828 protein-coding genes, 11 tRNA genes, 1 other RNA gene and 1 pseudogene (2 of these 841 cut by a window edge) are annotated in these 922,746 nt (G+C 35.3%); 361 read left to right on the forward strand and 480 right to left on the reverse strand.

Going from position 1 to position 922,746, the window contains the following annotated elements:
* The 5 genes from ACJJVJ_RS06620 to paaZ form a co-directional block, all read right to left on the reverse strand.
* On the reverse strand, positions 1–256 hold the 5' portion of the coding sequence (locus ACJJVJ_RS06620; RefSeq protein WP_405369620.1) for a transferase hexapeptide repeat family protein. Its footprint begins 341 nt before the window's first position; 256 of the gene's 597 nt are visible here — the first part of the coding sequence; it begins with the start codon at positions 254–256; the stop codon falls past the left edge of the window.
* Between the two features lie 88 nt (positions 257–344).
* Positions 345–722 carry a four helix bundle protein gene (locus ACJJVJ_RS06625; protein WP_405369621.1) on the reverse strand — a complete coding sequence of 126 codons (378 nt, stop codon included), beginning with the start codon at positions 720–722 and terminating at the stop codon, positions 345–347.
* Between the two features lie 44 nt (positions 723–766).
* Positions 767–1,519: an enoyl-CoA hydratase/isomerase family protein gene (locus ACJJVJ_RS06630; protein WP_405369622.1), complete on the reverse strand. Its 753-nt coding sequence runs from the start codon at positions 1,517–1,519 to the stop codon at positions 767–769.
* Positions 1,520–1,612: 93 nt separating this feature from the next.
* Positions 1,613–1,930 carry a GIY-YIG nuclease family protein gene (locus ACJJVJ_RS06635; protein ID WP_405369623.1) on the reverse strand — a complete coding sequence of 106 codons (318 nt, stop codon included), beginning with the start codon at positions 1,928–1,930 and terminating at the stop codon, positions 1,613–1,615.
* Positions 1,931–2,013: 83 nt separating this feature from the next.
* Entirely contained in the window at positions 2,014–4,551 is a 2,538-nt protein-coding gene (gene paaZ / locus ACJJVJ_RS06640; protein ID WP_405369624.1) for a phenylacetic acid degradation bifunctional protein PaaZ, read from the reverse strand.
* Between the two features lie 282 nt (positions 4,552–4,833).
* On the opposite strand from paaZ, the gene ACJJVJ_RS06645 reads away from it, so the two are divergent.
* Both ACJJVJ_RS06645 and ACJJVJ_RS06650 read left to right on the forward strand, forming a co-directional pair.
* Entirely contained in the window at positions 4,834–5,634 is an 801-nt protein-coding gene (locus ACJJVJ_RS06645) for a hypothetical protein (RefSeq protein ID WP_405369625.1), read from the forward strand.
* A gap of 35 nt (positions 5,635–5,669) precedes the next feature.
* Positions 5,670–6,440: a hypothetical protein gene (locus ACJJVJ_RS06650; RefSeq protein ID WP_405369626.1), complete on the forward strand. Its 771-nt coding sequence runs from the start codon at positions 5,670–5,672 to the stop codon at positions 6,438–6,440.
* Between the two features lie 84 nt (positions 6,441–6,524).
* Here the strand turns inward: ACJJVJ_RS06650 and ACJJVJ_RS06655 are convergent, their stop codons facing one another.
* The 7 genes from ACJJVJ_RS06655 to ACJJVJ_RS06685 form a co-directional block, all read right to left on the reverse strand.
* Positions 6,525–7,736, reverse strand: coding sequence for an acetyl-CoA C-acyltransferase (locus ACJJVJ_RS06655; RefSeq protein ID WP_405369627.1), 1,212 nt, complete (start codon positions 7,734–7,736; stop codon positions 6,525–6,527).
* A gap of 12 nt (positions 7,737–7,748) precedes the next feature.
* Complete coding sequence (locus tag ACJJVJ_RS06660) at positions 7,749–8,888, reverse strand: hypothetical protein (RefSeq protein ID WP_405369628.1); 1,140 nt, start codon at positions 8,886–8,888, stop codon at positions 7,749–7,751.
* A complete protein-coding gene (locus ACJJVJ_RS06665; protein ID WP_405369629.1) occupies positions 8,888–9,295 on the reverse strand; it encodes a PaaI family thioesterase in 408 nt (135 codons plus the stop codon). The genes ACJJVJ_RS06660 and ACJJVJ_RS06665 overlap by 1 nt, the downstream gene beginning before the upstream one ends.
* 4 nt (positions 9,296–9,299) lie before the next feature.
* Entirely contained in the window at positions 9,300–9,827 is a 528-nt protein-coding gene (locus ACJJVJ_RS06670; protein ID WP_405369630.1) for a DUF1697 domain-containing protein, read from the reverse strand.
* Positions 9,827–11,020 (reverse strand): 3-hydroxyacyl-CoA dehydrogenase NAD-binding domain-containing protein, encoded by a 1,194-nt coding sequence (locus ACJJVJ_RS06675; RefSeq protein WP_405369631.1) that lies wholly within the window; start codon positions 11,018–11,020, stop codon positions 9,827–9,829. The genes ACJJVJ_RS06670 and ACJJVJ_RS06675 overlap by 1 nt, the downstream gene beginning before the upstream one ends.
* 54 nt (positions 11,021–11,074) lie before the next feature.
* Complete coding sequence (locus tag ACJJVJ_RS06680) at positions 11,075–11,434, reverse strand: four helix bundle protein (protein WP_405369632.1); 360 nt, start codon at positions 11,432–11,434, stop codon at positions 11,075–11,077.
* 81 nt (positions 11,435–11,515) lie between these two features.
* On the reverse strand, positions 11,516–12,298 hold the full coding sequence (locus ACJJVJ_RS06685; RefSeq protein WP_405369633.1) for an enoyl-CoA hydratase-related protein: 783 nt from the start codon (positions 12,296–12,298) through the stop codon (positions 11,516–11,518).
* A gap of 199 nt (positions 12,299–12,497) precedes the next feature.
* On the opposite strand from ACJJVJ_RS06685, the gene ACJJVJ_RS06690 reads away from it, so the two are divergent.
* Positions 12,498–13,487 carry a T9SS type A sorting domain-containing protein gene (locus ACJJVJ_RS06690; RefSeq protein ID WP_405369634.1) on the forward strand — a complete coding sequence of 330 codons (990 nt, stop codon included), beginning with the start codon at positions 12,498–12,500 and terminating at the stop codon, positions 13,485–13,487.
* A 33-nt stretch (positions 13,488–13,520) separates the two neighbouring features.
* On the opposite strand, the gene paaD is transcribed toward ACJJVJ_RS06690, so the two are convergent.
* From paaD to paaE, 6 genes are all read right to left on the reverse strand, one after another.
* On the reverse strand, positions 13,521–14,018 hold the full coding sequence (paaD, locus tag ACJJVJ_RS06695) for a 1,2-phenylacetyl-CoA epoxidase subunit PaaD (protein WP_405369635.1): 498 nt from the start codon (positions 14,016–14,018) through the stop codon (positions 13,521–13,523).
* A gap of 24 nt (positions 14,019–14,042) precedes the next feature.
* On the reverse strand, positions 14,043–14,843 hold the full coding sequence (gene paaC / locus ACJJVJ_RS06700) for a 1,2-phenylacetyl-CoA epoxidase subunit PaaC (RefSeq protein WP_405369636.1): 801 nt from the start codon (positions 14,841–14,843) through the stop codon (positions 14,043–14,045).
* A 53-nt stretch (positions 14,844–14,896) separates the two neighbouring features.
* Positions 14,897–15,250: a four helix bundle protein gene (locus ACJJVJ_RS06705; RefSeq protein ID WP_348021725.1), complete on the reverse strand. Its 354-nt coding sequence runs from the start codon at positions 15,248–15,250 to the stop codon at positions 14,897–14,899.
* Positions 15,251–15,291: 41 nt separating this feature from the next.
* Positions 15,292–15,576 carry a 1,2-phenylacetyl-CoA epoxidase subunit PaaB gene (gene paaB / locus ACJJVJ_RS06710; RefSeq protein ID WP_036581638.1) on the reverse strand — a complete coding sequence of 95 codons (285 nt, stop codon included), beginning with the start codon at positions 15,574–15,576 and terminating at the stop codon, positions 15,292–15,294.
* Between the two features lie 82 nt (positions 15,577–15,658).
* A complete protein-coding gene (gene paaA / locus ACJJVJ_RS06715) occupies positions 15,659–16,621 on the reverse strand; it encodes a 1,2-phenylacetyl-CoA epoxidase subunit PaaA (protein ID WP_405369637.1) in 963 nt (320 codons plus the stop codon).
* Between the two features lie 166 nt (positions 16,622–16,787).
* Positions 16,788–17,864 (reverse strand): 1,2-phenylacetyl-CoA epoxidase subunit PaaE, encoded by a 1,077-nt coding sequence (paaE, locus tag ACJJVJ_RS06720; RefSeq protein ID WP_042248316.1) that lies wholly within the window; start codon positions 17,862–17,864, stop codon positions 16,788–16,790.
* A gap of 150 nt (positions 17,865–18,014) precedes the next feature.
* On the opposite strand from paaE, the gene ACJJVJ_RS06725 reads away from it, so the two are divergent.
* A complete protein-coding gene (locus ACJJVJ_RS06725; RefSeq protein WP_405369638.1) occupies positions 18,015–18,605 on the forward strand; it encodes a hypothetical protein in 591 nt (196 codons plus the stop codon).
* A 34-nt stretch (positions 18,606–18,639) separates the two neighbouring features.
* Here ACJJVJ_RS06725 and ACJJVJ_RS06730 read toward each other — a convergent pair whose 3' ends face one another.
* The 3 genes from ACJJVJ_RS06730 to ACJJVJ_RS06740 form a co-directional block, all read right to left on the reverse strand.
* A complete protein-coding gene (locus ACJJVJ_RS06730) occupies positions 18,640–20,160 on the reverse strand; it encodes a GH3 auxin-responsive promoter family protein (RefSeq protein ID WP_405369639.1) in 1,521 nt (506 codons plus the stop codon).
* 132 nt (positions 20,161–20,292) lie between these two features.
* A complete protein-coding gene (locus tag ACJJVJ_RS06735; RefSeq protein WP_104516155.1) occupies positions 20,293–21,156 on the reverse strand; it encodes a hydroxymethylglutaryl-CoA lyase in 864 nt (287 codons plus the stop codon).
* Between the two features lie 247 nt (positions 21,157–21,403).
* Positions 21,404–23,614, reverse strand: a complete 2,211-nt coding sequence (locus ACJJVJ_RS06740; RefSeq protein WP_405369640.1) for a bifunctional alpha,alpha-trehalose-phosphate synthase (UDP-forming)/trehalose-phosphatase — start codon at positions 23,612–23,614, stop codon at positions 21,404–21,406.
* An 86-nt stretch (positions 23,615–23,700) separates the two neighbouring features.
* On the opposite strand from ACJJVJ_RS06740, the gene ACJJVJ_RS06745 reads away from it, so the two are divergent.
* On the forward strand, positions 23,701–25,479 hold the full coding sequence (locus tag ACJJVJ_RS06745; RefSeq protein ID WP_405369641.1) for a glycoside hydrolase family 15 protein: 1,779 nt from the start codon (positions 23,701–23,703) through the stop codon (positions 25,477–25,479).
* A gap of 45 nt (positions 25,480–25,524) precedes the next feature.
* Here the strand turns inward: ACJJVJ_RS06745 and ACJJVJ_RS06750 are convergent, their stop codons facing one another.
* The 3 genes from ACJJVJ_RS06750 to ACJJVJ_RS06760 are packed head-to-tail and all read right to left on the reverse strand — an operon-like array spanning position 25,525 to position 27,877.
* The gene (locus ACJJVJ_RS06750; RefSeq protein ID WP_405369642.1) at positions 25,525–26,142 is read right to left on the reverse strand and encodes a LysE family translocator; all 618 of its coding nucleotides are present in this window, start codon (positions 26,140–26,142) and stop codon (positions 25,525–25,527) included.
* A gap of 14 nt (positions 26,143–26,156) precedes the next feature.
* On the reverse strand, positions 26,157–26,840 hold the full coding sequence (locus tag ACJJVJ_RS06755) for a hypothetical protein (RefSeq protein WP_405369643.1): 684 nt from the start codon (positions 26,838–26,840) through the stop codon (positions 26,157–26,159).
* Positions 26,837–27,877, reverse strand: coding sequence for a quinone-dependent dihydroorotate dehydrogenase (locus ACJJVJ_RS06760; RefSeq protein WP_405369644.1), 1,041 nt, complete (start codon positions 27,875–27,877; stop codon positions 26,837–26,839). Before ACJJVJ_RS06760 ends, ACJJVJ_RS06755 begins: the two co-directional genes overlap by 4 nt.
* Positions 27,878–27,952: 75 nt before the next feature.
* Here ACJJVJ_RS06760 and lpdA point away from each other — a divergent pair, with 75 nt between their 5' ends.
* On the forward strand, positions 27,953–29,344 hold the full coding sequence (gene lpdA / locus ACJJVJ_RS06765) for a dihydrolipoyl dehydrogenase (protein WP_104516181.1): 1,392 nt from the start codon (positions 27,953–27,955) through the stop codon (positions 29,342–29,344).
* Positions 29,345–29,440: 96 nt separating this feature from the next.
* Here lpdA and ACJJVJ_RS06770 read toward each other — a convergent pair whose 3' ends face one another.
* From ACJJVJ_RS06770 to ACJJVJ_RS06780, 3 genes are all read right to left on the reverse strand, one after another.
* Positions 29,441–30,028, reverse strand: a complete 588-nt coding sequence (locus ACJJVJ_RS06770; RefSeq protein ID WP_405369645.1) for an outer membrane protein — start codon at positions 30,026–30,028, stop codon at positions 29,441–29,443.
* Between the two features lie 52 nt (positions 30,029–30,080).
* Positions 30,081–30,680: an outer membrane beta-barrel protein gene (locus ACJJVJ_RS06775; RefSeq protein WP_405369646.1), complete on the reverse strand. Its 600-nt coding sequence runs from the start codon at positions 30,678–30,680 to the stop codon at positions 30,081–30,083.
* Positions 30,681–30,753: 73 nt separating this feature from the next.
* Complete coding sequence (locus ACJJVJ_RS06780; protein ID WP_405369647.1) at positions 30,754–31,644, reverse strand: hypothetical protein; 891 nt, start codon at positions 31,642–31,644, stop codon at positions 30,754–30,756.
* Positions 31,645–31,691: 47 nt separating this feature from the next.
* On the opposite strand from ACJJVJ_RS06780, the gene ACJJVJ_RS06785 reads away from it, so the two are divergent.
* The gene (locus ACJJVJ_RS06785; RefSeq protein ID WP_405369648.1) at positions 31,692–32,048 is read left to right on the forward strand and encodes a TM2 domain-containing protein; all 357 of its coding nucleotides are present in this window, start codon (positions 31,692–31,694) and stop codon (positions 32,046–32,048) included.
* A gap of 56 nt (positions 32,049–32,104) precedes the next feature.
* On the opposite strand, the gene aroQ is transcribed toward ACJJVJ_RS06785, so the two are convergent.
* Entirely contained in the window at positions 32,105–32,521 is a 417-nt protein-coding gene (aroQ, locus tag ACJJVJ_RS06790; RefSeq protein WP_104516145.1) for a type II 3-dehydroquinate dehydratase, read from the reverse strand.
* Positions 32,522–32,617: 96 nt separating this feature from the next.
* Entirely contained in the window at positions 32,618–33,217 is a 600-nt protein-coding gene (locus tag ACJJVJ_RS06795) for a porin family protein (protein WP_405369649.1), read from the reverse strand.
* Between the two features lie 199 nt (positions 33,218–33,416).
* Between ACJJVJ_RS06795 and xerD the strand changes: the two genes are divergently transcribed.
* The gene (gene xerD / locus ACJJVJ_RS06800; RefSeq protein WP_405369650.1) at positions 33,417–34,313 is read left to right on the forward strand and encodes a site-specific tyrosine recombinase XerD; all 897 of its coding nucleotides are present in this window, start codon (positions 33,417–33,419) and stop codon (positions 34,311–34,313) included.
* A gap of 141 nt (positions 34,314–34,454) precedes the next feature.
* Positions 34,455–35,402: an aldo/keto reductase gene (locus ACJJVJ_RS06805; RefSeq protein ID WP_405369651.1), complete on the forward strand. Its 948-nt coding sequence runs from the start codon at positions 34,455–34,457 to the stop codon at positions 35,400–35,402.
* Positions 35,403–35,679: 277 nt separating this feature from the next.
* Here the strand turns inward: ACJJVJ_RS06805 and rny are convergent, their stop codons facing one another.
* The 4 genes from rny to ACJJVJ_RS06825 all read right to left on the reverse strand — a co-directional run bounded on the left by rny (position 35,680) and on the right by ACJJVJ_RS06825 (position 38,038).
* Positions 35,680–37,248, reverse strand: coding sequence for a ribonuclease Y (rny, locus tag ACJJVJ_RS06810; RefSeq protein WP_104516141.1), 1,569 nt, complete (start codon positions 37,246–37,248; stop codon positions 35,680–35,682).
* Positions 37,249–37,293: 45 nt separating this feature from the next.
* A non-coding RNA gene (gene ssrS / locus ACJJVJ_RS06815) (6S RNA) lies at positions 37,294–37,404 on the reverse strand.
* 53 nt (positions 37,405–37,457) lie between these two features.
* Complete coding sequence (locus tag ACJJVJ_RS06820) at positions 37,458–37,748, reverse strand: cell division protein ZapA (protein WP_170034627.1); 291 nt, start codon at positions 37,746–37,748, stop codon at positions 37,458–37,460.
* 2 nt (positions 37,749–37,750) lie between these two features.
* The gene (locus ACJJVJ_RS06825) at positions 37,751–38,038 is read right to left on the reverse strand and encodes a hypothetical protein (protein ID WP_104516139.1); all 288 of its coding nucleotides are present in this window, start codon (positions 38,036–38,038) and stop codon (positions 37,751–37,753) included.
* A 119-nt stretch (positions 38,039–38,157) separates the two neighbouring features.
* Between ACJJVJ_RS06825 and ACJJVJ_RS06830 the strand changes: the two genes are divergently transcribed.
* Positions 38,158–39,867 carry a M23 family metallopeptidase gene (locus ACJJVJ_RS06830; protein ID WP_405369652.1) on the forward strand — a complete coding sequence of 570 codons (1,710 nt, stop codon included), beginning with the start codon at positions 38,158–38,160 and terminating at the stop codon, positions 39,865–39,867.
* Between the two features lie 9 nt (positions 39,868–39,876).
* Entirely contained in the window at positions 39,877–42,372 is a 2,496-nt protein-coding gene (locus tag ACJJVJ_RS06835; RefSeq protein WP_405369653.1) for a carboxypeptidase-like regulatory domain-containing protein, read from the forward strand.
* Positions 42,373–42,645: 273 nt separating this feature from the next.
* Here the strand turns inward: ACJJVJ_RS06835 and ACJJVJ_RS06840 are convergent, their stop codons facing one another.
* On the reverse strand, positions 42,646–43,803 hold the full coding sequence (locus tag ACJJVJ_RS06840; protein ID WP_405369654.1) for a cysteine desulfurase family protein: 1,158 nt from the start codon (positions 43,801–43,803) through the stop codon (positions 42,646–42,648).
* Between the two features lie 73 nt (positions 43,804–43,876).
* Between ACJJVJ_RS06840 and ACJJVJ_RS06845 the strand changes: the two genes are divergently transcribed.
* Complete coding sequence (locus tag ACJJVJ_RS06845; protein WP_405369655.1) at positions 43,877–44,866, forward strand: hypothetical protein; 990 nt, start codon at positions 43,877–43,879, stop codon at positions 44,864–44,866.
* On the opposite strand, the gene ACJJVJ_RS06850 is transcribed toward ACJJVJ_RS06845, so the two are convergent.
* Positions 44,835–45,365, reverse strand: a complete 531-nt coding sequence (locus tag ACJJVJ_RS06850) for a Smr/MutS family protein (protein WP_405369656.1) — start codon at positions 45,363–45,365, stop codon at positions 44,835–44,837. The two genes, ACJJVJ_RS06845 and ACJJVJ_RS06850, sit on opposite strands and share 32 nt — an antisense overlap.
* A gap of 3 nt (positions 45,366–45,368) precedes the next feature.
* Positions 45,369–45,575, reverse strand: coding sequence for a hypothetical protein (locus ACJJVJ_RS06855; RefSeq protein ID WP_405369657.1), 207 nt, complete (start codon positions 45,573–45,575; stop codon positions 45,369–45,371).
* Between the two features lie 105 nt (positions 45,576–45,680).
* Here ACJJVJ_RS06855 and ACJJVJ_RS06860 point away from each other — a divergent pair, with 105 nt between their 5' ends.
* From ACJJVJ_RS06860 to ACJJVJ_RS06875, 4 genes are all read left to right on the forward strand, one after another.
* Positions 45,681–47,678, forward strand: coding sequence for a T9SS type A sorting domain-containing protein (locus tag ACJJVJ_RS06860; protein WP_405369658.1), 1,998 nt, complete (start codon positions 45,681–45,683; stop codon positions 47,676–47,678).
* A gap of 1 nt (position 47,679) precedes the next feature.
* Positions 47,680–47,976 carry a DUF2752 domain-containing protein gene (locus tag ACJJVJ_RS06865; protein ID WP_405369659.1) on the forward strand — a complete coding sequence of 99 codons (297 nt, stop codon included), beginning with the start codon at positions 47,680–47,682 and terminating at the stop codon, positions 47,974–47,976.
* 61 nt (positions 47,977–48,037) lie between these two features.
* Positions 48,038–48,358: a CCC motif membrane protein gene (locus tag ACJJVJ_RS06870; protein WP_405369660.1), complete on the forward strand. Its 321-nt coding sequence runs from the start codon at positions 48,038–48,040 to the stop codon at positions 48,356–48,358.
* A gap of 12 nt (positions 48,359–48,370) precedes the next feature.
* The gene (locus ACJJVJ_RS06875; RefSeq protein WP_405369661.1) at positions 48,371–48,733 is read left to right on the forward strand and encodes a CCC motif membrane protein; all 363 of its coding nucleotides are present in this window, start codon (positions 48,371–48,373) and stop codon (positions 48,731–48,733) included.
* 84 nt (positions 48,734–48,817) lie between these two features.
* Here the strand turns inward: ACJJVJ_RS06875 and ACJJVJ_RS06880 are convergent, their stop codons facing one another.
* The 3 genes from ACJJVJ_RS06880 to rocD are packed head-to-tail and all read right to left on the reverse strand — an operon-like array spanning position 48,818 to position 50,812.
* A complete protein-coding gene (locus ACJJVJ_RS06880) occupies positions 48,818–49,198 on the reverse strand; it encodes a DUF2752 domain-containing protein (RefSeq protein WP_405369662.1) in 381 nt (126 codons plus the stop codon).
* The gene (locus tag ACJJVJ_RS06885; RefSeq protein ID WP_405369663.1) at positions 49,198–49,533 is read right to left on the reverse strand and encodes a CD225/dispanin family protein; all 336 of its coding nucleotides are present in this window, start codon (positions 49,531–49,533) and stop codon (positions 49,198–49,200) included. Before ACJJVJ_RS06885 ends, ACJJVJ_RS06880 begins: the two co-directional genes overlap by 1 nt.
* A 1-nt stretch (position 49,534) precedes the next feature.
* Positions 49,535–50,812 carry an ornithine--oxo-acid transaminase gene (rocD, locus tag ACJJVJ_RS06890; RefSeq protein WP_104516126.1) on the reverse strand — a complete coding sequence of 426 codons (1,278 nt, stop codon included), beginning with the start codon at positions 50,810–50,812 and terminating at the stop codon, positions 49,535–49,537.
* 157 nt (positions 50,813–50,969) lie between these two features.
* Here rocD and rlmD point away from each other — a divergent pair, with 157 nt between their 5' ends.
* Genes rlmD through ACJJVJ_RS06910 form a run of 4 tightly spaced genes read left to right on the forward strand, consistent with a single transcriptional unit; the run spans position 50,970 to position 54,133 of the window.
* The gene (gene rlmD / locus ACJJVJ_RS06895; RefSeq protein WP_405369664.1) at positions 50,970–52,388 is read left to right on the forward strand and encodes a 23S rRNA (uracil(1939)-C(5))-methyltransferase RlmD; all 1,419 of its coding nucleotides are present in this window, start codon (positions 50,970–50,972) and stop codon (positions 52,386–52,388) included.
* Positions 52,389–52,400: 12 nt separating this feature from the next.
* Positions 52,401–52,937: a TlpA disulfide reductase family protein gene (locus tag ACJJVJ_RS06900; protein WP_104516124.1), complete on the forward strand. Its 537-nt coding sequence runs from the start codon at positions 52,401–52,403 to the stop codon at positions 52,935–52,937.
* Positions 52,938–52,941: 4 nt separating this feature from the next.
* Positions 52,942–53,457, forward strand: coding sequence for a DUF6452 family protein (locus tag ACJJVJ_RS06905; RefSeq protein WP_104516123.1), 516 nt, complete (start codon positions 52,942–52,944; stop codon positions 53,455–53,457).
* Positions 53,420–54,133, forward strand: a complete 714-nt coding sequence (locus ACJJVJ_RS06910) for a DUF6048 family protein (RefSeq protein WP_245890720.1) — start codon at positions 53,420–53,422, stop codon at positions 54,131–54,133. The genes ACJJVJ_RS06905 and ACJJVJ_RS06910 overlap by 38 nt, the downstream gene beginning before the upstream one ends.
* Before the next feature lie 75 nt (positions 54,134–54,208).
* Here the strand turns inward: ACJJVJ_RS06910 and ACJJVJ_RS06915 are convergent, their stop codons facing one another.
* The 3 genes from ACJJVJ_RS06915 to ruvX all read right to left on the reverse strand — a co-directional run bounded on the left by ACJJVJ_RS06915 (position 54,209) and on the right by ruvX (position 55,765).
* Positions 54,209–54,604 carry a DUF5606 domain-containing protein gene (locus ACJJVJ_RS06915; RefSeq protein ID WP_405369665.1) on the reverse strand — a complete coding sequence of 132 codons (396 nt, stop codon included), beginning with the start codon at positions 54,602–54,604 and terminating at the stop codon, positions 54,209–54,211.
* A 96-nt stretch (positions 54,605–54,700) separates the two neighbouring features.
* A complete protein-coding gene (gene def, locus ACJJVJ_RS06920; protein WP_405369666.1) occupies positions 54,701–55,291 on the reverse strand; it encodes a peptide deformylase in 591 nt (196 codons plus the stop codon).
* 54 nt (positions 55,292–55,345) lie between these two features.
* The gene (ruvX, locus tag ACJJVJ_RS06925) at positions 55,346–55,765 is read right to left on the reverse strand and encodes a Holliday junction resolvase RuvX (protein WP_104516180.1); all 420 of its coding nucleotides are present in this window, start codon (positions 55,763–55,765) and stop codon (positions 55,346–55,348) included.
* A gap of 103 nt (positions 55,766–55,868) precedes the next feature.
* Here ruvX and ACJJVJ_RS06930 point away from each other — a divergent pair, with 103 nt between their 5' ends.
* Entirely contained in the window at positions 55,869–56,684 is an 816-nt protein-coding gene (locus ACJJVJ_RS06930) for a 2,3,4,5-tetrahydropyridine-2,6-dicarboxylate N-succinyltransferase (protein WP_104516119.1), read from the forward strand.
* Positions 56,684–57,748 (forward strand): glycosyltransferase family 9 protein, encoded by a 1,065-nt coding sequence (locus ACJJVJ_RS06935; RefSeq protein ID WP_405369667.1) that lies wholly within the window; start codon positions 56,684–56,686, stop codon positions 57,746–57,748. The genes ACJJVJ_RS06930 and ACJJVJ_RS06935 overlap by 1 nt, the downstream gene beginning before the upstream one ends.
* A 20-nt stretch (positions 57,749–57,768) precedes the next feature.
* On the opposite strand, the gene ACJJVJ_RS06940 is transcribed toward ACJJVJ_RS06935, so the two are convergent.
* A complete protein-coding gene (locus tag ACJJVJ_RS06940) occupies positions 57,769–58,599 on the reverse strand; it encodes a glycosyltransferase (RefSeq protein WP_405369668.1) in 831 nt (276 codons plus the stop codon).
* A gap of 114 nt (positions 58,600–58,713) precedes the next feature.
* Between ACJJVJ_RS06940 and ACJJVJ_RS06945 the strand changes: the two genes are divergently transcribed.
* A complete protein-coding gene (locus tag ACJJVJ_RS06945; RefSeq protein WP_405369669.1) occupies positions 58,714–59,478 on the forward strand; it encodes a glycosyltransferase family 2 protein in 765 nt (254 codons plus the stop codon).
* On the opposite strand, the gene ACJJVJ_RS06950 is transcribed toward ACJJVJ_RS06945, so the two are convergent.
* On the reverse strand, positions 59,475–60,314 hold the full coding sequence (locus tag ACJJVJ_RS06950) for a glycosyltransferase family A protein (protein WP_405369670.1): 840 nt from the start codon (positions 60,312–60,314) through the stop codon (positions 59,475–59,477). The genes ACJJVJ_RS06945 and ACJJVJ_RS06950 overlap by 4 nt on opposite strands.
* Complete coding sequence (locus ACJJVJ_RS06955) at positions 60,311–61,069, reverse strand: lipopolysaccharide kinase InaA family protein (protein ID WP_405369671.1); 759 nt, start codon at positions 61,067–61,069, stop codon at positions 60,311–60,313. The genes ACJJVJ_RS06950 and ACJJVJ_RS06955 overlap by 4 nt, the downstream gene beginning before the upstream one ends.
* 97 nt (positions 61,070–61,166) lie before the next feature.
* Between ACJJVJ_RS06955 and ACJJVJ_RS06960 the strand changes: the two genes are divergently transcribed.
* Entirely contained in the window at positions 61,167–61,958 is a 792-nt protein-coding gene (locus tag ACJJVJ_RS06960) for a glycosyltransferase family 2 protein (RefSeq protein WP_405369672.1), read from the forward strand.
* On the opposite strand, the gene ACJJVJ_RS06965 is transcribed toward ACJJVJ_RS06960, so the two are convergent.
* Positions 61,955–63,064 (reverse strand): glycosyltransferase family 4 protein, encoded by a 1,110-nt coding sequence (locus tag ACJJVJ_RS06965; protein WP_405369673.1) that lies wholly within the window; start codon positions 63,062–63,064, stop codon positions 61,955–61,957. The genes ACJJVJ_RS06960 and ACJJVJ_RS06965 overlap by 4 nt on opposite strands.
* 201 nt (positions 63,065–63,265) lie before the next feature.
* Between ACJJVJ_RS06965 and ACJJVJ_RS06970 the strand changes: the two genes are divergently transcribed.
* From ACJJVJ_RS06970 to ACJJVJ_RS07000, 7 genes are all read left to right on the forward strand, one after another.
* Positions 63,266–63,913, forward strand: coding sequence for an L-threonylcarbamoyladenylate synthase (locus tag ACJJVJ_RS06970; protein WP_405369674.1), 648 nt, complete (start codon positions 63,266–63,268; stop codon positions 63,911–63,913).
* 2 nt (positions 63,914–63,915) lie between these two features.
* On the forward strand, positions 63,916–65,346 hold the full coding sequence (locus ACJJVJ_RS06975) for a CCA tRNA nucleotidyltransferase (RefSeq protein WP_405369675.1): 1,431 nt from the start codon (positions 63,916–63,918) through the stop codon (positions 65,344–65,346).
* 62 nt (positions 65,347–65,408) lie between these two features.
* Positions 65,409–65,840, forward strand: a complete 432-nt coding sequence (locus tag ACJJVJ_RS06980; protein WP_405369676.1) for a hypothetical protein — start codon at positions 65,409–65,411, stop codon at positions 65,838–65,840.
* Between the two features lie 167 nt (positions 65,841–66,007).
* Entirely contained in the window at positions 66,008–66,451 is a 444-nt protein-coding gene (locus tag ACJJVJ_RS06985; RefSeq protein ID WP_405369677.1) for a hypothetical protein, read from the forward strand.
* A 127-nt stretch (positions 66,452–66,578) separates the two neighbouring features.
* On the forward strand, positions 66,579–67,811 hold the full coding sequence (gene pepT / locus ACJJVJ_RS06990; RefSeq protein WP_405369678.1) for a peptidase T: 1,233 nt from the start codon (positions 66,579–66,581) through the stop codon (positions 67,809–67,811).
* Positions 67,812–67,813: 2 nt separating this feature from the next.
* Positions 67,814–68,785 (forward strand): hypothetical protein, encoded by a 972-nt coding sequence (locus ACJJVJ_RS06995; protein ID WP_405369679.1) that lies wholly within the window; start codon positions 67,814–67,816, stop codon positions 68,783–68,785.
* Between the two features lie 63 nt (positions 68,786–68,848).
* Positions 68,849–69,340 (forward strand): cell division protein, encoded by a 492-nt coding sequence (locus ACJJVJ_RS07000; protein ID WP_405369680.1) that lies wholly within the window; start codon positions 68,849–68,851, stop codon positions 69,338–69,340.
* Between the two features lie 70 nt (positions 69,341–69,410).
* On the opposite strand, the gene yajC is transcribed toward ACJJVJ_RS07000, so the two are convergent.
* The 4 genes from yajC to ACJJVJ_RS07020 all read right to left on the reverse strand — a co-directional run bounded on the left by yajC (position 69,411) and on the right by ACJJVJ_RS07020 (position 72,455).
* Entirely contained in the window at positions 69,411–69,707 is a 297-nt protein-coding gene (gene yajC / locus ACJJVJ_RS07005) for a preprotein translocase subunit YajC (RefSeq protein ID WP_317044703.1), read from the reverse strand.
* Between the two features lie 18 nt (positions 69,708–69,725).
* Positions 69,726–70,199, reverse strand: coding sequence for a DUF1573 domain-containing protein (locus tag ACJJVJ_RS07010; protein WP_104516178.1), 474 nt, complete (start codon positions 70,197–70,199; stop codon positions 69,726–69,728).
* 83 nt (positions 70,200–70,282) lie between these two features.
* Positions 70,283–71,221 carry a transcription antitermination factor NusB gene (gene nusB / locus ACJJVJ_RS07015; RefSeq protein WP_104516099.1) on the reverse strand — a complete coding sequence of 313 codons (939 nt, stop codon included), beginning with the start codon at positions 71,219–71,221 and terminating at the stop codon, positions 70,283–70,285.
* Positions 71,222–71,348: 127 nt separating this feature from the next.
* Positions 71,349–72,455, reverse strand: coding sequence for a Glu/Leu/Phe/Val dehydrogenase (locus ACJJVJ_RS07020; RefSeq protein WP_104516098.1), 1,107 nt, complete (start codon positions 72,453–72,455; stop codon positions 71,349–71,351).
* A 139-nt stretch (positions 72,456–72,594) separates the two neighbouring features.
* Here ACJJVJ_RS07020 and ACJJVJ_RS07025 point away from each other — a divergent pair, with 139 nt between their 5' ends.
* From ACJJVJ_RS07025 to ACJJVJ_RS07035, 3 genes are all read left to right on the forward strand, one after another.
* The gene (locus ACJJVJ_RS07025; protein WP_405369681.1) at positions 72,595–74,346 is read left to right on the forward strand and encodes an ABC transporter ATP-binding protein; all 1,752 of its coding nucleotides are present in this window, start codon (positions 72,595–72,597) and stop codon (positions 74,344–74,346) included.
* A 123-nt stretch (positions 74,347–74,469) separates the two neighbouring features.
* Positions 74,470–74,853, forward strand: a complete 384-nt coding sequence (locus ACJJVJ_RS07030) for a PUR family DNA/RNA-binding protein (RefSeq protein ID WP_104516096.1) — start codon at positions 74,470–74,472, stop codon at positions 74,851–74,853.
* Between the two features lie 114 nt (positions 74,854–74,967).
* The gene (locus ACJJVJ_RS07035; RefSeq protein ID WP_405369682.1) at positions 74,968–77,475 is read left to right on the forward strand and encodes a M14 family metallopeptidase; all 2,508 of its coding nucleotides are present in this window, start codon (positions 74,968–74,970) and stop codon (positions 77,473–77,475) included.
* Between the two features lie 102 nt (positions 77,476–77,577).
* Here the strand turns inward: ACJJVJ_RS07035 and ACJJVJ_RS07040 are convergent, their stop codons facing one another.
* Positions 77,578–77,910 (reverse strand): tRNA-binding protein, encoded by a 333-nt coding sequence (locus tag ACJJVJ_RS07040; RefSeq protein WP_104516094.1) that lies wholly within the window; start codon positions 77,908–77,910, stop codon positions 77,578–77,580.
* Complete coding sequence (locus ACJJVJ_RS07045) at positions 77,910–78,209, reverse strand: phosphoribosylpyrophosphate synthetase (protein ID WP_405369683.1); 300 nt, start codon at positions 78,207–78,209, stop codon at positions 77,910–77,912. Before ACJJVJ_RS07045 ends, ACJJVJ_RS07040 begins: the two co-directional genes overlap by 1 nt.
* 146 nt (positions 78,210–78,355) lie before the next feature.
* Here ACJJVJ_RS07045 and ACJJVJ_RS07050 point away from each other — a divergent pair, with 146 nt between their 5' ends.
* From ACJJVJ_RS07050 to ACJJVJ_RS07060, 3 genes are all read left to right on the forward strand, one after another.
* The gene (locus tag ACJJVJ_RS07050; protein ID WP_405369684.1) at positions 78,356–78,910 is read left to right on the forward strand and encodes a thioredoxin family protein; all 555 of its coding nucleotides are present in this window, start codon (positions 78,356–78,358) and stop codon (positions 78,908–78,910) included.
* Between the two features lie 68 nt (positions 78,911–78,978).
* Positions 78,979–79,929, forward strand: a complete 951-nt coding sequence (gene lgt, locus ACJJVJ_RS07055; protein ID WP_405369685.1) for a prolipoprotein diacylglyceryl transferase — start codon at positions 78,979–78,981, stop codon at positions 79,927–79,929.
* Positions 79,922–80,404 carry a DUF192 domain-containing protein gene (locus tag ACJJVJ_RS07060; protein WP_405369686.1) on the forward strand — a complete coding sequence of 161 codons (483 nt, stop codon included), beginning with the start codon at positions 79,922–79,924 and terminating at the stop codon, positions 80,402–80,404. Before lgt ends, ACJJVJ_RS07060 begins: the two co-directional genes overlap by 8 nt.
* A gap of 498 nt (positions 80,405–80,902) precedes the next feature.
* On the opposite strand, the gene ACJJVJ_RS07065 is transcribed toward ACJJVJ_RS07060, so the two are convergent.
* The 7 genes from ACJJVJ_RS07065 to gyrB form a co-directional block, all read right to left on the reverse strand.
* Complete coding sequence (locus tag ACJJVJ_RS07065; protein WP_405369687.1) at positions 80,903–81,223, reverse strand: hypothetical protein; 321 nt, start codon at positions 81,221–81,223, stop codon at positions 80,903–80,905.
* Between the two features lie 351 nt (positions 81,224–81,574).
* Positions 81,575–84,235, reverse strand: coding sequence for a gliding motility-associated C-terminal domain-containing protein (locus tag ACJJVJ_RS07070; RefSeq protein WP_405369688.1), 2,661 nt, complete (start codon positions 84,233–84,235; stop codon positions 81,575–81,577).
* 206 nt (positions 84,236–84,441) lie between these two features.
* Positions 84,442–87,507, reverse strand: a complete 3,066-nt coding sequence (gene secDF / locus ACJJVJ_RS07075; RefSeq protein ID WP_405369689.1) for a protein translocase subunit SecDF — start codon at positions 87,505–87,507, stop codon at positions 84,442–84,444.
* Between the two features lie 180 nt (positions 87,508–87,687).
* On the reverse strand, positions 87,688–88,293 hold the full coding sequence (locus ACJJVJ_RS07080) for a hypothetical protein (protein WP_405369690.1): 606 nt from the start codon (positions 88,291–88,293) through the stop codon (positions 87,688–87,690).
* Between the two features lie 250 nt (positions 88,294–88,543).
* A complete protein-coding gene (mdh, locus tag ACJJVJ_RS07085) occupies positions 88,544–89,464 on the reverse strand; it encodes a malate dehydrogenase (protein ID WP_348116148.1) in 921 nt (306 codons plus the stop codon).
* A gap of 143 nt (positions 89,465–89,607) precedes the next feature.
* Positions 89,608–90,705, reverse strand: a complete 1,098-nt coding sequence (locus tag ACJJVJ_RS07090) for a DUF6588 family protein (protein WP_405369691.1) — start codon at positions 90,703–90,705, stop codon at positions 89,608–89,610.
* A gap of 141 nt (positions 90,706–90,846) precedes the next feature.
* The gene (gyrB, locus tag ACJJVJ_RS07095; RefSeq protein ID WP_405369692.1) at positions 90,847–92,784 is read right to left on the reverse strand and encodes a DNA topoisomerase (ATP-hydrolyzing) subunit B; all 1,938 of its coding nucleotides are present in this window, start codon (positions 92,782–92,784) and stop codon (positions 90,847–90,849) included.
* A 170-nt stretch (positions 92,785–92,954) separates the two neighbouring features.
* Between gyrB and ACJJVJ_RS07100 the strand changes: the two genes are divergently transcribed.
* Entirely contained in the window at positions 92,955–93,503 is a 549-nt protein-coding gene (locus tag ACJJVJ_RS07100; protein ID WP_405369693.1) for a DUF2911 domain-containing protein, read from the forward strand.
* Here the strand turns inward: ACJJVJ_RS07100 and ACJJVJ_RS07105 are convergent.
* Positions 93,500–94,132: a 7-carboxy-7-deazaguanine synthase QueE gene (locus tag ACJJVJ_RS07105; RefSeq protein ID WP_405369694.1), complete on the reverse strand. Its 633-nt coding sequence runs from the start codon at positions 94,130–94,132 to the stop codon at positions 93,500–93,502. The two genes, ACJJVJ_RS07100 and ACJJVJ_RS07105, sit on opposite strands and share 4 nt — an antisense overlap.
* A 134-nt stretch (positions 94,133–94,266) precedes the next feature.
* Between ACJJVJ_RS07105 and ACJJVJ_RS07110 the strand changes: the two genes are divergently transcribed.
* The 9 genes from ACJJVJ_RS07110 (at position 94,267) to ACJJVJ_RS07150 (ending at position 100,966) form a co-directional block, all read left to right on the forward strand.
* Complete coding sequence (locus ACJJVJ_RS07110) at positions 94,267–94,971, forward strand: hypothetical protein (protein WP_405369695.1); 705 nt, start codon at positions 94,267–94,269, stop codon at positions 94,969–94,971.
* Between the two features lie 101 nt (positions 94,972–95,072).
* Entirely contained in the window at positions 95,073–96,590 is a 1,518-nt protein-coding gene (locus tag ACJJVJ_RS07115; RefSeq protein ID WP_405369696.1) for a helicase HerA-like domain-containing protein, read from the forward strand.
* Between the two features lie 97 nt (positions 96,591–96,687).
* Positions 96,688–97,236 carry a hypothetical protein gene (locus ACJJVJ_RS07120; RefSeq protein ID WP_104516073.1) on the forward strand — a complete coding sequence of 183 codons (549 nt, stop codon included), beginning with the start codon at positions 96,688–96,690 and terminating at the stop codon, positions 97,234–97,236.
* A gap of 11 nt (positions 97,237–97,247) precedes the next feature.
* On the forward strand, positions 97,248–98,090 hold the full coding sequence (locus tag ACJJVJ_RS07125; protein WP_405369697.1) for an alpha/beta fold hydrolase: 843 nt from the start codon (positions 97,248–97,250) through the stop codon (positions 98,088–98,090).
* A gap of 148 nt (positions 98,091–98,238) precedes the next feature.
* On the forward strand, positions 98,239–99,261 hold the full coding sequence (locus ACJJVJ_RS07130) for an AI-2E family transporter (protein ID WP_405369698.1): 1,023 nt from the start codon (positions 98,239–98,241) through the stop codon (positions 99,259–99,261).
* Positions 99,262–99,323: 62 nt separating this feature from the next.
* Positions 99,324–99,866 (forward strand): ClpP family protease, encoded by a 543-nt coding sequence (locus ACJJVJ_RS07135; RefSeq protein WP_405369699.1) that lies wholly within the window; start codon positions 99,324–99,326, stop codon positions 99,864–99,866.
* A gap of 64 nt (positions 99,867–99,930) precedes the next feature.
* Positions 99,931–100,140 carry a hypothetical protein gene (locus ACJJVJ_RS07140; RefSeq protein WP_405369700.1) on the forward strand — a complete coding sequence of 70 codons (210 nt, stop codon included), beginning with the start codon at positions 99,931–99,933 and terminating at the stop codon, positions 100,138–100,140.
* A complete protein-coding gene (locus ACJJVJ_RS07145; protein ID WP_104516069.1) occupies positions 100,137–100,553 on the forward strand; it encodes a VOC family protein in 417 nt (138 codons plus the stop codon). The genes ACJJVJ_RS07140 and ACJJVJ_RS07145 overlap by 4 nt, the downstream gene beginning before the upstream one ends.
* A complete protein-coding gene (locus tag ACJJVJ_RS07150; RefSeq protein ID WP_405369701.1) occupies positions 100,550–100,966 on the forward strand; it encodes a YkvA family protein in 417 nt (138 codons plus the stop codon). The genes ACJJVJ_RS07145 and ACJJVJ_RS07150 overlap by 4 nt, the downstream gene beginning before the upstream one ends.
* Before the next feature lie 70 nt (positions 100,967–101,036).
* Here ACJJVJ_RS07150 and ACJJVJ_RS07155 read toward each other — a convergent pair whose 3' ends face one another.
* The 4 genes from ACJJVJ_RS07155 to ACJJVJ_RS07170 form a co-directional block, all read right to left on the reverse strand.
* Positions 101,037–101,855, reverse strand: coding sequence for a hypothetical protein (locus ACJJVJ_RS07155; protein ID WP_405369702.1), 819 nt, complete (start codon positions 101,853–101,855; stop codon positions 101,037–101,039).
* A gap of 35 nt (positions 101,856–101,890) precedes the next feature.
* Entirely contained in the window at positions 101,891–103,531 is a 1,641-nt protein-coding gene (locus tag ACJJVJ_RS07160; RefSeq protein ID WP_405369703.1) for an amidohydrolase, read from the reverse strand.
* Positions 103,532–103,717: 186 nt separating this feature from the next.
* Positions 103,718–105,445, reverse strand: coding sequence for a hypothetical protein (locus ACJJVJ_RS07165; protein ID WP_405369704.1), 1,728 nt, complete (start codon positions 105,443–105,445; stop codon positions 103,718–103,720).
* A 6-nt stretch (positions 105,446–105,451) separates the two neighbouring features.
* Positions 105,452–108,475 (reverse strand): tetratricopeptide repeat protein, encoded by a 3,024-nt coding sequence (locus ACJJVJ_RS07170; RefSeq protein ID WP_405369705.1) that lies wholly within the window; start codon positions 108,473–108,475, stop codon positions 105,452–105,454.
* 125 nt (positions 108,476–108,600) lie between these two features.
* Here ACJJVJ_RS07170 and ACJJVJ_RS07175 point away from each other — a divergent pair, with 125 nt between their 5' ends.
* The 3 genes from ACJJVJ_RS07175 to ACJJVJ_RS07185 are packed head-to-tail and all read left to right on the forward strand — an operon-like array spanning position 108,601 to position 110,980.
* Positions 108,601–109,284: a cell division ATP-binding protein FtsE gene (locus tag ACJJVJ_RS07175; RefSeq protein WP_405369706.1), complete on the forward strand. Its 684-nt coding sequence runs from the start codon at positions 108,601–108,603 to the stop codon at positions 109,282–109,284.
* Between the two features lie 14 nt (positions 109,285–109,298).
* Positions 109,299–110,045, forward strand: a complete 747-nt coding sequence (locus ACJJVJ_RS07180) for a glycosyltransferase family 2 protein (RefSeq protein WP_405369707.1) — start codon at positions 109,299–109,301, stop codon at positions 110,043–110,045.
* Complete coding sequence (locus ACJJVJ_RS07185; protein ID WP_405369708.1) at positions 110,042–110,980, forward strand: glycosyltransferase family 2 protein; 939 nt, start codon at positions 110,042–110,044, stop codon at positions 110,978–110,980. The genes ACJJVJ_RS07180 and ACJJVJ_RS07185 overlap by 4 nt, the downstream gene beginning before the upstream one ends.
* Here ACJJVJ_RS07185 and ACJJVJ_RS07190 read toward each other — a convergent pair.
* Both ACJJVJ_RS07190 and ACJJVJ_RS07195 read right to left on the reverse strand, forming a co-directional pair.
* Complete coding sequence (locus ACJJVJ_RS07190) at positions 110,957–111,358, reverse strand: sugar 3,4-ketoisomerase (RefSeq protein ID WP_405369709.1); 402 nt, start codon at positions 111,356–111,358, stop codon at positions 110,957–110,959. The two genes, ACJJVJ_RS07185 and ACJJVJ_RS07190, sit on opposite strands and share 24 nt — an antisense overlap.
* 12 nt (positions 111,359–111,370) lie before the next feature.
* Positions 111,371–112,216, reverse strand: coding sequence for a glycosyltransferase family 2 protein (locus ACJJVJ_RS07195; protein WP_405369710.1), 846 nt, complete (start codon positions 112,214–112,216; stop codon positions 111,371–111,373).
* A gap of 31 nt (positions 112,217–112,247) precedes the next feature.
* On the opposite strand from ACJJVJ_RS07195, the gene ACJJVJ_RS07200 reads away from it, so the two are divergent.
* Positions 112,248–113,393, forward strand: coding sequence for a glycosyltransferase (locus tag ACJJVJ_RS07200; protein ID WP_405369711.1), 1,146 nt, complete (start codon positions 112,248–112,250; stop codon positions 113,391–113,393).
* 194 nt (positions 113,394–113,587) lie between these two features.
* Here the strand turns inward: ACJJVJ_RS07200 and ACJJVJ_RS07205 are convergent, their stop codons facing one another.
* From ACJJVJ_RS07205 to ACJJVJ_RS07235, 7 genes are all read right to left on the reverse strand, one after another.
* Positions 113,588–113,872 (reverse strand): hypothetical protein, encoded by a 285-nt coding sequence (locus ACJJVJ_RS07205; protein ID WP_104516057.1) that lies wholly within the window; start codon positions 113,870–113,872, stop codon positions 113,588–113,590.
* Positions 113,873–113,946: 74 nt separating this feature from the next.
* Positions 113,947–114,585 carry a DUF6705 family protein gene (locus ACJJVJ_RS07210; protein ID WP_348116185.1) on the reverse strand — a complete coding sequence of 213 codons (639 nt, stop codon included), beginning with the start codon at positions 114,583–114,585 and terminating at the stop codon, positions 113,947–113,949.
* 543 nt (positions 114,586–115,128) lie between these two features.
* Positions 115,129–115,800 (reverse strand): DUF6705 family protein, encoded by a 672-nt coding sequence (locus tag ACJJVJ_RS07215; protein WP_405369712.1) that lies wholly within the window; start codon positions 115,798–115,800, stop codon positions 115,129–115,131.
* Positions 115,801–115,969: 169 nt separating this feature from the next.
* Complete coding sequence (locus tag ACJJVJ_RS07220; RefSeq protein WP_405369713.1) at positions 115,970–117,286, reverse strand: dihydrolipoamide acetyltransferase family protein; 1,317 nt, start codon at positions 117,284–117,286, stop codon at positions 115,970–115,972.
* A gap of 134 nt (positions 117,287–117,420) precedes the next feature.
* Entirely contained in the window at positions 117,421–118,512 is a 1,092-nt protein-coding gene (locus ACJJVJ_RS07225; RefSeq protein WP_405369714.1) for a glycosyltransferase family 2 protein, read from the reverse strand.
* Between the two features lie 3 nt (positions 118,513–118,515).
* Positions 118,516–119,133 (reverse strand): recombination mediator RecR, encoded by a 618-nt coding sequence (gene recR / locus ACJJVJ_RS07230; protein ID WP_104516052.1) that lies wholly within the window; start codon positions 119,131–119,133, stop codon positions 118,516–118,518.
* The gene (locus ACJJVJ_RS07235; RefSeq protein ID WP_348116191.1) at positions 119,130–119,663 is read right to left on the reverse strand and encodes a DUF1599 domain-containing protein; all 534 of its coding nucleotides are present in this window, start codon (positions 119,661–119,663) and stop codon (positions 119,130–119,132) included. The genes recR and ACJJVJ_RS07235 overlap by 4 nt, the downstream gene beginning before the upstream one ends.
* A gap of 55 nt (positions 119,664–119,718) precedes the next feature.
* Here ACJJVJ_RS07235 and folP point away from each other — a divergent pair, with 55 nt between their 5' ends.
* The 5 genes from folP to ACJJVJ_RS07260 all read left to right on the forward strand — a co-directional run bounded on the left by folP (position 119,719) and on the right by ACJJVJ_RS07260 (position 123,847).
* Complete coding sequence (gene folP / locus ACJJVJ_RS07240; protein ID WP_405369715.1) at positions 119,719–120,549, forward strand: dihydropteroate synthase; 831 nt, start codon at positions 119,719–119,721, stop codon at positions 120,547–120,549.
* 15 nt (positions 120,550–120,564) lie between these two features.
* A complete protein-coding gene (gene cdaA, locus ACJJVJ_RS07245) occupies positions 120,565–121,341 on the forward strand; it encodes a diadenylate cyclase CdaA (protein WP_104516049.1) in 777 nt (258 codons plus the stop codon).
* Positions 121,341–122,147 (forward strand): DUF3667 domain-containing protein, encoded by an 807-nt coding sequence (locus ACJJVJ_RS07250; RefSeq protein ID WP_405369716.1) that lies wholly within the window; start codon positions 121,341–121,343, stop codon positions 122,145–122,147. Before cdaA ends, ACJJVJ_RS07250 begins: the two co-directional genes overlap by 1 nt.
* 6 nt (positions 122,148–122,153) lie before the next feature.
* The gene (locus ACJJVJ_RS07255) at positions 122,154–122,996 is read left to right on the forward strand and encodes a DUF3667 domain-containing protein (protein WP_405369717.1); all 843 of its coding nucleotides are present in this window, start codon (positions 122,154–122,156) and stop codon (positions 122,994–122,996) included.
* Between the two features lie 128 nt (positions 122,997–123,124).
* Positions 123,125–123,847, forward strand: a complete 723-nt coding sequence (locus ACJJVJ_RS07260; protein WP_405369718.1) for a DUF3667 domain-containing protein — start codon at positions 123,125–123,127, stop codon at positions 123,845–123,847.
* On the opposite strand, the gene ACJJVJ_RS07265 is transcribed toward ACJJVJ_RS07260, so the two are convergent.
* Genes ACJJVJ_RS07265 through truA form a run of 3 tightly spaced genes read right to left on the reverse strand, consistent with a single transcriptional unit; the run spans position 123,844 to position 126,841 of the window.
* Complete coding sequence (locus tag ACJJVJ_RS07265) at positions 123,844–125,622, reverse strand: ABC transporter ATP-binding protein (protein ID WP_405369719.1); 1,779 nt, start codon at positions 125,620–125,622, stop codon at positions 123,844–123,846. The two genes, ACJJVJ_RS07260 and ACJJVJ_RS07265, sit on opposite strands and share 4 nt — an antisense overlap.
* 2 nt (positions 125,623–125,624) lie before the next feature.
* Positions 125,625–126,086: a hypothetical protein gene (locus ACJJVJ_RS07270; protein WP_405369720.1), complete on the reverse strand. Its 462-nt coding sequence runs from the start codon at positions 126,084–126,086 to the stop codon at positions 125,625–125,627.
* Complete coding sequence (gene truA / locus ACJJVJ_RS07275) at positions 126,086–126,841, reverse strand: tRNA pseudouridine(38-40) synthase TruA (RefSeq protein ID WP_405369721.1); 756 nt, start codon at positions 126,839–126,841, stop codon at positions 126,086–126,088. The genes ACJJVJ_RS07270 and truA overlap by 1 nt, the downstream gene beginning before the upstream one ends.
* 94 nt (positions 126,842–126,935) lie before the next feature.
* Between truA and ACJJVJ_RS07280 the strand changes: the two genes are divergently transcribed.
* On the forward strand, positions 126,936–127,424 hold the full coding sequence (locus tag ACJJVJ_RS07280; RefSeq protein WP_405369722.1) for a metallophosphoesterase family protein: 489 nt from the start codon (positions 126,936–126,938) through the stop codon (positions 127,422–127,424).
* Positions 127,425–127,670: 246 nt separating this feature from the next.
* On the opposite strand, the gene ACJJVJ_RS07285 is transcribed toward ACJJVJ_RS07280, so the two are convergent.
* The 3 genes from ACJJVJ_RS07285 to ACJJVJ_RS07295 form a co-directional block, all read right to left on the reverse strand.
* Positions 127,671–130,619, reverse strand: coding sequence for a histidine kinase (locus tag ACJJVJ_RS07285; RefSeq protein ID WP_405369723.1), 2,949 nt, complete (start codon positions 130,617–130,619; stop codon positions 127,671–127,673).
* Positions 130,609–131,361: a LytR/AlgR family response regulator transcription factor gene (locus ACJJVJ_RS07290; RefSeq protein WP_405369724.1), complete on the reverse strand. Its 753-nt coding sequence runs from the start codon at positions 131,359–131,361 to the stop codon at positions 130,609–130,611. The genes ACJJVJ_RS07285 and ACJJVJ_RS07290 overlap by 11 nt, the downstream gene beginning before the upstream one ends.
* Positions 131,362–131,559: 198 nt before the next feature.
* Positions 131,560–131,970, reverse strand: coding sequence for a DUF4293 domain-containing protein (locus ACJJVJ_RS07295; RefSeq protein WP_104516039.1), 411 nt, complete (start codon positions 131,968–131,970; stop codon positions 131,560–131,562).
* A 200-nt stretch (positions 131,971–132,170) separates the two neighbouring features.
* On the opposite strand from ACJJVJ_RS07295, the gene rho reads away from it, so the two are divergent.
* The 4 genes from rho (at position 132,171) to ACJJVJ_RS07315 (ending at position 138,342) form a co-directional block, all read left to right on the forward strand.
* Positions 132,171–133,916, forward strand: coding sequence for a transcription termination factor Rho (gene rho / locus ACJJVJ_RS07300; RefSeq protein ID WP_104516038.1), 1,746 nt, complete (start codon positions 132,171–132,173; stop codon positions 133,914–133,916).
* A gap of 226 nt (positions 133,917–134,142) precedes the next feature.
* Positions 134,143–134,733 (forward strand): hypothetical protein, encoded by a 591-nt coding sequence (locus tag ACJJVJ_RS07305; protein ID WP_104516037.1) that lies wholly within the window; start codon positions 134,143–134,145, stop codon positions 134,731–134,733.
* A gap of 182 nt (positions 134,734–134,915) precedes the next feature.
* Positions 134,916–135,377, forward strand: coding sequence for a PA2169 family four-helix-bundle protein (locus ACJJVJ_RS07310; RefSeq protein ID WP_405369725.1), 462 nt, complete (start codon positions 134,916–134,918; stop codon positions 135,375–135,377).
* A gap of 133 nt (positions 135,378–135,510) precedes the next feature.
* The gene (locus ACJJVJ_RS07315; protein ID WP_405369726.1) at positions 135,511–138,342 is read left to right on the forward strand and encodes a M16 family metallopeptidase; all 2,832 of its coding nucleotides are present in this window, start codon (positions 135,511–135,513) and stop codon (positions 138,340–138,342) included.
* 282 nt (positions 138,343–138,624) lie between these two features.
* On the opposite strand, the gene ACJJVJ_RS07320 is transcribed toward ACJJVJ_RS07315, so the two are convergent.
* Together ACJJVJ_RS07320 and ACJJVJ_RS07325 are read right to left on the reverse strand one after the other, a co-directional pair.
* A complete protein-coding gene (locus ACJJVJ_RS07320; protein WP_104516034.1) occupies positions 138,625–139,485 on the reverse strand; it encodes an OmpA family protein in 861 nt (286 codons plus the stop codon).
* 279 nt (positions 139,486–139,764) lie between these two features.
* Positions 139,765–140,589: a hypothetical protein gene (locus ACJJVJ_RS07325; protein WP_104516033.1), complete on the reverse strand. Its 825-nt coding sequence runs from the start codon at positions 140,587–140,589 to the stop codon at positions 139,765–139,767.
* A gap of 137 nt (positions 140,590–140,726) precedes the next feature.
* On the opposite strand from ACJJVJ_RS07325, the gene acs reads away from it, so the two are divergent.
* Positions 140,727–142,637, forward strand: coding sequence for an acetate--CoA ligase (acs, locus tag ACJJVJ_RS07330; RefSeq protein ID WP_405369727.1), 1,911 nt, complete (start codon positions 140,727–140,729; stop codon positions 142,635–142,637).
* Between the two features lie 50 nt (positions 142,638–142,687).
* Positions 142,688–143,161, forward strand: a complete 474-nt coding sequence (locus tag ACJJVJ_RS07335; RefSeq protein WP_405369728.1) for a nuclear transport factor 2 family protein — start codon at positions 142,688–142,690, stop codon at positions 143,159–143,161.
* Positions 143,162–143,242: 81 nt separating this feature from the next.
* On the opposite strand, the gene ACJJVJ_RS07340 is transcribed toward ACJJVJ_RS07335, so the two are convergent.
* Positions 143,243–144,211 carry a mechanosensitive ion channel family protein gene (locus tag ACJJVJ_RS07340; protein ID WP_405369729.1) on the reverse strand — a complete coding sequence of 323 codons (969 nt, stop codon included), beginning with the start codon at positions 144,209–144,211 and terminating at the stop codon, positions 143,243–143,245.
* 150 nt (positions 144,212–144,361) lie between these two features.
* Between ACJJVJ_RS07340 and ACJJVJ_RS07345 the strand changes: the two genes are divergently transcribed.
* From ACJJVJ_RS07345 to ACJJVJ_RS07365, 5 genes are all read left to right on the forward strand, one after another.
* Positions 144,362–144,997 carry a hypothetical protein gene (locus tag ACJJVJ_RS07345; RefSeq protein ID WP_405369730.1) on the forward strand — a complete coding sequence of 212 codons (636 nt, stop codon included), beginning with the start codon at positions 144,362–144,364 and terminating at the stop codon, positions 144,995–144,997.
* Positions 144,998–145,049: 52 nt separating this feature from the next.
* The gene (gene era, locus ACJJVJ_RS07350; RefSeq protein ID WP_104516030.1) at positions 145,050–145,940 is read left to right on the forward strand and encodes a GTPase Era; all 891 of its coding nucleotides are present in this window, start codon (positions 145,050–145,052) and stop codon (positions 145,938–145,940) included.
* 184 nt (positions 145,941–146,124) lie between these two features.
* Positions 146,125–146,685 carry an RNA polymerase sigma factor gene (locus ACJJVJ_RS07355; RefSeq protein WP_405369731.1) on the forward strand — a complete coding sequence of 187 codons (561 nt, stop codon included), beginning with the start codon at positions 146,125–146,127 and terminating at the stop codon, positions 146,683–146,685.
* The gene (locus ACJJVJ_RS07360) at positions 146,675–147,436 is read left to right on the forward strand and encodes a hypothetical protein (protein ID WP_405369732.1); all 762 of its coding nucleotides are present in this window, start codon (positions 146,675–146,677) and stop codon (positions 147,434–147,436) included. The genes ACJJVJ_RS07355 and ACJJVJ_RS07360 overlap by 11 nt, the downstream gene beginning before the upstream one ends.
* 74 nt (positions 147,437–147,510) lie before the next feature.
* Positions 147,511–148,575, forward strand: a complete 1,065-nt coding sequence (locus ACJJVJ_RS07365; protein ID WP_405369733.1) for a hypothetical protein — start codon at positions 147,511–147,513, stop codon at positions 148,573–148,575.
* A 489-nt stretch (positions 148,576–149,064) separates the two neighbouring features.
* Here the strand turns inward: ACJJVJ_RS07365 and rpsT are convergent, their stop codons facing one another.
* The 3 genes from rpsT to proS all read right to left on the reverse strand — a co-directional run bounded on the left by rpsT (position 149,065) and on the right by proS (position 151,006).
* Positions 149,065–149,319 (reverse strand): 30S ribosomal protein S20, encoded by a 255-nt coding sequence (rpsT, locus tag ACJJVJ_RS07370; RefSeq protein ID WP_104516026.1) that lies wholly within the window; start codon positions 149,317–149,319, stop codon positions 149,065–149,067.
* A gap of 41 nt (positions 149,320–149,360) precedes the next feature.
* Positions 149,361–149,432, reverse strand: a tRNA-Glu gene (locus tag ACJJVJ_RS07375).
* 95 nt (positions 149,433–149,527) lie between these two features.
* A complete protein-coding gene (proS, locus tag ACJJVJ_RS07380) occupies positions 149,528–151,006 on the reverse strand; it encodes a proline--tRNA ligase (RefSeq protein ID WP_405369734.1) in 1,479 nt (492 codons plus the stop codon).
* Positions 151,007–151,114: 108 nt separating this feature from the next.
* Between proS and ACJJVJ_RS07385 the strand changes: the two genes are divergently transcribed.
* Together ACJJVJ_RS07385 and ACJJVJ_RS07390 are read left to right on the forward strand one after the other, a co-directional pair.
* The gene (locus ACJJVJ_RS07385) at positions 151,115–152,206 is read left to right on the forward strand and encodes a hypothetical protein (protein WP_405369735.1); all 1,092 of its coding nucleotides are present in this window, start codon (positions 151,115–151,117) and stop codon (positions 152,204–152,206) included.
* An 18-nt stretch (positions 152,207–152,224) separates the two neighbouring features.
* The gene (locus ACJJVJ_RS07390; RefSeq protein ID WP_405369736.1) at positions 152,225–153,754 is read left to right on the forward strand and encodes an OmpP1/FadL family transporter; all 1,530 of its coding nucleotides are present in this window, start codon (positions 152,225–152,227) and stop codon (positions 153,752–153,754) included.
* Between the two features lie 392 nt (positions 153,755–154,146).
* On the opposite strand, the gene ACJJVJ_RS07395 is transcribed toward ACJJVJ_RS07390, so the two are convergent.
* On the reverse strand, positions 154,147–158,727 hold the full coding sequence (locus tag ACJJVJ_RS07395; RefSeq protein ID WP_405369737.1) for a T9SS type B sorting domain-containing protein: 4,581 nt from the start codon (positions 158,725–158,727) through the stop codon (positions 154,147–154,149).
* Positions 158,728–158,909: 182 nt separating this feature from the next.
* Here ACJJVJ_RS07395 and folE point away from each other — a divergent pair, with 182 nt between their 5' ends.
* From folE to ACJJVJ_RS07415, 4 genes are all read left to right on the forward strand, one after another.
* Positions 158,910–159,581 carry a GTP cyclohydrolase I FolE gene (gene folE / locus ACJJVJ_RS07400; RefSeq protein WP_405369738.1) on the forward strand — a complete coding sequence of 224 codons (672 nt, stop codon included), beginning with the start codon at positions 158,910–158,912 and terminating at the stop codon, positions 159,579–159,581.
* Between the two features lie 149 nt (positions 159,582–159,730).
* Complete coding sequence (gene cysS, locus ACJJVJ_RS07405; protein WP_405369739.1) at positions 159,731–161,218, forward strand: cysteine--tRNA ligase; 1,488 nt, start codon at positions 159,731–159,733, stop codon at positions 161,216–161,218.
* Positions 161,219–161,310: 92 nt separating this feature from the next.
* Positions 161,311–161,532 carry a membrane protein insertion efficiency factor YidD gene (yidD, locus tag ACJJVJ_RS07410; RefSeq protein WP_104516020.1) on the forward strand — a complete coding sequence of 74 codons (222 nt, stop codon included), beginning with the start codon at positions 161,311–161,313 and terminating at the stop codon, positions 161,530–161,532.
* A 177-nt stretch (positions 161,533–161,709) separates the two neighbouring features.
* Positions 161,710–163,188, forward strand: a complete 1,479-nt coding sequence (locus ACJJVJ_RS07415) for a sodium:solute symporter (RefSeq protein ID WP_405369740.1) — start codon at positions 161,710–161,712, stop codon at positions 163,186–163,188.
* Here ACJJVJ_RS07415 and ACJJVJ_RS07420 read toward each other — a convergent pair.
* From ACJJVJ_RS07420 to ACJJVJ_RS07430, 3 genes are all read right to left on the reverse strand, one after another.
* Entirely contained in the window at positions 163,163–163,525 is a 363-nt protein-coding gene (locus tag ACJJVJ_RS07420; RefSeq protein ID WP_104516018.1) for a CoA-binding protein, read from the reverse strand. The genes ACJJVJ_RS07415 and ACJJVJ_RS07420 overlap by 26 nt on opposite strands.
* 302 nt (positions 163,526–163,827) lie before the next feature.
* A complete protein-coding gene (gene tnpA, locus ACJJVJ_RS07425; protein WP_405369741.1) occupies positions 163,828–164,232 on the reverse strand; it encodes an IS200/IS605 family transposase in 405 nt (134 codons plus the stop codon).
* Between the two features lie 63 nt (positions 164,233–164,295).
* Entirely contained in the window at positions 164,296–165,303 is a 1,008-nt protein-coding gene (locus tag ACJJVJ_RS07430; RefSeq protein WP_104516016.1) for a 3-oxoacyl-ACP synthase III family protein, read from the reverse strand.
* A 75-nt stretch (positions 165,304–165,378) separates the two neighbouring features.
* Here ACJJVJ_RS07430 and ACJJVJ_RS07435 point away from each other — a divergent pair, with 75 nt between their 5' ends.
* The 5 genes from ACJJVJ_RS07435 to ACJJVJ_RS07455 all read left to right on the forward strand — a co-directional run bounded on the left by ACJJVJ_RS07435 (position 165,379) and on the right by ACJJVJ_RS07455 (position 169,654).
* Positions 165,379–165,981 carry an alpha-ketoglutarate-dependent dioxygenase AlkB family protein gene (locus ACJJVJ_RS07435; protein ID WP_405369742.1) on the forward strand — a complete coding sequence of 201 codons (603 nt, stop codon included), beginning with the start codon at positions 165,379–165,381 and terminating at the stop codon, positions 165,979–165,981.
* A 128-nt stretch (positions 165,982–166,109) separates the two neighbouring features.
* On the forward strand, positions 166,110–166,409 hold the full coding sequence (locus ACJJVJ_RS07440; protein ID WP_104516014.1) for a TIGR03643 family protein: 300 nt from the start codon (positions 166,110–166,112) through the stop codon (positions 166,407–166,409).
* 80 nt (positions 166,410–166,489) lie between these two features.
* On the forward strand, positions 166,490–167,440 hold the full coding sequence (locus ACJJVJ_RS07445) for an alpha/beta hydrolase (RefSeq protein WP_405369743.1): 951 nt from the start codon (positions 166,490–166,492) through the stop codon (positions 167,438–167,440).
* Positions 167,441–167,543: 103 nt separating this feature from the next.
* Positions 167,544–168,887, forward strand: a complete 1,344-nt coding sequence (locus tag ACJJVJ_RS07450; RefSeq protein ID WP_405369744.1) for a DUF819 domain-containing protein — start codon at positions 167,544–167,546, stop codon at positions 168,885–168,887.
* A gap of 56 nt (positions 168,888–168,943) precedes the next feature.
* On the forward strand, positions 168,944–169,654 hold the full coding sequence (locus tag ACJJVJ_RS07455; RefSeq protein ID WP_405369745.1) for a DUF4369 domain-containing protein: 711 nt from the start codon (positions 168,944–168,946) through the stop codon (positions 169,652–169,654).
* Here ACJJVJ_RS07455 and ACJJVJ_RS07460 read toward each other — a convergent pair.
* The 31 genes and pseudogenes from ACJJVJ_RS07460 to ACJJVJ_RS07610 all read right to left on the reverse strand — a co-directional run bounded on the left by ACJJVJ_RS07460 (position 169,649) and on the right by ACJJVJ_RS07610 (position 206,057).
* Positions 169,649–169,912, reverse strand: a complete 264-nt coding sequence (locus tag ACJJVJ_RS07460; RefSeq protein WP_104516010.1) for a hypothetical protein — start codon at positions 169,910–169,912, stop codon at positions 169,649–169,651. The genes ACJJVJ_RS07455 and ACJJVJ_RS07460 overlap by 6 nt on opposite strands.
* A gap of 146 nt (positions 169,913–170,058) precedes the next feature.
* A complete protein-coding gene (locus ACJJVJ_RS07465; RefSeq protein WP_104516009.1) occupies positions 170,059–170,469 on the reverse strand; it encodes a 6-carboxytetrahydropterin synthase in 411 nt (136 codons plus the stop codon).
* A complete protein-coding gene (idi, locus tag ACJJVJ_RS07470) occupies positions 170,466–171,035 on the reverse strand; it encodes an isopentenyl-diphosphate Delta-isomerase (RefSeq protein WP_104516008.1) in 570 nt (189 codons plus the stop codon). Before idi ends, ACJJVJ_RS07465 begins: the two co-directional genes overlap by 4 nt.
* Positions 171,036–171,131: 96 nt before the next feature.
* The gene (locus tag ACJJVJ_RS07475) at positions 171,132–172,151 is read right to left on the reverse strand and encodes a LacI family DNA-binding transcriptional regulator (protein ID WP_405369746.1); all 1,020 of its coding nucleotides are present in this window, start codon (positions 172,149–172,151) and stop codon (positions 171,132–171,134) included.
* A gap of 246 nt (positions 172,152–172,397) precedes the next feature.
* Positions 172,398–174,386 carry an OmpA family protein gene (locus ACJJVJ_RS07480; RefSeq protein ID WP_405369747.1) on the reverse strand — a complete coding sequence of 663 codons (1,989 nt, stop codon included), beginning with the start codon at positions 174,384–174,386 and terminating at the stop codon, positions 172,398–172,400.
* 23 nt (positions 174,387–174,409) lie between these two features.
* Positions 174,410–174,592 (reverse strand): annotated as a pseudogene (locus ACJJVJ_RS07485) (type IX secretion system membrane protein PorP/SprF); the annotation flags it as partial.
* Positions 174,580–183,753: a beta strand repeat-containing protein gene (locus ACJJVJ_RS07490; protein ID WP_405369748.1), complete on the reverse strand. Its 9,174-nt coding sequence runs from the start codon at positions 183,751–183,753 to the stop codon at positions 174,580–174,582. The gene ACJJVJ_RS07490 and the pseudogene ACJJVJ_RS07485, both read right to left, overlap by 13 nt.
* A gap of 436 nt (positions 183,754–184,189) precedes the next feature.
* Entirely contained in the window at positions 184,190–184,501 is a 312-nt protein-coding gene (locus tag ACJJVJ_RS07495; RefSeq protein WP_405369749.1) for a DUF3467 domain-containing protein, read from the reverse strand.
* Between the two features lie 5 nt (positions 184,502–184,506).
* Positions 184,507–188,814, reverse strand: coding sequence for a DNA-directed RNA polymerase subunit beta' (gene rpoC / locus ACJJVJ_RS07500; RefSeq protein WP_405369750.1), 4,308 nt, complete (start codon positions 188,812–188,814; stop codon positions 184,507–184,509).
* A 93-nt stretch (positions 188,815–188,907) separates the two neighbouring features.
* Complete coding sequence (gene rpoB, locus ACJJVJ_RS07505) at positions 188,908–192,717, reverse strand: DNA-directed RNA polymerase subunit beta (RefSeq protein WP_104514688.1); 3,810 nt, start codon at positions 192,715–192,717, stop codon at positions 188,908–188,910.
* A gap of 124 nt (positions 192,718–192,841) precedes the next feature.
* Complete coding sequence (gene rplL, locus ACJJVJ_RS07510; RefSeq protein ID WP_348114583.1) at positions 192,842–193,216, reverse strand: 50S ribosomal protein L7/L12; 375 nt, start codon at positions 193,214–193,216, stop codon at positions 192,842–192,844.
* 53 nt (positions 193,217–193,269) lie between these two features.
* Positions 193,270–193,785: a 50S ribosomal protein L10 gene (rplJ, locus tag ACJJVJ_RS07515; protein ID WP_405369751.1), complete on the reverse strand. Its 516-nt coding sequence runs from the start codon at positions 193,783–193,785 to the stop codon at positions 193,270–193,272.
* 11 nt (positions 193,786–193,796) lie between these two features.
* On the reverse strand, positions 193,797–194,495 hold the full coding sequence (gene rplA, locus ACJJVJ_RS07520; RefSeq protein WP_104514685.1) for a 50S ribosomal protein L1: 699 nt from the start codon (positions 194,493–194,495) through the stop codon (positions 193,797–193,799).
* 11 nt (positions 194,496–194,506) lie between these two features.
* The gene (gene rplK, locus ACJJVJ_RS07525) at positions 194,507–194,947 is read right to left on the reverse strand and encodes a 50S ribosomal protein L11 (RefSeq protein ID WP_104514684.1); all 441 of its coding nucleotides are present in this window, start codon (positions 194,945–194,947) and stop codon (positions 194,507–194,509) included.
* Between the two features lie 70 nt (positions 194,948–195,017).
* Complete coding sequence (nusG, locus tag ACJJVJ_RS07530) at positions 195,018–195,572, reverse strand: transcription termination/antitermination protein NusG (protein WP_104514683.1); 555 nt, start codon at positions 195,570–195,572, stop codon at positions 195,018–195,020.
* Positions 195,573–195,580: 8 nt separating this feature from the next.
* A complete protein-coding gene (gene secE, locus ACJJVJ_RS07535) occupies positions 195,581–195,778 on the reverse strand; it encodes a preprotein translocase subunit SecE (protein WP_104514682.1) in 198 nt (65 codons plus the stop codon).
* 71 nt (positions 195,779–195,849) lie between these two features.
* Positions 195,850–195,922 (reverse strand) — tRNA-Trp (locus ACJJVJ_RS07540).
* Between the two features lie 104 nt (positions 195,923–196,026).
* On the reverse strand, positions 196,027–197,214 hold the full coding sequence (gene tuf, locus ACJJVJ_RS07545) for an elongation factor Tu (RefSeq protein ID WP_104514681.1): 1,188 nt from the start codon (positions 197,212–197,214) through the stop codon (positions 196,027–196,029).
* A 115-nt stretch (positions 197,215–197,329) separates the two neighbouring features.
* Positions 197,330–197,401 (reverse strand) — tRNA-Thr (locus ACJJVJ_RS07550).
* A 68-nt stretch (positions 197,402–197,469) separates the two neighbouring features.
* Positions 197,470–197,542 (reverse strand) — tRNA-Gly (locus tag ACJJVJ_RS07555).
* A gap of 62 nt (positions 197,543–197,604) precedes the next feature.
* Positions 197,605–197,685 (reverse strand) — tRNA-Tyr (locus ACJJVJ_RS07560).
* 32 nt (positions 197,686–197,717) lie between these two features.
* A tRNA-Thr gene (locus tag ACJJVJ_RS07565) sits at positions 197,718–197,791 on the reverse strand.
* Positions 197,792–197,889: 98 nt separating this feature from the next.
* Positions 197,890–198,189 (reverse strand): ribosome hibernation-promoting factor, HPF/YfiA family, encoded by a 300-nt coding sequence (gene hpf, locus ACJJVJ_RS07570; RefSeq protein WP_104514680.1) that lies wholly within the window; start codon positions 198,187–198,189, stop codon positions 197,890–197,892.
* 21 nt (positions 198,190–198,210) lie between these two features.
* Positions 198,211–199,095, reverse strand: coding sequence for a tyrosine-type recombinase/integrase (locus ACJJVJ_RS07575; RefSeq protein WP_405369752.1), 885 nt, complete (start codon positions 199,093–199,095; stop codon positions 198,211–198,213).
* A gap of 69 nt (positions 199,096–199,164) precedes the next feature.
* Positions 199,165–199,359: a 30S ribosomal protein S21 gene (rpsU, locus tag ACJJVJ_RS07580; RefSeq protein ID WP_104514678.1), complete on the reverse strand. Its 195-nt coding sequence runs from the start codon at positions 199,357–199,359 to the stop codon at positions 199,165–199,167.
* Between the two features lie 119 nt (positions 199,360–199,478).
* Complete coding sequence (locus ACJJVJ_RS07585) at positions 199,479–200,648, reverse strand: acyl-CoA dehydrogenase family protein (protein WP_104514677.1); 1,170 nt, start codon at positions 200,646–200,648, stop codon at positions 199,479–199,481.
* A 79-nt stretch (positions 200,649–200,727) separates the two neighbouring features.
* Positions 200,728–201,591, reverse strand: coding sequence for a helix-hairpin-helix domain-containing protein (locus ACJJVJ_RS07590; RefSeq protein ID WP_405369753.1), 864 nt, complete (start codon positions 201,589–201,591; stop codon positions 200,728–200,730).
* 12 nt (positions 201,592–201,603) lie between these two features.
* Positions 201,604–203,394: an alanine/glycine:cation symporter family protein gene (locus ACJJVJ_RS07595; protein WP_405369754.1), complete on the reverse strand. Its 1,791-nt coding sequence runs from the start codon at positions 203,392–203,394 to the stop codon at positions 201,604–201,606.
* An 80-nt stretch (positions 203,395–203,474) separates the two neighbouring features.
* A complete protein-coding gene (locus ACJJVJ_RS07600) occupies positions 203,475–204,485 on the reverse strand; it encodes a TrkA family potassium uptake protein (RefSeq protein WP_317044681.1) in 1,011 nt (336 codons plus the stop codon).
* A gap of 12 nt (positions 204,486–204,497) precedes the next feature.
* Entirely contained in the window at positions 204,498–204,725 is a 228-nt protein-coding gene (locus ACJJVJ_RS07605) for a PspC family transcriptional regulator (RefSeq protein WP_104514673.1), read from the reverse strand.
* Positions 204,726–204,788: 63 nt separating this feature from the next.
* Positions 204,789–206,057, reverse strand: a complete 1,269-nt coding sequence (locus ACJJVJ_RS07610) for a DUF2851 family protein (protein WP_405369755.1) — start codon at positions 206,055–206,057, stop codon at positions 204,789–204,791.
* Between the two features lie 111 nt (positions 206,058–206,168).
* Between ACJJVJ_RS07610 and ACJJVJ_RS07615 the strand changes: the two genes are divergently transcribed.
* Complete coding sequence (locus tag ACJJVJ_RS07615; protein ID WP_405369756.1) at positions 206,169–208,196, forward strand: T9SS type A sorting domain-containing protein; 2,028 nt, start codon at positions 206,169–206,171, stop codon at positions 208,194–208,196.
* A gap of 71 nt (positions 208,197–208,267) precedes the next feature.
* Here ACJJVJ_RS07615 and ACJJVJ_RS07620 read toward each other — a convergent pair whose 3' ends face one another.
* The 4 genes from ACJJVJ_RS07620 to ACJJVJ_RS07635 all read right to left on the reverse strand — a co-directional run bounded on the left by ACJJVJ_RS07620 (position 208,268) and on the right by ACJJVJ_RS07635 (position 211,833).
* Positions 208,268–209,284, reverse strand: a complete 1,017-nt coding sequence (locus tag ACJJVJ_RS07620) for a PLP-dependent cysteine synthase family protein (RefSeq protein ID WP_104514671.1) — start codon at positions 209,282–209,284, stop codon at positions 208,268–208,270.
* 106 nt (positions 209,285–209,390) lie between these two features.
* Positions 209,391–210,473 carry an amidohydrolase family protein gene (locus ACJJVJ_RS07625; RefSeq protein WP_104514670.1) on the reverse strand — a complete coding sequence of 361 codons (1,083 nt, stop codon included), beginning with the start codon at positions 210,471–210,473 and terminating at the stop codon, positions 209,391–209,393.
* A 47-nt stretch (positions 210,474–210,520) separates the two neighbouring features.
* A complete protein-coding gene (locus ACJJVJ_RS07630) occupies positions 210,521–210,937 on the reverse strand; it encodes a hypothetical protein (RefSeq protein ID WP_405369757.1) in 417 nt (138 codons plus the stop codon).
* A gap of 110 nt (positions 210,938–211,047) precedes the next feature.
* The gene (locus ACJJVJ_RS07635) at positions 211,048–211,833 is read right to left on the reverse strand and encodes an SDR family oxidoreductase (RefSeq protein WP_405369758.1); all 786 of its coding nucleotides are present in this window, start codon (positions 211,831–211,833) and stop codon (positions 211,048–211,050) included.
* A gap of 113 nt (positions 211,834–211,946) precedes the next feature.
* Between ACJJVJ_RS07635 and map the strand changes: the two genes are divergently transcribed.
* The 3 genes from map (at position 211,947) to tnpA (ACJJVJ_RS07650) (ending at position 214,148) form a co-directional block, all read left to right on the forward strand.
* Complete coding sequence (gene map, locus ACJJVJ_RS07640; RefSeq protein ID WP_104514667.1) at positions 211,947–212,756, forward strand: type I methionyl aminopeptidase; 810 nt, start codon at positions 211,947–211,949, stop codon at positions 212,754–212,756.
* A gap of 113 nt (positions 212,757–212,869) precedes the next feature.
* Positions 212,870–213,634, forward strand: coding sequence for a class I SAM-dependent methyltransferase (locus tag ACJJVJ_RS07645; protein ID WP_405369759.1), 765 nt, complete (start codon positions 212,870–212,872; stop codon positions 213,632–213,634).
* Positions 213,635–213,746: 112 nt separating this feature from the next.
* The gene (tnpA, locus tag ACJJVJ_RS07650) at positions 213,747–214,148 is read left to right on the forward strand and encodes an IS200/IS605 family transposase (RefSeq protein WP_405369760.1); all 402 of its coding nucleotides are present in this window, start codon (positions 213,747–213,749) and stop codon (positions 214,146–214,148) included.
* A gap of 51 nt (positions 214,149–214,199) precedes the next feature.
* On the opposite strand, the gene ACJJVJ_RS07655 is transcribed toward tnpA (ACJJVJ_RS07650), so the two are convergent.
* The gene (locus ACJJVJ_RS07655; RefSeq protein WP_405369761.1) at positions 214,200–215,249 is read right to left on the reverse strand and encodes an FAD:protein FMN transferase; all 1,050 of its coding nucleotides are present in this window, start codon (positions 215,247–215,249) and stop codon (positions 214,200–214,202) included.
* The gene (locus tag ACJJVJ_RS07660) at positions 215,246–215,608 is read right to left on the reverse strand and encodes a Na(+)-translocating NADH-quinone reductase subunit F (protein WP_104514664.1); all 363 of its coding nucleotides are present in this window, start codon (positions 215,606–215,608) and stop codon (positions 215,246–215,248) included. The genes ACJJVJ_RS07655 and ACJJVJ_RS07660 overlap by 4 nt, the downstream gene beginning before the upstream one ends.
* Before the next feature lie 144 nt (positions 215,609–215,752).
* Between ACJJVJ_RS07660 and ACJJVJ_RS07665 the strand changes: the two genes are divergently transcribed.
* From ACJJVJ_RS07665 to ACJJVJ_RS07695, 7 genes are all read left to right on the forward strand, one after another.
* On the forward strand, positions 215,753–217,198 hold the full coding sequence (locus ACJJVJ_RS07665) for an aldehyde dehydrogenase (RefSeq protein WP_405369762.1): 1,446 nt from the start codon (positions 215,753–215,755) through the stop codon (positions 217,196–217,198).
* A 152-nt stretch (positions 217,199–217,350) separates the two neighbouring features.
* Complete coding sequence (locus tag ACJJVJ_RS07670; protein WP_405369763.1) at positions 217,351–217,911, forward strand: transposase; 561 nt, start codon at positions 217,351–217,353, stop codon at positions 217,909–217,911.
* Positions 217,898–219,106, forward strand: a complete 1,209-nt coding sequence (locus ACJJVJ_RS07675) for an NAD(P)/FAD-dependent oxidoreductase (protein WP_405369764.1) — start codon at positions 217,898–217,900, stop codon at positions 219,104–219,106. The genes ACJJVJ_RS07670 and ACJJVJ_RS07675 overlap by 14 nt, the downstream gene beginning before the upstream one ends.
* A gap of 475 nt (positions 219,107–219,581) precedes the next feature.
* Complete coding sequence (gpmI, locus tag ACJJVJ_RS07680) at positions 219,582–221,096, forward strand: 2,3-bisphosphoglycerate-independent phosphoglycerate mutase (protein WP_405369765.1); 1,515 nt, start codon at positions 219,582–219,584, stop codon at positions 221,094–221,096.
* 4 nt (positions 221,097–221,100) lie between these two features.
* Positions 221,101–221,709, forward strand: coding sequence for a thioredoxin family protein (locus tag ACJJVJ_RS07685; protein WP_405369766.1), 609 nt, complete (start codon positions 221,101–221,103; stop codon positions 221,707–221,709).
* An 80-nt stretch (positions 221,710–221,789) separates the two neighbouring features.
* Positions 221,790–222,860: a hypothetical protein gene (locus ACJJVJ_RS07690; RefSeq protein WP_405369767.1), complete on the forward strand. Its 1,071-nt coding sequence runs from the start codon at positions 221,790–221,792 to the stop codon at positions 222,858–222,860.
* The gene (locus tag ACJJVJ_RS07695; RefSeq protein WP_405369768.1) at positions 222,857–223,216 is read left to right on the forward strand and encodes a cupin domain-containing protein; all 360 of its coding nucleotides are present in this window, start codon (positions 222,857–222,859) and stop codon (positions 223,214–223,216) included. Before ACJJVJ_RS07690 ends, ACJJVJ_RS07695 begins: the two co-directional genes overlap by 4 nt.
* A gap of 29 nt (positions 223,217–223,245) precedes the next feature.
* Here ACJJVJ_RS07695 and ACJJVJ_RS07700 read toward each other — a convergent pair whose 3' ends face one another.
* Positions 223,246–224,592, reverse strand: coding sequence for a hydroxymethylglutaryl-CoA reductase, degradative (locus tag ACJJVJ_RS07700; protein ID WP_405369769.1), 1,347 nt, complete (start codon positions 224,590–224,592; stop codon positions 223,246–223,248).
* Between the two features lie 89 nt (positions 224,593–224,681).
* Here ACJJVJ_RS07700 and ACJJVJ_RS07705 point away from each other — a divergent pair, with 89 nt between their 5' ends.
* The 5 genes from ACJJVJ_RS07705 to ACJJVJ_RS07725 all read left to right on the forward strand — a co-directional run bounded on the left by ACJJVJ_RS07705 (position 224,682) and on the right by ACJJVJ_RS07725 (position 231,563).
* Complete coding sequence (locus tag ACJJVJ_RS07705) at positions 224,682–226,835, forward strand: S9 family peptidase (RefSeq protein WP_405369770.1); 2,154 nt, start codon at positions 224,682–224,684, stop codon at positions 226,833–226,835.
* Between the two features lie 36 nt (positions 226,836–226,871).
* Entirely contained in the window at positions 226,872–228,956 is a 2,085-nt protein-coding gene (locus ACJJVJ_RS07710) for a peptide MFS transporter (RefSeq protein WP_405369771.1), read from the forward strand.
* Positions 228,957–229,039: 83 nt separating this feature from the next.
* A complete protein-coding gene (locus tag ACJJVJ_RS07715) occupies positions 229,040–229,564 on the forward strand; it encodes a thioredoxin family protein (RefSeq protein ID WP_405369772.1) in 525 nt (174 codons plus the stop codon).
* A gap of 29 nt (positions 229,565–229,593) precedes the next feature.
* The gene (locus tag ACJJVJ_RS07720; RefSeq protein ID WP_405369773.1) at positions 229,594–230,262 is read left to right on the forward strand and encodes a metallophosphoesterase family protein; all 669 of its coding nucleotides are present in this window, start codon (positions 229,594–229,596) and stop codon (positions 230,260–230,262) included.
* Positions 230,259–231,563, forward strand: coding sequence for a serine/threonine protein kinase (locus ACJJVJ_RS07725; protein ID WP_405369774.1), 1,305 nt, complete (start codon positions 230,259–230,261; stop codon positions 231,561–231,563). Before ACJJVJ_RS07720 ends, ACJJVJ_RS07725 begins: the two co-directional genes overlap by 4 nt.
* Before the next feature lie 17 nt (positions 231,564–231,580).
* Here the strand turns inward: ACJJVJ_RS07725 and ACJJVJ_RS07730 are convergent, their stop codons facing one another.
* Genes ACJJVJ_RS07730 through surE form a run of 5 tightly spaced genes read right to left on the reverse strand, consistent with a single transcriptional unit; the run spans position 231,581 to position 234,781 of the window.
* Positions 231,581–231,901 (reverse strand): hypothetical protein, encoded by a 321-nt coding sequence (locus tag ACJJVJ_RS07730; protein ID WP_405369775.1) that lies wholly within the window; start codon positions 231,899–231,901, stop codon positions 231,581–231,583.
* A 23-nt stretch (positions 231,902–231,924) separates the two neighbouring features.
* Complete coding sequence (locus tag ACJJVJ_RS07735) at positions 231,925–232,590, reverse strand: C40 family peptidase (protein ID WP_405369776.1); 666 nt, start codon at positions 232,588–232,590, stop codon at positions 231,925–231,927.
* Between the two features lies 1 nt (position 232,591).
* The gene (gene lpxB / locus ACJJVJ_RS07740; protein ID WP_405369777.1) at positions 232,592–233,707 is read right to left on the reverse strand and encodes a lipid-A-disaccharide synthase; all 1,116 of its coding nucleotides are present in this window, start codon (positions 233,705–233,707) and stop codon (positions 232,592–232,594) included.
* Positions 233,704–234,009: a hypothetical protein gene (locus ACJJVJ_RS07745; RefSeq protein WP_245890631.1), complete on the reverse strand. Its 306-nt coding sequence runs from the start codon at positions 234,007–234,009 to the stop codon at positions 233,704–233,706. The genes lpxB and ACJJVJ_RS07745 overlap by 4 nt, the downstream gene beginning before the upstream one ends.
* A complete protein-coding gene (gene surE / locus ACJJVJ_RS07750) occupies positions 233,999–234,781 on the reverse strand; it encodes a 5'/3'-nucleotidase SurE (RefSeq protein ID WP_104514649.1) in 783 nt (260 codons plus the stop codon). Before surE ends, ACJJVJ_RS07745 begins: the two co-directional genes overlap by 11 nt.
* Before the next feature lie 123 nt (positions 234,782–234,904).
* Between surE and ACJJVJ_RS07755 the strand changes: the two genes are divergently transcribed.
* Genes ACJJVJ_RS07755 through ACJJVJ_RS07765 form a run of 3 tightly spaced genes read left to right on the forward strand, consistent with a single transcriptional unit; the run spans position 234,905 to position 238,986 of the window.
* The gene (locus ACJJVJ_RS07755) at positions 234,905–237,061 is read left to right on the forward strand and encodes a carboxy terminal-processing peptidase (RefSeq protein ID WP_405369778.1); all 2,157 of its coding nucleotides are present in this window, start codon (positions 234,905–234,907) and stop codon (positions 237,059–237,061) included.
* On the forward strand, positions 237,061–238,164 hold the full coding sequence (locus tag ACJJVJ_RS07760; RefSeq protein ID WP_405369779.1) for an ABC transporter permease: 1,104 nt from the start codon (positions 237,061–237,063) through the stop codon (positions 238,162–238,164). Before ACJJVJ_RS07755 ends, ACJJVJ_RS07760 begins: the two co-directional genes overlap by 1 nt.
* Positions 238,165–238,986: a DNA/RNA non-specific endonuclease gene (locus tag ACJJVJ_RS07765; RefSeq protein ID WP_405369780.1), complete on the forward strand. Its 822-nt coding sequence runs from the start codon at positions 238,165–238,167 to the stop codon at positions 238,984–238,986.
* A gap of 116 nt (positions 238,987–239,102) precedes the next feature.
* Here ACJJVJ_RS07765 and ACJJVJ_RS07770 read toward each other — a convergent pair whose 3' ends face one another.
* Together ACJJVJ_RS07770 and ACJJVJ_RS07775 are read right to left on the reverse strand one after the other, a co-directional pair.
* Positions 239,103–239,381, reverse strand: coding sequence for a hypothetical protein (locus tag ACJJVJ_RS07770; RefSeq protein WP_405369781.1), 279 nt, complete (start codon positions 239,379–239,381; stop codon positions 239,103–239,105).
* A gap of 37 nt (positions 239,382–239,418) precedes the next feature.
* On the reverse strand, positions 239,419–240,684 hold the full coding sequence (locus ACJJVJ_RS07775) for an ABC transporter permease (RefSeq protein WP_405371235.1): 1,266 nt from the start codon (positions 240,682–240,684) through the stop codon (positions 239,419–239,421).
* A 7-nt stretch (positions 240,685–240,691) separates the two neighbouring features.
* Here ACJJVJ_RS07775 and ACJJVJ_RS07780 point away from each other — a divergent pair, with 7 nt between their 5' ends.
* The gene (locus tag ACJJVJ_RS07780; protein ID WP_405369782.1) at positions 240,692–241,957 is read left to right on the forward strand and encodes an exo-beta-N-acetylmuramidase NamZ domain-containing protein; all 1,266 of its coding nucleotides are present in this window, start codon (positions 240,692–240,694) and stop codon (positions 241,955–241,957) included.
* 205 nt (positions 241,958–242,162) lie between these two features.
* Here ACJJVJ_RS07780 and ACJJVJ_RS07785 read toward each other — a convergent pair whose 3' ends face one another.
* The 3 genes from ACJJVJ_RS07785 to ACJJVJ_RS07795 all read right to left on the reverse strand — a co-directional run bounded on the left by ACJJVJ_RS07785 (position 242,163) and on the right by ACJJVJ_RS07795 (position 245,173).
* Positions 242,163–242,900 (reverse strand): hypothetical protein, encoded by a 738-nt coding sequence (locus ACJJVJ_RS07785; RefSeq protein ID WP_104514644.1) that lies wholly within the window; start codon positions 242,898–242,900, stop codon positions 242,163–242,165.
* A gap of 33 nt (positions 242,901–242,933) precedes the next feature.
* Positions 242,934–243,941: a GTPase ObgE gene (gene obgE / locus ACJJVJ_RS07790; RefSeq protein WP_104514643.1), complete on the reverse strand. Its 1,008-nt coding sequence runs from the start codon at positions 243,939–243,941 to the stop codon at positions 242,934–242,936.
* A 128-nt stretch (positions 243,942–244,069) separates the two neighbouring features.
* Entirely contained in the window at positions 244,070–245,173 is a 1,104-nt protein-coding gene (locus ACJJVJ_RS07795) for an adenylate kinase (RefSeq protein WP_405369783.1), read from the reverse strand.
* 152 nt (positions 245,174–245,325) lie between these two features.
* On the opposite strand from ACJJVJ_RS07795, the gene purK reads away from it, so the two are divergent.
* Complete coding sequence (gene purK, locus ACJJVJ_RS07800; protein ID WP_405369784.1) at positions 245,326–246,468, forward strand: 5-(carboxyamino)imidazole ribonucleotide synthase; 1,143 nt, start codon at positions 245,326–245,328, stop codon at positions 246,466–246,468.
* A 32-nt stretch (positions 246,469–246,500) separates the two neighbouring features.
* Complete coding sequence (locus ACJJVJ_RS07805) at positions 246,501–247,094, forward strand: hypothetical protein (protein ID WP_405369785.1); 594 nt, start codon at positions 246,501–246,503, stop codon at positions 247,092–247,094.
* A gap of 150 nt (positions 247,095–247,244) precedes the next feature.
* Here ACJJVJ_RS07805 and ACJJVJ_RS07810 read toward each other — a convergent pair whose 3' ends face one another.
* The 7 genes from ACJJVJ_RS07810 to porU all read right to left on the reverse strand — a co-directional run bounded on the left by ACJJVJ_RS07810 (position 247,245) and on the right by porU (position 257,393).
* The gene (locus ACJJVJ_RS07810; RefSeq protein ID WP_405369786.1) at positions 247,245–247,928 is read right to left on the reverse strand and encodes an SDR family NAD(P)-dependent oxidoreductase; all 684 of its coding nucleotides are present in this window, start codon (positions 247,926–247,928) and stop codon (positions 247,245–247,247) included.
* Complete coding sequence (locus tag ACJJVJ_RS07815) at positions 247,921–248,922, reverse strand: M20/M25/M40 family metallo-hydrolase (protein WP_405369787.1); 1,002 nt, start codon at positions 248,920–248,922, stop codon at positions 247,921–247,923. Before ACJJVJ_RS07815 ends, ACJJVJ_RS07810 begins: the two co-directional genes overlap by 8 nt.
* A 143-nt stretch (positions 248,923–249,065) precedes the next feature.
* Positions 249,066–250,709 carry a pyruvate dehydrogenase complex dihydrolipoamide acetyltransferase gene (locus ACJJVJ_RS07820; protein ID WP_405369788.1) on the reverse strand — a complete coding sequence of 548 codons (1,644 nt, stop codon included), beginning with the start codon at positions 250,707–250,709 and terminating at the stop codon, positions 249,066–249,068.
* A 3-nt stretch (positions 250,710–250,712) separates the two neighbouring features.
* Positions 250,713–251,711, reverse strand: coding sequence for a pyruvate dehydrogenase (acetyl-transferring) E1 component subunit alpha (gene pdhA, locus ACJJVJ_RS07825; RefSeq protein WP_104514637.1), 999 nt, complete (start codon positions 251,709–251,711; stop codon positions 250,713–250,715).
* Positions 251,712–251,863: 152 nt separating this feature from the next.
* Positions 251,864–252,346 carry a cytidine deaminase gene (gene cdd, locus ACJJVJ_RS07830; RefSeq protein ID WP_104514636.1) on the reverse strand — a complete coding sequence of 161 codons (483 nt, stop codon included), beginning with the start codon at positions 252,344–252,346 and terminating at the stop codon, positions 251,864–251,866.
* Between the two features lie 3 nt (positions 252,347–252,349).
* Positions 252,350–253,504 (reverse strand): type IX secretion system outer membrane channel protein PorV, encoded by a 1,155-nt coding sequence (gene porV, locus ACJJVJ_RS07835; protein ID WP_104514635.1) that lies wholly within the window; start codon positions 253,502–253,504, stop codon positions 252,350–252,352.
* A gap of 43 nt (positions 253,505–253,547) precedes the next feature.
* Complete coding sequence (gene porU / locus ACJJVJ_RS07840) at positions 253,548–257,393, reverse strand: type IX secretion system sortase PorU (protein ID WP_405369789.1); 3,846 nt, start codon at positions 257,391–257,393, stop codon at positions 253,548–253,550.
* Positions 257,394–257,589: 196 nt separating this feature from the next.
* On the opposite strand from porU, the gene gldJ reads away from it, so the two are divergent.
* From gldJ to ACJJVJ_RS07895, 11 genes are all read left to right on the forward strand, one after another.
* On the forward strand, positions 257,590–259,281 hold the full coding sequence (gene gldJ, locus ACJJVJ_RS07845) for a gliding motility lipoprotein GldJ (protein WP_405369790.1): 1,692 nt from the start codon (positions 257,590–257,592) through the stop codon (positions 259,279–259,281).
* Positions 259,282–259,356: 75 nt separating this feature from the next.
* Positions 259,357–260,622: a UDP-N-acetylmuramoyl-tripeptide--D-alanyl-D-alanine ligase gene (gene murF, locus ACJJVJ_RS07850; RefSeq protein WP_405369791.1), complete on the forward strand. Its 1,266-nt coding sequence runs from the start codon at positions 259,357–259,359 to the stop codon at positions 260,620–260,622.
* 78 nt (positions 260,623–260,700) lie between these two features.
* Positions 260,701–260,773 (forward strand) — tRNA-Phe (locus ACJJVJ_RS07855).
* 228 nt (positions 260,774–261,001) lie between these two features.
* Complete coding sequence (locus tag ACJJVJ_RS07860; protein WP_405369792.1) at positions 261,002–261,757, forward strand: hypothetical protein; 756 nt, start codon at positions 261,002–261,004, stop codon at positions 261,755–261,757.
* Between the two features lie 217 nt (positions 261,758–261,974).
* Entirely contained in the window at positions 261,975–262,709 is a 735-nt protein-coding gene (locus tag ACJJVJ_RS07865; RefSeq protein ID WP_405369793.1) for a type III pantothenate kinase, read from the forward strand.
* Positions 262,706–263,971, forward strand: coding sequence for a hypothetical protein (locus tag ACJJVJ_RS07870; RefSeq protein WP_405369794.1), 1,266 nt, complete (start codon positions 262,706–262,708; stop codon positions 263,969–263,971). The genes ACJJVJ_RS07865 and ACJJVJ_RS07870 overlap by 4 nt, the downstream gene beginning before the upstream one ends.
* A 20-nt stretch (positions 263,972–263,991) precedes the next feature.
* Entirely contained in the window at positions 263,992–265,350 is a 1,359-nt protein-coding gene (locus ACJJVJ_RS07875; protein WP_104514630.1) for a hypothetical protein, read from the forward strand.
* Positions 265,350–265,943, forward strand: a complete 594-nt coding sequence (lptC, locus tag ACJJVJ_RS07880; RefSeq protein WP_405369795.1) for an LPS export ABC transporter periplasmic protein LptC — start codon at positions 265,350–265,352, stop codon at positions 265,941–265,943. Before ACJJVJ_RS07875 ends, lptC begins: the two co-directional genes overlap by 1 nt.
* Positions 265,936–266,130 (forward strand): hypothetical protein, encoded by a 195-nt coding sequence (locus ACJJVJ_RS07885; RefSeq protein WP_104514628.1) that lies wholly within the window; start codon positions 265,936–265,938, stop codon positions 266,128–266,130. Before lptC ends, ACJJVJ_RS07885 begins: the two co-directional genes overlap by 8 nt.
* Complete coding sequence (locus tag ACJJVJ_RS07890; protein ID WP_405369796.1) at positions 266,130–267,401, forward strand: hemolysin family protein; 1,272 nt, start codon at positions 266,130–266,132, stop codon at positions 267,399–267,401. The genes ACJJVJ_RS07885 and ACJJVJ_RS07890 overlap by 1 nt, the downstream gene beginning before the upstream one ends.
* A 206-nt stretch (positions 267,402–267,607) precedes the next feature.
* Positions 267,608–269,719, forward strand: coding sequence for a peptidylprolyl isomerase (locus ACJJVJ_RS07895; RefSeq protein ID WP_405369797.1), 2,112 nt, complete (start codon positions 267,608–267,610; stop codon positions 269,717–269,719).
* A gap of 56 nt (positions 269,720–269,775) precedes the next feature.
* Here ACJJVJ_RS07895 and ACJJVJ_RS07900 read toward each other — a convergent pair whose 3' ends face one another.
* From ACJJVJ_RS07900 to ACJJVJ_RS07920, 5 genes are all read right to left on the reverse strand, one after another.
* Positions 269,776–270,777 carry a hypothetical protein gene (locus ACJJVJ_RS07900; RefSeq protein ID WP_405369798.1) on the reverse strand — a complete coding sequence of 334 codons (1,002 nt, stop codon included), beginning with the start codon at positions 270,775–270,777 and terminating at the stop codon, positions 269,776–269,778.
* 37 nt (positions 270,778–270,814) lie between these two features.
* Positions 270,815–271,732 (reverse strand): GYDIA family GHMP kinase, encoded by a 918-nt coding sequence (locus ACJJVJ_RS07905; RefSeq protein WP_405369799.1) that lies wholly within the window; start codon positions 271,730–271,732, stop codon positions 270,815–270,817.
* A gap of 21 nt (positions 271,733–271,753) precedes the next feature.
* Positions 271,754–272,707, reverse strand: a complete 954-nt coding sequence (locus ACJJVJ_RS07910) for a carbon-nitrogen hydrolase family protein (protein ID WP_405369800.1) — start codon at positions 272,705–272,707, stop codon at positions 271,754–271,756.
* A complete protein-coding gene (locus ACJJVJ_RS07915; RefSeq protein ID WP_104514622.1) occupies positions 272,707–273,651 on the reverse strand; it encodes a geranylgeranylglycerol-phosphate geranylgeranyltransferase in 945 nt (314 codons plus the stop codon). Before ACJJVJ_RS07915 ends, ACJJVJ_RS07910 begins: the two co-directional genes overlap by 1 nt.
* Positions 273,652–273,797: 146 nt before the next feature.
* Positions 273,798–280,571, reverse strand: coding sequence for an MG2 domain-containing protein (locus tag ACJJVJ_RS07920; protein ID WP_405369801.1), 6,774 nt, complete (start codon positions 280,569–280,571; stop codon positions 273,798–273,800).
* Between the two features lie 118 nt (positions 280,572–280,689).
* On the opposite strand from ACJJVJ_RS07920, the gene ACJJVJ_RS07925 reads away from it, so the two are divergent.
* Both ACJJVJ_RS07925 and murC read left to right on the forward strand, forming a co-directional pair.
* Entirely contained in the window at positions 280,690–281,445 is a 756-nt protein-coding gene (locus ACJJVJ_RS07925) for a tetratricopeptide repeat protein (RefSeq protein ID WP_405369802.1), read from the forward strand.
* Between the two features lie 45 nt (positions 281,446–281,490).
* On the forward strand, positions 281,491–282,843 hold the full coding sequence (gene murC, locus ACJJVJ_RS07930; RefSeq protein ID WP_405369803.1) for a UDP-N-acetylmuramate--L-alanine ligase: 1,353 nt from the start codon (positions 281,491–281,493) through the stop codon (positions 282,841–282,843).
* 82 nt (positions 282,844–282,925) lie between these two features.
* Here the strand turns inward: murC and ACJJVJ_RS07935 are convergent, their stop codons facing one another.
* Entirely contained in the window at positions 282,926–285,877 is a 2,952-nt protein-coding gene (locus ACJJVJ_RS07935; RefSeq protein WP_405369804.1) for a S8 family serine peptidase, read from the reverse strand.
* Positions 285,878–286,160: 283 nt separating this feature from the next.
* Between ACJJVJ_RS07935 and purH the strand changes: the two genes are divergently transcribed.
* Genes purH through ACJJVJ_RS07975 form a run of 8 tightly spaced genes read left to right on the forward strand, consistent with a single transcriptional unit; the run spans position 286,161 to position 294,934 of the window.
* The gene (gene purH / locus ACJJVJ_RS07940) at positions 286,161–287,708 is read left to right on the forward strand and encodes a bifunctional phosphoribosylaminoimidazolecarboxamide formyltransferase/IMP cyclohydrolase (protein WP_104514617.1); all 1,548 of its coding nucleotides are present in this window, start codon (positions 286,161–286,163) and stop codon (positions 287,706–287,708) included.
* A 54-nt stretch (positions 287,709–287,762) separates the two neighbouring features.
* Positions 287,763–288,797 (forward strand): rod shape-determining protein, encoded by a 1,035-nt coding sequence (locus ACJJVJ_RS07945; protein WP_104514616.1) that lies wholly within the window; start codon positions 287,763–287,765, stop codon positions 288,795–288,797.
* Positions 288,798–288,828: 31 nt separating this feature from the next.
* Positions 288,829–289,656 carry a rod shape-determining protein MreC gene (mreC, locus tag ACJJVJ_RS07950; RefSeq protein ID WP_104514615.1) on the forward strand — a complete coding sequence of 276 codons (828 nt, stop codon included), beginning with the start codon at positions 288,829–288,831 and terminating at the stop codon, positions 289,654–289,656.
* Positions 289,649–290,158 carry a hypothetical protein gene (locus tag ACJJVJ_RS07955; RefSeq protein WP_405369805.1) on the forward strand — a complete coding sequence of 170 codons (510 nt, stop codon included), beginning with the start codon at positions 289,649–289,651 and terminating at the stop codon, positions 290,156–290,158. The genes mreC and ACJJVJ_RS07955 overlap by 8 nt, the downstream gene beginning before the upstream one ends.
* Positions 290,155–292,101 carry a penicillin-binding protein 2 gene (mrdA, locus tag ACJJVJ_RS07960; protein ID WP_405369806.1) on the forward strand — a complete coding sequence of 649 codons (1,947 nt, stop codon included), beginning with the start codon at positions 290,155–290,157 and terminating at the stop codon, positions 292,099–292,101. Before ACJJVJ_RS07955 ends, mrdA begins: the two co-directional genes overlap by 4 nt.
* Before the next feature lies 1 nt (position 292,102).
* Positions 292,103–293,380 carry a rod shape-determining protein RodA gene (gene rodA, locus ACJJVJ_RS07965; protein WP_104514613.1) on the forward strand — a complete coding sequence of 426 codons (1,278 nt, stop codon included), beginning with the start codon at positions 292,103–292,105 and terminating at the stop codon, positions 293,378–293,380.
* Between the two features lie 21 nt (positions 293,381–293,401).
* Positions 293,402–294,229, forward strand: a complete 828-nt coding sequence (locus tag ACJJVJ_RS07970) for a hypothetical protein (protein WP_405369807.1) — start codon at positions 293,402–293,404, stop codon at positions 294,227–294,229.
* A gap of 51 nt (positions 294,230–294,280) precedes the next feature.
* A complete protein-coding gene (locus ACJJVJ_RS07975) occupies positions 294,281–294,934 on the forward strand; it encodes an O-methyltransferase (RefSeq protein WP_405369808.1) in 654 nt (217 codons plus the stop codon).
* Here ACJJVJ_RS07975 and ACJJVJ_RS07980 read toward each other — a convergent pair.
* The 7 genes from ACJJVJ_RS07980 to ACJJVJ_RS08010 form a co-directional block, all read right to left on the reverse strand.
* The gene (locus ACJJVJ_RS07980) at positions 294,917–295,489 is read right to left on the reverse strand and encodes a phosphatase PAP2 family protein (protein WP_405369809.1); all 573 of its coding nucleotides are present in this window, start codon (positions 295,487–295,489) and stop codon (positions 294,917–294,919) included. The genes ACJJVJ_RS07975 and ACJJVJ_RS07980 overlap by 18 nt on opposite strands.
* Complete coding sequence (locus tag ACJJVJ_RS07985; protein ID WP_211289264.1) at positions 295,490–295,765, reverse strand: twin-arginine translocase TatA/TatE family subunit; 276 nt, start codon at positions 295,763–295,765, stop codon at positions 295,490–295,492.
* Positions 295,766–295,807: 42 nt separating this feature from the next.
* Complete coding sequence (locus ACJJVJ_RS07990; RefSeq protein WP_405369810.1) at positions 295,808–296,626, reverse strand: hypothetical protein; 819 nt, start codon at positions 296,624–296,626, stop codon at positions 295,808–295,810.
* Positions 296,627–296,709: 83 nt separating this feature from the next.
* Positions 296,710–299,007 (reverse strand): M1 family metallopeptidase, encoded by a 2,298-nt coding sequence (locus tag ACJJVJ_RS07995; protein ID WP_405369811.1) that lies wholly within the window; start codon positions 299,005–299,007, stop codon positions 296,710–296,712.
* Between the two features lie 62 nt (positions 299,008–299,069).
* A complete protein-coding gene (locus tag ACJJVJ_RS08000) occupies positions 299,070–299,639 on the reverse strand; it encodes a DUF6702 family protein (RefSeq protein WP_105023090.1) in 570 nt (189 codons plus the stop codon).
* 76 nt (positions 299,640–299,715) lie between these two features.
* Entirely contained in the window at positions 299,716–300,267 is a 552-nt protein-coding gene (locus ACJJVJ_RS08005) for a hypothetical protein (protein ID WP_405369812.1), read from the reverse strand.
* Positions 300,257–301,135, reverse strand: a complete 879-nt coding sequence (locus ACJJVJ_RS08010; RefSeq protein WP_405369813.1) for a carboxypeptidase-like regulatory domain-containing protein — start codon at positions 301,133–301,135, stop codon at positions 300,257–300,259. Before ACJJVJ_RS08010 ends, ACJJVJ_RS08005 begins: the two co-directional genes overlap by 11 nt.
* A gap of 118 nt (positions 301,136–301,253) precedes the next feature.
* Here ACJJVJ_RS08010 and pepE point away from each other — a divergent pair, with 118 nt between their 5' ends.
* The 9 genes from pepE to ACJJVJ_RS08055 are packed head-to-tail and all read left to right on the forward strand — an operon-like array spanning position 301,254 to position 306,687.
* Entirely contained in the window at positions 301,254–301,970 is a 717-nt protein-coding gene (gene pepE / locus ACJJVJ_RS08015) for a dipeptidase PepE (protein ID WP_405369814.1), read from the forward strand.
* A gap of 24 nt (positions 301,971–301,994) precedes the next feature.
* Positions 301,995–302,276 (forward strand): GNAT family N-acetyltransferase, encoded by a 282-nt coding sequence (locus tag ACJJVJ_RS08020; RefSeq protein ID WP_348114676.1) that lies wholly within the window; start codon positions 301,995–301,997, stop codon positions 302,274–302,276.
* Entirely contained in the window at positions 302,273–302,815 is a 543-nt protein-coding gene (locus tag ACJJVJ_RS08025; RefSeq protein WP_104514603.1) for a GNAT family N-acetyltransferase, read from the forward strand. The genes ACJJVJ_RS08020 and ACJJVJ_RS08025 overlap by 4 nt, the downstream gene beginning before the upstream one ends.
* A 6-nt stretch (positions 302,816–302,821) precedes the next feature.
* Complete coding sequence (locus ACJJVJ_RS08030) at positions 302,822–303,277, forward strand: GNAT family N-acetyltransferase (protein ID WP_104514602.1); 456 nt, start codon at positions 302,822–302,824, stop codon at positions 303,275–303,277.
* Complete coding sequence (locus ACJJVJ_RS08035; protein ID WP_405369815.1) at positions 303,274–303,963, forward strand: M15 family metallopeptidase; 690 nt, start codon at positions 303,274–303,276, stop codon at positions 303,961–303,963. Before ACJJVJ_RS08030 ends, ACJJVJ_RS08035 begins: the two co-directional genes overlap by 4 nt.
* 34 nt (positions 303,964–303,997) lie before the next feature.
* Entirely contained in the window at positions 303,998–304,768 is a 771-nt protein-coding gene (locus ACJJVJ_RS08040; protein ID WP_405369816.1) for a M48 family metalloprotease, read from the forward strand.
* Between the two features lie 9 nt (positions 304,769–304,777).
* A complete protein-coding gene (locus ACJJVJ_RS08045; protein ID WP_405369817.1) occupies positions 304,778–305,599 on the forward strand; it encodes a DUF4241 domain-containing protein in 822 nt (273 codons plus the stop codon).
* An 11-nt stretch (positions 305,600–305,610) separates the two neighbouring features.
* Positions 305,611–306,261 (forward strand): hypothetical protein, encoded by a 651-nt coding sequence (locus ACJJVJ_RS08050; RefSeq protein ID WP_104514598.1) that lies wholly within the window; start codon positions 305,611–305,613, stop codon positions 306,259–306,261.
* Between the two features lie 15 nt (positions 306,262–306,276).
* The gene (locus ACJJVJ_RS08055; RefSeq protein WP_405369818.1) at positions 306,277–306,687 is read left to right on the forward strand and encodes a hypothetical protein; all 411 of its coding nucleotides are present in this window, start codon (positions 306,277–306,279) and stop codon (positions 306,685–306,687) included.
* A gap of 76 nt (positions 306,688–306,763) precedes the next feature.
* Here the strand turns inward: ACJJVJ_RS08055 and ACJJVJ_RS08060 are convergent, their stop codons facing one another.
* The gene (locus ACJJVJ_RS08060) at positions 306,764–307,702 is read right to left on the reverse strand and encodes a mevalonate kinase (RefSeq protein ID WP_104514596.1); all 939 of its coding nucleotides are present in this window, start codon (positions 307,700–307,702) and stop codon (positions 306,764–306,766) included.
* Positions 307,703–307,711: 9 nt separating this feature from the next.
* Entirely contained in the window at positions 307,712–308,767 is a 1,056-nt protein-coding gene (locus ACJJVJ_RS08065; protein ID WP_405369819.1) for a diphosphomevalonate/mevalonate 3,5-bisphosphate decarboxylase family protein, read from the reverse strand.
* Positions 308,768–308,939: 172 nt separating this feature from the next.
* Between ACJJVJ_RS08065 and ACJJVJ_RS08070 the strand changes: the two genes are divergently transcribed.
* From ACJJVJ_RS08070 to ACJJVJ_RS08100, 7 genes are all read left to right on the forward strand, one after another.
* Entirely contained in the window at positions 308,940–310,193 is a 1,254-nt protein-coding gene (locus tag ACJJVJ_RS08070) for an ABC transporter permease (protein ID WP_405369820.1), read from the forward strand.
* A 213-nt stretch (positions 310,194–310,406) separates the two neighbouring features.
* Complete coding sequence (locus ACJJVJ_RS08075) at positions 310,407–311,411, forward strand: pseudouridine synthase (protein ID WP_245890627.1); 1,005 nt, start codon at positions 310,407–310,409, stop codon at positions 311,409–311,411.
* 99 nt (positions 311,412–311,510) lie between these two features.
* Positions 311,511–312,899 (forward strand): arginine decarboxylase, encoded by a 1,389-nt coding sequence (locus ACJJVJ_RS08080; RefSeq protein ID WP_405369821.1) that lies wholly within the window; start codon positions 311,511–311,513, stop codon positions 312,897–312,899.
* 90 nt (positions 312,900–312,989) lie between these two features.
* Positions 312,990–313,925, forward strand: a complete 936-nt coding sequence (gene speB, locus ACJJVJ_RS08085; RefSeq protein WP_405369822.1) for an agmatinase — start codon at positions 312,990–312,992, stop codon at positions 313,923–313,925.
* A 4-nt stretch (positions 313,926–313,929) separates the two neighbouring features.
* Positions 313,930–314,541, forward strand: a complete 612-nt coding sequence (locus tag ACJJVJ_RS08090; RefSeq protein WP_104514590.1) for a MarC family protein — start codon at positions 313,930–313,932, stop codon at positions 314,539–314,541.
* Positions 314,542–314,558: 17 nt separating this feature from the next.
* Positions 314,559–315,527, forward strand: coding sequence for a deoxyhypusine synthase family protein (locus ACJJVJ_RS08095; RefSeq protein WP_104514589.1), 969 nt, complete (start codon positions 314,559–314,561; stop codon positions 315,525–315,527).
* Positions 315,528–315,681: 154 nt separating this feature from the next.
* A complete protein-coding gene (locus ACJJVJ_RS08100; protein ID WP_405369823.1) occupies positions 315,682–317,217 on the forward strand; it encodes a bifunctional GNAT family N-acetyltransferase/carbon-nitrogen hydrolase family protein in 1,536 nt (511 codons plus the stop codon).
* A 60-nt stretch (positions 317,218–317,277) separates the two neighbouring features.
* On the opposite strand, the gene ACJJVJ_RS08105 is transcribed toward ACJJVJ_RS08100, so the two are convergent.
* The 9 genes from ACJJVJ_RS08105 to ACJJVJ_RS08145 all read right to left on the reverse strand — a co-directional run bounded on the left by ACJJVJ_RS08105 (position 317,278) and on the right by ACJJVJ_RS08145 (position 328,341).
* The gene (locus ACJJVJ_RS08105; protein WP_405369824.1) at positions 317,278–317,850 is read right to left on the reverse strand and encodes a DUF4870 domain-containing protein; all 573 of its coding nucleotides are present in this window, start codon (positions 317,848–317,850) and stop codon (positions 317,278–317,280) included.
* A 133-nt stretch (positions 317,851–317,983) separates the two neighbouring features.
* Positions 317,984–318,640, reverse strand: a complete 657-nt coding sequence (locus ACJJVJ_RS08110; RefSeq protein ID WP_405369825.1) for a peptidoglycan-binding protein — start codon at positions 318,638–318,640, stop codon at positions 317,984–317,986.
* 2 nt (positions 318,641–318,642) lie between these two features.
* The gene (locus ACJJVJ_RS08115) at positions 318,643–320,058 is read right to left on the reverse strand and encodes a hypothetical protein (RefSeq protein WP_405369826.1); all 1,416 of its coding nucleotides are present in this window, start codon (positions 320,056–320,058) and stop codon (positions 318,643–318,645) included.
* Positions 320,058–321,542: a cellulose synthase family protein gene (locus ACJJVJ_RS08120; RefSeq protein ID WP_405369827.1), complete on the reverse strand. Its 1,485-nt coding sequence runs from the start codon at positions 321,540–321,542 to the stop codon at positions 320,058–320,060. The genes ACJJVJ_RS08115 and ACJJVJ_RS08120 overlap by 1 nt, the downstream gene beginning before the upstream one ends.
* Complete coding sequence (locus ACJJVJ_RS08125) at positions 321,539–322,240, reverse strand: glycosyltransferase family 2 protein (protein ID WP_405371238.1); 702 nt, start codon at positions 322,238–322,240, stop codon at positions 321,539–321,541. The genes ACJJVJ_RS08120 and ACJJVJ_RS08125 overlap by 4 nt, the downstream gene beginning before the upstream one ends.
* A 66-nt stretch (positions 322,241–322,306) precedes the next feature.
* The gene (locus ACJJVJ_RS08130; protein WP_405369828.1) at positions 322,307–322,789 is read right to left on the reverse strand and encodes a hypothetical protein; all 483 of its coding nucleotides are present in this window, start codon (positions 322,787–322,789) and stop codon (positions 322,307–322,309) included.
* 174 nt (positions 322,790–322,963) lie between these two features.
* Positions 322,964–325,732, reverse strand: a complete 2,769-nt coding sequence (locus ACJJVJ_RS08135; RefSeq protein ID WP_405369829.1) for an outer membrane beta-barrel protein — start codon at positions 325,730–325,732, stop codon at positions 322,964–322,966.
* A 184-nt stretch (positions 325,733–325,916) separates the two neighbouring features.
* Positions 325,917–327,221, reverse strand: a complete 1,305-nt coding sequence (gene der, locus ACJJVJ_RS08140) for a ribosome biogenesis GTPase Der (RefSeq protein ID WP_104514582.1) — start codon at positions 327,219–327,221, stop codon at positions 325,917–325,919.
* A gap of 142 nt (positions 327,222–327,363) precedes the next feature.
* Positions 327,364–328,341, reverse strand: a complete 978-nt coding sequence (locus ACJJVJ_RS08145) for a polyprenyl synthetase family protein (protein ID WP_405369830.1) — start codon at positions 328,339–328,341, stop codon at positions 327,364–327,366.
* 238 nt (positions 328,342–328,579) lie between these two features.
* Here ACJJVJ_RS08145 and ACJJVJ_RS08150 point away from each other — a divergent pair, with 238 nt between their 5' ends.
* Positions 328,580–330,046, forward strand: coding sequence for a T9SS type A sorting domain-containing protein (locus tag ACJJVJ_RS08150; protein WP_405369831.1), 1,467 nt, complete (start codon positions 328,580–328,582; stop codon positions 330,044–330,046).
* A 99-nt stretch (positions 330,047–330,145) separates the two neighbouring features.
* Here the strand turns inward: ACJJVJ_RS08150 and rlmN are convergent, their stop codons facing one another.
* From rlmN to ACJJVJ_RS08215, 13 genes are all read right to left on the reverse strand, one after another.
* Positions 330,146–331,189 carry a 23S rRNA (adenine(2503)-C(2))-methyltransferase RlmN gene (gene rlmN / locus ACJJVJ_RS08155; RefSeq protein ID WP_405369832.1) on the reverse strand — a complete coding sequence of 348 codons (1,044 nt, stop codon included), beginning with the start codon at positions 331,187–331,189 and terminating at the stop codon, positions 330,146–330,148.
* 106 nt (positions 331,190–331,295) lie between these two features.
* Positions 331,296–332,966 carry a T9SS type A sorting domain-containing protein gene (locus tag ACJJVJ_RS08160; RefSeq protein WP_405369833.1) on the reverse strand — a complete coding sequence of 557 codons (1,671 nt, stop codon included), beginning with the start codon at positions 332,964–332,966 and terminating at the stop codon, positions 331,296–331,298.
* 190 nt (positions 332,967–333,156) lie between these two features.
* Positions 333,157–334,209, reverse strand: coding sequence for a tRNA preQ1(34) S-adenosylmethionine ribosyltransferase-isomerase QueA (gene queA / locus ACJJVJ_RS08165; RefSeq protein ID WP_405369834.1), 1,053 nt, complete (start codon positions 334,207–334,209; stop codon positions 333,157–333,159).
* A gap of 67 nt (positions 334,210–334,276) precedes the next feature.
* Complete coding sequence (locus tag ACJJVJ_RS08170; protein ID WP_405369835.1) at positions 334,277–335,560, reverse strand: 3-phosphoshikimate 1-carboxyvinyltransferase; 1,284 nt, start codon at positions 335,558–335,560, stop codon at positions 334,277–334,279.
* Between the two features lie 3 nt (positions 335,561–335,563).
* Positions 335,564–335,893, reverse strand: a complete 330-nt coding sequence (locus tag ACJJVJ_RS08175; protein ID WP_104514574.1) for a nucleotide pyrophosphohydrolase — start codon at positions 335,891–335,893, stop codon at positions 335,564–335,566.
* Between the two features lies 1 nt (position 335,894).
* Positions 335,895–337,904, reverse strand: coding sequence for a DUF3857 domain-containing protein (locus ACJJVJ_RS08180; protein WP_405369836.1), 2,010 nt, complete (start codon positions 337,902–337,904; stop codon positions 335,895–335,897).
* On the reverse strand, positions 337,905–339,809 hold the full coding sequence (locus tag ACJJVJ_RS08185) for a DUF3857 domain-containing protein (protein WP_405369837.1): 1,905 nt from the start codon (positions 339,807–339,809) through the stop codon (positions 337,905–337,907). It lies immediately after the preceding gene.
* 72 nt (positions 339,810–339,881) lie between these two features.
* Positions 339,882–340,331 carry a D-aminoacyl-tRNA deacylase gene (dtd, locus tag ACJJVJ_RS08190; protein ID WP_405369838.1) on the reverse strand — a complete coding sequence of 150 codons (450 nt, stop codon included), beginning with the start codon at positions 340,329–340,331 and terminating at the stop codon, positions 339,882–339,884.
* On the reverse strand, positions 340,328–341,335 hold the full coding sequence (rsgA, locus tag ACJJVJ_RS08195) for a ribosome small subunit-dependent GTPase A (protein WP_405369839.1): 1,008 nt from the start codon (positions 341,333–341,335) through the stop codon (positions 340,328–340,330). The genes dtd and rsgA overlap by 4 nt, the downstream gene beginning before the upstream one ends.
* Before the next feature lie 111 nt (positions 341,336–341,446).
* Entirely contained in the window at positions 341,447–342,529 is a 1,083-nt protein-coding gene (locus tag ACJJVJ_RS08200; RefSeq protein ID WP_104514569.1) for a bifunctional 3-deoxy-7-phosphoheptulonate synthase/chorismate mutase type II, read from the reverse strand.
* Positions 342,519–343,379, reverse strand: a complete 861-nt coding sequence (locus tag ACJJVJ_RS08205) for a prephenate dehydrogenase (RefSeq protein ID WP_405369840.1) — start codon at positions 343,377–343,379, stop codon at positions 342,519–342,521. The genes ACJJVJ_RS08200 and ACJJVJ_RS08205 overlap by 11 nt, the downstream gene beginning before the upstream one ends.
* A complete protein-coding gene (locus ACJJVJ_RS08210; protein ID WP_405369841.1) occupies positions 343,376–344,539 on the reverse strand; it encodes a pyridoxal phosphate-dependent aminotransferase in 1,164 nt (387 codons plus the stop codon). Before ACJJVJ_RS08210 ends, ACJJVJ_RS08205 begins: the two co-directional genes overlap by 4 nt.
* Positions 344,536–345,348, reverse strand: a complete 813-nt coding sequence (locus tag ACJJVJ_RS08215; protein WP_405369842.1) for a prephenate dehydratase — start codon at positions 345,346–345,348, stop codon at positions 344,536–344,538. The genes ACJJVJ_RS08210 and ACJJVJ_RS08215 overlap by 4 nt, the downstream gene beginning before the upstream one ends.
* Positions 345,349–345,648: 300 nt before the next feature.
* On the opposite strand from ACJJVJ_RS08215, the gene gldA reads away from it, so the two are divergent.
* A complete protein-coding gene (gene gldA, locus ACJJVJ_RS08220; RefSeq protein WP_405369843.1) occupies positions 345,649–346,551 on the forward strand; it encodes a gliding motility-associated ABC transporter ATP-binding subunit GldA in 903 nt (300 codons plus the stop codon).
* 5 nt (positions 346,552–346,556) lie between these two features.
* On the opposite strand, the gene ACJJVJ_RS08225 is transcribed toward gldA, so the two are convergent.
* The 4 genes from ACJJVJ_RS08225 to ACJJVJ_RS08240 form a co-directional block, all read right to left on the reverse strand.
* Complete coding sequence (locus ACJJVJ_RS08225; protein ID WP_405369844.1) at positions 346,557–347,261, reverse strand: TIGR04283 family arsenosugar biosynthesis glycosyltransferase; 705 nt, start codon at positions 347,259–347,261, stop codon at positions 346,557–346,559.
* A 36-nt stretch (positions 347,262–347,297) separates the two neighbouring features.
* On the reverse strand, positions 347,298–348,074 hold the full coding sequence (locus tag ACJJVJ_RS08230; protein ID WP_405369845.1) for a DUF547 domain-containing protein: 777 nt from the start codon (positions 348,072–348,074) through the stop codon (positions 347,298–347,300).
* A gap of 147 nt (positions 348,075–348,221) precedes the next feature.
* A complete protein-coding gene (locus ACJJVJ_RS08235; protein ID WP_405369846.1) occupies positions 348,222–349,043 on the reverse strand; it encodes a purine-nucleoside phosphorylase in 822 nt (273 codons plus the stop codon).
* The gene (locus ACJJVJ_RS08240; protein WP_405369847.1) at positions 349,040–349,657 is read right to left on the reverse strand and encodes a TIGR04282 family arsenosugar biosynthesis glycosyltransferase; all 618 of its coding nucleotides are present in this window, start codon (positions 349,655–349,657) and stop codon (positions 349,040–349,042) included. Before ACJJVJ_RS08240 ends, ACJJVJ_RS08235 begins: the two co-directional genes overlap by 4 nt.
* Before the next feature lie 232 nt (positions 349,658–349,889).
* On the opposite strand from ACJJVJ_RS08240, the gene rpsO reads away from it, so the two are divergent.
* The 3 genes from rpsO (at position 349,890) to ACJJVJ_RS08255 (ending at position 353,750) form a co-directional block, all read left to right on the forward strand.
* Positions 349,890–350,159, forward strand: a complete 270-nt coding sequence (gene rpsO / locus ACJJVJ_RS08245) for a 30S ribosomal protein S15 (protein ID WP_104514560.1) — start codon at positions 349,890–349,892, stop codon at positions 350,157–350,159.
* A gap of 265 nt (positions 350,160–350,424) precedes the next feature.
* A complete protein-coding gene (locus ACJJVJ_RS08250; protein WP_405369848.1) occupies positions 350,425–352,656 on the forward strand; it encodes a polyribonucleotide nucleotidyltransferase in 2,232 nt (743 codons plus the stop codon).
* 170 nt (positions 352,657–352,826) lie between these two features.
* A complete protein-coding gene (locus ACJJVJ_RS08255; protein ID WP_405369849.1) occupies positions 352,827–353,750 on the forward strand; it encodes a DUF302 domain-containing protein in 924 nt (307 codons plus the stop codon).
* Positions 353,751–353,873: 123 nt separating this feature from the next.
* Here ACJJVJ_RS08255 and ACJJVJ_RS08260 read toward each other — a convergent pair whose 3' ends face one another.
* Both ACJJVJ_RS08260 and ACJJVJ_RS08265 read right to left on the reverse strand, forming a co-directional pair.
* A complete protein-coding gene (locus ACJJVJ_RS08260; RefSeq protein WP_105023089.1) occupies positions 353,874–354,131 on the reverse strand; it encodes a hypothetical protein in 258 nt (85 codons plus the stop codon).
* A 131-nt stretch (positions 354,132–354,262) separates the two neighbouring features.
* A complete protein-coding gene (locus ACJJVJ_RS08265; protein ID WP_405369850.1) occupies positions 354,263–356,758 on the reverse strand; it encodes a chondroitinase-B domain-containing protein in 2,496 nt (831 codons plus the stop codon).
* A 151-nt stretch (positions 356,759–356,909) separates the two neighbouring features.
* Between ACJJVJ_RS08265 and rpe the strand changes: the two genes are divergently transcribed.
* The 3 genes from rpe to ACJJVJ_RS08280 all read left to right on the forward strand — a co-directional run bounded on the left by rpe (position 356,910) and on the right by ACJJVJ_RS08280 (position 358,596).
* Complete coding sequence (gene rpe / locus ACJJVJ_RS08270) at positions 356,910–357,566, forward strand: ribulose-phosphate 3-epimerase (RefSeq protein ID WP_104514552.1); 657 nt, start codon at positions 356,910–356,912, stop codon at positions 357,564–357,566.
* Between the two features lie 224 nt (positions 357,567–357,790).
* The gene (locus tag ACJJVJ_RS08275; protein WP_104514551.1) at positions 357,791–358,393 is read left to right on the forward strand and encodes a MarC family protein; all 603 of its coding nucleotides are present in this window, start codon (positions 357,791–357,793) and stop codon (positions 358,391–358,393) included.
* 2 nt (positions 358,394–358,395) lie between these two features.
* Positions 358,396–358,596, forward strand: coding sequence for a hypothetical protein (locus ACJJVJ_RS08280; protein WP_104514550.1), 201 nt, complete (start codon positions 358,396–358,398; stop codon positions 358,594–358,596).
* Positions 358,597–358,603: 7 nt separating this feature from the next.
* On the opposite strand, the gene ACJJVJ_RS08285 is transcribed toward ACJJVJ_RS08280, so the two are convergent.
* From ACJJVJ_RS08285 to ACJJVJ_RS08295, 3 genes are all read right to left on the reverse strand, one after another.
* Positions 358,604–360,181: a S41 family peptidase gene (locus ACJJVJ_RS08285; RefSeq protein WP_405369851.1), complete on the reverse strand. Its 1,578-nt coding sequence runs from the start codon at positions 360,179–360,181 to the stop codon at positions 358,604–358,606.
* Complete coding sequence (locus ACJJVJ_RS08290) at positions 360,181–360,609, reverse strand: dCMP deaminase family protein (RefSeq protein WP_104514548.1); 429 nt, start codon at positions 360,607–360,609, stop codon at positions 360,181–360,183. The genes ACJJVJ_RS08285 and ACJJVJ_RS08290 overlap by 1 nt, the downstream gene beginning before the upstream one ends.
* Positions 360,610–360,731: 122 nt before the next feature.
* Positions 360,732–361,322 (reverse strand): HupE/UreJ family protein, encoded by a 591-nt coding sequence (locus tag ACJJVJ_RS08295; protein WP_104514547.1) that lies wholly within the window; start codon positions 361,320–361,322, stop codon positions 360,732–360,734.
* Between the two features lie 233 nt (positions 361,323–361,555).
* On the opposite strand from ACJJVJ_RS08295, the gene ACJJVJ_RS08300 reads away from it, so the two are divergent.
* Positions 361,556–363,784: a response regulator gene (locus tag ACJJVJ_RS08300; protein ID WP_405369852.1), complete on the forward strand. Its 2,229-nt coding sequence runs from the start codon at positions 361,556–361,558 to the stop codon at positions 363,782–363,784.
* A 4-nt stretch (positions 363,785–363,788) separates the two neighbouring features.
* Here ACJJVJ_RS08300 and ACJJVJ_RS08305 read toward each other — a convergent pair whose 3' ends face one another.
* A complete protein-coding gene (locus ACJJVJ_RS08305) occupies positions 363,789–364,253 on the reverse strand; it encodes a CBS domain-containing protein (RefSeq protein ID WP_104514545.1) in 465 nt (154 codons plus the stop codon).
* A gap of 173 nt (positions 364,254–364,426) precedes the next feature.
* Here ACJJVJ_RS08305 and ACJJVJ_RS08310 point away from each other — a divergent pair, with 173 nt between their 5' ends.
* From ACJJVJ_RS08310 to ACJJVJ_RS08320, 3 genes are all read left to right on the forward strand, one after another.
* The gene (locus tag ACJJVJ_RS08310; protein ID WP_405369853.1) at positions 364,427–366,142 is read left to right on the forward strand and encodes an FAD/NAD(P)-binding protein; all 1,716 of its coding nucleotides are present in this window, start codon (positions 364,427–364,429) and stop codon (positions 366,140–366,142) included.
* 294 nt (positions 366,143–366,436) lie between these two features.
* A complete protein-coding gene (locus tag ACJJVJ_RS08315; protein ID WP_405369854.1) occupies positions 366,437–366,913 on the forward strand; it encodes a PA2169 family four-helix-bundle protein in 477 nt (158 codons plus the stop codon).
* A gap of 287 nt (positions 366,914–367,200) precedes the next feature.
* Positions 367,201–367,614, forward strand: a complete 414-nt coding sequence (locus tag ACJJVJ_RS08320) for a BLUF domain-containing protein (protein ID WP_405369855.1) — start codon at positions 367,201–367,203, stop codon at positions 367,612–367,614.
* Positions 367,615–367,682: 68 nt separating this feature from the next.
* Here the strand turns inward: ACJJVJ_RS08320 and ACJJVJ_RS08325 are convergent.
* The 4 genes from ACJJVJ_RS08325 to ACJJVJ_RS08340 form a co-directional block, all read right to left on the reverse strand.
* A tRNA-Ser gene (locus ACJJVJ_RS08325) sits at positions 367,683–367,767 on the reverse strand.
* A gap of 67 nt (positions 367,768–367,834) precedes the next feature.
* On the reverse strand, positions 367,835–368,911 hold the full coding sequence (locus tag ACJJVJ_RS08330) for an asparaginase (RefSeq protein WP_104514544.1): 1,077 nt from the start codon (positions 368,909–368,911) through the stop codon (positions 367,835–367,837).
* A complete protein-coding gene (locus ACJJVJ_RS08335; protein WP_405369856.1) occupies positions 368,901–370,031 on the reverse strand; it encodes a 1-acyl-sn-glycerol-3-phosphate acyltransferase in 1,131 nt (376 codons plus the stop codon). Before ACJJVJ_RS08335 ends, ACJJVJ_RS08330 begins: the two co-directional genes overlap by 11 nt.
* 41 nt (positions 370,032–370,072) lie before the next feature.
* A complete protein-coding gene (locus ACJJVJ_RS08340) occupies positions 370,073–370,840 on the reverse strand; it encodes a TatD family hydrolase (RefSeq protein WP_405371240.1) in 768 nt (255 codons plus the stop codon).
* Between the two features lie 73 nt (positions 370,841–370,913).
* On the opposite strand from ACJJVJ_RS08340, the gene ACJJVJ_RS08345 reads away from it, so the two are divergent.
* Positions 370,914–371,354: a TIGR02281 family clan AA aspartic protease gene (locus ACJJVJ_RS08345; RefSeq protein ID WP_405369857.1), complete on the forward strand. Its 441-nt coding sequence runs from the start codon at positions 370,914–370,916 to the stop codon at positions 371,352–371,354.
* A 62-nt stretch (positions 371,355–371,416) separates the two neighbouring features.
* Here ACJJVJ_RS08345 and ACJJVJ_RS08350 read toward each other — a convergent pair whose 3' ends face one another.
* Positions 371,417–372,244, reverse strand: a complete 828-nt coding sequence (locus ACJJVJ_RS08350; RefSeq protein ID WP_405369858.1) for a DUF6252 family protein — start codon at positions 372,242–372,244, stop codon at positions 371,417–371,419.
* Between the two features lie 130 nt (positions 372,245–372,374).
* Here ACJJVJ_RS08350 and ACJJVJ_RS08355 point away from each other — a divergent pair, with 130 nt between their 5' ends.
* The 6 genes from ACJJVJ_RS08355 (at position 372,375) to ACJJVJ_RS08380 (ending at position 377,041) form a co-directional block, all read left to right on the forward strand.
* Entirely contained in the window at positions 372,375–372,878 is a 504-nt protein-coding gene (locus ACJJVJ_RS08355) for a 30S ribosomal protein S16 (RefSeq protein ID WP_405369859.1), read from the forward strand.
* A gap of 11 nt (positions 372,879–372,889) precedes the next feature.
* A complete protein-coding gene (rimM, locus tag ACJJVJ_RS08360) occupies positions 372,890–373,417 on the forward strand; it encodes a ribosome maturation factor RimM (protein WP_104514538.1) in 528 nt (175 codons plus the stop codon).
* Positions 373,418–373,436: 19 nt separating this feature from the next.
* Positions 373,437–374,177 (forward strand): tRNA1(Val) (adenine(37)-N6)-methyltransferase, encoded by a 741-nt coding sequence (locus ACJJVJ_RS08365; protein ID WP_104514537.1) that lies wholly within the window; start codon positions 373,437–373,439, stop codon positions 374,175–374,177.
* A 129-nt stretch (positions 374,178–374,306) separates the two neighbouring features.
* Positions 374,307–375,491, forward strand: coding sequence for an acyl-CoA dehydrogenase family protein (locus ACJJVJ_RS08370; RefSeq protein WP_104514536.1), 1,185 nt, complete (start codon positions 374,307–374,309; stop codon positions 375,489–375,491).
* 90 nt (positions 375,492–375,581) lie between these two features.
* A complete protein-coding gene (locus tag ACJJVJ_RS08375; protein ID WP_405369860.1) occupies positions 375,582–376,088 on the forward strand; it encodes a hypothetical protein in 507 nt (168 codons plus the stop codon).
* Between the two features lie 119 nt (positions 376,089–376,207).
* A complete protein-coding gene (locus ACJJVJ_RS08380; protein ID WP_405369861.1) occupies positions 376,208–377,041 on the forward strand; it encodes a DUF3050 domain-containing protein in 834 nt (277 codons plus the stop codon).
* 51 nt (positions 377,042–377,092) lie between these two features.
* On the opposite strand, the gene ACJJVJ_RS08385 is transcribed toward ACJJVJ_RS08380, so the two are convergent.
* From ACJJVJ_RS08385 to ACJJVJ_RS08405, 5 genes are all read right to left on the reverse strand, one after another.
* A complete protein-coding gene (locus tag ACJJVJ_RS08385; protein WP_104514534.1) occupies positions 377,093–377,374 on the reverse strand; it encodes a NifU family protein in 282 nt (93 codons plus the stop codon).
* A gap of 2 nt (positions 377,375–377,376) precedes the next feature.
* Positions 377,377–378,516: an Mrp/NBP35 family ATP-binding protein gene (locus tag ACJJVJ_RS08390; protein ID WP_104514533.1), complete on the reverse strand. Its 1,140-nt coding sequence runs from the start codon at positions 378,514–378,516 to the stop codon at positions 377,377–377,379.
* Between the two features lie 275 nt (positions 378,517–378,791).
* Complete coding sequence (locus ACJJVJ_RS08395) at positions 378,792–380,183, reverse strand: alpha/beta fold hydrolase (protein ID WP_405369862.1); 1,392 nt, start codon at positions 380,181–380,183, stop codon at positions 378,792–378,794.
* 116 nt (positions 380,184–380,299) lie between these two features.
* Positions 380,300–380,593, reverse strand: coding sequence for a thioredoxin (gene trxA, locus ACJJVJ_RS08400; protein WP_104514531.1), 294 nt, complete (start codon positions 380,591–380,593; stop codon positions 380,300–380,302).
* Positions 380,594–380,610: 17 nt separating this feature from the next.
* Complete coding sequence (locus tag ACJJVJ_RS08405; RefSeq protein WP_405369863.1) at positions 380,611–381,582, reverse strand: type I phosphomannose isomerase catalytic subunit; 972 nt, start codon at positions 381,580–381,582, stop codon at positions 380,611–380,613.
* A 220-nt stretch (positions 381,583–381,802) separates the two neighbouring features.
* Here ACJJVJ_RS08405 and uvrC point away from each other — a divergent pair, with 220 nt between their 5' ends.
* From uvrC to ACJJVJ_RS08460, 11 genes are all read left to right on the forward strand, one after another.
* On the forward strand, positions 381,803–383,602 hold the full coding sequence (gene uvrC, locus ACJJVJ_RS08410; protein ID WP_405369864.1) for an excinuclease ABC subunit UvrC: 1,800 nt from the start codon (positions 381,803–381,805) through the stop codon (positions 383,600–383,602).
* Positions 383,589–385,829, forward strand: a complete 2,241-nt coding sequence (locus tag ACJJVJ_RS08415; RefSeq protein WP_405369865.1) for a patatin-like phospholipase family protein — start codon at positions 383,589–383,591, stop codon at positions 385,827–385,829. The genes uvrC and ACJJVJ_RS08415 overlap by 14 nt, the downstream gene beginning before the upstream one ends.
* A 171-nt stretch (positions 385,830–386,000) precedes the next feature.
* Entirely contained in the window at positions 386,001–387,158 is a 1,158-nt protein-coding gene (locus ACJJVJ_RS08420) for a homogentisate 1,2-dioxygenase (RefSeq protein ID WP_405369866.1), read from the forward strand.
* A 24-nt stretch (positions 387,159–387,182) separates the two neighbouring features.
* Positions 387,183–387,827, forward strand: coding sequence for a CCC motif membrane protein (locus ACJJVJ_RS08425; RefSeq protein ID WP_405369867.1), 645 nt, complete (start codon positions 387,183–387,185; stop codon positions 387,825–387,827).
* Positions 387,828–387,936: 109 nt separating this feature from the next.
* Positions 387,937–389,100 carry a 4-hydroxyphenylpyruvate dioxygenase gene (gene hppD / locus ACJJVJ_RS08430; RefSeq protein ID WP_405369868.1) on the forward strand — a complete coding sequence of 388 codons (1,164 nt, stop codon included), beginning with the start codon at positions 387,937–387,939 and terminating at the stop codon, positions 389,098–389,100.
* An 87-nt stretch (positions 389,101–389,187) separates the two neighbouring features.
* Positions 389,188–389,988 carry a DUF3108 domain-containing protein gene (locus ACJJVJ_RS08435; RefSeq protein ID WP_405369869.1) on the forward strand — a complete coding sequence of 267 codons (801 nt, stop codon included), beginning with the start codon at positions 389,188–389,190 and terminating at the stop codon, positions 389,986–389,988.
* A gap of 101 nt (positions 389,989–390,089) precedes the next feature.
* Positions 390,090–391,058, forward strand: a complete 969-nt coding sequence (locus tag ACJJVJ_RS08440) for a tryptophan 2,3-dioxygenase family protein (protein ID WP_104514525.1) — start codon at positions 390,090–390,092, stop codon at positions 391,056–391,058.
* A 2-nt stretch (positions 391,059–391,060) separates the two neighbouring features.
* Positions 391,061–392,308 (forward strand): M23 family metallopeptidase, encoded by a 1,248-nt coding sequence (locus tag ACJJVJ_RS08445; protein ID WP_170034501.1) that lies wholly within the window; start codon positions 391,061–391,063, stop codon positions 392,306–392,308.
* Between the two features lie 51 nt (positions 392,309–392,359).
* A complete protein-coding gene (pgi, locus tag ACJJVJ_RS08450; RefSeq protein WP_405369870.1) occupies positions 392,360–393,991 on the forward strand; it encodes a glucose-6-phosphate isomerase in 1,632 nt (543 codons plus the stop codon).
* A 117-nt stretch (positions 393,992–394,108) separates the two neighbouring features.
* Entirely contained in the window at positions 394,109–397,363 is a 3,255-nt protein-coding gene (locus ACJJVJ_RS08455) for a carboxypeptidase regulatory-like domain-containing protein (RefSeq protein WP_405369871.1), read from the forward strand.
* Between the two features lie 91 nt (positions 397,364–397,454).
* Positions 397,455–397,889, forward strand: a complete 435-nt coding sequence (locus tag ACJJVJ_RS08460) for a hypothetical protein (protein WP_104514522.1) — start codon at positions 397,455–397,457, stop codon at positions 397,887–397,889.
* A gap of 104 nt (positions 397,890–397,993) precedes the next feature.
* Here ACJJVJ_RS08460 and ACJJVJ_RS08465 read toward each other — a convergent pair whose 3' ends face one another.
* Positions 397,994–398,500, reverse strand: coding sequence for a TrmH family RNA methyltransferase (locus tag ACJJVJ_RS08465; RefSeq protein ID WP_405369872.1), 507 nt, complete (start codon positions 398,498–398,500; stop codon positions 397,994–397,996).
* A 101-nt stretch (positions 398,501–398,601) separates the two neighbouring features.
* The gene (gene mfd, locus ACJJVJ_RS08470) at positions 398,602–401,940 is read right to left on the reverse strand and encodes a transcription-repair coupling factor (protein WP_405369873.1); all 3,339 of its coding nucleotides are present in this window, start codon (positions 401,938–401,940) and stop codon (positions 398,602–398,604) included.
* 95 nt (positions 401,941–402,035) lie between these two features.
* On the opposite strand from mfd, the gene ACJJVJ_RS08475 reads away from it, so the two are divergent.
* On the forward strand, positions 402,036–403,373 hold the full coding sequence (locus ACJJVJ_RS08475; RefSeq protein ID WP_405369874.1) for a dihydrolipoyl dehydrogenase family protein: 1,338 nt from the start codon (positions 402,036–402,038) through the stop codon (positions 403,371–403,373).
* A 3-nt stretch (positions 403,374–403,376) separates the two neighbouring features.
* On the opposite strand, the gene ACJJVJ_RS08480 is transcribed toward ACJJVJ_RS08475, so the two are convergent.
* From ACJJVJ_RS08480 to gdhA, 6 genes are all read right to left on the reverse strand, one after another.
* Positions 403,377–404,222 carry a hypothetical protein gene (locus ACJJVJ_RS08480; protein ID WP_405369875.1) on the reverse strand — a complete coding sequence of 282 codons (846 nt, stop codon included), beginning with the start codon at positions 404,220–404,222 and terminating at the stop codon, positions 403,377–403,379.
* A 74-nt stretch (positions 404,223–404,296) separates the two neighbouring features.
* On the reverse strand, positions 404,297–404,932 hold the full coding sequence (pdeM, locus tag ACJJVJ_RS08485; protein ID WP_405371242.1) for a ligase-associated DNA damage response endonuclease PdeM: 636 nt from the start codon (positions 404,930–404,932) through the stop codon (positions 404,297–404,299).
* 97 nt (positions 404,933–405,029) lie between these two features.
* The gene (locus ACJJVJ_RS08490; protein WP_405369876.1) at positions 405,030–407,432 is read right to left on the reverse strand and encodes a TonB-dependent receptor plug domain-containing protein; all 2,403 of its coding nucleotides are present in this window, start codon (positions 407,430–407,432) and stop codon (positions 405,030–405,032) included.
* Positions 407,429–408,151 (reverse strand): DNA repair protein RecO, encoded by a 723-nt coding sequence (gene recO / locus ACJJVJ_RS08495; RefSeq protein WP_104514515.1) that lies wholly within the window; start codon positions 408,149–408,151, stop codon positions 407,429–407,431. The genes ACJJVJ_RS08490 and recO overlap by 4 nt, the downstream gene beginning before the upstream one ends.
* Positions 408,152–410,434, reverse strand: a complete 2,283-nt coding sequence (locus ACJJVJ_RS08500) for a hypothetical protein (RefSeq protein WP_405369877.1) — start codon at positions 410,432–410,434, stop codon at positions 408,152–408,154. It abuts the gene before it with no gap.
* Between the two features lie 153 nt (positions 410,435–410,587).
* Complete coding sequence (gdhA, locus tag ACJJVJ_RS08505; RefSeq protein ID WP_104514513.1) at positions 410,588–411,931, reverse strand: NADP-specific glutamate dehydrogenase; 1,344 nt, start codon at positions 411,929–411,931, stop codon at positions 410,588–410,590.
* A gap of 234 nt (positions 411,932–412,165) precedes the next feature.
* Between gdhA and ACJJVJ_RS08510 the strand changes: the two genes are divergently transcribed.
* Positions 412,166–412,939, forward strand: a complete 774-nt coding sequence (locus ACJJVJ_RS08510; RefSeq protein ID WP_104514512.1) for a THC0290_0291 family protein — start codon at positions 412,166–412,168, stop codon at positions 412,937–412,939.
* A 60-nt stretch (positions 412,940–412,999) separates the two neighbouring features.
* Here the strand turns inward: ACJJVJ_RS08510 and ACJJVJ_RS08515 are convergent, their stop codons facing one another.
* Genes ACJJVJ_RS08515 through trmB form a run of 3 tightly spaced genes read right to left on the reverse strand, consistent with a single transcriptional unit; the run spans position 413,000 to position 414,629 of the window.
* Entirely contained in the window at positions 413,000–413,338 is a 339-nt protein-coding gene (locus ACJJVJ_RS08515; protein ID WP_104514511.1) for an MGMT family protein, read from the reverse strand.
* Positions 413,335–413,961, reverse strand: coding sequence for a LysE family transporter (locus ACJJVJ_RS08520; protein ID WP_405369878.1), 627 nt, complete (start codon positions 413,959–413,961; stop codon positions 413,335–413,337). The genes ACJJVJ_RS08515 and ACJJVJ_RS08520 overlap by 4 nt, the downstream gene beginning before the upstream one ends.
* Positions 413,961–414,629 carry a tRNA (guanosine(46)-N7)-methyltransferase TrmB gene (gene trmB / locus ACJJVJ_RS08525; protein ID WP_348116280.1) on the reverse strand — a complete coding sequence of 223 codons (669 nt, stop codon included), beginning with the start codon at positions 414,627–414,629 and terminating at the stop codon, positions 413,961–413,963. The genes ACJJVJ_RS08520 and trmB overlap by 1 nt, the downstream gene beginning before the upstream one ends.
* Before the next feature lie 69 nt (positions 414,630–414,698).
* Here trmB and ACJJVJ_RS08530 point away from each other — a divergent pair, with 69 nt between their 5' ends.
* A complete protein-coding gene (locus ACJJVJ_RS08530; protein WP_405369879.1) occupies positions 414,699–415,808 on the forward strand; it encodes a glycosyltransferase in 1,110 nt (369 codons plus the stop codon).
* Here ACJJVJ_RS08530 and ACJJVJ_RS08535 read toward each other — a convergent pair.
* A complete protein-coding gene (locus ACJJVJ_RS08535) occupies positions 415,712–416,800 on the reverse strand; it encodes a cell wall metabolism sensor histidine kinase WalK (RefSeq protein ID WP_104514507.1) in 1,089 nt (362 codons plus the stop codon). The two genes, ACJJVJ_RS08530 and ACJJVJ_RS08535, sit on opposite strands and share 97 nt — an antisense overlap.
* Positions 416,790–417,488 carry a response regulator transcription factor gene (locus ACJJVJ_RS08540; protein ID WP_405369880.1) on the reverse strand — a complete coding sequence of 233 codons (699 nt, stop codon included), beginning with the start codon at positions 417,486–417,488 and terminating at the stop codon, positions 416,790–416,792. The genes ACJJVJ_RS08535 and ACJJVJ_RS08540 overlap by 11 nt, the downstream gene beginning before the upstream one ends.
* Before the next feature lie 272 nt (positions 417,489–417,760).
* Here ACJJVJ_RS08540 and ACJJVJ_RS08545 point away from each other — a divergent pair, with 272 nt between their 5' ends.
* Entirely contained in the window at positions 417,761–419,701 is a 1,941-nt protein-coding gene (locus ACJJVJ_RS08545; protein WP_405369881.1) for a T9SS type A sorting domain-containing protein, read from the forward strand.
* 65 nt (positions 419,702–419,766) lie between these two features.
* Positions 419,767–420,756 carry an acyl transferase gene (locus ACJJVJ_RS08550; protein WP_405369882.1) on the forward strand — a complete coding sequence of 330 codons (990 nt, stop codon included), beginning with the start codon at positions 419,767–419,769 and terminating at the stop codon, positions 420,754–420,756.
* A 76-nt stretch (positions 420,757–420,832) separates the two neighbouring features.
* Here the strand turns inward: ACJJVJ_RS08550 and tyrS are convergent, their stop codons facing one another.
* Positions 420,833–422,131 (reverse strand): tyrosine--tRNA ligase, encoded by a 1,299-nt coding sequence (gene tyrS / locus ACJJVJ_RS08555; protein ID WP_405369883.1) that lies wholly within the window; start codon positions 422,129–422,131, stop codon positions 420,833–420,835.
* Between the two features lie 82 nt (positions 422,132–422,213).
* Between tyrS and ACJJVJ_RS08560 the strand changes: the two genes are divergently transcribed.
* Positions 422,214–423,215, forward strand: a complete 1,002-nt coding sequence (locus tag ACJJVJ_RS08560; protein ID WP_405369884.1) for an NAD-dependent epimerase/dehydratase family protein — start codon at positions 422,214–422,216, stop codon at positions 423,213–423,215.
* On the opposite strand, the gene ACJJVJ_RS08565 is transcribed toward ACJJVJ_RS08560, so the two are convergent.
* The 3 genes from ACJJVJ_RS08565 to ACJJVJ_RS08575 are packed head-to-tail and all read right to left on the reverse strand — an operon-like array spanning position 423,212 to position 425,714.
* Positions 423,212–423,649: a DUF4296 domain-containing protein gene (locus tag ACJJVJ_RS08565; RefSeq protein WP_405369885.1), complete on the reverse strand. Its 438-nt coding sequence runs from the start codon at positions 423,647–423,649 to the stop codon at positions 423,212–423,214. The genes ACJJVJ_RS08560 and ACJJVJ_RS08565 overlap by 4 nt on opposite strands.
* Positions 423,646–424,986: a dihydroorotase gene (locus ACJJVJ_RS08570; protein ID WP_104514502.1), complete on the reverse strand. Its 1,341-nt coding sequence runs from the start codon at positions 424,984–424,986 to the stop codon at positions 423,646–423,648. Before ACJJVJ_RS08570 ends, ACJJVJ_RS08565 begins: the two co-directional genes overlap by 4 nt.
* Positions 424,983–425,714 carry a polyprenol monophosphomannose synthase gene (locus ACJJVJ_RS08575; protein WP_104514501.1) on the reverse strand — a complete coding sequence of 244 codons (732 nt, stop codon included), beginning with the start codon at positions 425,712–425,714 and terminating at the stop codon, positions 424,983–424,985. The genes ACJJVJ_RS08570 and ACJJVJ_RS08575 overlap by 4 nt, the downstream gene beginning before the upstream one ends.
* A 77-nt stretch (positions 425,715–425,791) precedes the next feature.
* Here ACJJVJ_RS08575 and ACJJVJ_RS08580 point away from each other — a divergent pair, with 77 nt between their 5' ends.
* Both ACJJVJ_RS08580 and ACJJVJ_RS08585 read left to right on the forward strand, forming a co-directional pair.
* Positions 425,792–426,442, forward strand: a complete 651-nt coding sequence (locus tag ACJJVJ_RS08580) for a DUF4271 domain-containing protein (RefSeq protein WP_405369886.1) — start codon at positions 425,792–425,794, stop codon at positions 426,440–426,442.
* A 29-nt stretch (positions 426,443–426,471) separates the two neighbouring features.
* Positions 426,472–427,212: a uroporphyrinogen-III synthase gene (locus tag ACJJVJ_RS08585; RefSeq protein ID WP_104514499.1), complete on the forward strand. Its 741-nt coding sequence runs from the start codon at positions 426,472–426,474 to the stop codon at positions 427,210–427,212.
* A 101-nt stretch (positions 427,213–427,313) separates the two neighbouring features.
* Here the strand turns inward: ACJJVJ_RS08585 and pckA are convergent, their stop codons facing one another.
* Both pckA and ACJJVJ_RS08595 read right to left on the reverse strand, forming a co-directional pair.
* Positions 427,314–428,927, reverse strand: coding sequence for a phosphoenolpyruvate carboxykinase (ATP) (gene pckA, locus ACJJVJ_RS08590; protein ID WP_405369887.1), 1,614 nt, complete (start codon positions 428,925–428,927; stop codon positions 427,314–427,316).
* A gap of 53 nt (positions 428,928–428,980) precedes the next feature.
* The gene (locus tag ACJJVJ_RS08595; RefSeq protein WP_104514497.1) at positions 428,981–429,376 is read right to left on the reverse strand and encodes a DUF423 domain-containing protein; all 396 of its coding nucleotides are present in this window, start codon (positions 429,374–429,376) and stop codon (positions 428,981–428,983) included.
* Positions 429,377–429,429: 53 nt separating this feature from the next.
* On the opposite strand from ACJJVJ_RS08595, the gene ACJJVJ_RS08600 reads away from it, so the two are divergent.
* The gene (locus tag ACJJVJ_RS08600; protein ID WP_405369888.1) at positions 429,430–430,794 is read left to right on the forward strand and encodes a saccharopine dehydrogenase family protein; all 1,365 of its coding nucleotides are present in this window, start codon (positions 429,430–429,432) and stop codon (positions 430,792–430,794) included.
* A gap of 80 nt (positions 430,795–430,874) precedes the next feature.
* Here ACJJVJ_RS08600 and ACJJVJ_RS08605 read toward each other — a convergent pair whose 3' ends face one another.
* The gene (locus ACJJVJ_RS08605; RefSeq protein WP_405371243.1) at positions 430,875–431,573 is read right to left on the reverse strand and encodes a zinc metallopeptidase; all 699 of its coding nucleotides are present in this window, start codon (positions 431,571–431,573) and stop codon (positions 430,875–430,877) included.
* A gap of 112 nt (positions 431,574–431,685) precedes the next feature.
* Here ACJJVJ_RS08605 and ACJJVJ_RS08610 point away from each other — a divergent pair, with 112 nt between their 5' ends.
* Positions 431,686–432,105: a group III truncated hemoglobin gene (locus ACJJVJ_RS08610; RefSeq protein ID WP_405369889.1), complete on the forward strand. Its 420-nt coding sequence runs from the start codon at positions 431,686–431,688 to the stop codon at positions 432,103–432,105.
* 83 nt (positions 432,106–432,188) lie between these two features.
* Here ACJJVJ_RS08610 and ACJJVJ_RS08615 read toward each other — a convergent pair whose 3' ends face one another.
* The 13 genes from ACJJVJ_RS08615 to ruvB form a co-directional block, all read right to left on the reverse strand.
* Entirely contained in the window at positions 432,189–432,761 is a 573-nt protein-coding gene (locus tag ACJJVJ_RS08615) for a hypothetical protein (RefSeq protein ID WP_405369890.1), read from the reverse strand.
* 16 nt (positions 432,762–432,777) lie between these two features.
* Entirely contained in the window at positions 432,778–434,964 is a 2,187-nt protein-coding gene (locus ACJJVJ_RS08620) for a gliding motility protein RemB (protein ID WP_405369891.1), read from the reverse strand.
* Positions 434,965–434,996: 32 nt separating this feature from the next.
* Entirely contained in the window at positions 434,997–435,827 is an 831-nt protein-coding gene (locus ACJJVJ_RS08625; RefSeq protein WP_405369892.1) for an energy transducer TonB, read from the reverse strand.
* A 103-nt stretch (positions 435,828–435,930) separates the two neighbouring features.
* Positions 435,931–436,659 (reverse strand): energy transducer TonB, encoded by a 729-nt coding sequence (locus ACJJVJ_RS08630; protein ID WP_405369893.1) that lies wholly within the window; start codon positions 436,657–436,659, stop codon positions 435,931–435,933.
* Between the two features lie 56 nt (positions 436,660–436,715).
* A complete protein-coding gene (locus ACJJVJ_RS08635; protein ID WP_405369894.1) occupies positions 436,716–437,141 on the reverse strand; it encodes a VanZ family protein in 426 nt (141 codons plus the stop codon).
* Positions 437,141–437,518 (reverse strand): glycine cleavage system protein GcvH, encoded by a 378-nt coding sequence (gene gcvH, locus ACJJVJ_RS08640; RefSeq protein ID WP_104514491.1) that lies wholly within the window; start codon positions 437,516–437,518, stop codon positions 437,141–437,143. The genes ACJJVJ_RS08635 and gcvH overlap by 1 nt, the downstream gene beginning before the upstream one ends.
* A gap of 86 nt (positions 437,519–437,604) precedes the next feature.
* Positions 437,605–444,762: a cell surface protein SprA gene (gene sprA / locus ACJJVJ_RS08645; protein WP_405369895.1), complete on the reverse strand. Its 7,158-nt coding sequence runs from the start codon at positions 444,760–444,762 to the stop codon at positions 437,605–437,607.
* A gap of 45 nt (positions 444,763–444,807) precedes the next feature.
* Positions 444,808–445,389, reverse strand: a complete 582-nt coding sequence (ruvA, locus tag ACJJVJ_RS08650) for a Holliday junction branch migration protein RuvA (protein WP_104514489.1) — start codon at positions 445,387–445,389, stop codon at positions 444,808–444,810.
* 58 nt (positions 445,390–445,447) lie between these two features.
* Positions 445,448–447,736, reverse strand: coding sequence for an NADP-dependent malic enzyme (locus ACJJVJ_RS08655; protein ID WP_405369896.1), 2,289 nt, complete (start codon positions 447,734–447,736; stop codon positions 445,448–445,450).
* Between the two features lie 289 nt (positions 447,737–448,025).
* Complete coding sequence (locus ACJJVJ_RS08660) at positions 448,026–448,553, reverse strand: DUF6252 family protein (RefSeq protein ID WP_405369897.1); 528 nt, start codon at positions 448,551–448,553, stop codon at positions 448,026–448,028.
* 37 nt (positions 448,554–448,590) lie between these two features.
* Positions 448,591–449,094 (reverse strand): hypothetical protein, encoded by a 504-nt coding sequence (locus ACJJVJ_RS08665; protein ID WP_405369898.1) that lies wholly within the window; start codon positions 449,092–449,094, stop codon positions 448,591–448,593.
* A gap of 225 nt (positions 449,095–449,319) precedes the next feature.
* Entirely contained in the window at positions 449,320–450,672 is a 1,353-nt protein-coding gene (locus tag ACJJVJ_RS08670) for a cytochrome P450 (RefSeq protein WP_405369899.1), read from the reverse strand.
* A 3-nt stretch (positions 450,673–450,675) separates the two neighbouring features.
* Positions 450,676–451,701, reverse strand: a complete 1,026-nt coding sequence (ruvB, locus tag ACJJVJ_RS08675) for a Holliday junction branch migration DNA helicase RuvB (protein WP_104514486.1) — start codon at positions 451,699–451,701, stop codon at positions 450,676–450,678.
* Positions 451,702–451,876: 175 nt separating this feature from the next.
* Here ruvB and ACJJVJ_RS08680 point away from each other — a divergent pair, with 175 nt between their 5' ends.
* Positions 451,877–452,383, forward strand: coding sequence for a peroxiredoxin-like family protein (locus ACJJVJ_RS08680; RefSeq protein ID WP_405369900.1), 507 nt, complete (start codon positions 451,877–451,879; stop codon positions 452,381–452,383).
* Positions 452,384–452,455: 72 nt separating this feature from the next.
* Here ACJJVJ_RS08680 and ACJJVJ_RS08685 read toward each other — a convergent pair whose 3' ends face one another.
* The 8 genes from ACJJVJ_RS08685 to ACJJVJ_RS08720 are packed head-to-tail and all read right to left on the reverse strand — an operon-like array spanning position 452,456 to position 463,896.
* Positions 452,456–454,276: a cbb3-type cytochrome c oxidase subunit I gene (locus ACJJVJ_RS08685; protein ID WP_104514484.1), complete on the reverse strand. Its 1,821-nt coding sequence runs from the start codon at positions 454,274–454,276 to the stop codon at positions 452,456–452,458.
* Positions 454,277–454,280: 4 nt separating this feature from the next.
* Positions 454,281–455,357, reverse strand: a complete 1,077-nt coding sequence (locus tag ACJJVJ_RS08690) for a cytochrome c oxidase subunit II (RefSeq protein WP_104514483.1) — start codon at positions 455,355–455,357, stop codon at positions 454,281–454,283.
* A 21-nt stretch (positions 455,358–455,378) separates the two neighbouring features.
* The gene (locus ACJJVJ_RS08695) at positions 455,379–456,776 is read right to left on the reverse strand and encodes a quinol:cytochrome C oxidoreductase (protein WP_405369901.1); all 1,398 of its coding nucleotides are present in this window, start codon (positions 456,774–456,776) and stop codon (positions 455,379–455,381) included.
* A 21-nt stretch (positions 456,777–456,797) separates the two neighbouring features.
* Entirely contained in the window at positions 456,798–457,502 is a 705-nt protein-coding gene (locus ACJJVJ_RS08700; RefSeq protein WP_405369902.1) for a c-type cytochrome, read from the reverse strand.
* Positions 457,502–458,035: a DUF3341 domain-containing protein gene (locus ACJJVJ_RS08705; protein WP_104514480.1), complete on the reverse strand. Its 534-nt coding sequence runs from the start codon at positions 458,033–458,035 to the stop codon at positions 457,502–457,504. Before ACJJVJ_RS08705 ends, ACJJVJ_RS08700 begins: the two co-directional genes overlap by 1 nt.
* 12 nt (positions 458,036–458,047) lie before the next feature.
* Complete coding sequence (nrfD, locus tag ACJJVJ_RS08710) at positions 458,048–459,484, reverse strand: NrfD/PsrC family molybdoenzyme membrane anchor subunit (protein ID WP_405369903.1); 1,437 nt, start codon at positions 459,482–459,484, stop codon at positions 458,048–458,050.
* A 27-nt stretch (positions 459,485–459,511) separates the two neighbouring features.
* Entirely contained in the window at positions 459,512–462,580 is a 3,069-nt protein-coding gene (locus ACJJVJ_RS08715; protein WP_405369904.1) for a TAT-variant-translocated molybdopterin oxidoreductase, read from the reverse strand.
* Positions 462,581–462,600: 20 nt separating this feature from the next.
* Complete coding sequence (locus tag ACJJVJ_RS08720) at positions 462,601–463,896, reverse strand: c-type cytochrome (protein ID WP_405369905.1); 1,296 nt, start codon at positions 463,894–463,896, stop codon at positions 462,601–462,603.
* A gap of 225 nt (positions 463,897–464,121) precedes the next feature.
* On the opposite strand from ACJJVJ_RS08720, the gene ACJJVJ_RS08725 reads away from it, so the two are divergent.
* Positions 464,122–464,496 carry an SPOR domain-containing protein gene (locus tag ACJJVJ_RS08725; RefSeq protein ID WP_245890618.1) on the forward strand — a complete coding sequence of 125 codons (375 nt, stop codon included), beginning with the start codon at positions 464,122–464,124 and terminating at the stop codon, positions 464,494–464,496.
* Positions 464,497–465,264: 768 nt separating this feature from the next.
* On the opposite strand, the gene infB is transcribed toward ACJJVJ_RS08725, so the two are convergent.
* From infB to rimP, 3 genes are read right to left on the reverse strand one after another with little or no spacing between them, the layout of a single operon-like run.
* Positions 465,265–468,159: a translation initiation factor IF-2 gene (gene infB, locus ACJJVJ_RS08730; RefSeq protein ID WP_104514476.1), complete on the reverse strand. Its 2,895-nt coding sequence runs from the start codon at positions 468,157–468,159 to the stop codon at positions 465,265–465,267.
* 32 nt (positions 468,160–468,191) lie between these two features.
* Positions 468,192–469,424: a transcription termination factor NusA gene (gene nusA / locus ACJJVJ_RS08735; RefSeq protein ID WP_104514475.1), complete on the reverse strand. Its 1,233-nt coding sequence runs from the start codon at positions 469,422–469,424 to the stop codon at positions 468,192–468,194.
* A gap of 8 nt (positions 469,425–469,432) precedes the next feature.
* The gene (gene rimP, locus ACJJVJ_RS08740) at positions 469,433–469,900 is read right to left on the reverse strand and encodes a ribosome assembly cofactor RimP (protein ID WP_104514735.1); all 468 of its coding nucleotides are present in this window, start codon (positions 469,898–469,900) and stop codon (positions 469,433–469,435) included.
* Positions 469,901–470,050: 150 nt separating this feature from the next.
* On the opposite strand from rimP, the gene ACJJVJ_RS08745 reads away from it, so the two are divergent.
* Positions 470,051–470,872 carry a universal stress protein gene (locus ACJJVJ_RS08745; RefSeq protein ID WP_405369906.1) on the forward strand — a complete coding sequence of 274 codons (822 nt, stop codon included), beginning with the start codon at positions 470,051–470,053 and terminating at the stop codon, positions 470,870–470,872.
* 73 nt (positions 470,873–470,945) lie between these two features.
* Here ACJJVJ_RS08745 and ACJJVJ_RS08750 read toward each other — a convergent pair.
* Positions 470,946–471,016, reverse strand: a tRNA-Gln gene (locus tag ACJJVJ_RS08750).
* 238 nt (positions 471,017–471,254) lie between these two features.
* On the opposite strand from ACJJVJ_RS08750, the gene ACJJVJ_RS08755 reads away from it, so the two are divergent.
* Both ACJJVJ_RS08755 and ACJJVJ_RS08760 read left to right on the forward strand, forming a co-directional pair.
* On the forward strand, positions 471,255–474,659 hold the full coding sequence (locus ACJJVJ_RS08755; protein WP_405369907.1) for a DUF2723 domain-containing protein: 3,405 nt from the start codon (positions 471,255–471,257) through the stop codon (positions 474,657–474,659).
* A 37-nt stretch (positions 474,660–474,696) separates the two neighbouring features.
* Positions 474,697–475,290, forward strand: coding sequence for a polysaccharide deacetylase family protein (locus ACJJVJ_RS08760; RefSeq protein WP_405369908.1), 594 nt, complete (start codon positions 474,697–474,699; stop codon positions 475,288–475,290).
* Here ACJJVJ_RS08760 and ACJJVJ_RS08765 read toward each other — a convergent pair.
* Positions 475,287–475,583 (reverse strand): co-chaperone YbbN, encoded by a 297-nt coding sequence (locus ACJJVJ_RS08765; protein ID WP_104514471.1) that lies wholly within the window; start codon positions 475,581–475,583, stop codon positions 475,287–475,289. The two genes, ACJJVJ_RS08760 and ACJJVJ_RS08765, sit on opposite strands and share 4 nt — an antisense overlap.
* A 106-nt stretch (positions 475,584–475,689) precedes the next feature.
* Positions 475,690–476,913 carry a metallophosphoesterase gene (locus tag ACJJVJ_RS08770; RefSeq protein ID WP_405369909.1) on the reverse strand — a complete coding sequence of 408 codons (1,224 nt, stop codon included), beginning with the start codon at positions 476,911–476,913 and terminating at the stop codon, positions 475,690–475,692.
* 174 nt (positions 476,914–477,087) lie between these two features.
* Between ACJJVJ_RS08770 and ACJJVJ_RS08775 the strand changes: the two genes are divergently transcribed.
* Together ACJJVJ_RS08775 and polA are read left to right on the forward strand one after the other, a co-directional pair.
* Positions 477,088–478,365 (forward strand): MFS transporter, encoded by a 1,278-nt coding sequence (locus tag ACJJVJ_RS08775; RefSeq protein ID WP_405369910.1) that lies wholly within the window; start codon positions 477,088–477,090, stop codon positions 478,363–478,365.
* Positions 478,366–478,536: 171 nt separating this feature from the next.
* The gene (polA, locus tag ACJJVJ_RS08780; RefSeq protein ID WP_405369911.1) at positions 478,537–481,362 is read left to right on the forward strand and encodes a DNA polymerase I; all 2,826 of its coding nucleotides are present in this window, start codon (positions 478,537–478,539) and stop codon (positions 481,360–481,362) included.
* Between the two features lie 79 nt (positions 481,363–481,441).
* Here the strand turns inward: polA and ACJJVJ_RS08785 are convergent, their stop codons facing one another.
* The 3 genes from ACJJVJ_RS08785 to ACJJVJ_RS08795 form a co-directional block, all read right to left on the reverse strand.
* Entirely contained in the window at positions 481,442–482,251 is an 810-nt protein-coding gene (locus ACJJVJ_RS08785; RefSeq protein ID WP_405369912.1) for a hypothetical protein, read from the reverse strand.
* A gap of 292 nt (positions 482,252–482,543) precedes the next feature.
* Positions 482,544–484,631, reverse strand: a complete 2,088-nt coding sequence (locus tag ACJJVJ_RS08790; RefSeq protein ID WP_405369913.1) for a T9SS type B sorting domain-containing protein — start codon at positions 484,629–484,631, stop codon at positions 482,544–482,546.
* Between the two features lie 16 nt (positions 484,632–484,647).
* Complete coding sequence (locus tag ACJJVJ_RS08795) at positions 484,648–485,712, reverse strand: aminotransferase class V-fold PLP-dependent enzyme (protein ID WP_405369914.1); 1,065 nt, start codon at positions 485,710–485,712, stop codon at positions 484,648–484,650.
* Between the two features lie 44 nt (positions 485,713–485,756).
* Here ACJJVJ_RS08795 and ACJJVJ_RS08800 point away from each other — a divergent pair, with 44 nt between their 5' ends.
* Positions 485,757–486,680 (forward strand): dihydrofolate reductase, encoded by a 924-nt coding sequence (locus ACJJVJ_RS08800; RefSeq protein ID WP_405369915.1) that lies wholly within the window; start codon positions 485,757–485,759, stop codon positions 486,678–486,680.
* Positions 486,681–486,841: 161 nt separating this feature from the next.
* Positions 486,842–487,729, forward strand: a complete 888-nt coding sequence (gene fabD, locus ACJJVJ_RS08805; protein WP_405369916.1) for an ACP S-malonyltransferase — start codon at positions 486,842–486,844, stop codon at positions 487,727–487,729.
* 108 nt (positions 487,730–487,837) lie between these two features.
* Here fabD and ACJJVJ_RS08810 read toward each other — a convergent pair whose 3' ends face one another.
* From ACJJVJ_RS08810 to ACJJVJ_RS08840, 7 genes are all read right to left on the reverse strand, one after another.
* Entirely contained in the window at positions 487,838–488,398 is a 561-nt protein-coding gene (locus ACJJVJ_RS08810) for a hypothetical protein (RefSeq protein WP_405369917.1), read from the reverse strand.
* Between the two features lie 242 nt (positions 488,399–488,640).
* Complete coding sequence (locus ACJJVJ_RS08815; RefSeq protein WP_405369918.1) at positions 488,641–489,222, reverse strand: hypothetical protein; 582 nt, start codon at positions 489,220–489,222, stop codon at positions 488,641–488,643.
* The gene (locus ACJJVJ_RS08820; protein ID WP_405369919.1) at positions 489,222–489,431 is read right to left on the reverse strand and encodes a hypothetical protein; all 210 of its coding nucleotides are present in this window, start codon (positions 489,429–489,431) and stop codon (positions 489,222–489,224) included. The genes ACJJVJ_RS08815 and ACJJVJ_RS08820 overlap by 1 nt, the downstream gene beginning before the upstream one ends.
* Before the next feature lie 39 nt (positions 489,432–489,470).
* Positions 489,471–490,010, reverse strand: coding sequence for a hypothetical protein (locus ACJJVJ_RS08825; protein WP_405369920.1), 540 nt, complete (start codon positions 490,008–490,010; stop codon positions 489,471–489,473).
* Position 490,011: 1 nt separating this feature from the next.
* Positions 490,012–491,658 carry a hypothetical protein gene (locus ACJJVJ_RS08830; RefSeq protein ID WP_405369921.1) on the reverse strand — a complete coding sequence of 549 codons (1,647 nt, stop codon included), beginning with the start codon at positions 491,656–491,658 and terminating at the stop codon, positions 490,012–490,014.
* A 254-nt stretch (positions 491,659–491,912) separates the two neighbouring features.
* Positions 491,913–493,199, reverse strand: coding sequence for a 2-oxoglutarate dehydrogenase complex dihydrolipoyllysine-residue succinyltransferase (gene odhB, locus ACJJVJ_RS08835; RefSeq protein WP_405369922.1), 1,287 nt, complete (start codon positions 493,197–493,199; stop codon positions 491,913–491,915).
* Between the two features lie 3 nt (positions 493,200–493,202).
* Positions 493,203–495,947, reverse strand: a complete 2,745-nt coding sequence (locus ACJJVJ_RS08840) for a 2-oxoglutarate dehydrogenase E1 component (RefSeq protein ID WP_405369923.1) — start codon at positions 495,945–495,947, stop codon at positions 493,203–493,205.
* Between the two features lie 115 nt (positions 495,948–496,062).
* Between ACJJVJ_RS08840 and ACJJVJ_RS08845 the strand changes: the two genes are divergently transcribed.
* Positions 496,063–496,602, forward strand: a complete 540-nt coding sequence (locus ACJJVJ_RS08845) for an alpha-ketoglutarate decarboxylase (protein ID WP_405369924.1) — start codon at positions 496,063–496,065, stop codon at positions 496,600–496,602.
* Positions 496,603–496,627: 25 nt separating this feature from the next.
* On the opposite strand, the gene ACJJVJ_RS08850 is transcribed toward ACJJVJ_RS08845, so the two are convergent.
* Entirely contained in the window at positions 496,628–496,933 is a 306-nt protein-coding gene (locus ACJJVJ_RS08850; RefSeq protein ID WP_104514458.1) for a hypothetical protein, read from the reverse strand.
* Positions 496,934–497,139: 206 nt separating this feature from the next.
* Between ACJJVJ_RS08850 and ACJJVJ_RS08855 the strand changes: the two genes are divergently transcribed.
* On the forward strand, positions 497,140–499,596 hold the full coding sequence (locus tag ACJJVJ_RS08855) for a ligase-associated DNA damage response DEXH box helicase (RefSeq protein WP_405369925.1): 2,457 nt from the start codon (positions 497,140–497,142) through the stop codon (positions 499,594–499,596).
* 3 nt (positions 499,597–499,599) lie between these two features.
* On the opposite strand, the gene ACJJVJ_RS08860 is transcribed toward ACJJVJ_RS08855, so the two are convergent.
* From ACJJVJ_RS08860 to ACJJVJ_RS08890, 7 genes are all read right to left on the reverse strand, one after another.
* The gene (locus ACJJVJ_RS08860; protein WP_405369926.1) at positions 499,600–505,104 is read right to left on the reverse strand and encodes an AAA domain-containing protein; all 5,505 of its coding nucleotides are present in this window, start codon (positions 505,102–505,104) and stop codon (positions 499,600–499,602) included.
* Positions 505,097–506,338: a M48 family metalloprotease gene (locus ACJJVJ_RS08865; protein ID WP_405369927.1), complete on the reverse strand. Its 1,242-nt coding sequence runs from the start codon at positions 506,336–506,338 to the stop codon at positions 505,097–505,099. Before ACJJVJ_RS08865 ends, ACJJVJ_RS08860 begins: the two co-directional genes overlap by 8 nt.
* Before the next feature lie 120 nt (positions 506,339–506,458).
* On the reverse strand, positions 506,459–506,989 hold the full coding sequence (locus ACJJVJ_RS08870) for a membrane lipoprotein lipid attachment site-containing protein (RefSeq protein ID WP_405369928.1): 531 nt from the start codon (positions 506,987–506,989) through the stop codon (positions 506,459–506,461).
* Between the two features lie 77 nt (positions 506,990–507,066).
* Positions 507,067–508,281: a GTPase HflX gene (gene hflX / locus ACJJVJ_RS08875; RefSeq protein WP_104514453.1), complete on the reverse strand. Its 1,215-nt coding sequence runs from the start codon at positions 508,279–508,281 to the stop codon at positions 507,067–507,069.
* A gap of 131 nt (positions 508,282–508,412) precedes the next feature.
* Positions 508,413–508,874 carry a hypothetical protein gene (locus ACJJVJ_RS08880; protein WP_405369929.1) on the reverse strand — a complete coding sequence of 154 codons (462 nt, stop codon included), beginning with the start codon at positions 508,872–508,874 and terminating at the stop codon, positions 508,413–508,415.
* Between the two features lie 69 nt (positions 508,875–508,943).
* Entirely contained in the window at positions 508,944–509,984 is a 1,041-nt protein-coding gene (locus tag ACJJVJ_RS08885; protein WP_104514451.1) for a transporter, read from the reverse strand.
* Positions 509,985–510,085: 101 nt separating this feature from the next.
* Positions 510,086–510,439 carry a hypothetical protein gene (locus ACJJVJ_RS08890; protein WP_405369930.1) on the reverse strand — a complete coding sequence of 118 codons (354 nt, stop codon included), beginning with the start codon at positions 510,437–510,439 and terminating at the stop codon, positions 510,086–510,088.
* Positions 510,440–510,612: 173 nt separating this feature from the next.
* Here ACJJVJ_RS08890 and ACJJVJ_RS08895 point away from each other — a divergent pair, with 173 nt between their 5' ends.
* On the forward strand, positions 510,613–511,536 hold the full coding sequence (locus ACJJVJ_RS08895) for a histone deacetylase (protein ID WP_405369931.1): 924 nt from the start codon (positions 510,613–510,615) through the stop codon (positions 511,534–511,536).
* Positions 511,537–511,565: 29 nt separating this feature from the next.
* Here ACJJVJ_RS08895 and ACJJVJ_RS08900 read toward each other — a convergent pair whose 3' ends face one another.
* The gene (locus tag ACJJVJ_RS08900) at positions 511,566–511,997 is read right to left on the reverse strand and encodes a hypothetical protein (protein ID WP_405369932.1); all 432 of its coding nucleotides are present in this window, start codon (positions 511,995–511,997) and stop codon (positions 511,566–511,568) included.
* Between the two features lie 234 nt (positions 511,998–512,231).
* Here ACJJVJ_RS08900 and ACJJVJ_RS08905 point away from each other — a divergent pair, with 234 nt between their 5' ends.
* The 3 genes from ACJJVJ_RS08905 to ACJJVJ_RS08915 all read left to right on the forward strand — a co-directional run bounded on the left by ACJJVJ_RS08905 (position 512,232) and on the right by ACJJVJ_RS08915 (position 513,827).
* Positions 512,232–512,783 carry a hypothetical protein gene (locus ACJJVJ_RS08905; RefSeq protein WP_405369933.1) on the forward strand — a complete coding sequence of 184 codons (552 nt, stop codon included), beginning with the start codon at positions 512,232–512,234 and terminating at the stop codon, positions 512,781–512,783.
* Positions 512,784–512,863: 80 nt separating this feature from the next.
* Positions 512,864–513,172, forward strand: coding sequence for a hypothetical protein (locus ACJJVJ_RS08910; protein ID WP_405369934.1), 309 nt, complete (start codon positions 512,864–512,866; stop codon positions 513,170–513,172).
* Positions 513,165–513,827, forward strand: a complete 663-nt coding sequence (locus tag ACJJVJ_RS08915) for an ATP-binding cassette domain-containing protein (RefSeq protein WP_405369935.1) — start codon at positions 513,165–513,167, stop codon at positions 513,825–513,827. The genes ACJJVJ_RS08910 and ACJJVJ_RS08915 overlap by 8 nt, the downstream gene beginning before the upstream one ends.
* A 2-nt stretch (positions 513,828–513,829) precedes the next feature.
* Here ACJJVJ_RS08915 and ACJJVJ_RS08920 read toward each other — a convergent pair whose 3' ends face one another.
* The 4 genes from ACJJVJ_RS08920 to ACJJVJ_RS08935 form a co-directional block, all read right to left on the reverse strand.
* Positions 513,830–514,558 carry a hypothetical protein gene (locus ACJJVJ_RS08920; protein WP_405369936.1) on the reverse strand — a complete coding sequence of 243 codons (729 nt, stop codon included), beginning with the start codon at positions 514,556–514,558 and terminating at the stop codon, positions 513,830–513,832.
* 33 nt (positions 514,559–514,591) lie between these two features.
* Positions 514,592–515,650: a CNNM domain-containing protein gene (locus ACJJVJ_RS08925; RefSeq protein ID WP_405369937.1), complete on the reverse strand. Its 1,059-nt coding sequence runs from the start codon at positions 515,648–515,650 to the stop codon at positions 514,592–514,594.
* A 76-nt stretch (positions 515,651–515,726) separates the two neighbouring features.
* Positions 515,727–516,293 carry a GNAT family N-acetyltransferase gene (locus tag ACJJVJ_RS08930; protein WP_405369938.1) on the reverse strand — a complete coding sequence of 189 codons (567 nt, stop codon included), beginning with the start codon at positions 516,291–516,293 and terminating at the stop codon, positions 515,727–515,729.
* A 29-nt stretch (positions 516,294–516,322) separates the two neighbouring features.
* The gene (locus tag ACJJVJ_RS08935) at positions 516,323–517,273 is read right to left on the reverse strand and encodes an SPOR domain-containing protein (RefSeq protein WP_405369939.1); all 951 of its coding nucleotides are present in this window, start codon (positions 517,271–517,273) and stop codon (positions 516,323–516,325) included.
* Positions 517,274–517,463: 190 nt separating this feature from the next.
* On the opposite strand from ACJJVJ_RS08935, the gene ACJJVJ_RS08940 reads away from it, so the two are divergent.
* The 5 genes from ACJJVJ_RS08940 to ACJJVJ_RS08960 all read left to right on the forward strand — a co-directional run bounded on the left by ACJJVJ_RS08940 (position 517,464) and on the right by ACJJVJ_RS08960 (position 520,919).
* On the forward strand, positions 517,464–518,174 hold the full coding sequence (locus ACJJVJ_RS08940; protein WP_405369940.1) for a hypothetical protein: 711 nt from the start codon (positions 517,464–517,466) through the stop codon (positions 518,172–518,174).
* 25 nt (positions 518,175–518,199) lie between these two features.
* Positions 518,200–519,219, forward strand: coding sequence for a phenylalanine--tRNA ligase subunit alpha (gene pheS, locus ACJJVJ_RS08945; protein ID WP_104514438.1), 1,020 nt, complete (start codon positions 518,200–518,202; stop codon positions 519,217–519,219).
* Positions 519,220–519,229: 10 nt separating this feature from the next.
* Positions 519,230–519,625 (forward strand): GTPase, encoded by a 396-nt coding sequence (locus ACJJVJ_RS08950; protein WP_104514437.1) that lies wholly within the window; start codon positions 519,230–519,232, stop codon positions 519,623–519,625.
* A gap of 48 nt (positions 519,626–519,673) precedes the next feature.
* A complete protein-coding gene (locus ACJJVJ_RS08955) occupies positions 519,674–520,072 on the forward strand; it encodes a hypothetical protein (RefSeq protein ID WP_405369941.1) in 399 nt (132 codons plus the stop codon).
* A 265-nt stretch (positions 520,073–520,337) separates the two neighbouring features.
* Positions 520,338–520,919 carry a fasciclin domain-containing protein gene (locus tag ACJJVJ_RS08960; RefSeq protein ID WP_405369942.1) on the forward strand — a complete coding sequence of 194 codons (582 nt, stop codon included), beginning with the start codon at positions 520,338–520,340 and terminating at the stop codon, positions 520,917–520,919.
* A gap of 76 nt (positions 520,920–520,995) precedes the next feature.
* Here the strand turns inward: ACJJVJ_RS08960 and ACJJVJ_RS08965 are convergent, their stop codons facing one another.
* From ACJJVJ_RS08965 to hemA, 5 genes are read right to left on the reverse strand one after another with little or no spacing between them, the layout of a single operon-like run.
* On the reverse strand, positions 520,996–521,529 hold the full coding sequence (locus tag ACJJVJ_RS08965; protein ID WP_405369943.1) for a 3-hydroxyanthranilate 3,4-dioxygenase: 534 nt from the start codon (positions 521,527–521,529) through the stop codon (positions 520,996–520,998).
* A gap of 37 nt (positions 521,530–521,566) precedes the next feature.
* Complete coding sequence (locus ACJJVJ_RS08970) at positions 521,567–522,517, reverse strand: hypothetical protein (protein WP_405369944.1); 951 nt, start codon at positions 522,515–522,517, stop codon at positions 521,567–521,569.
* Positions 522,518–522,521: 4 nt separating this feature from the next.
* Complete coding sequence (gene hemC / locus ACJJVJ_RS08975) at positions 522,522–523,475, reverse strand: hydroxymethylbilane synthase (RefSeq protein ID WP_405369945.1); 954 nt, start codon at positions 523,473–523,475, stop codon at positions 522,522–522,524.
* 10 nt (positions 523,476–523,485) lie between these two features.
* Positions 523,486–524,052: a hypothetical protein gene (locus ACJJVJ_RS08980; RefSeq protein WP_405369946.1), complete on the reverse strand. Its 567-nt coding sequence runs from the start codon at positions 524,050–524,052 to the stop codon at positions 523,486–523,488.
* A gap of 18 nt (positions 524,053–524,070) precedes the next feature.
* Positions 524,071–525,324 (reverse strand): glutamyl-tRNA reductase, encoded by a 1,254-nt coding sequence (gene hemA / locus ACJJVJ_RS08985; protein WP_405369947.1) that lies wholly within the window; start codon positions 525,322–525,324, stop codon positions 524,071–524,073.
* A 191-nt stretch (positions 525,325–525,515) separates the two neighbouring features.
* On the opposite strand from hemA, the gene ACJJVJ_RS08990 reads away from it, so the two are divergent.
* On the forward strand, positions 525,516–526,391 hold the full coding sequence (locus ACJJVJ_RS08990; protein ID WP_104514430.1) for an AraC family transcriptional regulator: 876 nt from the start codon (positions 525,516–525,518) through the stop codon (positions 526,389–526,391).
* 658 nt (positions 526,392–527,049) lie between these two features.
* Here ACJJVJ_RS08990 and ACJJVJ_RS08995 read toward each other — a convergent pair.
* Both ACJJVJ_RS08995 and ACJJVJ_RS09000 read right to left on the reverse strand, forming a co-directional pair.
* A complete protein-coding gene (locus ACJJVJ_RS08995; protein ID WP_104514429.1) occupies positions 527,050–527,955 on the reverse strand; it encodes a nicotinic acid mononucleotide adenyltransferase in 906 nt (301 codons plus the stop codon).
* Positions 527,956–528,090: 135 nt separating this feature from the next.
* On the reverse strand, positions 528,091–528,687 hold the full coding sequence (locus ACJJVJ_RS09000) for a CvpA family protein (RefSeq protein ID WP_405369948.1): 597 nt from the start codon (positions 528,685–528,687) through the stop codon (positions 528,091–528,093).
* 189 nt (positions 528,688–528,876) lie between these two features.
* Here ACJJVJ_RS09000 and ACJJVJ_RS09005 point away from each other — a divergent pair, with 189 nt between their 5' ends.
* Positions 528,877–529,314 carry a hypothetical protein gene (locus ACJJVJ_RS09005; RefSeq protein WP_405369949.1) on the forward strand — a complete coding sequence of 146 codons (438 nt, stop codon included), beginning with the start codon at positions 528,877–528,879 and terminating at the stop codon, positions 529,312–529,314.
* Between the two features lie 349 nt (positions 529,315–529,663).
* Here the strand turns inward: ACJJVJ_RS09005 and ACJJVJ_RS09010 are convergent, their stop codons facing one another.
* Positions 529,664–531,211, reverse strand: a complete 1,548-nt coding sequence (locus ACJJVJ_RS09010) for a glycine--tRNA ligase (protein ID WP_405369950.1) — start codon at positions 531,209–531,211, stop codon at positions 529,664–529,666.
* A gap of 207 nt (positions 531,212–531,418) precedes the next feature.
* Positions 531,419–532,300 (reverse strand): hypothetical protein, encoded by an 882-nt coding sequence (locus ACJJVJ_RS09015; RefSeq protein ID WP_405369951.1) that lies wholly within the window; start codon positions 532,298–532,300, stop codon positions 531,419–531,421.
* A gap of 236 nt (positions 532,301–532,536) precedes the next feature.
* Here ACJJVJ_RS09015 and ACJJVJ_RS09020 point away from each other — a divergent pair, with 236 nt between their 5' ends.
* From ACJJVJ_RS09020 to ACJJVJ_RS09030, 3 genes are all read left to right on the forward strand, one after another.
* The gene (locus tag ACJJVJ_RS09020) at positions 532,537–533,193 is read left to right on the forward strand and encodes a ComF family protein (protein ID WP_405369952.1); all 657 of its coding nucleotides are present in this window, start codon (positions 532,537–532,539) and stop codon (positions 533,191–533,193) included.
* A 135-nt stretch (positions 533,194–533,328) separates the two neighbouring features.
* Complete coding sequence (locus tag ACJJVJ_RS09025; protein WP_405369953.1) at positions 533,329–534,096, forward strand: enoyl-CoA hydratase/isomerase family protein; 768 nt, start codon at positions 533,329–533,331, stop codon at positions 534,094–534,096.
* A 103-nt stretch (positions 534,097–534,199) separates the two neighbouring features.
* Entirely contained in the window at positions 534,200–534,466 is a 267-nt protein-coding gene (locus tag ACJJVJ_RS09030) for a hypothetical protein (RefSeq protein ID WP_104514422.1), read from the forward strand.
* A 65-nt stretch (positions 534,467–534,531) separates the two neighbouring features.
* Here the strand turns inward: ACJJVJ_RS09030 and ACJJVJ_RS09035 are convergent, their stop codons facing one another.
* From ACJJVJ_RS09035 to ACJJVJ_RS09080, 10 genes are all read right to left on the reverse strand, one after another.
* Positions 534,532–535,689 carry a metal ABC transporter permease gene (locus ACJJVJ_RS09035; RefSeq protein WP_405369954.1) on the reverse strand — a complete coding sequence of 386 codons (1,158 nt, stop codon included), beginning with the start codon at positions 535,687–535,689 and terminating at the stop codon, positions 534,532–534,534.
* The gene (locus ACJJVJ_RS09040) at positions 535,686–536,798 is read right to left on the reverse strand and encodes a metal ABC transporter permease (protein ID WP_104514420.1); all 1,113 of its coding nucleotides are present in this window, start codon (positions 536,796–536,798) and stop codon (positions 535,686–535,688) included. Before ACJJVJ_RS09040 ends, ACJJVJ_RS09035 begins: the two co-directional genes overlap by 4 nt.
* A 4-nt stretch (positions 536,799–536,802) precedes the next feature.
* Complete coding sequence (locus tag ACJJVJ_RS09045) at positions 536,803–537,540, reverse strand: metal ABC transporter ATP-binding protein (protein WP_104514419.1); 738 nt, start codon at positions 537,538–537,540, stop codon at positions 536,803–536,805.
* The gene (locus ACJJVJ_RS09050; RefSeq protein ID WP_405369955.1) at positions 537,540–538,448 is read right to left on the reverse strand and encodes a metal ABC transporter solute-binding protein, Zn/Mn family; all 909 of its coding nucleotides are present in this window, start codon (positions 538,446–538,448) and stop codon (positions 537,540–537,542) included. Before ACJJVJ_RS09050 ends, ACJJVJ_RS09045 begins: the two co-directional genes overlap by 1 nt.
* Before the next feature lie 51 nt (positions 538,449–538,499).
* Positions 538,500–539,288 carry a transporter gene (locus ACJJVJ_RS09055; protein ID WP_405369956.1) on the reverse strand — a complete coding sequence of 263 codons (789 nt, stop codon included), beginning with the start codon at positions 539,286–539,288 and terminating at the stop codon, positions 538,500–538,502.
* A complete protein-coding gene (locus ACJJVJ_RS09060) occupies positions 539,288–539,941 on the reverse strand; it encodes a metal-dependent transcriptional regulator (RefSeq protein WP_405369957.1) in 654 nt (217 codons plus the stop codon). The genes ACJJVJ_RS09055 and ACJJVJ_RS09060 overlap by 1 nt, the downstream gene beginning before the upstream one ends.
* A 96-nt stretch (positions 539,942–540,037) precedes the next feature.
* Complete coding sequence (gene nadD / locus ACJJVJ_RS09065) at positions 540,038–540,628, reverse strand: nicotinate (nicotinamide) nucleotide adenylyltransferase (RefSeq protein WP_104514415.1); 591 nt, start codon at positions 540,626–540,628, stop codon at positions 540,038–540,040.
* The gene (gene gmk / locus ACJJVJ_RS09070) at positions 540,612–541,211 is read right to left on the reverse strand and encodes a guanylate kinase (RefSeq protein WP_104514414.1); all 600 of its coding nucleotides are present in this window, start codon (positions 541,209–541,211) and stop codon (positions 540,612–540,614) included. The genes nadD and gmk overlap by 17 nt, the downstream gene beginning before the upstream one ends.
* Positions 541,211–542,086, reverse strand: coding sequence for a YicC family protein (locus ACJJVJ_RS09075; protein ID WP_405369958.1), 876 nt, complete (start codon positions 542,084–542,086; stop codon positions 541,211–541,213). The genes gmk and ACJJVJ_RS09075 overlap by 1 nt, the downstream gene beginning before the upstream one ends.
* A 46-nt stretch (positions 542,087–542,132) precedes the next feature.
* The gene (locus tag ACJJVJ_RS09080) at positions 542,133–542,723 is read right to left on the reverse strand and encodes a Crp/Fnr family transcriptional regulator (protein WP_405369959.1); all 591 of its coding nucleotides are present in this window, start codon (positions 542,721–542,723) and stop codon (positions 542,133–542,135) included.
* A gap of 389 nt (positions 542,724–543,112) precedes the next feature.
* Between ACJJVJ_RS09080 and ACJJVJ_RS09085 the strand changes: the two genes are divergently transcribed.
* The 6 genes from ACJJVJ_RS09085 (at position 543,113) to ACJJVJ_RS09110 (ending at position 548,373) form a co-directional block, all read left to right on the forward strand.
* Positions 543,113–543,769 (forward strand): uroporphyrinogen-III synthase, encoded by a 657-nt coding sequence (locus tag ACJJVJ_RS09085; protein WP_405369960.1) that lies wholly within the window; start codon positions 543,113–543,115, stop codon positions 543,767–543,769.
* Positions 543,762–544,787 (forward strand): uroporphyrinogen decarboxylase, encoded by a 1,026-nt coding sequence (gene hemE, locus ACJJVJ_RS09090; protein ID WP_405369961.1) that lies wholly within the window; start codon positions 543,762–543,764, stop codon positions 544,785–544,787. Before ACJJVJ_RS09085 ends, hemE begins: the two co-directional genes overlap by 8 nt.
* A gap of 9 nt (positions 544,788–544,796) precedes the next feature.
* Positions 544,797–545,603 carry an EI24 domain-containing protein gene (locus ACJJVJ_RS09095; RefSeq protein WP_405369962.1) on the forward strand — a complete coding sequence of 269 codons (807 nt, stop codon included), beginning with the start codon at positions 544,797–544,799 and terminating at the stop codon, positions 545,601–545,603.
* Entirely contained in the window at positions 545,600–546,502 is a 903-nt protein-coding gene (hemF, locus tag ACJJVJ_RS09100; protein WP_405369963.1) for an oxygen-dependent coproporphyrinogen oxidase, read from the forward strand. Before ACJJVJ_RS09095 ends, hemF begins: the two co-directional genes overlap by 4 nt.
* 176 nt (positions 546,503–546,678) lie before the next feature.
* The gene (locus ACJJVJ_RS09105; protein WP_405369964.1) at positions 546,679–547,641 is read left to right on the forward strand and encodes an OmpA family protein; all 963 of its coding nucleotides are present in this window, start codon (positions 546,679–546,681) and stop codon (positions 547,639–547,641) included.
* Positions 547,642–547,662: 21 nt separating this feature from the next.
* Positions 547,663–548,373 (forward strand): hypothetical protein, encoded by a 711-nt coding sequence (locus tag ACJJVJ_RS09110; RefSeq protein ID WP_405369965.1) that lies wholly within the window; start codon positions 547,663–547,665, stop codon positions 548,371–548,373.
* Positions 548,374–548,442: 69 nt separating this feature from the next.
* Here ACJJVJ_RS09110 and ACJJVJ_RS09115 read toward each other — a convergent pair whose 3' ends face one another.
* Positions 548,443–549,540, reverse strand: coding sequence for a DNA helicase PriA (locus tag ACJJVJ_RS09115; protein ID WP_405369966.1), 1,098 nt, complete (start codon positions 549,538–549,540; stop codon positions 548,443–548,445).
* A gap of 95 nt (positions 549,541–549,635) precedes the next feature.
* The gene (locus ACJJVJ_RS09120; RefSeq protein WP_104514404.1) at positions 549,636–550,790 is read right to left on the reverse strand and encodes an SPFH domain-containing protein; all 1,155 of its coding nucleotides are present in this window, start codon (positions 550,788–550,790) and stop codon (positions 549,636–549,638) included.
* 250 nt (positions 550,791–551,040) lie between these two features.
* On the opposite strand from ACJJVJ_RS09120, the gene ACJJVJ_RS09125 reads away from it, so the two are divergent.
* The 3 genes from ACJJVJ_RS09125 to ACJJVJ_RS09135 all read left to right on the forward strand — a co-directional run bounded on the left by ACJJVJ_RS09125 (position 551,041) and on the right by ACJJVJ_RS09135 (position 554,786).
* Entirely contained in the window at positions 551,041–552,198 is a 1,158-nt protein-coding gene (locus ACJJVJ_RS09125; RefSeq protein WP_405369967.1) for an imelysin family protein, read from the forward strand.
* Between the two features lie 93 nt (positions 552,199–552,291).
* Complete coding sequence (locus ACJJVJ_RS09130; RefSeq protein ID WP_405369968.1) at positions 552,292–553,686, forward strand: di-heme oxidoredictase family protein; 1,395 nt, start codon at positions 552,292–552,294, stop codon at positions 553,684–553,686.
* Positions 553,687–553,688: 2 nt separating this feature from the next.
* The gene (locus ACJJVJ_RS09135) at positions 553,689–554,786 is read left to right on the forward strand and encodes an imelysin family protein (RefSeq protein WP_405369969.1); all 1,098 of its coding nucleotides are present in this window, start codon (positions 553,689–553,691) and stop codon (positions 554,784–554,786) included.
* Here the strand turns inward: ACJJVJ_RS09135 and ACJJVJ_RS09140 are convergent.
* Both ACJJVJ_RS09140 and ACJJVJ_RS09145 read right to left on the reverse strand, forming a co-directional pair.
* A complete protein-coding gene (locus ACJJVJ_RS09140) occupies positions 554,783–555,526 on the reverse strand; it encodes a metallophosphoesterase (RefSeq protein ID WP_405369970.1) in 744 nt (247 codons plus the stop codon). The two genes, ACJJVJ_RS09135 and ACJJVJ_RS09140, sit on opposite strands and share 4 nt — an antisense overlap.
* Positions 555,523–556,659: an ATP-binding protein gene (locus ACJJVJ_RS09145; RefSeq protein WP_405369971.1), complete on the reverse strand. Its 1,137-nt coding sequence runs from the start codon at positions 556,657–556,659 to the stop codon at positions 555,523–555,525. The genes ACJJVJ_RS09140 and ACJJVJ_RS09145 overlap by 4 nt, the downstream gene beginning before the upstream one ends.
* A gap of 137 nt (positions 556,660–556,796) precedes the next feature.
* On the opposite strand from ACJJVJ_RS09145, the gene ACJJVJ_RS09150 reads away from it, so the two are divergent.
* The 4 genes from ACJJVJ_RS09150 to ACJJVJ_RS09165 all read left to right on the forward strand — a co-directional run bounded on the left by ACJJVJ_RS09150 (position 556,797) and on the right by ACJJVJ_RS09165 (position 560,501).
* Positions 556,797–557,555 carry a UDP-2,3-diacylglucosamine diphosphatase gene (locus ACJJVJ_RS09150; RefSeq protein ID WP_104514398.1) on the forward strand — a complete coding sequence of 253 codons (759 nt, stop codon included), beginning with the start codon at positions 556,797–556,799 and terminating at the stop codon, positions 557,553–557,555.
* 93 nt (positions 557,556–557,648) lie between these two features.
* A complete protein-coding gene (locus tag ACJJVJ_RS09155; RefSeq protein ID WP_405369972.1) occupies positions 557,649–559,490 on the forward strand; it encodes a PAS domain S-box protein in 1,842 nt (613 codons plus the stop codon).
* A 144-nt stretch (positions 559,491–559,634) separates the two neighbouring features.
* A complete protein-coding gene (locus tag ACJJVJ_RS09160; RefSeq protein ID WP_104514396.1) occupies positions 559,635–560,021 on the forward strand; it encodes a response regulator in 387 nt (128 codons plus the stop codon).
* A gap of 120 nt (positions 560,022–560,141) precedes the next feature.
* Positions 560,142–560,501: a hypothetical protein gene (locus tag ACJJVJ_RS09165; RefSeq protein WP_104514395.1), complete on the forward strand. Its 360-nt coding sequence runs from the start codon at positions 560,142–560,144 to the stop codon at positions 560,499–560,501.
* On the opposite strand, the gene recJ is transcribed toward ACJJVJ_RS09165, so the two are convergent.
* The gene (gene recJ, locus ACJJVJ_RS09170; RefSeq protein ID WP_405369973.1) at positions 560,498–562,195 is read right to left on the reverse strand and encodes a single-stranded-DNA-specific exonuclease RecJ; all 1,698 of its coding nucleotides are present in this window, start codon (positions 562,193–562,195) and stop codon (positions 560,498–560,500) included. The genes ACJJVJ_RS09165 and recJ overlap by 4 nt on opposite strands.
* 126 nt (positions 562,196–562,321) lie before the next feature.
* Here recJ and ACJJVJ_RS09175 point away from each other — a divergent pair, with 126 nt between their 5' ends.
* Positions 562,322–562,912 carry a carboxymuconolactone decarboxylase family protein gene (locus ACJJVJ_RS09175; RefSeq protein WP_405369974.1) on the forward strand — a complete coding sequence of 197 codons (591 nt, stop codon included), beginning with the start codon at positions 562,322–562,324 and terminating at the stop codon, positions 562,910–562,912.
* A 74-nt stretch (positions 562,913–562,986) separates the two neighbouring features.
* Here the strand turns inward: ACJJVJ_RS09175 and ACJJVJ_RS09180 are convergent, their stop codons facing one another.
* On the reverse strand, positions 562,987–563,796 hold the full coding sequence (locus ACJJVJ_RS09180; protein ID WP_405369975.1) for a hypothetical protein: 810 nt from the start codon (positions 563,794–563,796) through the stop codon (positions 562,987–562,989).
* Positions 563,797–564,039: 243 nt separating this feature from the next.
* On the opposite strand from ACJJVJ_RS09180, the gene recQ reads away from it, so the two are divergent.
* Entirely contained in the window at positions 564,040–566,202 is a 2,163-nt protein-coding gene (gene recQ / locus ACJJVJ_RS09185; protein WP_405369976.1) for a DNA helicase RecQ, read from the forward strand.
* 49 nt (positions 566,203–566,251) lie between these two features.
* On the opposite strand, the gene ACJJVJ_RS09190 is transcribed toward recQ, so the two are convergent.
* From ACJJVJ_RS09190 to ACJJVJ_RS09200, 3 genes are all read right to left on the reverse strand, one after another.
* Complete coding sequence (locus ACJJVJ_RS09190; protein WP_104514390.1) at positions 566,252–567,256, reverse strand: acyl-ACP desaturase; 1,005 nt, start codon at positions 567,254–567,256, stop codon at positions 566,252–566,254.
* A 75-nt stretch (positions 567,257–567,331) separates the two neighbouring features.
* The gene (locus ACJJVJ_RS09195) at positions 567,332–568,075 is read right to left on the reverse strand and encodes a lysophospholipid acyltransferase family protein (protein WP_405369977.1); all 744 of its coding nucleotides are present in this window, start codon (positions 568,073–568,075) and stop codon (positions 567,332–567,334) included.
* Positions 568,076–568,373: 298 nt separating this feature from the next.
* Positions 568,374–568,784, reverse strand: a complete 411-nt coding sequence (locus tag ACJJVJ_RS09200; protein WP_104514387.1) for a BrxA/BrxB family bacilliredoxin — start codon at positions 568,782–568,784, stop codon at positions 568,374–568,376.
* Between the two features lie 252 nt (positions 568,785–569,036).
* Between ACJJVJ_RS09200 and ACJJVJ_RS09205 the strand changes: the two genes are divergently transcribed.
* Together ACJJVJ_RS09205 and ACJJVJ_RS09210 are read left to right on the forward strand one after the other, a co-directional pair.
* Positions 569,037–569,387 carry a hypothetical protein gene (locus ACJJVJ_RS09205; protein ID WP_405369978.1) on the forward strand — a complete coding sequence of 117 codons (351 nt, stop codon included), beginning with the start codon at positions 569,037–569,039 and terminating at the stop codon, positions 569,385–569,387.
* 55 nt (positions 569,388–569,442) lie between these two features.
* Positions 569,443–570,591, forward strand: a complete 1,149-nt coding sequence (locus tag ACJJVJ_RS09210) for a PAS domain-containing sensor histidine kinase (RefSeq protein ID WP_104514385.1) — start codon at positions 569,443–569,445, stop codon at positions 570,589–570,591.
* Positions 570,592–570,607: 16 nt separating this feature from the next.
* On the opposite strand, the gene ACJJVJ_RS09215 is transcribed toward ACJJVJ_RS09210, so the two are convergent.
* Positions 570,608–572,062, reverse strand: a complete 1,455-nt coding sequence (locus tag ACJJVJ_RS09215; RefSeq protein WP_245890617.1) for an ATP-binding protein — start codon at positions 572,060–572,062, stop codon at positions 570,608–570,610.
* A 175-nt stretch (positions 572,063–572,237) separates the two neighbouring features.
* Here ACJJVJ_RS09215 and ACJJVJ_RS09220 point away from each other — a divergent pair, with 175 nt between their 5' ends.
* The gene (locus ACJJVJ_RS09220) at positions 572,238–572,729 is read left to right on the forward strand and encodes an RNA methyltransferase (RefSeq protein WP_405369979.1); all 492 of its coding nucleotides are present in this window, start codon (positions 572,238–572,240) and stop codon (positions 572,727–572,729) included.
* An 81-nt stretch (positions 572,730–572,810) separates the two neighbouring features.
* Positions 572,811–573,005 (forward strand): cold-shock protein, encoded by a 195-nt coding sequence (locus ACJJVJ_RS09225; protein WP_104514383.1) that lies wholly within the window; start codon positions 572,811–572,813, stop codon positions 573,003–573,005.
* Between the two features lie 151 nt (positions 573,006–573,156).
* On the opposite strand, the gene ACJJVJ_RS09230 is transcribed toward ACJJVJ_RS09225, so the two are convergent.
* The 7 genes from ACJJVJ_RS09230 to ACJJVJ_RS09260 all read right to left on the reverse strand — a co-directional run bounded on the left by ACJJVJ_RS09230 (position 573,157) and on the right by ACJJVJ_RS09260 (position 580,323).
* The gene (locus tag ACJJVJ_RS09230; protein ID WP_104514730.1) at positions 573,157–573,681 is read right to left on the reverse strand and encodes an OmpH family outer membrane protein; all 525 of its coding nucleotides are present in this window, start codon (positions 573,679–573,681) and stop codon (positions 573,157–573,159) included.
* A gap of 74 nt (positions 573,682–573,755) precedes the next feature.
* Positions 573,756–574,649 (reverse strand): OmpH family outer membrane protein, encoded by an 894-nt coding sequence (locus ACJJVJ_RS09235; RefSeq protein WP_405369980.1) that lies wholly within the window; start codon positions 574,647–574,649, stop codon positions 573,756–573,758.
* Positions 574,650–574,683: 34 nt separating this feature from the next.
* Positions 574,684–577,263: an outer membrane protein assembly factor BamA gene (gene bamA / locus ACJJVJ_RS09240; RefSeq protein WP_405369981.1), complete on the reverse strand. Its 2,580-nt coding sequence runs from the start codon at positions 577,261–577,263 to the stop codon at positions 574,684–574,686.
* A gap of 1 nt (position 577,264) precedes the next feature.
* A complete protein-coding gene (locus tag ACJJVJ_RS09245; RefSeq protein ID WP_104514381.1) occupies positions 577,265–577,999 on the reverse strand; it encodes an isoprenyl transferase in 735 nt (244 codons plus the stop codon).
* Between the two features lie 2 nt (positions 578,000–578,001).
* A complete protein-coding gene (locus tag ACJJVJ_RS09250) occupies positions 578,002–578,688 on the reverse strand; it encodes a DUF6089 family protein (protein WP_405369982.1) in 687 nt (228 codons plus the stop codon).
* 102 nt (positions 578,689–578,790) lie between these two features.
* Complete coding sequence (locus tag ACJJVJ_RS09255) at positions 578,791–579,666, reverse strand: NAD kinase (protein WP_405369983.1); 876 nt, start codon at positions 579,664–579,666, stop codon at positions 578,791–578,793.
* Positions 579,667–580,323 carry a CBS domain-containing protein gene (locus ACJJVJ_RS09260; protein ID WP_405369984.1) on the reverse strand — a complete coding sequence of 219 codons (657 nt, stop codon included), beginning with the start codon at positions 580,321–580,323 and terminating at the stop codon, positions 579,667–579,669.
* A gap of 85 nt (positions 580,324–580,408) precedes the next feature.
* Between ACJJVJ_RS09260 and ACJJVJ_RS09265 the strand changes: the two genes are divergently transcribed.
* From ACJJVJ_RS09265 to clpX, 8 genes are all read left to right on the forward strand, one after another.
* A complete protein-coding gene (locus ACJJVJ_RS09265) occupies positions 580,409–581,122 on the forward strand; it encodes a pyridoxine 5'-phosphate synthase (RefSeq protein ID WP_405369985.1) in 714 nt (237 codons plus the stop codon).
* Complete coding sequence (locus ACJJVJ_RS09270; protein ID WP_405369986.1) at positions 581,122–581,883, forward strand: alpha/beta fold hydrolase; 762 nt, start codon at positions 581,122–581,124, stop codon at positions 581,881–581,883. Before ACJJVJ_RS09265 ends, ACJJVJ_RS09270 begins: the two co-directional genes overlap by 1 nt.
* A 103-nt stretch (positions 581,884–581,986) precedes the next feature.
* Complete coding sequence (locus ACJJVJ_RS09275; RefSeq protein WP_405369987.1) at positions 581,987–583,237, forward strand: OmpP1/FadL family transporter; 1,251 nt, start codon at positions 581,987–581,989, stop codon at positions 583,235–583,237.
* 13 nt (positions 583,238–583,250) lie between these two features.
* Positions 583,251–584,849, forward strand: a complete 1,599-nt coding sequence (locus ACJJVJ_RS09280; RefSeq protein WP_104514375.1) for a G-D-S-L family lipolytic protein — start codon at positions 583,251–583,253, stop codon at positions 584,847–584,849.
* An 80-nt stretch (positions 584,850–584,929) separates the two neighbouring features.
* Entirely contained in the window at positions 584,930–585,277 is a 348-nt protein-coding gene (locus ACJJVJ_RS09285; RefSeq protein WP_405369988.1) for a phage holin family protein, read from the forward strand.
* 109 nt (positions 585,278–585,386) lie between these two features.
* The gene (tig, locus tag ACJJVJ_RS09290; RefSeq protein ID WP_405369989.1) at positions 585,387–586,715 is read left to right on the forward strand and encodes a trigger factor; all 1,329 of its coding nucleotides are present in this window, start codon (positions 585,387–585,389) and stop codon (positions 586,713–586,715) included.
* 92 nt (positions 586,716–586,807) lie between these two features.
* The gene (gene clpP / locus ACJJVJ_RS09295) at positions 586,808–587,482 is read left to right on the forward strand and encodes an ATP-dependent Clp endopeptidase proteolytic subunit ClpP (protein WP_104514372.1); all 675 of its coding nucleotides are present in this window, start codon (positions 586,808–586,810) and stop codon (positions 587,480–587,482) included.
* Between the two features lie 160 nt (positions 587,483–587,642).
* Positions 587,643–588,878: an ATP-dependent Clp protease ATP-binding subunit ClpX gene (gene clpX, locus ACJJVJ_RS09300; protein WP_405369990.1), complete on the forward strand. Its 1,236-nt coding sequence runs from the start codon at positions 587,643–587,645 to the stop codon at positions 588,876–588,878.
* 57 nt (positions 588,879–588,935) lie between these two features.
* On the opposite strand, the gene ACJJVJ_RS09305 is transcribed toward clpX, so the two are convergent.
* A complete protein-coding gene (locus tag ACJJVJ_RS09305; RefSeq protein WP_405369991.1) occupies positions 588,936–589,289 on the reverse strand; it encodes a hypothetical protein in 354 nt (117 codons plus the stop codon).
* Positions 589,290–589,361: 72 nt separating this feature from the next.
* On the opposite strand from ACJJVJ_RS09305, the gene ACJJVJ_RS09310 reads away from it, so the two are divergent.
* Positions 589,362–590,963, forward strand: coding sequence for an Ig-like domain-containing protein (locus ACJJVJ_RS09310; protein WP_405369992.1), 1,602 nt, complete (start codon positions 589,362–589,364; stop codon positions 590,961–590,963).
* Here the strand turns inward: ACJJVJ_RS09310 and ACJJVJ_RS09315 are convergent.
* The 3 genes from ACJJVJ_RS09315 to ACJJVJ_RS09325 form a co-directional block, all read right to left on the reverse strand.
* On the reverse strand, positions 590,950–591,726 hold the full coding sequence (locus tag ACJJVJ_RS09315) for a nitrilase family protein (RefSeq protein WP_405369993.1): 777 nt from the start codon (positions 591,724–591,726) through the stop codon (positions 590,950–590,952). The two genes, ACJJVJ_RS09310 and ACJJVJ_RS09315, sit on opposite strands and share 14 nt — an antisense overlap.
* Positions 591,727–591,816: 90 nt before the next feature.
* Positions 591,817–593,109: an aminopeptidase P family protein gene (locus tag ACJJVJ_RS09320; protein ID WP_405369994.1), complete on the reverse strand. Its 1,293-nt coding sequence runs from the start codon at positions 593,107–593,109 to the stop codon at positions 591,817–591,819.
* Positions 593,110–593,478: 369 nt separating this feature from the next.
* Complete coding sequence (locus ACJJVJ_RS09325) at positions 593,479–594,273, reverse strand: DUF6503 family protein (RefSeq protein WP_405369995.1); 795 nt, start codon at positions 594,271–594,273, stop codon at positions 593,479–593,481.
* Between the two features lie 168 nt (positions 594,274–594,441).
* Between ACJJVJ_RS09325 and ACJJVJ_RS09330 the strand changes: the two genes are divergently transcribed.
* The 6 genes from ACJJVJ_RS09330 to ACJJVJ_RS09355 all read left to right on the forward strand — a co-directional run bounded on the left by ACJJVJ_RS09330 (position 594,442) and on the right by ACJJVJ_RS09355 (position 601,327).
* Positions 594,442–597,282 carry a WD40/YVTN/BNR-like repeat-containing protein gene (locus ACJJVJ_RS09330; protein ID WP_405369996.1) on the forward strand — a complete coding sequence of 947 codons (2,841 nt, stop codon included), beginning with the start codon at positions 594,442–594,444 and terminating at the stop codon, positions 597,280–597,282.
* An 18-nt stretch (positions 597,283–597,300) separates the two neighbouring features.
* A complete protein-coding gene (locus tag ACJJVJ_RS09335; RefSeq protein ID WP_405369997.1) occupies positions 597,301–597,690 on the forward strand; it encodes a hypothetical protein in 390 nt (129 codons plus the stop codon).
* A gap of 120 nt (positions 597,691–597,810) precedes the next feature.
* The gene (locus tag ACJJVJ_RS09340) at positions 597,811–598,548 is read left to right on the forward strand and encodes a cyclase family protein (protein WP_405369998.1); all 738 of its coding nucleotides are present in this window, start codon (positions 597,811–597,813) and stop codon (positions 598,546–598,548) included.
* Between the two features lie 9 nt (positions 598,549–598,557).
* Complete coding sequence (locus ACJJVJ_RS09345; protein WP_104514362.1) at positions 598,558–599,178, forward strand: DUF4230 domain-containing protein; 621 nt, start codon at positions 598,558–598,560, stop codon at positions 599,176–599,178.
* A gap of 1 nt (position 599,179) precedes the next feature.
* Complete coding sequence (locus ACJJVJ_RS09350) at positions 599,180–599,548, forward strand: MmcQ/YjbR family DNA-binding protein (protein ID WP_405369999.1); 369 nt, start codon at positions 599,180–599,182, stop codon at positions 599,546–599,548.
* Positions 599,549–601,327 carry a MutS-related protein gene (locus ACJJVJ_RS09355; RefSeq protein ID WP_405370000.1) on the forward strand — a complete coding sequence of 593 codons (1,779 nt, stop codon included), beginning with the start codon at positions 599,549–599,551 and terminating at the stop codon, positions 601,325–601,327. It begins immediately after the preceding gene.
* A gap of 16 nt (positions 601,328–601,343) precedes the next feature.
* Here the strand turns inward: ACJJVJ_RS09355 and ACJJVJ_RS09360 are convergent, their stop codons facing one another.
* The 3 genes from ACJJVJ_RS09360 to ACJJVJ_RS09370 all read right to left on the reverse strand — a co-directional run bounded on the left by ACJJVJ_RS09360 (position 601,344) and on the right by ACJJVJ_RS09370 (position 603,717).
* A complete protein-coding gene (locus tag ACJJVJ_RS09360) occupies positions 601,344–602,021 on the reverse strand; it encodes a DUF6891 domain-containing protein (RefSeq protein ID WP_405370001.1) in 678 nt (225 codons plus the stop codon).
* A gap of 4 nt (positions 602,022–602,025) precedes the next feature.
* The gene (locus ACJJVJ_RS09365) at positions 602,026–602,565 is read right to left on the reverse strand and encodes an RNA methyltransferase (protein ID WP_405371245.1); all 540 of its coding nucleotides are present in this window, start codon (positions 602,563–602,565) and stop codon (positions 602,026–602,028) included.
* Positions 602,566–602,715: 150 nt separating this feature from the next.
* A complete protein-coding gene (locus ACJJVJ_RS09370) occupies positions 602,716–603,717 on the reverse strand; it encodes a type IX secretion system membrane protein PorP/SprF (protein WP_104514358.1) in 1,002 nt (333 codons plus the stop codon).
* A 346-nt stretch (positions 603,718–604,063) separates the two neighbouring features.
* Between ACJJVJ_RS09370 and ACJJVJ_RS09375 the strand changes: the two genes are divergently transcribed.
* Complete coding sequence (locus tag ACJJVJ_RS09375) at positions 604,064–604,975, forward strand: NifU family protein (RefSeq protein WP_104514357.1); 912 nt, start codon at positions 604,064–604,066, stop codon at positions 604,973–604,975.
* A 44-nt stretch (positions 604,976–605,019) separates the two neighbouring features.
* The gene (locus ACJJVJ_RS09380; protein WP_104514356.1) at positions 605,020–605,220 is read left to right on the forward strand and encodes a dodecin family protein; all 201 of its coding nucleotides are present in this window, start codon (positions 605,020–605,022) and stop codon (positions 605,218–605,220) included.
* 2 nt (positions 605,221–605,222) lie between these two features.
* Here ACJJVJ_RS09380 and tsaB read toward each other — a convergent pair whose 3' ends face one another.
* The 19 genes from tsaB to ACJJVJ_RS09475 all read right to left on the reverse strand — a co-directional run bounded on the left by tsaB (position 605,223) and on the right by ACJJVJ_RS09475 (position 627,946).
* Complete coding sequence (gene tsaB, locus ACJJVJ_RS09385; RefSeq protein WP_405370002.1) at positions 605,223–605,903, reverse strand: tRNA (adenosine(37)-N6)-threonylcarbamoyltransferase complex dimerization subunit type 1 TsaB; 681 nt, start codon at positions 605,901–605,903, stop codon at positions 605,223–605,225.
* Positions 605,904–605,925: 22 nt separating this feature from the next.
* Positions 605,926–607,203, reverse strand: a complete 1,278-nt coding sequence (locus tag ACJJVJ_RS09390; protein WP_104514354.1) for an efflux RND transporter periplasmic adaptor subunit — start codon at positions 607,201–607,203, stop codon at positions 605,926–605,928.
* 9 nt (positions 607,204–607,212) lie between these two features.
* Entirely contained in the window at positions 607,213–608,649 is a 1,437-nt protein-coding gene (locus tag ACJJVJ_RS09395; RefSeq protein ID WP_405370003.1) for a TolC family protein, read from the reverse strand.
* A 68-nt stretch (positions 608,650–608,717) separates the two neighbouring features.
* Positions 608,718–609,875, reverse strand: coding sequence for an efflux RND transporter periplasmic adaptor subunit (locus ACJJVJ_RS09400; protein WP_104514352.1), 1,158 nt, complete (start codon positions 609,873–609,875; stop codon positions 608,718–608,720).
* A gap of 28 nt (positions 609,876–609,903) precedes the next feature.
* On the reverse strand, positions 609,904–611,163 hold the full coding sequence (locus tag ACJJVJ_RS09405; protein WP_405370004.1) for an ABC transporter permease: 1,260 nt from the start codon (positions 611,161–611,163) through the stop codon (positions 609,904–609,906).
* Position 611,164: 1 nt separating this feature from the next.
* A complete protein-coding gene (locus ACJJVJ_RS09410) occupies positions 611,165–612,412 on the reverse strand; it encodes an ABC transporter permease (protein WP_405370005.1) in 1,248 nt (415 codons plus the stop codon).
* Positions 612,405–613,106, reverse strand: coding sequence for an ABC transporter ATP-binding protein (locus tag ACJJVJ_RS09415; RefSeq protein ID WP_104514349.1), 702 nt, complete (start codon positions 613,104–613,106; stop codon positions 612,405–612,407). Before ACJJVJ_RS09415 ends, ACJJVJ_RS09410 begins: the two co-directional genes overlap by 8 nt.
* Before the next feature lie 147 nt (positions 613,107–613,253).
* Positions 613,254–613,481 carry a hypothetical protein gene (locus ACJJVJ_RS09420; RefSeq protein WP_104514348.1) on the reverse strand — a complete coding sequence of 76 codons (228 nt, stop codon included), beginning with the start codon at positions 613,479–613,481 and terminating at the stop codon, positions 613,254–613,256.
* A gap of 9 nt (positions 613,482–613,490) precedes the next feature.
* Positions 613,491–614,012, reverse strand: a complete 522-nt coding sequence (locus ACJJVJ_RS09425; RefSeq protein WP_405370006.1) for a DUF420 domain-containing protein — start codon at positions 614,010–614,012, stop codon at positions 613,491–613,493.
* Positions 614,013–614,015: 3 nt separating this feature from the next.
* On the reverse strand, positions 614,016–614,729 hold the full coding sequence (locus ACJJVJ_RS09430; protein ID WP_405370007.1) for an SCO family protein: 714 nt from the start codon (positions 614,727–614,729) through the stop codon (positions 614,016–614,018).
* On the reverse strand, positions 614,719–615,420 hold the full coding sequence (locus tag ACJJVJ_RS09435) for a membrane or secreted protein (protein WP_405370008.1): 702 nt from the start codon (positions 615,418–615,420) through the stop codon (positions 614,719–614,721). Before ACJJVJ_RS09435 ends, ACJJVJ_RS09430 begins: the two co-directional genes overlap by 11 nt.
* A 73-nt stretch (positions 615,421–615,493) precedes the next feature.
* The gene (locus ACJJVJ_RS09440) at positions 615,494–615,889 is read right to left on the reverse strand and encodes a cytochrome C oxidase subunit IV family protein (RefSeq protein ID WP_104514344.1); all 396 of its coding nucleotides are present in this window, start codon (positions 615,887–615,889) and stop codon (positions 615,494–615,496) included.
* 17 nt (positions 615,890–615,906) lie between these two features.
* Positions 615,907–616,908, reverse strand: a complete 1,002-nt coding sequence (locus tag ACJJVJ_RS09445; protein WP_104514343.1) for a cytochrome c oxidase subunit 3 — start codon at positions 616,906–616,908, stop codon at positions 615,907–615,909.
* A 36-nt stretch (positions 616,909–616,944) separates the two neighbouring features.
* Positions 616,945–617,535 (reverse strand): heme-copper oxidase subunit III, encoded by a 591-nt coding sequence (locus ACJJVJ_RS09450; protein WP_405370009.1) that lies wholly within the window; start codon positions 617,533–617,535, stop codon positions 616,945–616,947.
* A gap of 2 nt (positions 617,536–617,537) precedes the next feature.
* Positions 617,538–618,431 (reverse strand): heme o synthase, encoded by an 894-nt coding sequence (gene cyoE, locus ACJJVJ_RS09455; protein ID WP_405370010.1) that lies wholly within the window; start codon positions 618,429–618,431, stop codon positions 617,538–617,540.
* Positions 618,432–618,659: 228 nt separating this feature from the next.
* Entirely contained in the window at positions 618,660–621,362 is a 2,703-nt protein-coding gene (locus ACJJVJ_RS09460) for a T9SS type A sorting domain-containing protein (protein WP_405370011.1), read from the reverse strand.
* Positions 621,363–621,647: 285 nt separating this feature from the next.
* Entirely contained in the window at positions 621,648–621,821 is a 174-nt protein-coding gene (locus ACJJVJ_RS09465; protein WP_405370012.1) for a hypothetical protein, read from the reverse strand.
* A 32-nt stretch (positions 621,822–621,853) separates the two neighbouring features.
* Positions 621,854–624,646 carry a T9SS type A sorting domain-containing protein gene (locus ACJJVJ_RS09470; protein WP_405370013.1) on the reverse strand — a complete coding sequence of 931 codons (2,793 nt, stop codon included), beginning with the start codon at positions 624,644–624,646 and terminating at the stop codon, positions 621,854–621,856.
* Between the two features lie 261 nt (positions 624,647–624,907).
* On the reverse strand, positions 624,908–627,946 hold the full coding sequence (locus tag ACJJVJ_RS09475; protein WP_405370014.1) for a leucine--tRNA ligase: 3,039 nt from the start codon (positions 627,944–627,946) through the stop codon (positions 624,908–624,910).
* Between the two features lie 228 nt (positions 627,947–628,174).
* Here ACJJVJ_RS09475 and ACJJVJ_RS09480 point away from each other — a divergent pair, with 228 nt between their 5' ends.
* From ACJJVJ_RS09480 to ACJJVJ_RS09495, 4 genes are all read left to right on the forward strand, one after another.
* On the forward strand, positions 628,175–629,053 hold the full coding sequence (locus ACJJVJ_RS09480; protein WP_104514339.1) for an ABC transporter permease: 879 nt from the start codon (positions 628,175–628,177) through the stop codon (positions 629,051–629,053).
* 146 nt (positions 629,054–629,199) lie between these two features.
* Positions 629,200–629,517 carry a DUF3098 domain-containing protein gene (locus ACJJVJ_RS09485; RefSeq protein ID WP_104514338.1) on the forward strand — a complete coding sequence of 106 codons (318 nt, stop codon included), beginning with the start codon at positions 629,200–629,202 and terminating at the stop codon, positions 629,515–629,517.
* Positions 629,518–630,327, forward strand: a complete 810-nt coding sequence (locus ACJJVJ_RS09490) for an undecaprenyl-diphosphate phosphatase (RefSeq protein WP_405370015.1) — start codon at positions 629,518–629,520, stop codon at positions 630,325–630,327.
* Between the two features lie 50 nt (positions 630,328–630,377).
* Positions 630,378–630,893: a DinB family protein gene (locus ACJJVJ_RS09495; protein WP_405370016.1), complete on the forward strand. Its 516-nt coding sequence runs from the start codon at positions 630,378–630,380 to the stop codon at positions 630,891–630,893.
* A gap of 116 nt (positions 630,894–631,009) precedes the next feature.
* On the opposite strand, the gene ACJJVJ_RS09500 is transcribed toward ACJJVJ_RS09495, so the two are convergent.
* Positions 631,010–633,076 (reverse strand): M16 family metallopeptidase, encoded by a 2,067-nt coding sequence (locus ACJJVJ_RS09500; RefSeq protein WP_405370017.1) that lies wholly within the window; start codon positions 633,074–633,076, stop codon positions 631,010–631,012.
* An 8-nt stretch (positions 633,077–633,084) separates the two neighbouring features.
* On the reverse strand, positions 633,085–634,806 hold the full coding sequence (locus tag ACJJVJ_RS09505; protein WP_104514334.1) for an insulinase family protein: 1,722 nt from the start codon (positions 634,804–634,806) through the stop codon (positions 633,085–633,087).
* 173 nt (positions 634,807–634,979) lie between these two features.
* Here ACJJVJ_RS09505 and ACJJVJ_RS09510 point away from each other — a divergent pair, with 173 nt between their 5' ends.
* The 3 genes from ACJJVJ_RS09510 to rpmA all read left to right on the forward strand — a co-directional run bounded on the left by ACJJVJ_RS09510 (position 634,980) and on the right by rpmA (position 636,493).
* Positions 634,980–635,450, forward strand: coding sequence for a hypothetical protein (locus ACJJVJ_RS09510; RefSeq protein ID WP_405370018.1), 471 nt, complete (start codon positions 634,980–634,982; stop codon positions 635,448–635,450).
* Between the two features lie 95 nt (positions 635,451–635,545).
* A complete protein-coding gene (rplU, locus tag ACJJVJ_RS09515; protein WP_405370019.1) occupies positions 635,546–636,184 on the forward strand; it encodes a 50S ribosomal protein L21 in 639 nt (212 codons plus the stop codon).
* 45 nt (positions 636,185–636,229) lie between these two features.
* Positions 636,230–636,493, forward strand: coding sequence for a 50S ribosomal protein L27 (gene rpmA / locus ACJJVJ_RS09520; RefSeq protein ID WP_104514332.1), 264 nt, complete (start codon positions 636,230–636,232; stop codon positions 636,491–636,493).
* A gap of 295 nt (positions 636,494–636,788) precedes the next feature.
* On the opposite strand, the gene ACJJVJ_RS09525 is transcribed toward rpmA, so the two are convergent.
* The 3 genes from ACJJVJ_RS09525 to ahcY form a co-directional block, all read right to left on the reverse strand.
* Positions 636,789–637,145 carry a hypothetical protein gene (locus ACJJVJ_RS09525; RefSeq protein WP_104514331.1) on the reverse strand — a complete coding sequence of 119 codons (357 nt, stop codon included), beginning with the start codon at positions 637,143–637,145 and terminating at the stop codon, positions 636,789–636,791.
* A 141-nt stretch (positions 637,146–637,286) separates the two neighbouring features.
* A complete protein-coding gene (locus ACJJVJ_RS09530; RefSeq protein WP_104514330.1) occupies positions 637,287–637,505 on the reverse strand; it encodes a hypothetical protein in 219 nt (72 codons plus the stop codon).
* A 119-nt stretch (positions 637,506–637,624) separates the two neighbouring features.
* The gene (ahcY, locus tag ACJJVJ_RS09535; RefSeq protein WP_104514329.1) at positions 637,625–638,941 is read right to left on the reverse strand and encodes an adenosylhomocysteinase; all 1,317 of its coding nucleotides are present in this window, start codon (positions 638,939–638,941) and stop codon (positions 637,625–637,627) included.
* A 112-nt stretch (positions 638,942–639,053) separates the two neighbouring features.
* Between ahcY and ACJJVJ_RS09540 the strand changes: the two genes are divergently transcribed.
* The 9 genes from ACJJVJ_RS09540 (at position 639,054) to ACJJVJ_RS09580 (ending at position 645,726) form a co-directional block, all read left to right on the forward strand.
* Positions 639,054–639,689, forward strand: coding sequence for a 4'-phosphopantetheinyl transferase superfamily protein (locus ACJJVJ_RS09540; protein WP_104514328.1), 636 nt, complete (start codon positions 639,054–639,056; stop codon positions 639,687–639,689).
* A complete protein-coding gene (locus tag ACJJVJ_RS09545) occupies positions 639,682–640,413 on the forward strand; it encodes a geranylgeranylglyceryl/heptaprenylglyceryl phosphate synthase (protein WP_405370020.1) in 732 nt (243 codons plus the stop codon). The genes ACJJVJ_RS09540 and ACJJVJ_RS09545 overlap by 8 nt, the downstream gene beginning before the upstream one ends.
* Before the next feature lie 25 nt (positions 640,414–640,438).
* On the forward strand, positions 640,439–640,699 hold the full coding sequence (locus ACJJVJ_RS09550) for a hypothetical protein (RefSeq protein WP_405370021.1): 261 nt from the start codon (positions 640,439–640,441) through the stop codon (positions 640,697–640,699).
* Positions 640,699–641,328: a nicotinamide riboside transporter PnuC gene (gene pnuC / locus ACJJVJ_RS09555; protein WP_405370022.1), complete on the forward strand. Its 630-nt coding sequence runs from the start codon at positions 640,699–640,701 to the stop codon at positions 641,326–641,328. The genes ACJJVJ_RS09550 and pnuC overlap by 1 nt, the downstream gene beginning before the upstream one ends.
* Positions 641,289–641,846, forward strand: coding sequence for an AAA family ATPase (locus ACJJVJ_RS09560; RefSeq protein WP_405370023.1), 558 nt, complete (start codon positions 641,289–641,291; stop codon positions 641,844–641,846). Before pnuC ends, ACJJVJ_RS09560 begins: the two co-directional genes overlap by 40 nt.
* Positions 641,846–643,399: a DUF4301 family protein gene (locus ACJJVJ_RS09565; protein ID WP_405370024.1), complete on the forward strand. Its 1,554-nt coding sequence runs from the start codon at positions 641,846–641,848 to the stop codon at positions 643,397–643,399. Before ACJJVJ_RS09560 ends, ACJJVJ_RS09565 begins: the two co-directional genes overlap by 1 nt.
* Positions 643,399–643,797: an alternative ribosome rescue aminoacyl-tRNA hydrolase ArfB gene (arfB, locus tag ACJJVJ_RS09570; RefSeq protein ID WP_104514322.1), complete on the forward strand. Its 399-nt coding sequence runs from the start codon at positions 643,399–643,401 to the stop codon at positions 643,795–643,797. The genes ACJJVJ_RS09565 and arfB overlap by 1 nt, the downstream gene beginning before the upstream one ends.
* A gap of 11 nt (positions 643,798–643,808) precedes the next feature.
* Complete coding sequence (locus ACJJVJ_RS09575; RefSeq protein ID WP_405370025.1) at positions 643,809–644,891, forward strand: isoaspartyl peptidase/L-asparaginase family protein; 1,083 nt, start codon at positions 643,809–643,811, stop codon at positions 644,889–644,891.
* 73 nt (positions 644,892–644,964) lie between these two features.
* Positions 644,965–645,726, forward strand: coding sequence for an exodeoxyribonuclease III (locus ACJJVJ_RS09580; RefSeq protein ID WP_405370026.1), 762 nt, complete (start codon positions 644,965–644,967; stop codon positions 645,724–645,726).
* A 109-nt stretch (positions 645,727–645,835) separates the two neighbouring features.
* Here the strand turns inward: ACJJVJ_RS09580 and rsmI are convergent, their stop codons facing one another.
* Positions 645,836–646,504 (reverse strand): 16S rRNA (cytidine(1402)-2'-O)-methyltransferase, encoded by a 669-nt coding sequence (gene rsmI, locus ACJJVJ_RS09585; protein WP_405370027.1) that lies wholly within the window; start codon positions 646,502–646,504, stop codon positions 645,836–645,838.
* 183 nt (positions 646,505–646,687) lie between these two features.
* Between rsmI and ACJJVJ_RS09590 the strand changes: the two genes are divergently transcribed.
* Positions 646,688–647,044 carry a hypothetical protein gene (locus tag ACJJVJ_RS09590; protein WP_348115228.1) on the forward strand — a complete coding sequence of 119 codons (357 nt, stop codon included), beginning with the start codon at positions 646,688–646,690 and terminating at the stop codon, positions 647,042–647,044.
* Position 647,045: 1 nt separating this feature from the next.
* On the opposite strand, the gene ACJJVJ_RS09595 is transcribed toward ACJJVJ_RS09590, so the two are convergent.
* From ACJJVJ_RS09595 to mutY, 5 genes are all read right to left on the reverse strand, one after another.
* Positions 647,046–647,951 carry a DMT family transporter gene (locus ACJJVJ_RS09595; RefSeq protein WP_104514317.1) on the reverse strand — a complete coding sequence of 302 codons (906 nt, stop codon included), beginning with the start codon at positions 647,949–647,951 and terminating at the stop codon, positions 647,046–647,048.
* Positions 647,952–648,026: 75 nt separating this feature from the next.
* Positions 648,027–648,596 (reverse strand): gliding motility lipoprotein GldD, encoded by a 570-nt coding sequence (gene gldD, locus ACJJVJ_RS09600; RefSeq protein WP_104514316.1) that lies wholly within the window; start codon positions 648,594–648,596, stop codon positions 648,027–648,029.
* Positions 648,581–649,918 (reverse strand): gliding motility-associated protein GldE, encoded by a 1,338-nt coding sequence (locus ACJJVJ_RS09605; protein ID WP_405370028.1) that lies wholly within the window; start codon positions 649,916–649,918, stop codon positions 648,581–648,583. Before ACJJVJ_RS09605 ends, gldD begins: the two co-directional genes overlap by 16 nt.
* A 24-nt stretch (positions 649,919–649,942) precedes the next feature.
* The gene (locus ACJJVJ_RS09610) at positions 649,943–650,452 is read right to left on the reverse strand and encodes a single-stranded DNA-binding protein (protein ID WP_405370029.1); all 510 of its coding nucleotides are present in this window, start codon (positions 650,450–650,452) and stop codon (positions 649,943–649,945) included.
* A gap of 121 nt (positions 650,453–650,573) precedes the next feature.
* Entirely contained in the window at positions 650,574–651,617 is a 1,044-nt protein-coding gene (gene mutY / locus ACJJVJ_RS09615; RefSeq protein WP_405370030.1) for an A/G-specific adenine glycosylase, read from the reverse strand.
* Positions 651,618–651,746: 129 nt separating this feature from the next.
* On the opposite strand from mutY, the gene ACJJVJ_RS09620 reads away from it, so the two are divergent.
* Positions 651,747–652,037 (forward strand): HU family DNA-binding protein, encoded by a 291-nt coding sequence (locus ACJJVJ_RS09620; RefSeq protein ID WP_104514313.1) that lies wholly within the window; start codon positions 651,747–651,749, stop codon positions 652,035–652,037.
* A 271-nt stretch (positions 652,038–652,308) separates the two neighbouring features.
* Positions 652,309–653,850, forward strand: a complete 1,542-nt coding sequence (locus ACJJVJ_RS09625; RefSeq protein WP_104514312.1) for a ribonuclease E/G — start codon at positions 652,309–652,311, stop codon at positions 653,848–653,850.
* 18 nt (positions 653,851–653,868) lie between these two features.
* On the opposite strand, the gene ACJJVJ_RS09630 is transcribed toward ACJJVJ_RS09625, so the two are convergent.
* The 5 genes from ACJJVJ_RS09630 to ACJJVJ_RS09650 all read right to left on the reverse strand — a co-directional run bounded on the left by ACJJVJ_RS09630 (position 653,869) and on the right by ACJJVJ_RS09650 (position 656,200).
* Positions 653,869–654,141 (reverse strand): hypothetical protein, encoded by a 273-nt coding sequence (locus ACJJVJ_RS09630; protein ID WP_405370031.1) that lies wholly within the window; start codon positions 654,139–654,141, stop codon positions 653,869–653,871.
* Positions 654,114–654,386, reverse strand: coding sequence for a hypothetical protein (locus tag ACJJVJ_RS09635; RefSeq protein ID WP_405370032.1), 273 nt, complete (start codon positions 654,384–654,386; stop codon positions 654,114–654,116). The genes ACJJVJ_RS09630 and ACJJVJ_RS09635 overlap by 28 nt, the downstream gene beginning before the upstream one ends.
* A gap of 11 nt (positions 654,387–654,397) precedes the next feature.
* Positions 654,398–654,640, reverse strand: a complete 243-nt coding sequence (locus ACJJVJ_RS09640; RefSeq protein WP_405370033.1) for a hypothetical protein — start codon at positions 654,638–654,640, stop codon at positions 654,398–654,400.
* A gap of 143 nt (positions 654,641–654,783) precedes the next feature.
* Positions 654,784–655,386, reverse strand: coding sequence for a hypothetical protein (locus ACJJVJ_RS09645; RefSeq protein ID WP_405370034.1), 603 nt, complete (start codon positions 655,384–655,386; stop codon positions 654,784–654,786).
* Between the two features lie 298 nt (positions 655,387–655,684).
* A complete protein-coding gene (locus tag ACJJVJ_RS09650; RefSeq protein ID WP_405370035.1) occupies positions 655,685–656,200 on the reverse strand; it encodes a hypothetical protein in 516 nt (171 codons plus the stop codon).
* 274 nt (positions 656,201–656,474) lie between these two features.
* Here ACJJVJ_RS09650 and ACJJVJ_RS09655 point away from each other — a divergent pair, with 274 nt between their 5' ends.
* A complete protein-coding gene (locus tag ACJJVJ_RS09655; RefSeq protein WP_104514311.1) occupies positions 656,475–656,987 on the forward strand; it encodes an acyl-CoA thioesterase in 513 nt (170 codons plus the stop codon).
* A gap of 424 nt (positions 656,988–657,411) precedes the next feature.
* On the opposite strand, the gene ACJJVJ_RS09660 is transcribed toward ACJJVJ_RS09655, so the two are convergent.
* From ACJJVJ_RS09660 to ACJJVJ_RS09705, 10 genes are all read right to left on the reverse strand, one after another.
* The gene (locus tag ACJJVJ_RS09660; protein WP_405370036.1) at positions 657,412–658,617 is read right to left on the reverse strand and encodes a murein hydrolase activator EnvC family protein; all 1,206 of its coding nucleotides are present in this window, start codon (positions 658,615–658,617) and stop codon (positions 657,412–657,414) included.
* On the reverse strand, positions 658,618–659,373 hold the full coding sequence (locus ACJJVJ_RS09665; RefSeq protein WP_405370037.1) for a DUF4292 domain-containing protein: 756 nt from the start codon (positions 659,371–659,373) through the stop codon (positions 658,618–658,620).
* Between the two features lie 2 nt (positions 659,374–659,375).
* A complete protein-coding gene (locus ACJJVJ_RS09670; protein WP_405370038.1) occupies positions 659,376–660,746 on the reverse strand; it encodes a tetratricopeptide repeat protein in 1,371 nt (456 codons plus the stop codon).
* 19 nt (positions 660,747–660,765) lie between these two features.
* Positions 660,766–661,782, reverse strand: a complete 1,017-nt coding sequence (locus ACJJVJ_RS09675; protein ID WP_405370039.1) for a sugar phosphate nucleotidyltransferase — start codon at positions 661,780–661,782, stop codon at positions 660,766–660,768.
* Positions 661,783–661,844: 62 nt separating this feature from the next.
* The gene (locus ACJJVJ_RS09680; RefSeq protein WP_405370040.1) at positions 661,845–663,011 is read right to left on the reverse strand and encodes a tetratricopeptide repeat protein; all 1,167 of its coding nucleotides are present in this window, start codon (positions 663,009–663,011) and stop codon (positions 661,845–661,847) included.
* 54 nt (positions 663,012–663,065) lie between these two features.
* Positions 663,066–663,500, reverse strand: coding sequence for a dUTP diphosphatase (gene dut, locus ACJJVJ_RS09685; protein WP_405370041.1), 435 nt, complete (start codon positions 663,498–663,500; stop codon positions 663,066–663,068).
* Positions 663,497–664,963, reverse strand: a complete 1,467-nt coding sequence (locus ACJJVJ_RS09690; protein WP_405370042.1) for a lipopolysaccharide biosynthesis protein — start codon at positions 664,961–664,963, stop codon at positions 663,497–663,499. Before ACJJVJ_RS09690 ends, dut begins: the two co-directional genes overlap by 4 nt.
* Positions 664,964–665,056: 93 nt before the next feature.
* Positions 665,057–665,863 carry a hypothetical protein gene (locus ACJJVJ_RS09695; protein ID WP_405370043.1) on the reverse strand — a complete coding sequence of 269 codons (807 nt, stop codon included), beginning with the start codon at positions 665,861–665,863 and terminating at the stop codon, positions 665,057–665,059.
* 100 nt (positions 665,864–665,963) lie between these two features.
* Positions 665,964–666,458: a hypothetical protein gene (locus ACJJVJ_RS09700; protein ID WP_405370044.1), complete on the reverse strand. Its 495-nt coding sequence runs from the start codon at positions 666,456–666,458 to the stop codon at positions 665,964–665,966.
* A 45-nt stretch (positions 666,459–666,503) separates the two neighbouring features.
* Positions 666,504–667,637 (reverse strand): methionine aminotransferase, encoded by a 1,134-nt coding sequence (locus tag ACJJVJ_RS09705; protein ID WP_405370045.1) that lies wholly within the window; start codon positions 667,635–667,637, stop codon positions 666,504–666,506.
* 518 nt (positions 667,638–668,155) lie between these two features.
* Between ACJJVJ_RS09705 and ACJJVJ_RS09710 the strand changes: the two genes are divergently transcribed.
* Positions 668,156–669,172, forward strand: a complete 1,017-nt coding sequence (locus tag ACJJVJ_RS09710) for a fasciclin domain-containing protein (protein WP_405370046.1) — start codon at positions 668,156–668,158, stop codon at positions 669,170–669,172.
* A 454-nt stretch (positions 669,173–669,626) separates the two neighbouring features.
* Here ACJJVJ_RS09710 and ACJJVJ_RS09715 read toward each other — a convergent pair whose 3' ends face one another.
* From ACJJVJ_RS09715 to ACJJVJ_RS09725, 3 genes are read right to left on the reverse strand one after another with little or no spacing between them, the layout of a single operon-like run.
* Positions 669,627–670,373, reverse strand: a complete 747-nt coding sequence (locus tag ACJJVJ_RS09715) for a succinate dehydrogenase/fumarate reductase iron-sulfur subunit (RefSeq protein ID WP_104514298.1) — start codon at positions 670,371–670,373, stop codon at positions 669,627–669,629.
* 56 nt (positions 670,374–670,429) lie between these two features.
* Positions 670,430–672,433: a fumarate reductase/succinate dehydrogenase flavoprotein subunit gene (locus ACJJVJ_RS09720; RefSeq protein ID WP_405370047.1), complete on the reverse strand. Its 2,004-nt coding sequence runs from the start codon at positions 672,431–672,433 to the stop codon at positions 670,430–670,432.
* A 9-nt stretch (positions 672,434–672,442) separates the two neighbouring features.
* Positions 672,443–673,108: a succinate dehydrogenase cytochrome b subunit gene (locus tag ACJJVJ_RS09725; RefSeq protein ID WP_104514296.1), complete on the reverse strand. Its 666-nt coding sequence runs from the start codon at positions 673,106–673,108 to the stop codon at positions 672,443–672,445.
* Between the two features lie 398 nt (positions 673,109–673,506).
* On the opposite strand from ACJJVJ_RS09725, the gene ACJJVJ_RS09730 reads away from it, so the two are divergent.
* From ACJJVJ_RS09730 to ACJJVJ_RS09740, 3 genes are read left to right on the forward strand one after another with little or no spacing between them, the layout of a single operon-like run.
* The gene (locus ACJJVJ_RS09730) at positions 673,507–675,108 is read left to right on the forward strand and encodes a hypothetical protein (protein WP_405370048.1); all 1,602 of its coding nucleotides are present in this window, start codon (positions 673,507–673,509) and stop codon (positions 675,106–675,108) included.
* Complete coding sequence (locus tag ACJJVJ_RS09735) at positions 675,101–676,477, forward strand: LysM peptidoglycan-binding domain-containing protein (RefSeq protein ID WP_405370049.1); 1,377 nt, start codon at positions 675,101–675,103, stop codon at positions 676,475–676,477. Before ACJJVJ_RS09730 ends, ACJJVJ_RS09735 begins: the two co-directional genes overlap by 8 nt.
* Positions 676,474–677,940, forward strand: coding sequence for an MBOAT family O-acyltransferase (locus ACJJVJ_RS09740; protein ID WP_405370050.1), 1,467 nt, complete (start codon positions 676,474–676,476; stop codon positions 677,938–677,940). The genes ACJJVJ_RS09735 and ACJJVJ_RS09740 overlap by 4 nt, the downstream gene beginning before the upstream one ends.
* A gap of 7 nt (positions 677,941–677,947) precedes the next feature.
* Here the strand turns inward: ACJJVJ_RS09740 and ACJJVJ_RS09745 are convergent, their stop codons facing one another.
* From ACJJVJ_RS09745 to hemW, 3 genes are read right to left on the reverse strand one after another with little or no spacing between them, the layout of a single operon-like run.
* Entirely contained in the window at positions 677,948–678,766 is an 819-nt protein-coding gene (locus ACJJVJ_RS09745) for a DUF6624 domain-containing protein (protein ID WP_405370051.1), read from the reverse strand.
* The gene (locus ACJJVJ_RS09750; RefSeq protein ID WP_405370052.1) at positions 678,759–679,124 is read right to left on the reverse strand and encodes a hypothetical protein; all 366 of its coding nucleotides are present in this window, start codon (positions 679,122–679,124) and stop codon (positions 678,759–678,761) included. Before ACJJVJ_RS09750 ends, ACJJVJ_RS09745 begins: the two co-directional genes overlap by 8 nt.
* 6 nt (positions 679,125–679,130) lie before the next feature.
* Positions 679,131–680,258, reverse strand: coding sequence for a radical SAM family heme chaperone HemW (gene hemW, locus ACJJVJ_RS09755; RefSeq protein ID WP_405370053.1), 1,128 nt, complete (start codon positions 680,256–680,258; stop codon positions 679,131–679,133).
* A 172-nt stretch (positions 680,259–680,430) separates the two neighbouring features.
* Between hemW and ACJJVJ_RS09760 the strand changes: the two genes are divergently transcribed.
* Both ACJJVJ_RS09760 and ACJJVJ_RS09765 read left to right on the forward strand, forming a co-directional pair.
* Positions 680,431–681,381: a serine hydrolase gene (locus ACJJVJ_RS09760; protein ID WP_405370054.1), complete on the forward strand. Its 951-nt coding sequence runs from the start codon at positions 680,431–680,433 to the stop codon at positions 681,379–681,381.
* The gene (locus ACJJVJ_RS09765) at positions 681,353–684,172 is read left to right on the forward strand and encodes an Npt1/Npt2 family nucleotide transporter (RefSeq protein ID WP_405370055.1); all 2,820 of its coding nucleotides are present in this window, start codon (positions 681,353–681,355) and stop codon (positions 684,170–684,172) included. Before ACJJVJ_RS09760 ends, ACJJVJ_RS09765 begins: the two co-directional genes overlap by 29 nt.
* Positions 684,173–684,238: 66 nt before the next feature.
* Here the strand turns inward: ACJJVJ_RS09765 and ACJJVJ_RS09770 are convergent, their stop codons facing one another.
* From ACJJVJ_RS09770 to ACJJVJ_RS09790, 5 genes are all read right to left on the reverse strand, one after another.
* A complete protein-coding gene (locus ACJJVJ_RS09770; protein ID WP_405370056.1) occupies positions 684,239–685,504 on the reverse strand; it encodes a serine hydrolase in 1,266 nt (421 codons plus the stop codon).
* Positions 685,501–688,413 (reverse strand): PEP/pyruvate-binding domain-containing protein, encoded by a 2,913-nt coding sequence (locus ACJJVJ_RS09775; RefSeq protein WP_405370057.1) that lies wholly within the window; start codon positions 688,411–688,413, stop codon positions 685,501–685,503. Before ACJJVJ_RS09775 ends, ACJJVJ_RS09770 begins: the two co-directional genes overlap by 4 nt.
* A gap of 303 nt (positions 688,414–688,716) precedes the next feature.
* On the reverse strand, positions 688,717–691,431 hold the full coding sequence (locus ACJJVJ_RS09780; RefSeq protein WP_405370058.1) for a carboxypeptidase regulatory-like domain-containing protein: 2,715 nt from the start codon (positions 691,429–691,431) through the stop codon (positions 688,717–688,719).
* A gap of 75 nt (positions 691,432–691,506) precedes the next feature.
* Entirely contained in the window at positions 691,507–692,358 is an 852-nt protein-coding gene (locus tag ACJJVJ_RS09785; RefSeq protein ID WP_405370059.1) for a GLPGLI family protein, read from the reverse strand.
* 98 nt (positions 692,359–692,456) lie between these two features.
* Entirely contained in the window at positions 692,457–693,305 is an 849-nt protein-coding gene (locus ACJJVJ_RS09790) for a GLPGLI family protein (protein ID WP_405370060.1), read from the reverse strand.
* Positions 693,306–693,425: 120 nt separating this feature from the next.
* On the opposite strand from ACJJVJ_RS09790, the gene ACJJVJ_RS09795 reads away from it, so the two are divergent.
* From ACJJVJ_RS09795 to ACJJVJ_RS09810, 4 genes are all read left to right on the forward strand, one after another.
* Entirely contained in the window at positions 693,426–694,946 is a 1,521-nt protein-coding gene (locus tag ACJJVJ_RS09795; protein ID WP_405370061.1) for a sensor histidine kinase, read from the forward strand.
* Entirely contained in the window at positions 694,939–695,628 is a 690-nt protein-coding gene (locus tag ACJJVJ_RS09800; RefSeq protein ID WP_405370062.1) for a response regulator transcription factor, read from the forward strand. The genes ACJJVJ_RS09795 and ACJJVJ_RS09800 overlap by 8 nt, the downstream gene beginning before the upstream one ends.
* 83 nt (positions 695,629–695,711) lie before the next feature.
* Positions 695,712–696,497 carry a hypothetical protein gene (locus ACJJVJ_RS09805; RefSeq protein ID WP_405370063.1) on the forward strand — a complete coding sequence of 262 codons (786 nt, stop codon included), beginning with the start codon at positions 695,712–695,714 and terminating at the stop codon, positions 696,495–696,497.
* Between the two features lie 2 nt (positions 696,498–696,499).
* The gene (locus ACJJVJ_RS09810; protein ID WP_104514283.1) at positions 696,500–697,117 is read left to right on the forward strand and encodes a deoxynucleoside kinase; all 618 of its coding nucleotides are present in this window, start codon (positions 696,500–696,502) and stop codon (positions 697,115–697,117) included.
* A gap of 122 nt (positions 697,118–697,239) precedes the next feature.
* Here the strand turns inward: ACJJVJ_RS09810 and trpS are convergent, their stop codons facing one another.
* Entirely contained in the window at positions 697,240–698,208 is a 969-nt protein-coding gene (gene trpS, locus ACJJVJ_RS09815; protein ID WP_405370064.1) for a tryptophan--tRNA ligase, read from the reverse strand.
* A 164-nt stretch (positions 698,209–698,372) separates the two neighbouring features.
* Between trpS and ACJJVJ_RS09820 the strand changes: the two genes are divergently transcribed.
* Positions 698,373–699,101, forward strand: coding sequence for a lysophospholipid acyltransferase family protein (locus ACJJVJ_RS09820; protein ID WP_405370065.1), 729 nt, complete (start codon positions 698,373–698,375; stop codon positions 699,099–699,101).
* Positions 699,102–699,237: 136 nt separating this feature from the next.
* On the opposite strand, the gene ACJJVJ_RS09825 is transcribed toward ACJJVJ_RS09820, so the two are convergent.
* From ACJJVJ_RS09825 to ACJJVJ_RS09855, 7 genes are all read right to left on the reverse strand, one after another.
* Positions 699,238–700,860 (reverse strand): outer membrane beta-barrel protein, encoded by a 1,623-nt coding sequence (locus ACJJVJ_RS09825; RefSeq protein ID WP_405370066.1) that lies wholly within the window; start codon positions 700,858–700,860, stop codon positions 699,238–699,240.
* A gap of 1 nt (position 700,861) precedes the next feature.
* Complete coding sequence (locus ACJJVJ_RS09830; protein ID WP_394340824.1) at positions 700,862–701,341, reverse strand: RNA polymerase sigma factor; 480 nt, start codon at positions 701,339–701,341, stop codon at positions 700,862–700,864.
* A gap of 83 nt (positions 701,342–701,424) precedes the next feature.
* Positions 701,425–701,841, reverse strand: coding sequence for a hypothetical protein (locus ACJJVJ_RS09835; RefSeq protein ID WP_405370067.1), 417 nt, complete (start codon positions 701,839–701,841; stop codon positions 701,425–701,427).
* A 118-nt stretch (positions 701,842–701,959) separates the two neighbouring features.
* Positions 701,960–702,973 carry a recombinase RecA gene (gene recA, locus ACJJVJ_RS09840; RefSeq protein WP_104514277.1) on the reverse strand — a complete coding sequence of 338 codons (1,014 nt, stop codon included), beginning with the start codon at positions 702,971–702,973 and terminating at the stop codon, positions 701,960–701,962.
* A gap of 191 nt (positions 702,974–703,164) precedes the next feature.
* On the reverse strand, positions 703,165–703,341 hold the full coding sequence (locus ACJJVJ_RS09845; RefSeq protein WP_405370068.1) for a hypothetical protein: 177 nt from the start codon (positions 703,339–703,341) through the stop codon (positions 703,165–703,167).
* Between the two features lie 11 nt (positions 703,342–703,352).
* Positions 703,353–708,713: a choice-of-anchor J domain-containing protein gene (locus ACJJVJ_RS09850; RefSeq protein WP_405370069.1), complete on the reverse strand. Its 5,361-nt coding sequence runs from the start codon at positions 708,711–708,713 to the stop codon at positions 703,353–703,355.
* Between the two features lie 436 nt (positions 708,714–709,149).
* Positions 709,150–711,498: a T9SS type A sorting domain-containing protein gene (locus ACJJVJ_RS09855; protein ID WP_405370070.1), complete on the reverse strand. Its 2,349-nt coding sequence runs from the start codon at positions 711,496–711,498 to the stop codon at positions 709,150–709,152.
* A gap of 185 nt (positions 711,499–711,683) precedes the next feature.
* Between ACJJVJ_RS09855 and ACJJVJ_RS09860 the strand changes: the two genes are divergently transcribed.
* Together ACJJVJ_RS09860 and dusB are read left to right on the forward strand one after the other, a co-directional pair.
* The gene (locus tag ACJJVJ_RS09860) at positions 711,684–712,715 is read left to right on the forward strand and encodes a rhodanese-related sulfurtransferase (protein WP_405370071.1); all 1,032 of its coding nucleotides are present in this window, start codon (positions 711,684–711,686) and stop codon (positions 712,713–712,715) included.
* A 79-nt stretch (positions 712,716–712,794) separates the two neighbouring features.
* Positions 712,795–713,787: a tRNA dihydrouridine synthase DusB gene (dusB, locus tag ACJJVJ_RS09865; RefSeq protein ID WP_104514274.1), complete on the forward strand. Its 993-nt coding sequence runs from the start codon at positions 712,795–712,797 to the stop codon at positions 713,785–713,787.
* Here dusB and ACJJVJ_RS09870 read toward each other — a convergent pair.
* Together ACJJVJ_RS09870 and rbfA are read right to left on the reverse strand one after the other, a co-directional pair.
* Positions 713,772–714,989, reverse strand: coding sequence for an ABC transporter permease (locus ACJJVJ_RS09870; protein ID WP_104514273.1), 1,218 nt, complete (start codon positions 714,987–714,989; stop codon positions 713,772–713,774). The genes dusB and ACJJVJ_RS09870 overlap by 16 nt on opposite strands.
* On the reverse strand, positions 714,989–715,384 hold the full coding sequence (rbfA, locus tag ACJJVJ_RS09875; RefSeq protein WP_104514272.1) for a 30S ribosome-binding factor RbfA: 396 nt from the start codon (positions 715,382–715,384) through the stop codon (positions 714,989–714,991). The genes ACJJVJ_RS09870 and rbfA overlap by 1 nt, the downstream gene beginning before the upstream one ends.
* Positions 715,385–715,500: 116 nt before the next feature.
* Between rbfA and mce the strand changes: the two genes are divergently transcribed.
* From mce to ACJJVJ_RS09895, 4 genes are all read left to right on the forward strand, one after another.
* Complete coding sequence (gene mce, locus ACJJVJ_RS09880; RefSeq protein ID WP_104514271.1) at positions 715,501–715,905, forward strand: methylmalonyl-CoA epimerase; 405 nt, start codon at positions 715,501–715,503, stop codon at positions 715,903–715,905.
* Between the two features lie 74 nt (positions 715,906–715,979).
* Positions 715,980–716,053, forward strand: a tRNA-Ile gene (locus tag ACJJVJ_RS09885).
* A 54-nt stretch (positions 716,054–716,107) separates the two neighbouring features.
* Positions 716,108–716,398 carry a GIY-YIG nuclease family protein gene (locus ACJJVJ_RS09890; RefSeq protein WP_405370072.1) on the forward strand — a complete coding sequence of 97 codons (291 nt, stop codon included), beginning with the start codon at positions 716,108–716,110 and terminating at the stop codon, positions 716,396–716,398.
* A 492-nt stretch (positions 716,399–716,890) separates the two neighbouring features.
* Positions 716,891–718,099 carry a LamG-like jellyroll fold domain-containing protein gene (locus ACJJVJ_RS09895; RefSeq protein WP_405370073.1) on the forward strand — a complete coding sequence of 403 codons (1,209 nt, stop codon included), beginning with the start codon at positions 716,891–716,893 and terminating at the stop codon, positions 718,097–718,099.
* 84 nt (positions 718,100–718,183) lie between these two features.
* On the opposite strand, the gene ACJJVJ_RS09900 is transcribed toward ACJJVJ_RS09895, so the two are convergent.
* A complete protein-coding gene (locus ACJJVJ_RS09900; protein WP_104514268.1) occupies positions 718,184–718,939 on the reverse strand; it encodes a helix-turn-helix domain-containing protein in 756 nt (251 codons plus the stop codon).
* Positions 718,940–719,254: 315 nt separating this feature from the next.
* Here ACJJVJ_RS09900 and ACJJVJ_RS09905 point away from each other — a divergent pair, with 315 nt between their 5' ends.
* From ACJJVJ_RS09905 to ACJJVJ_RS09935, 7 genes are all read left to right on the forward strand, one after another.
* On the forward strand, positions 719,255–719,650 hold the full coding sequence (locus ACJJVJ_RS09905) for a molecular chaperone Tir (RefSeq protein ID WP_104514267.1): 396 nt from the start codon (positions 719,255–719,257) through the stop codon (positions 719,648–719,650).
* Positions 719,651–719,713: 63 nt separating this feature from the next.
* Positions 719,714–720,427, forward strand: a complete 714-nt coding sequence (locus ACJJVJ_RS09910) for a PspA/IM30 family protein (protein WP_405370074.1) — start codon at positions 719,714–719,716, stop codon at positions 720,425–720,427.
* A 63-nt stretch (positions 720,428–720,490) separates the two neighbouring features.
* Positions 720,491–721,201 carry a hypothetical protein gene (locus tag ACJJVJ_RS09915; RefSeq protein WP_405370075.1) on the forward strand — a complete coding sequence of 237 codons (711 nt, stop codon included), beginning with the start codon at positions 720,491–720,493 and terminating at the stop codon, positions 721,199–721,201.
* Positions 721,202–721,300: 99 nt separating this feature from the next.
* The gene (locus ACJJVJ_RS09920) at positions 721,301–723,373 is read left to right on the forward strand and encodes an SPFH domain-containing protein (protein WP_405370076.1); all 2,073 of its coding nucleotides are present in this window, start codon (positions 721,301–721,303) and stop codon (positions 723,371–723,373) included.
* A gap of 210 nt (positions 723,374–723,583) precedes the next feature.
* Positions 723,584–724,198 (forward strand): transposase, encoded by a 615-nt coding sequence (locus tag ACJJVJ_RS09925; RefSeq protein WP_405370077.1) that lies wholly within the window; start codon positions 723,584–723,586, stop codon positions 724,196–724,198.
* 120 nt (positions 724,199–724,318) lie between these two features.
* Entirely contained in the window at positions 724,319–729,193 is a 4,875-nt protein-coding gene (locus ACJJVJ_RS09930) for a DNA repair ATPase (protein ID WP_405370078.1), read from the forward strand.
* Between the two features lie 175 nt (positions 729,194–729,368).
* Entirely contained in the window at positions 729,369–731,408 is a 2,040-nt protein-coding gene (locus ACJJVJ_RS09935) for a TonB-dependent receptor family protein (protein WP_405370079.1), read from the forward strand.
* 93 nt (positions 731,409–731,501) lie between these two features.
* Here the strand turns inward: ACJJVJ_RS09935 and ACJJVJ_RS09940 are convergent, their stop codons facing one another.
* From ACJJVJ_RS09940 to ACJJVJ_RS09950, 3 genes are all read right to left on the reverse strand, one after another.
* A complete protein-coding gene (locus ACJJVJ_RS09940) occupies positions 731,502–732,086 on the reverse strand; it encodes an FMN-dependent NADH-azoreductase (protein WP_405370080.1) in 585 nt (194 codons plus the stop codon).
* A gap of 153 nt (positions 732,087–732,239) precedes the next feature.
* The gene (locus ACJJVJ_RS09945; RefSeq protein ID WP_405370081.1) at positions 732,240–732,842 is read right to left on the reverse strand and encodes a thioredoxin family protein; all 603 of its coding nucleotides are present in this window, start codon (positions 732,840–732,842) and stop codon (positions 732,240–732,242) included.
* 88 nt (positions 732,843–732,930) lie between these two features.
* The gene (locus ACJJVJ_RS09950) at positions 732,931–734,385 is read right to left on the reverse strand and encodes a hypothetical protein (RefSeq protein WP_405370082.1); all 1,455 of its coding nucleotides are present in this window, start codon (positions 734,383–734,385) and stop codon (positions 732,931–732,933) included.
* Between the two features lie 133 nt (positions 734,386–734,518).
* On the opposite strand from ACJJVJ_RS09950, the gene yiaA reads away from it, so the two are divergent.
* Entirely contained in the window at positions 734,519–734,971 is a 453-nt protein-coding gene (yiaA, locus tag ACJJVJ_RS09955) for an inner membrane protein YiaA (RefSeq protein ID WP_405371247.1), read from the forward strand.
* Between the two features lie 312 nt (positions 734,972–735,283).
* On the opposite strand, the gene ACJJVJ_RS09960 is transcribed toward yiaA, so the two are convergent.
* Together ACJJVJ_RS09960 and dprA are read right to left on the reverse strand one after the other, a co-directional pair.
* Entirely contained in the window at positions 735,284–735,781 is a 498-nt protein-coding gene (locus ACJJVJ_RS09960; protein ID WP_405370083.1) for a MepB family protein, read from the reverse strand.
* A gap of 66 nt (positions 735,782–735,847) precedes the next feature.
* Entirely contained in the window at positions 735,848–736,945 is a 1,098-nt protein-coding gene (dprA, locus tag ACJJVJ_RS09965; protein WP_405370084.1) for a DNA-processing protein DprA, read from the reverse strand.
* Positions 736,946–737,085: 140 nt separating this feature from the next.
* On the opposite strand from dprA, the gene ACJJVJ_RS09970 reads away from it, so the two are divergent.
* Positions 737,086–738,555 (forward strand): MBOAT family O-acyltransferase, encoded by a 1,470-nt coding sequence (locus tag ACJJVJ_RS09970; protein WP_405370085.1) that lies wholly within the window; start codon positions 737,086–737,088, stop codon positions 738,553–738,555.
* A gap of 4 nt (positions 738,556–738,559) precedes the next feature.
* A complete protein-coding gene (locus ACJJVJ_RS09975) occupies positions 738,560–740,113 on the forward strand; it encodes a hypothetical protein (RefSeq protein ID WP_405370086.1) in 1,554 nt (517 codons plus the stop codon).
* A gap of 49 nt (positions 740,114–740,162) precedes the next feature.
* Here ACJJVJ_RS09975 and ACJJVJ_RS09980 read toward each other — a convergent pair whose 3' ends face one another.
* From ACJJVJ_RS09980 to ACJJVJ_RS09990, 3 genes are read right to left on the reverse strand one after another with little or no spacing between them, the layout of a single operon-like run.
* Positions 740,163–741,377, reverse strand: a complete 1,215-nt coding sequence (locus ACJJVJ_RS09980; RefSeq protein WP_405370087.1) for a WcaI family glycosyltransferase — start codon at positions 741,375–741,377, stop codon at positions 740,163–740,165.
* Complete coding sequence (locus ACJJVJ_RS09985; RefSeq protein ID WP_405370088.1) at positions 741,364–742,446, reverse strand: glycosyltransferase family 4 protein; 1,083 nt, start codon at positions 742,444–742,446, stop codon at positions 741,364–741,366. Before ACJJVJ_RS09985 ends, ACJJVJ_RS09980 begins: the two co-directional genes overlap by 14 nt.
* Positions 742,433–743,668 (reverse strand): O-antigen ligase family protein, encoded by a 1,236-nt coding sequence (locus ACJJVJ_RS09990; protein ID WP_405370089.1) that lies wholly within the window; start codon positions 743,666–743,668, stop codon positions 742,433–742,435. The genes ACJJVJ_RS09985 and ACJJVJ_RS09990 overlap by 14 nt, the downstream gene beginning before the upstream one ends.
* A gap of 258 nt (positions 743,669–743,926) precedes the next feature.
* On the opposite strand from ACJJVJ_RS09990, the gene ACJJVJ_RS09995 reads away from it, so the two are divergent.
* Entirely contained in the window at positions 743,927–744,838 is a 912-nt protein-coding gene (locus ACJJVJ_RS09995) for a beta-1,6-N-acetylglucosaminyltransferase (protein WP_405370090.1), read from the forward strand.
* Here the strand turns inward: ACJJVJ_RS09995 and ACJJVJ_RS10000 are convergent.
* The 11 genes from ACJJVJ_RS10000 to ACJJVJ_RS10050 all read right to left on the reverse strand — a co-directional run bounded on the left by ACJJVJ_RS10000 (position 744,831) and on the right by ACJJVJ_RS10050 (position 757,759).
* Positions 744,831–746,054 (reverse strand): O-antigen polysaccharide polymerase Wzy, encoded by a 1,224-nt coding sequence (locus ACJJVJ_RS10000; RefSeq protein ID WP_405370091.1) that lies wholly within the window; start codon positions 746,052–746,054, stop codon positions 744,831–744,833. The genes ACJJVJ_RS09995 and ACJJVJ_RS10000 overlap by 8 nt on opposite strands.
* 218 nt (positions 746,055–746,272) lie before the next feature.
* The gene (locus tag ACJJVJ_RS10005) at positions 746,273–747,328 is read right to left on the reverse strand and encodes a glycosyltransferase family 4 protein (protein WP_405370092.1); all 1,056 of its coding nucleotides are present in this window, start codon (positions 747,326–747,328) and stop codon (positions 746,273–746,275) included.
* A gap of 14 nt (positions 747,329–747,342) precedes the next feature.
* On the reverse strand, positions 747,343–748,599 hold the full coding sequence (locus ACJJVJ_RS10010) for an oligosaccharide flippase family protein (RefSeq protein WP_405370093.1): 1,257 nt from the start codon (positions 748,597–748,599) through the stop codon (positions 747,343–747,345).
* A gap of 15 nt (positions 748,600–748,614) precedes the next feature.
* Positions 748,615–749,658 carry a GDP-L-fucose synthase family protein gene (locus ACJJVJ_RS10015; protein ID WP_405370094.1) on the reverse strand — a complete coding sequence of 348 codons (1,044 nt, stop codon included), beginning with the start codon at positions 749,656–749,658 and terminating at the stop codon, positions 748,615–748,617.
* A gap of 110 nt (positions 749,659–749,768) precedes the next feature.
* Complete coding sequence (gene gmd / locus ACJJVJ_RS10020) at positions 749,769–750,896, reverse strand: GDP-mannose 4,6-dehydratase (RefSeq protein WP_405370095.1); 1,128 nt, start codon at positions 750,894–750,896, stop codon at positions 749,769–749,771.
* Positions 750,897–750,930: 34 nt separating this feature from the next.
* Entirely contained in the window at positions 750,931–751,767 is an 837-nt protein-coding gene (gene rfbD / locus ACJJVJ_RS10025) for a dTDP-4-dehydrorhamnose reductase (RefSeq protein ID WP_405370096.1), read from the reverse strand.
* 66 nt (positions 751,768–751,833) lie between these two features.
* Positions 751,834–752,370: a dTDP-4-dehydrorhamnose 3,5-epimerase gene (gene rfbC, locus ACJJVJ_RS10030; RefSeq protein WP_405370097.1), complete on the reverse strand. Its 537-nt coding sequence runs from the start codon at positions 752,368–752,370 to the stop codon at positions 751,834–751,836.
* A complete protein-coding gene (locus ACJJVJ_RS10035; RefSeq protein ID WP_405370098.1) occupies positions 752,367–753,407 on the reverse strand; it encodes a hypothetical protein in 1,041 nt (346 codons plus the stop codon). The genes rfbC and ACJJVJ_RS10035 overlap by 4 nt, the downstream gene beginning before the upstream one ends.
* A 73-nt stretch (positions 753,408–753,480) precedes the next feature.
* Entirely contained in the window at positions 753,481–755,232 is a 1,752-nt protein-coding gene (locus ACJJVJ_RS10040; RefSeq protein ID WP_405370099.1) for a DUF6909 family protein, read from the reverse strand.
* Positions 755,233–755,392: 160 nt separating this feature from the next.
* Positions 755,393–756,892: a GH3 auxin-responsive promoter family protein gene (locus ACJJVJ_RS10045; RefSeq protein WP_405370100.1), complete on the reverse strand. Its 1,500-nt coding sequence runs from the start codon at positions 756,890–756,892 to the stop codon at positions 755,393–755,395.
* Positions 756,893–757,759 carry a M23 family metallopeptidase gene (locus tag ACJJVJ_RS10050; RefSeq protein WP_104514238.1) on the reverse strand — a complete coding sequence of 289 codons (867 nt, stop codon included), beginning with the start codon at positions 757,757–757,759 and terminating at the stop codon, positions 756,893–756,895.
* Positions 757,760–757,926: 167 nt separating this feature from the next.
* Between ACJJVJ_RS10050 and ACJJVJ_RS10055 the strand changes: the two genes are divergently transcribed.
* On the forward strand, positions 757,927–758,121 hold the full coding sequence (locus ACJJVJ_RS10055; RefSeq protein ID WP_405370101.1) for a twin-arginine translocase TatA/TatE family subunit: 195 nt from the start codon (positions 757,927–757,929) through the stop codon (positions 758,119–758,121).
* A gap of 73 nt (positions 758,122–758,194) precedes the next feature.
* Here ACJJVJ_RS10055 and ACJJVJ_RS10060 read toward each other — a convergent pair whose 3' ends face one another.
* The 3 genes from ACJJVJ_RS10060 to ACJJVJ_RS10070 all read right to left on the reverse strand — a co-directional run bounded on the left by ACJJVJ_RS10060 (position 758,195) and on the right by ACJJVJ_RS10070 (position 762,108).
* The gene (locus ACJJVJ_RS10060) at positions 758,195–759,181 is read right to left on the reverse strand and encodes a DUF4837 family protein (protein WP_405370102.1); all 987 of its coding nucleotides are present in this window, start codon (positions 759,179–759,181) and stop codon (positions 758,195–758,197) included.
* A gap of 1 nt (position 759,182) precedes the next feature.
* Positions 759,183–760,745 (reverse strand): lytic transglycosylase domain-containing protein, encoded by a 1,563-nt coding sequence (locus ACJJVJ_RS10065; RefSeq protein WP_104514235.1) that lies wholly within the window; start codon positions 760,743–760,745, stop codon positions 759,183–759,185.
* 181 nt (positions 760,746–760,926) lie between these two features.
* Entirely contained in the window at positions 760,927–762,108 is a 1,182-nt protein-coding gene (locus tag ACJJVJ_RS10070) for a phosphoglycerate kinase (protein ID WP_405370103.1), read from the reverse strand.
* Between the two features lie 223 nt (positions 762,109–762,331).
* Here ACJJVJ_RS10070 and ACJJVJ_RS10075 point away from each other — a divergent pair, with 223 nt between their 5' ends.
* Positions 762,332–763,462: an ATP-binding protein gene (locus tag ACJJVJ_RS10075; RefSeq protein WP_405370104.1), complete on the forward strand. Its 1,131-nt coding sequence runs from the start codon at positions 762,332–762,334 to the stop codon at positions 763,460–763,462.
* A 93-nt stretch (positions 763,463–763,555) separates the two neighbouring features.
* On the forward strand, positions 763,556–763,951 hold the full coding sequence (locus ACJJVJ_RS10080; RefSeq protein WP_405370105.1) for a hypothetical protein: 396 nt from the start codon (positions 763,556–763,558) through the stop codon (positions 763,949–763,951).
* Between the two features lie 127 nt (positions 763,952–764,078).
* Here ACJJVJ_RS10080 and ACJJVJ_RS10085 read toward each other — a convergent pair whose 3' ends face one another.
* Genes ACJJVJ_RS10085 through ACJJVJ_RS10100 form a run of 4 tightly spaced genes read right to left on the reverse strand, consistent with a single transcriptional unit; the run spans position 764,079 to position 770,761 of the window.
* Positions 764,079–764,918 (reverse strand): class I SAM-dependent methyltransferase, encoded by an 840-nt coding sequence (locus ACJJVJ_RS10085; RefSeq protein WP_405370106.1) that lies wholly within the window; start codon positions 764,916–764,918, stop codon positions 764,079–764,081.
* 19 nt (positions 764,919–764,937) lie between these two features.
* Positions 764,938–766,809, reverse strand: a complete 1,872-nt coding sequence (gene mnmG / locus ACJJVJ_RS10090) for a tRNA uridine-5-carboxymethylaminomethyl(34) synthesis enzyme MnmG (RefSeq protein ID WP_405370107.1) — start codon at positions 766,807–766,809, stop codon at positions 764,938–764,940.
* 3 nt (positions 766,810–766,812) lie between these two features.
* On the reverse strand, positions 766,813–767,232 hold the full coding sequence (gene ybeY / locus ACJJVJ_RS10095) for an rRNA maturation RNase YbeY (protein ID WP_104514229.1): 420 nt from the start codon (positions 767,230–767,232) through the stop codon (positions 766,813–766,815).
* Positions 767,225–770,761 carry a DUF4175 family protein gene (locus tag ACJJVJ_RS10100; protein WP_405370108.1) on the reverse strand — a complete coding sequence of 1,179 codons (3,537 nt, stop codon included), beginning with the start codon at positions 770,759–770,761 and terminating at the stop codon, positions 767,225–767,227. Before ACJJVJ_RS10100 ends, ybeY begins: the two co-directional genes overlap by 8 nt.
* Before the next feature lie 364 nt (positions 770,762–771,125).
* Here ACJJVJ_RS10100 and gltX point away from each other — a divergent pair, with 364 nt between their 5' ends.
* Positions 771,126–772,643, forward strand: a complete 1,518-nt coding sequence (gene gltX, locus ACJJVJ_RS10105; RefSeq protein ID WP_405370109.1) for a glutamate--tRNA ligase — start codon at positions 771,126–771,128, stop codon at positions 772,641–772,643.
* 75 nt (positions 772,644–772,718) lie between these two features.
* On the opposite strand, the gene ACJJVJ_RS10110 is transcribed toward gltX, so the two are convergent.
* Positions 772,719–773,471: a hypothetical protein gene (locus ACJJVJ_RS10110; protein WP_405370110.1), complete on the reverse strand. Its 753-nt coding sequence runs from the start codon at positions 773,469–773,471 to the stop codon at positions 772,719–772,721.
* 149 nt (positions 773,472–773,620) lie between these two features.
* Between ACJJVJ_RS10110 and ACJJVJ_RS10115 the strand changes: the two genes are divergently transcribed.
* Entirely contained in the window at positions 773,621–774,628 is a 1,008-nt protein-coding gene (locus ACJJVJ_RS10115) for an SPFH domain-containing protein (RefSeq protein WP_405370111.1), read from the forward strand.
* A 97-nt stretch (positions 774,629–774,725) separates the two neighbouring features.
* On the opposite strand, the gene ACJJVJ_RS10120 is transcribed toward ACJJVJ_RS10115, so the two are convergent.
* The 4 genes from ACJJVJ_RS10120 to ACJJVJ_RS10135 form a co-directional block, all read right to left on the reverse strand.
* Entirely contained in the window at positions 774,726–774,944 is a 219-nt protein-coding gene (locus tag ACJJVJ_RS10120) for a DUF6327 family protein (RefSeq protein ID WP_104514224.1), read from the reverse strand.
* Positions 774,928–775,314 carry a phage holin family protein gene (locus ACJJVJ_RS10125; RefSeq protein ID WP_405370112.1) on the reverse strand — a complete coding sequence of 129 codons (387 nt, stop codon included), beginning with the start codon at positions 775,312–775,314 and terminating at the stop codon, positions 774,928–774,930. The genes ACJJVJ_RS10120 and ACJJVJ_RS10125 overlap by 17 nt, the downstream gene beginning before the upstream one ends.
* 9 nt (positions 775,315–775,323) lie before the next feature.
* Entirely contained in the window at positions 775,324–775,734 is a 411-nt protein-coding gene (locus ACJJVJ_RS10130; RefSeq protein WP_104514719.1) for a YtxH domain-containing protein, read from the reverse strand.
* 265 nt (positions 775,735–775,999) lie between these two features.
* Positions 776,000–777,679 carry a glutamine--tRNA ligase/YqeY domain fusion protein gene (locus ACJJVJ_RS10135; protein ID WP_405370113.1) on the reverse strand — a complete coding sequence of 560 codons (1,680 nt, stop codon included), beginning with the start codon at positions 777,677–777,679 and terminating at the stop codon, positions 776,000–776,002.
* 71 nt (positions 777,680–777,750) lie between these two features.
* Here ACJJVJ_RS10135 and folB point away from each other — a divergent pair, with 71 nt between their 5' ends.
* Together folB and ACJJVJ_RS10145 are read left to right on the forward strand one after the other, a co-directional pair.
* The gene (gene folB / locus ACJJVJ_RS10140) at positions 777,751–778,110 is read left to right on the forward strand and encodes a dihydroneopterin aldolase (RefSeq protein ID WP_104514221.1); all 360 of its coding nucleotides are present in this window, start codon (positions 777,751–777,753) and stop codon (positions 778,108–778,110) included.
* 75 nt (positions 778,111–778,185) lie between these two features.
* Positions 778,186–778,256: transfer RNA gene (locus ACJJVJ_RS10145), tRNA-Cys, on the forward strand.
* A 41-nt stretch (positions 778,257–778,297) separates the two neighbouring features.
* Here ACJJVJ_RS10145 and ACJJVJ_RS10150 read toward each other — a convergent pair.
* The 4 genes from ACJJVJ_RS10150 to rnr all read right to left on the reverse strand — a co-directional run bounded on the left by ACJJVJ_RS10150 (position 778,298) and on the right by rnr (position 783,124).
* Complete coding sequence (locus tag ACJJVJ_RS10150) at positions 778,298–779,071, reverse strand: LysE family translocator (RefSeq protein WP_405370114.1); 774 nt, start codon at positions 779,069–779,071, stop codon at positions 778,298–778,300.
* 123 nt (positions 779,072–779,194) lie between these two features.
* Complete coding sequence (locus ACJJVJ_RS10155) at positions 779,195–779,875, reverse strand: head GIN domain-containing protein (protein ID WP_104514219.1); 681 nt, start codon at positions 779,873–779,875, stop codon at positions 779,195–779,197.
* A gap of 495 nt (positions 779,876–780,370) precedes the next feature.
* The gene (locus ACJJVJ_RS10160) at positions 780,371–780,835 is read right to left on the reverse strand and encodes a DUF6265 family protein (RefSeq protein ID WP_405370115.1); all 465 of its coding nucleotides are present in this window, start codon (positions 780,833–780,835) and stop codon (positions 780,371–780,373) included.
* A gap of 90 nt (positions 780,836–780,925) precedes the next feature.
* On the reverse strand, positions 780,926–783,124 hold the full coding sequence (gene rnr / locus ACJJVJ_RS10165; RefSeq protein ID WP_405370116.1) for a ribonuclease R: 2,199 nt from the start codon (positions 783,122–783,124) through the stop codon (positions 780,926–780,928).
* 155 nt (positions 783,125–783,279) lie between these two features.
* Here rnr and ACJJVJ_RS10170 point away from each other — a divergent pair, with 155 nt between their 5' ends.
* The 11 genes from ACJJVJ_RS10170 to ACJJVJ_RS10220 all read left to right on the forward strand — a co-directional run bounded on the left by ACJJVJ_RS10170 (position 783,280) and on the right by ACJJVJ_RS10220 (position 791,678).
* Entirely contained in the window at positions 783,280–783,444 is a 165-nt protein-coding gene (locus ACJJVJ_RS10170; RefSeq protein WP_170034480.1) for a hypothetical protein, read from the forward strand.
* Between the two features lie 672 nt (positions 783,445–784,116).
* Positions 784,117–784,548 carry an RpiB/LacA/LacB family sugar-phosphate isomerase gene (locus ACJJVJ_RS10175; RefSeq protein WP_104514216.1) on the forward strand — a complete coding sequence of 144 codons (432 nt, stop codon included), beginning with the start codon at positions 784,117–784,119 and terminating at the stop codon, positions 784,546–784,548.
* 262 nt (positions 784,549–784,810) lie between these two features.
* On the forward strand, positions 784,811–785,092 hold the full coding sequence (locus tag ACJJVJ_RS10180; protein WP_104514215.1) for an acetyltransferase: 282 nt from the start codon (positions 784,811–784,813) through the stop codon (positions 785,090–785,092).
* A gap of 105 nt (positions 785,093–785,197) precedes the next feature.
* Positions 785,198–785,458 (forward strand): hypothetical protein, encoded by a 261-nt coding sequence (locus tag ACJJVJ_RS10185; protein ID WP_146080360.1) that lies wholly within the window; start codon positions 785,198–785,200, stop codon positions 785,456–785,458.
* Positions 785,459–785,460: 2 nt separating this feature from the next.
* Positions 785,461–785,901 (forward strand): GNAT family N-acetyltransferase, encoded by a 441-nt coding sequence (locus ACJJVJ_RS10190; RefSeq protein ID WP_405370117.1) that lies wholly within the window; start codon positions 785,461–785,463, stop codon positions 785,899–785,901.
* A gap of 102 nt (positions 785,902–786,003) precedes the next feature.
* On the forward strand, positions 786,004–786,675 hold the full coding sequence (locus ACJJVJ_RS10195) for an MbnP family protein (protein ID WP_405370118.1): 672 nt from the start codon (positions 786,004–786,006) through the stop codon (positions 786,673–786,675).
* Positions 786,668–787,702, forward strand: a complete 1,035-nt coding sequence (locus ACJJVJ_RS10200) for a cytochrome-c peroxidase (protein ID WP_104514211.1) — start codon at positions 786,668–786,670, stop codon at positions 787,700–787,702. The genes ACJJVJ_RS10195 and ACJJVJ_RS10200 overlap by 8 nt, the downstream gene beginning before the upstream one ends.
* A gap of 8 nt (positions 787,703–787,710) precedes the next feature.
* Positions 787,711–789,039 carry a YHYH protein gene (locus tag ACJJVJ_RS10205; protein WP_405370119.1) on the forward strand — a complete coding sequence of 443 codons (1,329 nt, stop codon included), beginning with the start codon at positions 787,711–787,713 and terminating at the stop codon, positions 789,037–789,039.
* Between the two features lie 86 nt (positions 789,040–789,125).
* On the forward strand, positions 789,126–790,757 hold the full coding sequence (locus tag ACJJVJ_RS10210; protein WP_405370120.1) for an aryl-sulfate sulfotransferase: 1,632 nt from the start codon (positions 789,126–789,128) through the stop codon (positions 790,755–790,757).
* A 33-nt stretch (positions 790,758–790,790) separates the two neighbouring features.
* On the forward strand, positions 790,791–791,399 hold the full coding sequence (locus ACJJVJ_RS10215; protein WP_405370121.1) for a Crp/Fnr family transcriptional regulator: 609 nt from the start codon (positions 790,791–790,793) through the stop codon (positions 791,397–791,399).
* 72 nt (positions 791,400–791,471) lie between these two features.
* Complete coding sequence (locus ACJJVJ_RS10220) at positions 791,472–791,678, forward strand: DUF2892 domain-containing protein (RefSeq protein WP_405370122.1); 207 nt, start codon at positions 791,472–791,474, stop codon at positions 791,676–791,678.
* Positions 791,679–791,748: 70 nt separating this feature from the next.
* On the opposite strand, the gene ACJJVJ_RS10225 is transcribed toward ACJJVJ_RS10220, so the two are convergent.
* From ACJJVJ_RS10225 to ACJJVJ_RS10275, 11 genes are all read right to left on the reverse strand, one after another.
* Positions 791,749–793,959, reverse strand: coding sequence for a TonB-dependent receptor (locus tag ACJJVJ_RS10225; RefSeq protein ID WP_405370123.1), 2,211 nt, complete (start codon positions 793,957–793,959; stop codon positions 791,749–791,751).
* A 51-nt stretch (positions 793,960–794,010) separates the two neighbouring features.
* A complete protein-coding gene (locus ACJJVJ_RS10230) occupies positions 794,011–794,343 on the reverse strand; it encodes a DUF6660 family protein (RefSeq protein WP_146080358.1) in 333 nt (110 codons plus the stop codon).
* 468 nt (positions 794,344–794,811) lie between these two features.
* The gene (locus ACJJVJ_RS10235; protein WP_104514203.1) at positions 794,812–795,612 is read right to left on the reverse strand and encodes a hypothetical protein; all 801 of its coding nucleotides are present in this window, start codon (positions 795,610–795,612) and stop codon (positions 794,812–794,814) included.
* A 119-nt stretch (positions 795,613–795,731) separates the two neighbouring features.
* Positions 795,732–796,763 carry an ACR3 family arsenite efflux transporter gene (gene arsB, locus ACJJVJ_RS10240; RefSeq protein ID WP_405370124.1) on the reverse strand — a complete coding sequence of 344 codons (1,032 nt, stop codon included), beginning with the start codon at positions 796,761–796,763 and terminating at the stop codon, positions 795,732–795,734.
* Between the two features lie 4 nt (positions 796,764–796,767).
* Entirely contained in the window at positions 796,768–797,379 is a 612-nt protein-coding gene (locus tag ACJJVJ_RS10245; RefSeq protein WP_405370125.1) for a protein-tyrosine-phosphatase, read from the reverse strand.
* Between the two features lie 17 nt (positions 797,380–797,396).
* Positions 797,397–797,870 carry a DUF6428 family protein gene (locus tag ACJJVJ_RS10250; RefSeq protein ID WP_104514200.1) on the reverse strand — a complete coding sequence of 158 codons (474 nt, stop codon included), beginning with the start codon at positions 797,868–797,870 and terminating at the stop codon, positions 797,397–797,399.
* Positions 797,871–797,922: 52 nt separating this feature from the next.
* Entirely contained in the window at positions 797,923–798,255 is a 333-nt protein-coding gene (locus tag ACJJVJ_RS10255) for an ArsR/SmtB family transcription factor (protein ID WP_405370126.1), read from the reverse strand.
* A 58-nt stretch (positions 798,256–798,313) separates the two neighbouring features.
* Positions 798,314–799,402, reverse strand: a complete 1,089-nt coding sequence (locus ACJJVJ_RS10260) for an OmpA family protein (protein WP_405370127.1) — start codon at positions 799,400–799,402, stop codon at positions 798,314–798,316.
* On the reverse strand, positions 799,402–801,045 hold the full coding sequence (locus ACJJVJ_RS10265; protein ID WP_405370128.1) for a S41 family peptidase: 1,644 nt from the start codon (positions 801,043–801,045) through the stop codon (positions 799,402–799,404). The genes ACJJVJ_RS10260 and ACJJVJ_RS10265 overlap by 1 nt, the downstream gene beginning before the upstream one ends.
* Before the next feature lie 216 nt (positions 801,046–801,261).
* Positions 801,262–801,633: a ribonuclease P protein component gene (gene rnpA, locus ACJJVJ_RS10270; protein WP_405370129.1), complete on the reverse strand. Its 372-nt coding sequence runs from the start codon at positions 801,631–801,633 to the stop codon at positions 801,262–801,264.
* A 168-nt stretch (positions 801,634–801,801) separates the two neighbouring features.
* Positions 801,802–803,664, reverse strand: coding sequence for a M1 family aminopeptidase (locus ACJJVJ_RS10275; protein WP_405370130.1), 1,863 nt, complete (start codon positions 803,662–803,664; stop codon positions 801,802–801,804).
* A gap of 277 nt (positions 803,665–803,941) precedes the next feature.
* On the opposite strand from ACJJVJ_RS10275, the gene ACJJVJ_RS10280 reads away from it, so the two are divergent.
* From ACJJVJ_RS10280 to ACJJVJ_RS10300, 5 genes are all read left to right on the forward strand, one after another.
* Complete coding sequence (locus tag ACJJVJ_RS10280; protein ID WP_405370131.1) at positions 803,942–806,086, forward strand: TonB-dependent receptor; 2,145 nt, start codon at positions 803,942–803,944, stop codon at positions 806,084–806,086.
* Positions 806,087–806,294: 208 nt separating this feature from the next.
* Positions 806,295–806,909 carry a hypothetical protein gene (locus tag ACJJVJ_RS10285; protein WP_104514193.1) on the forward strand — a complete coding sequence of 205 codons (615 nt, stop codon included), beginning with the start codon at positions 806,295–806,297 and terminating at the stop codon, positions 806,907–806,909.
* Positions 806,910–807,291: 382 nt separating this feature from the next.
* On the forward strand, positions 807,292–812,817 hold the full coding sequence (locus ACJJVJ_RS10290; protein ID WP_405370132.1) for an alpha-2-macroglobulin family protein: 5,526 nt from the start codon (positions 807,292–807,294) through the stop codon (positions 812,815–812,817).
* A 262-nt stretch (positions 812,818–813,079) separates the two neighbouring features.
* A complete protein-coding gene (locus ACJJVJ_RS10295; RefSeq protein WP_405370133.1) occupies positions 813,080–813,466 on the forward strand; it encodes a hypothetical protein in 387 nt (128 codons plus the stop codon).
* Positions 813,467–813,483: 17 nt separating this feature from the next.
* Positions 813,484–813,786, forward strand: coding sequence for an antibiotic biosynthesis monooxygenase family protein (locus ACJJVJ_RS10300; RefSeq protein ID WP_405370134.1), 303 nt, complete (start codon positions 813,484–813,486; stop codon positions 813,784–813,786).
* Between the two features lie 270 nt (positions 813,787–814,056).
* On the opposite strand, the gene ACJJVJ_RS10305 is transcribed toward ACJJVJ_RS10300, so the two are convergent.
* From ACJJVJ_RS10305 to ACJJVJ_RS10315, 3 genes are read right to left on the reverse strand one after another with little or no spacing between them, the layout of a single operon-like run.
* Positions 814,057–815,088 carry a glycosyltransferase family 9 protein gene (locus ACJJVJ_RS10305; protein WP_405370135.1) on the reverse strand — a complete coding sequence of 344 codons (1,032 nt, stop codon included), beginning with the start codon at positions 815,086–815,088 and terminating at the stop codon, positions 814,057–814,059.
* 3 nt (positions 815,089–815,091) lie between these two features.
* Positions 815,092–815,700 carry a DUF4254 domain-containing protein gene (locus ACJJVJ_RS10310; RefSeq protein WP_405370136.1) on the reverse strand — a complete coding sequence of 203 codons (609 nt, stop codon included), beginning with the start codon at positions 815,698–815,700 and terminating at the stop codon, positions 815,092–815,094.
* A 42-nt stretch (positions 815,701–815,742) separates the two neighbouring features.
* Positions 815,743–816,639 carry a hypothetical protein gene (locus ACJJVJ_RS10315; RefSeq protein ID WP_405370137.1) on the reverse strand — a complete coding sequence of 299 codons (897 nt, stop codon included), beginning with the start codon at positions 816,637–816,639 and terminating at the stop codon, positions 815,743–815,745.
* Positions 816,640–816,685: 46 nt separating this feature from the next.
* Here ACJJVJ_RS10315 and ACJJVJ_RS10320 point away from each other — a divergent pair, with 46 nt between their 5' ends.
* Positions 816,686–816,907, forward strand: coding sequence for a DUF6341 family protein (locus ACJJVJ_RS10320; protein ID WP_104514717.1), 222 nt, complete (start codon positions 816,686–816,688; stop codon positions 816,905–816,907).
* A gap of 11 nt (positions 816,908–816,918) precedes the next feature.
* Here ACJJVJ_RS10320 and purD read toward each other — a convergent pair whose 3' ends face one another.
* Positions 816,919–818,187 (reverse strand): phosphoribosylamine--glycine ligase, encoded by a 1,269-nt coding sequence (purD, locus tag ACJJVJ_RS10325; protein WP_405370138.1) that lies wholly within the window; start codon positions 818,185–818,187, stop codon positions 816,919–816,921.
* Positions 818,188–818,251: 64 nt separating this feature from the next.
* Here purD and ACJJVJ_RS10330 point away from each other — a divergent pair, with 64 nt between their 5' ends.
* On the forward strand, positions 818,252–819,547 hold the full coding sequence (locus tag ACJJVJ_RS10330; RefSeq protein WP_405370139.1) for a phenylacetate--CoA ligase family protein: 1,296 nt from the start codon (positions 818,252–818,254) through the stop codon (positions 819,545–819,547).
* A gap of 65 nt (positions 819,548–819,612) precedes the next feature.
* A complete protein-coding gene (locus ACJJVJ_RS10335; protein ID WP_104514187.1) occupies positions 819,613–820,059 on the forward strand; it encodes a hypothetical protein in 447 nt (148 codons plus the stop codon).
* A 1-nt stretch (position 820,060) separates the two neighbouring features.
* Here the strand turns inward: ACJJVJ_RS10335 and ACJJVJ_RS10340 are convergent, their stop codons facing one another.
* The 5 genes from ACJJVJ_RS10340 to ACJJVJ_RS10360 all read right to left on the reverse strand — a co-directional run bounded on the left by ACJJVJ_RS10340 (position 820,061) and on the right by ACJJVJ_RS10360 (position 824,520).
* The gene (locus tag ACJJVJ_RS10340; protein WP_405370140.1) at positions 820,061–820,852 is read right to left on the reverse strand and encodes a glycosyltransferase family 2 protein; all 792 of its coding nucleotides are present in this window, start codon (positions 820,850–820,852) and stop codon (positions 820,061–820,063) included.
* Positions 820,853–822,244: an undecaprenyl-phosphate glucose phosphotransferase gene (locus ACJJVJ_RS10345; protein WP_405370141.1), complete on the reverse strand. Its 1,392-nt coding sequence runs from the start codon at positions 822,242–822,244 to the stop codon at positions 820,853–820,855. It abuts the gene before it with no gap.
* Positions 822,207–823,196, reverse strand: a complete 990-nt coding sequence (locus ACJJVJ_RS10350; protein WP_405370142.1) for a UDP-glucuronic acid decarboxylase family protein — start codon at positions 823,194–823,196, stop codon at positions 822,207–822,209. The genes ACJJVJ_RS10345 and ACJJVJ_RS10350 overlap by 38 nt, the downstream gene beginning before the upstream one ends.
* A gap of 107 nt (positions 823,197–823,303) precedes the next feature.
* Positions 823,304–823,873: an SUKH-4 family immunity protein gene (locus tag ACJJVJ_RS10355; protein WP_405370143.1), complete on the reverse strand. Its 570-nt coding sequence runs from the start codon at positions 823,871–823,873 to the stop codon at positions 823,304–823,306.
* On the reverse strand, positions 823,873–824,520 hold the full coding sequence (locus tag ACJJVJ_RS10360; protein ID WP_405370144.1) for a peptidoglycan DD-metalloendopeptidase family protein: 648 nt from the start codon (positions 824,518–824,520) through the stop codon (positions 823,873–823,875). Before ACJJVJ_RS10360 ends, ACJJVJ_RS10355 begins: the two co-directional genes overlap by 1 nt.
* 115 nt (positions 824,521–824,635) lie before the next feature.
* On the opposite strand from ACJJVJ_RS10360, the gene ACJJVJ_RS10365 reads away from it, so the two are divergent.
* The 3 genes from ACJJVJ_RS10365 (at position 824,636) to ACJJVJ_RS10375 (ending at position 826,524) form a co-directional block, all read left to right on the forward strand.
* Positions 824,636–825,337, forward strand: coding sequence for a CoA transferase subunit A (locus ACJJVJ_RS10365; protein WP_405371249.1), 702 nt, complete (start codon positions 824,636–824,638; stop codon positions 825,335–825,337).
* A 95-nt stretch (positions 825,338–825,432) separates the two neighbouring features.
* Entirely contained in the window at positions 825,433–826,086 is a 654-nt protein-coding gene (locus tag ACJJVJ_RS10370; protein ID WP_405370145.1) for a CoA transferase subunit B, read from the forward strand.
* Between the two features lie 57 nt (positions 826,087–826,143).
* On the forward strand, positions 826,144–826,524 hold the full coding sequence (locus tag ACJJVJ_RS10375; protein WP_405370146.1) for a hypothetical protein: 381 nt from the start codon (positions 826,144–826,146) through the stop codon (positions 826,522–826,524).
* 160 nt (positions 826,525–826,684) lie between these two features.
* Here ACJJVJ_RS10375 and ACJJVJ_RS10380 read toward each other — a convergent pair whose 3' ends face one another.
* The 3 genes from ACJJVJ_RS10380 to ACJJVJ_RS10390 all read right to left on the reverse strand — a co-directional run bounded on the left by ACJJVJ_RS10380 (position 826,685) and on the right by ACJJVJ_RS10390 (position 829,163).
* Positions 826,685–827,329 carry a hypothetical protein gene (locus ACJJVJ_RS10380; RefSeq protein ID WP_405370147.1) on the reverse strand — a complete coding sequence of 215 codons (645 nt, stop codon included), beginning with the start codon at positions 827,327–827,329 and terminating at the stop codon, positions 826,685–826,687.
* Positions 827,330–827,428: 99 nt separating this feature from the next.
* Positions 827,429–828,010, reverse strand: coding sequence for a helix-turn-helix domain-containing protein (locus tag ACJJVJ_RS10385; RefSeq protein ID WP_405370148.1), 582 nt, complete (start codon positions 828,008–828,010; stop codon positions 827,429–827,431).
* A gap of 109 nt (positions 828,011–828,119) precedes the next feature.
* Complete coding sequence (locus tag ACJJVJ_RS10390) at positions 828,120–829,163, reverse strand: 2Fe-2S iron-sulfur cluster-binding protein (protein WP_405370149.1); 1,044 nt, start codon at positions 829,161–829,163, stop codon at positions 828,120–828,122.
* Positions 829,164–829,253: 90 nt separating this feature from the next.
* Between ACJJVJ_RS10390 and ACJJVJ_RS10395 the strand changes: the two genes are divergently transcribed.
* From ACJJVJ_RS10395 to ACJJVJ_RS10410, 4 genes are all read left to right on the forward strand, one after another.
* Complete coding sequence (locus ACJJVJ_RS10395) at positions 829,254–830,732, forward strand: DUF5687 family protein (protein ID WP_405370150.1); 1,479 nt, start codon at positions 829,254–829,256, stop codon at positions 830,730–830,732.
* A gap of 74 nt (positions 830,733–830,806) precedes the next feature.
* Entirely contained in the window at positions 830,807–831,547 is a 741-nt protein-coding gene (locus ACJJVJ_RS10400) for an ABC transporter ATP-binding protein (protein WP_405370151.1), read from the forward strand.
* Between the two features lie 39 nt (positions 831,548–831,586).
* Positions 831,587–831,817, forward strand: a complete 231-nt coding sequence (locus ACJJVJ_RS10405) for a hypothetical protein (RefSeq protein ID WP_104514175.1) — start codon at positions 831,587–831,589, stop codon at positions 831,815–831,817.
* 24 nt (positions 831,818–831,841) lie between these two features.
* Positions 831,842–832,069, forward strand: coding sequence for a hypothetical protein (locus tag ACJJVJ_RS10410; RefSeq protein ID WP_104514174.1), 228 nt, complete (start codon positions 831,842–831,844; stop codon positions 832,067–832,069).
* Between the two features lie 4 nt (positions 832,070–832,073).
* Here the strand turns inward: ACJJVJ_RS10410 and ACJJVJ_RS10415 are convergent, their stop codons facing one another.
* Complete coding sequence (locus ACJJVJ_RS10415) at positions 832,074–835,532, reverse strand: TraB/GumN family protein (RefSeq protein WP_405370152.1); 3,459 nt, start codon at positions 835,530–835,532, stop codon at positions 832,074–832,076.
* 237 nt (positions 835,533–835,769) lie between these two features.
* Here ACJJVJ_RS10415 and ACJJVJ_RS10420 point away from each other — a divergent pair, with 237 nt between their 5' ends.
* From ACJJVJ_RS10420 to ACJJVJ_RS10475, 12 genes are all read left to right on the forward strand, one after another.
* Positions 835,770–838,379 (forward strand): tetratricopeptide repeat protein, encoded by a 2,610-nt coding sequence (locus ACJJVJ_RS10420; protein ID WP_405370153.1) that lies wholly within the window; start codon positions 835,770–835,772, stop codon positions 838,377–838,379.
* Positions 838,380–838,388: 9 nt separating this feature from the next.
* Entirely contained in the window at positions 838,389–838,790 is a 402-nt protein-coding gene (locus ACJJVJ_RS10425; RefSeq protein WP_104514171.1) for a polymer-forming cytoskeletal protein, read from the forward strand.
* 165 nt (positions 838,791–838,955) lie between these two features.
* Positions 838,956–839,321: a hypothetical protein gene (locus ACJJVJ_RS10430; RefSeq protein WP_104514170.1), complete on the forward strand. Its 366-nt coding sequence runs from the start codon at positions 838,956–838,958 to the stop codon at positions 839,319–839,321.
* 124 nt (positions 839,322–839,445) lie between these two features.
* Positions 839,446–840,636, forward strand: coding sequence for a F0F1 ATP synthase subunit A (gene atpB / locus ACJJVJ_RS10435; RefSeq protein WP_104514169.1), 1,191 nt, complete (start codon positions 839,446–839,448; stop codon positions 840,634–840,636).
* A 31-nt stretch (positions 840,637–840,667) separates the two neighbouring features.
* On the forward strand, positions 840,668–840,865 hold the full coding sequence (gene atpE, locus ACJJVJ_RS10440) for an ATP synthase F0 subunit C (RefSeq protein WP_104514168.1): 198 nt from the start codon (positions 840,668–840,670) through the stop codon (positions 840,863–840,865).
* A gap of 99 nt (positions 840,866–840,964) precedes the next feature.
* A complete protein-coding gene (locus ACJJVJ_RS10445; protein ID WP_104514167.1) occupies positions 840,965–841,459 on the forward strand; it encodes a F0F1 ATP synthase subunit B in 495 nt (164 codons plus the stop codon).
* A gap of 5 nt (positions 841,460–841,464) precedes the next feature.
* A complete protein-coding gene (gene atpH / locus ACJJVJ_RS10450; RefSeq protein WP_405370154.1) occupies positions 841,465–842,001 on the forward strand; it encodes an ATP synthase F1 subunit delta in 537 nt (178 codons plus the stop codon).
* A gap of 95 nt (positions 842,002–842,096) precedes the next feature.
* A complete protein-coding gene (gene atpA, locus ACJJVJ_RS10455) occupies positions 842,097–843,671 on the forward strand; it encodes a F0F1 ATP synthase subunit alpha (RefSeq protein ID WP_104514165.1) in 1,575 nt (524 codons plus the stop codon).
* A gap of 69 nt (positions 843,672–843,740) precedes the next feature.
* Positions 843,741–844,616 carry an ATP synthase F1 subunit gamma gene (gene atpG / locus ACJJVJ_RS10460; RefSeq protein ID WP_104514164.1) on the forward strand — a complete coding sequence of 292 codons (876 nt, stop codon included), beginning with the start codon at positions 843,741–843,743 and terminating at the stop codon, positions 844,614–844,616.
* Between the two features lie 177 nt (positions 844,617–844,793).
* A complete protein-coding gene (locus ACJJVJ_RS10465) occupies positions 844,794–845,636 on the forward strand; it encodes an alpha/beta fold hydrolase (protein WP_405370155.1) in 843 nt (280 codons plus the stop codon).
* Entirely contained in the window at positions 845,636–846,136 is a 501-nt protein-coding gene (locus ACJJVJ_RS10470; protein ID WP_405370156.1) for an RNA polymerase sigma factor, read from the forward strand. Before ACJJVJ_RS10465 ends, ACJJVJ_RS10470 begins: the two co-directional genes overlap by 1 nt.
* Positions 846,123–846,689, forward strand: a complete 567-nt coding sequence (locus tag ACJJVJ_RS10475; protein WP_405370157.1) for a hypothetical protein — start codon at positions 846,123–846,125, stop codon at positions 846,687–846,689. The genes ACJJVJ_RS10470 and ACJJVJ_RS10475 overlap by 14 nt, the downstream gene beginning before the upstream one ends.
* A gap of 69 nt (positions 846,690–846,758) precedes the next feature.
* Here the strand turns inward: ACJJVJ_RS10475 and ACJJVJ_RS10480 are convergent, their stop codons facing one another.
* The 3 genes from ACJJVJ_RS10480 to ACJJVJ_RS10490 all read right to left on the reverse strand — a co-directional run bounded on the left by ACJJVJ_RS10480 (position 846,759) and on the right by ACJJVJ_RS10490 (position 850,717).
* On the reverse strand, positions 846,759–848,504 hold the full coding sequence (locus ACJJVJ_RS10480; RefSeq protein WP_405370158.1) for a hypothetical protein: 1,746 nt from the start codon (positions 848,502–848,504) through the stop codon (positions 846,759–846,761).
* A 12-nt stretch (positions 848,505–848,516) separates the two neighbouring features.
* The gene (locus ACJJVJ_RS10485) at positions 848,517–849,671 is read right to left on the reverse strand and encodes an ATP-binding cassette domain-containing protein (protein WP_405370159.1); all 1,155 of its coding nucleotides are present in this window, start codon (positions 849,669–849,671) and stop codon (positions 848,517–848,519) included.
* Positions 849,672–849,817: 146 nt separating this feature from the next.
* Positions 849,818–850,717 carry a hypothetical protein gene (locus ACJJVJ_RS10490; RefSeq protein ID WP_405370160.1) on the reverse strand — a complete coding sequence of 300 codons (900 nt, stop codon included), beginning with the start codon at positions 850,715–850,717 and terminating at the stop codon, positions 849,818–849,820.
* Positions 850,718–850,804: 87 nt separating this feature from the next.
* On the opposite strand from ACJJVJ_RS10490, the gene ACJJVJ_RS10495 reads away from it, so the two are divergent.
* The 8 genes from ACJJVJ_RS10495 (at position 850,805) to ACJJVJ_RS10530 (ending at position 859,469) form a co-directional block, all read left to right on the forward strand.
* Positions 850,805–851,440 (forward strand): thymidine kinase, encoded by a 636-nt coding sequence (locus ACJJVJ_RS10495; RefSeq protein WP_104514156.1) that lies wholly within the window; start codon positions 850,805–850,807, stop codon positions 851,438–851,440.
* Positions 851,441–851,442: 2 nt separating this feature from the next.
* Positions 851,443–852,552, forward strand: a complete 1,110-nt coding sequence (alr, locus tag ACJJVJ_RS10500) for an alanine racemase (RefSeq protein WP_405370161.1) — start codon at positions 851,443–851,445, stop codon at positions 852,550–852,552.
* A 122-nt stretch (positions 852,553–852,674) separates the two neighbouring features.
* Positions 852,675–853,085 (forward strand): large conductance mechanosensitive channel protein MscL, encoded by a 411-nt coding sequence (gene mscL / locus ACJJVJ_RS10505; RefSeq protein WP_348114173.1) that lies wholly within the window; start codon positions 852,675–852,677, stop codon positions 853,083–853,085.
* A gap of 187 nt (positions 853,086–853,272) precedes the next feature.
* Entirely contained in the window at positions 853,273–854,262 is a 990-nt protein-coding gene (locus ACJJVJ_RS10510; protein WP_104514153.1) for an aspartate-semialdehyde dehydrogenase, read from the forward strand.
* A 65-nt stretch (positions 854,263–854,327) separates the two neighbouring features.
* Complete coding sequence (locus ACJJVJ_RS10515) at positions 854,328–855,632, forward strand: T9SS type A sorting domain-containing protein (protein WP_405370162.1); 1,305 nt, start codon at positions 854,328–854,330, stop codon at positions 855,630–855,632.
* A 2-nt stretch (positions 855,633–855,634) separates the two neighbouring features.
* Positions 855,635–857,797, forward strand: coding sequence for a prolyl oligopeptidase family protein (locus tag ACJJVJ_RS10520; protein WP_405370163.1), 2,163 nt, complete (start codon positions 855,635–855,637; stop codon positions 857,795–857,797).
* Positions 857,798–857,933: 136 nt separating this feature from the next.
* On the forward strand, positions 857,934–858,884 hold the full coding sequence (locus ACJJVJ_RS10525; RefSeq protein ID WP_405370164.1) for an ABC transporter ATP-binding protein: 951 nt from the start codon (positions 857,934–857,936) through the stop codon (positions 858,882–858,884).
* Between the two features lie 111 nt (positions 858,885–858,995).
* Positions 858,996–859,469, forward strand: coding sequence for an LEA type 2 family protein (locus tag ACJJVJ_RS10530; RefSeq protein ID WP_405370165.1), 474 nt, complete (start codon positions 858,996–858,998; stop codon positions 859,467–859,469).
* Here ACJJVJ_RS10530 and truB read toward each other — a convergent pair.
* The 14 genes from truB to ACJJVJ_RS10600 form a co-directional block, all read right to left on the reverse strand.
* Positions 859,466–860,173, reverse strand: coding sequence for a tRNA pseudouridine(55) synthase TruB (gene truB / locus ACJJVJ_RS10535; RefSeq protein WP_405370166.1), 708 nt, complete (start codon positions 860,171–860,173; stop codon positions 859,466–859,468). The genes ACJJVJ_RS10530 and truB overlap by 4 nt on opposite strands.
* Positions 860,174–860,257: 84 nt before the next feature.
* Positions 860,258–860,974 (reverse strand): TerB family tellurite resistance protein, encoded by a 717-nt coding sequence (locus ACJJVJ_RS10540; RefSeq protein WP_405370167.1) that lies wholly within the window; start codon positions 860,972–860,974, stop codon positions 860,258–860,260.
* 112 nt (positions 860,975–861,086) lie between these two features.
* Positions 861,087–861,596: a DUF2480 family protein gene (locus ACJJVJ_RS10545; protein WP_405370168.1), complete on the reverse strand. Its 510-nt coding sequence runs from the start codon at positions 861,594–861,596 to the stop codon at positions 861,087–861,089.
* Position 861,597: 1 nt separating this feature from the next.
* Positions 861,598–861,918, reverse strand: a complete 321-nt coding sequence (locus ACJJVJ_RS10550; RefSeq protein ID WP_104514142.1) for an iron-sulfur cluster assembly protein — start codon at positions 861,916–861,918, stop codon at positions 861,598–861,600.
* A gap of 1 nt (position 861,919) precedes the next feature.
* The gene (locus ACJJVJ_RS10555) at positions 861,920–862,345 is read right to left on the reverse strand and encodes a SufE family protein (RefSeq protein WP_348114183.1); all 426 of its coding nucleotides are present in this window, start codon (positions 862,343–862,345) and stop codon (positions 861,920–861,922) included.
* Positions 862,345–862,749 carry an META domain-containing protein gene (locus ACJJVJ_RS10560; RefSeq protein WP_405370169.1) on the reverse strand — a complete coding sequence of 135 codons (405 nt, stop codon included), beginning with the start codon at positions 862,747–862,749 and terminating at the stop codon, positions 862,345–862,347. Before ACJJVJ_RS10560 ends, ACJJVJ_RS10555 begins: the two co-directional genes overlap by 1 nt.
* A 27-nt stretch (positions 862,750–862,776) precedes the next feature.
* Positions 862,777–864,024 carry an aminotransferase class V-fold PLP-dependent enzyme gene (locus ACJJVJ_RS10565; protein ID WP_282957305.1) on the reverse strand — a complete coding sequence of 416 codons (1,248 nt, stop codon included), beginning with the start codon at positions 864,022–864,024 and terminating at the stop codon, positions 862,777–862,779.
* Between the two features lie 138 nt (positions 864,025–864,162).
* Positions 864,163–864,933 (reverse strand): hypothetical protein, encoded by a 771-nt coding sequence (locus ACJJVJ_RS10570; protein WP_405370171.1) that lies wholly within the window; start codon positions 864,931–864,933, stop codon positions 864,163–864,165.
* On the reverse strand, positions 864,920–865,621 hold the full coding sequence (locus ACJJVJ_RS10575) for a hypothetical protein (RefSeq protein ID WP_405370172.1): 702 nt from the start codon (positions 865,619–865,621) through the stop codon (positions 864,920–864,922). The genes ACJJVJ_RS10570 and ACJJVJ_RS10575 overlap by 14 nt, the downstream gene beginning before the upstream one ends.
* Before the next feature lie 22 nt (positions 865,622–865,643).
* Positions 865,644–866,957 (reverse strand): Fe-S cluster assembly protein SufD, encoded by a 1,314-nt coding sequence (gene sufD, locus ACJJVJ_RS10580; protein ID WP_104514139.1) that lies wholly within the window; start codon positions 866,955–866,957, stop codon positions 865,644–865,646.
* A 73-nt stretch (positions 866,958–867,030) separates the two neighbouring features.
* Positions 867,031–867,783, reverse strand: coding sequence for a Fe-S cluster assembly ATPase SufC (gene sufC, locus ACJJVJ_RS10585; protein ID WP_405370173.1), 753 nt, complete (start codon positions 867,781–867,783; stop codon positions 867,031–867,033).
* A gap of 5 nt (positions 867,784–867,788) precedes the next feature.
* A complete protein-coding gene (locus ACJJVJ_RS10590; protein ID WP_405370174.1) occupies positions 867,789–868,226 on the reverse strand; it encodes a component of SufBCD complex in 438 nt (145 codons plus the stop codon).
* Positions 868,227–868,254: 28 nt separating this feature from the next.
* Positions 868,255–869,703 carry a Fe-S cluster assembly protein SufB gene (gene sufB / locus ACJJVJ_RS10595; RefSeq protein ID WP_405370175.1) on the reverse strand — a complete coding sequence of 483 codons (1,449 nt, stop codon included), beginning with the start codon at positions 869,701–869,703 and terminating at the stop codon, positions 868,255–868,257.
* A gap of 50 nt (positions 869,704–869,753) precedes the next feature.
* Positions 869,754–870,083 carry an iron-sulfur cluster assembly accessory protein gene (locus tag ACJJVJ_RS10600; protein WP_104514713.1) on the reverse strand — a complete coding sequence of 110 codons (330 nt, stop codon included), beginning with the start codon at positions 870,081–870,083 and terminating at the stop codon, positions 869,754–869,756.
* Positions 870,084–870,252: 169 nt separating this feature from the next.
* Between ACJJVJ_RS10600 and thiL the strand changes: the two genes are divergently transcribed.
* Positions 870,253–871,296: a thiamine-phosphate kinase gene (thiL, locus tag ACJJVJ_RS10605; RefSeq protein ID WP_104514135.1), complete on the forward strand. Its 1,044-nt coding sequence runs from the start codon at positions 870,253–870,255 to the stop codon at positions 871,294–871,296.
* Here thiL and ACJJVJ_RS10610 read toward each other — a convergent pair.
* Both ACJJVJ_RS10610 and ACJJVJ_RS10615 read right to left on the reverse strand, forming a co-directional pair.
* A complete protein-coding gene (locus ACJJVJ_RS10610) occupies positions 871,287–871,532 on the reverse strand; it encodes a hypothetical protein (protein ID WP_405370178.1) in 246 nt (81 codons plus the stop codon). The two genes, thiL and ACJJVJ_RS10610, sit on opposite strands and share 10 nt — an antisense overlap.
* Before the next feature lie 91 nt (positions 871,533–871,623).
* Positions 871,624–872,379, reverse strand: coding sequence for an alpha/beta hydrolase (locus ACJJVJ_RS10615; protein WP_405370180.1), 756 nt, complete (start codon positions 872,377–872,379; stop codon positions 871,624–871,626).
* A gap of 94 nt (positions 872,380–872,473) precedes the next feature.
* Between ACJJVJ_RS10615 and ACJJVJ_RS10620 the strand changes: the two genes are divergently transcribed.
* The 7 genes from ACJJVJ_RS10620 to ACJJVJ_RS10650 all read left to right on the forward strand — a co-directional run bounded on the left by ACJJVJ_RS10620 (position 872,474) and on the right by ACJJVJ_RS10650 (position 882,428).
* Positions 872,474–873,820, forward strand: coding sequence for a cytochrome-c peroxidase (locus ACJJVJ_RS10620; RefSeq protein ID WP_405370181.1), 1,347 nt, complete (start codon positions 872,474–872,476; stop codon positions 873,818–873,820).
* 54 nt (positions 873,821–873,874) lie between these two features.
* A complete protein-coding gene (locus tag ACJJVJ_RS10625; protein WP_405370183.1) occupies positions 873,875–874,474 on the forward strand; it encodes a TetR/AcrR family transcriptional regulator in 600 nt (199 codons plus the stop codon).
* A gap of 226 nt (positions 874,475–874,700) precedes the next feature.
* Positions 874,701–875,690, forward strand: a complete 990-nt coding sequence (locus ACJJVJ_RS10630; RefSeq protein WP_405370185.1) for an endonuclease/exonuclease/phosphatase — start codon at positions 874,701–874,703, stop codon at positions 875,688–875,690.
* A 252-nt stretch (positions 875,691–875,942) separates the two neighbouring features.
* Positions 875,943–876,857: a type IX secretion system membrane protein PorP/SprF gene (locus ACJJVJ_RS10635; protein WP_170034476.1), complete on the forward strand. Its 915-nt coding sequence runs from the start codon at positions 875,943–875,945 to the stop codon at positions 876,855–876,857.
* Positions 876,858–876,880: 23 nt separating this feature from the next.
* Positions 876,881–878,749 (forward strand): OmpA family protein, encoded by a 1,869-nt coding sequence (locus ACJJVJ_RS10640; protein WP_405370187.1) that lies wholly within the window; start codon positions 876,881–876,883, stop codon positions 878,747–878,749.
* A gap of 122 nt (positions 878,750–878,871) precedes the next feature.
* Positions 878,872–881,601 (forward strand): PD-(D/E)XK nuclease family protein, encoded by a 2,730-nt coding sequence (locus ACJJVJ_RS10645; RefSeq protein WP_405370189.1) that lies wholly within the window; start codon positions 878,872–878,874, stop codon positions 881,599–881,601.
* A complete protein-coding gene (locus tag ACJJVJ_RS10650) occupies positions 881,598–882,428 on the forward strand; it encodes an alpha/beta hydrolase family protein (RefSeq protein WP_405370191.1) in 831 nt (276 codons plus the stop codon). The genes ACJJVJ_RS10645 and ACJJVJ_RS10650 overlap by 4 nt, the downstream gene beginning before the upstream one ends.
* Positions 882,429–882,698: 270 nt before the next feature.
* Here the strand turns inward: ACJJVJ_RS10650 and ACJJVJ_RS10655 are convergent, their stop codons facing one another.
* From ACJJVJ_RS10655 to ACJJVJ_RS10675, 5 genes are read right to left on the reverse strand one after another with little or no spacing between them, the layout of a single operon-like run.
* Complete coding sequence (locus tag ACJJVJ_RS10655; RefSeq protein WP_104514125.1) at positions 882,699–883,052, reverse strand: DUF6686 family protein; 354 nt, start codon at positions 883,050–883,052, stop codon at positions 882,699–882,701.
* A 12-nt stretch (positions 883,053–883,064) separates the two neighbouring features.
* On the reverse strand, positions 883,065–885,242 hold the full coding sequence (locus tag ACJJVJ_RS10660) for a PepSY domain-containing protein (protein WP_405370193.1): 2,178 nt from the start codon (positions 885,240–885,242) through the stop codon (positions 883,065–883,067).
* Positions 885,243–885,252: 10 nt separating this feature from the next.
* Positions 885,253–885,741 (reverse strand): DUF2271 domain-containing protein, encoded by a 489-nt coding sequence (locus ACJJVJ_RS10665; RefSeq protein ID WP_405370195.1) that lies wholly within the window; start codon positions 885,739–885,741, stop codon positions 885,253–885,255.
* On the reverse strand, positions 885,741–887,231 hold the full coding sequence (locus tag ACJJVJ_RS10670) for an ankyrin repeat domain-containing protein (protein ID WP_405370196.1): 1,491 nt from the start codon (positions 887,229–887,231) through the stop codon (positions 885,741–885,743). The genes ACJJVJ_RS10665 and ACJJVJ_RS10670 overlap by 1 nt, the downstream gene beginning before the upstream one ends.
* Before the next feature lie 6 nt (positions 887,232–887,237).
* Positions 887,238–888,140: a DUF6607 family protein gene (locus ACJJVJ_RS10675; RefSeq protein ID WP_405370198.1), complete on the reverse strand. Its 903-nt coding sequence runs from the start codon at positions 888,138–888,140 to the stop codon at positions 887,238–887,240.
* A gap of 110 nt (positions 888,141–888,250) precedes the next feature.
* On the opposite strand from ACJJVJ_RS10675, the gene ACJJVJ_RS10680 reads away from it, so the two are divergent.
* From ACJJVJ_RS10680 to ACJJVJ_RS10710, 7 genes are all read left to right on the forward strand, one after another.
* Complete coding sequence (locus ACJJVJ_RS10680) at positions 888,251–890,332, forward strand: TonB-dependent receptor plug domain-containing protein (protein WP_405370199.1); 2,082 nt, start codon at positions 888,251–888,253, stop codon at positions 890,330–890,332.
* A 19-nt stretch (positions 890,333–890,351) separates the two neighbouring features.
* Positions 890,352–890,966, forward strand: a complete 615-nt coding sequence (locus ACJJVJ_RS10685) for an HmuY family protein (protein WP_405370201.1) — start codon at positions 890,352–890,354, stop codon at positions 890,964–890,966.
* 133 nt (positions 890,967–891,099) lie between these two features.
* Positions 891,100–891,552 (forward strand): Fur family transcriptional regulator, encoded by a 453-nt coding sequence (locus ACJJVJ_RS10690; RefSeq protein WP_104514119.1) that lies wholly within the window; start codon positions 891,100–891,102, stop codon positions 891,550–891,552.
* A 125-nt stretch (positions 891,553–891,677) separates the two neighbouring features.
* Positions 891,678–891,926 (forward strand): hypothetical protein, encoded by a 249-nt coding sequence (locus tag ACJJVJ_RS10695; RefSeq protein ID WP_104514118.1) that lies wholly within the window; start codon positions 891,678–891,680, stop codon positions 891,924–891,926.
* A gap of 165 nt (positions 891,927–892,091) precedes the next feature.
* The gene (locus tag ACJJVJ_RS10700) at positions 892,092–893,426 is read left to right on the forward strand and encodes an MATE family efflux transporter (protein ID WP_405370203.1); all 1,335 of its coding nucleotides are present in this window, start codon (positions 892,092–892,094) and stop codon (positions 893,424–893,426) included.
* 105 nt (positions 893,427–893,531) lie between these two features.
* Positions 893,532–893,666: a hypothetical protein gene (locus ACJJVJ_RS10705; protein WP_262497502.1), complete on the forward strand. Its 135-nt coding sequence runs from the start codon at positions 893,532–893,534 to the stop codon at positions 893,664–893,666.
* Entirely contained in the window at positions 893,663–894,115 is a 453-nt protein-coding gene (locus ACJJVJ_RS10710; protein ID WP_104514116.1) for a 6-carboxytetrahydropterin synthase, read from the forward strand. The genes ACJJVJ_RS10705 and ACJJVJ_RS10710 overlap by 4 nt, the downstream gene beginning before the upstream one ends.
* Before the next feature lie 302 nt (positions 894,116–894,417).
* Here ACJJVJ_RS10710 and ACJJVJ_RS10715 read toward each other — a convergent pair whose 3' ends face one another.
* The 8 genes from ACJJVJ_RS10715 to ACJJVJ_RS10750 form a co-directional block, all read right to left on the reverse strand.
* Positions 894,418–896,325, reverse strand: a complete 1,908-nt coding sequence (locus ACJJVJ_RS10715) for a CocE/NonD family hydrolase (RefSeq protein ID WP_405370206.1) — start codon at positions 896,323–896,325, stop codon at positions 894,418–894,420.
* Between the two features lie 90 nt (positions 896,326–896,415).
* Complete coding sequence (locus tag ACJJVJ_RS10720; protein ID WP_405370208.1) at positions 896,416–898,482, reverse strand: M13 family metallopeptidase; 2,067 nt, start codon at positions 898,480–898,482, stop codon at positions 896,416–896,418.
* Between the two features lie 191 nt (positions 898,483–898,673).
* Complete coding sequence (locus ACJJVJ_RS10725) at positions 898,674–902,024, reverse strand: T9SS type A sorting domain-containing protein (protein WP_405370210.1); 3,351 nt, start codon at positions 902,022–902,024, stop codon at positions 898,674–898,676.
* A 163-nt stretch (positions 902,025–902,187) separates the two neighbouring features.
* A complete protein-coding gene (locus ACJJVJ_RS10730) occupies positions 902,188–903,021 on the reverse strand; it encodes a hypothetical protein (RefSeq protein ID WP_104514113.1) in 834 nt (277 codons plus the stop codon).
* Positions 903,022–903,041: 20 nt separating this feature from the next.
* Positions 903,042–903,857 (reverse strand): hypothetical protein, encoded by an 816-nt coding sequence (locus ACJJVJ_RS10735; RefSeq protein WP_405370211.1) that lies wholly within the window; start codon positions 903,855–903,857, stop codon positions 903,042–903,044.
* A 4-nt stretch (positions 903,858–903,861) separates the two neighbouring features.
* Positions 903,862–904,686 carry a hypothetical protein gene (locus tag ACJJVJ_RS10740; protein ID WP_405370212.1) on the reverse strand — a complete coding sequence of 275 codons (825 nt, stop codon included), beginning with the start codon at positions 904,684–904,686 and terminating at the stop codon, positions 903,862–903,864.
* Between the two features lie 229 nt (positions 904,687–904,915).
* Positions 904,916–907,795 carry an alpha/beta hydrolase family protein gene (locus ACJJVJ_RS10745; protein WP_405370214.1) on the reverse strand — a complete coding sequence of 960 codons (2,880 nt, stop codon included), beginning with the start codon at positions 907,793–907,795 and terminating at the stop codon, positions 904,916–904,918.
* A 37-nt stretch (positions 907,796–907,832) separates the two neighbouring features.
* The gene (locus tag ACJJVJ_RS10750) at positions 907,833–908,324 is read right to left on the reverse strand and encodes a nuclear transport factor 2 family protein (protein ID WP_405370216.1); all 492 of its coding nucleotides are present in this window, start codon (positions 908,322–908,324) and stop codon (positions 907,833–907,835) included.
* A 276-nt stretch (positions 908,325–908,600) separates the two neighbouring features.
* Here ACJJVJ_RS10750 and ACJJVJ_RS10755 point away from each other — a divergent pair, with 276 nt between their 5' ends.
* Entirely contained in the window at positions 908,601–909,164 is a 564-nt protein-coding gene (locus ACJJVJ_RS10755; RefSeq protein ID WP_405370218.1) for a DNA-3-methyladenine glycosylase I, read from the forward strand.
* A gap of 94 nt (positions 909,165–909,258) precedes the next feature.
* Here ACJJVJ_RS10755 and aat read toward each other — a convergent pair whose 3' ends face one another.
* The 5 genes from aat to ACJJVJ_RS10780 form a co-directional block, all read right to left on the reverse strand.
* Entirely contained in the window at positions 909,259–909,906 is a 648-nt protein-coding gene (gene aat / locus ACJJVJ_RS10760; protein ID WP_405370220.1) for a leucyl/phenylalanyl-tRNA--protein transferase, read from the reverse strand.
* 186 nt (positions 909,907–910,092) lie between these two features.
* Positions 910,093–910,542, reverse strand: a complete 450-nt coding sequence (locus tag ACJJVJ_RS10765; RefSeq protein ID WP_405370222.1) for a GNAT family N-acetyltransferase — start codon at positions 910,540–910,542, stop codon at positions 910,093–910,095.
* Positions 910,539–911,081, reverse strand: coding sequence for a hypothetical protein (locus ACJJVJ_RS10770; protein ID WP_405370224.1), 543 nt, complete (start codon positions 911,079–911,081; stop codon positions 910,539–910,541). Before ACJJVJ_RS10770 ends, ACJJVJ_RS10765 begins: the two co-directional genes overlap by 4 nt.
* Positions 911,082–911,244: 163 nt before the next feature.
* The gene (locus ACJJVJ_RS10775; protein ID WP_405370226.1) at positions 911,245–911,619 is read right to left on the reverse strand and encodes a DUF3127 domain-containing protein; all 375 of its coding nucleotides are present in this window, start codon (positions 911,617–911,619) and stop codon (positions 911,245–911,247) included.
* 7 nt (positions 911,620–911,626) lie between these two features.
* A complete protein-coding gene (locus ACJJVJ_RS10780; RefSeq protein WP_405370228.1) occupies positions 911,627–912,478 on the reverse strand; it encodes a flavin reductase family protein in 852 nt (283 codons plus the stop codon).
* A 683-nt stretch (positions 912,479–913,161) separates the two neighbouring features.
* Here ACJJVJ_RS10780 and ACJJVJ_RS10785 point away from each other — a divergent pair.
* From ACJJVJ_RS10785 to pbpC, 3 genes are all read left to right on the forward strand, one after another.
* A complete protein-coding gene (locus tag ACJJVJ_RS10785; RefSeq protein ID WP_405370230.1) occupies positions 913,162–915,570 on the forward strand; it encodes a M28 family peptidase in 2,409 nt (802 codons plus the stop codon).
* A complete protein-coding gene (locus tag ACJJVJ_RS10790; RefSeq protein WP_405370231.1) occupies positions 915,563–916,333 on the forward strand; it encodes an NAD(P)H-binding protein in 771 nt (256 codons plus the stop codon). The genes ACJJVJ_RS10785 and ACJJVJ_RS10790 overlap by 8 nt, the downstream gene beginning before the upstream one ends.
* Positions 916,334–916,950: 617 nt before the next feature.
* Positions 916,951–919,314 (forward strand): penicillin-binding protein 1C, encoded by a 2,364-nt coding sequence (pbpC, locus tag ACJJVJ_RS10795; RefSeq protein ID WP_405370233.1) that lies wholly within the window; start codon positions 916,951–916,953, stop codon positions 919,312–919,314.
* Between the two features lie 18 nt (positions 919,315–919,332).
* Here the strand turns inward: pbpC and ACJJVJ_RS10800 are convergent, their stop codons facing one another.
* Complete coding sequence (locus tag ACJJVJ_RS10800; protein WP_405370235.1) at positions 919,333–919,797, reverse strand: CYTH domain-containing protein; 465 nt, start codon at positions 919,795–919,797, stop codon at positions 919,333–919,335.
* 414 nt (positions 919,798–920,211) lie between these two features.
* Positions 920,212–920,877 (reverse strand): NAD-dependent epimerase/dehydratase family protein, encoded by a 666-nt coding sequence (locus ACJJVJ_RS10805; RefSeq protein ID WP_405370236.1) that lies wholly within the window; start codon positions 920,875–920,877, stop codon positions 920,212–920,214.
* A gap of 55 nt (positions 920,878–920,932) precedes the next feature.
* Between ACJJVJ_RS10805 and dinB the strand changes: the two genes are divergently transcribed.
* Entirely contained in the window at positions 920,933–922,036 is a 1,104-nt protein-coding gene (gene dinB / locus ACJJVJ_RS10810) for a DNA polymerase IV (RefSeq protein ID WP_405370238.1), read from the forward strand.
* Between the two features lie 56 nt (positions 922,037–922,092).
* Positions 922,093–922,596 carry a PAS domain-containing protein gene (locus ACJJVJ_RS10815; RefSeq protein WP_104514095.1) on the forward strand — a complete coding sequence of 168 codons (504 nt, stop codon included), beginning with the start codon at positions 922,093–922,095 and terminating at the stop codon, positions 922,594–922,596.
* Positions 922,597–922,659: 63 nt separating this feature from the next.
* On the opposite strand, the gene pyk is transcribed toward ACJJVJ_RS10815, so the two are convergent.
* Positions 922,660–922,746: the 3' end of a pyruvate kinase gene (gene pyk / locus ACJJVJ_RS10820; protein ID WP_104514094.1), read on the reverse strand. Its footprint extends 1,344 nt past the window's final position; 87 of the gene's 1,431 nt are visible here — the last part of the coding sequence; its start codon lies beyond the right edge, outside the window; it ends in the stop codon at positions 922,660–922,662.

The raw sequence follows: 922,746 nt of genomic DNA on the forward strand, positions 1-922,746 counted from the left end.
GAATAATTGCTCCATGACCTACGTGCGCTCCTTCTTTAAGTGTGATGCTTTTTCCAGGGAACATATGTATGGTACAATTCTCTTGCACATTAACACCATCTTCCAGAATTATCTCGCCCCAATCACCTCGTATTACAGCTGAAGGTCCAACGTAACAATTCTTACCTATAATCACATTACCAATTACGGTCGCTTGTGGATGAACAAAACTGGACTCGTGAATTACTGGAATGTGGGATTTGAAAGAGTAGATCATGTGGTATGTGGTATGTGGTATGTGGTATGTGGTATGTGGTATGTGGTATGTGGTATGTGGTATGTGGTATGTGGTATGTGGTAAATTATTATTTATTTAATCGTTGACGAATTTTAGATCGCAAACTTGTCAACATTTTCTGTATTGTCGTGATTTGTTTACGAATTTCTTCCCTTTGTTCATAGGAGATATACTCACGCATTAAAGCTTTCTCATTTGCTGACACACATTCGTTTGAACTATGCAGTGCATGATTAATATGTTTCACAAATTGTGCATCACTTCCTGGATAACCTTCAGCAATATTAAGTGCTATAGAGTCAGCTGCTCTTCTAAATTGAGAACTTAAGGCATATAATTCTCTTTGCGGAAAATTAATTACCAATTGGTCTACTTCTTCACCAAAACGCATAGCTTTTTGATAGACCAACAAATCTTCAAATTTAAAATGATACTGACTATTCATAATGTTTTAATTAAACCTCATCCCTCATCCCACATGCCTATAACCTAAGCGAAGCGCTTCAACGTTTCCTTTGTAAATTCACTCAATACCAATCTACCTGAAATTTTTGCTCTTTCAAAAAGAAGTTGATCCCAGTTTTCACAACCAGACCAGAACATCTTTTTCATTTCTGCCATGGCATCTGGATTATAAGTACATAGATTTTCTGCAAATGCTTTTATTCCTGCGTCCATTTCTTCTGTGGAATCATAAACCTCAGCAAAAAGACCGTTGTCTTTTGCCCATTGAGGTGAATAGAATTCGTTTGCATTGATAGCAATCTGACTCATTCCTGTCAATCCAAGTTTGCGCTCTACCGCTGGACCTACTACAAATGGCCCGATTCCTATGTTGAGTTCGCTTAATTTAATACTAGCAAATTTAGTCGCAAAACAATAGTCCATTGCACTAGCTATACCTACTCCGCCACCAACGGTTTTACCTTGTACACGACCTAGTATAAATTTAGGACACTTGCGCATGGCATTAATCACATTTGCAAAACCAGAGAAGAATATCTCTCCTGTTTTTGCATCGTTTACAGCTATTAATTCTTTAAAGCTAGCTCCTGCACAAAAAGTGCGTTCTCCACCAGATTTTAAGATGATCACCTTAGTAGCGTCATCATTACCAGCATCTGTAATAGCTTGCGCAAGTTGTGCTAGAATATCTCCTGGTAGCGAGTTGTGCGCTGGATGAAAGAATTCTATGGTTTGTATTTGATTTTCTGTTGTTGTTTTTACGTATTCCTTTGTCATAGCCGTAGGCTGCATCCGCGCAGGCGGATGTCTCTTTATTTGAGCAACTACCGTTTATGAAATTCACAAACCAAGAAGTTACTCTTGTTAAACTTATATTTTTATTCCCATCATCTCAAAACTCAAATCCCAATCTGAACTCAAATCTATCCACTCTGGATTTTTTTCTTCTATAATTCTTATTTTCCAAGCTCGATTCCACTTCTTGAGCTGTTTTTCTCGTTTAAGACCAAGCTCTTTTGAATCTACTACTTCAAAATACATCAGTTTATCCAAATTATATCTTGCTGAAAATGTGGACGGATGTACTTTTCTCTTATGCTGGCTACTTCTATTCTTAATGTTTCCTGTTTCACCTACATACAATGTTCCATTCTTCTTATTGCTAATTATATATATGTAGTGGTTCACTCAACTTTTTGTTTATTGCTATAATCGGTTGTCGGTTTCTTTTCATCCTAGAGACATCCGCCTGCGCGGATGTTTTGAACAGTTTAACCTATCAGGTTAAACTGTTCAAAATGATGACTCAAATGCTTTCTCTCCAACAAAGTCCACTCATATTTACTCAGTGCTCCAAAAACAGCATTCTTAGTAGTTGCTTTTGGATTCTTTTTATAGAAGTCTAGATATTCATTTCTAGCTTCTAGCAGTTGATGTTTTGCTGTTTCTAGGTCTTTATGCTTAAGATCTTCTAGCTCGCCATCTTTCATTAATGGCATTTTGTGATTTTGTGGCATTTTATCATAATTCCACAAAGTCGCTGCTACTTTTTCTAGATATTCATCTGGTGTAGCCACTTCAAAATCTTGAATCTCTCCACTAGCAATTCTATAGCTCATCTCGAGATGTTCTACCATGTGCTGTGGTGTCATTGTTCCCCATTGTGGTTTTGCGTCTGAGTCTAATCTTGCTAAAGCGTCTTTAATATAGTTCTCAGTAATTTCTGGAAAAACGGTTTGTTTTTTCTCTACCATAGTAAGAATAGTCGCTACCGCTACAAGTGCTGTTGCTTCTTCATCAGTCTTACCATTTTCATAATCAACTGGCTCTGCATCAAAAACTTCTACATACCATTTTACAATTCCCGATGGATGCTCACGACCAGCAACGTCTCTTTCTCGTTTTTCTTTACAAGTTAAACGTACATAAATAGTGTCATTATGATACAGCGGTCTTAAGAAACGGATGTCTTCTAGACCATAATTTGCACTCACTGGTCCTTTATTAGGATAAACAAACAATCCTGCTGCTGCACTGATTATAAAATAACCGTGTGCGGTACGTTTCTTAAAAATACTACCATCTAAACTGGTAATATCTGTATGCGCATAGAAATGATCCCAAGTTAAGTTTGCAAAATTCTGGATATCATTATCAGTCAATGTTCTTTTATGAGTTTCTAGACTCATTCCTGGTTTAATGTCTTCATAATGGTATGAGAATGGATGATTCTCTGCTTTTTTATACGCTCCATTAGGCTGATATATTCCAGTGATTTCAGTTAACGAAGTTGGACTTCCTTGAACGGCACAACGCTGCATATAGTGTTTAATACCTCGCAGTCCACCCATTTCCTCGCCACCACCAGCACGTCCTGGTCCACCGTGTACTAACAGTGGTAATGGAGAGCCATGTCCTGTGGATTGTGGTGCGCTATCTCTATTTAAAGTCAATATTCTACCATGTGACGATGCTGCGTTTATGGTGTACGCTTTCGCGAAAGCGTCATCACCAGTAACTACACTGCTTACTAACGAGCCTTTACCCATATGAGCCAGTTCAATCGCCTCATCTAGATTTTTATATGGCATCAACGTACTCACAGGACCAAAACATTCTACTTCATGAGCTGCGGTATTTTCAAACGGTTGATCTTCTCGCATTAAAATAGGTGACATAAACGCTCCTTTTTGGGCGCGATCTCCTAAAATTTCTACCTCATCTAGGTTACCATAAACCATTTGTGCGGTCTGAGCAATTTTTGAAATTTGTGATTTAGTAGTTTCTCTTTGATCGTTATTAATAAGAGCACCCATGCGAGTTTCTCTCAATAATGGATCTCCTATAACGGTTTTAGAAAGCTGTTTTCCTAATGCGATTTGCACGTCTTCCATCAGGTTTTCTGGGACAAGAATTCTTCTAATTGCTGTACATTTTTGTCCAGCTTTAGAGGTCATCTCTTTACGTACTTCTTTTACAAATATGTCAAATTCTGGAGTTCCAGGAACAGCATCTGGTCCTAAGACAGATGAATTTAATGAATCTGCCTCCATCGTGAATGGAACTGATTCTTCTAATAATCGTGGATGAGCTTTTAATTTTCTACCTGTATGAGCACTACCTGTAAAGGTTACCACGTCTTGGGAGTTTACCGTATCTAAAATACTTGTGGTCAAACCACTTAGTAGTTGTAAAGATCCTTCGGGAAGGATTCCTGAATTGATAATCTCGCGTACTACCGCTTCCGTTAAAAACGCTGTTTGTGGTGCTGGCAATACTACTGCTGGCATACCAGCCATCCAGTTTACAGCACATTTTTCTAACATTCCCCAAACTGGAAAATTAAATGCATTGATATGCACGGCGACACCTTTGCGAGGTACTAGAATGTGATGTGCCATAAAACGACCACCACGCGATAAATCAATAGGATCACCTTCTACGGCATAACTCTGATCTGGAAAAAGTTTTCTCAAACTAGCATTTGCAAATAGATTTCCAAAACCACCTTCTATATCTACCCAACTATCTGCACGTGTAGCACCAGTTTTGTAACTAATGTCGTAAAACGCTTTTTTTCTTTTATTGAGATAAAGTGCTAATTTCTTAATCATATTACCACGTTGCTGAAACGTCATATCCCTCAACACTTTACCATGATCGCGACCATATTGTAACGCACTAGCAATATCTAAACCTTCAGTACTTGTAAGACCTATGATGTCACCAGTAATGGCGTCATACATATTACGTGTAGATTTCTCTTCACCAGTTTGCCACTGGCCATTGATGTAACTTTCTAAGATCATATTCTTTTTAATAGATGGTTGTGATCTCGCTTTCGCGAAAGCGTAACACTTATATATGTCTACGAAAATACGAAAAGCAACCGAATAGACTAACACTTGTTAGTTAAAGTAGATTAAGCCTATAAAAATTCAAAAAGAAAAATAGTGAAACTAGAAACTTTGCCGCACTTCGTCCTTAAAAAACAACTAGTGGTAGAAAACATTTGAGCTTTTCTAATATCCAGATTTTTGAAGGAGTATTATTAACTAATTTCGCAATTCCAAAATCTTACAGTCCTCAAATTGAAAGCTTCTATAACCCTCATAATCATACTCTTCACCCTATCAAATTCTAATGCTCAAGTAGGAATAGGAACCACAAACCCATCTGTAGGAACGACCTTACATATTGATGATTCTAGTGGTGATAAAGGAGTGAAATTTGCCGATGTAAACATCATTGATTTAAATACTGTAGCCCCATTACCACTAGGTACTGAAATAGGAACTATGGTTTATAATACAAATCCTTTTACTGGAGAAGGCTTCTTTTACTGGAATGGCTTTTTGTGGGCTCCCAATCAATTATTTGAAAAAAGAGCTGCAAAGTTTGAACACGCAAAGACGGTAGAAAACGTCCCTGAAGTGAGCCTGAGTAAAGAAATTACAACTGGTGGCGTGGATGCTGAATTAATGGATCATACTATTTTTAATGAAGCTAACTCATTGTTCATTCCTGTTACTGATACAGATAACCGTGTAAATAGTTTGCAAATCAATAAAGATGGCAGATACAGAATATCAGTTTTTATAAGTTTAGAACAAGATGACTCTAGTATTTCTGTAGGTTCTACTGCTATTCTTGCGAGAATTAAAATAACAGACTCTTCTAATTCTATAACATATGATGGAGGTACTCATAGAAGTACTGAAATGGATAGGAATGGAACTGGTGATGATGATGGTACCTTAAATTTTACTGAAGTTATTGAATTACATCAAGGAGACACGATAGCCATAAATTGTATAAAAGCAGAAGGAACATCTGCAGTATACCAGCGTGCTTCTCATCAATCTGCATTTATAATTGAAAAATTAAGATAACCTACACAACCGATTCTTTTAAAACATTCTCCAAAATGAAAAATGTATTACTAACCTTATCTTTCTCACTATTTGCATTGAGCTACCTGCATGCTCAAGTAGCTATAGGAACGAGTACACCTGCACCTGGAACCATACTACATATGGAAGACACTACAGGTACAAGTGGTGTATTATTCCCTAAAGTAGACATTCAAGATCTCAACACAGTGGCTCCACTACCGTCTGGCTCTCAAGACGGTACTATAGTTTATAATACTAACACAACCACCGGCGCTGGATATTACTTTTTAAAAGATAACCGATGGCAACCTATTTTTGGTACTATAGGAGGAATGGCCAAATTTACCAACGGAATTTCAGGCACCTCTTCTCATAATTTGAATAATGGAGGTGTATATGTACAAATAGCAGGCGCTACTTATTTCAATGATAATGCTGTAGTTTATCAAGTACCTAGCTCTACACCTGGAGCAAGTACAGTAACTATAGGTGAATCTGGCAGGTATAAAATAATCGTTAATTTATCACTAGAAGGTATTTCTAACGATTCAAATCAGAGATTACTTGCGATAGAAGGAAGAATAAGAGTAAATGGCAATAACACTGGTGGTATATACCGTAGTCAAGAAATGATCTCACCTAATAATACTACTCCAGACTATAGTAGCCTCTCTATTACAGAAATAGTAGATCTTAACATTAATGATCAAGTAACTGTCTATGTAAATAGAACACAAGACAACGGTAATGTCTATTTGAGAAGTGATAATACATCTTCTATTTTTCTAGAACGACTTAATTAATAAAATATAGAACTAATTAAAAAGCCCCCTAGATTTTAAAAATCTAGGGGCTTTTTTTATAAATCAAACAGTTAGAAAATCATCTTAACTCACATTCTCAATCACCATTGCGTATCCTTGTCCTACGCCTACACACATCGTGATTAAGGCATATTTCTTACCGGTTAATTGCAATTCTAAGGCTGCACTGTAAGCAAGACGTGCACCTGTAACACCTAGTGGATGACCTATAGCTATAGATCCACCGTTAGGATTTACACGTGAATCATCGTCGGCAAGTCCCCAAGCTCTGGTGCAAGCTAGTGCTTGTGATGCAAATGCTTCATTCAATTCTATCACGTCCATATCAGCTAGCGTTAAACCTGCTTTTTCTAATGCTTTATTACTAGCTGTAACAGGACCTATACCCATAATGCGAGGCTCTACTCCTACCACAGAACTACTTACTACTCTTGCTATCGGTTTGAGGTCATACTTTTTTACAGCATCTTCACTAGCAATAATTGTTGCAGCAGCACCATCATTCAAACCGCTGGAATTCCCTGCAGTTACAGATCCACCTTCTTTTTTAAAGGCTGGACGTAGTTTTGCTAGAACTTCCTTTGTAGTAGTTGGCTTAATGAACTCATCATCTTTAAAGATGATAGGATCTTTTTTACGTTGTGGTATTTCTACGGCTACAATTTCCTTAGCAAGTCTTCCTGATTGCTGTGCTGCCGTTGCTTTTTGCTGTGACCATGCTGCAAAGGCATCTTGATCTTCTCGAGAGATCGTAAATTTCTCTACTAGATTCTCAGCCGTATTTCCCATACCATCTACACCATACATTTCGGCCATTTTATGGTTGACAAAACGCCATCCAAAACTAGAATCGTACATCTTTGAGTCGGTACCAAAAGCACTGCTAGGCTTTGCAATAACTAGTGGTCCACGAGTCATGTTTTCAACACCACCAGAAATAAAAATATCTCCGTCGCCCGTTTGAATCGCCCTATGAGCTTGAACAATAGCGCTCAATCCAGAACTACACAATCTGTTTACTGTTTCTCCAGGAACTGACCATGGTAATCCTGCAAGTAATCCAGCCATACGAGCCACATTACGGTTATCTTCTCCAGCCTGATTTGCACAACCCATTATCACGTCTGCATAAGCATCTGTTGGGATATTAGGATTTCTTTCTACTACGGTTTTAATTACGTGCGCAGCAAGGTCATCTGGTCTTATGGTAGATAATGTTCCTTTGTAATTTCCTATCGGTGTACGAACACCGTCTATTATGTATGTGTTTTTCATTTGTTTTTTGAACTAAAATGTTATCGTATTATCATTTTCTCTAATTGCAGATGGAAAATATTCTGCAGGAATATGAAATTGGTCTGTATTTTGTAAAATTATCGGTTCTTTTTTTTCTTTATAAATATTTCTAGTTGCTTCTATATCTAAATCAAAAACAGATAATAACTCTTTACTTGCATTTGGATCTTGGTAAACTATTTTTTCAAATTTATTATTATTATTATTACCTATTAATAATTGTGCATCAATCTCTCTATTGAAGGTTGGGAAAGAATATCCAATAATGATAAGAATATCCGTTTCTTGAAAAATTCTTTTAGCGTCTTTCAATTTAGATAAATTATTATCCCAAGCATAATTAATCAAACTAGCACTTTTACCAAAATTGGATGGCTTATATAATTGTGCAATACGTTTAATTATAGTTTTGATTTCTAATTCATCATCGTCTTGAAAAATTCTTTCTAATTTTTTATTATTATTAATCCAAAAATTTGAGATTCCGTTTAAGTGAAGAATCTTATTATTCGAATAAACATTTTCACTAGTTGGCAAAAATTTAATTTGATCATTTAATTCTGTTAGGTTCAATTTATTCTTAAAAAACAAAGAAAAAGCACTCTCTAATTGATGATCGTAGTTCCAACTAACAAAATTCACATTAGAATCGAGAGTAGGAAAAGAGTTTTGAGTTTTCAATAAGTAATTTGAAACTAAACTCTTATATCTAATATCAATATCAGAATACTTTATCCTTGAGCTTTCATCTTGTTTTAAAATATGACTTTTGTAAAAATAGCCTTGCCAAATGGTGAAGAAAATACTCACCAAAAACTTCATTTTTTTCAGCTCTTGATGTTCATTATTAAGCTCTAATTTTTTAGCGTAAGTATCTATAGTTCCATACTCATCGCTTTTAAGTGCTAATTCATATAAATCATCAGAAAACAAGTTTACAGCGGTTGCATAATCTTTTAGCCACCAATCAGCCTCTTTAAAATTTCTATTTCTCGAGTTAGGCTTCCTAACTTCTGTTTTTAAGAACACTACAACTGATCTCATAGACTCGGACAAAGAATTTAAAATAGGAACAGCATTATAACTTGCTCCTGCTCCAAATAAATAAGTAATCTTTTTAGCCTTTTTCATTATGTCCAATGCTTATTAGTCCTATAAACCACTCCTTTAAAAAGCGCTACAAGTTCATCGCCTTTTTTTACCTCAACGATATTAAAACCTACTTTGGTTTTGGTTTTATCTAAGGTACATTCCGCAGTGATATAATCGCCTTCTTCCAGTGCCTCTATGTGGTTGATACTGGTTTCTATAGACACGGCAAATTTACCATGCGTGTTGGACGAGAAACCAAAAGCAGTATCTGCCAGCGAGTAGGTAATCCCACCATGTGCTTTCCCCATACTATTGAGCATCTCTGGTCTTATGGTCATTCCTAACTTCACATAACCAATTTCTACAGAAAGAATCTCGATTCCTAACCAAGTTGAGTAAGGATCCAGTGAGAGCATTTTTGCTGGAATCTTTTTTCCGTCTATCATCTTTTTAAAGTTCTGTCAATTTAAGTGTCGTGTTATAATTTCTCATTGTTGATGTCACACCAAGTTTCTTTTCAAACCAAGCGTTAGTCATTTTAGTCTTGCCAAAACCTACTCCACAATAGAAATAAATAACATTATCTACTATTTTAAAAGTTTCTAATTCAGTTGAAAATTCTTCAGTAACCTTTACTTTCTCTTGAACAGGACTTTCATTTAAAAAGCCAAAACTCATGAACTTTGAATTCTCTATAGTTCTCGTTTTAAAAGGGCTTGCTTTTAAGATTTCAGAAACTTCTTCTTGTTTCTTTACTATAACAGGAATAGCTAAATCAAATTCTGACTTCAATAGTTCGCTAATAATATCAGCACATTGCGCCGATTTTAAATCACTATTAAAAACGATATTTCCAGACTGTATATAAGTAGTCACACCATAAAAAGAAGTCTTTCCTAAAGCATCACGCAGTAACGCCATAGGTAGCTTGTTTTTACCACCTACGTTAATGCCGCGCAATAGTGCTACATATCTCATTATAGTGAGAATTTAGTTCCAGCAGCCTTCATTTTACGTAATATTGGCGAGCATCTATATCGATCTTCTCTGTATAAATCATACATGGCGTCCAGTCCGTTTACACACCATTCTATTCCTTTTTCGTTTGCCCAGGCGAGCAATCCTTTTGGATAATTCACACCTTTGGTCATGGCGCTATCTATTCCTTGTGCCGTTGCGATGTTTAAAAACAAGGCATCTGCCGCCTCATTGATAAGCATTATGAGTACTCGATCTTGAATTTCTTTTATGAGTTCAGGAGATTTTATTGGGTCCGCTTTCGCGAAAGCGTGCTCACTTTCCACGTTTATATAATCATAAAAACCTCTACCAGATTTACGCCCTAGCCAGCCAGCTTCCATCAATCGCTTTTGAGTCAACGACGGCTTGTAACGTGGATCGAAATAGAAGGCAGCAAAGACCGTTTCTGTCACCACATAATTCACATCGTGACCTATATAATCCATCAATTCAAATGGGCCCATTTTAAAGCCTAATCCTTTTAAAGCATAGTCTATTGTCGCAAAACTCGCCATTCCTTCTTCATAAATACGTAACGATTCACTGTAAAATGGACGCGCCACACGATTAACTATAAAGCCAGGAGTATCCTTTGCTACGGCAACTACTTTTTTCCAATTCTCGATAGTAGCCACACAAGTATCTGTAACGTTTTGAGCCGTTTGTACGGCAGGAATTACCTCAACGAGTTTCATTAATGGCGCTGGATTAAAGAAGTGAATTCCTATACAGCGCTCTGGTTTATCGAGTGATGCTGCAATACTCGCTATACTTAAACTAGAAGTGTTGGAAGCAATAATACAGCTGTCAGACACGTGAGATTCCAATTCTTGAAATACCTTTTTCTTAATATCTAAATTCTCTATAATCGCCTCAATGGTAAGATCTGAGTCGGCTAGATCCTTTACCGTACTTACATAAGAGATATTGGATTGTATGCGAGTTTTCTCAGCAGCATCTATTCTACCTTTCTCAATAAGTCGGTTCATTATCTTTTCAAGAGCCGCTTGCGCTTTATCCAGTTGGGCCTGATTAACATCAAACAACTTTACTTGACAACCAGCCGTGGCAGCTACTTGAGCGATACCACTACCCATTGTTCCTGCTCCTATGACTCCTACTTTATTGATTTGAGATTTTTGAACTTGCATTTCTTTGATTAACGAATTAAGATTAACGATTTTTGATTAACGATTAGATCGTTATTACTTTTTTTTATTTGTACTGGTTTTAATACTTGCTACAAAAATTGAGATCAGTTGATTATTTTCATCTAGTAAACTGTCCAGTAATTCAATTTTAGTAATGGTATTTGCGCCTTTTTGGATTTTAAGATTGACAAAAGTTTCTCTTAACTCCTTTATAGCAATTTTCATTTTATGTAAAAAGTCACGATTAGATTCGGCTGATCTTGCTTCTCCATAGTTTAAAGCTACAGAAGTTGCTGATCGAATTAATTGTTTTGATAAGTGTTGAGACGCAAAGCTTTGATCGAGATGCTTACAAGCGGTTATTACAGCTATAGCAAATTTTATCAATCGATCTTCAAGTTGGTTTGGACTCATTTTAATTATTTCTAATTCACTTTAAATGTACAACAATCAATCGTTGATCGATATTCAACAATCTCCAATCGTTAATCTAAATTATTTCCCCTTAAAAACAGGTTTACGTTTCTCCATAAAACTAGCCACACCTTCGGCATAATCTTCTGTAGAAGCACTTTCTATTTGTAGTTTAGACTCAAGAGTTAATTGTTCTTCTACTGTATTATAGAATGATTGGTTCAGTGCTTTTTTAGTATTTGCTAACGCTACTGTAGGTAATGCGGCTAACTTTTGTGCTGTTTTTTGAGCGGTAGCTAGAAAATCTGCGTCAGGAACGGCTTTATAGATCATTCCCATCTGGTCAGCTTCTGGTGCTGTGATTTTATCGGCAAGCATCATGGCAGCACTTGCTTTACCAAAACCGATCAATCTAGGTAAAAAGAAGGTTCCCGCACTATCTGGTATTAAACCGATTTTAGAAAATGCTTGTATAAAAGCAGCACTTTCTGTGGCGATTACTACATCGCAACATAAGGCAATATTTGCTCCTGCACCAGCGGCAACACCATTTACAGCGGCAACTACCGGTTTTTCAAGGTTTCTAATTTTAAGAACTATCGGATTATAATGATCGTCTAGAATGGCTTTGAAACCTGGATTTAACTCAGGATCTGTAATTTCTTGAATGTCTTGTCCTGCACAAAATGCTTTACCTTCGCCCACTATCATCACCGCTCTCACCTCATCATTTGAAGCACATTTGTCAAGCGCATCCTGCATGGCAAATGCCATCTCGCGATTGAAAGAATTGAATACTTGTGGTCTATTTAAAGTTATAGTTGCAACGCCGTTATCGACTTGTATTAGGATAGAATCTGACATGAAATTGAATATATTAAAAACACCATCTTAGACAAGCTCAGATTGATATTTACGGATTATAAATTTATCTGTAAATTTAGTAGAAGTTCTGCTTTCGCGAAAGCGAGAATGTGATACTTATACAAGTAATTTGAAAATTAGAAACTTTTAATTATTCATAAATAATTAAAAGTCCTTAATTTTATACAAACTAACAACCATGAAAACAATTTTCCAACTTATTGCAGTTCTCTGTACTCTATTCTCAACGGCACAACCAGAATTAGATTTTGATATGGATGTCAATTTTGGTAGAGTTGGTGGCTATGCAGACGTTACTTATACAATAACAAATATTTCTAGTAATACAATTAATAACCTTTCCATTAATCATACTGACGCAGTAAATCCTATCTTAACGTTAAACCCTTCAACACTTGCTCCTGGTGCAACCGTAATAGCAACTGGCAAAATCGCTATATCTGGAGACCGATATAATGGCAATATTCCTTTTTTAGGTTCTACTCAAGCAACAGCAAATGGAATCATGAATGGTACTGCAATAAGCGAGTTGTCTGACGGAATAGATTTTCAAGGTAACAGAGTAGATGACGGCGCTTCTGATTATCAAATCTCTACGCCAGAAAGAATAGGAGTTGTTTATATAGATGATGACAGTGATGGAGCCTACACTCAAGGAACAGATACCACTATTTCAAACGCTACAATAAACATAAGTGATCAAAATGGGAATATGTTTTCAGTTATGACCAACGAAACTGGATGGTGGAATGCCGATATTCCCGACAGTATGGTGAATACAGCAGGAGATTTTTTGGGTACAGTAGATCAAAGCTCATTTCCATCTTCGTTTACTAATTATTTTTTAATAGACGGATTATCACCTTTTCAACTCGTTTTTCCTCTTGCTGCGCAATTTGAATTTGCACATGGATATACTGATCAACCAGCGAGCATTGAAGATGTAAAAGAAATTTCTGCTTATCCGATACCTATGACAGGCAACACACTTTTTTTAAATAATTATGAAACTGGAGCGGTAAAACTTTATTTCTTAGATGGTAAAGAAATTTGGAAAGGAGAAGTGACTGATGGTCGCATAGAATTTGATGTTCTAAAAAATGGGTTTTACATTTTAAGAGTAATTACCCAAGACAAAATTGCTAGCATCAAATTGTTGAAAAAATAATTGTTTTAGGTTTCCGCTTTCGCGAAAGCGAGATTACTTCAAACACTTAAAATAATCAAACGGCTCTAAACAATCCCCACACTGAAACATAGCCTTACAAGCGGTAGAGCCAAACTGGCTCACCAACTTTGTGTTTTTTGAGCCGCAATTGGTACATTTCACTAATTTCTTCTCATTGAGAAGCACATCTTTATCGGCGGTTTCTTCTAGTGGAGCGGCGATACCGTATTCTTCTAGCGCTTTACGACCACGCTCGGTAATCCAGTCTGTAGTCCACGGCGGACTCATAATTAACTGTATGTGAGTTGTGTAACCGTAAACTGCAAATGCTCGTTCTAGATCATCGCCTATAACATCCATCGCTGGACAGCCACTATAGGTAGGTGTCAATTTTATAGTAATCTCTTTTCCTTCAACTATAACTTCTCGGATTACTCCTAGATCTACCACGTTTAATACAGGTATTTCAGGGTCTTTTACAGATTCTAAAACATCTAATAATTCTTGAGATATGTTATAATTTTGGATCATATTGAATATCGAAAATCGATTGAATTACCACTTACTATCAGGATAAGCACGCTGCATATACTGCATATCGGCTAGAATGTAACCCATGTGTTCACTGTGTAAACCTTCTTTTCCACCTTTTTGGAAATATTCTACTTCCGGAATTTCTAGTGTTGCTATAGAAAGTAACTCGCCTACTTTATCATAGTAGTATTCTTTTAACTGTAACATATCTGGTCCTACACCAGCTTCAATCATAGCATCATCTGCCTTGGTGGTGTGAAATAACTCATCTGTATAAATCCACAGATCGTTTACAGCTTGTTGCACACGTGTTTTACTTTCCTCAGTTCCATCACCTAAACGTTTTAACCAGTCACCAGAAAAACGCTCATGATAGCTCGCTTCTTTGATACCTTTAAACGCCAAAGCTCTTAAAGTCTCGTCTGCACTTTGTTGTAATGCTCCTAAAAACATTCTGTTATATACATCAAAGAAAAACTGACGTACAATTACATAACCAAAATCTGTGTTAGGCTGCTCTACCAGTAATACATTCTTATACTCACGTTCTTTTCTTAAAAAAGCAATATCATCTTCAGTAGACTTATCACCTCTTAATTGCGCTATATATTGGTAATAACTACGCACCTGGCCTAACATATCTAGGGAGATATTAGTCAATGCGATATCTGGCTCTAAATTAGGTCCGTGACCACAAAGCTCTCCTAGACGCTGACCAAGAATCAAATAGTTATCTGCCACACCTAAAAGATAGTCGATCAGGTGTTTCTTATTTTCTGTTGATTCAAGGAATTGTGGGTTTAATTCTTTTATTGGTTTCATATAAAAGTTTAAGTTGAAGTTTAAGATAAAGCCTAACTCAGCCTCATTTAACTCTATGACTTAGATTTGATTATTGCTCGTAAAATTTTAATTAATTCTAATGACTCTTGTGATAATTTCTCAAGCTCAGTTTTATCATTTAATTCGGCTCCTATTTGGATTAAAAGATTGTTTCGACATTCTTTTATCTCTTTATGAGCAATGTTGAGCTTATTTAATTTGTCTTTTTGACTACTTGCCCCTAAGAATTCACCAAAGTTTAATGCTACAGATCCTGAGGAACGAATAATTTGTTGCTGATAATAACGAGAAGCATAATCGGTCCAGTCCGCTTTACGTGAAACTTTCACCATATCTACAGCAAACTTGATTAATCTATCCTCTAAATCATATTTCTTTCCATCCATATTTTAAACTTGATCTTAAACTTAAGTTTATGCTTAAAGAATTACATGTGTTTTAATTCTTCAGGTAACTCATAAAAAGTAGGATGTCTGTAAACTTTATCTGTTGCCGGTTCAAATAACTCGCCACTTGCTTCTGGACTACTGGCTGTTATATTTTTAGATTCTACTACCCATATGCTCACACCTTCATTCCTGCGTGTATAAACGTCGCGAGCGTTATTCATTGCCATTTCAGCATCTTCGGCATGTAAACTACCGCAATGTCTGTGTTCTAATCCGTTTTTAGATCTTATAAAAACTTCCCAAAGTGGAATTTCTTGACTCATATATTTTCATTTTTAGTTCGTGCGCATTGCATGCGCTACACTCAAAATGGACGCATACAATGCGCCCTTGCTAGCGAGCGAGCTATATCGCTTGCGCAGTCTCTTCTTTTTTAAGTTTCTGTTTTGCTGCATAAGCAGTAGCTGCTTCACGCACCCAAGCGCCATTGTTCCAAGCGTTACGTCTATCATCTAGGCGTTTTTTATTCATAGGTCCGTGGCCTTTTACTACTTGCCAGAATTCGTCCCAATCAATTGCGCCAAAATCATAACTTCCCTTTTCATCATTCCATTTTAAATCTGGATCTGGAATAGTAAGTCCTAAAAGTTCTGCTTGTGGTACTGTTTGATCTATAAATTGCTGACGTAATTCATCATTAGTCTTACGCTTCAACTTCCATTTCATGGATTGCTCTGTATGCGTACTTGCCGCATCTGTAGGACCTAACATCATTAATGACGGCCACCACCAGCGATTCAATGCATCTTGTGCCATTTCTTTTTGCTCTTCACTACCGTTACATAGGGATAACATAATTTCATATCCTTGGCGCTGGTGAAAACTTTCTTCCTTACATACACGCACCATCGCACGAGCATAAGGTCCAAAAGATGTACTACACAATGGTACTTGATTGATAATCGCAGCACCATCCACTAGCCAGCCTATCGCTCCCATGTCTGCCCAAGTCATCGTAGGGTAGTTAAAAATCGAAGAATATTTTGCTTTACCAGAATGTAAATCTTCATAAAGTTGCTCACGAGTGATACCTAAAGTTTCACAAGCGCTGTATAAATAGAGTCCATGTCCAGCCTCATCCTGCACCTTTGCCAGTAGCGCTACTTTGCGTCGCAATGACGGCGCACGAGTAATCCAGTTCCCTTCTGGTAACATCCCTACTATTTCAGAATGGGCATGCTGGGATATTTGTCTGATGTGCGTCTTGCGATACTTCTCAGGCATCCAGTCCTTAGGCTCAATCTTTTCGTCTCTCGCAATTTTAGCATCAAATTGCGCTTCTAAATTTTTGATTTCTGCTTCACTCATGGTTTATATGTTATTGACGCATCGCATGCGTCTATGATACTTCGTTGTGGACGCATCGCATGCGTTCGTGATGTTCGCATGCGATGCGAACTTACTTTTCTTTCTATATACTTGTTGCGGTTCCGCTTTCGCGAAAGCGATATAACAACATACTTTTTTTTATACTCTAGACGTCGTAGTCTACAACAAGTTTCTTACTCGTTGGTACACTTACACAACTAAGCACAAATCCCTTTTCTACTTCTTCATCAGTCAGTGCATAGTTCACTTTCATGGCTACACTACCTTCTACCACTTTACATTTACATGTACTGCACACACCACCTTTACAGGCATATGGCAAATCTGCTCCAGCACCTATGGCACCATCTAGGACGTTATCATAATCATCACCTAGTACAAAATGAAATTCTTTACTACCGTCTATAATGGTCACATCTACACCATCTACTTTTTTCTCTAACGCTGCAGCGGCACGAGCTTTATCTGCATCGCTTAATCCGCTTACAAAGAGTTCAAAATGAACATTTTCTTTCTTCATTCCTGCAGCGACTAATTCATCTCTTATTAAGAAAATCATCTCTTCTGGACCACAGATAAAAGCATGGTCTGTATGCGGTGCATTTATTAAAGTTTTAGTAAGCGTTTGTAATTTTTCTTGGTCAAAACGTCCATTAAACAATGGAATATCTCTGTGCTCACGACTTAAGAAATAAAAGACTTCAAAACGACTTAAATACTTGTTTTTGAGTGCTTCTATCTCTTCTTTAAATATAATTGATTTTACGGTTCTATTAAGGTAGAATAACTTGAATTTTGCATTAGGCTCGCTAGCAAGATGTGTCTTAATGATACTCAACATAGGTGTAATTCCACTACCTGCGGCAAATGCGATATAGTTTTTGGCATCATTCTCTTCTGATACTTCGATTCCAAAATCACCACTAGGTGCTGATACCTGTAACACATCACCAGTCTTTAACTCACGATTTACATAAGTTGAAAATTTACCTTCAAAAATCTCTTTAACCGCAACTTTCCACTCATTATCCAGCGGACTGCTGCATAAAGAATAACTGCGTCGCACATCTTCACCATTTATCATAGCGCGTAAGGTCAAAAACTGACCTGGACGATAGTTAAATTCTTCTTTAAGTTCTTGTGGAACGTCAAAGGCGATTACCGTAGTATCGTCTGTCTCTTTATAGACTTGAGATAATGTTATGTTATGAAAGTTGCTCACAGATATTAGGTCGTTAAGTTTACACAAAACTAACACTTGTTAGTTTGGAAAACAAGCGCCTTTTTAAAGGATGCATTTTATGGTATTGTTAATTAACCTTTAACGCTATTTTCACGACATCAAATCATTACCTCTCGTATATTGCTATATATGCAATACCCTAATATTACAGCTCCAAATTCCATTTTAAAAGAAGCCGAAAAAGCGATGTCTTTTTATCCTGCTTTACAGAATACTGAAATAGAATTTAAGTTCAATGATATGGTGCGCAAGAATTTCATGCAAGCACAACCTACTTATAAAAGTATTTTTAGAAGTAAAGAAAATCGCGGTTATATTATTTTAATAAGCAAAGAATTTAAAGTAGAAAATGAAATCTTCACTATAAACGAAATACCAAGCGATGTCCTTACAGGATGGTTGGGTCATGAACTAGGCCATGTCATGGATTATCGTTCTCGATCTACTGTAGATATGATTTTCTTTGGATTAAAATACTTATACTCACATGCACACATTCAAGAAGTAGAACGTGCCGCAGACGACTATGCCGTGCGCCACGGCATGGGTGAATATATTTTAAAGACTAAAGAATTTATTTTAAATCACACGAGTCTGTCTGAGAAATATAAAAAGCACATGCGTAAATTCTACCTATCTCCTGAAGAGATTTTAGAATTGATTAATCGTTATGGAGAAACTGGAGAAAAGCCTAGTCAAGATGAACTAGCGCCTAATTAGTTGGTGAGTTTTTTCCTCATATAAGCTAACATACTCAAAGACTACTTACAAACTCTTCCCAGGCTTTAAACTTCTCTTCGTCCATTACTTTTTCCATTTTTACCTGACCGCCTTTTTTCTTGTTGTGATCGTTCCATTGTGCAAACGTTTCTGGTTGTACTTTATGAACTTGCACACCTTTTAGTGCCTTGGTTCTTGCTACTTTATAGTTTTTATTAGCTTCTTGTAGCGATTGATCTAGAGCCTCAGCAAGTTCTTTTTCTGAAGTTTCTGTTTCTGTACCTAGATACCATACATGCTGAAAGTTGCCATCAATTTTCTTTGCAGAAACGGTAAACTCTTTAATGCTGGTATTAAATTTTTCTTGCAATTCTGTAATCGCGGTTTCCATTTTAAGAACTGATAACTGACTACCTACTACGTTTAAGAAAAACTTAGTTCTACCAGTTATTTTAATTTCGGCTTTTTCTACGTCTGTAAATTTTATTGTATCACCTATTAAGTAACGCCATGCGCCAGATACTGTCGATATGATTAAAGCATAATCAACCTCTGGTTCTACCTCAGCCATGGTTAGAACTGGCGCATCATCAGAAATGCTACCATCTTGTTCTACGTATTCTGGTTGAAAAGGCACAAATTCAAAATAAATACCACCATCGGTAATTAACTGCATAGAACTAGATTCTGGACGTTGTTGACAGGCTATAAAACCTTCACTAGCTAGATAGGTATCTACTATCTGTACAGGCTTTGAAAACAACTTCTCAAAACTCGAGCGATAAGGTTCAAATGCTACACCACCAGAAGTATAAACCGACAGATTAGGCCATATTTCATGAATAGAATCTACCGTGTGATAATCCATTACTTTTCTAAGCATCATTTCTAACCATGATGGAATACCGCTTAACATACCTATATCCCAATTTTTAGCTTCTTCTGCTATTCTTTGAACGCGCTCATCCCAATCGTCTATGGAAGATATTTCTTTTCCTGGTCTGTAAAAAGAGTCTAAAAACTCTGGAATATTACTGGCAGATATTCCACTAATTTCTCCTATCGTAAAACCATTTTCTTCACTCAAATCTGTAGAACTACCTAAAGCCAAGACTTCACTCTCAAATACATCTGTGGGCAAATTGAAATTAGTCAATGCACTTACCTGTCTGGTTCCTGCAGCTTTTATCGCCGCAATCATCTCATCTGTGACTGGAATTGTTTTAGATTTTTTACCTGTAGTACCACTAGATCTAGCAAGAAAATTCGGTACGCCTGGCCATGCGATATCGGGCTTTCCTTCTTTCATGCGAGACCACCATTGCTCGTCCATTTTGTGATAGTCGTAAAACGGTACCGCTTTCGCGAAAGCGTGCTCCATATCATCTCCTTCTAAAACACTATTAAAGTCATAATACAAGCCGAAAGAAGTGCTCTTTGCCGTTTTTAATAAATGCTCCAATACTTTGCGTTGCGCAACCACATGGTCTGACGTCGCGGTAATCGTCTCGTGAAGATTTAATGCTGTCTTAATAATAGGACCTAAAAGTGCCATGAAATAGTGGTTTATTCCAAAAATAGACCTTTAAACACCTGTGCTAGGTTAAGATTCTGATAAGATTTTAAATATGAAGGAAATTAAATTTCTATCCCAATGACTCTAGAAATGTTACTGTTTAAATATAGCCTAATGATACTTAGTAAAGATTTTTGTCGCCTCATTGTAACTGCTTTCAAAGGACATCGCGTTTACGTTTGAATCTGCTTTTACGGCGTTAAAATAACTTACCATTTTCTCTGTAGGCATATTACCTGTAAGTTCATCCTTTGCCATGGGGCAACCACCAAAACCTTGAATCGCACCATCAAAACGACGGCAACCAGCTTTATAAGCAGCGTCTACTTTTTCATGCCACGTGGTAGGTGTGGTATGTAAGTGTGCACCAAATTCTATTTCAGGATATTTAGGAATCAAGTTAGAGAACAAATAAGTAATCGTCTCAGGATCTGAACTACCTATGGTATCAGAAAGTGATAAAATCTTAACGCCCATCTTGTATAATTTCTCTGTCCACTCTCCTACTATCTCCACATTCCATGGATCTCCATAAGGATTACCAAATCCCATCGAGATATAAACTACTAATTCTTTATTATGCTTTTGAGCGAGATCAATTACTTCTTGCAACAACTCCACACTTTGTGCAATAGTTTTATGGGTATTACGCATCTGGAAATTCTCTGAAATAGAGAATGGGTAACCCAAATATTGAATCTCTGGATGCTCACATGCCGCTTTTGCACCACGTAGATTTGCAATAATAGCAAGCAGTTTAGATTCTGTTTTAGAAAGGTCAAGTTTTGAAAGAACCTCAGCCGTATCCACTAGTTGCGGTATTGCCTTAGGAGAAACAAAACTACCAAAATCTATGGTATCAAATCCACATCGCAATAAGGACTGAAGGTATTGCACCTTCAAATCTGTAGGAATCATTTCTTTAATTCCTTGCATTGCGTCACGCGGACATTCTATGATTTTTACCTTTTCCATTGAGCTGCAAATATAAGGTTACGCAAAGGTTTGCGGAAATGATTTCTACTTCTTATTTAAAAGTCAAAAAGCCCCTTATAAAAAGAGGCTTTAAGATTAAAGTAAAATTTAAGGGGAAAATTACTTTTAAAATATTTTAATAAAATTCAAGTCTAACTTATTACGATTTCTAAATCAGTATTCAAATATGAATAATAATCATCACATAAATATCACAACGGCACTTAATTGATTACAACAACCCTTTTTAAGATATAAACAAACTCAACAAATCGGCAACATCTTCCTGTCTTTCTATATAATATCGTGCTGCAGTATTAACACGTCCTACTTTAACAGTAACAGCATCTTCTGGTAGGTCCTGGAACATAAATTCATCCGTCCAGTCATCTCCTATTGCAAATACAAAATCCTTTTCTGAACTTAATATATGATTAGTTGCTGCTTTACCTTTATGAACATTCATACTTTTCACTTCAATGACTTTGTTACCATAAAGAACACTTAAGCCACGGTTAATGCTTAATTCTTTAATAACATTAGAGAGTTCTGTTGCTCGTTGTTCACCTAAATCGGGATCTGCTTTGCGGTAGTGCCATGCTAATGAATATTTCTTTTTTTCAATGAATGTTCCTGGAGTACGATCCACATATTTTTGAAGAATAGGTTCAATAGTAGGAAACCAATCTGTATTCATGGCCTCAGTTAGAAACCATTTGTTATCGACCACATTTTTCTTAAGAACCCCATGTTCTGCAATAAGAACTACCGGAATATCTTTAAACCACTCTCCTAAAGTATCTGCATCGCGACCACTTATGATCACAACTTCAGTACGTGGCAAATTATTTAAACTACGTACTAAATTTAAAATTTTCTCATCAGGGGATGCTTCATTAGGATTATTCACAAATCCTCTTAAAGTCCCATCATAATCTAAAAAGAAGATTCTATTCTTAGATTCTTTATATCGTTGTAATAATTTTTCCTTGCGATTAGAATTTAATAATTTAGTCTTTACTAACTCTTCGGTCCTTTTAATTGATTTAAGCTTGTTCATAAAATCTTCTGCCCACTTTTCTACATTATAGCGTTTAAGGCGGCTTTGCATATATTTATTACGTTTTTTCTGCTCACTTACAGGCATCTCTATAGCTTCCTTAATAGTGTCTGCAATCAATTCCATATCATTAGGATTGATGAGTAATGCCTCATTCATTTCCTTTGCGGCACCTGCCATTTCACTTAGAATTAACACACCTGTCTGATCAGTGCGACAGGCAACATATTCTTTAGCAACTAAGTTCATTCCGTCGCGTATAGGTGTTATAAGAGCCACCTCACAAGAAGTATAAAGATCTATTAAGTTGGTAAATGGCATAGACCTATAGAAGTACCAGATAGGCGTCCAACTTACGGTGGCAAATTTTCCATTGATACGTCCTACTAGCTCGTCAATTTCTTTTTTCAATCGTTTATATTGCTTTACGTTGGAACGACTAGGAACCGCTAGCATAACTAGTCTCACTTTTTCGATGTATTCAGGATATTTCTCTAGAAAACGCTCATAAGCCTTGATACGGTTTGCTATACCTTTTGTATAATCCAATCGATCGATAGAAAGAATCATTTTAGCCTCTGGAGTTTCTTCTTGATGATGGTATAACCTACGTTGTAGCTCACTCTGTGTTGTGTCTGTTTGTTGTTGATTCGCTTTCGCGAAAGACGAGAACTTTTCATAATCGATACCCATAGGAAAAGAATCTACCGTCACCACACGATCTGCCAGAGTGATACTGTTAAAGCTAGTGGGATACCCCAATATCCTACTTACCGAGCTTAAAAAATGTCGCTCATAATCATATGTATGAAATCCTATAAGATCGGCTCCTAGAAGACCATTTAAAATCTGCTCACGCCATGGAATTGTTCTAAAAACTTCAAACGAAGGAAATGGAATATGTAAAAAGAAACCAACAGATACATCAGGACGTTTTTCTTTTATAAGTTGAGGCAATAACATAAGCTGATAATCATGTATCCAAACGGTATCACCTTCTTCAAGATTTTCTAACACTACCTGCGCAAATTTTTCATTTACCCTTTTGTAAGATTCCCAATAATCATTACTAAATTTTGCGTATTCCATAAAATAATGAAACATGGGCCATATGGTATGATTGCTAAATCCATAGTAAAAACCGTCGAAGTCATCTTTAGATAATGTTACAGAGGCACATTGTTGTTCTTTTACTACCTTCTCCACAGTATTTACTAGCTGGGAATCAACATCTTCCTGTATAAGACCATTCCACCCTATCCATAAACCATTACTCTCTTTATGTACAGATTTAAGTCCTGTAGCTAGCCCACCTACACTAGGAGAAGAGGAAACCTTACCATTCTTAATGTTTAATTGTAAGGGTAATCTATTAGAAACTATTAAGGTTTTTAACATAAAAATAAAATCTTTGGTTTGAATTATTCATTAATTCTTAAATTTCGGAAAAATCTGTTTGTCCTAAATAAAAATTTACGATTATTATGAATAATTTAAATTATGGAATTATAGGTAACTGCCAAAGCGCAGCCCTTATTTCTGAAAAAGGATCCATTGACTGGTGCTGTCTTCCCATATTTGATTCTGCGTCTGTATTTGCAAAATTATTAGATGATAAAAAGGGTGGATCTCTTAGTTTTATATTACGTGATGATTATAGTATATCTCAAGAATATCTATGGAAAACAAATATTCTAAGCACTACTTATGATAATGGTATCGATGCCTTTCAAGTAATTGATTTTATGCCGCGCTACCAGCAAGAAGACGGTAGTTATTACACGCCACCTGATATCATAAGATTTATAAGGCTTTTAAAAGGAACGCCACAATTCTCCATTCAATATGATCCACGTCTAGAATATGCTTCTAGTAAAGTATTTACCACAATTGAAGAAGAATATGTCCACAGCCAGACTAAAGACGGTAAATATGATTCTTTGTTTTTATATAGTGATCTTAACTATGAAGACATTGTCAACCAGCAAACTATAACACTGACTAGTAACGCTTATTTACTTGTAAGTTATCATGAAAAATTGAGTCAACAAAGCCTAGATAGATGCTATCTCAAATTCCAACGTACTAAAACCTACTGGATGGACTGGAGTGAAAAAACGACTAGTTATCCTATATATCAAAATGAAATTATACGCAGTGCTCTTACACTCAAAGTGCTTTCATATGAAAAGTCCGGTGCTGTTCTTGCTGCGGCTACAACGAGTTTGCCAGAAACTATAGGTGAGGTAAGAAACTGGGATTATCGTTTTTGTTGGATACGTGATGCATCAATGGTAATTAAAGTAATTGCAGATCTAGGTCACCCATTAAGTGCACGTAAATTTTTACAATTTGTTATAAATACCATACCAGATAAGGATGAAAAAATTCAAATCATGTATGGAATTAATGGTGAGCGTGACCTGACCGAAAGTTTCTTAGATCACCTTGATGGTTATAAGAATTCGCAGCCTGTGCGTATAGGTAACGCTGCTTATATACAGAAGCAAAATGATATTTATGGGATTTTAATGGAGGTTATTTATCGCCAGTTTGTAGAGTTTGAAACCACTTTAGAAAACCGTGAAGAACTATGGACCATTATTAAAGGAATTACTAAAATAGTAGAACAACACTGGCAAGAACCAGATAAAGGTATATGGGAATTGCGTACTGAAGATAGACATTTTACCTTTTCAAAATTACTTTGTTGGGTAGCCATGGATAGGGCTATTAAAGTAGGTGTGATATTAGGTCGTAAAGAACCTTTAGAAGACTGGAAAACACTACGATCAGAAATCTATGAAGACATTTACCAGAATTCTTGGAGTGAAGAAGTACAAGCTTATACTCAATCTTATGGCTCAAAAGATTTAGATGCATCTACATTACTAATGGAACAGTATGGATTTATTAAAGCCACAGATTCTCGTTTTATAAGTACCGTCCAAGCAACAGAAAAAGAATTGTGCCGCGATGGATTAATGTATAGATATAAGAATCAAGACGACTTTGGAGAGCCTTCTTCCAGCTTTACTATTTGCTCATTTTGGTTTATCGACAGTCTTAATAAAATAGGGGAGACTAAGAAAGCTCGCATGTATTTTGATCAGTTGTTATCTTATAGTAATCATTTAGGATTATTTAGTGAGGATATTGATTTTGAAACTAAAAGACTCCTAGGTAATTTCCCGCAGGCTTATTCACATCTTGCTCTTATAGAAACTGCTATCAATTTTTCAAAAACCATGGAGAATAATTAGTCAAGAAATCTAAATATGCAAATTGTTTAAAAACATTTTATTTTATTAAGGAATCAAAATAGCAACAGCAATACCTATAAAAACTACAATTTGTGTCCATTTCATGGCTGGTGCAAACCAAGTGGAAGTTTTTATGAAACTTGCTGCTTTTCCAGCTAATAGCGCTATTGTATAAAATGTAAGTAATGATACTAACATAAAAACGCCACCTAACATATAGATTTGAATCCAATCTGGATAAGAGTTTGCCATTACAAATTGCGGTAACAATGCGAGAAAAAACAAAGTCACTTTGGGATTGAGCAAATTCATAGTAATTCCTACTTTGTAGAGTTTCCACAAATTTTGAGAAGAAGCTTTAGAATTGCCAAATTCTATACTCGCATCTGATTTATAAATTTTAAAAGCGAGATAAAGCAAATAAATAGCTCCAGCAATTTTTATGGAATACAGCAACCACTCATTATCTCTTATAATTACTGCAAAACCTAATGCAACAATGGATGTATGAACAATGCAACCGGTTATTAAACCACTAGCGATGGCGATCCCGTATTTAGAGCCTCTTGCAACAGATTGTGTGAGTACAAAAATATTATCTGGTCCTGGACTTAGTGCGAGGAGTAATGTTGCAAATGCAAAGGAGATTAGGGTTTCTATCATTTATTATTCAAGATTTACTTAACAATGAAGTAGTAACTTTCTTTAGCTTTATCTTCATCATAGGTAAACCCAAAAATGTTTTTCATGACTGCCTTAGATAAGTATTTATTCATATGATAATAAGAGTAAACTTTTCCATCTTTTTCAAATAGCAGTTCACCTTCTTCATCATTTTCAGTATAAAACTTAACATTCCACCATTCCCATTCTGCAATGTGAGGAATACCAAATTCTTTTGTTATTGCTTGAGGTCCTAAATTATGTCTATACCGTTTGGTTATTCCATCTTCAATAAGTCTAAAACCATATACAGGACCGAAATCAAAATCTGCAAAACAAAAAATATTCTTTGGCTTATTAAAATATTTATATAGTTTGTCAATTAAATCTTTATCTCCATCAACCAAAATTTTGTTGTTAAATACTGGATTAGTAATAATAATAGAATTATTAATTTTAGAAATCAAGACATCATTTTTACGAGTTCCAAAATCAGAAGACCACTTATTATTTAGCCGATATTTCTGAGAAAAAAAATGATTGTAAATTTCTTCAATAGTATAATTATCATTCTCTATATTTATTACAACACCAGATGGATAAATAGAATAATTTTCTATTGGTATTGATTTGTCTTGAGAAAAGCAATTTAGTATCGAAAATATAGTAATGAAGTAAAATTGATAGTAGTTTCTCATAATTCAATAATTGCCTTATTAATTTCCCTAATCAACGCTGGCCCTTCATAAACAAAACCTGTATACAACTGTACCAGACTGGCACCAGCATTTATTTTATCAATAGCATCTTGTGCAGTCATGATACCGCCTACTCCTATAATTGGGAATGCGCCGTTGCTTCTATCGTGTAAAAAAGCGATTACCTCTGTTGCTCTTTTAGTCAGTGGCGCACCGCTCAGTCCGCCGGCTTGATTTATAAGTGAATCTTCAGATTGCAAACCTTCTCTAGAGATGGTGGTGTTAGAAGAAATAACTCCATCTATCTTAGTATCTTCTACTATTCCTATAATATCCATCAACTGATCATCAGTAAGATCTGGAGCGATTTTGAGAAGTATCGGTTTCCTTTGAGGCTTTTTATTATTTAAGTCTTGTAGTGTTTGAAGTATATGCGTTAATGGCTTGCGGTCTTGTAATTCTCTTAGACCTGGTGTATTAGGCGAGCTTACATTTACGGTAAAATAATCTACATGATCAAATAGTTTTTCAAAACAGATAATGTAATCATTTACTGCCTGGTCATTAGGTGTAACTTTGTTCTTACCGATGTTACCACCTATCAAAACATGATTAGGATGACCTAATTTTGGATTTTTCTTTAATCGTTCCACCGCTAGATCTACACCACCGTTATTGAACCCCATGCGATTTACTATCGCCTGATCTTTTTTTAATCTAAAAAGACGTTGCTTAGGATTACCTTCTTGCGGGACTGGTGTCAGCGTTCCTATCTCTATAAATCCGAAACCTAGGTTAGAAAATTCTTTAAAAGCTTTGGCATCTTTATCAAATCCTGCAGCCATGCCCACCGGATTATCAAACTGTAAACCAAAGAGTTCTCTTTTTAAAGCAGGATGATTTTGCTTGTAACGCTTTCGCGAAAGCGTGCTAAAACCAGGTATTCTACTTAACAATTTAATGCTCCTAAAAGAAAAGTGATGAACAGCCTCTGGATCAAAGGCAAAAAGTAACGGACGGACTAAAGATTTATACATAAGAATAAGGTTGCGCAAATTTACAATCCATTGGACTTTATTCCATATTTTTGTTACTCTTAAAAAATGACTGATATGAGTAAATATGATGTGATCGTTTTAGGTAGTGGACCTGGCGGATATGTAACAGCAATACGTGCTTCTCAACTAGGGTTAAAAACAGCAATCGTTGAAAAGGAATCTCTAGGTGGAGTGTGTTTAAACTGGGGTTGTATTCCTACTAAAGCGCTTATAAAAAGTGCCGATGTATTCAATTACCTCAACCACGCTGCAGATTATGGACTTAAAGCTGATAATGTAGATAAAGATTTTACTGCTGTTGTAAAACGTAGCCGCGATGTGGCAGACGGAATGAGCAAAGGTGTGCAGTTCTTACTTAAAAAGAATAAAATAGACGTAATCATGGGTTACGGTACGGTAAAAAAAGGTAAAAAAATCGAGGTGAAAGCTGAAGATGGATCTACCTCTACTGTAGAAGGAAACCATATTATTATCGCAACTGGTGCAAAATCACGTGTACTTCCTAACTTACCACAGGATGGTGAAAAGGTTATAGGGTATCGTGAGGCTATGACTCTTAAAGAACAACCTAAGAAATTAGTTGTTGTTGGGTCTGGAGCAATAGGTGTAGAATTTGCTTATTTCTATAACTCTATGGGAACTGATGTTACTATAGTAGAATATGTAGATCGCATCGTACCTGTAGAAGATGTAGACGTTTCTAAACAAATGGAACGCAGCTTTAAAAAAGCAGGAATTAAAATCATGACTTCTAGTGAGGTGACTAGCGTGGACACATCTGGTGATGGTGTAAAAGTTCATGTTAAGACTAAAAAAGGAGAAGAGGTTATTGAGGCAGACGTTGTTCTTAGTGCTGTAGGTATAGAAACTAACATCGCAGGAATAGGTCTAGAAGAAATAGGTATCTCTACAGACCGTGGCAAGGTACTCGTTAACCAGTGGTATCAAACTAACTTACCTGGTTACTATGCCATAGGTGATATTACTGCTGGACCAGCTCTAGCTCACGTTGCAAGTGCCGAAGGTATTCTTTGTGTTGAAAAAATAGCTGACATGCATGTAGAACCTATCGATTATGGAAACATACCTGGTTGTACGTATGCAACGCCAGAGATCGCAAGTGTAGGTATGACTGAAGCGCAAGCTAAGGAAGCTGGACACGAGATCAAGGTAGGTAAATTCCCATTCTCTGCATCTGGAAAAGCAAGTGCTTCTGGTGCAAAAGATGGTTTTGTAAAAGTAATTTTTGACGCTAAGTACGGTGAGTGGTTAGGATGTCACATGATAGGTGCTGGTGTTACTGACATGATTGCTGAGGCTGTTGTAGCTCGTAAACTAGAAACTACAGGACACGAGATCCTTAAAGCGATACATCCACACCCTACAATGAGTGAAGCGGTAATGGAAGCCGTTGCAGATGCTTATGATGAAGTGATACATCTTTAAGATATTAGATATTAGATATTAGATATTAGATAAATTTAAAAATCCCCAATTCAAACTAGTTGAATTGGGGATTTTTTTGATAATAAATACCTCTGGTTAGAATTTAAACCCTGCTCCTAAAGAAATGGTTTTAAATTTGCCTATAGAGTTGGACAGATCCTGTCTTTTTGTTCGGTCTAGCATATCTTGTTCATACCTTAAATCAAAGAACAGACTTTTAGTAGCTTGATATCTAACACCTAATTGCAATCGAGGATTAATCAGCCTTTGTTCTGCATCTCTTTCTGGAGAAAATGCTTGGTTATTGAAGTCAATGTCTAAACCTATACCACCATAAGCTGTCCAGCGTGGTGCAAAATTATAACCATATTGGAATGATAAAGTAGGTGCTAATCTGGAGAAAGCACCTGCACTTATCTCTGACCTTAAACTGCTTTTTTTTGTTAAATTATATTGTGCAAAAAAACCTAATCGACCTACAAAATAAGGTTCATTAATAAAATCTCTATTTGCTTGATTAGTATATTGACTCTCTTCCACACCACTCATTATTTGAATTCCAAAATCCCAAGATTTAGGCTGAGGAAATAAATAAGAAAGATCTTTAGAGTCTGTTTCTTGTGCACTTGCTAATGATATACTGCAAACAAAAAGTAAAATACTGGCAAAAAAATTAATTTTCATAATTAGGTTTTAAATATTATTAAATGGATATAAGGAATAGAAAATGGGATTTTTAAAACCTATAATTGAAACCTAGACTAAATGTACTCATCTCTCCTTCTTTGGTGAATCTATTAAAATTAGTCGCACGCTGTCTAGCAAAAAGATCTTGTTGATACCTTAAATCCATGGTCCAGCTTTTACTCATTTTATATCTTAGTCCTAATTGAACATATGGATTTAGAATCACCTGTCCACTAGAATCGCGATTTACCAGACTGTCTGCATTTGTGTTGAAATAAGCACCAGCGCCTGCATAAAAACTCCAGCGTTTACTGAATTTAAATTCTGACTGGAAATTAACGTAAGGCTGAATAGCTACTGGAGTATTCACACCAGCTTCTGCCCTTAGACTCCATACCTTATTTATTTTATAATCGGCATAGAGGCCTACTCCTAGACCTATCCATGCCTCGTCTGTTTTTTCTGAGCCAGCATTGTGTTGAATTTGTCTAATACCACTTAGGGCCTGAAATGTGAGTCCAAAATCCCAACGAGAAGAGTTCTCTGGCAGTTGAAATAATGGATTTAAAGACTCTTCATTTTCTTGTGCCTGTAGACAGTTGATACTTAAAAGCACGATGATGGCACTTAAAATTAACTTCGTTTTCATGGTGTAGTTTTTTGTAGTTTAAAACAAATAAACTCCAACTATCACAATATCAAACGCTTGTTAACTCTAGTTACTACTTCTTAACTTTAGGTTTTTCTTTATAAAAAACAAAAGTTACCTCTTCACCTACTTGTAAATTTGAGGCTAGGTCAATGATCTCGCCATTTTTCTTCATTAATTGAATCTTTGCCGTATTAGGAGGTTTTACCCCTAGATTAACTGCTTTAAGTGAAATGGTGTTAACAGGATCGATTAAAGAAAGTTCCATTTCTTTCTTCTTGGCAACTGGGCTGTATGCATCAAGAATTTTATTACCATTAATAGTAAGATCTATTTGATCTCCATCTACTTCTCCATCATCCCAGATAATTAATTTAAGGTATTCATCTTTCCATAGAATATTTAATTTCTCACCACCTTTTAAAGAGTTTTTTGCATAACGGTTAAACATTTTATCCATGTTCACCTTTTGTTTTACACTATCCGGTATGCGCCCCATACGGTTCACTTTGTTCTGAAATTTTTCAGTTCTCTTTTGAATTTTTTGTGCTGCTGTTAAAACTAACTCACCATCAAGACAGCTGGTCAGGTCGTCATAATAACTTTTAAATGTCCCATCTATCTTAGACTTCCCATTTAATTTTCTCATATCTCCAGTAAAATAGACATTACAGAAATCTTGTTCGATAATATCAGATTTTGTGTAGACTATTTCTACCTCTCTAAATTCTAATTTATTCTCTTTATCATCATACTTCCCGATGATTACAGACTTAGTCTCATGCTCACCATTTAAATCGGTATAAGAATACCCATTGATTTTACCATCTACTTCTTTAAAGTCTAATCTAAAAGTCATTAAAGAACTATCTGGCAACTTTAATAAACCTAAGTACTCGTATGTCTGACCATTAACAGTACCTAAGCTGAGTAAAACAATTAAGAGTAAGACTAATGATTTCATATTTTAATATATATTTGAGGTAAATATAACTAACTAAATAACTTTTTATGAAAACAAAATTAACTCTAGCTCTTATGAGTGTGTTTATGATGGTAAGCAGTCTTGCATTTGCATCCTTTCCAGTAGAGAGACAAGTTACTACACAAGTGGTAACACTAGAAAATGGAACTACAGTAGAAGAATCTACTGCTACTCTTACTTCTCCAGCGGCAGTTGCCTGGTCAGAAGATCAAACTATAGCGATTCTATTGTGGTTTTTCTTAGGAGGATTTGCAGGTCACCGTTGGTTCTTAAAGAGTCCATGGTACTGGAACGTATTATTCATCTTAACCTTCGGATTCTTTGTAGTAGGATGGGTAATTGACGGTATAGAAATTATTACAGGTAGTTATCCTGGACTATAATTTTATAGTATATTGATAAAATGCCTGCTAGATGTATTCTAGCAGGCATTTTTTATTTACAAAAAACTCTTCACAGCAAGTTCATATCCTTTAAGACCAAAACCTGTAATAATACCTGCCGTATATTTTGAAATATAAGATACGTGTCTAAACTCTTCACGATCCATAACGTTAGAAATATGCACTTCTATAACCGGCGTTGTAATACCACTTACTGCATCACCTATACCTATGGATGTATGCGTGTACGCACCAGCATTTAAAATTACTGCATTAAATTCTTCTTCTTGTGCTTTATGAAGTCTATCGATTATTTCACCTTCTATATTAGATTGAAAATAGCCCAATTCTACTTCTTTGAATTTGAATTGCAATTCTGTAAAGTAATCTTCAAAAGTTTGTGAACCGTAAATTTCAGGTTCGCGTTTGCCTAGTAAATTTAAATTAGGACCGTTAAGAATAAGTATTTTCATAGGTATAAAGATATTGGTAATTCCGCTTTCGCGAAAGCGAGACACAAAAAAAGCCGAATCGTCATGATTCGGCTTTTAATGAATTAAATATGTTTCTTAGAATTTGTACCCTAATGATATAGCTAATACAGAATTAGTAATGTCATCACCAAAAGTATCACCGTTATCTTTATACACATTATTAAGACCTATCATGTAACGCACGTTTGCAGATAGACCTTCTAAAGAAGTACCTTCTTTAAATTTATACGCAATACCACCACCAGCACTTAGGTCTATAGTTTCCGCATTTAAATCTTCGTCTACATTAACGCCGTCTACCTCATACTTGTCACTTACTAGAAAACCTATTTGAGGTCCTGCTTCTACAGAAAAACCAGATTCTCCAATGTAGAATTTTGCTAAAACAGGAACATTAATATAATCTAATTTTAATTTTTGCTCTACTCCACCCTCGTCAGATTGCAATCCTTGTTGAGAATAAAGAGCCTCTACTTGTAAAGCAAATGTTTCATTAAACATATACTCACCAGTTACACCTACATTAATTCCAGTTCTACCATCTAGGTCTTCTACCGCATCACCTTGGAGCTTTGCAAAATTCACACCTACTTTTGCACCAAAATCAATTTCTTGAGCATTTGAAACTCCCATTGCAAATACTGCTGCTACTGCACTTAATAATAATTTTTTCATAGTTATGTTTATTAGTTCGGTGCAAAATTAGAGAAGGTTTAATTCTTTGATTATTAACAAAATCACAACTCATCTTAAAGATTGTTAAAGGTATTTCCTACATTTTAAGCTTCAGTATATTAGCTTTTTTTCTTACAAATTAATTAACATTGTTTTTTTAACAATCTATTCACGTCTAATAATTTTTACTTTTACAATTATGAATTGGAAGCAGGCCATAAAAGACTTTTCTATATACTTAAAGCTAGAAAGAGGCCTGTCAGTCAACACCCTAAAAGCATACACTAGAGATTTAAATAAACTGGCGCAGTGGTTAGAAATTAACGAGGTAAAAGAATTACCTGCTGCCATTACAGTAGATACGTTACGCACCTATATATATGAGCTAGCAAAAACAGTCCAGCCACGATCGCAAGCCAGATCTATAAGTAGTTTAAAAGCGTTTTTTGAATTTTTAACTCTAGAACGATATAGAGAAGACCAGCCCATGTCGTTAATAGAGGCTCCTAAAACAGGTCGCAAACTGCCCGATACTCTAAGCACCACAGAAATAGATCTATTGATAAATAGCATCGATCGCTCTACCCTAGAAGGTGAGCGCAACCGCACCATGCTAGAAACACTTTATGCTTGCGGTTTGCGTGTTAGTGAATTAATAACTCTCAAGATAAGTGATCTATTTTTTAATGAAGGTTTTTTAAAAGTAACTGGTAAAGGTGATAAACAGAGATTTGTCCCAATAGGAGAATACACGATAAAGATTATTGAACTCTACAAGAATGAAGTACGCATTCATGTACCAGTAAAACCTGACCATACCGATACCCTTTTTTTAAACAGACGTGGCGCTGGACTTACTAGAGCAATGATTTTTCATGTCATTAAACAACAAGCTATTACAGCAGGGGTTAAAAAATCCATAAGCCCACACACGTTTAGACACAGTTTTGCGACACATCTATTAGAAAATGGCGCTGACCTGCGCTCCATACAAATGATGTTGGGTCATGAGAGTATTACCACTACCGAGATCTATATGCATGTAGATCGTGCACACCTTTCTAAGGTGATTAATGAACACCACCCTCGAGCATAATTCAATTTACATTCTTTGATTACATCTTCATTAACATCTCATTTTAATGACTCTTAAGATGTACTAAAGTTTTTATAAAGTAAAGGTGATTTTTTGGTGTACGCTTTCGCGAAAGCTAACTTTATAAAAAAATACGACACAATGAAAACTCTAAAGTTTAAAAACGGCGACGAAATGGCCGCAATAGGATTAGGTACTTGGAAATCTAAACCAGGTGAAGTAAAACAAGCGGTAATAACTGCCCTAGAATCTGGATACAAACACATAGACTGCGCTGCCGTTTATGGAAATGAGAAAGAAATAGGAGAAGCGTTTAATGAAGTGTTCTCAAAAGGAGAGATTAAAAGAGAAGATATATGGATCACATCAAAATTGTGGAACAATTCACACCTAAAAAGTGATGTAGCACCTGCCCTAGATCAAACCCTTAATGATTTACAACTGGACTATCTAGATTTATATTTAATACACTGGCCAGTTGCTTTTAAACCAGAAGTACAAGCGGTCGAAAAGCCAGATGATTATCTAACACCACAAGAGGCGCCTGTTCATGAAACATGGAATGCGATGGTAGATTTAAAGAAAGCTGGTAAGGTGAAGCATATAGGGGTTTCTAACTTCTCTACTACTAAACTGGATGACCTTCTTGCAAAAACTGATGAAGCACCTGAGATGAATCAGGTAGAATTGCACCCTTTATTACAACAAAATGAACTATTTGAATATTGTTCTAATAAAGGTATTCATTTAACAGGATATTCTCCGCTAGGAAGTGGTGACCGCAGTGACGCGATGAAACAAGACAACGAGCCTAACATGCTGGAAAATGAAACCATCACTTCTATCGCTAGTAAACATAACGCTAGTCCTGGACAGGTGTTAATTAACTGGAGTGCAAATAGAGGTACTGCAGTTATCCCTAAATCTACAAATGAAGGACGTATAAAAGAGAATCTAGCTGCTGCAACCGTTAACTTTGATAAAGAGGATTTAAAAAATCTTGCTGATATGGATAAACACTACCGCTATGTAACTGGTAAATTCTTTGAAGTTGCAGAGAAAGGTTATCCTAATATTTATGATGAATAGATATTAGATATTAGATATTAGATATTAGATATTAGATATTAGAAGAAATGAAATCCATTATTCAAACAAATTGAATAATGGATTTTTTATTTACAAATAATTTAAAGAGTGTGAACTAACACCGCAAAAGAATTCCTTTCCTTTTTAAGAAAGGTTGATTAAAGCTTAATCTAAATCTGACAGATAAGAGAAGCCTGTAATGTTAGAATCTAATTCACACATATAAAAAAACCTCGATAAAATAAATTACCGAGGCTTGAAATAAAACTAAGAGTTTTTACTTAGCGATATTCACCGCTCTTGTTTCTCTAATTACCGTTACTTTAACCTGACCTGGATAAGTCATATCTGTTTGTATTTTTTGTGAAATCTCAAATGATAATTGTGCAGCACGATCGTCATTTATTTTTTCACTCTCTACCATAACTCTTAATTCACGTCCGGCCTGGATAGCATATGCTTTTTCCACACCCTTAAAGCCAAAGGCTATATCTTCAAGATCTTTTAATCTCTGGATATAAGAATCTAGCACCTGTCTTCTAGCACCTGGACGTGCACCGCTTATCGCATCACATACTTGTACAATAGGAGAAAGTAAAGATGTCATTTCTATCTCGTCATGGTGAGCACCTATCGCATTACACACTTCAGCTTTTTCACCATGCTTTTCAGCCAGTTTCATACCTAGTATTGCGTGAGGCGTCTCGTCTTCTGTTTCTGGCACCTTACCTATATCGTGTAAAAGTCCAGCTCTTTTTGCAAGTTTTGCATTAAGACCTAATTCTGCAGCCATGGTACCACAAAGTTTTGCTACTTCTCTACTGTGTTGTAATAAATTCTGTCCATAAGAAGAACGGTATTTCATACGACCTACCATTTTAATCAATTCTGGATGCAAACCATGAATACCTAAATCGATAACTGTTCTCTTACCTACCTCGGCAATTTCTTGATCGATTTGCTTTCTAGTTTTAGAAACCACTTCTTCAATACGTGCTGGGTGTATACGGCCGTCTGTCACTAATTTGTGTAATGATAAACGAGCCACCTCTCTACGTACCGAGTCAAAACAAGAAAGAATAATAGCATCTGGAGTATCATCTACTATAATCTCTACACCAGTAGCAGCTTCTATAGCTCTAATATTACGACCTTCACGTCCTATAATACGACCTTTAACATCGTCACTTTCTAGGTTAAATACACTTACACAGTTTTCTACTGCTTCTTCTGTACCTATACGTTGTATGGTATTAATAATTACTTTTCTAGCTTCTTGTTGTGCAGTAAGTTTTGCCTCTTCTATAGTAGTTTGCACTATACTCATGGCTTCACTCTTTGCTTTATCTTTTAAAGACTCTACAAGTTGTTTCTTTGCATCTTCACCAGACATGCCGCTTATTACCTCAAGTTGTTTTACTTGAGAAGCGTGCATTTTATCAACCTCTTCCATGCGCTTGTAAACAGACTCGCGCTTTCCTTCTACATCTTTAAGTTTACTATCTAAGGACTGATTTAATTTTTTACTCTTTGCAAGTTCATTAGAAACGTTAGATTCTTTATCTTTTGTACGTTTCTCTGCATCTTTCATTTTTTGTTCTCTAGCCATGATTTCTTTCTCATGCTTAGATTTAAGTTCCATGAACTTTTCCTTACCTCTAAATAGCTTTTCACTAGATATTTTCTCTCCTTTAGCCTCGGCATCTTTGAGAATAGACTCTGCGTCTTTTTTTGCAGTTGCGATAAGACTCGATGCCTTACCTTTTTCAACTATTGATTTTGCTACAAAAAAGCCTATTGCTAGACCTATAATAAGTGCCACGATGGCATATATAATTGTTTCCATTGGTTATTGTGTATAAAAAAACCTGCACGAGTTTGGGTTTTGTATGAACTCCTTAAATAAAGTTTAAGGTTAACTGGCTGATCAAGGATCCGACTCATAAGTTCGGCTTGCTTTTACAACCACGACTCACCTTTTTTAAAGAATATCTTGTTGAGTTCACCAAAAAATGAAACAAGTGCAGGTAGTAACTGTTTATGTTTAAAGAACGACTATGATAGCTGCTTATCTAGTAACAAGTTAAGAACGTTTAATTGTTCTTTGGCCTGCTCTACATCTGCACTATCATCTATAACTAATTGCTCAGACTTTGCTGCAAACTGAAGGGCGCACATCGCGAGAAGATCTTGCTTATCTCTCACGGCATAGCTTTGCTCCAGTTGTTTAATCATGGCTTCAATACTTTTTGCTGCTTTACGCAAACCTTCTTCACGAGAAGGATCTATAGTTAGTGGATAAACCCTATCTGCAATCGATATTTTTATTTTAAGTTTATCTGCCACTGTTAAGTCAATTGGGTAATACATTGATCGATCTCTCTAATCAATGCATTTATTTTGAGCTTTGTTTTTGTTTTATATTCATCACTACCTAGCATTGCATTTGCCGTTTTAAGCGCTACATTTCTGTCTTCACTCTCTTTAAACGCGGTAATAAGCGCATTATTTTCTTTTTCAAGTTCAAAAATGCGTTGATCCTTATCACCCATTTGAGCCTTCAATCTGGTGTTTTCTGATATTAAAGACTTGATCTTTAGCTCTATTTCAGAAATTTGAGAAGACAATGTAGGCATACGGACTAATTTAATGCTGTTATTACAAATCTAAGTTTCCATTTAGACAAATCAAATATTTATGGAACAAAGTTTGAAAAGCTTTGCATTAATACCATTTCTCATTATATATTTAACTCATGATTAGACTTTTTATCTGTTTCCTGACATTATTTTTATTTACATCTCGCTATTGCGAAAGCCAAACCATCAAAAATCTCCCTCAAGATTACTTTGTTAATCCACTGGATATAGATCTTAAATTGAGTGGAACTTTTGGTGAACTAAGATCCAATCACTTTCATAGCGGCCTAGATATTAAAACAAATCAACGTACTGGTGCAAATGTGCATGCTGCAGCATCTGGTTATGTAAGCCGTATAAAAATAGAGCGATATGGTTATGGAAAAGCTCTTTATATCACACATCCTAATGGATACACTACTGTTTATGCCCATCTTAAAAAGTTTGCTCCACGCATAGAAGCATATTTAAAGAAAAAGCAATACCAGAAAGAAAGCTACACCATACAATTATACCCTACAGATCTAGAGCTTAGAGTAGATCAAAATGAAATTGTTGCTTATAGCGGTAATTCTGGTGGTAGCGGTGGTCCTCATTTACACTTTGAAATCAGGGACAGTTCAGCAAGACCTATTAACCCTATGATGATGGGAATTGAGATTCCAGACACTAAAAGGCCTCTTGTAAAACAAATAAAAGCCTATCCATTAAATGAGAGCTCTACTATTAATGGTAAGAATGAAGCAAAACTTCTAAGACTTATACCTCTAAAAGGAGGGAAGTTTAAAGTAGAACCTTTCAGTGCTTATGGAGAGATAGGAATAGGTGTAAATACCAGTGACCAGCAAAGTGCGGCAAATAATCAAAATGGAACTTTTCACATTGAAACTTATTTTAATGGAAGTAAGAATTTTGAAATGACATTTGATCGTTATGCATTTAGTGAGTCCAGACACATCAATCAAATGATAGATTACGAGCATTTTAAAAATACTAAAAGCCGCATCTCCAGACTTTACATTCCTAATGAAAGTCCATTAAGCTTATACGAACATCACATTAACAAAGGTGTTTTACAATTATACGACGCAGGGACTACTCATTCTTATAGTATCCAAATAGAAGATTATAAAAAGAACAGCGTAGAAATAAACATGGATATTAAAAATGAGGCTGCTTTAGAATCCATACCATATATAGATAATAATCCCATGACCTTTGTGGATCACAACAGCACTTATAACCAAAGTTATGGTCCTTATTCATTAATGATTCCTAAAGGAGCTCTTTATCAAAGTGAATTTCTAGATTTATCACAAAGTGCAGACACGCTTAAGGTACACAAGGACATCGTCCCATTACATAAAAACATGATCATAAGTTATGACATGAGCTCAAAAGAAAACGACAACCTTAAACAATACTATATAGGTAGAGTAACTAGTTGGGGTGCTGTATATCATGTGAACACAAGAAGAAAAGGAAACATATTAAGTGCTGCCACTAGAACTATGGGAACCTATGCCATTAGTAAAGACGACACCGCACCGACTATAAAACCTATTAACTTTAAAAACAAACAGTGGATTACTAAAAACAAAACCTTAAGACTTAAAATAGCAGATAAAGACACTGGTGTAGATGGCTATAGAGCAACTGTAAATGGTAAATTCATTCTAATGGAATACGATTATAAAACTGGAGTTATCACACACGATTTCTCAGATGGCGTCGTTACTGATTCAGAAAACGAACTGAAGGTTATTGTTACTGATAATGTAGGAAATAGCACTACATTTGAAGCCACATTTTACCGTAAAAGCTAAAAAAACGATTTGAAGAACTTCTTACTATTTATAGCACTTGTTGCTACCAGCTTTATCTATGCTCAAAACGCCATTATTCAAGGTGTTATACTTGATGATAAAAATCAAACCATTGCAGACGTTAACATAAATGTCCTGGGAACAACTATAGGAACCGCCAGTGATAACACTGGATTCTATAGACTAGTAGTTCCTGCAAATCAAAAAATTACAATCACATTTACATCCATATCTTTTAAATCTTCTACTTTAAAAGACATAGAACTTGACGGTAAAGCACCGTTTGAATTCAATCCAGTACTTAAAACAGATATAGAGCAAATAGGTACCGTTACCATTAACAACACTAGAACTAAAGAATTTGCTGGTATTACAAATGTAGATCCTACCGTTGTGCGAGCAATACCTGGTGTACAACCTGGTGTAGAAAATTTATTGAAATCACTACCTGGAGTATCTTCTAATAATGAACTGAGCACCCAATATGCTGTGCGTGGTGGGAACTATGACGAGAACCTAGTTTACATTAATGAAATAGAAGTATACCGACCGTTCTTAGTACGCAGTGGACAGCAAGAAGGACTGAGTATTGTAAATGCAGACCTTGTGCGTAGTGTAGATTTTAGCGCTGGTGGTTTTCAATCTAAATATGGAGATAAATTAAGTTCTGTTCTGGACATTAATTACCGTCGCCCGACTGAATTCGGCGCAGGAATAGACGCTAGCTTTTTAGGTGTTAATGCTTATGTAGAAGGTACCGCTTTCGCGAAAGCGGCAACAGGAATACTAGGAGTAAGATATAGAAACAACAGTTTATTTGTGAATAGCCGCGAGACTGAAGCTATTACAAAACCTGTTTTTGTAGATGCACAAACGTATTTAACCTATCAGGTAAGTCCTAAATTTGAATTAAGCTTTTTAGGTAATATAGCCATCAACAGTTATGAGTTTGAACCACTGACTTCTCAAACTAATTTTGGAACCGTAGACGATGCACAATCCTTAATCATAAATTATGATGGAAAGGAAGACGATCAATACGAGACTTATTTTGGCGCATTAAAAGCAAGTTATGATGTAAATAAGCTTTTAAACTTGCGCTTTATAACTAGCGTTTACCACACTCAAGAACAAGAACATTACGACATTTTAGGACGTTATCGCATAGGTAGACCTAACACTAACATAGGTAGTGATGACCTAGGAGAAGTAGATTTTACTCGTGCGATAGGTAGCGAGTTAGACCACGGTCGCAATGATCTAGATGCTCTTATAGTAAGTCTGGAACATAAAGGAACATTAGAATTTGATAACGGTAAAAAGGAAAACGACCAACTGGATTGGGGTTTAAAATTTAATCGAGAAGATATAAGAGATCGTTTAAGAGAATACACTGTTATAGACAGTGCTGGTTTTAATATAAGACCGCCGTCAGTGGCTGCAAACGACGAGCCTTATTTTGCATATACTGCACCGTTAGATTCTTTTGAATCTGCTAGTGCAGATAACGATGTGCAAATAACCAGACTCCAAGCATTTGCCCAATACAGCAGCCGTGGCTATGTAGGTGATCATGAATTATACTGGAATGCTGGTGTGCGATCACATACCTGGAACGTAAGTGGCGTAGGAATTCAAAGCACTACTCAAACTGTTATCTCGCCACGTGGACAGGTAGCTATGAAACCGGCATGGGACGATACAAATATGCTTTTCAGGTTCTCAACCGGTATATATTATCAACCACCTTTTTATAGAGAACTACGTGATCAACAAGGTGTTGTTAATCCAGATGTGAAGGCACAAAAATCGGTTCACTTTGTATTAGGAAATGACTGGAGCTTTAACTGGACAGCCCCTAACGGAGATAAAAGACCATTTAAATTAACTAGTGAAGCCTATTACAAAGATCTATCTGATGTAAATACCTACACGCTAGAAAATGTGAGAATACGTTACAGAGCAAATAATGACGCAGAGGCTTATGCCTATGGACTAGATGTGCGACTAGCAGGTGAGTTTGTAAAAGGAACTGAAAGCTGGATATCACTTGGCTATTTAAAAACAGAAGAAAATCTAGATGGTCGTGGTTATATCGCTAGACCTACAGATCAACGACTTAAGGTAGCATTCTTATTTCAAGATTATGTACCTAACATTCCTAATTTAAAGGCATACATCAACATGGTGTACAGTTCTGGATTACCTGGTGGATCACCTAGCTATGCAGACCCTTATGATTTCCAGTTCCGTTTAAAAGATTATTTTAGAGCAGATCTAGGTGTACAATTTGTGTTAGTAGATGACAAGAAAAAACCAAAGGCCGGTAGCTGGCTAGAAGATTTTGATGAGTTTTCTATAGGAGCTCAAATATTCAACATCTTTGATTATGAAAATAATATTTCTAACCTATGGGTGCGTGATGTAGCTAGTAGTGCACAATACGCAGTACCTGTTAGATTAACGCCACGTGTTTTTAATTTGAGATTGATTGCAAAGTTGTAGGCGCTAGGTTTTGGGAATGAGGAATGAGGAATGAGGAATGAGGAATGAGGAATGAGGAATGAGGAATGAGGAATGAGGAATGAGGAATGAGGAATGAGGAATGAGGAATGAGGAATGAGGAATGAGGAATGAGGAATGAGGAAATTTATATTTTAAGATTTTAGATCAACAAAAAAGCGGACTGAAGTCCGCTTTTTTTTGTAACCAATAACCGAATTACAATTAATTTCTTCTCGGTTTAATATTTTAATCTAGACATGCCTAAAATTCAACCTAAGCAACAACACCTTCCATATATTCTTTCAATATTCCTACTACATAATCCAGTTCTTCTTTTGAATTATAAATAGAGAAGCTGAAACGTAGACTCGGCTTATTCAAATCTTCTTCTGAAAGAACACTAGTTAATACGTGAGACCCTTTTTGAGAACCACTCTGGCAAGCACTACCTTTAGAACAAGCTATACCTTTTAGATCCATAGTAAATAAAAGCATTGCAGCTTTATCTGCAGGACATGGTAAACACACGTTTAATAAAGTATACGTGCTCTCTTTATGATCTCCACAATTACCGTTAAACTTAACACCAGGAACGTGTTTTTCTAACTGTTCTTGAAAGTAATTCTTAAGATCTAAAACATAAGCACGATCTTCTTCAAGATTGTCATAGGCCATTTTTAAAGCCAGATCCATACCTACTATATTATGCACACTTTCTGTACCTGCTCTTATACCTCGTTCTTGAGAACCACCTAAAATAAGCGGTTTTAAACCTGTTCCTTTTCTTATAAAAGCAAATCCAGTTCCTTTAGGCCCATGGAATTTATGAGCAGATACTGCTGTAAAATCTACTGGTAACTTACTTAAATCCATTTCATAATGACCTATAGACTGTACACAATCACTATGAAACAACGCATTGTGTTTTTTACACAACTCTCCTACTCTATCTATATCTAGTTTATTTCCTATCTCATTATTAATGTGCATTAATGAAACTAGCGTTTTCTTATCGCTAGATGCTAGCAATTGTTCTAGATCTATATAATTAGGTGTACCACAATCTTTAAGTTTTACATGAGCTACCTCTGTACCATATTTTTCTTTACAATAATCTACTATATAAAGAACCGCATGATGCTCGATAGTCGTAGTTATAATACGCTCCACACCTAGATCACGCACACAACTATGAATAGCTAGATTATCTGCCTCTGTACCACCAGAGGTAAAAATAATCTCTGCAGCAGTAACATTTAATTGAGCAGCAATATTCTTACGAGCATTTTCAATAAGGGACTTTGCACTACGTCCAAAACTATGGGTAGAACTAGGGTTTCCATGAACTTCTGTCATCACCTCAGTCATTCTTTGAACAACTTCTGGTCTCATTTGTGTCGTTGCCGCACTATCTAAATAAACTTCTCTCATAGCACAAAAGTAATTTTATTTACAATAAAATTTGCACTTTAGCGCTTTAATATGATTGACTACTTTTGCACACATGAAAAAACTACTATACCTTATAATTCCTATAGTTTTACTAGGCTGTAACGATGGAGACATCATTACTAACGACTTTGATTTTGAAGATGCCAGTGTAGAGGCTTGTGACCCAACAGTTTCTTCTGGTAGTATAAATAATTTTGTTTTTTATAAAAATGAAGACACAAATTTTGAAAGCCTCGTTTTACAAATTTTAACTAGTGATGACATTTTAAATACAAATGCTATTTACGGTCCTTATAACATCTCAACTACTAGTACGACCATATTTGAATACCGTAAATTCAATGCTGCGCCAGGTAATGATTATTACTGCAACAGCATACCGCCTAGCACACCTACAGTAACTGAGGTATTTAATGCCATAGGTGGAGACATTACCATAGAAACATCTACACGTAGTGATGATGATAATGATGGCATTCTAGCCGAAGATGAAGGAATCGTTTTTGATCTTAACGGAAATATTGATTTTCTTGCCAGTGATGATACCGATAACGATGGCATACCTGACTTTATGGATATAGATGATGATGGTGATAACGTACCTACTAGTCAAGAAGGTGTAGCTTTTAATAGTGACGGGACGATAGACATAGCAAATAGTCGAGACACCGATGGTGATGACAAATTAGATTACTTAGACGAAGACGACGATGGCGATGGAGTCGATACAAGAGACGAAAGTATAGATAGTAATCTAGACCCAACAGATGATTTTGCCATAGGTGCCACAGAACCTAATTACCTAGTATTCTCTAGCACACCAGCAGAGGCTAGTCCGTTAATAGAAGAATACATCCCACATACCATAGAACGCATCACACAATTGCACATCACCATAGCAGGTCTTACTTTAACTAACGGTAATGTAGAAATAATTGAAGATGATTATGACTTTGGTAATTATATAAAAGACGGTATTATATTAACCTGTACGCCAGCATTTCCAGGTACTATGGGTTCTGGTGTATGTATATTTCAGTAGCGCCTTTTCCATATTTTTGATAATCTGCATCATAAAACTTGATCTGACTGTATCGTTGAAAAAGATAATTGAGTTCTTCTTTAAGCACTCCTTGTCCCACACCATGTATAAAAACTAATTTAGGCACACGATTTTGAATGGCCCATTCTATTTTGTGCCTCGCCGTATCTACTTGTAGATTAAGCTTATCATAAGCATCCATACCACGTTCTGACTTTACTAATTGGTGTACGTGTAGATCTATTTCTACCGCAGGAATAAAAGCTGCTTTTTTTCTAGAAACCTGTCTTACTTTAGATTTCTTAGGAGCAGGTTCTTCTTTAGGTGTAAAATTTGAAACTTTGAATGACCTGTCTAAAATCAACTCACTAGAATTATAAGTAATTTCTATATCATCGTCAGTTAAGATGGTTATTTGTTCCGCTTTCGCGAAAGCTACCACACCACCAAATTCATCGTCCAGAACCAGTACTCGATCTCCTTTTTGAAACTGATTCATGGACTATTCTTCTTCTTCAGATAAATGATCATCTTTATGAGCAACCCAATGTGTACTCGCACGATATGCGCCGAACATGATTAGAATCACTCCAAAAACCTTAAATAATATGTTTGCGTCCTCATTTATAAAGGTATAGAGCAATAAAATTGCACCTATAAATATCACAAAACCGTTGATTAACTGCAAAAAGGTGTTTTTAATCGGCATTTTTTCTATTTAGTCTAATTGTTATAACAAATTTATAAACTTATTTAAAAGGCACTAGCATTAAGGAGATAAATTATATTTTTGTATTGTTAAAGCAGCATTATTATGAAAAACATTATAAGCTTATTACTAGTGGGTTTTGCCTTTCAAATGGCAACCGCACAAGTATGGATTAAGGGTGATAATTTTATTTACTCAAAGGGAACAAACATCTTTGTGAAAAATAAAATCAATCTAGATACTGATTCTAAATTTTACTTAAGAGAAGATGCTCAGTTGATACAAGATGCCGATGTACCTAACGAAGGTGCTGGAATCATTTCTGTATTTCAAGAAGGAACAACTAATAGTTATAGTTATAACTACTGGTCTTCTCCAGTGAGTGATGAATCTACTGGAACTGGTAACACTGGTTTTTTAAACTCACAAATCAAATATCCTACTACAGCTGCAGGAACTAACACTGATTACACTATTACTGCTGAGGATTCACAAATACTAGCCTACAGTGTTAGAGATGGAGAGTCTGATGACGCTACTACAGGTGGTAGCCCATTAAAAATAGCTGGTAGATGGTTATACACTTATGAAAGTGGTGGTAACCCTGCAACAGGATATGCAGGATGGTCTATTTTTAATGGAACCCAAAATACACCAGCTGGTCAAGGTTTTACTATGAAAGGTGTTAATGAAATCGCCGGAGGATCTGCTAACTACAATGGTGGACAACGTTATGATTTTAGAGGAAGACCTAATAATGGTACCATTGAGATACAAATAGGTAACGATAACGCAACCCTTGCCGGTAACCCTTATCCAAGCGCACTAGATTTAAAAAGATTTATACAAGTTAATGCTGAACATACTACTAGCGGTAATGACGTAAAAATGGATCCTTGGGTAGAGTTTTGGGAATCTCAAGTAGAGACTTCTCACCAACTTACTTCTTACCTAGGTGGTTATGCAAGATACGTGCCTATGGGATTTGATCCTGGATCTGAAAACGGCTATAATAATAGCGGTACTTATCTAGAACCTATCTTTAGAAGAACAGATAATGATGGTAATATAATAACCAGCGGTACTACAAGCTCTTCTGGTGTTGCAACTCCTCCTGGAGCAACAGCATCTCACACAGGATCAGGAATAGATGGAAGAAGAAGATATGCTGCAATAGGTCAAGGTTTCTTTATTTCTAGAACTAATACAGACGTTGCTTTTACTGCAACATCTTTTGAACAAGAGGCAACTGAATTTATCACGCCAGGTAGCTCTGTACCTAGCGGATTAGGAGAAACAATAGAATTCAATAATTCTATGAGAGTTTTTCAAAAAGAAGATGGTAATACATCTGTATTTAAAGCTGCTCCAGTTAATGGTAATCCATTAAGTAGTGTTGCTGCTAGACAAATACCTAAGATGATTATAAACGTTGTGCCTAACGGACTTTATGCTAGACCTCTTAATTTTGCTTTTGACGATAGTACATCACAAGCATATGATTATGCATGGGAATCTCCTATATCTGGTAGAGTTGCAACAGATGCTTATATCAAAATAGGTACTGCAGGTGAATACGGTCTTTCTTCTCAAGCATTTGATGAGAATATGGCTATTCCTATAGGTGTAGAAGTTGCGAGTTCTTTTACTGCTCCTATCGACGTAGAATTTGAATTAGCATTCTTGATTAACTTTGATCCTAACGAGGTTTATCTTCATGATAAAACAACAGGAGTTTATCACGATTTAAAAGCAGGAAACAAGACTTTATTAATTGCGCCAGGTCACTATACAGATCGTTTTGAAGTAACATTTAAAAACACTTCTGGTACATTGAGTAATGAACTTGTAGAAGAAACTAATTTTGATATTTTCCAAAACAACGGAAAGAAAGAATTAACGATACTTAATCCTAACTTAGAAGATGTAGCAAACATTTCTTTATATGATCTTGCAGGAAGACAAATCTTCTCTAACAAGCCATCATCTACAGAAGGTAGTTACAGTTTTGAAACAGCATCACTTTCTAGCGCTATTTACATCGCAAAGGTGACTACTGTTAACAATAAAGAAGTAGCTGTTAAGGTGAGTATCTCAAATTAATATGAAATCATTTCTCATAGACGATAGCTGGATGCTACCATGTATGAGTAAACAATTAACAGGAATGGACTGTCCTGGATGTGGAATCCAGCGGTCCATTTCTTTTTTACTCAAAGGTGACATCGTAGATTCCTTTTTAATGTACCCAGGCCTTTACCCAGGCATGTTTTTATTCTTCTTTCTCATCTTTGATTGGTTTAAGAATGTAGAACACGGAGAGCAAATTAAACTATGGGCTACTATACTTACTATAGGTACCATTCTCACTAGTTATTTTATCAAAATGGCAATTCATTAAAAAATATTGTAACATTGTGATTAAATAATCAACTAACTTTATATATCAAATCAACCAAATTATGCAAAAATTAAATACAACTCTAGTTTATATTCTATCGATAGCAGGATTCATCTGTTGTTGTTGGCTAGGTGGACTATCAGTTATACCTGCTGCTATCGCCTTTTTTATAGCAAATAAAGAATTAGGGAAATACGAAGCTAACCCTGCAGAATATGCCAACGGTCCAGCTATGAAGACAGCCAAAACTGTTGCGTTAGTAATACTAATCATATCTGCACTTAACTTCATCTACACTATATATGGTCTTGCTACAACTCCATGGGAAGAAGTAATGGCTGGTTATGAAGAAGGTTTTAAATCAACTGGAGTAGAATTTTAAATAGAAATAATTATGCAAAAATTAAATACAACCCTAGTTTACATTCTATCTGTAGTAGGATTTTTATGCTGTTGTTTTTATGGTGTAGGAACCATTGCAGCAATAATAGCTATAGTGGTAGCTAGCAAAGAATTGAATAAATACAATGCAAATCCAGAACAGTTTGTGAATGGTAAAGCTATGAAAACTGCTAAAACAGTGGCTATCATTTCTCTAGTTATCTCACTAATAGGACTTGCTCTAGTGGCGTGGTTCTATTTTAACCAATGCGAATTCTACACATGGTATTTAGATACATTTGGAGACCAACCAGGTGTTACAGAAGAACAACTAGCTCCTATTTATGAAGCTATGGAAGAAGCTGGATGTATCTAAAAAATACATTTTAAATATTAAAAAAGGGAAAGCTAACGCTTTCCCTTTTTTCTTTTAATCTCGATAAAATATAAACTTAGATTCTTATAAATTACGTATTACAGTAAATAGTATCACCGCAGCAAAAACGAATAACACAAGATATCTATTAATAATCCATCTTCTAAACTTGTGATCACGTAGACTAGGAATCCATTCAAAAACTCCAACTAAAAAGCCAAATGGTAATAACACAAAAAGTAAAGGGTTATAATTAAACGCCTTTTTAAAATCACCATTTAACAAAGAATGTACGGCACGTTGAGAACCACATCCTGGACAATCATATCCTGTAACATATTTACTAGGGCATTGTGGGTAAAAACCAACTTGCTCTGGATTGTAATTTTTAAACAGAAAAAAAGCGGTACCAAATAAAATTATGGCACCGCATATAATAAGTATTTGCTTATAATTTTTGATCATTAATAACCTCCATCAGCAATAGCCCCTAGAACACCCATAAAAAAAGCAAGTATTATAACTACAAGACCAGTGACAACAGCAGCAATTACCCAATTTTTTGCTGTATTACTAGCTTTTATTGCTCCTTGAAAATCACCTATTCTATGTTTACTCTCTACTTGAGAACTATAAATAATAGCGATAATTCCAAAAACTTGACAACACAGTATAGTAACTATAATAGATTCTGCTAACCAGGTTTTAGGCGCTGGCCCATAATTATTACCTTGATTAAACTGTTGTTGTTGTTGTTGTTGTTGTTGAAATTGGTTTTGAGGTTGGTTAGATTGATCCATTCTATTCAAATTCTTTTAAAGTATTAATAATAATTGCAATACACTCATCTAACTGTTCTTTAGTCATTACAAGTGGTGGCGCAAATCTAATAATATTTCCATGAGTAGGTTTTGCTAGCAATCCATTATCTCTTAATCTCAAACATATATTCCATGCCGTCTTACTGTCTTCTGTATCATTAATAACGATAGCATTTAAAAGACCTTTTCCTCTTACTAGAGTTACCGTGTCTGTAGTCGCAATATATTTATTAATCTCAGCTCTGAAATAGCTACCTAATGCACGAGCATTTTGAATTAACTTTTCATCCTTAACCACTTCTAGAGCAGCCATTGCTACTGCTGCTGCAACTGGATTACCACCAAAGGTAGAACCATGTTGACCTGGCTTAATAACATTCATCACTTCATTATCTGCAAGTACTGCACTTACAGGGTAAGCACCACCAGATAATGCCTTACCTAATATCAACATATCAGGACGTGCATAAGTTGCCTCCTGACGCTCACAATGCGCATCACAACTACAGTCACCACATACCGCCAGTAAACCACCAGTTCTTGCGATACCGGTCTGTATCTCATCTGCTATAAATAAAGCATTGTATTTATTACAAAGCTCGCGAGATGCTCTCATGAAATCATCATTAGGAGTAAAAACTCCTGCCTCACCTTGTATAGGCTCTACTAGAAAACCAGCTACATTTTCTTCTTGCAGTGCTTTTTCTAGAGCCGCAGTATCATTGTAAGGTATTTTTATAAATCCAGGTGTATAAGGTCCAAAGTTCTTACGAGCATCTTCGTCATTAGAAAAAGAGATAATTGTAGTCGTACGACCGTGAAAATTATTTTCACATACTATAATTTTTGCAGCATGCTCCTCTACTCCTTTTTTCTCATAAGCCCACTTACGTGCTATTTTTATAGCAGTCTCTACCGCCTCAGCACCAGTATTCATAGGCAACACCTTGTCAAACTTAAAATACTCTGTCATGTATTTTTCATACTGACCTAATTTATCATTATGAAATGCTCTTGATGTAAGCGTTAATGTTTGCGCCTGCTCATTCATAGCATTTACGATCGCAGGGTGACAGTGTCCCTGATTCACCGCACTATAAGCACTTAAAAAATCATAGTATCGCTTTCCATCCACGTCCCATACATAAACGCCTTCTCCCTTTTCTAATACTACAGGTAAGGGATGGTAATTATGCGCTCCATGTTTATCTTCTAGATCTATAAAATGTTGTGCTTTACTTTCTTTATTCATGCTCATTGCAGTGCTATTTTTATCGTTTGCCGCAATTTAATCATTTCGATTACAGAATTAAAATTAAAACATCTAAGAATTTATCAATTTCGCAAGAATCTACCACTAACATAAATACCTAAAGATTCTATAAAAACAAGGAATTACGTTAATTTTACCACCTATGTCAAAAAGAAGAAGAAGAGCTCAAAAGACCTTTGAAAATGTACCAGTAGTAGATGCAGGTGCAAGAGGTAAAAGTGTAGCAAAAACAGAAGAAGGAGAAGTAATTTTCCTAACAGACGCTGTACCAGGTGATGTGGTAAACATCCAGACTTTTAAGAAAAAGAAATCTTTCTATGAAGGTCGCGTTACAGAATTTATTGAATTAAGTCACAGACGTGCGCAGCCTGTTTGTAAACATTTCAACACCTGTGGTGGTTGTAAATGGCAACACATGACTTATGAAAGTCAGCTGTATTTTAAGCAAAAAGAAGTTGCAGAGAACCTGAGAAGAATAGGCCACCTAGATCTTCCAGAAATGACTCCTATCGCAGGATCTTCAGAGCAATACCACTATCGCAATAAGATGGAATTCAGCTTTTCTGCAAACCGATGGTTGACACTAGAAGAAATTCAGAGTGATGTAGAAATAGAAGATAAAAAGGCGCTAGGTTTTCATATCCCTGGAATGTGGGATAAAATCTTACACCTAGACGAGTGCCATCTACATCCTCAAATAGGAGAAGATATTAGGTTGAGTGTGCACGCTTTCGCGAAAGCGGAAAACATATCCTACTTTAACCCAAGAGAAAAAACAGGAACATTAAGAACATTAATGTTACGCATGTCTTCTACCGGTGAGAACATGGTAGTAATTCAATTTTTTGAAGATAATGAAGCACAGAGAATTGCTTTATTAGATCATTTAAAGGAAAACTTCCCACAAATAACGTCATTGCAATACATTATAAATGAAAAAGCAAACGACACGATTTATGATCAAGATGTGATATGCTATAACGGCCGCGATCATATTTTTGAAGAAATGGAAGGTTTGCAGTTTAAAATTAATGCAAAATCTTTTTATCAAACTAATAGCAAGCAAGCTTATGAGCTGTATAAAATAACTAGAGATTTTGCAGGATTATCTGGAGAAGAACTGGTTTACGACCTTTATACAGGAACAGGAACCATCGCACAATTTGTTGCTAAAAAAGCAAAACACGTGGTAGGTATAGAAGCTATACCTGTTGCTATAGAAGATGCAAAAACAAATGCTCTACACAACGGTATAGAAAATACAACATTCTTTGCCGGAGATATGAAAGATGTCTTTACTCAAGAATTTATCGACGAGCACGGACAGCCAGATATCGTTATTACAGACCCACCTAGAGATGGTATGCACAAAGATGTGGTAGCACAACTTATTAAACTAAGTGCACAACGCATTGTATATGTAAGCTGCAACAGTGCAACACAAGCACGTGATCTTGCGTTACTAGATGAGAAATACTCTATAGTAAAGGTACAACCTGTAGATATGTTCCCACAGACGCACCACGTAGAAAACGTAGTTTTACTAGAACTTAAAAGCTAGAAAAATCAAATTATGAAAAACATTTTCACAATAATAATCTTGCTCTTTATTACAGTCGCCTGTAAAAAAGAGCAAGTTGAAGTATCTAACGACATAGAAATACTCACCTTTTCTAATGACGACGCATCTACATTTATTGATGAAATTGTAGCCAATGCAGACGGCAAGGTTATCTACATAGACAACTGGGCAACCTGGTGCGCACCTTGTAAGGCAGAGTTTAAAGAAGCATCACCTGCTTTACATGAAAAATTTAAAGAAGATGTAGAATTTATCTACCTATGCCACGCAAGTAAAGAAGCTACCTATTTACCTTCTATAGAAGAGTATAATATAAAAGGGAAACATTATTTCCTCACAGACCAGCAAGCTTCCATTGTACAACAGCAATTAAACTTAATAGGTTTCCCAACTTATACGATCTATGATAAAAAAGGAAATCAGGTACTATCTGACTATATACACAGACCTAGTCACGGACCTACGTCAGACATTTTAACAAAGTTGATCAATGATGAAGTTGTTGATATGACTAATAGCACTCCATAGTTCTATGAAAAGATTTTTCAGCATTCTTTTAGTCCTACTCGCAGTCATTTTATTTAATGGCTGTGAAAAAGATGATTTATGCACAACAGACCAGGCAGTTACTCCTAGGCTAGTAATTGAATTTAGAGACGTACTTAACCCTCTTAATCTTAAAGCGGTAGATCAAATTCAAGTACAAGAAATAGGCAGTACAGAGCTTGCACCACTAGATAGCAATGATTCTACCACTCTTACAGACGTAGAAACCATTTCTATACCTTTACGTACTGATGGTAATAGAACTAGTTATGACTTTATCTTAACTGAAGACGGCACTATAAATTCTGATAACATAGATTTTAATTACATACTAGAAGAAGAGTATGTGAGTAGAGCTTGTGGTTTTAGAATCATTTATGACAACCTAGTTGCTATTCTTACTCCAGAGACTACCGGCACGCAATGGATCAACAGGACCGTAATTGTAGAAAATAATATAACTAATGATACAGAAGACATACATGTTCAAATACTTCATTAGCATACTAGCCATACTTACTTTTTTTACTAGTAACGCTCAAGGCGAAAACGAGATAGAAAAAGACAGCATCGTTTATAAAAAATCTTATGGGTTGCGTGCTGGTCTAGATCTTGCTAGTTTAATAAGAACCGCACTTGACGATGAGTACACCGGTTTTCAAGTCCTAGCAGATTACCGACTAAGCGACAGACTTTATATTGCTGGAGAGCTAGGTAATGAATCTCTAGACAGAATAAGCGAAAGCGTAGATTATGAAACATCAGGGTCATTCATAAAAGCAGGTGTAGATTATAATTTCTATCAAAACTGGCTGGATATGGATAACATGATTTATGGTGGTGCGAGAATAGGATATGCCACCATGTCACAAACCTTAAACCGATATGATTATAATATAGATAACAACTACTTTCCTGTTTTCACTAACGCTGTAGATCGAGAATTTACAGGTCTAAATATGATCTGGCTAGAAATACAACTAGGTTTAAAAGTTGAAGTGTTGAACAACCTATACATGACAGCAAACTTTCAATTAAAGCGTCAGGTATCAGAAAAAACACCTGATAATTTTGATAATCTCTATGTCCCAGGATATGGCAGAACTTTTGACACTGGAAATATAGGTGTAGGTTATTCTTATGGAATCATGTACAGAATTCCATTTTTCAAAAAATAAATCACATTTTCAAAGACATAAAAAAAGCCTTTCCTATTATGGAAAGGCTTTTCTTTTTATATGATAACTTTAAGTTTACTCCTCTTCTAGAGAACCTAACATATCATTACTCTGTAGTAAATTATACCACTGTAATACTTTTTTAATATCACTTGCATAAACGCGATCTTCATCATAATCAGGCAGTACCTCATTAAAATAACTTTCTAGTTCTTTCTTACTTCCCTTGTGATTAATTGCAGGACCATTAGACTCCTTTGTTGCTATCTTTTTAAACACCTCTTTTAAAGGCATTTCTTGAGAATACGTATAGATAGAGATATCCTTAAGAACACTTACATTATGACTAATTCCTACTATAGAAGTTTTGTTATCTAACAAAGACTCAACTACAAAACCACTTTTTGCTTTACTCTTTAATTGGTATAAACCTGGCTTACCTGTTATGGAAAGTATATTATCTAAATTCATATTTTTCTTTTTTAACGGTGGCAAATATATATAATTACACTTTACCTTAACTATTACTTTAAGATTTCAACATTTCTTTGTGAAATCTGTCTAGAACTACCTTCTTCCCTTAACTTCAGGAAAGCGCATTCTATAATCTACATTAGTTTTTCCTTTTGAGATGTTAGATAATTTACCTTTTATCAATCTCTTTTTAAGACTTGAAATTTTATCTGTAAATAAAACACCTTCTATGTGATCATACTCATGTTGTATAACACGAGCTATTAGTCCGCTATAAGTTTCTGTGTGTTCTTTAAAGTTTTCGTCTAGATAACGTATAACGATCTCTTCCTGACGGAAAACATCTTCCCTAACGTTAGGTATACTTAAACAACCTTCATTAAAAGCCCATTCTTCACCATTTTCCTCAAGGATTTCAGCATTTATAAATGTCTTTTTAAACCCATTTAATTCCTTTGCTTCTTCTGGACTGAGATCTGGGTCTTCAGAAAACGGAGTCGTATCTACTAGAAAAAGTCTAATAGGCATTCCTACTTGTGGCGCAGCAAGACCTACTCCACTCGCGTTATACATAGTTTCCCACATATTGTCTAGAATCTCCTTTATTTGAGGATGTTCTGATGTAATATCTACTGCCTTCTTTCTTAAAACTGGATCGCCATAAGCGACTACTGGTAAAATCATAATAAATGATTAATTGTTAATGCTTTTCAATCATAAAATTAAAAAACTAATTATTTAAAACGGACGATTTCTGTCCATATAACTTTGCAATATGATCGTGGCTGCTATCTCATCCACTAACGCCTTATTTTGGCGTTGTTTCTTTTTAAGCCCACCACTAAGCATAGCTGCATGTGCCATTTTTGAAGTAAAACGCTCATCTTCACGCTCTATTTTTACATCAGGAAACAGTTCTTGTAATTGAACTGTGTACTTTCTCAACCATGGCCCTAACTCACTATCTGTATAATCCATTTGTTTAGGTTCACCTAAAACTATAGTTTCTACATCTTCCTTTTTAAGGTATTCTTGCAAAAAAGAGGTTAAATCACGTGTAGCAACCGTGGTAAGACCAGATGCAATAATTTGCATAGGATCTGTAACAGCTATTCCAGTTCTTTTTTTACCGTAATCTATTGCTAGTAATCTTGCCATATATATTGCAAAAATAACCAAATCCATAAGGATGCCCTAATATGCTACCTGCAAAGTATCAATTCAAAGAGCTAGCTATTATATTTGTAAAAAAAAGAACACCATGGATCAATTGAGAAATGTTATAGAAAATGCGTGGGAAGATCGTTCCCTTTTAGAAAACAAAGTAACTAAAAGCGCTATAAGAGAAGTTGTAGACATGCTAGATCGCGGTACATTACGTGTTGCAGAGCCTACAGAAGATGGATGGCAAGTAAATGAATGGGTTAAAAAAGCCGTTGTACTTTACTTTCCTATTCAAAAAATGGAAACTATAGAATGTGCACCATTTGAATATCATGATAAAATACCTCTTAAAACAGGCTATGCAGAAAAAGGAATACGCGTTGTACCTAATGCAGTAGCTAGACATGGAGCTTACATCTCTAAGGGTGTTATCCTCATGCCATCTTATGTAAACATAGGTGCGCATGTAGAAGAAGGTACTATGGTAGATACATGGGCTACCGTAGGTAGTTGTGCTCAAATAGGTAAAAATGTACACTTAAGTGGTGGTGTAGGAATAGGTGGTGTTTTAGAACCTCTACAAGCAGCTCCAGTAATTATAGAAGACGGTGCATTTATAGGCTCTCGTTGTATAGTTGTAGAAGGCGTACACGTAGAAAAAGAAGCTGTTCTAGGTGCAAATGTTGTTCTTACTATGAGTACTAAAATAATAGACGTTACTGGTGATGAGCCTGTAGAGATGAAAGGTCGTGTACCTGCACGTTCTGTTGTGATACCTGGTAGTTATACTAAAAAATTTGCTGCAGGTGAGTTTCAAGTACCTTGTGCTTTAATCATAGGTAGACGTAAAGAAAGCACTAACAAAAAGACCTCATTAAATGATGCTTTACGTGAATATAATGTAGCCGTTTAGTGCATATATTACTCATTCAATATCAAATGCTAGGTGATGTACTTACCAGTACCATTATCGCACAACAGCTCAAGATCACGTATCCTGATGCTCAAATCGATTACCTCATCATCGCACATGCCGATGCTCTAGTGGCACATCACCCAGCTATTGATAATTTGATAAAAGTAACTAAGTCAGATTTTGAGAAAATGAGTTTTATAATCTCGCTTTCGCGAAAGCTGAAACACAAAAAATACGACCTTCTCATAGATGCTTATGGAAAAAATAATAGCGCTGTGCTATCTCTTTTATCTAGAGCAAAACAAAGAATAGGCTATAAAAAGTGGTTCTCTAGACTAGCTTATACAGATGCCGTAAAAAATAATCCAGACACCTCTATTTATAAAACTGGTATCGCACTAGGCAGCCGCATGTTGCTTACCACACCTATAACTAGCGATGTGCAATGGCATTTAAAACCTAAGATATACCTCACACCAGCTGAGAAAAAAGAAGGTGAACAATGGCTTTTAGAGTCTGGAATAGATCTTAAAAAACCACTTACTATGGTGAGTGTTTTAGGAAGTAGTGCAAATAAGACTTTACCATTTACCTCCATGGCAAAGGTGCTCGATAATTTTGTAAACCAGACTGGCTCACAATTCCTTTTTAATTACATACCTAGTCAGAAAAAGGAAGCGCTAGCTATATATAATGCCTGCTCCATCACTACTCAAAAACACATCTTTATAGATGCATTTGCACCTAGTATTAGAGATTTTCTAAAAGTACTGTCGCACTGCACAAGTATAATAGGTAATGAAGGTGGTGCTATTAATATGGGTAAAGCACTAGAAATACCCACGTTTGCTATATTCAGCCCATGGATTAATAAAGCATCATGGAATGTTAGTGAAGATGGTAAAAAACACATCTCTGTACATTTACAAGATTATTTACCAGAACTATATAAAGACTCCTCTCCTAAGAACATGAAGTCTAGAGCCATGGAATTATACCAGCAATTTGATGCCGAGTTGATGTTTCCCGATCTAGCAAAATTTGTTAGAGAGAATTATTAATTAATAATAGTTTTTAAAAACTATTTACTTTCCTTCACAATTCCATAAGGCGTGTAATCTTTCTTCTCACCTCTTGTAGCTTTTCTTATTGCCTTGTTTTTATCAATAGATTCTTGGTTCTTATAACCACGAGCGTGATCTAAGTGTAAACAGATGGCACTATAACGTATTTGCTTTGATTTGATACCTAAATTGAATAATCGCTCACCCAATTCTCTATCCTGACCACCATATTGCATGCGCTCATCAAATCCATTTACTTTTTTAAGATCTACCAGCCAGCCACTAGAATTATGCCCATTCCAACTAGCATTAGTCGGTGTTAGGTTTTCCATAATCTTTGCGGTAACAAATCCTGATGTTAGTTTTTGGTTCTTATAAGATGCAGGTAATCCATTACTTCTTAACCAGTTTGCATCAAAGCATCGTTGAGTAGCGATATCTTCTTCTGTAATATTTTGAGAAAGTTCTAATGGCAATTTATAATAACCACCAGAAAGAAAATAACCATGCTCACGACGCTCGTAATGAATCTGTAAAAAATCTTCTCTCGCGATACAATCACCGTCAGACATTACTACATACTCTGCATTACAGGCAGATAACGCTTTATTTAAAATCATACTTTTTTGAAAACCATTATCTTCATGCCATACATGTATGATTTTCTTAGAGCTTTTCTCACTGTATTTTTTTATAAATTCTTTAGTCTCATCATTTGACCCATCGTCTGCAATAACTATTTCAAACTGCCTAAATATTTGATGCTCATAACTCCACAAGGTTTTTTCTAACCATGGAATAGAGTTATATGTACTTATTATTACCGATATAGATGGATCTTTAATCATAAAATGAAAATAGTATTCTGATTTTTTACAAATTTAATCATATAAGATGGGTTATTAAGATAACAAAGTTATTTTTGCTACTGTTTGATTTTTATCTTGTAGATTAGTCACCACATGCCAAAATATCCAATAACAGCCATAATACCTGCTTATAACGAAGCGCACAACATTGTTGAAGTGCTTAAAAGTGTAAGTTTTTGTAACGAAGTCATATTAGTAGACAGTAACAGTACTGATAATACTGTAGAACTGGCACAGCCCTATTTTGATAAATTACTTTCTAGAGAATATGTACACAGTGCTTCTCAAAAAAACTGGGCCATACCGCAAGCAACTAACGAGTGGATTTTACTTGTAGATGCAGACGAAAGGGTCACACCTGCCTTAAAAGAAGAAATCATTAACCTTTTACCTAATCTAGAGACTAACGGTCACACAGGCTACTGGATGGGTAGACGCAATTTCTTTATGGGTAAACAGGTACGTTACAGCGGCTGGAAAAACGATAAAGTAATACGCCTTTTTCAAAAATCTAAATGTAAATACGTTGATAAACACGTACATTCTGAAATAGAAACAAATGGATCTCTAGGCTGGCTAGACAACAAGCTCTTGCATTATAAATATGTAAACATAGATCACCATGTAAATAAACTACAGCGTTATGCTAGTTTACAAGCAAGAGATTTTGATAAAAAAGTAGGCAAGATCACCTTGTTCCATGTGGTGGTTAAACCATTTTGGGGATTTTTTAAACACTACATCATTCAACTAGGTTTTCTAGATGGATTTGTAGGTTTTACCATTGCATACCTAAGAAGTTATGGAATCTTTATGAGATATGTAAAACTATGGCTACTGCGTAGGGGTATAAATTAAGCTAGTAATTTTTCTATCTTACTTTCAGATAACTGATAATGGACGCAAATTTGCTCCCATTGTACTCGATTAAAATCTTGTCCTTTATTCACTTTTTTCAATGCTACAAACTGAGTGCCTAAAATAGGAATAGGAATTTCTGGCCTAGAGTTGTTTTGTAATGAGGTTGTCCCATTTAAAATAGCCATTGCTTTAAACCAAAGGTCATCTGCCTTAGGAGCTAATTTTGTAAAAAGTTCAACATTTTGAACATCCTTATGCAAGCTACCTGCAGGATATAAAACACAAAAAGCACCTACTGGCATATTATGAGGACTCTGTGCTGGTGGATCTACTACAAAAGGCCATTTACTATAAGAATTTACATGACCATCTAAATAAGTCATTTTACGACACCTGTTTCCTATAACTTGGTCTGGAAATTTAAGATGTTCTTCAAAAATAACCTTAAGTGTATTTGGTTGATAAATAACATCATCATCACATGTGATTATAGCCTTATCTGGAAATGCCTCTATGCTATGAATCAATTTTCTATGAGAGAAACCATAAGCAGAATATCGTATCTCAAAAAGATCTCCTTCTAATTTTGCAAGCCTTTTAGGTATTTGATTTTTAAGGTCTTCTTTGAGCCATAAAATAATCTTCTCGGGCAAATACTCTTGTTGCATCATACTGCGTATAGTAATGTGCAATGTTCTCAATCTAGTCGGTATAGAAGTTAAAGACACTATCACAGGTATTCTCTTTTCTGGATTAGTGGTTAGCCTAGACATCGGTATCAGCACCATCTTTAGACTCGTGCTTATGGACTTAGGAATTTCAGATAACTTCATGATTTAAAAATACCTTTAATTTTCTTCTTCATGCGTTTCTTTCTGTGAAATGCTTCTTGAAACTGCTGTGTATACTTCCACATAGTTTCTATAGTAGTCTGTGGATCTTGCTTAGAAAGTAAAGCGTACTCTGCTCCCATGATTTCATACATCTCTTTTTTAGGAGATAAACGTTCAAAGTTTTTTAATCTATCCTCATATGGGATATCATAAAATTTCATTCTATTTAAATCTACCAAAGAAAATTTATAATCAGCTCCTTCTTTCTTTATCAAGGTATTTCCTGGTGAGTGATCTAAGAAATAAATACCGGCTTCATGCATGTCGTACATGAATTTTGAAAATTGCTTTAAGATATTCTCTTTATCCTGTAATTGATCATCATTTATAATCTCGCGATAGGTAAAATCATGATTTGCATAGGCGCTTACATAATAACTTTCATGCAGCCCTAGAGCTGTTAATTGTTCTAGAAAAGCAATAGGCGATGGAGTACCTATACCGTGTTGTTCTAGATACTGTGCATTGTAATAAGATCTAGCGGCCTTAGATTTTCTAAAAAATCGATACGCTATTTTATTAATAAAATTAGGCGTTCTAAAAGACTTTACTACCAGTTTCTCACCTTGGTACGTGACTATTTTAATCTTATTACGATCATCTCCTAACTGTTGAGTAGATTGATGAAATAGATCGAGTATTTCTTGAAACCGCTTTCGCGAAAGCGTGCCACTAACAAATTTTTCTCTACTCATTTTATTTTCCATCTATTTACAGACCGCAAAGAAACGGAAAAAACTATCAAATGAATAGAATTACTTAATATTGCAGTGTACAACTTTATTTATCTCTATGTCTTTAAAATGTTCTCTTGTTACTCCTACGTATAACTGGCCACATGCGCTAGAATTACTACTATTGAGTGTTAAAAGACAAAGTGTATTACCTAACGAGGTCATTATTGCAGACGATGGCTCTACAGTAGCTACACGCGAGCTTATTGAAAAATATCAAAAAGATTTTCCCGTACCGCTTATCCATGTCTGGCATGAAGATCATGGAAATCAAAAGCCTGCTATCATGAATAAGGCTATTGCTAGAGCTACTTATGATTACATTCTAGAGATAGATGGAGATATCATTTTACATAAAGACTTTGTAAAAGACCACCTTTCTATGGCTGAAGAAGGTGTTTACCTATTCGGTAGTCGCGTAAATATTCAGGAAAGCCATTTAGAAAAGTTATTTAAAAACAAACAAATAGATTTTAATTACTTCTCAAAAGGCATCAAAAAACGCAATAGAACATTGCGCATTCCTTTACTAGCAAATAGCGCAAAGAAAGAAACTAAAAGATCTAAAAAATTAAGAGGTTGCAACATGTCCTTTTGGCGCAAAGACTTTATAGCTGTAAATGGCTTTAATGAAGAATTAGTAGGTTGGGGAATCGACGACAGTGAACTTATACAACGCATGATTAACAACGGTGTTTTAGGTAAACGTATCAAACATAAAGGTATCGTATATCACGTATATCACAAAGAGCAAGATAAAAGCCAGGTCCATTTAAATCTAGAAATAGAAAAACAAATGGAAAACTCTGGAAATACTTATGCCCAGAAAGGTGTCGATCAATATCTTTAAACCTCTAGTACCTTCTTATAAATATCTAAAGTTTTTCTAGCGCTTTGCTGTGCCGTAAAGTTTTTTGAAAAATGTGCATAACCAGCCTCTCCAAATTGATCTCTAAGATCTTTATCCTGGCATAGAACTAACAATTTTTCAGCTAGTGCTTTATAATCTTTAGGAGCCACTATAAAACCAGTCTCATTATTTAAAACAGCATCTGGCACTACTCCTACCCTGGTGCTTACTACGGCTTTTTTAAACCTCATAGCCTCTAGAAGTGAAGATGGCCCACCTTCATGCTTAGAGGTCATTAAAAAAATATCCATCTCTTCATAAGCTCGCGCAGCTTCTTCTACAAAACCATATAATTTTATATAAGAACCTAGATTTAATTCTTTAATAAGAGCTACTATTTCAGGGCTTTGCTTATCTCTGAACATCCCTATTTGATGCACCTTAAAATCTGTATAATTAAGCTCGTTAACTAAATGATCTACAGCGCGCACTAGAGTAGGAAGATCTTTCCTGTCATCGTGATTTGCAACATTTCCTATTTGTACAGATTTTTCATTACTTTCTAATACAGCTGATGAGTCTTGAAGAATCATTGGCCTTTCTTCATCCACTCCATCTGGAACTACTAACAGTTTGTTATAATTTTTCTCAAACATAACTACACGTTGCATGGCTTCTTTAACTGTTTGGGAAACACAAATAATTGCATCGATACCTTTATAATTATACTTGTACTTACTTAAAAAGCTCATACTACTGCTCATTCCTTTTTTAGAGAATACCACAGGAATATCTAGGGATGATAAAACAGCCGTAAAAAAGTATAGAGTAAGTGCATTACTTGTATGAAGATGTACAAGATCTGGCTTAAATTGAGTAATAACTCTTTTAAACTCTTTGCGATTTACTGCATTTTTAAATTTTTTATCTACAGCTGTAAAAACTTCTATACCAGGATAAGGTTTTAACCTTGTTGAAAGTTCACTATTTAGAGCGCAAAAAACAGCATTGTTAACTTTAAGCTCAGAAAGCTTACTTGCTATATCAAGAAGTTGCTGCTCATTACCACCATAACCACGCGCACCATTCACATGTAATATTTTCAAAGTATCAGATTTTAAAATTATTCTTGAAAGCAAGAAGAGGTCAAATTTACAAGAAAAGAAAGGAATCAAAATTTTAATTTAAGTCCATCCAAACGAGTAGAGCCAAATAATTGATCAGATCACAATTAATATAGCAACTTTCAAATGGTTTGACATTCATAAATATCGTTATTAAGAATAGAAAACTTAATTTTGCAAACCATGGGAAGAAGTGATAGAAGTAGAAATAGAAGAGACCAAGTAAGAGGTCGTAAACCTAGTAAGGATAAGCAAATAGAGGTAGAATTACCTCGTGAGGCTATTAACCTAGCTGTAACGGCTCTTAAAAAAGGTCAGACTCTTATTTACCCAACAGACACCATTTATGGTTTGGGCTGTGACGCTAGTAATTATGACGCAGTAGAAAAAATATTTAAAATTAAAGAACGTGATAAATCTAAATCTTTACTAGTTCTTGTAGACAGCTTTCAAATGTTAGAATCTATTATTGAAGATGTACCTGATATGGCTTGGGAGGTTCTTAAGGTGAATAAAAAGCCTCTTACTATCGTATTCGACAGGCCTAAAAATGTAGCAGAAAACGTAGTAGCTCAAGACAACACACTAGCCGTAAGAGTTACTAACGATCCATTGTGTAGGTCTATCATTAAGAAATTACGCAAACCTATCGTTTCTACCAGTGCAAACATAAGTGGCTCACCTTCTCCAGTTAACTTTACAGATATTCATCCAGATTTAATTGCAAGAGTAGACCATGTAATGGACTTACCTCTTGTTCATAAAAATATTAAACCATCTTCTATTATGAAGATCTCTAGTAATGGAGTTATTAAAATTATACGCGAGTAAGAATGGATCAAAAAACACATTACCCTGAAGCCATTCAAGAAAACGTTTTTAGAACTTTAAGTCAGGCAGCAGAAGAACTAGAATTACCAGCTTATGTAATAGGTGGATATGTAAGAGATTTCTTCCTTAAACGCAGTCAGAAAAAAGACATAGATGTAGTAGCCGTAGGAAGCGGTATTACACTAGCTCGCAAAGTAGAAGAACTATTACCACACAGCACCAAAGTAAGTGTCTTTAAAAACTACGGCACCGCCATGGTTAAAACAGACGATCTAGAATTAGAATTTGTAGGTGCAAGAAAAGAAAGTTATGATCGAGGCAGTCGCAATCCTGTTGTAGAAGATGGCACCCTAGAAGATGATCAAAACCGTCGTGATTTTACCATTAACGCAATGGCTTTTTCTCTTAATAGAAAAAACTACGGCGCTTTATTAGATCCTTTTAATGGCATCAATGATCTAGAGAATAAGATTATACGCACACCATTAGATCCTGACATTACTTATAGTGATGACCCATTAAGAATGCTACGCGCTATTAGATTTGCATCTCAATTAGGTTTTAGGATAGAATCTAAATCTTTTGAAAGTATAAAACGCAATGCACATAGAATTGAAATTATATCAAAAGAGCGTATCGTTACAGAGATTAATAAAATCATGTTATGTAAAGAACCATCATTAGGTTTTCTATTACTTGAAAAGACTGGTTTGCTTAGATTAATAATGCCAGAACTCACAGCCTTAAAAGGTATTGAAGAAGTAGAAGGACAAAAACACAAAGACAACTTCTATCACACGCTAGAAGTAGTAGATAACATATCACGCAATACAGAAGACCTGTGGTTGCGCTGGGCAGCACTACTTCATGACATAGGTAAAGCACCTACCAAGAGATTTAGTAAAAAGGTAGGTTGGACTTTTCATGGACACGAGTTCAAGGGAGCAAAAATGGTCTTCCATCTTTTCAAAAGATTAAAAATGCCGTTAAATGATAAGATGAAATTTGTGCAGCAAATGGTGCGCATGTCCTCCCGACCTATAGCTGTTATTGACGAGAGCGCTACAGACAGCGCTGTGAGAAGACTAGTACACGACGCTGGCGAGCATATAGAAGATCTAATGATTCTATGTGAGGCAGATATTACCACTAAAAATCCTAGGCGTTTTAAACAGTATCACGCAAACTTTCAACAGGTGCGCGATAAAATAGTCGAGGTAGAAGAACGCGATCATGTACGCAATTTTCAACCACCAGTTACTGGAGAAGAAATCATGCTAGCCTTTGACCTGAAACCTTGTAAAGAAATAGGAATCATTAAAACCGCTATTAAAGACTCTATCCTCGATGGCGTGATTCCTAACGAGCACGATGCAGCATATCAATTTATGCTCGAAAAAGGAAAAAGCCTGGGTTTAACACTTAAAAAATAAATTTATTTTAAGACCTACAGATTTTTAAATCACTATATTTAAGTGTTTTAAAACTAACAATCATGAAAGCATCAAAAATAGCATCGTTTATAATTTGTTTATTTATTAGTGCTTTCATGTTTGCGCAACACAATTTATTGCAAGATATACCAGTAAAAAAAGATTCGTGCGACATTAATTTTAAATCCAGTATTACAACTAGTGATTTAGAATTATTTGCAAAATGTTTTACCCAAGAGACCATAACATTTACAACACAATCAAAATTACAAACCGATAAAATAGATTTTAGCAACCCAGCAAATTTGTATTATTTATCGCTAGAGAAGCCTCTTAATACTCAAGAGGTTTATAATAAGCCTTTCTTTGTTCTTGGAGATTACAATCGTTTTGGAGTAGCTTTTAAAAACAATAACCTTGCTTTTTTTGAAGCAAATCGCAACTCCATTTTAAGCGCAGGTTACACAGATTATACTGGAGTACCTAATTTCTAGAATTTAATAAATGTATCGCTATTGTAAAAGCGGTATTTATATCAATTCACATGGTATCATTAAATAATTTTAAAACAATGTAATCTATCTCATTTTAAGAATAGAGTTACAGCAATGTAACTCAATTTTTTTTGCTAAATCCTTTTTCATTATCTATCTTTAAAACTATGAATAAATGGGTCTCTTTTATTATTATTTGTTGCGCATGCTCCATCAATTATGGACAGGAATTAAATAATGATAACCTTCAAGGTTTCAATCTTTTTTTAATGCCAGAGCATCAAATCAATATTACTTTGAGTCTAGACAGCAATAATATAGTTAATCCTAACACAGGTTTTTCTATAACTCCTGGAGTAAAAACCATCGATATGGTTTCCATTTATAATGAATCACAGTCCTTAGAGTCTAAGCCTTATACGCCTAATGCAAACACAGATTTTGGCAGATTAAGATTTAAAAAAGACCGCAAGGCTGTAAATGTGTATTTAGAAAACGATCGATTTGCTAGAAAATTTAAGTCTAGTAATCCTGCCTTTTTTGAAGCCAATAGAAACACCGCATTACATAGATCTTATAATCCGTTATCGGTTTATAATAATCGCTGGTAATATTGCAAACAACCCTTTATCCATCACATTCTCAAATCAATAAATTAATATTTATATAAAGAGTTTTTGAAAAATTCCGCTTTCGCGAAAGCGGAATCAAACTATCTTTACACAACAAAAAAAAGCCATGAAGAAGCAAGAAATCATAGAACGTTTCATAAGTTACATCACCATCGATACGGAGTCAGACCCTAATAGTGACACAACTCCTAGTAGTGAAAAGCAGTGGGATCTTGCACGCAAATTACATCAAGAGCTTATAGATATGGGAATGAGCGATGTGACTATAGATGAGAATGCATATATAATGGCTACTCTACCATCAAATGTAGAACATGAAACACCTACTATAGGTTTTATCTCGCACTTTGATAGTACTCCAGATTTTACCGGTAAGGATATTAAACCTCAAATTATAGAAAAATATGATGGTGGTGATATTCCTTTAAAAGGATCTGATCTTGTTTTATCTCCAGAATATTTTGACGATTTAAAACAATACAAAGGACAGACCATTATTACTACAGACGGTACTACCCTACTAGCTGCAGACGATAAAGCTGGAATTACCGAAATAATGACTGCGATGAAGCACATGCTGGACAATCCAGAAATTAAACACGGTGCTATTAAGGTAGGTTTTACACCAGATGAAGAAATAGGTCGCGGTGCACATAAGTTTGACGTAGAGAAATTTGGTGCAGACTGGGCTTACACAATGGATGGTAGCCAGATAGGAGAACTAGAATATGAAAATTTTAATGCTGCTGGCGCGGTAGTAACTTTTTATGGTAAAATAGTTCACCCAGGATATGCCAAAGGAAAAATGATCAACTCCATGTATGTAGCTCAGGAATTTATCGACTCTTTACCTAGAATGGAAACTCCAGAACATACAGAGGAATACCAAGGATTCTTTCACCTGCATAATATGAAAGGAGCGGTAGAAAAATCAGAATTACAGTACATCATTAGAGATCACGATAAAGAACATTTTGAAGCACGTAAAGAAGTGATGCAAAACCTTGTAAACACTCTTAATGAGCAATATGATCGTGAGGCAGTAAGTATAGAAATCAAAGATCAATACTTCAACATGCGTGAGAAAGTAGAGCCGGTAATGCATATCGTAGATGTTGCAGAACAGGCGATGAAAGATCTAGGCATTACACCTCTTATTAAACCTATACGCGGTGGTACAGATGGATCTCAATTGAGTTATATGGGATTACCGTGTCCAAATATTTTTGCTGGTGGTCATAATTTCCATGGCCCTTATGAATATGTTCCTGTAGAGAGTATGATAAAAGCTACAGAGGTGATAGTAAGAATAGCAGAATTAGTAGCTGAAAAGAAATAAAAATGATCAAATATTCATTGGCCATAGTATTAACCCTTGGTCTATTTGCGGTAGCCATTGCTCAAGAAAAGAGCTGGCTAGATAACAATAGAAAAGTGGTAACCGATTCTACAGCAGCAGTCTTTTATCAAATTAAAGAAGCAGATGCATCTATAGGTTTAATAAAAGAGGAAACTTATTACAAGCAGAATGATCAGCTATTTTCAAAAGGTTATTTGGAAATAAGAACAGATTATAGAACTGGTACCTGGCAATGGTTTTACAATAATGGTAATAAGATGAGGCAACTTACTTATTCAAGTGGCCGAATAGTAGGTTATCAATCTGTTTATGATTCCACTGGAAACTTACTAGAAAACTATGCTTTGAGTAAATCTAGTGAAGAAGGTGTACCATGTTATTACAAATATAAAAAAGAGCTAGATGGTAGTGTCTCTATCAAAGATGGGAATGGGATTTTTAATGGTCCATACAAAGGCGACAGTAAGGCAATAGATAGCCTGAGTGGTCATTACAAAAACCAAAAAGCTAGTGGTTTATGGAAAGCGTACAAAAACAACAGCTTAGTATATGAAGAAATATACGAAGATGGGGTTCCAAAATCTGGAAAAAGCTATCACAATGGAAAAAGTTACACGTATGATTCCTATTCTCAAAGTGCTCAACCTTTGATGAATTCTAAAAAGTTTATGCGTAAGTTACAGATACACATAAGTCATTATTATGATTTAATAGAACTCAACAATAACGATTACAGTACTAATATGAGCATACTTTTCGTTATCGATAAAGAAGGTAATGTAAGTGATATTAAAATAAAGGATGGAATGGGTAAAGGACCTGATGAAATGGCCATTAGAGGTCTACGAAGTATGAATGTAAAATGGAAACCAGCTCAAGTAAGAGGCATACCAGTACAATCTTATGTTAGAATACCTTTTTCTATGGAGAGTAGGGAATGTAGTAATTGTTAGACCTATTAATTTTTACTACAACTTTAGTTCGTGAAAGAAAAAAATCATCAATAAACACAAAAAATGCCCAGTTTACATCTTTCTACTACTATAAACGAACCCATAGAACTAGTTTTTGATCTAGCTAGAAGTATAGACTTGCATATATTATCACTAGAACACACAAATGAAAAAGCCATTGCAGGAAGAACGACTGGTCTTGTAGAAAAAGGAGAAACTGTTACCTGGAGAGCAAAGCACTTAGGGTTTACTCAAGAACTGACTAGTTTAATTACAGATGTAGAACCGCACAATTATTTTGCAGACCAGCTAGTAAAAGGAGCCTTCAAGCATTTTAAACATGAACATTTTTTTGAACAACAAGGAGATGGCTCTACACTCATGAAGGATGTATTCAATTACACCTCACCATTAGGTATTCTAGGTAAACTAGCGGATACTCTATTTCTGAAAAACTATATGACGCGTCTTTTAGAACAACGCAATAAAACTTTAAAAGATGTCGCTGAAGATGGAAGATGGAAGGAGTTACCTGGAATGGATAAACACAAATAATTTAATTAAAACGAGACACAAAAAAAACCCTTGATCTCTCAAGGGTTTTATAAATGAACATAAACTGTTCTTAATTTTCTTTAGTAATCACTGTTTCAGATAATTTCTTTGTCAGCTCTACAGATATTGCAGATCTTTCAAAAGTAATTTTACCAGCACCTGTTTCAATCAAAACGGTTCCTTTTTCAGGATTAATTTGATTTACTTTACCGTGTATACCGCTAGTAGTAATTACTTTGGTACCCACTTTAAGTGATTCTGCAAAAGTTTTTTCTTCTTTACGCTTTTGTGCTTGTGGTCGCATGATCAAAAAGTAGAACACTCCGATGATAAGCAGGTAAGGCGCAAAGTTTATAATGGTATTCATGTCCATAATAAAAAATCCTTATGCGTTAGGCGCGCCAGCCTTAGCCTTAGGATTTACAAAACCTTTAATACGGATAGACTCAGTACCAGATTCTGTATTTGCCTTAATAGTAACTGTTTTAGTCTGTGCGTTAGGCTTACCGTTAGTGTTAAATTTCACTAGCATAGTACCTTCAGCACCAGGAGCGATAGGCTCTTTAGACCAAGTAGGAACTGTACAACCACAAGATCCTTTTGCGTTTACAACGATAAGTGGAGCACTTCCTGTGTTCGTAAACTTATATTCATGCTCAACTACAGCACCTTCTTCTACAGTACCAAAATCAAATTCAGTTTCAGCAAAAGTCATTTCTGGATAGTCACCAGCAACTTCTTTACTTGCAGCTGCAGCGGTAAGGTTTGCTTCATCGATTGTTGCAGATTGTGCTTTTTCGTTACAGCTAGTTAAAGCCATTGTAGCTACAGCAGCTACCATCAAAACTAATTTTTTCATCATGTTTTATTTTAATAATTTCTAAAAAATGTAAAGCAAATGTAATTAAAAACATGTTTTAATCCAACGCTATTAACTTAACCTTACATTAAACCTCTCCCCATTTTATGTAGCTGATCATTTTTCTCAAATTCCTTGAGTAAATTATCTAGAATACCGTTGATAAAATTGGCACTTTTAGGAGTACTATAATCTTTAGCTATCTCAAGATATTCATTGATAGTAACCTTAACCGGTATGTCTGAGAAGTATAAAAACTCTGCTTGTGCCATCATAATCAGCACCATATCTATTTGAGCGATACGTTCTTTATCCCAGTTAGGTGTTTTACCTTCTATACGAGCAGATAGTTCATTAATGTTTAACAATGTCTTTCTAAAAAGATTCATAGTAAACTTTGCGTCTTCTTGATCTTTAAATAAAGGTGGTAATACAACTTCCTTTAAAGGTTTAATCTTACGCATAAATTGAATCATGGTAGAATTAACTAGTGGAAAATCATCGGTCCATGTGATGTTGATGTCTTCTAGGTAATCTAGCAACTCATCACTAGGTGCGATAATATCTTCGTAGATGTAGGTTAAGAATTTTAGATCCTTTTTAAGTGAAGGCTCTTCATCCATAGAATAAACGACAAAGGTCTTGCTTTCTTGAATTTTGAAATAAAGATTTTCTACATACTTAGAATCTAGATGCCATGGATCTAGATCACGTTGTTGTAACGCATCTTTAAGCGCCTCGCTCTCTCTTAATTGTAATAAAATTTTATTATCAATAAAGTGTCTTGATGGATTTTCTTCTACATTAGAAGAAAGCAATCTTCTTTGCTTTTTTCCATGTCTTTCTACAGCCTCTTCATGGATTTTAACCAGCAGTTGCGCCATGTATAAAAACAGCGTGTATGATTGCGTCATACTAGTGTTGATAAACTTTTCAAGGTCTTTTAAATCGTCTGTATTTTGACGTTGAAAAGAAAAAACTGCTTGCATTACTTTGATGCGCAATTGTCTTCTGGTAAGCATAAGAACGTTTTATTTATTACTCTAGCGAGCTATTGTTTAAGTTAGCTTTCGCGAAAGCGGAATTATAATAACTATTAACCTCGTTTCTACTTCTAAAAACGAGGCAAAAATACTGTTTTAAAGTGAACTAGTAAACTAGCTGCTCTTGTTTTCTAGCTGCAATACGAGCTTGTGCTATCTCTAAAGCTGCTTTATGAGTACTCACGCCAGTTTCTTTGGCACGATTTAAAATTTCTATAGTAGTCGTATAAATATTTTCAGTTTTTCTCATGATTTCAGAACGGTCATACCCTTCTAACTCTGCATAAACATTTATAATCCCTCCTGCATTAATTAAAAAGTCTGGAGCATAAACAATTCCTTTGTTTTGAAGTAGCATACCATGCTTTACCTCATCTGCAAGTTGATTATTTGCGGCACCAGCAATAATAGATGCTTGTAATTTATTGATAGAAGTGTCATTTATAGTCGCACCTAATGCACATGGGGCATAAATATCCATTTGCTCTGCATGTAAATCGTTACCTCCATAAATAGTCACACCATATTTATCTCTTACTTCTTCTAGTCTGTCTTGATTAATATCAGAAACAACTACGTCAGCACCTTCTTGTGTTAGATATTCTACTAGAGTCTCACCTACGTTACCTATTCCTTCTACATAGATTTTTTTATCTTCTAGCACATCGCTGCCGTACTTAAACTGTGCAGCTGCTTTCATACCCATAAAAACACCGTATGCTGTAATAGGAGAAGGATTTCCTGCACCACCTTTTTCTTGAGATATACCAGTTACATAAGGCGTTACCTCACGTACTGTATCCATATCTTCGGTAGCCATACCTACATCTTCGGCAGTGATGTAACGACCGCTTAATGAATGTACAAATTCACCAAATTTGCGCATTAACTCAGGTGTTTTTTGAGTTTTTGCATCACCTATAATAACGGCTTTTCCTCCACCTAGATTTAATCCAGTAATGGCACTTTTAAAGGTCATACCTCTAGAAAGTCTTAAAACGTCATTAAGGGCAGCCCATTCATTTTCATATTGCCACATACGTGTACCGCCTAATGCAGGACCTAATACTGTATTATGAATACCGATAATGGCTTTCAGTCCTGTATCTTTGTCGTTACAAAAAACGATTTGCTCGTGACCGTCAAACGATACCTGACCAAAGACAGGATCTTGACGAACTAATTTTTCTAAAGAATCAAATTCTTGAGGCATAAAAATAAATTTATTGACTTTAAAGATTGTTATTAAAAAGCGTGCAAAAATAACTTGATTTTAGGGATTAGGCAATTTACCATGCTTAATTTACCGACTGTTTAAAAAAAATAATTTCCCTTAGGGAATTTGTAAGTAAATGAAAGAACTTAAAAAACTAAATGTACTGTTTGCAAAGTACAAATGGCAATTTATAGGCGGTGTTATAGTCACCATCATATCTCGTTATCTATCCTTGTATTTACCTAAATACGTAGGTAAAATCATAAACCTACTCAATGATTATGATAAAGGACTGATTACAGATAAGGAAGCGATGAAAGATGATCTCGTTTTATACATCTTGATTATCTTAGGATCTACACTACTTGCCGCTGTGCTTACCTTTGTCATGAGACAATTAATAATAGTTGTTTCTAGACACCTGGAATACGATCTTAAAAACATAGTTTATCAACAATACCAGCGCCTATCCTTAGGTTTTTACAAACAAAATCGCACTGGAGATTTAATGAACCGTATAAGTGAAGATGTCTCTAAAGTACGTATGTACATGGGACCTGCCATCATGTACAGTATAAACATGATCACCTTATTTGCCGTTGTTATACCTGCGATGATAGACACCGCTCCTACTCTAGCGATATACACCATTATACCATTACCAATATTATCAGTGGCTATTTATGTAATAAGTAGAGAAATCAACAAGCGTGCAACACTAGTACAAGAGTACTTATCAAATTTAAATACCATCTCTCAAGAGGCATTTAGTGGTATCTCTGTTATTAAGGCTTATAATCTTGCTCCTCAAATGAATGAGCAGTTTACACAAGTAGCTAACGACAGTAAAGATAAAAATATAGATCTTGCACGTATACAAGCCTTATTCTTTCCGTTAATGGTACTACTTATAGGACTTAGTAATATTATGGTCATATATATAGGTGGGAAACAAGTTATAGATGGAACCATAGATGTAGGTACCATACCAGAATTTTTGATTTATGTAAACATGCTTACCTGGCCAGTTGCCATCGTAGGTTGGGTGACTAACATGATACAGCAGGCTGAGGCTTCTCAAAAAAGAATCAACGAGTTCTTAGACATAGATCCAGCTATTAAAAATCTTAATGAAGCACCTACACCTATTAAAGGTAACATCTCGTTTAAGAATGTAAACTTTACCTATGAAGACACTAACATACATGCTTTAAAGAATGTATCCTTTGAGATAGCATCTGGAAAAACACTAGCTATTTTAGGAAAAACAGGTAGTGGTAAATCTACTATCCTAGAATTAATAGGTAGACTTTATGATATCGATAACGGCTCTCTAACCTTAGACGACATTGAAATCGACCAACTTAACCTAAATGATTTAAGAAACTCCATAGGTTATGTACCCCAAGATGCCTTCTTATTCTCTGATTCTATAGGTAAGAACATAGCATTCGGTAAAAAAGATGCTAGTCAAGAAGAAATAGAAGCCGCTGCAAAAAATGCGGTGGTACACAAAAATATAACCAACTTTACTAAGAGTTATGAAACTGTACTAGGAGAGCGTGGTATCACCTTAAGTGGCGGACAGAAACAACGTGTTTCTATCGCTAGAGCAATTATTAAAAAACCACAAATTTTATTATTTGACGACTGTTTAAGTGCGGTAGATACAGAGACCGAAGAAAAGATTTTAAATAATCTTAAAAAAGTAACTAAGGACACCACTACAGTAATCGTAAGTCACCGTGTGAGTAGTGCAAAAAATGCAGATCAAATAATCGTACTAGAAGATGGTAACATTATTGAGCAAGGTAATCATGAATCTCTTCTAGCAAATCAAGGCTATTATGCAGATCTTTATGCAAATCAAATGCTACAAGAAGATTAATAATTCAAAAATTATCGCATACAATTAACTATATCACAGTTGCTTATGATATTAATTATCGATTATCTTTTCTATTAGACATTTTTTTCTATTTTTGGTAAGATATAACACTACTTAAAGAACATGAGCGATCGAGATTACCAAGAGCAAGAAGAGATATTTTCAAAAGTAGTACGAGCAGGAAGACGTACCTATTTCTTTGATGTAAGAGCCACTAAGGCAGACGATTATTACTTAACTATTACTGAAAGTAAGAAATTCACTAATGACGATGGTAGTTTTCACTTTAAGAAACATAAAATCTATCTTTATAAAGAAGATTTTCAAGAATTTGGAGACACGCTCAAAGAGATCACTGACTTTATTATAGATAAAAAAGGTGGTGAAGTTATATCTGACCGCCATCAATCTGATTATAAAAGAGAAGAAGCGGCACCTATCGCAACAGAGACAGCTACTGTTAACTCTACAGAAAGCTTTACCGACATCAGTTTTGATGACATATAAGTATATCCTTAAAATTATCACAAAGCCTTTCTATATGAGAGGCTTTTTTTATTTTTATATCCCACGTATCCTTTGATGCACCAATTACGATTACCTCACGATTAAAATTATACCATGAAACAAACGATGTTGCTATTGTTGGTTCTCGCTTTCGCGAAAGCGTTACCAGCACAAACTATTGTAGACCCTACACTAGATTATTACTTACCACAAAATGTTTCCTATAATCCTGACATTCCTACACCGCAAGAAATAATAGGTTATGTACCAGGTAAATGGCATGTATCTCATGATAAATTAGCTCAATACATGATGGTACTGGCAGATAAATCTGATCGTTTTACTATTGAAAATCGTGGCAAAACCTATGAAGACCGACCTTTATACTTACTAACAGTAACTAGTGTTGAAAATCAAAAAAACATAGAACAAATAAGAAAAGACCATGTCGCTGCAACAGACAAGGATGCCGTGGACAACACTAACGCACCCATAGTCGTTTATCAAGGTTTTTCCATTCATGGAAACGAACCTAGTGGCTCTAACGCCGCTCTACTTCTAGCCTATCACCTAGCTGCTGCACAAGGTCCAGAAATAGAGGCACTTTTAAAAAACACCGTTATACTTCTAGATCCTAGTTTAAATCCTGATGGATTACAACGATTTGCCACTTGGGTTAATCAAAATAAAAGTGATAACGTAAACCCAGACACCTACGACAGAGAATACAATGAAACCTGGCCTGGTGGACGTACAAATCACTATTGGTTTGATATGAATCGCGACTGGCTACCAGTTCAATTACCAGAATCACAAGCACGCATAGAGACATTCCATAAATGGTTGCCTAATATTCTTACAGATCATCATGAAATGGGAACCAATTCTAGCTTCTTTTTCCAGCCAGGAATACCATCGAGAACACACCCACTAACTCCTGCGATGAATCAAAAACTCACTCGTGAAATAGGGAATTACCTCGCAGAAGGTTTTGACAAAATAGGCTCGCTTTATTACACAGAAGAAGATTATGACGATTTCTACTACGGTAAAGGATCTACATTTCCAGACATTAATGGATCTATAGGAATTCTTTTTGAGCAAGCTAGCTCTAGAGGTCATGCTCAAAATTCTGATAACGGAGTATTGACTTTTCCTTTTACCATAAGAAACCAATTCACAGCAGCTTTGAGCACCTTAAAAGCAGCAACTAATAAACGTAAAGAAATACTCGATTATCAAAATCAGTTTTATAAAGATGCGAGAAAAGAAGTGAGCGGTGGCGCTATCATCTTTGGAGATCATACAGATGCTGGAAGAACAGATGCGCTTGCTGAGATTTTAAAAAGACACAATATTAAAGTAGAGAGATATCTTGGAAATGATAATATAGAAGGGAAGTTTTTCAAAGAAGGATATTCTTATACAGTACCAAAAAATCAAAAAAATTCTAGATTGATCAACGCAATGTTTGAGAAGCGCACCACTTTTCAAGACAGCTTGTTTTATGATATCAGTGCGTGGACGTTCCCGCTGGCTTTTGATATGGATTATGTAGAATACAGTGGTTACCAAAAAATGGTTAGATCTGCTCCTTACAATGGCAAAATTAACATAGTTGGCGAATCGGACTATGCGTATATTATGCCTTGGAATGAGTATGGGACACCTAAATTCATTTATAATCTAATAGAGCAAGGAGTTAGAGTAAAGGTTGCGATGAAACCATTCCAGTTAGAAGGTAAAGATTATGACTACGGAACTATTCTAATTCCTGTTAAAAATCAAATATTGGACATGCATGAATTGCATTATATGATTTCCAATAACGAAAAGGAATATAAACTAGGTATAACATCTGTAAATACAGGCCTCACAGAAGGAATCGATTTAGGGTCACGTCAGTTCAGAGATATTAAATTACCTAAAATCGCTGTTCTTGTAGGTGAAGGCATTAACCCATCTGACGCTGGAGAGATCTGGCATTTAATGGACCAGCAATATGATATTCCTATTACAAAAATAGACCTAGCAGATATTAACCGTAAGGATTTGAGTCGTTACAATACCATTATTGTTCCTGCGACTTATGGAAGTCCAGAAAATGAGGTGATCGACCAATTAAAAACATGGACTCGCAATGGTGGTACTTTAATAGGGTACCGCAGCGCATTAAGATGGATGAGCAGTTCTAAATTGTTACCTCTTAAATTCAAAAAAACAGAAAACCCTGCAAAGAACATCACCTTTGAACAACGTCGCGATCACAGCGGCGCGCAACGTATAGGTGGAGCTATTTTTGAAACCAAGCTGGATCGATCACATCCTATTGCGTTTGGCTTTAAAGATGACCAGTTGCCTATGTTTAGAAACACGACACTATTTGTAGAACCAAATAAAGACAGTTACCGCAATCCTATCAAGTATACAGACAGCCCTTTAATGAGTGGCTATATTTCTGATATAAATCTAGAGGCTTTAAAGAGCACGGTGCCATTTCAGCACAATAATTATGGTCGTGGTGACGTGATAGGTTTTACAGATAATACTCAGTTTAGAGCATTCTGGTACGGAACTAATAAACTATTAATGAACGCTATTTTCTTTGCGGAGCAAATGTAAATTTTGAATTCTGACTCCATAAAAAATGCTTCTGAAAGAATATTCAGAAGCATTTTTTTATGGAAAATTTCTAGTTTAGGTTTTACCCTATATAAAGATTCTTTATCCTACTCGATCGCCATTCTTTGCATGAGCATTAGGCTGTAACAAGATCACATCTTTATCATCTCCTACTACTCCTAGAACTAGGCATTCACTCATAAAGTTGGCTATTTGCTTTTTAGGAAAATTAACTACCGCAATAACCTGCTTGCCTACCAGGTCTTTTTTATCGTATCGCTTAGTAATTTGCGCACTGGTTTTTTTAACACCTAAATCGCCAAAATCAATTTGCAATTGATAAGCTGGATTACGTGCCTCTGGAAAATCACTTACCGTCATCACCGTTCCTACACGCATGTCTATTTTTTCAAAATCACCCCAAGATATCTCCATTAATTCATTTTTAATTTTTCTATCATTTCTGGAGAGACATATTCATCTGCTCCATAAGCATTTACCAGTAATCCTTTCTCACCTGTTTTACACTCAAGAACATAAAGAATAGTGTTATCTCCTGCGCTGCTCATTCCCTCAAATCTATAAAACTTTACCACTTCTATCTCTCCTGCTTTCCATTGTTTTTTCAAATCTTTAGAATGCACTCCATCTTCTACTAGATCAAAGTTTACTGTAAAACCTTCTTTTTGCAAGTCTTCTATCGCTTCTGACAGTGTATTGTATCCGTTTTTCATAGTTTTTATTTTCAATTTAAAGAAAACAAATCCTTTAGAAGAAGGTTTAAAATAAGTTTAGCAAAAGAAAAATGATGGTTATTGGTCTCGCTTTCGCGAAAGCGTAACAAAAATCATACTTTTACTACTAATAAATAAAAACTATCATGTCCTTAACCCCATCTACCATGCTACCGTTAGGAACAACGGCACCAGACTTTACTCTACTAGACACCGTAAGTGGTGACATGATCCACTTGCAAGATCAAAAAGGAGCTCGAGGTACGGTGGTTATGTTTATATGCAATCACTGTCCGTTTGTAATTCATGTAAATGAAGAACTGGTGAGAATAGCAAATGATTATAGAGTTACAGGATTTAACTTTATCGCGATCTCTAGTAATGATGTGGTTAACTACCCACAAGATGGGCCAGATCGCATGAACCAACATGCTGATGAGAACGACTACCCTTTTCCCTATTTATATGATGAAACGCAAGAGGTGGCGAGAGCATATAACGCGGCATGCACACCAGATTTTTATTTATTTGACGATCAATTAAAGTTAGTATATCGAGGCCAGCTAGACGACTCTAGACCTGGAAACGGAATACCTCTTACCGGCAGGTCATTACGTGAATCTATGGATGCACTTTTGGGTAATAAAAAAGTTCCTGAACCGCAAAAACCAAGTATAGGTTGCAATATCAAGTGGAAATAATTGAAAGATGAAGTAGTCGCTATTTTAAACGATAAAGAGTAATTTAGCAACTTATAAAATTACCGTTTATGTTCTCACTTAAAGTGATCTGGAATCCGTTAGAAGGGCTTGATTTAGGCTTTTTCACATTGCATTTTTATAGTCTTTCTTATGTTATCGCATTTGTCTTAGGATGGTACATTATTAAACCTATCTTTAAAAGAGATGGTGTGAGTGTAGAAAAACTAGATCCGCTATTTATGTACACGGTTATAGGCTGTTTACTAGGTGCACGATTAGGCCACTATTTATTTTATGAGCCATCTACCTTTTTCTCAGACCCTTTAAGAGTATTCTTACCATTTGAGACATCTCCATTTAAATGGACCGGTTTTGCAGGTATGGCGAGTCATGGAGCAGCTATAGGTATTATTATCGCTATGTTCTTTTACAGCCGCAAACATTTAAAGAAAAACATGTTATGGATACTGGACCGTATCGTGGTACCTACCGCTATAGGAGGTACTTTTGTACGTTTAGGTAACCTTATGAATAGCGAGATAAATGGAAAACCTAGCGGCGATTTTTTTGCAGGTTTTAAATTTGTACGCGACACGAGTGATGATAATGTGAGAGCTGCATTACAACAAACTAAAATATTAGATACCGATAAGGCTATCGACGCACTGGTAGACAACCCTCAATATGCAGATGTATTAGAAGCTATACCTTACAAACACCCTGCACAATTGTATGAAGCAATTTGTTATGTAGGCGTTTTTATAATTCTTTATTTTGTCTACTGGAAAACAGATAAGCGCAATAAACTGGGGTATATCTTAGGGTTATTCTTCGTTCTTCTATTTACAGTAAGACTACTTATTGAAACGGTAAAAGAACCACAAACAGATACCGATGCTTTTGAACTTATAGGCATGCACTTTAATACAGGTCAGCTTTTAAGCGTTCCATTTATACTATTGGGTCTATTTCTTATGTTCCGACCAGATGGTATGTTTGAAAAGAAAAGCGATGCGTAAACTAATTTTAAGCACTTTAATTTTAACCTGTCTCTTGCACAGTTGTAAACCTGACCAAGAGGCAGAAATGAGAGCTCGTGACTGGTCCTTTAAGAACGAGGCACAAGCAGTGCTTATTAATAAAGAAAACGACACTCTACAGCAATTAAAACTAGAACTAGCCGATACCGATTACACCATACAACTAGGTATGATGTATAGAGAACAGCTTACTGAAGATCAAGGAATGCTTTTTGTTTTTAACGATGCTAGACCTCGATTTTTCTACATGAAAAACACCGACGTACCTCTAGACATTATCTACATAACTGCAGATAATCGCATAGACAGTTACTATACTAACGCGATACCTAAAGACGAGACCTTATTAAAAAGTAAAGGTGAGGCACAATACGTACTCGAGGTAAAAGCGGGCATGGTAAAGAAATGGAATCTTAAAGAAGGTGATCTTTTCAAATGGCAAAAAATCAATTAAAACCTTTCATTATCATATAAAAAAATGCCTCTCATATTGAGAGGCATTTTTTGTTTGGAATAATGTTCTTAAGAGTTTCGCTTTCGCAAAAGAGGAACACAAATAAAGAATAATTACTATTTACACAAAACCTCTTCTCAACAACTGAAATCTGTCGTAGGATCATGTTGTAAGTACATTGTTCTTAATATTATATGCACTACAAATGTTATACGATAACAAATACGTCGCGTTCAAAAAGTTGCTTTGAATTATCTTCTATTGTTATTACAAATGTGCATTTCAAATGCCTAGTTAAAACGAACGCGTTGCAAACGCGCGCGACGTGGAAACACCCATTGATTAAAACAAGACTCAGTATAAAATACAATAAAATTTTCATAGATTGATTGTTAAATTAAAATCTTCTAAAAAAACCCTCTTGAGATTAAACACCTTTTACGTGGTGTTAATTATATCAATCATTTAAAACTTCAAGTAATTGTTTACTACAATTCGCTAAGGATTCATTACTAAATTTATTACATACAACTCATTTTCAGGGACTGAAGATGAAAAAATATTAAAAAATATTACATCACGCTCATTTAAATTAGAATTAGAAACAAAGATTCTTTGAATTTTCTCTCCTTTTAAGCTATTTAATTTTTCTTTATTTAGTATGGTAAAACCATAATCTTCAGTAATTATATCATCACTATTTAAACAAACTTCCTTTCCATTTTTCAACTGAAAACATATTGTGCTCTTTTTTAAAGACACACAAAACATTATTGAAAAAGAGAATAACACAATAATAAAAAATTTATTTTTTTCCATAATAACCACTTTCTCCTACTGGCACTAGTGCTAGTTTGCAACTAGTACCGTACATAGTGAAGATATAAGTATAATTAATCATGAAAATCTCTACATCTTAAAGGCTTCTTATTTATTTTTAAACTATTCTTTTTTACTCATACTCTGTACTCGTTAGAAATGAACACTAGCGGTTTTATAAACTTGCGGCAGCAGTTTTATTGATTGATTAAAAGACACTTAAAAGTCAAAGAAAACAACGTTGATTAACCAATAGAAAATAAAAAATGCCTCTCCATTACAGAGAGGCATTTGTATTTAAGATTATTAGAACTTGTTCCGCTTTCGCGAAAGCGATACTAGTATCTATATTTAATAGTTAATATACATCCAGCTTGCAATATCTTCAGTATCTGGATCATTAAACTTAATTACATAGAAGTAAGTCCCTACTGGAAGTAATCCATCACCAGCGGCTACTCCTGTATTAGGAATACCTGTAAACTCAACATAGTTATTTGCTCTAGTCTCATAAACGACAGAACCTAATCTATTAAATACTTTCATTTCAAAATTCGAAAACTGATCTACACCAGGAATAGAGAACGTATCGTTAATACCATCATTGTTAGGTGAGAAACCTTCTGGAACCTCTACCTCACAAGTTTCTACTACAAAGTTAAAAGTTGACGTGTTATAACAACCTGTAATATTATTCTCAATTCTTGCATAAATAGTACCTCCAGCAACTACTGTCGATATAGATATCGAGTTGCTACCAGCGTCTGCATCGCTTTGAGTTGCGTGATAACTAACCGTAAAATCTACTGCCGACTGACCATTTAAGATTGCACTGTCATTTACTGTAAAATCAAATGATGTTGCTCCATCGATAGGCGACTCATCACATTCTGTAACGTCTACACCAGTTCCTATGGTAGGTACTGCATTTACTACTAATTCAAATGTACCAGTTGTAAAACAGTTTGCATCTTGAAGGTTTGAAACTCTTGCATAAATCGTTTCTCCCATAGAATCAAAAGCTCCAGGCGTTAAGATCTCATTTAAGTTTGCATTTGCATCTGCTTGAGATAAGAAATAAGTTACACCATATTCTGTACTAGATTGAGTTCCTAAAATCCCAATATCTTGAGAAGTTAAGTCAAAAACTTCTATCCCATCTGCATTAGTTGGGTCATCACATAATTCTAAATCTGGTACAGCTGTATAGGCTGCTGTAGAGAAATCAATATCTAACTCTACAACTACAAAACAACCTGTTGCAACTTCTTCTACTCTAACAAACACAGTTTCACTAGTGCTAACATCATAAGCTGTTATACTAGTTAATGGGTTTGATGCAGCATCTGCATCTGCCTGATTACCAAATGGAGTAACAGTAAATGCCGCTGGATCTAGTCCGTTAAGAATTTGAGTATCACGCGCTGTTAAATCTACTTGAGCCACCGAACCTGTTTGAGCACATACTATAATGTCATTAGGCTCAACAACTGTAATTTCTGAAGCTACATCTATACAAATGGTTTCTGTATATGTACAGCCAAAACTGTCTGTAAATATGTAGTCATAACAATGTTGCCCAGCAGTAGTAGGTGTCACGGTAATAACATTTCCATTTGTTGCGGTAATATCTGCATTTGCAGCCCATTCTTGAGAAACTTCACCAGGAGTATACCTTTCTGCGTCAGGAACAATTAATGGGTTAAAATTGATACCCCATTCAAAAATATAACCGTTATCACTACGTATGTTATCTACAACTCTAAGGCACCATAATCCATTAAGAGATGTTCCTGCAAATGTAGAGAAAGGATCTTCTGCAAGGTAATCTCCTGCAGGAAGTGTAGCAACACCTAGAGAAGCCTGAAAAAGAGTTTGTGTAGCACTAGGCGCTTCAGTAAAATTATAAACAAATCCTACTCCAGGAGTTAAATCTGTATCTACATCGATAGGTACACCTAAGAATGTATTTCCACCACCACCGGTTTTCACATCTATTATTGCACCGTTAGGAGCAGTTAACGTAATATCTAAATCTCCTAAATAACTATGCTCCATATTAATGAAGAAGCCTAACAAGTCTGCTGCACTACTAAGCGTTGCTCCAGGAGCAAAACCACTTACATCAATACAAGTTTCATAAAATGTTGAAGCATTATCATCTGGTAAAAATGTTACACCTGAAACTGGAGGTGCAACTTGTGATGCAAATTCAGTTGCTACAACCATTCCAGTAATGTTCGTAGATTCTCCAAAACAGATAGAAGTATCTGCAGCTACAGTACCAGTAAAGTCTGGTGTAGTAGATACTTGTATCACAACATCTTCTAAAGATCTATCTCTACAACCGTCTGGTGCGGTAGCGACGAAGTCTATTCTATAAACACCTGGGTCGTTAAAAGTCTGTTGTAAAGTAGTTCCAACAGCTTCTGTACCGTCAGGAAGTCTGAATTTATATGTTGCTCCAGCAGAATCATTTGAAAATGTAGCTGAACCAGTAAAGTCTACTACTTCTCCTTGACATAATCTAAGAATACCGTCTGCATCAATTGCTGGTACAGTAACTATATCTGTAGTAATAGTTTGACATGTGTCAAAACATTCTACAGCAGCTTGCCAGCCAGTTGAAGTTCCTGCTCCATTAGAAATAAAAGTAAAAGTTAAACACCCTGAAGTATTTGCAGCACTAGCTTGAAGTGTTCCTGGTGAATTTGTTCCTTGGAAAACACCTAAAAAAGGAGCTGTATTACTATCTCCATCATAAGCAAGAAGGATATCACCGAACTGTGTGTCAAATGAATTAAAAGTTACTCGCATAGCATCTGTTTCAAATGGAGAACAGAAAGTAATAGTAAAACTTTCACTAACAGCATAATCACCAGTAATACCACCTGAGTCTGTAAAGCTACCTGAACAAGTAACAAACTCACCGTCGGTCATAGGAAAGTCTTGTGCGGTTGAGAAGGCTGTAAAAAATAGTATGCCTATACAACTAAGAATAAAGTTTTTCATAAATATAGTATTGCGTTTTGGATATGGTTATAACTAACTGCAAAATAATCAAATTCATTAACCCATTATTAAGAAATTATAATTTCTATGAACTGTTTATCAAACAAATTTACACAATTAGATAAAACACGTATTTTTTCGGTATAACGCATAAAAAAACCGCTTGATGTGATCAAGCGGTTTAAATAAATTATTAAAAAGATAGATTATAGCTCTTCTTTTTCAGGTTTTGGCTCTTTAGGAGTCAATTTTCCATTTGTTTTAGTCATGGTATCAAACATCACTGGTGTTGCAATGAACACAGATGAATATGTACCTACTATTACACCGATAATTAACGCTAGCATAAACCCTTGTATAGACTCACCACCGAATATGAAGATAGCAAGCAATACAATTAATGTAGTTAAAGATGTATTTAATGTACGTGATATAGTACTACTTATTGCAGAGTTAACCGTTCTAGGGAATTCCCAATTAGTACGCTCGTTGATGAATTCACGTATTCTATCAAATACAACCACTGTATCATTCAGTGAATAACCAATAACGGTTAAGATCGCTGCAATAAACGCCTGATCTATTTCCATGTTAAATGGCAACACTTTGTATAATACAGAGAACGCACCTAATACAATAATAACATCATGGAATACAGCTGCTACTGCACCTAATGAGAATTGCCACTTACGGAAACGTATTAAGATATAAATAAACACCACGATAAGAGATCCTAAAATCGCATAAAGTGAACCAGTTAGAATATCATCTGCAATAGATGCACCTACCTGGAAAGAAGATCTAATACCGTGCTTCTTGTTTTCGTTACTCACATCAGCAAACTGAGCTTGTGACATGTCGCTAGGTAAATAAGGTTTAAGAACTTGATATAATTTATCTTCTATTTCCTGACTTACTTCACTATCATCTCTATCAATACCATACTTCGTACTAATTTTTAATTGATCTCCAGAACCATAAGTTTTTGCCTCAGCACTACCGAAGATATCTTCGGCACTTAGTTGCTTTGTGATCTCTGTTGCATTAACATCTTGAGCAAAACCTACAATTACAGTACGTCCACCAGTAAAGTCAATACCCATGTTCAACTTATTAGTTGCTAGAGAGATTAAACTTCCTACAACTAAAACACCAGAAATAATGTAAGCCATCTTTCTCTTTTTCAAGAAGTCGATATTTACATTTCTAAACCAGTTCTTTGTAATAGATGTTGAGAATCCAATAGTTTTCCCATTACTTACATAACCATCAACAAATAATCTTGTGATAAAGATTGCTGTAAATAATGAAGTCAGAATACCTATCATTAATGTAGTTGCAAAACCTTGAATAGGTCCTGTTCCAAATACATAAAGAATAACAGCCGTTAAGAATGTAGTTACGTTTGCATCTAGAATAGAACTTAATGCGTTGTTGAAACCATCTTTAATACTGTCTGCTTGTGATTTACCTTTTGCAAGTTCTTCACGTATTCTTTCAAAAATAAGTACGTTAGCATCTACCGATATACCTATCGTTAACACAATACCTGCAATACCAGGTAAAGTAAGAACTGCTTTAAGAGATGCAAGAGCACCAAATATGAATAGTATGTTTACTAAAAGAGCGATATCTGCATATAAACCTGCACGACCATAATAGAAGAACATCCATACTAATACTAATAAAAGAGCGATTCCAAATGACCATAATCCACTGTCAATAGCTTCTTGACCTAATGATGGTCCGATCACGTCACTTTGAATAATTTCTGCTTTTGCAGGTAATTTACCAGCTCTAAGTACAGTTGCAAGATCTTTAGCCTCATCAATTGAGAAGTTACCAGAAATTTGAGTCTGTCCACCAGAAATAGCACCGTTAGTTACATTAGGCGCACTGTACACTGTATTATCTAAAACTACAGATACTTGAGATTGGTTTTGATAAGCTTCAGCAGTCATATCTTCCCAGATCTTAGCACCTTCACCATTCATAGACATACTCACTACTGGTAGTCCAGAGTTACCATACTGCTGGCTTGCATCTGTAATAACACCACCAGTAAGTGGCGCTTCATTTTGAGAGTTACCTTTTAATGCATATAAATCTATAATTTCATAACCTAACGCTTCATTCAGAACAGGAAGTCCCCATGCAAATTTCACATTGCGTTGTTCTGAAGTTAATTTACCTCTAGCTTGTGGGTCATTGATATAACTATCTATTAAGTCTTTATCTTCTGCTTTAAAAGCTGCAAGTGCTCCATTAGGAGATTGAAACATTCTACTAAAGATAGGACTCTTATCAAAGTCTGCATTAGAAGGTCCATCTGTAGAAGCTTCTTCTTCATTTTCTTGATTTAATAAATCTCCAAGACCAGCCTCAGTAGAATCTGTAGCTACTTCAGTTTGTGCTGCAAGACCGTCTGTTGCAACAGCTTCTTTTTGAGATGCCGCGCTAGCTGCAAGCTTTGCTGCCCAGTAGGTATTTGCTTCGTTTAAATAAGAAGCAATTGCATTAGGTTGGTACACATGCCAAAACTCTAATTGTGCCGCCTTAGTAAGGATATCCTTAATACGCTTTACATCAGTCTCACCAGGTAATTCAATAAGAATACGACCAGAAGTACCTAATTGCTGTAAGTTAGGTTGTGTAGTACCGAATTTATCGATACGCTTTCTAAGTACATCAAATGCACTAGTCATGTAGTCCTTAAGCTCTTCTCTAAGAATAGGCTCTACATCAGAATTACTCATGTCAAATTCAATTCCACGAGTTTGCATTTCCTGATTTGCAAAAATATCTGGAGACGCAAGTTGTGCTCCATCTATATTATTAAATTCTTCAATAAAATAGTTAAAGTAGTCATCCTGACCATCTTTAATTCTTTCATCTGCTGCATCTAGTGCTCTATTGAAATTAGGATCAGTAGAATCGTCTGCCATTCCTGTTAATAGATCACGTACAGATACTTGAAGAATTACGTTAATACCACCTTTAAGGTCAAGTCCTTTCTTAAGTTCTTGATTCTTTGCGTCAGCATAAGTTGTAAATCCACCCCATACATCTTGTGATGCTACAGAGTCTAAATAATGTTTTTGAGCCTCGCTCTTTAATGAAGATGCGTTTACAGCACTTTCATCTACTTTAGAACTAGAATAAACATCAGCATCACCTTCTACTTTATTAGTAATAAACGTGTAGGTAAGCTGGTAAATACTAGCTATTGCAAAAATGATCGCGAAAAAGCGGATCAATCCTTTATTTTGCATGTTGTTATATTTTTAGGTTAAATTTAAAAGTCGGCAAATATGAGATTTACCTTTTATATGGACAATTCATTTGTCCTTTAAAAACGAAATATTTATCATCAAAAGAATGATAACCTTTCTTAGACACCCATTAATACATGAATATCTATTTATGTAGAATAAACTGGTTAACAACCAGACCTAAGAAATAGGGCCTGCTCTTACTTCTGGAATTTTATAGGTAGAATCATTAAAAGCAAATAAGACGTCGCCTCTAACTTTTACCGCTATCGCAGTTAATTGATTGCGACTATCAATAGTAACAACAGGACTTACAAAGCCTAAAACTTGCGAGCCTCTATTATAATCTTGTTTTAATTCAAAGTAACACTTACCCTCATTATCAAATCCTGAAACGACATTTTCTTGAATCTCATAAACATCTATTTGATAATCTCGTATATTCTCTTTTACAGGCTTGTCTCCTACATGATATAATGCCGTTGCTACCTCTGTTGAATCATCTAGACTTGTAAATAGCTGTTCTTTTACATTTTGAATAGCTAGATGACTGTAATAAGACACTTTTAAAGAGCCATTATCTAGACTAGAAATAGTTACATTTCTAGCACCTAAACTCAATAATTGAGCCTTTACGGTTTCTATTGCCAGATCTTTAGAAGAAGTATTTTCACCTTGTATAAATGTAAGTAGAACCTCTTGATTAGGTACATCTACACTTTGTTGTTCTACAACAAAATAAGAGATTATAGCGATCAGGGCGCCTATGTACCATTTTACATTCACGTGCCAAATATAAAGAATTACATCTGCTTTTACACTAACCCTATTTATTTAAAGTCTAGCAGTCATAGTAACTACATAATTTATTGATTTTCAATTATTTCTTTATCAATTAAAATATGATTACTAGTTCCGCTTTCGCGAAAGCGGAATACAGAAAAACAATTAAAACACACATAAGCTACTTAGAAAACATAAGGCATAAAAAAACCGCTCACATGGAGCGGTTTATATAATAAAATGTATCTAATCTCTAGATAAGTGCGTTAGTAGCTTTTACACCTTCTGCACTTGCTTGCATAGCAGCTTTTTCAGCATCACTTAAGTTTATCTCTACGATCTTCTCGATACCATTTCTACCTAATACAACTGGCACACCTATACAAAGGTCAGAAAGTCCGTACTCACCATCTAATAAAGTACTACAAGGGAATATTTTCTTCTGGTCACAAGCGATAGCCTGTACTAGTCCAGAAACAGCAGCACCTGGTGCATACCATGCACTTGTACCTAAAAGACCTGTAAGAGTTGCTCCACCTACTTTAGTAGCTTGAAGTACTTCTTCTAATCTTTCTTCAGATAAGAATTCACTTGCTGGCACAGAATTACGAGTTGCAAGACGTGTTAATGGCACCATTCCTTTATCAGAGTGACCACCTATAACCATACCATCTACATCAGATATCGGCGCTTCAAGAGCTTCGGCAAGACGGTATTTGAAACGTGCACTATCTAAAGCACCACCCATACCTATAATTCGGTTTTTAGGCAATCCTGTTACTTTGTGCGCAAGGTAAGTCATGGTATCCATTGGGTTAGAAACCACAATTAAGATAACGTCTGGAGAATGCTTTACTAGACTTTCTGAAACAGACTTTACAATACCTGCATTAATACCTATTAATTCTTCACGAGTCATTCCTGGCTTACGTGGAATTCCTGAAGTGATAACAGCGATATCGCTACCAGCAGTTTTTGAGTAATCATTTGTCGCTCCAGTAATTTTAGTATCAAAACCATTTAATGATGCTGTTTGCATCAAGTCCATTGCTTTACCTTCGGCAAAACCTTCTTTGATATCTACTAATACTACTTCACTTGCAAAATTTTTGATTGCAATATACTCTGCACAACTAGCGCCTACTGCACCTGCTCCTACTACGGTAACTTTCATGTTATAATGATTTAATTTATAGTATAATTTAAGGCCTAAAATGGCTCTAAGCAAAAATAAACAAAACGCCCATAATTAAAGACAAAGTAGCCTTAAAACTATGGACGTTAAGATCCCAAAAAGGATAATTAATGTATAAACTCTTAAATTCTGAAAAATATAGACGCACTTGCTGTGTCATATTCTCCAAAACTATAATCTGCATTGATATTAAATGCTCCCAAAGTTAATTTTGCACCTAAGGTTCCTAAAACACCACTTACATCACTTTTTAATGACAAAGGATCTTCAACGGTACTAGAAACTGGAAAAATAACCGTGTTAGATCTAAAGGTATATGTACCTTTTAAATCTGTTGTAGAATTTCCTGAAACGTAATTAAGACCTCCATAAAAATTAAGAACTTTAAAGTTTGTACTTGCTATTGCCGCAAAATTATAAGCGTTTGTTTTAGTTTCTAATAACTGGTCACTACCTTCTACCACTGCGCCATCTTCAAAATCATAAGAAGCATCCAACCTTGTAAACGCGCCTAAAACAGAAACAGAAACTGGCAAATTATTCACTCCATCTTCATTAGTAAAAAACTGTGTCAGTTCCCACTGTAAACCTACACCGTAAAGACCTGTTTCTACCTCATCTGTTTCTATTTTTGGTATAAAACGGGCTTTAACCTCTAGACCAGCACCTAGACCTACTCCTACTTGAAAAAATGCCGATGGCACCACATCAAGACCTGTACTACCTATTCCCTGAGCTAGCGTTATAATATCTTCTTGTAATAATAAATTTGTATTTGACTCTCTACTCCTTATTATTAAGGACTCATCTGGATTATTTTCACCGAGAGCACTGGCTACTAACCTAGGTGTCGTACTACCATCACCAAAAGTTACCGAGATATTTGCTGAAGGATTACCTGTATTATTATAACTATCCTGTATGATACGTTCATACTCTAATGGATCTAGAACAAATGACTTCTTTTCATCTGGCGCAAAAGTACCTTGAGCTTTAATTTGTAATTTAAACTTACCTGGTTGTAACACCTTACCACTTTCATACCATCCAGAGGCTAGATTATAGGTAAAAGCTTCAGCTGCTGGAGCAGTGTAAGAATTTGCATATTTATCTGCCGCCTCTACACCTGCCGCAAGAATATCAGAAAAGCCATTTTGCGCCTGCGATAAGCACCCAAGACAACACAGCACGATAATTACTATATTTTTATTCAGTTTCATATTCTTAAATTTAAACTATAATTGATTAAACATAAATAAATCACCTTTTAAAAAAGTCGACCGTAAAAGTACCCTTTAAAAACAGAACATAAAAAAAGCCCTCTATAAAAGAGAGCTTTTTTAAATTATCACGTACTTTATCTATGCATCAATATTTGCATAAATCGCATTTTTCTCTATAAACTCTCTACGAGGTGGTACTTCATCACCCATTAACATAGAGAACACACGGTCTGCCTCTGCAGGACTATCTATGGTAATCTGACGCAATGTTCTAAATTCAGGATTCATAGTAGTATCCCAAAGCTGATCTGCATTCATCTCACCTAATCCTTTATAACGTTGAATAGCTGCTCCACCACCGAAACTTTCTGCTATTTCATCACGATCTTTATCTGACCATGCATAGCGTTTTTTAGCACCTTTTTTCACAAGATATAAAGGCGGCGTTGCTATATAAATATATCCTAGTTCCACTAACTCCTTCATATAACGGAAGAAGAAAGTAAGAATTAAAGTTGCAATGTGAGAACCATCAATATCGGCATCACACATAATAACAATTTTATGGTAACGTAGTTTCTCAAGATTCAATGCCTTAGAATCTTCTTCAGTTCCTATAGTAACACCTAGAGCGGTATAAATATTACGAATCTCTTCATTTTCAAAAACTTTATGCTGCATCGCTTTCTCAACATTAAGAATTTTACCTCTTAACGGCAGGATAGCTTGGAACTCACGGTCACGACCTTGTTTTGCCGTACCACCTGCAGAGTCTCCCTCAACAAGGAATACCTCACACAAAGTTGGATCAGTTTCAGAACAGTCAGAAAGTTTACCAGGTAAACCACCACCACTCATTACCGTTTTACGTTGCACCATTTCACGAGCTTTGCGCGCCGCATGACGTGCTTGAGCAGCAAGTATCACCTTTTGAACAATTATTTTTGCGTCATTAGGATGCTCTTCTAGATAATCTTCAAGCATTTGAGACACCGCTTGAGAAACAGCACTTGTTACCTCTCTGTTACCTAATTTCGTTTTTGTTTGTCCTTCAAATTGTGGTTCTTGAACTTTTACAGAAACAATAGCAGTAAGCCCCTCACGGAAGTCATCTCCTGCAATATCAAATTTTAATTTATCTAATAAACCAGAACCATCAGCATACTTCTTTAATGTAGAAGTAAGACCACGACGGAAACCAGCTAGATGCGTTCCTCCTTCATGCGTATTAATGTTATTTACATAAGAATGTAGATTTTCAGAATAACTGTCGTTATAAATCATCGCTACTTCTACAGGAATACCATTTTTCTCACCTTCCATAGAGATCACATCTTCTATAATAGGCTGGCGAGTATCATCTAAGAAACGTATAAATTCTTTAAGACCTTCTTCTGACTGGAATACCTCAGTAATATTATTCCCTTCTTCATCTTGTCTTCTAGCATCAGTAAGGATAATTTTTATTCCTTTATTTAAAAATGCTAGTTCACGTAACCTGTTTGCTAGAGTATCATAATTATACTCTGTAGTCTGTTGAAAGATAGAACGGTCTGGAGTAAAAGTAACATCAGTACCTCTTTTATCTGTTTCACCTATAGCCTTAACAGGATACATAGCTTTACCACGCTCATATTCTTGCTCCCATATTTTACCATCACGGTAAACGGTCGCTTTTAAATGATCAGAAAGTGCATTTACACAACTAACACCAACACCGTGTAGTCCACCAGATACTTTGTAAGAATCTTTATCAAACTTACCACCTGCACCGATTTTAGTCATTACTACTTGTAATGCAGACACTCCTTCTTTTTTATGAATCCCAACAGGAATACCACGACCATCATCAGTCACGGTAATACTGTTATTCTCATTTATCTGTACAGTAATATTATTACAATGTCCAGCAAGCGCTTCATCTATAGAATTATCAACCACCTCATAAACTAAGTGATGTAAACCTCTAACTCCTACATCTCCTATATACATGGATGGACGCATGCGCACATGCTCCATTCCTTCTAACGCCTGAATCTGATCTGCGCCGTAATTTTTATTATTTTCTTCGCTCATAAATACGTATGATTTTTACTGCTATTTGCGTAATACACAAATATAAGAAACCACTAATGTTTATAGGCCTTAACCATTAAAATAGCAGCTTAAGTTATTAACAAATTATTAATAGGCATATGGCATTAATATTGATTAATTTAGGTCTCTCATAATCAACAACTCATACTATGAAAAATATCCATATTATTCTCTTATGTCTAACCTGCTCATTTTTCTCCTTTGCACAAAATGAGAGCGACCTAACTTTCTCTCAACTAGATAAAAGCCCACTAGATGTGGTTATGTATCGCGACGCAAATAAAGCCGCTGTTGCTAGAGTAATCTACAGCCGCCCATCTAAACGTGACAGAGAAATTTTCGGAAAATTAGTTCCTTATGACCAAGTATGGAGAACTGGCGCAAATGAAGCGACTGAGATCGCGTTTTATAAGGATGTGAAATTTAATAATAAACTAGTAAAAGCAGGCACCTACTCTCTTTACACTATTCCGAGTGAAAATAATTGGAAATTTATACTTAACACAGACACCACACAATCTGGCCTTGAATATGACGCCTCTAAAAACCTAATCACCACAACTATGGACGTACTACCATCACCACAAAAAATAGAGTCCTTCTCTATAAGCTTTGTAGAACAAAACAATGGAGGTATGTTATTCTTAGGTTGGGACGACACTATCGCTAGCGTACCTTTTACCGTGGTAAATCCCTAAGGTATATTTAAATACTTATGAGTTTGCAAAGAGACTTGCCATTCTGGATTTTCCATAACGAATTCGGTAATAAATGGAATCATTTTTTCACGCACAGACCACTCTGGCTGTAAAAAAAGCTTGCATGTAGAAGATACTTTTTCAGATTCCGCTTTCGCGAAAGCGAGATCATGACGATTAAATACGATTACTTTAAGCTCATGTGCTGCTTCATAGACTTCAGGAAGTGGCATTTTTGCTTTTTTAGGCGATAAACAAATCCAGTCCCAATGACCAGAGAGCGGATAGGCTCCACTGGTTTCAATATGCACATCGAGAGAGGCATTTTTTAAACCTGTAGTAAGAGGTTCCATATTCCATGTAAGAGGCTCTCCTCCTGTCACTACTATAGTTTTACTATACTTTGCTGCATTTGCCACGATTTGATCCACACCTGTAGGTGGGTGTTTTTCTGGATCCCAGCTCTCTTTTACATCGCACCAGTGACATCCCACATCACAACCACCTACTCTAATAAAATAAGCCGCGCGACCAGTATGATATCCTTCACCCTGAATGGTGTAAAACTCTTCCATTAAAGGCAACATAGTACCTTTTTCAACCTGTTGCTGTATTGTTTTCTCTAGCATCTTGCAAAGATACGTTAGCTTTTACATTAATTATAACAGAGTAACATATGATAAATTAATACATTTGTAGAAAATATAATCCCTCAACTATATTTTATTCAAATACTTAACCATACTCACTCTTTACTTTCTTCATGAAAAAATTCTTTTATTTACTTATAATAATCTCTAGCCAGATTATTACAGCCCAAGTAGGTGTCAATACTTCAACCCCTGATGACGGCTCTGCATTACAAATAGATAGTACAACTGGCAGTTTTGTCCCTCCAAGAATGGATACTGCAGCAATGAACCTAATCCCAACGCCTCTAGAAGGCTCTATTGTATTTAATACAGATACAAAATCGTTGCACATTTATAAAAATCTAAGTTGGAAAAACCAGGCAACTCCCACCATTCCACAAATCACTTTGTATAAAAGTTTTAATGGAACTGAAGATATAGGAACCGATTCTAACTTTCATCAATTCCCTATAGGTGAAGGTTCTGGAGAAATTCTCTCTTCAGACCCTACACATTTTGATGTTATATCTGACGGAAAAATTAGAATACTAAAATCTGGAACTTATCAAATAAGCGGAGGGATTTCATTGCGTAATGTTAATAGTGGAGATCATAAATACATATTAGGTGTTTTTATAGACTCCAGTCGCAAAGGATACTTGTGTCGTGGATATGCTAATATACCTGGAAGTAATGATTACTGGGGTGCTTCTGGGGTGTTTCAATTTAAAATTACAGCTGGTCAAGTGCTCGACCTACGTTTTTACCTAACTAATAGCGACACTGCAGAACCATTAGACTTTTGTGATATAGGGATCTTAAGAGTATCCGATTAAATAATACCATTTAGAGACATTACAAAAACAGTTCTTCGTTATTGCAGAACTGTTTTTTTATACCCAAATTTTTGAATTACTTTTGAGGAAACACTTTTTTCATGTCCCAAAAAGATGAATTTTTCAAATATATAACTGACGGTTACAGCCCAAAAGGCGATGCTATCATTATGGGTGCTGCAATGTTAGACGGCGAGACGTTAACAAATGCACATGTAAAAATCCCATTAAAAACTATGAACCGTCATGGTTTAATAGCTGGTGCCACAGGTACTGGGAAAACAAAAACGTTACAAATAATAGCCGAGCAACTATCACAACAAGGCGTACCTACTCTATTAATGGATATAAAAGGGGACCTTTCTGGTATAGCTGCAGAAAGTCCTGGGCATGAAAAAATAGATGAGCGTCACGAGAAAATAGGTCTAGATTTCAAAAAAAGAAAATCACCTGTAGAAATCATGACTATTTCTGAACAAGACGGAATTAAAATGAGAGCTACCGTGAGCGAATTCGGCCCGGTGCTTTTATCAAGGATTCTTGATGTTACAGAAACGCAAGCCGGTATTATATCAGTAGTTTTCAAGTATTGTGATGATAATAAGTTACCCTTACTAGACCTAGATGATTTAAAAAAGGTATTACAATATGCTACTGGAGCAGGTAAAGAAGAATTCCAAGAAGAGTATGGCCGCATATCTACATCTTCTACTGGTGCAATTCTTAGAAAACTTATCGAACTAGAACAACAGGGTGCTCAACGTTTTTTTGGAGAGCGTAGTTTTGATGTTAAAGATCTAGTAAGAAAAGATCGTGACGGTAACGGATATGTTAATGTAATAAGACTTACCGACATACAAGACAGACCTAAGCTTTTCTCTACGTTTATGCTAAGCCTGCTGGCTGAAATATATTCTACTTTTCCTGAACAAGGTGATAGTGATAAACCTGAGCTTATTTTATTTATAGACGAGGCTCATTTAATTTTTGACAACGCAAGCAAAGCATTACTTAGTCAAATAGAGAGTATTGTAAAATTAATACGTTCTAAGGGAATAGGTCTTTATTTTGTAACTCAAAACCCAACAGATATACCTGAAGGCGTATTAAGTCAACTAGGACTTAAAATACAACATGCACTAAGAGCTTTTACTGCAAAAGACAGAAAAGCCATAAAGCTTACCGCACAAAATTATCCTGAAACAGATTATTACAACACTGCCGAAATACTCACCTCGTTAGGTATAGGAGAAGCTTTAATAAGCGCACTAGATGAGAAAGGAAGACCTAGTCCTCTAGCTGCAACCCTATTGCGTGCTCCAGAAAGTCGCATGGATGTTCTATCTGACAGAGAACTAAGTGATCTCATTGCAGATTCTGAACTTACTGATAAGTACAATGAAGAAATAGATCGAGAAAGTGCTGAAGAAATTCTACAGAAAAAAATAGAAGAGGCAAATGAAGAGGAGATCAAAGAAAAGGCGGCAAAGGAAAAAGCAAAAGCTCGTAAATCTTCTACTTCTAGAACTAGCACCAGACAGAACCCTATCCTAAAAGTATTAACCAGCGCTTCTTTTATTAGAGGAGTAATGGGAATTTTAGGTAAAGCGTTAAAATAATTTAAGAGTTAAAATACTAATAAGAACTGTAAAATAAATAATGCAAAACTCGTGTAGTTTCTCTAGCAATTGTAATTTTACATCTTTAAATAAAAATATGAAAAAAGTAATAGCGTTAATTGCCGTAATAGTCGTACTAGCTAGTTGCTCTAAAGATCAAGATCCATTTGAATGGAATAAAGATCGTGTAGGTCACCTGACTAAAGACATGAAAGTATTTCAATTAGATAGCATTTATGCAAACGATAGTATTGTAAGAGCGGTCAAAGGAGATGAATTTAGTAATGGCGCAAACCAAATAGAGATCTTTGAAAAAGGTGGAGCACATTTATTAACTCTTACACCTAGTGAAGCGCTAGATAGTACAGCTACTATTGAGAATATTATTATACGTGACGAGCGTTTTACTACTTTAAAAGGTATTACTAAAAACAGTACTTATAAAGAGATAAGTACAGCATATAAAATAAGTAGTGTAGATAACATGATCGACGATGCTGTAATATGGGTAAATGAAGAAAATTTTTATTTCACAATATCTAAAGATGATTTACCTACTGATGTGAAATTTGACATTAGTGCTTCTATAGAAAAAACGATGATTCCAGAAGACACTAAGCCACTTTATATGTTTGTATCCTGGTAATTTAAATACTCATGAAAAAAACACTTCAAAAAGCCATACCTAAACTGTATGGCTTTTATTTTAATACGATTCACCTATTCTCTAAAGAAAAGGCAGCAAGTCTAGCGCTCAAAGTATTCAGCATACCTAGAAGAGGTAAAATTGCAGAACATCAAAAAGAGTTTCTTAGTACGGCTAGAACACAAAAGATAGCCTTTGAAGATGGCTTATTTCAGCTCTATCACTGGAAAGGTAACGGCCCTACAGTCTTATTAAATCATGGTTGGGAATCTAACGCCTACAGATGGAAATACCTTATTGAACCATTACAGAAACTAGACTATAATATAATCGCTATAGACGCACCTGCCCACGGAGCTTCTGACGGTGAATTATTTACCGCTGTAAAATATTCAAAAGTTATTACGACGGTTATTGATTTATATGAGCCTAAAATAGTAATCGCTCATAGTGTAGGCGCCATGGCTACTATATATCAAGAATCAAATCATCCACATAATTTTATAGAGAAATTAGTTTTATTAGGTAGCCCTAATAAACTAGAAGTTATTATGCGCGGTTATCAAAACATAACTAGCTTCAACAACTCTGTTTATGGTAGTTTAAACAACTTACTTAAAAACACTTTTGGCTTTCTAATAGAAGATTTTGTAGCTGCAGATTTTGCAGAGAAAATTCAAATCCCTTCCCTAATTGTCCATAATCCGCAGGATGTAATTGTACCCTATGCTGCAATGGATGAAATAGCTGCAAAAATGCCTAATTCCAGCACTTATACATCTCAAACTGGTGGTCATAGTTTGTACACTCCAGAAGTGATAGAAGAGGTTCTAAAGTTTCTGGCGAGACCTTAATTACATTTATATTAATCTATAATGATTGATTACTAAGCAAATTAATTATAAATTCATTAAAATAAATTAACCGCATTTATTACACATAGATAAAATTTCAAAAGAGTAAAGAAGAGCTAACAATTTCATTAAGAAATAACTGACCCTTATGACTGATCAGATTCCTACTACTAAGATACGCCAGCTATTCATCCTATTAATCATAATAGGTATTCTATTCTTGATAGGCATGGAACTACTTCCTTATTTAGGAGGTGTTTTAGGTGCTGTTACTTTATTTATTTTGCTCGCACCACTTCAAGAGAAGCTTGAAAAAAGAAAATGGAAACCTGCACTAGCCGCAACGCTCCTTATGTTCTTATCATTTGTGATTATTCTATTACCTATTGCAGGAATAGGATTGATGCTTACTTCTAAAGTAAAGACAGCTATCCAGAACAGTACAGCTATAACCGACACTATAAAATCAGAGATTTCCAAAGCTGAAGAGCTAGTAGGAATGAATATTTCTGAAAACATAAATTCTAGTGAAGTAAGTACATGGATATCCCAAAACATCCAAGATCTCGCAAACTCTAGCCTTACCGTAACCATCTCTGTAGGGATCATGTTCTTTTTATTATACTTCATGTTAACCGAGCGTAAGAAATGGTTAGCAACAGCCTTAGTGTACTTACCTCTTAAAGAAGAAAACACAAAGAATATAGGTAAAGAAAGTATAGACTTAGTAAAATCAAACGCCATAGGCATACCGCTAGTAGCCTTACTTCAAGGTGTTGTTGCCTTGATAGGTTATTTCATATTCGGCGTGGATAACCCATTCTTTTGGTTTGTAATCACCATAATAGGTAGTATGATTCCATTTGTAGGAACAGCTTTAGGAATATTACCGGTGTGTATTTTATTATTCTCACAAGGAGACACCACCGCTGCTATAGGAATACTGATTTATGGCGCCGTGGTTGTAGGTTCTACTGATAATCTTTTCAGGCTAGTGGTACAAAAACGCCTAGCCGACGTACATCCACTAGTTACACTTATAGGTGTAGTAGTCGGTGTACCTCTATTCGGTTTTATAGGACTTATCTTTGGACCTTTATTAGTAAGTTTATTTTTACTACTCGTAAAAATTTACAAAAACGAATATGGCAAACAAGGTAAGAAGATATAGTCTTGTTAATTGAGTAGATTTATTTTTTAAGATTCCGTATTTTTAACCCAAATTAAAATTGAATGAGCAAAGCATTTAAACTTCAAGATAAAATAGACGAAACTTACATTGAACAACGCAAATTGTTCATTTGGGGAATGGTAGATGAGAAAACAGCTAGACACTGTGTAGACAGATTGTTATACCTAGATTCTTTAAGTAATGAAGAAATCACTTTTGTAATTAATAGTCCAGGTGGTTATGTAACTGCTGGTTTTTCTATTTATGACACGATGCAAGAAATTAAAAGCCCAGTAAGCACTGTATGTAGTGGTCTTGCTGCATCTATGGGTTCTTTACTTCTTTCTGGAGGTACTAAAGGACGTCGCATGATACAAAAACACGGTCGTGTAATGATACACCAGCCTAGTGGTGGTGCTCGTGGTACCAGTGCAGACATTGAAATCACTGCAAACGAGATTCTTAAAACTAAAGAATTAAGTGCTCAAATTCTTGCAGACAACTGTGGACAGACTTTTGAAAAAGTGATGAAAGATTTTAACCGTGATTACTGGCTAGGAGCTGATGAAGCTTTAGCATACGGAATCGTGGATGGTATTTTATAAATAACATAACACATTTATTCAAAAAGCCAGCTTATCTTTAAGCTGGCTTTTTAATTTCATAAAAATGGTTAGAGATTACTTAAACGCTTACTTTAGAACAATTTCATTTATCTTTTTAATCTTGTTCGGTATTTATGCGATACTTACTATAGGTTCAGAAGAATACTTAAAATCATTTGTCATTTCTTTTTCATACACCTTACTGCCAGTTGTAGTAGGTAACATTCCCATCGCCTGGCTTTATTATTACATCCATAAAAAATTAACTAAATGAAACTAACTCCTTTTCACCTAGCTATTCCTGTTAAAGAAATCACCACTACACGTGCGTTTTATCGCGATACATTAGGCTGTAAAGAAGGACGCAGTTCTGACCATTGGGTAGACTTTGATTTCTTCGGCCATCAACTAGTTATACATGTGACAGAAGAGGCTCAAAAAGCAGCCATTAATGCCGTAGATGGCAAGGCCGTTCCTGTTCCTCATTTTGGTGTCGTTCTAGAATGGGATATTTTTCACGCTTTCGCGAAAGCGGTAAAAGAAAAAGGAATCAAATTTATAATCGAGCCGTATATAAGATTTGAAGGACTACCAGGCGAGCAAGCCACTATGTTCTTTCAAGACCCAAGCGGAAATTCATTAGAATTTAAGTCTTTTAAGGACTTTGATCAAATATTTGCATCATGAGACTATTCAGAAAAAAAATAAATTTACCTGACGAAGACTACACTCTAGAGACCGTAGAACAGACTACTGTCGCAGATGTGGATGACGCGATAGAAAAAGAAGAAAGTATTACTTCTACTATTGCAAATTCTGGCTTTTTAAAAAAATATGCCAAGCTAGGTAAGATCATGTTTATGATGATTAAAGATTATCGTAAAGGCATTTATACGAACATCCCATGGTTTACCATTGCTGCCATTACTACAGGATTATTATATGTTTTTAGCCCCATAGACCTTATCCCAGATTTTATTCCAGGATTAGGATTTATAGATGACCTAACAGTCCTCTCCTTTGTAACCGGATGGATCGAGACCGACTTACATAGATATCTAGACTGGAAACTTAAGGAAGATTCTTATTTAGAAGAGTAAATCCATTTTTACTGATAGTAACACGAAACTCAAGCTGAAAATCCTTATTTGATTTCCTACATAAAAAGTATCAATTATTTTTTATCACATAAGAGTACTCAATCTTTGCTAACAGTTTATTATTTTTTGAAAAGTACTCTGTTTTATCAGCGAGACCGTTAGGCAGAAAAGTTTCTTTAGTTCTACCACCTTTTTCAAATTTAAGTTTAATACCATAAAGGTAGCCTGTACTATTTTTCAAGTTAAAAGATGTTTTTTCATTGACTTCGTTACATTCATAACAGTCCAATTTCTCACCATTTTCAAATCTCTTAATACAATTTCCCTTTTTCTGATATGTAAATACTTTATGAAAAGTCCTTATACCTGAAGTATTGTATCTTGAGTTAGATATCAATTCACCGTCTTTATTATAACTCCATTTTTGGTCTACAGATCTTTTACCATGTGTAATTCTATAAAGAATACTATCATTAAAATTTCTATCCCTAATCCATTTTTGATGAACTAATGTATCTCCTTCAGCAGATATTTGAAACAATTCAATCGATCGATTTTTCTTGTTCTTGACAGTATTAATACTATACTTCAGGTCACCTTTTTCATCAAAGCTTTTACCAAACTTGGTAGACCCATCTTCTGAGAATTCATAATTAGTCTCCTTTTTTAGAGTCCCATCAAGGTTATTAATTTTAAAGCGAACCAAGTTTCCATATTCATCAAATTCTTCAACTAGAAAAGATTGATCAACCAAAGAATCATTTTCGTATTCAAAGGCGCGTATGATTTTTTCATCTATTCTATTAACTATCAACACATCTCTTTCTTTATCCTGAGAATATCCTTGCACAACAAAGAGTAAGGTGAGTAAAATTGATAGATATTTCATAAAGTCATTATGTAATTACAATAGATATACTGATACTATTTAGAAGAGTAAACCAATTCCCCATTACTGTAAGTAGCACTAACTTTCAAATTAGGGACTTGTTCTATAGCAACTTCCATTAAATCTTTATCTAACATAATAAAGTCGGCTGCCTTTCCTATTTCCAGACTACCTTTTTCATTTTCTTCAAAATTAGAATAAGCTGCCCAAATGGTCATACCTCTTAAAGCTTCTTCTCTTGAAAGAGCCTGGTCTGCACGGAAACCATTTTCTGGAAAACCGCTGGTGTCTTTTCTTGCTACTGCGGCATAAAAGGTCAAAAACGGATTTACCTGCTCCACAGGGTAATCAGTACCTAGAGCTAGCATATTAGACATACCCAAAAGCTTCTTATAAGCATAAGCTCCTTGAATGCGCTCTTCTCCTACTCTATCTTGCGCCCAATACATATCGCTAGTAGCATGCGTAGGCTGCACCGACGGAAGTATATTTTCTGTATCAAAAAACTCAAAATCTACTGGATCAACGATTTGAGCGTGTTCTACTCTCCATCTTCTGTCTTTTTTATCACTAAGTAATTCCTTATAGTTTTTTAAAACCACATAATTAGCACTATCACCTATCGCATGGGTATTCATCTGGTAGTCTGTAGCGGCAATACGCTCTGCAATACCTCTGAAATCTTTTACACTGCTTAATAAGGCACCATAATGATCGTGTTTATCTGAATAGGATTCTTTCATTGCAGCACCGCGACTACCTAGAGCGCCGTCTGCATAGAACTTTACCGATCTTACATTTAGGTGATTTGTTTTTACCACTCCTTTATTTAAATAATAATCTAAGTTTTCTGGCGTGTTAGAAATCATCGCATAGATCTTCATTTTTAAAGTTCCATCTTGTTGTAGGCTATCTATAAGTTCTATGGTAGAACGCATTAAACCAGCGTCATCTACCGTAGTAATTCCATAACCGAAGTTGATCTCCTGAGCATCCATTAAAGATTTAATAGACTCTTCGGTAGTTTCTGCAGGGAAAACCGCTTCTACTAATTCCATAGGGTTATCTACTAGTATTCCTGTCAACTTTCCTTCTTTAATTTCAATAGCTCCACCGAATGGATCTGTATCCACAGTAATACCAGCTAATTTCAAAGCGGCATCGTTTGCAATCATCGCATGACCATCTATTCTTGTTAAGGCAACTGGAATGTCTGGAAATAATTCATTAAGCTTTTCATTAGTAGGAAATTCTTTTACATCCCAATCATTTTGATCCCAGCCACGTCCTATAATAAAGCTTTTGCTATTCTTTTCTTGGAAATTTACAACCTCTTGTATCACCTCATCATAGCTAGACGTACCGACTAGATCTACACGCTGTAATTGTTGTCCTAAACCATAAAAATGACAGTGAGCATCTATTAAACCGGGATAAATAAACTTACCAGAAGCATCTATAGTTTTAGCAGCCTTTAAGGTTTGAGCTTTTAAATCTTCCTGGCTACCTACAAAAACAACTTTACCATCTTTTACTGCCATAGCAGTAGCTGTAGAGAAGTCCTTATTTACAGTATAAATTTGAGCATTTTCAATTATGAGGTCTGCTGTGATTTGTTCTTTCTCTTGACAAGAAATAATCAACACAAGCGCTAGTAAGGAAAGTATTTTTTTCATGATGTGAAAATAAGCCACAGAAACTATTAAAACAATTAATTACTGCAGCTTGTATACATGCTGACAATTATAGTTTTTAAACATAAAAAAAACTCACTCAAAAGTTGATTGAGTGAGTTCTGTATTTGAATGAGTTTACTAGCTATTTAATTGTTCCGCTTTCGCGAAAGCGGAATTAAAACAATTTTAAAAATCAAATTTATAAACTGCTCCACCCATAATCTGTAAATTTTGAACTGGGTAATCTAAGTAATATTCATAGTTACCACCTGTAAGATTCTGACCTCTTAAAAAGGCAGTTAATTTAGGATTTATTTTATAATTAACGTCTAGATTAAGATCTACAAAAGAATCAAGAGTCTCTGCTCCTACTCCATTTCTGAAGGCATCTCTCTCACCAACGAAGTAAAGTGTTGCTCCTACATTCCATTTTTCATTGATCTCATAATTCCCCACAAGGTCTGCAGTGAATTCTGGTAAATGAGAAGCTACGTTATTAAAAGCATCTCCTTCTGAAACGTCATAACTAAAACCGGTCGCATTTAAACTAAGGTTAAATGCGGTATTCACATCATAGCTTAATGTCGCTCCATAAAGTGTTGTATTTAAATCTGCATATTGTGTGTAGAACACGTTTCCATATTCATAAGCTTCTAGACCTGTAGTTGTGGTTGCTCCTACTCCTTTATTATAAAAAGACTTGCTCTCTTCTATCTTATAACCACCGAATACTTTGTACCCAAAGTTTTCAGATATTTTACCTTTAAAACCTAATTGAGCATCTAACAATCTGCTAGTAGGTATCACGTCTATTGCTGGTGCTAGAAAAACATTTTCTGCGGCAAATTGCTGTAATGAATTCATATCTAGACCACCACCTAAGGTAACATATGGAATGAATTTTTCTTCTACTACGATATAACTTGCTACCACATCTGGATAAACGTACACATCACTTTCTGATGCCTCGCTATTGTTAAGGTAGTTAACCGTCGCACCTAATTTTACTTTATAATTATCTCCATAAAGGTTGATCGATGGATTTAACCCTGCTTTTAAGTACGTGTACTCGTCTGCTGCTGGAATTAAACCTTGTGTATCAAAACTACCGCTCAAGTAATCTAGCTCTACTCCTAGTGCAACCTCTGTATCCAAAATATCAAAACCTAATTGAGGTTGTGCATTAAAGCGTATCTCACTACCGTCATTGCTCGATGTGGTACCAGTAAAGTTAACATCTACGCCTTTAAAAACACCGTCAAAGAAAGTTGCTTTACCGCCTAAAGCATAAGATAGGTAGTTAAAAGCAACGTCTGTATCTTCTGTCAATAGGTTAAGTCCGTTTTCATAATCTCCATACCAGTTTGCTGTTTGATATCTAGCACCTGCTGTGATTCCCCAATTCATATCTCTGGTACGTTTTCCATAAGAAACATCTAGTGAGGTGTCCGAGTAAGAATCGTCTGCAATAGCTTCGTCTATACCTCCTTGAGAAGAGTTATGATTAAAGAAAACTCCTAGATCACTATCTCTATCTAACTCAAAGTTGGCAGCAAATTCACCCAAAACATTAATGTAATTACCCAACCCTAAACGTGCATAGTTTTTAAAGTACTTAGCCTTTTGAGTAGGTTTTAATCTGGACAGACCAGTTTTAGCCGGAGTAAATGTACTGGCTACAGGAATAGAGAAAATACTATAAGTAACCGGTTTCTTTTTCACCTTAGTTGTATCACTAAAACTTGGGTTACTTTTTACCTTAAAAGCATCGCTTATGGTAGGATCATAGGCTTTTACCACCGTAATCGTACCACCGTTTAAACGATCTTCCTCTTCTTCTGTAGTTTGTGCAGTAGCGATAGTTGCAGTTAACGCAACTATTGCTAGTGATATATATTTTATATTGAAATTCATTGTTTGCTAGTTTTGACTTGTCGGTACGACAGATGAATTTGTTTTTGCAGCTTCATTTTTAATCTTATTCAGCTCGCTTTGTGCAGTTGCTACTACTTCTGGATATTGTGTGAAATTTGAAATCACAGCGTCAAGAATAGTAGTTGCATTAAGAGTTTGATTTAAGGCAGCATAACTTTTTGCCATAACCACAAGACCTTTTGCACTCCACAACTTATAACCACCATAGTTCTTACTTAAACCATTTACTGTAGCAATAGTTGCATCGTGATTTCCTTCTTTATTCTCAAAGTAGGCTTTATAATAAGTAGCCTCTGCAGCAAGACTACCAGTTGCTGTCTCTCTTACTTTTTCATAACCTGCTTTTGCAGCGGCTTCATCACCTTGTTTCCATGAAGAACGTGCGATAATAATTTCGGCATCAGACTTTACATTATTCTCGATACTAGAATCACTTAATACTTTGTTTGCATAAGTAACAGCTTCAGCATACTTCTCTGTCTCATAATAAGCCTTCATTAAGTTAGACTGTGCATAAATGATGTTCTGAGGGAAATCTGCCAGTTGTTCTAACTGTTTCATAACAGGAATAGCTTTTACATAATCCTTAGTCCCTAAATGAATTTCACTTAACCTAGCCAGTGCTTGTTCTGTAAACTCACTTCTTTCTTTGGCAGTTACAAACTCATAATGAGAAATACTTTCTGACTTCTTGTTTTGTGAGAATAAGGATTGTGCAAGGTAGAAGTGTGCTTTTAAAGCATGTTTACCATTAGGAAATTGCTTTAAATACTTATCCATTTCTCTTGCAGTTCCTTTCATATCACCTTGAATAAATGGCTGCTCTGCACTTTCATAAGCCGTGTCGTCTAGCTCATTATCTGTAACCTCAACTCCATCTAGACCTCTTACCCATACGGCATAATCGTTAGTACGACCTTGATCTATATACACCTGTCTGGCACTACTTATAGCTTGCACTGCTTGTGGAGTACCTGAATATTTATTTGCTACTTGTTTAAACACCGTTAAAGACGCATCTAGATTACCATCATTATATAACTGTAATCCTTTACGCATCATTGCCTGAGAAGTGTAACTACTATTAGGATATTCTGCAATTAGCTTATCATAGGTACTAATACCTTTAGAAACCTGGTTGGTATTGATATAGGTATTACCTAATTCGTACATCACGTCATCTCTATATTTTGAAGATTTAAATCTGGTAACAAAACCTTCTAGGTCTTCTATCTTACGGTCATTTTTCTGTACAAATCCATAAGAAATAGCCTTTTGAAATGCTGCATAGTCAGAATTAAAACCATTCATCTCGATAGCTTTATTATAAGCTTCCATTCCAGGCCAGTATTTTTTAGTCACAAAGTTTGCGTCACCTATTCTTAAATAAGCATCGTTTAACCTAATTCGATCGTTGCTTGCGTCCGACTGATTTGTATAAGCGGTAAAAGAAGAAATTGCTGCGTCATACTTTTTCAATTTAAACTCTGTATAACCCATATCATAATTATACAAATCGTCTTCTTCTATGGCAGTACTCATTTTATTTGCTGCTTTAAAATTAGAATAAGCACCTGTAAAATCATTGAGCTGGTACATACTTTCTGCCTTCCAGAAAGTTGCTTTTTTCTTAAGTTCAGGATCTGTAATATTATCTATCGCTTTATTCAAATTACCTAAGGCATCTTGGTACTCTCCAGCTGTAAATAAATTAAGACCGTAGTATAAAGCTACTTTACCATAAACTGCCTCGTTCCCTTTTATTCTGCCATCTTCTAATAAGTTAATTGCCTCATTATAATTCTTTGAAGTAAAATAAGAGTCTATTAGAAATTCATTCATCTCTTCGTTCTTATCTGTTGCAGGGTATTTTTCTAAATAAGCAAGAATAACCGCTGGCACACTATCGTATGGATTCCCATTTTCATAACTAAGCTTTGCATAGTTATAAGAAGCATCTTGCGCTATTTGAGCATCTAGATCCATCTCACTTGCTTTCTTAAAAGCATTAAGAGCATCTTCATTACGATCTAGTTTAATATAACTTTGACCCAAATGGTAATAGGCATTTTGAGCAGTAGCATTCTCACCATCAATAATTTTATTAAAAGTCTCTACCGCTTTTTCAAAGTTACCCTGCTTGTAATAAGCATAACCTAGCTGATAATAATCATTATTATTCCACTTACCACGTACACCTTGATACTTTTCTAGATAAGGTAAAGCCTCTGTATAATTTTCTTTGTTAAAAAGAGATTGTCCTATAATACGGTTTAATTCTGATTGTTCTTTGCGGTTAGATTTAGCCAATTGTTTTTTTGCTAGCTCTATTGCTTTATCAAAGTTTCCTAATTTGTAATTTAGGTCTGCTTGATAATAAGAAAGTTTCTCATCTGTCTCTGGAGACTCACCTACTTCATCAAAAAGATCGCTAGCTTCTTGCAATTCATCACCTTCATAAGCTATGTAACCTAGATAATATTTTGCTTTACTACCATATTCAGGATCATCACTTACACGGTTTAAGAAAGGTTTTGCCTCATCATACTTTTTAGACTGCACAAGAGTATAACCTGTATTAAAGTAATAACGGTTAGCTTGCTTTCGCGAAAGCGTGCTCTTATCCACCTTTTGATACCATATTGCGGCTTTTCTATAATCACCATTATCAAAATAGTAATTTGCTACATCGATAACAGCAGAGTTTTTCTTTGTAGATGTAGGATATTCTTCTACAAAATTTTCTACTAATGCGTCTGCATTACGCTGGTTTAAACGTACAGCACAATTTGCGATATAATAAGATGCATTCCCTTTAATCACCTCATCACTAGAGGCGTCGAGCACTTTTTCAAACAGTCTTTGCGAGGCCAGATACTGGTCTTCTTGATAAAGATCTATCGCCTGATTGTAAATAGCCAGGTCGTCGGTAAATATTTTGGACTGTTGTGCGTTAGTTATACCAGTGATACTGATTATAAACAACAGCGCCATTGTTAGTTTTCTCATAATAAGAAGGATTCTAATTGTTAGAGTAAAATTATGATTTCCTAAGCTAGAACGTCTTAAAACCTCATTAATTATTCATAATCTTATCCACATCTTGATTAACTTTACATCAAATAATTTTATCCATGTCAGATCACGTTTTATCATTAAGCAAAGTAGATGTCTTCCAGAAAGATAACCTCATTCTAAAAAATGTGAATCTGGAAATAGGAAAAGGAGAATTTGTATATCTTATAGGTAAGACCGGTAGCGGTAAAAGTTCTTTAATGAAAACCCTTTATGGCGATATACCGCTTAAAAAAGGAGAAGGAACTATAGTAGACTATGATTTATCTAGCTTGCGCGAAAAAGAAATTCCTCACCTGCGACGTAAACTAGGAGTGGTTTTTCAAGACTTTAAGCTATTAACTGACCGTACGATCAACGACAATTTAAAATTTGTCCTTAAAGCAACAGGCTGGAAAGGTAAAAAAGAAATGTCTACACGTATCGAGGTAGTACTAGATAAAGTAGGCATGAAGACTAAAGGTTTTAAATATCCGCACGAACTTTCTGGAGGTGAGCAACAACGCATTGCGATAGCAAGAGCATTACTTAACGAGCCAGAACTTATCATTGCAGACGAACCTACTGGAAATCTAGACCCACAAACCAGTGTGGAAATAATGGAAGTTCTTCAACAAATTAATAAGAATGGTAATACCATTCTCATGGCAACTCATGATTATGCCTTAATTCTTAAATACCCATCTAAAACACTTAAATGTGATGATGGTGAAATTTTTGAAGTAGTCCAAAAAGCGGTATAACCCAGCTATTTTCCATGTCAGAAAAAAAGAAACCTTTCTTCAGTATCATCATACCTACTTTTAATGTAGAAAAGGTTCTCGATAATGCCATTAACAGCATTAAAGTACAGTCCTCACAAGACTACGAAATTATAATAGTAGATGGTGGTTCTACTGACAACACGTTACAGCTGATAGAATCATACAGAGACGACACTGTTGTATTGCGTTCTATTTCTGAAAAGGATCGCGGTATTTATGACGCTATGAATAAAGGTGTAAAAATGTCTCAAGGTCATTTTTTATACTTTTTAGGAGCTGACGATTACCTTCTAGATAAAAACGTACTTAGTGATATAAAAGAACATGCACTACTCCATCCTGTAGATGTTATTTATGGAAATGTAAATAGTCCTAAACTAGGCAATCATTATGCTGGTAAATTTACCGACGCAGCTATTTTTCATAAAAATATATCGCACCAAGCTATTTTCTTTAAAAGAAACGTTTTTGACCTTGTTGGCTTCTATAACTTATCCTACCATGTACATGCAGACTGGGTACACAATATGGAATGGTTCTTTCATAAAACCATAAAACATAGATTCATCGATAGAGATATCGCTTATTTTAGCGATGGCGGATACAGCGCTGTTAAAAAAGATCATACCTTTAGAAAACATATTTTTAAACTGTATTACAAAAATGCTAGGAATAGAAATTCTGTTTTAAGAACGCTTCTCTTAATCACCAAAGGAGTTTACTCAAGAATAAGTAGATGATGGACCATAGATTCTTAACTATTATACCGCTTTACAATAAAGAAGCTGCTATAGAAAGAGCTATTACATCTGTTCTATCACAAACCGTTGCAACCGATTTATTAATTATTAACGACGGCTCTACAGACGATAGTTTATCCATTGCAAGCGAGTTTGAGAGTGAATCTGTCATGATCATATCACAAGATAATCAAGGAGTAAGCAACGCAAGAAATAAAGGCATCTCTTATGCAAAATCTAACAATTATGATGGCATCCTATTTCTAGATGCAGACGATTATTGGGAAACGAACCATGTAGAAGAACTAACTAAAAGCATTTTAAAGTTCCCTAACGCTACGGTGTTTGCAAATAATTATAAAATAAAGAAAAGCGCTACTACATTTGAAGCAACTCTATTTTCTAATTTAGAAACTGATACTTCTAGAGAACTAGATGATTTCTTTACCTACAACTATCTTAATTCTATATTGTTCTCTTCTAGTTTTGGGTTTAAAACTAGCATTACCTCACTTTATAATGAAGAGATAACACATTCTGAAGATATCGATTTTTATGTACAACTAGCTTTACATGAAAAGATCGCATTTAACCCTACAGTTACTGTCATAAAAGATGAAACTGCAATAAACAGATCTCATCTCATAAATTTAAAAAACAGAACTTATACTGATTTTGATAACTATGAAAAGTTCACATCCCATCATAAGGGCTTAAAGAAATTTCTAGACATCAATAGATATGCACTTGCCATAGAATTAATCATGGCAAATCAAAAAGAAAAAGCTCAACAATTAGTTAGTAAAATGGACTTTTCTAATTTAACAGCAAAACAACAAAAGTTACTTAAATTAAGCAGCTGGCAATTAAAATTATTAAAGAGAGTACATCACAGATTATCTAATTCTGGATTAAGAATTAGAACCGGTCGCTAGATAGAAATCTTCTTTTTCTCTTATGTAATCAGATTCTTCAAATTCATGAGAAGCAAGAACCAGGCACATCGCACCACTAGAGAAGTCGGCAAGCTCACGCCATACCATGGTAGATATTAATAAACCTTTATCTGGTTTATTTAAAGTTATTGTTTCTTTTACTTTACCGTTATCTAATTCCACCGTAAAACTACCAGATACAGCGATCAATAATTCTAGACATTCTTTATGTGCATGACCACCGCGATGGGAATCACTAGGCACGTCGTACAAATAATAAACACGCTCTATTTTATAAGGAATCGTATCTTTTTCTAGCACCGCGAGATTACCACGAGGGTCTGTAATTTTAGGAATGTCTATAATCTTATAATCCATAAATCAAATATACTATTGTTTCACATCATTCTCATGAGGTCTTTTAAAACCACTCACATAATCATTTGCGCCTTGTTGAAACACCATCATTTTATGCCATAAAACACTTAAAGATCTTTCATAACCTTTGCGCCACAAAAAGAAAACATATTTAAAAGAATAAAAAACTGCTGTAATTGCATTTCTCCTGCCCGCTAAGGCACCTCGTGCATAAATTAATCGGTCTGACAGCACCTCATCACTACTAGTAACTGCATCGTGCTGCACTATAGTCTCTGGTACAAAACCTATTTCTAAATTTTTACCCAGCACCTCTTCTAAGAAAACTAAATTTTCAGAATCCTGAAATTGTGCACCGAGACCAAATCTTTCATCAAACCTTAAATTTAATTGTACGATCTCTTTTCTTTTGAAAGTAATTTCTGGAGATAGTACTGGGATGATTGTTTTAGGATCATGCCTGTAAAAAGATTTCTTATAATCATAAAAACCTTTACCGCTAGGTGTGATAGTTTTAAAGGTTAGTACCGTATCCAGATACTCGTTATGTGCCGCTACTACTCTACTTATCGCATCAGTTTCAATAATGCAATCGTCGTCGAGTATCCAGCACAAATCTTTTGTAGAATTTTCAATAGCTAGATTACGGCTTTTACTTAAACCCATCTCTCTCATAGGAATCACTCTAATGTTCTCATGAATGGAGATCAACTCACTATCAAGAGACTGATTAACAATCAACACATGAGCATTTATACTATCAAGAGACTGCTTAAACATAGTTTCTAGAAATGAAAAGTCGCTACGATTCATAGTCGCAATGAGAATTTCTAGATCTTGGTTTGTGTATGTAGGCAACTGCTTATCTTTACCTCAAATATACTTCTATATGCGCATATTGCTCGTAGGTGAATACAGTGGTTTTCATAATTCCTTAAAACATGGTCTGCAACAGCTAGGTCATGAAGTAAACATTGTAGGCGATGGTGATGGTTTTAAGCGTTTCTCTGTAGATATAGAAGTAGGTAGTACGTATTTTGAACAAAGCTGGTTACATCGCAAAATAAAAGTAGGCTGGTGGAAACTGACAGGCTATAACCTAGAAGATAGATTGAAATTAGCACGCTTTCGCGAAAGCGAGAATCTTCTAAAAAACTACGATATCGTACAGTTTATCAATTCCAACCCATTTGGGTGCGAGCCGGCTGTAGAACGTATCATGCTGGATTTTCTAATTAAAAATAATCAAAAGTCCTTTTTAATAGCCTGTGGTGACGACTACGAATATGCCCGATTTCTTACAGAAGAACATGAGGGTTACAATATTTTAGACTCGGTACACAGAGGACATCTTCAAAAACAGCAATTGTTTCACACGTATAAATATCTAGGTAACGGTTACCGAGATAATTATTATAAAGTACTAGAAGCCTCTCAAAAAATAATACCTAGTAATGTAGATTATGCGATGGCTCTAAAACAGCAGGATAAGGCAACAGCTATAATTCCTGCAGCTATAAACCATTCAAAATTTCAATTAGAATTAAATACAGATCTCTCACAAATCCAAATATTTATGGGAATCAACAGAGGTAATTATTGGAAAAAGGGAATCAACTATTTTGAAGAAGCGTTAGAAATTGTAAAGAAGAAATACGGTAATAAAGTCTTTATTACGATAGCAGAAAGCCTACCCTATCAAGAATATATTACCAAATATAAAAACGCCCATATTTTACTAGATCAAGTATTGTGTTATGATCAAGGTTACAATGCACTAGAGGCTATGGCGCAGGGAAAGGTTGTTTTTTCTGGCGGTAGTTCTATCTATTTAGAAGCGCATGATCTAGCCTCTGTTCCTGTAATGGACGCGAGACCAGATGTGGATTATTTAGTAAATCAATTATCTATTCTCATTGATAACCCACGAGACATTCTAGAAATAGGAAAAGCCGCTAGGAAACATATTCTAGACCATCACGACAGTATTATGATAGCACGAGCATATCAACAACATTACCTTAACATCGGATAGGATTAAAAATAAGGTTACCGATTTTAAATAAATCGTCAAGGTAAAACAGAGACTTATGGTACATTACAAAAAAAGAAAACTTGATTGAGTTTTTTTTTGGACCTTAGGGGTTTTGAGTGAATCTAAAAAGGCTCTAAAAATCAAATTGATATTTAGAGCCTTTTTTTTCTATAAAATTCTAGTTAGAATTTACTTTATTTATTTTTCCACTGAATGTCTATACCAGCAAAATCCTGAGCTGTTTGCTCTTTAGCTTGTTTAGGAATTACACATTCAAATTCTAATGCTACTTCTAGACCATCATCTAGATAGAATAACATAGTTTCTTCTCCTTCATAATCACAAATTACTACGGCATGAATTTCATGCACAGCAAAATATTCGTCTTTAATTTCTTGAGGTTCTACAAATTCAAAATAATGTAAAACTTGCGCTCCTTTAAAATAATCTATTTGCTGTAAGTAAAGATCTTTTTCCATGCAGCAAAGGTAAGATTAAAGGAATTAAAAAAGCCAGTTCATAAGAACTGGCTTTTTTAAAATAATTTCAAATCTTAAGGCTGTTTGATCAAAATCATATTTTCAGGAACTGAATATTCATGAATACAATTGCTTGTCGAGCCATTGTATTCACTATTACCCATTCTTCCTCGATTAAAATATAATGTCCCTAGAGTCTGTTGCCCACTAACACTATTAGAAGTGGTTTTATATGTAATATTAAAACTATTCGTAAAAGGTAATTTACAACTATTATCAAAAGACTCCCTATAAACACTCGATATTTGAGTATAACCATAATCAGATATGGATGAAGCTGTTGTCTTGTAAATATTAGTCACTTCCATTTGACTTAAAGTACTCCAAAAGCCTGGATCTGACTCTTTAACAAGCACACCGTTTTCATAAACTTTATACTCTATGCTTAATTTATCAACAAATATCTGAGATGAAATAAATTTTACACGTGTTTTTTTAGCTATGATAATTTCAATCTCAATACCATTATCAGAGTATTTCCATAAACCAACGAACTTGTTTAGATCGTTGTGGATATCCTTATAATAATCTCCAGCTTGAGCTTCACTAGATGGGAGTCCAACTTTTTTAAGTGTTCTTAAATCGTATATTGTATTATACGAAGTATTTGAAAGTAAGATTAATCCTAATATAAATAAGAAAAGTTTTTTCATAATTAATTTTTAATTTGTTAGTTGAATCCAATCAATTACAGTTCCATCATCATTTAAACTTGCTTTGAACAAAATTAAACTATCATTTAATTCGTAATAATCCATAACAAATGAAATATTCGCTTCATATAAATTTTGATATATTAAAGTATTTCTGTCATCATTTGTGATTAAATACTCTCTTGTCAAATTAAGCTGATTGATATAATCGTATTCTTGTTAATGTAATTGAGATACAAAATAAAGAATCACTACGAAAGGCATTAAAATAAAAAACACACTAAAAAAAAGTATACTCTTATAACGTTGCCAATTTGAAAAAACCAGAATAACACCAAACACCCCTAAAACCCAACTAAATAAAAAGAAAGCTGTTAATATAAACTCCAATATTTTAGCGATTTGCGAACTCAAATAGAGAAGCAAGAATAAAAATGGCAACCATAGCAAAGCCGAAGTTTTAAAAAACTTATTCATACAACAATATTAAAACAAAAAAAGCCAGTTCATAAGAACTGGCTTTAAATTATAATTTGAGCTCAATTAATCTCTTATTAATGTCACCTCGCTTAAATTTCTTAGAGGACCAGTATCCGAAGTGTTTCCATCATCACAACCATTATTAAAAGCAATTTGTCTTTCACTTTCTATTCGCCAGAACAACTCTCCCGTTGTAGCATTACCTTGACTATCAGTAGATGGTACATCTTGATAAGTTAGTTGCAGATTTGTTGCTATTGATCGAAGGCAACTACCATCTGAAGTAGGTTCATAATATGATAAAAATATATGATTTAAAATATTAGATGTTCTTGGTCCATTAGGAATTCTATAATCAACAAAATCATTACTTTGAATTGTTAAAAATTGATAATCTGAAGAATTATAATTGATGATCAACTGATTATTCTCATATAACTTATAATTCACACTTATAAGATCTTGATAATGTTGTAGCCCATCATCAATTCTTAGCATTCTAATTTCTGGAACTCTGATTAATTTTTGAATAGAAACTTCCAGTTTTTTATTACCTATTTCTAGAGTCCACTCTCCTACAAATTTATCAAGATCATTAAAAGTATCTTTAAAATAAGTAGATTCAGTCCTATCATCTAGCGATAAATTTCTCGCATCTCTCAAGTTAATTTCTACTTGCGCTAACATTGAGATAAAAACTAAATTAGCAACAATTGTTAACACGATTTTCCTCATAGTCTTAAATAGCTGTACACTGTTTAACAAAGCATAAATATTGATGAATATAAAACAAAATATGAATCAAATTATTGCCGCCGATCAAAACAACATCCAATCATATTCTTAAAACAAAAAAAGCCAGTTCATAAGAACTGGCTTTTACTTTTAATACAACAGCTTAAAATTAAACCGTACGATTTACATCAAACGCTTCTAGCAATTGTGCCACACGTTGAACAAACTGTCCACCTAACGCACCATTTACTACTCTATGATCGTAACTATGAGATAAGAACATTTTCATTCTTATACCGATGAAGTCACCTTCTGGTGTTTCAACAACAGCAGGCACTTTTCTTATCGCACCTAGAGCAAGAATACCTACTTGTGGCTGATTGATGATAGGTGTTCCTAACACAGATCCAAAAGTACCTACATTAGTTACCGTATACGTACCGCCTTGAGTATCGTCTGGTTTTAATTTTGCATTTCTAGCCCTGTTAGCTAGGTCGTTTACTGACTTTGCCATACCTACTAGATTTAATTGGTCTGCATTTTTAATAACAGGCACAATTAAGTTACCATCTGGTAAAGCAGCAGCCATACCTAGATTTATATTTTTACGTTTAATGATTCTATCACCATCTAGCGCGATATTCATCATCGGGAATTCTTTTAAAGCTTGTGCAACTGCTTCCATAAAAATAGGTGTAAAGGTCAGGTTCTCACCTTCTCTTTGTTTAAAACCATCTTTATGTTTCTTTCTCCAGTTCCAGATATTAGTCACATCACACTCAATAAAACTTTGAACGTGTGCACTAGTCTGTACTGACGCCACCATGTGATGAGCAATCAGTTTACCCATGCGTGACATTTCAATAATTTCATCTTCTCCATTTACAGACACCGGAGCAGCCTTTGCAGCTGGTTTAGAAACCGCAGCTGCTACAGGAGCAGCAGTCTTTGCAGGTGCAGCAGTTTTACCTGCTTTCTTATCTGCAACATATTGTAAAATGTCGTTTTTAGTAACACGACCATCTTTACCTGTACCAGAAATTCCTTCTAACTCTGTAAGAGATATATTTTCTTCTTTTGCGATATTCTTTACAAGTGGAGAGTAAAAAGAATCACTATCTGTATAATCTACATTTTCTGTAACCTGAGAGATTTGCTTTTCTACTTCAGTCGCAGCAGCTTTTATCTCTTTAGGTGCAGTAACAGTAGTTTCTGGAGCAGCAGTTGTCGCTCCACTATCATCACCGTCAGTTTCTATAATTGCAATAGTCTGGCCTACTTGTACCACATCATCTACTTGAAATAAAATCTCAACAAGAGTTCCATCTACCTCACTAGGCACTTCACTATCCACCTTATCTGTCGCTATTTCTAAAACAGGCTCGTCCATTTCTATGGTGTCGCCTACATTTTTAAGCCAAGAAGTTATTGTAGCCTCAGCTACAGATTCTCCCATTTTAGGTAATTTAAGTTCAAATTTTGCCATAACTAATAAGGTACTATTACGTTTTAATTATTTTGCAAAAGTACTAATTAAACAGTTTACAATTGCGGATTATTCATTGATATGGGAATATTTTAAGAATCACTTATCGATTTTGCAGTGTTTACAAAGATCTATTACACAATTTTCATTATTCCACGTGATTTACTGCTATCACTGCCTATATAGAAGGTTTTATTCTGATTTAGAAATCTATAAGTCCCTTCTGTATTTTTAGACATATAACTTATCATTTCTTCAAATTTTAAAGAATTCAAATCCCAAAGCACACTCTTATTCAGCCTATTGCAATATTTAAGCAATTCTATAGACGTTCTAGAGTCTACATTTTGTATTTGAAGCGCAGGATCTTCGGTAACGAGTATGAATTCTTTTTCTTCTTGGACAGTTTCGGTCGTTCTTGTGCCTTTAATGACTATCATACTACTTATTAAAAGGTCTATTGCCTTTTTTTCTAAGGTAGATTGTTTAAAATACTTATCGTAAAATAACCCCATGGCTCCATAAAATCTTTTTAAATAGACTTTATCTTTCACCGTACTTTCTCCTTTAAAATGAATCACTTTTTGATCACCTAGGTAATAATTATCATACCCTTTTTGAAGTGCCGTGTAACTTAAATCGATGTCCTCTCCATACATAAAGTAACGCTCGTCAAAACCACCGCAATCTTCATAAACACTTTTCTTACAAAACATAAAAGCTCCTACTAGCACATCTACTTTGCCTCTTTCATTTTGACCAACCTCATTAAAATAATAATTATTGTCGTTGCCCAGCATTTTTTGTCTCGCGACTTTAGGTGTAGGAACATGTCGTTTACTTTCTGGCAAGTATTTACCAGCTCCATCTATAAGCTGGGTTCCTAAAAAGCCTGCTTTGGGTTCCGCTTTCGCGAAAGCGAGACACTCTTCAAAAACCATCTCTCCTACTATCGTATCTGGATTTAAAATACACAAATATTCCCCTAGAGTTTGATCTACAGCGAGGTTATTCCCTTTAGAAAAACCATAATTTTCTTTATGTGCTATCACTTTTATACGATCACCATAAACAGAGGCTAACATCTCAAGGCTGTGATCTGTAGAATTATTATCTGCCACGATAATCTCTGCATCTAGATTTTTAACAGCTCGCATCACACTATAAACGCACAGCTCAAGAAAAGCTGCTGCGTTATAATTAAGTATGATTATGGATAATTGCAAGAATTAGTTTTTTAATGAATTCTCATAAGGAACGCGATGTAAGATACTTCTTCCTAGCGTTACCTCATCGGCAAACTCTAACTCATCTCCTACGGCTATTCCTCTCGCGATGGTAGAAGTGTTGACTTCTAGTCCATCGAGTTGTTTAAAAATATAGAAGTTAGTAGTATCACCTTCTATGGTTGGACTCAGTGCAAAGATAATCTCGGTAACGCCATCATTTTTCACTCGATCTACGAGTGATCTCACTTTAAGATCTTGTGGACCTATTCCATCCATAGGACTTATTTTACCTCCTAAAACATGGTACAAACCACGATACTGACTCGTGTTTTCTATAGCCATCACGTCTCGTATATCTTCTACCACACAAACGATGGACTGATCGCGGTTGTGACTGGCACAAATCTCACAAATCTCTACATCACTTACATTATGGCATTTTTTACAAAAATTAAGATCGTGTCGCATCTTTAATAAAGCATCAGATAACGCATCTGTATTATGCTCTGGCTGGCGCATTAAATGCAACACCAGTCGCAATGCCGTGCGTTTACCTATGCCAGGTAATTGCGATACTTGATCTACCGCTTCTTCTAATATTTTTGAGGAAAAATTCATGATAAATGAATCATCGCAAAAACAGCATAATTAATCATGTCTTGATAATTTGCGTCGATACCTTCTGACACTAGTGTGGCACCTTCATTATCTTCAATTTGTTTTACTCTCAATAATTTTTGAAGAATCAAATCAGTTAAAGAGCTTACTCGCATATCTCTCCATGCCTCACCATAATCATGGTTTTTATCCATCATTAACTGTTTAGTAATCGCAACATGATGGTCGTACAATGCAACAGCCTCTTCTAGTTCTAGATCTGGTTGCTCTACCACACCTTTTTCTAGTTGTATAAGTGCCATTATGGAATAATTAATAATGCCTATAAATTCACTTTCCTGGCCTTCGTCCACCTTTGTTTCTGCAAGAGTTTGAAGACCTCTTATGCGCTGTGCTTTAATAAAAATCTGATCTGTAAGTGATGGCAAGCGTAAAATGCGCCATGCACTACCATAATCCTTCATTTTATTAGAAAACAAATCACGACATCGTGTGATAACTGCATCATATTGCTGGCTGGTTTGCGACATAAGGGCTATAAATTTTGCGTAAATTTCGCATTTAAAACTCAATTAACCATATTTCATGGCGACTATAAATTGCACGGGCACACTAATCGACCTTTCTACACCTCACACCATGGGTATTGTGAACTGCACACCAGACTCTTTTTATGATGGCGGCAGGCTTAAAAATGACGCTGCTATTTTAAACCAAGTAGAAACCATGCTAGATGCTGGCGCCACATTTATAGATGTAGGTGGCTACAGCTCCAGACCAGATGGTACGGACATCTCTGTAGAAGAAGAGTTATCTCGAGTTCTCCCAGTTCTTGATTTGATAACAGCTCGTTTTGATATTAAAGGTTTAAGTTGTGACAGCTTTCGCGAAAGCGTAATAGAAAAGGCTATTAATCACGGAGCGACTATCGTGAACGATATAAGCGCTGGTCTTTTATCTGAAAACACGTTACAAACTGTGGGAAAAGCCAAAATCCCCTACATCATGATGCACATGCGTGGTACTCCACAAACCATGAAAACCATGACCGATTATGAAAATATGGTGGTAGAAATAAATCGTTATTTTTCTGAACGTGTTGCTGCTGCAAGAGCTTGCGGAATTAATGACCTAATTATAGATCCAGGTTTTGGTTTTGCAAAATCTACCCAACAAAATTTTGAATTGCTCTCTGACCTAGATCTTTTAAAAGCTCACAGACTACCTATTCTAGCTGGAATATCTCGTAAATCAATGATTTACAAAACCCTTGATAGCACCGCACAAGAATCTCTAAATGGAACAACAGCCCTAAACATGGTGTGTTTAATGAAAGGCGCAAAAATTTTACGTGTGCACGATGTTAAAGAAGCGATGGAAACTATAGCGTTGTATAACCAGTTAACGGTAAATTAATTATATTTTAGCTACATGGAACTTCCTGGATTTAGAATAATAGATTTAATAGACATACTGCTAGTCGCAGCTGTGGTCTTTTACTTATACCGCCTGGTTAAAGGTACCGCAGCGCTCAATATTTTTATAGGAATTTTTATTATCTACTTGATTTATCAATTAACGGTTTTCATGAAAATGGAAATGTTGAGTCAGGCATTAGGCGCTGTTACTGGTGCTGGTGTGGTTGCTCTAATAGTGGTATTTCAACAAGAAATAAGACGTTTTCTTTTAATGCTAGGTTCTACAAAATTCACTTCTCGCAGGCGATTTTTTAAACAACTACGCATTTTTCAAGAAGAACAAGACAACAATCATATGGTTGTGGATGAGATCGTTAAAGCTTGTAAAAAAATGAGCTCTACTAAAACTGGCGCATTAATAGGTATTAAGAGAGATGGCTCTTTAGAATTTGTTAAAAACACTGGAGACGATCAAGACATTTTAGTAAACTCTTCTATCATACAAAGTATTTTCTATAAGAACAGTACGCTACACGATGGCGCGATGATAGTAGAAGGTAATAAGATTACAGCTACACGAGTGATATTACCTGTATCTGAAAACAGAAAGATACCTCAACGTTTTGGTTTGCGACACAGAGCGGCTTTAGGTTTAACTGAAAGAAGTAGTGCTATCGCATTAATAGTAAGTGAAGAAACTGGTCAAATATCTCTTGTTCATGAAGGCGAGTTTGAATCATATACTGACACAGATGAACTAGCTGCCAAAATCAAATCTCACCTCGCTTAATGGAACGTAATTGTAAAAACTGTAAAAAATTACTTTATGCGCAACAAAATTATTGCTCGCATTGTGGTTCTAAATGGGTAGAATATAGATTAACCCCTCGTAAAATAACAGCCGAGTTATCTAATCGATATTTAGGAACTGACAATGTTTTTCTAGTTACCATTTTAGGTTTACTGCGCTATCCTGAAGATGTAATAAATGGCTATATAAGTGGCCAACGCAAGAAATATGTAAACCCCATTAACTTTTACTTAATCAGTTTATCTCTAGTAGGTTTACAAATTTTTTTATTAAGGCATTTTGCACCAGACACTTTAGGGATGAATGTAGCCGAAATAACAAATGTTCAAAATAATACCGGTCAAAGCTTAGAAAATTTTACAGATTTTTTTTATGACTACATAGGTGCTTTTACTACATTTTTCTTACCGGCCTATGCGTTATCAGGTTATATAGTCTTCTTAGATATTAGAAAATACAATCTTACTGAGCATTTGATTTTATACGTTTATGTATTTGGCCTTGTTAACATAGTTACTTTTCTGGCCACGCCTCTTATGATTGGTTTTGACATTCCTTATCAAATCGTATCATTAGGACTGACGCCTTTAATTTTTTTACAAGTCGCCTGGTATTATAAAAGGTGCTTTAAACTAGATGTACAACAAACTGTTTTAAAAGGACTGCTTGCAATTATCGTATTCAACGTTATCTCTGCTATTTTAATGATCATTGTAATTATTATTGCAGTTGCTCTCTTATTCTTCTTCAACTCAGACCTACTCAATACAGCTGCTGCTCATTAAAAATCTATGGAAAGAAATTGTAAAAACTGTGCCGACCTTATTTATGCAGGGAAATCTCATTGCTCTGGTTGTGGAGCAAAATGGATAGAAAATCGCATTACAATGAAGCAGGTAGGTAACGATTTTGTCGATATGTACATAGGTATAGACACTAAATTTGCACGTACGTTTCTAGATCTTTTTAGAAAACCAGAAGCGGTCATACTAGGCTATATGAATGGACGCCGTGTTAATTATATGGATGCGGTGAGATACATGTTACTAGCTTTGTTTGTTACAGGAATCTATATGTTTATCATGCGCAGCTCTGGAGCACTGGATCAATACCTACAAGATTTTCAAAGTGGCTGGGCACGGCAAGGAAGTCATGGAAATGATGCAAATATGATAGAGTTTCAAAGAAAAACATCTGACGTTATTTTTGATTATTTAGGAATAATAACATTGTCTAGTATTCCATTACTAGCGCTTATAGGTCGTATTACTTTTTGGGGAAAACGCTATTTTAATTTTACAGAGCAAATTGTTTTTTATCTATACACCTTTGCGCAAATTACCATTGCAACAACTCCTATCAGTTTAATTCTCTTGTGGATAAGTCCAGAAGTATTTACGTATTGGTCTTTCATGACCTATCCTATAATGTTTATATACAATGCTTATTGTTATAAAAAATGTTTTCAGTTAGATCTTCAAACAACTATTTTAAAATCGCTAATTGCTGTATTAGTATTAAGTGTAATGGCGATTCTTATTTTTTTCTTATTGATAATATTAACAATTATAACATTGCTTATTGCAGATAAAGTTTTGGGCTATGATTTAAGCGCCTTTTTACCTCAAAAATAAAAAACCAGTTATCGTCTAGAAGTTAAAAATCTATGGAAAGAAATTGTAAAAACTGCTCTCAAATGATATACTTGGAACAGAATTTCTGTTCACATTGTGGTGCAAAATGGTTGGAAAATCGCATTACCATGAAACAGGTAACTCACGATTTTACTGATATGTACTTGGGTCTAGACACTAAGTTTTTTAGAACTTTTATAGACTTATTTAAGAAACCAGAAGCTGTCATATTAGGTTATATGAATGGACGTCGTGTTAACTATATGGATGCGATGAGATATTTATTATTAGCTCTTTTTGTCACTGGTATTTACAGCTTTATTTTAAAAAACACTGGAGCTTTTGATCAAATTCTAGCATCACAACAAGAGGTTTATTCTCAAATGAATTACAGTGCCGAACAGATGGAAATGACCAATAAATTTAATGAAGGATTTGGGAAATACGCATTTGATTTTCAAGGATTCTTTTTATTACTCACTATTCCTTTTCTGGCCTTAATAGCTAGAATTAGCTTGTGGGGAAAACGCTATTTTAATTTTACTGAACAGATGGTTTTCTACATGTATGCATATGGCCACTCTGTAATTGTGACAACTCCTTTTACCATTATAACCGTACTTATTTTCCCTCAGGCAGTTATGTATGTAGGGTTTGTTGGGTTTCCTTTACTGATTATTTATATTATATATTGTTACAAAAGGTGTTTTAACCTGGATAATCAATCTTTAATTTTAAAAGCCCTTATCTCTGTTATAGTAAGTATAACACTCATGATAGTTGTAGGTATTATACTTGGTATACTGAGTATATTAATAGGTATTATTCTTGGAGCTACTGGTGTGGTCTAAGCCACCTCTTGCTGTAAAAACTGCACTTCATAAAGATTCTTGTAATAACCATTTTCTTTTTGAAGTAACTCGCTGTGCGAGCCTATTTCTACTATCTCTCCTGCATCCATCACGATAATTTTATCTGCTTTTTTGATGGTTGCGAGTCTATGTGCAATTACTATAGAAGTGCGTCCTTTGGTAATAATGTCTGTCGCATCTTGTATCAATTGCTCGCTGTATGCGTCTACAGAACTTGTTGCCTCGTCTAGAATTAAGATACTTGGGTTAGAAACATAAGCTCTTAAAAAGGCTATTAACTGTCGCTGTCCAGAACTAAGCATCACTCCTCTTTCTTTTACATTGTAATGGTATCCATTAGGCAAGGTCATTATAAAATCATGCACCCCTATTTTTTGAGCTGCCTTGATGACATCGTCTTCTGTTATATCTGGATTCTGTAATGTGATATTATTCAAAATAGTATCTGCAAACAAGAATACGTCTTGTAGCACCACAGCTATTTGTGATCTAAGAGATGATAACTGGTACGCTTTCGCGGAAGCGGAATCTATCAAAATCTCTCCACTATTAATTTCATAAAAACGAGAAAGAAGGTTGATGATGGTAGATTTTCCTGCACCAGTAGCTCCTACTATTGCAACGGTCTCACCAGAGGCAACTTTAAAACTAAGGTTCTTTAAAACGAGCTCGTTATCTACATAGCTAAAGTCTACATTTTTAAACTCTATATCACCTTTAAGATGCGCAGCCACTAGATCTCCTTGATCTTCTATTTGAGATTCTGTATCTAGAATAGCAAAAACACGATTTGCGGCTACCATTCCCATTTGTAGGGTATTGAACTTATCTGCTATCTGGCGTAATGGTCTAAATAATTTTTGTGATAGATCAATGAACATGACGATAGTACCTATTTCTACAGCCACAGTTGTAGCTTCTGCACCTAGATTCATGACCACACCTATATAAACTATTAGACCTATGGTTATGCTAGAAGCCATCTCTGCAATAGGAAAGAAAATGGAGTTGTACCATACCGTTTTTACCCACGCATTTCTATGCTTATCATTAATCTCTTTAAACTGCTCATACTCTACCTTTTCACGATTGAAGATTTGTACGATTTTCATACCAGTAACACGTTCTTGCACAAAAGAGTTCAAATTACTTACTTGAGTACGCACTTCTTCAAAAGCAACTTTCATAGCTTTTTGAAATACACGAGTGGCATACAATATAAAAGGCATGACTATTAACGCTATTAAGGTCAGTTTCCAACTAGAATAGGCCATGAAACCAAGAACAACCACCATTTTCAACAAATCAGAAATGATGACAAACAATCCTTGAGAAAAAATACTCGCTATAGTTTCTATATCACTCACCGCTCTAGTAACTAATTTACCTACAGCACTTTTATCAAAATACTGCATCTTAAAGCCCATCATGTGAGTAAAGAGTTTTACACGTAAATCTCTTATCACCTGCTGTCCCAACCAGTTTGCATAATAAATAAAGCTGAGCTGTAGTAAAACGTCTATAATTAGAACGGCTGTCATCATGCCTATAACAGTTGTAAAACCGTCAAACTGACGAGGTATGATATGTTCATCTATGGAAACCTTTATTAAATAAGGCATTCCTATAGCAACTACTGCAATGAGAATTGCACTTAACGCTACAAAGTAAAAAGTAAGCTTATAAGGCTTAGTATAAGAAAGTAGTCTTCTAAAAAGAGACATGTTAAATGCATTACCTGTTGTAGATGCCATATTTATTTCAATAAATGTTCTATTGTAGAACGTAATTCTTTTTCTTTTTGTGTACCAATTACATACTGGTTACTAGCTGTTTTTATGTGTAGACCTTTTGAGCCTCTTACATTATAAACTGTACCATAAGAGGTCCAAAGTCTAATACCCCAGCCACCTATAAAACCATAGTCAATGACCTGCGCCTTATCTAGATCTCTCCAATAAAATTCTTTTTTTACTAACGGACTATAAATCACTGTAATTTTCTCGTCAGTAATAACCGTAGTCATTTTAAGTGTTAAAAATAAAACCAAAATGACAACAGGTAAAATACTTGGGATAATTTTATCAGTAGTAAGTTGATCTAAAAGATCTTCTGACCAGTTAAATTGTAAAAAAGGAATTATAAATAAACTTAATACAATTAACCACAGCCACCACTGGTCAAATTTTTGAGTTTCTTTATAAAGGATCTTTCCCATTATAAAAACAACTCTTTAGGGTAATGAATTTGTGTAAGAAATAAACCTGCTGCCGGCGCACTTGCTCCTGCATTGCTTCTATTTTTTGAAGCAATAATTTCATGCATGTCTTCTACCGTTTTTTTACCGTAACCTACATCTAGCAATGTCCCTACTACTGCTCTTACCATGTTACGTAAAAATCTATTTGCCGTGATATGAAAAATCACCTTGTGTTCTTTAAATTCAAAACGCGCTTCTGTAAGGTCGCAAATGAAGGTATTCACGTCGGTATTAGTTCTTGAGAAACACTCAAAATCTTTATATTCTAGAAGAATATCTGCCGCTTTTTGCATCAATTCAAAATCTGGCTTTCTAAATAACACGTAAGCCTGATTTACATCAAATGGATTAGGCCTCAAAAGAAAATGATATTCATAAGAACGTTTATAAGCATGGAACCGTGCATGTGCTTTGTCGGTAACTGGTTTTATGTCATAAACGGCTATATCTTTAGGCAACCATCTATTAAGTCGATATACTAAATGCTCGATATCTATTTCTCCATCAAATACAAAGTGAGCAACCATATATGCGGCATGCACACCAGCATCTGTTCTTCCTGCGCCTTGAATGGCAATTTTCTCACGCAGCATTTTTTGCAAACCATCTTCTAGCACCTCTTGTACAGAAATACTTTGGGGCTGTCGTTGCCAGCCGTGATAGGCTGTACCATCATAGGCTAACTCTATAAAATAACGTGGTTTATCTTGCATCGCCACAAAGATAAGTGGAATGAATTTGAAATTGATTCTGAAATCACACGAGAATTGAAATTAACCATAGCTATTTGCTTATTAAATTTGCAATATGAAAATATTACTCCTTTCTGACACGCACAGTCATATAGATGATTTTATAATCAAATACATAAAACAAGCTGACGAGGTGTGGCATGCTGGTGATATAGGAGATCTAAACGTTACGGATCAAATTGCTGCATTAAAACCACTGCGTGCTGTTTATGGAAATATAGACGACGATAAAGCGAGAATGCAGTTCCCTTTAAACAATAGATTTATTTGTGAAGGTATGGATATATGGATCACTCATATAGGTGGTTATCCTGGAAGGTACAATCCCAAAATACGAGAAGAACTATATGCAAAACCGCCACAGGTTTTTATTTGTGGGCATAGCCATATTTTAAAAGTAATTATGGATAAAAAGATTCAATGCTTACACATGAATCCTGGTGCGATAGGAATGCATGGATTTCATAAAAAACGTACCATGTTGCGATTTGAAATAAATGATGGAAAGATTTCAAATCTAGAAGTTATAGAAAAAGATCGATAATAGTATGAAGCAAAAAAAAACTGGAAGCAAAGCTTCCAGTTTTTCACACAAACCAACTTTAAAATATTACCCCTAATTTTTGTTTTGGCCGGTTGTGTGTTTCAATAAAAAACTCTTTTCGTAATTCAATTCTTGTTAAAAAAACACAAGGTTGAAATCAACAAAAATCTTACAGAAATAAAGTTAACTTAATGGTTTTATAAAATCCAGCCCATTACATAACTGTAGGTGATTATTAAATAACTGTTACAGCTCTAAATCAAGTGTTATAGTTGTTCCTTTACTAGTATGAAGGATTCTAAGCGCTTTTTCAGGGTCGTATCCTAAAAATGATAAGCGTTCTTGGACAAGTTGCATTCCCTTAGAAACATGATGCTTATTTTTTGTAAAGCTTGCGTTTCCTATACCATTATCCTTTACTACACAACGGTAATGATCTTCATCTATTTTTGAGAATTCTATTTCTAAATTAGGAGATTCTATTCTAGATGGAAATGCATGTACAAATACATTTTCGACAAATGGCTGCAACACCATATTGGGAATACTAACTTGAGATAACGACAGCTCTTTATCGATATTAAAAAGGATAGAAATACGATCGTCAAAACGTGCATTTTCTAATTGAGTATAGCTCTTCAAGTATGCTATTTCTTCTTCTAGAGCTATAAACTGCCTGGTACTATTATTTAAATTGGCCCTCATCAATCCTGCAAAAGTCCCTAAGTACTTCATTGCACGATCGTTCTCATTATTACTGATAAAATACTGTACAGAATTAAGTGAATTAAAAACAAAATGCGGATTCATTTGCGATAATAGCGCCTCTAATTTCACTTCTTCTACACGCTTAGTAATAGCTTCTCTCTCTTCTGACAGTTGTTTTGCACCTTTTCGCTTTAAGCTGAAGTACGTGTATAAAATTCCTATAACAATGCTAAAACATAAAATTATAAACCAAGTACTTTGATAAAAAGGATCGTTAACAATAAAATTAATTACAGATTTTTGAAATATAGCACCAGTAGATGCGTCTTCTATCTTTACTTGAATATCATAAAAAGCAGGCTGTAAATAAGGCAAATTAATTACAGATCCTTTTATGGAAATCCAGTCTTCGTCCTCATTAATTCGATAACTGTACTGTAATTTTTCTGGAAATGGATGTTGATTGGTAGCAAGTGTTAACTGTATGGAGTTTTGATTATAATCCAGGCTGGACTGTTTCATTCTCAATGGCTGCTGTACTACACCATTCACTTTAAAATCTATAATTTTTAAGCTTTTTACTCTATTTGGCTTATTTAAAACATCTAATAACGCTACTTTAAATAGCCCGTGACCACTACCTAAAAATAAAGTATCATTTTTTACCATACAACTGGTTACTTTATCATCTAAGCCTTGTTCTTTATCTATAAAAATCTCTACGCCATCTTTGTACAACACAACACCTTTTGAGGTGCCTATTATAAGCCTACCTTTATATGAACTAAGAAAATTAATAGTATTACCGTGTTTATAATTACGGCTGATCTTTTTAACACGAATAGGTATTGTGTCTTCCACTATAAAAACATCACCATCTTCATTAGAAATCGCTAATCGATCTTTATCCAATCTAGTAATGTGTCGCAAGCGCTTTTCTTGCCACAACTCATTTTTCACATACGAAGTGAATACACCATTTTTATAAGCATACAACCCACTAAATATAGATGTGAAATACGTTTTATCCTTTTGTTGTACGCTACCTACCACATGCCCAGGGTTATTCACATCGGCCACATTATCAAAATATGTATACGATAACGGCTCTAACTTATCATAAACTCGTGAGCCATGATAAAAATTAGTCTCTATTAAATCACCTGAATCTGTAAAATTAAACTCTAGAGTATGTAACGGCATATACCTAACTAACTCTGCCTTTTTACTAAATACATATAAACCTATAGAAGTATTAATCCAAAACTCATTGTTATTCGTTTTCAGACTATAAAAAACGATGTTTGTAGCAGGTGTATCGTAATCTAATTCATAGAAAAAGTCTTTATGCTTTGGCAATTGCTCAGGATGATTTTTTACAAATTCTGATTGCCATTCTTTAAACCTAGATGCATTTATAGAAGTCTCCCCTATTTCTAAACCATCATTAAATAAATAAGCATTAATTTCTTCTAGATGTGCTAGATCTATCACACTCCCGTGTGGTACACTTTCAAAACGTATAGTTTCATTCAAGTAAACTTCATACAACCCATGATCTAGTGTCCCTATAAATAAGCGGTCTACCTCTTGGTCATATTGTAAACTAGTTACTTGCGTGCTTTCCACTCCATAATCCTTGTTCTTATTCTTAAAACTTCCGTTCTCCCATTTATATATCCCTCCATCGTTTTGATAAATACCCCAAGACGCTGCATAAAATAAATTATCAGCCACTTCATAATCCCAAAGGATAGAACTTTCTATTTTTAAGGCCTTTTTATAAATACCTGGCTGTACAACGCTATCTAGATTTATTTTTTTATAGAATTCTTTACCACTTAAAAACAACTGTCCACGATATATTTGTGCCGCATAAAGTTCTTTTGCATCTGTAATTTGAAACAGATTAAAGGTCGCGCCATTTTCTTGAACCTTAAACACCCCTTGTAAATAACTTACCGCATACACCTCATTTTCTATCAAGAAAAAATCTTGAATCCTAAAACTATCCTCAAAAGACATTTTAGGTTTTAAGTTTTTAACCAGTTTACCATTTTTAATATTGATGATGGCGACACCGTTACTAGTTCCTACATACAAATAGGATTCATGAATCATTAATTGAGTCACCTCTAGATGTACTAATTGATCATTATACTCATACTCCTTAATGACACCTTTTCTATAAGTAGATAACCCTTTTCCATAACTACCCATCCACAAGGTACGATCCTTACTTTGTGCAACCGCCCAAATGTTATTTTGTGCAAGTCCATCTTCTTTATAATAGGTAGTAAACTGATTATTATACTTGCGCACTAGCCCATTATCAGTACCTATCCACAATGCACCGTCATCCGATTTAAAAAGGCAGCGCACCGCATTATTAGGCAACACATTTTGCTCTGTATAAGAAACAGATGGATGCCTTTGCCCTAAGACACTTATAGTAAAGAATAAAAAAATCAGAAAATTAAATTGCATCACTGATGCGGCTTAAGAATAATTTCAACTTTCGCTCTGCTACTTTTAGAGTATCCCCATTAATTAGGGTAACCTCACGATCTGTTTTAGTAAATTTTTCCACCGCGTTTAAATTAATAATGTGTCCGTGGTGGATTCTAAGAAAATAAGAATCTGGCAGACAATCTTCTATTCCCTTAAGCGAACTAGTAACCAACTTATTACTACCATCCTTAAAATATAATTGACTGTAATTACCCTCGGCAGCAATATGTACTAGTTCTTTAATAACTACTACTTCAAAGCCTGTAGTAGTATTAAAAACAATACGTTTTTTCTCTTGTTGTCCTTCTATATACTCTGCAAAGACGTCAAATTTTTTGAGTATGGCTTTTTTATTCTCCTTAGACTTTTTGTACCTCTCAATTGCCTCATGCAGCTGCACAGGATCTATCGGTTTCAACAAATAATGCAATGCACTGCATTGAAAAGCTTTGATCGCATATTGATCAAAAGCAGTAACAAAGATGATTTCAAAATCTATATTCTCAAAATAATTAAACAATTCAAAACCGTCTTCTTCTGGCATTTGAATATCTAGAAACACTAGATCTACCTTATGCTGTTGTATAGCCTTAACACCTTCTTTTACAGAAGAGCAACTTTCTTTAAGCTGGTATTGATCGCCCAGTTCATTTTCTAATAAATTATGGAGCAATGACCTTCCGTGAGATTCGTCATCAATGATTATAACGTTTATCATGCTTTAAATGTAGCAAAAAGAGGGATTAAACATTACCTATTGCTTGTTGTTTATTTTAATCTAGAATCACAATTCTTTAAAAAATGTTTATTTAAGATTCGCTTTCGCGAAAGCGGAACAGATAAAACCCTAAAAAACAAAAACCTGCAAGGTGGCGCCCTGCAGGTTTCTTCACTAATATTACTAAGTTTATTGCGTTTATCGTAATCGATCAGCAGATTTTACAAGCTGTTCATCCTTTCTTATTGCCTTGTTAGCCAAGACAAGTAAAACGATAGATAGGATAGGAATGAACATCCCAATGCCTTTCTCAGAAACCGCCGTTTCTCCAGACATCATTAGCGCTCGATATACGTAAACACCTAGTATAAAAAGGTTTAACAACAAGTTTAAACGGTTAACCACTGTTTGCAACTGTCTGTTTTTAAATAAAAACATCGCAACTACCGACATTAACGCGCTCACTGTAAAGATACCAAAGTACAAACTTTCATCCATACCTACAAACTCATTTCCTTCTCCATCGTTAAAATGCTCTACTACCCAAATAAGTCCACCAGAGACTATTGCGGCTAGAAGTAAATAAATGGTCTGTATGCGTTGTATCATTACTGCTATTTTTCAAAAGCAAAGCAAAAATAGAACATAACAAGCAAAAAGAACAACAGATATTAATTTTTTAATGTATCATTGCAATGCTATTAAGGTAACTTACTCTTTATAGGTTATCTAGCAGTTTAAAATTTTTCTGATAAGTTTTAGACTTTCATTTTCCCCCTGATAACAAATTATATATATCATAACGATACATGTTTCAAATAGCTGATTTAAAATCTAAAAAACTTCCTGAGTTACAGGAAATCGCAAAAGGATTAAACGTTCCTAAATTCAAACAACTACGTAAACTAGATCTGGTTTATAAAATTCTAGATCTACAAGCAGCAAATCCAGACGTTGTAAAAAGCCTAGATATTGAAACAACACCAGCTCCTGTAAAAGAAGAAGCTAAAGAAAAGGTTGAAAAAGTTGTAAAGGAAAAACCAGCTGCCAAAAAGCCTGCTGTAAAGAAGGAACGCAAACCTAGAGTATCTAAGAAAGAAACAACAAAAGAAACAAAATCTGAAGAAAAAGAAGATTTTGAAATAACTGAAGAAACTCTTAAAGGACGCAAAGACCCTAGCAAACCTAATCCTAGACCTAGGCCTAGAAAAACGGCTAAGAAAACCGTTAAGGAAACTAGCGATACCGCAAAAGACACTACAGATACCTCTTCTAAAAAAACTGCAGATACTGCAGACTCTAAGAAAGATACTGCCGATGCAAAAAATGACAACCGTAACAACAGTCGTCAAAAAAGCACACGTAATAATAATACTCAAAACAATGTTCCTAAAGGAAACAAAGACACTCGCAACCGTTACCGCGATCCTGACTTTGAATTTGATGGTATTATAGAGAGTGAAGGTGTTCTAGACATGATGCCTGACGGTTATGGTTTCCTACGTAGTAGTGACTATAATTATCTAGCTAGTCCAGATGATATTTATGTGTCGCAATCTCAAATTAGACTTTTCGGTCTTAAAACAGGTGATACTGTATTAGGTATGGTGCGCCCACCTAAAGAAGGAGAAAAGTATTTCCCACTTATTAAAATTTCTCAAATTAATGGTCTAGACCCTAAAGTAGTACGTGACCGTGTTTCTTTTGAGCATTTAACACCATTATTCCCTGAAGAAAAATTTAACCTAGCAGACAGACGCGCTAGTATATCTACTCGTGTCATGGACCTTTTTGCCCCTATAGGTAAAGGACAGCGTGGTATGATAGTGGCACAACCTAAAACAGGTAAAACCATGTTACTTAAGGATATTGCAAACGCAATAGCAGCAAATAATCCTGAGGTTTATCAATTAATCTTATTAATAGATGAGCGTCCAGAAGAAGTAACAGACATGCAACGTAATGTAGATGGAGAGGTAATCGCCTCTACATTTGACAAAGAAGCACACGACCACGTAAAGGTGGCAAACATAGTGCTAGAAAAAGCAAAGCGTATGGTAGAATGTGGTCACGACGTAGTGATCTTACTAGATTCTATAACACGTCTAGCACGTGCCTACAACACGGTACAACCAGCTAGTGGTAAAGTACTTTCTGGTGGTGTTGATGCAAATGCCTTACACAAGCCTAAACGTTTCTTCGGTGCGGCACGTAATATAGAAGGCGGTGGTTCTCTTTCTATTATAGCTACTGCTCTTACAGAGACTGGTTCTAAAATGGACGAAGTTATCTTTGAAGAATTTAAAGGAACCGGTAACATGGAACTGCAACTGGATAGAAACATTTCTAACCGTCGTGTATTCCCTGCTATAGATCTTACCTCTTCTTCTACACGTCGTGATGACTTATTGTTAGACGAGCAGACTATGAAACACATGTGGATCTTACGCAAGTATCTTGCAGACATGAATCCTGTAGAAGCTATGGAATTTATCTCTCAAAAAATGAAGCAAACTCGCAATAACGAAGAGTTTCTTGCTACTATGAATGAGTAATTCTAGAACATAATTCATGATGCCCTACTTTACGGTGGGGCATTTTTTATTCTCGCTTTCGCGAAAGCGAAATCACTACAAACCTTATAGAAAAATCTAACATTGCGACGCTTATAATTCTTTAGAAAAGGGGTTATAATTACTCTCACAAAGATTTAACATTATAAAATACCTGACTACACAATGAGCGACGATTCATCTCGTTTTCTCTTTTATACCCTATCAAATGAAATACATATTATTTACCCTAGTACTAGCACTAAGCTTTACTATACAAGCACAAGACTCTAATCAGACAGCAGTTTCTATAGACGGCCAGTTTAAACAATTGCTAGATGAGTCTAATAATTTTAAAGAATACAAAGTCGTTAAAGAGACTGACATCAATAAATTGCGTAAAAATGCTAATGAAAGTATTCAAAAACTTAATGAAAACATCACCTCATTAGAGAGTTCTATAGTTACTAAAGATAGTAGAATTGCATCTTTAGAAAATGAACTAGCTGGCATCAACACACAACTAAGTGATGTGAACGCTGAAAAAGATTCCATGAATTTCTTAGGCATACAGACTAATAAAAGTTTTTACAATACTGTAGTATGGTCTATAGTAGGACTACTCGCATTTCTTTTTGTATTTATGAGTTTAAGGTTTAAAAACAGTAACGCTACTACAAAGGCTGCAAATAAACAACTTGCCACTACCGAGGAAGAACTAGAAGATCTAAGACGCAAGTCTATAGAAAAAGAACAAAAACTAGGTAGACAGTTACAAGACGAACGTAATAAGTACGCTAAATTAAAAGGAGATAAATAATCTTTGTTATCCTAATTTTTAAATCCGCATTAAATATATATTTAATGCGGATTTATTTTTTTTTATGAAGTTAAGATTTCTTTTACTCGTTCTTTTTGAAGAAGTTAAACCTTTCTCAACTCACAGTTTTTTAAGAAAAATGACTTATTTCTATTTGTATTTTTAATAAAAAACTAACTACCATGGAAAATGTAAAAACAGAACAATATCTCAACTCTTTATTAGAAAAAACATATGATGCACAACGTGGGTATGCAAATGCTGCCGAGGTTACAGAGCATGTACAATTAAAGAGATGGCTAGCACAACAAGGTGCAAGACGTACAGAATTTGCAGCGGCACTAGCTGGAGAGATGAAAGGAATGAATGAAAATCCTAAAAATGACGGTACATTTGCTGGAGACATGCACAGAGGCTGGATGAATATTAAAGCAGCCTTGAGTCTTAATAAAGACGAGTCTGTTCTAGAAGAATGTCTGACTGGTGAAAAATCTGCCATTGAAGAATATGATCAAGTGCTAGAACATAGAAGTGAGTTACCTCCTACTATTGTTTCAGTTCTAGAAGCTCAAAAAGACGAAATCCAAGCAACGGTTAATGAAGTAAAAACTTTAGAAGATTTTGCTCACGATCATAACTTATAGATGACACATACTTTGATAAAACCGCTCTATGAGCGGTTTTTTTTTATGCCCTTATAATTGAATTTAACTAATTTTAACAGTTGCTGGTTTATTACTATAAGTACCTTGGTCACTTGAACCAAATCTATTACTCATGAAATTAACTAAATTTCTAGTACCAGCACTATTTCTAGCCGCTTTCATATCTTGTAAAAACAACACGCAAGAGGCTCAAGAAGAACAAAGCGTCACTAACGACATTTCCATACCTTTTGAAAAACACACTCTAGAAAATGGACTAACCGTTATTTTTCATGAAGATAAATCTGATCCTGTAGTAGCTGTTGCACTTACGGCGCATGTAGGTAGTGCAAGAGAAAAAGCTGGTAAAACAGGATTTGCCCATTTATTTGAACACCTACTATTCTTAGAGTCAGAAAATTTAGGTAAAGGTGGACTAGATGAAATGAGTGCTAGAATAGGTGGCTCTGGAGCAAATGGCTCTACCAGTCGTGATGTAACTAACTACTTCCAGACGGTGCCAAAAGATGCATTAGAAAAAATGATCTGGGCCGAGGCAGATAAACTAGGTTATTTCATAAACACAGTTACAGAACCTGTACTAGCCAAAGAAAAGCAAGTAGTAAAAAATGAAAAACGCCAGAGTGTAGATAACAATGCTTATGGTCATGAATCTTATGTGATAGGTAAAAATCTATATCCAGAAGGACATCCATACAACTGGCAAGTGATAGGTTCTCTAGAAGATCTTCAAAATGCATCGCTTCAAGATGTAAAAGATTTCTATAATGAATGGTACACTCCTAATAACGCGGTATTAACTATTGCTGGAGATTTTGATAAAAAGCAAGCTCTAGAATGGGTTGGAAAATACTTTGGAGAAATTAAAAGAGGTAAAACTGTAGAAAAGACTGTTGTAGAACCAGTTGTATTAAATGAATCTAAGAAATTGTATTTTGAAGATAATTTTGCCCAAACACCTAGACTGGCTATGACATGGCCTACAGTACCTAATTATGACAAAGATTCTTATGCTCTAGATATTCTAGGCACTTACCTTTCTAATGGTAAAAAAGCTCCTTTAAATAAGATTGTAGTAGAAAAAGATCAAGTAGCAGACCAGGCATATGCTTACAGCTACACCACAGAACTCGCTGGACAATTCGGTCTAGTAGCAAGAGCATATGATGGCAAAGATCTAGATAGCGTTCTTACTAGTGTAAACAAGGCAATGGCATTATTTGAAAAAGATGGTATTTCTCAAAGTGACTTAGATCGTATTAAAACAAGTCAAGAAACAGATTTTTACAAAGGTCTATCCAGTGTTTTAGGTAAAGGATTTCAACTTACACAATATGAAATTCTAGCAGGAGATGCCGGTTTCTTAACTCAAGATGTTAAAAACATGCAAGCAGTTACTGTAGAAGATATAAAACGCGTTTATGAGACTTATATAAAAGATAAAAACTATGTGATGACCAGTTTTGTACCTAAGGGAAGTATAGACCTTGCTGTAAATGAATCCACCCTTGCTCAGGTAGCTGAAGAAAAAATAGTAGATGGTGCCGAAGAAAGCTTTGACGCTAGTATAACTGCTACTTATGAACGCACTCCATCTAGCTTTGAAAGAATAGAGCCTGTGTATGGCCCTGCACCTCAACTAGCTATACCTGACGTTTATACAGAAACTTTATCTTCTGGTATTGAAGTATTAGGTATAGAAGATAATGAAGTACCTCTAGTACAATTACAGTTAGAGGTAGAAGGAGGTATGCTATTAGAAGACATTAAAAAGATAGGTGTTTCAAATATGCTAGCAGACTTGATGAACAAAGGTACAGCTACAAAAACACCTGCTCAACTAGAAGAAGCTATAGATCAATTAGGTGCAAATATCAACATATATTCTAGCAATCAAAGTATAGCCGTAAACGCTAGCTCACTATCTCGCAATTATAGTGAGGTGATGAGTCTTGTAAATGAAATGTTATTAGAGCCGCGATGGGATCAAAAAGAATTTGATTTAATAAAGCAACAAACTCTCAGTCAGATACAGCAACAAAAAGCAAGTCCTAGAGCTATCGCTGCAAATGAATTTGACAAATTAATATATGGAAAAGACCATATTCTAGCACAAAACAATCTAGGATCTAAAGAGAGTGTAGAAAGTATAAGTCTTGATGATTTAAAAAAGTATTACAACAGCTACCTAACACCACAACTAGCCAGCTTTAAAATAGTAGGTGATGTTAACAAGGACCAAGTAAAGACTTCTTTGAGTACTTTAAATAATAAATGGACTAAAAAAGAAGTAACCTTTCCAGAATTAGCGACAGTAAAAACACCAGAAAAATCGAGTGTTTATTTTTATGATGTACCTAATGCAAAACAATCTATTCTTAGTTTTGGGCATCCAGCAATCCCATCTACTGATAAAGATTTTTATAAAGTACAAGTTTTAAATTATCGTTTGGGCGGTGGTGGATTTGCATCACAACTCACACAGCAATTACGTGAAGGTAAAGGGTATACTTATGGAATAAGATCAAGTTATAGCGGCTCTCCATTATCAGGTATATTTAGTGTAAATAGTGGTGTTAGGTCTAATGTAACTTATGAATCTACAGCACTCGTAAAAGATATTTTAAATAATTACGGTAAGAATTTCAATGAGGAAGACCTACAAGTGACTAAAAGTTATATGATTAAATCTAGCGCTAGATCATTTGAATCTCAAGGAGCAAAATTAAGCATGCTTTCAAATATTCAAGAAGATGGACTGCCTGTAAATTACGCTCTTAAGCGTCAAGAAGTAGTGGATAATTTAACCATGGACGATATTAAAGAACTTGCCAATAAATACATCACACCAGATCACATGATCTATTTAATAGTAGGTGACAAAGCAACTCAATTTGACAAACTAGAAAAGCTAGGTTACGGTAAGCCTATTTTAATTAACTAGTGTACATTATTTAACTAATAAAAGGCTCTCTAAATTAATTAGAGAGCCTTTTTTAATGCTCTAGATTTTGAAAACAGACTCAAATAGAAACAGCATTATCGCTATAATAACTATTTAAAGACTCTGTAAGCACTACATTAATAAAATATGCACATAACTCCAGCTTAAATAAACAACTCCGGCTAGTTCCTATTTTAAAGGTCCTATTAAAATATATTGCATAAAAAAAGTCCCAATCAACTAGGTAGATTGGGACTTAACTTATCGAGAAAGAATTACTTCTTATTTTTCGTTTTCACTTAATACGGCAACATCATTACCTAACATAGCAAAGAACTTATCAAGATTAGGCATGATAACGATTTGAGTTCTACGGTTTTTTGCCATATTCTCTTTATTATCATTTGCTACTATAGGGTCATAACTTGCTCTACCAGCAACAATTAATTGATCTGGTGCTACACCAAATTTCTTCTCTAATCTTCTAACAATAGCAGCACTTCTTTCAGTACTTAGGTCCCAGTTATCTTTAATATAACTACCGCCTTTTACGGTACGGCTATCTGTATGTCCTTCTACTAGAATTTCTAGAGACGGTTCTGACTTTACCACATTTGCGATACGTGCAAGAATATCATCTGCATCGTTACCTACTCTATAACTACTGTCTTTAAAAAGAAGATTGTCATCTATATTAATCATCACTACAGTTTCTTCTATAGATACTTTTAAATCTTCACTGTCTTGTGCACCTATGTTTTTTGAGATGTTATGAGCAATAGCAATATTTAAAGAATCTTTTAAAGTTGTTGCGCCAGCTAGTTTTGAAGCAGGTACATCTTTAAGAGTCTTGCGCATTGCATTTTTATTATTCTCAGACAGTACCAGTTCTCCATTAGGAGTACTCACCATCATACCATCTTTTTCTGTTTTAAGAGATGCTATTTTTGTGTTGTAACGTTCTACACGCATTTCTATTTGCGCCATTTTACCTTCTAGATCTTCTTTCTCTACTTGCGTTTTTTGCAATTCAGATCTTGTGTTGTTGTAGTTTGCTTCTAATTCTGTGTATTTCTTTTTAGATACACAACTCGCAAGAATAGTTGCAGCAGTTACTGCGAGAATTAAGTTTGACTTTTTCATAATAGGGTATTTGATTATTTTGTTGTGGCTAAGTAACGGAACTACTTTTCACCACAGTCTTTTTAATATCCTATGCTTTTGTTAAAGAATGTAAGTGTTTTGTTAATAGACTTGATAAACAAACACTTATAACTAAAAACAGTCTTTTTAGTTATGTTAAAAAATTATGATTTATTAAGAAAAAATATAGATCTATTCGGTTTTTTGTATAGATAAGATCTTTTTAAGAAGAATATATTTTGAGATATCCGCTTTCGCGAAAGCGGAACAGAAATAAATCTAAAATACTTTAAATCTAGCACCGAAAACCATATTCACCTGATAGAACCAGAAACTCTGACTAGCAGAATCTGCCTCGTCCATAGTGGTTCTAACATCTGGTAAATTAATATAACCACCTTTTAATTCACTCTGTACAAAGAAATATTTCAAAAAGGTCAACTGTATACCACCTACTGCATTAACACCATATCCAGAAACATGAAACTGATCGTATCGCTGTTTATCTAATAATCTGGTATTAGTTTTAGGAACTAAAACCCCTGTTTCTAGACCGAATAAAGTATTCAATTCAAAATTTCTGTATTGAAAAAGATCGTCGTGACGTCTCAACCCTACATTCACATAATTTAAACCGTCTGTGTGCTCAAAGGTTAAGAAAGTCGGTTCTAAAACTATAGCCTCATTATTATAGACGCCATTATATAAGGAATTGGTATCGTTTATAAAACCGTTAATATTAACCGTCTGATTCTCTGCAACCACATATTTCATATGATCTATACCTAAAGATATACTATAGTTCTCTCTCACATAATATCCTATCCTAAAGTTATATTGAGGTATCGTAATAGATCCTGGATTTAAATATTTACCAGGGTCAAAATCACTTTGCCTGTCGTATGCTTGTACATTATCTAGAGTAAAATCATATCCATCTCCTTTAAAAGTAATATCACTATCACTGTAACCAGAAAGATTCCAGCCCCAATACACATAAAAATCACCTTTTTTAACTCGTGAATTATTAGTGTTTAAAGAATCTTGAGCATTAACGCTACCAACTACAGACAATAAAAATAAGATGCGGACAAGGTTATTCACTACGTATATTTTGAGTTTACAAAAGTAATTCTAATTCTATGTATAGATTCAATTTCACATAGATTAATAATATACTGTTATAATGAACTAGATCGAGAATTATTTTACATATTTTTAATGACCCAAAATTCAAAGCTATGAGTAATTATCACATAAAACATTTAGAAGAATACTGGCAGGTATATAGAAAATCAGTTAGACATCCAGAACATTTCTGGGAAGAAGTAGCCGAAGAACATTTTTTATGGCGCAAGCGATGGAATAAAGTTCTAGAGTGGGATTTTAATACACCTATAGTAAAATGGTATGATGGGGCACAACTCAATATTACAGAGAATTGTTTAGACAGACATCTTACCACTCGCGGTAATAAAACGGCTATTCTCTTTGAACCAAATGATCCTAATGAGCCTGCACAACACATTACCTATACGCAGCTACATGAACGTGTGTGTAAATTTGCAAACGTTTTAAAATCTCAAGGTGTTCAAAAAGGAGATAGAGTATGTATTTATTTACCTATGATACCAGAATTAACGGTCGCTCTACTTGCTTGCGCAAGAATAGGCGCTGTTCACTCAGTAATATTTGCTGGGTTTAGTGCCACTGCAATAGCATCGCGTATTAACGATTGTGATTGTAAACTAGTTATATGTAGTGACGGTAGTTATCGAGGTAAAAAAACGATAGATCTTAAATCGCTAGTGGATAAAGCACTAGAAAATTGCGATGTTGACACTGTACTGGTAGTTAATAGAAGTGGTAATGATGTACAAATGAAAGAAGGACGTGATCAATGGATCGCTCCTTTATTAGAAAGTGCTAGTGCAGACTGCCCAGTAGAGATTATGGAGGCCGAAGATCCTCTTTTTATTCTCTATACTTCTGGATCTACTGGTAGACCTAAAGGTATGTTACATACAACAGCTGGTTATATGGTGTACACTGCTTATACTTTTAAGAATGTATTTCAATATAGAGAAAATGATGTGTACTGGTGTACGGCAGATATAGGCTGGATAACTGGCCATAGTTATATCGTGTATGGACCATTATGTAATGGTGCTACTTCTGTAATGTTTGAAGGTGTGCCTTCTTACCCAGATTACGGGAGATTCTGGAATATAGTAGAAAAGCATAAGGTAACTCAGTTCTATACCGCTCCTACAGCAATAAGAGCTCTGGCTAAGGAAAAAATAGAATTCACGTCTCAATATGACCTCAGCTCTCTTAAGGTTTTAGGTACCGTAGGAGAACCTATTAATGAAGAGGCATGGCACTGGTATAATGAGAATATAGGAAAGAAGAAAAGCCCTATAGCCGACACGTGGTTCCAGACGGAGACTGGCGGTATTATGATAAGCCCTATTCCCTACTCTACGCCTACCATCCCGACATTTGCTACACTACCACTACCTGGAGTACAATTAGCATTAATGGATGACAATCGTGAAGAAATTAAAGGAAATCAAGTAGAAGGTAAATTGTGTATCAAATTCCCATGGCCATCTATGGCACGTACTATTTATGGCGATCACAATCGTTATAGAGAAACGTACTTCAGCGCCTATGATAATATGTATTTTACTGGTGATGGTGCTTTAAGAGATGCAGTAGGTTATTATAGAATCACTGGTCGTGTAGATGACGTTATTATAGTTAGTGGTCATAACTTAGGAACTGCACCTATAGAAGATGCCATTAACGAGCACCCAGCAGTTGCAGAAAGTGCTATAGTAGGTTACCCACATGACGTTAAAGGAAACGCGCTTTACGGTTACATTACTTTAAAAGAAACTGGTGAAAAGAGAAATCAAGATAATCTTTATAAAGAGATCAATGATATGATTACTTCTAGAATAGGACCAATTGCAAAATTAGATCTCATACAGTTTACCGAGGGACTTCCTAAAACACGTAGTGGTAAAATTATGCGACGTATTTTAAGGAAAATTGCACATCAAGAATCTGATCAATTAGGTGATATATCTACTTTAATAAATCCTGAAGTAGTAGAAAGTTTAATTAAAGGATCTTTAATTAAATAAATCGCTCGCAAGTTAACCATCGATCTTGTTAAAGTGCAAAATAAAAAATTATGAAAAACATCTTTAAAGCTATAATCATTACCATCTTCTTCACTAGCTGCGTTCAAATTAAAACTAGCGATACATCTACTACCAGTTCAAAAGATGTAGATGAGGTAGAAGTTTTAATACAGAATATATTTGACGATATATGGTCAGACCATCAAGCAGATGCTATTTCAAAATACCATACAGATGATTTTCTACTTTTAGAACATGGAGAAGTATGGACTAACGACACCATTGCAAATTGGTGTAAAATGGCAGCAAAAAGAGATAATGGATCAAAACGTATCAATAATTTTGAGCGTATAAGCGCAAAACAAGATGGCAACAAAATATGGCTCGCTTATCACAACTATGCTACCATAACTAAAGATTCTACAGAGAGAAATCTTAGCTGGTTAGAAAGTGTTGTTGCTGTAAAGAAAGATAGTATCTGGAAATTAGAACTTATGCACTCTACTCGCAATACTAAAAATTAAAAAAGATCTTTAAACAAAATCTTTAAAACCAAAAAGCCCCAAAAGAATCAACTCTTGGGGCTTTTAAATTTAGTAAAATTATTACTGCTGTATATCTGTAATATTTTTCATTTGTAAATTATTATTAAACTCTAACGTTCTTATTGGGAACGGTATGTTAATACCATCTTTATCAAATGCTTTCTTAATTCCTATTACAGCATCACTTAAAGCTATATGTTTTTGTTTAGCTTTTTTTGCATCTACCCAAAAACGCAGCATAAAGTTGATACTACTATCACCGAATTCATTGTAGAAAAACTCTACCTCTTCACTACCTTGTTGCTTAAACATGCCCTCTATAGTATCTGTTGCCAGTTTTTTCACTGCCTCTAGATCACTTTCATAACCTACTCCACACTCGAGAGTAATTCTCATACGTGGTGTAAGCGTCCAGTTTTTCATGGGGTTATCAATAATCGTTTTATTAGGTATGAGAACTAGATTATTATCTGCCTGTTTAATAATAAACTTATCTAACTGTATTTCCATCACCTCACCAGAAAAATCTGTAGTCTCTATCCAGTCACCTACCTTAACCTGTTTACGGAAAGAAAGTACGATACCACTTATTATATTAGAAAGCGACCCTTGTAACGCTAGACCTATTACCAGTCCAGATATACCAGCACCAGCAATAATACCTTGCACGGCATCATTAAGTTGTAGCACACTCATGGCTATAAAAATCCCACCCAACACTACGATAATTGCTACCACTTTACCAGCAAGTCTTTTGACACTTTCCTGTGCATTGTGCCCCATAAGTTTACGCACTCCTTTATCTACATATTTTGAAATAAAATAAGAGATAAGAAGAACAATAACTGCTATTCCTAAATTAGGTAGCAAACGCACAAAAGAATTATACCAGCCAGTGAGTTGACCCCATATCAAGGTTCCACTGTCCTTCAATTCAGGTAAATTCTTTACTGCTTCTTCGGTTTGTTGTAATAGTATCATAGGGTCAAATCTAATACTATAAAAACCCCAACCCATATTCATTAACATGGTTTAACTACTTTATCTCATTTTTAAGATAGTTTTTATAACAATCCCTATGCTATTTAACTTTTAAACTAAAAAACCTCTATTTAAACAGTAGTTCTATAATTTTTTCATATCACTCGATGACTTATCAATAACTTGTATCTTTATCCCATGAAAAACATTATAATTACGCTTATCATATCGATTTCTCTCATCTCTTGTAAAAACAATAAAGAGGTTCTAGAATCATTCTCTACAGTAACAGAAAATCAACTACTTGATAACGACACATTAATAGCCTCTAATCTGTCCTTAATGTCGCAAATTGAAAACAAAGCGATGACACAACCAGATAAATATGCTCAAATTTACAGCCAGTCCTTAGAGTTTCACGACAAAATTTCTACCCTAGATAATCAATTAAAAGAGATTATTACGAGCATTCATGATCATATAGGAGAAACAACTGATTATTCTAAAATGGGAGATAACTTAGATAATTTATTATTTAATCAAGACGGCACACCTGCTGCCACTGGTGAAAAAATAATCCAGGCTTTAACAGATTTCAATACGACCACACAAGACCAACTCTTCTTTTATCCAAAAGCAGAAAAAATCATGAAAGAACATTTCACTGTAGAAACTGTTCAAAATCGTGAGGGTAAAGAAATCACTTACCTAGACTATCACTTTAAAGGATATCCTGCTATCGCATCTATTGCAAAAATAACAACCCTACAAAACGATGCCTTACAGACAGAAAATCAATTCTTAAGAGAATTAATAGAAAACCCAGAACACTAAAAAATTCCAGCATTAAAATCTTGAATAATTCCCTAAAGACTATCTTTGCAAAATGGAACATAAAGCAGGATTTGTAAACATAGTAGGTAACCCTAACGTAGGTAAAAGTACGTTAATGAACTCACTGGTAGGTGAACGTCTATCTATTATCACATCAAAAGCACAGACTACACGTCACCGTATTCTAGGTATTGTAAACGGAGAAGATTTTCAGGCCGTAATTAGTGACACACCAGGTATTATAAAACCAGCATACAAGCTTCAAGAAAGTATGATGGAGTTTGTAAAAAATGCTTTTGAAGATGCAGACTGTATTCTTTATATGGTAGAACTAGGCGAGAAAGAACTAAAAAATGAGGCATTTGAAAAACGATTGACCTTTGCAGAAGTTCCTGTTTTTGTAATTATTAATAAAATAGATCAAGGAGATCCAGAATCACTTGCTGAAGCTCTAGAACACTGGAAAGAAAGACTACCTAACGCAGAGATTTTTGCCATTAGTGCTTTAAAAAACTTTGGTGTTCCAGAATTACTTGCTCGCATTGTAGAAACCCTACCTGCTTCTCCTGCATTTTACCCCAAAGATGCTTTAACTGATAAGCCAGAACGCTTCTTTGTTAACGAGAGCATCAGAGAGAAAATCTTGATTCATTACAAAAAGGAAATTCCTTATTCTGTAGAAATCGATACAGAAGAGTTTTTTGAAGATGAAAAAATCATCAGAATACGCTCTGTCATCATGGTAGAACGCGAGACTCAAAAGGGAATCATCATCGGCCATAAAGGAACTGCTATTAAACGTGTAGGTACAGAGGCTAGAAAAGATTTACAAAAATTCTTCGGTAAACAAGTTCATATCGAGTTGTATGTAAAAGTGAATAAAAACTGGCGTAGCAACGAGAAACAGTTGAGACGTTTCGGTTATAAAGGAGATAATAAATAAAAAATCACACTTTACAATCTCATTAATAAATCCCTTGCAATCATAGTTGTAAGGGATTTTTTTTTGCTTTGTTACGCTTTCGCGAAAGCGGAATTTCAATAAACATCTAAAAAAGTTCCAACTACCAGACAACCTTTTTAAAACACTCTCGTCTTTATAAGTAGAAAGCATGTAAATTGTGAAAGTGATACAACTATATACTAACGAGAAAAAGCTGATTCAAAAAGCTGCCCAAGGCGATAGAAAATCGCAGAAGCACCTATTTGATAAGCACGCACCTAAGATGTTGAGTGTATGCCGTCAGTATATCTCGCCAGTAGAGACTGCTGAAGAAATCATGTTAAATGGATTCTTTAAAACCTTTACAAAATTAGACAGCTTTTCTCATCAAGGCAGCTTTGAAGGCTGGGTGCGCAGGATTATGGTAAGAGAATGTATCGATCACTTGAGAAAGAAAGATCCTTTTAAATTTAAGGATGAGATCGATGAGCAAAAAATAGGTTGCGAAGATATAGACGAAGAAGAATCTGACTTGCCACTAGATCTTATACAAGAATGTGTAGATAATTTACCCCATGGATACAAAAGCGTCTTTATGATGTATGCCGTAGATGGTTTTAAACACAAAGAAATTGCACAAGCTTTAAACATAAGTGAGAACACGAGTAAAACACAGTATCGCAAGGCTAGAATAATGTTACAGGCCGAAGTACAACAAATAAGAAAGCAACGTTATGAAGCTTAAAAACATAAAAAACTCTTTTAATAATCGTGAGATAGAACCTAGCGCTGGCGCATGGGATCAACTAGCAGCACGATTAGATCAAGAAGAAAAGAACAAGAAAAAACCATTTATATATTGGTTGGGTGCTATTGCGGCTATTTTTATTTTAGGTGTGGTTTTATATCCGTATTTAAATGGTGATTCTATACCACTAGAAAATAATGAAAACACCATCGTTTTAGAAGACACAACTCCTACTAAAGAATCAACCGGTAAAAAGAGCGATATAGCCTTAGAAAATAAATTAGATTTTGAAGAAAAAACAGAAAGCTCTGTAGAGAAACAATTAATCAAAAACACAACTCCTACCGCCGTATCAGAAAAAAGAAAACAAAAAAGACCTTCTCACATTGCTAGCGTTTCTAAAACAATAGTAAATAAGCAAATAGTAAATGAAGAATCAACTGTAAAGAAGATAAAAACAAACTCCTCTATAGAAGACAACAGCATCAATCCTTTATTATCTAATCCTATTGCACAAATAACACCTAAGAAACTTACTGCCGAAGAAGAAATGGAATTGCTTTTAAATGAAGCGATGCAAAATACTCCCAAGACAGTAATTGCAACTAAAGAATACAATATAGACCAACTGGTGCGAGAAAGTGAATGGGATCTAGAGGCAGATAAACGCAATAAAGTTAACAACGCCATCTTTAACCAACTAGGCAAACTTAAAAACGAAGCTCTTACACTGATTAGCAAGAAATAATCAACTCTTTTTTAAAATTTAAAAACAGCTGTTTTAAAAACGGACAGCCACACTTATATCTAAAAACCACTATTATGAAAACAAATCAACTATTATTCATCACAGTGATACTCATGATTATCACGACCTCCATCTCTTATGCTCAAGAAAACGCAAATGAAAATTATGTTTCCATTGAAAAGAGACTAGATGCCGAAATACTCAAAATGAGAGAACAAGCGGTTGAACACGAAGAAAAGCAAAAAGAAAAGCTTAAAAATAAAATTGAAGAAATAAATAAGCTATTGGATAAAAATGAAATATCTAACGGAGAGGCTAATACACAAAAAAAAGAAGCTGCCGAAAATGCAGCTCAAGGTATCATTGCATACCAACAATTAATGGATTCCAAAATAGACTACATGAGAGCAAGAAATGTAGTAGAAAAAAGTGGACAATGGGTAGAACTAAACCCAATAGACTACGAGGTAAAGATTTTTAACGAACACAATAGAAATTATAAAAAATACCAACGCACTCATTCTGGATTAGTTCTAGGCTTAGGTTACAATTATATGAATGGAGACAATCTAGACATAGATGACTTTAGTTATAAAAACAACAATTTCCTACAATTGGGTCTTCAATTTTCTACACGATTAAACAAAGACAAAGGTTTGTTTAGAGTAAAGTATGGTCTAGACATGATCTTGCATTCTACCGAATTAAATGGAAACAGAGCAGTTACTATCGGCGGTTCGAACACAAACATCGAACCTATAGGTTTTGATGTTAAAAAGGCTCAATTCACTCAACTACAATTTGTAGCTCCATTTCACTTAGTAATAGGAGGAAGTAATCGTAAAGACTATGAAGATGGTCGTGTAAGATTTGATTATTACGACAATTGGGAATTCGGATTAGGTGGATTTGCAGGATTTAATGTTTCCTCAACTTTGAATTATAAATTTAAGCAAGACGGAAGAACGGTACGACAGGAAACTACAAATGCTTTTGACACTAATCCTTTTGTTTACGGACTTGATGCCTATGTTAGTAAAGGTTCCATCTCCTTGTTCGGTCGTATGAATTTAAATGATGTGTTTAAATCTGGATCTGTAGATGCTCAGTATGTGAGTTTCGGTATACGATTCCAATAACTTTATTTTAATCTAGCCAGTAAAGTCCTTGCGTTAAATCGTAAGGGCTTTTTTTTAGTTTAAAACATATTAGATATTAATTATGTCTCCATCTATTATTCAGCGATACTATGCGTAAGGCTTACTTTTAATTGCTGGCTCATTCTTTGTAGAGTTTATAGAAGGAGATCTATGAAAATAATAACCTATTCATATTTTAGCACTAGTATCAACTTTGTTGTAAAGAAGAAGAAGAAAGACTACGACAGAACTTTAGTTTTAAACTTTCACCCTACGTTGTGATATAAAGTAAAGCTAAATCATATTATTTAAACTCTAAAAGAGCGTTGTTTTGATACTATCTATCACTGTATAGAAATACATATATAGATGGTTATTAGTCTCGCTTTCGCGAAAGCGGAACTTTCATAAAGTTTAACTAGAAAATAAGGCACAAAAAAAAGCCTTTCAGAAAACTGAAAGGCTTTTAATAATGAGGTTGCTTTACAATTAAGCCATAGCATTCACTTGCTTTGTAAGCTTAGATTTAAGGTTACCTGCTTTATTAGCATGTATAACATTATTCTTAGCTAGCTTATCAAGCATAGAAGTTACTTCTGTAAGAAGCTTTTGAGCAGCTGTCTTATCTTCTGTTTCTTTTAACGCTTTGATTGCATTACGCGTAGTTTTGTGCTGATACTTATTTCTAAGTCTCGCTACTTCATTTCTACGAATTCTTTTTAAAGCACTTTTGTGATTTGCCATATCTTGTAAAACTTGATCCTTTTATAGATCGATTTAATTTGTAGCCCGTAGGGGAATCGAACCCCTCTTACATGGATGAAAACCATGCGTCCTAGCCGATAGACGAACGGGCCATTGCGTTTGCTCGTTTAAGCGGTTGCAAAGATAGTCCCTTTTTTTAATTGCGCAATAGAAAAATGAAAAAAATTCAATTTTTTTTTGATTTTAATTAATACGCCTTTGCAAAAAGCACTCTTTTATTAGACTTCTTCCCAGTAAACACGCACTCTCCAGGCTCTTCTACAGCATCCAGAGGTATACATCTAATTGTTGCCTTAGTAAGATCTTTTATTTTATCCTCGGTCTCCATAGTTCCATCCCAGTGTGCAGAAATAAAGCCACCTTTAGCTTCTAGAACCTCTTTAAACTCATCAAAACTATTTACTTCAGTAATATGAGTATTTCTATAATTCAATGCCTTATCATGAAGCGCTTGCTGTATTTCGGCTAATAAATCTTTAACCTTAGTTGCAATTCCGTCTATAGAAGTAGTTTCTTTAGAAAGTGTATCTCTACGTGCTAGCTCTACCGTACCATTTTCTAGATCTCTAGAACCTATAGCTATTCTTAAAGGAACACCTTGTAATTCATGCTGCGCAAATTTTGCTCCAGGCCTTAAAGTATCTCTAGAATCAAATTTAACGGTTACACCTAAAGATCTTAACTCTTTAACAATACCGTTCACTACTTCTGAAATAGCCTCTAATTGTTCTTCATTTTTAAAAATAGGAACAATCACTACCTGATTAGGTGCCAAGTTAGGAGGCAGTACTAATCCTTGATCATCACTATGCGTCATGATAAGCGCGCCCATTAATCTAGTAGACACACCCCATGATGTTGCCCACACATGTTCTTGCTTCCCTTCTTTAGAAGTGAACTTTACGTCAAAGGCTTTTGCAAAATTTTGACCTAAGAAATGACTCGTCCCAGCTTGTAGCGCTTTTCCATCCTGCATTAAAGCCTCAATACAATAAGTCTCATCTGCTCCAGCAAAACGTTCACTTTCTGTTTTTAACCCTTTAATAACTGGAATAGCCATAAAGTTCTCTGCAAAATCAGCATAGATATCATTCATTTGTTCTGCCTCGGCAATAGCCTCTTTTTTAGTGGCATGGGCTGTATGTCCTTCTTGCCATAAAAATTCTGCAGTACGGAGAAACAATCTGGTCCTCATCTCCCATCTCATAACATTTGCCCATTGATTAATAAGCAATGGTAAATCTCTATACGACTGGATCCAACCTTTGTAGGTATTCCAAATAATAGCCTCACTAGTAGGTCTTACTACCAGCTCTTCTTCTAACTTTGCATTAGGATCTACTCTTAACTTACCTGGATTATCTGGATCATTTTGCAGTCTATAATGTGTTACAACAGCACATTCTTTTGCAAATCCTTCAGCATTTTTTTCTTCTGCTTCAAAAAGACTTTTCGGAACTAGTAATGGGAAATAAGCATTTTGATGGCCAGTTTCTTTAAACATGCGATCTAATTCCGCTTGCATTTTCTCCCAAATAGCATAACCATACGGCTTAATAACCATACAACCTCTTACGGCGCTATTTTCTGCAAGATCTGCTTGAACTACTAGTTCGTTATACCATTTAGAGTAGTCTTCGCTACGAGTCGTAAGGTTTTTACCCATAATATTTATTTTGGCACAAAACTTGTGCTATTATTAGAACTTTGTTAATTGCTTTTTATGCTTGACAAAACTACTTATTTTTATCAAACGCTATCAAATAAATATATCATGAAAAAACTTAACTTAAGAAATACTGCTTTTTACAACACAGCAGCAATGATTTTACTAGCTGCTGTAATCACCTCTTGCGGTTCTTACCAAAGTGTTTCATACAATGATGGAATTTATGGTGATAACGATTACAATACTACTACAGAAAATCCTGAACCAGTAGGATATGAAGATAATTCCTCTTCTTATTATCAATCTTTATTTCAAGAAGGTGCAGATAGCCATGGAAATAATTTTTCTGAAGAAGCTGTTTTTACAGATGTAGAAAACTACTCATCAAGCAGTTATAACGAATCTGACCCTGACTACACAGCTAGTTATGGTGGTGGTGAGCCTGGATGGGGCACTAACCCTTCAGAGGTAACTGTTAATTATTACAGCAGTGGCTGGAATAACGGATTCGGTTGGGGAAATGGTTTCTACGGAAACGGTTTTGGATACAATAACTGGGGCTGGAATGGTGGTTTCTACGGTTTCAATAGATTTGGTTGGAACAATTATGGCTATGGAGGTTTTTACGGTAACAGATTCGGCTACGGATGGAACAACTACGGATACAATGGTTTTTACGGTAATTATTATGGCGGTTACTATGGAGGATACTTTGGTAATGGATATAATAGATATTACAGAAACAACAGACGTAATAACGTAAGCGGATATGCTTATCAAAACTCTAATCGAGGATCTAGAGGACAATTACTAAACTCTAGAGGTCGTTCTACTTACAATGGAAGAAGCGCCACTTATAGCAGAAACAATACTACAAGCGGTCGCTCTACTGCTACCACTAGAAGCGCTACTAACAGCAGAAATCGTTCAACCAGAGCTAGTAATTCTAGATCAACTACTACAAGAAGAAGTACCACAACGCGTAGATCTTCTTCTACAGTAAGAAGAAGCTCTAGTCCTACGAGAAGCAATACGGGAACAATGAGAACTACAAGATCTACAAGAAGTAATACGGGAACGATGAGATCTTCTGGATCTTCTAGCCGTTCCTCTAGTAGAGCAAGATCATCTAGCTCTAGCTCAAGATCTTCAAGCGGTTCTAGATCAAGTGGTAGATCTTCTGGTAGAAGAGGTTAATATTCAAACATTTAAAACATGAAAAATATTTTAATTTTAAGCGCGCTATTTGCTAGCGCGTTTTTTAGTAGCGCCCAGAGCGTAAGTGATGGATTACTTTATACAGGTCAGGATTTAAAAGGAACAGCTCGCTATAGAGGTTTAAGTGGTGCTTTTGGAGCATTAGGTGGCGACCTTAGTGCCATAGGATCTAACCCTGCAAGTTCTGTAGTTTTTGCAAATAATTATGCCGGTGTTTCTTTAAATTTTACCGGTAGTGATAACACATCAAATTATTTTGGCACAACAACATTTTCTGATGAATCTGACATAGATATAAATCAAGCAGGTGGCGTGTTAGTTTTTCAAACGCCTGAGAACAGAACGGTGACTAAATTTGCGATGAGTCTCAATTACGACACGACTAGAAACTTTGACAACTCTCTAAGAGTAATAGGAACAAGCCCTACCTCTATATCACAATATTTTTTAAATAATGCATCTGGCATAGCCGTAGACAATTTTACCGTTAGAACTGCCGAAGGTGAAACAACAAGCGATCTATATCGCTTTTTAGGACAAGATTTAGGATTCGGAGCACAACAAGGCTTTTTAGGTTATGAATCTTTTTTAATCAATTCTACCACAGACAGCCCTAATGGAAATACTGATTTAACTAACACTGTTTACACCAGCGCTACTGGAACAGGCAGTTTTAATCAAGATTACCTGGTTGAAACAACTGGTTACAACAGCAAATTCAGTTTTAACGGCGCACTTGAATTAAATAAAAAATGGAATCTAGGTATCAACCTCAACTCTCACATTATAAGTTCAGAGAGATTTACAAGTATAGAAGAAAGAAATTCTAATACTGACGCTACGATAACCGACGTGAGATTTGACAACCGCTTATCTACCGAAGGTAACGGATTTTCTTTTCAACTAGGGATGATAGGTAAAGTTACTGACAACATAAGAATAGGTGCTACTTATGAATCACCTACATGGTACACCATAGAAGAAACACAAATTCAAGAAATCACAACCATAAGCAATGATGGAGCAATAGCGACTGTATCACCTAATGTCTTAAACGTATTTGCTCCATATGAATTAAGATCACCAGGAAGCGTTACTGGTAGCATCGCTTATATATTTGGTAAAAAAGGACTATTAAGCCTGGATTACACTTCTAGAGATTATAGCCAGCTTAAATTTAGCCCAGACGATAGCGATCTATTCGTAAACAACAACGCTTTTATTGACAGCAACCTTTCTAGAGCATCGAGTGTAAGAATAGGTGGTGAATACCGTATAAATAACTGGACATTAAGAGGTGGATACCGTATAGAAGAATCTCCTTATGATAATAAAGCTATCATGGACGATCTTACAGGTTACAGTCTAGGCTTAGGTTACTCATGGGGTAAAACTATTCTAGATATTTCTTATGACCATTCTGAAAGAGATTACAGTCAGCAATTATTTGACAGTGGTCTAGACACACCAGCTGGCGTTCTTAATGAGCTTGATAATATTGTGGTAACTTTAGGTTTTAATTTATAAATAGCTTCTCGCTTCTCCTATAGCGACACACAAAAAAACACAGAGCATCTACTATGAAGTAGATGCTTTTTTTATGGACCTAAAATCTCTAAACAAAGATACTAACGCGTAAAATCGACCTGAAATAAAACAATGTATCAAAGCATCTTTTTACAACACACCGTATAGGTAATAACCTAATAGACTACAAAAAGATATAAAAGACACGATAAAAAGAACTATTGAAACCCATCAATAGAGTAAATTAATTATTGTGAAGATGGTAGTAATTCCGCTTTCGCGAAAGCGGAACTGATATCTAACTAAAAATAACTTATCTGGAACACGACCTTTATAAACGCAAAAAGCACATCTTAATCGATGTGCTTTTTATATTTATGAGTAGTGATCTCTTACCTTTTCATTGCAAAGTGACCAGAAGCCTCTCTTTGCTCTCCATCAAATGCATATTCAATTTTAAACCAATAATCTGTACTAGGTAAAGGCTGGCCATTATAATTCCCATCCCATCCTGGACCTGCTACATCCAGTTGTTTAATTAGCTTTCCATATCTATCAAAAATATAAAGAACCGTACCTGGTAAGCGATCTCCACCTACTATGTTCCAAGTGTCATGAATACCGTCTGCGTTAGGCGTGAAATAATCTGGATAACCGAATACGAATATATCCACCACTATCTCGCCACAACCACTTCTCTCTGCTATGGTTACCGTATGCGGTCCAGGCTCTACATTATTAAATGTACCATTATTTACATAAGGACCATCATCTAGCCTAAACCAGTATTGATCTGGACCTTCAGCAGTTACTATTACTTGATGGTCTTTATCAAAAGGATCTGTAGTAATATCGATATCATATACATCTGGAACGCTAGAGATGCGCACATTAGTCGTCTCATTATTAGAACAACCTGTAACAACATTAGTTGCTATAACTTCATAATCACCACCTTCAGACACATCTATAGACGCTATACTTGCAGCTATTGCCGTACCATCTAGTGACCACTCAAAGGAATAATCTGTATTATTTAAACCTGTATCCAAGGTTACAGGACCATTTACTAGGTTACCAACTTCATCCAGACAAAGCACATACTGATCTAATAAAGAAGGAGCAGGAAGTTCATTAAATATAAGATCTAGAGTTGTGAAACTAAAACAGTCTGTATTATCGTCATCTACTCTTACTATTAAAGTAGTGTCCGAAGAGTAATCAAAGTTTCCAGTGATTCCGTTTACTTGATTATCAGCATCAGTCTGATTTGTGTAGTAAACCACTGTAGAACCTACTTGTCCTGTTGTTACCTCAGCACTTGCCAGACTAACATCTACCGTAGCCGTTCCATTACCGTTATCACAAGATTCTAATGCGTTAGGTACAATAGCTATAGGCGCATCTACTGCCTCAATAGTAAAATCTCCCATAGCAAAACAGCCTGTCGCCGTAAATTCTATTCTATAATAAATAGTTTGTGGGCTACTAGTATTATCATAGCTAGCATCATTCAATGCATTCACACCAGACAACGCGTCGGCTTGAGCATCGTGAAATGTAACAAGTGTACCTACTTGTCCATTTGTTATTTGAGTAGTTGTCTCACTCAGGATAAATGTTGCAGCGCCATCGCCATCTTCATCACACTCTTCTATTAAAAAAGTAGGAATAGTGACTGGCACATCGCCTACTATTAAATCAAATGTAGTCGTGTCTGAACAGCCTGTTACATTATTCTCTACCGATACCGTTATCGTTTCTGGACTAGAAACATTTACATAAGGCGAAGTAATTGCGCCAGATGCATTACTGTAAGTAATTGTATAATCTGCAGGATTTAATCCATTTAAAATAGTCGCGTCGTTTTGTGTTAAATCAAAAGACTCTACTCCATCACCGCTAGGATCATCACATAAAGTAAGGTCTGGAGCACTGGTTATAGTAGGTGATTCATTGATAATTAAATCAAATGATGTAGAAGCAGTACATAGTACATTTTCCAAACTCTCAACACGTACATATATTGTTTGTGGATTTGAGATATTAGTATAAGATGTAGTAGATAATGGATTTGCTCCACTATCAGCATCTGCTTGTGATTCATGATAAGAAACTATAAACATTAAAGGGTCTTGTGCTTGCAATACTTGTGCTGTATAAGCATCAAATTGAAAACCACCTAAACCATCGTTACTTGAGTCATCACACACCTCAACATCTGGTAAAGGATTTGCGATAGCTAATGCATTTACTACTAACTGAAATGACCCTGTACTGTCATCACAAAGTGAATTAACACTATTAACTATTCTAACGTATATCGTTTGAGGACTAGACGTATTTTGATAATTTGCTTCATCAATTATGGCATTAGTTCCCGATTGAGCGTCTGCTAGAGTTTCATAAAACTCAACATTAAATAAAGCAGGATCTTGTCCATTTAGGATACCTACCTCTTGACTATTAAGGTCAAATATATCTACACCATCGTTGGTAACATCATCACAAACTACCATGTCATCAACTACATTGTAAACTGGCTGAGCAACAAGAGCTATTTCAAAACTCATGTCTGCATTAAAACAATTTGATGTAAGATCACTTTCTATCCTCACAAAAATAGTCTGAGGAGAAGATGTATTCCCATAAGCAGCAGGATTCATAATAGGATTTGCTCCTATTAAAGCATCTGCTGGAGAGGTGTGATAAGTTATTAGATAGTTTAAAGGGGCAGCCGGAGTTCCTTGAGCCTGACCTGCTATAATAACAGGTTCATTAACCGTTAAATCAAAAAGCTCTACACCATCATTAGCAAAATCGCATAATTCTAGATCTTGTAAAACAACTGTTTGTGGTGCTGGAGCAACAATTATATCAAATGTTCCTGTAGCATTACAAGTAGCATCTGTACTGTTTTCTATTCTCACATATATAGTTTCTACAGGAGAAATTACATTTGTGTAAGCATCAGGATTAACGATAGCATTTACGTTATTATCAGCATCTGCTTGTGTTGTGTGAAAAGTAACAATATTATCTGCAGGATCTTGTCCGTTTAAAATCCCAGCAGACTGAGAAGTAAGATCAAAAACTTCAAAACCATCGTTTGTAGAGTCATCACAAAGAACCAGATCATCCACAGGTGTAAAAACAACATTCCCTATTCTTATCTCAAAAGAATCTAGATTATTACAACCACTCGCTCCTTCTGTAATTCTAGTATAGATAGTTTGAGGGTTTGATATATTGGTATAAGCAGTAGGGTTAGTAATAGGATTGGTATTATTTTCTGCATCAGTAAGGGTTTCAAAATAACTAACTACATGGTTCGTACCACTAAGACCATTTAAAATAGGAGCATCATTAACCGTTAAATCTACTACCGCGGTAGAACCAGTAGGATCACAAATAACAATATCGTTAGGTGCACCTGACAGTATAGGAGCAACAACATCTATACATACTTGCTCTGTATAAGAACAACCGTGATTATCTGTAAACACATAATCATAACAGTTTAAACCCTCCATTGATGGTGTCACAGAAACGATATCACCTGTATTCATAGCTATATCTGGATTTGCTTGCCATGCTGCGGTAGTCTCAAGAGGTGTAAAAGAAAGATCTGAAGGAATAATCGCTGGGTCGAAATTAAGCCCCCAATAGAAAATATTACCATTGTCAGATGTTAAATTATCTGTGATAGTAATACACCACGACCCATTTAATGGAGAGCCTATAAAAGTACTATATGGATCTACAGGCAAGTAATCCCCAGCTGGTATAGTAGTATTACTACCAGCAGCTTGTATCCACGTTTGTGTTGCACTTTCTGTAAAAACATAGTCAAAACCTGTTCCTGCAGTAAGATCTGCATCATTATCAATAGGTATACCCAAGAAAGTAGAACCACCACCACTTGTATGAAGATCTACTGATGTACCATTAGGAGCATTAACCGTAACTTGAAGATCACCTAGGTAAGAATGTTCCATATTAAGAAATATATCTACGATGTCGCTAGCACTAGTGACTAATGCCCCAGGAGCAAATAAATCTACATCAATACATGTTACATAACTCACACCGTTACCATCAGGTAAAAATGTTAAACCTGTTACTGGTGGAGAAACTGGTATAGCAAACTCCTGCGCAGTAACTACACCTCTAAGAGTAGTCGATTCTCCAAAACACAGGACGGTATCGTCTGCCATGGTACCTGTAAAATCAGGATCTGTAGAGACTTGAACTACTAAATCTATTTCATCTCTATCTGTACAATCATTACTATCTGTAACAACAAATCTTGTTTGATATATTCCAGACGCTGTATATGTTTCTGTTTGAACTTGCCCCATATTCAACCCATTACCATTTGCTAGGTCCCATTCATATGTTGCACCAGTTCCATCGATACTAAAAGTTGCAGACCCATCAAAGGTCACTGTATCTCCTTGACATATTCTTAGTATACCATCTGCATCAATTGCTGGAGTAGTAGTTATAGAGGTCGTAATCGTCTGACATGGGTCAAAACAAGTTCTTCTTGCTCTCCATCCAGAACTCACTCCAGAACCATTAGAGACAAATCTTACTGTAAGACATCCCGTAGGGTTAGCTGCACTAGCTTCAAACAAACCTGCCGCTGCAGTAGTGTCAGTAATAGTACCTAATACTGCAGCTGCTGTAGAATCTCCATCATAGATAGTTACCACATCACCAGCTAATAAACCGACCTGTAAAAAATCCAACTGCATTCTATCTGTATCAATAGCAGGACAGAAAACAGAAATATTATCTTCATTATTCAGGTAATTTTGATTACCCTGACTATCATTAAACACCGTTAAACCACAACCTACAAAACGAAATCCATTACCGCCATTAGTACCTTGAGGCATATTTATATTAGTCTGTGCTACAGAAAAATAAGAGCTAATTAGGATTAAAAAAAATAAGATTCTTTTCATCATTTACAGTTTTGAATATGAGTGGGCTTTTTTCTAAACAACAAATATGAGAAATATTGTTAACTATTACTTAACGTAACATAGTTAATCTTAGTCTAAATCTAACAAAACAATGCACTTATGCCTTTCAATGTGTAAATTTGCATTTAAAATAAATTGCCGCTATTAATTGCAGTACCTATATGAAAATTGACGACCTATTAGATAATATTGAAGATCACGATCACCTTTCTTCAAACGAGCAAACCCCTTTACGTCCAGATGCATTTGAATTAAGCGATGCTGATAAAATAGAATCTATAAAAAAAGATGTCTATAGTATACTAGAAACTCTAGGTATGGACATGACAGACGACAGCATTAAAGGAACACCTAATCGTGTTGCAAAAATGTTTGTGAATGAAATTTTTGGAGGTTTACGCCCAGATAAAAAACCTAACGCTAGTACTTTTGACAACAAGTATAAGTATAATGAGATGCTAGTAGAAAAAGACATAGTGGTTTATTCTACATGTGAGCATCATTTATTACCTATAGTAGGTCGTGCACACGTTGCCTATATTTCTAACGGTAGCGTAGTAGGACTTTCTAAGATGAATCGCATCGTAGATTATTATGCAAAACGTCCACAGGTTCAAGAACGTCTTAATATACAGATTGTACGTGAGTTACAAAAAGTAATGAATACAGAAGATGTAGCGTGTATTATAGACGCAAAACACCTTTGTGTTAACAGTCGTGGTATTAGAGATATAGAGAGCAGTACCGTTACAGGAGAATTCGGTGGTAAATTTAAAGATCCAGAAGTAAAAAGGGAATTCCTAGATTACATTAAAATGGAGACCAAGTTTTAAATCACCCATTTACTTAGAATAAATTTAAAATCTAAACTAGCAATTAAGCTCTATTAGATATTTACGTTTATTTTTGAGAATAATTAGTATTGAGATTCCGCTTTCGCGAAAGCGAGATCAACACCATCAACATCACATAAAAACAAGTCATGGCGCTTTATCAAGACAATGAATTAAGGATTTACAATTCCATAAAAGGCGAAAAAGAGGTTTTCAAATCGATTACTGAAGGTCGCATAGGAATGTACGTTTGTGGACCTACCGTTTACAGCAATGTACATTTAGGAAATTGCCGTACGTTTATCAGTTTTGATATGGTTTTTAGATATCTTAAACACTTAGGGTATAAAACACGTTATGTACGTAACATTACAGACGCCGGCCACTTAACAGATGACGCAGATGAAGGTGAAGATAAAATTTCTAAAAAAGCAAGGTTAGAAAAAATAGAACCTATGGAAGTAGTACAGCAATACACGCTGGACTTTCATACGGTAATGAAGCAATTTAATGCCTACCCACCTAGTATAGAACCTACTGCTACAGGTCACATAGTAGAGCAAATAGAGATTATTAAAACGATCATGAAAAATGGATATGCCTATGAAAAAAATGGCTCTATCTATTTTAACGTGGTTAAATTTAATGAAGACCATGAGTATGGTAAATTAAGTGGTCGCAATCTAGAAGATATGATGGCCAACTCTCGTGAACTGGCTGCTCAAAGCGATAAAGAAAACCCAGCAGACTTTGCTTTATGGAAAAAAGCAAGTCCAGAGCATATTATGAGATGGCCTAGTCCATGGGGTGATGGTTTTCCTGGCTGGCACCTAGAATGTACAGTAATGAGTTCTAAATACCTAGGAGAAACATTTGACATACACGGTGGTGGAATGGATCTTAAATTCCCACATCACGAGTGCGAAATAGCACAAGGTGAGGCCGCACATGGCCACAGCCCTGTAAATTACTGGATGCATGCAAACATGCTGACTTTAAACGGTCAGAAAATGTCTAAATCTACTGGAAATAGCATTTTACCGGTAGAGCTTTTTACTGGAGAAAACGACTTTATGCAAAAAGCATTTGCACCTAGTGTTGTGCGCTTTTTCATGATGCAAGCTCATTATAGATCTATTTTAGATTTTAGTAATGATGCAATTCTTGCTGCAGAAAAAGGTTTTAACAGACTTACAGAAGCAATGAAGGTTATGGATAAATTACCTGTATCTAAAACCTCTTCTATAGATCTATCTTCATGGAAAGCAAAATGTTATGCTGCCATGAATGATGATTTTAACACACCTATTCTTATTGCAGAGCTTTTTGATGCAGTAAAAATGATTCATTCTATCAATGATGGAAATGCAACCATCACAGCAAGCGATCTAGCAGACCTTCAAGAAACGATGAACGCATTTTTCTTTGATGTCTTAGGTCTACAAGACGCCAAAGAAGAAGGAAGCGCATCACTTAATAAAGGAATGGATGGTGCGATGAAATTAATAATCGACCTGAGAGCAACGGCAAGAGCTAATAAAGACTGGAGCACCAGTGATAAAATAAGAGACGAACTAGCTGCGGCTGGAATTTCTTTAAAAGATGGCGCTGAAGGGACTAGTTATAGTGTTGATTAAGGATTATTGATTAGAGATTTTTGATTTAAAACAAATCAAAAATCTCCAAAACTAAAAAGTAATTTCAGAAATTAAGACATCTATCTGGGTTTATGAAAAAAATACTAGCATATCCGTTTTTGTTGATTATCAGATTTTATCAGTCGGTGATATCACCTTTTACACCTGCTAGTTGTCGCTACTCTCCTACTTGTTCTCAATATTCTAAAGAAGCATTGATCAAACACGGTGCTTTTAAAGGTGGCTGGCTTGCTTTAAAGCGTATTTTTAGTTGTCATCCTTTTGGTGGTAGTGGTTATGATCCTGTGCCTTAGAAAATTTGACTGAGCGTCAGTCGAAACCTTTTTTTTTAGATCGTACAGTCTATTTTCGTAAATAAGCGTTCTCGACTGCGCTCGAACTGACATCAGTTTTTATTTTCAATTTAGATTTAGATTTAGATTTAAGTTTGAACTTGAACCTTCTTACCTTAGCATTAAAAATTAAAAATCTTGACTTCTACTCAAATACTTATTACCATAGCTTGTTACTTTGCAGTACTTGTTGCTATCTCATTTATTGTTGGTCGTAAAAGTGATAATGCCACTTTCTTTAGAGGTAATCGATCATCGCCTTGGTTTATTGTCGCTTTTGGGATGATAGGTGCATCGCTTAGTGGTGTGACCTTTATCTCAGTTCCTGGTGCGGTAGAAGAAGGTGCCATGAATTATTTTCAAGTAGTACTGGGTTATGTAGTCGGTTATTTAGTCATAGGTACTGTGCTATTACCACTTTATTATAAAATGAACCTCACTTCTATTTACAGTTACCTCAACGATAGATATGGAAGTGCTGCTCAATTTACCGGTTCTAGCTTCTTCATACTTTCTCGTGTGGTAGGTGCTAGTTTTAGATTATATCTGGTTGCTGGTGTGTTGCAAGAATTTGTGTTTGAAAGTATGGGTGTGGAGTTTTGGCAAACGGTTACCCTTACCGTCATTCTTATCTGGTTGTACACTTTTAAATCTGGAATCAAAACAATAGTCTGGACAGACACACTACAGACTTTGTTTATGTTAATAGCCGTAGGTGTCGGTATTTATTACATTTCAGACAGTCTTAACCTCAATGGTATCGGTGAGATTACTGGCTTTATAGCAGATAGTGATTTATCGCAAATCTTCTTTTTTGACGACTGGAAAAGTGGTCAGCATTTTGTTAAACAGTTTTTATCAGGTGCTTTTATTGCTATTGTAATGACAGGACTGGATCAAGATATGATGCAAAAAAACTTGACCTGTCGCAGCCTTAAAGATGCTCAAAAAAACATGTTTTGGTTTACTATTGTGTTGACTTTTGTGAACTTGTTATTCTTAGGATTAGGTGTTTTGCTTACCGCTTTTGCAAAAGCGGAATTAACAGGTGGCTACAAAGACAGTTTATTTGCTTGTATATCCGTACAAAGTGGCATGGGAATAGGTATAGGACTCGTTTTTATTCTAGGGCTGGTTGCCGCAGCATACTCTAGTGCAGACAGCGCACTTACTTCACTCACCACATCGTTCTCAGTAGATATATTACGATTAGAAAAAAACTATGATAAGAAAAAACAAAGCTGGATGCGCAAACTCGTTCACGTTGCTTTTTCTATTCTCCTCATACTTGTCATCGTGAGTTTTGAATATATCATTAAAGATGCAAGTGTGATTACAAAACTTTTTGTTTTTGCTGGATATACCTATGGCCCTTTATTGGGATTATTTGGATTTGGGATACTGACAAAGCTTCAAGTCAACCATAAACTTATTCCGTTTATTGCTATTGCATCGCCATTCATAGCCTATGCATTAAGCACCGCCGCTGATTATTACTTTGGGTTTGAATTTGGTTTCTTTATACTATTGCTCAATGGTTTCATCACCTTTTTAGGTTTATTAATCGCATCGGCATTTAGTAATCAAAAAGTTAGTATTGATGTGTCCCCAGCATAACTAGTGTACACGCCACTTCATGTTCAATATTGTGATCTGTCAGCTTTTGATAGAATTCAGGATTTTCTGTTCCTGGATTAAAAATAACACGCTCTGGTTTAAGGCTTATGATATAATCATAGTATTGTGGTTGCCTTTGCGCATTTAAATATAGGGTTACCGTATTTATCCCTTGAAAAGGTATAAGTTCCTTATGTATTTTTACGTCATCTACTAGCCCTTCACGCAATCCTATAGCGACAGTTTCTATATTAAACTTGCGCAATCGGTAAATAGCTATGTTAGAATAGCGTTCTTCTTTAAGTGACGCACCTAGTACTAGAGTTTTTTTAGACATTTTTATGATTTAATATGTAACAATATACAAAATAGATCGTCTTTTATAAAGAAGGACGTGATAAACCCTTCTGATTTATTTGGTTAATTGAATTTTATTGAAAAAGAAGAATTCAAAGGTTAATGTCTTTTACGTTTAAGACTTAAATTTAAAAGACACACATAATCGTATAATTCATAATTAATGGTTAGTGTTATTATACGATTTAGAAATCCCGAGCTTGCAGGCTCGGGATTTTGTATTTATATCATTTTCTATCCATAGGTGCGGACTTAAGTCCACACCTATGAATGAAACATGGTTTAAAGCTCGATATTTTCAATAATAGAACCTTCCCCATGATATTGCTTTTGATTTTTGACATAATCTGCCACCTGAGATACCTGACTTGAGCTAACGGAAAACGCACCATAGCCGCGCTGCCATTCAAAGCCGTTTAAAAATGAGTAATTCTCATTAAGGAATCTAGAGCTTTTACCTTTAATGAATCTCATCAAATCAGATAATGAAACTTTTGAGTCCATTTTTAATAATATATGGACATGGTCTGGCATACCATTAATCATTAAAGGAGTACAATCATTATCTTCTATAACAGACCAGATAAATGGGTATAACTTTTTCTCTATTGTATCAGAAATTAACACACCTCGATTCTTTGTACAAAATACAATGTGAATATAAACTTGAAGATTATTTTTGGACATCTTTAAAAATAATCAATTTGCTCAACTATAGGTGCGGACTTAAGTCCGCACCTATGGATGTTGTTACCATTTAATAATAGCACTACCCCAAGTAAACCCACTACCGAAAGCAGCAAGAACCACCGTATCTCCTTCTTTTACTTTACCTTCTTCCCATGCCTCACAAAGAGCGATAGGAATAGATGCAGCTGTAGTGTTACCATATTTCTGGATATTGTTATAGACTTTATCGTCTGTTAATTGGAATTTCTTCTGTATGAATTGAGATATACGCAAGTTAGCCTGGTGTGGCACAAGCATATCTATATCACCTACCTCTAGGTTATTTTTTTGAAGGCCTTCCATAATCACCTCACTAAAACGTCTCACTGCATTTTTAAATACAAACTGACCATTCATATAAGGATAATAAGGAATATCTTCTTGCGGATTCTCCTCTATTAATTGAGGTACCCAGTGCATAGTAGATGGTCCTTTAAGAGATAATTCTAGTGCATGTTTTCCCTCACTATGTAAGTGCGTAGAAAGGATACCCTGACCTTCATTTTCTGATCTAGTAAGAACTGCTGCTCCTGCTCCATCTCCAAATATTACCGTCACACCACGACCACGTGTAGAAAAATCTAAACCACCACTGTGATTCTCAGATCCTATTACGAGTACATTTTTATACATTCCTGTTTTAATAAACTGGTCTGCAACAGACAGTCCATAAATAAAACCACTACACTGGTTTCTTACATCCAGAGCTGGACAGGTATGAATACCCATCATTTCTTGTACTTGCACACCACAACCAGGAAAATAATAATCTGGAGATAGGGTTGCAAACACGATCATGTCGATGTCGTCCTTAGATATTTTTGCTCTTTCTAGAGCTATTTCTGCAGCTTTAACACCCATGGTAGCTGTAGAATTTCCATCGCCTTTTTTAATGTGACGACGTTCTTGGATTCCTGTACGTTCCTGTATCCAGGCATCGTTAGTATCCATTACTTTAGAAAGATCATCGTTAGTAACCACATTTTCAGGGACAAATTTCCCCATTCCGGCTATGCGAGAAGTATACATAAATTTGTTTTAAATCTTTCGCAAGATACGTGACAGTCTCATTATCTTGCTAGTTTGAACCTGTTTTTTATATGCATGCATAACAAGTTGTTTTCAGATACTTTTCCTCATATTCCAGATGCATCGGTGCGTTATGATGGTTCTTTTTACGCTTTCGCGAAAGCGGAACTTTTAAAAAACACTTTATTAACTGAAACACCGTGGCGACAAAATAAAATACAGCTATTCGGTAAAACACATGACGAGCCAAGATTAACCCAATTATATGGAGATGCAGATATCGCCTATGGATACAGCGGTATAGAATTTAACGCATTACCATGGACAGACACATTGAAACAGATTAAAGCAGATGTGGAGCAAGCAGCCGGCACCACCTTTAATGTATGTCTCATAAATCAATACCGTAATGGTCAGGATTCTAACGGCTGGCATGCAGATAATGAAAAAGAACTAGGCACTAACCCTACTATCGCCTCTGTAAGTCTAGGTCAAGAACGATTTTTCCATCTCAAACATATTTTAAATAAGGATTGGCGTTTTAAATTCCCTCTAGAACATGGCAGCCTGCTTATTATGGAAAACCAAACGCAGCATACTTATAAACACCAGATAGCTAAAACTAAAAGAAAGGTAGGTCCACGCATCAATCTTACATTTAGAAACGTGGTAAAATAATTATTAGAGTCTCATCATAAAACATCGCGAGAATTATGGCAATTTCTGTAATCTGTTAAATCGATAATAAAACAGCTTTTAGTTAAATACAATCTGTAATTATTAGAGATTTTAACGACTTTAATTTTATGGCAAGAACTAGAGCAAAAGACATTTTAGCAAATTTAAACGATCGTCAGATAGACCGCATTATAGAAATGGGCTGGGAAGATCGCACACCATTTGATGCGATCGAGGCACAATTCGGCGTGACAGAAAAAGAAGTGATCATGATCATGCGCAGTGAGATGAAGGAAAGCAGTTTTAGAATGTGGCGCCAGCGCGTGCAAGGTCGTGCTACTAAACATCGTGCACAGCGAGATCCAGAAATGAGTCGTTTTAAGTGCAGTATGCAACGTAGTACTGGTAATAAGATTGCAAAACGATAATTAGATTTTTTTAATAGAATATATGTAATGGCATACCTATTGCCTAGATTTGGACGTTATTAATAGAGAACAGCCAAATCATGAAAAAGTCATTATTCCTTTTACTTCTTTTACCTCTTGTGACTATAGCGCAAGATGCTTTTTCTAAAAAAAATGCACAAAAACCTACCGAAGATCTTACTGAGGTAAATATTAATAAAAACATCCAAGGAACATTACTCACACCAGATACTTTTGAAAAAGTACCACTGGTCATCATCATAGGCGATCAAGGTGCTGTAGATCGCAATGGTAATGAACGTAGAACAAAGAGCAACGCTTATTTACAACTTGCAGATTCTTTACTTACTCGAGGTATTGCTACTTATAGATATGACAAGCGTATCTTAACCCAAATAAAAAATCGCAAACCTAGTGATAAGACATTATTCAGTGATTTTATAATAGACGCAAAAGAGTCTGTTTATTTTTTCAAAAACGACCGTAGATTTTCTAAAATATATCTAGCCGGACACGGTCAGGGATCTCTTGTAGCCATGCTTGCTGTAGATAAAAATGTTGATGGAATTATATCCATTAACGGTGCAGGACAATCTATTGATAACGTTATTGTACAACAAATAGCACAACAACAGCCTGGTCTAGATAAGGTAGCTGCAGAGACCTTTGAAAGAGTAAAGAAATCTGAAAAACCGGTAGTAGACATAGAACGCGATCTTTATGTTATTATAGGCCCACAGGTGCAGCCCTTCATGAAATCATGGATGCAATATGATCCTGCAACAGAGTTAAAAAACATCTCTGCTCTTGTTCTTATTGTTAACGGCAGTAAGAATAGGCAGGTAGATGCTACTGAAGCGCAACTTTTAAAAGACGCCGCACCTACTGCTACATTTGAGATTATAGAAAACATGAACCATGTTCTTAAGACCGTGGGAAATGATGAGATAGAAGCTTCTAAAAGCTACATAAACCCCAACTTCCCATTAAATCAAAGACTGTTAGAACTAATTACAGCATTTGTAAAATAGTTTTTAATATAAAATAATTCCCTATATCGCTTTCGCGAAAGCGAAACTACCCTAAACAACTTCTTATAAAGTCGTATTTTGCAGCTATTCAAAATACGAATTTATGATTTTAGGAGATAGGATTTTCACAGAAGTAGAAACCGCAGAACCATTTATAACCAACGACGCTATTGTATTTGGTTTACTCATGATTTCTCTTGCATTTGTATTTGCTACCTCTTCTAAAAAAGAAGGCCGATGGGCAAAATTCTACAAATACGTACCGGCTCTTTTAATGTGTTATTTCATACCTAGTATTTTAAGTTCTACCGGACTTATTGCCGCAGAGTGGCAAACTGAAGCTGACGACGGCAAAATAATCGAACATGGAACTAGTGTTTACTTTGTTGCATCAAGATACCTACTTCCCGCAGCCCTTGTTCTCATGACTCTTTCCATAGACTTAAAAGCTGTATTTAATCTAGGTTCCAAAGCACTGATTATGTTTCTTACAGGAACAGTAGGAATTATCATAGGCGGACCTATTGCTGTTTTAATAGTAGGAAGCATATCACCAGAAACAGTAGGAGGCGAAGGTATTCAAGCGGTATGGCGAGGACTTTCTACTCTTGCAGGTAGCTGGATAGGTGGCGGTGCAAATCAAACAGCTATGTTAGAAGTGTATAACTATGATCAAACCTTATATGGTAATATGGTACTCGTAGATATTATAGTAGCCAATATCTGGATGGGACTTTTATTACTAGGTATAGGAAAAGCCGCAAAATTTGACAAATGGTTTGGTGCAGATTCTAGTTCTATTGAAAAATTAAAAGAAAAGGTAACGACTTATCAAAATAGCATTAAAAGAGAAGCAACCTTAACTGACATGATGGTTATGCTAGGAATAGGTTTTGGATCAATGGGAATAGCACACTTTATCGCAGATTTCTTATCAGATTTTCTTCCTGAAAATTTTAGTTGGATTGCAGACCCAAAATCTTATTTTAGTTTTTTAGGTGGGCAATTCTTTTGGCTTATCGCTATTGTAACTATAATAGGTGTTATTCTTTCTTATACTCCGTTGAAAAAATACGAAGGTGCTGGAGCAAGTAGGATAGGTACAATTTTCATTTATGTCTTAGTTGCTACAATAGGTATGAAAATGAATCTTGCAGGAATTGTTCATAATCCAGGACTCATCGTTGTTGGACTTATCTGGATGGCTATTCATGCAGGACTTCTTATATTAATGGCAAAACTAATCAAAGCACCATACTTTTTTCTTGCCGTAGGCAGCCAGGCAAATGTAGGAGGAGCGGCAAGTGCTCCAGTAGTAGCGGCAGAATTTCATCCATCTCTGTCTACAGTTGGTGTTTTATTAGCTGTTTTCGGTTATGTAGTAGGAACAGTAGGAGCTCTAGCTTGTACAACTTTAATGCGTATGATTGCTGAATCTAGCATGTAATTACATTATAATAATTGAAACATATAGTGCATATTTGCAGCCATTAAAAATTTACCATGAAAAAAGTATTCTTCCTTCTTATCGCTATTACTCTTATAGCATCTTGTAGTGATTCTAACTCTAGCAACTTTTCTATTTCTGGAACTGTAGATGGAATTAAGGTCGGAAAAATATTCTTACAGCGTTTACAAGATTCAACTCTGGTAAATGTAGACTCTGTAGTTTTTGATGGAGAATCTGATTTTAACCTTAAAGCATCATTAAGTCAACCAGAAATCATGTACCTACATCTAGATGTAAAGGATGGAACTGAGTTTAATGACCGTCTTTTGTTCTTTGCAGAGGACACAACAATGACCATGAATTCTACCTGGGATAATTTTGTAAACGACGCTGCTTTTAGCGGTTCTAAAAATCAAGATATTTATGCTACTTATTTAAAAAATAGTAAAAAACTAAATGTGGTTTATACCGATCTAATAAAAAGAAGTATGTCTCTTACTGATGAGACTAGAACTCTAGCTGTAACAGATTCTATCAATACTGCCTATGACAGGTACTTAAGAAAAAAGGTGTTGCACGCTATTAATTATGCACAATTACATAATGATAAAGTGGTGGCCCCATATTTACTAGTAAGTGAGGCTAGTGAGGCAAATCCTATTTTACTAGATAGCGTGTATAGAAGTATGCCAAAAAAAATTCAGACAACTGTTTATGGAAAACAACTGTCTGAATTAATAAATAACACTAAGGATAATTTATAGAGCGTTAACTCTATCGATAAGTCCTTTTCCTTGAGTTTCTAAGTCAGAACGTACTGCAGTAAGATGAGCCTTACGGTTTTCTACTTTGCGGTCGTTTACTCTAGCGATTAAACCGTCAAATACTTCGATAGAATCATCAACGATCTTTTCAGACTCTGCAGTTTTCTCTGGGCTTAATGCCTGAGTGATAAGTGCTGCTTCTATGATATCTCCTAATACGTAATTGATGTCTTGCTTAAGATTTTTTATACTTGCCATAATAATTTAATTTGTTGCAAAAATAGTGAATAAAAGAGTTACACGATAGCATAGAATCGTAATAGTAACTATCTGCTTTTTCACTTTTAAATTCTTGATAATTAGTCCGCTTTCGCGAAAGCGGAACAGAAATACATCTATATATTTTACAGTCCTTTATAGACTACAAAGTTGCGCTCTGTCTCATAAAGCTTAATTTCTAGATCAAATTTAGGATCTAATTTTGCTTTAATTTTATTATAAACTACAAATGCTATGTTTTCTGCAGTTGGGTTTAAGGAAGCAAACTCTGGCACTTGCTCGTTAAGGTTTTTATGATCTAAGGCGTCTTCTACCTCTTCTTTAATAATGTCTTTAAGAACTTTGAGATCTATTAAATAACCTGTCTCTGGGTCTACCTCTCCTGTCACTCCTACCTCAATATTATAATTGTGGCCGTGGTAATGTTTATTGCTACATAGTCCAAAAACCTGAGCGTTTTTTTCATCACTCCAGTCCTTGCGATATAAACGATGTGCTGCGTTAAAATGAGCTTTTCGGTAGGCAGTTAATATCATGAAATGTGGGAATAATATTTTTCAAAAATGATTTTAAACCACTCGGTATAAATCTCTGGTTGCTGTGCCATATCTTCTTTTATGGCCTGTGCTGTCATCCACTTATATGCGGCTGCTTCTTCTGGATTAATTTGAGGGGCGTCGTTATAATGGCCTATCATCACATGATCTAATTCATGCTCTGTTAGTCCATTATCAAAAGGTGCTATATAGATGAAATGAAACAGCTCTTCTAGATCGGTCACAAAACCCATTTCTTCCATGAGCCTTCTTTTACCAGCTTCTATATTAGATTCTCCCTCACGTTGATGGCTACAACAGGTGTTAGTCCATAAACCAGGTGAGTGATATTTATCTAGTGCTCGCTGTTGCAGCATGATTTCATTCTTATCATTTACTACAAAGACAGAAAAAGCTCTATGCAATAGTGCTTTTTCATGAGCTTCGATTTTTTCCATTAGACCGATTTGCTCGTCGTTCTCGTTTACTAAGATTACTTGTTCTATGATTTCTAATAATTTATATAACAAAAATACAAAAGGAAACCCTTTTGATTCCTTAAACATTTACTAAGTAGTTAAGGCTAGTTATTCATTACAAAATGAATTAATGTTCTATTTATTATGATACCTATTACTGGACACACCAGTATCTAGATATCATTACTTTTCTAAGGTTGAACCTCTTAATTCTATGGTGAAATCTACTGTAGCTGTAGATGTAGGTATCGCCTCTTCCTTACTCTCTAAACGAGCTACCAACATACGTACAGATTGCTGCCCTATAGCCTCAGCATGTTGTGTAATAGTAGAAAGATGTGGATAGGACAAGTGTGAAATATCATCTGACGCAAACCCTATTACAGATAGTTCTTCTGGAACTTTTTTCCCTATACGTTGTGCTATATTAACAGACATCACACCAGATACATTATCTATACAAAATAGACCATCCATATCTTTGTGTTCCCTTATGATGTTCTCTAACTGGTCATTAAGAATTGCTTTGTCATCTTCTATATCTATGACTACAGGTTCTCCTTTATAAGACTCGTGTTTTTCTAAAGCTTTTTTATATCCTAAGATTCTAAGTTTTCCAACACTTAAATCTCCTAATGTATTTACTAAAATGATTTTTTTACGACCTTCTTTGATTAATATCTCGGTGCCTCTAAAAGCTGCATTAAAGTCATCTATGATTACCTTATCACAGTCTACATCATTTGCTACACGATCAAACATCACGATGGGAACATCTTGATTAATGGTGTCTTTGAGGTGTTTTACCTCTCCATTAGTTTGTGTTTCTTGTGCAACAGACATGATAAATCCATCTACACTACCGTTTGCTAAAAGATTAAGGCTGTTGTTCTCTTTCTCAAAAGATTCATTTGAAAGGCAAGTAATTATATTATAACCTAAAGCATTAGATTCCTGCTCTATACCGTAAAGTATTCGTGCAAAAAACACATTCAAGATGTCAGGAATAATAACACCTATAGTCTTGGTTTTTCTATTCTTAAGACTAAGTGCTAGTGTATTAGGCCTGTAATTAAGCTCTTTTGCTATTTCTTTTACACGAGCAATCGTGTCTTTACTTATTTCTGGACTATCCTTTAAAGCTTTAGAAACAGTCGAAACTGAAACTCCTAAGGTGGCAGCCAGATCTTTAAGGGTTATCATATTTTATTTATTTAGAAATGAATCAAATATATAGAATTCACAAACATACGTTTGAAATTCTAACTATAGCAATAAAGATAATAATTACTATTTCTTTTTCAAGAAACTTGTTACAAGCTTGTTGATCTCTTAAACATAAACCAACAAGCTTATTAAACACAAGTTATTATAGATGATTTTCTAAACTTAATATAGACTTCTTTTTAAGTTTAAAGTTTAAAGTCTAACTCTAAGATGAGGTTTGTTTTATCTTTTAGTTACTATGAATTCAGAACGTCTATTTAATTGATGCTGTTCTTCAGTACACTCTACACCGTTTGCACATTCATTTACTAACTGAAACTCTCCATAACCTCTAGCTGTGAGTCTGTCTGCAGATATTCCTTTCATTATCAAATAAGCTCTAGTAGATTTTGCTCTTCTATCACTTAATTTGATATTATATCCATCTGGCGCTCTACTATCTGTATGAGAACGTATATCTATACTAACTGTAGGATATGCTTTCATGTATCGCAATACTTTTTGCAATTCTAATTCAGCATCTGGACGTATATTATGTTTATCAAAATCAAAGTAGATCATGTTGATATCTAGTATATCATTAAGGTCATCTCCTTCTTTCACATCTTTTAACCTGTCATCTATAGATTTGCTTATTTGTAATGGTAAATCTATAGTTGCCACTGTATTCGGCGTAGTTGTGTTAGCCTCAGCAGGAGAATAACCTTCTTTTAAAGCTCTAATAGAATAATCACTAGAACAGTTTACACTAAATTTATAGGCTGCGTCTTTACCTACTACAACAGACTCTATTACTTTATTATCTGCATCTAGTAAATTAACTTGTGTGTCTGGCATTAACAATCCTGTTTTTTCATTGGTAACAACACCTTGAATGATGTCTTTACATACCAGAGGATTATTTTGTACAAATCTATAAATATCATCCAGTCCTTTACCTTCTGGTCTGTTAGAGCTAAAATATCCCATCTGAGTACTGTCATTAATGATAAATGAAAAATCATCATGTTGACCATTAACCGGCTTACCTATATTTGTAACTGTTACTTTCTCTTTATTGTAAGTTTTATTTAATGGCGTTACAAAAATATCTAGACCTCCTAACCCCATGTGTCCAGTTGAAGAAAAATATAAATCCCCATTATCAGAAATAAATGGGAACAATTCATTTCCAGCAGTATTAATAGAAGCAACATTTACAGGCTCTGAAAGTTCACCTTCTTCATTTAAATCTACATACCATATATCAGAAAGTACTCTACCCTGCAAACCCACTTTACTTCCAGGTCTATCACTAGCAAAATAAAGTCGAGACTCATCTAAATTTAAAGCAGGGTGTGCTGTTGAAAATTCATCACTATTAATATTTAATTCTGTGATATTCCCCCATCCATCAGATGTCTTTTGAGCTCTAAATATCTTAAGCTTATTTACATCGTCAGAACTCTTTTTAAAGTTTTTATTGAAATAATTATTACTAGAGTAATAAACCGTTTTTCCATCTTTTGTAAAAACAGCATTACTTTCATGGAATTTAGTGTTCAACTTCTCATCTCCTCCATTACCAAATTTAGTTACATTACTTAACTCTCCAGTGAGGCTATCCATATCTGCCTCATAAAGATCTAAAAATTGTCTTTCATTCCATTTGTGTTTTCTACTTACTAAGGAAGCGCTATCCTTTGCACTTGCAAACACTATTTTATTTGTTCCTCGATAATAAGCTGTTCCAAAATCTTGACTTTTTGTATTAATAGGCTCGTTTACAATAGAAAATCTGTAAGACTGCAACTCTATTAATTCTAGATAATTAACATCACTAGCATATTCTTTTATATAATTATCATCTCCATTTATCCTTCTATATTTTGCAAGTAAATCATTTGCTTTAGTGTAATCACCTACTGCTTTTAATGATTGTATATACCTGAAATAGTATTCTTTTGATATGGTATCTTGATTGTATTCAAAAAGTCTAGAATACCATTTATGAGCATTCTTATAATCGTTATTAAAATAGTAAGTATCTCCTAATTTCTGAAAGAGCTCTACACTTTCATAACCATTGTTTACAATCTCAAGATACATTTTTTGAGCTTCAATAAATGCGTAGTTATCAAAGTTTTCGTTAGAAGAACTAATCTTATTTTCTTGAGAAAAAGATAAAGTCGAACTGAAAACAATTAGTAATATGGATAGTTTTTTAAACATAATGTATGCTGTGTTTATTTTTCTTAGAAGAAACGTGGTGTAATGATACGATCGTAGCTGTTAAATAATTCAAATCTCATGAAAAGCTCATAACTACCGTCATTAAAAACGGCATTTCCTAACTCTGTAGTCTCTCTATCATAGGCAAATCCTATCATCATTTGATCACTTAGTTGAAAACCTACTAGACCTGTTACCGCAGCACTNAGTTTCCGTTAGCGTCAGTTGTTACTGTTTGTAACACTCCGTTAGCATCGGTAACTTCTACATCTACTCCTGCTATTCCTGGCTCACCTGCGTCTTGTATTCCATTTCCGTTTGGATCATTGAATACTACACCGCTTACCGTTCCTGTTGTTGCTGGATTACTGAATCCGTCGTCTGTTGAAGCCGTATCCATTCCTGCTACTGCAGTTACTGTCTCTGGATCTGAACCTACTGTTGTTAAGGTAGATCCGATTGGATCGATAACATCTACATCGGTAGCTCCTACTGGAACTGTTGCTGTCCAATCTCCGTTCGCATCCGTTGGTACGGTTTGTACGTTTCCATTTGAATCGGTAATCTCTACATCTACGTTTGCTAATCCAGGCTCGCCTGCATCTTGTATTCCGTTTCCGTTTTGATCATCGAATACTGTTCCACTTACTGTTCCACTTGTTAGTGGTAATGTAAATCCGTCGTCGATAGTAGTTTCTTCCGAACCTGCAATAACAGTAACGTTTTCAGGATCTGAACCTGCAGTAGTTAAAGCAGAACCAACAGGGTCCTGAACATCAACTAATGCTATTCCAACTGGAACAACCGCTATCCAATCACCATTAGCATCCGTCATCACCGTTTGAGGAGTACCTCCTTCATCGGTAACAACAACATCTACACCAGGTATTCCTGGCTCACCTGCATCTTGAATACCGTTTCCATTTTGATCATCGAATACTGTTCCTGTTAGCAATCCATTTTGATCAATAACGAAAACCGTCGGATCTTCAAAGTCACCATCACCATCATTATCTACGTTAGTAGCATCATCAGGATCATCTGAATCATCTGAAACATCAGGTAAAACATTACCTTGACTATCTGTAGTCTGACCAGTTACCTGAGCAATGTTTCTTACTTCACCGGCAGAAATATTTGCCGCTGTTATATTATAAATAGCCATCGCACTACCAACATCACCAGGGTTAAGGGTAGAAGGAGTAACAATTAAGTTAGAGACGCCAATAACTGAGTCATCTATTGTCACACCAGTAATTACCGTATTCCCAGTATTTGTTACTGTGAAGTTATAAGTGATAGTATCTAGTATATCAACTATACCATTATTATTAACATCTGTATACGAATCCGCTTTCGCGAAAGCGAGATTAGGCTGACTAACATCAGTGATAGTAGGATCATCAGGATCTCCATCACCATCAGGATCTGAATCCGTTGTATTATTTGGATCATCAGAGTTATCTGATACTGGACCTAGAGGATCTCCATTAGGATCAAAAGCATCACCACTAAGAACAGCAGTATTCACAATTTGTCCATTATCAATATCTGCTTGTAATAAAACATATACATAATCAGGCACTGTACCTGTTCCTCCAGCTGGTATAGTAGAAGGGGTTACAGAAACACCGGTCATACCAATAATCATATCATTTACGACAGCATTGCGAACCTCTACATTACCATTGTTATTTACAACAAAACTATATGTAATTGTATCTCCTGCATCTACCAATCCGTTCATGTTTGCGTCAACAATACCACCACTGATTTTTTCTAACTCTAGATTAGGCATAGCATTAAAGAAACCATCTGCTGGTTGTCCAACATTTTCTCCAACACCTACAACAACAGTTGTAGGATCTGTACCAGCTGTTTGAATCTCAGTACCTCCATTAGGTAGCGTAGTTTCATCTATGTCTGCAGTAGTCGTTCCAGCAGGAACAACAATAGACCAAGTTCCATCAGGATTAGTAACTACAGGGATTACTGTCATAGATGAATCAGTAACATTTACTGTTACTCCGCCTAATCCCATTTCACCCATATCTTGAATTCCATTTCCGTTTGCATCATCAAATACAACACCATTCAAAATACCATTAGCACCAAGAGGCACTACAGTCGGATCGTCAGGATCAGCATCACCATCAGGATTTGCATCAGATACATTATTAGGATCATCAGAATCATCAGATACGGGACCTGCAGAATTACCAATTGTATCAAAAGCTTCACCAGAACCAACTGCTGTATTAACAACACGTCCATTAGAAACATCTGCAGCAGTAATTACGTAAACCTGATCTGATATTACTCCAACATCCCCAATTGCAAGAGTACTAGGAGTAACCGGTTCATTAACTAAGCTTATTAGCGCATCATTAATAACTACATCACGAATCTCAACATTACCATTATTGGTAACACTAAAACTATAAGTAATCGTATCTCCTTCGTCATTAATACCATTCATGTTCACATCAACAACAGCACCAGCTGCTTTAACAACATTAAGGTTAGGCATAGGAGTAAATATTCCGTTTTCTTCTTCAAGTACTGTTGTGCCTGATACTACTGTTACCGTTGTTGGGTCTGTTCCTTCTGTTTGAACTGCTCCTGTTGGTAAGGTAGTTTCATCAATATCTACTGTTGCGTCACCTGCAGCTACTACTGTTGTTGTATAAGCTCCATTTGCATCGGTTGTTACCGTTTGAGCGTTTCCGTCCTCATCTGTAATCAAAACATCTACTCCAGATAATCCAGGCTCGCCTGCATCTTGTGTTCCGTTTCCGTTTACATCATCATAAACTAATCCCTCTATTGTTCCTGGAGTATTGAATCCGTTTTCTTCTTCAAGTACTGTTGTGCCTGATACTACTGTTACCGTTGTTGGGTCTGTTCCTTCTGTTTGAACTGCTCCTGTTGGTAAGGTAGTTTCATCAATATCTACTGTTGCGTCACCTGCAGCTACTACTGTTGCTGTATAAGCTCCATTTGCATCGGTTGTTACCGTTTGAGCGTTTCCGTCCTCATCTGTAATCAAAACATCTACTCCGGATAATCCAGGCTCGCCTGCATCTTGTGTTCCGTTTCCGTTTACATCATCATAAACTAATCCCTCTATTGTTCCTGGAGTATTGAATCCGTTTTCTTCTTCAAGTACTGTTGTGCCTGATACTACTGTTACCGTTGTTGGGTCTGTTCCTTCTGTTTGAACTGCTCCTGTTGGTAAGGTAGTTTCATCAATATCTACTGTTGCGTCACCTGCAGCTACTACTGTTGTTGTATAAGCTCCATTTGCATCGGTTGTTACCGTTTGAGCGTTTCCGTCCTCATCTGTAATCAAAACATCTACTCCAGATAATCCAGGCTCGCCTGCATCTTGTGTTCCGTTTCCGTTGATGTCATTATATACATGACCTACAACAGTTCCTGGTACATTAAATCCATTATCTTCTTCAGTTGCCGTAGCTCCTGCTACAACTGTAACATTTGTTGGATCAGTCCCTTCCGTTTGTACGAACCCTGCTGGCAATGTAGAATCTACGATATCAACACTTGCTGTTCCTGGTGAAGCTACATCTGCTGTATAATCTCCATTACCATCGGTTGTTACTGTTTGAGAAACTCCAGCACTATCTGTAATCGTTACATCAACACCTGATAAGTTTGCCTCACCTGCATCTTGTGTTCCGTTTCCGTTGATGTCATTATATACATGACCTTCCACAGTTCCTGGTACATTAAATCCATTATCTTCTTCAATTACCGTAGCTCCTGATGCAACTGTAACATTTGTTGGATCTGTTCCTTCTGTTTGTACAACTCCTGTTGGTAAAGTTGTTTCATCAATATCTACACTAGTAACTCCTGCAGCAACTATTGAAGCAGTATAAGCTCCATTAGCATCTGTAATAACTGTCTGGATATTTCCAGCAGAATCTGTTATTACAACATCAACATTACCAAAACCTGGTTCACCAACATCCTGAGTTCCATTACCGTTTACATCGTTATAAACCAAACCTTGTAGAGTAGCAGGAGCATTGAATCCATTATTCTCTTCAGTTACCGTTGAATCAGAAACAGCAACTACTGTCGTAGGATCTGTCCCCTCCGTCTGAACTGTACCTACAGGCAAAGTTGTATCATCAATATTTACACTAACGTCTCCAGCGAATACATTACCTGAATAATCACCATTAGCATCAGTAGTTACCGTTATAGGATCACCAAAAGTAGGAGTCAATACAACATCTACATTAGCAAGATCTGGCTCACCTGAATCCTGTGTTCCATTACCATTTAAATCATTATAAACATGACCCACTATAGTACCTACAGGTAAAATCGTTTCAGTAATATCATCTATTAAGTTACCATCTCCGTCATTTCCATCATCAGAAATATCCGAAACCGTATCGCCATTACTATCTGTAGCAGTAGCTGTAGCTTGATTATCAATCTGTCCGGCAGCAAAATCAGTATCATTAATTTCATAAGAAGCCGTAAAAATCATACTAGCCCCAGGGATTAAATCTCGAGCATCACCTTGTCCATCTTCATCAGAACCTCCTGATAAATAAACTGGTGTAGGAACAGGAGTATTTGTTCCCGTAAAAGTTCCTAAATTCTCAGTTACACTAACATCAAACGCAAAGCTTGAACCTGAATTTAAAACCGTATATGTGTAATTAATTATACCTGTTGCTGGATTGAACGTACTAGTTTTAGTAATATCCAACGCAGTAGAACAAGCACTATTTTCGTTAGGATCTAAAAAGTCGAATGAAACAGTGCCAGTCATAGTAGGAGAAGTATAACCTTCACCCATTTCACCTGAAGTAACTAAACCATTACTATCAACTGTTTCAGGAGCAGCATTTCCAAGAATACCATCTTCATCCGCTTTCGCGAAAGCGTCAACATATCCAGCCTCTATCGTATCACTACAACCATCTCCATCTGAATCTAAATCTAGATGGTTAGGTATATTATCACCATCTTGATCAGGAGCATTTAAAATAACTACTGTAGGATCACCACCAAAATCATCTATAATACATTCATCAAACTGAACACTATAGAATCTATTTTGGGCAATATTTATATTTTTAGTAACACCAATTACATATTCAAACTGGTTTACATCTTGTCTTTGGAAGAATACTTTATAACTAGGGTCTGTATCAATAGGCTCGATAGCAGCAGAACCTGTACCATTAGCTCTAAATTGAGTAACTCCGCCAGGAAGATCAGTAGCTATCACATTAGTCGGCTCATTTAAAGAATAACCAACCAAGTTGTTTAGCCTATAAAACTCTCTTATCCTACCAGTACCATCACTATCAATATCCTGAATAAAACCACCTATTCTACTTACCGTTGCAGGAGCAGAAGTTACAGAGTCTACTAATTCTACTCTAAAAGTAATAGTTAAATCACCAGTAGAAGCTGCTGTATAATTAATTACTGGTTGCCAAGCTAATGGATCACCAGAAACATCATCAATTCTAACTAATGAAGCACCTGCAGATCTTTGTGTAATTTCAACAATAGCATCTATACCTGATCTTACACTTGAAAATCTATATCTAGCACCTACTTGACCAGCAGTACCGCTTATTAAAGAAGCGCCGTTAAAGTCATAATTTTGTCCAGTACAAGTAGAAGTATTATCTGTATAAAATTCAAAACCTTCAGTTATGTCAGTTATACCATCATTATCATCATCTAAGTCATCTATATCGTTAACACCATCACCATCTGCATCATTAGGCAACGTTCTATCTCTAAAGTCAACATTTCCACCTTCATTTAAATCACCATCTGTATCCGGTAAAGTATTGGTATCGTTTAAGAAACCATTAGGATCATTATATCCTGATGTATTAGTATCTAGAGCAGAGTTCGCAACACCGTTAATAGTAGCAGTATCAATTAATCCATCGTTATCTGAATCAACACCAGTCAAAACTAGACCAGCCTCAACAGTATCATTTGCTCCCTGATTATCTGAATTTAAATCTAAATAATCTGGTTGATCAACGGTATCAGTATTAACTGGAAGTAAACCCAATTCATCACCGTTGAAATCATAAGAAACAGGAAGTCCATTTGCATTAACATCAGGAATACCATCTCCGTTTGAATCTAAGGGCGCCACATAACCTATTGTTACCTGAGCTTCATTATTATCAGGAATACCATCACCGTCTGAGTCTAAATCTAAGTGGTTAGGCAAACCATCATTATCACCATCTAATAATGTACAAACGCCATTTGCATTTAATGTACAGAAATCAGCATCTTGATAATTAAGAATCCCATCACCATCATCATCCTGTGAAGGATCTCCTAAACCTTGTGATTCAACAGTATCTAAGATACCATCGTTATCATCATCTATATCGTTGTTATCATAAACCCCATCACCATCAGTATCTATTGGCGCAAAACAAGCATCAGCAATTCCATTTCCGTCTAGATCAGGACCATTCTCGGTATAATCATCAATACCATTTCCATCAGAATCTTGAGGTGTAGTTGAAGCATAGCTAGCTGCTAAAACCAAACCATTAGTAGCATTAACTGGAGCAGGATCTACACCATACTGACCATCATCACCTCCATCTGCAGTAGAATCAAAATAAGCCTCATTAGCATCAGAACAACCGTCATTATCAGAATCTGTATCTCTCCAATCCGGTTCACCAGAACCAGAATCAGAATCTTGCAAAGTATAATTAACCTCTCCATTATCAACATCACCAGGATCTTGAACAGAATCAGGAATACCATCAGCACCTACAGGGCCAGTTAAAACACCATTAACATAAGCTTGCCCATGACCAGCCTCTTCTACATCATAAATACCGTCATTATCAGCATCAAGATCTAAATAATCTGGCACACCATCATTATCCGTATCAACTGGTGTAGAAACCACACAAAATGCAATAGAATTAAATGCCAACGTAACATTAGAGTTACTTATATTATTCTCATTTTTACCTGTGATAAAAACTATTCTATCAACAGCCTCAGCAACACTAACGGTGAATAAATTACTATTTGTAGCAACTCCTCCACTCGATGAATTTCCTATAACTAAATTATCATTAACATCCCAAAATCCAGAGGACAAAGCAGGGCTAAAACTACCAAAATTAGAACCATCTATACCCACATCAACACCACCTAAATCAGCATTAATAAGAGCGTAATCCCCATTGTTATAACCGCCTACCTGAATAACCACATTAGTCACAGGTTGATCAAATAAAAACTCATATTGAACATAATTACCGTTAGCAATTACACTAGTTCCATTAGGCTGAACTGATATGTAATCTTGAACACCAGCAAGATTATCTCTTAATCTAACACCTCCATTTGCTCCATTAGACCATGCAGCAGCACCAACCAACGTTGCTCTAAAATCGTATGTATCTCCAAATAAATTTGAGATAGTAGTAACAGCAGAAGCCGACTCTAGTCTATCATTATAAACCGCTCCTATAGTATTAATAGTATCATTTACAGAATCCAAACACCCAATACCACCTTCTTCAATATCCGTGATACCATCGTTATCGTCATCTAAATCAGTAATATCATCAACACCATCATTATCAGCGTCACAATTACCTACTACTAAGTTACTAGAACCTGAATCTTGTACATAACCATAAAACCATGAATTTACAACACGATTATTACCGTAATCATCACATAATAAATCTAACGTATCAGAACCTTGCCCTCCCGAAACAGCAGGAACTGTATCGTCAGGATTAGATCCATCCCAAGCATGAGCAGGTCCAGCTATACCATCAAGCAAACTAATCCTTGAAAAATTCCCTTCGGTTATATTATTACCCTCACTATCACCGCTATCTACACAAACACCAAACGATGACAATTCAGTGTCATCCCAATATATATTAGCATTTTGAACAACTGGAGATATACCTCTAATATTTAAACCATTAATATTGAATTCTGCATCATACATAGGAACATTAGTACGACCTCTAAAAGAAGTCACTTCAACACTTACCGTAGAATCGAAAGTAACCGTATCTCCCAATCCATCTAAACCATTCCAAGCCATCTCATTAGCACCTGCTAATTGATCATAAGCCTCCAAACTAACATCACGAGTTCCTACTTGAAAACCTGGAGTTCCGTTTAAATCTATAAGAATAGCAACATCACCAGCAGCATTCAAAGTATATGGTATACGATAATCTCCTGGACAACCCTGGATACGACTACCTAAAACCGGAGCAGAAACCGCTGTAGTAACAAAAACAGATTGATCTGGTGTAAATAAGAATATTTGATATCCGTTATCAAAAACAGGAGCAGTTGCCGTAGGCCTATTTTGTGAACGTCTTGTATTTTCAAAGACATTACTAGAATTATTATCATCATCCACAACACCAAAACGGTTCATAGATAACTCATAAGCAAGCGGTCGAAAACCATTTAAAAAATCTAACTCAACAATAACTTCATCATCCGTGTATGCATAAAACACACCTTCAACTGAAGCCTCCAATGTTGGATTAGGAACAAGGTCAGGACTATCAGTACCATCTGCAATATCATTTACATCTTCTTGTCTATAACCAATAAAACTCCATTTCTCTGACCATAACCTACCTAAAATAGGAGTAGTATTAGTACCAACCGTTAAATCGAAATAAGGAAAAAAGAACACAACCGGAGTATCCGTACCAGCTCCATTGAAATTAAAACTTGTAGCACCGTCATCTCCACTAATATAAAATTCAATATAGAAGTCACCTGCTGTAGCTGGATTAAAAACAAGAGGATTATACCCATTTGAAACACCACCTATTCCATTAGGCCCCTCAAAGGCCTCAGCATAATTATCTATATATCCAGGATCTCCTACAGTAGGATTACCTCCAGCGCCATTATCCAATCGACCAGACAACGTACCTACCTGAACACCAGCTGAATTAACACCCTCAACCAAAACACCAGCTTGATTATAAATTCTATAATACGTAACAGAATTAATCAATTGATTATTAGTACCTGTGTTTCGTTGTAAAGATTTAACACCAAAATATAAATTTTCCGTAGCCGCATTAGCAATAGTAAAATGCATTCTATTTGCTTGTGGAGCATCTATGTAAGGACCACGAAGACCTCTTGTAAAATACAAGGCAGTTCCGTTTACTGGCTCAACATTTGACGCAGAAGGCATAACCTGCTTTGTACCATCAGCATACAAGCCCAGGGGCAACATAAGAACAATTACTAATAGTAAAAGAGTCTTATTTATAAAGCTAAAAAATACATTTAAAAAAGTAGAATTACTCATAAGGGATGAATTGTAAAATTTTATTAACCATGTATAAACACAATTAGGATACAAAAATAGAATATTGAACACCACCTTTGATTAATAAGCAAGCTTTATAAATAACTATTCGATTAACGCTTATGAATATTAGATTAATAACATATGAGAAATGTTAAAACAGCAGACACCTTAATAACAATTTAATAATCATAAGTTAAACAGGTTCGAAGGAAAAATCTAATTTAACCAAAAAATGAAAACCCAAACACAATAAAATTAATTTAAGAGGATTTAAAGCGTTAATTAACCTACATTACTGAACATCATTAACAATATGATAAAACTAGTTTAAAACCGCTGTATACAATCAATAAATTCCGAAACTATAACATAAACCTATAAGTATACCTTGTTGTAATAAAAAAGCCTGATGTAAAAACATCAGGCTTTATTATTACGCTTGTCCCGTAGGACCAAAATTTAAAGGTATAGGCGGTTGATCATAATCTCTTATCTCTCCATGTGCTTTTTCAAATTTACTCACATTATCATGTAAGGCTTTGGCCAAACGTTTAGCATGCTGAGGAGTTAAAATAATTCTGGATTTAACCTTTGACTTAGGGTTACCAGGCATAATATTCACAAAGTCCACAACAAACTCAGAAACTGAGTGATTAATAATAGCTAAATTACTATACTGTCCTTCAGCAATATCACCATCAATCTCGATATTAATCTTATTCTCTGAATTATTTTCTTGCGCCATTACTTCTAGTTATAATTTACTTTAGGCTCTTCCTTTTTATTTAAAAGCTTTTCAAACTCTTCCTTTGAACCTACGATAATATCATCATAATTACGCATACCTGTACCTGCTGGAATTCTGTGTCCAACAATTACATTCTCCTTTAAACCTTCTAGAGTATCAACTTTACCTGCAACAGCAGCTTCATTTAATACCTTAGTAGTTTCCTGGAAAGAAGCAGCACTAATAAACGACTTCGTTTGAAGAGAAGCACGTGTAATACCCTGAAGAATAGGCTCTGCAGTTGCTGGCATCACATCACGAGCTGTAACTAATGATTTGTCCTCTCTTCTAAGAATAGAATTCTCATCTCTTAGCTCTCTAGAAGTAATGATCTGACCTTCTTTTAAAGTATCAGAATCACCAGCGCTTTCCACAACTTTCTTACCGTAAAGATTGTCATTTTGTTGGATAAAATCTTCTTTATGAACCAATTGATTCTCTAAGAACATACCATCACCAGAATCAACAATTCTTACTTTTCTCATCATTTGACGAACAACAACTTCAAAATGCTTGTCGTTAATCTTTACACCTTGTAACCTATAAACTTCTTGAACCTCATTAACTAAATACTGTTGTACAGCACTTGGTCCTTTTATAGCAAGAATATCTTTTGGAGTAATAGATCCATCAGATAAAGGCATACCAGCTCTTACATAATCATTTTCTTGTACAAGAATTTGATTAGAAAGTTTAACGAGGTACTTCTTCACTTCTTCAGTTTTAGAAGTAACGATAATTTCACGGTTACCACGCTTAATTTTACCGAACGAAACAACACCATCTATCTCACTAACTACAGCTGGATTAGAAGGGTTACGAGCTTCAAATAATTCTGTTACACGTGGAAGACCTCCAGTAATATCACCTGCTTTTGCAGATTTACGAGGGATTTTAACTAAGACTTTACCAACCTTAATCTTATCATCGTCATTCACCATTAAGTGAGCACCTACAGGAAGGTTATATGAAATCACATTATCACCCTTAGCATCAACTATATGTAAAGTAGGGATAAGTTTCTTATCTCTAGAATCAGAAATAACTTTTTCCTCATATCCAGTTTGTTCATCACTTTCTACTTGGAAAGTAACACCCTGAATAATGTTTTCGAACTTAATCTTACCAGCAAATTCTGAAATAATAACACCGTTAAATGGATCCCATTTAGCAAGTAAATCACCTTTCTTAACCTTAGAACCTGGTTTAGCATAAAGCTCAGAACCATAAGGAATGTTATTAGAATTTAACAACATACCTGTTTTCTCATGAAGTAATTTAGACTCAGCTGTACGAGAAATTACTATTTCTACATCTTTACCTTCGTTATCTTCAACCTTAACCGTTTTAAGATCATCGATCTCAAGTATACCATCGTTTTTAGCAACAATAGAACTATCTTCAGAAACGTTACCTGCAACACCACCTACGTGGAAAGTTCTTAACGTAAGCTGTGTACCTGGTTCACCAATAGATTGTGCAGCAATTACTCCTACCGCTTCACCTCTCATCACTAACCTGTTAGTAGCCAAGTTACGACCATAACATTTAGTACAAACACCTTTTGCAGCCTCACAAGTAAGAGCAGATCTTACTTCCACAGACTCTAAATCAGATGCTTCAATGATATCAGCAATTTCTTCTACTATCAACTCACCAGCAGAAATAATCACTTCTTGTGTAGCCGGATCTATAACATCATGTAATGCAGTACGACCTAGAACTCTAGCTCCTAATTTCTCCATTACCTCTTCATTCTTCTTAAGAGCAAAAACTTCTATACCTCTTAAGGTCTCACAATCTTCATGATTTACTATTACATCTTGTGCAACATCATGTAATCTACGTGTAAGGTAACCAGCATCCGCAGTTTTAAGAGCTGTATCTGCAAGTCCTTTACGCGCACCGTGAGTAGAAATAAAGTATTCAAGAATCGAAAGACCTTCCTTAAAGTTAGAAAGAATAGGGTTTTCAATAATAGCACCACCACCATCGTTAGATTTTTTAGGTTTTGCCATAAGTCCACGCATACCTGTAAGCTGTCTTATTTGCTCTTTAGATCCACGGGCTCCAGAATCAAGCATCATAAACACCGAGTTAAATCCTTGTTGATCTTCTCTAATGTTTTTCATTGAAAGCTCAGTAAGCTGCGCATTGGTAGCCGTCCAAACATCAATTACTTGATTATATCTTTCATTTTGGGTAATAAGACCCATACCGTAGTTTCCACGTATTGTGTCAACTTTAGCATTTGCAGTATCAATCATAGATTGCTTCTCTGCAGGAATCATAATATCTCCTAATGAGAAAGATAACCCACCACGGAATGCAAATCCATAACCCAGATCCTTAATTTCATCAAGGAAAGCAGCTGTTCTAGGAACATCTGTTACCTTAAGGATATCACCTATAATATCTCTAAGTGCCTTTTTAGTAAGAACCTCATTGATATAACCAGCTTCATCTGGCACTCTTTGATTAAATATAACTCTACCAGCAGTAGTTTCAATAATTTCTGCTTTATAAGAACCATCATTTTGAAGAAGGTTAATTCTACATTTAACAGGAGCGTTAATATCAACTCTCTTCTCATTAAATGCAATAACCAATTCTTCAGGACCGTAAAAAGTAAGCCCTTCACCTTTAACAATATGTCCAGGTTCAGATCTACGTAATTTGGTCATATAATAAAGACCCAATACCATATCCTGTGATGGTACCGCTATCGGACTACCATTTGCAGGGTTAAGAATATTGTGTGATGCCAGCATTAATAACTGACATTCTAATATCGCTTCAGGACCTAAAGGAAGGTGCACAGCCATTTGATCTCCATCAAAATCGGCGTTAAATGCCGTACAAACTAATGGGTGTAACTGTATTGCTTTACCTTCAATTAATTTGGGTTGGAAAGCCTGTATACCTAATCTGTGAAGAGTAGGAGCACGGTTCAACATAACTGGATGTCCTTTAAGAACATTTTCCAAGATATCCCAAACTACTGGTTCTTTCTTATCTATAATTTTCTTTGCTGACTTTACAGTCTTAACGATTCCACGCTCAATAAGTTTACGTATTACAAAAGGCTTATAAAGCTCTGCAGCCATATCCTTAGGAATACCACACTCATATAATTTAAGCTCAGGTCCAACAACAATTACCGAACGTGCAGAATAATCAACACGCTTACCTAGTAAGTTCTGACGGAAACGTCCTTGCTTACCTTTAAGTGAATCAGATAATGATTTTAATGGTCTATTAGAATCAGTTTTAACAGCACTAGATTTTCTTGTATTGTCAAGAAGTGAATCTACTGCCTCTTGCAACATACGCTTTTCATTACGAAGGATTACTTCTGGAGCTTTAATCTCCATCAATCTTTTCAAACGATTATTACGGATGATTACACGACGGTATAAATCATTTAAATCAGACGTTGCAAAACGACCACCATCTAGCGGTACTAATGGACGTAATTCTGGTGGAATTACTGGAACCACTTTCATGATCATCCATTCTGGCTTATTCTCACGTCTTTCGTTAGAATCTTTAAGCGCTTCAACAACTTGTAAACGCTTTAAAGCCTCAGTTTTACGTTGTTTAGATGTCTCATTATTTGCCTTGTGACGTAAGTCATAAGAAAGAGTATCTAAATCAATACGTTGTAGAAGATCTATCAAACAATCTGCACCCATCTTAGCGATGAATTTGTTAGGGTCTGAATCTTCTAAATATAAATTTTCTTGAGGTAAACTATCTAGTATATCTAAATACTCTTCCTCAGTTAAGAAATCTAATCTTTGTACTTCTTCACCTTCAGCATTTTTAGCAATACCTGGTTGAATAACTACATATCGTTCGTAATAGATGATCATATCCAGCTTCTTAGAAGGAAGCCCTAGTAAATAACCTATTTTATTAGGCAAACTACGGAAATACCAAATGTGCGCAACTGGCACAACAAGATTGATATGTCCTATACGATCACGTCTTACTTTTTTCTCAGTAACCTCTACACCACAACGATCACAAACAATTCCTTTGTAACGGATACGCTTATATTTTCCACAAGCACATTCATAATCCTTTACAGGACCGAAAATACGCTCACAAAAAAGCCCATCCCTTTCAGGTTTGTGCGTACGATAGTTAATCGTTTCTGGTTTTAACACCTCACCTCTTGACTCTGCAAGAATAGCTTCTGGAGATGCAAGACCGATTGAAATTTTAGAAAATTTCTTTTGTGTTGGGTTGTCTTTATGTCTAGCCATAATAATGGTACTATTTTAAGTTTAAAGTAGCAAGGTTTTATGTATTATCCGCTTTCGCGAAAGCGAAACAAACATAAAACCTCACAGAAAAAATTAATCCTCCAGTCTTAGATCTAATCCTAGACCTTTCAACTCATGCATCAATACATTAAATGATTCAGGAAGACCAGGTTCTGGCATAGGTTCACCTTTCACGATTGCTTCGTAAGTCTTAGCACGTCCTATAACGTCATCTGATTTTACAGTTAAGATTTCACGTAGTGTACTAGAAGCACCATATGCCTCAAGTGCCCATACCTCCATCTCTCCAAAACGTTGACCACCAAATTGTGCCTTACCACCAAGTGGTTGCTGAGTAATCAATGAGTATGGACCGATAGAACGCGCGTGCATCTTATCATCTACCATGTGACCTAGTTTAAGCATGTAGATTATACCTACTGTTGCAGGTTGATCAAAACGCTCACCAGTACCACCATCAAATAAATATGTATGACCGAAACGTGGAATACCAGCCTCATCAGTATATCCATTGATCTGATCTAAAGTAGCACCATCAAAGATAGGAGTTGCAAATTTCTTGCCTAGTTTCTCACCAGCCCATCCTAAAACAGTTTCATAAATCTGACCTATATTCATACGAGAAGGTACACCAAGTGGATTCAATACGATATCTACTGGAGTTCCATCTTCAAGGAATGGCATATCTTCCTGACGTACAATACGTGCAACGATACCTTTGTTACCGTGACGACCAGCCATTTTATCACCAACTTTAAGTTTACGCTTTTTAGCGATATAAACTTTTGCAAGTTTTATGATACCAGCAGGAAGCTCATCTCCGACAGAGATTGTGAACTTCTCACGACGTAATGACCCTTGAAGATCATTTTCTTTAATCTTATAGTTATGTAGTAAATCAGCAACCATCTCATTCACATCACTACTCGTAGTCCAAGTACCAGAAGTTAAATGAGTAAAGTCATCCACTGAATTTAACATTTTAAGAGTATACTTTTTACCTTTAGGAAGAACTTCTTCTCCAAGATCATTAAATACACCTTGTGATGTTTTACCACTTACGATTTCAAATAATTTCTCAATTAGACGCTCTTGTAAACCATCAAATTTACCTTGATAATTCTGCTCTAATCTTGCGATATCTTCTTTATCTTGAGCTCTCTTTCTCTTATCCTTTACAGCACGAGAGAATAATTTTTTACCGATAACAACACCTCTAAGAGATGGAGATGCTTTTAATGAAGCATCTTTTACATCACCAGCTTTATCACCAAAGATTGCTCTAAGCAGTTTCTCCTCTGGAGTAGGATCACTTTCTCCTTTAGGAGTAATTTTACCTATTAATATATCACCTGGTTTAACTTCTGCACCGATACGAATCATACCTTGTTCATCAAGGTCTGCAGTAGCTTCTTCAGAAACATTAGGTATATCTGGAGTTAACTCTTCATTACCTAATTTTGTATCTCTAACATCTAATGAGTATTCATCTACGTGAATAGAAGTAAATATATCTTCACGTACTACTTTTTCAGAAATAACGATCGCATCCTCAAAGTTATAACCTTTCCAAGGCATAAATGCCACTTTCATGTTACGACCTAACGCAAGTTCACCAGCCTCAGTTGCATAACCTTGACATAATACCTGACCTTTATTAACTCTATCTCCTTTTTCAACTATAGGTTTAAGTGTAATACTCGTCCCTTGGTTAGTTTTACGGAATTTAATCAAATTATAAGAAGTGTCTTCAGGCTCAAAGCTTACTAAAGATTCACGCTCTGTACGATCATACTTGATCACTACTTTTTGTGCATCTACATAAACTACCTCTCCATCACCTTCAGCATTTATTAATACTCTAGAATCAGTTGCAACTTGTCTTTCTAGACCTGTTCCAACAATAGGAGCATCAACTCTAAGTAAAGGTACCGCCTGACGCATCATGTTAGACCCCATCAGTGCACGGTTTGCATCATCATGTTCCAAGAATGGAATTAGAGATGCAGAAATAGATGCAATTTGATTAGGAGCGACGTCAGCATAAACAACCTCTGAAGCATCAATTACCGGGAAGTCACCTTCCATACGAGCAATTACTTTTTCCTGATCTATTTTACCATTAGTCAACGGTAAGTTAGCTTGGGCAATAAGTAAACCTTCTTCTTCCTCAGCACTTAAGTAAGTTGGTTCATCTTCAAGATTTACCACACCATCTGTAACCTTTCTATAAGGAGTCTCGATGAATCCCATTCCATTCACTTTAGCAAAAACAGCAAGCGAAGAAATCAGACCAATGTTCGGTCCTTCAGGAGTTTCAATAGGACAAAGTCTACCATAGTGAGTATAGTGTACATCACGAACCTCAAAACCAGCTCTTTCTCTCGAAAGACCACCTGGTCCAAGTGCAGATAATCTACGCTTGTGTGTAATCTCAGCTAATGGATTTGTTTGATCCATGAATTGAGATAATTGGTTCGTCCCAAAGAATGAATTAATAACAGAAGACAATGTCTTAGCATTAATAAGGTCAATAGGTGTAAACACTTCATTATCTCTAACATTCATACGCTCACGTATAGTACGAGCCATACGAGCAAGACCTACACCAAACTGTGAACTTAACTGCTCACCTACCGTACGAACACGACGGTTAGATAAGTGATCAATATCATCAATCTCTGCCTTAGAGTTGATCAACATGATCAAATGCTTAATAATAGTAATGATATCTTCTTTGGTAAGCACCTGCTTATCCATAGGAATATCAAGATTCAATTTTTTATTCATACGGTAACGACCTACCTCACCTAAATTATATCTCTGATCAGAGAAGAATAATTTATCGATGATTCCACGAGCAGTTTCTTCATCAGGCGGCTCAGCGTTACGTAATTGTCTATATATATGTTCTACAGCCTCTTTTTCAGAGTTTGTAGGATCCTTCTGTAAGGTATTATGTATAATGGCATAATCAGCAGACATATTATCTTCTTTATGAAGAAGAATAGTCTTAGCTTGAGAATCAATTATCTCATCTATGTGTTCCTTTTCAAGAATTGTATCTCTATCAAGAACAATTTCATTACGCTCAATAGATACTACTTCTCCAGTATCTTCATCAACGAAATCTTCATGCCAAGTTCTTAGTACACGAGCAGCAAGCTTGCGACCTAAGTATTTTTTAAGACCTGTTTTACTTGCCTTAACTTCTTCAGCAAGATCAAAAATACCTAAGATATCTTTATCTCTTTCAAAGCCAATAGCACGGAAAAGTGTTGTAACAGGTAATTTCTTTTTACGATCGATATAAGCGTACATTACACTATTAATATCTGTCGCAAATTCTATCCATGATCCTTTAAAAGGAATTACACGAGCAGAATATAATTTAGTACCATTTGCATGGAAAGATTGACCAAAGAAAACACCAGGAGACCTGTGTAACTGAGATACAACCACACGCTCAGCTCCATTGATACAAAAAGTACCAGAAGGTGTCATGTAAGGGATAGTACCAAGATAAACATCTTGTACGATTGTTTCAAAATCCTCATGTTCAGGATCTGTACAATATAATTTCAAACGTGATTTAAGAGGCACGCTATAAGTTAGACCACGCTCTATACATTCCTGAATAGAATAACGAGGTGGGTCTACGAAGTAATCAAGAAATTCCAAAACAAACTGATTACGAGTATCAGTAATTGGAAAATTCTCCATGAAGGTATTATACAAACCTTCAACTTCTCTTTTATCAGATTTAGTCTCTAGCTGAAAAAAGTCCTGAAAGGATTTAATTTGGATATCCAGCAAGTCAGGATATTCTGCCTTATTAGTTACCGTTGAAAAATTAATTCTCTCTGTGTTTGTTGCTAGCATCAATGCACGGTATTAAATTGTTAAAAAAAGCGTTATCGACGACGTCTCATCTTTATACGCAAAATGGTCTAGCCCTGTGAGCAATGCTCACAGGTCTAAACCGATAATGTTTTGGTAAGAAGAATTACTTCAACTCAACCTCAGCTCCAGCTTCTTCAAGCTGAGCTTTAAGTGCTTCTGCTTCATCTTTAGAAACACCCTCCTTGATTGGAGATGGTGCACTATCAACTAAACCTTTTGCATCTTTTAATCCTGCTCCTGTAAGTTCTTTTACAAGTTTAACAACAGCTAGCTTAGCACCACCTGCAGCTTTAAGGATTACATCAAATTCTGTTTGCTCATCAGCAGCGTCACCGCCACCTGCAGCTGGTCCTGCCATAGCAACTGCTGCTGCTGCTGGCTCAATACCATATTCATCCTTAAGGATGTCTGCTAATTCGTTTACTTCTTTAACAGTTAAGTTAACTAACTGTTCAGCGAAATCTTTTAAATCTGCCATGTCTATCGTTTTAATAAAATTTATAAATAATTAAGTGCGTACTAATTTGTGTTCTATCTTTCCGATAGAGTTTTAAGTATTCCTGCAATTTTTCCACCACCAGATTGAAGTGCTGAAATAACATTCTTAGCAGGACTTTGAAGAAGACCGATAATCTCACCAATCATTTCTTCTTTAGATTTGATATTACTTAATGTACTAAGCATATCATCTCCTACGTAAATTGCTTCCTCAATATAAGCTCCTTTAAGCACAGGCTTATCAGACTTCTTACGGAAAGTTTCAATTACTTTAGCAGGGCTATTTGCAACCTCTGATAACATAATTGCAGTATTACCTTTTAATAATTCAGGTAATTCAGCAAAATCCTTATCTGATGCTTCCATAGCTTTAGAAAGAAGTGTATTCTTTACTACTGCCATTTTTACGTTAGCTTTAAAACAAGCTCTACGTAAATTTGATGTATCTAATGCATTTAAACCAGATATGTCTGCTAAATAAATAGTTGAATTTTCAGCTAACGTAGCAGTCAAATCTTGTATAACATTTGCTTTTTGTTCTCTTGTCATGATCTAGATTTTTAGTCGTCTGCAAAACGTTTAGCGTCTATCTCAATACTAGGACTCATCGTACTAGACATAAAGATACTTTTGATATAAATACCCTTAGACGTTGTTGGTTTTAATTTAACTAGTGTGTTAATTAATTCTTTAGCATTCCCTTCAATTTTAGCAGCGTCAAAAGATGCTTTTCCAATTGCAGCGTGAATAATACCAGTCTTATCAACTTTAAAGTCAATTTTACCAGCTTTTACTTCAGAAACAGCTTTTGCAACATCCATTGTAACAGTACCAGTCTTAGGGTTAGGCATTAAACCTCTTGGTCCTAAAACACGACCTAAAGGTCCTAATTTACCCATTACACTAGGCATTGTGATAATTACATCAACATCAGTCCAACCACCTTTAATCTTGTTAAGGTATTCATCTAATCCAACATAATCAGCACCAGCTTCAGTAGCTTCAGCTTCTTTATCTGGCGTTACTAAAGCTAACACTTTAACATCTTTACCAGTACCATGAGGAAGTGTCACAACGCCCCTAACCATCTGGTTAGCTTTACGTGGATCCACATTTAATCTCACAGCTAGATCTACAGATGCGTCAAACTTTGTAGTTGTAACATCCTTTACTAATTTAGCAGCTTCAGCAACTGAATAAGTTTGTGACTTATCAATTTTAGGAAGACTTGCTTTTTGATTTTTTGTCAATTTTGCCATTGTTACAAGTTTTAAGCAGGTGCGTTTCCACCCTTAACGTTCACACCCATTGATCTTGCAGTTCCAGCTACCATTTTCATAGCGCTTTCTACTGTAAATGCATTGAGGTCTGGCATCTTATCTTCGGCAATCAAACGAATTTGATCCCATGTGATAGTTCCAACTTTTTTACGATTAGGTTCCCCACTACCGCCTTTAAGCTTTATCGCTTCAAGGATTTGTACTGCTGCTGGAGGAGTTTTGATAACAAAGTCAAAGGACTTATCCTTATAAACAGTTATCGCTACCGGTAAAACTTTACCTGCTTTATCCTGAGTCCTAGCATTAAACTGCTTACAGAACTCCATGATATTAACACCAGCCGCACCAAGTGCAGGTCCTACAGGAGGAGATGGGTTTGCTGCGCCACCCTTAACTTGTAGTTTTACAACCTTAGATACTTCTTTAGCCATTTCTATTTAATTTCACTATTTTGATAATAATAAAGTGGAAGCCTTATTTACTACCTATAAATTGTAACATTTATATTTTCTCTACTTGCATATAGCTAAGCTCTAGAGGAGTTTTACGTCCAAAAATCTTAACCATAACTTCTAGCTTACGCTTTTCTTCATTTACCTTTTCAATAGTACCATTGAAACCATTGAAAGGACCATCTACAACCTTTACTGTTTCACCAGTTTTATAAGGAATAGAAACATTATCTGTTTGTTCAGCTAACTCATCAACCTTACCTAACATTCTATTAACCTCTGAACGTCTTAATGGAACTGGATCACCTCCTTTAGTTTCTCCTAAGAAACCAATAACACCATTAACAGATTTAATAATATGAGGCACTTCACCTTCTAATCTAGCCTGCACCATAATATAACCAGGGAAATAAACTCTCTCTTTATTATATTTTTTACCATTCCTTATTTGAACAACTTTCTCAGTAGGAACTAAAATTTGTTGTAAATAATCACCTAAGTTATGATGTGCAATTTCAGACTCTATATACTCTTTAATCTTATTCTCTTGTCCGCTCACTGAACGTACAACATACCATTTCATTAAATCCTTCTCTTCTGACATATCAAAAATTAGTTAGCCTTAATCCAATAAAAATAATTTTCGATCGCCGAACTAAACACAAAGTCTATTCCTGATACAATAAGCGCAAAAACAATTGAGAATACAGCAACAGTAATCGTTAACTTTTGTGTCTCAGCCCATGTAGGCCAAGTAACATGATTAGTTAACTCATTATAAGACTCTTTTACATATGTTATCAAACTCATAATTGTAATGTTGTAAACGTTAACTATATTCATAGTAATCTATGAAAATGGAGTAAACTTTATTTAAACTGCACGGGCTGAGAGACTCGAACTCACGACACCTGGTTTTGGAGACCAGTGCTCTACCAACTGAGCTAAGCCCGCAAACAACCATACCTTAAGTATGATTTATATTGCCTTCCTTTTTTACAAAGGAAAAGTATCCTATCTAGAATATAGATAGGATACTTATAATATCATTATAGAAATTAATCTAGAATTTCAGTAACCTGACCAGCTCCTACAGTTCTACCACCCTCACGGATTGCAAAACGAAGACCTAAGTTCAAAGCAATAGGCTGGATAAGATCAACTGTAATAGTTAAGTTATCTCCAGGCATTACCATTTCTACACCATCAGGAAGAGCAATATTACCAGTTACATCGGTAGTACGCACATAAAACTGTGGACGGTAGTTATTGTGGAATGGAGTGTGACGTCCACCTTCTTCTTTCTTAAGGATATAAACCTCTGCTTTAAATTTAGCGTGAGGAGTTACAGATCCAGGCTTAGTAATTACCATACCACGAGAGATCATAGACTTCTCAATACCTCTCAATAAGATACCTGCGTTATCACCAGCTTCACCTCTATCAAGAATCTGACGGAACATTTCAATACCAGTAATAGTAGAAGTTAACTTCTCAGCACCCATACCAATAATCTCAACTGGATCTCCAGTATTAGCTACACCAGTCTCAATACGACCAGTTGCAACAGTACCACGACCTGTAATAGAGAATACATCTTCTATAGGCATAAGGAAAGGCTTATCCATATCACGAACAGGCTCTTCAATCCACGCATCAACAGCAGCCATTAATTCTAATACTGTGTCAACCCATTTTTGCTCACCGTTAAGTGCACCAAGTGCAGAACCAGATACAACAGGACCATTGTCACCATCATATTCATAGAAACTTAAAAGATCACGTACTTCCATATCAACTAACTCAAGAAGCTCTTCATCATCTACCATATCCACTTTATTAAGGAATACAACAATACGAGGAATACCTACCTGACGACCAAGAAGGATGTGCTCACGAGTCTGAGGCATAGGACCATCAGTTGCAGCAACAACAAGAATAGCACCATCCATTTGAGCAGCACCAGTAACCATGTTCTTTACATAATCGGCGTGACCAGGACAATCTACGTGTGCGTAGTGTCTGTTCTGAGTCTGATACTCAACGTGTGATGAGTTAATAGTAATACCACGCTCTTTTTCTTCAGGAGCGTTATCAATTTGGTCAAAACTTGTCGCATTAGAAAAACCAGCATCTGCAAGTACTTTAGTGATTGCAGCGGTAAGAGTAGTTTTACCGTGGTCAACGTGACCAATTGTCCCTACGTTAAGGTGAGGTTTCGAACGATCGTACGTTTCTTTAGCCATAACTTATAATCTTAGTTTATATTAGTGTTTCGTTTTATAAAGACAGACACGGAGCTAAAACCAAATCAGTCTATACTAGTAATGGCCTCTATTGAGACCTATTTTTATCTTACAGAGCCAATGACGAGATTTGAACTCGTGACCTCTTCCTTACCAAGGAAACGCTCTACCCCTGAGCTACACCGGCAAAACCCCTTCATAAGGAATGGACAACTTGACTTTAAACTCAAATAAAAATAGAGTTTAATATTTTAGAGCGAGAGACCAGGTTCGAACTGGCGACATTCAGCTTGGAAGGCTGACGCTCTACCAACTGAGCTACTCTCGCATTTATTAGTTTCACAACTAAAAGGTATTCAATATTTCAAATTATCTTTTCAGATAATATAGTGGGGAGAGCAGGATTCGAACCTGCGAAGGTTTCCCAACGGAGTTACAGTCCGTCCTCGTTGGCCGCTTGAGTATCTCCCCTACAAACCAATTAAGATTTGTTATTTCAAAAGAGCCGATGGAGGGACTCGAACCCACGACCTGCTGATTACAAATCAGCTGCTCTAGCCAGCTGAGCTACATCGGCTTTTGACACTTTCTTATTTCTAAAAAAGTTCGTTATTTCTAACGGAGTGCAAATGTAAGTCTATTTTTTAATTGACCAAACTTTTTTTTGATTTTTTTTTAATGTTCAGCTAATTTTTCTTTGCGCTTTTTCAATTGTCTCTCTAAAGACGCGGCACACTCGTCGATACACTGCTCAAAAGTTTTACATGTTTTTTTTACCACCATATCATCTCCTGGTACAAATATTCTAATTTCAGCTATCTTATTTTCTGGAGCTGATGTCTTCTGCACTTTTAGATATACATCTGCATTTATGATCTTATTATAAAATTGCTCTAACTTATCTAATCTCTTTTGAGTAAAATCAATTAGTGAAGCATCTGCATCAAAATTTACTGCTTGCGTGTTTACCTTCATAATAAATAGGTTTTAAATTAATTATTTTTTTGATCTAGGATGAGCATTACTATAAACCCCTTTTAACACAGCCATACTACTATGCGTATAAATTTGCGTAGATGACAGACTTGTATGCCCCAATAATTCTTTCACAGCATTTAAATCTGCACCATGATCTAACAAATGCGTAGCAAATGTATGTCTCAAAACATGCGGGCTTATCTTTACCTTCAAAGATACCTTACTAAAATATGATTTTATAACGCGATACACAAGGCTTGGATAGACTTTAATTCCTTTAGAAGTAACAAACAATTCATTTACACCAGAGACAGCGACAACACTTCTTAAACCTAAATACTTCTCTAAGTGATTTTTAATGGAATGAACTAACGGTATTATGCGCTGCTTATCCCTTTTACCAGTTACTTTTATCTGATCACGTATTAAATCGACATCAGGTATTTTCAGGTTAATCAACTCATCTCTCCTTATTCCAGTCGCATACAACAACTCTATCATTAAAAAATCTCGAGATTGTTCAAAATCATTTTCATCATAAGGAGAATCTAATAATTTTAATACTTCATTTATGGAAAAAGGAACTTGAATTTTTTTTGCAACCTTCAGGCTTTTATATAAACTAGACGGATCAACAGTCAGCTCTCCTATTTTAAGAAGAAACTTAAAATAAGATTTTATAGAAGACATTTTACGATTAACCGTTCTATGGGAGTCACCATTTTCTAACAAGTCAGTCACCCAACTTCTAATATCGTTATAAACGACATCCACCACAGAAACTACTCCTTGCTCTTCTACATAAAACAGGAAAAGGCTTAAGTCTTTCTTATAAGCCGATATGGTGTGAGATGAATAATTCTTCTCATACTGTAAATACTCTATATATGATTCTATATGCATAAAAAAAACCGCTAGCTGTAAATGTATAAATTTACAACTAGCGGTATGATATTCTAAAGAAGAAATTCTCTAGATGTTCTCTGCGTCACGAAGTCCTTGAATGTAAGCTGCTTTGATGTTGCGAGCACGTTTTACAACAGACGGTTTATTAAACTGCTGTCTTCTACGTAGTTCACGCATCTTGCCTGTACGATCAAATTTTCTTTTGAAACGCTTTAGAGCTCTATCGATATTTTCTCCGTCTTTAACTGGTATTATTAACATAGTGTCATCACCTCCTTTCTTTGGGATCGCAAAAGTACATATTATTTTACAATCTCAAAGAACTTTATTTTATTAGATATTTATTTATTTTTTGCTTTCGCGAAAGCGTAACCCTCAACCTACTTTGCTGCTGGTTTATAATCTTTACCGTCCAACATCATTTTTGCAATAATCTCGCGCATGATCTCACTAGTACCACCACCGATAGGGCCTAGACGACTATCTCTCCACATTCTCGCGAGTGGATATTCTTCTATGTAACCATAACCTCCTAGATACTGAAGGCACTTATAAATGACCTCGTCAGCGATTTTTGTAGAAACCAACTTAGACATACTAGCCTCTTTTACAGGATAAAGTCCTTTATCTAATTGCTCTGATATGGAGTAATTAAAGTTTTTTGCCATTTCTACCTCACTATACATATCTGCCATACCGTGACGTAAAGACTGGAATTTATCAATAGTAGTACCGAAGGCCGTACGTTCTTTCATGTATTGCGCAGTGTACTCTAGAGCATACTCTGCTCTTGCATGAGAGTTAATACCCATAATAAGACGCTCTAGTGCAAAGTGCTGCATGATATAAGGAAATCCTTTTCCTTCTTCACCCATAAGGTTTGCAGCAGGAATACGCACATTATCAAAACCTATCTCTCCTGTATCACTTGCTCTCCATCCTAATTTATTAAGTTTAGTAGCACTTATCCCTGGCGTCTCACGATCCATAACAAAAATAGAGATACCTCTACCCTTTGCATCTACATCAGTTTTTGCAGCGATTACCAAGTAGTCACTATAAACACCGTTAGTAATAAATGTTTTTGAGCCGTTAATGATATAATGATCACCATCTTTAACAGCAGTGGTTCTCATTCCTGCAACATCACTACCACCGAATGGCTCTGTAATACCTAGACATCCTATTTTCTCTCCTGTTAACGTAGGAACAAGGTATTCTTGTTTTATACGCTCATCTCCTTCTTTAAGTAAGTGTTGTGCACCTAGGAAAGCTTGGACCCACATAGCTGCTGCAAAACCACCTGAATTAATGCGTTGCATTTCTTCTAAGAATATCACTGTATAAAAGAAATCTAGATCTAGACCACCATATTCTTCTGGATAGTAAAGACCGAAATAGCCCATCTCTCCCATTTTCTGGAAAATCTCTCGATCTATCTTTCCTGTTTCTTCCCATCTATCAATATGTGGAACAGCTTCTTTATTAAGAAAGTCTCTAAAACTTTGTCTGAAGGCGTCATGCTCTTCAGTGAAATATTTTGAATACATAAATTAAGTACTATATGATTATAGAAAAACACTTAAAACATAATTTTAAATGCGATATTCTCAGTTACAACTGATTATTTTAATCTAATGTCAAATATAGTTGAATTAATGATAATTTTTCTTGTGGAAATCTAGATGTTAACATCACTTTATCCCAAGATTTAAATCCATCGCGCAACGTCCTTTGTTCCATTAGTTTATCAACTAGGTAGTCGTCAAAATAAGGAATAGCTAACAACTGTTCATCGGTAGCGGTATTTAATGCTATTTTCTTAAAACCAACCGGAGCTGTGACATAAAAATGCTTCTTTAATTGCACCATAGTAGAATCGGTAAGGCCATAGACACCTCTAACTTGAGAGATATCTATAAAACCCTTAAGTCGATCTCTTTCTTTAATAATTCTCACAGAAAGGGCTGGACCTATTCCATAAACCTTTTTAAGTTGATCTTGAGAGGCTAGGTTAATATTTGCAGCGACTACTTTACGATCTTTATAAGGTACAAAAGTTTTATAAGTATTCTTTTTAGGATTTGTAACCCATTCAGGAAATTTAAAATATGGCGATATACTATCCAGCCATTGATCACTAACTTGGGTTACTTTTTGAAAATCTTTCTTAGAGTTTACCCATTTTCCGCTTTCCCGAAAGCGGTGCAATCGATCTATCTCTTCTACACTAAGACCTAATTTATAACCTCTATAGTCAGTTATATAATTAGGGTTAAAAGGATAAATAGTATCTCTTCTACTTTGTTGGATTCTTGTTAATGAATCTACCCTATGTTGATATGAAGAAACGTTATCTAGTACGAGTGGATCTGGCGGTAAGGTTCTAATATAATAGAGACCAGCAACAACTAATATGATAAATAGTAATAATATAAAAATCCCTCTTTGCTGACTTCTATCAAATGCAAAGAGGGATTTTATATTATTCAAAATAAGTATGTTTTATTTAGTCTGTGGTATTTCTCCAGATTTTACTTTAGCAAAATAAGTTTTGAGATCTTTTGCAACTCCACCTGACATCATGTATAAACCGATAAGGTTAGGAATAGCAAGAGTAAGGAACATCATGTCTGCAAAATCTATTACCGCACCTAAACCTATAGAAGCCCCTAAAACTACCGTTAATAAAAATACAGCTTTAAATATAATTTCTACAATTTTCTTGCTTCCAAAAATACTTTGCGCTGCTTTTACACCGTAGTAAGACCATGTAAGAATAGTTGAAAATGCAAATAAGAAAATAGCTATAGTAAGTAAATAGTCTGCTCCAGGAATTACTTTAGAAAATGCAACTGCTGTAAGAGCAGAACCTGTAGCTACTTCTCCTTGATACGTACCAGTAAAAATAAGAACTAAAGCTGTAAGTGTACATACTACAACGGTATCAATAAATGGCTCTAAAAGAGCTACAAAACCTTCAGCCACTGGGTGATTAGTTTTTGCAGCAGAGTGAGCAATTGAGGCAGATCCTAAACCAGCCTCATTAGAGAATGCAGCACGTTGAAATCCTAATACAAGAACACCTAAGAAACCACCGTACATAGCGTCTGCTTGAAATGCGCCATCTATAATTAATCCAAACGCGTGTCCTACTTCAGTAATGTTTGCTCCTACTACGATTATACACATTAGGATATATAGACCTGCCATAGAAGGGACAACCTTATCAGTAACCTTTGCGATTCCTTTAAGACCTCCTACGATTACGATACCTACTAGGACTGCGATTACAACACCTATGATAGTTTTTGCTGTTCCATCCACACCCATAACACTTGCTAGTTGCGCAGTTGCTTGGTTAGCCTGAAACATTGATCCTGCAGCAAATGCCGCAAGCATAATAATAATGGCATATATAAGAGAAAGACCTTTACCTAGTCCACCTAATCCTTTTTCAGCAAAACCTTTTTTAAGGTATTCCATAGGACCACCAGAGATCGTTCCATCTTCTGCAACGGTTCTATATTTTACTCCAAGAGTACATTCTATAAACTTAGAAGACATACCTAGTAAACCTGCAAGAATAATCCAGAATGTTGCTCCTGGACCACCTGTAGAAATAGCTACTGCTACACCTGCTATATTACCTAATCCTACTGTTCCAGATACTGCTGTTGCAAGAGCTTGGAAGTGTGTAACCTCACCTTTAGCATCTGCCTCATCATACTTACCGCGCACTAGTCTTAAAGAATGCTTGATACCACGTATATTGATAAAACCAAAACGAATAGTAAAAAACACTGCTCCTAGAATTAACCAGATTACCATGAATGGCAACTTTATAGTCTTTACCGTACCGTTAGGGTTTAAAACTATGTCACCATTAGCATCCTTAACCTGATTATCATACAGTCCTAAAGAGTAAAAAGGATCAAAGAAAAAGTATTCATCCATAAATCCTACAATCGGTGCAAATGCTGCACTCATTTTTTCAGGGATAGACTCTGCTGGCACTTCAAAGGCTAGCTCACCAGTTAAACCTGCAGCATCTTCTACTCTTACAGAGTATTCTTTACCTTCTTTTGCGTTTTTTACGGTTTTTGTAGAAGTATCAATATTCTTTTCAGACCAATAATATTTGTATGGAGCCGCTCCTCCTTCTACATTTATATCTATAACAGCTGTCTCTATCTCACTAGAATCATCGGTGATGTTGTGAGACACTTTTAATTGAGAAAAACCTAATTGAGAGAAAAATGTGAAAATTATTAAACTAAGAAATAATTTATTCATGAAGTATAACTTTAAATACATTAAATGGTTAAGTCAGCAAGATGCACAAAAATCTTGCTTTTTGAAAGCTTTACAGCTATTTATGTTACGTCATTGTTAATTCTGTACACTTTTTGCAGTCTGGAAATCTGCTCTGTATTACCTACAACTATAATTTTTGAGCCTGGAACTAATTTTTGATTAGGATCTGGGTTTACAATATAATCTCCTTGTGGAGATTTATAACCTATAATCGTACAACCTGTTTGTTCCCTTAGATTTAGTTTAACAATGGGGCAATCTTTAATATCATCAAACATTTGCTCAAAAGAAACCTGTTCAAGATTTACTCCATCATTACCTCCATAACTTAATTTATCCCAAAATTCAATCAAATCAGGACTAACAATTAAGGAAGCCATGTGTTGCCCTCCTATAGCATCAGGTAATATTACATTATTTGCACCAGCAAATTTTAATTTTTTATAAGAATTCTCTTCACTAGCGCGAGATATAATTTTCAAATCCTCGTTCAATTGTCGTGCACTCAGCACCACAAAAAGATTATCTGCATCTTCTGGCAGCGCAGTAATTAAAGTAGAAGCTCTATTGATACCTGCTTTAGTAAGCACGTCATCATCATTTGCATTACCTCTTACAAAGTTTATTCGGTCTAAAGAACAGTCATCAATTACCTGCTGGTCCTTTTCTATAATTATAAACTCTCTATTATAATCCTGTAATTTCTGAACGGCTTGTTTTCCATTACGACCATACCCACAAATTATAATGTGATTCTCCATAGAATTTAAATGTTTATTTTTTCTTTTCTTACTCAATTCTGCTAAACTATTTGTGGACAGTAAATACTCTGTAATCACAGCCAGCGCATAACCCACAGTAATCACACTGAAAAGAATAAAACCAGTAATAAACAACTTATCAGATGACGTAGGCTCTTGCAGCTCTCTATACCCTACAGTAGTTATCGTTATTACAGTCATATATAACGCATCTATCCATGACAGATCCATTATTATTTTAAAACCTATTACGCCTACAGAAAGCATAAAAAGCAATAAAGCAAAAGCTATTTTTAATTTATTATGCAACTGTCATCATTTTTAAAGATCAAATACAGAACTACGTTTTGTATAAATAAGGTCTTTAATTTTAAGCCAAAAAGCCATAATTAAATACACAGCAAATCCAGCACCTAAGGTTGCAAACGTGAAATAAATAAAAGTAATACGCACGCTACGTGCTTTCATTCCTAACTTATCTGCCACACGAGAAGATACGTAAAATCCGTATTTCTCCATTAATGTGCGTATATAAGTAACTATTTTCATGCTGTAAATTTAATCAATCGAGATCATAAATTTTCAAAGCTCTAAAAAATTAACTAGATCAGGTTAATTTCTCAATAACGCCACACCTATATCGCAACTCAAACATTTATTGACATCACAATAATTAGACTTTAATTGTAGTAAAGATTGTGTTTGTAACGCACTATCTATTTTAAACAACTTCTTAAACCCTGAAACAACAGTATTTTTCTCGGCCTTCAATTCGTACATTAATTCGAGAAGCTCGTCAGTCTTATCTTTTCCTATAAACCTGGCTTGCATAAATTTAATGGGCACGATACAATTTATAATTAAAAGATCTATAAAATCGGCTGTTAGTATTTTTTCTCTTTCTTCTGTTTCTTTATCAAAAACATGATGCGTGTTCCAGTATTTAGAAGCCTTAATATCAAATAATCGATGAATGTCTGATCTAGTTCTAGCAAGCAAAATCTCTCCAAAAAGCATAGGATTGCGTTGATACAACATCGCAAGTTGTGAAATGCGCACGGTAGGATAATTTGCCGGTCGCAATCTAAAAAACTTCATAGGTGTTAAAGAAGGTTTTAATAAGTGTTTCGCTTTCGCGAAAGCGTACTCATCAACCAACTCTTTATAATAACCATCTTTCTTTACCTCATCTAGCAATCCAGACTGACCCAATAAAGCTGCCTCTAGTTGAAAAGCATCCTTAGCAAGTTTGCGCACAACTGACTGCTCCATACTACTAGCTAGTTGTTCAAAAGCGTCTGCATTAGTTTTAGTCCCAAAACTTCTTGCTAAAAGCTGAAAAAATGCAGCCTCCCAATCGTTATTGTTTTGGGCTAGCATGTGCTTAATTCTATCAGACTTATATTCTAATCGTTCAAAGAAGAGCTTTTCTATCCATTGATCTCTTAAAAAAGAATCTACCGTACCCCACTGGTTTTCACAATTTATAAATTGATTATTCTTAACAACAAAGAGCTTTCTATAAGATTGCACAAGCGATTCATTCACATATTTAGAAACATCTAGAACAGGAATATTAACGCCATCTCGCCTAGTAATCTCTGCATCGTGATTCCATACTACGTGTAAAATCACATTATCATATGCAGGGTCATCATCATGACCATGAAGATACCAGTCACTTGCTTTCACATGCATTTCTACATTTCCCGCCCAGTCTTGACCATCTATCTCTACACGGCCATTAAAAAAATCTGGTCCAGAAAAGAAATTATGTGTTCCTAGCGATTTTATCTTTATCTCCTTTCCTTCTGTAGTCTTTAATTCCTGACCACTCAATTTCTTAAACTTCCATAGGTAATGGATAAAATCTTCTTGCATCAATTAAGTATTAAATAGTAAGCCGAAACAATACTTGTGAAGATATACACAAAAGCACTTAATTATCAAATATTTACCTACTTTTATATGAAATAACTTCAAAGCTAAACCATGAAAACACTCTTTACTTATCTATTTTTCTTGTCATCATTATTGGGGATTTCTCAAAATTCCGGAATCGAGAGCACTTTACCTATGGCAGTAAATAACATCATTGAAATTTGCCCAGGAGACACTATAGATTTCACGGCCATCGATGGCTCAAATTATATGTTTGAATGGGATTTAGGAACTTTAGGAAATCAAAATAATAGAATCATCACCCAACAATTTAACAATTCAGGTGCGTTCTTTGTACAACTACGTACTGCTGATCAAAATTCTAATCCAGTAGGCACTACAGATTATGTAACCGTTGTGGTTTCTCCAGAGCCAGTTTTAGACTATACTGCAACAGATACGCCTGTTTTATGTTTAGGAGATTCTATGTATATAACTACAACTTCACAAATAGACACAGTACTAACCTGTGATGATGCAGCTTTTGTAGCTGGCACAACTTTTTTACCTGATGGCAGTGGCGTAAGTTACCAAAGTGTGATTATAATAGACTGCTTTCCAGATGGTACTACTTTAGTAAACCCAGCAAACTTCCTAGGTGTATGTATGAACATGGAGCATTCTTACCTAGGTGACTTAAGAATTGAGCTCATAGCTCCTAATGGTGTTGCTATTGATTTAAAATCAAGCAATTTTGGAGGAGGAGTATTTCTAGGAGAGCCAATAGATGATGACTTTAACATAAATCCAGGCATAGGTTACGATTATTGTTTCACAAGCCAAGCTACCACCACTATGGTTGGTGCAAGTGCAACAAATACTACAATTCCAGCTGGAGATTACGCTTCTCAATCTGCATTTACAGGCCTTACAGGGGTCCCCTTAAATGGTCCGTGGAGAGTTAGAATTACTGACAATCTAGTTTCAGACAACGGCTATATATTCAGCTGGTTTATGAAATTTGGAGTAGGTTTAGAATCAAATATCAATTACACTAACCCAACAATAATAAATGAATCATGGTCTTCAAGTCCAGATATAACTTCTACAGGAACAAATCAAATTTCAATTACGCCTACACAGACAGGTTTGAATTGTTACGATTACACTACAACAGATAGTAACGGCTGTACTTATACAGAACAATATTGTATAGATGTTCTTGATTCTCAAACAGATTTTGAAGCGGTTGATTTATACAGATATGACAGTGACGTTAATGGCACTGAAGATTTTAATCTAGATTTTAATACTGCAAGAATTATTGGTGATTTAAACCCTATAACTACATCAGTTTTATACTACACAACTCTTGCAGATGCCCAATCGCAAAACAACCCTATTGGAAGTACTAGTGCTTTTGCAAATACTACAAATCCACAAACTATTTATGCGAGAGTAGATAATATAAATATGTTATGTTCAAATATAATTGTAGATTTTGACTTATTACTTACTACTCAACCGCTCACAGACACAGATAATGATGGAATACCTGATTTAAGTGAAGATCTAAATGAAAACGGAAATCTAAATGATGATGATACTGATGGAGACGGAATACCTAACTATCAAGATGATGACGATGATGGTGATGGTGTTCCTACGGCTATAGAGATAGGTACCACTGGTTATAGAAGAGTAAACATTCCTTTCTTAGATACAGACGGAGATGGAATTGAAAACTATCTAGACGACGATGATGACGGAGATGGAGTTTTAACTATTAACGAAGACTACAATAACAATGATGACCCAACAGATGACGATACAGATGGATCTGGAATACCAGATTTTCTTGAAGTAAATATTACTTTAAGTGTTACAAATATTGAAAAAGATGCATTCAGCATCTATCCTAACCCTTTAAACGGAAATAGCTTTTCCATTAAGTTCTTAGATCAAAACGGTCCTAAATATATTGAGGTATTAAATTTAAATGGTCGTTTAATTTTAAGCAAAGAACTTGATACTTCCTCAAATTCAATTAACATAGAATTGCCTGAACTTTCAACAGGAATGTATTTAGTAAGAATAGATAGAAACAGCTCGTTAACCTATAAATTAATTAAGAGCTAACACTTAATATCATTAAAAAAGCTCCGAAATCTAATATAGATTTCGGAGCTTTTTTTGAGTTAATTGAGTTCTTATTTATCATCTGGATGGTACGTACCATCTTCTTTTAACCAGCCTTTTTCTTTCATCCAGTTATCGTTAAAGAATTTCCCTACATAACGACTACCATGATCATGATAAAGAATGACAACTACATCATCTTCAGTAAAACCTACTTCTTTATGGATTTGCTTTAATCCTTTGATAGCAGCACCAGCACTATTTCCTAAAAACATACCTTCTTCCTTTGCCAGTCTACGTGTATAAACCGCTGCATCTTTATCAGTAACTTTAGTAAAGCCATCGATAATATCAAAATCTACGTTTTTAGGTAAAATATCTTCACCTATTCCTTCTGTTACATATGAGTAAATCTCGTCTTGATCAAAAATACCTGTTTCATGGTATTTTTTAAATACAGAACCATACGTATCTATACCCCATATTTTAACATCAGGATTTTGCTCCTTCAAGTATTTACCTACTCCACTTATAGTACCACCAGTTCCTACACCGACAATAAAATGAGTTATTTTACCCTTAGTCTGTTCCCATATTTCTGGACCAGTACTCTCATAATGCGCTTGTGCATTAGAAGGGTTATCATATTGATTTACATACCAAGAGTTGGGAATTTCCTGACTTAATCTTTTACTGGTAGAATAATAAGACTGAGGATCTTCTGGAGCTACATCAGTAGGACATACATGCACCTCAGCACCTACAGCTCTAAGAATATCCATCTTTTCATTAGACTGCTTATCACTTAGAACACATATTAACTTGTACCCTTTAATAATAGCAGCAAGAGCAAGACCCATACCTGTATTACCGCTAGTACCTTCTATAATGGTTCCACCTGGTTTTAGACGTCCATCTGCCTCTGCATCTTCTATCATCTTTAAACCCATACGGTCTTTAGCCGAGTTTCCTGGGTTAAAGGTTTCATACTTTGCAAGTACTAATGCAGGAACATCATTTGCCAGTTTGTTCATTTTAACAAGAGGCGTATTTCCTATAGTACCTAATATATTTTCTACGTAATCCATTTATTCTTAATTAAGTTGCAAAAATAGGATTTAAACTAGTTTCAAGATAAAAATATATCTTAATCTGTCCATTAAATTCATATCCTACATAGAGTGTTGTAAAAATCTAACTCCTTACACGTTCATAAAAAGCTTTTTTTGCTGCTTCATCACTCCCAAAAAGCCATCTTACTACGTGTTCGTCCCACATATCATCTGCTTGTGCTGGAGAGATGATATCACGTTCTATAGCTAGATCAATAATTTTACCTGGATAAGAACTCTGTTTTTCACTATCCATTTCTCCCAATGGGTATGGATCATCTAGACCAACAAGAACCTGTTTTGCTCCTTGATTTTCTACAAGAAGTTTCAAAGAACCAGTATCATGCACTAGAGTATCAAAGAAAATATTAGGATGACCTACAGATTTTCTAGGATGCGTTTTTCCTTCAAATAAATCTGGCCTACCGTCAAAACCTTGAATCCTACGTCCTAGATTCATTTGCGCTAGTTGTCCACCATGTGCAAAACATATACGCATACCAGGATATTTAAACGCATATCCATTAAGAGTTAAGAAATGATAAGCATCTGCACATTGTGCTAGCATCCATATTAAATGAAAACGCCATGATGTATTCTGTAGTTTTATAAATTTCTCACCATCATAAGGATGTATCTCTACTGCAAGGTTAAGTTCACTAGCTAGCTCAAAAATAGGCTCGTTTTCTTCATCAAAAATACATCGCCACTGTCCTATAGTATCCATGTAGTGAGTAGGTAGACAAAGTAACTTCATCCCTAGAACTTTTACACAACGCTCTATTTCCCACAACGCTCCACGCACATAACCTGGGTGTACTACAAAACCACTTGTGAATTTTGAAGGATGGTCGTGCTGTATTTTTGCATTAAAATCGTTTTGAAAACGTAAAGCTTGTTTCATCTCTTCTAGACGCAAACCATTTCCATACAGCTGACTTAAATTTAAAATAACCGCGTGGTCTAGTTTATACTTATCCATCCACTCTAGCTTTTCATCTAGAAAGAAACTAGAATCAGTTACAGGACGAGACCAGCCTTTTTGCAACATGTTCTTACGCTCAGGATCTACCCAAAAAATCCCTTTCTCACGCATGAAATCTGGAATTTGCTCTGGATATGGTAGTAAATGTGAGTGACCGTTAATGCGTAGTTTTTTATTCATGGCTGTTTAGTTGTATTAAATTATTAGTCTGTATGGATTTAAAATAATTACTTATTTAAAAATAACGTCTCGTTGCTAGCTTTTAACTGTCGTTGTTTTAATCTAATGTATTCGAACAGATTTTGCACTGTAGAGATATTGTTATCTATTAACTCTCCTTCTGAATAAGGTGCTAATTGCAACTTTTTAGATATTCGGATCATAATTTTATCATCATCTTCGTCAGTAGAATCTACCTTTAAATCATAATACAAATCATCTTGCGGAACAATCATAATTCCGGCAACTTTAGAATATTCTTGAATTGCTTCTTTTATAATTTGTATTTCATTTCTTTTAAAACCTCGTTTGAGAAAGAACTCATAAAACTCTTCCCAAGTGACTTTCATGTTTTTCCTTTGCTCTACAGCTTCATCTATAGAATCATTAAATACCTTGTTATTATTAAAAGATTTATGCAACATAAATACTATTGCTAATACTACACTTAGAATTGTTCCTCCTATTTTTAAAGCAAAAATCAAATTAAATCTCTTTATTGTGGTTAAAAACCTACTTGATGCATAACTTCATCCTACAAACTCTTCGTCCTTCCACCATCTACCGGTAAATTAATACCGTTAATGTAGCCTGCCTTATCGCTGGCTAGAAAAGTAATCGCATTTGCCACTTCTTCTGGCGCTGCAAATCTTCTTGCTGGCACATAGTTTTTCATGATTTCGGCAGCTTGTTCTTCACTGTGACCTGCTCTTTGTGCTTTTCCTGCAATGATTTTATCAAGTCTATCGGTTGCGGTAAATCCTGGTAATACATTATTAACCGTGATTCCAAAAGGTCCTAATTCAGTCGCCAATGTTTTTGCCCAACTTGCCACTGCTCCGCGTATCACATTAGAAACTCCTAAGAACTCTATAGGTGCTTTTACACTTGTAGAGATCACATTAATTACTCTTCCATAACCAGCCTCTTTCATTCCCGGCGTGCAGGCTTTGATCAATACTTGGTTGCATTTTACATGTTGTGTAAAGCCTTGTTCTAACGCATCAACTTCTGCATCGATTAAGAATCCTGGTGCAGGACCGCCTGTATTGTTTACTATAATATGTATAGGGTTCGCTTTCGCGAAAGCGGAAACTACATCCTCTACTTCTTTAAAATCAGAAAAGTCGGCCACAAGAAAAGCATGATCATTGCGTTTACTTGTGTCTAATTCACTAAGAACTTCTTGTAATTTATTAGGATTGCGCGCTAGCAAAATTACTCGTGCACCTGCTTGAGCAAACTGTATTGCAGTTTCTCTTCCTATTCCGGTACTGCTTCCACAAACGAGAGCAGTTTTGTCTTTTAAGTTGATATCCATCTAGCGAATTTACAGAAAAATGAGAGAAATAGACCATTGTAATACTTTTGATAACGTCTTACTTTATTGACCAATGATTTGATAATAACTACCTTTGCCGCTTTCCATAGATTATGATCGTTACAAAGAATAAAGAAGAGTTAGAAATCATGCGTCGTGCGGCGTTAATGGTAAGTAAAACCTTAGGTATGATTGCTGCCGAGATTAAACCTGGTGTAACCACGCTTAGACTAGACACACTTGCAGAGCAATACATACGTGATAATGGTGCAATACCAGGTTTTAAAGGGTTGTACGATTGCCCTAGCACATTGCTCATTTCTCCTAATGAAGAAGTGGTACATGGTATACCTAAAGAAGTAGCCATTAAAGAAGGTGACGTTCTTTCAATAGACTGTGGCGCTATAGTAGACGGTTTTTATGGTGATCATGCCTATACCTTTACGGTAGGTGATGTACCACAAGAAACTCAAGATTTATTAGACCGCACAAAGAACTCTCTTTATTTAGGTATAGACCAACTAAGAGTAGGAAAACGTGTAGGTGATGTAGGTTATGCGATTCAAGATTATTGTGAATCCTTCGGTTATGGAGTAGTACGTGAACTGGTAGGTCATGGATTAGGTCGAGTAATGCATGAAGATCCACAAATGCCTAATTACGGTAAACGTGGTCGCGGTAAAAAGTTTGTAGAAGGAATGACGGTTGCTATAGAACCTATGATTAACCTAGGAACAAAAAACATAAAACACCATCCTGATGGCTGGACCATTACCACTAGAGATAAAAAACCTAGTGCACATTTTGAACACGATGTTGCTATAGTAGATGGAGAGCCTCGCTTACTAAGTACATTTGATTATATTTATGAGGTGTTAGGGATTACTTCAAATGAGGAAGATCCTTATAGGTGGAAGTCTTAAAGAGTAGAAGGAAAAAGAAATCACAGTTTTTAGCGTTGGGAAGAAGATTTCAGAACACTAAGAATAATGCGATATTAAAAACAGATTCCGCTTCAGTTGCGGAATGACAACATATGAAACGCCTCTTCAAATTCTTTCTCAACCTCATCCCTAGACCTTGGCTTATAAGTTTAAGTTACTATGTGCGTCCACTAATCGCTTGGTGGTATCGTGGTGATCGATATGAAGACCCTATCGATGGAAAAACTTTTAAGAGCTTCTTACCTTATGGTTATGAAAGTGTGCGTGAAAATGTATTATCTCCATCTACGCTTTCTTTAGAACGCCATAGATTGTTATGGCTGTACTTGAAACACAAAACCGATTTACTTACAAAACCTCAAAAGTTATTACACTTTGCTCCAGAGCAATGTTTTTATAAATTGTTCAAGGAAAGCAAAACTATAGATTACACCACAACAGATCTCAACTCTCCACTAGCTGATGTTCATGCAGATATCTGCAACCTGCCATTTGCTGATAATGAGTTTGATTTTATTCTTTGTAATCACGTTTTAGAACACATTCCAGATGATCAGACAGCGATGCAAGAAATCTACCGAGTTCTTAAACCTAGCGGTACTGCGATCTTGCAAATACCATTAGAAAATGATCGAGAAGAAACCTTTGAAGACGATTCTATTACAGACCGTAAAGAACGTGCTCGCATTTTTGGACAGTACGATCACGTGCGCGTATACGGAATGGATTACTTTGAACGTCTAGATCACATAGGATTTATAGTAGACGCTGTAGATTACACTAAAGAATTAGGCGCAAAACAAGTAGATCGCTATAGACTAGCACCTGGCGAGTTAATTCCTGTGGTAAAGAAGTAAACTTATATTTTTAATTTTTTTTTTTCCAAAGGGTAGAATTAATTCTACCCTTTGGAAAAAAACTAGTTACTTTAGATTTCATTCGTAGAAAAATTAAGAGTAATTTTATTTCATGTCTAGAAATAATTTACAGCTTTATGTTCATTTAGTTTTTGTAACGAAGTATCGTGATTATTTGATTAATGATAGAGTAGAAAATCAACTCCATCAATTCCTTTGGAATAAATCTATAGAGTTGAATATAACACCTTTGATGATTAATGGCATGCAAGATCATGTTCACTTACTCTTGAAAATTCCAGCCACTATTACCATCGCTTCTTTAGTTAAGAATTTAAAAGCACCTAGTTCTAGGTATTTAAATGAAATAACTAAAAGTAATTATTTTGAATGGTCTAGGGGTTATGGAGCTTTTACTGTGAGTAAAAAAGACGTAAATCTCATTGCTCAATATATCAAGAATCAAAAAGATCATCATCAAAAAGGAACCGTAAATGTCGATCTAGAAAATTAAAACTGTCTTTCCTCAAGAGTAGAATTAATTCTACCCTTAGAGAAATGAAAACTACTTACCAGCCTGCTTCACATAACTTTGAAAACCTGGCGTTACTTCAAAGCGTAGCAAGCCATAACCATCAGTATACATAATAACTACCTCTAGGTCTTTTAAGTTTTTCAATAATTCACGAGATTTCTCTAGTGGCATGGCCATAAAAGCTGTTGCATATCCGTCTGCTAGAGTGCAGTTGTTAGCTATTACATTCACTCCTAACACCTCACTAGGTTGTGCTTTACCTGTTATAGGGTTAACTGTGTGCACAAATTCTTGTCCGCTTTTAGGGTCTTTTTTAAACTTGCGATAATTACCACTACCAGCCATAGCTTTATTAGACAACTCTACGACCGTAACGTAAACGCGCTCATCATGTTTTTGTTTAGGATCATCTATTCCTATAGACCATTTACCATCACGTTGTAAATTCATACCCTTAGTCACCACCTCACCGCCTACCTCTACTAGATAATCGTCAACTCCTTTTTCATCTAGTAACCGTGCCATGTAATCCACCAGTGTACCTTTGGCAATAGCATTAAACTCTAGATACATTCCTTTCTGGTCAGATTTGATATAAAAAGAATCTTTAACCGTAGTAGATACTATAGACATTTTATAAAAACCTACATATTGTTTAAGGCTGTCTATTTTCTTTTGTGACGGTATAACCTCTTGCTCTCCATTTGCTCCAAAACCATATGCATTTACCAGATTCCCAACCGTAGGATCAAAGTATCCATCAGTCTTGCGATACACCTCTTGTGCTTGTTCAAACACCTCTTTAAAAGGTTTCCCTACCAGCACACTATCTTCTCCAGCGTTGATTCTATTTATAAGAGAACCCTTTACCCAGGTACTCATAGAATTATTAAACATAGTAATAATACTATCTACATCTTTTTCAACATCAAGCTGATCGTCTGCAAATAATTTTATAGAGTACGTAGTCCCTATAGCATTACCTACAAATTGCTGTGGTTCTGGGCGTACAACATCAGCTTTTTTTTCTTTACAAGAAAAAAGCAATAATAAACACGATACTACTAAGACGTTTTTCATTTAATTTCTATTAAACCTGCAAAATTCACCACATAATCATCTTGATGATGTACAGGCATTTCATAATTACGAGAGTTAGCCAGTCCTACACCAGCATAATAAGTTCGTGCTTTATATTTTTTACCATGATCGCGCATCATATGAAGTAATTTCTCATCATAATGAACCGGATTTGCAGGATAAGTAACCGCACGTACCACAACAAAATGAAGAAATTTATCCTTTAAAGCCACAAACTGTGGATCTTTTTTAGGTTTAGAGTTAATGGATAAAAACTCATATCCCAATTCTTCCATTTCTTTCCCTACGATATTCATCGCCAGCTGGTGTAATTCCTGTTCTGATAGTGGTGTAAGCATTTTACAAAGATATAATTCATAATGTGATTAATAGTTATTGTTATACCGCTTTCGCGAAAGCGGACTCACAAAAAACCTTTTCCATATCTTTAAACTCTAAATTTCTTTATCAAAGGATATTTAAAAAACCAATTACGACACTACATGGATATTACCAACTTCATCAATAACGAAGAGCAAATTCCTTTATCAGGATTTTGGCTGGATAATTATGAACCTGCAACTGGAAAAATATATGGAGAGATTCCTAATTCAAATGAAGACGATGTAGAAAAGGCATATCAGGCAGCAAAAGCAGCTTTTCCATTATGGTCGAATACTACAATTGATGAGCGTTCTAAAATCATGTTGCGCATTGCAACTCTAATTGAAGAAAACATAGAGCAACTAGCCGCTGCAGAAAGTCGTGATAATGGAAAACCTTTATGGCTGGCAAAAGCTGTGGACATACCGCGAGCGTCTTCTAACTTTAGGTTTTACGGTAATGCGATTACTCAATATGCGAGCAAATCCCATGAAAGTATAGGTAAGAACACCATAAATTATACGCTACGTAAATCTATAGGAGTCGTGGGTTGCATCTCTCCATGGAATTTGCCCTTGTATCTTTTTTCTTGGAAAATTGCTCCTGCAATTGCTGCTGGGAATTGTGTGGTTGCAAAACCTAGTGAGGTCACTCCTGCGACAGCTTACTTACTCGGCGAGATTGTAAAAAAAGCAGGATTACCAGCTGGTGTTTTAAATATAGTCCATGGAAATGGTGCCAGTTGTGGTCAGGCCATAGTCACACATCCGCACATCAAGGCGATCAGTTTTACTGGCGGCACGACTACTGGAACGCACATCGCAAGAACTGCTGCACCCATGTTTAAGAAACTGTCTCTAGAATTAGGCGGTAAGAATCCCAACCTCATCTTTGCCGACTGTGATTATGATAAAATGTTAGACACTACGGTACGATCTTCCTTTGCTAACCAAGGTCAGATATGTCTTTGTGGTAGCCGTATTTTTGTACAACAAGATATTTACGAGCGATTTAAAACAGATTTTGTTAATCGTATTAAGAAATTAACCGTAGGTCATCCAGAGCAATCTAATACCAAAGTTGGTGCTGTGGTAAGTGCTAGCCATAGAGAAAAGATTGAGGAGTATATCGCTCTAGCAAAAGCAGAACCTAAAAATTACACCATCTTAACTGGTGGAAATCGTGTAACTGTAGCAAATTTTGAGGGCGGCTATTATCTAGAACCTACCGTTATAGAAGTAAGCTCTAACGACTGCAAATTGAACCAAGAAGAAATCTTTGGACCAGTCGTTACCATAATGCCATTTACTGATGAGGCGCACGCACTGGAACTCGCAAATGGCACTAAATATGGACTAAGCGCTACTCTATGGACTAACGACCTATCGCGAACTATGCGCATGACGCAAGAGATAGATGCAGGAATAGTATGGGTAAACACCTGGTTAAATAGAGATTTACGTACACCTTTTGGCGGTGTAAAAGACAGTGGTGTAGGTCGTGAAGGCGGTTTTGAAGCCTTAGATTTCTTTACAGAGCCTAAGAATGTTTGTATTGAGTATTAACATCGAGAATTGATTTAGACCATACCAACACATATAGTTGGCATGTCAAATCTTAACAAAACTGGAAACTACAAAAGCTAATCGTAACCAACATGCCAAGTATTTCTCTTGGCATGTTTGGTGGAAATGCACGATGTATGTAACTTGCTTTTATGTACGATAAAATTGAAGGTGATAGATATTACCATATTTTCAATCAAGCAAACGGCATGATTGACATTTTTAAAGAGTCTCGCAATTACCCTTTCTTTATTGATAAGATGGAATACCATCTAACACCGGTTTGTGAGATTCTTGCTTTTTGTTTACTTAAAGATCAATTCCACATCATTCTTAAATCAAAAAAAGTCGCAGAGTCAAAAATCATTGACGCATTTAACAACCTTCATTCTGAGTATACACAGTCTTATAACAAGGCATATAACCGATCAGGAGATTTGTTTGAAGATTCTTTTAAAAGAAAATTGATTGAATCAAATGAGTTATTAAAAAACACAATTTTACACACTCATCACCTTCCTATAGCTAGCGGCACAGTTAAGCATATCATGAGCTATCCATGGTCCTCTTATAACGAAATTATGGACGACGACATCACTTTTTTAGAACGTGACTTTGTTCTAGAATTGTTTAATGATTCTGCTAACTTTGCAGCAGCACATGAGGCTTTTAAATCAAACCCTTCTTTCATTCCTACTTTTGAGCAACAATAACTACAGCACCATAATCATAGGCGGCGGCGCAGCTGGATTTTTTACAGCAATTAATCTAGCAGAGCAATCTCAAAATCATAAAATTGCAATTTTAGAACGTGGTAAAGATGTACTTCAAAAAGTGCGTATTTCTGGAGGTGGAAGATGTAATGTTACTCACGCACAGTTTGAACCTAAACCACTATCACGCAATTACCCACGTGGCGAGAAGGAATTACTAGGACCATTTCATAGCTTTATGACCGGCGACACCATCGCCTGGTTTGAAGAGCGTGGCGTGCAATTAAAAATAGAAGAAGATGGTCGCATGTTTCCTGTTTCAAATTCTTCACAAACTATTATCGATTGCTTTATCTCGCTTGCGCGAAAACATAAAATCGACATACTTACCAGTCAGAATGTAGCCTCTATAGAGAAAACAGAAAACTGGAAATTAAAAACCAAAACAAACACTTTTACAAGTAATAATCTGGTAGTAGCTGCTGGAAGTAGTCCAAAGGTCTGGCAAATGATGAGTAAACTAGACCACACAATTGTCAATGCCGTGCCTTCTCTTTTTACTTTTAATATAGTAGACAAACAGATAACAGAACTTGCAGGTGTTGCTATAGAAGCTAGTGTCTCTATACCTAGTTTAAAATTAGAATCTCAAGGACCTTTATTAATTACACATTGGGGATTTTCTGGACCTGCCATTTTAAAAATGAGCGCTTGGGGTGCAAGAAAACTGCATGAAACCGATTATAAATTTGACCTAGTCATCAATTGGTTAAATTATGTATCGCATCAAGAGTGTATAGAATCACTTTTTGAAAGAAGAAAAAACTCTAAAAAACAAGTTGGTAACGAGTGGTTATTTGATCTTCCTAAACGATTATGGAAACATCTAGTAAATAGCATATCACTCACAGAAAAAAACTGGGCAGATTGTTCTAATGTAGATCTAGAAAACCTAGCGACACTATTAACCGCTAGCTCTTTTTCTATCAATGGAAAAAGCACTTTTAAAGATGAGTTTGTTACCGCAGGTGGAGTTGACCTAAAAGAAATCAACTTTAAAAACTTCTCTTCTAAGAAACAAGAAAACCTTTATCTCGCTGGCGAAATTCTAAATATTGATGCCATAACTGGCGGATTTAATTTTCAAAATGCATGGACTGGTGGCTGGATGATTGCTAGGGCGATAAGTAAATAGATGAAGTTAAATTTCTAATTATTGAAAATTAACTTAATTATTTTAACGAAACTTATCGTAACAGATAATCTCTTATGATCAGGAATTATAGCTAAAAGCGTTATCAATATTATTGAAAATGATAGAATTAGCATCACTACTAAAACTGATGGAGAAAGATTTGATAATTGATTCATAATAAAATTGAAGCTATAGAGTAATTAAAAGAAAAAATGTAATAACAGTACCGCCATTTCCACTAAAAAACCATACAGTTAATACTCTTAAATTCAGATACTTATTTCTAATTCAATACTACATTTTAATTCATTAATTAAGTAGTGTAATTAAAATAAGTGAAATGACTTATAATGAGATTAGATATATAATTCTTAAAATACCGCAATCGCTTTCGTAGAAATACAAGCAAACAATCATCAAAAAACCAGCTAGTATCCTGCGATTTTCTTAACTTAGGTGTTCAAATTTTGACACATTGAATAAGAAAACGATATTGATGATTCTCGACGGTTGGGGAATCACACAAGACCCAAAAGTAAGTGCGATCGCACAAGCTAATACTCCTTTTATAGACAGTTTATATGATAAATATCCGCACGCTACATTGCGTACTGATGGTGAACATGTAGGCTTACCAGAGGGACAGATGGGAAACAGCGAGGTAGGACACATGAATTTAGGTGCTGGACGTATTGTGTATCAAGATCTAGCCAAAATCAATAAAGCGATAAAAGACGACACTCTTAAAGATGAGAAGGTGTTGGTGGATGCTCTCGCTTTCGCGAAAGCGAATTCTAAAAAAGTACATTTCTTAGGTTTATTATCTGACGGTGGTGTTCATGCACATATAGATCATTTAAAGGCATTACTTGATGTAGCCCAAGACATGGACGTAGAAGATGTTTTTATACATGCATTTACTGACGGTCGCGATGTAGATCCTAAAGCAGGTGCTGGTTATGTAAAAGACATTACTAATTATGTAAGCGGTACAAACGCACAACTAGCAACCATCACAGGACGTTATTTTGCTATGGATAGAGACCAGAGATGGGAACGTGTTAAAAAAACCTATGACGTGATTGTTCATGGAATGGGAACACCTACTCACGATCCTGTTGCTGCTATAGAAGAAAATTATAAAAATGATATTACTGACGAGTTTATAGAACCTATAGTAGTTCTTAATGGTACAGAACCTGCTGGACTGGTAGAAGATGGCGATGTGGTTATTTTCTTTAATTACAGAACAGATCGCGGTCGCGAATTAACACAAATGCTCTCTCAAAAAGATTTCCATGAGCAAAACACGCATGCGCTAGATCTTTACTATGTGACTATGACAAAGTATGATGACAGTTACAAGAATGTAAAAATCATCTTTGAGAAGGATAATCTTAAAAACACTTTAGGCCAGGTATTATCTGAGGATGGTAAAACCCAAATACGTATTGCCGAAACTGAAAAATATCCACATGTTACATTTTTCTTTAACGGTGGTCAGGAAGAACCTTTTCATGGAGAAAGCAGATTGATGTGTAATTCTCCTAAAGTAGCTACATACGACCTGCAACCAGAAATGTCTATAGACTGTGTTTCTAGCAGTATTATTCCAGAAATCAACAATCAAGCAGCAGATTTTATATGCCTTAATTTTGCTAATCCGGATATGGTAGGACACACTGGTTCTATGGAGGCAGCGGTAAAAGCATGTGAAGCTGTGGACGATGCAGCAAATAAAGTCATTACTGCGGCTATTGAAAATAATTACACTGTAATAGTTATTGCAGACCATGGTAACTGTGAGGTAATGCTTAATCCTGACGGATCTGTAAATACGGCTCACACGACAAATCCTGTCCCGATTATTATAGTAGATAAAGATATTAAAGAGGTGAAAGATGGAATACTAGGTGACATCGCACCTACCATCTTAAAGTTAATAGGAACACAACAACCGGTAGAAATGACTCAGAATTCCTTAATTTAGTAATATGAAAAAGATACTTATACTACTTGCTGCGGTAACACTTACTGCCTGTGGAACTCAAAAAACGGCTACTACAGCTTCTACTACTAAAACATCTATGGAAAATAAAGTAGACGAAGTGACTAAGGAACTGCCTACTATGGATGCTACAACTTCTTATCTCAAGGATGCGTCTGGAAATTTATCTGGAGAGGTTCAAAAAGATGCGTTTATGCAAGCTCCTTTTGACAAGTGGTTCAACAGTCGTCTAGCAGCATATCAACCAGATCAAGAAAGCATAGATGGTCTTAAGGTTGCTCTAGTAGACATAGAGATAAGAGCTTATATGGGAACCTGGTGTGGAGACTCTAAAAGAGAAGTACCTCAGTTCTATCATATATTAGAAGCTGCTTATTATGATCTTGATAGGGTAACTATGATTGCCGTAGACAGATCAAAATCAAAACCTACAGACCTAGTCTCTGGATATGATGTAAAACGTGTCCCTACTTTTATTTTCTATAGAGACGGAAAAGAAATAGGCCGTTATGTAGAAAGACCTAGAGAGTCGCTAGAAAAAGACATGTTAAAAATAGTTACAGGACAGGAATACAAACATTCTTACGATAACTAATAAAAACATAACAGTAATATCATAAAACGAGGAATTCATATTCCTCGTTTTTTTTATATCTTGAATTTAAATTAAAACTGTTGAATTTACATTTTTCAAATCGTTATGTCCTTAACGCCACACTAATAATTTGCTGGCTAGCAACAGCATTCTTGGGCTTTAATGGTTTTTTTAAATCTCATCAGTTCTTAACGGTTTCTTTATTAGGCATCAAAATAGCTGATGTTTTTACATCCCTAATTGCCGCGTCTGTGTTTTTACTTCCGGTAGTTAGTCTATTTATCAATGTTAGAATTGCAAAATGGCTGCTTCTTATAGCCGTGGTGTTATATGTAGCACTTATTTTGTTAGACCTTCATAGACTAACACCATACATGATTGTTTATTTAGGAATATTCACATCGCTCATTTTACTCAAATACGACTCCAGTATTCTATATACTGCATTGCTAATTATAGCTTCAGGAATTTATATTTTTAGTGGTTTGCATAAGTTAAACCCAGGTTTTGTTACCCATATAGCACCTAGATTATGGTTTCATTCCTTACCTATCCATTACACAGAGACTATAGGATATACGTTTGCCATGGTAGAAATACTAAGTGGTTTATTATTGTTGATTCCGTTTACGCGCAAATTTGCCTGCATCGTAATTATAATTATGCATACCATCGTTATTTGGAAATTAGGCCCATGGAAGCTGGACTGGAATATTATCGTACTTCCATGGAATATCATGATGGTGATGGTACTGATATATTTGTTTAGAAAAAGTGCTTTTTCGACCTTCAGAATAGGATCTGCAAAATCAATTGTAACACTACTAGGTATATTCTTCTGGTTGTTACCTGGACTTTCACAAATTATATGGATTCCAGAAAATCTAAGTATGAAGTTGTATTCTGGCACATCAAAAAGTGGTTACCTCGTTATCAATAAAAAAGTAGATCAATTTGCAAATTATGATCGCATACCTGATCATGAAAAGATGTTAATCAGCTTGCAGCGTTATTCTATGGGAGAACGAGGTATCGCGCTACATCCAGAGCTAGTTATTTATGATCAAATACTAGAGAATATAAAAACTAAAATTCCATATACAGACGACATTTATTACATTCACCCAGATACAATAAAAGAAAAATTATGAGCGCCATTAATCTAAAAGAAAAACTGAGTTTATTTAATGATCAGTGGACTCCTAAAATAATAGGTGAGTTAAATGGACAGCACGTAAAGCTAGCAAAACTGCAAGGTGAGTTTGTCTGGCACGACCACATCAATGAAGACGAGTTATTCTATGTTATCAAAGGTCAGTTGATTATAGAACTAAGAGATAAAATTATAACCCTTAATGAAGGCGACCTGTATATTGTACCTCGCGGAGTAGAGCATAAACCCATTGCACATGAAGAAGTACACATCATGTTATTTGAACCAGCAGTTATAAAACATACTGGCGACGTACAACATGAAATAACTAAAGAAAAACTAGACTGGATTTAATACTATCAGGCTATAGATAGAAAACTTATCTAACTTCTTAATACTAACAGACTTTCTCTTAACGCAGAAAAACTAGGGGTTTTATCAGCATATTCTTTGCGCAACAAATCCTTTTCTACATCTGTTGCTCCTATTTGTTCCAGCATATTAACCAGATGCATTTTCATGTGTCCTGCCTGTATACCGGTAGTAACAAGAGAATGAAGAGCTGCAAAGTTTTGAGCCAATCCTGCCACAGCAGTCACCTTCATTAAATGCTCTGCACTTGGGTTTTCTAATATCTGTAAAGCAAGTTTAGAGAGTGGATGTAAAGATGTAAGCCCACCTACAGTTCCTAGCGCTAGAGGGAAATCTGCCTCAAAAATAAAGGTATCGTTCTCAACTCTAGCTTTAGTAAGACTGCGGTACTGACCATCTCTCGCTGCATAAGCATGCACACCAGCCTCTACCGCTCTAAAATCATTTCCTGTAGCAATAACCACAGCATCTATACCGTTCATAATCCCTTTATTATGCGTTACAGCACGATAAGGTTCTACCGTTGCGATATCTACCGCTTGCACAAATTTTCTAGCAAATTCTTTTCCAGTTACCCCATTGATAGTTCCTATCTCATCTATTTTACAAGACACAGAAACATTCACCACACATTCTGGCACATAATTACTCAAGATGCTCATGATTACCTCTGGAACATCACTAGAAAATCCATCAAATTGAGATGCTTTTAATCTAAAAGTAGTTGCTAGTTGCTCTAGCGTGGTGTTTATAAAATTGGCTCCCATTGCATCTTTGGTTTCAAAGGTTGCGTGCAATTGGTAATAGCCTTTTAGGTTTTTGGTTTTATCGATTAAATCTAGTGAGACTATACCGCCACCACGTTTTTTCATCGAGGCGTTTATTTGTTCTAGAGATTGTAGTAATTCCGCTTTCGCGAAAGCGTAAAAAGCATCCATCTCACTGCTCAAACCATGATACATCAAATGTACCTGCCCTACCTTTTTAGTTCCTTTTATCACGGTTTTAAAACCACCACGATCCATCCAAAACTTAGCTGCTTTACTAGCCGCAGCCACCACACTACTCTCCTCTATCGCCATAGGAATAGTGACCAGCTGGCCATCAATCTTAAAGTTAGGAGCCAGCCCAAATGGGAAGTAATAATTAGTAACCGTATTCTCACTAAAACCGTCATGTAGATCTTGTAATTTCTGATCTTCATTCCAGTATTGGGTTAGCGTTTCTCTAGCCGTAGCGTTATCATTTAAATGATTAGAAACGAGCCAATCTATTTTTTGTGATTTTGAGAGTTTTGAGAATCCGGTAACAGGTTGCATAAAATATAATTGAATGGCAAAGATACAATCGTTATGCATAATTCCCTTATATAGGATAATTGCCCAAACCGTAGCTTTATTGGTGTATTTTTTGTAAAATTGAGGTCACACGTAATTAAAACTAAGGAATGATCAAAAACTGCATGCTTTTATTGGCTTTTATATTTGTAAGTCAAAGCATTACCGCACAGAAAAACATTAGTGTAGAAGATATTTACAGAGGTGAATTTCGCACACAAGGGCTACAGTCTCTAGCATCTTTAAACAATGGAACAGAATATTTAGTTCTCAACTATAATAGAGATCGTACTCAAACTATAGATAAGTACAGTTATACGACTGGTGAAAAAACTGGAACTCTAGTAAGTAGCTCTGATATTCAATTACCTATACGTGACTATATTTTAAGTAGTGATGAGAAGCAAATGATGATTATTTCTGAGAGCTCTCAAATTTTCAGACGTAGTTCTAATGATAAAGTTCATATTCTTAATTTAGAAACTAAAGAGTTGACCTCTTTAAGTGATGATCTAGTTAGAAGTCCTTCTTTTTCTCCTGACGGTAAAAAGGTAGCATATGTTTTTGAAAACAACATTTACTATAAAAATCTAGAAAGTGGCGCTGTTATACAAGCTACTACAGATGGTATAACAAATAAACTTATTAATGGTGTTACTGACTGGGTTTATGAAGAAGAGTTTGCTATAGTAAAAGCTTATGAGTGGAGTCCTAATAGTGAGCAAATTGCCTTTATATCTTTTGACGAAAGTGCTGTTCCAGAATTCTCTATGGATGTTTATGGTAACGAATTATACCAAAAACCATATGTTTTTAAATACCCTAAGGCTGGAGAAAAAAATGCTGTAGTGGCTTTGCACCAGTTTACATTATCTACTGGAGCAAGAAAAGAAGTTGCACTAGGTCGTAATGAAGAATTTTACATTGCAAGAATTAACTATTCACCTAACGGTAAACTAGCTGCACAGGTTTTAAATAGACATCAAAATGTATTGGACTTTTACTATGTAGATGCAAGTGGTAAAGCAAGTATCGCTTTTACTGAAAAGGACACTGCATACGTAGATGTAACTGACGACCTTACTTTCTTAAAAGATGGAAGTTTCTTATGGACTAGTGAAAAGGATAACTGGAGACACATTTATCTTTATGATGCAAATGGTACGGAGAAAAAACAACTAACTAAAGGTAACTGGGATGTTACCTCTTACTACGGTTATGACGCAAAATCAAAACGCATCTATTTTCAAAGTACTGAAGATGGTTCTATAAATAGAGGTATTTACTCTATCTCTTTAAAAGGTAAGAAAAAGAAAAAACTATCTGCTCAAATAGGAACTAACAGTGCTTCTTTCAGTAAAAACTTTACTTACTTTATCAATACTTTTTCTAGCGCTACTACTCCACCGGTGTATACTTTAAACAATGCAAAGGATGGTAAAAAGGTGCGTGAGATTAAAAACAATAATGATCTTACTACAAAGCTTAGTAATTACCAGGTAGCACAAAAGGAGTTCTCTACTATTAATATTAATGGAAATGACTTAAATATGTGGACTATGAAGCCTAAAGACTTTGACCCTAACAAGACGTATCCATTATTCATGACTCAATACAGTGGTCCAGGTTCTCAATCTGTAGCAAATAGCTGGTATGGAGCAAATGACTTCTGGTACAGTATGCTTGCAAACGAGGGTTACATCGTTGTTTGTGTAGACCCACGTGGTACAGGTTTTAAAGGAGCAGACTTTAAAAAAGTTACTCAAAAAGAATTAGGTAAATATGAAGTAGAAGATCAAATCGCTGCTGCAAAACAACTAGGTTCTATGGATTATGTAGATGCCAGCCGCGTAGGAATATGGGGATGGTCTTATGGTGGTTTTATGAGTTCTAATTGTTTATTGAAAGGTAATGACACTTTTAGCATGGCGATTGCAGTTGCACCAGTAACTAACTGGAGGTTCTACGATTCTATCTATACAGAACGCTACATGACTACACCACAAGAAAACGCAAGTGGTTATGATGATAACAGTCCTATAAACCATGTAGATAAGTTAAAAGGGAAATATCTTTTAGTACACGGTACTGCAGACGATAACGTACATGTTCAAAACACTATGAGAATGGTAGAAGCACTTGTGCAGGCTGACAAGCAATTTGACTGGGCTATTTATCCAGATAAAAATCATGGTATTTACGGTGGTAACACTAGAATACACTTGTACAACAAGATGACTAATTTTATCAAAGAGAATTTATAATAACAATCAACTCAACTAAAAATATAAACTATACATATGGAATTTAAATTCAACGGTTCTGCCGCAAATCAAAAGACCATTCTAGATCACCCAGCTGGTCTATTTGTTCTGTTTTTCACAGAAATGTGGGAACGTTTCTCCTATTACGGGATGAGAGCTTTATTAGTTCTTTTTCTTACCGCATCCTTATTAAATGAAGGTTGGGGATGGGAAAGAGCAGATGCTTTAACACTGTATGGTTTTTATACAGGACTAGTTTATTTAACACCAATTATAGGTGGGTTTTTAGCTGACAAGTTTTTCGGTTTTAGAAAAGCCGTAGTTATAGGTGCTTTAATCATGACTTTAGGGCATGCAGCAATGGCTATAGAAACGGTAAGTTTTACCTATTTAGGTCTTGCTCTATTGATTTTAGGTAACGGTTTATTTAAGCCGAATATCTCTTCTATAGTAGGTAATCTATACAAATCTCAAGGAAAAGAAAAAGATGCAGGTTATACTATATTTTATATGGGTATTAACGCAGGTGCATTCTTAGGTATTCTTTTATGTGGTTACTTAGGAGAGAAATTTGGATGGAATTACGGTTTTGGTCTAGCAGGAATATTTATGTTCTTAGGGATGTTACAATTCTTTTTTGTCCAAAAGATATTTGGTAGAATAGGATTATCACCACAAGGAACTCAAGATTTTGATGACGCTGTAGAAGACTCATTAGAAGAAACTGAAGATGCGATAGAAGACGTAGTAGAAGAAGCTAAGAAAAACAAAATATCACGTGATAGAATTATAGTAATAGGTGTACTTGCCTTTTTTACAATTTTCTTCTGGATGGCATTTGAACAAGCTGGTGGATCCATGACCATTTTTGCAGGTGATTATACAGACCGTGTATTAACCGGTGGTGCTGCAAGTGCGTTTACTATCATAAACACAATTCTAGTAATTGTGCCTTTGATTATCGTTACATGGGTACTGGCTATGTTGTGTAAACAAATTATGAAAGACTATCCTCTTTCTAGCATCATGCTTATCGCTAGTTTTATAACCATATGGGCGATTGCTATTTTTGTTATAAAGAACGATTTTGACACTAAATCTTACCAAGTTTCTTATGTAGATGATAACGGAAATTCTAGAGTTACTAAAATTCTTACCACTCAAGATTTTGAAATAGGTTCTCAAACAGGAATTAGTGTAGGTAGCGGACTAGATCTTTACTTTGCTGACGACAAGAAAAACGAATCAAATATTCAAAACGGCAACTACATAGTAAATGCTAAGAATGATTCTATAGGTATGATAAGAAAAGGTGTTATAACTAAATTTGAAGCACGTTCTAAAAAAGGATTATTCTGGAAAGATGCTGAGTATGCTATAGTAGAATACACAGATGCAAAAGGAGTAAAACAATCTACAGATATTTTCTTAGGTGATACTTACTTAAAAGAAGGAGAGTACAATGAACTTAGTGACGAAGAAAAGAAAGAGAACAAACTTATGAAAGTAGGTAATCCTTACAACCTTCTTCTAGCTCAAGGAGTTGGTTTTTCTGACGAAAGCGCTACTAAAGGAACATTAACTAAAATTAATGAGAACGAAGTAGAAATAGGAGCATCATGGTTTGGTATCCTAAACTCTTTCTTCATTATTGCATTTGCACCAGTTTTCTCTAGAATATGGGAATCTAAAATGAATCCTTCTGGACCAGTAAAATTTGCCATCGGTTTGATACTTCTAGGAATAGGTTTTGGAGCTCTTGCTTATGGTTCTATGGACATACCACAAGGTGCAAAAACAGCATCAGTAAGTATTTTATGGCTTATTTTAGCTTACTTATTCCATACACTAGGAGAACTATGCGTCTCTCCAGTAGGACTATCTTATGTAAGTAAACTAGCACCAGTTAAATTGATGAGTTTAATGTTCGGTATATGGTTTGTTGCAAACTTTATTGCTAACACTCTTGCAGGACTTTCAGGTAGTTTCATTGACTCTATTTCTGAGCAATATGGACTATCAACTTTCTTCATGATTTTTACGTTATTACCTATAGGTGCTGGAATAGTCATGTTATTGATCAAACCTATTTTGATCAAAAAAATGCACGGAATCAGATAATAAATTTGTTCCAACATATTTTTAACACAAAACGCACCATAACGGTGCGTTTTTTGCGTTGATAGATTTTGTAACTTTACCTTATGAAATTATTCCCTATCGTATTTCTATTGTTTTCGGCACTTGGTTTTTCTCAAGTAAACTGGATGACCATGAACGAGGCATTAGAAGCTCAGCAAAAAGAACCTCGCAAGATTTTAATGAAGTCCTACACAGACTGGTGTCCTAATTGTAAATGGATGGATAAGTACGCTTTCGCGAAAGCGGACATAGCCACCTACATCAATGAGAATTATTACCCAGTGCAATTTAATGCAGAGGGAACAGAGGTGATCAATTACAAAGGTGCAACCTATGCAAATCCTTTTAAGAAACGCAATGATAGAGCACAACATCAATTTGCAGAGTTTATAAGAATATTTGAATATCCTACCTTAGTTTTCTTTGACGAGAAAGGGACGATTATCAACCCAGTACCAGGTAAATTAGATTCAAAAAAGCTAGAGATTTACATCACTATGCTGTCTGACGAGACCTACAGATCTATCAATACAGGTAAAAAATGGAGTGATTACCAGCGTGATTTTAAGTATAAATTACAAAATTAAAGTAATTTTAAATTTTTAAATAAAAACACTTGAATATATACGTGATTTCCGACATTCATGGTTGTAATAAAACTTTTAAACAAGCTTTAAAAACTATTAAACTTACAAAAAAAGATCACTTATATTTATTAGGTGACTTGATTGATCGTGGCCCAGATAGTAAAGGTGTTCTCGACACAGTTTTTCTTTTAAAAGATAGTGGTTTCCAAGTAACATGTTTAATGGGAAATCATGAATTAATGTTTTTAGAAAGTTTTACAGATATAGAAAAAAAAATAAAGTGGTTAAAAAATGGTGGCAAAAAAACAACTGAAAGTTTCCTGACAACTGATTCAACTTTAATTCCAGAAAAATATATTGATTTCATAAAATCCTTTCCATTTTATATTGAGAAGTATGATCATATTTTAGTTCATGCTGGAATTAATATGACTATTAAAAAACCTTTCGAAGATCACAACAGTATGTTATGGGTTAGAGATTGGGAAAAAATTTATGATAAAAGTTGGTTGAAAAATAGAATTATTATTCACGGGCATTCACCTTTAAAAAAACAATTAATCAGTAAGCAAATTACGAGTAGAGTTATAAATATTGATAATGGATGCTTTATTAAAAATGATCAAGACTATGGATCATTATGCGTTTATAATATTACAAACGGTGAGTTTGCGTTTATTAAAAACTTAGATCAATGAAAGTGAAATATATTAGAAATATTCATAATGAAAGTGGTTTTGGAATTATTGACGAAGTAGTCAATGAAGATGGAGAACATTTTGCAAGGAAAACATTTTCGCCAAGTTTTAAAAACTTAGATCCTGATAAAATTTTAAGTTTGAAAAGGCGATTTAATAGAGAAGTTCGTATTCAGGCAGAATTATCAGCTGAATTTTGTATACCAATAGTTTATCATTCGTTAGATGAAGAAACTCCGTGGTTTTTAATGCCTATTGCCGATAAAGTTTTCAAAGAAGAAATAGAAGAGGCTAAACTCGCTAGAAGAGCACCCAATGGTTTAGCAGACATTTTGAACTGCCTAGAATATTTACATGACCTTGGGTTCACCCATAGAGATATTAAACCAGGTAATATCCTTTTCCATGAAGAATCGTGGAAACTAGCGGACATGGGATTAATAACCGCTGATCCACAGTTAACTACATCATTTGTAACTTCAGATGGTGGTGTCTTTGGTTCAGCACCATACATGGCGCCTGAGCAGTATACAGATTTTCAACATGTTAATGCTTCCGCAGATATTTATTCCTTCGGTGCTATCTTACATGATATATATGTTGGGACTCAAAGAAAACCGTTCGCAAAACAAACTGGACCTGGCAACATTGGTGTTATTATAGAAAAGTGTACTGAAGAGCATGTTGATGATCGTTTTAGTACCGTATCAGTTTTAAGAGCTGTTTTATTAGAAGAGTTAAACCAACCTCTTGAGTCTCATCAAACAGATGACACAAAACTTTGGAAAGATGAAATGCTTAATGTTTTAGAATGGAACAGAGAAAAATTTGACACTTTTATTATTTTAATTGAAAGAAATAATGATTTTAAGAACATAATGTTTTTATCAATTAAAAAAATATTTATAGAAACTACAAAAAATATTGATAGTAGGCTATGGGAAAGATTCGCATCTATTTATCTAGATTGGGTTATTTCAATGAGATTCGACTTTAATTACTGTGATGTTTTAATTGGTCATATTTATGATATTTATAATGAATGTGAAATTGTTTCTATCAAATCTAAAGCAGTATTCGTTGCTGCAAACTTAGCTCGAGCTCATAATCGATGGTATGTTGGTCGTTTTGTTTTTAAAATGTGTAACCCACAAATCCCTTTAAATTTGGCCGGTAGAATTGCCATAGAACTTAATGCTAATGGTGTTCAATCAAAACAAGACATGATTCGATGTGCGGAAATGATACATTATAACCTAAGTAGTTATCACCCTTTAATAGCTGTAATTTTATCGAGATAATCTATGTATAAGACTACTTATCGTTGAGATAGCTTTAATTGTAGGACATGATCCTGACCTTGCGTTTGCTTTTGTATAAAATGATTTGTACTTATTTCATTTTGAAAATATAAATGTGCTCCACCTATAAAAAAGAAAAAACTATAAACGGAAAGAGCAAAAACAGCTTTAAAACCAAAAGAAAATTTACTTACCACCAACACTATCATGGCACAAAATACAGCACCACAAAAGGCATAAATAAAAAGTGTAGGATCTATTTCTATGAATCTTGCAAATAAGATCCCAGCAATGAGAAACAATAAGATTCTGTAAAAAGGATAGTCTAGCCAGCGCATGACTAAATATAGTTAAACTATTTCTAATCTATCCTACCTGCTCTAAGAAAGGCATTTAGCCAGTATGCTTCATTAAGTGTAGAGGTCATAACGCCACGAGATGTTGTAGAATGTATAAACTCAATTTCTCCAGGCGTCACCCTTGTTATTAAGGCTACATGATTTACCTGACGTTTATTTCTGCCAGTTGCAAAGAATAAAAAATCTCCTTTTCTCACCTCATCGAGGTCCATTTCTTGGGCAGTAGCATACATAGAGCGGCTGGTACGTGGCACCGTTTTACCTGCCTCTTTAAATGCGGTACATATAAGACCACTGCAGTCCATTCCTTTTCTAGTTGTACCACCATAACGGTACTTCACACCTTTATAATCCATCGCATTATCAATTACCTCATCAATAAATGATGTGCTCTCTTCATAAGGTTTTTGATCTGGCTCTTCTGTAAAAGAAAATTCCTTTTCAGGTGTCTTAACAATCATCGTACGCGCCGGTCTCGCAGTAGCAGGTTTTTCCTTTTTAATTGATGTTCTAGCGGCTTCTCTTTTTGTAGTAACCACTTTAGGTTTAGAGCTACCACATGAGGTTAAACCTAAAAACAAAAGAGTTAATAATGAAAATGAAACTATGTGAATAGAACGATTTTTATTTAGGTCTTGCTTTCGCGAAAGCGGAATACTTACATTCATATTACTTCTTAATATCTTTATAGATCAAACTAGCTGTGTTCTCACTCGCACCTATACCACCTAATTTTTTTTCTAACTCATAGTAATCAGCAAAAATGCGATTGCGTTGCGTAGGGTCTAAAATAGCGTCCAGTTCTTGCTTAAGTTTTCTTTTATTAAATTCTCCCTGAATAAGCTCTGTCACCACTGGCTCATCCATAATTAGGTTAACTAGAGAAATGTAATCTAGTTTCACGATTCTCTTTGCAATCTGGTAACTGATGGAACTACCCTTATAACAAACCACTTGTGGCACTTTAAAAAGAGCTGTTTCTAGAGTTGCTGTACCAGAGGTTACTAATGCTGCATGACACAAACTCATTAAATCATAAGTGCGATTCATGACTAGGGTTACTGGATAGTTTTTTAAATAGGTACTATAAAAAGACTCGTCCTGACCAGGTGCACCAGCAATGATGAATTGGTAATCTGGATACTGATCTACCATCTCTAACATAACACTAAGCATTTTTTTAATCTCTTGCTTGCGACTACCTGGCAATAACGCGATAAGCGGCCTGTCATCTAGATTATAAGTGGCAAGAAATTTAATATGATCTACAGGCTCTCTTTGAGAAATGGCATCTATTAAAGGATGTCCAACAAAATGAACTGGAAACTGATGTTTCTGCTCATAGAAATCTTTTTCAAAAGGCAGAATCACGTACATCTCATCTACATCATTTTTTATCGCAGTGATGCGACCTTCTTTCCATGCCCATATTTGTGGAGATATATAATAGTGATTGAGGTAACCTTTAAGTTTTGCCCATTTCATAATCCTGAAATTAAATCCAGGATAATCTATATAGATAATAACATCGGGCTTAAACTCTTCAATATCTCTTTTACAGATACCTATGTTTTTAAGTATAGTCTTGAGATTACTCAACACCTCTACAAAACCCATAAAAGCAAGTTCTTTATAATGCTTAACGAGTTTACCGCCTTGAGCCTCCATTAAATCTCCACCCCAAAATTGAAATTGAGCCTCTGGATCTTTCTTCTTAAGCTCTTGCATAAGTAAAGATCCATGAAGATCTCCACTTGCCTCGCCTGCTATTAAATAGTATTTCATAGAATAAAATTAAACATTAAACCTGCAATACCTGCTAACATAGTAGCCATTACAACACCACGCGCCTCATATTCCTGAATTGGCTTTTTAAACTTTCCTATTTTTCCAGTCAAGAAAAAGAAGAATAAAACTAAATTAAAAATCGCACCTAGAACAATTAATTTACCTAAAAAACCTTCTCTATAACCATCTACTAGAGCTTCTTCAAACTCATAAGGTGTTATGAGAATAATATATAAGTAGGTCCCTATAGCGTTTGCTATAAGACCCATAATAAACCCTTTTAATATTCTACTTGCCAAAATCCCATGTATTAAGTTCTCCTATATAATGATGTGCGGTAAGATCATATTGTGTAGGGACTATAGAAATGTAATTATTATCTAGTGCCCACTCGTCTGTATCTTCTCCTTTGTCGTCATTTACAAATTTACCTGTAAGCCAGTAATAATCTTTACCATAAGGATTTGTACGTTTATCAAACTCTTCTACCCAGTAAGCATTTGCCTGACGGCATATTTTGACTCCTTTGATTTCTTCCTTTGTAGCCTTAGGTATGTTTACATTAAAGATAACACCTCTAGCCATTCCTTTTTCAAGTACTTGCTCAATAATTTGTTTTACATAATCTCTAGATTGAGAGAAGTCTGCATCATGATCATAATCACATAGAGAAAACCCTATGGCAGGAATGCCTTCTATACCTGCCTCCATAGCAGCACTCATGGTACCACTATAAATCACGTTAATAGCACTATTGCTACCATGGTTAATACCGCTAATACATAAATCTGGTTTGCGATCTAAAATCTCATGGCTAGCCATTTTTACACAATCTACTGGTGTACCACTAGTTGTATATTCTTTATGATCATAGTCATGCTGTAGGAATTCTTTTACATAAAGTGTGTCGTTTATAGTTATTGCGTGTCCCATAGCACTTTGTGGACTATCTGGTGCAACCACTACTACATCGCCTAGTTCTCTAGCAATACTTATTAACGTCCTGATTCCCTTTGCGGTAATACCATCATCATTAGTAACAAGGATGAGTGGTTTCTTTTTATTTTCCATAAGATTTTTAAGGTGGTTAAAATTAAGTAAATTAGCCGAACCATGTGATATTCTTGCCTTACTTTAACCATCTTAAATTGGCATGGTTTTTACATGTGTAGAAAGAGACAAATGAAGATCCTTATGAATTTCCTTAAAAATAATTTTATACTAGCGATACTCACATTACTTGTGGCAACGGCTAGCTGTAGTTTTACTAATAATACTATAGACCCTGGAGACAAAGAAAAAGAGCAATTATTAGTGAATTTAATTTCACACGTCTTGAAAAGAAATCACTTTTCACCAGCAGATCTTACCGATCAATTCTCAAAAGAAATTTTTGACAATTACATCAATGATTTAGATCCTGCAAGGAGATATTTTTTAGAAAGTGATTACAAAGAGTTTCAGGCATATGAGTATTTGATCGATGACCAAATACGTGATAGTAAGGTAGATTTATTTAATCTAACCTACGAGCGCCTTTTAAAACGTCAGGAAGAATCAGAAAAGATTTTTGCAGATTTAATAGAAACGCCATTTGACTTTACAATAGATGAGCGCATGGATACCGATTATGAAAAGGCTCCCTATGCAAAGGATAAAGCTGAGTTAAAAGATAGGTGGAGAAAACTTTTAAAGCTAACAGCTCTAGGTACGTATTACGATAAAATAGAAGAGCAAAAGGAAGCTCTTGAGGAAGATCCTGAATCTGAGCAAAAGAGCCTAGTTGATCTAGAAAAAGAAACAAGAGCAGAGATCAAAAAGTCTATGTTAGAGAATTTTGACAATAATGACGATGTACAACGTCTGGACTATTTCTCTTTATTTGTAAATTCTATAACTGCTCATTTTGATCCACATACTAACTATTTCCCACCTCAAAACAAAGATCGTTTTGACACATCAATGAGTGGTAAGTTAGAAGGAATAGGTGCACGCCTTCAAAAGAAAATGGATTACATAAGTGTAATTGAGATTATCTCTGGAGGACCAGCATGGAAAAGTGAATTGATCGAGGTAGGTGATAAAATTCTTAAAGTAGCACAAGAAAAAGATACTACTGCTACCTCTATAGTAGGTATGAGAATAAGCGATGCAGTAGAACTTATAAAAGGCCCTAAAGGTAGTAAGGTAATCTTAACTCTTAAAAGAGTAGATGGCTCTATAGAGGACATCACGTTAACAAGAGATGTTGTTCAAATAGAAGAAACGTTTGCAAAATCTGTAATAGGAAAAGATGAAGGCTTTAGATTTGGTTTCATTAATCTACCTAAATTCTATTTTGATTTTGACGATCCTAATGGACGTGCATCAGGAAACGATATCGCACAGGAAATTAAAAGATTAAAAACTGAAGGTATGGACGGTCTTATATTAGACCTACGTAATAACGGTGGCGGTTCTTTAAGAGAAGTAGTAGAAATGGCTGGACTTTTTGTAGATGAAGGTCCTGTAGTGCAAGTAGCTTTAAAAGATAAAAGAACAAGAACTCTTAGAGACAGCGATAGTGGTGAGGTTCTTTGGGAAGGCCCGCTAGTGATTATGGTAAACGAGTTTAGCGCAAGTGCAAGTGAAATACTAGCCGCTGCTTTACAAGATTATGAGCGTGCTGTGATAATAGGTAGTAAGCAAACCTTCGGTAAAGGAACAGTTCAAAATTTTGAAGACCTTAACCAGTGGGTACGTAATAATGAATATGGTGATCTAGGTGCCGTAAAATTAACTACTCAAAAATTCTATAGAATCAATGGTGGTAGCACACAACTAGAAGGTGTAAAAAGTGACGTGGTAACTCCAGGTAGATATAGTTATATTGATGTAGGAGAACGTGATGAAGAATTCCCACTTCCTTATGATGAAATCGCCAAAGCAGATTATAATAAATTTACAGGTTATTCTAATCTTGCAGAATCTATTCAAAAGGCACAAGAAAGAATAAATAACAACCCTACATTTAAGCTGATCGATGACAACGCAAAATGGTTGAGCGAGCAACGTGATAACAATGACATTCCGTTAAATTTCACAGAATATAGCGAGCGCCTAGATAGGTTAGAAAAAGAAACAGAGCAATTTGACTCTTTATCTGATTATAAAAACAACTTAGAATTTGATATGCTAACTTATGAGAAGACACTAACTTTAAATGATAGTGCTCTTAAAGATAAACGTGAAGCATGGATGAAAAATCTTAAGAAAGATGTCTATGTTTCTGAGGCTGTAAATGTTCTTAAAGATTTACGCATGAACAATATTAAAAATGATAACAAGACTAAATGGAGCGTTAAGAATTAATGTCTCATAAATCAACATCATTAAGCTCTATCGCGCTCCAGAAGTTCAAAAAAAACTTCTGGGGCGTTTTGAGTTTTATAGTTATTCTATTTTATGCCATCATCGCATTATTTGCATATGTACTCGCACCAGACGACACGCAGTATGCAAATCAAATGCATATTTCCATCCATTCACAGCCTCCAGGTTTTACGGTTAACTTGCTGCAACTTCCATCCATACAAACAGAATCTAGTTTTTGGGACTGGTGGAATGGTAAAACATCTTCCGTTGAAGAAATCCCTTATTCAGATCTTGATTTCAAAGATGGTAATTTCTATTACCGTCCTTATGATGTAGATGGCAACCTATTGCCTTTTATAGAAGTTCCTTTAAAGTTAGGAGATAAAATGGATTTGTCTCGCTTTCGCGAAAGCTATACCTCTAAAAAAACTTTTCTTCTAGGTACAGATAAATATGGTCGTGACCTTTTGAGCCGCATGATGATAGGGACTAGAGTCAGTATTTCTATAGGATTTGTAACGGTTTTTATTTCCTTATTTATTGGAATATTTTTAGGAGCCGTCGCAGGTTATTATGGTGGCAAAATAGACGCTGTTATCATGTGGTTAATCAATGTTACTTGGTCCATTCCTACACTTCTTATGGTAATTGCTATAAGTATAGCTTTAGGAAAAGGGTTTCTCACTGTCTTTATAGCCGTAGGTCTAACGATGTGGGTAGAAGTGGCACGTGTGGTACGTGGTCAGATAATAGTCGCCAAAGAATATCAATACGTTACTGCTGCCAAAGCTTTAGGATTTAACAATTTTAGAATTATAACAAAACATATTCTACCTAATATTATGGCGCCTGTAATCGTGATTAGTGCAGCAAATTTTGCTGCATCCATCCTCATAGAAAGCGGTCTTAGCTTTCTAGGTCTAGGCGCACAACCACCTATGCCTAGTTGGGGCAGTATGATTAAAGATCATTATCAATACATAATTCTAGACAAGGCGTATCTTGCAATCGTTCCAGGGATTGCTATCATGACCTTAGTAATGGCTTTTATGCTTTTAGGAAATGCTTTAAGAGATGCACTGGACGTAAAAACTAGTTAGATGAGAAAATACATTTACCCAATTATAATACTAGCGTGTGCTGCTGTTTATTACACCTATCAAAATAAAGAAAACGAAGCATATTCTGAAGATAACCTATCGCAAGATGAATTTCTAAATCGTGATGTAGATGGTGATGGTATTAAATCACTAGCATTAAAAGATTTCTTACCTCGTTCTAATAATCAAATTGTAAACCACCATACTTACAGTCTATCTTATAACGAACAACATGAGCAGGCAGAGTGGACAGCGCATGTTTTAAGAGCAAGCGACATAACTAATAACAATTACAAAAGACCTTACTTTGAGGTAGATGACAAAGTAAAAACCAAGGCTGCTCATTGGCGCAATTATAAAAAAAGTGGTTATGATAAAGGCCACCTCGTTCCTGCTGGAGATAGAAAATCTACTAAAGCTGCTCATGACGAGACTTTTCTTACTTCTAACATAAGTCCACAAGAACATGCCTTTAATGCCGGTATATGGAACACACTAGAGCAGAAGACTAGGTATTATGCAAAGCGCTATGATGAGGTTTATGTGATTACAGGATCTGTCCTAAAAGACGATTTAAAGTCAATAGGTTCTGAAGATGTATCAGTACCAGAACAGTATTATAAAATCCTATATCGCAATGACTCTAATGGTGGTAAAATGGTTGCTTTTTTAATGCCACATGAAAAGACTAATAAATCTATTTATGAATTTATCACTAGTGTAGATAAAATAGAAGAGTTAACAGGAACTGATTTCTTTTATCAACTACCAGATTATATTGAGAATAAGTTAGAGGCTGGAAAGACTTCTAAAGGGTGGTAGAAGGTAAAATTACTTTCCTAGTCCGATAAATTCTATATAGTTTAGTTCAGATTTATAGACCTCAAAAAGTTGTTCTTTTGATAGATTGATGATAGAATCCTTTAAAGCTTCTTCAACTATTTTTCTATCTTTAAGGCTTTCGGCTGTTGATTAATTTTAAGATCAATATTTTCAATAAGCATACTCTGGTAAATCAATTCTTGTTCAAAGTTTATTGCCCTTTTAATTTGAGACACATCTATCTTTTCAAGATTCAATTCAAGAGTTACCCAACATGCTGCTTCCTCTAAGCTGTAATTCAAACTATTTTTACTCTTAGAGCTTATTTCACATATCGATTTTTCTTTACAAGAAACTATCATTAAAAAAAATATGGTAATAAAAAACGTTTTCAATTCAAAATTTATCATCATTAGACATTTACCATTTAACCTACTCAAACCTCATTGCCTTAACCGGACTTATTTTACTCACTATAAAAGTAGGGATAATCAAGGCTAGCAAACACACTACAAAGGTTCCTAGATTTAAGGCTATAACATGCCACCACGATATATAAACAGGCATTTCTGTCACATGATACGATTGTGGATCTAGCGTTAACGGGCTGAAAAAGTACTGAATTCCTATCAAACCTAGACCTATGACATTCCCTATCACAAGACCTTTGAAAACTAAATTCATTGCATTGTAAAGAAATATTTTACGCACCATCCAGTTAGACGCGCCTAGCGACTTTAAAACACCTATCATATTAGTACGGTCTAGAATCAGTACTAATAATGCGGTTATCATGTTGATTATACCTACAATAAGAATAATACCTATAATTCCAAAAATATTACCATCTAACAAAGCGAGCCATTGAAATATAGCAGGTAGCTCTTGTTCTATAGTTTTGGCATTTAATTCTGACGGTGTATTTAACTGTATGTTTCTACCTATTTCATCTAGTTGATCAAAATCATTAATAAAAACTTCAAACTTCCCTACTTGACTCTCATCCCATTTATTGATACGTTGTATGTGTTTAATATCACCTACTATAAATTTAGAGTCATATTCTTCTAGACCGCTATCATAAATCCCAGAAACAGTAAAAAATCTAGCTATAGGCTCCTGACCATTTGCTTTCATAAAATAAGTACTCGCCTGGTCACCTACATTAAGTTGTAAACGCGCAGCAATATCATCAGAAATTAATACATCAAAAGAAGTGTCCTCCTTATTTAATTCGGGCAACGCACCTTCTATTAGAAAATCTTGAAGATACTGCCAGTTGTAATCTGTACCAACTCCTTTAAGTATGATTCCTTCAAAGTCAGTTGCTGTGCGTATCATACCTCCTTTAGTTGCGATAGCCTGTATATGTGTTACCGCTGGCACATTTGCAAAGTCAGGATAAAAATCTTGTTCTTTTGAGATAGGTTTTACCGTGGTTACAGAATTATTGCGGTCATATAACGAAATACTTACATGTCCATTAAAGGCACTTACCTTCTCTTTTATTTTTTTCTGTAGGCCTACACCAGTGGCAATAGCAATAAGCATCACAATAATACCTATGGCAATTGCTGCTATCGCAATTTTTATTATCGGCGCACTTACGCTATTTTTATAACTTGTACTACTTTGTACCCTTTTAGCAATGAAATACTCTAGATTCACTTTTTCTCCTTCTATATTCAAATATACCATAATCGCTATGGTCATAGGAATAACTTCTTGTAATTCTAAGATCAATGGTAATAATACACCTACATCTCCTATTGAAGAAGAAATCATTCTCCAAGATAATCGCAATGAACAGCTTCTAGTAGACGCAAATAACAACGATCCCATACCTGCGGCTTATTTGTTAGGCGATTGGATAGAAAAATTAAAAGGTAAAAGAGTTGCCATAGTAGGTAATCAAACTAGTGTTGTAAAAACGCAAGACACGATCATATCCAAAGAATGGAAAACTAAAGAAAAACTACGTTACACACATCTTGTAGACACTCTATTAGCACATGGCATAGACATTAAAAGAGTATTTGCACCAGAGCATGGATTTAGAGGCACTGCAGACGCTGGCGCGACGATTAAAGACGGTATCGACTCACAAACTGGGCTGCCTATTATTTCTTTATACGGTAAAAATAAAAAGCCTTATAAAGAACAATTAGAAGACGTAGACGTTGTCCTTTTTGACATACAAGACGTAGGCGCACGTTTTTATACTTACATCTCTACGCTACATTATGTCATGGAGGCCTGCGCACAGTACAACAAAAAATTGATTGTTCTAGACAGACCTAATCCTAACGGTCATTATATAGACGGTCCCATTCTAGAGCAAGAGCATCAGAGCTTTGTAGGTATGCATCCTGTTCCCGTCATTCACGGTATGACTATAGGAGAATACGCCCTCATGATTAACGGAGAAAACTGGCTAGAAAATAATCTAGTAGCAAACCTAGAGATCATTGAATGTAAAAACTACACACACGACTCCTCTTATAGCATACCTATAAAACCATCTCCTAACCTACCTAATGACCAGGCTATAAATCTATATCCTAGTCTTTGCTTCTTTGAAGGTACAGATGTAAGTGTAGGCCGTGGTACAGAGATGCAATTTCAAGTTTACGGTTCTCCATCACTGGTAAAATACACAGACTTTGACTTTACACCTACGCCTAATGTAGGTGCCAAAAGACCTAAATTTAACGGGAAGAAATGCTACGGTGTAGATCTTAGAGATTATAAAAAGCTAGATCATTTAAACTTAGAATTTTTGGTAGACGCTTTCGCGAAAGCGCCATCAAAACAAAACTTCTTCAACTCATTTTTTACTAAGCTAGCAGGAACAAAAACATTGCAAGCACAGATCGAGAAAGGCATGACCGCACAAGAAATAGCAGCCACTTGGGAGAAAGGACTAGAAGATTATCAAGAAATTAGAAAGAACTATTTACTGTATAAATAAAAAACATCGCTCATAAATAATCATCGTACGGTGGCAATGAATGAATGATAACTAATTAACTCATCTTAGTTTTATTTAGCACGTTTACAACTGAGCAATGGTGAAATATGCTAAGTAATTTGAGCTATAAAATTTAGTATACCAAAAAGCTAAAAGCCTGAATCTTTAAAAGATTCAGGCTTTTATGATAGTATTTAAATACTATCTAGTTGTCTCTGACCATGTATAATAAAATCTCATCTTCTATTTGTGAGACTATCATAAAATTATCACTTACTTGATGAATTCTATATACAATCTTTTCATCACCAGAATTTGAAGTACCTACTAGGTCGTTATTATCATGATTAATTTTAAACTTTTGAGTAGTACCGAATCCACTTACCCCTAGCTCTACCTCTTCACTAGTTTTAAAATGCAGCGTTATCATTAAACCCACCATTTCAAACATCTCTGCACCTTCAGACTCATTAACAACTCTTACTTCTTCTACCTTCCATTTACCTAGAAGCAACTCTTCGTTTATCGTCTCGTTTTTATAGCTGGTTTCTTTTAAATATGTATAAGTTTTTACCGCTGTAACATCGCCTTTTATCAAATAAAAGCGCATATTCCTTAAAGAATAACGAGCTTCTTTTTCAGATAATATCTCTAGAGAACCTTCTTCTAGTTGTAGCGTATTACCTTCTTTAATGTAAGTAGCCTCTGTCTCTTTTCCCATGAACTTATTTACATAAGTACCGTCTTCTTTAAAAACTAATTTATAAGAAGCAAACATGTTTGAAACGGTGCTAATTCGTTTTTCTAGTTCTTCAGCACTCAAGACACCATCATCAATAGCCTCACGATCCACACGGTTAAAACTCCATGTTCCTAAAAAATCTTGCGCTGTACTTAATGTACAGGTCAATAAGATTACTGTAAGAATAAACTGTTTAATCATTTTTAACTATTTTGAAGATTAGGAAATTGCAATCTACTCGTTCAACATCGCCCATAGACGATCTTTTAACTGTGTTAAATTATGCTGTGAAATAGAAGATATAAACATATAAGGCGCTCCATTAAAAGCTCCTTCATTATCTAGCTCTTCTCTCATTTGCTCCATCAACTCTTCGTCCAGCATGTCGGCTTTTGAGATCACTACAAAACGTTCTTTGTCTAGCATCTCTGGGTTGTACTTTCTCAACTCATTTACTAGAATGTCATACTCTGCACTTATATCGTCAGAGTCTGCAGGAACAAGAAATAGTAAGGTAGAGTTACGCTCAATGTGTCTTAAAAAACGGTGACCTATTCCCTTACCTTCTGCAGCGCCTTCTATAATACCAGGAATATCTGCTATTACAAAAGTTTTATAATCACGGTATTCTACAATACCTAGATTAGGCTTTAAAGTAGTAAACTCGTAGTTAGCTATTTTAGGTTTTGCTGCTGTTAGAACAGAAAGTAATGTAGATTTTCCTGCATTAGGAAATCCTACCAGACCTACGTCTGCAAGAATTTTAAGTTCAAAAGTTACATCTAGAGATGTACCATCCATTCCTGTCTGCGCGTAACGAGGCGTCTGTCTAGTAGAGGTTTTAAAATGCCAGTTACCACGACCACCTTTTCCACCTTCACAAAGAATAAAATCGGCACCATCTTCTAGAATCTCATGTACCACAAGACCAGTTTCTGTATCTCTAATAACGGTACCTAATGGCAATTCTATTATAATATCCTCACCATCGTACCCAGTTCTACGTTGCTTTGCACCGTTACCACCTTGAGCAGCCTTAAAGTGGCGTTTGTATTTAAAATGATAAAGTGTCCATAGATTTTTATTTCCTCTAAGTATGATATGACCACCACGACCACCATCACCACCATCAGGGCCACCTTTATCTATATATTTTTCCCTGTGTAAGTGAGTACTTCCTTTACCGCCACGGCCAGATTCTACAGTTACCTTTGTATAATCGACAAAATTTCCTTCAGTCATAGTTCTATGTTCAGTTAAACGGTTTTTAAAAAACCATTTTTTGTTCTCAGTTAATAGTTAACTGAGTATTTATAATATTTGAAACCGTTTCCCTAGACCAGAAGGGGATAGTTTCTACTTGTTACTTTTTAAAGTTTATCAAACTCTACACTTAAACGCTCTGTAATAGCATCCATAGATCCTACTCCATCCACGCCGTAATATTTACCTTGCGCTTCATAAAAATCTTTTAACGGTGCAGTTTGCTTGTAATAAACAGAGATACGATCTCTTATCACACCTTCATTAGCATCATCTGGGCGACCGCTGGCTTTACCTCTTTCTAGAAGACGTTCTACTAGAGCTTCATCATCTACTTCTAGAGCTACCATTCCAGCTATCTCTGTATTTTTTTCAGATAATAATTCGTCTAGCGCCGTTGCTTGTGCATCTGTTCTAGGAAAACCATCAAAAATAAAACCTGCAGCATCTGGTGTTTTTTCCACCTCGGCCTTAAGCATCTTAATAGTTACCTCATCCGGCACTAGGTTTCCTTTGTCCATAAACGACTTTGCCAGCGTCCCTAATTCAGTACCGTTTTTAATATTGTATCTAAAAACATCTCCTGTAGAAATATGAATTAAACCATATTTGTCTTTTAGACGAGTTGCTTGAGTTCCTTTTCCTGCTCCTGGAGGGCCGAATAAAACGATATTTTTCATGCGTTGAGTTTGTACGTAAAGTTCGGGCAAATTGCGCCCTAAATTATTATAATCCATGCCGTATCCCACGACAAATTTATTTTCTATTTCCTGCCCTATATAATCGATTTTCAACTCTCGATCATACACTTCTGGTTTAAAAAAGAGCGTTGCTATTTTAATCTCTAGAGGATTGTGTTCGGCTAGCTTTCGCGAAAGCTTCTCTACCGTCAGACCACTATCTACTATATCCTCTACGATAACAACTGTCCTACCTGCTAGATCTACATCTAGCTCGTTACCAAACTCTACGACACCAGTAGAACTAGTACCGTCGTAACTTTTTGCACGCAAGAAACTTATCTCACATTCATGATTAAATTTACGAGTCAGGTCGGCAAGGACCATGTAACTACCATTTAATATTCCTAAAAATACGGGCTTTTTATTTGATAAATCTTTGTTGATTTGAGACGCAAGATTATCTACAGCAGCAGCTATTTCTTGTGCGCTCAAAAAAGATTTAAAATAAAGATCGTGGATCTTAATCACTATAGTTCATTTTTTGCAAAGATACTATTTAGTAAGCAGTTGACAGTATCTGTTAACGGTGGTTATTAGACTGATAAACTAATCGGTTTAAATATATATAATTCTGTTTCTATTTCAAGTTAGGTTTCAATTTAACCACTTATTTTTGAAACATGAAACAGACACAATTCTCTTCAGGTTTTACATTAGGTATTTTAGGCGGTGGACAACTAGGCAAAATGATGCTTTACACTACTAGAAAATGGGACATCAACACTTATGTGATGGATAAGGACGATACGGCACCGGCTTTTCAAGGCTGTGACGTTTATTTTGAAGGAGATATTATGGATTATGAAGCTGTAATGGAATTTGGTGAACAGGTAGATGTTCTTACTGTAGAAATAGAAAACGTAAACGTGCAAGCGCTTCAAGATCTAGAAGATAAAGGAATAGCTGTTTCTCCTAGCGCCAAAGTTCTTAATCTTATAAGGAATAAAGCGCGACAAAAATCTTTTTACCTAGATAAAAGCATCGCGACTGCAGCCTTTGAGGTATACTCTCAATCTAATCTAGAACACCAAAGAAATTATCCTTTTATATGGAAAAGTGCTGAAGGTGGTTATGACGGAAAAGGTGTCAAAGTAATACGACAAGCTAGTGACCTAGAAGACTTACCTCAAGTAGAGTGTATTTATGAAGATATGGTCGATTTTGATCTGGAACTAGCTGTAATCGTTGCTCGTAATGCAAACGGAGAGATGAAAACATACCCAGTAGTAGAGATGGAGTTCCATCCTGAGGCAAATCAGGTGGAATATGTCATATGTCCAGCACGTATTAACATGGATATTTCTGACCGTGCGAGAGAACTTGCTTTAGAAGTTTCTGAAGCTTATGAACATGTAGGCTTACTTGCAGTAGAAATGTTTCTTACTAAGTCTGGCGAGCTACTAGTTAATGAAGTAGCACCAAGACCACATAATTCTGGGCACCACACTATAGAAGGATCTATTACAGACCAATTTGAGCAACATGTAAGATGTGTATGCAACTTACCTCTAGGCGCTACAGACAGTACAGTTGCAAGCGTAATGGTAAATCTAGTAGGAGAAGAAGGTCATACTGGTAATGTAATCTACGATGGTATAGAAGATATTCTTGCCATGCCAGGTGTAACACCTCATATCTACGGTAAAAAAGAAACAAGACCATTTAGAAAAATGGGACATGTGACTATAGTCGCAGATGATATAGTCGCTGCTCGTGAACTTGCTGAAGTCGTAAAAGGAAAAATTAGAGTTATTGCGGAGTAGTGATTGATATAAACCGCTAAAAGTTTAATTATTTGGAATTAACTAAGAAATATTTTTTCATAATTATTTTACTAGTAACTTCTTGTTCGTCAATCAAGGAACAAGAAAATATTTCATCAACTAGTTATGATAATATAGTTGACGATATGTTTTTTTATCAAGCTAGATTTAATGATATTGAGGTAATTGATTTTGTTTATGGTTTGAAAAAGCCTGAATTTAAAAAAATGAATTTTACTTCGTTTGAAGTAATGTTTTTTTTGGATAAGCTGAGAAAGTCCAAAACCGAAAAATTTCAAGAGTTAATCTCAAAATCAGAAACGATCTATAGTATTGAATACCTTTACAATAGAGAACTATTCACTCACTACTGGAATGATTCAAGTAGTTTTTCTTTAACAAGAAAGAGTTTCGCATCTAAAACAGAAATTTCAAAAAACATCAACCAAGATATACCTAGGTTTTACGCCATTAAGCAAGAAATTAATAATGGTTTGAGAATAAGCAACATATTAGATGATGTCAAAGAAGCTTTTAATGATACCCATAAAAAAAGCACATATATAATTTCAAGGTATAAAATTAAGGAAGGGAAAGTTGTTGATAGTGAATTCTCAATTTGGTAATGTTAAAACAAAAAACATCTTATCGCCAACCCTAAATCCCTTCCAGCGGAAGGGACTTTTTATATGCTGTAGAAAATTCATTATTCGATATTCTTTAATTGATATTCCGCATTCATTTTTTCAAGTTCGAATTCTAATTCAAGTTTACTTTTAAGGCGTGCTACTACTAACTTCTAAAACTTTACCATTATAGAATTTATTACCAGTTAAGGCAAAGTTCATGATATAAGATGCCATTTCTGTAGCCGTTAATGGTGCTTTATATCCTGGAAAAGCTTCTTCTAGCATTTCAGTTTGTACGGCCCCTAGAGCAAGTGTATTGAATGATGGTCCGTTTTCTTTATACTCTTCTGCTAAGAGCTCAAAAAGTGTAATTACAGCTGCTTTTGCGCTAGAATAAGCGGCAAGTCCAGGGAATTTTGCACTTCCTTGAATACCTCCCATAGAACTTATAGCGACTACATGTGAATCGTTGTTCATAGCTGGCATTAAAGCCTGTGTTAATGCTGCTACTCCAAAAACATTTACCGCATAACATTGCTGAAAGTCTTGAGCTGTTAATTGCTCAAAAGGCTTATTAACCAACATACCTGCGTTATGAATAACCACATCTATGCGATCCCATTTTTTCAGAATTTCATTTGCTGCATGATCTATACTAGACTGGTCACTTAAATCTGTTGCGATAGCGAGAACTGTACTACGTTCTAGAGCCTGTACGGAAGCAATCTTTCGCGAAAGCGCTATCACCTCATGTCCAGCATTAGAAAGTAATTGAGTAAGCTCAAAGCCTATACCGCGACTAGTTCCTGTAATTATTATTCTTTTACTCATTTGTTGCTGGTGTTAATTTCAATTTCTTACCATTAACAACATTAAACACACCTGGCATCACCGCATTTACTAACTGCGCCATGTGGTCTGTATTTACCTTTGTTGTGTCGTCTCCTACTTTGTGATAATGATCAAAATTTGTGAAATCAAATGTACTGAAGGTTTGAGAAGGAACATTAAATGCCTCAAAGAATGGATAGTTGTCTGATCTTTTAAATAGATTAAACTTTGCCGCTTGATCTAGTTTGCCTGTAACGACACGATTGATATTTGCCTCGTTAAAAACAGCTGCCATATTAGAGCCATCATGCCCTGTTAAATATGCAATGTATGGACGGTTTACCATAGGTGTTCCTGTCATTTCAAAATTAAGCATCGCGACTACATTCATACCTTCTTCCTTCATACGGTTTGCAAGGTGCTTAGAACCTAGAAGTCCTTTTTCTTCAGCTGAGAACAAAGCAAAAACTACGGTTCTTCTATTAAAATCTATTTCTTTAAAATTAGCCGCTAGAGCAAGAACAGATGCTGTACCAGTTGCGTTATCGTTTGCACCATTTGCTATACTATCTCCTGCAACGGCTTGCAACATACCTATATGATCGTAATGAGCACCTATTACTACCACTTCATCTTTTAACGCTTTATCTGACCCTGGAATCATAGCCACTACATTAAAGGCTTTTTTACCTTTTGCATCAAAGTTATCTAAGTAAGACCCTTTATAGGATGCGATACCTAACTCTTGAAAACGTTCTGAAAGATAAGCTGCCGCTTTTTCTATACCTTCTGACCCTGTATCACGGCCTTTTAAATCGTCACTAGCAAGGAAAGCCACATCTTGAGCTATTTGAATAGCGTTTGCTTTTGGAAATTTAAGCTCGTTGATCTTCTCAACATTCTCCATAGCCCTTGAGACAGAGTCTATTTTTTTTGAAGAACTACATGATGCTAGAATCGCTGCGGTAGAGAGTAGAAATATTATTTTTTTCATGACTGTTTTTTAGTTGAAGTAAAGATAGTTATTTAGTTAAAGAGTAAAGAACAGATCTAGAGTAGGAAATATTTAAAAAGAGAAATCAAAAAAGCCAAATCTTGCGATTTGGCTTTTGAATAATTATCTATGAATTATGTAAATTACATATACATTACAATTGGATTCTCGATATAAGACTGGAAAGTCTGCAAGAATGCAGCACCTGTTGCTCCATCTACAGTTCTATGATCGCAAGCTAGTGTAATCTTCATCACATTACCTACTACTATCTGACCGTCTTTTACAACTGGTTTTTGAACAATAGCACCTACAGACATAATAGCACTGTTAGGCTGGTTAATGATAGAAGTAAACTCTGTAATACCGAACATACCTAGGTTAGAAATAGTAAAAGTACTTCCTTCCATTTCTTTAGGTTGTAATTTCTTATTACGTGCTTTACCTGCCAGTTCTCTTACTTTACCACCTATTTGTTGCATACTCATCTGGTCTGCAAATGGTAACACTGGCACAAGAAGACCGTCATCTACAGCAACTGCTACACCTATATGGATGTGCTTTGCAATAATGGTATTCTTATCTGTCCACTGTGTATTCACTTTAGGATGTAATCTTAACGCCATCGCTGCCGCTTTAATTACCATATCGTTAAAGCTAATTTTAGTATCAGGTAATTGATTAATTGCTTTTCTACTAGCGATAGCATTATCCATATCTAGATCGATAGTAAGATAATAATGAGGCGCTGTAAACTTAGACTGACCTAAGCGTTTTGCAATTGTTTTTCTCATTTGAGAATTAGGAACCTCTTCAAAAGTTTCTGTTCCTACAGATACAAAAGAACTACCAGATGATGCAGCTGCAGCACTAGGTGTAAAACTCTCTATATCACTTTTTACAATACGTCCATTTTCTCCAGATCCAGAAACCTGACTTAAGTCGATTCCTTTTTCTTCGGCCATTTTCTTTGCAAGTGGAGATGCAAAAATACGTCCACCGGTTGCAGCAGCGTTAGAAGACTTGTTAGAAGAAGATGCTACAGGAGCGGCTTCTTTTTTAGCCTCTACTTTCTTAGGCTCTGACTTTGGAGCTTCTTTCTTCGGCTCTTCTTTCTTTTCTTCTTTTTTAGGAGCAGCAGTTTTACTTGCACTTATTCCTGAAACATCAGTTCCTGCAGGGCCTATGATAGCTAATAGCGTATCTACCTTTGCAGTTTCTCCTTCTTGAATACCTATCTTAAGAAGTGTACCACTGTTAAAAGATTCAAATTCCATCGTTGCCTTATCGGTTTCGATTTCTGCAAGGATATCACCTTCTTCAACAGAATCTCCTTCTTGTTTTAACCATGACGCTACAGTACCTTCTTCCATTGTATCACTAAGACGTGGCATGTTAACAATAACAACACCATCAGGAATATCAGAACTCGCACTAGCTTCTTCTTGATCATCTGAAGACGCTTCTTCTTTTGAATCAGCATCTGCAGTAGTTTCATCACTAGTTTCAGAACCTGATCCACCTTCTAGCAAACTAGAAATATCTTCACCTTCTTCTCCTATAATACATAGCAATTGATCAACAGGAGCAGTTTCTCCTTCTTGAACACCTATGTGTAGTAACGTACCGTTTTGGAATGATTCAAATTCCATGGTAGCTTTATCAGTTTCAATTTCTGCAAGGATATCTCCTTCTTCCACCTTATCACCTACTTTCTTCAACCACGCAGCTACAACACCTTCTTCCATGGTGTCACTTAAACGTGGCATGTTAACTATCTCTGCCATAACTTATGATTTTGCTGGTAAAAATGGATAATCTTCTTGTTCATATACAGCGTCATACATCACACTTTGTTCTGGGAACGGTGACTCTTCTGCAAACTTCTCACATTCTGCAACACGTTCTTTAACACGTTTTGCAACATCTTTAAAGTGATCTTCAGACATGTTGTGATCGCTCATCAATCTATCTTTCACTTGCGTGATAGGATCAATTTTTTGATATTCGGCAACCTCGTCTTTAGTTCTATATTTTTGAGCATCACTCATAGAGTGACCTCTGTAACGATATGTTTTTAATTCTAAGAAAGTTGGTCCACCACCAGAGCGAGCTCTTTCAATTGCTTCAGACATAGCCTCGGCAACTTTTTCTGGATCCATGGCATCTACTGGTCCACAAGGCATTTCATAACCTAGACCTAGTTTCCATATATCTGTATGGTTTGCAGTACGAGCAACACTTGTACCCATAGCATAACCATTATTTTCTACACAAAATACTACTGGTAAATTCCATAACATAGCAAGGTTAAACGCTTCATGCAAAGAACCCTGACGTGCAGCACCATCACCAAAAAAGGTAAGTGTAACAGCGTTAACACCGTGAAATTTATCACCGAATGCGATACCAGCACCAAGAGGTATTTGCCCTCCTACGATACCGTGACCACCATAGAAACGGTGTTCTTTAGAAAAAATATGCATAGAACCACCTAGTCCTTGAGAAGTACCAGTTGCTTTACCATAAAGCTCTGCCATTACTCTTTTAGGGTCTACACCCATTCCTATAGGTTGTACGTGATTACGGTATGCGGTAATCATTTTATCCTTTGTAAGATCCATTGCGTGTAGTGCTCCTGCAAGAATTGCTTCTTGACCATTGTATAGGTGCAAAAATCCACGAACTTTTTGTTGGATATAAACCTGAGCTAATTTGTCCTCAAACTTTCTCCAGAAAAGCATTTCCTCGTACCAGTTCAGTAAGACGTCTTTAGTGACTTTTTTCATGTAATTATATGTTAAGTGGTCCGCTTTCGCGAAAGCGGAACAAAGATCAAATATAAAGATCCTTTCCTAACTTTTGCTCAAGCTGCAGAACAAAAATAGACGAAAAAAAGGTAAGGAAAAACCTATTTATGGGTTAAAATTGTACGCAATCGTTATAGATAATTCTTATCGAACACGAGCGGCAATAAATCACTCAAGGAATCTGACTTTAAAACCTTGCCAGCAGCTCCCATAAAATATAGCTCTATATCGTTTTCTTGATTATTCTCATACTCAGCTATAGACTGCCTGCATGCGCCACAAGGCGGCACTGGTTTATGAAAAGAATCGTCTTTGGGACTAGCTGTAATAGCCATTTTTAAAACAGCAACACCAGGGTATTGAGATCCTGCCGCAAATATAGCAACACGCTCTGCACACAATCCTGACGGATAAGCAGCATTCTCCTGATTATTACCTGTTATTATCTCACCGTTTTCTAATAACAATGCACAACCTACTGTAAAATTTGAGTAAGGTGCATATGCACGGTGACGAGCCTCTATAGCCAGATCCATAAGTGAATGATCTGGTGCAGCAAGCTCTTCTATATTATCGTATACCTCGAGGGTAGTGTGTAGTTCTAATTTTTTGATAGTCTAGTATTCTGTGTATTCGTCACCGAAGTTAAAAGTAAGTCCAAATCTTAATGTCCCTTCTAGTGGACTATTTACCCTACTTGTAGAAAATAAATAAGATAAGTCAATGTTGATTTGAGAGAATTCAAAACCTGCCCCTAGTGAAAGAAACTGTCTAGCTCCCTTATCATCTGCTTCATTAAAATATCCTGCACGTAGAGCAAAAGCATCATTATAGGTATACTCTGCACCTAAAGCCCAAGTAAATTCTCTAAGCTCTTCACTTATACCACCTGGCGCATCACCAAATGATTGAAAAATACCTGAAATAAAAGTTACATCATCATCTTCACCTTCTATGATCTCACCAGTAGTATCGTCTAAAATCGGTGGCGTAGGGACTAAAAGTTTATTCACCTCGGCAGTTACACCTATCTTACTAAAACCATCGTTAAGGATAAAGTCAAATCCACCACCTAAAGCTAAGTTAGTAGGAATAAAATTTTCTTGCCCGCCAGCATCATAAGTAATCTTAGGACCAATGTTAGAGATATTAAATCCGGCTCTCCATCTACCATTGAAATCATTATAAGCTTCTTCTTCTGACTGGTAATATCCAGAAACATCTACGGCAAAACTATTTGCCGCACTAGCGTCACTATCTACTCCTTGAATACGTAAATCAGATCTTAAAAAACGACCTGTTACCGCCATGGCAAACTGCTCACTCAATTTCAAAGAATAAGTACCATCAAGAACAAACTCATTTGGACTTTCTTCTCTACCTGGGTCTGCAGCATCCTGTCGCAGTGTTATGGATCCCAAAGAAAAATATCTTAAACTACCAGCAAAAGCACTTTGCTCATTGATTCTATTTGAATACACTAATTGAGCAATTGCGATATCATCTACTAAATTACCTAAGTAAGGAGTATAAGCTACACCAAATTTATGCTGCCTCGTACTGAAGGCATATTTTGCAGGATTCCATTGTTGCGACCATGCGTCTGGACTAGTAGCTACACCCATATCTCCCATACCAGCAGCTCTAGGATCTCCAGCAATTCTTAAAAAAGGGAGTGCCGTTGTAATTACTCGAGTATCATTATCCTGAGCATTACTTACACTAGGTATTGCAAATGTTACTACTACGAAAAGTAAAAATATTTTCTTCATCAATAAAATTTATGCGGTGACAAATATATGTTAATCAATCTTATTATAAAATCACGAGCTTTTCTACTTTACTCGCAGATTTATTAGTTAACGTAGATTTTACGGTTATCTTATAAATATAAACTCCTTTCCCTAATCGCTGGCCAAAATCATCTCTTCCATCCCAAGTGATTTCTCTAGATGTAAACCCTGTGGTTGTGATGTTTTGATTTTTACTCCAAACTACTTTACCACTTACAGTCATCACTTGTACCTGGACATCTAACGGCTCAAAAGGCCTGTTATGATTGAACCAAAACTCAGTATATGTACTAAAAGGGTTAGGATAATTTAATACTCTAGTTAACTCTACACCATCAGATTCTGACACTACAAACTGAATCTCATTCATAGAACTATTGTTATACGTATCCCATGCGGTAACTTTTAAAGTATGTAATCCTGGCTCTATATCCCTAAGAGGAAAATATACCTTCCCTTGAGTAAAATCATCTTCATCTGCCTCATAGTAATCATTTAAGATAAATGGATTTGTTTCATCACCGTCTAGAATACCAGTAATGTCATGCCCTATACCACTAGAAGTATTAATTCCATTATCATCACTTAAAAAAGCAAGTAAAAACGGATCACTATCCGTAACACCACCAGAAACAAAATTAGTGTCATTCATAAACAACTCCACCTCAGGACCTAAATCGTCTGCAGGTGCATTGCGATTAATACCACCTATTTGAATATCTTGAGAATATCCATTTTGATCTTCTGGTACGTTATCTCTTTTTGCATAAAAAGAAACTCGTCCAGCACCTACTGGTATCTGTGTATCTCTAGGCATGATAAAATCAAACTCAAATTCTCCGTTTGTAATAGTAGCCTGACCTCTAAAAAGAGCTTCACCTAATTGATCAAAAGGCAAGACTATTATAGGATCACCAGCCACTGCTGTATCTCTGGTATTGTCGTTTGCCAAAGTTTCTCTGCTTATATTTTTATCAAACACAGTTACATAAAGAGTACCGTTATAATCGTTGATTCGATTTCCAGGAATCGTTTGCACCTCTCCACCTAAAGAAACACGATCTAAAGCCTGTAACACATCTGTATTTGTCGCAATAGGATTTCCATTAACAGTATTAAGAACTACACGAGGCTGAGGAAAAGCTAATTTTAATGCCGGATCTCCTATAAAAGTAATAACTCTACGAGTGGAAGTAGATTGAAAACTAGGATCTGTTTTTGCTAGTCGTAACGCTTCAGCCATTGAAACTGGCTCAACATTATCATAACCAAAAATGTACTGATCTAATATATTATTAAAACCAGCACCTACATTAACAAAAATCAAACGGTTAGTTGCCACTGAAGCGATAGCTCCACCTTCTGGATTCAGGTAAGTTAACTCACCACCACTAACACGCAACGGATTATCAAATCGTGTAAATTCACATGTTACCGAAATAAACAACGGTAATGTATTAGGATTACGCAAGTTCTGAACAAGCGATTGAGTTATAATAAACTCTCTTGCGAGCCCATCTTCATTTCCATGACCAAAATAATTTATAACCAAAGAACCCTGTTCAAAAGCATCTCTTATATCATTAACAGCATCTGGATATTTAGGTCCACCAGCCGTACTAAATTGCTCATAACTATCTAACAATATTTTATTTACGTTATAATCAGGTCTGTTTAAAAATATCTCATCACCTAGATCATTTACATTTTCTTGCAATATTCTATCAGAAAGAATATCCACATCATCACCTATCAACGCGATATTATTTCTCCATTTATTAAAAGCAGGCTCTGCAGTATAACTGATCACCTTATCCACCATCTCTCTAGCTTCTTGAATATCACTCACTATCATGCGCCCCACAGCTATATCCATGAGATTATTTGCAGCGACTGTCCCCTCACCATTATCCATGAAAGCAAAAAAATCATCTGTACAAAAAGAAGCCGTTAATGAAGTACTCTCTAAAGAAAGATAAGACGGCACGATATTATCTCTTATCCTTAATCTATCCTTATAGTCAAAACTCGCATCACCAAATAAATTTACAAACTGCACCCTATTTGCTGGTGAAGATGCATTATCATAAACATACCTCACAAAATTCCTAATAGCACTTAAATCTTGTCTACCCTCAGAAAACTCGTTATAAATCTCTTGCAAAGTCACCACTTTAGTATTGAGATTACTCTCGGTGATATGGTAATTTGCAAGTCTTTGTGCTTCTGACTGTAAAAACTCTGCCGTAATAATTAAATAATCTATATCTCTAAAATTACCTGATCGGTCATTAAAAATAGTCCCTTTTAAATTCTGATTTACAACAGTACTATTCCTTACACTCACCACATTGTAAAAATCTGAAGAGTCAACCGCTAGATACTCTTTAGTTTGCCCACCATTATCAGTAAAAGAAAAAGTAGCGTCTTGCAAATTGTTAGTAACCTTACGTACATTATTAACATCAGTTATATCCCATACCTCACTTATTTGAGATGCATTAGAGAATTGATATTCTACCACACCACTTTGAGACGCAGCATTAGGTACATCAAATCTAAATTGTTCGTTTTTACCGGTTAAACTCTGAGGTATCTCTAAACTTATATAGTCCAAATAACCAGACGCTCCAGGGTTTCCAGAATTATCATAAGACACATTAACAGAAACCATATCAGAACTAATACTAGCATTAGACACTAGTAGAGTTGCCCTAGCCGCAGCGCGTATGTTTTGCCCTGCCACACCACTTAACGAAGATGTACCAAGAGCCACATCATTTAAACTAAAGCTCATACTTGTATCATTATCTGACACTGCTCCAGTGGCTATTCTCACTACGGCAGGTAAAGTACTTCGTACATTTTCAAACTCAAATTCAAAAACTTGCTCTGGTTCAAAATCAAAACGCTCACCATACCATACACGACCTATAGAGGCTATATTTACCAGATCCACCTCATGGTGTTGCCTAGCATAATAATAATCATAAGTAATAGCTGGTACAGCACTGGGTTGCACAAATGGTAAAATACGTTTACCAATAGCCCCATCTACCGTTAGATAATAAAAAGACTCATCTGTATAAGGATTAATAAAACTATCGTTTTCACTAACGTAATCTGTATTTGTAGCAATTCCGTAAAACAAGATCTCATCTCCATTATCAAACCTACCATCTTCACCACCTGTAACGGTAATAGCAACCTCAGGAGCATCAAATAATTGATCATCACTATTAACTAAAGGCAACGATGTACCTCCCTGACCATAAACCTTAATTCTAGCAGGGTCGATAGAATTAACATCTATACCTAAATTAGATAAGAAAGACCTGCTTATTTTATTTACACCAGTTCTCTCTACCTTAAATCTGTACCAATTTCCAGATGCTAAAATAGAATTACTAAAGCTTGCGTTTTTAACCTGAAATTGCGCCGGCGCATAAGAATAGCTGTAGTTAAAAGAAACTACCTTCTTATACTGATTTCCATCCTTAAAAATTGGTGTTATTTTTAATTGAGCATAGTTACGCTTTCGCGAAAGCGCATTTCTTAAAGAGTATTGAAACCCATTAGAAATTTGTGATGGATTTAACTGTCCAAGATCTGTTACTCTTATCGTCTCTGTCTTCAAATTTGTTATTTCAACAGAGAATTCATCAACTTTTTGATTTATTTGAAAACTTTTAATCCAAAATAAATCTCGCCCATCAAAACTATGGTTTTCTCTAAAATACGGAACTTTAATTTGCTGATCACCGATATCAAAGGATTCCAAATCCTTCCAATCAATTACCTCTCGACCACTTTGAGCAAGCGCGCTAGCATTAAGAAGTAAAATTATTAAGTAGAAAAAATGCTTCATCGATACACTAACGGCTGTTAATATGAATTAGTATTTAAAAATATTCACAAAATTTTAAGATAACGCATAATAATCGCAATTCGTCGTCGTTTAATATGCTTGAACGACAAATGTAACGCGAATTATACGAATTAATGCTTTCGTATTAGATTGAAATAATTATATTGCGACTCATTTTTCAAAACAAATTCTTAAAATGAAGAAGTACTTTGCAGTAAAAGCAGTCTTTACTCTCTTCGCCGGAATGGCGATAGTGAGTTGTGGTGGTGGTGGAAACGACTACACATCCACATCTCGTGGAACCGGTTGGGACGTCACCGGTAAAAACGGATTTGAACTTAACACAAAATATAAAGAACAAGATACAGGACCTGGTCTTGTCTTTGTAGAAGGTGGAACATTCACGATGGGTCGTGTTAAAGATGACCCTATGCATGATTGGAACAACACTCCTAATCAACAGCATGTTCAATCTTTTTACATTGATGAAACTGAAGTTACTAATGGTATGTACCTTGAGATGTTAGAATACATCAAAGCTGTCTTCCCACCAGAAGATGAAGAATACCGTAACATTTATAACGGCGCAGTTCCTGATACATTAGTATGGAGAAATCGCTTAGGTTACAATGAAGAAATGACTAAAAACTACTTACGTCACCCAGCTTACCAAAACTACCCTGTAGTAGGTGTAACATGGATACAGTCTGTAGAATATGCTAACTGGAGAACTGATCGTGTAAACGAATTAATTCTTAATGAGCAAGGTTATACGTCTAAAGACGCTCTAGCAAATCAAGAGGCTGGTGCAACATTTAGTACTGAAACTTATTTGAACGCTCCGACTCTAACTTATGGTGGTGACGAAGAAAAGACAAAAGGTGGAAAAAGATCTGAACAATTAGAAAAGCAAAAAACAGCAAAAGCAGCTAAACAAGGTGATGGTACTGGTGAAGCAAGTGGCTTATATGTAACAAGAAAAGATGGTGTTATTTTACCAGGTTATAGACTACCTACTGAAGCTGAGTGGGAATATGCTGCTCTAGGTTTAGGAAGTGTACGTGAGTATAACGCATACCGTGGTAGAAAGAAATACCCTTGGGATGGACAATACACTAGAAGTGGAAAACGCAAAACTCGTGGTGACCACATGGCTAACTTTAAGCAAGGTGATGGTGATTACGGTGGTATAGCTGGATGGAGTGATGATGGTGCAGATATCACAGCTCCTGTTAAGTTTTATGAGCCTAACGATTTTGGTGTTTATGAAATGGCAGGTAATGTTTCTGAATGGGTTGCTGATGTTTATCGTCCTATGGTAGATGACGAGTTTAACGACTTTAACTATTACCGTGGTAACGTTTACACAAGAAACAAAATAGGTGCAGATGGAATGATTGCAATTGTAAGCGCAGACTCTATTCCTTATGACACACTTAGTAATGGTAAAGTTATAGCTCGTGCATTGCCAGGTGAAATCCAACAAGAAGCTATCGATGATGATGAGACTTATCTAAGAACTAACTTTGATAGAAGTGATAACCGTGACTTCCGTGATGGTGATGCTCAATCAACTAAATACTTTGATAAAAAAGATCGTCTTGATGATGAAAATAACAGAATGTACAATTCTCCTAATCACAGTGTAACTGCAGATTCATTAGGTAACCTAGATCGTCAATACGACAAGGATACTAACAGAACTTCACTAATCAATAACGAAGTAAGAGTTATTAAAGGTGGATCATGGAGAGATAGAGCATACTGGTTAGACCCAGCGGCTAGAAGATCATACCCACAAGATATGGCTAAGGATGACTTAGGTTTCCGTTGTGCAATGTCTAGAGTAGGTTCTAAAGCAAAGAAAACTAAAAGACCTCGTAACTAATAAATCGAGACCTTTCATATTTACAAAGAAGCCCTTATTTTTAAGGGCTTTTTTAATACCCTAAATTGAAACTAAATGTTAGAACAACTTCATCAAATCTTCTTAAAATCTAACGGAGTGAATACAGACACTCGTAGCATAGAAAAAGATCAATTATTCTTTGCTCTTACAGGAGATAATTTTGATGGCAATCAATATATAGAACAAGCGTTAAACAATGGCGCCATTCATGCAATAAGCAGCGACACTAAATGGTCGACAAACCCCAAAGTAACCGTTGTAAAAAACACCCTTACAACACTACAAGAACTGGCCACCTTTCATAGAAACCAACTTAACATTCCCATTATTGCTCTCACCGGAAGCAACGGCAAAACCACCACTAAGGAACTTATACTATCAGTATTGTCAAATCAATTCAAAGTAAAAGGAACTAAAGGAAACTTAAACAATCACATTGGCGTTCCACTAACTCTTCTCTCCTTTGACTCTAGTCTACAAATAGGAATAGTAGAATTGGGCGCAAATCACCCAAAAGAAATCGCTGCATTATGCGATATAGCTCAACCTAATATAGGACTTATAACAAATTATGGAAAAGCCCATCTAGAAGGGTTTGGTAGTATAGAAGGTGTAAAAAATAGTAAAAGCGAACTATATAACTACCTGAAAGAAACCAACGGAAAAGTTATTGTAGGCAAATGGGATCCTGAACAGATAGTTAGAACCGTAGGAATGAATCAATTTTTCACTCCATCGAACACCAGCATTCATTCAAATACCCCTTATATACAATTTATCGCAGAAGGTAATTTAATCAAAACACAATTAACAGGTGTGTACAATTATCACAACGCACTGTTTGCTTACACAGTAGGGAAACTAATGGAAATGCAAACAGAACAGGTTGTTTCAGGCATAGAAAACTACGCTCCCAAAAACAACAGATCTCAAATCATCATAAAGAATAAAACTAAAATCATATTAGACGCCTATAATGCAAACCCAAGTAGCATGAAGGTTGCATTAGAAAATTTAGCCTCCCAAAACTACACTAATAAAATAGCCATTTTAGGCGACATGTTCGAGTTAGGCGCATATGCCGCAGAAGAACATCAAAACATTGCATCTCTTACGCAGAAACTAAAAATAAATGACGTTTATCTAATAGGGAAAAACTTTTTCAAATCAGAAGTCAAATCAGCCATACAATTTGAAGACCTTACTACTTTTCTAGAAAAAACAGACTTAAACACTGACAAAGAACAAGTTATATTAATAAAAGGTTCTAGAGGAATGAGTTTAGAAAAAATACTAGAAAGCAAAACACTTAAAAATTAAAAATAATTTGAAAAAAAACCTGAAAAAAACTTTTTTCAAGTAAAAAAAGATGTAAGTTTGCAACCGCTTACGAGCAATGGTACCTTAGCTCAGTTGGTAGAGCAAAGGACTGAAAATCCTTGTGTCCCTGGTTCGATTCCTGGAGGTACCACTTAAAAGCCCGATCTCATGATCGGGCTTTTTTATTTCAAACAATTTCAACTCAAATTTCACTCTAAACTACCACGTAGATTTTCTTCAATTAAACTATAATAAATAAAATCCAACGAAATACTCCAAGCAAACTCTAATAAGAAAAGTACATAAAAAAAATAACAGATAGTGAAAATTAAATAAATTAGCCGATCAACAAATAAACTTTTAACCAACCAACATTACAATGAAAATTACATTACAATTTTGCACAATTTTAGCCTTATATCTTTTTAACTTAACACAAGCATATGCACAAGAGGAAACAACTCTAGCTTCCAAAAATGGAATTAAAATAACATATCAATTATTATTAGAGGAAGAAACCAAACGTAAAGACAAATACATTTTAATAGTAACAACGACAAATACAAACGATCAGGATTTATACTATGAAATACCAATGCTAACTCCAGACTTCAAAAACTCAATTGAGATGAACGCAAGTCTAGCTAATTTCGCAAAGATCAAAATCAGAAACTCTACTGGAATGTTTGGAGACGGAGTGTCTGTCACAGGTGAAGAAACAACCTTACTAACAACAGCTAACACAAGCCTTATGCTCATAAGAAGTGGCGAAATGTTACATTCTGAAACTACTTTTAAAGTAAGGAGTGGTAAAAAACCACTTATCACAAATTCATTCACCAGACTGTTCAAACCTTTAAATGAATTTGACTTGCAAATTAGTTCAGCTATGATAGATGGTAATTACACATCAACTTGCGGGAATATATTGATAAACATCGAAAGCGGTAAAGACCCTACTAAAGGTGACATAATAATACAAACTGTAAACGGAAAACAATTCACATGGTTAAGAACAACAGATACAACCTTCATTAGAGAAAACAACGATGGCTATACATTAAGCTACAACCAAAACAAAGAATCATTTCACTATTCTACATCTGATGGAATCAGTTGCACTTGGGAGAAATAATACTAAAAGTATTTATAGATAAATTACAATGCGAATTTCAACCTTAAACAACCATAGCTAGCGGTAATATCTGTTATAGGTTAAATTCGTATTGTAATTTCAATTTTTATATACGCAGTTTCATTTTCTCAATCGACTCGTCTTCATAAATAAAATTTAAGATAGCAAGTTTATAAACCAGAGCAACACCATTCACCCCAAAAAAAAATATCACATTATGATTTTAATAATAGATATAGGTAACACATCCATAAAAATGGCTGTTATGGATCAGGGGAATATTTACAAAGTTTTACGTACCGATAATAAAAGTTTCGAATCGCTTATACAAAAAACAATTAAGCAATATCCAGCCATAGAAGAAGCAGCTATTTGCAACGTAGGTTCTTTTCCAAAGGAATTAATGGAGCTTTTAAGAACAACATTTAAAACAGTATTTGAGGTTAATAACAGCATTAAACTACCCTTTAACAATCATTATCAAAGCTTAACACTGGGTAACGACCGTATTGCCTTGGTCGCTGGAGCACTATCTACAGCATCTAAAAATAACGCCCTACTAGTGATAGACGCTGGTACCTGCGTGACTTATGACTATGTAGATGAAAAAGAAAATTATTTCGGAGGCGCTATATCACCAGGTTTACGATTACGTTATGAATCCCTTCATAATTTTACGGCAAACCTACCGTTATTACATTCAGAACATGTAACAGACATAATAGGAAACACCACGCAAACCTCGATTCACAGTGGGGTTGTTAACGGTCTTAGCCAAGAAATCAAAGGAGTTATCAAGCAATACAAAAAGTCTAATAAAAATTTAGAAGTATTTATAACCGGTGGAGATAGTGAACTATTGATAAAACAACTAAAAAACCGTTTCTTTGCCACGCCTTTTTTGATGCTACATGGCATCCATTATTTATATTTATTTAATAAAAACCTATGATCAGAAGTTTTTTAATCGCGGTAGTGATTTTATTTAGCATGAATAGCTTTGCACAATCGCGTACTTCATCACCTTATTCATTCTTTGGACTGGGACAGCAAACCTTTAAAGGTACCATTGAAAACCGTAGCATGGGAAGCATGTCCACTTATGTAGATAGTATCCACATAAACTTAAGAAACCCTGCCGCCTATGCAAACCTTAGAGTAACCACCTATTCACTAGGTGCTTTGCACTCAAAAACATCTGCATCTACAGAGACAGAAAGCGACTCTTATGACGCGACTTCTATAGAATATGTAAGTATCGGTATACCTGTTGGAAGTAAAGCAGCCTTCGGTTTTGGATTAGTTCCATTTAACTCGGTAGGATATGAAATAGGTAGCGTTACAGAAACTTTATATGCTAACTACACAGGAGAAGGAAGTATTAACCGCGCTTATTTAGGAGCAGGTTATAAATTAACCCCTTCATTAAGTATAGGCGCCGAGTTTAGATACAACTTTGGTGAAGAAACTAACTCCTCTAGTATAGCAACTAGCACGGTTCAATTAGGAACTAATGAAACTAATGAAACTGATTTTAGTGGTGCATCATACAACTTTGGTTTACACTATCAGAGAATGATAACTGATAAATTAGAAATACAAGCAAGTGCAGTTTACAGTCCAGAAAGTAAATTAAATGCAAAAAATGAACGCAACTTATCTGCATTCATTCTTTCTACCGATTTAATTGAGAGCACAGTAAATGTACGTGATGCCGAATTTGACGAACAGGATTTAAAATTACCATCAGAGTTCACATTAGGAGCTACCATAGGTCAACCACGTAAATGGAATATCGGTGCAGAGTACTCTACAAAAGGCAGCAGTGCTTTAACATCTAGAACATTTGCTCCTGCAGGAACTACATTTACAGACGCTGACTCTTTCAGAGCAGGAGGATTTTACATCCCTAACTACAACAGTATCACCAGTTACTGGGATCGCGTAGTATATCGAGGTGGAATACGCTATGAAGAACTAGGCCTTTCAGTTAGTGGAAACGGAATAGATACAGAAGATATTAACGAGTTTGGCATATCTTTTGGTTTAGGTTTACCAATCGGACGTAGAAACGGTTTCTCAAACGCTAACATAGGATTTGAAATCGGTCAAAGAGGAACCGAAAATGCTGGACTTATTAAAGAAACGTTTTTCAACCTTTCTGTAGGACTTTCACTCAACGATGTTTGGTTCATCAAAAGAAAATATAACTAAGAATAACACAAACCATTATTATGATACTTAGAAATAACTTATTAATAGCATTAACTGTTTTCAGTTTCGCTTTCGCGAAAGCTCAAGCACCAGACGACTGTAATGTAATGTTGAGCATATTTGCTGAAAACGCAAAATCAAAAAATTACAGTGAGGCTTATAAACAATTAGGACCACTAGTAGAAAAATGTCCAGATGCAAGTCTAGCGATATATCAGTATGGTGAGCAAATATTTGAATACCGTCTTAAGAAAAAAGAAGGTGAGCAAAAAGAAAACGTTGACGGTCTATTAGACATGTTAAACACTCAAGTTACTAAGTATGCTGACAAAGTAGATGTAACTAGAAAGAAAATTGAAATAGCTAGAACTATGCAGAAGTACAAAGTAGGTACTACAGAAGAGCAGTTCAACATGCTTAACAATTTATTTAACTCAGACAGAGAAAACTTTACAGACCCTAACGGTATGATGACTTACTTTAGCCTAGCTGAAAAGCAGTTTAAAGCAAATAAATTAAGTCTTCAAGAGCTTTTTAAAATCTATGATGAGTTAACTAGTAATATTGAATCTTTACAAGATGAGAGATCTAAAGTAGTATCTGATCTTTTATCAAAGCAAGAGACTACTGCTCTTACTGATAAAGAAGAAAAGCAAATAGGTTATCAAGAAAAGAACCTTAAAAATTATGGTATCGTAATGCGTAGTGTAAACGGTACGTTAGGTGAACTTGCAGACTGTGATAAATTAATCCCATTGTACGATGCTGAGTTTGAAGCTAACAAAACAAGTAAAGAATGGTTAAGCAACGTACTAGTTAGATTACAGAAAAAAGACTGTACTGATGACCCACTATACATTAAATCTGTTAAAGCATTACACGCTATTAACCCTAGTGCAAAAACTGCTTACGGTCTAGGTAACATCGCTACAAGTACTGACGAGAAATTCAAGTACTGGGATCAAGCTATTGAATTAGGAATCGATAACGATACTAAAGCATACATCTTTTACAAAAAAGGTAACTTATATAAATCAAAAGGACAATTCGGTAGTGCAAGAAGAGCATATCTAGACGCTACAGAATTAAGACCTTCTTTTGGACAGCCTTATTTAAAAATAGCAGATATGGTTGCAAACAGCACAAGTAGCTGTGGAGCAAATCCTCTAGAAAAAAGAGCTATTTACTGGGTTGCTGCTAGATATGCAAGTAAAGCAGGAAGAGTAGACCCATCATTAAAGAGAACTGCTGCTAAGTATGTAGCTAGTTATAATGGTGCTGCACCGAGTAAAGCTGATATATTTGCAAACAGTGCATACAATTCTGGTGACACAATCACTTTTAACTGTTGGATAGGAGAATCTGTAAGAATCCCATAATGAGATCTTACATTCACATATTAAAAATCACGATCACGGCAATAGCCGTGATCTGTTTTTTTGCGTCATGTGATGATAACCTCAAAGAAATCCAGAAAATGGAAATCGCTTCTAACGAACCCATGGGTGAGATAGAAGAAATGTTGTTAAAACATACCGACAGCGGCAAATTAAAACTTACCGTAAAAGGAAAAAAAATGTTAGATTTTTCAAATGATGACTTTCCTTACACAGAATTTCCAGAAGGGATCAAGGTAGAAGTTTACGATTACAGCAATGACAAAACTGAAGTAACCGTAATTACCGCAAATAACGGCATCATGTATGATGACACAAAACTAGTTGACCTTAAAGGTGACGTTCATATAATTACCTCTGACGGCACTACTTTTACAGGAGATCAATTATATTGGGATCAAACCGCAAAGTGGATTTTCACCAATGAGCCATCAGAGACTCTTATTGTTGATGGACAAAATAAAGAGAGCGTAGGAAAAATAACAGGAGCAATCTTAGACGCTAGAGAGGATTTGAAAAAGCATTTTACACGCGACCCAGTCGACAACTTTGTAACACAAAATAATAATGAGTAAACTATACCAATATCTAGAATACGTTTATCTAATTTTTGCCTTACTATTTATTGTTTTAGGAATATTTGAATTAGGTAACACTTTAACTCTCGGCCTTATATTAATTGCCATGGGAGCAGCTGCATTATTTAAGTACTTCTTTCAACGACGTTTTCGTCGTAGATTTGAAGAACGTAATAAACAATAATGCTCGTACAGATACTTATTATCGTATTAATGCTATTGCTGAGTGCTTTTTTCTCAGGAATGGAAATTGCCTATGTATCTTCTAACAAGATACACATAGAACTAGAAAAACGTCAAAACGATTTCATAGGTCGCGTATTACGTAACCTTACCGTACAACCATCTAAGTTCATTATCACCATGCTTATAGGTAATAGCATCTCGCTGGTTATTTACGGCTTTGCCATGGAGACTTTAATGAGTGATATTCTAGTAAATGCATATCCACAATATGCGAGTACGCTCAACAACCTTCTTACCCAGACCGTACTCACTACACTTATTATCCTTCTTACTGCAGAGTTTCTACCTAAAGTATTCTTTCAAATATACTCTAACGAGTTACTCAAGTTTTTTGCCATACCAGCTTATATTTTTTATCTTTTATTCTGGCCAGTTTCGTGGTTTTGCATTTTAATATCTGACTTTATTCTCAAAGCATTTTTTAAATCAGATGGTGACGCATTGCAACTTACTTTCTCAAAATTAGAATTAGGTAATTACATCACAGAGCAAATGGAGAGCGTCCAGGTGCAAGAAGATATAGATACAGAGATACAAATATTTCAAAACGCTTTAGACTTTGGTGGTCTTAAGGCTAGAGAAGTAATGGTACCTAGAACAGAAATTGTAGCCCTACATCAAGAGACTGATATTAAAGATTTGAACAAGAAATTTGTAGCATCTGGGTTATCTAAAATATTAATACACGAGGACACCATAGACGACATTACTGGTTATGTACATAGTTTTGACCTTTTTAAATCACCAGAAAGCATAAAGGACGTTAAACGCAAAGTTGTAAATGTACCAGAAACTATGCTTGCCAAAGATGTTTTAAATCTACTCATAAAACGCCATAAAAGCATCGCTATCGTACTCGATGAATATGGAGGGACGAGAGGCCTAATAACTGTAGAAGATATAATCGAAGAGTTATTTGGAGAGATAGAAGACGAGCACGATTCTGACCAGTTGATAGACTCCCAAATAAGCGATACCGAGTACAAGCTAAGCGCCCGTCTAGAGGTAGATCAAATTAATGAAAACTACAAACTAGACTTGCCTGAGAGTGATCAATACGAGACCTTAGGTGGACTTATCGTTAATGAAACTGCCGGAATTCCAGAAGAAGGTGACATCGTAATTATCGATGGGAATACTTATGAGATCTTAGAAAAATCTGACAATAAAATAGACCTCGTACTTCTCACCTTAGGAGAAAAAGAATAATCGCACCACCTTTATTTATCACCATTTTATTAGAACTAAGATAATGGGATGGAAAATAATTCCGCTTTCGCGAAAGCGGAATCCAAACCATTACTTCTACTCTATTCTAATTTATAGATAAAAAGCTCTTTTTAAAACAACATGATACTTTAATTATTAGGCGGAAAACACTATTTTCGCCCCTATCAAAAAATAAACTAACAACAATGGCGATATTAGGTAAAATTAGAAATCAAGGAGTTATTCTGATTTTAGTAATTGCACTGGCTTTATTTGCATTTATTATTCAAGGTGTTCTTACATCAAATGGACAAAAACAAGCTGATGCGATAGGTTATGTAGGAGATACAGAAATTAACCGTGAGAGTTTTGCGAGAAAAGTAGAAAATGCTTCTCAAAATAGAGGTGCAAACTTCTCTCAAGTACAGGCTGTAAATTCTGTATGGGATGCAGAAGTAAGAAATGCAATTCTAGATCAACAAATCAAAGCAACTGGAATAAGAGTAACAGATAAGAAAGTTGCTGACCAAGTAAAGGATGCTTATAGATCAAACCCACAATTTCTTAATGAAGATGGTAGTTTTTCTGAAGCAAAATTCAAAACTTTTGTAGACGGTATTAAGACTACTAATCCTGCAGCATGGAATGATTATGTAGCCGGTACTGCAACTGGTGCAAAACAAGAATTATTCTTTAACCTTTTAAAGTCTGGTCTTATTGCTACAAATGTAGATGGTGAGATGGAATACAGAATGGAGAACGATAACCGTTCTTTTAGTTTTGTAAACATCCCTTACTCAACTATATCTGACAGTGCGGTAGACGTTTCTAAATCTGAAATCGATTCTTACGTAAGTAAACACAAAGAACAATTTAAAGTAGACGCACAACGCGATATAGAATTTGTTCTTTTTGAAGACAAAGCTTCTCAATCAGACAGAGATGCACTTAAAGCAGACTTAAACAAATTGCTAACTACACAAACGTTACGTAACTTGAGTACTAAAGAAGACTATACGGTACCTGCTTTTACAGATGCAACAGACCTTGAAGCATTTGTATCTCAAAATAGTGAACTACCATATAACGACCGTTATGTAATGACTTCTAACCTGTCTGCTAATGCTAAAGCAATTGCAGGTGTTGAAGAAGGTAAAACTTATGGTCCTTATGAAGACGGAGAATATTTAAAATTATCTCTAATTGAGGATAAGAAAACTATTAACGATAGTGTACAAAACAGACACATTTTAATAGCATATGCTGGTGCACAAAGAGCTGCTGCTAACATTACTCAAACTAAAGAAGAGGCTAAAGCAACTACAGATAGTATCTTTAATTTAATAGGTCAAAGCAAAACTAGATTTGATTCTAAATTTGAATACTTTAAAGAAAACAAAGAGGTAGCAAACGGACAAGACATAGGATGGGTAGTATACTCTGGTAACGCAAGAAACTTTGCTCCAGGATTTACTAAATTCTTATATGAGAACGAAAATGGTACTGTAGGTATTGCAGAGTCTTCTTTCGGTTACCACATTATCAGAATAGATGATGTTGCTGCTCCTAAGCCAGCCGTTAAAATAGCTACAGTTGCAAAGAAAGTTCTTGCATCTAAGCAAACTGGAAAAGAATTATTTACTAAAACTGTAAAATTCCAGAAGTCTGCAAAAAGCGGTGACTTTACTGCTCTTGCCAAAGAAAATGCAGTTACTACTACACCAGTTAAAAATCTTAAACCTCTAGATGAGACACTGCCAGTGGTAGGTCAAAATAGAAGTATTGTAAAATGGGCGTTTAATGAAGATCGCTCTGTAGGCGACATAGAGCGTTTTGAAACTTCTCAAGGTTATGTAGTTGTAAAACTTAACAAAATGAGTGAAGCAGGAAACATGTCTAGTGAAGAAGCTAGTGCAAAAGTTTCTCCTATCTTAAGAAAAGAGAAGAAAGCAAAAATGATCATGGATAAAATCAAAGCAACTGATGTAGCTGAGATTGCAAAAAACCAAGGTCAAACTTCTAAAATAGCAGGTGCTGTTAACCGTAAAAACCCAACTATTACAGGTGTAGGTGAAGAGCCACTAGTGGTAGGAACGGCTTTTGGTCTTGCACAAGGAGCAACGTCTAAGCCTATTGCTGGAGAAAACGGTGTCTTTGTAATCAAACTTACATCTATAGAAACTGCTCCAGATTTACAGAACTACTCTGCAAACGCAAATACACTTGCGACACAGGCTGCAAATCAATCTACTTCTAAGTTAGTTGAGGCTTTAAAGAAATCAGTAGAAATAGAAGATAACAGATCTGTATTCTACTAAGAATTAGATTTTATATACTATTTAAAACGCCGCTCTTAAGAGCGGCGTTTTTGTTTTTAATACGTAATTACTTTTAACTTGTAACCTAAGCTGAAACGTCTGGTTTTTTCTGGCGTACCACCTAAAAACCTCATCGGTTGCCATTTACTATTTTCTTTAAAATGCCAGTTTATATAATCTACTAAATCTCCTTTTCTTTTAGTTGTAACACCTATATGCGGTACATTCTCACGATTGTTAATTGGCTTATACATCTTTCCATTAGGACCTATTCGCTCTTTACCAAATCTGGGAATAGATAGTAGAATTCCTTTATCATCACAAGGACCTAAATTGTGCAATCCTATTAATAAACCAGAATGATCTGCCCATACTTGGTCTTTTTCTAGATCCATTTTAAGTTTACGATTTTCATCTGAGACGATTAACTCCTTGGGCGGTATAGATAACCTACTAAACGTAGAATCCTGATTCATGTGATAAAAGCTAATACGGTATAGGTATTGAAAATCGTTTTTAAGTGTTCTTACTCTCACATTAGTAGAATCTTTTTTATAGTCTTCATTTTCTTTTTTCCAATCTCGTCGTTTAGAAATAAAAGGAATAGTTAGCTCCAATAGCTGCATATCTGCATTATCATGATTATTAGGTATAAAAACACCATACTCCACGCCATGATATTGCCAGTGACTATCAAATACACTATTACTTCTTATCGCTTTTTGTTTAACGGTCTTTACCTTTTTAGGCTCACCTCTTAGCACTACCTCTGGTAAATTATAAGCCAGTGGTTTTAAAGAAACAGTAGTATTTTGAATGGTATCAACCTCAGCTGCAAAAGCTTCAAAACCTAGTGCATCAATTGTTATTTTTTGCACTTCAAATCCATCAGGAATAGTTACTTCTCCTTGTGCATTTGAATACATGCCATTTTTCTCACCAAATCGCACCGGTATATTTACTAGTGCTTCCTTGGTTTCAGAATTAACGATTTTAAAATGAACTTGGGCTACACAGAATTGCGCTGCAAGTAATGTAAAGAAAATTAATGATTTCATAGGCTGTAGTTTTTAAGACAACCAAGAAACGAAAAATCTAGGAATTTAGTACCACATCATCCCATTCATGAATCGTAGCATATCCTTTATTTATAAAATACTGACGCGCTGCAGCATCACCTGTTGCCATGATAAAGTCACCACCCCAACCGCCTAATGATTTAATAGCGCCATTAAAATCTGAAAACAATTGTTCCTTAACAGGCTTTACACTTATCAGGCTCGCTATAATCTCTTCATGCCTAGTCATTGCGTTATTAAATTTAGAAATGTCGTTAGAAGCCTCTAAAAACAACTCTGGCATATTTGATAATTCAAGTCTAAGATCTTCGGTAAGTAAGTCTACATTAAACTGTGCGATAGAATCGCGACTGTTTTGTTTACGATTGAGGTAAACAAAGAATATTTGATTCTTTATGGAAGGAGTAAAGTCCACTTCTTGAGCAATAGGTTCTCCATCATTATAATTATATACGACAGCACTATTTGCTTGTGCACAGGCAATATCATAACCGCTGCCGCCAAAACACTTAAACTGCAATTGATAAGGGTCACAGCCCAACCATTGAGATATGAGGCATATTAAGGTAGAACTGGTTCCCATGCCCGACTCTCTGTCAAAATCTAATTTCATTACCGCATCAAAACCTCTCAAAGAGTTATTTGAAGTAAGATGCAAGGCCGTATTTAAAATCTCACTTAATTTAAAAGTGATAGGATTATCACAATTAATACAGTCAGAATAAAGATCATTTACATTAGTCTTTACATGAAACCACAGCTCTCCATCATTATTATAACTGCTCCACGTAATTTCTTGATCATCGCGATAAGTAATCTCTAGATATTGGTTCAGTTTTAAAGGAATAGCCAGTGCAGGAACGTTATCTAAAACGGCATACTCTCCAGTGATTAAAAACTTACCATGAGCTTTAAATTGCTTTTTAACTTTCAAATTACTTTATTTAAATCCTTATTAATTAGTAAACTTCACTGTACTTTGTCGTTCTCTATTCACATGTAGCTGGGTTACATCTGGACGAGAATAATGTCCTACGGCATCAAAATTTTGACGCTCTTCTAGCACTCTGTTATAATCTAACGTCGCATAGATAATTTCTTCTTTACCTATTTGCGGTTCTGTAATCCACTCTCCATCCGGTCCAGCAATAGCGCTACCACCATTAGCCAGTACAGCAGGTGCATTATTAAGTAACTCTTCTAAGTGTGGTGTTCCTTCAGGAAAATCTTCCTTAAACATCATACTAGAAACTGATAAAACATAACAACGTCCCTCTCGAGCGATAAATCTAGTAATATCTTTTGTATTATGATCGCTTCCTGGCCAGCAAGCTACATGTAAATTTGTTCCTTGTGCATACATCGCAGCACGTGGCAACGGCATCCAGTTCTCCCAACAGTTTAAACCACTAACTGTAAAGTCCTTTAATTTATGCGTTACCAGGCCATTTCCATCTCCTGGAGACCAGGTTAATCTCTCATCATAGGTAGGTTGTAATTTTCTATGTACACTTTGAATAATTCCATTTTGATCTATGTAAACCATGCTCGCATACAGACTATGCCCACCTCGATCTTCTGGTCGTTCTATTATACCTATATAGATGGATATGTGTTCCGCTTTCGCGAAAGCGCAAATATCATCTAAATCTCCATTTTCTATACTAACTGCATTGAGAGCATAATGTCTATGCAACTCTTTTACTGCATCCTTATTCCACGCAGCGCCATCCATAAGAGCAAGCCAAAAAGGATAACCAGGCAATAAACCTTCTCCAAAAACAACCAGTTCTGCCTTTTCATTAACCGCTTCTTGCAGCGTAGACATAATCTTTTCTAATGTCGCTTTTTTATCTAACCACACTGGTGATATTTGAGCAAGGGCTACTTTTATTTTTGAATTTTTCATTAGGTAAAAATGGTTTGTAATCGTTGTAAAATAGCCGGTAAATCGATCAATAATATCGAGAATACTCCAGCACCTATTATAATTTTGAGAATAAAATGAATCAACAAGTATTCTCTTTTACGTCTAGAAGACCATATCAATGGTAAACATACCAATAAGGCTCCTACTATCAAGGTAAAATAATATTCCATGTAACCTATTTCATAATAAGCTACTAATATGGTGATAGGTACGATAGTAAGAAATGTAAGTAATGTATAAAACTTCTTACTCATTTTTTCACCTAGAACAACTGGTATCGTTCTATAGTTTTGAGCAAGATCTCCTCTTAAATTTTCTAAATCTTTGATTAATTCTCGCATACCGATAATAAGAAAGAGAAAACCACCATGTACTAATATCACTGGATAGAAGTTCTTGTAATACATAAACAATACAAAAAACGGAGTCACAGCAAGCAATGCTGCCATTAAATTACCTAAAAAGAGAACACGTTTAAGTTTATGAGAATACAACCACATTGCAAAAATGTACAACGCAAAAAATAAACCTGCACGCCATGAAACGATGCAACCTAGAATAAAGGCAATACCATTTACCGTAAAGTAAACCGACCATAAAGTAGACCTGCTTATTTGGTTTTCTAACAAGGTTTTTTGAGGTCTATTAATTAAGTCTTTCTCGCGGTCATAAAAATTGTTGATAATATAACCACCTGCGATAGCAGCACTACTGGCTAGTACAATAAACCATAACTTATAATCTGACAAAATGGATTTTACAGTCAGGTTAGGTGCAATAATAAAAATAGCAGCCAGCAATTGTGCAATAGCCACTATAGTCACATTATAAAGTCGCACACTAGAAAACAGACTCAAAGCCTTAACTATAAGTGTTCTAAAACTCTTATCAGCATTTAATTGATATGTCTGCTCCTTATTCACGTAGCTAATTTAACACATCGATCTTACATACTTAAAGTTTTAAGGAATCGTTATACAATCCTATCATAAATTACATTCTAATATATCAACAATAAAAAAGGTGCAGACATATTGCTGCACCTTTAAATTATAGGGTATAAAACAAATTATTCTTTTATAAATACTCGCTCTCCAGCACTATGCGCTGAGAATTCTGGCGCATACATATTTTCTATAGTGGTTATACCATTAGAAAAATTACCTGCGTTATTTGCTCGCACTTCATACTCAAAAACATAAGTTCCTTTTTTCAAATGATCAAAGAAAAAGTGAGTCGCAACATCTTTTGTACTTTGATAATAACCCAATCCATCTTTCCATTTATATTTTGAAATAACATCTACAGGTTCAAAACCACTGGCACGCATATCTTTTAAATGTATAAAATCCATATCATTTGCAGACTTGATCTCTAATCGCACCGTTATTAAATCACCTATTTCTAGCGCGTCTTGAGAAGTGATTTCTTTAAGTTCTTCGCCAGAATTATTACTCACCTTTTTGTACAATCTCTTTTTTATTGATAACGCTCCTTGATCATCTGTTGTGATTTTATCAAGATCTTCAAAATACTGCCAGTATAAACCACCATAACCAGTGACTTCTCCTTTATTCTTCACCTCTACTGTAGCGTGTTTATTTGTGATCTCTTCCTTATTCAACGAGATTTTAAAATAACCTGTTCCAGCTTCTACATTTGTTTTACTCAACTTATCTTCTGGTAGTGGTTTTCCTGCCCAAGTGATTTTATTATTCACCTCAACATCTGTCCATTTACCATTTTGTAGCAGCAGCGCATAGGTAGCATCGGCTGTGGCTTTTGTGGATTTCCATTGTGTGGTTCTTTTCTTTTTAAGTAACCATACTTGCAATTCTTCTACTGTTTTTGTGTCGCTCTCTATTTCAGAAAAAGCCTCGATAGCTAGTGCTTGCGTTTCTATATCACTGCGGTACCAGTACCAAGAATTTGTATTTTCTTTCCAGTACATTCCATTTTCATTATTTACAACCGCCGTTTGTCTTAATCCTTCTAAAATTTTTGAAGCTATTTTAGATTCTCCATTTCTATGCAATGCTATTGCCATTAATAATTGCGTGTATAAAGGTTGAGAGGCAAATTCTTTTTCCGCTTTCGCGAAAGCTAACTTCTTACCATCTTCTAATACCTTATTCATCTTTTTATCGAGAACCGACGGCTCAAAACTACGTGCATATTGATAATGCCAGTAACTACTACCGAAGTTATATTTATTTAAATTTTTACTATACTTAAGATAGTCATTGAATCGTTGCACCCATGCACGATCTGTCGCTGCGATGGCATTTTTATACATGCGGTCTGTTTGTGGTCTATCTGCATCATTAACACCTAATTTATTCAAATGACCTATTCCTGCAGCGATATGTCTAGTGATATACTCATTAGTATTCCCACCGCTGAACCATGGAAAACCACCTGAATCACCTTGTTTCTCTTCTAGTTTTGCCAGAGTTTTCTTTTTCTCACGTGCTGTTTTATCTAGGTCAAAGAGCACCGCAAGACGTTGTTGTTTTTGCTCTTCACTTTGTGCGTCTCGCAACCATGGAGTATGAGCAAGAATCACTGATTTCAATTCTTCATTTTGCTCCAACTTACTTTTACTAGAACCGTTTGCCGCCCAACTATCAAAAACTTCTTTTACCTTAGGACTGCTATTTAAAATATGCGCAGCCATCGCGTTTGCATAATACCTAGAGAATGTTTGCTCTGCACATTCATGCTCATATTCCATTAAATACGGCAGTGATTTTATCGCATACCAACTAGGATTAGAGGTATATTCAAAGGTCATTTGATGGTTTTCTAGTGTTGTGGAAGTATTATTTTCTAATTTATCCATTACCACTTCTTCTGTCTGTCCAGCACGTACCCAAAGTGATCTAGACTCGGTAACCAGCATTCTATTAGTAAGTACTGGCAGGGTGTTTTCTTCTCCATCAGAGAATTTATCTGACTTTGCAATGACACGATAAGTAACCGCTTGTGTACCAATTGGAATAACAAAAGTCCAGTTAACCGATGCGTTACCACCCTTTTCTGCACTGAAATTTTGCAATGCGTTTGTGTTTTTCAACTCTTGATCTATAGGTTGCATGGTAAGCGCATCAAATAATTTTAAAGTGGCAACTCCTTCCATTTTTGCATCACTTAAATTGGCAATCTTAGTTGAGAATCTAATGGTGTCCGTTTCTCTTAAGAATCGCGGAGCGTTAGGTATAAGACTCAGCTCTTTTTGAGTCACGACCAGTTTTTCTAGATAAGCGGTTTCTGCTTTTTTATTATGCGCAAAGAGTCTTAATTTCCATTGAGTCAGCATCTCTGGAGAAGTGAATGAAAATTTAAGATTACCTTTTTTATCTGTTTTTAATTCTGGTAAGAAAAAAGCGGTTTCTTTTAAATCCTTTCTTATTTGTACATTATTCAACGACATTTCTTGAAGTACTAGGTCGTTTGCACTCACACCAGCTTTGGTCGAGATAATAATAACACCATTTGCGCCACGGCTCCCATAAATAGCTGTTGCGTTCTCTCCTTTTAAAATGGCGGTCTCTTTAATTTGAGAAGCATCTAGACTTTTAAAGAAATCTTCATCCACCGGTACACCATCTACTATTATTAAAGGCTCTGTATTTCCATTAACTGAACTAGCTCCTCTTAATTGAATAAGTGCATTTGCTCCTGGCTGCCCAGTAGCTGTTTGCACAGTTAAACCGGCTACCTGACCTTTTAGCCTTTGTATTACTTTACCATTACTAAGAGTATCATATGCAATACCATCTGCTGTAACAATTGAGACTTTACCATCTGGTCCTATTTTATTTCTGGTATATACATTACCTCGATAAGTATTAAAATCATTAATTTTATCTGCAGATTCTGATGTTATCGTGGTAGAAGTATAAGACAATTCTTTTTTAGCACTTGTTCCATAACCAACAATTACAACCGAATCTAAAGTAGAAGCGTCTTCTTCTAATTGAATATTTAATAAATTCTCTCCTTTATAAACTACTTCTTGTGTTATAAAACCTAAGTATTCAAATATTAAAACATCTCCTTTTATTGGATCAATTATATAATTACCATCTAAATTAGATGCAGTTCCAATTTCTTTGTCCTTAATCGATATGGTTACTGCTAAAAGAGGCTCTCCGAAAGAATCAATAATTTTCCCAACGAGCTTACCTTTTACTAAATCTGGTGATTCTATTTTCTTATTTAATTTAGCTTTATAACGTTTATAACTGTAACTATTATTTGTAAAATCCAATCCAAAATATTTGAATTGGTCAAAATCCAGTTGCGGCATTTGCACCTGTCTGTATGGAAAGTACAATCTAGTACTGCTTGTATTTAAGTAATTAACCTGACTATAAAAGCTAGGCTCATAACCACTCTCATAAGTGTTAAAACTAAACCCATCCCAGTTCTTTACTGTAAATTCATCTAGACTTTTATCATACATACTGGCAAGCACCTCGCCATTCATACCATTATCCTTTTGATCTTTTATGGTAAACGACCACTCTTCTTCCATGCCTGGATAGAGTTTATTTCTAAAGGTATTGGTCTCTATATTAAAAACAGTTGCTGCTTTCTGGCTGCCATGCGCCATAAAATTATTACTTGTGTACTTATTTTCTTTTTGCACAGAATACCTAAATTTAAGTAGGTTCTTAGCTGCATTTTTAAGCTTGTATTTTTTAGTTGTTTTTCCTTTGGGTAAAAATATTACTTCGTCCTTTTTAAGTCCTTTAAAGTCATAAGTTATAAGATTCATGTAAACTCCATCCATAGAGGTAAAGTAGTTTACGGTCGCTACATTATCCTTTATCTGCAGGTCGTGTGATATGATCTCTGGATTTACAGGCAGTTGTTTATTTGCCCAAACCTCTACTTTATTAATTTCTTCTACATAATCTACCTCGTTATCTAGACTTTTACTTTTTCCTGTTTCCACAGCTTTAACATAAACTACATAGTTGCCATTATCCCAGTTTTTTGTAATAGGTAATTCTACTGTAGTTAATGAATCTATTGTCATGCGCTTCTTAAAAATAATGGGCGCCGTTTTATAATCTGCAGGTTTTTCACTCTCACGCAATTCTGCATAAGGGAATTTATCTCTATAGGTTTTATCATCGCTTTGATAGAATTCTGCATCAGGTAATCCAGATGGTATAATGACATGATCTGGTGTTTTAAGTTGTCTTATCTGTAATTCTACTTGCGCTTCTACCAGTTCTCCATTTAGATTTTTAACCGCTACTTTAACCTTATTATCATCTGTAGATAAGGTAGTAGCATTTAAAAGCGACACCTCTATACTTTGTTTCCCGACACGCACACTAGTACTAGCCGTTCTAGTCTCGCCATTTATATCTACCACCTCAGCATCTATTCTATAGGTGTAAATAGGGTGGAGATCTTTAGCTACTAGTGTAGAGTCTGCAAGGGCTTTAAACTTTATGGCATACTCTCCTTTATTATTAGTTACAAATTCTTCATCTGTTTCTAGATCATCACTATCAACGATTACTTGATCACCAGAATGATATCCAGAATATCGCCACCATGGCAATCTAGCAGATCTTGTTACTTTATAATGTACGTCGGCATCTGTGATGTTGGATCCTAGTAACGCTTTCGCGAAAGCGGTAACCACAACAGAGTCATTCATAGCATAAGATTCTTTTACCTTTTTAAAATCTACTTTAAAACGAGGTCTTTTATATTCTTCTACTTGAAATTTAGTTTCATTATCATAATCGTCATTAAAATCATAGACATTATCCCAAAAATCAGAATCCTCGTCGCTATCTATCTCTATATAAAACTGACCGGTTAAGGTTTCTTTGGGCAGTGTGAACTCACCATGAAAACTACCATATTCATTAGTAGTTGCTGTTATCTCTTGGATTTCTTCGTCATTTGCATCATACACGGTTAATACAAACTCTTCATTAGGAACTACAAAAGATGTTTTTCCATCATTTGCTACCAAAATACTTTTATAATAAACCGTCTGTCCAGGTCTATAAATGGCACGATCTAGATAGGTATACGATTTTACAGTTACTTCAATTTCTTCTTCTACCTCTTCTTCTACCTCTTCTTTTTTATCACTTTTTGTGTAATATCTATTGTAATAAGAATACACCTGATTCACAACAATATCGTCTCCAAAAACTGCTTTTAATGAATAACTACTATTTTTACCGTTAGAGTTTTGTAAAACAGCTTTTCCATCTCTATCTGTTATAGCAGTGGTTGTGTAATTAGAATTGAACTGAGATAGCTCTAGCTTTACATTCTTAAGAGGTTTTCCTGTTTTTTTATCTAGCACCTGGACAGCAATGGTGTTTCCTACACGTTTATTTAAAATAGACATTTGAGAAACGGTCATTAAACTAGCTGCAATATCCTGACTGTTATCGCTTTTAGTTTCTATCACCACTAGATAGGTGGCAGCATCTAACCCATCTACATTATATTGATAACTATGATCATAAGTATCCTGCGCAGACTCTAACTTTATGGTTTTAGAAAGAGCCACACGATTTTCTTTTTGCGCTGTTTTTAAAGTGACGCGATACAATGAATCTCTATCACCGCCTGAGCTTAAAAAATCATGCGCCACTTTAATGTAATGGATGGTAGCCTCATTAACATTTTTATATTGAATCACGCCACGATGCAATTCATTAGGCATTACCTGATCCTGATGCTGTATTCTTAAACTAGGCGTGTAAATACTAGACAGTAAGGAACTACATTTAATAGCTCCATAAGAATCTGGAAACTGCTCGATAGCCTTTTTTGAAATCGCAATTGCTAGATCACGATCTTCCTGGCGAGTACTTTTATCTTTATAATTGCTTTGCTCATAATGATATTGAGCCAGGTTATACATAACTATTGTACTTACCGCTTTACCTTTATAGGTCGCTAATAACTGTTCATGAATAGATTTGTATACTGGTAATTCCCTATTGGCGTTTAAAAAGCTTTTTTCATAGTCCAGTCGTTCTAATAAAATAGTCACATAAGCACCGTGGTCTTTTTTACTCTTATGCAAAGTTTCTAGCGTTGCATAAAGCTGTAACACATCATATTTAGAAAAAACGGTATCTCCTTTGGCTCTTTTTATTTCTCTTAAAGCATCTGTAGAGCGAAAAGCATTTTTATCTGTGATGACATAAGTTTCTTTAGGTCTAGTGATTCCATAATAACCTGTTTTATAAAAATCAAGTGCCTCTCTAGCTAGTAGATCTAATAAAGTAGGTCGCAATTCTCTACCTAATGGGCGCGCATTTAATACAGCGGCAAATTCTGAAACAGGTAGTTTACCTAATGCTTCTTTATCCTTTAAAGCTAGTTTATGATGTGTAGAAATCACATCATAGAATTTTTTAATATCCCAAGTTTCAAAATCATTTTCATCTACCTTTGCGCCAGCAGTGCGGCGCTGTAACTTCCATCGATTCTGACTCACATAATCATTTAAAAGCTTTGCATAAATGGTGTGATACACATTTTTTTTAGGGAATTTTGCTCGATCTATAAGCTCAGATAACTCTGCTAAAACGAGTTGTTGCCCTTTCTCTTCTTTGATTAAATTAAATTTTGCTCTGAAGAGAAATGTTTTTACTAACTGGTCATCATCCTTTTTACGTTTTGCGTGTTTATAGATGTCGCGCACTATCTTTCTAGCATCTTCTACCCTATTCTCCACTTCAAGTTTCTCGACATTTTCCCACTTTGCAGTGTAATAGTCTTGTGCATATGACTGAAAGTTGCTTCCTAAAACTAACAGTATAAAGATTAAAAAATGTCTCATGGGCTTAGATTTGACCTAAAGGTACGTGGATATTCAAATAATAGAAACTAAGATTGAGTAAAAGTATCTTTTCATTGAGGGAAACGGCTTTTGGTTTACTTTTTGATATTTTTACCAAATGAAGAAGACATTTATTGCCCTACTCTTTTTAATGAGCACAGTTGCTTATGGTCAGTCGGCTTTCGCGAAAGCGGAACAATTATTCAAAGCAGAGAAATTTGACAAAGCACAAATTGCATTTACCAAATTATATGAACAAGACCATTCCGACCTAGACGTCATAGAACGATTAGGTGATATTGCTAGCCATCAAAATAATTTTGAAAAAGCTATGGGATATTATAAAAAGTTAATAGACAGCAATGCAAAAAGCGCCCGATATAACTTTAAATATGGCGGTGCAATGGGTTTATATGCCAAGAGCTCTTCAAAATTTAAAGCTCTAGGAATGCTAGACGACATTAAAAAACATTTAAAAAAAGCTGCAGAATTAGACCCTAAACATATAGAATCTAGGCATGCCTTATCTCAACTGTACTGTGAGTTGCCTGGAATAGTGGGTGGATCTATAAGTAAAAGTAGATCCTATGCAGACCAATTGATTAAAATATCGCCAGTAGATGGACATCTAGCACATGGTTATATAGATGAATATGAAGAAGAGTATGATGATGCTGTCGTATCTTATCAAAAAGCAGTAGACACTGGCGGTTCTTTACTCACCTATCGTAAACTAGCATCTATTTATCAACATAAATTAAACGACGATAAAAAAGCACTAGAGACACTGAAAAAGGCATCTCTTAAACATATAGACACACAACTTAAAGCAGATATACTTTCTTTAGAATCTAAGATAGAAATGAATGACTAAGTCATATATTTTACTAGCTTTATAAACTTACCAAATACACATATTATGCGCGTACATTTTATCGCGATAGGCGGCAGTGCCATGCACAATCTAGCTCTAGCTCTACATCATAAAGGCGACCATGTAACAGGAAGCGACGACACTATTTTTGAACCTAGTAAGTCCAGATTAGAAAAACACCATCTACTTCCAGAAGAATTCGGCTGGTTTCCAGAAAAGATAACCACAGATTTAGATGCAGTTATTTTAGGAATGCATGCCAAAGAAGATAATCCTGAGTTATTAAAAGCTCAAGAATTAGGGATCAAAATTTATTCCTACCCAGAGTATTTGTATGAGCAATCTAAAAACAAAACTCGTGTGGTTATAGGCGGTTCTCATGGTAAAACCACCATTACTTCTATGATATTGCACGTGATGCATTACCATGAAAGAGAAGTGGACTATATGGTAGGTGCGCAACTAGAAGGATTTGAAACCATGGTACATCTAACAGACGAGAATGAATTTATGGTCTTAGAAGGTGATGAATATCTTTCTAGCCCTATAGATAGACGTCCTAAATTCCATTTGTACCAAGCTAATATTGCCTTGATATCTGGAATAGCTTGGGATCATATAAATGTATTTCCTACATGGGAAAATTACCTCAGTCAGTTTGAGCAGTTTGTAGAACTAATGAAAAATGGTAGTATTCTAGTTTATAATGAAGAGGACACAGCTGTTAAGGATATTGCAGAGGCAGCTACAAAGCCTACTAGAAAACATTCTTATACAGTACCCCAGCATCAAATAATCGATGGCACCACCTATTTAGACACTCCAGAAGGTGACATGCCTATAGAAATCTTTGGAGAACATAACTTGAGCAATCTAGCCGGCGCAAAATGGATATGCCAGCACATGGGAATAGATGAAGATGATTTCTATGAAGCGATTGCAACTTTTAAAGGTGCCTCAAAACGATTAGAAAAAGTAGCAGAGAGTAAAACCGCTGTTATTTATAAGGATTTTGCGCACTCACCAAGTAAAGTAGCCGCTACTACAGCAGCAGTTGCTACACAATATAAAGAACGTAAAACCATAGCCTGTCTAGAACTACACACATATTCTAGCCTTGATCCAGAATTTTTAGTTCAATATAAAAATGCACTCAACCCAGCAGATGTTGCTGTGGTGTTTTATAGTCCACATGCGGTAGAGATTAAAAAACTTGCTCCTGTATCCAAAGAGCAAATCTTAGAGGCTTTTGATCGTGATGACTTGATAGTCATGACAGATCCTACAGCATTCAAAGAATGGCTGTTTAAACAGAACCTAGACCATAGCGCTTTACTATTAATGAGCAGTGGAAATTATGGTGGACTAGATTTTAAAGAACTGGCTGAGTTAGTTTAGGGTTCTTTCTTTAAAAGTAAAGCACAAAAAAAATGCGATCCTTTTCAGGATCGCATTTTTTATTTAAGATTATCTCAGATTATTATTTATTGATAATGATCTTTTCTACAGTTGAAGAAGCACCTTGTTGTACTTGTAATAAGTATAAACCGTTAGTAAGATTCTGAACATCTATCGTTTCATTTAAATTACCACTTAAATTCTTAACATCTCTAGTAAAGACTCTTCTACCATTAAGGTCAGAAATATTTATTACAGCGTCACCACTATTAGTTGCATTTGCAGTACTTACAGTAAATACACCATTAGATGGATTAGGATATACAGCAAAATCAAGTTCTTCAATAGACTCGTTACTTAGAGTTTGTGGTTCTTCACAGAAAGTGATGCTCCATGCATTCAAAGTACCTAAATCTGCAGGGCCACGATCTGCAACACTAAGAGTCCAATCTCCATTAATAGATTCTCCATTAAAGTCTGACAAATTACCTGCTGGTTGAATAACCCCTGTATAACCAGATAAACCTGTAGCAACATCACAAGTAAACGGGCCTCCATTATCATCAAAGGTTACTAATAAATCTTCTAAATCACATGCAGAAGGGAAAGCTAACAATACTGTAGTACCTGCAGGCGATGTCAATGTTATAAGTAGATCACCAGAATACTCATGTGTACTTCTTACAAATACAGAAATCTTACCTACATTAACATTGTTTGCTCTATTGATATTTAGAACACTTTGAATTCCTGTAGCGTTATCATCCGGTATACTTATAGGAGTTGGTACCGACGCATTTATCTGTTCACAATCGAAAGTAGTGAAAGATCTTGTCACATAAGCACCTTGTCCACATTCATTAATTGGTTTTACTCTCCAGTAGTAAGTTAGCGAAGGGAATAACAAAGAGGGATCAACTCTTAAAGACGATTGATCTACAACACGATCTAAAATAGTTCTACTGAAGCTAGGGTTTGTAGTAATCTGTATTTGATACTGTTGTGCATTTGGCTCATCTTCCCAATCTAAAATTGCTGAAGTATCAATCGTAGTTGCTTGGTCAGCAGGAAATAATAAATTAACCGAACTGAAAGCATCGCTAATTACCCTTAACGTTAAATCAATACTTCTAGTCCTTGTAGGAGTAACAGCATTTACTACTAAATTGTAAGTTCCAACAGGAGTTGATCCTAAATTACTTAGATCTAAAGATAAGTTTCCATTAGCTGTAAAACTAGAATTACTAAAACTAGCTGTTATACCAGCCGGAAGATTACTTAAGCTAAGAGTTGCTGTTTCGTTAAAACTCTGATCAGCAATAAATTCCAAAGGATAGCTAGTTACTTGATCATTACAAACCTCTATGTTAGGGTTTACAGAGCTAATAGCGTAAATATTATTTAATCCAGTAACAATTAAACTGAACTTTTGACTACCACCTACAAGTGTTCCTTTATGACTTACCGTTATTGTATACTCGCCTGATCCGTTCAACACCTCAACTCTTTCTACATTGTCCACAGTGTTATCACCTGTACTATTAGAAGTAGCAGTTACTAATTTCCATGGTTCAAAAACAGTCCCATTTTGTGATATTCTTAAATCTAGATCATTTATCAATACAGGAGTTGCATCGTTAGCACCACCCTGATTAACGTCACCTGGAACATCTGTCCAAGAAATAGAAGCCATTAATTTGGATATATTATCAGAAGTGACAGTGAAGGAATAAGTTTCTCCGTTTTGCAACTCCTCTTCTATAATGTTAGAAGTTAATTTATTTTCCGTAATCACATTAGCAGCTGCCATAGTATTCATCATTCCCCATCCCCAAGATGCATCTGGTCCGAAGGCACCAGCGTCATCTGCTGTATGTAAAGCTAATCCTTTCAAAGTAGCAGCTCTCATGAATTCACCATTTCTATCTTTATAATGCTGTTGTAATAAAAGCATAGATCCAGTTACATTAGGTGCAGACATTGAAGTACCAGATATAGAATTATAACTACTAACTGAGGTGTCAAATGTTGATAACAGCTGTGTTCCATTACCTGTAATATCTGGCTTAATTCTTAGGTCATCAGTTGGACCTTGACTACTGCTTACATTTAAAATAACAGAGTTTAAAGAACCGTCTGTATTAATATTAGCATCTTGTGCATTTGCTACCACCATTACATTCTTTGCAACAGAATTAAATGATAACTTATCTAAATTAACATTCCCAGATAAAGGATCACCGTTAGATGTGCTATCTGCTCCATCATTTCCAGCAGAAAATACAGGTAAATAATAAGGAGCATCAAATGCAATTTGATCTACTTCTCTAGAATTGATAATATACTTACCGAACAAGTCATCACTGATAGAACCAGCAACAACTCCATAAGAGTGATTACTCAAAAGAGCACCATTAGAAGCCGCAATTGCCATTTCTGTAAAATCATTGCTCCAATCGTTAGTAATAATATCTGCTTGAGGTGCCATACCTTTTGCAGCTGGATTAACTCCAGAAGCTGCGATAGTTCCAGAAACGTGTGTGGCATGAAAACTATTTCCATTACGTACCGTAACATTATCGCCTATTTGTGCTCTACCTATTGGTTGATCTGTAAATTCATTGTGATCTATACGCACAGCTCCACCATCCCAAACGTAAGCAGTCATATCCTGACCTTCTACATTTAAACCTAAAGACCCACCATTGTGTAATCTATTAGCTCTAGAGCTAATTGCAGCATCTGCATTATGCAACGTGTAATAAACAGGAGAACCATCTTCAGCGATTCTCATTAACTGCTGAAAAGATCCATCTTTTGGGTTTTCAATAATCATCGGTACATTATTAGCCTTTGAATATTCTAAAGCTTGTTCTAGACCAATAGTGTTTTTTTGATCCAACTCGACTATTAATCTTTGAAGGCTTTCCTGATTGTTGTTTTTGATAATTTCAGCTTTTTCCTCCTTAGTTTGTGAAAAACACAAAGATGAGACCAATAGAGATGAAGCTAAAAGCAAGTTAATTTTTTTCATAATTTTCGGATATAGATTGCTAAAATATGGAAACATTATCTCTATTTCTGTGATAAAGAGATTTTTATTCTGTGACATTTAAACTATTCAACAAAATACACTGAAAAATTTGTTAAAACATCATAATACATACGTAGCAGTCGCTTACAAAGTTTTAAACTAACATTTAATTATTAAGAAAAATCTATAAAAAGTTTAAAAACACTTCAATTAACACGCTCTTTAAATACATAAAACGTTCTAAAGAATTACTTTTGCATTTTCCCACAAATAACCACACAACATGAGTCAAATTACTGCAAAAAGCGCCCTTATTTCTGTATTTAATAAAGACGGCTTAGGTCCTATCGTTAAAAAAATGAACGACTTAGGCATCACCATTTATTCTACTGGAGGAACTGAAAAATTCATTAAAGATCTCGGTATAGAGGTAGTCCCAGTAGAGGATGTAACTTCTTACCCTTCTATATTAGGTGGTCGTGTAAAAACTTTACACCCTAAAGTTTTCGGAGGTATTCTTAACAGACGTGATCATGATGGTGATGTTGCTCAGTTAGCAGAATTTGAAATACCGCAAATCGATATCGTAATCGTAGATTTATATCCATTTGAAAAAACCGTAGCAAGCGGTGCAGCACAACAAGATATTATTGAAAAAATAGACATAGGTGGTATTTCTTTAATACGTGCCGGTGCAAAAAACTTTAAAGACACACTTTGTGTAGGTACAGTAGACGACTATTCAAAACTACTAGAAGTTCTAGAAGCAGGAAATGGTGTTACTGACATCGAACAACGTAAAGAATTTGCAACAAGCTGTTTTAACGTTTCATCTCACTACGACAGTGCGATCTACAATTACTTTTCTGGCGACTCACCTGAAAAAGCATTAAAATTAAGTGAGCAACACGTTATGCCATTGCGTTATGGCGAAAACCCACACCAGCGTGGATGGTTCTATGGGAACTTTGACGAGATGTTTATTAAACATCACGGTAAAGCACTTTCCTACAACAACTTACTAGATGTAGACGCTGCTGTAAATTTAATTAGTGAGTTTGAGAATGACGCACCTACATTTGGTGTATTTAAACATAACAACGCTTGTGGTGTCGCACAACGTGAGACAGTACTTGAGGCATATGTAGATGCACTTGCTGGAGATCCTGTATCGGCATTCGGTGGTGTTTTAATTTCTAATGTTGAGATAGATGCTGCAACGGCTACAGAAATTCACAAATTATTCTGTGAAGTTGTTATTGCTCCATCATTTGCTAGCGATGCACTAGAAATTTTAAAAGGGAAGAAAAATAGAATCATGTTAGAGCTTGTTGATGGCGCGCTTTCGCGAAAGCGAGATACCAACAAACTTGAAGTACGCGCTTCATTAAACGGTTACTTGGTACAAGATCCTAATCTTAAAACAGATCAAAAAGAAGATTTAAAGACAGCAACTACTCTTGCTCCTACCGATGCTCAAATAGAGGATTTACTATTTGCCTCTAAATTATGTAAACATACTAAGTCTAACACTATCGTACTTGCAAAGAACAAACAACTGTGTGCAAGTGGTACAGGACAAACATCACGAGTAGACGCATTAAACCAGGCTATACATAAAGCACAGTCATTTAAATTTGACCTAGAAGGTTCTGTTATGGCTAGTGATGCGTTTTTTCCATTCCCAGACTGTGTAGAAATAGCTGATAATGCAGGGATTAACGCAGTGATACAACCAGGAGGATCAATAAAAGATCAACTTTCTATAGATTATTGCAATAAAAATAACATTGCGATGGTTTTCACTGGGACGAGGCATTTTAAACACTAGATTTGTAGTAGCTTTGCAAAGCCCTAATTATTAACGTTTTTCCACTCATCATTTATGGGATTTTTTGATTTTCTTACAGAGGATATTGCCATCGACCTAGGTACGGCAAATACACTTATTGTTCACAACGGTAAAGTAGTTGTAGACAGTCCATCTATAGTAGCAAGAGACAGAACCACAGGTAAAATTATTGCCGTAGGTAAAGAAGCTGCTATGATGCAAGGGAAAACTCATGAAAACATTAAAACAATTAGACCTCTTAAAGACGGTGTAATTGCAGATTTTGATGCGAGTGAAAAAATGATCTCTATGTTTATAAAAGAGATCCCTGCATTGAAAAAGAAGTGGTTTGCCCCTTCTTTACGTATGGTTATTTGTATCCCTTCTGGTATTACAGAAGTAGAAATGAGAGCCGTAAAAGACAGTGCAGAAAGAGTTAATGGTAAAGAAGTTTACTTGATACACGAGCCTATGGCAGCTGCCATAGGTATAGGTGTAGATATCATGCAACCTAAAGGAAACATGATCGTAGATATAGGTGGTGGTACTACTGAAATCGCGGTTATTGCTCTAGGAGGTATTGTATGTGATAAATCGGTGAAAATTGCAGGTGATGTTTTTACTAACGACATCGTTTATTACATGCGTACTCAACATAACCTTTATGTAGGGGAACGCACAGCAGAAAAAATTAAAATACAAATAGGCGCTGCTACTGAAGATCTTGAGGTGCCACCAGAAGAAATGAGCGTTCAAGGACGTGACCTTTTAACTGGTAAACCTAAAGAAGTAAAAATAGGATATAGAGAAATAGCTAAAGCGCTAGATAAATCTATTTTACGCGTGGAAGATGCGGTTATGGAAACACTATCACAAACTCCTCCAGAACTTGCAGCAGATATTTACAACACCGGTATCTACCTAGCTGGTGGTGGTTCTATGTTACGTGGTCTAGATAAACGTTTATCACAAAAAACAGATCTGCCTGTTTATATAGCTGAAGATCCTTTAAGAGCCGTAGTACGTGGTACTGGTCTTACTCTTAAGAATCTAGACAAATACAAAAGTGTACTAGCAAATAAGTACTAAAACCTTATTCTTAATATATTGAAGTAATCGCATGCAACAAATTATCAATTTTCTGATCAAGTACAGAAACTTGTTGTTGTATCTATTTTTAATGGTTATCGCACTCAGTTTCACTATACAGAGTCATGATTACCATCGCAATACAGCAATTCACTCTACAGGATACTTAACAGGTAATGTTTTAAGTACAAAAACTGGTATTTATGACTATTTTGATTTAGATGATCAAAATAAAAAACTGAGCACTGAGAATGCTATGTTGAGAATGAAACTGTTAGAGATAAGCGACACCCTATTAGGTGAAGAATCTACCTTTTTATTTACAGATAATATTCCTTATAAAGTATTTCCTGCACGAGTAATGAAAAATGATTTTTATAAATCTGATAATTTTATTACCATAGATATAGGAAGTGATCAAGGTATTGAATCTGACATGGGTGTTATATGCCCTACAGGTATTGTGGGCGTAGTAGATCGCAGTAGTGATCAATTTTCTAGAGTAATTTCTATTTTGAATTCACAAATTTCCTTAAACGCACAGATTAAAGGAACCGCAACTATAGGCTCCTTAAAATGGGATGGTAATAATCCTTATACGATGAGCTTAGAAGACGTTCCAAGACTTGCCAAAGTAAATAAAGGAGACACTATAATTACAGGAAAACAATCCACCACCTTTCCACCTGATATTTTAATAGGTGTTATAAAAGATGCAGAGTTAACTGAAAATGGCTCTAGGTATAAAATAAATGTAGAGCTATTCAATGATATGACTAATCTAGATTATGTCAATGTTATCAAGAATAGAGACAAAGCAGCTTTACAGGTAATAGATACACTAGGCACTAATGAATAGTACTCTTTTAAATAACGTGCTTCGATTTGTAGGATTACTTATTCTGCAAATATTTCTATTGGATCAAATTAATTTTTTGGGCTATATCAACCCTATGGTTTATATATTGTTCATCATTCTATACCCTGTAGATAACAATAGATGGTCTTTTATGTTCATAGCGTTTGCGCTAGGAATCCTTCTAGACACTTTTCAAAATACAGGAGGCGCACATGCTGCGGCTTGTTTAACTCTAGCCTTTGTTAGACCTGTGTTTTTAAAGCTAGTTTATGGAGAAAGTTATTTAATGAAAAATCTTAAAATAATAAGAACCCCTATAGACAGATTATTACTATTATCAGTACTATCGGTTATCATACATCACTTAATTTTCTTTAGTCTAGTAATTTTTAACACTTCTCAAATACTCTACACATTGAAGCTCACGTTGAGCGTGGGTATTGCTACCATACTTATAGCAAGTCTGTTTTTAATAATTTTCAAACCTAAAGTCAAATCATGAAAAAGTTACTGCTTTTTTCTATTGTCACCCTAGTCGGACTGACCTTTATAGGTAGAATGATTTATTTACAAGTCGTGATATCTGAAGAGTTAAAGCTAGAAGCAGAAAACAACTCTGTAAAAACGGTTTATGATTATCCTGAACGTGGTTTTATATATGATCGCAATGGAGAACTAATGGTCGCAAATCAGGTAGCTTATGATGTAATGGTTATTCCCAAAGAAACTGGAGATTTTGATTTAAATAAACTAGCTGGTTTACTTAAAATGGATGAGTCTCGATTAGAAAAAAAAATAAAAACGGCTAGAATCTGGTCCACAAAACAAGCTAGTGTTATTTTACCACAACTTACACAAGCAGAGTACGCACCGTTACAAGAACAGCTTAGAAAATTTCCTGGATTTTACATTCAAAGACGCTCTTTACGCAAGTATCAAGTAGATCATAGCGCAAGTGTTTTGGGCTATATTAGAGAAGTGAATCAAGGTAAAATTAATGAAGATGACTACTATGTTCAAGGAGATCTTGCAGGAAAAAGTGGCATAGAACTCCAGTATGAAAAAGAGTTAAGAGGTGAAAAAGGATATAAAAAATACACTAGAGATCATTACGGTAGGGCCATAGAATCTTATAAAAATGGATCTAGCGATCTTGCTCCTATTGCTGGAACTGACCTTACGGTTACACTAGATAAAGAACTCCAAGAATACGCTGAAAAATTAATGATTAACAAGCGCGGTGGTATAGTCGCTATAGAACCTAAAACAGGTGAAATATTATCCTTAGTCACAGCACCTAATTACGATCCAAGCTTACTCATGGGTCGTGACCGTTCTAAAAACATCAACGCTATACTACGAGACACCGTTAGATTACCAGATGTTAATCGAGTATTACAAGGCCAGTACGCTCCAGGATCTCCTTTTAAAGTCATCAATGCTTTAATAGGCTTACAAGAAGGAGTCACAACACCACAAGAACGTTTTAGATGCAATCATGGTTATGACTATGGAGGTAGAAAAAAAATGGCATGTCATTCTCATGCTAGTCCATTAGCGATGAGTAAAGGTATAGCCGAAAGTTGTAACGCTTACTTTGCTCAAGTATACAGAAGAATTATTGAAAAAGGAGAAACCTCTTCTCAAGGTATGGATACTTGGCATGATCATGTGACCAGCTTTGGACTAGGTAATTACTTAGGCTATGACTTACCGGTAGGCCAACCAGGTAGAATTCCTGATGGAGAATATTACACATCTAGATATAAATACAAGTGGTATGCTCCTACCACAATTTCAAATGCTATAGGTCAAGGTGAAGTTGCTGTAACGCCTATACAACTAGCAAACATGACAGCAGCTATAGCAAATAGAGGATACTTCTACACTCCACACATCATTAAAAAAATGAATGGTGAACCCATAGATAATCCTAAATACACTACAAAAAACTTCACCACCATAGATGCAAAACATTTTGAACCTGTAATAGAAGGAATGAATGAGGTGTATAATTCTGGAACAGCAAAATATGTGAAAATTCCAGAAATAGAGATTTGTGGTAAAACTGGTACAGTAGAAAATTTTGCTAAAGTAAACGGAGTTCGTAAACAGCAAACTGACCATTCTGTTTTTATCGCATTTGCTCCTAAAGACGATCCTAAAATTGCCATCGCGGTTTTTATAGAAAATGGATATTGGGGTTCTAGATATGCTGCAAAAATAGCTAGTCTTCTCATTGAAAAACACATCAAAGGAGAAATCACCAGAACAGACCTAGAAGACTATCTTATGTCACATAGTCTAGAATATGAATATGCAAAAAAACTAGGGAAAGAACCTTATAACATCAATGTAGCAGTAGATCAAGGCCTTATTACCGATGAGAAAGAAAGAAAACTACACCAACTAGTAGACAGTCTTAATCTTAAAATATTAAAATAAGATGGGGATAGGTGACAGACCCAAATATGACATAGCAGCCATATTAATATATACTGCATTAGTTTTTATAGGACTTTTTAGCATCTACAGTGCTGCTCCAGTATTAGAATACACCTCGATTACCGACATTAATCAAGTGTATGGAAAACAATTTTTATTTATAGGGGTTTGCGCCTTACTAATCATCATTATTCTAGCCATAGAAGTTAAGTTCTACGAGCAATTTGCAGGACTTATCTATGTAGTTTCCATGCTATCTCTAGCTGGTTTGTATATTTTCGGTAAAGAAGTAAATGGTGCCGTCTCTTGGTATCCTATAGGCTCATTCACCTTTCAGCCTAGTGAGTTTGCAAAGTTTGCTACCGCACTTGCCGTTGCAAAATTTCTGAGTCAGCTCAATGTTTCTCTAAAAAATGTTAGGGATTTTATGATAGTCGCAGGTATTATAGCACTTCCTGCCCTACTCATTGTGCCGCAACCAGACCCTGGTAGTGCATTAATCTACACTGCCTTTTTCTTTGCATTGCATCGTGAAGGTTTGTCCTTGTGGTATCTTAGTTTAGGAATTATCGCTTTAGCTTTATTCTTAGCAGCATTAGTGATCAATATATGGTGGATCATTTTAATAATAGTAGTGGTAGTAGCAATTATATATTTGCTTTCGCGAAAGCGGAAACACAACAAACGTCTTCCTAAACCAAGAATATATCTCTATGTAATTGCTACATTCATATGCATTGCTTACACCCTATCAACCAGTTACATTTTTAACAACATACTAGAAGACAGACACAGAAACCGAATTGATATCGTATTGGGTAGAGTACAAGATGATGCTGGTATAGGATATAACATTAATCAGAGCATGATTGCAATAGGAAATGGTGGCTGGGCAGGAAAACCACTAGAAGAAGCCACACAAACTAGAGGTGGCTATGTACCAGAACAACACACAGATTTTGTTTTTAGCGCTATAGGAGAGGTTTCTGGATTATTAGGTACATCGATCACCATTTTATTATTTATGTTCTTAATCTATCGCATAATTATCATGGCAGAGCGTCAGCGCAATCAGTTTGCACGTATTTATGGTTATGGTGTGGCAGGAATATTTTTCCTTCACTTTTTCGTTAATGTAGGTATGGTAATAGGTTTACTACCTACCGTAGGGATTCCATTACCATTTATGAGTTATGGTGGTAGTGGACTCATGGGGTTCACCATTTTATTATTTATCTTTATAAAACTAGATGCCCATAGAATGAGCTATGATCATTAATACTTCATAAAGACGAGCCATTTGAAATACTTAAAAATCTTTTTACACGTATCTATTGTTATCGTTCTTACATTAATTACTCAAGTAGGTGGCTTGATTTGGATAGCAGTTTTTGGGTACTTTAAATACAGAAAATCACTTTGGAATAAGAGAAAACGACTACTTAGTTTCTCGGTAATCTATTTGCTATGCGTGTTTTTCATAGTACCTATTCTAGCACCACTTAATAACAGAAGAGCACTACCTGTATTTAACGATCATATTGCACCTCATAATTTAGGTTATGTATTATTGTGCCGCAATTATGTACACGACGATCTCTACTATTTTATGGACTTTCATTCTGAGAGTTATTATTTAGGTATATCTGGGCAAAAAATGATTTATTTAGATGCAGGCTTCCCTTTTATAGATGGTTTTCCATTATTACCACATTTAAGTCATAATGATGGACGTAAAATAGACATCGCATTTGCCTATCAAACTAGCAAAGGTGAATCTACAGCATCTAACCCTTCACTACTCGGTTACGGAGTTTTTACCGAACCTTTAAATAAGACAGTTACACAAGCACAAAAATGCAAAGACGCTGGCTACTGGCAGTATGATTATGCTAAGTATTTAGGTTATAATACAGATGAAGATCTAGAAATAGATGGAGGTTTAACAAAATACATGATTATAGACCTGATGAACATGTTACCACCAGAAAAGATTTTTATAGAACCACACTTAATACCTAGACTAGAACTAGATCAAATTAAGCCATACATGAAAGGCATCATAAGATACCACGGTTGCCATGCCGTAAGACATGATGATCATATTCATATTCAAATATCAAAATAGGCCTAATCATTACATTCTTAGTTCGTAATTTTACATTTCAAAATTATACCCATGTTTTTCTTACCTAAAGATCTAGATAACTACATCGTCGCACACTCTGAAGATGAGCCACAAATTCTACAAGATCTTGCTAGAGAAACCTATCAAAAAGTATTACAACCTATCATGCTTTCTGGACCTTATCAAGGCCGTGTACTAAGTTTGATTTCTCATTTAAAAACACCTCAACGTGTTCTTGAGATAGGCACTTTTACCGGTTACTCTGCACTTTGCATTGCCGAGGGTATGCCTAATAATGGCGAGCTTATCACTATAGATATTAATGAAGAACTAGAAGATCTTGCTGCTGGATACTTTGCACGCTTTCGCGAAAGCGGAACCAACAACATAAACATAAATCAAAAAATAGGCGATGCGATAGAAATAATCCCACAACTAGAAGGGACTTTTGATTTAATTTTCATCGATGCAGATAAACCTAATTATGTAAATTACTTTCACCAGATTATGGAAAAGGTACATTCAGGAACCTTAATCATATCGGACAATGTTTTATGGCACGGGAAAGTCGTAGAAAATGTAAATAGCAAGGACAAATCTACCCCTGTACTATTAGAATATAACAAGTTGCTAAAGGAGGACCCAAGACTACAAACTGTGCTTCTATCTGTTAGAGACGGTCTTACTTTAAGTCGTGTGTTGTAATCTACTAGCTATCTTAAAAAAGATAAGAGAACACAACCAGCCTAGCAATATACCGACTAGCATTCCTACGGTAATATCTGCCGGATAATGAACACCTACAAAGATTCTAGAAAGCGCAAAGGTTGTGGGCCAGATGTAAAATAGGAAAATCCATTTACTCATTCCTTTTGATCGCAATGCTAGGACAACAAACGTGGTTACCGCAAAACTTACGGCACTATGACCAGACCAGAAACTAAAGTTACCTGGTTTTAATAATATCTGTATACTGTCCATAAGTACAGGCTCATTATTAGGACGTAATCGTTCTACTCCATTCTTAACAAGATTAGTCAGGCTTAAAGTTATAAAAACTACTAGTGGAACAGCTGTCATGGCAATAAAACTGACAGGTTTTTTAAAACTTTTAAAAAGTAAAAAAAAGAAGAAAATGTAGAGTAAAAACCAGTTTTCTATGTGAGTAACAAATAACCAAAAGCTTTTAAATTTACCTATAGCAAGTCCATTGATCCATCTAAAAATGTCCTGATCTACCTCTACAATAGATTGCCACATCTAGAACTTGCGTTTGATAGATCCAGAGTCTTCTATTTGATCTTTTACTTGCTCGATCTGTTTAGTGATTTCTTTTACGTCTTTAGTAAAACCGTGCTCGTCTGCACTTTTTGTAATTTCATTTTTAATGTCGTCAGTAGCGTTGCGTACCGTCTTCATAGCCTTACCTAAGCCGCGAGCAATTTCTGGCAACTTATCAGAACCGAAAACCAATATCACTACTAGGCCTACGATCATAAGCTCTGGTGTACTGATAAATAGTGGAATCATTTTCATAGTGCAAATATACGATAGGACTATTTTGAATTACGTTAAGAATTATAGATAATTAAATATCTCAAATGTTGTTGTACTTACTCCTGATTCTGTTTTTACAACTTCTCGAGAGCTAGGAAACTGATCTTCACGCAACGTATAAATAAAAGAGAAAGAGTTTTCTAAAGTAAAACCACTGGATGCTGCGATAAAATTTTCTCTAGTAATAGGCACATATCTAGTGTAGGGTACAAAATCTGGAAAAATAAGTAACCTTAAGACATCATTCATGTCTCTAAAAGGGTTGTTACTAAACTCGTATGTAAGCTCACTATACGCATCTACAGTAAAGCCATTAGCAGCAAGACTATTAATACGATCTACATTAAAATTTGCATTATAAGAGTACCTTAAATCTTCTGTTTGAGTAGAAATACCAGAAACGTCTGTAACCGTGGTGAGAACCCTATTAATTCTGTTTTGGGTATCGGTAAATAACTGCATCTCTACATCATCTCCATTAGAATCTGTAAAGTTTATAAAAACAAAATCTTCATCATAAGTGAAGTTATAAAGTAAGGTAGTTGCATCTACTTTAGTAATAGTCTCTAATCTATTATTAGAAGTATACTCGATATTATAAGTAATATTTGTGGTACCGGTAAACAATATTTGACTAATCAATGCATCGTTATTATAAACGATGTCTATGTTATCTGTCACATTATTAAATGTCCCTTGTGCTATTTGTATAGAACTTAATTCCATAAGGTTTGCAATAGGATCTACTATTTCATCCACATCACCTTGCTGGTCTAGTGATGGATCATCACAAGAAATAATTAATAAAGCACAAATAGTTACTAGCTGGAATAATTTCATACCGTAAAGATATTTGTTATTAAACACAAAAAAACCAGATTCATTGTGAATCTGGTTTTTAAAGTTATTATAAGAAGAAATTCTTATTTCTTCATTTGGTCAAACTTGCTTACTTCAACAGCAGCTGGCCATGTATTGTTAGATGTATCAACATCTGCAGTTTCTAGTTTAGGATCTATTACTATTTTAACGATTTCCTTAGTACTAGCTTTACTTAAACCTACTTCTTTATCATTAAGTCTCCAGATTTCTGCTGGGTGCGTTACTGTTTCAGAAGTACCGTCTGCATAAGTATACTCAATAATGATAGGCATTACTAGACCACCTGGCTTTACTACTTTAATTTCATAGAAAAACTTAGGAGATTTCATAGCTGCTCTTTCACTAGCTGTAAAGTTATCCATTAAGTAAGATTTTAATTCACCTACTACCTCAGAAGGCTCTTGACCTTTAAGAGATTCATTATAATCTTCACTACCTTCTTTTACCATGTAAACCATTTGTGGAATTCTGCTATCATCAATGTTCCTTTGCTTCTGTAAATCTTTCATAGCTTGGTTTTTCTCACTAGAAACATAATACTTATCTACAGATTCAATACCCATATCGTTAAATTGAGTTGTGTAGAACCATCCTCTCCAGAACCAGTCTAGATCCATTGCACTTGCATCTTCCATAGTACGGAAGAAATCTTCTGGCGTTGGGTGCTTAAACATCCATCTTTGAGAATACGTACGGAAAGAATAATCAAACAACTCACGTCCCATTACTGTTTCTCTCAAAATATTAAGTGCAGTACCTGGCTTACCATATGCGTTAGAACCGAACTGGTATGTATTTAAACCTTTACTCATAATAGGAGCAATGTATCGTTGATCACCAGCCATGTAAGGAACAATTTTTGCTGCTGGCCCACGTCTAGATGGATAAGCGTCTAATCCTTCTATAGAAGCTGGGTAATTCTCTCCCATGTCCTGCTCTGCAACGTACTGTACAAAAGTGTTTAAACCTTCGTCCATCCATGTCCACTGACGCTCATCAGAGTTTACGATCATAGGGAAATAGTTGTGACCTACTTCATGAATAATTACTGATATCATACCGAATTTTACACGGTCAGAATAGTTACCATCTGCATCAGGACGTCCATAATTCCAACAGATCATTGGGTATTCCATACCTTGATTCTTTGCATGTACAGAGATTGCTTTGTGGTAAGGGTAGTCAAAAGTCATTCTAGAATAAGACTTTAAAGTCTGTGCAACAGCCTTAGTAGACCATTGTTCCCATAAAGGATTACCTTCTGGTGGGTAGATAGAAACAGCCATGATATCCTTTCCTCCTACTTTTACTGCCATAGCATCTGCTACATAACGACGAGAAGAAGTCCATCCGAAATCACGAACATAATCTGCTTTAAGTTTCCATGTCTTAGTAGATTTAGAACCTGGCATCATAGCAAGCTTTTCAGCTTCTTGTTGTGTTCTAATAACTACTGGGTTTTCAAAAGATTTTTGTGCTTGCTCATAACGTGCAAGTTCAGTCTTAGAATAAACATCTTTACGGTTAGTTAATTTACCAGTTCCGTCTAGCCAGTGGTCAGCAGGTACTGTAATGTTTACTTCAAAAGTACCGAAAGGTAATGCAAACTCATCACGACCATAGAACTGGCTGTTTTGCCATCCTTCTACGTCATTATAAACTGCCATTCTTGGATAGAACTGAGCAATTACATAAGCTCTATGTCCGTCAGGAAATTGCTCATAACCACTACGGCCACGACCTTCTACGTGATTATTAATATTATAATCCCATTCTATATCAAATTCAAACTCTTTACCAGTTTTTAATTTTGATGGTAATTCAACACGCATCATAGTGTTGTTGATCATATACTTTAATGGGTTACCGCTTTTATCAAGAACCTTTAAAATATTGAATCCACCATCAAAAGGCTCAGAAAGATACTCACCTGCAAATCCACTAGGTTGCATGAACGGTTGTACACCACCACCTTCTATTAGAGGAGTTTTAGAATCTTTTGCACGCATATTTTGATCTAACTGTACCCATAGATAATCCAACACATCTGGAGAATTGTTAGTATACGTGATCGTTTCATAACCATAAATATGGTGATTCTCGTCATCTAATCTTATATCCATCTCGTAGTCAGCACGTTGCTGATAATACTGTGGTCCTGGAGCACCACTTGCACTACGGTATTGATTAGGGGTTGAAAATTCCTGATACAACTGTCGGAATTTGTTGATGTTAGCATGTTCTTCAGCCTTAGGCTCTTCTTTTGCTTCTTTCTCTTGTGCAAAAGAACCATAAGAAACAAGCATCATGCTGATAAACAATAGTTTAATAGCTTTCATGTGTTTGATTTAAATTAAGGTTTGCTAAATTAACAATTAAGAATAATTTAAAAAGGATTTAACTAAAACTTCACAGTATCAGTACCCTTATTTTTATCCATTAAAAGCGTGCGACGTTCTCCATTGATTTTTAAATGAACCAGATTCTTCTGTTCTTCAAACAATTCTAGAAAGGCATTAAACTTCATAGATACCTCTTTAGGCTCTTTTAAAGTAGGTATTTCTATGTAAAGCGCTATTTGATCTCCTTCATACTCGGCTCCTAAAAAGTTAATTTTTGAAACTTGATCGTTGATTTTAACCTCTAGCTTTTTATCCAGATAACTTTTAATTAATGGATATAAATCTTGTATAGTAGCATCGTCACCCAGTACTACCGGTGTTTCTATTCTTGAATTCAACACATCTTCTAAATCATCTATAAAAAATCTAGTAATCATTTGTAGACTTTTTGCGCTCTCGCTATAAGTTACATTAGACACTGAAATATAGTATTTGTGTAGATCGTTGTTGTTCTCGCTTTCGCGAAAGCGAGATATCTCTACTTCTTTTTCACTTGTACTATCTAATGAGAAAGAAGAAAGACTTAAACTCAATACTGATAATAACAATACAATTTTGAAATTTTTCATGCGCTATTTTTTATTGCGATAGAAATCTAACTAGATTCATGCCACAATCAAATGTTCTGGGGATTACTTCAAATGTTTAATTAAGAGGCGTTACTTCACCTAGATAAATACCATGAAAACGATCCCCATTTGCATCTATACCATCTATCTCTAGCGCATAACCTGTACGGAAAGGTGAAACACCTACAAAACCAGAAACTAGCTCTACACCTACATTTGTTCTCATAGAAGCATCATAATCTGTAAAATAAGTAATTACAGCATCTGCCACATCTTCTGTATCACCTATTGCATAAGTTCCTGACTGAAACTCTTGTTCTCTATTACCGTATAAATCTAGAGTAATAAGAAAACCTGTGCCGTCTAGCTGTCCATTATCTACAGTAATATTATCATCAACGATAAAGGTTCTTGTGTTAAAAACACCTGCCGTGGTGGTCTCAAGAACCTCACGATTAAATGCATCAAAAACATCAGTTGAATTTAAAGAATCTAGTCCGTAACAAAATGTGTTAACGGTAATTGATGGTCCGGTAGGCAGGTCGTCATCACTATCACAAGAAGTAGTGGTTATTAAAAATAGAGCTGCGATACCATAAAAGGCATTTCTTAATAGATTATTTTTCATTGCTTTTTTCTTTTACAGAAGGTGAGAATCCTTCTTTTTTTTCAGGGTAATTTTTCTTTTCTTTAAACAAAGTTACTTGATTTGAAAGGAATTGTAATAGATCTAATTCTCTTTCTGGCTCAAACATAGACTCATTAAGACCTTTATCCTTTGCAAAGTGCATAAATTCGTACAAATCTTTTTGTGGGATTTCTAGATAATTCAACAGATACTCTGTGCTGTATTTATTTTTCAAGACGTAAACATCAAATTCCTTTTCCGTTGTCTCTGGTGCAGAGCCTGTGTTTAAATTAAGTCCATCTAGAGTACCTAAGATAGCCATGGATACCAGTCCTCCTATTATATTTATCATATTAAATCGTGGTTGACTTTGTTTAAAAGCTTCGTTGCGTATAGCGTATTCTTCTGGTTGCTTAATTCGGTCAGAAAAAGTATTTTCTATACGATCTACTGCTCTAGTCTTTTGATTATAATCACTTACTTCATTTATTTTAGGATCTACATAAGGAGTTCTTTTTACATCTATTCTCATTAAACCATCGTCTAACACTACCTCATCTAGCTGGTTTACACCTTCATTTAATGAAATGGTTGCTTTTTTATTCTCCATAACCTTTGCAGTAATGATCAAAGAGAAAGACTCAAACTGCAATGCTTTAAAAGATATTTTATCTCCTTTTCTAGCATGTAAGAAAAAACCACCTTCTTTGTTACTTATGGTCCCCTCGAGCGATGCCTGATTAAAAACAGCTACACCTTCCAGTGGTTCATTAGTAACGCTATTAATAACACCTTGTATCTGTACACGTTCTTTTTGGGCGGTAGCAACACCACACGCAAGAATTAGAAGAAGTAATATATTTTTCATCTGGTAGGTTTATTATTGACTTAAAATAATGTCAAAAAAGATTAATACTAACAAAGAACGTACAATTAACCCTATCATTGCTAGAGTTTAACGATGTTTAACCTAGCAAACGCAATCTATGAGAAACATGATTATCGCAAGCACATCTACCATACACGGTAGTAGTTATCTTGCTTATTTACTACCAGATATACTCAAAGCCTTCAAAATAAACGATATAAAAAACCTTCTTTTTATACCATATGCCAGACCAGGCGGTATTCCTCACGACTCGTATACAGACAAAGTAAGAGAAGCTTTTAAAGACACCGGTGTTACTGTAAAAGGTATTCATGAATATGAAAACACACAGGATGCTATTAAAAATGCACAAGCTATTTTTACTGGTGGCGGCAATACTTTTGTGTTAGTAAAAGCACTGCACGACCTTCATCTTATGGAAACATTACGCAAGCAAATTTATGCAGGCACATTTTACATAGGTACCAGTGCTGGTAGTAATATTTGTGGTTTAAATATGAGAAACACTAACGACATGCCTATAGTCATGCCAGCTAGTTTTAAAACAACAGGTGCCATAGGTTATAATATTAACGCACATTATCTAGATCCTGACACAGACTCTACACACATGGGAGAAACTAGAGAAGAACGTATCAAGGAGTTTCATTTTTACAATAATCTACCTGTTGTAGGACTAAGAGAAGGCAGTTATATAAGAGTAACTGATAAAGAAGAGTTGTTATGTGGTCCACATACCGCAAGAGTATTTACTAAAAACAATGAGGCTATAGAAGTAAACAGTGGTTATGATTTTGCCCAACTTTCAAATTGATTTAATTTTATATTTAAAATAATAATGACAACAATACAACATAACGAAAACGATTCAAGAGGCATTTTTTATCTAAAAGAAGACGACAAAACTATAGGAGAATTAACCTATTCTCTACAAGATAATGTAATGACCATAGACCATACCGAAGTAGAGCCTGCGCATGAAGGCAATGGATTAGGTACTAAATTAATCACAGAGAGTTATGAGTTTGCCAAAGAAAAAGGGCGCAAAATAAATCCATTATGTCCGTTTGCTGAAGTTCTATTTGACCAGAATGAGAGCTGGAGCGATGTAAGAATATGATTCTAAAACTAGAAACAGAACGATTATACCTACGTCCTTTTAAAAAGGAAGACGCAACATTTCTTTATGAACTTAACAGTGATGAAGAAGTGATGCGTTACACAGGTGATTTTGCCTTCGAAGATATAGAAGCCGCAAAAAAATTTGCCATGGACTATGTATCAAATCCGCAGGGGCAATTTGCTTTATTTAAAATGGGTAGAATGGCAGTTATAAGAAAAGAAGATAATGCATTTTTAGGTTGGTCTGGATTAAAGAAAAATGAAAAAGAAGGATATGTAGACATAGGCTACCGATTTATGAAAAAATATTGGGGAAAAGGCTATGCTACAGAGTCCGGTCTAGAAGTATTAAGGCATGCTTTTCAAGATCATAAAATAGAATATCTCGTTGCTCACGTGCATGAATTAAATTATGGCTCACAAATAGTGGCTCAAAAATTAGGAATGCAGCTCAATCATCGATTTCTTTGGGACGATAGAGAACCTGCTAGATTTTACAAAATTACTGCTAGCAATTATTTTAAAACGTTCAAGTAATTACAAATGATAGAAATATTACCAGTTACTGCAAGAGAAACCTTTCCTGTCAGACAGCCTGTACTTAGAAAAGGAAGACCCATAGAAGACTGTCACTTTTCTGGTGACGATCTAGGCACTACTTTTCATCTAGGTGCTTTTGAAAAAGATAAGATTATAGGCGTAGCCACCTTCCTCATGAATAAGGATGTACATCTAGAAGATATAAAAGATATCAAATTACACCATTGTTATCAATTAAGAGGTATGGCAGTTCTAGAAGTCGCACAAGGAAAAGGGATAGGTAAGAAAATATTAAAACATGCAGAGCAAATCCTTAAAGAACGCCACATAGAAGTTTTATGGTTTAACGCTAGAGTAAACGCAACGGCTTTTTATGAAAAGATGAATTATCAAATAGTCAGTGAAATATTTGACATTCCTGGTGTAGGAGAACATTATAAAATGATAAAAAAATTATGATACGACTATTATGTTGCATCTTATTGTTAGCAACCGCAACTACTTCTCAAATAGACCAAAAAAAATTAACCGGTCAGTCCCCTAATCCTAAAAACCTTCTAGAAAAAGAAACTCAAACTGCCTTTAATTTAATGAAAGCAGCGGCTGCAAAAGACGGCATTAACCTCACTGTTGTTTCTGGTTATAGAAGTTTTACTAGACAGACACAAATCTGGAATCGCAAGTATAAAAAACATGCAGCACAAGGTATGGAACCAGACGCTATTTTTGACAAAATCGTAGAATACAGTACTGTTCCAGGTACATCTAGACATCACTGGGGTACCGACATGGACCTAATAGACACTAACGCAACATATAGTGGTAGTGTTTTAGTACCGTCTAAATTTCATGGAACCGGTCCTTTTTGCAAACTTAAAGACTGGATGGAAAAACACAGCTCTGAGTATGACTTTGAACTGGTTTACACCATGAATGATAACCGCACAGGTTTTAAATATGAGCCGTGGCATTATAGTTATGTTCCGCTTTCGCGAAAGCGATACAACGACTATCTAACTACCATAGATTTAGTCTCTTTTTTAAGATCAGAGAACATCATGGGAATGGATAAGATAAGTGAAGAACGCATTAATCGTTATCTAGAAGAACACATTAAAGGTGTAAACCCTAAATTAAAAGACTGATTTAAGTAAATTAGTAGCTATTAAATCAACCATAATGAAACGCGGAGGAGGAAAAATCAGACTTTTTATAGGGCTTGCGATAGTGGCATTTGCCGTTATAAAATATTGCGGCAGCGCAGAAACTAATGAACATACCGGAGAAAAACAATATATAGATCTTACCGTAAATGAAGAAATCGCTTTGGGACTACAAGCGGCACCTAGCATGATACAACAACACGGTGGTCTTTATCAAAATCAAGAATATCAAAATATAGTAGATGCTGTAGGGCAAAAACTAGTACAGAGTAGTATAGGAAAAAGCACCGATTATCGATATGAATTTCACCTACTGGCAGACGAGCGTACGATTAACGCATTTGCTTTACCTGGTGGCCAGTGTTTTATCACCTATGCGCTTTATAGTCAACTAGAAAACGTAGATCAACTTGCTGGCGTTTTAGGACATGAGATAGGTCATGTAATTGCAAAACACAGCGCCGCTAGAATGAGCCAGCAAGGCCTAGCGCAAGGTGTGATTACAGGCGTTAGTGTCGGAACTGACGGTGGCGGCCAGGCAGCAGAAGCTATAGCACAAATGATTACCATGAAATATGGCCGCGATGACGAGTTACAGAGTGATCAATTAGGAGTACAAATGATGCTAGACGCAGGTTTTGATCCTTATGAAATGATAGGAGTTATGGAAATTCTTAAAGCTGCTGGCGGTCCTAATCGCACACCAGAATTTCAAAGTACACACCCTGATCCTGAAAACAGAATTGAACGCATTAAGGAGGCGATTGAATATTATAAGAAGAGTTAATGTGTTATTATGTATAAAATCCTTTTACTTCTTTTGTTTGTCTTTTGTACATCTTGTAAAAAAGACAATGAAAAAAATTTTAAATCAACTTCAATTGATTCAAAATTAAAGACAAACAACAAAATACAATCAATAAAAAACTCAACTGAGAATGATACTAAATTAAAACCTAAGACTCAGGCATATTCTTTAATTGATTATAATATATTTTTTGATAATAGTTTTGTTGACAAAACTCCTATTGAAATAGTTGAGATTGGAAACTTAAACCTACCTACTGGCAAAATAGTGGCGTGTGATGGGTTGATCTCTTCGAACTCTTCACCCTTTATCAAAACAGTGAAACCAGGAAGATACCCTGTTAAAATCTATGTTGCAAAGACAAAACAGTCAGGGGATCGAAATGCTATAGTACAAATCAAATTCAGTCATAAAAAAGCAATAAAATGGGTTATGGCCTTGACCGAAAATGAGAACATTAACGAGTTTAAAGACAAATATGATTATTTTGGATTCCCTGTTGATTCTGGACTAGGCGGCTTATTTGATTACCAAATTTGGCAAGAATATCAAGTGTTTGAATCTGATTTTTATAGAATTAATCCAAACAAAAATTTATATGACGATATTTTAGATAAAGAGTTCAAAAAAGAAGCAAACAAGAACAATTGGATAAATTTTCATATTCCTAATTCTAAATCAAACATAACTATGTTTAGTTCTGGTTACGGTGATGGCACTTATCCCTCCTTTTGGGGAATTGATGAGAAAGGAGAAATAGTGTCTCTAGTCATAGACTTTCTTGTGTTACTTACTCCTGAATACAAATAAACCACCACCTTATGAATATCATGTTAGAAAGCAATATAAAAATACTTTGGAATAATGCTGGTAAGTGGCAGTTTGAGCCCTATCACTATAATCCAGATCGTTACATTAATCCAGAGGCAAATCTATTTGTACACAATACATTTAGAACTCTAGATTTTATTTATGAAAAAGAGGCTCTAATATTAGAATTTCCTGATGGTCGTGTGGTAGATATATTAGAAGAATTCATTTCTAGTCATGGTAAAAATCTAATAATAAGGGATGGAACTATAAACCAATATGAAGGTACTCGAGACATCATTACTTTTTATGATGAGATGGGCTCTATGTTCCGTAAAGATTTGAGAAAATCGTGGCATAAATCTAACGTAGGTCGCAATACCGCTGCTTCTATTCTAGCACATGAGTTTATACATGCTTACCACGAGCAATTTGAATATGAGGCATACCGGGCTAGAAAGAATAAGAAATATCCTTTATGGAAGACTAAATTTCCTCACTTCCCTAATGATGAAGAAGTACTGGTTACTACAAATTTAGGTAATCAGGCAATTAGAAAAATAGGAGATGATGAGCGCACGCATTATAAACGCAATTACTATCCTACAATAAGTCCTATAACACTAGAACCTGCCATTCCAGATGGTGATGTCATTGTTTAAAAACCGTTGTTATTTATGAATGAAGAAATTTATATATCAGACTCCTTTGGAGATTTTAATGTTGTCGTAGAAGGAGATGAGCATAGTTTATGGGCCTACGTTTTTGAAAATGTAAACGAAGAATATCAAATTCTCTGTGACGGTTTTATATGCTCTCGCGGCCTTATTGTACAAAGTAATGAAGATGTAAAGACCTACATAGAAAAAGGCTCTCAACCACCTTTAATGGAAGAGTACGCATCTACAGTTGCTGTTCAAGAAAACCTATCACCTACTGATATTAGTATATCTATAAACATGGTAGAAATAATTGTAGAGGTTAAAAATATCCCTTTCTTAAAAATTGATTTTGAACACTTAAAGCCATATTCCAAAGCGGTTTCTAAAGATGGCCCTTATGGATTTGCATGGAGAGAAGAGATTTAATGTAAAATCTTAAAATGCTTTTAAACAAAAAACGCTCAACTTTTCAGTTGAGCGTTTTTTTATATATCGTTATTTCTTAAAAAGAATAAACAACTTCTAATTTATAATCTTCAAGTGTTTTTTCTGCTTTTTCTAAGTCTTCTGTAAATCCTAAGATGTAGCCACCACCACCAGAACCGCAAAGTTTCAAGTAATAATCACCAGTATCCAGACCTTGTTTCCATAAGTCATGAAATTGTGCAGGAATCATAGGTTTAAAATTATCTAATACTACGTGAGATAGTTTTTTTACATTCCCAAAAAGCCCTTTTACATCACCACTTAAGAAATCTTCAACACACATATCTGTGTATTTAACAAACTTATCTTTTAACATAGAACGGAAACCTTCTTGTTTCATATTCTCCATAAAGATGTTAACCATAGGCGCCGTCTCACCTACTATTCCAGAGTCTAAAAGAAAAACAGCACCTTTACCTGTCGCAAGTTGCGATGGTATCCCAGCTGGTTCTATATCTTCTTTAGAATTGATAAGAATAGGTAAACTTAAATAAGAATTTAATGGATCTAGTCCAGAACTCTTTCCATGAAAGAAACTTTCTATCTGACCGAAAACACCTTTTAAAGTCAATAACTTCTCTCTAGTCAGGTTTTCTAAAACTGTAATCTTATCTATAGCATACTTATCATAAACAGCAGCTACTAGCGCACCACTACTTCCTACTCCATACCCTTGTGGTATGCTAGAATCAAAGTACATTCCCGCATTCACATCATTCATAAAACTAGCGATATCAAACTTAGGAAAGCTTTGATCAGTTTCTTGAAGCGATTCAATATGTGTCGCTAGACGTTCTAGATTCTTATTAGATTGGGCAGCCGTATCGGTTAATGCGTCACTTATTTTTAACGCTCCCTTATAAAAGTTATAAGGAATCGAGAGACCTTTTGAGTCTTTAATAATGCCGTATTCTCCAAAGAGTAAAATCTTAGAATAAAATAAAGGTCCTTTCATATGACTAAGTTAGCACTTTTTTGCTCCTGTGCCTATCTGATCACAAATATAATGAGAGTTTTGGCAATATTTAGTCAATTTGTTGTTAATCAACCCATCGACAGCAGTTTTATGCTCGCTAGGATATAACATATGTACGTTTGCGCCTGCATCTAGAGTAAAACACACTGGTATTTGCATCTCTTTTCTAAAAGCCCAAATCTCTTCGATAATCGACAACGTATTAGGTTTCATGAGTATAAAATAAGGATGAGAAGTCATCATCATCGCATGTAAAGTAAGCGCTTCACTTTCTGTTATTTTAATAAAAGTAGCTAGATCGCCATCTTTTAACGCCTTTTTTAATATCGTTAAATTACTTTGTGCTTGCTCAAATCTTGCACTAGCATAAGCATGATCATTCATCAAATCATGACCTACTGTAGAACTTACCACCTTCTCACCTTTGTCTACTAACAATATAGTGTCCTGAAAATCTTGAAAAACAGGATGTAATAAGTCACTCTTATCAATTCCATAAAGATTAGAACTACCGTCTGTATCCACATGCTCACCCCATAAAACAGCAGCTCCTTTCAGGCTGCGACAGGCACTACCAGAACCTAGACGTGATAAAAAAGACATTTTATGATAATCTAAAGATGTACCAGTAAGCTCACTTTCAAAATCCATTACACAAGCACTCAACGCGGCCATACTACTCGCACTACTCGCTATCCCAGAACTGTGCGGGAATGTATTATGTGTGTCTATCTCAAAATGATAGCTGGTAATCCATGGACAATAGCTAGAAATACGTTCAAAATACGCTTTGATTTTAGGAGCAAACTCTGGCTTTTCCACACCATCATAACTTATACTAAAACCGTGTGTTCCCTTACTAGCTTTAACACTAGTAATGGTGCGACATGCATCGAGAGTAAAACTTATAGAAGGGTTTGCCGGTAGTTGTACACCATGTTTTCCCCAGTATTTAACTAGTGCAATATTAGAAGGCGCTTGCCATTTTGTAGTAAGCGATTCCTTTAATTCTACTTGATCTGTAAGTTTAAAATTCTCTTCCAATTGTCGATAGTATTTAAGATGCAAAGATAAGTTACCTAGTGCGTATAGAAGTTATTTGTGGTTCCGCTTTCGCGAAAGCGGAATTAATTCCAACAATTTTGTAACAAATTAGGTTCTTTTTTGTCCAATGAGAAAGCGTATTTTTAACCAGCTTAAAATTTAAAGTCAATCCATGCTCATTTATCTAAGAGTTTTAAAAGAAAGTTTCTTTTTTGCCATGAATGCATTGCGCACCAATTTGCTGCGTACTTTTCTCTCGCTTCTAGGTGTGACTATAGGGATATTTTCTATCATAGGTGTTCTCGCAGCTATAGATTCTCTAGAAAATGAAATCACTGACGGCCTAAGTTCCCTTGATATTTCTACTATTTATGTTTTAAATAGATCCTTCGGCCCTACAGAACTGGAGCGTTATGAATATGAAAAATTTCCTAATGTGTCTTATGATGAGTACCAGATGCTACAACGTAGTATGGATGACATAGACGCGATTACTTACACGGTTTTTGCCTCTCCAGAAAACATTAAATATGAAGACAAAACTGCTACCGGTGTAAACATCACTCCAGGTACGGAGTCTTTTTACGACATAGAAAACCTTAAATTAAAGGAAGGGCGTTTCTTTAATGGAGCCGAATCAAATAGTGGTAGTCCTGTGGCTGTAATAGGCAGTGAGGTCGCCTCTAGCCTATTCGGTGATAGCGACCCTATCGGTAAACGTGTTAGGTTATATGGAAATAAATTTACCATAATAGGTGTATTAGAAAAAGAAGGTCAGGGAATTATGGGCCCTTCTAAAGATGGTAGTGCTTATGTACCGGTTAATTTTGTACGTAAAATTTATGGTGACAATAATAAAAACAGAACTGCTGCTCTTATTTTAAAACCTAAAAAAGGAGTCGACCAAGATGAATTTATCGCAACCTTTGAACAGCAACTACGTTCTTACAGAGGTTTAAAACCAGATGAAATTACTAATTTCTTTATCAATCCTTTAAAAGGCTTTGCAGATTTAATAGACCAGGTTACAAGTGTATTAACTTTTATAGGAGTCATTATAGCAGGTTTTTCTATGCTAGTAGGTGGTTTTGGTATTGCAAACATCATGTTTGTAAGTGTTAAAGAACGTACGAATTTAATAGGTATTCAAAAATCACTGGGTGCCAAAAGACGTTTTATCCTTTCTCAATTCTTATTTGAATCTATTATTCTAGCACTTTTTGGAGGTCTCTTTGGACTACTATTTGTCTGGCTGGGTACACTACTAGCAAATTCCATGGCAGATGATTTTACCTTTGTACTCTCTTCTTATAACGTTCTTTTAGGTACTAGTGTAAGTGCTGGCATAGGCCTAGTGGCAGGTATTATCCCTGCGTTTATAGCTGCAAGACTAGATCCTGTAGAGGCTATAAGAACTGGAATGTAGATTCTAGGCCTTTAATTATTATATAAAGAAGAATAGGTTTTCACCACATTCATTACCTATTCATATGCTCGTTAAATCGCATGAGAATCACGTGTTAAAAACGATTGATTTTCATGTTTTTATATACGCTAAATATGGCCATTTAAAGACGTAAGAAATAGTCTATTATAATTTGAATTTCATGTTGATATTCAAATAACTAAAAGTCTATCTTTGCAAAAAATTTTTAATACGATGAGTAGAGGTAACGAAGGATCAAAAAGTAAAGGTAGCGGTCGCCGTGATGGCAAAAGCGCTGGTGCTTCAAAAGGTAATGATAGACGTAATGACAGACCATATAGCGATAAAGGAAAATCTTCTTCTCGCGGTAAAGGATCTAACGACCGTCCTACTACTCGCGGTGGTAAAAATCAGGTAGTAGGAACATCTCGTTCTGGAAAACCTGTTACTAAAAAAGAATACATAGATCGCAAAAAAGCAGAGAGCTTTACTAAAAGAAAGACAGACAAAGCTGGTACAAGACTTAATAAGTACATCGCAAATTCTGGCCTATGCAGCCGTCGTGATGCAGATATTTATATAAAAGCTGGTAGTGTAAGTGTAAACGGTAAACCTGTAGTAGAAATGGGTTATCAGGTAATGCCTGGTGATGAGGTACGTTTTGATGATAGACCTATACAACCATCTAAAAAGGAATACTTTATTCTTAATAAACCTAAAGGATTTAATTCACCTCGTAAAGGAGAACGCTCTAGTAGAACCGTTCTAGACCTTATGGAGAGTGCGAGTCCTAACAGTCTTCACTTTGTAGGTAGACTAGGTAGAGCATCTTTAGGTATTATGTTATTTACTAACGATCTTGAGTTAGCAAACAAACTGAACAATCCTAAACAAAAACTACGTAAAATTTATCAAGTTGCCCTAGACCGCAGTTTTAAGCATGAAGACTTAATGCAATTACGTAACGGTATTCTTATCGATCGTGAACCGATAGAAATTAAAGAAATCAACTACGTAGAAAACGGTAAAAATAACGAGATAGGAATAGAAATACACAGTGGTAAAGACAACATCGTACAACGTGTATTTGAAGCGGTAGGTTATGAAGTTAAAGTTCTCGATCGCGTTGTTTTAGGTGGGCTTACTAAGAAGGATTTACCGCGAGGTCATTACCGTAAACTTAAAGATCAAGAAGTGATCAATTTGAAGATGATCTAATGATTATTTAACACACCGTTAACTTTTACTAATTTACATTTGATCCCTTTTAAGCTCTAGCTTTTAAGGGGTTATTTTTTAATTTATCTGTTAACGACATTGAACACAAAATACATTGACCTCATCAACCAGACTTACTATTTCCCAACGGAAGAGTTTGAACTGAAAGATGACCAACTTCAGTTTCACGGCATTGATCTAATGGCTCTAGTAGAGCAATATGGTGCGCCGTTAAAATTCACATATCTACCTAAGATATCTGATAATATCAACCGCGCAAAGGGTTGGTTTGATTCCGCTTTCGCGAAAGCGGACTACAAAGCAAAATACCACTACTGTTATTGTACAAAAAGCTCGCATTTTAAACATGTACTGGACGAAGCGTTAAGCAACGACATACACATCGAGACCTCGAGTGCCTTTGACATTAATATAGTCAACAAGCTCAAAGCTGAAGGTAAAATTAAGAATGACACTTTTGTTATTTGCAACGGTTTTAAGCGAGAGCAATACATAGAAAACATTGCCGCATTAATAAATTCTGGTCAGAACTGTGTTCCTATCATAGATAACTATGAAGAGTTAACACTTCTTACTGATGCTACCTCAAAGAGGTTTAATGCTGGCATACGTATCGCGAGTGAAGAAGAACCTAAATTTGAATTCTATACCAGTAGACTAGGTATAGGATATAAGAATATTCTAAATTTTTATAAGACTCAAATAGCTACTAATGATCAAGTAGATCTTAAGATGCTGCACTTTTTTATAAACACTGGAATACGTGATAATGCCTATTACTGGAATGAGTTGCATAAATGTCTTAAGGTCTATATAAGTCTCAAGAAAATATGCCCAACTCTGGACAGTTTAAATATAGGTGGTGGTTTTCCTATCAAGAACTCTTTAGTTTTTGATTTTGATTATGAATACATGATCGACGAGATCGTTTCTCAAATTAAACAAGTTTGTGATGAAGCAAAAGTAGACGTACCTCACATTTTTACAGAATTCGGTTCTTTTACCGTAGGAGAAAGCGGTGGAGCTATTTATAAAGTACTGTATCAAAAACAACAAAACGATCGTGAGAAATGGAACATGATCAACAGTTCTTTTATCACCACTTTACCTGACTCGTGGGCTATTAACAAACGTTTTATCATGCTATCGCTTAACAGATGGAAAGAAGAATATGAACGTGTACTTTTAGGAGGTCTTACTTGTGATAGTGATGATTATTACAATAGTGAGCAAAATATAAACGCCATCTATTTACCTAAATATCATAAAGATAAACCTCTTTACATAGGTTTCTTTAATACCGGTGCTTATCAAGAAAGCATAGGTGGCTATGGCGGCATACAACACTGCTTAATACCTGCTCCTAAACATATTTTAATCGATCGTGATGAAAATGGCGATATTAAAACTAGCGTTTTTAAAGAACAACAAACCAGCGAACACATGCTGGATATTTTGGGATATTAATAACTGAGTTTATTAAAAAAGCTTTATTATAACAGAATACAGCTGTACACAAACATTGAATTTTAAAACCAATTTTTTTAAGCTTATAACATGAACAATTTAAACTATGCAGGAATTCCAGATGAACATGCTGGACTAGATAATGCATCTATTGTTTTAATTCCAGTTCCTTATGATGGAACAAGCACCTGGCAAAAAGGCGCAGATAAAGGTCCAGAAGCTTTTCTAGACGCCAGTGCAAATATGGAATTATACGATATTGAAACGGATACAGAAGTGTATCATCATGGAGTCTTTCTAGCAGATGCTGTTACAGAAAACAGCTCGCCAGAAGCAATGGTAGATGCCGTTCACGCAACTACTAAAAAGTATATCAAGAAAAATAAGTTTGTGACCCTTTTTGGTGGAGAACACTCTATTTCTATAGGTAGCATACGTGCCTTTAATGAAATGTATGAAAACCTAAGTGTACTGCAGCTAGATGCCCATGCAGATCTAAGAAAAGAATACGATGGAAGTTCTTGTAATCATGCTTGTGCTGTATACGAGGCTAGCCAAAAAGCAAACCTAGTGCAAGTGGGTATACGCTCCATGGACAGCATAGAGCTAGGTGTTAATGATGATGAAAAAACCTTCTATGCTCATGAAATGGTCCAAGATGACTACTGGCAAGAAAAAGCGGTAGAGGCTCTTACAGAAAATGTATTTATAACTATCGATTTAGACGCATTTGACCCATCTATATGTCCATCTACCGGCACACCAGAACCTGGTGGTTTATACTGGTATGAAACTCTAGAATTTTTGAAAACTGTTTTTGAAGAAAAAAACGTAGTAGGATTTGACATCGTAGAGTTATGCCCTAACCCATCAGAGAAGTCGTCTGATTTTCTTGCAGCAAAACTGTATTATAAAATGTTGAGTTATAAGTTTAAAGACATCGCTCTAGAAGGAGAAAATGGCTATACAACAACAAATGATTTTGCAAAAGCAGGATTAAAAAAAATGAAAAACCTAGAAAACTAAATTTATGTTGCAAATAATCACTACCATCTTTTTCTTAATAGCCGTCATAGACCCTATAGGCACCGTTCCTGTATATCTAGAGGCGACTAAAGAATTTGACAATACTCATAAAAAGAAAATTGCCATAAGAGCTAGTGCTATTGCATTCTTGATTTTGTTATTCTTTATAGTTATAGGACAGCTCATTCTAGAAGGAATGGAAGTATCATTAGATGCTTTTCAAATTTCTGGTGGGGTTATTCTTTTTCTTTTTGCACTGACCATGGTTTTCGGTGATGGAAAACCAGAAAGTGAGAAAAATGAAATCACCGACTATAAACACGTTACCATTTTTCCTGTTGCCATCCCATCTATTGCATCACCAGGTGCGATAATGGCTGTTGTACTTATGACTGATAATCATTTGTACACGATACAACATCAACTCATTACTACCGCTTTGGTCTTTGTAGTTATCATATTAACCGCGTTAATATTACTAGCCGCAAATAAAATACAAGATCGCATAGGTAGTTATGGTATCACAGTAATAAGTAAAGTTATGGGACTTATACTAGCGTCATATGCTGTACAAAGCATCTTAACCGGTATAAGTGACTATTACAATTTAGTTTAATTATTAAATAAAAGACAATGAGTAAGCCTATTACAGATTTTATAGAAAACTATTTTTTACATTTTAATAGTGCTGCGCTAGTAGATGCAGCCAAAGGTTATGAAACGCAATTAAATCAAGGTTCTAAAATGCTGGTCTCACTTGCTGGAGCAATGAGTACTGCAGAGATTGGGAAGATCTTTGGCGAGATGATACGTCAGGATAAAGTACATATCATTTCTTGTACAGGCGCAAACCTAGAAGAAGATTTGATGAATCTAGTGGCGCACAGCCATTATAAAAGAGTCCCTAACTATCGCGATTTAACACCGCAAGATGAATGGGATTTATTAGAAAAAGGATTAAATCGTGTTACAGATACTTGTATTCCAGAAGAAGAGGCTTTTAGAAGACTTCAAGAACACATCTTTGAGATATGGAAAGATGCAGAGGCAAAAGGCGAGCGTTATTTCCCTCATGAATATATGTACAAACTACTTTTAAGTGGTGTCCTAGAACAGTATTATGAGATTCCTATTGAGAATTCATGGATGTATGCCGCTGCCAAAGCCAATCTTCCAATCGTCGTTCCAGGCTGGGAAGACAGTACGATGGGTAATATTTTTGCTAGTTATGTATTAAAAGGTGAGTTAAAAGCCAGCACTGTAAAAAGTGGTATCGAGTACATGACTTTCCTTGCAGACTGGTATACTGATAATTCACAAAAAGGAATCGGTTTCTTCCAGATAGGTGGTGGAATCGCAGGAGATTTCCCTATTTGTGTAGTGCCTATGTTGTATCAAGATATGGAACGTACCGACACGCCATTCTGGAGTTATTTCTGTCAGATATCTGACTCTACGACTAGTTATGGAAGTTATTCTGGAGCCGTACCTAATGAAAAAATCACTTGGGGAAAACTAGATCAAGACACACCTAAGTTTATAGTAGAAAGTGATGCGACTATCGTGGCGCCACTCATTTTTGCTTATTTATTAGAGATGTAATTATAATTCCGCTTTCGCGAAAGCGGAACAAAAATCAAAACCTGTAAGTTGCTCAACACATAGCGGTTTACAGGTTTTTTATGCTTGAAAAATTAACGTTTCAATTGTGAAATATTAATGGATTGCGATTACATTTAAATACAAGTAACACACTATGAGTGATATTAATATGAGTAAAATAGACAACTTAAATCTGGAGTTTTTACAGCTTAAAGATTATGAAGAGTTGAAACATGCAATGATAGATTCTTATAGCAATCTACCAGATTCTTATTGGAAAGAAGAACAAATTAAAACGCTAGTTGAAAAGTTTCCTGAAGGTCAAGTTGTTCTCAAAGTGAATGAAGAGATCGTAGCCTGTGCGCTTTCTATAGTCGTAAAGTATGACGATTTCAGCGGTCAGTACACTTATGAGCAAGTAACTGGTAACTATAAATTCACTACTCATGATAATGACGGTGATGTCCTTTATGGAATAGAGGTATTTATAAAGCCACAATATCGTGGTATGCGATTAGGTCGTCGTTTATATGATTACCGTAAGGAGCTGTGTGAGAATTTGAATTTAAGAGGTATAGCCTTCGGTGGTCGTATTCCTAACTATCATAATCACGCGAGTGATATGACGCCTAAAGAGTACATTGAAAAAGTGCGCAATAAAGAGATTACAGACTCTGTACTGAACTTTCAATTATCAAACGACTTCCATGTTTCTCGTGTTCTTAAAAACTATCTGGATGGCGACGCTGCTTCTATGGAATTTGCCGTATTACTAGAATGGGACAATATTTATTATACAAAACCTATAACAGAAACGAGTGCGCTGAAAAGTACGGTACGTCTAGGTCTTATTCAATGGCAAATGCGTCCTTACTCAGGTTTTAATGAGTTGATGCAACAAGTAGAATACTTTGTAGATGCTGTTGCAGCTTATAGGTCTGATTTTGCTTTATTCCCTGAATATTTTAATGCGCCACTTATGGCTGCTTACAATAAGTTGAGTGTTAGTGATTCTATTAGAGAACTAGCAAAATATACCGAGATGATAAGAAACAAGTTTTCTGAATTATCCATTAAGTATAACATCAACATTATTACAGGTTCTATGCCTGAAATCATTGATGGACAATTGTATAATGTAGGGAATTTGTGCCGTCGAGATGGTACGATAGAACGTTATGAAAAAATACATGTCACACCAGATGAGCAAAAAGTATGGGGACTTCAAGGTGGAAGTAAGATCCAGACTTTTGACACCGATTGTGGTAAAATAGGAATCTTGATTTGCTATGACAGTGAGTTCCCAGAATTGAGTCGTATTATGGCACAAGAAGGCATGCAAATTCTTTTTGTACCATTCTTGACCGATACACAAAATGCTTATGCTCGTGTACGCCTTTGCTCTCAAGCTAGAGCGGTAGAAAACGAATGTTATGTAGCTATCGCTGGTAGCGTAGGTAATTTACCTGCGGTAGAAAATATGGATATTTCTTATGCACAAAGTGCGGTATTCACGCCTTGTGATTTTGCGTTCCCATCAAATGGAGTAAAAGCAGAGGCTACAGCAAACACAGAAATGATCTTGGTGGCAGATGTGGATATGGACTTATTAAAAGAACTACACAATTATGGCGCTGTAAAGAATTTAAAAGACCGCAGGACTGACTTGTACGAGGTCAGTAAGAAGTAAATTGTTGTAAAATATTTAATTGAAAGGGTTTCTTATAAAAGTATAAGAAACCCTTTTTTTTTATTTAATCATAGGAATAATACTTGGGTAAGTGATTTGTTTGCCTCTGAAATTAAAAACAGCAAAAATTATAGCTAATACTGCATTGATTATCATCATTACAACCGGGATTAACATTATACTAGTCATTCCTTTAATACCTATCATTCCTTGATTAAAAATAATAACAAAACCAATTGTTGGAATTATAACCATTAAAATTAACCACCAAATTTGAAAATTTAATGTACGTGCCCCTATACGTTGTAGTCCAATAATCTTATCTTTTTTTGTCATCCACAATATTAAAGGAATCAGAATACCTCCTACTCCAAAAATAATTCCGAGAATGATAGATAAATGAAAGAAACCTAAAAACTGCCTATCTTCCTGCTTACCGTAATCTAATAACTCTTCAATATTAATTGCTAGCGTTTCACAAATGAGCTGCATGGTTTTACCTCGAGGTTCATTTTCATTGTTCTCGATACGTTGAATGGTTCGTAAACTGACTTGAGATTCTGTCGCAAGCTCCTCTTGAGACATACCCTTTTTGAGACGTATTTCTTTGATTTTAGTACCTATTGGGCTCATCATTTTCATAATTTAAAATTAGTGAAACAAATCTAAGAATGAAGTCATTTAAAGAACAAATTAGATCCTTGACTTGTTTACGTCACTCTTATGACAATCATGTCAAATCACTGATATACAAAGTTTTAATAACCTATTTTAATAAAGCCTCAAAAGTTAGCACATCTATTTTCCCATCTGGGAAAAGATTGTTTTTTGATTCAAAATTGGCCAGAGCTTCCATAGTTGCTTTTGCAAAAACACCATCTAGAGACATATCATAACCTTGTGCTATGAGTTTTTTTTGTATCTCAAAAATCAACACGTTTTTAGCACCTATGCGTTGACTATTTTCCCAATGATTATTATAGAGTTGCTTTATTAAACTCTTTTGTTTTATAGTTTTGATTTCCTCTGGACTACTGTGATTATTTTCAAAATCGATAATCTGTTGATTGTTCCATCCATTAGATTTATAACTTGCAGACTGCACTAGTTTTTGCTCTAAATAAGTAACACGAGCAAGCTTTTGAGAATAATGTTTAACTGCAAGAGTAGTTTCTAAATCGTCATCTTCTGGTAATCTTACATCTATATCATTTGCTGTCCATTGTAGCTTAATAAAAGAGTTGAGATCTTGAATTGCTGCGTGATAATCCATTACTACTGCAGGATCATGGTAGTCATTATCTATAGTAGCGTCTGTTTGATAATGATATTCAGGTGCGTGAAATCTGTTCCAGTCTTTATAGAAATCATAAGAAATGAACCCTAATATACAGAGCAATAAAAATATAATGATTGGTTTCATGGTTAAAGGTTTTGTGGCACATCAATAGGTCGTGTATTGTTGAGAGAAACCCTATTGCTGTACAAATCAAAAATAAACATAATTAAGACTAAAACGTACTCTATAGTGAGTAGCAAGCTACTTTCTACAAAGTCTGTATTTGAATAAGCATAATAACTTAGAAATATAGTACAACTCCATACCAGCATAAAACGATACTTTGTAAAGATAGAGAACAGCAGCGGTATGGTTAAATACCATGGATGTACGGTAGTTGAAAACATTAAATAAGTAAAAAAGGAAAACATGATACTAGAAATAAGTATTTCTGGAATTTCATTTTTACGAATAAAACTAATAAGGACAATAATGAAAAAGGTAAACAATGGTAAGATTTTACCTGCTGTCTCTATAATATTGTAACCTGTAATCTTAAACCCAACATACCTTACTAGGTAATAAATACTACCATTGAATTCAAATTTACCGAACCACAATCCTACTGAAGCAGCGTAGTTATCTAATAATTGTTGGGACACAAAAAGACTAAATCCTGCTACTACCACAACTAAAACCAATAAGTAATAAACAACTGCTTTTTTAAACTTTAATCTTCTTAAAAGTAATGGTAGTGCCATAACTGGCAGCAACTTTAAAAGAATTCCAGACCCCATGAAAAGCACGCTTTGTACTTTTTGAGATTTCAACAAATGATAAATCGCAGCGAGTAGAAAAAACGCCATCATACCTTCCCAATGCAAATTACCGGTAAGTTCTATAATCGTAAAAGGATTGAGATAATACAAGGTGATAAGCCACTCTGACTTACCCAGTAAACGTAAAAGTTTTATACCATAAATAAATATACCTACATCTGCGAGAATTAAGAATACACGCATCCATATGATGCTGGATAAGATACTATCACCACCCAACCATGCCGCTGCAGCAAAGAATAACTGATTTAAAGGTGGATAATTTGTATACAAACCACTAGAGAGTTCTCCCATAGAAGCATGTAAAAAAGAAGCATTTGGAATATGGGTTGCACCAGAAGCTATAACATCATCTGGTAAGTATAAATAAGGATTAAAACCATTAATTAATTGATGTCCATCCCATATGAATCTGAAAAAATCTTGAGAAAGATGTGGTGTATTATCAATTAATAAAAACCTTAACAACAGTCCGATTAAAAACACTCCACCTAGTAATGGCATTCCGTAAAAACGTTTTCCAATAAAGTCAGGTAAGAGTTTAAGATTGCTTTTAGTCGCTTTATCTAGAACATAAGTTAACGTTCCAAATAGCGTAAAAAGCAATACATAAATAATAAGTAAACTAGAAAACTCCTTGCGCTCTACAGAAAAGAACAATCCATAAAGTACAGCACTAATAATGGTTAAAATACCTAAAGCATTACTTAACCGGCGTTCCATTATTGTTTATCTGTTAAACTACGGAAGAATACAAATCCAAAACCAACAGTAAGCATTAAGTGAAAAGGAAACAGTCCGAAATCTGGCTCGGTCCCCACTACAAACGCAGAGTACATACCAAATGCAAAATACAACATCAAAATCCCTTCTATAATAACATGCGGACTAATTTTTTTACGCAAGTATTTATTTGATTTCCAGTTGCCTCCCATTGCTTTCAGATTAAACTTAGGAGTACGAACAAATTCACTGCGCTTACCTGCGTGACCTTCTAATACTGCTATAGAATTATGAAAAGAAAATCCCATTGCTATAGAAAAGAAAGTAAAGAACATACCTATATATGATATGAAGTTTTTAAGGCCACTACCATAAGTCTTCTTATACATGTACCAATAGCATATAAAAAATATGATCGTACTAATTACAAAGAAACTCATGACTATAAAATACTCTCGTAAATGACCGTATTCATTCTTAATATATAGCATAGGTATACTAAGAATACCTACTATAAGTACATTAAGAAACATCGTACTATTTAACAAGTGAAGTACGCCATGCATTTTTGATTTAAAAGACATCTCTGAAGAAACCACTCTTTTAAACATTTTTCTAAAATTCTCTGCTCCACCTTTATTCCATCTAAACTGTTGCGATCTAGCCGCACTAATAACGATAGGTAACTCTGCAGGAGTGGTTACATGCTCTAGGTATTTAAACTTCCAGTTTTTTAATTGTGCTCGATAACTTAAATCTAGATCTTCAGTTAAGGTATCACCTTCCCAGTTACCTGCATCATAAATAGTCTCTTTGCGCCATACACCAGCAGTTCCATTAAAGTTAATGAAATGCCCTTTAGAATTACGACCTACTTGCTCTAGAGTAAAGTGAGCATCTAGTGCAAATGCTTGTATTTGAGTAAGAATAGAATAATCACGATTAAGATGTGCCCATCGCGTTTGCACTACACCTATTTCTGGATCTTTGAAATAAGGAATCGTTTTATACAGCCAGTCTGCATCTGGTAAAAAATCTGCATCAAAAATTGCTATTAAATCACCTTTTGCAATGGCTAGACCTTCTTTTAAAGCACCGGCTTTAAATCCGCTGCGATCTGTTCTTGTAATATGAACTATATCTAGACCTGTCGCTGCTAGTCTATTTACATGTGCCGCTGTAGTTTCTACCGTCTCATCTGTAGAGTCGTCTAGCACCTGTATTTCTAATTTTTCTCTAGGGTATTCTATTAACGCTATATTATCTAGCAATCTATCCATTACATATGCCTCATTAAAAACTGGCAATTGAATAGTCACATAAGGAACCTCTTCAGGATTCTTAAGATCTAATAAAGGAGAGTTATCTACTATTTTTTGGGCTCTAACGTAGTTAATTAATAAATTAAGCTGTGCAAAAGCATAGAATAAAATCAAAATCAACGATATAGAATAAACTACTATACATATCCACTCTAAAATCATTTTTTAAAACCGTATTTGAAAATCCATGTCAAAATTTTAACGCCTGCAAAGATAGCACCTTTAACCGTACCTGATACCTTTGAAACACCTATTCTATTGCGGTATTTCATAGAAACTTCAGTATAAGTAAAACTTTTCTTTAAAGCCTTGAGTTGCATCTCTACAGTCCATCCATAAGTACGATCTTCCATTTTAAGCTCTAAAAGCTTATCATACTTAATCGCTCTAAAAGGTCCTAGGTCTGTAAAACGAGAGTTAAAGAATAATCGCATTAAACTGGTTGCCAGCCAGTTTCCAAATATTTGAGGACCGGTCATAGAACCTGCCTCTCTTAATTCTTGAACTCGAGAACCTATCACAAAATCTATATCCTTTTCTATTATGGGCGATACCAGTTCTACTAGCTGTTCTGGATAATCACTATAATCTCCATCTAGAAACACGATAATATCTGTAGACTCAGGTAATGAAGCGACATAATCCATTCCTTTTAAACATGCATTTCCATACCCTGGTGTAGATTCTTCTACTACCGTGGCACCAGCATTACGGGCATTTATTACCGTATCATCGTTAGAATTATTACTACATACGATTATCTCAGTAACCATAGAAGGTACCGCTTTAATGACTAGAGGTATGGAATCTGCCTCGTTATAGGCAGGTATAATAACTCTTATAATAGGATTTGTTTTCAGAACAGGGAGTTTAAAAGTGGGGCAATTTAAGGATTATGAATGGGTTAGTCATAAAAACTAATCAATTTACTTCTTTAAATCTTTCATAGAAAAATCAGGATGGTCTGCTCTAAACTTCCAGTAACTGGTCCATTCTCCTAATTTTTCATTAGACTTATACTCCTCTACTTTAGAGAGACTAGATTTTTTATAATAAAGTGCATAACCAGAAACTTTGCCGTGTTCGTACTGTTTTTTAATTGTGCGGTATCCTTTATGATTATGAAACACCCACCAATTTTGCTTAAAATTATTTTTATAAAACCCTTCCTTATCTAACATTCCATTTGTGTACAAATACCAGTAACCGTCCTTTTCATTACTTTTAAAATGCCCTTGAGCACTTATCTCACCAGCCTTGTAGAATTTCCAGTAACCATTTTTTTCTCCATTTACTACCCAACCTTCACTAGTTAACACACCGTTTTGATAATCTTTGACATACTCCTTATCGGTACTCAAAAAAAACAAATTACTTAATACTAAAATTAAGGCTCCTATATATTTCATGATGATATCTCTTATTCTTTTCAAAGAACATAGAAACACATCACATTTTGATCACAAAAGGGTATACGACTATTTCAAAAAGGTAAAATCTGACATAATTTGGGAACTATGTACAAAATAAGGTTGGGCTGGTATGTATTCCGCTTTCGCGAAAGCGGAACACTCATCCAACAATTAAAAACCATTATCTCTATTAGGATCTTTACCACCGAATTTTGAGAACTTATAAGTAAAACTAAGCATAAAGTATTGCTTAAGAACAAGACTACTCGTGTCTGCAACGTAGTCACCTGTAATGGTTCTATTGGTATCTATAATCTGGTTAAGTATATCATAAGCTTTAAGCTTAACCGTCGCTTTATCCTTAGCAAATTTATACCCTAGACTACCGATAAGAACGATAGAGTCGTCATCAAAATCACCAGAAATATTACCGAATTTATTGTACTCACCACGCAATCCTAAAATAACATGTTGCGGCCAGGAAGTAGTGATATCAACTGCCACACGCTGGTTCACAAAATCTTGCTCGCTTATAGAAGCTATATCATATTGCGTTTTATTTGCCGTGATTTCATACTCTAGATCTACATCTATGTAATCTCTTAAACTATACTCAAATGTAAGACTAGGCGAAAAACTTAAATTATCTGATTGAAAAGCCACACCGTTAGTAAAACCTTTATCTACAGAAATGCTTGCATCTAAACTTAAATCAAAGCCTATTTCTCTAGCATCTTTTTTCCATGTTTTTGAAAAACTAGAATAAAGATAACCGTTATACTCTCCATTTATGTTAGTATATGTAGTGGTTCTTATTAGATCTAAATCTGTAGTCGTAATCGCTGCAACACTATTATCTGTATAAGTAAATCCACCACCAGAATAGAAACCAGAACCTTTTTCCCAATCATAACGACTTAAATTAAAGTACACATTATGTCGTTGACTAGCATCTAGATCTGGGTTACCTATAACTATATTTTGTGGGTTTGTAGTATTTTCTACAGGCTGCAACTGTCGTACACTAGGTATATTTACACTATTGCGGTAATTTAAATATACTCTACCAAACTTGCCAAATTTATAACTAAGGTTTGCTCGGACATAAGGGTCTGTAAATTCTTTCTCAAAACTAGTACTCAATAATTGATCTTCACTATCTAGTGTTTGATAAATAACTCCTGCACTTACATCTAGTCTTAAATCATTTTTCTTATACCTTAATCCTACACTAGGTCTTTGCTGTGTATTTTTAACCTCATAATCATTACTTAGCGTCGTATTGAAAACTAAATTACCAGATCCATCTCTATCAAAAATACTTCTCTGATTAGTCTCTTTTCCTGCTTCAAAATTATAATTCAAAACCAGTCCCATAGTTTCTGTAAGCTTCTTATTGAGATATGGAGTTATGGAAAAGCTTTGTGAATCTGACTCTTCATCTATTAATTGATCTTGAACCTCTGGGGTCTCAGGATTACCTGCTGTATCAAAAGTGGTTGTCGTACTATTAAAATCACTTTGTGAATCACTGTTATTTTTATTTACGTTCCCATAAAAACCGTAGTTAGTACCTTTTTCTTGAGTTCTTCTAGACAGATTCATACTGGCACTATAAGACCTACTTTTGGAATCTGATATAGAAGATGTATTAACGCTATTGATATTATTGCCATTTTCATCACTAGAAAGCGAACTACTCGTACTATCACTATAGTTATCTGAAATGTTTATGTTAGGCCTTACACTAATAGTGGTAAGAGTATCTGGTTTAACTTCAACACGGCCACTTATTCTATGACTATTTCCAGATCTATCACCACGGCTAGAACTTTCTGTATTAAATGTTCTATCTGGTAAGAACGTAGTACGACGACTATCAGACGCTGATTTTGTATCATTACCTCCATAAAAGTAGTTTACAGACGCACTTACGGTTTTACCCCAATCGTTAGACATATTAAGTCCAGCGCTATCGCTAGAAGTAATACCACCACTACCACCAAAGTTGACACCATTAACACCAAAACTACCGTTACTACTTCTAGATATAGAATAAGCACTGCTGCCCATGGCGTCATATATCTCATCAAAGGAGAATCCGGGACTATTTATATTGTTACTACTTCCTAGAACACTTAATTTAAAATCTTCATTAAAATAATTAACGATACCACTCATAGAGTACCTATCATCAGTACCGCCACCAGCTGTTAATCGCGAGAACCAACCTTTGTTTTTATCTTCGTCTATGGTTATGTTAATCTCACTTACGTTAGCATCTCCATCTTCTCCATTTGCTTTTTGGGCATCAGTTTTAGACTCTGTCACCTGGATTTTATCAATAATTTCTTTAGGTAAATTTTTGAGAGCAATTTGTGGATCATCGCCGAAGAATTCTTTACCGTTTACTAAAATCTTAGAAACCTCTTTACCATTTACGGTGATTTTACCGTCTTTATCAACCTTCACTCCTGGCAGCTCTTTCATCACATCTTCCAGAGTAGCATCTGCTTTTGTATTAAACGACTTTGCATTAAATTCTAAAGTATCTTGTTTTACAGTTATAGGTGCTTTACGAGCGGTTACCACGATGCTGTTAAGAGACTCTATATCACTATTAAGGTAAATAGCACCTAGATCTAACTCACGCCCATCGTTAAGGTTTATTGTTTTAGAATAATTTTTATATCCTTGAAAAGAGGCTATAAGCGCTACTTTTTCATAAGCCGTATTACCGGATAAGGTAAAGACACCTTCTATATCGGTAATAGAATAAGTTATTAAAGTAGAGTCCTTAACACTCTCTAGATAAACAGTTGCGCTTAGGAGCTTTTCATTAGTTAAAGAATCGCTTACGATTCCCTTAATAGTAAATTGCTGTGCTTGTGACGAGAAAGAAAAAGCCATTAAAAAAACGGCAACAAAGAGTAACCTCATAGTTGAGCGGTATGGTTAGTTAGTTATGGTCTAGAGGGAAACGCAATGTTATTAGTAAAATTTTAACGTCGCGCTATTCTTAACAATTTCTTAAGAAACCACAAGCCCATTATCTAACTCTCCATTAAGAGCATAAAAAAAGCATCCTTTTCAGAATGCTTTTTTAAATAATATAAAATCTCTTTTACTTTTTTCTCATGTATACACTAATCGGCACACCATTGAAATCAAAATGTTTTCTCAATTGATTTTCTAGATATCTTTTATAAGAATCTCTTACATACTGTGGTAAGTTACAGAAAAATGCAAACTGCGGCTGTGGTGTAGGTAATTGAGTAATAAATTTAATTTTCACAAACTTACCCTTTAATGATGGCGGTGGATAATTCTCAATTAATGGAAGTAACACCTCATTAAGTTGACTCGTTTTAATCTTTTTACTACGGTTTTTATAAACCGCAACAGCAGTTTCAATAGCTTTATGAATACGTTGTTTATTCATTACAGAAATAAAGACAATGGGCACATCTGTAAAAGGCTCCATTTCTTTTCTAATCATTGCCTCGTACTCCTTAGCCGTGTTAGTTTCTTTATCAACCAGATCCCATTTATTCACTAGAACAACGATTCCTTTACGATTGCGCTCTGCTAACCAAAAAATATTTTGCACCTGACCATCAAATCCTCTAGTTGCATCCAGCATAAGTATACAAACATCTGCATGTTCTATAGCTCTTACACTACGCATTACACTATAAAATTCTAGATCTTCACGTACTTTTTTCTTTCTTCTAATACCAGCCGTGTCGACTAGATTAAATTCAAAACCAAAACGATTATATTTTGTATCTATAGAATCTCTTGTAGTACCAGCGATATCTGTAACGATATATCTTTCTTCACCTATAAGTGCATTGATAAAAGAGCTTTTACCAGCATTAGGCCTTCCTACTACAGCAAATCGCGGTAAATCATCTACCTTTTCTTCTTCTGTATCTGGTAATATTTTCACTACCTCGTCTAATAAATCACCAGTACCACTACCATTCATACTAGAAATAGAATAATACTCACCTAGACCTAGGTTATAGAATTCATAAGCATCTTGCTCACGTTGATTATTATCTACTTTATTAACTACTAGAAATACAGGCTTAGTCACCTTGCGCAATAAGGTTGCTACATCTTCATCCATAGGAGTAATGCCTTCTTCAGCATTAACCATAAAAAGAATCGCGTCTGCCTCATCAATAGCTAGCTCAACCTGCTGGTCTATCTCTTCTTCAAAAATATCATCACTACCGACTACATAGCCACCAGTATCAATAAGAGAAAACTCTTTACCATTCCAGTCACTTCTTCCATAATGTCTATCTCTAGTTACTCCACTTACAGAATCAGTGATCGCCTCTCTCCTTTGAATCATACGATTAAAAAGAGTTGACTTACCTACATTAGGTCTTCCTACTATTGCTACTATACTCATGATGGCATTTTTTGCGTCTGCAAAGGTAGTTTTTTATTGAGGATTAGCGTACTAGCTAGGTTAAGATGTTTGATAAAAATTCCGCTTTCGCGAAAGCGAGCTAAACACCAACCAAATTGCGCCATAAAAGCCTGAAGTCTAGATCTTACTTTTTGCGATCTATTACATAATCCACCATCATTCTAAGCGAATTCTTATATTCAGACTCTGGGTAGGTATTTAAGATAGCAAGTGCCTCTTCCTTATATTGATACATAGCCTTTATCGCATAGTCTAAACCGCCGTTATTCTTAACAAAATCGACAACCTGACGCACTCTTTTCTTATCTCGATTATGCTTTTTAACTGAGTTGATAAGCCATTTTTTATCTTTAGCACTAGCATTATTAAGACAATAAATTAATGGCAATGTCATTTTTTGCTCCTTAATATCTATTCCAGTAGGCTTTCCTATACGCTCATTTCCATAATCAAAAAGATCATCTTTGATCTGAAATGATATCCCTATAAGCTCGCCGAATTTGCGCATCTTCTCCACGTCTTCACTTTCTGGAGAGACAGCGCCAGCACCTAGACTACAACATGCAGCTATTAAAGTGGCCGTTTTTTTACGAATGATGTCATAATAGACATCTTCTGTAATATCTAGGCGTCTAGCCTTTTCTATTTGCAGTAATTCACCTTCACTCATCTCACGTACAGCAACGCTTATGATTTGTAAAAGGTCAAAATCTTTGTTATCAATACTAAGAAGTAGCCCTTTAGAAAGTAAGTAATCACCTACTAGAACGGCTATTTTATTTTTCCATAAAGCATTTACAGAGAAAAAACCTCTACGCTTTAAACTATCGTCCACCACGTCATCATGGACTAGTGTTGCTGTATGAATAAGTTCTATAACAGATGCACCGCGATAAGTACGCTCATTAACCTGTCCATTACCCACCATTTTTGCTACTAAAAAGACAAACATAGGGCGCATTTGTTTCCCCTTACGGTTTACTATAAAATGCGTTATGCGATTTAATAAAGCAATACGTGAAGCCATAGAAAGATGAAACTTCTTTTCAAAAAGCTCCATTTCATGAGCTATAGGCTCTTTTATTTGCTCTACTATCTTCATAAGGTTGCAAATATAAGACTACCACGTTTATCTATTAAATAGAATGCTATTTTAACAGATTATGTTAGTAGTGATTACTTCATTGAACAAACGCACATGTCAATACGTCTGATTTAACCTACTAGATAACGAAAATATGTTAATTTAATACTAATTAATAATGATTTACTCGTAATAATCTGTTTAATAAACCTTGAAATCTTATATATTTATCGCTTATTCAAAAAATTCCATAACTATGAAAAAAATTACTCTATTACTGATATGTTTAGTATCATTCAGTACTTACGCCCAATATCTTGCAGAAGGTTTTGAAGGAGCTGCATTTCCACCTACAGGATGGTCAGTGGTTAACACAAATGCAAATCAAAACTGGCAAGTCATTTCTGGACTTCAGGACGGATCAGGTAACCAAACAGTATCACCAACCGAAGGCGCTCTTGCAGCAGCAGTTTTATTTGACGTAGCACAACAAAACGAAACACTTACCACACCAGCAATAAACCTTACAGGAGCAACAGCACCACAATTGATCTTTGACGCTAATATTAGCTATGCTTGGGCAGTTTCTCCAAATGACAACTTTGACGTTACTGTATCAGTTGTACAAGGATCCACTACTACGCCTATATGGACTGAAGCAGATTTAGGAGTTTTTAATGGCCAACAATGGTATGAAATCATTTTAGATTTAACCCCTTATGTAGGGTCCACTATTAACTTAGAATTTAATTACAATGGTGCAGACGGCGACTATGTAGTTATTGATGATATCAAAGTAGAGGAACAAGCTACCGCAGTACCAGAAGCTACTGCTACTCCAACTCCAGCAGATATGTCGACTGGTGTAATAGTAGACACAGCAGATGGAGCTGACACAAACACTACTCCAGATAACGCCGTAACATTTGCATGGTCAACACCTCGTGTACCAGGTAGTGTAGCACCAACCGAATATGAATTCTTCTTAGGTGACTCTCCAACTACTTTAGCGTCTTTAGGTACTATACCGACTACAGTTCTAACGATACCAGTTCAAGGATTCTTTTACAACACAACTTATTATTGGCAAGTAATAGCTAGAAATAGTGCAGGTGATGCCATAAACAGTTCGGTTTGGAGCTTTACAACGGAAGCAGGCACAATATCAGCGCCTTTAGACTCTACTACTCCTACACCAGCAAACTTTGCGACAAATGTTGCTATAGACGCTACAAATACTGACGCAGTTACTCTTTCATGGACTCCTGCAACAACTGGAGACGCTGCCGAGGTTTACCTTGTTTCTTTAAGCACTGACCCTACTACCCTAAACGTTTTAGGATCTACGGCAGGAACTACTGCTACTATTACAAATATGCTAGCTGGTACAACTTATTACTGGCAAATACAGCCTCGTAATGTAGGTGGACTTAATGAAACTACACCAGTATGGAACTTTACAACTGCAGGTACTGCTTCTATCGATGAGAATCAAGAGTCTTTCTTTACTCTTAGCCCTAATCCTGCTACCAATGTATTGAATATTGTGAGTCAAGAAACAATCAAAAACGCAACCATCTTTAACGGATTAGGTCAGCTAGTACAAAGTAACGCTTCAGTTACAGCTAGTCAAATTGACATCAGTCAATTAAGTAGTGGTTTATACTTATTAAAACTAGAAAGCGATAAAGGAACTGACACGGTTAGATTCATAAAAAACTAATCCCAATTCAAATACTTTCCAAAGAAAAGCACCTCAATTGAGGTGCTTTTTTATGCTTAAGAATTAATTCTCTATGCTAGAAAAGAATTACTAATTAACTTACTGTTGTTTATTAGCCAGTTGACCACAAGCTGCATCGATATCCTTACCTCTGCTCCTTCTAACATTAACAACTATACGGTTGCGTTCTAGTTGTGATCTATACATTTCTATAGCCTTGGGGCTAGCTTGTTCAAATCTAGGATCATCTATAGAGTTATATTCAATAATATTTACCTTACAAGGTATAACCTTACAGAATTTAACCAATTCATGTACATCTTCTTCTGTATCATTAATACCTTTCCACACCACATATTCATAAGTAACCTTTGTACCAGTCTTATCATACCAGTATTTTAAGGCATCTTTTATGTCAGACAATGGGAACTGTTCATTGAACGGCATGATCTTAGTACGCTTTTCATCTATTGCACTATGTAATGAAAGCGCTAGATTAAACTTAGGGCCGTCATCAGCAAGTTTTTTCATCATCTTAGGAACTCCACTGGTAGAAAGAGTTATACGCTTAGGAGACATTCCTAAACCATCTTCACCTGTAATCTTTTCTATAGATTTAAGAACATTGTTATAATTCATCAACGGCTCACCCATACCCATAAACACAATATTAGATAAAGGAATATTATGGTACAGTCTACTTTGTTGATCTATAGCTATAACCTGATCATAAATCTCATCTGGTTGCAAGTTTCTCATACGTTTTAATCTTGCAGTAGCGCAAAATTCACAATTAAGACTGCAACCTACTTGAGAAGACACACAAGCTGTGGTTCTAGTAGCAGTAGGTATAAGTACAGACTCTACAGTTAGACCGTCATGAAGTTTAACTGCATTTTTTATTGTACCATCTTCACTCCTCTGCATATCGTCCACCCTAATGTGATTGATAACAAAATGCTCTTCAAGAAACGCTCTCGTATCTTTAGAAACATTAGTCATATCGTCAAATGAATGCGCACCTTTTTTCCATAACCATTCATAAACCTGGTTACCTCTAAAAGCCTTATCTCCATTTTCAGTGAAATAATCTCTAAGTTGATCTTTAGTAAGTGATCTAATATCTTTCTTCTTCTCTTTCAAAATAGTATATAAAAAAAAACGCATTGCAAAATTACATGATCTTGCAACGCGTTTTGTATGAAATCTTAACTTTATTACTTTTTAACTAAGTCTAATATTTAAGTAATTAGATTTTAGAAATCTTTTCTGTTATAGAGTTATTTCCGTCTTCAACTTTTAAGAAATAAATACCGCTAGATAAATTTTGAATATCTAATTGATTCTCTATTTGGTTAAAAGAACCAGAACGTATCAACTTACCAGAAAGATCATAAACTCCATAACTAGCAGGATTCTCTAACACAACATTAAAAATACCTCTAGATGGATTAGGGTACAATTGAATATTCATGATAGTATTTACTTCATCATTACTTAATACATCATAATAATCTCCATTTACAAACGTAGCACCAGTATTATCTGGATCTAACCAATCTCTCAATCGAGTAGCTGAATTAAAACCTCCTGCCCAAGATGTATCCATTCTACCATAATAATCTGGAGCACCATTATCAGTTGTTCCATTACCATCCGTTCCAGTACAAGCTGCACCACCGCCTAGCAATTGACCTACTATTTGACCATTTTGATTTACAAGGCAACTACCAGAAGACCCTCCTTCAGTTACTCCGTAATCCCAATCAGATATAGTCCAACAAGCAACACCTGTCACTGTTTGGGCAAAAGTAAATTGATCATTACGAGCTAACTTCATAATATCTCCAGATGGGTGATGAAAACTAATTTGTGAAGAAGCTGCAGAGCTTCCGTTATTCCATCCACCATAATAAAGATTCCATATTGCTGGCGGAGTTTGATTAATTTCCAATAGCGCTACATCACTCGCTCCTCTATTAGCTTTTAACGTAGCTCCAGTTAGTATTCTTCTAGGATTAAAGTCACCAAATGTATCACTAGTAGTTGCACAATCTGGTGTATTTGTAAACCAATCGAAACCGAAAGACAAATTACTCGCATTATAAGATGTTGAAGAACCATCAGCAGTTGAAAGACAGTGATTTGCCGTTAAAAAATAAGGCGTAGCATCTTCTCTTACATTATTTACTAATGTCCCGGTACACAAGCCATTACCGTTAATAATAACCCTAGCAACAGCATGTCTATAGTTATTTCTAATAGTAGTCCAATCTTGACCATTTGATGATCCCTGATTTGGGTCACACATCATATCAACATTACAACTTCCAGATTCATTCAACTTAAGAAAACTAACTTCTTCTTCACCAAAACCTCTATAGCCATGGACTACATTTTCAATAGATATACGACCTTGATTTTTTACAGATGCTGGTTCATAATACTCCAACCAGATGTTGTCTCCATAAACAATCCAAGAACCTAATATACCGTCTTCTTGATTTTCTTTGTGAGTATAAGGACCTATTTTATCAGTGTGACCATCATTATATAAATACAACTCGGCACCTACAGGAAGCTCGTATCGATCAAACAATAAGTTTATAGTTTTAGCACCTGACGACTCTATATTTAACCTCCATAATCTATCACCGTTATCTAAATCTGACCACTGACCAGAATTGAACAAATTAAGGTCAACAGGGATTTTCTCTCCAAATCTATATGGCTTAGTCAATTCAAAGCTCGCTAAAGCATCTTCTTGTTCCAAAGTCGCTTGATCAAACTGAGGCATTGATATTTTTTGTGGCTGACTTTTAAAAGTCAAATCCCAGCCGCGTGGAGTTGCTTCGTTTGTTACTTGTGCTAGAGCTATTTGAGAAACAAATAAAACAGCTATAAAGTATAATTTTTTCATTATAAAATAGTTTTAAGGGAATGATGGCAAGATAATTCAATGTTAGTATTCCACATAATTTCTTAGGTTAAATTGTTAATATAAACATAAACCTTTGATAACATTAATTAACTCTTCTTATAAATGAAAATCAAAAAAAATGCCACAAGTAAAACTTGTGGCATTTTAAAATAATGAGTTTTATTTATTATTAATCAATAATAAGCATCGCATCACCATATGTACTGAATTTATAATCTTCTTTAAGTGCTACTTCATAGGCCTTCTTAAGTAGATCATAACCTGCAAATGCAGCTGCTTGCATCATTAAAGTAGATTTTGCAGGGTGAAAGTTAGTAATCATACTATTTGCAATAGAAAAATCATAAGGAGGGAAAATAAATTTATTAGTCCACTCATCAAATGTATTTAAACGACCATTACTACTCACAGCACTTTCTAAAGTACGCATAGTTGTAGTACCTACAGCACAAACATTCCTTTTATTATCCAGCGCTTCATTAACTGCAGCACAAGTTTCTTCTGTAATAAAAGCTTGCTCACTGTCCATTTTATGTTTAGATAGATCTTCTACTTCTACAGGTGCAAATGTACCTAAACCTATATGCATAGTAACCGTAGCCATCTTAACACCTTTAATCTCTAGACGCTTTAATAAATGCTTAGAAAAGTGCAAACCTGCAACCGGTGCCGCTACAGCCCCTTCTTTCTTAGCAAAAATAGTTTGGAAACGTTCTTCATCTTCTGGCTCTACTTCTCTATTTAACTCTTTAGGAAGCGGTGTTTCTCCTAAATCTTTAAGAGCCTGTCTAAACTCCTCGTAACTACCATCATAAAGAAAACGCAAAGTACGTCCTCTAGATGTAGTGTTATCAATAACCTCAGCGACCAGACTCTCGTCATCACCGAAATATAATTTATTACCTATTCTTATTTTTCTAGCAGGATCTACTAAAACGTCCCACAATTTTGTTTCAGGATTAAGTTCTCTAAGTAAGAAAACCTCGATTCTAGCACCAGTCTTTTCCTTATTACCATATAATCTGGCAGGAAAAACCTTAGTGTCATTCATCACAAAAATGTCATCTTCATTAAAATAGTCTATCACATCCTTAAACATCTTGTGTTCAATTTCTCCAGTTTTCTTGTGCAAGACCATTAACTTAGACTCATCTCTATTTTCTGCTGGATATTGTGCTATGCGATCTTCTGGCAGATCGTAACCAAATTGTGATAACTTCATTAATTCCTTTTTATTATAAGCTGCAAATATACGATTTGCGCATAGGCCTTGTCAAGTAAATAAGCGCTTAAATTTCTGTAATCCTTACATTTACCTTATTAAGGTCATTATAAAAGTTTTTATAACTTTTTGTTACTACCATCGCCTCGTTAATAATGAGCTCTGTTTTCATGCACAACGGCGCAAATGCCATTGCCATTCTATGATCTTGGTAAGTGTCCACAGTTACCTCTGGATTAAAACTAGATGGGGTTTTAAAATGTAATTTTATAGAGTCGTTAGTTGTTGTTATCTCGCTTTCGCGAAAGCGTGCCCCAACAGTTTTCATTGCCTCTATACGATCTGTCTCTTTAATTTTAAGAGTATGTAAACCTGTTAATTGCGCATCTACACCTAGTCCTAAACAAGTAGCAAATATCGTTTGAGCCTGATCTGGTTCATTAGTTAGGTCCAACATGACCATATCTGGCAGTTGCTGATCTATTTTTACTAGACGAATTCCATTTTCAACAAAAACAGTTTCCACACCTAGTGGTTTATATATTTGAACCAACTCACTATCTCCTTGCAACGAGTTATCTTGGTAAAAAGAAAGACTCATTTCATACCCTACTTCTTGCATCGCTACCCAACTGTACCAGTAGCCGGCACTACTCCAGTCGCTTTCTACTAGAGCGTTAGTAATAGCATTATTATGTAATGGCTTTACCTCAATAAGTTCATTAACCTTTTGGGTACTACTTGCTAATTCTACAACCTTATTACCTGATGAGAAATTAACATTTACACCAAGTTGTTTCAAGATATCTACCGTCATTTCTAGATAAGGTCGCGAGGTTAGGTCTCCATAAATTTCTAGCTGAAGTCCGTTCTCAAAACTGGGTGCTATTAACAGTAAGGCTGTAAGAAACTGACTGGACACACTACCGTCTACCGACAGTTTACCACCCTGAATCTTTTTCCCATTAATTTTTAAGGGTGGAAACCCTTCTTTTTCAAGATATGACACCTCTGCTCCTAAAGAGTTAAGTGCATCTACTAGTATACCTATAGGACGTTGTTTCATGCGATCACTACCAGTCAAAGTAATTTCTCTATCTTCTTGAGAAGCAAAGAAAGCTGTCCCAAATCTCATCGCGGTACCTGCATGTCCTATATCAAGAATGCTTTCTTCACTTTTTAAGACATGACTTAAATGATCACTATCATCACTGTCTGATAAATTATCAATGTCTAAATTTTTATAAAGCGCTTGCAATATCAACCAGCGATTACTTTCACTTTTTGATCCTGAAATAGTTAATGCCACATGCCCTCTAGGCATTTCTACTTTATGCAATCTTAAATCCATGTATTAAGATTTTAGTTTTTCATTATTATGATGTCTATCGTGATCGCGCTCTGTCTTAATCTGTAATTTTTTATTAAAAGATGCCTCTAGATCTGTTCCTGTCTGATTTGCAAGACATAGAACCACAAACATCACATCTGCCAGTTCTTCTCCTAGATCTTTATTCTTATCACTTTCTTTCTCGCTTTGCTCCCCATATCTTCTTGCTATAATACGCGCCACTTCACCTACTTCTTCTGTAAGTTGTGCCATATTAGTAAGTTCATTAAAGTAACGTACTCCATGCTGCTTGATCCACTGATCAACCTGCTCTTGTGATTTCTTAATACTCATATTATATTTTTTTGAGGACTATTTTTTGAGCGTCTAAGTCTATCATACTGATATAAAACTTTCTCCATGATTCATAATTTTCTGGAGCTATAAGAGGCTTTTTGATATCAAATATTGCTCTAGTAACAATCTCTTCTCCTTTATTCTCTACAATGTAAGTATAAGAACCTACCTTATCTCCATAGACTATTTTTGTTACTTCAGGAATAGACTCTACTTCATATCCATCTGGTATTTTTAAACTAACAACTGTAGTTGTCTTTAATGGAAAAATCAAATCAACTGGTAACTTCCTGCTCTCTCTTTTAAATGGATTCTCTTCATTAGACTCAAATAATAAAGGTGAAATATACACTTTACCACCGACAACATCTATACCTTCATTATATTCAATATCATATTTAAACGTTAGTGGTTCTAATGGTTCATTTAAATTAATTACCTGAAGATTATCTATATCTAAACCTGCTTCTTCATTAATCAAAAAGTTTTCCATACTCTCCATATTTTTTTCGGCCTGTTTATACCTTGTACGATAAGCGATATATTCTGTCTGTCGCTTTTGAACATTGCCAGAAAAAGTCATATCATCATTTAACTCTACAGACAACATTACAGTTTCATTAGATATATTTTGTTGATTTAACTCGATCCATGAAGAATCTCCATTTTCTTGTATTAATCTACCTAACCAATTAGCAGCTCTTAAAGGCAAAAGATTAGGAGCGATATAAGTTTCAGTAGCGTCTAACAAAACAGTCTTATTATCTATTTTTACGTGAGCAACCACATAATTAAATCCATTCTGCGTTGGGAATAAAGGAATCCCGTTATCTCTAGAACTAACTAGAACAGGGTTTGCATCTAAGCCAACTTCTCTTAACATAGCTATTAACATCAAATTAATTTCGGCTATGTTACCAGAGCCTTCTTTGTAAGCTTTTCTTACACCATCTGAAACAAACTTACCATAAACACCATTCCACTTCACCTTATTTTTTACAAATCGAAAAACTTTAACTAACTTTTCTTCTTGAGTAGACTCGTCAGATATTGTTTTATCTAAATCATCTTTAAAATAATTATTAATATTAAGCTGGTCACCAAACTTATTATTTGCCGAAATAGTTTTTGATACTGCTTGCCAAGTCGTTGAAAAATTTTCATACGGAGAATTAGGGAATCTAGTTCCAGAAAGTTCAATAATTAATTTAGCTCGATAATTTTCTAAATTACCAGACATAGGTTCACTATCAAGCGCAGGAATATTTCTTCCGTTTAACTCCAACAATTCATTTTCAATATTTATTCGTTGAGTATCAAAATTTGTTTTAGTTTCAAATCTAGTTGAAACACGATTTTTAGTAGTCAAATTAATAGTTCCTCTTACAGGCTCTCTATTGATTGTTGGGATATAAGAAGCTTGAGGATTAAACAACACGTTATACAAATAAAATTCCACTAATAGAACCTTAACATCTTGTTGAAGAATAGGGACATTTTTTTGTAAATCAATATCGTCTATACTAGGAAATGGCGAATCAATAAAATATTTATACTCAATAACCGACCCTATCCTAACATTAGGCATAGTAAAAGATTGCATTTTCCAATTATCGTTAAGCTTATCATCAAACGCACCTGATTTTTTTAATTTGGTTTTTTCTATCTTACCATCCACTAAATTATACGTTGCTCCTTTGAGCCCTCGTAAAACCTCTCGATTTTTACCGCTTTTATCCCAAAGCCGCACTCTTTTAGTAGCATACTCTATTCCTGCCTCGTTGTTAATTTTAATACGCTCATGTATTTCACGATTTTGAACAAAACCCTCACCTTTCTCATATCTAAAATTAACATCTACATTTCTATAAATGAAAATAGCATCGTGCTCAACAGAGTCAGTAGCTTCTAATTCAAAATCAACATTAGAAACCTTATCAAAATCTAAATTTTGAGCAAGGCCTGTAAAAGATGCTAATACCGTAACTAATAGTAATTTTATTTTCATTTATTGCCTTTTTAATACCGCTTTAATTTTATCGTGTTTTACTATCTGTGACCTAAACTCTCTATATGAATCATAATCGTTTTTAGAAAAAACACCTTTATTTATCTGTAAAAATCGCACGACATTTACACCTCCTTTATTTTCTACAACTTCTAAACTATACTTACCGAATTTAGTTTCTAAGCTAATCTTTTCTGGTAACGCTTCAATAGACACACCTTTTTCTAGAGCTATATGGTACTCATCTCTATCTATGTAACCATGATCTATCTTAAAATCAAATTTACGCTCTTCGTACTTAGCAGGAATATTAGTGTTGCGATTAAAAAACACAGGTTTAAACAATAATAAACCTCCTGTTTTCCTAGCATAACGTGGAGATGTTATCTCAACATTTTCAATAAATTTCACTTTTTCCTTATCGTTAATAATTTCTGAATTCTCAACTACAAGCCCATTCAGTTCTCCCCACAACTCTTGATAGGCTATTTTTCTTTTTTCTTTAGTCTTGTCCTTGATAAATTCTCTAAAAGAGTATCGATACCCTTCTGTTATCATTTGAATACTGGCTGTTATAGTCCCATTAGAGTTAATAAAAACCTCTGCATAAGTTCCCTGAACATTACTCTCAGTAGGATAAGATGTAGTATGAAGAATCTCTCCACCTGCATCACTTACGACTAAGGCATCTCTATCGTCTGTCCATCCTGCTATATAACCAAAAGGATTTGTTTTACTCGTGCACTCTAACCAGATGTTCTTTTCATCATCAAGTTGTGGTACATATAAAATCATGTGATTTCCCTGTGTAGAAGAAAAGCTTTTATCCACACTACGTATATTACTATCTCCATAAATAATTGCGTGATGAGACTCTATCCCTACTTCATTCAATAAAGCTTTGGTATAATTAGACAGTCCTTTACAATCTCCATAAGCTACATTATGCACGCTCATTGCATCTATAGGTTTCCAGCCACCTATGCCTACTTGTACACTTATATAACGAGACCTTTCTTGCATGAATTCATATACTATTTTTGCTTTTTCTCTTTGACTTTTAGCGTCTTTAGTAAGTGTTTTCACCTCATCAATAACCTCTTTAGGTAACTCTCCAACATCAGACAATAATTCATCATTCATCCATTTACCAAAATCTTTCCAGTCATTATTTACACCTGCTACACCTTTCATATTAAACTCTTTCATCGCAATTTTCACAATTGGTCCATAAGTATCGAACCCTGGACTGTAGGCCTGTGGTACAAGTGCGGTTAAGTTAGTCGCTGTATAATTTAAATTACCGTTCTTAGTTATAGCATAATCATCTAGATGAGATTCTTTGAACTTCACCTCAATCCCTGAATTATTGATCACTTGATAATTTGAAGATTGCGTACTCACATAAAAATATTCTAACGGCACCCAACTAGGTAGAAAAGCCGTAGTACTATATTCTACGGTAGAAGTAAAATGAATCGTAAATGGGTAGTCGCGAGGTGTATAGTCTAAATACTTTACTCGATTATCACTATATAAAGTCCCGTTAGAAACTGCACTTACATCCTTAAAGTCCTTTTCTTTAATTCTAACAACTTTATTACCTACAGCATCATAAATTGTAGCCTCTATCTCATCTACCTTAGTATCTTCATCATAAGATTCTGCCGCATTGATATCTGACAATCCTTTTTTATTTAACACTGTAACCACTCTATCTGTCGTCACTTCAACATCATCAAAATCTTTAATAACAATGGAAATGTTGTTTTTTCTAATAACAGCATTAGCATTTTTTAAAAGCTCTGCTGGTATATTTTGAGAAGATTGGTATTCTATGTCTTGTGCTTTAAGAGTGTGAGAAACAGATAAGCAAAAAACAAATAGTAGTAATAGTTTTTTCATAACATCTCAAAGAAAATAAAATTATGTTTAACAACCATAATAAAAGAGAGAAGTTAATTAATAAAAATAAAATTACCTACTCTTACTGTCTACAGTAAGAGTTACCGGACCGTCGTTAAGCAATTGAACTTTCATATCAGCTCCGAATTTTCCTGTGGCTATATTTTTGTTCAGCTTTCGCGAAAGCGAATCTATAAAAGCCTCATATAAAGGTATTGCTACCTCTGGTCTTGCAGCCTCTATATAACTAGGTCTATTGCCTTTTTTTACATTTGCAAATAAGGTGAATTGGGATATCAATAGTACATCACCATCAGTATCTTTTACACTATGATTCATCTTACCATCTGCATCTGAGAAGATTCTCATACCAGTTATCTTATTAACTAACCAGTCTATATCTTCTTGCGCATCTCCATCTGTAATTCCTAATAAAACAAGGAGTCCGTCACCTATCTCTCCATGAATTTGTTCTTCTATGGTAACGCTTGCACTAGTAACTCTTTGTATTACTACTCTCATGGTTGCGCCTGGTGTTTATCCTGACGGTAATTTTCTTCGTCTCCATTTACTATTTGCACATAGCTCTCATAGCGACTTAATACCATCTCGCCGTTTTCTACTGCTTCTTTTACTGCACATTTAGGCTCTTCTATGTGCATGCAATTATGGAATTTACAGTCTTGTTTTAACTCTTGAATTTCTGGGAAGTAATCTCCTATTTCTTCCTTTTCCATATCTACTACTCCAAAACCTTTTATACCTGGCGTGTCTATAAGACGTGCGCCAAAATCCAAATCAAACATTTGTGCAAATGTGGTGGTATGCTGACCTTGTTTGTGCTGTTCTGAAATTTGTTTTGTTTTTATCTGTAATCCTGGTTGTACAGCATTTGCTAGTGTACTTTTTCCTGCTCCACTATGACCTGCAAACATACTGGTCTTATCCTTCATCTTTTCCTTTATTATATCTATATTTTTACCGCTAGCAGCACTTATAGCTATACATTCATAACCTATAGATTTATAAAGACTCATTAAATATCGTACCTCATCCAGCTCTGTCATGGTAAGTAATTCTTCTCCAGTTTCTGGATCTATCATTACTTCACCCTGGTCATCATTATAAGTATCTACTTTATTAAAAGCGATAACTACTGGTATGTGATAAGCTTCGGCAGTGACAAGGACACGATCTATAAAAGAGGTAAATGTGGGCGGATTATTTAAGGTAACCAATAAAAAAAGCTGATCTACATTTGAAGCTATAATATGAGTTTGTTTAGAAAGATTTACCGACTTGCGTACGATATAATTATCTCTCTCTTCTATCACATTAATAATTCCTATTTCTTCATCTCCTTTTTTCTCAATCTCAAACTGTACTTTATCACCTACAGCAACAGGATTAGTACTTTTAATCCCTTTTAAACGGAATTTCCCTTTAATCCTACAAGAGTAAAATGCGTTATCCTCACCTTTTACTTCGTACCAGCTACCTGTTGACCTATAAACAATTCCAGTCATTAATTAAGTTGTATTTTCTGCATATCACAAAATTACGCTTTTTAAAGCTAAAGAGATTTTTCTAAAAATCAAAAAGGACAGAAATTAATCTGCCCTTATGAATGTAGTAATTTAATTATTAATCACCTTTTCTTGATGCACAATAGATTCTTGGTGCACTGCTTTAAAAACACGCAGTATAAACTCTTCACTTAAACCTTGCTCTTCTCCAGCGAGAATCATTTTACCTAAAATCTCATTCCATCTTTTAGATTGTAAAACAGCAACGTTACGCTCTTTTTTAAGTTCTCCTATAGCATCGGCAGTTTTCATTCTTTTACCTAATGTCTCAATAATAGAATTATCTATAATATCGATTTGGGCTCTAAGAACACCTAACTTAGACTGGTAACCTACTTCATCATCTTGCTCTTTTCTTATGCGTAAATCCTTGAATATTTGGATAAGAGAATCTGGCGTTACCTGCTGTGCTGCATCACTCCATGCATTATCTGGATCGTAATGCGTCTCTATCATTAAACCGTCAAAGTTTAAATCTAGTGCCGTTTGCGATACTTCTAGTATCATATCTCTTTTACCAGTAATGTGTGATGGGTCACATATTAAAGGTATATCTGGATAGCGTGTTTGGAAATCGACAGCTATTTGCCATTCTGGATTATTACGGTACTTTGACTTATCATAGGTAGAAAAACCTCTATGGATAACACCTAGGTTTTTAATATTTGCCGTATGAAAGCGCTCTACAGCACCTATCCATAGTGCTAGATCTGGATTTACTGGATTCTTAACCAGTACCACTTTATCCGTTCCCTCAAGAGCATCTGCTATTTCTTGAACTATAAAAGGACTTACAGTAGACCTTGCTCCTATCCATAATAAATCTATATCATGTTCTAGTGCTAGTTCTACGTGAGCACGGTTTGCTACCTCAGTTGCGGTTAAAAGTCCTGTTTCTGCTTTGGCTTTTTGCAACCATTTAAGACCTATCGCACCTACACCTTCAAAGTTACCTGGACGTGTTCTAGGTTTCCATATACCAGCACGCAGGTAAGTCACATCAGTATCTTTTAACTGGTGTGCAATTTTAAGTACTTGTTCTTCTGTCTCTGCGCTGCATGGCCCAGCGATTACTATCGGATGCTCTAATTTGTGAGCATCTAACCAACTCCTAAATTCTTTTTTATTTTCCATTTTCTATTCCTTTCAGTATCGTTTTTATTCTATTTGTTTGTTCCATATCTTTAAATATGGCGTTATGATCGTTGTTTTTTACGCTTTCGCGAAAGCGAGATAAATTCTCAATATATCCATCTAGACTAGCTAGAACGTGTTCCTTATTTTGTGCAAAGATAGGTGTCCACATGGCCGGAGAACTTTTTGCTAATCGTACTGTGCTTTCAAAACCACTACCTGCAAGATCAAAGATATCACGCTCATTCACCTCTTCTTGTATCACTGTTTTCCCTAACATAAAGCTAGATATATGCGATAAATGAGAGACATAAGCGATATGTTTATCATGTGCCGCCGGCGTCATGTAACGCACTCTCATTTTTAATTTCTCAAAAAGTGCTATTGCGCTTTCTTGCAATTTAAAAGCTGTTTTTTCTACCTCACAAACTATCATTGTTTTGTTCTTAAACAAATCATGAATAGCTGCATCTGGTCCAGAAAACTCAGTACCTGCTATAGGATGCGCGGCTAGAAACTGTCTTCTATTCTTATGCTCTTCTACCGATTTACAAATAGCCTCTTTAGTAGATCCTACATCTATAACTAGTGCATCTTCGTTTACTAAGTCGAGTACTTGAGGTAAAACTTTTAGTGCCACATCTACTGGTATAGAAACGATGACTAACTGTGCATCTTTAACATCTTCTATCTGTGCAACGTGATCGATAATTTTATTGCTTTTTGCCTTTAAAGCATGTTCTGGATTTTTATCAATACCATATAATGTCGATTCTGGATAATGGTTGCGCAAGTCTTTAAGGATTGAGCCACCTATTAGTCCTGTCCCTATTAGAAATATATTTTTCATACCTCTACATTATTAGCCACTCTTAATATCATTTCTTCTACTTGCTTTTCTTCTACACAAAGAGAAAAACGCACATAGCCTTTTCCGTTTTTACCAAAAATACTTCCTGGAGCGATGAAGATATCATTATTATGTAATAAATGGTCTACAAATGCTTTATCATCTGACTGTCCATCTGGTAGTTTACACCATAAGAATAAACCGCCATCTTGTTCCTGCGGTTGTAAGCTTAAACTTGTTGCAAGTTTTATAGTTGCAGCTCTACGTTTTTTATAGATTTCATTTTGAGTATTTAACCAGCTATTATCTGTTTGCAAAGCAGCAATTGCTCCTTTTTGCACACCATAAAACATACCGCTATCCATGTTAGTCTTTACTTTAAGAACCTCTTTAAGTAATGCAGCAGCACCAGTAAGCATACCTACTCTCCACCCAGGCATGTTATAAGTTTTACTAATAGAATTTAATTCTAGAGCAACATCCATAGCACCATCTATTTGATGGATACTTATTTTATTATCATAACCTATACAGCTGTATGGATTATCATTAACTATTAGAATGTTATGCTTTCTTGCAAATGCTACTAATTTTTCAAAAACAGTTAACGACCCAGCAGCGCCTGTAGGCATATGAGGGTAGTTAGTCCACATGATCTTTACTCTAGAAAGATCGAGTTTTTCTAACGCTTCAAAATCTGGCATCCAGTTTTGAGATGCTGTTAAATTATAAGTTACAGCAGTCGCCTCACATAATCTAGTCGCACTTGCATAAGTAGGATAACCAGGATCTGGAATTAAAACCTCATCTCCTGGATTTAAAAAAGCCATGGAAATATGCAAAATACCTTCTTTACTTCCCATTAAAGGAACTACTTCTGACTCTGGATTTACTATTACTTGATATTGCTTTTTATAAAAGCCAGCCATGGCATTTCTTAATTCTGGCAATCCTAAATAGCTCTGGTAACCATGTGCTCTAGCATCTTGTACCGCTTCTATAAGAGCCGGCACCACATTAGGTGGCGGTAATAAGTCTGGACTACCTATACCTGCATTTATAACAGGTTTACCTTCATTTATTAAACCTCTTACCTCGCGCAACTTTGTCGCAAAATAATATTCTTGGACGCTATCGAGTCTCTTTGCTGGTTGTATCATAGCGAGTGTGATTTATATATTCCTAAAACAACTAGTGATTCTACTAGAATACCTAGTTCTAATTTTGCTTCTTCAAACTGACCCATTCGTTTAAATTCAAGATCTGCGACAAATGAAAATAAGAACGGCTTTTCTACAATAGGTATGGATTGAATTTTTGAAACATTAATATCTAGTTTACCTAAAGTGATTAATATTTCTCCAAGACTACCTGGCTGGTGTCCGGTAGTAAAATTAATAGTCGCTTTATTCACTTCTTTTACAAAGCCATTTGATTTCTCTACGACCACAAATCTGGTTGCGTTTTTCTTTACTTCTTGAATATCTCCTGATATAATTTCTAATCCATACAATTGTGCCGCGTGTGCAGACGCTATTGCTGCAATACCACGTTTATTACTTTGCGCAATTCTAAAAGCGGCAGCCGCTGTGTCATCTGTTTCTACCAGTTTAATATGTTCGTGGTTTCTAAAATATGGCTTGCATTGCAACAAAGCCATAGGATGAGATTGCACCTCTATTATATCTGTAATATCCTGACCTGGCAGCGCCATTAACTGGTGCTCTATATTTAAATAATACTCTCCTGTTATATGTAGTTTTTGTTCTCTAATCAAACTGTAATTGGTTAATATGCTACCGGCAATAGAATTACCTATAGCCATAATTCCTTTATCCACCTGACCGTTTGAAACAGCTATTACTAGTTGGTCAAATGAATCACATTCTAATAAATCCACATCACCACATAGCTCGACAGCCACCTGATGGTGATAAGAACCTTTAATACCTTGAATAGCTACTTTCATTTTTGAGTAAAAAAAAAGCCTTGATTAGATCAAGGCTTTGTTGTTATATAAATTGTTTAATTATTACAATACAGCCTTTCCCTCTATAAAATAGAAGTAAAATCCATACCAGAAATAAATATTTGTCATCATAATAAGCAGCTAATGTAAAATAGATTTTTATAAATCCATTAGTTTTCAAGAACTTTTAAGGAATATTTACTACTCTATCGTTATAGTAGGGTAATTGTAATGTTCTCGCTTTCGCGAAAGCGAGATAAAAAACAATCTTCTAAGCGTTACATTTCTTATCTTTACCTTATGTCTATAGAAGTAAGTAAAGTATCTAAATATTACGGGCAGCAAAAAGCTCTCGATGAAGTTAGTTTTACCATTAATAGTGGTGAAATAGTTGGTTTTTTAGGCCCTAATGGTGCTGGAAAATCTACCATGATGCGCATTCTCACTACCTATCTTAATGCAAATGAAGGAAATGCGATTGTAAACGGACATGATGTTGTAGAAGAACAACGTGAGGTACAGAAATCGATAGGCTATTTACCAGAGAACAATCCTTTATATCCAGATATGTACGTAAAGGAATATCTTTCTTTTAGTGCAGGAGTTTATAACATCACTGATTCTAAAAAAAGAATCAACGAGGTTATTGAAGAAACCGGACTAACGTCTCATGTAGGTAAAAAAATAAACGAACTTTCTAAGGGTTACAAACAACGTGTGGGACTAGCCAATGCGTTACTGCACTGTCCTAAAGTTTTAATTCTAGACGAACCTACCACAGGTCTAGACCCTAATCAATTGGTAGAAATACGTCAATTAATTAAAAAAGTAGGTGAAAACACTACCATTCTTCTCTCCACGCATATCATGCAAGAGGTAGAAGCGATGTGTGATCGCGTAATTATTATTAATAAAGGCAAAATAGTCGCAGACGATTATCTTAAAAATCTTAATAGTGATACTGTTCAAGTTATCGAGGTAGAATTTGATTACCGCGTAGAGCCAGAATTACTCAATCAAATAAATAAAGTACGAGAAGTAAAACAACTACAGGGTTTTAACTACAGCCTTGAATTTGAGACTAAGGAAGACATGCGCAGCACGGTCTTTGATTTTGCTCATGATAATGGATTAAAGATTTTATCTCTTAATAAAAAGAACAAAAATCTAGAAGCGATGTTTACCGAGTTGACTGCAGAGTAATAATATCAATCACATTTACTCAAATAATACTCATACAACTCGTCAATAGTTGCACCTCGATATTTTCTCCAATAGATGGTTAAATAAAACCACTGAAGCTTAAGCACGCCTTTTTCATGATAGCGTCTTGCACTAGTTTTTAACCATTTGGGGATTACATAGTATTGATCTATTTCATATAATCTTGTAATAAGATCATAATCTTCATAAATAGGAATATTTGTTTTATAGCCACCTATTTTATCATACAATTCTCGTGTAATGTATTGAGATTGATCTCCACCACGACTTGCTTTCCATGAGAATCTTGTAAACCATCCTATGATGATTAACCAAGGATGTGAGCTTTTAAACTTCATCCTGAAACAACCAGCAGCGTGCTGATTTTTAACCGCATTTATAATTAACAAATCATAATCCTTAGGCGGATAAGAATCTGCATGCAGAAAATAGAAAATTTCTCCTGTGGCTACTTTTGAGCCATTATGTAATTGCTTACCACGTCCTTTTTGCGAATTAATTAGTCGTACGGACATATCCTGATGAGCACTAGCAAAATCATTTACTAACTTTACAGTCTCATCATCACTACCACCATCTACAATGATCACTTCTAATAAGCTAGCATTATTTGCATAGCCGCAGAGGTGGTCTAATAATTTTATAATTGAAGATTCTTCATTAAGAACCGGAATAATAATACTGATCATATGGTCACATGTACGTAAGCAAGCTAGGTTCGGTTTTTATTTCTGACTATTCAATGACCAGTCATAATCCTTATAAGAATAAGAATCTTTTTCTGCTATCTGTGAGTCAGCATATTGATTAATAAATTGTGCGAGTGTCATACCGTTTTGGGTAAAATCTTCTGGGTAAAAATCAAAAATAGAACTCAATTTAGGATTTTGAGGATCGCTAAGATCATTCTTTTCTGAATTTACAAATTCTATTGCACTTTTATCCATAAGTGCGTCCACATTTGCCGCTGTAAACGCAGTATTCTGTAATTTAGGACATGAAAAGCTAGCGCAATTAATAGCAAAATGAATGCGAGCGTCTCCCATTTTTTGAAGCACATTTTTTTCTATTGCTGCAAGAGAATATTCTTTATCTCCAACTTGAGCAAATTTCTTTAACCACACCTGACCCAAAGGTCCATCTATATCTTTAATACTAGCAGGCAGGTCATTCATAAGAATAAGGTCTACTGTATTTGCATTATACAAATTGATGTAATAGGCAAATTGCTCATTAATACTCCATGATTTTTGAGGAACGTTTTCATTTAAGTAACTTAAATATTCTTTTAATTCTGCCTGTTCTTCTTTAAGACCTACATAATCCACAAATCCCTCGCTATTTACATACTCTTTAAGAATAGCATCCCATTTACTATGATCTAACTGTCCATTTTCAGACGGTATTTCTTGACCTTTTTCCAAAGTATCGTAATAAAGATCACCACCACCTACACAAGATGCTGTTAATAGGACTAATAATACTATAGTTATGTACTTCATAATATCAAACTTAGTGTTGCTTTAAGCACAACAATTCTATCTTAATTTTAAAGAACAAAAAAGCGGAAAACAAGCTTCCGCTTTTTAATTCATTGTAAAAGTAATAGGATAATATCACATCAATATAACAGTGTACAATTATATAAATTAGATCAATTCAATCAGCCCTTTAAATAAAGCAACCATTTTAGGCTCTGCTGTACCGGCTATTGCGATAATATCTGCAATGTCTACTGGTTCAAGATTATCAGGATCACACTCGTCAGTCAGTACAGATATAGCACTTACTGGCAAGTTTAAATGATTTGCCACAATGATTTCTGGCACCGTACTCATACCTACTGCATCTGCACCTAATAGCTTGAGCATTCTATATTCTGCTCTAGTTTCTAGTTGCGGTCCTACTACACTAGCATAAACACCTTCTTTAAGAGAGATATTTTGAGATGTTGCAAGCGATTTTAATTTATCATTCATCTCCTTATCATAAGGAGCACTCATATCTGTGAATCGCTCACCAAATTCACTTACACCTTTAAACGCAAGCGGACTACCACCTTGTAAATTGATATGGTCATCGATAAGCATTAAATCACCTTTTTTCATATCTAGATTAACCGCACCTGCAGCGTTAGAAACTAATAAGTTTTTAATTCCCAAACCATGCATTACTCTTACTGGGTACGTGATATCAATAAAATCATAACCTTCATACAAATGAAAACGACCTTGCATGACCACCACTTTTTTACCACCTAAATCTCCATAAATCAATTTACCAGAATGAAATTCTACTGTTGCCAGTGGAAAAGAAGGTATTTGATTATAGTGTGCGACTTTTTGATTTTCTATACTATCCACTAGTTTACCTAGACCAGTCCCAAGAACGATTCCTACCTCAGGAGCTTCAAAACCTTGAGAATGTAAATATTCTATAGACTGTGTGAGTTGTTTTTTACTAAGCATCATATGTTTTTTAAAAAAGGTTGAAATGCTGGAATGTCTTTTATATCTTCATAATAATCTACATCATTACGCTCTTCCAGCATAGCATAATTTACGCTTTTTAGATTATTAAGAGTTTTTTCTAATACCGTTTCAGTTCCCCATTCTTTATCTTCAAAAACGCCATCGATTAGTTTTTTAGTAAACCCTAGAAGGTAATAACCTCCATCTTCGGCAGGGCCTATTACAGCATCGTTAGTTTTTAATTGATTAAAAGCACGGTCTAAATCTGCCTGATTCATATCATGCATATCAGACCCAATGATAATAACATGGTCATGATTTTTAAATGCTTCTTGAAAAGCATTTTCCATACGCACGCCTAGATCTTCACCATCCTGCACATATTTATCATACACCTTATTATCCCAAGCATCGTTTTCATGAACACGCTCACTATACCACACCTGTTTAGTAGCGTTAAGGTTTCCTGTAATTTCTCTGGTGTGAGCTAGTAAAAATTTATAGATATCAAATGCAACTTGATCTCCTACGGTAGCGGCAAGACGTCGTTTACCCTTTCCTATTTCAGGATTGCGAGTAAAAATGATAAGGCAATTGGAATTATTTGTATTCAAAAGAAAGGGTTTATAACTACAATATTAAGGTAAAGAGATCACGGTTTTATGACAGCTATCATTAATTTAACGTTGTTTTTTTTGAATCTTACCTATAGTTAGTTAGAAAATAAAGATATAAATTATAGCATATTATTAATTAATCGTATTTTTGCAAACGCTAAGAGAATGAATCTCGCGGCACCGTCAGATAGACTGACATACATAATATTCATTATCAAATAATTTTGGCATGTATTTAGCACCAGAAAAAAAAGCAGAAATTTTCGCAAAGTACGGAAAAGACGCAAACGACACAGGTAACACAGACGCGCAAATCGCGTTATTCACTTACCGTATTAACTATTTAACGGGACACCTTAAGAAAAACCGTCATGACTACAACACAGAGCGTAGTCTAGTAAAACTAGTAGGAAAGCGTCGTTCACTTCTTGATTACAAGATGAGAAAAGATATCGTTGCTTACCGTGAGTTGATTAAAGACTTAGGTATTAGAAAATAATAAATTGGGGACCTTGCGTCCCCTTTTTTGTTTTCTGCGCATCGCATGCGTAGAAATTTCTTACCGCATACATTGCGGTTTTTAAACGTAGAAGTTAGATTCTACTTACGCTTTCGCGAAAGCGTAACAAAAATACAAATCGCAGTTCAAGATGCATGCGATGCGTCTTAACAGTGTAAGGACTGCACTGCAAATCAAAGCTGGTTTCTCACAAAGTAAACGCCTTCTCTACCACACAACTTGAGATTAATGTTTAACTATAATTATGAAACCACAAGTTTTTAAACAAGTGATTAAAATGGCCAACGGGCCTGACATCACTATCGAAACTGGAGCGCTTGCAAAACAAGCACATGGATCTGTTGTGATCACATGTGGAAAAGCAATGCTTCTAGGAACCGTAGTATCCAGCTACAAATCAACTGGACTAGACTTCTTACCACTTACTGTAGATTACCGTGAGAAATTTGCCGCTGCCGGTAAATATCCAGGTGGATTCTTTAAGCGTGAGGCACGTCCTAACGATGGAGAAGTACTTACTATGCGTCTTGTAGACCGTGTATTACGTCCATTATTCCCTAAAGATTACCATGCAGAAGTACAGGTAATGATTCAATTAATGTCTCATGACCCAGAAGTAATGCCAGATGCTATGGCAGGTCTTGCTGCAAGTGCTGCAATACAACTATCTGATTTACCTTTTGAATGTGCTATATCTGAAGTACGTGTTGCGCGTGTAGATGGTGAGTTTGTTATCAACCCAAGTTATGCACAGTTAGAAGCAGCAGATCTTGAGATGATGATAGGTGCTAGTGCTGACTCTGTAATGATGGTTGAAGGTGAGATGAGTGAAATTTCTGAAGAAGAAATGATCGCTGCTATCAAAGCCGCTCATGAAGCTATCAAAGATCAATGTGCTGCGCAAATCGCTCTTGCTGAACAAGTAGGTAAGAAAGATGTACGTGAGTACGAAGGTGAAAAAGAAGATGCTACTATAGAAGCTAAAGTAGCAGAACTTGCTTACCAAAAAGTATATGATGTTGCTAAAAAAGGAAGTGCTAAGCACGAACGTAGCGCAGCATTCTCTGAAATCAAAGAAGAGATCAAAGCAACTTTTTCTGAAGAAGATCAAGCTGAAAATGGAGATCTTATCTCTAAGTATTTCAACAAAACACATAAGAAAGCAGTACGTGACGTACTACTTAACGAAGGTGTACGTCTAGATGGTCGTAAGACTACAGATATACGTGATATATGGTGTGAGGTAGATTACCTTCCATCTACACACGGTAGTGCTATCTTCTCTCGTGGAGAAACTCAAGCGCTGGCAACAGTAACTCTAGGTACTTCTAGAGATGCAAATGTAATAGACATGGCATCTCAAGAAGGAGAAGAGCGTTTCTACTTACACTATAACTTCCCTCCATTCTCTACAGGAGAGGCTCGCCCATTACGCGGTACGTCTAGACGTGAGATAGGACACGGTAACCTAGCACAACGTGCATTAAAAAGAATGTTACCAGAAGATCTTCCTTACACAGTAAGAGTAGTATCTGAAGTACTTGAATCTAACGGTTCTTCTTCTATGGCAACAGTTTGTGCTGGTACTATGGCTATGATGGATGCAGGTTTACCTATGAAGAAACCAGTTTCTGGTATCGCAATGGGATTAATCACAGATGGTGATAAATACGCAGTTCTTTCTGATATTTTAGGTGATGAAGATCACTTAGGAGATATGGACTTTAAAGTAACTGGTACAGCAGATGGTATCACTGCTTGTCAAATGGATATTAAAGTAAAAGGTCTTTCTTATGAAATCCTTACTAATGCTTTAATGCAGGCTAGAGATGGTCGTATGCACATATTAGGAAAACTTACTGACACTATCGCTGTACCAGCTGCAGATGTGAAGTCACACGCTCCTAAAATGGAATCTTTAGAGATCGAAGGTAAATTCATAGGTGCTGTAATAGGACCTGGTGGAAAAGTTATCCAAGAGATGCAAAAAGAAACTGAGACTGTAATCAACATCAAAGAAGATGGTGATATGGGTGTTATCGAGATAGCTGGTACAGACCGTGCTAAGATCGAGGCTGCTCTAGAAAAAATCAGAAACATCATTTTTGAACCAACTGTCGGTGAGGTTTACAGCGTAAAAGTTGTAAAAATGCTTGACTTTGGTGCAGTAGTAGAATTAAGGCCAGGTAAAGAAACATTACTTCATGTAAGTGAGTTTGATTACAAGCGTATTGAAGACCCATCTACAGTTCTTAAAGTAGGAGATGTTCTTGACGTAAAATACATGGGTGTAGATCCACGTACTAAAAAGCAAAAAGTATCTCGTAAAGAATGTATGCCTAAACCAGAAGGTTGGGTAGAGCGTCCACCACGCCAGCGTGATGACCGTCGTTCTAATGACCGTCGTCCACGTCGTGATGACCGTAAGAAAGACGACAGACCACGTCGTGATGCTAATGATTCTAAGTCTGAGTAATAAATTAAAACTATCACTCTGAATTCATTTCAGAGTCTGATAGTATTATTCTTATAGATTATTATAAATTTAAAATCCCTGTAACTTAATTGTTGCAGGGATTTTATTTTAAGATCATTTTAGACCTTATATTGAGTTAACAAGCTTAGTTTTAAGCAAAAAAAAACGACATGAAGTTCATATACTTAATACTTGCTTTACCTATCATCTTTATCTCTTGTAATACTACAAATAAAAAGACCCTAACTGTTATTACTAATTCATATCAAGTAAAAGGAATGAATTACATGAAGAGCAATCAATCATTTGATGACACCTACCAGAGTTTAAAAACTACATTATCCAACAACCCTGCTATAAAAATAATTGCCGAAGTCGACCATAGCGCTAACGCTGGTAATTCTAACATTGAACTGAATCCAGCTAAGTTAATTTTATTTGGAAACCCAAAGTTAGGAAGTCCGCTAATGTTAGAAAATCAACAAGCTGGTTTAGATTTACCACAACGTATTCTCGTTTTTCAAGACAGTAATAAAGATGTTTACTTGGCCTACAACAACAGCACCTTTTTGAGTCAACGTCACGGTCTAACTTCTGAAGAAACAACTTTAGACAAAATTTCTAATGCTCTTGCTATGCTCTCAAAAAAGGCAAGCAATTCTACTGTCATGGAAAGTGACGACACTCAAACAACACTTAATGAAGGAATTATTACTAAAGTAAGTAAACAAGACTTTGACGCTACCTACACAACTCTTAAAAACACGATTGAAAATAATCCTGCCTTAAGAATATTTACAGAGTTAGATCATCAAGCAAATGCTCAAAATACTGACATAGAACTAAGACCTACGCGAGTGATTATTTTTGGCAATCCTAATCTAGGAAGCCCATTAATGGATTCGTCACCAACTACCGCGCTCGATTTACCACAAAAAATGTTGGTATATGAAAATGAATTAGGTGAGGTTAAAATTAGTTACAACAGTACTGACTTTCTAACCAATCGTCACCATTTAAAAGATACAGAAAAGTCAATTGATAAAATATCAAAAGCGTTACAAAAGATAGCAAATACGGCAGCTGGATTATAATATAACATCATTTCATAAAACTTAAAAATCCCTCTTGAAATTTCAAGAGGGATTTTTAATCTATAGTTTGTCATTGCTCTAAAAGCGTCTAATACAGCCCTAAAAAGGCTTATAGTAAAGCGACTATAATACATAAAACATCATGTAGCCGCCATAGACTAGGCTACCTAAGATAAACACTCCAGAAATAATCCAAGAGGTTCTACTTTTTACAATCTCGCCATTTTTAACCTTCTTAAAAATCAAGAAACTAAAAACAGCTATTGCAACTAATAAAATAGCCATTTCAATTCTGAAGTCCTCTACATACTTTCTCACAAACATGTAGTACACAAAAAGAAATAAAAATATAAGAATTGGAAGGTTAGTTGTTTTTTTCATAGTTCTAAAATAATAGTTTTTTTTTATGTAGCAACTATTTGCTATCTCGCTTTCGCGAAAGCGGTATAAAAAAAGCCCTATAACTATTAAGTTACAGGGCTTTTTTTGATTACATAAATCGTTATTTATTACTATTGTTTAATCACTTTATCAATAAACAAAACTCCATTATTATCTCCTGTCAGCTGTATAAAGTACATTCCAGCAGTTAATGAACTATTAATTGAAATTTGATTACTAGAAGTGATGGTGTCACTTTCATACACCACTTTCCCTAGAAGATCGACTAATTTTATAGAGCTTACTTCATTTACAAAAGTATTTGGTATATCAATAGTAAATTGATTTTTAAATGGATTTGGATAAATACTTATTTGAGCTTCTAAGATGTTATCAGTGTTAGACAATACAACACCACCACAAATAATTTCTAGATCAGATATAGAAACCCATGGACCTGTATATGTTGCTGCTCCTGTAACTGTTAGTTTTACATAGCGTACAACAGTAGGATTAAACGTGTCATTTATAGAAGTACCTCCAGTCGTATTTGCCTGACGATCTACTAAGGTTGTAAATCCTGAAGTCGCTGATGTGGTAGAACCTTCAATTACATATTGATAATCACGTCCTGAAAATGGAAATAGATTCATACCGCTTACATTGAGTCCTTCTCCTAAATCAATCACCATAGATTGTGGAAATGTCATCGCACTCCATCTATTACTATCGTTGCCATCTATTACATTTATAGCCTCATTACCAACTTGCTCATTTGTAAAACTATCTACACTAGCATTTAACGCAAGGTTAGTTCCTGGCAAACAATCTGGAGCCATTAACGGTGCTGTTACCGTAATCATAGATGTTGTTGTAAAACCACCATCTACCGTAGTGGCTGTGATCGTTGCATTTCCTGCTGCCACACCAGTTACTACACCGCTTGCATCCACAATTGCTATTGTGGTATCACTAGAAGACCAATTCACTTGTTGATTTGCAGCAGTTGATGGAGTAACAGTTGCACTCACTTGAATAGTTCCTGATTCTTGAACAGTTGCTGTAGTAGGATTTACACTCAGCCCAGTTACTGAAACAGGTGCACAAGTAACAATAGGAGAACATGTTGAAGTAACAGTAGTTCCTATGGCATTTATATAACAAGATCCCTTACCATTACCTACCTGAGCATCTATTATAGGAGATGGATTTGTGGCCATACCAGTTGCTCCTACTATTTCATGAGCTCCCACATCTTTATTTGTAGACGGTCTTGTAAAACCCTCTATATCTCTAGAGACTTGATTAAAAGTTCCAGACGAAACATCTACTGCTGGACCGGTTGTACTTGGTTTAAAAATCTCGCCACTTGGACTGAAGTTAGCATTTGCATTTGTAATTCCAGAATTAGTGATTCCGATGTTGGAACCACCAAAAATATTTCCTTGATAAGTCATTTGTCCACCTATTGCAGCTACAGAACCAGACACAATAGTTCCATTTGTACTGTAAATCAAATTGTTTGCAATAATCCCCTGCGGTGGAGTCGTCGCTCTCTCACTATTATAATAAATAGGATCGTCAGAATTATAAATAGTATTGAAAGCAATCAACACGTTGGTTACAAATTGATAACTATTACTTGTTCCTCCAGAAATTGAATCACCTCCCATTATAATTATACCGCCATTAAACGTACTGCTAGAATTATTAAGTCCTTGCATGTAATTGTTAATGATAATATGATCTTGGTCTATAACTCTAATACCGCCAGAACCAGATTTATTTTCACCTAAAAAATAATTCCCTTCTACCAGAGCTCCAGCACCATGTCTTAGCACTAACGAGCCTCGACAACTTCTGAAAGTGTTATTGCGGTACGTATTTCCTAAACTCTTATTTGATATAATTTCAGACTCGCCATCTACATCTTGAAAATAATTTCCCTCTACCAGCACACCGGCATTAACAAATTGCCTACCACTAGACCCTATACGTATACCTTCAGAATCTCCTGCGTTTGCACGACCATCTTTAGGAGGCACATTATAGAAATAATTATTTCTTATAATATGACCAGCAACACCACTATTTTGATGAGATAATTCTACCAGGATAAAAACACCTGTAGTGTTCTTATTCATCATCGTGCAATTTTCTACCGTATTATTTGTCCCATATAGTACAATCCATCGACTTTTTTCATCTCCTGCGGTCGCTAGGTTATTAAACGTACAGTTTCTAATAACGCTATTGTTTGCAAAATTACTGCTTGATCCATCGCGTCTAAATTCTACATGATTTCTAGTACCTACTCCTCCATTCCAGTAAAAGCCATCTACTATTAAATAATCTCCATAAATATTCATTTCTGAACTACCATTAAAAATAACACCACCAGGTGTTTGAGCCTTTAAAACAATAGGACTACCCAGCGTACCAGAAGCATTAAAGATTATATTTTGATTAGAATAGGTCCCATCAGTCCAGGTAACGACATCACATGGCTGTAGATTCAGTGCATTGAACTGACCTACTGAGTTTACAGTATAGTCTGTGGCTAGCGATTGAAATGAATTTAATAAGGTAAAAACTAAAATCGCTAAAAGAGAATATCGTGAAATCATAGAGGACTTTTTAAAGATATCATAAAAATTGGTTGACCAATTTAAGGATTTATAAATGAATAATTATCTCAGATTGATATCTTTTTTATTCCCGCTTTCGCGAAAGCGGAATCAAAAAACTTAAATTTGCAAAACCTTTAAAACACACAAGATGTCTAAACTTATTGCACCATCAGTACTTGCAGCAGATTTTGCTAACCTACAACGTGATGTAGAAATGATTAACCGCAGTGATGCTGACTGGTTTCATATCGATATTATGGATGGCGTTTTTGTTCCTAATATCTCCTTTGGTATGCCTGTATTGCGAGATATCGTAAAGCATGCGACTAAAACTATTGACTGTCACTTGATGATCATTGATCCAGATCGATATGTAGAGACTTTTGCAAATTTAGGCTGCGACATTCTTACAGTACATTATGAAGCATGTACTCATTTACATAGAACGCTACAGTTAATTAAATCACATGGAATGAAAGCTGGTGTAGCATTAAATCCGCATACCAGTGTTGATTTATTAAAAGATGTTATACAAGATCTAGATATGGTCTGTATTATGAGTGTAAACCCTGGTTTTGGTGGTCAGAGCTTTATCGAGAATACTTATGATAAAGTAAAAGCTCTTAAAAAGATAATTACTGAAAAAGGTGCCGACACTCTTATAGAAATAGATGGTGGCGTTACTGATAAAAATGCAAAACAACTGGTAGACGCAGGAGCAGATGTTCTAGTTGCCGGTAGCTATGTATTTAAGTCTAATGATCAAGAAGCTACCGTTGCTGGCCTTAAAAAACTAGTTAACTAGTAGAATTATAAGTGACGTAGTCGCTTTATAATAACGATAATAAAACTTTAAATAGCCTTATCATCACATCAAATTAATCGATGTAATGATAAGGCTATTAGCATTTAAGCGATTAACTAAGTGTTATTTATGTGTCTAATTATCCTTAATGTTTATTTAACCTATATTGTTAATCATTAAACAGTTTATTAGAATTACTTTTGCACGCTGAAAATACAGATGTTATGGGAAATAATGCATTTATTGAATTTTTTACTGCCTTTGATCTTAAGGAGACTTTTACGGCTGGGATGATACTTTTTGCCGTTATTGACATTATAGGTAGTATTCCTATTATCGTTGATTTAAGACGTAAAGTGGGTCATGTACAAAGTGAAAAAGCATCTATAGTTGCTGGTATTCTTATGATCGTTTTTATGTTTGTAGGAGAGAGCATGTTGGGACTTATAGGTATAGACGTGAACTCATTTGCTGTAGCAGGTGCTTTTATTATCTTCTTTATTGCTCTAGAAATGATTTTAGGTATACAGCTTTATAAAGATGACGCGCCGGAAACTGCTGCGATTATCCCTATCGCTTTCCCTCTTATTGCTGGTGCAGGAACATTAACTTCTGTACTTTCTTTAAGATCTGAATACTCTGCTATTAATATTATACTAGCGATTATATTCAACATCGGTTTTGTGTACATAGTTCTTAAAAACTCTGGTCGCATAGAAAAACTAATAGGTAAACAAGGAATTAACGTGGTTAGAAAAATCTTTGGTGTTATCTTGCTAGCCATAGCTGTGAAATTATTTACAGCAAATATTAAAGAGCTATTCTAGTTATGAAATATGTATTTTATTTTATCCTAATTCTTGCGATCGCCAGTATCGTTTTTAACGCAACAAAATTAGACTTTAACAACTTGCTTCAAGGAGAAAGCCAGATAGGCGCTATAAGCATAGTGGCAGCATTATGTGTAGCTATACTTATGAGTATTATGTTAGTATCCTATAAAATTAAGGACAAATACGAGAAAAGCTAAGCAACCCTTAGTTACTCAATTCCAGCAGCTTTTCAATCATTATATCATCTTGATTTAACAATTTGATTTTAAGCTCTGTAGTAAAAAGCTGCTCTGCCATAGAAGATTTAATAATTGAACTTATCTCATCTCTATAACCTGGCAGTTTCATACTAGTATTATATAATTTTGCATAGATTATAAAGTCACCCATTAATTTTTCTGAGACTTTATAGTTGTTTATAAATTCTTCTTGAGAGATGTTTCTCATAAAACGTCCTTCTTCTTGAAGATATTTATTTACAAATTGGTCTGCAAAACCTGTTCTACCAAAGTAATCTAGCGTTTGTAAGATATAATCATCTGGACTAGCTACAAAAACATCTGGTATAATACCACCACCGCCATAAACAACCTTACCACCTGGAGTCACCTTACGCAAGGAGTCGTTTACTTCTATATTGGACTCATCTAATAACTCTCCATTATTATATCTATCTATGTATTCTTTAAAGTAATCTTCATTACCATTTTCATAAGGTCTTTGAATACTCCTACCAGTAGGTGTGTAATATCTTGCTATAGTTAAACGTACAGAGCTGCCATCTCCTAATTTAATTTCTTGTTGCACCAGTCCTTTACCAAAACTCCTACGACCTATAATAGTACCGGTATCATTATCTTGTAAAGCACCTGCTACTACTTCACTTGCACTAGCACTATTCTCATTTATTAAGATAAATACGTCACTACTTTCATAAGAGCCGTAATCAGTAGCATAACTATCCTTACGTTTTTGATCGCGATCTTTTTGAAAAAGAATCAGCTTATCATCTTCCAGAAACTCGTCGGCTATGTGAACTGCTGCACTTAAAACGCCACCTGGATTATCTCTTAAATCTAGTGCTATTTGAGTAGCACCAGCTTTTTTTAAGTCTTTAATTGCTTGTTCAAACTCGGCATCTGTAGTTTCTGCAAAACGGTTAATTTTAATATACCCTAGACTTCTCGTGAGCATATAAGCAGCATCTATACTTTTAATAGCTACATTTCCTCTAGTAACCGGTATATTAATTACAGTATCATCTCCAGGTCTTAAAACCCCTAAAACAATACGAGAACCTTCTTCTCCTTTCAAAACATTTGTAGAAACGGCGTTCTCACCGAATAGTGGTTTACCGTCTGCATATAATATTTTATCACCACCTTTTATTCCAGCCTTATCACTAGGGCCATCTTCTATAGATCTCAAAACAGATATGGAGTCCTGATTCACAAAAAAGCGTATTCCTATACCTACGAAGTCGCCTCTCATGCTATTCTCTACATCTTCTGTCTGGTCACTAGGTATGTATACCGAATGCGGATCGAGATTTTGCATGATCTCATTTACCGTTACATCCACAATACTATCTGTATCGATTTTATCTACATAACGCTGGTCTATGAGATCTATCAATCTATTAAGCTTGCGTTTTTTTGCAGTGCTAGAAGATGCGATATAATTATCACCTAAATTATTACTGTTAAGAGCACTCCCTAACCATATACCTATGGCAAAGAATATTCCCAAAAACAAAGGATAATACAGGTAACTTTTTTTCATTAATCGACTTCTTCTATTTGTTCTATAATAACTCCTGCTTTCTCTAGAAATTGCAAGCCGCTATCATCTTTATAACCTTCCATGTAGACTACACGTTTTATGCCACTTTGATGTATTAATTTACTACAGTCTTTGCAGGGTGACATGGTTATATAAAGCGTTGCATCGCGACAACTTTGTGTAGAACCAGCTACTTTTAAAATAGCATTAGCCTCAGCATGTAGCACATACCATTTTGTATAACCCTCGTCATCTTCACAAAAATTTTCAAAACCACTAGGTGTACCATTATAACCATCGCTTATAATCATGCGATCACGTACGATAAGCGCACCTACCTGACGGCGCTGACAGTGCGATAATTTACCCCATTCTGTCGCCATTCTCAAATAAGCAACGTCGTATCTATGTTGTTTTTCTTTTTTCACTTTTTTGGTATAATAGTAAATTGCCTTCTAGTTAAAAAGCTTGTTAGGTACTTATAAAATAAGTAAGTATTTGAAATGATTTTTAAAATTCCGCTTTCGCGAAAGCGAGATGAAAACAAGTTTTAAAAAATCCATCTTACAATTAACAATGGCAGTATCATTCCTAAAATGATGGAAGAGATAATCTGAACCCATTCTTTTTTATTAAATCGGAATATCCCGGTAAATATAAAGTTTAAGATTAAAATCACTAATATGATAAGCAACTGACCCAACTCCAGTCCTAGAGCAAACTCTAATAACATTAACAAATCACTCTCTGCTCCAGCAGCTAACATTTTAAAACCACTAGAGAAACCAAATCCATGGATAAGACCAAAGAACAATGCAAATATCATGGTGATCCAGTTATGGTTATCGCGATGTCTTTTTCCTGCTGTAAAAATATTATACAGCGCCGTAATAGCTATAGTGACCACAATTAAAAACTCTATATAAGAACTATTAAATGACACCTTACCATAAATTACTAGCAATAATGAAAGAATATGACCTACTGTAAATGCAAGACTCAGTCCTAAAAGCTTTTTCCAACTATTAAATAAAAATGGCACTGCCATAAGAATAAAGAAAAGTACATGATCATATGCACCGACGTTAAAGTTCATAACGTGATAAAAACCTTCTTTAACATATAAAATAAAATCGTCCATTAGAAATAGTTGTTTAGGGTATGATCAAAAATAAGGTTTAGACAGTGAGAATGAAAATGCTTTGCCCTAAGATATTTACAAGAATCTATAAATGAGTATTTAAAATATTAATTGCGACTGTGGTTTATTCGGCAAACGGTTTTTAATATGAAACATTCACTGATTTCTTTAAGTAAAGAGCCATTTAATTATAAAAACATAATATTTTTACCGTAGATCTTATACTGAATCACTTGACGCATAAAAACGCTCCATACGCACTACTCTTTATTTTATTTACGTTTTGGACTGGCACAACTACTGCACAGAAAGACTCTACTGTGTTAGATGTGAAATTAATGGACTCCTTATTTGAAAAATCCTACAATTTATTTTCTGAAGGGAATTATGTAAAGTCCTTTGAAATCAATTTAAGAACATTAAAACTAGCTTTATTAGTCAAAGATGATCTTTATGCTAGTAGGGCCTATGGTTATTTAGGATACGACTATCTTAACCAAGGAGACACGATAGAAGCTCTTAAAAATTTTAAGCTAGCACACGATATTGCAAAAGAACTCAACGACCCAACCATACTAGCAAATACATATGGCGACCTTTCTAGCATCTATTCCCTAAATCCAAAAACGCAAAACCTAGCCAGAGAATTTACTTTAAAAGCCATAGAAACTTATAAAGCTACTAACGACACATTAGGCCTACAGTATATATATCATAACTATGCAGATGCATTAAATGACAGCGGCAGGTTTACCGAGATGAAACTGGTAATTGATAAACTTAATGGAGCAATGTTTGAGAAATATGACGAACCTCTTTACCGCTCTTCTATCAATAACATGACGGCAAATTATTACTTTCATTCTGGAGATTATAAAAAGACAGATTCCTTATTACTAGCGGCAATTTCTTTAAGCAAAGATCTAGGCTTCAATGACGAATTACAGAGATCATATGAATTATTCTCACTAAGTCTTACCGCACAAGAGAAGTACAAAGAAGCATATGAAACGAGACTTAAATATGAAAATGTATTTAAGTTAAGAGCAAAGGAAAAAGCAGCTATAGAAAACAACAGACTAGCTGCTGCGTATAAAAACGATCAATTTAAAAAAGATCTAGAAAAATCAGAAGCCGAAAGTGAATTACAAGAAAAGCAAATACGCACAAAAACAGCCTTTAATTATGCTTTGATATGTATTACAGTCATAGCCTTTTTAGGCCTTTATTTTACTTTCAAGCTTTCTAAAAAAAGAAAACAACTCAATAAAGCTTTAAAAGATAAAAACACCCAATACCTAAATCAAAAAACTAAAACAGAACAACTAGCTCTTGCAAAAAGTGACTTTTTCAGTACAGTAAGCCATGAATTGCGCACACCTTTATATGGAGTAATAGGCCTAAGCACCATACTGTTAGAAAACAATAAAGAAAAAGATGTTGAGGACGACTTAAAATCTTTAAAATTCTCTGCCGATTATTTATTAGCTCTAGTAAATGATGTATTGCAAATTAATAAAATTGATTCTGATAAGATAGACGATGAAGAAGTACAATTTAACCCTCGTGAGTTAATAGAAAAAATAGTCACCACCTTTGAATACATGCGCAGGCAAAACAAAAACAACATCGCTATCCATCTTGCTGATGACTTACCTGCTCTGGTTAAAGGAAATGCGACGAGACTGTCTCAAATATTAATGAACCTAATAGGTAATGCAAGTAAATTTACCGAAAACGGACTCATAGAAATTACCGTAACCACACACCTACTGCCTGACAATAATATAAAGTTAGGATTTTCCATAAAGGATGATGGTGAAGGAATTGCACAAGACAAGAAAGAACACATTTTTGAAGAATTTAAACAAGGGGACTCTCTTAGTTATAATTACCAAGGTACCGGACTGGGACTGCCTATTGTAAAACGCTTACTAAATCTATCAGGGTCTGATATAAATTTAGAGACCGAATTAGGTAGAGGATCAACATTCAGCTTTGATCTGATCTATGAAATCGTAGCCCATGTAAATAAGCAAGAGCATCTGTCTAAAAACTCTTATGTAGTAGACACTGACATCTTAAAGAACAAACATATCCTTATTGCCGAGGACAACCGCATCAATCAAATGGTGACTAAAAAGATTTTAGAAAAAGACGGTGCCATTTGCACCATAGTAGAAAACGGAAAAGAGGCAATAAACTCAGTAGAACACAATACTTACGACCTCATACTAATGGACGTTAACATGCCAGTAATGAACGGACTAGATGCTACTAAAATAATTAAAAAGACCTACAACACACCTATTATTGCATTAACAGCCGTAGAAATAGCAGAAATGCGACAGAGTATTCTAGACTCTGGTATGGATGATATCATTATAAAACCTTATGACGTGAAGGTATTTAAGAACGTAATCATCAACAACATACTTGCTAAACAAATAGAGTCTTTATAGACACTTATCTCCACTCGTCTCCTTTGAGTTGTGTAGCAGCGATGATAACATCCATTCTAGATATTTGACCTATCAACTTACCATCTTTAGTAACAGGAAAACGTCGGTGACCGGTTTTTAAAAACCTAGATGCTGCATCAAATATATCTGCTTCCTGATCTATAGTTGCCGATTGTGAAGACATAAACTCACTAACTAATCTATTACCTACAGGCATATTGTGATACCTGCTATCACTTATGACATGCATGAGATCTGTATCGCTAATAATTCCTACCAGATTATCACTAGCATCTACCACAGGGCCACCTGTTATTCTTTGTTTAAGTAAAGTATCCATGACAGATGTGATTCCTTGATCTGGAGAAAAAGTAATTAATTTACGTGTCATAAAATCCTTTACTTGAAATTTTTGACGTTCAATAGAAGAAGACTCTTCACGTTTACCCATAAAGTTTTTAATTCCCATAACTATTTGATTTTTAAGATCTTTTAAATTACAGAAAAATTATGAAAATACAAGTAAAACGAACTTTATTATTCCGTAATTCACACTTTATACTGTTAATAATAACCTTATTGCAAGATTATTAACATTAAAAATAACAATTGACGAGTATTATTAAACCATAATACTGACTAATGAAAAGAATTGCTATAATTGGCTGTGGCCCTAGAGGTTTACATAGTTTAGAGTGTTTAATAAGTTCGCTTTCGCGAAAGCGAGACCACAACATACATATTACCATTTATGACGATCAACGAGAATTAGGGTCTGGCCAAGTATGGAAAACAGATCAGGCAGGTTCAAACTGGTTAAATATATCAGATCGTGCACTATTAAATTTAAAAGGCCGCTCAGAAACAAATTATCAATCATTTAAAGTCCCGAGTTTCCCTTCTTTTATAGAATGGATGGAGAAAAATCATGACTATGTATTATCTGATCAGGTAGATCAATTCCCATCTAGAAGAGTAATGGGAGCTTACCTTCATGAACGTTATACTTCTATAGCGACTACTCTTAAGAATCAGGAAGTATTAGAAGTAAAGACTGAAAATGTTACTGAACTTAGCTTTAAAGACCCTCATTTTATAATAACAGATGCGCAGAACACTTCACACCAGTATGATGAATGCCTACTTACCATAGGACACCAGCCCACAAAAGACGATGACCAAATTAAATCATGGAAAGAACACTGTAAAGAAGGTTCTGGAAAATTATTTGATAATCCTTATGAATATGAAAAAGAGGTCTTAAATCAACTTACCACAACTGATAGTGTTGCCTTAAGAGGTTTTGGCCTTGCTATGATAGATCTCACTAGAATCTTAACTGTGGAAAAAGGCGCTAGCTTTAAAAAAATACAAGACAGCGACTTTTTAAAATATATCCCAAGCGATGCATCCATAAAAAAGATAGTCCCTTTTTCGCTTAATGGATTACCAGTCGTACCGAAACCACTGGGAAAAGAAGTAGACCAATTCTTTACACCTAACGATGCCCAAATCTCTAGTTTTAAATCAAAAATAAATCACGCATTAGAAAATGCGCCTACCATAACAGACTTGAACTTTTTGTACAACGCTTTTTTAGACGTGGCTTTACCTATATATGAAAAACACACATCTATAAATAATTCTATGGACAGTGCAACCATAGATATTATAGCAAAAAAATGGATGCGTGATATGAGTTATAAGCACGATCTTATCCTGGATACCAGCCTAGATTGCAAACAATATATGATCGCCACAGCACAAATGGCAATGGGTAAAACGACAGTATCATTAGACTATACAATAGGGCAAGTATGGAGACATCTACAACCATCTATGTACGAGTTGTTCTCACATTGTGACCTTAATGATCTCATAATGGAAGACATAATAAAGCTAGACGAGAGCACAAAAAGATACTCCTATGGACCACCAGTAGAGAGTACACTACAATTAATTGCACTAGAAGATGCAGGCGTTTTAGACCTTAATTATGTTGCAAATCCTACAATAGATTGTGATGTAAAAGGATGGCAATTAGATAACGACAAGCAAACACAGCATATAGATGTAATGATAAATACGGTTCTAGATCCGCCTAGATTAGTAGATATAGAGAGTGGTCTCATAATCGACCTTATGAGTAGTGATTTATTAAAACCTGTCACTAGCGATCTAGGAGTATCCACAAATAAAGATGGCACTGTACAGTTGGATACAAAGAATAATAGTATTCATCTTACCATGTTGGGTCGCAATTGTAAAGGCAGCGTTATGGGCGTAGATGCCATCCTAGAGTGTTTTGGTAAAAGAATAGAAGATTGGGCACATGGAATCACTGACAGAATCGCTTAAAAAGTTAGATGTATTTCTTAAATATTTAAAAAATGAGAGGGAAAACAGATGTTTATTTAAGAATTTGTTATAGATCACCTGTTAAACAGTATTAAAATCTCTTTCAAATCCTTGTAGGAAAATTACCTTTAAAATAAAAAATGAAAAAGTTCTTTAAAATTTTAACGGTTGCTCAACTCGCATTTCAGGCCTATAATTTTTATATGGAGCATCAGCGTAAAAAGCAATTGCAACAAATCGATCAAAAATTAGATAGAACTATATAAAGACCACTTAACCTTAAAACAATTAACTATGGAAACTACAAGAGAAGAAGCAAAACAAATGGCGCTAGACGAAACAGTAAATGCGTTGAACCAACTATTAGAAAAAAATTACGATGCAGAGTCAGGCTATAAGAATGCATTATTAGATGCTAAAAATCCTTATTTAAAAACCTACTTTACAAAACAAGCAGCTAGTAGAAGCCAGAATGCAAATGAACTAGATAAAGCCATACGAGACCTTAATGCCACACCTATTGAAAAAGGTAGCACAACAGCAGCAGTACACAGGACATGGATGGATTTTAAAACAGCTTTTACCGGTAAAGACGACGAGGCCATTCTAGAAGAATGTATAAGAGGCGATAAAGCAGCTGTAGAAGAATATCAAACTGTTCTTGACAATCAGGAATACTTACATGAATCTAAAAACATTGTAAGACAGCAATTGAGCAGTATTCAAAGTACGTTGCATACCATTAAAAAATTAGAAGATATTATGGATTAGTATTTCTAAAAATGTGAGAGAAAGGCCTATTTATAGGTCTTTTTTTATATCTTATTTTAGTTAATTCAACAATTTAAGTAATTTATTAAGGCCGGTTCTATGGCACTTTCGCCAAAGCGAGATCAACACCATCAAAAATACAAGACACCGCAGCAAATAAAGTGAACTAAAAAAAACCAAAACCACTCTTGTTTAACTTATACTAGATTTTTGCTAAATAATAATTTACGCTTTATTATAAGTTTTATTCTTACAAACATTTAAATTTGTCCATTCAATTATTTTTTATGGACTCCACTTACACCATTTGTTATATAAGCAAAGCTACTCCAGGACTTACACAACAAGACATTGAAGAGCTATTTAAAACTACTTCTAGCACAAATAACAACAATCAAGTAAGCGGATTCCTTCTTCATTCTCTAGATAATTTCTTTCAGGTTTTAGAAGGTAAAGAAAGTTATCTAAAAAATCTATTTGAAAAAATTCAAGAAGATACCAGGCATAGTGATATCTACGAAGTATATAACAAGCGCACAGAGCATCCAGTTTTTTTAGATTATAAATCGCAATTTGATATCGTAAAATCTCCAGAAGATTTAAAAACTATCGTTAATTACCTTAATCAAGACATATCAAATTCTACTAATCTTAAATTAAAAAGATTATTAAAACCATTTGCCATGTTAGGAGAGTTTTAATTCCTAAATCTCTTCAAGGAAATAAAATCATAAAAAACCTCGCAATCAGACGACTACGAGGTTAAAAGTAGAGAGGAAGGGATTCGAACCCTCGAAACGTTGCCGTTTACACGCTTTCCAGGCGTGCGCCTTCGACCACTCGGCCACCTCTCTAAATGATAAATTCAGTTTGCAATAATAAGGCAATATACCTTTTAAAGCCAATTTTTTATTTTAAAGTCTACTCACTTATTTCGCCTCGTAATGAAGTTTCAAAATAATGTCTAAAATCTTCTATACTATCTGTGTGCTGTAGTAAGTACATCATCTTAGCTAGTGCTGCCTCTGTAGTAACATCTTTACCAGAGACTAAACCTATATTTTTGAGCTGTACACTGGTTTCATATTTTCCCATCGACACCGCACCACCCACGCACTGTGTTACATTTACTATTCTAATATTTTTTAATAAAGCCTCGCTAAGAATATCCACAAACCACTTTTGAGTAGGTGCATTACCACTACCATAAGTTTCTAAAATAATACCTTTAAGTCCTGGTATACCGCAAATAGCTTGTACTACTTTTTTTGTAATTCCTGGAAACAACTTTAAAACTACCACATCCTCAACAAGGTCTGGACGGTATCTCATGCGGCTAGAATCTAACAAGAGGGATTTTTCTGTATTCGCTTTCGCGAAAGCGGGATCATCCACCTGCCATTTCCATAACAAACTCTCATCTATATTTAAATGCACACCACTTATAGCCAGCGGCGGATAATTCGGCGAGCTGAAGGCCTCAAAATGCTCGGCATTCATCTTTGCAGTTCTATTTGCTCTATACAGCTGGTATTCAAAATAAATACAAACCTCTTTAATGATAGGCTCATTATTATACTGCTCAGTAGCTAGTTGCAGACTGGTTATAAGATTCTCTTTTGCATCAGTACGCAGGTCTCCTATTGGGAGTTGAGAACCTGTAAGGATAATAGGCTTAGTTAAGTTTTCAAACATAAAACTAAGTGTACTACCAGTATAAGACATGGTATCACTACCGTGCAAGACTACAAAACCATCATAATTATCATATCTCTCATGAATGACGTTTCCTAATTTGCGCCATTCTTCTATATTCATGTCAGATGAATCTATAGGATGATCAAAGGAATAGGTGTCTATTTTACAGTCCAGTTGTTTAATTTCTGGAATATGAACAAGTAATTTTGAGAAGTCAAAAGCTCTTAAGGCTTTAGTCTCTGGATCCTTCATCATACCGATGGTACCACCGGTATAAATTAATAATATATTAGGCTTCATTTGAAACAGCCAGTTTTTCTTTATTAAGAACTGGTCGAGCATACATATTAAGGAAACTCTCTACCGCTTTATGGTCTTCTACATTTACCCTTAACCTTAATCTGCGTTCAAATTGTTGCATATCGTGGTCAGAATAGTGTTCTTTATATTTAGTACTAGAAGTTAATAAGTCATGTGCTACATAATTAGTAGGCCATAACATGTAATTATTCTGTATTTCTTTATCTAGATGTTGTACCACACGTTGCAATACTTGGTTGGTACTCTGATCTTCTAGTGCGTGAATATGAACTGGCTCTCCTGCGTGAATGTGGATATGCTTTTTCTGTCCTAATGCACCCTTAAGTATGCTATTAAAATCTTCGTTTTCTGATTTTATGTACTCTTCATCAGCTTGCTTTGCGAGCAGTTCTGGCACTTTTAAAATATCTGTAGGATCATATTCATAAGAGATAGAAACTGGTACAATGCGCAAATTATTTAAATAACCTTCTATACCGTTTTTACCTGCGGCCAAGCCTATCATTTTAAGAACACCTTGCTCAGTAACATCGTTACCATCTTTAGTACGTCCCTGTCTTTGCGCTATCCATACACTTCTATTTTCTTTGTGCATTAAATAGTCTATATACTCACTTAACTTCTTACTACTTAATAAAATCTCTCTAGGACTAGCACCACGTCTCACGATAAAGTTACGAGTTAGTTTGCTCAATGCATTTACAAACGGTCTTTGCACTAGATTATCACCTATCGCACTAGCTGTTCTTATCAAGCCTTTTTTAAATAAGGTAAGATTAATAAGAGATGTATCTAAGACGATATCTCTATGATTAGAAATATACAAATAGGTAATTTCTGGATCTAGATCGTCAAAACCAGACGTGGTTAAACCGGCACTGGACTCTTCTAGCACACGCTCTACGGTGTTGCATATTACATCTCGCTGGAAATCGTTAATAGATTTACATGCCAGTACAATTTCTTTCACCTCTTCATAGTTCTTATTAGGAAAACTGTATTGAAAAAGCTCTTTTATCATAGGGTGACGCACGGCGCTTTTAAGCGCTATTTGCACTTCGGCGTCGTTAAAAAATCTTATGTCGTCGTATCTACTCAAAATATGATGCTATAGGGTGCGCAAATGTAATCAACTCAGGTTTATATACCGAAGACTTCACGCGAATTTAAGGTTGTAATTTCTGCTATCTCTGCGATGTCTCTGTTATAAACTGTCGCTAGTTTTGCTGCAACATTTACCAGATAAGAACTTTCATTACGTTTACCTCGGTACGGCACTGGTGCCAGATAAGGCGCATCTGTTTCTAGAACTATTTCAGAAAGTGGTATTTGATCTAGAAACTGATCTATTTTACCATTTTTAAAAGTCACAACACCACCTATTCCTAGCTTCATTTTAAGATCAACAGCTTTTTTTGCCTGCTCTACATTACCTGTAAAACAATGAAAAATACCGTGTAAAGAGGTGTTTTTATATTCCTCTAAAACCTCAAAAACTTCGTCAAATGCTTCACGACAGTGAATAGCTATAGGCAACTTGTTCTCAACAGACCATTTAATCTGGGTATGAAAAGCATCTTGCTGCTCAGATTTAAATGTCTTATCCCAGTATAGATCCATACCTATTTCACCTACTGCCACATAATTCTCTTTTTCTAGCATTTGCTTTACGTGAGCCAGCTCTTCTAGATAATTTTCCTTAACATGGGTAGGATGCAATCCTGTCATTAAATGAACGTTTTCAGGATAGCGTTTTTTTAAATCTAGCATCGCATTTGTATACGTAGAATCTATAGCAGGAATAAAAAATCGCTCAACTCCAGCATCCATTGCTCGCTGTATCATTTGCTCTTGGTCCTCATCAAAAGCCTCACTATATAAATGTGTATGTGTATCTGTAAAAATCATAAAACAAAAATAGGAATAGTTAGTAGTCCGCTTTCGCGAAAGCGGAATTATATTTACCTCATAAACATATTTCATGGCTTCACTTAAAAAATTACTACTATCACAAGGTTACACCAGCCACAATATTAGAATTGCCCCAAAAAGTGGGCATATAGTTACCAAAGCATCTATAAACGGCCATTCTGGTAGATTTATAATAGATACTGGCGCTAGTGCAACTTGTGTCAACCAGGCCATGTATAAAGAATTTCAATTAGAAACAGAATTTATGGACAGACAAATAGGTACTGCCAGCGGTTCTTTAAGGCCACGCATATCGCACAACAACACCTTAGAATTAGGCGACTGGTCAGACCAAGACACTACCTTATTAAGTATGGACATGAGTTACATAAACACCGCTTTAAAGACTGAAGGAATGCGATCCATTCAAGGCCTATTAGGAGCCGATTTTTTAATAGCTGCCAAGGCCGTAATTGATTACAAAGGAAAGAAGATCTATTTAAAACCATAAAAAAAGCCCTGACTCTATAAGTCAAGGCTTTGATTTATTTGAAAAATGTAATTCCTAATATACTAGTAAGAAACATTAAAAGTACCGTCTGTAATATCAAAATTATTAGGTGGACCAGTCATAAAGCTGAAAGTTCCAGTAATAGTATTTGCAGTAGCATCTGCCGTTAGCACAACTAGAGATCCAGAAACCGCAGGGTCTAGTGTACCACCATTAATATAATTTGCTGAGTAAGTTGCTCCATCAAAAGCATAAGTTCCTGGCACTACGGTATCAGGAAAACTTAAAACTATAGAACTAGGACCGTTAGATGCATTTACGAGAACCGTACCACCTGCCTCTACAGCTCCTACAGCCGTAGGGTTAAGAGCCGTTCCGTCCACATTTGCTGTTAACGTCGCCGCTGTAGAACCACCAGCACCAGATCCTAACGCAGCACCGAATGGCACCTGATAAATCACTCCTGTTCTCATATAAAGTGAATCTACATTACTTGCTAGATAACTAACAAAGCTAAACTCACCAGTCACACCAGTTTCTGCATTTACAGACGTGATGCGCACCTCTCCTAGACCGTTACCTAAATTACTAGAAAATTGCTCTGCACCATTAAACGTATACAATGCTTCACTTTGGGATCCAGCACCTAATCTATAAACACCTACCGAATCATCCTGAAGGTTAATTTCTAATGTTTCAAGAAAATTCTGTCCTATTATAGACATCGTACCATCTGCATTAACAGTGGCACTCATACGGTCTGCTTTAAAAAACTCTCCATTACGTACCGCTTGTATAGCAGGTGTATTGTTATCTTCTAGATTATCAGAACAAGAAGAGAATGAAATAATGGCTAGGGCTATCAACAAGTATTTACAAATCAGTTTCATAGAATAGGATAAATGTGTTTAAGCAAATGTAAATAAAATATACACATATGATGAATATTATTAAATATAATGATACTTTTGCAAACTCAAATTAATAATCAGGGTCGGGCACCCATAAACTTTAATAGTTATGCCAGTAAAAATTAGATTACAAAGACACGGTAAAAAAGGAAAACCATTTTATTGGATCGTTGCAGCTGATGCACGTTCAAAAAGAGATGGTAAATATCTTGAAAAATTAGGTACATATAACCCTAACACTAACCCAGCAACAGTAAACTTAGATGTAGACGGTGCTATCACATGGTTAGAAAATGGTGCACAACCTACTGACACTGCACGTAACTTATTAAGCTACAAAGGTGTTATGATGAAAAAACACCTTAAAGGTGGTGTAAAGAAAGGTGCATTCACAGAAGAGCAAGCAGATGAAAAATTCAACTCTTGGTTAACTGAAAAAGAAGCTAAGATTGCTGGTAAAGCATCTGGACTTCAAGCAGATGCTGATGCAGCAGCTGCAAAAGCTCTTGAAGCAGAAAAAGCAGTGAACGAAGCTCGTATCGCAGCAAATGCTCCAGAAGTAGTTGAAGAACCAGCTGCTGAAAGTGATGACGCAACAGGAGAAGAAGAGTAAATCTATAGGTCATGCGTAAGGAAAAATGTTTTTACGTAGGAACCGTAGTAAATAAATTCAGCTTTAAAGGTGAGTTACTAGTAAAACTAGATACTGACGAGCCTGAGCTTTTTACAGAAATGGAATCAGTTTTTATCGAAATCGGTAAAAACCTGGTTCCATTTTTTATTGAAAGAAGTCAGCTGCACAAATCATTACTTCTAAGAATAAAAATAGAAGACATAGATGACGACGCAGGCGCTGACACATTAATGAAAAGAGATCTTTATCTACCCCTTGATTTTCTACCTAAACTAGAAGGAAATAAATTTTATTTTCATGAGGTGATCAATTACAAAATGATAGACGCTACTCATGGAGACATAGGTACCATAACAGGTATTAATGACACTACCAGTCAGGCTCTATTTGAAATAGATAATAACGGTAGTGAAATTCTGATTCCGCTTAACGATCATTTTATCGATAAAGTAGATCGTGAGAATAAAACTATCACTATCACCACTCCAGAAGGTTTAATAGACCTTTACCTCTCATAAAACATCTTAATTTTTATAAATGAGTCTATTCAAATTCAAAGAATTCACAATAGCTCAGGATAAATGTGCTCAAAAAATAGGAACCGACGGTGTCCTATTAGGCGCATGGGCTGCTCCTTATAAAGAACCACACACCATATTAGACATAGGTAGTGGTACTGGAGTCATATCTCTCATGCTAGCACAACGTTATCACCGCGCAAACATAGAGGCGATAGAAATAGATCAAGACGCTTATGAACAAGCTGCTGAGAACTTTGAAAACAGCCCATGGGGCGATCGTCTTTTCTGCTTTCATGCAGAGTTTCAAGAATTCTATGAAGAAGTAGAAGAACGATATGATTTAATAATAAGCAATCCTCCATTTTACGATTCTAGCAGTGTCAAAACAGATTCTCAAATCGAAGAAAAACGCCAGCAAGCACGCTTTGATGACGCTTTACCGTTTGAAGAATTAGTTTACGGCGTCTATCAATTACTAGATATAGACGGTACTTTTGCTTGTATAATACCCAAGGATAGAGAGACAAGATTTCTAGAAATAACTTCTCATTTTCAACTAGAACCTGTACGTACTACTTATGTAAAAGGCACCGTAGACAGTAAAGTTAAAAGATGTTTGATGGAGTTCCGCTTCCGCGAAAGCGTGAAAGAAAACAACTCCAAAAACTTAGTCAGTGAACTAGTTATAGAGAAAGCACGACACGATTATACAGAAGATTACAAAAGCCTGACTAAAGACTTTTATCTCAAAATGTAATTGAGCATCAATAAAAATATCTGACATTTTTTATCAAAAAACCGTCTGTAGATCGCTATTTTTACGACCAATTCAAAAACAGCCGTGAAATTACTCTATCGATGTAGTTTCTAACTTAAAAGATATAGAATGAAACCAGATTTATTTGAAGCACCAGATTATTATAACCTGGACGACCTTTTAACAGAAGAACATAAGATGATACGTGATGCTGCCCGAGCTTGGGTAAAACGTGACGTATCGCCTATTATAGAAGAAGCTGCACAAGAGGCAAAATTCCCTAAGAGCATAATACCTGGCTTGGCTTCTATAGGGGCATTCGGGCCGTATATCCCTGAGGAATATGGTGGCGCTGGACTGGATCAAATTTCTTACGGTCTTATCATGCAAGAAATAGAACGTGGTGACAGCGGTGTGCGATCTACAGCATCTGTTCAATCTTCTCTTGTTATGTATCCTATATGGAAATACGGTAGTGAAGAACATCGTAAAAAATTCTTACCTAAACTAGCTAGTGGCGAGTTTATGGGATCCTTTGGCCTTACTGAGCCTGATCACGGTTCTAATCCTAGCGGTATGATTACTAGCTTTAAAGATGCAGGAGATGGAGAGCATATTATTCTTAACGGTGCAAAACTATGGATTTCTAACAGTCCGTTTTGCGATGTTGCTGTAGTATGGGCAAAAAATGAAGAAGGACGCATTCATGGAGTAATCGTAGAGCGTGGCATGGAAGGTTTTACTACTCCAGAGACTCATAACAAATGGTCACTAAGAGCTAGTGCGACAGGTGAATTAATTTTTCAAGATGTAAAAATCCCTAAGAGTAATATCTTACCAGGTAAATCAGGATTAGGAGCACCACTTGGTTGTTTAGATTCTGCACGTTTCGGTATTGCATGGGGCGCAATAGGCGCTGCAATGGACTGTTATGACACTGCGTTAAGATATGCAAAGGAACGTATCCAATTCGGCAAGCCGATTGCTGCATTCCAACTACAACAAAAGAAGCTCGCTGAGATGATTACCGAAATTACCAAAGCACAATTACTCGCTTGGAGACTAGGTGTATTGCGTGAAGAAGGAAAAGCTACAAGCGCACAAATATCTATGGCAAAACGTAACAACGTGGACATGGCTATTAAAATAGCTCGTGAGGCAAGACAAATACTAGGCGGTATGGGAATTACAGGAGAATACAGCATCATGCGTCATATGATGAACCTAGAAAGCGTAATCACTTATGAAGGTACTCATGATATACATTTATTAATTACTGGACTAGACATTACTGGAGAGAACGCATTTAAGTAAACTACAGTTAATTAATACTAAGTTTAAATCCCTTCAATTGAATTGAAGGGATTTTTTTTTGTTTATTTGGTTGAACTAAAAAAACCAATTATGAAAAATTTTAAAATTTTAAGCCTTGCAATCCTGTCTCTATTTATTTTCTCTTGTGAATCTGATGATGATAACGGACCTGCATTAACTAACGCTAGTCTAGCTGGTACTTATAATGTAACTGCATTTTCTGGCAACGCTACAGAGTCTGATACGTCTGGAAACACACCTGATATTACCGAAGCAGATTTTACCGCTAGCAACTTTAACAATGCGACAGTTACATTTACAGAATCTGGTTTAGTTACCTCAACCGGATCTTATACTCAAACGTCTATTTATATAGAAGACGGAATGACAGAAACCGAAACAAATGTGGAAGATCTAGAAATAAATGGCGCTTTTACCATTTCTGGTAATTCTTTAATCATAACAAATACAGACGGTTTTAGTGTAACTGTTAGAAACTTTTCTAGCAACGGTCTGGAGCTATACCTACAAGAAACTGAAATAGATACTGATTACAGCTATGAGGCAGAGGCTACTTATACTTTAGTAAGACAATAAACGATCTACAATCAAAAAAAATCAAAGGCTTAAGAATTAAATTTCTTGGGCCTTTTTTTATTCTCAATTCGATAAAGTACACAACACTAGTTAATCCTATAATAATTTCTTTTCTGAGGATGGTTAAGATCTCTCCAGCAACTATTTTTGCACTAGAAAACACAGCGATGGAAGCCAATTTAATCTTGAATAAAATTAGTACGGTGCGTGAACAGTTATTGAATCACCAGCTATACAACCATATTAAAAATGATGAAGATTTAAGGTTTTTTATGTCTTCACACATTTATGCTGTTTGGGACTTTATGTCGCTTTTAAAAGCTTTACAAAACTCTCTTACTTGCACCACTACTCCATGGACACCAGTAGGTGATCCTGATCTAAGGTATTTAATCAATGAAATAGTTCTTGCAGAAGAGACAGACATAGACCATCTAGGCAACAGAATGAGTCATTATGAAATGTATTTAAACGCCATGAATGCAGTAGGTATAGATGTAAATATTGCTATAAAAGAAATAGACGGACTGTCATTATCTAGCCACATTCTTGAAACCATAAATAACTCCTTATTGCCCCAACATGTAAAACAATTTCTGACTACCACATTTACCATTATCAACAGAGGTAAAGACCATGAAATAGCTGCAGCATTTACATATGGAAGAGAAGATTTAATCCCAGAAATGTTTACTGAAATACTGGACGGTATCTCAACATCTTCATTTGATATAGATCTAGAACCTATTAAATACTATTTTGACAGACATATAGAGCTAGATGGAGATGAACACGGACCCATGGCACATAAAATGGTAGCTATGCTTTGCGACGATGATCAATTAAAATGGGAAGAAGCTATACAAGTTGCAAAAGATGCTCTACAATCAAGAATAGAACTATTTGACGGCATTTTAAAAGAAATAAAAGAGTCTGAACCAGAGCTAGTTTAAACTCAAAAAAGCCGATTCTCACGAATCGGCTTTTTTTTCATTTTATTAGGATTACAACTCTACGCTATCTCGTTGTTCTTCTTTTAATTCTTGACCAGAAATATCGGTAACGCTTTCTATCTGTGGAGCATGTTTTTTAACAGTAAGCTCTACACCAGACTTAAGAGTCATTTGATTTACATGACACCCTACACAAGTACCCAATAAGCGTACTTTAACAAACTTATCATCTTCTATAGAAACTAGTTCTATATCGCCATTATCCCTTTGTAAAAAAGGCCTTATCTCCTCTAACCCAGCTTCGACCGCTGTTTTTAATTCTGATCCAGTCATAATTATTTATTTGTGGCGCTACAACCTGCCATGGTAGTAATTTCAATCGCCTTTGTAGGCGGTAAAGCATCATTTCTACGCACCGTTTCAGACACTACTTTTTTAGTAATCTCGATAAATGCATTTTCTATATCTGTGCCTTCTTGCATTGCTGCTGGACGACCTACATCTCCTGCCTCTCTAATAGATTGTATTAAAGGTAATTCTCCCAAAAATGGAATTTTCAAATCCTCAGCTAGGTTTCTCGCACCGTCTTTACCAAAAATATGATATTTATTTTCTGGCATATCTGGCGGTGTGAAATAAGCCATGTTTTCAACAATACCTAGAACAGGTACATTGATACTTTCTTGTTGAAACATTGCGACACCTTTACGAGCATCGGCCAGTGCGACAGTTTGAGGTGTAGAAACTACAACAGAACCTGTTAATGGTAATGATTGCATGATACTTAAATGTATATCTCCTGTACCAGGCGGTAGATCTACTACTAAAAAGTCTAAATCTCCCCATGCTGCATCAAAAATCATTTGATTTAAAGCTTTTGCAGCCATAGGTCCACGCCACACTACAGCCTGATCTGGCTGTGTAAAAAAGCCTATAGAAAGAATTTTAACACCATAACTCTCTACTGGTTTCATTTTTGATTTACCGTCTACCGTTACCGATAGTGGCTTTTCATGAACGATATCGAACATTATAGTCGCACTAGGACCATAAATATCTGCATCTAGAAGACCTACTTTAAAGCCCATTTTTGCAAGAGTCACAGCTAGATTTGCCGTTACAGTAGATTTACCTACTCCACCTTTTCCAGATGCTACAGCAATTATATTATCTATTCCAGGAATCGCTTTACCTTTAATTTCAGGTTTTTTATCTGTCGTTTCTGGAGCTTCTACTTTAAGGTTTACTTTGATTTGTGCTTTTTCATAAACTTCTTTATGGATAGCCTGTAAGATAGAAACTTCTGTTTTTTTCTTAGCTTGTAAACTGTGGTTGTTGATAGTAACATCTACCACAACCTCATCACCAAAAACAAGTACATTTTTAATTGCACCACTTTCTACCATATTTTGTCCTTCACCAGGAACCGATATGGTTTCTAGTGCTTTGAGAACATCTTTCTTTTCTATTTTCATTTTGACGTTTAGAGTGTTACAAAGATAACGATCATAGCCGTTAGTTAAAACCCATTCTAAATAAAAGGGATAGATAAAAATTATTCCGCTTTCGCGAAAGCGTATCACATATCAAAATACACACATTTGATTGCACAAAAACCTTTAACACAAACACTTAAAACAACAGTTTTGTGAACACTATTCATAAATAGCAGTATTCAAAACGTATCAAATTTCATATTTACCAACGCAACATAAGTATGGTTGTAAAAACAAAATAGAAATGAAAGCTTTTAAAATCTAGAATTAATCCAGCTAGAAATTAAATTTAGTGTCCTAGGGTCTATCGTCTCTTCTAACTGTCCATACTCACCTGCACTACCTGTTTGCGCATTTTGAAACAGATGATTAAGTCCAGCTATTTTCTTGATGGTCACGTCTTTATTTTTAGAAAGTGCCGTTTCAAAACCTGGTAAATTGATTTCTGGAATCACCTGATAATCTAAAGATCCATTAATAGCTAAAACCGGGCATTTTACTTTACTCAAATTAGTAGCCGGATTATAACTTAAAAAAAACCGCATCCAGTCATCAGAAAACTGTTTGCTGAGAGCTGATATAACTTCATCGGTATATTTTGCTTTTGAAACATCAGGAGCCTCAGCAACCTGCTTCTTCATTACAATTATAAGCTCATTTTCTAATACTTGAGAAGATAACTTTTTAGAGTCTATTATTTTTAAGAACATAGCATCCATCAGTTTTTTTTCAAATTCCAACTGACTTCCTACCACTCCTTGAAACCTGAGACTTTTTTCTATTTGAGGCAGTAAAACATGATAACCATCTACGCCAGGTCCAGCTAGAGACACAAAGAATGATACATTTCTTCTATTATCTGCGATCACCATAGGCGCAATTAAACCGCCTTCACTATGTCCTATAAGTCCGATTTTTTTAGAATCAACATCTTTACGAGATTTGAGATAAGCAATAGCCGCTTCTACATCTGTAGCAAAATCTTCACTGGTTGCTCCTTTTTGAGTTCCTTGAGATTGGGCGACTCCACGGTCATCATATCTAAGAACAGCAATACCCTTTCTAGTCAAATGATCTGCGAGAACTAAAAACGGTTTATGATCAAAAAGCTCTTCGTTACGATCTTGAGGCCCAGAACCTGAAATAAGAATCGCCACTGCTGGATTGTTAACATTGTTAGGTAAGGTTAATGTACCTGCCAGTTTAATATCATTTGCTTTGGGATTAGTAAACACCACATCTTCTATATGGTAAGGAAACGGTGCTTTAGGTTCTTGTGGTCTATTAGGTTTTACTTCTACATATTCTTTTTTCTCTAGAATCATTTTTCCTGAGCCAGCACCTTGAGTAAAAGTCCCTATGATTTTACTATCTATTAATTCTCCTTGATATTTTATTTTATAAACATCTAGCAGCATAGTGATTTGATTACCGTCTACCATGATACTATTCATAGGAATATAAGTTTTAGATTGAGTGGGGCTTTGCATCTTTGCCGCGTACTCACCATTAATATTTGAAATTTCAAAAACCAACGGCATTCCTTGAATTGCTCCTGTCCAAGAACCATTAAATTCCTGTGCAAAGGTGATTAATGAGAATAATAGGCTTACTACCCATAAAGTAAAATGAACAACAGTTTTCATAAATCTAAGTTTTTAATCTATATTAAAACTAGAGTATGAAGATAGTTATTTGTTACATAAAATGTAAGAAGATTAAATAAACGGTATGATATTGAATAAACTAACTGACAGAATTTTTATGCCTTTTGAATCTGCGCTTTTAATTCATGTAAGGGCTGTACCCCTGCAGCTTTCCATACTTGCTTACCATTTTTAAAAATCATGAATGCCGGCACGCCTCTTATAGCAAACTTTGTCGCAAGTGCTTTGTTTTTATCTACATCTATTTTAAGAACACGTACTTGATCACCTAGATCTTCTTTCAATTTATCTAAAACTGGCATCATGGTCTGACATGGACCACACCAGGTTGCAAAAAAATCTATTAACACTGGTGTATCACTATTAGTAAGTTCTTTAAAGCTAGACATAAAATTTTTATTTTAGATTATAAATAAACCTCGATGCATTGTGCATCTTTAGAATCTAGAGTAATTAAATCAATTCCTGCAGGTAATAAAATACACTCTCCTTGTACCAAAGAATAATTCTCTTCTTGACATACTAAGGTAGCACTTCCTTTTACACACATATAAATGGTAAAAGAATTAATATCAGAAAGATCTCTTTCTAGAACACCTTTTATTTTTAAAAAATTAGTTTTAAAGTAAGGCGAATTAATCAGCTTATTAGGTTGATTTTTTTTACGACTGTAATCGGTATGATATTGGGTTTGCAAGTTAAAATCTATCGCATCTAGCGCTAGGTCTGTATGTAGTTCTCTAGTTTGCCCAGTTCTCACATCCTTACGGTCATAATCATAAATACGATAAGTCACGTCAGAGGACTGTTGAATCTCGGCAAGCATCACTCCTGCTCCTATGGCATGTATTCTACCAGTAGGAATGTAAAAAGCATCTCCTGCTTTTACCTTAAACTCATTGAGTACCTCTGTAAGTGTATTGTTTTCTAAATGTTTTTGATAAGAATCTCTATCCACCTCTTCTTTAAAACCTACTGTTATAGTAGCATCTTTATAAGAAGGCATGATGTACCACATTTCATTTTTACCAAATGAACCGTGTCGTTCTCTGGCTATGTCATTATTAGGATGTACTTGTATAGAAAGTGGTTTTTTTGCATCTATAAATTTAATAAGTAATGGAAATTCTCCATTAAATTTATCATACACAGACTTCCCTAAAAACGCATCTTTAAATCGTTCAATTAAATTATTGATGGTTGCCCCAGCATAAACACCGTTTGCAACAACAGTTTCACTATCTGGAACAGCACTTATCTCCCAAGATTCACCTATGGACTCTTGATCATACTCTTTATTAAGGCTAGTCTTCAGCTGGTCACCACCCCAAATACGGTAGTGAAAAACAGGTTTAAATTTTAAGGGATAAAATTCCATTTAGTACTTTAGGGTTACTGTGCGCAATTTAACCAAACCGAATAAATATTCCTTTGTTTTACAGCATAGTTTAGCCTTATTACTAAGAATATGTGGCAAATATTCAGAATACTTATGATTATTGATGATAATTATTCTGCTTTTGCAAAAGTTAGTTCAACATAAACTTCTATTAAAATATATTTAACCCATTAAGCATAATCCCTATCTTTACTGTGCTATGGAAATACCACCTTTAGAGGTTCAGATTAAAACCCTACCCTTATCACCTGGAGTTTACTTGTACTTTGATAAAAAGGACAAGCTACTTTATGTAGGAAAAGCTAAAAAACTTAAAAAAAGAGTCTCCTCCTATTTTAATAAAACGCATGACAGCTATCGCATAAAAACGATGGTTAAAAACATTTACCGCATTGAGCATATCGTGGTAGAGACAGAAACTGATGCTTTATTGTTAGAGAACAGCTTAATTAAAAGTCGCAACCCACGGTATAACATCATGTTGCGAGATGATAAAACTTATCCCTGGCTAGTCATTAAAAAAGAACGTTTCCCACGAGTGTTTTTAACTCGTAATATGATCAAAGACGGTAGTGAGTATTATGGACCATACACTAGCGTAAGAACAGTAAGAACACTACTAGAGCTGGTTAAGACTTTATACCCCATACGCACCTGTAATTACGATTTACAACAGGATAAAATAAATGAAGGTAAATTTAAACTATGCCTAGAATACCACATAGGTAACTGTAAAGGTCCATGTGCTGGACTACAGCATGAAGTACAATACAACAGAAGTATAGAAGCTATAAGAGGTATAGTAAAAGGTGACTTTAAAGAAGCTGTACGTTACTTTACAGATCTAATGCAAGAGCATGCAGCAAATATGGAATTTGAAGAAGCACAGCAACTCAAAGAAAAACTAGAAATACTAACTAGATACCAGGCAAAATCTACCGTGGTTAATCCTAATATCTCTAATGTAGATATTTTCACCATAGTTAGTGATGAAGCTGCCGGCTATGTAAATTACTTGCAAATTAATCATGGTGCGATTACACGTTCTCACACTATGGAACTTAAAAAACAACTAGACGAAGATGATAAGCATTTACTAGAACTAGCCATAGTAGAGCTGCGCCACAGGTTTGACTCTCAATCTACCGAGATCTACACACAATTTGACGTAGATGTAGGTGAGAAAGTAAAAATCACTATCCCTAAGTTAGGAGATAAAAAACGTGTCGTTGATTTATCAGAGCGCAATGCAAAGTTTTTTAGGCAAGAACAGTTTAAGACTATTAAAATAGTTGACCCAGACAGACATGTTAATAGATTAATGGCACAAATGAAAGCCGATTTAAGACTGGGTGAAGAGCCTAGACACATGGAATGTTTTGACAATTCTAATATTCAAGGGACTAACCCTGTTGCTGCTTGTGTGGTTTTTAAGAATGGAAAACCTAGTAAAAAAGATTATAGAAACTTCAATATAAAAACGGTAGAAGGACCAGACGACTTTGCTAGTATGGAAGAGGTCGTTTATCGACGTTATAGAAGATTACTAGAAGAAGACCAGCCGTTACCACAACTAGTCATAGTAGACGGTGGAAAAGGGCAATTATCTAGCGGTGTTACCGCACTAGAACGATTGGGTTTAAGAGGTAAAATACCCATAATAGGTATAGCAAAAAGACTAGAAGAGCTATTTTATCCTAATGATCCTGTACCTTTATATCTAGATAAACGTTCTGAAACCTTAAAGGTTATTCAACAAATGCGTAATGAGGCGCACCGTTTTGGTATCACCCATCACAGAAATAAACGTAGCAAACAGGCTATAGAAACTGAGCTAGATGAAATCGTTGGGATAGGAGAAAAAACAGTTGTTGAATTATTAAAACACTTTAGAAGCGTAAAACGCGTTAAGAATGCTACAAAGAAAGAACTTACAGAAATAGTAGGCGTTTCTAAAGCACAAAAGATAATAGACTTTTATAAAGATGAAGAAGAATAGGCTTTTATTATTTTTTATTGTTCTCGCTTTCGCGAAAGCGGACTTCACACTAGCACAGGAAAAAGAAAACAATTCTCGACCTAAGATAGGACTTGTTTTATCTGGTGGTGGAGCAAAAGGCCTAGCGCATATAGGAACACTTAAAATAATAGACTCTCTAGGAATAAAAATAGACCACATAGCAGGTACGAGCATGGGTGCCATAGTTGGATCTTTATACGCATCTGGTTATACAGGCAAACAATTAGATTCTATTTTTAAAACTATAGATTTTGATAAAATCATATCTGACGACATACCTCGCAAATCAAAAACATTTTACGAGCGTAGAAATACAGAACGATATGCAGTAACCTTGCCGTTTAAAGATTTTAAAGTACAATTACCTTCTTCATTAAGTAAAGGACAAAATATATACGATCTTCTATCCAGGCTGCTTGCCCATGTAAAAGATGTTGAGGACTTTAATCAATTACCTATTCCTTTTTTATGCATCGCTACAGAAATCACCACAGGAGAAGAGATCGTTCTAGACAGTGGCTATTTACCCAAAGCAGTAAATGCAAGTGGTGCGCTACCATCACTCTTTGCTCCTGTTGAAATAGATGGCAGACTACTTATAGATGGTGGTGTAATAGACAACTATCCTATAGAAAAATTAAAGGCAAAAGGTGTCGATATAATTATAGGTGTAGACGTACAAGATGATTTAAAATCGAGAGAAGAACTAAGTGGTGCCCTAGATATATTATCACAGATCAACAATTTCCGCACGATTAATGCGATGAAATATAAAGCTCCTAAAACCGACGTTTATATCGCTCCAGATATTAATGATTTTACCGTTGTGTCTTTTGACTTAGGAAAAGAAATTATAAAAAAGGGTGAGCAAGCTGGTAGAGCTAAAATAGATCAGCTCAAAGAATTTGCGATAGATAACTATAAAAAACCTGATTTAAAAAACATAATAGGTGACAGCCTATATCTTAACGAGATCAATGTAAAAGGGAATCAAAATTACACCAGAGCATTTGTAGTAGGTAGATTTAAAGTAAATACACCAGGTAAAGTAGCCTACACTGATTTAAATACTGGAATTCAAAACCTACAAGCGACAGATAATTTTGCCAAAATCAATTATGAAATCATCAATGATGATAACGGAGCTGTTCTAGAAATAGACTTAGTTGAGAATGAAGTACGTAATTATTTAAGATTGGGATTACATTATGATGAATTAACGCGCAGTGCTGCTTTACTTAATCTTTCTAGAAAAAAGGTGCTTTTTGATAACGACATCGTATCAGTAGATTTTATAGTCGGCGATAATTTAAGATATAACTTTGACTATTATATTGATAAAGGTCGTTACTGGTCGATAGGCTTGCACAGTGAATACATGAGATTTCAAAAAGATGCTAATGCTGCATTTATTGAAGACGCAGCTAACTTTGGTCCATTAGGAGTTAATAGTCTTGAGGTAAAATATAGAGACTGGACACAGCAAGTTTTCTTACAAACTAGGCTTAACAGATCTGCAAATTTAATGGTGGGTACTGAGATTAAAACGCTTAATATTTTTACAGAAACTTTAATTACCACAGACCCTAATGATGATGACGTTACTGATTTTACAGACGGTACACGAGGCAGTCTTTATGGAAAAGTACTGGTAGATTCTTATGATAATGCACAATTCCCATCTACTGGCTGGAAAATAGATGGTGATTTCCACCTTTACCTTTTTAACTCTGAATACAAAGAACGCTTTAAAGAATTTTCTGTCGCCCAGCTACAGATAGGTCATGCCCGCAATTTTGGTAAATTCACATTACGTGGTAATGCACACATAGGTATAACCATAGGCGATACTAATGACTCTTCTATGGACTTTTTTCTAGGTGGTTATGGATCGCGTAGGATTAATAATCTAATTTCATTTTATGGATATGATTTTTTAAGTATTAGTGGTGGCACCATGATGAAATTGCTAGTAGAGGCAGATTATGAAGTCTTCAAAAAGAATCACATCATATTCAGCGCAAACATTGCAAACGCACAAGATGATTTATTTGAACAAAACAACTGGTTTAGCGAGGCTAGATACACTGGATATGCCATAGGATATGGATTAGAATCTTTTTTAGGACCTCTAGAAATAAAATATAGTTTCTCTCCACAACAAGATGACGGACAAGTCTTTGTTAACCTAGGATTCAAGTTTTAAATACACTGAAAAGAATTTTTTTCGATTAATTAAATTCACGTCACAAAGCTGACCAACACACACTCAAACTACTAATAATCAGTAAGTAAACTATTTAAAAGTTAAATAATCCGGTTTAGTCATGGAATGGTCTCAGGAATTTACGAAATTTGAGAGATTTAACTTTTAACTATGCCTTTCTACCATAAATTGGGTAAAATACCACCCAAAAGACACACACAATTTAGAAAACCTGATGGTTCTCTATATTCAGAACAGCTTTTTGGAACTATAGGTTTTGATGGTATGTCTACAAATTCTTATCATGAATATAGACCTACCATGGTTAAAGAGATAAGAAATCAATACAGTGTAAAGCCTGAGATTGCATTAGAGAATCATATTAAATCTTACCGTTTAAAAGGGTTTAAAATACAACCAGAAGCAGACTATCTAGAAAGTCGTAAAACTGTTCTTATCAACAGCGATGTGGCAATTATTCTTGCAGCACCTCAAGACGCTACACAAGACTATTTTTATAAAAATAGTGATGCAGACGAGTTGCTTTTTGTCCATCGTGGTACTGGAACCCTAAGAACTCATTTAGGAAATTTAGAGTTTAAATATGGTGATTACCTTTTGATACCACGAGGTGTTATTCATAAAATTGATTTTGACACGACAGATAACAGGCTATTTATAGTAGAAAGTAGGCGTCCTATTTATACTCCTAAAAGATATAGAAACTGGTTCGGACAACTGTTAGAGCATTCTCCTTTTTGTGAGCGTGACTTACGACGTCCAGAGACACTAGAAACCCATGATGAGAAAGGTGAGTTTTTAATCAAAGTAAAAAAACAGGACGATATTTTTGATATGGTGTATGCTTCACATCCATTTGATGTAGTAGGATATGATGGTTACAATTATCCATATGCATTTTCTATTCATGATTTTGAACCTATAACTGGACGCATTCACCAGCCACCACCAGTACACCAAACATTTGAAACAGATGCCTTTGTAGTATGTAGTTTTGTCCCTAGACTTTATGACTACCATCCTAATAGTATTCCGGCACCCTATAATCATAGTAATATAGATAGTGATGAAGTCCTTTATTATGTAGACGGTGATTTTATGAGTCGTAATGACATCGAGGCTGGTCATATTAGCTTACACCCTGCAGGTATTCCGCATGGTCCACACCCTGGAACAGTAGAAAAAAGTATTGGAAAGACTAAAACAGAAGAACTAGCTGTTATGGTAGATACTTTTAAACCATTAATGGTAACTAAAGAAGGACTAGAAATTGCTGATGATAGTTATCACAAAAGCTGGTTAGATTAATTAATATTGTAAAAAAAAATCAAGTTGGAACAGAACAACCCAAATTACTCTAATCAACCACAGCAGTCCAATAACTTTGGACAGCAGCAGCAGCAGCAGCAGCAATTTCAAAATCAGAATCAAAACCAAGGTAATTATCAATTCCCTTATCAAGGAGAGAAACTATCTGGTGACCCCAGCGCAATTACATTAGGTATTATATCGTTAGTACTTTTCTTTATAGGGTGCTGGTGCTATGGACTCGTTGCTATAATTACATTAATCCTGAGTCTAATAGGGCTCATTATAGCAAACAGAAGTTTAAAAGATTATAAATCTAATCCTAGTAATTATAGTCAAAGCTCTTATAAGAGTGTAAATATTGCTAAAATTATAAATATTGTAGGTGTAGCTCTTTCAGGTCTAGTTTGTTTAGTTTTATTAATAGTCGCCTTATTTTTCGGTAGTCTACTGATGGCGGCAGTAAATGGAGAACTAGATAGTCTAGATGATTTAGATCAATATAATAATGAATCCTATTATGATGACGATTATGAAGACTCTACAGAAGATGAGGACTGGCAATATTATGAAGAAGAAGAATTAGATTCTCTTGAACAGAAAAACGATTCTCTTAAAGAGAATAAAGAGATTATTATTGAGGACGTAATAGAAGAAACAGAAGGGTAATGATTGCAAAAAGAATAGATATAACTCCTCATTTGAGGGCAATGTGGTAATAAAGGTTAGCCCAACACCACCGACATCACAATTTATTTATACTTTTTAAACAACTATTATGGCAGCTGAAATCAAAAACCTAAAAGACTTACAAAATACAGAGTATTCACTTAAAAAACTATTCAAAGAAGCAGAAGATTTTCTTCCTCTTCTAGGAACAGATTATGTAGAATTATATGTAGGTAACGCAAAACAAAGCGCACATTTCTACAAAACAGCATTTGGGTTTCAATCTGAAGCATATGCTGGATTAGAAACCGGATTAAAAGATCGTGTTTCTTATGTCTTAAAACAAGGCAAAATAAGACTGGTACTCACCACTCCTCTACAAAAAGATGGGGAGCTTAATGAACACATCAACGTCCATGGAGATGGAGTAAAAGTTGTTGCTCTTTGGGTAGAAGATGCTCGTAAAGCATTTGAAGAAACTACTAAAAGAGGTGCAAAACCATATTTAGAACCTACTGTTGACTCAGACGAGCATGGCGAAATCGTAAAGTCTGGAATCTATACTTATGGAGAAACAGTCCATATGTTTATAGAACGTAAAAATTATAACGGTATATTTTTACCTGGTTTTCAAAAATGGGAATCTCATTATAATCCAGAACCAGTAGGACTTAAGTTTATAGACCACATGGTAGGAAATGTAGGTTGGGACGAGATGAATACTTGGTGTAAATTCTATGGAGAAGTAATGGGATTTGCACAAATTATCTCATTTGCAGATGATGACATCGCTACCGACTACACAGCTCTTATGAGTAAAGTGATGAGCAACGGTAATGGTAGAGTTAAGTTCCCGATTAACGAACCTGCAAAAGGAAAGAAAAAATCACAAATTGAAGAATACCTAGATTTCTATAACGGCCCTGGTGTACAGCACATCGCTGTTGCTACAGACGATATAGTTGCCACAGTAAGCGCAATGAGAGAAAGAGGTGTAGAATTCTTATACGTTCCAGATGAATATTATGACGATTTAACAGAGCGTGTAGGAGAAATAGACGAAGACGTTGAGGTACTAAAAAAACATGGTATTTTAATAGACAGAGACGAAGAAGGCTACCTATTACAACTGTTTACAAAAACAGTAGTTGATAGACCTACCATGTTTATAGAAGTCATACAACGCAAGGGTGCTCAATCCTTTGGTGTAGGAAACTTTAAAGCATTATTTGAAGCGATAGAAAGAGAGCAAGCTTTACGCGGCACTCTGTAATACATTGATAACAATATAGTTATCAGTTTGGAATAGACTTTGCATTTAAAAGATCGTGAGCATTATTCACAATCAACTTTTATAGATATGAAAAAGATTATTTTTTTAATGATAGCTGTATTTGCAACTACTACAGCCTTTACTCCAGGAGTAGAATCTAACGGTATAGAACAGCAGGCTTTTGAAGATGGTGAATGGTTCAAATTTAGAATACACTACGGCGTCTTCAATGCCAGCTATGCCGAGATGAAAATAGACAAAGCCCGACTTAAAGGTAAACCTGTATATCACATTAAAGGTAAAGGAAAATCTACCGGACTATTACATCTCTTCTTTAAGGTAGACGATAAGTATGAAACTTATATCGATCGTGAAACTGTAAAACCATATCGTTTTATCCGTAAAATAGACGAAGGTGGACACACAAAAGATATTCAAATAGACTTTGACCACGAAGCAGGCACTGCTATAGTTAATGATAAAAAGCACAAGGAAAAGACTACCGTAGACATTAAACCTTCTACACAAGATATGATGAGTGCTTTTTACCACCTAAGAAACATGGTAGATATAGAAACTATAAAAGCCGGTGACGAGTTCACACTACCTATGTTTTTTGACAAAGAAAACTTTGACTTTAAACTCAAATATCTAGGTGAAGAGGTTCTTAAAACTAAATTTGGTAATGTGGCTTCTTTAAAATTTAGACCATACGTGCAGTCTGGACGTGTATTTAAAGAAGAAGAAAGCCTTACTGTATGGATATCAAAAGATCAAAACAAAATGCCTTTAAAAATAAAAGCAAAACTAGCTGTAGGCTCTCTTACCGCAGACTTAGAAGCTTTTAAAGGCCTAAAACACTCCTTTCAGGTTATTGCAGATAAATAAAACCTACTTCATTTTAATCAATTAAGGTGAACTCTATGCCTTGTATAATTGATAGTAACCTATAGGTTGATTACTTTTGCTTGTCATTTTAAATGAATTACATGTCTCAAGAAATCAGCCCAGAAATAGCCCAGCGCATTAAATTATTAGAAGATAAATTTAAACACTCTGGCCAGAACATGCTCTCCTACTTGGACGGCTTACTTTATGACAGGTACACAACCTATTGGGATTACATACGACTAGACACTTTACTTAGCCTACAAGTGCCGTCTACAGATTTTCCTGATGAGATGATTTTTATAGGCTATCATCAAATTACCGAACTTTACTTTAAGCTCATCATACATGAGCAAACGCAAATTATAGAAAGCGAGCAATTAACCGGTAAATTTTTTGAAGAAAAAATACTACGCATCAATAGATACTTTACCGTTTTAATCAATTCTTTTGAAGTAATGATTAAAGGTATGGAGCGCGAGCAATTCTTACAATTTAGAATGTCCTTACTTCCTGCGAGTGGTTTTCAAAGTGCTCAATATAGAATGTTAGAATTTTACAGTAGTGATTTAATAAATCTAGTTCATCCTTCTGTTAGGTCCCGCTTTCGCGAAAGCGAGAACAACAACACCATTGAAGATCTATTTGAAAATATCTATTGGAAAAAAGGAGGCATAGACATGAATACAGGAGAAAAAACACTCACACTAAAACAGTTTGAAAAACGTTACACTCCTAGATTTTTGAGAATAGCAAACGAAGTAGAAAACACAAACCTTAATCAACGTTATCTATCCCTACCAGAAGAAGAAAAAACACCAGAACTTAAAACAGCTTTGCGACTTCTAGATCAAAACGCAAATATCAATTGGCTACTTATGCACATGGGTGCCGCACATAGATATTTGAGAAAAGAAGGAAAAGCAGTAAAAGCAACAGGAGGTACCAACTGGAAAGAGTTTTTACCACCTAGTTTCCAGAAAATATCTTACTTCCCTACTTTATGGACGCAAGAAGAACATGAGAACTGGGGTAAGCAATGGGTGGATCACGTATTAAACACAAAGTAATGATGAAAAAATATTTCATCGCTGGTATATTACTAGCACTGAGCTTTACATCATGTAAAGAAGATGTAGAAACTATCGAAGATGTTCAGGAACCTATACCTGTGGTTATTGAACCTAAGATGAAGTATGGTTATGACCTTAATGATTTTGAACTAGTTGCCGACACAGTAGTTAGCGGCGCAACGTTTAATGATTTAATCTCCAACCATATCGTAGAAGGTCAAAGCGCCTATCAAACCGCAAACAGACTTAATGAAGTCTATGACCTACGTAGAATACAAGCTGGAAAACCTTTTAAAATCTTAAAGAGAAAAGACAGCCTGGGAACTCCAGAAGCATTTATTTATGAGCCTACTAAGCTAGATTACGTTGTTGTTCATTTTAACGACACTCTTGCCGCTTATAAAGATAAACACCCTATTTCTTATAAAAGAAAAACAGCGAGTGGAATTATCAACTCGACACTATCTGAGGCTATGGCCGAAGAAGGTCTAGGATTAAGTGCCATCTATGAATTATCTGATATTTATAAATGGTCTATTGATTTCTTTAAGCTTCAAAAAGGAGATCGCTTTAAAATGATCTATCAAGAACGTTACATTAACGATTCTATATATGCAGGAATAGAATCTATAGAAGCAGCCGTTTTTGAGACAGATGAGACACCTTTCTATGCATTTGATTATGTAACAGACTCCATCACAGGAATGAGTGATTATTATGATGATAATGGAAAGACTTTAAGAAGCTTTTTCTTAAAAGCACCTGTTAACTATTCTAGAATATCATCGAGATTTACTAAAAGAAGGTTTCACCCAGTTCAAAAAAGATGGAAAGCACATAAAGGTACTGATTATGCAGCTGCATATGGAACACCTATAGTTGCTACCGCAAATGGTACGGTGACAAAATCTTCTTACACAGGCGGAAATGGTAATTATGTAAAAATAAAACACAACGGCACCTACTCTACTCAATACCTACATATGACTAAACGTAAGGTAAAGGTAGGACAGCGAGTAAAACAAGGACAGGTAATAGGTACCGTAGGTAGTACAGGACTTGCCACTGGACCTCATGTCTGTTATAGATTTTGGGTAAATGGAAAACAAGTAGATCCTTATAAACAGAATTTACCTAGCGCAGACCCACTTCCAGAAGAAACCATGGAAACCTACATGGAATTTATAGCCCCATTAAAGATAGAAATAGACCAACTTCCTTTTAAAGAAATTGATCCAGTACTATAAATAAACCTACACCTTCATTTTATAAGAATAACTTTTAAAAATTGTAAGATCATGAAAAACATCAACCCTACTTCTACCACTGCATGGCAAGAACTTCTAGATCATTATAAAACAGCAAAAAGTTTAAATCTAAAAGAAGCTTTTCAAAACAATAAAAATCGCGCAGAAGAATTAACACTAACGGACGGTGATTTTCATGTAGACCTCTCTAAGAACCTAATCACCAAAGAAACACAAGGTAAATTAGTTGATCTAGCAAATGAATGTAGATTAAGTGACGCAATCGAGTCTTACTTCGGTGGAGAAAAAATAAATGCGACTGAAAATCGTGCGGTATTACATACTGCTTTAAGAACTAACAACACGGATTCACCTGTAGCAGGTAATATAAATGCCGCAATTGCAAGCAAAGAAAAAATGTTTGCCTTTGTAGACGCTGTAAATAACGGTACCATCACCGCTGCAAATGGCCAGAAATTTAACACTGTAGTTAATATAGGGATAGGTGGTAGCGATTTAGGACCTGTCATGATTTATGAAGCTATGCAAGCTTATAAAAATGACCTCACATTACATTTTGTTTCTAACGTAGAAGGTGATCATGTAGAGGAAGTTTTAAAGAAAATAAATCCTGAAACGACGCTTTTTGTTATCGTTTCAAAATCTTTTGGAACTCAAGAAACACTTACTAACTCTACCACCATAAGAAATTGGTTTAAAGAAAAAGTAAATCCAGAAGCCGTTGCACAACACTTTATTGCCGTAAGCAGTAATATACAACGTGCCGTGGATTTTGGTATTCAAGAAGAAAATATATTTCCAATGTTTGACTGGGTAGGTGGACGCTTTTCTCTTTGGAGCACGGTAGGAATGAGCGTTGCTTTAGGCATAGGGTCAAAGAATTTTCAAGGGTTACTCGATGGTGCTCAAGAAATGGACACACATTTTAAGAATAGTTCTTTTGATAAAAATATTCCAGTACAGTTGGCTTTATTGACCATTTGGTATAACAACTTTTATAAAGCACAGAGTGAAGCCGTTATCCCATACACTCAATACTTACATAGATTACCAGCATACTTACAGCAAGCCATTATGGAAAGTAATGGTAAAAGTGTAGACCGCAATGGAGATCGAGTTACTTATGAAACTGGTAATGTAGTTTGGGGAGAACCTGGAACTAATTCACAACATGCCTTTTTTCAATTAATACATCAAGGGACTAAATTAATTCCTGCTCAGTTTATCGCTTTCGCGAAAGCGAAATACAACCAACCGGATCATCACAACAAGCTTATGGCAAATTTCTTTGCACAAACTGAGGCGTTGATGAATGGTAAAACCAAAGAAGAAGCATTAAAAGATCATAAAGACTCAGGGAAAACGGTGTCAGAAATAGAACATCTCGTTCCTTTTCAAGTATTTGAAGGTAATAAACCTACCACCACTATTCTTATAGACGAGCTTACACCACAAAGTTTAGGTAAACTAGTGGCCATGTATGAACATAAAATTTTTACTGAAGGTGTGATATGGAACATCTATAGTTATGATCAATGGGGTGTACAATTAGGTAAGGTACTAGCAGACGCCATTTTAACAGATATAGAAAGTTCTAAATCTGATGGCCATGACAGCAGTACAAACGCACTTTTAAAAAGATTTTATTCCCGTAACAAATAAAAAACTGTTTTTCAGTTAATTAACGTTAACAAGTGTTTCACTTCTTAATGTTAGCTTAATATTGGATTAATGATTTGCGACGTACTTTTGCAAAATCAAACTAAATCTAATTCTGAAATGAACAGAACATTACACTTTTTATTTGCAATCGGGCTTTTCTTAAGTTCTATGGCAGTTGGTGCACAGGTTACTACCTCAAGCATTAATGGTCGTATCATGGAAACTATAGACGCTGCTCAAGAGCCTCTTTTAGGAGCTACCATAGTCGCAGTACATGGTCCTACAGGAACTAATTATGGTACTTCTACTGATATTGAAGGTTATTACCGTATTTCTAACATGCGTGTAGGTGGACCTTACACGATTACTATTTCTTACGTAGGTAAGACAGAAGAAAAACTAGAAAACATTTTTCTTCAATTAGGTGAAGCTGAAAAAATCAGTATTACTTTATCAGACGAATCTAATGCATTAGATGCTATTACTATTAATGCTGTAAGAGATGGGATTTTTGATTCAGGTAAAACTGGAGCAGAAACTAACGTTTCACAACGTGATATCAACACTATGCCTTCTGTAACAAGAGGAATAGGTGATTTCTTAAGAAAAACACCTCAAGCACAAGTTAGTGAAGGTGGTGCAATTTCTATCGCAGGTCAGAACAACCGTTACAACTCTATCTTTGTAGATGGTGCTGTAAATAATGATGTTTTTGGTCTTGCAGGAACAGGAACTAACGGTGGACAGATAGGTGTTAACCCTATCTCTATTGATGCTATCGAGTCTTTCCAAGTAAACATCGCTCCTTTTGATGTACGTCAGTCTGGTTTTACAGGTGGTGCGATTAACGCAATTACTCGTTCTGGTACAAATGACTTTAAAGGTAGTGCATACTTCTACACTCGTAATGAAAAACTTGCTGGTAAAACTCCAGTAGGTATCAGAGAGGATAACCGTGAAAGACTAGACGAATTTACAGCTAACCTATACGGAGCTCGCTTAGGTGGTCCAATCATCAAGAACAAATTATTCTTTTTTGTAAATGCAGAGATACAAAGAGAAGAAGAGCCTAGACCTTTTGATAGCAGTTTATACAGTGGAGACACTTCAATTGCAGGTATCGAACAATTAAGACAAAACTTAATAAACACATTTGGTTATGACCCAGGTAGTTTTGGTAACACTGTTCAAACTTTAAATAGTGAGAAATTCACTGTTAAATTGGACTATAACGTTAATGATAAAAACACATTAACTTTTAAACATAACTATGTAAATGGTGAGTCTACTTCACCTAATGGAAGTAGTGCAAGATCTATCAATTTTGCAAATGGTGGTATCTTTTTCCCATCTACTACTAACTTCTCTACATTAGAATGGAATACTACTAACGGTAGCAACCTTTCTAACAACTTAATAGTAAGTTATACTAAGGTAACAGATGATAGAGATCCTATCGGGAATCCATTTCCTAATGTAAGCATCGGTGATGGTAGTGGTAGTATAAGTTTTGGTTCTGAAGCTTTCTCTACTGGAAACATTTTAGATCAAAAAGTTTTCACAGTAACCAACAACTTTGAAGTTTCTAACGGAGCTCACAACATGACATTTGGTGGTAACTATGAAAATTACGATATGAGAAACGTATTCGTAAGACAGAACTTTGGTCAATACAGATTTGGATCTTTAGATGATTTCAACACTTACTTTGACAACGATGCAACTAATGATGTTGCTGCAGATAACTTTGACTACTCTTATTCACTATTAGATCCTTTAGGAACTGCTGGTGATGATATAGTAAATGCAGCAGCTGCATTTAAATATTCTCAATTAGGAGTATACGCTCAAGATCAGTGGGATTTAACAGATAATTTCAAGTTAACTTACGGTGTACGTTTTGACGTTCCTTTCTTTGAAGATGGAATAACAAATGATGATTTCAACGACAGAACTGTAGCATTACTAGAAGCTGCAGGAAAAGACTTAGGCGGAGCGAGATCTGGTAGAGGTATTAAAAGTCAAATACACGTTGCTCCAAGAGCAGGGTTTAACTGGGATATAAATGGCGACGGTACTACACAATTACGTGGTGGACTAGGAATCTTTACTTCACGTATTCCTTTAGTATGGCCAGGTGGTATCTATAACAACAATGGTCTTTCTGTAGGTAGTGTAGATGAGCGTAACTTTGTAGATGGCGCATTCTTTGTAGCAGATCCTAACAACCAACCTATCGGTGATGGTGCTGCTCCTGGTAGTGGACAATTAGGAGGTCAGATAGATCTTTTTGATCCTAACTTCAAATTACCACAGGTAATGAAGTACAACATCGGTATTGATCAAAAAACAAATATTTGGGGATTAATTGCAAGTGCAGACTTCTTATATAATGACAACATTAACAATGTAACTTACCAAAACTTAAACATAGGTGATGCAGTAGGTACACTTAATGGAGCTGACAACAGACCATATTTTTCTCGTAATGCAATAGACAGAACATATAGCTCTATATATCTAGGATCTAACACTAACGAAGGTTGGTCTTACAATGCTAGTTTCAGCTTAACTAAGCCATATGAAAATGGTTTCACAGGTCAGGTTTCATATACTTATGGACAAGGTAAATCTATCAATGAAGGTACATCTTCTCAAAACAGTTCTCAATGGAGAAACATTGTAACTGTTAACGGTAAGAATAATGCTGGTGTAGGTAATTCTGCTTTTGCATTAGGACACAGAATTTCTGCAAATGCATCTTATGAATTAAAATGGAATGAAAACCTTAAAACAACATTCGGTATATTCTATAACGGACAACAAGGTGGTACTTTAAGTTACATTTATAACGATGGTAATGGTAGCGATTTATTAGGTGATGACTCAAGAGATAACGCTCTTATCTATATCCCTAGAGACCAAAGCGAAATCAACTTAATTGATGATGGTAGTGTAACTGCTGCTGAGCAATGGAGCGCTTTAGATGCTTTTATTGAAAGTAATGACTACTTAAGAGAGAGAAGAGGTGAGTACGCAGGTCGTAATGGAGATCGTGGACCTTGGAATCATATTGTTGATTTCAAATTACTTCAAGATTTCAGTTTAGATTTCGGTGGTAAAAAACACACATTCCAAGCTTCTCTTGATATCTTCAACTTCTTCAACTTCTTGAACAAGGATTGGGGTGAACAAAATACTATCAACCAGAGTTTTGGTAATGTTGGTCTTATTAATACAGAGCAAGGTGGACCAGACCCACAGTTTACTTTTGACCCTAATTTTGCTGAAGAGTTTGAGCGTGTAGATGATGCAGGTACTCGTTCTTCAAGATGGCAAATGCAAGTAGGTCTTAGATATATCTTTAACTAAGAAATACTTTTTACCATATATTACAAGAACCCTACTCAAAACGAGTAGGGTTCTTTGTTTTTGGATTATTTTTGAACCAAATTATTAAATTATGTATAGCATTTTAAAATCTGCTCATTCTGGCTGGGCATATCTACTAATCTTAGTATTGGCCATCGCAACTATTAATGCCATAATCGGTTTTGCAGGTAAGAAAGAATTTGGCAATAAAGACTTCAGTCTAGCTCTAGTAGGACTTATTGTTACACACATTCAACTTTTATTAGGACTTGCTCTATGGGCATTCTCTCCATATTCTAGTATGTTATTTAGCGACACCTCTACTGTAATGAGTACTCCAGAGATAAGATTACTAGCTCTAGAACACCCTTTAATGATGATCATAGCTGTTGCCTTGCTAACGGTAGGATACTCTAAACACAAAAAGAAAATCGTTAGTAATGGTAAATTTAAAGTTCTAGCTATATTTTATACCCTAGCATTTTTAGTAGTTCTTTCTAGACTGCCATGGAAACAATGGATGTAAGATTGTTATAGTCTCGCTTTCGCGAAAGCGCAACTAATAAACAAAAACGCCTCGATCAGTAAATTGATCGAGGCATTTTTATGTTAGAATATATCTGAAGTATTCTACTTTTCTGTAAGCTGATTGGTAACCTCATATAATGAAATAGCGAGGCTGTGTATCACATTCATACTCGAGTTCCTACCGAACATAGGTATCGACACCGTGTAATCTAGTAAATCAACGTTTTCTATTCCATGACGCTCACTACCCAAAAGCAAAACAATTTTATCATGTTGCTTAAAATCGAACTTTTGAATAGCAACACTTTTATCTGTGATCTCGATACCTATAATCGCGTTGCCTTCTTGTTTTAATCTATTGACTACAGTTGTAAAATTCTTATAGGTGTCATGGTCGATTTGACCTGATGTGTTTCTTGCCGTTTTTTTAACCACTCTGTTTGCTATGGTAGGCGAGTCTTCATGAAAATATATTTTCTCTACCCCAAAACTCTCTGATATACGGAAACACATACCTATATTCTCTGGTGTTCTAATCGCGTCACAAACTATGGTTATAGGAAATTGCTTCTGCTGATTTTCTATGTCGTAATGGGTAAGTTGTTTCAAATTATATCTCTAATTGTAAAAATTAATACATTGTATCTTTAATTTCATAAGGCAGGATAACTCTAGCCTCGCGGAAACACAGTGCTGCAAATTCCTATCATTTACGCAGAAACAGAAGTCGGCATGATAGTGTTTAATATGTCATAAACCCTATCTACCGTTTTCACGTTCTCTACAGTTAACAACAATCTCAATCCTGCACGAGTTTGTTTTTCCTTCATTCTAAGAATTTTCGGATTGTTTTGTACCGCTTTTAATACTTTCCCAAATGATTCACTTTGATAAAAACCACTTTGCTGGTCAGATACAAAGTAACCTACAAACTTACCTTGTTTCATCACAATTTTTTCTAGCCCTAATCGAGTAGCAATCCATTTGATCCTAACACTCGTTAATAAATTCTCTGCCTCTTCTGGAAGCTCTCCAAAACGATCTATTAGCTCTTTTTTATAAACCTCTAAACCTTTTTCATCTTCTACGTCATTAAGTTTTGCATAAAGCGCTAGACGCTCTGTAATCGAGTTGATATAATCATCTGGAAACAACAACTCAAAATCAGAATCTATAGTTACTTCTGTAACATGTTTCTTCTCTTTATCGTTAGTCTCATAAAGATCGGCAAATTCATTTTCTTTTAACTCAGTAATAGCTTCACTAAGAATTTTTTGATACGTATCAAATCCTATCTCATTTATAAATCCACTTTGCTCACCACCCAAAATATCACCAGAACCACGTATTTCTAGATCTTTCATAGCGATATTAAAACCACTACCTAGGTCAGAAAACATTTCTAGAGCTTGTATACGTTTTCTAGCATCTTCTGTCATTACATCATATGGTGGTGTGATGAAGTAACAAAACGCCTTTTTATTACTACGTCCTACACGTCCACGCATCTGGTGTAAATCTGACAGACCGAAGTTGTTGGCACTATTGATAAAAATAGTATTTGCATTAGGCACATCTAGACCACTTTCAATAATTGTGGTAGAAACAAGCACATCAAACTCTCCATTGATAAAAGCAAGCATGAGCTCTTCTAGCTTCTTACCGTCCATCTGTCCATGACCGATACCTATTTTTGCCTCAGGAACAGATCGTTGTATCATTCCTGCTACTTCTTTAATATTTTCAATGCGGTTGTGTACAAAAAACACTTGTCCACCACGAGATATTTCATAACTCACCGCATCACGTATAGTCTCCTCACTAAAACGTACTACTTTAGTCTCTACAGGATGCCTGTTAGGTGGCGGCGTCTTTATCACACTTAAATCTCGTGCTGCCATTAAAGAGAACTGTAAAGTTCTAGGTATAGGTGTAGCTGTTAATGTAAGTGTATCTATATTTTCTTTAAGTGTTTTAAGCTTATCCTTAACCGCAACACCAAATTTTTGCTCTTCGTCTATAATTAATAATCCCAGATCTTTAAATTGAATGGATTTACTAACTAGTTGATGCGTCCCTATAACTATATCTATAGATCCATTTTCTAATCCTTCTAGAACACCTTTACGTTCTTTTGCTGTTCTAAAACGGTTGAGATAATCAACCTTAACCGGTAAATCTGCTAGACGTTCTTTAAAAGTTTTTGCATGTTGAAAAGCAAGAATAGTAGTAGGGACAAGAACCGCAACCTGTTTACCGTTAACTGCCGCCTTAAACGCTGCTCTAATAGCAACCTCAGTTTTACCAAAACCTACATCTCCACAAACTAATCGATCCATAGGTCGATCACTTTCCATATCTCTTTTTACGTCCTCTGTCGCGCTACTTTGATCTGGAGTGTCTTCATAAATAAAACTTGCCTCTAGTTCATTTTGTAAATAGCCATCTGGAGCATACTGGAATCCTTTTTGCGCACGGCGTTTTGCATAAAGTTTAATTAAGTCAAATGCTATCTGCTTGACCTTCGTCTTGGTTTTGGCCTTTAATTTTTTCCATGCAGGACTACCTAATTTATATACTTTAGGCGCTTTTCCATCTTTACTGCTGTAACGTGTTATTTTGTGCAACGAGTGAATTGATACATAAAGAATATCACGTTCTCCATAAATCAATTTAATAGCCTCTTGCTTTTTACCGTTGACATCTATTTTCTGCAACCCACCAAATTTACCGATACCATGATCGATATGAGTTACATAATCACCTATGACAAGCGTATTCAATTCTTTTAAAGTAATCGCTTGCTTCTTTGCATAACCATTCTTTAAATTAAACTTGTGGTATCTCTCAAATATTTGATGGTCTGTGTAGCAAACTGCTTTTAAATCATGACTTATAAAACCTCGATATAAAGACATAACGACCGTTTCATACTGCACCTGGGCATTCATATCTTCAAAAATGTCATGAAAACGTTTTGCTTGCTGCTCGCTACTACAGAATAAATAATTCTTATAGCCTTTTTCTTCATTCTCCTTTAAATTTTCAATAAGTAAATCAAATTGCTTATTAAAAGATGGTTGTGGAGATGTTTTATAAACTAGTACACCTTGGGCTGTGGTAAATTCAAAATGATTAAAAGACTTCAATTGTTCTTTAATCAACTTGCTATCACTAAATATTTCTCGAGGTGTTAACTGTCGTATTTCACCTTGCAATTCATTGTATGCTTGTTCCGCTTTCGCGAAAAGCGAATCAACACGACCATATAATAAATCCATATTCATCGAGAATATAGCCGTGTTATTAGAAATATATTCTAAAAAACTCTCTCGAGTTTCTTCTGACTGTTTATTCTCCACATTAGGAATGATGGAGATTTTTTTAGTTTGATCCTTTGATAATTGTGTCTCTACATCAAAGACTCTTATGGAATCGATCTCATTTCCAAAAAACTCAATACGATAAGGCTCATCATTTGAGAATGAAAAAACATCAAGAATACCACCTCGCAGCGAGAATTCTCCAGGCTCGGTAACAAAATCTACACGTTTAAATTTATATTCAAAAAGGACCTCGTTTGCAAATTCGATGGAAATCTGGTCTCCTACCGTAATTTTGAGCGTGTTTTTTTCTAACTCTTTACGAGTAACTACTTTTTCAAAAAGAGCATCTGGATAGGTAACTATCATTGCTGGCTTTTTGCGCGAGTTAATGCGATTGAGCACCTCGGCACGTAATAACACGTTTGCGTTATCTGTTTCTTCTATTTGATAAGGACGTCTATAACTACCTGGATAGAATAGGACTTTATCCTCTCCTATCATCTTTTCTAGATCGTTTAAATAGAAAGCAGCTTCTTCCTTATCGTTACAAATAAGTAAAAAAGGCTTATCTGCATCTTGAAAAGCTGTTTTTAAAACGATGGACAGTGAACTTCCATTAAGACCACTTATAGTAGTTGAACCTTGAGATTGGGCAACGATTTCCTTTAAGCTTTGCGTTTGGGCAGCTTTTGAAAATTGATTAAGAATAGTAGTAAAACTCATAATATAATCACAAAGATACGTCCTGAATAAAGCATATCAAGAATATTGAGAATTCTTTAATACAAGGACATGGATTGCACTCTTATCTTTAAGTCATGAAGAAATTTGATGTTTTTGTTTTTGGGACTGGTACGGCAGGTAAATTAGTAGCTAACACATGTAAAGAAGCTGGAATGAGCGTTGCTATAATAGATAATCGAGAATATGGAGGCACTTGTTCCCAGCGAGGTTGCGATCCTAAAAAACTTATTCTAGCATCTGTAGAAGCATTTAATTTTGCAAAAGACATGACCGGCGATGGTATCGATGGTACCATTAACTTCAACTGGAATGATGCAATGAATTATGCTCATAGATATACTAAAGACATACCAGATAAAACAGAACATGAACTCAAAGATAAAGGAATTACTTGTTTACATGGAGAAGCTACTTTTATAGATCCTGAAACTGTTATTCTAGATGGAGAGAAAATAAAAGCCGCGCATTTTGTTATTGCCACAGGAATGACTCCTTTAAAACTGGGCATACCTGGAGAAAAATTCATGCTTACCTCAGGAGATTTCTTTAAATTAAAGGAAGTACCTGAAAAAGTAGTTTTTGTAGGTGCAGGATACATAGGCATGGAGTTTGGTCAAATTCTAGCTAGAGCTGGATCTAAAGTAACCATGATACAAAAAGGAGAACAAATCCTTGCTCCATTTGAAGAATTTACTGCCCGACAGGTTGAAAACACTTCTGAGCAATTAGGTATTAAAATAATTAAAAATGCACAAGCATCTAGTGTTGAACAAAGAGAAGGGAGATATATCGTGAACTATTCTATGGAAGATGGCATGCATCAAATCACTACAGATTGTGTTTTCAATACCGCAGGAAGAGTACCTGCAACGTCATCTCTAGATCTAGAAAAGGCTAATATAGTCAGCGATAAAAATGGCGTGGTAGTCAATGAATTTTTACAAAGTACTAGCCAGCCCCATATATATGCTTGTGGTGACGTATCTAGTAAAAACCTACCATTAACGCCGTTAAGCAGTATAGAAGCAACCGTAGTCGCAAAAAATCTTATCGGTGAGAAGGTAAAAATAGACACACCGGCCATACCTAGCACTGTTTTTACCATACCTCAATGTGCAGGTATAGGTCTTACAGAATTACAAGCTAAAAAAGAAAACAGAAAATACAAGGTACTACAAGAAGATGGAAGCGAGTGGTTTAATAACAAACGTATCAATGCCAAAGCATATGCCTATAAAATAATTTTAGATAAAGAAAACGGACTCATCATAGGTGCTCACATCGTAGGGCCAGAAGCTAGTGAACAAATCAACATGATCGCTATTGCTATGAAAGCACAAATGACCTTTAAAGAGTTAAGAAAAACCATTTTTAATTATCCTAGTTGGGGAAATGACTTTAAAGGAATGTAACTTTTATCGAGAGGCATCCCACTCCTTCATTTTTTTCATAGGATTAGTCTTAGCATTTTTTATAGCATGAAAACTTATCGCTAGCACTAACAGTATGGCGCAACCTAGAGAGAGGTAAGCTATCTGATTAGTTGCTAGTTTACTTAATCCGTCCATAGGTATTTTAAACCTCATGAATATCGCAACTAGAGCCCATACTCCTACTAGAGCAAATTCGCGCATATTGCGATAAATAAGCATCCCAAGATTTACCATAAAAGCTATAAAAATCATGACTAGAGTGACATACACTTGTGTAGTAATAGCAATGTCATATGTTCCATTTAACCATGCAGCTATATTTGCAATAGTGGCAACACTTATCCATCCAGAATACAAACACAGCGGCCACCATACAAAGGCTATAACCGGAAATGGAGCATCCCATATTTCCATATCTAACTGTCGCACACACATTAATAGACAGAAAAGAATCCCTAACATCATCACTACAGATGCTGCAATATGCTCATCTAACCATAAAGCCACCCATAGTGTACAAAAAACATTTGCCGCTAGAAACCACGGACTCGTAGTTTTCACAAAGTCTGCTTTATAATCCTTGTTTATGGCTAGATGCTTTGTAGAAAATGACACATAAACGCCATAGACACCAAAGACTAGCAGCATTAAAAATATGATACCCCAAATAGAAAACGCATACGGCGCTGGAGTGAACAAATTATCATACTCTGCACTCAGGTCACCTACACTTTTACCGTTATAGTTACCAGTATTTGCAAACCCATTCCAGGCTATTAAAATGATAATACTTATTAAATTTAATATGGAGGTTAATTTTCTAGACATCTTATAAAGATAAATCTTGCCGTTAGAATACCCTAGTAATTGTAGGAAATTAGAATTATTTTAAGTTTACCGACCTAATTAATCTCTATTACCTCATCGCCTGCAATAGCAAAAACTCTATTCCCTTTTTTAGGCTTTAAAGTGTAGGTACCAGTAAAATCACCAAAAGCTGGTAAAATCATCCCATAATCTGTACAGAAAAAACAAGACAGTTTTAAACGCTGCCTACCCTTACCTTGTAATTTAACTGATGGATGTATGTGACCAGCAATATTATAATTACCTTCTATTTCTTCTGGGTGATGGGTTAAAAGTACTTTTCCCATTTGTAAAGAATCATACGTTTTCATGCCCAAGTTCTCAAATGAATCGCGAGATATAACATCGTGATTCCCCATTACCAGACCTATTTCTATGGTTTGAGAGTTGATCCATTGCTCAAAGAAATGCCATTCTGCATTTTTATAAGAATGGAATAAATCACCTAGAAACCATAATCGAGATGGTTTGAACTCCTCTATTATCGCATTTAACTTATCATATTCTTTATCATCTGCTTGGATAGGTACAGCCATACCATGTTTTCTAAAATGAGCACTTTTTCCCAAATGAACATCGGCAAGAAGAATAACATCTTGATCTACCCAATAGCATGCGCCACTGCGGTGCAATTGAAATGTTTGATCTTGGAGTTTTACTTCTAGTGCCAGCTTGCAGGATGATTATTAATGATTAAAAGTATTTTGTATATAAATGGTTGGTTAATAATTTCGCTTTCGCGAAAGCGAGACCGTTACAAACAATCATCTAAAAGGCATACCTCAACGCGAGTATAAGATTGCGTCCAGCAGCTGCTATTCCTGAGGAATACGTGCGGTAACGCTGGTCTGTTATGTTCTCTAAAATCGCTGTTGCAGTAAGTCCGTCGTTAATTTTATAGCTAGAACGCAAGTTTACGGTGTACCAACTAGGTGAATAGGGATTTCCATCACTATCAAGTGCATACAAATAAGGGCGTGATTGCTGGCTAGGCGCGAGGTCGTTAAAATCAAACTGTCCGTTAAACATTACATAACCATCTAGTTGTAATCTATCACTTTCAAAAACCGCATGAATATCCCCAAAACTAGGTGAGACATGTCGCACAGCCACTTTAGAACCGTCTAATTCTTCTTGCTCGCCATCTAGCCAGTTATAATGACCGTACATTCTAAGGTTTTTATTAAACTCATATTGAGCGCCTATTTCTATACCGTAAACAGTAGCTTTTTCGGCATTTTGAATAGCCTGCACCTGACTTAATTCACCTTGATAGGTAATCATATCCTGACCGTCAAGTTGGAAATCTCTAGCTACTAATGCATCTTTTAACAGCGTGTAGTAAGCTGAAACGTCAAAGGTGAATTTATCATTAATACGTTTTCTAGCTGCCAATTCTGTATTATAAGAATACTCTGACTCTAAGTCTGGATTAGGAACAATAACTGTACCTGGACTAGGATCAAATATTTTACCGATGTCATCTACATTAGGTGCTCTAAATGCCGTGCTGAAGTTTGCTCTAAGCTCCCATGTGTCATCTGGTAAATAGGTAGCTCCTAATGCACCGGTTAATGCACCTGTGTTAAGACTGGCCTCTTCAAAAGGAAAGTTGAAAAATCTATTATCAAATTGTGCGTCTAACCATATGTGATTATATCGCAATCCTGATTGTATAGTAATTTGAGAATCTAGTCTCCACTGGTAGTTTGCATAGGCAGCTAGTGATCTCCATGAAGAACCGTCTGGATATCTACTTGCAGCATCCTGTCGTTCTTGAGTATCTATATTAAGAACACTACCTACTGACCCAACTCGATTATGTAAAAACTCTGCTCCATAAAAAAGAACATTATTCTCGCGATTGCGTCTTTCAAAATCTATGGATGTAGTAAAAACATCTACTTTTTCTTTATTCTGAAAAAAATCTACGTCTTCAAAAGAGCGGTTATTGCGACTTTCTTCAAACTGTTGATATGCTTGCGAAAAGATCATTTTATCATACCACTTTCCATTACCTCTGTGAATAGCTTTGGCATTTAACATTAACCAGGTCTGTGGTCCATAGTACCATTCTGACTCACGAGGGTCACCGTTATCATTAAATCTACTCAAAGAATCATATCTAGGAAAATCACCTGTAGCGGTATAAATAATACCTAGATCAAGTTCCCAATTTTGAGATGCTTGATATCTAAATTTTTGCAATAAATTAATCTGGTCGTATCCTGTAGGGACTTGTTCTTTTGGGTTTGGATTATCAACGATCACATCTACTCCACCTATACGGTCTACATACTGGTTTCTAAGATAGTCATCTGGGCCGTGAGAACCCATCTTAAGATCGCCAAAAGAATTAACACTTATACTCGTAGCAGATGCAAATCTCTTTGTACCATAATTGAAATCTAGATGTGCTGTGTTTTCATTATTTGCTGTAGCATATCTCATTAAAGCATTCCCTGAGAATGAAATGGAATCTTGAGCAAACTTAGGTTTAAGTGTGTAAAAATTCATAACACCACCTATCGCATCACTACCATAAACGACACTACCAGGACCTAAAATAACCTCTGTACGATCAATACTTAAAGGGTCGATAGAAATAACATTTTGAAGATTACCACCTCTAAAAATGGCATTATTCATACGCACGCCATCTACAGTTAACAACAACCTGTTAGTAGAAAAACCTCTTATTAATGGACTACCGCCACCTTGTTGAGATTTTTGCACGTAAACCTGCCCTGATTGTTGTAATAAATCTGCGCTGGTCTGTGGATTATTAGATCGTATCTGAGCACTATTTTGTGAAATGATCTTTTGAGGAATATCTTGTTTGCGCTGTTCAAATTTAGATGCTGATATAACTATAGGATTTATCTTTTCTGATCTAGGCACCATAGCTATAACAGTACCTTGCGGTAGGATATCTACTTTATTAATCACATAGGTTTGAAAAGCCATGCTTTGAAAATAAATGCGATCTGAATCTGAGAATTTTTCTAAGGAGACTTTTCCATCAAAATCTGTAATGCCACTAATACTTTTATCTTTATTATAAACAGCAACAGAGAATAGCTTTTCCTTAGTAATTGCATTAACTACAGTCACGGTTTGCGCTGTAGTATAAAAACCTATAAGAAGACAAAGTATACCGATTAATCTCACTGGTCGAATAGCTGTTTTAGTATTGATAATGAATTAGGTTTTTTAAAGATTTGCAAATGTATCTGAAAATACTCAATGACCAAATTTAATAAGCCATTACGCTCTTCTCTATTCATTTTTACTTCATTAATTTGATCAAATTTCATGCCTAGAAAAGACTTTAACAAGTTACTCTCTATGTCTGTTAAATGGTGTGGTTGCAACCCATTATCATCAAAGTTACCATTAAGCATATTAAAATATGGTAAATTGATAGTACTATCATCTGGTTGAAAGCCTAAAAAGCCAGTCATGTCTAGCAACACTTTTATAGAAAAATTTGCAACTTGATCTGATTGATCTAAAAATTGAAAAGCTGTAGATAGATAGTCGAATAGTTCTTCGTCTGGTTGTTGCTCTGTTAATAGTTGAGACAGTACTTCAGAAAAGAACATGGTAATACTGCTTTTAATGATATTAGTATGAACATTTTGGTAAGCAAATAAAACCCTTGCCTCTTTAATATATTCTAGCGCACCTTTTCCTTTATGCTGTGTTTCTAATTCTAACTGAGTAAGTGGCTGAAAAAAAGAAATACGCAATTTCCCTTTTCTAGACTTGCGTATTCCTTTTAATATATAAGATTGCGTGCCTAATTCTTTGGTATATAATCTTGTTATAAGATCTGACTCTCCATACTTAAGAGAAGATAAAACAATTGCCTGTGTTTTTATAAGCATTTATCTTACTATCATAAGTTTAGAAACAGCAGTCTCAATATTATCACTGGTAGAAATAAATAGTAAATACACCCCAGATGCTACTTTATTACCAGAAAAACTTCTTGTATCCCATGGTATACTACCACCTTGAGAAACCGCTTCATAAACTAAGTTACCTTCTATATCTGTTATTTTAACTCGTGCTCTATCTGTTAATCCATCTATAGTTACATTTCCATCAAATCCTGGACGCACTGGATTAGGAAAAGCTCTTACACTTTCTAAATCATCTTCGGGCTTACTCGATCTTTCTCCTTGAAATGCTACAATACCATTATTTGTTGCAAAATAAACCTTACCAGTCGCCTCGTCTATAGCGATATCATTAATAGAATTTGTGGGCAACGGAGAATTATCTGTTGTGAACTGAAATATAGTCTCTCGTCCTGAAGGTGAAAACAAGAACGCGCCTGAACTAGCTGTAGCCACCCATTTATTGTTGTTACCATCTACTTCTATATCTAGTACCGCCTCATCCTGTAACAACTCTCGTGCAATACCATTAGTATCTTCTATAATAACAGATCTTGCATCGCTAGGTGTATCTGTAAACATACTGTTAGGATTAAACAGTATACGTAATCCTAGATTAGAACCTATCCACAACTGTCCGTTAAGATCAAGTCTTAATGAGGCTATGTAATTATTAACTAGATTATTATCTTCATCATAATTAATAGTTATTGAATTTGCTGGATCAAAGCCTACTATACCAATATCTAGAGTACCATAAATAATTTTACCATCATCTGTAATCACCATTTTTGTCGTGCTTTGCGCTACTTCAGGTATTTCATCACTTAAATCAAAGGCCGTCCACTGACCAGATGGAGTTCTTCTATGTAATGAATTATCATCAAGACTTTGTGAAACCCAAAGATTACCTTCACTATCAAACTCACTATCTGGTAATCTTTGAAAATTAAAAGGACCATTATTAGTAGGAACTTCCGATAGGATTAAAGAGCTATTTGTATTGTCGAACAAAGTTACCGCAGCCCCATTTACAAACTGTACCAAACCATCATTCATGGAATTAAGAAAAATTTCTGAAGGGTTTGATGGATTAATGGTTACACTTCCTAAACTTCTAACATTAAGAATATCATCAAATGAAAAGTTCTCCCAATTCTCGTCCGTAACTAGGTGACTTATCCCAAATTGCTCTAATGGAAAAGGATTGTAAAACACATCATAATCACCATAACCCACCCACAACTCATCTGGAGATGTAGCTACTGTAAAAGCCGCGTTACGAGATGGACCGTCTGCCACGACAAATTCAAAGTCTGTTAGATTTAAAAGATCGATACGTATCATTCCAGCCTCTTCTGTACCGATAAATAAATCATTACCTACAGTTATTGCTTGGGTATAATTATATGCAATGCCGTCTACCGTTGTTATTCTGAGTATTTCTGTAAAACTTAAATCGTACACAAGAACAGCACTACTAGTGGCAACGGTAAAAAATTGATCTGAAGAATGAAAATCTAGTGCTCTACCTGGAAATTGTAAAGAGGTTATTAAAAAATCTACTGGTCCTTCTTCATATAAAAACCTATTTACCGCCGTAGCAAATAAACGGTTATTAAAACTCTCTAATTCATCCCAAGAATTACCATTTATTTGGTTCCAATTTGCAAAATCAATTAAAAAAGGATCTACAATACTAGCACGTCTTATCCCACCATTTATAGTACCTGCATATAAAAAGTTATTAAATATCTCGATGGTGTTTACCTCTAACTGTTCCCCATTATCTCCAATAAAATAAGTATCGTCAAATTCTAGTCGCTCTAGATTATAAATGGCAATCCCAAAATCTGTAGCGATGTAAATAAGATCACCACTCTCTTTAAACTCATTAATCCTTTTATCATCTGGTGCAATAACTTGTTTATCTTGTATTGCAACCACGCTAGTCACGTTGCCACGCGCATCAACTACCTGTAACAGTCCATTTTCATATCCTATAACTAGAGTGGATTTTGCCTCACTGTAATGAATCTGACTTATCTCATCACCGCTCAACCCATTAATAGTGGTTAAGGTTGTAAAGGTTCTAGAACTAAGGTCGTAAATAAAGACAGCATTTTCACTAGCAGCATAAACGGCATCATCAGACTCGTCTATATCAATAATATTAGTAAAAGAAAAAAGTCCTTCCCAAGAATCAGAAAAATCTTGAGCTGCGCAAAAATTGCCGACGAGTATTAATAAGAGTATTAGCTTTTTCATATATCTACAACGTACCCATCTTTATTATATGATGAATAAGAACAAAAATAAACTTAATTAAGGGCATGAAAAAACCTCTGTAGATTTTACAGAGGTTCTTGTTGATTATAATTTCGCTTTCGCGAAAGCGAAACTTATATAAATAAATAGTTCTTACACAATTCCTTGAGCTAGCATAGCGTCTGCAACTTTTACAAAACCTGCAATGTTTGCACCTTTTACGTAGTCTACAAATCCATCTTCTTCAGTTCCATAAGTAACACAAGCTTCATGGATATCGTTCATGATTGCATGTAGTTTATTATCCACTTCTTCTGAAGTCCAGCTGTAACGCATAGAGTTTTGAGACATTTCTAGACCAGATGTTGCTACTCCACCAGCGTTAGATGCTTTTCCTGGAGCAAATAATATCTTACTATCTACAAAGTGCTCAACTGCATCTGGCGTGCTAGGCATATTTGCCCCTTCACTTACACAAATACAACCGTTAGATACTAATGTTTTTGCTTCTTCACCGTTTAACTCATTTTGAGTTGCACATGGAAGAGCTATATCACATTTAACAGACCATGGACGCTCACCTGCATGATAAGTAGCGCTAGAATATTGCTCTACGTATTCAGAGATACGACCACGTTTATTATTTTTAAGATCCATTACAAATGCTAGTTTATCTGCATCGATACCATCAGCATCATGTATATAACCACCAGAATCTGACATGGTAACTACTTTACCACCTAGTTGTAATATCTTCTCTGCAGCATATTGCGCCACGTTTCCAGATCCAGAAATAACAACTGTTTTTCCTTTGATCTCTTCACCACGTGTCTTTAACATGTTTTGTGCAAAGTATACGTTTCCATAACCTGTCGCTTCTGGACGGATTAAGGAACCACCGTAAGAACGTCCTTTACCAGTAAGAATACCTGTAAACTCGTTTCTTAATTTTTTATAGTATCCAAAAAGGTAACCTATCTCACGTCCACCTACACCTATATCTCCTGCAGGCACATCAGTATCTGCACCGATAACACGTTGCAACTCTACCATAAATGACTGACAGAAACGCATCACCTCACGGTCTGACTTCCCTTTAGGGTCAAAATCAGCACCACCTTTTCCTCCACCCATAGGCAAAGTAGTAAGACTGTTTTTAAACACTTGTTCAAATGCCAAAAACTTAAGAATACTCAGGTTTACAGAAGGGTGAAATCTTAATCCTCCTTTATAAGGACCGATAGCACTATTCATCTGAATACGGTACCCACGGTTAACTTGTACCTCACCACTATCATCAGTCCATGGCACACGGAACATAGTTACACGCTCTGGTTCTGCCATTCTTTCTAACAGCTTATCAGATTGGTATTGCTTATTCTTTTCGATGAATGGTATAACGGTTTCAGCAACCTCAGTTACTGCCTGTATGAATTCAGGCTCGTTAGAATTCTTCTTTTTTATCAAATCGATAAAATCTTGGATGTTTTTTTCCATTATCTTTAATTTGTTCCTTTAAGAAAACGTTTGCGTTAATTATGCAAATATAATATTATCGCTTAACGTAATTTTTTTTTTACCAATAATTTAAGTTAACTCACGTTGTAATCACCATACACACCTATAATAATGATGCATTTCATCTATTGTATTAGTTTTAAACATATTTAATAATGTCTGTATGAACTACATTTTGTTATATTTGTCGTCATCACTTAAGTCCTTATATTAATGACGTATCTACAAAAACACATTACAACTCTTATCATTCTTATAGGAATGGTAGCTACTAGTAATGCGCAATTAGGCTTCTCTCACGAATTAGGTTTTATCACTGGACCTGTCGCTTTTCAAAGTGATTATGGTGAGCGATATGACTTTAACACTAACAAAGGTAATGTAGGTATCGGTGTTGGACTCATTCACTATATCAATTTTGCCTATCGTGCCGACTGTGATTGTTATACCGGAGATACCTACTGGAATGATCATTTTAAAATACGTAGTGAGATAGATTATCATGTGACCACCCTTAATCATCTAGGTGATGAAGCGGACAAGAACTCTATAGGTGGTCTTCAATTAAGATCTATGCAAGGAAAGGCAAAAGTCTTTGAGTTGGGTGCACAAATAGAATGGTATCCATTAAGCATTAGAGATTTTCAGAGTGGCACACCTAAAGTGGCACCTTACGTAGGTTTTGGAGCTCATTATGTAAACTATAGACCAGAAGCGACTAGTGTGTTAGGTCCTTTGGATAACCCAATAACGACATTTCCTACATTTATAGATCGTATAGACACCTCACAGGGTAGTGCGATTGCTCTAGTAGGTGATCTAGGTTTTAGATATAAAATAAGTGAACTAAGTGATATTTTAATATCGTCTAAGTGGCATTATTATGTAGACAGTAATTATGTAGATGGATTAAGTCCTAATAATGTTAACAACAGAGCAAATGACTGGATATGGTGGTTTAACGTAGGTTACATCTTCTATCTGTAGAGCATCAACAATTATTATAAAAAAAAGCCTTTCTATTGTAATGAATAGAAAGGCTTTTTTTTATTCTTGTAATCCAAGTTCTTCTAATGGATCCCAGTAAGTCTCTTTAAAATTTTTAATTTGATCTTCTTCGATAATTTGCCCTTCACTTTCTAGAAGCTGTTGCATTAAGTTAGTGCCGGGAAAATGATGTTTACCAGTTAACACTCCATTGCGATTTACAACCCTATGTGCAGGCACTTCAGGATCATTATGCGCAGCATTCATAGCATAACCTACAGTTCTACTGCTACGTGGTGTTCCTAAAACTTTTGCTATAGACCCATAGCTAGTTACTCTACCATAAGGTATTTGTTTAACGACCTCATACACTCTTAAATAAAAATCGTTTGTACTCATGAGTATATTCTAAATATGGTAAATACCGCAATAAACAAAGTAAGACCTCCTAATAGGTAATTAATTTTGCGAGCAAATGTATTGCTGTCAAAGGCAAATTTCTTCACATAAGTAATGTAGGCTAATAACATTAAAAATGTTCCACTAGCGGCGCCTATAATAAATAGATGAGCCATGGGATAAGTAAATTCAAATAAACCACGACTGGCAAGAAAAGAACTAAAACCTATATAAAATGGAATAGGAAATATATTTAAAACCGATAATATGATTCCTTGCGCAAAAAGCTTAACAGGTGATCTATTTACCTCTTTTACTACTGGTGTACCAGAATCAAGTAACGCTCTAATAAAAAAGAAAACAGATAATGCTAGAAAAGCAACTACCGCAAACTTTTCTAACAGCAATAAGGTATCAGGATTGTTATTCAATAATTTAGAAAAGAAAACCCCTACATATACTTGAGCCACAACTATAAGTGATGCTCCTAATGCAAATATTACAGCTGCTTTTCTATTTTGTTTCACACTTATTTTGGCCGCTGTAAGATTCAATAATCCGGGCGGTATAACACCCACAAAACCTATAATTAAACCGAATAATAAATGTAAAAGTCCTGCCATTATTTCAATTTAAACTTGATATAAGTTATCGCTTTACCTGTTTCTAGATACTGCTTCTCATAAAAAGTCTGTGTTCCGGTAACTTCTTCTGGAGATTCTGTATTTGAATAGACGTCATGATGTGCATATAGAATCTCTTCTCCTCTAGCTTGCAACAGCCCTAAAGTATATCCATGCATGAATTCAGAATCTGTTTTAAGATTCATAATACCATCAGCTTGTAAAATATGTTTATACTTTGCAAGAAAATCAGGATTAGTCATTCTGTGTTTAGTACGCTTGTATTTAATTTGAGGGTCTGGAAATGTGATCCATATCTCTTGTATTTCCGCTTTCGCGAAAGCGTCATCTACCAACTCAATTTGAGTACGTAAAAAAGCTACGTTAGTAAGACCTTCTTCAATAGCCGTTTTTGCACCACGCCAGAAACGCGCTCCCTTAATATCTATACCTATAAAATTACGTTCAGGATACTTGCGAGCTAGAGCAACCGTGTATTCTCCTTTACCACAACCTAACTCTAAGGTAATAGGATTATCGTTACCGAAAAATTCATTCCATTTACCCTGATGTTTAAAACCAGTGGTTACTTCTTCACGAGTAGGCTGAATAACGTTGTCGAATGTTTCGTTTTCGTTAAATCGTTTGAGTTTATTTTTGCTTCCCAACACAATTATTTAAAGGTTAATTAATGACTACAAATATACCTGATTACAAAGTCATTGTATATTTACTACATGCAAAAATCCAAAAACATTTTGGTTGCCCCTTTAAACTGGGGCTTAGGTCATGCCACTAGATGCATACCTATAATATTAGAAATCATTAATAATGGGGACAATCCTGTTATAGCTAGTGATGGACAGGCACTTGCTTTACTTAAAAAAGAATTTAAAGGCCATACTTTTATAGAGCTACCATCTTATGACATTGAATATGCAAAGGAAGGCCGCAATTTAAAATTGAAAATGCTTAAAGACTCTCCTAAGATATGGAAAGCTATACGCAATGAACACAAAATATTAAACCGCTTAATCCTAGAGCACAAAATAACTGGTATCATATCAGATAACAGATTAGGATTATACAGCAATTTAATACCATCGGTAATTATAACACATCAACTACAGGTTTTATCTGGTAGCACGACATGGTTCAGTACACAATTGCACCTGCATTACATAAAAAAATTTGATTATTGCTGGATACCTGACGTCAGTGGAACAAATAACTTAACTGGTAAGTTATCGCATAATACTGATTGCCAACTAGACAAAGTTTACTTAGGTCCACTTTCTAGATTTAAAAATACTGGTCAGTATCAAAAAAAATACGACCTACTTATCTTATTATCTGGACCAGAACCTCAACGAGGTATTTTAGAAAAGAAATTACTTTCTGAAATAAAAAGATATCATGGTAAGGTACTATTTATAGCCGGCAGAATAGAAAAAGAGCAAAAAGTAGAAAAGAAAGGAAACGTAACTTTTTACAATTACCTCTCTACAGAAAGTTTACAAAAAGCTATAGATTTAAGTGAATGCGTGCTAAGCAGAAGCGGTTACACCACTATTATGGATTTAAATGAATTAGGCAAAAAAGCCTTTTTCATCCCTACACCAGGACAGTTTGAACAAGAATACTTAGCACAATCACTAGATGACAAAGGTCTTGTTCCTTATGCTACACAAGAAGATTTTAAAATAGAAATGTTATCTAGAATACCTAATTATAAAGGTTTAGGCGATATTCATTCTACCACTACATCTATATCTTCTATACTAGAAGAAACTTTTTCTAGAGTAAATGAAAATTCAGAACCTATACCTATTTCACTATCAACATAAATACGCTCTCCATGAGCCTCTACAATATGTTTAACTATCGCTAGTCCCAACCCAGAGCCACCTTCTCTGCGCGATCCTGTTCTATCCACTCTAAAAAAGCGCTCAAATAATCTAGGTATAAATTCTTTTTTAATCCCTTCTCCATTATCAGTAACACGCACGATTACCTTATTATTAATAAGATCTTCAATAGCCACCTCGGTGGTACCATTTTGTTTCCCATACTTAACAGAATTAACGATAAGGTTAGATACTACTTGCTGGATGCGCTCCTTATCTGCATGAACCATAATTTTATTATTATAATTCATATCAAAAACTAGAGAAATATTCTTTCTAGCCGCTTTCATTTCAAATTGATCAAACACCTGTTTCATCAATTTTACTATATCAAAGTCGTCTTTTTCTAGACGCATATCACCTACTTCTAGCCTAGTGATCATATCCATATCTTTTACAATATAGGTAAGACGTTCTACTCCTTTTTGTGCTCTTTCTAGGTATTTCTTACGTATAACCTTGTCTTTATGCGCTCCATCAATTAAGGTATCTATATAACCTTGAACGGTAAATAAAGGCGTTTTAAGCTCGTGAGATATGTTACCTAAAAACTCTTTACGATAATTCTCACGTACTTGCAGTGTTTCTATTTCTGTTTTCTTATTTCTAGCAAATCTCTCTACCTGATCTTTGAGAGTACGCATATCTGTAGCGATCTCTCTGTCATCAAAATTGCTCGATTCTAACAGAGACACGTCTTCATAAATACGTTTGATACGTCGATAAATAAAACGCTGTACCCTAAACTGAATAATCGTAAAGCATATTAAAAAACACGCCAAAGAAAAACAGAAAATAAGGTACAACGGTAACTCTACATCATCAAAAGATGACACACTTAATAAAAGTAAAAAAAGTATAACAGCGATATAAATAGAAGATCTAATCGCAAATCGGTAACTATTTCTTTGCGGCGCTGTATTATTTGACATATTTATAACCTACCCCTTTCACAGTCTTAAAACTGTCATCTCCCAACTTCTCTCTTAGTTTTCTAATATGTACATCTATAGTACGACCACCCACTATCACTTCATTACCCCACACCACATCAAGAATTTCTTCTCTTTTAAACACTTTACCAGGTTTAGTAGTCAGTAAAGAAAGTAATTCAAATTCTTTACGAGGCAATATCATTTCTTCCTTCTTAAAGATAATCTTGTACTGATCTCTATCGATAACTAGATCTCCTAGTTTTAAAATATTTGAAGCCTCTGGAGTAACATTCTCTCTACGTCTTAAAAGAGATTTTACCTTAGAAACAAGAACTCTAGGTTTTACAGGTTTTGTAATATAATCATCTGCACCCACATCAAAACCAGCGATCATTGAATAATCTTCACCTCTTGCAGTTAGAAAAGTTATCACAGTACCGTCTAATTCTGGTGTTTTGCGCATTTTCTCGCAGGCCTCGATCCCATCCATTACCGGCATCATGACATCTAGTATAATAAGGTCTGGCTTTTTCTTCTTTGCAATTTTGAGAGCTTCCTCTCCATTCTCTGCCGTAAACACTTGATATCCTTCATTTTTAAGATTGTATCCTACTATCTCTAAAATATCTGGCTCGTCGTCTACTAATAAAACTCTCGCTTTAGCGTCTTTCATTTCTTCTTTCATATTCTTAATGGGCTAAATTAAAAAGATAGTTACTCAAGCGTTTTAAATCCATGTTAGCTTTAGGTTAACTCAGTGTATTAAAAAAATAAAGTTATGAAAATAATTTGTGATGATCTCGCTTTCGCGAAAGCGGAATTCATAAACTTATCAATACTAGTACAATTAGTTAGCTATCACTAGCACTAGAAGGCATGTTACTTTAACGTTAAATAACTGACTGCCAAAACTTACACCATTATAGAAATTGTATATTCGCAAAAAACTACAACAAGATGAAACAAATTTACTTTAGTGTCGTAATGTTCTTTATTGCGGCTACTTCTTTTGCTCAACAACCTATAATTACCTCTATTGTAGACGGTGATTGTTCTGGTGGAAACCCTAAATTACTAGAGATTTATGCTAGCGGTACAGTTGACTTTACTTTATTCTCATTAGAAAATCAAACTAACGGAAACACAACTTGGGGTAGTGCATTTGATCTTTCTGGATTCGGTACTGTTACAGATGGTTTTATTTATGTAACGACTACAGGTAGTGCAGGAGCATTAGCTACTGAATTTCCTGGTCTAGCAAGTGCAACTGTACTTACTGATAATGTAATTAACCTAAATGGTGATGACCGTATTAGAATTATTGAAACAGCAACTAGTACTGTAATTGATCAATATGGAGTAAGCGGTGTGGACGGAACTGCTCAGACATGGGAATATGCAGATTCTTCTGCAAAAAGAATTAACGGTACTGGACCAGATAATGGTTTTGTAGAAGCTAACTGGGTATTTGGCGGTGCAGGTTCTTTAAACAACCTTGGAGTTTGTCAAGGTGGTACTGATACTTTTGAAACTTTAATAGGTGGGATAGGAACATACACAACTGTTATGTCTACAGTTCCTGCTGTTACTATTACTGCTCCTTCTGATGGATCTACACTTGCTGGTGGTACAACTACAACTGATATCATATGGAATTCTATGAACCTTCCTGCTGGAGCAACATTTAATGTATCAGTAAACGGTACTGATAACTTAGATGTTACTTCTCCTTATTCTATAACTGTAATGGATGGTGTTACTTATAATGTAACTGTCTCAATGGTAAACGGTGCTATGTTAGTCACTACTGACTCAACTAGTTTTGACGTTGCATTCCCATGTGACCTACAATTAGGTACAATTACTGAAACGTGTCAGACTTCTACATCTGGTGTAGATTTATATGATGTAACTATAGATTTTACAGGTGGTAGTACTTCTACTTATGTTATTGACACTGCTGGTAATGGAACTGTAGCTGGAGATGATCCTTCTACTGTTGCAGCTGGACAGATTACAATTACAGGTGTTACTGAAGGTGTAGACTTTACAGTTACAGTTACTGGTGATGCAGCAAATAGCTCATGTACTCTAACTCGCAACATCTCAAGCCCTGCGTGTCTAGGTAATGTAACTTGTGCAAATCCTGGTGATTTGATAATAACAGAGATCATGCAAAATCCTGCTTCGGTAAATGATAATCTTGGTGAATACTTTGAGGTATACAACACAACAGGAGCTGCAATAGACATGTTAGGTTATGAGATTGTAGATTTAACAAATGCAAACGAAAACTTTACTGTAATTCTTTCTGTAATTGTTCCTGCAAATGGATATGCTGTATTTGTTGCAAGTGCAGATCCTCTTGCAAACGGTGGAATCACTCCTGACTATGTTTATGATGGTACTTCTATGTTTTTAGGAAACTCTTCTGACGAACTTTCTATTCAATGTGGAGGAACTGTTATCGACGAAGTTTCTTGGGATAACGGTGCAACTTTCCCTGATGGAATTGGTATGAGCATGGAATTATCTTTAAACAGCTATAACTCTACAGATAATGACTTAGGTACAAACTGGGGTCTTGCCGTAACTGCTTATGGTGATGGTGATTTAGGTACTCCTGGAGCAGTAAATGACTTTACATTATCTAACGATACTTTTGACGCAAATACTTTCAAAATCTATCCTAATCCAGTAAATGGTTCTACAGTAAACATAGTTTCTACAAATGGAGAAGCCGTGGATGTAATAATCTATTCTACTTTAGGTCAGAGAGTATTAACTGCAGCTGGTCTTACAAACGAATTAAATGTAAGCAACCTTGATTCTGGAATGTATATCGTTAAGATTTCTCAAGGAAACGCAACTCAAACACGCAAACTAGTTATCAAGTAATCGATAACTAACCTTTATAATTTACTAAGCGCTGCAGTTTTACTGCGGCGCTTTTTTATTTACTTTTGTTTCAAATTCTTGATGTGATATTTCCTGTTTTTGATATTGATTCTAATAAAGCTTTTGAACAAATAGCTTTAAAAATTTATGCTTATCAAAGGCAGTACAATCCAGTTTATAAACAGTATTGCGATTTGTTAAACGTACAAGAAGTGGACTACTTAGAAAAAATCCCTTTTTTACCTATACAATTTTTTAAATCCCATCAAGTAATAAGCAACACTGACCCTACCCAAATAACATTTACCAGCAGTGGCACAACAGGTAGCACAGTCTCAAAACATCTTGTAACAGATTTAAAGGTATATGACCACAGCCTAGATTACAGTTTTAAAGCTACTTATGGAGCTATTGAAGATTATGTGGTTCTAGCTTTGCTACCGCATTATTTAGACCGCACAGGCTCTTCATTAGTCTACATGGCACAACGCTGGATTAATAAGTCTGGACGCACAGAAAGCGGTTTTTACCTCAACAATTTAGAAGAACTAGCTGGCATACTTAAAAACCTTCAAAAAACCAATCAAAAAGTAATTCTTATCGGTGTTACATTTGCTCTACTACAACTAGCAGAACAATATTCTATGCCACTCGATAATGTCATTATTATAGAAACTGGCGGTATGAAAGGTATGCGCAAAGAGATCGTAAAACCAGAACTACACCAGATTCTCAAAACAGCTTTCCCGCAAGCAAGTATTCAAAGTGAATATGGAATGACCGAACTTTTATCACAAGCCTATGCGAGTGACGGCATCAATTTTACCACACCGCAATGGATGAAGGTAATTACTAGAGACACAAATGATCCTTTATCGCTTATAGATAATGGTAAAACTGGAGGTTTAAATATTATAGATCTAGCCAATTATAATTCCTGTTCTTTTATCGCAACACAAGACTTAGGTAAAAGCTTTAAGGATGGAAGCTTTCAAGTTTTGGGAAGGTTTGATCACTCTGACATTAGAGGTTGTAACTTAATGGCAGTTAATTAATAAATCCATATCTCAAGAAAAGAAAAAGACAACTTGTTTCCAAGTTGTCTTTTATATTATATGGTGTGAAGTAAAATTATTTTAAAACTACTAAAAAGTAATTCTTCTTACCACGTTGTAATAAGATCATGTTTCCAGCAATCACGTCTTCTTCGGTAATCACCTTATCTTCAGTAATTTTATTTTTATTAACGCTTAGGCTATTTTCTTTAAGTGCTCTACGCACCTCACCGTTAGAACTAAGGAAACCAGTAGTTTCATTCATAAAAGTAACCACATCCACTCCATTTGCTATTGCGTCTCTTTCTATTTCTACCTGTGGCACACCATCAAAAATCTCTAACAATGTTGCCTGATCCATTTTACCCCATTGCTCTGGAGTTACTTTTTTAGAAAACAATATTCCAGATGCCTCAACCGCTGTTTCAAAAGCTTCTTTACCATGAACTAAAGTAGTTATCTCCTCTGCAAGACGTTTTTGTAACACACGGTAACCAGGATCTTTTTGATGCTCTTCAATTAAAGCCTCACAAGTTTCCTTATCTAAGAAAGTAAAAATCTTAATCCAGTTCACCGCATCATCATCAGTTGCTGTAATCCAGAATTGATAAAATTTATAAACACTTGTTTTATCTGCATCTAGCCAGATATTACCACCTTCTGTTTTACCGAATTTAGTTCCATCCGTCTTAGTAACAAGAGGTGTTGTTAAAGCGTATGCTTTACCTCTAGCCACGCGACGTACTAACTCTGTTCCGGTAGTAATATTTCCCCATTGATCAGAACCACCTATTTGCAATTTTACACCTTCATTTTGATACAAGTGTAAGTAATCATACCCTTGAAATAATTGATAAGTAAACTCAGTAAAACTCATTCCATCACCTTCTCCAGACACACGTTTCTTTACAGACTCTTTTGCCATCATGTAATTAACCGTAATGTGCTTACCGATATCACGAGCAAAATCTATAAGACTAAAGTCTTTCATCCAGTCGTAATTATTCACCAATTTAGCTCTCGTTCCTTCTTCACCACCTTCAAAATCAATAAATCTAGAAATAACGCTTTTAACACCAGCGATATTTTTATCTAGGATATCTTGTGTTAGTAAATTACGCTCTGCACTTTTACCACTAGGATCACCTATCATACCTGTTGCACCACCTACTAGCGCTATAGGTCTATGACCAGAACGTTGTAAATGCATTAAAAGAATGATTTGCACCATACTACCTATATGAAGAGAGTCTGCAGTAGGGTCAAAACCTATATAACCAGACACCACTTCATTTTGTAACATTTCTTCTGTATCGGGCATGATATCGTGTATCATACCGCGCCATTTTAACTCTTCTACAAAGTTGTAAGCCATAATTCCATTTTTACAATTGCAAATATATGTGTTTGGCTTTTTTTAAAGGTTTTTTAAGCCTTGTATTGTGTACTTTTACTGCATGATTTTAATCACAGGTGCAACAGGATTAGTAGGTGGACATTTGTTATACCGCTTTCGCGAAAGCGGAAACAACATCATTGCTCTTTATCGAGATTTAAAAACTCTTGATAATACACGTGAGATTTTTGAGTCTTATGAAAAAGGTGCAAGTGTACAAGTCGATAGTTTTCAGTGGCTACAAGCCGACATTCTTGAGATTCCAAGTCTTGAAAAAGCAATGGAAAATATCACTACCGTTTATCATTGTGCTGCCGCAATTGATGGGCTAGATTTTGAACATCTTAAAAGCATAAACATGCGCGGCACAGAGAATGTGATTAATGTAGCCATAGCGCGTGGCGTTAGTAAATTGTGCCACGTAAGTAGCATTGCTGCTCTAGGAGAATCTGTAGGCGGCAGGGCTCTAAATGAGGATGACTATTTTAATCTAGACGGACTCAACACAGACTATGCGATCACAAAATTTGGCGCAGAAATGGAGGCATGGCGAGCAACACAAGAAAACCTAGAAGTAGTTATTGTTAATCCTGGTGTAATTCTAGGAGAAGGCAACTGGAACAGTGGCTCTAGTCAATTATTTAGTAAAACGGCCAGCGGTAATAGTTTCTACACAGGTGGCAGCAGTGGTTTTGTAGATGTGCGAGATGTGGTAAAGGCCATGCAAGAACTTACCGAGAGTGATTATACTAACGAGCGCGTCATATTAGTATCTGAAAATAAATCTTACAAAGATGTATTAGACTATATAGCGATCTCTCTAAACAAAAAGAAGCCTAGCATAAAACTATCTAAAAGTTTACTGACAGCTGTTTCTTACTTATTAAAAATACCCAATCTATTAGGGTTAAAAAGAAAACTTAGCACAGCAACTGTTAATTCACTAAGCTCAAGTACTAAGTATTCTAATGAGAATGCAAAAACTGTTTTAAGCTTTGATTTCATCTCTGTAGCTGAAAGTATAGAAAGAGTTTGTAAATTTTATAATGAAAGAAAACACTAAAGTTCTTCTTCAATATTTTTTACTCTCTCCTTTTTCTTACCTTTTTCAACAGTGCTTTTAGGGACTAGACTCTCTTGTTCTTTATTAAACCTTTCTTGCCTAGAACTTACAGAGTCTTGAAGAACCTTTAAATTATCTTGTACTTTTTGCATTATCAGAACGTAATCTTCTACCCTATCTGTATAATAATTTAAATTCTCTTGAAAACTTATACTGTCCATAGTATACTTTTCAAAAAGGTAAGAACTAGGCTGTACACCTTTTTCAATATAAGCGGTTCTATTAGAAGATATCGCACCTTCTATTATATATAGATCAGTGATGATAGCTGCCATTTTATCCTGATCAAACAGATTATCTGGTTTTGCAGATGTCTCTACATTAGAACATGAAAGTGTAAAAAGGATTAAGATTATGGCGGTTATTTTTTTCATCGTTTAAAAGAAAGTTCTTGAGCACTTTTATGATCGCTCACTTTAAAGTTTTTATATGCTAGCTCTCCATTAACAAAGGTTTGCATAATGCGGCTTTTAAATGTAACACCTTCAAATGGTGACCACCCACATTTTGCAAGCACGTTCTCCTTAGTCACAGTCCATGGATTGTTAGTATCTACCACAACAAGATCTGCCTTATAACCTTCTCTTATGAAACCACGGTTTTCTATATCAAATAGTAATGCCGGATTATGACACATTTTCTCTACTACCTTTTCTATTGAGATCTTTTCGTCGTGAACAAATTGCAACATTGCAGGTAATGCATGTTGCACTAATGGACCTCCACTAGGACAACTAGTGTATGGATTTGATTTTTCTTCTAGCGTGTGTGGCGCATGGTCTGTTGCGATCACATCTATACGGTCATCTAATAGCGCTTGCCACAACTCTTCTCTATCAGTAGCTGTTTTTACTGCTGGATTCCACTTTATAAACTTACCTTTTGTAGCATAGTCTTCATCACTAAACCATAGGTGGTGTATACATACCTCTGCAGTGATTTTCTTATCTTTAATTGCCTCTTTATTAGAAAACAGTGAGGTCTCCTTCCCTGTAGACAAATGGAACACATGTATTCTAGCACCAGTTTCCTTAGCTAGTTCTACCGCACCACTACTACTTATATAACAAGCATCTTCACTTCTTATTTTAGGATGTTGATCCATAGGAATATCATCTCCATAGGTATCAAAAGCTTCTTTAAAATTTGCTTTAATTGTAGCCTCATCTTCACAATGTAAAGCGATGCGCAATTTTACTTTAGAAAATATTTCACGCAATACTTCTTTATCATCTACAAGCATATTACCTGTAGAAGATCCTAAGAATAATTTTAAAGCAGGTACTCTAGACGTATCTACTTTTAGGATTTCTTCTAGATTATCATTAGTCCCACCGAACATGAAAGCATAGTTTGCATGACTATCATTTGCAGCCGTTTCCATCTTTTTCTCCCATTCTTTAATGGTAGTAGTCTGTGGATTTGTATTAGGCATTTCCATAAATGTGGTAATCCCACCTGCAACAGCAGCAGCACTTTCTGTAGCTATAGTTGCTTTATGTGTAAGACCTGGCTCTCTAAAATGTACCTGATCATCAATTGCTCCTGGTAATAAGTATTTACCCTCTATATCAATAACAATAGTATCTGCATTTTTTGCGCTTATACTTTCTGCTATTTCTTTGATTGTATCTCCTTCTATATAAACATCACCTTCTCTAGTGACACCGTCAGTAACAATCTTTGCGTTTTTAATTAATGTCTTCTTCATAATTCAAGCTTCCCTATCAAACTTTTAATTTTCATAATAAATACTCCGGTAACCGCTTCATGTATAATACCACCGCTCATCTTAGACTGTCCTCTAGAACGATCTGTAAAAATTACTGGAACTTCCATAATATTAGCTTTTAATAAAAAAGCTTTGAACTTCATTTCTATTTGAAATGCATATCCTACAAATTTAATCTTATCTAAGTTGATTTTACTTAAAAGTGATGCTTTATAGCATTTAAAACCTGCAGTCGTGTCGTGTATCGACATTCTAGTTATGAATCTTACATATTTTGAGGCAAAATAGGAAAGCAAAACTCTAGACATGGGCCAGTTAACAACATTTACACCACGCACATATCTACTGCCTATAGCAAGGTCTGCACCTTCATTTTTACAAGCCTTGTACAATACAGGTATATCATTAGGATTATGAGAGAAGTCTGCATCCATTTCAAAAATGAATTCATAATCTCTATAAAGCGCCCATTTAAATCCATGAATATACGCAGTACCCAAGCCTTGTTTACCCTCGCGCTCTTCTAGAAATAATCTACCGGAATAATTAGCAAGGTTGTTTTTAACAACCTGACCAGTACCATCTGGAGAATTATCATCTACAATAAGCAAGTGCAAATCATCACTTTGACTTAAAACGGCATCGATCATTAACTGTATGTTATCGATTTCATTATAAGTAGGAATAATAATTACTGTGTTTTTCATAACAAGCGGCAAAAATAGACAATTAATCTAGCAGCATACTAAACGTTTGATAAATCATATTATTTTTGCTGATTCATATGAACTTTGAATTACGTCACATATCTCCCAACGACTGGATCACCATTACATTATTAATATGTATAGTAATTCTAGCTATAGCAAAATGGTTTTCTTCTATACCGTTAGGTGATTTACTCAGTTCTTACTTTAAAGATAGATTTATAAAAATTTCAAAATCAAATGGTGAGAGCACTTCATTACTCCTTATTTCTAGTCAGGTAGTTTATGGAATAAGTCTTTCTCTATTTGTTTACTTATTCTATCAATCGAGAATAGCAAGTCCTCCACAGTTTATCAATTTTATTCTAGCCTTAACTTTTATAGTCACCTTTTTATTAGGCAAACACTATCTAGGAAAATTGATTGCAAACCTGTGCCATTTTGAAGAGATCGTTGAAGTGATCGATCATCACAGAAATATTAACAGATCTATATTCTCTTTTGGGCTACTTTTAATCAATTTTATAGTCATCTATGCCTTTCATATGGAGCAAATTCCATTCCTCATAGCCTTTATAATTGTAGCATTATTCTTGTTTACTTATAACATAATTTTGATTTATACGTATCGAGCCCTATTAATTTCAGCTCCTTTCTATTTTATTTTGTACCTTTGCGCGCTTGAAATCGCGCCCTATCTACTTTTATATAAGTATATTATGCTGTGAGGACTTGTATTTAATAGAAAAATGAGTTTATGAAAGTGAAAACAATTTTGGTTTCCCAACCTGAACCTAAAATGGAAAATTCACCATATCAGAATTTGGTCGATAGAACAAAGGTGAAAATAGACTTCCGTTCCTTTATTCATGTTGAAGGAGCTGCAGCCAAAGAAGTACGAGAACAAAAGATTGATTTATCTCAGTTCACAGCTATTATTTTAACCAGCCGTAACGCTGTAGATCACTTCTTTAGAGTCGCTGAAGAAATGAGATATAAGATACCTGATTCTTTAAAATACTTCTGTCAGAGTGAAGCTGTTGCTTATTATTTACAAAAATATGTAGTATACCGTAAACGTAAGATTTATGTAGGAAAAAGAACTTTTCCAGAACTTTCTCCGCTTATTAAAAAACATAAAAACGAAACGTTCTTAGTACCTAGTTCTGATAAACTAGGAAACTCTACTCCTGCAGAATTAGATAAACTAGGTGTTAAATGGACTAGTGGTACTTTTTTCCGTACGGTAATAAGTGACCTTTCAGATCTTGCTGATGTAAAGTATGACGTATTAGTATTCTTCAGCCCTAGTGGGATAGAATCTTTATTTAAAAACTTTCCTGAATTCACTCAAGAGAAGACTAGAATTGCAGTTTTTGGAAACACTACTATGAAGGCTGCCGAAGATAAAGGTCTAAGAATAGATATTCAAGCACCTACACCAGAGTCTCCATCAATGACTATGGCTATCGAGAATTATATTAAAGATAAAGCATAAGATAATTTTTCCGCTTTCGCGAAAGCGGAATTACAACAAACAAAAAAGTCCTGAATAATTTATTCAGGACTTTTTTTATGCAACCATTTTAGAGGTTAAATTTATAATTTTCTAGGTGGACCACCAGCTAGAATTTCTTCTGATGCTTCACTTTCAAATTGTTTAAAGTTATCAATAAAGAACTGTCTTAATTTTTCGGCAGTTTCATAATAACCTTTATCATTATTCCATGATTTACGAGGGCTCAAGACCTCAGTAGGTACATTAGGACAAGTTCTAGGTTGCGCAAGTCCAAACATAGAGTGCACGTGGTAATTTCCTTTATTAGCTTCTTCTAATGAACCATCTAGCGCTGCGGTAATCATAGCTCTAGTATATTTTAATTTCATACGAGAACCTACACCATAAGGACCACCAGTCCATCCTGTGTTTACTAACCACACGTTCACACCAGCTTCTTTCATTTTCTTGCTCAACATCTCTGCATACACAGTAGGATGTAGCGGCATGAATGGCGCTCCAAAACATGAAGAAAAACTAGGCACCGGCTCTGTAACACCAGCTTCAGTTCCTGCTACCTTTGCTGTATAACCGCTTATAAAGTGGTAAGCAGCCTGACCAGGTGTTAATTTTGAAATAGGAGGCAGTACACCAAAAGCATCTGCAGTAAGGAAGAATATATTCTTAGGATTTTTTCCTTGAGACGGTACTTTTATATTATCGATATGATAAATAGGGTAACTTACTCTTGTATTTTGTGTTATAGAAGTATCAGCAAAATCTACAGTATTATCTTCTTTAAAAATAACATTTTCTAGAATTGCCCCAGGTCGTATAGCATTAAAAATTTCTGGTTCTCCTTCTGGATCCAGATTGATAACCTTTGCATAACAACCACCTTCAAAGTTGAAGACTTCATTATCCTCAGTCCATCCATGCTCATCATCGCCTATCAAAGCACGATTAGGATCTGTAGAGAGTGTCGTTTTACCAGTACCACTAAGGCCAAAGAATATAGCTGTGCTACCATCTTTCCCCACGTTTGCACTACAGTGCATAGGTAACGTGTTTTTGTAAACAGGTAAGATAAAGTTAAGAGCACTAAAAATTCCTTTTTTAATCTCCCCTGTGTAACCAGTACCACCTATTAATGCGATTTTTCTTGAGAAATTTAAAATAGCAAAATTGTGCTGTCTTGTCCCATCTTTATCTGGAACCGCCATAAATCCTGGCGCATTGATCACTGTCCACTCTGGATCAAAGCCATTAAGCTCTTCTTCTTCAGGTCTGATAAACATGTTATAAGCAAACATATTAGACCATGGATACTCATTGATCACTCTTAATTTGAGACGGTAGTCTTTATGGGCACATGCATATGCATCTCTCACAAAAAGCTCTTTACCATCTAGATAAGATGTTACCTTATCCAGTAATGCGTCAAATTTATCTGACTCAAAAGGAAGGTTAATGTTTCCCCACCAGACTAGTTTTTCAGTAACTTCATCCTTCACAATGAATCTGTCCATAGGAGAGCGACCGGTAAATTCACCTGTATGAACCGCGAGCGTGCCATTATCAGTTTCTTTACCGCCATAGTCCTCTACAGATTTCTCTTGTAAAATTTCAGGCGCGAGTTGGTAATTGATTTTGGAATTTTTGATTCCCCATTCGGTTAACGCAATCGATTGCGTAATAGAGGTGTTTGAATTCATGATAATCCTTTAATTAAGATTTCTGCAAAAATATAACTCTCAAATGGCTCTCACTAATTATTAATAGAATTATGTGAAATGATTTTCCACAAGGCAAAGAACCACCCTGATATCAGGCTTAGGCCGCCTAAAGGAGTTATCGGACCAAGAAATTTCAAGCTTATTTTAAGCCATTTTGATACTGAAAGTCCATAAATACTAAATGAAAACAACACAATTCCGATAGCAAACAAATACAACAAAACACCTTTTGAGGAATCTGTTAAAATATTTACTTGAGAAAAAGCAATCAATGCAATGGCATGAAATAATTGATAACGCACACCTGTTTCAAAACTTTTTAACTGTTGTGGCTCTAACACTTTCTCTAGAGCATGAGCACCTAAGGCTCCTAAAATTACCGCGATAACCGCAAAACTACAGCCGACGATTAATAACTTTCTTTCCATTATTTCTTAAATTTTAATTAAGTCACTTAACTTGGCACTAAATTACAACAGCCATGCGTCACATCTTAATTATAGGAGCAGGAAAATCTACAGGAGTATTAGTAGATTATCTTCTTAATAAATCTAACGAGCATAACCTACATCTAATCATCGCTGATAAAAACGTTGAGAGTGCTCAATCGTTAAGTCAGAATCATGAAAATGCAACCGCCATAGAACTAGATATTTTTAATCCAGAAGAGCGTAAAAAACACATTCAAAAAGCAGATATCGTTATATCCATGCTACCTGCTAGATTCCATATAGAAGTTGCCCAAGACTGTGTAACTTATAACAAAAACATGGTGACTGCTAGTTATATAAGCCCAGAAATGGAATCGCTGGATAAAGAAGTTAAAGAAAAAGGCCTCGTTTTTATGAACGAGATAGGCGTAGATCCTGGAGTAGACCACATGAGTGCTATGCAAGTAATAGATAGCATTAGAAACAAAGGTGGTAATCTTTTATTATTTGAATCCTTTACTGGTGGCCTTGTTGCTCCAGAAGACGATAATAATCTATGGAATTATAAATTTACATGGAACCCACGTAATGTAGTCACGGCAGGACAAGGTGGCGCTGCAAAGTTTATTCAAGAAGGCAAATACAAATACATACCGTACCATCGCCTTTTTAGAAGAACAGAGTTTCTAGATGTAGATGGTTATGGACGTTTTGAAGCTTTAGCAAATAGAAATAGTCTCAAATATAGAGAAGTTTATGGCCTACAAGATGTCTTAACCTTATATAGAGGCACCATGAGACGTGTAGGTTTCAGTAAAGCATGGAACATGTTTGTACAACTAGGCATGACAGACGACACCTATACTATAGAAGACTCTGAGGACATGACCTATCGTGATTTTGTCAATAGCTTTTTACCTTATTCTCCTACCGATAGTGTGGAACTAAAAATGCGTCATGAACTTAAAATAGATCAAGACGACATTATGTGGTTAAAACTAGAAGAGTTAGATATTTTTAATAGTGAAAAGAAAATAGGTCTTAAAGATGCCACACCTGCACAGATGTTGCAAGCCATTCTAGAAGATTCATGGACATTACAACCTGGAGAAAAGGATATGATTGTGATGTATCATAAATTCGGCTATGAATTAAATGGAGAACAAAATCAAATAGACAGCACCATGGTCTGTCTAGGCGATGGGAAACTTCAAACTGCTATGGCTAAGACCGTAGGATTACCTGTAGCTATAGCTGCTTTAAAAATATTAAATAAAGAAATTACAGAACCTGGAGTGCAAATTCCTATTAAAGAATCTGTATACAAGCCTATTCTTAAAGAATTAGAAGGATATGGCATTCGCTTTCGCGAAAGCGAGACAGAATATCTAGGTTATAATAAATTACACTTGTAACTATTCTCAAAAATCAGCCAATAAAAAAAGTCACTTACTAGTTAACTAATAAGTGACTTTTTTTGATAGAGTATTAAGTATTATCTCCTCTTTAAAAAGATAGAAATAAAATACAGTAAGGTAGCAAGTGAGCCTATGGCTGCAACTAAGTAAGTTCTAGCAGCCCATTTTAAAGCGTCTTTTGCACCAGCGTGTTCTTCTTCAGTAAGCATTCTTTCATTTTCTAACCACGCAAGTGCGCGATTACTAGCATCATATTCTACTGGCAAGGTTACAAAAGCAAATAATGTTCCCATTCCATACATAATAATACCTGCGAGCAATACCCATTTACCAAAAAAAGTACTTGCCGCGAGAGCAACACCACCCATGATTACCCATTGAGAATATTTAGACGCAATACTCACTATAGGAACTAGACTAGAACGCATTCCTATCCATGAATAAGCCGTAGCATGTTGTATCGCGTGACCTACTTCATGAGCTGCGACTGCGGCTGCAGCTGCATTGCGTTGTGAATAAACCACCTCACTTAAATTAACCGTTCTATTGCTAGGGTTATAATGATCTGTAAGCTGTCCAGCTACCGAAATTACTTTTACATCTGTAATACCGTTATCATCGAGCATTTTTTGAGCGATCTCTGCCCCACTCATTCCGTTTTTGAGAGTCAATTTTGAATAGTACTCAAATTTTGACTTTAGTTTTTTACTTACTAAAGTACTTACCAGCATAACTATACCACCGATAATATAATAACCCATTAAGCCGCCGCCCATCATAATTTATAATTTTAATCAAGTTAAGAGTTTAAAGTTACATCTTTAAAATTAAATTTTTATTTATTAATTACATAGATGAAATACAAAGTATAGAGTTGAAAAAACTAACTTGCCCCATACCAAAACTACAGCACTGATGACACCACTAGAAGACTTAAAAAACAGAGATGACATCAATAAACTTGTTACCTGTTTTTACAGTAAAGTAAGAGAAGAGAAAACCCTAGGACCTATTTTTAATAGAGCGATTGAGAACTGGGACACACATTTAGAGCACATAACAGATTTTTGGGAAAGCAGTCTACTAATGTCCAAAAGCTATCAAGGAAACCCTGTTACAGCACATAAAAAACTAGATGTACAGGAAAATCATTCTATAGATATGAACCATTTTGGCATATGGATAAATCTATGGAAAGAAACCATAAATGAAATGTACCGCGGCGATATAGCAGACCTCGCATTGCGACGAGCTAGAAACATGGCTAGTATACTATTTATAAAAATGTTTGAGGCAAGAAGTAAGTAGGAAGAATAATTGCAGTTCTAAATTACTAAACATTAGTTAAATCTTAATCTTCCCATAATATATTAATATCCCGTATGTGTGCCTCACAGAATAAAATTTGGTTGGATATCCGATTTAATCATGCAGTCTAATGAATGCGCTCCCCAAATACCTCCATTAGACTCTAAGAAATAACTGACCAGATTAGTTAAATCAACTTCTGAAGCAACAGTAAATGTCCCCTCAATTATAAAGTTTTTAGAATTAATATTATTAATAACTTGAGAGAGACTATAAATTGAATCATATTTAATTCCTTTATTTCCCTTCAATAATTCAGCAAATCTTTCTGCTACTTGATCATGAATATCGATAAATACTTTAATTGGCCAATGAAAATCAGAAAGGCGTACTTTAACTGGAAGAACATTTTTGCCATTTTGTTTTAATCCTAATGAACCTATTATTTCCCATTTCTGATCATTGGAAAGCTCATTTAATTTTTCTTCGTTAAGCAACTGTTCGGCTTCAGAACTAAACGTTTTGAAATTTATATCTCTATCCGGATAAATCAATATGCCTTTACCGCGATAGCATTCATTTACTAATATTCCTTTCGCCCTAACTAAATCCAAAGTTGAGCTATCGATAAAGTGTATGAAATTCATTTTTTCCATAAGTTAAACTATAGACTTATCTATCAAATGACCAGTTCATAATATCGGTGCGCAAACCTAGATTTAACCACGTCGTGCTTTCTCCACGTACAACACTATTATTTATTATCGGATTTGAACTGCGGTAGATTACCTGTCCAAAAACCTTCAACCTACTTGCTGGATTTATGACATAACCAGCCTCTAAGTGTCCATAGAAAAAGTTAGAAATATTACCTTGAACGGTTACATTACCATTATCAGAAATACGGTCATCTTCTGTACCATAAATATTACCTCCATAAAAGGCGTTATCACCATCAGTAAGCACATCATAACCTCGCTCTCCATAAATAGCCTTAGCTATTCCATACCAGCGGTCTTTTGTGTAGCGTCCTATTAATACGGTTTCATAAAAATTTGCACCCCATGGATGCGCTAGCGCCTGATTACTATTACCGTAATTCAACACCACTGTATTATGAGAGTACGTGTAAGGTCTTACTCTATTATATTCTAGTTGCATCATTAAATTAGGTAACTTAAAGGCATTTTGCCATTTTACACCTAATTGATAAGCACTTTTATTTTGATAACTACCATTACCACTCACAACAGATCCTCCAGAAAACTCATCAAGAACTAACTGTCCATATGCAGTTACCTTATCACTGACTTTATATTTAACTGTTAGACCTAACAAAGCATTTCCACCTCTAGAGCCTGTTTCTAGTTCTACGGTTTGATAAAAAATCACAGGGTTTAAATAATTAAAATCAAAACCTCTCTGGTTATCATCCTGCCATAAAACGCTCTCAAAGAAACCTAGATTTAATCTTTTAGTTGCATTCCAACTTAGATAATGGTGCGTCATGAACTTCGTACGGAAAGAATCGTCTGCGGTTACTTCAGGTCGTACATCTCTCAATGATGTGTACAATACCGTATAATCTAGTTTCCAGAACTTAGCATTGAGCTTAAAATAAGGAAAAGGCTGCGAGTTATCACTTAATACTAATGAGCGGTAACCATCACCTATAAAGTGCTGTCCATGCCCTAATTGTAAATCAAAATATTTACTAGGCTTATAATTAATGTAACCTGTAGCTACTGGATAATCAAATATTCTGTCGCCGCCATCTTCGGCGACACCTCTACCTGGCACTATACCAGGATTACCACCATCTGGCGCTCTAGAAATAACATCTCTTTCAAAAAAACCAGGAAATCTAGCTTGAGACTCTTGTATACTAGCACCGAATGTGATTTGATCTCCTATTCCACCACTCACATTAACTAATCTGGTGTTGTTATAAGTAGTCACATCATCTCTAGAATCTTTACCTACTTGAAGATCTACACCTGGATCTATAACCACCCAATAATCTTCTCCAGCAAGTTCAAAGAAATGTTCATTATGCCACTTGCGTCCCAACCATGTATTACGATCCTTAAGCAAGGATTCACGCTCTGCTTCAAGGTCAAAGTATTGATCCACATAATTAAAAGTATAAGGTTTTACCGCCGTATGAGCATTATTTCCTACACGATTCATAGCTGCTTCATATCTATGATATCTTTGGTAAGAAAGAGGTATTACTGCATCAGACCTTAATTGATGGTTATCATACTGGTCACTAATGATGGTGTTGTATTCTTCATTCGCTTTCGCAAAAGCGAGACTATCTTCCTTCCTTTTTACTTCATTTTGTTTATCTATTTTAGACTGAGAGTTGCTATACACTTTAAAAGAACCAGACTCTTTCATAGGCACTGGCACATTAAGTATAAATTGCATGAACGTAGCGTCTCCATTAAATGTAGGAGCTTCTATAACTGGTAGTTTTGAAAACGCGTTAATCATCTCTTCTTTTAAAGAAGATTTAAATGCATCTGTTCTAATTAGAACAAATTTACCATCGCGATCCACCTCAAATCTTATGGTAACCGACTGATCTGTAAGCGTATCATTTTTAATAGGATGCTGATAACTATTTTTAAGCTGAGCATAAAGAGCACTATAAAAACAATCTTCTAACTGCTTACTCGTATTCCCTTTACAATCTTCAAAAACCGGAAACCGTTCTATATCAGACTGAGCAAATAATGCACTTGAAAATGTAAGAAAGAGTAAAGTATATAAAAATTTCATAGTCCCTTGATAAGTGACAAATATACTTGTTTTACCTACTGTCCCAAAAATAGAAAAGCCATGAAAATTCATGGCTTTTTAAAAATCGTATAATAGTAAAGTTACTAATCGTTAATCTGGAAACGTATAGGCAGCGCGTAGGTAACATTAACCGCAGCATTATCTATCTTACCTGGTGTCATTTTAGGTAATCTAGAGATCACTTTATACGCCTCTTCTTCTAGTTTTTTATTAGGTGCTTTTACTAGAATATCTTTAGGCAAGCCATCTACACCTATGGTAAATTGCACAGCGATTTTAACCATACCATTTTCATTCAAGTCATTACCCAGACTCGTGTCGAACTTTCTTTGAATAAACCTTCCCATTTTTTTATTGAGACATTCTACTCGCTCCTTACTATCCATTCTAGAACTACATCCTGGAAACAACGGCACTTCATGCAGTGCAGCTATTACTGTAGGTCCAGATGGTTTACTAGCTGGCGCGTCATTGTTACTACTGGCTGCATCTGCATCACTAGTATCAGTATCTACAAGGTTATTTTCAACAGGCTCTACTGTATCATTATCTTGTTCTGGAACATCTGGCTGATCGTTTTCAACAACCTTAGGTGGTTTATTTGGATCTACTTTAGGTGTCTCGACTTTTGGCTTAGGTGATTTCTTTACTACTGGTTTAGGAGAATTATCAATAATTGTAAATGAGCCCAGATATGGCTCATCAGTTGTCATATCAACTGATATAGGTGGATAGACAGTAGTTTCAGGAACCTCAGTCGTTAATTCTATAATAAGAAACGCAGCTACTAATGCAGCTATGAGTCCAATTTGAAAATTAACGATGGGATTGACCTTTGTGTTTGCCGCTTTTTTGTCTTCACGGCGAGTGTTTTGAGATGTTGCAGCATCTCTTTTCTCATTTGAAGTGTTCATAATCAATGGTTTTATGTTATTTCAAAGAGAAATCAAGAAGTGTACCAAAAAAAAATCCCAACCTATACAGGTTGGGATTTTATATATAAAATAGTGTCTATTATTAGTCTTGCACTTGGAAAATAATAGGTAGTGCATAAATCACACCTACTGGTTTACCTCTTTGCATTCCTGGAGTCATAGCAGGTAATTTATTAATTACTCTAGCTGCTTCACTCTGTAATTTAGGGTGCTTTGCTTTAGACTGAATACCTACAACATTACCTTTTGAGTCGATTTTAAATTGAACAGAAATTTTCTGTCTTCCTTCTAAACCTAAATCATTTGCAAGTCCAGTATTAAACTGTTTGTTTACAAATTTTGTGATTTTTTCACTCATACATTTCTTACGATCTGCATTGTTCTTTTTACTCTCACAACCAGGATAGATAGGCACATTTTCGATAATTGCAAATGGAACATCAGCAATTACTTCTTCAACACCTACTTCTTCAGCAACTTCTTCGATCTCAACGATCTCTTCTTGCTCATCAGTTTCTGTATCTTCAATGATAACCTCTTCTATTTCCACTTCATTCTCAACTACCTCGATAATTTCTGGAGCTGGTGGTGGTGGCGGTGGTGGCGGTGGAGTATCCAACATTTGAGTAATCGGAATTTCTTCCTCGATGAAGATTTCTTCAGGCTCCTCATACACCTCTTCTATTTCTACGGTTTTAGACTCATATTCAAGTCCTTGCCAAGATAATAACAACATAAACGCCAGCCCTGATAAGGCGTATAGCGTAATGTTCTTACGTAAATCTGCTTTTTCTGATTTTTTTACTTCCATTATGGTTGTATTTATAAGAGGTTAAAAATAACTAATTCTTTGTGCTAACAAAAGAATTATGCAACTTTATGTTTGTTAAATAATTTATCAATTATCATTAAGAATAACATAGCAATAATGATGCCAGCAAAATTTGCTAGTACATCCATTATGTCCATTGTTCTATTTACAGAAATAAACTCCTGTCCTAGTTCTATTAACACCCCTATAATCAAGGACAAAGCACTTGTTCCTATCGCAATAGTTCTAGACCAGTTTTTTAAAATAGTTTTTAGACCAAAACTCAAAAGGCTTTGCTTTCCTAAAAAACGACTGTAAAAGAAAATATACCACAAGATCGCCATTATAAAATAGGCGGTAGCATGGTATATCTTATCTACGTTATCGATATTTACCGGCGGCGCTGGGTTTGCTATCATAGACGCTACGGTAATGAATACAGTAAACAATGGAGCAGCTAGCCAATAAATAACTTTTTTCATTATCCTACTAACTCTTTATAAGCGTCAGCACTTAATAATCCATCTACTTGAGTTGCGTCAGTAAACTTCATTTTTATCATCCATCCGTCTCCGTAAGGGTCAGAATTCACAAGTTCTGGTTCATCTTCTAACTTTTCATTAAAGTCAGTAATCTCTCCAGTTAACGGAAGAAAAAGATCTGAAACAGTCTTTACCGCTTCTACCGTACCGAAAACTTCCTCTTGATCCAAAGTCTCATCTACAGTCTCTACTTCTACATAAACAATATCACCTAACTCGCTCTGTGCAAAATCAGTAATACCTATGGTAGCAACGTCTCCTTCTATTTTGATCCACTCGTGATCTTTAGTATACTTTAATTCTGATGGAATATTCATTTTATATGATTTTTTAAAAGCGTAAATTTAAGATAACTCTATCTATTAATTCAAACCTTAAAGTTGAATTATGCATGTTACTTGAATTAATTACCAAATGTGTACCTTAAAGTAAATCCACTACGTATGGTAGTTTGTGGAAACGCCGTGGAAATAGCAAACTTTGAGAACGTATGATCGTAATAAAAGATAGCTGTAAACGCCTGGCTCAAGTTATAGTCTGCAGTGAATTTAAGACCATAAATAGTCTGTCCAGCGGTCGCCTGACTGTTATCTAGATCTAGATACCTCACTATAGTAACATTATCTCTAACCGATCCATCCATTCTTAAATTTAAATCACTCTTGATAATCTTACTTCTACCTCCAAAGTTAGATTTAAATCTAAGGTCTTTAATACGATAACCTAATCCCAAAATGAGCTCATTACCATTAATTTCAGTAAGTAAATTATTATCAAAACTTAAAGATATTGCTCTATCTCTTCTTAATTCAGCCGCAACGGACAACGAGTTTTTCATTTCCATATCTATCTTTATCAAAGGACTGAACTGCTCTGCAAGGTTGATATTAAAGAAAAGTCGCTCTGATTTAAAATCACCATTTTGATTCAGAGCATTAGTTCCTACTTGATCTTCATAAGACAGAGCACCGTTACCAGGCACATAATCTAGATTAGTTTGAAATTGATTAATAGTATAACTAGAGCGGTATCCATGATTAATAGAGAACCTACGGAAGTTCTTTTTAAACCATTTTAAATTCATCAACCCAGTATACTTTACAGTCCAGTTAGGTAAAGGAATATTTCTAAAAGCATTAGAATCTTGCTTTTCTACATCTCTACCTTCATATGCAGCAAGAAATGCTGGTAATAACACTTGCTGACTGTTCCTAGAAAAACCTAATGGATACCCATCTGCATCTCGTGTAAAGGCGTTACCTCCATAAAAACTAGTTGCCAGCCTATCTGCCACAGCAAGTCTATTACTTCTAAAAGTATCAAATGTTTCTGAATCTTCAATAGTGCTTTTTTGGAAAGCAGTACCTATCATTAAATTAGTAATGTTGTAATTACCAAAAGTATTTGAAGTAAGCGATTGATAGGTTAAATCATCTTCGTCTACACGATAGTTCTCTGTATAGGTTTCTTGATAAGCACGATTACCTAATATATCTATAGACAGGTCTTTTAACAGATCTACTTTAAAATTAAAGTCTAACTGTCGTGTCTCTACTTCACTATATTGCTGGTTAAAATCTTGGTATAAGGTTAACCATCCACGTCTTGCGGCAAGGTCACGCACCTCTGCCTGACTACCGAATACAAAACCTGAAGTAGGTTTTAATGTCCCAATAAAACCAATATCTGGTGTATAACCTGGTAAGAAAATACCATTGGTTTCTTGATAATTTATTTGAGCACGTTTTACCGATGTAACGACACCTATAAGTGTATTGTATGCTTTATTACCAAAATTCTTCTTTGGGGTCTTGTCCTTCTTATCATTTTGAGCAGCCTCGTTAGGTCTAGGTGTTCTGGATCTTGTTCTAGATCTAGCAGCATTTGCTGTCACACCAAATTTCTTTTTCTCAAGACCTACATATCTGTATAATTTATCTAGATCTAGCGTTCCATTAATGCGATGTGTATTTGCATTTTGAATAGAGTTTCCTAAATCGGGAATGCCATCTAGCTGTGCAAATTGTTGCTGGTTACGAGTCCAGTTAAAGTCAGATGTGTATGTGTAGTTCGCTTTCGCGAAAGCGAGAAAAGGAAATTTATCAAATGGCAATTTATAAGTAAGTTGCATTTGTTGAGAGTGTGAGTTAGGAATACCCTCGTCAAAGAAATCGGTCCATACGGTATAATTCTCATCAATAGTATCATCTTCATTTACATAATCACGTATCAATCGATCACTGTTTGCAGATAAATTTACTTGCAATGATTTAGTTAAATCCCAATTGATCGCATATTGATGATTCATTGTGAAATTGCGATTAGTAAGCGGTGCAATGGTTATATTTTGAGCATCTGGTAGCCCATCACCATTTAAATCTACAGGGTTAGTATCTAATTGTAAATCGCGAAACTTCTGTGTATTGTACTGTCGTAAAACATTTAATCCTGCTGAGAAATTATTAGGCAATGGATTAAAGTTTAAATCTTTTATAAACTTCAAGTAAGTGTTATTTAACCATGCCGCATTCTTAAACGGCTCTAACTCTAATTTAGGAAAAGCATAATTATAAGTACCACCTACATTAACCGATTGATCTTGGAATTTCTCTACTTCAAAATTGCGTTGATCTGTCTGATTGTAAGACCCAGAAAAAGTGAAATTCTCGATATCATAAGGCATCGGTTTTGCATCTCCTGTTCTTTCTTTGCGCACACCTATTAAGTTAATACTTTGTCTACGAGTGTAATCTTCTGACTGTTCTTGAATGGCATCACGCTCTGCATCACTAGTTGCGTTATCTAATCTGGTTTCTAGTTCTATATCTTCAAATTGAGGATCGTATTGCGGTGTAATCGTTTCTTCTCCTATGCTGTAAGAAAAAGGTAGAGAAACACCCCATTTTTGAGGCAGTAACTTACCCAGGCTCACATTAGTTGTTACATCGTACTGAGTAACGTCTTCACGACTTCTTTCTTGAGGACCTTGCTCTATAGCTCCAAAACCTACTGTACTTCTTCTACCAGTTGCGCTCACACTTGCAAAGTCGGCAATGTTTGCATCCATATTCATCACTGCGGCATAACCACCTTGATTTTTAAGACCAGCGAGACGCATTTCATTCACCCATATCTCACCACAAATATTATTAGTAGTTGCGTTGCGCACACCTATCATCATAGCGCGTATATCACCAAAGTTAGGATTACCTTTAATACCGTATTGATGTTGATTCTCTTCTCCAGCACTAGCCGGATCTAAATCTGCCTGATCAAAGAAGTTTAGATCACTAATATTAAGCGTGTTATCACCTAAAACTTGTGCTTTTATGGACTGAAGCAACGATAGATCTATATCAAAATTATTTGCAACCGGCCATATCTCTTCTCTAACATCTGTACCAAAAGCGGTAGGTTTTAACGGCAGTCGTATCTCGTAATAGTTTTGAGTGAAATCAACTCCTATTCTTACAAATGCCTCTAAATCATCATCATCTACAGAAATCTCATTTACTAAAGACTCTGCATGAACAAACATTTTAAGAGATTCATACTGACGCATATCAATTCTAATGTTCTTAAAAACTCCACGCGCATCGCCAGGTTCTAAATCACAAACACTTAATGCTAGTGATTGCTCATTCTGACGTATGTTTTGATTTTGTGTACGCAATTCTTCTCTTTCTACACCAGGTGGCAATCTATAAGGAATAGGTGTACGAGATTCATTATTCTCAATATTAACTCCTTCTACTTCAAATACAGTAGGATCATCTGATGCGATAGGATCTGTATCATCTAGTGACTCTGTATATCTTCTATAATCACCACGCACTAAATCTAAAGAACCAAATCTTAAAAAAGTGTCTACTTCAAAGTCTGACAGATACATTCTCATAAAACGTATAGCTCTAAAATCTGCAATCCCTCCTACTTCTTCTCTATTAGGGTCATTTAAAGGAACTCTAAATTGAACCCATCTCGTGTCAAGTGTATTACCATTAGGTAAAACAGTTTGTACTGTTTTAGTATCAAATATGTAGTCACTAGTGGTTACATCCATACCAGGAAAAATCTCAATATCATATTCATAATAACTATCGATAGTATTCATCGTGTTATCACGGTTAATATCTTCTACATCTGGCAAAGTTGTCGCACCACGATCATCTTGAGTTACGGTAGTAGGTGAGTTTCCTTCAGTACCGTTATAATTCTTATAGCGTGTAAATATATCGCCTGTGGTCGCTAAGAAATATTCATAATTATCTCCAGCAGGATCAAAAGGTCCAAAAGTTGGAAAATCTGTTAATTCCTCATTATCATCATAACCATCTAAACCTATATCTTGATTATCACGCTCTGCCCCATCTGTGTCAAAAGCATAAACTAAAGATTGATTAACAGGGACCTTACCATAAGCGGTATTTGTAGTGAGCAATGTACCACCATCGTTAGGCAATCCATTTTCAAATTGCTTTCTATTATCCTTTAAAATATCTTCAGAAATACTACCTAAATTAATAGAAATAGTACCACCGTTATTAGTCGCATCATATTGAAACGGATCCATGATCCAGAACTGTACATACTCTACATTAGTCTGTTCAAAATCTGTACTAGAAAAAGAACGCATAATTCCACCCCAATTATCTGCAGGATTAGGCAACACATTTGTCCCTGCAGCTAGCGGATTATAATTGTACTGTCCTCTTTCATTAGGATAATATGATAAATCAAGAGTATTTATAACTTGTTGCTGACCTTGTTGCAAATCTACATTTGGGAATATTTCATCAACAAAAACACGTCTAGTTCTATAGTCAGACACATCATCATCTGTGATACCATCAGGTCTTTGATTTCCATAAAAGATAGGATCAATAGAATACCATGCTAATTTTGCACGACTAAAGTTATACTCTAATGGGGTTGCAGTACTACCATTACCTTCAAAGGCCATAGGTGTACTAGCTAGCGACCATGAAAATGGGGTTAAAATATCTATAGAAGTTTGAGAACCTTCAAAATCATCTACATAAGCAGATGCCTCACCTCCAAAATCGTCACCTGCTGGTGACCCTGGAAATAAATAAGCAAATTCACCTCTTAGAGAAAGATTAGAAGCAACATCGGTATCTATATTAGGCAGTTTATTAGCCAGCCTAGTTAAAAAAGGAACTTCCGTATTGTACAAAAAGTTAGCTCCTATAATAGTATTATTGATAGGCTCAAAACCATAAGTAGATTTTTGAGTTATAGGTCGTTCTTTTAAATTTAAAAAAGTACCACCTAAAATAAAATCTTCACTAAATTTATGCTCTACGTTAATTCCTGTAAAACGTTTGGTCTGTTGATTAAAAACAGAATTGTTTTCTGTAGAAACTTGAATAGGCGTATTAGAGTTAAGCAATGCTTGGTCTAGAATAATCACACGACCTAGTTGATAATCTACGGTATAATCGATACCTTCCTGAAGTGTCCTACCACCAGCAGTTACCGTAACACTACCTCTAGGCACATTAAAACCACCTATAGGAATCCCTTCCTGACCAGTTGCTTTGTATTCACCTTTTATTAAGTATTTGTTTTTATCGGCACTTTGTAATGCTTGCGCTTTTGTGGTGCGATACATATCGCGATATACGTACTGTTCTTGATTTGCATTATAGGTAGTCGGATCGTTATAATCTTCAGTACCTGAACCAGTATTCAACTTATCAAATAAATGACTACCAAAAGGTTCTACTGTTGTAAAAATAATCCGACCATTTTCTGGATCGATGGTTATACCTGGTAGGTAATCAAAAAAACCATCACCTGCCGGCTGTGGATCTCCTTGTTGATTCAATCTATCGAGATTAAATACTCGTATTAATGTGGTTTGATCAACATCTCCTGGTAATGGAACAGCAGGATTAGTTAAGGTTCCCTCGGCAGCCGTGATGTAATTTAACTCTGGCGGATATTGATAAAAAATATTTAATTTAAAATCTTCTTGAGTTAATTGAAAACCGCCTAAATTATAGACGTTTTTCATCATTAAATCCCAGATAGGCTGACTAACGTTAGTAAGGTTACTTTTAAGAAGTTTAACAACTAGACTTTGATTATTTACAGCTGGTTGATTAGGATTTGCATTTACCACAACATCTGTAGCTACAACACCGTCATTTGCAAATTCACCGACTTGATATACCTGACCACCTACAGTATATTGAAACGCAACAGCAAGAACTTCGTCATTATTTAAACGCTGTCTTAATGAGATATAACCTAGTTGGGTATTTAAAGTATATTCTTGAGCGGTAAGTTTACGTGCATTTTCCAAGGTCACATAATCAAAACCCTCATTAACCGTAGCACTACCAAAACCTGCTTGAACAGTTGCTATTTCCCTAATTTGAGAATTTAAAATCGTTTGCCCACCACCATTAATTCCTTCTGGATTAAAATCGTTATTTTCATTATCAGGAAAGCTATTTGCAGCTACATTAATAAAACCTCCTGGCTGTGTGCCTAGACCTATATTATCAGGATTTGCCTCTCCTATATCTTGTATTGCGACTAGATTACGTACATCTTGAGTACTATTACCTCTATTTGTAATCCATACTTCAGCACGTGTAATCTGGATGTTATTATTAATGAAAGGATAATTCTCCAAGGAAGTGTCATAATTATCTCTAAAATAATGAGATAAGAAGTAATGCCTATTCTCATCATAATCTAATGAGAAAAAGTCAAAATCATTAATTGTCGCACCACCAGCGGCCTGTACCGTAGTGGATTCTGACTGCTGTTCTGAAAACACAGCAGTTATTCTAGTTTTACCGAATTGCAACTCTGTCTTAATACCAAAAAGGCTTTGAGCCCCACGTATCAATTGAGAGTTAAGCGGCATAGACACGTTACCTACCTCTATACTTTGTAGTATATCATCTTCTGTAGGTGTATAATCTAATTTTATCTGATTTTGAAAGTTAAACGTACTTTGAGTATCATAATTTGCATTTACCTGTAATCTTGTACCGACTTTACCTACCAGACTTAAATTAATACGTTGATTAAAATCAAAGGTTAAATTCTGCCTATTTCTGGGAGAAAAACTAGGATTATCTGACCTATTGAAAAGCAATCCTAAATCCACTTCTACAGACCCTTGTGGATCTACATCGATTTCTGTACCTCCAAAAATGGACGCAAACAACTCAGAATTTACATAAAAATTAGGTAATAAATCTTTTTGCTTTTCTTTATCTTCTTCTGTTCTACCAGCAATGGCTGCAGCTTTTTCCTTAAAATAATTTGACATTTGTTCTTTAAGAACACGGTCTAGATACTGCTCTCTAGTAAGTATAAATGGAAAATCTATGTTATACCCATTAAAACTACTGGAATACACATAGCGATCTAGATTTGCATCATAAGTGTACAGAGTAACTATACTGGGTGGATTAGGTAAACTTAACCTACCTATTCTTGCACCTGTTCTGACAGGATCTTGTGGAGTAGTTGTTGGTTGTTGCGCTTTCGCGAAAGCGAAAACAAATAAAGACAAAAGAAAGACAAAAGCCCTTAGGTTATTATTACTGTATCTCAAATCCTATAATTGTTTAAGTGCTTGTTTTATAAGCTGTTCTGTACTAGCATCTGGCTGACTCGATAGGATTTTATCAACCACTTTTTGTGCTTGTTTACGCATATATCCCAAGGTTTCTAAAGCAGATAACGCTTCATCCCTTCCAGTATTGCTTGCCACGACTGTTAATTGTGGATTATCGAGGACTTGTAGGATTTTATCTTTTAAATCTAAAATTACTCTTTGAGCACCTTTTGCACCTATTCCCTTAACGCTTTGAATAGTTTTCACATCTCCAGATGCAATAGCCTGTGCAATTTGGTTAGGGTCTAAACTAGACAACATTGTTCTAGCCGTATTTGCCCCAATACCAGAAACAGAGAGCAATAATTTAAAAACCTCTCTCTCTGTTTTTTCTATAAAACCGAACAAACGGTGCGCATCTTCTCTAATTAATTGATAAGTAAACAATTTAATTAGTTCTCCTTCTGGAATTAAAGAATAAGTATGAAGGGATATCTCTACTAGATAACCTACTCCACCACAGTCTATAACCACATCGGTCATATTCTTTTCCACCAGTTTTCCTTGAAGTTGCGCAATCATTAATTAACAGTTTTTAAGAACTCAAATGTAATAAATTATAACCTACTAAATTGGGTGGTTACTCTTTCCTATTAGCGTGTTTTTCTTTTTGCTGTGCATCAATAACTGCAACAGCAGTCATATTTACAATTTCATCTACACTTGCTCCTAACTGAAGTATATGAACTGGTTTTTCCATACCCATCATTATAGGACCTATAGAATCGATGTTATTAAGTTCTTTAAGCATCTTATAAGTACTGTTTGCACTTTCTAGGTTAGGAAAAATAAGCGTATTTACTTTTTTACCAGCTAGTTTAGAAAATGGGAACTTGCTTTGCAACAAATCTGCATTGAGTGCAAAATCTGTTTGCAACTCTCCATCTACCACTAAATCTGGATAGTATTGATGTAAATATTTAACGGCCTCTGTAACTTTAGTCGCATGTGGATGTGAAGAAGATCCAAAGTTAGCATAAGAAGTCATCGCTATTACAGGCGATATACCAAACATATTTGCTGTACGCCCAGTCATTTGAGCAATTTTTGCAAGTTCTAATGCATCTGGACTAATATTTATAGAAGTATCTGACACAAATAATGGACCTCTGGCGGTAATCATTAAGTTAGTCGTTGCTATCTTATCTACACCAGGTGCTTTTCCTATAATTTCCATCATAGGTCTTACCGATATAGGATAAGACTGCGCAACACCAGTTATCAACGCATCTGCATCACCCAATTTCACCATCATTGCAGCAAAGTAATTGCGCTGCCTTACAGTTTTACCAGCATCAAATTCTGTGGTTCCTTTTCTTAGTCTCAGTTTCCAAAACTCTTGAGCATATCGATCTCTACGTGCTTTTTCTTCGTCAGACTTTGGGTCTATAATTAAACAAGGCTGATCAAAGCCTATGTCTTCCATAAGCTCCTCAATCATATCGCGACGTCCTAAAAGAATAGGAGTAGCGATACCTTCTTCAAGTACGATTTGTGCAGCTTTAAGAACATCTATATTATCTGCCTCGGCAAATACGACTCTTTTAGGATTAATTCTCGCACGATTAAGTAATAAACGTACCAGCTTATTATCAGACCCCATGCGACTAAGCAATTGTTCTTCATACTTATCCCAGTCTGTAATAGGTTCTTTTGCTACTCCACTTTCCATAGCTGCTCTAGCAACTGCAGGCGGTATAGTAGCTATCAATCTAGGGTCAAATGGTTTAGGGATAATATAATCTTTACCAAAGGCAATTTTCAACTCCCCATAAGCGATATTCACTTGTTCTGGAACAGGCTCTTTTGCTAGTTGAGCTATGGCTTTAGTAGCTGCCATTTTCATCTCTTCATTAATTTTAGTAGCTCTAACATCTAGCGCACCTCTAAAAATGAACGGAAAACCTAAAACATTATTTACTTGGTTAGGATGGTCACTCCTACCAGTAGCCATGATGATATCTTCTCGAGATGCCATAGCGAGATCATAATCGATCTCAGGAGTAGGATTTGCCATGGCAAAAACAATAGGTGAGTCATTCATGGACTTCAACATCTCTCCATCCACAATATTCCCAACAGATAGTCCTAGAAAAACATCTGCATTTTTAAAGGCTTCTCTTAAATCTACTTTAGGCTTATCAGTAGCAAACTGCATTTGCTCTTTCCCTAGATTTGTTCTATCCTTTGTAATAAGACCATCTACATCAAACATCATGATGTTTTCTTTTCTAGCCCCTAGTGTTACATATAAACTAGTACATGAAATCGCTGCACTACCAGCACCAGAGATGACTATTTTCACCTCTTCGATTTTCTTGTCAGCCAGTTCTAATGCGTTTAAAAGCGCTGCACTAGAAATGATAGCCGTTCCATGCTGGTCGTCGTGCATTACAGGAATATCCAGCTCTTCCTTTAATCTTCTTTCTATTTCAAAGGCTTCTGGAGCTTTTATATCTTCCAGATTAATCCCACCAAAGGTAGGTGCGATATTTTTAACCGTTTGAATAAATTCTTCTACATTCTTAGTATCTACCTCTATATCAAAGCAATCAAGATCTGCAAATATTTTAAAAAGCAATCCCTTTCCTTCCATTACAGGTTTAGAAGCTTCTGGACCTATATCGCCCAGCCCTAAAACTGCGGTACCATTAGAAATCACGGCAACTAGATTTCCTTTGGTGGTATATTTGTAAACGTTTGATTTATCCTTTGCAATCTCCAGACACGGCTCTGCCACACCTGGACTGTATGCTAATGATAAATCACGCTGACTGCTATATTTTTTAGTAGGAACTACTTTTATTTTCCCAGGAGTAGGTTTAGCATGATATACTAACGCTTCTCTTCTCTTACTTTCTTCGCTCATAAATCCTTTAGAATAGTATAAAACAAATGTAAGGTTTAATGAAGACTAAGTATTTTTTGTGGGTAAAAAATTATGTGGTTTGTTTCGCTTTCGCGAAAGTGAGAATATTTATAAAATAATCCAAAAAATGAGATCGTATAAGATTAAAGAATAGACTGTTTATTATTATAAAACTGGTTAAGATGAAAGAAATCTGAAGATAGTAAAGCTTGTTTTATGCTGATCCAAAGATGGATTACAGTAAAAATCTATTCATTTTGATATTTTGTTAATTAATGTTTTGATCTAATTATGGTATATATTGTAAGTCAAATCTGCCCTCGGTAACATTTATGATCTCGGTACAGGAGTTAGAATTCGCTTGAAAGTGAAATTTCCCTGAAATGATGTAGTTAACCGTGTCTAATTTTAAAATCTCTATGCTACCAGAATAATTTGTTGATGTGTTAAATCTACAATTCAATCTTTCTGAAAAATATTCTCCCTTAGGAATTGTGTCAGAATTTAATTGATATATGGAATTTTCCATAATGGGAGCACCTATGTTACTTTCACTAATAAACATATTTACATTATCTAAAAATCCATTAGACGTGAGCTGACCTCCGATAAAAAGACCACCATTTTGAAATATGGCTACTTGATTGCTAGTATTCCTAACCACAAATGGCTCACCATTGATTAAGCAACCAAAGGTATTCTCACCAGTAGTTGTCTCTGGTGGCAACTGAGAAACTGGCTCTTGTGGGCTGTCGTCGTCGTTTTTATCGCAAGCTATAAGGCTGCTTATAAGTAGAAGGATCAATATATATTTCATGCTAATTGTTTTTGATTTTATTTTTCTTTTTCGTTTTTTATTGAGTGAAACGCATATCAAATCGTCCTTCACGTATTTGTCTAAGGTTGCCATTACCATCGATTATGTCAAAGAAAAAAGTACCAGAGACGATTTGGGTATTTAAATCAAGACGAGTGATTGTCATCTCACCTGTTTGAATACTATTTGTAAAAAATAAGTCACCGCTCAATCCGTAAATACCAGTAGCATTACCATCAGCTTCTTCAATTAATTGATATGTTTGACCTTGTTCAATTTCCTTAGCATTAGTAGAGAGAGTGAGAGAGAGAAGATTAAAATTTTCATTTCTTTTATTACCTTGTAAACCAAAAAATCTTTCACCATTGATCAGTTGATACACACAATCCAGAGGATTGATCCCACCACTAGGGATAAAAGGTTCACCGTCCAGTAATGCGCCAAAGGTGTTTGCACCAGTCATGGTAGCTGGCGGCAATTGAGAAACCGGTTCTTGTGGACTGTCATCGTCGTTTTTATCGCAGGAAGAAATACTAACCAAGATTGTGATTAAGATCAAGGAGATTCCGCATCTCGCTCGTGCCTCACTCGCACGGTTTGACAAATAATTAAAGAAGTTTTTCATAATCATTGCTTTTGTTTTTTAAAACTAAAGCATTAACTACGTAATAACATTTCTTAAAGGTAAATTAACAAGAGTTTATGGGCTAGAGCAGGATGTGTTTTAAAGATATGTTTTCGCGAAAGCGGAATTACTAAAATCTAATTAACGACTAGACTTCTCTTTAAAAACCAATTGTGCATTCTTGGGTTTTAAGGTAATCAATGGATGGTAATCTATAGTATCGTGAACCGTTTCTATATCAAATCGCTCCAGCATTCTTGCGATGACGAGAATCATCTCAAACATAGCAAAATTGTTACCGACGCACATGCGAGGTCCTGCGCCAAAAGGGAAATAAAAATCTCGGTAACTCTTAGCCTTTTCTTTCTCAAATCGATCTGGATCAAAAGCTTCAGGGTTTTCCCAGAGGTCTTTCCTGCGATGCATCTCGTAGAAAGAAATGAGCCAGATACTTTCCTTTTCCATGAATATGTCTGCGCAAAGATCTTCTTCCAACGCCACACGATCAGTCACATAAGCTGGTGGATACAATCGCAAGGTTTCTTCTACACATTGCTTGATGTACGGCATTGCCATCAATCCTGTCATTAGATCTTCCTTATCTAAGGTTCCTACTTCTTTACTTGCCTTTTTAATAGTTTCTGGATGGTGAGCGAGCAACTGCGCAGCAAAGCTCAACGCATTTGCCGTAGTTTCATGACCAGCGATAAATAGCACGAGAATTTCGTCTATTAATTGATCGTCTTCCATGTGCGATCCATCTTCATAGGTGCTGTGTAACAGCATATCGAGAAGATCTCCAGGCTCATTATCGCTTTTACGTCTATTCTTTATGATAGTTAGTAATAAATCTCGTGCCTCTTCAATTCCTGACAAGGCATGAGGAATACTGTTTTGCCCAGATAACCATTCTCGGTCAAAATACCATTTCATCCATGGGATACGCAATTCTTTAATAAGCATTTTTTGCGCATGTTCTGTGATCTCTTGTAGGCGATTAATCTTCTTATCTAAGTCCTCGATATCTGCCAGATCAAAGAGGCTACGAGCAACCACTTTAAATGCAAGATCGTTAAATATGGAAAACACATCAGTTACCTTATCTAACTCAATACCGTCTAACTCTTCCATGATCACTTGATCCATAGTCTGCATAAGCATCGCTATAGATTTTTTATAAAACGCAGGTTGTATTAACTTTCTGTTGGCCTTCCATTTTTCACCATTTTCAGTAAGTAAACCATGACCTATATATTTTCCTAAATCATCTGTTTGTAAAGATGACTTATGAAAGTTTTTTTGATTTTTTTGAAGTATGTGTTGCGTAATTTTTTCATCACAAGTGAAATGAATCATAAGACCTGGCTTAGGACTTAACTTAAAAGTATTACCGTATTTAGAAAAGTTAGCTCTATGAAATGGTAATGGATCTTTGTAAATCTCTATAGATTTAGATAGAAAAGTAAGCGCCGGTATTTGTTCAATCTCTCTCATATATTATTCAAATAAACCGCCTAAATTATTGGCTTTAACACGTCCCAAATGCTTGTAAGCATTTTCTGTAACTTCCCGACCTCTAGGTGTTCTAATAATAAAGCCTTGTTGTATAAGAAACGGCTCGTAAACCTCTTCTATAGTTTCAGCACTCTCAGAGACCGCAGTGGACAACGTGGTAATACCTACTGGACCACCTTTAAATTTATCAATAATAGTGGTAAGAATCTTATTATCCATTTCATCCAGACCATGAGCGTCTACATTAAGTGCTTCTAGAGCATACTTTGCGATCTTCATATCTATTTTACCATCACCTTTAATTTGCGCAAAATCACGCACCCTACGTAACAAGGCATTTGCGATACGAGGAGTACCGCGACTGCGCCCTGCAATCTCAATAGCTGCATCGTGATCGATAGGCATATTTAAAATTTCGGCACTACGTATTACGATAGTAGATAAAAGCTCTGTAGTATAATATTGTAATCTAGATGCAATACCAAATCTTGCTCGCATAGGAGCAGTAAGAAGACCGGACCTAGTCGTAGCACCTATTAAAGTAAATGGAGCAAGGTTAATTTGTACTGTACGCGCATTAGGACCTGTCTCGATCATGATATCGATCTTATAATCCTCCATCGCACTGTAGAGATACTCTTCTACAATAGGACTTAACCTATGAATCTCGTCAATAAACAGCACATCACGCTCATCAAGATTAGTAAGTAAGCCAGCGAGATCACCAGGTTTATCTAACACAGGACCAGAGGTAACCTTAATACCTACACCCAACTCATTTGCTAGAATATGAGCAAGAGTAGTCTTACCTAATCCCGGAGGTCCATGAAAAAGAGTGTGATCTAACGCTTCTTCACGCCCATTTGCAGCAGCAACAAATATTTTCAAATTTTCCAATACTTGATCTTGCCCTGCAAAATCATCAAAGGATAAAGGACGTAGTGCTCTATCTACATCATGTTCTTCATTAGAAAAATGGCCGCCGTTAGGATCTAGATTTTCGTTCATATCTCAAAGATACTACTCATTGCGCAGCCTTTATTAAAGTAACACTGTTAATTATAGTAATAAAAAGGATGAAGGGATACCGCTTTCGCGAAAGTGGTATAACATAAGCTTAACTTGATTTAATAATAACTTAGCAATACTGAACACTACTAATGTGTATATTGAAATAAAAAAAATGAAACCTACTCAACAAACACCAAACCTAGAAATTAATTTAATAAACGACACTACATGGTCATTAGACAAACAACATCCTGAAAAATATACATTAGTTATATTTTATAGAGGATTACACTGTCCGGTATGTAAAAAACAATTAGAAAACGTTACCAAACATCTGGATGAGTTAGAGGAAAGAGGAATAAACGTTATAGCTGTAAGCATGGACAGCGAGAAAAGAGCTAAAAAGGCAGGGGCCAGCTGGAATGTAGAGAAACTACCTATCGGTTATGGATTAAAGAGAGAAGCAGCTGAACAATGGGGACTATACTTTTCTAAAGGAATAAGCGATAAGGAGCCAGATCTATTTTCAGAACCAGGAATGTTTTTAATAAAAGCAGATGGAACTTTATACTTCTCATCAGTACAAACCATGCCGTTCACAAGGCCAAGAATAGACGCAGTTATTAAAGCTGTAGACTTTGTAGAAGAGAAAAATTACCCTGCTAGAGGTGAAGATTAAATCAAAATAAAATAACTGCAAATAAAAATAGCCGCTCTTAGAGCGGCTATTTTTATTTATAATCTGTAGGAATTAGTGATTCATTTCTTCCTCACCATCTTGCATAGGAATGTGTTGCGGTGCATAATCTTGACCTGCGATTACATACTCACCTTCTTCATTAACTTTACTATAGTCATAAGGCCATCTATAAACAGTAGGAATAGGACCAGCCCAGTTACCGTGAATATGAGTATCTCCAGTAGTCCATTCTAATGTATTAGATTTCCATGGATTAGCAGGAGCTTTCTTACCAAAGAAGATAGATTTAACAAAATTATATACAAAGAATAATTGAGCAAAGGCTGTAGCGACTGCGAAATACGTAATCAACTTATTAGTATCAGCTAAATCATCAAAATACGGGAAGTTAGTATTTGTATAATAACGTCTAGGTAAACCAGCCATACCTACAAAGTGCATTGGGAAAAATACTCCGTACGCACCAATTGCAGTTAACCAGAAGTGTACATAACCTAAGTTTTTATTCATCATGCGGTTAAACATTTTAGGGAACCAGTGGTAAACCCCAGCAAATAAACCATATAATGCAGATATACCCATTACTAAGTGAAAGTGAGCAACTACGAAATATGTATCGTGTACATTAATATCTAGAGTACTATCACCTAATATAATACCTGTAAGACCACCAGTAATAAAAGTAGATACCAAACCTATAGAAAACAACATACCAGGATTCATCTGTAAATTACCTTTCCACAATGTGGTTATGTAATTAAAAGATTTAACCGCTGAAGGTATAGCAATAAGTAAAGTTGTGAATGTAAATACAGAACCTAAGAAAGGATTCATACCAGATACAAACATGTGGTGACCCCATACGATAGTAGAAAGGAATGCAATAGCAAGAATAGATGCTATCATCGCTCTATAACCAAAAATAGGTTTACGTGAATTAGTTGCAATAATTTCAGAAGTAATACCTAATGCTGGAAGCAATACAATATAAACCTCTGGGTGACCTAAGAACCAGAAAAGGTGCTCAAACAATACGGGAGAACCACCTTGATGCGCAAGAACTTCACCTTTAATATAAATATCTGATAAGAAGAAAGAAGTACCAAAACTTCTATCCATTATAAGCAGTAACGCAGCGGCAAATAAAACTGGAAATGAAACAACACCAATAATAGCAGTAACGAAAAATGCCCAAATAGTCAAAGGAAGACGCGTCATAGACATTCCCTTTGTTCTTAAATTTATAACAGTTACAATATAGTTAAGAGAACCCAAAAGAGAAGATGCAATGAAAATGGCCATAGAAACTAACCATAAAGTCATACCTAAACCAGATCCACCCATAGCCTCAGGTAGCGCACTTAATGGAGGATAAATAGTCCAACCAGCAGCAGCAGGCCCTAATTCTACAAAAAGAGAACCTATCATAATAGCAGCCGAAAGGAAAAACAACCAATAAGAAACCATATTCATAAATCCAGATGCCATATCTCGGGCACCGATTTGCAATGGAATCAAGAAGTTAGAGAACGTACCACTTAGACCAGCAGTAAGTACAAAAAATACCATTATAGTACCGTGTATAGTAACTAAAGCAAGATACATATTAGGATCCATCACTCCATCAGGAGCCCACTTACCTAACAATGCTTCAAATACCATATTTGGCTCACCTGGATTAGCCAGTTGTAATCTCATTAACACAGACATCGCGATACCTATCGCACCCATGATAAGACCAGTAATAAGATATTGCTTAGCAATCATCTTATGATCTGTAGAGAAAATATATTTAGTTACAAAAGTTTGCTTATGATGGTGGTGTTCTTCATCATGTCCCTGATCTGCAGTAACAGCTATTGATTGTGCCATATTTCTAGTTTTCAGCGTTAGCTAAAGTTTTTTCAAAAGTTTGTTGTGTTTCTAACCACTCATTGTAGTCTTCTTCACTTTCTACAACGATCTTCATTTGCATGTTGTAATGAGAAGCTCCACAAATTTTATTACAAAGAAGGTAGTATTCAAATTCATATGGATCTAAAGCCACATCACCTTCAGCTACTAACTCCTTACTTTTTTGTCGTCTAATTTCATTAATCTTACGAACTTTTTCAGTCATAAATTCAGTCGACTTATAATCTTCAGAAGTAACTGAAGGAGTGAATTTAAACTGAGTTACCATTCCTGGCACCACATTCATTTGAGCTCTAAAATGAGGCATATAAGCTGAATGTAAAACATCCTGACTTCTGAATTTGAAAATAACAGGTCTGTTAACAGGTAAATGTAATTCAGAACCTACTTTGTCATCCATACCGTCCTTATCCGTAGGATCAATACCGATAACATTTTGACCTTCGATGAAACGTACATTTGCATCTCCTAGAGTATTATCTGCACCACTGTATCTTACTTTCCAACCGAATTGATAAGCATATACTTCCACTATTAATGGATCATCATCAGTGTTTGCATCCATGATATCATTCCAAGAGAATAATCCCCAAAGAATTAAACCAGCTAATACAACAACTGGAATCGCTGTCCAAATAAACTCAAGTCTATCGTTATCTGCATAGAACAAAGCCTTTTGACCTTTTCTACCGTGATATTTATATGAGAAAAAGTGAAGTAGACCTTGCGTTAAAACTTGTACAACCATAATAACCACGGTTGTTAGAAGTAATAAGTTATCATAATCTGCTCCATGTGCAGATGCTGCATCAGGAAGGAAATAATCTTGATACCCTACGAAACATGCAATCATCATGATGTACATGGCTATTACAAAAACAAGCATCATTTGACCTTGACGTTTATTATCAGAGTCGTTTGCTACTTCCGCTGCTTCAACATCGTGTTCAGGAGATTTACCTAAATTAACGATTTTAGATATTTGCCATACAGAGATCGCAAAAAGGGCTGCTATAAATATGATTAGAAATGCTGTCATTACAGTTGTTTTCTATGGGTTTTAATAATGGAAATGTTTACTCTCTCCTACATAAGGATCACCTTTAACTAATAAAGGAGCTTTTGATATCGTATGGAATACATAAAAGATAAATAGACCAGCAAAAAATAAGAACGAACCTATTTCCGGGAAACCTATGAACCAAGATTCACCTACCGTAGAAGGCATAACCATAACATAAATATCTAAATAGTGACCTACAATTATAAACAAACCAGCAGTTACTACGAACCAGTTGATACGTTTAAAGTCAGAATTCATAAGAATCAATAATGGGAACAAGAAGTTGATAGCAACCATACCGAAGAATACAATATTATAATCTTCTATACGAGTAACAAAGTAAGTTACTTCTTCAGGAATATTAGAATACCAAATCAACATAAATTGTGAGAACCATAAATACGTCCAAAAGATACTAATACCAAACATGAATTTAGCTAAATCATGAATATGAGAATCATTTACAAATTCTAAGTAACCTTTAGATTTTAAGAAAATTGTAACCAGAGCAATCGCAGTAATAGCAGATACAAACATACTTGCAAATACATACCAACCGAATAAAGTTGAGAACCAGTGAGGATCAAAACTCATAATCCAGTCCCAAGACATGATAGATTCAGTTACGATGAAAAACACCAAGAACATAGCACTGTGCTTAAAGCCTTTTTTATACCAAGCAATGTCACCATCCTCAGCTTCATCCTGCTTTAAACCAAATTTTCTAATGTTCCAACGATAAATATTCCAACCTACAAGAAAAGCACCAGCTCTAAATAACCAGAAAGGAACATTCAAGAAGCCTGTTTTTCCTGCAACAATTGCATCATAATTCTCATGACCTACAACATCTACACCTTCATTCATCCATATAAAAATATGGTTAGCACCTAATCCAGTAGCTAAAAGAAGAAGAAACATTATAATACCACCTGGCAAAATATAACTACTAACACCTTCCATTACCCTGAATAGTACTGGTGACCAACCTGCTTGTGCTGCCTTTTGAACTGCATGAAAAGCAAGAGCACCTAATCCTATCATAAAGAAGAAGAAAGCTGCTACATAAACAGCTGACCACGGTCTATTTTTTAGTTGATGATAAACATGCTCTGCATGCTCATCTTCATGACTAACACCATGAGCAGATTCTCCATGATGCTCTCCCGAAACGGAAGTCTCATGACTTGCATCACCATGAGATACAGTTGCAACATCATGATGTTCGTTACTGTCTACAGCATGCCCACCTCCGTGCGCTGCTTCCTTTGCAAGCATTTCTTTAACTGCATCTTGAGAAGCTGGTACTTGCCAAAATCCTACCGCAGTTAGCAGTGCTCCTAAAATAATAAGAGAGAATGCTACAATCTTTAATTTGCTTGTTACCTTATACATATTTACAATATCTACTAGGGCTTAATGCCCTTCAGTTGTTGGTTCATTTTCTGTAGCGTGATCATCAACACTATGAGTCTCCTCGTCGTGGTGTACATCCATCATCGCCGTTTCATCTTCATTAGAAACCTCGGTAACAAACTCCTTACGAGCCTGACCTTTCAAATCTCTAGTTAAAGCATCTACATGATGAGCTATTTGCCATCTCTCTTCTATAGAAGTTTGAGCAGCATAAGAACCCATGTAATTTATACCGTAATACATAACATGATAAATAGAACCTTGTGAAATATCACGAGCATCATAACTAGGTACACCTAATATCTTTTCAGATTTAACTAGAGTACCTTGACCATCACCTTTTTTACCGTGACATATAGCACAGTAAATTCCAAAAAGAGCCTCACCATTAGTTAAATTAGCTTCAGTATATGGAAGAGGATTTTTTAAGTTCGCTTTCGCGGAAGCGTAACCATCATTAGTATCATCATAATCATATGGCATCCACCCTCTAGAAACCGTACCTTCAACAGGTAATTGAGCTTCTACATTTCCAGGAAATATCTCTCCTTCTTGATAAGCCTCATAACCTGCGGACTCATACATATTAGGGAAATACTGAACACTTCTATTTGAATCAGTTGCTGTCGACTTATCATCTCCTCCGCAGGAAACAACAAGAATTGAAGCAAATGCAAACAAGAACGTTTTTACAGATCTATTCATTAGTGCGCTTCTTTGTCAATTAATTTTATCTCTACTGCACCAGTGTCATAAAGAAACTTTGTCGCTTCTTCAACATCAGCACCATGTGTATCAATTTCCATAAGGAAATGATCATCAGTCGTTCTTACATCAGGATTTTCAGCTTTTTTAAATGGCCACAATCTACTTCTCATATAAAAAGTAATAACCATTAAGTGGGCTGCAAAAAATACTGTTAACTCAAACATGATAGGTACAAAAGCTGGCAAGTTTTCTAAATACGAAAAACTAGGCTTACCACCTATATTCTGTGGCCAGTCTTCTATCATTATATAATTCATCATAGCAGTTGCTACACACAAACCTACTATTCCATATAAGAAAGCATTAATCGCAAGGCGAGTATCTGCAATTCCCATAGCTTTTTCTAGACCATGCACCGGGAACGGTGTGAATATTTCATCAATATGGTAATGCTTATCTCTAACTTGTTTTACCGCTTGCAGTAAAACATCATCGTCAGTATATAAAGCGTGTATAATTTTTGTTGACATAATATCTTAGTTCTACTCGCCTGGGTGAGCGATAGGATCTCCTGAAGAAGCTCCTGCGTTAGACGTCATTTTATTTTCTCTTAAAGTCTTGTACTTACTTCCACTAGCTTTAAGTATAGATTTCACTTCTGCTTGTGCTATTACTGGGAATGTTCTAGAGTACAATAAGAAAAGTACAAAGAAGAATCCAATGGTACCTATAAAGATACCTATATCCACAAACGTAGGAGAGAACATTGTCCATGAAGATGGTAGGTAATCTCTATGTAAAGAAGTTACAATAATAACAAAACGCTCAAACCACATCCCTATGTTTACCACAATCGAAATAGCAAAAGAGAACATAATACTAGTTCTTAATTTCTTGAACCACATGAACTGAGGAGAGAATACATTACAAGTCATCATAGCCCAATAAGCCCACCAGTAAGGACCAGTAGCCCTATTCAAGAATGCATATTGTTCATACTCAACACCTGAGTACCAAGCAACGAATAATTCAGTAATATAAGCGACACCAACTATAGAACCAGTAATCATAATTACTATGTTCATTAATTCAATATGTTGAAGAGTAATATAATTCTCTAAATGACATACTTTTCTCATAATAATAAGAAGAGTATTTACCATTGCAAAACCAGAGAAGATCGCTCCAGCAACAAAGTAAGGAGGGAAAATTGTTGTATGCCATCCAGGTATTACTGATGTTGCAAAGTCAAAAGATACAATAGTGTGAACTGAAAGTACTAATGGAGTTGCTAGACCTGCAAGAACTAAAGATACCTCTTCAAAACGTTGCCAGTCTTTTGCACGACCAGACCAACCAAAAGAAAGTATTCCGTATATCTTCTTATTAAAAGGTGTTATAGCTCTATCACGAATCATTGCAAAATCAGGAAGCAAACCAGTCCACCAAAATACTAATGATACAGATAAGTAAGTTGAAATTGCAAATACATCCCAAAGTAATGGCGAGTTAAAGTTAACCCATAAAGAACCAAATTGATTAGGAATAGGTAATACCCAATAAGCTAACCATGGACGTCCCATGTGAATAATAGGGAATAAACCTGCTTGAATTACAGAGAAGATAGTCATCGCCTCTGCAGAGCGGTTAATAGCCATTCTCCATTTCTGGCGAAATAATAAAAGTACTGCAGAAATTAATGTTCCTGCGTGACCGATTCCTACCCACCATACAAAGTTGGTAATATCCCAAGCCCATCCTATGGTCTTGTTCAATCCCCATACTCCAATACCAGTAGAGATCGTATAAGTAATACATCCTAATCCATAAAGAAATGCAATAAGAGCGATTGTAAACACAATCCACCATTGCTTATTTGCAACACCTTCTACTGGTGCTGCGATATCCCTTGTTACATCAGAATATGTTTTATCTCCTGTAACGAGAGGTCTTCTTATGGACGCTTCATAATGAGCCATAATATCTTGATTAGTTTTGCTAGTTAATTATACGTTTCTCACTTTAACCTGATACATCACATTAGGTTCAGTTCCCACTTCTTCTAATAGGTGATACATACGGTCTTGTTGTTTCACTTTAAAAATCTCAGATTCCTTATCGTTGATATCACCGAAAGTAATCGCACCGCTTGAACAAGCATTAGAACATGCCGTAGCAAATTCACCATCTTTAATCATGCGACCGTCTTTCTTAGCTTCAAGAATAGTCATTTGAGTCATTTGCATACATAGAGAACATTTCTCCATTACACCACGACTTCTTACAGTAACATCTGGATTAATAACCATACGACCTAAATCGTTGTTCATATGATAATCAAACTCATCGTTACCATTATACAAGAACCAGTTAAATCTACGAACCTTGTAAGGACAGTTGTTTGCACAATAACGAGTACCTACACAACGGTTATAAGCCATGTGATTTTGACCCTGACGACCATGAGAAGATGCAGCCACAGGACATACAGTTTCACAAGGTGCGTGATTACAGTGCTGACACATCACTGGCTGGAAAGCCACTTGTGGATTATCAGCTGGGACTTCCAACTCTCCAAAACCACCTAACGAACCATTATCACCGAATAATCCATCGAAGCCATCTTTCTTAGCTTCATCTGCCTCAAAACTATCTTCAGAAGAGTAATATCTATCTATACGCAACCAGTGCATATCACGAGATTTTCTAACCTCAGTCTTACCAACAACAGGAACATTGTTCTCTGCATGACAAGCAATAACACAAGCACCACAACCAGTACATGCATTTAAATCGATAGACATATTGAAATGATGACCTACAGATCTATCAAAACTTTCCCAAAGATCTACATCTGGAGAAGTAACCGGAGTTTCAACATGGTTCAAAGAAACCTCAGGCATAGGATTGAAATTATCCTTATTACCAGTTCTATATGTTTCTAGATCGGTCTCACGTATAATATCGCGACCCATCATAGTGTTTTGTAATTGAGTACAAGCAAACTCATGTGTACCACCTGCATCCTTCACAGAAACAGTTTGTACTGCAACACCGTTCTTATAGAAAGGATATGCATTTACACCAGTCTGCATTTCTTCTTGAATAGCAGCTGTCTGCCCATAACCTAAAGCTATACCGATGGTTCCAGCAGCCTGTCCTGGTTGAATAAGAGCAGGTAATTTTCTTTGCACACCATCTAACGTTACCGTTACATATGTTCCATCAAGAGCACCGTTAGCTACATTTTCATTAACAACACCTACCTTCTCCGCATCTGCTTGAGAAATAGTTACGTAATTATCCCAAGTCGTTCTAGTAATAGGATCTGGTAATTCTTGTAACCATGGGTTATTTGCCATAACACCATCACCTAGACCAGTTTTAGTATATAAAGTAAGTTCATAGCCAGAAGGCTTCTTAGCGCTAGCCATAGCACTTAAAGCAGCAGAGTTACTTATCACTTCGCGCTCAACTTCCTCTTCAGAATCGTTAACTACAACAGATGTTTTATAAAAACCATCCTGTAATGATTGATTCCAACTAGAACCTGACGCTTTAGAAGTTTCTTTTAGGAAATCTTTAAAAGATTGAGAACTACCAGACCATTTTAATAAAGTGTCTTGTAATTGTCTTGTCTTAAAAATTGGATTTATAGTAGGCTGCGTTAAATACACATGCCCTTTCTTTATTTCAGTATCACCCCAAGACTCAAGGAAATGAGGAGTAGTAGCAACATAATTACACTTTTCAGCTGTTGCATTCATTGAAGAAGCAAAAGACACTCTAAGCGACACCTTTTCTAACGCTTTCGCGAAAGCGTCACTATCATTATAACTATATACAGGATCAACACCTGCTATAAAAATAGCACCTACCTTTCCTGCATTCATATCTTTAACCAAAGTATCAACAGACTTACGATTACCCTGACGAGTCATGATAGGAGAAACTGTATCAACTATAGTTGATCTTAGCGCTTCATTTATTGCAATAGTTAATTGATGTGCTGCTTGATCAGGAACACCACAAAGAACAACAGCCTTACTACCTGCGCGCTTAAGGCTAATAGCCGTTTGCTCAACAGATTTAGCAACTTTATCAGATAGAGAGACATTTGCCCCTCCACCTACTATTTTACTATATAATGCAGCAATGATATTTTTTTGCTCAGTAGGCGTTACAGGATAACGTCTATCAGCATTAGAACCAGATAAAGATAAGTTTGCCTCATATTGGATATGCTGAGACATTTTACCATTCTTAGGAACACGAGACTTTGCATACCCCTTATCAAATCCTCCACCTTGCCAGTCACCTACAAAATCAGCTCCTATAGAAACAATAGTCTCTGCATCCGTAAAATCATAATCAGCTAATGCTCTAGAGCCATATCTAGCTTCAAAAGCAGCAAGAGCAGCATCTTCACCTACAGCGTCATAAGTAACGACACGCACATTAGAATACTTAGCTTTTAACTGTGAAAAGATTTTATTCATTGATGGACTAGCAAAAGTTTGCGCTAACACAACTAGTTCTTTTCCATTCAAAGAGGACAGTTGATTTGCAACTTGCTTATCAAACTCTTCCCAATTAGATTCAACTCCTTTAATCATAGGAGTTTTCAATCTGTTATTATCATATAACGATAACACAGAAGCATGAACACGAGCATTTGCATGACCGCGATACATTGCATCTTTATTACTCTCTATCTTAATAGGTCGACCTTCACGAGTTTTAACCAATATACTAGCAAAATCATAACCATTTGCGATAGTTGTCGCATAATAATTAGCCATTCCAGGAATGATTTGCTCTGGTTGATTAACGTAAGGTACCGAGTATATTACTGGTCCTTCACATGCCGCAAGCGATGCTGCCGCAGTACTGAAACCAACATACTTTAGAAAATCACGTCGTGACGTGCTAGAAGACTCCATCGCCTCATCATTTCCTAAAAACTCATCAGAAGGAATAGGACTCGCAAACTCATTCTGCTCAAGATTTTTTACAATCTCATTGCTGTCATCAAGTTGCGCAGTGCTTTTCCAGTATTTCTTAGTAGTAGCCATAAATATCTAAAACTATGTTATTAATAGTGGCATTTACCACATTCAAGTCCTCCTAAATCTGCGATAGTCAACTGACGACCACCACGAGCTTCAGAAAGTTCTTTGTGAATTTGTTCATAATATCCGTTACCCTGAAGATCTACGTTAGTTTCACGGTGACAGTTGATACACCATCCCATAGTTAATGGTGAATATTGATACATCACTTCCATTTCTTCAACAGGACCGTGACAAGTCTGACAAGCTATCTTACCAGCAGTAACGTGTTGTGCATGATTAAAGTAAGCAAGATCTGGTAAGTTATGAATACGAACCCATCTTACAGGACTCTCTTCTCCTACAAACTTCTGCTCATCACTATCCCAACCTGTAGCTGCATATAGTTTCTGAATCTCCTTATTATAATCAATTCCATACTCATCTATACCTTCTTGATAAGTAGCATCTGCTACCTCACCGATAGACTTATGACAATTCATACAAACATTTAAAGAAGGTATACCAGAATGCTTAGACTCACGAGCACTAGAGTGACAATACTTACAATCTATCTCATTAGAACCAGCGTGTATTCTGTGAGAGTAATGAATAGGTTGTACCGGCGCATAACCTTGATCAACACCCACACTCATTAATGCACCATATGCAAAATAAGCACTAGCTAGCAACAAGAATACAGAAGTAACTAATACTAAAAACTGATTTTGAACAAACGCTTTCCAAATAGGAGTGCGCTCTTCTTCTTCAAATTCAGTCTGAATTCCATTTGCCTGAGCAAATCTCTTTAGCGTCTTATTTACTACTATCAACAACACTACTAACAGTAACAAAACCACCGCTAGCGCACCTAATATAATATTATTAGAGATTGAAGAACCACCAGCAGCAGAACCAGTACTAGCCGCATCAACAACTGGACCAGTAGGTTTAGGCTTCTCAGTATCTGTATAAGCAATGATGTTATCAATATCAGTATTAGAAAGCTGTGGAAAAGCATTCATGTTAGACTGATTATACTCGTTGTAAATAGCAACTGCTTCAGCATCTCCTGTAGCAATTAATGCCGTTGAGTTTTTAACCCAACTGTAAAGCCACTCTCTATCGTGACGCTGACTTACCTGAAAAAGCGCCGGACCGACGGCTTTTTTGTACAATTTGTGACACGATGCACAATTAGCTTTAAAAAGAGCCTCTCCTAAAGCAGCGTCTCCACCACTAGTAGCTTCTACAGGCGCCGCTGGCTCACCATCTGAGGTGGTAGCATCCTGTCCGTAAACACTAATAGAACCTAGTGTTACGAAAACAAACGCTAGCATGAACTGCCATGCGGAAAAATGTAATTTCCTATTTATCATCTCGCTTAATGAATATTACTATAACTTTGGCACAATAATTACGGTATTTTACCGTATCGTAAATGCTTCCGCAAAAATAGGTCATAAATCGTTTATTTTTGCCCGTGAATAAAATGAAGAAAATAATTTATAACTATTCTAAATAGATTCGCTTTCGCGAAAGCTAACAATAAGAGAACACACGCTATGTCTAGAAAAAAAATACAAATTTTAATGGTAAGCTTAACCATGTTCGGTGTTGCATTTCAAGGAATTGCACAAGAATCAAAGCAAATTGATAAGCAAAAATTGGATGCCTTAGTTTCTACAAAAATCGCCATGGACAAATCTGGTGACTTTAAAGAACACTATACCATACAAATTTTTTACGGTGAACGGAACAAAGCCATCGCCACAAAACGTCAATATGATGCCTTAGATCACAAATGGAAATCAGAATTAACATGGGAACACCCTTATCACAAAATATGTGTAGGAACTTACAGAAGCAGATTAGAAGCAGAAAGAGCACTAATTAAAATAAAAGAAAAATATTCCAATGCGCTTATCTTAAAACCATAAATCTACTGGAATAACTCTTTAATATTTGATAATTATTGTGAATTATCAAATATCAACTCAAAGCTTAATGATAATAATATCATTGAGCTTTTTTTTATTTATATCAATATATAAAAAATCAATTCACACAACAAAACCTCAAAAATCGGAACCAAATACGGTAAAATCAAAACACATCCTACAATCAACACCATCTCCCTTATCACTTATAAATTCTAAGCTTTAAAAGAATCCAGACAACGGAATAAAATTCTACATAACATATTTGAAACTAAACCAAAATTGGATTCGTACACATAACAATTAAAATACAAAACATCATTTTAAAGCGAAGCAGAAACATAACGCTAAACCATTCATCGGCCTTTTAAACAAGCAAAGCTCAATTTCTATTGCAACCACAATACAACCACCAATTGGAGTAGTTTAGTAAAACAGAAACAACATGAATCTAACTATACAAGAAAATCAATAACCCTCTGTAAAACCAAAACCACAAACTCCAACGGCTTATCAAACAAACAGATTTGACATTCAATTCAACATTTTGAAAATTTAAAACCCTGAAAAAATATTTACCTCGGAACAAGATGAACAATGCAATCTTTCAATAACAAGTTAACTTTACAAAAACTTCCAATTAGTCATTTAGATAACTAAATAGGCTCGAGAAGAATCTTACCGTTTGATTTTTCAAACTAACTTAACACATAAAAAAAGCGCCTTCATTTTCATGAAGGCGCTTTTTATTTATTAAGGTATAACTTATTATTTCAAAGTTTTCTTTACCTCTACTTCATGGAAGGATTCTAAAACATCACCCTCTTGCAAGTCATTATAGTTCTTAATCTGCATACCACATTCATAACCTTTAGCAACTTCTTTAACGTCATCTTTGAAACGCTTAAGAGCAACTAGTTCTCCTGTGTAAACAACTACTCCATCTCTAATCAATCTTACACCACCATTTCTAAATATCTTACCGTCTGTAACCATACATCCTGCAATGGTACCAACTTTAGATATTTTAAATGTCTGTCTAACTTCTGCATTACCAGTAATCTCTTCTTTAAGCTCTGGAGATAGCATTCCTTCCATCGCGTCCTTAAGATCATTGATCGCATCGTATATAATTGAATAAGTACGGATATCTACTTCTTCTCTATCTGCAACAACTCTTGCATTACCTTGTGGTCGTACATTAAATCCGATTATTATCGCATCAGATGCAGTCGCAAGTAACACATCGCTTTCAGTAATTGCACCTACAGCCTTGTGTATGATATTCACCTGAATTTCTTCAGTTGATAATTTCTGGAATGAATCAGTTAACGCCTCTACAGATCCATCAACATCACCTTTAAGGATCAAGTTAAGCTCTTTAAAGTCTCCTAACGCAATACGACGACCGATTTCATCAAGAGATAATGTCTTCTGAGTACGAACAGATTGCTCACGTTGTAATTGTGTACGTTTTGCCGCTATAGATTTAGCTTCACGCTCATCTTGGAATACGTTAAACTTATCACCAGCTTGTGGAGCACCATCTAAACCTAATATAGAAACAGGAGTAGAAGGACCAGCTTCTTGAACATCATGACCACGCTCATCTTGCATCGCCTTAATCTTACCATGTCTAGGACCAGCAAGAACATAATCTCCTACTTTTAATGTACCAGCTTGAACAAGTATAGTAGAAACATATCCACGACCTTTATCAAGGAACGCCTCGACTACTGTACCAGTTGCCGGCTTGTCAGGATTAGCTTTTAAATCTAGTAACTCAGCCTCAAGTAAAACTTTTTCAAGTAATTCTTTAACACCTGTACCTACTTTTGCAGAGATATCATGAGATTGAATTTTACCACCCCAATCTTCTACAAGTAAATTCATTTGCGCAAGACCTTCTTTTATCTTTTCAGGATTAGCGTGTGGCTTATCGATCTTGTTAATTGCAAATACTATAGGTACTCCAGCTGCTTGCGCGTGAGAAATAGCCTCTTTAGTCTGCGGCATGATATCATCATCTGCTGCAGCAACAATAATTGCAATATCAGTAACTTGAGCACCACGAGCACGCATCGCTGTAAAAGCTTCGTGACCAGGCGTATCTAAAAATGCTATTTTCTGACCATTTTCAAGCTCAACACCATAAGCACCAATATGCTGTGTGATACCACCACTCTCGCCAGCAATAACATTTTCTTTTCTAATATAATCTAGAAGAGATGTTTTACCATGATCTACGTGACCCATTACAGTAACGATAGGAGCACGAGAAACTAAATCTTCTTCATTGTCTAAAACTTCAGCAACACTCTCTTCAATATCAGCGTTTACAAACTCTACATCAAAGCCAAACTCTTCAGCCACGATAGACATCGTTTCAGCATCAAGTCTTTGATTCATCGTTACCATCATCCCTAGAGACATACATGCACCGATAACTTTATTTACAGGAACATCCATCATAATAGAAAGATCACTTACAGTAACAAATTCCGTTACTTGTAATGACTTATCCTCTGCTTGAGCTTGCTCTGCAGCATCAACTTTATCACGGTGACTTTCTCTCTTATCTCTACGGTATCTAGCCGCTTTAGATTTAGAAGACTTACCTTGTAATTTCTCAAGAGTCTCCCTTACCTGCTTTTGAATTTCTTCATCAGTAGGCTCTTCTTTAACAATATTTTTACGACCAGTGTTATTATTGTTACCACCACGTCTATTATTAGAGCGATTACCACCTCCAGAACCTCCAGGTTTTGAAATACGCTTACGTTTACCTCTATTAGTATCTGCAGCTTTTTTCTTCGGCTTAGCAAATTGAGAAAGGTCAATTTTTTTACCAGTAACCTTAAGACCACCTAATTTCTTATACTCAGTCTTAATAACTTCTGGCTCAGAATTAACCACAGGCTCAGCTGCTTCAGTCTTAGAACCATCAACAGACTTAGTAGCAGGTTTAGGCTGCTTAGCCTCTTTAGCTACTTCTTCTACTTTAGATTTTGCTTTAGGCGCAACAGCTTCTACCTTAGGCTTAGCTTCTTTTTTAGAAACCTCAACCTTTTTTGCAGCCTCTGGCTTCTTTTTAGGTTTAGATCTCTTATTTGCATCTAAATCGATTTTACCTTTTAAGGTAGTACCCATTGCTTTAGGTCTATTAGAAACCTGTGTGATTTCTTTAGACTCTTCAGAATCGGTTTTTTCTTTGGGAGGAGCAACAGTAGTTTTCTCAACCTTAGGAGACTCTTCCTTAACAACAGCTTCAGAAGCCTTTTCAGGCTCTTTAGTTGACTTTTCTGCTTTCTTACCAGCATCCAGATCAACTTTACCTACTTGTTTAGGACCACCTATAGAAGCCTTAGCTTTTATAACCTCTTGTTGTCTCTTTTGTTTTTCCTCAAGTTCTTTTTCTCGCTGCAATCGCAATTCTTCTTGTTCCTTGCGACGTTCAGCACCTACTTCCTTTGAGGCTACTTTTTTGCTCTTGTCAGTTTGAAACTCATCAGCAAGTGCTTTATAGACGCTAGCATCTATTTTTGTGGTAGGGCGAGCCTCTATCTCAATTCCTTTAGAATTAAGATACTCCACAGCACGGTCTAGAGAAATATTAAATTCTCTTAGAACTTTGTTGAGTCTCATGTTTTTTACTTCGGCCATAAAATGGTTCAGGATTGACTTTAATTTCTAATCTAATCTTCAAATTCTGCTCTCAGGATTCTAACTACGTCTAAAACGGTTTCCTCCTCAAGATCTGTACGTTTTATTAAGTCAGCAACGTCTTGCTCTAGAACACTTTTGGCAGTGTCCAATCCTATCTTACTTAATTCTTCAATAACCCATCCATCGATAACATCGGTGAACTCAGTTAATTCCACATCTTCTTCAGCACCTTCTCTAATCACATCAATATCATAACCAGTTAACTTACCGGCTAATCTAATGTTATGACCTCTTCGACCTATTGCTTTAGAAACCTCTTCAGGACTCAAACGCACTTCAGCTTTCTTTGTCTCCTCATTGATTACCATTGAGACAATCTTTGCAGGACTTAATGCTCTAGCAATATAAAGTTGTGTATTTGTTGTAAAGTTAATTACATCAATGTTTTCATTTCCTAATTCACGAACTATTCCATGAATACGAGAACCTTTCACACCTACACAAGCACCTACAGGATCTATACGATCATCATAACTATCCACAGCAACCTTAGCTTTCTCACCTGGCTCCCTAACAACAGCTTTTACCGATATAACACCGTCAAAAACTTCTGGAATCTCTTGTTCAAAAAGCTTCTCTAAAAACTTAGGAGAGGTTCTTGATAATATGATATTAGGCTTATTACCCCTTAACTCTACACTTTCTATAACGCCACGCACGTTTTCACCCTTTCTAAAGAAGTCAGATGGAATCTGTCTATCTTTAGGCATGATAATTTCATTACCATCGTCATCTAACAATATAATTGCTCTATGTCTTATATGATGAACTTCAGCACTATAAAGTTGACCTTCTAATTCTTTAAAATGTTTAAAGACATTAGTATTATCATGTTCATGAATCTTAGCAATAAGATTTTGTCTTAAAGCAAGAATAGCTCTACGTCCTAATTGAATAAGCTTTACTTCTTCTGCAACGTCCTCACCAACCTCATAATCAGGCTCGATTTTCTGAGCTTCTGTTAATGAAATCTCAGAATTATCATCTTCAACTTCATCATCAGCCACAACAACACGATTACGCCATATCTCTAAATCCCCTTTATCAGGATTGATAATAATATCAAAGTTGTCATCTTCACCATACTTTCTTTTTAAAGCGGCTCTAAACACATCTTCTAAGATCGCCATCAACGTGACACGATCTATCATTTTATCATCTTTAAACTCAGAAAAAGACTCGATCAATGCGAGATTTTCCATACTACTTCTTAATTAAATTTTATAACAACTTTTGCTTGCTTCACGTCTTCATAGTTCAAAGTCCACTCTTTTTCAACAGTAACTTTCCCTTTACCTATCGGTTTAGGCTCACGAGCTTTCCATGTAATAGTAACTTCTTCCTCATCTGCCTTTTTTAACAAACCAGTTTCAGTTCTCTTCTCTCTATCCGTTATTTGAATATCTCTACCGATATTTTTAACAAACTGCCTAGGAGAACTTAAAGGAGAAGAAGCACCTGCACTTAGAACTTCTATAGAAAAATCATATTCTTCTCGATCTAAATTATGCTCTACCGCTCTAGAAAAAAACATACAATCAGACAGTTTTACACCATCATCGCCATCTATAATGACTTTGATCTCGTTCCCAGCACCCATTTTGAAATCAATCAAAAAGATATCTGGACGCTCTTCAAACGCTTCGTTTAATAATTTTTCTACTTTATCTTTCAACATATTTATAAAAAGAGGGGACTCTAGTCCCCTCATACTTGTTTAAATACTTTGCAAATATACTGTTTTTTTAAGCATTTCCAAAGCCTTAAAAAACAGAGTGATAAACATGCTATTTTTTTGTATCTTTAAGTGATATAAAAAACAACCATTATGAAAAAGATCATCGTACCCACAGACTTCTCTATACAGGCAGAAAACGCACTTAGAGTAGCAGCTGACATAGCCCGAGAGAATAACGGAGAATTATTTTTACTTCACCTATTAGACCTACCACTACACCTTGCAAATAACGGTAGCTCAAACTTACCAGAGGCTGTATTTTTCATGAAGCTTGCCAAAGAAAAATTTGATAACCTACTAAATGCAGACTTTCTAGAAGGCGTTACCATTCATGGTGACGTGGAAACAGGAGGCGCATTCAGTGGAATTATGGATACCGTAAAAAGACACAGTGCAGACCTTATAGTAATGGGTAGTCATGGTGCTGACGGTATAAAAAATATGTTCTTAGGCTCTAATGCAGAAAAAGTAGTACGCAATTCCGAAGTCCCAGTTCTTGTCGTAAAAGACAGAAAAAACAGACTAGATGTGAATGAATTTGTATTTGCAACAGATCTAGATCCCAAATCTACTAGCGCGTTAAAAGAGGCAGCAACATTTGCTGCAAAGACTAAATGTAACCTCCATTTATTATATGTAAACACTCCATCTCAATTTCTAAGCACTAGACAGGCAGAAGAAAAGGTTACTAAATACCTAAAAGATGTAAACGTTCAACCTGCTGACTATGTTATATATAATGACAACTCTGTAGAAGAAGGTGTATTTAACTACACTAAAGACGTAAAAGGAGACTTAATAGGTATGGCAACTCATGGTCGCCGCGGACTCTCACATTTTTTCAACGGCAGCGTTAGTGAAGACATCGTAAACCACTCTAGCCTACCTGTAGTTACGTTTAGAATTAAGTAGCATTTCGCTTTCGCGAAAGCGAAACTATTAAAACTAAAAAATCCTGATTCAATTAAGAATCAGGATTTACTTGTTGTCCCACAAGGACTCGAACCTTGAATGACGGTACCAAAAACCGGAGTGTTACCATTACACCATGGGACAAAATCGAGTGCAAATTTATAACATTTCTTAAATCTTGCAAAAAAAAATCATGAAAATTTAAATTAATCTTCCGATAGGATATATCAAATCTCTTGAACAGCCCATAATTATTAGAAAAATACGATTGAAAATAATTAAATAAAAATCAACAACACCTCACATACTGTAATTTTCTCTTAGACGTTTATATGGTTAATAAGGCCATAAAATCTTATTTTCGCCAGAGTTAACCATCATTATGAAATTGAACTACGCACAATTAAATAAAATCATAGGCTGGACAGTCTTTGCAGCAGCACTTTTTATATTCTGGAGCACTGTAGAACCTACGGTAAGTTACTGGGATGCTGGAGAGTATATCGCCACATCTTCAAAACTTGAAGTAGGCCACCCACCAGGAGCACCGCTCTACCAGATGATGGGTGCCGCTTTTTCTGTATTTGCTCTAGACGCAACAGACATAGCATACACGGTTAATTTACTAGCAGTTTTCTCTAGTGCATTCACTATTTTATTTATGTTCTGGTCGCTTACTTTACTTTTAAAGAGACATATATTAAAAGATCATGCAAACGACCTAATGATTTTAGGAGCAGCAGCCATAGGTTCATTAACCTTTGCGGTTTCTGACAGTTTCTGGTTTAACGCTGTAGAAGCAGAAGTTTATGCACCAGCAACATTACTCATGAGTCTTATGTTTTACATAGGCTTGTTATGGGAACGTGACATGCTATTACCACGCGGCAACCGCTGGTTAATACTGATTTCTTTTATAGTAGGACTATCATTTGGTATTCACTTTATGGGTATCCTTACTATACCTGCTATAGGATTGTTATGGTATTTTAAACACTATAAAAAAATAACCGTTCTCAACTTTATTGTTGCTAACATAGCAGTAGTAGCTGTATTACTATTCGTTTTCAAACTATTATTACCTTATACATTAAGCATATTTGGATACTTAGAAGTATTCTTTGTTAACGACATAGGTTTACCGTTCAACTCTGGTACCATTATCGTTCTCTTACTTATAATTGGATTATTTGCTTTTTTAATCTCGCTTTCGCGAAAGCGTAACCTACCTCTATTAAACACGATTACTTTATGCATCATGTTTGTATTAGTAGGTTTTTCTTCTTGGACCATGCTACCTATAAGAGCAAATGCTGGTACACCTATTAATGAAAACGCTCCGGAAGACGCTCGTTCTTTGTTAGCTTATTATAACCGTGAACAATACCCATCACCTGGACTTTTCTTTGGTGAATCATTTACAGACATGTACGCAGGATATAACGAAGACGATCCTACTACTGAGGAAAATGAAGCTTTTAAAGACGAAAAACCTAAATATGAAAAAGACTATAAATTAGGTAAGTACGTTATAGTTAATAATTACAAGGACGCGATACCTAATACTAATGACAGTCATAAAGGATTTTTTCCACGTATGACAGACCCATCTAGAGCATCTAATTACATAGAGTTTATGGGCGGCCTAGACTACACTATAAAGGAAGGCTTTGAAAACAATCAAGAACTACTTTCTGTTCTAGACGATTATGAACGTAGGTTGCAACGCGGGACAATTGATACCGAAGAATATATAGACGTATTAATGTCTTTAAGGGAAGCTGTAGAAATAGACAAACCTAGTTTTGCTAACAACATGAAATACATGGCAAACTATCAGATAAGCTATATGTACATGCGTTATTTCATGTGGAACTTTGTCGGTAAACAAAATGACGTACAAGGAGAATGGGATTCTTATGATGGTAACTGGTTAAGCGGTATTAGCTTTATAGATGAGGCACACCTAGGTACACAAGATGAATTAAGTGATGACATGCTTAATAACAAAGGACGCAATACTTACTTTTTCTTACCATTGATTTTAGGGATATTAGGTGCTGTTTTCCATGCGCGCAAAGATTTAAAATCCTTTTATGTCACTCTAGTGCTCTTCCTTTTTACAGGGCTAGCCATACTTGTGTACCTTAATCAATCTATGTTTCAAGTACGAGAGCGTGACTACGCTTATGTAGGATCCTTTCTGGTATTCAGCATGTGGGTAGGAATGGGAGTTTATGCCATTTATGAAATGCTGCGAGATCTCATGAAGTCTAGGATTGCACAAATAATATCTTTGACAGCATGTTTTGCAGCTGCACCATTACTTATGGGATATCAAAACTGGGACGACCATGACAGGTCAGATAAATACACCGCTCTAGCAAGTGCTAAGAAATATCTAGACAGTTGTTTACCTAATGCTTTGATCTTTACGATAGGAGACAACGATACATTCCCATTATGGTATGCACAAGAGGTAGAAGGTTATCGTACAGACGTGCGTGTCGTATGTACTTCTCTATTAGGTACCGACTGGTACATGGATGATATGAAAAAGAAAGCATGGGATAGCGAGCCTGTACCTAGCACTTTAACTCATAGCAAATATAAATACGGTACTCGAGATGCTCTGTATTATTCAGATAAAGAACGTATTCAACAACGCATGCAGGATTTAAATCAAGATCCAAATTATGTTTTTCCTGATACGATGCAATTAGATCAATGGATGCAATGGGTAGCTAGCGATAACAAAGTCACTCAAGAACAAATGAGAAACGAGCACTTTGAGCACACATTCCCAACAAAGTTTATCTCTATTCCTGTAAATAAAGAAGCTGTTCTTAAAAACGGTGTTGTACCTCAAAAAGATGCTGATAAAATCGTAGATGAAATAGTCATCAACATAAAAAGCAATGCAGTTTATAAAAACAGAATGTTTATGCTAGACATTATCAATGCAAATAACTGGGAACGTCCTATTTATTTCTCTGGTGGCGCTTTTAGTGACGAAGATTATATCTGGATGAAGGACTACCTGCAACTAGATGGTTGCGCCTACAGATTACTACCTATTAAAACTACACCAGAAGATCCACGCGATCCATTTGACATGGGTAGAGTAGATCCTGATTATGCATATCAAGTAATCAAGAAATGGGACTGGGGTAACGGTGGTTCTTCAGACATATATCATGATGTAGAGACTAGACGTAATAGTGTAGGTTACAGAAGCAACATTACTCGTGCTGCAGAGGCATTGATGAAAGACGGACAACTAACTAAGGCTGAAGAAGTTTTAGACTTAGGAATGAAGCATATGCCTTTAGAATATTACGGCAATTACTCGATGCTAGAACCTTTCATATCCGGATATTATGAACTTAACAAGCAAGAAAAGGCAAGGGATTTATTAAATAAAGTCATTGCAAAATACCAAGATGAATTGGATCATTACAACCAATTGAGTCTAGAGGAACAAGACAATAATTATCTAAGAATTGCAACAGCGATTTCTAGATATAATTCTATTGCCGAGGTTCCAGTATTTTATGAAGATCAAGAAATGATCGATAAACATGTAGATACTTATAATGGGTACTTTGAGCCGTTTATAAGATTTATGAATGACGCTTATTACATCAGAATAAAAGGAGAAAGCCCAGAAGAATCATTCCCAGACTCTGCTGAAGCGATGGAATTAAGAGAACTTCTAGATAACTCTGTAGATAACGTTACTACTTCTCAACAAGAGACTGTAGTAGATACATTAGAACAAGATTAAATTATACCCAGATCACATATCAGACAAGTTCTCTAACTTGTTTAAAAATTATTATTGGCACGGTAACCGTGGAGAAAAAACAGTCTATCTAACTTTTGATGACGGTCCTACTCCACTGGTTACCGACTATGTCATAAACCTTTTATCTCAATACGGATTTAAAGCAACTTTCTTCTGTATAGGAGATAAAGTAAATCGTTATCCAGAAACTTATAGGCTTCTAAAAAACCAAAATCATCAAATAGGCAACCATACTTACCACCATCTCAATGCCTGGACCACTAAAAAAAATAGGTATCTCGATAATATTGACGAGTGCAGCAAAGTGGCAGAGACAAAACTATTTAGACCACCATACGGTCGTATAACTAGTGCCGTCACCCAAAGGTTGATTAAAAAAGGATATAAAATTGTTCTTTGGGATGTCTTATCAGGCGACTTTGATCAAAGTAGAACATCAGAATCTTGCCTTAAAAACTTAAAGAAAAATACGCGCAACGGCAGTATCATCGTCTTTCACGATAGCGATAAATCTTTTGAAAAATTAAAAGTAATATTACCAGAATACCTGGCATTTCTAAAAGAAAAAGGATGGAATAGTAAGTCTATTTCACAACCCAAATCTATTTAACGCAGTTGTTTTAATTGATGTATCAAGGTATTATCATCTTGCACACCACTTTGCCTCCATTTCATCTCACCACCTTGATAGATAATAAAGGTAGGAACACCTTTTATCCTAAGCGCTTCAGAGAGCTCTTGATTTTTCTCTACATCTATTTTAATAACCTTGGCCTTATCACCTAGAGCTGCAGCTACATTACGTAACACTGCATTCATAGCAACGGTATCTTCATTCCAGTTAGTAAAAAAGTTAAACAATACTGGAACATTTGCACTAATAAGCTCGCCGAACTTTGACATAATCACAAATTATACTACCAAATGTACATAAAATCGTCAAAACAAAACATAAACTATTCTTAACAAGACAGTAACAGCCATAAAAAAATTTGAGAAATCTATGATTTTAACCCTTTTTCAAAGTGATCACAGTGATTTCTGGCCATATTCCCGCACGTCCAGAGTAACCTAAGAAACCAAAACCTCTATTCACATTCAAGAATTGACCTGCTTCTTTATAAATTCCAGCCCATTTTTTATAAACAAACCATGCTGGACTCAATTTAATAAAACCAGGGATTTCTATACCGAACTGCATACCATGTGTATGACCACTCAAAGTTAAGTGGTATTTCTTATCGTCGTCTTTAACTTGTAAATCCCAATGCGTAGGATCATGACTTAAAAGAACTTTAAACTCTTCCTTACTTAATCCTTGAGATGCTTTTTCTAAATCTCCATACTTAGGAAAACGGCCGCCACCCCAATTTTGCACACCTACTAGAGAAATAGAGTCCGTACCACGAGTGATTTTCTCATTTTCATCGAGCATTAATCTCCACCCCATATCTTTCTGGATATTATAGAGGTGCTGCATATTTTCTTCTTTAGCCTCGTCAGTATCCCATTGCACATAATCTCCATAATCATGGTTTCCTAAAACAGAGTACACTCCATCCTTTGCTTTTAAAGAACCGAATATACTTTCCCAACCATGCATTTCTTTAGCTTCGTTATTAACTAGGTCACCAGTAAATAAGATCAAATCACTTTGTTGTTCATTTGCTAGATCAATAGCATACTTCACTTCTTCCTTATCATCAAAACTACCTACATGAATATCACTTAACTGTGTGATTTTATACCCATCAAACGCGTCTGGTAAATCGTCAAAGGTTAATTCGTATTCTCTTACTTGATAATCATATTTACCACGCCATGCACCGTATAAAATAGCACCGAATGGTAATGCGGCAACAGCAAGACCTACTTTAGCCAGAAAAGCCCTTCTACTAGGTAAAAAAGATTGATCTGATTCTCGCTTTCGCGAAAGCGTGCTTATCAAACCCTCTATACTTCTATAAATATCCTCACCGAACATAAATAAGACAAACACTAATTTCAAAGTGAAAAATGCTAATGTAATAGTGATAGCCACATCTCTAGAAGCAGATATCTGACTGCGATCTGGATTTAAATAAAACTGTAAAAACACATTGAGAATAACTAAAACAGAAACTGCTAGGTACACCCATTTCCACCAGTGACCTCTAGATAAGGTGCGTATTAACTGAAAGGAATAAAACTCAAGAACGATAAAAACCGCGAGAACAATAAGTAGTCTAATCATAATGCTAAATTACTGTCTTTTGGGTTTTAAAATGTTCAAATATCGTTAAAGACTGAAAATGAAAATCATTCAAAATAATTTACCAGCAAAAACCTCTGTGTTTTTACTTAAAAAGTAAAATTTATACCGTAGACATACTTTAATTTTACACTCTCAATACCTCATTCTATTATTTTGACAAAAAACGATCCATACGCAGCATTAAGAATTAAGGAGTTCAACACGTTTTTGTTAATGCGATTTCTCCTAGTATTCGGTTGGTCAATGCAATTTATAGTTATCGAGTGGCAGGTATACTCTTTAACTAAAGATCCATGGTCGCTAGCATTAATAGGTTTGATGGAATTTGTACCGGCGTTCTCTATGGCATTATTTGCAGGTCATATAGTAGATCAAAAAGAAAAACGCAATCTACTAGCATTATGCATTGCCGCTTTTTCACTCATCAGTTTAGGATTATTTCTTCTTACGTGGCCAGAAATAGTAAGCGACTGGTCTACCAGCACTATTCTTTATAGTATTTATGCCTTGGTATTTTTTGGCGGTTTTTTAAGATCGTTTTTCGGTCCTATTCTATTTTCTTTGATTGCTCTTATCGTACCTAAAAAAGTCTATCCTAACGCAGCTACTTGGAGCAGTTCTGCCTGGCAAATAGCATCTGTAGTAGGACTTGCTTTTTCCGGTTTTGCGATTAACTGGTTCGGTGTACACTGGTCGTTATGCATTGTTTTCAGTCTAGTCGTGTTATCATTTTTTACCGTTTTCCTTATTTCTAAAAAGCCCATCTTAAATACCAAAGTCAACGAGCCTATTTTACAAAGTTTAAAAGAAGGTTTAAGTTTTGTATTTAATACCAAAGCTATTCTAGGCGCACTAACACTAGATATGATCTCTGTTCTATTCGGTGGTGCGGTGATTTTACTACCTATTTTTGCACAAGATATTTTATGTGTAGGTAGTGAGGGTTTTGGCATTTTAAGAGCCGCGCCGTCTGTAGGTGCCATATTAACCATGATTGCTACAGCATATATTCCCATTAGTAAAAATGCTGGTATGAAATTGCTTACAGCCATTTTTGGATTTGGAGTTTGTATTATCATTTTCGGTTTATCCACTTCTTTTTGGGTTTCTGTAATCGCCTTATTCTTCAGCGGTGTGACAGACGGCGTTTCTATGGTTATAAGACAGACTATACTCCAACTCAAAACCCCAGATCATATGCGTGGTCGTGTGGCATCAGTGAACTCCATGTTTATCGGTTCTTCAAATGAGCTGGGTTCTTTTGAAAGTGGTGTTACTGCAAAATTAATGGGAACAGTAACTGCCGTGGTATTCGGTGGTACGATGACATTAATTACTGTAATCACTACAGCAGTGGTCTCTCCTACTTTTAGAAATTTAGATCTGAGAGAAGATTTTAAGGATAGTAGTATCGATGAGCCATCATTATAGAAAATAATTGTTCTGATCTCGCTTTCGCGAAAGCGGAACACCTATCCATCCATTCTTACAGAAATAGCTTTTTACACAGGTCATCCTTGTGTATAAAAAGTCATAATTGCCTTATAGATTTCTTATTTTCCTAGGTTCGTTTTTTATCTTTAGCGTCCATAAAATTTCACGATGACTAACGACGGTACAAACGATAAAAGATTATTTCTCCTAGATGCTTACGCCTTGATATTTAGAGGTTATTATGCACTTATTAAGAACCCTAGAATCAATAGTGCCGGTATGGATACCAGTGCCATTATGGGGTTTACAAATTCGCTTTTTGATGTAATTAGACGTGAGAAACCAGAATATCTAGCCGTTGCATTTGATAAAGGTGGTAGTGCAGACCGTGTGGAGATGTACGAAGATTACAAAGCAAACCGTGATGAAACGCCCGAAGCTATCAAAATAGCGGTTCCTTATATAATGCGTATTCTTAAAGCAATGCACATTCCTATAGAGGTAGTAGAAGGAATTGAGGCAGATGACCTGATAGGAACCCTAGCAAAACAAGCTGAAAAGGAAGGTTTTACTACTTACATGGTAACACCAGATAAAGATTATGCACAACTAGTGTCTGAAAACATTTTTATGTACAAACCTGCCCGTATGGGTAATGGAATTGAGATATGGGGAATTCCTGAGGTACAAAAGAAATTTGAAGTAGAGCGACCTGAACAAGTAATCGATTACCTAGGAATGATGGGTGATGCGAGTGATAACATCCCAGGATTACCTGGTGTAGGTGATAAAACAGCAAAGAAATTTATCGCTGCGTACGGTTCTATGGAAGGTTTACTAGAAAATACCGACCAGCTTAAGGGTAAAATGAAAGAAAAAGTAATCGCTAATGCAGAGTTAGGTCTTCTTTCTAAAAAACTTGCCACCATAAGACTGGACTGCCCGGTAACCTTTGATGCCAAAAAATACGAACTGGACGACCCTAACGTAGAAGAGGTTCACGACATTTTTGACGAGTTAGAATTTCGTCGTGCAAAGGAAACGCTAGCAAAAATATTTTCTAAAGACTTACCAGAGACTAAAACTAAAAGCACTAAGACTGACGATGCTGGCGCTGGACAGTTCTCTTTATTTGACGCTCCAGGTTCTGGCACCACTACAGAAGCACAATCTACAGGACGCAATAGTCTTGCTAGCAGTGATCACTTATACCAGTTAGTAGAAGAAGGAATGGGAACTAAATTGTTCTTACAGTCTTTAATGAAACAATCTAGCGTTTGTTTTGACACAGAGACCACAGGTCTAGACGCTCTTGCTGCCGAGTTAGTAGGAATTGCTTTTTCTTGGGAACAAGGAAAAGGATTCTATTTACCTATTCCAGAAGATCGTGATGCTGCACAAGCTATAGTAGATGAATTAAAACCATTTTTTGAAAGTGAAAACATCGAAAAAATAGGTCAGAATTTAAAATACGATATCAAAGTATTAGACAAATATGGAGTCGATGTAAAAGGACCTATGTTCGACACCATGCTGGCTCATTATCTTATTAATCCAGATATGCGTCACAATATGGACGTGCTGGCAGAAACTTATTTGAACTACACACCGCAATCTATAGTAGAACTGATAGGTAAGAAAGGGAAGAACCAACTTTCTATGCGTGATGTAGATCTAGAAAAACAAAAAGAATATGCGGTAGAAGATGCCGATATAACATTACAATTAAAAGAACATTTTACCCCAGAATTGGCTAGCGCAGGAACTGATAAACTTTTTAACGATATAGAAATGCCTTTACTAGATGTACTGGCTGCTATGGAAATAGAAGGTATTAATCTAGACGAAGAATTTTTGAATTCTCTATCTGGTGATCTAGAAACTGATATTGCACAACTAGAAAAAGATATTTATGAAGTTGCTGGAGAAGAATTCAATATAGGTTCTCCTAAACAGTTAGGAATTATTCTATTTGAAAAATTAAACCTGGTTGAAAAACCTAAAAAGACTAAAACTGGTCAATACTCTACTGCAGAAGATGTACTGAGTTACCTCGCAAAGGATCACGCGATTATTCAAAATGTTCTTGATTATAGAGGTTTAAGCAAATTAAAATCTACTTATGTAGATGCATTACCGCTGCAAGTAAATGCTCATACAAAACGCATACACACTAATTATATGCAAACGGTAGCTGCGACGGGAAGATTAAGTTCTACAGATCCTAACCTACAGAATATACCTATACGTACAGAGCGTGGTCGTCAGGTGCGTAAAGCATTTGTACCTAGAGATGAAAACTACACACTACTCGCTGCCGATTATTCTCAAATAGAATTAAGAATTATTGCTGCGTTAAGTGAAGAAGAAAACATGATCGCTGCATTCCAAAGCGGTGAAGATATTCACGCCTCTACAGCTGCCAAAGTTTTTAATGTAGCACTAGAAGATGTGACTAGAGAACAACGTAGCAATGCAAAAACGGTGAATTTTGGGATTATATACGGTGTAAGTGCCTTTGGTTTAAGTAATCAAACCGATCTTACTCGTGCAGAAGCAAAAGAATTGATCGACACCTATTATGCTACTTATCCTAAACTTAAAACTTACATCCAGGACCAAGTGGATTTTGCTCGTGAGAATGGTTATGTAGAAACGATTTTAGGAAGACGTCGTTATTTAAATAATATCAATAGCTCTAACGGTATCGTACGTGGCGCAGCAGAACGTAATGCAGTAAACGCACCGATACAAGGTAGCGCAGCAGACATTATTAAAATTGCCATGATCAACATACACAAGAAGTTTGAAGATATGAATTGCAAGTCTAAAATGTTATTGCAAGTTCATGATGAATTGGTTTTTGACATTCATAACGACGAGTTAGAAGATATGAAAAAGCTTATTCAAAACGAGATGCAAAACGCTTATCAAATGAGTGTACCGCTAGATGTGGAAGTAGGTATAGGACAGAATTGGTTAGAGGCGCATTAAACTATAAACATAAAAAAAAGACCTGCTACCGCAGGTCTTTTTTTATATTTAGAAGTTGTTCGTTTACAATACTTACTAATTATCTATATGCTTTGTAAATAACCACTATTTGATTTGTTCTCACTCCAGTAGAAGTTTCTCCTAAGTAATTATCTACATTAAGAGTAAAACCAGAGGCATCAAAAGATTGTAATGATGCAGATATTAATCCGCCTTCTGCATCTGTAGCAGTGCCTGCCGTTCCATCATCATGAATAGGCTGACCATTATTATTTACAAAAAACGCTGCTATACAGTGGCTACTAGAAGAGTATGTACCTATGTTATTTATACTAGAGCCATTTGCACCACTAGATATCACTTGTTGATCAATACCAGTACCTACCGTTTGAGCATATCCCATGGTCTGCCCACCAGCCATTCTTATATCATTAGAATTATTATCACCTGATCTATAAGTCTCATCATAATTTTGAACTCTATTTACGGCAAGAAACTCAATAGACTCTGGTTTAAATGGTACGTCTGTAATATTCAGTGTTCCTTTGGCGCTTATAATAAGTTTACCAAAAAACACTTGAGGAGTAGTACCTCTAGCTACCTCATACCACACACCGTCTTCATGAAAATAATATCCAGCAGGTGCTAAACCTGCATCTCCAGTATTCCATATCATGGTTCCATTTACCAACGCACCTCCATCTGGATTAACAACAGTCATTACGTCTGTTGCAGAGAGTAAACCTATCCTAGGCAACAACACACCAGTGTCCGATGAATTTATGTCTAACGCCGCTTCAGGTGAGGCGATACCTATACCTACTTGTGCAGTAGTCATGGTAACAGTTAATAAAAAAGTCAGGGCTGCAATTAATTTTGTAAACTTCATAATACAGGGTTATGACTGCAAAATAAATAAGTATAGAGATAAAATGAATTTATCAAAGATGTAAGAATTTTCTATCGACGAAATACATGATTATTAGGATTAAACAAGATAATAATCGATAAACTACATAGTTATTTATCGATTAACGACATAAAATGATGTTTACTCATTAGAAAACTTAAATATTTAAGATCCTATCTAGTAGTAAACACCTAGTAAAACAAGCTATATGATTGAGAATTAAGTTGGATCATTATCTCGCTTTCGCGAAAGCGAGAACATCAACGTTATCTTATCTTTTCAAAGCAAAATAACCTTTAACCAATGGCTTATTGGGTATTTGTAAAGTAAACCAGTAAGTGCTAGAAGGTAACGGTGTATTTAAATAAGTACCGTCCCATCCTGGACCTAGCGGTGCCATTTGATGTAGCAACTTGCCATAACGGTCATAAATAAAAATCACAGCTTCTGGCGAGGTAGTGATACCGTCTAATGTCCAATAATCATGAAAACCATCATTATTAGGTGTAAAGAAACGTTGATAATCTAATACCACAAATTCTTGAGTTAGCGTACCACAACCATTTTTATCGCGTATTCTAACTGTATGAAACCCTTTGTAGAGACCAGAAAAGAAATTAGAGTCTTGAAAAGCGCCATTATCTACAGAAAATTCATAATCTCCAGGGCCTGAAACGATAAATTGTGCTGTATTATCTCCGTTTCTAAAATCTTGTGTAATGATATCATCTATCACAGCTATATCAGACGGTAAAGCAGTTATGGTTAATGAATTTTGACAACCAAAATTATTAGTCACTGTAACTGTATAATCTCCAGGTTGATCTATCTCGATACTATTTAAAGTAGCACCCATCTCTCCGGTACTCCACTCATAAAGATCAAAGCCTGTCTCCACACTTATTCTCGTTGAATTAACAGCATCTACACAAACAATAATATCATCTTGGGCTGCAAGTACTGGTCTAGGATTAATGGTTATATCAAATTCTACGTCTGCAAAGCACAAGGTTCTCGTTTCTGTAACTCGTCCATAAATACGTTGCGGATTTTGAGTTGTGGTATACGTATTACCTAATGCGCTTTGCTCCTGAGTACGGTCAGCAGGTGTCGCATAAAATCGTACCTGATGTAAAGCTGGGTCTAGACCATTTAAAATATCAGTATTTTGACTACTTAAGGTGACATTTAAAAAACCATCAAAATCGTCATCACACAATACAAGATCGTTAGGCGTAGCGATCAATGGTGGATTTGCAACAAAAAGTGAAGTGTTTAAAATGTATTCACACGCTAGTCCTGTTGGGTCTATTACTTTAATAAAGTAAAATTCTTCGGTAGTAGTGGCAGTAAATGTAGAGCCTTGTGGATTGGCATCACTACTAGCGTCTGCAGTAGTAAGATGGTAAGAAATGTTTAAGTTGGCATTATTAGGAACTAGTGTATCAATTACCGTATTGTAATCAAAAACTTCAGTTGCATTATCAGAACATATAATAAAAGGATCTACATCTGTCGCCACGTTAGTATCGTCTACCTCTACAGTAAACTGTGTAAAATCGGTACAGTTAGAATCATTTCTTATAACACGCACAAATATCTCCTGCGGATTTGAAACATTAGTATAAGGAAAAGTAAGTGCATTAATACCTATGTTAGCATCATTAAGAGATTCATGATAGGTCACTGTTGTATTAGCTTGTCCGAGAAGAACATCTGCATCGAGTGGTGTGAAATCAAATTCTCTAAAACCATCTTGTACTCCTAGATTATCACAAACATCTAGATCTGCAACAACGTTTGCCGTAGGTGATGGTGGTAATGTAGCACTACCGCTAGTAGATAGTGAAAAACCACCATTACCTACTGCTAGACCTATAACTATATAATATACATCTCCTGCAGTAACTGTTATTTCTTGTAAAAAACCGTTACCATTAGGCCCAGGACCTTCAGTTAAATCCACCTCTGTGTCATTAAGACCTGTATCACCTGTAACGCCAGCATCAGATGGATTAGTACTAGAGCAACGTATGGCAGGCCCTAGATTATCACAATTTATTACCGGTCCGAAAACCGCAAAATCATAATCGGCCTGAGGAGTGTCTGGTGTTAATGCAAAACTAAAAGTTCCTGTAGTCTCTATTTCTACCCTAAACCAGGCTTGATCTGTCTGAAAATTGAAACAACTCGGCACTGGATTACCGAATTGTGCAAACTCGTTTCTACCTATACCTGAGGGAATTATTCCTAGATCTGTATCACCACAAAGTAAAATAGCGTCTATACAGTCATTAGGATTTTGAGAAAAACCGAATTGTGAAAATAAAATTAGGCAAAGTACAAGGAACTTTTTCATAAATGTGATCATAGCACTACAAATCTAAGACTTCCAACAACTTAATCAAGTCCTCTTCTGTATTAAAATATGAGAAACTTATTCTAAGCCCATCGCCTCGCAAGGAGGTAATAATGTTATGGTCTAGTAACTTTTCATATAGTTCTTGATCTCCTTTTATATTAAAAATAGAAGAATGATCTTTTCTACCACAAACGACGGTAGAAAGTAATCCTCTTTCTTGAAAAGCTAGTTTTGCCTTAAGCGCCAGTTCCTTTATAGGTTCACTAATTGTTTTCCACCCCAATTCATGTGCTTTAATAATAGCTTGTTGCAGCGTCCCAAAAGCCATCATATCTTGGTGACCAGGTTCAAAAGTGCTTATAAAATTTACGTTAGACTTTATGCCACTATTTGCATTACCATCTAATTTCTCAATAGGAAAAATAGATTCTTGTACCTCTTCTTTCACGCATATAAAACCATTCCCATCTCCAGCATGCAACCATTTATAACAGGACGCGAGGATGATGTCTATTCCGCTTTCGCGAAAGCGGAATTCTTCAAAACCTACATACTGAGTAAAATCTGCAATGATAGTTGTTTTAGGAAATCGTTTTTTTAGATCGTTCAAGAAATCTAAGTCCATCTTAATACCAGATATGTATTGAACCATAGAAAAACAGAAGAAATCTGGCTGCTCCTTCTCACAAACTGCCATAATATTTTGCTCCATTTGCTCATCAATAACCACATAATGTGTTTTAAACCCTCGAGCCTCTACTGGATTATTAACTGATGGATAGTCGTCTTTTAAAAGTAAAAAACTACTTGCAGAGTCAAAACCATTAATTAAAGTATTAAAAGCGGTAGAAAAATTAGGAATCACTGCCGTAAAATCAGGATCGGCGTCCAGGAAATTTGCTACCGTATTTCTTACTTCTTCTATAAACACATGGCGATTATTAGCAAAAAGAGAAGCCTGGTCTCGCATTTTTAAATCTAGAGAAGCGCGATAGTCCACTATATCTTGAGACAGTAAGCCATGGTTTGCCGTATTGAGATAAGTATATTCTTTAAGAATAGGAAATTGATCGATCATTTTATACAATTGCTAAGAACGTCTATGTGGATAATAGCGTAAATTTGAGTATAAAAATAACTAGAATGTTCGGTAGAAAGAAAAAAGATATACCTGGAATTGATTTAGAGCAAAAAGAAATGATTGAGAATGCGCAAAAACGCATTAAGCAAAAGCGTGGTCTCTTTACACATTTTATTGTTTTTCTAGTAGGTGCGGTAGGACTAATTATAATTAGTCAAGTGCTTATGAAAGTAGAACCTATACGCATTCTAGATATAGAATGGTGGATATGGGTGATTTTTGCATGGTTGCTATTACTTTGTTACCACGCTTTTAATGTGTTTATTACTAAAAGGCTGCTAGGTCCTGAATGGGAAAAGAGACAATATGCAAAACTGGTACAGAAACAAAAAGAACGCATCACACAATTAGAAAAGAAAGTACAAAAGGAATACGTAGCTCCTAAAACCACGTTATCTATAGATAATCCAAATGCTAATCGTAAAATTACTATGATCGCTGCTGCAGGAATGAATAATGAGTTGGGTAAAGATGGCGATCTCGTATGGCATTTACCAGATGATTTTAAAAGATTTAAATCACTTACCACAGGACATCACATCATTATGGGACGTAAAACTTTTGAAAGTTTTCCTAAACCGTTACCTAACCGCACCCATGTAATACTAACTAGAGATAAAAATTACAGGGCAGATGGCGGTATAGTAGTTCATGATATGGAAACAGCTCTTGCAACTACGACTGGTGATAACAACCCTTTTATTATAGGTGGTGGTGAGATTTATAAATTAGCCATGTCTATGTCTAATGAGATAGAGCTAACGAGGGTTCACGGCACATTTGACGTAGACACGTATTTCCCAGAAATAGATACTACAAAATGGGAGATAAAAACATCACTACACCATCCTGCAGATGAGAAGCATGCTTATAGTTTTGATTATGAAACTTGGGTGAGGAAGTAGATTCTAGCAGTATACTCTATACAAAAACCGAAACCTTTTCCCTTACCCTAAAGGGTAGGTTTCTATTACAGAATTACATTAGTTTCTGCACCCTTTAGGGCTGGGGAACGGAAACTAGACAACAAAACATTATTTTTGCCTTTTCAATAAACAAACATAAAATGAAAGCATACGTTTTTCCAGGTCAAGGAGCTCAATTCACAGGAATGGGTAAAGACTTATACGATACTTATCCAGCAGCAAAAGAACTATTCTTAAAAGCAGATGAAATTCTAGGTTTTGAGATTTCAAAAATCATGTTTGAAGGAACTGCTGAAGAATTAAAAGAAACTAAAGTTACCCAACCGGCTATATTCATACACTCTGTAATTCTTGCAAAAATGATGGGTGCTGATTTTGCTCCAGATATGGTAGCAGGACACTCACTAGGTGAATTAAGTGCGCTTACCGCAGCAGGTGCATTAACCTTTGAAGATGGATTAAAAATAGTTTCAAAACGCGCTCTTGCCATGCAAGCAGCCTGTGAGCACCAGGCTAGTACTATGGCAGCTATTATAGGTATGGCAGACGAAGACGTGGAGAAGGTTTGTAAAGATGTAGAAGGTGTTGTAGTAGCAGCAAATTATAACTGTCCTGGACAGTTAGTGATTTCAGGAGCTATTCCTGCAGTAGAAAAAGCTTGCGAAATCTTAAAAGAAAAAGGAGCAAAAAGAGCTTTAATTTTACCAGTAGGTGGTGCTTTTCACTCTCCATTAATGGAACCAGCGAGAGAAGAACTTGCTAAAGCAATAGAAAGCACAGAATTCAATAAACCTATGTGTCCTATTTATCAAAATGTATCCACATTTGCCGTAGAAAACACAGATGACATTAAAACCAATCTTATCTACCAGCTTACTGCACCTGTAAAATGGACACAGTCTATTCAAGAGATGATTAAAGACGGCGCTACAGAATTTATAGAAGTAGGTCCAGGAAAAGCATTACAAGGCTTGATTAAGAAAATAGATCGCTCTACCACAGTGAGTCAAGGTAGTGTTGCCGAGTAAGAATTAGATCAGAGAGAATAAAATTTAGCTCGTTCTCAGAGTAAAAAACCTCCCATGGAAAACGCAGTTTTTCATGGGAGGTTTTTTTATTTCAAATAATATTTAAAATTACTCGTATCCTAGTGGAGGATCTGTAATCATTGCTTGTCTTTGAAAATCATCACCTACTCTTTTGTATAAATAAACAGTAATGAAAGATGACATATGCCTAGTTTTAATTATAGCGTAATTATCTAAAAACAAGATGGCATTTATAGTATAAATTAAATTTGTTTTGTCATTCTTCTTAACGAGATTACAATCTGATGGATCGCAAAAAACAACATTTTTAACGATAACCTTATTTTGATCAAAACGATCACTTTTAAAGTCTGTATTAGTAGATTTCCAATTTTTGGCCTCAAGAATACTTGCAGGTAAAGAAATTGCTATTTCATTATTTGCAGTATTTAATAATCTCGATAACAACTCATCTTCAATATTTTTGCTAGATTGATTTAAATCATGATAAATATTAATCGGTATTAAAGTGTTTTGACTGTGGTTATTTTTTGATTTAAAAATCGCATTGATCAATCGATAAACCTCACTATCGTAAGAGGCTGATGTTTGTGTTTGTGTTTCACAGTTAAATACAAACAGCAAAAAAGTAAAAAGAATCGTTTTCATTTAACAATCATTTGGTATTATTCCCAATAATGGAAATTGTTGATTTGGTGAAAAAATTTGAGATTCAACGGCATTTCTAGTATTTGAATCATTTTGAAAATTAAAGTCAAGATCTTGAAAGGCTGTACTAGCTTTCATCCCACCAGACCAAGCCATTCTAGTATATTCAATACTACTCACACTAGGGTCATTATGCCATTGTTCTAAAGAGTTTGCTATCAGTTCTATTTAATCAGATTATTTCACTCAACTGCACTAGGCGGATCAAAAACTGTGCACTTACCAGAATATATTCCATTTTCTTTCACATATAGCCTTGCTGAAAATAGAACGTTTTTATAGTTCATTATAATAATAGCTTTATCGTGATTAAAAAATATCGCTGAGACTTCTGTGACAAATCGATCTTCATTATCTAGCTCACTGTTTTTTGAAATAAATTGTAATCTAGAATTAGTAACAAATTTTTGATCAAAATCTTGATTAAAAGACTCGAAGTCATTCTGCCATAATTCTAAATTCTCTTTTTGTTCTATTGAAAAAGTATTTGAGACACAATTTGCACTACTCAATAAATACTTAAATACTTTTGAGTTTAGATATTTTTCAGATTGTATTAAAGTGTTGTGTTTATATATAAAAGCATTTTTTGTTTTAATCGGGCTTTTCTTGTTGTATTTAGTGGCATCGTTTAGTAACTGATATACCTTTTGTTCATAGTTTAATTGTTCTGTTTTTTCAAGAGATGATTGAGTTTTATAAACAGAATTTTCTGTTTTACATGAGAGTATAAAAAGAAAAAAAAGTATTGTAAATATTTTCATTATGGGCACGATTTAGTTCCAATAGGTATTTGTCCAGTTACATCTGTTCCAGACTCTACACTATCACGAAATTCAGTTGCTAATTGTTCGTTATCGTCTATTTGATCAAAAGCCTCGCTTACTCTCATCGCACCAGACCAAGCCATTCTAGTATATTCAATATCGCTTACACTAGGATCATTGTGCCATTGTTTCAAAGAGTTTGCCATAAGTGATTCACATCAATTTATTTATAAATATTATTAAAATCACTCATATCCTAAAGGAGGATTTGTTATCGTCGTGATTCTATTATATTTTTTATGTTCTAACTTAAACAAAGAGATTGAATTAAATCCAGGCTGTATTTCGATACTTAAAATGGCATAATGATCATAAAACAAAACGGCATTTATATTCTTCAAGTATATTTTGTTATTTGGCATATTGTCATTTTTACAAAAAATCAAATTTGGAATTGAAATTTTGTTTTGATCAAAAGTTGAAATTAAAAAATCAGTGTTAGTTTGTTTCCATTTTTTATCATCCAAAATATCCTTCGGTAAATAAATATTATTTTTACTATTTGCATTCACCAACAGTTTTTTCAAAATTTCGTCATCTAAGTTTTTTGTTGATTCTTTTAGATTGTGGTTAATATTTATGTAAGCGTTATTACTGCTAGAATTTTCTGATTTACGCTCAAAAACCTCATTCAGTAACTTATAAACTTTATTTTCATAATCAGTGGCTTTTTGTGCTTGACATGAATTAATAATTAAATAAATAAATAGAAATAAATGTTTCATGTTAACAGTTTGTTGGTATTATTCCTAAAAGTGGGACCTCTAATGAAGGTGGTAACTCCCTAGACTCAACAGCGTCTCTACTTATTATTAAATTTTGTTCTGTGAAGTCTAGCGCTTCATAAGCATCACTATCCCTCATCCCACCAGACCAAGCCATTCTAGTATACTCAATGCTTGCTACATTAGGATCATTGTGCCATTGTTCCAAAGAGTTTGCCATTGCATCTACAAATGCATTTGCCATTAAAACGTGTTGAGGATCACCTGGAGCATTACCAATATATATTTGTCCAAAAAGTTCATCAATAGCTCTTCCCATATCTCCACCAGGTTGATTTACTAGTTGATATTTAATATAAGCATGAACCAATTCATGAATTACAGTTCTTGCTAACGCTAAATCTGTAGCATTATTCACATAATTTTGATCAAAGGTTATCACTGACATTCTACCACCTAAATTTGTTGGACCACTTTCAGTATGAGCGTTTGGTACTCGTCCTGTCCTGTATGGGTCAAGATCCCCAACAGAGAACCTAAGACCATAATTACCATCATTATCAAATAACTCTAGGACATCTCCAGCTAGATTTAATTCCGTATAAAGTCCGGTTGTTAATCCAGTTACATCAACACTTATACCGTTTCCATCTGGTTTAAACTTATCAATTATGACTTTTAAGCAATCTGGAATATCAGAATCTTCAATAGATTTAAACTGATAATCAATCTCAGCATTTGGGTCTTCCCATTTTGCTTTAATAACTTGTTCTGCAAAACTCTGTGCGGCTGTGGAATAATTTTCCTGTTCTAAGTATAATTCTAATTCTTGCTTTAAGTCTAATTGAGCATCACTTTGTATAAAGGTGTTTAAATACGTAGTTATAGAATTATAAAAAGATTCAATTTCTGACAACTCGTCCTCTACTGGATCAATGGGTATATATATTCTCCCACCTCCACCACCACCACCAGAAATAGCACCGCCACCATTATCACATGGACTGGAGCCTCTTACAAAAGTCCAACTTGTAACACAATTGTAACCTGCTCTATCAGACCCTTTAGCCTTACATTCAGAATCTCCGTTTTCATGAGTTCCATCTCCGGTACTTCCTCCACAACTCCATGTATAACAATCTAAAGCAGGAAGAAGTGTTAACGTCATACCACATTTTACAAAGCTAGGTATTAAATCGTCCCCAAAAACTTGAGTCATAGATACATTACTCTTGTCGTAATCATCTGTTCCTAATCTAGGGTATTCTGCAATTATTTGAATAAAAGTAGAATCATTTACGACCGATAAGATATAATTCTTTAATACAGATGTAGAATCAGATTCTTGAGGTAGAATTTTAAAAGTATAGTGGGTTATAGAATCTACTTGAATCATTTTAATAAGAGTCGTATCTAGTTTAATGTTATTCACACTTGATTTAGTAATACTGCGACTAGTAATATTACTAATTTTATCTCTTAGATTTTTCTGGCTTAGTAATTCATTAATACTTACAGGACGACCTGATATTTTAGGATCTAATTCACCATGTTGAACATCTACTATTTCGTCCTTCTCGCAAGAAGAGATAGAGATAAGAACAATGACTGTAAAGAATAAGTAATACAGGTAAGATTTCCTGAACATAGATAATGGTTTTGTACCTATCATAAAATAGGCTGGTTAGTAATTGATTATAATATTCAGGGGATTATAAACTTACAACCAGATCAAAATAAATGAATAGACAGATGGTTTATTAACTTTTATTTAACATTTAAACACAACAAATAAAACCATAACTTACAAAAATACAACACATTGCTATTCATATCAAAAAAAATACCCAATCGACAAATCGATTGAGTATTTTATATTTATGTTAGATAATTAGAAAAATTCTACAATTCTAACGCCTTCTTCACATCATTATCCATTAAGATCTCGATAGGGTTTTCTAGCGCTTCTTTAATAGCTACTAAGAAACCTACAGACTCTTTACCATCGATGATACGGTGGTCATAAGAAACAGCTAGATACATCATAGGACGTGCAACGATGTTACCATCTACTACTACTGGACGCTCTATAATATTGTGCATTCCTAAAATTGCACTCTGTGGTGGGTTGATAATAGGTGTACTCATCATACTACCGAAAACACCTCCGTTAGTAATTGTAAACGTACCACCAGTCATCTCATCAATAGTAATGTTTCCATCTCTTGCTCTTAATGCAAGTCTTTTTACTTCTTGTTCTACACCTCTAAAAGAAAGGTTTTCTGCATTTCTAATTACAGGAACCATTAATCCTTTAGGACCAGAAACCGCAATAGAAATATCTGCAAAGTCGTAAGAAATCATTTCTTTCCCATCGATCATAGAATTAACCGCTGGATACATTTCTAGTGCTCTAGTTACCGCTTTAGTAAAGAAAGACATAAAACCTAATCCTACACCGTGTTTAGACTTAAACGCTTCCTTATGATCTTTACGTAAATCAAAAATAGGTTTCATGTCAACTTCATTAAAAGTAGTCAACATCGCAGTTTCATTCTTAACACTTACTAGACGCTCTGCCACTTTTCTACGTAACATAGAAAGCTTAGAACGTGACTCTCCACGAGATCCATTACCTGGTGTACCCATAGAAGGTTTTGCATTTACTGCATCGTTCTTAGTAATACGACCATCACGACCGCTACCAGAAACAGACTTAGCATCTACACCTTTTTCATCAAGAATTTTCTTAGCCGCAGGACTTGCAGTACCGCTAGCATATGTTTCTTTAGCTTGAGTAGGTTGTGGAGCTTTAGAAGATGCGGTCTTGCTGTTATCAGCATTATCCTTTTGCATCTCTTTGGCTACATCTCCATTATTTCCTCCTTCATCTCCACCTCCCATAGAAGACGGTGCGTTATCCACATCTTTAGAACCACCATTAGGGTTTGTTGCTTCTGTATCAATATGACACACAACAGCACCTACGGCAACAGCATCACCTTCTTCAGCCTTTAGGGTAATAATACCACTCGCTTCAGCTGGTAATTCTAGGGTAGCTTTATCGCTATCTACCTCTGCTATGGCTTGGTCTTTTTCAACCCAGTCACCATCGGCAACTAACCATTCTGCTATTTCTACTTCTGTAATCGACTCGCCTGGTGAAGGCACTTTCATTTCTAGAGCCATAATTTATTTATTGGTATTAAATACATCTTCTATTATTCTTGCCTGTCTTCTTTTAGATCTAGTAGAACTACCAGAAGCAGGAGCTGCGTACATATTTCTTGAGCACACTCTCCAAGATCTAGTCTCTGGCATGTGTAGCATTAAGTGGGAATATGCTCCCATATTTCTAGGTTCTTCTTGTGCCCAAACGACATCTTTAGAACCGTACTTTTTAATAATTTCTTGCATTTGATCTACTGGCAGTGGGAACAATTGTTCTAGTCTTACCAGTGCCACATCGGTACGGTTATTTTCTTCTCTATATTCTAATAGATCATAATAGAATTTACCAGAAGTGAATACTAATGTTTCCGCTTTCGCGAAAGCGTCACCATCAACATCTATAACTTCTTGAAAATGCCCGTTCTCAAATTCAGACACCGTGCTTACCGCTTTAGGATAACGCAACAAAGATTTAGGAGTAAAAACAACAAGAGGCTTGCGGTAATTCACTTTCATCTGGCGGCGCAATAGGTGGAAAATGTTTGCTGGCGTTGTACAGTTTGCCATAAACATATTATCCTTGGCACAAAGCTGTAAATAACGTTCTATACGCGCACTGGAGTGCTCTGCTCCCTGACCTTCATAACCGTGTGGCAATAATTTTACCAAACCGTTTTGATTTTTCCATTTATCTTCTCCAGCACTTATGTACTGGTCCATCATAATTTGTGCACCATTTGAGAAATCACCAAATTGTGCTTCCCAAATCGTTAATGTTTTAGGTCGTGCCAGTGCATAACCATATTCAAAACCTACCACACCATATTCAGAAAGGTGTGAGTTATAGATATACATTTGTCCTTTTACATCAAGATTGTTGTGCAAGATAAACTCGTGCTCATTATTCTCTGATTTGACCACTGCGTGACGGTGAGAAAAAGTACCTCTTTCTACATCCTGACCACTCATTCTTACATTAAAACCTTCTTGCATTAAAGAACCATAAGCTAGATGTTCTCCCATAGCCCAGTCCAGTCGGTCTTCATCAAACATTTTCTGACGTGTTTCTACAATCTTCTTTATTTTTCTAATGAAGTTGCGATCTTCTGGCAGCTTAGAAATAGTCGCAGTTATTTCTTCTAGAATTTTGCGATCTACACCAGTTTCTACCTGTTGCATCATTTCCACTTCCGTCGCTTGTTCAAAACCATTCCACTCATCTTGCATGAATGGTGTGATGATGGTATTTTCCATCTGGCGAGAAGTAGCAAGTTCTTCTTCTAGACGTTCTTTATATTGCTTTTCTAATTCTTTTACTTTAGAATTATTTATAATTCCTTCTTTAAGTAATCTGTCTGCATAAATATCACGTGGATTTTTATGCTTTCCTATCGCTTTATATAATTGTGGTTGTGTAAAACGAGGCTCATCACCTTCATTATGACCATATTTTCTATAACCTAATAAATCGATAAATACATCACGACCAAATTCCATACGGTAATCTAGTGCAAAATTCATCGCATGAACTACTGCCTCAGCGTCGTCTGCATTTACATGCAATACTGGAGATAGTGTCACCTTTGCAATATCAGTACAATACGTACTAGATCTTGCGTCTAGGTAATTAGTGGTAAAACCTACTTGGTTATTTACAACTAAGTGAATAGTACCTGCAGTTTTATAAGCGTCTAGTTGTGCCATTTGCACTACTTCATACACGATTCCCTGACCAGCAATTGCTGCATCACCATGTAATACAATAGGTAACACCTTAGAAAAATTCTCAGGCGTGTGCATATCTTGTTTTGCACGTGTAATACCTTCTACTACCGCACCTACTGTTTCTAAGTGAGATGGATTAGGTACGATATTAATGTTGATATCGTTACCATTATCGGTTTTTCTTTTACTTGTATATCCTAAGTGATACTTTACATCACCATCAAAAATATCTTGCTCGTAGTCTTTACCGTCAAATTCTGAAAAGATATCCTTTACAGGCTTTCCAAAAATGTTAGTCAACACATTTAAACGACCACGGTGAGCCATTCCTAAAACAAATTGATCCACACCTTTATCTGCTGCGTTTTCTATCAACGCATCTAGTGCAGGAATTAAAGACTCGTTTCCTTCTAGAGAAAAACGTTTCTGTCCTACATATTTAGTATGAAGAAATGATTCAAAAGAAACAGCTTCATTAAGTTTCTTTAAAATCTGTATTTTCTCTTCCTTATTAAAAGTAGGATGGTTATCATTTTTGTGCAACCAGTTTTGTATCCACTTCACCTCATCTGGCTTACGTATATACATGTATTCTACACCTATACTCTCGCAATAGATTTTAGTTAAATGAGCGACTATGTTCCTAAGAGTAGTTTTACCTACGCCTATTAACTCGCCAGAATCAAAAACGGTATCTAGATCACTATCAGAAAGACCGAAGTTGACCAGATCTAGTTTAGGTTCATAATTACGTCTATCTCTTACAGGATTTGTTTTAGTAAACAAATGACCTCTTGTACGATAGGCATCAATTAATTTAACTACTTGAAATTCTTTTTGCACATTTTCAGGCACCGCAACCGGTGTTCCTGAGTGCTCTACTATAAGATCACCCTCGTGGGCGCTCTCCATACCAAAGTCAAATCCTTGAAAAAAAGCACGCCATGACGGCTCTACTTGATCAGGATTAATTAAATATTCGTCGTAAAGTTGTGCGAACTGAGCAGTGTGAGCTGCATTGAGAAATGAAAACTTGTCCATATATGGAAGGAAATTTATCCTTTTTATCAATTGTTATGGCAAAAATAAAGAAATACGTTGTCATGGCATAAGGTTTTGTATATTTATAACACTACAATTTGTTAATCATTCTATCATGAAAACCTATTATTTTAAAAACATTATCATATTATCATTATTCGGTCTGTTTTCTTGCATTTCTTTCAGTCAGAATCAAAATGAATCCGAATTTTGGAAAAAAGTCCGATTTGGAGGAAATGTAGGCGCAAACTTTGGAAATAGCTACACATCTATATTAATCGCACCACAAGCCATTTATCAGGTAAATCAGTTTGTTGGTCTAGGTGCTGGTCTCAATTATAGCTATTCAGAATTTGATCCTAACAGTAATTCTAGCGTACAAGGTTATAAATCTAACATTGCTGGTGTTAGTTTAATAGCTATTGCGCAACCGCTAGATTTTCTCCAAGTTAGTGGAGATTTTGAATATTTACATGTGAATAGAAACTTTGATAATCCTGCTTTTGATGACACCTACTGGGTGCCTGCCTTATTTTTAGGCGCAGGATATCAACAAGGTAATTTTGTAATAGGTGCTCGATATGATGTCCTATATAATGATCGTAAAAGTGTGTATCAAAATGGCATACAACCATTTGTTAGGGTGCTGTTTTAATGAATTGATTTATAATTATACGGAGTTACTGCCTCAATCTAAATTGAATTTTACTCCATTCCCTCATAATAAAACCTAGAATAATACCTTGTTCTAGGTTTTTTTCTTGCACATCTGCCAGGTAATATAATTGTTGCAATTTAGGATCACTATCTTCTATTGCCTCGTTTAATAAAGAAACTAGAGCATCTAGAAATTCCTTAGGTTCATTAATTTCTATAGACTCATAACCAGATCGCTGTAAATCTTTATTTACCTGACTCTTGTACACCATAAAAACATGATGCCTATCTTCTAATTTATCTTGTAAAATGGTAAGCTTTTCTGACATATGTTGACTTTAAAGATTCAAATTTAATAGGTTACTAACACAAGTCCATTATTTTATTTCTTATTCTTGATTTATAATTTGTTTACGCTTTCGCGAAAGCGAGAAATAACAAAATCCATCTCAAGATGTCTACTTGATCATCGAGATACTTAAAAGAAGTAAACGGACTGACTTACTAAAGGACTTCCACCCATGCGGAAGATTTCATGACAAAAAAAGAATTACTCCATATCGCCGAATCCTACTTTGAGACCCAAGGCTGGAAAGCTTTTCCGTTTCAAAAACAGACTTGGGATGCTTTTCTATCTGGTAAAAACGGACTGCTCAACGCACCTACTGGTAGTGGTAAAACCTACGCACTTTGGGTAGGAATAGTTCTTAGTTATATTAAATCAAACCCAGATTATAAAACCAAAAATAAAAAAGGGTTAAAAGCGATCTGGATCACACCTTTAAGATCGCTATCTCAAGAAATAGCACAAACTTCGCAAAAATTTGTGGACGGTATAGGCTTACCATTTACGGTAGGAATAAGGTCTGGTGACACTACCACAAAAGAAAGGGCTGCGCAAAAAAAAGCCATGCCCGATTTGTTAATTACCACTCCAGAGAGCTTGCATTTATTGCTTGCCACTAAGGATCATGTAAATGTATTTAAAGATTGTAACGCCATTATTATTGATGAATGGCACGAACTACTAGGCACCAAACGTGGTGTACAAATGGAACTAGGCCTCTCTAGACTCTCAGGAATTAACAAAAACCTGCGTATATGGGGAATTAGTGCAACTATAGGAAATCTAGAACAAGCTAGACAGGTTTTATTAGGAGTGGATTCTTACCGCTATGACAATAGTGTACTCATCAAAGCAAATCTTAAAAAAGAAATAGAAGTACGCTCCATCATTCCAGAAACGATGGAGAAATTTCCATGGCGTGGTCATTTAGGATTGCATCTACTTGAAGATGTTGTAAAGATTATCAACAAAAGTAAATCAACACTGATTTTTACCAATACCAGAGCGCAATGTGAATTGTGGTTTCAGGCACTGATGCACAAACATCCAGAATTTGCTGGTGAGGTAGCTATGCATCATGGATCCATCAATAAAGAAACACGTATTTGGGTAGAAAATGCTATTAGAAACGAGTCTCTGAAAGCTTGTGTTTGCACTTCTTCACTAGATTTAGGAGTTGATTTTGCACCTGTAGAAACCATCATTCAAGTAGGAAGTCCCAAAGGTGTTGCTCGTTTTTTACAACGCGCAGGAAGATCTGGTCACCGACCTGGAGTAACGTCGGTTATTTACTTTTTACCTACACATGCGTTAGAACTTATAGAAGCGAGCGCTTTACAGGTGGCCGTTAAAACCCAAGCTGTAGAGGACAGACTGCCTTATCTAAATTGTTATGATGTACTTATTCAGTATTTATGCACGCTAGCGGTTTCTGGAGGTTTTTATCCTGATCATATATATCCAGAGGTAAAAGCTACTTTTTGTTATCAAGAACTTACTTATGAAGAATTTGAATGGTGCTTGCACTTTATAGTTTATGGTAGTGCTTCATTAGAATCTTATGATGAGTATAAAAAGGTCTCCATAGATGAGGATGGTCGTTATTTTATAAACGATCGCGGTATCGCCATGCGACATCGTTTACAAATGGGAACCATAGTAACAGGAACTAGTATTACTGTAAAATATGCTACTGGCGGTTACATAGGCTCTATAGAAGAGTATTTTATAAGTCAATTATCACGTGGTGATGTATTTGTATTTGCCGGTCGTACTCTAGAATTTGTGCGTTTAAAGGGAATGGTAGCACAAGTGCGTAATTCTTCAAAGAAAAAAGCAAAGGTTACCAGCTGGATGGGTAGCCGCATGCCATTAACCTCTCAATTAGGTGAATTACTAAGAGAAGAAATGCAGCATTTTCAAAGCGGTAAAAAGAGAACTCCAGAGGTAAAAGCGCTCAAAGACATTATTAATAGACAACAGCAAGAAAGCATTGTACCACAGAATCATGAATTCTTGATAGAAACGTTTAAAACTAGAGAAGGATACCATTCGGTATTTTATCCTTTTGAAGGTCGATTAGTTCACATGGCTATGGCAGGACTCCTGGCTTATCGCATGAGTTTATTACAACCTATTAGTTTTACGCTAGCTTATAACGATTACGGTTTTGAAATATTAAGTGACCAAGAATTTGATATGCAAAATGTGCTGGACAACAACCTCATCACATCAGACATGATTCTTGAGGATCTAGAAGCCAGTGTCAATGCCACTGAGCTTGCCAAAAGGAAATTTAGAGATATCGCTGTTATTTCTGGATTAGTATTTACCGGCTATCCTAACAAGGCAGTAAAAGTAAAACACCTGCAAAGCAGCAGTCAGTTGCTCTTTGAGGTATTTAGAGATAATGAACCTGATAATTTACTTTACCGTCAGGCATACACAGAAACCTACGAGCAAGAAATAGAAGAATATCGCTTGCGAGAAGCTTTTGAACGTATTGAAAACCAAACGATAGTATGGAAAGCTTGTAAACAACCTACTCCATTTTCATTTCCTATAATTACAGACCGCTTACGCGAAAAGTTATCTAGTGAAAAGCTCACCGATCGTATTAAGAGAATGCAGATTAAGTGGGAATAAAAACTAAACCGGTCTATATCCCTTACGAGTTTTCACTCCTATTAATCGCATTTCTTCTTTAAGAACTGATACTTGATCTTCAAAGGTTTTTCTATTTTCTTGTGCTTTATTACCTATGCGACCATATCTAGTAATGATATCAAATCCATCTACAGAAATTTCCCAAAACTTGTTACTAGAACCTTCTGAGAATTCATAACGTTTAAAGATTAAATTGCTACTAGATTTTTCTTCTTTTTTAGGTTTCAAATCCTCATCAAGTTCTAATAGATCTTTCTTTTCCTGAGGTTTTGCAGCTGGTAATTCTTCATTTACAGTAGATGAAATCTGCTCTTCAATTGGAGTCTCTAATTCGTTTTCAGATTTGTTCTCTAGTTCATTTTCAAGTTCGAGTTCCGTTTCGAGTTCAAGTTCACCTTCTAACCTTTGCATGATTTTTTCCATCACACGTTCTGGTTGTTCTAACCAGTCTTTGCTATAAACATGTTGCAGTTTCCAGCCGAATGCTCTTAGAACATCTGGTTTCTGACAGTATTGCTCCAAGATATTATCAGTTGCATAATGAGTAGAACGGTCTATTAATATCGCAAGTTTATAAGAAGTCGCCTCGTTTTCGCGCACAGCGATATCACATTTAAAATGAGATTGCCCAACGGCATCGTCTATCGTATAACCTTTGGCTTCCAGCTTTTCTTTCAACTGATTAATAATAGGCAGACGTTTAGTTTTCTCTGCTTCATCTTCGTGAGCATGTAAACTATCGAGAACAGAATTGGCCGCCATTAACTGACCATCAGATGTATGTTTTGCATACTTCAAGAACTTCTTAAAGTAATTTGCTCCTTCATTATAATCGTTCTTGATATTTTCTGCTTGTATAGAAGAAACGATCATCATATTTTGCTTTGCTCTTGAAAAGATAACATTAAGCCTCTTCTCACCACCGCGTCTATTAATAGGTCCAAAGTTCATAAACATCTTGCCTTGGTTATTAAACCCATAACAAATACTCATGATAATTATATCACGCTCATCACCCTGAACATTTTCTAGATTTTTGACAAATAAACCTATGAATTGATCTTCTTCTGTACGCTGGTATTCTTCTTCTAATTGTATACCGAATTGAGGGTCTTCTAACGCTAGTTTATCGAGAGCACTCTCTATCTCACTTTGTTGATCCATAGAAAAAGCTACAATACCTATACTTTTTTTAATGTCATTCATTAAGAAAGTACGTACCAAGTTTGCGATATAAGCAGCCTCATCTTTATTAGTACGTTTATGGTAAATAGCATTTTCCATATAATGGTAACTGATGCTGCGGCTCAAAACATCTTTATAATCGATTTCTTGATCTGGATCTATTATAGGTGCTAGTGGCTCAATACCAGCATTAGGTATGCGACTATCTGGTATAGTAAGTAGGTTTCTTTTATAGAATGCGGCATTACTAAAACTTATTAAACTCTCCCGACGGCTGCGGTAATGCCAGCCTAACATTACAGAACTCAATTTACGAGCCCCTTGATTTAATAAACTATCTGCATCGAGACTTATACCTATTTTTTCTTCTGTTTCTTCTTCGTCTTCTTCTTGATCGGTAACATTTGCACTGAAAAAGTTAGTAGGCGGCATTTGCATCTCATCTCCTACAATTATAGTTTGATGAGTTCTGAAAAGTGAAGGAACACCTTCTTCTACCGTGATTTGAGATGCCTCATCATAAATAACCACATCAAAAATAGATGTATCAATAGGCATAGAATCACTAACACTAAGCGGACTCATTAACCATACTGGTTTAAGTGTAGTCATAATATCTTGGGCATCTCCAGTCGCAAGTTCACGTATAGATTTATAACGCATGCTCTTACCGAATTCATTTTCTAGAATCCTGCGCGATGCATTGTATTCCTTTTTAAGAACTTTCTCTTGTTCTGTTAACTGTGCAGCCACAGACTCTGTAATACGCACTTTATTTAAGAATTTATCTCTAATCTTAGAACGTATAAATGCGACATTAGAATCGTAATAACTATCTAATAGCGAGCTTATTTTACGCACCGAATTCCCTAAACCATCTTCACTAGATTGAGAAAAAACAGGATCCTTTTCATAAACCTCTTTTACAGATTTATATGCGGTGTGAAAAGCAATATCATCTGTTTGCCAGTCTCTAGTACGTAAGTTCTCTTGCATCTCTGTACTCAATCCATGAAGTTGCTCTATATAAGGAGCAAATAACCCAAGAGTATGTACAGCAGCTCTTCCACGCTGTAATTGATCTTCTATTTGTACTAGCGTTTGTGCTCCATGATTAGAGAACAGACCTTCTAAATGATTATACAACTCATCAAATTGAGATTTAAAACTTAATAAGGAACGCACATAAGAAGTATGATCTCTAGTCGTCCATGCTTTGATAATATGATCTGGATTATCTTGCTGCTCTTGAATCCACTGATAATCTGTTACAAAATTAGTAAGACCAAATCTTTGTGCTGCCTCTTCTCGCTGCTCCTCTAACCGCTCTAACGCTTCATATTCTTCATTAAGCGATTTAAGCACACTACTTATTTCTGGTTTTATCTGGTGGGCATTAAAATTATAAGAAGCTTTTACCTGTCCTTTTAATTTATACCAGCCCGGATTTAGAAATTTAAAGAAACTACCGTCTAACTTCTTCCATTTTTGGAGAGCTGTCTTTGCGTCTGTATCATCAAATTTTTGAGTCCAGTTTTCATTCTCTTCTGTAAGTCGCTCGTGCAGTCTTCGCTGTTTCTCTAATTTTCTATTCAGGTTATCTAACTCTGACGCGGCGATGGTTTTTTTATCAAAAATACCTAAAGAATCACGCTCTACTATTCTCGCTACTTTCTCTGCAAAATCAAATTCTTGATGCCACGCCTCTATAGATTGTTCTTTTACCTCAACTTCTTGTTGATCTAACAGTTCTACCAGGGCATCTAATCCATCTGTAGCTTTTTCTATCTTCTCAAGCACCTCTCCTTTTACATTAGATGCCTGTAATATTTCTACAGCAACACCATTTAACGCGTAGTTTGCAATAGAACTGCCGTGGTCATTAAGCTTTACTTGCGAGATAAATTCTGTGATCCACGTTTCATTATCTGCCCATTCTTTATAAAAAGGTACATAAATCAACTCTTGATCTGAGAGCATTTCCTTTTCTTGATAATAAGCGATCAATACTTGATATAAATCGTATAAAGGCGGCTCACCATCTCGCATATTTATATGAAACTTTTCTAATTTACCTAGATGTGTTTCTATTTCTTGGATGGTTTTATCTCGCTTTCGCGAAAGCGTGCTCGTATTCATATTCTTTTTCATGAAAGCCTCATACGTATCTTTGAGGTTCATGATAAAAGCTTTTTTATCGGTTTGAGAATCGTGAATTAAGCAACACAACTCATCTAATTTTTTATTTTTTAAACGGTGAAAAACTACATCTAACGCTGCACGCTTTTCACAAACGAAAAGTACTTTTTTATCTCTTGCTACATAGTCTGCTATCAGGTTAGTAATCGTTTGTGATTTACCTGTTCCTGGTGGTCCTTGAATGATGTAATTCTCTCCAGATCGTGCTTTTAAAACCGCTTGCGATTGTGTTGGGTCGGACTGTATAATAGGATACAACTCTTCTAGACTGGTTTTTTTATAAGCGTCTAGATTAATATTTTTAGGCTGATCGCTGAAGAGCTCATCAAAAACATCATCTTTAATATCTGCTTTTAAGATCTCAGAATAATCACGTACAAGACTCATTTTACGGTATTTAAAATTACCTAGAGTCATGTTGCAAGTATCCACTTCCCACACCAGCGGATTCACCTTTCCATCGTTATCGGTATGGTAAAAACTACGCCTGCGCTCTGCAACAGCAAGATCTGTGTAGGGATTAATGTCTTCGTTAATGATGTATTCTAACTGGTTGTGTTTTTTGGCAATTAGATTGTTGAAAATTGCGAGACCTAACGGCTTCACATTTTCAGCGTCATAAGAATAGTCATAACTGCGAGTGCTTAAACCAGAATTACGGTTATTAAGTTTACGCTTTTTAAGTTTAAAGTTGCGTTTTGCAATTTTATGTATGAGCTGTATTTTAGGCTTATCGCGCCATTGTAAATCTATTCCTGTGCCGCCTAGAGCAATCTGGTTTTTTATACTTTGTACCAGCTCTTCTATGCTACTCGTTTCTAGATCTACAAAATCTGGCAAATCTATGTCATAAAGATCCTTGAGGTAATAACTCAAGACAGGATTCACCTCGGCCTCTGTATCATTTACCGTTAATTCATACTTATCTTTTATTCCCTTCTTTTTTGTGATAGAAACTGGCAGTAATAAAAGTGGCGAACTTATACGCTCGTCTGCGCTTTCTTTAAAATTATACCAGTGTAAAAATGCGACTACAACACGCAGCTGATCAAAACCGTATTCGTTCTTACTCTTGCGCGCTTCTAATCGTATTTTATTAAGTGCTGGAGATAAAAATCTATTTTGATCTATGTCTAGATAACGGTTAAGATTTATCTTTTTCTTGCTTATAAATTGAGTCTCTATATGACTATTCCAAAATATTAAATCTTTCTCATTGATATTCTTATAGTCCAACAACATAGGTACAGAGGACTCTGTAAGGTTTAAAAAACCACCTCGATCATTAAAATAGAGTAATTTATTTCTTCTAGAGATATCAAAGAGTCTGCGTTTTAATTTATCGAGAATATAACTGCCACGATCCGACAGATTTAGATTTCTAAAACCTTCTGTATCGGTAAGATCTACATAGTTTTCTGGATTAAAATCACGATAATTTTTAAGCTTTGCTATTATTTCTTCTAGACTAGGCGCACGATCTTCTCTATAAAGTGGTGTCATCTCCCTAATTACATGATGTATAGTAGGGTGCAAGTTTTTATTATAAAAATAAAGTCGCTCTCTGTTTTCTACAAAACGCTCTAACTCTTCTACATCTCTAAAATCTATACCATAGGCTACACTAGCTAGTATAAAACCTAATGTAAAAATCTCGGTAATAGGATCGTAATGACCAGTTTCAAAATCCCAGGTTTTATAATGCGGTAAGTATACTGGTTTTGAAATAGGAACATCTAGATCTTTATGAATCGCGTCATGATCATAAAGTCTATCACCATAATCATCTGGAGCATCTAATGGGTCGAGAGAACTTACCTCTTTATAATTTACACTTACCTCAACCGCATAACGTTGTTTAGGCTTCTTGAATACTTTATTAGACTGTGTGAAATTTTTTCCTTCAGATTCTGTTACCAGTATGCGACCGTTATAATCAATAGAATCGATAGAATAAATACCTAAAACTAGATTGCGCTCTCTAAGAAAATGTGCTTTTTCTAAAAGTGGTAATACTCTAGCTATAAAATCTGGTGTCGTGCTGCCTCCATGTTCTTTGACCTCATCTAGCAGACTGAAAAAACTTGCTTTATAATCACTCATTGTCGTAAATACTGCTATCTTGGTTCTCGGTTACAAGGCTCAAATCATTCATAGCCTCTTCCTTTAATTTCTTGAAATCTCTAATAGTCAGTTTTAACTCCTTTCTTAGAATACGCTCGTAATCTTCTTTTAACTCTAACAATTCTGACACCTCCAAAGTATGCGCGAGCGGTAATTTTTCTAGTGCGCTATCTATTCTAGCAAAGTCCAATAAGAGATAACATAAATAACTCTTAGTACTAGGTGTGGTGTGTTTCAGCTTTCGCGAAAGCGAACTCGTATCTATCTTTTCACTTCTATTAAAGTCTGGAAAAAACTGTTGTGCTAGATTCATCACAGCATTAGAATTGATCCATTGAGGCCTTAAAATAAGCTGTATAAAGTCAGATGTTAATGCTCGAGTCTCTTCTTGTTCAAAAATATCTAAGCTATTGATATCCCACTTCCCTTCTATTAACTTGTGTAGTTCATCTTCATAATCTTTAGAATTGCGTGCTTTTAAATCTAGAGCAATACTGCGCAAGTAGGATTCTGGGTGTGTTTGCTGGTTAGTAGATTCATCTTCCTGACTTATGATTTCTTTGGCCTGGTCTAGGTAACTTTGTGCATTTACGTCTGCCAGCCCTGTATTTAATTTGATGAGCATTTGTATAACCGTGTAGTGTTCTCTACAAGATTTAAAAGCACCTGTATCACAAAAAAGCTCGAGGTACAGTTGAAAAATACGTGCCGTTTCTATGATGCTATCCTCACTACGAGAGTCGTTTGCTAGAGCAAGAACTATACGTTGTGTCACCTCATAATCTCCATCTTCTATTTTAAAGAAAAGGTAGTGCGAGAGCTCGTGAGCTATTAAGGCCTTTAACTGTTTATCATCTAACAACTGTAAAACATTACCAGAAAAAACAATATGCGCTTCTCTCTCAATTACAGAAATACTTGCATTTACTTGTAGACTGTTGTTCTCTTGATAGAAAGTGACTTGTGCATCGATATTTAGGTCTTTACAAATAGCGTCAGATACACGGTATAAATTTGCATGACTATCTAGATCTAGACGGTAAGTGTTTTTAAGCAGATTCTTTTTAAAAGACTCTACTTGTTGTGCTTTAACCTTCTCGTCTTTAAACCATTGCCAGGTTTTCTTGCGACTTTTTAAATGGTCTCTTAGTTTTTTATGGTATGGAAAAGGTTCTAAAAGTGCCTTTTTATCTATTGCAACGTCGTCAGTCATTCAATTATATTATGTATTTCCCCTAGGCTTTAAAGTTAAGGAAAACGACGATGATTTTATTAATTGCTCTTATCAAAAATGGTGTAACGAATACCCCTCTTTGTTATAGGAGCTTATAGTTTATTTTTTTAATTGTAAAGTATCGATAAGAGTCGATATTTGATCTTCAATACTATAAGGACTTTGCATTCTAAAATATGTATCGTTTTCAATTTCGAAAAGCCTTCCTAGGTAAAGAGCAAAAAAATCTGGATCCAGATTTTTTTCATCATAAGCCGACTTGAATTTAGGATACATTTTTCTTCTAATATTAGGCTCAAAAGAATGATGAACCACTAAGGCAGGAATCATAGATTGAGATTCATTGAACACCTTTTTACTAGGATAATCATAGTTATCTAGATACCATTTGATTTTAGACAAATTAACGTCATCTGCTTCATCCATTCTATCGTAGTAGGCTTTTTCACTTAATTCAGTTTCAGATAAACCTTCTCTTACTTGTTGGTCAGATTCAAACACCTCTTGAAGAAATGCTTTTCTATCTTCCATAGTTTTCAATTCTTCTCCAATAAACGTTTGTGCAGTTTCTTTTTGCTGGCAAGAGCTTAAAGTTACTAGTAAAACTAGTGCAAAAATGACTTTTTTCATAAGGCAACTTTTAATACCTAAATATAAAAAGGGTGGAATTAACTCCACCCTTTTTTAATTATAAATAATATTTTCTTTTACTCTTCTTCTTCTACATATTCAGGATATAAAAATGCGTTATAAGGAAAACGCTTCACGTGAATCTCACGTACACGATCATATACTTTCTTACGGAAATCATCCATATTTTCCTTTTCGGTAGCTGAAATAAAGATCACGTTTTCACCCATTTTTGCCATCCATGTTTCACGCCATTCTTCTAATGAGTAATGAGCAGAAGTACGCTCTTCCATTAAATCAGTTTCGTCATAATCTTGAGCCTTATAAGCATCAATTTTATTAAAAACCATAATCATAGGCTTATCGGTCGCGTCTATTTCTCCTAAAATTCTATTTACAGAAGCAATATGATCTTCAAAAGATTCATGGGATATATCTACAACATGAAGCAGTAAATCAGATTCTCGGACTTCATCTAACGTCGATTTAAAAGACTCTACCAGCTGTGTAGGCAGTTTTCTTATAAACCCTACCGTATCTGTCAATAAAAAAGGCATGTTGCGCAGCACTACTTTGCGTACCGTAGTATCTAATGTTGCAAAGAGTTTATTTTCTGCAAATACCTCACTTTTTGCAACGGTATTCATCAACGTACTTTTTCCAACATTTGTGTAACCGACTAACGCTACACGAACTAATGCACCACGATTACCACGTTGTGTGGACATTTGCTTATCGATGGTCAGGAGTTTTTTCTTAAGTAACGTGATGCGATCGCGTACAATACGTCTATCGGTTTCTATTTCAGTTTCTCCAGGACCACGCATTCCTATACCACCTTTTTGTCTTTCAAGGTGTGTCCATAATCCTACTAATCGAGGTAAGAGGTATTCATATTGTGCCAGTTCTACTTGAGTACGTGCATAACTGGTTTGTGCTCGTTGTGCAAATATGTCTAGAATCAAATAGGTTCTATCAATAATTTTTGCCTCGAGAATTTTTTCAATATTCTTTTGCTGAGATGGAGAAAGCTCATCATCAAAAATAATGGTACCTATGTTATGTGATTGCACATAGGCTGCGATTTCTTCCATTTTACCCTTTCCTACAAAAGTCTTAGGATTGGGTTTTTGCATTTTTTGATGAAAACGTTTACTAACGGTTGCACCAGCGGTATAAGCTAGAAACTCTAACTCATCCATGTATTCATTAAGCTTATCTTCATTTTGTTGTTGAGTAACAACACCTACGAGGATTGCTTTTTCGTATTCGTGATTTTCTAATTCTAACATAAAGATTTTTAGACTATAACAAAGATACTTTTTTCCCTTAAAGCGAGCATACTATTTAATAAGAGCTTATGAAATGAAAAAAGTCGCATTACCAGCTGATAATGCGACTTTTAAAATAGATAAAACTTTAATTAGTTAGCTAAAATTTCTTTAGCATTAGTAATCGCCGTCATCGTGTGATCTCTTAATTCTTTAATCTCTACTACTTCTTGTTCTAAAACTGGCATTTTTTTATCAAGATCAGCTTTAGTCTCTGGAGATGGTTCACCATAAGGAAATTTCTCAGAATAGTCTGCCATCCAGTCCATCATACCGTCGTGAGATGCTTTTAAGTTACCTGCAGTTGCATCTAACTTCATTAATTGATCTTCACTTAACTCAGCTCCTTCTTTACTAGCAACTAGTTCTCCTTTAAGCTCCATAAGCTCTCCCATTTTAGGCATGATCTCGTCATGTACATCCATGGCCTCAGTCATAAGAAGGTCGTAGGCTTCTATTTGCTTTTGTAATGCTATCTCTTCTTTACTAGGCTCGTTCTTACATGAGGCAAGAGTTAGAACAGCTAGTAATAAAATATAAATTGAATTTTTCATAGTTTTTCTTTCAAAGTTAATGGAATAACTACAATCTAATCAATAGATTGTAGTTATTCTAGATATAAATTAAAATGCGTATTGCAATCCTGCAGTAAACACGTCTTGATTCTTAAGTTGTACACCGTTAAATTCTTGTACAATAGGTAAGCTATATTCTAAGCCTAATCTAAAACCTTTTAATGATCCAGAAGGCGCATAAAGATTAACACCTAGCCCACCATTTAACCAGCTACCACCAGAATTGCGAGTGTCTGCTGTAATAACCATAAGCGGATTCAAGTCAGGGTTTGCGCCATCAATATCCTCTACCTTAACTGCCTCTATACGAGTTGACACGCTTAACCAGTCCGTTGCCTTGTAAGCAGCCCAGTTATTCCAGTTTAAACGATCTCCTAGCGTATAACCATTATCGTTATCGCTGAATCTTTTTTCACCTCTCATTTGAGAACCCCAAGAAAAATTCTTGCTTTGTCCTAAATAAGTAACAGCAAGAATACCGCTATAAGTACCACTACCTACCTGCATAGGATAAGGTAAAACTACATCATTACCCATACTCGCAGGAATCACATCTTCATTATCGATAGAACCTGTAGGAATAGAAACTCCTAACTGTGCATGAAGTCTATAAGTAGGCTTCTTAAAAAACTGGTATAAAGCTGACAGTGATGTATCTCCTAATCCACTAGACTCTGTAGTAAAAGTACCACCCATAGCAGTTAAATGCTCCATGCTCATATCCATATACATAGTCATTGCCATAAGCGTTAACTTATCTGTAGGTGCATACATAGCACCTAGCATATGCATATTCATGGTCATCTCTGTAGGAGTAACCATATAATCGCCACCGTTAGGTAGTAAAACACTCTCAAAAGAAACATCTTCACTACCTCTTTTTAAATCCTTCATAGTAGTTGTGGCAAATCTATAAGAGAACATAAATTCTCCCTTAGCATGTGTATGGTCACCCATTACATTAATAGGCGCATGACCATCTGGTCGGTTACCATTGTAAGTATGTTCTGTAGATGTTGTGTTGTTATCGCTTTGCGCGAAAGCTGACATACCAGCAAGCAGTACAGCTATAAATTGAAATTTTTTCATAGTAATATATTTCTACTCACGCCTATTTCTTTTTAGAGGCATAAGTAATTAAGAGAATATCCCATCAAAGCGATGGCATAGAATAAGTAAAACTGAAGTAATTAAGAAAGTAACCTAGGAGGCGGATTGTAACTCCAAGACCTAGAGTACCTGTAAGAATTATGATAACTGAAGTTATTATGAATATGAGTACTGAAAACAGGTGTCAAATAATCATTATCTATTACCTGAAAAAAAATAGGGTAAAAAGCATTTGCCAGCTGTACAGTCTTAGAATTTGTACCAGCGTCTTCTTGAGCAGCTAGTGTAATTTGCTTGTTTAGATGGCACTTACCATTGCATTTTAATTGCGGTCTTTCTTTATTCACGCAATACTTTGCCACTATCACATCTATATTCATTTGAAAATAGAGATAATAACTCGCCTGATATGCTGGTCGCATGGCAAAAGTCATTAACATTAAAATTGCAAAAAGTGATTTGATAAAATACTATTTATTGCAAAGATAATTGACAGTAAGTAGTCGTTAAAATAAATGTGTTTTAAATTTCAAATAGATGTAATTCTATTCACCTTACTAAGACTTATTTTTGAAAATACTATAAAATAATCTAAAACAACACTTCATTGTTTCCTATAGCTTATCATTCTATCTACCAGCATGTGCTCCCAGACAGACATCGCTTTCCCATGATTAAGTATGAATTGTTAACTCAACAATTACTACATGAAGGAACAGCTACTGCTTCAGACTTTTTTGAGCCTAGCAAACTATGTCCTGATATAGATGTCTTAAGAGTTCATACCGATCAGTATCTTAAAGATTTAAAAGAGCTTACTTTAGATAAGAAAGCTATAAGAAAGACCGGATTTCCATTCAGTGCATTATTGGTAGAACGTGAGTTGAGAATTGCCCAAGGCACCATAGATGGCTGCATCAAGGCATATGATCACCGCATCGCTATGAATATAGCAGGAGGCACACACCACGCTTATACCGATCATGGAGAAGCATTCTGTCTATTAAATGACCAGGCTATCGCTGCAAGGTATTTGCAACACCACCATCTTGCTGATAAAATTTTAATTGTAGATCTAGACGTGCATCAAGGAAACGGCACTGCTCAAATATTTCAAAACGATGACAGTGTTTTTACATTTTCCATGCATGGTGCGGGAAATTATCCATTTAAAAAAGAACAATCAGATTTAGACATTGCTGTACCAGATGGATCAGGTGACGACTATTATCTCAACGAACTTAAAAACACATTACCAGATCTCATCCATCAAGAAAAACCAGATTTCATATTTTACCTATGTGGTGTAGATGTCCTAGAGAGTGACAAATTAGGTAGATTAAGTATGAGTCTAGAAGGTTGTAAAAGAAGAGATGAATTTGCGTTGTCCGCTTTCGCGAAAGCGAGATCACAAAATAACTCTTTCCCACCTATACAATGCAGTATGGGCGGCGGTTATTCACCAGAAATTAAAACCATTATCGAGGCACATGCCAATACTTTTAGAGCAGCACGAGAGATTTTTATGTAAAACCTCTCTTAATCCAGTTGGTTAATCATTTATTTGAGCCAACCTTTACTTTTAATACTACGAGCAAATAACCAAAGTGCCACTGATAATACAGGGACAATTATAAAGAAAGTACGGTCTGCAGTTTCCATCATGTTCCATGCATCTACAGAAAGGTCATAAATTCTACAAATTACCACGGCTAGTAAAGAGATTAAAGCTAGCATAACGGCTTGTTTTCTTTTAAACAATAACCCTACACAACAAAACACACCTGCAAATACCGCTATTCCATATGCCCAAGTATACCAAATCGGGAAGCTGGTATAAAAAGCGACTTGCTCGGCAGTATAATTCTCCATAAGAGTTTCTGTACTTCCCATAGCCTCGGCAGTCCATGCGCCGACACCCATAAGATTCCAAACTAGAAAGAGGATCGTCACGATCCAAAACCACATTTTAGGTTTAGTAGAGTAAGCCATAAGTTAAATATTTAAAGGTTAAGTTATAAATTTAATATATTCTTACTTAAACAACTAAAATACTAACTATTATTAATATTAAAGAACTAGTGACTACATATACTGTATTTAAAGAACAAAATAAATCTATCAGTTTCTTCTATGTTAAAAATTAAATTTTGTAGAAAATAAAAGTTTTGGCACTTTCTTTGACTTAAGATATGCGAACTTTGCAAAAGCATCGTTAACTACATTATGAAGACCAGACTGCCTTTTATTTTTCTATTTATTTTCATCACCTTTTTGAGCAATGCTCAAGAAAAAGAGACTACAGTAGAATTGCCATTAACTGATAATTGTAAAGTATTATTAAGTAGCAAATTAGATTTTCTAATCAATGGGAGTTTTCAAGATGAATCTAGTCTAAGAAAAGAAATAAGCCGTCTAAAGGAGTGTGGTTTAGATGAGTTTGATGTAAAATTCTTTGGCCGCATGGAGTCTATGTCTGCCATGTTGCGCAAGATGACCAAAGAGAAGCAAATAGAACAACTGACTTTTGAAGACTTATTTACTCAAATAGAAAAAATTAAAGCAACAAGCGGATTCAAACAAGTAAAGAAAATTACTTTACTATCTGAAACTCTTGCCACGCGCAAAGGAAGTCTCAAAAACTGGAATAAAGACATCAACCTTTTTCAAGAATTAGGCGCTTCAAAAAATGTGATAGGACAGGTTTATGAATATTTAGAATCTCACCCTGATAATACTAAAACGTATCAAGAGATTTTAGAATCTTTTAAAAAGTAATCCTGTTTCACAATAATAGATTGTTAATTAAAGCGTTTAAAATGAGAGTATAGAACTAACTAAAAGAATTTAATTAACGCATGTGGTACCATAAAATCAATCTCTGGTTCACCTGGCGAGTAATGCTCTACAATAGTTGTTTTTCATTTTTGAGTCTAGCACTTGCTAGGTCTATTACAGACTATTACACTACCATATTCATATTTCTTACTGCTGGATTTATAGTCGGTATTATAGGGCAACGTATTATTCATAAACGTGAAGAATACGTTTTTCAAAACCTAGGTATTTCTAATTTCCAACGCTACACTTTTGCCTACGTAGCACATTTAGTAATTGCTATAATAGCTGCATTATTAATCGCTCTAATTGAGTTGCTATATGTCTAGACTACGTGTACAAACAAACAACTCTAAAAATAGTTTTTGGCAAAAAAATGCCTTGTTGTCCCATATAGATTTAGCATTAGAAAAAAATAAAGTCCTAGGTCTGTTAGGTAGAAATGGCTGTGGAAAATCTACCTTAATGAATATCATTTTTGGTAAATTAAAAGTAAACGCTGTAGCGCATTACGACGGAAAAGCTATCCAATTAACAGATCATTTAAAACACCAACTTGTAGCCTATTTACCTCAAGAACCATTTATGGTAGGGTCTGTTACAGTAGTAGATGCCGTGCAAATGTGGTATCCAGATCCTGAAGATCAAGATAAGATCTTATATGAACCTATGATTCATAAGATGCATCATGTAAAAGTAAATTCGCTCTCACTAGGAGAGAGAAGATTTCTTGAATTCATGCTAGTCATACACACCGAAAGACCATTTATTCTACTAGACGAACCTTTTTCTATGCTCGCCCCACTTCAAATAGAACGTGTGAAAGAAATTATCAAAACAGTAAAACCTAGAAGAGGTATTCTGATGAGTGATCATTACTATGATAACGTACTCAAGATGTCAGACTCTTGTTATATCCTTAAAGAATCTACTCTAGTAGCTGTGGAAAATGAAGAGGATTTAAAAAACAATCTTTATATATAAGCTTAAACCAAAGTGCTATGAAGTCTTTTCACCTCGGCAAAAGTATTTCTATGCAATTTTACATTAGGCTTACTCATATGACTGTACTCTGTAAGAAGCTCTTCTATAAGTTCCTTTGCTGCCTCTGGCTTCTTGCGATCTATTAAAAATTGAGCTAAAACTAGTCGCTCTGGATAGTGAGAATATCTAACATCGAGAGATCTCAATTGCTTTTCGGCATTATTTAACTTACCTAATTCCTTATAAGATAACCCAAGAAAGAAATGAACCTTGGACGCTCTTAACTCTGAATTGGGTTTTAAAGATCTAGCGACCTCGATAACCTTATTATAGTTTTTAAGATGATAATGAGTTATCACTAGTTGCTCTTGTACATAGGCATCATCCTTATGAGCACCGCCCAAAACAGTCTCATAATTATCTAATGCTTTTTGATATTCTTGTTTATTAAAATAAGCATCAGCTAGTGCAACACGATTTGCAAAGGTGTCAGAAAACTTCACTTTATTAATAAGGTCGTTAATCTTTTTAGTCGGATTAATGACTGTAGTAATCTCGTCGGTAATTACTTTAGCGTCATTCTTCTTAAGTACATTAAGCACTAGATAAATAAGACTCCCTATAACCGGAAGAAGAAATATGATCGCATACCAATATACTTCACTTCTATTCTTATAGGCATGATAACAGCAAAATATCTGTACCGCAACAGTTAGATAATAAAAAATCATTTCTCAAGAATTAAATGCAACTGATTACTAAGACTACTTATTACGCTTTTCCCAATTCTTACGAGCAAGTTGTTGCATGTCTTCTACTTTATCACTCTCGTCCATAATCTCAAGACCTAACATACTCTCTATAACATCTTCCATAGTAGCTACACCTTGAATACTACCAAAATCATCTACCGCAAGTGCGATGTGTTCTTTAGTAGCGATCATGGTTTCAAATAACTGTGGGATAGGCAAACTAGCAGGCACCATCGTGATTTCCCTTTTTAGGTCTTCAAGTGTATTTGCAGGTTTGTCATTAATAATATCAGACAGTATATGATCCTTAAGAACATACCCTTTAATATCATCTCTATTTGCACCGAATATAGGAATACGAGAAAATCTCAAATCTTGATTTTGATCAAAGAAATCTCTAATAAGAGTAGTTTGTGGCGCCATAAACATAACCGACCTAGGAGTCATAATATCCTGCACCATAATGCTATTAAAATTCATTAAACTTTTAATGTACTGACCTTCTGTAGGTTCAAAAACACCTTCTTGTTCTGCTGTTTCAGTTATGGCAACAAAATCCTCACGAGTCATTGAATTCATGTGCGCACTTTTACCGATAGCCTTAGTTGTTAATTGGAGCACCCATAAAATTCCAGTCCATTTCAATGGGAAAATCATAAAATTAAGAGCACGCGTAGTAAAACCAGCAAGACCTTTCCAGTAGGTTGCTCCTATGGTTTTAGGTATAATTTCAGAAACTACTAGAATTAATACCGTCATAATTGCTGACACCACACCTACTAATGGAATTCCAAAAACGTCAGCACGATAACCTTCTCCTACTAATGCTTCAGCTTGTACACCGACTAGAATAGCACCTACCGTATGCGCTAGTGTGTTTAAAGTAAGAATAGCGATTAATGGTTTATCCACATCTTCTTTTAAGATTTTCAAAGAAGAAATATAAGAAGCACCTTCCTGCTCCTTTACCTTTACAAATGTTCCTGTGACACTTAACAAAACTGCTTCTAGTATAGAACACAGAAATGAAAAGAAAATAGAAACAACGGCATAGATAATAAGTAATGTCATGATAAGTTGATTTGATCACGTAAAAATAAACAATTCTACTGCTGTGATTATTAATTTGTTATTAAGACCTGATTTATTAGTCCTTTTTAATCTGTTCCCATGTTTTTCTGTTGATAGAGTAAACTAAAAAACGATCGGTAATTGTACTATCTATATAGTCAGACTCTAGAGACATGCCGTTGTGCAAAGCAACTTTTATGGAACCTATATTATCTTCATGAATTACAGAAACTAGACTGTTACCAAAATTCTTATCGTATCCTCTTTCAAATGCTAGGTCTCTCAACCTTACTGCAGCCTCTTTTGCAAATCCCTGTTTCCAGAAATGAGGTAAAATAGAATATCCTACTTCTAGTCTTTTTAATCCATTTACAGTCTGGACTAGTAAACCTGACTGACCTATAAATTCATTAGTCTCTTTATGTATCATCACATTCATACCACTAGTACCTTTATCATATCGCCAGAAAGCTTTTTCAAACCACACATCACATTGTTCTTGAGCGGTCAGACCTTGCTTCATCCCTAGAAACCGACCGGTATCCTCTTCTTTAAATATAGATAACCATGTTTGATAATCTTCTCTCTTTAAGAGTCTGAAAGTAGAACGCACCGTAGATTCTCCTGTAAGTAGGTAGTTCATATTATAAATCGATAAAAGTAATTGAAATCTTATTTAGGCAAACTACCAGTAAACAACCAAGCCTTATCAAAACCTAAGGCTCTTAATTTATTAAGCTCATTAGTTGCGTCATCACGATCTACAAAACTAGAAAATGCAACATTATGGAGACCATAAGAATTAACACCTATACGTTTTGCATCAAAACCTTTACGTTTTAATTGAGCAACACGCTTGTCTGCATTTGCAGGATCACGGAAAGCGCCAGCAACTACATGAAAGTTTTTTGTTAACGGTGCAACATCTATAGATATAGTAGGTAAAGGTTCATTAATTAAAAAACTTGCACTTTCTATAGTAGAATTCACTTTATCAGTAGACAACTGTTCTACTGCAAGGGCATCGGTTTTCACTTGAGTTTGATAACCTTTAAAACCAAGACCTAATCCTAAAAGAATAACACCTGCCGCAGCATAACGTATCCAGGAACCAGAATTAGTTTTAGCAGTTTCTAACTCTACAACAGCAACTTCTTCTACAACCATTTCTTCTTCAGCAACAGTAACCGGTGCAACTGGAAGTCTATCGATAGCAAATGTCTCGTGAGAAGTAAGGCCAAAAGCTTCTGGCAAATAATTAACCAGATACATAGGTGTAAACTGTAACGCCTTTTCATCATTACGAGAAAAACGACCTACCTTATGTATAGTTATTGAACCATTCCTATCCATTTCTTGATCTAGAAAACGTACATAATTACGTATCTCTTGAATAGACTCATCATAAGTCAGATTTGCAACACTTGCTATATAGTTAGCCAGTAACCCATCATTTTGTTGGATTTGAGCATTAAAACTCAATCCTTTTTTAGGTGGATATATAGTATGACTGCTAGCAAAATGTTGTGCAGGAACGCGACGCGAGATAAAAGCTCCAAAACCTGGAACAACTACACACTCGTGGCGGTACAATAAATCTGATATGTAAGTAGCGATTTGCATGTCACAAACATAAAAATTAAAACAAAACGATCAAGCACTTGGGGTAACTAGTTATTAAGAAATTGAGGTCAACGTATCTAACTCATTAATTTTTAACGTATCCGCTTTCGCGAAAGCGTAACTTTTTACATTCATTTAACCATAAATACCTATCAAAAACCCTTTATTTGTCGCTAAAAACAGCCTACATATGATCAACTTCTTGCTGCAACAAGTAAATGATAGCGGTCCTATTTACAAAGAAACCATAATGGGACGATTCCCTGTGGAACCATTCAACACGGCTAGCAACCTTATTTTTCTAGCCTCCATTATTTATTTCAGTATTTTAATTTATAAGTCAAAAAAGAAACACTGGTTTTTATCCTGTTGCATGCCTGTTTTCCTAGCAGGATTTATAGGCGGCACTATCTATCACGCCACTCGTAGTGATGAGTTTTGGCTCTTATTAGATTGGGTTCCCATAGTCGTGCTGTGTTTTGCCTGTTCTCTATATTTCATATTTAGGTCTCCAGTAAGTTCTTGGGAAAAGATCGCATTAGGTCTAGCTATCTTAGGACTAAACATCATCCCTAGAATATTACCTATACCCAAAGGTTATCGCAACTCTATAGGCTATATAGGTACCGGTATTGCCGTATTACTTCCTATTTTTCTATATGCCTACCGTCATAAATGGAAGCATTTTAAATTTATAGCATTTGCTCTACTTTCCTTTATTACCGCAGTTTCTTTCAGAACTCTAGATAAAAAATACGACATAGAGTTTCTATATATGGGCACTCACTGGTTGTGGCACACCTTCGGCGGTATCGCGGTGTTTTTCTTAATGAGATACATTTATATGGACAACGAGAATTCTGAGCGATATATGACTAGAAAGCACCTTAAAAATGATTAAATTTGCCAGCTTATAACGTGAGATCATGCTGGATAAAGTAAAAGAACATATTGAGAAAGTACAAGCCTTTAAAGCAGATTCTAAAGAGTCTATCGAGGCTTTTAGAATTGAATACCTAGGTAGTAAAGGATTACTCAAGGATTTATTTGCAAAGTTTAAAGAAGTCCCTAACGAGCAGAAGAAAGCATTCGGTCAGGCAATCAATGAACTTAAAGAAAAGGCCAAAGAAAAGGTTGAATCTCTAAAAGAAACTATAGAGTCTAAGGAAGAAGAAGCTGGAATTTACGGCGACCTTACGCGTACTGCATATCCTATGGAAATAGGTGCAAGACACCCTATATCTATAGTAAAAAACCAGATTATTGATGTATTCTCTCGCATAGGTTTTAATGTAAGTGAAGGTCCAGAAATAGAAGACGACTGGCACAACTTTACAGCACTTAATTTACCTGCACATCACCCAGCTCGTGATATGCAAGACACGTTTTTTATACAGACAGATCCAGATGTATTATTAAGAACGCACACCTCTAGTGTACAGGTGCGTTATATGGAAGACAATAAACCACCTATAAGAACTATTTCTCCAGGTCGTGTTTTCCGTAATGAAGCGATAAGTGCTCGTGCACACTGTATATTCCATCAGGTAGAAGGACTTTATATAGATAAGGATGTAAGCTTTGCAGACATGAAGCAGACTTTACTGTATTTCACTCAAGAAATGTTCGGCAAGTCTAAAATACGCTTGCGTCCATCTTATTTCCCTTTTACAGAGCCTAGTGCTGAGATTGATATTTATTGGGGTCTAGAAACAGAAACAGATTATAAAATAACTAAAGGTACTGGCTGGCTAGAAATAGGTGGTTGTGGTATGGTAGATCCTGCTGTACTTACTAATTGCGGTATCGACCCAGAGGAGTACAGTGGTTTTGCATTTGGTATGGGTGTAGAACGTATCGCAATGTTGTTATATCAGATAGGTGATATACGTATGTTCTTTGAAAACGATGTGCGTTTTCTCAAGCAGTTTTCTAACGCTTTATAAAATTAGTATCGTGAAATCACAACTCATTTTTGTTTACAATGCAAACTCTGGTAAGCTTAATGCATGGCTAGATAGCGCGCATAAAATAATAAGTCCCAAAACTTATGAGTGCAGACTTTGCGATCTTACTTATGGTATTTTTAAAGAAAATGCAGAATGGGCACGCTTTCGCGAAAGCGTAACTAACACATATCCATCGATAGAATTAAAGTTCTTACACATAGATGAATTTGAGAAAGAATATGCCTCAAAGTGGCTGCCTAAATATGAATACCCTTGTATTCTTTTAAAAACTCCTGAGACAGATTCTGGTTTTGAAATTTTTATGAGCGCTGGTGAAATGAATGAAATCACCACTACACCAGACCTTATTAATGCGTTAGAATCTAAAATGAAAGCTATTTAATAATGTAGTCGCGCTATCTTTTATAGATACTAATCAATACATCAATTTATGAAAAAAGACATCGTTATACCAGTGGTAAAGGACGTTTACATCGCTATCGTAAAAGAAGATAATAAAGAAAAAACAGCACAAGACTGGATCGTGTACTTAATTAATGACAGTCTAGAACCTATTGAATCTATCATGATCATGAGTCGTGGTAAACATGAAGACGGTCGCAAGACATCTACATTTAGACACGCCTTCAAATTAGTTGCAGCAAAATCTGCTTTAAAAGTAGAACTGATCATGGAAGACGTATTTCCATTTAAGAATGAATTTATTCTCACTTATTTTATTGGACCTACTCTATATGACCGTGTATTTACTGCAGCACCACACTCTATAAGTGAGGACCATTTCACTGCTTTACCAATAATGAAACAAGAAGGTATATTACTTTCTTAAATTGCTATATTTTTCATTATAACCCCATTATAAGGATCAATTTACACTGTTAAAAACAGTTCTAATTGACTTATTTACAAAACCTTAAACACCTTAATTAATATTTAATTAAGGTGTTTTTGATTGAAATCATCTTGTTTTCACAAAGTGTCTTAAAAAAGGCTGTTTTAGGTTAATAGAGCGTTAAAACACGTTAGTTAGAAAACCATACGCATACTAAGCGAGTATATCATACGTATTAACGACATAACTAAAACAAACAATTATGAAAAAGTCAAATTTTTTGAGCATAGCGCTCGTAGCAGTTGCATTATTTGCAGGACAATCAACATTTGCTCAAGAGAGTAAAATGAAGAAAGAAAAAACAGTAATGGTAGGTGGTGCTGCAATGTACCCTTCTAAAACAATTGTAGAAAACGCTGTAAACTCAAAAGACCACACAACTCTAGTAGCTGCTGTAAAAGCTGCAGACCTAATAGATGTACTATCTAGTACAGGACCATTTACTGTATTTGCTCCAACTAATGCTGCTTTTGAAGCATTACCAGCAGGGACAGTAGAAACTCTTGTAAAACCAGAAAACAAAGAAAAATTACAAGGTATACTTACTTACCACGTAATTGCAGGAAAATTTAATGCTGCAGATGTAGTTGCATTAATCAAAAAGAACAACGGAAAAGCAGTTGTAAAAACAGTAGCAGGATCTGAATTAACTTTATCTCTTAGTGGTGACAAAGTAGTTGTAACAGACGCAAACGGTGGTAGCGCAACTGTTACTATTGCAGACGTAGCTCAATCTAACGGTGTTATACACGTAGTAGACGCAGTATTGCTTCCTAAAATGTAAATCCCTATTTATATTTTACAAGAAATCCCAAACTTTATAGGTTTGGGATTTTTTTTGTTATTAAAACTAAACCTTCTTACTCGACAAATCTAGGATCAGTAGGCATGGTTGTATTGCAATTATCACAGGTGCGCAATTCTTCACTTGCATAAAACTCTCTAAAACGTGGCTGAAAATCTTTTTCTATATCTTCTAGAATAAAAAATGTCTCGTGTAATTTATGATTACAATTATCACAATACCACAATAAACCATCTACTGCACCAGCTTCTAGACGCTTGCGTTCTATTACCAGACCTATAGAGTTTTCATGACGTACAGGAGAATGTGGCACTTTAGCAGGATGTAAGTACATATCACCAGGCCCTAATTTCATAGTACGCTTCTTACCATCTTCTTGAATATAAACCTCTATATTACCTTCTAATTGGTAGAAAAGCTCTTCAGTTTCATTATAATGGTAATCTTTACGAGCATTAGGACCTGCCACTACCATTACTATGTAATCTCCTGCATCTTTATACAGATTCTTATTACCTACTGGTGGCTTTAAAAGATCTCTATTATCTTCTATCCACTTATTAAGATTAAAAGGTGCTTGAATAGCCATTTTTTATCGTTTTTTAGAAATTAAAGGTACGTAATTATTATAAGCAAGGACAACCAAATTGATCAGCATACACGTTCCACAAGACTTTAATATCTTTTCCATCTACCCAAATTAAAGAACGTCCAGGAGCATATAATTTACCGTTATCTTCCCAATTATCATTGTAAGTAAAGTATACATTTGGATAACCTTTTAAAGCTGCAAATGTTTTGTAATTTTCTAATTCTGCTGGGCAATCTAAACATGCATCATGAAATGACTTAGTTATTAAACTATCAATATTTTGATCGCTTTTGTAATCTAATTCTAATTTAAAAGGGCTGGCGATCATTAATTTTTTTTGATCTTTTTTAGAAAATGAATACTTCACATATTCTAAACATTCATCCATATACAAGTGAATAGAATCTACTTTCGTTTCAAACCTAGAATCAATAGAATGTATAAATAAAGAATTGTTATGCTCTGCGTGCTTTGAAATAGCTCCATCGCACTCATAACTTAGAAATTCTGCAAACGGAAATTCTACATCTTTATCTTTAAAAAAAAGATATCCTTTATTAGAAACCCTGTATTCCTCTTGAGTTCTATCATGTTGAAAATCTTCATAAATACCAGCTTCAGTATTATTCTCGCCAATAATTGCAGCAATAGGTTTTAAAAACTCATATTCATTAACTTCAATTTTTGACAACGAATTCAGAAATTGAGTGTTCACTTGCGGCGCATCCACATTTTGTTCTACAATAAGTGAAATTATAGAATCTAATTGCTTTGCATTAAAACGAGATCTATGATAAACATCATTACAATCTATACCAGCTTTTTGAGAAGCTATAGCTGTATAGTCTATTTCTTCATTAGCTTTTATCTCTTGATTTTTAGGTATAGAATCAACAGCTTCAGCATCAATAACACGGTCCGTATTCCCAGACTGTCCACAACTAGTGACTATCAATAATAGCAATACAAGGAATACTTTTTTCATATAATTATTTTAACTCTGTTTTAATCTCTGCCATTAATTCTTTTCCTCCTTGAGAAAGAACTTTTTGTGATTGCGCTTTCGCGAAAGCGATACATGCATCTTTATCTACATTATCAAACCATGGCATAGAATCACTAACATCTATACGTTGCTTGCCATCTAGACTCATCAATGTACCTTTAAACGATAATTGATCATCTTTCACAACAGCAATGGCACCTATAGGCGCGGTACATCCACCTTCTAGATCTCGTAAGAATGCGCGTTCCATATCTACACATACTGCAGTCTGTTGATGGTTAAGCGCCGCAACAGCAGTTAAAACTTCTTTATTGTTTCCCATAGCAGTGATCATCATCGCGCCTTGTGCTGGTGCTGGGATAAAACTATCTAGGTCAGTATATTCAAAACCGTAATTTGCTTTTAATTTTGCTAGGAGACCTATGCGATCCAGACCTGCTTTGGCAAATATGGCAGCACTCCATTCTTTATTAGTATGTAGCTTAGATAATCGTGTGTTTACATTACCACGTAGATCTACCACATTATGATGACTGTATAAATCTAACCATTGTGATCTACGACGCAAACTACCAGTCGCGATGGTAGTTTCTTCATCTGGATTAAAATTACTTTTATAAACGAGAATATCCTTAGAAGACGCGCGTTCCATAACCGCTGCTTGGACCATTCCTTTAGGCAATTGTGTAGGAACATCTTTTAAACTGTGCACGGCAATATCTATTTCTCCTTTTACCAGCGCCACATCTAGTGTTTTAGTAAAAATACCAGTGATACCCATTTCATACAAAGGCTCTGTTAAGTTAAGATCTCCTTGAGATTTAACAGGATGCAAGATCGTTTTATGTCCCAAAGCTTCTAGCTGTGCTTGCACTGTTTTTGCTTGCCACATAGCAAGCTCACTATCTCTGGTTCCTATTCTTATTATACTAGACATACTTTTAAATCTATTTAAAAAATGTGGTTTTTAATTTAAGTTTTTCAGCGTGGTTTTCTAACCATGTTCCTAAAAGCACAAATATAACTGCAATAAATAAGGAATGAGCTAAAACTAATGCTTGTGTACCTAACATAAGGTCTATCTCAGCAGTGTGCGTAGGTGGTAAATAATCGCGATGTATAGAAGTCACTATAATAACCCAACGCTCCATCCAAAAACCTATATTAGATAAAAGACTTACAAGGAAAAGAATCCATACTTTACTGCCCGCCTTAGGAATAAATAATACTAAAGGAAGAATCAAACTTCCTAACAACATTATTATATAGAAAGAAGAATAAGGACCGTTTAATCTATTTAAGCTAAAAATTGCCTGGTCCGTAAAAAATGAGGTGATTACCAGTAACCAATTAAATAAACAGTTAATTAGAATTAAAAACCTCATTATTTGTAAGGCAATCTTACTCGATATTTTTGGTAGTAACGATAGGAAGTAGATAAATAGAATAATAACAAAGCCCAAACGAACGAAGTTTGCATTTATAAACTCTTGAATATTTGAGAGTATTTCCATAACCAGAATCTACGGTTATTAGGAATTTATTTGCTCTAGCTTAAAAACCTTATTTAGTAACTCGATAGCCTCTTCAGTACTTTCTTCTTCATTGCGCAAATGATTTGCAAAATGACCGGCTATTTTCTGTATAATTTTATCAGCAATAAGGTCTGCTTGTTCTTGATTAAAATCAGTAATTTTAGTCCTGTTGCTTTTAATTTCTGCTTCTTTAAGAGTAGAAAGCTTTGTTTTTAAGGCATTCATAGTAGGTGCAAAACGTCGTGATTCTTGCCATAATTTAAACTCGCTATGTATCTCTTTAATAATTTGGTGCGCTTGTGGTATAAAGTTCTCGCGATTTTGAAGGGTGCGATTAGTAATTCTAGAAAGCTCATCTAGATGCACTAGATTTACATTACTTAGTCCTTTTACATTCTCGTTTACATTCTTAGGAATAGAAAGATCTAAAATCAATAAAGGTTTATTGGTAAATATAAGATCTTTAGAAACCGTAGGATTTTGCGCTCCAGTGGCCACAATAAGAATATCTGTTTGAGCAATTTGCTCTTCTAATTGCGCATAATCTTTTACAACTAGGTCAAATTTACCTGCAATACGCTCAGCTTTATCCTTTGTCCTATTAATAAGAGTAATCTCCTTATTATCAGTGTGTTTAATAAGGTTTTCACAAGTATTGCGTCCTATTTTACCGGTACCGAATAAAGTTATATTTTGATTAGATCCTTTTTCAAAATTCTCTAAGATGTACTGCACACTAGCAAAACTTACAGATGTTGCACCACTACTTAAATCGGTTTCTGTCTTAATGCGCTTACTAGCTTGTATTACGGCATTAATTAATCGCTCCATATAAGGGTTGACTAATTGATACGATTTTGATTTCTTAAAAGACATTTTAAGCTGACCTATAATCTCAAAATCTCCCAAAATCTGACTATCCAGACCAGTTCCTACTGTAAAAAGATGGTCATTTGCAGCTTCATTTTTATAGATGTAAGCTATTTTCTCAAACTCTTCTACCGTTCCATGAGAATGCTCACATAACAATTTAATTAATTGAAAAGGATGTTGAGCAAATCCATACAACTCTGTACGGTTACAAGTAGAGATTACAGCTAGAGAAGGAATACCTTCAGCCTTAGCCTGTATCAGCAGGTTATCAATAGCGTCTGCACTCAATGAAAACGAGCCACGCGTGACAGCGTCTGCCTTGCGGTAACTAATTCCTATTGCGTAAAATGTGAAATGTGATGCTGCTGCCGCGGCCATAAATTACTTTCTGTAGTAGTCGACAAAATTAACAGAGGATTGGCTTTAAAAATAACGCTTAACGATCCTTTTTCGTCGCTATGAGTTATCTTTGCTTTATCAAACTGTATAATAGACTATTGATGGTGCTTATCTCGCTTTCGCGAAAGCGGAATAACACTTATTTAGAGTCGTTTTAAATAACAATGAAAATGGAAAACATCGCTAAAGGTGCTGGAGAGGTAACTATCATAGAAGACGGATTTCACGTCATACGTTTAAAAAATGATAGTGCAGAAAAAACAACTTTTTCACATCATGTCGATAGCAGTTTTTTACAGTTTCACTACTGTCTTAAAGGAAGCGTGCAACTAGCTTTTAATGAAGGTAGTTACAAACTAGATTTAAAAGAACAGAATTCCTACTTGCTATATAATCCGTCACGCGACTTACCTATGGACTTAAGTATAGCGCCTAACACATGGTTTATATCTGTACTGGTTTCAATTAAGAAATTTCACTCTCTTTTTTCTCCAGACGCGCAACATGTTAGTTTTTTAAGTGCCGATAATAAGGATAAAAAATACTATGTAGATGGAAAAATATCTCCATCTATGGCTGTTGCCTTGCACCAGTTAATGAACTATAACCTCAACGATACAATAAAACAGCTTTACTTTAAAGGTAAATCCTATGAGTTACTATCCTTATATTTTAATACCGAAGAAGAAGCAAATCTAGAGGCATGTCCATTTCTAGCTGACGAAGAAAATATGCGCAAAATAAAACGCGCCAAAGAAATAGTAATAGAACGCATGATCGATTTACCTTCTCTACAAGAGCTATCTATAGAGATAGGGTTATCTCTTAAGAAATTAAAAGAAGGTTTTAAAGAAGTGTATGGCGATACGGTTTTTGGTTTTGCACTTAGTCATAAAATGGATTATGCTAGGCAGTTGCTCGATAGCGGCCAGCATAATGTAAACGAGGTAGGCCTAAAAGTAGGATACTCTACTGGTAGTCATTTTATAAGTGCATTTAAAAAGAAATACGGAACAACGCCTAAGAGATATATATCTGGGAAATAGATGGAATTATAGATTAGGTGTTTTAAAATCAATAAAAGCCTTTTCCCCAGCCCTGAAGGGTGAGGTTTCTCGTAATCCAAATAAAAAATAAATGTTTCCGCTCCCTTTAGGGTTGGGGAATGGAAACATGAAACCCAAAACCAAACCTTTTCCCCAGCCCTAAAGGGTGAGGTTTCTCATAATCCTAATAAAAAATAAATGTTTGCGCTCCCTTTAGGGTTGGGGAATAGAAACATGAAACCCAAAACCAAACCTTTTCCCCAGCCCTGAAGGGTGAGGTTTCTCGTAATCCAAATAAAAAATAAATGTTTCCGCTCCCTTTAGGGTTGGGGAATGGAAACATGAAACCCAAAAACCAAACCTTTTCCCCAGCCCTAAAGGTTAAGGTTTCTCATAATCCTAATAAAAAATAAATGTTTGCGCTCCCTTTAGGGTTGGGTAATGGAAACATGAAACCCAAAAACCAAACCTTTTCCCCAGCCCTGAAGGGTGAGGTTTCTCGTAATCCAAATAAAAAATAAATGTTTCCGCTCCCTTTAGGGTTGGGGAATGGAAACATGAAACTCAAAAAATTTGAACATAAAAAAAACCGCCTGCGAGCAAAGACTGCTCAACAGGCGGCTTCCAACCAACCAAATCTTAAATCAGTTTTACCTGATTATTTTTTATTTTCCATTGCTCTATTATAATCGAGCATTCTATTCTTTGTACTATTAACGCTAGAAGCGTTTTTTAATTGTATATAACCACGACCTTTAAATCTATAAGTAGTACCGCTATCGATATGATACATTTCTATAGTCCTATCATCTACGATGTAAAGATCGAAATAATCATTCCATATAAAATCATAACCTAACGTTAATTGCTTGTTAATACTTCCTGGAGACTGATCGCGGACGGTATAATCACCACTGTAGTCCCAAAACAAACTACTTGAGTTTAGTCCGTTTCTATCTTGAGAACTTTCAAAAATATCTTCATTATTTCCTGGAAAGAATCTCAGGTAGTTTTCTCTGTCAAAATCATTGATAGCCCCAACATTACTGGTATAAACTTTTTCCCAAGCTTGATATTCCTGTAAAAAATACTGAACGTTGTCATAAAACAACTGATCGTAATCAAAGTTTGCCCTATCATAACCGTCTAGAAAATATCTCGTATTGTTATGTAGATCTCTTAGTTCTAATCTGTCGTATGCCCTGACTATGACTTCAAAATCATGCAACCCATCTATATCGTGTAAAATAGCAAGTTGATTATTAACCGCATTATAAGAACCTACATCTATTCCTAACCCTGCGCCTGCACTTCCTACACCTACTAGGTTATTATTTGCATACACAGTTCCAAAATCAAAACTTAACGTAAACGCTCGAGTCATAAATGGCACATTAGGTGTTCCTTGTGTACTGTTTAAATCTACGTACCATACCTCGCTAGAAGCAAGCACTTCATTTAGTGTAGGAGCGTTATATCCGTCACCTATCACTATTTCTGTATCACAGCTCGTTAATGAAAAAGCTAGTAATGCAGATGCTAAAAAAGTAGTTATTGCTTTCATAATAGTAATATTTAAAAGTTACTTAATGGTTTTCTAAAACCATGCCGTAATTTCAAACTACTGATTTAAAGCGTTTTGATAGTTACGCTTTCGCGAAAGCGGAATAACATCAACCTACTATTTAACCATAAAACACTAGAATATATTAAAACCTGTAGAGTCTTGAGATTGCTCTAGGTCCTGTTCTTGATTTTCATTCTCATCAATTTCTACAGCATCTTCACCGCGTAATCTTCTATCTACACGGTCTGCCTCTTCAAGAATTTTAGGCAATAAGAATGGAGCAAGTGGTTCTACATGCTCATAAACGATGCTTTGTTCTTTAATATCCTTATCAATGATATGAAACTCACCACTTGCCGAATTAATAAACATTAAAATCACACTAGCTAGAAATCCCATTTTCACAATGCCAAAGGCGGCACCAGCAAGTTTATTAATAAAACTAAGATTAACGGTTTTAAGCACCTTAGTAATTAATTTACCTACATAGGTAATTACAAATATGATAACCAGGAAGGTGACTATAAAACTAGCGATAGTAATATAAACGTCATCCCATTGCACCTGTTCTCGCAACCAGTCACCAGCATAGTTAGAAAAGTAGATGGATCCATAAATAGCAGCAACTAGCGCTATTAAAGATGTTAGTTCTACAAAAAAGCCATTTAAATAACCTTTATAAAGACCTATTAATAAAACAATGCAAATAATTATATCTAACCAATTCATCGGGCTAAGTTAGTTAAAATTGCCGTTAAGCAAACTCATAGTCGCATGAGATCCTATCAAGACGGTTTAACTAATCAAGTGCGCCTTTCATAGTACGAGAGTGAATGCATATCTATTGAGTATAGATATAACAAGAGGTTATAATTAATTTTCACATCTCAATTACATATTCATTTAACAAACTCATCCATGAAAAATTTATTTAAAACATCCCTTTTAATTTTCATATCCATCCTACTTTTTAGTTGTGACAATGATGATGGAATGGCCGATAATCAAAACGTGTGCACCTATGAAGGTCTTACCTTTTTTGACGGCACTACACAAACACTTATCCCTGAATCACAATTAACTACCGAACTTTTTCTTAACGGTAGTGGTAACGGTATACCAGAAATAGAGGTTTATGAAACAACTAACCCTGGCAACATATGGTTACTTACTAAAGCAGTAACAGCCAATTCTAGTGACGGCGGTACGCTAGGATTAGGTAATACTAATTACACGGTAGCGGTAACCTGCCAGCGATCTGGAACTGCAGTAGGAGAAGAATTCAGATTTGACGTAGTAACGGCAAACGGCCTAGAAGGTGAATTATGTGTCGTTCTAGATGCTATTATTCCATAAATACTGACACTCCACGACTCTATTTGGAACGAAAAAACGGCACAGATTTAAAAATCCGTGCCGTTTTTTATTTCTAATTAATTTATTTGAATACCAGAATAACCGTTTACCGATCAATAAAACATATAACTCTTATCAATCTTATTTCTTCTCTATATCATTTTTCTTAAATAAGGATTTTAAGACTTTATAGCCCGAAAACAATCCTATTAAAAAACAAGTTCCAGAAATAAAATATTGTTGTTCTTCTAAGTATTTTAACCCTGTTAACAGTCCAAAAATTAACCATAACAAATTAGTCAATGTTTCACTATTTACAATTCTTTTAATCATAATAAGTGATATATAATTAGATCTTTCTCAACCACTCACTCATACTCACACGCGACTCTAGATAATTTTTAAGATCTTTAATCGCTACACGTTCTTGTGTCATGGTATCGCGATCTCTTACCGTTACTGCATGATCTTCTTTAGTATCATGATCTATCGTTACACAATATGGTGTACCATTTAAATCATGACGTGCATATCGCTTACCTATAGAATCTTTTTCTTCATAAGCTACGTTCATAGACCATTTCAGTTCATCTACGATTTCGTTTGCTATTTCTGGTAGTCCATCCTTTTTTAATAATGGTAAAATAGCCGCTTTAACCGGTGCAAGAACGGCAGGTAATTTAAGAACCGTACGCTCTCCACCACCATCTAGTTTCTCATCTACTAGAGAATTAGAAAACACAGCAAGAAACATTCTATCTAGACCTATAGAGGTCTCTAGAACATAAGGAACATAACTCTTGTTATCTTCATGATCAAAAAACTGTAGTTTTTTACCACTGTGCTCTTCATGTGCTTTTAAATCAAAGTCTGTACGAGAGTGGATTCCTTCTAATTCTTTAAAACCAAATGGGAAGTCAAATTCGATATCAGTCGCAGCATTTGCATAGTGAGCCATTTTTTCATGATCGTGAAAACGGTAATTCTCATCACCCATTCCAAGAGATCTGTGCCACGCCATGCGCTTTTCTTTCCATATCTCAAACCACTTCAACTCTGTACCTGGCTTTACAAAATATTGCATCTCCATTTGTTCAAATTCTCGCTGACGGAAAATGAACTGACGTGCAACGATCTCGTTTCTAAAAGCTTTACCAGTCTGTGCAATCCCAAAAGGAATCTTCATACGACCAGATTTCTGTACATTTAAAAAGTTCACAAATATACCTTGAGCCGTTTCTGGTCTAAGAAATAAATCTGTAGCAGTGTCTGCACTAGCACCTATTTTAGTACCGAACATAAGGTTGAACTGACGTACATCTGTCCAGTTTTTAGAACCTGTATCAGGGTCTGCTATTTCTAGTTCTTCTATTAAAGCTTTTACACCTTCTAGATCTTCAGCCTCTAGCAATTGGGCTAGTCTTGCTGTAGGCTCCGTAGCTTTTTTCATGTAACCCACCACACGTGGATTAGTCTCAGCATACATTTTTGCGTCAAAATCTTCACCAAAGCGTTTTGCCGCCTTAGCTATTTCTTTATTTGCCTTCTGTAAATGTTTCTCACAGTAGTCCTCCACGAGCACGTCTGCACGGTAACGTTTTTTAGAATCCTTATTATCGATCAATGGATCATTAAAAGCATCTACGTGACCAGAGGCTTTCCATACCGTAGGGTGCATAAATATCGCCGTATCTATACCTACTATATCTTGATTTAATTGAGTCATCGCTTGCCACCAGTATTCTCTGATGTTTTTCTTTAACTCAACTCCATTCTGTCCATAATCATAAACGGCACTTAAACCGTCGTAGATTTCACTAGATTGAAATACATATCCGTACTCCTTTGCATGAGAGAGTACTTTCTTAAACTGATCTTGGTCGTTGTTCTTTGCCATAGCTGCAAATGTAAAAAAATGTGATTAGTTAACGTTGTGATTTTGTGTATTTCGCTTTCGCGAAAGCGAGAAAAAAATCAATTATTTACTAGTATCTAAAACTGTTGATTTATCAAACTCTTTATTTAAACCTAGCAGCGGAAAGGAATACAAAAAAAGGTGTAATAAAACATTACACCTTTAAAATATAGCATTGTGTTTTTAAAATTACCTCAGTGTGATCTCATTACTACTCACACGTATAGGCCCATTATAAAGATTTACTCTATAACGTCCTTTGATAATATTATCTTCGTTTGCATCTACTACCTCACAAAGATCTAGCTCTTTACCTTTATAATTAAATTGTACTATCTTAGAATAAGTCAATTCTTGACCATCAAAAACTTGTTTCTTATTAAGACCTAGCACATTATTATCTGGATTAATTACTTGCAGGTAAAAAGAAGTGACTCCAGTACTAGCAAGTGGATTTTCTGGCAGTGTAAAACATACTTTTATATCATCTACTCTACGCGCTCTATCGTTTTCTATTTGCTTACCTGAACTTCTTACTATAATTCCTACCGGTTCAAAATTAGTAGGTACTAACGCAGCTGCACGAGCCATGTTTGCATTCATGTTCTCTATGGTCGAATTTTGATCCTGATTTTTTAAGATTTCACTATTTAAAGCCGATAGCGTACTATCATTAACCTTGGATAGGTTTTGATTCACTATTTCTAGAGTATGTATTCTATCCTGTAATAAATCACGCTCTTTTCTAATATTAGATAATTCGGCACGCATTCTAGACAGCACTCTTACATCTGTTTCTAACTTACCGACACTATCTACTAGTCTTGTAATGCGATCTCTTGCATCGACTAGGTCTGCATTAAGGGCGTTACCCTTATCTATTTCTATACTATATTCCGTAGAGATGTTCTCTAGTTCTTTTTGAATTTGTGCTTTTTCATCTTTTAAAGCTACCTTGATACCTTCATTTTCTTGATACGTACTATAGGACCACACTCCTAATCCTATGAGTACCAACAGTAAAACTGCTAGTAAAACTTTAAATATTCGGTTATCTTTTTGCTGTGCCATGTTGGGTTGTTTATCTTTAGAACGTAATTATACCTATTTCAATTATAAATATCGCCTATAAATCATGTGCTTTAAAGTTTAAACTCGTTAAAAAAATATCGCGTAGTAATGACTATGCTAGATTATTTCTACCTTTTTAAACTTCGCATCAAATAGATTTATTCACACCACATTTATAATTAAAATAAATATGACTAAAATATTTTATTCTGAAGTGGATTTCTGATTTTATTAACTTGTTTTTTCCTGTCGTCTGTATGGGTTGTGACTGCAGTTTAACCACTGGAGAACAGATTGTTTGCACCACCTGCCGTGCCGAAATCCCTACATCTCTCAATCATTTACAAAAAGACGATAAAGTGAAAGAACTTTTCTTTGCTAGAGTAAATATCGAGACTGCCACCAGTTTATTCTATTATGAAAAAATAGGCGTTGTACAACAGTTGATCTATCAATTAAAATACAATGGACATGAAGAAGTAAGCCCCTTTTTAGGAAAATGGCTTGCTACCAATCTTAAGGAAGATCCTGCTTTTAAAAACATAGATCTAGTAATTCCTGTTCCTGTGCATCCCAAACGACGCGCAAAAAGAGGCTATAATCAGGTGGATGGTTTTGGAAAAGAACTAGCTGCTGTTTTGGGTGCTCGCTTTCGCGAAAGCGTACTCATAAAAAACCGTAATACCATAAACCAAGCTCAATTGGGTCAAGTAAAGCGTAGTGACGAGACGCAATCTCCATATGAACTAGTTGAGAAAATTGCACCAGGCACTCATGTTTTACTGGTAGACGATGTAATTACTACTGGAACGACACTAACCCTTTGTGCCAAAGAACTACACAAAAATCCTAATATTAAAATCTCTATTGCGACCATGGCCATATCTGTATAGAATAAACAATTCATGATGTGATTTTTTGATTCAAGTTTCTTGAGAAGGTGTTCTAAAATTTTACCATCTGAAACTTATGATTTTCTTTAATCATGGCTTTAATATTCTTTTTACTTTTGTTTTCAAACATTTACTATGAACAATATTCTAGTTGCTACCGAAAATAAAATTACAACCATAACCATAAATAGACCTACAAAATTAAATGCTCTCAATAAAGAGACCATTGAAGAATTGAGTCAGGCTATATCTACTGCAGAAGAGGACGTTAACACGCGTGTTATCATCCTTACTGGAAGTGGTGAAAAGGCATTTGTGGCTGGAGCTGATATTTCAGAATTTGCAGACTTCTCTCCAGAAGAAGGAAAGAGACTGGCTGGTAAAGGTCAGGAATCATTATTTGATGCTATCGAGAATTGCTCTACACCTGTTATTGCTGCCATTAATGGTTTTGCGTTAGGTGGTGGTCTGGAGCTTTCTATGGCGGCACATTTTAGAGTAGCTAGCGATAACGCTAGATTAGGACTTCCAGAAGTATCTCTAGGTGTGATACCTGGCTATGGAGGTACACAACGTTTACCACAACTAGTAGGTAAAGGTCGCGCTATGGAAATGATAATGACTGCAGGAATGATAGATGCTGACACAGCTCTTTCTTATGGACTTGTAAATCACGTAGTGACTCTAGACGAGTTGATCCCTACATGTGAAAAACTAGCTTCTAAGATTATCAAAAACAGTCCGATGGCTATAAGCGCTGCCATAGATGCGGTTAACGCTGGTTATACAGATGGTACTGATGGTTACCAGATAGAGATAGAAAACTTCGGATCTTGTTTTGGTACAGAACAGTTTACTGAAGGAACAACAGCTTTTCTTGAGAAACGTAAAGCTGAGTTTTAGAAATAAAAATTTTATTTAATACCACAAAGGGCAGAATTAATTTTTGCCCTTTGTGGTATATGATTGTTAATTAATTACCTGATATTTATGGTTTGTTAGCATCATGAATTCTATTCTTCTCAACTTACTACCTTTATTACTATCGCCTGTTTTTATTTTAATAGCAATAGCTTATTACTATGATTATAAAAAAGACCAGAAGTATTTACTAAGCGGTTTTAAGTTTATACTCTGGTTTGTCATCTTTATGGTAATTTATTTCTGGCTTACTAAAATTTTAAGTTTTGGTCTTTTAGAATCTGTGCTAGGTTTTGGTATTGTGATTCCATTAGCAATAGCAGTAAAAAATAGTAGTACAAGAAATCAATAAAGTTATTCATTAAAAAAGGGCAGAATTAATTCTGCCCTTTTTTTGTAATGTAAGTATTGAGACTTCTATCCTCTAAACAAGAAGAAATCATCCTTCATGTCTTCGATTTGTTCATCTTTATTAGTGATGATATAGTCCAGTGCTTTCTCTGTAAACTTAAGACCTTTGTTAGTGAGAGAAACCACCTCATCTTGCATGGTAATCATATTGTTTTTTTGTGCTAATTCAAGAACAGTTTTGGCACGTACTTTACCCCAATTGATATGTTCTTGTAAGTGGGCAACTCTTCTTTCTTCTATACTATCATGATTATTCAGATGAAGTAAGAATGTCAATAAAGAAACTTCTGTACGCTGCCTTTTCTGTCGAAACAGAACTGCTATCAAGCCTTTAGTCGGTGCAAAAAGATAAACCAGTAAAAAGATTAATCCCAAGACTGTTGTAATAGAACCACTAATAGAAGCATCTAACCATACTGCAAAATAATAACCGCCTATAGCACTCATGATTCCAAAAAGAATGGACAAGACGATCATCTTTTTTAAATCTGTAGTAAGTAAATAAGCGGCAGCGGCTGGTGCGATCATTAATGCGACCACAAGAATAGCTCCTACTGCATCAAAAGAAACCACTGTAGTTACTGATGCAACACTCATTAATCCATAATGTAATACCACAGGAGAAAAACCTAAAGCAGATGACAACCCTATATCGAACGTGCTTAATTTCAATTCTTTATAAAAAGCAAATAATAGAGCTAACGTTATTACTAGAGTTATAGAAATGATCCACATACTCTTGGGACCATAGCTTACATGATCTATCATTAACTTATCAAAGGCAGCATACTCCAGTCTACCTACTAATACAGCATCGGTATCTAGATGAATATCGTTTGCATAAATAGCAATTAATAAAACCCCTATACTAAATAAGGCTGGGAATACTAATCCTATCGCTGTATCTTCTTTTACTAAACCGGTTTTTTGAATAGCTTCTACCAGCACAACAGTTATAATACCACTGAAGGCTGCAAGCAATATCAACCATGGTGAGGCAAGGTCTTCTGTAATAAAAAAACCGATTACTATACCTGGAAGAATAGAATGACTTATCGCGTCACTAATTAACGCCATTTTACGTAAAACTAAAAACACACCTGGTATAGCACAAGCTACAGCAGTAAGGCAGGCAATTAAGATAATAGCTAATTCTGCATTCATGATTCAGGCATATTAGTGTTATACAAATTCTCTGCTGTTTGAAAACCTTCTTCAGTCAGAGACCAGTCTTGTCCTTTTATGGTTATCCAGCTCTTATCTGACAGCGCTTTTAAAGTACCTCTTGTAAAACCTTGAAAACCGTTCAATATTTTAATAGAGTGAGGTCTAGAAATATCTTCATGCTTTTCTACAATACCATACATGAAATACAAAGTCTTTTTTAACTCTAGATCTCTACGGTTTCTTATCAAACGTATTTGTTTAAATAAAACACCACGACTAGGAGAAAAAATAAATGACACTCCTACAAAAACTGCGGCAACTAAAACAATCACTGGACCAGTAGATAGGTTGTTATAACTAGCACTTATTCCTGTACCAAAAACACCAGAAAAAGCACCAAATACAGCTGCTAGAATCACCATCGTCCCAAGACTATTAGTCCACTGTCTTGCCGCTGCTGCTGGAGCTAGCAACATGGCACTCATTAAAACAACACCTACCGTTTGTAAACCTATAACTATAGCTAGCACTATAAAAAAGCTGATCAATCCATCTATGAATCGTGTATTAAAACCTAGAGTCATGGCATAATTCTTATCAAATAACAAGAGTTTAAACTCTTTCCAGAACAGCAACATTACCACAAGACTTATACCTGTTACAATAATCATTACTATTACATCACTTTGCACAAGTGTAGCCGCCTGCCCAAATAAATACTTATCTAATCCTGCCTGATTTGCATCTGGTTGTTTCTTTAAATAACTTAAAACCAATTCTCCAAAGCCGAAGAACAAACTCAAAATAAGACCTAAAGCCGTATCTGTTTTAAGATGTGTTTTAGTCACTATTCCACGTATCCACACCGTACCTATAAAACCACTAATTAAAGCCCCTAAAAGAAGGACATTAGAATCCTTTAATCCAGTGAATAAAAACGCTAGCGCAATACCTGGTAACGCGGCATGAGAAATCGCATCACCTAGTAGGCTTTGTTTTCTCAACACAGCAAAGCTACCTAACATACCACAAATAGCCCCTAGAACAGCTGTCCCTAGTGTTATGGTACGCAACGTATAATCTGTAAAGAAATCTGTTAATTCCATCTGGTTATTTTTGTACAGCCACTTTGTAATTAATACCGTAAGTCTTAGTTAGATTATCATCATTAAAAATATCTTTTACAGGACCTGTAGCGATATGTTTTACATTTAAAAAAGTAACCCAATCAAAGTATTCAGGAACTGTCTGCAAATCATGGTGCACTACTATTACCGTTTTACCAGCTTTTCTTAGCTCTTTTAAAATATTAATGATCGCTATTTCAGTAGTAGCATCAACACCTTGAAAAGGCTCGTCCATAAAATAGATCGCTGCATTTTGAACTAATGCACGTGCTAAAAATATACGTTGCTGCTGCCCACCAGATAATTGAGATATTTGCCTTCCTTTAAAAGCAAGCATTCCTACTTTTTCCAGAGCTTCTAGAGCTTGTTTCTTTTGCTTTGCACCTGGTCTTTTGATCCAGCCTAGAGCGCCATAAGTACCCATCATGACCACATCTAGTGCTGTCGTAGGGAAATCCCAATCAACACTACCCTTTTGTGGCACATAAGCCACTTTATCACGTTGTTTCTTATAAGGTTTACCATAAATAGCAACAGAACCTGCAATGGGGTCTATAATACCTAAAATAGATTTTATCAACGTAGATTTTCCTGCACCATTAGGACCTACTATCGCCATTAATACACCTTCTGGAATAGATAAATCTATATCCCAAAGAACTGGTTTATAGTTATAAGCCACCGTAAGGTCATCTACCGCTACTGCTATTTTCTGTTCCATTATTTAAGTGCGTTTACAATAGTACTCACGTTATGTTTATACATACCTATGTATGTACCTTCTACCGTTCCAGCACTACCTAATGCGTCGCTAAAAAGCTCTCCACCTATCTTTACATCATGATTTTGTGCTTTAACCGCAGCTTGTAATGCCTCTACCGTACGTCTAGGGACACTACTTTCTATAAATACCGCATTAATTTTATTTTCTATTATAAAATCTGTTATGCGTTGAACATCTTTAACTCCAGCCTCTGTAGCAGTAGAAATACCTTGTAAACCTACCACTTCAAAATCAAATGTTCTACCAAAATAATTAAAAGCATCATGAGCAGTTACTAGAATACGGCGCTCCTTAGGAAGTTCTTGTATCTTCACGTTTAAAGCCGCTCTTAGATCAATTAATTTGAGTCGGTAAGCATCTCTATTTGCTTCATAAGCTAATTTGTTTTCAGGATCTAATTCAATAAGCTTTTCAGTGACGTAGTATGTGATTTCATTCCAGTAAGTCAGATCAAACCATATGTGCGGATCGTAATTACTTGCAAAATACTCACTACCTATAAGTGATTTCTCGGACACCCCATCACTTATCGCGATAGTAGTTTTACCTTGCTCATTCATTTTTTCAAAAACCTCTACCAGTTTCCCTTCTAGATGTAAACCGTTGTAAAAAATAACGTCTGCGCCGTCTAGTTTTCTCACATCACCCTGACTTGCTTTGTATAAATGAGGGTCTATCCCGCTACCCATTAAACCATTTACATCAACTAGATCACCACCTATGTTTTCTACTAGGTCTGTAATCATGGTAGTAGTTGTCACAACTTGTAGCTTACCGTTATCTTCTTTTTTTTCTCCACAGCTCACTATCGATAAGACTGTTAAGAGGAATAGTATTTTTTTCATTTTGTAAATTTTAAATGTTCCGCTTTCGCGAAAGCGGAATTAAAGAAAGCTCTATTTATTATTTCTAATTCTATAACTTAAACCAGCGCTTAATAAAAGGTTTTGACCATCTGTAATTCCAGAACCTAAGGTTAAATCAAATTGTAAGTCATCATTTGCTAAGTAGGTAAATCCTGCGTCCCAATTATGATTTGCCTTTGTATCTTCAGGAAAATCACCGTAAAGCTCTGCATAAACCCCTATCCTAGAACTTAAATCATAACCATAAGCCAGTGTATAGATATAAGCTAGTTCTGGATTTCCAGCATCTAATTTTGCTCCTAGATTATAAGCTATTCCAGACTTATCTGTAAGTGTGTGGTCAAATGAGAATCTAAAATCTAAACCTGTATTCTCTGGCTTATAATCTGATGCAGCGCTAAATGGAAGACTCAAATGACCTAGAATTGCTATTTTAGGCATCCACCCATTTTCCTCGGCTATAGCTATTTTTGCTCCTAACAATAATGGAGATGTACCATTGAGTCGCTCTCCTACTCGTTCACCATTAGCTTCAAACTCTGTAGTTAGATAATCTATTCCCAATCTCAATTCTAAATTATCTAGAAGTCCGTAACGCAATAAAGTAGTATTATAAACGGTTTCTTTAGTCTTAAAACTATCTTCTCCACTTTCTGTGTAAAAGCCTCCTGTTTCTATTTGTAAAAATCCTTTACTTACTATGTTAGGAGATTCTGTTGCATCGGGCCTATCTGTTACCAGTGCGCCTATATCATCAGTCTGAGCGATGGCAACCGTCGAGGATAAAAGTATAGTTAGTGCGAGTATTATTTTTTTCATTATTTCAATTTTATATAAAGGTTATCGGCAATTTGTTTTGAAATTTGAAGACGCGACTCATTCACTTTTATAGTATAGGATAGGTCAAATTCTTCAAATTCTATGATCTCTATGCTAGTTCCCAACTTCATATGTTGTTTATCTAGGTACTTGAGAAAGTTCTTTGATGAATCTATTAAACCTATCAAAGTACCTTTATCTCCTTTTTTCAATTTAGAGAGTATGGTCTTGTTAGTTTTTTCATAATTACCATGCCTATCTGGAATAGGGTCACCATGAGGATCCTTCTTAGGAAAGCCAAGATGTTTATCGAGTTGATCAATAAGTTTTTGTGACTGAATATGCTCCAGTTGCTCTGCCACATCATGTACCTCATCCCATGAAAAATCTAGTTTCTCTACTAGAAACACTTCCCACAGTCTGTGTTTTCTAATAATTTGATTGGCACATTGTACTCCTTTATCCGTCAGTCTCGCACCTTTATAAGGGACATATTCTGCTAGATTTTTATCTGCTAGCTTTTTAAGCATGTCTGTCACAGACGATGCTTTTGTATTCATGCGCCCTGCAATTTCATTAGTAGACACTAGAGCTTTACCATCTTGTAGGTGGTAAATAGCTTTGATATAATTTTCTTCGGATATTGAATGCATGCGGCAAAGGTAAAGTTTTTATTTGATTTAGGTAAATTAATTTTTAGCCTTGCCTAAAAATTGAGTCAAAAGAAAAACAGAACACGATAATTTAATCTATTCGTAGAAATGCATTTCTTCCACATATTTTTGCACATCATGGTGCATAAAATACCTCAAATCTTTACCTGACGCAATACCGTTGCGTATCATGGTAGAAGAAATCTCCATAATAGGTGCAGGAATAAGAGTGATTTTAGGATGGTTTACAAACTGCTCAGGAACATCACCAGATGAAACTCTAGGGTAAACTATGATACTATAATCTTCTAATATCACATGATAATTCTTCCATTTATGTAAACTTTTCAAATTATCTTCTCCCATTATAAGAGTAAAATCCTTTGTAGTATACTTTTCAGAAAGATATGCGAGAGTATTTACCGTGTAGTTAGGTTGTGGTAAGTTAAACTCAATATTACTTGCATTTATCTTATCATAATCATCAGTAGCAAGATGTACCATATGTAAGCGCTGGTAGTCATCTAACAATGTTTTCTTTTTCTTATGAGGATTATGAGGTGTAACCACCATCCAGATTTCATCTAGATCGCTATTTTCTACTAGGTAATTTGCAATAGCTAGATGCCCTATGTGTACAGGGTTAAATGTACCAAAGTACAGACCTATCTTACTCTTCTTCGTCATCACTGACTTCTTTATTTATAAACTCATGAACCGTCTGGAACGCTTTTAACTTTGCAGCATCAAGATTATCATTCTCAATAATCACGTCAAATTGTGGTGCTGTCGCCATTTCAGTACTCGCCTTTGCCACTCGCATAGCGATTTTCTCTGCCGTTTCTGTTTTACGTTTTTTAAGACGTATTTGCAACTCATTAATAGATGGTGGCTTAACAAAAATAGCTAGTGTACGATTAGGAAATTTTTTCTTTAAACGTAAACCACCCACCACATCTATATCAAATATTACATGTTTACCTTGAGCCCAAAGTCTTTCTACTTCTTCTATAAGAGTACCGTAAAACTGGTCTTTATAAACCTCTTCAAATTCTAGAAAGTCATTTGCCCTAATTCTATTCTTAAATTCATGGGTTCCTAAGAAATAATAATCCTTTCCATGAACCTCTCCATCACGTGCCTCTCTAGAAGCTGCGCTTATAGAAAAAGCAAGATTAAGATCTTCTTGTGTCAATAAATGCCTTACTAGAGTGGTTTTACCAGCACCAGAAGGAGCACTAAAAACTATTAGTTTAGGTAATACTTTCATTATAATACGTTAAGCAGTTGTTCTTTTATTTTCTCTAACTCGTCCTTCATCTGTACGACTAGTTGTTGCATAGTAGCATCATTTGCTTTGCTACCTATCGTATTTACCTCTCTACCTATCTCCTGACATATAAAAGCTAGTTTCTTACCTTGAGATTCTGTGATACTCATAGTATCCATAAAGTAATTGAGGTGATTTTCTAGACGTACCTTTTCTTCAGTAATGTCATATTTTTCAAGATAATAGATAAGCTCTTGTTCAAATCTATTTTGATCTACCTTTTCTTTTAGATCAGACACAGCTTTTTCTAGTCGAGTTCTTACGCCAGCTAGTCGTTCTTTATCTTCTTCTACCACTTGGTCTAGAAGGACTTTAATGTTAGTAATACGCTTATTGAATTCTAGTTCTAGCACATTACCTTCTTCTTTTCTAAACTCTTGCACCGCAGCAATAGCCTCTACAGCAACTTGTTGAATAGCAGCTACATCTTCCTTTGCTACTTCCTTACTTTCTTGAGAAAAAACGTCTGGAAATCTAGTTGCCATTTCTAGCAATTGCAGCTTGTGCTCCGAACTATCAAATGAAACACCATCTAACTGTGCCATTTGCTTCATATAGCCTTCTACTACCTCTAAATTAAGTTTTGCAGTAGCTGCGACACCAGTTTGCTCGATGTGAACAGAAAAATCTACTTTACCTCTCAATAAAGACTTTGCAACTAACTGCCTTAAAGGCAATTCTTGCTGTCTATATAAAGAACTTAATCTTATATTAAGATCTAGATTTTTACTATTAAGAGCTCTTATCTCAATAGTTATTTTTTTGTCTGATAATTGATTGACTGCTTTACCATAGCCAGTCATAGAAGTAACCATTCCCTAGTTTTTTGGCAAAGATAACAATTAAGAAAAGGATTTTTGTTTATGCTTTAGTTTCATCGATCTTACCACGCAATCTACTTAAAGACTGTTGCCTTATACCTAGAAAAGATGCAATCTCCTTAAGCGGTAACCTGTCTACTATGCGATCGTAACGTTCAATAAATTTAAGATATCTAGTAGTAGCATCATGACTTATCATTCTCGATTTCTCGTCCACCATATCATGATATCTTTTCAACATAATCTTATGAAAAGCTGGTGACAGACCAGAATACAACTTGCTCATGTATTCAAAATCTTGATATTTAAAACACAACACTTCACCTGCCTCTACACAAGTTATTTGTAGTTCAGAAGGTTTTTGATCTATAAAACTATACATAGATGCCATGACATTACCATCTGCAATAAAACGTACCGTATGTAAATTACCGAACTCATCAATAATACTTCCCTTCAGTATTCCAGACTTAACTATAAATATACAGTCAGCAACCTCACCTAAGTGAAGTAAAACCTGTTTTTTGCGCACTTTAGACACTTCGAGCATGCTAAAAATTTCATTAGCATACTCTAATGAAGGTTTATCACCTTCTCCAGTTAAATCGTATAAAAATGATGGTAATTCCATAATATGGATTAGATTTATTTACTCGTTTACTAGTAAATATCGATAAAATTAATAATTAAACAAAGTTCAAGACCTTATCGAGCATAGAATAAAAATCACAAAGCAAATTTAAAATCTTAATTAACTGATTATCAGTGCTTAATTAAACACAGCTAGTGAATCAAGAAAATCAAAACTATGTTACTCGTCGGATAAAAATCACTAGCCGTCCTGAATTCGGAAAGATTTAAGCCGTAAATGGTAAAACTGAAGCCAAATTACTTTCCACAAAAAATTAACAGAATTTCTAAGAAAAAACTTTGATGAAAAATGAACTTTTTAGACATTAAAAAAGGTTTAATGAATCTAAAATCGAATAAATCGTTCAAAAAGAATATATTGTTCCCTTTATGAAGAACTCTTTACTCTCTACTAAAACACTCACACCAGCCCAGCAAGAACTAGTTCTTAATACAGGAATAGGATTAACACATTATAATATATTAAGAACAAAGCCCATAGTCATTAAGGACGACATTAATTGGGACCATATAATAATAACTAGTAAAAATGCAATCCCAGCGTTATTACCTTATTTAAATCAAATTAAAAACATTTACTGCGTGGGTAATCAAACGGCCGCTTTACTACAAGAAAATGGACTCCATCCCAATTATACCGCACAAAACGCAGCAGACCTTGCGGTAGAATTAACTTCAACTTATTCTGGTGAAAACTTTTATTATTTGTGCAGCGAGCAACGCCGTGATGAACTTCCTGCGTTCTTTCTAGATAAAAAAATACCTTTAAAAGAAGTTTTTGTTTATAGTTCTATTGCGGTCATGAAAAGCTTTGATCGTATTTTTGCAGCTATAGCTTTCTATAGTCCTCGTGGTGTGCACGCTTTCGCGAAAGCGAATCCTAACAACAAACCTCTAATCGCAGTTTGTATAGGAGAAACAACAGCCAGTACTGCAAGGCTCTATCATAAAAATATAGCAGTCGCAAATAAACAGACTATAGAAAACACATTGATAACAGCAATAAAAGCATTACGTAATGATTAAGAACGATCTTTTTTTAAGAGCATTAAAAGGTGAAACCGTAGAACGTCCACCAGTATGGATGATGAGACAAGCAGGTAGATATTTACCTGACTTCATGAAGCTTAAAGAAAAATATGATTTCTTTACTAGATGTCAAACTCCAGAACTAGCTACAGAAATTACCGTAATGCCTATTGATCAAATAGGTCCAGATGCTGCAATTTTATTCTCTGACATTCTTGTGATACCACAAGCAATGAATATAGATGTAGAGATGAAAAACGGTATAGGACCATGGTTACCCAACCCTATTAGATCTGTAAAAGATCTAGACCGTGTGGTAGTACCTGATGTTAAAGATTCCTTAAGTTATGTTTATGAAGCCATAGATATGACTAAGAAAGTACTGGATAACAGAGTGCCTTTAATAGGTTTTGCAGGTTCTCCGTGGACTATTCTTTGCTATTGTGTACAAGGGCAAGGAAGTAAAAACTTTGACAAAGCAAAAGAATTTTGTTTTACGCAACCAGAGGCGGCTCATATATTACTTCAAAGAATTACAGACACTACCATCGCTTACTTAAAAGAAAAAGTAAATCACGGCGTGAATGCTGTTCAAGTTTTTGACTCTTGGGGTGGTATGTTATCTCCTACAGATTATCAAGAATTCTCATGGAAATACATCCAGCAAATAGTAGATGCACTTAAACCTCATACAGAGGTTATCGTTTTCGGTAAAGGATGCTGGTTTGCACTTAATGATATGGCAAAGAGTGGCGCAAGTGCACTAGGTGTAGACTGGACATGTAGCGCTAGAAACGCACGTTATTTATCTGGTGGAGAAATTACATTACAAGGTAACTTTGACCCTTCTAGATTATTCTCGCCACCTGCTGAGATTAAGAAAATGGTAACGCAAATGATTAACGAGTTCGGTAAAGATCGCTTTATTGCTAACTTAGGTCATGGTATCTTACCTAACATTCCTGTAGAGAACGCACAAGCATTTGTAGATGCTGTGAAGGAATACGGACAATAAAAGACTATTATGTTTAAAAACATCCTTAAAGGACTTAAATCTTATAAAGACAGTTTTAAACTGATCAAAGAGTTAAAACTCTGGTCGTTTTTTCTAGTCCCTATGGGTATAAGTTTACTTTTTGGAGCATGTATATTTTTAGCGATTTACGGTCTATCAGATAATTTAGGCCGTTTTATTGCTGGAATATGGTTTTGGGAATGGGGTAAAGAAACATTTACCGATATAGCCACATGGATAGGTGGACTAGCGATAGCCGTTTTAGGGTTTATATTATATAAACATGTTGTAATGGCATTAAGTGCTCCTTTCATGTCACCTGTTTCAGAGCGTATTGAAAAACATCTCTATCCTGATTTACATGACGATATTAAACATCGCAAAACAAGTAATACCGAACAATTAATGCGAGGTTTACGCATTAACATAAGAAATTTACTTTACGAGATTTTTATAAGCGTACCACTACTTTTTCTATCGTTCATTCCAGGAGTTAACTTTATTACCACACCTTTACTCTTTTTAGTACAGGCATATTATGCAGGTTTTGGTAATATGGATTATACTCTAGAACGTCATTATAAATATAGAGACAGTGTCAATTTTGTTAAAAAAAGTCGTGGTTATGCTATAGGAAATGGTATCGTTTTTATGGCGATGTTATTTCTGCCTATTATAGGTATTATACTTGTTTTACCAGTTGCAGTTACTGCTGCTAGTAAAACAACACTAGAATTATTAAGAGAACGTAAAATGCTGGTACAACGTGAACAGCAACAGTTAGAACAATCACACACTCCAAAACTAGAATCGTGAAAGATCAATTTTACTCCTTTATAGTAGAGCTTCAAAATACCATTACTTCAAAATTAGAAGCCATAGATGGTGGTGCAACCTTTCATCAAGATGAGTGGCACCGCAAAGAAGGTGGCGGCGGTTTTTCTCGCATTATTCAAAATGGTAATGTATTTGAAAAAGGTGGCGTGAGTATAAGTGCCGTTCATGGTGATTTACCACCAGCAATGCAAGCCTATTTTAAAGTAGAGGATTGTAATTTCTTTGCCACTGGCTTAAGTCTGGTTTTACATCCAGAAAACCCTATGGTACCTACCGTACATGCAAATTTCAGGTATTTTGAAATGTACGATCAGTCAGGAACTATAGTAGACTCGTGGTTCGGTGGTGGACTAGACCTGACACCTTATTACCTATTTGAAGAAGATGCCCGTCATTTTCACCAGGTATGTAAAGATGTATGTGACCGTCATGAAATTGCAGACTACGCTCTTTTTAAGAAGAAGTGTGATGAATATTTTCACAACTCACATCGTGATGAGGCTCGCGGAATAGGTGGTTTATTCTATGATTACTGTAAAGTATCAGAAAAATTCTCCATGCAAGATTGGCTTGCTTTTCAAATGGATATGGCTAGTCATTTTCTAGAAGCTTATGTACCTATAGTAGAAAAGAGAAAAAAATTAACTTATACAGAAGAACAACGCAAGTGGCAAGAAATACGTCGCGGCCGCTATGTAGAATTCAATCTAGTGCATGACAAAGGAACACTCTTCGGCCTTAAAACAAACGGTCGTATAGAAAGTATTTTAATGAGTCTACCACCACATGTCCAGTGGGTTTATGATCACCATCCAGAGTCTGGTAGTGAAGAAGAAAAATTACTTAAGGTACTTCAACAACCTATTGACTGGATTTAGATCTTAATTATCATTTTAAGCTATTTCTAAAATTCCGCTTTCTCGAAAGCGGAACAAAACGCACCTTATCGGTTAAAAATACTTTTTAACGGTTTTTAACTCGCTCTTAAGCACGATTTATACTTTTACCCTGATTTTACCCTAATTTTAGTACTTCACTAATAATCAACTAAATAATGGGAAAACTAAAATATCCGATAGGAATTCTTCTAACTATTATCATAGGCATACTACTCACCATGTGGTTGTGTTGCGGCACGTGTTATAGTGGCAATTGTGATAGTCAGGAGAAAACAAAAACATCTATCACAACAGATAGCGACAGCTCTTCTCAAATTGAAACAGCATCAAAAAAAGATCGTTTTAACGGAATTGAACTCTATGATAGTAATCAAGAATTAATTGAAAGATCAGATGATAATCTAGATTTTAAAAGCAATGATTATCACCATATCACTCCTGTATCAGATAACACAACTACTAGCTTTAACACTATCAAAAGTTATCTAGAAAAAAACCCTGATAAAAAATTAAATATTACTGGTCTCTATACGAGTAGAGAAACTAACTCTAGTGCTTTTACTAACCTAGGTGAGGCGAGGGCAAATGATGTGAAAAACCATTTAACTAATTTAGGGTTTGACAACTCTAAAATAGATATTTATGGCAGCTTAAATGATGACATGACACCTACTGATAGTATTTTTAAAGGACCTATTACCTATTCTACAGCTTTAATACCTCAAGGAGATGCTGCAAAAATGGAAAACCAAAAGCTAGACGAGTTAAAAGCTCAAATTAAAGCAAACCCCTTGATCTTACATTTTCAGACAGGAAGCAATACGGTACAATTAACAGCGGTACAACGTAAGAAAATATCTGACATTAACTATTACACTAATAAAAGACCTGAAGATAGAATTCTAGTCATAGGACACTCTGACAATGTAGGAAATAGAAACTCTAACATCACCTTAAGTAAAAAACGTGCCGTAGAGGTAAAAAAATACCTTATCGAAAACGGTTTACCTGAGTCTAAAATAGAGACTCTAGGTAAAGGCCCAGACGCTCCTATTGCAAATAATAGTACAGCTGAAGGAAAAGCAGAAAACAGACGTGTAGAAGTAACAATTAAATAAAACCAACTAAAAATTAATATTATGAGTTTATCAAATACATGGTGCTGGTTATTACCATTATTAACAGGTATTATTTCAGCAATAATAGGTTATTACTGGGGTAAATCTAATTCTATAGTTACTAATGATTGTGATGACTGGATAGATAAGAATAAATCATTACAAACAGAAATAGACCAACTAAGGGATCAATTAAAAAGTTGTGAGATCAATTCTTCTAGCTTAAAAAACAAAGTATCTCAATTAACTGAAAATTCAAACAATCTAAAAATAAAAGCATCAAAGGCAGTGGCTGATGCAAAATCACTTCAATTAAAATTAGATCAAGTACCTGCAGTAGATGCAACAAACACAGCAAATCTAGCTAGCGGATTTGTAGCAGGAGCAGTTACTAATACTGTTATCGACAGTGCAAGTGAAGACAGCAATTTAAAATATGATGCCGATGCAGCAAAGGCCGCAATGGGTAAAAGAATAAAACCAGACGACCTTACTATAGTGGAGGGAATAGGTCCTAAAATTTCTGAACTATTTCATGCAGCAGGAATTAGAACCTGGTATAAACTATCACAAACTGACCCTGTTAAATTAAAAGAAATTTTAAATAACGGCGGTCCTAGATTTCAGGTACACAAACCTGGTAGCTGGCCTAAACAAGCAGGCATGGCTTTTAAAGGTGAATGGTCTCAATTATCAAAATGGCAAGATGAACATAAAGGCGGTAAGGAATAAAACCATAATTTATGTTACTAGAAGATGCCCGATATTTTATCGGGCATTTTTGATTATTACATTAACTTATTACTGTTGAGTATTTATAAAATAAACTATCCCACCGATAACAATCAATGCAGCTAGAATAGCTAGAAATATCTTCCAAAAAGAATAAGGTCTTGTTCCATGAATAACACCAGTCTGTCCATTTACATAAAAGTTATAACGTTTTCCATTAAACTTATAAGAGCTTATATAAACTGGTAATAGAATATGTTTAAAGGTCTGATCACTTAATTGCATTTCTAATCTATGAATGCGTTGGGTATCGCCACCGATATCGCGTCGCGCCCAATTTGCAGCAATTTCCTTTGCTTTTTCTTTGGCATCTAGATGTCCATCTTTAAGAGGTATGGTGTATTTTTCTGTCACATAACCGGCTAGAAATCTAGTGTCAAATGTTTTGAGGTGATCTAGATTCCATGAAGCAATTTGAGATGGAATCTGCCCTCCTTTTTGTTGAGAGGCTTTTACTAATGTATCATCTACAAAACCAGAAATTTCACCAGATGCGTCATACCATCTCGTACGACGTTCTTGCGTGGTTCGTTTATTTTTGCCAGAACCACGTGTTACTGTAACATAATAATACTCACCACGTTCTCCTTCATATTGAGCATCTAACTCTGCATCAAAGGTCCAGTAAGGAACATAGAGCCCTTTTGTATTCTCAGGACTTAGACTTGCTTTTTGTAAATTATTAGGCGCCCACCATAAACCAGAGACCCACTTTTTAAATATTTGATGCGCTTTATCAGACTTAAAATCAAAAGGCACAACAGCTCCAGGTAGAATCCAATCGTCTTTATAGGCCTCTTCAATAATAAGCGGCATAGTACAGTACACACAATGTAACGATTTATAACTCTCTTCTACATGCTGGTTTGCCCCACAATTATCACAGTGCAACATGGTAATTTCCATAGAGTGCGACTGGGCACCCATCTGTTCCATGTATTTATTAAGTTCCAGTTCTTGAAATGGCTGGTCAGACTGCTCAATAACTTCTTTATGACCACAATAATCACAAGTAATAAGATCTGTTCCTGGCTCATAAGTAAGCTCTGCACCACAATTGATACAGGATTTTTTACGTTCAGAATTTATGGAAGATGCTACGTTCAATGGATAAATAGAAATAATAGAATGATTAAAACCCTAGTATTTTAACATTAGGACTTAATCATTCTATCTAGGTTAATAAAGTTAATAAAATCTAATTACATAGGTAATGGCGGCGGTGTATTACCACCTAGAAAAACTTTTAGTTCTTCTACCTGACTCACTGCTTTCCAACCATCCATACCTGCTTTCCATACTAGAGTATCTTTATTAATCGTACGACTAGCAAAAAGAGATCTTAATTGATCAAAAGAAACAGGTCCAGCCTGCGCACCGTTTAAAGCATAAAAATAACTTACTGCTTGTGGCATAGGTGGTGGCACAGCAGCAGCTTGAGGTTGCTGGTACTGTTGCTGTTGTTGAGGCATTTGTTGCTGTCCGCCCATTTGAGGTGACATCATACCGCCCATTTGTTGCGCCATGACAAAGCCCATTCCCATTCCCATACCTGCACCAGCAGTACCACCATCATTATTTGCTGCAGCTTCTATAGCTTTGGCAGTCTTAAATTTAGTGAGTTTATCTAGGTCAATTTTATCTAATCTACTGTATTCAAAGATCTCCTTTTTGAGTTCTTCTGGCATAGAAACATTCTCGATGTAGAATTTTTCTAATGATATACCTACACTTAAAAATTCAGTTTTCATTACTTCCTGACAGGTTTCAGAAAGCTCTGTTGTATTTGCTGCGTATAATTCTATAGGTAAATTTGCCTCTCCTACTGTATCTGTAAATCTAGTTGCGATAAGACTTTTAAGATGCTCATTGATCTCAAAATTGGTAAAATTGTTATCTGTACCTACTATATCTATGATAAATTTACCAGCGTCGGCTATCTTAAATGCATAAGTACCAAATGCTCTAATTTCTACAAGACCAAAACGATCATCACTTAAAGTGATTGGGTTTTTAGTACCCCATTTTTCATCAGTAAATAAAGTCGTGTTTACAAAATAAACCTCAGCTTTAAATGGCGAGTTAAAACCATATTTCCATCCTTTAAGCGTGCTTAGAATAGGAAGATTTTGAGTGGTAAGATCATAAGTACCAGGTTTAAATACATCTGCCAGTTGTCCTTCATTAATAAAAACAGCCATTTGCCCTTCACGCACAATTAATTTAGCACCATTTTTAATTTCATTTTGATAACGTTCAAATCTATGCGCGATGGTGTCATCAGTGTAATCTAGCCACTCGACTATATCAATAAATTCGTGACTTAATTTCTCTTTAATCTTATCAAATATGCTCATGCTGGTTTGTTTTTAATTTGGATTTCTAAGGTACAGTTTTTTTAAATATTCCGCTTTCGCGAAAGCGGAATTAACACCATCTGCATCTATACGTCTATTACATCCCTTTTTTGTTACAGTTTGAGAACTCTAGGAAACAACTATTTAACTCTCTTATCTAGAATTAATCTTAATAAAGTCTTGTTAAAATGAAATGACCCACTATATTTGCGCCTTATTTATAATTAGTCTTAATTAACATAACTATATAATGAACTTTAAATTTAACTACCTAACGGCAGCTTTATTAGCTACCGGACTAGTATTCACAGCCTGTTCTGACGACGATGACCTATCTACTGGAACACAAAAAAGCGCAGTAACAACAAATTATGCAAATCTTGTTCTTGCAAATTATCAAGATGCACTTACAGATGCACAATCTCTAGAAACTGCTTTACAAACATTTACCACTACGCCTACAGATGCTAACTTTACAGCTGCAAAAAACGCATGGTTTACAGCTAGAGAATCTTATGGTACTACAGAGGCTTTTAGATTTGCAAACGGACCTATCGATACAGGTAGCACAGAAGATATAGAAGGTTATTTAAATTCATGGCCTATGGACGAGGCACATGTAGATTATGTAGATGGTGATCTAACTGCTGGTATCATTAACAACCCAGCATTATTTCCTACGATTGATAAAAACACATTAATTAATCAAAATGGTAATGGTGGTGAAGAAAAGGTTTCTATAGGATACCACGCTATCGAGTTTTTATTATGGGGACAGGACAACACTGCACCTAGCGCAGGCCTACCAGGACAACGCCCTTTCACTGATTTTATAGATGCAGGAACTGCCTCAAATCAAGACAGAAGAAGAACATATATCAATGTATGTGCAGACTTAATCACCGACCACCTAGAAGTAATGATAGAGCAATGGACTGGAGATTATAAAAATACTTTTCTTGCACAAGACACAGACACATCACTTACAGACATGATTAACAGTATATCTGAATTATCACGTAGTGAACTAGCTATAGAACGTATGTCTGTTGCTTTACAAAATCAAGATCAAGAAGATGAACACTCCTGTTTCAGCGATAATACAGATCGAGATATACGTCTTAACCTAGAAGGTATCGTAAATGTATATAATGGTAGTTATGCTACTGTAAATGGTGCTTCTCTTAAAGACATTATTACAGAAGCAGACAGTGATTTAGGTACAGAACTAGATGTATTACTAGCAACAGCTACTACAGAGGTAGACGCAACTTTATCTCCATTTGATCTGGCAATTGTGAATGGACCAACAAGTACAGAAGGAATTAAAGTACAAAATGCAGTGAGAGCGCTTGTTGCTTTTGGAGATAGATTACTTGATGCAAAGGTAGTTTTAGGTCTTAACTAAAAGACGACACCGCATATTACTAGATTAATAAATTATTTAAAACTGGACGTATTTCTATACGTCCAGTTTTCTGATTCATACAAATTATCATTCATGCGCGTTTATTACAAGTTATTTATATTGCCACTACTGTTGTTCATAACCTCATGCAACACAGACGATTCTTACACAGCTCTAACGCCAGAAATAGGAGAAGAATTATCTGGTGGAGATAATACGTCGTTCAATTTTTCGGCAGAGGCTTTTGGTTTTGCAGCACCTAATTTAAGTTTTGAGGAGCGCGTCACCTTTGGTGTAGGAAACTCATTATTTAATCAGAGTTGGGTGACTGCACCAGCATCTACCACAGCAAGAGATGGTCTAGGTCCATTTTTTAATGCTCGTAATTGTTCTGGTTGCCATTTTAAGGATGGTAGAGGTAGAGCAAGTGCATTTGCAGGAGAGCTATCTCATGGATTGTTATTGAGATTAAGTACACCAGGTACTGGCGTTAATGGTGGTAACTTACCAGAACCTACTTACGGTGGACAGTTTCAAGACAACTCCATTCTATCACAAATGGACGAAGGAATTTTTGAAGTAGTGTATGAACCTAAAGTAGTTACATATAGTGATGGAACCACAGTTAGCTTACGTAACCCCACGTACACATTTCCTTTGCTTAATTACGGAGCGATGGTTAGTAATGTCCAAGTATCGCCACGTGTAGCAAATCAAATGATAGGTTTAGGACTTTTAGAAGCAGTTCCTGAGACTACCATTCTAGCCCTAGCAGATCAATTTGATACTAACGGCGATGGTATTTCTGGAAAAGCTAACTATGTATATGATATTGCGAGTGGAACTAACACTCTAGGACGTTTTGGATGGAAAGCAAACCAACCTAATTTAAGACAACAGGTGGCAGGTGCATTTGCCGGTGATATAGGTATTACCTCTTCCCTATTTCCTGATGAAAATTGTCCTACTGGAGTAGATTGTTTTCAAATACCCAATGGAGGTACACCAGAAATAGATGACGCAAATCTAGATAAAGTAACCTTCTATTCTTCTACACTTGCTGTCCCAGCCAGAAGAAATTTTGAAGATCAAGATGTATTAGAAGGTAAAGAGCTTTTTAATGAAATAAGCTGCACCTCTTGCCACACGGCATTACTGCAAACTGGTAACCATGAAATCGCAGCGTTATCTAACCAGACCATTAGACCTTATACAGATTTATTACTTCATGATATGGGTGATGATCTTGCAGATAATACTCCAGACTTTTTGGCCACAGGAAATGAATGGCGCACACCACCTTTGTGGGGAACTGGACTTATAGAAACTGTAAACGACCATACAAATCTATTACATGATGGTAGAGCACGTAATGTAGAAGAGGCTATTTTATGGCATGGTGGAGAAGCGAGCCCAGCCCAAGAAAGATTTAAAGAATTAAGCTCGAGCGAGCGTAGTAAAATCATTGCATTTATAAATTCACTGTAATTATGAAATTTTCAATTCTTCGAATACTTGCACTTTTTGCAATATCCCTAACTCTTATTATTTCTTGTGATAGTGATGATAGCTCTAGCGATACTGGTACAGCAGCAGCACGCGAGACTCAAATGACTCATTTATATGATAATTACATCATCTTATTGCAACAGCAGCATGTTAATCAAGCTAATGATTTAATTAATACGAGCAACGCGTTTACCCTAAATCCTACTTCGGTAACTCTACTAGAAGCTCGTGATTCTTGGAAAGCAGCATTTCTAACCTGGAAGAACATAGAAACCTTTAACATAGGACCTATCCAAAACGCTTTCTTAATTCCACGAGTGCATACATGGCCAGTAAGCAGTACAGGTATTGAAAGTAGGATTATAGATGCCACTGTGCAAAACAGTGATGATGTAGATACTATAGGTGCTACCATTAAAGGCTATGCAGCTATAGAGTATATGTTGTTCAATGAAAATGATCAGATAGTAATAGATCAATTCACTACAGGAGCGACAACTGCAGATAGAAAAGCATATTTAAATGCACTATCACAAAATCTAGCATCTAGAGCTAGAGAATCACAAGACTTATGGATAGATTTTGAATCAGATTTTAAAACAAATCTAGAGTCTGGCGTTAATGGTAATTTTAACCGAATAATCAACGCAATGGTTGCCGGTTTAGAAAGTATAAAAGGACGTAAAATAGAAGAAGTATTAAATAGTTCTCCTACGGACATCACCCTTTTTGAAAACTACAGAAGCCAAATAAGCAAAGAGGCTATAAAAGCAAATCTAGATGCTGTTTACTTTACCTACACAGGTGATTTTAATGATATAGAAGGCTTTGGTGTAGAGGAATACACTTCTGAAGTTCTTAACCGTGAAGATTTAAACGTAGAATTACAATCTGCTTTTACTGCCGCATACAGCACTTTAAATAACATGAATGATTCTCTAGAAAACATAGCTATAACAGATATCAATCAGCTAGAGGTTCTTAAAGAAGATGTTCAGAATATCATTAGATTACTTAAAGTAGATTTTTCTAGTGCTGCGAGCATAGTCATTACTTTTAATGATAATGATGGAGATTAATTTCTCCCGTTCTCATCTGGATAAAAAGTATGCACAGGCTCGCTTTGCCACACCTCTTTAGTTTCTACGCATATGGCTGTTAATGGACCTTTATAAGCCGCTGCGGTATCTATATTCCACACGCTGGCCGCGTTAATAGGTTGATGAGAGCCTAGACGATCTGTAGGAGTATGACCTATATACACCTCATTATATATTTTTAATCTACCTGGATACCGATCGTTATCTTTATCTAAATTAGGATCTACGGCAAGTGCTAGCTCCCATAAAGTACGGTCCCAATAAGTAATATTTGCATAATACTCGTGATGTGGTCCTTTTAAATTATGAAATCCTGCATGAAAAAAACCATTGCCGTCTAACTCATAGAAATTATGAAGTTCGTTTCTCAAAAAATTAAAATGCAGTTCTAATTCGTTTTTACTTCTATTCTTGTAGCTATCTACTGTGCTTTGTCCACCGTGAAATAACCACATTTCACTAGGTATTGTTGCTTGTAAATTCTCTACCACTAATTCATCATGATTACCTCTCAAATAAATAGGTGCAACTTGATTGTTTTGTTTCCGCTTTCGCGAAAGCGAGATTAAAAAATCTATTACCTCAAAACTTTCTGACCAGCCGTCTACATAATCTCCTAGAAAGATTAACTGATCGTCATCTTTTAAATCTATCCTTTCTATAAGTTGAAGTAAGGCCTTATAACCGCCGTGAATATCTCCTATTGCAATAGTTCTCATGAATTATATTTTACTTTGCGCAAAACGCGTAATGCTTCTTTATATGATTTATAGGTATCTGGATAGTTTTTAAGAAAACTCTTATGAGATTTCATCTTTTCTATGGGTTCTCCTACATTATTAAACTGGCAAATTAACATAGTCTCAGGCAACTGTCTAAGATCAATTAACTCTTGATCTTTTAAAAGAATGCCGTTTGAGATCTTATGTAAAAGGGACAAGTTCGTGTTATAAATATGATGCAAGGTACGACGATCATAATAAGGTGGATTAAATAAAATCTTATTCTCTAATAAATAGGTTCCATTAGGAAAAAACCGGAGTGTCTGTCTTTCTAGTGGATGGTAACGCTGTCGGTCTCCTATACCTAGTTCTACAAATTCTAAGATACTGAAGCTGTCCTCGTCAAAAGAAATTTGCACCTCATCTAACGTACTGTAAAAAATTTTAACCTGTTCATTTACCATCTCAATGTCCACTCGATGATAATATCGCTGTCCTTTATTCACCTTTACCTTTCCAGACCAGCAGATAACAAATTGCTCTTTAAACACCTTATAATGGGTCTCTAGATCTTCGTTTTTACGATTTAAAAACTCCACAACACTATCTAAGGTATGCTCTATATTATTGCTAGCTTGTTTTTCTAATTTCTCTACTATCTCTGAATTGACATCTTTGATTTCAAGATCAAAAGTTTTAGGCATTGACATACTTCCATTTCTGAAGAATACACTACCTCCATAATACTTCCATATATTCTTACGCAGTGATGTGAGTCCTATTTGCGCTCTTATAGTAACTAACCCAACAACTTTACCCAGCGGCAAGTGAGGAAAAGGGATATTTTCATATTGAATTATAGGAGCATTTGTAAAGTAAGCATTTATCAGGTTTTGAAGTTTTGAATCATCAAAGAAATCTACACCTACTATAGCATTAGTCTTGTCATCAATACCTATTACTATATAACTGTTATTTTTAGGGTTAGAATTTGATAAGGCACAGATATGTTTTAAAAACTTCGCCTTTCCTTCCTTACTGCTCAGATCTATTTTTAACTTTTTATCATAGAAACTATTCTCGTCGTTATGAGCAAGCAAGTTCTTAACTAGAAGTCGTTTATTAATCATCAGGTCTAATATACTCTCTTTATGCGATGTACAAATGAAAGGAATGTAAAAATTAAGCTAAATAAACTGTAATATCATAGCTATACATTAACCTCTTCCATAAGTCAGATAGCAGTAAGTGTATTATCTTTGTATCTATGCAAATTCCCGAAGGAAAAAAAATATATTTCTCTAGCGACAACCATTTAGGAGCGCCTACTCAAGAATTAAGTAAACCACGTGAACAGAAATTTCTAGCATGGTTAGATCAGGTTAAAGAAGATGCAGCTGCCATATTCTTATTAGGGGATTTATTTGATTTCTGGTTTGAGTACAAACATGTCGTACCAAAAAACCATGTAAGAGTATTGGGTAAACTTGCTGAGATTGCAGATAGCGGTATCCCTATTTACTTTTTTGTCGGAAATCATGATTTATGGATGTTCGGTTATTTTGAAGAAGAATTAGGCATTCCAGTATATCACAAGCCGCAGACTTTTGAATTTAACAATAAGAAATTTTTAATAGGTCATGGTGATGGATTAGGACCTGGTGATAAAGGTTATAAACGCATGAAAAAGATATTTACTAGTAAATTCTTTCAATGGTGTTTTAAGTGGGTACATCCAGATATAGGTGTAGGAATAGCCAGATACTTATCTGTTAAAAACAAACTTATATCTGGAGATGAAGATGCTAAGTTTCTAGGTGAAGACCAAGAATGGCTAGCTTTGTACGCAAAGCGTAAATTAGAAACAGAACATTTTGATTACTTCGTTTTTGGCCACAGACATTTACCTATGGAGATAAAAGTGGGAGAATCTTCTACTTACATTAACCTAGGAGACTGGATAAATCATTACACCTATGGAGTGTTTGATGGAGAAAACTTTAGGCTAGAAAAAATAACTTCTTAATTCAATCTACCGTTAATCGGATTTAACTCTTAAAAATTTAACAATTTTTTAGGAAATCACCAGTTATCTCGATTAGTATTCTAAATTCGAAGAATGGAGCAGCAAGAAAATCATAAAGTACACGATCAGATCAATATTATTGTTCAGGCTCCTATTGCAGTAGCTTTTTTAGATAATCAATTGAGGTATGTTGCACACTCTGCAAAATGGTGTACTGATTATAAATTAACAAAGACAGATTTAAGAGGCCTTAATCATTATGATCTATTTCCTGAAATAAGTGATGAATGGAGGGCAAAACATCAAAGAGTTTTAAATGGTGCCGAAGAATCGCGAGATGAAGAACTGTTTATACGTGAAGATGGCAGTGAACAGTGGCTAAAGTGGAGTGTAAAACCATGGTATTACCATGATGGAAAAATAGCTGGTATAGTCATGGTTACAGAAGACATTAGCTCACAGGTTCTTATTAAAAAACGTGATCAATTAGATTTTAAAATCTTGCTAGACCTATGCTCACATGCAAACATAGGTACCTGGCAATACAATAATGTGACTAGAGAACTGTACTGGTCAGATGCAACAAAAGAGCTTCATGAAGTATCTGATGATTTTATACCAAATCCTACTCAAGCTATAAATTTTTATAGAAACGGTGAATCTCGCAATAAAATATCAGAAGCTTTTCTCAACTCTATTACTAGAAATGAACCATACGATCTAGAATTAGAATTAGTAACCGCAAAGGGTAATTGCATTTGGGTAAGAGCAACAGGTCAAAGTGAGTTTAAAGATGGGTTATGTATAACACAATACGGGACATTTGAAAACATAAGTGACCGCAAAAAGAAGGAACACGAGGTTAAAGTTACATCACAAAAATTTCAAAAGTTATTCTTTAATTCAAACTTAGGTGTTGCCATATTAGATACTGCAACACTGCAGTTCCTGAATGTAAATCCGACATTAGAACAAATAACTAAACTAAAAAACAAAGAACTTTTAGCTACCTCATTTGATAAGTTGATCGATGAAACTGATTTTGGAGAATGGTTCCATCATCTAGAAAAAGTTTTAAATAAGAAAACCGATCATATAAAACAAGCTATTACCCTAAAAGCATCTAATGGGGCGACAGTCTACACTCAAACTATATGTAACGTATTACATGATGAACATGGTGATCCAGAAAATCTAGTTATACAAATACTAGACATTACCAATGAGCGAAAAGTGGAAAAGGAAAAGAAATTGTTTCTTAAAGAAATAATGAGTAAAAATGAAAGGCTGCTCAACTTTGCCTATATAGTTTCTCATAATTTAAGATCGCACTCTAGTAATTTTAAAGGACTTATTGATTTTTATAAAGAAAGTGAAGAGCTAGAAATTCGTTCTAAAATCATATCCATGTTGGATATATCTAGCGATAACTTAAATCAAACCATAGAGGATCTAAATCAAGTAGTTTCTGTACATTCTAATAAAATAGAATTGAAAAACATAGCTTTAAAAGACTTTGTCCTTCATACTTTAGAAAGTGTCTCTTTAGAAGTAATGAAGAATGAGTACGATATAGAAGTAGACATAAAAAACGATACAAAGATCGTGGCTTTCCCTGCTTATTTAGAAAGTATTCTACTTAATCTAATTACTAACAGTATACGATATAGAGACCCTAATAAACAATTAAAAATAATAATCTCTGCAAAGATCCGTAACGAGTCTTGTACCATTATGGTATCTGATAATGGAATAGGAATAGACCTAGAAAGAAATAAGGATAAAATATTTGGAATGTACAAGACATTTCATGAACATAAAGATTCAAACGGACTAGGCTTATTCATGACTAAAAATCAAGTGGAAGCTATGGGAGGAAATATATCTGTGCAAAGTAAAGTGGGAACTGGAACAAAGTTTACCATAGAATTATAAATCTACTAATGGTATAACGCGTCTTTTAAAAAGTGCTTTTCAGCCGTTATTACAAACATTTGAACGATTACAAATTAAGTTAACCGTCTATTCTCAAAACGTAGTTTAAAAGTATGAAATTTATATTTCAAAACTACAAGTCTTATGACCACATCTAAAATTTGGATAATTGACGATAATCCTATAGATTCATACGTGATTAAAACCATGCTAGAAGTAAACGATCTAGCAAATAATATAGAAGTATTCTCTGATAACAAAGAAGCTCTAAAAAATTTAGATCAATTAAACACTACCGACTCAAAAGAATCCATTCTAGTCATCACAGAAAACAAGACTAATGCAGTAAATGGATGGGATCTTATTACAGATATGTCAGAAAAGAAGAAGGATTTGGATATCAAATTTCACATGACTAGCGAGCTGTATTCTAATAAGGATTTTAAAGAATTTAAAGCAACAGAACCTTTACTTTCTATAAATAAAAAGCCTCTAAGACTAGACGATCTAAAAAGCATAATAAATGAATAAGGAATCCTTAAAATAAAGGAATAATATAACATTCTTGAAGAACTATATTTAAGCGTTAAACTCCATAACCTACCGATCTTTGTAGGGTAATTAAAAGTTTAATCTTAAAACATTATAGTTATGAAAAATTCAAATTTAAAAACCGCAGCATTTAGTATTATTTTTTTATTTTTCACTTTATTCTCCTTTGCACAAGAAGCTCAAAAAACATCAAACAGCTTATCTAATTCTCTAGAAGAAATAACCATAACAGTTAAAAAATCATCACTCAAAGACCAAGCTATTTTTAAAAACAATAAAAAAGCATTGCGCAGGGCTGCAAAACTGAGTAAAGGTGATATTAACAAATTTAAAAATGAAATAGCTACTTCTATCCCATCATTCAGCGATGTAATAGATAACAACTGGGAAGAACTCTATGACGAGTCTAAACTACTTACACTCATCGGTAAAGTAGAATCCTTACCGTCTGTACTTTAAGAAGTGATATCTCTCAACCTCAATTGCAAAGAAACATTTCCTTGCCATTCATTTTCATCAATGGAATAAGCAATGTGGAATTTTTTACCATCGGTAATTTGATCGCATTTCTCACCCATATTAAAACCTATGGCATTAAAGCCATTCTTCTCCCCTTTTTTTGAGGCCACCTTAATTTTAAGGTGGTCTTCATCTTTCCCCACACGTTTACCGTACCCAGTATCTACCACGTTTTCTGTCATAAACACAGGGGTCATATTACCTGGGCCAAATGGTGCCATTTGCTGTAGTATGCGATAAAATTTAGGTGTAATTGCGCTTAAAGGCAGCTTAGAATCAATATGTATTTCTGGTGTAAGATGTTTATTCTCTATGGTAGCACAAACCACCTCTTCAAATCTTGCTTTAAACTTCTCATAATTATCCGGTAACAAGGTGAGTCCAGCAGCGTACATATGCCCACCGAATTGTTCTATATATTCCGAGCATTGTTCTAATGCATTATAGACATCAAAACCTTTAACACTACGAGCACTTGCAGCTAGCCTATCACCAGATTTACAAAACACTAAAGTAGGTCTATAGTAGGTTTCAGTTAAACGAGAAGCCACAATACCTATCACTCCTTTGTGCCATCCATCATTATAAACAACACTTGTAAATTTTTCTTCTTCTTTATTTGTTATAATTTGATCTAACGCTTCTTCTGTTATGGATCGATCTAGCTCTCTTCTATCAGAATTATAATTTTCTATAGCAGCCGCAAATTCTTTAGCCCTATCTAGATCTGTCTCTTTGAGCAATTCTACCGCATGCAGCCCGTGTTTCATTCTACCAGCAGCATTGATACGTGGCGCAATGGTAAAAACAACGTCAGTAATAGTAAGGACCGTTTTATTTAAATTCTCGATAATTGCCTCAAAACCGGCTCTCGGACTAGTATTTATAACATTAAGACCATGATATGCTAGTATTCTATTCTCTCCAGTCATCGGTACAATATCTGCACCTATTGCAGTGGCTACTAAATCTAGATATGGAATCAAAATGTCAAAATCCCAATCATTTACAATAGCAAGAGCCTGACATAATTTAAATCCAACACCACAACCGCACAACTCATTATAAGGATAACTACAGTCTGATCGTTTAGGGTCTAGAACTGCTATCGCGTCTGGCAATTCCTTACCAGGTCTATGGTGATCACAGATAATAAAATCTATTCCCTTTTCCTTTGCATAGTCAACTTTATCTACAGCCTTAACACCACAATCTAATGCAATAATTAATGAAAAATCATTATCGGCCGCAAAATCGATTCCCTTATAACTCACCCCATAACCCTCATCATAACGGTCTGGTATATAAGTAGAAACACGATCATAAAAACTTTCTAAAAACGTAGACATCAATGCAACACTAGTAGTCCCATCTACATCATAATCACCATAAACGAGAATATTCTCGTTATTACCTACTGCTTTTTGAATACGTTTAACAGCCAGCTCCATATCCTTCATTAAAAAAGGATCATGTAATTCTTCAAGATCAGGTCTGAAGAAGGATTTCGCTTTCGCGAAAGCGTCCACACCACGTTGTACTAACAAACCAGCTAGAAAAGGATCTACTCCTAACTCTTGAGCTAGCTGCTGTTGTTTTTGAGAATCTGGTACCGGTTTTAAAGTCCAACGCATTTGGTAAAGATAAGATCTAAAAAAGAGTCTAAGCTCTTTAATTTAATTTGCAATTTTCACTTTTGTGATGTTTCCTTTATTTTTAAAACGTAAATTACAAGACAAGAAAATTTAAATAAAACAAACATGCCATTAGTAACCCCATTAGACGCCAGTCATGATCCAGAAACTGCGCAACTAGCAGATTTCTTTAATGAAACATTAGGTTTTTGCCCTAATTCTGTCCTTACCATGCAACGACGCCCAGCCATATCTAAGGCTTTTATCAACCTCAACAAAGCTGTTATGGCAAACGAAGGTCGTGTAACCAGTGCTTTAAAAAGAATGATTGCTTGGGTATCTAGTAACTCAACAGGATGTAGGTACTGCCAGGCACACGCCATAAGAGCTGCAGAACGTTATGGAGCAGAACAAGAACAACTGGATAATATATGGGAATACCGCACACACTCAGCCTTCAGTGAAGCAGAGCGTGCTGCACTAGATTTTTCTCTAGCCGCTAGTCAGGTGCCTAATGCCGTTAACCAAGACATAAATGACAGACTACACCAGCATTGGGATGATGGAGAGATTGTAGAAATGCTAGGTGTAATCTCACTATTCGGCTACTTAAACAGATGGAACGACTCTATGGGAACTACCTTAGAAGGTGATGCTATCGATAGCGGTAACCAATACTTAGGAAAACATGGCTTTGAAGTAGGCAAGCATGTTTAAGCTACTCTAGAAATTCCTCAAATAAAAAGGGTGCTGGTTTAAACCAGCACCCTTTTTATTTATGAACCTATCTATTATGGAACATTTACAAATTCAATAATCTGTTCTTTCTTGTTGTTGATGTACTCGATAACAAAATTATCACCATTCATGTATCCTACACCTGCAAACTCTGATGTATGAACTAGGTAAGCATTATTACTTTTCTTAAGTGCTACACCTATAGGTAGATTGTTATCAAAGATTAAAAAGCCTTTGGCGCTTTTCATTAATGCATATCCTTCTTTTGAAGTGAATTCATATTCGCTAGACGGCGCAGCATCATCTACCACGTTCTTTTCAGATTTAGAAGTATTTTCTAAATGACTAGATTCCCCTATCATAGCTACAATTTCAACATTAGGGCGATCGCTTATTGATTTAGAATCAATAGCTTTTGGGCTTACGCTTAACATCTCCTTAAATTCATAATCAACAGCGTCAAAAGAAGTCATCGCATCTCTTAGTGCTTCAAAATAGGCTTTGTCATTAGACTTAGTTCTCCCTACACCTTTTTTAGTTGTGAAAACAGTATCACCAGCACAGTTAACCAGTCTTAAAATTAAATTTCTTGTGAGACTACCACTTTTATCTATTTTCAATTGAAGCGCATTACACACTCCTCTATTCATATCTTCTGGTAGAATTGCTGCATTTCTAAAAGCATTAAAATTGCGTTTTTTAAACTCAAAAACAATCAACTCGTTTAATCGGTATTCATTTGCCTCACTCTGAAAATCGTATTGATTTTCTACGACAATGTATTTATAATCATTCAAATCTTGATTTTGAGCAACTGCAAAAAATGTTATTGTAAAAAATAAAAATGCAAATAGATATTTCATAAGCTGATATAAATTGAACTGTAAAACTTCTCTATAACGATAAATAAGGCATTTATGTTGTTAGAAATCTCGCTTTCGCGAAAGCGGAAAAATACAAATTAACTAGATAGAAAAGTGTCTATCTCACTAGGTAAATCAGGAAGTGGCCTCATCAAGTTATAAACAAAGCTTTATAAAAACACACTGAAACCCTACCTTTGAAACTTGTCTTTTAAGACGTTACACGCCATTCAAATCAATATCATGAAAAAGCTAGAACTACTCAAAAAGTATTTTGGTTACGACAGTTTCCGCCCGTTACAAGAAGAAATTATAGACAGCGTTATTGCTGGAAAAGACCTTATGGTCGTCATGCCTACTGGTGGAGGTAAATCCATGTGTTTTCAATTACCCTCTTTACTTCTAGACGGCATTACACTAGTTGTATCGCCACTTATTGCTTTAATGAAAGATCAAGTAGATGCGTTGCGAGCAAACGGTATTGCAGCATCTTACTTTAATAGTTCACAAGACGCTACACAGCAACAAGAAATGCTAGAAGAATTGCGCTCTGGACGTCTCAAATTAATTTATGTAGCTCCAGAGAGCATCGGTTTACTGAATAATCATCTTCAGGGAATTCCTGTTTCTTTAATTGCGGTAGACGAGGCGCACTGTATTTCTACATGGGGTCACGATTTTAGACCTGCATATACACAGTTATCTTATTTTAAAACCAGTTTTCCAGATGCTAACCTGATAGCACTAACTGCCACCGCAGACAGAGCCACTAGGGCAGACATCAAAAAACAATTAGGAATTCAAAATGCACAGGAATACGTCTCCTCCTTTGACCGCCCTAATTTAACTCTAGAAGTACGTCCAGGAAATAATAGACTGCAGCAAATGCGTCGTTTTTTACAAAAGAACAAAGACGAGTCTGGTATTATCTACTGTCTAAGCCGTAAAACCTGTGAATCACTTGCTAGTAAGATATCGGCATATGGTTTTGATGCGGCAGCTTATCATGCTGGTCTAAGTCATGAAGAAAGAGAAAATGTACAAGAGAAATTTATTAAAGACGACCTTAAAATTGTGTGTGCGACTATCGCATTTGGGATGGGAATTGATAAATCTAATGTGCGATTTGTACTGCACTATAACATGCCTAAAAACATAGAAGGTTATTATCAAGAAATAGGTCGTGCTGGTCGTGATGGTATTAACTCGCATGCGTTATTATTTCACAGTTATGCAGACGTGATCCAGCTGCGCAAATTTGCCGAAGGAAGTGGAAATGCCGAATTACAAATTGCAAAGCTGGAGCGCATGAAGCAGTTTGCCGAAGCACTAACCTGCCGCAGGAAAATGCTCTTATCCTATTTTAATGAATATCTAGATGAAGACTGTGGCAACTGTGATGTATGTCTTAACAAGCCCGACTTCTTTGACGCCACACTACCTGCACAAAAAGCATTGAGCGCCATTATACGCACTAATGAACGAGCATCTCTTAATCTTTTAATAGATGTACTACGTGGTGCACAAAATGCCGCCATAATGGAAAGTGGTTTCCAACATATTAAAACTTATGGCGCTGGTAAAGAAATTACATGGAACAACTGGCAACAGTACATCGTACAAATGATTAATCAAGGTCTGGTAGAAATAGCTTTTCATGAGAACAATCATTTAAAAATCACACCTCAAGGTAAGGAGGTGCTTTTTAACGGTCGCAAGGTATCGCTAGCAGTTATACCTAAACCAGAAGAACTAGCCTCTCGTAGAGCACAACGTACCAAAGAAGAACTACCGACAGAGGTGAATCGCGATCTTTATGAAGCATTGCGCAAAACTAGATTACAACTGGCTAATGCTGGAAATCTAGCACCTTACATGATTTTTAGTGATGCGACTTTAAAAGATATGGCAGCCAGAATACCACTGGACGATAATGAATTTGCTGACATTACCGGTGTGGGAACTCATAAACACGATACCTATGGTGCAAAGTTCTTAAAAATGATATCAGAATTTAAGGATGACCGTAAAAAAGACTTTGTCTATAGGGATGAAATAATAAAACCTAAAAAAGCCAAAAAGAAAAGTACTGGTCCTAAAAAGGATACTGTAATGGAAACGGTCCTTTTATTTAGAGAAGGTAAAACGATTCAAGAAATAGCTGCAATTAGAAATTACCAACCTGGTACTATCTTAAATCACCTTACTAAACGTTATGAAAGCCACAACGATATAGATTTAGAAAAATTGATAGATCCTAAGGATTATGATTTAATAGCTGCAGACTTTGAGCAAATAAAAGATGCTGAGAGCCTTAAAAGCATCTTTGAGCATTTTGACGGTAAGATAGATTATGGATCTTTAAGATTAGGTCTGACTTTATTAAATGAAAAAGCAGCTATTTAAATAATAGCTGCTTTCTATATAAGTTACCTCTCAAAAATAAGAGTTTAAATTATCCTCCTACGATTGCTGGATTTACCCAACTAAATTTTGCGGACTCTGCCGGTATTTTAACACGTTGAGAAACGCGCTCCATACGTGCAGGTAGTTTCATTAAATAATCTCGTGCTTTCTCTGCTTCTTCAGTAAGATGACTCATGCTTGCGATATCCCATTGATCTATAAGCTTTTGCATGATATCTATGTAATCTTGAGCTGTATAAACACCTATACGTTGTGCGCTGTTTGAAAAATCTTCAAACGCACTACCTATACTCTCACCTTGCTCTCTTAAAAACATGGCTGGCATTACAATTTTATGCACCATCATTTCTTTAAATGCAATCATCATATTACTAGCATCTACTTTAAAGATCTCTGTTACAAAGGTACTGTAGGCTTTATGGTGACGCATTTCATCTCCAGAGATAATGCGACACATTTTTGATAAAGCAGTATTTCCATAACCACGTGCAAGTTTTGCTACACGGTTGTGTGAAATGTATGTCGCTAACTCTTGAAAACTTGTGTAAATAAAGTTTTTATAAGGATCGCGATCTGTACCTATATCAAAACCATCAGTAATTAAATGATGTGTTGTAATTTCTATCTGACGCATATTAACACGACCAGAAAGGTAAAGATATTTGTTAAGCACATCTCCGTGACGGTTTTCTTCACCAGTCCACTGTCTGATCCATTTAGACCAAATGTTTCCTTTTCCTTCTACTTGATTAATACCTTCTACGTCCATTAACCAAGACTCATAGGTAGGTAATGCTTCTTCTGTGATAGTATCTCCTACTAGAGCTACCCAAAAATCATAGGGTAATTCTTTAGCTAGTTCTCTTAGCTCACGTACTTCTTCAAAAAAGGTGTCTTCTTGAGAATTAGGTAAGAAATCTGTAGGCTGCCAGATCTTATCTACTGGAATTAAGTACTCATCCATAAAGGATTGTACTTTACTTTCTAGCGATTGCATCACCTCGATGCGTATATTTTTAAGGGGCTTGCTCATAAGTATAGCTTATTATGTAAAGGTAGTCGTTTTGAATTTGTTCCGCTTTCGCGAAAGCGGAAATATTATCTAGCTCTATACCGCTGTAGAAGTAACGCCGTTATGCACAATTTCTTGTGTTTCTAGAATCACCTCGTCCATATCTCTTCCTTGGATAGGAATAGGGTTATGAATGGTTAATGCTATTTTATTTCCCATACCGTAAGGGAATTTTCCATAACGATCTACTTTCCAACTATTATTAACTGTTACTGGTACTATAACGGCGTCTGGAGCGTATTTAAAAATAGTCTTTAAACCGTTAGTTTGAAATGGTTTAGGAACTCCTGTTCTACTGCGAGTTCCTTCAGCAAAAATTACTACGCTACGTTTCTTTTCATGTACGTTCTTAGCAAATTTAATAAGTGCTGTTATCGCCTGTTTGCGATCTTTACGATCAATAGCACAGTTCTCTCCTATTCTTAAATTAAGTGAGATGCTAGGAATACCTTTGGCCAATTCCTTTTTTGCAATAAATTTTGCATGATAATCCCTAAGATAATAAATTAATGGCGGTATATCAAACATACTCTGGTGGTTACATACAAATACGTAAGATGGACCAACAGGTAGTTCACTTTTATAATTGATGCTAAAGGTATTGAACAGTGGTAAATGAGATTGCATTAAGAACCAGTTAAGTATATACACACTCTTGCGATGTGCATTATAGCCACCTAATTTGTAACTAATAAGCTGTATAGGATGGAAAATAACCAGAAACAAGAAGAACAGTATGAAGTGAATTACTGTTAATGGATATGAGATGATTTTTTGCATGCTGCAAAGATAATTTGTTAATGCACATCAAAAAACGAGAACTGCTTAAATCGATATGCGTGCATAGTATTTTTGAGTTAGGAGTTAGGAGTTAGGAGTTAGGAGTTAGGAGTTAGGAGTTAGGAAAATCAAATTTTTAAAATTATAACACAACAACAAATGGGATTTATTTTACTTGTGAATTTAAAGATGACCTTGCTTTTATTTTAACACCTAAACATCTTGTGATACATCTTAAATAAAAAAAGTGCTTTTGTTTTCACAAAAGCACTTTTTAAAAATTTTAAACTAAGACTGACTAGCAGTTTTCGTTATAAGCTTCTTTAAGGTTTTCAGCAATCATTTCAGCTGGTCTTCCTTCTATGTGGTGACGTTCTAACATGTGTACTAACTCACCATTTTTGAACAATGCCATAGATGGAGAACTAGGTGGAAAAGGAATCATAGCTGCTCTTGCTGCATCTACTGCATCACGATCTACTCCTGCAAAAACTGTCACGATATGATCAGGTTTTTTTGAGTTATCTAGAGACATTTTTGCTCCTGGACGTGCATTTGCTGCTGCACAACCACATACTGAGTTTACAACAACAAGTGTTGTACCTTCTTTACTTAGTGCTTCTTTTACGTCGTTTTGTGTATATAAGTGTTCAAATCCTGCGTTACCTAAATCGTCACGCATCGGCTGAACTAATTCTGCTGGGTACATAATATTAATTTTTTACAAAGGTAAAGACTTCTAGCTCTTTATAAAATAGTAATCCTATCATTTAAGTTTATTATAAGAATGCTTTTATGTATAGTTAAGTGAGTTGGTGAGTAAATTTTAAAAAAAACAATCACTCCCTATTTATTTCACTCATATCAGTAAATTTATAATAAAGAGCTGCTTCTGTTCTAATTTCATTCCTAACCGTTTACAAATGTTTAGTATCTTTAAAAAATAGATAGTAAGTTAATTATGGCTAGAAAAAAATGTCCTGAATGTAAGGAAGAAGTACGCGGTAGAGCTGATAAGATTTACTGTAGCGACTACTGCCGTAATGTGGCTAACAATAAGCTTAATAGAGATAGTAACGCCTTAATGCGCAATATCAATAATAGATTACGTAAAAATCATAGAGTATTACAAGAACTCAACCCTTCAGATAAGATTAAGGTGACCAGAAATAAAATGCTTGCAGCAGGTTTTGACTTTAATTTTTTCACTAGCATTTACACTACTAAAAAAGGTACCGTCTATTACTTTGTATACGATCAGGGCTATCTACCTATGGACGATGATCACTATTTAATTGTTAAACGCGACTGATCAATAAAACACGTAAACGCACGTTAACACCTCTATACAAACACCTTATTCTTGCATGAACTTCACTTCTAATAAAGACATCTACCGATGGATCATGATTGTAGTTGCAGTCATTATTACTTCATTAATTCTATGGAATACTTTTGATTTTTTCCAGCAATTGAAAGAGAACGAACGTAAGAATATACGCGAGTTTGGTATCGCAGCAACAGATCTTCAAAATCAATCTCTTAATGCAGATTTAGGTGATTTAGGTTTTACTGTAATGGGTAACACTACATCAGTACCAATGATAGTGGTTAACTATAAAGGCGAAATGAGTGCCCGTAATTTACCAGAAAAAGCAGAGCGCGATACAGAAGAACTTAAAAGATTAATCGAGGTTTTTAAACAAGAAAACGACCCTATAGTCACCGAGTTTGAAGGAGAGCCATTTAGTACCATTTATTATGGAAATAGCGACGTAATTACAAAGATTAAGTACTACCCAATGGCGCTGGTAATTATAATGCTTCTATTCTTCTCAGTTATATGGTTTTTCTATCGATCTAGTAAAGCCAGCGAGCAAAACAAACTTTGGGCCGGTATGGCTAAGGAAAGTGCACACCAGATAGGTACGCCGCTTTCTTCTCTCGTAGGATGGACTACTATTTTAAGAGATACAGATGTAGATCCTTCTTACATAGATGAGATGGAAAAAGATATAAACCGTTTAAAAATGATTACCGATCGTTTTTCTAAAATAGGTTCTATCCCTACACTTACCGAAGTGGACATCGTACAGCAAACTAAACAAGCCGTCGAGTATATAGCTAATAGGTCTTCAAAGCTCATCAAATTTGACATAGACCTACCAGATCAACCTATACAGGTTAAGTTAAATGAGCCCCTTTTTGAATGGGTGATAGAAAACTTGATTAAAAATGGTATCGATGCCATGAAGGGAAAAGGAAATATATCTGTCTACCTCAAAGCAGACGTGTACAACGTATTCATTAAAATAAAAGATACTGGTAAAGGAATTCCAAAACAGCAATGGAATCAAATATTCACACCTGGTTTTACTACTAAAAAAAGAGGTTGGGGCCTGGGATTATCACTTGCTAAGCGCATTATTAAAGACTATCACAACGGTAAAATAAGAGTAGCCGATAGTAAAAAAGACCTAGGAACTACCTTTGAAATTACTCTAAACAAGATCTAACAACGATTATGAGAGCTTAACTTCTAGGTAGCGTTACTGTAAACGTGGTCCCTTCTCCATAGACCGTGTTCATCTCTATTTTTCCATTGAAGTTCTCTACGATTTGCTTTACCATAGCGAGACCTAATCCCATACCGCTATTTTTAGTAGTGAATTTAGGTTCAAATATTTTGTTTTCGTTATCAGGATGTACACCTGTACCGTTATCCTTCACCTCTAGAAATACATGTTGAGTATTGTGAGTAACTGACACATCTATAACATTTTCTCGGCTACTATCCACAGCCTGTATTGCATTCTTAACAAGGTTAGTAACCACACGTATCAATTGAGTTCTATCAAAAACTATCATTAAAGAATCTGTATCTTCTGTATAATTAATATTAGATTCATTAAATATATCCAGCGCTAGTTGGGTTACCATGCACACATCAGTCTCTTCGTTTTTTTGAGCCGGCATAGTTGCATAAGTAGAAAATGCACTAGCAATATTACTCATAACGTCTATTTGCTCGATAATAGAATTAGAATATTCATTTAGTTTTTCCTTAGCATCTGGATCTTCAGGATCAAATCTTCTCTGAAAACTTTGCACTGTAAGTCGCATAGGTGTTAGTGGGTTTTTTATCTCATGCGCGACTTGCTTTGCCATTTCTCGCCATGCTTGTTCTCGCTCGCTAGTTGCCAGTTTTACAGCACTTTCTTCTAGCTCGTCCACCATTTTATTATAAGACTCTACTAGAGTATTTATTTCTTCAGTTCCTTTGTAATCTATTTCTAGCTTACGGTTGCGTTTTGAAATATCTAACTCTTTCAGGTTATCAGAAATATTTCTAATGGATCTAGTTATATATCTGGATAGAAAATATGCTAGGACTATAGAAAAGCAGAACATAAGCGCATAAACTAATGCCAGTCTCTTAAGAAACTCCTCTAGTTCATGATTCATAAAGTCGTCGTTCTCTATGTAGGGTAAGTTAAGAATAGCAATATCTTTAAACCTATTATCTACTAGGTAGGTATAACTAGAGCGATAACTCTCACCATCTACTTCAAATTGTTCTACAAAACGATCATCTTCGGCATTATTGAGTCTTTTAATAATACCTGGTGATATTTGATTATGTAAACTATCACTAATAAATTGTGCTTTAGAACTTTTAAGTAAAGCTCCATTTAAATCATACATATAAATAGGCATACCGTGTACAGCACTCAAATCATAAATATCTTTTTTAAAAATATAAGGCAAATTACTAGTCACCACCTCATAAGTAGTTTCATCTAGAATAAACGCAATATGTTCCTTAATTGCTTGTTCCTTGCGTAATAATCGCTTTTCATGATAATCCTTTGCCTGCTCCTGAAATTGATATATAGACATACCAGCAATCAAGACACTCGCAATAATAGTTAGCACCATCATGGAGAAGAAGATGCGATTTCTAAGGCTATTTTTATACAATTTCATTAAGGTAAAAATAACAATAACCGAGCCAGTTGTAAAAAAATATTAAATCTTATAAGTGAATGGTGTTTTAATTCCGCTTTCGCGAAAGCGAATACAACATCCATCTATAAAGAGTCCATAAAACTCTGCGCGAGGACAGACTGCATATAATCAGTTAAATTAATAGATTTGCATCATGAAAATAGATAATCTAGAGCAAGGATATTACGGAATAGGAATCATGCATGGCAAGACACCAGAAAATCTAGGTGTATTATGGCGTACGGCACAAAATCTAGGAGCAAATTTCATTTACACCATAGGTAAACGTTATGCAAAACAAGCCTGTGACACTCACAACGCTGTAGGTGCTATACCTTATTTTCATTATAAAACATTTGAAGATTTTTACAGTCATTTACCTAAAGGCGCTATGGTGGTGGGAATAGAGTTAACTGACAGTGCTGTGGTGCTAGAAGATTTTAAACACCCACGCAATTGTGTTTACTTATTAGGTGCAGAGGACCATGGATTAACCAACGAGGCCATCACAAAATCACATCATATAGTAAAATTTAATACTCCCAAAAGTCTAAACGTGGCAGTTGCCGGAAGTATAATCATGTATGATAGAAGCGTAAAAGGAAATCATGTCTACATAAATGGTGTTCCAAAAGAGTCCTTATAGACTTAAAATAATTTTACATTTTTAATTTTAAAACGATGAAAGTTTTTACTTTTATGATCTAAACTATTATTAAAATAAACCATGAAACAAGGAACCGTAAAATTTTTTAATGAATCAAAAGGATTTGGATTCATCATTGAAGAAGGAACTAACCAAGAATGCTTTGTACACGTTACAGGAACTATCGACGAGATAAGAGAAGGTGACCACGTAGAATATGAAGAAAAAGAAGGAAAAAAGGGAATGAACGCAGTTAATGTAAGACTAGTAGATTAATTTTCATTCTATAGAAAAAGCAAAATCCCAACTCATTAAATGAGTTGGGATTTTTTTTATGGTAAAGAGTATGGCTGTAATTAATTACAGCCCATTAAAAAGCCGCTGTATGACCACAGCGGCTTTTTAAAACGTGTTTTATAGAATTGAATTACTTAATTCCTAATTCTGCTTTTACATCATTAGTAAGATCATAACCGTCTGCCATGATGATACCAGTTCCTGTAGTAGAATCAAGTACATAATCAAATCCTTTTCTTCTAGCAACTGCAAAGATAGCCTCTCTTACTTTCTTATAAAGTGGCTTTAATAAGTCCGTTCTTTTTTGACCCATTGCAGTTTGAGAATTTTGGTAATACTCCTCTAATTTTTTCTGACCTTCAGCAAGCTCTGCAAGAATTCTTTCGTTTTCTTCTTGAGTTCTTTGCGGTGCAGCTTCTTGTGCATTTTGATATTTAGTTTTCAATTCTTTATCCATCGCAGTTAACTTAGTTTCATAAGTTTTTGCAAGATTTCTTAATTGCTTATCTGCTGCAATAGCACTAGGTAACGACTCTACTAATGATTGAGAAGCTACGTGACATACCTTAGTCGGTTGCGCATCTTGTGCCTGACCTAGATTAATACCTGCAAAGATAAATGCGATTACTGCTATTAGTGTTTTTACTTGTTTCATTTCTTTATTAATTGTTATCAATTTTTAATTCCATCAGCCTACTGAGGCGGCTGCAAATATAAGGAGTTCCTATATTATTCACCACCAGGTGGTGTTTTCTTATTTTTCTCTGCGTTTCTAGCGTCTATCTCAGCTTGTTTCTTTGCTCTAGCCGCTGCTCTTACTGCAAGAACACTGTCTTTTCTACGTTTGCGGTCTGCCATGAGCTTATCTCTTCTTGCTTTGTAAGCTGCTGCTTTTGCTGCTTTTGCAGAGTCACGCACTCTTCTTTGCTCATTACGGACAGCATCACGCTCTGAGATCGCTTTTTGAACCGCTTCTTTTTTATCTTCTTTTGCCTGTTCCTTTTTCTCCTTTTCCTCTGCCTCTACAACAGACAAGTAAGGTTCATCATCTTCTACAGGATTATTTCTTGCATCTTGCTTTTCTTGAGCCTCTTTTCTTTTACCAGTTCTACCGATAGCTTTTAAAACTAAATCACTAACATCGTGACGGTCTGCACTATATAACAAAGCAGCTTCAGAACTATCGATTAACATGTCGTATTTCTTCTGCTTTCCTATCTTTTGCACCTCATTAAAAACTTGGTCTTGTATAGGCTGTATCAACTGTTGTCTTTGCAATAGAAAGTCACCTTGTGGACCAAAACGTTTTTGTTGATAGTCTGCTAGATCTTGCTCTTTTAAAGAGATATCTTCTTCCTTTTCTTCAATAAGCTCTTTAGTAAGTAAAACCTTTTCATTTTGAAGAGAGGCTTTCATTTGAGAAATCTCATTAGACATTTGGTCTATCTCACCTTTCCACCTTTGCATTTTTTGCTCTAGTTGTTTTGATGCTTCTTGATATTCTGGAACACTTTCTAAAATGTATTCCATGTCTATGTAAGCTATTCTTGCTCCTCTCTGTGCTTGCGCAAAAGTGAAACTAAAAAAAGCTACTACTCCAATAATTAAAATCTTAGTTCTCATAAGCTAGTTGTTTAAAGAAATAATCATGCCATATTTAAAACTGTTGTCCGATTATAAAGTGAACGTTCCAGCCACTAGGCTCATCACTTGCAACGTTAGGAACACTATCAAAACCATAACCAAAGTCAACACCTAATAATCCAAATGCTGGCATAAATATACGTAATCCTGCACCTGCAGAGCGCTGTACATCAAAAGGATTATAGCTTCTAAAACGGTCATATGAACCTGCAGCTTCAGCAAAAGTTAATACATAGATAGATGCTGCCTGCTCTAATGAGATAGGATAACGTAATTCCATAGAGAATTTATTGTATACCGTATCTCCATCATCACTTGTAGTTAATGCACTGTTATCATAACCACGCATTCTAATAATATCACGACCATCTAGAGAGAAAGAACCTAATCCATCACCACCCACAAAGAATCTTTCAAAAGGAACTAGACCACGATCATTGTTATACGCTCCTAAGAAACCAAATTCAGTCTTAGTCTGTAAAATCAATTTTTCATACAGTTGGGTATACCAAGTTCCTTCAAATTTGATTTTATAGTATTCTAAAAACTTAAATTTCTCTTGATCTATCTTACCACTATCTGCTATTCCATTAGTTTGAAATTCTGGATCATCTTCTAGATTTTCATAATCTACTCCATTCCATACAGAATAAGGTAAAGTCATTTTTGCTGTAAGTGAGAAGGAAGATCCATATGTAGGGAAAATAGGATTTACACCCACGTTATTACGACTTAAACCAACTGTGTATGCCAGGTTATTTGAAAAACCGTTAGGAAAATTAAATAAACTAGTCTGGTAGTTTTTTAAGTTATAATGTTGGAAAGAAATAGCTTGAGAGAACTGAAAGTATTGATCAGGCCATTCTAATCTCTTTGCTATACCTATAGTACCACCAGTAATTAAGAACCTTTGATTTCTATCTACTTCACTAAAATCTTGTTGATTTACACGGAATTGCTCACTGTGTGAAAAAGAAACATTAAAAGAAACTGGTTTTTTACCACCTAACCAAGGCTCTGTAAAGTTTAAACTATAGGTTCTAAAAATAGTACTTGCTTGCGCTCTTATGGCTAGAGTCTGCCCATCACCCATAGGTACTGGCTCATATGCCTCGCCATTAAATAAATTACGTAATGAGAAGTTGTTGAAACGTAAACCTAGCGTTCCTACAAAACCTCCACCACCATAACCACCTTGTAACTCTATCTGACTTGCACCAGACTCTACTAGTTCATAATCTACATCTACAGTTCCTTCTTCTTGATTAACATTATTTAATTGAGGATTAATTTGTTGAGCATCAAAAAAACCTAACTGACCTAATTCACGAATAGAGTTAATAATCTTCTGACGAGAGTACTTCTCTCCTGGAGACGTTCTTATTGCTCTATAAATAACATGGTCATTTGTTCTTGTATTACCACTTACACTAATGTTGTTAAAATAAGCTTCTTTACCTTCTACTATTCTAATTTCAAAATCAATTGTATCATTTTGAACACGAGTTTCTACTGCATTTACACTAGAAAACAAATAACCACTATTTTGATATAAATTAGTTAAATCATCAGAATCTGGATCTTGTGGATTACTAATCTGCTCATCAAAAGCAACACCATTATAAACATCTCCTTTTTCTATTTTAAGTAATCTCTTTAATTGCTCATCAGAAAAAGCAGTATTACCTATAAACTTAATATCTCCAAAATAATACTTTCTTCCCTCTTCTACTTTTATATCTAGAGAGATGGTTTTATCATCTACCTTAGTCAAAGTATCTGATATAACACGAGCATCTCGATAACCACTCTCTTTGTATTTATCTACAACAGCGATTAAATCGGTTTGAAAATCGTCTTCAATATATTTAGACCTTTTTAAAAGTCTTATAAAATTCTTCTTTTTAGTGTTGGACATTGCACCGCGCAATTCCTTATCGGTAAGCATAGAATTTCCTTCAAAATTTATCTCTGCTATTTTAACTTTCTTACCTTTATCGATATCTATTTTCATATCGACTCTATTCTTTCCTGTTGTATCCACTAGAGTGCGAGTTTTCACTTTAGCATCAGCGTACAAGAATCCTTTCTTTTTGTATTTATCTTCTATAAAAGATCTAGTTGTAGTAATAAGATTTTCAGTCGCTTTACGTCCTCTAGTTAACTTTAATTCTTCTCTAAGATCTTTAGTCTGCCCTTTGCGCAGTCCTTGTATAGTTACCTCATTAAGGTTAGGTACCTCGATAATATTAATTTCTAGATTAATAGTATCCATCACATCGTCTTCTGGATCTCCTATAATATCTGTAGCAAAAATTCTTATGTCACTAAATAGTTTTAGATCCCACATTTTCTTTACTACCTGACTTATACGTTCACCTGGCACAAAAACCTCTTCACCTTTACGTAGTCCTGTAAAAGCGATTACCGTATTTTCATTATAAGTCTGGCTTCCTGTAACCGTAATTTCACCTATTTTATATTTGGTGGCATCACCTATAGCTAGGTCTCCTCTTTTCTCTTGAGCGTATGTAGTTGCACTTAATAGTAAACATGTTACCAGTAGTAGCGAGTTTGCTAACTTTTTTATCATTCTATAATTGTTCACTTGTTTTACCAAACCTTCTTTCTCTATCTTGATAATTATGTATTGCTTCTAACAGATTTTCTCTTCTGAAATCTGGCCAAAGCACTTCTGTAAAATATAATTCTGCATAAGCAATTTGCCATAAAAGGAAATTACTAATACGTTGTTCTCCACTGGTACGTATCAATAAATCTACATCTGGCATATAACTCGTATATAGATGTTTATTAATAACGTCTGTATCTATTTGATCGATCTCTAAGGAACCTTCCTTTACCTGACCGGCCACATTTTTTATAACTGATATCAACTCTTCTCTAGATCCATAACTTAAAGCTAGAGTTAAATTCATTCTTTTATTATCTTTAGTCGCCTCAATAACCTCAGCCAGCTCTTTTTGGGCAGACTTAGGTAAAAGACTTAGAACACCTACAGCTTTAAGAGAAATATCATTCTTCTGTAAAGTAGGAAGCTCTTTTTTAAGACTAGAAACTAACAACCTCATTAAGGTGTCCACCTCTAACTTTGGTCTTTTCCAGTTCTCGGTACTAAAAGCATATAAAGTTAAGTGCTCCACACCTAATTCTGCACATGCTTCTACTGATTGCCTAACTGCTTTTGCGCCTTTTTCATGTCCACGCACACGCATTAAACCTTGTTTTTTTGCCCATCTACCATTACCATCCATGATAATAGCAACATGCTTAGGGATTCTAGTACGATCGAGTAATTCTTGTGCCATACTTAAAAGTTACAATAACAAGGTTTACGACCGAATGTGTAGGTAAGAGTCACCCCACTAAACACGTACCAGTCATTGTTATTTAAGTTACCAAATTTCAAATTGTCAAAATCTTTACTTCTCACAGGACTACTTCCATCGAGATTATCTGTAAAAGTATACCTAGCGCCTATCTCTGCTGCGAGTATCAATTTAGGAGTAAGAGACATCTTAACTCCAAAAATTATAGGCACCGCAATATCTGTTGTTTCACCGTATTCTTCCAACTCATTTGTGTTATTTAGTGCAAACAACTCATAATGAAACGCAGTAAGCCCAGTATATAAATAGGGTGTAAATTGTGGTCTACCTGAATATAATTCCCAATCCCAGAAGGTATACTCTATACCTACGCTCGCTTCTAGCATCGTGTAATCATAGTTTAAACCTCTTAAATCTCTTGAAATATCGTCGCTATCATTATCATCACCTACCATATTTGCAGATATAATGGTAGCTCTAAAACTGTGTCGTGGACTACGGTTCCATTTAAAAACACCACCTATTGCGACATCGTTAAATTGAATGTACTGAGTACTTCCTACATCACCTACCACATTTGAGGTTCCTGCAAAAACACCTAACTCATAGGTTTGCGCTTTCGCGAAAGCGAAACTAAAAAAAACAATAAATAAAAAAACTAACCGCATGGAATTTTTAAAACGTGCAAATATAACAATTCTCTTTACCCAGCATGATGTTTACATGCTCGATTCTAGTAATACAGAACTAGTATTGATGTTTTTTATTGTTTAATTGCGTTTATCTTCACCCCAAAGCAACTTCTCCCTGATGGTCTTAATGAAACTTTGTCCTTTTAACTCTATGAGATCTATAGTGAAATCTGCTTTTTTAAGTGTCAATTGCGTCTCATTAGGATAGGATGCTATACGATTATCTAGCGATGCAAGAAATTCTTCTTCACGACCACTTACTTTAATAGTGATCTCTGTATGATCTGGAATAACAAGTGGACGTGCATTTAAATTATGAGGCGCTATAGGTGTTATCACAAATGCATCTGTATCTGGAGATATTACCGGACCACCACAACTTAAACTATAACCTGTAGAACCTGTAGGTGTGGATATTATCAAACCGTCTGCCCAGTAAACAGTTAACAGCTCTTTATTTAATTTAGTTTCTATTTGAATCATGCTAGTGGTATTCATACGACTAACAGTCACCTCATTAAGTGCAAAATTACGCGGCTCTGGATGGTTTTCTTCATGTGTAGAAACCAGCGTGATTAGACTGCGCTTACTTAAAGTATAATCTCCATTATGTAAAGCATTTACCGCTTCTTCTAGTTGGTCTTTATGCAGTGTTGCTAGAAAACCTAGTCTACCTGTATTAACCCCTATTACTGGAATATCTACTTTACCTATGTAGGCGACAGCTCTAAGAACCGTACCATCTCCACCCATACTTATAAGCAGGTCAAATGATTTATCTAATTGATCAAAAGAATCCAACCCTAATGCAACACCCTGACCTTTAAGCAAATCATGAAATCCAGACTCCACTAGCGCGACGCAATCTTTACTTTTTAAAAGATCGATGAGCTTCTGACACGTTTTCACTGTTTCATCATGAAGATACTGACCGTATATAGCGACTTTTTTCATTTACATATTTAGGTATTTATTCAAATAATCTGAGCGTTCTTTTAAGGTATCTAGATAAGAATCTTCTTCAGCAGCGCTTACTATCTCATAACTATACCTTCTAAAAGTTTGCAGAACGGTATTTAAATTTTGAGGACTCAGTTTGAGTGTAATCTCAGACATATGATCATTATAATTACTTACAAAACAACCGAATATCTTAGAATCATTAGACTCCACTATTTGTGCTATTTCACTAAAACTATAATCATTAGATCCTTTTTGAACGACTACTACTGCACCAGACTCGTACATAAATGGTGCGTCATTAAATAGCTCCATAATATCTTTAAGCTCATAGTAGCCTAAATATTCATTTTTACCATCTAAGACAGGCATCATATTAGATTGATGTTGTGCAAACGCTTCTAAAACATCTAACCAGTGCGTTTCTTCTTTTACATGAAAAGCAGTCATAGAATATTTAACGGTCTGTAATTTTTGATCTGACTCAAAACAATGCGCATCATTTTCTGACAGACATCCTATATAAATTTCATTTTCCATAATAGGTAAATGAGAATAGGTAAGCTGCGAGAATATTTCTTGTGCTTTTTTCATGTCTGACGAAATGTCCAAAGGCTTTACATCATTAATTATGTATTGCTTAATATCCATAGAGTGCAAAATTTAACGCAAATTAATCAATTCTACACTTATGCGTCTGACGCAATCCTTTGTATTTTTGAAATAAAAATACAACATGGCAATTTTAAGTGTAAATGTCAACAAGATAGCAACTTTGCGTAATTCTAGAGGCGGTGACGTACCTAATTTACTAAAAGTAGCGATCGATCTAGAAGCATTCGGCGCACAAGGAATAACAATTCATCCTAGACCTGACGAGAGACACATAAGATATCAAGATGCTAGAGATCTTAAAAAAGTAGTGCAAACAGAACTTAACATAGAAGGAAACCCTATAGAAAGTTTTATAAAACTAGTGGACGAGGTACAACCTGCTCAAGTAACCCTAGTACCAGACGGACCAGATGCCTTGACATCTAATGCTGGATGGGATACTATTAAACATAAAGATTTCTTGACTAAAATCGTGAAACATTTTAAAGATCAAGGAATACGTACTAGCATATTTGTAGACCCTAGCATAGAAATGATAGAAGGCGCTGCAAAAACCGGTGTAGACCGCATTGAGTTATACACAGAAGATTTTGCTAGTCTTTATGATAACGACAGAGATAAAGCAATCGCTCCTTATATAACAGCAGCAAAAAAAGCAACAGAACTAGGAATAGGAATTAATGCTGGTCATGATTTATCTCTAGAAAACATAAAGTTTTTCAGCGAGCAAATACCAGGCTTATTAGAAGTATCCATAGGTCATGCTTTAATTTCTGAAAGTTTATATCTAGGACTAGAAAATGTAGTTAACATGTATAAATCAAGACTAGCATAATGTTACATTCTATAATTTTAGGTGAAGGACAGCCATTTTTAATCCTACATGGCTTTTTAGGCATGGCAGATAACTGGAAAACTCTAGGTCGCAAATGGAGTGAAGACGGTTTTCAAGTACATCTAATCGACCAGCGCAATCATGGACGCAGTTTACATAGCGACGAGTTCAACTACTCATTAATGGCACAAGACATAAAAGAATATTGTGATGAGCATAAGCTTAAAAACATTATTCTTTTGGGACACAGCATGGGCGGTAAAGTAGCCATGCGATTTGCTGCAGAAAATGAAAGCTATTTAGACAAATTGATAATAGCAGATATCGCCCCTAAAGTATACCCACCACACCATAGCGATATCATAAATGGACTAAAAAGCATTGACTTTGATAAGGTAAGCTCTCGCAATGATGCAGACGAGATGTTAGAAAAAGTAATTTCCGAATTCGGCACACGTCAGTTCTTGTTAAAAAGTCTTTATCGCGTTGAGAAAGGTCGTTATGGATGGCGATTTAATCTAGATGTCTTAGGTGAGTCTCAAGAAAAAGTAGGTATTCACGACCCTATTACTACACCTATAAAAACACCTACCCTTTTTATAAGAGGTGGTAAGTCTGGATACATATTAGACAGTGACGTGATGATTATAGAGCACGCTTTCGCGAAAGCGGAACTAAAAACAATAGAAAATGCAGGACACTGGCTTCATGCAGAGAAACCGCAAAAATTCTTAACATATGTTACGAAATTCGTAAAATAACAGTTGTTATGCTTGCATAATAATAACGAAAACGCTTGCGTAATATTAATTTAATATTAAATTTGACACATACAAATTTAACTTATACCTCAAACCCTTGATTATGAACAAACTGAAAGTTTTTGTTGTACTTTGTTTGATCTCTACGTTTGCTTATGCAGGTGGATATCGTGTTAGCACACAAAGTAACACGCAATTAGCAATGGGACATACTGGTGTCGCTGTCGTTAATAATGCAGACATCTTATTCTTTAATCCAGCTGGAATAGTACACCTGGAAAACAAATTAAATATAAGCGCCGGTGGTTTCGGTGTATTTTCTGATGTAAAGTACCAAAATCAAGAATTTGGGACCACATTTGAAACAGAAAGTGAAACTAGTACTCCTATTTATCTTTATGCTACTTACAAAGTATCTGAAGATTTTGCTGTAGGTTTAGGTGTCTACACACCTTATGGTAGTAATGTAACATGGCCTACTGATTGGGCAGGATCTCACCTAGTTAATGAAATAGACTTAAGTGCAATTTTTATTCAGCCTACTTTATCTTATCAATTATTTGATAGTGTAAGTATAGGTGGTGGACCTATCCTAGCTATAGGAGCGGTTACATTTAATAGAAACGCAAGTAGAACACTTACCGATGAAGAAGGTGTTCGTTCTAACATTGAAATAGAAGATTCTGGTATTACAGCTTGGGGTTGGTCTGCTGGACTTATGTTTACTCCAGACGATAGATTTACTCTAGGTTTCAACTACCGTTCTTTAATAGACATTAATAGTACAGAAGGTACTGCTACTTTCTCAAACTTCCCTAACAGTTCATTAACTCCTAGTAATGGTGAGACTGGATTTACTGCAACACTTCCTTTACCTGCAGAACTTACTATAGGAATGTCTTATAAATGGGACAAATTACTTCTAGCTTTTGATTACAATAGAACTCTATGGAGTGAATACAACAGTCTAGATCTAGAATTTAGTAATGGTGTTGCCTCTATTAACCCAAGAAACTATAAAGATGCTTCTACATGGAGATTAGGTGCTCAATATGAGTTTACTAAAAAATTAACCGTAAGAGGTGGTTATTACTTTGACGAATCTCCTGTACAATCTGGATTCTTTGCTCCAGAAACACCACGTAATGATTCTAACAACTATACTTTTGGTCTTTCTTACAAAGTAAATTCGAAGTTATCTATTGACACATCATTCCTATTTGTACAATTTAAAGAAATTAATGAATCTTATGATTTCTTTTCTGACACTGGCGCAACTACTACTGCACCATTTGCAGGAACCTACAAATCATCAGCATTTATCGGTGGTCTAGGTATAACTTATAGCATGTAAAAAAAATAAAATAATGAAAAACTTAAATATAAAATTCATTGCTCTTTTTCTTGCAGGTGCTGCAGTAATAGGCTGTGATGACGAATTTGACAACGCTATCGAAGATGGCGGAGTATACACATCTGGAGAAGCAGACTTCTCTAAATTTGTAACTGTAGGAAACTCTTTAACCGCAGGATTTGCAGATAACGCATTGTACCTAAATGGACAATTAAATTCTTACCCTAACATTATTGCAGGTCAAATGCAGTTTGCTGGTGGTGGTGAATTTAATCAACCACTCGTTAATGATAATGCTGGTGGCCTACTTGCCGCTGGGGTACAAATACTACCTAATCGTTTTGTACTAGCGTCTGACGGTAATGGAACTCCTGCTGGACCAGTTGTTCTAGACGCAACTCCTACAACAGATATTACTAACAAAGTAACCGGACCATTAAACAACTTTGGTGTTCCAGGCGCAAGAGTATTTCACCTAGCAGCTCCAGGTTACGGTGCTTTAGCTGGTGTTGCTACAGGTACTGCAAACCCATACTATGCTCGTTTTTCTAGCTCAGAATCTTCTACAGTAATAGATGATGCGATTGCTGCAAACGGAACGTTCTTTACTCTATGGATAGGTAATAATGATATATTAGGATATGCTACTAGCGGTGGGTTAGGTGTTGATAACAACGAATTAAACAACATAGACCCAGCTGCACAAGGAGACAACAGTATAACTAACAATAATGTATTTGCTGCCGTGTACCAACAATTAGTTGCTGGACTTACTGCAAACGGTGCAAAAGGAGCTCTAGTTAACATCCCAGATGTTACTTCTATTCCTTTCTTTACAACGGTACCATTTGCTCCATTAAGCCCTGCAAGCCCTACATTCGGTCCTCAGATACCTACTTTAAACGCAACATTTGCTGGTCTAAATCAAGCGTTTGCATTTTTAGGTGTTCCAGAAAGATCAATTACTTTTTCTCAAACTGCTGCAAGTGCTGTAGTAATTAACGATGAGTCATTAACAGACTTATCTGCACAATTAACGCAAGTTTTAATAGGTGGCGGATTAGACGCTGCTACAGCTACTCTATTCGGACAACAATTTGGTCAGGCAAGACAAGCTAACGCTACAGATTTATTAACTTTTACAAGTCAGACAGTTATCGGTGAGTTAAACGCAGCTCGTTTTGCACAACTTACAGGAGCTGGTTTAGACGCTGCTACTGCTGGACAACTTTCCATTAACGGTGTTACTTTCCCTCTTGAAGACCAGTGGGTACTTACCCAAGATGAGCAAGATAGAATAACAACTGCACAAACTGCATATAACGCAACTATAGAAGCACTTGCTGCTGCAAATGGTCTTGCTTATGTTGACGTTCGTACAGAACTTTCTACAGTAGCTACTACAGGGATTTCTTATAACGGTGGCGTTTTAACTTCTACATATGCTTCAGGTGGTGCTTTTTCACTAGATGGTGTTCACCCTACAGCTAGAGGTTATGCATTAACCGCAAACACTATAATAGATGCTATCAACGCACAATACAGCTCTACTTTACCTAAAGTAGACATAGGTGCTTATGATTCTATTCAACTAAGTGATTCTGCTCAATAAACAGAGCATATAATTTCTATATAAATCTGCTGAAGGCTCGTTCTTCAGCAGATTTTTTATTTTTACACAAATTCTATATTATGAGATTCATTATAAAATTACTTATTACAGCTGCTCTAGTTATGGGACTGGCAGAAATATTACCAGGTATAGGTATCACTAATTATGTAAGCGCCATACTAGTTGCCCTTACCTTATCTATATTAAATTTTATAGTAAAACCCATACTTGTTATACTAACCTTACCTATAACTATAGTCACATTAGGTATATTTCTATTATTTATAAACGTTATCATTATCTACCTAGCAGACTGGTTTGTAGGCGGTTTTACGGTAACAAGTGTATTTTGGGCATTTATATTTTCACTATTACTCGCAGCGGCACGATCTTTTCTCTTTAAATTATTAGACAAAGAAGATAACTAAGAATATCTAACCACCACGTAGGTCAATAGCAATAAGACAAACACTTTGATAACTAGTAAATAAAGCTTAATTTTGCAGCCCAATTTTAACAGCATAAAAAAGTCTTTAAATGAATATAAAACGTACGGACACAGACGCATTAAATGCGACAATTACCATAGAAATTGAAAAGGCAGATTATCACCACCAAGTAGATAACGTACTTGCAACTCACCGCAAGACAGCAAACATACCTGGTTTTAGAAAGGGCCATGTACCTGCTAGCCTTATCAATAAAAAGTACCGCATTCCCGTATTAGTAGAAGAGATCAATAAACTGACTCAATCTCAACTTAATAAATTCATCACCAGTGAAAAAATGAACCTTTTAGGAAACCCACTTCCTAAGGCTCAAGAAGACATTGACTGGGATCAAGACAATTTTACTTTTGAATTTGAAGTAGGTCTAGCTCCAGAATTTGATGTAGATGTAAAAGGTAAAAAAGCCATTACACAGTACGAAATCAAAACTGATGACAAAACTATTAACGACCAAATCGATCGCATACGTGAGCAATATGGTAAGTTAATCGCAAAGAAAGAAGTTGAAGAAGGAAATGAAGTTACTGGAGTTTTTAGAAATGACGAAGAAGAAATCAATTCTGACGCTACATTCTCTACATCAAAAATCAAAGGAAAGACCAATCTTAAGAAATTTGTTGGTGCTAAAGTAGGCGACTCTTTAGAACTTAAAACTAAAGGTCTTTTTAATGATGATCACGATCTAATGAATTTTCTTAAAGTAGAACATGATAAAGCACACGGTCTTGAAATACCTGTAACTTTTGAAATCACTGAAGTTAACGAGCGTGAAAAAGCAGAGCTAAATCAAGAATTCTTTGATAAGCTTTTTGGAAAAGATGTTATCAAGAGTGAAGAAGAACTAGTTGAAAAACTACGTGAAGACGCAGGGAAACAATTTGCTCAACAAACTGATCAGAAATTATTAACAGACGTTACAGAATCACTTATTGAGAACACAAAATTTGATTTACCAGCAGACTTTCTTAAAAGATGGATCGCAAGTAATGGCGAGAATCAATTAACAGAAGAAGAAGCTGCAGCAGAGTACGAGCGTTCTGAAAAAGGATTGAGATACCAACTTATTGAATCTAACATTGTAAAAAACAATGAAGAATTACAATTAAAGTTTGAAGACCTACAAGAATATTCTCGTAAGATGATACGCTTACAAATGGCTCAATATGGTCATACCGGTGCAACTGACGAAGAGGTAGACGGTGTAGTAGCACGTATCATGAGCAATCAAGAAGAAGTAAAACGCATGAGCGAGCAACTTCAAAATGAGAAAATGCTAGATTTCTTCAAAGCAAACGCAAAATTGAAAAAGAAAGAATTGACTTACGAAGACTTCATTAAAGAAGCTTACGAAGCATAATTTATTCCTGTCAATAATTCATATCTTTAGGCGTTGACTATTTTATCAATTAGTTAACGCCTTTTTTATCACTCATATAGTATCATTACAACATGGATATATCTAAAGAATTTGAAAAATTTGCCGTAAAAGATCAAGGAGTAAATCCTATGTATTACGATAAAATTATGGGTAGCATGTACCCAACTAATCTTACTCCTAACATTATAGAAGAGCGCCAGATGAATATCGCGATCTTTGACGTATTCTCACGTTTAATGATGGACCGCATCATTTTCATGGGAACTGGAGTAAACGATCAAGTAGCAAACATTATACAGGCGCAACTGCTTTTCTTAGAAAGTGCAGACGCAAAGAAAGACATACAGATCTACATTAACTCACCAGGTGGTAGTGTTTATGCAGGACTAGGTATATATGACACGATGCAGTTTATAAAGCCAGATGTAGCCACTATCTGTACCGGTATGGCTGCAAGTATGGGAGCTGTTTTATTATGTGCAGGAGCCGAAGGTAAACGTAGTGCTCTACCACACAGTCGTGTAATGATACACCAGGTTTCTAGTGGGGCGCAAGGTCAGGCTAGTGACATAGAGATAACAGCACGTGAGGTTGTAAAACTTAGAGAAGAACTATACACCATCATAGCAAAGCATTCTGGACAGACTTATGATAAAGTCTATGCAGACTCTGACCGTGATTACTGGATGAAAGCTGATGAGGCTAAGGCATACGGTATGATCGATGAAGTATTAAGAAGAGACTAAGAACGTTTCTTGCAATAAAATTGTGGTTATTCCGCTTTCGCGAAAGCGGAAACCACAACACTTAAACTGCCTATATTAAAATTAAGAATCGCATTTCTAACTTTATAGAAAAACGACTCCTATCTAAAAGGACACAAACTATCGTGTCAAAAACAGAAATATGAGTAAAGAACAACTAGAATGTAGCTTTTGTGGACGCAATAAAGCAGAAACTAATTTGCTTATTGCAGGACTGGACGCACATATTTGTGACCGCTGTATAGAGCAGGCTCATGGAATAGTTCTCGAAGATACTACAGTCGATAAACCTGGAGTTTCTAGTGCAGAATTAGAACTTAAAAAACCTAAAGCTATAAAAGCTTTTCTTGATGAATACATCATAGGGCAAGAGTTCACTAAAAAAGTAATGTCTGTAGCGGTTTATAACCATTATAAAAGATTATTACAAAAAAATACCGATGACGATGTAGAGATACAAAAATCTAACATCATGATGGTAGGGCAAACAGGAACCGGTAAAACACTTATTGCAAAAACAATTGCAAAAATGTTGAACGTGCCTCTTGCCATAGTAGATGCAACGGTACTTACTGAGGCTGGATATGTAGGAGAAGATGTAGAAAGTATCTTAACTCGATTATTACAGGCAGCAGACTATAATCTTGAAAAAGCACAAACAGGAATCGTTTTTATAGACGAGGTAGATAAAATTGCTCGCAAGAGTGATAACCCATCTATTACAAGAGATGTGTCTGGAGAAGGTGTACAACAAGGACTTCTTAAATTACTAGAAGGAACTGTGGTAAACGTACCGCCTAAAGGTGGACGTAAACATCCCGATCAGAAATTTATCGAGGTAAATACAGAGAACATCTTGTTTATCGCAGGTGGTGCCTTTGACGGTATTGAAAAAGTAATACGTAAGCGATTAAACATGCAGGCAGTAGGTTTCAGCGCGAGTATGTCTAACGATGGGGTTGTAGAAAAAGATAATCTTTTACAATATATTATACCTAAAGACATTAAAGATTTTGGGATGATTCCAGAAATCATAGGTCGTTTACCTGTATTAACGTACATGAATCCGCTAGACGCAAATACGTTAAGAGCTATACTTACAGAGCCTAAAAATGCCATAGTAAAACAATACAAAAAATTGTTTGACATGGATGATATTGATTTTACCATCACCGACGATGCGCTTACCTATATAGTAGAAAAGGCTATTGAGTATAAGCTAGGAGCTCGTGGACTACGTTCTTTATGTGAAGCTATACTAACAGATGCCATGTTCGACATGCCAGGTGGAGATACTAAAGAATTAGTTGTTACGAAAGAGTATGCTGCGTCTAAATTAGACAAAAGCGCTATTCAAAAATTAAAAGCAGTGAGTTAAACCACTTCATTAATTTATCATATAAAATCCCTTTGTTATTTAATGCAAAGGGATTTTTTATTTTAAGCTGGTAGTTAAATCAACTTCTCCATTACTTATGTATTCACGAAAATCTTGATCTTTATATGTATATGCATTAATAGTAAAACTAAGAAATGCACCTTTGGGAAAAGTTAATTGATAGGTTCCATCCCTATTTGTTTTAACAGATTTAATCACACTGCCTTCATAACTTTCATCTGGACTATTACCATAATACCAGCATTCCATATTAATAGTAGCATTGTGCACCGGTAAATTTGTTTTACCATCGAGCACTACTCCATTCACCTCAACATCATCCACATCACTAGCGCACCTCCATAAATTTAAGAAGGTAAAAGCGAGAACAAAAAGAGTAGAAAATTTCATAAATAGCAAAATTAAAACTTAATAGACCTAATTTAAAACAATCATCTTAAATTGCACACGTTAAATATACCAGTGAAAAAACATCTCTTAAATATACTCGCAGTTCTATTAATAGCCATCACACTAGTTCAATGTGCAAAAAAAGGCTCACCTACAGGTGGTCCAGTGGATGAAAAGCCACCAGTAATATTACGTATGTATCCAGATAATTATACTCGTAATTTCAAGAATCGCATTATCGAGATAGAATTTGACGAATTTGTAAAACTTAATGATTTACAAAAACAACTGGTTATATCACCACCTTTAAAAACGCGTCCTACTATTACACCACAGGGAACTCCATCGAGAAAAATAACTATAGAGATTACCGACACATTAAAAGATAATACTACTTATGTTTTCAATTTTGGACAAAGTATAGTAGACAACAATGAAGGGAATCCATATCCATTTTTTAAATACGTTTTCAGTACTGGGACCGTGATAGACTCCTTAACCTTAAAAGGTAAAATAACTGATGCCTTAAATTATGAGGCAGAAGAGTTTGTAAACGTTTTGCTATATGAAGTAAATGAAGAATATACAGATAGTATCATATATAAAGAACAACCGCGATATGTTCTAAACACCCTAGACAGTCTGACTACCTTTACTATGGAAAACCTTAAAGAAGGTACTTACAAAATGGTAGCTCTCAAAGAAGAGAATTACGATTTACGTTTTGATGTAACAAGAGATAAAATAGGCTTTATAACAGAACATATAACTATTCCTAGTGATAAAGTTTATGAACTTAACATGTACCAGCAAGAACTAGATCCTAGCATTAAAAAAATCACACAGCAAGCTCCATCTAGACTATATGTAGGTTATACAGGTAACGTAGACGATTTAAAAATAGAACCTACTAACAAATTACTAATTTCCAAAAGTCGCTTAACACAATTAGAAAAGAAAGATACTTTACAATACTGGTATCAGCCAGTAATTAAGCAAGATTCTGTTATGATAAGTACAACAGTTTCAAATCAAGAAGAAGAATTTAAAGTACGTTTAAAAGAACTTTCAAAAGATACTTTGAGCATTAAGAAAGGAAATGATTTCTCACTAAATAAACCATTTACCTTTTCAGCATCTACTCCTATAGAGAAGGTAGACACCAGTTTTATGAAACTTATTGATAAAGATAGCCTTCAAGTATCTTTTACTACAAGATTAGACAGTCTTAAAAACAATGCCATTGTAGACTTTGAAAGAAAAGAGTCTCAAAAATATAATCTAACCCTATTACCAGGTGCTGTAACAGATTTTTATGGTGAGAAAAACACAGATACTTTAAGCTATAATTTTAACACAGTAAAATCAACATCTTTAGGTAATATAAGTGTTACTATAAATAATACAGGAGAATTCCCTATTCTTATTCAAATTACAAAAAAAGATTTGAGTATAGAATTACAACAGTCAGTTGATAAGAATGGAACTTATAACTTCTTCTATCTTAACCCTGGAAATTATTATATAAGAGTCGTTTATGACACTAACCGAAATGGCAAATATGATGCAGGTAATTTCTTAAAAGGCATACAACCAGAAAAGGTAGTTTACCATCCTGAAGTAGTAGAATTAAAACCTAATTGGGACAGGGTTTACAACCTCAATTTAAAGTAAATTGATCTCTATCTTCTAAAAAGCGCAACTTAGAACGGTATTTCTCAATTTGAGATTTATGAATCTCCATAGTTTGTATTCCTTCTTCTTCCCAAGGTTGATTAAGTAATTCATTACCTAAAACATCATAAACTTGAGAGTGTCCGTTATAATCCATTCCTGTACCATCTTTTCCTACTCGGTTCACACCTATGCAATAACTCATATTTTCAATGGCACGAGCTTTTAATAAAGCATCCCAAGCGTTTATTCTAGGTACAGGCCAGTTAGCAACATATAACAACACGTCGTAATTACTAGTATTTCTTGCAAAAACAGGAAAACGCAAGTCGTAACAGATTTGCAGATTAAATTTCCAACCTAGATATTCGGCTACTACGGTTTTTCCACCTTTCTCGTACACCTCATGCTCACCAGCAAGTGTAAACGTGTGTCTTTTATCATAAATGGTAGAAGATCCATCAGGACGCATGAAAATACCGCGGTTTACAAATTTATCTCCTAATTGAAACATGACACTTCCATAAATAGCAAAACCACCTCTTATTGCATGGTCTTTTAAATAATCGATAACACCAGAGTCACAAGCAAGACCATCAGGCTTCATAGAAAAACCTGTAGTAAACATCTCAGGAAGCACTACTAAATCTGTTTTTCCATTGAGTGACTCCATCTTCTTAGAAAAATTCTTCAAATTTTGTTTTGGATTTTCCCAAACCAGAGAAGTCTGAATAATCGATGTTTTTAAAATATCCTTTTTCATGAGTCTGTTTTAAATTAAAAAAAATAGGCAGCACTATTTAAAGAACTGCCTATAATATTGTGTTAGATAATGAATGTAAATACTATAAAATTAAGCGTTCATTATATCTTCTATTTCTTCTGCTTCTATAGGAATATCTCTCATAAGATTAAATGGTGCACCACTATTATTGATAACCACGTCATCTTCTAGTCGTATACCAAATCCTTCTTCTGGAATATAAATACCAGGTTCTACCGTAAATACATTTCCTGCTTGCATAGGCTCCCATAAAATACCATAATCATGAGTATCTAGACCCATGTGGTGAGACGTACCGTGCATAAAGTATTTCTTATATGCTGGCCAGTTAGGGTCTTCGTTTGCAACATCTGCCTTATCGATAAGACCTAGTTCTAGAAGTTCTTTGGTCATTATCTTACCTACCTCTACATGATATTCTTTCCACAAAGTACCTGGCACAAGCATTTTAGTCGCGTCATTCTTTACTCTTAATACCGCGTTGTACACCTGTTTCTGTCTATCTGTAAAACGACCATTTACTGGTATAGTTCTAGACATATCACTTGCATAATTAGCATACTGTGCACCAGCATCGATAAGAATTAAATCGCCATTCTTGCATTCTTGATTGTTTTCTATATAGTGCAGTACGTTTGCATTATTACCACTCGCAATGATAGGCGTGTAGGCAAAACCATCACTACGGCTTCTTATAAATTCATGTAAAAACTCTGCCTCTACCTCATACTCCATGACACCAGGCTTCACAAAATCTAATACACGACGGAAACCTGCATTAGTAATATCACAAGCCTTCTGGATTAAATCTATCTCGATTTGATCTTTAACCGCTCTTAAACGTTGCATAATCGGTGCAGACTTTGCATAATTGTGCGCTGGGTATTGCGCTTTGGTTTTTTTAATAAATCGATCTTCACGACTTTCTAATTCTACAGACTGGCGGTAATGCTCATTAGTATTAAAATAGATGGTATCGCATTGCGTCATCATTTCAAAAAACTTCTTATCAAAATCACTTAACCAGTATACAGTTTTTATACCTGTTACTTCAGTCGCTTTTTCTTTAGTCAGTTTTTCACCTTCCCATACAGCAATGTGCGCGTTAGTTTCCGTAACAAAAAGCACTTCTTTATGCGCTGGATCTGGACTATCTGGAAAAAGAACTAAAATAGTATTCTCTTGATCTGCACCACTTAGATAGAATATATCGCGGTGTTGTTTAAACGGCAGCGTACTATCAGCTCCTGTTGTAAAAACATCGTTAGAATTAAAAACAGCTAGACTAGACGGCTTCATTTTGGCCATGAAGTTCTTACGGTTTTTAATAAAAAGAGCCGGATTTATAGGATGATATTTCATATGTAAAATCTATAATTGAGTTAGGATAATGGTTCTTATACCGCTTTCGCGAAAGCGGAACTACAACCTACCGCAAGGTAAGAATAGCTCTATAGACGGCAAAGAAAACTAGAATTCATTAACAACACAATCTCCCTTTCTTTTTAAGAATTACAAGAAAGATTAAGAACGTTTCTTTTTACGATTTTTAATAAAAGTAACTACTAAAAGTAGTACAATAACAATGGTAACACCGATGATAAAATATCTTGCAACTTCCATGATATAAGTAATTTTGATTAGTCTTCTAAATTTATAGAAAAACTAGCGATAAAAAAAGCCCTGTTCCTTAGCTTAAGAAACAGGGCTTTAAAATATTTTAAACTCTATCTAGTCTACATAAACACCGTTCTCAGGTTTTGCATATGTTGCTGTATCCATATTACCGCCGTCTATATCTATGCTCTTAAATTCTCTTACTTTACCAGCAGGCACCGTAGGTTTGTTGTTTTCTACTTTATACCAAGTAAGTTGTGTAGGTAACAATAAACCGTTTACCTCATTCCACTCATTATAGTTCACAAAGTTAAATTTATCTGACTTACCTCTATTACCAGCAGTAACTGTATAAGCTAGCCATGTCATTTTTTTAGTTTCTGGGTGGTAAAACATTAGGTAATTATCATCTGGCGAGTCTCCTACTGCAGCTTCAAATCCAACCTTAATACCAGGATAAGTAACTCCATCAAATTCTAGTGGTTCTACATCTTCATACACAATACCACTATCTGCAAGTAAGAAAGGCATAGAGTAGAAATAGAACATTAAATTATGATAGAATTTTGCTCTAGCTTCTGGAAAATAAGCACTATCCTGTGCGATCCACACTTTACCGTCTAGAGAACCTATGGTATGAGTAGGTGATTTTACCACTATATCTCTAGTCTGCACATCTGCAATAGTTTCTGTTTCATCTAGAGAGTAAGTAAGACTTCTCATTTCAGACCATTTTTGAAGTCCACCATGTGCAGCAAGAACATCTTTTAATCCCTGAGGATATCTAGATAGGTCTACCATAGTTTTTTCTACAACGGTTTCTTTTTCTACAGAAACTTCTTTCTTCTCTTCGGTCTTGCAAGACACCATCAATGTCCCTACAAATAAAGCTAGTATTATTTTTTTCATCTGCGGAAAATAAATAAAGAGTATCACGATTATGTTAGGGATATTATAAAATTAAGTTAGAAGAAAACTACCCTAGAAAAAATTATTATATTCTTGTGGTAAGGAATTATATGGATTAAAACTATAACTCAAAGTCCTTATCTTTAAACGCCACTTAAAAAACACTTCATGAAAAAGCTCTTGTCTTTTCTATTTATCAGTTCTTCTATCTTCACTTTTGCACAAAATCCAGTTGCCACAAGCGGTACAGATGTGCAAAGTAGTCTAGATAAAAAAGAGCAACTGTCGCAATCTTCTCCTTTTAAAAACCTAGAATTTAAAAACATAGGACCTACAGTAATGTCTGGTCGTGTAGTAGATATAGACATTAACCCAGCAGACCCAACAGAAATGTTAGTCGCATATGCCAGTGGCGGTTTATGGTATACTAATAATAACGGTACTAGCTTTACTCCCATTATGGATAATGCTAGCACAATTAATCTAGGTGATATCGCTGCAGACTGGACTTCTAAAACCATATGGGCAGGAACAGGAGAAAACAACTCTAGCCGTAGTAGTTATGCCGGTATAGGTTTACTTAAATCTACCGATTGGGGTAAAACATGGAGCAAGCGCATGCTTACAGACTCTCAACATATAGGGCGTATTTTAATAGATCCTAAAAATACCGACCATGTAGTCGTTGCCGTAACTGGTCCGTTATATTCAGTAAGTGATAATCATGGTATTTACACTACTCAAGATGGTGGTACAACTTGGGATAAAACTCTTTTTGCAACCAGTACTGCAGGTTTTATAGATCTAGCGACAGCACCAGATAATTTTAATATTATGTATGCTGCCAGCTGGGAGAAAAATCGCAAAGCATGGAATTTTGATGGAAATGGAACGGCAAGTGCCATTTATAAAAGTACCGATGCTGGAAAAAACTGGATTAAAATCACTACAGAGGCAAGTGGTTTTCCTGTAGGAAGTGGAACAGGCCGCATAGGACTAGCTGTCTATGATGAGAACACCGTATACGCTATTCATGATTCCCAATTTAGAAGACCTGCTCAAAAAACAGATTCTAAAAAATCGACTAGAAATCAACTTTCTAAAAACGATTTTACATCGATGTCCAAAGATGACTTCTTACAACTAGATGATAAAAAACTAAACACCTTTTTAAAACAAAACGGTTTTCAAGAAAAGTACCGCGCCCAAAACGTAAAAAACATGGTACGTGCAGGAGATGCTACTCCTATGGATGTTGCAAAATATCTTGAAACGGCAAACACACAGCTTTTTGACACACCTGTAAAGGGCGCCGAATTGTATCGTTCTAATGATGGTGGTAAGACATGGAATAAGACTCATGAAGGACAGATAGATGGCGTTTTTTATAGCTATGGATACTATTTTGCACAGGTACGTGTAGACCCTAGCGATGTAAATCACCTTTACGTTATGGGCGTACCGATTATTAAATCTGTAGATGGCGGTAAGAACTGGATCAACATTTCAAGAGAAAACGTGCATGCAGACCATCATGCTTTATGGGTAAATCCTAATAAACGTGGTCATATTATTAACGGTAACGACGGTGGACTTAACATCTCTTATGATGATGGTGAGACGTGGATTAAAAACAATTCACCTAGTGTAGGTCAGTTCTACTCTATTAATTACGACACAGAAAAACCGTATAATATTTATGGTGGTTTACAAGATAACGGCGTTTGGGTAGGCGCGCACAACGCAAGAGAAAACAGAGCATGGCAACAAAGAGGTCACTACCCATGGGAAACCATTATGGGTGGCGATGGTATGCAGGTTCAAATAGACGCTAGAAATAGCGACATCGTTTATACCGGATACCAGTTTGGTAACTATTATAGAATAAATCGCGATTCTGGAAAACGCACTTACATACAACCCAAACATGAATTAGGAGAATCTCCATACCGTTTCAACTGGCAAACTCCTATTCTATTAAGCTCACACAATCAGGATATCCTTTATTTAGGTAGCAATAAATTACACCGTTCTATGAACAATGGTACAGACTGGACCGCTATCTCACCAGACCTTACCCAAGGTGGTAAAGAAGGAAATGTAGCTTATGGAACCATAACAACCATTAGTGAATCTCCATTTCAATTCGGATTAATTTACACAGGCTCAGATGACGGTTTAGTACAACTTACTCAAGATAGCGGTGCTACCTGGAAAAGCGTTAAAGGCAACTGGCCGGCAAACTTATGGATAAGTCGTGTCGTTGCTTCTCAACATAAAAAAGAACGTGTTTATGTGACCTTAAACGGTTATCGATTTGATGATTTCACTACCTACGTTTTCATGAGTGATGATTATGGAACTACTTGGAAAAACATAGGCAACAACATTCCTACTTCATCTGTAAACGTGATTATTGAACATCCTAAAAGTAAGAATACTCTCTTTGTAGGAACAGATAATGGTAGTTACATAAGTACAGACAGTGGAGCAAATTGGGACATTTTAAATAACGGTATGCCACCAGTTGCCGTTCACGATATGAAAATACAACCAGTTGCAAATGATCTATTGATCGGTACGCACGGTCGTTCTATTTATACTGCAAATTTAGATGCACTTGCATTGATGAATAATGATGGTTTCGCTTTCGCGAAAATCGACAAAACCAGAGCCTCGTCTAGATATGGATCACAAGGATTTATGTGGAGCAAAGGACCAGAACCTGCTATAAAACTTTCTTACTACACTCCTATGGCTGGAAAAGTAAAAATAGAAGTGCTCAATAAAGATGGAAAAACCATTTATGAAGATGCTAGCATGAGTTCTATTGGTCTTAACTTCTACACTTATAATGGCACTATAGGAGAATATGCTGTGAAAAGATTTGACAAAGAAAACAGACCAGTAAAAGCACAAAACGGAAAGTATTATTTGCCTAAAGGAGTCTATTCTGTTAAGTTAAGTGGTAGTGGTGGAAACGCTAGTCAGGAGTTAGTAGTGGAGTAAAGTATTTGTTTTTCTAAAATGACAAAAAAAGAGATCGATCACATTATTAAGAAAGAATCTGGTACTGTTTTACTAGTAAAAGATTCAGGGCAAACCTTTTTTGAGGCAATTCTTAATAATTGGATCTCCTTTCTTTCTGTTCTATATTTTTTAAGTCAAAAGAAACTTAACTATCTCGTTTTAACTGAAAAAAGAATAATTTTAATCATTAGAAATAAAGTTTCTAATGAGTACACTCTATCTGATTTTGAAACTATAAATTATAATGGGATAAAAAGCGTTTTAGAAATAACTGATGCAAATCAACAGCTTTCAATTCCTCTAACTAAATTAAAGATAAGTTACGAAGAGTCTAAGATTTTAAAACATCAACTATCAGAGTTTTTAATTCGTAAAAAAACGATGTAGAATCACTCAGTTATCGAAATGTAAATTAATAAGTTATATATGAAATATTACTTTCTATTACTTACCATTGTATTGACTAGTTGCGTAGAACAAAATAAGTCTGAACCACAAATATCATTTATGAAAACAACCATACAGCTAGAAAAAGAGCAAGTATCTATAGATCTTTCAAAACCACATGATATTAGTCTAGCGGTACAAAATAATGCAGGTGTAGGTGCGTGGTACATCGATCAACCGGTCATTAAACATGTTGAGGTAGATGGATATGTGGGGAATGTAAAATTGGGTGGCTCGACTAATTTTAATGACGTTAATTTTAATCCGCATAGTCATGGAACACATACGGAATGTATTGGGCACATTACAGAAGAGTTTCATAGTGTGAATAATGCTCTAGACGGTACATTTTTTAAAGCGCAATTGATAAGTGTAAGACCTCAAGAAACAGATGGCGATCTAGTAATTAATGAATCGGTAACAACTCCTCTAGCTGCTGGAATAAAGGCTGTGATCTTGCGTACCATGCCTAATCCAGAAAGTAATAAGAGTAAGAATTATTCTAATAGCAACCCACCGTATGTAGATGCTGGATTAATGTTACGCTTTCGCGAAAGCGGAATCCAACACATTCTAATAGATTTACCTAGTGTGGACAAAGAAAAAGATAATGGTGCGTTACTTGCACATAAAGAATTTTGGAATTTTAATGGTGAGCAACGACTAGACGCTACTATCACCGAGTTGATTTATGTACCTGATGTGATAAAAGACGGCTTTTACATGCTAGATCTTCAAGTAGCGCCTATAGAAAATGATGCTGCACCTTCTCGTCCTATTCTCTACGAGATATTGTAACTTTGATTTATGGAATTATTATTTTTTCTCGGACTGGCATTAGGAGCAGTCGCTTCATTTTTTATTTTTAAATTCTTTTTTAAAAATAGCAAAAAAGAAAACACACGCGAGCAGAGTGTTGTTCTTATGGAGAAAATACGCTCGGTTTGTAAATTTATAACCGTAGAAGGAGATTTTTCTGAAATCTACCACTATCAAAATGTAAAAGACAAAATTGCCAACTTTCTATTAGGGAAGAAAAAAGCCATTATCTTAATTAATGCAAAGGCACATATAGGTTTTGATCTTACTAAAATAGAAATGGATAGCGATCCTGAGAGAAAAACGATTGTTCTTAAGAACTTTCCGCAACCGCAAATTTTGAGTATAGAAACCGATTTTAGTTACTATGACAAGTCAGAAGGATGGGCAAATTATTTTACCAGCGACGACCTTACTGAGGTAACACGCAATGCAAAGCAACACATTATCGATAAAGTACCAGAAAGCGGCCTTATGGAACAAGCTCGTAAAGAAGCTATTCTTGCTATTAAAATGATGGAAGGACTCGCAGCAACTATAGGCTGGACTCTAGATTATAATGCCTTAGTTTTAGAAAAACACGAGGAGACTAAAAAACTAGATTCATAAGATGGAAATAGACCAACTTAGGGACTACTGTCTTTCTAAAAAAGGAGCTACAGAAGAGTTCCCCTTTGACGAGGTGACCTTAGTTTTTAAGGTAATGAATAAGATGTTTTGTCTCGTTGGTCTTGAAAAATGGGAACGTGGAGAAAAAACTATAAATCTTAAATGCGATCCTGACAAAGCCATAGAGTTAAGAGAGCAATATGATGGCACTGTAATAGGTGGTTTTCATTCTAATAAAAAACACTGGAATACCATATACACAGACCGTGATATGCCGCGAGAAGAACTGCAACAATGGATAGATCACAGTTATGATCTAGTCGTTGCAAAACTGACTCGCAAAGACAAAGAACTTTTAAAAAACAGCTAATTGGATTCAAAACTCCACACCTTTTATAACGAGCGCATTGCTCAATTTACAGACTCTAGCAACCGTTTACAAAATCAATTGCGCTTATCTAGCACGATACGGTTTCTAGTATTTATAGGTGGTTGTGCTGCCGTTTATTTACTTTTTGATTACTGGCAATATGCCTTATTAGCAGCATTTGTAATATTTGGTATCTTTCTATTTTTAGTTTCTAGACATGAGAATTTAAAACGCAAGCGCGATTTTCAAATAGCATTAAGAGATATTAATGGTAAGGAATTACAAATTCTAGATCGTGATTTTCATGGTTTTCCCGATGGTAAAGAATTTCTAACAGAAGATCATGAATATGGTCGTGATATTGATTTATTCGGTGCAGGGTCTATATTTCAATACCTCAATAGAAGTGTTACTAAAGATGGAATTAAATCACTTGCTCATAAACTAAACAGCAACGACATCTCTCAAATAGAGAAAAAACAAGGCGCTGTAAAAGAACTAGCAAACAAGGTAGATTTTAGACAAGAATTTTGGGCAACAGCTACATTGCTTGATAATGAACGCAATCCCAAATCGATGTTAGAATGGGTAAAAGGCTATGAACCTTTTGTCCCTAAGATATTCTCCTGGTTGTGCTGGTTATGGTTAGCGCTAAGTATATCGACATTTGCTCTATACTTCTACGATCTAGTTACTGGTTATGTGCCATCTGTAGTGTTTTTTGCAGGTTTAGGAATTACAGGTAAATACATTAAAAGAATCACTGCTTTTTCTGGTAACATAAGTAGTCTAGAATTATTTTTTAGTCAGTACAGTCAGTTAATTCTCGCGATAGAAAATGAAAATTTTGAAAGTGAATTGTTAGTAGAATTGAAGTCAAAAATAACAACCGATGGAGCGCCGGCTTCAGAACGTTTTTATGAACTAGCAAAATCCATAGGAAGACTGGACCAAAGAAACAACATGCTTTTTGGTGTTATGGCAAATGGTCTGGGACTTTGGGATTTAAAACAAGTACATACCATAGAAAACTGGCTACAAGAAAACGCGAGTCATATAGAAAACTGGTTACAAGCCGCTGCAGAGATAGATGCAATGAGCTCGCTAGGTAACTTTGCTTACAACCATCCTGACTTTACCTATCCTAAAATCGTATCAGGTGATTTTCAATTAAAAGCGACAGAGGCACATCACCCTTTGTTAGATCCTAATAAGTCCATAGGTAACAACATAGACATATCCTCTGGTGAGTTCTTTATCATTACCGGTGCAAACATGGCTGGAAAAAGTACCTTCTTACGAACTGTATCTATGAAAATAGTACTCTCTAACGTAGGCTTACCTGTACGCGCTAAAGAAGCGACTTATAGCCCGATTAAGCTGATTACAAGCATGAGAACCAGCGATTCTTTAACAGATGATGAATCGTACTTCTTTAGCGAATTAAAACGTCTTAAATATATAGTTGATAAAATAGAAACCGATCGGTATTTTATTGTTCTTGATGAGATTCTTAAAGGAACTAACAGTCAGGATAAAGCTAACGGTTCTCGCAAGCTTATTGAAAAACTCTCTAGAAAACATGCGACAGGAATTATCGCTACACACGATTTAAGCCTTACTGAAGTAGCAAATGAATACGATACCATTTCCAACTATTTCTTTGACGCAGACATCACTAATGACGAGCTCACCTTTGACTACAAATTTAAAGATGGTATTGCTACTAATATGAATGCGAGTTTCTTGTTGAGGAAAATGGGGATTGTGGATGAGTAGATATTAAAAATATCTTTTACCAAAATTTCCAAAAAGGTTTTTGACGGTCTTTTGGTTTCAACTCCACTTCTTGTTTCGGATAAGAATTACCTTCTTCAAGGTTATAATCTGTTCCATCATAAGTCTTCTGCCAGAGAAAATTATTAATTGCTATACGTTGATCAACAGAGTTATTCCAGCTGGTTTCAAAACCAACAGCTTGAAGCTCTTTAATAATTAACTGTCCAATTATAATAGCTTCTTGTTCGTTACTTTCTTTACTGTAAAAACCTATATGTAATGTGCCCATGTTATCGATCACACCAGTAATATCTTGTTCATTATAGAAACAATATCCTTTGAGCAAGTAGCCTAAATCACTAAGTTCTTCTAATAGCACGCAACAATCATAATCTCCGTCTTGCTTAGTAAAACCAGCATGATGTAAACAACTTACCACACCTAATTTTCTAAGAGAATTAAAGGCTTTTACTAGTTTCTGAAAGTCTGTAGGCTCACTCCATTCTAAACTTCTATTTTCATGAAGTTTCATTTCATTAGAAACAACAGAACTAAGCCAACTAGGCTCTATGGTAAAACCATCATATGTAAATAGATCCCATACCCTTTCATAAATATCTTCGTGACTATAAAATCCTATGCTTACATCTTCCTGTATGTTTTCCAGAATTTGAGATTTTAAGCCTTCTTCCATCTAATTACTTTCTTAACAAACTAATCTTATTAAAGACATCGTAGATAACAATACCGGCACAAACTGATATGTTTAAACTGTGTTTAGTACCATATTGATCTAGCTCTATGACTTCCTTACACGCGTCTACTACTTCTTGCTGTACACCTTTTACCTCGTTACCGAGAACAATGGCTACCTTATCACCTTTTGATGGTGAGAAATTATAAAGGTTTTGCGAGCGCTCTGCTTGTTCTATTGCACAGGTTGTGTAACCTTGCTCATTGAGCCTGTTTACTATATCCACAGTATCTTCTACATATTCCCATTCTATGGTTTCAGTAGCTCCTAAGGCCGTTTTTCTAATGTCTTTATGAGGTGGTTGTGCAGTGATTCCACATAAATAAATTTTTTCAACACGATAAGCATCTGCACTACGGAAAACGGAACCGATGTTATTTAAACTACGCACGTTATCTAAGACAATTATCAAAGGTGTTTTATCACTTTCTTTAAAACCTTCTGTAGTAAGGCGATCTAGTTCTTCGTTAAGTAGTTTTCTCATCATGTGTCAAAGGTAAGAAGTTGTATTTTCTTTCTAGAAACTTTATTTAGGTAATGGCATTAAAGTTATTCCGCTTTCGCGAAAGCGGAACACAAAAAAAAAGGATAGCCATAAAGCTATCCTTTTATATAATAATTGAGTTTTTTAAGACTACAAGTTAACCGCAGGACAGTTACAACTCCATCTATCTTTTCTACATAAGAAATCGATACCTAAAGTAATCTGGTGAAAACCACCATTTGCAAACTGTACATCACCAAACTGGTAACTGTAGTTATAACCAAATGTAAACTCTTTGTACTTTACACCAAGAATAGGAGAAAGAAGAGAAAGGTTTTGTTCTTGTACGCTAGTTCCATCTAAGAACTCAGCCCCATCAAAACTTTGACGGTAAGAAAGTCCCATGTAAAGAACACTAGTATCGTTAAGGTCATAATAAGCCTTTGCATTTATGTCCATAAATTGCTCTCCAGTGCGGTCCGTACGTTGATATAATACAGAAGGTTCCCACTGCCAGTCACTATTACGTGGCGCAAATAAATAACCTACTGTTGCAACATAACGACGCTGGTTAGTACTTTCAAAACCTTCAGAATAAATTTCACGGTTTTGGAAAAGAGCATTTTTAACAGTAAAGTGTGCATAAAATTCTTTGTAGAAGTAAGACATACCTATATCTACATTAAAGTAAGAATCACTTCTAAGAACTCCTGTAATAATTGGGTCAAAATCTGCAAGGTTAAAATCTGATTCATCTAGTCTACTTTGTACTAGACCAGCACTCATACCGAAGGAAAGTCTGTTTAAATCTTCAAAACCACCACCTATTTGTAAGTGATAAGCATAAGAAAGGTAAGCACCAGTTTGTGAGTGGTAACCGTTCTTGTCATTAAATAATATTGCTCCTATACCACTATTCTCTCCTATACCTGTATTAAAACTTAACGTTTGTAAGTTAGGCGCGTCTTCTTGATCAAACCATTGCTGTCTTACTGTACCTCTTACTTTACCACATGCCGCAGCTCCTGCCATAGAAGGGTGAAGTAAGTAATAGTTATCTGTTAGATAATCTAAATAAACTGGAACACCTTCTTGTGCGATGGCTAGCTGACCACTAAAAACGATAGCTAGTAAAATGAATAGTTTTTTCATGTTTAGTTTTGTGTAACTCTCTAACGTTATCAACGTTAAAAATGTTTTATACCTTGTTAGTTAATTGATTTTTCAAAAATGAAACAAATGAATTGCTTGGGCGCATTTTCTGAAAAACATCGTCTAAAAACCTAGGATTAGATGACAAGGTTTCAAATATATAAATTTTTGTTTTAGAACAAGGGTTTATAAGGATTATGTTGAACAACTAATGAAATAAAATCACAAATTTGTCCTATAATCTCACAGAATTGGTAAAACAAAAACCTTCATAAAATTAATCGATTGATTTATATGAAGCTTTACCTTCTTAAGCGCCTTATCTTTGTGTTAGATTAAAATAATTATGGAAAATCATCAAATTAAGGTTGTAAATACTAGTAATGAATCGATTGTAAAATTCGAAAGCAATCATTTCTTAGTAAAAAACCATAGTTACGAGTTTAAAAATATAGATGACGCAAAGCCATCACCTCTAGCACAACAGCTTTTTTACCTTCCTTTTGTAAAAACAGTTTATATCGCACAGAACTTTATCGCTATAGAAAAATATGATATTGTAGAATGGGCAGATGTACAAACAGAGGTGGCAGAGCAAATTGAGACTTTTCTCAATAGTGGCGCTACTCTAGTTACCACAGACCAAGAGAAAAAGAAAGTGCCCGTTACTGTTTATGCAGAGGCTACTCCTAATCCTAATGCAATGAAATTTGTTGCCAATAAAAAACTTACTGTAAACAGCAAGGAGTTTAAAAGCATCAATGATACTGAAGCAAACACACTAGCGAGAGATTTATATAAATTCCCTTTTATTAAGGAGCTTTATGTAGATGAAAACTATATTTCTATTCAAAAGCATGACGTCATTTCTTGGGACGAAGTAACTCACGAGGTGCGTTCTTTCATAAGAGAATCTATTGAAAACGGTAATTCCATAGGAGAAACAAAACATGAAAGTGCCGCTATTGTAAAAGAAAAAGGAGAGTCTACAGACCTACCTAAATTTGAAAATCTAGATGACATTTCTAAAAAGATAGTTGAGATTCTAGATGAATATATAAAACCAGCTGTCGCAAGTGATGGAGGTAATATAGTCTTTGAAGGTTATGAAGAAAGTAGTGGTGAGGTAAGAGTTATTTTACAAGGCGCATGTAGCGGCTGTCCATCTTCTACCATGACTTTGCGCAATGGTATTGAAACTATGCTTAAAGATATGATACCTGGTAAAATAGATAGAGTTGTTGCACTAAATGGCTAAAAAGTGTATCTTTTATGATTAATTAATCATAAAAAAATACAATCATGGCAGTTTTAAAAGTAATCGAGGTATTAGCAAACAGTGACACTAGCTGGGAAGAGGCAACAAATAAAGCCGTTGAACACGCTGCAAAAAGTGTGAAAAACATAAGATCTGTTTACGTAAATGAGCAAAGTGCTCAGGTAAAAGACGGTAAAGTATCTGAATACAGAGTGAATGTAAAAATCACTTTTGAGGTTAATTAATTCTAACCTGCTTTAAATTCTTTAAGGTAAAACGGTTCAAAATAAGCGACATCTACGGTGTCGCTTTTTTTATACTTTTCCATGGCTAGATCGCACATGGTAAGTGCCGTCGGATTAGAAGTCGTATAAGTATGCTGCTCTTCTTTTATAAGCTCTTCGAACTTAGTAATACCAGTCCCGATGAATGTTAAGGTTCCGCTTTCGCGAAAGCGAGAAAAACTTTCTTGATCTAATATAACCGCACTAACTGGCTCTATTTGTTCTGCTCCCTTAAAAACAGCCGCATATACCTCCATCCTTCTAGCATCTAGCATTGCGATAGAAACATTTGAACTGGTATTTTGTTTACTTAAAGATTCTAAGGTACTCACAGCCATCATAGGTATGCTTAAAGCGTAGCACAATCCTTTTACTGTAGCCACACCTATACGCAAACCGGTGTAAGAACCTGGACCTTCACTAACAGCAATACCATCTAGATCGTTTGCAGTGATATTATTACGTGTTAAAATCTCATTTATGTAAATATGCAGTCGTTCTCCATGGCTGTAACCATCACTATTATCTTCTATTAAATCTAGACAGTGGACAATGCCATATTCATTATCAAAACCTCCATTATCAGACGCTAGTGCAACAGAACAATTAGTAGAGCTAGTTTCTACACATAAAATTAAAGCCATAGGGATAGATGTGCTAGTTTACTTATTCTTCTGTAGAGTATTCTCTAGAAGTATCGTTATTCTTTGAATTAACCGCTTTACCAGATTTTAATGTCTTGGTAACCGTTCTATAAGGTCCGGTAATTACTTTATCACCTTTATCAAGACCAGAAAGTATAACGATATTTTTATCATCTTGAATACCTGTAGTTACTACTCTTAATTTTGCCTTACCATTTACTTCTAGATATACACATTCAAATTTTTCATCGCTCGTAGAAACACTACTTTTTGCTGGGAAAGCTTTTTCTACCGTATCATTTTTAATTACTATAGAACTTATAGGTACCGCTATTACATCATTCTTTTCTCTAGTTATGATATCTACTGTAGCAGTCATACCTGGTTTAAAAGGACTGTAATTTTCACTCTTACCTTCTACTAATTCTTTGTAACTGTCTGGCAAGATTCTCACTTTTACTTTAAAGTTAGTCACCTGGTCTGCACTTAATGTTCCTGTAGCGGTGTTTGCTATTTCTGTAACCTCACCTTTAAACTGTCTTTTAAGATAAGCGTCTACTTCTACTATAGCTTTGTCACCTACTTCTATCTTAACGATATCATTTTCATTTACATCTACCTCTACTTCCATTTGAGAAAGGTCTGCAACGCGTAGTAATTCTGTACCAGCCATTTGCTGTGTTCCTACTACTCGCTCTCCTAACTCTACCGCTAGCAAAGAAATAGTACCTGTCATAGGGGCAAAAATACTAGTACGCCCCAAGTTATCTGTAGCTTCATTAACTGTCGCTCCAGCACTTTGAACTGAATAGTAAGCAGAACGTTCTGCTGCTTTTGCTCTTTCATAAGACGCAGTGCTTGTATCAAAATCTGATTGTGAGATCACGCCTTTTTCAAAAAGGGTAGAACTACGCTGGTAGTTAGCCTTAGCTTCGGCAAGAGTTGCTTTTGATTGCTCATAACCTGCTCTAGTATTTGCTAGACCAGCTCTAGACCTACTAACACTAGATTGTAGTAAATCTGGGTTTATTCTTGCGAGTAAATCTCCTTTTTTTACGGCCTGCCCTTCTCTTATAGGTAATTCTATAATCTCTCCTGGCACTTCTGGTGATATACTTACCTCTACTTCTGGTGTTATTTTACCAGTGGCGCTTACTGTTTCTACGATGTTCATGGATTGCACATCCATAACCTCTACAGAAACACCTTTATCGCTAGAACCAGCGATTTTCTGGTAGCCAAAAAAGCCTATAGCTATAAAAGCTAGTAGTATTACTATAATTATTATCGCCTTCTTCATGGTTGGGTTTTAAAGTTTTAATTCTTCTGGAGCTATACCATTGAATAATTCCAATACTTTTAGCTTGAAGATATAATCGTATTTATTACTTAACAAAGAACTTTGAGCATTAGTAAGTGCCGTCTGTGCCTGATTAAAGTCAAAGGCATTCATAAGACCTACATTATAACGTTCTCTAGCATATTCAAATGCTTGTTCTCTAGCCTCTAATGCTGAGGACGCACTTTCATAAGCTGCCTTAGAACCTTTAGCATCATTATATGCTTGATAAATATTACGTTTAAGAGTCAGTTTAGTCTGGTCTTCTGTAAGTTTATTACTTTCTACATTAATCTTACTACGTGCAATATTATTGCTCACAGACCAACCGTTAAAAATAGGTACACTAAGACTTAATCCATAAGAGATACCATCATTACGTGATAATTGATCAAAAAATGGATCTGGATTACCTACCGTAGATGTGAAGTTAGGAGCAACGACACTCTGGTTAGTCCCTTCTACAATACCTATCTGTCTTGTAGGTGCATTAGGATCTAAAAAAGAATTAAAATTACCTTGTCCCGACTCTCTAGTATTGTAATTAAAGAAAGCTGAAAGCCTAGGCAACACAGCTGCCTTTGCAATTTTATAATCTTGCTCTGCCAGTAATGTATTTTGTTCGGCTATTTTTACTTCAAATCTTTTTGAGCGTGCATTTTCATAAATATCTGTCACCGCTTTATCCAGCACAAAACCATTAGGATCTGTTAAATTAGGATCTTGCACATCAAAATTTGTAAAGTCATCTAAATTTAAAATTTGAGCTAAAGCGATTCTAGAATTAACGATATTATTAATGGCAGATATAATTTGTTGCTCTTCGTTTGCATAAGTGGCTGCTATTTCTAACAAGTCACCACGAGGTAAAGAGCCAGCTTCTACTAGTTGAGATGTACGATCTATTTGAGCCTTAGTCAGTATATGTTGAGTTTCTAGTCTTTTTAAATTTTCTTTATTAAAAAGAACATTCAGATAAGAGTTTGCAACATTAAGTAAAGTATTATCTTCTATTAACTCAGAATTATATTCTCTTGCTAGAACACTCATCTTTGCTCTTTGCAATCTATAAACATTTGCCCAACCATCAAATAACGTTACTCCAGAGGTGATTCCATAAGAAGAATTACGAGTGGTTTGAGTTTGTAAAACTCCTGTAGTAATATTTTGAGTAAGACCAGTATTCCATGAATTACTAGCACTTGCATTAAGTGAAGGCAAGAAAGAACCTAGGGCATCTTTCTTATCTAACTTTGCAACCTCTGTATTCAGGTCTGCTTGTTTTATATCTATATTATTCTCAATAGCATACTGGACACATTCTTGTAGGGTCCAGATTTTTGTCGATTGCGCTTTCGCGAAAGCGAAACTTAAAAGAACAATGCTGCAAATTATTAACTTCTTCATAATGTGATAATGTCTATATGTAGATTAAAAATGTAATTTGTTACAGAAAAAATAGAAGCCTCTAAAAATTAGCGCCCAATAGGTGCTTTAAGAGGGTTCCAAACTTTAATTTCATCCGACTCTGTGACACCACTTTTAATCTCTACGTTGATACCGTCGCTTAAACCTAATTCTACATCTCTTCTTTCAAATTCTTGATCACCTGTCTGAATTTCTATAAAAGGTTTTTTAGTTTTAGGATCGTATTGCACAAGCGCTTCTTTAACTGCTAGCACATCAGTTACTCTATCTAAGATAATACTCGCATTTGCGCTGAGACCTGCACGTACAAATGTAGAATCTTGGGCAACAGTTTTTAATGTTCCTTTTATGGCAAATTGTATAGCACCATTTTCTGCAATACCCTTAGGCGCGATGTAGTCTAATACGGCATCAAATTTCTTATTATTATAAGCTCCTACTGTAATCTCCAGTGGCAAGCCTTCTTTGATTTTACCTACTTCACTCTCGTCCACTTTACCTTCAAAAATCATTTTCTTAACATCTGCAATTACGGCAATAGAAGTACCGTCATTAAAGTTATTTGCTTCAATTACTTGATTTCCTTCTTTTACTGGTACATCTAGCACCATACCAGATACTGTTGCACGTACACTTGTGTTAGCATATTTACCTAATCCAGCAGTGGTACCTGTTCTAATGATGTCATAATTTTGCAATGAACTGGTTAAACTAACTTGTTCTTGCTTATAACGTTGCACCGCATTATTGTATGCATTTTGTGCTAGATCAAAATCATTTGCTGCAATAACTCCTTTATCAAAGAGCGCTTTTTGTCTGTCGTAAATAGCTTTTTGGTTATCTCTAGCAAGTTTTGCTGTTTCTACCGTAGTGCGCTGTCCTGCAATATTGTTTTTTGCATTAGTAAGAGAGCTCACGTTAGGAACTACTTTAATATCTGCTATTAAGTCACCGGCCTCTACATAATCACCTGCTTCTACATGTATTTTATCAATCACACCAGAAATATTAGGTTTAATATTCACCTCTTCTTTAGGGACTATACTACCTGTAGCAACTGTTTCTTTTAGTATGGTCTTTGTCTCAGCTTGCTCTGTCTTATACTCCATAGGATCTTCAAGATCTTTAGTATAGATATACCAGATTCCTGCTGCTGCTGCAAACAAGATTACTAATAATGTTATGACGGTTCCTGTACGTTTCATTTATAATGTATTAATGGATGATTCTTTTTTATTCTGTTCTTAAAGCGTCTACTGGCTTCATGGTAGTAGCCCTAGAAGCCGGTATAAAACCAGCGAGTAGTCCGGCTATACTTAATATTATTAAAGCAATAACTACTACTACAATATTTACTGAAGGGTTTGCAAAGTTCTCTACTGGCCCATTATTATCTAAGAAGTAATTCATAAACCAAATAAGCCCTGCGGAAAAGGCAATACCTGCAAGCCCTGAAATTAATGTCAATACAATAGACTCTTGTAAAATTTGAGATTTAATAGCCCATGGGGTAGCACCTAAAGCGCGACGTACACCTATTTCATTAGTACGTTCTTTAACTACAATAAGCATAATGTTAGAGATACCTATACCACCAGAAAGCAATACCAATGCACCTACAAAATATCCTACAAAAGAAAGGATATCAAATAGACCTGTAAATTTTGCAAATAACTCTGCTCTATCAAAATTACCTATCGCACGTTTATCATCTGGATGAACACTACGTTGTTCTCTCATAATAGAAAGCACTTGCTCTTTAACATCTGTTATACTGACGTTATCATGAGCGGTTATAGCCATCCACTGTACATTATCAGCAGTATTAAAAGCCTTGGCAAATGATGTAAATGGAATAAAAATAGTATTAGCCTCTTCCTCACTATCTCCTTGGGTATTCGGATTTTCAAAAACCCCTACGACCTTAAAGTTTACTCCTTGTAATTTTATATAAGTTCCTATAGGCTCTTCACCTATATCATAAAGTGATTTTACCACATCAGTACCTATTACGGCACTTTTCATCTCTTTTTGAATATCAGAATAATTGAGCCACCTACCTTTTACAATATCCATATATTGCTGGTATATGTATTCTGGATAATCACCGTTTACTTGAAAGGCTCCAGTTTTCTCATCGCGAGTTACATTATTTGCACCCTGATAACCACCTAACTGCTGTCTAGGGGAAACATATTTAAGTGAAGGCATTTTTTCTTTGAGCACTTCAACATCAGCAAGTTTGAATTGAACTCTGCGACCTTTATTCATTCCTTTATAAGGTACTGAGGTACTTTGACCCCACATGAACATAGAGTTAGTAGCGCTATTTGCAAAATTTGCAGTAGCGCCATTTCTCAATCCATTAGTTAACGCTAGTAATGCTACTAATATAAAGATACCCCAAAACACACCAAAAGCGGTAAGCAATGTTCTCAACTTATTAGCATTAAGTGCTTCTATTATTTCTATCCAGCGGTCTCTATTGAACATATTACTCGTCTCTTAAGGCTTCTATAGGTTTAATATTTGCAGCTCTTCTAGCAGGAATAAAACCAGCTAATGTACCTGCGACAATTAGGATAATTACCGTGGTTATAGAAGTAGTAAAATCTACTGTAGGGTTATTTATAAAATCAGTCTCTGCATATGGCGCGATCAACTGTAATAATCCTACACCGGCAAACAGACCTATTAATCCAGAAAGTGCAGTTATAAAGATAGACTCTTGTAAAATCATCCATATAATTTCACTAGGTAATGCACCTAGTGCTTTACGTATCCCTATCTCTTTTGTTCTCTCTTTAACGACTATCAACATGATATTACCTACTCCTACTATACCAGCGATAATAGTACCTATACCTATAAACCAAAACACCATTCTTATTGTGTCGATTAAACTGTATATTTTCTTAGCTTCTTCAAGAGTATCGTTAACTCTTACAGCAATTCTATCGTCTGGAGCAACACTAAATTTTGTTCTTAAATCTTGATCTATAGATTGTCTCATTGCAGCACTAAGAGCTACAGCTTCGTCAAAGTTGTCACTCATTTTAACCGTATAAGCAATACGGTTGATATTCTCTCCTGCGTTAAATACTTTTTGCGCTGTAGTCATGGGTATAAATAACCTAGACTCTTCTCTACTACCGCCTGGATCTGTATAAACACCTACCACAGTAAAGTTGATGTTGTTATTAACCAAAATAACCTCTCCTATAGGATCTGTATCAGGAAAAAGATCCTCCTTCATTTGATATCCTAACACGGCAACTTTGCGAGACTCGTCCACGTCAGACTGACTTAAGAAGCGTCCTTGAGTTAAAGTTGCATTTTCAATAAATTGTTGATCTGGGAAGGCACCTTCTATGCGATAACTACCTTGTTTTTCTTTATAATTAATTTCTCCACCCCAAGTATTATAAAGACTAGTTTTATACTCTATTTGATCCTCATACTTAACATTAAGAGTCTCGTAGTCAGAATTAGTCATTTGTAATTTCCTACCAGGATTAAGTCCATTAAAACCTTTGGTAGTAGTACGTGTACTTACTTGTATACGATTAGTAGCATCACCCTCAAACTGAGTACGAACACCATTTTCAATTCCTGATGAAAAACCTAACAAAATAACCAATATAAATATACCAGCTGCTACCGACAGACTAGTCAAAAAGGTACGTAGCTTATTCTTACTAATGGTTTCAAAGATTTCTTGCCATCTCTCAATATTAAACATGAGCAGATGCTTTAATCTGATTTACTAATCTATCATCTATAATTCTACCATCTTTAAGATTCACGACACGTTTAGTCATTTCGGCTATATCAGGTTCGTGTGTAACGATAAGAATAGTTCTACCTTCTTCATTAATACCTTGAATAAGCTCCATAACTTCATAAGAGGTTTTTGTATCTAGAGCTCCAGTAGGCTCATCGGCAAGTAACACTTTAGGGTCACTAGCAAGAGCACGTGCTATGGCAACACGTTGTTTCTGACCACCAGAAAGTTGATTAGGCAAGTGATTTGCCCAGTCTGCAAGACCTACTTTTTCTAGGTAATGCATAGCCTTTTCATCACGTTCTTTACGACCTACTTTCTGATAATAAAGAGGCAAGGCCACATTATCAACGGCGGTTTTATAATTAATAAGATTAAATGATTGGAAAATAAAACCAAGAAACTTGTTGCGGTATTGAGCAGCAATTTTTTCGTTAAGGTTTTTTATAGGCGTATTATCTAGCATGTAAGTACCCTGATCTGCCTCATCTAGCATACCTAATATATTAAGTAAAGTAGATTTACCAGACCCTGAAGAACCCATTATAGAAACCAACTCACCTTCTTTTACAGAAAAATCAATACCTTTTAAAACATGTAATGACGTATTTCCTGTAACGTAAGACTTCTGCAGATTAGTAATTTCGATCATGGCTAGTGTTTATGAAACCTAATTTAAAGGCCTATTTCTAATAGACCCTAAAATTGCGCACTTGTTACACTAAAAATTATAATAAAATGTTAATATACATAAATCAACATCTATTTGAAATCTCTATAGATAGTGACTAACAGATTATTACGATTCCATCTCCTTAGAACCCTTTTGAGTATTTCTATAAATCATGTAAATAATCGCACCTACTAACAAGTATGGAAAAACCATTAAATAGGTGATTCCATTGTTAAGCCCTTCAGCAGCTGCGGTATCTCCAGAACTTTCTATAACGGCACGGCACATGGCGCATTGCGCTTTCGCGAAAGCGGGAAAACTAAAAACAATAACTAGAATAAATAATTTTTTCATAGTACAATATTAGTAGTAAGGTTGCATGAAAACATACACTAAAACACCAGTCACCGCAACGTATAACCAAATAGGAAACGTCCAACGAGCTATCTTTTTATGCTTTTCAAACTTTTTATTCCATGCAAAATACATCGTGTATAACACTAATGGCAGTATAATTCCAGAAAGAACGATGTGAGTTAGGAGTATGAATAAATAAAGTGCTTTGAGCGGTGCCTCATCTGGATAAGGTACTGGATCGTTACTGATTTTAGAAATCACATAACTTACTAAAAACACAGCACTCAATAAGAAGGCTGTCGTCATAACCCACCTGTGCGCTGTTCTACTTTCCTTTTTAATAAGAATAAAACCTGTAGTTAACAACACAGCGGTCATACCATTAATAACTGCATGAAATAACGGCAACAAACCAGATTCTATACCTAAAAAGTTATAACGCTCTGGCATAAGCATTAAAAAAACAACTACTAGCGGTACTAGAATAGAAATAATTATAATTACAGCGGGACCTCTTTTCTCTAACATATTTTACTTATTTAAAAGTGTTTCTGCATCTTCAATAATCTCATTTAATTGGGCAGGTATATCATCTTCCTGAACACCACTGTAGTGATATATCCAGTTTTCATTATCCTTATCGATACGCACTTTACGAGAGCGTATGTAACCATCACGATCTACTAACGCAAAATTACCGCTGTGTTCAAAACGTATCGCCTTGTCATCACTCTCGCCTACATAGGCGTTAAACCCTTCACGACTTAGTTTATAAGTAGCTTCTTTATCTCCTACTAGAAATTGCCAGTGATCATTTGCATCATACTTAGCAGCATACTCTTTTAAAACCGCAGGTTGATCATGATCTGGATCAATAGTAATTGAGACAGTTCTAAAGTCTTCATGACTAGAAAGCGCTTCACTAACCTTGGACATATTGATACTCATAGGAGTACAAATAGTAGGACATGTGGTAAAGAAAAAATCTATCACATAAACCTTACCAAGTAGTGAATCGTTAGTAATAGTATCGCCATCTTGATTTATAAATTTAAAATCTGGGACTTTATTGAATTTCTTTAGGAACTTATCTCCTACAGGCACGCGATCTTCTGACCTGTTGCTATCTACTATCTTATCTTTATTTACATAATGAATAACATTAGTAACAGCAAAGTAACCAAAAATGATAATTATAATACCTAACCCTACGTAGTATGGAGTATCGCTTTTCTTATCGCTCATCTTTCTGTATTTTTTCGTCTCTATTTTTCTTAAATGCAAATCTATACTCTGCAAGCAAGACTCTTATATCATCCATCATTCTTTTATTAAGATTTGCAATAAGATAAGTGTCATAACCGTAAACCATACCCAATTCTGGGTCGTCATTGCGACCTCTTAAAGACATTTGTTTATCGATTATAAAAGCATGCTCTGAAGAGAGATCTTTATTGAGACTTAAGTCAGACTCAAAAGAATTGAATAATTTATTTATAGCATCATCACTACCCACTAGAAAATGCCAGTCATTAAGATCTGTACTTTCTGACATTTGCAACTTAATCTCTTCTATATCTTTTACTCCAGCTTCTGGAAGAATACTTATCATTTGAAACCCATCAAACTCATGAAAGTCTTTATAGATTTTTTCATTCACATTAGACACATATCCTATTCTCTTATAAGGCTGATTTCCCAAAAAGGTAACAATAGACACACTATCTTTTAAATGAATAGTCTCACCATCTAAGTTCCTAAAACCGTCTAGGCTTGAGACCTTTTCTGTTACAATAGGCAATGTTTTAAAGTGATGTTCTCCATTTAAGAAAAACAAATAAGTAAGCAATGGCAACGCAAATAGTATTACTAGAACGCTTATTATCGCCACCCTACTAGTTTGCTTAATCCCTTCGGCTTCAGGAAATTTAGACATAATTCTTTTTTAAAAATGAGGTATAAAAAAGGACGGAAAAACCGTCCTTTTTTATATGTTTATTTAGTAGCCACTAGAAGTCAAAACTTACAGCTGCATTTTTATAAACTTGATAAATATATTCTCCTTCTACTAATAGAATAACCATTAAGTATATGATTAAGAAAACTGAAGTCCATACCACAGATCTTCTTAAACCACTTGCCTCATCTCTCATGTGCATAAAGTCCCATGTGATGTAATAAGCTTTTACTAATGTAAGAATTATAAATATCCAATTTAATAATTTGAGACCTATAACCTTTGCATTTAAAAAATCTGGTTTAATGTAACCTAAAGCTACTTCTACTATCGTTATTAAAGAAAGGAATATTAATACACCCCAAATCTTCTGCGTATTAGATTTAAACTTTAAAGTTCCTCTAAAAATCGCTAATTTATGTCCGTCGTGTGCTGCGTGATCTGCCATTTTAATATCTTAAAAAATTATACTAGGTAGAAGAATGTAAATACAAATACCCAAACTAAATCTACAAAGTGCCAGTAAAGACCTACTTTCTCTACCATTTCATAACTACGTCTTTTCTCATAAGTTCCTAAAAGAACATTAAAGAAAATGATCAGATTAAAAATTACACCAGAGAAAACGTGAAAACCGTGAAAACCTGTAATAAAGAAAAAGAAATCTGCAAATAGAGGAGCACCGTATTCATTTTCAGTAAGGTTTGCACCTTCTACAACACCTACAGCGTCTTTATTTAATTTTACTAGAGCATCTTCTCTAGAAAGAACTAGTTTCTCACTAGCACCAGTTTCTTCATTTACGACTAACTGCTGCGTTCTTATAGTAACGTTAGGGTTATCTACAAAACCTTTCTTAACCTCTTCTATGGTATAAGTTGCGTTATACTCACCAGATGTGGTATACCATATACCTTCACTGTTACCATAAGTATCTACATCTCTAGGACCTACTTCAACAAATTCATTTAAAGCAACTCTCTCACCAGTTTTAACATCTAGAAACTGAAGAATCTTTCCTCCTTTAGTTTTTACTGCTCCATATTCACCTGCAATAAAGTTTTTCCATTCCCAAGCTTGAGAACCTACGAATATTAAACCACCAATTATGGTAAGTAACATATAAAGAGATACCTTTTTCTTGTTCATGTGGTGTCCTGCATCTACTGCAAGTACCATAGTAACCGAAGAACCGATAAGAATAAAGGTCATCAATGCCACATAGAACATAGGCGCATCAGTGCCATGTAAGAATGGGAAGTGATTGAATACCTCATCTGCGATAGGCCATTCTTCAATAAATTTAAATCTCGAGAAACCGTAGGCTGCAAGAAATCCTGTGAAGGTTAATGCATCCGATAGGATGAAAAACCACATCATCATTTTCCCGTAGCTGACGTTAAGCGGCTTAGACGCTCCACCCCATTTTTGACCTTCGGTACCAGTAGTAGCTACTGTTGTGTCCATAACTTTAGATTAGTTGTAATATATTGCAAAAATAGGTTAAAAAATATCTTTAGCAAAAACTAAAAACAGAAGAAGAAAAATCCATAGCACATCAACAAAGTGCCAGAAGATCGCTCCTAATTCAAAACCTAACATTTTTTCATTAGAATATTTTTTTGTCACAGCCTTAAACGTAATGACTGTTAAGGAGATAAGGCCTGCAACTATGTGTGCTAGATGCGCCATTACCATGATGTAAATAAACGATCCTGCGACGCTACTTCCTTTTCCTGTAAAGAAAATTCCAGCATCGGTTAATGACCCAAAAGCCATAAATTGCATAATTACAAAGGCAGTTCCCAATAAAAAAGTGATAAAAGTTAGAATCGCAGCGCCAGATAGGTTATTATTTTTCAGACTTTTCTTTGCTAAAAACAAAGTAAGCGAGCTCAATAAAATAACACCTGTGCTATAAAAAAACTCTGAAGGCAAATCTACATCTACCCAGTCTCTACGGCTGCTACTTATTATATAAGCACTAGTTAACCCAGCAAACATCATGGTAAGACTCATGATGGCAAACCACATCATCTGTTTTTTAGATCTTGCGATTTTTTCCTCAATAGGTAATTGCGTTATATCTATCATTTTTATCTTATAAATTTATCTACTACATAAATTATTTGAATAAGTGTAATGTAACTCACACTTACTAACATTAATTTTTTTGCAATAGCATTACTTCTTTCTTTATATAATTTAATAGCGTAGTATAAAAACCAGCCTCCTAACAACCCAACTATTACAGCGCTATAAGGAGTCATGTACAAATCTCCAGTAACGCCAAAAACAGGTACTAAAGACACCATGACCGTCCAGATAGTATATAATATAATTTGTACCGCAGTACCTTTATCTGCCGCACCGGTAGGGAGCATTTTAAACCCTCCAGCTTTATAGTCGTCTTCTAACATCCATCCTATCGCCCAAAAGTGAGGAAATTGCCAAAAAAACTGCAACATAAATAAAGTTCCTGGCTCTATACCAAAATTTCCACTAGCAGCAACCCAACCTAACATATAAGGAATCGCACCTGGAAAAGCACCTACAAAGACACATAATGGCGTCCTAGTCTTTAACGGAGTATAAACAGCGGCATAGAGCAAAATGCTTAACGCACCAAAAAACGCCGTGGCAAAGTTGATTAAAAACAGCATGTAAATACCGCTTAAAGCCATTATAACACCGTAAATCCAAGCGTTTTTAACGGACACTCTACCGGTAGGTAGCGGTCTGTTTTGAGTACGCTTCATTAAAGCGTCTAGATCTTTCTCTATAATCTGGTTAAAAACATTTGAAGAACCTACAAGAAAATAACCACCTATACATAAAAGAACAAGGGTTTGCCACTCATAAGTATTTGCAGCTAGAAAATATCCAGCAATAGATGAAAACACCACAACTATGGATAGTCTAGGCTTAGTAATCTCGATGTAATTTTTCAACATACTAGGAGATCGTTCTATGGCATTTACATCTGTCAAAAAAAAGCTGTTTTTAAAGGAGTGCAAAGATACCTCACAACTACTTTGTTGCAAAGGTTTTAAAAAGCTTTCGGTCTAATTTATATTGATTGTACGATTAATTGTTTTAAAAAGGAATTTGATAGGCGTTACGCTTTCGCGAAAGCGAGAACCACCTCAACCTTTTTTAACAAAAAAGCTGCCTCTTTATAACAAGAGACAGCTTTTTAAAATCTAAAATAATATCATTTATTGAATCATAATTTTTTCAGTAAACACATTATCATCGCCTTCTAACTGAAGAATATACCATCCAGAGCGTATGCTAGACATATTAGAAAGACTTAAAGTCTGTTGATTTACATCTAACTCTTCTTTCAAAATTTCTTGTCCTAAAGAGTTAAATAAACGAGCTGTCCATTTTTCCGAAACCACATTACCTGTATTTATATGGATCACATCTCCTGTTACTGGATTAGGATATACAGAAACCGCAACATCTGTAACTGACTCATTTGATAAAGTTACATTCTCAAAGAATAATTCAAAACGTCCTTCCATCTCTGCAGGATCTACTATAAAATCTATAGCGTTATTTACGCCATAACTAATAGCTGTTATCGTACCTGCAAAATTATCTCTTAGATATGCATTTACTCCTGGCACAGCTTCCATTTTAATAGCTAACGTGTAATTAGTACTCTTATAATTAGTAATACTCAAAGGAATCACGTCTGCATTCACAGGAAATGGTCTTGACTCAATTGCTAGATTAGAAAGGTTACTCACTATAGATAATGTCTCGTCTAGATTACTAAACTTCACTGCATCACGCTCATCAATTGCAGGATTTTCTACATTAGAAAACCTCACTAAAACACCATCTTGAGCAGTTAAATCACCCATATACCTACTAGTTTCATAAAGATCTACCGTTAGCATATTATCTAACACTGGCGCAGAAAATATACCTGCGTCTGTTAATGAAACTTTATCATCGATATGAAAATCTATGGTACCAGGTGTAAGAGCTTCTATAAAGAAAGACTGCCCTGGTTCTAAAACATTACTTGCAAGAGACGCTCCTGTTGCACTACCGCTAGGTAATGTAATAGTTGTATACGCACCTCTAGTACCCAAAGTAGGGTCCCAGTAATAAGCAAACCCTATCGCTGTTGCACTAGTTGCAAGACCTAAATCCATCTTAGACTGATATGGATTACCTACTAGATTAAATCCTGCCGCAAGAGGTAAAGAAACATCTTCCTGCTCTAAAACTCCTGTCGCTCTAAGCGTAGTAGTCATATCCTGACCAGAACTGTTGTTATTAAGATCTAGATTACGATCACCTCTTACTAAAACTCTATAAGCCTTCCCTACACTGTGTAATGTAGTTTTAGTATTCGTAACTGCATTCCAGCTACCACCATTAAATTCAAAGGCACTTGGATTACCAGTTGTAGTAAAATCTAATCCTGTAACTGCATCTGCAGGGCCACCTACTTCATTTAAAGAACCTAATACACCTGTTATTTGCATACCATATCCTACAGGTGTATTACCACCTTCTTGCCATGTATCAAATAAAGACTCTCCAGACACAGGAGATGTTAAAAATCTAAATGCGCGATTTCCAGAAATATAACGCTCTACTTCTATCCCATTTAAAGGATTAGGGTTAAAATCACCATCACCTACTATTTGCGCCGTATGCACAGCATTACTTTTAAAAACAACCTTACCTAAAACATCTCCAGAAGTTGACACATCATTACCAGCAAGATCTATTTCTCCAGCTACATTAAGAACAGTCTGACCACTTACAGCACCTAGCCATAAAATCTGATTCCTATCACTAGCCGTTCTATAATTACTTAAGGATATCTCAAATGAAGTAGCTGTAGATCTTAACACAGCATCTACCACATCATTACGATCTCCATGCACTAAATAACCACTACCTAACACAGCAGTGTTATCTCCTAAAATAATATCCCTACCCACATGCACGTCAGATGAGACATTAAGCGTTCCATTATCATTTATAATAAGATCCCTACACAGAAAACCACTTATCCCAGCAGAACTTCCCGCCTCAATAATCACTACATCCTGCATAGAAGACGGTCTACCACCGTCTGCACCAGTAGGATCATTAACCCATCCCATGGTATCGTTTCTATACACATAACTACCTACCTCATCATCAATAATGGTTCCTGTCGCGCTATTGTAGTTTAAATCCACCAAATAAGAAGTGTCTGGCACGATACTTAAAACAATTGTTTCATGATGTTCAAAAACGTCATCTCCATTAATAGCAACATTTAATAATGCAACACCATCTGCACCTGTGGTAACTGTACCAGTGAGGTTAGTTACAATATCCTCACCTGGAATCGTGTTTGCTGTTCCCGAGACAGAATAATTAATAGTAGTAACACCCATATTGGTATTTACAAATCTATACACTAAGGTACCACCATCAGTAGCATTATCACCTTCTAGCGCACTAGCAGTAACCATCTCTACTCGTACACCACTAGGTAGCGGCGTTGTATATTCTTGTACAGGAGAATCTGTTATTCTCTCTGATGGCAAAGCAGACACTTTTCTTGCTACCCATCTTACCGTTCCGTAATATGGAGGTACGGTTCCAGAATAAGTACCTAAACCATCTGTAGCACTAAGTGGCAACACTTCTGGTATGGCACGTATACCAGTAGGTACCGTTAGTGGATCACAACCAGCACCTAAACAATAAAAGATACCTGACCTAGCACTATCATAGGTAGGATCTGTATCACTTACGAGATCAATTGAAATGTTAACATTATCTGCTCCAGAAGGCAGCATTGGCGCCATTACAGCGTTAGACCATACTTGTGCATTCCCTATAGCACAAGAGGTCATGACCATCAAGATGATGGCCTTTAGAATTCCCCTATTCATAATTCTTAAAATTAATTCACGGCAAATAACTCATTTACATCTCAATCGTGAAAGCGTTTTAAGGAAACAATAAAATCTTTTCGTTGAGTAGATTACAAAGTCCGTTTAACGAATCACAGAACCTTGTTTCTCAATTAATAACGAAATATTAAATGCTATAATTAACAAAAATGGAATTTTAAGAGTCTCGCTTTCGCGAAAGCGGAATTTCAATAATCAGAGAGATAGAAATAAAAAAAGAGACCCTTAGTGAGAGTCTCTTTTAAATACAACTGAATTTTATAACTATTTTTTCTTAATTAATTTTGCCGTTCCTAATCCTATCGCCGCCACAACAGCAATAACCAGACCTGGAATAGGTGCTACATCTTCAATATCATCATCAAAACCTGGTTGGGCGTATGACACCGAAATTACCAATAACATTAAAACCAATAGTACATATTTCTTATTTCTCATAAATCTTATTTTTTAATTAAAACACGCAATTCTTATTCTATTATAATTTTTTCGGAAACAGTATTTTCTCCTTCATTCAAATTAAGGATATAGACTCCTCTATTTAAATTAGATAATTTATCCATTACAATAACACCGTTAGAAGCAATTTCAACCTCTTTTTCCACCACTTGTTGACCTACTGTATTATATAAAGAGACCTTACATTTTCCTACCATGGTGTCACCTACATTAATATTAAGCACACCTGCACTCACTGGGTTAGGATACATCACTAACTTATTATCTACGATTAAATCATCGGTTCCTAATGTAACCGGCGTAAAAACTAGATCAAATCTATCTGCAGCAGTTGTTTCTGGGATATTAGAATCTACTTGAAATGAAACTTGTGTAGAAACTCCCTGATTAAGCAATGTCATATTTGAACTGTAGTTATCTCTTAGTGCAACTTCCATCCCTGGAATAGTTGGTACAGAAAGGTCTAACGTATAGTTAGAAAAAGTATAATTTGCTACATTTAAATTAATTACATGACTACTCAACGGCATTGAGCGAGTCTCAATAGCTAACAACTGTCCAGAACTATGCATTACAGAAATACTTTCATCTAGATTAGAAATCTTTACAGCGTCTCTCCCATCTACTCCATCATTCTCTCCGTCACCCAACCTTATAATTAATCCATCTTGAGCAGTTAATCCTGTAGTAAATCTATTTGATTCAAATAATTTCACTCTAATATCACTAACCACATTAGAAGATCTAAATATATTATTTGCAGTAGATCTGGACACTTTATCATCAATCTCAAAAAATACATTTCCTCCTACCGCTGAACTCAAGAAAAACGCAGCGCCTGGCTCTATAATATTAGTAGCATCACCTACTGTACCTAAAACCTCTAAGTCACCAGGTGCTATACCAGCATCTGGAATCAATATAGTACTATAAGCACCTCTCGTTCCCTGAAGCGGATCCCAATAATACATAGCGTCTACACCAGCAGTTCTTGCAACAAATGCCATATCGACACTTGCTTGGTATGGATTTGCTACTAGATTAAACCCTGTAACCAGTGGTTGAGTAAAATCTGTCTGTTGTAATCCAGAAGCAGGACCACAAATTCTTAATACCGTTTCTACAGGCATAGGATCGTTAATAGAAATATCTACATTCCTATCTCCTCTCACTATTAATCTATATCCCTTTCCTATACTATGCAATTCTGTTTTAGTATTATCAATACTACCCCAACCTTGTGACGGATCATAATCAAACATCGAGAAATTACCTGTAGAGGTAGGATCAAATCCAGTAACTCCATCTGCAGCTGTATTAGGAGTTCCTACCACACCTGTAATATGAGTACCGTACCCTACTGGAGAAGCACCATTTTCTTGCCAGCTTTCAAAAACAGATGGTCCTGCGAGAGGTCCTGCAAGAAATCTAAAAGCTCGTTGTCCAGATATGTAACGCTCTACACATACATTGATCTGTGAATCGATAACACCTCCTGCACCAACAATAGATCCTGTAGCATTTACATCACTAGCAAAAGTTATGTTAGAAGTAGAAAAACTAGGATCTGCAGACTTAACAATACCACCACCTGCTAAATCTAAAACACCATAAACAATAAATGGCTCATCTCCAGTCGCACCGTTAATACCAACAGAAGGTGCACCAATAGAAGCTCCTAATGGATTTTCTATACGCAGGTTTTTTACTCCTTGAGAAAACTGGTCGTAACGTATTTCAGAAACTGCGCCACTTGGTAACAGAACAATAGTCCCTTCTCCAGAAACCATTCCTTCTACCTCTAGCTTACCACTTACATTGATCCCAAAATCACTTTGTAATGTTGCATTACTATTTATAACTAGATCTTTTGCAACAATTTCTGAACTTAAAACAGCAATACCTGCAGCAACCGTAACAACATCATTATCACTTGATGGAGGGTTATTTATATCACCCTCTGGATGATCCACCCATACGCCAGACATACAAGTATAGTCATAAGGACCTACTCTGTAAGTCATAAAAGTCATAACGTTAGAATAGTCACTCAGCACACCTGCCGCACAACTAGCTGTTATATAAGAATCATAGGTAGTTTCTGCAGCTAGACCACCGGCAGCAAGTGCTACAAATGTATCACTAGTACTACCAGAAACAACAGGAGAATCTACTTCTGGATCATCTCCAGTGGCATAAATTTCATATTGGTAGCTAGCAGCAGCAGGAACGGCGTTCCAATTCAAATTAACCGCATCGCTTGTCATATTAGTTACAGCAGTTTGTACTGGAGCATCAGTAGCAAGAGAGGTCTCAAACTTAAAATTAAAATCTTGAATCGCACCTGCAGATAAAGCCCTACCTCCAGAATATGTATCAGTAGACGTTCCTAAATTAGTAACAACAGAAGCAACACCATTAACAACCACCGTATATTTAGAATTAGGCTCTAACCTAACTGGTGTAGAGAAAACAGCCTTCAACTCTGTACTTAAGACCACAATTAAGCTGGTACTTGAAGCCAGTAGAGGGCCATTTATATCCTCACCTTCTCTAACTTGTATAGATAGTCCAACACCAGCAACTAATAAATCTATATCAAAAGCTGCCGAATTTAAATAGGAAACATTATTTGGGTTAGAAGTAAAAGACTGCCCAACTCTATCTAACAAGCCTACATCTATTGAGAGAGAATTAGAACCTGTTGAAGGATTTTCAATGTCTTCTTGACCGCATTGTGAGAAAACATGTGTCGAATTAATCATGAAAATAGCTATTAACATGACTTGAGTAAATTTTTTCATAATTTTTAGTTTTAGAGTATTTATGTAATTTATCTCAGGGGAACCATAAAACTAAATAAAACTATAACCCTATAAATATCATATTTGTTAATGTTTTTAAAATGTATAGACTAAAAGTATTTTTAAACGATTAAAAGCGATATTTATGTTTTTGTAATATCGCTTAAATGCATTTAATCATGATTAATTACCAAATGATAAAACATAAAAAAGGGAGTGGTTATACACCACTCCCTTTTTTATTATCAAATGTTTAAAAAACTACCCCACTACAAAGTTCACAATCTTACCAGGTACAATAATCGTTTTACGTATTTGTTTTCCTTCTAATTGCTGTTGTACTTTCTCGTTAGCCAGCACCATTTTCTCCAACTCGTCTTTTGAAACATCTACTGGTAAATCCAGTGTAAATTTCATTTTACCGTTAAAAGAAATAGGATACGTCTTACTACTTTCTACCAAGTGCTTTTCATCAAAAACTGGGAAAGGCGCTTCACTTATCGACTCGTTATGACCTAATAGTGACCATAATTCCTCTGCGATGTGTGGTGCATATGGTGATACAAGAACAGCAAGTGGTTCTAACACTTCACGACTATTACATTTTTGAGCAGTTAACTCATTTACCGCAATCATGAAACTACTCACGCTGGTATTAAATGAGAAGTTCTCAATATCATCTTGCACTTTTTTAATGGTCTTGTGCAAGGTTTTCATACTATCTGGTGATGCTTTTTCATCACTAACAGAAAAACCAGCATCGTTATGATACAGTTTCCATAGTTTTTTCATAAAACCATAAACTCCTGTAATACCAGCAGTATTCCATGGTTTTGCTTGTTCTAGCGGACCTAGAAACATCTCATACAAACGCAAGGTATCTGCTCCATACTGATTGCAAATATTATCTGGATTTACAACGTTAAACTTGGACTTGGACATTTTTTCAACTTCGCGTAAAGTTTCGATCTTATCGCTTCTAGTTAACGTATTATCATTAAAATAATAAGCATTCTGAGTCCACTTAAACCTTTCAGCATCAGGCATGTCAGAAAGATTTACAGTGTTATCTATATTTACATACTCAACTGGCAAATGTGATGATTGAAAATTTTTAAATATTAAAGTTATGTCATCTGGCACCTTATTAAATTCTCGATATAAATCTGTTGTTTCAATAATATGATCTATCAGTATTTGAGGTAATTCCGTAAGCAGCCCTTCTTCAGGTAGTGTTTTAGCGTAAGAAGAATTAATAATTATTTGACAAACCAACTGCTTAAATTGTCCTTCCTGATTTTTGTAGCCTATATCCAAGTAATTGATAAAAGCACTCTCACCCAAAATCATTCCTTGATTGATCATCTTTTGGAACGGTTCTTCTACAGTGACTTTACCTAGATCGTGTAATAATTTTACCCAAAATCTACTGTACAATAAGTGACCTGTCGCGTGCTCGCTACCTCCTATATATAGATCTACGTTATTCCAGTATTCTTGTGCTTCCTTAGAAAACATTTCGTTTTCATTATTAGCATCCATATATCTAAACATGTACCATGAACTACCTGCCCAACCTGGCATGGTGTTCAATTCTAGTGGATACACACAATCGCGATCGTCATCGTTAGAAACTACTTTATTTTCTTGAGTACACCAGCTCCATGTTGTTGCACGACCTAATGGCGGCGCACCATCTTCAGTAGGTAAATATTCATCTACCTCTGGTAATGCGATAGGCAAGTGCTTGCTATCTATCATTTGTGGCAATCCGTCCTTATAATATACTGGGAATGGCTCTCCCCAATAACGCTGTCTAGAAAATACCGCATCACGCAATCGGTAATTGGTTTTTCCTTTTCCAGATCCTACTTCTTCTAATTTCTCAATCGCTGCTGCCATTGCACCAGTCTGATAACTCATTCCGTTTAAGAAATCACTGTTACAAAGCGGTGTTTTATCTTTTGCTCCATAAGCCTCTTCAGATATATCCACACCATCAAAAATATTCTTGATCGCTGGCATTCCTTCCTGACCTGCAAAGTAATTGGCAAATGCATAATCACGCTCATCACCACACGGTACTGCCATAACCGCACCAGTACCATAACCAGCCAAAACATAATCACCGATCCATACCGGTACTGGCTCACCACTTAATGGATGCGTAGCATATGCTCCTGTGAATACTCCAGAAATGGTCTTCACATCGGCCATGCGTTCTCTTTCTGATCGTGCTGCTGTTGCTTTTTTATAAGCTTCTACCGCGTCTTTTTGTGCCGCAGTAGTAATTTGATCTACTAGCTCATGTTCTGGAGCAAGTGTCATGAATGTAACTCCGTAGATGGTATCTGGACGCGTTGTAAATACATCTATTTTATGGTCATCTAATTGAAAAGACACCATCGCACCTACAGATTTCCCGATCCAGTTGCGTTGTATTTCTTTGATAGATTCTGCCCAGTCTAATCCTTCTAGACCTGTTAATAAACGCTCTGCAAATGCGCTAATTCTCATCATCCACTGACGCATTTTTTTACGCACTACAGGATGTCCACCACGTTCTGAAACGCCGTTTACGATCTCATCATTTGCCAAAACTGTTCCTAGTCCTGGACACCAGTTTACTTCCGTATCTGCAAGAAAAGTTAATCTATAATCAAGCAATATCTCCTGTTGCTCTTTTTCTGTAAACGCATTCCACTCTGCAGCTGTGAAGTGTCTCAAATCTTCTTCTGTGGCAGCGTTGATGTTATTTGTTCCGCTTTCGCGAAAGCGAGATTCTAACAAACTAATAGGTTGCGCCTTATCTGCATCATTATCATACCAGCTGTCAAAAAGCATGATAAAAATCTCTTGTGTATATTTATAATAATCTGGCGAAGAAGTTCTTACCTCACGATCCCAGTCAAAACTAAAACCAATGCGGTCCATCTGATTGCGGTATCCGGCAATTTTGTTTCCAGACTTATCTGTACCACCTTCTATGTTAGTTTTAGTAGTCTCTGCAGGATGTTGACCTGTCTGTATCGCATACTGCTCTGCAGGTAGTCCAAAACTATCATAACCCATAGGGTGCAAGACATTAAAACCCTTGTGACGCTTATAACGAGACACAATATCACTAGCAATATAACCTAACGGATGCCCTACGTGTAGCCCAGCACCACTAGGATATGGAAACATATCGAGTGCATAGAATTTAGGTTTATCAGAGTTATTTGTAGCTTTAAAAGTCTTATTAGCAGCCCAATGTTTTTGCCATTTTGCTTCTATTTCTTTGTGATCGTAGAGTAACATAGTTTCTTCTTGTAAGTAGCAAAAATACTAAAGCGTTTGTGAATTGTGGTATTAAATAAGTTTTGAGATAGAAAATGGTTATTGAGTACCATATCCACCCCATTTTGTCAATAATTAAAGACTAAAAAACAAGTTATACCGTTTGTGAGATAAAATAACTATCTGGAAATCGTTCTAGGTGTGTTACTTTGTTATTTTTGTAAATCAATTCTAGTCGTTGTAAAATTTATGTCATCACAGTCCAGTTATCAGAAACGTCGTTTATTCAGCTCCTATTTTTGGGTGGTAATCAGCTTGTTTCTGGTTTTATTCATGCTAGGTTTACAAGGTTTTTTCTTGCTTAACAGCCAGAAACTAGCCGATTATTTCCGTGAGCAGGTGCCTATGTCTATCTATTTTAAGGACACCGCAAAGGATGTGGACATGCGACAACTAGAAAAAACACTACAAATGGCAGACTATACAAAGAATGCTGTTTTTGTGAGTAGTGAAGAAGGTGCGCAACGTACCAAAGAAGATCTAGGAGAAGATTTTATTGCAAAATTAGATGGATTTAACCCTATCCCTAACTCTATAGATGTGCGACTCAATGCAAATTTTGTTACCGCAACCGAGATACAACAAATCGCAGATGATCTTGCTGCAAAAGAATACGTGCAAGAAGTAAGCTATGATAAACCACTGGTTTCTTTACTTAACAAAAATGTAAAGCGCATCTCTTTCTGGATGCTTATCGTGTCTGGAATTTTTGTTTTAATCGCATTTTTATTAATCAACAGTTCTATAAGACTAAGCGTTTATGCCAAACGTTTTACTATAAAAACCATGCAAATGGTAGGCGCTACCAAAGGGTTTATACGCAGACCATTTATCATGACTAGCATAAAATTAGGATTAATCGCTGCCATACTAGCTCTAGGATTACTAGCCGTAGTAGTTTATTATGCAGACGGTTTTGTGCCAGAATTAGAAATACTTGAAAATTATGAAATGCTGACTATTCTATTTGTTGGTGTCTTAGTTTTCGGAATATTAATAAGTTTGATCAGTACATTTTTTGCAACAACTCGTTATTTGAATTTAAAAACAGATCAGTTGTATTACTAGGTAAGAAACCTTTCCCTAGCATTAAAGGGCAGGTTTCTATAAGGAGAAATTAAAGTAAAGTCTTCTCAACCTTTAGGATTGGGGAATGAAAACTGAGAAAATATAAACAGATTCTGCGATTGATGCGGAATGGCAATATTATAAAAATGAAAAAAGGAATCATTAAAGAATCTTACCATAAAGCTTCTAAACCTCTTGATAGACAAGAGGCTGTCGAAGTAGAAGAGAATATCAAGCCTAATTTTGAATTTGTTTTCAAAAAGAAAAACTATCTATGGATGGTTATAGGACTCGTAGTTATTGCTGCTGGATTTGCTCTTATGGCCGGTGGTGGTAGTGAAGACCCTGCTGTTTTTAATGAAGATATTTTCTCATGGAGACGCATTAGACTTGCACCTATGATGGTTCTTGCAGGTTTTGGGATCGAGATGTATGCTATTCTTTTAAATCCAGATAAAAAGTAAATGGAGACTATAGACGCATTTGTTTTAGGAGTTATTCAAGGGCTTACCGAGTTTTTACCTGTTTCTTCTAGTGGACACATAGAATTAGGGAAAGCCGTTTTAGGAACCGATATAGCAAACAAAGAGGAGAATTTACTCTTTACAGTGGTAGTACATTTTGCCACAGCGCTAAGTACCATTATCGTTTTTAGAAAAGATATTATAGAATTACTTAAAGGTATTTTTGCTTTTAAGTGGAATGAAGAGACTCAATTTGCTTCTAAAATTGTTCTTTCTATGATACCTGCCGTTATAGTAGGTTTATTATTTGAGAAACAACTAGAAGAACTCTTTGAAGGTAGAATTATACTTGTAGGCTTCATGTTAATTATAACTGGTTTACTGTTATTTCTAGCAGGTCGCGCAAAAAAAACAGAGAAAGGTGTCAGCTGGAAAGATGCCTTAATTATAGGAGCATCACAAGCCATAGCTATGTTGCCAGGTATCTCTAGAAGTGGCGCAACCATTTCTACATCAGTATTACTAGGTAATGATAGAGCAAAAGCCGCTCGATTTTCATTCTTAATGGTTGTTCCATTAATTTTTGGAAAAATCGCAAAGGATTTATTAGATGTAGTAAAAGGTGATACTATTATAGAAAATGTATCTACAACTCCTTTAATTGTTGGCTTTTTTGCAGCGTTTATAGTAGGGTTACTAGCTTGTACCTGGATGATATCCTTAGTACGTAAAGCAAAACTTCATTACTTCTCTTACTACTGCTTTGCGGTAGGTATAATAGCTATTATCGCTGGTGTAGTTAATTCCTAAATAATCTAGCTCAGAATAAATAATTACTTTTAGCATACTAAAAATTAGAAATGCAAAAGTTAATTATAGCTCTCATATTATTTACAAGTACTGCTAGCATGGCACAACAAACAACCGTTAAAGGCGCTTTTTTAGAAAAATGGAATAACTCACGCGATTACCTTATCGCTGTTGCTGAGGCGATGCCAGAAGAGTTTTATGATTACAAACCTACTGCACGCCAAAAGTCTTTTAAAGAACAACTCTTACATATTCAAGGTAATATCAATTGGATAGACAGCTCTCATTTCTCAAGACGCGAGACAGAAACAGCGTCACAAGATTATTACAGCTTTAATAAAAAGCAAATCATTGATTTACTACAGCGTACTTTTAATGACGCACACAACAACATAAGTACCACGACAGATGAGGAATTAAAAGAGGTTGTAAAATTCTTTGCTGGACCTAAATCAAAATTGCAGCTCATGAATTTACTCCAGGATCATGTAACACACCACCGTGGTCAGTTACTGGTTTATCTTAATCTTAAAGACATCACACCACCTAATTTTAGTGGTTGGTAGATTCTTAATTAATTGCATAAAAAAATGGCTTCTATTTCTAGAAGCCGTTTTTGGTACATTTTAGTTTATTTTAATTCCGCTTTCGCAAAAGCGGGAACAACATCAATATTTCTAGTCTATTGAAAGTCTGCGTCAGTAACTGTATTTACTTGTACTTTCTGAACTTTGAAACCAAGATCTCTACCCATTAATTGCTGAGTAATAGTCATAGGAAACTGAACTCCACCAGTTGCCTTATAATCGCTGAACTGAATAAGAGCACTCACTTTCTCACCTTGAGGTGTTTTTGTAGGAGATTCCTGACCAACTAATAGACCTGTGTTTACATCATAAAAAGTCTTCTTATCATCTGACCATTTGATGACGTAAACTTGCTTATCACCCATCATTTCTGCACCTGCAAGAGTTGCTTTGTCAGCCATATATAATTCTGGGAAAAACATAGCTTCTTCCATCGCTATGGTAGCATCTTCACCAGTTAACTCTTGGCTGCCGCCCATACCGCTTACATTTGCTTTACCATTCATAACCGTTTGTTTTGCCAAAGTATTACCACCCATTTTAATAGTCTGGTTCCACTTATTACCTTTTGCACGTTTTACGTCTAGAATCAACTCACCCATAGGTGCTGTGTAAACAGCAAAATAAGAAGTAGATTTAAGAGCTGACACAGCATCTTTACCACCTATTGCATTGATGTAGTTATCCATAACTGTTTGAGCAGTTAGACCTGCAGGAATCTCTATAGTAGAAGGACGCTCTGTCTCGTTTGCATCTTTGTCATAAAATTTAACCGGTACTGTTTTACCATTTAATTTCATTTTTTCAAGAGGCTCAAGAATATCTGCAGCCTTACCTACTAAAACGATACGTAAGTTATCTGGGCTCAGGTACTTGTTTGCAACACGTTTCACATCTTCTTTAGTCACTTTATTTATGTTAGAAATAAAGTTTTTGTAAAAATCTTTATCAAGATCATTCTTCTCGATATTAATAGAACGACTCGCTACTACCGACTTATCTTCTGACTGCATGATAAAGCTACCTAAGAACTTTGCCTTTGCAGTAGAAAGCATTTCATCTTCTACATACTCATCTCTAATTCTGTTCAATTCTTTAAAAGTCTCTACTAGAGCGCTATCAGTAACTTCATTACGCACCTTTGCAGTTGCACTAAAAGTTCCTTTATAGTTTCTACCTGTACCTATATTAGAACGTGCACCATATGTATAACCATTTGCCTCACGTAAGTTCATATTAAGGTAAGAACCGAAAGAACCACCAAATACATAGTTTGCTACAAGAACAGCATAATAATCTGGATCGCTCATTTTTAATTCAGAAAGACTCATAACAGCAAGTTCTGTTTGAACTGCGTTAGGCACATCAATTAAGTTGATTTGAGTTTCCTCAACATCAGCTAGCTCTGGAAGAACTGGTTTAGGTGCCATTCCCTTATCCCATTTACCAAAGTATTTCTTTACTAACTTCTTAGCTTCTTTTTTCTCGATATCACCAGTGATGATTAAATACCCATTTGACGGCTTAAAGTAATTTGTATAAAACGCGTTAACGTCTTCTAGAGTTACAGAGTTGATAGTCTCCTCTGTAGAAAACTCACCAGCTGGGTGATTTTTACCATAAACTAAAGCACTACGTACTTTACCAGCAATAGCAGCAGCACTGTTCTCTCCAGATTTTAATCCTTCAATAGCTTGAGACTTTTCAAAGTCTAATTCTTTTTGAGTGAAGTTAGGCTTAAAGGCTGCTTCAGTAAAAAGTTGAAAAATTTCTTCTTTGTACTTAGAAAGTCCACCAGCAAAACCACCGTTAACTCCTACAAAGATATTTGCTCCTAGATAATCTACCTTTTCATTAAACTCTTCCTTAGAAGTCTCTGTAGAACCTTTACCTATTAAAGCACCAGTTAAAGACTGTACTCCAGCTTTATCACCTTCAAAAACAGGTGGGTTATTAAGGTCAAGACTCATGTTAAGAGTAGGCAGTTTTTTATCTGACACCACAAGAACTTGAAGTCCGTTCTTTAATTCAAATGTGTAAGGTTTACCTAAGTTAATTTCTGGAGTAGGTCCAGAAGTAGGCATTTGTGATCTATCTATTTGTGCAATGGCAGTAGCTCCTGTAAGGAATAGTACCATTAAAAATATAAGTTGCTTTTTCATTGTGGTAATTATTTTTTTGTAATGGTAAATTCAGTTCTTCTAGATTGTTCTAACTCTTCATCAGAACAGTTTTTGCTTTCACAATCTACAATAGGATTCTCTTCTCCACGACCTACAGCTTTAATTCTGTTAGCAGCAATACCTTTTGCAAGCATATAACTCCTTACAGCATCTGCACGTTTTTGAGAAAGAGTTTTATTGTAAGCATCACTTCCTTTGGTATCTGTGTACGTTTCTGCAAGAATCTCCATTGATGCATTCTTATTCATCATGTTAACAATGCGATCTAATTCTTTACTAGCACTAGCTGTAATTACTGCCTTATCGTTATCAAAGTAAATCTTATTGATTTGTAATTTATTATCTACCACTTTAACATCGTCCATGGCATCTTTCATCTCCTCTTCTGTAGGAGCAGTTCCTGCTAGGTAATCTAATTCTAATCTTTGATTAGGCATTAAGTATTGATTTGCAACACGCTTAATATCTTCACGAGTGATACCTCTATAAACGTCTAACTCTTGATTAATTAAACTTGTATCACCCATTAACATATTATAACGAGCTAATGACGCTGCAATACCTTCTACACGAGAATTTGAGCTTACATATTGAGCTTCAAATTGATTTTGTAGTTTTTGATACTCTCTTTCTGAGATTAATTCTGTTTGAAGTTTTACAATTTCTTCATCCATAACCTCAGCTAACTTACTTAACTCAATATCCCCTTTTGCAAGAGCACCCATTGTATAAGTTCCATAATCTTGATTAGACTGTCCGAAAGCTAGTACCTGAAGAGCTATTTGCTCCTCATCTACCATTCTTTTTTGCATTCTAGAACTAGCACCACCTGTAAGTACTGCAGAGATGTAGTCGATTACATAAGCATCACGATCTGTAGATTTAGGAGTGATGTAAGAAAATATCTTAACTGGAATCTGGATATTAGCATCATACTCTGTAGCAAAACGTGTTGAAGTAATAGGTTGTTCAACAATAGACTTACGGACATTTCTAGGTGCCTTGTTCTCGATAGGACCAAAATAATCTTTGATCATCTTCTTAGTAGCATTGATATCGATATCTCCAGCTACAACAAGCACTGCATTATTAGGATTATAATATTTGTCATTAAAATCTTGGAATTCAGAAAGCTTTGCAGCATTTAAATCTTCCATAGATCCAATAACACTCTGGCCATATGGGTGAGATTTAAACAAATGTTTATCAATACCAGTTCTATAGATAATAGCTCCATAAGGTGCATTATCAATACGCTGACGCTTTTCTTCTTTTACAACTTCGTTTTGAGTATCCACTCCTATTTGTTCGATTTTAGGATGTAGCATACGCTCACTTTCCATCCATAAACCCATTTCTAGATTATTAGAAGGAAAGGTTTCATAATAATAAGTACGGTCTTGGGTAGTGTTTGCATTATTGCTACCACCGTTTGCAGAAACAATATCAAACCATTTACCTCTCTCTATATTTTCTGTACCTTCAAAAAGCAAGTGTTCAAAAAAGTGAGCAAATCCAGTTCTTCCAGGCTCTTCATCTTTTGCACCTACTTGATACATAACACCTGTAGTTACAACTGGCGCGCCGTTTTCTTGATGTAAAATAACGTGAAGTCCATTATCAAGGTCATACTCGGTATACTGTACCTCTTGAGCAAAACCAGTAGCTGTTGCAAAAGCAACCGCAAGACTTAAAACAATTTTTTTCATTTGATAGTTTTTATGTTTCTTATTGTGGTTAGTGTCTTATCTATATAAAATGTTACATAAAAATTAAAGACTTCCCAAAAATAAAAGCTTTTTACAATAATTGAGTTAAAGTAAAATCAAAATACCTGATAAATAGACAGCTATGTTCGAACTTTAGAAGTAAACCAATTATTATGAAAACAACACATACTATAAAGTACGCACTCTTCATGGCTTCGGCTTTAATCATTTATTTTATACTGATCGACATTATAGGATATGCAGGACAAAGCTATCTTAGTTTTTTCAATGCTATAATAGTAGGTGCTGGTATTTACTTTGTTATTAAAGATGTCTACAAGAATGCAAATAAGTTTAAGTATATGGATGGTTTTGTAGCTGGTATCAAAGCAGGTTTTATTGCTACCATATTATATACCATTTTTATGGCGATATATTTATTTGAAATACATCCAGAGCTATGCTTAGAATTAAAAGAACAAGTTGCGATAGCAGGAGAAGGTATAGAAGCTGCCTTATTATTATTTATCTTCTTATCTGGTCTAGCCACCTCAATAGTACTGCCTTTAGTTATTTTACCATTATATAAAAAATCATGGAATACGAGGGATATTAGAGAAAAGCAAAAGCCGTTAAATCAATAGGATATAAAAAAATTGTATAATCTGTTGATAACTTTGGTATCTAAGCTAATAGAACTATATTTGCAGCCCGAAATTAATAATAATAAGCAACAATTATGTACGCAATCGTAGAGATAGCAGGGCAGCAATTCAAGATCGAGAAAGATCAAAAGTTGTTTGTACATCGTTTACAAGAAGATGAAGGTGCGTCAATTAACATTGACAAAGTTCTTCTTTTAGGTAATGGTGACAACATCACACTCGGCGCCCCAGCTGTAGAAGGAGCATTTGCAGAAGCAAAAGTTCTGGGACACCTTAAAGGTGACAAAGTAATCGTTTTTAAGAAAAAACGTAGAAAAGGATACCGTAAGAAAAACGGACACCGTCAGTACCTAACTCAAATTCAAATTTCAAGTATTTCTGCATCTGGTGGAAAGAAGTCTGAATCTAAGAAAGCTGCAGCACCTGCAAAAGCAGAAAAAGCTCCAGCTAAGAAAGCTGCTGGTAAAGCAGATGACCTTAAGAAAATTGAAGGTATCGGTCCTAAAATAGCATCTACTCTAGTAGAAGCTGGTATCGCAACATTTGCAGATCTTGCTAAAGCAGATCCAGCAAACATTTCTGAAATCATTGCTGGCGTAAGAGGTAATCACGTACCAACTACATGGCCACAACAAGCTCAGCTTGCAGTGGACGGTAAATGGGATGAATTACAAGAATTACAAGACCGTCTAGACGGTGGAGTAGAAAAATAAGTTTAACCGTATCTGAATTTTATACAGATCATAAAATAAATTATCATGGCTCATAAAAAAGGAGTAGGTAGTTCGAAAAACGGAAGGGAATCTCACTCAAAACGTCTAGGCGTTAAGATTTACGGAGGTCAAGCAGCAATCGCTGGTAACATCCTAATCCGTCAGCGCGGTATGGAACACCACCCAGGTGAAAACGTATATGCTGGTAAGGACTTTACATTACATGCAAGAGTAGACGGACTAGTGAAGTTTACTAAGAAAAGAAATAATAGATCTTACGTATCTATCGTTCCTGTAGCTGAGGCTTAAGAACGAGTTCTTTTTAAAAGACAAAATCCCAAATCGATTTATTCGGTTTGGGATTTTTTATGTTTTATAGACTATAACTAGAATTCTAACACATGACCACTTTACACTAATTCAGTAAAATAGAAGCGCATATCCATAAAATAAACAGAATAATTATAATGCCATCGTGACATAAATAACATCAAAACTAACTACCTGAGCAACTATTATTTCTAAAGTAGCATTACTATAGGAACATATATATCAACCAAATTAAGAGCGGTATAAAGCACTAGATAGGGTATTTAAAGACAAATTACCTGGCAAGCCCAGCTCTACCCAATTCTACTATAAGAGAGTCGCAAAAAGCACCTTCTTCCAACTCACCTATATTTGCTATTTGAATACTATAAACATCAGTAAAACCTGTCTGATCAACTATAGAGGTATCTCTAAGAGTATTGAGACTTGTTACTAGTCTAGAAATAGGCCAGTCATTCATTTTAATAGAATCACCAGTAATTTTAAGACCTGCCTTACCATAAACACCAGCTGCATTTCCACCCATTATAAAACCACTAAGGTGAGTGGTTTTCACTTCTTTTTTAGGAAAATCTGTACTACATGATGTTATACACAATGCGATCAATAAAACTATAAAAAACTGCTTCATAATAAAGGGTCCATTAGAATTAACGAATATAAAGTTTCTTTATTCTAGAAAGAAACAAAGAGCGATACTTAAGAGATAAAAAAAATCCCGATAAAATGTCATATACATTTTATCGGGATTCCTATTAACTTTTATAGAGAATTATACTCTAATTCCTTTAAGACGTTTTTCGATCTTTTGTTTTTTTGCAGTAAGCAATTTCATAAGATCCATTATCTCTACATCTTTCGTTTCCTTGTAAATCTCATTAAGGCCTAGAATAAGCTCTTTTGCTTTTCTTGATGAATGTACTCTATCACTAGTCGACATATTACTCATCGATGCTCCTAGCCATTCATTTGCGTCTTTTATTATATCCATTTCTTCTTTAATTTTATCTCGCTTTCGCGAAAGCGTAACTATTTAAAAGCAATTACGATGCCAAAAGTTAGTCAATTTATTTGAATTTCCTAACAAATGGCTAGAATATTTAAGAATTCTTAATATCTATAATATTCTGGCTTGAAAGGACCTTCAACTTTTACGCCTATATATTCTGCTTGATCTTCTTTCAATTCAGTAAGCTCTGCTCCCATTCTCTCTAAGTGAAGCGCAGCTACTTTTTCATCAAGATGCTTAGGTAACATGTATACTTCATTTTCATAAGCATCTCTATTATTCCAAAGTTCAATTTGCGCAAGAGTCTGATTAGTAAATGAGTTACTCATTACAAAACTTGGGTGACCAGTTGCACAACCTAAGTTCACAAGACGGCCTTCAGCAAGAAGTATGATGTCTTTACCGTTAATAGTATACTTATCTACTTGTGGCTTAATTTCTACTTTAGAGTCACCATGATTAGTATTTAAGTAAGCAACATCTATCTCATTGTCAAAATGTCCGATGTTACAAACAATAACCTTATCGCGCATAGCCTCAAAGTGCTCACCGCGTATAATATCCTTATTACCAGTGGTAGTAATAACGATGTCTGCATTACCTACCACGTTCTCAAGTTTCTTAACTTCAAAACCATCCATAACTGCTTGTAATGCACAAATAGGATCTATTTCAGTAACCGTAACGATAGAACCAGCACCTTTAAAAGAAGCAGCACTACCTTTACCTACATCACCATATCCACAAACTACCACACGCTTACCAGCAAGCATAGTATCTGTTGCACGGCGTACAGCATCTACAGCACTCTCACGACAACCGTATTTATTATCAAACTTAGATTTAGTAACAGAATCATTAACGTTAATGGCTGGCATTACTAGAGTACCATTCTTCATACGCTCGTATAATCTGTGAACACCAGTTGTAGTCTCTTCAGATAAACCATTGATACCAGCAGCTAGTTCTGGATATTCATCAAAAACCATGTTAGTTAAATCACCACCATCATCAAGAATCATATTTAACGGCTTGCGATCTTCTCCAAAGAAAAGAGTTTGCTCGATACACCAGTTAAATTCTTCTTCATTCATACCTTTCCAAGCATAAACAGGGATACCAGCAGCAGCGATAGCAGCAGCGGCATGATCTTGTGTAGAAAATATATTACAAGAAGACCAAGTAACATCTGCTCCTAAAGCGACAAGAGTCTCAATAAGAACTGCAGTTTGAATAGTCATGTGAAGACATCCTGCTATACGAGCGCCTTTAAGTGGCTGCTCATCCTTGTATTCTTCTCTCAATGACATTAAACCAGGCATCTCTGCCTCGGCAAGTTGAATTTCTAAACGTCCATACTCTGCAAGAGACATGTCTTTTACTTTATTAGGTACGTAAGGAACTGTTTTATTGCTCATAGAATTTTATTTTAATATATAAGTCGTTGATTCTATTCAAAATCAACAAATTAAAAGCATTTTTTATTTATTAAATTGCGGCTGCAAACTTACAAAAAATCAACCGGTTTTTATGCCACTTTTTCATTCCCTTAACAACCGTGAGAATACAGAGGTTTTTATCTGGAAAATCACTGAGACTGAAGCCTTTCTAAGAACTGACATAGAACTGTCAGAAAACTCTAAGAATAGGTTATTCACCATGAGTTCAGACCTGCATAGAAGAGGTTTCTTGAGCATAAGACATTTACTTAAAATAGCTGGATATAGTGATTTACAACTATTTTACACAGATAACGGTAAACCCCATCTAGAAGATGGCAAGCATATTTCTATAACACATAGTTATGAATTTACAGCTATTATCATAAGTGATGTACCCATAGGTATAGATATAGAAAAGCAACGTGATAAAATAAAACGTATCGCTCCTAAGTTTATAGGCTACGAACAAGATTTCATATCTTCTATCGATAATTCCATAAAAGAACTTACTGTAGTCTGGGGCGCAAAAGAATCCATGTATAAACTTTACGGTAAAAAAGGTTTGGGCTTTAAAGCCCATTGTTTAGTAGAACCTTTTACAATGCGTAGCGATTTAACTATCTCTCGTATTATTTATGAAAATGATAATTTAAAGTTTGATGTTTATTTTCAAGAAATCGAGAATTTCATGCTAGTTTATGTAATTCCATCTCGCAATGCTTGATATTCTCAAAACAATTGAGCAAGCAAATCGCTGTTTATCCATTCTTATAGATCCAGAAAAAATGGAGATGGATGCGATTCCCGCTTTCGCGAAAGCGGTTTCCATAACCATCCACAACCTTAAAGAAAAACTACAAATAGATCAATTTTATTTTTTTGTAGGTGGCAGCACGATGGAGAACGTAAATTTTGACAAATGGGTTAACAAATTAAAAGAAAATAGCAATATACCGATCGTTATCTTTCCGGGATCTCACCATCAACTATCTGAAAATGCGGATGCATTGCTATTTTTAAATCTAGTTTCAGGACGCAACTCTGATTTTTTAATAGAACAACAAGTCCGTGCTTCAAAAAAATTAAAGAAATCAAATCTAGAAGTTGTTCCTACTGGATATTTACTTATAGATGGCGGCAAAGAGACAGCCGTGCAACGCATCTCGCAAACCCTGCCATTACCACAGCACAATACGGATTCTATTGTGAATCATGCATATGCTGCACAACTTATGGGAAATAAATTAGTTTATTTAGAAGCTGGTAGCGGCGCTCTAAAATCGGTTTCTACAGACATAGTGCGTGAAGTAACACAACAACTTCATATTCCATTAATAGTAGGCGGCGGCTTGCGAACTGTTCAAGATATACGATCCGTTTATGATGCAGGCGCACAAATGGTAGTAGTAGGAACAGCAATTGAAGAGAATATCAAATGGAATGGCTAGCTTTGTAACACCGAAACCAAAAAAAATGAAAGCATCTATTGAACTTACTATGTCGCCATTACAAGATGATTATGAGCAACACATCATCAAATTCATAAAAACGCTGCGTGATTCTGAATTTCAGGTCTTAGAAAACCCATTAGCTACACAAATTTATGGAGATTTTACTGCTATGATGAGTTTCTTAACTAAGGAAATGGCAAAAAGTATGGAAGAGACTAAAGCTGTTCTCTTTTACATGAAAGTGGTTAAAACAGACCGTCATGATTATGAGCCTTTCTTTTAATGGAGGTTTTAGAATTTATTTTTGGCCAGTATAGAGACTATAGTACATCGCATATTGTTTTAGAAATAGCTGCTCTCGTCATTAGTCTAATCAGTGTTTATTATTCATTTAAGAACAGTGTTCTAGTGTTTCCTTTTGGAATAATTAGTACGCTAATTTTCGTCTACTTATTATTTCAATGGAATCTACTTGGCGACATGGTGATCAACGGTTATTATTTTATCATGAGTGTCTATGGTTGGTATTTCTGGTTAAACGGTAATAAAAACAAGAGGGAAGTATCCATATCAAAAACTGCCACACTAGAATGGGTTACAGCGATGGTCATATCCCTAAGCACAGGACTAGCCATCTATTTACTCTATTATATCACCGATAGATTAGAAAATTGGGTTTCTTATGTAGATATGATCACCACCGGAATATTCTTTGCAGGAATGTGGCTCATGGCTAGACGCAAACTTGAGCACTGGCTCATTCTCGCTTTAGGTAATCTTATATCTATACCGCTCTATTTTTACAAAGGCTATAGTTTCAGCGCATTTCTTTATATATTTCTCTTTATTATTGCCATCTTCGGCTATCAAGAATGGAAAAAATACCTCAACAAAAAGCCTTCGAAGGTTTAAAAATAGTTCTTTACGGACCTGAAAGCACTGGTAAAAGCACGCTCACACGTCAACTTACCGATCATTTTAAAACAGTAAAAGTAGACGAGTATGCCAGAGAATATCTCCAAGAAAAATTTGATCGAACAGGTAAAATTTGCACTTATGAAGATTTAATACCTATCACAATAGGACAACGCATTACTGAAAATGAAGCCGCTCAAAAAGCTAATGATTATCTAATTTGCGATACAGACGCCTTAGAAACCTACGTGTATTCCATAGCATATTTTGACAAAGCACCAGAAGAGCTTAAAACAGCTGTAAGTAAAAGTGATTATGACTTATATTTACTGCTAGATGTTGACATTCCATGGGTCGCAGACGATTTAAGAGATAAACCAGAAGATCGCAAGGGAATGTTTCAACGTTTTGAACAAGGATTACAAGATTTTGATAAAAAATACGTAATCATATCTGGCATTGGAGAAGATAGATTTAAAAATGCTCTAGCCGCCATTGAAAACATTACAAATTAATGAAGTTAACTGACCAACATAAAGAGCAACTCATTGAAAAAGGTATTTCTGAAGAAGTACTATATAAACAGTTAGATAGATTTAAAAAAGGATTCCCCATAGTCAGGTTAGATAGACCTGCTTTAATAAACGATGGTATTATTTCTTTAAAACAACTTAATAAAATAGAGTTGATTAAATTTTATGAAGAACAAGTATCACATCTAGATGTTATAAAATTTGTTCCTGCAAGTGGCGCTGCCACACGCATGTTTAAATTTTTACATGAATTTTTAAATAGGTTTGACCCACAAGAAGACTCTATAAATAGTTACATCAACCTTAATAAAGCACCAGAATTATTCACTTTCTTTATAGGAATGGAAAAATTCCCTTTCTATAAAAAGATTATAAAATCTTTAAAAAGGAAACATACAGATTGGGCTGCAAAACCAGTACAATCTAAAAAGATTCTATTCATAGAAGAAATGCTTTCTGAAAACGGTTCTAACTATGGCTCAATGCCCAAAGGCTTAGTTCCGTTTCATAAATACAAAGGCCACACAGCGACAGCCTTTGAAGAGCATTTATTTGAAGCTTCTATATATGCTAGTAGTAATCAGCTAGCCAGACTTCATTTTACCATAGCACCGGCTTTTAAAAATCACTTTAAAGAAGAATTTGATCGCATTCAAAAAATAGTAGAAGAAAAAACAAACACTAGATTTGAGATCAGTTTTTCACATCAATCTGCTAGCACAGACACTGTTGCTGTAGATGATAATAATGAAGCTATTGTTCTAGAAAACGGATGCCTTTTTTTCCGTCCTGCTGGACATGGAGCATTGCTAGAAAATCTAGATCAGTTAGACGCCGATTTGATTTTCATCAAGAACATTGATAATGTAACTACGTCAGCTTATGAAAAGCAGGTTAGTGAATACAAAAAATTTCTTGCCGGTTATTTAATACAAATTAGGAATAAAACATATGACTACCTTAAAACTATAGATAGCAAGGAAGTAAGTGATGAATTAAAACTAGAAATAGAAGGTTTTATCACCCAACAGCTCGACAATGTACTACCGACAGATTATAAGAAATATGCTTATGAGTACCAATTAGAGTATTTATATGAAAAACTTAACCGCCCGTTGAGAGTTTGTGGTATGGTTAAAAATGAAGGAGAACCTGGCGGTGGTCCTTTCTGGATTCACAATCAAAAAGGCGAACTCTCTCTTCAAATTATAGAAAGCGCGCAAATAGATCCTAAAAATAAAAGTCAGCAAGCGATTGCCGTAAAAGCTACCCACTTTAATCCGGTAGATCTTATATGTAGTGTACGTGATTACAAAGGAAACAAATTTAATCTCATGGATTTTTGTGATGAAGAAACTGGTTTCATAACTCATAAATCTCGCAAAGGAATGTGTATAAAAGCACAAGAATTACCAGGATTATGGAATGGCGGCATGGCATACTGGAACACCATTTTTGTAGAAGTACCTCTTATTACTTTTAACCCTGTGAAAACAGTTAACGACTTATTAAAATCTGCACACCAGCTAGATTAATGAATATAGAACAACTACATAAAGAAGTGCAATATAAAGCAGTAGCCAGCAGTGGTCCCGGTGGACAAAATGTAAATAAGGTGGCCACAAAGGTTCAATTGTATTTTGATGTTTTAAATAGTCTCGCTTTCGCGAAAGCGGAACACGAAAGGATTAAAACAGCGCTATTTAAACAACTTACTAGCGATGGCGTTTTACAAGTCAATTGTCAAGAATCTAGAAGTCAGGCCAAAAATAAAGAACTGGTTTTTAAAAAATTACTAGCCATACTTTCCAAAGCTAGTGTAATCATTAAAGTACGTAGAAAAAGGACTGTACCTAAGTCTGTTAAACGAAAACGTCTTAATGATAAGAAGAAACATAGCGACAAAAAGAAAGATCGCAATTATAGATATTAAACCCTATTACTATGAAGAACTTGCTATACATGCTCATGTCAGTTTTATTGATTTCTTGTTATCAAAAAACTAATGACAGCACAACAACATCTACAGATTCTAACATTTTAGAAGTAGAAGAAATAACAAATGAATTTGCTATAGTCATTCATGGTGGCGCAGGTACAATAAAAAAGGAGAACATGACTCCAGAACTAGAAGCGCAATACAATGAGAAATTAACAGAATCCATAAAAGCTGGTCATGAAATTCTTGCAAATGGCGGTAGTGCCATGGATGCTGTAGAAGCAAGTATTAGAATAATGGAAGACTCTCCACTTTTTAATTCGGGAAAAGGAGCTGTTTTTACGCATGACGGCATCAATTCTCTGGATGCTAGTTTTATGGACGGCACAACACTCAATGCTGGCGCAATTGCTGGTGTAACTACTGTAAAAAACCCTATCTCACTAGCCAGAAAAGTGATGACAGATTCTGAACATGTATTATTAAGTGGAGCTGGCGCAGACTCTTTTGCAACATCCCTTGATGACAAAAACATTGAAATAGTAGATAATAAATATTTCTACACAGAGCGTCGTTTCAAATCTTTACAGCGCGTCTTAGAAAGAGAAAAAGCTAAAGATGAGAAAACAGTTGCACGATTAGAAATCGAAGATCCTTTTATAAAGGATTCTAAATATGGTACTGTAGGCTGTGTTGCTCTCGATAAAAACGGAAATATAGCAGCAGGAACCAGCACTGGCGGCATGACCAATAAAAAACATGGCCGTATAGGTGATTCTCCTATTATAGGAAGTGGCACCTATGCAAACAATAAAACTTGTGGTGTATCAAGTACTGGACATGGCGAGTTTTTTATTAGAGCACAAGTAGCTTATGACATAAGCGCATTAATGGAATACGGTGACCGCACACTAGAAGAGGCTACAGAAGAAGTAATCCAAGAAAAACTAGTTGATCTAGGTGGTACTGGTGGAATAGTCGCTCTAGATCGATTAGGAAACATTTCCATGGAATTTAATACCGCGGGAATGTATCGCGCAATGATGGATGATGATGGGAAACTTACCGTTGGGATGTATAAAGAGTAAATCGACTAACGATTGAAGATTAACGATATCAGATTTTTGATTTGGTCTCAAGATTAAAAAACTATAAAACAAAATGAAAATAATATCCTATAACGTAAACGGTATCAGAGCAGCGATGAAGAAAGAATTCATCAAATGGTTAACAGCGGCAAATCCTGATGTGCTTTGTTTACAAGAAATAAAAGCTCAAGAAGACCAGATAGATACAGAGGCTTTTAAACAAGCTGGATATGAGTACCAATACTACTATAGCGCACAGAAGAAAGGCTATTCTGGTACGGCTATCATTTCTAAGATAAAACCAGACCATGTAGAATATGGAACTGGTATAGAAACTATGGACTTTGAAGGTAGAAACATTAGAGCCGATTTTGGCGATCTATCCATAATGTCTATGTATTTACCTAGCGGTACCAATGATGAACGACTGGGCTTTAAATTTGAATATATGGAGCAGTTTCTAGAGTATTCTAAGGAATTAAGAAAAGAGCATCCTAATTTATTAGTTTGTGGAGATTATAACATTTGCCATAAGGCTATAGACATTCATAATCCTGTTGGACTTAAGAAAACCTCTGGTTTTTTACCAGAAGAACGTGAATGGATGGACCGTTTTGTAGAAAGTGGCTTTATAGACACTTTTAGAATGTTTAATCAAGAGCCTGACCAGTACTCCTGGTGGAGTTATCGTGGTGGTTCTCGTGCCAGAAATAAAGGATGGAGATTAGACTACCACATGGTAAACAACTCTTTAAAAGATAGAGTAAAACGCGCTGTAATTTTAAGTGAAGCGGTGCATAGTGATCACTGTCCTGTAATGGTGGAGATAGACTAGTTTCTAATCACTTAAAACACTAAGTAAATCTAAATAAACTAATAAGAACATAAACAGTTATTATTAGTTTATTTTTTTGACCTAAAACATATAGCTATACGCAAACCCTTTAAGAGCAACCTTGTAGCACCACCACAAATTCTCCCTTAGGTTTTTTGTGTTCGAAATGGCCAATAGCTTCTGTAACCGTACCTCTAAAATGCTCTTCGTAGAGTTTTGTTATCTCACGAGATACAGAAACCTGTCGTTCTTCTCCGTAGTGCGATTTAAAATCGGCTAAAGTTTTTAATAATTTGTGGGGAGATTCATAAAAAACTATGGTTCTAGTTTCTTCTTTTAAGAATTCCAGTCGTTTCTGGCGTCCTTTTTTAACAGGAAGAAACCCTTCAAATATAAATTTATCACATGGCATACCAGAAACTGTAAGAGCAGGCACAAAAGCCGTTGCACCAGGTAACGATTGCACTTCTAACTCATTTTCAATAAGCTTGCGAGTTAGTAAAAAACCTGGATCACTTATCCCTGGAGAACCAGCATCAGTAATAAGAGCCATAGTCTCACCTGCCTGTATTCTCTTTACAATAGTGTCACTTATTTTATGCTCATTATGCATGTGGTAAGATAGCATTTGAGTAGCAATACCATAATGCTGTAATAATTTACCACTAGTCCTAGTGTCTTCTGCAAGAATAATATCTACCTCTTTTAATATTTCTACCGCACGATAGGTCATGTCTTTAAGATTACCGATAGGTGTAGGAACGAGGTAAAGTTTCATGTGTCTTATTTATTTTACAAAGATAAAGAAGTATAGATGTAAGAAATGACTTTTAAATCTCTAACATTTTATATAACACAGTATGTTTTTATAGAGATGGCTATTGGTGTTCCGCTTTCGCGAAAGCGGAATTAAAACAAAGATATACTCCTTAATAAAGCAATCTAGAGGTATCTTTGTTCCATGACTAGAGATGAGCAATTAAAAGATAGATGGGTACGCACAGTAGCGTTTTTTCAATCCCGATTTGCAGATGGTGATGAAATGGATCTGGATGCTATATTATTTATAATAGGCCTACAAGAACTAGGACAATTGCATCGCAAGTTTCAAAAAGATGAGAAATTGCAATTGATGCATATTGCTATATGTAGAGTTTTAGAACCGTATGGTTATTATGAATTTTCTCATTATGACGATGATAAATGGCCACATTACATTGTTAAGGAAAATTTGCCGCCTCTTAAAGCTGGAGAACAATCTTTATTAATGAAAGAAGCGATTGTAAACTATATGGTAGTAAGCGAGGTTATAGATTAATTTATTTAATCACTACTTTCTTCTCTCTAGTTACTAAAACTACGGCTAGAATTATAACACCAGTCGAGACTCCTTGCCAAAAGTGAAATTGTTCTCCATCCATAATACCCCATGTGAGACCTATAACAGGCATTAAATAGGTGACAGAACTAGCAAAAACTGGAGAAGTGATCTGTACAAGTTTGTTAAACATAATTTTTGCTGCAACGGTTCCAAAAATAGATAAGACTACCATATACATTAAACTACGTTGTACCGCTGGACTAGAATACTCTAGAGAAGCACCGTCTGCACTGAAAAATACTATGGCCGCAAGTGGAGCGATGAATACAAAATTACCTGTCGCGATAGCGAGTGGTTTAATGTTTTGAAGATACCTCTTTATAATATTTACATTACTCGCATAACAAGTACACGCTATTAGAACCAGTCCAGCAAATAGATAATTCTGATCTGGATGACTATCCATACCTGTAAGTACTAACCCTACAGCTCCTGCTAGACCTATGATCACGCCTAGAAGTTGCTTTTTTGAGAATGAAATCCCAAAAATAACACTTCCCATTATCAAGGTAATTAATGGTACGGTAGAATTGAGAATGGCACTTATAGCACTGTCTATTTCTGTTTGCGCATAGGCAAATAAGAAAGCGGGAAAAAATGTACCTAGTAAACCTGAGACAGCTAGCCATGGCCAGTCTTTTCTTTTAGTCTCTATAAAGGATTTCCAGCCTATAGCGATAAGTATAACCCCAGAAATCATGGTACGCACCGCGCCTAACTGTAATGGCTGCAATACTAATTCTCCATTATTCTCACCGAGAGCCTTTTTAATTAAAATAAATGAAGAACCCCAAATAAGGCTTAAAACAACTAAGTAAACGTATTTGAGTCTAGAATTATCCATAAAAATAAAAGGACAAAGATGAACTTTATAACTATTAGAATTGCAAAATATTTACAAAAGTGTTGTGGACTCCTTTTATTCTTTCCACTTTAAAGTTTCCATCATTTTAATCATGTCTTTTTTTACATAATCTACCGCTGGTAAAATGGAGTCATAATTAGGCTGTGTATAGAAATATAAAGACGCTGTAAGAAAGTGCTTTGTACTGTCTGTCACATAGAATTGCGCATTAGAAGCCGCATTACCTTCTATCTCGTACATCATCCCGTAGGTCTTATTCATCTTATTAACAAATGGGTAATCACCTATTACATCTGCTTTTTGATTATGGTCATAAGACAGTTTCTGACCATCAATAAGTAGTTTTCTCAAATTATCTTGTACCGGTCTATAATTTAAATACACGGTAGCGTCCATACCTGGATATTCTATTTTCATAGAACAATCTGTTTTAGCCAGTATTCTAGCATATTCATTTACCTCAAAAGAAAACGGACAGTTCAAATTGTTAGACTGCACGTAGTCACCTTCAGGAAAATCTAGTGCGAGCTGTGCACTAGGTTTAGGCAACACTTCCTTATCGTTACAGCTAGAGACTGTGATAATAAGAGTTAGTACAAGTAGTATTCTTAAGCTAGCGTACATTTGATTTGTTTAATGCGTTTATTATCCATCACCTCTATTAAAAAGGTAATATTATGAAAAGTTATTTTATCTAATTTTCTAGGAAAATGCCCTGTTTGTTCTAATATAAAACCAGCCAGAGTTTCTGACTCACCTTTACTACCATCAAAGATTGCAGCGTCTTCTTCTTCTAGATCTAGAACTCTATAAAAATCTTTTAATTGCGTTTTTCCTTCAAAAACATAATTCTTATCATCTAGCTTTGAATAGACTAGATCTTCCTCGTCAAACTCGTCGCTGATGTCTCCTACTATCTCTTCAATAATGTCTTCTAGAGATATTAAACCACTAGTCCCACCGTATTCATCTACTACTATAGCTATATGCTTTTTCTTCTCTTGAAATTCTTGTAATAAATCGTCTAGCTTTTTATTCTCAGGCACAAAATAGACTTCTCTAAGCAGTTTAGTCCATTCATAATTCTTACGCTCTATATAAGGAAGTAAATCTTTTACATAAAGAACACCTGTAATATGATCTATACTTTCTTTATAGCATGGTATACGTGAATATCCATGTTCAATTACTTGTGGTATAATATCTTTAAAAGGTAAAGTGTCGTCAAGAGCAAAAACATCAGTACGGTTGCGCATCACGTTCTTAGTATGCGTGTTACCGAAACTCACAATACCTTGTAACAGTTGCTGCTCTTCGTCTGTAGTATCGTTCTCATCTGTCAGTTCTAGAGCCTGTGATAATTGAGATATGGTAATATTAGATTTCTTACTACCTAGACGGTCCTGTATCAACAAGGTCACGTATCGCATAGGCAAACTGATAAAACTGAATATTTTATCTAGAATATTAAGCGGTATAGCCATGAAACTGGCAAAACCTTTAGGATTGCGATTTGCATATACTTTAGGAAAAATCTCACCGAATAGCAATATCAAAAAGGTAATAACCACTACCTCAAGAACAAATCTAATATCAAGGTCAAATTGAAAACCAAAATCTACAGCAACAGGCTCAATATTTGCAAACCATGTTTCACTAAGAATACCAAATATTAAAACCGACGTTATATTGATCGCATTATTTGCAATCAATATGGTAGCTAGCAGTTTCTTAGGCCTATCTAATAGTTTCTTTACTATACTACGTCTAGGAAAATCTTCATTTTCATCATCTAACTCTGTGCTAGATAGCGTGAAAAAAGCTACTTCGGCACCGCTTATAAGTGCGCTACCTATTAATAGCAATATAAAAACGGCTAGATATATGAATTGATCTCCACTAGAAATCATTGAAACATTAAGTAAAAGCGCTGGGTCAGGATCCAATTAGTATGAATTAATTCTTTTAAATTAAAATGGTAAATCGTCATCGTCGCTAGCACTACTATCACTAGTTACAGGCTGGCTGTAAGTATTACTAGATGGTGATTGCGGCTGTTGTGGCGCTGCAGCCTGAGGTTGCTGCTGTGTTTGAGGACGAGCAGGAGCACTTTGTTGTGGTCTACTAGGTGCAGCAGCTTCATTTTTAGGTGTTAAGAAAGTAAATTCTTGCACTTGAATTTCGGTCGTGTAGCGTTGCTGTCCATCTTCTCCAGTCCACTGACGGTTTTTAATGCGCCCTTCTACATATACCTTATCTCCTTTCTTCAAGTATTTCTCACATACTTCGGCAGCTTTATTACGTACAACACAATTGTGCCATTCTGTATTTGAAACACGCTCACCAGTACTACGGTTTACATATTCTTCATTTGTAGCCAGTGGGAATCTACCTATGCAATTTCCACCTTCAAAGTACTTCATCTTCACTTCGTCTCCCGTGTGACCTATAAGTATCACTTTATTTACTGTACCTGCCATAATTAGTCTGTATTGAATTTATAAATATATTGTCTTGTATGGTTGTTTAAAAAAGTTGTCAAAGATATGGAAAAACGCCCACGTCGTGAGATTGTTAGCCCATGTAAATTACAAAATTGTTTTATTTCAATTGCCAAAAATCTTTCATAAAACGCTCCATCAATACATGTACAGGTCTTTCTTGAGCCTCTTCAATAGTAATAGCACCGTTTATCTCATCTTCTACTTCCACAATCCAGAAATAGGCATGTATCTTTCTGTGAGATAATTTATGGATAATAGGCTCTTGGTTGTATACGCTTTCGCGAAAGCGAGACCCACCAACAACATCTTTAAACACTTCATGCTCTGTTAACTCTACTGGTAACAGTGCGCCACTAGCATCTATATAAGGAAACTCAAATAACCCAGCCCATATACTTCTGTTATCGCGCTGATTAAATAGAAGTTTTTTGGACGGCGTCTGTATAACTATATAATGATGGAAAAGGCTCTTAACCTTAGTCTTCTTAATCTTTACTGGTAACTCTGCAATTCTACCTTCATTAAATGAGACACAATCTTTTTGAAAAGGACAGGTGTCACAATCAGGGTTTTTGGGTGTGCACTGCATCGCACCAAATTCCATTATCGCCTGATTATGCGTAGCAGGGTCTTTCTTATTAAGCAATTTACTAGCTAATTCCTTAAATTCTCTAACACCAGCCGGCACATTAATAGGTGTTGCGATACCATATAAACGAGATAGAACACGATACACATTACCGTCCACGACAGCAACCGGTTCATTAAAGGCAAAACTAGCGATCGCAGCAGCGGTATAATCACCTACTCCTTTTAAAGTAAGGAGTTCTTTATAGGTATCAGGAAATTTAAGATCATTATCGACTATTTGCACAGCGGCAGCTTGTAAATTTCTAGCGCGGGAATAATAGCCTAATCCCTGCCATAATTTAAGCACATCATCTTGGGGTGCAGCGGCTAGTTCTTGAACTGTAGGGTAGTTTTTAACAAAACTTTTATAGTAAGGTAACCCTTGTTTAACGCGAGTTTGCTGTAATATGACCTCACTAAGCCAAATAAAATATGGGTTTTGAGTATCGCGCCACGGCAGCTCTCTCTTGTTAACTACATACCAATCAATAAGTTGCCTAGAAAAGTCCATAAAAAGCGTTAAATTGCAGCCTGCAATATATATCTTCTTAAATTTTAATTGATTAGAGATTTCATATTTACTTTTTTAGGGTATATTTGCGCCCTGTTTAATAAACCCTAATTAAATTAAAATTTAAAAATGACTAAAGCAGATATCGTATCTAAGATTTCAGACAAACTGGGAATGGAGAAGACTGATGTACAGGCAACTGTTGAGTCTTTCATGAATGAGGTGAAGGATTCTCTTGAAACTGGAGAGAACGTATATTTACGTGGTTTTGGTAGCTTTATTGTAAAAACTAGAGCTGAAAAGACTGGACGTAACATTTCTAAGAACACAACAATTAAAATTCCTGCTCACAATATACCTGCTTTTAAACCAGCTAAGGTTTTTGTAGACGGAGTAAAATCAAACGTAAAAGTTAAGTAAAAAAATAAGAGATATGCCAAGCGGTAAAAAAAGAAAGAGACATAAGGTAGCAACGCACAAACGTAAAAAACGTAGACGTGCTAATCGTCACAAGAAGAAAAAGTAGTCTCAGACTACTTTTTTTTTATTTTTAAGAGTTCTTTGACATAGGGTTGCAACTGACAACTCGTTGATTATACAAGTAGTAACAAACTTGTATTAAAAACATATAAACATACTTTACTTGCTACTAATCGTTAGTACATGTAAGGTTATAAACATTACAGGAATTATGGATAAAGAAATTATTATCCGTTCCAGTGCTACAAAAATCGATTATGCTCTTACCAAAAATGGAAGACTAGTCGAATTACACAAAGATGAAGAAGAAAATAAGTTTGCGGTAAGTGATATATTCATTGCAAAATCACGCAAGGTACTTTCTGGTCTTAACGCTACATTTGTAGACGTAGGCTATGAAAAAGATGGTTTTTTACACTATCACGACCTAGGTGTTAAATACCTTACCCAACTTAAATTTACCAAACAAGTTTTAAGTGGTAGACGTAAAAATTTTACGCTTAAGGACATAAAATTTGAAAAAGATTTAGAAAAGCACGGTGCAATTGAAAATGCAATCACACCTACACAACCTATTCTTGTTCAAGTAGTTAAAGAACCTATTTCTACCAAAGGACCTCGCCTAAGTGCAGAGCTTTCTTTACCAGGTAGGTATGTTGTTCTAGTTCCTTTTTCTGATCGCATCTCTATATCTCAAAAGATAGAAGATAAAGAAGAAAAAAGCCGTTTAAAAAGACTTGTAAAAAGCATTAAACCTGAAGGATTTGGCGTCATAGTACGTACAGTCGCAAAAGGTAAACTCGTAGCAGATCTGGACCAAGATTTACAAAATCTTGTAGCAAAATGGGAAACCATGTGTAGCAAAATACACAAGGCACAATTCCCAACTAAGGTTATGACTGAAGTAAGTCGTACCAATTCCCTTATGAGAGATGTTTTTAATGACACATACACTTCTATAGTCGTAGACGACCAAGAGGTTTTTGAAGAAATTAAAAACTATTTAAAAACTATTGCCCCACATAAAGAGTCTATCGTAAAATACCACAATCCGAGAACATCAGTTTTTGAGAAATTTGGTATAGAACGTCAAATCAAAACATCATTTGGCCGTACAGTATCTATGAGCAAAGGTGCATACCTTGTTATAGAGCATACTGAGGCTATGCATGTTATAGATGTAAACTCTGGGAATAGATCTAATAAAGCAGACAGTCAGGAAGACACTGCACTAGAAACCAACATGATATCTGCAACTGAGATTGCGCGCCAGTTAAGGCTTAGAGACATGGGTGGTATTATAGTAGTAGATTTTATCGACATGCGTAAAGCAGAGAATCGCAAGAAACTCTATGAACACATGAGAGATGAAATGTCAGAAGACCGTGCAAAACACAAGATCCTTCCACCTAGTAAATTTGGTCTTATCCAGATTACTAGACAGCGTGTAAGACAAGAAGTAAATATTAAAACTCGTGAGGAAAACCCTGATGGAAATGGAAAGGAAATACAAGCTCCTATTCTAGTAATACAGGAAATTACCGAAACATTAGAACGACACCTTAAAGCTGGTGTTAAAAAGATAACGCTCAATGCGCATCCTTTTATCGCTGCTTTTATAACAAAAGGATATCCTTCTATACGATCTAAATGGTTTATGAACCATAAAAAATGGGTCAAGGTAGTACCTAGAGATGCCTATACTTATCTAGAATATAAATTTAAAGATAAGGACGGTAAAGAACTTAAATAATTATAAACGCCTACAGGTTTAGACTTGCAGGCGTTTTTTTTGTGCTCTATCAGTTTGATAAGGATTTTGCAACACACCATAGATATATTTATCATAATACTTATCATTAGATACGGTAATTTTATTTTGAGAAAGCGCACTCTCATTGAATTGATGGTAATTGTATAACAATCCAGACAGCACATAAACACCAGTACTATCTTGAGATGCTTTAAACCGCTCTCTAGCCCAGTTAAAGGCATATTTATCAAATGTAGGTGTGTTTAGAGTATCTGCAACCACTTTTCCCATAAATAGGTTTTGTATATATTACCTACGGTAGTAACATCTACATAATTAGTATCTGTAACGACACCATTGTATGCAGACAAATCTGTAAATTCCATCGCATAATCTATAAGAATTCCAGAAGTTATTTTTGTTTTATCAAGATTATTAAAAATAGGGTTTACCTCATTCGACCATGTATCATCCACGTGTAATTGTGCAAATAGTAGTGAAGGAAATAGTAATAAGAAAGTAATAATTTTTTTCATAGTTTAGATTTTTATCGTGTAAATGTAGAATCAAATCTACCGTCGGTTACTTGATATAATGTTTGAGTCTGTTCGTCAAATATTTGAAATTCAAAAGTGCCAGATATAATATTGTTCTGAGTATCTATATATTCGATATTACATATTCCAGAATTTAAAGTTGTTGTTTGAATATTTCGATTTCCATCTGAAATAAAAAATATTGCAGCACCAGTACCAGGCGAATAATCACTTAATTCAAACCAATCATTCAAAATCAAGTTTACATTATTAGAACCCAAATCCAATTCTAGAATATTATTCGTCTCAAATGAAGGATATATATTAAAAAAATATTCACCATCTACCAGTTGGTAAAAGCATTTATAGACTGCCGTTGGCGCGGCAGTCTTTTTAACTAATTAAAAGAAGTGTTTTGTAAGGTAAAAGCTTCTAGGTCAAATCTTCCAAGTACGATATTAATTGTATCATTAACATTTTGAGTGTTTATTAATTTCATATCAAATGTTGCATTATGAAAATTTGTAACTCCCGTATTAATTTGATTCGATATTTCGATTTGTCCAGAATCTGGAAAAGTAATATATCTTTGATATCCTAATTGATCATTCTTCCATATTCTACAATGAGCATATGTATTGTTTAAACCATCTAAACTGCTCAATCCATTAGAGTCTTGCATTAGATAAATTTCAGATGAATTATATCGGAAATTTTCAATATGAATAAGTAAGCTAGAAGTTTTATTGCTCTTGAAATCATCAATCTTATACTCGACATTAGTTGATTCTGTTGTGATTATTCTAAGACCTTTATTATCACTATTAACAGTAATCCTACCATCTCTAGGTTTAAAGAACTTACCATCAATCAAACAACCAAAGGTGTTTTCTCCTGTCATGGTAATGGGTGGTAATAAACTTTCTTGAGATGGAGCGTCGTCACTGTCACAGGAGTAAAAAATAGCGGTAAAGGCAATAATAAATAGTAGATTTTTCATTTTTTAATGAATTATATTATCAAGTTACTTATAACAAGCAATTATAGTATGCTAATTAACAGGCGTTTGTGAATTTAAAATTTTCGCGAAAGCGTATCATAATGTGCTTTAACTTCAGTAAATTATATCGCATACTCTAAAAGTAAACCAGATGAATCCTGTTTTTATCCAGGTTATTAAAAATTGTATTAATGGAGTTTTTCCATTGATTATCGACATTGAGCTGTGCAAATAATATAGAAGGTAAAAGTGTGAGAATTAGTAATAATTTTTTCATGGTTAGTTTTTTTAGAATTTATTAGCGTGCGTAGAATGAATCAAATCTTCCTTCAGTTATTTGGTATATTTGATTATCTGCTGGGTTCAGAATCTCAAATTCGAATGTGCCTGATACAATTTGATTGGTTTCGTCAAAATTATTAAATGTCACACTGCCACTATTTTGGTTGTCCGTATCATTGAAAATAATCTCTTGAAGATTTGACACAAAGACTACATTTGCACAATATGAATTATTAACATCACAATTGGTAAACTGAAAGGTGGATTCTGAGATACTTTGCCTATTTGATAAAATAGACATATCTATGGGAAAACCACTCATTCTATCAAAGCCTACTATAAATTCATAGGAGCCATTAATTAATTGATATTTACAGTTAACCTCCCCAAAAGAAAAGAATGGTTCTCCATTTACAAGACATCCAAATGTTCCTGCACCGGTTTGTGTTATAGGTGGTAGGCAGTCTATGCCAGTGCAGTCTGTAGAATCATTATTATCGCAAGAATTGAATAATATTGAGGTTATTATCATAGCAAATACACAACAAGTGCGCATGGATTTTTGAATTAGATTTTTCATATTTTGAAAATTAAGGTTATTTACTTTATAGATATAAATTTTAAGTTATAGTTGCGTGAATATCTATTAAATCTAGCAGATGAATAGTATCTTATAAAAAATCAATGTCATGAACCAATAGCAGTCTATAAAAAGTAAAATGGTTAAATAACAATTTCTCAATATTTTCTAAAATTATTCCTTACCACATTAATTACCGAGTACCTTTGCAAAAAATTTGAGTACTATGCAAGCTAAAACACCTTCACAATCATTTACTACCGTTACTGATATGGTATTACCTAGTGAGACTAATCCGCTTAATAATCTTTTTGGTGGTGAATTACTAGCTCGTATGGATCGCGCGGCGAGTATTGCTGCCAGACGTCATTCTAGACGTATAGTAGTAACAGCTTCTGTAAATAATGTAGGTTTTAATAGAATGGTGCCATTGGGAAGTGTTGTAACCATAGAAGCACAAGTAACAAGAGCTTTTAAGACCTCTATGGAGGTTTATATGGACGTTTGGGTAGAAGATCGTGAAAGCGGTGAGCGTACTAAGGCAAATGAGGCCATTTACTCCTTTGTCGCTGTAGATGACACTGGAAGACCTATCGCAGTTGCACCTATAAGTCCAGAAAGCGAACTTGAAAAGCAACGTTATGATGCAGCTTTAAGACGTAAGCAATTAAGTCTTGTTCTTGCTGGAAAAATGAAAGCAAAAGACGCGACAGAATTAAAAGCACTATTTGCTGAATAAAGTATACAAACTACTAGCATTAAAAAACCGCTATATACCTAATCATAGGTAAATAGCGGTTTTTTATGTTTAACCAAGACTTGCTCGTTACAAAAAGAGTGAAAAATCAAAAAGTCAACCTCATTAATCCTAAATCCTGAATCTCTTTCTAGGCAAGGAGTTTTAAACTCATGTGTCGTTGTGAAAAAACACAATTACAACTTATCATATCGCCTTTGATGCGCAATCTGCTAGAATCGCTATCAATCTATAACTTTTGTAATTTCCAATAAGAATGAAAAATCAAAAATCTGATATCCTTGATCTCCAATCGTTAATCAAAATAGTTCCTTACTGTAAACTTATTTATTGAATTCAAAATAGGTTTCGACTATCGCTCAACCAAGCATCGTTTTGTGAAAAATCAAAAATCTGATATCGTTAATCATTTCCTCGCAATCCACTGTGCAGGGTCTACAGTATCATTATCCTGCATGAGGACAAATTTAAGTTCTGTTTCTCCAGAATTAGAGGTGAAAATTTCTCCTATGATATCTTTTGTATTTACCATATCTCCTTTTTCGACACTTACAGACTTGAGATTATCATATATAGAAGTGTAGTTACCATGTCTTATGTGTACCGCGAGTATACCATATTTACTTTTTGTAATACGTATCACTTCTCCTTCAAAAATAGCGCGCACTTTTGCACCGCCAGGACTTTGTAATCTAAGTCCATTTGAATCAATAGTAAGCGATCTTACCACTGGGTGTGGTTGCGTACCATAACGTCTAGAAACAAAACCTTCTTCTACCGGCCATGGTAATTTTCCTTTATTACTTTTAAAGCTATTAGCTAGAATTTTTGCTTCAGGTGTTAAGAAGAATTTATTTGCTACGGCACCTGTTTTACCTTTATTAGATGCTTTAATATCGGCTGCTATAAGGGCTTTGAGTTCTCGGTCTATTTTGTTGCGCTCTTTTGCTTTTACCTTTATATCTGCGGCATATTTCTTCTCGTTTTCTTTAACCACCGCAAGCAGATTCTCTTGTTCTACTTTATCAATTTTAAGTGCTGCCCTTTGCTTTTTATTGAGTGCTAGAACTTTATTCTTTTCTTTTTTCTCCTCTTCTAGCGCTACATTTTTTGCTGCAATAGCGTCGGATTTTATCGTTATTTCTTCTGCTTGTTTCTTACGATAGTCTGCATAGGATTTTAAATATTGAACTCTTTTATAAGCCTGTAAAAAATCTTCAGAACTCAATAAAAACATCAGTCTACTTTGATCATTTTGTGATTTATATGACTTCACAATCATCTCTGCATACTCTGCTTTTAGAGCTTTTACCTCTGTATTTAATTTTTTAATCTCAGCAGCATTTGCTTTAATATTTCTAGTCAGGTTATTTGCTTGCTTATTAGTAATATTAATAATCTCTTGAGTACGCAATATCTTTTTATCAATGGTCTCTACCAGCAGCACCATTGTTTTTTCTTCTTTACGCACGTTTTTGAGCAACCTATCAAATTGATTTATTTCTCTTTGAATTTCTGCTTTACGTTGTTCTAGAGCTGCTTTTTCTGATTGCGCTTTCGCGAAAGCGAAACACAACAAAAACAATATCGATAAGTAAAAGTGCTTTTTCATCTACAATTTAAACTCACTGTAACCAGATGGCATGCTGAAAGGAAACGTCATCGATTGATTAAATTCTACATTTTTAAACTCCATCTCTACCTTAGAAACTCGGTCGCGCTGGTTAGCATCTATCTTTACTTCAGTTGGGATTATTCTCCCATCTACCACTTGATACTCGGTATAATTAACTTTTAAGAAGCTATTTTCTGACGGCTTAGCAATAGATTGCTCAGAAACCTTAAAGTCAGACGGACGCAGGCTGAAAAGCTTCGTCACGATGCCTTCTTGTTTAAACTGATACTCGTTATCTACAATTTTAAAATCTTTATTATCCAGAGGCTCTACTGCCTGACCTAATAACAAATCTTCTAACTGTTCAAAGGTGATTTCTTCTCCTAAAAAATCACTTATAAGGCTAAAATCGCCATCAAAAGATCTTCTATTGAGCTTTTCATAAAATTGCACACGGTCTGGAGTTATGTAAACCTTTGCACCTGTAAAGCCCAGTACGGTCACACTCATCCATATTTTTTTACCTTTTTCCATGCGCAAATTAACCGTAAACGATCTCGTGTTTTTTGAGTTTTCATAACTCATAGAAAGACGGGCTTTCATGGTTTCAAAATCAGTTCGGGCAGCGTTGTGAGACTTCACTACTTTAGATCTTTTTGCAGCAGCGGTAGCATCATTTGCAGCACGTTGTGTACCACCACAACTGGCTAACAATATAAAAAGAACTATAGATGCGTATTTTAAGTATTTCATTATTAATTTTTAGACAGCGTCTTTATTTTAGAACGCATTTTTGCGGCTTTAGTTGCATCACCTTTTTGATCATAACTTATAGCTAGTTGTTGATAGATGTCACTTTCTAACTTAGGCTCATCGAGTAAAAAACTCAATCCAGATTCTAGCTGATCTATCGCCTTATCTGGTTCATTTAATTTATTATGTGCAACACCATTTAACAAATAGAGCAATGCCTGTGCTGGGAAAACGTCCAGCGCCTCCTCAGTAATCTCTACTGTTTTATTATAATCTTTTATATCGATACTTAAGAGCGCTACCTTTTTAATAAGGTCGTAATTCTTGTTATCGATATCCAGTCCTTTTTGATAAAAAGCTATAGAATTACCTACATCTTTTCTTTTAAGGTAATAATCACCCAGTGCATTAAATGCTTTTACATCTTCTACCTGGTCTGCAAAATCATTTATCGCGTTATCAATATCATTATCTTCTATATCTGTAGCGTCAGACTGTATAAAATCATTGAGTACGTTAATTTTAGTTTCTGTATCAAACTGTGTAGATTCAAAAACCTTTTGCATGCTCCTGATTCCCTTGCGTGTTTTACCTGCTTCTAGATAGATTTTATAAAGGGCAAGTTGCGCTTTATCACTTTTAGGCAAATTTTTATCCAGCTCCTCAGCTATTTCTTGAACCTTATCTGTATTATTCTTTTTACTGTAGAGGTAAATGAGGTTGATATAAGATTTTTCATCTTTAGGATTTGCCGCGATGGCAGCCTCTAGATCTTCAATATTGCCATCTCTAGCTTCATTTGCTCCTAATCTTGCTTGCACCTGTCTTTTAACCAGTATGCGACGGTCGTCCTCTCCTAGACGTTTATCTAGTTTTTCTATAATCGCTAGCGCTTCTTCATTTTTATTTGCTCTCAAGTATTGAAACGGCAGCAGCTCTTCATAATTCTCATTAATTCTTGCCAGTTTCTCAAGGACAGTTAACGATTTTTCATATTCCGTTTGTTTATTATAAACGTCATATAAAGTTTCTAACAACCATTCTGATTCTCCAGATAGTTCTATGGCACGAGTGATTTTCTGTTCCGCTTTCGCGAAAGCGTTACTCATCAAATAATTCTTACCCATTTCAAACTGAACCACTCCAGTATCTGGCTGTATTTTTTCGCAAGCCTCTAGAAATAAAATAGCCTTATCGTGATTACCAATAGCCTTTGCAGAAAGTGCGTTGAAAAAATTATCCTTAAAACCGTCAGAGACATCACCTAGATCATCCACATTCACATCGTCAGACTGCACTTCTTCTTGAGCAACAATAAGGTTACTCAAGAAAAATAGAGCGATAAACGAGAGAATGTGGAGTGACTTGATCATAAGTTGTTGTTTTCAATAATTATTCCATAGTAGAATAATCACCGATGCTTATTTTAGTAAAATTAGCATCGTATTTTACGTGACTACCTATCATAGCCTCGTCTAATGTAGCATTTTTAATACTAGAGTTATTCTGTATCAGTGAGTTAGTAATGGTACAGTTATCTATGACTGTTCCTGCGCCTATAGAAACGTGCGGTCCTACGGTACTATTTTTAAGAACTACACTACTGTCGATAACACAGGGTTGTATAATAGTTGAGTTTTCTAGAGTAGGTTGCGAGTTGATTTCTTTACTTCCATCTTTTTCCATAAAGGTCATGATGCGCTGGTTGGTCTCTATGGCAACATTCTTGTTACCGCAGTCCATCCACTCGTCTACTGTACCTGTTTTAAAAACATTTCCAGCAGCCATCATTCTTTTTATACCGTCATTAATCTGATATTCACCACCGTTAATGATCTCGTTATCGATCACAAATTGCAGTTCTTTTTTAAGGTTTTCTATTTCTTTAAAGTAATAGATACCTATAACTGCCTGGTCGCTTACAAATTGTTCTGGTTTTTCTACCAGCTCTACAATTTCTTCTTGGTCGTTTAATTTCACAACACCATAAGCTTCTGGACGGTCTACTTGCTTGGTCCATATAACAGCGTCTGCTGCAGGATCAAGTTCAAAACTTGCTCTTATTAACGTGTCTGCATAAGCAACTACTGCCGGACCAGAAAGAGAAGGCTCTGCACACATAATAGCATGACCAGTCCCAAGAGGTTCTAACTGACGGTAAATACTAGCTTTGGCACCTAGACCTTCGGCAAGTTTTTCTAAACTTTTTACCACTTCTTCTCCAAAGAAAGCTGGATCACCTAGAATAAAAGCGATCTCTTCTACTGGCTCTGAAAGTATGCGTGCTATATCCTTAACTAGTCTATGTACAATAGGCTGGTTTGCAATAGGGATTAATGGTTTAGGAACGGTAAGTGAATGTGGTCTAAGTCGTGAGCCACGACCTGCCATAGGTACGATTATTTTCATAGGCGTTATTCCTATTCAGGTAGGAATTTATATATTATTGAGATGGGAAAAACATCTCTTAGTTAGTCTAGTTTAATATTTAAGTTATTATCAGTACAAATCTTATTAAAAAGATCTTCTTTATTCTCTTTTACAAACATACGATATAAGAAGCCTATCATCTTTTCAGCATCTGCAGAATAAGGTGAGTTGGAATCTAAATACAATTGCCTAGCGTCGATAGCCTTTTTTAAAGAATCTTCTATCAATTGTTGATTCATATAAGTGAGTGCAAGTCCATAATGCCCCTCAGGATCTTTAGGATTTACCTCAATTAGTTTTTCATACCAAAACGCAGCACTTTTAAAATCTTTTTTATAATTATAAGCTACCGCCATATTCATTATAGACGTAGGATTTAAAGAATCTACCTCATAAGATTTTTCATATGCCTTAATAGCTTTGTCAAATTTATTAATCTGCCTGTAAGATCTACCCAAATTATCCCATGCAAAAACAAACTTAGGATCTAATTTAACCGCTTTTTCATACAACTTAATGGCCTTATTATATTTTTCAGCCTCCATATAATCTATCCCATCTAAATAGAATCCCATGGCTTTCTCATTTGTGGAATATGAGTTTAACTTTTCTTCATCGTTAGAAAAAACCAATCGCTCTACTGCGGGACAATTTTCAACTAAATTATTTGAAACCAACTTCAAGAAAGATCTCATTTTTTCTACTGTACCTAGTTTTAATTCTTGAATAGAATTGCTACTAACTATAGCCTCAGTAGTACATTGCTTTATAGCTGTGTTTTTATCTGCTTGAGAAATACTAGTAGAAACCTCACTTATACAGTCACAAGCTATCTCGGTGACGCCTGGCAGCATATTTTCTACAGAAACAGCTGCTGCATTATATTTATTGTAAAGATCACACTCATTGGAAAGTAATTCTAACGTTGCCTCCATATCTGATTGATCAATGGTATCTAGAGAAGCGTTGGGATTAAGTGTTAGCGTAGTGTCTCTATCTTTTGTAATTTGAGATAAGGCACCAGCAAAAACAGCTCCTTTCTGACATTCCTCATATGTTTTTTCAAAATTATCTTTCAGAGTACCTTCCTTTTCTGCATTCTCTAAGCATTCACAAATAACCTTAGACATCACAGCATTCTTATTCTCGATTTGAGAAAAACTGAAGATTGAGATAAAGAAACAACTTACTAAAATTAAACTTTTCATAGATCCAACTTTATTAAATGAGTTAAAATTATTGCCCTGCGCAAGAATTAGAGCTTACTTTACTCCAGTACTCCCAAAACCACCTTCTCCACGTTCTGTTGAGCTTAATTCTTCTACTTGTTGCCAGTCGGCACGCTTATGCTTTGCGATAACTAGTTGTGCGATACGTTCTCCGTTTTCTACGGTGAACGACTCGCTAGATAAATTTACAAGAATCACACCTATCTCGCCACGATAATCTGCATCGATAGTACCTGGTGCATTAAGGACAGTTACTCCTTTTTTTGCTGCTAGACCACTTCTAGGTCTTACTTGCGCCTCAGTCCCTATAGGTAATTCAATAAATAATCCTGTTTTTATGATCGCTCTTTCTAGTGGTTGCAATGTCACTGCTGTTTCTAAATTTGCTCTTAAATCCATTCCTGCACTTGCTTCAGTTTCATAATGAGGTAAAGCGTGCGATGATTTATTTATAATCTTGATGGTCATTTTCTTCTGAGGATTTTATTGATAATTTCTTTTTCGCGCAAGCAAACTACTCCTAATATAATAAGAGTCATTAATACTCCTACTAGGTACGTTTGCCATGTTTCTATACCTAATTCACTTCTTACATAGTAAAAGAAAACTAATGATAATGAGATAGAAAGGCATAAATATAGCAGAATATTTTTGAGATCGTAAGGAACAGCGAGGTGTTTTCTACCTATCAAGTAAGAAACCACCATCATTAATCCATAAGCTGCACAAGTAGCATAAGCACTTGCCATATATCCTATATGCGGAATAAGCAGAACGTTTACTACAATAGTAAGAATCGCTGCAGTAATAGAAATGTAAGCACCATATCTAGTTTTATCTTGGATTTTATACCATACCGATAGCGTTTGATAGACACCTGAGAAGAAGTAAGCTATTAAAATCAATGGCACTACTTCCATGGCGGTTTCAAAACCTTTATCCACTATAAATAGACGTATAAAATCTACTAGAACTACATAGGCAACTAGAGCTACCGACCCTAGGGCTACAAATGCCTTAGTTATCAAAGCATATTGTTGTGTCGCATTTTTATCGCCAGACTGACTAAAAAAGAATGGCTCTACTCCTAGTCTAAATGCTTGTGCATATAAGGTCATTCCTACTGCAAGTTTGTAACCAGCTGAATAAACTCCTACAATCGCCTTATTTTCTGCGGCATCATATGGTAGTATATATTGCAACAGTACTCGATCTATCGATTCATTGATTGCAAAAGCTAAACCAGCCAACAAAATAGGCCAACCATAAAACAGCATTTTTTTACATAACGTTTTATCAAATTGCCATTTTAGAAAATAAGGTTTAATTACAATTAAAAATGTCAAAACACTAGCAGAGAGAAAAGCTATAAAGAATAGTTCTATTTTATCTGTAGGTAAAACTTTTTCAATTGCTGGAGCGTATTGTAAAATCGTAAAGAACAAATATGTCATTCCTACTGTAATCACCACGTTAAACAACTTTATTAAGGCATAATTTGTAGACTTTCCTTGAGCACGCATGTAGGCAAATGGAATAACCATTAAAGTGTCAAAAACAATTACAGCTATCACCCACTTCCAATATTGAGCAGAGAGCTCTGTCACTGCCGCAATTTGATCCATAAATAAATAAGCCGCACCTCCAAAAACTAATGTCGTTACTAATAAAGAAATAAGAGCAGTACTCAATGTCTTTGCCTTAGTAGATGCGTCATTATAAAATCTAAAAAACGCTGTTTCCATTCCATAGGTAAGGATCACATTTGCAAAAATAATATAGGTAAAGATGAGATTTGCTTCTCCAAATTCAATTGGACTCGGTAAATAGGACGTAAGCAAATTTGTCAACAATACGGTAAGCAATCGTGGTAAAACCGTCGCCAGACCGTAGATAAAGGTATTCTTAAAAAGGTTTTTTATGGAACTCAAAAACGTAGATTATTTGAATTTCAAAGGTAGGATTATTTTCCAAAGGGCAGAATTAATTCTATCCTTTGAAAAATATAAATAGTCCTTATAAAATTACCCAGCACAAACGACATCATGACTATGCACATGTCGTTTATTACAATTAGTCCCACTATAGTCTGTATAACCACCTGGCCATGTGATGCTCCCTTTGGTCATTTGAGCAAGTTTGATATAATCGTCAGTTACATAATCACATATAATGATATGTACCGGTCTTTTAATCTGACTAGCAAGCGAAATATCTCTTATGCCGCTAGAGTCTGCTATGAGGACAAAATCCTTCTGTCCGTTGCACAATTCCTGACTGGCAAGAATAGCCTCGATATCATTTTCTGGACCGTCGCCTCCATTTCCATTATCTACTGCAGAAGCTACAGTCTTTAAAAATGCATCGATATCAGAATGATCTGGATGGTATATACCACCTGTAGCGCCTATAGCTTTTGCACCAGAATTTGCATTGCGGTTTCTATCATCTCCATCATTAAACAACACCATATTATGTATTAATTGTTTATCCTTATTTACATGATGCCATCTTACCACCTGTCCTACATAACTATACATACTACCAGTCCAGTCCACAATGACTGACATGTCTTGCCATTCTGGATGTGCATTAAATGCATCAAAAACAACAGTACTATTAGAAGTACTTGTCCCACCTATATGATGTTCCGTTTTAGCTTTGGCACTTTTTACGTAGTGTGTTTTTCCAGATTTATCTTTTACCTCTATCATTTCCTCAGACACATCTGCATTGATGTAGCCTCTTAATTCCTTTGCGATTTGTTCTCCTTGCGCTTTCGCGAAAGCGGAACTCAAAACAAGAACCGCAACTATAACTAGATTTTTCATAATTTAAATATTTTGATAAACCTATAAAAAGAAAGGACTCACACATAGTTGCAATGAGTGAGTCCTTTATATGAATGAGTGAAAGATATATATCTTCTTATTAATTCCTATTGCCTTGAGGTGGCGCACTAGGATAAGCGATGGTTTCTTTTTGATCTATACCATCTAGCTTTACATAAATCGTTTTTCCATTTTTTAAGAAAGCAACGATTGCCTGATCATTATTCAATTGAAAAGGTAAATTTTCTAAAGATGGAGACTCGTTACCATATTCTTTTTTGGGATCTAGCGACATTTCCCTATCTCGTTGTGGAGAATCAAAACGAGTTACCAACATTTTTTTATTGTTAGAGGTAAAACTGGCAATTTTTTTCTCCATACCACGGAAGTAAACCGCTAGAAACTGATTTCCTTCTAGTATCGATGCAGGAAAATAGAGCGAGACGCCACTGCTAGATCCTGGCGCGCCACCTGACCAAGATTGATAATAAGGTTCTAGCCCTGTTTGAAAATCTGATGGAGTCATGGTTTCATTTATTTTTTGAGAACTGCAAGAGCTCAAAACAATCGCTATACATATAATAAGGTATTTCATAATAATAAGAATTTAATAAACTCAGGATTTCAATAAAATGATTTCTTACAAACTGTTCAATATTTTTGCAGCAGCAATTATATCTTCATCTTTCTTTGCAAAACAAAAACGTAATATTTTAGGGTCTGCACCATTCATAAAAACAGAGATAGGAATACTTGCAATTTTATGCTCTATGGTGAGTCTTCTTGCAAAATCAAAATCACCTTCATCAGTTATTGCGCTATAATCTAGCAATTGGAAATAAGAACCTTGCGCAGGTTTAAAGGTGAATTTACTTTCCTGAATCAAGTTAAGGAATAGACCTCGCTTACGTTGATAAAACGTACCTAGATCTAAATAACGTTCTGGTTTTTGAAGATAATGAGCCATTGCATCTTGCACAGGATGACTCACACAAAAAACCATGTATTGATGTATTTTATAAAACTCTTCCATGAGATGTCGTGGCGCGAGGCAATATCCCATTTTCCATCCCGTAACATGAAAAGTCTTACCAAAACTACCAGTTATAAAACTGCGTTCTAGCAAACCTCGGTATCTCGCAGCACTACGGTGCTGTATACCGTCATAAATTATATGTTCATAAACTTCATCACTGAGAAGAACTAGATTATTTGTTACTACTATCTCTTCTAAAATCAACATATCTTGATGACTTAACACATTACCACTAGGATTATGTGGCGTGTTGATCATGATCATCTTTGTACGTGACGTTATTTTATCTTTTACTTCCTGCCAGTCTATGGTAAAGTCTGGTAAAGTCATTGGGATACTTATCGTTTTACCACCAGCTAGTTGAATAGCCGGTTCATAACAATCATAAGCAGGCGTGAAAATTATCACTTCATCACCTGGATGGACCACTGTCTGTATGGCGCAATAAATAGCTTGTGTAGCACCTGCAGTCAGGCAAATTTCATTTTCTGGATTGTAAAACGCTTTATGCTGTTGCTGTGTCATATTAGAAATAGCAGCTCGCAAAGAAAGCAATCCTGCCATAGGTGCATACTGGCTCTTGTCTTCTTGTATAGCTTTAATATGCAAGTCCTTTAATATAGGATCTACAGAAAAATTAGGAAAACCTTGAGCAAGGTTAATAGCGCCGTGTTCTTGCGACAGCCTACTCATTATAGTAAAGATGGAGTCTGTAACGTTGGGAAGTTTTGAAATCATGAAGGTAAATTACAACATAGTATTATAAAACCGGAATAAATAAGTGGTATAAAACTAATCCAAATAGTCCGCAGGACAGATTCTTTTTACAATACCATCAAATCAAAATTAAAAAAGTTTCCATTTAACTATCATTACCCTTAAATTCATGTTAATAAATTCACCTTTGTTAATTATAATCCCTTTTAAGATTGTTTTTACTAGTTAAAAAACATCACTGAATAAATCAAAAAACGCTTAACTACGTGTATATCTACATATTATAACTATTTCAAAAATGATATAAGCATACGAAATCGATGAAATGCATTTTTAATTAAAATTAAACCAATAACGACACAATAAAAACATTTACAATCTAAATAGTTGATTATAAGTCGATTAATGATTAAAATCAAGTTTAAAAACATCGTTGTAATGCAATAATATCGGTTTTAAGAAAAATATTATAAACTTAAATAGCAATATTTAACTGATAAACCTGATATTTGAACATATAAACGAATAAACCGAAAATTATGAAAAATATTTACTTACTACGTAGCTTACTTTTAATGTGCTTTATGTCCGTCATTGTTTCTTGTGAAAAGGACGAATTAACTAACGAAGATTTATATGTAGATCCTGCCGGAGGTACTATCTCTTCTTTCATTAAGTCTCAAAACAATCTTACTACGCTAGCAACAGCATTAGAACAAGTGAACCTTTTAGGATCACTAGATGAAGAGGGCACTTCTTACGTTTTCTTGCCAGACAACAATGCCTTTGACGCATTCCTACAAGAAAACGATTATCAATCAATTGAAGAAATACCTAATAGCTACTTAAAACAAATATTACTTAATCATGTAATGAATAGTGATGTAGATATTAAATCACACAACATTGCTCCAGAATTAATCATCACAACCAAAGCAACTCAGTTATTTAACAGCGATATTAATATTGCTGCAGTAGTACAACACCAAGGCAATACCACAACATTAAATGGGGTAGATGTAATGAATGAAACACTGTCATTTTCTAATGGTAGCGCAACTATAGTAAATAACATTATAGAGCCTTCTACTTTACAATCATTAATCACAACTTGCGAATCTTTCAATATCATGAACGACATTATCTCTCAGAGTTCATCTAGTGAAGAAATTATAGCTTTATGTAATCAAAAAGTTTTAAGAAGTTCTGACACACCTTTTACAGTGTTTTTACCAAGACTAGATGTACTTACAGCTGCGCTTGTATTAGATGCTGACTCTAATAACGCACCAGTTGGCGATAGATTAGGAGACTTTATCAACTCTCACATATCTGTAACAGGAAGTCACTACATAGGACAGTTGCAAGATAATCAAGAAGTAGCAACTAGATTAGCTACTGCAACGACTAACGTAAATACTAATGGTAGCGTTTCTTTGACAATAAATAACGGTTTCCTACCTCACACTGTTAACCTAATAGGAGATCAAGAAGCTATAATTCATGTAGCAAACGGTACTGTTCAAAAAATAGCAGGTTCTCTATACACTAGATAATATTAGATTACACTTATCTAAATTCGGTTTATTAAAAAGCTCCTGTACAAAACTGTACAGGAGCTTTTTACTTTTACAATTCTAAAGAACATTAAATATCTAGCATTTAACTAGACCACAACCCAACAACACTACTTGCGAGTTACCGTTGTAACTCAATTAAATTCTTAATCAACAATACACATCTAAATCAACACCAAAAATCATCATGGAATACGTTGATTAGGATGATTTAAAACCATTACAACTCGCTAGAATACAACGCTACTAGAACATAACAAAGTAATTATACAGGTGTTTAAACACCATGTTACAATATCTACAGACAGTAAGATATTAATGGATGCTATAAAAACCGATCATCAAACTAAATAGATGGATCAAAAAAAAGGCTCAAGAACAGAAAGTTCTTGAGCCTTTTTATAATTATATAGCCGTAATTGCAACCCTGAATCTATCCTAATGTCTCTGCCTTAAGATACTCACGATTCATTCTAGCAATGTTTTCTAATTTAATTCCTTTAGGACACTCGATCATACATGCTCCAGTATTCGTACAGTTACCAAAACCTTCCATATCCATCTGACGTACCATGTTCATAACACGATCAGTAGCCTCTACCTCACCTTGTGGTAATAAAGCATATTGAGATACTTTTGCACTAGTAAACAACATAGCACTTGCATTTTTACATGCTGCAACACACGCTCCACAACCTATACAAGTTGCTGAGTGGAATGCCTCATCTGCCTTTGCTTTTTCTACAGGAATAGAGTTAGCATCTTGTGTATTACCAGACGTATTCACAGATACATAAGCACCAGCTTGCTGTATTCTATCAAAAGAAGAACGATCAACAATTAAATCCTTAATTACTGGAAAACCAGCCGCTCTCCATGGCTCGATAGTAATGGTGTCACCATCATTAAATTTTCTCATGTGCAACTGACATGTTGTTGTCAACCTTTGTGGACCATGAGGCTGTCCATTAATCATCATAGAACAAGCTCCACAAATTCCCTCACGACAGTCGTGATCAAATTCTACAGGCTCTTCTCCTTTATTAATTAATCCTTCATTAACGATATCCATCATTTCAAGAAAAGACATATCTCCATCTACACCATCGATAGGGTAAGTGATCATGTTTCCTTTAGCTTCAGAATTAGCTTGACGCCATATTTTTAAAGTAAGTTTCATACTTCTATGTATTTAGTTTGTTCCGCTTTCGCGAAAGCGAGACAATTAAAATTCTATTATTTATAACTACGAGTTTTCAATTCCACATTTTCAAAGACTAGGTCTTCTTTGTGTAATTTAGCATCGCGAGGATTCTCGTTATATTCCCATGCGCTTACATAAGCAAAGTTTACATCATCACGTAATGCTTCACCTTCTTCAGTCTGGTACTCTTCTCTAAAGTGACCACCACAACTCTCGTTTCTATCAAGAGCATCCTTTGCAAACAGCTCACCTAATTCAAGGAAATCTGCTACGCGGCCTGCTTTTTCTAGTTCTTGATTCTTAGTATCTGCGCTTCCAGGAACTTTTACGTTTTTCCAGAAATCTGCTCTAAGTTCAGCTATTTCATTCATTGCAGACTTAAGGTCAGCCTCATTACGAGACATACCACACTTGTTCCACATGATTAAACCTAACTTTTTGTGATAATAGTCTACAGAATGTACACCAGCACCATTCATCAATTTCTCGATGCGTGCACGAGTATCCTTTTCTGCTTGATCAAACTCTGCTGTTTCAGTAGAAATAGCTCCAGTTCTAATCTCGTTTGCAAGATAATCACCTATAGTATATGGTAATACGAAGTAACCATCTGCTAGACCTTGCATCAATGCACTTGCTCCTAAACGGTTTGCACCGTGATCAGAGAAGTTAGCCTCACCAGCTGCAAAACATCCTGGCACTGTAGTCTGTAAGTTATAATCAACCCAAAGTCCACCCATCGTGTAGTGTACTGCCGGATATATTTTCATAGGCATCTCATACGGATTCTCATCTGTAATGTTGCGGTACATATCAAATAGGTTACCATACTTATTCTCAATTACCTTTTTACCTAATGCAATAATTTCTGCCTCACTAGCATCTTTATGACCACTAGTTAACGCTTCTATTTTACCATATCTTAAGAAAGATGCAGCAAAATCAAGATAAACTGCCTGACCTGTTTTATTCACACCATAACCTGCGTCACAACGCTCTTTTGCCGCACGAGATGCAACATCACGAGGTACAAGGTTACCAAATGCAGGGTATCTTCTTTCTAGATAATAATCTCTATCTTCTTCTTTAAGATCTACACCTTTAAGTCTTCCTTCTTGTATAGCCTTAGCATCTTCTATGTTTTTAGGAACCCAGATACGACCATCGTTACGTAAAGACTCTGACATTAAAGTCAGTTTAGACTGGTGTTCACCACTTACAGGAATACAAGTAGGGTGAATCTGAGTATAACAAGGGTTTGCAAAGTGTGCACCACGACGGTGTGTTCTCCACGCTGCCATTACGTTACTACCCATTGCATTTGTAGAAAGGAAAAACACATTTCCATAACCACCAGAAGCTATTACTACCGCATGCGCTCCATGTCTTTCTATCTCACCAGTAACTAAGTTACGAGCAATAATTCCACGAGCTTTACCATCTACCTTTACAAGATCTAACATCTCATGACGGTTAAATGGAGTTACTTTACCACGGTTAATCTGTCTGTTTAAAGCAGAATATGCTCCTAATAATAACTGTTGTCCAGTCTGTCCAGCTGCATAAAATGTTCTAGAAACTAATACACCACCGAAAGAACGGTTATCTAATAGTCCACCATATTCACGTGCAAAAGGAACTCCTTGCGCCACACACTGGTCGATAATATTTCCAGAAACCTCGGCTAGTCTATGTACGTTTGCTTCACGAGATCTATAATCACCACCTTTAATAGTATCATAGAATAAACGGAAATTTGAATCTCCATCACCTTGATAATTCTTTGCAGCGTTAATACCACCTTGTGCAGCAATAGAGTGCGCACGACGTGGTGAATCGTTATAACAAAATGTCTTTACATTATATCCTAGCTCTGCTAGAGTTGCAGCCGCAGCTCCACCTGCTAGTCCAGTTCCTACAACGATAACATCTATGTTACGCTTGTTTGCAGGGTTAACTAGGTTAATATGATTTTTATGATTTACCCACTTTTCAGCAAGTGGTCCTTTAGGTACTTTAGAATCTAATACTGACATAACTTCTTATTAGGAGTGAGAAAAATGGTGAAACAATGCGATAAAGATAAATCCAGCAGGAATTATCACAGACCATGCATAAGTGAACTTTCTTAATCCATCACCTTTATTAATAGCCTTTGCTCCCATAGACTGGAACGAACTATTAAATCCGTGCCATAAGTGCATTGCAAGAAGAACGTTTGCAATCACGTAGATGATTGTTCTCCAGAATGGCGCAAATTTATGAACCAACTCTTCATAATATCTAGTAGGATCTTCTGGATTTGCACTGATATACTTGTAACCTATCTCTTCTGCCCAGAAATCGTACATGTGCAATCCTAAAAATGCAAGTACAACTAGTCCAGTAATGATCATGTTACGAGATACCCATTGAGAGTTTGCGTTACCTGAAAACTTTGCATACTTAATAGGACGAGCACTTCTGTTCTTAAGTTCTAACACGATACCCATTATAAAGTGAACTATAAGTCCAATTATCAAGATAGGCTGTGCAATAAACTGTACCATAGGATTGTACCCCATAAAATGAGAAATCTCATTAAAGGTATCTGGTGCAAAGACAGATGTGATGTTGATGACAAAGTGTTGTGTAAGGAAGACAACAAGGAATAATCCTGAAAGTGCCATTACCCACTTTCTGGCAAGCGATGATTTTACTAATGCGCTCATGTGTAATTTTTTAGTTTGACGCAAAGATAACTTTCCGATCCATCAATTTCAATCGTAATAGCCAAAAGCCGTTTAACTTTGTCTTATTTGGATTGAATCTTAATAGCTCTCTAGCCTCAATGCACACAATTAGTAGGATGTTTCTTATTTTCCTTTCATAAAAATGGTTAATTAAATGTTGTTGTTTTGTTTCGCTTTCGCGAAAGCGGAATTACCACTAATACTAAATCAAAAATCGAATCAAGATCAAAATAAAAAAGTAAATTACATTAAAAGATAATTTTATAAATTACGGTCAGTAATTATCTAATAAACAATATATCGATTACTATAATAATCCTGAGTATTCTCTTAAATTGCGTCCAATAAAACGCGAGTAAAAAGCGTTCCATTTTCACATGCTTTTTAAGGATCAAAAACAATTTTTCTACGCTTTCTTTATTATAGCTATAGGCGCGCTCTTATTTTATTTTACAAAACCTTTCTTACCTAGCAAGATCTTTACAGAAAACTCCAACTCTACTAACATAGTCGTGGATAGTTTAATGTTAAAAGCAATGGAAGACGTAGAACAAGAACCTCTGACACTTGACCAAGACTCCATTAACTTAACTAGTCCTAAGATTGCAACTGATACTGTTTCCATACCGGTAATAGTAAAAGACTCTATCATAACACCTAAGAAAAAGATCACGTATGCCAGCCTTATTAGAACTACAGATTTTAATTACAACCTCGTACACCCTGTAGACTCTGCCGGTATTGCACTTATTCCTAGTGCGATTTCATACACTAGCTATAAGGGCAGTGAAAATCTAGCGAGGTTTTTTGAAAAATTATACCAGCTAGAACAATCTAAAAAAGGAAAAGTACGCATTGCATATTATGGAGATTCCATGATAGATGGTGATTTAATCGTTCAAGATTTTAGAAGTGCTTTGCAGACTCGTTTTGGCGGTCGTGGAGTAGGTTTTGTCTCGATAAAATCAGAAAGTGCTCGATCTCGATATTCTGTCAAACATTATGCTAGCGGTAACTGGACGCAGCGCAATTACATGAAAGGAAGAGCAGACAGCCTGCCTTATGGTGTAAATGGCGCTATTTTTTTTCCAGCAGACTCTACTGCAAGTGTAAAATATCTAGCTAGTGGTATAAAGAACTCGTACCGACTCAATTCCCCACGTCTTTTCTACGGTCCAGCAACAGATAATGCTCTTTTAAAAGTAACAGAAGAAAAAGATACCACCTTTAACTCAATCGCATTAAAAGGTAAGAACGGATTAAATACCGTAAACCTATCAAGTAAAAATCTCAAAAAAATAGAATTGGACTTTTCTGGTGCACAAAACACACCTATTTATGGAATAGACTTTTCTGACGCGACAGGTGTTGCCGTTGATGGGTTTTCTAATCGTGGTAATTCTGGATTGCCTTTAAGTATTTTGAATATAGGTCAAATGAAAAAATTTGATCAAGAATTAGGTTACGACCTCATCATCCTACAATTTGGCGCAAATGTTTTAACTCGCGAGTCTAAAAGTTACAACTGGTATTCTAGCAGAATGACAAAGGTTATAAACCATCTAAAACAGGCTTTTCCTAATACAGACATTCTTATTTTAGGTACTGCAGATAAGGGCACTAAGTTTGAAAACCTTGTGAAAACAGATACTAGCGTGGTAAAATTATTGCGTGCACAGCAACATTATGCAGCAAAAACCGAGTCTGGTTTTATGAGTCTTTTTCACCTGATGGGCGGCGTGAATACTATGCCTATATGGACCGATCAGAAATTAGCTAATAATGACTTTACGCATTTCAGCCCTAAGGGTTCTCGTAAAATAGGTCGCATGATTTATGGAGAATTGATGGAAGATTATTCCGCTTTCGCGAAAGCGAGATCAAAACAATTACAGTTACAAATAGAACAACATAAAGCAGATAGTCTGGCAACAAGTACGTTAAATGACAGTCTACAAAACACACCTTTACATGATTAAACAGTTACGTTTCTTATGGTTAGGAATTCTAGCCCTGCCAGTAATTGCCCAAGATGTGGAAGATTTACAAATCAATCCATTATTAATAGACCGCAGTTTTCAAGAAATCAAGAATCCGCTGGTGTTGAATGATTTCTTTAAAAAGGTAGAAGAATTAGAAAACGGCACACGTAGTCAAGTTACCGTTGTGCAAATAGGAGACTCTCATGTCCAAGGACCTTATTTCCCACAGTTTATAAGACAAGGGTTACAAAATAAACTAGGCAATGCTGGTCGTGGTTTTGTTTTCCCATATCGCGTAGCAGGAACTAATGGTGCCATAGACGTTAAATTTAAAGCAAATGGCGACTGGACAGCTGTGCGCAATGTAAAAAGTAAAGGAAATGATAATGTAGGTTTAAGTGGTATAAATCTAGAAACTACAGACAGCAATTTTATCATGGAAGTAGATCTAGATAAATCTCTAGAAACGGTTACAGAGGTAACCATAGCGTCACCACATTCTGAGCGATTTAAACTAAGCACAAGTGATCAAAGCAATCTTGTTAAACGAGTAAGTAACACAAAAACGTACAAGGTTAAATCTGGCGATTACTTGGGTAAAATAGCTGCAAAATTTCATACATCAGTAAAAAAAATACAGCGAGCAAATGGGATGAAAAATGTGAATTTGCGTGCTGGGCAATCACTTAAAATACCTGGTGCTACGTCTACAAACAAAGTAAGTGCAAACGCAAATTTCAAGGACCTGACGTCTATAGATGGTATTACTTATCAAATACCTGCAGGAACACAACAACTTTATTTGCGAGCTGCAAGAAAAGAATCAAAATACGTCCTAGACGGACTTTTACTGAGTACAGGAAAGAGTGGTGTTAATTTTCATGGAATAGGTGTTAACGGCACAAAATTTAGTGATTACAACAAGTTCCCTAGGTTTTTTGATCAACTAGCAGCCATAAATCCAGATCTTATAATTATCTCTCTAGGGACTAATGAGAGTTTTTATGACACTTATACAGAAGAAAAACTCAAATCTGATATGGATATTTTTAATCGTGAGATGATTAAAAGAGGTATGACTGGTAGTGTGTTATTAACTAGCCCACCACCGTCCATGAAGAAACGCAAGCACATCAATTCTACCGCAACGGTGTATGCTTATGAAATGGGAGTTTTTGCAAATTTAAACTCTTGGGCGTTTTATGATTTGCATTCTGTTTCTAGAACGAGTGCAGCAATGCCTGACTGGTATGCTGCAAAATTAACGTCTAGCGATAGAATTCATTTTATAAAACCAGGTTATCAACTACAAGCACAATTGCTAGTAGAGTCTATTTTCAACTCTTATGATAGTTATAAAAAATGAGTGAATTAGAAAGCATATGGAACTGGCTCAGTTATGACCCACAAAAACCTTTACTATTTAACAGTGAGGCATTTTTGTATTTATTTCTAGGATTCTACTTGCTTTATATCTTAATGACTAATGTGCGTAGAACACGTATTTTATATGTTATTGCGTTTTCATTATTTTTCTATTATAAATGTAGTGGGATTTACTTCTTACTACTCATCTTTTCTTCTTTTGTAGATTATTATATATCTGATCTTATCTACAAGAGCAATGATGCAAGTAAACGGAAGTGGTTACTTATCACCTCTTGTATTATCAACCTAGGATTATTAGCTTACTTTAAATACACTGGCTTTCTTACCGAAAATTTCAATGCTTTGTTTTCTGGAGACTTGAGTTTCGGCAATATTTTTCTGCCTATAGGAATCTCGTTTTATACCTTCCAAACCATGTCTTATACGATAGATATTTATAGAAGAGAATTAGAACCAGCGAGAAATGTATGGGATTTTATGTTTTTTGTTTCCTTCTTCCCACAATTAGTAGCTGGACCTATAGTAAGAGCCAAAGATTTTATACCACAGATATATGAAAAACTAGCCCTTTCTAAAAAAGAACTGAGCTATGCCCTGTTTCTTATCATAGGTGGACTGCTCAAAAAAGCGGTGATCTCTGACTATATAAGTGTGAATTTTGTAGATCGTGTTTTCAATTTTCCAGATAATTATAGCGCGTTTGAAAATCTGCTAGCTGTCTATGGTTATACGCTACAAATTTATTGCGACTTCTCAGGTTATTCTGACATTGCCATAGGACTAGCTCTATTAATGGGATTTGAATTACCAGCTAACTTTAGAACACCATATCAAAGTACCAGTGTGACCGAGTTCTGGCGCAGGTGGCACATATCACTTTCTGGTTGGCTGCGAGATTACCTGTACATATCTATGGGTGGTAATCGCAAAGGGAAACTACGAACCTATTTCAATCTCTTTATGACCATGCTACTAGGCGGATTATGGCACGGAGCATCTTGGAAATTTGTTTTATGGGGTGCCATGCATGGGACAGTTCTAGCGGTAGAAAAGGCGTTTAACATTCCTAAGATTACTAGCAAACACTTTACTTTAAAATTTATAGCAGGAATAGTTACATTTCATTTTGTGGCATTTTGCTGGATATTTTTCAGGGCGTCAGATTTTGATAATGCTTTAAACGTAGTTAGCAATATAGGGATGATGGAATGGAACCCACAAATCTGGTGGACTGTTTTAACAGGTTATCAAAACGTGGCTATTGTTCTACTTATAGGTTTCTTATGGCACTTTGTACCGCAACAATGGCAAGATAAACAACTAGCCATTTTTCATAAAATACCGGTTGTAGGTAAAATGATTTTATTTGCAGCTGTAATTTGGGTGATAAGCGCTACTGCTAGTAGTGAAGTACAACCTTTTATTTACTTCCAGTTTTAGAATAGTACTATTGTTCTTGAGCGACGTTAAACTCTAAGTCCCAAAAAACAACATATTCAGATAGTGGTCCCAAGCCCATAATCGCTCTTCTAGAATCTACTTTGCTAGGCTCCTTTAAATCATAAAGTTCATAATTACCGTCTTCATTCATAGTAATTTGAGAGCCGTATAATTGCTGCTTACCAGCATCCATGAGCATTCTATCTTGCATTAAAGCAATATCCTGACGTTCTAAATCTCCTTTTTTTGCAGCTTCCAGCAGTTGCGGAAAATATTTAGTCCTTTTATCTGCACTAGCATGTTGTATCACTAACCAGATAGCACTCATACCTTTATCTCCAGCAGTATCTACATTAGGCATGCCGCACTTTGCAAGAATTTGCTCTACAGATTTTAAGTTGTTTAAATCCAACTCTTCATCCATTAAATTATCAGTTCTATTTTCCTGATCTCTATCGTAAATACGTTCTAGAATTCTATTTAAATTACTACAGTCTACCTTATTTATATCTTTAAAGACAGGTTCTTTTTTAAGCGCTATACGTGCCAATTCAGGATCTTGAAACTCGACTTTTCTAAGTACATTTTGATCATTTACAAACCAGTTTGCATAAGGTAGATCTTCAGACAGAGCATCTTTCTCTGCCGTAGTTAGCAGCTTTCCTTCTTTATCATAATAAGCAACATCGTCCGACATAGTAAAATCATTTACTAATATCAGGTCTGTCATCTCTTCATAATTAATACGCGTGAGTTTTTCTTCTTCTTTCTCTTTACAAGAAAACAAAAAAAGACAAGTAATTAGAACTAGGATATATTTATTCATAAGTAAAAAGTGTGGTGTCATTTTTTATTTCAATATAAATTTTATCATACATAGCGTGACCGTTAGAAAAATAACCAAAACTGTTAACTTGTCTTTGCGGCATTCCAATAAAAGTATATCTAACTCCATAAGCACCATCGCTGGGATGATGAGCAGACTCTGACATGTCTAATCTATTACATTCATGATTTTGCGATTCAATGTTAGTAAAACGCAAACTAGAAAACTCATCTGATGTGTAAACAACAACCTCGCTTAATTCAAAATCACTATTGTTAATAACCTCAACTACTGGCCCAAAATAATAAGAACAAGAGCTAAAAAGTAAAATAAAAAGCAAACCTATCATCTTTCTCATATCAACTCAATTTACCATAAACAACTCACTAGCAATACCGTCACTTAAAAACTTACCCTTTCTAGTCACTAATAATGTATCACCATCTATATATAACAAGTGATCTTTAAGATATTCGGCAGCTTGTTTTAAAAGATATTCTTTAAAATTAGGACCGAAATCAGTTTCTATCTTATGTAGTGAGACTCCATAAATAGTCCGTAAACCAGTCATTATGTACTCATTATACCTATCAACTACGGTGAGTTCTTCTATTTCCATAGGTAACTCTCCAGCCTGAATAGCTTTTAGATATTTGACGTTATTATTGATATTCCAGCCGCGTTTTTTACCATCAAAACTATGTGCACTAGGACCTATACCTATATAGCTTTTACCTGTCCAGTAAGCGGTATTATTTTGCGAGAAGAAACCTGGTTTACTGAAATTAGAAAACTCATAGTTTTCAAAGCCATGCAGTTGCATAACATCTAGCAAGATTTGAAAATGCTCTTGTGCCACCTCATCATCCACATTCTCAATCATTCCTTTTTCAATAAATGATTTAAGCGCTGTATTATCCTCTACAGTTAATGCATAACTAGAAATATGTGGCACTTTTAAATCTATAGCTTTATGTAGATTTTCTCTCCACCGAGCCTCGCTCATGCCTGGAATTCCATAAATGAGATCTATGGATATGTTAGGGAAATAAGGCACGGCAAATTCTATACACTCATGCGCTTCCACAGCATTATGCGCTCTATTCATGAGTTTGAGATCTTCTTCAAAAAAACTTTGAACTCCTATAGAAAGTCTATTGATACGTGTGTTTGAAAAAGCGACTATCTTTTCTTTAGTTAAATCGTCAGGATTTGCCTCAAGAGTGATCTCTGGATTTGAACTAACTGCATAAACATCATAAACAGTTTGTATAATTTTTTCTACCTCAGCAACTTCTAGCACACTAGGCGTCCCACCACCTAAGTAAATAGTTTGCACAGTGGTGTTTTTAAATTCGCTTTCGCGAAAGCGTAACTCATCACAAATAGCATCTATAATATCCTTTTTATACTTTAAATTAGTGCTAAAATGGAAATCGCAATAGTGACAAGCCTGCTTACAAAATGGAATATGTATGTAAATGCCGCTCATGGTGGCAAAAGTACTAGTTAAAACACTAGTAAAATCAAGGCATCAGACAAAAAATCTTTATTTTTACTTAAAAGTGTTAAATGTTGGTTTTTAAGGTGTTAAATCGTACAATAAATTTATATTCGGCCTCGTTTCTGTGTACATTACATTAACTCAAATCCCTAAATTATTTATGTTACATAAATTGATGCTTTTCTTCAGTTTACTGGTGATTAACTTAGCCCTGGCAGATGATAAGTCTCCTTTAATAACTTCTCAAAACCCTCAATTTGAGGTCGTCAATTATCAAGATGCTGGTTTGCAATTAGCTCTACAAGATCAAATTAACGCAAATGCTCACTGGAGAAATCTTATCCAGCAAAAAATGATGTCTATAAGTCTAGTTGATATGTCTGACCAAGATAATATCAAGTATGCAAATATTAATGGTGATAACATGATGTATGCTGCTAGTATGCCTAAAATCGCTGTTTTATATGCTGCAATGGATGCTATTGAAGAAGGTGACCTTAGACTTACTAAGAAAGTTCAAAACGATATGTGGTTAATGATTAGTAAATCTAATAATGCTGCATCTACGAGAATGATAGATCGTGTAGGTTTTCAAAGAATAGAAGATCTTATGTGTAATCCTGAAAATCCTTTTTATGATAAAGAAGGAAACGGTGGTTTATGGGTAGGTAAAAGATATGCTGCACAAGGAAAACGTAATCCAGAACCTATAAGAGGTCTAAGTCATGCTGCTACTACTGATGCTGTTGCAAAATTTTATTACCAACTTGCTACAGGACAATTAATTAATGAAAGCCGTAGCGCGCAAATGCTTAAGTATCTTAAAAACCCAGGATTGCATCACAAATTTGTAAATACACTAGATGTTATTGCTCCAGATGCTACTCTTTATAGAAAAAGCGGTTCTTGGAAAAACTGGCATTGCGACTCTATAATGGTTATAGACGAAGCTAGAGGTAAAAAGTACATTCTAGTAGCGATGGTACAGGATACAGATGGAGAGCAAATTATAAGAAGTTTAGTAAAACCTGCAGAGATTGCACTAGATCAAAGCGGTACCTTAGCCCCAGATTTACAAAAGAATGAAGTCATTATTACAGCAGATTCATAAATTTTTTGACATTAGGGATGGAGAAGAATCCATTTCCTTAATGATGCAGCTGTATATATTCCTAATTATATGCGCACTACTGATAGTTAAACCTACAGTGAGTGCGCTTTTTTTATCTCAGTTAGGTGCAGAGAACTTATCAGTTGCCTTTATCATAATCGCTGTAACAGCGGTGGTGGTATCTTTTATTTACAACAAGTCCTTAGAAAAATTTGCCCTGCGCTACATTATAAGAACAACACTTATCTTATTTTCTGTAGGATTTATTGCTATGGGATGTATCGTGGCTTTAGGATGGGTAACACCTTTTTTCTCTTATCTTTTTTATACCATGGTAGGTATGTTTGCTCTTTTAGCGACTTCTCAATTTTGGGTTTTGGCAAATGTGGTATTCAATGTTAGAGAAGCAAAAAGACTTTTTGGATTTATAGGTGCCGGTGGTATTGCTGGTGGTATTATAGGTGGTTATCTTACTTCTATCCTTGCAGAATATGTAGGTAATGGTATATTAATGATACTAGCAGGACTATTAATAGCGGCCTGTACGGTCGTTTTTAAACGTATCTGGAAAACACGTGTACAAAGCTTGAGTAAATTTAAAAGGAAAGAACGCGCTACCGTATCTACAGAATCTTCTATAAAGCTTATTTACAAATCAAAACACCTCACTTACCTTGCTGCTGTTATAGGACTAGGCGTTCTGGTTGCAAAACTAGTCGATTATCAATTCAGTTACATAGCGGCTGCAAAAATTCCTGACCCACAGGAACTAGCTTCTTTCTTTGGTTTCTGGTTCAGTACATTTAATATTGTTTCTTTATTAATTCAGCTTTTTGTAACTAATAAAATTTTAGAAAACACAGACATCAGTGTAAGTCTTATCGCCTTACCTATAGGGATAGTTTTGCTTTGTCTTGCTCTACTCGTTTTTCCAGAGCTATGGATAGTTATTATCATTAAAGGTCTCGATGGTAGTTTAAAGCAATCATTACATAAGAGTGCTGTAGAATTACTAGCGTTACCTATACCGTCTAGCATTAAGAATAAAACTAAAACTTTTATAGATGTAGTTGTGGATAGCCTGGCCACAGGTATAGCTGGATTTTTATTGATATTTGTAATCAAAGGTTTAGAGTTATCTGCCACATACATCACTTTAATTACTATCCTTATAGTTCTTGTATGGATAATAGTAGTCTTTAAAGTAAGAGATGCCTATCTAGGTACTTTTAAAGAAAGCATCATGATGCGAGAAAACATGGGCAGCACTAAAAAATCAATAGGTCGCATACGTCAGAATATGCGTGTGATTTTTGAATCAGGATCAGAAAAAGATATTCTAGAAATTATTAAGCGTTTACCAGAAATAACGCATCCATCTCTTAAAAACGATGTTCTCAAATTACTAAACCATGAAAGTCATAAAGTAAAAGCTGTTGTTGTTGATAGTCTTAGATATATTACAAAAGAACCACAAACTAAGGTTCAAGATTTTATTTATATAGAAGATGACACTCTTATCATGGCTACTATGCGTTATCTAATGTCACAAGACAAAATCTCTTATCAGTTCTTTGAACAGTACTTAGATTATGAAAATGAATTTATAGCAACTGCCGCTTTACTAGCGCTAGCAAGAGAGTCTGAAGACAACCCTACTCTAGCTGCAAAATACAATCTCCACCTGAGGATAAAAATGTTTATCGACGAGCTAGAAAGTGAAGATAGCGACCTGAAAATATCTGAAATAGCTAGACTAATAGAAACTCTAGGTTATGTAAAAAGAACGAAGTATCATGACATTATTCAAACGTATTTAAAACACCCTAATCCTATTCTAAAAAATGCTGCAATATTAGCAGCTGGAGAAACAGCAAGAGAAAAATTCTTGCCTGTACTTTATAGCGAATTGGAGAATATCGCTTATCGTGAGAGTAGCATTAAAGCAATCTCTAGTTTTGGTAACGCTATTATACCCACTCTGTATAAAAAGTATCTAAATACAAACCTTAACTCCCAACAAAAATCACAGATACCGACTATTATCAGTAACATCCATACTGAAAAGGCTTATCGTGCTCTGTTTAAAATGAGTCAACGTGGTGATTTTAAACTGAGAACTAAAGTTGCAGACTTACTTTATACATGGCGCAAAGAGGGAATTGATTATTCTATAAATCAGCGTACTCTAAGATTAATGATAGCAAACGAATCTAAATTGTATAGACAATTATTAGGTTGTTACTTTTCCATACGTATTATAGAACGATCAAAATTACAGCCTCAAAAAATTATTTCATTACCTGAAAAAACAGAAAGGTCTCATTTAATACAACAATTAAAAACCTCTCTAGAACTTAACTTAAAAAGAGTTTTCAACCTACTGGCTTTATACTATAACCCAGAAGACGTATTTGTTGCATATAGAGGCTTAAAAAGCGACACTAAGGAATCTCAACTACATGCTATGGAGTACTTAGACGGTTTATTAAGTAGAAACCTTAAAACGCTTCTATTACCGATACTCGAGAGCGGCATGTCTTCTCCTAATCAAGAAATGAGTGACTACCATAAACATGTCTCTTTACTAAATCAAGAAGATTGCCTTAAAACGATTATGTATCTAGAAGATGAGTCCTTACAAATCAAAGCCATCGCTCTATTAAAGATTTTAGAAGATGACTATTCATATAAATTACTGATAGACGCCTCTGACCTAGTGTCTAATAAGGTAACTGACGCTGCCTTAGAAGCATTAAAATTTAAGAATGGCAAACAACGCAGTGCCTAGATAATTCAAATAAAAAAAGCTGACTCCTTAAAGAAGTCAGCTTTTTTTTTAGAAACCATAGAAATATTACTTCTCCTCTATCTCATATTTTTTTCTAATAGCTTTGTCAATAGCACTTGCTAGATAAAGATGCGCACCAGCACTATTTTTACTCAACACATTACTTTCTAGACATACTATATAATTAACACCACTAGGATGCTCTACTATACAAACACTGTTCATATAATTGTACACATTTCCTTTATACTCTCCATATGGAGTCCCTAGAGATTTATTATTACTATAAAAACTACCAGATTTAAAATACACTGCAGCTTCATTTAATTGTGGGCTTGCTCCATAGCGTATTCTGCGATCAGTCATGTAGAGTAAACGTTTGATCTCAAGACTAGACTCCTCATCTACTACAAGACCTTGTTCTAGTTTAATAAAGTACTTCATTAAACCTTTGGGTGTTCCTATAGAACCGCCTTTACTACCTACATAGCGATCTGGACCATTTGTAAATAAACTGCCTAATCTCCACTCATCATTGGTAATACCTAGATTTCTTAAAGGATCATTTACCACACTTATTGCTATGTCAGTAATTTCACTCTTATCAACCTGATCAAAATAAGCATCAGCTTGTTCTTGAGTTAAATTAAAATACTCATCGCCAAAAACACGCATTAACATCGCTTCTCTCCACACGATACTCGCTGCGCCGTTATTACTAACGCTTAGCATGTGATCAACCCATTCATAAAGGGTAAACTCGTCACTAGCGATAACAGTACGCTTTACATAACTGTCCTTTTCTATATTATAAATAGGAATCGTATGATGGTCATAAAGACCCCAATTACCAGATTTTACCACCTTATTGCGCATTAAATTAGTACGCACATTAAAATCTTCTGGGCACAGGTTTTTTAACTCTGTAAAAAATGCAGTTGCTACCGCTATTTTACCCACACTACCTGGCTGGAAACCAGTATTCTCATTCATCTCTGCATAGCGCGTGTTGTTGACATCTGTAATATCTAACACTGTTATACCGTACCCAGAACGACTAGGGAAAAGACGCAACATCTCTTTCTGAAAATCGCTGTCCACAGACATAATTTTATCTATGGAATCTGTTTTTTCACACATCCATAGATTGATCTCGTCATACTTTTTAAAAGATCCTTTTCTAAGATAGTATTCATTAAGAGTACTATCTAGAGTCTTTTCAAGTCTTTTTAGTCGTTTTATTCCTGTTTTATTAAATCCATCAATAGGATAAAAAGCTAGTAAGAAAACCGCTGTGAATAAGACCGCTATTATTTTTGTTATATTTTTCAAATGGCAATAGGTTTATGTAATAATAAAGCAGTGTTTACATCAACATCTGCATCGATAGAATTTAGATATTCAGAATTTACAGCTTGTGTATTTTCTACAAATGGTCTTATCTGGAATAAGTACATTTTACCGTCCTTAAAACCTAACTCAATATCCCATGCGCCAGTATAACTACCATCTTCAGAACCTGGCATGATCTCGTGCACCGTTTTAGCAAACTCTCTAATGGTCTTTAAATTTTGCGACGTTAATATACTTGTGTCAAAATCTACATGCTCCATCACAGACCCACCAGTTACAGGTAATTTGCGTTGCTTGTTTTCTCTAGCCGGAGAGATCAATAAGCCTTTTCCTTCTTGATCTATTAAATACGTTTCGGCATTCTGTCCATCTACAGCACCACCAGCACCACGACTCATAGCAACCGTAATAGAATTCTCATTATCATTAATAAAATCTTTAGTAATTAATACACCACTATAATCTACATCTACTGTAGGAATTATTAAAATAGACGGATATACGTTCTCTGGATTTTCTAGATATACTTGTCTCCATTTAAAACTACGCTCTGTATAAGGACTGGCCCATACCTCACGTATTCCATTGATTACTTTTTCTCTTGCCACTGCATTAAAAACAGTAAGATTTAAACCGGCTCCAGTAAATTCTTCTAGATCCTCCATGTTGGTATCACTACGCAAGAATACAGGCACATTACCTAGTTTATCTCCTAGAATAGATTTAAAATCAGCCTCTAGAGCATTGATAAAGCTTGGTTTAAATTCCATTTTAGAAATAGCATCTCTAAGAATAGCTAGTTCACCTAGTTGGTAATCTATAATTTCTTGTTCTGATTTTCCATCTGCTTTTAACTGTTTCGCTTTCGCGAAAGCGGACATCAAAAAGTCCCAGTAACTACCACTAGTTTCTGGCATATTTTGATTCATATGATCTTTAAAAACCCCAAACGGAATCACAATCCCATTCACTACTTTATCAGGGAAAAGCTGTTTTAATTGACCCAAATTTGCCGCCTTAGGACCACAAAGAATACCACTGTCCGAACTGCCTACAGCAGCCATGTCTAAAGGTAAGACGCCATCTAGTTTAAGTTTACCTTCTGGAATTCTGATGGTTTTCTTCTCTTTCTTGCTAGCGGTATTGAAAAGAGCATTTTCTTTATCATTCATGTCGCTAGCCGATTTAATAACCACCGTACCACGATTACTCACAGCATAGAAAATCTCTTCTCCATCGAGTTCTTTTAAATCATTTAAGTTATCTATAGAAATAGCAGCGTTAGGAATACCTAGATTACGCGCCAATAATTGCACGTGAGAAACTAGATTACCTTCTGACACTGTTGCTATACCAGCGACAGGTTTTAAATCACTAGGTGGATGATCAAATATGTAGATTTTATTAGGGTCTACCTGCATACCTTCGGCATTACCGCTTACTACTACCAGTTCTCCTTTTGTATATCCAGGGTTAAGACCTCTTATGGTACTCACATTATTTACACTTGCTATCTGACTAGTAAGCCCTATCTGTCTAGAGACTAGACCGCCTAAATTACCTATCGCATCACCTAGAGGTAAAAGCAAAGAACTTCTTATACGGTCGTCATAGAAACCATATGCCTTAGGCTCAAACTGAGAATATTGCTCTACCACGTCACCATAAATAGCATTTACCATACCTGTTCCCCATTCTACCTGGCTGCGACCAGTATTGATAAAATCGAGTAATTCATGTGCTTTTATAGTCTCACCATTGGCTAGAAATAATTCGCTCTCTATAGCGTCCCATTCCCACATTTCTACATAACCAGCACTTGCTAGTGCCTCACTAAGGGAATATATTTTATCCAAATGTTCTTGAAGATCTACCGGCTCCCAGCTACCTGCCTGCTGAAAGATTAATTCTTCTAATCTTATACTTAATTCTAGTGCATTAGTACGTCGTGTACCTCTTTTATCATCTTTAATATTGGTTTTAATGTCGCACATTAAATTTGCAGCTGCAGGTACTAATATGGCAGGATCTGTTTCAGTTGCATAAAATTTTGAGAACCATTCTGTTTGTGTTCTTATGTAGGCGCCTTCATTCCAGTCTGCCACCATTTTACTTAAGTCTTTTACAGATACTGGTTCAAAAAACTCTTGCATATCGCTCATAAGTTTATTGAAGTCTTTTTTAGACTGCTCGCTTATATCGCCTTCATTTTTATCTAACCATTTTTTTACAGACTCAATATCCGCAGCTTGTGGATTACCGTGAATTTTAATCCTGATGTCCATAAACTTTGAGTGACGCTCTGCAAGTACTTTACTTAGACTTCTAATATCTTGAGCCAGGTTAGTATCACCGTCATGGGGTATATCTCGCAAGCTCTCTCTTATTAAAAAGAAATCACGCTCTACCAGATCGTTATCTGATAGTATGGTATAATAGAATTTACGTCCCCATTCTTCTTCGTCTTCGATTTGTTTTGCACCGCGATAAAACTTAGAACGTTCTTGTATCCATCCATTATCAACAGACTCTAGGTATTTACCTAATTGGTATTGTTTTACACGGCTGTGATTATTATTACCATCCCAGAAACTCCATGCTTTATTAGAGGCAAGAATTTCGGCAAAATAGATATTGCGTTTTCTAGCCAGTTCTTCAACATCTTTCTTATAACTAGCATGTTGTATTCCTTCACCTATAGCCTCTGGACAAGGATCTTTTGCATCTCTAATGGTACCGTCTGGACAAAACCAGTTGATACTCTTGTACGGTCCACGATCGAGCTGTCGATACTCTTTTATCATTTCTTTGATACGAGTATCTGTAAATTCTTGTGCAGTGGCAACACTACTCGCAATAATCACTAATAGCAATAAAATTCTTTTCATAGTGCCAAAAGTATAAGGAATTAACATAATTAACTACTACTTAAGAGCAGTTTAACTGATCTATATGCAATAACTTAACCTTACCATCACTCTTTAGTTAAAGTAGCCTTTAAATAAAGTGATTTCAAAAAAAATCAGAAAACAACAGCAACTGTATTAGATCACATACATCACACTATATAATTAAGTTTGGGGATGGAATAATTCCGCTTTCGCGAAAGCGAGACCACAAAACATCTATAACACAAAAAAGCAGCTCTTATATAACAAAGAGCTGCTTTATAAATTTAAATAATTCGTGATCTATAAATCGTATTTTAACTGTAGGTATACATATCTAGGTTGCACAGTATAGAAACTAGTACTAGTAGCTATCTGTCCAAAAGTGTTTCTGTTCAAGGCCTCTGTGTTTAACAAGTTACTTGCCGCTAGTTTATATTCCCATTTAGAATCTGGCTTATTGTAATATAAAGCTGCTTCTAGAAAATCATAGTTGTTATCTACGTTTGCAGATGTATCAAAAAGATTCAAGTCATAATCTACATCAAAGAACCACGCTTTATTGATTTGCCAGTCTGCATTTAAAGTTATCGTTTGTGTCGTTGCATCATTTACCTGCCCACCGTTATCAGAGTTATTGAAAGCGATGTTATACCTTACATCAAAGTTTACTCCATCTTTATAATTACTTCTAAAACTTGCACCATAACTATGTGTTATGTTTTCTGACTCTGTAGCGTTACCGTTAAAGACGTTGTTAAATGTACTCCAACTTAAATTTGCATTTACGCTAGCTCTTATCTTACCAAATTCTCTAGAAAAACGTCCAAAACCAGTTGCACTTTCATTTGCAAAAGGTGAATTAATTAATGCACTTTCTTGATTAATTCCATCGATAACAATACTGTTTTGAATAGCGTCTGTCTGACGTGAATATGTTACTCCTGCATTAATGTTAGTGTAATTAAACATGTTGAAGTTAAAATAGTTTAAACTAAAACGGTCATTAGTCGCTCCTGTCAATTGATTATTACCGCTAAATAATGCGTTATAATTATTAAAAATAGTTCCTAAAGCGTAGTTCTCTACGTCTGTAAAACTTACCGTCCTGCGGTAATCAAAATTGATGTTCTCACTAGATCTTAATGCAAAACGCACATTAAAATCTGGAAGGATTTCTTCAAAATCAAGCTCGTTAGTATTACCTAACTGTGTATCTTCTATTTTATAAGAATGTGCTGTAACACCTGGTGTGATGGTAAATTTACCAGTGATAAATTTATAATGAATGGCACCGTATAAATCTCTGAACTTATAGTTCACGTCGTTACCAAATTGTGCATCAGTAAGATCATTGCGACTACCGTCATCTAGTATCTGAAAGATGCTAGTATTATAGTCTTGATTTACTATCGAGGTACCTACTGTAAAGTTAACATTACTCTTCTTATTTAATACTCTCCAAAAATCTGCCTTAGCATCTAGCTTAGTGCTTTCTACTAGTTTCTCCTGGTTAATGTCATAAGGATTTGCTGCATCCAGACCTAATGTTCCTGTAAATGGCTCGATATCGTTATCAGCATTATCTACCTCAGGATCTAATATGGCATTATAAAAAGGATCTTCTTCTGCATCAACATACCTACCTTCAAATGCAAAAATGTTTTTCTCACTTTGAGTGTAATATAAGTTAACAGATTGATCTATAGTAATCGGCTTTTGAGATTCATTTTGATCTATATCTCTAACTACACCTTCTTGTGCAGATGTGAAGTCATTGAACTGACTCACATCACTTAAATTAATTTGTCCATCATATTCCAGAGAGAAATCTGCATTAGGTTTATAGTCTGCACCTAATTTAAAAAGACCTATTTGATTGCGCTGGAAAGAACGGTCTTCTGTATTTTCTTGAACACCACTTTCTGTAAAAGTTCTACTAGCGATAGTTTCTTGCTCTGTATCTACACTAGATAAGATAGCAAATGCTTCTATATTCAGTTTTTTATTTACCGCCCATGATCCATTAAAGGCACCAAATTTACTTTCTATCTCTTTGGCTCTATTAGCTTGTAAATTTAATAAGCCACCTGCTCCAGCACCTATATCGATAGAAGAACCTGTACTACGAGTATTACCTCTATTAAAACCTACAAAACGTCTATACTCTTGAAAGGTGAATGATTGTAATCCTAAATTATTAAAATCTGTAAGTATGTTAAGTGATACATCTTCACTGTAATAAAAAGCTTTGGGCTTTGCCTGATATCTTAACTCATCACCACCTTCACCTAAAGCGCCAGTAATCTCTCCAAACCAGAAATTCTTCTTTCCTTCTTTTAATCTAATATTGATAGCAATACGGTCTTCATCATTACCTAGCCCTTTTAATTGACTTACGTTATTGTAATTTTTAAGAACCTCTACTTTACCTACTGCGTCTGCAGGAATGTTTTTTGTAGCAAGTCTAGAATCTCCTGCAAAGAACTCTTTACCATCTACCATTACTTTTTCTACTGTCTTACCTTCTACTTGTATATCACCATCTTCATTAACCTCTACACCAGGTAATTTTTCAAGTACGTCACCTAGTTTACGTTCTGTACCATTTGTAAAACTATCGCTGTTATAAACTATGGTATCACCTTTTATAGAAACCGGCATATCATAAACTATGTTTACAGCGTCTAATGTATTTTCATCTTCATACATGACATAATTTCTTACTAGATCACCTTGAACATTTCTCACAGTGTCTTCAATCGTTTTTAATCCTAAAAAAGATACTTTAAGTACATATGTACTATCTTTTTTAAGACCTTGCAACTGGTATCTACCAGCGTCATTTGTAATACCGAAACCACCTAGGTTTTTGTCTTTCTGATAGGCAATCACATTTGCCATTTGTAATGGCGTACCTGTACTATCCACAACTACACCTGATATTTTAATGGATTGTGCGCCTGCTAGAGAAAGCAGGAAGCAAGCCATAAGAGTTAAGAGTAATGTCTTTTTCATGTTAAGTTTTTTGATTAAAAAAAGCGAGAATAATGGTTAGGTTACTCTCGCAAAAAGTTTTGATTTAAGTGTTATTTATCCTCTCCCACGACCGCCGCCACCGCCACGACCACCACGACCGAAACGCTCTGACATTTCTTTCATCTTTGCATTAAAAAGAACGTTGTACTCTTCTTCATTAGTTTCCTTACCTTTTGTAGCAGGTTTAATCTCTTCCTTATCTTCTGGGTTCACTACTATTTTACTACATAGTAAGGTAGTTTTACCTGAGTTAACTTCTAATATTAAACCAGGTAAGCCAGCATACTCTGCAGGACCATGTTGTACAGGAATTTGAGGTGTAAACCAGGCTACAACCTCTATTTGATCAACTTTCTCAGCTACTTTTTCCTCTTTTTTATCGTCACTAGAATTGTTGCGTCCACGTCTTCTAAAAGCAGAAAAATCTAATTCATTGTTGTTTTTAACAGCAGTTGCTTTAATGGCCTGATACTGACCTATCATTCTAGTCTCTCCAGTAATTTTCCACTCTAGATTAGGGATACTATCTTTTATCAAGAAAGTTTTACCCATCATATCGCGTTGCTCTATCCATTCACCATCTTTAAGATTCTTGTACTTTTCACCAGCCATAGCTGTCCCTAAAAAGTTTCCAGGGCCACGACCGCCACCTTGTCCAGGTGCAGAAAGTTCTTTCTCTTCTTTATAAGTAGATTCATTACGATTAAATTTAAGTACAAAAGTCTTTTCATTAAAAGCCTTCATTCTTTCCTCAAAACGCTTTTTTTGTTGTGGAGATGCATCTTCTGGTAAGAAACTAGTGTCGGTTTTAGTTTTAGACATGTACGTCGCCTCACCATAAAAATCTTGTGCGCTCAGCACACCAGTAAAGATTATAGCAATGATTAATAGTACCTTTTTTTTCATGATCGTATAATTTGATTATCAGCTGTTAAACAGTTAGCCAAATCTTAGACGTCCAAAAAAAACAATAGTTTCATGTTAAGATAAGTTTAACACAGTGCCTAGTGCGTCTCGATAAAAACACCACCACTGCCGCTTTTAAAACGTTCTCTCATTTCTTTTGCCTTTTTATCTCTTAGTTTGTTGAATTTTTCAGTAGATATCTCTTTTCCTTTTCTAGGCTTTTTAATTTCAAAATCTTCTGGATTCATTTCTATTTTATTACATAAAATAGTTATCTCTCCTTCATTGAGTTCTAGTATTAAACCAGGTAATCCTTGATAAATTCCAGGACCATTACTTATAGGAATATCCATAGTAAACCATGCGGTTACTACGTGTTCTTTGTCATCTACCATGTTTAATAAACTTGTAGATTCTTCTTCACTCTCCTCTTTCTCTTCTTTAGGAAAAGTATAGGTTGCTTTCATCGCAGTATACTTACCTATCATTTTAGTCTCTCCAGTCACTTTCCAATCTAGTTTTTCAATTTTATCAGTTACGAGAAATTCCTTTCCTTGAATGTTATCTTCTCTTAGAAAGGTTTGCGCAGTAAGATCCTTGTAAGTAGTACCATAAGTATCTCCATTACCACTCATTTCAATGGTCATACTCATACCATTTACTGGTTTCTTAGGTGCAGCAAGTTTCTTTACTTTTTCATAAAGCGACTCTGTACGGTTAAACTTGAGAGTAAATTCTGCCTCACCAGCTTTTTTCATAGCCTCTTCTATCATCTCTCGCATAGCAGGCTCTAGTTTTGCCATTTGAGTGCTATCTTCAGATTGTTTCATAGTCATTTTACTTTGGTAATGAGCTATACCAGTAAAGTCTTGCTGTGCTTGTACTGTGTACGCTTTCGCGAAAGCGAGAACGACAAAGAATAACATACTTAGATTAAATCGTTTCATGTAGTTGGTTTTTAATTAGTTATTCAAATATCAACTATTTTTATAGTTGTCAGGGTTAAGTTGCGTTAATATATGTTAACCCACTTCTATGTATAGTAGGAATAGCGCACCTTTGAAATTATGAATGATAGAAAATATCACTTTCTTCTAGTTTTAATAAGTGTGGTAGTAATTGCTACACTAGCTATACAGATCTATCTTAATTACATTAACCTAAAAGACTCTGAAGACCAGCTGGTTGTTGAACTTCAAAATAGTCTCGATGAAAGCGTAGATACTTACTATGCCTTACTTGCAAAGGATAATAACATAGGTATAATGGTTAAAAAAACTACTAATAAACATCCTTATATTAAGGATATGTTTGAACGTTTTGATACCGATACTCTTAGTCGAAGTCTGGGTTACAACGGTTTTAAATTTGACGATATTCCTCTGGATGATATTTCAGAAATATTCCTGTATAATGGAGCAAACATGTCTACTCTTAATGAAATAGAACCTGTTAAAGATCTATGGAATCTACCTAATTATGAGATAAACGCACAACCAGATAATAACTTTGCACTAGAAATACAGACCTTTTTTGCCGATACTCAAAACTTACAAAAAGCAGTAGCAGAGCTCAATTCAAAAATGATTTTAAGTATCAAGGAAGAGAGCATGAACTTAGAACGACTAGATAGTTTAGTAAATTCTAATTTAGACAGAAGAAAGATTAATGTCAACTTTGATCTTATGTTGATTAAGAAACAACAAGTTGATTCTTTATTTCCACTACAGAAAAATAATGCTCTGCGTGCGTCTTCTGAATTATTACCCAGAAATCAGGCGCTAACTCTTACCTATTCTAGTCTATCTAAGACCATCTTTAAATTAAATATAACCGGTATTCTATTAAGCGCGCTTCTTATCGCAGCAGTTGTTCTCTGTCTCTTTTATCTATTACAGATAATTAAAAAACAAAAAGCTCTAGGCGAGATGAAAAACGATTTAATCTCTAACATTACACACGAGTTTAAAACACCCATCGCTACTGCTAGCGCAGCACTAGAAGGTGTACAAAGCTTTACAAATAGTGGAGATCTCGATAAAACCGATCGGTATTTAAGTATGGGTCGCGACCAGTTAGTAAAATTAAATGGTATGGTAGAGCGCATATTAGAAACTGCCACGCTAGACAGCAAAGATCTCATGCTACAAAAAAGTGCTTTTGAGATTAATGAATTGATAGATGTAATTATTAAAAAACATCAAAATCAAACTTCTAAAAAAATTACATTTAACGAGTTAGATAAAAACATCACCATTACTGCCGATGCTTTTCACCTAGAAAATGCCATTAATAACCTTATAGATAACGCAATAAAATACGGTGGTGACCAGATCACAGTCGATTTAAAAAACAATTCTAATTCCACTATTATTACTGTTAGCGATAATGGACAGAATTTAAGCAATAAGGACGTAAAACTTATTTTTGACAAGTTTTACCGAGTAGGAAAAGGAAACCGACACGATGTAAAAGGATTCGGTATCGGTTTATTTTATACTAAATCTATTATAGAAAAACACAACGGTACGATTACTGCTGCTGCACAACCACAAACCACTTTTAAAATCACGATGCCTCATGAATAAAAATACCACCATAGACATTATCCTAGCCGAAGATGAACCTGCATTAGGAATGATCGTAAAAGAAAGTCTAGAGACTAGAGGTTTTAGTGTACGACATAAAGAAAACGGTGCACTAGCACTAGATGCTTTTCATGAAAAACAACCAGACATACTGGTACTAGATGTAATGATGCCGCAACTAGACGGTTTTGAACTTGCTAAGAAAATACGCGTAGAGAATGAAGAAATTCCTATCATTTTTCTAACCGCAAAATCTCAAACAGAAGACGTTCTAGAAGGTTTTCATGTAGGTGGTAATGACTACCTTAAAAAACCCTTTTCTATGGAAGAACTTATAGTGCGCATAGAAAACCTATTGAGTAGACAGACGGTTCAAAAAACCGCTGCTATTTATGAACTAGGCGACTATTCTTTTAATTTTCCAAAACAACAACTTACTTATAAAGAAGAGGTTACTAAATTGACTCATAGAGAATCACATTTATTATATCACCTAGTTTTAAAGAAAAATAAAGTACTGGACCGTACTTTTATTCTTAAAAAACTATGGGGTAATGATGACTTTTTCTCTGGCCGTAGTATGGATGTATTTATTACTAAGTTGAGAAAAAAACTAGCGCAAGACGACCAGTTAGAAATAGTTAACGTGCGTGGTTATGGATATAAATTAATGGCGCCGTAAAATAGTCGTTAGTTAATATTACTAGTTATTAAAGTAAATAGAATCATATTATAAAAGTCCTTAGTTAGTTGTACTTTGCTTTTATGAAATGGATATTCTTTTTACTTTTTATAAGCTCGCTTTCTTGGGCTCAAAAAACAGATCAAGGTTTTAATCTTACGGCAGACTCTTTCTATGGTCTTGATGATTTTGGCGCTTTTTATTATGGTAAAAACGATGCCTTTTTCAAGAAAAATGATAAAGAGGTCACACAATTCTATGACCTACAATTAGGCGATTTAACTGAGGTAGATCTTATCAACCCATTAAGCATTTTATTATTCTATAAAGACACTCAAACCATAGTTTTACTAGATAATAGGCTTAATGAAAAGCAGCGTATTCTTTTAAATCAACTAACACCTAGCAGATTTATAGAACACGCTAGACTAGCCGGCGAGCGCCGTTTATGGTTACACGATCTGGACCAAAACCGTCTAGAGTTATACGATTACATTAATAACAAGACTCTAATAAGCACTGCTGTTTTAAAAGAAACTACATCTCAATTATACAGTGATTATAATTTTTGTCATGTGCTGAGTGATCATTCTATAGAAACATTTAATTCCTACGGTAGTAAAACCTCTTCCTTAGCTATAGCAAATGCCACACTTATAGATTATGATTTTGAAAGTCTAGTTATACTTAAACAAGGTATAATTAAGGTTTATAAGTTAGATAAAACGTTCCGCTTTCGCGAAAGCGAGATCGCAACCATCACCATCTTAGAAAAGGACATTAAAACCCTTTATCTAAAGGGCGGAAAACTTTATCTTTGGCATGATAAACGTGTGGACGTTTATGAGATCAATCCTGTTAAGAAATAAAGATGCATATAGCCGTTGCCGGAAATATAGGTGCTGGTAAAACTACCCTAACTAACTTACTTGCAAAACATTATAAATGGACACCTCAATTTGAGGATGTTTTAGAAAACCCATATCTAGAAGATTTTTATCAAGATATGGAGCGCTGGTCCTTTAATTTACAGGTCTATTTCTTAAACAGCCGTTTCCGTCAGGTGCTGGATATACGCGAGAGTGGAAATAAAATCATCCAAGATCGTACTATTTATGAAGATGCAAGCATATTTGCACCTAACCTACATGCGATGGGATTGTTATCTCAACGTGATTTTGATAATTACAGTTCCTTATTTGACCTTATGGAAAAGGTAGTTGCTGCCCCTGATTTATTGATCTATTTGCGCAGTTCTATACCTAATCTAGTGAGCCAAATTCATAAACGTGGTCGCGATTATGAAAACACGATCTCTATAGATTACCTAAGCCGCTTAAATGAGCGCTACGAAGCATGGATTCATGGTTATGATAAGGGTAACTTATTAATAATCGATGTAGATGATATCGATTTTGTAAACAATCCTGAAGATCTAGGTGGTATTATTAATAAAATTGATGCCGAGTTAACTGGGCTTTTTGCTTAAAGATTAAAGATATCTGATTAACGATTGGAGATTTTTGATTTGTTCACTCTTGTGAAAAGAATATATTAACAAAGCCTGTTCTAAATATTAGAACAGGCTTTGTTATAAAAAGTATTCAAGTATTAATACCCTACTTTACTACGTACACGTTTTAATACATCATTTGCAATATGACGTGCTTTAAAAGCACCTTCTTCTAGTGCCTCATCTATTTCATGTCTATTATCCATAAGATAGTTATAACGTTCTCTGGCATCTTTGAATCGGTCACAAAGTGCTTCAAAAAGTGCTTGTTTTGCATGTCCATAACCATAGTTACCAGCCTCATAGTTATTGCGCAATTCCTGTATCTTTTGCTCTGGTGCAATTAACTTATATAATGCAAAAACATTACAAGTTTCTGGATCTTTAGGTTCTTCTAAAGGTGTACTATCTGTCTCTATGGACATACACTGTTTACGCAATTTTTTATCGGTCTGGAATATATCGATATAATTACCTCTAGACTTACTCATCTTACCACCATCAGTACCTGGGATAAGCATGCCCTCTTTAATCATTCTACCTTCTGGTTCAATAAAGGTCTCACCCATTTTATTATTGAATCTACCAGCAACATCTCTTGTAATCTCAATATGTTGCAATTGATCTTTACCTACAGGAATAATCTCTGCATCGTACAATAAAATATCTGCAGCCATTAACATAGGATAGGTAAAAAGACCAGCGTTTACGTCTTCTAGACGGTCTGCTTTATCTTTAAAACTATGCGCTAGAGTTAGCCTTTGAAATGGGTAGAAACAAGCAAGGTACCAGTTTAATTCTGTTACTTGCGGTATATCACTTTGTCTATAAAAAACGGTTTTATTGATATCTAAACCACATGCCAGCCATGCTGCTGCTGTAGAATAGGTGTTTTCTCTTAATAAATCTCCGTCCTTAATCTGTGTCAAGGAATGCATGTCTGCAATAAAAAGAAAAGAATCGTTTTCTTCATTTGTAGACATTTCAATCGCTGGTAAAATTGCTCCTAGAAGGTTTCCTAAGTGCGGTGTTCCAGTAGATTGAACGCCAGTAAGTATTCTTGCCATTGTTTTTAATTGAGGATCAAAGATAAATAGTAAAAAGCGATCAACACAATGGAAAGGACGTTAAAGCTTTATAAAATATCAAGAGGTCAATTATTTTAAGTAGATCCTTAGAAATAGATGTCCATAAAGTCATAAATTCTTCTATTTTTGATACCTTGAAATGGATGCGCTACATATTGATGCCTTTGTACCGAGTATGGTTTTATATTTTAATGGGTGTACCTATTATTATTATGTTTCCCTTACTGGTACTGCTTACTATTTCAGAAAAAACGTATCATTTATTCTTTAAGGTAGCTCGATTTTGGTCGGCAATAATTATCTATGGAATGGGTTTCTGGCCAGTTATTAAGCGTGCCCAACCCATGAAAAAGAATCAAAGTTATATGCTGGTTGCCAACCACACGAGTATGACTGACATTATGATGATGTTGTTGATCTCTAAAAACCCTTTTGTCTTTGTAGGTAAAAAAGAGCTTTCTAAGATTCCTGTTTTTGGTTTTTTCTATAAGCGTACTTGTATTCTAGTGGATAGAAAAAATCCTAGAAGTAGAAAAGAGGTTTTTGATCGTGCTAGACAGCGCATGCAAGATGGTGTTGGGATTTGTATCTTTCCTGAAGGCGGCGTTTCTGACGATTTAAATGTGGTTTTAGATCCTTTTAAGGATGGTGCATTTAGACTAGCCATAGAGCATCAAATACCTTTATTACCAGTTACTTTATACGATAATAAAAAACGATTTCCTTTCCACTTTTGGGGAGGTAGTCCTGGGATTATGAGAGCAGAAACTCATGCCCCTATTGAGACGGTAGGTATGAAGGTGATGGAGGATAAGGCACGCTTTCGCGAAAGCGTAAGAAACATCATTCTTCACTCTCTAGAAAAGGCTTAAAATAGAAAAACCGCTCCATGGCACGGAAACGGTTTTTCATCATCATTGCAAAAATTGAGTTTCAATAACCAACCTCAATATTCTTCTTTTTCTTTTTCACTGAAATCTTAACTAGCTCACAATGACTGCTAGTGATTTAAAATTTTAATGCCACACCACTTTGTACCCCAATGGTATAGGATTTAAAGTCTGCAACGTTATTTCTTAAGGTACTTAATTGATATTTAAATGTAGGTTCTATAAACACACCTAATTTAGATGTAAAGTCATAGCTTAATCCTAATCCAAAGTTTGCGCTCTGGTTGAATTCATTAAAATTACCATCCTCACCTAACTCTAATCGCTGATTATCATTTTGAACAGTCACCATATTATCTGTTAGAAATAAAGCGCTCATACCACCTAATACGTTTACCTTAAATTTGTTGTTTATCAAACTGTATCTAAGTTCTAGCGGTACTTCTATGTAACCTAATCGTTGAGAAAGCTCTCCTTTAAAGCCTTGTAACTGACTATCTACTAACTCTTGCACTGCAAAACCAGTATCTAAAGCATCATTAGAAAGTGGGCTAGCATTAGTCACCACTGCACTCGTTATAGCACTAGAAGAATAAGCCTGTGGAAGAAACTGACCGCGACTAGCTATGTCTACATTTACCTGATAATTAATATCTTGTGTGCTATAAGTCATGTTTACTTGATTAAGACCAGTTCTTACACTCCATCGAGGAGAAATCTCATAGCTTAATCCTATACCATAACTCAGGTTGAGCCCTGCATCGCGATTATTATCGATTACTTCACTGTTTATAGCACTACCACTTAAACTATTGGAATAAACAGGCCCTACTTGTGTACTTGCTGCCCATTTTCCTTTAAACACAGCTACATTTAAACTGTCTTCTTTTTCTTCTTCTGCTGCTATTTCTTCTAGAGTAGGTAGTTTTTTCTTAATGGAATCTACTGCTGCGACAGCACTGTCTAAGGCATCTTTATTTAGAATGTCGTCTACTTTATTCTTAGGACTATCAGTAATACCTGCTTTATTACCAGCCGTATTCAAGGCCGTAGAATTATTTTCTGTGATCGAATTTACCTTGTTAGAATTGTCATTTACTACATGAGAATTATCACTTTGAGTTGCTAAAACAGATTGATTATTATTTTGAGCAATAGGAGTTTTATTATATCTATCATTAGCTCCAGTTCTGGACGGACTGGAATATGTATTTATTACCGTATTTTTATTTAAATCACTCTTAGTAGAAGAATTACCAGCAGTTAATAAATTACTCGCTTTTTTAGGAGCGTTTATTTGAGTCTTTATTCTCATATCACTAACAGGGTTTTCATTTAAATTATTTAAACCGTTTTGCTCAGAATCAAGATCCTTAGTTACTAATTGTACATCCTTAATTGATTCTTTACTATAAGTTGGTGCTTCTAGACTACTATCAACATCTTTAGTTTCAGTTTTTATTTGAGAATCATTGCTCTTTCTTACATTTTCTTGAGTGTTAACAATAGGTAAACTGTCATTAATTGAACTATCGTTATCTACACCGGTGTAAATGAATGTAAATAATATAGCTAGTCCAGCAGCAACACCACCTAGAATCCACCATAATGAAATAGTTTTTTGCTTTTTATTATGACCTATTTCTTGGCCAATATTATCCCAGACCATAGAAGGTGGTTTCACCTCAAAGTCTTTAAAACCTTCTTGAAAAAGTCTATCTATATTTTTCTTATCACTCATATTAACTGGCGTTAGAATTATGCGATTCTCGCCATGATTTAACCATTATTTGCAGGTTTTGCCTTGCTCGAGCAAGGTTAGATTTTGACGTACCTAAGGTAATCTTCATCATCTCTGCTATTTCTTTATGACTGTATCCATCCATTACATACATAGTAAAGACCAGTCTATATCGTTCTGGTAACTGCTGTACCATAAAAAGTAACTCTTTAAGTGGTACGTCATCAGACTCTTCTACCTCAACGGCTTCTACATCTTCTATTTGATCTTCATTAACTAAGTCAAATACTTTTGTACCTCTATACCTTTGCAAGGCTGTATTTACCGTTATTCTTTTACACCAGCCTTCAAAAGAACCTTTAAATTTAAACTGATCTATTTTTTTAAATATGGTTATAAAAGAATCTTGCAAAATGTCTTGTGCCTCTTGCTCATTAGGAGCATATCTTAAGCAGGATCCATAAAGCTTAGGTGAGAACATTTCATAGAGTTCTCTTTGGGCTTTAGGATCATTTTTTTGACATAATGAAACTATCTTTTTATAGACCACACTTTAAAATTCAATCATTCTTCTACAGGTATTGTATATTCTAAATAAGTAGGTTGGTTATTTACATCAAATCCGGTAAAGAATTTAAATACATAAGTCCCATTACTTGCTGCTAAAAATCTTAAATTTTGTTCTGTTCTAACTACCTCATCAAGACAATTACCGTTACTAACTGATGCTACCACGGTAATGACTCTTTCATTTAAGTTAGAATCTACTTCAAAGCCTGCAAAGTTCTGACAGCTATTAGTAAAATCAAAAGTGACAGGAATTACATGCACATCACCGAAGGTAAACGCTTGTGGCAGGTCTACACTTTCTACAGCTAGCGCTTCATAATTGATGATAGCATTGCTATTACCATCATCTATGCTACAACTATTAAGGGTGATTATTGCTAGTGCAAGAATCATAATAAATTTTAATCTCATCTTCATTTTCAGTATTATACATTATAGATGCTCACTTATATAAAAGGTTGCGTCTAGTTATAAAAAAAACCGCTTCTTTTTAAAGAGAGCGGTTTTAAAGTTTATAATAGGTAAAAGACTAGTTACTTATAGCCTTTATAGAATCCATAATTTTAACTTCTAACTCTTCTACTAGATCTGGATTATCCTTAAGAATAGTCTTAACAGAGTCGCGACCTTGTCCTAGTTTAGTATCTTCATAAGAGAACCATGAACCAGCCTTATTGATGATTTCATAATTAACACCTAAGTCGATAATTTCTCCTAGTTTAGAAACACCTTCACCATACATGATATCAAATTCGGCCATTCTAAATGGTGGTGCTACTTTATTCTTTACCACTTTTACACGAGTCTTGTTACCTAACACGGCACCACTACTATCTTTAATTTGTGTAGATCTTCTTATATCTAGTCTTACAGAAGCGTAAAATTTCAAGGCATTACCACCAGTTGTAGTCTCTGGATTACCGAACATTACACCTATTTTCTCACGTAATTGATTAATAAATATAACCGTACAGTTAGTTTTAGAAATAGAACCTGTAAGTTTTCTTAGTGCTTGTGACATTAAACGAGCATGAAGACCCATTTTACTATCTCCCATCTCACCTTCTATCTCACTTTTAGGAGTAAGTGCTGCTACAGAGTCTACTACTATTATGTCTATTGCTCCCGAGCGTATTAGGTTATCTGCAATTTCTAGAGCTTGTTCTCCATTATCTGGTTGTGAAATAATTAAATTATCTAGATCAACACCTAGCTTCTCTGCATAGAAACGGTCAAAAGCGTGCTCAGCATCAATAAACGCTGCGATACCACCTGCTTTTTGACATTCTGCTATTGCGTGTAAGGTTAAAGTTGTTTTACCAGAAGATTCTGGTCCATAAATTTCAATAACTCTACCTCGTGGATAACCACCTACACCCAAAGCTGCGTTTAAGGCAAGTGAACCAGTAGAAATAGATTCTACCTCAACAACTTGCTTATCACCCATTTTCATTACCGTTCCCTTACCGTAAGCCTTATCCAGCTTATCAAGGGTTAATTTAAGGGCTTTTAATTTTGCTTCTTTCTCTTTATCGTCTGCCATTGTAATTATTTTAGGTAAAAATACGGCCTAGATAAAGTAGAAACAATAGGATAGAGATTAGGTTATTAACGATGTTTATAAAAGTTCCGCTTTCGCGAAAGCGAAACTAATATCCAACCATAAAACATAAAAAAAGGGAAATCTTGAATTAAGATTTCCCTTTTTTTTATTATCAATTGAATAACTTAAGATTATTTTTTTGCTCTTAATTTTGCTACCCCAATACCTATTGCAGCGCAAACCGCTAATAGCAAACCAGGAATCGGTGCAGTATCTTCTACATCATCTACAAAACCAGGAGCTTGCGCATGAGCTATTGTTCCTACTAATATAAAAACTGCTAAAACTAAATACTTGTTATTTTTCATTTCCCTATTTTTTAATTTAAAATTATCTTTCTCGTTACCGTTTCCATCCCGTTTGAGATGTTCAATATATAAAGTCCACTTTCTAAACTAGAAAGGCGATCTAATCTAATGGTATTATTAGAATTACTATTGAAGTCCCTAGAAATCACTTGCTGACCTAATGTATTAAATAAAGTCACTTGCACCTTTTCTTCTGTAAGAGAGCCTAAAGATATATAAATTAAGTCACCATTTACAGGATTAGGGTACACATTTATCGAATTAGTAAACAAATGATCATCATTCCCTAACGTTGATCGTTGAAATACTATTTCAAATCTAGCTGCATTTATACTTTGAGCGTCATTTAGATCTACTGTAAAATCTACAGCAGTAGATCTTCCTTGCACTATTTCTGTTATCACACCGGTAAAAGTATCTTTTAAATAAACTGTTACACCTGGCAAGATATCTAAGGTTGCATTAAAAGTATATGCGGTAGTTAAATAGTTGGTCACATTTAACCCTACTACTTCATTTGCATCAGGTAATGTTCTTCTTTCTACCGATAATAATTCTCCTGTTGCTTTGGCGATAGCCATATTCACATTAAGTCCATTTAATTTAACAGCATCATTTAAATCTAAATTTAGATTATGGGCAGTGTCGAAATCTATATATAACCCATCACTTGCTGTCTCGTTGTTATTAAAACGGCTCGTTTGGTAAATTTTTAATCTCAACGCCTGTTGAAGCGGTGTAGCTCTAAATACATTAACATTATTATTACCTCCTACTTTATCTGATTCTGCTAAAGTAATAGAAGCGCCCGTACCAGAATCTGCAAAGAACACTGCCTGTCCTGGTTCTAGCACATTAGTCGCATTACCTATCGTACCTACACCACCAGAAATACTAATAGTAGAATATGTACCACGTGGTCCTACATTAGGATCCCAATAATACATGTCTGCAGCAACACCTGCTGTAGTAGCTACTGACATAGACAACTTAGACTGATAAGGATTTGATAGAGCAAAGAATTCACCCATTGAAGTACCAGGAGTTACTGTCATAGGTCCTGTCATTAAAGTCCCAGTTGCCCTTAATGTAGTTTCTGTAGAAGATGGATTACTTGCGCTTAGATCATTCATTCTATCACCTCTTACAAATACACGATAGAAATCACCTGCATTAAGAATTTCTGTTTTAGTGTTTGCAACACCAGACCAGGATTGTAAACTATTATCCCACTTAAACAAACTTTGATTTCCTGTAGCAGTCTCATCATGCCCATTTATGTTTACAGTACCTACTGTACCAGCAGTACCTGTAACCTGTACTCCAAATCCAGCTGAATTATTACCTGCTTCTTGCCAGCTATCAAAAACACTTGCTCCTGACACTGTAGAACCCAAGAATCTAAATGCTCTGTTTCCTGCTGGTATGTATCGCTCTACGTTTACATTACCTGTTATAGAACCTGCATCTACAGCATCTACTCTTGCTGTTCCCATGGCATTAGAAACTAGAGTAAGATCTCCACTGGCATCTACAGATAAGGATCCTCCTGAAATAACATCTAACTGTTCTAATATAGACTGCTGGCCAGCAACAACTATTGCTCCTGTAGAACCTACGGTAAGATTATTCATAGTTCCTGTTCCTGTAATGACTTCAGCGGCACCTATAAATACAACTTCATTAGAACCAGAGATTGTCCCATTATTAACTAAATCTCCTGAGACGGTTATGTTTCCATTATCTACTTCTAAAGACGCACCTGTCTCTATAGTTAGGTCATTAACACTAATAGCTCCTGTTAATGAGGGCATACTACCAGATTGGATAATCATGTTATCATTTGAAGTAATATTACCTTCTGGAGTATTGTTCCAAGATGTTCCATTCCAAATGTAGTCTTGCGAACCAGCATTAACTTCAAAATTATCAATAAATAAATCCCAATCTGATGCAATTGAAGAACTAGCTTTTGCAACAAAACCAACTTTAACCAGTCCTGAATAAGCAGATAAATCTATTGAAATGGCATCACCTGCTACACTAGGAGTTGTACCTTGTGTCCATGTTTGTAATACGTTTGAAGTACTCCATGTAGCGCCATTATCAGTTGATATAACAACATTTACAATATCATCTACCCCAAAAGAAGCAGCAAAAGTAGAACTTGCATAATCTGTTGCAGAAATATCAAATTTTAATTGATTACTGTTTCCAATGCCTAAATCAATCGGAGGACTAATCAACCATTGACCAGTGGTCGTAGTGTACATATTATACCTTGCAGCTCCAGTAGTTCCGTTATTTGCAAAACCATCAGAGGCCCAACTTGAAGAACCAATATTAAGTGAAGCATCTAGTTCACCAGTTGCTTCCTCCCAACAATCAGGGACGTATGAATCAAAGTTCTCAACATAACCTGGAACCTTTGATTCACAAGAAGTTTCAAAACTATAAGGTCCAACCCATTCACTATAATCACCTGCTCCACAATTTGCCCTTACATAATAATCATAAGTTGTATTTGCTATTAATCCAGTTAAGTTATAAGGATTAGTAGCCGGAGTAACTATTGTTCCTGCTCCTTGAGTAAATCCATCAGTGCCATGTTCTATTTCCCAAGATGCTTCACCACTACCACCACTAGTCCAAGAAAGGTCTACTGATGTTGCCGTAATATTTGCAGCAGATAATGCTGTAGGAGGCACACAAGATGGTAGTGCATTAAAACTAAAATCATCTAAATAATAAGAATCTAATGTACTTGTCTGACCATGTCTTACTGCAAAATAAGAATCAGTGCTAGTGGGAATATTTATTTCTATGTTTTCAAAAGATGAAGATGTTAAAGTAGCCGTAACTAAAACTGTAAAGGTTGAAGCATCATTGGGATCTGTAATTGTACCTAATTCTAGTTCTTGCCCACTACTAGTTCCTTTAGCACTGAACTGTACTTGTACACCGTCAGTAGTTAACTCAGCTATTTTAGGTGAAATAAGCATATAGTCTCCAGAAGAATCAAATCCATTGTAAAAACGATAAGACTTATCTCCAGATTGAACATTTGTCGCAGAATTATCATAAATATAAACATAACCAGATCCTGAATCTATAAAACTCCAACAATCAGGAGCATTTGTATTAGAAGAACTTCCAGTAGTTGAACTATCAAAATTTTCAGTAAAGGGAATATTAAAAGCTACACAAGGAGTTGTGAAACTATAAGGACCAACCCATTCACTAAAATCTCCACCACCACAATTTGCTCTTACATAATAGTCGTATGCTGTATTTGATGTTAATACATTTAAATTATAAGGATTAGTAGCTGGAGTAATAACATTACCAGCTCCTTGAGTAAAGCCATCAACACCGTATTCAATTTCCCATGATGCTTCACCACTACCACCGCTAGTCCAAGAAAGATCTGCAGATGTGGCCGTAATATTTGCAGCAGATAATGCTGTAGGAATTAAACAAGATGCTGGAGTAGAAAAGCTAAAAGGTCCTGCCCATGCACTTTCATTACCAACTCCACAGTGTGCTCTAACATAAAAGTCGTAATCTGCACTTTCGGTTAATCCACTTGCATTATAAGGATTATTTGATGTGTTATCTATTATTGTACTTGCTACTCCACCTTGAGTAAAGCCTGCAACACCATATTCAACATCCCACATCGTTTCCGCACTTCCACTAACAGTCCATCCTAGGTAGGCAGATGTTGCCGTAATGTTTGAAGCTGTTAAAACTGTAGGTTCTTGACAAGAAGGTATTGTTCTTACTTGAAAATTATCAATATGAAAATCCTTATCACCAGATGCCGTAGCTCCTTCATCAGAATAAATTGCAAACTGAACATTAGATCCTGTGATCGCAGATAAGTCAGCATTAAAAGTTTCACCAGCAGCCGCCGGTGTATTTCCATTTGCCGCATTCCATTGTACAATAGTAGTCCAAGTAACTCCATCTAATGTATAAAGCAGTCTCACATCATCATCAGCATCAAAAACACCTTGTGTAGTTGCATTATAGTTAGTAAAAGCTACGTCGAGATTAATTTCGTATCCACCAGCGCTTAAATCAAACTGTGGTGATAATAACCACTCTATATCGTCAGTTTGATAGATATTTATATTTACTCCACCATTTCCTGATGACGACAAATGTGCAAATTCTTCTTCAGCCCATTTACTAGAGCCTAAAGAACTCGGACCATTTACAGGATCGCCATCAACAGCTTCTACCCAACAACTTGGAATGTATGAAGAAAAATCTTCTAAAAAATCTGGGATTTCAGCAGCACAAAGAGTTGTAAAACTAAATGGGCCTACCCATTCACTAAAGTCGCCAGCTCCACAATTTGCTCTTACATAATAATCATAATCAGTATTAGACATTAATCCTGTTGTACTTACTGGGTTAGTTGCCGGAGTAATAGTAGTTCCTGCACCTTGGGTAAAGCCATCTATGCCATATTCTATTTCCCAAGATGATTCTCCACTACCACCGCTCGCCCAAGAGAGTTCAGCAGATGAAGACGTAATGTTTGCAGCATCAAGTGCTGTTGGTATTAAACAAGATGCTGGCGTTGAAAAACTAAAAGGACCAGCCCATGCACTTACATCACCACCACCACAATTTGCTCTTACATAATAATCATAATCAGTAGATTCAGTAAGTGTATTTAATGTATAAGGATTAGAATTTGCTGCAACAGTTGTTCCTGTTCCTTGTGTAAAACCGTCTGCTCCATATTCAACATCCCACAAAGTTTCACTTCCAGCAGCAGTCCAGCCTAAATTAGCAGATATGGCTGTAATACTTGCAGCATTTAAAATAGATGGTTCTACACAAGTTGGGTTACCATCATTCACAAAATTATCTGCAAATAACTGGAATTCATCTGTTCCTGTAGCTCTTAGAGCCACGTAAACTGTTTGACCTATGTAAGGAGATAAATTAAATTCTAATTGTGTCCAAGAATTTGACGCAATTTGAGATGACTGCAAAACAACCGTAAAATCTGTATCAGTGACACCAGTCGTAGATAACAATACCTCATAGGATTCTAAAAAAGTCGATGAACGTGATTTTACATAAAAGCTCATTCTGTCATTAACATTAGAAACAACATTTATACTAGGGGTAATTAAATAATCATCATGGGAAGAAGAATTGTATTCAATTGAAGCAACCGCAGTTCCTTCTTGAGCACCTCCATTCGGTCCTGACTCTTGTATCCACCCATTTGCACCTCCATTATTAATAACTGTCCAAGTAGCTGGAATTGCCGACTCAAAACCTTCCGTAAATTGAGCTGTACTAATCAGAGTTGATAGAAGTAATACTAATAGTAATTTTATTTTCATGTTGGTTTGGTTTAATCTATTAATCAGCTGTTTAAAGTAGAAAAATGTTTTTGATTCACTTCAATAAAACTTAAATTTTTGTTAAAACACTTAAATCAACGTTTATCAACACAATAATTACCTTTGGTTAAAGAAAATTTACTCATTTTTTACCCTTGTTTACTTTTATAGAACTAATCTTATTTAACTCGATCTAACAACATAAAACACCTAATAAATCTGCTCATCTGTTTAAATTAAGTTGCTACCTTCTTATTAGCTTGTAAAAATAGAAGTGACTTTCTTATCAGATCAAAACAACTTATTTCATAGATGATTTTATGATATAATTCCGCTTTCGCGAAAGCGGAACAACAACAAATAGAACGGCATAAAAAAAGGGAATCTCATTACAAGATTCCCTTTTCTAAATAAATTAAATGTGTAAACTACATTCTTACTCTTTTATAAATTTCAAAGTAGATTGAGAATTACCATTAACTACTTTCACAAAGTACATACCTGTAGAAAGACTAGAAATATTATCAATATTAATTGTATTACTTACTTGGTCAAATGATCGAGTCATTACTTGCTGTCCTATAGAGTTATAAATAGCAACCTCTAAAGAAGGTGCACTAGAGCCATTCATATTTAGAGTAACTACATCGCCATTTACTGGATTAGGATAAAGAGATAAATTATTTTCAAAAACATCTTCATTACCAGCTGTACCATCTATAATGAATCTACCTACATGAAAATCATAATCTTCTAAATCATCTGCTACCCCATCGCTAGCAAGAAATGCAAATTGAACTGTACCGCTGTAAGAACTTAAATCAACAGTTGCTCTAGTTCCATCTACTGCAGGCTGGTTTGCAACCGTCCATGTTAGTAAAGAAGTCCATGTAGTACCACCGTCTGTAGTTATAAGTAAATCTACCTGATCATCAGATCCCATAGTATCTGGAACGCTTGTACTATTCCAATTAGTTACTGCCACCTCTACAGTAAGTACATCATTACTCGTACCTGTCATGTCATATTGTTCAGAAATAAGCCACTCTCTATCCACATTTTGCCAAAGGTTGATCGCATTACTAGGTACAGAAGTACCTGAAAAATCAAGATAAGATCTACTATCTCTCCAGTCTGAAGTACCGAATCCTGAAGGACCATCTACTATCTCACCATTACCAGCCACATCCCAACAATTATTAGGAACATTTGAGGTGAAGTCTATTATAACAGGAAATGAAGTAACCGGATCACATAAAGTAGTAAAATTTAATGCATTTAAAGTCCATGGACTCTCATCACCTGCTGCACAAACCTCTCTAACGTAAAGGAAATATTCTGTATCTGCAGTAAGTCCCATCACTGTATAGGTAACGTTAGGCATGTTACCAGCCACATCTGACCATGCTCCTGTAACTACAGGTGCTGCAGTAGCTGTGTCCATTAAAGCATATTCATAATTACCTGCGCTTGCAGCATTACCACTATCAAAATTAATTACAGCATCAGAAGAAGTAAAACTTGCTAAAGCAAGATTTGCAGTGTCTGGGCAAGAAGGTACTTCTCTAACTTGAAATTTACTTACATGAAAATATACATCCTCAATATCATCTACTGTACCTTCATCACCCAAAAATGCAAATTGCACATTACCAGTAATTGAAGATAAATCATAAGTAATTTCTTCACCTATGTCTGTAGGTACGGTTCCTTGTACCCAGGCTTGCATTTCGGTCCATGTTGTACCGTTATCAATAGTCATTAATAAACTCACTCTATCATCAGATCCTAAGTCTGCACCAGAACCGCTAGTACTGCCTTCTGTTAAAGCTACGTACACATTTAATTCACTAGGTGCAGCAGTAGATAAATCAAAAATAGGCGATATAATCCAGTCACTTCTAGTCGCTTGATACAAGTTAATTCTATTACTAGATGTGCCATTATGATTTGAAGAAGTCCATGTACCAGCACCAAGATCAGAAGGTCCAGTAGTCACATCTCCACTATCTGCCTCTTCCCAGCAATTAGGTACATTTACAGACATATCTGCATTATAATCTGGTTGTATAAAATCACAAGTTGTTGTGAATGAAAACGGTCCAGAAAATACGCTAGAACCACCACCACAATCAGCACGTACATAATACTCATAAGAAGTTTCTGCTGTAAGATTCGTAGCAATAAATGGATTAGACACTGCTATGTCAGTTGGGTTTCCTGTTGGAGTAAATCCATCAACACCTAGTTCTATATCCCAAGAAGTTTCTCCACTACCTCCAGATAACCAAGATAATTGAGCACTATCCGGTAAAAAATTACTTACATTCAAATCAGTAGGCGGTAAACAAGCTGGTGGGTTAGGAACAACAATCATAAAAGAAGCCTCTAATTCATCAGCTGGAGTTTCCCAAGATGAATCAATGTCCACATTAGTACCATCATCTGGCGATACACCACCGTTATTACCTATAGAAGTACTATAAGCAGTAACATCTATGGTCGTACCATCCCAAGAGTCAGCATATCTATCATAACAGTTCACCCAGTAAGTACCAGGAGCTATAGCAATATTTTGATTAATAAGTCCTTGTCCATTTCCATAAGTCCCATCACCTTGACCCCATATTTGAGTTCCTGCACCGTCTGCCATGTCGGTTATACTAACCCATTTTTCTGATCCAAAACTACCACCAGAAGTAGTTATATTAATAGTAGACTGTCCTTGAGCAATAAGTCCAAAGGTGAATACTACCATAGTTGTTAAGAGTAATTTTAATTTCATATAATTTTGTTTTAGATTCTAGAGTAATTTCTAGGGTTAAAAAGTAGTGATAATTTGAAACTAATATTAAAAACCATCAATAAGTAGTTGAAATAACTCTTTTAATGGATCAAATACAGCTTTTAGTCTTTTATTAATTCTCAGTATCTTTGCAAAAAATTTTCAACACATAAACTGTTTATAGCATGCAACTGTACAACAAACTAAGTGCTGAAGAAAGACGTGTATTAATACGCGAGGCTGGAAAAGAACGCCTTACCATATCTTTCTATCAGTATCACCAGATCGGTAACCCACAACTTTTTAGAGATCATCTATTTCTTCACTGGCATCCCATGGATGTTCTAGGGAGAATTTATGTCGCTCATGAAGGTATTAATGCACAACTATCTGTTCCTGGAGATCGTTTTGAAGAATTTAAAACCTTTTTAGACGGTATTGATTTCTTAGAAAACGTACGTTTAAATATCGCAAGAGAGCACGATAACGAGAGCTTCTTAAAACTCAAAGTAAAAGTTCGTAAAAAAATAGTCGCAGATGGACTTGAGGACCAGAGCTTTGACGTTACTAATAAAGGTATACACGTAGACGCGACTGCTTTTAATGAACTTATCGACGACCCTAATACAGTTCTAGTGGATATGCGCAACCATTACGAGTCAGAAATAGGCCATTTTAAAAATGCCTGGACTCCAGATGTGGACACCTTTAGAGACAGTTTAGATTATATAGAAGATAAACTTAAAGACCATAAAGAAGACAAGAAGCTAGTCATGTATTGTACTGGTGGTATACGTTGTGAAAAAGCTAGCGCTTATTATAAACACAAAGGCTTTAAGGACGTTTACCAACTAGAAGGTGGTATTATAGAATACCACAGACAGGTAACTGAACAAAATCTAGAGAATAAATTCAGAGGTAAAAACTTTGTCTTTGACCACAGACTTGCCGAAAAGATAGGTGACGAGATTATCTCTAACTGTCATCAATGTGGTGCTCCTTGTGACACACATACTAATTGTGAAAATAACGCCTGCCATTTACTATTTATTCAGTGCGATTCTTGCAAAGAGAAGTATGAAAACTGTTGTAGTGAAGAATGTAATGATATTATTAAGCTGCCTTATGAAGAGCAAAAAGCTTTGAGAGCAGGACATTACAACAGCAATAACATTTTCAAAAAAGGCCGCTCAGAAAAGCTGGCTTATAAGAAATAGCTTAAGAAATTTAAATTAAGATTTTACTAGTTCCGCTTTCGCGAAAGCGGAATTTTCATTCAATCCTTACCCTAACAACATGGTTAAAATAGGCGACATAGAATTACCAGATTTCCCACTACTACTTGCACCTATGGAAGATGTGAGCGATCCACCTTTCCGTACGTTATGTAAAGAAAACGGTGCTGATGTGGTTTATACAGAGTTCATTTCTAGTGAAGGTCTTATACGTGATGCTGCAAAAAGCACCATGAAACTAGATATTTATGAAAGTGAACGACCTGTAGGGATCCAAATTTTTGGCGCAAATCTAGATTCTATGTTACAATGTGTAGAGATAGTAGAACGCACAAAGCCAGATATTATAGACATCAACTTCGGCTGTCCTGTAAAAAAGGTAGTTTCTAAAGGTGCTGGAGCAGGTATCCTTAAAGATATAGATCTTATGGTGTCGCTTACTAAGGCTATGGTAGAGCACACCTCTTTACCTATTACTGTAAAAACAAGATTAGGCTGGGATGACGACTCTATAAGAATAGTAGAAGTCGCAGAGCGTCTACAAGATGTAGGTATTAAAGCCTTATCCATCCATGGTCGTACAAGAGCACAGATGTATAAAGGTAACGCAAACTGGAAACCCATCGCAGAGGTGAAGAACAACCCTCGCATGCATATCCCTATATTCGGTAATGGAGATGTTACCACACCAGAGCTTGCTATGAAAATGCGTGATGAATATGGTCTAGACGGCTGCATGATAGGACGTGCTAGCATAGGTTATCCATGGTTTTTTAACGAGATCAAGCATTTCTTTGAGCATGGAACACACATGGCGCCACCTACTATGGCAGACCGTGTAGAAGTAGCTCGCAGACATTTACAAATGGCTATAGACTGGAAAGGAGAAACACTAGGTGTTTTTGAAACACGTAGACATTATACAAATTACTTTAAAGGGATACCTAATTTTAAAGAATACCGCATGAAAATGGTCACTAGTGACGATTCTGCTGGGGTTTTTGCTGCCTTTGATGAAGTGTTAGCAAAATTCGGTGATCATAATTTTGCCTGAGAAAGCAAACGATCATTTATTCTTCTAGAACCTATATAACTGGCGATTATTCCTAATACGGTAATAGTTGCCAGAGATATAATCACATTCCAAAAATCCATCGCAAACGGATAAGGTAAACCAGGTGCTATGTAAACCAGTTTATACTCCACTTGTAACACTACAAATATTACTCCTATAACAAGACCTATCACACCACCAGAAAGTGTCATAAGACTACCTTGTATAAAAAATATCTTGCGCAATGACGCAACCGGTGCGCCTAGGTCTAACAAGGTTTTCATATTCTTCTTCTTATCAAGAATCATCATGATAATACTACCTACTACATTAAATAACGCAATGATTAAGACCAGTGTAAAGATTAAATAAACGACTAGATTTTCTGAATTAAGCATTTTATAAAGCGCATCATTCATCTGGAATTTATCCTTAATCTTAATAGGCTCTTTAAAAACATCATTAATCGCCCTGCGCACATCGTTCTCGCTTGCCGTAGGAGATAATTTTACCTCAACAGCACTAGCTGTAGAATCGTCCATTTGTAATAATTGTCGTGCTGCACTTATTCTTGTAAAAATGTACTTGCTATCCAGTGCCTCATTAACGCTAAAAGTTCCTACAGGTATGGCATCCATTCTAGAAAATGAACTACTTATATTTAATTTATTAATAGCATTAGTACCTGGTTTAGGCACCATAATTTGCATGTAACTACCATAGTTATTTACAGTAAGTGATAATCGAGAAGCTAGTGAGTATCCTGCTACTACTTGTGCATCGCTTTTAGATAACCAGCTACCGTAATATAAAATAGAATCTGGCTGGATCATGTTCACATAATCATCAGGAACCCCTTTTATAAAAGCTATGTCGTTTTTCTCTTCATAGTTCAAAAACGCCTTTTCTTCTATAACAGCACATATTAATTCTACTCCAGGGATTTTTTCAAGTTCTCGCTTTCGCGAAAGCGGAATAGAAACAGTCTTACCTTTTACCGGTAAAATTTTAAGATCTGGATCAAAATAATTTGAAAATTCTGTACTAAAATCCTTGAGTCCTGAAAAGCCAGAAAGCACAATAAATAGTGCCGCAGTCCCTACTACAGTAATAATAAAACTAAGGATATTGATAATGTTAATGGCGTTTTTGCCATTTTTTGAAACGAGGTAACGTCGCGCTATGTAAAGAGAAAAATTCACTAAGACTTTTTACGTCGTGGTAGAAGGTCTGGATTATCGATTGGGTTATTCTCTCCTCTCAGTTCACGATCTATTTGATCCATGTATTCTAAAGAGTCATCATTAAAAAACTGTAGTTCTGGCATACGTCTAAACTGGTGACGCACCTTTGCAGCCACTTCATAACGTATCTCATGACCCATTTCTACTATTTCCTTAACAACTGTAACAGATTTCTCTGCTGGAAAAACAGACAGGTACACCTTTGCATAACCTAAATCTGGAGTAACAGTAACCTTAGTAACTGATACTATAAGATTGTTTACAGCATTCTTTCTCATCACGTCCTGAATAACCGTAGATAGGTCTCCCTGTAAAATTCCGGCTATTTTCTTCTGTCTATTACTTTCTTCCATGCTGCAAAGGTAAGTTGTTCCTCATTAATAGTTGATAGACCAGTAGTTAATATGACTATAGAAATACGTTCTATTACCTTATCTATAGTAAATTTGCCTTACAAAAGGTAAATAATATGTTTGGAAAAATAGAACACTTAGGAATTGCAGTTAAAAATCTAGATCAAGCAAATGAATTATACACAAAACTTTTAGGGCGTGAACCTTATAAAACAGAGACCGTAGAGAGTGAATCTGTAGACACAAGTTTTTTTAAAAGTGGTGATAATAAAATAGAGCTTCTTGCTGCGACTAGTGAGGACAGTGCTATAGCAAAGTACATCGCAAAGAAGGGAGAAGGTATACATCACGTAGCATTTGCCGTAACAGATATTAAGTCAGAACTGATAAGATTAGAAAAAGAAGGGTTTCAAATTCTCAATAAAGAACCTAAACGTGGTGCGGATAATAAATGGGTAGCATTCTTACATCCTAAAGGAACAAATGGAGTTCTTGTAGAATTATGCCAAGAAATTGAATAAAAGTTTGCAGTTATCTAATAATTGATTAAATTTGCAGACTTTTTAGATAAGATATTACCAGCTATTATCTTATTGGGCCTATAACTCAGCTGGTTAGAGTATCTGACTCATAATCAGAAAGTCCCTGGTTCGAGCCCAGGTGGGCCCACAACAAGACCTTAGTTAACGCTAAGGTCTTTTTTATTTTAATACCTATTCATATATGGCGTGGCTCTATATCATTTTTAGCAAACAATTGAATAAATTCTATGTAGGTATTACTCAAGAGAGTCCTGAAATAAGACTCAGTGCACACAATCAAGGCAAATACGGTAAAGGAAAATTTACAGCTACTGCTCATGATTGGGAAATAAAACTAACTATACAATGTGATGATTATGCACATGCCACTCGATTAGAAAAGAAAATCAAAAGAATGAAAAGCAGAACGTACATCGAGAACTTAATGAAGTATGAAGAATTACGTGACAAAATCGTAAAACAAACTAAATAATCTGACTCTCCCGATAGCTATCGGGACAGAAAGTCCCTGGTTCGAGCCCAGGTGGGCCCACAACAAGACCTTAGTTAACGCTAAGGTCTTTTTATTCCTTCTTTTTAGAAATGACAAAGTCCATATTCACATAAGCGAGAAACTACGTCACACTCGACACAGTAATCCTAAGGAGATTCACTAAAACAACTCTTTATAAATTGGTGCTTATTCTACCTTAAATTCTCGATACCCTTACACTCATTAATATCTATTCATTAATCAAATACAGCATTTTTCTAGCATAACATTGCCTCAATAGACAAAGGACTTTCTTAAAAAGAAAGAAATGATATATTCTTAAAATACACCATTCACAAAATTGATTTTGGTAAAAAACCACTACATAAAATATAATATTATTTACAGGTAAATTTTTAATATTAATGAAGTCAAAATTTTGATATAAAATACGTATCATTATGATTAATAACCAATTAATATCCAACAACCATGAAAAAAAAACTACAACTAGCCCAAATTTTCCTACTTTTTTTATGCACAACCGCTCAAAGTCAAACACAAAACGCCCTTAGTTTTGACGCTACAGATGATTATGTCCAGACCACATACGCAGGTGTAACCGGTAGTGCAAACAGAACATTTGAATCATGGATTTACATAAGTCCTAGCGCTCCTAGCACCAACCTAACCATATTAGATTATGGAGTAAATGCTGCAGGAGCTAGAAACACTTTTATGGTCAATGGAAATAGAGGCCTGTCCTTCTTTTCTGGCGGAACTAATGCAAACCTATCATCTTCTACAGGAGTCGTTCCTGTGGGACAGTGGACACACGTCGCATTTGTATTAAATAATAGCACAGGTTTTCTATATATAGACGGACTGCAAGTAGGTACAGGAAACCTATCTAGCGTTGATACTCCTACTACAGGAATTGATTTAAGAATAGGTCGCCGAGTACCTGGTGGCACAAACCTAACATTTGCAGGAGAATTAGACGAAGTAAGAATATGGAATGTAGCAAGAACACAAACTGAAATATCCACCTCTATGAGTAATGAAATATGTCAATCTGCCTCAGGAATAGAGGCTTACTATAAATTTAATCAAGGAAACGCTAGCGCTTCTAACACTACTATAACCAGTCTAACAGATTCGTCAGGGCTTTCTTCTGGCACATTATTCAACTTTGCATTATCAGGTACTAGTTCTAACTGGGTTTCTAGCGCAGTAACTTTAACACCTATAATGGATCTTACAGTAACAGAAAATAATGGTGTTCTTTCCTCACAGCAGTCTGGCGCTGCTTACAGATGGATAGATTGCGCAAATAATAGAGCAATAACGGGCGCTACATCTAGCTCTTATTCTCCTACAACTATAGGTGATTATGCTGTAGAAGTCACCTTCAATGGCTGTACTCAATTATCAGACTGTGTAACGGTAAGTACCCTTAGCATTGATAACCATGACTTAAGTAATTTAAATATAACTCAAAACCCATCGCAATACTTAAGTTTTAATGGTATGAAGTTAGAAAACGCTCAAATAAGTATACACACCTTATCAGGTAAAGAATTACTTACCACCACGGTGAGTGAATCACAAATCATCAAACCTACTATAACTACAGGACTATATATGGTAAGCGTTACTCAGGATAATGCAAGTAAAACTTTTAAATGGATTAAGAATTAATAATTTAAAATCATAACAGATTTATAAATAAAAAGCTGCAAAAAGATGTTTGCAGCTTTATTTTGTACTAATATATTTTAAGTTCTAAATAGAATCTCTCAACTCCTTCATTTGCGCTTCTAGAAAAGCCATTTTATCTTCCATACTGTCAGAAAAGTCAGGCATTCTTCTAAAGAACACATAACGCACACGCCACAATTGTTTCACAGCTTTTTTATCTACAGTAATATCATCAACATTTTTATGATCTGCTCGCAGGACCAGCCCCTTGTCTGTAATATACAGCCTTCTTAGAATAAGTGTCTTATCAGTTACCGCAAGAACTACAGTTCCATTATTAAGTTTTGTAATTACATTTTTAGGCACCTTCTCACCTATCACTACATCTTTAGGAAACAGTCCTTTGTCATGCGTTGTCATTTCTAAGTTAGTCACTGTATAACCTATAAAGTCCTTTTCTGTATTGAGCGGTAATGTAAGTGTAGGTAAATCGGCAAGAAAAGCATCGTTGTCATAATATTCTATATAATCATGTGCTGTTTTTTCTGTAATACAAGGTATTTGTGCAAACTGCTCTCTCTCTAATTCTTCTGGTGTTAAAGTAAGACTATCGTTAAATCGCAAGAGCTGATTTACGGTTAATTCTGCAGTGAGCATATCTCCTATAGCAATGCTAAAATAATTAGCAATAAGAATTATAGTATCTATCTTAGGCTCACTCCTACCTTCTTCATAAGCACCTAAAGTACCTCTCTTTAAGTCAAATAGGTCTGCAAATGCCTGCTGACTTAACCCTTTAACTCCACGTATTTTTTTTATGTTCTTTCCGAAAAACGACATATTTTGCTAATTTTATTTGCAAATATTAAAATATTGTGTATATTTACACTAACAATATTAGCTAAATGATTTTATTTACACTAATATTTTGAGCAAAAGTTCTAAAAATGTACCAACCTTTTTAGAACAATTGTTTTTTAAAACAACTGTAATAATGCAATAGGCCGTTGCTATTTACGCTTTCGCGAAAGCGAGATAACCTTAAACTAAAAAACTATGATACCTATTATTATATATGTTATTGAAATAGCTACCCAAATTTTAGTGGGATTACAATAAGCTTTTTCGTAATATTAAACCTGCCAATTAAAACCTATGAATAATTACTTCAATACAATAAAAGACTACCTCTTACAGCTTGATTTTGACATCATCAGAGAAAATCCACAAGATGGAATAATGGTGATAGAAAAAGAAAGCGCTGGTGTTAAAAATATGATTTTGGGAATCGCACCGCCTATTCTCATTATGGAACAATATATTTTTAAAATTAATAATAAAAACGAAGAGGTTTTTAAAAGTCTTTTACAAAAAAATCGAGATATCATTCACGGCGCATTTGTACTCGATGAAAGTGGAACTAAAGTCATCTTTAGAGACACACTTCAAATAGAAAATCTAGACCTTAACGAGTTAGAAGGTACTCTTAACTCATTGAGTTTATTAATGAGCGAGTACTCAGACCAGATTATCAAATTTTCAAAATATTAGTACGGGCGCAACGCTTGCGGCAAAGTATAACAGCGGATGTAATCCGCATATAAACACAACATTATGAACATATTTAAAAGAATATTCAAAATAGGAGAAGCACAAGCTAACAAAGCAGTTGATAACCTAGAAGACCCTATCACAATGACCGAACAAGGAATACGTGATATGAAAGAAGACCTTAATAAAAGTGTAGAAGCTGTCGCACAAGTAAAAGCAATGGCCATACGTTCTAAAAATGAACGCGACGAGCACACTGCAACAGCCAAGGATTATGAATCCAAAGCTATGTTGATTCTCAAAAAAGCACATTCTGGCGACATGGCAGTAGAAGAAGCAGATCGCCTGGCTAAAGAAGCACTTACAAAAAAAGAAGAAGCTCAACAACACGCAAATCGTGCCGCTGCAGACACAGAAAAGTTTGAAAAAAATGTTTCTCAATTAAAAGATACCATTGAGACCATCAAAGGAAACATCACCAACTGGGAAAACGAACTTAAAACATTGAAAGCACGTGTTAAAGTAAGTGATGCAACAAAAAATGTCAATAAACAAATGGCAGAACTTGATAGCGCAGGAACAGTAAGCATGCTAGAGCGTATGAAAGAAAAAGTCGCTCAAGACGAAGCGCTTGCAGAGGCTTATGGAGATCTCGCAAAAACAAATAAATCTGTAGATGATGAAATCGATGCCGCAGCAGACATGACAGAATCTAAACTGGACGACGACCTGGCAAAACTGAAAGAACAACTAGGTATTAAAAAAGATGAGGCTTAATGGCAGATCGCATCCGCTAGAAGCTCATGCATACCAACACTAACCATTAAAAACCAACCAACCTTGGAAAACTATTTCAACATATTATTCTCTGAAGTGAACATCACACTTACCGTGTTGTTGATCATTCTCATTCTATACTGGCTTGCTACCATGATTTCAGGTATCGATTTTGACCTGGACATCGATGTGGACGTAGACGTAGATATAGATGCAGACATTGATCTAGACACTGGTCTAGAAGGTGGAAATATGGATTTTCAAGATGTTGCAAATGCCGAGGTAGATCGTGAGCACGTGGTAAATAAACGCACGCGTAAACTTAAATGGTGGCAAGTCTTTTTGATCTACTTCAACTTTGTAGGCCTACCATTCATGTTCACATTTACGTTTTGGATTTTTATCTGGTGGATATCATCCGTACTTACCACAATTATAACCAGTAGTTATGACAACTCATTTGGATATGTAATTGTTCTTGCGGCATTTGTACCAGCCTTAATACTGACTAAAGTGATCACCACACCATTTAAATCCTTTTTCAAAAATTTGAATAAAGATGGAGACAAAGCAGTAGACTTTTTAGGTCGTGAAGCCTTACTTTTATCTTCTATTTCTGGAGATAAATTAGGTAATGCAGAGGTCATGGCAGATGGTAACGTGATGAGTATCTATGTAAAATCTTTAGATGGATCAGAATTACGCTTTCGCGAAAGCGTGCTCATCATCAAACAATCTGATGATAAGAACTATTTTTTAGTGAGTAAAGCTTAGATAGTAGGCAAATGTTATTTGCCTACTCCTTGAATAGTAACCGCGGATCGTATCCGCTTTCAAAACAACTAAATAAACAACAAAAACCAAACAAAAACTATGGACGGAATATTAGGAATCATTGTAATAGGAGTAGGTATTTTTCTATTTCTTGTAATTGTTTACTTCGCAATTATTGCGATGTTTTACAAAAAAGTACATCAAGGACAGGCACTAGTGCGTACTGGTTTTGGAGGTACTAAAGTCGCTACGGATAAAGGACTTTATGTCGTACCGGTATTTCACCGTGTAGAAACTATGGATATTTCTGTAAAGAAAATCCAAATTGAGCGTATGGGCGTAGAAGGTCTTATTTGTAAAGACAACATGAGAGCCGATATTAAAGTAGCGTTTTTCGTGCGTGTGAATAACGAGGTAGAATACATTAAAAAAGTGGCACAAACCATAGGTGTAGCTCGTGCATCTCGTAAAGAGACACTAGAAGATCTTTTTGAAGCAAAGTTCTCTGAAGCATTAAAAACCGTAGGTAAGAAATTTGAATTTATCGATTTGTATGAAGCACGTCGCGAGTTTCGTGATGAGATCGTAGATATTATCGGTACAGACTTAAATGGTTATACGCTTGAGGATTGTGCGATTGACTTCTTAGAGCAAACCAGCGTTTCTCATTTAAAAGCTGACAACATCTTAGATGCTGAAGGTATCAAGAAGATTACAGATCTTACTGCTGCACAAAACATTAAAGCAAACCTGATTAAGCGTGATGAGGAAAAGGTAATACGCAAGCAAGATGTTGAAGCTCGTGAAGCGATTCTAGAACTAGATAAGCAACTGGCCGAAAAAGAAGAGCAACAAAAACGTGAGATTGCCAACATAAAGTCTCGTGAAGATGCTGAAACACTAAAAGTAGCTGAAGAAGAAAGATTGAAGTCAGAAACAGCTCGTATCGCTACTACAGAAAAAGTTCAGGTTGCCGAAGAAAATATGCAACGTCAGATTATCGTTGCAGAGAAAAATAAGCAACGTACTGCTGCTGTAGAGACAGAACGTGTAGAAAAAGATCGCATGCTAGAACTTACCGAGAGAGAAAGAGTCGTAACTCTAGCTCAAATCGAGAAAGAAAAAGTAGTAGAGGTTGAGAAAAAGAATATTCAGGATGTCATTAGAGATCGCGTAGTCCTTGAAAAAGGTGTGGTAGAAGAGCAAGAAAACATGAAAGATATCGAGGCTTTCAAAACTGCTGATCGTGCTAAGCAAGTTGCTATCACAAATGCTGAAGCAAAAGCTCAAGATGATTTAATTAAAGTAACTAAGGCTGCCGAGGCTTCTAAACAAGCTGCAGTTCAAAAAGCTGAAGAAATCAACATAGAAGCACTTGCGCATAAAGAAGCTAGTGAAAAAGAAGCAGACGCACGTAAGATTCTTGCTGAAGCACAAGCTAAAGAAGAAGCAACTGTAGGTTTATCTGAAGCACAAGTAATGCACGCAAAAGCTGAGGCTAGCGAGCGTCAAGGAATTGTAGACGCACTCATCATCCAGAAAAAAGCTGAGGCTGAAGCAAGCGGTATCGCTGCAAAAGCTGAGGCTAAACGTAAGGACGGACTTGCAGAGGCTGAGGTAATCAAAGAAAAAGCCCTTGCAGATGCTGCTGGTATCGAAGAGAAAGCTGAAGCAATGAAGAAACTAGATGGTGTAGGTAAAGAACATGAAGAGTTTAAACTACGTCTAGATAAGGAACTTCAAGTAGATCTAGCACAAATCAATATCCAGAAAGATATTGCCGATGCGCAAGCACAAGTAATAGGAGATGCATTAAAAGCGGCTAAGATTGATATCGTAGGTGGTGAGACTATGTTCTTTGAACAAATCATCGGTCAGATCACTAAGGCCAAAGGTTATGACAGACTCGTAAATCATTCTGAGACAGTATCTGAAGTAAAAGATGCCATTCTAGGAAGTGATGACGTAAAAGGTAATTTGTTGGATAAAGTAAAGGACTTTGCAGACAAGTATAACATCAGCTCTGAGGACATCAAGAACCTGAGTATCGCAAACATTTTGAACAACCTACACGGTAAATCAAATGATGGGGATGAGAAAAACATGCTGAGCAACTTGATGAATATGGCAAAAGGCATGGGACTTTCTGGTAAAAAGCTGGGAGATATCTAAACAACCAACCAGTAAGGGCGGATCGCATCCGCCCTTACTGTAAAGACGCATGCGATGCGTCAACAACACGCATGCGATGCGTCAACAACACGCATGCGATGCGTCAACAACACGCATGCGATGCGTCAACAACACGCATGCGATGCGTCAACAACACGCATGCGATGCGTCAACAACGCACATACAATGGGTCGAACAAGCTAAGCTAGTATGAAGCAATATAATCGTAAATCAATACGTCTCAAAGGACATGACTACACATCAGTAGGAAGGTACTTTGTGACTATTGTAATACGTAATCGGTTGCATCTATTTGGAAAGGTGATTGATGAAAAAATGATACTCAATAAATTTGGAGAGATTGCGGCTAAAGAATGGCAGCAAACAATAAATTTAAGAGACAACGTATCCCTGGGAGCATTCATGATCATGCCAGATCATATTCATTTTGTCATTCATATAGAAGAACAAAGAATACAAAAGGAATACACGGCAGAAGAGTTGGAACGCAGAGCAGGAGCAGTTGCAGGAAAACACATGAATAAGCCAGGTTCTTTAGGAGCAGTAGTCAGAGGATACAAAGGTGCTGTGACCAGACAGGTTTTAAGTATTATATCAGAAAATCAGAATAATGAATCGACCTTGAAAAATAGCGAGCTTATGGACATCCATAATCAACTGAGAGCTGAAAAAACCATATGGGTACGCAACTATAACGAAGCTATCATCAGAACTCAAAGACACTATGACAATGTAACCAGATACATCAATGATAATCCAAAGAAGTGGGATGAAAATCTGAAACAGAAACTGGATCTAGACTGATGAAAAGGCGCATGCGCCACAATGAAAGGGCGCATGCGATGCGCCCCAACACTGAGAAGGCGCATGCGATGCGCCCCAACACTGAGAAGGCGCATGCGATGCGCTACTAACTAGAAATCAATGGCAGAAAAAGATATAAAAGATACTACACAATTAGATTCAGGAACCTACGAGATCATCCAGAGCCGACTGCTTAAGCAAAAGAATGACTTGCAGCAACGACTTAATGAGCTTAATGAAGAACGTAAAAAGGTCTTCGGTTCTCTAGAAACTCGATTGATTGCAAACGACCGCGTGAATACAGAAAATAACTGTATCGCTCGTGACATCGTGACCATCGGTAAATACAGCATCTTTGGGTACAACGTGCATCTAGGATTGCGCACTGAGATGCAATTGAGCGATGTTTTTAGTATCTATGAGTTTGATCGTGACGGTGTGGATGGTGATGCGTTACGCTTTCGCGAAAGCGGGAACAAATTAAACCTCATCACAGATCCTATTTTTCAGACTGATTTTGAAAATCTGTACAAATACTATCGCAACACGATATTTTCCAAGTTTGCGATTATGGGGAATTACCTGCATATGGTATTTCAGCTCAGTGATTCGGTTACCGACATCAAGACTTTTAAGTGGTTGATAACTGACGACGGTTTGCAATATGTGGATAACCGTAGTGAGCACGAGTATCGTTTTCCTGCACAATATGGTTTCCAGTGGAAAGAAGCTGGACGCGATAATCAACGTGCTGGTGTGCATGGACATGTATCGATTCTAGACAAGGTTTTTGTAGAAACTATAGGTGGTGATTTAACCATAAAGGTTGAAGATAATACCGACGATGGTCAGGGAATATATCGTGAAGATGTAGAACACCGCGACCAGACACTGGATGATGGACAATATCGTTATGCCGATTTAGGCAATCTGATTGTTCTAGAAATAAAACCGTTTCAAGAAGAGCCTCGTTATTTTGTGTACAACCACAAGATTAAGGAAGTAGAACGCATCAATAGTATTGCAGAGGCTGCAGTATTGCTACCGGACGATCAAGGTATTATTTTCCCGAGTGGTTATTACTTGCAAACTGGAGAGTATAACGTATTCCCTAGCGATGCTGGTAAATTAAAATTTCAGCAAAGAATCGCATCACCTAATGGTGAAGATCATTTGTATGTATTTTATAATGCCGCACAGGGATTGTATGTACTCATGTCTTACAATGTGATTGATCAAACGGTAAAGACACCTATCGTTTGTAATGGATTTACTATTTTAGAACAAGGTGAGTTGTGTTATTTCCGCACAGAAGATGAACAGACCAAGCATCACATGATGCAAATATGGCAAACACCTTATTTAAAAGGTAATATCATGCCGTCTGAGCATCAAGACACGATGTTATTTAAGATAGGTAACAAGGATATTGTTAAAGCCATGGCGCAAGCAAATGAGCTGCTCACGCTTCTTAATAAAGAAGATAGTTATGGAGGTTTATATGATGACATTGCACGTTCTTCAAAAGATATTCTAGATGCCTATTACTGGTTGCCTGAAGAGGAAACTAAACAAATTAATCTACCTCTTAACGAGATCAACAAAGCGTCTAACGCAGCAATTGACGAGTTTGAAAAGGTAAAACAGCTGCGCAAACAAGCAGCTGCAGATACTAGAGATATTTCTAAAAAGGCAGATGAGCTTTTTAGTAAAATTAAAAGCACCTCATTTAAGTCTATCAATGATTTTGTAGAGCTACTGACTCAGCTGCGCAGTTTGCGAGGTGAAGCGATAGGACTTTATGAAATACGTTATGTAGATACCGATTTTATAAAAGGAATCGAGGAGCAAATCGTAGAACAAAATGAAGTGATTTCACGTCGTGCAGTTACTTTTTTACTCGATGATAAAGCACTCGCTCCTTATCACGATGCTGTTGCCGAAAAGCAAAAAGCACTAGACGACACAAAAAAAGTGATCGAGATTAAAAATCTTGAGAAAGAAGTGAATCAAATTGCTGAAGATCTCGAGCTTTTAATAGACATCGTTTCTAATCTAGAGATAGAAGACACTTCTCACTCTACTAAGATTATTGAGAACATATCGTTGATTTTTGCCACTATCAATCAGGTAAAAGCGGCGATTAAGAATAAAGTGAAAACCGTAGGTAAAAAAGAAGCGCAAGCCGATTTTGCCGCGCAGTTAAAGCTGATTGACCAGAGTATTATCAATTATCTGGACATTGCAAACACACCAGAAAAGTGTGATGAGTTTCTTACCAAAGTTTCTATACAACTAGAAGAGTTGGAAGGGAAATTTGCAGATTATGAAGAGTACATTACAGAGATTATAGGCAAGCGTGAAGAGGTTTACGCTGCTTTTGATAATCGTAAAAGTAGTCTGGTAGAAGCGCGCAATAAAAAGGCAATGGCATTTCAAAATGCTGCCGAGCGTATTCTAAAAGGTGTTCAAAAAAGGGCACAATCATTAGATAGCGTTACCGAAATCAACGGTTATTTTGCCAGTGATTTAATGATCAATAAAGTGCGTGACATTGTCGTGCAATTAAAAGATCTCGATGATGCCGGAAAAGCCGAAGCGATTGAAACAGCGCTTAAAGTGGCTCGTGAAGATGCTTTGAGAAAACTCAAGGATAAGAACGAGTTGTATGAAGATGGTGATAACATCATCAAGCTGGGGAAACATAAATTCGGTGTTAATAAACAGCAGCTAGACCTGACCATTGTATTTAAGGATAATGCGCTATTCTATCACCTAACAGGAACTGACTTTTATCAAGAATTGCATAATGAGATTCTCACACAATCTCAAGGAATATGGAATCAAGATTTAGTGTCTGAAAATAACCAAGTCTACAGATCTGCCTACCTCGCCTACTCTATTTTTAAATCTGGAGATAAAGAAGCTTTAAGAATAATGAGTCCGGCAGATTTGCTGACAACCGTTCAAGAAATCGCGAGTGGTAACTATTCTGGTGGTTATGTAAAAGGTGTTCATGACCATGACGCTGCTCAATATTTAAGTGTTTTATTACATAAACACCATGATCTGGGCTTACTCACTTATGACCCAAATACGAGAGCGCAAGCACAGTTTTACTGGAATGCACTAGATACCAAACATCAATCTAACCTCAACCGTATTTTGAAAAGTGCTGGTGAGGTATTATCAGTTTTTCCAGATAGTAAGGAGTACGACTTTATAATAGAAGAACTGGCTGATGAGATTTTTAAAACTTCTGAGTCTGCTAATAGTTTATCTATCGCAAGTTACTTATTCAATGAACTTAAAGACAATGATCATTTCACAGTAAGCACGAGCGCGATTCAATTAAAAGAAGCTTTTGAAAAGAAAATAAAATCTCAAAATGCCGATTTAAAATTTAAGAAAAGTCTAGAAGCTTGTGAGGATGAGAAGTCTAAAGTGGAACTGGTGAGACATTGGGTTTCCGCTTTCGCGAAAGCGGACTCAAGACAATCTTTACTGACATATGTAAACGAATGTGTGGCAAACATACTTTATGGAGAGCTGACAGCTGATAAAACAGTTGCCATCTCACCTAGTGAAAACATCAATGGATTAAAAGGATCGCACCAGACGATTGAAGAAGGTGTGTTTGTGTTTAATTACCATGAGTTTGTACATACACTAGAGCACTTTACAACGATAAAAGTACCTGCTTATGAAACCTTCAGAAAAGCAAAGCAAGAGGTAACTGAAGAGTTAAAAGAGTCCTTGCGACTAGAAGAATTTAAACCACGTGTATTGAGTTCTTTTGTCCGTAACAAGTTGATCGATCAAGTATATTTCCCACTAATAGGTGATAATCTTGCCAAACAATTAGGTACGGTAGGTGATACAAAACGTACCGATCGCATGGGTTTATTGCTACTCATATCACCACCAGGTTATGGTAAAACAACCTTGATGGAATATGTGGCAAACCGATTAGGCTTGATATTTATGAAAATAAATGGTCCAGCGATAGGTCATGAAATTACATCAGTAGATCCTGAAGCAGCAACTAATGCAGCAACGAGAGAAGAACTTAAAAAGCTGAATCTTGCTTTTGAAATGGGTGATAATGTGATGTTATATCTAGATGATATCCAGCACTGTAATCCTGAGTTTTTACAGAAGTTCATCAGCCTGTCCGATGGTACTCGTAAAATTGAAGGAGTCTATAATGGAAAGCCTAAGACCTATGATTTACGCAGCAAGAAGTTTTGCGTGATTATGGCTGGTAACCCATATACAGAAAGTGGTGATAAGTTCCAGATTCCAGATATGCTTGCCAACCGTGCCGATATTTATAATCTAGGTGATATTATAGGTGATACGGCTCATTTATTTGAGCTGAGTCTCGTAGAAAATGCACTGACTAGTAATCCCGTATTGCAACAATTAAGTAACAAGCATTTTGATGATGTGTATGCGCTTATAGATCGTGTTCAAAACGGAGCAAGTGATAATGAGTTGAAAGGAAATCACAGCAATCAAGAAATAGCAGATTATATAGCTGTACTTGAGAAGGTATTAAAAATACGGGATACCGTTCTTAAAGTGAACCAGACCTACATCGCAAGCGCAGGAATGGAAGACACTTACCGTACCGAGCCTAGTTTTAAACTACAAGGTTCTTACCGTGATATGAATAAACTGGTCGCTAAGGTAGTTCCTATAATGGACGATAAAGAGTTGCAAACGCTCTTATTATCACATTATGAAAGTGAATCACAAACCTTAACTAGTGCTGCTGAAGCCAACCTGTTGAAGTATAAAGAACTCGTCAACACCATCACTACAGAAGAGCAACAACGATGGGAAGACATCAAAGGGATTTTTGCCAAGAACAATAAGCTTAGTGGCCTAGGTGGACAAAATCAGATGTCTCAAGTCCTGAGTCAAATGATGGATTTTACCGAGAATCTAGAAGGCATTAAAGAAGTGTTGAGGAAAGGGCTTAGTAAGTAATATATATGAAGCTAAGACCACTTAAAGTATTGTTTTATAGCTTGTAATCAATAATTTACGAATGATTGATAATAGAAATGCTAAGAGAATAAAAACCTCTTAGCATTTTTTTTTGCTTTAAATATTCTTGAATAGCATATGTTAAAGGTGTAATTTTCGCAAAAATATCAATTCATTGAAGAAAACATTACTTTGCTATTCTATCCTATGTACAGCTTTTATTAAACTAGGTTATAGCCAGACCAAGACACCAACAACGTCTCAAAAAATTGATACTGTTTACATTAAGTCTGCACGTATTTCTACTACAGCACAAAAATTACCTGCAGCGGTATCTGTTTATCAAGCAACAGATGATGATGCAACAAGACAGCAACTTTCTCTACAAGAATACACACAACAGACTCCAGGTGTTTTTACTCAAAATGCCAATAATTTTGCTCAAGATTTAAGGGTTTCTATGCGTGGATTCGGTGCGAGATCTGCTTTTGGGATACGTGGAATAAAATTAATAGTAGATGGGATTCCTGAAACTACACCAGATGGTCAAGGACAATTAGACAATCTTAACTTGGGGATTATAGACCGTATAGAGGTTTTAAAAGGACCTAGTTCAAGTTTATATGGTAATGCTTCAGGTGGTGTTATCTCTATTCAAACTATAGATCAGGTAGAAAAGCCTTTCTCTACCTGGAAAGCAACTGCCGGATCTTATGGGTTTCAAAATTTACAAGCTACAGCTGGAATTACTACTGGAAAAGCAACTTATATATTCCATGGTAATTATGTAAAGTCAGATGGATACAGAGATCAAAGTGGTTTTGAACAATATAATGCTAACGTAAAAGCTAATTTTAAATTAAGTGAGAAGTTTACTTTAAAGGCTTTACTTAATTATAGTGATTCTCCACAAGCTGATGATGCAGGTGGTATCAATTTAGCCTCAGTAGAAGAAAACAGAAGACAAGCAAGAGACCGAAATGTACTTTTTCAAACAGGAGAAACGATCCAACAATTTAAAGCTGGACTAAGTGCGATCTGGAATATCAATACAAATACCACTGCAGAAGGTTATTTGTTTTATAACAATAGACAGTTTGAAGGACGATTGCCTTTTGAATTTGGAGGTCTGATCGATTTAGGAAGGGATTATGTAGGGCAAGGTGCAAACATCACTTATTCAAAAGGGAAAAACACTTTAAAAGCAGGATATGATTTTGGATATCAAAATGACGATAGACAACGTTTCAGAAATCTAGAAGGTATAAAAGGTGAGCAAACTCTTGATCAAAAAGAGCGTTTTACAAGCCTAGGTATATACGTTACCGACCATTTAGAGCTTGATAAATGGTATCTTACTGGAGGAATTCGTTTTGATTATAACAAACTTACTGCAGTAGATGAGTTTTTAGACAATGGTGACGATTCTGGTGACATCACATTAAATTCTTTAAATCCTAGTATAGGTGCTAGTTACGCTTTCGCGAAAGCGCACAACGTATATGCAAACATTGCTACAAGTTTTGAAACTCCTGCATTATCAGAGTTATCTGCAAACCCTACTGGTGATCAAGGCTTCAATGAAAATATAGAAGCGCAAAAAGCTATTAACTATGAAGTAGGAATTAAAGGAAAACTAGCAAAAGGATTAAGTTATCAAACGGCTATTTTTTACATCGATACAGAAGATGATTTAGTCCCATTTGAATTGGCTGCTTTTCCAGATCGTACTTTTTATAGAAATGCAGGAAAAACTACACGTAAAGGTATAGAAGTTGAAGGAGCATATGCTTTTACAAAAGCATGGTCACTTACTGCTGCTTACACATTATCTGAATTTAAATACAGTGACTTTGTGGTAGATGATGTAAACTTTGATGGTAATTTATTACCTGGTATTCCAAAACACTTAACAAACATAGGATTACAATATCAGTCTGAAAAAGGCTTTTTTGCTACCGTCCAAGCATCACTAGTAGGTAAGCAATATGCAAATGATAGTAATGAAGCTACTGTTGATGGATATGAAAATATCAATTTTAGAACTAGCTATAGTTTTACCTATAAGAAGATTGGGATAAAACCTTATGCTGGTTTAAACAATATACTTGATCAAGAATATACAGATAACGTAAGGATTAATGCTTTTGGCTCACGTTTTTTTGAGCCTGCTCCAGGTATTAATGGTTATGGAGGTATAGAGGTACGATTTTAAATAGCCTTGCTAGATCTTATTTTAAATCAAAAAAAATGCCGAGAGAATGAGATTCACTTGGCATTTTTAATATAATTAATTTCTATCAGTTATTTAAAGAGCTTCTATTTGTTGTGTAGCTTTTGCAATACTTTCTTCTCTATTTACATTGGCGAGATCTGCTGCAATGAAAGTGACATCTGTAATGCCTAAAAAGCCTAAGAAAGTTCTAAGGTATGGAGTTACAAAGTCTACCTCACTTCCTACAGGAGTACCACCAGTAGAAACGACTACGTATGCTTTTTTATCTTTCAATAGACCTACAGGACCTTCTGGAAGGTAGTTGAAACTAATTCCTGCTCTAGAAATTAAATCGATATAAGTTTTTAAACCTGCAGTAACACCAAAGTTATACATAGGTGCTGCGATAATGTAAGCATCTGCTGCGGCAAATTCTAGTGCTAGTTCATTACTACCTGCGACTGCTGCTTTTTGAGCGTCTGACTGTTGATCTGCCGGTGTGAAATAACCCATGTAACGGTCTTGGCTACCTAAGGTAACTTTATCGTCATAGTAAAGATCTCTTTTACTAGTTATTTCATGTCCTTGAGATTCTAATTTATTTTGCAACACATCAAGTAGTCCACGACTTACACTCGCTTCTTTTAACGGACTGCTATCTATTCTAAGTATATTCATAATGTTGTAGGTATAATATTTGTACGTACAAATAAAAGAATTAATGATTAAAACAAAAAGAAAATGTTTGTTAAAAATTAACGGTAATAGATTTCTAAAACAACTATTTCCCTCTATGAGTTCTCATTTGCTGATAGAGGGAAGAGATTCTTTTTAGACAGCTTTCAACATATTTAAAAGATCATTTTCTGTATCTTTTCCCTTGTTCTTGTTGTACCAGTTTTGTAGTTCTTCTTTAAATTCTGGAGAGAGGACACCTTTTGTTGCTTTTTCATCTGCAACTAATTGTGTAGCCGTCGTAGGTCGTGGTCCCCATGTAGTAACTGGTAAACCTGTCTCTTTATTTATTAAAATAAGCTTTGCTATAGAACGACCTCCATTAGTTAGAAACTCATCCATTAAATCTAGATTATCATCCCTTAAAACGACTCTTAGATCTACACCTGCAGCTTGCGCCACTTTATTCATCATAGGCATCGTTTGTGCAGCATCACCACACCAGCTTTCTGTAATGATTAAGAAATACACTTCTTTATCAAATGCCGATAAGAACTCTTGATTTTCGGGAAGAATCTTCATGGTCTTATCCAGACGTTTCATACGCTGGTTGTTAAGCATCGTATAATTAGCTAGCGCTTCAGTAACCTCAGCACCTGTGTTGGTATTGTTCTCGGTATGTGTTGCTACTAGATCACGATATTCTTGATAAGAAATTGAATTATCTGTAGCTGTTTTTATGATTTGTTGTAATTCCATGGTACAAAAGTAACGCAGTAAGTAGTATTGAAAAGGTGATAAAAGTCACAAGCTATGTTACATTATTCCCTGAGACTACATCTAGTCATTAATTTACCAATTCTAACGTGGCGTTGTAAATGCTTTTATTTTCCATTTTTGCTTTAAGATAAGCATAGAAACTCATGATAAAAATATCTTCTCGATCTACTGTTTTATAGGTAAATGCAGCAGTGACTTTATTTTTAAAAGAATCTTCTGTAATATGAAAAGGATGTTCAAAGTATAAACGTAATAAACTCATAAACGTCAGCACACGATCTTCTTTTAACTCGAGCAAACGCGATCTAAATTTCTTTTTAAAACTACGCATCTTGGATTCAACCAAATCTGGCTGATTGAGTTCCATATAAATCAATATTTCTAAAACATTTTTCTTGAGCACCCACAATAGATTTTCCTTTTTTTCATAAAACACATCGCTATGCATAAATGAATTTATAACACGTCTCGCCTCCTGAGGTTGCTCTTGTTGAAATAAAAATGTGGCATGTGCCAGTCGTATTCTTAAAGAATTTTTTTTAAAGCTACTCACCTCTTCTATCGCCTTTGCGGCATTACCTGTATAATTATAATTGAGCGCTTTGAGAAGTAATACACGCTCTTCAAATTGTTTTTTGAACCTCCCTTTTTGTTTTATGATCTCTAGATCTAACTCGTTTATTAATAATTGAGACCTATTAAAATCTTTGTTTCTAAAACAAGAACCAGCAATGAGGTATAATATCTCACAATGGTAATACAAATGCTTTGCCGCCTGCTGCTTTTTCAACTCTACTATATCATAGATGTGATTTATAAAAATAGAAACCCCAGCATAGTCAGACTTTAAAGTTGCCGCTTCTGTAGCGATATTCATTAATTGATATAGAGATTTAAAAGAAAGGTGTTGATCTATAGAAATTTGGAAAAGATCTAACTGTGTTTTAATGACCTTATAAACATTTACAGGATGTGTCTTTAATGCTTTTTGCACCGTTGCATAGGCCATCACCAGTCTAGATTCTGCTAGATATCGTTTTTCATTTTCTTGATAAGCTTTTATCGTTTCTTCTAACGACATCACATCATTTAAATGCGCATATTGAACCTGAGTATAATAAATCTCTTGCAGGACTACATAAGATTCTAACGCAATAGCCATAGAAGCGGCCTTTTTAAGCGTTTTAAAACCTAATTTATACTGTTCACGCTCTAAGAATATACGAGCTGCTAGAACCAGTTTAAAAAGCTGCATCTCTTCTTGTGACTCACTGGCAAAACCATTTATAGCTATAAAATCTATAAGGCTCTCTTTTAAACGGTTTTTGAGAGCGTGCAGGGCGTTTTTATTAGGTTTTCCATAGATTTTTATATCGAGATCTACTCTTGCACCTTGTTGTATGAATTGGAATAATGCTATGTTCTTTACATCGGTACGTTGGTTTCTCGCTTTCGCGAAAGCGAGAAAAGCACTCACCTCATCGCTATTAAATGAATTAATAAGCCTAATTAAATCGTTCATATAAAAAACTTAATCTGTTGTTTTACTGCAGTCTATGCTTAACTAAATACTTTTCAATCGTATGAATTGGGTAAAAGTAGGTTATTTACAAGTACGAACTCATCACATATTTGCAGCATCAAAACAAAACAACATGGAAAATCAAGTTAATTACAACACCGAAAAAAAAGAAGTTAAAACAACAGAAGCATTTACTGGTAAACCGACAGCAGCATTTATAGCCGCATCGTGGACAGCACTGTTAGTAGGAATGGTTTCTTACTGTATAGGGTTATGGAATGCAGAGATGTTGCTCAATGAAAAAGGGTACTATTTTGTGATCCTGCTCTTCGGTTTATTCTCTGTAATATCAGTGCAAAAAGCCGTGAGAGATAAACAAGAAGGCCTGGCCGTGACCGATATGTATTACGGTATAAGCTGGTTTGTCACCATCGCATCTATCGTACTGCTGGTTATAGGGTTGTGGAATGCAGACTTACTTTTAAGTGAGAAAGGATTCTATGGAATGTCCTTTTTGCTAAGTCTTTTTGCTTCTATAGCCGTGCAAAAAAACACCAGAGATGTCAAGTTTCTTGATGGGAATTAGAAAGAGGCAAAATGATTAACGATTGGAGATTAACGATATCAGATTTTTGATTTGTTTACTCTGATGTAAACATCCTTTGTCCTAAAAGACATTTCTTTAAATTGAAACTAAAATAATATGTAGGATTATTCTAATCTAGAATTAAAAAATAATGAAACGACTTAACAAAACCGGCTTGTGCCTAATGACGAGCCTGTTTTGATGACAGAAACGACCTTTTCACAATGAAGAGGTCGTTTTTTACTTTACACTTCTCATCTAGAAATTAGACAATGCCAAGACAAATACTTGGCATGTCAATTTTAAAAAGCTTTAATTCGTAATACCATAGAGCGATTTTAGTATTACTATTTCGCTGGAGTTGTTTAGATCTACAAAATAATCCAGCTGCCATTTTTGAGTACGTATTGCAGTAGCGTTTAATGGAGTATCCCAAGATGGATATACACGTATCGCTCTTTTACCTTCTTTTTTACTTGTTGAGATAATTCCCTTCTTAATAAGAATAGATTTAGGAAATACGAACTGCCCTAATTTAACTTCAGTTCTTACATTGACCACAAAATAATCAAAAGAGTCTGTGTCATCAAATGGTGCTATAGGTCCAGCTCCTTGACGTTTCCAGAAGGTCACAAACTGACCTGTTTTTTTAGGAGTGATTTTAGAACTTCTGGAAATAATTTTTAATTCGTTAAGTTGAAAGGTACAGGCTTCGTATTCTTTGCTTTCTTTCTCTTCTTGATAATGAGATAGCTTGAGACCGCAATTATCGTAGATGTCTTCTTTAATTTGTTTGAAATTTTTATTCAATCTAATTGTATTTATCTATTCATATGTGCGGACTTAAGTCCTCACCTATGAATAAAATTTCTCTTTTTATACCAGTTGAAATCGCTTTCCAGGCAAAGGTTTAACGACACCTTTTAACTCCATGCTCATGAGTAAAGAGGCTACTTTATGGACTGGTATGTTTATTTTAAGAGCAATTAAATCTAGTAATTCTTCTTTGTGTTCTTTCAGGTAGCGGTAGATCAATTTTTCGTCTTCAGTAAGTTCTACAAAGAGCTGTTTTTGCACCGCTACGTCGCGTTCTTTCCATCCTAGAATGTAGGGAACATCGGCAGTTTTTGTGAGCATGTGTGCTTTAGACTGTTTTATCAACTCGTTACAACCTATGGCATATTTATCATTCACACGACCTGGAACTGCAAACACCTCTCGATTGTAACCGCAAGCAAGGTCTGCAGTGACTAGTGAACCACCTTTTGAAGCGCTTTCTATAACCACCGTCGCCTCACTCATTCCTGCGATGATTCTATTTCTACCCAAGAAATTCTTGCGATCAAAGTTATCTGTATGCCAAAAATCGGTAATAAAACCACCGTTTTGCAACATCTCTTCATTGTGCGCGGCATGATTGCGTGGATAGGTTTGATTTAATCCATGTGCCATGATCGCAATGGTCTGTAAACCGTGTTCTATCGCCATTTTGTGCGCTAGAATATCGACTCCATAAGCATAACCACTAATTATGATAGGTTTTAAAGGTGCTATCTCTGCAATAAATTTTTCTAAAAACGCAGCTCCATTACTCGTAATTTGTCGTGTACCGACTATACTCAGCGTGTATGGATTATCGAGGTTTATCTTTCCTTTTTCAAAGTAGATGATAGGTCCATCTACACAATATTTTAACCGCTCTGGATAATCTTCATTATAATAAACACGGTACTTTATTTTATTCTCTTCTATAAATTCCAGCTCCTTTGCTGCTTTTGCAAACAGACCGTCTTTGTTTCTTATAAATTGAGCCTTCTTCTCTCCTATTCCTTCTATTGCTGCGATATCCTTGTATTGCTGTTCAAAAACTCCAGTCGCGTTACCAAAGGTTCTGATCAACCTTTTGGCCATAATATCACCTATTAACGGTGCTTTTTTGAGTGCTAGTAAAGAAAGAAGTTCTTGTTGGTCCATGTAGGGCTAAGGTAAAATATTTGGTCATTAAACCGATGAAATTACAAAGGATTCCTTTTTTAATTATGTAGATGATTATATTCGTCTTTCAAACATGAAATATACTACTCAAGTAAAACTATATAATTCAAACTATATTTATGTTCTTTAATTCTATAGATTTTGCTATTTTCTTTCCCATTATATTCATTTTGTACTGGCTTGTTGCAAAGCATACTACTTATCGAAATATATTAATACTAACCTCTAGCTATATTTTTTATGGTTGGTGGGATTGGAGATTTTTAATTCTTATTTTATTCAGCTCTGTAGTAGACTATATTCTCGGTCTACTCATCCATAATTCTATAAAACCTGATAGACGTAAATTACTGCTTATCATTAGTCTTTGTACAAACCTTGGTTTGTTAGTTTACTTTAAGTACTTCAATTTTTTTATTGAATCTTTTAAAGAAGCTTATTCTCTTTTTGGAAATCAAATAGAAGTCTCTACTTTAAACATTATACTACCTGTAGGAATAAGTTTCTATACTTTTCAAACCTTGAGTTATACAATTGATGTGTATCGAGAGAAATTAAAACCTACTAAAAATGTTCTTGCTTTCTTCTCATTTGTTACTTTTTTCCCTCAGCTGGTTGCTGGTCCTATAGAAAGAGCTTCTCATTTACTTCCTCAATTTTTAATAACTCATAAGTTTGAATATAACAAGGTGAAATCTGGGTTGTTATTGATACTTTTTGGATTATTTAAAAAAATGGTTATTGCAGATAGAGCAGCCATATTAGTAAATCAAGTCTTTAATAATCCAAGTGATCATTATGGTGTAGAAGTTATTATCGCTTCAGTTATGTTTGCCTTTCAAATATATTGTGATTTTTCTGGTTATTCTGACATAGCAATAGGCGCATCAAGAATGTTAGGATTTGATTTGATGAAAAATTTTGATAGTCCTTATTTCTCAAAGTCGATCACTGAATTTTGGCGTAGGTGGCATATCTCTCTGTCCACCTGGTTTAGAGATTATGTTTATATCCCTCTAGGAGGAAGTAAAAAGGGATCTATTAGAATGTATTTTAATCTCTTTTTAGTCTTTCTCATTAGTGGTTTATGGCATGGTGCTGCTGCTACATTTATCGTTTGGGGAGCATTTCATGGAATACTTATCGTGATAGAAAAATACACCAGCGATTTTAGAATTAAAATTAAACAGTTTCTGGGATTATCAAAGAGTAACATTTCTAACAAATTATTTTATTCTTTTATTACCTTTTCACTAGTAACTGTAGGATGGATTTTCTTTAGAGCTAACAATATGCCAGAAGCTTTGCAGTTAATAAGCACTATATCACTGGATAATTACTTCATCATATTTACAGATGGCCTATATGAACTAGGTCTTGATAGAAATGAGTTTATAGCTTTGATCATAGCAATAATCGCTCTATGTGGATTTGAAATTTTTCATAAAAGAAAAAATGCTGTATCTATTCTAAATCAACAACCTATGGTGTTTAGATGGATAGCCTACTTGTCCCTAGTAATGATGGTGATAATCTATGGTGTATACGGCGATCAAGATACTTCTCAATTTATTTATTTCCAATTTTAAAATTATGAAGCAGTTTTATATTAAATCCGTTGTTCTTTTAATTTTATTAATCATTACTATTAAAATAATAGATCAACTGATAGTCCATGAAGAATTACTGCATTATACTAATTCTAAAGTATTTGAAAGTGGTGAAGATATTGATTTTATGATGTTCGGGAATTCATTATCACAGCGATCTTATAATAGCGAGATCATTGACTCCGTATTCAATTCTAATAGTATATGTTTAGGTAGCTCTGCACAACAGTTTCTTATTACTAATGAAATAATTAAAAAAGTGGTGCGAACTAAAAAAAGCCATCCAAAAAAGTTGCTAGTAATTAATATAAGCCCTAATCAATTTAGAACTACCGGTGGAGACACTTGGTCTTTTTTACAACAAGCGGCGCTAGACGAAGTAGATTATAGTAGTGATTATTTTAATATCTTATCAACATTATTTGAACCTAAGGATTATCCTAAAGCGTTAAGCAGCACGATACGATTTCATAAAAACTTAGGTGAAGAAATTGGCTCTTCTCAAAGCACACTAGAATACTACAAAGAAATCGATGCTGATGGTTTCAGTTTTAACGATGAGCACATACTTAGTTACAGTCAAAAAATAGGAAAAAAAGATTTTCTCAAAAAGGCCGAACAGTTTAAAAATGAAGTTATCACTTCTAAAGTGACGTCATTAGGCATTAAAAATGAAAAAATACTTTTAAATATCATCAAAGAATGTAAACGCAATAAAATAAAATATCTCTTTCTAACACCACCAGCAATAAATATGGTTTATAACTCTGAGGACTATGGGAAGTTCAGGTATTTAGAACAGTTATTTAATTCTCAAAATGCTCCTTATTTAAATACAAATCAATACATTGAAAACATAGGGTTGACTTTAGAAGATTATTCTGATTATTCACATTTGAATAAAGAGGGTAGTAAAAAGTTTACTAATTTTCTGGTAACTTATCTAAAAAGAGCCTTTAATCTTCAACCTAATATAGATACTTATAATAATGAAAAGGTTATACTACCTACAAAAGGGGAAGTCATATATGTAGCAAAAGCTACAGACCTTTTAAAAATACATTCTAACTTTGAACAGACTCAAGATAGCCTAGAGAATGGAGCTATTTATAAGTTAGAAAGAAATAGTATCACTCACCCAAGCTATCTTTCTAATAAGCCTTTAAGGATTGATCCCAATAAATATTATAGAGCTACCATCCTTGTGAAAAAAGCTAAAAACAGTGATCTTTTTGCCCTAAGATTACAATCTACATATCCTAATAGAGTAGATGCGGTCTTTGATCTTAAAAAGAACAAGCTCAAAGAAGTACTCACTTATACAGACAAGTTTACTTTTTCTAAAGCACAAATACAGGATCTAGATAATGGATGGTATCGATGCACGGTAAGCGTAAGTATCAACGATACTAGATTATCTATTATACTAGGGCCTAGTGAATCAAATACAAAAAGCCCGATATGGGAAGCAGCAACTCCTATTAAAAATGATGTCTATATAATTCCTTCCAGCCTTACTATTGAAAAGTATGAATAGGTTTTATTCCTACTTATGAAGTGCAACAAGTAAGGTGAAAACTCGCTTACTACAATTTGTATAATTCTAACAGCCATTTACTTAAAATTTCCTCCCGGGAGAAATGTATCATCACATAATTACGGGCGTCCTTACCTATTAAATGACAAAGTTCCTTGTCGCCACGCCATTTTTCTAACTCGTCTATTGCAGTTGGTATGTCTGGATTTGAAAAGTAAAGACCTGCATTTGCATTCCTCATAACTGTTTTTACCTCACTTGCTGCATTTCCTAATACTAACGATGGCTTCTCGCTAGCCATCATTCCTAATAATTTTGAAGGCATTACCGTATCGAGCACTTCTGTCTTTTGAAATAAGAAATGAGCATCTGCACTACAAAGTAAATCTGATAATTCTTCAAAAGGTACTGGATCGTAGAAATTGATGTTTTCTTGTTGAATGTTTTCTTTTAATTGCTGGTATTTTGCACCAGCACCTACTATAATAATGTCATAGAACTGTTGTGGTAACGCTTTCGCGAAAGCGATAAAATAATCCCAATCCTGCTTATCACCTACATTACCACTATAAAGAAGTTTAAATTTATCACTTTTAAGATAATCGTGCTGCTTTGACGTAGCTGGATTTACCTGACTCTCATCAATCCAGTTGGGTAAATAATAAGTAGGCTGGCTAGTTTTGGACTTTAACTTATCAATCATGTTATGACTGATCGTGCTTATAACATTTGCTTTATTGAAAATGCGACGTTCAAGACCAAATAAAAATTTAAAAATAAACTTTTTACCACCACTAGAAAGTCCTGATTGCAATGCTGCGTCAAATTCAAAATCCTGAATATGAATCCAGTTTTGAGCCTTGTGTTTTCTAGCATGGTAATTACCTAACCAGGCGCTAGCTGTAAACGGCACGATAGAAATTACAAGGTCTGTATGCTTAATCTTTCTCAGGTTGAAGAAACTCCCTTTAGTAAAACTTAAAATATGAATTACACGCTTTAAAAACGTAGGTTCTTCTGGCACGTACTGTTTGTAACGATACAATTTTGCTCCTTTATGATCTTCTTGAATGTAGTTAGGCCTATCTCGATATTCCTGAGCGATTTTCCATTGTGGATAATAAGGAAAGGCTGTAATGACGTTTACTTGTGCACCAGCATCAATTAGTGCTTCTACCATTTGAGTAGAATACAAACCTATTGCAGTATCTTCTGGTGCATAGTTAAGACCTATGAATGTGATGTGTTTCTTATTTAAATTCATCATGGCAAATTATAGGTAAAAGCTTCTCTCCAAATTCCTTGATAGTGAAGTTTTTCGCCATGTTTTTATTGTACTTTTTCACACTATCTACTTTCTCTTTGTTTAAAATTGCGCTTTCCATTAATAGTGATAAATCATATGACGTTACTGGCCATAATAAATCACCATTTTTATCAGAAAAAATATCTGATATTCCCGGTACGTCTGAAGCAATTACATAACAATCACTTGCAAATGCTTCTAAAATGGCTAATGGTTGTCCTTCATGTTCATTAAGTGTAGGTAAACAAAAAATGTCAGCTTGTTGAAAAAGATTTGCTTTTTCAGCACCGTTTACCTTACCATAATAGGTAACAAATTTTAAACGCTCCATCATTTCCATAATTTCTGGATGATCTTGTGATGGTATTCCTGCAACGGCAACATTAATTGAGTGTTTCTTGCTTACTATTTCAACAGCTTCAAGGAAAGGGATGATACCTTTAGCCGGGAGAAGATTGCTCAAAAACAAGATATTTGAATCTTTATTAAGAGTTTCTTTCTTATAGCTATGCGGTTCTAAACTTATAAAGTTATGTAATGTCACAATTTTTTCTGCACTTAAAAAAGGGATGAAATTATGTTTTAGTGATTTTGATAAAACAATTGCTTTATCAAACCTTTGAAGAGTAAATCGAGCTAAGGCTTTTTTAAATTTAGAGAATTGTGCGTAGTTTTCTTTTAATGCATTACCATGGAGATGGACTATTTTCTTCTTTCGCAATAGCGAAGCCATAATAACAAAAGGTGCGTACTTAATAACACCCAAAAAGGACTGACCTATGGTACAATAAATCACATGTGAGTTGAATATTTTATAAATTTCTAGATAAATAATGAATATCTTCAATTTATACCATTTCCATTTTCCTATGGAATTATCTAGCTCACGATTAATTTCCATATCAATCGTTCTAACACTATGATTGCTTTTTTCTAAAAGATGTTTTACCGTAAGATTTGCAAGGTTGAGGCCAGTGATAGGATTTGGGAATGGCCCTATAATTAACACCTTTTTATTTTTGTCCATGGTAAGTTATCTTTTCTACATTTGAATAATTAAATAAAACAAAGAGTATTAAAGTAATAAAACTTACATAAACGACACCATCTTCTCTTTCTAAGATATTCTCGGATAACATTACTAATGTATAAAAAACGAGAATTGCAATTACTAAATAAGATTTTGAGAAAAGAGATCTAATAAACAGATATAACAAGAAAAGTAAATAACAAAAAAGCCCAAGAAATCCACTTCTTAATATGATACTTAAGAATTGATTATGTGAATTATATTTACTTTTTAATAATTCATGATTTTTAGATTCGTAACAGTCCAACAACTTCCCCCTAGTGTCACCAACTCCAAAGCCAAATAAACCAGCATCTGGCACTAATTCCTTTCCACAATCATAAATAATTAATCTAATGTTTGTTGAAGTAAGTTCTGTTTTATTAGCATTATTAATATTCAGTAATTCTGAAAACTTCCTATTAACTTTAGGTTGAAATATAATCACAGACGTCAAAATAGCAGTCAAAATTGAGAGTATTAAAACAATTTTTCTATTCTTCAACGCAAGCACCAAATATGCTGATGATATAACCATAGATATGATAGGCCCTTTTTTAATTAAAATAAGCATAAAGCATACTATAAGTATATCGCATAAGATTATAAGTAATAATTGCCATCTATTAAAATCAACTTTATGTAATAAATACAGAGATATGATTATTGATACAGCACCATGCATACTCATATATATAGGATGTATGTTATACGGGCCTAAATCTTTATTGATTACAGTAGGAAAATGTTGAACAAGTGAATACCCATAATGATCTATGAAGATTAAGAAAAAAACAATAAATGTTAATAAAACAGAAATTGCATATATCCCTAAGAGGTAATGGATTTTATTCCTAAGTCTATTTATAACATCTTTGGAAAGCAAACCTGCTATTATTGGAAAAACCAATAAAGGTAATCCAGTACTAAGTTTTTTAAGCCCTAAGTCTATATTATCCGTCCAGAACATACTTAATAAATAAGTGAGGTAAAGTGAGGAACCTAAAAATATAAGTTTGACATTAATATTTTTATTTACTTTGGAACTGAAATAGCTAATTATAACAGTTATGACTAACAATGCCATAAGTACATTTCTAAGGAAATTTGGTAATAATGGAAATGCAAAAGCTATAAAACAAAGATAATAGATAAGATTTTCTGTTTTATTTTCAGACATATTTTTTGTTAATCGTTTTAATTTAAATAATGGAAATACTTAATCAAATTTAGACGATTATATAGATTTATTAGCATGTTTTCAAATATTAGAATCATTTGTAATTAACGATACTTAATATTTGTATTATTATAGACCTTATAAAGTCAATCAAGTTTTAATAAAAGACACTATATTTTATTAACGTTTGTCACAAAAGAATAATATTGTCAACTAGCATATCTTTGATTTAAACTATTAATGTGAATAATGAAAAAGATGAAAAAACTAGCGTATGCGGTAATGGCTCATGATGATCCCATTCATTTAAATAAAATCATAAATGCTCTTAATTATAATGCAGATTTTTATATACACATAGATCTGAAATCTGATATCAAGAGTTTTCATGATTTGATCGATAGGGAAAATGTCTTTTTTATTAAGGATAGAGTATCTGTTGCTTGGGCTGGGATTACAATGGTAGATGCATTAATGAACCTGATAAAAGATGTTTTAAAAAGTGGCAACGATTATTCTCATGTTGTTTTTAAGACAGGAACATGTTATCCCATAAAAAATGTACAAAATATCTATAGAGAATTGACTTCTAATCCAGAAAAGGAATATATAAACTTTATTGATATGAAAGATAGTCCAGAACATTATAGTAAACTAGTATACCAAAAATGGTTTAGAGAACCATTATTTAATTATCAAGGCAAATTTTTAAAAACAATAGATAGAGGCCTACGATTTTTACTCAATCAATTGAAACTTAAAAATTATTGGAATGAAGAGATAGTTCCATATACAGGACATACCTGGTGTGCCATCACAATGAATTGCTGTGAATATATTTACAATTATCATGAGAATAACCCTTGGTTCAGGGAGATGAATAAATTTACCATGGCTGCTGATGAGCACTACTTTCATACCATAATTGGTAACTCTAAATTTAAGGATTTTTCTCAAGGAAAAAGTGAGTATAAAGGTAGAGGTTTGTATCAATACACAAGTATTTACCTAATTGACAAGTCATTAACTAAATGGTATGACTTAAATGACTGGGAAGAAATATCAAACTCAGATAAGTTTTTTGTTCGAAAAATTAGTTCCAAAACAGGTAGTAGTTTGATAGATAAAATAAACACTGAAATTCTAGGGGTTAGTGAAAAAATTAGTTAAATATTTTTTTCACTTTTGCAAATAAGAAAAAATCTATAAATTTTTCCACGAGTGTAGGTAGTATATAGATACTAATAATAGCGCCACCTAGATAACTCATCCCGTTAGTAAAATCTCCTCTTAATAGCATTAATAAATGCATAGCAAAGTATATAGCTGAACATTTTTTTAATAGGTTGCTAGAAAGCAACCAATTTTTAAAAAAGAAAATGGCGTAGACTAAGAAAAAGGAAAAAATCACTAGGCCAAACATCCCGAAATTATCATAAGCTTCAGAAATAAAAGGATTAGAAAGATTAGTAAAATTAAAACCATATTCATCCCTGAGTGTGTTTCCTACTACTAATCCTGATGAATATGGCTTAGATGTCCATATAGCTCTAGGAACAAAGAAGAATAGGCCACTAAGCATTTGATAACCATAATTAATACCTTTATTAGAAACATGTTCTATTACTACTCCTATGTTCAAAAAGGCATCATAATTAAGACTATAATATCCATTTGTCAACACACCTTTATCTATTTCTGAAAACAATAAAGAAGGTTTAGATATAATTTGTGAAAAACCATAATCTATATGTGTAAGTAATTGAGCAACAGGAAAACCTACCATCATAGCAAGAAAAATCATCGCCATGATTTTAGTGTTTGAGTTAATTAAGCGAGGAATAAATAAAAATATTAAAATGAAAATAATAGGTCCTAATTCATGCCTTTTAGTAACTAAAGGATTTTTAAAAAATAATAAAAGGATAAAGAAAGAAAATAACGCAAACCACAATAAAATTTTAGTGTCTATCTTTTGAATGCCTTTTAAAGCTTTGGCTGTTAGAATTACTCCAGATAAAGGAAATACTAAAAGAATCTTAGATTTAAAAAGAATCTCGACTACTGAGGCTTCTAAGGGTTGCCATGACGGTCTATTTAATTCATCAATAATAAATTGAAACTGGGTAATAAATATTATAAGAGATATAGCGAGCCAAACAAATACAGTTATAGGAGTAGTTCGTCTAGAGATACTATCCTTGAGAATTTGTGTGTTTTTTGAAATATTGAATAAGCTAGAGAACTTTAAATAGAAAACAAAAAAAGAAATGTTAAACAAAATTATAAGAAATAATGTCTTGATTATTAGAGGTTCCTTATATGGGAATTTATGAATGAAAATATTTGGAGTATTAGGGTCTACTAATTCTGTTATTTGTGACATAGGTGCTACTAAAAAAAACAGATAGTTGAAAACTAAGAATGTAGACAGAAATGGGCTATAACCCTTTTCATAATATATGTGAAACCATAACATTGAGGTTAACACGGCAAAATGAAGGGTAAAAAGAAGGAATATGAAAGAATTATTAGGCGTAAAGCTATAGAAATGAAAAAAGCTTAACACTAAATAAAAAATAAAGAATATGTCTTTCCACTTCATCAGTTTAAATAATCTAAAAATGGTTGAGCCATTCTCTCTATACTGTATTTATTTTTACATTCGACTAATATCTCTTCACGTCTATTAATCCAGTAATTTTTGTTCAAATATATATTTAATAAACATTCTTTGAAGTCTTTTATACTATCTGTTTCAAACGATATGGAATTAAGGTTTTCAATTGCAGCCTCAATTTCAGGGCTATGGCTTTCAGACCTACTAAAAACCATTGGAACTCCAAAGCTAAAACTTTGAATAATATTAAGACCTACATAGCCTGGAGAAACGCTTACTAAAGAATTATCATAATATTTTTTTAAATCATCATAAGTAAATAGTGGCTCTATTAATGCTACTCTATTATGTAATTTTTCTTTTAAAATATCTCTTTCTAAGAACTCTTTTTCTGGACCTGACCCTATAATAACTAAATTAACGTCGTCTGGCAGCTCAGGAAGTATTTCTTTAAATGTAAGATATAAAAAACGAATTTTTTTTTCTACTACTAATCTACCTACGTAAATAATATTTTTTTTATCAGTTGATATATCGGTAGACATCTGATGTTTAAAGTAAATAGCATTAGATGACGATTTAATATCCTTTTTAGTCATTTTCCCTTTTAATTCTTCTGCTTGACTCTCTGTATAAGTTATTATAGACGTAGCTAGAGTTCTCATAAAATGACGAAGGAACTCTGATTTTGAATTTTTACCAGATCTTGACCAGGCATGTCCCCATAAAACAGTTTTAAGATTAAAAAATTTCCTGATTATTAGAAATATCCATGCTGTAATATTTCTGGGATTAAGTTCAAATATTAAGACTTCAACTTTAAACAAAGTATACCATATTCCTCTATAGATTAAAAGCTTTCTTTTAAATAAATAGCTATTCTTTAATTCATGATTAACAATAAAATTTTTATCAGCTACCACAGTTTGGTCAAAAGAATCTTGACCAGAAAATATTGTTATTTTATCTTCTGGTTTACTTCTTAAGTATTCAAAAAAATTAACTCTGTAAGTCGGGATAAGATTTTGAAATATGATCATGAATTGTAATTTAACTAATCTTTCTTAAAAATGATTTTATCTAAGTAAACAAAAAGATAAGACGCTAATAGTACCATAAACAATTCACTAATTAAAAAGATCATTGCAGCGGCTTGAATGCCATATTTAGGAACAAATATGCTACTTCCTATTATAGAAATCACTGCTCCTAAGGATAGAACTTGTAGCCTGCGCTTAAACAATTTTCTTGCAGGCGCATATAAAGTAGCGTATAACATTGTTAATGAAGATGTAAAAGCTACTAAGGTCATCAATTTAAACCACTTGATATATACTTCAATCAAGTTATTTTTGAAAAAAGTAAGTAATATCCACTCTCCAAAGATAAATAGGGTTAATGATAAAATTAATCCAACAATCGCAATTATAGGAGCAAGTTTTTTTATTTCTTTGAAAATTACTGCATCGCTTTTCCTAGAAATATATGGATACAGTACCTGATAGATAGGCATAAAAACACTCTTAGAAGCAGTGATTAATTTCTCAAATATACTATAAACACCTACAATACTGTCGCCATAAAAATAACCTAGAATAAGGCCATTTGAAATGAGTCCAGAAATAGAGGTTATATTAGAAAGGGTGACACTAAAACTATCTCTAACAAAAAACATGAATTTAGGTACAATAATCATTTTGAAATTTGTGAATTTTAGTGCCAAAATAAAACTTACTATACCAGCCACTAAAAACCCTAACGAATTAAAGGCAGGTACAAAATAATAATCAGCTGTTTCTGTAACAAAAAAGAAAATACATAAGGTGAAAATTACTTTAGCTAGAACATTTACAATTGTAATAATTTGCATTTTTTCAATTCCTTGGAAAAACCAGACGGGAAAAATAGCTTGTCCAGCAACGACGCCATAGCTTAATAGATAAACCAACCAGTCTTCTCTAAATCTATCAAAAGAAAACACTACTACTAAAAGTAATAAAAACATTACGGTTAAAAGCAACATTCTAAACCAAATGATTGATGAGAAAAAATCAGAATAATCTTTCTTATTTTCTCTTAAAACAGCAATTTCTCTAGTGGCAGTAATATTAAAACCAAAGTCAGTAATAACTATACAGAAACTCATTATGTATTGAGCATACATAACTAACCCAAATTTCTCTAAGCCTATTCTCTGTTCTAACAATGGAATAATTAATAGTGGAAGAATAAAATTTAGACCTTGTAATATTGCTACGTAGATGTAATTTTTTGCAACAGTCTTATGGTCGGTGGTTAATTTAAACTTCATAATTTTTATTAATAATTACATCTTCAAATAAGCCGCATACATCATCTCCACACCTTTTTCAAGGTCTATCTCATGCTTCCAGCCTAAATCATGTAGTTTTGAAACATCAGTAAGCTTGCGTGGAGTACCGTCTGGTTTTGAGCTGTCCCAATTGAGATTTCCTTGATAACCTACAGTAGATTTAATCATCTCAGCGAGGTCTTTTATGGCTATATCTTCTCCTGTACCTATGTTAAGGTGCGTATTTCTTACTTCTTTATCATCACCTTTTACATGTGCAAAATCTTTGTTTTCCATAAGATAAACGCAGGCTTTTGCCATATCATGCGACCATAAGAATTCACGTTTAGGAGAACCAGTTCCCCATAGTGCGATGCCTTTTTCTGTGATACCGTTTTTTTGTAATTCCGCTTTCGCGAAAGCGTAACTATCAACACCTAAATCTTTACACAATTCTTGTTCTTTACCTTCCATAAGCAATTTACCTAGGTGCATTTTTCTAATCAATGCAGGAAGAACGTGAGATTTTTCAAGATCAAAATTATCATTAGGCCCATATAAATTAGTAGGCATCACTGATATGAAGTTGGTACCGTATTGCAAGTTATAACTCTCGCACATCTTTATACCAGCAATTTTTGCAACAGCATAAGGTTCGTTGGTGTATTCTAACGGTCCAGTAAGTAAACTATCTTCTGGCATGGGTTGTGGCGCCATTTTAGGATATATACAGGTACTTCCTAAGAACAACAATTTCTTCACTCCATTCAAATAACTGTGATGTATCACGTTATTCTGAATCATGAGATTTTTATAAATAAAGTCTGCTCTGTAGGTATTATTAGCAACTATACCACCTACACTGGCAGCGGCAAGAAATACATATTCTGGCTTTTCAATAGTAAAAAAGTCTGCTGTCGCTTGTTGATTTGTAAGATCTAGCTCTTTATGAGTGCGTAGAATAAAGTTACTGTAACCTAGTTTCTTTAACTCGGTCACAATAGCACTTCCTACTAGACCACGATGTCCAGCGACGTATATTTTAGAGTCTTTATTCATTTTTATTAGCTTACCTTAAAATCTTACTTGTTAACAAGAATTCTGATAATTTTCAAGAGAGAAACATGCCTGTGTCACACCCATCCCAACCTTCCCTCAAGGGAAGGAGTTTATTCAAAATAGTTATTGATGCGGTATCCGCCACTTTTTAAATACTCTTCTCTGGACATAAGGTGTAAATCACTCTCCATCATTTCATTCACTAATTCTTGAAGTGCGATTTCTGGAACCCAACCTAGTTTTTCTTTGGCCTTAGAAGGATCTCCTATCAATAAATCTACCTCTGTAGGACGGAAATATCGTGGATCTACCGCTACTACTTCTCTACCTATTTCTAGTTGGTAATCTGGATTTGAGCAGGACTTAATTGTTCCTTTCTCATCTACACCTACTCCAGTAAATTCTAGTTCAATACCTATGTATTGAAAAGACATGCGCACAAAATCACGTACACTAGTTGTAGTACCGGTTGCGATTACCCAATCTTCAGCCTCATCGTGTTGTAAGATCATCCACATCATGCGTACATAATCCTTAGCGTGACCCCAATCACGTTTTGCATCTAGATTTCCTAAATACAATTTATCTTGAAGTCCTTTTACGATTTTAGAAGTCGCACGAGTAATTTTTCTAGTTACAAATGTCTCTCCACGTACCGGAGATTCATGGTTAAAAAGAATACCGTTACAAGCAAACATACCGTAAGCTTCACGATAATTTACAGTTGCCCAATAGGCATACATTTTTGCTACTGCATAAGGACTGCGTGGATAGAATGGAGTCGTCTCTGATTGTGGAATTTCTTGAACCTTACCATACAACTCTGACGTAGAAGCTTGGTAAATTTTCGTTTTCTTTTCCATCCCTAACAAACGTACCGATTCTAGAATACGTAAAGCACCAATTCCGTCAGCATTTGCAGTGTATTCTGGCATTTCAAAAGAAACTTGAACGTGTGACATAGCCGCAAGGTTATAGATCTCGTCTGGTTGTGTTTCTTTGATTATTCTGGTTAAGTTAGTCGTATCGGTAAGATCTCCATAATGCAATTTAAACTTTACATCAGTCTCGTGTGGATCTTGATATAGATGATCGATACGATCTGTATTAAATAAAGAAGCACGGCGCTTAATACCGTGTACTTCATATCCTTTTTTTAATAAAAATTCACTTAAATAAGCACCATCCTGACCGGTTACTCCAGTGATTAATGCTACTTTATGATTATTCTCAGACATATTCTAGTTGTAAAACTGTAAAAATAAGGTTTCCTTATGGATTGTAAATGCGCACCACCTCATCAAGTCCTTTCTCAACGGTAGGAATTTCATAATTAAAAAACTTGATCGTATCGCTACCATCCATAACGCTGTAAGTAGGTCGTTTTGCAGCGGTTTTAAAAGTGGCTACGGGATGAATGATTTTATCGAGATTTAGTTTTTTATTTATGGCAATGGCAAATTCAAACCAAGTCATCGCACCTTGATTTGTAAAATGATAAACACCATAAGTCTCTGGATCGTTTTTAACGAGATGTTTTATAAAAGAAGATACATCTAGGGCGCTAGTAGGAGAACCTGTCTGAGAGTCTACTATTTTGAGCTCATTCATATCCGTGCCAGCTACCCATTTAAAGAAGTTCTTACCATGTGGTGCATATAACCACGATATTCTAAAAATATAGTGCTTACCATTAACTTGCATGATGGATTTCTCACCTGCCAGTTTACTAGCACCATAAACATTTATAGGGTCTGTTTCTTGTAATGGTAAATAGGGCTGTGTTGCTGTTCCATTAAACACATAATCTGTGGAAAAATGAATTAATGTGGCCTGATACTGATTTGCCACTTGTGCCATTTTTTGAACCGCGAGAGCATTTATTTTAAAAGCATTTTCTTGTTTTGTTTCTGCTAGATCTACTGCTGTGTAAGCCGCGCAATTAATAATATAATCTGGCTTTATGCTTTTTACTATTTGATCTAGTTTAAAACTACAGGTAATATCTAATTCTTTACTAGAATAACCGTACAAATCATGTCCTTGCAACGCATTGGTAATAGCAGTTCCTAACATGCCAGTTGCTCCTGTAATGATAATTTTTTTCAAGCTATGTGATTTTAATTGACCTACAGATTAAGAGGTGGTTCTATTTAATCCACGTATGGCAAAAACTTATAATGTGATAAATCCTAGTTTCTCATCCTTTTCAGAAAGAATAATATCTTCTTTAGGTAATTTCCAGTCTATATGAAGTTTTGGGTCATCATAACGTATTCCATACTCTGTCTCTGGCTGGTACGTATTATCAATTTGATAATTTACGATAGCAGTTTCTGACAGTACAGAAAAGCCATGTAAAAAACCTCTAGGGACTAACAATTGTTTATTGTTTTCTCCTGTGAGTTCAATGGAAAAATGCTCTAAATAAGTAGGAGACTCTGGTCTAAAATCTACTGCAACATCTAGTATTTTACCTTGAATACAACGCACTAATTTTGCTTGTGCGGCGTCTCCTTTTTGTAAGTGTAAACCTCTAAGAACTCCATAAGTAGAGGTGCTCTCGTTTATGGTAATGAAAGGTTTCTGATTGGGTAACGCTTTCGCGAAAGCGAAACTATCAAAAGCAATACAGAATTTGCCACGAGCATCTGTAAAAACGGCAGGTTCTATAATTTTACAGTCTAATAACGGTGTATCAATTATATTCACGAGTTATGTTCTTTTTGATAAGCATTAAGAAATCTAAATACTAGTGGAATTAAAGCAATTAGAAGACCAAAACCAAAGAACACAAAAGCAAAAGTTACTGTAAGGTGCTTATTCACAATAACCCCTTTTTTAACAAAATAAGAAACGATGTTTACTGTATTTTCATAACCGTATTTCTTCTCTCTTTCTGTTTCTAGATTAAAAAGCATTCTAGCTTTTTCATTAAATAAGTCTTTAAATGTCTCTGTTTTACTCTGACCGTTTACAAAAACATTAGTACCGCTAGACAGACTAGATTCTTTATCTTTAATAGCCACTTGATAAGCGCTTATTAAAGAATCTATCTCTGCTAGTTGATATTCCATTTTTGAAATATTAAAAGCAGTAGTCTCGCGACCAGCTGTTCTTTGCGCTTTTATTAATGGATTATCCTCCACTTCTATGGCTAGTACGGCTGCTTTTTCTAAAGCAGTCTTAGATTTTGCAGCTATCTCTACTTTATAAAATTGATAATCGATATCTCTTTTGGCTAGTTTAAAGCCTTCGAAAGTGTAATTCTCTAATGCGATAGTGTCTGCACGACGCGCCATGTAATCATACTCTTCAAGAAGCTCGGTATCGTTATAGTCTGCAGTGATTTCAAAACTAACTAGTGTACTGGCCTCATCTGTAGTAAGATTTAATTCCTTTCCTAAAGTTGTAAAATCTTCTTCTTCTACTAAAGAATTATAATATTCTAAGTTAGAAATAAGCTGTCCAGCACTTTCAAAATTAGGTTGTACTCTCAATTGAGCCGTAAAATTCTTTTTAGATTGTCTACTTAGATAATTACCTAATCCAGCTCCTAAAACAAATAGAATACCTAATAGAATAATATTGTTTTTAATAAAGATTAAAAACAATATTAAAAAATGCCCTATCCCTTTAAAAAACCCTCCTATAGCATTAAATAGGTTTTTAAAACCGTTGCTTATCCAGACAAATACTGGTACTAGATCTACTTCTTGTTCTTGGTTATTATTAGGCTGGTTATCCATGAATTTTGTATTGTATAGTTTTCAAATATAATTGAAGTATAGCAATTATAAAGGCGCGATGTTTAAAGTAAGTTTATAGATCTTCTAATTGATCTATTTCTTGCTCTTCTACTTCTTCTACTTTGATGCTATTTTCCATGATTTGCTCAAGAATTTTTTCAGTAATCACATATACTGGCTTTACACCTATTAAACCTAGTCCACCACTAGCTAGTGTATGTCCTGTTTTTAATGGGTTATCACTTGCATAATAGGCATATCTCACTTTTACCTTTTTGCGTATGCTGCGTCTTACTCTAGATGCTGCCTGTATGGCTTTTTGATAATGTGCACCTTCCATTTCTAGGCCTATTACTCTCCAACTAGAATTATAGAAGAATTCTAAAAGGTCTTTATTTTGTAACGATGTTCCTAAAACGGTAACCATAGAACCGGTTACTACTTTAATATCCTCACATTCTAGATCTTTTTTAGACAGTCGGTTCTTAAACGGATAATTATCTGCAGTACCTTCAAATACGTGAGCATCTGGCACCATGATATCACCCTTATCACCTTCTAGAATACCTGCTTTACCCATTACATTAATGGAGTGCATATTCATCTGGTGTGTTTTACCCTGGTCATCTTTAAATGGCTTAAGTAACTCATCCATAGTTTCATATGCTTGCTCGCCAAAGGCATAATCCATTACGATAAGAACTGGTTTTGTTTCAGTCTCGCTATTGCGAAAGCGTGCATCACAAAAACCTATGTTATCAAAATCACAGGCTGCTAGATCAAAAATTTGCACATCGATATTAGTACCACTAGTATCTTTGAGCTCTGTCATACCATTTGCTAGAGCATGCTTCTTAATAAGATCACGGTTTTTCTTACCGCTATCGTTACTCAAGTCTGCAAAGATTTCCATGCGACTCTTTTTGGCCATTTGAGCAGCAAGTGCCTTAGGTCCATAAAGCGAGTTCATAACACTGTGCAAGTTTGCACTAATAATGTGCAATGGTCTATCAAAAAGTCCTTGTTCTACTAGGTGCTCTTTAATACGATATGCCCATCTATCTCCATGAATGTGGTGGCCTAATCGCTCTCTTAGTACAGGAGAAAAAGTTACTAGTCTTTTTTCTTCGTCTAAGATTTCTTGCTTTGCTAGTCTACCTAGGTGATATATGACACTTAAGAAACGGTTAGGGTTTTCTTTAGTAGCAAAATCTGGATATACAGATTTCACCTCGTCAAAGGTTCTGCCTAAAATGTTTGCTACATGAGTGATAGCAACTTCTTTCTCTTCTTGAGTTAATTTTTTCTTTGAAATAGCATTTTCTAAGCATTTCCAGTCTCTAGATGTATTACCGTTATCACCTACTATAACTTGTTTCATGATCTTGTGAGACTCGATCATTAAAAATGTAAGGTGCGTAAGAATATCATAGATTTCAGACCGTCCACGAGTAACCTCTATGTTCATTTGCTCGCGATCTATGCGATAGCAATTGCGACGTCTCTTAGAAGGAATAATAGCTTTAAAATGAGAACCCTCATAACCTTCATCACTGGTTAGGTTTATGTAAGTACATTCTTCTATACCTACTGGTAATCTATCCATTACGTATAGTAAACCACTCAGTTCTATCTTTTCTTCGGCTATAGAACCATAAATTTCTGGTCTTAATGTAAGAAGAGATTCTCTTAACGATTCACCACTTACACCCATAGGTTTATAAAAGCCTCTATTAAATAGATGTCGCATTGTGATATAAATGCGCTCTATGGCGTTAGTACTTTCTTGAGCTCTGGTACGTGGTTCTACGTTAATTATTGGCATATATGTTATTTCGTAGCAAAGATACTATTATTAACTATGTAGTTTTCAGTCCCAGCGCACTGTTTTAAGTGATAACAGTAAGAATTAAAGTTTATTTAATACCTGCGTTACTTATCAAACTACCGTCCGATAGAAATCATTTTCCAGATAGTAGCTTTTATTAGCCAATAATCTTCTCGAGCACCTCAGCAATTTTTCTATCGTTAGAAAGACGTGGTAATTTATTCTGACCGCCTAATTTACCTATGGTTTTCATATATTCTTTAAATCCATTTTCTGGTACTGCAGTGATAATTAAAGGTTGTAGAATCTTACCGGTGATTAAATCGTCATAATAAGAGTTTTGTTCTCTCATTTGAATATCAAGTACTTGTGCCAGTTTATGAAGATCTACATTTGTAGCATCACCCAATTCTACAAACCACTCATGATATGGCAATTCATTATTTGCTGGGCTTAATTGTGGTGCGACAGTAAATTCATTAATAACAATACTCAATTGATTTGAGGCTGCTTTCATAGCCTCTTCTACTTCTTTACCTATAACATGTTCTCCACTAGCGCTTATGTAATGTTTTATACGACCTGTAACCACCACTCTATATGGTGCCGTACTAGTAAATGCAATGGTATCACCTATGTTATAGGCCCATAATCCTGCTGTAGTAGAAATGATCATGACATAATTAACGCCTGTTTCCACCTCGCCTATGGTTAATCTAGGTGCGTTTTTATCATGATACTGATCTGCTGGTATAAATTCATAGAAAATACCTGCGTCTAGAAGCAAAAGCATTCCTTTTTCATCTTGTTTATCTTGATAGGCAAAAAAACCTTCACTAGCAGGAAAAAGTTCGATACTATCTACTTTACGACCTATAAGTTGATCAAATTTTGCTCTATAAGGCTCAAAATTAACACCGCCGTAAATGAATAGATTAAATTCTGGAAATACCTCACCTACTTTTTTACCAGTACGTTGCACGATGCGTTCAAAATACATCTGTACCCAACTTGGGATTCCAGAAATAACGCTCATATTTTCTGGTAGAGTCTCATCAATAACTGCTTCTACCTTAGTTTCCCAGTCTTCTATACAGTTGGTTTCCATAGAAGGTAACCTATTCTTTTGTAAATAATTAGGTACGTAATGAGCAACAATACCACTTAATCTACCTAGTTGAATTCCATTTTTAGATTCCATCTCTGGACTTCCTTGTAGGAAAATCATTTTACCGTCTACAAATTGTGCTTTTCCAGTTTCATGAACATAACTCAAAATCGCATTACGAGCTGCTTTTATGTGCTCGGGCATCGACTCTTTGGTAATCGGAATATATTTTGCACCACTAGTCGTACCAGATGTTTTTGCAAAATAAAGAGGTTTTCCTGGCCATAAGATATCACTCTCACCAGCTACTACTCTATCTACAAAGGGTCTTAATTCTTCATAATCACGCACTGGTACTTGTGATACAAAGTCTTTATGTGTTTTTATGTTGGAAAAGGAGTGCGCTTTCGCGAAAGCGGTATTACCAGCAGTCTTAATTAAATTATGAAACACTTTTTCCTGAGAGGCTACCGGTTTAGAAGCCCAACTTTTAGTTTTTCTATCGATGATGGTAGCAAAAACTTTTGCACCGAGTGACTTTAACGACATCTATTCAAAGTTGATAAAATTAGTAGGATCTAGTGGGTAACCATCGCTCCATATCTCAAAATGTAGATGTGGACCAGTTGTTAACTCTCCTGTATTACCTACGGTAGCAATTACTTCACCAGCTAGTACCTGATCATTTTGTTCTTTAAGCAAATTACCTGCGTGTTTATATACTGTAATAAGTCCATAAGGATGCTCGATAAGCATGGTATATCCTGTTTCTGAACTCCAGCTGGCAAAAACCACTGTACCGTCTGCAGCGGCTTTTATAGGTGTTCCTACGGTAGTAACAACATCTACGGCATAGTGTTTTATCTCTGTATCATAATTACTAGAAATAGTTCCTTTAACTGGCGGGAAGAAGACAAAGTTAGTTTTTGCTTTTGCACCGGCGATAACACTGTAACGGTCTGCTTGTGCTACCTCTTCTCTTAATAGACTATCTTCTTTAATAGGTGTAAGATCTGGAATCTCGGTACTGGTTTCAACTTTTGCAATGCTGTCTATACGTTCATACTCTTCTGTAGTGATGTCACCATTGAGAAGCATTTTTATACGCCCATAAAACTGATCGTTACTTCTTATCGCTATTTCTAATGAGTCTGTTCTCTTTGCCAGTTCTATATTATCGCGACGCATACTCACGTCTGCATAACCAGGAATGTACTCTCTAATAGGTGTAAAGGCTATAAGTGCCGTGGTTAATCCTATTAATAAAATAGCACTTATTACGGTCACTACAAATACATTAAGTCTGGTGAGTTTGAGACTAAAACGTTCTTCAAAAGTGTCGTCGTTGAGCACGACCATGCGGTAATGGTGTGTCCATTTGCTCTTTTGGTTTCTATTTTTTTTCTTCTTTGCCATGTGATCTTAACGTGTAACAAATATAAATAGTTTAGACTGGATAGTCTTCAAATACCGACTAGCAATATATACAACAAGGTAAATCCTATGAAATTAAAGATTAACACGCTTATTATTTCAGGTTATAAGGCATGTTGTATCTTTGTGCTTTATTAAAAGATCAAATCATGATAGCAAATTTCTTTTTGGCAATGCCAGGTATGTGGAGTATCATTCTAATAGTGGTTGTGGTTTTACTTCTTTTTGGAGGTAAAAAGATACCAGAATTGATGCGCGGTTTAGGTGGCGGAATCAAAGAATTTAAGGATGCCTCTAAAGAAGACGACACTAAAAAAGAAGAGACTAATAATCTAGACAGATAATTTAGAGACTTTAAAAAACAAAAAATGCGCATCATTCATGGAATGATGCGCATTTTTTATGTCTACTATTTTACTATTTCTTCTTCGTTTCCAAAAAATGAACGCTCTTTAAAATAGCCTCTATTTCAAATAAATAATTACGCTGTGCACTAGCCGGTGCACTCACGTATCCTTCTATAATTAACCAGTTATCTTTTTCTTTATTGTAAATAGCATAATTAACAAATGGTCCTGCCATAAACATATTCTTTACTTCCCAAGTTCCCTTAGTCTCATAGGCAAATTTACCGTCTATCTGACTTTCATTAAGAAAAGGTGAGAATGCAGGTTCTGTCTGGAATGGTCCACCATCTGTAAGAATTTTTATGGCACCTATAGAATCACGTACTTTTACAATATCCAGCACAGTACTATCACTACGTTTTATTCTATTGCGCTCTACTTCATAGATCATAAGATCCATAGTCCCTTCTTTAATACTTCTACGTAACCAGAAAAAATCGTTGTCGATCTCTCCATTATAAGTAGCAAAATGATAAGCTCGAGGTACAATAAGTTCTATACCAAAACGGTCTGTAATCCTATCTGTATTTAAGGCCACCTTATCCATAAGGTATTGCTTGCGCTTTACTTCTCCTTTATTAAATACAGCTATCATATCGTCTGCATTATCAGAGATTACCTTTGCTATATCTACCTTATCTGTACCACGTACCACTATACCTAATTGCGGATTTGCGTACAGGTCCTTTTTAATACTCACTCCACTACTATCTGACTGTTTAATGATCAAATAATTACGTGATTTTTTAAGCATTCCAGTAAAGGCAGCAGGTTTTACATGATTTAATGTAAACATAGGCTCTTCTCTTACTATGCCATCTAGTGGTCTAGCAAACTCTTTTCTAATCGTATCACCTAGCGGTCCATCCCAATCGTTATTTCCTATAACTACGAGTATATCGTTGAGTCTACCGGCACTATCTTGCACTACAATAGCCTTATCATCACAGCTTATAAAAGCTAGACATACTGCAAGTATTACATATAATTTTTTCATTTTACTTTAATTTAAGGGTGGCACCTACCTTAAGATCGTCAGATGTGGTAGGATTCAATTTACGTATGCTAGCAATAGATATGCCATATTTATTGGCTATTTTCCATAAACTGTCTCCACTTTTAATTTTATAAGTGGCTGGCGCTTTTGAAGAGCTAGATTTAGAAGTAGTTACTGGTTTTCTAGAGTGTATATATAACTTTTGTCCTATTCTCAAATTATTACTTCTCAAGTTATTCCAGCGTTTTAATTGGCTAACTTTTACGTTGTACTTATTAGCTATTTTACCTAGGTAATCACCATTTTTCACTCGATATACAGATCGGCTTTCTGCAACTAGCAATTCTGGAAGAGGTTTTTCTATTTTGTCAAATTCCGCTTTCGCGAAAGCGTACACAGCAGCCTCATTACTAACAAATTTTGCGGCATCTCTAACAGGAAGTCTCAGGTTATGATTTTTACCCTTTACAAAAGGAATAATATCTAGTTTATAAGAAGGGTTATGAAACTGTATTACCTCAAGATCTTGGTCTGTAAATTGCGACACATGTTCTAGAGATATCATTCTTTTAACTCTTATCGTGTCTGTTGCAATAGTTTTATAAATAGTCTGTTGCGGCTGGAATCCATGTTCTGGAGCGTAAGTGAAGAGATACATCATCGCCTGAAAAGCTGGTACATAACCGGCCGTCTCACGTGGCAAATATGGTCTAATATTCCAGTAGTTTTTATAACCACCACTGCGACGTATCGCTTTATTTACATTACCTGGCCCAGAATTATAAGCCGCGAGAACTAGATCCCAATCTCCATAAATTTTATATAAGCTACTCATGAATTTACACGCAGCAACTGTAGATTTTATAGGATCCATGCGCTCATCTACATAAGAATTTACTTCTAGATCATAATTGCGACCTGTGGTAAACATAAATTGCCATAATCCAGTGGCACCTACTCTACTCTTAATACGTGGGTCTAAGGCACTTTCTACTATAGCCAGGTACTTCATCTCTAATGGAATATCGTACTGATCTAAGTAAGGCTCAAATAAGGGAAAATAATAATCACTTAACGTCATCAATCGTTCCATGTAAACACGTTTGTAACTGAGTTTTTTATTGATCAGTTTTTCCAGCACCGGATTGTAATCTATCTGAAAAGGTGTGCTTTCATTAATCGCTGCTAGTCTAGCTTTAAGTGTGTCAGTAGGTAAGGTTTGATTTACCGTCTCACTATAATCCATTTGTACAATCTCTTTGTACATATACTCATATAAATCATTGTTATACAATTCATTGAGTAGTTTTTCATCCAGATCATCTACCTCAGGATGCACGATAAGTGGCGTACCTGCAACGGTAGTATCCATCATTATTTCTTGAACAGGTATTTCTCTAGATAATATAGTACCAGATTCTATAGAATCATTTTGAGCTTGTTGTCTTTTATACTCTTCATAAGAAATGACTTTGCCCGTAGTAGCTGTAGAATCTTGTTCTACTTGTGCCGCTAGTGGTGTAAAGACTACTGAAGATAGTAATAGTAAAAGGTATTTGTTCATGAATTGTTTCTGTAATTACTGTGAAATAACATTTTCTATTTGATGATTTTAGATATACAAATAGTAAAAGTGTGAGAATTTTTTAGACAATAACGTCTAACTATATTTATACTGAATAAGCTTTGCACAAACATATATGATTATGCAAAGCCAGAAATTCGTTTGTTTTTAAAATATGGGGTTATCCCTTAATAGCAGCTATACCAGGAAGTGTTTTCCCTTCTAACATTTCTAGCATGGCGCCACCACCAGTAGAGACATAGCTTACCTGATCTGCAAAACCAAATTGTTTTACCGCAGCTACACTATCACCACCACCTACTAACGAGAATGCACCGTTTTTTGTTGCCATTGCAACAGACTTACCTAAAGCGATAGTACCATTTGCAAACGGTTCCATTTCAAAAACACCAGCAGGTCCATTCCATAGAATAGTTTTGGCACTTTGTAACACTTCATGAAATAGCTCTCTAGACTTCTCTCCTACATCGAGTCCCATCCAGCCATCAGGAATTTGATCTATGGCAGCTTTATCTATAGTAGCGAGTTCAGAAAAAGAATTTGCAATCACAACATCTACCGGTAAGTGAATTCTGGTATTCGTTTCTTTAGCTTTAGCAAGAATTTCTAGCGCTAGGCTTTGTTTATCATCTTCTACTAGAGAGTCACCTATTTTACCACCTTGTGCTTTGATAAACGTATAAGCCATACCACCAGCTATAATTAAGTCATCTACTTTAGTTAGAATATTCTCAATAACCGTGATTTTAGAAGACACCTTAGCACCACCTAAAATAGCAACTAGTGGTCTTTCTGGGGTTTCCATTACTTTATCTAGACTATCGATCTCACGATTCATAAGTAGTCCAAAACATTTCTCTTCAAAATATTGTGCTATTACAGCAGTACTAGCATGAGCCCTGTGAGCAGTTCCAAAAGCATCGTTTATATATACGTCGCCCAGTTGTGATAACGCTTTCGCGAAAGCGGAATCTCCAGCAGTCTCTTCACTATAATATCTCAGGTTTTCTAGAAGTAAAACCTCACCAGGTTGTAAATCTTGAGCAGCTTTTTGAGCTACTTCTCCTATACAATCTTCTACAAATTTAACCTGAACACCGAGAATATCACTGGCTGTATCAACCACATGACGTAAAGAGAAATCATTTTCTTTATTCTTAGGACGACCTAAATGTGACATCAATATAACAGAACCACCTTTTTCTAAAACATGAATAATCGTCTCCTTTGCTGCCTGAATTCTAGTAGCATCAGTAACCTTAAAATTCTCGTCTAGAGGTACATTAAAATCAACTCTTATAAGTGCTTTTTTATTCTCAAAATTAATCTGGTCTATAGTCATCTTATTATATTCAAAATTGTTTAAAAACAAATATAACGGTTCTCGATCTACAATATCGTTGTAGGGAATGGAAAAAGGTGTAAGTTGTTTACTCTCGAGGGAAAACAGTAATATCTACCTATGTGAAACAGGTTGTTAAATTCATAAAGTATCATCTTCTCTTAAAGGAAGACTAGAGATGGATGTATTCCCATCTTTACCATCATCCACTTATATTTGCACTATGCAATATCAAGATGTTTTAGGACTTACTCATATAAAAAGCCACTTACAGTCTACTGTAAAAAATGGCCGTATAGCACATGCTCAAATGCTGGTAGGACCTACCGGTAGTGGTGTTTTACCACTTGCAATTGCCTATGCTAGAGATATATTATGTGGAGAGCATAATGAGAGTTGTCATGCACAACTTAATAATCTAGCGCATCCAGATTTACATTTTTCTTTTCCAATGCCATCGTCTGCAGGAAGTAGTAGTACAAAAGCAACCTCAGATATTTTTTTAAAAGAATGGCGTGTTTTTTTAAAAGAGAACTCTTATGGTAGTCTACCGGACTGGTACAAGGCCATCGATATAGAAAAAAAGAATGCCGAAATACGTGTAGCCGAAGCGCAACTTATCATGAAAAAGTTGAGCCTTAAATCTTATGAAGGTGGCTACAAAGTACTCATTATATGGGGTGCAGATAAAATGAATACAGAGGCAGCAAATAAGCTACTTAAACTTATAGAAGAACCGCCTAGTAAAACCATTATTTTACTCGTTGCAGAATCTGAAGATAAAATCATAAATACTATTAAATCTAGGTGCCAGATTATACATGTACCAAAACTTAATGCCGCTGTAATAGCCGAAGGATTACAAAAAAACCTTCAATTAACTGAAAGTCAAAGCTCTATAATTGCTAGGCAGGCAGATGGAGATTACAGAAAAGCGGTACAATTTTCACAAAATAATGCCGAAGATTTACAATTTGAACAGTGGTTTGTGCAGTGGGTACGCACCGCATTTGTCGCAAAGACTAAGATAACTGCGATTAACGAGCTTATGGATTGGGCGACAACTATAGCTAGTGTTAATCGTGAAACACAGATAAGATTTTTAAATTACTGTATTGAATTTTTTAGACAGGCTATGCTTAAAAACTATAAGGCAGAGAGCGCTGTATATCTAGCTCCGCAAAGCGGTTTTGACCTAAGTAAATTTGCTCCTTTCGTCGATGGAAATAGAATGATAGAAGTGCAAAAACAACTTCAAGAAGCTATTTATCACATAGAACGTAATGCAAATGGAAAAATAGTGTTTACCGATTTAAGTATCGGAATGACGCGTATATTACATTCAAAAGCCTAGAAATAAGGATAAACTACCATCTTTAAGTACTTTATCGATTAAAAAGCAGTAGTATTTAAAAGGATAGTATAATTGTAATACAATACAAAAGCCATGCTACTTACCTATTCCGGTATTATACTTCTTCTCATCTTCTTACTTGTTACTTACCTCATTTCTTCTTTTGAAAAAATATTTGCTTGGAAACAGACCTATAAGGACTTTTGCGGCTTATTTAAAGATGCTCTAAGCCCTTTTGTAGTTTTGATAAGTAATATAGTAATTCTAGGTATAGAAATTACGACTAGCACGATAATAGGAATTGCATTATTTAATATAGTAACAGAAGAAAGTTTACTTTATGCTCAATATGCATTTATACTATCCAGTATTCTTCTTTTGATTTTATTAGTAGGTCTTAGAATTGTAAAAGATTTTGCTGGCGCATCTAGATTAGGAATTTACTTCATAGTCAGTGTTGCAGGCCTATTTTGGTCTCAATATATATAATCTATCTGAAAATTAATAATGATAGGTACATCTTATTAATATTGACTTCAAATAATGAGTTTTGAGCGGTTTTAAATAAATCGTATACATATGTCATAACAAAATGAAAAAGCGCTTTTAAAACTAATTAAAAGCGCTTTTTGAGTACATAAGTGATAGAACTGGGCTCTTTATTAAATAAAGCTATACAATTTGATAGCAAGCCTATAATTATTCCTTTTATAAAAGGAGAAAATGATTTTTCATATCTCGATGATAAAATAGAAACATAAAAACTATCAAACCACATAGGTTTCATTTTTACGATTTCAAATTCTTTATCAAATAAACTTTTTACCGCTTTTTTATTAAAATGGAATAAGTGTCTTGGGACATCGTAGCCAGCCCAATACTTTCCATAAAATCGTGCATCATAAGATTTATAATTAGGTAAAGCTAGTATTAAAATGCCATGAGATTTTAGTAACGCAAGTATTTCCTGTTTTTGTTTTTCGACATCTGTTACATGTTCTAAAACGTGATACATAGAAATAAGGTCAAAACTATTTTCCTTAAAAGATTCTAAATTGGGTTTTAAAACAATTCCTTTTTCTCCTGCTATTTTTCTGGCTTTTGGACTAGGTTCAAATCCAGTTACTGTAATTCCTTTTTTTTGTAATGCGTTTACAAGGTCTCCTACTCCAGCACCTATATCTAATACTTTTCCATTTTTAATAAATCTACCTATGAGCGAAGTCTTAGATTTAAGATTAAAGGATTTTGCAAAATTATAGCAAAACGCAAAAAATGATTTTTGAGTATCATCGTGAGATAGGTAATCTTCACTCTCATAATAAAGATCTAATTGCTCTGGTTGAGGAATAGTCTTTATCAATTCTGTTTCTGGATCTAGATATAATTCGAACTTTTCTTGAGTTAGAAAGTAATCCTTAAGTTCTAAAAAAGGTTTTGAAAATTTAAAATTCATATAATTGTTTCACGTGAAACTATCGACCCATATGGACTAATAATACAGAAATATCACTAGGTGAAACACCAGAAATACGACTAGCCTGAGAAACAGTTACCGGTTGAATTTTTGTTAGTTTCTCTCTAGCCTCAAAAGAAAGCGATTTGATACTTTTAAAATCATAGTTAGGTGGAATCTTTACATTCTCTAATCGATGTAGCTTATCTGCATTATCTTTTTCCTTTGCTATATAACCTGCATATTTTACATGCACTTCTACCTGTTCTAAAATATCATTATCAAGGTCGTTATCTTCTAAATAAGTTTTAACCTGAGAAATGGTTTTAATATCTTCTAAATCAATTTGAGGTCTAGAAAACACTTTAAACAATTTATCATTTTGAGTAACCTCTTTACTTCCCTTTGCGACAAGTAAATTATTCATCTCTTTAAAATCATAACTTGTATCACGTAAAAACTGAACCATTTTTTCAGATTCTGTTGCTTTACGATCAACTCTTTTAAGAGCCTCATCGGTAATAATACCTAACTCAACCGCTCGTGGTGTTAACCTCAAATCGGCATTATCTTGTCTTAACAAGGTTCTATATTCTGCACGAGAAGTAAACATTCTATAAGGCTCTTCTGTACCTTTAGTAATAAGATCATCTACAAGAACTCCTATATATGCTTCGTCTCGTTTTAATATGAAAGGTTCCTCTTCTCTAATTTTACGCACCGCATTAATACCAGCCATTAAACCTTGAGATGCTGCCTCTTCATAACCAGTAGTACCATTAATTTGACCTGCAAAATAAAGACCGTCTACTAATTTTGTTTCTAACGTATGCTTTAATTGTGTAGGTGGAAAATAGTCATATTCTATAGCATAACCAGGTCTGAAAAATTTGACTTTTTCAAAACCAACTACACTACGTAATGCTTTAAATTGTACATCTTCTGGCAATGAAGTGCTAAATCCGTTTACATAAACCTCGCAAGTATTCCATCCTTCTGGTTCAACAAACAATTGATGACGATCTTTGTCTGCAAAACGATCGATTTTATCTTCTATACTAGGACAATAACGTGGCCCTAAAGACTGTATTCTACCATTAAACATAGGAGAACGATCAAAGCCTTCACGTAATAAATTATGCACCTCAGGACTCGTATAAGTCATGTGACAATCTCTTTGTTGCTTTAAAGAAGATGTAAGATTACTATAGCTAAACTTAGAAGTATCTACATCTCCAGGTTGCGGCTCCATCTTTGAATAATCTAAAGAACGACCATCTACACGAGGTGGAGTTCCCGTTTTCATTCTACCAGACTCAAAACCTAATTCCACTAACTGACCAGTGATTCCTGTAGAGGCTCTTTCACCAGCTCTACCACCACCGAACTGTTTATCTCCTATATGAATAAGTCCATTTAAAAACGTACCATTTGTAAGTACAACAGATTTAGATCTAATTTCAATCCCTAAAGAAGTACGCACACCTACTGCCTTACCATTCTCTACGATTAAACCAGAAACCATTTCCTGATAAAAATCCAATAGAGGGATTGCCTCTAACTGCAATCTCCATTCTTCAGAAAAACGCATGCGGTCATTCTGTGTTCTAGGAGACCACATAGCAGGTCCTTTAGACTTATTAAGCATCTTAAACTGTATTGCACTCTTATCAGACACAATACCGCTTAGTCCACCTAAAGCATCTATCTCACGAACTATCTGTCCTTTTGCAATACCACCCATGGCCGGATTACAAGACATCTGTCCTATCGTTTCTAGATTCATGGTTACAAGTAACGTACTAGCTCCCATATTTGCAGAAACAGCAGCAGCTTCTCCACCAGCATGGCCAGCTCCTACTACTATAACATCGTATTCTTTATCAAACATTGCTTATTGTTTCACGTGAAACATCACGATTTTCTCATTCTCTTTTTCACGCATAATACGTGCTTCTTCATCACTCTTATCTCCATAACCACATAAATGCAATACACCATGTGCCATGACGCGATGCAATTCATTTATCTCGCTTTCGCGAAAGCTAACAGCATTTTCCTTAACCCTATCCGTACTTATATAAACCTCACCGTTTATTAAACCGTCTAGACAGTAATCAAAAGTTATAATATCTGTATAGGTATCATGATCTAAATGATCTTGATTAATTTTCAAAAGATACTCGTCTGAACAAAAAACAAAGGACAATTCTCCTATAGTTTTACCCTCAGAAATGACTATGGATTCTAACCATTTTGAGTAAACAACCTCATCGAGTTGCTCAAAATTATTCTGGTAATTTAATTCAATCATTAGCTTTAAAATACTCCTTTACCTTATTGCGGTATTGGGGCTGCAAAGGTAATACTTGTCTATTTAAAATCTCTTTGTTATTAAAGTACTTAGAAGCATCAGGAATTTCGGCTTTTGTATTGTTATTAAAATCTCTAACATTGGTTGTGGATTCTCGTTGATTCTCCTCGCCTTGTTCTAAACCGGCATCTTTTAATTTTAATAAATCGTGCTGTATATCCATCATACGTTGTTGCACTTCTCTATTGAAACCTTGATCCAATAGTTTGCGCTCAACAGCTTTCATTTTATCTGTTATATCACCTACTTTACCTTCCAATCCTTCACGACGTATCATATCTTCTAGCTGATTACGTAACTCCTGTTGTTGTTTATAAATATCATAAATACGAGCAGCCTCCTGTTCACTTTCTCTATAACCTTGTTGTTCCCCATCTTCACCACCAGATCCTCCTCCATTACCAGAACCATTATTGCCGCCTTTTCCAGAATCACCACCTTGGCCGCCTTGTCCACCTTGGCCACCATTTCCAGATTCACCGCCTTGGCCACCTTCACCACCTTCACCTGACTCACCACCTTCTCCACTTTGTCCTGATTTACCAGACTCACCTCCTTGACCAAACTGACCATCCTTACCAGATTGTCCAGACTCACCACCTTCTCCACTCTCACCGCCTTGACCGCTTTCCCCATCTTTACCACTTTCACCAGACTTACCAGATTCACCATCTTTACCTTCTTCTCCCGCCCCAGACTTAGATAAACTTTCTTGTTTTTTAATAATATTAGGTAATTGAAAGCCCTGACCAGATTCACCAGATTGCCCCATACCTGGCATGGGTATACTATTATTCATAGCGTCTAAAGACGAACTCAACATATTTGCCAAAGTGTTAGCACCTTTAAAAACAAATTGCTGAGACACCTGACCCTTATTCATTTCAAATTCTGCAATTTGATCTAGAGATTTATCTAGGTAATAATAAATATCTGTAACCTCTTCATTAATCTCCTGACCTACCTTAGGGTTGCGAGTTGCTAGAGCAAATAAACTATCATCCACATGCTTAAAGGCGCTTTCTAAATCCTTTTGAAACTTTAATTTACTTCCCAGATTAGGACTTAATCTATTCATGTCACGCATAGATTCCATTAAACCCTCTTCCTCTTGAGAGAAAACAATCAAATTATCTAGAATTTGTCTCAAACTTTCAGCATCTTCCTTAATTTGATCAGCTGACATTTGAGCCATTTGAGAAGACATTTTCTGAGATTGTTGCTGCATTTTTTGAGCAGCACTTTTCTGTTTCTTTTGCGCATCAGATGATTTTGAGTTTTCAAGATCTTGACTGGATTGCTCTTGATCTTCTTGAATTTCTTCAGAATTTTCAGGTTCAAATTCTAAACTCATAGGATCTTTAAGACCATCATTCTCTTCTTCTAACTCTTTAAGTTGCTTCTCCCATTCTTTGTATTCTTCATTCAACTTATCCTGATCTTCCTTCTTATTATCTTCACCTTCCTTCTCTGATTGTTCCTTTTGTTTCTGTGCTATTTTTTGAAGCTCCTTACCTAATTGTTCAAACTTTTGCTCTACATAATAGCGCTTTGTTAATTCCAATAATTGCTCAAGATTACGTTGCTGCTTTTTAGAATTCTTCTTAGCTTTCTCCACTTTTTCCTTTAATTCTTCAGCGGAAAGTTTTTCTTGATACTCCTGTAATTCCTTTAATAATTCTTCATTCTTTTTAAGTTCCTCGGCACTTTTTTCCATACGATCTTCAAGAACATCTTTCATTTCATCTTCTTGTAGATTTGATTTTTGAAGATTTTGTTTCATTTTATCCAACTGCTGTCGCATTTTTTGCTCCTGCTTTTGTTGGTTTTTTAAAGCTTGTTCTAACTTGCGTTTATCATTAAAACTACGATTCTTCTTCTGGAATTGTTCTTGAGATAATTGATCCAGCTTTTCTTGTTGTTTCTGTTGTTCCTTAACAGCTTCTTCTAAATTTGATAAAGATTCTTTTTGTTGAGAGAGTTGCTTTTCCTGAAACTCATCAATAGACAATTTGCGATAAGAAAACACTTCTGACTTTGTAGATTTAAAACTATTCACAGCGTCATTATCGATAACTTCAAAATAAAATTGATAACTCTTACCTCCTTCTAATTTGACATTACCAGGAAAGGTTAGTAGAAATTGATCAAAAGTTCCACGATTAGAACCCAGATCATAATTTATAATTTTAGAAACATCGTCTGCTGGATAATAGACCAACTGCATTTTACGTATACCATAATCGTCGGACGCTTGACCTTTAAAATACATCAAATCAGAATCCACAGAATCCTTTTTCATCTCTAAATCTAGTTCTGGATATTCATCTTTTACAACATCAATTTTAAAATTAAGAACTTCAAAATCTTTGATGTTAACGTTAGAGGTAGCAATCGAATATTTAAAAGGTTGTGATACCGCTTTCGCGAAAGCGAAACTATTATCATTCTTTTTAAACGGAAATCTTTCTTCTGGGGTTATAAAATCTACGTGGCTCGTCTTAGAAGTTTTTAATTTCCAAGTAATCTTAGTGCCTTGCGGTACAACTGTATTACCTGTACTAGCAAGGACATCATCCTTTTTACCAGTATGCGATGGATAATCCAAGAATAAATCAAAACCGTTTAAAACCGGAACGTCATCTACCTGAAGTGTATAATTAAGACTATTAACTTCATTAGCCGATAGATAAAATTGAGTAGCTTGAGTAGGTTTAGAAAAAATAAAACTAAACTTACCTGGAGAATCTTGAGTTAAAAAATAGGTCTGATCGTTATAATGAATACTCGCATTTTCTGGCAGTTTACGACCACTTACCTCTACATTGAGTTTAAAGTCCCGACGTTGTAAAGTGTTGAGATCTTCATTGAGAATGGTAAAAGTAAATGGCGCAGGTGGAATGTATTCATTATTAAAATCTGCAACACGTTTTGCACTATCCGTTAAAACTTCATTATTACCAGTAAAAAATAAACCAGCTATAATTACCAACGGAATAGCAAGATACGGTAGGTATTTTTTGTTTTTCTTGTAATCTATCGCAAGTGTAAATGGTATGGGTTTAAGACTCTCACTTTTTTGATTAATACTAGCCCATGTGAGCTCATCATCTCCTCCATTTTTATGAAGCTGTAAAACATTAATTAATTTATCAGACACTTCAGGAAAATGAGTACCTATCATAGAACTCGCATCTCTAAAATCTATACCTCGAGATAACTTAAATAATCTTGCAAGTGGTAAAAGAACAAAACGAACTAATAGAAACAATTCCATCATTATAAACAGACCGAATAATACGGTTCTACCTACTGGACTTAACCACAGAAAAAATTCAATCACTACGGTAAACAAAAAATACAGTAATCCTAAGGCCAAAAATAAAATTATACCTCTTATCAATTCATTGCGGTAATATTTACTTATAAACCGCTTGAGCTTGAGCTCTATTATCTCAAAATTTGTCATTTTGTATAGTATCGTGTGCTTACCGTAAATATAACGGATTACAGCGACGTTTAAATTATCAATATGTCCTAGCCTTAAAAAATCTAGAAAAGCCTGTAAATAGCTATTAAAATCAACCGATTTTTAAGAGTTATTTGATTAAAATCTTAAAAACTATAAGATAATCTTATTATTAACAATACTACGAATTTTGTTAATAAACCTAGGTATTCTACAGGTGATAATATTTCTTAAAAAACGCAAAAAAACTTTTTAAAAATATTGGTTTAAAAAAGAAATCCAAATCTAATACTGTTAAGAAATCATAGGGATAGAAATGAAATCATCTTACTATCTTTGCCGCCACATTTAAAAATGCTAAGAAATGAGTACAGATGTACGTGTAAGATTTGCTCCTAGTCCTACAGGACCACTTCATATAGGTGGTGTGAGAACAGCGCTTTTCAATTATCTATTTGCAAAGAAACATAATGGAACTTTTATACTACGTATAGAAGATACTGACCAGAACAGATATGTGGAAGGTGCAGAAGATTATATAATAGAAGCATTAAACTGGTGCAAGATTCCTTATGATGAAGGACCAGGAAAAGAAGGAAATTGTGGCCCATATCGTCAAAGCGAGCGCAAAGAAATGTACCGCGCCTATGCTGAAGAATTGATAGAAAAAGGAGCTGCATATTATGCATTTGATACTGCTGAAGAATTAACCCAAGCAAGAACAACTGCCGAGGCTGATAAAAAGACATTTATATACAACCACAACAATAGATTAAACTTTACCAATTCACTTACTCTAAGTGCAGACGAAGTAAAGGAAAGACTAGACCGTGGAGACGCTTACACCGTGCGTTTTAAACCAGAATTAAAGACTTTAAACATGTACGACGAAATCCGTAAAGGAATAGAAATCGATACAAGTCTATTAGATGATAAAGTACTTTTCAAAAGCGATGGTATGCCTACCTATCACCTGGCAAATGTGGTAGATGACCATACTATGGAAATCTCTCATGTTATACGTGGTGAAGAATGGTTACCTAGTATGGCGTTACACGTGTTGTTGTATGAAAGCTTTGGTTGGGAACGTCCTAAATTTGCACATTTACCTCTTATTCTTAAACCTACTGGTAAAGGAAAATTAAGCAAGCGTGATGGAGATAAAATGGGCTTTTCTGTATTCCCACTAGAATGGAAAGATCCTAAATCTGGAGAGCTTTCTACCGGTTTTAGAGAAGATGGTTTCTTACCAGAAGCTATGGTTAATATACTTGCTTTCTTAGGATGGAATCCAGGTACGGAGCAAGAAATCTTTAATTTAGAAGAACTGATCGCTGCATTTAGCCTTGAAAAAGTAAATAGCTCTGGTGCAAAATATGATCCAGAAAAAGCAAAATGGTTTCAACAACAGTGGTATGTACAACAAGATGATGCTGTTATAGGTTCCGCTTTCGCGAAAGCGTTACAAGAACAAAATATCTCTTACGGTTCTGAAGATTATGTAAGCATGGTAGCAGGCATGGTCAAAGAACGCGCTGTTTTTACAGAAGATCTTTTTGAACTAGCAGGCTTCTTCTTTACAGCACCTTCTAGCTATGACGAGAAAAATGCAAAGAAAGCATGGAAAGAAGATACTAACGAGATCATGTCTCAAGTAGTTCAAATTATAAATGATACAGAAGATGATAGCGCCGCTGGATTAAGCACTGCTATTAAAGGCTGGATTACTGCTCAAGAAATGGGATTTGGTAAAGTAATGATGCCATTAAGACTAGCTCTAGTAGGAAGTCTTATGGGACCAGATGTTTTTGAAATAGCCTCTATGATAGGTAAAACAGAAACAGTAAATCGCATAGAAACTGCAATGGAGAAATTGGGATAATAAAATCTCTTTGTAATACTAAAAAAAGCCTGCTAAAAATATTTTAGCAGGCTTTTACTTTATGATATTTATAGACTAGAAATATAGCCTAGCTCCTACACTTATAAAACTGAAGTTACCATCTATATTATCACCAGCAACAGTAGTACCAGCTAGTGCATCAATAAATGAATAGTGATAATGAGCAGTTACCCTAAAATTTCTCGCACCACCTGAAAAACCAATAATTCCATTAACATTTATAGGAGATGTTTCTTGAAAATCTTTTAAAATTACAGGATTTACTACACCACCAGTAAAAGAGTTTTCATAACGATCTTCATCATCTATTTTTAGTTCTCCATTGAGCTGTAACGCAGGCCCAGCTTCTATAGAAAAGAAATCACTTTGTGCTATTTTCCAAGCCAGTAAAAACTTAACCTCTGCTCCTATCACGCTCATGTCTATTTGATCATTGGTAATATTTTCATTTACAGAAAAATTATGATTGAAGATACCGATAGAATAAATCATATCAAAATCATCTCTAAAATCACCACGTGTTTCTAGAGAGGCAGACCATCCTGTTCCTTGTGTTACCTCAACAGCATCAGTATCTATATTAAAAAAAGTAGCATCACCACCTAGTCCTATGCGATTATTATAGGAATATTTACGAGTTGCAGGTGCATTGATAGTTAATTCTTCTACTATAAAGACATCGTCATTTACAGACTCATTTACCTCAAAAATAGAGTGATCTAACGTAGAGAAATTATCAAATTGATCTTGAGCTAAAGCTTTATTCATAGCCAAAACAACGAGAAATACTAAAAAGGAATTTTTCATAGAGGTTGTAACAAAGTACACAAACATACTACTAATCTATAGTAAGCTCATAATATGGCATTAAAATGTAACCTTACTGCCACTTTAACGATAAACTAGTTTACTTTTATAAATATCTATTTAATACTAACCATTAAAAAACAAAAATCATGGATTTAATTATTTATGCAATATTAGGCCTACTAGCAGTGGTAGTTCTATTAGGTACCTTTTTTACTGTAAAACAACAAACTGCTGCAGTAGTAGAGCGTTTTGGTAAATTTACCAGTATGCGACAGTCAGGATTACAGCTTAAAGTACCTATCATTGATAAGATAGCTGGAAGAATCAATTTAAAGATTCAACAGCTAGATGTAATCGTAGAGACTAAAACAAAAGATGATGTATTTGTGCGTCTCAAAATATCTGTACAGTTTCAAGTAAGAAGAGAAAAAGTATACGATGCATATTACAGACTTCAAAATCCTCATGATCAGATTACCGCTTATGTATTTGATGTAGTACGTGCCGAAGTTCCTAAAATGAAACTGGACTACGTTTTTGAAAAGAAGGATGATATCGCAATCGCGGTAAAACGTGAATTGAACGAAGCAATGATGGATTATGGATATGACATCATTAAAACGCTTGTAACGGACATAGATCCAGATATACAGGTAAAGGCAGCCATGAACAGAATTAACGCTGCAGAGCGTGAGAAAACAGCTGCTGAGTATGAAGCAGAGGCTGACCGTATCAAGATAGTTGCAAAAGCACGTGCAGAGGCTGAATCTAAGCGTTTACAAGGTCAAGGTATCGCAGACCAGAGACGTGAAATAGCTCGCGGATTAGAAGAAAGTGTAGATGTACTTAATAATGTAGGTATCAATTCTCAAGAGGCAAGTGCTCTTATAGTTGTTACACAACACTATGATACATTACAGTCTATAGGTGAGGCAACACAGTCTAACCTGATCTTACTACCTAATTCACCACAAGCTGGTAGTGACATGTTAAATAACATGATCGCTAGTTTTACAGCAAGTGCACAAATAGGTGAGCAAATGAAAAAGACTAATGCTAATAAAGAAGAAAAGGTAAAACAGTCTTCTAGATCGCAAAGAGATAAAGAAAGTGGCTATGATGATGATGGCCTAGAAGATGGATGGATAGAATAATTTACGTCCATTTTTATAAACACAAAAACGCTATCATTACTGATAGCGTTTTTTTTATATCATTGCTTTTTTAAACAATTCACTTTACCACAAAATATTATTTTTTCCCTTTAAGACCTACTAGTTTATTTACAACCTTTAGGACCACAGCTTTCTTTGCGATGGAACTGACTACACTTGTTAAAATAGAAACGGCAGAGAAACTCTCTTTTACTTCATTTAACTCTAACTTCATCGTCTCTTGATGTATTTGTTGCTGTAATTTAAGGTACCTTAAATCACGATCTATTTCATCAAAATTATTGTAAACCCTCATGTTGTTCTATTTTAATATCCTCATTATCGTTGAAAAATTGAGCACTAGCTTTTTTAACCAATATTTTTTCAAGAGTTTTTTTAAGAAATAAGGATAATATAATCATTAAAAGTATATAAAATACACCCATTATAAGATATCCTATTGCAATGTTATCTAAAACATTTCCTAGATAAATAGCCATGGCTACACTTAAAAAAATAAGCGCTATAAGGAAGAAAAAACCTAAAATAATCTGGTAACTACTAGATACCACACCCTTCATAACCTTCTTAAAAAGGTCTAGTTTGTGATAACTTATCGACGACTCGATGTAATCTTGAGTCGCCGTAGTAAATTCTCTAAAATTGTCGGTTAGTTGTTTTCCCAAATCCTAAGTTTATATATTAACTTTAGCTGATGCTGTTTTGATACCTTCTTTTACAGAATTAGGTTTCTGTAATTGAGAATTTTTCATACGTAATTGTTCTAGTTTTTCTTCTAGAGCAACAATCGCATCGTCTGCTTTATAGCTTGCACTAGAAAGAGCTGTTTCAATTCTATCACCTACAGTACCTCTCAATTCAGTAGCTCTAGAGTTTACTGTAGAAGAGATTTGAGATGCTTTTTCTGATACTTGAGCGTACGTTTTACGAGCTTGCGCATCAATATCTTTTTGAGCTTTTTTTGCTTGTTTCTTTAATTTTTTTCTTGTTTTCTCTCCACTATCTGGAGCATATAACATTCCTGCAGCAGCACCTATTGCAGCACCTGCTATTAAAGCGATTAAGGTATTAGTTGATTTAGACATTTTTTTTCTTTTTTTGTTCACTAACAAAGGTAAATCTAAACACGTTTTAGTGTAGTTAATAGTGAGTTAAGCTTACATGAATTACTATTAAAAACATGCTAAAAACTTATATTTAATATTAAAATTAGTTAAAATAGTAGATACTTATTATCAATTATCAAAAAAGCCCACGATTAAGTGGGCTTTAAATTATTCTATATATGTAATGTAAATAGGTTTAAAGTGATCTCGCTTTCGCGAAAGCGGAACCTCTATCCTACGCTATCTAAGCATCTAACTTAGCCCATGTATCACGCAATGTAACGGTACGGTTAAAGACCATTTTATCATCTGTGGTGTCAGGATCTACGCAAAAGTACCCCATACGCTGAAACTGCACTGTTTCTCCTATAGAAAGGTTTTTCATTGCAGGCTCTGCCATAGCAGTGATCACCTCTAGAGAATCTGGATTAACAAATTCCATGAAGTCCTTTTCTTTATCTGTGTCTGGAGATGGTACGGTAAATAGGCGGTCATACAGTCTCACCTCTACTGGTAGGGCTTGTGCAGCACTTACCCAGTGTAATGTTCCTTTTATCTTGCGCATACTTGCTTCTGTACCGCTTCCACTCCTAGAATCTGGATCGTAAGTAGCATGAATCTCTGTAATATTACCGTCTTCATCTTTGATACAACCTTCACCTTTTATGATGTATGCATTTTTAAGACGTACTTCTTTACCATTCTTTAAACGGAAAAATTTCTTGTTAGCTTCTTCTCTGTAATCTTCACGTTCTATGAAGATCTCTCTAGAAAAAGGAACTTCTCTAAAACCTCTAGACTCATCTTCCTGACTATTTTCTGCCTGAAGCATTTCTACTTGATCTTCTGGATAGTTAGTAATAACAACTTTAATAGGATCTAGAACACACATCACACGGTCTGCGACTTTATTAAGATCATCTCGCAAGTGAAATTCTAGGTGATTCATGTCTACCAGATTATCACGTTTACCTATTCCTATAGACTCAGCAAAATTCTTAATAGATGCAGCGGTATAACCACGACGTCTTAAACCAGAAATAGTAGTCATGCGTGGGTCATCCCAGCCTGTAACAATATTTTGTTCTACTAGTTTTTGCAATTTACGTTTACTAGTAACAGTATGAGAAATGTTTCTACGTGCAAATTCACGTTGTTTAGGGCGTACTTTATCAGTATCTACTATTTGATCTAAGAACCAATTATAAAGCTCTCTATGAGGTTTAAATTCTAGTGTACAAAAAGAGTGAGAAATTTGTTCCATGTAATCACTTTCTCCATGAGTCCAGTCGTACATAGGATAGATTTTCCATGTATCACCGGTTCTATGATGATCGCGATTTACTACACGATACATGATAGGATCACGCATGAGCATGTTGTTGGATTTCATATCGATTTTGGCACGTAGGATATGTTCACCTTCACCGAAATCTCCATTTTTCATTCCTTCAAAAAGAGTCAAATTCTCTTCTACCGATCTATTGCGGTAAGGTCCATCTACTCCAGGTTCTGTAGGAGTTCCTTTTTGAGCAGCCATTTCTTCACTAGATTGTGAATCTACATAGGCTTTTCCTTCTTTAATAAGTTGAATTGCCCAGTCATAAAGTTCTTGAAAATAATCTGATGCAAAACAAAGGTTATCCCATTTATAACCCAGCCATTCTACATCTTTCTTTATAGCATCTACGTATTTTGCTTCTTCCTTTGCAGGATTAGTATCATCAAAACGTAGATTTACTGGTTTATTAAACTTTTCTCCTAAACCAAAGTTTAAACATATAGCACTGGCGTGACCTATGTGCAGGTAACCATTAGGTTCTGGTGGAAAACGGAAACGTAATTTATCATTAGAGAGACCATTGTTTAAATCGTCTTCTATGATATCTTCTATAAAATTATTAGGCTTTTTCTCTTCGCTCATGATATTCTCTTTTACTAACACAAATTTACAGTTTATTTTACTCCTAACACTGTACGGCCTATCTTTGTTCTATGCATAAAATACAACTAGAAAACGTAAGGGTATATACCAACCATGGTTGCCTACATGAAGAGGACTTAATAGGTAGTGAATATCGTGTAGATTTAGAAATAACAGCAAACCTTTCTAAGAGTGCACAGTCAGATTTACTGGCAGATACAGTAGATTATGTATCACTGAATAAAATAATAGTAGAAGAAATGGCTATAAGGTCAGAACTTTTAGAGCATGTTGCACAGCGCATTCTTACTCGCATTTTTAAAGAAGAATCTCTAGTTCAAAATGCTGAAGTTAAGGTAGCTAAGATAAATCCACCTATAGGTGGTGATGTGCAAAGTGTAGTAATTATAATGAGTGAAGAGAGAAAATAACTTTTCATTTTTATCAATTTTAGATTTAATAAAGTAGGAATAGAGCAAATTATTGTTATTTTTGCCATCCATTATGGTACCATGGCCGAGCGGCTAGGCATGGGTCTGCAAAACCTAGTACAGCGGTTCGAATCCGCTTGGTACCTCTTAAATCCTCAATCTTCACTGATTGGGGATTTTTAAGTTTTTAAGGCTGTGGATAATCTTTGTCTGCGTCTATTACAGGCATTACCTTTTCATTAAACTCTTCCATACCTTCTAGATCTGGATCTATAGGCTCTACTTGTTCTGGTAAGATGTGAAATTGATTCTCAATATTTTCTGTGGCACTAGGAAAAACACCTTTAAAAATTAAAACCGCTCCACTTATAAACATAATTACGGCGATTAAACGCTTTAACCAGAATATTCTAGAAGGAGTTAAATAACGGTTTAAACTCTTAGCAAGTATGATTTTACCTATATCAACAACAAAATAAGTAAGTAAAACGGTAGAGAAAAATATAGTTATACGCTCTCCATCATTTTCTAATTGCGGACTAAAAACTACGATCAATCCTAACCAAAAACCTAGTACACCTATGTTTATAAAATTGAGTAGAAAACCCTTTATAAATAAAGCGATGTAATTTTTCTTTTGAACTATGAGAACCTTAGTATCAACTTCTTTTAAATAGGATTTATCGGTCTTAACAAAGGATACAATACCATAAATACAGAGTATACTACCGCCAAATATGAATAGTCCTGGGTCATCTTTTAATTTTTCAAGAATACTAGAAGTCATAAAATATGCCGCTAGTAGAAAAATAATATCTGCAATGAGAACACCTGCATCTAATGCAATAGCCGCCCTAAATCCTTTTATAGCACTAGTTTCAAGTAGAGCAAAGAAAACAGGTCCTATAAGAAAAGCCATAACAAGGCCTAATGGAATGGCCTTTAATATATCGTCAAGCATTCAGAATTGTGTTGAACCTCAAAGGTAGGAAAACACATAGGGATTTCAAATACAGAACTAGAAATGTTATTTATATGGTTTAGGAAAAATATTGAAGCCTTAGAACGCTTTTAATAATTTTAATTAATCATTATCAACGATCTTAATTCTACCACCGAATAGAGTTTTTTTCTTCACATCTTTAGGGTTACCATAAACCACAACATCACCACCAGCTCTAACATTTATATCCACAGATTGTGTTGCAAAGATCTCTACTTCACCACCGGCCTGTACTTTTACTTTAGAATAATCAGATTTAAGTTTTTCGTTTTCTACTTTTCCACCGGTGTTAACAACTAGAATTTGATCTTCTACCTGACCGCTTAATCTTACAATACCGCCAGTAACCGCTCTTACATCAAGATTCTTAACAGTTAATCCTGCTGTTACCATAGCACCTTCTTGTACTTTTATTTCTAATCTGTCCTGTTCAATTAATTCATTAGATAAAACTCTAGCGCCTTCATTTGCGTCGATTATATCTAATTCTTTGTAGTATACATGTACAAACGTTTTTGTACCGTCAAAAGTCTTCTCTGAGCGCATACGGACTTTTAATAATCCATTTTTTTGAACGTACTCGACGTCATCTGCATCTTTTCCAGAAATGATGATCTTATTTTCTGATGATTTTACCAGATTAACTGTGACTAGATCAAAAACTTTAATGGTATCAAAATCTGAGATGGTCATTTCAATTGGGTTTTGTGCTATAGAAAAGGCACAAAAAAGTATAGTTACTATAGATAATAATCGATTCATGATAAGAGTATTTTTATAAAGACTTTATTTATTAGGTGATGTTACAGTCCACGATAGGTTAAACATGAAAAAACGATGCTTATTGCTAAACATCGTCTTTTACTAACCAACCAAAAAACTTTATGAAAATTACTACTAATAACCTTCTCTATATATTATTCAAATCGTGTGCCAAAGTAGGATAACAGCATATAATGATACGTTAAGAAAACATCTTAAACGAAGAAATCCTAAGTATCAAAGACGACAACTTAGGATTCCCTACTAACCAACCAAAAAACTATACTAATGTTTCAATTTACTTCTCAAAAACCTTACAATTGAGAAGCTTTATAAAAATGAAACTATTATGAAAAATTGAATTAAAGTTTCTCACGCTCTAATTACAGTACAAATATCTAGCTATACCATTAATAAATTAAAAATGAATATTTTATAATTCTAATTATAGATAATATGTATAATAAATACGTTGTATTACACAAAAAGAGCATTTTATTGCTTTATAAATTTGAAATCAATATGTAAACTATCATTAGAAACTAGCGCTTTAAGTGTATCATTTTTATAAGAATACCTAATATGTGTAGGAAATTCATTCTCTAAGTTAACCGCTGTAAAGCTATTTACAGTAGTGTCTTCAATATTAAAAATAGTAGGTTCTTCATTAACTCCAGTAACTTTTAGAACCCATGAAGATTCTTTTCCTTTAGATAATTTACTTAAAGGTTTTATGGATAAAAATTCTTCAAATACCGTATCTTTTTTATGAAGAGTAAAACCATGCCCATTATAATTACCATTAATAGTAGGTATCCATTTTTCATATGTTTTATTCTCTCCTGCTTCTTCTACTCTACTCCATGATCCTGATAACCATGAAAAATTTGTGGTATCCCCAGTCTCATTTTTACAAGACAGAAATAATAATGCTACAACTATTAATAAAATACTTTTCATGATCGGACCTATTTATAATTTGAATTTAAGGTATAAAAAAACGATCCATTTTATAAAAAATGGATCGTTTATAATTTAAAATAGAATAGTTTATTTTTCTACTGCTTCTCTACTACCTATCATCCAGAAATCTAGATGTTTCTTAACAAGGTCTGCATTTTTTACTTTTACATAAACCTCGTCACCTAGCGTATAAGTGTTCTTAGTCTTGCGACCTACAACAGCAAACTCTTCTTCTACATATTCATAACTATCGTCATCTAGGTCGCCTAGTCTTATCATTCCTTCACACTTGTTAGAAATGATTTCTACATAAATACCCCAATCAGTAACCCCAGAAATCACACCTAAGAACTCTTCGTCAGAGTGATCTTTCATAAATTTAACTTGCATGTATTTAATAGAATCACGCTCTGCCTTAGAGGCTAGAATTTCCATTTCTGAAGAGTGTTCTGACTTTTCTTCATATAATTCTTCACTTACTGTTTTACCACCATCTAGGTAATGCTGTAATAATCTATGCACCATAACATCAGGATAACGACGTATAGGACTAGTAAAATGAGAATAATAATCAAACGATAGACCATAATGACCTATGTTATTAGTAGAATAAACAGCCTTAGACATGGTTCTTATCGCAAGCGTGTCTACCATATTTTGCTCTTTATTTCCTTTTACATCACTTAATAACTTATTAAGCGACTTAGTAACCGTTTTACGATCTCTTAAATCTAGAGTATGGCCAAATTTTACAACTATATTCTTAAGTGCTCCTAATTTCTCATCATTAGGCTCATCATGAATACGGTAAATAAATGTCTTTTTAGGTTGTTGTTTACCTATAAAACCAGCCACTTTTCTATTAGCCAGTAACATGAATTCTTCTATAAGTTTATTAGCATCCTTAGATGTTTTAAAATAAACTCCTACAGGTTCTGACTTATCATTAAGATTAAATTTTACCTCTGTTTTATCAAAACTTAAAGCTCCATCTTCCATACGCTGTCCACGCATGATCTTAGCTAGTTCATCTAACTTTAAAGTAGCTTCTACTATTGCAGGCTGTATGGTTGTTTGCTTTCGCGAAAGCGAGATATCACCAGGAATCACTCCTTTTCTAGTTTCTATGATATGTTGTGCTTCTTCATAAGCAAATCGCTGGTCAGAGTGTATTACTGTACGACCGAACCACTCGTTATGAATTTTACTAGAATTATCCATTTCAAAAACGGCAGAAAAACACAATTTATCTTCATGTGGATTTAAAGAACACACTCCATTAGAAAGTACTTCAGGTAACATAGGCACTACTCTATCTACAAGATATACAGACGTCGCACGTTCATAAGCCTCGTCATCAAGAACAGTTCCTTCTTTTACATAATGAGAAACGTCTGCAATGTGAATACCTACTTCATAATTACCATTTTCTAGAACCTTAAATGATAATGCATCATCAAAATCCTTTGCGTCTGCAGGATCTATGGTATAAGTAAGCGTGTCACGCATGTCACGACGCTTTTCTATTTCTTGAGAAGATATAGATTTATCCAGTTTTTCTGTGTATTCCTCCACCTCTGCAGGGAATTCATAAGGAAGACCGTATTGAGCAAGAATGGCATGTATTTCTGTATCATGTTCTCCAGGTTCTCCTAGAATATCTTTAACTCTACCGTTAGGAGAATCTTGTTTATCATTCCATTCTACAAATTCTACTAGAACTACCTGTCCATCTTTTGCTCCATTAATCTCTCGACCTGGTATAAAGAAATCAGTTTGAATCTTAGGATCTGTAACGTTTACAAAAGCAAATTTTTCATGCACTTGTATCTCTCCTACAAATTCAGTTTTTTTACGTTTAATAACCTTAGTTATCTCACCTTCTGGCTGTGAGCCTCGTTTTCTATTATAAACATATACTTCTACCTCATCACCATTAAGCGCCTGGCCTAGTGATCTTTTAGGTATCATGATATCTTCTTCTAGTTCTTCGGTAATTACATAACCGGTACCACGTGTACTTACATCTATTCTACCAGTGTAATAGTCGATAGCCTTGATAATTTTAAATTTACCACGGTCTATCTCTTCTATCTTTCCTTTAGATTTGAGTTGGTGTAATTTTTTTATAACCTGATTGCGGCCACTAGAATCTGATATTCCTAGGTGTGCACAAATTTGCTTGTAATTGTAACTTTTATTCGGATCTTGCTTAATAGCACTGAGTACCGACTGACTCAAATTCTGAAACTTAGTCTTTGAGCTTCTTTTTTTCTTTTTATTCATATTACTTACAAAGTTAAACTTTTAAAGTTTCTGTATATTAAATACGTGTGAAAACCAGTAATATAACCCTCTAGATAACATTCATTAACATTAAATTAAGAAATAAAGTTATCTTTGTACAACTATTTCTTCATAGAAATCGTTAAAGCTGTCATATGCGTGTAAAAAAACCACTCTTATCTACATTGATTTTTGCAGGAATTCTTCTTGTCGGGATAGTGGTACTATACATTTTAGTTTCTAAAGCGCTAGACACTACTACAGATGTTACTAATGATGGTAACCTTACTAAGACTATTAAAGTAGAGGCTACCGTTTAACTACCTACTGTAATAAACCACTCGTTTTACCTTATTCCTTTTTAAAAATTACACTTTTCTATTTTTAATAGAGAACAATTACTCTGTTTTCGTTTTTTAAACGATGCCCTATTTTATTTTAATTGAGAATACCATGAGCTTGTATAACTCCTTCTTTGTTTTTTAATATTTACTGTTATCAACACATATAAACAATATCATTTTTCTTTTTTAAAATTTAAATAAAATATGTTGCTTATTATATAGTGTTAATAGCGGTATAACTTTTTAAATAAAAATTAGGATTAGGTAGAAATGGTAACTTATCTACAGTTATACACATGTTATCCTAGCGTTAACTCATTGTAAAGTAAATTGATACTCATTAATGGTTATGGTTATTCACATTTGTTGACAACCGTTATCCACATATAAATGTAGAGAAAATGACCTCTTTTTCATTGTTTATTTCTCACCATATGGGTCTGAAAAGTCATTAGAAAATTGATGAGTTATATTTTGGTTTTCTCAATTAAAAGTGGGTATGGACTATTCAAATCAATATTCCTAATATAACTTTTGCAATTCTATTAACAGGTTATCCTTTGTTTATGAATAGTGTAAAACCATCGATGTTAATAACCCTAAAATACGGTTGAGTAAGTGTAAATTTGTATAACAAACACACAACACATGAAAATCTCAATAGGAAACGATCACGCAGGACCAGATTATAAACAAGCAATAGTAAAAATGCTTAAAGAAAGAGGTCATGAAATTAATAATCACGGTACTGATACCTTTGATAGCGTAGATTACCCAGATTTTGCTCACAAAGTAGGTCAAGATGTTGATAAGGCCGTTACAGAAATAGGAATAGTTATTTGCGGTAGTGCACAAGGAGTCTCTATGACTGTTAATAAGTACCAGAATGTACGTGGTGCTGTATGCTGGACTAAGGAAATAGCTGGACTAGCACGTGAGCATAATAATGCAAATGTTATTTGTATTCCTGCACGTTTCACTTCTATACCACAAGTAATTGCTATGGTGGAGACTTTTCTAGATACAGAATTTGCTGGTGGACGTCATGCTACTCGTGTTAACAAGATAGCTTGTTCATAAGTACGCTTTCGCGAAAGCGGAACATATAAAAGGTTCTATATGATGCTATTATCTGGTGGTTCTTTACAAGATTATTTTATCCTTTTATTCTCAATTTTTATTTTACCTAGTGTACTGATTTATCTAATCGTTAGATATTTATTATTTAGTCATGTATTTATAAATTTGAGGAGTAAAAGAAAAAGATATTTTTTTAGTTTTATCTTTTATATTCTATCGTTAACATTCACATTTATACTCATATTTGTTTACATTTTTTATAATGAATCTTAATAAAAGACAACAGTATCTTGATTTAGGTAATCAATTACCTAATAAACATTTACACCTAGATTTTGATAATCATTGTTACTGGCGCATTGCGTTAGATAATACTTTGTTTGCAAGATGGAAAGATGTGGTACCAGCTCCTGCCTATAGAAATATAACAGAAGACCAACTGGATTATGTCATTCATTTATTAAAAAGCTATTTAAAAGATGAGCAACTATTAATGGAACATAATAGGATTTCATTAGCATATCGAGAGAAGAAATCATTGTAAATTTGATGTAGTAAAAAGATCAATATTTTTCTACTGCGGTAGTAAATAGACAATAAATTTAAATTAGGTGCAGGTTTCTTAATGATTCTCACCTGTGTGGAATTCATGAAAAAAGAAGCAAGTATTATTATCCACCAGTTAAGAACTGCGGTGCATCCAGAGAAAAAACTTATGGAAATATGGCGTGAGCTAGAGTTATATGAAGAAGATGAAAAAGAAGAAACTCTAGAAGACCTAGATACAAGACGTCAAGAATTAATGGCTACCGGTGATGAAGAATTCGGTAATATGCTAGAAAAAATTATCACAGATATAAGAATAGGTATTAAACCACCACAACCTAAAAATGTTCCTAAACAATTTTAAATATGGAGGTTTTTATAAAATCATTTAATGATTATTCTACCCTAGAACTATATAACGTCATGCAATTACGGTCTGAAGTGTTTGTGGTAGAACAAGATTGTGTCTATCAAGATCTAGATGGTAAGGATAAAGAAGCCATGCATATTTTAGGGTATAAAGATCAAGAACTTGCTGCATATACACGCATCTTTAAACCTGGTGATTATTTTGAAAAAGCGAGTATAGGTCGTGTAGTAGTAAGTCCTAAAATGCGTGGTCTTGCTTATGGTCAGAAAATTATGACTGCCAGTATAGATTACTGTAAAGATCAAGGATACCCTTCTATACAAATATCTGCTCAATGTTATTTACATAAGTTTTATACCGATTTAGGTTTTGTATCTCAAGGAGAAAAATACTTAGAAGACGGTATACCTCATCAAGAGATGGTTTACACATTTTAGTAAGCTCGTTTTAAACTATTTGTTGTTAACAAAGTCTTAAAGGAATAATTAACCTTTCCTTTGAAACTTATTTTACCTTTTATCTTTTCAATTTTCTTCCTTATGTATATAGGAGGAATAAAAGAACATGTTTTAAATAGAGAAGAAGTACTGGTAGTAAAGATTAAACCTACTTTTAATGGTCATTCTTTTACTAAAAACACTTGGCTTGTTACATCTCAAAATGATTCTATTCAAATTAGTAAACTAAGATTTTATCTCACCAATTTTGAATTTATCGATGCTCAAAATAATAGTATAAAAATACCAGAGAGCAATTATTTAATAGATGCTTTTGATCAAGAAACACTTCAATTTGATTTAAAAACTATTAAGAAAACTAATTTTAAGCATATTTTATATAAAATAGGCGTAGATGAAAAATTACACGATGCTGGAGCACAAAGTGGCGCATTAGATCCTATAAACGGTATGTATTGGGCATGGCAAAGTGGTTTTATTAACTTTAAATTAGAAGGAAAAAGCCCTAGTTGCAATACTCGTAAAAATAAATTCACTTTCCATTTAGGCGGTTATAAAATACCTTATTCCACCACTAGAGATGTAAGATTAGATCTATATAATAAGGAAAAATATATTATTATAAAAATGGATATTTCATCTTTTTTTAATGACTTATCTCTTACAGATATAAATCAAGTGATGACTCCTGGAGAAGAGGCATATCAATGTTCTTTACAATTACCACAGTTATTTTCTATTACAAATGAGTAAAAAGTGGATCTACATATTACTCACTGGCTTATTGTTATTTACAACTGCTTTTACAGTTATAAAAATTAAAGAGAACTACTTTGATTATCCTGATTACTGGCCAGTTCCAGTATATGATTTTAAGAAAAATCCGGTAACTAAAGATGGTTTTCAATTGGGTAGAAAATTATTTTATGACCCTATACTTTCTAGAGATAGCAGTATTTCTTGCGCGAGTTGTCATTTACAAGCTACTGGATTTACACATGTAGATCATGATCTTAGTCATGGAATAGAAGGTAGAATAGGTACACGCAATTCCTTAGCATTAATAAATCTTGCATGGAATGAATCTTTCATGTGGGATGGTGGTGTTAACCATATAGACATGCAAGCGTTACAACCTATTACTAATCCAGATGAAATGGATTCTTCACTACTAGAAGTAGTAGATAAACTTAACGACATCCCAGAATATAGAACCTTATTCTATCAAGTTTTTAATGATAGTATTATTACAGGACAACATACATTAAAAGCGTTATCTCAATTTACTATTTCGCTTAATTCTTATAATTCAAAGTACGATAAATATATAAGAAAAGAAGATCATGTTACCTTTTCACAACAAGAACTCAGCGGTCTAGAACTCTTTAAAATTAATTGTTCTAGCTGTCATAAAGAACCACTTTTTACTTCTACAGAATTTAAGAATAACGGTTTATCTATAGACCCTACTTTAAATGATTATGGTAGGTATAGAGTGACTCGTGATCCTTTAGACTCTTTAAAATTTAGAGTTCCTACACTTAGAAATATCCAGTTTACAGCACCTTATATGCACGATGGCCGTTTTGAATCTTTGAGAGAAGTACTAGATCATTACACAACTGGGATGGAGTATTCAAAAACTCTAGCTCCAGAACTTAATAATAAAATAGAATTAACTTCTAATCAAAAAACAGATCTTCTTGTGTTTTTAAAAACACTTTCAGATTTTGAATTTTTATACAATAAAAAATATTCCTTTCCTAGAACTTTTAATTAATCTAACTTATGAAAAAAATACTACTACTATTATTTGTTATTACAACTTCTATAGGACAAGCACAAACTAATCCTATAATAACAGAATGGCTTCAAAATACTACAGGTATACAAGGAAGGCATTATATAGATGGTAATCCTACACCTATTACAGATAACGTAGATGCAAATGTCCAGCAGGTAGAATATTCTACAAACTGGGTTTATGTTTCTGCGACTGGTATTCCAGCTTATATAACAGGACCATTTTTAGATAGAAATCCATCACTAGCGACAGATCAAAATGCCATTTATAGATTTCCATTAAACCCTTCTCAAAATACTGGTACGCTTACAGCTACTTCTGGTGGTAACATAGGTGTTTTTATAAATGGCGTTTCTTTATTTGATTTTAGAGATGGAGTATCATGGAATAACAATACAAATGCGCTTTGTGGTGGACCAGGCAACGCAAATTGCCCAGGTGGACCTATGGCTAATCAAGAATGGAATAGAGATGCAATTCCTGCCGAAATGGGCGGCTTTGATTGTAATAAAGCACATCCTGCAAATGGTAATTATCACCATCATCAAAATCCGAGTGCTTTTGATCTAGATCTTATCGTACTTTCTAACGTTTGTGCTACTTATCCAGCAGATGGACTATACGTTATTGATCAAAATACACATTCTCCACTTATAGGTTTTGCCTACGACGGTTACCCTATTTATGGTGCATATGCTTATACTAATACAGACGGTACAGGAGCAATCACCAGGATGAAATCTGGTTATAATCTCAATACAGCAACCACTAGAACAAATGGACCAGCAGTAGATGCTACTTACTTTAATGGATATTTTAGAGAAGATTACATTTTTACAGCAAACGCAGCACCAGATTATCTAGATGAGCACAACGGTAGGTTTTCCATAACACCAGAATACCCTAACGGTACTTATGCCTATTTTGCTACTGTAGATGCAAATCATAACAGTGCTTACCCCTATGCTGTAGGGCCTACTTTTTACGGTAATGTAACTGCGAGTAATGTAACGAGTATTACAGAAACGACTACTGCATTTGTATTAAGTAATGAGAGTGTAGATATCCTAGATGCTTTAAAAGTTTACCCTAACCCATCACAAGATTTTATCGCTATACAATCTACTTTATCTCAATCAGATTTGAATGTAGCTATTTACAATAGTATAGGTCAGATAATACAGGAGCAAAAAATTCTCCAAGGTAGTACGTTGAGTATTTTAGATACTTCGGCATTTTATGATGGGATATATTTTGTGAAAATAAGTAACGATGCAAACATGGTTACACATAAGATTATTATAAAGAGATAGAACCTTTCTAGTATTATTTATAAGTGTTCCGCTTTCGCGAAAGCATACTTATATCACACATAGTAAATTCTTTAAAGAAGAAGATTATGAAATATTACTTATTGTCAATTGCATTTATTTTGAGTCTTTTTACAAATGCTCAAACCGTAGTAGGTTTACAATATAATACTGCAGGAAATCTAGATAATGGTTATGTGCTTTTTGCTCCTATTTCTAGTCAAGACACTTTTTTAATAGATAAATGTGGCAATGAAGTGCATAGATGGAGCGGTAATAATAGACCGGGACAGTCTGTTTATTTATTACCAGATGGAGATTTATTACGTACAGGAAATGTAAATAATCAATCGTTTAATGCTGGCGGTAAAGGCGGTCTTATAGAACGTATAGACTGGAATGGAAATGTAGTGTGGAGTTATACAGTTGCCAGCACTACAGAGTTGCAACATCATGATGTGAAAATGATGCCTAACGGTAATATTTTGATTATTTCATGGGAATTAAAAACGGCTGCAATGGCTATTGCACAAGGTAGAAATCCTGCACAAGTACCTAATGATTTATGGTCAGAAAAAATAATAGAAGTACAACCAGTAGGTACAAATGGAGGTAATATAGTTTGGGCATGGCATCTTTGGGATCATCTTACTCAAGATTTTGATACAAATAAGCCTAATTATAGTGCCGTTATAGAAGAAAAACTTGTGGATTTAAATTATAAAGCAACTGCAAATCAAGAAGACTGGATTCACTTCAATTCGGTAGATTATAATGCAGCACTAGATCAAATAGTTATAAGTGTACATAATTTTGATGAGGTATGGATTATAGATCATAGTACAACTACTACACAAGCGGCTAGTCATGCTGGTGGTAATTCTTTAAAAGGTGGTGATTTATTATACCGTTGGGGTAACCCTGCGGCTTATGGTATGGGAACAGCAAGTGATCAAAAACTCTATGGACAGCACAATGTGTACTGGATAGAAACTGGTTTTCCATATGCTGGACAGTTGATGATTTTTAATAACGGTCTAGGAAGAAATTTTTCTAGTGTAGAGATTATCGATACACCACAAACAGGATTTACATATAATTCAACCTTGCCATATTTACCTGCAAGCGCCTCTTATGAATATAATGCTGGAAATACAGAAAACCTATATGCTCAAAACATATCAGGCTCTCAATTACTATCTAATGGAAATGTGTTGATTTGTAGCGGTCCTACTGGTGAATTTATAGAAGTAGATACTAACGGTACAGAAGTATGGAGATATATTAACCCTATAAATGGTTCTGGTGTGATTAATCAAGGTATTACTCCTACTCAAAATGCAGTGTTTAGAGCTACTTTTTATCCCGATAGCTATTCTGCCTTTAATGGAAGAATATTAACACCTGCTGGCACCATAGAGAGCTCTAATACTGTTACAGCAAATTGTACAACGAGTTTAGGAATAGAAGAAACTACGATTAATAAAATAGAGTTATATCCTAATCCTGCGAGTGATTTTGTTTTTATAAATTATGTAGTTGCTAATGATAATGAAACTATATTGATTTATAATACATTAGGACAATTGATTAAAAATGTAAATTTAATACAGGGAGATTCTTTCACACGACTAGATGTATCTTCTCTAAACAGTGGTATATACTTACTTAAGGTAGGAGAAAGCAATGATTCTCAGATATTGAAATTAGTTGTTAAATAAAACAACTAATTTTAGTTATTAAAAATATATAGTTTGAAAAACATTTTCCCATTTTTTAAAAGCGAGTTAATTATATTATTAACGAGAGAATGTGAAATTATTACTGTACCTACACAACAAGAAATACTGCGCAAGGGTCAGTATGTAAAAGTAATTCCAGTTGTTTTAAAGGGTCTATTACGTGTTTACACAACGCATGAAGATAAAGAACTGTTACTCTATCACATTAAATCTAGTGAGAGTTGTGTAATGTCATTTGCTGCAGGAATTAAGAACGGTACTAGTGAGATTTATGCACAGACTCTAGAAGAGACTGAAATTCTTCTATTACCAGCGCAAAGACTTAAAAAATGGCTAGAGCAATATCCAGAGTTGAATGTCCTTTTTAACTTACAATATGAAATGCGCTATGCAGACTTATTACATACCATAGAAAATATGGTATTTCATAAAATGGATCAGCGTGTTTTAAGTTTACTGCACGATAAAGCAACTTTAACTAATACAAGGACTATAAAGATATCTCATCAAGCACTAGCCGACGATCTAGCAACTTCTAGAGAAGTAATAAGCCGTATTTTAAAGAAGTTAGAGAACGAGAACAAACTTGTTCTATCACATCAATCTATTAAAATTTTATAGTTGTGACTTTAGTCACTTTTTATAACGAGCTACTAGACTACTATTGTACCTCAATTTAAAAAGGTATAAGTCATGAAAAAAAATCTAGGAACCATCGATAGAATAATCAGAATATTATTTGCAGTAGTAGTATCTGTTTTATTCTTTACTAATGTTGTTACAGGTACATTAGGCGTTATTTTATTAATAGTAGGTGGAGTTTTATTAGCCACTAGTTTTATGAACTTTTGTCCATTATACGCTGTTTTAGGCATTAATAGCTGTCCTATAAAAAAGTAATCTTATTACATATAAAAAAAGCTCGTTTTGATAATTTTATCAAAACGAGCTTTTTATTTTTAGAAATCACTTAATCATCATGATGTCCATGGCCGTGATGACTTTTATTACCGAATGGTTTCCATATCACACCAGCACTAAATATAAATCCATCTGTAGGTGCATAGATTTCATTAAAAGTAGGTGCACCACCAGCATCTATAGTTACCGTAGGTGAATAACGACTTTGTCTTCTATCTGTCAGGTTTTCAAAATTCATGTATAGATTTCCCCAGTCAAAGTTTTTCATAACCAGTAGCCCCATTAATAAATAATCTCTAGATTCTGTCCCATCAAATAGTAGTTGCTTTCCTGTATAATAGGTTTCATAACCTATGCGCCATTTTTCATTTTCATACATAATAACACTACCAGCATTATGTTTTGCAGTTAATGGTTTTTCAGGATTTCCATCTAAGTAATTAAGTTGTGTATCGATTAAGGCATAGTTTAAGAACCATTTAAAGTCTTTGTAGGTAAACTTTATATTAGTTTCTGCACCGCGACTTAAAGTTAGATCACTAGCATTACTATACTCAAAACTACCTGGACTAGTTGTGCTAGAATTAAGTAGTAGACCGTTATCAATAGCTGTTAAATAAAAGAGTTGATTTATTGAAAAATTAATCTGATCTGTAATAGCAAATCCATAGTCAAAATCTAGATTCATCCCATAAGAAGTCTCAGCTACTAGTTCATTTTTATCGATCGCTAGTACGTTTTGAAAATTTAATCTCTCAGCATCTTCCGTAAAAATATCTGGAATTTTATAACCTAGACCACCACCTAGACGACTGGTAAATCTACCATCAGATTTAAATAAAAGGGAAGCTCTAGGTAAAATAAAAGAACCCCAATCTGTAGTAAAATCTGTGCGTAAACCTGTTTCTAGTATCCAGTTATCACTTAAATCGGTCACGTTATTAACAAATAATCCGGCAGTAAGATCTTTTTGATCTCTTTGATTTATTACCGCATCTTCATCAAAGTCCGACGTGTATAAATTACCACCAAAAATCCAGTCCGTTTTATCCGTATTAGTTTTATAATTAGCCTCTGTAAACGTATTCACCTGACTTCCTTTAAAGTCCATACTAGGTATCAATAGTTCTCTATTAAAATAAGCAATACTATTTTTAAATTGAAAACTAGAATGGTCTGTTAGATTAGTTTCCCAAACTGCTTGTGTACTGAATCTTCTAGAAATATTTTCTTCGGTATATGCATTGCTTTCATCATTGATAGCATCTAGATTACCACCTTTACGCTGGTCATAAGTACCATTAAGACCTACCCATACCGTAGTTTTATCACTAGGGTAATAAAATACTTTAGGATTAAGAGATACAGTACGTGCTTGTGGTAAATTAGAAAAATTATCTCCATCAGGATCGTATTCCTTTTGAGAGTTTGCACTACCATATAGAGTTACTCCCCATTTTTCTTTACGAGCGCTATAAAATATATTTCCTGTAATACCTAGTGCCTGAGTTCCTACCAGCATTAAATCCAGTTCTTTTTCTTCTTCTGGTCTCTTGGATTGCATGTTAACTAGTCCTGCGATAGCACCACCACCATAAAGAGTAGAAGAACTACCTTTTATAATTTCAAATTGAGCAATATCTAGCGGCGGTATTTGCATAATACTTAATCCGCCAGCAAAACCTCCATAAAGCGGGAAACCATCCTTTAAAAGCTGTGTATAACGTCCATCTAGACCTTGAATACGTATAGACTGGTTAGCACTACTTTGTGAGGTCTGTTGCATTTGTATCCCAGTACTTTCTCGCAACATCATAGCGATATTTGTACTGTTCATAGCGGTCTTTTCTACCAGCTCCTCTCCTCCTATTAATTCTATACGTGTAGGTGTACGTTTAAAAGTACGAGAAGAACGAGTGGACTGTATGACTATCTCGTCTAGTTCACCTTCTACTTCATGAAGATTAAAATTATAGTTTAATTGATCTGGTATAACTGCTGTTATCGTTTTACTTTCATGTCCTACATAAGAAACGGTAAGTTCATAAGTACCTGCCGGTACATCTTTTATAATTCCTTTACCATTAATGTCAGACATTGCCCCTTTTTTAAGGGTTGTGATAATAGCATTTGCCCCTAACAAGGGTTCGTTATCTTCTTCTGATACAACGGTAATGTTGATATCATAGGTTGTTTTAGATTGCGCTTTCGCGAAAGCGTAACACAGCAACAACACACTGCATAAAATAAGTTTTTTCATGTAATAAGTTTAAATAGTCTAAAAAATGGAGCATAATACTCCCAATAAATTCTAGCTATTTAATTGTGGTGGCTGTAAAATAGAGCCATCATATCCATCATAAAATGGATTGATATAAGAAGAAATTTGTGAATTGATTTCAGGAATATCGGTCAATTCCTGCGTTTCAAAAAGGTAAGTTATTACGTGTACAGAGCAGCAATTGCACTGACAGAATGGTGAGCAATCATCTTTATCTTCATGATCATGATCTTGTTGATTATCAAAACCTCCAGTATCTACAACTTGTTCTACCTCATCATGAGACTGGCCTTCTACATCATTACATGGCATGATGTTGAGTCCCAGGAAGTAAAACGAAAAAAGGAATAGTATGAATTTCACGCGGTAAAGATAAGGATGGTCATTTGATTACTGAAACTTCTTTGTCCCTAAACTTATAAAGTGGAGCAGATAGAATATTATAAAACTAAGACTTGGAATAACAAAAAAGTAATGACCTTTTATCTCTGGATAAGCATCTAACTTATAAATTAGTGGACTTAAAAGCAGTAAAAATGCTATTATTTCCAGTAGGACTTTTGTTATGGAGCCTAGTTTTATAAAAGTCAATAAACAACTAATAAATCCAACTGAACCGAGAACTGCAAACGTGAAATCTAGGCTTGAATCTGGATTAAATGGTTTAAAAATTAACCATAAAATAAACGGTACAGGAATCATACTACCCATTAAAAAGATGCAGCAGTAAGATGCTAAGGCTATTATTTTGAAGTAAATTTTCAGTTTTAAATAGTAATTTATTCAACGCAAATATGCGGCAAATAAGGTTTTTATTCACCGCAAAATATGTCATTGAGTTTGTAAAAGATTGTAATATTCAACTATCAAAGGAAGATTATTTTTATTTAATTTATTTCTTTTCATTTCATTCCAGATCATTGGATTTTCTCTGAAAAGGCGATTGCAAACGCCTCTTGTAAGTTTATGAATTCTATTTAATTTACCGTTTTCAAAAACATAATAATCAACTTCTTTATAGGGTATTATAGGCATCATACCTACTACCCCAATAGGTAGAACGTGATGTCCTTTTTTGGTAATACCATACAAACTTAATGATCCAACAATGATTTCTTCATAAAAAGCACCCTTTTTCTTTAGCTGGTTCAAACGTTGGAAAATCTTATTTTTGAATCGGTAACTCTTAATTTGTTTAGGACTAATTTTAGTTAGTTTAGAATCTTCTATATAGTACGGTTTGCCAAAAATATTTTTATAAATAATACTGTAGATAGTGTCATTACTTTCCTTGACTATATAATCTGGTAATCGTTTTTCTTTCTTTATATGGTTGATAAAATATTCCTCTATAAATAAAGAATCCGTTTCTTTATCTTCATAAATACCATCGTAATATTCTTTTTCAAATTTTTTAAATTTCTGTTTATTTCTCACAAAGGAATCGACTTTTCTTAAATTGTAATAATCAAACTGCTTAGTGATATTATCATATACCTTTAATTGATCACCAATTACAAAGCCATAAATAGTGTCGTTGTTGGTAAAAATATAATCTTTTGGAATGCTTTGAGAAAGAAGTGTATTGCAAAAGAAAGCTCCAATTAGTACTATAACATATCTATTTATCATTGTATTAGTTTAGTTAGTGAGCAAATCAATCTGTTTTACAAATATCGTCGTAGTTTATCAAAGTACAAGATTTCAAATCTGTTCACCGTAAAATATGTTATCTAAATTTTAAAAAGCTTTTAATAATACTTCTTCTTTAACCAGAAAGCTACTCTAACCAGCAGTATCAATGCAGGAACTTCTACTAGCGGCCCGATGACACCAGTAAATGCCTGACCAGAATTAAGTCCAAAAACAGCAATAGAAACTGCGATAGCAAGTTCAAAGTTATTACCTGCTGCGGTAAATGCGATAGCTGCATTTTCACTATAACTAGCACCGCGGTATTTACTAATAAAGAAACCTATCAAGAACATGACTATAAAGTAGATCATTAATGGAACAGCTATTAATAGTACGTCAAATGGTATTTGAACAATCAACTCGCCTTTTAATGAGAACATTAAAATGATGGTAAGCAATAATGCGATTAAGGTAATAGGTGAAATAGCTGGTATATATACATTTTCATACCAGTCTTTTCCTTTGGCTTTTACTAAAAAATAACGGCTTAGTACACCCATAAGAAACGGAATACCTAGGTAAATAGCAACACTCTCTGCAATGGTAGGTATTGAAATATCTACTATCGCACCATCAAAACCAAAATAAGGTGGCAACACGGTTATAAACAACCAGGCATAAAAGGAATAGGCAAATACTTGAAAAACGCTGTTTAAAGCTACTAATCCTGCTCCATACTCTGGAGAACCGTCTGCAAGGTCATTCCATACCAGTACCATCGCTATACATCTTGCTAGACCTATTAAAATAAGACCTACCATATATTCTGGATAGTCATGTAAGAAGACTAATGCGAGTACAAACATTAAAACTGGTCCTATAATCCAGTTGAGTAATAAAGAGATGCTTAGAACTTTAGTATTCTTGAAAACTTTGGGCAACAATTTATAGTCTGCCTTTGCGAGTGGCGGATACATCATTAAGATGAGTCCTATCGCAATAGGAATATTAGTTGTTCCAGAACTCATGGAGTCTATACCGCTAGCAATATCTGGAATGGCATAACCTAAACCTACTCCTATGGCCATGGCTAGAAAAATCCAAAGCGTTAAATACTGATTAAGAAAGCTTAATTTTTTAGCACTCATAACTTTACTTTATTTGAGAGAATACATATTTTAATTCTGTAGCAATCTCTAGACTTTTTAATCTATAGACTTCATCCTGTTGTGGTGTACCGTCAGAGTTTTTAGGATCTTCATAAGTAACTGCTACTCGTTGATTTGCTCCAGGTATAAAAGGACATCCTTCATTTGCACTATCGCAAGTCATAATCGCTGCAAAATCACTTTCTGGATTATCGACATCATCATATACTTTAGAAAAACAAATTACTGGATCGCAATCCTCATCAAAGTATACTGCATACAAAGGATTTTTTCCTTCTTCAATAACCTCTATTTGAAAACCTTGATTTTTCATGGTTTCCACAATTTTAGGGAAAACTGCAGTTGCTTCTGTCCCACCAGAGTAGGCTTTTAAATTTCCAATTTGGTAAAAGTTAGCTAGCGTTTGTGCCCATATCTGGCCTAGGTGACTTCTACGAGAATTATGAGTACAGATAAAGTTGAGGTTAATAGACTCTTTTTGATCTACTTTCTGCTGTATATATCCGGTTAATTTATCAAGAATTTGCTTGCGTTCTTCTGCAATACTTGCCGTATCTAACGTATCGATAGTATTTTCTATGGTAGTAAATGTCATGACTATTTTTTATGAATTTAGCAACATCCAGAGCCAGGTGCGCAAGAATTTTGAGCGTCTGTCTGTACATCTATTAGTTTTAATTTTGGTTTTTCTTGTGGTATACCGCAGGCGTCTTTTGCAAGGCAGTCAGTTAGTTTATTAGTTAGTAAAAATGATGTACCATTAAAATCTATACCATATTTACCTATGGTACCAGCCTGGTACTCTACCTCTATTTCTGCATCTGGTAACCCCAGTTTGTTTTGAGAAAGCTCGATAATAGAAACTAGTTTTTCTGGGTGAAGTCTGTGGTCATAATCATTTGCTTCCCATAACTGAAAGTTAATTACAGTTTCTAATCGCTCTGTACCACCGCAGTCTATAAAATGCTTAATTACTTTACCTACCTCTGTCACATGAAAATGTGATGGAACTAGGCTACCATCTGGTAGTTGAAAACTAATAGTTTCTTGGGCTGCGAGTACTGTTTTAAATTCTGATATTTTCATGTTTTTAATTTTTATCTATTGTAATATTACGATTAATAATAGTAAATTTTTTTTAGCAACAACTATCTATAGATTTAGTATCTAAATCTAGAATAGTAGAAAGCATATTTTTCATTAATAACCAGTTATCGTGATGGATACAATAACATACACTCGTACCATCTACATTACCTTTTATTAAACCTACTGTTTTTAATTCTTTTAAATGTTGTGATATTGTGGGTTGTGCAAGACCTATTTCATTTACTATATCACCACACACACAAGAATCTATAGAGAATAGATATTCTAAAATAGCTATTCTAGCAGGGTGCGCAAGAGCTTTGGCCATGCGCGCCACTTGATTTTGATGCTCGGTAAATTTTTCGGTTTTAGTAACTCCCATAATATTAATCGTAAAATTACGATATAAAAACTAATTAGATATAATTTATATTAAAAATTTACTGTTCGTCTATCTTAGTTATATATAATTCTACCCTACGGTCTAACTTATCGATACCGCCCAATGGCTTAGTACGACCGAATCCCTTGTACTTCATTCTATCATAAGAGACACCACTTTTCTTAAGAATAAAAAAGATAGCCTTTGCTCTATCATGAGATAGATTAGACTTTTTTGTGTCTCGATTATAGGCATCTTTATATACAGGGTTGATACAACATACATGACCGTGTATTTCAAAATGTATGTCTTTACGTGCAACAAGAATTTCTGCAACACGATCTAGAAGCGGTTGTGATTCTTCTAGGACAGTAGATCTACCTTTGTAAAATAAGATGTTTTCTAACCTAATAACTTGACCTTTTTTAAGGTTTTTACTTAGTAGGGATTTAAAAGGTTCTTGTGTATTATCCACCGGCGGATCTAGATTTGTAGGTATATCTAGATACTCATCATCTATACTTTCTGTAGGTTCTACCGGTGCAGTTTCTTTTACTTTTTCTTGAGGTGTTGTTTTAGAATTCTTTGATACAGGAATGGCAACGGTGCTTTTTTCATCTTTTAAGACAGCCTTTACCACTTTCTTTTCATAGGTCTTTATCTCTACTGCCTCACTAGTAGTAAGATCACTTTTATTTAATTTCTTTATTTCTAGGCGTTGTGTTATACTTTCTTTAAGCGAGAATATAATATCTACCCTGCGGTTTTGAGCACGCTCATCTTCTATGGATAACTCTTCAGAGCCTTCTTCTAGAGCTACCTCTCCACGACCTTCTATGGTTTTAGAAATATGTTCTATAGTAATAGAATGTTCTTGTAACCATTTAGAAACGGTCTCTACACGTCTATTAGATAAATCTAGGTTATATTCATAAGAACCACGATCGTCGCAATAACCTAATATTTTTACATCTAGGAGCGGTTTATATAACAGGTCATCAAAGAAGGAATTGAGTTGTTTTCCTTCGGTAAATGGAAACTGATCTTTATCTAGATCAAAGTATACAGAATGTGTTTCTGTAAGTTGGGCTGTACTTACTAGGGCAAGGAATAAAAAAAATGGAGTTACTAGTTTTCTAAAATTCATTATTTGAGTATGCGATTGTATTTTCCCTCATCATTAAGGACTTCTATGGCTGCTCTTATTTCTGGATTGTATTTGATCTGGTAATTGTAAAGGCCTTCTTTATAAAAGTATCTCTTCACAATCTCGTCGGTAAGTAGACTTTTAATTTCGGCTTTTTTATCTACTACTTCTTTCTTTTTTGCTGTCTTGATGTTTTCTAGCATGATCTCATAAGAGTTCTTAATATCATCATCTAGTTCTTCATTTGCTGCTGTTTGGTACGCTTTCGCGAAAGCGGACTCTGTAACCGTCTCAAATTCAAAACCACGTTTTTCTATCCATGTTACAAACTCTTGAAAATCTGCATCTGTGAACTGAATCTCGTCCATAGAATTAAATTGATGCTTATAATAATACTCTGTAGCATAATCAAATATGGAATTTTCTTTAAGAAGTGCTGTTGTAATAGGTGAATACACTGCAGACTCTATATTAATGTCTGGTTCTACACCACCACCATCATAAACTGTACGGCCGCTGTTTACGGTCTTAAAGGCTTTATAATCTTCTTTTTTAGTTCGTACAGCATCTCCATTTTCATCACGATTCCAGTAGTCTAGTGCCTGTATGCAACGACCACTAGGTGTGTAATATCTAGAAATGGTAATCTTAACCTGTGTACCATAAGAAAGTGGTTTAGGACGTTGTACAAGTCCTTTACCAAAACTTCTTGCACCTATTATCACACCACGATCATAATCTTGTATACTACCACTTACTATCTCACTAGCACTGGCACTACGACCGTTAATAAGTACGGCCACTTTCATACCTTCAAATTCTTCACTGCGCTTAGTAAGATATGTTCTATTGTATTTAGAAACAACAGATTGTGTGCTGGTGATTAGTTTCCCTTTAGGAATAAAAAGATTAGAAACATTTACTGCCTCACTTAATAAACCACCTGGATTACCTCTTAAATCAAGAATAACTTTAGTAGCACCTTTTTCTTTTAATTCTTTTATAGCAGCCTTAGTCTCTCTAGATGCTTTTTCATTAAACTTAGATAAGACCACATAGCCTATCTCTGGTGTTGCCATTTCATAAAACGGTACGGCATTTACCTCTACACCTTCTCTTTTAAGTGTTGTAGTTTTATTTTTTCCCTGGCGTGTGTAGGTAATACTAAGCTCTGTCCCGGCAGATCCTTTTAACAAATCACCAGCGTTTTCTTTATAATCCTTAATCTTTACACCATCTATTTCTATGATGTCATCACCTGCTTTAAGTCCAGCTTTATCTGCTGGATAGTCTTTCCAAGGCTCAATGATGGTAATTTTATCTTCTTTAGTACGCACGTTTGCACCTATACCGGTGTAAGAACCACGGCGGTTTATTTTTGATTTTTCTACCTCTTGCTCTGTCCAGTAAACGGTATATGGGTCTAGTCCTTCTAGCATTCCTTCTATGGCATTATCCATAAGGTCTGCTGGGTTTGTGTCATCCACATAGTTCATATTGAGTTGTTTATACATTTCTGTAAAAATCTCAATCTGCTTTGCGATTTCAAAAAAATCGTTTTGAAAACTGGCTGTAGTAAATAATAATCCAGCTGCAGCGATAGGTAGCAGGATCTGTCTTTTTATATTAATCTTTTGACTCATCTTCTTTATTTGTGGCTCAAGTAAGGTGCATTAAATATAGGATAAATAGTAAGAAACACCATAATAGTTACTAACGACACTTATTTTAAACAATTGTACGCAAGGTTAGTGCCAGTTTTAAGGGATGAGGTTTTGGGTAAAAGGTATTGGGAATAGTTATCGTTTAAGCTCTTAACAATTTTATTATTAGTGTTCTATTTTTTACTTTCTATAATCTTACTCAGCAATTTTCTTGCTTAACTCCTTCAACAGCTTTTTAGTAAGCTGCTCGACATATTCATAATCAGGCATTTTACCAGATTGAAATATAAACATAGCCTTTAAATGGACACCATTTGTTACAGGTAATAACTCTTGATGCAGTCTATAAGATTCACGCATTAATCGTTTTACACGATTACGGTCTACGGCACTTTTAAAGAAACGTTTTCCTACGCTCACTCCTACTTGATGTTGTGTTGCAGTGGTAGGCTCTATGAAATAAACGACACGCAAAGGCCCTTTTCTCAATGATTTTCCATCACTGAAAATTAAGTCTGTAGCCTTTTTGCTTTTTAATTTTTTATTTCTGCCTAGGGTTAATTTCATAGCGCTGCAAATATAGTCTTTGAGTTTGTTAATGGGTGAATGGATAAGATGGTTTACCTACTCTAGCCATAAAAGATGCGCATACCGCGAGTGTTTAGAATAATAGAAAACAAAATAGGCAGCCTTTAAAAAGACTGCCTATTGAAAACTGCGACTGTTAACTGAAATCTATTCTTCTAATTGCCAAGTATTATTTTCTTTATTCACATCGGCCATCATTCCTTTTGGGTCTATGGTGACACTTCTTATGTTTTTCATATCAACACCGTCTAATTCTAGATCATAGGTTGGGTATGCCCAAGCCCAGTCTGCAACAGTAGTTACATTTCTAGCTACTTTCTTCTCACCACGCATCTCAGATAATGGTATGTAATACATTTTTGTACTACCGTCATTCATAGTTACCTCTACATCTAGTGGCATAGGCATTAATCCATTTCTTTTAAAAGTAATGACATCTACACCATCTAGTGTACTCATGTTTTCTACAGAGTAATCGATAGTATTTGTAGTCATAGTCCAGTCTCTTAAGTACCATTCTAGGTCAAAACCACTTACACGCTCTGCAACTCTTTTAAAGTCATTAGGATCTGGATGCTTAAATTTCCATGTATTGTAATATTCTTTGATAATATCATCACGTACTTCATCACCTACTACATAACCTAATTGAGCCATAAAAACAGCACCTTTAGAATAAGCTGTTGTACCGTATGCTGCGTTATATTCATAACGATCTGCATGAGTAGTTTGTGGTTGCTCTTTACCAGAATTTGCAAGACCTATATAACCTCTATAAGAACCAGAGTTAGGATTTTCTTTACCTTCATTAAAAACAGCATTCATAGCATAGTTAGAAATGTAAGTAGTAAAACCTTCGTCCATCCACTCGTCTTTAGACTCGTTAGTTGCAAGAATATGGTTGAACCATGAGTGTGCAAATTCATGAGCTGTAACACCAGCAAGACTACCAAAACTGCGCTCTCCTGTAATTAAAGTACACATAGCATACTCCATACCACCGTCACCACCTTGTATAACAGAATATTGCTTGTAAGGATAATCACCTACATGCTCATTAAAATACTTTAAGAACTCGTTAGTCTTAGGTTGTAATTTTTTCCAATTCTCTTTGATCGCTTCATTATCCTTGTAGAAAAAATGAAGATCTACTCCATTTGCTCCTTTATAGATATCGTGTATAAAATCTTTATCTGCTCCCCATGCAAAGTCATGTACTTGTGGTGCTTTAAAGTGCCATTTTAATTTTCCATCTTTACTTTTTGCAGGACCAGAATTTGCTTTGTCATAACCATGACCTATTTCTTTAGGATTTTGTAAGTAACCTGTTCCACCTACGGTATAATCTTTATCGATAGTAAGTTCTACATCAAAATCTCCCCAAACACCGTGAAATTCACGACCTATATAAGGACTGGTATTCCAACCGTATTTATCAAATTCGGCCATTTTAGGATACCACTGTGTCATAGAAAGCGCAACACCTTCTTTATTATTACGTCCACTTCTTCTTACTTGTACAGGAACCTGACCGTTAAAATCTAATTCTAGTGTAGTAGACTCACCTGGAGCAAGAGACTTTGCTAGTTTTACAACCAGTACAGTTCCTTCTTCGTCTGCAAGTACAGCCTGACCATCTTGTGTCATGTTGCTTACATGTAAATAACCTATTTCATTAGGTTCTAATGCCGCAATGCGAGAACCTACTCTTCTATCAGGGTCTGCAATGGTGCGAGAACGTACATCCATCTCACTACCTGGCTGGAAAGCATTAAAAAATAAATGATAATACACACGATCTAGTGTCTCTGGAGAATTGTTAGTATAAATCAGTTTTTGCTTACCAGTATATTGATAACGGTCCACATCCATATTTACATCCATGTCATAATTAACATGTTGCTGCCAGTACGTACCAGAACTAGCGTCCTGACTAGAGACTACATTTTTAGAAGAACTACAACCTGCTAGTGCAATAGCAGCTGTAAGAATCAAAGCTATTTTTTTCATGAGATAATTTTAATGTTGCTAAGATAAGGATAACGTAACTGAACTCGAATTGGAAGTTTAAAAATGATTAACGACAGCATATTTTTGATTTGATTGCTCTGTTGTAAAATATATAGTTTCATTTTCATGATAGATTGAAGCAGTGCTGCTATCTAGAACAATGACCTGTTACTTCAACTTCCTTTTTACAACCCATTCTCAAAATTCTACAATTCAGTCATCCTTAATTTTAAAAAGCCTTGATCGGTCGCAAGTTTGTTTTATCAAACCACAAGATATGAAAACGCTTTTCTCGATTATTTGTCTATTAATTGCCTCTTTTACTTTTGCGCAAACCACTGTTTCAGGTATTGTACTAGATGAAGAAAAACAGCCTGTTATGGGTGTAAATGTTTACCTAGAAGGAACTTATGACGGTACTACTACAGACATCGAAGGAAAATTCTCATTTTCTACAGAAGAAACTTCAACAGGAATATTAATTGCCAGCTATATAGGTTATGAAGATTATAGATTAGAAGCTCTTATAGTAGATATGGTGGGTTTAAAATTACGCTTTCGCGAAAGCTTAAACGCATTAAACACCGTAGTCCTAAGCGCAGGAAGTTTCAGTGCAGGAGATAGTTCTAAGGCCAGTGTTTTAAAACCGTTAGATATAGTTACTACGGCTGGTGCGGTGGGCGATTTTGTAGGTGCGTTACAGACCCTACCAGGAACATCTAATAATGCAGACGACGGCCGCCTTTTTGTACGTGGTGGTAGTGCAGAAGAAACCCAAATTTTTATCGATGGTGCTCGTGTTTTCAGACCCTTTACACCTACTACTGGTAACATTCCTACACGTGGTCGTTTCTCACCGTTCTTATTTGACGGTATTTCATTTTCTACCGGTGGTTATAGCGCAGAGTATGGGGACGCGCTTTCTAGTGTATTACTCTTAAATACAAACGATGTGCCCAAAGAAGAAAAAACCGAAATAGGAATCATGAGCTTAGGAGCTAATTTGGGCAACACAAAAATTTGGGGTAAAAACAGCATTAGTTTAAATGCGCAATACATTAACCTAGCTCCGTATAATGAGTTGGTTCCCCAGAATAATCAATTTGAAAAACCCTATCAGTCTCTAAATGCCGAAGCTGTTTTTAGACATCAATTTGATAAAGGACTTTTTAAAGCATACAGTGCATATTCCTATAGTGATCTAGCATTGATTCAAGAAGATGTAGATGTAGAAGAAGGCTTCTATTTTGGATTAAGAAATAGAAATTATTATGGTAATTTAAATTATAACGGTTATTTATCAGACAGTTGGAATATAGAAACTAGTTTAAGTCTAGCACATGATAATAATGACATGACCATAGAAACCACAAAAATAGATGCAGTAGAAAATGCACTGCATGCAAAATTTAAACTACAAAAACGTTACAACAATTACTTTAAAATCAACATGGGTGTAGAACAGTTTCTTATTAATTATAAGGAAGATGTGTTAATGGAAAACGACACTTTTGAAACCGGTATTAATCATGGAATAACCGGTGCTTTTACAGAGGCTGAGGTTTTTGTTTCTAAAGATCTCGCCTTTAAAGCAGGTTTACGTGGCGACTATTATGGAGCCAGTGATCAATTTAAAGTGTCACCAAGATTAAGCGCTGCGGTAAGTATCAATCCATCTTCACAATTCTCTCTAGCTTATGGTAATTTTTATCAATCTGCTCAAAATAATGTGCAGCAGTATGACAAAGAACTCCAGCCAGAAAATGCCCAACATTACATCGCAAACTTCCTTTATAAAAAGAACGATCGCATGTTTAGAGCAGAGGCTTATTATAAAAAATACGATCAGTTATTAACATACAACACGACTCGTGTACAATTTGATAGCGATTTAAGTAACGATGGTGACGGTTATGCCGCTGGATTAGATCTATTCTGGAGAGATGAGAAATCTATTAAAAATCTAGATTATTGGGTAAGTTACTCTTATTTAGATACGCAACGACAGTTCCGTAATTATCCTGTAGAGGCGACACCTAGTTTTGCTACAGACCATAACTTCAGCCTGGTGACTAAATACTGGATAGAAGACCTACAATCTCAAATAGGAGCCACCTTTAATTATTCCAGCGGCCGTCCATTTACTAATGCAAATAAGACAGGTTTCTTAAACGATAAAACCAGCTCGTTCCAAAGCCTTAATTTTAATTGGGCCTACCTTATTGATCAACAAAAGATTTTATACTTCTCAGTTTCAAATGTGTTGGGTAGAGATAACGTTTTTGGTTATCAATACAGCGACACACCAGATGTTCAAGGACAGTTTAACCGTCGTACGATAGGCCAGGCAGCAGACCGTTTCTTCTTTGTAGGTTTCTTTTGGACCATAGGCGGCAGCGATAATCAGTTGGATAATCTGTAAGAATTAACGAAATCAGTATTTACAAATCACAAACACCCAATTCTTATTTTCCCTCGAGGGAAATGCCGATAGGTAAAGGGTGTTTGCAGTGGAATAAAAATGTCAAAACAACAATTCAGATACTAGTTTTTACAGTTGGGTTTGTTCCGCTTTCGCGAAAGCGAGATCACCATTATCATTGTATCTTAAATCAAGTAAATTATTTATTATGAGAACTATAGCTACTACTTTAATTTTATTTTTCACATTAACTCTTACCGCACAATCTGGATATGAAAAAGCCATGAAAAAAGGACTGGAATTAATGCAAACAGATTTACAGGCAGCATCCCAACAATTTGAACGTGTCGCAAAAGCCGAAAAAGAAAACTGGTTGCCATCATACTATGCAGCGCTATGTAATATCAACGGATCTTGGGGTAATAATCCTAAAGAACAAACTTTATTAACCATGAACAAGGCACAAGAATTTATAGATAATGCAGAATTGCTCTCTGAAAACAACCCAGAAATAATGGTCTTACAAGGTATGTTAAACACCTGTTGGATTCAATACGACAGCCGTGTTTATGGTATGAAACTGTCTGGTGAGACTAATGCGATTTATGAAAAAGCGATTCAAATAGCTCCAGAAAACCCAAGAGTAATAAGTAATAGAGCGCGATGGTTAATGGGTAGTGCAAAATTCTTCGGTAAAGATATTACTCCTTATTGCGGTGAGATTGATAAAGCCATCACATTATTTGAAAATGAAAAGCCAACTGGTTTTAACCCTAGCTGGGGTAAAAGCGGTGCACTAGATGCAAAAAAGGAATGTGAGTAAGCATTCAAACTTTATTATGTCTATTTAAAAAATGCCAAGTGTTCCTCTTGGCATTTTTCTTTTGAAATAATTTTTAGAGGCAGTGTTAGTCTCAGCGATATTCAGAGACGGTACTTTTTGATCTTATCGCCTTAGCTCTATATTCAGGCTTTCCCTCGAGGGAAATGTCCGCAGGACAAAGGGTGTTTGCGGTTGAGTAAAAAAATCAAAAATCAGATATTGCTAATCAATTTCCGCTTTCGCGAAAGCGAATCTCTACTAAATCAATTTATTAGTTAGAAAACAAAATATTTTAAAATTACTGTGCGTTATCTAGTTGCACCTCAATTAGTTTCTATAATTTTATAGAAATTCTCAACTAACCACTAATTACCAACCTATTTTGATCAAAAAAGCACTTCTATTCCTGTTTTCGTTGCTTATTCTAGCTTCTTGTAACACAAAAACTGACGAAGAAAAACTCCAAGAACAACAAAATGAATTGTTCAAATTTAGGGAATACGTCAGTCAGGTTTCTGATCATGTAATTTCTACTAGAGAACCTATCGTTATCAAATTAACCGAACCTGTAGAAGGGTGGACTGTAGGCAAAGAATTAGATGCTAGTTGGGTGAAATTAAATCCTAGTGCTTCTGGTAAATTGACAGTTCTAGATGCACAAACGGTATCTTTTTTACCAGAAAAACCTTTAAAAGAAGATACGGAATATGAGGTGAAGTTTAAGCTGGATAAAGTAAGAGAGGTAAGTGACGATTTAAAAGAGTTTACTTTTAATTTTAAAACCATTGCTCAAGACTTTATTGTAGGTACAGATCCTGTAGGAAGTTATCAAAGCGATTATCAATATATCAATGGGACCATACGCTCTAGTGATATCATGGATTTAGAAAATGCAAAGAAGTTAGTTACTGCAACATTAAATGGTAAAAATCTAGCGGTAAAATTTCCTAACTCAACGGCACTCGGTAAATATTTTGAATTTAAAATAGATAGTATACAACGACCTGTAGAAGATGGTGAAGTAGAAATTTCATGGAATGGAAATAGTATAGGCGTCGCCGATAAAGGTAATAACACGATTACACTACCTGGTAAAAACAGTTTTTCTGTAACCGATATTGAACTGGTTAATGGAGATGTACAGTACATTTTAATCAACTTTTCTGATCCTATAAAAAAGGAACAAAATCTAGATGGAATGATCCAGATAGAAGGTGTTGATAAAATGAAATTTGAAAGTAGCGGTAATGAATTGAAGGTATATCCATCAAAAACGGTTACTGGTTCTAAAAAAGTGGAGGTTTTTACAGGTATTTCTAGCGTGGCTGGTTATAAACTTAAAAACGGCTTTTCTAGCTTCATTGCTTTTGAACAAGTAAATCCAGAAGTAAAACTAGTGAGATCGGGAACAATTTTACCGTCTTCTCAAAATTCAAAGATTAATTTTAAGGCGGTTAATCTTAATGCAGTAGACGTTTGGGTTTATAAAGTGTTTAATAATAACGTACTTCAGTTTTTACAGAACAATAATATAGGTTCTACAGGTAATCTACGTAATGTAGGTAGACCAGTTGCTCGCAAAGTAATAGATATTAAAGCAACAGGTAACGATGTAAATAAATGGAATACATATTCTGTAGATCTTAGTGAGGTGATCGCTCCAGATCCTGGAGCTATTTATAGAGTAGAGTTTAAATATAAGCTAGCATACAGTGCTTATAAATGTGAATACACGGCAGAGAATCAGCCAAAAGTAGAAGAAATAGATTACGACGATTCCTTTGAGGCTAGCAGTTGGGATAGTGCACAAAACTATTATTATGATGACGAGTACGGTTATTATGATTATAACTGGAGAGATCGTGAAGATCCATGCTCTCATTCTTTCTATAGAAATAAATCAGTTAGTACAAATGTCCTAGCAAGTGATTTAGGTATAACCGTTAAAAAAGGAGATGATAACAGTTATTTAATAGCAGTAAATGATATTATTACTACCAGACCTTTAGGTGGTGCACAGGTAAAATTATATAACTTTCAACAACAAGAGATAGCTAGTGCACGCACAGATAATCAAGGATTATTAGACATAAGACTAGATAAACCAGCATACTTTGCACAGGTTACTTATAACAATCAATATGGGTATGTAAAACTGGATGACGGTCATGCACTGTCGGTAAGTAAATTTGATACTTCTGGTAAAAAATTAAGTAAAGGAATTAAAGGTTACATCTATGGAGAAAGAGGCGTGTGGCGCCCTGGTGATAATATTTACCTAACCTTTATGCTTAATGATGCCGATAATAAATTACCTAAAGGTCATCCTATTAAATTAGAATTAAGAGATCCTAATGGTAAAATCACGCATAGTGATGTGCAAAAAAATGGATTAAATAACTTCTACCAGTTTGACTTAAAAACAGATGATAATGCGCCGACAGGAAACTGGAATGCAAAAGTTGAGGTAGGTGGTGTTACTTTTAATAAAACACTTAAAATAGAAACCATTAAACCCAACCGTTTAAAGGTGAAACTATTTTTTGATCAAGAAATAATTAAGTCCGGAGATAATGTATACGGTTCTTTAAATGGTATGTGGTTGCACGGCGCAATTGCCAAAGGTCTTAAAGCAAATATTACGGCAAAGTATTATGCAACTACTACAAGTTTTAAAAAGTATGAGAGCTATGTTTTTGATGATCCATCAAGATATTTTGATCTTCAAGAATCAGAGATTTTTGATGGTAAGTTAGATCAAAGTGGAAACGCTAGTTTTGATTTTGAACCTAACATGGATTCTCAAGCTCCAGGAATGTTAAAAGCGAGTTTCCTTACTAAGGTGTATGAAAACGGTGGAGACTTCAGTACAAATGTGACAACTAAAACCTATTCTCCTTATGATACTTATGTAGGTATCGACGTACCACCAGGAGACAAGCAAAGAGGAATGCTACTTACAGATACAGATCATAAATTTGATGTAGTAACTGTAGATCAAAGCGGTAACCCTAAGGCGACTCAAAATCTTGAGGTAAAAGTTTATAAAGTAAACTGGCGCTGGTGGTGGCAATCTCAGTCAGGTAGTCTTTCTAGATATGAAGCTCAGGAATACCGAGAAGAAGTGTATAACAACACGATCAATACCAACTCTAGCGGTGAAGGAACCTTTAAATTCTCACTTAAATATCCAGAATGGGGAAGATATTTAGTGCGCGTTTATGATCCAGAATCAGGACATTCTACCGGTAAAATTATTTATGTAGACTGGCCAGGATGGGCAGGAAAAAGCCGTAAAGTAGATCCAGAAATGGCATCTATGTTAATATTTAATGCAGATAAGAAAACCTATAAAGTAGGAGAGAACGCAAAAATCACATTCCCGTCTACCGCAGGTGGTCGTGCATTAATCACCGTAGAGAATGGAACCGAAGTTCTAGACGCACAATGGGCAGAAACTAAAGACAAACAAACAGAGGTAAGCATACCGCTCAATAATCTTTATGTGCCTAATGTGTATGTGCATATCACTTATTTGCAACCTCATGCACAAACTGCAAACGATCTTCCATTGAGAATGTATGGTGTCATACCATTATTAGTAGAAAATGCGGCAACGCATCTAGAACCACAAATTAAGATGCCTAAAGAACTAGCGCCTAAAACTAGTGCTAAAATTACTGTAAGTGAGAAAAATAACAAAGCCATGACCTATACACTGGCTGTTGTAGATGAAGGATTACTAGATCTAACTAATTTTAAAACACCTAACGCATGGGACACATTCTTTGCACGTGAGGCGCTAGGAGTAAAGACTTGGGACATCTTTGACGATGTTATCGGTGCTTATGGTGGTCGTATAGATGCGGCATTTGCCATAGGTGGTGATGGTAGCGCAGCAGCTTCTAAGGCTAAGAAAGCAAATAGATTTAAACCTATGGTCATTCACTTAGGACCATTTACACTTCAACCAGGCGAGAAAAAAACGCACACTATTAACATACCTCAATATGTAGGTTCTGTGCGCACGATGGTAGTAGCTGGTAATGACCGCAGTGAAGCCTACGGTAGTGCCCAGGTTGCGACTCCAGTAAAGAAACCATTAATGATGCTGGCATCGCTTCCGCGAAAGCTGTCACCTGGAGAAACAGTAAAATTACCGGTTACCATTTTTGCAATGGATGATAAGGTAAAAGACGTAAAAGTGACCTTAGAAAACTCACCATATTTGGAGTTATTAAATGGAAATACACAGCAATTAAAATTTACAGAAACTGGTGATCAAATCGCTTATTTTGATGTAAAAGTGAAGAATGCATCTGGAATAGCTAAATTAAAACTCTCTGCTAGAGGTAATGGAGAAACCGCTGCTTATGAGACAGAAATAGATGTGGTCAACCCAAATCCGTACAGTACGATTTCAGAGAAAGCAATCCTTAAGGTAGGAGAAACAGCTACTATTGCAGTAAAACCTTTTGGAACTAAAGGAAGCAACGCTTCTACTATCTCGTTCTCTAGTTTACCAGCTATGAACATAGGTAAACGATTAAATTACTTAATACGTTATCCACATGGTTGTGTAGAGCAAACCACTAGTGCAGCATTTCCACAACTGCACCTTGCCAGCGTGATTGATTTAAATAGCAATCAGCAAAAAGAAATCAGTTCTAATATAAAGGCAGCGATAAATAAATTAGGTTACTACCAAAAAGCAAACGGTGGTTTCTCTTACTGGCCAGGTAGTGGTAGTGTAAATGACTGGGGTACTACCTATGCAGGACACTTTATTATCGAGGCCGAAAAAGCTGGTTATACAGTTCCTATTTCGTTCAAATCTAACTGGATTTCTTATCAAAAACGAGTAGCAAAACAATGGCGTTATAATAATCACAATGACTTGTACCAAGCCTATAGATTATACACACTAGCAGTAGCAGGAGCACCAGATTTATCTTCTATGAACCGCTTACGCGAAAACGCAAACCTTTCTAACGATAGTAAGTTGAGACTAGCTGCAGCATATGCATTAGTAGGTCAGAACAAGGCTGCAGAGGAACTTCTATCAAAGAGTAACATAGATTTCCAGCCTAAGAAATACGATTATAGAACCTATGGATCTCCACAACGTAATCGTGCAATGGCGTTAGAAACCTACACGATCATGAAAAAGGATGAGCGTGCTAGAAAGCTTATGGAAGAAATGGCTAGAAACTTAGATTCTGACCGTTATTATAACACGCAAGCACTAGCTTATAGTTTTATTGCTATCAGTAAATATGCAAACCACATAGGTGGTAAAGGCGTTAACGTAGAATATACTTTTAAGGGAAAAACCAATTCAGTTTCTAGTATAAAAAGCATTGCAAATCGTAATCTAGATATAGACGAAAATCAAACAACCATTACAGTAAAAAACACCGGTAGTAACACGATTTTTATCACCAATGCTATGACAGGTAAATTACCAGTTGGGACTGAAAAAACAGCACAAAGTAATTTAAAAGCTACCATTACCTATACCGATAAAGATGGAAATACGGTAGATGTAAGTAAGGTGACTCAAGGAACAGAAATTACTGCAGTAACTACTATTACTAACACCACCGGTTCTAGAATAGAAGATGTAGCACTTACTCAGATTTTACCATCTGGTTGGGAAATTGTAAATACTCGATTTACCGATTATGGAGCACAAGAAACTAACAGCAGTATAGATTACACAGACATAAGAGATGATCGTGTCAATTATTACTTTGATTTAAAAGGTAAAGAAACTCTCACTTTTAAAACCACTATCAATGCAAGTTACTTAGGTAAATATTATTTACCAGGCTTGCAATGTGAAGCGATGTATGATGTAGATTATATCGTGAGAAATAAAGGACAATGGATTGAGGTGGTGAGATAGATATTTTCAATTACGATTTTTAAGCTTTCCCCTTTTTTAAAAGGGGAAAATTTAATTCGTGTACGAATTAAATAAGGGGTTTTGCGGTGTTAGAATATTTGGAGAGCTTTCATTCTTAAAGAGGTAGAGAGTTTAAAATATATCGCGTCAAACCCTTTTCGTTTATCGCTGTCGCTTCTAAATCTTTTTCCCTTCATCTGAAGGGAAATGCTTTTTATTCGTGGGAGTAATTAAATTTATAAATTTTTATAAAAGATATAAGATGCATTTATCAGGGCATAATATTCAATTAAAAAATCCAAGTTGGAATTTTATTCAAGCTGCAATAAAAAGTATTGTTACGCATCTCATTTTGACTAATAAAAATGGGGATTATGTTCAATGTATTAGAAATGCACAAGAGCTAATTATTGAATATCGAGTTAATTCGAATTCAAAATTTAAACACTTTGTAATAGGAAGAGGTGAAAATAAAAGTCCATTAAAAGTAACTTGGATTGTCATACAAACAACATCAGGAGAAATAATGGTACAACAAGAGGAAATTCTCAAGTTTAGTGATGCCGAATTGATATTTAAGGAATTTTATAATAATAATTCAATTTCAGGAAATTTCAATAAACGAAATGTCACTAAATTACATCTTTAAGATTGATTTACTAAAAAATGACTCCATACTACGCCGTAATCTTTACTTCCACAAAAAAGAACAACGATCCAGCCTATAATCAAATGGCAGAACTTATGGAATCACTTGCTATACAACAAGATGGTTACATGCATCATGATGCGGCAAGAAATGAGATAGGAATTACGGTTTCTTATTGGAAATCTCTTGAATCGATTTCTAAATGGAAATCACAAATAGATCATCAAACAGCTCAAAAACTAGGTAGAGATAACTGGTACGAGTGGTATAATGTGAGAATTTGTAAAGTGGAACGTGAGTATGAGTTTGGGAAGAAATAATTCTTCTCGACCATATTAAAAACTCCTCGCCTTAGAAAAGGCGAGGACAGATTAGCTAGCTTTGCTAGCAATCAGGAGTGGTTGAAAAGTATTTTTTTGATTTTATAAAGCTATTTAGTTAAAACCAGCATTTTTCAACCTTTCCGACCAAAGCTCGTTTCACTCAATTTGCCCACCTTTCCTTTTCTAAGGAAAGGAGTTTTTAAATTATTGTAGGTAATTCCGCTTCATAGTAGAATCGCTTGGAAAATTTTCGGTGATTGTTGAATATTAAGACTCTAATACTGCCTTCAACCGTTCCACGATAGTTTTTACTTTTATAGAACTAGTGGCTTTCTTGTAACCTTTCACCACTTTATTCCCAAAAATAGAAGTAGGTACTAGAGGGAATTTATCTCTATTTGCGGTTAATTGATTTTCTTCTGGTTGTGCATAAGGTGCAAAACCTGCATAAGGATGTGTGTTACCCCATAAAGTAATAACAGGAACGCCATATAAAGCCGCTAGATGGCCGTTACCACTATCCATAGCAATCATAGCATCTAATTGAGACATAACACTTAATTCGTTTTCAAATGAAGTAATGCCTGCCATATTAATGACATTTGAGGTGGTGCCTGCTATAATTTGCAGTTGTTCTTGTTCTTTCTTCCCACCACCGAATAGAAGTATCGTTATCTGATCATCTTGAGAGATAGCCTTTACGAGTTTTTTAGCCTTTTTTATAGTTACCGCTTTGGTTTCATGGGCAGCAAATGGTGCAAAACCTACCCATTTTGATGTTTTTCTACCTATTTGATCATGAATTTGAGGTAAAACGGCTTCTTTGGGTAAAAATTCATTTCCTTTTAATTCGACTTTAAAACCTAACTCACGCAGGACGTTTGCATAGCGCTCTGTACTGTGTGTTAAGGATTTAAAAAAGGTAGGATCGTTGATCAATTTCTTTTTTTCAGAGCGTCCTTTATCAATTTTAGATTTAGGAATACCTCTTAAAAAAGTACGTAATATTTTACTGCGCAGCACATTATGAAAATCTGCTACGGCATCTATTTTAAGAGCCTTAATTTCTTTAGAAAGTCGGTAGAGTCCAGATACACCTTTGTGTCTATTATCTACATCGGCTTCTATAAACGTGATGTCTGGAATATGCTCTAGGATGGAACGGAATCGCTTTCGCGAAAGCGCAACTATCTCAACACTAGGATAATCTCTTTTTAAGGCTAATAAAACAGGAACGCACATGGCAATATCGCCCATAGCGCTTAGTCTAATGACGAGTATGCGTTGAGGTAGCGGCATGATTTATTTTAGAGCTCTGAGGACTGGATTAAGTTCGTCATCATTATACATTTTCATCTGTTTGTAGACTTTCATGTATTTATTACCTGTAGAAATATCTTCTAACAGTTGATCCAGCGCTGTAGATAAATCTACACGTTGTTCTAGAAGAATGTCTAGTTTTTTACTACAAGCATCTAGGTGATCTTGAGAAGCATCGGTACGAGTAGCTTCTTCATTCATGTGGTATATTTTTAATGCAAGAATAGACATACGGTCTACAGCCCATGCTGGACTCTCTGTATTGATAGTCGCATTATCCTTAACCGTTACATCGCTATAAAGGTCTAAAAAATAACCATCTACATACTCTACCATGTCGGTACGATCTTGATTACTAGCATCTATCTTACGTTTGAGAGTAAGTGCAGCAACTGGATCTATTTGTGGATCTCTGATAATGTCTTCATAATGCCATTGTACAGTATCTATCCAGCACTTGCGATATAATAAATGCTCTATAAGGTTAGAATTACGGTCGTATGGGTTTTCAAAATCTTGATCTACCGTATTCACTACGTGATAGGTATCGATAACAGTTTGAAAAATTTTATTGGCTTTATCTGAAAACATATTCATTTTTTAAAAGTGCAAATATAAAGATTTAAGAACGCTCTAGAATCTAAGAATAAATAGAACTACCATAGTTATAAATGGAATCCATAATAGACTTTCTTTAACGATCTTATTTTCGGTTTCTTGTACCATTCTTGCGATAAATATAGACAGTAATGGTATTAATAGTAGGGCGCTACCGTTCATTACAAAAAATAAAAAGCCGCAAATACCAGAAAATCCTAGTACAGAAAATCGAGATCTAGCACTTATGGATATTTTAGGAAACCCAAATAAAAGCGCGATAGACATGATGAGACCTAGACTACTTACTATAGAAGAAACAGCAAATAATACATCTATCTCAAAGTTTATGTAGTAAAAACTTAGATCAAATTTATTAAATATTCTAAGGAAGAAATTTGTGCCTATATATTGATCTAGAGTAAATGTAAGTATAGATACACAAGCAATTGCGATAAAAGGTAGGGTCCAATAATTAATATTTTTAAAAGCATAAATGACGATACTTAAAAATATAACGATAAAGAATAATGCACTCCAAGAGTGAAATACGGTAGCTAGAGAAACCCATAAGGAAGCATCAAATATTTTTCTAACCAGCCCTCTTCTAGTACGCATACTAAGCAATCTCCTTAATGCGAGTAAGATACAGTTGTATGCTATAAATATTTGCATATCAGAGAAGTACACTAATCCTATGACGAGTAAACAGCTGTAAATCCATAAGGAAAATGAGTTGTTATGAGTAAGCTCATTTTTTAGTGTTATAAACTGAAAAATAGCTATGGATGCCATGGCTAGAACAGAAATCCAAATGTATTTCCAACCTAGAAAAGGATGGTCTATTACAAAATAACCCACCATAATTGCCACCATCAAAAATGTGATGATGTAATGAATGGGTTTACTAGTTTTAAAAAAACTGGAAAGCATAGAGATTTTTAACTATTTTTGCAGTCGTAACAAGCAATTTACAGCAATGGAAACTTTATTAGACGCAATAGTAAGCTTATTTGAACTTATTTTAATTCCTTTTGATGCCTTGAGAGAGCTAGAAAACTCTAGTTGGTTTCTTGCAAACACTGTATCATGGATCGCAATAGCTATCCTAGTGGTTGCTTTTGTTTACTGGATGAAGCAACTTAAAGAGTACGATAAGGATGAGGATAAAACTCAAACTGGCCACTCTTTCTTAGGATAAGAAATCACTTTTTATAGGTCAAAACCTATATCAGTTCTATAATACATCTTATCAAAACTTAGTTTATCTAGGTTTTGGTAAGATTTTTTTAGTGCCTGTTTGAAATCAGGTCCAAAACTAGTTACCGCCATAACGCGACCACCATTAGTCACTATTTTTCCATCTTTAAGAGCAGTACCGGCATGAAAGACTATGCTGTCTTCTACATTTTCTAGTCCAGATATTACCATTCCCTTTTCATAGGCTTCTGGATATCCACCTGCCACACACATGACTGTTGTCGCACTTCTAGAATCTAGGATTAGGTTTTCTTTGTGTAGTTCCGCTTTCGCGAAAGCGTGTAAATGAGCCAATAAATCGCTAGAAATACGAGGTAAGACTACTTCTGTCTCTGGGTCTCCCATTCTCACATTGTACTCAATTACTTCTGGTTCTCCATCTACAATCATTAAACCTATGAATACAAATCCTTTATAAACGATGTTCTCTTTTACAAAACCGTTAATAGTAGGTTTTATAACGCGTTCTTCTATTTTTTGCATCAACACATCGTCTGCAAATGGAACTGGAGATACAGCGCCCATTCCACCAGTATTAAGACCAGTGTCGCCTTCTCCTATACGTTTATAATCCTTTGCAGTAGGCATTACTTTATAAGAAGTACCGTCTGTCATTACAAAAACACTCATCTCGATACCATCGAGAAATTCTTCTATCACGACTTTATTAGATGCCGCACCAAATTTGCTACCTACGAGCATTTCTTCTAGAGATTCTTTTGCCTCGTCTGCATGCTCGATAATAAGAACACCTTTACCGCCAGCAAGACCATCTGCTTTAAGAACATATGGAGGTTTAAGACTGTCTATAAAAGACATTCCTTCTTTAAGATTATCCTTAATAAAACTTTTATAAGCTGCTGTAGGCACGTTGTTACGTTCCATGAATTCTTTGGCAAATTCTTTAGAACCTTCTAGAACTGCACCTTGTTTAGAAGGTCCTATAACGTTTACATGTTTCAACTCTTCTGTCTGGAAATAGTCATAAACACCTTCTACTAGTGGTGCTTCTGGACCTACTATTACCATAGTAACATCGTTATCAAGGACAAATTTCTTTATTGCAGGAAAATCTGTGATGCCCAGGTCTACATTAGTTGCTATTTCATGAGTACCTGCATTTCCTGGTGCTACGTATAGCTTGTTAAGAAGTGAACTTTTAATAATCGATTGTGCAAAAGCGTGCTCGCGGCCACCGCTTCCTAAAATGAGAACATTCATGAGTTGTGTTTATGGAATGCAAAAATAAGTTTTACCTTGCTCAATGATAGCTTGATTTATCAAAATGCCACTAAAACTTTTTGACAACATATTAAAACTACAAGGTTTTGAGATCAATAGAGCTCGTAAAGAGTTTGATAACTTGGTTTCTAACGGTAATGTAGGTTTGCAAAATCGCAAAGAATCTATAGTAAAACACCATCTTACTAACAATCATTTTTACAATAGTTTAGTTGTGAATAAAGAGGTGTTATGGAAAGATTTACCTGTTTTAAGTAAACGTAATTTACAACAAGCGCTGCACGAGCGACTAAGTAAAAGTTATACCGTAAAGAACATTTTTAAAGGTAAAACGAGTGGTTCTAGTGGGCACCCATTTACTTATGGTAAAAATAAGTATGCACACGCTATGACTTGGGCAGCATTTCACCATGCTTATGAGCATCATGGGATTAATTTAAACACTTCTTTACAAGCTCGTTTTTATGGTATTCCTTTAAGCGGTAAAGGAAAATATCTTGAGCTTATTAAAGATTTTGTGAGCTATCGCAAGCGCTTTCCTATTTTTAATATGAATGATGCGGTTCTAGAAAGCTTTCTCAACAAGTTCAAGAAAAATAAATTTGAATACTTAAATGGTTATACGAGCAGTATTGTATTACTAGCTAAGTATTGCGAGCAGAAAAATACGGTTCTTAAAGATATTTGCCCAACTCTTAAAATTTGTATTGTAACAAGCGAAATGCTTTTTCTAGATGACAGATTATTGTTAGAGAAATGGCTAGGAATTCCTGTTATAAATGAATATGGTGCAAGCGAAGTAGGATTAATAGCTATGCAAAATACTCAAGGAAACTTTGAGGTCAATCAGCAAAATCTGTATGTAGAAGTAGTTGATAATGACAACCAGCCAGTACCTGATGGAACAGTAGGCAGGATTCTAGTAACAGATCTCTATAATCTAGCACACCCTATGGTACGATATGAAATAGGAGATTTGGGTAGTTTAGAAACTTTAGAAAATGGTACTAGAATATTAAAAGATCTACAAGGTCGTACTAGTGATATAGCAATACTGCCTAGTGGTAAAATAGTACCAGGACTGACTTTTTATTATGTTACTAAAACAGTCATAAAAGAAGATATAGATATTCTCGAGTTTGTGGTCATTCAGAAAAAGTCAGATGCTTTTGAAATTCAGTATGTGAGTAAAAGTGAGATAAATACATCTGTAAAAGAGAGTATTCAAAATGCCATGGATGAATATCTAGAACCAGGATTATCCTTAAAATTTACCAGACTCGAAGTTCTTGATAGGAGCAAACGAGGTAAGCTGAAACAGTTTATGAGTGAGGTTTAAGATTTTAAAACTTTTTCAACGCAACCTATTAGATGTAACAGCATCTTACTAGTAAACTAAACCAAATGAAAAAGATTATTCTATTTTTATTCGTCTCAATAGTATTTGTGAGTTGTAATTCTGATGATGATTCTACTTCAGTGCCAATTACTTTAATTTCAGAAAACAGTTTACACGGTAATGGACAAGAAGGTATTATTGAACAAAATAGGGTTATAACTGACAGTGTTACTTGGAATAACTTGATAGCCTCAATGGATTCTGTAAATATGGTATCAGATCAATTTACAGAGACTATTATAGATTTTAACACATATACAGTTATCGCTGTTTTTGATGAGGTGAGACCTTCTAGTGCATACGATCTAGAAGTTCATATCTTCCAAAACACCTCTAATATTATTGTGGATGTAAATAATATCAACTTTGGTGAAAACGAATTTAACATAGTTCAACAACCGTTTTACATAGTGAAAATTGAAAATAGTAACTTACCTATTGTTTTTCAATAAATTATTCGCTTTTTAAGAAATCGACTTTTATTTTCATCCTATTCTTCACAATAAACTGCTCATAAAAGAATCGCAACATCATCCAGCTGCTTTTTATAGTAGAATATCCCAAATGCGATCTATACACGGCATAGTTATACTTGATTAGATCTAGTTTATTTGACGATAAACCATCCCCTAAACGGTAACTAGCTATGGGTTCTTGAATACCTATGGCACTACCTGCTTTTTTAACGATATCTAACCACATCGCCCAGTCTTGTCGTTTACGTAAATTAGGAACCGCTATTTTACCTAAAACAGCAGCGTTATAAATACCGGTTAGATTACCTAAATAATTACTTTTATGTAGTTTTTGATACGTTAGCTTTTCAAATACCTTATGGATAGCTATAGGCTTTTCTGGTATGGTTTTAAAAATCTCATAAGCACCATAACATACTATAGCATCTTGAGACTTCATAGAGTTAATTTGCGTTTCTAGTTTATGTGATTTCCATAAGTCGTCTGCATCTAAGAAAGCGATGTAGGTGCCAGTTGCAGCATCTATCCCTTTGTTACGTGTTATTCCAGCTCCAGAATTAGTGGTGTTCTTTAAGGTAATAAAAGTTATTTCTTGAGAAGAGTTTTTTGCTGCATACGCTTTCGCGAAAGCGTAACTACCATCAACACTACAGTCGTCTATAGTAATAATTTCTAGCGGTCTATGAGTTTGCGATATAATGCTGTCTAGAGATTCTTGAACCGTTGCCATGCTGTTATAAGTAGGCATTATGATAGAAACGAGGCTCATCTAATAGGCTTTTTCTTCACCTTGAAAAACATTTGCAATGGTTTTAAAGATGATTTTTATGTCTACAGCAATATTCCAGTTTTCTATATAATAAATATCATTACGCACGCGACCTTTTATGTCTTCTTCAGTTTCTACCTCGCCTCGATATCCACTTACTTGAGCGAGTCCCGTAATGCCTGGTTTCACAAAATGACGCACCATAAACTTATCGATACGCTCTGCATACATGTGTGTATGGCTTACCATATGTGGTCGCGGTCCTACCACACTCATATCTCCTAGAAGTACATTAAAGAACTGTGGCAACTCGTCTATACTGGTCTTGCGTAAAAATCTTCCAATTTTAGTAATTCTAAGATCACCACGTGTTACCTGATGTAAATGTGCGGTCTTATTAGGGACCATAGATCTAAATTTATAACAAGTAAACTCTTTGTAATCTAGTCCATTACGTGCTTGTTTAAAAAAGACAGAGCCTTTAGATTCTAACTTTATGATGATAGCAACTATAGGTGTTAACCAGGACATAACAAATAGAATAACAAATAGGGAAAAGATAATATCAAAGGCTCTTTTACCAAATTTATTTGCGACGTCATCCAGTGGTATTTCTCTTAAGGAAAGCACAGGTGTCAGGCCGTAATAGTCATAATGCAACTGCTTAGAAAGTACAGCCTCGGTGTCTGGTATAAATTTGAGAGTTCTCAAATTATTATCTGCAAAGTCAGTGAGTTCTACTAGTTGATCATTATTCAACTCTTTAACAGAGCAAAAAATCTCGTCTATTTGATGTTCTACGACCCATTCTAGAAAACTGTTTATGGAGAACGCAGGAGAATGCACATCGACTACTTTTTTAGAACGATAACCATAATCTGTATGTATCTCAAAGAACTCATTTAAACGCTCTGTTTCTTCATTTACACCTAGTATGGCAACATTTCTATAATTACCACCTAGAACACTTCTATAATTCTTAAGAATGAAAAACAGACTTATTTTAATGATAGAGATGCTAGCTACTGTGGCAGCTATATAATTAAAGATAAGAGTAGACTCTCTATTTAAATCATAGTAATAACCAAAAAAGGCAAATACCACAAAACCAAAAAAGACAGATTGCTTTGCAAGGCGCATGAGTAAAGTGGTCAACTTTGTATTCCTGCGTATCTTGTAAAAGTCTAGTTGCATAGATACGATAATCCAGCAGATACCTATAAAAATGCTATAAGTGAGTAGGTCAAAATTTTCTACAAAAAAATAAGACGCAGCAAGAATGATCAAACCTAAATCTACAACGTAAGAAAGAGGTCTTATAAAACCAGAAAACCGGCCATTACGATAGGCTATACTATCTGCGGATATGTTTTGTAAAGTCTTTGTGGTCACGTTTGTTTAATTCTGCAGTAGATAACGATTTGAAATAATCATAAGTTAACTTCATTCCTTCTTCTCGACCTACCTTAGGTTCCCAATCTAGAATTTTCTTTGCAAGTGAGATATCTGGACGTCTTTTGAGTGGATCGTCTTGAGGTAAATCTCTATAAACTACTTTCTGGTCAGTTTCAGTCATGGATATAATTTCCTCAGCAAAATCACCTATAGTAATCTCATTAGGGTTACCTATGTTTACAGGGTCAGAATAATCACTAAGTAGCAATCTATAAATTCCTTCTACCTGGTCATCTACATAACAAAAAGATCTGGTTTGTGACCCATCACCAAAAACGGTAATGTCCTCACCTCTCAACGCCTGTCCCATAAAAGCAGGAATTACACGACCATCGTTAAGTCGCATTCTAGGACCATAAGTATTAAAAATACGTACGATTCTAGTTTCTAGACCATGAAATCTATGATAAGCCATAGTCATCGATTCTTGAAAACGTTTTGCCTCATCATAAACACCACGCGGTCCTATAGTATTTACATTACCATAATAACTCTCATCTTGAGGGTGCACAAGTGGATCTCCATAAATCTCACTAGTTGAAGCGATTAATAGACGTGCATTTTTAGCTTTGGCAAGACCTAGTAAATTATGCGTTCCTAGAGAACCTACCTTTAAAGTCTGGATAGGTATTTTTAAATAATCAATAGGACTTGCTGGACTGGCAAAATGCAAGATATAATCCACATCACCAGCAACATGCACATAGTTAGATACATCGTGATTATAGAATTCAAAATCTTCATGAGGGAAAAGATGTTCTATATTTTTAAGATCACCAGTAATAAGGTTATCCATTGCTACCACACGGTAACCTTCTTTAATAAAACGATCACAAAGGTGTGAGCCTAAAAATCCAGCCGCACCAGTAATAAGAACTCTTTTTTTCATTTAATAGATAATTGAATAAGATCGTAAAGATAGCAAAATTGAAAGGGTAGTAAAGCCGCTTTCTTTGGAATCATAAAAGCGATGGCATTAATGAATAATATTCATATTCATTTTCTGTCTTTACGTTCTTCATCTCTTTCCCATTTTAAACTGTCTAACATAATATTCCAGTGATTTGTTTTAAGAGAGAAAACCCTAGGGTCTATTTCTTTAAGTTCAGATAAAAGTAATTTATAACTTTGATCAGTAAATTCATTTTCAAAAATTGAATTAGGTTCTAATTTAATTAAATTATTTAAGAAGGAATCGATTTTAAGGACACACTGTGCAAAGCATGAGAGGTTAGAATTAATTAATATTTCTTCAAAAAAATTATCGTTATTAAAATAAATAAATTCTTCTGTAGCTATATTTATAGCTACAGGATCTCCTGACCCATTAGATCCTATTGATAAGAAATTATCGTAGTTAATATCTTGTAATTTCCACAGATAATTGACTGTTTTCAGGTTCTTTTCTTTTAAATTTTCAAAAGAAAATTCCCAACATTCTGATGGCATTCCTATTTCTCTCAAGAAATCAAAATTGACTGAATTATAGTTATTACTTTTATTGTCAAAGTATAGAATTTCACTTGCTATAGTATTCCATTTTCTTAACTGATCTTTCTTTAGCATTATAATATCTTTTCAAAAATAAACTCATTAGGATCTAAAATAACACCATCATACCTATCGAGTTCTTCTCGCGCTGCAACACCTGGAAAATCACCTTTATAATCTTGCATATCTGTCATGATCTGGAAATGAAGATGTGGTGAATAACCGCCGTTTTCTATTGGTTTTCCTAGAGTTGCAATGGTCTCGCTTTCGCGAAAGCGGAACCCCAACTCCCATTTATCCATATCACTTATAGAGAGATGTCCATAAAGTGTGTAGAGTTTCTTGCCCTTGAAATCATGTTCTAAGATTAGGGTAGGTCCATAATTCCCTGCATCATCGTTGTGCGCATAACTATGTACCACGCCATCCATAAAAGCATGAACGGTTGTGCCGGCTGGAGCCCAAAGATCTATTCCCATATGGATGTCGCGTACCACACCAGCCCGGAATCTAGCCGATTTTCTATATAAGGCGCGTTGTTCTAGATAACCACCATGAGCGATGTATTTACCGGTTAGGGTACGCATTTCTTCTAGATATTTTTCAAATGTAGAGATGTCACTCACATCGTTCTCATCCCAAAAAGTATTATTAACCGATAGGTCGATAGGGAAATAATCACTTTTACTGTATGCAGGATCGATAAGATGTTTAAAAGACATAAGCAGAATAGTTGATTAAGAGCTAGCAATTTAACAAAATAAGAAAGCTTGTGTTATGGATAGTCGCTTTAAATCTTCAATTAATTGCCGTATTTTTAAACCAAAGAATTTTGATATGATCAATAGAACGGTAAAAGGTGTGGAAGAGGCACTGGAAGGCGTTAAAAGCGATATGACTTTAATGGTAGGTGGTTTTGGACTGTCTGGTATTCCAGAAAATAGCATCGCGCAGCTAGTAAAATCTGGTGTAAAGAATCTGACTTGTATTTCTAATAATGCTGGTGTGGACGATTTTGGACTTGGGTTATTACTTCAAGGAAAACAAATCAAGAAAATGATCTCTTCTTATGTAGGAGAAAATGATGAGTTTGAACGACAGATGTTGAGTGGAGAGCTAGAAGTAGATCTTATCCCTCAAGGAACTCTAGCCGAAAGGTGTCGCGCTGCACAATCTGGTATTCCTGCATTCTTTACTCCAGCTGGTTATGGTACTGAAGTAGCCGAAGGTAAAGAGGTACGAGACTTTAATGGAAAACCACATATTCTAGAACATGCCTTTAATGCAGATTTTGCTTTTGTGAAAGCATGGAAAGGTGATGCCGCAGGAAATTTAATATTTAAAGGTACAGCACGTAATTTTAATCCAGTTATGTGTGGTGCTGCAACCATTACTGTTGCTGAGGTAGAAGAACTAGTCCCTGCAGGAGAATTAGACCCAAATGAAATTCATATTCCGGGAATTTTTGTGAAGCGTATTTTTCAAGGCGAGAAGTATGAGAAACGTATTGAACAAAGGACTGTTAGGAAGAGAGGATAGTTAAATTGGAGAAAGTAAGAACAGATTCCGCATCAAGTGCGGAAATTCAATGTCAGTTCGAGCGATAGTCGAGAACGTTTACCAAAGAAAAAATCATGTTAGATAAAATAGGAATAGCAAAGAGAATAGCACAAGAAGTAAAGAATGGTTACTACGTTAATCTAGGAATAGGAATACCGACGCTGGTAGCAAACTATGTCCCTGATGGAATGGAAGTAGAGTTTCAGTCAGAGAATGGTGTTTTAGGAATGGGACCTTTTCCTTTTGAAGGAGAAGAAGATGCAGACGTTATTAACGCTGGTAAACAAACCATTACTACCATGCCAGGAGCGAGCTTTTTTGATAGCGCAACAAGTTTTGGGATGATACGTGGACAGCATGTGGATCTTACTATTTTAGGAGCTATGGAAGTAGCAGAAAATGGTGATATAGCCAACTGGAAAATACCAGGTAAAATGGTAAAAGGAATGGGCGGTGCTATGGATCTTGTAGCCAGTGCAGAGAATATTATAGTAGCTATGATGCATACTAATCGTGCTGGAGCATCAAAACTGCTTAAAAAATGTTCTTTACCTCTTACTGGGGTAAACTGTATCAATAAAGTAGTGACTAATCTTGCAGTTCTAGAAGTAACTGATAAAGGTTTTAAACTCTTAGAACGTGCGCCTGGTGTAAGCGTAGAAGATATTCAAAACGCGACAGAAGGAACCTTGATTATCGATGGAGATATTCCTGAGATGAGTATTTAAAACCTCTTACTTCCCAAGGGTAGAATTAATCCTACCCTTGGAAATCAAATCATAAGTATGGATTACAATATCCTAAAAAAGTCACTTCAAATGGTGGCAGATTTTGCTCAAAATACTCATAGTATAAATACGGTTTCTGAGTTTTTAATTGTTCATGAAAGAAACCTAAAAATGTTACATCACTATGTCGTGGAGCATAATGATGATTTTGTAAAAGAATTATTGACTTCTATACCACAAATCTCACCTACTGAAGTGAGACAATATATAGAACATGATCGTGGTCTTGCAACTAATAAAAGAGGTGGGCTATACACTTTAATAAAACTGTTTATGAATAACGGTAAAGAAGATATCGAAGTCCTTAAAGAGAAATTTGACTTTATAGCAAATCGCAATAATACCATCATTATGATTTTGAATAATAGTGGTTTTTAACTAAGCTTAAAACAGCTTTTTAGAAACCAACATGCCAAGTATTTGTCTTGGCATGTTTGGATAAAGGCGATAAATTAAAATATTGATCTTCATTCTATTATCGATAAAGAATGTAAACTAAGCCAACGCATATTGTTGGCATGTCAATTTTAAAGCTTTGTTATTTCTGTTTTACAAATCTTACATTATTCTTAGTTGAAGAACCCATTTCTTCTTCAGATGTTTGATTTACAATGAGTACAGAATCATTTAATGTTGTTATTTCCCACACTTTGTCGATAAAACCATATTCATTCCATAACTCTAGTGTTATATATTCATTTGAGCCACTTATATTAAAAGGTGATTTTACCGTTTCAAAATATACATCAGAATATATTGTGTCTTTTTTAAATGTTAGTAATGGAGGCCATATTACTTTTAAACCTTTAGGACCTGGTAATAGAGACATAGGGTGTTTTTCTAAATCTTGAACATTATCATTATAATCTAGAAAGTTTTCATTAATCCATTTCCCTTGTAATAACTTACGGTTCCATTTTTCAGGCCTTTCATTCATTACAAATGTATAGGTAGGATTTTTCAAAGAATAGCCGGTTATCGTTTCATTTGTTTTACTAGTAATAAAATAACCGTGCATTTCTGATGTTATACTTTGTAAGTACAAAATAGTACTTCCTTCTTTTTGAACAATTTCCCATAAAAAGCAATCTGGTGGATTATCAAAACGACAGAATGTAGAATCTTGAAAATCAAAAAGAAGATTTACTTTTGAAGTAGTATAATTAAAAGTCTTCCCTATCAAATCATCTTTAGTAATAATTGGTTTTTAGAATTATTACAGCTTACTGATATAAGAATTAGAAAGGTAATGAGAAAGAAGTTTTTCATGTTGAATTTTTATTCAATCTTTAGGTAGCAATCGATCTCCGTAAAATAAAGTCAAAATAGAGATTATTAAACAAGGAAATAGCATGGAGTAAATTCCAGTAATCCAGGCCTTACCAAAGCCCATTGAAATGAGACACATAATAAAATAAGCTATGTAGCCTGTTCCATACTTTAGAAGTCTTTCTCCGTTTGACATTTTAGAGGTGAAAAACACGATACAAATAGGCAAGAAAAAACTAGTAATCACACCGCCAAATCGACTATTTATATTTGCATTTTGATCAAGAGTTAAAAATCCTATAATTCCCATTAATGCGATATTAAAAACGATTAAAAAGAAGTAGTTAGTAATAATGGTAACAATATTATTATCGTCTGAGTTTTCTTTTATTAAGTCAGAAGTCGAGATCTTTAAAACTTCACAAATTAATTCTAAAGTAGAATTTCTAGGTGTTGTTTCGTTTTTCTCTATGCGTTGAATCGTTCTTAGATTTACTTTAGAAAGCTCTGCTAATTCTTCTTGAGTTATTCCTTTTTCTATCCTCAAAGAACTAATTCGATTACCAATAAATTCCATTCGTTTTTTATTTTTCATAAACCTATTGAATTTACTAAAAAATAAAGTGATTTTCACCTGTCACTTTCTTGACAAAGCAGTGACATTTAATGCCAAATATTGAATAACAGGTAGTTATGTTAAATGATTACACCTCATCAAAATTCACCACAACCTTTGCACTAGTTGCATAAGCTTGACATGCTAGTGAGAGTCCAGCTGCAACTTCCTTATCGGTTAAGATCGCATTTTTTGCCATTTGTGCACTACCTTCTTCTATCTGGCATATACAAGAGCTGCAAATACCGCCCTGACAACTGTACGGTGCATCGATGTCATTTTTAAGCATGGCATCTAGTAAAATCTCGTCTCTTTTTACAGTAAGTGTGTGCGTCTCATCATCGAGTATTACCGTAAGCTCAGTTAAATGACTGTCTTCTGATATTTCTATTTTATTCTCTTTGGCAGCAAAAAGTTCGAACTTGATGTTCTCCTTTGTAAGAACCTCTTTTTCTACCAGATTATCTGTCGCCATAGAAATCATTTCTTCTGGCCCACATAGGTATGCTTTTGCAAAAGTGAGATCGGCAACTTCTTGTTTCAAGAAAAAGTTGAGGTTAGATTTACTCACACGACCGAATAATGCCTCATCACGCTCCTCACGAGAGAAACAATATTTAAGGAAAAAACGATCTCCATATTGATCCTTAAGATCATTGAACTGCTCGTAATAAATGGTTTGTGCTACCGACTGATTTCCATAAATCAAGGCCACTTTGCTTTCTGGCTCATTCGTAAGTACTTCCTTGATAATAGAAGTAATAGGAGTAATACCACTACCTGCTGCTATCATCAAATAATTTTGAGCGGTTTCACTTTTTTCATGAATAAAAAGACCGTCTGGTGTAGCAACTTCTAGCTGGTCACCTGCACGCAATGTCATGGCATAGTTAGAAAAAACACCTTTTTCTACTGCTTTAATAACCACTTTTAAATCATTTTCATGCGGCGCGCTGGATAGAGAGTAAGCACGACGTACTTCTTCTCCATTTATGGTAGCTTTGAGCGTTAAGTACTGACCAGAGATGTAGTTGAAATCTGTTGTGAGGGCTTGAGGTATATCAAATATAATCTCTACTGCCTGAGAAGTAACTTTGGTAACTTGTTTTATAGTAAGATGATGAAAAATCATGTGGTATATTTAAAGTTGCAAAAGTAATAAAGGAAATCGAGCTGTAACATTTTTAACAAAATGATTACTTATAAATCAAATCACACCAAAATGATCAAACAATTTATCAACCTTGAGTGGAAGAGCTTTTTTAGAAGTGCAGCTTTTAAAAAGAATCTAGCCTTTAAAATCTTTCTTGGATTTTTTGCATTGTTATTGATTCTAGAATTTGCAGGAGCAGGAGCAGTAAGTTTCTTCTTAATCGAAGACGGGATAGAAGATGGTACAATTACAGGGACAGACCCTTTTCAAGTAGTAAATAGGTTTCTTATCTACTGGTTGGCTGCAGATTTAGGTTACCGTTATATGTTACAAAAGATGCCAGTGGCAAACATAAGACCACTACTTTATTTGCCATTTTCAAAAAGTAACATTGTAAAATATGCTTTAGGTAAAACTCTACTATCATTTTTTAATATTTTACCAGCTTTCTTTTTTGTGCCATTCAGTATAGTATTGTTGGTACAAGGTTATAATCCAGTAGGTGTTATAAGCTGGCATCTTGCTGCCGTTTTTATCACTTTAAGTATCAATTTCTTAAATATTTTCATGAATAATATGGATAAAGTTTTTTATCCTATGCTAGTTATTCTGGTAGGACTAGGTATTCTACAGCGATATGAGATTTATGATATTACACAGCACACAGAACCTGTTTTCAGCTTCTTTTATAATCAACCATGGAGTTTTGTAATTCCATTGTTAATTGCTGCATCTCTAGCTTACTTTGCTTACGGTTATTTTTTAAAGCAACTGTACTTAGATACAGGACTTAAGTCTAAAGCCAAAGAAGCTACAACAGAAGATTTGAGTTTCTTAAATCGTTTTGGCTCTATTTCTACTTATTTAAAAAATGACATCAAATTAATAAAACGTAATAAAAGAGCCAAAATGACTTTTATAATAGGTTTCTTAATTGTTTTCTATGGTTTGTTTTTTATGTCAGGTCAGTTTGGTAACTACGGAAAAGTATTTGCAGGAATATTTGCAACAGGTGGATTCTTATTCAGCTTTGGTGGTCTAGTACCTTCTTGGGATAGTAGTTATTATAAACTCATGATGTCTCAAAACATTCCTTACCGCGATTTTTTAATGAGTAAATGGTGGTTAATGGTTATAGCAACTGCAGTAAGTACGGTATTAGCTACTTTCTATTTATACTTTGGTTGGGACTGGTGGTTTGCTATTCTAGCAGGTGCAGCTTATAACATAGGTTTTAATAGCTCTGTAGTACTTTTAGGCGGTGCTTATGTAAAAACACCTATAGATTTAATGAGTTCTAAAAAAGCTTTTGGAGATTCTAAAGCCTTTAATGCAAAAACCTTTTTATTGATTATTCCTAAAATGCTTTTACCGGTAGGTATTTATGCCTTATTTGGTGAGACACTGGGTTCTAATTATGGTTTTATAGCCATTGCAGTAACAGGGGTTCTGGGTCTATTGTTTAGAAATAAGATCTTTACTTTAATAGAAAAAATCTATAAAACAGAGAAGTACGACACGATAGCAGCTTATGCTCAAAAGGATTAACTGGTCTGTGAGGACTGTTTAGATTCCGCTTTCGCGAAAGCGAAATAATAACCAACTTTTAATACAACAAGATTATGATTTCAATAACAAACCTTTCAAAAGTATATAACGGCGTTTCTGTTCTAAATATTGAAGAGCTAAAAATCGAAAAAGGCCAAGCGATAGGTCTAGTAGGAAATAATGGTGCAGGAAAAACAACTTTATTTTCTTTGCTACTCGATTTGATCCAGCCTACGACTGGTTATATTTTGAGTAACGATATTAAAATAAGTGAGAGCGAGGACTGGAAACCTTTTACGAGCGCTTTTGTAGACGAAAGTTTCTTAATAGGTTATCTAACACCTGAAGAATATTTTTACTTTATAGGTGAATTAAGAGGGCAGAATAAAGCAGATATCGACGCACTGATTGCTTCTTATTCTGACTTTTTTAATGGTGAAGCCGTGGGACAGAAAAAGTACTTGCGTGATCTTTCTAAAGGAAACCAAAAGAAAGTAGGAATAATTGCTTCTTTAATAGGTAATCCTGAAGTGGTAATTCTCGATGAGCCGTTTGCAAATCTGGACCCTTCTACTCAAATACGTTTAAAGAAAATTATTAAAGGACTTGCTGACGATCCTAATACTACTGTTTTAGTCTCTAGTCACGATTTACAACATGTTACTGAGGTAGCACAAAGAGTTGTGTTGTTAGAAAAAGGAAAAGTAATGATGGATAAAGTAAAAACATCAGGAACTTTTGCAGAGTTAGAAGGTTATTTTAAAGGGATCTCTGAGAGTTATGCTCCTACTGCAGCGATAAGCGAGGAAGAGTAAAACTTTGTTGAGTTTCAATACTAATTTAAATAATTTAATATGAGTCCAAGATTTAAAATGTTAGGAATTCACGTGATTATTTTTCTTACATCATTTCTGATACTAAGAATTATAATGATGCAATTTATAGAAGAACCTAACGCGATGTCGATAATTTTACCTCTTGGATTAGCCTGGTTAATTGCACCCAGACCTCATGTTACTCAATTACAGTCTGGCAAGGAGTATGGGCTTAAATTCCTTTTTGGTAAGAAGGTAATGAAGATGTAGGTATCTTTGAAGAAAATAATTATCATGAGCCCTAAAATCAAATCATTCCTTATTTATGGTATTTCGTTTACTGTATTATTCTTGATTTCTAGATATATAGTCATGTTGTTAATGGAGCCTGGTATGTTAACTACATTTATACCATTAGGTGTAGCTATGGTTGTAGCACCTAAACCACACATAGAAGAAACCGAAAACGGTAGAGAGTACGGTTTAAAGTCTATCTTTTTTAAGAAGCCGTTTAAGATGTAATGTCTTATTGTACTCTCCAGCGGCCCTGGTGTTTTAGTTCTTTTACTATTTCTTTTATGGCATCGGCTTTTTCTTTATCTGTTTCATAACGTTTACCATTGCTATAGGACTTAGAATAAGTTTTAGTTACTAGAGTGTTTTTTTGACCTAGTTTAAAAGCCACGTACCTAATATATGTTTGCTCCTGGTAACTTCCTTTCTTTTTAAATTCAAAGAGGTATAAGGCTACTTTATCATCTTTGTCTGTGGTGATTACTTTCTTTTCTATGAGACTTAGTTGTTCTTCATTCTTATCAAACAATTTTGCAGTAAGTGCAATACTCCTTGCTAGTTCTTCTTGAGTTACTTGTGGAGAGAGCATTACATCTCTCTTAGAAGCAGTGATAACTACTTGCGCTTTAAGAGAATTATCTTCTTCTATAAGTTCTTGTAATCGCAGTGGTATAGATTCTTCATTCTGTTTTAATAGCGTAAAATACTCTGCTAGGGCTTCTTTTTTACCGCTATCTAATAATTTAGTAAAAAAGTCTTGTGCGTTTTTATCTTTTCTAAATGGAAAAATCAATTTTACATAACTAGTAAGCAAGCCATTTGAGTTATAACTATAACTAGATTTGCGTGCACTCAATGTTCTTTTAATCTCTATTTTTCCATCTGTAATTATTTGTTTACGGTATTTTTTATAAACCTTCTTTTTTACATAATTAGAATCCTTTACTCGTGCTAGCAGCTCATAAACAGGTTCTTTATATTCACTTATAGATGCATAGGTAAGTAAGTCTGGAAATAATCTAGATGATAATTTTAAAGAATCTCCATATCTATTTAAAGCACTAGAGATGCCAGACTGTTTTAAAGGAAGATCTTTTTCTAGTAACTCCAGTACCTTATCATGATCTGTAGTGGTCTTATTTCTTAATAACTCTTTAAGTATAATAAGTTGTACATCAGGATCATTATAAGAAGTCTCGTATAAATTTGTGATGTATGGAAGTACTCTTGAATCCTCTAACTTCATTAATTCTCCTAGAGTGTATTCTTTAATGTCTTTAAGACTCTTATCATTTATATCTACCGTATTGATTAAATTAATCATCTGTGGGATATCCTTTGCCTTAAATTTTATCTTTCCACTTGCTTCAAATACTATGGTGTCTTTTGCAGCTACATTTTTAAAGAATATTTCTGTTTTATCGCTAAAAACATCCTTACCCAATAAGGTGTCGCTAGGTGTAAAACTGTCGTAGAATTGGCTTACAAATGGAGATGTTTGTGCCGTGCTATCTATTACCGTTTTAAGATGATAAATGCGTCCTTTATAATACATACTTTTTGCCAGTATATGCTTAGCACTTAGACTGTCTTTAAAAGTTCTTTCATAGATAAAGAGACTGTCCTTTTGAGTTTTTTTCTTGTTTTTTGCACGCATATTATTGCGATATAACTTCATGGTAGACCAGTCTTCGGTATCTACCTCTTTCCATAGATCATTAGGTTTATGAAACATTTGTAAATCATGAAACTTTTCCATTTTCACCTCTATTTGCTCATTTGCAGCTGTGGTATAGTAAGTTGTTTTCTTACTCGCTTCATAAGGTTTAATCTCATCACGAGAGTATCTGTTTCTTGCAGTAGGAGCTATAACAGGGCTTTTAACGTTAAAGAATAGAGCAGTGTCTTGTACAGTTTCAAATTCTTTATAGTCTATTTTATTAAAGGATAGAGAATTGAAAAAAGTATCGGCATTTTTTTGATCAGTTCCTGTATAGCCTAATAAATAATAACTACCGTCCTTTACTATTGCTTTAAGTTGGATTTTAGAGTCGGTAATAGTGTCCATGACAGCTGTCGCACGATAACTGTAATAAGGTGTTTTTTCTGTAGAGCCGCTCTCTTTCTTATAATCTAGATCTTCTAGAAATTCATCTATTATAAATTGTGCTTCAAATTTATCCTCTTCGATATAATCGGTATCAAAAACTGGAGATTCTTGTAGAAAATAAAAAGAGTCTCCATCAGTTCCTTGTAAAAATGTTTTACCAGGGTTATCGATATTGGTACCTACTATATGTTCAGGAAATAGAACCTCATACTTGTTGTAAGGGGCAATAAACTTTTTTAACTTTTTACTGACAGGTGATAAGGTGATAGAATCAAATATGGATTTTTCATATCGTTTTACATAATCCAGTTTACCACCCAATTTTACAACCACTAATTCTAATGGAGTTTTATAAATATGGTATTTCTGGTAATCCCCTTTTTTAGTTTTATTGAGAATAGAAAAGCCAGGGTAAGGAAGTGTAAACTCTTTCTTTTCAATAATTTCTCCTGGTATATCTTCAAAAAGCACATTGTTTAAAAATTCTAAATCAATAATTTTTTTATTGGTGTGTAAATAATCGAGAGTGTTGATTCTAGAAATAGTTAAGAATGCACCATTAGTCATCTCTGGCATCATATAAAATGACTGATTACTGATGCTAAATTCGCGTAGATTATCAAATGTATTTAAAGAAATGGATTGATCAGGGGTACGCTTTCGCGAAAGCGTAGGAGCAACAAAACTCTCGTCCAGATTTTTCTTCTCTCTTTTAGCTAGCTCAGTTTGTTTAGAGGTTAATGCCTTTACAGTATAGCCTTTACGTTGCAGCATTTGTATCATCCCTTTTTTACCAGGTAAATGTGCGGCGCCTACACCTGCAAATATTGATTTTGAGCTCATGATAGAATCCATAACCTGTACCATGTTCTCATTGCGATCATAAAGCATGTTCTTTCTATAATACTCTGTATTAGTTGCCGCACCTATAGAATCTAGTAGAGAAATATTGCGATCTCGATATACATTTTCTTGTATGTCATATCGATTTTCTTTTTCTAGACGCTCTAGCAACCATTTATCAATATCTTTTTTTCCAGGATTAGTCGCGGCTTTTGAAGTCAGGTATTGAGATTCTTTAAAATCTTCTAGACTTATTATGGGTTTTCCAGCCTTTTTTCCAGCCTGAAATATGAACATATCTAGATAAGTCTCTTCTTCAAAGTTATCTGACTCGCTGCTTTTACGATATAGATAACCGTTTAATGCTCTATCATTCATCCTTATACTAGATCTAACCATTTGAGGATCTGGATGCTCTAGTTTAAAGATACTTTTGTAAAAAGAAGATCTATAGGACATGGATGGGTTTTGAACTGAGAGTATTTGTTCTTTGTAGTATTCTCCCATCCATTGTGTTGGGTCAGATTCTAGTGCGATAGCATCTACTTTATTTAAAGAAGTAAAAAACACATCGTCTAGTCTAAAAGCTACTTTACTACTTACATGCATGGTACCATATAAATATGACGGTTTTTCTAAACCATTTCCACTAATTTCCCATAACAGGCTGTTATCTGTTTGTGATTTTGAGAAGGAAGAAAATAAAACGACTGTTATAAATAAAAGATAATATTTCATATAAAATGATAAAGTAAATAAGCTATCAAAAATGATACCTAGTATAGATGTCTAAAAGTAGGGCAAAGACATTTTGAAATCAAACGTTTAACGATCTGTTTTTATATTCACCTTTCTATAAAATTAATTAGTTGCAAGATCTAAACATCACAGAAAGTAAAAAATCCTTATTTTTACCATCTTTCACAATATCAACGCGGTATTTGGAGTTATGGACGTTAGTTTAAAACCTATTTTTTGAAACAGTTTTTCTACAATATTTGTATCGCATTTCTACTCATAGCTATTATTACCGGCTGTAGTAGGAAAAACAATTCTTTTATAAGTCGTAATCTTCATGCTGTCGGGACAGAGTATAATGTTCTTTATAACGGTAACCTTGCTTTACAGGCTGGTCTCGATGGACTAGAACAAACTTATAAAGATAATTACTGGGATATTCTCCCGGTAGAACGCATGACTTTAAAAGATCAAGTATTCTTGCCAGGTGAAAAACCAGCAGATCCCAACTTTGAACGTGCCGAAGAAAAAGCAGTAAAAGCAGTGCAAAAGCACTCCATGCTCATAAATGAAACAGAATATAATCCACAAGTGGACGAGGCTTACATGCTATTAGGTAAGGCTAGATATTATGACCAGCGTTTTATACCTGCGTTAGAGGCATTTAATTACATATTGCAATTTATGCCAGAGAGCGACCAGATCAACCAGGCCAAAGTATGGCGTGAGAGAACTCATATGAGACTGGATAATAATGAAATAGCAATTAAAAATTTAAGTAAATTACTAAAAGAAGAAAAAGGCGATATAGAACAAGAAGATCTCGCTATTGCAAACGCAACTCTGTCTCAAGCTTTTTTAAATATAGAACAAGTAGATAGTGCGTTACTTTACATGAATCGTGCAGAGCGACAGACTAAAAATAGAGAAACACAGGCTAGATATAAATTTATAACAGCACAACTTTTTGCAAAACAAGGGCAGCGCGATAGTGCATTTGCACATTATGATGAAATTATAGACATGCATCGCAAGATCCCACGTCGTTATTATATCAACGCCTACATTGAAAAAATAAAAAACTTTGACGATTCTCAAGATTCTAAAGTAGAACTGCTAGAGACCATAACAGATCTAGAAGAGAATAGAGAAAACAGACCATGGTTAGACGCTATCTACTCTCGTAAAGCTATTTATTATGAGAATGAAGACAGTATAGAAGGTGCAAAGGAATATTATAACAAATCCTTGCGTGCAAGAAACGGTCAGGACAGATATTTGAGAGGTAACAATTATTCTGCTTTGGGTAAAATCAGTTTTGACGAGGCTAAGTTTGTAAACGCAGGTAAATATTATGATAGTGCTGTTGCAAATTATGTAGAACGTACAAAAGAACACAGACTAGTTACTAAAAAAAGAAACAATCTAGAAGATGTTATTTTCTATGAAGGTAGACGTCGCAGTGCCGATAGTATTTTTAAAGTACTAGCAATGACGCCGCAAGAGCAAGCGGTATATTACCAAGAGTACATAGACGAGCTTAAGGCAGAAGAAGAGCGCATAGCACAAGCCGCTGAGGTAGAAGCTGCAAAAGAAGCACAAAATCAGAATGCATTTCAGACTATTAAAGGTGTAACAAAACGTAGCAAAACGGGCCCGTCATTTTCTACACCTGGATCATCGATAGGTACTTTAAAAAACACTGGTAGTTCTTTTTATTTTTATAACCAGCAAACTGTTGCCCGCGGTAAGGTAGACTTTAGAAGAAAATGGGGTAAACGTGATCTTAAAGATAACTGGAGACGTAAAAACAAAAAAGAAGAACTAGAGACCGAGGTGATAGATGAGCAAATCACAGAGGTAGAAGAAGTGAGACCAGAATTTAAAACAGAATTCTACACAAGCACTTTGCCAGAAGGTAAAATCATGCTAGACAGCATCGCGCAATCTAGAAATTTTGCTTACTATCAATTAGGAGTGATATATAAGGAGAAGTTTAAGCGCAATGATCTTGCTATTAATCGTTTTGACACCTTATTAACTCACGATCCTGAAGAGAAATTATTGTTGCCAGCACTTTATAACTTGTATTTAATTTATAAAGAAGATGGAGGTAGTAACGCTTTCGCGAAAGCGGAACAATTAAAAAACAAAATCATATCTAACTATCCAGATACACGATATGCTCAAATATTAAGGAATCCAGAGGCAAAACTAGATGATAGTGCTAGTCCACTAGCTGTTTATAATAGACTTTACAAAGAGTATGAAAAGGAGAATTATGAAGTAGTTATATCTAGTGCAGAGAATTATGCAAATCGTTTTAGTGGTGATGACATAGTACCGCGTCTAGAATTATTAAAGGCATTTGCAGCTGGTAGACTGTATGGTTTTGAAGAGTATAAAAAAGGTCTGGACTACGTGGCTTTAAATTTTCCAAATACAGAAGTAGGTAAAAGCGCTCAAAAACTAGCCTCAGATGCTGAGACTATTAAAATTGCAGAGGCTTTCCAGCCAGAAAATAATTTAAAAGACTTTAAGCTAGTTTATAGATTTAATACTACAGACGCCATAGCAATGGAGAATCTAAAGAATAAGTTATTAGAGGTGTTTAAAAACGAAAATTATAACTTTAGAGTCTCTGTAGATGTATATAATAAGGACGAGAAACTAGTAGTAGTTCATGGTTTAAACTCAAAACTAGGCGCAAGAGGTCTAGGTGACCTTATGGCAAAACCTGAGAATAATTATAACATAACAAAATCATTCTTTGCTATAGCGTCAGAAAATTATAAGATTATTCAGGTCTATAAGAATCTAGATAAGTACCAAAAAGAAATGCTTTAACGCAATCATATGTTTAACGATAAAAAAAATAAGAAATCTTCTATGGAAGCAGGTAAATCACAAAATAGAATAGGTCATGGAACAACAATCAATGGCGATGTAGTAAGTGATGGAGGTTTTAGAATAGATGGTGTTATAAACGGTACACTTAAAACGCCTGGTAAAGTAGTGATAGGTAAGGATGGTAAGATAGATGGTACTCTAGAGTGCGCAAATGCAGACGTAGAAGGTGTGTTTTCTGGAACATTAGTGGTTAACGGTCTTCTTAGTTTAAAGTCCACAGCAAATATTCAAGGAGATGTCTCTACTCAAAAACTGGCCGTAGAGCCTGGAGCTACTTTTAATGCAAGTTGTAAAATGGATGCTCCAGTAAAATCTATTACCGCTGGTAAAAGAGGGAAAACAGCCTAGGCATTCATTTTTTAATATTTATGTGATAACGATTACTACCTGTAGTTAATTACTATCGTATAGTCGGTAATTAAAATTTGCACTAGAGATGGTAGTCATCACCAGTTTTAGGGTTTTCTTTGTTGCATATTAAAGTCGTACTATTATTTACCTTAAAATCATCCAGTGAATTTTTATCTTAAAACATTTCTTGTAGTCTTATTATTAACAGCCGTTTTTTATGGTGCACATTACCTTATAGTAGAAGACCCTGCGATTTCTTTAATTAAAACCTATTCATTTTTAGGTGCAGCGACGTTTATAACGGTGAGTGCGTTGAAATATGTTTTTGGTTTAGTGCCTGATAAATTAGGCTTTTCATTCTTAGCTCTAGTGTTTGTAAAGTTCGGTGTAGTGTTTCTTTTATTCCCTGAATTATTGAGTGATGATCCTAAATTATCTAAGGTAGAGTTACTAGGCTTTCTAGTACCATACTTTATCTTTTTATTTATGGAAGCGGCAATTGTTATTAAGTGGCTTAATAAGAATTAATTGGCGGTTAAAAACCTCTTTAAAAATCGTGAAAAAATTAACTTTTAAAAGCTATGTTTTTACACGTTTTTTTGTCATACATTTGCAGCCGAATTAAAAGACCTAACTTTTTAAGGTGATTTACATGTTTACAGCGTACTTAAAAACAGCTTTTTTTGCTTTAATCCTAACAGCTTTTGCAACAGCACAAGCACAGGATAACCATGGTGATGTTGATCATCATGAACAGGTGGTTGCCGATGGTGGAAAAGTGAATACAAAAGAAGAGATCAAGTCTTATATAGAACATCACTTACAAGACTCTCACGATTTTCATTTATTTTCTTACACAAATGATGCAAATGAGCGCAAGCACATAGGTTTCCCTTTACCAGTTATGGTGTGGTCTAGTGCAGGTCCTAAATTTTTCTTATCATCAAAATTTCATCATGATGATAATGCTCAGGTTCTTGTAAAAGAAGGTGATGCTACATTCTTTAAACTACACAGTAAGATTTATGAATTAGAATCTGGTGCTGCAGCGGTAAGTTATGATGGTGATCACCATCCTTCAAATGCTCACAAGGTGTTTGATTTTTCTATTACTAAATCTGTTTTTGGTTTACTAGCAGTAGGTTTAATTATTTTCTTGTTATTCCGTTCTCTAGCGAGACAGTACAAGACTAAAAGTATTCCTACAGGTGTAGGTCGTGTTTTAGAACCTTTAGTTCTTTATGTAAGAGATGAGATTGCTCGTCCTAACATAGGAGAGAACAAGTACAAAAAATTCATGCCTTATTTATTAACGGTATTTTTCTTAATCTGGATTTCTAACCTTTTAGGTCTTACACCATTCGGTTTTAACATTACAGGTCAGATCGCTATTACTTCTTGTTTAGCTTTGTTTACCTTCTTTATTGTACAATTTAGTGCAAACAAAGATTACTGGAAACACATTTTCTGGATGCCAGATGTGCCAGTTTTAATGAAGATAGTTTTAATTCCTATTGAGTTATTAGGAATTTTCACAAAACCATTTTCACTATTGATACGTCTTTTTGCAAACATAACTGCAGGTCACTTTGTTGTGATGAGTCTTATCGCATTAATGATTACACTTAAAGCTCAGTTTGGAGCAGTAGGTTCTACAGGATTATCTGTTGTGCTTACCTTATTTATATCAGTAATAGAAGTATTAGTTGCTTTTCTACAAGCGTTTATCTTTACCATGTTGTCATCACTATTTATAGGTATGGCAGTTGCAGAGCATGATCATCATGAGCATGCAGGTACAGAGGAAGATGATGTAGATGAAGTAAGAGAACGTTTTATTTAATTTTTTTGTTTAATTTTTAATTTCAATAATCATGGAGGGAACTCTTAATTTAGTTGGTGCAGGTCTTATCGTAATCGGTGGAGGTCTTGGTCTTGGTCAAATTGGTGGAAAAGCAATGGAAGCTATTGCTCGTCAACCAGAAGCAGCAGGAAAAATCCAAACAGCAATGATCATCATTGGAGCACTTCTTGAAGGGCTTGCATTTGGAGCACTTATCTTAGGTAGTTAATATCTAACGATAACATTTTACAAAAAGAACACTTACCTGTAACGGTTGGTTACAGGTAGTGTTTTTAAAAATTAAAAATTAGTATTTTAAAGTAGAATAATGAATTTATTAGAAGATTTTTCACCTGGCTTGTTTTTTATGCAAGCGATCATTTTGATCATTCTTATTGTATTGCTAGGTAAATTTGCCTGGAAACCTATTCTTAGTGCTTTAAGTGAGCGTGAAGAAGGTATAGAAAGCGCTCTTAAAGCTGCTGAAAATGCAAAACTAGAAATGGCAAGATTAGAAGCTTCTAATGAAGCTGCTGCTCAAGATGCTCGTGCTCAAAGAGATGAGATGCTTAAAGATGCACGTGAGATTAAAGAGCAAATGATAGCAGATGCTGCTGGTCAGGCTCAAGAAAAAGCAGATAAGATTATTGCTAGTGCTCAAGAAGCTATAGAATCTGAGAAAAAAGCTGCTCTTGCAGATATTAAATCTCAAGTAGCTGACCTTTCTCTAGATATTGCTGAGAAAGTAACTCGTAAAGAGCTTTCTGAGAAAGACGCACAATTAGCACTTATCGATAAAATGCTTGCTGAAGCAAATATTTAGAAACTATGAAATTATCAAGAGCTGCATCACGTTACTCAAAGGCCATTCTATCACTAGCTGTCGATAAGAATGAGGCTGCTGCTGTTAATGAAGATATGAAAAGCATCCTTGTGACTGTTTCTAAAAACAAGGAATTACGTAACTTTTTAGTGAGTCCTATCATAAAAGATGTTCAAAAACGAGATGGTTTACGTCAGGTATTTAAAGATACTGGTGCGATAACCATGAGTACTTTTGACCTTTTAGTAAGAAACAAACGTGCTGATATTCTTCTAGATGTAGCAACAAGTTATATATTACGTTTTGAAGAAATGAATAAACGTGAGATCGCAACGGTAACTACTGCTGTAGAAATCAGTGCAGATCTGGAGAATAAAGTACTAGCTAAGGCTAAGGAACTTGCAGGAAAAGAAGTAACACTTGAAAAAGTTATCGATCCATCTATATTAGGAGGTTTTGTCCTTAGGGTAGGTGATAGAGAGATAAACGCAAGTGTACAGAATAAATTTGGTGAACTTAAAAGAACATTTGCTACTAACTAGTAAGGTTTAAAAGTTTTCCGCTTTCGCGAAAGCGATATCATAACAAACAATACGATCTGTAAAAAGATCATTGAAACAAGTATAAAAATAAGAACATGGCAGAAGTAAATCCAGCAGAAGTATCTGCAATACTTAAGCAACAATTATCAGGTTTTGATGCAACTGCATCTCTTGATGAAGTGGGAACCGTACTTACCGTAGGTGATGGTATCGCACGTGTTTACGGTCTTTCTAACGCACAATATGGAGAACTTGTTTCTTTTGAAAGTGGACTAGAAGGAATCGTTCTTAACCTTGAAGAAGATAACGTAGGTGTTGTACTTCTAGGTAAATCTACAAGTATCAAAGAAGGTGATACTGTAAAACGTACTGAGCGTATTGCTTCCCTTAAAGTAGGTGAAGGAATCGTAGGTCGTGTAGTTAATACACTAGGAGAGCCTATCGATGGTAAAGGTCCTATAGAAGGAGATCTTTATGAAATGCCTCTTGAGCGTAAAGCACCTGGAGTAGTATATCGTGAGCCAGTTACAGAACCTATGCAAACTGGTATCAAATCTATTGATGCAATGATTCCTGTAGGTCGTGGACAGCGTGAGCTTGTAATCGGTGACCGTCAGACTGGTAAATCTACCGTTTGTATCGATACGATTATCAACCAAAAAGAATTTTATGATGCTGGGGAACCAGTATATTGTATATATGTTGCGATAGGACAAAAAGCGTCTAACGTGGCACTTATTTCTAAAGTACTAGAAGAGGCTGGAGCACTTGCTTATACAACTATTGTTGCTGCAAATGCATCTGATCCTGCACCGATGCAAGTATATGCACCGTTTGCTGGAGCAGCGATAGGTGAGTATTTCCGTGATACTGGTCGTCCTGCACTTATTATTTATGATGATTTATCAAAGCAAGCAGTTGCTTACCGTGAGGTATCTCTTTTACTACGTCGTCCACCAGGACGTGAGGCGTATCCTGGAGATGTATTCTTCTTACACTCTAGATTATTAGAGCGTGCTGCAAAGGTTATCAATAATGATGAAATTGCTGCAAGTATGAATGATTTACCGGAGAGTTTAAAGCCTATCGTAAAAGGTGGTGGATCTCTTACGGCACTTCCTATTATTGAAACGCAAGCTGGTGATGTATCTGCATATATCCCAACTAACGTTATTTCTATTACAGATGGACAGATTTTCTTAGATGGTGATTTGTTTAACTCTGGTGTACGTCCAGCAATTAACGTAGGTATCTCGGTATCTCGTGTAGGTGGTAATGCACAAATCAAATCGATGAAAAAAGTATCTGGTACTTTAAAGCTAGATCAAGCAGCTTATCGTGAATTAGAAGCATTTGCAAAATTTGGTTCTGATCTAGATGCAGCTACTTTAAGTATTATCGAAAAAGGTAAGAGAAACGTAGAGATCCTTAAACAAGGTCAAAACAATCCTTACCCTGTTGAAAATCAAATCGCAATTATCTATGCAGGTTCAAAGAACTTGTTAAGAAATGTGCCTATTGAGAAAGTAAAAGAATTTGAAAGAGACTACCTAGAACTTCTTAATGCAAAGCATAGAGGTACTCTAGATACTCTTAAAGCTGGAAAGCTTACTGACGAGGTGATTGATACACTTACAGCAGTAGCAAAAGATCTTTCTAGTAGATACTAAGAACTTAGAAGTTAGAGATGAGAAATTTGTTTCTCATCTCTAACCCTAAAATCTAACTTCTAACAAATTATGGCAAACCTTAAGGAAATAAGAAACAGAATATCGTCAGTATCATCTACCATGCAGATTACATCTGCAATGAAGATGGTGAGTGCGGCAAAGCTTAAAAAAGCACAAGATGCTATTACTGCAATGCGTCCTTATTCTGATAAGCTTACTGAAATTCTTCAAAGTCTTAGTTCGACTATGGAAGGCGATGCAGGTAGTAAATTTGCAGAACAACGTGAGGTAAATAAAGCACTAGTAGTTGCTATTACTTCTAACCGTGGTCTTGCAGGTGCTTTTAACTCTAACATCATTAAAGAACTGACTCGTTTAAATCAGGAAGAATTAAAAGGTGTTGCAGTTTCTTATATGGCTATAGGAAAAAAAGCAAATGATTTTGTAAGTAAAGCATCTCCTGTTCAATCTAATAAAAGTGATTTATTTGATGACATATCTTATGATAATGTTGCAGTAATCGCTGAAGAGTTGATGGAATTATTTGTTACTGGAGAGTTTGATAAAATTGTTATCGTTTATAACAGTTTTAAAAATGCTGCTACTCAAATAGTAAGAACTGAAGATTTCTTACCTCTTAAGCCAGTAGCTAAGGATGAAGAAGCGATTCAAGAACAAAAGGAACTGGACTATATTTTTGAGCCTTCTAAGGAAGAAATCATTGAAGAGTTAATTCCTAAGTCATTAAAGATGCAATTGTACAAAGGAGTGCGTGATTCTTGGGCTAGTGAGCACGGTGCACGTATGACAGCTATGCACAAAGCAACTGATAACGCAACAGAATTGAGAGATCAATTAAAACTAACGTATAACAAAGCACGTCAGGCAGCTATTACTAACGAGATCCTTGAGATCGTAGGTGGTGCTGAAGCATTGAATAACTAATTAATTCCTACTAAAGCAGGAATCTCCATAACCGGAGTGACATAAATAAACCCTTTCAGAATATGATTCTGAAAGGGTTTTTTAATGGCTGGAATTTTAAATAGTAAAATAATGTAGATATTGATGTAACATTTTGGTGATTTTGTATCTAAAGGATAAATCATTAAAATACCAATCATGAAATTTTTATTTAAACTATCATTAATCGCTGTTTTATTATTTGTTAAACAAGTTAGTGCACAATTAGAGAGTGTGAGTCCTACCGTTACTGGTAGTGGGAATCCAGTACTATTTCTTCCTGGATTTGCAAGTAATGCATCTGTATGGGACGCAACAGTAACTCAATTTTCTAAAACAAACCAATGTCATATCATTGATTATGCTGGTTTTGGAAAAGTCGAGCCTATAGACTTTCCATGGTTGCCTACCATATTAGAAGATTTAAAAGCCTATGTACATTCCATTGATAATGATCAACTAGTAATAGTAGGTCATAGTATGGGTGGTACTATTGCAACATGGCTCGCCTCGCAGTCAGATTTAAAAATCAAAGAAATTATTATAGTAGATGGTTTACCTTGTACTGGAGCATTAATGTTTCCTAATTTCTCACCAGAAAGCATGACCTATGATAATCCTTATAATCAAAACATGCTGTCTATGGAAGATGCTGCTTTTGAGCAAATGGCTATGGGTATGGCACAAGGAATGGTCACCTCTTCTCAACACCAACTTGAAATTAAGCAGAGCATACTTAATTGTGATCGCAAAACTTATGTATATGGTTTTACAGATTATTTAAAACTAGATGTGAGACCCCTATTAAACAAGATCACTGTACCAGTCACTATTCTTGGAGCAGGTAAATTATATGGAGTAGAAGGAGCAACTCAAACTTATAAAAACCAATATAAGAATCTAAGTAGTTATAATTTAATTGTTAATAAGGATGCGATGCACTTTATAATGTTAGATGCTCCTATCTGGTTTCAAAAGCAACTCCAACTTATATTAGTCTAATGAATAAAAATTCTAAAATAGATTTTGAAAAACTGTATCGAGAGCAGTATAATAAAGTGCTGCGGCTATGCATGGGTTATGTACAGGGTGACGAGCATGTAGCAAAAGATTTGCTGCAAGAGGTATTTATCAAAGTATGGCAGCATTGGGATAGTTTCAAAGGTGGTTCACAAAGATCTACATGGCTATACCGCATAACAGTAAATACTTGTTTACAACAATTACGTACTCACCAGAAATATATTAAAACCTCCATAGAAATATTAGATAAAGAAACTACTGTATCTGAATCAATAGATAAAGAACAGCAGTTTAAAAGCCTTTATTCTTGTATTTACCAATTAACCAAAGAAAATCAATCGATTATTTTACTTGAGTTAGAAGGAATCCCTCAGAAGGAAATCGCTCTAATTATAGGAATAGAACATAATGCTCTTAGAACACGATTAAATCGTATTAAGACACAACTAACTAAATGCGTAAATAATGAAAACATTTGAAGAAATACAAAACTCTTGGTCACAGAATAAAGAACCTATAGATGAGGCTCTGTTGCCAACTATATCTAATCGCGTCAATCGCTTAAAAAACAAAAATAGAATCACTATAGCGGTTTTAATAGCTACGGTCGCTGTTCTTGTTGCATACCTTATTTGGGTAGGTTACACAGCGCCTGTGAGCTTTTATGTAGGTTTGTTTTTAATGGTAGGATCAATAGCTTATCGAGTGATTGCTGAACTTTTCTCTACACAAAAATTAGCAAAAATAGCACTAGATAATTCTTATAACAATTATAAGAGCGCAATTGAAAAATACTACAGGTCTAGGTTAATATTACACAAAGTGTTGACTCCTATTATTCTTGTTGTTTATTGGCTAGGTTTTATAATGCTTATACCTACGTTTAAAGAAAACTTATCTCATTTTTGGTTCAATTACACATGGATATCCAGTATTCCCATTGCGATAGCGATGCTGTTTTTTATTAGATATTATATCAAAAAAGAACAAGTTATTCTCGATAAATTATATAAAGAAACTTCTATCTCATAGGTGTAAATTGAGTGTATAGTTGATGATAGTTCCGCTTTCGCGAAAGCGGAACCATCAACTTACTTTTCTTTAGCCATCTGGTTGTGCGCGCCATTTTAAAATATTCTTACAGTATAAGAATATAAATAATACTCCAGCTGCTAGTAATGCATAGCTCCAGTAGATATCTAAATAGTCCATAATGGTTAGGCATGGATCGACAGTATTGTATTGTTCATAACGATCATAATAATGATAGTCACACCAGTCATTTTGATGTGTATCTATAATTATTAATATCAAAAAGATATAAGGTACAAACCCTACTATGGTAATGTTCATAAAGATAGAACCTATCAATTTATTTACTTTAGAAAGTCCTAAAAAGGCTACTGTAAGTATCAACGTACCTAGTATTAAGGTAAAATACATAACAAAATACTGTATCATCGAGCTGTAATCAACTACAAACCCAAAAAATGCTGCTATCAGACCTATTAATATCACGAGTAATACACTGGCTACTATAGAAAACAGTAAAGATTTTAAACTGGTCGTTCTGAAAATAAAGACAATACAAGCAAAGAAAAATGCCATCCATAAAAAGATATGGATGGTACCTTCAAATATGTTAGTCGTTTTTATCTCATCTATGTTTTTAAGAGCTTGCTTTAAAGAATTACTGTCTAGGTAATAGGTGCGCGATCTTAAAGAATTTTCATATATAACAAAGTCGTTTTCTTCTTGATAAGAAACGCTATGTTTATAAGGGTATGAGCCATCATATATTATTTTCTTAACCTCATAAGGACTGCTTGTATAAGCTATGTCTAGCCAAGACTTTGTGGTGAGGTTATGCGATATACTGTAATCACTTGCTAGTTCTATAAAATCACCTAGTAATTTATTATAGGCTTCCTTATCATGTTGGGTAATAAAAGCTTGGTGGTTTTCTATGAAGTCTTTTTGCTTCTTTGTAATCTTAGTAAATGGATTATAGTCATCTCTATATTGATAGTCATAAGAACTATAATCATCTTCTTCATTGTTATAAAATAACTTATTGTAATTGTAATAACTAGGCGCGCTGGTTTTTACATAACGATTCACATCTATGACTTCATCTTTAAAATAAAAGATTTGTTTATTGTCTTTAGTTTCATTGAGTATGTTACCAGTAACATCATGAGGATCAACAGATTTGTCTATAGGGTAAACCTGTTTTCTAAGACTATAGAACTGATAATAATTATCTTTAAATTCAAAATAAGGTTGGTCTACATCTACCGTACTGACTGCGGTAGCACAGTATAATTTATCAAAAGGATTAGGATTTCTTAATTGGTCCAGTTCATAACGAGAGAGATCGTGAGTGAAGAACGGTGCAGCAGCGTTAGTAAGTGCTATATCCTTTTCCATGCGCACATCATTATACGTTAATGTGACATAGGTTTGCATACCTAGTGTATAAGAATAGTAAAAGGTAGTTGCCGCTAGAAATATGATAAAATAGCTAGCAAACTGTTTAAATAGCTTTACCCTGCTATTAGGATAAAAATTCTTAAAAGCATTATTTCTAAATAATGAAATGAGCCATAGCACAAGCAGTAATATGCTTACCATTACAGATATAAGAATAACCCCATTACTAAAGAAGTTTTCTATCGCACTATATTTCTGTAAAGACTCAGGATTCATGAGCGCCACACAACCCATTAAATAGAATAAGATGTGTAGAATGAGTGAAGCGGCTAGCATCCATACTATTTTAGTATTCCATAGCGTAGGATGGTTTTCTAAAAGCGCTTGGTTTTTTGCAGTTATAAATTTTTTCATGATTTGGCTGGATTAGGAAACAAAGAATCTTCTAGTAGAACTCGATATGTTACGTATGTAAGTAACCTCTATTTGGGCAGCACCTAGAGCATAGAGTACACGATAAAATTGTGTGTCACCAGCAAAATAAGCTAGGTAAACACCACCGTTATAAACTAGCTTTTCAATAGGTAAATTTTCAAAGGCTTTTTTAATCGCTTCTCTATCGCTGGTACTATCTATTTCTATAATTAATTGATCGAGAGTCTCACCTTTAAAACTAGCATTGTTATCTGTATACTGACCATTTTTAAGGTAAATCACTTTATCAGATACTTTTTCTACTTCATACAACTGCTGTGAACTTAAAATTAAAGCAATAGGATTTACTACCGAGTTGCATATAGATTTTAAATCCTCTAGAACTACCTGTTGGGCTAGTACATCTAGATTTGCCAGTGGCTCATCTAGTAGCATCACCTCTGGCTGGCGTAGTAATGTTCTAGCCAGTTCAAATCGCATTTTATAACCAGAAGAGAGTTCACTCCATTTAAGCTGTTTATAATTCCATAGACCTAGTCTAGCAATCATCATGAGTACACGAGTCTCATTTTCCTCTGGAGCAACGCCGTAATTAGAAAGAACAAATTTGAGATTATCCTTAAGGCTACCGTACCAGGTTGCTGTGCGTTGCGGTATGTAAACTAATTTTGCACGCAGGTCATAGTCAGAGGCAATATCTTCTTTAAATACATAGTTTAAGGAACCACTCGTATTATTAAGCTCTCTAGCTAGAATGCGCAGTAAGGTAGTTTTACCATTACCATTTTCTCCTACCAGTCCATAAATATGTCCTTTTTTAATATCTATAGAAACCGGTCCTAATTGAAAACCGCTTCTACCATAAGTTTTAGTAATATCACTAGCTGTTATTACAGGGCCTTGAGTAGATGCAGGTTCTACCTTTTTAGTTTGTAACAGACTCAAAACCTCCATAGATCTAGAGATTAATCCGGTCTCATTATTTACATGTTGTTCTTTCCAGTCGGTAAGAGCAATCATTTTTTTATAGACGTCCATATCTTGAGTGTCCATCGCGCAATCCATAAGCTTGCGATAGCCTAGAACAGTATCTTTATTATCAAAGAAGCTTTTCACCTCTTCAAGTCTTTGTAGGTATAATGACATAATTATGGTTGGTTTAATTATATATAACGCAATTTAAGTAAGTTATGATATAATATTAATGGTAGTATCGCTTTCGCGAAAGCGGAATCCAAAAAAAAAGCAAGACCTGAATCCTGCTTTTATAAATTTCAAATAATTTTTAACAGCTAGTAATTCCTTTCTACTAATTCTAGAAAACGGTCTGCATAGGCATCTTTTCCTTCCCAATTATTGTAATCTGGTTTCACCATAGTGTCTATAAAACTGTATGCATCGTTAAAAGTAGTCATGGTATTTAATTGTGATATCACGCGATTAAAATCCTGGTCGCTACCGTTAAAAAGGTGCTTAATAAAACCTAGACGGTCATTCATACCTATTTTAAGACCGCGATTTAAACGGTCATTAAGGGATAGAGGTTTATCGCTTGCATTAGTGTCATTTACTTTACGCTCAAAAACGGGCATAGTTTGAAAATCTGCAGTGATTTCTTCTAGATCGTTCTTTGTATATTTCTTTACATCTGGAATTACTATTTTTTCATCTACTACAGGTTTTACTTCTTCTGTCTTCTCTACCTCTGGTGTTTCTACTTTTATAGGTTCTGGTTCAGGTGTTTTAATTTCTGGAATTTCAATTTGAGCACTAGTTTCAGGAACTTCATCAGGCATTTCTACCACCATTTTTTGTATGGTAGATATTCCAGGTAATTCTATTTCTTCTCTAGTATCCTCACCATTAGGCATGAAAAGTTCACTTAGATCATTGTTTGCAAAAGCATCTTCTACCTCTTCTTGTGTGTCTTCCATTACTTGCTCTACCTCTCCAGTAATAGAATCTACGTCTTCTTGTGCCTCGGTAAATGCATTTGAGAGTCTGCGTTCTATTTCTGCATCACCAGCAGTGGGCTGCACATCGGCAAAATGTTTTTCTGTAAAGGCAAGAACGGTAAGCTTTTCATATAATTCTTTGGCAATGGCTTGTAGCTCATTCACATCGTCCTTTTTCTTCAGTTGTAGAATACGGTGTGCTAGGCTAGTAAGATCTGCTGCTATTTTCTTTTTCATATTGGGATTATTGCCGCTGGTTTATTTGTATTTTTGAATTCTCAAAATGGGAAATGCATCCCACTTTTAACGCCTGTAAATTACAAAATGTTTCTAGAAAATACCGTTAATCATGAAGAGCAATTCGGCTGGATCGAGGTAATTTGTGGATCTATGTTCTCTGGTAAGACAGAAGAACTTATAAGACGTTTAAAACGAGCACAGTTTGCGCAACAAAAAGTAGAAATTTTTAAACCTGCTATAGATGTGCGATATGATGAGGAGATGGTGGTATCTCACGATTCTAATGAGATTCAAAGTACACCAGTTCCTGCAGCAGCAAATATTCCTTTACTAGCAAATGACTGCCAGGTAGTAGGAATAGATGAGGCTCAATTCTTTGACGACGAGATAGTAGCGGTGTGCAATGCACTGGCTAATCGTGGTATAAGAGTGATCGTTGCTGGACTAGATATGGATTTTAAAGGAAATCCATTCGGTCCTATGCCGGCACTTATGGCAACAGCAGAGTATGTTACCAAAGTGCATGCAGTATGCACCAGAACAGGTAACCTCGCTCAATATTCTTACCGTAAAACTGCAGACGAAGATGTGGTCATGCTAGGCGAACAACAGGAATATGAACCATTAAGTCGCGCAGCATATTATAAAGCGATGATAGCAAATAAGGTGAAGGATATGGATGTGGATGTAGAAGAAGTAAACGATAAAAATTTATCATAAAAATGCAACCAAAGGGTACGAGGCTAGAAGTGAATCTTAATGCCTTAGAGCATAATTACCATTATTTACGCAGCAAATTAGACCACGGCACAAAATTTATATCGGTCGTTAAGGCAAACGCCTATGGTCATGGTATTGTAGAAGTAGCACAAAAATTACAAGATTTAGGTACAGATTATTTTGCCACTGCTTATGTAGAAGAAGCGGTAGAGTTAAGAAATAATGAGATTGTTAAACCTATTTTAGTTTTGCATGCACAACAGCACAATTTAGAGATATGTATAGATCGCTGTCTAGAACCAGTTATTTATAGTGTAGAAATGCTGGATGCTTTTACCGCTTTCGCGAAAGCGAAAAACCAACAGTCTTATCCCATACATATAGAGTTTAACACAGGATTGAACCGTATAGGAATAGATGCGGTAGATCTAGATAAAGTGCTAGATAAAATAAAGTCCTCTCCAGAAATAAAAGTAAGAGGACTACAGTCGCATCTTGCAGCTAGTGAAGATTTAGATGAAGAGGCGTTTACTAGTAAACAAATCTTGCTCTTTGAAAAACTAGCAGATAGAATTCAAGATGAACTAGGCTATGAAATTCTCAAACATGAATCAAATACCAGTGGCATACTCAATTTTAAGAGTGCGCATTTTAGTATGGTAAGATCTGGGATAGGGCTTTATGGTTTTGGTAATGATTTAAAATTTGATAAGCATTTAAAACCTATAGGTACTTTAATCTCTAACATCTCACAAATTAGAACCATCGAAGCTGGAGAAACGGTGAGTTATAACCGCATGTTTGTGGCAAAGGATCGTACTACTTATGCAGTAGTAGCTATAGGTCATGGTGACGGTATTAACCGTATTTATGGTTATGGAAAATTAAAAGTTCAAGTTAATGGGCATGCAGCACCTACATTAGGTATTATATGTATGGACATGTTAATGATAGATATTACTGGTATAGAAGCAAGCGTAGGTGACGAGGTTGTCATTTTTGATCCACAAGTACATACTTCAAGACAAATGGCTGAAGATGCTGGTACAATATCATATGAATTACTTACCGGAATCCAGAAAAGAGTAAAACGTGTTTATTTAAGTAATTAATCGATAATAGATGTATAACGTCTGATTTTTGTTTCTGAGTGCAACCATTTTTTCTTAAGTTTTTGTTAACAGGTTTAAATAAATTAAATTTGCAGTATCATTTTAACTAAATAATCAAAAAGATGCTTAAAGAATTTAAAGATTTTATCATGACAGGTAATGTTGTGGACCTTGCCATAGCAGTTATACTTGCAGGTGCAGTTAGTGCTGTAGTAAAAGGATTTGTAAACTTAATCATGATGCCTATTATAGGTCATTTCTCTGGTGGAGTAGACTTCAAAGATATGAAGGTAGTACTTGCTGAAGCAATAGTAGGAGCAGATGGTGTAGTTACTAAACCAGAAAATGCAATATTATATGGTGCATGGATAAACACTATTATCTCTTTAGTAATCGTAGGATTTGTACTGTTCTTAATCGTTAAAGCATACAACAAAGCAAGAAAGCCTAAAGAAGCTCCAGCACCAGCAGGACCTTCAGCTGAAGAAAAATTACTTGCAGAGATACGTGATGCTATCAAAACGCAAAAATAATATATAGGTTTTAACCTACTTATTAAACCGCCTTATTGTAAGATAAGGCGGTTTTTTTGTGCTTAATAAGTATGCTGTTAAGCCACATTTGTTAATTATTAAACAATTTGTGCAAAATTGAAAATATTGGATAATTGTATGGTTAAGAAGGTCTGACTATATACTTTTACTTCCTAAATTTAAAATAATGAAAATAGCTGTAGTAGGTGTTACCGGTATGGTAGGCCAGGTCATGCTGCGTATCCTTGAAGAACGCAACCTAAATGTTTCAACTCTTATACCAGTTGCCTCAGAAAAATCTGTTGGTACTGAGGTTACCTTTAAGAATAAACAGTATAAGGTAGTAAGTATGAAACAGGCTATTGAGATGAAACCAGATATAGCTCTGTTTTCTGCTGGTGGTTCTGTGAGTTTAGAATTTGCTCCACAGTTTGCTGCAGTAGGAACAACCGTTATAGATAATTCTAGTGCTTTTAGAATGGATGCAGATAAGAAACTTATCGTTCCAGAAATAAATGCTGCTTCTCTTACTAAGGAAGATAAAATTATAGCAAATCCTAATTGTTCTACTATCCAGATGGTGGCTACTATGTCGCCACTTCATAAGAAATACGGTATAAAAAGATTAGTTATCTCTACATATCAATCCATTACAGGTACTGGAGTAAAGGCAGTAGAACAACTAGAAAATGAATTTCAAGGTAAAAAAGGTCCTATGGCTTATCCTTACCAGATTCATAAAAATGCCATTCCTCACTGTGACGTATTTGAAGAAAACGGATACACAAAAGAAGAGATGAAACTGGTTAATGAAACTCAAAAAATCTTAGACGATAGAACCATCGCTGTTACTGCAACTGCAGTACGTATTCCTGTGGTAGGTGGACATTCAGAGAGTGTGAATGTAGAATTTAGAAATGAATTTGATGAGTCTGCTGTTAGAAAATTATTGTCAGATACACCTGGTATTACAGTACAAGATAATGTAGATGTTAATGTATATCCTATGCCTTTAATGGCACATGGAAAAGATGACGTCTTTGTAGGCCGTATAAGAAGAGATTATTCTCAAGAAAATACCGTTAATATGTGGATCGTGTCAGATAACCTTAGAAAAGGTGCTGCTACTAACGCTGTTCAAATCGCAGAATACCTTATAGCGAATGATTTAGTTTAAAAAGACATCCTTTAACAAGCCAGTGAGTATTTTTATCTAACTTTACGTATCTAACGTTATAAGTTATGTTTAAAAAAATACTCACTGGTTTTTTAGTATCCTTCTGTTTTGTAGTTCATGCACAATTCTGGACAGAAAACTCTTCTGGATTTACGAATAATCTAACCGGTTTAAATAGATTTCATGTAGTTGATGAAAATGTAGCATGGGCCATTGCTTATGATGGTGTAAATACTATAAATAATGTACAACAGTTTTCTAAAACAGATGACTCTGGTAATACCTGGAGTGCAGGTTCCTTTGACCTGGGAGATACCGGTTTAGGTATTTCTGATGTGAGTGGTGTAGATGGCACTACAGCTTTTGTAGCTGCTCATCCTAGGCAAGCAGGACAACAAGGTGGTATTTGGAAAACTATAGACGCAGGTATGACATGGACACAACAGACAGGCGCAGCTTTTAATTCGGCTACGAGTTTTCCTAATGTAGTTCATTATTTTGATGCAAATAATGGTCTTGCCATAGGAGACCCAGCAAATGGATATTGGGAGATTTACAGCTCTAATGATGGAGGTGCCACTTATACCAGAATTCCTTCTTCAAGCTTACCGAGTCCGTTGAGTAATGAGACAGGATTTTTAGCACAATTTGCCTATTCAGGAAATAGTATATGGTTTACCACCAGCGCAGGACGTATCGTTCATTCTGCAGATAGAGGTGTGAGTTGGAGTGTGTATCAATCTCCACTAAGCAATTTTGGCGGGACAGCTATTTCTGGAGATATCTCTTTTGCAACCGCAACTAGAGGTGTTATTCAAGATAATTCAGGAAATTTATACCGATCTACAGATGCAGGAGCAAACTGGACGACTATAGTCTTATCAGGTACCGGCGCACCTTATGGTGGTGCCATTACCTACATTCCTAATACTACTAGTATGGTGAGTACAGGTGGTGAAGTGAGTTTTGCAGGTAGTTCCTACTCTCGTGATGATGGTGTTACATGGATTAATATCGATACAGATCAACATGTGGATAATGTCTTTTTTAATACCACAGTAGGGTATAGTGGTAGTTTTAGTAACGCAACTACTGGTCAAGGTGTATTTAAATATGTAGGAAATGTACTTAGTGAAAATTCTATAGAAGATAGATTTGACTTGATTTTAGTTCATAATACTGTTCAAGAACATCTAGAAATCACCACAGATCAAAATATATTGAGTACCGATATATATGATTTACATGGTCGCTTGATAACTACTTCTACAAGTGCTATCATAAACACTAATCAATTGAAGTCTGGAATCTATTTAGCTCAAATCACTACAGATTTAGGTAAAAGAACTTCTAAATTTATAAAACAATAGTTATGAAAAAATGGCTTTATGGAGTAGCAGCTCTAGCAACATTAATCTCTTGTGAAGAAGAAAAGAAAGAACAAAAAAGTATGGCAATGACTTATCCGCAAACTAAAAAAGTGGATACCGTAGACGTATATCACGGTACAGAAGTAGCAGATCCTTATAGATGGTTAGAAGATGACCGTAGTGAAGAAACTGGTAACTGGGTAAAAGATCAAAATAAAACTACTCAAGGCTTCTTATCTCAAATTAAATATAGAGATGAGATTAAAGAAAGACTTACTGAGCTGTGGAATTATGAAAAAGTTGGCGCTCCATTTATAGAAGGAGATTATGCTTATTTCTATAAGAACGATGGTTTACAAAATCAGTACGTTATTTATAGGTACATGAAAGATAGCGATCCAGAAACTGCTGAAGTATTTCTAGATCCCAATACATTTAGTGAAAAAGGAACCACTTCTTTAGGCGGTACTAGTTTTACAAAAGACGGTTCTTTATTTGCCTATTCTATAAGTGAAGGTGGTAGCGACTGGAGAAAGGTAATCGTTATGGATGTAAAGTCCATGAAGCAAGTGGGAGATACCATCATAGATGTAAAATTCTCAGGTATGTCATGGAAAGGAAATGACGGTTTCTTCTATTCTAGTTATGATAAACCAGATGGTAGTGAGTTAAGTGCTATGACAGATCAGCATAAGTTATACTACCATAAAATGGGTACACCTCAAAGTGACGATAAAGTCATATTTGGTGGTACACCAGACCAGAAATACAGATATGTAGGCGGTGGTGTTACAAAAGATCAAAAATTCTTAGTCATCTCAGGTAGCACCTCTACTAACGGTGGTAAAATGTGGATGCAAGAATTAAATAAACCTAATGCTCCTCTAGTTGCTGTTGTAGATAATTTTGATACCAATACGTACTTACTTCATAATGAAGGGACAAAACTCTGGTTAGTTACCGACTACAACGCACCTAATAAAAGAATAGTAATGACAGACTTTTCAAATCCTACACAGGACACTTGGAAAGATGTCATTCCAGAAACAGAGCATGTACTATCTCCATCTACTGCTGGTGGGTATATTTTTACAGAATATATGGTAGATGCGGTTTCTCAAGTAAAACAATACCGTTATGATGGTACTTTAGTAAGAGAAGTAAAACTACCAGGAATAGGTAACGTAGGTGGTTTTGGAGCAAAAGAAAAAGACGCAACTTTATATTATAGTTTTACTAACTATACAACTCCAGGTAGTACTTATTTATACAACATAGAAAAAGGAACATCAGAGTTATATCGCAAGCCAGAAATTAAGTTCAATAGCGACAACTTTGAGAGTAAACAAGTTTTCTATGCATCTAAAGATGGTACAAAAATACCTATGATCATATCTTACAAAAAAGGGATGGTTTTAGATGGTAAGAATCCAACGATTCTATATGGTTATGGAGGCTTTAATGTTTCTCTTAATCCTGGTTTTTCAGTTACTAGAGCAGCATGGATGGAAATGGGTGGCGTTTATGCCGTTGCAAACCTACGTGGTGGTGGAGAGTATGGTAAAAAATGGCACGACCAAGGGACTAAAATGCAAAAACAAAACGTATTTGACGATTTTATAGCCGCAGGAGAATGGCTCAAAGAAAAAAAATATACCGACACAAAACACCTTGCTATTCAAGGTGGTTCTAATGGTGGTTTGTTAGTAGGAGCTACTATGACACAACGTCCAGACCTAGCAGGAGTTGCTTTTCCTGCAGTAGGAGTTCTAGATATGTTGCGTTATAATAAATTCACAGCAGGTGCTGGTTGGGCATACGATTATGGAACTGCCGAGGATAATCCAGAAATGTTTGAATACCTTAAAGGATATTCTCCACTGCATAATATTAAAGAAGGCGTTTCTTATCCAGCAACTATGGTAACTACAGGAGATCATGATGATCGTGTAGTGCCAGCACATTCCTTTAAATTTGCGGCAGAGCTGCAGTCTAAGCAAGCAGGTGATGCGCCTACTCTAATAAGAATAGAAACAGACGCTGGGCATGGCGCAGGAAAATCTACCGAGCAACAGATTCAAGAATGGACAGATATCTATGGTTTCGGTCTATTTAATATGGGATATGAAACTTTACCAGAGGTAAAATCTCAAGTGAAAATGTAATCGTACGTATTATAGAATATAGAAAACCCATGTCTCAAGACATGGGTTTTTTTATGCCTTTTGTTTTTATCAAATCAACGAGTTCTTTTTATAAAAAATTAGTAAGATCTGAATTGTCGGTAGTTATCTTTGTTAGATGCTGCAATTGATTGATATAAGTTTCGCTTTCGCGAAAGCGGAAACCCTAAAAAACATTTCTCTAGACATAAAACAAGGTACTCATGTTGCCGTGATAGGAGAGAGCGGTTGTGGAAAAAGTACTTTGCTAGACATAACCTATGGTTTATTACAGGCAAAAAAGGGACAAATATTGTGGGATGATGAAGAACTTACTGGTCCAGACCATCATCTAGTGCCAGGACACCCCATGATGAAGTACGTGCCGCAAGAATTTGACCTCATGCCTTTTACTAGTGTATTTGAGAATGTGGGAGAACACCTTTCTTTACAAAAAGATGATCGAGTAAGTCGCATTCTAGAATTACTCGATGTAGTAGATATGAGCGACCTCAAGGATCGCAAGGTAAAAACTCTTTCTGGCGGGCAGAAACAGCGTGTAGCGATAGCAAAAGCACTTGCACAAGAGCCTCAACTATTATTGTTAGATGAGCCTTTCTCGCATATAGATAACTTCAGGAAAAATGCATTGCGTAGGAAGTTGTTTGACTACCTAACGATTAATAATATCAGTTGTCTCGTTGCTACTCACGATCGCGATGATGTACTATCATTTTGTGATAAAACAGTTATCATGCAAGAAGGTGCCATTATCGATTATAGAACTACCGCACAAGTGTATGAAAAACCATTAAGTGTTTATACGGCATCTTTGTTCGACGAAGTAAATCTTATACCTAAGGAATGGTTGAATTCTGAAAAGGATTTAATTTTATATCCGCATCAATTAAAAATATCTGAAACAGGATTTAAGGTTGAGGTGCAACAGTCCTTTTTTCAAGGTGCAGATTTTCTTATAGTTGCTCAAAAAGATGGAAAACAAGTGTTTTTTAAATCAAAACAAGCTATTTCAAATGAAAAGCAGCTGTTTTTAAATGTCTTCCCAGAAAATTTGGCTCTCAGAAATTGAATTTATACTATTAGCTTGTTCCAAATTTATCAGGGATCGGCTCGTTCTATCTCGATTGATTATTAATTTCAAACTCTTTACATCTTTCTATCTTTGCACAAATATCGCTCCATGAAAAAGCTTTTTATTCTTCTAGTATTTATATTTCTAAGTTCTTGTGGTAATCCATATGAAGACATCGTCTTTGTAGAGATTAAAGATGCTCAGTTAGAAAAAGCAACGGCTAGTCAGTTAGATGTAGTTGCTACTTGTGTGCTTTTTAATCCTAATAGCGTCGGTCTTAATCTTAAAGAGGCAGACTTTGATGTTTATATTAACGGTAAGAAAACAGCGGTTGTAAATCAGCATGAAGATGTGGTTATGCCTGCAAATTCAGAATTTGAATTTCCTATACGCACTTCTATTAATCCTAAAGAAGTTTATGGAGAAAAAGGGAAAGGATTTCTAGGCGCAGCATTACAAATACTTGCAAGTCAAAAGGTAGAAGTAAAGTATCAAGGTAGTATAAAAGTTGGGAAAGGAGCTGTTAATTTTACTGTACCAGTGGTGGACAGTTTAAGTGTTCCCGTAAAATTTAATTTCTAGTCTCCAGCATCTGTTTTAACCAGCTGTTCAAAACCTTCTATAGTCATCGCATTTTCTACTCGATAATTACCTATGGCTGTTCTTCTAAGAGCAGATAAGTGACCACCATTATTTAACGCAGCACCAAAGTCATGTGCTATAGATCTAATGTAGGTTCCTTTACTACAGGAGATTCTAAAATCTACTTCTGGCAACTCAATTCTTGTGATTTCAAATTCGTGAATGGTAACTGCTCTAGAGGCTATCTCTGTGGTTTCTCCAGCGCGTGCTAGTTCATAAAGACGTTTTCCATCCTTTTTAATAGCAGAGAAAATAGGCGGTTTTTGCTGAATCTCTCCAGTAAATTGTGCGGTAGTTTCTTTAATTAACTCGTCAGTAAGTTGATCTATTGGAAAGGTTTGATCTATCTCAGTTTCCATATCATAACTAGGTCTAGTACTACCTAGTGTTATCGTACCGGTATATTCTTTTTCTTGTGCCTGGTAAGTGTTTATGTTCTTAGTTTCTTTACCTGTACATATAATAAGAAGCCCACTAGCTAGCGGATCTAATGTGCCTGCGTGACCTACTTTTATTTTCTTAATCTTATATTCTTTTCTTATCAACCAGCGCAACTTGTTGACCACCTGAAAAGAAGACCATTCTAGTGGTTTATCGATTAATAATACTTGGCCTTTTAAATATGGATTATCTAGATCTTGCATAGGTTGCAAAGGAAAGAAATTTGTAATGAAAAAGGATTAGACCAGGCATTTGATTTATGATTTAAGTAAATTTTAAACTTAAACTTAACTCATGCCACGCTCTTTACGTATGGTTTCATAAGCATCTTGCACCTTGCGAAATTTTTCTCCAGCGCCTTTGCGATAAGCCTCATCCATATCCATTAATTTATCTGGATGGTATTTTTTTGCCATAGTCCTGTAGGCTTTTTTTACCTCATGATCTGGTACGGATTTATCTATTTCTAGAATCTTGTACGCGTTATCTTGATCTTGAACAAACATGGCTTTTATAGAAATAAAATCACGCTCTGTAAGTCTTAAATGACCAGCTATTTGTTGTATAACACGTATCTCGTCTGCGCTTACATGACCATCGGCCTTTGCAATACCGAATAAGAAATGAAGAATTTGCAACCTAGACTCATATCTAGTTCTTGCGTTGAGGTAATTACATATTCTAGCAGCACTTACTTCTCGTTTTTTAACAACGTCGTTAAATACTCTAAAAATGGCATTTGCCTTTTCTTTACCATAAGAACTCACAAAGTACTGTCTTACATAATCTAGCTCAGTTTGCGTCACCTTACCATCTGCCTTAATGACTAGTGAGGTTAAAGAAAGTAAGTTCAATTCAAAATCTTGCGGACTTACTGTAGTGCTTCTTTGATATGGATTACCTGAGTAAGTTGTTCTTCTTTGTTGAGAGCTTCCATCACTTAAAAAAGTGTTGTAAAGCCATCTAAGAACAAAAAATATAGCGATATAGCTTAAAATTTGCATATGGTAGGGTGCTGGTTGTAATTACGAGAACACTCTCGTTTCTAGCATATTCTTTTCAAGGAATGTGCCATTAACAAATGTCTATTATAGCGTGACAAAATGGCGATCGCAGTTATTTTTTACGTTTATAAACTGGTACAGAAGAGCAGGCCTCACCATACATAATAGAACGAGCAACGGTCTGTAACTTTTCAGTAATCATACCATAGGCAGCAACAGGAACAGGTTTATTAGAGCAACCTTTTACTATAACCGGTGCGTCTTTAAACTCGCTTACATCTAGGTTTTGAATCACCTCTCTGTAAATTTCAGTTTCTAACTGTTCTAGAGAACCGTAAACTACTTTCTTTGCGATTCCTTGTAAATGACTTTGTACTAACATCCACGCCCATTGTGGTACAATAGCGTCTGTGCTACATATTATAGCAACGTAATGTTCATTATAAACTGTAAAGTCTGTTGTGTTTAAGCTTTCGCGAAAGCGGGATTCTATCAAAACCATTCCTTCTAACAGCCATTGAGAAATATCAATAACTGTACGAGAACCTGGCGCGTAGAAATCTTCTAAGTCAAAGTTCTTTAACTTAGAGTTTGCTACGCGATTAATGATTTCTTCTTGCATTTTAAAGCATTCCTAATTCAAGTTTTGCCTCTTCACTCATCAATTCTTTGCTCCATGGTGGGTCAAAAGTGATCTCTACCTCAGCATCAGTTACCTCTTTAAGAGACTTTACTTTTTCTTCTATTTCTACTGGTAGCGTTTCGGCAACTGGGCAGTTAGGAGATGTTAGAGTCATGAGTATTTTTACTTCGGCATCGCTGCTTACCATAACGTCATAGATCAAACCTAGTTCATAGATATCTACAGGTATTTCTGGATCATATATAGTTTTAAGTACTTTTACTACTTTCTCTCCTAGTTCTTGTCCGTTTACTTCTTCCATCTTAATTTACTTGAGTTTGATATGCAACCGCATACATTTTTAATTGTTTAATCATAGACACGAGACCATTTGCACGTGTAGGAGAAAGGTGTTCTTTAAGGCCTATCTCATCTATGAAATCTGTGTTTGCAGCAATAATATCTGCAGGTTTCTGTCCCGACCATGCTCTTATAAGAATGGCGATAATACCTTTTGTGATAATAGCATCACTGTCTGCAGTAAAAGCGATTTTACTATCTACAAGCTCAGCATTTACCCATACTTTAGACTGGCAACCTTTAATGATACGGTCTTCAGTCTTAAGACTCTCATCTATTAATGGAAGACTTTTCCCTAAATCAATCATATATTCATAACGCTGCATCCAGTCGTCAAACATAGAAAAGTCCTCTACGATTTCTTCTTGTATTTCTTGAATACTTGCCATTACTTAGTTTCTTTTTTTACTGCAACTATGATTACCTCACCATCTTTGTTAAGTAAGTCTAGTCCAGTCTTAGTTTTATTTACAGCAGTTACTAGAGATAGATGATTTAAATAATCTTTTTCTACGGCTGCAGTTTCTTTACAGTACATTTTTGTGCCTGCCATCATTCCCATTTCTACTTGATTATCTTCAGGGTTTTTAAAAGTACCGAAGTATCCATTACAAGCAGATTTACCAGAAATCTTATTTTCTTTTCCCATTTCTATAGTCATGGTAATATCGTGAGCAGAGTAGTCGTTGCTACCTACCATTGTGATATCATAATCACCATTAATAGCATCTATATCTTTACAGCTGGTAACCATAAGGGTCATTAAAACGAGTATTGCAGTAGTTAGTTTCATATAATTTGTTTTAAATTATCTTAAAAGTTAAGATAACATATTTACAGCACGTTGCAAAGCTTGTACCATAACATCTATTTCTTCTTTAGTATTATAAAATGCAAAACTAGCTCTTATGGTTCCAGGTATTTGATAACGCTCCATAACTGGTTGTGCACAGTGGTGTCCAGTTCTTACAGCAACACCTAGTTTATCTACTATGGTACCTATGTCATAAGGATGTAGACTAGCAACGTTAAAACTTATTACGGCAGCTTTGTCAGTCACATCTCCAAAGATCTTTGCTCCTGGAATGGTTTTAATTTGCTCTGTTCCATAAATAAGCAACTCATTTTCATAGGCAGCGATGTCATCCATACCTATTTCATTTAAGTAATCTATAGCTGCGCCTAAGGCAATACCACCAGCTATGTTAGGTGTTCCTGCTTCAAATTTATGTGGTAAACCAGCATAGGTAGTTTTTTCAAAACTTACCTGGTCTATCATCTCACCACCGCCTTGATAAGGAGGCAATGCGTTTAATGCTTCTTCTTTACCGTATAAGATCCCTATTCCTGTAGGACCACACATTTTGTGACCAGCCATGGTATAGAAATCTGCATTGAGAGCTTGTACATCTATCTTCATGTGTCCACAAGATTGTGCACCGTCAATAAGTGTCATTGCTCCATGCTCGTGTGCTGCATCTATAATTTCTTTAACTGGATTAGTAACTCCTAGCGCATTAGAAATGTGATTTACAACTACAAAAGCTGTTTTAGAATTAAGTAATTGATGGTAAGTTGCCATGTCCAGCTCTCCATTATCTAGTACAGGTATAACTTTTATAGTTGCTCCTACACGTTCACATAACATTTGCCATGGAACGATATTAGAATGATGTTCTACAGCACTAAGGATTACTTCATCCCCTTTTTTTACAAAGGCATGAGCGCCGTTTGCTACAGCATTTATAGAATGTGTGTTACCTGAAGTAAAGATGACTTGCTTAGTATGAGCAATATTAAAAAAGGCTCTTACTTTCTCGCGGCTTTCTTCAAATAAATCTGTTGCTTCCTGACTTAATGCGTGTACACCACGGTGTATATTTGCATTATATAATGTATAATACTCAACGATTTTATCAATAACCTGTTGTGGTTTTTGAGAAGTCGCAGCATTATCAAAATAGATTAATGAATGTCCATTTACCTTGCGGTTTAGGATAGGAAAGTCAGCTCTTATTTTCTTGATGTCTAGCATACCTGCAAAGGTACGATCTAGTCGTGAAGGCATTGTTAAATTGGAGGAAGATATTCTGTTGTACTCGAGTAAAATCTCTCTATAAAAAATGCCTCATCAAAAGATGAGGCATTTTTTAATATATAAGTAATTCGTCTCTCTTACAAATCAAAACCGATCTCTACGCCTAGTTTATTGATACTCTTCTTGATCCTTGATTTGTTTAGAATCTATTAAATTAATTATTTCTTCTAGTGAGTTTTTGATAGGGGTAGATTCACTCTTTTTCAACATCAATTCAGCCTTATTTTTAATACGATTTAAATTTGCGTCTGGATATGTATTAATAAGTAGGGGAAAATAAGTGTTAATCCCTGTTGCTAGTTTATCCTTACCTGCAGTAGAAAATGCAGCTTCATTATTGATTTTATCTAGGTATAATAAATAATTTCCAATTAAGACATTTATGTTATTACTGATTGTGTGTTTTACACTAGCAGATTTAGGATCGTCTGCTTGTTTTTTAACTTGATCATTACCTAATTTAAAATATCGTAATTGAAGGCCTAAACCGAATTGCTCAACGGCAAGCATTTCTTCATCGTAAAGATAATTATCTTTGCGATCTCTTGCGGTATATATTTGACTCATGCTTCTATATTCCTCAAAGAAATCTTGGCCAACTTTATTCCTGTGTTTTCCGCCTAATTCTGTGTCGTCTAATACTACCTTGAAGTTTTGTTGATCTGTCAGTTTCTCTACTATTACTCGAGTCGTTGGGTCGTCTAATGTAGGTAGTTTTTCATCCTGCTTATATCCATATCTTAATTCTAGTACGGCCGAGTGATAATCCTTAGTATCCCAATATCTTTTTTCTATTGGAAACTCATGCTCCATTTTTTCTTCACAACTACTTATTATTAATAATGTAAGTAAGAGTAGGGCACCTTTAATTTTGAACATCTATTATAATTTTAGAATTCTTGAACGATTGTAAATCTAACAATAAACTATCAATTTGATGCTCGTATTTCTTTTGCTCACCTAGAACATAGCTATGGAATGTATCATAGTCATATTTCTTTTGAAATTCTCTTTCCTTTATATAGGTATCTTCTATTATATTAAGCACTTCACTACTGGTTGTGTATGGTAATATTGAGATTTCTTGTTTTGCTTTTCTGGTAAATAGTTCTGTTATTTTAAAATGATATTTTTCATGTCTTAATAACTCTTCGCTATATGTTTGTTGATCATAAACAAAAGATCTAGAAGGGTGAAAAAATGATTGAATTAAAATGTGGTCTTCTTTTATATCGTAATCAATTTCTGTATAGATGTATGCAAACCTTTCATTTCCATATAAAGACTTTTTAAAAAGTTCAATGCCTTTAAAATCTAGAAATGTTATATCATCATATTGATCATAAGTCATTGGTTTTTTATAGTCCAGATAATTAGTATGACTTAAAATGGCTATAATAATCGCAAATAAAATGAAAGTTGCTAGGCTTGTTTTTAAAATAAATTTAAACCGTTTAAAATGAATCCCAGTACCATTCTTTTTTTCTTTAAGTACCAATATTAATTGATAAATAACAGGTGAAAATATCACCAAAAAGAATAATACTGGGATTAATATATCCGTCACGCTTTGTATTAATTATTTTCTCTTACAAATCAAAACCGATCTCTACGCCTAGTTTAGTGGCAATAAGTTTAGTAATGCGAGATTTAATCTCTGGTATCTTTACTGTTTCTAATACGCTATTTGCAAAGGCAAACATCAATAGCGCACGAGCTTCCTTTTTAGGAATACCACGAGCTTGCATGTAGAACAATGCTTCGTCATCTAGTTGACCTATAGTACAACCATGAGAACATCTTACATCATCTGCAAAGATCTCTAATTGAGGTTTTGCATTAATAGTAGAAGTATCGCTTACTAATATGTTATTGTTTTGTTGATAAGCGTTGATCTTTTGAGCAATCTTATCTACAAGAACTTTACCATTAAAAACTCCTACAGCACGCTCGTCAAAGATTTGCTTGTACTCTTGGAAACTCTCACAATTAGGCGCTGTGTGGTGTACTAGTGTAGAGTGATCTACATGTTGTTTACCTTCTATAATAGTAACACCGTTAAGTACAGAGTTACAGTGCTCACCACGCTGATAAAAACTCAAGTTATTACGAGTTATTTTACCGCCGAATGAGAACGTGTGAATACGTACCTCAGAGTTGTCTTTTTGCTCTGCAAATGTGTGATCTATTAAAGATGCACTCAATTTATCATTCTGGATTTTGTACCAGTCTACAAGAGCACGCTTTGCAGCATATATTTCTGTAACACAGTTAGTAAGTACAGCGTTATCGCTTAGACTTTGATGTCTCTCTATAACTTGTACTTGAGAATTTTCTCCTACTACTACTAGATTACGAGGTTGCGTCATCATCTCTGCCTCGTTACCTGTAGAGAAATAAACGATCTCGATAGGCTTTTCTACCGCTATGTTTTTTCCTATGTGTATGTAAGCACCTTCTTTTGCAAACGCTGCATTTAAAGAGGTAAGTCCATCCTTAGTCGCTAGTTTGTTATAATAATTCTCAATTACAGATGCGTATTTAGGATTATTTAATGCGCTAGACATTAAACAAACGTCAAATTTATCATGCGTAGTTTGAGAAAGATGCGAACTATAAATACCGTCTATAAATATAATGCGGTAAGCATCAATTTGATGGATAAGGTATTTTTTAATATCTCCATAATCGATAGATGTTTCCTTTTTAGGAAACAGACTATAGTCTTTATTAAATAAAGATTTTAATGAAGTGTATTTGTATGCTTCTTCTTTACGCTGTGGAATTCCTAGATTTTCAAAATCTTTCAATGCCTCACCACGTAGTTTATGCACGTAGTTATTAGTTTCTACCTCATTTTCTAAGGCGATAAAAGAAGAAAGAATATGGTCTTTAAAACTCATAATTGTTGTTGTTTAAAGAGTTGGATGTTGTTTCCGCTTTCGCGAAAGCGAGATCATCACAATCCTATTAAATTTATGCTTCTACTTCTTCTTTGATCCAGTCATAACCACGCTTCTCTAATTCTAAAGCTAGTTCTTTACCACCAGATTTTACAATACGTCCATTATATAGTACGTGTACAAAATCAGGAACGATATAGTCTAGAAGTCTCTGGTAGTGTGTGATAACTATAGTTGCGTTATCCTTGTTTTTCAACTTATTTACACCATTTGCCACGATACGTAGTGCGTCGATGTCTAGTCCAGAGTCAGTCTCATCAAGAATAGCAAGTTTAGGTTGTAACATGGCCATTTGAAAAATCTCGTTACGCTTTTTCTCTCCACCAGAAAACCCTTCATTCAATGAACGAGAAAGGAATTTACGGTCTATTTCTAAAAGCTCTGACTTCTCACGTATCATCTTTAACATGTCCTTTGCAGTCATGTCATCTTTACCTTGAGCCTTGCGAGTCTCGTTGATAGCGGTTTTCATAAAGTTAGTTACAGAAACACCAGGAATCTCTACTGGATACTGAAATGAAAGAAAAACACCTCTGTGAGCTCTTTCTTCAGGATCTAATTCTGCAATGTCTTCACCTTCTAGAGATATTTCTCCACCAGTAACTTCGTATTCTTCACGACCAGCGATAATATTTGCTAGTGTAGATTTACCAGCACCATTAGGTCCCATTATTGCGTGAACTTCTCCTGGGTTTACCTCTAGGTTGATTCCATTAAGGATTTCTTTTCCCTCTATAGTTGCTTTAAGGTCTTTAATCTTTAACATATCTGTTATTTAACTTCTTTAATATCTAACGTTTTTCCAGTCTTAATCACGTTTGCACTTGTTGCTGGAGTTACTTCTATAATCTTTGTGATGGACACCATTTGATCCCATCCTTCACCTATTTCAGCTTTTACTGGATTAGGTTGTATTGTTCCATGTATAACGACATTTACCATGTCAAATTCCGTTTTTTTCAATGCTTTTGCCACCTCATTGAGTTCGTGCATTTTATCATTGATCTCTACGGCATAGATCTCGTTTCTTGTAGTAAGAACAGCAGCGTCTTTTAGGTAAATAAATTCACCTCTATAGAGTTGTTCTCCTTCTGGAAGTGCGTTTTCTGTCACTTCTTTTGTTACTACAGTTTCTTCGGTAGACTGGCTCTCATTTTTACAAGAGGCAATACTTAATACTAAAAAACTAAAAACGATTAATCGTTTCATATTTAATAAATTAATTGGTTATCGGTCTCTATCCTACAGATCCTTCTAGACTAATTTCTAGTAGTTTTTGCGCTTCTACCGCAAATTCCATAGGTAATTTATTCAGTACTTCTTTAGAAAAACCATTTACGATAAGTGCAATTGCTTTTTCTGTATCAATACCACGCTGGTTACAATAGAAAATCTGGTCTTCACCTATTTTACTTGTTGTTGCCTCGTGTTCTACTTTTGACGTACTGTTACTATTCTCTATGTATGGAAATGTATGTGCACCACACTCATTACCCATTAATAAACTATCGCACTGTGAGAAGTTACGAGCGTTAATTGCTCTAGGTCCTATTTTTACAAGACCACGATAAGAGTTTTGAGATTTACCAGCACTTATTCCTTTAGAGATAATGGTACTTTTAGTATTTTTCCCTAAGTGAATCATCTTTGTACCGGTGTCTGCTTGCTGGTAATTATTAGTTACAGCGATAGAATAAAATTCTCCTACAGAGTTGTCACCTTTAAGAATACAACTTGGGTATTTCCAGGTTACAGCACTACCAGTTTCTACTTGTGTCCATGAGATTTTTGAATTTTTCTCACAAAGTCCTCGTTTAGTAACAAAGTTAAAAACACCACCTTTTCCTTCGGCATTACCAGGGTACCAGTTTTGCACGGTAGAGTATTTGATCTCTGCGTCGTCCATAGCGATTAATTCTACTACAGCAGCGTGCAGTTGATTTTCATCACGTGATGGTGCCGTACAACCTTCTAGGTAAGAGACAAGGCTGCCCTCGTCTGCAACAACTAGTGTTCTCTCAAACTGTCCAGTACCACCTTCATTAATACGGAAGTATGTAGAAAGTTCCATAGGACATTTTACACCTTTAGGAATGTAACAAAAAGAACCGTCAGAAAATACCGCGCTGTTAAGAGCTGCATAATAGTTGTCTTTTTGAGGAACTACGGTACCGAGATGTTTTTTAACTAATTCTGGGTGATCTTGTATCGCTTCAGAAATAGGGCAGAAGATGATTCCTTTTTCGGCTAGAGTTTCTTTAAATGTAGTCGCTACAGAAACTGAATCTATCACAATATCCATCGCTACACCAGCAAGTTTCTTTTGCTCGTCGATAGATATCCCTAATTTTTTAAATGTCTCTAGTAATTCTGGATCTACTTCGTCTAGGCTGTCGTATTTAGGTTTAGAATTAGGAGCAGAGTAATAAGAGATGGCTTGTAAATCTGGTTTATCATAATTTACGTTTGCCCATTCTGGCTCTTCCATCTCGATAAATACACGATAGGCTTGTAATCTCCAGTCTAGCATCCATTGTGGTTCATTTTTCTTTGCAGAAATAATGCGTATCACATCTTCACTTAAACCTATAGGAATAGTATCTGATTCCATTTCGGTATAGAATCCGTACTCATATTCCTTATTCTGAAGCTCTTTTTCTAATTGTTCTTCTGTATACTTTGACATATATTTTCTTTTAATTCCGCTTTCGCGAAAGCGTCACTACCTACTGTTTTTTATAGAGAAAACGATTCTCCACAACCACAAGTTCTTTGTGCATTTGGGTTGTTAAATACAAAACCTTTACCATTAAGACCGCCACTAAATTCTAGTGTAGTACCTACTAGGTAAAGAAAACTCTTCTTATCTACGACTATCTTTACATCGTTTGCTTCAAAAACCTTATCGGTTTCTGTAGTTGCCTTATCAAAATTTAAATCATAAGAAAGTCCGCTACATCCACCACTCTTAACACCTACGCGTACAAAGTCCTGACCTATAGTAAAACCTTCTTCACTCATTAATTGAGTAAGTTTAATCTTTGCAGTTTCTGATACACTTATCATATAAATTGCTTGTTTAAAATGCATACAAATATACGACACTAAGAACGGTAAACATTGGAGAGCCATGATATTCTCATATAGTGATATACAATCTGTTTATTGCTAGCTATATTTTAAAGATTAGGTTCTTTTTATGCTGTCATTGTGGGCTATATCGTAATTTTGCAACATGATAGAAGATAAAAATCCACAACGTACTCCTGTAGAGAACCTAGGCGAGTTTGGCCTTATTGATTTTATAACTAAGAATTTTGAGATCACTCATTCTTCTACGGTTACAGGTATAGGTGATGATGCCGCTGTATTAAATCATGCTAAATCTACTGTAGTTACTACAGACATGCTGGTAGAAGGTGTTCATTTTGACCTAAGTTATGCTCCTTTAAAGCATTTAGGGTATAAAGCGATTATGGTAAATCTATCTGATGTTTATGCCATGAATGCAGTTGCTACTCAGGTGACTGTTTCTATTGCTATTTCTAACAGATTCCCTGTAGAGGCAGTAAAAGAACTGTATGAAGGTATAGAAATGGCATGTAAAACTTATAATGTAGATTTAATAGGTGGTGACACAACAGCTTCTAGAAGTGGGCTTGTTATATCGGTAACGGCTATAGGTGAGCAAGATGCAGATAAGATAGTGCGTAGAAAAGGAGCTGCTGATGGTGATTTATTAGTGGTTTCTGGTGATATAGGTGCTGCTTATATGGGACTTCAAATTCTTGAAAGAGAAAAAGCTGTTTTTAAAGCAAATCCACAAAACCAGCCAGATATCGATGCGTATAGCTATTTATTAGAACGCCAGTTAAAACCTGAGGCAAGAAAGGATATTCCTAAATTGTTAGAAGAGTTAGATGTTCTACCTACTAGTATGATAGACCTGTCTGATGGTTTAAGTTCTGAAATTATACATTTATGTAAACATAGTGATGTAGGAATTACTATCTATGAGGATAAAATACCTCTAGATCCTACAGTAATTACTGCTTGTGAGGAGTTTAATCTAGATAGTACAACTATTGCTTTAAGCGGTGGTGAAGACTATGAGTTATTGTTCACTGTAAAGCAGGAAGATTTTCCTAAAATTAAAGCAAATCCTAGTCTGTCTATAATCGGGCATGTGGTAGACGCATCTCTAGGCAGTAATCTAGTGACGCGTGGTGGTGAGCAAATCCCAATAAGAGCTATGGGATGGAATAGTTTTCAAGAATAAGAAACGACTAACCCTGCTTTTTGTCTTTTACGAGCCATGTCGTTTAACGCTTCATTTATTTGTGAATGTAAGTCGTTAAGCGGTACGACTTCTCCATAAATAGTATTAGTGATTTGTTTACCGCACTTTGAACAACACATTTCTTGTACGCGGTCATTAACTACATGAGAAACTTGGTAGTTGTGCTTTGTAATGGAGCATCTTGCGGCCTTAATTGGGGAATATTTTTTACGCATCGATAGGGAGAATTAGAGTAATAGTATTCTGGTTAGAATTAAGCCAACTAATATAAGTCAAATTGTTAATAAAATTTGTCTAAACGCATAATTATTCGATAAAATGCATTTTTTTAAGGATGTCTTCAGCATTTGTTAACAATGACATGTGACCACAATCCATCTTTGATGCTTTACAATTAAGGTAGTTAGCTTCTTTTTCTATGCGATCAGTTGTGATTATCTGGTCTTTTGTGCCGTAGACGTAATTCACTGCTACTAGAGCGTTTTGTAAATCCATAAGATGGTCTTTTCTATCACGCATACATACCAGTGCATGTACAATACTCTTAATAGTAATGGAATGTGCTTGCTCTTTCATGAGTTCTATACGATCACTATATAATGCTCTTTCTGTAGTAGTGAAAAGATTGCCTATTGCCATGTTTACATAAGCTTCTTGGTGTTTTTCTATGAGATTAATAGATCGGTCTCTCATTATCTTCCTCTCTTTTAAATCTTCTCCAACTATACTATTTAATAAGGTAAGAGAAGATGTTTTTTGAGGTCTCGCTTTCGCGAAAGCGGAACCCAAATATCCTCCCATACTATGACCTAGAATAGCCACTTTTTCAATTTTTTCTTTTATCAGTATGTGGTCTATTAGTAAGGTAAGCGATTCTAAAGTGTATGGAGATGTAAACTCTGGGCTATTACCATGACCTGGGAGATCGATTTTTAAAAGGGAATAATGTTTAGATAGTCCATTTTCAAGATAATCCCATTGTTCCATACTGCCTAAAAAGCCATGTATTAAAAGTAAAACAGGTCTCTGGTTCTTTATATATTCATAGTGTAATCTATCCATGTGGCAAAGGTAGTCTCTGGAACGAGTCTTAAATATCACAAAAATATCACGACTGTGAAATTTTAGTTAAATTAGCCGTCAAAACCAGCCTACAATGAAAAATTTTTATCTATTAAGTATAATATTTCTACTTCTTATATCTTGTGATGATACGGACGATTATGAAATAGCTAGGTCAGAATTAGATATACGATTAGATGATTTATTAGAAGAACGTGCAAATGGTGAGGGAAAAGGATTTTTTATTTTACCAGAAAGCGATGATTTTAACGCCATACCTCAAGATCCTTTAAATCCATTAAATACGTATAAGGTTGCATTGGGGCAATTTTTAGTTCATGAAACAGCTGCTGGAGGTGTTCCTAAAATGGAGCAAATGGAAGGAACTTATTCTTGTGCGTCCTGTCATCCTGTGGCTTCTAGTTTTTATGCAGGTGTGAGACAAGGTGTGGGAGAATCAGGTATTGGATTTGGATTTGCAGGAGAAGGTAGACGCATAGATCTAACTATGCCGCTAGATTCTGTAGACTTACAACCGGTGCGACCACCGACTTTGTTAAATGTAGCTTATCAAGAAACAGCTTTATGGAATGGTATGCTGGGTGCAACAGGACCTAATGTAGGTACAGAATCTAGATGGGCAGCTGCAGGTATACCAGAAAACAACTTAGGTTTTCAAGGAGTAGAAATGCAAGGTTTAATAGGGCAAACAACACACAGGCTTAAAATAGACGAAGAGTTCATTAATAATAATGGTTATAGATGGTTGTTTAATAAGGCCTTTGAAGATGTTGCAGAGGCAGATAGATACACACCGCAAAATGCAGCGCTTGCTATTGCAGCATTTAATAGAACCCTGCTAGCTAGTCGTTCTAGATGGCAGTTTTATTTAAAAGGTGATTATACAGCACTTACTGATAAGGAAAAAAGAGGTGCGATAGTATTTGCAGATAAAGGGCAGTGTATGAACTGTCATACTGGTCCTGCTTTAAAAGACCAGGAATTCCATGCATTCGGTTTTGGTCATTTTGATGATTCTATTGATGCTGTTGTGTTAGATGACGCTGGTTTTGATGATGTAAAGAAAGGAAGAGGCGGTTTTACTGGTAACAGTGCCGATGATTATAAATTTAAAACACCAACTTTATATAATTTAAAAGATGCAGGATTCTATGGACATGGCTCTACATTTAGTACAATAGAAGAAGTAATACGTTATAAGAATGGTGCTTCACTTCAAGATAATAATGCGATTAACAACATAGCTGTAGAAAAAGGTACGCTTAATTTAACTGAAGAAGAGATTTCTGATCTGGTATTCTTTGTAGAGAACAGTCTTTATGATCCAGAGTTATCGCGTTATGTGCCAGAGTCTGTTAAGTCAGGAAATTGTTTTCCTAATGCAGACGACCAGAGTAAATTAGATCTAGGCTGTGATTAAATAACCTAAGAAAAGCTAGTTGCATATTAAAATACCAAGCGGTATCTTTATGCCATGAGAAATCCAAAGCATACTAAAACAACGATTTTAAAAGAAAGCGCAAACCTATTTAATGTGCAAGGTTATAAAGCCACATCTTTAAGTGATATCACTACAGCGACTGGTTTAACTAAAGGTGCTATTTACAAACACTTTAAGAACAAAGAAGACCTTGAGCAGCAAGCGTTGAGGAGTTTAGGGCGTCAAATGTTTGATATTCTTAATAAAGAAATTAAAGACGCGACTAGTTATGAGTCTAAGATAGAGGTGTTTTTTACTTTTTTTAAAAATTATCTAGTGAATCCGCCATATGCTGGTGGCTGTCCTTTACTTAATAGCGCAGTAGAAAGTGATGATGCAAACCCAGTTTTAAGGCAGCAATCCTTCGGCATGCTGGTTACTTTTAAATCTACATTGCGCAGGATAATGGAAAGTGCAAAAAAACGAAATCACATTAAAGAAAATACAGATGTGGATCAGATGGTCCACGTTTATATTGCCACGCTAGAAGGTGCTATGATGATGAGCAAATTAGAGCGCAATAATGATGCAATTACTACATGTATAGATTTTTTAAGAAATTTAAATCAAAGCATTTTAGTTGCTGTAAAGTAACCAGAGAATAGAATAAACTCAATAATTTAATTAACTCTCAAAGTAATACACTAGCTTAACGATCAAGTAATTGATGAGGTAAAATATGTAGTTTTCATTGTGTTTTAAAATATATACTTAGTTACCGGTATTATTTTTTTAAGAACATAGTATCCTTTAAATTACTTTATGAATCATTTTAAAAGCTTGTTAGATAGATTACATTTGAAAACTAAAATATCTTCAGTTGTCCATACCATCACAGTCATTTGAACAGTACACGATTGCTTTTTATAACGTAGAAAACCTATTTGATGTAATTAACGATCCTTCTATTATGGATCAAGAATTCACAGAATTTGGTCGCAAGCAATGGACAGAAAGTAGGTATCAAAAAAAACTAGTAAGAATAAGTGATGCTATTAGTAGAATAGGTTATGAACAAACCGGTAAACTACCTGCGATAATAGGACTGGCAGAGGTGGAGAACAAAAAGGTGCTTAACGATCTAGTCTCGCAACCCAAACTGGCCAATCATAATTACGATTACATACACTATAACAGTCCAGATGAGCGAGGTATCGATGTAGCTTTATTGTATGATACTACTGTTTTTAAGCCCACACATTCAGAACCAGTAAATATTCATCTAGAAGATGAGCAAGGTGTCATAGATACTACTAGAGATATACTTTATATAGAAGGTGTTCTAGCTGGTACACCTGTGCGTATCTATGTGAATCACTGGCCGTCCAGACGTGACGGTGCAGAAACTACCGACCATAAAAGAGTAGAAGTAGCAAAACAATTAATGCATCACATAACAACTAAGGATGTGGAGTCTAAAAGACTTAAAAGCGATCTAGAAATAGAGGCGTCTCATCATGTCATTATTATGGGAGATTTTAATGATGACCCTGAAAATAATAGTATTAGAGAAGGAATATTACCTAACGGATTTGATAACGTCACTGCGCCATTAAAGAAATTTCATCGCGGTTCTTTAAATCATCAATTTAAGTGGAATCTTTTTGATCAGATTATGGTTAGTGATAGTTTACATAACGACGTACCAGATTCCCTTTACTTTTATAAAGCAGATATTTTTGATGATATCATGTTAAGACAGTGGAAAGGAAAATACCGTGGACAGCCTGCAAGAACATTTGTAGGTCGCAATTATAAAGGTGGATATAGTGATCATTTTCCTGTTTTTGCGATATTCAGACGTAATTAAACGTTATTTGACTATGAAATGCAACCCTTAATCTATTATGAAATTGTTAAATAGAACTAGGCTTAGATTTTTTATATATTCACCATTCTAGATATATGACTGGTATCTTTTAAACAGAATTTTATTGTTAGATTGTAGTTTCGCTTTCGCGAAAGCAAAAATAAGAACAGTAGAAGTCCTTTAATTGGAATAATTCAGACTATATTTAGCCAGACAAAACTATAACACAACCTTAAAACTAACTTTGTGAGAATGAAAAAATTACTTGCAATGGGGCTCTTTTTCTCTATCGCTGCTACAAGCGTAGTGCACGCACAACAAGATCCTCAGTACACACAGTACATGTACAATCAGAATGTTATCAATCCAGCCTATGCTGGTACACAAGATGGCCTAAATATAACCGCATTATACAGGCAGCAATGGTCTGGTGTTAATGGAGCACCAGAGACTATTACAGTGTCAGGTAGTTCACCTATAGGTGAGCGCACAGGTTTAGGTCTATCTGTAATTTCTGATAATGTAGGCCCGGTTCACGAGACTAATGCCTATGGAGACTTTTCATACAGACTTCAAGTTGGTAAAGAAACTACTCTAGCCTTAGGTCTTAAAGCAGGACTTACCTTTTTTGATGTAAATTTAAATACCGTACAGACTACGGTACCAGGTGATCCACTTTTTGCCGAAGAACTTAATGAGACTTATCTTAATTTAGGTGCAGGTGCATTTTTATATGGATCTAACTGGTATGCTGGTTTTTCTGTTCCTAACATGTTAAAAAGTACTCACTTAGATGAGGACGGTTTAGAATTCGGAAGTGAAACACAACATTACTTTGTAACAGGTGGATATGTATTTGATGTTGCAGACAATATTAAATTAAAGCCACACGTATTAGTAAAAGGTGCATTTGACTCTCCAGTTAGTTTTGATTTAAACACAAACGTGTTATTCAATGAAAAATTTGAAGTAGGTGTTTCTTATCGTCTGGAAGATTCATTTAGTGGTTTAATAGGAATGAATGTTACTGATAATGTAAAAGTAGGATATGCTTATGACCGTGTAGTGTCAGATATCTCTGTGGTATCTAACAGTTCTCACGAGGTGTTTGTAACCTTCGGTTTAGCTTTCCCTCGTAAAGTGATGCAGTCTCCACGTTTCTTCTAATTCAAACAGCAAAGAATACAACCATGAAAAAACTATATATACTCTTAATTTTATGCGTTGGTTTTGCGATGAGCGCGCAAGCCCAAAGTGATAAAACTGCAAAAGCAGATAAATTATACGAGCAACTACGTTATGTAGATGCTGCCAAAGCTTATGAAAAGCTTTTAAGCAACGGTGTAAGAACACAGCATGTTTATACTAAACTAGCAGATTCTTACTATTTCAATAGTGATTTTAAAAATGCAGAGAAGAACTATGCAAGAGCTATAAAGCGTGATCCTAAAGCAGAGTCGCTTTACAGATATGCACAGTCTTTAAAAGCATCTCAAAAATACGACCTTTCTAACACGATTATGAATCAGTTTGCAAGTCTTGCACCTGGCGATGATCGTGCAAAAGAATACAAGTCTAATCCAAACTATATTCAAGATATACAAGGGATGAAAGATGCATTTACTACTCAGGCTCATAAATTTAATACAGAAGCAAGTGACTTCTCAGCACTTCAAATAGGTAACAAATTATATTTCTCTAGTGCTCGTAATGAGAGTAGAGGTAAATATGGATGGAACAAAGAACCTTATTTAGATATCTATGAGGCTACTATCGATGACGCTGGTGTTGTTGGTAAACCAGCGCTTTTAGAAGGTGACGTAAATACAAAGTATCATGAAGGTACTATGGATATCACACCAGATGGTAAATACATGTTCTTTACTAGAGTAGATTACTTAAAAGGCGATTATGAAAAAGCTACAGATGGTGAGAGTAAATTAAATATTTACCGTGCTATTAAAGCTGGCGGTGAGTGGAGAGATGTAGCAACTACTTCTTTAGAATCACAAGAATATGGTGTAGGTCACCCTTCTATTACTAAAGATGGTTCAACTATTTACTTTGCTAGTGAAGCACCAGGTGGATTAGGTGGAACTGATATCTATAAAGCAGATCTTAAAAATGGAAAAATTTCTAACCCAGTAAATTTAGGTCCTACGGTTAATACATCTGGAGATGATTCTTTCCCACATGTTGCAGACGATGGTACTCTTTACTTCTCAAGTAATGGTCACTTAGGTCTAGGTGGACTAGATGTATTTAAATTTATGGATGGTAAAGTAACTAACATGGGTGCGCCTATCAATAGTTCTTTAGACGATTTTGGATTTACTTATTCTGATGAAACAGGTAAAGGTTATGTATCTTCTAACCGCGCAGGTGGTAAAGGTGGTGATGATATCTACGGTGTAGAAAGAATCGAAATCTGTGAAGTTGCTGTAACAGTTAAAGCAGTAGACAAAGAAACAGGAAAAGCTATTCCAGGTGCTATAGTATCTTTACAAGATGCTGCAGGAAACAGTATGCCAGGACAGACTACAGATGCTAATGGTGTTGCTGTATTTACTACAGACTGTAACCTAGAGCTTACTGCACGTGGTGCAAAAGATAAATATGAAAGTGGTGAAGCTACTCTAACAGTTGCTGAAGAAGAAGCTGCTATGGTAGAAGTAATGATGGCTCCAGAACCAGAAATTGTTGAGGATAAAATTATCTTGAATAAGATATACTTTGATCTTGCAAAATCTAACATACGTCCAGATGCTGCACTTGAGTTAGATAGACTAGTAGGTCTTATGAAAAAATACCCTACTCTAGAAGTTCTTGCAGAAACATATGCAGATATTAGAGGTTCTGACTCTTATAACCTTGCTCTTACAGAAAGACGTGCAAATAGCATTATCAAGTATGTAGAGTCTCAAGGAATTGACGGTTCTAGATTAACTGCTGCAGGTCGTGGAGAAGCTAATCCAGTTGTGGATTGTGGATCTAAAAAATGTACGGCAGACGAATATGAATTATCTCGTAGATCTGAATTTACGATCACAAAAAGATAAAAAGTATTACTAACCAGCCAATGCTTTTAAAAGTCCATTTGCAATTGCAAATGGACTTTTTTTATTTCTAAAAGCTATGCAAATTTGTTCTCTAAAATGAGCATATTAATTATCTTAACCAGATGAATTCATTTTTAGAAAAAGTCCTTGCAGACTTAGAGAATAACAATATAGATGCCATAACAGCAACTTATGTCGTGCCGTCTAGACGTGTCGGTATTTTTTTGAGTAGGTATCTTGCACAACGCATAGAACAGCCTGTTTTTTTACCTAAAATCTATAGCGTTACAGAGTATATTGAACAATTAGGTCAGGTAGAAATAGTTAATGATCTCGATTTATTACCACTTTTTTATAAGGCTTATAAAAGTGTAGAAACAGAAGGAAATGTAGATAGCTTTGATGAATTCATAGGTTGGGCAACAACTATACTCAAAGATTTTAATGAAATGGATCGTTATCTCGTAGATCCAGAACAGTTTTTTAATTACCTAGGTAGTGTAAAAGAGATGGATCACTGGGCTTTAAATCAAAACCCAACTTTGATGGTGTCTAAGTATTTGAGGTTTTGGAAAAAACTCCACTTGTACTATAATGCTTTCCAACAATTATGTCTAGAAAATGAAACGGTGTATCAAGGGATGGCTTATAGGTTAGCTTTCGCGAAAGCGGAACAATTATCCAATAACTCTACCACTAAAAATAAGACCATTTTCTTAGGGCTCAACGCACTCAACACTGCCGAATCTAATATTATACAAAAACTCCTAGAGGAAGATCAGGCGTGTATTTACTGGGATATAGATCAATACCTTATGGAATTGCCTTATCATGAATCTGGTAAATTTATACGCAAGTTTAAAAAAGACTGGAAGTATTATGATAAGAACGAGCTTAAAATATATGGTAATGAATACCAGTCCAATAAGAAAATAGATATTCATGGCGCAGCTGGTAATTTAAGTATGATCCAGGTTGCGGTAAAGTTAATGGAGCAAATACCTCAAGAAGAGCTAGAAGATACTGCAATTATTCTCGCAGACGAGAGATTGCTTTTGCCATTACTAGACGCTATACCTGATAATATTGCACACTTTAATGTGACTATGGGACTGTCTCTAGACCAGTTACCACTATCTGCATTTGTATATGATATTATTAAAATGCATACCGAGGCTACTGAAGATGGCTATTATTACAAAGGAGTAGTAAATATTCTAGAGTCTTCATTTGCATTTGTTTTAATAGACAGCGACTCTCGTAAATTAGTGAAATATATTAAAGAGAATAACTTAATCTATGTGACTCCATCTAGTTTTGATGATGTGATAGAAGGTACTATTCTCAATAAAATCATGACACCTATTCAAAACGTAGGTGAGCTTATCAAGTTAATAGAAAACGTTCTACTAGAGCTTAAAACTAAGTTGTTGCAAGAGGAGAATAGAAGGTTAGAAATAGAGCAGTTATTAGGTATTACAGAGGTAGTACAGAATTTATCTACCATAGTAGATAATAATGAAGAGATAAAGGATCTTAAAACAGTGGCTTATTTATACAAGCAACTTGTTCCTTTAAAAAATCTGGATTTTATAGGAGAACCTGTACGTGGCTTGCAAATAATGGGGCTTTTAGAGACTAGAGCATTAGATTATAAAAATACCATAATGTTATCGGTAAATGAGGGGATTTTACCAGCTGGAAAATCTACAGCCTCTTATATCTCTAACGATATGAAGTATCAGTTTGCACTGCCTACCTATTCAGAGAAAGATAGTGTCTATGCTTACCACTTCTATAGATTATTGCACAGAGTAAATCATGCAGCATTTATTTACAATACAGAAGGTGATACACTAGGCGGTGGTGAGAAAAGTAGGTTCTTAACACAACTAGAAACAGATCCTAATTCTAAACATATAGTCTCTCACCAGCATTATATTTTTAAAAATAGTGCGGTAAAAGAAGAATTAATGGTGGTCGAGAAAGAGCCATCTTATTTTGAAAGATTGCAACAAATAGCGAGCAGCGGTTTCAGCCCGTCGGCCTTAACGAGTTATGTGCGCAATCCTATAGATTTTTATGCGAGTAAGATTTTGCGCATTTCTCAAATGGAAGACGTAGAAGAAAATATAGCAGCAAATACCATGGGTTCTATCATACATGAGGCGCTGGATAAACTCTATCAGCCCTATGTAAATAAGATTTTAATCAAAGAAGATTTTGATAAAATTAAAAAACAGATAAAACCAGAGTTAGATGTAGCCTATCAAGAATGTTATAAGTCAGATTCTACACCGCTAGGAAAGAATAAAATCATTTATGAAGTATCACTACATTATATAAAAATGATGGTGCAAAGCGATTTAGATCTAGTTGCTAGCGGTAGCGAACTAATTATTAAAAGTGTAGAGCGCAAACTAGAAGCTGTAATTGATGTTCCTGAAATAGGAAAGGTGAAAATACATGGTATGGTAGACCGTATCGATCAGTTAGACGGTAAGTTGCGTATTATAGACTATAAATCTGGTGCAACGGCTAAGGGTAATGTAGGTATCGATCCAGAGAACTTTGATATCATAATCGATGATTATGGAAAAGCTAAGGCATTTCAAGTACTCATGTACACATACTTATACAGCCATAATGAGCCTTTTACAGAAGCAAGTGCTGGTATAATAAGTTTTAAGAATTTTGATCAGGGCTACATACCTTTTGGTTTTAAAGCCGGTAGATCTTATAAAGAAAAAATGATCGATGTCGCAGTACTTCAGGATTTTGAACAAGTACTTTTTGTGTTGATCAAAGAACTATTTAATAAAAGTATTCCTCTAACAGAAAAGCCCGTATGATAACTAGTAATAATAACATAGTAAAAGGAGAGAACAACCGTGATATACTGTTAGACTATGAATATTTAGAATCTGGTACGCCTTTGCCTGTCGTAGTTTTTTGTCATGGATATAAAGGATATAAAGATTGGGGTGCATGGAGTTTGATGGGTTCGGCTTTCGCCAAAGCGGGATTTCTATTCATAAAATTCAACTATTCACACAATGGCGGCACGGTAGAGCAACCTATAGATTTTCCAGATCTCGATGCCTTCGGAAATAATAATTATAGTAAAGAAGTACGTGATACTGTTACAGTACTGGACTGGATAGAGAACTCTCAGTTGCCTATAGATAGCACTCAAATCAATTTATTAGGACACTCTAGAGCTGGAGGAATCACCACAATTGTCACCGCAAAAGACAATAGGGTTTCAAAACTGATTACACTTGCTGCAGTAGCTAATTATGCAGAGCGTTTTCCTAGCGGTAAAGCACTAGAAGACTGGAAAGAAAATGAAGTGATGTACATCAAAAATGGTCGTACAAAGCAAGAAATGCCACTTTTCTATCAGTTTTATCAAGATTTTGTTCAAAATGAAGAAGCATTAACCATTCTCAAACAAGCCGAAAAAATAAAGCAGCCGCACCTTATTTTACATGGGGAGAATGATGAAACCGTTCTAGTAAAAGACGCTTTGGCTATCCATAAAGCCAGTCCTAACTCTCAATTAAAGTTAATAAGAGAGGCTAACCATACTCTAGGAGCATCGCATCCTTGGGAATCTAGTTTATTGCCTGCTCATTTAAGAGAAGCAGTGCAGTGCATGATAAACTTTTTGAGATGATTTCTAACATAATTCTATAAAACAAAAAAGCCAAGGATGGAGCTCCTCAGCTTTTTCTAGTAGTCCAACATAACAATATAAAGGACTCTTTTCTATAAATGTCTTTTCTCTCTATTTATCGTTAGAGAAATGCAGCAAGTAAAAGTTAATTTAACTAGTTTAATATTGCTGGGGCGCAAATATAGTTCTTAAAGTTACTAGTTATAGCTATTTTGTAGAGATATTTAATAGGTGGTTGTAATAATTGCGATCCTACTTAGAGACTGCTTCTTAATTTAAGAACAAGGTGTAATCAATATCGGTAATAGCGAGTGTCTCCATAGGTTTAACCGTTTCTTCATTAAGAAGTGATTTAAGCAGCACGATTTCATGTTTATCAAACATCATAGTAAGATTTTGTTGAGTAGATGGTATGGGTATTTTACGTTTCATAGGCATGCGATCATGCTTTATTTCCCAGTATTCTACCTCTATCTCGTTTACATAAGCTCTTAAATTTCTAAACTGTTTAGGATACAATTCAAAATTTAGATTATTAAAGATAAGTTTATAGACCTTGCATCCAGTGCAGTAGGACAGCTGTCCTTGTTTGTTTTTGGCAAGTGTTTTTACTTTATTACACATAAGTCTATCGTTTTAATAACAGTCGGTAAGTACTTGTCCTCTTTGTTCAAAAACACTTAAAGGTTTCCCTAGCTGTTCTATGGTTATTTTTTCTATTGTTGCTAGCACATCATTCATCATTGCAAGAGATCCACAAATCATAATGGGACTACCGTTAGATAGTAGAATTGCTATTTCTACCCTTTGATCCCATATTTTGTGTTGTATATACCTTTTATCCATTTCTCTAGAATAGGCCAGTCGTAGACTAGATAAAGAGGTCTGTTTGAGATAAGGCTGGTATAAATCAAAACTACCTGTACTACGACCACCCCAATATAGATGTAGTTCTCTTTTTTTACTTTTCTTCTCATTAATCATTCCTAAGAATGGTGCGATACCAGTACCATTAGAAATCATAATAACTGATCGTTCTTTTTTAGGAAGATGGAATTTTTCATTCTGTTTTATGTAAGCCTCTATTTGATCACCAATTTTTAATTCATTGAGATAAGTAGAGCATACACCGCGATCGTGCTTTTTAATACTTAATAGTATGTAGTCATCTATTCTAGCGATAGAATAAGCACGTGGCTTAGTTTCATCTGGTGGCAAAATGTATAATATATCTCCAGACTTATATTTTAATTTTTTATGAGGCTGGATACACAATAAAAAGGTGTCGTCTAGATTTAATACAGAGCATTTTATTACCTTGAATGTAGAATAAGTAGGTTCTTTAAAATCGGCGTTTTTTAAAGTTATACCAGTCTGTCTTTTATATTTTTCTAACCACTTTTCAATTTCTTGAGCATCGTTACTATTAATTTTATCTAGTGGTAACATGGGTGTAAAACCAGCTTGCCCTTTTAAAGCTGTGTCTACCTCTACGGCATATTTACAAAAGTGATCATAATCTCTAGAGCCAAATCCTAAGACTGCAAATCGTATAGGATTAGGTTGTTCTATAACAGTTAATTTTTGTAGAAAGTGCCTCGCATTAGTAGGTGCATCACCATCGCCATAGGTGGCTGTGAATATGATAAATTGGGTAGCTTTCTCATAGATGCTGTATTCGTTCAGAGAGCTTAAGTAAACTTTTTTCCCTTGTTGAGATAATTGATTTGATATCGCTTTCGCGAAAGCGAACGTACTACCACCTTCTGATCCCACAAGAATTACTATTTCTGCATCTTTTTTATTTGCTAGAGCTATAGTTTTTACAGCTTTTTTGCGTCTTTTTAGGTACATCGCAATACCAGAGAAGATGAAAAATAAAATACTAGCACTAGAGATAAGTAAAATTACAGACCAAATGATGCTGCCGCTTCCTGTGTGCAATGTCATACTCCACGAGGATAGAATATGTGCAAAAGGATGCGGTACTTCACTTATGATCTCACCAGAATATTGATCTACTAAAAGATCGCGATCATGTAAGGTAATCTCAAAATAATCCAACTGGTCCTCAGAAAAAGGCAAACTAAGTTGGTCTATTTGCGACATTTTTAATTCCTGAAAAAACGGAATGTCGATTAACTCTCCACTAGATAGTTCTATAGAAGGTTCTTTACTCCAGTTATGTTCTATGGAGATACTAGGCGTTAGATCAAACTTCTCTGCAGACAGGTAGACGCCTGTTACTGCTATTATTAGAATAGGGAATAACAACCACCTACCTAATATGATATGATAACGCTGATTAAAATCACGTTCTTTAATCTTTCCATATAATTTAAGAAAACCGCCCTGACGTTGTATTAATAATAAAATACCAGTGAAGGCGATAAAGCAAAGAAGTAAAGAGACGATACCTACAAAAATGCGCCCTATACTTTTTAAGAACAAAGATCTATGTAGATTAGTGGTCCATCTATAGATAGGCGCTCTCTCTATTACTAACCCTAATGACGCTCCAGTTTCTGGATGTATATAAACATCTTGACTCGTCCCATCTAGTGTAATAACTGACGCTATCACATAGGAATCTGCAGTTACTTTTATAGATAATACCTCTTCATTGTTTTTTTTTAATTGTGTAAGAGTTCTTGCTAGAGAAACATCTTCTAGATCTACCACATGATAATTTTGCGTAGCATTAGAAATAGGTTCCATAGCGAGTACCACACCAGTAACTGATGCGACTATTAAAAACAATGAAGAAAATAATGCGAGGAGTAAGTGACTATATCTCCATAAAGAAAGCGTCATAAAATATAGGTTACTGTGGCAATAGTCGTACGTAACGTATAAAACCGGTTCCTTCTTTTTTACCTTTTAAGTTTGCTGTTGTAAGTTCAAATTGAAGATCTTGAGCATAGTATTCTTGATCTTCTACTGCAGTTTCAAAACGGATGCTGTATCCTTTATCTATTTTATCCTTAGGCAAGTTAATAACACTTATTGTGCGCTCTCCACCACTTATAGTGGCACCAGATATAGCATCTATATCTGGACGGTGTTTACCATAGAATTTCCACCACTGTCCTAGCTCGCTGTACCACTCACTATCTTTACCTTGTACATAGATGGTCTCTTCATATTCTCCTGCTGGATTAAGAAGAGAGATAACTACATAAGCACCTTCTCCAGTATAATTCTTTAACTGGATCATACATTTATAGCTGGCTTTTTCTACTGGTGATATAAAACTGATTAATAAAAAAGAGCTTAATATAAAAACTGGTAATACTTTGAAAAGTGTCTTCATTATTTAAGGAAGTTTAAAGAGGTGTTATTCTTTTGAAGAATTTCATTTTCCATTGCTAGATCATAAACAGATTCTTCAAAATCTGTAGTAAGTTTTGTGTCTGCGCCTTTATCGATAAGGTATTTAATGACCTTATCATCTTTTGCTTTCATTGCTGCGATGTGTAAGGCAGTTAGACCTTCTTCATTCTTTTTATTAATGTCTATTTTGAGACCTTCAAGCAACTGTATTAACTTTAAATCATTCTCACCTGCAGCAATATGATATAAAGTATTACCGCCAGATTGTGTTGCAGTCATAGACACTTTTTTACTTTGCAATAATTTCATTTTTGTTTTAAAGTCTTCTACGTTTCTAGAATTATAAGAATGGACTAAATAATAAGCCAGGTTATTTCCTTTATTATCTGTTACCTGTGCATTTGCTTTATGAGCTAATAAAAACTCAACAACGGCTGCTTTATTTCTACTTACCGCCATAGAAAGTGCCGTGTTACCAGCGCTATTATGCGCGTTTATATCGGTTACTTTTTCAGATAAAAACTGTACAACCTTTAAGTTATTACTTGCTGCAGCATTCATAAAAGGAGAATTTCCGTTATCATCTTTTAGGTTAACATCTACACCGTGGTCTAAGAAATAAGTAAAAAGATCTAGATCTTTGTTTCTATAAGCGATACTGTGCAATGGATTGCGACCGTTATCACCTACTACATTTACCTTAATTCCTAGATTTTCTAAAAAGGCATACACATCTTGAGTATTTTGATAGTTACGTGCACCACGACTAGCCATAAGAATAGCATTACCACCATTCTTATTAGTTGCTTTAAAGTCTACACCTTTATCTATAAGCACTTGTAAAAAAGAAAGGTTTCCTTTTTTTGCAGCATAATGAAAGACATTATTACCATCATTATCTACTGTTTCTAGCTTTAAACCGTATGATAAAAAACTAGACAGTTCTTTCTCATTTTCTAAATGTGGAGCAAGGGCTAGTAAGATAGTGGCTCCTTGTTCATTTTTCTCATTTACTAAGTCTACTCCATGATTTTTAAAAGCGTCATAGATAGCAGGATCCTTAGTGCCGGCATTTGCGGCAAACATAAGAGGTGTGTTTCCGTGACTGTCTGGCTGTGTTACAGAAGATCCTAGCTTTAATAATTGCTTTACGATAGTTACATTACCAGAATAGGCAGCCCAATGTAAATAGTTACGGCTGTCATGAGTTTTCTTGTTAGGTATGTTTCCTTCTATAGATAGAAGGTGTTCTATAACATCGTTATCTGCATGACGTATAATCGCATATACTGTTGCGTCAAAACCGTTCTGATTCATCGACACTGGATCATTTCCTTTTTCTATTAGCGATTTCACCTCATTGAGGTTAGGATTTGTTTTCCAGAAATCACTAGAATAGAAAGTATTTTGTTGAGCAATAGCGCAATAACCTATGAGCAAGAAAGCTAGTTGTATAAAAATATTTTTCATGGTGATTTATTTTTTTACAAATGATTCAATAATTGGGTCTATTTGTTCCTTTTCAGTCACCGTGTCATCAAAAAGATGCTTGTAAAGAACTTTGTTACCCACTTTTTCTTCCAGAGCTAGGTCTTTATTGCGAGCATAGACATTATCCCATTTAGCTCTTACCAGTTCCCACTTTGCTGTGTTTTCTTTCCACCAGTTTGCAGCAGCTTTACAGCGGCTGTCATCCACTTTTACATAAGTGTTATAACCTTTTTCTTTGGCTAGAAGGACATCTTCTTTTCCTTCTTCTTTGATTATTTTATGGTTATCCTGATCGTGTAACCAGCCATAATCTGTAATTTCTTGTCTGTTACCTCTTAAAAGAACATTATAGTCACTACGTGTGGTGTATTCTCTTCTTGCCAGTGGTGCTGGAGTTGTGTTTTCCCAATAACTCTTGCCATCTACATGCACCCACGTAGAACTACCCTCATATCTCGGGCTGTCATCTACTTGATATACCTTTTGTGTCCACTGTCCTGCAACATCATTTTTTGCTTTATGCTCATAAACCCATTTGTTATTTACATCAAACGTGTATAGATCTTGATTTTCAAACAGCCAGTCCTGTCTCCAGTGTTTAATAATCATCGGCTCTGCAGGGTTACCTACTTGTAATAAATGCTGTATTTGAATTTTATTCTCTTCATCAGTTACTAACTGTGCCCATTCTAGCGCTTTATCCACTTTAGTTGCAGACGGTTTATAAAGAGAGTCGTTAGAATAATTAAAGGTCTCTGTAAAATTAAAAGTCACTTCATAACAACCACACATGTCTTTAATGGCTGTTTGGTCTTGTTGTTTCTTGTCTTGTGCAGTGGCAAACAAGACGGTAATAAAAGTAAGTAGGGTAAGATAGCTAGTTTTCATTTTGGATTTTTTTGAAAATTATTCTCCTGCAAAAATACTTATATTTATTTATTCTAAATAATAATAAATGATATATTTGCACTTTATTAAGAATGATTCTAAGTAGTGATATGTGTAAATATTTGTTTATAAGTGTATTGAGTTTTATCGCTTTCGCGAAAGCGGTAGCCCAACAAACTGTAATCGACTCTACAGCAACAGAAAAGCTAGAAGAAATAGTCCTTACAGCAACACGTACAGAAAGACAATTATCTTCACTACCATTACCAGTGACTCTTATTTCTAAAAAGAACATTTTACAGTCAGGAACTATACGACTAGATGAAATTCTTAGCGAGCAAACAGGTATCATAACGGTGTCTGATGAGAGTGGTTTTGAAGGTGTACAAATACAGGGAATATCGTCAGACTATATTCTTATTCTAGTAGACGGTGTACCACTAGTAGGACGCAGTGCAGGTAATTTTGACCTTAGTAGAATTACAGTAGGTAATATCAAACAAATAGAAGTGGTTAAAGGTCCGGCGAGTAGTCTTTATGGTAGTGAAGCGCTGGGTGGAGTCATCAATATTATTACTGAAAAGCCTAAAACTGAAAAACTAAACGGAAACGTTTCTTATAGATTGGGCAGTTTTACACAACAAGACATTAATCTTGACGTAAAAAAACGTTTTGATAAATTAAGAATAGGCTTTTTTGCAAATCGTTTTTCTAGCGATGGTTATGACTTGAGTCCAGAAACTGGCGGGCAAACCGTTAATCCTTTTGAGAATTACACTTTTAACACTCGTTTATATTATGATTTTAACGAGAATATATCTCTATTTACTTCGGCTCGATATTATGACCAGACTCAAGATGCTGGATTTACTTTTGAGGATATAGAATATCAAGGCGATAGCAATGAAAAGGAATGGAACGCGCACGCACGATTAGATCATAAATGGGATGAGAAGCTCTCTACTTCCTATGAGTTTTATTATACTAATTATCGTGCAAACGAGCGACTAGAAGATCCTATAGAAGAAGATGCTTTTACCGATAGTGATTTTAACCAGACCTTGATACGTCCTGAGATAAGAGCAAACTATAAGTTAGAATCGGCTGGTACTCTAACAGCTGGTGTAGGATATCAACTAGAATCGCTGGATAGAACTTATTTTGACCAACGTGTAGATTTTAACTCGCAATATGTTTATGGACAGTATGATGTAAACCCTACAGAAAAATTAAATGTTATTGCAGGTGCTAGATTTGATAACCATTCAGAGTACAGTAATCAATTTAGTCCTAAGCTGGCTGCTAGATACCAACTTAGTGAATCTATAGCCATAAAAGCATCTGTAGGTTATGGGTTTAAAGCTCCAGATTTTAGACAGTTGTATTTTGATTTTACAAACTCGGCGGTAGGATATACGGTTTTAGGATATAATGTCGCGGTAGATAAATTAAATGACTTGCAAGCGCAAGGTCAGATTCTAGATGTGGTTGTGCAGCTTAATGAGTTAGATGATCCACTAGAGGCAGAAAGTAGTATAGGTTATAATCTAGGCATGACCTTTAAGAAAGGAAAATGGAATTCAGAACTTAATTTTTTCCGTAATGATTTTAAAAACTTAATTGATACTAGAATTATAGCGCGCAAGAATAATGGACAGAATGTTTTTAGTTACGTGAATTTTGATGAGATATATACTACTGGGTTAGAAGTGAATACTAGCTATAACGTATCAGCGGCTATTAAATTAAGTGCTGGTTATCAGTTACTGTACGCATTTGATAAAACTCAAGAAAAAGCTGTTGAAGATGGAAATGTATTTGTGCGCGATGCACAGACTAATCAGACCGTTGCGATTGATCGATCAGAATATTTTGGGCTTGTTAATCGCTCGAGACACAACGGTAATTTTAAAATCTTTTATGATTTAAAAAAATATAAGGCAAACGTAAATATGAGATTGCTATACCGTAGTAAATATGCCCAATTTGATACCAATGGAAACGGACTTATAGATAGCTATGATACAAGTTTTATAGACGGTTATGTAACTACTAACATTGCTGCAAATAAAACTTTTTACCAAGACTTTAATCTTCAAGTTGGAGCAAATAACCTACTGGATTATACAGATAACAACATCCCTACACAGCCAGGGATTCAAGGATACATAAAACTTAACTATCAATTTTAACTATAAACAATTACCCAAAATGAAAACAGTCAACACTTTTAAAACTATTGCTATCGCCATTCTATTTTTAGGATTTACATCTTGTAGCAGCGATGACGATGTATCGCCAGCAGCTATAGAATCTAACACAGTTTCTAATTTACCAGCACCACAAACTGGTGGTCAGGGACAAGAAATAGGAGGTGACTTTACCAAATTTGATTTTTCAACAGGATTAGAAACTACTAGTGATACAGAATGGGATATCGCTTTTAGAGGTACTACCATTGCTATCAATGGTGGAGTATCTACCGGTACTGCAGACGAGCCTGAAAGGAATGGCGATGCAGCAGCAGCTATTGCTACAGGAACATTTGCTAGTGTTGTTACAGCAGAAGGGTTAGTTTTTACTCAAGATACCAGTGAAGGATACGCAATTCCAGCAGGTAGCGATAATGGATGGTACAATTATAACTTCATGACTAACGTAATTTCTGCTATTCCAGGAAAAGTATTAGTTATCAGAACTAGAGATGGTAGGTATGCTAAAGTAGAGATCTTAAGTTATTATGAAAACCAAGACACTACAGCTAGCAGTCGTTTTTACACTTTTAATTATGTGTATAATCCTAATTTAGGAGATACCTCTTTATAGATTTTAGTTTGATTAGTTCTTTAAAAGGCTCTTCTATGTAATGTTTGAGGAGTCTTTTAATTAAAATCTGATCATTTCTATTGTCTCAATACCTATTAGCTTCCTAAATTCTCACCTTTCTCAATAAATCAACATGGCTTGTATTAGTAGTTTTAATATTATTAAAGATAGATTTACCGTCTTTCTAGAAGAAAACGGTCATCGCAAAACCCCAGAACGATATGCTATTCTAGAACAGATATATAAATCTGAAGAACACCTAAATGTGGATACACTTTTCTCAAAAATGATAGAGGAGAATTATAGAGTAAGTAGAGCAACACTTTATAATACCCTAGATATCTTAATAGAATCTCGTTTAGTACGCAGGCATCAATTCGGTGATAATGTGGCCTATTATGAGAAATCTTTTTTTGACGGAAAACACGATCATATTATCATGACAGATACTGGCGAGGTTTTAGAGTTTTCTGACCCTATGGTTCAAGAAATTAAAAAAACAATAGAAGAGGTTTTTGATGTTTCCATAGATACTCACTCTTTATATTTCTATGCTACAAAAAATGAGAAATCTGATAATGAATAGTATCTTAGAAGTAAATAGTTCATTTTATTTTTAAGTGGTCTAAATATAAACTCTTTTATATCAAGTATTTATATTGTTTCTAATCCTGCCTGAGATTATATTTGGTTAACTTAAAATCGAATATTATGTCTATAAGAATAGGAAACAGTTGTGTGAATTGTGAGAATTTAATGGAGAATGAAAATTGTAAAATTCACGGTGTTAAGGTAAGTACGAGTTACACCTGCGATAGTTTTGAAATGAAAGCAGCATTAAAAAACGATCCTAATTGTACATCATGTGCTAGGTATGAAGGGCCTACTTGTGCAAACCCACAGAAAGCAGCTCCAGGAATGTTATGTTCTCACTGGGCTCCACAAAACGCGCAAGCATAAAAATAAAATTCAATACTTATAAAAACAGTAGCTGGTTCATTCAGTTGCTGTTATTATTTGTTTCCATTTTTTAAGTTTCATAAGAGTATGAACAACTTAGGGTAGAAACCGGATAAATTTAAAAAGCCATCTAGTCATATTTAAGAGATTATCTTTGCAATCTCGATGGCTATTCAAATCAATACTTCTCAAATACTTAAACTAGCAATACCAGCTATAATTGCAGGTATAGCAGAGCCTCTTATAAGCATCACCGATCTTGCAATTATCGGTAAGATGGATGGCGATACTACAAATGCACTTGCTGCCATAGGACTGGTAGGTACATTTTTAAGTGCCATAATCTGGACACTCGCACAAACTAAAACCTCTATCTCTTCTATAGTTTCTAATACGCTAGGAGCAAATCAGCTAGAAAAAATCAATGATTTGATACCACAAGTGGTGTGGTTAAATATTGTTCTAGGTACTTGTATCTATCTAGTCACCGCACCTATGGCTAGTTATATATTCACACTTTATAAAGCTCAGGACGAGGTGCTTTCTATAGCATCTAGTTATTACCAAATAAGAGCGATAGGTTTTCCCATGACGTTGTGTGCTTTTGCTATTTTCGGAATATTTAGAGGACTTCAAAACACCTCTTGGGCCATGATAGCAAGTCTGTCTGGCGCAGTAGTAAACATAGGTTTAAACTTTATACTTGTTTACGGTATTAAGGGTTTTGTCCCAGCTTATGGTATTATGGGTGCTGCATATGCTAGTCTCGCCGCACAGTTAGTCATGTTGTTAATAGCTATCTTCTTTTTGTATAAAAAGACCGTTTTTAGCATGAAGTTGACCCTATGGCAACCTCATGAAAAATTGAAGAAACATATAGGTCTTACTGCAAATTTCTTTTTGCGTACCGTAGCCATTAATGTAGCGATTTACTTTTCTTATCGATTTGCAAATAGTTATGGGGTAGAAGAGGCGGCAGCACACGCTGTTCTTATGAATGTATGGTTGTTCTTCTCATTTCTAGTAGATGGTTTTGCAAATGCTGGTAACGCAATAGGTGGTAAGTTATTTGGGTCTAAAGATGCCGATTCACTCAAATATCTAGCAAATAAAACTTCTCTTTATGGTGTTGTTATGGCGGCTATTCTAGCTGTTATTTGCACCATATTATATCCTTATCTAGGAACACGTTTTACAGACGATCCTGAGGTGCTAGAGATTATTGCAAACTCCTTCTGGATCGTGCTACTCATGCAACCTATAAATGCAGTCGCTTTTGTATACGATGGCATTTTTAAAGGTTGGGGAGAGGCTTCTTACCTGCGTAATTTATTGTGGCTTCTTACAGCGTTAGTGTTTTTACCTGTTTTATTTATTCTAGACTATTTTAATGATAACCTTCATGCTGTCTGGTTTGCTTTCTTTGCTTGGATGATAGGACGCGCAACCGTTTTGTACTTTAAATTTAAAAGTAAGGTGGCTGCCATGGTAATAGAATAGATTCTTTTTTAATGAAATATAGTTGGTGTTAATTCCGCTTTCGCGAAAGCGTACACCACACAATCCTCACATAATCTCATTATCTTTGCGCCTTAATTATAGCATATGCAAGCGTTACTTATAGAGGACAATACGTTCTTAGATATCATAGGGTTTTTAGGCGGCTCAGGACTTTTTCTAGTATTGGGTGTACTTCTCATTATTGTAGTGATTTACAATAGATACAAACGCAAAGGATGAGAAAAGTACGTATAACAAAAGAATTTACATTTGAAACTGGTCATGCACTTTATGGGTATGACGGTAAGTGTCGCAATGTACACGGCCATAGTTATAAACTAGCCGTTACAGTAATCGGGACACCTATAGATGAGTTAGGTCATGTGAAGCATGGAATGGTGATCGATTTTGGTGATTTAAAGAAAATTATCAAAGAAGAGATTGTAGATCCATTTGATCATGCGACAGTGTTTAATAAAAACACACCGCATGTGGAACTAGCCAAAGAACTTTCTGACCGTGGTCACGATGTAATTCTAGTAGATTATCAACCGACTAGCGAGATGATGATTATAGACTTTGCAGATAAGATCAAAAGACGTTTACCTAGTAATATCGCCTTGCACACATTACGATTAAGAGAAACAGAAACCAGCTATGCCGAGTGGCATGCCGCAGATCAGGTTTAACTACGGGATAAAGAAGCTTTTAAAAAGAAAAGAAAGTCTTAGCAATTAGTTTTATTAATCCAGTGATTAATTTATAAGTTGCAACTATGGTATTAGGCTTTTTTTCTTCTAAGTAATTTGCTTCCATAATACTGTTTTTTAAGAGGATTGCGAATATGTAAATTATTCTCTTATCACAGCTAAAAAGCGTTAATTATTCGACAAAATACAACTATTGATGTGTTTTACTAAATGTCAAGTATAAAAAAAGCTCCTTGAATCAATTAGATTTAAGGAGCTTTTTGTTGATGTTTTATTAAAACTTACTTCTTCATTTTAGGTAACATTTTTTCAATACCGTCATTTTCTCCTACGGTTACTTTACTGCTTCCTAGTATAGTTACTTGACCTACTGTAAAATCACTTTCTGTTGCTTCAAAGATGTTGTCCACATATTTCTGTGGGTTGCGATCTATGTAAGGAAACCAGGTGCTGTGAATTTGTATCATTACTCTATGTCCTTTTTTAAAGGTATGTAAGATGTCTTGTAAAGGGAAGTTTACTTTAGTTTTCTTTCCTTCTTTAAAAGGTTCTGGTTTAGAAAAATCATTTCTAAATCTACCTCTGAAGGTTTCTGCACGCACCAGTTGCTGGTAACCTGCTAGAGATATATCTTTAGGAGTATACGCACCGTTAGGCTCGTCATCTGGATATACGTCTATTATTTTTACTATAAAGTCTGCGTCTGTAATGTTATTTAAGATCACCTCTAGATTTGCTTCTATCTCTCCTGCAAGGCGCATGTCATTTTCTAACACTTCTGTCTGAAAGGTAAGTACGTCTGGTCTTCTAGATGCATGACGCTGGTCGTCTGTCATGTAAGCTCTAGGTGTAAATGTTACTGGTGTTATCTCGCTTCTAAAAGGTACTGGTTTCATAGGATCACTCGTATAAGTGAATTCCTGTTTTTTATCGCCAGCCTTGTTGATCAATAACTCACCGTTTTTTCCAAAACCAAAAGAAACTTGTTCTTGTTGTGGTGGCCAGTGTGTAAATTGTTCCCATTTTTTTGCGCCAGTATCAAACATGTATGCCTCTGGTAATTGTGGGTTTTTCTTTCCTTTTAAATGATGTTCAAAGAAAGGAGTTTCAATGTTTTTCTGGTAAAAAGTAGAAATACTATCACCGAAGTGAATGTGATTCACCATTTGCTTACCACGTTCTCTAGCCCAGTTGCCATGGCTCCATGGTCCCATAACTATCATGTTGTTTTTGTTGCTAGGGTTCTTACTTTCTACACTTTTATAAATGTTAAGTGGTCCATAAAGATCCTCTGCATCAAACCAGCCACCTACGGTCATTACGGCATGGTTAACGTCATCAAAATGATTGATTATAGCACGTTTTTGCCAGAATTCGTCATAATTAGGGTGCTCTGCAACTTGTTTCCAGAAGAAGTTTTCTGGAAATATGTTCTCAGTAACATTTTTAAGTGGTCCTATTTTCAGGTTGAAATCATAACCATCTTTCATGTTTCCTGCTGCACGTAGTTTATCCCATTTATCATTATACCAGCTCTCTGAGGTAGGCTCTGACTGATAACCGAATAATGGGTAAGCCATTAAATAACTTTGTAATGTTGCTCCCATGTGATGAAAGTCGTCAAAGAAAAAGTCTGCAATGGGTGCTTGTGGTGAAGATGCTGCTAGTGATGGGTGAGCTTCTGGTAATGCAGCTGCGGTGTAATGTCCAGGATAAGAAATTCCCCACTGACCTACTTTTTTATTATTGTTAGGTAGGTTATTTACCAGCCAGTCTATCGTGTCATAGGTATCACTACTCTCGTCTATATCTTTTTTATTATTTACATCATTACCAGGTATGTGCGGTCTCATATTATCATAATCTCCTTCACTCATCCATCTACCACGCACATCTTGATATACAAAGATGTAACCTTCTTCCATCATGAATTTGTTAGGTCCTAGAGATGTTTTGTACTCACCTTCTCCATAAGGTCTTACACTATATGGTGTACGTTGCATCATGATAGGATATTCCTTTGAGGTATCCTTAGGTGCATAGATTACGGTATATAATTTAACACCATCTCTCATAGAGATATATTCTACCGTTTTTGTGTAATTTTCTTTTACGTAGTTGGATTTAGATTGCGCTTTGGCGAAAGCGAAACTAAAAACAGCCACAACAATAAGAATGTAATTTTTCATGTTTTATATTTAAGAGATGCTAAATATAGCAGTTAGGTACAAAAAAAGGCTTTCTGTTAAGAAAGCCTTAATATAATTTATGTGTTAATCTTACCAGATCAATACGCGATCTTCTGGTGCGATGTACATTCCATCTTCTTCTTTAATATCAAAAGCATCATAAAAAGCTTGAATGTTTTGAAGTGGTACATAACCACGGTACATACCTGGTGAGTGCGTGTCACCTTTAATACGTTGCTTTAAAGCCTCGTCTCTCATCTTTGTGCGCCATACGGTTGCCCAGCTTAAAAAGAAACGTTGTTGTTGTGTGTAACCATCTATGTTTGCAACTTCTCCTTTATCTTCTAGCCACATATTAAGACCGTCATAAGCAGCGTTTACACCACCTAAATCACCTATGTTTTCTCCTAGTGTATAAGCACCGTTTATGTTCACTCCAGGAAGAACTTCTATAGCACTGTATTGAGCAGCAAGCTCGCCACCTAGTTCTTCAAATTGCTTAATGTCATCTTCTGTCCACCAGTTAACCATGTTACCGTTTGCTGCAAATTTTGCACCGCTATCATCAAAACCATGAGAGATTTCATGACCTATAACAGCTCCCATACCACCGAAGTTTACAGCAGCGTCTGCCTCATAATTATAGAAAGGTGGTTGTAAAATAGCTGCAGGAAAAACAATCTCGTTGTAATAAGGATTGTAATAAGCATTTACAGTTTGTGGAGACATGAACCATTCTGATTTGTCCACTTTCTCACCTAGTTTACTCATGTTATCCATGTAATTGTATTCTTGTACAGCTAGCATGTTGTCAAATAAAGTACCACCATCTTTAGGGCTTTTTATTTGCATTTCAGAATAATCTTTCCACGTATCAGGATAACCTATTTTAATGGTCATACCGTTTAATTTCTCGATAGCTTTGGCCTTAGTTTCTGGACTCATCCATTCTAGTCCATTGATACGTACTTCATATGCTTTCTTTACATACTCAATCATTTCCTTTGCCTTAGCTTTTGCAGCAGGTGGGAACTTCTCATCAACATACAGTTGACCTAACGCTTCTCCTAACGTACCGTTAACAGTAGCTAGAGCACGTTCATTTTGAGCTTTTTGTTCTTTTGCACCACGCATGGTCTTGCTATAGAAATCAAAATTTGCATCTTCTAATTCTGTAGAAAGCATGTTAGAAGCATCGTTAATCATGCTCCATTTCATGTACTTTTTCATGATCTCTAGGTTAGATGTTTTCCACATAGAGTTTAATGCCTTGATATAATCTGGCTGACTTACAATAAGGTTATCAAAGTCCTTCATTCCGGCTTCTTTGAAATAAGTTTTCCAGTTTACAGCAGGAGCAATTTTTTGAAGACCACTTACTGCCATAGGGTTGTAAGTTTTTTTAGGGTCTCTTCTAGTTACCTTGTCTAATCTAGGTACAGCCATTGATTTTTCAAAAGCAACGATTTCACTTGCAGTAGCAGTAGCTTTTTCTTGCTCCATACCGGTCATAGCTAGCATTCTAGCGATGTGCATCTCATATTTTGCAAGCTTCTCTTTACTGTCAGCATCTTCTCCTACATAATATTCACGAGCCATACCTAGAGAACCATTACCTAGTTGTGCTACATTCATATCAGTATCCATAGCATCTGCTCCTACACCTACAGAGAAAAATGCGTTTAGTCCTTTTTTACCTAGTTCTGCTTTTACAGTAAGTAATTCTTCTAATGAATGGATACCATCTATTTTTTCTAAATAAGGTACTATAGGTTGGTAACCTGCCTTGTTACGAGAGTCATTATCCATAATACTCTGAAAAACATAAACGGCCTTTGCTTGGTCAGATGTAGGATCTAAGTCCTTATCGTTCATTGCTCTATCTAGTATAGCAAGCACGTCTGCATCTGTATCTTTTCTCAATTTATTAAAACCACCCCATACGGTCTGGTCTGCAGGAATTTCTGTAGAATCTATCCACACACCGTTTACAAAACGATAAAAGTCATCTTTAGGAGATACATTTTTATCCATGTAACCTAGCTCTAAGCCAGGTTGTTCTTTTGCTTCAACAGCGGTAGTTGTAGGCGTGTCCTTACACGATACCATGGTTACCATAGCTGTTGCAGCTATTAGTAAAGAGGATTTAATTTTCATTTTTTTAAGTTTAGTTATTTTAATTCCTTGGAATGAAATTAGTAAAGCAAAATATCAAAATTATATCTTCTAATTGTTAAGTATTTGGTAATGAATTAAGATGGTTGTTGTTCTCGCTTTCGCGAAAGCGGAAACAAAAAAAGACTTTTCTTAAATAGAAAAGTCTTTTTAAATGTAAGTGTTTTTATTCCTTACTTTACTATTAGTTTTTTAGTTACTGAGCCTGATGTGGTGGTGATTTTAATAAAGTACATACCTATGGCCACACCAGATAAATCTACATTATGTGATGTCCCAGTATTGTTTTTACGAGCAGTAATTCTTTTACCACTTACATCGTACACATCATAATCAAAATCTTGTGTAGCATTCCAACTGATGTTAAACATGCCTGAAGACGGATTAGGATATATGGAGAACATGTCTTCTATAGATGTAGCGTCGTTACTTAAAATACCATTGATTACAAAATTATCAATTACCGCACCTTCTCCAGTTACAGACTGATCTGTTCTAAGTACATATCTAAATACTACTTGAGGAAAACGGCGTAAGAAGTTAAGTGATATATCATAATTATTTAATGTTGCTGAGGTGCCTGTCCATTGTGCACCTACACAGTTAAAGCAGTCATTTCCATCAGGAAATCTACTCGAGTTATACCAGTTAGGGCTGGTTGCACTACCTAGAGTATTCCAGTTATTACCACCATCTGTAGAGTATTCCATGTAAAGTAAATCCCAATTATTTTCTAGATCATAAGCCATGTCAAAGGATAACACAGGGTTTTGAATACCAGTTAGATCATAACATCCCGAATATAAATAGCTAGTAGAATTATTACCGTATTGCCCAGAAAGATTAGTTCCATAAACATTTGAAGATCCTGCTGTTGCACTGCCTAAAATTGTTCCACTTGCGGAACCACGTTCCCATAAAGAAGAAGCACTACCAGAATTAGAAACCAGAAACTCTCTGTTTTCAAACTGATGTAGGTCGTTTATTACACCACTAGAGTTACTTAGAATATCAATAGATTGATTATTGTTATTGATGAAATAGTCGTTAGGGGTATTTACAGTAATATTAATAGCATGCGTGCCTGGACTTAGGTTAATACCGGATAAGGCTATAGAAGTCTGTCTTTGAGGAGCAATAGAGACCGTCATTTGTTGTGAAACAGTGGTTCCGCGATCTATGATATAGCTTATATCTACGGAGCTAATATCATTGAGACCTGTGTTTTTTACAACCACCATAAGGTCATCTATACCACAAGAAATATCACCTCCATTATTTTGTATTTCTACTAATTGTATGTCAGAATTAGGTGCAGCCTGCTGTACTGAAGACTGCCAGATACCTCTACCATAGGTTGCTGCGGTAAGCGTGTTATCGTTTGTATTGATCTCTAGATCTCTTATGTTTACATTAGGTAAGTTATTTGAATAAATCTCCCATGTGCCTAATGACTGATCATATTTATAAACACCTACTGTGGTTCCTACATATAAAGGCTCATCTATACTAGAGCCTTGATGTGCAAGAGTATTTTTACCTAGGTTGGGTAGATTACCAGTAATATCTAGGAAAGTACGACCTTGATTATTACTTTTAAAAACACCACCGTTAGAAAAACTAGTGGCTGCATAAACAATAGAACTGTCGTTTGCATTTACCTCAATAGAAGTAATATTATTGTTAAAACTAGAGACTAAGGTAAAAGTAGCACCTGCAGTGGTACTCAAATATAGATTTTGATCTATACCTACAAAAATGTTATTATCATTATTAGGATCTATCTCTAATACATCAATATTGCTGCCGAATGATGGAGAAACTGCAGTAAAAGCTCCGCCTGATACTTTATATAAACTAGTATAGCCAGCATAAATAGTTCCTCTACTATCTGTTTTTAAAGGAGTAATCCAGTTGCCTTGTTCTGGGCCGTTTACACTATTTGTTAAGCTTGCACCACCGTTAGTAGATATGTATAAACCACCACCACGTTGTGTGAACCCATATCGTATTTGAGGATTATTAGGATCTATACCTGCCTCCATACCATCTGCCCCATAGTAGTTAGTCCACGCATTTGCACTTCTAGTAAAACCACCATTATCTTGTAATCCACCAGCGATGTCAGCACTAGACTGGTTGCCTACTGCGACTCTATAAAACTGTCCTATTTGAGCACCAGACGTTAAATCACTAAAGCTACCACCGTCATTTCTACTTCTATAAATACCTCCATCAGAGAGTACAAATAACTCATTGTTAAACTGTCTTATTTGGTGTATGTCTGCATGCGTATAACTTGCTTGAGCGCTATTATTCCAGCTATTTACTTTAAAAAAAGAAGAACCTCCTGAGGTAGATTTCCATACGTTAAGACATCCCGTGTAAATAGTTTCTGCATTAGTAGGAGAAACTTCTAATGCTAGATCGTACCATCCTTGATTGTTTTCTAGAATATCTATATTACTAGTATCTCTTTTAGTAAATGAGCTACCGCTATTACCAGATCTGTAGACACCTACTAGGTCTGCATTATTATCAATTATAAGTAGGTATACATAATTAGGATTTGCCTGTGTTACACCTATAACAGATCTACCATGATTAAAAGGAAGTCCTGAGGTTATTTGTGTCCAAGTATCACCACCGTTGATAGATTTATGAAATGAACTTGTTGTAGAAAGATAAATGGTATTCGGACTACCAGGTTTAAGTTTGATATCCTTTACATTTTCATTTAAGGTTCTAGTAAAATTTGCTCCAGCATCTGTAGATTTATAAAATCCATTGCTAGAAGAGACATAAATAGTATTACTGTTAGTAGGGTCTATATAAACCTCGCTTATATTACCACCTCTAGTAAATACTAAATCTGTTGGGTTGAAAGTGGCACCGGCATCTGTAGACTTTAAAAGTCCTATACTTTCTGTATCGCCGCCGTCGTCATCTCCGGTTCCTACATAAACTATATTAGAATTGTTAGGATCTATGGCAATTGCGCTAGCGCCTATTTCAGTTAAAAAGTCTGTAATAGGATTCCAAGTAGCCCCAGCATCTATAGATTTCCAGGTACCACCACCAGGTGAACCGAGATAATAAACGTCTGGATTATTAGGATCTACAGCAACGGTATTTACACGACCCTGACCAGGTGACCACGAGCCAGCTTCTGTATATGTAAATGGACCAGCAGGAACCCAATTTGAATTATCTACCAGACTATTTTTAAGTATATTCTTGTTTATCTCGTTCTGTAAATCTATGGGTGATTGTAGTGTCCCATCTGCTTTTACAAAAGCTTCAGATTTATTTACCCAACGCATGAAGGGTTTATAACCACTACCTTTTGCATCTTTATCATGTACGGACCAGTAAGCGTCTCCTGCAGCTTTTATTTCTTGATAGGTAGGTTGTGATCCATTTTTACGCAACATTAAATCTTGCATCCATGGAGCATCTGTTCCTAATTGAGCAGCAGTAAATGAACCGATGGTAAGTACTAATAAGGCAATGAAATATTTCATATAGGTATAATTGGGGATAATGCAATATAATGCCTGAATGTCACGAATTCATAACCTATCAGGTCAAAACCCTTGAATTATAAAGTTTTATAGCCTTTTATGCTCATTATAGTCAACAAAACATGTTTTTTATCGATCTTATTAATAGAAGCTGAATACTATATTAGTACTGTTGTACAAGGTTAATTGTGAGTTTAGTACGAGAAGCATTGTCGGTTAGTCCTGGATTACGAGCATAAAGTGATGTGTCTAGGCCAAAATAAGTAAAACCACCTACTGCTGGATTTACATTAGACCAATCCCATAACCTACCTATAACATTAAAATTATAATTCTGGCCTGCAATAAGCTCTACATCTTTATGAAATACAGCCTGTCTAGATAAAGCAAAGAAGTTTATAGATCCATTACCTCCAGTAGCTGTATCGTCTACAAATTTTGAAAACGTAGGAATAAGCTTTTCAGCAATAGTTGCACCGTCTATATCTAATCGTATAGAAGCAGTTGCAACATTCTCATCAAATTGATTTGTATTTCGTACTTGGGCAGCGCCAAAATAGGAAGTAACAGAAACTCTATAGATTCCAGATGATGGAACAGTTATATTCTGGTCTAACCCATTAATTGGTATGTCTCCTAACGTATTTACTACATTTTGTGAGGTTTGAGTAAACTGTCTGCTCCATCCTTGTGTAAATATGCGAGTCCATTTAGCACCATCCCAATAATAAAGTCCTGGAGTTACTGATGTATCATTACCGTTTATTGTTACGGTACTGGTATTATATATCATGAGCCCTACAGCAGGATTTGCTATAGTAACTTGGTCTATTGTAGAAGTTAAATTAATACGTGGAATTAATACTCCTTTGTCATTGCTTTCCACCTGAAAAATAGCTCCTGCATCTAACGTGGACGTAGCTATGCCTACTTGCGCCTTAGATATAAATGAGAATAAAATGATAAAAACACAAGAGTATATATAATTTGATTTCATAATTTAGATTTTTAAGGTGATTACTTTTGTTCTACTAGAGATATGGTTAGTTCTCCATACTGACCTTCAGTAATGCCATTAGAACCTTCATAATTACTTGTGTCTTTTCCAAAATAACTCACATTTGTATTGTGACATAACCACTGACTGCCGGCTACTAAGAATTGATAACTAGTATTTGCTTCTAGATCAATATTATGAATTAATGTAAATTGATTACCTAGATTATTAAATTCACCAGGTCTTTGAGGAATAAATTTAGATTCTGACATGGAATATGCCATTTCCAAAAAAGTACGGCTATTATCGTCTTCTACTTGGTAGAGTCTAAAATCTCCTTGACACGCTGCGTCAGAATTGTTTATAGGATCACCTGCTGTATAATAACAAGTAACACTGATTTGATAAGTTCCCTTAAATGGTACTGTAAACCTTCCAGTATCGAGACCAGGAACAGGTAGTGCTTGTGAACTTACTAACCCCATAAGCTCTGCTGTTTGTTTAAATTCTAGAGTAAATCCATTATTAAAAATACGTTTCCATCTAATACCATTAAAATAATAATAACCTGGTGAGACACTGTTTGAACTAGGTGTGTTAGATGTTGCAGTATTAAAAACAAAAAGTCCCGCTGCAGGATTAGTTATTGGGGTGACAACATTATCTGAGGAGATTAATGCTACTCTAGGTATAAGAATACCTTTATCTGTTGAGGTAACTTCTAATACCGCACTTGGATCTATACTAGTAGTATTCACTCCTACCTGAGCATTTAAGTAGGTGCTATTTATAAGAATTGTGATAAGACAGGAGGTAATAAGTAGTAGTTTATTCATAACTTTAAAATTGTTCTATTAAGGTGATTATTAGAGAGCCTCTGAATGCGTCATTCTGTTGATTGGACCTTGTAAACCCATCAGAATCTCTACCAAAATAACCTGTTGTAGACGTGTTGTGAGCATTCCATTCCCTACCTTTTGCAGTGAATCGATAACTATCAGAAGTATTTGCTTCAAAATTAAAAGTGTACGAGACTTGCTGCCCTAAAGTGTCAAAACGAGTATTGTTTCCTAAATCAAGTGATACAGCAGATACAAAACGTTCCTTAACTATTGTAGGTGTTCCATTTACCTCCATTTCTAATGCAAGTGAGCCTATGGAAACGCCATCTCCATTACCAGTTTGTGGACCTGCAGAATAATATCCATTACCTGAAATCTTATAAATGCCTGCATAAGGAAATGTAATAGTTCCTGTATCTAGACCTGGTAATGCAATAAAAGTGTTTGGATTATTGTCGGTAAGAACCTCGGCAGTTTGTTTAAATTCTAGACGGTAGCCTTCGTCGTGTAATCGAGCCCATTTTGTACCTTCATAGTAATAAAAACCTGGTGATACCCTGCCTAGACTAGCGCCGGTAGTAGCAGTATTGTATATTAATAAGCCAGTTGCGGGCTTAGTTTCACCTACTTTGAGAGTAATAGTAGTAAGATCTTGAGAGCCAATGAGAGAAATCCTAGGAATAAGGACACCTTTATCTAAAGAGGTAATATCTAGTATAGAACTTTCGTCTGGGGTATTTGTATTGATACCCACTTGAGCATGGAGTGTGGAAATAGAAGCATAGGAAAGAAACAGAAATAATATAAAATAGATACGCTGCATAAAGTTATGTTTTAGATTCATGTCTATGACATGATCTTGTTTTTCTTCATGACAAGTAGTTTCTTATTAGGTTAATAATATAAACCACCTTAATCATGGCAATTCAAATTGCTGTTAGCGCAATGTAATTACCATGTATCACGATTTCATAACCAAACATTCAAAACACATGACATAAGTATCACGTACACTGATTGTTCAAATGCAATATTTATTTTTAATTGATCTATTAATACCCAGTCTGCTTACCTTTTTTATCTCTAGAAAGGCCTTCTTGCATCCATGTAGGTTGTACCGCGCCTTTAAGATAATGATCAAAGAACTGCATCATTCTTACCGAGAGATCTCTCTTGTTTTTCATCTTACGTAGATTGTGAGCCTCGTTATTATAAACTAGTAACCATGACGGTTTTCCTAACCTGCGCATACCCATAAACATTTCTATACCTTGATAATACGGCACGGCACCGTCTGCATCATTATGCATCATTAATAAAGGTGTTTCTATTTTAGGGATATGAAATAATGGAGAGTTTTCAATATAGAGGTCTAATCCGTCCCAGAGATTTTTTCCTATTCTAGTTTGTGTTTTTTCATATTGAAATGCTCTACTTAAACCGCTTCCCCATCGTATACCTCCATAAGCACTGGTCATATTTGAAACAGGTGCGCCAGCCATAGCAGCAGCATATTTATTAGTTCTAGTAACTAGATATGCGGTTTGATAACCACCCCAACTTTGCCCTTGTAGCGCCATTTTGTTAGAATCTACATAGCCTAATCTCTCCACAGCTTCAGTTCCAGAAACTATACAGTTATAAGCACTTTGTCCTGGGTGTCCATCTTTGTAAACTATGTCTGGCACAAAAACGATGTAATCATTACTCGTTAGATAAGAAAAATTAACGGTGCTTGCACTAGGTAATGGAGATTTATAATCGTGTAATCTTTCAGAATATTTCTCGTAGAAATAAACGATCATAGGATATTTCTTCTTTGGGTCAAAATCTTCTGGCTTATAGATCAAACCTTCTAATGGCACGCCATCATATGCATTCCACTTAAATAATTCTACAGTTCCCCATTTAAAATCATCCTGTTGCGGATTTATATCTGTGAGTGTTTTTTTAACTTGAGTGTTTACGTATTCTACATCTGGATAATCTGTAAAATTGCCAGATCTTACTAATAAGGTGTTTGAGTTTTCCGCTTTCGCGAAAGCGGTAACATTACGATCACTTACCTCGTAAAGAGGCTCGATACCATTTGCACCTAGTGTCATTATAGAATTTGCCTTTGTGCGATGATCAAATGATGCGAGTAATAATTTGTTATTAAAATAGGTAGCCAGCTCGCGATGCTCTCTGTCTAGGTTTTCTGTTCGGTAAGTAATTTTATTTTGACGACCTGATTTAGTTAAGTTTTCTGGTGGCAAAACACCATTTACATCGAGTCTCCAGACGTCGTATTTATCATATACCAGTGCAAAACCGTCCTTATCAAAACCTCCAAAGCCATGAGCATTTGCTAGTGCAGGATGGTCGTCATCTTCGTCTGCAAAGCTTACTTCTAGAAACTTAGTTAGGTTTTTACCTATTTGCGTTTCTAGATTCATCATGTGCCAGTCTTGGGTGTCAAAATTGAAATAAATCACATGCGTGTTTTCTGGATTTCTAATAGGGTAACTACCAGATTTATTGATGATAAATTTTTTGCTACGTGTTTTTAAATTCTCTACTAGATAGTCAGATCTCCATGGATATTCCCACGATCTAGCTACATCATATTTGTCGTTATTTGCATAAATAATATAAGTGCCATCTAGGTCGTTATCCCAGTCTGTATCACCCATTTCATAATCATTAAGAAATTTTACTGTACCGTTTTCTGTGTCCCATACCACTGTTGCAGATTTATTTTCTAAACTAGAAAAACGTGTTTTTTGCTCTGGTTGTGTCATGCGGTCTTTATAGTTCCATACATCTACCTGTGCTATCTCGTCGTCCATCAATGTGGTGTCAATGGTATATACTATTTTAGGTTGAACATAGAATAAAAGACGTTTTCCACTTTCTGAGAATATGGCTTTTCTCTTTTCAGTTAATTTCCAGCCTTTTTTAATGTTAGCGTCACCATAACCTAACTGTCTGGTATACGATTTAAAGTCTTTATGATAATATAATTCAAATTTTAGTGAGTCTGTAGAGGCGCTATCTAGTGCAACTTTATAAGCCAGTTGCTTTCCATATTTATCTATAGCGAGATCTTTATATCTCCATGCATTTTCTATAAGTGCCGTAGATGTTCTAGTAGAGAGATCATAGTAATAAACTCCATGGTCTTTTTTCTTTTTGCCTTGTTCTCTAGAATAGATAAAACCAGTTCCTTCTCTAGGCATTTCATATTCTTTAAAACTATCGATACTATCTTTTGCTTTAGAAAATGGCTGGTATACGATTAGATAATCTTCTTTAGTAAAGTCTGCTTTTTTCTCTTCAGGCTCTTCTTTCTTGAGTTCCTTAAGCTTTTTTGATAGCTCTTCTTGTTCCTTTTTTAAGCGGCGTTTTTTCTGCCTTTTAGTTTCTTTTAAAGGCGCTTTTTCTTCTTTTACAGCTGCTGTATCCTTTTTCTTTTCTGGTTTAAGATCTTTAAATTTCTCTAAGATTAAAAAGTCATTACGTTTATCACTTGCCTCAAAACTTTTTACCCTTTGAATAGAGTCTACTATAGTTCCTGTAGCAACCTCATAAACCATAAAAGTGTTTTTTGACTGCTCATTTTTATCAACCTCTTTTTTCTTTTCTTTTCTCAGTTTTTGGTATTCTGGTTTTTGAAGGAAATAAATATATTTCTCATCGGCACTTATTTGTGGATCTATACCGTTAAAAAAAGTATGCTTCGTATTTTTTGCGATGTTGTGTATTTCTAGATAACCATCGCCAGCACCTGTTGCAGTAACTACACTTATAGCAACTAGGTTACCGTCAGGCGAGATTTCAGTTTTAGAAGCGCGTTTCCACAGGTCGTAATCGGCATGAGTAAGGACCTTTTTTTGAGCTATTGCTGTAATAGAAATAAGAAAGGCTAGTAGTAGGAGTAGGTTTTTCATAATATGAGACTAGTGATAGTAAAGAAGAGTAAGTGTTTTATTGAGCGCGCAGTTTTTTCATATACTCTGCATCCCATTCTTTTTTCAGTTGAGTAAGTGAGGATACATTTTCATTAGGCACAGCGATGGAAAGCACGTAGTGAGCAATTTTCCAGTTGCCATCTTCCATTTTCATAACACCGCTACCACGGCATATTCCCATTTGAGTATCTAGTAATTCATCAAAATAAACGACACCGTTCTCTGAATAAACATGACGTTCTAATGCTATAAAGGACCAGGCTTTTCCTTTGTCAAAATAGGGTTTTGAAAACGCCTTGAATTCTGCGATTTGCCAGTTTTCAGTAGCGTCAGTTCCTATAAAAACGCCATCTGTTGTCATTAGGTCAAAATATTTTTTAAAATCGGCTTGTGCTGCAGCCTCATGCCAGGCATCTATAGATGGTTCTACATCATTAGGATTAATGGCTTTTTGAGTCGCACAACTAGAGATTAAAATAACGGATAGAAGTAATAGAAACTGTTTCATAGGTAGTAAAGATAAAGATAGAATCGTTATTCTTAATGCGAACTGTCCAGAATCCCTAAATTTGAATAAATAATATGATGGATCTTCAAAAAGCGTTCTTGTTCGGCTCATTAATCAGTATACTGTCGTTCTATTTTATACTCGGTATTTGCTTTTTAATATTTAAATTCTTGCTGAAAATGAACAATGCAAAGTCATTACTGTTCACACTAATTGTGGGACCTTTATTGTATTTTGGATCTCAATTATTCTTTCAATTATCTCAACTTAATTAAAATGGAAAAACATAAATGTGGCTGGTGCCTGGGCGATGATCTTTATGAATCTTATCATGATAAGGAATGGGGCACACCAGTCTATGACGACCAGACGCTATTTGAATTCTTAATTCTAGAAACCATGCAGGCAGGTTTAAGCTGGATAACGATTCTTAAAAAGCGAGATAATTATTTTGATGCCTTAGATCAATTTGATATAGAAAAAATAGCTGCTTATGACCAGGCAAAACAGGATGAGTTACTTCAAAATGCTGGAATTATACGCAATAAACTAAAGGTGAAATCTATTATTAATAACGCGCAGCTGTTTATAGAAATCCAAAAAGAGTACGGTAGTTTTTCTAAATACATTTGGGCCTATGTGGATGGTAAACCTATTAAAAATACGATACAAAATTATAAAGAAGCACCTGCTAACACACCGCTGTCAGACCAGATTTCTAAAGATTTAAAAAAGCGTGGTTTCAAATTTGTGGGTTCTACCATAATGTACGCATTCATGCAGGCGACTGGTATGGTAAACGATCACGAGGTAAATTGTTTTAGGTATGATGAGGTATAAATATGTATGGATTTTTATGGTTCTCGCTTTCGCGAAAGCGGAATAATTACAAGCCTATTTTCTATTAAAATTCAAGTGGTCATATAATGAGTAATTATCTCAAATAACTCAAAAACACTTCTCGATCCATCTCTATGCCACCTAGACTATCTAAATGATCGTTATAAACCTGAGCATCAATAAGTTTGTAATTAAGAGTTTGTAGCTTTTCTACGAGATACATGAAGGCAATTTTACTAGCATCAGTAGCTAGTGCAAACATACTCTCGCCACAAAAAACACCTTTTTCTGGCAAGTCCATACCATAGAGTCCGCCCACGAGCTGGTTGTCTTTAAAAACTTCTATGCTTTTTGCATGTCCTAGTTCATGAAGATTTTGATAAGCCTGTAGCATGTCATCGTTAATCCATGTGCCATCTTGGTCATTGCGTTTTACTTTACCACAATGTTGCATGACTTCTTTAAAACATGTGTTTTCTCTTATCTCATAGCCTCGGTTGCGCTTGCTCTGTCTCATAGATTTAGTAATGCGCATAGGTGTGTCAGAGGTCAGATCAAATACCATTCTAGGATCAGGACTCCACCAGCAAATAGGTTCTCCATCATTGTACCATGGAAAAAAACCAGAATTATAAGCAAGTAGCAATCGTTCTATACTTAAATCACCTCCTATAGCAGCAAGTCCATGATCTGGAGCATCACTAGGATCAGGAAAAATTAAAGAATCGTCAAGTAAATGCAAGATAAATAGTAGTTTAAGTTTGGAAAAGCCCTCAAAATTAACAATATTTGAATGGTCTTCAAATTTAAATTTATTTTCATCATTGCTTTTTTTTGAGTTTGTTTGAAGACTAACCTATTAAATTAGGAAATCCCGATCTTGAGAAAGTCGGGATTTTATATTTTTATTGCTTTATGGATCAGCAGGCTATAGGGTTTTCTCAAAACACAAACTATTCTCAACATTCAAATACTGTCCATAGCAAGGAATCTGTTGGTAACCGTTTTTCTTATAAAGAGCAATTGCTTCCTGTTGCCTTGTTCCTGTCTCTAGAATACATTTTTTATAACCTAATTCTTTTGTCCATTTTTCCAGTTCTTTTAAAACTTGAGAGGCAATGCCGTTACCGCGACTTTGAGTAGTGGTAAACATTCTTTTTACTTCCATAGTTTGCTCGTCATATTTTCTAATAGCACCACAACCTACAGCCGCATCATCTAGATATGCAACTAGTACATGTTGTAAACCTTTGGTACTGTTGAATTGGTTGTAGAAATCATGTTCATCACCATCAGTTATTGCTAGAAAAGCATCGAGTTGTTTTACTAAGGATTGGAAATCTTTATTTTCTGAAGTGGTGCGTTTGAGGTTAATCATATAGAGTTAGATTTATGTTTCAACTTCAGTTTTACTTGATATACTATTCCTATCATAAGACCAATAAGACCACCAGCATAACTACAAGTATGCATCGTGCCTACCGTTAAAAAAGCTTTCCTATTTATTACGGATGCAGGAATAAGCCATTCTGTGTTAAATTCTGATATTATAAACCATCCGAAAATAACACCTAATAAGCCTAACAAAATTGTAAAAGTAAAAGTACGAACGATAGCACCAAAAATGCTCTTCCAAATTATATCTTTAGGTTGAATGAGACCAACTAAACCATGAATGAGTCCGCCTAATAAACCAGTCCACCATGTCGATAGAATTCCAATAATAGCTACATTCATTCTTTCAGAATTCAGACCGTATTCATTTAGTCCAAATTGTAGAAATTTTAATTTTGTAAAATATTCAGGGGATATCGAATATGAAATTTGATCATGTACTATTCCATATATAGAAGCTGCGATTATAGCTATTACCGTAACTATAATGGTGGTAAAAACTTTTTTAATTATTTTGTGCATAAAAGCTGAGATATTTTTTAATTCAATTCTTGAAAGGATTTAGATAATGCCGACATACATAGTTAGGATGATAAATATAAAAGTTTTTAAATCAAACATAGGAAAACAAAAAAAGCAGCAAGTAAACCTGCTGCTTTTTTAAGTATTCTAATATGGTAATTACCTAGAATGGTAAATCATCATGATCTTCATTCTTTGAGTTTTGAACTGGCTCATACTCATCAAATGGTGGTACTTCTGGAGCTCCAGCTGGTGCGCTTGCGCCTACTTTTTCAATTCTCCATCCTGCGATAGAGTTAAAGTACTTAGTCTCTCCTTGTGGAGACTGCCATTCACGACCTCTTAAATTGATACCTACTTTTACTGGCTCACCTACATTAAATGCGTTTAATAAGTTTGTTTTATCCTGTACAAACTCGATCATCAAGTGTTGTGGGTATTGCTCTTCAGTAGTTACTACTAATTCACGTTTCTGGAAACCATTTGCACCGAATGTCTTAGTTTCTCCTATTATTTTAATTTTTCCTTGTACTTCCATGTTCTCTCTATTGTAATAAATATTTCCACGCTGTAAGAATTTCTCCTTTAGCGATAAGCTCTTTTGCTTTGTTATGTTTTTCTGTTGTAGAAAGGTTGAATAGTTGTTCTGCTTTTGCAAAAGCTACCACCTCTTCCTGCTCTGGTATCAATTCAATATTTCCTAGTTTCCCTAGATCGTTTCCTGTTAGAATATCACTATTCCTAGCATGATCAGGTAATGCGTCAACACCTACACCTAATTTAGATAACGGTTTTGCCACCTCAAACATTGCGTCCTTAGAACGGCAGTACCAGTTACCACCCATTCTTGCTACCGTATCGATTTTAAAAGGGTCTATCTTATTATCTCCATCTAGAACCTTGTCATTTACATGCACCATAACCACCTCACATATGATAAGGTTACCAGCGCCACCTTCTTGACCTAGCTCTACGATTTCTTTTACTTTACACTCAAATTGTACCGGACTTTCTGCCACGCGTGGAGGTGTAACTAGGTCGCTTTTTACCTCAGTAAGACCAGATTTTTCAAATTCATTTACACCTTCAGCATACTCAGTGCTAGATAATGACATTTGTTGTACGATGTCATAATTTACAATGTTAATCACCACCTCGCCAGTAGCTTTTGCATTAAGTAATGTATGTTTTACCGTATTGTTTCTCACACGTCTCGCAGGAGAAAATATCATCACCGGCGGATTTGCACTAAACACATTAAAAAACGAATAGGGTGATAAATTTACCTTTCCATTTTCATCCACAGTACTTGCAAATGCAATAGGTCGTGGTTGTACAGCTCCCAGCATAATGCCATGAAGTTGAGACGTTTCTATATCTTTAGGGTTAAGTTTCAAGTCTTAATTTTGATAAGATACAAAGTTACTATTTTAATTGAGAATATCATTCTTAAAATTTGAGTACAACTAGGGTTAAAACAAATGATGTCATTACACTGCATGACAGAATTCCATATAATCGTAGAGATGTTTTTTTTGATAAATTTTCCTTTTAGGGAAATGTCTTCATAATAAAGAGTATTTGCGGTTGAGTAATAACACTTTTCTTCGCTTTCGGCTGTTGTTACTTTTTCGCATTGCTCCAAAAAGTAACCAAAAAGATCTAGGCTGTGGAAGACCTGTCTAAAAACTTCAATCGTTACGTTAAAGAAAAATAAAGTCATGAAGTTTATTAAATAAGTAATAGGATGATCTACTATTATTTAGAAAACTTAAGCTATTTGTGCACTCAACAATTTTTCTTTTTTACACTACACTCTTTTCATTTTTCACGACAGACTTTCCAATGCCAAAAGAAACAAATTTGATTAGATATTTATTTTATATTAAAATGATTTTCCCTTAGAGGGAAATGCCGATAGGCAAAGGGTGTTTGCACAAGAGTAAACTTTCCACAAAATTGGATAGCATAAGGTTTCTAGTTCGAGTTCAAATTTAATTTCACAAGAAACCTACCCTTTAGGGCTAGGGAAAGGTTTCTGAATTTTCCTTAACTTTCCATTTCCCAAAAAAAATAAAACATGAGAGCCAAGTCTCACCTTACCTCTGCCGCATCATTTGTAGTCATTATTTTAATGATTTGGTATGCTTTTCACAGTCAGACACCATCTGCACAGGTACAAGAAGATTTACCAGCGACTGAATGGTCTACGGCTAGAGCACTAGAACATGTAAAAGCGATTTCTTTAAAACCACATTATGTAGGGAGCAATGCACATCATGAGGTAAGAGATTATATAAAAGATGAGTTTACAAAACTAGGACTTAACGTTACTACTCAAAAAGGATACGATATCAGTTGGAATGGTAACATGTCGCAACCAGAAAATATCATTGCGCGTATAAAAGGTTCTCAACCAGATAGCAAAGCACTGGTTTTACTAACTCATTATGATAGTGATCCACATTCCAGTAAAGGAGCTAGTGATGCAGGTAGTGGAGTAGCCACTATTCTAGAAGGTGTCCGAGCTTTTCTTGCACAAAATAAGCAACCTAAAAACGATATTATTATTTGTATTACAGATGGTGAAGAACTAGGACTTAATGGAGCAAGTCTATTTGTTAACTCACATCCATGGGCAAAAGATGTAGGTTTTGTACTCAACTTTGAAGCACGCGGTAGTGGTGGGCCTAGTTATATGCTGGTAGAAACTAATGGAGGTAACCGCAAGATTATAGAAGAATTTATGGCTGCAGGTACCGATTATCCAGTAGCTAACTCGCTTGCATACAGCATCTATCAAATGATACCTAACGATACAGATCTTACCATTTTTAGAGAAGACAGAGATATTAATGGTTTAAACTTTGCTTTTATAGGAGATCATTTTGATTACCATACAGAGCTAGATACTTATGAAAGACTAGACCGCAATACACTCGCACATCAGGGTTCTTATTTAATGCCTTTATTATCTCATTTCAGTAACCTAGACATGACAGACCGTGTTATGGTGGATAAAGGAGAAGATCTCGTTTACTTTCCATTGCCATTAATTAAAATGGTCACGTTCCCATTCAGCTGGCTGGCTGCTTTAATAATAGGTAGTGGTATTTTATTATTACTTTTAATAGTACATGGAATACGTAAAAGACGCATTACTTTAAAACATCTTTTTGGTGGTTTTGTGCCATTTTTGGGTAGTTTAATCATTGGTTATTTATTAAGTAATTATGGCTGGGCTGCAGTTAAAACAAACGAGTTTTATGTAGATATGAATCCAGTGTTTCCCTATAACGGTTATTGGATGATTGCCACAGCAGCATTTGCAGCAGTTACTGTTTCATTTTTCTTATACCATAAATTTTACCATCGCGATCGCATCGCTAGTTTAAGTGTCGCGCCACTGGTATTGTTATGGATTATCTCGCTAGCTATTGCATTTCCTGTAGAGGATGGTGGTCTTATCCCTAATATCTATTTAGGTGGTGCAGGTTTCTTTCTAGTACCATTACTCGCAGGATTAGTCATGTTATGGCTCAATATTCACCAAAAACGACCTAGCTATATCTTGTTGTTAATCTTGGCAGTTCCAGCTATTTTTGTCTTCGCACCGTTTATCAAAGCATTTCCAGTAGCTCTAGGAATGAGTATTCTTTTCGTTGCAGCTGTTTTAAGTGCGCTATTATTTGGTTTGTTGATTCCTATTTTAGGACATTATCGCAAGAAAGGATTGCTTGCTTTTGGCTCATTGATAGCTACCGTTGTTTGTTTATGTTTCGCTTTCGCGAAAGCGGAATTCTCACAAACACAGCCCAAACCTACCAGCTTAGTTTATGTTCACAATCAAGACGATAATACAGCACAATGGGCAACATACGATAAAGTACTTTCTGACTGGACTAAAGAAAAACTGGGTACAGAACCGCAACGCGCAAAAGAATTAAATGCAAATTCCATAGATTCTAAATATGGAACAGGATTCTCCTATGCTGCAAAAACGGATTATAAAAACTTGCCAGAAATAGAACTAGAAATCACGGCAGACTCTACCGTAAATGATTTGCGTACGGTTAAGTTTAAAGTAACAAGTGAAAGTGTTGTACACAGATATGAGGCCTTTGCAGACGCTAAATATTCTTTTGAAAAAGCCACCGTGAATGGTTTAGAGATTGAAAAAAGTGGTGATGATCAACGACCATTCAGCAATCGATGGGGAAATAGATTCTTAAGTTATTATGTAACCGATAATGCAGCACTAGAAATGGAGCTCACTTTTGATGCTAGTACTGAGCCAGAAATTATTGTTTATGCTGCGTCTTTTGATTTATTAGAACAAGAACAATTTAATGTAAGCCAGCGACCGCTAGATCATATGTCTATGCCGTTTGTTTTAAATGATGCGGTGTTGAGAAAAAGAACTATTAAACTTTCCAAAAATGTGAAGTCAGAAGAGTTACCACCAGTTGAAGATGTAACTCATGGTTAAGAAAACAATTGGTATCTTAGGTTGTGGCTGGTTAGGTTATGACCTTGCTTTAAAACTAAAAAGCCAAAAGTATAATGTAAGAGGAACTTCCAGAAACTCTGAAAAGCTTAAAAAACTTACAGAAAAAGGAATTGAATCATTTCATGTAGACCTACAAGAAAATAAAATCTATGGAGATATTCAAGGATTCTTAGAAGGTTTAGATATTTTAGTAATTGATATACCACCAGGATTGCGCAAGAATCCAGAAAGTGATTTTGCTTACAGAATCAAGATGTTTTTAAGATTTGTACAAGTGTATGAAATAGGTAAAGTCATTTTTATATCGTCCACATCAGTCTTTGAAGATCGGGAAAATATACCTAGTTATGATGAGAATTCTCTACCTAATGCAACTGATAACAATGGTATAAAAATTACCGCTGCAGAACAGGTCGTTCAAGAAATGATAGATAAATCTGTCATTATAAGACCATGCGGTTTAATAGGAGAAGATCGTCATCCTATCAAATATCTCGCAGGTAGAAAAGAGGTAAAAAATCCTGATGCGCCAGTAAATCTAGTCACTAGAGATCATGTAAATTCTTTAATTTTTAAAGTGATTAAAGAAGAACTCAATGTTTCTGTAATTCATGCTATTAGTGAACCACATGAAATTCGTGAAGAATATTATCAAAAAGCAGCTAAGGATTTTGGGTTAGAAAGTCCTCGTTTTGAATTGAATAGTAGGAGTTTAGGTAAGAAGATTGTTTCTGGTTTATAATTTTCCCTTGAGGGAAATGTCCGCAGGAAAAAGGGTGTTTGCGATATGGAAAATTTTTTATAAATCATATTTTACAGAAAACACCAGCACGGCTCAACCTTTCCTTGAAATTAAGGAAAGAAGTTTTAGTTGTGTTCATTTTAAAAGATTTGACATGCCAACTATTTGTGTTGGCATTGTTTAAACCTGCTCTCTACGTTTGTATTAACCTTACTCTTTCATAAGGGTAGAATTAATTCCACCCTTATGGTACATCAAGCAAATATTTTCACGTTCTTTAATCTTAAAAAACACTGCTGTTATGTGAACGGCATTGGAAAGTCTGTCGTAAAAAATGAAAAGAATGTAGCGTTAAAAAGAAAAATTGTTGATGTCTATATAAGGTTGACACTTTTTAAATATTCTTTTAAATTTCACAAGAATTTATAATTTCGAAAGAGTTTTATTTTTCTTTAGCGCAAGGAATGAAATTTTTAGACAGGTGTTCCACAGCCTAGATCTTTTTGGTTACTTTTTGGAGCAATGCGAAAAAGTAACAGAAACTAGAAGTTGTCAATAAAGACAATTATTATTGCAATCAGCTGTTTTAAACAAACAAAACATCCTTAGAAATCACATTGAAAAAACACCTCTATAAACATAAAATCAAACTCAGTATACTGACGGTATTACTGGTTTGGTATGCATTGTGTTTACCAGATAAATTATTTGATGTTCCTTACTCTACGGTAATAGAAAGTAAAGACGGCAGGTTGCTAGACGCACACATCGCTAGAGATGAGCAGTGGCGATTTCCTGCGGTAGATAGCGTTCCTTATCGGTATAAACAAAGTCTTTTACAATATGAAGATGCGCACTTTTATGACCATCCAGGATTTAATCCAGTTTCTATAGCAAAAGCGATGGTCGATAACATATCGGCAGGTAAAGTAGTGCGTGGTGGTAGTACCATAACCCAACAGGTGATACGTTTATCGCGTAAACAAGAACGCAAATATTATGAGAAGTTTATCGAGCTTATCTGGGCAACTCGATTAGAATTGCGCCTTTCTAAAGAGGAGATTATAGAACTCTATGCATCTCATGCGCCTTATGGAGGTAATGTAATCGGTCTAGATATGGCTGCGTGGCGTTATTTTGGGAGAAAACCACACGAACTCAGTTGGGCAGAAAGTGCTACACTGGCAGTTTTACCCAACGCGCCAGGATTAGTCTACCCTGGTAAAAGAGAGAGCTTGCTCAAAGAAAAACGTGATCAGGTATTGCTCAAATTAAAAGAAGAAAATATCATTTCTGAAACGGATTATGAACTCGCTATTTCAGAAAATGTACCTATTCATGATTTTAGAGTACCACAACTTGCACCACATTTGTTGCAACGAGCTAATAAAGAATATGGAACTCAAAAATTGCGTACCAGCATAGATTATGAGATGCAAGAAACGGTAAATCGCATTGTAAGAAATCATCATAATATTTTAAAGCAAAATGGCGTGAATAACCTCGCTATGCTAGTTCTAGATGTACAAACACAAACTGTAGCGGCCTATGTGGGTAATGCGCCCACTACTCGTGAACACAGTAAAGATGTAGATATTATAACCGCGCCTCGATCTACCGGTAGTGTGTTAAAACCTTTTTTATATGCAGCCATGCTCGATGACGGCGAGTTGTTGCCACACAGTCTTGTGAAAGATACACCTACTATTATCGATGGGTTTTCTACAGAGAATTATGATAAGAGATATACTGGTGCTATACCAGCCTCTCAAGCATTATCACGTTCTTTAAATGTGCCTGCTGTACTCATGCTGCGAGAACATACTGTGCCTAGATTTTATAATAAACTGCAGCAATTAAAATTATCTCACTTAAATCGCGGCGCTGGTACTTATGGGTTAAGTCTTATTATAGGTGGTGGCGAGAGCAGTCTTTGGGACATGAGTCGTGCCTATTTGGGTATGGCCAAAACTCTAGAACTCTATACAGAAAACAGTAGCCAGTACGATCCTGAGATTATGAATCGATTGAGTTATTTAGATAGTGATTCCGCTTTCGCGAAAGCGGAACAAAAATCAACATCAGAGCAAATAAACTGGTCCTTAGAGCCATCTATCTATGGTGCAGGAAGCATTTACCACACTTTTGAAGCCATGAAAAAGGTAAATAGACCGCAAGGTGAAGAGATCTGGCACTTTTTTAATCCAGATAGAGAGATCGCATGGAAAACAGGAACGAGTTTTGGTAATCGTGATGCCTGGGCGATAGGTGTAACGCCCAAATATGTGATAGGTGTCTGGACAGGTAATGCAGACGGAGAAGGACGTGCCCAAATGACCGGAATAGACAGTGCTGCACCAGTACTGTTTGATCTGTTTAACAGATTGCCCACACAACAATGGTTTGCACCACCTTATGATGACATGATAGAGGTGCAAACTTGTGAGCAATCTGGTTATCTAGCAACGCCGTTATGTGAGTCGATCAATCAGTACATTCCGGCTGTAGGAGAAAAATTTGACTCATGTCCATATCACAAAACAGTACATCTAGACGCAACGAGAACCTATCAAGTAAATGCAGATTGTGAACCTGCATCACAAATTGTAACGCAACCTTGGTTCTCATTGCCGCCGGTTATGTCTTATTATTATGCTAGGTCTAACCCTAGCTATAGAACATTGCCAGATTACCGAGAGGATTGTATTCCTGCTAGTGAAGATGTCATGCGTTTCATAATGCCTAAACATAATACTACAATTACACTAACTAAAAATGTAGATGGCGAGCTGAATAGTGCCATTTTTGAAATTGCTCATAAAAAGAATGATGTTGAGGTATTCTGGTACATGGATAATGAGTTTTTAGGAGCTACTAAAAACTTTCATGAAATAGCTATAGAAGGAAAGAAAGGCAAGCGATTAATTACCGCAGTAGATGAAGATGGTAACGATACTAAGATTTATGTGGTGTTTGAATAGCCACATAATTATTCAAATCTACCACTCACAAAAAGGCTTCTCACTTATATAAGAATTATAATAACGCACATCTCCAGTCACTTCTTTATCGATCCATTCTGGTTTTGAGAAAGGTTCTGTTTCAGATTGTAGTTCGATTTCGGCTAGAGTGAGTCCGTTATTTTCTCCGTGAAAGATATCTATTTCCCAAACGTGTTTTTCTATAGCAATCTCATATCTGGTTTTATCAATCACGCCTGGCAAACATAGTTGCAGAAGTTCCTCAGCTTCTTGAGTAGTAATTTCTTTTTCCCATTCATAACGAGATAAACCACTGGCATTAGATTTCCCTTTTATAGTTAGAAAGGCTTTTTCTCCTTTTATTCTTACACGCACGGTACGTTCTTTATCTGTAGTAAGATAGCCTTGAGTAATGCGAGTTCCATTTAAGTCTTTTAAGAAGTCAGTGTTTTTAAGTAAGAATTTGCGTTCTATTTCGGTCATGATAGCAATATATGATTTGTAAGGATGGTTATCCCAAGAAATTTGGTTATTGATATTTTTAATAATGATAAATGGCTTACTTCAAATTTATCTGGGATTTGTTGATTTTAACGTAAAACAATTTTGATGTATTTCTAGAACTTTTTCAAATCCTTTGCGTTTACAGCAAAGTTGCTCATTTTTTTTCCTTTGATATAATGTTAAGGCTAGATCGCGAATAAAAATAGTTTTTAGTCAAATTCTAGCCTTGTTCAACCTTTCCGACCAAAGCTCGCTATCGCTTACTTTGCCCACCTTTCCTTCTCTAAGGAAAGGGGTTTTTAAATTTTCAAATATCCAGGCCAAGATGACTATCGACTAAAGTTTTAATCTTGCGAAAAACTAATCTTGCTCACTGCCTACTTAAAACTGTGACTAAAAACTGCGACTGACTACTGTTTTAAGTTCATCACTCTCTATTCTTACTTTATCATAACCATTTATGGCAACATAAATCATGGAGCTGGCAATCGTTTCTGGTTCTATAGTGCGGTATTTTTTAAGAAAACCGAAGAGTAATGGATCAATGAGTTTTTGGATTTTTTTCATAGCACTTTCAAATAGTCTTTTTTCATCTCGTTTACCGCCTATTAATGCAGGTTGTACAAAATAAGATTCTTGAAAACCCAGAGCTTCTATATCTCTTTCCATGTCACCTTTCCCACGATTATAGATAAACTTACTATCTGGACTTGCACCTAGTGCAGATATTGCTACGACTTTAGAAACACCATTTTTTAAAGCCACTTGTGCTACTTGTAGTGGTAAATCATGCTCTATACGGTAGTATTCTTCTTTATCTGGTGTTTTTGATTGCGTGGTGCCTGTGCATATAAATAGATGATCTCCTTTTAATTGCTCTTGATAAGTTTGGGGATCAAATAAATCTGCTATGTGATTTTCATGTTTGGGGTGGTTGTTGGTAATTTGCTTTCGCGAAAGCGTAATTATTCTATCATACTTCTCATCTTCTAAAAGCTGAGATACTAATGCAGTTCCGGTTAATCCTGTTGCTCCTATAATAATGCCTGTGTATCCCATGGTGAAGTATGTTAATGTTTAAGGTTATGTATTTTAAAGGTAGTAATTTTGATGCATGCACGAACTGGCAGATAGAAAAATTATTCATGTAGATATGGATGCGTTTTATGCATCTGTAGAGCAACATGATAATCCAGAATTGCGAGGTAAACCTATAGCTGTAGGTGGTGGTAGTGATCGCGGTGTTGTGGCCGCAGCTAGTTATGAAGCACGTAAATATGGTGTACGCAGTGCTATGCCTAGTGTTACTGCAAAAAGATTGTGCCCAGATCTTATTTTTGTAAAGCATAGATTTGATAGATACCTAGAGGTTTCTACACAAATACGAGAGGTTTTTCATGATTATACAGATCTAGTGGAGCCTCTATCTCTTGATGAAGCTTATCTAGATGTAACTGAGAATAAATACAACTTCCCGAGTGCTACTATTATCGCATACGAGATAAGAAGGCGTATTTATGAAGTTACAGGTATTACTGCTAGTGCAGGGATTTCCGTGAATAAATTTATTGCCAAAATAGCCAGCGATTACAACAAACCTAACGGACAGAAAACCATCGTTCCAGAAGAGATTATTCCTTTTCTAGAAGAGCTAGACATTCGTAAGTTTTACGGAATAGGAAAAGTGACGGCAGAGAAGATGTACCAGCATGGAATTTTTACTGGTAATGATCTTAAAAGAAAGTCTCTAGAGTTTCTTGTAGAACATTTTGGTAAAAGTGGTGGTCACTACTATAAAATAGTACGCGGTATACATAAAAGTCCAGTAAAGGCAAACAGAATAAGAAAGTCTCTAGGTGCCGAGCGTACTTTTTCTGAAAACATATCTAGTGAGGTTTTTATGAAAGAACGTCTTGTTCAAATAGCAGAGGAAATAGAAAAACGTATCGCAAAGTCTGATGTTGCCGGCAAAACGATTACTCTTAAAATTAAATACCGCGATTTTAAAACTCAAACTCGTAGTAAAACGATGCCTTACTATATAAGAGATAAAGAAACTATTTTAAGTACGGCAGTTGATCTATTAGAACAAGAAAGTTTTAGAGAGAGCGTTAGATTATTAGGTATTACACTTAGTAACCTCAATACCTCAAAGATAGAAGAAGAGGATGAAGATGAGAACGATATTGTTGAAGTACAATTGGGTTTTGGCTTTTAAAAGATAAACACTATATTGGGAGAAATTAAGATCTTAATTTATAGCTTTGTGACTTTATGAAACTTCAAAGTTCTCAATTTACCGTTTTACATAATGAGTTAAAAAGTACTCCATTACTATCGTGGAGTATTATTAAGAGGTTATTGTGGGATCTAGATATAGATGTACTCGAGGCTCTAGATAAAATAGGTGTGGAGCACAACTGGCACTTTAAATATTTTATAGATAGATTCAGTCATTTTAAAGATTATACTATTGTTTTAGTAGATACTCAATCTATTATAAAAGTAGCTTCTAAGAATATATTTGAACTTACAGGATATCAGTCTAAAGAATTAATTAATATTTCTTGTAGATCTCTTTATGGTAAAGACACTAGTGAAGATGTGATTTTCTTGATGGGTGTTGCTGTTGCTGAAGGTATTCCTTATCAAATAAGAATGATTAATTATAGAAAGGATAATACTCCTTATATGTCTGATAAATATGCTTTTCCGATTTATAATGGAGAAGATGAAGTTTCACATTATATAGTATTTCAACAAGAGTACGACGTGTAATTTAATATATTAAAAAAGCCTCATCTAACAGATGAGGCTTTTTATGTAACTATATACTTAGTTTTATTCAACTTCTGATACTCTTAAGGTATTCACCATTCCTTTATCTGTGACAGGCATTGCAGCAAGATTAATTAAGAAATCTCCTTT

This window comes from Nonlabens sp. Asnod2-A12 (assembly GCF_045063745.1).
In the GTDB taxonomy this organism is placed as follows: domain Bacteria; phylum Bacteroidota; class Bacteroidia; order Flavobacteriales; family Flavobacteriaceae; genus Nonlabens; species Nonlabens xylanidelens.

Excerpts from the sequence above, each read along its gene's own strand:
- ACJJVJ_RS06625 (WP_405369621.1), bottom strand. The coding sequence starts at position 722 with ATGAATAGTCAGTATCATTTTAAATTTGAAGATTTGTTGGTCTATCAA.
- ACJJVJ_RS06630 (WP_405369622.1), bottom strand. The coding sequence starts at position 1,519 with ATGACAAAGGAATACGTAAAAACAACAACAGAAAATCAAATACAAACC.
- paaZ (WP_405369624.1), bottom strand. The coding sequence starts at position 4,551 with ATGATCTTAGAAAGTTACATCAATGGCCAGTGGCAAACTGGTGAAGAG.
- ACJJVJ_RS06650 (WP_405369626.1), top strand. The coding sequence starts at position 5,670 with ATGAAAAATGTATTACTAACCTTATCTTTCTCACTATTTGCATTGAGC.
- ACJJVJ_RS06655 (WP_405369627.1), bottom strand. The coding sequence starts at position 7,736 with ATGAAAAACACATACATAATAGACGGTGTTCGTACACCGATAGGAAAT.
- ACJJVJ_RS06660 (WP_405369628.1), bottom strand. The coding sequence starts at position 8,888 with ATGAAAAAGGCTAAAAAGATTACTTATTTATTTGGAGCAGGAGCAAGT.
- ACJJVJ_RS06665 (WP_405369629.1), bottom strand. The coding sequence starts at position 9,295 with ATGATAGACGGAAAAAAGATTCCAGCAAAAATGCTCTCACTGGATCCT.
- ACJJVJ_RS06670 (WP_405369630.1), bottom strand. The coding sequence starts at position 9,827 with ATGAGATATGTAGCACTATTGCGCGGCATTAACGTAGGTGGTAAAAAC.
- ACJJVJ_RS06675 (WP_405369631.1), bottom strand. The coding sequence starts at position 11,020 with ATGCAAGTTCAAAAATCTCAAATCAATAAAGTAGGAGTCATAGGAGCA.
- ACJJVJ_RS06680 (WP_405369632.1), bottom strand. The coding sequence starts at position 11,434 with ATGAGTCCAAACCAACTTGAAGATCGATTGATAAAATTTGCTATAGCT.
- ACJJVJ_RS06685 (WP_405369633.1), bottom strand. The coding sequence starts at position 12,298 with ATGTCAGATTCTATCCTAATACAAGTCGATAACGGCGTTGCAACTATA.
- ACJJVJ_RS06690 (WP_405369634.1), top strand. The coding sequence starts at position 12,498 with ATGAAAACAATTTTCCAACTTATTGCAGTTCTCTGTACTCTATTCTCA.
- paaD (WP_405369635.1), bottom strand. The coding sequence starts at position 14,018 with ATGATCCAAAATTATAACATATCTCAAGAATTATTAGATGTTTTAGAA.
- paaC (WP_405369636.1), bottom strand. The coding sequence starts at position 14,843 with ATGAAACCAATAAAAGAATTAAACCCACAATTCCTTGAATCAACAGAA.
- ACJJVJ_RS06705 (WP_348021725.1), bottom strand. The coding sequence starts at position 15,250 with ATGGATGGAAAGAAATATGATTTAGAGGATAGATTAATCAAGTTTGCT.
- paaB (WP_036581638.1), bottom strand. The coding sequence starts at position 15,576 with ATGAGTCAAGAAATTCCACTTTGGGAAGTTTTTATAAGATCTAAAAAC.
- paaA (WP_405369637.1), bottom strand. The coding sequence starts at position 16,621 with ATGAGTGAAGCAGAAATCAAAAATTTAGAAGCGCAATTTGATGCTAAA.
- ACJJVJ_RS06725 (WP_405369638.1), top strand. The coding sequence starts at position 18,015 with ATGCAATACCCTAATATTACAGCTCCAAATTCCATTTTAAAAGAAGCC.
- ACJJVJ_RS06730 (WP_405369639.1), bottom strand. The coding sequence starts at position 20,160 with ATGGCACTTTTAGGTCCTATTATTAAGACAGCATTAAATCTTCACGAG.
- ACJJVJ_RS06735 (WP_104516155.1), bottom strand. The coding sequence starts at position 21,156 with ATGGAAAAGGTAAAAATCATAGAATGTCCGCGTGACGCAATGCAAGGA.
- ACJJVJ_RS06740 (WP_405369640.1), bottom strand. The coding sequence starts at position 23,614 with ATGTTAAAAACCTTAATAGTTTCTAATAGATTACCCTTACAATTAAAC.
- ACJJVJ_RS06745 (WP_405369641.1), top strand. The coding sequence starts at position 23,701 with ATGAATAATTTAAATTATGGAATTATAGGTAACTGCCAAAGCGCAGCC.
- ACJJVJ_RS06750 (WP_405369642.1), bottom strand. The coding sequence starts at position 26,142 with ATGATAGAAACCCTAATCTCCTTTGCATTTGCAACATTACTCCTCGCA.
- ACJJVJ_RS06755 (WP_405369643.1), bottom strand. The coding sequence starts at position 26,840 with ATGAGAAACTACTATCAATTTTACTTCATTACTATATTTTCGATACTA.
- ACJJVJ_RS06760 (WP_405369644.1), bottom strand. The coding sequence starts at position 27,877 with ATGTATAAATCTTTAGTCCGTCCGTTACTTTTTGCCTTTGATCCAGAG.
- lpdA (WP_104516181.1), top strand. The coding sequence starts at position 27,953 with ATGAGTAAATATGATGTGATCGTTTTAGGTAGTGGACCTGGCGGATAT.
- ACJJVJ_RS06770 (WP_405369645.1), bottom strand. The coding sequence starts at position 30,028 with ATGAAAATTAATTTTTTTGCCAGTATTTTACTTTTTGTTTGCAGTATA.
- ACJJVJ_RS06775 (WP_405369646.1), bottom strand. The coding sequence starts at position 30,680 with ATGAAAACGAAGTTAATTTTAAGTGCCATCATCGTGCTTTTAAGTATC.
- ACJJVJ_RS06780 (WP_405369647.1), bottom strand. The coding sequence starts at position 31,644 with ATGAAATCATTAGTCTTACTCTTAATTGTTTTACTCAGCTTAGGTACT.
- ACJJVJ_RS06785 (WP_405369648.1), top strand. The coding sequence starts at position 31,692 with ATGAAAACAAAATTAACTCTAGCTCTTATGAGTGTGTTTATGATGGTA.
- aroQ (WP_104516145.1), bottom strand. The coding sequence starts at position 32,521 with ATGAAAATACTTATTCTTAACGGTCCTAATTTAAATTTACTAGGCAAA.
- ACJJVJ_RS06795 (WP_405369649.1), bottom strand. The coding sequence starts at position 33,217 with ATGAAAAAATTATTATTAAGTGCAGTAGCAGCAGTATTTGCAATGGGA.
- xerD (WP_405369650.1), top strand. The coding sequence starts at position 33,417 with ATGAATTGGAAGCAGGCCATAAAAGACTTTTCTATATACTTAAAGCTA.
- ACJJVJ_RS06805 (WP_405369651.1), top strand. The coding sequence starts at position 34,455 with ATGAAAACTCTAAAGTTTAAAAACGGCGACGAAATGGCCGCAATAGGA.
- rny (WP_104516141.1), bottom strand. The coding sequence starts at position 37,248 with ATGGAAACAATTATATATGCCATCGTGGCACTTATTATAGGTCTAGCA.
- ACJJVJ_RS06825 (WP_104516139.1), bottom strand. The coding sequence starts at position 38,038 with ATGCCTACATTGTCTTCTCAAATTTCTGAAATAGAGCTAAAGATCAAG.
- ACJJVJ_RS06830 (WP_405369652.1), top strand. The coding sequence starts at position 38,158 with ATGATTAGACTTTTTATCTGTTTCCTGACATTATTTTTATTTACATCT.
- ACJJVJ_RS06840 (WP_405369654.1), bottom strand. The coding sequence starts at position 43,803 with ATGAGAGAAGTTTATTTAGATAGTGCGGCAACGACACAAATGAGACCA.
- ACJJVJ_RS06845 (WP_405369655.1), top strand. The coding sequence starts at position 43,877 with ATGAAAAAACTACTATACCTTATAATTCCTATAGTTTTACTAGGCTGT.
- ACJJVJ_RS06850 (WP_405369656.1), bottom strand. The coding sequence starts at position 45,365 with ATGAATCAGTTTCAAAAAGGAGATCGAGTACTGGTTCTGGACGATGAA.
- ACJJVJ_RS06855 (WP_405369657.1), bottom strand. The coding sequence starts at position 45,575 with ATGCCGATTAAAAACACCTTTTTGCAGTTAATCAACGGTTTTGTGATA.
- ACJJVJ_RS06860 (WP_405369658.1), top strand. The coding sequence starts at position 45,681 with ATGAAAAACATTATAAGCTTATTACTAGTGGGTTTTGCCTTTCAAATG.
- ACJJVJ_RS06865 (WP_405369659.1), top strand. The coding sequence starts at position 47,680 with ATGAAATCATTTCTCATAGACGATAGCTGGATGCTACCATGTATGAGT.
- ACJJVJ_RS06870 (WP_405369660.1), top strand. The coding sequence starts at position 48,038 with ATGCAAAAATTAAATACAACTCTAGTTTATATTCTATCGATAGCAGGA.
- ACJJVJ_RS06875 (WP_405369661.1), top strand. The coding sequence starts at position 48,371 with ATGCAAAAATTAAATACAACCCTAGTTTACATTCTATCTGTAGTAGGA.
- ACJJVJ_RS06880 (WP_405369662.1), bottom strand. The coding sequence starts at position 49,198 with ATGATCAAAAATTATAAGCAAATACTTATTATATGCGGTGCCATAATT.
- ACJJVJ_RS06885 (WP_405369663.1), bottom strand. The coding sequence starts at position 49,533 with ATGGATCAATCTAACCAACCTCAAAACCAATTTCAACAACAACAACAA.
- rocD (WP_104516126.1), bottom strand. The coding sequence starts at position 50,812 with ATGAGCATGAATAAAGAAAGTAAAGCACAACATTTTATAGATCTAGAA.
- rlmD (WP_405369664.1), top strand. The coding sequence starts at position 50,970 with ATGTCAAAAAGAAGAAGAAGAGCTCAAAAGACCTTTGAAAATGTACCA.
- ACJJVJ_RS06900 (WP_104516124.1), top strand. The coding sequence starts at position 52,401 with ATGAAAAACATTTTCACAATAATAATCTTGCTCTTTATTACAGTCGCC.
- ACJJVJ_RS06905 (WP_104516123.1), top strand. The coding sequence starts at position 52,942 with ATGAAAAGATTTTTCAGCATTCTTTTAGTCCTACTCGCAGTCATTTTA.
- ACJJVJ_RS06910 (WP_245890720.1), top strand. The coding sequence starts at position 53,420 with ATGATACAGAAGACATACATGTTCAAATACTTCATTAGCATACTAGCC.
- ACJJVJ_RS06915 (WP_405369665.1), bottom strand. The coding sequence starts at position 54,604 with ATGAATTTAGATAATATACTTTCCATAACAGGTAAGCCAGGTTTATAC.
- def (WP_405369666.1), bottom strand. The coding sequence starts at position 55,291 with ATGATTTTACCAGTAGTCGCTTATGGCGATCCAGTTTTAAGAAAGAAG.
- ruvX (WP_104516180.1), bottom strand. The coding sequence starts at position 55,765 with ATGGCAAGATTACTAGCAATAGATTACGGTAAAAAAAGAACTGGAATA.
- ACJJVJ_RS06930 (WP_104516119.1), top strand. The coding sequence starts at position 55,869 with ATGGATCAATTGAGAAATGTTATAGAAAATGCGTGGGAAGATCGTTCC.
- ACJJVJ_RS06940 (WP_405369668.1), bottom strand. The coding sequence starts at position 58,599 with ATGATTAAAGATCCATCTATATCGGTAATAATAAGTACATATAACTCT.
- ACJJVJ_RS06945 (WP_405369669.1), top strand. The coding sequence starts at position 58,714 with ATGCCAAAATATCCAATAACAGCCATAATACCTGCTTATAACGAAGCG.
- ACJJVJ_RS06950 (WP_405369670.1), bottom strand. The coding sequence starts at position 60,314 with ATGAAGTTATCTGAAATTCCTAAGTCCATAAGCACGAGTCTAAAGATG.
- ACJJVJ_RS06955 (WP_405369671.1), bottom strand. The coding sequence starts at position 61,069 with ATGAGTAGAGAAAAATTTGTTAGTGGCACGCTTTCGCGAAAGCGGTTT.
- ACJJVJ_RS06960 (WP_405369672.1), top strand. The coding sequence starts at position 61,167 with ATGTCTTTAAAATGTTCTCTTGTTACTCCTACGTATAACTGGCCACAT.
- ACJJVJ_RS06970 (WP_405369674.1), top strand. The coding sequence starts at position 63,266 with ATGGGAAGAAGTGATAGAAGTAGAAATAGAAGAGACCAAGTAAGAGGT.
- ACJJVJ_RS06975 (WP_405369675.1), top strand. The coding sequence starts at position 63,916 with ATGGATCAAAAAACACATTACCCTGAAGCCATTCAAGAAAACGTTTTT.
- ACJJVJ_RS06980 (WP_405369676.1), top strand. The coding sequence starts at position 65,409 with ATGAAAGCATCAAAAATAGCATCGTTTATAATTTGTTTATTTATTAGT.
- ACJJVJ_RS06985 (WP_405369677.1), top strand. The coding sequence starts at position 66,008 with ATGAATAAATGGGTCTCTTTTATTATTATTTGTTGCGCATGCTCCATC.
- pepT (WP_405369678.1), top strand. The coding sequence starts at position 66,579 with ATGAAGAAGCAAGAAATCATAGAACGTTTCATAAGTTACATCACCATC.
- ACJJVJ_RS06995 (WP_405369679.1), top strand. The coding sequence starts at position 67,814 with ATGATCAAATATTCATTGGCCATAGTATTAACCCTTGGTCTATTTGCG.
- ACJJVJ_RS07000 (WP_405369680.1), top strand. The coding sequence starts at position 68,849 with ATGCCCAGTTTACATCTTTCTACTACTATAAACGAACCCATAGAACTA.
- yajC (WP_317044703.1), bottom strand. The coding sequence starts at position 69,707 with ATGAATACCATTATAAACTTTGCGCCTTACCTGCTTATCATCGGAGTG.
- ACJJVJ_RS07010 (WP_104516178.1), bottom strand. The coding sequence starts at position 70,199 with ATGAAAAAATTAGTTTTGATGGTAGCTGCTGTAGCTACAATGGCTTTA.
- nusB (WP_104516099.1), bottom strand. The coding sequence starts at position 71,221 with ATGCTTACCAGAAGACAATTGCGCATCAAAGTAATGCAAGCAGTTTTT.
- ACJJVJ_RS07020 (WP_104516098.1), bottom strand. The coding sequence starts at position 72,455 with ATGCCTCAAGAATTTGATTCTTTAGAAAAATTAGTTCGTCAAGATCCT.
- ACJJVJ_RS07025 (WP_405369681.1), top strand. The coding sequence starts at position 72,595 with ATGAAAGAACTTAAAAAACTAAATGTACTGTTTGCAAAGTACAAATGG.
- ACJJVJ_RS07030 (WP_104516096.1), top strand. The coding sequence starts at position 74,470 with ATGAGCGATCGAGATTACCAAGAGCAAGAAGAGATATTTTCAAAAGTA.
- ACJJVJ_RS07035 (WP_405369682.1), top strand. The coding sequence starts at position 74,968 with ATGAAACAAACGATGTTGCTATTGTTGGTTCTCGCTTTCGCGAAAGCG.
- ACJJVJ_RS07040 (WP_104516094.1), bottom strand. The coding sequence starts at position 77,910 with ATGGAGATATCTTGGGGTGATTTTGAAAAAATAGACATGCGTGTAGGA.
- ACJJVJ_RS07045 (WP_405369683.1), bottom strand. The coding sequence starts at position 78,209 with ATGAAAAACGGATACAATACACTGTCAGAAGCGATAGAAGACTTGCAA.
- ACJJVJ_RS07050 (WP_405369684.1), top strand. The coding sequence starts at position 78,356 with ATGTCCTTAACCCCATCTACCATGCTACCGTTAGGAACAACGGCACCA.
- lgt (WP_405369685.1), top strand. The coding sequence starts at position 78,979 with ATGTTCTCACTTAAAGTGATCTGGAATCCGTTAGAAGGGCTTGATTTA.
- ACJJVJ_RS07060 (WP_405369686.1), top strand. The coding sequence starts at position 79,922 with ATGCGTAAACTAATTTTAAGCACTTTAATTTTAACCTGTCTCTTGCAC.
- ACJJVJ_RS07065 (WP_405369687.1), bottom strand. The coding sequence starts at position 81,223 with ATGGAAAAAAATAAATTTTTTATTATTGTGTTATTCTCTTTTTCAATA.
- ACJJVJ_RS07070 (WP_405369688.1), bottom strand. The coding sequence starts at position 84,235 with ATGAAAAACTTTATTCTTAGTTGTATAGGCATACTATTTTTTACAGCC.
- secDF (WP_405369689.1), bottom strand. The coding sequence starts at position 87,507 with ATGCAAAATAAAGGATTGATCCGCTTTTTCGCGATCATTTTTGCAATA.
- mdh (WP_348116148.1), bottom strand. The coding sequence starts at position 89,464 with ATGAAAGTTACCGTAGTAGGAGCAGGTGCAGTAGGCGCTAGTTGTGCA.
- ACJJVJ_RS07090 (WP_405369691.1), bottom strand. The coding sequence starts at position 90,705 with ATGAAACTGAATAAAAATATAGTAATTATCGTGCTGTGTTGTCTTGGG.
- gyrB (WP_405369692.1), bottom strand. The coding sequence starts at position 92,784 with ATGAGCGAAGAAAATAATAAAAATTACGGCGCAGATCAGATTCAGGCG.
- ACJJVJ_RS07100 (WP_405369693.1), top strand. The coding sequence starts at position 92,955 with ATGAAAAATATCCATATTATTCTCTTATGTCTAACCTGCTCATTTTTC.
- ACJJVJ_RS07105 (WP_405369694.1), bottom strand. The coding sequence starts at position 94,132 with ATGCTAGAGAAAACAATACAGCAACAGGTTGAAAAAGGTACTATGTTG.
- ACJJVJ_RS07110 (WP_405369695.1), top strand. The coding sequence starts at position 94,267 with ATGAAAAAATTCTTTTATTTACTTATAATAATCTCTAGCCAGATTATT.
- ACJJVJ_RS07115 (WP_405369696.1), top strand. The coding sequence starts at position 95,073 with ATGTCCCAAAAAGATGAATTTTTCAAATATATAACTGACGGTTACAGC.
- ACJJVJ_RS07120 (WP_104516073.1), top strand. The coding sequence starts at position 96,688 with ATGAAAAAAGTAATAGCGTTAATTGCCGTAATAGTCGTACTAGCTAGT.
- ACJJVJ_RS07125 (WP_405369697.1), top strand. The coding sequence starts at position 97,248 with ATGAAAAAAACACTTCAAAAAGCCATACCTAAACTGTATGGCTTTTAT.
- ACJJVJ_RS07130 (WP_405369698.1), top strand. The coding sequence starts at position 98,239 with ATGACTGATCAGATTCCTACTACTAAGATACGCCAGCTATTCATCCTA.
- ACJJVJ_RS07135 (WP_405369699.1), top strand. The coding sequence starts at position 99,324 with ATGAGCAAAGCATTTAAACTTCAAGATAAAATAGACGAAACTTACATT.
- ACJJVJ_RS07140 (WP_405369700.1), top strand. The coding sequence starts at position 99,931 with ATGGTTAGAGATTACTTAAACGCTTACTTTAGAACAATTTCATTTATC.
- ACJJVJ_RS07145 (WP_104516069.1), top strand. The coding sequence starts at position 100,137 with ATGAAACTAACTCCTTTTCACCTAGCTATTCCTGTTAAAGAAATCACC.
- ACJJVJ_RS07150 (WP_405369701.1), top strand. The coding sequence starts at position 100,550 with ATGAGACTATTCAGAAAAAAAATAAATTTACCTGACGAAGACTACACT.
- ACJJVJ_RS07155 (WP_405369702.1), bottom strand. The coding sequence starts at position 101,855 with ATGAAATATCTATCAATTTTACTCACCTTACTCTTTGTTGTGCAAGGA.
- ACJJVJ_RS07160 (WP_405369703.1), bottom strand. The coding sequence starts at position 103,531 with ATGAAAAAAATACTTTCCTTACTAGCGCTTGTGTTGATTATTTCTTGT.
- ACJJVJ_RS07165 (WP_405369704.1), bottom strand. The coding sequence starts at position 105,445 with ATGAATTTCAATATAAAATATATATCACTAGCAATAGTTGCGTTAACT.
- ACJJVJ_RS07170 (WP_405369705.1), bottom strand. The coding sequence starts at position 108,475 with ATGAGAAAACTAACAATGGCGCTGTTGTTTATAATCAGTATCACTGGT.
- ACJJVJ_RS07175 (WP_405369706.1), top strand. The coding sequence starts at position 108,601 with ATGTCAGATCACGTTTTATCATTAAGCAAAGTAGATGTCTTCCAGAAA.
- ACJJVJ_RS07180 (WP_405369707.1), top strand. The coding sequence starts at position 109,299 with ATGTCAGAAAAAAAGAAACCTTTCTTCAGTATCATCATACCTACTTTT.
- ACJJVJ_RS07185 (WP_405369708.1), top strand. The coding sequence starts at position 110,042 with ATGATGGACCATAGATTCTTAACTATTATACCGCTTTACAATAAAGAA.
- ACJJVJ_RS07190 (WP_405369709.1), bottom strand. The coding sequence starts at position 111,358 with ATGGATTATAAGATTATAGACATTCCTAAAATTACAGACCCTCGTGGT.
- ACJJVJ_RS07200 (WP_405369711.1), top strand. The coding sequence starts at position 112,248 with ATGCGCATATTGCTCGTAGGTGAATACAGTGGTTTTCATAATTCCTTA.
- ACJJVJ_RS07205 (WP_104516057.1), bottom strand. The coding sequence starts at position 113,872 with ATGGAAAAAGATCTTTACTTACAGCAAATAGATTATTTTAAAGGAGCG.
- ACJJVJ_RS07210 (WP_348116185.1), bottom strand. The coding sequence starts at position 114,585 with ATGAAAAAACTTTTCTTATTTATATTAGGATTAATCTTACTTTCAAAT.
- ACJJVJ_RS07215 (WP_405369712.1), bottom strand. The coding sequence starts at position 115,800 with ATGAGGAAAATCGTGTTAACAATTGTTGCTAATTTAGTTTTTATCTCA.
- ACJJVJ_RS07220 (WP_405369713.1), bottom strand. The coding sequence starts at position 117,286 with ATGGCAAAATTTGAACTTAAATTACCTAAAATGGGAGAATCTGTAGCT.
- recR (WP_104516052.1), bottom strand. The coding sequence starts at position 119,133 with ATGAATTTTTCCTCAAAAATATTAGAAGAAGCGGTAGATCAAGTATCG.
- ACJJVJ_RS07235 (WP_348116191.1), bottom strand. The coding sequence starts at position 119,663 with ATGTCGCAAACCAGCCAGCAATATGATGCAGTTATCACACGATGTCGT.
- folP (WP_405369715.1), top strand. The coding sequence starts at position 119,719 with ATGGCGACTATAAATTGCACGGGCACACTAATCGACCTTTCTACACCT.
- cdaA (WP_104516049.1), top strand. The coding sequence starts at position 120,565 with ATGGAACTTCCTGGATTTAGAATAATAGATTTAATAGACATACTGCTA.
- ACJJVJ_RS07250 (WP_405369716.1), top strand. The coding sequence starts at position 121,341 with ATGGAACGTAATTGTAAAAACTGTAAAAAATTACTTTATGCGCAACAA.
- ACJJVJ_RS07255 (WP_405369717.1), top strand. The coding sequence starts at position 122,154 with ATGGAAAGAAATTGTAAAAACTGTGCCGACCTTATTTATGCAGGGAAA.
- ACJJVJ_RS07260 (WP_405369718.1), top strand. The coding sequence starts at position 123,125 with ATGAAACAGGTAACTCACGATTTTACTGATATGTACTTGGGTCTAGAC.
- ACJJVJ_RS07265 (WP_405369719.1), bottom strand. The coding sequence starts at position 125,622 with ATGGCATCTACAACAGGTAATGCATTTAACATGTCTCTTTTTAGAAGA.
- ACJJVJ_RS07270 (WP_405369720.1), bottom strand. The coding sequence starts at position 126,086 with ATGGGAAAGATCCTTTATAAAGAAACTCAAAAATTTGACCAGTGGTGG.
- truA (WP_405369721.1), bottom strand. The coding sequence starts at position 126,841 with ATGCAAGATAAACCACGTTATTTTATAGAGTTAGCCTATGATGGTACA.
- ACJJVJ_RS07280 (WP_405369722.1), top strand. The coding sequence starts at position 126,936 with ATGAAAATATTACTCCTTTCTGACACGCACAGTCATATAGATGATTTT.
- ACJJVJ_RS07285 (WP_405369723.1), bottom strand. The coding sequence starts at position 130,619 with ATGCAATTTAATTTTCTGATTTTTTTATTCTTTACTATAAGTGTCTTA.
- ACJJVJ_RS07290 (WP_405369724.1), bottom strand. The coding sequence starts at position 131,361 with ATGATAAACGTTATAATCATTGATGACGAATCTCACGGAAGGTCATTG.
- ACJJVJ_RS07295 (WP_104516039.1), bottom strand. The coding sequence starts at position 131,970 with ATGATACAACGCATACAGACCATTTATTTACTTCTAGCCGCAATAGTC.
- rho (WP_104516038.1), top strand. The coding sequence starts at position 132,171 with ATGTTTCAAATAGCTGATTTAAAATCTAAAAAACTTCCTGAGTTACAG.
- ACJJVJ_RS07305 (WP_104516037.1), top strand. The coding sequence starts at position 134,143 with ATGAAATACATATTATTTACCCTAGTACTAGCACTAAGCTTTACTATA.
- ACJJVJ_RS07310 (WP_405369725.1), top strand. The coding sequence starts at position 134,916 with ATGGAAAATGTAAAAACAGAACAATATCTCAACTCTTTATTAGAAAAA.
- ACJJVJ_RS07315 (WP_405369726.1), top strand. The coding sequence starts at position 135,511 with ATGAAATTAACTAAATTTCTAGTACCAGCACTATTTCTAGCCGCTTTC.
- ACJJVJ_RS07320 (WP_104516034.1), bottom strand. The coding sequence starts at position 139,485 with ATGAAAAAGTCAAACTTAATTCTCGCAGTAACTGCTGCAACTATTCTT.
- acs (WP_405369727.1), top strand. The coding sequence starts at position 140,727 with ATGAGTAATTATCACATAAAACATTTAGAAGAATACTGGCAGGTATAT.
- ACJJVJ_RS07335 (WP_405369728.1), top strand. The coding sequence starts at position 142,688 with ATGAAAAACATCTTTAAAGCTATAATCATTACCATCTTCTTCACTAGC.
- ACJJVJ_RS07340 (WP_405369729.1), bottom strand. The coding sequence starts at position 144,211 with ATGTTAATGAATATGGGTTGGGGTTTTTATAGTATTAGATTTGACCCT.
- ACJJVJ_RS07345 (WP_405369730.1), top strand. The coding sequence starts at position 144,362 with ATGAAAAACATTATAATTACGCTTATCATATCGATTTCTCTCATCTCT.
- era (WP_104516030.1), top strand. The coding sequence starts at position 145,050 with ATGGAACATAAAGCAGGATTTGTAAACATAGTAGGTAACCCTAACGTA.
- ACJJVJ_RS07360 (WP_405369732.1), top strand. The coding sequence starts at position 146,675 with ATGAAGCTTAAAAACATAAAAAACTCTTTTAATAATCGTGAGATAGAA.
- ACJJVJ_RS07365 (WP_405369733.1), top strand. The coding sequence starts at position 147,511 with ATGAAAACAAATCAACTATTATTCATCACAGTGATACTCATGATTATC.
- rpsT (WP_104516026.1), bottom strand. The coding sequence starts at position 149,319 with ATGGCAAATCACAAAAGTGCTTTAAAAAGAATTCGTAGAAATGAAGTA.
- proS (WP_405369734.1), bottom strand. The coding sequence starts at position 151,006 with ATGGGTAAAAACCTTACGACTCGTAGCGAAGACTACTCTAAATGGTAT.
- ACJJVJ_RS07385 (WP_405369735.1), top strand. The coding sequence starts at position 151,115 with ATGAAAAAACTTAACTTAAGAAATACTGCTTTTTACAACACAGCAGCA.
- ACJJVJ_RS07390 (WP_405369736.1), top strand. The coding sequence starts at position 152,225 with ATGAAAAATATTTTAATTTTAAGCGCGCTATTTGCTAGCGCGTTTTTT.
- ACJJVJ_RS07395 (WP_405369737.1), bottom strand. The coding sequence starts at position 158,727 with ATGAAAAGAATCTTATTTTTTTTAATCCTAATTAGCTCTTATTTTTCT.
- folE (WP_405369738.1), top strand. The coding sequence starts at position 158,910 with ATGAAAATTGACGACCTATTAGATAATATTGAAGATCACGATCACCTT.
- cysS (WP_405369739.1), top strand. The coding sequence starts at position 159,731 with ATGGCGCTTTATCAAGACAATGAATTAAGGATTTACAATTCCATAAAA.
- yidD (WP_104516020.1), top strand. The coding sequence starts at position 161,311 with ATGAAAAAAATACTAGCATATCCGTTTTTGTTGATTATCAGATTTTAT.
- ACJJVJ_RS07420 (WP_104516018.1), bottom strand. The coding sequence starts at position 163,525 with ATGTCTAAAAAAACTCTAGTACTAGGTGCGTCACTTAAAGAAGAACGC.
- tnpA (WP_405369741.1), bottom strand. The coding sequence starts at position 164,232 with ATGTCCAAAAATAATCTTCAAGTTTATATTCACATTGTATTTTGTACA.
- ACJJVJ_RS07430 (WP_104516016.1), bottom strand. The coding sequence starts at position 165,303 with ATGTATACTTCTCGCATAGCCGGAATGGGGAAATTTGTCCCTGAAAAT.
- ACJJVJ_RS07435 (WP_405369742.1), top strand. The coding sequence starts at position 165,379 with ATGCATAACAAGTTGTTTTCAGATACTTTTCCTCATATTCCAGATGCA.
- ACJJVJ_RS07440 (WP_104516014.1), top strand. The coding sequence starts at position 166,110 with ATGGCAAGAACTAGAGCAAAAGACATTTTAGCAAATTTAAACGATCGT.
- ACJJVJ_RS07445 (WP_405369743.1), top strand. The coding sequence starts at position 166,490 with ATGAAAAAGTCATTATTCCTTTTACTTCTTTTACCTCTTGTGACTATA.
- ACJJVJ_RS07450 (WP_405369744.1), top strand. The coding sequence starts at position 167,544 with ATGATTTTAGGAGATAGGATTTTCACAGAAGTAGAAACCGCAGAACCA.
- ACJJVJ_RS07455 (WP_405369745.1), top strand. The coding sequence starts at position 168,944 with ATGAAAAAAGTATTCTTCCTTCTTATCGCTATTACTCTTATAGCATCT.
- ACJJVJ_RS07460 (WP_104516010.1), bottom strand. The coding sequence starts at position 169,912 with ATGGCAAGTATAAAAAATCTTAAGCAAGACATCAATTACGTATTAGGA.
- ACJJVJ_RS07465 (WP_104516009.1), bottom strand. The coding sequence starts at position 170,469 with ATGATATTAACTGCCTACCGAAAAGCTCATTTTAACGCAGCACATCGT.
- idi (WP_104516008.1), bottom strand. The coding sequence starts at position 171,035 with ATGTTTAAGGAATCAAAAGGGTTTCCTTTTGTATTTTTGTTATATAAA.
- ACJJVJ_RS07475 (WP_405369746.1), bottom strand. The coding sequence starts at position 172,151 with ATGATAACCCTTAAAGATCTGGCTGCCACCTTAGGAGTTTCAGTTTCG.
- ACJJVJ_RS07480 (WP_405369747.1), bottom strand. The coding sequence starts at position 174,386 with ATGTTTAAAAAACTATCCATATTACTAATTGTTTTCAGTTCGACTTTA.
- ACJJVJ_RS07495 (WP_405369749.1), bottom strand. The coding sequence starts at position 184,501 with ATGGCGCAAGAAAATAATTCAGAGAATAAGATTAATATCGAGATTGAT.
- rpoC (WP_405369750.1), bottom strand. The coding sequence starts at position 188,814 with ATGGCTAGACATAAAGACAACCCAACACAAAAGAAATTTTCTAAAATT.
- rpoB (WP_104514688.1), bottom strand. The coding sequence starts at position 192,717 with ATGCTAGCAACAAACACAGAGAGAATTAATTTTTCAACGGTAACTAAT.
- rplL (WP_348114583.1), bottom strand. The coding sequence starts at position 193,216 with ATGGCAGATTTAAAAGATTTCGCTGAACAGTTAGTTAACTTAACTGTT.
- rplJ (WP_405369751.1), bottom strand. The coding sequence starts at position 193,785 with ATGACAAGAGAACAAAAAGCAAATGTTATACAAGATTTGACTGCTACG.
- rplA (WP_104514685.1), bottom strand. The coding sequence starts at position 194,495 with ATGGCAAAATTGACAAAAAATCAAAAAGCAAGTCTTCCTAAAATTGAT.
- rplK (WP_104514684.1), bottom strand. The coding sequence starts at position 194,947 with ATGGCTAAAGAAGTATCTAAGGTTGTAAAACTACAAGTTAAGGGTGGC.
- nusG (WP_104514683.1), bottom strand. The coding sequence starts at position 195,572 with ATGTCAGAAGAGAAGGATTTAATGAAATGGTATGTTGTACGTTCAGTG.
- secE (WP_104514682.1), bottom strand. The coding sequence starts at position 195,778 with ATGAGTTTGATAACATATGTAAAAGAGTCTTATAATGAGTTAACTAAT.
- tuf (WP_104514681.1), bottom strand. The coding sequence starts at position 197,214 with ATGGCTAAAGAAACGTACGATCGTTCGAAACCTCACCTTAACGTAGGG.
- hpf (WP_104514680.1), bottom strand. The coding sequence starts at position 198,189 with ATGAAGGTAAACACGCAAGCAGTAAATTTTGATGCAGATGCTTCACTA.
- ACJJVJ_RS07575 (WP_405369752.1), bottom strand. The coding sequence starts at position 199,095 with ATGCATATAGAATCATATATAGAGTATTTACAGTATGAGAAGAATTAT.
- rpsU (WP_104514678.1), bottom strand. The coding sequence starts at position 199,359 with ATGTTAATAATACCAGTTAAAGACGGAGAAAATATCGATAGAGCTCTA.
- ACJJVJ_RS07585 (WP_104514677.1), bottom strand. The coding sequence starts at position 200,648 with ATGTATTCAAAATATTTCACTGAAGAGCATGACGCCTTCAGACAAAGT.
- ACJJVJ_RS07595 (WP_405369754.1), bottom strand. The coding sequence starts at position 203,394 with ATGAATAAATTATTTCTTAGTTTAATAATTTTCACATTTTTCTCTCAA.
- ACJJVJ_RS07605 (WP_104514673.1), bottom strand. The coding sequence starts at position 204,725 with ATGAAAATAGTTACTTATATACGCACATTAATGGAGAAATACGGATTT.
- ACJJVJ_RS07610 (WP_405369755.1), bottom strand. The coding sequence starts at position 206,057 with ATGCAAGAAGATTTTATCCATTACCTATGGAAGTTTAAGAAATTGAGT.
- ACJJVJ_RS07615 (WP_405369756.1), top strand. The coding sequence starts at position 206,169 with ATGAAAACACTCTTTACTTATCTATTTTTCTTGTCATCATTATTGGGG.
- ACJJVJ_RS07620 (WP_104514671.1), bottom strand. The coding sequence starts at position 209,284 with ATGGATTACGTAGAAAATATATTAGGTACTATAGGAAATACGCCTCTT.
- ACJJVJ_RS07625 (WP_104514670.1), bottom strand. The coding sequence starts at position 210,473 with ATGAATAAAAAACTACGCATTAACGGTCACTCACATTTACTACCATAT.
- ACJJVJ_RS07630 (WP_405369757.1), bottom strand. The coding sequence starts at position 210,937 with ATGTTGCATAAATCTTTTAATAATAACAAGGTATTTAATGATTCTATA.
- ACJJVJ_RS07635 (WP_405369758.1), bottom strand. The coding sequence starts at position 211,833 with ATGGATATCAACTTAAAAGACAAAACTGCTCTCGTTTGTGGAAGCAGT.
- map (WP_104514667.1), top strand. The coding sequence starts at position 211,947 with ATGATCGTTACAAAGAATAAAGAAGAGTTAGAAATCATGCGTCGTGCG.
- ACJJVJ_RS07645 (WP_405369759.1), top strand. The coding sequence starts at position 212,870 with ATGAAACGCCTCTTCAAATTCTTTCTCAACCTCATCCCTAGACCTTGG.
- tnpA (WP_405369760.1), top strand. The coding sequence starts at position 213,747 with ATGTCTAGAAATAATTTACAGCTTTATGTTCATTTAGTTTTTGTAACG.
- ACJJVJ_RS07655 (WP_405369761.1), bottom strand. The coding sequence starts at position 215,249 with ATGAAAAACGTCTTAGTAGTATCGTGTTTATTATTGCTTTTTTCTTGT.
- ACJJVJ_RS07660 (WP_104514664.1), bottom strand. The coding sequence starts at position 215,608 with ATGCTTACACCACTATCAGAACAGGAATTACACCAGCTGGCGATGAAT.
- ACJJVJ_RS07665 (WP_405369762.1), top strand. The coding sequence starts at position 215,753 with ATGGATATTACCAACTTCATCAATAACGAAGAGCAAATTCCTTTATCA.
- ACJJVJ_RS07670 (WP_405369763.1), top strand. The coding sequence starts at position 217,351 with ATGTACGATAAAATTGAAGGTGATAGATATTACCATATTTTCAATCAA.
- ACJJVJ_RS07685 (WP_405369766.1), top strand. The coding sequence starts at position 221,101 with ATGAAAAAGATACTTATACTACTTGCTGCGGTAACACTTACTGCCTGT.
- ACJJVJ_RS07695 (WP_405369768.1), top strand. The coding sequence starts at position 222,857 with ATGAGCGCCATTAATCTAAAAGAAAAACTGAGTTTATTTAATGATCAG.
- ACJJVJ_RS07700 (WP_405369769.1), bottom strand. The coding sequence starts at position 224,592 with ATGCATAACGATTGTATCTTTGCCATTCAATTATATTTTATGCAACCT.
- ACJJVJ_RS07705 (WP_405369770.1), top strand. The coding sequence starts at position 224,682 with ATGATCAAAAACTGCATGCTTTTATTGGCTTTTATATTTGTAAGTCAA.
- ACJJVJ_RS07710 (WP_405369771.1), top strand. The coding sequence starts at position 226,872 with ATGGAATTTAAATTCAACGGTTCTGCCGCAAATCAAAAGACCATTCTA.
- ACJJVJ_RS07715 (WP_405369772.1), top strand. The coding sequence starts at position 229,040 with ATGAAATTATTCCCTATCGTATTTCTATTGTTTTCGGCACTTGGTTTT.
- ACJJVJ_RS07725 (WP_405369774.1), top strand. The coding sequence starts at position 230,259 with ATGAAAGTGAAATATATTAGAAATATTCATAATGAAAGTGGTTTTGGA.
- ACJJVJ_RS07730 (WP_405369775.1), bottom strand. The coding sequence starts at position 231,901 with ATGCGCTGGCTAGACTATCCTTTTTACAGAATCTTATTGTTTCTCATT.
- ACJJVJ_RS07735 (WP_405369776.1), bottom strand. The coding sequence starts at position 232,590 with ATGAATGTAAGTATTCCGCTTTCGCGAAAGCAAGACCTAAATAAAAAT.
- lpxB (WP_405369777.1), bottom strand. The coding sequence starts at position 233,707 with ATGAAATACTATTTAATAGCAGGCGAGGCAAGTGGAGATCTTCATGGA.
- surE (WP_104514649.1), bottom strand. The coding sequence starts at position 234,781 with ATGGAAAATAAAAAGAAACCACTCATCCTTGTTACTAATGATGATGGT.
- ACJJVJ_RS07755 (WP_405369778.1), top strand. The coding sequence starts at position 234,905 with ATGAATTTCCTTAAAAATAATTTTATACTAGCGATACTCACATTACTT.
- ACJJVJ_RS07760 (WP_405369779.1), top strand. The coding sequence starts at position 237,061 with ATGTCTCATAAATCAACATCATTAAGCTCTATCGCGCTCCAGAAGTTC.
- ACJJVJ_RS07765 (WP_405369780.1), top strand. The coding sequence starts at position 238,165 with ATGAGAAAATACATTTACCCAATTATAATACTAGCGTGTGCTGCTGTT.
- ACJJVJ_RS07775 (WP_405371235.1), bottom strand. The coding sequence starts at position 240,684 with ATGGTATATTTGAATATAGAAGGAGAAAAAGTGAATCTAGAGTATTTC.
- ACJJVJ_RS07780 (WP_405369782.1), top strand. The coding sequence starts at position 240,692 with ATGGTCATAGGAATAACTTCTTGTAATTCTAAGATCAATGGTAATAAT.
- ACJJVJ_RS07785 (WP_104514644.1), bottom strand. The coding sequence starts at position 242,900 with ATGATTAAACAGTTTATTCTTACAGTAATCTTATTGACCTGTACATTA.
- obgE (WP_104514643.1), bottom strand. The coding sequence starts at position 243,941 with ATGACTGAAGGAAATTTTGTCGATTATACAAAGGTAACTGTAGAATCT.
- purK (WP_405369784.1), top strand. The coding sequence starts at position 245,326 with ATGAAACAGACACAATTCTCTTCAGGTTTTACATTAGGTATTTTAGGC.
- ACJJVJ_RS07810 (WP_405369786.1), bottom strand. The coding sequence starts at position 247,928 with ATGAGTAAAAGAATAATAATTACAGGAACTAGTCGCGGTATAGGCTTT.
- ACJJVJ_RS07815 (WP_405369787.1), bottom strand. The coding sequence starts at position 248,922 with ATGAAAAAAATAATATTTCTACTCTCTACCGCAGCGATTCTAGCATCA.
- ACJJVJ_RS07820 (WP_405369788.1), bottom strand. The coding sequence starts at position 250,709 with ATGGCAGAGATAGTTAACATGCCACGTTTAAGTGACACCATGGAAGAA.
- pdhA (WP_104514637.1), bottom strand. The coding sequence starts at position 251,711 with ATGAAAAAAGTCACTAAAGACGTCTTACTGAACTGGTACGAGGAAATG.
- porV (WP_104514635.1), bottom strand. The coding sequence starts at position 253,504 with ATGAAGAAAATATTTTTACTTTTCGTAGTAGTAACATTTGCAATACCT.
- porU (WP_405369789.1), bottom strand. The coding sequence starts at position 257,393 with ATGAAGCATTTTTTCTACTTAATAATTTTACTTCTTAATGCTAGCGCG.
- gldJ (WP_405369790.1), top strand. The coding sequence starts at position 257,590 with ATGAAGAAGTACTTTGCAGTAAAAGCAGTCTTTACTCTCTTCGCCGGA.
- murF (WP_405369791.1), top strand. The coding sequence starts at position 259,357 with ATGTTAGAACAACTTCATCAAATCTTCTTAAAATCTAACGGAGTGAAT.
- ACJJVJ_RS07860 (WP_405369792.1), top strand. The coding sequence starts at position 261,002 with ATGAAAATTACATTACAATTTTGCACAATTTTAGCCTTATATCTTTTT.
- ACJJVJ_RS07865 (WP_405369793.1), top strand. The coding sequence starts at position 261,975 with ATGATTTTAATAATAGATATAGGTAACACATCCATAAAAATGGCTGTT.
- ACJJVJ_RS07870 (WP_405369794.1), top strand. The coding sequence starts at position 262,706 with ATGATCAGAAGTTTTTTAATCGCGGTAGTGATTTTATTTAGCATGAAT.
- ACJJVJ_RS07875 (WP_104514630.1), top strand. The coding sequence starts at position 263,992 with ATGATACTTAGAAATAACTTATTAATAGCATTAACTGTTTTCAGTTTC.
- lptC (WP_405369795.1), top strand. The coding sequence starts at position 265,350 with ATGAGATCTTACATTCACATATTAAAAATCACGATCACGGCAATAGCC.
- ACJJVJ_RS07885 (WP_104514628.1), top strand. The coding sequence starts at position 265,936 with ATGAGTAAACTATACCAATATCTAGAATACGTTTATCTAATTTTTGCC.
- ACJJVJ_RS07890 (WP_405369796.1), top strand. The coding sequence starts at position 266,130 with ATGCTCGTACAGATACTTATTATCGTATTAATGCTATTGCTGAGTGCT.
- ACJJVJ_RS07895 (WP_405369797.1), top strand. The coding sequence starts at position 267,608 with ATGGCGATATTAGGTAAAATTAGAAATCAAGGAGTTATTCTGATTTTA.
- ACJJVJ_RS07900 (WP_405369798.1), bottom strand. The coding sequence starts at position 270,777 with ATGAAATCATTAATTTTCTTTACATTACTTGCAGCGCAATTCTGTGTA.
- ACJJVJ_RS07910 (WP_405369800.1), bottom strand. The coding sequence starts at position 272,707 with ATGAAAAATTCAAAAATAAAAGTAGCCCTTGCTCAAATATCACCAGTG.
- ACJJVJ_RS07920 (WP_405369801.1), bottom strand. The coding sequence starts at position 280,571 with ATGAGACATTTTTTAATCTTTATACTGTTAGTTTTAGGAAGCAACTTT.
- ACJJVJ_RS07925 (WP_405369802.1), top strand. The coding sequence starts at position 280,690 with ATGAAGAAGACATTTATTGCCCTACTCTTTTTAATGAGCACAGTTGCT.
- murC (WP_405369803.1), top strand. The coding sequence starts at position 281,491 with ATGCGCGTACATTTTATCGCGATAGGCGGCAGTGCCATGCACAATCTA.
- ACJJVJ_RS07935 (WP_405369804.1), bottom strand. The coding sequence starts at position 285,877 with ATGAAAAAAATTAACTTGCTTTTAGCTTCATCTCTATTGGTCTCATCT.
- purH (WP_104514617.1), top strand. The coding sequence starts at position 286,161 with ATGAGTCAAATTACTGCAAAAAGCGCCCTTATTTCTGTATTTAATAAA.
- ACJJVJ_RS07945 (WP_104514616.1), top strand. The coding sequence starts at position 287,763 with ATGGGATTTTTTGATTTTCTTACAGAGGATATTGCCATCGACCTAGGT.
- mreC (WP_104514615.1), top strand. The coding sequence starts at position 288,829 with ATGCAACAAATTATCAATTTTCTGATCAAGTACAGAAACTTGTTGTTG.
- ACJJVJ_RS07955 (WP_405369805.1), top strand. The coding sequence starts at position 289,649 with ATGAATAGTACTCTTTTAAATAACGTGCTTCGATTTGTAGGATTACTT.
- mrdA (WP_405369806.1), top strand. The coding sequence starts at position 290,155 with ATGAAAAAGTTACTGCTTTTTTCTATTGTCACCCTAGTCGGACTGACC.
- rodA (WP_104514613.1), top strand. The coding sequence starts at position 292,103 with ATGGGGATAGGTGACAGACCCAAATATGACATAGCAGCCATATTAATA.
- ACJJVJ_RS07975 (WP_405369808.1), top strand. The coding sequence starts at position 294,281 with ATGTTTTTCTTACCTAAAGATCTAGATAACTACATCGTCGCACACTCT.
- ACJJVJ_RS07980 (WP_405369809.1), bottom strand. The coding sequence starts at position 295,489 with ATGTGGCAATCTATTGTAGAGGTAGATCAGGACATTTTTAGATGGATC.
- ACJJVJ_RS07985 (WP_211289264.1), bottom strand. The coding sequence starts at position 295,765 with ATGAAAATGATTCCACTATTTATCAGTACACCAGAGCTTATGATCGTA.
- ACJJVJ_RS07990 (WP_405369810.1), bottom strand. The coding sequence starts at position 296,626 with ATGAAATTATTCCAGCTAGTAACTATTTGTGCTTTATTAATTATTTCT.
- ACJJVJ_RS07995 (WP_405369811.1), bottom strand. The coding sequence starts at position 299,007 with ATGAAAGCTATTAAACTATTGTTTATCAGCATGATGCTTGTTTCTTAT.
- ACJJVJ_RS08000 (WP_105023090.1), bottom strand. The coding sequence starts at position 299,639 with ATGAAAAATTTCAAAATTGTATTGTTATTATCAGTATTGAGTTTAAGT.
- ACJJVJ_RS08005 (WP_405369812.1), bottom strand. The coding sequence starts at position 300,267 with ATGAAAAATAATCTATTAAGAAATGCCTTTTATGGTATCGCAGCTCTA.
- ACJJVJ_RS08010 (WP_405369813.1), bottom strand. The coding sequence starts at position 301,135 with ATGAAAAATATATTACTTCTTCTAATTCTTGCGTGTGGTGTTGCTACC.
- pepE (WP_405369814.1), top strand. The coding sequence starts at position 301,254 with ATGAGAAACATGATTATCGCAAGCACATCTACCATACACGGTAGTAGT.
- ACJJVJ_RS08020 (WP_348114676.1), top strand. The coding sequence starts at position 301,995 with ATGACAACAATACAACATAACGAAAACGATTCAAGAGGCATTTTTTAT.
- ACJJVJ_RS08025 (WP_104514603.1), top strand. The coding sequence starts at position 302,273 with ATGATTCTAAAACTAGAAACAGAACGATTATACCTACGTCCTTTTAAA.
- ACJJVJ_RS08030 (WP_104514602.1), top strand. The coding sequence starts at position 302,822 with ATGATAGAAATATTACCAGTTACTGCAAGAGAAACCTTTCCTGTCAGA.
- ACJJVJ_RS08035 (WP_405369815.1), top strand. The coding sequence starts at position 303,274 with ATGATACGACTATTATGTTGCATCTTATTGTTAGCAACCGCAACTACT.
- ACJJVJ_RS08040 (WP_405369816.1), top strand. The coding sequence starts at position 303,998 with ATGAAACGCGGAGGAGGAAAAATCAGACTTTTTATAGGGCTTGCGATA.
- ACJJVJ_RS08045 (WP_405369817.1), top strand. The coding sequence starts at position 304,778 with ATGTATAAAATCCTTTTACTTCTTTTGTTTGTCTTTTGTACATCTTGT.
- ACJJVJ_RS08050 (WP_104514598.1), top strand. The coding sequence starts at position 305,611 with ATGAATATCATGTTAGAAAGCAATATAAAAATACTTTGGAATAATGCT.
- ACJJVJ_RS08055 (WP_405369818.1), top strand. The coding sequence starts at position 306,277 with ATGAATGAAGAAATTTATATATCAGACTCCTTTGGAGATTTTAATGTT.
- ACJJVJ_RS08060 (WP_104514596.1), bottom strand. The coding sequence starts at position 307,702 with ATGAAAGGACCTTTATTTTATTCTAAGATTTTACTCTTTGGAGAATAC.
- ACJJVJ_RS08070 (WP_405369820.1), top strand. The coding sequence starts at position 308,940 with ATGCTCATTTATCTAAGAGTTTTAAAAGAAAGTTTCTTTTTTGCCATG.
- speB (WP_405369822.1), top strand. The coding sequence starts at position 312,990 with ATGAACAATTTAAACTATGCAGGAATTCCAGATGAACATGCTGGACTA.
- ACJJVJ_RS08090 (WP_104514590.1), top strand. The coding sequence starts at position 313,930 with ATGTTGCAAATAATCACTACCATCTTTTTCTTAATAGCCGTCATAGAC.
- ACJJVJ_RS08095 (WP_104514589.1), top strand. The coding sequence starts at position 314,559 with ATGAGTAAGCCTATTACAGATTTTATAGAAAACTATTTTTTACATTTT.
- ACJJVJ_RS08100 (WP_405369823.1), top strand. The coding sequence starts at position 315,682 with ATGAGTGATATTAATATGAGTAAAATAGACAACTTAAATCTGGAGTTT.
- ACJJVJ_RS08105 (WP_405369824.1), bottom strand. The coding sequence starts at position 317,850 with ATGAGCCCAATAGGTACTAAAATCAAAGAAATACGTCTCAAAAAGGGT.
- ACJJVJ_RS08110 (WP_405369825.1), bottom strand. The coding sequence starts at position 318,640 with ATGAAACCAATCATTATATTTTTATTGCTCTGTATATTAGGGTTCATT.
- ACJJVJ_RS08115 (WP_405369826.1), bottom strand. The coding sequence starts at position 320,058 with ATGGAACGCCGGTTAAGTAATGCTTTAGGTATTTTAACCATTATTAGT.
- ACJJVJ_RS08120 (WP_405369827.1), bottom strand. The coding sequence starts at position 321,542 with ATGATTTTAGAGTGGATATGTATAGTAGTTTATTCTATATCGTTGATT.
- ACJJVJ_RS08130 (WP_405369828.1), bottom strand. The coding sequence starts at position 322,789 with ATGAAATATATAGGAGCCTTAATTTTAGTATTAAGTAATTTGTTTTTT.
- ACJJVJ_RS08135 (WP_405369829.1), bottom strand. The coding sequence starts at position 325,732 with ATGAGGTTACTCTTTGTTGCCGTTTTTTTAATGGCTTTTTCTTTCTCG.
- ACJJVJ_RS08145 (WP_405369830.1), bottom strand. The coding sequence starts at position 328,341 with ATGAAGATAGTAGAGCAAATAAAAGAGCCTATAGCTCATGAAATGGAG.
- ACJJVJ_RS08150 (WP_405369831.1), top strand. The coding sequence starts at position 328,580 with ATGAAAAAAATTACTCTATTACTGATATGTTTAGTATCATTCAGTACT.
- ACJJVJ_RS08160 (WP_405369833.1), bottom strand. The coding sequence starts at position 332,966 with ATGAAAAAATTATACTTTATAGCTGTTTTATTTGTTTCTCAAATAGCT.
- queA (WP_405369834.1), bottom strand. The coding sequence starts at position 334,209 with ATGAAGTTATCACAATTTGGTTACGATCTGCCAGAAGATCGCATAGCA.
- ACJJVJ_RS08170 (WP_405369835.1), bottom strand. The coding sequence starts at position 335,560 with ATGGATTTAAGATTGCATAAAGTAGAAATGCCTAGAGGGCATGTGGCA.
- ACJJVJ_RS08175 (WP_104514574.1), bottom strand. The coding sequence starts at position 335,893 with ATGAGTATTAAGAAATCACAAGAGCAGGTTGATCAGTGGATCAAGCAG.
- ACJJVJ_RS08180 (WP_405369836.1), bottom strand. The coding sequence starts at position 337,904 with ATGAAAATAAAATTACTATTAGTTACGGTATTAGCATCTTTTACAGGC.
- ACJJVJ_RS08185 (WP_405369837.1), bottom strand. The coding sequence starts at position 339,809 with ATGAAAAAACTATTACTACTATTTGTTTTTTGCTTATCTGTTTCTCAC.
- dtd (WP_405369838.1), bottom strand. The coding sequence starts at position 340,331 with ATGAGAGTAGTAATACAAAGAGTTACTAGTGCAAGCGTTACCATAGAA.
- rsgA (WP_405369839.1), bottom strand. The coding sequence starts at position 341,335 with ATGACTGGAATTGTTTATAGGTCAACAGGTAGCTGGTACGAAGTAAAA.
- ACJJVJ_RS08200 (WP_104514569.1), bottom strand. The coding sequence starts at position 342,529 with ATGGAAAATAAAAAAGAATTTAGGAGTTGGTTAGATGCTCACAAATTA.
- ACJJVJ_RS08205 (WP_405369840.1), bottom strand. The coding sequence starts at position 343,379 with ATGAAAAATATATTTCTAATAGGGACAGGACTAATAGGTGGCTCAATC.
- ACJJVJ_RS08210 (WP_405369841.1), bottom strand. The coding sequence starts at position 344,539 with ATGATACAACCAGCAAAGAGACTCGATAGCGTCCAAGAATATTATTTT.
- ACJJVJ_RS08215 (WP_405369842.1), bottom strand. The coding sequence starts at position 345,348 with ATGAAAGTAGCTATTCAAGGTATTAAAGGTTCTTATCACCATCAGGTG.
- gldA (WP_405369843.1), top strand. The coding sequence starts at position 345,649 with ATGTCTATAGAAGTAAGTAAAGTATCTAAATATTACGGGCAGCAAAAA.
- ACJJVJ_RS08225 (WP_405369844.1), bottom strand. The coding sequence starts at position 347,261 with ATGATCAGTATTATTATTCCGGTTCTTAATGAAGAATCTTCAATTATA.
- ACJJVJ_RS08230 (WP_405369845.1), bottom strand. The coding sequence starts at position 348,074 with ATGAAGTACATAACTATAGTATTATTAGTCCTATTAACAGCATCTTGT.
- ACJJVJ_RS08235 (WP_405369846.1), bottom strand. The coding sequence starts at position 349,043 with ATGATGCTTAGTAAAAAACAACTCACACAGTCTATAGAATATTTACAT.
- rpsO (WP_104514560.1), top strand. The coding sequence starts at position 349,890 with ATGTATTTAGCACCAGAAAAAAAAGCAGAAATTTTCGCAAAGTACGGA.
- ACJJVJ_RS08250 (WP_405369848.1), top strand. The coding sequence starts at position 350,425 with ATGAAACCACAAGTTTTTAAACAAGTGATTAAAATGGCCAACGGGCCT.
- ACJJVJ_RS08255 (WP_405369849.1), top strand. The coding sequence starts at position 352,827 with ATGAAGTTCATATACTTAATACTTGCTTTACCTATCATCTTTATCTCT.
- ACJJVJ_RS08260 (WP_105023089.1), bottom strand. The coding sequence starts at position 354,131 with ATGAAAAAAACAACTAACCTTCCAATTCTTATATTTTTATTTCTTTTT.
- ACJJVJ_RS08265 (WP_405369850.1), bottom strand. The coding sequence starts at position 356,758 with ATGATTTCACGATATTCTCTTTTAGCGATTTTAGTTTTTACCTTATTA.
- rpe (WP_104514552.1), top strand. The coding sequence starts at position 356,910 with ATGTCTAAACTTATTGCACCATCAGTACTTGCAGCAGATTTTGCTAAC.
- ACJJVJ_RS08275 (WP_104514551.1), top strand. The coding sequence starts at position 357,791 with ATGGGAAATAATGCATTTATTGAATTTTTTACTGCCTTTGATCTTAAG.
- ACJJVJ_RS08280 (WP_104514550.1), top strand. The coding sequence starts at position 358,396 with ATGAAATATGTATTTTATTTTATCCTAATTCTTGCGATCGCCAGTATC.
- ACJJVJ_RS08285 (WP_405369851.1), bottom strand. The coding sequence starts at position 360,181 with ATGAAAAAAAGTTACCTGTATTATCCTTTGTTTTTGGGAATATTCTTT.
- ACJJVJ_RS08295 (WP_104514547.1), bottom strand. The coding sequence starts at position 361,322 with ATGGACGATTTTATTTTATATGTTAAAGAAGGTTTTTATCACGTTATG.
- ACJJVJ_RS08305 (WP_104514545.1), bottom strand. The coding sequence starts at position 364,253 with ATGGGAATTAAAAACTTTATGGGTAAACGTGAAGAGTCTTCTTCTATT.
- ACJJVJ_RS08310 (WP_405369853.1), top strand. The coding sequence starts at position 364,427 with ATGAAAAGAATTGCTATAATTGGCTGTGGCCCTAGAGGTTTACATAGT.
- ACJJVJ_RS08315 (WP_405369854.1), top strand. The coding sequence starts at position 366,437 with ATGGAAACTACAAGAGAAGAAGCAAAACAAATGGCGCTAGACGAAACA.
- ACJJVJ_RS08320 (WP_405369855.1), top strand. The coding sequence starts at position 367,201 with ATGGACTCCACTTACACCATTTGTTATATAAGCAAAGCTACTCCAGGA.
- ACJJVJ_RS08330 (WP_104514544.1), bottom strand. The coding sequence starts at position 368,911 with ATGAAGCCTAATATATTATTAATTTATACCGGTGGTACCATCGGTATG.
- ACJJVJ_RS08340 (WP_405371240.1), bottom strand. The coding sequence starts at position 370,840 with ATGATTTTTACAGATACACATACACATTTATATAGTGAGGCTTTTGAT.
- ACJJVJ_RS08345 (WP_405369857.1), top strand. The coding sequence starts at position 370,914 with ATGGCTTCACTTAAAAAATTACTACTATCACAAGGTTACACCAGCCAC.
- ACJJVJ_RS08350 (WP_405369858.1), bottom strand. The coding sequence starts at position 372,244 with ATGAAACTGATTTGTAAATACTTGTTGATAGCCCTAGCCATTATTTCA.
- ACJJVJ_RS08355 (WP_405369859.1), top strand. The coding sequence starts at position 372,375 with ATGCCAGTAAAAATTAGATTACAAAGACACGGTAAAAAAGGAAAACCA.
- rimM (WP_104514538.1), top strand. The coding sequence starts at position 372,890 with ATGCGTAAGGAAAAATGTTTTTACGTAGGAACCGTAGTAAATAAATTC.
- ACJJVJ_RS08365 (WP_104514537.1), top strand. The coding sequence starts at position 373,437 with ATGAGTCTATTCAAATTCAAAGAATTCACAATAGCTCAGGATAAATGT.
- ACJJVJ_RS08370 (WP_104514536.1), top strand. The coding sequence starts at position 374,307 with ATGAAACCAGATTTATTTGAAGCACCAGATTATTATAACCTGGACGAC.
- ACJJVJ_RS08375 (WP_405369860.1), top strand. The coding sequence starts at position 375,582 with ATGAAAAATTTTAAAATTTTAAGCCTTGCAATCCTGTCTCTATTTATT.
- ACJJVJ_RS08380 (WP_405369861.1), top strand. The coding sequence starts at position 376,208 with ATGGTTAAGATCTCTCCAGCAACTATTTTTGCACTAGAAAACACAGCG.
- ACJJVJ_RS08385 (WP_104514534.1), bottom strand. The coding sequence starts at position 377,374 with ATGACTGGATCAGAATTAAAAACAGCGGTCGAAGCTGGGTTAGAGGAG.
- ACJJVJ_RS08390 (WP_104514533.1), bottom strand. The coding sequence starts at position 378,516 with ATGAAAATAGAAAAGAAAGATGTTCTCAAAGCACTAGAAACCATATCG.
- ACJJVJ_RS08395 (WP_405369862.1), bottom strand. The coding sequence starts at position 380,183 with ATGAAAACTGTTGTTCATTTTACTTTATGGGTAGTAAGCCTATTATTC.
- trxA (WP_104514531.1), bottom strand. The coding sequence starts at position 380,593 with ATGTCTAGCTTTAAAGAACTTACTAATAGTGATACACCAGTGTTAATA.
- ACJJVJ_RS08405 (WP_405369863.1), bottom strand. The coding sequence starts at position 381,582 with ATGGAATTTTATCCCTTAAAATTTAAACCTGTTTTTCACTACCGTATT.
- uvrC (WP_405369864.1), top strand. The coding sequence starts at position 381,803 with ATGGAAATACCACCTTTAGAGGTTCAGATTAAAACCCTACCCTTATCA.
- ACJJVJ_RS08415 (WP_405369865.1), top strand. The coding sequence starts at position 383,589 with ATGAAGAAGAATAGGCTTTTATTATTTTTTATTGTTCTCGCTTTCGCG.
- ACJJVJ_RS08420 (WP_405369866.1), top strand. The coding sequence starts at position 386,001 with ATGCCTTTCTACCATAAATTGGGTAAAATACCACCCAAAAGACACACA.
- hppD (WP_405369868.1), top strand. The coding sequence starts at position 387,937 with ATGGCAGCTGAAATCAAAAACCTAAAAGACTTACAAAATACAGAGTAT.
- ACJJVJ_RS08435 (WP_405369869.1), top strand. The coding sequence starts at position 389,188 with ATGAAAAAGATTATTTTTTTAATGATAGCTGTATTTGCAACTACTACA.
- ACJJVJ_RS08440 (WP_104514525.1), top strand. The coding sequence starts at position 390,090 with ATGTCTCAAGAAATCAGCCCAGAAATAGCCCAGCGCATTAAATTATTA.
- ACJJVJ_RS08445 (WP_170034501.1), top strand. The coding sequence starts at position 391,061 with ATGAAAAAATATTTCATCGCTGGTATATTACTAGCACTGAGCTTTACA.
- pgi (WP_405369870.1), top strand. The coding sequence starts at position 392,360 with ATGAAAAACATCAACCCTACTTCTACCACTGCATGGCAAGAACTTCTA.
- ACJJVJ_RS08455 (WP_405369871.1), top strand. The coding sequence starts at position 394,109 with ATGAACAGAACATTACACTTTTTATTTGCAATCGGGCTTTTCTTAAGT.
- ACJJVJ_RS08460 (WP_104514522.1), top strand. The coding sequence starts at position 397,455 with ATGTATAGCATTTTAAAATCTGCTCATTCTGGCTGGGCATATCTACTA.
- mfd (WP_405369873.1), bottom strand. The coding sequence starts at position 401,940 with ATGAGTTTTACTACTATTCTTAATCAATTTTCAAAAGCTGCCCAAACG.
- ACJJVJ_RS08475 (WP_405369874.1), top strand. The coding sequence starts at position 402,036 with ATGAAGAAATTTGATGTTTTTGTTTTTGGGACTGGTACGGCAGGTAAA.
- ACJJVJ_RS08480 (WP_405369875.1), bottom strand. The coding sequence starts at position 404,222 with ATGTCTAGAAAATTAACCTCCATATTAAATTTAATAAGTATTATCATT.
- recO (WP_104514515.1), bottom strand. The coding sequence starts at position 408,151 with ATGCTTATAAAAACACAGGCAATTGTTTTATCTTCTCTTAAGTATGGA.
- ACJJVJ_RS08500 (WP_405369877.1), bottom strand. The coding sequence starts at position 410,434 with ATGAAAAAGCTAATACTCTTATTAATACTCGTCGGCAATTTTTGCGCA.
- gdhA (WP_104514513.1), bottom strand. The coding sequence starts at position 411,931 with ATGGAAAAAAACATCCAAGATTTTATCGATTTGATAAAAAAGAAGAAT.
- ACJJVJ_RS08510 (WP_104514512.1), top strand. The coding sequence starts at position 412,166 with ATGACGTATCTACAAAAACACATTACAACTCTTATCATTCTTATAGGA.
- ACJJVJ_RS08515 (WP_104514511.1), bottom strand. The coding sequence starts at position 413,338 with ATGAGTACAAACGATTTTTATTTAAGAGTGTATGAGGTCGTTAAACAA.
- ACJJVJ_RS08520 (WP_405369878.1), bottom strand. The coding sequence starts at position 413,961 with ATGGCAGGACTTTTACATTTATTATTCGGTTTAATTATAGGTTTTGTG.
- ACJJVJ_RS08530 (WP_405369879.1), top strand. The coding sequence starts at position 414,699 with ATGCAAAAATCCAAAAACATTTTGGTTGCCCCTTTAAACTGGGGCTTA.
- ACJJVJ_RS08535 (WP_104514507.1), bottom strand. The coding sequence starts at position 416,800 with ATGTCAAATAATACAGCGCCGCAAAGAAATAGTTACCGATTTGCGATT.
- ACJJVJ_RS08540 (WP_405369880.1), bottom strand. The coding sequence starts at position 417,488 with ATGAAAGAAGAAATGAAAGACGCTAAAGCGAGAGTTTTATTAGTAGAC.
- ACJJVJ_RS08545 (WP_405369881.1), top strand. The coding sequence starts at position 417,761 with ATGAAACAAATTTACTTTAGTGTCGTAATGTTCTTTATTGCGGCTACT.
- tyrS (WP_405369883.1), bottom strand. The coding sequence starts at position 422,131 with ATGGCTTACAACTTTGTAGAAGAGTTAAAATGGCGCGGTATGATACAC.
- ACJJVJ_RS08560 (WP_405369884.1), top strand. The coding sequence starts at position 422,214 with ATGATTTTAATCACAGGTGCAACAGGATTAGTAGGTGGACATTTGTTA.
- ACJJVJ_RS08565 (WP_405369885.1), bottom strand. The coding sequence starts at position 423,649 with ATGAAAAAAATAACCGCCATAATCTTAATCCTTTTTACACTTTCATGT.
- ACJJVJ_RS08570 (WP_104514502.1), bottom strand. The coding sequence starts at position 424,986 with ATGAAGAAGACATTAATTAAAAACGCAAAGATTGTTACTGACGGTGTC.
- ACJJVJ_RS08575 (WP_104514501.1), bottom strand. The coding sequence starts at position 425,714 with ATGAAAAACACAGTAATTATTATTCCTACTTATAATGAAATCGATAAC.
- ACJJVJ_RS08580 (WP_405369886.1), top strand. The coding sequence starts at position 425,792 with ATGAACTTTGAATTACGTCACATATCTCCCAACGACTGGATCACCATT.
- ACJJVJ_RS08585 (WP_104514499.1), top strand. The coding sequence starts at position 426,472 with ATGAAAGTGAAAACAATTTTGGTTTCCCAACCTGAACCTAAAATGGAA.
- pckA (WP_405369887.1), bottom strand. The coding sequence starts at position 428,927 with ATGAATTCAAACACCTCTATTACGCAATCGATTGCGTTAACCGAATGG.
- ACJJVJ_RS08595 (WP_104514497.1), bottom strand. The coding sequence starts at position 429,376 with ATGGAAAGAAAGTTATTAATCGTCGGCTGTAGTTTTGCGGTTATCGCG.
- ACJJVJ_RS08600 (WP_405369888.1), top strand. The coding sequence starts at position 429,430 with ATGCGTCACATCTTAATTATAGGAGCAGGAAAATCTACAGGAGTATTA.
- ACJJVJ_RS08605 (WP_405371243.1), bottom strand. The coding sequence starts at position 431,573 with ATGGGCGGCGGCTTAATGGGTTATTATATTATCGGTGGTATAGTTATG.
- ACJJVJ_RS08615 (WP_405369890.1), bottom strand. The coding sequence starts at position 432,761 with ATGGAAAAAATGAATTTCATACACTTTATCGATAGCTCAACTTTGGAT.
- ACJJVJ_RS08620 (WP_405369891.1), bottom strand. The coding sequence starts at position 434,964 with ATGAATTTTCATGGCTTTTCTATTTTTGGGACAGTAGGTAAAACAAGT.
- ACJJVJ_RS08625 (WP_405369892.1), bottom strand. The coding sequence starts at position 435,827 with ATGAACACTTCAAATGAGAAAAGAGATGCTGCAACATCTCAAAACACT.
- ACJJVJ_RS08630 (WP_405369893.1), bottom strand. The coding sequence starts at position 436,659 with ATGGAAGTAAAAAAATCAGAAAAAGCAGATTTACGTAAGAACATTACG.
- ACJJVJ_RS08635 (WP_405369894.1), bottom strand. The coding sequence starts at position 437,141 with ATGAAAAAAGTTATTTATTGGCTAGCTGCTCCATTGTTTACTGTATTC.
- gcvH (WP_104514491.1), bottom strand. The coding sequence starts at position 437,518 with ATGAATATTCCATCAGAATTAAAGTATACTAAAGATCACGAGTGGATC.
- ruvA (WP_104514489.1), bottom strand. The coding sequence starts at position 445,389 with ATGATTGCGCAACTTCAAGGAAAACTGGTGGAAAAGAATATGACCGAT.
- ACJJVJ_RS08655 (WP_405369896.1), bottom strand. The coding sequence starts at position 447,736 with ATGAGCGAAGAAAGTAAGAGAAGAGAAGCGTTAGTATATCATGCTAAA.
- ACJJVJ_RS08660 (WP_405369897.1), bottom strand. The coding sequence starts at position 448,553 with ATGAAATATATATTGATCCTTCTACTTATAAGCAGCCTTATAGCTTGC.
- ACJJVJ_RS08670 (WP_405369899.1), bottom strand. The coding sequence starts at position 450,672 with ATGAGAGAGATTGAACAAATACCGGCGCTTACTTTTCTATCTAAATCT.
- ruvB (WP_104514486.1), bottom strand. The coding sequence starts at position 451,701 with ATGAACGAAAATCTAGATCCTAACGGCGGCCATTTTTCTAATGAAGAA.
- ACJJVJ_RS08680 (WP_405369900.1), top strand. The coding sequence starts at position 451,877 with ATGAAACCTACTCAACAAACACCAAACCTAGAAATTAATTTAATAAAC.
- ACJJVJ_RS08685 (WP_104514484.1), bottom strand. The coding sequence starts at position 454,276 with ATGGCACAATCAATAGCTGTTACTGCAGATCAGGGACATGATGAAGAA.
- ACJJVJ_RS08690 (WP_104514483.1), bottom strand. The coding sequence starts at position 455,357 with ATGACAGCATTTCTAATCATATTTATAGCAGCCCTTTTTGCGATCTCT.
- ACJJVJ_RS08695 (WP_405369901.1), bottom strand. The coding sequence starts at position 456,776 with ATGTATAAGGTAACAAGCAAATTAAAGATTGTAGCATTCTCTCTTATT.
- ACJJVJ_RS08700 (WP_405369902.1), bottom strand. The coding sequence starts at position 457,502 with ATGAATAGATCTGTAAAAACGTTCTTGTTTGCATTTGCTTCAATTCTT.
- ACJJVJ_RS08705 (WP_104514480.1), bottom strand. The coding sequence starts at position 458,035 with ATGTCAACAAAAATTATACACGCTTTATATACTGACGATGATGTTTTA.
- nrfD (WP_405369903.1), bottom strand. The coding sequence starts at position 459,484 with ATGGCTCATTATGAAGCGTCCATAAGAAGACCTCTCGTTACAGGAGAT.
- ACJJVJ_RS08715 (WP_405369904.1), bottom strand. The coding sequence starts at position 462,580 with ATGGCTACTACTAAGAAATACTGGAAAAGCACTGCGCAACTTGATGAC.
- ACJJVJ_RS08720 (WP_405369905.1), bottom strand. The coding sequence starts at position 463,896 with ATGCTAGCGTTTGTTTTCGTAACACTAGGTTCTATTAGTGTTTACGGA.
- ACJJVJ_RS08725 (WP_245890618.1), top strand. The coding sequence starts at position 464,122 with ATGTCTAGAAAAAAAATACAAATTTTAATGGTAAGCTTAACCATGTTC.
- infB (WP_104514476.1), bottom strand. The coding sequence starts at position 468,159 with ATGGCCGAAGTAAAAAACATGAGACTCAACAAAGTTCTAAGAGAATTT.
- nusA (WP_104514475.1), bottom strand. The coding sequence starts at position 469,424 with ATGGAAAATCTCGCATTGATCGAGTCTTTTTCTGAGTTTAAAGATGAT.
- rimP (WP_104514735.1), bottom strand. The coding sequence starts at position 469,900 with ATGTTGAAAGATAAAGTAGAAAAATTATTAAACGAAGCGTTTGAAGAG.
- ACJJVJ_RS08745 (WP_405369906.1), top strand. The coding sequence starts at position 470,051 with ATGAAAAAGATCATCGTACCCACAGACTTCTCTATACAGGCAGAAAAC.
- ACJJVJ_RS08755 (WP_405369907.1), top strand. The coding sequence starts at position 471,255 with ATGAAATTGAACTACGCACAATTAAATAAAATCATAGGCTGGACAGTC.
- ACJJVJ_RS08765 (WP_104514471.1), bottom strand. The coding sequence starts at position 475,583 with ATGTCAAAGTTCGGCGAGCTTATTAGTGCAAATGTTCCAGTATTGTTT.
- ACJJVJ_RS08770 (WP_405369909.1), bottom strand. The coding sequence starts at position 476,913 with ATGATTAGACTACTTATTGTTCTCGCGGTTTTTATCGTTCTTGAGTTT.
- polA (WP_405369911.1), top strand. The coding sequence starts at position 478,537 with ATGACTAACGACGGTACAAACGATAAAAGATTATTTCTCCTAGATGCT.
- ACJJVJ_RS08785 (WP_405369912.1), bottom strand. The coding sequence starts at position 482,251 with ATGAAGTTTACAAAATTAATTGCAGCCCTGACTTTTTTATTAACTGTT.
- ACJJVJ_RS08790 (WP_405369913.1), bottom strand. The coding sequence starts at position 484,631 with ATGAAAAAGTTCCTTGTACTTTGCCTAATTTTATTTTCACAATTCGGT.
- ACJJVJ_RS08795 (WP_405369914.1), bottom strand. The coding sequence starts at position 485,712 with ATGATCGATCAATTTCCTATTCTTAAAGAATATACTTATCTCAATACG.
- fabD (WP_405369916.1), top strand. The coding sequence starts at position 486,842 with ATGAAAGCATACGTTTTTCCAGGTCAAGGAGCTCAATTCACAGGAATG.
- ACJJVJ_RS08810 (WP_405369917.1), bottom strand. The coding sequence starts at position 488,398 with ATGAAAACGATTCTTTTTACTTTTTTGCTGTTTGTATTTAACTGTGAA.
- ACJJVJ_RS08815 (WP_405369918.1), bottom strand. The coding sequence starts at position 489,222 with ATGAAAATATTTACAATACTTTTTTTTCTTTTTATACTCTCATGTAAA.
- ACJJVJ_RS08820 (WP_405369919.1), bottom strand. The coding sequence starts at position 489,431 with ATGGCAAACTCTTTGAAACAATGGCACAATGATCCTAGTGTAAGCGAT.
- ACJJVJ_RS08825 (WP_405369920.1), bottom strand. The coding sequence starts at position 490,010 with ATGAAACATTTATTTCTATTTATTTATTTAATTATTAATTCATGTCAA.
- ACJJVJ_RS08830 (WP_405369921.1), bottom strand. The coding sequence starts at position 491,658 with ATGTTCAGGAAATCTTACCTGTATTACTTATTCTTTACAGTCATTGTT.
- odhB (WP_405369922.1), bottom strand. The coding sequence starts at position 493,199 with ATGGCTCTAGAAATGAAAGTGCCTTCACCAGGCGAGTCGATTACAGAA.
- ACJJVJ_RS08840 (WP_405369923.1), bottom strand. The coding sequence starts at position 495,947 with ATGGACAAGTTTTCATTTCTCAATGCAGCTCACACTGCTCAGTTCGCA.
- ACJJVJ_RS08845 (WP_405369924.1), top strand. The coding sequence starts at position 496,063 with ATGAAAACCTATTATTTTAAAAACATTATCATATTATCATTATTCGGT.
- ACJJVJ_RS08850 (WP_104514458.1), bottom strand. The coding sequence starts at position 496,933 with ATGTCAGAAAAGCTTACCATTTTACAAGATAAATTAGAAGATAGGCAT.
- ACJJVJ_RS08855 (WP_405369925.1), top strand. The coding sequence starts at position 497,140 with ATGACAAAAAAAGAATTACTCCATATCGCCGAATCCTACTTTGAGACC.
- ACJJVJ_RS08860 (WP_405369926.1), bottom strand. The coding sequence starts at position 505,104 with ATGAGTGATTATAAAGCAAGTTTTTTCAGTCTGCTAGATGAGGTCAAA.
- ACJJVJ_RS08865 (WP_405369927.1), bottom strand. The coding sequence starts at position 506,338 with ATGACTGACGACGTTGCAATAGATAAAAAGGCACTTTTAGAACCTTTT.
- ACJJVJ_RS08870 (WP_405369928.1), bottom strand. The coding sequence starts at position 506,989 with ATGAAAAAAGTCATTTTTGCACTAGTTTTACTAGTAACTTTAAGCTCT.
- hflX (WP_104514453.1), bottom strand. The coding sequence starts at position 508,281 with ATGTTAGAATTAGAAAATCACGAATACGAAAAAGCAATCCTCGTAGGT.
- ACJJVJ_RS08880 (WP_405369929.1), bottom strand. The coding sequence starts at position 508,874 with ATGAAAAATTCAATTTATATTTTATTACTAGCTGTTCTAACTCTTGCC.
- ACJJVJ_RS08885 (WP_104514451.1), bottom strand. The coding sequence starts at position 509,984 with ATGAAAAAATTTCAATTTATAGCTGTACTGCTTGCTGGTATGTCAGCT.
- ACJJVJ_RS08890 (WP_405369930.1), bottom strand. The coding sequence starts at position 510,439 with ATGACTTTTGCCATGCGACCAGCATATCAGGCGAGTTATTATCTCTAT.
- ACJJVJ_RS08900 (WP_405369932.1), bottom strand. The coding sequence starts at position 511,997 with ATGGCTTACTCTACTAAACCTAAAATGTGGTTTTGGATCGTGACGATC.
- ACJJVJ_RS08905 (WP_405369933.1), top strand. The coding sequence starts at position 512,232 with ATGAAGACCAGACTGCCTTTTATTTTTCTATTTATTTTCATCACCTTT.
- ACJJVJ_RS08910 (WP_405369934.1), top strand. The coding sequence starts at position 512,864 with ATGTGGTACCATAAAATCAATCTCTGGTTCACCTGGCGAGTAATGCTC.
- ACJJVJ_RS08915 (WP_405369935.1), top strand. The coding sequence starts at position 513,165 with ATGTCTAGACTACGTGTACAAACAAACAACTCTAAAAATAGTTTTTGG.
- ACJJVJ_RS08920 (WP_405369936.1), bottom strand. The coding sequence starts at position 514,558 with ATGATTTTTTATTATCTAACTGTTGCGGTACAGATATTTTGCTGTTAT.
- ACJJVJ_RS08925 (WP_405369937.1), bottom strand. The coding sequence starts at position 515,650 with ATGACATTACTTATTATCTATGCCGTTGTTTCTATTTTCTTTTCATTT.
- ACJJVJ_RS08930 (WP_405369938.1), bottom strand. The coding sequence starts at position 516,293 with ATGAACTACCTACTTACAGGAGAATCTACGGTGCGTTCTACTTTCAGA.
- ACJJVJ_RS08935 (WP_405369939.1), bottom strand. The coding sequence starts at position 517,273 with ATGCAAATCGCTACTTACATATCAGATTTATTGTACCGCCACGAGTGT.
- ACJJVJ_RS08940 (WP_405369940.1), top strand. The coding sequence starts at position 517,464 with ATGATCAACTTCTTGCTGCAACAAGTAAATGATAGCGGTCCTATTTAC.
- pheS (WP_104514438.1), top strand. The coding sequence starts at position 518,200 with ATGCTGGATAAAGTAAAAGAACATATTGAGAAAGTACAAGCCTTTAAA.
- ACJJVJ_RS08955 (WP_405369941.1), top strand. The coding sequence starts at position 519,674 with ATGAAAAAAGACATCGTTATACCAGTGGTAAAGGACGTTTACATCGCT.
- ACJJVJ_RS08960 (WP_405369942.1), top strand. The coding sequence starts at position 520,338 with ATGAAAAAGTCAAATTTTTTGAGCATAGCGCTCGTAGCAGTTGCATTA.
- ACJJVJ_RS08965 (WP_405369943.1), bottom strand. The coding sequence starts at position 521,529 with ATGGCTATTCAAGCACCTTTTAATCTTAATAAGTGGATAGAAGATAAT.
- ACJJVJ_RS08970 (WP_405369944.1), bottom strand. The coding sequence starts at position 522,517 with ATGAAAAAAGTATTCCTTGTATTGCTATTATTGATAGTCACTAGTTGT.
- hemC (WP_405369945.1), bottom strand. The coding sequence starts at position 523,475 with ATGTCTAGTATAATAAGAATAGGAACCAGAGATAGTGAGCTTGCTATG.
- ACJJVJ_RS08980 (WP_405369946.1), bottom strand. The coding sequence starts at position 524,052 with ATGGAAATACTCTCAAATATTCAAGAGTTTATAAATGCAAACTTCGTT.
- hemA (WP_405369947.1), bottom strand. The coding sequence starts at position 525,324 with ATGGCCGCGGCAGCAGCATCACATTTCACATTTTACGCAATAGGAATT.
- ACJJVJ_RS08990 (WP_104514430.1), top strand. The coding sequence starts at position 525,516 with ATGGAAAACATCGCTAAAGGTGCTGGAGAGGTAACTATCATAGAAGAC.
- ACJJVJ_RS08995 (WP_104514429.1), bottom strand. The coding sequence starts at position 527,955 with ATGAAAGCAATAACTACTTTTTTAGCATCTGCATTACTAGCTTTTTCA.
- ACJJVJ_RS09000 (WP_405369948.1), bottom strand. The coding sequence starts at position 528,687 with ATGAATTGGTTAGATATAATTATTTGCATTGTTTTATTAATAGGTCTT.
- ACJJVJ_RS09005 (WP_405369949.1), top strand. The coding sequence starts at position 528,877 with ATGAAAAATTTATTTAAAACATCCCTTTTAATTTTCATATCCATCCTA.
- ACJJVJ_RS09010 (WP_405369950.1), bottom strand. The coding sequence starts at position 531,211 with ATGGCAAAGAACAACGACCAAGATCAGTTTAAGAAAGTACTCTCTCAT.
- ACJJVJ_RS09015 (WP_405369951.1), bottom strand. The coding sequence starts at position 532,300 with ATGGCACAGCAAAAAGATAACCGAATATTTAAAGTTTTACTAGCAGTT.
- ACJJVJ_RS09025 (WP_405369953.1), top strand. The coding sequence starts at position 533,329 with ATGAACAATATTCTAGTTGCTACCGAAAATAAAATTACAACCATAACC.
- ACJJVJ_RS09030 (WP_104514422.1), top strand. The coding sequence starts at position 534,200 with ATGAATTCTATTCTTCTCAACTTACTACCTTTATTACTATCGCCTGTT.
- ACJJVJ_RS09035 (WP_405369954.1), bottom strand. The coding sequence starts at position 535,689 with ATGAATGCAGAATTAGCTATTATCTTAATTGCCTGCCTTACTGCTGTA.
- ACJJVJ_RS09040 (WP_104514420.1), bottom strand. The coding sequence starts at position 536,798 with ATGGAATTAACAGATTTCTTTACAGATTATACGTTGCGTACCATAACA.
- ACJJVJ_RS09045 (WP_104514419.1), bottom strand. The coding sequence starts at position 537,540 with ATGGAACAGAAAATAGCAGTAGCGGTAGATGACCTTACGGTGGCTTAT.
- ACJJVJ_RS09050 (WP_405369955.1), bottom strand. The coding sequence starts at position 538,448 with ATGAAAAAAATACTATTCCTCTTAACAGTCTTATCGATAGTGAGCTGT.
- ACJJVJ_RS09055 (WP_405369956.1), bottom strand. The coding sequence starts at position 539,288 with ATGAAAAAAATAATACTCGCACTAACTATACTTTTATCCTCGACGGTT.
- ACJJVJ_RS09060 (WP_405369957.1), bottom strand. The coding sequence starts at position 539,941 with ATGCATTCAATATCCGAAGAAAATTATATCAAAGCTATTTACCACCTA.
- nadD (WP_104514415.1), bottom strand. The coding sequence starts at position 540,628 with ATGACGAAGAAGAGTAAGATAGGTCTGTACTTTGGTACATTTAACCCT.
- gmk (WP_104514414.1), bottom strand. The coding sequence starts at position 541,211 with ATGAAAGTATTACCTAAACTAATAGTTTTTAGTGCTCCTTCTGGTGCT.
- ACJJVJ_RS09075 (WP_405369958.1), bottom strand. The coding sequence starts at position 542,086 with ATGGTTACTTCTATGACTGGCTATGGTAAAGCAGTCAATCAATTATCA.
- ACJJVJ_RS09080 (WP_405369959.1), bottom strand. The coding sequence starts at position 542,723 with ATGGAATTACCATCATTTTTATACGATTTAACTGGAGAAGGTGATAAA.
- ACJJVJ_RS09085 (WP_405369960.1), top strand. The coding sequence starts at position 543,113 with ATGAAGAACTCTTTACTCTCTACTAAAACACTCACACCAGCCCAGCAA.
- hemE (WP_405369961.1), top strand. The coding sequence starts at position 543,762 with ATGATTAAGAACGATCTTTTTTTAAGAGCATTAAAAGGTGAAACCGTA.
- ACJJVJ_RS09095 (WP_405369962.1), top strand. The coding sequence starts at position 544,797 with ATGTTTAAAAACATCCTTAAAGGACTTAAATCTTATAAAGACAGTTTT.
- ACJJVJ_RS09105 (WP_405369964.1), top strand. The coding sequence starts at position 546,679 with ATGGGAAAACTAAAATATCCGATAGGAATTCTTCTAACTATTATCATA.
- ACJJVJ_RS09110 (WP_405369965.1), top strand. The coding sequence starts at position 547,663 with ATGAGTTTATCAAATACATGGTGCTGGTTATTACCATTATTAACAGGT.
- ACJJVJ_RS09120 (WP_104514404.1), bottom strand. The coding sequence starts at position 550,790 with ATGAGCATATTTGATAAGATTAAAGAGAAATTAAGTCACGAATTTATT.
- ACJJVJ_RS09125 (WP_405369967.1), top strand. The coding sequence starts at position 551,041 with ATGAACTTTAAATTTAACTACCTAACGGCAGCTTTATTAGCTACCGGA.
- ACJJVJ_RS09130 (WP_405369968.1), top strand. The coding sequence starts at position 552,292 with ATGCGCGTTTATTACAAGTTATTTATATTGCCACTACTGTTGTTCATA.
- ACJJVJ_RS09135 (WP_405369969.1), top strand. The coding sequence starts at position 553,689 with ATGAAATTTTCAATTCTTCGAATACTTGCACTTTTTGCAATATCCCTA.
- ACJJVJ_RS09140 (WP_405369970.1), bottom strand. The coding sequence starts at position 555,526 with ATGAGAACTATTGCAATAGGAGATATTCACGGCGGTTATAAGGCCTTA.
- ACJJVJ_RS09145 (WP_405369971.1), bottom strand. The coding sequence starts at position 556,659 with ATGATTAATAAACGACTTCTAGTTAAGAACTTGCTTGCTCATAACGAC.
- ACJJVJ_RS09150 (WP_104514398.1), top strand. The coding sequence starts at position 556,797 with ATGCAAATTCCCGAAGGAAAAAAAATATATTTCTCTAGCGACAACCAT.
- ACJJVJ_RS09155 (WP_405369972.1), top strand. The coding sequence starts at position 557,649 with ATGGAGCAGCAAGAAAATCATAAAGTACACGATCAGATCAATATTATT.
- ACJJVJ_RS09160 (WP_104514396.1), top strand. The coding sequence starts at position 559,635 with ATGACCACATCTAAAATTTGGATAATTGACGATAATCCTATAGATTCA.
- ACJJVJ_RS09165 (WP_104514395.1), top strand. The coding sequence starts at position 560,142 with ATGAAAAATTCAAATTTAAAAACCGCAGCATTTAGTATTATTTTTTTA.
- recJ (WP_405369973.1), bottom strand. The coding sequence starts at position 562,195 with ATGCGTTGGACTTTAAAACCGGTACCAGATTCTCAAAAACAACAGCAG.
- ACJJVJ_RS09175 (WP_405369974.1), top strand. The coding sequence starts at position 562,322 with ATGCCATTAGTAACCCCATTAGACGCCAGTCATGATCCAGAAACTGCG.
- ACJJVJ_RS09180 (WP_405369975.1), bottom strand. The coding sequence starts at position 563,796 with ATGAAATATCTATTTGCATTTTTATTTTTTACAATAACATTTTTTGCA.
- recQ (WP_405369976.1), top strand. The coding sequence starts at position 564,040 with ATGAAAAAGCTAGAACTACTCAAAAAGTATTTTGGTTACGACAGTTTC.
- ACJJVJ_RS09190 (WP_104514390.1), bottom strand. The coding sequence starts at position 567,256 with ATGAGCAAGCCCCTTAAAAATATACGCATCGAGGTGATGCAATCGCTA.
- ACJJVJ_RS09195 (WP_405369977.1), bottom strand. The coding sequence starts at position 568,075 with ATGCAAAAAATCATCTCATATCCATTAACAGTAATTCACTTCATACTG.
- ACJJVJ_RS09200 (WP_104514387.1), bottom strand. The coding sequence starts at position 568,784 with ATGTACCCAGCAGAATTAGTTCAGCCGATGCGTGACGATTTAGGTAAC.
- ACJJVJ_RS09205 (WP_405369978.1), top strand. The coding sequence starts at position 569,037 with ATGGCTAGAAAAAAATGTCCTGAATGTAAGGAAGAAGTACGCGGTAGA.
- ACJJVJ_RS09210 (WP_104514385.1), top strand. The coding sequence starts at position 569,443 with ATGAACTTCACTTCTAATAAAGACATCTACCGATGGATCATGATTGTA.
- ACJJVJ_RS09215 (WP_245890617.1), bottom strand. The coding sequence starts at position 572,062 with ATGAAATTGTATAAAAATAGCCTTAGAAATCGCATCTTCTTCTCCATG.
- ACJJVJ_RS09220 (WP_405369979.1), top strand. The coding sequence starts at position 572,238 with ATGAAAATAGATAATCTAGAGCAAGGATATTACGGAATAGGAATCATG.
- ACJJVJ_RS09225 (WP_104514383.1), top strand. The coding sequence starts at position 572,811 with ATGAAACAAGGAACCGTAAAATTTTTTAATGAATCAAAAGGATTTGGA.
- ACJJVJ_RS09230 (WP_104514730.1), bottom strand. The coding sequence starts at position 573,681 with ATGAAACAAGTAAAAACACTAATAGCAGTAATCGCATTTATCTTTGCA.
- ACJJVJ_RS09235 (WP_405369980.1), bottom strand. The coding sequence starts at position 574,649 with ATGAGAACTAAGATTTTAATTATTGGAGTAGTAGCTTTTTTTAGTTTC.
- bamA (WP_405369981.1), bottom strand. The coding sequence starts at position 577,263 with ATGATAAAAAAGTTAGCAAACTCGCTACTACTGGTAACATGTTTACTA.
- ACJJVJ_RS09245 (WP_104514381.1), bottom strand. The coding sequence starts at position 577,999 with ATGGCACAAGAATTACTCGATCGTACTAGAATCCCTAAGCATGTTGCT.
- ACJJVJ_RS09250 (WP_405369982.1), bottom strand. The coding sequence starts at position 578,688 with ATGCGGTTAGTTTTTTTATTTATTGTTTTTTTTAGTTTCGCTTTCGCG.
- ACJJVJ_RS09255 (WP_405369983.1), bottom strand. The coding sequence starts at position 579,666 with ATGAAAAAAGTCGCTATATACGGTCAGTATCTTCATGATGAAACAGTG.
- ACJJVJ_RS09260 (WP_405369984.1), bottom strand. The coding sequence starts at position 580,323 with ATGGATATTAAGCAATACATAATTAATGATGTAAAGCCTTTGGACATT.
- ACJJVJ_RS09265 (WP_405369985.1), top strand. The coding sequence starts at position 580,409 with ATGGCAATTTTAAGTGTAAATGTCAACAAGATAGCAACTTTGCGTAAT.
- ACJJVJ_RS09270 (WP_405369986.1), top strand. The coding sequence starts at position 581,122 with ATGTTACATTCTATAATTTTAGGTGAAGGACAGCCATTTTTAATCCTA.
- ACJJVJ_RS09275 (WP_405369987.1), top strand. The coding sequence starts at position 581,987 with ATGAACAAACTGAAAGTTTTTGTTGTACTTTGTTTGATCTCTACGTTT.
- ACJJVJ_RS09280 (WP_104514375.1), top strand. The coding sequence starts at position 583,251 with ATGAAAAACTTAAATATAAAATTCATTGCTCTTTTTCTTGCAGGTGCT.
- ACJJVJ_RS09285 (WP_405369988.1), top strand. The coding sequence starts at position 584,930 with ATGAGATTCATTATAAAATTACTTATTACAGCTGCTCTAGTTATGGGA.
- tig (WP_405369989.1), top strand. The coding sequence starts at position 585,387 with ATGAATATAAAACGTACGGACACAGACGCATTAAATGCGACAATTACC.
- clpP (WP_104514372.1), top strand. The coding sequence starts at position 586,808 with ATGGATATATCTAAAGAATTTGAAAAATTTGCCGTAAAAGATCAAGGA.
- clpX (WP_405369990.1), top strand. The coding sequence starts at position 587,643 with ATGAGTAAAGAACAACTAGAATGTAGCTTTTGTGGACGCAATAAAGCA.
- ACJJVJ_RS09305 (WP_405369991.1), bottom strand. The coding sequence starts at position 589,289 with ATGAAATTTTCTACTCTTTTTGTTCTCGCTTTTACCTTCTTAAATTTA.
- ACJJVJ_RS09315 (WP_405369993.1), bottom strand. The coding sequence starts at position 591,726 with ATGAAAAAGGATATTTTAAAAACATCGATTATTCAGACTTCTCTGGTT.
- ACJJVJ_RS09320 (WP_405369994.1), bottom strand. The coding sequence starts at position 593,109 with ATGAAATATCATCCTATAAATCCGGCTCTTTTTATTAAAAACCGTAAG.
- ACJJVJ_RS09325 (WP_405369995.1), bottom strand. The coding sequence starts at position 594,273 with ATGAAAAAAATAATACTAGCTTTATTTGTAGGGACATTGATGGTGTCT.
- ACJJVJ_RS09330 (WP_405369996.1), top strand. The coding sequence starts at position 594,442 with ATGAAAAAGCTCTTGTCTTTTCTATTTATCAGTTCTTCTATCTTCACT.
- ACJJVJ_RS09335 (WP_405369997.1), top strand. The coding sequence starts at position 597,301 with ATGACAAAAAAAGAGATCGATCACATTATTAAGAAAGAATCTGGTACT.
- ACJJVJ_RS09340 (WP_405369998.1), top strand. The coding sequence starts at position 597,811 with ATGAAAACAACCATACAGCTAGAAAAAGAGCAAGTATCTATAGATCTT.
- ACJJVJ_RS09345 (WP_104514362.1), top strand. The coding sequence starts at position 598,558 with ATGGAATTATTATTTTTTCTCGGACTGGCATTAGGAGCAGTCGCTTCA.
- ACJJVJ_RS09350 (WP_405369999.1), top strand. The coding sequence starts at position 599,180 with ATGGAAATAGACCAACTTAGGGACTACTGTCTTTCTAAAAAAGGAGCT.
- ACJJVJ_RS09360 (WP_405370001.1), bottom strand. The coding sequence starts at position 602,021 with ATGGAAGAAGGCTTAAAATCTCAAATTCTGGAAAACATACAGGAAGAT.
- ACJJVJ_RS09365 (WP_405371245.1), bottom strand. The coding sequence starts at position 602,565 with ATGAGAAAACTACTTAACGAAGAACTAGATCGCCTTACTACAGAAGGT.
- ACJJVJ_RS09370 (WP_104514358.1), bottom strand. The coding sequence starts at position 603,717 with ATGAAAAAACTATTCATTTTACTAGCTATCGTTTTTAGTGGTCAGCTA.
- ACJJVJ_RS09375 (WP_104514357.1), top strand. The coding sequence starts at position 604,064 with ATGGAAAATCATCAAATTAAGGTTGTAAATACTAGTAATGAATCGATT.
- ACJJVJ_RS09380 (WP_104514356.1), top strand. The coding sequence starts at position 605,020 with ATGGCAGTTTTAAAAGTAATCGAGGTATTAGCAAACAGTGACACTAGC.
- tsaB (WP_405370002.1), bottom strand. The coding sequence starts at position 605,903 with ATGGCTTTAATTTTATGTGTAGAAACTAGCTCTACTAATTGTTCTGTT.
- ACJJVJ_RS09390 (WP_104514354.1), bottom strand. The coding sequence starts at position 607,203 with ATGAAGAAGGCGATAATAATTATAGTAATACTACTAGCTTTTATAGCT.
- ACJJVJ_RS09395 (WP_405370003.1), bottom strand. The coding sequence starts at position 608,649 with ATGAAGAAGTTAATAATTTGCAGCATTGTTCTTTTAAGTTTCGCTTTC.
- ACJJVJ_RS09400 (WP_104514352.1), bottom strand. The coding sequence starts at position 609,875 with ATGAAACGTACAGGAACCGTCATAACATTATTAGTAATCTTGTTTGCA.
- ACJJVJ_RS09405 (WP_405370004.1), bottom strand. The coding sequence starts at position 611,163 with ATGTTCAATAGAGACCGCTGGATAGAAATAATAGAAGCACTTAATGCT.
- ACJJVJ_RS09410 (WP_405370005.1), bottom strand. The coding sequence starts at position 612,412 with ATGTTTAATATTGAGAGATGGCAAGAAATCTTTGAAACCATTAGTAAG.
- ACJJVJ_RS09415 (WP_104514349.1), bottom strand. The coding sequence starts at position 613,106 with ATGATCGAAATTACTAATCTGCAGAAGTCTTACGTTACAGGAAATACG.
- ACJJVJ_RS09420 (WP_104514348.1), bottom strand. The coding sequence starts at position 613,481 with ATGAAAAAATTATTTATTCTAGTTATTGTTTTTAGTTTTCCCGCTTTC.
- ACJJVJ_RS09425 (WP_405370006.1), bottom strand. The coding sequence starts at position 614,012 with ATGTTAGAGAAAAGAGGTCCCGCTGTAATTATAATTATTTCTATTCTA.
- ACJJVJ_RS09430 (WP_405370007.1), bottom strand. The coding sequence starts at position 614,729 with ATGAGCGATAAGAAAAGCGATACTCCATACTACGTAGGGTTAGGTATT.
- ACJJVJ_RS09435 (WP_405370008.1), bottom strand. The coding sequence starts at position 615,420 with ATGTCTAAATTTCCTGAAGCCGAAGGGATTAAGCAAACTAGTAGGGTG.
- ACJJVJ_RS09440 (WP_104514344.1), bottom strand. The coding sequence starts at position 615,889 with ATGGCAGATCACGCAGCACACGACGGACATAAATTAGCGATTTTTAGA.
- ACJJVJ_RS09445 (WP_104514343.1), bottom strand. The coding sequence starts at position 616,908 with ATGGACACAACAGTAGCTACTACTGGTACCGAAGGTCAAAAATGGGGT.
- ACJJVJ_RS09450 (WP_405370009.1), bottom strand. The coding sequence starts at position 617,535 with ATGATAGATATAACGCAATTACCTATTGAGGAAAAAATCGCAAGATCT.
- ACJJVJ_RS09460 (WP_405370011.1), bottom strand. The coding sequence starts at position 621,362 with ATGAATAGGGGAATTCTAAAGGCCATCATCTTGATGGTCATGACCTCT.
- ACJJVJ_RS09465 (WP_405370012.1), bottom strand. The coding sequence starts at position 621,821 with ATGAGAAATAAGAAATATGTACTATTGGTTTTAATGTTATTGGTAATT.
- ACJJVJ_RS09470 (WP_405370013.1), bottom strand. The coding sequence starts at position 624,646 with ATGAAAAAATTTACTCAAGTCATGTTAATAGCTATTTTCATGATTAAT.
- ACJJVJ_RS09475 (WP_405370014.1), bottom strand. The coding sequence starts at position 627,946 with ATGTTACTCTACGATCACAAAGAAATAGAAGCAAAATGGCAAAAACAT.
- ACJJVJ_RS09480 (WP_104514339.1), top strand. The coding sequence starts at position 628,175 with ATGTCATCACAGTCCAGTTATCAGAAACGTCGTTTATTCAGCTCCTAT.
- ACJJVJ_RS09485 (WP_104514338.1), top strand. The coding sequence starts at position 629,200 with ATGAAAAAAGGAATCATTAAAGAATCTTACCATAAAGCTTCTAAACCT.
- ACJJVJ_RS09490 (WP_405370015.1), top strand. The coding sequence starts at position 629,518 with ATGGAGACTATAGACGCATTTGTTTTAGGAGTTATTCAAGGGCTTACC.
- ACJJVJ_RS09495 (WP_405370016.1), top strand. The coding sequence starts at position 630,378 with ATGCAAAAGTTAATTATAGCTCTCATATTATTTACAAGTACTGCTAGC.
- ACJJVJ_RS09500 (WP_405370017.1), bottom strand. The coding sequence starts at position 633,076 with ATGAAAAAGCAACTTATATTTTTAATGGTACTATTCCTTACAGGAGCT.
- ACJJVJ_RS09505 (WP_104514334.1), bottom strand. The coding sequence starts at position 634,806 with ATGAAAAAAATTGTTTTAAGTCTTGCGGTTGCTTTTGCAACAGCTACT.
- ACJJVJ_RS09510 (WP_405370018.1), top strand. The coding sequence starts at position 634,980 with ATGAAAACAACACATACTATAAAGTACGCACTCTTCATGGCTTCGGCT.
- rplU (WP_405370019.1), top strand. The coding sequence starts at position 635,546 with ATGTACGCAATCGTAGAGATAGCAGGGCAGCAATTCAAGATCGAGAAA.
- rpmA (WP_104514332.1), top strand. The coding sequence starts at position 636,230 with ATGGCTCATAAAAAAGGAGTAGGTAGTTCGAAAAACGGAAGGGAATCT.
- ACJJVJ_RS09525 (WP_104514331.1), bottom strand. The coding sequence starts at position 637,145 with ATGAAGCAGTTTTTTATAGTTTTATTGATCGCATTGTGTATAACATCA.
- ACJJVJ_RS09530 (WP_104514330.1), bottom strand. The coding sequence starts at position 637,505 with ATGGATATAATAAAAGACGCAAATGAATGGCTAGGAGCATCGATGAGT.
- ahcY (WP_104514329.1), bottom strand. The coding sequence starts at position 638,941 with ATGAGCAATAAAACAGTTCCTTACGTACCTAATAAAGTAAAAGACATG.
- ACJJVJ_RS09540 (WP_104514328.1), top strand. The coding sequence starts at position 639,054 with ATGCCACTTTTTCATTCCCTTAACAACCGTGAGAATACAGAGGTTTTT.
- ACJJVJ_RS09545 (WP_405370020.1), top strand. The coding sequence starts at position 639,682 with ATGCTTGATATTCTCAAAACAATTGAGCAAGCAAATCGCTGTTTATCC.
- ACJJVJ_RS09550 (WP_405370021.1), top strand. The coding sequence starts at position 640,439 with ATGAAAGCATCTATTGAACTTACTATGTCGCCATTACAAGATGATTAT.
- pnuC (WP_405370022.1), top strand. The coding sequence starts at position 640,699 with ATGGAGGTTTTAGAATTTATTTTTGGCCAGTATAGAGACTATAGTACA.
- ACJJVJ_RS09560 (WP_405370023.1), top strand. The coding sequence starts at position 641,289 with ATGGAAAAAATACCTCAACAAAAAGCCTTCGAAGGTTTAAAAATAGTT.
- ACJJVJ_RS09565 (WP_405370024.1), top strand. The coding sequence starts at position 641,846 with ATGAAGTTAACTGACCAACATAAAGAGCAACTCATTGAAAAAGGTATT.
- arfB (WP_104514322.1), top strand. The coding sequence starts at position 643,399 with ATGAATATAGAACAACTACATAAAGAAGTGCAATATAAAGCAGTAGCC.
- ACJJVJ_RS09575 (WP_405370025.1), top strand. The coding sequence starts at position 643,809 with ATGAAGAACTTGCTATACATGCTCATGTCAGTTTTATTGATTTCTTGT.
- ACJJVJ_RS09580 (WP_405370026.1), top strand. The coding sequence starts at position 644,965 with ATGAAAATAATATCCTATAACGTAAACGGTATCAGAGCAGCGATGAAG.
- rsmI (WP_405370027.1), bottom strand. The coding sequence starts at position 646,504 with ATGAAACTTTACCTCGTTCCTACACCTATCGGTAATCTTAAAGACATG.
- ACJJVJ_RS09590 (WP_348115228.1), top strand. The coding sequence starts at position 646,688 with ATGACTAGAGATGAGCAATTAAAAGATAGATGGGTACGCACAGTAGCG.
- ACJJVJ_RS09595 (WP_104514317.1), bottom strand. The coding sequence starts at position 647,951 with ATGGATAATTCTAGACTCAAATACGTTTACTTAGTTGTTTTAAGCCTT.
- gldD (WP_104514316.1), bottom strand. The coding sequence starts at position 648,596 with ATGTACGCTAGCTTAAGAATACTACTTGTACTAACTCTTATTATCACA.
- ACJJVJ_RS09610 (WP_405370029.1), bottom strand. The coding sequence starts at position 650,452 with ATGGCAGGTACAGTAAATAAAGTGATACTTATAGGTCACACGGGAGAC.
- mutY (WP_405370030.1), bottom strand. The coding sequence starts at position 651,617 with ATGGACTTTTCTAGGCAACTTATTGATTGGTATGTAGTTAACAAGAGA.
- ACJJVJ_RS09620 (WP_104514313.1), top strand. The coding sequence starts at position 651,747 with ATGACTAAAGCAGATATCGTATCTAAGATTTCAGACAAACTGGGAATG.
- ACJJVJ_RS09625 (WP_104514312.1), top strand. The coding sequence starts at position 652,309 with ATGGATAAAGAAATTATTATCCGTTCCAGTGCTACAAAAATCGATTAT.
- ACJJVJ_RS09630 (WP_405370031.1), bottom strand. The coding sequence starts at position 654,141 with ATGGGAAAAGTGGTTGCAGATACTCTAAACACACCTACATTTGATAAA.
- ACJJVJ_RS09635 (WP_405370032.1), bottom strand. The coding sequence starts at position 654,386 with ATGAAAAAAATTATTACTTTCTTATTACTATTTCCTTCACTACTATTT.
- ACJJVJ_RS09645 (WP_405370034.1), bottom strand. The coding sequence starts at position 655,386 with ATGAAAAATCTACTATTTATTATTGCCTTTACCGCTATTTTTTACTCC.
- ACJJVJ_RS09650 (WP_405370035.1), bottom strand. The coding sequence starts at position 656,200 with ATGATAATAACCTCAATATTATTCAATTCTTGCGATAATAATGATTCT.
- ACJJVJ_RS09655 (WP_104514311.1), top strand. The coding sequence starts at position 656,475 with ATGCAAGCTAAAACACCTTCACAATCATTTACTACCGTTACTGATATG.
- ACJJVJ_RS09660 (WP_405370036.1), bottom strand. The coding sequence starts at position 658,617 with ATGAAAAAGCACTTTTACTTATCGATATTGTTTTTGTTGTGTTTCGCT.
- ACJJVJ_RS09665 (WP_405370037.1), bottom strand. The coding sequence starts at position 659,373 with ATGAAATACTTAAAATACGCATCTATAGTTCTTTTTATATTGTTAGCC.
- ACJJVJ_RS09670 (WP_405370038.1), bottom strand. The coding sequence starts at position 660,746 with ATGATCAAGTCACTCCACATTCTCTCGTTTATCGCTCTATTTTTCTTG.
- ACJJVJ_RS09675 (WP_405370039.1), bottom strand. The coding sequence starts at position 661,782 with ATGAAAATAATCGTACCTATGGCAGGTCGTGGCTCACGACTTAGACCA.
- ACJJVJ_RS09680 (WP_405370040.1), bottom strand. The coding sequence starts at position 663,011 with ATGAAAAGTTTAATTTTAGTAAGTTGTTTCTTTATCTCAATCTTCAGT.
- dut (WP_405370041.1), bottom strand. The coding sequence starts at position 663,500 with ATGACCATCAAGATTATAAATAAATCATCGCACGCTTTACCTCATTAT.
- ACJJVJ_RS09695 (WP_405370043.1), bottom strand. The coding sequence starts at position 665,863 with ATGAAAAATCTAGTTATAGTTGCGGTTCTTGTTTTGAGTTCCGCTTTC.
- ACJJVJ_RS09700 (WP_405370044.1), bottom strand. The coding sequence starts at position 666,458 with ATGAAATACCTTATTATATGTATAGCGATTGTTTTGAGCTCTTGCAGT.
- ACJJVJ_RS09705 (WP_405370045.1), bottom strand. The coding sequence starts at position 667,637 with ATGATTTCAAAACTTCCCAACGTTACAGACTCCATCTTTACTATAATG.
- ACJJVJ_RS09710 (WP_405370046.1), top strand. The coding sequence starts at position 668,156 with ATGAAAAATATTTACTTACTACGTAGCTTACTTTTAATGTGCTTTATG.
- ACJJVJ_RS09715 (WP_104514298.1), bottom strand. The coding sequence starts at position 670,373 with ATGAAACTTACTTTAAAAATATGGCGTCAAGCTAATTCTGAAGCTAAA.
- ACJJVJ_RS09720 (WP_405370047.1), bottom strand. The coding sequence starts at position 672,433 with ATGTCAGTATTAGATTCTAAAGTACCTAAAGGACCACTTGCTGAAAAG.
- ACJJVJ_RS09725 (WP_104514296.1), bottom strand. The coding sequence starts at position 673,108 with ATGAGCGCATTAGTAAAATCATCGCTTGCCAGAAAGTGGGTAATGGCA.
- ACJJVJ_RS09730 (WP_405370048.1), top strand. The coding sequence starts at position 673,507 with ATGCTTTTTAAGGATCAAAAACAATTTTTCTACGCTTTCTTTATTATA.
- ACJJVJ_RS09735 (WP_405370049.1), top strand. The coding sequence starts at position 675,101 with ATGATTAAACAGTTACGTTTCTTATGGTTAGGAATTCTAGCCCTGCCA.
- ACJJVJ_RS09740 (WP_405370050.1), top strand. The coding sequence starts at position 676,474 with ATGAGTGAATTAGAAAGCATATGGAACTGGCTCAGTTATGACCCACAA.
- ACJJVJ_RS09745 (WP_405370051.1), bottom strand. The coding sequence starts at position 678,766 with ATGAATAAATATATCCTAGTTCTAATTACTTGTCTTTTTTTGTTTTCT.
- ACJJVJ_RS09750 (WP_405370052.1), bottom strand. The coding sequence starts at position 679,124 with ATGAGAAAGATGATAGGTTTGCTTTTTATTTTACTTTTTAGCTCTTGT.
- hemW (WP_405370053.1), bottom strand. The coding sequence starts at position 680,258 with ATGAGCGGCATTTACATACATATTCCATTTTGTAAGCAGGCTTGTCAC.
- ACJJVJ_RS09760 (WP_405370054.1), top strand. The coding sequence starts at position 680,431 with ATGTTACATAAATTGATGCTTTTCTTCAGTTTACTGGTGATTAACTTA.
- ACJJVJ_RS09765 (WP_405370055.1), top strand. The coding sequence starts at position 681,353 with ATGAAGTCATTATTACAGCAGATTCATAAATTTTTTGACATTAGGGAT.
- ACJJVJ_RS09775 (WP_405370057.1), bottom strand. The coding sequence starts at position 688,413 with ATGAAAAGAATTTTATTGCTATTAGTGATTATTGCGAGTAGTGTTGCC.
- ACJJVJ_RS09780 (WP_405370058.1), bottom strand. The coding sequence starts at position 691,431 with ATGAAAAAGACATTACTCTTAACTCTTATGGCTTGCTTCCTGCTTTCT.
- ACJJVJ_RS09785 (WP_405370059.1), bottom strand. The coding sequence starts at position 692,358 with ATGAAAAAAAAGGTACTATTAATCATTGCTATAATCTTTACTGGTGTG.
- ACJJVJ_RS09790 (WP_405370060.1), bottom strand. The coding sequence starts at position 693,305 with ATGAAACGATTTAATCTAAGTATGTTATTCTTTGTCGTTCTCGCTTTC.
- ACJJVJ_RS09795 (WP_405370061.1), top strand. The coding sequence starts at position 693,426 with ATGAATGATAGAAAATATCACTTTCTTCTAGTTTTAATAAGTGTGGTA.
- ACJJVJ_RS09800 (WP_405370062.1), top strand. The coding sequence starts at position 694,939 with ATGAATAAAAATACCACCATAGACATTATCCTAGCCGAAGATGAACCT.
- ACJJVJ_RS09805 (WP_405370063.1), top strand. The coding sequence starts at position 695,712 with ATGAAATGGATATTCTTTTTACTTTTTATAAGCTCGCTTTCTTGGGCT.
- ACJJVJ_RS09810 (WP_104514283.1), top strand. The coding sequence starts at position 696,500 with ATGCATATAGCCGTTGCCGGAAATATAGGTGCTGGTAAAACTACCCTA.
- trpS (WP_405370064.1), bottom strand. The coding sequence starts at position 698,208 with ATGGCAAGAATACTTACTGGCGTTCAATCTACTGGAACACCGCACTTA.
- ACJJVJ_RS09820 (WP_405370065.1), top strand. The coding sequence starts at position 698,373 with ATGCGCTACATATTGATGCCTTTGTACCGAGTATGGTTTTATATTTTA.
- ACJJVJ_RS09825 (WP_405370066.1), bottom strand. The coding sequence starts at position 700,860 with ATGAGTGATAAGAAAAATATAGATAGACTTTTTCAAGAAGGTTTTAAA.
- ACJJVJ_RS09830 (WP_394340824.1), bottom strand. The coding sequence starts at position 701,341 with ATGTTCTCACCTAAGCTTTATGGATCCTGCTTAAGATATGCTCCTAAT.
- ACJJVJ_RS09835 (WP_405370067.1), bottom strand. The coding sequence starts at position 701,841 with ATGAGATTAAAATTTATTATGATTCTTGCACTAGCAATAATCACCCTT.
- recA (WP_104514277.1), bottom strand. The coding sequence starts at position 702,973 with ATGGCAGACGATAAAGAGAAAGAAGCAAAATTAAAAGCCCTTAAATTA.
- ACJJVJ_RS09845 (WP_405370068.1), bottom strand. The coding sequence starts at position 703,341 with ATGAAAAATAACAAGTATTTAGTTTTAGCAGTTTTTATATTAGTAGGA.
- ACJJVJ_RS09850 (WP_405370069.1), bottom strand. The coding sequence starts at position 708,713 with ATGAAAATAAAATTACTATTAGTATTACTTCTATCAACTCTGATTAGT.
- ACJJVJ_RS09855 (WP_405370070.1), bottom strand. The coding sequence starts at position 711,498 with ATGAAATTAAAATTACTCTTAACAACTATGGTAGTATTCACCTTTGGA.
- ACJJVJ_RS09860 (WP_405370071.1), top strand. The coding sequence starts at position 711,684 with ATGCAACTGTACAACAAACTAAGTGCTGAAGAAAGACGTGTATTAATA.
- dusB (WP_104514274.1), top strand. The coding sequence starts at position 712,795 with ATGGTTAAAATAGGCGACATAGAATTACCAGATTTCCCACTACTACTT.
- rbfA (WP_104514272.1), bottom strand. The coding sequence starts at position 715,384 with ATGGAAGAAAGTAATAGACAGAAGAAAATAGCCGGAATTTTACAGGGA.
- mce (WP_104514271.1), top strand. The coding sequence starts at position 715,501 with ATGTTTGGAAAAATAGAACACTTAGGAATTGCAGTTAAAAATCTAGAT.
- ACJJVJ_RS09890 (WP_405370072.1), top strand. The coding sequence starts at position 716,108 with ATGGCGTGGCTCTATATCATTTTTAGCAAACAATTGAATAAATTCTAT.
- ACJJVJ_RS09895 (WP_405370073.1), top strand. The coding sequence starts at position 716,891 with ATGAAAAAAAAACTACAACTAGCCCAAATTTTCCTACTTTTTTTATGC.
- ACJJVJ_RS09900 (WP_104514268.1), bottom strand. The coding sequence starts at position 718,939 with ATGTCGTTTTTCGGAAAGAACATAAAAAAAATACGTGGAGTTAAAGGG.
- ACJJVJ_RS09905 (WP_104514267.1), top strand. The coding sequence starts at position 719,255 with ATGAATAATTACTTCAATACAATAAAAGACTACCTCTTACAGCTTGAT.
- ACJJVJ_RS09910 (WP_405370074.1), top strand. The coding sequence starts at position 719,714 with ATGAACATATTTAAAAGAATATTCAAAATAGGAGAAGCACAAGCTAAC.
- ACJJVJ_RS09920 (WP_405370076.1), top strand. The coding sequence starts at position 721,301 with ATGGACGGAATATTAGGAATCATTGTAATAGGAGTAGGTATTTTTCTA.
- ACJJVJ_RS09925 (WP_405370077.1), top strand. The coding sequence starts at position 723,584 with ATGAAGCAATATAATCGTAAATCAATACGTCTCAAAGGACATGACTAC.
- ACJJVJ_RS09930 (WP_405370078.1), top strand. The coding sequence starts at position 724,319 with ATGGCAGAAAAAGATATAAAAGATACTACACAATTAGATTCAGGAACC.
- ACJJVJ_RS09940 (WP_405370080.1), bottom strand. The coding sequence starts at position 732,086 with ATGAATATACTTAGAATAGATAGCAGTCCGTTAAAAGAAGCGAGTGTA.
- ACJJVJ_RS09945 (WP_405370081.1), bottom strand. The coding sequence starts at position 732,842 with ATGGAATTACAACAAATCATAAAAACAGCTACAGATAATTCAATTTCT.
- ACJJVJ_RS09950 (WP_405370082.1), bottom strand. The coding sequence starts at position 734,385 with ATGAACGATTTAATTAGGCTTATTAATTCATTTAATAGCGATGAGGTG.
- yiaA (WP_405371247.1), top strand. The coding sequence starts at position 734,519 with ATGGAAAATCAAGTTAATTACAACACCGAAAAAAAAGAAGTTAAAACA.
- dprA (WP_405370084.1), bottom strand. The coding sequence starts at position 736,945 with ATGGACCAACAAGAACTTCTTTCTTTACTAGCACTCAAAAAAGCACCG.
- ACJJVJ_RS09970 (WP_405370085.1), top strand. The coding sequence starts at position 737,086 with ATGTTCTTTAATTCTATAGATTTTGCTATTTTCTTTCCCATTATATTC.
- ACJJVJ_RS09975 (WP_405370086.1), top strand. The coding sequence starts at position 738,560 with ATGAAGCAGTTTTATATTAAATCCGTTGTTCTTTTAATTTTATTAATC.
- ACJJVJ_RS09980 (WP_405370087.1), bottom strand. The coding sequence starts at position 741,377 with ATGAATTTAAATAAGAAACACATCACATTCATAGGTCTTAACTATGCA.
- ACJJVJ_RS09985 (WP_405370088.1), bottom strand. The coding sequence starts at position 742,446 with ATGGACAAAAATAAAAAGGTGTTAATTATAGGGCCATTCCCAAATCCT.
- ACJJVJ_RS09990 (WP_405370089.1), bottom strand. The coding sequence starts at position 743,668 with ATGTCTGAAAATAAAACAGAAAATCTTATCTATTATCTTTGTTTTATA.
- ACJJVJ_RS09995 (WP_405370090.1), top strand. The coding sequence starts at position 743,927 with ATGAAAAAACTAGCGTATGCGGTAATGGCTCATGATGATCCCATTCAT.
- ACJJVJ_RS10000 (WP_405370091.1), bottom strand. The coding sequence starts at position 746,054 with ATGTCACAAATAACAGAATTAGTAGACCCTAATACTCCAAATATTTTC.
- ACJJVJ_RS10005 (WP_405370092.1), bottom strand. The coding sequence starts at position 747,328 with ATGATCATATTTCAAAATCTTATCCCGACTTACAGAGTTAATTTTTTT.
- ACJJVJ_RS10010 (WP_405370093.1), bottom strand. The coding sequence starts at position 748,599 with ATGAAGTTTAAATTAACCACCGACCATAAGACTGTTGCAAAAAATTAC.
- ACJJVJ_RS10015 (WP_405370094.1), bottom strand. The coding sequence starts at position 749,658 with ATGAATAAAGACTCTAAAATATACGTCGCTGGACATCGTGGTCTAGTA.
- gmd (WP_405370095.1), bottom strand. The coding sequence starts at position 750,896 with ATGTCTGAGAATAATCATAAAGTAGCATTAATCACTGGAGTAACCGGT.
- ACJJVJ_RS10035 (WP_405370098.1), bottom strand. The coding sequence starts at position 753,407 with ATGGATAACCAGCCTAATAATAACCAAGAACAAGAAGTAGATCTAGTA.
- ACJJVJ_RS10040 (WP_405370099.1), bottom strand. The coding sequence starts at position 755,232 with ATGCCAATAATTAACGTAGAACCACGTACCAGAGCTCAAGAAAGTACT.
- ACJJVJ_RS10045 (WP_405370100.1), bottom strand. The coding sequence starts at position 756,892 with ATGTCGTTAAAGTCACTCGGTGCAAAAGTTTTTGCTACCATCATCGAT.
- ACJJVJ_RS10050 (WP_104514238.1), bottom strand. The coding sequence starts at position 757,759 with ATGGCAAAGAAGAAAAAAAATAGAAACCAAAAGAGCAAATGGACACAC.
- ACJJVJ_RS10055 (WP_405370101.1), top strand. The coding sequence starts at position 757,927 with ATGATAGCAAATTTCTTTTTGGCAATGCCAGGTATGTGGAGTATCATT.
- ACJJVJ_RS10060 (WP_405370102.1), bottom strand. The coding sequence starts at position 759,181 with ATGAAAAAATTATATGTAATACTTGCAGTATGTCTAGCTTTTATAAGC.
- ACJJVJ_RS10065 (WP_104514235.1), bottom strand. The coding sequence starts at position 760,745 with ATGAACAAATACCTTTTACTATTACTATCTTCAGTAGTCTTTACACCA.
- ACJJVJ_RS10070 (WP_405370103.1), bottom strand. The coding sequence starts at position 762,108 with ATGACTATAGACCAGATTAATTTTGAGAATAAAAAAGCACTTATAAGA.
- ACJJVJ_RS10075 (WP_405370104.1), top strand. The coding sequence starts at position 762,332 with ATGCAATATCAAGATGTTTTAGGACTTACTCATATAAAAAGCCACTTA.
- ACJJVJ_RS10080 (WP_405370105.1), top strand. The coding sequence starts at position 763,556 with ATGCTACTTACCTATTCCGGTATTATACTTCTTCTCATCTTCTTACTT.
- ACJJVJ_RS10085 (WP_405370106.1), bottom strand. The coding sequence starts at position 764,918 with ATGAATTTTAAATTTTCAAAACCTTTTTTAGAACTTAAGGATTACTTT.
- mnmG (WP_405370107.1), bottom strand. The coding sequence starts at position 766,809 with ATGTTTGATAAAGAATACGATGTTATAGTAGTAGGAGCTGGCCATGCT.
- ybeY (WP_104514229.1), bottom strand. The coding sequence starts at position 767,232 with ATGATTGAATTAAATTACCAGAATAATTTTGAGCAACTCGATGAGGTT.
- ACJJVJ_RS10100 (WP_405370108.1), bottom strand. The coding sequence starts at position 770,761 with ATGACAAATTTTGAGATAATAGAGCTCAAGCTCAAGCGGTTTATAAGT.
- gltX (WP_405370109.1), top strand. The coding sequence starts at position 771,126 with ATGAGTACAGATGTACGTGTAAGATTTGCTCCTAGTCCTACAGGACCA.
- ACJJVJ_RS10110 (WP_405370110.1), bottom strand. The coding sequence starts at position 773,471 with ATGAAAAATTCCTTTTTAGTATTTCTCGTTGTTTTGGCTATGAATAAA.
- ACJJVJ_RS10115 (WP_405370111.1), top strand. The coding sequence starts at position 773,621 with ATGGATTTAATTATTTATGCAATATTAGGCCTACTAGCAGTGGTAGTT.
- ACJJVJ_RS10120 (WP_104514224.1), bottom strand. The coding sequence starts at position 774,944 with ATGAGGGTTTACAATAATTTTGATGAAATAGATCGTGATTTAAGGTAC.
- ACJJVJ_RS10130 (WP_104514719.1), bottom strand. The coding sequence starts at position 775,734 with ATGTCTAAATCAACTAATACCTTAATCGCTTTAATAGCAGGTGCTGCA.
- ACJJVJ_RS10135 (WP_405370113.1), bottom strand. The coding sequence starts at position 777,679 with ATGAGCGAAGAGAAAAAGCCTAATAATTTTATAGAAGATATCATAGAA.
- folB (WP_104514221.1), top strand. The coding sequence starts at position 777,751 with ATGCATAAAATACAACTAGAAAACGTAAGGGTATATACCAACCATGGT.
- ACJJVJ_RS10150 (WP_405370114.1), bottom strand. The coding sequence starts at position 779,071 with ATGCTTGACGATATATTAAAGGCCATTCCATTAGGCCTTGTTATGGCT.
- ACJJVJ_RS10155 (WP_104514219.1), bottom strand. The coding sequence starts at position 779,875 with ATGAATCGATTATTATCTATAGTAACTATACTTTTTTGTGCCTTTTCT.
- ACJJVJ_RS10160 (WP_405370115.1), bottom strand. The coding sequence starts at position 780,835 with ATGAAAAGTATTTTATTAATAGTTGTAGCATTATTATTTCTGTCTTGT.
- rnr (WP_405370116.1), bottom strand. The coding sequence starts at position 783,124 with ATGAATAAAAAGAAAAAAAGAAGCTCAAAGACTAAGTTTCAGAATTTG.
- ACJJVJ_RS10170 (WP_170034480.1), top strand. The coding sequence starts at position 783,280 with ATGCGTGTAAAAAAACCACTCTTATCTACATTGATTTTTGCAGGAATT.
- ACJJVJ_RS10175 (WP_104514216.1), top strand. The coding sequence starts at position 784,117 with ATGAAAATCTCAATAGGAAACGATCACGCAGGACCAGATTATAAACAA.
- ACJJVJ_RS10180 (WP_104514215.1), top strand. The coding sequence starts at position 784,811 with ATGAATCTTAATAAAAGACAACAGTATCTTGATTTAGGTAATCAATTA.
- ACJJVJ_RS10185 (WP_146080360.1), top strand. The coding sequence starts at position 785,198 with ATGAAAAAAGAAGCAAGTATTATTATCCACCAGTTAAGAACTGCGGTG.
- ACJJVJ_RS10190 (WP_405370117.1), top strand. The coding sequence starts at position 785,461 with ATGGAGGTTTTTATAAAATCATTTAATGATTATTCTACCCTAGAACTA.
- ACJJVJ_RS10195 (WP_405370118.1), top strand. The coding sequence starts at position 786,004 with ATGTATATAGGAGGAATAAAAGAACATGTTTTAAATAGAGAAGAAGTA.
- ACJJVJ_RS10200 (WP_104514211.1), top strand. The coding sequence starts at position 786,668 with ATGAGTAAAAAGTGGATCTACATATTACTCACTGGCTTATTGTTATTT.
- ACJJVJ_RS10205 (WP_405370119.1), top strand. The coding sequence starts at position 787,711 with ATGAAAAAAATACTACTACTATTATTTGTTATTACAACTTCTATAGGA.
- ACJJVJ_RS10210 (WP_405370120.1), top strand. The coding sequence starts at position 789,126 with ATGAAATATTACTTATTGTCAATTGCATTTATTTTGAGTCTTTTTACA.
- ACJJVJ_RS10220 (WP_405370122.1), top strand. The coding sequence starts at position 791,472 with ATGAAAAAAAATCTAGGAACCATCGATAGAATAATCAGAATATTATTT.
- ACJJVJ_RS10225 (WP_405370123.1), bottom strand. The coding sequence starts at position 793,959 with ATGAAAAAACTTATTTTATGCAGTGTGTTGTTGCTGTGTTACGCTTTC.
- ACJJVJ_RS10235 (WP_104514203.1), bottom strand. The coding sequence starts at position 795,612 with ATGATAAATAGATATGTTATAGTACTAATTGGAGCTTTCTTTTGCAAT.
- arsB (WP_405370124.1), bottom strand. The coding sequence starts at position 796,763 with ATGAGTGCTAAAAAATTAAGCTTTCTTAATCAGTATTTAACGCTTTGG.
- ACJJVJ_RS10245 (WP_405370125.1), bottom strand. The coding sequence starts at position 797,379 with ATGACATTTACTACCATAGAAAATACTATCGATACGTTAGATACGGCA.
- ACJJVJ_RS10250 (WP_104514200.1), bottom strand. The coding sequence starts at position 797,870 with ATGAAAATATCAGAATTTAAAACAGTACTCGCAGCCCAAGAAACTATT.
- ACJJVJ_RS10255 (WP_405370126.1), bottom strand. The coding sequence starts at position 798,255 with ATGGGAGTTACTAAAACCGAAAAATTTACCGAGCATCAAAATCAAGTG.
- ACJJVJ_RS10260 (WP_405370127.1), bottom strand. The coding sequence starts at position 799,402 with ATGAATTTTAGAAAACTAGTAACTCCATTTTTTTTATTCCTTGCCCTA.
- ACJJVJ_RS10265 (WP_405370128.1), bottom strand. The coding sequence starts at position 801,045 with ATGAGTCAAAAGATTAATATAAAAAGACAGATCCTGCTACCTATCGCT.
- rnpA (WP_405370129.1), bottom strand. The coding sequence starts at position 801,633 with ATGAAATTAACCCTAGGCAGAAATAAAAAATTAAAAAGCAAAAAGGCT.
- ACJJVJ_RS10275 (WP_405370130.1), bottom strand. The coding sequence starts at position 803,664 with ATGAAAAAAATAGCTTTGATTCTTACAGCTGCTATTGCACTAGCAGGT.
- ACJJVJ_RS10280 (WP_405370131.1), top strand. The coding sequence starts at position 803,942 with ATGAAAACGCTTTTCTCGATTATTTGTCTATTAATTGCCTCTTTTACT.
- ACJJVJ_RS10285 (WP_104514193.1), top strand. The coding sequence starts at position 806,295 with ATGAGAACTATAGCTACTACTTTAATTTTATTTTTCACATTAACTCTT.
- ACJJVJ_RS10295 (WP_405370133.1), top strand. The coding sequence starts at position 813,080 with ATGCATTTATCAGGGCATAATATTCAATTAAAAAATCCAAGTTGGAAT.
- ACJJVJ_RS10300 (WP_405370134.1), top strand. The coding sequence starts at position 813,484 with ATGACTCCATACTACGCCGTAATCTTTACTTCCACAAAAAAGAACAAC.
- ACJJVJ_RS10305 (WP_405370135.1), bottom strand. The coding sequence starts at position 815,088 with ATGCCGCTACCTCAACGCATACTCGTCATTAGACTAAGCGCTATGGGC.
- ACJJVJ_RS10310 (WP_405370136.1), bottom strand. The coding sequence starts at position 815,700 with ATGTTTTCAGATAAAGCCAATAAAATTTTTCAAACTGTTATCGATACC.
- ACJJVJ_RS10315 (WP_405370137.1), bottom strand. The coding sequence starts at position 816,639 with ATGCTTTCCAGTTTTTTTAAAACTAGTAAACCCATTCATTACATCATC.
- ACJJVJ_RS10320 (WP_104514717.1), top strand. The coding sequence starts at position 816,686 with ATGGAAACTTTATTAGACGCAATAGTAAGCTTATTTGAACTTATTTTA.
- purD (WP_405370138.1), bottom strand. The coding sequence starts at position 818,187 with ATGAATGTTCTCATTTTAGGAAGCGGTGGCCGCGAGCACGCTTTTGCA.
- ACJJVJ_RS10330 (WP_405370139.1), top strand. The coding sequence starts at position 818,252 with ATGCCACTAAAACTTTTTGACAACATATTAAAACTACAAGGTTTTGAG.
- ACJJVJ_RS10335 (WP_104514187.1), top strand. The coding sequence starts at position 819,613 with ATGAAAAAGATTATTCTATTTTTATTCGTCTCAATAGTATTTGTGAGT.
- ACJJVJ_RS10340 (WP_405370140.1), bottom strand. The coding sequence starts at position 820,852 with ATGAGCCTCGTTTCTATCATAATGCCTACTTATAACAGCATGGCAACG.
- ACJJVJ_RS10350 (WP_405370142.1), bottom strand. The coding sequence starts at position 823,196 with ATGAAAAAAAGAGTTCTTATTACTGGTGCGGCTGGATTTTTAGGCTCA.
- ACJJVJ_RS10355 (WP_405370143.1), bottom strand. The coding sequence starts at position 823,873 with ATGCTAAAGAAAGATCAGTTAAGAAAATGGAATACTATAGCAAGTGAA.
- ACJJVJ_RS10360 (WP_405370144.1), bottom strand. The coding sequence starts at position 824,520 with ATGTCTTTTAAACATCTTATCGATCCTGCATACAGTAAAAGTGATTAT.
- ACJJVJ_RS10365 (WP_405371249.1), top strand. The coding sequence starts at position 824,636 with ATGATCAATAGAACGGTAAAAGGTGTGGAAGAGGCACTGGAAGGCGTT.
- ACJJVJ_RS10370 (WP_405370145.1), top strand. The coding sequence starts at position 825,433 with ATGTTAGATAAAATAGGAATAGCAAAGAGAATAGCACAAGAAGTAAAG.
- ACJJVJ_RS10375 (WP_405370146.1), top strand. The coding sequence starts at position 826,144 with ATGGATTACAATATCCTAAAAAAGTCACTTCAAATGGTGGCAGATTTT.
- ACJJVJ_RS10385 (WP_405370148.1), bottom strand. The coding sequence starts at position 828,010 with ATGAAAAATAAAAAACGAATGGAATTTATTGGTAATCGAATTAGTTCT.
- ACJJVJ_RS10390 (WP_405370149.1), bottom strand. The coding sequence starts at position 829,163 with ATGATTTTTCATCATCTTACTATAAAACAAGTTACCAAAGTTACTTCT.
- ACJJVJ_RS10395 (WP_405370150.1), top strand. The coding sequence starts at position 829,254 with ATGATCAAACAATTTATCAACCTTGAGTGGAAGAGCTTTTTTAGAAGT.
- ACJJVJ_RS10400 (WP_405370151.1), top strand. The coding sequence starts at position 830,807 with ATGATTTCAATAACAAACCTTTCAAAAGTATATAACGGCGTTTCTGTT.
- ACJJVJ_RS10405 (WP_104514175.1), top strand. The coding sequence starts at position 831,587 with ATGAGTCCAAGATTTAAAATGTTAGGAATTCACGTGATTATTTTTCTT.
- ACJJVJ_RS10410 (WP_104514174.1), top strand. The coding sequence starts at position 831,842 with ATGAGCCCTAAAATCAAATCATTCCTTATTTATGGTATTTCGTTTACT.
- ACJJVJ_RS10415 (WP_405370152.1), bottom strand. The coding sequence starts at position 835,532 with ATGAAATATTATCTTTTATTTATAACAGTCGTTTTATTTTCTTCCTTC.
- ACJJVJ_RS10425 (WP_104514171.1), top strand. The coding sequence starts at position 838,389 with ATGTTTAACGATAAAAAAAATAAGAAATCTTCTATGGAAGCAGGTAAA.
- atpB (WP_104514169.1), top strand. The coding sequence starts at position 839,446 with ATGTTTACAGCGTACTTAAAAACAGCTTTTTTTGCTTTAATCCTAACA.
- atpE (WP_104514168.1), top strand. The coding sequence starts at position 840,668 with ATGGAGGGAACTCTTAATTTAGTTGGTGCAGGTCTTATCGTAATCGGT.
- ACJJVJ_RS10445 (WP_104514167.1), top strand. The coding sequence starts at position 840,965 with ATGAATTTATTAGAAGATTTTTCACCTGGCTTGTTTTTTATGCAAGCG.
- atpH (WP_405370154.1), top strand. The coding sequence starts at position 841,465 with ATGAAATTATCAAGAGCTGCATCACGTTACTCAAAGGCCATTCTATCA.
- atpA (WP_104514165.1), top strand. The coding sequence starts at position 842,097 with ATGGCAGAAGTAAATCCAGCAGAAGTATCTGCAATACTTAAGCAACAA.
- atpG (WP_104514164.1), top strand. The coding sequence starts at position 843,741 with ATGGCAAACCTTAAGGAAATAAGAAACAGAATATCGTCAGTATCATCT.
- ACJJVJ_RS10465 (WP_405370155.1), top strand. The coding sequence starts at position 844,794 with ATGAAATTTTTATTTAAACTATCATTAATCGCTGTTTTATTATTTGTT.
- ACJJVJ_RS10470 (WP_405370156.1), top strand. The coding sequence starts at position 845,636 with ATGAATAAAAATTCTAAAATAGATTTTGAAAAACTGTATCGAGAGCAG.
- ACJJVJ_RS10475 (WP_405370157.1), top strand. The coding sequence starts at position 846,123 with ATGAAAACATTTGAAGAAATACAAAACTCTTGGTCACAGAATAAAGAA.
- ACJJVJ_RS10480 (WP_405370158.1), bottom strand. The coding sequence starts at position 848,504 with ATGAAAAAATTTATAACTGCAAAAAACCAAGCGCTTTTAGAAAACCAT.
- ACJJVJ_RS10485 (WP_405370159.1), bottom strand. The coding sequence starts at position 849,671 with ATGTCATTATACCTACAAAGACTTGAAGAGGTGAAAAGCTTCTTTGAT.
- ACJJVJ_RS10490 (WP_405370160.1), bottom strand. The coding sequence starts at position 850,717 with ATGAAAAAGAAAATAGCAGCAGATCTTACTAGCCTAGCACACCGTATT.
- ACJJVJ_RS10495 (WP_104514156.1), top strand. The coding sequence starts at position 850,805 with ATGTTTCTAGAAAATACCGTTAATCATGAAGAGCAATTCGGCTGGATC.
- alr (WP_405370161.1), top strand. The coding sequence starts at position 851,443 with ATGCAACCAAAGGGTACGAGGCTAGAAGTGAATCTTAATGCCTTAGAG.
- mscL (WP_348114173.1), top strand. The coding sequence starts at position 852,675 with ATGCTTAAAGAATTTAAAGATTTTATCATGACAGGTAATGTTGTGGAC.
- ACJJVJ_RS10510 (WP_104514153.1), top strand. The coding sequence starts at position 853,273 with ATGAAAATAGCTGTAGTAGGTGTTACCGGTATGGTAGGCCAGGTCATG.
- ACJJVJ_RS10515 (WP_405370162.1), top strand. The coding sequence starts at position 854,328 with ATGTTTAAAAAAATACTCACTGGTTTTTTAGTATCCTTCTGTTTTGTA.
- ACJJVJ_RS10520 (WP_405370163.1), top strand. The coding sequence starts at position 855,635 with ATGAAAAAATGGCTTTATGGAGTAGCAGCTCTAGCAACATTAATCTCT.
- ACJJVJ_RS10525 (WP_405370164.1), top strand. The coding sequence starts at position 857,934 with ATGCTGCAATTGATTGATATAAGTTTCGCTTTCGCGAAAGCGGAAACC.
- ACJJVJ_RS10530 (WP_405370165.1), top strand. The coding sequence starts at position 858,996 with ATGAAAAAGCTTTTTATTCTTCTAGTATTTATATTTCTAAGTTCTTGT.
- truB (WP_405370166.1), bottom strand. The coding sequence starts at position 860,173 with ATGCAAGATCTAGATAATCCATATTTAAAAGGCCAAGTATTATTAATC.
- ACJJVJ_RS10540 (WP_405370167.1), bottom strand. The coding sequence starts at position 860,974 with ATGCAAATTTTAAGCTATATCGCTATATTTTTTGTTCTTAGATGGCTT.
- ACJJVJ_RS10545 (WP_405370168.1), bottom strand. The coding sequence starts at position 861,596 with ATGCAAGAAGAAATCATTAATCGCGTAGCAAACTCTAAGTTAAAGAAC.
- ACJJVJ_RS10550 (WP_104514142.1), bottom strand. The coding sequence starts at position 861,918 with ATGGAAGAAGTAAACGGACAAGAACTAGGAGAGAAAGTAGTAAAAGTA.
- ACJJVJ_RS10555 (WP_348114183.1), bottom strand. The coding sequence starts at position 862,345 with ATGGCAAGTATTCAAGAAATACAAGAAGAAATCGTAGAGGACTTTTCT.
- ACJJVJ_RS10560 (WP_405370169.1), bottom strand. The coding sequence starts at position 862,749 with ATGAAACTAACTACTGCAATACTCGTTTTAATGACCCTTATGGTTACC.
- ACJJVJ_RS10565 (WP_282957305.1), bottom strand. The coding sequence starts at position 864,024 with ATGCCTTCACGACTAGATCGTACCTTTGCAGGTATGCTAGACATCAAG.
- ACJJVJ_RS10570 (WP_405370171.1), bottom strand. The coding sequence starts at position 864,933 with ATGTTCAAAATTAAAGGTGCCCTACTCTTACTTACATTATTAATAATA.
- sufD (WP_104514139.1), bottom strand. The coding sequence starts at position 866,957 with ATGAGTTTTAAAGACCATATTCTTTCTTCTTTTATCGCCTTAGAAAAT.
- sufC (WP_405370173.1), bottom strand. The coding sequence starts at position 867,783 with ATGTTAAAGATTAAAGACCTTAAAGCAACTATAGAGGGAAAAGAAATC.
- ACJJVJ_RS10590 (WP_405370174.1), bottom strand. The coding sequence starts at position 868,226 with ATGAAACGATTAATCGTTTTTAGTTTTTTAGTATTAAGTATTGCCTCT.
- sufB (WP_405370175.1), bottom strand. The coding sequence starts at position 869,703 with ATGTCAAAGTATACAGAAGAACAATTAGAAAAAGAGCTTCAGAATAAG.
- ACJJVJ_RS10600 (WP_104514713.1), bottom strand. The coding sequence starts at position 870,083 with ATGATAAGTGTATCAGAAACTGCAAAGATTAAACTTACTCAATTAATG.
- thiL (WP_104514135.1), top strand. The coding sequence starts at position 870,253 with ATGATAGAAGATAAAAATCCACAACGTACTCCTGTAGAGAACCTAGGC.
- ACJJVJ_RS10610 (WP_405370178.1), bottom strand. The coding sequence starts at position 871,532 with ATGCGTAAAAAATATTCCCCAATTAAGGCCGCAAGATGCTCCATTACA.
- ACJJVJ_RS10615 (WP_405370180.1), bottom strand. The coding sequence starts at position 872,379 with ATGGATAGATTACACTATGAATATATAAAGAACCAGAGACCTGTTTTA.
- ACJJVJ_RS10620 (WP_405370181.1), top strand. The coding sequence starts at position 872,474 with ATGAAAAATTTTTATCTATTAAGTATAATATTTCTACTTCTTATATCT.
- ACJJVJ_RS10625 (WP_405370183.1), top strand. The coding sequence starts at position 873,875 with ATGAGAAATCCAAAGCATACTAAAACAACGATTTTAAAAGAAAGCGCA.
- ACJJVJ_RS10635 (WP_170034476.1), top strand. The coding sequence starts at position 875,943 with ATGAAAAAATTACTTGCAATGGGGCTCTTTTTCTCTATCGCTGCTACA.
- ACJJVJ_RS10640 (WP_405370187.1), top strand. The coding sequence starts at position 876,881 with ATGAAAAAACTATATATACTCTTAATTTTATGCGTTGGTTTTGCGATG.
- ACJJVJ_RS10645 (WP_405370189.1), top strand. The coding sequence starts at position 878,872 with ATGAATTCATTTTTAGAAAAAGTCCTTGCAGACTTAGAGAATAACAAT.
- ACJJVJ_RS10650 (WP_405370191.1), top strand. The coding sequence starts at position 881,598 with ATGATAACTAGTAATAATAACATAGTAAAAGGAGAGAACAACCGTGAT.
- ACJJVJ_RS10655 (WP_104514125.1), bottom strand. The coding sequence starts at position 883,052 with ATGTGTAATAAAGTAAAAACACTTGCCAAAAACAAACAAGGACAGCTG.
- ACJJVJ_RS10660 (WP_405370193.1), bottom strand. The coding sequence starts at position 885,242 with ATGACGCTTTCTTTATGGAGATATAGTCACTTACTCCTCGCATTATTT.
- ACJJVJ_RS10665 (WP_405370195.1), bottom strand. The coding sequence starts at position 885,741 with ATGAAGACACTTTTCAAAGTATTACCAGTTTTTATATTAAGCTCTTTT.
- ACJJVJ_RS10670 (WP_405370196.1), bottom strand. The coding sequence starts at position 887,231 with ATGAAAAATATTTTTATACAACTAGCTTTCTTGCTCATAGGTTATTGC.
- ACJJVJ_RS10675 (WP_405370198.1), bottom strand. The coding sequence starts at position 888,140 with ATGAAAACTAGCTATCTTACCCTACTTACTTTTATTACCGTCTTGTTT.
- ACJJVJ_RS10680 (WP_405370199.1), top strand. The coding sequence starts at position 888,251 with ATGTGTAAATATTTGTTTATAAGTGTATTGAGTTTTATCGCTTTCGCG.
- ACJJVJ_RS10685 (WP_405370201.1), top strand. The coding sequence starts at position 890,352 with ATGAAAACAGTCAACACTTTTAAAACTATTGCTATCGCCATTCTATTT.
- ACJJVJ_RS10690 (WP_104514119.1), top strand. The coding sequence starts at position 891,100 with ATGGCTTGTATTAGTAGTTTTAATATTATTAAAGATAGATTTACCGTC.
- ACJJVJ_RS10695 (WP_104514118.1), top strand. The coding sequence starts at position 891,678 with ATGTCTATAAGAATAGGAAACAGTTGTGTGAATTGTGAGAATTTAATG.
- ACJJVJ_RS10700 (WP_405370203.1), top strand. The coding sequence starts at position 892,092 with ATGGCTATTCAAATCAATACTTCTCAAATACTTAAACTAGCAATACCA.
- ACJJVJ_RS10705 (WP_262497502.1), top strand. The coding sequence starts at position 893,532 with ATGCAAGCGTTACTTATAGAGGACAATACGTTCTTAGATATCATAGGG.
- ACJJVJ_RS10710 (WP_104514116.1), top strand. The coding sequence starts at position 893,663 with ATGAGAAAAGTACGTATAACAAAAGAATTTACATTTGAAACTGGTCAT.
- ACJJVJ_RS10715 (WP_405370206.1), bottom strand. The coding sequence starts at position 896,325 with ATGAAAAATTACATTCTTATTGTTGTGGCTGTTTTTAGTTTCGCTTTC.
- ACJJVJ_RS10720 (WP_405370208.1), bottom strand. The coding sequence starts at position 898,482 with ATGAAAATTAAATCCTCTTTACTAATAGCTGCAACAGCTATGGTAACC.
- ACJJVJ_RS10725 (WP_405370210.1), bottom strand. The coding sequence starts at position 902,024 with ATGAAATATTTCATTGCCTTATTAGTACTTACCATCGGTTCATTTACT.
- ACJJVJ_RS10730 (WP_104514113.1), bottom strand. The coding sequence starts at position 903,021 with ATGAAATCAAATTATATATACTCTTGTGTTTTTATCATTTTATTCTCA.
- ACJJVJ_RS10735 (WP_405370211.1), bottom strand. The coding sequence starts at position 903,857 with ATGAATAAACTACTACTTATTACCTCCTGTCTTATCACAATTCTTATA.
- ACJJVJ_RS10740 (WP_405370212.1), bottom strand. The coding sequence starts at position 904,686 with ATGCAGCGTATCTATTTTATATTATTTCTGTTTCTTTCCTATGCTTCT.
- ACJJVJ_RS10745 (WP_405370214.1), bottom strand. The coding sequence starts at position 907,795 with ATGAAAAACCTACTCCTACTACTAGCCTTTCTTATTTCTATTACAGCA.
- ACJJVJ_RS10750 (WP_405370216.1), bottom strand. The coding sequence starts at position 908,324 with ATGAAACAGTTTCTATTACTTCTATCCGTTATTTTAATCTCTAGTTGT.
- ACJJVJ_RS10755 (WP_405370218.1), top strand. The coding sequence starts at position 908,601 with ATGGAAAAACATAAATGTGGCTGGTGCCTGGGCGATGATCTTTATGAA.
- ACJJVJ_RS10765 (WP_405370222.1), bottom strand. The coding sequence starts at position 910,542 with ATGATTAACCTCAAACGCACCACTTCAGAAAATAAAGATTTCCAATCC.
- ACJJVJ_RS10770 (WP_405370224.1), bottom strand. The coding sequence starts at position 911,081 with ATGCACAAAATAATTAAAAAAGTTTTTACCACCATTATAGTTACGGTA.
- ACJJVJ_RS10775 (WP_405370226.1), bottom strand. The coding sequence starts at position 911,619 with ATGGAAGTACAAGGAAAAATTAAAATAATAGGAGAAACTAAGACATTC.
- ACJJVJ_RS10785 (WP_405370230.1), top strand. The coding sequence starts at position 913,162 with ATGAGAGCCAAGTCTCACCTTACCTCTGCCGCATCATTTGTAGTCATT.
- ACJJVJ_RS10790 (WP_405370231.1), top strand. The coding sequence starts at position 915,563 with ATGGTTAAGAAAACAATTGGTATCTTAGGTTGTGGCTGGTTAGGTTAT.
- ACJJVJ_RS10800 (WP_405370235.1), bottom strand. The coding sequence starts at position 919,797 with ATGACCGAAATAGAACGCAAATTCTTACTTAAAAACACTGACTTCTTA.
- ACJJVJ_RS10805 (WP_405370236.1), bottom strand. The coding sequence starts at position 920,877 with ATGGGATACACAGGCATTATTATAGGAGCAACAGGATTAACCGGAACT.
- dinB (WP_405370238.1), top strand. The coding sequence starts at position 920,933 with ATGCACGAACTGGCAGATAGAAAAATTATTCATGTAGATATGGATGCG.
- ACJJVJ_RS10815 (WP_104514095.1), top strand. The coding sequence starts at position 922,093 with ATGAAACTTCAAAGTTCTCAATTTACCGTTTTACATAATGAGTTAAAA.